We start from the raw sequence: 736,098 nt of genomic DNA on the forward strand, positions 1-736,098 counted from the left end.
TGCTGTTCGCTTGTGCCGCGTTAACCGTGTTCGTGACGGTCAGTATCATCGTCACGCTCACGCGGGACGCGCTCAAGTTCTTCCAGATGGTCCCGGCCGCGGAGTTCTTCACGGAAACCGAGTGGTTCGTCCGCGGCGACGGGGGGAACTTCGGCGTCTGGCCGCTCGTGAGCGCGACGATGGTCATCACCGTCGTCTCGGCGATGGTCGCCGTTCCGATCGGCGTCGCGGCGGCCGTCTACCTCAGCGAGTACGCGAGCGAACGAATGCGGTCGGTGCTCAAACCGGCGCTCGAGATCCTGGCGGGGATTCCGACGGTCGTCTACGGCTATCTCGCGCTGGTCTATCTGACGCCCGCGCTGCAGGCGATCGGGATCCCGGTCAGCACGTTCAACCTGCTGAGCGCCTCCATCATGGTCGGCATCATGATCATCCCGATGGTGTCGTCCCTCTCCGAGGACGCGATGAGTTCGGTCCCGGACTCGCTCCGACAGGCCGGCTACGGGATGGGTGCGACGAAGTACGAGGTGTCGACCGGCATCGTGATTCCGGCCGCCGTCTCGGGCATCTTCTCGTCGTTCATCCTCGCGCTCTCGCGGGCGATCGGCGAGACCATGATCGTCGTGATGGCCGCCGGCCTGCGGCCGCGGATGTTCGACTTCTCGAACCCGCTGAACAACCTGCTCAATTCGGGACAGCCGATGACCGCAGGGATGGTAAACGCCGTGACGAGCGACGCGACCGGCGGCTCGGCGACGTACCTCAGCATGTTCGCGCTCGGGCTGACGCTGTTCGTGATCACGTTCTCGATGAACCTCGCGAGCGACTACGTCGCAGCACGATACCAGGAGGAGTACCAATGATCGCGACCGACGAACCGACGGAGGTGTACCGATAATGGCGACCGATCAGCGTACCCCCGAGTGGTACGGCACGGACGAGGCCGTCAGCCGCATTCGCGGCCAGGCGTTCAAATCCCTCTGTCTGGGCGCCACCCTGGTGGCCCTGCTTTCCGTCTTCGTGCTCCTCCTGTACGTCGCGAACGACGCTTTCAGACCGTTCTCGGCCGACACCGGCTGGCTGCTCACCTTCGCCGCGACGGTCCTACTTCCGGTGCTGGGCGCGACGGGCTACTACTACGCCCGCGATACGAGGGCCGGCGAGACCGCGGCCATCGCGCTCGGGCTCCCCGTCGTCTCGCTGCTGCTCGCCGGCGGCGTGTTCATCACGTTCGAACACATCGTCAGCGTCTATCGGTGGCTCTCGATCCTCGTCGCCCTCGCCCTCGCCGGCGCGGTCGTCTACGCCCACAGCCGCGTTCGAACGGAAGCGAGCCTCGAGCGACTCCTCGTGCTGGTCGCGGTGCCGGCCGTCGCGCTCGCTCTGGTCCCCGATATCATCCTCTCGCTGCCCGTTCTGCCGACCGAGGGGATCGCGTTGCTTGCCTCGTTCGTCGCGCCGATCGCGGTCGTCGTCGGCTGGTTCGTGCGCAGACAGCGCGAGAACGACCGCGACGGGGCTATCGCGGCGGGCCTGACGCTGGTCGCCGCGGGGGCCGGACTGGGGATCGCCCCGCTCGTCGGCCTCAGCACGGTCGTGTGGATGCTGCTGGTCGTCGTCGCCGCCGTCCCCGTCGGCCTCTATGTCGAAAGCGTCGTTCGCCGCGGCGTCGGCACGACCGGACTCGCGTTCCCGGTCATCGTCGTCGGCGGGATCGTCGCCGGCGTCCTCCTCACGGACGCGCTCGGCTTCGCCGGTCCCGACCCGTGGCTCGACTGGGGCTTCCTCACGAGCACTCCGTCGCGAACGCCCGAAGACGCCGGCTTCTACCCGCCGCTGGTCGGCTCGGTGATGATGCTGCTGGTCATCGTCGTCTCCGCGTTCCCGGTCGGGGTCGGCGCCGCCGTCTACCTCGAGGAGTACGCTCCCGAAAACGGGCGCTGGGGGCGGCTCGTCGATCTGATCGAAGTCAACATCGGGAACCTCGCCGGCGTTCCGTCGGTCGTCTACGGCATCCTCGGGCTCGCGCTGTTTATTCGGCAGGGCGGGCTCGGCTCCGGGACGGCCCTCGTCGGCGGGTTCACCGTCGGGCTGCTGATCCTCCCGATCGTCATCATCTCCTCGCAGGAGGCGATCAGTGCCGTCCCGGACTCGATGCGACAGGCGTCCTACGGGATGGGCGCGACCCGGTGGCAGACGGTCCGGAACGTCGTCCTCCCGGAGGCGTTGCCCGGCATCATGACCGGCAACATCCTCGCGATGGGGCGGGCGATCGGCGAAACGGCGCCGCTGCTTATCATCGGCGCACCGGCGGTGGTTCGGATCGCGCCGGACGCCTTCACCGACAAGTTCAGCGCCATGCCGCGACAGATCTACACCTGGTCGAGCGAGATCGATCCCGCGTTCCAGCACGGCGTCCTCGCGGCCGGCGTCATGACGCTGCTGGTCGTCCTCCTGCTGATGAACGGTGCTGCCATCATCATCCGTAACAAGTATCAACGCCGAGACTGACCATGACACAAGATCAAATGAGCGACCCGGACAGCCGCACTGACAGCCAACCGACAGACGAGGGGAACGAGGGACTCGCGAGTAACGACATCGGGGCCTCCGACCCGACGACCGACCCCCTCGTGGACTCGTCGATCGACGTCGACGAGAGCGCGGCTCCGTCCGGGGGCGAGAGTCGAACCGTGATCGAGTCGGAGGATCTCGACGTCTTCTACGACGACGTCCAGGCCCTTCGATCGATCGACATCGAGATCCCCGCCAAGCAGGTCACGGCGATCATCGGCCCGTCCGGCTGCGGGAAATCGACCTTCCTCCGGTGTATCAACCGGATGAACGACCTCGTCGACGCCGCGCGGGTCGAGGGCGAACTCCGCTTCGAGGGGAAGAACGTCTACGACGACGACGTCGATCCCGTCGCCCTGCGGCGCAAGATCGGCATGGTGTTCCAGCACCCGAACCCGTTCCCCAAGAGCATCTACGACAACGTCACCTACGGACTCGAGGTACAGGGGATCGACGCCGATTACGACGAAGTCGTCGAAAAGGCGCTCCGACGCGCCGCGCTCTGGGACGAAGTGAAAGATCAACTCGACTCGAGCGGGCTGGACCTCTCGGGCGGGCAGCAACAGCGGCTCTGTATCGCCCGCGCCATCGCGCCGGACCCGGAAGTGATCCTGATGGACGAGCCGGCCTCGGCGCTTGACCCGGTCGCGACCTCGAAGATCGAGGACCTCATCGAGGACCTCGCCGAGGAGTACACGGTCATCATCGTCACGCACAACATGCAGCAGGCCGCCCGCATCTCCGACAAGACCGCCGTCTTCCTGACCGGCGGCGAACTCGTCGAGTACGACGACACGAACAAGATCTTCGAGAACCCCGAACACGACCGGGTCGAGGATTACATCACCGGGAAGTTCGGATAGCGGACCCGCCCGTTTTCTCCGGCATATCTCCGTCGTCGCGGCTCACATCGTGAGCGTCGTCCCTCGGCGTGCATTCGTCGCAACTCCGTTCCTGCGCTTTCCCCGTTTGACTGCTTCCCTTGCGTCCCGTCGTCGATCCGACCGTGTCGCCGAGCGCTTCGTATCCGAACGTAATTAGAATCGGTTATTCAGGTCAAATAATTATCAGAACAGCCACAAGTGTAATGATGATCTGATAACTACGGTCGAAGTACGCACGAATGAGGCTGGCTCACCGATACGCCGTCGCGTTTCTCCTCGTCCTTCTCGTATCGGGAGCCGTCCTCGCAGTGACGTTTACCGCCCACCGGACGGACGTCGCGGAGGGGGCGGAAGCGTCGGTCGAGCACCGCGCCGAACGCTCGGCGGCGGTGCTCGACGACCGAATTCGGTCCCACCGGCGGACGGTCGCCGTCGGCGCGACGAACCCGGTCCTCGCGGCGCACGGCACCCTCCAACAGCGACGCGCGCTCGAGGCGTTCGTCAACCAGTCGGCCTTCGAGGGGGCGTCGGTGGTCGACGAGAAGGGGCGCGTCCGGTGGCTCGTCACCGACCACGGCCAGTCGATGGACGTCATGCGAATGGACATCAGCGACAGGGAATACGTACAGCGAACGCTCGAGGGGGAGCAGTACGTCAGCGAGCCGTTCGTCGCCGAAACCGGCAACCGGGTCGTGGCGATCACCGCGCCGATCCGCGCGGACGGCGAGGTGGTCGGCGCGCTCACCGGAACCTATCACCTTCACGGGACCGATCTGTTCGAACCGCTACGCGACGAGCGCGGCGCGACCACGGTCGCGGCCAACGGCGAGACGCTGTTTTCGACGGTCGAGGAGATCTCCGAGAACGGACGCGGCAGCGGGAACGCGGGCGCGACCATCACCGCCGAGGCCGACCTCGAGACCGTCGACTGGACGGTGACCGAACACCGCGATCGGACCGCGATCGCGTGGCCGGTCACCCGCCTCGCGGCGATACAGGCCGTCTCTGGCGTGACGTTGCTCGGGTCGGTGATCGCGTTCGGCGTCTGGGTCTACCGCTCGCAGGTGCGCCGGATCGGCCGCCTCCTCGAGCGCGTTCGCGCGCTCGAGCGCCGGGAGTACGACGCCGGGCCGTCGATCAGCGGCGCCGCCGAGTGGCGCCGGATCGACGACGCGCTGGCCCGCCTCGGCGCGAGCCTCGGGCGGCGCGAGCAGATGCTCCTCGTGCTCAACCGCATCCTGCGGCACAACCTGCGGAACACGCTCAACGTCGTCATCGGACGCGCGAGCGACCTCGAGTCGTCGCTCGACGGCGACGACCGGGAGGCGGCGGCGGAGATCCGGCGGACGACGCGGGACCTGCTCGAGCTCGCGGAGCGGGCGCGAACGACCGAGGAGTTGCTCGATCCGGTCGGGGAGGAGGGCGACGGCGGGACCGACGCCGCGGACGCGGCCCCGCGAACAGATGTCGCGACGCTCGTCCGCGAGCGAGTCGCGGGATTTGCGGCCGGCGCAGACGAAGCCGACCCCGGCCGGTCGCTCGAGGACGTCACCGTCAGCGGGCCGGATCGGGCGGTCGCGGCCTGCGGGGACGAGATCGCGCTGGCGATCGACGAACTGTTCGCGAACGTCGTCGATCACGCCGGGGCGTCGCCGACCGTCGCGGTGACGGTCGACATCGACGTCGAAACCGACCAGGTTCTGGTCATCGTCGCCGACGACGGCCCGGGCATTCCGGCAGACGAGGTGTCGGTCATCACCGGCGAGCGAGCGATCTCGCAGGTCAACCACACCGGCGGCATCGGACTGTGGCTGGTCGACTGGATCTGCAGCCGGTACGGCGGTCGACTCGTCATTCCGCGCGGGACGGCGGCGACCGACGGTCGCGGTCCCGATTCGGGCTCCGGTCCCGACGCCGACCGGACCGCGAACGAAAACCGGAGCGAGCCCGGCGCCGCGGACGCCGGTCGCGACGCGATCGGCGGCGGATTGCAGGGGGCGACGGTGGTGCTCGAACTGCCGCTCGCCGCCGGAGACGCGGCGGATCGGCGCGGCGGGTCGGTCCCGGCGGGGGACTGACGCAGAGCCCTCGAGACGGTTCCGGAACCTGCGACCGCCGACCCAGCTCGACCGCCGGCTCGCCTTCAGACCAGCTCGCCCACCTCGCCCGCCGGAGTCGGCCTACAACCTTTATCAGTGACGCCCGTCGTGTCTCCGGTATGGCTCGGAAATCGTATCAGGAGCAACTCGCGGAACTCCGCGAGGATATCCTCTATATGAGCGAAGTCGTCATGGAGCGACTTCGCATGGGACTCGACGCGCTCGAGCAGAAAGACAAGGACCTCGCTCGGGAGGTCATCGAGGGCGACGGCGAGATCAACCGGATGTACCTCGACCTCGAGCAGGACTGCATCGACCTGCTGGCGCTCCAGCAGCCCGTCGCGAGCGACCTGCGCTTTATCGCGGCGTCGTTCAAGATCACGACGGACTTGGAGCGGATCGCCGACCTCGCGGTCAACCTCGGCGAGTACACCCTCGAGGCCGAGGAGAACCTGTTCCCCGACGTCGACGTCCAGGAGATGGGCGAGATGACCCTCGACATGATCGAGGAGGCGATGATGGCCTACGACACCGAGAACACCGACAGCTGTCGGGAGCTGGCTGCCCGCGACGACGAACTCGATCAGTTCGCCGAGCGGGCCAGCGAGATCGTCGTCCGCGACCTCATCGAGCGCGAACTCGAGGAGCCGGACGAGGTCGAACGCCTCCTGCAGGACGTCTCGCGGCTCCTGCTGACGATTCGGGACCTCGAGCGCGTCGGCGACCACGCGGTCAACATCGCCGCGCGGACGCTGTACATGGTCGAGAACGACGACGAACTGATTTACTGACTACGGTCGTCGCGGATCCTCGCAGGGTATCACAGATCGTCGCGGAGCAATCGGGCGCGTCGGAACGGACGCCTCGAGCGGAGAGCGCGGCCGCATCGCCGCACAGTCGTCAGCCGCCGTCGTCGGCTAACGTGTTCTCGAGCAGGTTCGCCTGCCCGCGACGGAGTCGCGCGGAGAGGGCCTGATCGGTGATGTCAAACGCCGTCGCGAGTTCGGCGAGCGTCGTCTCCCGCGGCACGGTGAAATAGCCCGCCGAGAGCGCGGTCCGAAGCGCCTCGCGCTGGGGTTCGGTGACGCCGTATGGATCGTCGTCGGGGTCCCGTTCGGGGTAGAGCCGCCGGAGGCGGACGTCGACGCTCCGCTCGAAACAGCGCTCGCGGTAGGCCGAGAGCGCGTCCCGGGACGGGGCGCGGGCTCGAACGACCGTCTCGTCGGCGACGACGAACTCGAGGATCGCGACGTCGTGGTCGGCGGCGACCGAGTAGACGAGCCGCGATGCCGCGTCGTCGGTCACCCCGACGCTGTACAGTCGTCGTGCAGCCGTCTTCTCGAGCGCCGCGTAGCGGCGAACGCTCGCGTCCGCCTCGAGTGCCGCCTCGAACGCGTCGGCGTCGTCGGTGACCGCCCGCAGGAGCAGCGTCGACTCCTCGGATTCGACCCCCGCCTCCTCGAGGCGGAGTTTTCGGGCCGCTCGCGCCGCTCCCCGCAGGACGGGCGTGTGCAGTTCGAATTCGGCGATGAGCGCCACCGATGAGGCTACGCGCTCGAGCACAATCATTGTTAGTGATTATATAACGTAGTTCGTCGTCCGCCGCCCGCTGACCCGTCCGGCGACCGCGGCCACCAGTCAGATATGCCGGCCGTCCGTACGGTCGGGACGATTGTCGACAGTGATCGGGTACGTGGAGACGGTGCAGGCGGCGCTCGAGGCGATTACTTCGACCGAGGGACGGCTCGCGGTCAGCGCCGGCGTGGTCGGGCTCGCGATCGCGGTCGGGTTCGTCGTCGCGCCGACGGTCGTCCGCCGGACGGTGGAGTACGTTGGCCGGCGGCTCCGCGAGAGCGAGGCCGGCGGCGTCCTCGAGACGATCGACGAGGTGACCGACGTGCCGTTCCCGATGCGGGCGGCGATCAGATCGCTACAGGGGATCGTCCTCGCGACGGCCGGCCTGCTCCTGCTCGTCGTCTGGGGGTACGCGGACCTCGCGGTGGACGCGCTCGCGGCGGTCGAGCGCACGGGTCCGTACGTCGTCCGTCTCGTTTTGACCGTCGGGCTGTTGGCCGGCGCGATCGTCGGCACCCGGTATCTCGAGCGGCGCCTGGAGGAGTGGCTCGCGGACGCGACCTACGTCACGGCCCACCAGGAGGGGGTCGTCTTCCGCGTGCTGCAGGTGACGATCTTCCTGGCGGCCGGGCTGGCCGCGCTCTCGCTGTGGCCGATCGACCTCGGCGGCCTGCTGGTCGGGGCCGGCTTCCTCGGCATCGTCGTCGGGATGGCCGCCCGCCAGACGCTCGGGTCGCTCATCGCCGGCTTCGTACTGATGTTCGCTCGGCCGTTTGAAATCGGCGACTGGGTCCAGATCGGCGACAGGGAGGGGACGGTCGTCGACATCACGATCATCAACACGCGCCTGCGGAGCTTCGACGGCGAGATCATCGTCCTGCCGAACGACCACGTCTCGAGCAGTACCGTCGTCAACCGCAGCAAGCGCGACCGACTGCGGCTGCGCCTCGAGATCGGCGTCGACTACGAGACGGACCTCGAGCGGGCCGAAGACGTCGCGCTCGAGGCGATCGAGAGCGTCGACGACGTCGCTCCAGCGCCCAAGCCGCAGATCGTGCCGACCGAGTTCGGCGACTCGGCGATCGCGCTCGAGTGTCGGTTCTGGATCCGCCGGCCGAACGCACACAAGAAGTGGACGACGCTGCGGTCGGTCGTCCACGAACTCAAAGCGGCTTACGAGCGCGAGGGCATCGACATCCCGTATCCCCAGCGGGAACTCAGCGCGCGGTCGGAGGGCGGGTTTCGGATTCCCGACGCCGCCGGTGCGCCGCGGGGCGATGCGGCGCCAGCCGACGGCGCCGGCGACGAACTCAGGTATTCCGAGTCCGACCGCAAGTAACCGCGGTCACGTACCGGACGCTGTCGCTCACGCGGTCCGAGCAGTGGTCGAGAATCGAGTCTACCGCGGATCGTCCTCGAGTTGCGGGTCACGGGATCGAGGGCCGAATCAGATACCGATCGAACGGCGAACCGACGCTACTCCTGCTCGCGTTCGGTCGTCCCCATCGTGATCTCGCCGTCGGCGCGAATCGTGCCGTCGATCTCGGCGCCGGGCTCGAGGGTGAGGTCCCGACAGGAGACGTCCCCGAGGATGCGGGCGTCCTCGTCGATGACGACATCGCCGTCGCGTGTGGTGAGGTCGCCGTGGATCCGCGTTCCCCGGCCGACCGAGACGTCGCCGCGGGCGCGGAGGCTCCCGAAGATGTTGCAGTCGGCGCCGACGTCGATGGTTTCGGCGCGGACGTTCCCGTGGAGGCGACAGTCGTCGCCGATCGTCGCGGGCGTCGAGACTCGCCAGGCGTCGTCGCCGACCGTCGCGTTCCGGGGGATCACCAGCGGCTCCGCGTCCGGCTCGTCGTCCTCCTCGTCGACGAGCTCTGAGACGAGCTGCTGGGCGGTGTCCTCCTCGCCGATGAGCAGGAGGTGCTTGAGGTAGACGAACAGGAAGACGATCGTCGGCATCGGGTTCCGGATGACGATCCAGCCGTTGGCCTCGAACCCCTCCTCGATGTCGACGTCGTCGCCGATGTCCAGGTCGCCGGCGACTTTCAGCTTGCCGCCGATGTGGACCCGCTCGCCGATGTAGGCGTCCTGGCCGACCAGCACGTTCTCCGCGACGTCGCACCACATGTCGAGTCGGCAGTCGCCCTCGGCCTCGATGTCGCCGCCGAACGCGACGCCCTCGCCGGCGATGACGTTGCGACCGCGCACGCCGAACTCGACGGTCGCCCGACTGCCGACGAGGACGTCACCGTCGGTCTCGAGGGCGACTTCCTTCGCTTCGGTGCCGTCGGGGACGACGAGTTCGTCTAGCGGATCCGTGCTGAATGCCACACTCGCATCCAATGTGACCCCCCGGTAATAAACCTCGTGCGTCGTCTGACGCGCGGCCGACTCCGGTCCGCGCGGTTACGGGTCGTCCCTCGAGCCGCCGCCTCCGTCGGGGGTCGGGGATCGGGGGGCAGGGTTGCCGGGACCGATCTCGGCGGCGCCGTCGTCGCCGTCCGTTTGCGTCCCCGTCCGCGATCCGTGTCGCGGTTTCAGCCGTCGATCACAGCCGACCCGTTTTTAGGAGCCCGTCTCCTACGAGCGGACATGACGACCCTCGCGTTCGACGACGACGGCGTCGACGTCGTGTATGAAGGCACCGAGTTCCGCCTCGAGCGGGAGCTGATCGAGGAGGCGACGGAGAAGTCCTACTACGACGTCACCGACCACGAAGTGCTGAAGATCGTCGCCGAGCAGCCGAATCTGCAGGGCGAACCGCGCCGCGTGGGCGATATCCTCGACTGAAGACGCCTCGAGCGCCGCCCGACGGCGGATGGTGGACCGGACGGTCGTAGTTGCGGCAGTCTCGCAAAATAATCCGAGTAGATGCGACGCCTCGCGGCGCTACCGGTCTTCGTCCTCGCCGCGTTCCTTCGTCACCGTTCGATCGCCGTGGGGCGGCGCGTCCTCGTTGTCCTCGTGGCGGTCTGCGCCCGCCTCGCCTTCGACCTGCGGCTGATCGGGTCTGGTCCGCCGGTCCGACGGCACGTCCGACGCGCCGACGCTTCGCGGCCCGCCCGTGTCCTCGTCCTGCTCGACCACCGGCTCGTCCGCGTCCCCGTCGCTCGCGTCCGTCCGCGTCCCCGTCGCTTCGTCGGTGCTCGACGACGAGCGACCGCCCTCGAGTCGCACGACCTCGTCGGTAATCGTGTCCACGGAGTCGGGCCCGATCGGGACCGTCTCGTCGCTGTTCAGGTTCCAGCCGGGTCCGGACTTGATCGACTCTATCGCGTCGTGATCCGGTTCGACGAGGGCGGTGCCGTCCTCGACGGACGAGACGACGCCGATCTTCGTCCCGCCGGCGTCCTCGACCGTCTTGCCCACGTCGTCCTCAGTGAAGGTAGCGCGCATACTCGTGGGTGGGCGCCCGCGGGGAAAGCCCCTGCTGCCTGCAGCAGCATCCCGCCCGTCGCGGGGGAGCCAACGTCGACGCCCCGCATTCGCAGCCCCAACCACCAATGCCGATGTTCGCTCGAGTACGTAGCGGAGCGGACAGGTCATGAGTTCGCACTCGCACGATCGACGGACGGGCGACGACGCACCGGACGCGACGACCGACGCGAACGGATCGGAATCGGACTCTCAGTCCCAAGGGACCGTGGGCCGCGGCGAGCGCATCGCCTCGGTCGCGCTGGGCGGCCTGCTCGTCGCGCGGGGCCTTCGGCGCCGATCGCTCGGCGGCGCGGCGACCGCGCTCGCCGGCGGGGGGCTGGTCTACCGCGGGATCACTGGACGGAGCCGACTCTACCGGCTGCTCGAGTCGAGCGGCGTCGATACCGAACAACTGATGCCGCAGGCGGAGACCGAGACGGGACGACCGGCTGTCGATCGGTCCATTACGGTCGGCGAGTCCGCCGACGAGCTCGCGGACTACTGGCGCGATCCGGACCGGTTGAGCCGAATCGTCGGCGAGTTCGCCGAAATTTCCGAACCGGCCGCCGGAGACGGCCACCGCTGGCGGGTGCAGGGCCCCCTCGATCGGACCTACGAGTGGGAAACCCGGCTCGTCGAGGACGACGACGATCGGCTGCGCTGGGAGGCCCGCGAGGGCGCGCCGGTGACTCACGAGTACGCGGTCTCGTTCGAGCCGGAGCCGGGCGGCCGGGGCACGATCGTCACGCTCGAGGTCGAGTACGAGCCGCCAGGAGGAGCCGTCGGCGACGCGGCGATGGAGCGACTCGGCTTCGCCCCGGAGATCGTCGCCGGGCGGATACTGGGTCGGTTCAAGAGCCTGGCGGAAACGGGCGAGATCCCGACGACCGAGGACAGCGTCTCCGCACGGGGGCGCGGGGATCGGGTGTGACCCTGCGAGAGTCCATCGCTCGTCGCTCGCCACTCGTCCGCGTTCTCGTCCGACCGGCTCACGGCGCCGCCACGTCGACCGCCGGGACTTCCGATTCGGGTTTCGATTCGTCGAAGAACCCCTCAACCCCCTCGAGGTCCAGCACGAACTCCGGCCCGAACGCGCCGGCCGGCGTCCGGAACCCGTCGTCGGCGTCGCCCTCGAGAACCCGTTCGGTCGCCGCCAGCGCGGCGTCGACGGTCACGACGTAGGCGTCCGGGGTTTGCAGCCGGGAGACGACGCGTTCGGTCGGCTCACCGTCGTCGCCGGACTCGCCCTCATTGCCGTCGCCCTCGACGCGCGCTTCGCCCCAGACGTACGCCGAGCCGCGCTTTCGCGACCACGAGGCCGGTCCCTCGCGAACCAGCCCCGCGAGCCACTTCAGACTCTCGCGGACGGGCGTCGGCTCGAGCAGCGGCGCCAGATAGCGGTGTGCTTTCAGCGCGAAGCGGGCGGGCTGGGGCATGAGCGCGTAGACTTCGACGTTCGGTACGCCGGTCGTGTAGTGGGCCGTCGACACGTCGCCCATCGGCATCGTGACCGCGGGGCGCTCGCCGCGGCCGAAGTCGATCCGGCGGGTTCGCCACGCCGTCGGGACGTGCTCGAGGCGGCCGTCGCGGTAGACGGCCCCGCCGTCCTCGAGGCCCTCGATGACGGTCCTGACGGTGCCGATCGATGGCGGGCGCAGCGAGTCGACGCCCATCGCGAGCGCGTCGGCCTCGGGGAGTCGGTCGACGAGGTGGGCGGCCAGACAGTCCATCGGCACCGCGGAGAAGCCGGCGGCCGGTAACAGCGTGACGCCGGCCTCGGCCGCGTCGGCACCCCGCTCTCGGATCGATTCGATGACCGGAATCTCGCCCGTGATGTCCACGTAGTCGGTGCCGGTCCGAACGCAGCCCTCGACGAGCGGTCCAGCGGTGTTCGAGAACGGGCCGGCGCAGTTCAACACGCAGTCGGGGTCGGCCCGCTCGAGCGCCTCGGCGACGGTGTCGGGATCGTCGAGCGCGAACCGGTAGCCCGGGCGCTCGAGGTCGTCGACCTGCTCGCGGAGCCGTTCGGGGTCGCGGCCGGCGAGGAGAAGGTCGAAGTCGGCGTCGCCGTCGCTGAGACGGTCGATCGCGTCTCGGGCCACGAGGTTCCCGACGAATCCGTACGACCCGTAGAGGAGTACCGATGGCATGGGAACGGGTGGGACGGGCCGGCGGGTAAGCGATGACCCGGCGAGTGCCGCCCGTCGCGGTAGATCGCCACCGCTCGGTTACTCGTCGTCCCCGTACCGCTCCGCGGCCGACTCGAACCCTAACTCCGCCTGCTCGCGGCCGCGGCGCTGCTCGAGGGCCGCGATCGCGTCCGGATCGGGCGCGGCGTCGTCGGTGATCCGCGCCCACGAGTTGTGGACCTTGGCGTGGCACCACCGACAGAGGTAGATCGTGATCTCGTGGGACAGCGTCTCGCCGTCGCGATCGTAGGAGAGGTGGTGTTCCTCGAGCAGCGGTCGCTCGTCGTCGTGGGCCAGCCGCTTCTCCTCGAGGCCGCAGCGGACGCACTCCCGGTCGTGGTTGCGCGACCGGAAGTGGGGACAGTCGGCCCACGACTGGTCGGTTTCGGGGTCGACGACGGGACACTCGTAGTCGTCGGCGGCGCGCTCGCGGGCGAACTCGGGGTCGTGCTCGTAGTGGTCGAAGGCGTAGCGGCACTTCCCCTCGCCGGTGAGGTGATCGCAGACGCCCGCGAACTCGTAGGGATCGTCGACGCCGACCGACGTCCCGCGTGGCGTTTTTTCCATCCGTTCACCGCCCTCGTTCGGGCCGAAACCGCTTGAACCCTCGGACCCGCGTCGACCGGCGGTATGGTATCACTCGAACGGAGTCTCACTCGCGCTGGCAGAACGGCAACTTTTTTTGGCCCCTATCTCTCTGTTACCGCAATGTTCGAACGTATCCGACGGCTAGTTCCATCCGCAATCAGGCGGAGTTACGCGCTCAAGTTCGGAATCGCCCTGTTACTGCTCGGCGTTTCGATCGCCGCGATCGGCTTCGTCGGGACCGCACAGTTGACCGACAGCGTCGAAGCGAACGCGCTCGAGGAGCAGCAAACGGTCGCCCAGCAGGAGGCGACCACGATCGACAACTGGAACGAGCAAAACAGGCGTCGGACGTCGAGTTCGTCCAACACGCCCGTCGTCGAATCGGGTGACGTGGACGAGATCCAGTCGTACCTCTACGACCTCCAGCTCGATCTCTCGAGCCGCGTCGTGAACATCCACTACGTCGATCAGGAGAGCCACGAGCTCCTGGCGACGACGGCCGAAAACGCGACGACGCTCGAGGACGTCAACTTCCCCGACACCGCCCAGCTCGACGCCGAGCTGTCGGCCGTCGACGCGAAGCGAACGGAGGCCTACGCCGTCGGCGAGACGCCGGTCATCTCCTACTACATCAGCACCAGCGGATCGAGCGAGACGGCGATCGTCATGTCGTACGACCTCCGAGATCTGATGGCGGACTTCGGCGGCCCGGTCGACGACGACACGGTCACGCTCGCCGTCGATCAGGACGGTCGACTGGTCCTCGACGATACGTTCTCCGGGACGGGACAGGACGCGCTCCAGGACGATTACGTCGACGCGCGGTTCCTGCGGGAGTACGCGGACGACGACGGCTTCCTCGCGCAGGCCCTCGGGAGCGACGACCCGACCCGCACCGGCGCGATGACGTTCGATAATCAGCCGAGCGAAACCGTCCGAATGGAGCCGTACGGGCTCGCGTCCGACGGTTACGTCGCCGCGTACCACGGAACCGAAATGGGACTGACCGTCCTGCGGCACACGTCGACCGACGACGCGTACGGCTTCGTGAACACGGTCAACCAGTACGGGATGATGGCGACCCTCGCCGGCCTCCTGCTGGTCGGGTGCATCGGCGCGGTGCTCGGTCGCAACACCTCGCGATCGATCGATCGACTCACCGAAAAGGTCGCCGAGATGGAGGACGGGAATCTCGACGTCGACTTCTCGACGGCCCGAATCGACAACATCGGCCGCCTCTACGACGGCTTCGGATCGATGCGCGACGAGTTGAAGGCTCAGATCGAGGACGCCGAATCGGCGAGGGCCGAGGCCGAGCAGGAGCGCGAGCGGGTCCAGCGGATGAACACCCACCTCGAGGCGAAAGCCGACGAGTACAGCGACGTGATGCGAAACGCCGCCGACGGCGATCTCACCGTCCGAATGGATCCCGAGAGCGAGAACGAGGCCCTGACGGCGATCGGCGAGGAGTTCAACGCCATGCTGGCCGATCTCGAGGCGACCGTCGCCGGCCTGAACCAGTTCGCGACGGAGGTCGCGACCGCCTCCGAGGAGGTGACCGCCTCGAGCGAGGAGGTCCAGCGGGCGAGCCAGGAGGTCAGCGAGTCGATCCAGGAGATCTCCGACGGCGCCGACCGACAGCACCAGTCGCTACAGTCGATCGACTCGGAGATGAACACGCTATCGACGACGACCGAGGAGATCGCCGCCTCCTCGAACGACGTCGCCGACGTCGCCGAGCGAACCGCCACCACCGGCCGGGACGGCCGCGAAACCGCCGAAACCGCCATCGACGCCTTCGACGACCTCGAAGCGGAGTACGAGGACGTCGTCGCCGAGTTCGAGGAACTTCGAGCCCAAATCGACCAGATCGAGGATCTGACCGACACGATCGCGGAGATCGCCGACCAGACGAACATGCTCGCGCTCAACGCCAACATCGAGGCCTCGCGCTCGGCCGACGGCGCCGACGCCGAAGGGTTCAGCGCGGTCGCCGCCGAGGTCAAAGAGCTTTCGGCGGACACGAAGGACGCGGCCGCCGAGATCGACGAGCGTCTCGAGGCACTGCAGAGCCAGACCGAGGAGTCGTCGGCAGTCGTCGACCGGACCAGCGAGGAGATCGAGCGGGTCAACGATCTCGTGACCGACGTGGTCGCAGCGCTGGACGACATCGCCGAGTACGCGGCTGAGACCAACGACGGCGTTCAGGAGATCTCCTCGGCCACCGAGGAGCAGGCGGCGGCCACCCAGGAAGTCGTCGCGATGGTCGACGAAGTTGCGACGATCTCCGAGGAGACGACTGCCGAGGCCCAGACCGTCGCCGCGGCCGCCGAGGAACAGACCAGCTCCATGCAGGAAGTTTCCGCGTCGGCCGACCAGTTGAGCCAGCAGGCGACCCAGCTCTCGAGCGCGCTCGCTCGGTTCGAGACCGACGCTGCGAGTTCCGAGGCCGGGTTCGACCTCGACGGGAGTGACGACGACCGAGCGGCGACGGCGGCCGAGTCGACCGAAGCGGGCGCCGACGACGCCGAGGCCCCCGAAGCCGATTCGGACTCGCGTTCGGTCGCCGACGAACGGTCCGACGACGAGGCGAGCGAGGGCGAAGTGTTCGAATTCGCGGGCGACTCGAGCGACCGGTCGGACGCCGCGTCGACGCCGGACGCAGAGCGGGACGCGGACTCGGATCCGGATGCCGAGCCGAACCGGAACGACGTGAGCGGTGACGACGAGACCCCGCCGACGGACGCGCAATCCGACTCCACCCGGTAAGCATCGGCCGGGTGGCGCTCGCCGCCTCCCGACCGCTCGATCGGCCGGCCCGTCCCGCCGACCGCTCGCGATCGTCGCGCGACCGCCGGATTCTCATTCTTGAGAACTGGTTCGATTACCAATATATCTATTATCGATTAGCGACGTGACGTGTGTATGATTGGACCGATACGGCGGGTAATTCCGTCGTTCGTACGGCGGCGGTACGCGCTCAAGTTCGGTATCGCGCTGCTCGTCCTCGGGCTCTCCGTCGGGGCGATGGGGCTCGTCGCGACGGGGGCGCTCACCGACAGCGTCGAGGACTCCGTCCTCGAGGATCACGAATCGACCGCGCGCCAGGAGGCGGCGGCGATCGACGATTGGATCGCGGAACACGAGCGGCTCGCCTCGTCGACGGCGCAGGCGCGGGTCGTCCAGAACGGCGACGCCGAGGGGGTCAGCGACTACCTGCTCGATCTGCGCGGCGAGTTACCGGAGGAAGCGGTGCACGTTCTCTACGTCGATCGGACGACTGGAGACGTCATCGCCGATACCGGCAGCGACGTCGGGATCGAGAACGTGGACCAGATGAACTTCCCCGACGAGGAGCGTCTCGCCGGGGACATCTCCCCGGGCGAGGTTCACCGAACCGCGCCCTACGCGCTGTTCGGCGGCAGCGAAACGGACCGCAGCGAACGGCCGACTCTCTCCTACTACGTCGCGACCGGCGAGGACCGCGCGCTCGTCTACTCGGTCGACCTCTCGGAACGCGTGCTCTACAGTTCCTCGAGCGTCGTGACGGTCGTCGACGGTGACGGTCGGATCGTCGGCGACGGCTCCTTCCTGGGGTACAACGTCGGCGAACCGGTCTTCCTCGAACCCTACGGCGACGAGTCGCTCCTCGAGACCGCGGCGAACGAGGGGACGGGCGCCACCGTGATCGATCGGGCGCCGAGCGAGACGTTGCAGGGTGCGCCTTACGACTTCGCGCCCGACGGCTACGTCGCCGGCTACGCGACGACCGACGCCGGCTGGACCGTCCTGGTCCACACGTCCGAGGCGGACGCCTTCGGCTTCGTCAACGCCGTCAACCGGTACGGGATCGGCGTGACCGCCGGCGTCGTCCTGCTGATCGGACTGGTCGGCGCGGTGCTCGGTCGCAACACCTCGCGATCGATCGACCGCCTGCGGTCCAAGGTCACCGCGATGGAGGAGGGCGATCTGGCCGTCGACCTCGAGACGAAGCGGATCGACAGCATCGGCCAGCTCTACGACGGCTTCGACTCGATGCGGGTCGCGCTTCGCGACCAGATCGAAGACGCCGAAGCTGCCCGCGAGGAGGCCGAGCAGGAGCGCGAGCGCGTCCAGCGGATGAACACCCACCTCGAGGCGAAGGCCGACGAGTACAGCGACGTGATGCGAAACGCCGCCGACGGCGACCTCACCGTCCGAATGGACCCCGAGAGCGAGAACGAGGCCCTGACCGCGATCGGCGAGGAGTTCAACGCCATGCTCGCGGACATCGAAGCGACCGTCGCCGACCTGAACCGATTCGCCACGGAGGTCGCGACCGCCTCCGAGGAGGTGACCGCCTCGAGCGAGGAGGTCCAGCGGGCCAGTCGGGAGGTCAGCGAGTCGATTCAGGAGATCTCCGACGGCGCCGACCGACAACACCAGTCGCTACAGTCGATCGACTCGGAGATGAACACGCTGTCGACGACGACCGAGGAGATCGCCGCCTCCTCGAACGACGTCGCCGACGTCGCCGAGCGGACCGCCACTACCGGCCGCGACGGCCGCGAAACCGCCGAAACCGCCATCGACGCCTTCGACGATCTCGAGGCCGAGTACGAGGACGTCGTCGCCGAGTTCGAACAGCTGCGCGAGCAGATCGATCAGATCGAAGACCTGACCGACACGATCGCGGAGATCGCCGACCAGACGAACATGCTCGCGCTCAACGCCAACATCGAGGCCTCACGATCCGCTGATGGCGCCGACGCTGAAGGGTTCAGCGCGGTCGCCGCCGAGGTGAAGGAACTCTCCGCGGACACGAAGGACGCCGCCGCCAAGATCGACGAGCGCCTCGAGGCGCTGCAGAGCCAGACCGAGGAGTCGTCGGCAGTCGTCGACCGGACCAGTGAGGAGATCGAGCGGGTCAACGATCTCGTGACCGACGTGGTCGCGGCGCTGGACGACATCGCCGAGTACGCGGCCGAGACCAACGACGGCGTCCAGGAGATCTCCTCGGCCACCGAGGAGCAGGCCGCGGCCACCCAGGAAGTCGTCGCGATGGTCGACGAAGTTGCGACGATCTCCGAGGAGACGACCGCCGAGGCCCAGACCGTCGCCGCGGCCGCCGAGGAACAGACCAGTTCCATGCAGGAGGTCTCCGCGTCGGCTGACCAGTTGAGCCAGCAGGCGACCCAGCTCTCCGGCGCGCTCGCTCGATTCGAGACCGACGTCGAGGGCGATGGCCTTGAGTTTGACCGCGAGGGTGCCGGCGCCGCCGAAACCGGTGCGGGCGTCGACGCGAGTTTCGACGCCGACCTCGAGGCCGATACCGATGCCGACGGGGCGGCCGCCTCCGAGACGGCGGACGCGCCGATTACGGACGCCGAATCGGCGGACAACGAGAGCGACGCCGACCCGGATCCGCTCGCGTTCGTCGAGCGAACGGACGACGCCGAACCGGAACCCGACGACGCCGAGACCGATGACGCCACTGGCGAGACGTTCGAGTTCGAGGGACCGACCTCGAGCGCGGATGCGGACGAGGGCGCGGACTCGAGTTCGGACGCGGACGAAGCGCCCGAGGAAGCCGACGCGGACGACGAGACGCGAAACGCCGCGAACGAGTAAGCGGTCGCCGCTCCGCGGTCGCGGACCGCGGGGAGCGTCGGATCGGTCCGCCGCCTCGCGGGCGTGACATTTTTGATGGCTCCATGCCGAGTGGCCGGCAGTGCAGCTCGTTCACAGGCCCGAGAACGGTTCGTCGACGGTTCTCGCGACGACGGTCGATTTCGCGGACTCGGTGTTAAGCCAACTGCGGGGGCTCATGTTCCGCCGCTCGATTCCCGACGACTACGCGCTCGCGTTTCGGTTCGAGTCGGTCGAGACCCAGGACGTCCACATGCTGTTCGTCTTCTTCCCGATCGACGTCGTCTGGCTCGTCGACGGTACCGTCCAGCGCGTCGAGCGACTGCGGCCCTGGCTCGGCTTTGAGCGGGCCGAGGCCGACACGATCGTCGAACTCCCCGCCGGGGCCGCCGACGACGTCGAACCCGGCGACAGGCTCCTGCTGGTGGGCGACGACAGGTGACCGGTCTCTCCGGTCCTTCGCCGCGGCCATGTCGCAGCGCCACGCGCCACGTGTCACGAGACACCACCGCACGGAACCGGCGGCTTTAAGACGCGGTGTTCCGATAGGACGAGATACAATGGCGCGAGATTCGTTCTCAACGCCGGACGAGGATAGAGGAAGTCGGGGCAACCCGGCTGGGCGTGAAATTCCGCGACGAACGTAGTCGCAGTTCAACACTCTTGCCTGTCAATCACTCCACCGAACAGACGATTCCATCCGATCGTACAGTCCGCCTTCTCGATACGACGCTTCGTGACGGCGAACAAGCGCCGGGCGTCTCGTTGTCGCCCGACGAGAAAGTCGAGATCGCCCGGGCGCTCGAGCGCGCGGGCGTCGCCGTCATCGAAGCCGGAAGCGCCTGTACCGGCGCGGGTGAGCGGCAGGCGATCTCGCGGGTCACCGACCTCGATCTGGACGCGCGAGTGACGAGTTTCTGCCGCGGGTTACAGAACGACGTCGACCTCGCGCTCGACTGCGACGTCGACGGGGTCCACATCGTCGTGCCCGCCAGCGACCGCCACGTCGAGGAGAAGGTCGGCACCTCCCGCGAGGACAACCTCGAGGCGACCGCCGAGCTCGTCGAGTACGCCACGGACCACGACCTCTGGGTCGAGGTCATCGGCGAGGACGGCTCCCGAGCCGACCTCGATTACCTCGAGGAGCTCATGGAGACCGCCCTCGACGCGGGCGCCGACCGGACCTGCTTCGCCGACACCGTCGGCCACACGGGGCCTGAGCGCACCGCCGAGGCGGTTTCGCGACTCGCCGAGTTAGGTCCCGTGAGCGCCCACACCCACGACGACCTCGGGCTGGGCGTGACCAACGCAATCGCGGCCGTGGCCTCGGGCGCCGACCTCGTACACTGCACGGTCAACGGGCTCGGCGAGCGCGCCGGGAACGTGGCCCTCGAGGAGGTCGCGATCGCCCTCTCGCACGTCTACGACGTCGAGACGCTGGAACTCGAGGAGCTGTACGACCTCGCGCAGATCGTCTCGCGGGCGACGGGCGTCCAGCTGCCGCCGAACAAGGCCGTCATCGGGGAGAACGCCTTTACCCACGAGAGCGGCATCCACACGGACGGCACGCTGAAAGACGACAAGATGTACGAGCCCTACGCGCCCGAGACGGTCGGCCGCGAGCGCCGGCTCGCGCTGGGCAAACACACCGGCCGCGCGGGCGTGAAGGCGACCCTCGACGAACACGGCGTCGAAGCGACCGACGACGAGATCGCCGAGATCGCCACCCGGGTGACGGAACTGGGCGACCGCGGTCGCCGCGTCACCGACGCCGACCTGCTGGCGATCGCCGAGGACGTCACCGGCGACGACCGCGAGCGCGTCGTCGAACTCCTCGATCTAAACGCCACGAGCGGCGGCTCCGTCCCGACCGCGAGCATTCGGCTCGAAGTCGACGGCGAGGAGCGGGTCGCCAGCGGCACCGGCTCGGGCCCCGTCGACGCCGCGGTCTCCGCGGTTCGGGAGGCCCTGGGCTCGATGGCCGACGCCGAACTCGAGTCCTACCACGTCGACGCGGTGACGGGCGGCACGGACGCCGTCGTCACCGTCGAAGTGACGATGGCCCGGAACGACCGGTCGGTGACCGTCGCCCGCAGCGAGGCCGACATCACGCGCGCGAGCGTCGAGGCGATGGTCGACGCGCTCGATCGGTTGCTCGCGACGGACCGAGAGCCGCTCGCGCCGGCCGACGACTGAAGCGATTGCGGCGATTGCGGCGGCTGCGGCGACGGAGCCGTCGCTTTCCCCTCGTTTTGCGGTTCTAGAATCGGAAACGCCGAATCGCCGTCAGTGGAACGGCTGCCGACTGAGCAGGTCCCACGGGTCGAACAGATAGAGGGCTGCGAGAAACAGCGCGACGAGAATCACGACCAGTTGCGCGATCAGTCCGGCCGACAGGCCGCCGTCCAACTCGAGGGTCATCGCCATCAGTCCGGCGACGGCGATCCAGATGGTGCCGACGACGATGCGGTCGCGAGCGTTCATACTCGAGTGTTCGGCCGGACGGTTATGAAGGCCGCGTCCCCGCCGCCCATCCGTCGCCCGGCCTCGCTACGACCGCAACCGCGACGCTACAGTTCGAGACTGCCGACGCCGTCGACCGTCTTTTCCTCGAGGACGTCGTGGCGGTTGTCGACCAGGCCGACCTCCTCGTAGGAGACCGGACCGGGAACCTGTTCGGCGTCCGCGCCGGGTTCGTTCCCGATGTAGACGACGTTCGGGTGGGTATCGTACTCGTCGAGCAGCCGGAAGACCGAGTCGGTGTCGCCGAACTCGTCCTGCAGGAGCTGCGACGCTTCCTCCTCGGTCATGCCGTCGCCGCCCTCTTCGGCGGCCGGCTCCTGTTCGCCCTCGAGGATCGCGATCGCCTCCTGGACCTCCTCGTTGTCGTCGGCCGCCTGGTTGCGCGCCCGGGTCAGCGGGATGTTCTCGAGGTACCGCTGGGGGTCGCTTTCGGGATCGTTCATGTCCCCGAACTGGATCGCGCCGGGCGGACAGGCCTGCTCGCAGGCGGTCGTCCCGATCAGATCCTCCCCGAATTTCCCGTCCTGTCGGGGCGGATCGAAGACGCACTTCTGCATGACGCCGCGGGGACCGCGGCCGCTGACCCAGCGACCGCGCTCGTCGTACATCAGGTCTCTGTCCATCTCCTCGGCCGGCACGTCGGGATCGTCCCACTGGAAGTAGTTGACGCCGTAGGGACAGGCGACCTGACAGTACCGGCAGCCGATGCAGACGTTGTAGTCGGTCAGCACGAGGCCGCCCTCGTCGCGGGTGTGGCGGGCCGTCGTCGGGCAGACCTTCTCGCAGGGCGCGTCGGTGCAGTGCTGGCACGGCCGGACGATGTAGTTGAAGTCACGCGTCGACTCGAAGTCGTCGGGCTCGGGGGATTCGACGGTGCCGTCCTCGTAGGCCAGGACGTACATCCAGTTGGCCCCGTCGTCCCAGTTGTGTTCGGCGTTGCACGCGACCACGCAGGAGAGACAGCCGTCGCAGGACTCGAGGTCGATGGTCATCCCCCACTGGGTTTCGTCGTCGCCCTCCCCTTCGCCGGCGGTTTCCGTTTCGTTGCCGCTCTCGTTGCCGCTTTCGTTCTGCGCGGCGACCGACGGTGACGGATCGTCGTCGCTGTTAGACGCCCCCCACGCGCCGAGTCCGAAGATACCCGCGGTTCCGCCCATCTTCTTCATCACGTCCCGCCGGGACTCGTCGCCGAGGCCGAACCGGGAGAGCGTCCGCTCGAATCGGCTCTGCTCCTCGCGTTTCGCCTCGATCTCCTCGGCCATCGGACGGGAGTCCTCGCCGAACTCCTCCATCACGTCCTCGTGGTACCGATCGTAGAACTCCTCGTCGCTGAGCTCGCCCTTCGTCACCCGCATTGCGTCTCTCGCCATCTCCATCCCGAGCTCGGCGTCGTACTCGGTCTCCTCGAGCATCTTCTCGAACTCTTCCTCGGCCGCCTCGCCGAGGGGATGGAAGCTGTCGTCGTTCCCGTCCTCGTCGCGACGACTCATTTTCTGGCGTCACCCCGGGTTCTGACCGGTAGTGTGTCACTCATACCCATTGTAGTCACGAACGTGTAACGTGACCACACGGATTTCGATAAAAATCGGGCCTGCGAATGACGGGCGATTCGGCGCTGCAGGCGGCGTCTCGAGCCGTCGCGCCGGTCGAGCGACGCTCACGGGTTCGCCGTTCGCAGTACCGTGGTGCAAGCGCCACGCAGCGCTCGCCGTGTAGCGTCGTGAAAAGCGCCGAGAGGGAGATTTGAACTCCCGAGTCCGTGAGGACAGCAGATTTCGAATCTGCCGCCTTGGCCGGGCTAGGCTATCTCGGCTCACTCCAATGTACCCGGGAGACGTTTTTACCGGTTTCGATTTTTCTCGCCGACTGTAGCGTGGTATCGTATCGAACGCTGAGTGCCGATAGCGAAAACGATTTGACACGAGGCGCCGACGGCGTCCCCATGGACGTCACTCAGGCCAGCGGCGAATGCGAGACCGTCCTCGAGACAGTCGGCGACGCGGTCATCTGCGACCGCTCGTTCCTCGAGGAGATCCTCGTCGGCGTCGTCGCCCGGGGCCACGTGCTGGTGGAGGACGTGCCCGGCACCGGCAAGACGCTGACGGCGCGCAGCGTCGCCGACGCGCTCGGCCTCTCCTTTTCCCGGATCCAGTTCACGCCCGACCTCCTCCCCGCGGACGTCACCGGCACCCACGTCTTCAACGAGCGCGAGCGCCGCTTCGAGTTCAACGAGGGCCCGATCTTCGCCAACATCGTCCTCGCGGACGAGATCAACCGCGCGCCGCCGAAAACCCAGGCCGCCTTGCTCGAGGCCATGGAGGAGGGGCAGGTCACCGTCGACGGCGAGACGCGCCAGCTGCCGGACCCGTTCTTCGTCATCGCGACGCAGAACCCAGTCGAACAGGAGGGTACCTTTCCGCTGCCCGAAGCGCAGGTGGACCGGTTCCTCGTCAAGACCTCGATGGGTTACCCCGACGAGGACGGCGAGGTCGAACTCCTCCGGCGCCGGGCTGGCCGCGAGACCGGGAGCCCGTCCGTCGAGCGCGTCCTCGAGCCCGACCGGGTCGCGCAGTTGCGGCAGGTCCCCGAATCGGTGCGGGTCGACGAGGACCTGCTCGAGTACGTCGCGGCGCTGGCCCGCGAAACGCGGACCGACGGCCGGGTCGACGTCGGCGTCTCGCCGCGGGGGACCCAGCGGCTGTTCGAGGCAGCCCGGGCCTACGCGACGATCGTCGGCCGGGAGTACATCACGCCCGACGACATCAAGCGCGTCGCCGAGTCGGTGCTGGCCCACCGCCTCGTCCTGACGCCCGATGCGACGGTCAACGACGTCCAAAAGTCGCAGGTGATCGACGCTGTCCTCGAGTCGGTGCCGGTGCCGACGCTCGAGTGAGCCCTCCTATCGTGGTGACAGGTCGGATGAACGAGAGCGATCAGGTGGGCGATTCTCCGCACTCGAGACACGCCGACGCGTCCGCGAGCGTCGGCGCGCCACAATGCGGACAGCGGATCACGGACCCTGATCCGGATCCGAACGCGGACGACCCCGCCTCGCCCGGGAGCACGTCGCCGAACGTCGGCGCCAGCCCGTCCGCGTCCCCCACGCCCTCGCGCTCGGCCATCCGCTCGAGCAGGGCGTCGTCGCGCAGCCACTCGAGGAACCGACAGAGCCCGAGAAACAGTAGGGTCGGGCCGATCATCACGCCCCCGGCGATGAGGAGTCGATAGGCGAGCGGGATCGACGCGAGGTCGATCATGTGACTACGTAGCGCGGCCGACGAACAAGAGTATTTCTCCGGTCGATCCGGCCGGTTCGCAACCGGTTTGGACCGGTCGGACTCCTCGACGGCGCGTTAGCCGGTGTTTTTCATCCCGGCCGCGATACCCTTCACCGTCAGCCGGAGCGTTCGTTCCTCGACGTCGGTCCGGTGGGTCTGATCCAGCAGGTACGTCTGGAGCAGGTTCAGCGGATCGACGTACGGGTTCCGGCGTTCGAGGTTTTCGCCGAGCCAGTCGCGGGTGTGGAGCTGGTCGCGCTGGCCGATCGTCTTGACCAGTTCGGCCGCGCGCTCGTACTCGTCGGTGAGTCGCGGGAAGAACTGCTCGCGCAGTTCCTCCTCGGCCAGGTCGGCGTACTGCTCGGCGATCTCGAGGTCAGTCCGCGACAGCGAGAGCGCGGCGTTGTCGAGCGTCGTCTGGAAGAACGGCCACTCGGCGTACATCTCCTGGAGCGTCTCGACGTCGCCGCCGTCCTCGAGGTAGGCGTCGACGCCGGTCGCGATGGCGTACCAGCCCGGCAGGATACACCGGGACTGGGTCCAGGAGAACACCCACGGGATCGCGCGCAGGTCCTCGACGGTGCGCTCGCCCGACCGTGAGGCCGGTCGCGAGCCGAGGTTGAGGTCCTCGATCACCGTGATCGGCGTCGCCTGCTCGAAGTACTGGACGAAGCCGTCGCTCTCGAGAAGGTCGCGGTACTCTTGGCGGGCCGCGTCGGCCATCGTCTCCATCGCCTCGACCCACTCCTCGGGGACGTCCTCTTCGGGCTGGTGGATGGCGTTGTGGCGGGCGCGCAGTTGCGCGTTCAGCATCTGCTCGATGTTGCGCTCGGCGATGCGGGGGTTGGCGTACTTCTCGGCGATCGCCTCGCCCTGCTCGGTGAACTTGACCTGGCCCGTCACCGTGCTGTTGGGCAGGGCCAGCAGCGCCTCGTTCATCGGCCCGCCGCCCCGCGAGATAGAGCCACCGCGGCCGTGGAACAGCCGCATCGTCACGTCGAAGTCGTCGCAGATCTCGCCGAGGCGGCGCTGGTTCTTGTACAGCGACCAGTTCGCAGCGAGGAAGCCGTTCTCCTTGTTCGAGTCGGAGTAGCCCAGCATGATCTCCTGGGTCTGCCCGCGGGCCTCGAGCGCCTGCGAGTAGGCCTCGTTCTCGAACAGCGTGCCCATGATCCGGCGGGCGCCCGAGAGGGCGTACTCGGTCTCGAGCAGCGGGACGACGTCGATCCCGCAGTGCTCGGGGAGGGAGACGACGCCGGCCTGATCCGCGAGGAAGAGGACTTCGAGGACGTGGCTGGGCTCCTCGGTCATCGAGATGCAGTAGGTGTCGATCGCCTCGACGCCGTACTCGGCCTGCCACTCCGCGAGGTTGTCGAACAGCCGGAGCACGCGGGCCGAGTCGTCCGAGAGGTCCTCGGTCTCCGAGAGGTCGATCACGGGCTCGTCCTGCAACACCGCGTCGGTCAGCCACTCGACGCGCTCGTCTTCGGACATCGCGCGGTAGTCGATCCCTTCGCTCTCGAGGGCCTCGGCGATGGCGTCGGTGTGTTTCTGCTGGTGGTCGCGCAGGTCGAGGCTGGCGAGCGAGAAGTCGAAGGTCGCGACCTGGCGTCGGATCGGATCGACGTGGGACTCGACGATGCTCTCGGCGCCGTTGTCCCGCAGGGTTTCGGCGATGATCTCGAGATCCTCGAGGAGTTCGTCGGCGTCGTCGTAGCCGCCGGGGCGGACGTCGCCGACTCGATCGAGGCGCTCGCGCATGAGCTTGAGCTTCTGGCGGTAGGGCTCGTCCGGGTAGCGCTCCTCGGCGGTGCGAGCGCTGCCCGGAAGGCGCTCCCGGTCCCGCTCGAGCGAGGCCTGGAACGCGGAATCGGTCTCGATCCGGCTGCCGTCCTGGCTCAGCACGCCGGAGAGCCGTTTGAGCTGACGGTGGTACTGCTCGAGGATGACCGATCGCTGCCGCTCGAGGGTCTTGGCCGTCACCTCGGGCGTGACGTAGGGGTTGCCGTCGCGGTCGCTGCCGGCCCACGAGCGGAACTCGAACAGCTTCGGAATCTCGAGGTCGCCGTCGACTTCCTCGTCGATGGCGTCGGCCAGTTCGTCGTAGACCTCGCCGACGACGTCGAACAGCGTGTTCTCGAGGTACCACTGGACGTTGCGCGCCTCGTCTTCCGGCTCGGGCTGGCGGTTCCGCACCTGGGGCGTCTGCCAGAGGCTCGTCACCTCGGCGTCGACGTCTCGCCAGACCTGGGACTTCTCCTTGTCGGTCAACAGACGCTCGTCGAGCGTCTCGAGATAGGTGGAGATCGCGCGAAGCTTCGACTTGACGGTCTTGCGCCGGGCCTCGGTCGGGTGGGCCGTGAACGTCGGCTCGATCAGGACGTCGTCGAGCACCTGTTCGACGGTCTCGACGTCGTCCTCGCCGAGTTGCTCCGCGGCCGTCTCGAGGCTATCCTCGAGCGTGCCCTCCTGGGACTCGGTCCGGATCGTGCGGACGCGCTCGCGCTCCTCGGCGAGGTTGATCAGTTCGAAGTAGCTCGTAAACGCCCGCGCGACGATCCGCTGCTGGTGGGGCGAGAGGTTCTCGAGTTCGGAGATCAGCGGCTGTCGCGAGTCGATCTCGCCCGAGCGGTAGTCGATCGCGGCCCGCCGACACGATTCGACCGTCTCGAACGATTTCCGCGACGTCTGTTCCTCGATGACGTCCCCGAGCAGTGCGCCGAGCTCGCGGACGTCCTGCCGAACGTCTCTGTTATGTAGTTGCATATCACGTGGATTGAGTCGGGGATCTAAAAATCCCTAGCAGATCGATTCTCCGCTCGATACCTCGCTTTCTGTGATAGTCGATTCTACATGGTAAACGCTGAACGACCGTCTCGCTTCGGACGGCGGACTCGCTGCCCGAATCGTGTCAACGTTAACCATCCGCTGGTGCAGACATTAACTCACATCGTAATAATTCTACCGTGTTATCCTTTCGAGTCACCGGCGAATTCGCCCCCTCAGCGGAGTTCGGAGCAACGAGGCGGGCGGATCGCGTCAACCGACGTTCTAACGTGTCGGGCGCGGGATCGACCGGTCGGCCCGAAAGTACGTTTCACTGCTGGCTCCGAATGTTCTTCTATCGAGAATTACTTTCTCCATGATTGGAGCTATCGACTGGCTCGGCGAGAAGGATCGTACGGGGCCACGATCGCCGACGGCATCGATACGCTGAACTGCGGCGGACCGCGACACCGAACCGGCATGTCGGATCCCTTCGGGCACGCGCTGCTGGACCACTACCGCGGCGAGCGCGAAGACCCGCTGTTCCAGCGGGACGGCGACGAGCGGTTGACCCACCCCGTCGACGACTTCTACTTCAACGACTTCGCGGACGTCCCGGACGCGGCGTGGCTCGAGTCGCGACTCGATCGCGGACCGCTGCTGGACGTCGGCGCCGGCGCCGGACGGGACTCGCTGCACTTCCAGGAGCGGTTCGAAACGGTCGCGCTAGAGATCAGCGAGCCGCTGGTGATGCTGTTGCGCGAGCGCGGCGTGTCGAACGTTCGACGCGGAGATATGTTCGCGCTCTGCGAGGCGTTCGACCGCGACCGGTTTCGATCGGTCCTGATCGCGGGGACCCAGCTGGGGCTGGCGAAATCGATGCGTGGGCTGCGGTCGTTTCTCGCCGATCTCGCGGTCGTCACCGCGCCCGACGCCACGGCCGTCGTCGACTGTTACGATCCGGACTACGAGGGCGCCGACGAGATGCTCGGCTTCCGGGCGGATCCGACGCCCGGGCTGGCCTACCGGACGATCCACTACGAGTACGCGGACCGCGTCGGCCGGACGCTGCTGTTCCGGCTGTTCGGTCCCGACCGACTCCGCGAAGCGACGGTCGGCACCGCCTGGGAGGTCGCCGAAACGCGGCGCCCGCACGACGCCTACTACTACCGCGCCGTCCTGACCAAGCGATAGCGCCGTCCGCCGCTCGAGCCGACGCCGAAATCGTATCGAGAGAGGAGGATGTCGAACCGCCACGATCGGAGATACGGTTTTCTCGAGGCGGGTCGTAGAGAGCGTGATGAAACGAGCGCCCCCGACTCGAACGACCCGGAACCGCCGGGAGACGACGGCCGCGATCGACACTCTCCGCGCGCGAGTGACCGCACTCGAGCGCGAACAACGGCTGTTGCAGACGGCGACGTGTGCGCTCGCTCGCGAAGTCGGCGTCACGATCGGCGGCCCGTGCTCCCGATGCGGTCGGTCGTACGTCCTGGTCACGACCGACACGATGCACTGTCCCGCGTGCGGGGACGGCCGGTCGATATAGGTCCGGTTCCGGCTCTCCGTTCCCGCCCCCTCGAGCGACTCGCGTTTCGGCGACTGACCCCGGCGCATACAGGCGTCAAGTAACAACGCGTCGCGACGCTATCCGGTACGTCGATCGCGGCGGCGACCGGCCGCCGTTCCGGACGGAACCTCGTACTCGCTCACCGCTGCAACCGCGGCCGCGCGTACCGGACCCCGTACGGACCCAAACCCCGATCCACCATGACTCAACCAATGAAACCCCTCGAGGAGCAGGTAATCGTCGTCACCGGCGCATCGTCGGGAATCGGCCTCACGACCGCCCGAATGGCAGCCGACCGCGGCGCGCGGGTCGTCCTCGCGGCCCGGAGCGAAGACGCGCTGCGCGAGGCGACCGACGAAATCCGCGCGGCCGGCGGCGACGCCGAGTACGTCGTCGCCGACGTGCGCGACCGCGACGACGTCCGCGAGATCGCCCACGTCGCCGAGGCGACCTACGGCGGCTTCGACACGTGGATCAACGGCGCCGGCGTCTCCATCTACGGCAAACTCGAGGACGTCCCCGTCGAGGACATGCGCGACCAGTTCGACGTCAACGTCTGGGGACTGCTCTACGGCTCGCTCGCAGCCGTCGACCACTTCGAGGACGCCGGCGGCGGGCGGCTCATCAACATCGGGAGCATCGCCTCCGATCGCGCGGTCCTCCTGCAGGGCAGCTATTCGGCCTCCAAACACGCCGTCAAGGGCTTTACCGACGCGCTCCGGATGGAGCTCGAGGCGGAGGGCGCACCCGTGTCGGTGACGCTCGTCAAACCGAGCGCGATCGACACCCCGCTCGCCGAGCACGCGAAAAACCACATGGACGCGGCGGCGACGCTCCCCCCGCCGGTCTACGCGCCCGAGACGGTCGCCCGGACGATTCTTCATGCGGCCGCGGCGCCCGACCCCGAGCGGGAGATCACCGTCGGCGGGGGCGGCAAGAACATGACCGCGCTCGGCCGCGTCGCCGGGGGACTGATGGACGCGATCATGGAAGCGTTCTTCGTCGACCTCCAGCGGAAGGACGCGCCGCCCACCGACGCGAACGCGCTCGACGAACCGACCGGCGACCTCGAGCAGCGAGGCGGCTACGAGGGCCACGTCGCGGACTCGAGTCTGTACACGCGGCTCCGCCAGCGACGCGATCTTCCCTCGAGCGTCGTCGCCGGTCTCGTCGCGACGGCGCTGTACGCGGGTTACAAGCTCCTTCGTCGGTAGGGACGGCTACGCGGCTACCGTAACTCGTTCCGAGAGAATTGAAGTGCTCCGTCTGGGATTTGAACCCAGGTCATCGGCTCGAAAGGCCGAAATGATTGGCCGGACTACACCAACGGAGCGTTCACTGCGTTCTCGCTCCGAGCCCGCATCGCCGCGCCGCAGGGCGCCGGAACGTACGCACCTGATCGTTGCGGAGGGCTAGTAAAAAGCGTTCCGTTCCGGAGCCGCAGTGGCAGTTACTGACGCACTCGAGCCGGGATCGATCGCCGACCGAACGGCGCCGTCTCGGCCACGCGGCCGCCAGACTCCCGGGACCGCCGACGCCTCGAGCCGGACGCGCAGTCGGACGATGGGGAAGAAATTCCAAATACGACGGCGTTGCGCCCGTTCGGGTGACGGATCGAGAACGATCCCTGCGAGCGCCGCCGACATCTCAAGGTTTTTCCCACCCCCGATACAATCGATCAAACATGAAATACGTCCGCTTCCGCGATCCGGCCGGCGCGGTCCGGCGCGGCGAACTCGAGGGCGATCGCGTCCGCTTCGGAAACGAAACGTACGAACTCGACGACGAGGAGATCGACGTGCTCCCGCCCTGCGAGCCGTCGAAGATCGTCTGCATCGGCCGCAACTACGCCGATCACGCCGACGAGATGGGGTCGGACGTGCCGGACCGGCCGCTGCTGTTCCTGAAGCCGCCGAACGCGGTGGCGGGCCACGGCGACACGATCACGGCACCCGCCGGGAAGGAGCGGATCGATTACGAGGCCGAACTCGGCGTCGTCATCGGCGAGCAGTGTCGCCACGTTCCCGTCTCCGACGCGACGGACGTCGTCGAGGGCTTCACCTGCGTCAACGACGTCTCCAACCGCGACGACCAAGAGAAAGAACAGAACTGGGTCCGCGGGAAGGCCTTCGACGGCGCCGCGCCGCTCGGCCCCGTGCTCGCGACCCCCGACGAGGTACCCGAGGACGCCGCGGTCCGGTCGCGCGTCAACGGCGACCTGCGACAGGACGGCTCCCGCGAGCAGCTCATCTTCCCCGTCTCCGAACTGATCGCGGAGATCACCACCTACATCACCTTAGAGCCCGGCGACGTGATCGCGACGGGCACGCCCGAGGGCGTCGGCCCGCTCGAGGACGGCGACACCGTCGAGATCGAGGTCGAAGGCGTCGGGACGCTCGAGAACACGGTCCGGCTTCCCTAACGCCGGTTGACACTGCGGAGTCGAAGCGGCCCGCCGAACAGTAGTTCCGTTTTTGCGGTCCGACGACGGTCGTGGCGTGCGCTACTCGACGGTAAACAGGTGTCCCTCCGTCGGCACGTCGAACAGTCCAACGCGTGCGCCCGCGTCGAGCCACGCGTGCCCGTAGGAAAAGGAAGCGAGGGCGTTGACCGGATCGTCGTGCTCGCGGAAGTGACGGCCGTCCTCGAGGTAGGACTCGGCCATCTCGTAACACTCCGCGGCGGCCTCGGCCATCGGCGTCCCCTCGGGCGGCGCGATCGTCGCCTCCGCGAGCGCCTCCGCGAGTAGCTCTCCGTAGCGGTCGGTCTTCTCCTCGAGATCGGCGGCCATACGCGAGGATCGCTCGGAAGCGCCGTAAGTGCGTCGTCACGCGGAGCGCCGTCCGGCGCTTCGGGATGTAGGGACTCGATTCCGACGGTAACGACCGAATAGGCTTCACGCGGGCCGTCGAGGCACCGAGCGTGCGACTGATCGAGGTGTTCGTGTCCGACGACAGACGCGAGGAGGCGCTTCGCGTACTCGAGGCGGAGAACCTCGACTACGTCCGGACCGTCGAGAACAGCGAGGGGACCGACGGCGAACTCGTCAGCTTCCCCGTGCCGACCCAGGCGGTCGAGCACGTCCTCTCGTCGCTGCGCGACGTCGGCATCGACGACGACTTCGTCGTCGTCTCCTCGATCGAGACGGCGCGGACGCCCCGGATCGACGACCTCGAGGAGCGGTACGTCAACGGCCGGGAGGAGGACGACAGCATCGCCCGCGAGGAGATCCGCACCCGGGCGCTGAACATGACGCCGGGGCGGCTCACCTACTACGCGATGACCGTGCTGAGCGCGCTCGTCGCGACCGCGGGTCTGTTGCTCGATTCGCCGGCCGTCGTCGTCGGCTCCATGGTGATCGCCCCGCAGGTCAGCGCCGCGCTGACCGGCACGGTCGGCCTCGTGCTCGACGATCGGAAGATGGTCGTCGACGGCTTGTTCGGGCTGGTCAGCGGCTTGGTCGTGGCGATCGTCGCCGCCGGCGCGTTCGCCTGGCTGGTCCGCTCGGGCGGATTCGTCCCCTCGACGATCGATATCACCGCGATCGTGCAGGTCCAGAACCGCATCTCGCCGGGGCCGCTGGCGATCGTCGTCGGGATCTGCGCGGGCGCCGCGGGGGCGTTCGGCCTCGCGACGGCGATCCCCGTCTCGCTGGTCGGCGTGATGATCGCCGCCGCCCTCATGCCGGCCGCCGCGGCGGTCGGCATCGGCCTCGCCTGGGGGAACGCGTCCGTCGCGCTCGGCGCCGCGACCCTCGTCGCGGTCAACGCCACGTCGATCCCGCTGGCCGGCCTCGTCGTGTTCTGGTATCTTGGCTACCGGCCCGACGGCTGGACGCCCGGCACTGTCCGGGGCAACGTCTCCAGCGGTCGGATGAGTACGCTCGCGGTCGTCCTCGCCTGTGGACTGGTCGTCATCGCCGGCGCCGGATTCGTGCTCGGCACTCACGTCGCCTTCCAGAACGACGTCAACGACGAAGTCCGGACCGTCCTCGAGGAAGAACCCTACGAGGCGCTGACCCTGGCAGACGTTCGGACCGACTTCCACGACGGCGGCCTGATCGCCGACGAGACGTCGGTCACGGTCGTCGTCCAGCGGCCCGCCGACGCTCCCTATCCGTCGCTCGCCGCGGATCTCGAGGCGCACCTCGAGGAGCGAACCCAACACGATGTGGTGGTCGCCGTCGAGTTCGTGGACCGGTCGACCGCCGGGGACGACCGCGGGGACGCGTCGTAGGCACCGTTCGAGATTGCTGAGAACGCAAGGGGTTTAGGCGCAGTATCCCAATTATCGCGCATGAGTGAGCAGCCTCGGGTCGAGATCTATACGAAGGAAGACTGCCCGTACTGCGAGAAGGCCAAGGACCTCTTCGACAGCAAGGGCATCGAGTACGAGGAGTACAACGTCACCGGCGACGACGAACTCTTCGAGGAGATGGTCGAGCGCGCCGACGGCCGCAAGACCGCGCCCGAAGTCTTCATCGACGACGAACTGATCGGCGGCTGGGACGACACCAGCGCGCTCGATGAGACGGGCGAACTCGACGAGAAGCTCGGCATCGCCGACGACGACGGGGACGAGATCGTCGAACACCGCAAGCTCATCATCGCCGGCACCGGCATCGCCGGCCTCACCGCCGCCATCTACGCCGGCCGGTCGAACAACGACCCGCTGGTCATCGAGGGCGACGAGCCCGGCGGCCAGCTCACGCTCACCACGGACGTCGCGAACTACCCCGGCTTCCCCGAGGGCATCGGCGGCTCCGAGCTCGTGAACAACATGAAAGAGCAGGCCCGCAAGTTCGGCGCCGACCTGAAAAACGGCATCATCGAGTCGGTCGACGACTCCCAGCGGCCGTTCCGCGTCGAACTGACCAACGGCGACGTCTACACCGCCGACGCCGTCATCGCCGCCTCGGGCGCCAGCGCCCGAACCCTTGAGGTGCCCGGCGAGGACGAGCTCATGGGCTACGGCCTCTCGACGTGTGCGACCTGCGACGGCGCCTTCTTCCGCGGCGAGGACATGCTCGTCGTCGGCGGCGGCGACGCCGCCATGGAGGAAGCCACGTTCCTCACCAAATTCGCCGACACCGTCTACATCGTCCACCGCCGCGAGGAGTTCCGCGCGGAGGACTACTGGGTCGACCGCGTCCAGGAGAAGGTCGAGGACGGCGAGATCGAGATCATGAAAAACACCGAGCTCGTGGAGATCCACGGCTCCCAGGAGGAGGGCGTCGATCACGTCACCCTCGTGCAAAACGACAAGGGCCACCCGACGGACCGACTCGACGACCCCGAGACCGAGGAGTTCGACTTCGACGTCGGCGCCGTCTTCTACGCGATCGGCCACACGCCGAACACGTCGTACCTCGAGGATACCGGCGTCAAACTGGATGACGACGGCTACCTGAAGACGACGGGCGGCACGGGGGGCGGGCAGACCGAGACCCACGTCCCCGGCATCTTCGGCGCCGGCGACGTCGTCGACTACCACTACCAGCAGGCCGTCACCGCAGCGGGGATGGGCTCGAAGGCCGCGCTGGACGCCGACGAGTATCTGGAAGACCTCGAGCGAGCGGAGTCCGCGGGCGAAGAAGCGGAAGCGGCCGCGGCCGACGACTAGACGGCCTGTCGCATCTCGGTCCCGTCGGTATTGCTATCTCCGAGACGCTGTAACTTCTGTCGGCTATCCGGCCGACCGACGACGATTTCGGCCGGAGAACGGCGCTTCGACTCGTCGACGGTCTAATCGACCGTCGGTCACGTAGTCGGCCCGTAGATTTCGCCGAGTATCGGATTCTGATCGCGGACGACGGGCGTATTCGTCTCGCCGATCCTTCGCCGAATCGGCTGTGATTGAACGTTCAATCAAAACCATTATGTCCGACGCATCGAGATATCGATCAATGAATAGTTACGGAACGACTGATCGATGCGACCGATTACGTAAGTGTCACGTAATCCGATCGCACGAGGTAATTAGCCCGAACGAGCGTCTTCGGAGGAACGATGCATAAGCGAAAGTGGACGGCGGTTCTGGTCGTCCTCGCGCTCGTAGTCACCGGTACGGGGCTTCCGGCGGTCGCTAGTGCGGCCGAAGTTGGCGAGCCGAACCTTTCGGTGTACGCGCCCGATAACGAGGTCCAACCGGGAACCGAGACCAGCATCGATCTCACGGTGAAAAACGACGCCGAACTGAGAGCCGGGAGTAACTCGCAGGTGCTGACGGCCAACGGCGTCACCGTCGAGCTCGTGGACACCGGACCGTTCGAGGCGAAAATGGGCGAAACGCCGATCGGCTCGATACCGGACGGCCAGATGACCCAGGTCGCACAGCGAATCGAGGTCCCCGACGACGTCGAGCCCGGGAAGTACGAGGTAACCGTCCGCGTCCGGTACTCGCACTGGAACCGGATTTCCGACATGGAGCGGGAGACGGAGAGCAAGACGTTCGACGTCACGATCGTCGTCCCCGACGAGCCGCGGTTCGACGTCAGTACCGTCGAGAGCGACGTCGAACCCGGTGCGAGCGGTGCGGCGACGATAGAAATCACCAACACGGGAACCGAGTGGGCGAACGAAACTCGAGCGACCGTTACGGGTGGCACCGGCGTCACGATCAACGGCGCCACGGCCGAAGCACCGGCGGAGGAAGCGATCGGCGACCTCGCGCCGGGCGAGACGACGGCGATGACCGTCGACGTCGCGCTCGCTGAATCCCTGAGCGACGGCGAAAAGCCGGTCGAAATCGGCTTCACGTATCGCGACAGCGCGGGTATCGAACGGGAAGCCCCGACCGAGATCACGACGCTCGATCCGGCGTCCGAGCAGTCGTTCTCGATCGCCGGTCTCGATGACACCCTCTCGGTCGGCTACGAGGGCGAGATCGTCGGCGAGATCACGAACGACGGGCCGCGAACGATCGACGACGCCGTGTTGATCGTCGAACCGATGAGTGAGTCGCTGTTCATCGAGGACACTCGCTACGCCCTCCCGCCGCTCAAGGCCGGCGAGACGGCGCAGTTCCGCTACCCGACGGACGTCAGCGGCCAAGCCGATCCGGGACCGAGACAGCTCCGGTTTACCGTCGAGTACACCGGGAGCGGCGGCGAAGCGACGTTGACCGACGGGCCGATGACCGATCGGGTCGTCGTCGACGAGCGCCAAGACGAGTTCTCGATCGCCGACGACGCGATCAGCGTCGAGCAGGGCGGATCGACCGAGTTCGCGCTCACGATCACCAACGAGCGCGACGAGACGCTGTCGAACATCGACGCGAAACTCTACGCCGACAGCCCGCTCTCGACGAACGACGACGAGGCGTTCGTCCCCGAGCTCGAGCCCGGCGAGTCGGCCGAGATCTCCTTCGACGTCTCGGCGAGCGGCGCCGCCGCGACCGAGCTTCACCCCGTCGAGCTCGACTTCGAGTACGAGACCGACGGCGGCGAGTCGAAAGTCTCGGACGTCTACCAGCATCCGATCGAGGTCGTCCCCGCCGAGTCCGACGGCGGCGGCGTCCTCGGGTCGCTCGCTCCCCTGATGATTGGGCTGACGGCGATCGGGCTGGGCGGCGTCGCGTGGTGGCGACGGACGTGATCGCGACCGATGACTGACGACGACCGCACCGCCGACGAGTCCGCACCGCGTCGCGAGCAGGGGCGTTCGAGCGAGTCCGCCGACTTGAGCGGGACGACCGACTCGAGCGGCGATAGCGGTATCTTCGGCGTCGATCTCGACCGGGTCCTCGATTTCGATTCCGTCTTCGGGGGCGAGAACCGCAACGACGACGGCGGCGACGGCGCTCACGGTGGCGATCGCAACCGGGACGCGCTCGGCGACGACCCGTTCACACGTCGGATCAATCCGCTGATCACGAACCGCCCCTGGACCGTCGTGATCGTCTTCCTCCTGCTGACGGCCGTCTTTCTCGGCGGCGCCGCGGCCGGTGGCGGCCAACAGCAGGCCGGGACCGACCAGTTCACCGAGGACACCGAGGCCCAGGAGGCCTACGAGAGCATGCAGGAGGACTTCGAGCGCGGCGGCCGCGACGCCGGCGGGACGACGGCGCAACTGTTCATCACGGACGACCGCAACGCCATCTCGAAGCCGAACCTGGTGCGGATGCTCGAGTTCCAGGATCGCATCGAGAACGACGCCGGGCTGCGCGTCGCGTCGTCGACGAGCCCGGCCTCGCTGGTCGCGACCCAGCTCGATCCCGAGGCGACGACCGCCGAGGAGCAACGGCGGGCCATCGAGCGCGCTTCCCCGGGGCAGCTCGAGGAGGCGATCGCGACGGCCGACGAGACGGCGGGGCTGCCGGTCAGTACCGACTTCACGCGCGAATCCGCGGCGGCAGACGTCGCGCAGGTCGCGATCACGTACGAGACGCCCGCGAACGCGGACACCGACGATCACGCGGCGCTCATTCGGGAGACAGAAGCCGTGGCCAACGAGATCGACGGCTTCGATTCCGACGACAACATCGTCGTCTTCGGCAGCGCCATCACCGAACAAGAGACGGTGCAGTTGCTCGGCGACACGGCGATCGTCGTCTTCCCGGCGGCGCTCGTTCTGATCCTGTTGTTCCTGATCGTCGCCTACCGGGATCCGGTCGACCTCACGCTCGGCCTCGTCGCGCTGCTGATGTCGATGATCTGGACGTTCGGCTTCATGGGGTTCGCGGGGATCCCCTTCTCCGACTCCCTGCTGACCGTCTTCCCGCTATTGCTGGCGGTCGGGATCGACTTCGGGATCCACATCATCAACCGCTACCGCGAGGAGCGGGCCGCGGGCGCGGCGATCGGCGACGCGATGGGCGTCACGACCGGCCAGCTCACGACCGCGCTGTTGATCGTCACCCTGACGACGGTCTTCGGCTTCGCGGCGAACTTGACCAGCGAGATGACCCGCGACTTCGGGATCGTCGCCGCGGCCGGCATCAGCTTCACGTTCCTCATCTTCGGCGTCTTCCTCCCCGCGGGCAAGGTCGCGCTCGACCGGCTGCGCGAGGGGACGCGGTTCCCGTCGTTCGGAACCACGCCCCTCGGTAGCGAGGAGTCTCGGCTGGGCCAGGTGCTGCCCGTCGGCGTCCACGTCGCGCGGGTCCTTCCGGTCGTCTTCCTCATCGCGATGCTCGTTCTCGGAACGGGCGTCGCCGCGTACGGCACCGGCGTCAGCACCGAGTTCGACCAAGAGGCCTTCTTCCCCGACGAGAACCGCCTCGAGCAGTACGAGTCGCTGCCCGGTCCACTCGCGCCGTCAGACTACTCCTTCATCACCGTCCTCGACATCATGGAGGAGGACTTCGATCGGGGGATGCAGGGCTCAGTGACGGTCTACGTCGACGATCCGGCGTTGCGTGACGACGACGCACTGCGGAATATCGATCGCGCGCTCGAGGATCCGCCGGACGCCTTCAAGACGGACGGCCGGCAGGCCGCCGCGACCAGCGTCCTCGATGTGATCAACGAGCAGGCCGCGGCGAATCCCGAGTTCGCGAGGACGGTCAAGCGGTACGACGGAGACGGCGACGGCATTCCGGACCGGGACGTCGACGCAGTCTACGACGACCTGTTCGCCGTCGCCGAGGAGCAGGCGGCGGATCGCATGACGACCGACCGGAGCGCGACGCGGATCGACATTCAGGTCGAGGCCGACGCTGAGCAGGACGAGGCCGTCGCCGCCGCACGCGAGGTCGCCGACCGCACGGGAATGGACGCGACGGCGACCGGCCAGTTGGTCATCTTCCAGAGCGTCGTCGAGAAGATCGGCGACTCGGCGATCACCAGCCTCGTCGTCGCGTTCCTCCTGACGATCGTCCTGCTCGTCATCTCGTACTGGTGGCTCGAGGGGCGAGCGATCTACGGACTGATCAACCTCGTGCCGGTGTTGCTGGCGGTCGCGATGCTCGCGGGCTCGATGCGGTACTTCGACATCCCGCTGAGTCCGATCAACGCGCCGATCCTGTCGGTCTCGATCGGGCTGGGCGTCGACTACACGGTGCATCTCATGCACCGGTTCGTCGACGAGTACGAGGAACGAGGCGACGTCGACGAGGCGTTGATGGTGACGGTTCGGGGAACCGGCGGCGCGCTCACCGGGAGCATGCTCACGACCGTCTGCGGACTCGGCGTGCTCTACTTCGCGCTGATCCCGCTGATCATGGAGTTCGGCCTCCTGCTGGCGCTGGGAGTCTTCTACTCCTGGCTCACCTCGATCGTCGTGCTTCCCTCCGTGATCGTCGTCTGGGATCGCTTCGAGGCGAGGTACGGGAGACTCTCGATCGGCCGACTCGTTCCGGAGTGAGGCCGTCGACCGTGCTCTCGAGGGAGGGAGTAGATTTCGTGTGCTTTCGAGCGGGCGGCGGCACCCGGAGGTGGATCGATCCGTCGTGCCGGCGGACGGTACTCGGTTCAGCCGACGGTGGCGACGTGACAGTGACGGCGGCGGCGAGACAGTCGACGTTGACGTAAGATCCGAAGTCGATCGGATTCGAACGGAACCGTGGGAGAGAGTGGATTTCGTGTGCTTTCGCACGTCGGAAGCCGGCGACGCAGATGACTCCACCCTGGGACGGACACGAAACCGATACCGTCATACCGGCGAGCGCACACCACTCGGACGAGCGGATCTCCATTGACCTGACCTCGAGCGAACGAACTCGTTCCGACCTCGAGCGAGCGGATCCGCACTGACCTCGACCGAACTCGGACTGACTTCGATCGAACCCGCACCGACGAACCGCCGTCGCATCTGCCGGGTTTCTCGCGGAGACGGGACCGGAGACGGAGAGTAGATTTCGTGTGCTCCGCTCTCACGGTCGACTGGAATATATCTGCGTGAATCGATGCTCGTGACGTATTACTAGAAGGAATTAGAGCAGACGAAACAGACGAAAGCAGGTTTTAAGTTCTAGTAGTAACCAGTCCTCGCTACCGAATGTCCGGTCCGTTTAGTGACCTTACGGAGACGCTCTTCGCGGACAAGTCCGTCTTAAGCGAGAGCTACCAGCCCGAGGAGATCCTCGAGCGCGACGAGGAGATCGACGCATTCAGTCACGCGCTACAGGACGTTCTCTTCGGCCGCGAACCCGAGAACATCTTTCTCTACGGGAAGGCCGGCCTCGGGAAGACGGCCGTGACGACGTACATGATGAGCGAACTGCAGTCCGAAGTCGCCGCGCGCGAGGAGGCGGACGATCTCCACGTCCACGAGATCAACTGCAACGGGAAGACGCTGTTTATGGTCGTCCGGCGGCTCGTCAACGAGCTCCTCCCGCCCGACGCGAGTCCGTTTCCGAAGCGCGGGCTCGGAACCGGCGACGCCTTCGACGAGCTCTACGCGCAACTCGATCGGATCGGCGGCACGCACCTGATCGTCTTCGACGAGATCGACCACCTCGACGACGTCGACACGCTGCTCTACGAACTGCCGCGGGCGCGGTCGAACGGCCACATCACGGAGTCGCTGGTCGGCATCATCGGGATCAGCAACAACTATACGTTCCGTCAGTCGCTGTCCGCGAAGGTCAAGGACACGCTCATGGAGACCGAGATCTCGTTCAGCCCCTACGACGCCGGCGAACTCCGGACGATCCTCCGGGATCGGGCCGATCGGGCGTTCGTCGACGGCGCCTGCGACGAGTCCGCCATCGCGAAGGCGGCGGCGCTCTCGGCACAGGACATGGGGAACGCTCGCCAGGCGATCGACCTCCTCCGCGTCGGGGCCGAGGTCGCCGAACGGGAGGGCGACGAGACCGGCACCGACGACCACATCGAGGACGCGCGCACGCTCGTCCAGCGCGGGCGGCTGCGGAACAAGATCCGCGACCAGACCGAACACGCCCAGTACATCCTCGAGACGATCGCGAAACTCGAGGAACGGGATGAAGTGCCGGCCCGGTCGAAGGAGATCCAGGAAGGGTACGAGCGGGTCGCGGAGGCCTACGGCGCGACGCCGCTGACGACGTTAAAGAGCATCCAGGACCACCTTTCGGATCTGCACATGCTTGGCTTTCTCGTGCGCCACGAGCGCAACAAGGGGCTCAGTGGCGGCCAGTACTACGAGTACGAACTGGACCTCGATCCGATGATCGTCCTCGAGACCAGAGAGGAAATCGTGCAGGCGGCCGATTGAGCGCGAGAGATCGTGCAGGTGTCGGCTGAGCGCGGAAAGCACACGAAATCTACTCCCTCCCACCGGCCCGTCGCCACCTCGGGTCGGACCGCGACCGAAAGCACACGAAATGTACTCTCCGTCTCCCGTACCGTCGGACTACGGGACCGAAAGCGCGGCGAGACCGGCCGTAGACGGGCCGGTTCGAGTTTCGACGCCGACCGACGGACGAGACGCGCATAAGCGGTCCATTATTATGGCCTCGGCCGGCCTCCGGAACGGATATGTCAGTCCCGCGCTCCGTCCGCCGACGTCGACGGAAGTCGTCCGACGCCGGCGGGAGCACCGCGGCGTCGACGAGAACGACCCGTGCGCCCAGCGCGCGACGGACCGGGCGCGGCGCGCGAACCGCTCTCGGCGCGGGTCCGACCGTCCTCCTGATCGGCAGTCTCGCAACCGGAACGCTCGAGCAGATCCAGTGGGGCGAACGCGGCCTCGAACTGTCCCCCGCCGCCGCAATCGCGGTCGGACTCGTTCTCTTCGCCGGCGTCGGTGCGGCGGTGTTCTCCCTCAGGAATCGGCACGGACGGGTCGAGGGCGACGACCGGGACGGCCTCGAGGGCGAGACGGAGACCTCGGCGGTCCTCACGGGCGACGCGATCGAAGGGATGCAGGCCGTCCTCCGGCGAGACGGCGGGGACTGGACGTGGCGCGTGCTCCGCCGGGAAGCGCTCGCGGAGAGCCCCGCCGGGGCCCCGACGCAGTCGACGGCGACGGCCCGAATCGAACGGACGCGGGACGCGATCGAAGCGGCGAGTCTCCGGGAGGTGACCGACGCGGCCGTGCGAGTGTACCGGGACGGGAACGGGGACGGCGGTGACGGGGATGACGCTGGCGGAGACGACGACGGCACCTGGCGCTGGTCGCTCGTCCGCGCGGACGGGAGCCGTGTCGCCACTGCGGCCGAAGGCTACGACGACCGCGACGACGCCGACGCCGCGGTGAGTTTCCTGAAAGATCACGGGCCCGACGCGGACGTCGTCGACGTCGAGGCGGCGGCGATTACGATCGCCGAGCGCCGCGACCGGTGGCGGTGGCAACTGGTCGACGACGAACGAACGCCCTTGGCCGCAAGTGCGGACGGCTACGACCGTCGTGCCGACGCCGCGGCGGCGGCCGAGACGTTCGCCGAACGCATCGCCGACGCGCGGGTTCTCGACGTCGAGGCGTTCGGCGTCGAACTCTACCCGCTCGAGGGGGCCGGATCGGCGGTGCGATCGGCGTCGAAAGGGGGAGCGAACTCGGAAGCGGACTCAGAGTCCGAGAGGGGATCGGAAGCGGACCTAGCGTCCGAAGCAGAATCGGAAGCCGAAGCAGAATCGGGTTCAAAACCGGAGCCGACCGCAGAAGAAGCCGACGGCGGGTGGTCGTGGCGGCTCGTCGACGAGGACGGCGATGTCGTCGCCGACGCGACCGTCGCGTTCGAGACGCGATTGGCCGCCGAAGACGCGGCGACGGCAGCGTTGGCAGCCCTCGAGGACGCGGCCGTCACCGACGCGGGGGAGCCGGCCTTCGAGCGATATCCCGATCCTGGTCCCGATCGTGCCGCTGGCGACGGCGACGATGACGGTGACCGTCACCGTGACGGCGACCGCGACCGCCACGGTAACGGCGACGCGTGGCGCTGGCGACTCGTCGACGACGCTGGCCGAACCGTCGCTCGAGCGCCGGTCGCCGCGCCGACGGCCGACGAGGCGGAGCGGGCCACCGACCTGTTCCGCGAGGCGGCGCCCGACGCGGCCGTCCTCGAGATCGACGAGGCGGCGTACGAGGTGTACCCGGACCCCGACGCCGCTCTCGAGGACGGCCGCGCGACGGACATGAGGGCGGCCGATTCCGGCGGCGCCTCGAGAAGCCGCGAGCGCGCCGCGACGGATACCGACGCCGAAACGCCCGCCGTCACCGACGGCGCCGGAACGGCGGGGACCGCCGACGGCTGGCGCTGGCGGCTCGTCACGACCGAACGCGACGTCGTCGCCGAGAGCGCACGAGCGTACGCCGACGCCGAGGCGGCGACGACGGCGCTCGATCGCGTCCGCGAGGAAGTTCGGGAGGCGGACGTCGTCGCATTCGAGACGGCGGCGTTTCGCGTCTACGAGACCGACGACGGCGACTGGCGGTGGCGGCTGCTCGACGCGGGCGGCACCGTCCTCGCCGACAGCGACGGCGAGCACGACTCGCGCAACGAGGCCATCGAGGCGATGCTGACGCTCAAGGAGCGCGCGCCCGACGCCGAGGTCGCGGAGATCGATGCGCCCGCGTTCGAACTGGTCGCCCGCGAGGACGGGGCGTGGTCCTGGCGGCTGCTCGACGCCGCCGGACGGCGCGTCGCCGAGGCGCCGACTCCCTACGCGAGCCGAGCGGACGCTCGAGCGGCGGTGGATCGGCTTCGCGACCGATCGAACGCCCCCGTCCACGCGGTCGAGAGCGCGACGTTCCAGCCCGACGCGACGGACGGCGGGTGGCGCTGGCGGTTCGTCCGCCCGTCGGGCGAGACGCTGGCCGTGTCCGGCGGCGAGTACCCGACCCGGGACGAACTCGTCGAGCGGATCGACGACGTCCGCGAGACGGCGGCCGCTGCCCGGGAGTACACGACCGGCGCGGTGACGGTCCAACTCCTCGGCGACGAGACCTGGCGGTGGAGCCTGCTCGACCGGGACCGGGAGCCGATCCTCGAATCGACGGCGGCGTACGCCGACCGCGAGGCTGCCCGGAGCGTCGTCGGCGACCTCAAGCGGGCGTCGGACGTCCCGGTCTTCGCGATCGAGTCCGACGGGGCCGCGATCTGGCTCGAGCGCGACGGGGACGGCTGGCGGTGGGACCTGCTCGATCGCGACAGGGAGGTCCTCGCGACCGCTGCCGAGACCGCGGACAAATCCGAGACGACGGCGACGATAGAGAGCGTCCGGCGACTCGCGCCGCTCGCCGACCGGATCGACGTCGCCGAGGCGTCGTTCGACGTCGTCGAGCGGGACGGCGGGTGGCGCTGGCGCCTCCTGAACGGGGACGGCGACCCCGTCGCGATCGCCGCCGACGTGACGGAGACGAACGCGGCCGCTCGCGAGGCGATCGCCGACGTCCGGTCGCTCCTCGAGTCGGCGAGCGTCTTCGAACTCGAGAGCGCCGCGTTCGAACTGTCCCGGACGGACGGCGACGAGCCGTGGCGGTGGCGGCTCGTCGACGAGAACGGCGAAACGCTGCTCGAAAGCGCACAATCCTACGAGACGCGCGCGGCGGCCCAGGAGGCGATCGGGGCGCTCAAATCCCACGCTCCGGACGGCGAGCTAACGGTCGCCGAGTGAGACCGCCACGTCACGCGTGACGCCGCATCGCGTCGTTCCGGGCGCGAAAAATTCAGTCCTGTTCCTCGCCCGCGCCGGAGAACTGGCCCTGTCCCTGCCACGGAACGTCGTCGCTCGTCGTCGTCGTCCGCGCTCCCGGCGCGTTCTCGTAGAGCTGCTCGAGGTGGACGAGCGTCTGCTCGACCGAGTACTGCTCGACGGCGCTTCGGGTCTCCCAGTCGGCCGCGAGGCAGTCCTCGATCGCCGCGGCCATCGCCTCGAGGTCGCCGTACTCGAACCGCATCCCGTTTTCGGGGCCGATCGTCTCCTCGAACGGCGGCACGTCGGCGGCGACGACCGGCGTCCCGCAGGCGTTGGCCTCGAGCGTCGACAGGCCCAGCGTGTCTCCCTTCGAGGCCGTCACGAACGCGTCCAGCGAGGAGTAGAAGACCGGCAGTTCCTCCCGCGGGAGGAAGTCCCGCAGCGTCACGTTGTCGGGGGCCGCCGCCTCGAGGTGCTCCCGGCGGGGACCCTCGCCGACGACGACGAACTCGTACTCGGGGAGCTCCTCGGCGACCCGCAGGATCTCCTCGACGTTTTTCTCCATGCTGAGCCGGCCGCTGTAGCCGATGACCGTCCGATCGGGGTCGGGGTACCGGTCGGTTTCGGTCGGCCGGAAGAACTCCATGTCGATGCCGACCGGGAGCTGGACGTGGCTGACGTTGCGCTCGATCCGGTTCGTCGAGGCGGTGACGACGTCGAAGCTCCGCAGGAACGCGGTCTCAGTCGGCACGTACAGCTTCTTCAGCAGCCCCGCGATCGTCCTCGATTTCACGCTCTGGTGGAAGTACTCCTCGATGGGCGTGTGGTGGGTGTAGACCGACGGGATATCGCGCTTCCAGGCGTAGTAGCGGCCGAGCAGGCCGACCGGCGCCGGGCCGTGGCAGTGAACGACATCGAGGTCCGGCAGCGTCGACGGCCGCTTGAACGTCGGAATCCGGTAGCCGGCGTAGAAGGGGTTCGGCAGCGATTGCACGGGAATTTCGCGGTCGTCGGGCTCGTAGTCGCCGTCGGGGTAGACGACGTACACCTCGTGGCCCCGCCGCTCGAGTTCCTCGCGCCAGAGGTCGATCGTGTACGTTACGCCGTCGATCTCGGGGAAGTAGCTGTCGGTGAAGAAGCCGATCTTCATTCAGACCACCTCCGCGTACAGCTGCTCGTACTCCTGTGCGATCGTCTCGAGCGAGAACCGCTCGCTGCGCTCGCGCGCGTTCGCGCCGAGCCGCTCCCGGACGTCGGAATCGCGCAGGCGGTCGATGGCGTCGACGAACGAGGTCGGGCCGCCGTCGGTGGCGACGGTCGCATCGGAGTTCGCGTCCGCTCGCGGTTCCGCCGGCGGACCGTCCGCCCGCGCGACCTTCAGACAGTCCTCGCCGTCCTCGAGCCACGAGAACGTCTCGATGTCTCGAACGACGACCGGTTTGCCGGCCGTCATCGCCTCGAGCAGGGCGATCCCCTCGTTTTCCTCGTGGGTCGGGAAGAAGAAGATATCCCCCGCCGCGTACGCGCCGCGGATGTCGTCGATGAAACCGGTGAAGGTGCAGTTGTCGGGCGAGGAATCGATCAGTCGCTTCGTCTCCCGGCCCTTCAGCGAGCGGTCGATCGGCCCGAACCACGCGAAGTCTACGTCGGGCAGTCGGCGGGCCGTCTCGACGAACGTCTCTAACCCCTTCCGCTTGATCACGTGGCCGACGAGGAAGACGACCGGGGGCTCGAGGTCGTACCGCTCCAGATACTCCTCGCGGAGCGACTCGAAGCCCTCGAGTTTCTCGCGGTCGACGCCGTTCGAGACGACTCGCGTCGGCGTCGCCCCGTCGACGTACCCTTCGATCAGCCCCCGGTTGTAGTCGGAGGGGCAGACGAGCGCGTCGGCCAGCCCGTACGCGCGCTCGAGGTACGGGCGCAGCGGTTTCGCGAGGGCGTTCGTAAATCGGAAGCTGTCGCCGAAGTCCTCGGCGGTCACGTGCGTGTGGGCGACGACCGGCACGCCCCGCTTGCGGGCCCGCCTGGCGTACCAGACCGATCGCGGTCCCATGAGGTTGCAGTGGAAGACGTCGGCTTCGAGGGTCGGCTCGGTGGTGTACTCCAGCTCGAGCCGGTCCAGCATCTTGCGCTGGTGGGCGACGGACTCGCTGATGCCGCCGGTGACGTGCTCCTCGAACTCGAAGTAGTGGCTGATTTTCATGGGATCACTCGCGGTTCGATCGCGCGGCGGTACTCCGCCGTCGCGCACCCGAGTGCGGGCGGACTACTCGACGGTCAACCACGGTACCTCCACGAGCGGCGGGATGTGGGTCTCGATGTGGTGTTCCCAGACACCCTGCTCCCCGAAGGCCTCGCCGTGGTCGGCGGTCACGATGACGTCGCCGTCGAGCTTCGGGATCAGCTCGGCGACCGATTCGAGCGCGATCCGCAGGTTCTCCTCGTAGAGCGCCATGGCGGCGTCTCGCGTCCCGTTCTGCACCAGGTCCTTGGGGTCCAGTTCGAGCCACAGGCCCGCCTTCTGGGCGATCTCCTTGCCGTCGAGGGCGGACTCGATCCTCGGCCGGACGGCGTCGCCGAGCGAGGCGAGCACGCCGTCGTCCCCGTCCTCGCTCTCGCCTTGCTTTTTGATCCCCTTCTGGATCTGCTCGAGCTTTTGTCCCTTTCCGCGCGCGAGGTAGGGCGCGTGGGGTTGCATGTAGTGGATCACCGTCCGCTCGGCGTCGTCGACGATATCGCGGTGCCGTTCGAACGATTCCGCGAGGCTGTCCGGCGGAACCGTGCCGAGGTCGTCGTCCCACCCGTGATCCCAGACGTCGACGACGTCGCTGATGTGGTCGCTCGCGGTCCACTCGTAGTCGCAGCTGGCGCCCCACTTGAGTTCGTTCAGCGGAATCCCGAGGTCGTTGATGAACGGGTTGCCGGAGAAGTACGCGATGTCGTGGTCCCCCGTGAAGGTGCGGTACGCCCACTCCGGCGTCGACGACCCCTTGCTTCGTCGCTTTTCGAGTGAGCCCTCGAGGAACTCGTCGTACACGTCGCTGAACACGTCGTACCGGCACGCGTCCAGCACGAGGCAGTAGTCCCACTCGGACTCGAGAAACCGCTGTTCTTTCATCGGTTACTCGTTCTTTCGATCCGATTCCCATATCTTTACTGGTCTGGACTATCTCGGGATGCTACCTGTTCCCGAACCCGATCCCATCAACGCCGGCGAGCGGGGCAGAGAGCAACTGACGATCGGTTTCGGTACGTTCGACCGACCGACTTACCGGGACGTACATGGGTGCACGCTAAAGAATCCCGCGGGCGGGTCGAGACGCCGCTCGAGGGGCCGCGGTGGCGGGGTCGCCCCCGGACGGTACGTCCGCTCGGTCCGGCCCGATCGCCGTCGGCCGGCGTCCGGAACCGCGCACTCGCTTCTCGGTCCGCGGACGCCGAATCGCCGCCCGCAAGTAGAAAAAACACTAATACCTCGGTCGGGAAACGAACCTCGATGGAAACGCAGCTGTCGCTTCGACGCGCGAGGGTGACCGGACCGTGACCGATCGGTCAATCCCCGCCGGTCACCGCGTGCGGTCGGCGCTCTCGCGGAACCGACTTCGCCTCGTCTTCGTCGCCGTCCTGCTCCTTTCGGCGGGCGTCCTCGCCGTCTCGGCGTCGAACACGCTGTCGACGGCGACCGAGGGCGACGTTCCGGACGCGCCCGAGACGGACAACCACACGGTCGTCACCGAATCGGGTCGCGCCGGGACGATCACCGCGTACGCCCCCGACGGCGAGGTCATCTACTACAACAACTCGCGGACGAAATACTTCGACGTCGACCCCGTCGAGGGCGATCCGCTGACCGTCGAGTACGCCGCGACGGACACGATCCACTCCGAAGGGCCGACCTGTAGCGATCCGCCGTGCACGCGGAACGTCCTCGAGCGGGCCGACTTAGAGACCGGCGAGGTCGAGGTCCTCTACGAGCGCTACGACTACAAGGAACACGCCGGCGAGTGGCACGACGTCGACCGCATCAACGAGAGCCACGTCCTCGTCGCCGACATCGTCGCCGACCAGGTGTTTATCGTCAATACGGAGACGGAGATCGTCGACTGGCTCTGGGACGCCCAGAGCGACTTCCCGGTCGAGGGCGGCGGCCCCTATCCGGGCGACTGGGCGCACGTCAACGACGTCGAGTACATCGAGGAGGGCGTCCACGAGGGCCACGTGATGGTCAGCCTCCGGAATCAGGATCAGGTCGTCTTCATCGACCCCGAGGAGGGACTGCTCGAGGAGTGGACGCTCGGCAGCGAGGACGAGTACGACGTCCAGTACGAACAGCACAACCCCGATTACATCCCCGAATCGCGCGGCGGGCCGGCGATCGTCGTCGCCGACTCCGAGAACGGCCGCGTCCAGGAGTTCCAGCGCGAGGACGGCGAGTGGACGCGAACGTGGCAGTGGGCCGACGAGCAGATCCAGTGGCCCCGCGACGCCGACCGCCTGCCGAACGGCAACACGCTGATCACCGACACCCACGGTAACCGCGTGCTGGAAGTCAACGAGTCCGGCGCGATCGTCTGGCAGGTCGAGTCGACCCTCCCCTACGAGGCCGAACGCCTCGAGACCGGCGACGAGAGCACGGGCGGCCACAGCGCGGCCGCACTCGGCCTCGAGTCGCGGACGGCCGACGCCGCCGCCGACGACGGCGATGGCGGACTCGGCGTCCTCGCCGCGCTCAGCGACGTCGTCGACGCGATCGTCCCCCACCGAATCAAGAACGGGATCCTCTTCGCCGCGCCGGTCTGGATGGGGCGCCTCGAGTTCGCCGTCGTCGGCGTCGCCCTGCTGACGGGGCTGACCTGGACCGGGCTCGAGACCAGGTGGCGCCTTCGCGACGCGGGGATCCGCTTCCGCCGACCCGTCTACCGGCGGGAGGACGACTGACGACCGGCGGCTGACGACTCGATCCCAAGATACGTGACGGGCGGGTTCGAAGGGCCGATACGATGGAGCTAGGGCGGTTCCTGTTTCTCGCCGGCGCGCTGTCCACGCACGCCGTCGTCGGCTACGCCCTCGTTCGCGGGTTCACCGACGCCGATCCGCGGCTCGGCGCCGTGCTCGGTCTCCTCCCCGACGCCGATTTCCTGTTTCCCGCGGCGTGGGGCTGGCCGTTCGTCCACCGGGGGCTCACGCACGCGCCGCTGTTCGCGGCGGCGACGGTCGCCGGCGCGTACGTAATCTATCGGGATCGGAACGTCCCGCTGGCCGTCGGGCTGGCGCTCGGCTCCCACATCGCCGTCGACTCGCTGTCGCCGATGGGGATCCCCTGGTTGTTCCCGCTCGAGGCGAGTCCGAGCCCCGGCGTTCCCGTTCACGGACCGACGGCGACGGTGCTGCTGTGGACGGCGGCGATTGCGATTCTCGCGAGCCGGACCGACGACCTGCCGTCGCTCTCCTGACGAATCGAGCTACCGCGACTGAACTACGACGCGAAAGAGAACTGAACGCCGCTACCGGACGCGAGCCGCCACCGGACGTGAGCGATCACGCGAACAGGTGGCCGCCCAGCAGGTACAGCGCGGCGAGGATCGACTGGAACGAGAGCGAGCCGATCGCCGAAAGCGCGACGAACGATTTCCCGCTCATCTCCGAGAGGCCGGCGGGAATCGTCACCAGCCCGCGGACGAACAGCATCGTGTTGCTCGCCGCGACGGCGAGCCCGCCCCAGCGGTCGAACCAGCCGTCGAACCGCTCGAGCCGCGATTCCGTGACCGGGACCCACCGTTTTTGCAGGACGTACTCCCGGCCGGCCCGGCGGACGAGACGGAACAGCAGGAACTGCCCGACCGTCGTTCCGACGACCGCGACGGCGACGATCGCGACCGCCTCGGGGACGGACGATCCGATCAGCGCCAGCGCGGCCGGGACGACCAGTTCGCTCGGCATGAACCGCAACAGCATCGCCCCCTCGAGAACGCAGACGCCGAGCAATACCGCGTACCCGAACTCCGACGCGAACAGGGACTCGAGCCACGGCGGAACGCTCCCGAGCTGCAGTGCCTCCATCGGTGGCGACTAAGACGGCGCGAACGTAAGCGTTGTTGCTTCTCGCAGTGCGGCCGATCGCTCGTAGGGCGCTACTCCAACGCGCGGACGCCGAACGCCGACACCGACACGCCGCCGATGAGCAGCGGCATCCAGTAGATCGCACCGCGGAAGATGAGGACCGCGGCGGTGATCACCGACGCCTCGACGCCGGTCGTCGGCACGAGCAGCGACACGAACGCGGCCTCGATGCCGCCGAGGCCGCCGGGCAGCGGCGCCGCGCCGGCGAGGTTCGCGAGCGGAATCGCGAATATGAGGACGTACACGGGAACGCTCTGGCCGAGCGCGGCGAACGCCGCCATGAGCGCGGCCGTCTGAAAGAGCCAGCCGGCCAGCGACAGTCCGACGACGAGCCCGAGGCGCCACCGATCCGTGCCGACGCGCTCGATGTTCTCGAAGAACCGTTGGAGCCGATTCGAGAGGTTCGCCTCGAGCTGGTCGGCGTCGAACCGCTCGATGCCGAGCAGGCCGAGGCGGGGTGCGACGATGGCGGGCAGTCGATCGATGACCCGCTGTCGGTACCGCCAGACGAGCGCGATTCCCAGAACGATGCCGGCGATCAGGACGACCGCCGTGCCGACGGCGTTCTCGAGGCGCTCGCCGAGAGCGGTGGTCGTCGCGTAGTAGCCGACGCCGACGAGGACGAGCGAGATGGACGGAACGACGTTGAGAACGTCGACGCTCGCGATGCCGACGAGGCCGGTCTCGTAACGGGATTCGGACACCTTCGAGATGAGTCCCGCCGCGACCGGTTCGCCGCCGGCCTGACCGAACGGCGTGATGTTGTTGGCGAAGACGGCGCCGGCGTAGACGAGAAACGCCGTTCCGACCGATACGTCGACGCCGAGCGCCGCGAGGACGGTTCGAAGCATCAGGCTCCAGGCGAACAACCAGCACAGCCCGAGTGCGAACGTAGCCGCGACCAGCGTCGGCTCCGCCGACAGCAGCGATCCGATGACCCGCTGAGCGCCGACGAGAAAGAGAAGCACCGCAAACACCGCGATCGTCGCGAACGCGCTGAGCAACAGCACGCGCCGGTTTCGCTCGTCCATGGATCATATGATTCGTTCGATGACTTGAAACGTCTGATTATCCCCGAGCGTACCCGGCGGGACGGGGAGTGGGGCGCTTCAATCGTTTTATTTAGGTTGCCCCTCTGCCATCCGGTAATGGACGAGAGACGCCAGTCGAACGTACTCTTCGTCGTTCTGGACACGGTCCGGAAGGACCGCCTCGAGCCGTACGGGTACGATCGGGCGACGACGCCGACCCTCTCGCGGTTCGCCGAGGACGCGACCGTCTTCGAGTCGGCGGTCGCGCCGGCCCCGTGGACGCTGCCGGTCCACGCCTCCCTCTTTACCGGCCTGTATCCGAGCCAGCACGGCGCCGATCAGGGGAGTCCGTACCTCGACGACGACGTGACGCTCGCGTCGATCCTGTCGGCGGCCGGCTACGAGACGGCCTGCTACTCCTCGAACGCCTGGATCACGCCCTACACCGGCCTCACCGACGGCTTCGACGCACAGGACTCGTTCTTCGAGGTCCTCCCCGGAGACGTGTTCTCGGGCCCGCTCGCCAGCGTCTGGCAGACGATCAACGACAACGAGTACTTACACGAACTGGCGTCGAAACTCGTCAGGGTCGGCGCGATGGCCCACTCGAAACTCGCCAGCGGCGAGAGCGCCGACTCGAAGACGCCCTCGGTGATCGACCGGACCCGGTCGTTCATCGACGACAGCGACGGCGACGAGGGCTGGTTCGCGTTCGTCAACCTGATGGACGCCCACCTGCCCTACTACCCGCCCGAGGAGTACCGCGAGGAGTTCGCTCCCGGCGTCGATCCCGACGACGTCTGCCAGAACTCCAAGGAATTCAATTCGGGCGCGCGCGACATCGACGACGAGGAGTGGGACGCCATTCGGGGACTCTACGACGCCGAAATCGCCCACATGGACGCCGAGCTCGGCCGGCTGTTCGACTGGCTCCGCGAGACCGGGCAGTGGGAGGAGACGACCGTGATCGTCTGCGCCGACCACGGCGAACTCCACGGCGAACACGACCTCTACGGCCACGAGTTCGCCCTCTACGACGAACTCATCAACGTGCCGCTGCTCGTGAAACACCCGTCGCTCGAGGCCGATCGGCGCGACGACCTCGTCGAGCTGCTCGACTGCTATCACACGGTGCTCGACGCGCTGGACGTCGATCCCGACGACGCGATCGACGCCGAGGGTCGCGTGACGCCGTTCGACCCGACCCGCTCGCTGCTCTCGAGCGAGTACCGCGCCTTCGAGGCCGCGGCCGAGCCGGATCCGGGGCAGCGCGCCGTCCGCGACGGAGACGGGGACTACGCCTTCGTCGAATACGCCCAGCCCGTCATCGAACTCCACCACTTAGAACAGAAGGCGAGCGACGCGGGGATCGACCTCCCGGACGATCACCGCGCGTACTCGCGGCTGCGCGCGGCCCGCAGCACCGACGCGAAGTACGTCCGCGCCGACCGAATCCCCGACGAGGGCTACCGGCTCGACGAGGACCCGAACGAGAACGCTCCGGTCGATCCGGCCGAGGACGAGGTCGTCGCCGCCGCCGAAGCGGCGCTGGCCCGCTTCGAAACGGCCGTCGGCGGCGCGTGGGACGACCCGAACGAGACGGCCGGCGACCGGGAGGCCCTGGCGGACGCCGGCGAGGAAACCCGCGACCGACTGCGCGAACTCGGCTACCTCGAGTGAGGCGGTCCTCGAGGACGGTCTGCTCGCCGACGCCGGGCCGCGATTGCGGCGTCGGCGAACCGCGACGCGACGCCGGCGTCGAACGATCCTCGCCGTGATCAGTCGTCGACGTTCGTCTCCGAAGCGATACCATCCTCGAGTTCGTCGGCCGGCGGAGCGGCGGACCGCGTTCCCTCCACGCGCTCGACGAGGCGTTCGGCGGCGGCCACGCTCCAGACGGCGAGCAGGACGCCGGCGACGACGTCGATCGCCCAGTGGATCCCGAGGTACATCGTCGAGAAGACGACGCTCGAGGCGACGGCCGACGCGATCCCGAACCACAGGCGATGGGCCGCGCGGGACCGCCACGCGAACAGCACCACGACGACCGCCAGCGACGTGTGCAGCGAGGGGAACACGTCCGTGTTCGCCGAGACTGCCGCGGTGAGCTCCTGCGTTTGCGGGTAGATCTGGTACATCAACCCGTCGACGGACGGGAGGTGATTGCGCGGGCCGTAGGCGATAAACAGCGTGTAACAGAGCGAGCCGACCAGGTAGTTGAGCAGGTACGCGACGAGAAGCGCCTTGAGTCGACGCTGCAAGCCCGAGACGAAGTACAGGATCGGCGCGGTCACCAGCAGGTACGGAAACGCGAACATGTACATGGCCGAGAAAAAGCCCACCGTCGCCTCGGGCACGACGTCCTGCACGACCGCGACGAGGTCGCCCTCGACGGCGTAGATCGCTGCGGTGATGTCCCAGTCGATCGCGTGGGATATCCGGAGACTGAGTCCGTGCGTCGCTCGTTTCGCGACGAAAAACAGCGCCGCGAAGCCGAGGTAGGGGGCGACGTCGAGGAGCCGCGGCCGAAACTGGACTCTCGTTCGGCGAACGTCGACCCGATCGAGACAGAGGGCGCAGGTGCCGACGAGACCGATGCAGACGGCGAGCGACGTGAGGGCGACGACGAGTGGTAGTGCCATCGTTCTTGGAGGGGAGTCCGGGATTTCGAACGGCTACGGTTTACGGAGCGGGTGCCGTGTCGGCGGCTTTCGGCCGGTCGTTCGGTCGAACGAGGGGTGCAGCCGACGGTCGCCGAAACGACGGTCGGTTGACACCAACCTTCGTATCGTACCGGGCTCGCTCATCCGTTGATAATCTTACGAAAAGTGAGTCTCCCGTATGGTCGTATCCGTTCGTTTCACTGTCTGCAACGCCATCCGCAACGCCGGGATCGATTCCCGATTTCAGGCGGCGAGTTCCGTCCCGTCGTTCGACGGCGACAGCCGCCGCCGTCACGACCGCCCGGACGGCGTTCGACTCGACCGACCGCAACGCGGCTGTCGCTCGCGGGCTCCGCCGCCTTCGTCGGCCGGTCGCTGCTCGAGACGATGCGCGTGACGGCCGTCACCGCCGAATCGGTGCGGTCGATGCTCGACGCTATGCTCGTAGTAGCGGACTCGAAAAACGGAATTCGGATGTTTCCGCGTTACTCCGGGATACCCCAGACCTCGTCGTCCCAGTCGCGGGACGGGAAGTCGTAGACCGGCTGGTCGCGGTCGCGCTCGTCGAGGCGCCGGCGGTCGTCGTCGGACAGTTCCCAGTCGAACAGATCGAAGTTCTCCGCGATGTGTTCGGGGCTGGTCGAGCGCGGGAGGACGACGACGTCGCGATCGACCGCCCATCGGAGGACGATCTGGGCGGGCGACTTGTCGTACTCCTCGGCCAGCTCCTGGACGACCTCGTCACCGAAGACGTCCGTGCGCCCGAGCGGGGCCGCGGCCTCGATGACGGTGTCGGTCTCCCGGCAGTAGTCGACCAGATCGGGCCGTTGGAGCCACGGGTGGAACTCGATCTGGTTGACCGCGATCGGCACGTCCGCGACGTGCTGGGCCGCGCTCAGTTGATAGGCGCTGAAGTTCGAGACGCCGACGTTTCGGACGAGCCCCTCCTCGTGGAGCCGTTCCATCGCGTGCATCGTCTCCCGCAGCGAGATCGCGGGGTTGGGCCAGTGGATCAGGTACAGGTCCAGATAATCCGTCCCCAGCTTCTCGAGGCTCTCCTTACAGGACGCGATCACGTCGTCGTAATGGAGGTTCTTGGCGAGGACCTTCGAGGTGAGAAAGAGGTCGTCGCGATCGACGTCGGCGTCGGCGAGGACCTCGCCGATCTCCGCCTCGTTCATGTAGCCCTCGGCGGTGTCGATGTGCGTGTAGCCCGCCTCGAGGGCGGCTTCGACGGACTCCTTGACGGTCTCGCCCTCGAGTTCCCACGTGCCGAAACCGATCGTCGGCAGTTCGTCGCCGCTCGGCAGGGTCTTCGTTGGGACTGTCATCACCGATAGATCGTGCGACGAACCCAATAGTTCTGCTGAAAGGGGCAGTCCGGCAGGCATTTCGCTCCTCGCAGTCACGCCTCGCCGTCATCTCGTCGAAACGGCACGACCGCGCTATCGGAGCGTCTCCGCGAGGAATTCCCCGATGGCGTCCGGCCCCGCAGGCGGTCGCTCCGCGAGCAGGACGTTCGAGTCGTCGCCCGCCTCGAGGTGCGCCGTCGCCGTGACGCGCTGTGCGGGCTGGGTCTCCTCGAGGACGCTCATCGCCGTCCGCTCGGAGTCGGCGCCCCAGACGTGGCCGAGGTCGTGCAGTTCGTAGAACGTCGCCGCAACCCCGACATCGCGCAACGCGTCGAACAGGAGTCGACTCTGCTCGACGGACACGAGCTGGTCCCGGCGCCCGTGCATGAGCAGGAACGGCGGAGCGTCCGCGGTCACGTACGTGATCGGACTCGCGCGTCGCGCCTTGTCCTGGTTCTCCGAGACCGGGTCGCCCAACAGGAGCGACTCGAGCGATTCCTCGCCGCCCGGCAACTCGAGCAGGTCGTGGATGCCGTACCAGTCGACGACGGCCTGCACGGCTCCCGACTCCTCGGGCGCGACTTCTTTCGCGACGGCCTCGTCCGGGTACACGTCGCCGGCGATCTCGGTGACGTCGTCGACCACGCCGGCCAGCGCCGCCAGGTGCCCGCCCGCGGAGGAGCCCCACGTCGCGACCCGCTCCCCGTCGAACCCGTACCCGTCGGCATTCGCGCGCAGCCACCTGATCGCGGCCTTCACGTCGACGATCGGATCGGGGAAGACGCCCCGCGGCGTCGGGTTCTCGGGATCGACGTCGAACGGCAGGTCCGCGTCCGCCGGGACTTCCGCCAGCCGGTAGCTGACGCTGGCCATCGCGCAGTCCCACTCGGCCGCGAACCGCTCGAGGTCGGGCGCGTTCTTCCGGGTCTCGAAGACCCAGCCGCCGCCGTGGACGTAGACGACGAGCGGCGTCGGATCGTCGGTCTCGGGTTCGGGGACGTAAAGATCGAGTTTCAGTTCGCCGGCCTCGCGCTCGGCGTAGGTGACGTCCTCGTAGGCCGCGACCGACACCGATTCGTCGACGTCGTTCGACGCACCGTCGTCCGTTCCCGTCTCGGTCGCGGATGCGGGGTCGTCGATCGTGTTGGAATTCGAACAGTCAGCCATTACGGCCGATTCGATCGCAGCCGGCACGCCTAAGAATTTCCGTCTCGGCACGCTCGTCCGGTTTCCGCGGTCCGCCGTCGTCGCGTCCACCGCGAATTCGACGGCGACCACCGTCTCCGGTAACCCGCCGTCACAGAAATCGTTCGGGAGGCGTTTGCAGCGAACCAGCGAGGCCTAGCCGTCGTTGTGGCCTCAGAACGGGAACAGCGAGTCGGCCTCGAGGTCGCGCTCGATCAGTTCGATCTCGTGGCCGTCCTGATCCTTCGTGAACGCGTACATGTTGTCGTTGCTCTCGGGGTCGCGGTAGTCCTCGGCCCCGCGCTCGAGGAGTTGGTCCCAGTCGTCCTGCAGGTCGTCGACGCGGACACAGAGGTGCCCCCAGGCGTCGCCCTGCTCGTAGCTGCGGCCGTCGTAGTTGTAGGTGAGTTCGACGGACATCGCCTCGTCGGGGGCGTCGCGGGGCTCGACGAAGTAGTTCGCGAAGGTGTCGGCCTCCCAGCGGCCGACCTCGTCGTACTCGAACTTGCGCGTCCAGAAGCCCAGCGCCTCGTCGGCGTCCTCGACGCGGATCATGGTGTGGTCGATCGACCAGAGCGCGCCCGTATCGCGCTGGACGATCTCGACCTCGTGGCCGTCGGGGTCCTTGACGAACGCGTAGTCGCCGCCGCAGGACTCGGGGTCGCGGTAGTCCTCGACGCCCTCGTCCATCAGCTGCTGGTAGTAGTCCTCGAGTTCGCCCTCGGGGACGCGGACGGCGATGTGGCCCCAGGCGTCGCCCAGTTCGGGCTCCTCGCCCTCGTTGTGGGTGATCTCGAGCATGGCGCCGTCCTCGTGCATGTCCTCGGGACCGAGGTAGACGATGGTGAAGCCGTCGCCCTCGTGGCGATCCTTCTCCTCGTAGTCGAGGTGGGTCTGGTACCAGTCGAGCGACTCCTCCAGGTCGGCGACGCGAATCATCGTGTGGTCGAGGATTCCGTCCATACGCGAAACATCGCCTGCGGACCGCAAAAACGTGGCGGAGGCGGCGAAGCGGCCCTAGTCGCCGCCGAACTCGGAGTCGGATTCGGTCGTCCCGTCTCACTCGCGCTCGGGTGCCGGTTCGGATTCGGGACCGCCCTCGAGCGCCTCGCCCTCCGCGGCGCTCGGCTGGATCCCCCGCCGCGCCGCGTCGAGTTCGGAGAGGCCGTAGACGAGGCCCGTCAGCAGGACGACTCCCAGCGGCAGGAAGACCAGCGGCGAGACGCCGAGGTAGCCGTTGAGCAGGTAACAGACCACGACCACGACCATGACGGTCGCCGCGTAGGGCAGTTGCGTGCGCACGTGGTCGATCAGGTCCGCGCCGGTGAACGTCGCGGACAGCACCGTCGTATCCGAGATCGGCGAGGCGTGATCGCCGAAGATCGCTCCCGAGAAGACGGCGCCGACGATGACCGGCATGGCGTCGAACCCGCCGGTGAGGTCGTAGGCCAGTTGGATCGCGATCGGCGTCACGATCCCCATCGTCGCCCACGACGACCCCATCGTGAACGCGATGAAGGCGGCGGCGAGGAGGACGACGATCGGGAGCGCGGCGGCCGGTACGGCGTCGCCGACGAGGTTCGTGACGTAGGTCCCCGTCCCGAGCGCCTCCGCGACGCTGCTGATCGTCCATGCGAGGACGAGGATCGTGACCGCGGTCAGCATGAGCCGGAAGCCGTCGAGGACGGTGTCGACGGCGGTGCCGAGATCGAAAAGGTCGTAGGCGACGCCGATCGCGATCGCGGTCGCGACCATCGCGAACGAGCCCCAGACGAGCGCGCCGGCGAAGTCGCCGGCGCCGACGATGTCGACGAAGACGGGGACGAGTCCGTCCGCGGCCGCCGCATCTCGAACGGCGGTCGGCGCGCCGGCCTCGGCCTGGGTCGCGGTCCAGGACTGGTAGCCGGTCCAGAACGCGCCGGCCAGCGTGACCGCGACGAGCACGACGACCGGCGCGAAGAACGTCCGCAGCATCGGGCGCGTTTCGATCGGCGCGCCGAGATCCTTCTCGACCTCCTGGAGCGGCTGGGCGTCCTCGCGGCTCACCTTCCCGGTCGACCGGGCGCGGTGTTCGGCCGCGAGCATCTCGCCGTAGTCGCGGCCCGTGTAGACGATCAGCCCGACCATCACGATCGCCAGCAGGGCGTACGTGTTGTACGGGATCGACCGCACGAACGTCTCGAAGGCCGTCGGCGCGCTCTCTCCCGCGCCGAGACCCTCGTAGGCGTCGCCGATCAGCGAGAGCTGGAAGGCGACCCAGCTCGAGAGGGCGATCGTCGCGACCGGAGCGGCCGTCGAGTCGACGATGTAGGAGAGCTTCTCGCGGGAGATGCGCAGTTGGTCCGAGATCTCGCGCATCGTCGAGCCGACGATGGCCGTGTTGGCGTAGTCGTCGAAGAACATGGCCATCCCGAGGAGCCAGGTCGTCACGCCGACGGTCCGCTGGGTCCGGAGCCGGGCCGTGGCCCACTCGCGGACGGCGGTCGCGCCGCCGAGGCGCCAGACGAGCGCGACGCCCGAGCCGAGCAGGAGCGTGAACAGCAGGATCTGGACGTGGAAGCCGTCGTCGGCGATGATCGCGCCGACGATCCAGTCGAACGTCTGTGCGATGCCGAGCCCCCCAGTGTAGATGACCGCGCCCGACCAGATACCGAGAAACAGCGACAGCATCGGCCGGCGGGTCGCGATCGCGAGGCCGATCGCCAGCAGCGGCGGCACGAGCGACAGTGCCCCGAATTCGGACATACCTGGTCACTCGACTGAGCAAGCGGATAACCCTGACCATTCCGGCCGCAGCGGGACCTTCACTGCGGGTTATACGATCGGACGGAACGTAGAAGACGGGGTCGTGAACGGCTCGGAGACTGCCGACCCGCCCGACTCAGCGCCGGAGGATCAGCTTCAGCACGTCCTCGTCCTCGAGAACGTGGTCCGTCCCGACCTGCTGTTCGTCGTGGGTCGCGCTCGGGCCGGTGACGCGGGCGAAGCGGAACCGCTCTTCCATCTCGCCGCCGAGTTTCTCCAGGGCCTCGCCGACGGTCGACCCCTCCTCGACGACCAGCGGCTCCTCCCAGTCGACGCCGCGGCCGGGTTTGTCCATGTAGACCCGAATGAGCCCGAGGTTCTCCCAGATCCGGTCCTTCAGCGCCTCGAGGCCCTTCTCCTTCGCGGCGCTGATGAAGGTGACTTCCTCGGGGTCTAAGTCGCGCTCGCGGAGCTGCTCGTCCACCGTTTCCTTGTAGTCGGGCTCGATGAGGTCGACCTTGTTGACGCAGGTGATCGAGGGGATGTACTCGCGGTTCTCCATGAGGCCGTCGACCAGCCGGTCGATGGTGACGTTCTCCTGCAGGTTGACGTCGGCGTTGACGTAGCCGTGCTCCCGGAGGACCTGCTTGATCGTCTCCTCGTCCAGGTCTTGGTCGGTGCTCGAGGTGATCTTGATCCCGTCCTTGTGCTTGGGGCGGACGGTGACCTTCGGCGGCTCCTGGTCGACGCGGATGTTGATGTCGTAGAGCTCCTCCTGGAGCCGGTCGTACTGCTCGATCTCGAACACCGAGAGGACGAACACGATCAGGTCGGCGTTGCGCACGACCGCGAGCACCTGCTGGCCGTCGCCCCGGCCCGAGGCCGCGCCCTCGATGAGGCCGGGCACGTCGAGCATCTGGATGTTCGCCCCGCGGTGCTGGAGCATCCCGGGGTTGACATCCAGCGTCGTGAACTCGTAGGAGCCGGTCTCGCTCTCGGCGTTGGTCAGCGAGTTCAGCAGCGACGACTTGCCGACGCTCGGGAATCCGACCAGCGCCACGGTGGCGTCGCCGTGTTTCTCGACGGCGTAGCCGCCGCCACCGCCGGAGCCCGACTGCTGTTTCTCGAGCTGTTCTTTCTTCTCCGCGAGCTTCGACTTGAGCCGGCCGATGTGGGCCTCCGTCGACTTGTTGTAGGGCGTGTTGGCGATTTCTTCCTCGATCTCCTCGATCTCCTCCTCGAGCCCCATTTGTCCGTATCCAACCGCCCGCGCCGAAAAACACTTTCCATGCGGGCCGCGGGACGCATCCGACGATCCCGACTGGGGCGTGCGGATCGGCGCCGACCGAGTCTGCGCGGAACGGCCAGGAACGCGCGTCCTCGGCGCCGTAAATCCATCATTACCGATGCAAACGGACTTCGATACACATAAACGCGGAGCCGAGCAACTCCGAGTCGGAGATGCCGGATCCGGCGCGACTGCGCGACAGCACCCAGATCGTCCTCCCCCGGGAAACGCTCGAGGGCGTCGAGGCCCAGCTCGAGGAACGGTTCACGGTGACCATCTTCGACGAGGGCGAGGGGTACTGTCGCATCATCGGCAGCCCCGTCGAGATCAAGGCGGCGAGCGACTTTCTCGTGCGCCAGGGCGTCAGCGTTTCCTGACGGCCCGACCGCGATCCGTCGCTTTTCGCGTCTCAGCGTGTGAGCCGCGCAATCGGACGTCGGGCGTCGCTAGGTCCGTCTGTTCTCCCGTCAGCACACCGGCACAATCACCCCGACTGATGATATTCTGCCGAAGAAATCGAGTTTGAATGTTTATATATAGGGGCTGAGAACGGAGAGAGCACATGTCTACGGAGACGAACGATACGGGAACGGTGACGGGACGGCGCTCGCTGCGAGCGCTCGGCCTGTCGGTGCTCGTGGTGCTTTCGGTGCTTGCGACGAGCGGTCTGGCCGGGGCGACGACCCAGGCCGGTCCGGATACCGATTCGGACTCGCTCGAGAGCGCGGACGAACTGTACCTGAACGACGACGGGAGCGGCGTCCTCGTCTACGCAAACAACGAAAGCGACGTCGAGGAGTATCGAATCGGCGCCGACGTCACCCGGGGACTGGCCCACGTCCTCGTCGCCGACGACGTCGAAGACGGCGAACTGAACGGCGCCGAAGGGAACTTCAGCGCCGTCCTCGAGGACGACATGTTCTCGGCCAACGGCGCGCTCACGATGGAGCAGCCGCCGGAGGTCGAAGACCTCGACGTCCAGATCAGCGGCGAACGAAGCGCCGAGACCAACGAGTTCGACGCGGACGTCTACGCGCTGCTCGGCAGCGGCGAGACGGGCGACGTCCAGCGGCTTTCGTCGACCCAGCAAGCGTCGCTGTTCGAGACCGCACGTACGTCCGGGACGGTCGAGACGACCGCGAATTCGTTCCGGACGTCCGGCAACGTGAGCGTCGACTTCGGCTCGAGTCCGATGGCGACGGGCGACGCGCCCGAGGAGACGCTCGCGTTCGAACTAACCGAAACCGAGAACGGCTACGAAGTCGAGGCCAGCGAGCGCCAGACCGTGCAGGCGTTCCTGTCGGATCCGACCGAAAAATGGGGAACCAAAGCCGACGCGAAGGCGACGCTCGAGGAGCGATACAGTTCCCTCGCGGACGATCTCGGCGGTGACGTGACGGTCGAGATCGACCACCACAACTTCGAAGAACAGGGCGCCAACACCTACTGGAAGGAACTCGACTACACGATCACCTACGAGGGGATCGACCGACTCGCGGACAACCTCGCCGATCAACTCGCCGACGATCCCTCGACCGACCTCGAGCGCGAGGAGGCCGAAGAGATCGCCGAGCAGGTGACCAACGTCGAGATCGAGACGGTCCAGTTCGACTACGCCTCGAGCAGCGAGGGGATGGATGCGACGTGGACCGCCGAAATCAACGAGTACGCGCCGCTTCTCAAGTCCGCCGTCGAACTCAGTCAGGCTTCGATGGCAGAGATGAACGGAACCGAAGGCGAGGACGCGCTCAGCGAACAGCTCTCCGAGTTCGACACTCGACTCGAGGCCCAGCAGGCTGCGGATCTCCGCTCGACCGTCGAATGGGACGCGCGCGCGGCCTACACCGACAACAACCGAGTCGAAATCGAGGCGACGGCGAGCGGCGACACGGAGAACTACGACGCATATACGGACGAACTCGCCGACCGCGGGATCGACATGGGCGACGAACGCGTCGTCTTCGATTTCAGCGCCACCACCACCGACGATGGCAGGATCAACGTCGACGGCGACGTGGAGATCGGCACGGCTGATCTCGCCCAGACCGCGATCACCTCGTTCGCGGATTCGATCCGTCAGCAACAGGACGCCGACCAGCTTGGAACCTTCGCGTCCGCGCTCGAGGAGTCCGAACTCGAGATCGCGAAGGTCGACCTCGACTTCGACAACGAGACCGTCGAACTTGAGGCCGGCGCGAAATTCAACAGCACGGAGTCGCTCCTCGAGGACGGGATCCTCGGCGAGAACGTCGCGCTGACGCAGATCGCCGGCGGGAGCGAGGACGGCGGGACCTACGTTTACGTCGAGGACCCCGAGGGCGAGGAACTCGATCGGGACGCGCTCGCCGAGCGGGGGCTCATCGACGACGACACCGAGGTCTACGAACCCGGTGAGGGCGACCGCGACTTCCCCGAGATGGACACCGAAGCGGCGACGAACTACCTCGGCCTCGAGGCCGACGGCGGCGACGGCATGCCCGGCTTCGGCCCGGCCGCCGGGCTGATCGGCGGCGGTCTCGCCGTGGCGCTGCTCGCGGCGCGCCGCCGCGTCTAACGGCGACCCCGTCACCCCGCCGCATTGGGGACGGATGCGATGCGAATCGGGCGGGGAAATATTCAAGTCCGAGTCGAAACTAGATTCTAGTGCGTATGGAGCCCACAGCGGTGCTCTACGCGATGCTCCTGCTCGGACCGATTTATATCGTCGGCAGCTATCTGTTCGCCCGGTACCGGGTCGCGCGATCCGGCGCCGACGCCGACGCTGCGGGCGAGGCGGACGACGCGGTCGACCGCGATGCCGGCAACGTCACCTGCCCCAACTGCGGGGCCGAAAACGAACTCGGCTACACGTACTGTTACAACTGTATCGGCGAACTGCCGGGCGGCGTCTCGACGGCGACCTCGAGAGCGCGTCCTCGCCAGCGGGGGATCCGCTAACGCGGCGCCGCCGGCGTCGGACCGACCGTCTGCGCCACCCCGACCGGCACGGCGATGAACCGCCGTCGGTACCCGGTCGTCCGTCCCGCGGCGCTACCGCTCGGGATGCGTCGGCGCGTCGAACCCGCCGCGGATCAGCGGTTTCGCGATGTGGCGGCGGGCACACGGCGGCACCTCGTACCATCCCTCCTCGAGATCGCGCTCGAGGGGCACCGCCTCCTTCCCGGGTGCGGTCGTTCCGCAGTCCCGACAGCGATACCCCTGATCGCGGCCGGCGCTTTCCATTCGACGGTCGCAGTCCGGACAGGTCGGCGTCACCTGTTCGGTCGTCACGAGGTCGCGAACGGCGAACTTCTCGAGTTTGAGCGTCCCGCGCGAGACCTCGCCGCAGACGGTGAGCCGATCGCCGACGCGAAGCGATCGAACCCGATTGCGGAACCGTTTGGTCGGTTCGAAGGCGGCACACTCGAGGCGGGCGTCGGAGTCGCCGCGTTCGGTCTCCTCGTCGGAGCCGGCCGCCGCGGTTGGCGCTGTGATTTCGAAGAAGACGTGGCCGCCGCGTCGCGTTTCGGGGCTCGTTACGACCCTCCCATCGAGCCGATAGGCGCGGCCATCCCGAACCGCATCGATCGACCCGTCCTGCAGGTGGACGTCGGTGCCCTGGTTCGTGACGAACAGCTGGCTCGAGTCGACGGGTTCGCTCTCGATGCGGTCGGCGACGGCCCGGACGGCGTCGGGGTCGTCCCCGCGGATACCGTGGAGGATCGGCCCGGGGGTGTGGGGGACGCAGACCGTCTCGTTTTCACCCCGGTCGACCGTGTCCCAGACCTCGGGGTAGCCCCAGTCGGCCGCCGCGAAGACGCTCTCCGGATCGACCTCGCGCGGCGTTCCCCACCGATCGGGCTCGCGGTAGGAGATGTACTCGTAGGTCCACTCCTCGAGGGCGCGCCAGGCGCCGACGGCGGCCAGCGCGCCGATCCGGCCGCGGCCGTTGCCGGCGCCCCACGCGCGATAGCCGCGGCGCTCGAGGACGGCGGTCGCGTCCTCGAGTGCGAGTTCCTCGCGGATCGCGCGGCGAGTAAACGCGGCGACGTCCTCGGGAATCGAATCGTCCCCATCGGCATCGGGACTGACGTCCGCCACCACCAGCCCCGGATTCGTCCGCTCGTCGGCCGTCTCGGCGAGCGTCTCGAGGTGCTCGCGCGCGATTGCGAACGCGCGGTCGGGATCGCAGTTGGCGTGGATCGCCAGCGCGGCGTTGCCCCGCGTCTTGTACTCGACGGCCGGGTTGAGCCGCACGAGCAGGATCCGGGCGACGGCGGCGCCTTCCCGGCGCAGCCGCTCGGCGACCTGCGCGGCGACGTAGGTCGTGCACATCCCGCGCTCGCGGGAGTCGGTGTCGTCGAGGCCGACGATGGTCATCGGCCGTTCGTAGCGGCGGCGCGGAGTAACCCCTTTCGGGACGTGTAGACGCCGTGACTGGGACTGGTTAGATCCTATAAACCCGCCCGAGGGCGGCCCGTCGATTCCAACTAGTATATAAGTATACTGCCGGTACAGATACGAATCGCTACACGGCGGACGGACACGGGGGAAACGCTCTTATAGCAGGAATTGCTTACATGTCCTTATGTCCCGCTCCGCACTGGTCGGCAACGTTACCGCGATGTTAGAGGACGCGGGATTCGTGGTAAGCGACCGGTGTGCGATCCGTCCGAAGAGCTTCGACGTCGCTGCGCGTCGCGGCGAGGACCTCATTCTCGTGAAAATCCTCGGCAACATCGACGCCTTCAACGAGGAGACCGGTCACGAGATGCGCCGCCTCGGCACCTACCTCGATGCGACGCCGCTGGTCATCGGCCTTCGCAGTCGCGACGAGGATCTCAAACCGGACGTCGTCTACTTCCGACACGGCGTTCCCGTGCTGAGTCCCGACACCGCGTACAACCTGTTCATCGAGGACGTACCGCCGCTGATCTACGCCGCGCCCGGCGGCCTCTACGTCAACATCGACGGCGACCTGCTGGCCGACGAGCGCGAGGACCGCGACTGGAGCCTCGGCCGGCTGGCCAACGAACTCGGCGTCTCCCGGCGGACGGTCTCGAAGTACGAGGACGGCATGAACGCCTCCGTCGAGGTCGCCATGGAACTGCAGGAGATCTTCGACGCGCCGCTTACCAGCCCGGTCAACGTCCTCGACGGGGCCGACGAGGTCCACGAGACCGAGTCGACGCCGGACGATCCCGAGGCCGATCCCGACGACGAACGCGTCGTCGCGGTGCTGACGCGGGCCGGCTACGAGGTGCACCCGACGCTGCGCTCGCCGTTCAAGGCCGTCAGCCGCGACGAGGAGGACGACGACGAGGACGTCGTCCTCACTGGCCACTCCGAGTTCACCAAGGCCGCCGAAAAACGCGCGCGGATCATGAGTTCGATCGGCCACGTCACCCACACGCAGTCGGTCTACGTCGTCGACCGGGCGAAACGCGACTCCGTCGACGGCACCGCACTCGTCGAGCGCGACGAACTCGACGACCTCCGGGACGCCGCGGAGCTGCGGAAGGTCATCCGCGAGCGCTCGGAGCACGAAGAAGCGGCGTAACCTCGGCCCGCGAGTTTCGGCCGTGGAAACTATTCTCGAGCCGCGAGTTACGCGTACGTTTCCTCGAGGTACGCGACGATGTCGTCGCTTTCGGCCATCCCTTCGACGTCGTTGGCCTCGTCGGTGATGACGGGGACGCCAGTCTGACCGCTGACCTCCTGTACCTCGGTGCGGTCCGCGTGGGACCGCGGGACCTCGATCACGTCGTACTCGAGGTCGAGTTCGTCGAGCTTCGAGCGGACTTTCGCGCAGAACGGACAGCCGGGGAGTTCGTACAGCGTGATGTCGGACATATCGGCGCGTAGCCGCGGAAGACGTATCAGCCCACCGGTCGGCCGAGCGGTTGCCGGTGTCTGGCTCTGCGGCTCCGGTCGTCGCGGTCGTCCGCGTCGCCCGCACTGTCCGCATCGTCCGCGTTCGAACGTGGTCGAAACTGAGCCGCAGACCGCCGTCAGAACGAGAGCATGCCGGCCTGCACCGCGAAGTACGTCGCGAAGTAGACGACGAAGGCGGCGGCGAGGGTCCACTGGCCGAGCGAGACGTCGTCGCCCTCGCCCATGGCGGCTTTGACGATCGGGTAGCTCATGATCCCGGCGGCCAGCCCGTTCGAGATCGAGGCGGTCAGCGGCATGACGGTGATAGTCAGTCCGCCGGCGATCGCCCACGCGGGATCCTGCCAGTCGATGTCGGCGACGCCCTGAAGCATGATGATCCCGACGACGACCAGCGCGATGTAGGTCGCGTACTGCGGAATGGCAGTGATCACCGGAACGATCACCAGCGACAGCAGGAAGCAGAGCCCGACGACGAGCGCGGTGAACCCGGTCCGGCCGCCCTCCTCGACGCCGGTCGAGGACTCGATGTAGGTCGTCACCGTCGAGGTGCCGATCATCGCGCCGACGGTCGTGCCGACGGCGTCGGCCATCAGCGGCTTCTCGATCTCCGGCAGATCGCCGTTCTCGTCCAAGAAGCCGCCGATCTGGGAGACGCCGATGAGCGTCCCCGCGGTGTCGAAGAAGTCGACGAAGAAGAACGTGAAGACGACGAGCACGAACACCAGCGGGTCCTCGGTGATCATGCCAAGCCCGTCGATAAAGCCGGCGACAAGCGGCGTGAAGTCGTACTGGACGCTCGTGACGATGCTTCCCTGCGGGGTCAGCGTTCCGGGGGAGGTGACGCCGAGCGCGGTCAACAGCCATCCGGCGGCGGCGGTGGCCAGGATACCGATGACGATCGCGCCGCGAACGCCGCGGGCGTGCAGGACGAGCATCAGCGCGAGGCCGGCGACCGACAGCGCCGCGACGGCGCTCGTCGCGACGTTGCCCATCGTCACGAGCGTCGCCTCGTCCGCGACGACGATCTGCATCTCCTGGAGACCCAAGAAAAGCAGGTAGACGCCGATCCCGGCGCCGACGGCGAACTTGACGGGTTCGGGAAAGAGTTCGATGATGTAGCGGCGAGCGCCGACCGCGGTCAGCAGGATGAAGATGACCCCCTCGACGAAGACCGCCGCGAGCGCCACCTGCCACGGGACGCCGAGTCCGAGGACGACCGAGTAGGCGAAGAAGGCGTTCAGCCCCATCCCGGGCGCGAGGCCGAACGGCCTGTTCGCGTAGAACGCCATCACGAAGATGGCGACCACCGACGCGAGGATCGTCGCGACGGTGATCATCTGCCGGACCTCCGCCGGCTCGTAGCCCTCAAGCGTGATCGCCTCACTCAGGATGATCGGATTGACGACGATGATGTACGACATCGCCAGGAAGGTCGTGATACCCGCGATCAACTCCGTCTCGAGGTCGGTATCGTGCTCGTCGAAGCCGAAGTACCGTTCGATAGCCCCCATATTGGATGCTCGAGCATAGAAAGACGGGTTAGTTAAACGTTCTTGTCCGCGACGACGGCAAAAGTATACACAGATATGTATATTCTGTGTGAGCGGTGGCTCGCTCGTAGCCCGGTTCGATCGGCTCGTATCGGTCGAATCGGCCCTGACGCAGACGCCTCGACGACTGTGTCGGCCGGACGAACGTATTTCACCCCGGGGCGCGTACCGTTGTACCATGAGGTTTGTCATCGTGGGATACGGACGGGTCGGCTCGCGAACGGCGACCATCCTGGCCGAGGAGGGCCACGATCTCGTCGTGGTCGACAACGACGCCGACCGAACCGACCGGGCGGCCGACGACGGGTTCGAGACGGTTCGCGGCGACGGCGCGGACGAGGACACCCTCCTCGAGGCCGGCATCGACGAGGCCGACGCCATCGGCGCGTTCACGCCGGATCTCAACGTCAACTTCGCGGCCTGCATGGTCGGGAAACACCACGGCTGTCGGACGGTGCTCCGGATCGACGAGGACTACCGCGAGGACATCTACGAGAAGTACGCCGAGGACGTCGACGAGATCATCTACCCCGAGCGGCTGGGCGCCGCGGGCGCGAAGACCGCCATGCTCGGGGGCGATTTCAACGTCGTCGCCGATCTCGCGTCGAACCTCCAGCTGACGGTCCTCGAGATCGGCGAGGGCTCGTCGGCCGTCGGCAAGCGCGTGAGCGAACTCGACCTTCCGCCGTCGGCCCGCATCTACGCCCACGGGCGCGAACGCGAGTCGCTGACGATCCCGCTGCCGGGGACCGAACTCGAGGCGGGCGACGAGGTGGCGCTGATCGTCGAGACGGAGCACGCCGAGGAGGTGCGGTCGGCGCTGGCGGCGACCGCGTAACTCCGTCGACGGTCGTCTCACCGCCGTCCGACAAATCAGACGGTGACCGCGTCGCTCGAGGGACGAGGCCGAAAACGGGAGAGAGCAGGAGTCTCGAGGCGCGCTCGGAGTGGGTGCGAGTGCGTGAGTGTGAGTGAGGGATGGGGGTGCTCCGACTGTCGCGCGCCGTGTGTTTCGTCGTTCGCAGTCAGTATAAAATCCCGTCAGACGATCGACTGACGGAGGTCAGACGGTGTGTCGAACGTCGGACGGTCGGCCCTAAACCGCCGTCAGCGCCGCGCTACTCGTCGTCGACGCGGAAGACGAGGACGTTCTGGTGGACCATCGACGGCACGAACGAGAACGGGTAGCCGTAGACGTGCAGGTCCTTCGTGGGATCGTACCAGATCAGGTTCGCCGCGAGCGTCAGCGGCGCCGCCGACTCGAGGGCGCGCGCGAGGTCGGCCGAGAGGAACTCGTAGGACTGGTCGCGGTACATGTCGCCGATGAAGACGACGACGTGGCCCTCGGGGTCGACGGCGTCGGCGAAGCGGTCGAACTTGGCGGCCATGTCGGCGAGCCACTCGTCTTTGGTCTGCGTGGCGCCGCCGTCACGGGTGCCCTCGCCCTCGTCCCCGTCTCCGCCGCCGTCGCCGTCGAACGACCCCAACTTGCTCTCGCGGATCGCCCGCTCGTTGCGCGTCTGCTCGAGTTCGTCCATGTGCCAGTAGGGGACGTCGGTCAGCAGCAGGTCCACGGAGTCGTCTGTCACGTCCTCGATCAGATCGGCGCAGTCGCCGTGGCGCATGTCTTGAGGCTCGAGGGGCGGTTCGCCCCGGTCGCGTCGTTCCTCGTTTTCGCGCTCGAGGACTTCTTCGTAGATCTCGATCCAGCGGTCGTTGCGCTCGAAGCCGATGGCCTCCCGCAACCCGGTCCCTTCGTGTTCGCAAAAGCTCGCGCCCAGCAGCGTGCCGCCGACGCCCGCGAAGGGGTCCAGTACGGTGTCGCCGGCCTTGCTGAACCGGTTTATGAGCTCCGCGCAGAGCCGCGGCGGTTTCTGTCCGCCGTGTTCGCTGCGCAGGTCGTGCTGGACGTCGGGCGGGTAGCCCTCGGCGATCACCGACTTGGTCGCGTACTTCCACTCCTTGCCGGTGAGATCGTTGAGCCGGTTGCGCTCGTCGTAGATCCCGCGTCCCTCGACGTAGCGCTGGTGGTCCGCCAGTTCGTCGGTGTCGACGACCTCGCCGTCCTCCACGGGGAGGGACTCGTCGCGCGCTCGTTCGGCGTCGAACTCGCCGTTCTCGTCCGTGAACAGCCGGCTCTGGCGGTGGCGACCGCCGTCGCCGCCGCTGTCCCCGTCGTCTGTCATATGCTGCGAGTGACCGCGCGGATCGCATAAAGGTACGGCGCTCGCGCTCGACGGTGGTTCGAACCCGACGAAAAAAGCGATCGCAAACGCCGCTCTTAGCCCGTGTACGAGCTCTCGCCGACGATCTCGAGGAACTCGCCGCGGCCGCGCGCGGTCGCCTCGTCGAACTCGGTCACGCGGACGCGGACGCGCCTCTCGACGGTCTCCGGCCCGGCGCCCTCGATGACCAGGTGCGTGTCGCCGATGTAGGCGTGGCCCTCGTCGTCGTTCGATTCGTCACCGAAGACGTTGTTCGATTCGGCGACGAAGACCGCTATCTCGTCGCCCACCTCGAGCGAGGGTTTCGAACTGCGGAACCGCCAGCCGCGGAGGTACTTGCCGAACAGGCTCATAGGCGGGCCACCTCCTCGCTCTCGCGGTCGATAACGTACTCGCGGCCGAAGCCGGTCAGCGCTGCGATGATGAACACCGTGACGAGCAGCCAGCCCTGAAAGACGAACGGCACTACGTCGATCGGGGTAACGAGCATCCCCTGATCGAACCACTCGTACTGTTGGGGCAGCTCCTGCATCGCCGTGTAGCCGGCGAGCACGCCGCCGGACCACGGGAAGATGTAGCCCAGCGCGGCGGTCTGACCGTCCAGGATGTTCGCGCGCCGGTAGCCGTTCAGGTTGAACCGCTCGCCGATCTTCGAGATGTAGGGGCCGATCGCGACCTCGGCGGCCGTGTTGATGGTGATGATCGCGTTGATCAGCGCGGCGGAACCGACCATCGTCAACTCGGCGTTGCGGACGTTCGTCGCGAGGGTGTTGATCGACCAGTCCAGAATCGCCTGGAACGCACCGCCGCGGATCATGATCTGGGCCGCGCCGATGATAAAGAGGACGAGCAGCGACAGCTCGAGGAAGCCGGACACGCCGCTCATGAGGCTGCCGGTAACGCCGATCGCGTCTGGATTCTCGACGATCGTGAGGATCGGTAGTCCGGCGAGCGGTTCCGCCAGCGGCGCATCGGGAGGCGCCTGAAACAGGAGGATGTCCGACAGGCTCGCCAGCCCGAAGACGAGGTTGAACGCGATCGCGACGACGATCCCCCACGAGATCGCCTCGACGATGTGGCGGCCGGCGACCGCCGCGCCGATCACGACGAGCATCGAGATCAGGTGGACGAGGCCGATCGGGCGGCTCTCGGCGGCCAGCAGTTGTCTGGCCTGTTCGCCGAGCTCGAGGCCGGTCATCAGCTGGCCGGCGACGATGTAGCCGAAGAACGCGACGGTGGCGGCGATCACGACGTACTTGAACCGCGAGGCGACGACGCCGCCGATGTCGGCGTCCTGCGTGACGGCGCTGACGATCGTCGTGTCGCTGACGGGTGCGAGGTTGTCACCGAAGATCGCGCCGGAGAGGATCGCACCGAACAGCAGGACGGGGTTCGCGCCGAGCAGGACGCCGGCCGGGAAGAAGAGGCCGACGAACGCGATCGTCGCGCCGTAGCCCGTTCCGATTCCGGTCGTAAACAGCGCGGCGAGGACGAACGTGATGGCGGGGAACAGGGACGCCCCGACGCCGGCGACGTCGGCGAACCAGACGAGGCCGCCGACGAAACCGCCGTCCTGGAGCAGTTGTGCGAACATGCCGGCCCAGACCCAGGCGACGATCGCCGTCACCGCGACGGGTTGGGTCATCCCTTCGAAGATGGTGTTCGCGTAGGTCTTCCAGTCGCCGCGAACGAAGAACATCCCGAGGATGAGTCCGATCAGGATGCCGACGATCAACCCGCCGGTATCCGAGATTCGCCAGAGGGCGGTCTGGGTGATCGCCCATACGATGAAAAAGGCGATCGGGAGCGCGCTCATCCCGCGACCGCCGTAGAAGCGTATGCGCGGTTCGTCGTCGTCGTCCGGACCCTCCGCGAGCGTCTCCGTCGGATCGGCGCCCGGTGGTCCGTCGTTCATATCGCTCATAGTTAGATCCAGTATCATCCGATTGAACACCGAACAATAAACGCTTTCGACATCGCTGTGATTCGATCGCTCGAGTCCGCACGAACGTGACGGCGGCGTTAGGATTGGGACGCGATATCGACGCCCGCACGGTCGCGGGCGAACGGATGACGGGTCGTTTTCAGGGCGGGCCGCAAACGACGAGGCGAGCGATGGTCTCGGCAGTCGTCCTCGACGCGGTCGGAATCGCCGCCGGTGTCCTCGCGCTGTGGCTCGGCGCGCGGTGGCTCGTGGACGCGGCGTCGACCCTCGCGGCCGGCGCCGGCATCTCGCCGCTCGTGATCGGGCTCACCGTCGTCGCCTTCGGCACCTCCTCCCCCGAAGTCGTCGTCTCCGCGAGCGCGGCGCTCGCAGACCGCGGGGACGTCGCGGTCGGGAACGTCGTCGGCTCGAACGGGTTCAACATCGCCATCATCCTCGGCGCCGTCGCCGTCCTCGCGCCCTTCCGCGTCACCGACACGCTGCTCCGGCGGGACGCGGTCGCCATGGCCGCGGCGACCGGGATCGGGATCGTCGCGCTGGTCGACCTCCGCGTGACGGGGCTCGAGGGCGCCGTCCTCGTCGCCCTGCTCGGCGCGTACCTCGTCGCGCTGGCTGTGTCGGCCCGCGGCGCGGACGGAGCGTCCGCGACCGACGGCCCGGAGCGAACCGACGGCGACGATCCCAGGAATCCCGTACCGACGGCGACCGGCGGCCTCGACCGCGGCCGCAGCCACGCCCACGCCCGCGACGGCGCCCGCCTGCTGGTCGGCCTGGGCGTCATCGTCGGCGGGGGCCGGCTACTGGTGTCGTCGGCGACCGGGCTCGCCCTCGACGCGGGCGTCTCGGAGTGGCTCGTCGGCGTGACGATCGTCGCCGCGGGGACGTCGCTGCCGGAACTGGTCACGTCACTGGTCGCCACCCGGCGCGGAGACACGGCCATCGCCGCGGGCAACGTCGTCGGCTCGAACGTCTTCAACGTCCTCGGGGTGCTCGGAATCGCCGCGCTCGTTCGCCCGCTGGCCGTCGACGGAGCCGCGCTGGTCGGCCTGCTGTGGGTCGGCGCGCTGACGCTCGGCGCGACGGCGCTGCTCGCGACCGGCCGGCGGGTGACCCGCCCCGAGGGGGTCGTCCTCCTCGCGGCGGGGATCGGCTACTGGATCGCGACCGCGCTCGGCTGAGCCGCGCGGTGACGCGCACCGGGGTGGTGACACGAGGGTTAGCGAGCGCCTTTGTACCCGCCGCGGCTAGATGCGGACATGAACATGCTCGTCGACGGCGAATGGCGAACGGACGCCTACGAGACCACCAACGGGGAGGGCGCGTTCGAACGCCAGGAAACGACGTTCCGCGACCGGGTCCGCGACGATCCCGACGCCCGGTTCCAGCCCGAGGCGGGCCGGTACCACCTCTACGTCTCCTACGCCTGCCCGTGGGCCCACCGGACGCTCGTGACGCGGGCACTGAAGGGCCTCGAGGACGCGATATCGGTCTCGGTCGTCGATCCCTTCCGCGACGAGGGGGGCTGGCAGTTCACGCCCGAGAAGGAGGGCTGTACGCCCGACCACGTCCACGGCGCCGACTACCTCCGGGAACTGTACGTGCGGGCCGATCCGGACGCCACCTGCCGCGTGACGGTGCCCGTGCTGTGGGACACCGAGGAGGACACCATCGTCAACAACGAGTCGAAGGAGATCATGCGGATGCTCGACACCGAGTTCGACGAGTACGCCGAGCGGGACGTCGATCTCTACCCCGAGGGGTATCGGGACGAGGTCGACCGCATCCTCGACGAGATCTACGAGCCGATCAACAACGGCGTCTACCGCGCCGGGTTCGCGACCGAGCAGGAGCCCTACGACGAGGCCGTCGACGATCTGTTCTCGGCGCTCGACCACTGGGACGAGGTGCTCGCGGACCAGCGCTACCTCGCCGGCGATCGGCTGACGGAGGCCGACATCGCGATGTTCACGACGCTCGTTCGATTCGATAACGTCTACCACACGCACTTCATATGTAACGTCCAGTACGTCCGCGAGTACGACAACCTCTGGCCGTACCTGCGGGACCTGTATCAGACGCCCGGCGTCGCCGAAACCGTGAACATGGACCACATCAAGGAGCACTACTACACGACCCACCCGGACGTGAACCCGCACCGCATCGTCGCGCGCGGCCCCGATCTGGACTTCGAGAAACCCCACGACCGCGACGACCTGCCGGGCGAGCGGCCGGCGGCTCTCGGCGCGGCGACGGCCGACGACTGAGGACTCGAGACGATTACGGACAGAACGTAAGCAGGGGACGGCGACGAACGAAAACGGAACGGGCCGCGGCGGCGCCGCTCGTGTTCGACGGGGCCGAAACGAAAATTCGCGGTGACTCGAGAACGGACGCGTTACGCCTCCGCTTCGGCCTCCGCGTCGGCTTCGGAGTCGGCCTCGTCGTCCTCGAGTTCTTCTTCGACCTCCTCGGCCGAACCGGCACGCGGTCGGCGACCGCGCTCGTTGCGCCAGCTCTCGTAGCGCGATTCGACCGGTTCCTCGGCGACGAAGACCCGCCAGAGCACCCACGCCAGGGCGATGATCGGGAGCACCGGCAGCATGATGACCGCGATCAGCCCCGCCATCACGTACCCGAACGCCGACATCTGGATGTTCGGGACGTAACCCGTCGACTCGGCCACCTTCGTTGACATACCCGAGGGTACGAACGTTCCGATATTCGGTCTTTCGATCCCTCGAGGCCCACGGCCGCCCGCGACGGCGTTCCGATAGCGGGACGACGAGTCACCCCGTTTCGAGCCCCTCCCGGTCGGGCTCGTCGTCCGACAGCACCCGCTCGGCGTCGTCCTGCGGGTGATAGTCCAACTCGAGCATCGTCTCCGACAGCGAGAGGAAGCGCTTCCCGTTGTTCGAGATGCCGTGGGCGGTCATCGGCGTCCGCGAGAGACTGCTGGTCGCGGCCGCCCGGAGCACCCGCCGGCAGTCCTCGGGGCTGAGCCACATCGCGCGGGCGTAGCGCTCGCCCGAGGCGTCGCGGTCGGCGACCTCCTGTCGGAGTTCCTCGCGGGTGAGCAGCCAGCCGATCCGGAGGTTGATCACGTCCAGCCCGTGGCGCTTCGCGTAGTAGGACCCCATCGCCTCGCCGAAGACCTTCGTGACGCCGTAGTAGGTGTCCGGATCCGGCGGGTCGGCCGGCCGAACGACCGCGGGCTCGCCGATCGTCGACTCCGGGCGGACGCCCGAGACGGCGTTGCCCATGTTAACCGCGTGGTTCGAACTCGCGAAGACCACCCGCTCGAGGTCGTTCTCCAGCGCGGCCTCGTAGGCGTTGTAGAGGCCGTCGACGTTCGGCCCCCGCACCGCCTCCCACTCGGCGCGCGGATCGGGGTTGGCCGCGAGGTGGATCAGCACGTCCTGCCCGTCGAGCGCGTCGACGAACGCGTCGTAGTCGGCGATGTCGAAGGGCGTCGTCTCGAGGTCGTCCGTCTCGCTGTGCGAAAAGAGCGTCAGGTCGGCGTCGGTGCCGTCGAAGGCCGCGATCGCTTCCCTGCCGACGTTGCCGGACGCGCCGGTGATCGCGATGTTCGTCATAGGCGCCCGACACCGACCGGGCGGAAATAGGTCAGCCCGGCGCGTTCCGGCGACCGGACTCGAGCGCGGAACCGAGGGTCGGCGGCTACGGCTCGACGACCAACTTCCCGACGCTCTCCCGATCCTGCATCGCGGCGAACGCGTCGGCCGTCCCCTCGAGCGGGAACGTCTCGTCGATCTCGGGCTCGAGTTCCCCGTCGGCGACGAGGTCGACGAGTCGCCGCAGGTCGTCCTGCGTCCCCATCGTCGAGCCGACGACGCGCTTGTGTCCGAGGAAGAAATCGGCGACGTCGATCGTCGAAGTGCCGCCGGCCGTGCGGCCGCAGACGACCATCGTCCCGCCCCGTCGCATCACGTGCTGGCCGAGTTCGGTGTACTCGCCGCCGAGGTGGTTGATGACGGCGTCGGGCGCGCCGATCTCGGCGACCTGCTCGCGGATCTCGTCGACGTCGGTCGACCGGATCCCGTGATCGAGGCCGAGTTCCCGGACGCGCTCGAGTTTCGACGCCGACGAGGAGGTGCCGACGGTCTTCGCGCCGACGATATCGGCGAGTTGGACGGTCGCGACGCCGACGCCGCCGGTCGCACCGGGGACGAACACGAGGTCGCCGGGTCCGACGTCGGCCCGCCGGAGCATGTGGAAGGCGGTCATGTAGGCGGTCGGGATCGCGGCGGCGGTCGTCGCGTCCACGCTCTCGGGCAGCGGGACGAGCCGATCCGCTTCGACCCGGGCGGCCTCGGCGAGTCCGCCGTGGTACAGCGAGAAGTTCTCGCACATATTCTCGGGCCCCTCGCGGCAGAAGCGGCACTCGCCGCAGGTCTCGTTCGGACAGAGCACGACGCGGTCGCCCGGATCGACGCTCGAGACGCCCTCGCCGACCTCGCGGACGGTGCCGGCGACGTCGAGTCCGGTGACGAAGGGCAGGTCGTCGGCGTCGACCATCGCCGAGTCGCCCTCAAGGACCCACAGGTCGTGGCGGTTGATCGCGCAGGCGTCGACGTCGACGACGGCCTCGCCGTGGCCGGGTGCGGGGTCGTCGCGGTCGATCACGCTCACTCCTTCGGGACCGATCAGGTCGGTGAAGGCTGCGGCTCGCATCGGGTCGAAAATCGGCTGCGACGCTAAAGATTGTGGGGACTGCGGCGATCTGCGAGTGGTTCTCGCCCGATTATCACGGCTTGCAACGACGGTCTCGAGTCCTGAAACGAGACGGAACGGCTTTTCGTCCGTCTGTGATACGCTCGAATGCAGCCGTGTCCGGGTTGGGGTAGTTGGTATCCTGCATCCTCGTGGCGGATGCGACGCTAGTTCGAATCTCGCACCCGGACCTCATTCTTCGACGCCGATTCAGGACTCGTATTGTCGAACAGGAAGCGCCGCTCACGACGCAGGGCCGTCAATCGAAGTGGTACGGCCAGTAGAGCGACCGCCCCGCCTTTACCAGCGGCCACAGCGGGCTACAGCCCCGCTCCCAGACGAGGATCGGGATCGGCTGGCCGCCGAAGCCCTCCTTGAACCGGAAGACGCCGTCCTCGAAGCTCGCGTTCGTGCTTCCGAAGTCGTAGGTCTCGTAGCCGTGGTCGATCCCCCAGCGGAACACGCGATCGTACAGCAGCTCCGAGGCGTGGTCGTCGAAGTACTCCTCCGGCACGGCGGCGAAGAAGCCGTGGATCGCGTTGCGCTCCTCGTCTAACAGTTCCAGGAAGCCGCCCGCGTACTCGCCGTCGATCCGGACCGTCAGCAACAGCAGTCTGGATCGCAGCTCGAGCAGGTGCTCGAAGAACGAAAACGGGTAGATATCGCCGCCGACGCGGTCCATGACGCGTCGGTAGACGCGGTAAAACCGCCGGAGGTTCTCCCGCGTGAGTTCCTCCTCGACGATCTCGTGGTCGGTCTCGCGTCCCTTGCGGATACCGCGCCGCCGGGTTCGGCTCATCCCCTCCTCGATCCGGTCGTACCCCTGGGTCAGATCGAGCACGAACCGACACTCCCGCCGGTACGGGCGGTAGCCCTCGGACTGCAGACGGTTGTTGTAGCGCAGGTAGTCGGTGTCGAGGCCGCGGATCTGGTGGACGATCGTGCGCCCCGAACAGCACTCGGGGACGGCCGCGGCGAGCAGCGACAGCGAGTCGGCCACGTCGGTCGTGACGACCGGCCCGCCGAAGCCGGGGTAGATCGACGACAGCCGGCGAAACGGCGTCTTCTCGATGTCGACGACGAAGTTCGGCAGCAGGCCGATGAGGTTGCCGTCCTTCTCGACGATCAGGTGCTCGGCCGGATAGCCGAGCCCGCTCTCGATCGCCGCGAGCCACTCGTGGCGGTGGAAGACGCTCCCGCAGTGCGAGCGCCGGACGACGTCGTTCCACCGCGAGCGATCGATCGCCCGAATCGAGTCGACGGTGGTCACCTCGAGTCCCGCGTCGGGATCCGTCTCGAGAACCGTTTCGTTCGCGGCCGCTGACTCGCGGTCCGGTTCGTCGCCGCTCGATCGCGGCGCCGTGTCGCTCGCCTGGGCCATTGCTATCGGCGACCATCCCGTCAATCCCGTTAAGTTATTTGTACATACTCTTACAGCTCGCGTCGAGCTACCCGAGCGAACGCGACGGGTCGGAGCGACGTGCGGCGGACGACGCCACGTCTTCGCCGGCCGAAAATCAGCGCGCGAGACAGGTCGGCGTTACCGACTGTAAGCCGTTCCGTAACGAGCGAGCCGGGTGCGCTCTGAATCGAAGCGAAGCGTTACCGCGTCCGGTTCGCGTCGACGATCCGGCCGCGATCCCGTGCGTACTCGCAGAAGTCGTCGAAGACCTCGGCGGCGGTTACGGTGTCGCGGTCGCCGACAACGACGGCCTTCCGGCGCGCGCGGGTCAGCGCCACGTTGAACCGGCGGGGCTCGTCGAGGAACCCGACCTCGCGGCGGTCGTTGCTCCGGACCAGCGAGACGAGCACGACCGCCTTCTCGCGGCCCTGGAAGCCGTCGACGGTGTCGACCTCGAGGGCCTCGGCCGTCGCCTCGGGCAGCGTGCTCTCGAGTGCGTCCTCGATCCGCTTCACCTGGTCGTCGTACGGCGAGATAACCGCGAGGTCCGCGGGCTCGAGGCCCGCCTCGAGCAGCGCGCGGGCGTGCTCGGTCACCAGATCGGCCTCGTAGGGATTCTCCGTCGACGGGGAGCCCTCGCGGCTGCGTTCGGGCGCGTCCGCGTCGCTCGTGTCGACGAAGACGAGCGGTTCGTCAGGCTCGAGTGCGGGGTGCTCGCGGCCGAGGTCCCGGTCAGCGTCGCCGTCGGCGCCCTCGAGCAGCTCCGCGAGCGTGTGGTCCCGAACCGACTCGTCGGGCTCGAGCGTGCCGTCGTAGAACCGCTCGCTCGAGAAGTCCTGGATGCGCTCGTGCATCCGGTACTGGGTGGTCAGCAGCGAGCGGATCGGGTCGTCGCCGTCCGCGCCGTACCGCTCCGCGAGGCGCTCGAACAGCGTCTCGTCTAACCCCTCGCGCTCGGCCTCCCGGCTCTGGATCGTCGGCGGTAGCTGCCGGTGGTCGCCGGCCATGATCACCCGATCGGCCTTTACGATCGGGATCAGACACGAGGGTTCGGTCGCCTGCGTGGCCTCGTCGATCACCAGCGTGTCGAACCGCTGGCCGGCCAGCAGGTCGCTGCCGGCCGTCGAGTTGGTCGTACAGACGACGTCCGCGCGTTCGATCTCCTCGGCGATGGCCTCCTGCGCGAGGCGCTCGGCGCGGTCGAACAGCTCGTCCGCGCGCTCCTGCAGCTCGAGCCACTCGGCCATCTCCTCGATCTTCTCGGGCGGAATCCCCCGCGAGCCGCGGCCCTCCTCGGCGAGTTGCTTGATGCGCTCGTCCGAGAGGCCCCGTCGCCAGCGGCCGGAGGGCGCGGTGAGGTCGTCCTGCCGATCGAGCAGGTCGAAGGCCTCCTCGCGGACCTCGCGGGACTCCCGGTAGGTCTCGTTGTCCTCGAGGCGGGCGTCCAGGGTGTGCTCGCGCAGGGTCGGCGTCACGCGGGCGGGGTGGCCGACCCGCAGCGGCTCGTGGTCGCCGGCCGCGAGGAACTCGACGACGTTGTCGACCGCGGTGTTCGAGGCGGCCGTCGCGAGCACCGAGTCGCCCCGGTCGACGGCCTGCCGGATCGCCTCGACCGCGGTCGTCGTCTTGCCGGTGCCGGGCGGGCCGTGGATCAGGTGGACGTCGTCGGTCGTGACGGCCCGCTCGACGGCCTCGCGCTGGGAGTCGTTGAGCTGCTCGTCGTGCCAGCCGTCGACGACCGCGCGGACGGGACCGGACGCGACCGCCTCGGGCTCCTCAAGGCCGACGATCACGTCTCGGAGGTGCTCGCGGGGGACGTCGCCGTCCGGATCGGGTTCGGCCTCGAGGAACGACTCAAGGGCCTCGAGCATCCGCTGATAGGTGACGTCGTTGACGTAGAGGTCGAGCCGGATGCCGTCGTCGAGCAGCCAGCCCGGCGGCTTCGAGTCGAAGGAGACGGTCACGGAGTGGTTGGTCACTTGGGTCACCGTCGCGGTCGGGTTGTCGTCCCGCAGCGGGTCCCGCTTCGAGACCATCACGAGGTCGCCGACGGAAATCTCGGTGTCGGGGAGGGCGTCGCCGTACCGCTTCGTGAACTTGACGAGGTGGCCCGACAGCCCCTCGCCCTCGTCGCGACCCCGCATCTCGAGCAGGGCCCGACCCTTCGACTCTCGCTCGCGGCCCGACAGCCGGCGGATCTCGCGCTCGTGGCGCTCCATCTCGGCCTCGCGCTCGAGTTCGACGAGCCGGGACCGCTCGTCGACGTAGTCCCGAACGGCTTCCGTCTCCTCGTCCAGCGGCGTCACCGACACCTCCGAGCGGCCGACACGGTTGCCGTCCATGGTCTCGACGAACTCCTCAAGGGCGTCGCCCTCGAGTTCGAGGTCGACGCGCGCTTCCTCGTCGTCGATGTCGATCGCCCCGATGCGGTCGGGGTCGACGTCCGCTTCGCCGGCGAACGCCCCGACGACGTCGCCGGGTCCCTCCTCGGTGAGACCGCGAACCAGCACCGTCGGCATGGTCGGTCGACGGTACGTCCCTCGGGCCGTTAGGAGCAACGGTTTCCGGTACCGCCGGCGCGAGCGGTTCGGTATTCGGTGCTGGGTGTTCGGTGCCAACGCAGGCCCCGCCCTTTTTCGCGAGCGGTCCAACTGCCGTCCGTGACCGACTCGACGACCTGGACCGTCGAACTCCGCGTTCCCGACGACGCCGACCTCAAGGCCGCCGGCGAGTCCCGGACGATCGAGGTCCGCGAGGACGAGACGATCCTCGCGGCCGCCCGCGCGGCCGGCATCTGGCTCTCGGCGGACTGCCAGCAGGGGTGGTGTGTCACCTGCGGCGCGCGGCTGCTCGAGGGCGAGGTCGACCAGCGGGCGGCCAAGCGGTACTACGAGGAGGACGAGGCGGCGGGGTTCGTCCTCACCTGCGTCGCCCAACCCCGGTCCGACTGCGTGCTCGAGGTCGAGCGGTACGGCGAGATGCTCCGGCACCGCGCAAATCACGACAAGCCGCCGGGGCGGTCGAAGCTGGGGTGATACGAGGCCGTCACACTACCGTCGGACCGTTGGCTGACACTACCGACGTCTCGCGCCGTCAGTAGACGACCGTCGGGTCCGTCCGCTTCGACGCCTCGGACCGACCGAACTCTCTTCCGTCTCGGCGGTGTACGACGGCGTGATCCGCCAGCATGACGTCCGATTCGGACTCGCAGCCCCAGTACACCGGCATCCTGTTCTACGACGGCGACTGTCCGTTCTGCTCGGCGGCCGCGACCGCGGTGCGGCAACTCGAGGACGTCGGCATCGTCCCCCGGGACGACCCCGCTGCGCAGCGGTTCCTCGAGGCGCAGTTCGGCGAGGCGCCGTTCGCGCTCTTCTTCGCGGACCGCGAGGCCGAGACCGTCTGGGCGGGGCGGGCCGCGGCGCGGGAACTCTGCGAGCGCGCGGGGATGCCGGTCCTCATTCGGGACGTCGTCGACGAGAACTACGAGCGAATGGCGGACGCGATCCGGTCGGTCGCCGGGGTCGACCGCGAGATCAATCCCTACCACGACGCCTATCCGCTCGCCGACGAGGCCGCGGCGCGGTTCCGCGAGGCGGCGGCGAACGCGCGGTCAACGCACGCGCCGACGTGAGCCGTCGCGGTTCGACTCACTCGGTTTTCGAAAGAGACAATCTGCGGAGAGAGTCTCCGAGAGTGTCGATTCCGGCCGGTATTTGCCACACGAACCACTAAGTGACACGTGGTAGCACTCGACAGGTGCATGTCCGACGAGAAACCACACGCGGCCGGCGACGTCGATGCGGGCGACACCAGCGAGCGAGTCGGAATGGCCGTCCTCCGGGAGCGGGGGCTGGAACCGGAGGAACTCCGGGAGAAACTGCTCGACGCCATCGGCGCCGAGTTCACGACGTACTACTACTACACGAACCTCCGGATGCACCTCGCGGGCCACGAGGACTACAAGGAGATCACCGAGGACGCGCGCCTCGAGGACCGCGCGCACTTCGAACTGGTCGCGCCGCGGGTGTACGAACTCGGCGGCGCGCTGCCCAACGACATCCGCGATTTCGCCGATCGGGCCTCCTGTCCGGACGCCGAGATGCCGGTGCCGTACGAGACGGAGGGGTTCGACCTCGAGAACCTGACCGCCGAGAACATCCTCGAGGTGCTGCTCGAGGCCGAGCGGTGCGCGATCCGCACGTGGTCCGAGATCTGCGACATGACCCACGGCGTCGACCCGCGCACGTACGACATGGCCCAGCGCATCCTGCAGGAGGAGATCGAACACGAGGCCTGGTTCGTCGAACTCCTCTCGATGGAGCGGGACGGCGAAACCAACCCGGCCGGCCACTTCGTGCGGGGCGAACCCGGTGACGCGCCGCTGTCAACGAACCGGCGGTTCAACGACAGCGCGTAGCGACTCCGCTGCCGGGACGCCGCCTCTGCACCGTCTCCGCGCCGTCCGCGCCCTCCGATCCGTTCGCTTCGGGGCCGCCGTTTCCGATCCGCGGCCCCACACCCCAACTGGCACCTGCCACCGATAGGCGGATGACGCCGTGAGTGCTAGCTTATCGCATGGAAGAGATCGAGGTCTTCGCGGAGATCGACGCTCCGCCGCCGGTGGTCTGGGAGGTACTCCTCGAGTTCGACAGCTATCCGGAGTGGAACCCGTTCGTTCGCTCGATCGATGGGCTCCCAGTCGAGGGGGAGCGGCTGCGAGTCCGGATCGAACCGCCGGACTCGCGCGGGATGACGTTCGCCCCCGAGGTGATCGTCGCCGAGGAGGACCGCCGGCTTGCCTGGGTCGGCCGGTTGGCCGTTCCGTTCGCGTTCGACGGCTATCACGAGTTCCACCTCATCCCCATCGACGAGGGCGACCGGACCCGACTCCTCCAGCGGGAAACGTTTCGCGGCGCACTCGTTCCGCTGTTGTTCGACCGCGAGCGCCTCGAGCGCGGCTTCGCGGCGATGAACGACGCGGTCACGGAACGGGCCGAGCGTCGCGTCGAGGCCGAGAACGAGACCGCGTTGCCGGCCTGACGCGATCCGTCGACCGGCGACGGACCGACTAGACGATCTCCTCGAGCGCCGCAAGCGAGTCGATCTCGTGGTCCGGCTCGGTCGGCAAGTCGTACCCCTCGCGGTGGTCCCGGCGGACGAACGCCGAATCGACCCCGGCCTCGGCCGCCGCGGTCACGTCGACGCGGCTGTCCCCGACGTACAGCGGATTCGAGACGCCCAACTCGTCGATCGCCGACTCGAGGTAGTAGGTGTTGGGCTTCTTCCGCTCGATGCCCTCGAGCGACGGCTCGCGGCCGTACCAGACGTCGAACCCGCCGACGTCGAGGTGCTCGAGGATGTTCGCGATCGTCTCGTGCTGGTTGTTGCTGACGATCGCGCTCGGCTTCTCGAGGCGGTCGAGCACCGAGACGTCGTCGTAGAGCCGTTTGCGGCCGGCGCGGATCTCCTCGAGTTGGGCCTCGATGGCGGCGCGCTCGCGAGCGGCCCAGAGGTCCGCGGGGTCGACGCCGTGCTCGTCGGCGACCCGCCGGAGCGACTCGACGTCGGGGCCGAGCAGCGTCTCGACGTGGTCGCGGGTCGGCTCGGCGGCGCCGACCGACGCGAACGCGTCGTAGGTCGCGTCGACCAGCACGTCGTAGTCGGTCGGGGTGGTCAGTACGCCGTCGTTGTCGAAGATCACCGCGTCGTACTCCGTGTTCGTTCCCATTCGGTTTCGAGCATCCCTAGGTCTTGAAGGGATTTTGGCGTTGTGTTCGTGCGATCGGTCGCAGTGGGGGACACCATTGGCCGCCCGCGCTACCGACGTCCGCCGCTCGCGTCCGGGGCTTCAAATACCGGCGGGCGACCAGAACCGGCGGACGATGCGTTCCGACACCCCGCCTGCTCGCTCGAGACGCCATCGCCGCCGTACCGACCCCCCGTCACCGCAGTCCGACCGAACCGACGAGGGCCACGATGGGCCATAGGGCGCTCGTCGCGTACCGGCGCCCCGATCGGCTCTACGACCTTCGCTACAGTCACTGGGGCGGCGAGGACCTCTCGCTCGCCGACGAGATCACCGCCGCGACGCCGCTGGCGGAAGGAGCGATCGAGGCCGCGCTGCTCGCCGATTCGGTCGCCCTCGAGCGGATCCTGACGGACCATCTCGATCCGTGCGTCCACGAGGCGCTGTTCCTCGTCGCGCCCGAGAACGACTACGCGGTCGAGCCCTACCGCGTCTGCTGGCTCGAGTGGGGCGACGGCCGGGACGGCGGCCGCGGCGCGATCGTCGCGGTCGATCCCGCCGACGATCGGGCGGTCAGAACGTGGTTTCGGGCGACGAAGACCGCGCTCGGCGACGTCGTCGAGATGGGCGCGCTCTCGCGGCGCGCGGCGCAGGCGTACCTCGAGGCGCGGATCTGCGAGGACGAAGACGGGACGATCTACACGTACGGGACGGAAATCGACGACGGGACGGACTACGAACCGCGGCGGGATCGGTGGCTCGAGGAGGAGCGAGACCGAGACGGCGACGAGTCGGACCGCCCCTGACCGGACTCGCTGCCGACCGTCAGTCGGTCGTGCCCTCGCTCCAGCGCGCGTCCGCGAGCGTCCGCTGGACGACGTCGTTGCCGACCGCCTCGCCCAGCGTCTCGAAGCCGGCCCGCTCGCTGCGGTCGTCGGCGTTCGCGACGAGCCGCGAGACGATGAACTCCGGCGTCGACCGGCCCACCGTGCCGAAGCGGGGCTGGTAGTCGACCAGCAGTTCGAGGTCCGGGTTCAGCCCCTCCGCGAAGATGCCGTCCACGCGGGCTTCAAGCGGCAGCGGCTCTAAGTCGTCCGCGAGGTGCGTGACGAACACGCCCAGCGCGTCGCGGTCGACGGTCAGCGTGACGAGCCCGTGCAGCAGGTCAGCCGCGCTGCCGGGTTCGGTGATCGCCTCGAACTCGTCGACCAGCATCAGCGTCCGGCCGCCCGAGGACAGCGGCGGGACGATCGATCGCAGGGTAGACTCGAGGACGCCGGCGTTGAAGCTGGCGTGGCGGCGGTGGAAGACAAGCGAGTCGACGGGCGTGACCTCGGCCTGGTCGGCGGGGACGGGCAGCCCCATCATCGCGAGCAGGACGACGTGACACAGCGTCTCGAGCAGGGTCGTCTTCCCGCCGCTGTTCGCGCCGGTGAGGACGGCGACGCGCTCGTCGGCGGGGAGGTCGGCGACGCTCGTGTCGTCGGCGCTCTCGAGGTCGTGTTCGCCCAGCGCGTACGTGACCGGTTGGACGGACTCCTCGTCGGTCGCTGCGAGCGTCAGGTTGCGCGCGTTGACGACGGAGACGGCGCCCTCCTCGCCGTCGACGAACGCAGGCCGGGTGCAGTCGTACTCGAGCGCGAACCGCGCCAGCGAGAGGTGCAAGGCGATGTCGTCGACCGCCTCGACGGCTCGATCGACGGCGTCGGCGGCGTCCTCGAGCGTTTCTCGGTACTCGCTCGCGACGGTCTCCTCGCGCTCGTCGATCGCCGCAGTGAGGTCGCTTCGCAGGGTCCGCAACGTTCCACCGACGAAATCCGTCGCGTCGGCCGCGTCGGTCGGCATCGCGTCCCGCACTTGGTCGATCGTCACGTCCGTCTCCGAGAGGAGGTGGTCCTCGAAGGCCTCGCGGAACTGGTCGACGTCGCGGACGCCGTCCGAGCGCAGGTCCTCGATCAGGTCCAGGGCGTTGGCGTCCATGTCCTCGACGGCGCCCAACGCCTCCCGCAGCCGGTCGAGTTTCTCGTCGGCGCCCTCAGTGACGCGGCCGCCGTCCCCGTCCAGCGCCGCGAGCGCGTCCGCGGCTTCCTCGAGCGTCTCGCGCTCGAGGTCGGCGATCGCCCCGAACGGGCCGGCGTCGACCCCTGCCTCGAGGAGCGCAAGTGCGGCCTCGACGGCCGCCCGCTCGCTGCCGTCGCGCTCGTCGTAGCGTTCGTAGGCCTCGAGGACGGTCTCGCGGTCCGCCCGCTCGAGGGCGGCCCAGGCGTCCCGCGCCGCGAGGACGTCGTCGAGCCGATCCGCCATCGCCTCGCGGCTCGTCAGCGGCGTCAGTACCCGAATGCGGTCGGCCGCGCGCCGCGTGACGGCGTGGTCCGAGGCGAGATCGAGCAGGTCCTTGTACACCGACCGGGCGTCGCTCGTCGCCAGCACGTCGATCCCGTCGCCGCCCGTCGCGCGGCGCAGGATGCGGGTCGCGCGCCCCCGCGCCAGTCCGGCGTCCGCGAGCGCGCGGACGTTCCCGTTCTCGATGGCCCGGATCGCCCGCTCCCGGCCCAACTCCTCGATCAGCGTCTCCCGCGTCTTCGGGCCGACCCCCCAGTACTCCTCGAGTCGCATGCGTTACGTTCTGCACTCGAGGCGATCGTCTTGAACACTGCGCCTCGCAGAGCGGCTCAGTACAAGACGCTGAATAGCCCGAACTGGATCGGCAGGAGGAGGACGATCGTCGCGAGCGAGCACGCGACCGTCGCGACGATCAGCTCCCGCGTTCTGATATCACCTTCGTTCAGAATGACGATGAGGACCGCTGACTGGTACGGGAAGAAGTACGAGCTTAGCGCCATCGTCTCCGCCAGTAACACGGGCATGAACGGCAACCCCGCTGTCTCGATGTAGGGGATCAGTACGGGCGTCAGCACGCTCGCGACGGCCACGCCTTCCATCAGGAACGTGAGCCCGAAGGTGATCAGGAAGACCGACGCGAGGATCACCGCGAGCGGCGCGCCCGTCGGCACGAACTCGAGCAGGTGCGTCGCCGCGGTGTCGGTGAAGCCGGTCTCGGTCAGCCCGTCGCCGATCGCGAACACCGCGGCGATGAAAAAGAGGATCGAGAAGTCGACCTCGCCGCCGACCGCGTCGAAGTCCGCGACGCCGACCTCGGGGAGAAAGGCGAGGACGACGACGGCCACGGCGCCGATCACCGGATGGAAGCCGTGGACGAAGTCCGTCGCCCAGATGGCCGCGCCGACGAGGAGGAAGGCAAGCATCCGCCGTTCCGCAGCGCCGAACCCGGTCCCGGTGCCGTCGCCGTCGGTCGCCGCGGCGTCGCCGGTCTCCGCGTCGGCACCGGGGAGGTCGAACGCCGAATCGGCCGGCGGGCGAAAGAGCAGGTAGACGATGCCGACGACCAGCAACACGCGAACGAGCCCCATGACCGGGTACATGTGGAGCCACCACTCGGACCACGAGATGGCGTGACCGCCGATCGACTCCGCGAACCCCGAGATGATGATGTTAGGGAGGTCCGCGGTCAGAATGCCGGCCGAGCCGTAGAACGTTCCGAACAGCGGCCCGAGGTAGAGGCCGATCCGCGCGTCCCGCGAGTCGAACCGCGAGCCGAGCTCCCGGAGGATCGGCGCCAGCGCGAGGATCCGAACGAGCGCCGACGGAACGAGGAAGGCCAGCGCGTGGCCGCCGAGCGCCAGCGCGAACAGCAGCCGACGGTACGTGCGACGCGTCTCCGAGTTGGCCGGGTCGCCGATGCTCCTGGTCGCGACCGTCCGGCCGACCGCGTTCGCCAGCCCGCTCTGGCGCGTCGCTTCGCCCATCAGGAGTCCGAAGCCGATGAGCCACGTCGCCGGCTTCTGGAACCCGCCGAGCGCCAGGTCCGTCGAGAAGGCGACCGCGATCAGGCCGAGAGCGATCACCCCCGTGTACGAGGGAGGCACTGGCGTCAGCACCCAGAGCACGATGCAAAACAGCGTGATCGCGAGCATCGTCCCCGCGCTCGTCGACACCGACAGCCAGATCGTGGCGGCGACGACAGCCGCGAGGCCGAAGGCGACGGCCGGCGACCGAAGGGTCTCGAGCGCTGTCCTGCGGTTCACTGCCGTCTACTCGTGAATCCGTCGGTAAAGGTGTCGCGATTCCGGAACCTCAGACTGGGTGACCGGTCCCGGGCGATCTGTACTCGGACTCGAGGGTTACTGCGTCGGTTCCGGAGTCGACCGGCGGCGTTGCCGGGCCGAACCGCCGCCAGCGTGGCGTTGGCGTATTTATACACGTACGTGGATATGATTTTGCTCTGGTGGCCGTCGAAGGAGCACAAACACGGGGATTTTTATCGTCAGGGCGCCCTACTGACTCCCATGACTGATGGGCGGGGCGAGACTCCCCGGCGAACAGGAATGACCGAGAAGTGCGGCGTCGTCGGCGTCTCACTGAACGGTCGGGACGCGGCGCGACCGTTGTACTACGCGCTCTACGCGCTCCAGCACCGCGGCCAGGAGTCCGCGGGGATCGTCACCCACGACGGCTTCCAGCAGCACAGCCACGTCGAGATGGGGCTGGTCGGGGACGTCTTCGAGGAGGACGACCTCGACATGCTAAACGGGTCGGCCGGGGTCGGCCACGTCCGGTATCCGACCGCCGGCTCCGTCGACTCCTGCTGCGCCCAACCGTTCTCCGTCTCGTTCAAGAGCGGCTCGCTGGGGCTCTCCCACAACGGCAACCTCGTCAACGCCGACGAGATTCGCGAGGAGTTGGCCGCCGCCGGCCACGCCTTCACCAGCGACGGCGACACCGAGGTCATCGCCCACGACCTCGCGCGCAACCTGCTCGAGGAGGACCTCGTCCGCGCGGTCAAGCGCACGATGGGCCGGATCCACGGCTCCTACTCGCTGACGATCAGCCACGACGACACCATCCTCGGCGTCCGCGACCCGCAGGGGAACCGCCCGCTCTGCATCGGGAAACTCGAGGACGGCTACATCCTCGCGTCGGAATCGGCGGCGATCGACACGTTAGACGGGGAACTCGTCCGCGACGTCAAGCCCGGCGAGCTGATCGTCCTGCAGGAGGACGGCCAGGGGTTCGACTCCTACCAGCTCGTCGACGACGAACACACGGCCCACTGTTTCTTCGAGCACGTCTACTTCGCCCGGCCGGACAGCGTCATCGACGACACGCTCGTCTACGAGGCCCGGCGGAACCTGGGCCGCAAGCTCTGGGAGGAAAGCGGCGTCGAGACCGACGTCGTGATGCCCGTTCCGGACTCCGGGCGCGCGTTCGCCTCCGGCTACGCGGACGCCGCCGGCGAGACGACCGCCGACGGCGAGCCCCGCGACGCGGACGACGACGGCGTCGAGTTCGCCGAGGGGCTGATGAAGAACCGCTACGTCGGCCGCACGTTCATCATGCCCACCCAGGACGAACGCGAGCGCGCGGTGCGGCTGAAGCTCAACCCGATCAAATCGACGATCGAGGGCAAGACCGTCACCGTCATCGACGACTCGATCGTCCGCGGGACGACGTCTACGCAGCTCGTTCAACTGCTCAAGGACTGCGGCGCCGAGGAGGTCCACGTCCGGATCGGCGCGCCCGCCATCGTCGCCCCCTGCTACATGGGGATCGACATGGCCACCCGCGAGGAACTCATCGCGTCGGACAAGTCGACCGCGGAGATTCGCGACGAGATCAACGCCGACAGCCTCGCCTACCTCTCGACCGACGCCGTCGCCGAGGTCCTCGGCGAGGAGCGGATCGACCTCTGTCTGGGCTGTGTCACCGGCGAGTACCCCTACGACATCGAGGGCGAAGAAACGGACCGCGACGTGAGCCGGCCGGACATCGGCGAGCAGCCGATCCGCGCCGACGACTGACGCCGTCTCGACGCGGCGTCGTTTCGGTCGAATCTCGGGTTCCCTCCGGCGGAGAGACCGTCTATCGCACGGAGCGCCCGAAACCGCGGCCAAAACCACACGTATATTTAAAAGAGGAGCAACCGAATAGCCGGTATGGCAATGGACGAATTCCTCGAAGGGGAAGCGCTCACCGGACGGCAAGCGGCGATCATCTTCTTCACGTTCCTCATTCTCATCGTCGTGGCCGCGCTAATTTTGATCGCGTTCGGCGACTTCTTCCAGAACCTGGTCACGTAATACGACCGTCGGATATCGCAGCGCGCGGCACGCGAGCCGATTTTCCCGTGTTTCGCCGAGTGACTCGCTCGAGTAGCCGCTATCGCCGATCGTCGTCTGCGTTACCGCCTCAGTAGACGACGTGCAACAGCACGTAGACGACGATCCCGAGCGAGAACGAGACGAGCCACAGGCTCGCGGCGAGCCGCCCGAACCGGGCGTGGCTGGTGCGTGGTAACTCGTCGATCCGGTAGGCGCCAGCGAGCAGGAGCGCGTAGTACACCAGCGGTACGCAGACGATCGCGAGCAGGATGTGGATCGCGAGGACCGGCAGGTAGACGTACTGGTAGACCGGGTCCGGACCGGGGAACGGCTGCGGGCCGCCGGTCGCGACCAGCCGGTAGAGGTAGAACGCGAGGAAGGCGACGAACAGCGCGAACGAGGCGAGCATCGCGAGCCGGTGGCGGTCGACGTTCCCGCGGCGGATCGCCCGCCAGCCGACCGTGATCGTCCCGATCGCGGTCGCGCTGATCGCGGCGTTGACGTGCGGGATCAGGTCGAGCACCCACTCGGGCGCGGTCGGCACCGTCGATTGCGGGATCCGGCCGCCCGCCGCCGCGAACACCACCGCGAGCGAGACGATACTCAGGACGGCGGCGAGTTCTCGAACGTGGTCTCGAGGGACGTACGCCATGTCTCGACCTTCGAGCGGCGCGGGAAAGTCGTTACTGTTACTGTACCGTCCCGTCCGTCCGTCCGACTCTCGAGCGACGAGGAGTGCGGTGGACGGTATCGAACGGACAACACCGTCGCTGGTCGGTGTAGTTTCCGGAAGGAATTATGCGTGGGTGATGTCCGCGAAGGGAAATCACCTGCATCGTGTCGCTCGGCGGTGAAACCGCCTCGCGGTTCGCGGCCGTCGGCCGCGCATGCGATGCGTGGGACCGGATTCGAACCGGCGGACCCCTACGGGACAGCGCCCTCAACGCTGCGCCGTTGGCCTGGCTTGGCTACCCACGCTCGCGCTGTCTTTCTTACTGCACTCAATCGTATCCAGCGTGATTATAAAAGCCCTTTCCTTTGTGCCTGCGTCTGCGGTGATATCACACGCCACCGGGTGGAACGGAGATTTCAAATGCGTCAGATGCCAAAGGATACCATGGCCAAGTACTCGACCGGTTCGTCCGGCGGCGGCGGCGGGACGAACTGCGAACTCTGCGGTGCCGAAAGCGATTCGCTCCGGCTCGCGTCGGTCGCCGGCGCCGAACTCGAGGTCTGCCCGGACTGTGCGCCCCACGACGATACGCAGACCCATTCCGGCTCCCGCGGACAGGGACGCGGCGAGTCCGGCTCGGGGTCGGGCTCCGGCTCCAGCTCGAGTTCGAGCGGCGCGACCGACGAACCCTCCCGGAAGCAGAAGGCCGCTCAGAACGTCGCGAAGGCGAACCCAGTCTGGGACGGCGACTCCGAGCACTGGGAGAAGGAGGGGACGAACTACGACGACGACCCGCTGCCGTACCTCGTCTCCGACTACGGGACGAAAGTCGTCGATGCCCGCCAGGAGGCCGGCCTCCAGCGCGAGGAGCTCGCCGAGGACCTCGGCGTCCCCGAGCGGGACCTGCTGGCCGTCGAACAGGGCCGGGCCACTCAGGCCGGGGTCGGCGGCGGCCTCATCGCGGCCCTCGAGGAGCGACTCGACGTGACGCTGTCGGAGTAGCAGCGCGGACCGACACGCAATTTTCGGATCTCCGTTCTCGACTCTCGAGCCGATACCGAACCGCGGCGCTCCGGACGCTACATAGGCGTTCCGGCCGCTCGGCGAGCAGACTTTTGGTACCGGCCGACGCAGTGCCACCGATGAGCGGGCAACGGGCAGCGGCGGAGCCGTACGCCACGCGGTTCGAGACCGACGTGACGGCGATCGACGGCCGAAAGGTCTGGCTCGAGCGCAGCCACTTCTACGGGGCGAGCGGCGGTCAGCCGGCCGACCGCGGGACGATCGGCGACGCCGAGGTCGTCGACGTTCGACTGGTCGACGGCGAGCAGGTCCACGAGCTCGCCGCAGAGCCCTCGTTTCGGACTGGTCGGAGCGTCCTCTGCTCGATCGACTGGTCGTTCCGCATGTACTGCATGCGCGCCCACACGGCCGGGCACGTCCTCTACGGGGCGGCGCGACGCCTGCTCGAGGACGCGTCGTACGCTGGCTTCGAGATCGGGGATGACCGGGAGACGATCCGACTCGACCTCGAGACGCGCTCGACGGTCGACGACGAGACGCTGCTCGAGCTGGATCGGCTGGTCAACCGCACCGTCTGGGAGTCGCGATCGGTCTCGTGGGACGACGTCCCGATTGCGGAGGCCCGCGAGCGCGACGATGTCACGTTCGGCGAGGCGACCGAGGACGATGCGGTGCAGAAGGGGCGGGTTCGACTCGTGACGATCGGCAGCAAAGACGAGAACGGCAGCGCCAACGGCTCGAGCAGGTTGCGCGGCGGCTTCACGGTCGGCTCCGGGGGCGAGCCGTGGGACGTGTCGGCCTGCGGCGGCACGCACGTCAGGAACACGCGGGAAATCGGCCCCGTGACGGTGATCGACGGCTCGAGCCCCGACGACGAGACGACGCGCATCGAACTCGCCGTCGGACCGCGCGCGATCGAGCATCGGACGGCCGAAAAGCGAGCCGCGTTCGCCGCGACGCGGACGCTCGAGGCGGGCGTCGAAGCCGTTCCCGACGAACTCGAGCGGGTGGTCGGCGATGGGCCGGATCGACGGCGACCGGTTCGTCGCGATGGTGGGGGCACGGGGGACGCGGAGTAGCGACGGCCGACGCAGACGCCGTCGCAACTCGCTGTAACGACTGTGGATCGTCGGCAAACGCCGCGTCTCCGGCCGACGCTCGCGTGCCTCCGCTCGCCGGTACAACCTATTCCTACGGTTCGGGCCAACGGCGGCTATGGGAGTCGACTATTCAGACCTTCGCGACCCGAACGCCGAGTACACGATGCGGGACCTCTCGGCCGAGACGATGGGCGTCACGCGCGATCGCGGCGGCGACCGCGACGTCGAGATCACCGACGTCCAGACGACGATGGTCGACGGCAACTTCCCGTGGACGCTCGTCCGCGTCTACACCGACGCGGGCGTCGTCGGCACCGGCGAGGCCTACTGGGGCGCCGGCGTCCCCGAACTGATCGAACGGATGAAACCCTTCCTGCAGGGGGAAAATCCGCTGGACATCGATCGGCTGTACGAGCACCTCGTCCAGAAGATGTCCGGCGAGGGGTCGATCGGCGGCGTCACCGTCACCGCCATCTCGGGGATCGAAGTCGCGCTGCACGATCTGGCCGGCAAGATCCTCGAGGTGCCGGCCTACCAGCTGTTGGGCGGCAAGTACCGCGACGAGATGCGGGTCTACTGCGACTGTCACACCGAGGAGGAAGCCGACCCCGAGGCCTGCGCCGACGAGGCCGAGCGCGTCGTCGAGGAACTGGGCTACGACGCGCTCAAATTCGACCTCGACGTCCCCTCGGGCCACGAGAAGGACCGCGCGAACCGCCACCTGCGCGAGCCCGAGATCGAGCACAAGGCCGAAATCGTCGAGAAGGTCACCGAACAGGTCGGTGATTCAGCGGACGTCGCGTTCGACTGCCACTGGACCTACTCCGGCGGCAGCGCGAAACGGCTCGCCGAGCGCCTCGAGGAATACGACGTTTGGTGGCTCGAGGACCCAGTGCCGCCGGAGAACCACGACGTCCAGAAGGAGGTCACGCAGTCGACGACGACGCCGATCACCGTCGGCGAAAACGTCTACCGCAAGCACGGCCAGCGTCGGTTGATCGAAGAACAAGCACTCGACATCGTCGCGCCGGACATGCCGAAAGTCGGCGGCATGCGCGAGACCCGCAAGATCGCCGATCTCGCCGATACCTACTACGTGCCGGTCGCGATGCACAACGTCGCCTCCCCGGTGGCGACGGTCGCCAGCGCCCACGTCGGCGCAGCGATTTCGAACTCGCTGGCCGTCGAGTACCACTCCTACGAACTCGAGTGGTGGGCGGATCTGGTCGAGGAGGACGTCATCGAGGACGGCTACATCGAGATTCCCGAAGAACCTGGCCTCGGCGTCACGCTCGACCTCGAGATGGTCGAGGAGCACATGGTCGAGGGCGAGACGTTGTTTGACGAGGCGTAAGCCGACGTCAAGCTCACAGCGCGTAGCGCTGTGTTGTTCGACGAAGCGTAACGTAGTGGAGCTTCGTCTGGCTCGCGAATCTTCGATTCGCGGTGTTCGACGAGGGAGAAGCCGCTATCGCACTCGCGGTTGGAACGTCTCGAGTCCGCCGGAGCACAGTTCGGACCGTCGCTCCTGCCTTCGTACTTAGAGAGTTACGTACGAGTACATCACAGATTTAACACTGGCGCTCGAGGCGTCGATCATGAATCGCAGCGAGTCGTCAGATACGGACGAAGATGACCCCGACGAAGCGGAGGCGACGAAAGACCGGATTGCGACGGACGACGGTACCAGGAGTGCCGATCGCAATGTCGACGAGGAGTTCGTCAGCGGCGACGGCTCCCACCACCCGGGGCCGCCGCGCTTTATCACCGTCGACGAGGGCATCGTCAACCCGAACGGCTGCGAAATGGAGACGCGGGACGAACTCGCGCCGTGGAATCCCGATCCGGACGGCGAGTATTCGTGGCGGGTCGCCGACGCGCCCGCCGGATCGACCGCCGAACCGACCGACGACCCGATCGCCGAGTTCGAACCCGACGTCCCCGGGGAGTACGCGCTCGCGCTCGAGGCCCCCGACGGAACGCACGAACTGACGGTTCGCGCTTTCCCGCCCGAAAGCGAGGACGAGCCCCGACCGCAGGTGTCGCTGGACGCGACGGTCGCGGACGACCGGATCGAACTCTCGGCGACGGCGTCCGTGGTCGCCGGGGACGACGACGGTCTCGAGGTCGAGTTCTACGTCGACGACCGCGACGACGCGACGGTGTCGCCGGACGGGACGATCCCGCTCGAGGACGTTACGGACCCGGTCCGCGTGTACGCGGTCGCCGTCGGCGATCGACACTCGGTGCCCGACGCGATCGAATTGATTCCCACAGACAACGGTGAGGGCGAAGAAACAGTCCGCGTCGAGCACCCGTTCGAACCGCCGGCGTGGATCGAGGACGCCGTCGTCTACGAGATCTTCACGCGCCGGTTTCCCGATCAAGATGAGCCCACCTTCGAGACGATCGCCGACCGACTCGAGCACCTCGAGGCGCTGGGCGTCGACGTCCTCTGGCTGACGCCGTTTCTCGAGGCCGAGAGCGGGTTCGGCACGCCGATAGACCGCGGCGGTCCGCACGGCTACAACACGCGAGACTACTTCACACCCGATCCGGACCTGGGGACGCTCGAGGACTTCGAGGCGCTCGTCGAGGCCTGCCGCGAGCGCGGCATTCGGGTCGTGTTCGACCTCGTGATCAACCACACCGCCGATACGCATCCCTTCTACGAGGCCGCAGTCGACGAGGCCCACCCCGAGCACGAGCGGTACCGCGACTGGTACCGCTGGGAGGACTTCGAGGAGCGCGACGCGGACACCTACTTCGGCTGGACCGACATTCCGAACCTCGACCACGGCAATCCCGCGGTCCGCGAGTACCTGCTCGAGGTGATCGACTACTGGGCGCCGAAGGTCGACGGCTTCCGGGCAGACGTCGCCTGGGGCGTCCCGCTGAGTTTCTGGACCGAAGTTCACGACCGCGTGACGAGCGCCGACGCCGAGTTCCTCCTGCTCGACGAGACGCTCCCCTCGGACGTCGAGATGGGCGGCGGCCGGTTCCACGTGCACCACGACGACGTGCTCCACGATACGCTCGAGGCGATCGGGGAGCGGGTCGGCGAGGGAGACGCAGCGGAGGCGACAGTCGACGCTGGCGAGGACGCGACCGGTACCGCGGACGGGGACGAAGACGAAGACGAGGCGGAAGCCGCCGTCGCCGACGAGTTCACCGACTCCGCCGCCGGCCTCGACACGACGTCCGCGGACGCGATCCTCGAGGCGATCGCCGAGCGAGACCGCCGCGGCGCGCATCCCGACTCTCTGTGGCTACAGTACGTCGAAAACCACGACACCGACCGCTACCTCGCGCAGTACGGTCGAGACGCCCAGAAGGCGGCCGGCGCGGCGACGTTCACCCTGCCGGGCGTGCCCATGTGCTACTACGGGCAAGAAACCGGCCTCGAGACCCGGCGCGGGCCGATGAACTGGGGCGCGTTCGACGACGACCTGTTCGCGTACTACCGACGGCTGAGCGACCTCCGCCGATCGCACCCGGCGCTCCGGACGGCGGCCGCCCTCGAGCGGATCGACTACGCGGCCGACACCGACGCCGCGGTCGCGTACGCCCGAGACGATTCAGACGGGAATCGGGTCGTCGTTCTGTTACACTTCGGCGAGGGGCGAACGACGATCCGGATCGACGAACCCGTCGACGGGAGAGACCTCGTGACCGACGACGCGGTCCCTCGAGTGCGACTCGAGCGCGACGAGCGATTCGAGTTCGAGGTCACGGTCGATACCGTCGCCGTTCTCGAGTCGACGCGCTCACCCCGGTAACTCGACCGCGTCGGTGCAGCCGCTTTTCGCGCTTCGCGCCGTCGGAGCCGCCGGTCGGAACGCATCGTCGCTTTTCCCCGTCGATCGAGTCAGAACGGCTGACCGTGTTTGAGAATCTATTTTAACGGCCGTTGTAAAAACATATCCGACAGGTATGGAACCGGATACATCAGGCGTCGCTGATTCTCATCTCGAACTGGATCTTTTCGCCGCCGTCCAGCGGAACGGCGTCTTCGCGGATTCGAAGCGGTTCGTCGATTGCGTGCCGCTGTCGGAACCGCGACAGATTGCGCACGCGTTCGCGACCGAGCGGGACGAACCGGGATTCGATCTTCGCGCGTTCGTCGAGCGCCACTTCGAGATTCCCGGTACCGAAACGCCACAGCCCGCGCTCGAGGACGTCGACGGCGTCTCGATGGAAGCGCACGTCGACCGGCTGTGGTCGCACCTCACTCGCGACCAGACGCGGCGAAACGAGTACGACACCCTGATTCCGCTGCCGAACCCGCACGTCGTCCCCGGCGGCCGCTTCCGGGAGGTGTACTACTGGGACAGTTACTTCGTCGCCGAGGGGCTGGCCGCGACCAGTCGGTTCGACGCCGTCGTCGACATGGTCGAAAACTTCGCCGCCCTCATCGACGAGTACGGGTACGTTCCGAACGGGAACCGCACCTACTACCTGTCGCGGTCCCAACTGCCGCTGTTCTGTCGCATGGTCGATCTCCTCGTCCGACGCGACGGCGTGGACGCGGCGACCCCGTACCTGCCGCGGATCGAGCGGGAGTACTCGTTCTGGATGGACGGCAGCGACGACGCGTCTCGAGCGGCCCCCGCGCACCGTCGCGTCGTTCGACTCGACGACGGCGTTCTCAACCGCTACTGGGACGACGATCCGTCGCCCCGGAAGGAATCCTACCGGGAGGACAGACGGGTGGCGTCCCGGCTCCCGACGGCGGAGCGAGCCGCCTTCTACCGGCACGTTCGGGCGGCCTGTGAATCCGGCTGGGACTTCAGCAGCCGGTGGCTCACCGATCCCGACGACTTCGCGACGATCAGAACGACCGACCTCGTCCCGGTCGACCTGAACGCGGCGCTGTACGACGTCGAGCGGAAACTGGCGGCGTGGTTCGCCGACCACGATAAACCCGACGCCGCCGACGAATACCGGGCGGCCGCCGAGCGGCGCCGCGCGGCGATCGACGAGTACTGCTGGGACGCGGACGCGGGCTTCTACTTCGACTACTGCTGGCCGGACGACCGGCGGACCGACCGGTGGACATTGGCGGCGGTCGCGCCGCTGTACTTCGAGGCGGCGTCGGACGAACAGGCCGCGGCGGTGGCGGCCGCCCTCGAGGAGCGGTTCCTCGAGACGGGCGGGCTGGTGACGACGCTGACGCGGTCGGGCGAACAGTGGGACGCGCCGAACGGCTGGGCGCCGCTGCAGCGGCTGGCGATCGGCGGGCTCCGCCGGTACGGATTCGATGCCCTCGCGGACGAAATCGAGCGCCGGTGGCTCGGACTCAACCGGCGGGTCTTCGAGCGGACCGGGAAACTGGTCGAGAAGTACGACGTGACGGATCCGGATCGGGAGGGCGGCGGCGGCGAGTATCCCCTGCAGGACGGCTTCGGCTGGACCAACGGAGTCGTCGCGGCGCTCCGGAACGAGTAGCGACTGCTTTTGTGGGTGCGTTGCGTGTTCCCCAGTTCTCGAGCGTCTCGACTCGCGACTCGAGGTTCGAAACCGGGAACGCCGCGCTCGGGCACGGGGACTCGAGGCGAGCGGCGAAAGGGGAAAAGCGAAATCGTGAACCGGAACCGGCTCAGCCTTCCATGCCGCCGAACGAGAGGCCGCTCTCGACGTAGTTCTGGGCGGCGAAGTAGATGATCGCGACCGGCAGTGCGAACATGATCGCGAACGCCGCGAACTCGGTCCACGGCGTCTCGTACTGCCCGCTCGTCGCGAGCGCGTAGAGTTCGACCGAGAGGGTGTAGTTCTCCGGGCGGAGCAGCCGCTGGGCGACGATGAACTCGTTCCAGCCCGCCAGGAAGGTGAAGATGAGGACGACGGCGATGCCCGGCTTCGACAGCGGGAGGATCACCTCGCGGATGACGTCCCACCGGCTCGCGCCGTCGATGACCGCGGCCTCCTCGTAGGAGACGGGGATGTTGTCCATGAACGTCTTGAGCAGCCACGTGTTGAACGGGATCGCGCTGGCGGCGTAGAACAGCCCGAGCGTCACGAGGCTGTTGCTCAGTCCGAGGTTGCTGAACAGCGCGTACAGCGCGATCAGCGTCGCGATGGACAGCCCGGCGCCGACCTGCGTGAACAGGACGTAGCCGTAGAGGATCTTCGTTCGACCCGCGAACTTGCGCCGCGACAGCGCGTACGCGCCGGGAATGACCATCGCCATCGAGACCGTCACGGTCACCGTGACGACGATCAGACTGTTGACGAGCGCGTCGGTGAACGAGGACTCGTAGATCACCCAGCGGTACGCCTCGAGGTTGTAGGTCGAGGGATCGGCGAAGACCCCCTCCGAACTCATCAGGCCGGCGCCCTGCGAGAGGGAGGTGGTGAAGATCCAGTAGACCGGGAACATGAGCACGAGCAGCAGGCTGACCGCGCCGCCGGTCGCGACCACCGTCTTGAGGACGTCGGCGGGATCGAGCTTCCCGGCTTTGAGCTGTTCGAGCGTCTGTCGGGCGCGCATCAGGCGTTCACCCCCTCGGCGAGGTTGCCCTTCTTCACTGCGAGCCACATGAACATGCCGATGAATGCGATAGCTGTTACCATGATTGCGGACGCGAACGCGTACCGGTTGAGTTCGATGGCCTCCCGGTAGCCGTACACGAGCAGGAGTTCGTTACTCCGGGCGGGGCCGCCGTTGTTGAAGACCCACGGAATGAGGAACTGCTGGAACGACGTCGCGGCCGTCAGGATCGAGCCGAACATGACCGGCCGCCTGATCGACGGCAAGGTGACGTGACGGAATCGGTGTAGGAACCCCGCGCCGTCGACTTTCGCCGCGTCGTGGAGTTCGCTCGGCACGTCCTGCAGCGCGCTGACGATGATGATCACGAGGAACGGGTACGCCAGCCACACCTCGGTCGTCACGTAGGCGATGAACGCGCTCCAGCGACCGCTGAGCCAGCTTACCGGTAGGTTTACCAGCAAGAACTCGGGGGCGCCGCTTCCCAGCACCGTCGTCACTGCGCCGTTGTACATCGCGAGGAACTCGTTGAACGGCGCGAACCGAGCGCCGCTGAACATGCCGCGCCAGACGGTGATGACGAAGATTCCGGGGAACCCCATCGGGACGATGACGATCGCACGGAGGAATCGCTTCCCGCGGATGCGGTTGTTCGTCAAGAGCACCGCGAGCCCCAGCGCGAGCGTGACCTTACAGACGAGGCTCACGCCGACGAAGAACCACGTTATCCCCAGCGAGTTCCAGAACTGGGAGTCGGTGAACAGTTCGACGTAGTTGTCGAACCCGATCAGGTTCGCCCCGCCGATGACCGTCCCGGCGTGGGTCGCGTCGGTGAGCGAGAGGTAGACGAGGAACGCGATCGGAAACAGCATGAACGACAGAAAGAGGACGACGCCGGGCGCGACGAGCAACAGCCCGAACAGGCCGATCTCGTCCGGGTCGACGGAGAGGCGGCGCTGACCGCGGCGGGAGACTCGTTCGATGAATGACGTTGACATAGGCGATGAGATAGTGCGTCGTCGCTTACTCCCAGCGACCGCGGATGTCCTCGGCGGCCGATTCCATCGATTCCGCCGGCCCGGCCTGCCCCTGGAACACCCGCTCGAGGGCTTCCTCGAACGGCGTCCAGACCTGATCCATCATCGGATGCGACGGCATGGGGACGCCCATCGCGACGGTTTCGGCAAACTGTTGGACGTCGTCGCCGAGTTCCTCGTGTTCCACGTAGTCCTGGTGGACCGGGATGGCGCCCTGATTCTGCGCGTTGCTGATGATCACGTCCTCGTTGGTCGTGTACCACTCGGCCCAGTCGATCGTCGTGCCGAGCGTCGTCTCGTCGGCGTCCGCGAGCTGGGACGTGAAGTACCACGTCTGGACGCCCGTGTAGGGGGACGGCTCGCCGCCCTCGACGCTCGGTAGCGGCGCGACCTGCGCGTCGATTCCGGACTCGCGGAAGCCCGGGAGCTCCCACGGCCCGTTGATCGCGAACGGCGCGTTCCCGTCGTTGAACACCGGCACCTGCGACTCGTAGGACGGATCGTTCGGGACGTACTCCCAGATGGCGTTTTGCACCAGCTCGAGCCCCTGGATGAATTCGTCGGCCTCGATGCCCAGTTGCTCGTTTTGCTCGTCGAAGATGAAGCCGCCGAACGCCTGCAGGTAGCCGCTCAGGAAGTACGGGTCGATCGCCGGACACGAGAGCCCGTACTGCCCGTTCTCGGGGTCGTGATGCTCCTCCATGATAGAGACCATCTCGTCGATCGTCTCGGGGGGCTGGTCGACCATCTCGGCGTTGTACATGAGCGTGACCGTCTCGGCCGCGTACGGGAGCCCGTACACTGCACCGTCCCACTGCACCGCTCGTGCGGCTGCCTCGGTGAACTCCGAACCAAGGTCGAGGCTGACGTCGTCGCTGGCGTCGTAGACGAATTCCTGGTCGTGGTAGGCGCCGATCCAGTCGTGGGCCCACGCGAACGTTTCCGGGCCGTCGCCCGCGGCGAGGGCGGTATCGAGCTGGTTTTCCATCTCTGAGACGCCCTCGGCGTTCATCTTGTCTTCACGCCCCTCGTTGAACGTCTCGAGGTGCGTCTCGAGGGCGCTCTCCTCGGCGTCGGTGAAGTCGTGCCAGAGCGTCGTTCCTCGGTCGTCGCCGCCGAGACAGCCCGCGACGGCGACCGTTGTGAGACCCCCGATCCCGGACAGCAGTTGTCTGCGTTCCATTGACATGGCGCAATCGGTGATGAATTATGTATTCATATATTTAACCATTGGGATATCGAAGTTAGACGCCGTAATACTGGAAGATAGCGGAAGAAACACCGATTTTGTTGGTGCATATACACCGCACCGGCGAGTATCACGTAAACTCGAGAACTATAATGGTTATCCGAGGACGTTCGTCAACCTGCTTCGCTACGTGTGTTGTAATATTACTTCGTAAATTGGGAAAGGATTTTATGGCCGCTCGCCGAACCCCCGAGGAAATGGCACGTGTTAGGGTGGATTCCCTCCGGAAAGAGTACGACGTCGGGACGGTCGTCGCCGTCGACGACCTGGACCTCGAAATCGAGGACGGCGAGTTCGTGACCGTGGTCGGGCCGTCGGGGTGTGGCAAGACGACGACGCTTCGCATGCTCGCGGGGCTCGAGGAGCCGACGTCGGGGCGGATCGAGATCGGGGGCGAGGACGTCACGGACGTTCACGCGAAGAATCGAGACGTCGCGATGGTGTTCCAGAACTACGCGCTGTACCCGCACAAGACGGTCTTCGAGAACATGGAGTTCGGACTCCGGATGAGCACGGCCCTCGGCGAGGAGGCGCGGCGAGAGCGCGTCGTCGAAACCGCGGAGATGATGGACATCGAGGAGTTGCTCGAGGATCGACCGGACGAACTCTCGGGCGGCCAGAAACAGCGCGTCGCGCTGGGGCGAGCGATCGTCCGGGAGCCCGACGTGTTCCTGTTCGACGAACCGCTCTCGAACCTCGACGCGAAGCTCCGGACGTCCATGCGCGCGGAGATCCAGCGGCTGCAGGACGAACTCGGCATCACGTCGGTCTACGTCACCCACGACCAGCACGAGGCGATGACCATGGGCGACCGGATCGTCATCCTCGACGACGGCGAGCTCCAGCAGCACGGCGAGCCGACCGAGGTGTACGAGAACCCCGCCAACGAGTTCGTCGCCGGCTTCATCGGGTCGCCCTCGATGAACTTCATCGACGTCGACGTCGAGCGACCCGGCGATTCGCTGCGGCTGGTCGGTCCCGAAGGCGGGTTCGCGTTCGATCTCTCGGCGTCGTTCCGCGCCGACCGCGAGGCCGACCTCGAGTCGAACCAGTATACGCTCGGCATCCGACCCGAGAAGGTCTCGATCGCCGACACGGACGCGGCCAACTCACTGACGGCGACGATCGACGTCGTCGAACCGGTCGGCTCGGACAACTACCTCCACCTCGATCTCGGCGACGAGTTCATCGCGCGCGTCGGCCCCGACGTCGACCTCGAGCCCGGCGATCGGGTGACGCTGACGTTCGACGAGGCCGACATTCACCTCTTTGACGCCGAAACCGGCCGCAACGTCCTCGCTCAGGAGCGGGCCGCACCTACGGCAACGCCGCCGTAACTCGGTTCGAGCGACGCCTCGCAGTATCGTCTGGTTTGGACCGACGCGACCGCGGAATCCGTTTTGCCGTCGTACCGAGCCGGGAAAAGAGCCCGTAACTCGTTACTCGCGAAGCGGCGCGGCCCCCTCGGCCGTCTCGCGCTCGAGCGACTCGGACCCTCGCGCCGCCGCGTCTAACGCGATCGCCGTTCGGAGCCGCAGCGCGTGGGGCCAGCCCAGCGGCGTCGCGCTGTCGGGCGTGCCGTCGTCGAAGAACTGCTCGGGCAGGTACTCGCCGTCCCCGCGCAGCGTCCCGCCGGGTTCGACGAGCGTGAGCAACGCCGTCGCCCACTCGTCGAACGCGTCGGCGGCCTCGTGGTCTCGAGCGGCCAGCAGGTCGCCGAACTCGGCGGCCGCGTGGGCGCCCCACGCGGTCGTCACCGTCCAGACCTTCGGCTCGGCTTGCTCTTTCACGCGCCACGGATCGCCCTCGAACCGCGCCAGCCCCTCGATCGGGCCGTCGGGATCGCGATACAGCCCCTCGAGGGTCGTCTCGAAATGCGAGACGAGTCGCTCGACGCGCTCGTCGTCGATCGTCGCCCCCTCGAGGGCCGCGTACTCGGTGTGGGCGGACGCGAGCGCGAACGTGCTGCCGTCGAGGCGCTCGTCCAGTTCGTCGCCGTCGAGTCGCAGCGCGTAACACTCCCGTTCGGGCACCCATAGCTGGTCGATCGCGTCGTAAACGGCCCGCGCGTTCTCGGCCGCTCGCTCCCGGTACTCGGCGGCGATCGGCGCCCGTGCGATCGCAGCGTAGGCCTCGAGGTAGGTCGCCGCGGTGTGGGCGAACCGGCCGGTCATGTTCTCCCAGGCGTTCTGGACGCGTTCGGGGAGCCCGTCGTCCGCGAGGGTCGCGTCGAGCCCGTCGAGCGCCGCGAGCAGCGCCTCGCGGACCTCGTCGTCGGCGTCGTCGACGACCCGGAGGTAGGTCGCGAGGAACGTCGCGACGCTCGCGGTCTGGTCGGCCTGGTAGTCCGTGCCCGCGGCGTCGCCCTCGAGGCGACCGTTGGCCCAGCCCGGCGCGATCTCGCCGTTGTGGGCCCAGACGCGGTGGGGCCACGTGCCGTCCTCGAGTTGCGTCTCGACGTAGAACCGTGCGCTGCGTCGGTGCCACCTCTCGAGGCCGAGGTCGGCCTCGCGGTCGGCGGCCAGCAGGAAGCCGGCGATTTCGGCGTCGTCGCGGAACCACGTGTACCCGTAGCCGCCGGAGTACCGGAAGAACGGATCGAACTCGGGGCCGGCGATCCGGGCGCCGTTCGACGCCCGAAGCAGGGACAGCGCCCGCAGGTCCTCGAGGATGCCGTCGACGCGGCCACTGTTCGGCCCGCCGATCGCCCCCGCCGCGTCGGGCAATCGCTCCCGAACTTGCGCTCGGCCCGCCTCGAGGATCGTCGCGCGGTCGGCGTGGTCGGCCGCGCCGGTCCGAACCTGCTCGAGGGCGTCTGCCCGACTGTGCTCGTCGGCGTCGGTGAGCAGCGTCGCGACCGTCGCGCTCGGCTGCCGGCCGGTCAACGCAACCTCGGCCGTCGCGATGGGACTGAGCCGGGTCTCCTCGTAGCGGCCGTCCCCGTCCGAGCGGGGGAGTTCGGTCGGCTCCCCGTCGAGCAGGTCCTCGAAGTACGGCGGCACCTGCCCGTCGATCTCGAGCGCCGTCGACGCGGTGACGTAGTCGCGTTCGCGGTCGTGGTAGAGCTCGACGGCGTCGTCGTGGCGGAGTTGTCCGGTGCGCTCGACCCGTCCCTCGGGAGCGAAGCCGAAGCAAGCACGGAGCGTCACGTCGCTGCTGTCGTCCGCGTTCGCTCCCCCGTTCCCGCCCTCGAGTTCGAAGTGCGTCAGGTGCAACGCGCCGACCGTGACGTCGTACTGGCGCAGCGTCCGGTTGCCGACGTCGTGGACCGTCTCCACGACGGCCGTGTCGTCGACGTAGCGTTGCTCGCCGCCCTCGAGCCACCGCATGCTCCCGTCGAGTTCGAGTCCGAACCGTGAGCGCTCGATCCCGACGAGCCCCGAGAGCGGATAGGAGTAGTCCCTGATCGACCCGTCGGGGGCGACGTGAACGAGTCGTTCGTCGAGTCCCGAGAACAGCCCCGTCGTCGACCGGCGTTCGCCGGGGAACCGACGGGGGTCGCCCCGCGACCGTTTGACGTCGTTCAGGGCGCTGTGAAGTGTCATCGTACGCAGCCGGTACGACCCCCTCCGATTAAAATTTGTTGTAATATGTATTCCCACTTTTCGAAACTGTCGAGAGCGCGACGAGACGACGTCGGGAAGGCGGAACCGCGACGAAGAATCTTTTTTACCGCCCCTTCCGATGCCGTAGGTACTGGGAACTCATGGACACAGACGGCCTCGCCGGACTCCTCGAGCGGTTCGGTCTCTCGGAGAAGGAAATCGACACGTACCTCGCGATTCTCGACCACGGAGAGTCGAAAGCGAGCACGATCGCGGACGCCGCCGACGTCTCCAAGCGCTACGTCTACAGCATCAGCGAGGAACTCGAGGAGCGCGGCTTCGTCGAGGTGGACGACCACGCGGTGCCGACGGTGATCCGCCCGGTCGACCCGGAGACGGTCGTCGACCGGCTCACCCGCAGCGTCGAGGAGATGGAGCCGGAACTGCGCTCGCGCTACACGACGACCGAGCGGCCGACCGAGCAGTTCGAGGTGATAAAGTCGCGACAGACCGTCCAGAAGCGCATCGAGAGCCTGCTCGCCGAGGCCGAGACGGAAGTCACGCTCTCGATCCCCGGGTCGGTGCTGCCGCAGGTCCGCGAAACGCTCGAGGAGACCGCCGAGCGGGGCGTGCTCGTCTTGCTCCTGCTCGGGACGGCCGACAGCGACGTCGACACGGCGTCGCTCGCCGGCGTCGCGAGCACGGTTCGGACCTGGGACGCGCTCGTGCCGACGATGGTGACGGTCGATCGCCAGCACGGCCTGCTCTCGCCGAGCCAACTGCTGACGACCTCGACGAGCGACACGAAGGCGATCGCGCTCTCCCAGGAGCAGCTCGTCCCCGTCCTCGCCGGCTCGTTCCTGGCGAACTACTGGCCGATCGCGGAGGAACGGTACGTGACGACGGCGGCCGACCTCCCCGCGACCTACGAGGGGTTCCGCCACGCCGTCTTCCAGATCGCGCTCCACCTGGCGACCGACACGCCGCTCGAGGTGACGGTCACCGGCTCGCCGGTCGGCGACCGCGACCTCCCGTCGACGCTGACCGGCGAGGTCGTCGACGTCCGCCAGAGTCTCGTCCGCCCCGCCACGTCGACCGTCCCGATCGAGAACGCGTTCGAGATCGACGTCGACGGCGAGCGGTACACGATCGGCGGCGCCGGCGCGTTCCTCGAGGACTTTGAGGCGGAATCGGTGACGATTCGACCGCTCGAGGAGTAGCGCGGCCGCTTTCGCTCGCACGCGCATTCCGCCCCGACCTTCTTGCGGGTGGGCGGCGAACGCCGACCCGATGAACGCGAACGCGCTGCGCCCAGCGGCCAGCAGGTCGAGTCGAACACGAACCGCCGGTTCCGGACAGGGGTGTCGCCGATGACCGACAGACGCACGGTCGAACAGCGGATCGTCGACAGCGGCGTCATCGCCGTCATGCGCGGTATCAGTACGGAGCGGATCGTCCCCGTCGCCCGCGCGCTCCACGAGGGCGGGGTCGACGCCCTCGAGATCACCGCCGACGAGCCCCACGCCCGCGACAAGATCGCCGCGGTCGACCGGGAACTGGCCGATCCGGACGTGGTCGTCGGGGCCGGCACCGTCCTCGACGCCGCGACGGCCGAGTCGGTGATCGACGCCGGTGCGACCTTCGTCGTCTCGCCCCACGTCGATCGGGAGATCATCCGGACCTGCAACCGCCACAACGTGCTCGCCTCGCCCGGCGTCATGACTCCGACGGAGGCGGTCACGGCGATGGAAACTGGCGCGGACATCCTCAAGATGTTCCCCGCGTCGACGGTCGGCCCAGGCCACATCGGCGCGCTCAAGGGCCCGCTGGGCGACGTCGAGATCATCCCGACCGGCGGCGTCTCCGCAGACAACGTCGCCGACTACTTCGAGGCCGGCGCGCTGGCCGTCGGCGCCGGCAGCGCGCTCATCGACTACGACGCGATCGCGGACGACGACATGGACGCCGTCCGGGAGCGCGCCGAATCGTTCGTCGACGCCGTCCGGGACGCCCGCAGCGAGTGAGCGCGGCCGCCGGTTCGGTTTCGTTCCGTCGCCGACCGATCGACTACGGTCCATTCGATCTCCCGATCGGTAGCTCCGGACTTCCCTCGCCGACCGTTCGCTGGCTCCGCCTCCCAACGCGAGCCGAACCGACCCTCAGGAACGATACTCATACTCTATTATCGAACCTGTGCAACCGGATTAGCGCCGCGAGCGGAGCTGATGGCACCGATATCGAGACAGAATTCTTTACTACGGACTAGGTAAATCTTTTATTCGAGGCGGGCCTTGGGAGACGTATGCAAGCGATCGCAGTCGAACCGGGGGCCGGCGAACCGACGCTCGTCGAGCGACCCCGACCCGAACCCGAGTCCGGGGAAGCGCTCGTGCGCACCCTTCGCGTCGGCGTCGACGGAACCGACCATGAAGTCATCGCGGGCCACCACGGCGACGTGCCGAACGACGATACGCAGCTCGTGCTCGGTCACGAGGCCGTCGGCGTCGTCGAAGATCCGAACGGGACCGACCTCGAGGCGGGACAGGTCGTCGTGCCGACGGTTCGCCGCCGCCCGAACGGCGTCAACAACGAGTACTTCGAGCGCGGCGAGCCCGACATGGCGCCCGACGGGGAGTACGTCGAGCGCGGTATCGTCGGCGCCCACGGCTTCATGGCCGAGTACTTCACCAGCCCCGCGGAGTACCTCGTTCCGATTCCCGCGGATCTGGCCCACCTCGGCTTCCTCGTCGAACCCATCAGCATCTCCGAGAAGGCGATCGAACACGCCGTCGCCTCCCGTTCGGCGTTCGACTGGGACCTCGAGTCGGCGATGGTGCTGGGCAACGGCTCGCTCGGGCTGCTCACGCTTGGGATGTTCGCGGATGTCCTTGACATCGACCGAACCTACTGTCTCGGACGGCGGGATCGGCCGGATCCGACGATCGACATCATCGAGGAACTCGGCGCAACGTACGTCGACTCCCGCGAGACGCCGGTCGCTGAAATCCCCGACGCCTACGAGGGGATCGACCTCGTCTACGAGGCGACCGGCTACGCGAAACACGCCTTCGAGACGGTCGACGCGCTCGCGCCAAACGGCGTCGGCGTCCTACTGGGCGTCCCTGAGCCCTGGGAGTTCGAGGTCGACGGCGGGCGACTCCACCGCGAGCTGGTCCTGCACAACAAGGCGCTGCTCGGCACCGTCAACTCCCACCGCGGCCACTTCGAATCGGCCGTCGACACCCTCTCGCAGCTGCCGACGTGGCTCACCGACGACCTCGTGACCGGCGTCTACGGCCTCGAGGAGTTCCGGCGGGCGTTCGAAACCGGCGACGACGTCATCAAGACGGCCGTCGAGTTCTCGACGCTCTGAGCGGGCCGATACGGAGTCGCCGAGCCGCCGAATCACTCACGAGATAGAAACTATTACTACTGTCGGAGTAAGGGATCCCCCCATGGGAGTCGATTACTCGCAGTTGCACGATCCGAACGCCGAGTACACGATGCGGGACCTCTCGTCGGAAACGATGGGCGTCACGCGCGACCGCGGCGGCGACCGCGACGTCGAGATCACCGACGTCCAGACGACGATGGTCGACGGCAACTTCCCGTGGACCCTCGTGCGTATCTACACGGACGCGGGCGTCGTCGGCACCGGGGAAGCCTACTGGGGCGCCGGCGTCCCCGAACTGATCGAGCGGATGAAGCCGTTCGTCATCGGCGAGAACCCGCTGGACATCGACCGCCTCTACGAGCACCTCGTCCAGAAGATGTCCGGCGAGGGCTCGATCGGCGGGGTCACCATCACCGCGATTTCCGGCATCGAGGTCGCGCTGCACGATCTGGCCGGCAAGATCCTCGATGTCCCCGCGTATCAACTGCTCGGCGGCAAGTACCGCGACGAGATGCGGGTCTACTGCGACTGCCACACCGAGGAGGAAGCCGACCCCGAGGCCTGCGCTGACGAGGCCGAGCGCGTCGTCGAGGAACTGGGCTACGACGCGCTCAAATTCGACCTCGACGTCCCCTCGGGCCACGAGAAGGACCGCGCGAACCGCCACCTGCGCGAGCCCGAGATCGAGCACAAGGCCGAAATCGTCGAGAAGGTCACCGAGCGCGTCGGCGACCGCGCCGACGTCGCGTTCGACTGCCACTGGACCTACTCCGGCGGCAGTGCGAAGCGCCTTGCCGAGCGCCTTGAGGAATACGACGTCTGGTGGCTCGAGGACCCCGTCCCGCCGGAGAACCACGACGTCCAGAAGGAGGTCACGCAGTCGACGACGACGCCGATCACCGTCGGCGAGAACGTCTACCGCAAGCACGGCCAGCGTCGCCTGCTCGAGGAGCAGGCACTGGACATCATCGCGCCGGACATGCCCAAGGTCGGCGGCATGCGCGAGACTCGCAAGATCGCCGATATGGCAGACACCTACTACGTGCCGGTCGCGATGCACAACGTCGCCTCGCCGGTCGGGACCGTCGCCAGCGCCCACGTCGGCGCGGCGATTTCGAACTCGCTGGCCGTCGAGTACCACTCCTACGAACTCGAGTGGTGGGCGGACCTGGTCGAGGAAGACGTCATCGAGGACGGCTACATCGAGATTCCCGAAGAACCCGGCCTCGGCGTCACGCTCGACCTCGAGACGGTCGAGGAGCACATGGTCGAGGGCGAGACCCTCTTTGACGAGACGTAACGTAGTGGAGCCTCGTCTGGCTCACGAATCTTCGATTCGCGGCGTTTGACGAGGCGGAAGCCGACGTCAAGCCCACAGCGCGTAGCGCTGTGTTGTTCGACGAAGCGTACCCTCGGCGGCCGCTCGAGCCGGCATCGTCGCCGGTCGGCGAGCCGTCTACTACGGCGACGGTCTCCACCCTTCGCTTTCTCTCTCCGCCGTCGCTTCGTCCGCCGTTCTCCCGCGGAACCCGTAGTACGGACGGCTGACAGTACTGGGGGCCGTTTTATGTCGCTCGTCGGGGTGGCTATGGGCGTGACTCCAGATCACGTCAGTCGACGGCGACTCCTCCGCGCTGCCGGCGTCGCTTCGCTGCTCGGCGTCGGGACCGCGGGGACGGCCGCACAGAACGAAACCGACGACTCGAGCGCGACCGCAGGGAACGAGAGCGACGGCGCACCGGACGAGCAAGAAACCGGTTCGGGCCTCGAGAGCGAGTACACGGAGGTGTACCGGAACACGATCGATTCCGTCGTGCTGGTTACCGTCTCCCTCGGGACGACTGGCGGTCGCGGCGGCGGAGGCGGGCTCGGCTCCGGGTTCGTCGTCGACGACCAGCACATCGTCACGAACAACCACGTCGTACAGGGCGCCACCGAGGGCGGTATCGAAATTCAGTTCAACAATCAGGAGTGGGCGACGGCGTCGATCGTCGGCACGGACCCGTACAGCGACATCGCCGTCCTGAGCGTCGAAGACATGCCGGATTCCGCCGAACCCCTGCCGCTCGTCGAGTCCGAACCCGCGATCGGTCAGGAGGTCCTCGCGATCGGAAACCCGCTTGGCCTCGACGCCTCGGTCACGCAGGGGATCGTCAGCGGTACGAACCGGGTCCTGCCGAGTCCCGCAGGGACCTCGATCCCGGCGACGATCCAGACCGACGCGCCGATCAACCCGGGCAACAGCGGCGGTCCGCTGGTGAACCTCGAGGGCGAAGTGCTCGGAATCGTCTTCGCCGGCGCGAGCCAGACGATCGGGTTCGCGATCTCCGCGCGCCTCGCCAACCGGGTCGTCCCTGCGCTCATCGAGCAGGGCATCTACAGGCATTCTTACATGGGCGTCGGCGTGGTCCCCGTCGGCCCGGAGATCGCCGACGCCATCGGCCTCGAGGAGGCGACCGGCGTGTTGGTGGCCGAGATCGTGGCAAACTCGCCCGCCGACGGCGTGTTGCAGGCGGCCAGTGCGGCCCAGCCGGGAACCGGCGACGTCATCGTCGCCATCGACGGCCAGGAGGTGACGACCCAGGCCCAGTTGCTCTCGTACTTGGCGCTCGAGACCTCGCCCGGCGAGACGGTCGAACTCGAGGTCGTCCGCGACGGCGAGCAACAGACCGTCGAACTGGAACTGGCCGCCCGACGGGAGTTCGATCAACAGGGACCGCCGATCGGCGGTCAGCCGGGTGGACCGCCGGGTGAACAGCCGCCGTCGCCGTTCCCCTGATCGTAGCCCACCCAGGTGCCGCCGATCCCGATCGCCGCTGACGGACCGAAGACGGGCCACTTCGCGGGCGAGTCCGGTGACGGGCTTATCGCGATTCGGCCCGACGACCTGATCGAGACGTTCGAAGTCGGCGGCGGCAGCGACATTCGTCGAGTTCTCCGAGGACGAGGCGCTCCGAGCGATCGACTAACCGGGACGTCTGCACTCCCTTCTCGGCAAAAACCAGCACCGCTTGGGGGACGACTTACGCTTCGTCTTCGTCGACGTCCTCCGCCTCTTCGAGATCCTCAAGGTCCTCGGCGTCCTCCCGCGGGGCGTTCTGCGTGCCGAGGTCGCTGTCGCCGTCGTCGACCTCGTCGGGATCGCGGTCGATGCGCTCGAGTTCGTCGTCGATTTCGGCCTCGCGTTCGGCTTCCTGTTCGGTCGCGCGGTCGACGTCGTCCTCTGCCATAGCCGGTCGTTCGCGCTCGGACGGTTTGGCCCTCGGGCCGTCGCATGCAACGTCGGCCGCCAGATCGAGCGACGACCTCGAGCAGCGCGGGCGATCGGCGTGACCGATCGAACCGATAGTCCGCAAAACACGAAAGACAGATAAAAGACGCCGCGTTGTGAACAGACAGATATGGATGTCCCCTACGACCTCACCTCGTACATCCGGGTGCTGAAGATGGCGACGACGCCCTCGACCGAGGAGTTCACGCAGGTAGCGAAAATCGCCGGTGCAGGAATCCTGTTCGTCGGCCTCGTCGGGTTCCTCATCGGCGCGATCATGCTGCTCCTCCCGGCGGGTGGTGGCGTCTAATGGGTATCTACGCAGTCAAGACGACGGCGAGTCAGGAGCGCACCGTCGCTGACATGATCATCAACCGCGAGGAGCCGGAGATCCACGCCGCCCTCGCGCCCGACTCGCTGACGTCGTACGTGATGGTCGAAGCCGACGGCGACGCGGTCCTGAACCGCGTCCTCGAGGACATTCCGCACGCGCGGAGCATCGTCCCCGGCGAGTCCGACATCTCGGAGGTCGAGCACTTCCTCTCGCCGAAGCCGGACGTCGAGGGCATCGCCGAGGGCGACATCGTCGAGCTCATCGCCGGCCCGTTCAAGGGCGAGAAGGCGCAGGTCCAGCGCATCGACGAGGGCAAGGACCAGGTGACCGTCGAACTGTACGAGGCGACGGTCCCGATTCCGGTGACGGTTCGGGGCGATCAGATCCGCGTCCTCGACTCCGACGAGCGATAACGAGTCCGCTCGCTCGACCCACGCTCTGTTCAGGGCGAGCGAAGCGAGCGGCGAAGAAAAACCGGGCGTCGGCGCAGGGCTGAAAGGGGCGCGGCCTCGAGCCCGACCTCCGGACTACCGCTTCCGTTTACGCTTGCGCTTACTGCAGTTCCGTCACGATCGATTCCAGATCCGCAGCGTTCTCGATCTCCTCGAGGAGCTCCTCCCGCTTGCGGACGTCCTCGGAGTTCGCGCCGTAGGCGCGGACGTACTCGGCGCGGCTGTGTTCGGTGAACGCGTGTCGGATCGCGAGGTAGCCGTCGGGAACGATGGTGCCACAGACCTTGCACTCGCGGCGCTCGTGGTCGCTCGCCTGGTGGACGACCGCCGACTCGACGTCCGCGAACACCTCGCCGCAGCCGCTGATTCCGCATTCCCACGCCATTTGATACGACATCGAGCGGCCGTCCTAATGGTCTTTTCGCCGCGGTCGTCGGTGGACAATATCCCGATACCCCGGCGCCGTCCGGCGTGGGCCCGCCTCGCACGCCTCGGGAATCAGAATGCATAACTCGTCCGTCTCGAAAGAGGCGGACGTGAGCGACGGCACGACGTCGGCGGTCGACTGTCACGTCAAGGTCCTCGACGAGCGCGTCGTCGAGCGAGCGAAGCGAGCCGGCCTCGACGCGATCGTCTACGCGCCTCACTTCACCCGCCTGCCGGACATCCGCGAGAAGGCGGCCGCCTACTCGAGCGACGACCTCCGCGTCATCCCCGCTCGCGAGGTGTTCACCGGCAAGTGGCACGAACGCAAGCACGTCCTCGCGCTCGGGCTCGAGGAGCCGGTGCCGGACTTCATCCCGCTCGAGGCGGCGATGGCCGAGTTCGAACGGCAGGACGCGGTCGTTCTCGCCCCACATCCCGAGTTTCTGAACGTCGGCCTCTCCGAATCGGATCTGCGGCGGTACCGAGACGTGATCGACGCCGTCGAGATTTTCAACCCGAAACACCTGCCCCACCACAACCGCCGCGCCCGCACCCTCGCCGAACGGCTCGAGTATCCGCCCTTTACGTCGTCGTACGCCCACATCTCGCGCACGGTCGGCGTCGCCCACACCGAGTTCGACGCCGCCGTCGAGAGCGAAGCCGATCTCTGTCGGGCGCTCGAGGACGACGTTTCGCGACGCGTCGTCCACAAGACCGGTCTCACGCGCTGGGCGGCGACGGCGGGCGAGCTAGCCCACCTCGGCTACGAGAACACCTGGAAGAAAGCGGACCGGTTCTTTCTTTCGGGAACCGAGCCGACGCATCCGCGACACATCGCCTACGACGGTCGGTTCGACGACGTGGCCGTCTACTGATCTGTTTCCGTTTCTGTCTCCGCCTCCGTTTCTGCCTCCTCCAGCGCGTCCGCGATCCGCTCGAGTTGCAAGCCGACGTAGCAAAGCGCCTGCGTCTGCATGATCGCGGGGTCGTCGCTCCACTCGTTTGTGATGTACGCCGCCTGTCTGCCCGCGCGGTCGAGGTGATCGGTATCGTCCGGCATCGTCCGTCGTTCACCGCCGGCGAGGGAAACGATTGTGCCTGTCGTATCGGAGATAGGTCGGCGTCAACCGTCGCTGACCGAAACCTGTCAACGACAGGCAGCATTCTCACGCAGAACCGCTACCCGCGTCGACCGCGTAGGGCCGATCGACCATGGGCGAGACAGTCAAAGTAATCGAGCTGACCGGGAACTCGAGCGAATCGTGGGAGGACGCGGCGCACAACGCCCTCGAGGACGCCGACGAGACCCTCGAGAACATCAGCGGTATCGAGGTCGTCTCGCAGACGGCCGACGTGGACGGGGGTTCGATCGAGCGGTACAAGACGACGCTGCACGTCTCGTTCGCGCTGGAACGGTAACGAGCGGGCGCGGGCCGAAATCGAACGGTCCGTCCGCGGCCACTCCTCGCTGGCGCTCACTCCTCGAGCGACTCGATTTTCGCGAGCGTCTCGGCGACCCGGTCCCAGTGGCTCCCGCGCCAGAAGTACTGGCCGCAGTCCCGACACGTCCAGACGTCGGTGTCGCCGGGATCGGGCGCGTACTTGGGCGTCGACGCCCTCGCGTCGACCGGCTCGAGCCGCCCGTTACACCGCCCGCAAAACCGCGGCTCGTCGGCCAGCGAGAGGTCGACACCCGCCCCCGCGAGTTCGGCGAGCTGCGCCTCGACGTCGCGCGACTCGAGCAGGATCGCCCCGGGCGACTCGGCGGCGCGGGTCGCGAGGTCGACGTCGCGCGTGACGACCGTCCGCTCCTCCTCGCGGGCGACCGCCAGGAGGTCGTCGTCGGCCTCGAGCCCGCGGTCGCCGGCGTAGACGGTGTCGTGGTTGCACATCCGGAGATAGGAGACGAGACCGCCGCACATGACGTCGAGGAGGAGTTGCATAGCGTTCGAGGAGACGCAGGCCGACTCAGTGCAGGAACTCCCGAAGCGCCTCGAGGTCCCAGGCGTTGATCACGTCGTCGGCCTCCGCCCAGCCGCGCCGGGCCGTGTGGACGCCCCAGCGCATGTACTCGAGGGTCGACGGCTGGTGCGCGTCCGTATTCACGGCGATCGCCGCCCCTTCCTCGACGGCGGCCTGAACGGCGCTTCCCCACAGGTCCAGCCGTCGCGGGTTGGAGTTGACCTCGAGGGCGGTGTCGTGCTCGGCGGCCGCTCGTCCCAGGGCGGTCGCGTCGAAGTCCAGTCCGGAGCGCTCGTTGAGCAGGCGGCCGCTCGGGTGGCCGAGCACGTCGATCGCGGGGTTCTCGATCGCGCGGACGAGCCGTTCCGTGGCGGTCTCGGCGTCCTGATCGAGCGCGCTGTGGGTCGAGGCGACGATGACGTCGAGCGCGTCGATGACCTCGTCGGAGAGGTCGATCTCGCCCTCGGCGTCGACGTTCGCCTCGATGCCCGCGAAGACTTCGACGTCGCTGGCGGCGTCGACCTCGCGGATCTCCTCGACCTGCTCGAGAATCTCGGTGTCCGAGAGGCCCATCCCGCCGACGATGCCGGGGCCCTCGGCGTGGTCGGCGACGGCGTAGTAGTCGTAGCCCATCGACTCGGCGCCCGCGACCATCTCCTCGATGGTGTTGTTGCCGTCGGACCACTCGGTGTGGCTGTGCAGGTCCCCGCGGACGTCCTCGCGCGTCAGCAGGTCCGGCAGGTCGCCGTTCGCGGCGGCCTCGATCTCGCCGCGGTCGGTGCGCAGCTCCGGCGGGATCCACTCGAGGCCGAGCGCCTCGTACATCCCTGCCTCGGTCTCGCTGGCGACGCGCTCGCCGACGCGCTGGCCCGCGTCCGCGTCGTCGACGTCCGAGACGTCGAAGGCGCCGTACTCGTTTAGCTTCATCCCGCGGTCGATCGCGTAGTTGCGCAGGCTGACGTTGTGGTCCTTGCTCCCGGTGAAATACTGGAGCGCGGCGCCGTACTCCGCGGGGACGACCACGCGCAGGTCGACGCGGATCTCGCCGATGCGGACGCTCGCTTTTTCGGGGCCGGACTCGATCTCGCTGTCGACCGAGTCCCACCCGAGGAAGGCGTCGATCACCGCCTCGCCGTCGTCGGTCGCGACCAGCACGTCCACGTCGCCGATCGTCTCGCGCCAGCGCCGGATCGAGCCCGCCACCTCGCAGCGCTCGACCGCCTCGACCGACTCGAGAAACTCCAGGACGTCGTCGGCCAGCGGCCGCGCCTCGCCCAGCAGCTGGCGCTGGCCGACCTCGCGGGCGAACTCGAGGTTCTCGAGGATGTTCTGCTCGGTCTTCGGGCCGAAGCCCTTGACCTCCTGGACCTCGCCGGCTTCCGCGGCCGCCTCGAGGTCGTCTAGGGTCTCGATCCCGAGTTCGCGGTAGAGTTTGCCCGCCGTCTTGGGGCCGACGCCCTCGATGCGCGTGATGTCGGCGATGTCGATCGGCAGCTCCGCGCGCAGCTCCTCGAGTTCCTCGATCTGCCCGGTCTCGACGTACTCGACGATCTTGTCCGCGATGGCCTCGCCGACGCCGTCGATGTCTTCGATGGCTTCGCGGTTGCCGTCCTCGACGTAGTCGGCGATCGGCCGCGGGTGACCGCGGATGTGCTCGGCCGCCCGGCGGTACGCGCGGGGCTTGTACTCGACGTCGTCGGCCTCGAGCAGGTCGGCGAACTCCTCGAACCGGCCGGCGATTTCGGCGTTGGTCGCCATCGGAATCAGAGCCCCCGTCGCGCGTTGTTGGCGTCCTCCTGTCCCAGCGCCTTCTTGAGGAACGACATCCAGCGCTTCTTGTCGGCGGCCTGCTGGGCCTGCTGCTCGCGCTCGAGATCCGTCGGGCCGAGGCTCTCTAGGGCGTTCAGCGCCCGATCGATCCCGATGATGCTCGCGGCGAGTTCCTCGCCCCGCTCGCGGGAGATGTCGCCCTCCTCGATTAGCTCGAGGCGCTCGTTGCGCTCCCGTCGCAGGTTTCGTTTGGCCTGCTCGACGCGTTCGCGTTCGCCGGGCGGAACCGTCTCGCGGCGCTTGATCTCGAAGACGAAGGTCCGGAGGTCGATCTCCTCCCCCTGGACCTCGATGGTGTCCGGGATGTCCGCGCCGACGGTCGCGCCCTCGCGCTCGACGCGCTCGAGCAGTTGCTTGCGCTCGTACTCTTGCACGTCCGTTCGTTGGGGGCTGACCGGCAAAAATGTGGTCACGTTTCGCGCTCGCGGCGCGCTCGACGGCGCGATGTCGGCCGCGTGCGACGCCAGCGCGCGAGACCGAACCCCAAACCCCTTAGCGACGCCGCACTTACCCCCCACCAATGGCCAAGTGCGACGTGTGTGGGAAGGACGAAAACATGCCGTACAACTGTCGGCACTGCGGCGGCACCTTCTGTGCCGATCACCGGCTCCCCGAAAATCACGACTGCACGGGGTTGCAGGACTGGAACGATCCCAGCGGCGTCTTTAACAGCGGCTTCGACGACAGCGTCGATAGCAACGCGTCGGCGTCCTCGAGCGTCCTCGATAAACTGCCGATAGACACCGGTCCCGGCGGCCCGCTGGCGTACTTCCGCGGGAACATGACCTACACGTTCCTCGCGCTGATGTGGCTCACCTTCTTCGCGCAGTTGGTCGTGAGCCTCATCGGCAACGCGCGGCTCTACGAGTCGCTGTTCCTGCTGACGTCGTGGAACGTCGAGTACGTCTGGACGTGGGTCACGTCGATCTTCGCCCACAGCACGGGGAACTTCATGCACATCGTCGGGAACAGCCTCGTGCTGTTCTTCTTCGGCCCGCTCGTCGAGCGGTACATCGGATCGCGAAACTTCGCGATCCTGTTCATCGTCAGCGGCGTCCTCGCCGGGCTCGGACAGGTCGGGATCACCCTCCTGCAGGGCGGAATGACGGCCGTCCTCGGAGCCAGCGGCGCCGCGCTCGCGATCATGGGCGTGCTGACGGTCCTCAACCCCAGCCTCAAGGTGTACCTCTACTTCATCCTCCCGGTCCCGATCTGGGTGCTCACCGCGGGCTACGCGCTCATCAGCGTCTTCTTCCTCGGCGTCGGCGGCGGCACCGCCGGCGGAATCGCGCACATGGCCCACCTGGTCGGCCTGGTGATCGGGCTGGCGTACGGCCAGTACGTCAAGGAGACGAAAGACATCAGCGCGCCGAACCAGTTCCAGCTCGGCGGCGGCGGTCCCGGCGGTCCCGGTGGCCCCGGCGGCCCGGGCGGTCGACGCCGGTTCTAACGGCTGATACCGGCCGACGTTCGACTCTGCCGACTCCGACACTACACCGCGTCGCAACCCCGTAACTGATTTTCGCGCGCCGCCAACCGTCCTCCATCGATGCGCGTATCCCGACCTGATCTCGTTCCCGACGCCGGCCTCTCGCGCGAGGAGATGGAGGCCCTCCAGCGCGAGATCGCCGCCGCCGCCGTCTTCGAGGACGATTTCGCGTTCGACCCTCGAGCCCTGACTACGCCGGATTCCGACCGCGAGGACGGCGCGCAGACGACCCTCGCGGATTCGACGGCCGGTTCCTCGAGCGACTCGAGCGATTCGACCGACGCCCCGACTGACGCCGACTCGCCGGTCGTCGTCGGCGTCGACCAATCTTTCCTGACGAACGACGACGGCGACCAGGACCGCGCGCTTTCGGCCGTCGTCGCCATGCGGGACGGCGAGGTCATCGAGCGCGCCCACGCCGTGACCGGCCTCGAGATCCCCTACATCCCCGGCCTCCTTTCGTTCCGCGAGGGGAAGCCGATCCTCGCGGCGCTCGAGGAGCTGTCGGTCGAGCCGGACCTGCTGCTGTTCGACGGCAGCGGCCGAATCCACTTCCGGCAGGCCGGCATTGCGACGCACATGGGCGTGGTGCTTGACGTGCCCAGCGTCGGCGTCGCGAAAAGTCTACTGTGCGGGACGCCCGCCGAGGAGACCGACGACCTCCCGGAGGGAACGCGCGTCCCCATCGAATCGAACTCGCGGGTCGACGCGCCCGACGGCACGCTGCTTGGCTACGCCGTCCAGACGCGCCAGTACGACTCGCCGAACCGCCACATCAACCCGCTGTACGTCAGCCCCGGCCACCGCGTCGGGCCGGAGACGGCCGCCGACATCGTCCTCGAGTGTGCCGCCTCGTACAAACTGCCCGAGCCCGTTCGGCTGGCTGACAACTACGCCGACGAGGCCAAACGAGAGCGACAGGACTAGGGGAACCAGCCCCGACGCGAGTAGCTCCGGCCGCTATCGACGCGCTGCTACGACGCATCCGATCGCCGACCGGGCGGTGCGTGACGCGTCGGCGGCCGGTGGCGCGCTCGCGGGCCGCCTCGAGTCCGCAACCGGTCCGCCCGCCGAACGGTTCGGCGAGCGAGACAAACCGTCGCTACTTAGGTGTCGTCCCACGAACGTCTCCCACATGGCCACCGCTGAGGAAGTCGAAGACGGCGATTCCGACGGCGCCGTCGAGGCGGATCGCGACACCGCGACCGGGACCGCGAGCGCAACTGACCGCGATCTGGACCGCGACGCCGAGAGCGACGACGACCGCTACACCCGCAAGAAGAGCGTCCTGATCACCGGCTGCTCGTCCGGCATCGGGCGCGCGACCGCGCGGGCGTTCCTCGAGGACGACTGGCAGGTGTTCGCCACGGCGCGCAACGTCGACGACATCGACGATCTCGAGGACGCGGGCTGTACGACCCTCGAACTCGACGTCACCGACCCCGAACAGGTTGCCCGCACCGTCGAGCGAACCGTCGATATCGCCGGCGCGATCGACTGTCTGGTCAACAACGCCGGCTACGCGCAGATGGGGCCGCTCGAGGACGTCTCGACGGCCGACCTGCACCGGCAGTTCGACGTCAACGTCTACGGTCCTCACCGACTCGTCCGCGCCGCCCTGCCGCACATGCGCGCCCAGGGCGCCGGCCGGATCATCAACGTCTCGAGCGTCGCCGGACGGGTCTCGTTCCCGGGCTCGGGCGCCTACTCGGGCTCGAAGTACGCCCTCGAGGCGATGAGCGACTCGCTGCGGGCCGAGGTCGAGGAGTTCGGGATCGACGTCGTCGTGATCGAGCCCGGGCCGGTCGAGACGGACTTCGCCGACCGCGTCGACGAGGAACTGCCCGCCGACGAGCGCACGCCGGCCTACGAGACGCTGTACGAGCTGTACGACGAGATGCAACTGGTCGGCGGCGGCAGCGGCGGTCCCTTCGCCTCACAGCCCGAGGACGTCGCGCAGGCGATCCTCGAGGCCGGCACGACGCCCGAGCCGCCGGCCCGGTATCCGGTCGGCCCGCTCGCGCAGTACGGCGTCTACGCGGAGTACCTGCCGGACTGGATCCGCGACGCGGGGTACGGACTGCTCCGAAAGCTGGTCTGACTCGCGGACGGGTAACCGCAGCACGGAGTGCACGAAGTTACTACCGGCAGCCGGCCCGACCGCACCCACAGTCCAACGTCTGTTGTAACGGTGACGCGAGCGTACGGGCGACCGCTGTCACCGCGCTCGAGCGAGAGCAGCGACTCCGAGATAGCAGTCGACGCATCCGCCGACGCGCCGCAGCGCCGCGCGCGAAGAATCAGTCAGCAGCCATCGATTCCGCTCGTCGCTGGCCCGCCTCCGCGAGGGTGTACGTGCCGGCGATTCCGCGCTTGACGTACCCCTTCCGCTGGAGGAGCCGACACTGCCGCTCGATCGTCATCGGATGCGTATCCAGCGCCGCGGCGAGCTCCGCGGCGGTCGCTTGGTTCGTCCGCTCGAGGACCTCAAGGATCGAACGGTCCCACCCCTGTGCAGTTTGATCGTTGTGATCGCGGTACGACATTACCTCTCACGCTACGTTTCGACATGACGCCTATCAAGGACCCCACTCATTCCCGGGTTTCGAGAATGGTGGAACAGGCGTTTCTAAGGGCTGAAAACGCGAGAATTCGGATAACTATAACGGTCGATCGATTTAAATAGGTCCGCGGAATAGCGATCCGATTCCGAGCGGCGGCCCGCCGGTCGCGCCCTCACCCGGACCACGCATTGACGAACTCCGTCGGCAACGTTCCGAGATCGATCCCCCAGGCCAGCGGCAGCCAGCCCAGCGCGACCAGCGTGATGAGGACGATGCCGATGACGTTGAGCCCGACGCCGACGCGGGCCATCTGGGGCAAGGTGATGTAGCCGCTGCCGAAGACGATGGCGTTGGGCGGCGTCGCGACCGGCAGCATGAACGCGAACGAGGCCGCCGTCGCGCCGGCGATCATCAGGCCGAACGGGTGGACGCCGATCCCGACCGCGACCCCGGCGAGGATCGGCATCAGCATCGCCGTCGTCGCCGTGTTCGAGGTGACCTCGGTGAGGAAGATCGTCATCGTCACGACCGCCAGCAGGATGACGACCATCGAGACCCCCTCGAGCAGTTGCAGTTGCTCGCCGATCCAGGCCGCGAGGCCCGTCTCGCCGAAGGCGTTGGCGATCGCGAGCCCGCCGCCGAACAGGAGGATCACGCCCCACGGGATGTCGACGGCGTTGGTCCAGTCCAGCAGGAAGGTCCGCTCGCCGTCGGCGGTCGTCGGCAGGGTAAAGAGCACCATCGCGCCGCCGATGGCGACGATCGTGTCGGCGTCCTCCGGCGGTGCGATGCCGAGCAGCGGGTCGAGCAGACTGCTTCCAATCCACGCGGTGGCCATCCCGACGAAGACGACGGCGACAAGCTTTTCCTGTCTGACCATCGGACCGAGCCGCTCGAGTTCGCGGTCGATCGTGTCCGCACCCGCAGGGAGTTCGCTGAACTGGGGCGAGACCGCGCGGGTGACGTAGACGTAGACGGCCACGAGGCCGACGATCGAGATCGGGACGCCGTAGAGCATCCACTCGGCGAAGCTCACGGACTGGCCGAACAGCGCGGACGCCTGACCCGCGAAGAGGACGTTCGGCGGGGTGCCGATCAGCGTCGAGACGCCGCCGACGGAGGCGCCGTAGGCGATACACAGCATCAGCGCGACGCCGAAGGAGAAGTTCCCCTCGCTCGTGTCGACGTCGAGGTCGGCCTCCTCGACCAGGTCCGCGGTCTGATAGATGACCGCCAGCGCGATCGGCGTCATCATCATCACGGTCGCGCTGTTGGAGACCCACATCGAGAGGAAGGCCGTCGCGAGCATGAACCCGAGGATGAGCCGCGAGGGCTCGGTGCCGACGGTTTTGATCGTCCGGAGCGCGATCCGCCGGTGGAGCCCCCACCGCTGCATCGCCATCGCGAGGAAGAAGCCGCCCATAAAGAGGAAGATCAGCGGATGGGCGTAGGACGGCGTCGTCTCCGCCGCCGGGAGCGCGCCGGTCAGCGGGAACATGACGATCGGCAACAGTGACGTCGCGGGGATCGGAATCGCCTCGGACATCCACCAGGCGGCGACCCAGGCGGTGACGGCCGCGACCGCCTTTCCCTCGGGCGACAATCCCGCGGGCGTCGGCGAGAGAAAGATGAGCGCGAACAGCGCCGGCCCGAGGACGAACCCGATCTGCTGGCGGCGTCCGTACGAGCCGCCGACGTCGAACGGCGATCCGCCGCCCCCGCGTCCGTCGCCGTCGCCGCCGGCCGTCGCACCGGCGTCGTCTTCCGTTCCGACCCCGGCGCGGGAGTCGGTCCGGTCGGCGTCGCCGGCGGTAGACCCCGTTCTCTCGTCGGACTGCGACCCGTGACCGCCGCCGTCGGCGGCCTCGAGGAAGGCAACTGGAGCCGGCCGCTCGGCCTCGCCCGGCGGCTGGACGTCCTGTACGTCGATATCGCGAGCGATCGCCGGCGCGTCGAGCGCGAGGTACGCTTTCGTCCGCGCGTTGAGGCGCCACAGGTACGTCCAGCAGCGCCGGGCCGCGGATCGCCACCTGCTCCGAGTAGCGGGCGTCATCCGTGCGGATCTACCAGAGACGGCTATTAAATACCAATTGAGGGAAATTGAAACGAACTCTGGGAAGCGGCGTACGGCGGCCGATCTGCGCGATCAGTCGGCCGAACTGCCCGCGACGGCGTCGACGCCCTCGTCGTCGATGTACTTCTCCTTCCAGGTGCCGCGGGCGAACCACGCGACGCCGACGAGCGCGCCGACGACGTTCCCGACGGCCATCCCGATCCAGACGCCGGTCGCGCCCCAGCCGAGGACGAACACGAGCGTGAAGACGGTACCGACGCGGCCGACCCACAGCGTGATGATCGAGACGACCATCGCGGTCTTCGTGTTGCCGGCCCCGCGGAACGCGCCGAGCATCACCTGCGAGACGCCGATGAACGCGAACTCGACCGACCGGATCCGGACGTACTCGACGCCGTAGGCGATCGTCTCCGCCGCGTCGTCGACGTTGCCGAGGAACGCGCTCACGATCGGTTCGGTGAACGCGACCGCGACGACCGCGACCAGCAGCATGATCCCGGAGCCGGTCGCCGCGGCGAGCCAGGCCGAGCGGGCGGCCCGATCGGGCCGATCGGCGCCGAGGTTCTGGCCGACCATCGTATCGATCGCCCGCCCCAGCCCCATCGCGGGCAGGAACACGATCGAGATCAGCCGGTTTCCGAGCCCGTAGGCCGAGACCACCGGCGGCGAGAACGTGACGACCATGGCCGTCAGCGAGATCATCGCCAGCGCACTCATGCTCTGCTCGACCGTGCTCGGCGTCCCGAGGCGGACGATGTCCTCGATCAGGTCGAGGTCCGGCCGCAGGTGCTCGAGGCTCGCCGTCGGGCCGAGGTCGGTCCCGAACAGCAGTCCGAGCCCGATGGCGGTACCGACGCCCCGCGCGAGGATCGTCGCGAGCGCGGCGCCCTCGATGCCGAGCCCGGCGAAGCCGGTCGTCGCGTAGAGCGTTTGCTCGAGGCCCGCCATCCCGACCCAGCCGAACAGCGGATTCCCTTGGAAGCCGAAGATGAAGAACGGGTCGAGGACGACGTTGATGAACACGGAGACGACCATGACGAGCATCGGCGTCCGCGTGTCGCCGTAGCCCCGCATCAGGGCGGAGAAGACGAAGAAGCCGAACATCAGCGGCAGCCCGAGGAAGACGATCTCCATGTAGTCCGCCGCAAGCGGGATGACGGCCGCGGCGGTCTCCTGATCGCTCGGTAGGACCTCGAGCGCCGGCCGGGTGTAGAAGTAGCCGACGACGCCGAGGACGATCGAGAGCAGGCCGACGAACGAGACGGTCTGGCCGGTCACGACGCCCGCCGAGCGCTCGCCCGATGCACCGGTGTACTGGGCGACGAGGATCGCCCCGGCGGTCGTGAAGCCGCCGGCGATGGAGATCAGCAGGAAGATCAGCGGAAAGGCGAGGCTGATCGCGCCGACGGCGTCCGTGGAGAGTCGGCCGAGGTAGAGCGTGTCGACGACGTTGTAGGTGACCTGCAGCAGCTGGATGACGACGATCGGCCAGGCGAGGTGAAAGAGCGGCCGCACGAGGCTGCCCTCGGTGATCGAGCCGCTCACGTCGCCGAGGCCGGACTCGAGGTCGGGGTCGTCGGGGCCGCGCAGGCGGTCGGATTCACCGGAACCGCCAGGGTCGCCGGGCTCGTCGGCGTCGGCATCGGCGCCGGATCCGGTCCTCGAGCCCGAACCGTCGTCCGCCGCCGAATTGGCGTCGTTCGCGGACGGGTCCGGCTCGTCGGACGGGCTCCCGGGACTCATGTATCACCGAAGACGGGGAACCGGAGCCGGCGGGGAGCATCGCCGACGCTGGCGGTTTCGGGGACGACTCGCGTTCGGAACGGACGGCGCTCGAAGCCGCGTCTACGGCCCGCTCGGGCCGCGGCTGCTCCGCTGCCGGTGGCTGAAATGGGCTCGATACTCACTGACTGTCTAGTCAGTCACTGCGGCTAAAGACTTTTCGAATCCGGAACACGTTCGGCGTCCGAACGCGCCGGTACCGGCAACGCAGAAGGCAGCGGGCCGCCAAGCCGACGTATGCCCCTCTTACAGTTCGACACGACGCTGTCGCTGTCGGCCGATCAAAAGAACGCGTTCGCCGACCGCGTGACGGACATCTACACCGCGGAGATGGCGACGACCGCGGGCCACGTGGCCGTCACGATCCGCGAGCACGACCCCGCGGCGCTGCACCTCGGGCGCGCCGTCGAGGGGCCGCTGTGCTTCCTCGACGCCGAGATCCGACGGGGGCGACCGTTCGAGCGCAAGCGCGCCTTCGCCCTCGAGACGATGGCGTACGTCGGCGATCGGTTCGGCGTCCCGGACGAGAACATGAAGGTCGTCTTCACGGAGCATCCCGGCGAGGCGATGATGGGCGTCGATCGGGTCGGCGGCGAGTGGGACGGGGAGGACGGGTAACCGACCCCGGCGCCCGCGTCCGATTGCGCCACAGTAAAGCGACTCCCCGGAAAACGTCGGCCCGACTCGATGGCTCGGTCGCACTCGCAGTCGCAATCGCAATCCCGATCGCGGTCGTACTGGCGGACGGTCTCGCTCGTCACGCTCTGGCAGGTCGCCGCGAGCGTCTGCTACTACACCGTCTTCGCCGCGACCGCGCTCTTCCGCGAGGAGTTCGGGCTCTCGCGGTTTTCGGTCGGCTTCGTCGTGACGGCGCTGACGCTCGGCTACGCGACCTTCCTGCTGCCGGTCGGCGCGCTGGTCGATCGCTACGGCGAGCGCCGCACGCTCGTGATCGGCCTACTTGGCCTCTCGAGCGGCGCCGCCCTGGTCGCCGGCGCGCCGTCGTACGGCCTCCTGCTCGCCGCCGCCTTCGTCCTCGGCTCGTTGTACGCGACGGCGATCCCGGGGACGAACAAGGCCATCTACGACAACGTCGCGGCCGGTCGCCAGAACCTCGCGATGGGAATCAAACAGGTCGGCGTCACCGCCGGCAGCGGGCTCAGTTCGCTGCTCGTGACGGGGCTGGCCGGCGTCTTCTTCTGGCAGGCCGGCTTTCTGGTCGCCGCCGGCGTCGGGCTGGTCGTCGTCGCGCTTTTCGCCGCCCTCTATCCGGGTTCGGACGACGACGGGCGGGCGGAGTACCCCGACTTCCGCGCGCTCTCCCGCAACCGCCCGTACCGGATCCTCGCCCTCGCGGGCGTTTTCCTCGGCGCCGCGCTGTTCACCACGACCGGCTACACCGTGCTGTTCGTCGCGGAGGAGATCGGCGCCTCGGTCGCGTTCGGCGGCGTCGTCCTCGCCGTGGTCCAACTGACCGGCAGCGTCGGGCGCATCGTCACGGGGTGGCTGAGCGACGCGCTCCCCGGCGAGCCGCGGGTCCGGATCGGAACGATCCTGATCGTCCAGGCGGTCGGCAGCGCCGCGCTGTTCGTCGTCGTCGCCGCCACCGAAACCGCGCTCTCGGCGACCGTCGCCTTCGGCGGGCTCGGGTTCTTCGTCCTCGGGAACACCGGCGTCTACTACTCCTGCATGGCGACGCTGGTCGCGGCCGACGAGATGGGCGGCGCGACCGCCGGCGGGCAACTGGCGCTGGTCGCCGGCTCGATCCTCGCGCCGCCCGCCTTCGGCTACCTCGCCGATACCGTCGGCTACCGGGCCTCGTGGTGGCTGCTGGCTACGGGCTGTCTCGTCGCCGCCGGCCTGCTGGCGTACGCGATCCGCCTCGAGCCGCCGATCGACGAGCCGGCGATGGTCGAGTGACGATGGCGCTCGGCGGCCGAACGGCCGCCGCCCCCGTCTCCGACCCCGCGAACGACTTTACGTCCCGTCGTGGAACGATCCCGCATGTACCGGGTACTGCTCCCCGTCGCAGACGAGCCGGCTCGAGCGCGCCGGCAGGTCGACGCGGTCCTCGAACTGCCGCGGGCGGCGTCGGCGGTCTTCGTCGACGTGCTCCACGTGCACGACGAGGCGGCGACGGCGGACGCCGAGTGGGCGGCCGGCGGCTTCGCGGAGTCCTACGAGGAGGAGATGGAGGAGCTGCGAGACCTCCAGCGCATTCCGGAGTCCGTCGAAACGGCGGCCGACCGGCTCGCGGACGCCGGCGTCGAATATGCCGCCCACGAGGCGACGGGCGATCCGGCCGGGACGATCCTCGAGCGCGCCGACGAGTACGACAGCGACGTGATCGTCGTCGGCGTCCGCAATCGATCGCCGGTCGGCAAGGTGCTGTTCGGTAGCGTCGCGCAGGCGGTCGTCCTCGACAGCGATCGGCCGGTGACGGTCGTGCCGGCGGCCGAGTCCGAAGCGGAGTAGCGGCGGTGCGGGGCCGCCCGCTCCCGACTCGGTCACTCGAACAACTGGTCGTGTCGCTGCGCCAGGTCGGTGTACTCGCCCGAGGAGAACGCCTCGAAGATGTCCTCGGGATCGATCGTCGTCTCCTCGAGCGGCGTGCTCTCGGCGGGAACGCCCCGAACGAACGATTCGGGCGGGATCTCGTAGCCGTCCGGGACGACCGTGCCGGCGGCGACGACAGAGCGGCTGCCGACGGTGACGTCGGTATTGATCGTCGCGTTGAAGCCCACGAGCGCACCTTCTTCGACGACGGCGTCGTTCAGGACCGCCCCGTGGCCGACCATGACGCGATCCGCGAGCCGCGAGGCGTGGATCGTCGCGTTGTCCCCGACGTGGGTTTGGCGCCCGATTCGGACCGGCCCGATGTCGCCACGCAGGACGACGCCCGGCCAGACGCTCGCCTCGGCGGCGACCTCGACGTCGCCGACCAGCACCGCCTCGCGGCTCACCCGCGCCGCGTCGTCGATCGACGGGTCCGCGCCCTCGAACTGATACGTTCTACTGTCGACCATGGCATAATGTACCACGAGCGACGGGATAACAGTAGCTTCGTCGCGCCCGACAGTCAGTCCAGCTGATCGTTCCTCTCCGGCGGCCCGCATCGGTCGCTCGAGGCGACCTGCCGTCCCGCTTACCGCAGACAGGCTGCGACGACCTCGAGCATCCCCTCGCCGCGGACCTCGTCGGCGAACAGCGGGACGCGGCGGACGTCGGTGCCGCGGAACAGGTCCTGGGCCTCCGCGAGCGCGCCCTGCTGGACGTCCCAGCGGCGCTGACAGAACTCGCAGTCCTCGAGGTTCGGCTGGAGGAACTCACCCTGCACGTCGTCGGTCACGTCCGAGAGCGGCTCCATGACGCGGTTGACGACGATCGTGCCGACGGGGATGTCGAACTCCCGCAGTTGCTGGCGCAGCCGCTTGGATTCGAAGACGCTCATCTCCTCGGGGATCATGACGATCCGGAAGTCCGTCCGCGCGGGATCCTGCAAGACCGCGCGGAGCCGCTCGATCCGGTCGCGGAGTTCGTCGAGATCGTCGAGATCGTTCTCGTCCTCGGGTGGCTCCTGGCCGCCGAACAGGCCCTTCATCCCCTCGAACATGCCGCTGAGACGCTGGCGGAGTTTGATGATCCGACCCATCATGGTGTCCATCAGTTCGGGCAGTTTCAGCAGGCGGAGGGTGTGACCCGTCGGCGCGGTGTCGACGACCACGCGCTCGAACCGGGGGTCGTCCATGTACTCGAGCAGGAGCTGCATGGCGGCGGCCTCGTCGGCGCCGGGCATCGCGCCGCCGAACAGCGCCTCCATGGGGGACTCGCCGCCGAGCATCTCGCCGAGGCCGCCGAGGTCGCCGAGGGGGCCGCCGGCTCCGGCATCGCCACCGGCCCCGGCGTCGGAATCGGCGCCCATGCCCGTCCCCAGCGGATCCTCGCCCGCGGCGTCCCCCTCGCCGGGTCCGCCGGCGCCGCCGAACAGCGCCGTCTTCCCCTGTGCCATCGCGGCCTCGGGGTCGATCTCGGCCGCGTAGAGGGGGATGTCGTCGCGGATCCGGCCGGGCTCGGCGGGGACCTCGGTCTCGAAGGTGTCCGACAGCGAGTGGGCCGGGTCCGTCGAGACGACGAGCGTGCTGGTGCCGCCGCGGGCGCTGTCGAGCGCGGTCGCGGCCGCCATCGTCGTCTTCCCGACGCCGCCCTTCCCGCCGTAGAGGATGTAATCGGGCCCCTCGATTGGCTCGTCGGACGGCTCGACGTCGATCGTTTCGCGGTCCGCGTCGTCGACCGAGTCCGTCGGCGTGACCTCGATCGTGTTGTCGTCGCCGTCCGTGGCCGTGTCGTGCTCCTCGCTCTCGTCGACCGGCTCGACGTCGATTCCGCTCATACCGTTCCGTTCCCGCCCCCGTCACGAGTATTCGTCGGTCTCGAGCGGGCGTCCCGTTCGAGCCGTCGACGAGCGCCCCGTCGTGCGCTTACGAGAAGTACGTCGCCAGCCGCTCCGCCGCCTCCTCGACGCGGGGCGTCACCAGCGCGAAGCGCAGCCAGTCCGACCGCGACTCGCCGAAGGCGTCGCCGGGCATCCCCGCCACGCCGGCCTCGTCGATCAGCCGGAAGACGTTCTCGAGCGTCCCCGGGTAGTCCTCGAAGCGAGCCAGCACGTAGAACGAGCCATCGGGCGTCGTGTACTCGGCGCCCGCGGCGTCTAAGGCGTCGGTGAACGTTGCCACGCGCTCGCGCAGCAGTTCGCGGTTCGCCTCGTAGTACGCGGGGTCGGTCTCTCGGAGCGCCCGCAGGACCGCGTACTGGGCGGGGCGGCTGCCGGCCACGTTGACCAGCATGTGGCGGCTCCTGGCCGCCTCGACCAGCTCCGGCGGGAAGATCGCGTAGCCGACGCGGAAGCCGGTGATCGCCAGCGACTTCGAGAAGGCGTTGGTGACGATCCGGCGGTCCGAGTCGATCTCGAGCGCGCTCGAGAAGTCTCCCGAGAGATCGAAGTGGTCGTACACCTCGTCGCTGACGAGGACGGCGTCGTACTCCTCGGCGATCGCGACGAGTTCCCGCATCGTCTCCGCGGGGTACACGGCACCCGTGGGGTTGTTCGGCGAGTTGACCACGATCGCGCCGGTCTCCTCGCTCGCGGCCTCGCGGACGTCCGCGGGGTCGAGTTGCCCGTCCTCGTCGGCGGCGACGAACCGCTGCGTGCCGCCGAGCATCGTCGTCTTCCCCGGATAGTAGGGGTAGACGGGATCAGTTAACAGGACTTCGTCGCCGCGGTCGCGCTCGAGCGCGCGGGCCATCGCGAGGTAGTTGGCCTCGCCCGCGCCGTTGGTGACGACGACCTGCTCGACGTCGACGCCGCGCCGGGCGGCGATCTCCTCGCGCAGTTCGCGCAGGCCGTCGCTGGGCGGGTACTGGAACGCCGCGGGCTCGAGGTCGGCGTACTCGTGTAGCCCCTCGCGTAACGCTTCGGGCGGGTCCCAGTCGGGGTTTCCGCTGACCATGTCGATGACGTCGCGGTCCGCGCTCGAGGCGTACTGCATGACGCGAAAGAACAGCGGCGTCTCGTACTCCATACGGGAGAGACCGGCGGCCCGCACCGTCGTTCTTTCTGTTCGGTCGCGGCGGTGCGCTCGATCGAAGCCCAGGATTTGACGTCTTTCGGTCCCGTTAGTGGGACCATGAACGACGACATCGACCGTGACCTGCCGATGGAAGTCGCCGACGCCCTGCGCAACCGCGAGGAGACACTGGCCGTCGCCGAGTCCTGTACCGGCGGGCTGATCGGGGCCGCGATCACGTCCGTACCGGGGGCCACCGACTACTTCGATTCGGGGTTGACGACCTACGCCTACGACGCCAAGCGGCGCCACCTCGGCGTCAGCCGCGAGGCGCTGGACGAACACGGCGCCGTCTCGGAGCCCGTCGCCCGCGAGATGGCCCGCGGCGTCCGCGACGTCGCCGACGTGACGTGGGGGATCGCGACGACCGGGGTCGCCGGTCCGACCGGCGGCACCGCGGAGAATCCCGTCGGGACCGTCTACATCGGGGTCGCCTATGCCGGTCCGTGGGGCAGCGAGTCGTCGTACGCGACCGTCTCCCGCTACGAGTTCGACGGTGACCGCGCGGACGTGCGGGCGAAGACGGTCGACCGGGCACTCGCGGACCTGCTCGCCGAGATCGATTCCCGGTCCCAGTCCTGATCGCGGTCCGGCGAACCGACGCTCGAGCACGCCGTTCGCTCGCCGTTCTCGAGGGCGGGAAACGACTCGCAACGAAGACGTTCTCGAGAGTAAACTATTCCACCCTCGGCTCTCGAGTACCGCGTGATGAACAAGAAGGGACACGTGCTAAACGCCGTGCTGCTGGGCATCGGGTTGGGGTATCTGCTCGAGCCGACGGGGGACCTGACGACCTTTCGGACGATCGTCGAGATCGGCGTCCCGGTCACGCTCGGGGCGATGGTCCCCGACATCGACACGGAATTCGGGAAACACCGGAAGACGCTGCACAACCTGCCGCTGCTCGCCGGCTTCGTCGCCTTCCCCGCACTGTTCGGCAACCTCGAGTACGTCTGGATCGGCATTCTGACCCACTACGTCCTCGACGTCGCGGGGAGCAAGCGCGGCATCGCGCTGTTCTACCCGGTCTGGAAGAAGGAGTTCGGACTCCCGATCGGCGTTACGGTCAGCAGCAAGCACGCGAACGTGATGACGGTCGCCGTCACGGTGGGCGAACTGCTGATCGCGGCCGCGATCGTCTATCGGTTGCCACCGCTGCTCGAGGCCGGACGACAGGCGTTCGGGCTGTAATGGGCCCTTCGAACTGATTTCCGACGGAAGCGTAGAAAAGCGAGAACCGTTCGGAAGACGACCGCACCGTCTACTTCTCGCGTCGGTTCGGCGTCCACTCGTCGCAGGCGTCCATGTCGTCCATCGCCGCGTCGTGGCGGGCGCAGTAGGGAACCATCCCGTCCGAGGAGCGGACGTACTCGAAGTGCCGGCAGTTGCCGCAGTACCGATCCGCGTGATCGTCGGGGGAGGTGTCCGTGGCGCCGGTAGATGCGTCGAGGCCCGTGCCCGCGGACTCGACGATTTCGGCGTCGAACTCCTCGGCGCTCGCCTCGGTCGCGGCGCCCCCGTCGAGCGGCGAGGAGATGTCCGAGGCCGCCGTCCCGCCGTCGCTCGTCGGCGTCGCTCCGGCTCCGGCTCCGGCGCCGCCGGCCATCGGAGACTGCGCGCCGGTCGACCGGCCCGCACCCGACGACCCGTCGAACGAGAGCGTCGTTCCGTCGTCGCTCGCGGTAGCGTCGGCGCCGCCGGCGTCTGCGTTCGTCTGCGTCTCGACGTCGCCGTCCGGCGTGCCGCCGAGGAAGCCGATGCCGCCGAGGCCGCCCCCCGACTCGTCCCCGTCTTCGACTTCGACGATGGTCTGGTTGCGCCGGGTGACGTTCATCTCGAGCATGCCGCCCGGATCGTTGCGCGTCTTGAAGTTGACCACGGCGGTGAACAGACACCAGACGGCGGTAAAGAGCCCGAGGAGGTAGATCGCCGAGACCTCGAGCGTGAGGGTGTGCTCGCCGTACCGCCAGTTCTCCGGGTAGGCGTGCCAGAACAGGACGACGCCGAGCAGACAGAGGCTGGCGCTGATCGCGGCGGCGGCGCGGACCCGACGGCCCGCCGGCAGGACGATGAAGACGCCGACGAGAGCGGCCGGAACGCCCATGCCCGCGAGGACGCCGGCGACGCGGACGACCGTGAACCGCTCGGCCATCCCCCAGTCGGCGAACCCGACGACGAAGTCGGCGAAGAGGTCGGTCGTTGCCACGAGCACGGCCACGACGGCGAGCGCGGCGCCGCACAGGACGAGCCCGCTCCCCGCGTACAGCCGGCGGCGGCTGACGCCTCGAGCGTTCCCGTCGTAGACCTCCGTCAGGCTTGTCATGCGCGGGCATTCGACCTCCCACCACAAAACCCTACGTCAGACACATCTCGGCGGTCGGAGAGGTCCCGGTTCCCCGGCCGCGTCGACCGCGTCGATCGCGCCGATCCACCGGCGGAAGCGAAACCTTGAATCGACGCGCTCGCGAACCGCCGTTCATGAGCGACGAGGAGGACGAGGAACCGGCCGTTTCGCTCGGTGAACACACGCCCGTCGAGGGCGCGCCCCTCGCCCGGGTGGCGTCGCGGCTGACCTGGCCGAAGGAAAAGAGCGAGATCGACCGCCTCGAGGGCGACAGCGTGATCCGCACGCCCGACGGCCCCCGCGAACTCTCGGCCGTTCTCGAGGCGGTCGACGAGACGTACTTCCAGCGCCGCCAGGAGTTCGAGCGCCACGTCCGCGACGTCATCGGCACGGGGCCGGTACCGACCGCCGACGAGTAAGCCGTGGCGGCGGAAACCGGCCGCGGCGGCAGTTGGCTTCGCGAGCAGTTCGACCGCCTCTCGTGGGTTCAGAAGTCGTTACTGACGGGTGCGGTTCTCACGGTGCTGTGGATGTACTTCGTCCCCCACGGGGACCTCGACGCGCGGGTCGTCGTCGACGGCGTCCTGCTGCTGGGCGGGCCGCTGGCGCTGGGGCTGTCCCACGGCCGCCACGTCGGCTGGAACGTCAACCGCGTCGCCGTTCGGAACGCCGTCTTGCTCGCGCTGTTCGTGCTGCCGTTCTATCTGGTGGGCTCGACGCTCCCGCCGATCCGCGCGTTCTACCCGATCTGGGAGACGTCGGCGGCGCCGGGCGAGTTCGTCCCCCACGCGATCAAGCTGTTCACGCTGGCGCTGGCCGCCGAGACCTACTACCGCGGGCTGCTCTGCGTCGGCGTCAGGGAACTGGGATTCAAGGCGGTGTTCATCAGCCCCGTAATCTACATGTTCCACCACGCCTCGAAGCCGCCGATCGAGTTCGTGCTCTCGGGGCCGACGGACGTCCTCTTCGGCGCGATCGACTACAAGTCCGATTCGATCCTCCCCTCCGTCGTCGCCCACGGGGCCGGCCTCGTCCTACTGGACTGGCTGGTGCTCCACGAACCGCTGTTCGATCCGACGCCGTTCCTGCGGGCTCTCGAGTGGCTGCCGGTTCCGCTGTGACGACGGTCCGATTCGAGAAGACGCCGCGGTCGATCTCGAGAACCGCGCGGCCACTCGGCTCGCCGTTCGAGAATCCGGTTTCTTACGTATCGGCGGGCGGGATACCGGTAGCACCGGGGACGATACTCCGAACGGTGTCGCCGAGCGCGGTAGCTGCGCCGCCGATGAACTCACCGATAGTGCCGAGCAGCTCCGTGACGAACTCCGGAACCGGTCCCGGGAGTTCAGACGGCGGCCCGTCGTCCTGTACCTGCGCCCCGCCGTCCGGCTGTGCGGTTGCTGCGCCCGTCGCCGCGACGAGGGCGGCGACTGCGACGAGTGCGATCGCGATCGGTAGTCCGTATCGGGTCATCACGTCCGTTCGAACGACTTTCGGCTACTTCAACCGGTTAGTTGGTTGCGCCGATTTGACGGCTTTTACGCCGATTTTCGATCGTTTCGTCGGGTATTGCGGTTCGTCCGCACCCGGTCGGTTACGAACCGACGTGTGAAGTGGACGTTAAGAGGCGGGCCGACGAACGTCCGCGTATGAGTCTCCCCATCGATCCCGCGACGATCGACCCCGACGAGTTCGGCGAGAAGCAGGCCGTCCTCGAGATGGACCACGAGGAAGCGATCGAGCACGTCCGCGAGGTCTGCGAGGACGTCGGTTTCGGCATCCCCGTCGAGTTCTCGCCCTCGGAGCTCCTGAACGAGAAGGTCGACGCCGACCGCGACCCCTACTACGTGCTCGGCGCCTGCAACCCCGAGATCGCGGATCGGGCGCTCGACGAGACGCCCCGCATCGGCGGCCTGTTCCCGTGTAATATGATCGTCTGGCAGGAGGAACCGGGCCGCCAGCGCGTCTACCACGTCTCGATCATGAAGATCGCCCGGCTGCTCGGGATGGCGCCAGATAATGAGGAATGGGCCGACATCGTCGACACGACGGGCGATCTCACCGAAGAAGCGTTCGAGCGGTTCGACTCCGTCGAGACCCAGGGCGCGGACTGACGACCGAAGCAACTGCTTTTCGCTCGCGCTCGCGGATCGGACTCGAGTCGAGCGGAAGACCGAAGCGAGAACAGCGCGTCAGCAGGGAGAATCGGGCGATCGTTAGTCGGCGTGCTGTGCGCGCTCGGTCCGGTGCGTCGTCGGAATGCCGAACCCGGACAGCGCCATCGCGAACAGCACCAGCGGCGAGAGGAAGCCGAACAGGTAGAACGGCGCGTACTCGAGCGTGGGGACGCCGGTCGCCGAGGCCATGAAGACGGCACCGGCGTGCCACGGCATGAGCGCGCCGGTCGGCGTCCCGGCCGCCTCGACGGCGCGGGAGAGTTCGTCGCTGTCGAGGCCGAACTCGTCATAGAGGTTCCGCAGCGTCACGCCCGGCAGGACGATGCTCATGTACTGCTGGGCGGTCAGCGCGTTGACGACGATGGCGGAGACGCCGGTGCCGGCGATCAGGCCGCCGGAACTGCGGACGCCCTGCGAGAGCCGGTCGGCGAGCACCGCGAGGACGCCGATGCGCTCGAGCAGACCGCCGAGCGACAGGGCCGCGACGACGACGGTGATCGTCCAGGCCGAGCCGGTGAGGCCGCCGGTGGCGAGCAGGTCGTCCACGAGATCCGACCCCGTCTCGGGTGCGGTGCCGCCCATGAAGACCTCCCAGGCGGGGACGAAGCCCGTTCCCTGGACGAGGATCGCGGTGATAACGCCCGCGAAGACGCCGGCGACGAGCGTCGGCAGCGCGGGGTAGCCCCGAAGCGCGAGGCCGAACGTGACGACGAGGGGAACGAACGCGAGCACGGACAGCGAGTACGCGCCCGCGAGCGCGGTCTGGATCTCGGCGATCCGATCGGCCGGCACGGCGCCGCCGAACTGGAGGCCGAGCGCGGCGAAACCGAGCACCGAGAGGCCGAAGGCGATCGCCGTCCCCGTTCGCATGCGGTGAATGTGATCGTACAGCGGCGTGTTCGTCACGCCGGCCGCGAGGTTCGTCGTGTCCGACAGCGGCGACTGCTTGTCACCCGCATAGGCGCCCGAGATGACCGCGCCGACGGTCATCGGCGCGGGAACGCCGAGCCCCGAGCCGATTCCGACGAACGCGACGCCGAGCGTCCCGACCGTCGTCCACGAGGAGCCGATCGAGAACGCGACGACGGCCGCTAGAACGGCCGCCGCGGGCAGGAACACCTGCGGCGAGAGCAACTCGAGGCCGTAGTACATCATCGCCGGGATCGTCCCGGCGTCGACCCAGGTCGCGATCAGGGCGTAGATGGTGAAGATGATCAGCAGCGCCTGCATCCCCATCACCAGTCCGTTGATGATCCCCTCGGAGAGGTCCTCCCAGGAGTAGCCGAGGTAGTAACCGAACGCGCCCGTCGCAACGATGCTCCAGAGCAGCGGTCCGTGGGGAGCGAGGCCGAGCACGGCCGAGCCGATCCCCAGGAAGAGGACGACCGCGAGCACCGGAACGAGCGCCTGCCGGAAGGAGGGGCGCCGCTCCGGATCGAGGTCGTCGATCGTCGTCGGTGTAAAGTCGAGTGCCATCGGTCGCGATATGCCCTTGATGAATAAAAATACGACGATGTATTACCAGAAGGCATGCAGTCCGGTACCGAGAGCCACGGGGACGCCGCTCAAATTCCCGGACGGCGACGGGTCAGCTCGGTAAGTAGTCCGAAACCCCAGCGATTAAGCCGTCCGCTCGCATCCGTACTGGCATGGCGTTCGACCCCGTCGGTGCCCTCGCTCCGGCGCTCCTCACGCCGGATCTCCTCGGCGTACTCGGCGTCCTCGCCCTGCTCGTCGGCGTCCCGCTGTTCGTGGTCGCCGTCATCGCCGTCCTTACGGGTTACATCCAGCAGGACGCCGCGCAGCGCCTCGAGAAGCTGGAGGAAGCAGGCGCGCTCGAGGGGGAGGAGTTCGACCTCGAGCCGGACGACGACTGATTTCGCGGACCGTGCCGGTCGCCCGTCGATCGGCAGCGTCCGGCCGTCGTGATACCACGACTCTCGGAACCCTTATCCGCGATTCGCCCCTCCCTTTGGTTGTAATGGCAACTGGTACTGTTGATTTCTTCAACGACACAGGCGGCTACGGTTTCATCTCGACTGAGGACGCGGACGACGACGTGTTCTTCCACATGGAAGACGTTGGCGGCGCCGACCTCGAGGAGGGGCAGGAACTCGAATTCGACATCGAACAGGCCCCCAAGGGCCCGCGGGCGACGAACGTCACCCGCTTCTAACGCCGACGCAGTTTTCGTCGCCTCACGGCGATCGATTTCTCGTCTACCGTTTTTCTAGTACAATAGTCCCGGAGCGCTGCCGACGATCTGTCCCGTTACTCATCACTCGTCGCTCGTCACTCGAGGCTCGAGAAGGCGTTGAGGTTCGCCTGTAGTCCGGCCGCGAGTTCCGACTTTCGACGGAGCCGCTGGAGGGAGACCGGCAGTTGGGTGGCGATTTCGGCGACCGCGCCGTGGAAGGTCTCGGCCTCGCCGTACTCGCCGTCGAAGGCGTTGCGGACGCTCTCGCGGACCTGCCAGACGCCGACCGGCGCCCAGTAGTCGTCGGAAACCTCCCGGAGCACGAGACACTTCGCTTGACGGCCGATCGACTCGAGGTGCTCGAGCACGCCCAGCCGAGCGGCGTAGTAGGCCCCGGAGGTCTCCTCGACGTAACTCGAGCGACCGTCGTACCCCTCCGAGGCGCTGGCCATCCAGGTGTCGCCCTCGGGGTCGGGATTCCAGATGCTGCCGGGCGCTTTCATCTCGACGAGTTCGAACTCCCAGTTGCCCGGCGCGAGCACGACCCAGTAGCGGTTGCCCATGTACTCGTTGGCCCAGACCTGGACCTCGTCGATGCTCGGTTCGTTGCGGATGCGCCCGCGAAGGAACTGGCCGACGGTGTCGTCGACGGCGGTGATCGACCACCGCGTGGGGACGAGCCGGCGCTGTTCGGCCTCGCCCAGCGCGCCGGCCGACAGGATCGAATTGATGTCGTAGACGTCGAACCCGCGCCGGTAGAGGTAGGTCATCGCGCCCTGGGCCTGCCAGTCGTCGTCCTCTAAGGTCTTCTTGACTGGTTTCGGCACGTAGGGGTTCTCGCGGAGTTCGGCGTTCCGAGCGTTCGCGCGGGGCCCGCGGGGCGTCGCCACGTCCGTTCCCGCATCGAGTCCGAGATCCGGCGTGTCGTCGAGCCCGATCTCTAAGTCGACCGGCCGATCCGCGATGGCGACCTCGCGCTGGACGCCGACGAAGCCGTTCCAGGCGTCGTGGACGTTCGGCGTGAGTCGGCTCGCGATCGACGGCGAGTCGACGTTCGCGCGCTTGTTCGAGTTCAACAGTCCCGTCCGACGCTGGAGCACGTCGTTGATCGCGTACCCCTGCTGGTACCACTCACCGTCGGTGACGTACTCCTCGGCGTCGTCCTCGTCGCCGACCGGCGAGAGCAGGCCGACGGGGATGTCGGGGTAGTTCGACCGCCCGACGAAGATCGAGGGGGAGGTCGAGCCGACGAGCGTGTCGCCGCTTACGGCGTCGTCGAACCGCTGCTCGAACTCCTCCAAGTGGTCGGTAATCTCGTAGGACTTCTCCTTGGCGAGGCGGCGACGCTTTGCCTCCTCGTCGGGCTCTAAGTCCTCGATGTACTCGTCGAGGCGCATTCACCGGAAGTAGGAGTGCGGCCGGTTTGAATGTTCCCGACCGCGATGTCAGAGGCACGGCCCACCGGCGTTCGGGCAGTCCACCAGTGTCGGGCCGCACACATTCATACTGGCTGAACAGTAAAATACCCGTCAGCGCGTTTTCTGAGCCAGAAAACCCGGCCCGAAATCGCCGATATTCCGTCGCTCGAGAGGGCAGTCACCCGTGCTCTCGAGTCGAGATCTCGAGCCGAGACAGCGGGTCGACATCCTCGCGACCTCGAAACCTCGAGACGGAGTCGCACGCGCGAGCCTGCGAAAGACAACCGTTAAAAACGGCGGGCGGGAAAGGACGGGTATGAGTACGACCGACGACCGCGAGACGCGCTCGTGTGTCTCCTGCGGGCTCAACATCGCGGGGACGAACGCCGCCGCGTTCAAGTGCCCCGAGTGCGGCCAGCAGATCTACCGCTGCGCCAAGTGTCGCAAGCAGAGCAACCTCTACGAGTGCCCCGACTGCGGGTTCACCGGACCATAACACTACCGCCATGGGTAAAGTAGCCGCCAAAATCAAGGTCATGCCGAACAGCCCCGAGATCGACCTCGACGCGCTTCAGGAGCGCCTCGAGAGCTCCCTCCCCGAGGGCGCGAAGATCAACGGCGTCGAGCGCGAGGAAGTCGCGTTCGGTCTCACCGCCCTCTACCCGACCGTGATCGTCCCGGACGGTGCGGGCGGCACGGAGACCGTCGAGGAGAACTTCTCCGAGGTCGAGGGCGTCGAGAGCGTCGACGTCGACAACGTCGGCCGTATCTAAGCCGCCGACGGTCGGTCTCGGTTCTCGAGCGGTTCACCGTTTTCATCGTTTTTCGCTCCGGAACCCCGTCGCTCCCGTAGCGGCGCCGACGCGTTTCCAGACGTATCACAACCCTTACTGTATATAGGGGGGTACCACCGACCGTGACCGTACTGTCGGATCCCGCGAAACGCCGGTGGGTCGCGTGGGCCGCGTTAGCGACGGTCTTCCTGCTGGTCAACCTCCACCGGCTCTCGACGGCGGTGTTATCCGGACGCCTGACCGACGCCTTCGGGACGACGGCGTCCCAGTTGGGGACGTTACACGCCTCCTTTTTCCTCATCTACGCCGTCGTCCAGATCCCGATCGGCGTCCTCGTCGATCGGATCGGACCGCGGCGGATCGGCTCGATCGGCGGCGCCGTCCTGAGCGTCGGCGCGATCGGCTTCGCGGTGAGCGAGAGCTACCTCGCCGCGTTCGCCGCGCGGGGGCTCATCGGCCTCGGAAGCGGCGCTATCTTCGTCTCTATCCTCCGCTTTTGCGCGAACTGGTACCGGGCCGACGAGTTCGCGACCATGACCGGCCTGACCGCCGGCGTCGCCGGGTTCGGTGCGATCCTCGCGACGACGCCGCTTGCGGTCGTCGTCGACGCCGCCGGCTGGCGACCCACCGTCCTGAGCCTGGGCGTCGTCGGCCTCCTCGGGGCCGTCGCGGTCGCCGCGCTGGCCCACGACTCGCCGGCAGCCGCCGGCCTCGAGCCGATCGCGGGCGTGCCGGAACAGGCCGAGGCATCGCTCGCGGAGACGCGCGAGCACCTCCGGACGCTCCTCCGGGACCGCGATCAGTGGCTCCTGTCGATCGTCTTCTTCGCGGGCAACGGCACGGTGCTGACGCTGATCGGCCTCTGGGGCGTCCCGTACCTGGTCGTCGTCTACGGCCTCGACGTGACGACGGCGTCGTACTTCACGCTGCTCGGGTCGGTCGGGATGCTGATCGGCTCGCCGGCCGTCGGCTGGCTCTCGGATCGCCTCGAGCGTCGGCTGGCGCTGCTGTCGACCGGCCTCGCGGTCTTCGCCCTCGCGCTCGCAGTCGTTCCCGCCCTCGGCCGGCCGCCGCTGCCGGTCGTCGCCGGCGTCTACTTCGTCTGTGGCTTCCTGCTGGGGGCGGTCATGCTCTCGCTGTCGGTCATCAAGGAGCGGTACCCCGCGAGCGCGAGCGGCGTGGCGACGGCGACGGTCAACGCCGCCGGCTTCGTCGGCGGGACGGTGCTCCCGACCGTCGTGGGACTCGCGCTCGACGCGTACCGAACCGGCGAAACCGTCGGCGGCACCGTCGCCTACACCGAGTTCGGCTACCGCGTCGCCTTCGGCATCCTCGCCGTCGCGGTCGCGGTCGCGTTTCTGGTCTCGCTCGCGCTGCTCGCGCGGGCCGGCCGAAGCGGGACGCGACCGCGAGAGCGGTCGCTTGAGGGGTGAGTGGCGGACTACCGACAGAGCTGCGTCGCCGACCGTCAGTCCAGCGTCCGCTTTTCGGCCGGATCGACCGTCGCGAGGTACTGCTCGAGTAAGTCCGGGAACTCCCGGCCGCGGATGTACCGCAGGCCGAAGTCCTCGGTCCAGGCGATGATTCCCCTATCCTCGGTGACGACGCCGGCCTCGAGTTCGCGGGCGAGGATCAGCAGGTCGAAGTCCTCCCGCGAGTCGAGCACGCCGGTCCGCATCGCGCTGCGGTACTTCTCCCGGAGGTCCGAGATCACCTCGTCGAGCTCCGTCTTGTACTCGTGGTCCTCGAGGGGCTGCTGGCCGTTGGTTTCCTCGGCGCGCCGGACCGCCTCCTCGGAGACGCGGAGTCCGCGGTCGACCCGGTCGCTCATCTCGTCGACGAAGCTGTAGACGACGTTGGCCGGAATGGACACCGCGTACCGGTCGGGGTGTTTTCGCACGACCCACGTGTTGAGCTTCGAGTACACCTCGTCGTCGACCTCGCGCGCCTCGAGCATCGTCGTGAGTTCGTCGTGGATCGTCGGCGGGACGTAACACGAGATGCCGAGGTTGAGCCGCGCGTGGGCGATCAGATCGAGCAGGCGAAGGACCGCGTCCTCGAGCGATTCGCCCTCCTGGCGGATCTCCTCGGTGACGAACAGCGACGTGTCGAGGACGAACCGCTGTTTGAACGCATCGCTGGACATCGGTGTACTCGAAGTTGGCGGCCGACGGGGAAATAAGTGCCTCGTGGTCCGGGCCGCGGTGTCGTGCGGTCGCGGTCGTATTCCGAGCCGGTTCGGGTGGTACAGAGGCGGTGCGGGCGCGGCCGTTCCGTCGACGCCGTCGCCGTCAGGTCACCGTCACTCCGCCGGTTCCGTATCGTCCTCCAGCCGCGGCTCCCGGCCGCCTCGCGAGGGCGTCGGCCTGCTCTCGAGCGGATCGACGATTCCGGCCTCGAGCGCCTCGAGACAGTCCGGGACGGTATAGGTGCGATCGCCGTCGGCGCAGGGCGCGACGCACTGCAGTGCGTCGTCCTCGTAGACGGCCACGCAGACGATCGGAACCGTGATCTCGGCGGTCGGCCGATCCTCGAGCAAGGACGTCCGCTCGTGACGCGCGAACGCCGGTCGGAGGGAGTACCCCTCGCGGTCGGCCCACGAGCGGAACGCGTTCACCGTCCTCGCCACGGACGGATCGCCGTCGCTGAGCTCCTCGAGCGCGGGCCGGACGGGCGCCCACGTCTGCACGCGGACGTCCGCCACCGCGTCGGTCGTTTCCAGCCGGCGCGCTCGCGCGACGAGGTCGCGGAGCCGATCGACGACGTCCGGCGGCGTTCGGGTCCGCAGGAAGAGCTCGACGCGAACGGGATCTGTCGACGGAGTGGTGGAGTCGGTCATAGTGGGTGCGGGAATGCAGGTCACATCCGGTACTGTCGCCGGCACTGTCGCTTCGCATAAAGCTAACACTGTGTCCGCGACCGCTACTCTCGCCGGCGAGTGTATGTCGTCGCGAACCGTTCGTCGGCTCGAGCGGACCGCGGGCGGAATCGGCGAGTTCGAGGACGGCGGCGGGACCGCGGCGGATACGATCGACAGGATCGCCTCGAGAAGCGCCGCCGGTCGACGATCGACGTTCGGCGTTCGACGAGCGGGGCCGTTAGTGGTCGGGCTGGCGCTCCGGGTCCGCCCCGAGGTCGGCCTGCGAGACGATCTCGGCGCCGGGATCCGAGAGGTCGACGGTCACGTCCTCGTTGACGGCCTTGCTGATCTCGTCGATGTTACCGGCCAGCACCGTCAGGATGTCGTTCGGATTGATGTAGAGGAGCATGTTCCCGTCCTGGCCCTCCGCCACGAGCTGCGTGTCGTTCAGGACGACCTGATCGTTCTGGATCGTCGCCGCGACGACCGGCAGCGCCTCGGGTTTCCCCGGCTCGTCGTCGCGGACCCGACGGATGTGCACCGCGTCGAGGTCGAGGACTTCCTTGTACTCCTGGATGCGCTCGGCGCAGTTGACCATGTCCTGCAACAGCGCCGTCTTCTGTTGACTGCTGTCGTGCTCGCCCTCGAGACAGTGCTGACAGACGCGGAGTTCGAGTCGCATTACGCCCCGCTTATCGCTGGACGCCGATGAGAATTCCGTTTCGGGAGCCGGACGGTGGGGGCTCGTCCCCCTTGAGAACGGGGCGCCGGGTTACGTGCGGTTGGCGGGTAACGTGCCGAGACAGTTGCGACAGTACGTGTAGAAGCCGTCGTTTTCGGTGCCGCAGATGCGGCAGGTGACCTGCCTCTGGGACTGGGACTGTGCCTGTCTTTGAGCCATGTCTGTCACTAACGACACGAGCCGGATATCCACACGGCTGACGTTCGCAAGCCGCGAGAATTCGGCCGTACGAGCCGGTGAGAGCACAATATTCGATAGACGAGCGACGTTCGGAAACCCGCGGGCCGGCCGCGATCGCCGCTAATGCGGAGCGAGCATGGTCGGCTTTCTTTGACCCGTCGACCGTACCGTTGCACATGACCGACGCCGGTTCCGATGCCGACGCCGACGACCGCGCCGAGTACCACAAGCTGCTCGGAATCGGGGAAGCGGCGTTCGAGAAGCTCGAGAAGCACCTCGAGACCCGCTCGTACGAGGATCGGGAGTACCGCCACGTCCCCGACTACCGCCGCGGCGTCGAGCGCGGCACCGCCCTCCTCGCGGGCACCGTCGTCCGCGGATTTCCGAAGGTTCCACGCACCCTCGTCCTCGCGGAGGGCGTCCCGGCGCAGTTCGACGACCGGCAGGAGATCGCCGTCGAGGAGAAGCTGAACGGGTACAACGTCCGCGTCGCCCGCGTCGACGGCGAGATCCTCGCGTTCTCCCGCAGCGGGATGATCTGTCCGTTCACGACGCGGATGCTGGAGCGGCTCGTCGACCTCGAGCCGCTGTTCGACGCCCATCCCGAGGCGATGGTCTGCGGCGAGATGATCGGCCCGGAGAACCCCTACACGGCCCACGACTACCCCGACGTCGACTCGATCGCGTTCCGCGCGTTCGACTGGCGGGACCGCGAGTCCGGCGACCCGCTACCCGTCCGCGAGCGCCGGGAGCGCTACGAGCGGTTCGACGTCCCGCAGACGCCGCTGTTCGGGATCTACGACGTCGCGGCGGCGGCCGACGAAGTGCGCGAGATCATCGCAGACCTGAACGAGCGAAATCGTGAGGGCGTCGTGATGAAATCGCCCGACGGCGACGCGCAACTGAAGTACACGACCTCGGCGGCGAACCAGGGCGATCTCGCGTACGCCTTCTCCTTTCCCTTCGATTACGGGCAGCCGTTCATGTTCCGTCGGATCATCCGCGAGGGGTTCCAGTCCGTCGAGTGGGACGAGGGAGACGAGGAGGCTCGCGAGCGGGCGCATGACCTCGGCGAGGCTATCCTGCTGTCGATGCGCGACACCGTCGAGACCGTCGCGGACGGCGAGCGCGTCGGCGAGCGCCACACCGTCCGCGCCAGTTCGGAGACGATCGACGCCCTGCTCGAGCACCTCCGCGGCCAGGGACTAGAGATCGAACTCGAGGACGAGCGCCGCGAGGACGGGGACCGCGTCGTCACCTTCCGCAAGCGGACGCAGTCGACCAACGACAAGACGCGCAACTACCTCGAGGGGCAGATCGTCGAGGAGTAGGCCGGCAATTCCGCCGCCCGGCGCTACTCCGTCTCCGCGTCGTAGATTTCGCGAATGCGATCGCCTCCCGCGTCGACGTAGCCGCCGTGGTAGCAGACCGTGTGTTCGACCTCGAGATCCGCCAGTTTCCCGACGGACTCGAGCGCGCGGTCCATGTCGGGCGTGAACTCGGGACGCGGGCCCGCGAGCGTGTCGCCCTCGGCGACGAGCGCGTCGGCCGCCAGCAGCAGGTCGTTCTCGGGGAAGTACAGGGAGACGTGTCCCGGCGTGTGGCCGGGCGTCTCGAGGACCTCCATCGGCCCGGCCAGCGTCGGAATCCGAACGCCCTCGACGAGTTCCAGATCGACCGGAACGGGCGGGTAGCGGTCGTCCCCGTCGCCCTTGATCGGATCCTGCTCACCGGAGACGTACGGCGCTTCGTCGCGGTGGGTCGCGACGGTCACGTCCCCAGCCGTCCGCGCGAGGAGGTCGTCGAGGCCGCCGGCGTGGTCGGCGTCGTGGTGCGTGATCAGCGCGAGCCAGACGTCCTCGAGGTCGTAGCCGAGGCTCTCGACGTGGGTCTCGAGGTAACCGACGCTACCCTCGGGGCCGACGTCGATCAGGACCAGGCCGCGCTCGGTTTCGACGACCGCGGGGTTGAACGTGACCTCGCGCCCGCCGTACTCGACCGTGATCGGGAGCGCGTGCAAGCCGGGTTCGTCGTCTCGAGTTGCCATACGCGGCCGTTCGGTCGACAGCGGGAAAGAACTGAAGGATCGCGATCGGCGGCTCGAGGAGCAAACCGTCGCGTCGAACGGCGATTACTCGAGCGCGGCGTCGATCGCCTGCTCTAAATCCGCGATCAGGTCGTCGACGTGTTCGATGCCGACGCTCGCCCGAATGAGGCTGTCCTCGAGGCCGGCCTCGAGGCGCTCCTCGCGCGGGATGGCGGCGTGGGTCATCGGCGCGGGCTGTTCGATCAGGCTCTCGACGCCGCCGAGGCTCTCCGCGAGGGTGAAGACCTCGGTGTTCGAGACGACCTCGCCGGCCTCCTCCATCGTGGCGTCGAGTTCGAAGCTCACCATCCCGCCGAAGTCGTCCATCTGCTCGCGGGCGATCTCGTGGCCCGGGTGGGACTCGAGGCCGGGATAGTAGACCCGATCGACGTCGGGGTGGTCCTCGAGCCACTCCGCGATCGCGCGGGCGTTCTCGCAGTGGCGGTCCATCCGAACGGGGAGGGTCTTCGTCCCGCGGAGGACGAGGAACGACTCGAAGGGACCCGGCGTCGCGCCGACGGCGTTCTGGTAGAAGCCGAACTCCTCGTCTAACTCCTCGTCGTTCGTCAGCAGAGCACCCCCGACGACGTCGGAGTGGCCGCCGAGGTACTTGGTCAGCGAGTGCGAGACGATGTCCGCGCCCAGCTCGAGCGGGCGCTGCAGGTACGGCGTCGCGAACGTGTTGTCGATCGCACAGAGCGCGTCGTGCTCGTGGGCGATCTCGGCCGCGCCCTCGATGTCGACGATCGACAGCAGCGGGTTGGTCGGCGTCTCGAGCCAGAGCAGTTCCGTGTTCTCCTGAAACGCCGACTCGATGGCCTCGAGGTCGGTCATGTCCACGAACGAGAACTCGAGGTCGTAGTCCTCGTAGACCTGCGTGAAGATCCGGTGGGTGCCGCCGTAGACGTCGTTGCCCGTCACGACGTGGTCGCCGGCCTCGAGCAGGTTCAGGACCGTATTGATGGAGGCCATCCCGCTGGCGAACGCGCGGCCGTACTCGGCGTTCTCGAGGCTCGCGAGGTTCTCCTCGAGGTCGGTGCGGGTGGGGTTGCCGGTCCGGGAGTACTCGTAGCCGCGGTGCTCGCCCGGCGCGTCCTGCTCGTACGTCGAGTTGGCGTGGATCGGCGTCATCAGCGCGCCGGTCTCCGCGTCGGGTTCCTGCCCGGCGTGGATCGATCGGGTCTCGATCCGGTGGTCCTCAGGATCGGAACTGCCGTCGTGCTCGTCTGTCATGGTCGAAACGACGCGCGGGCGGCAGTTACGTCTGTCCTTCGCCGGACCGTCGTGTCAGAGAGTGCCTCTGTTACGCGGCGTCACGCTACTGACGGCTGCGCTTGCAGCGCTCCGCCGGCCTCGAGGCGCCGCCGACGGCCCCCGAACTGGAACGTGCGTTTTATAACCATCACCAAGTAAGAGGGTCGTACGACTATGCCGAACTCTAATGGCCCACGTCAGGGAACCCGGCGCAAGCTCTCGAACGATCCGCGGGACCGCGGCTCCTCGCCGCCCCAGCGCGCGATTCAGGAGTACGAGGAGGGCGAGAAGGTCCACCTCAAGATCGACCCGAGCGTCCACAAGGGTCGCTTCCACCCGCGCTTCGACGGTCACACCGGCGAAGTCGTCGGCAAGCAGGGCGACGCGTTCAAGGTCCGCATCAACGACGGCGGCAAGGACAAGACGCTGATCGTGACCGCGGCCCACATGCGCGCCCAGGACCGGTCCGAAGACCGGGTCTGAGCCCACCTCACAACACAGATGACGATCTTCAAAGAGATCGTCGACGAGGAGTTCCTCACCGTCTCGGAAACCAAGGAGCTGCTCGCCGACATCGAAGCCGAACGCGCACTGGACGAGGAGCGCGAACTCCCCTACGAGCTCGCGCGGGCGATCGAACACGCCAACCGGTTCGCCGTCCTCGAGCCGGAGGAAGCCCAGCAGCTCGTCGACGACCTGCAGGACCTCGAGAAGGTCGACGAGCCGACGGCCTACAAGATCGCCAACCTCCTGCCGCGCAACCGGGACGAGCTCCGGTCGGTGTACGCACAGCAGCGGTACTCGCTGTCGGGGGACGAGCTCGACGAGATTCTCAACGTCGTGGCGCAGTACGCCTGAGCCGGTGTCTGTTTTCGGGCTTCGATTCCGCTCGCCGGTTATCGGTATCGTTATCGGTTTCCCGTTTCCGAGGTCGCCGCCGTCCGAGACGCCGTTTCCGGCGGCGATGGCCACGTAACGATCCGATCGCAGCGACGCGACTCCCGGACGCGAGCGCGCGGTCGCAACTCGAGCGGGGAGCCGCCCGAAAACTCGCGGCTTCGAATCCGTGAACGCGGGCCGACTCTTTAAGTGCAACGTGCCCGTATTCGGAGACAATGAGCGAAGCCGACGGCGACGGGACGGACGTTCGGCGCGCAGTCGTGTTGGATTACCTCGCACACGGGCTATCTGACGACGGACGACCGCAGTACGAGAAGTCTCCAGCGGGATACGCGCTCGAGGTCGACGAGTTCCGGCTCTACCAGGTCGCCTTCGACGAGGACGAGCGGCTCACGATCGGCAGCGAGGTGGTCGTCGAGCCGCCGGAAGAACGGACGGTCGTCACCGAGGCCCAGCGCGTCGACTACGAGGACCTCTCCTCGGGCGCCCAGTCGGAGCTCGAGTACGTGGTCCAGGACCTGGTCGAGGAAAACGAGGAGCGGTTCGTCGACTTCTACAACGAGGCCCAGCCGATCACGCTGCGGCTCCACCAGCTGAACCTGCTGCCGGGCATCGGGAAGAAGCTCCGCAACAGCATCCTCGACGAGCGAAAGCGCAAGCCCTTCGAGAGCTTCGAGGAACTGTCCGAACGGGTCTCCGGGCTGCACGACCCCGACGAGATCCTCGTCGAGCGCATTCTGGAGGAGCTCCGCGACGACGATCTGAAGTATCAGACGTTCGTCGGTCGGCAGGAGAGCGACGCCGAGTAACTGGCGCGTCGCGGGTTTCGACGGCTCTTTCGGGCGACCACCAGTACGTTTAAGAATGCGGGAATTGAAAGCGAAACGATGATTCAGACGATCCTTCTCGCGGTCGGTCCGAACGACGGCGACCGCATCGACGAACTGACCCGGCAGACGATCGACGTCGCCGAGCCGACGGGTGCGACCGTCGTCCTGTCCCACGTCATCTCCGCCAGCGAGTACGAGGACGAGGTCCACAACTACCAGGACGCCATCGACCGAATGGGTATCGACGTCGGCAGTCGGGATCCCTCCCCCGAAACGCTGGCCAAGGAGACGGAGCCGATCAGCGAGATTGCGAATCGCCTCGAGGAGGCGGGCATCGACGTCGAGATCCGCGCCGCGGTCGGCGACCGCGCCGAGGAGATCATCCGGTTGGCCGAGGACGTCGACGCGGACAACGTCATCGTCGGCGGCCGGAAGCGATCGCCGACCGGCAAGGCGGTGTTCGGCAGTACGGCACAGAAGGTGCTGCTCTCCTCGCCGTGTCCGGTGACGTACGTCCGGAGCGGCGTCGTCTGAACCGCGTCGTCTGTTTCCCGCCCGTTTCCGGTTTCTGCGGGGCGGGTAATCGGAATCGAAACCGGAACCGGAACCCGCGAGACGGTGCGTTTACACGGACCCCCGCCCAACCGCCGGCAATGAGAGACCCCGACGCGCTGATCGCCCGGGCGGGCGTCCGCGGCGATCCGGACCGCGACCAGCACTTCCTCGTCGACGATCGCGTCCTCGATCGGCTGCCGACCTACCTCGAGGAGATCGACGCCGACGCCACCCACCTGCTCGAGATCGGCGGCGGGACGGGCGCGTTGACGGACCGGCTGTTAGCGGTCGCAGACGAGGTGACGGTCGTCGAACGGGATCGGACGCTCGCCGCCTTCCTGCGAGAAGAGTTCGCCGACGAGATCGACGCCGGCGACCTGACCGTGATCGAGGGCGACGCCCTCGAGGTCGACCTCCCCGACTTTTCGGCCTCGGTGTCGAACCTCCCCTACGGCGTCTCGAGCGAGATCGCCTTTCGCCTGCTGCCCGAAGGGAAGCCGCTCGTGTTGATGTTCCAGCAGGAGTTCGCCGAGCGGATGGTCGCCGAACCCGGCACGTCGGAGTACGGCCGGCTGTCGGTCTCGACCCAGCACTACGCCGACGTTGAGATCGTCGAGTCGATCCCGAAGGAGGCCTTCTCTCCGCCGCCGGCAGTCCAGAGCGCGGTGATCCGCGCCGTACCACGCGACCCCGACTACGAGGTCGACGACGAGGAATTCTTCCTGCAGTTCGTGAAGGCTCTCTTTACGCAACGGCGGAAGACGATCCGAAACGCCATCCGGAACACGGCCCACATCACGGATCTCGAGGCGCCCGACGCGGTCGTCGACGCGGCTGACGAAGACGTTCTCCAGAAACGGGCCGATGCGATGGAACCGCGGGAGTTCGCCGCGCTGGCGCGACTGGCGCTCGAGGTCGGCGAGCCGGCGGAGACGTAGGGCTACCCGCGGCACTCGGCGCCGACCGACGAATACTCAAAGCTGCGCGGACGACAAGAGCCGAGAAGCGACATTCACTATGACTGCAACGGAGGATCCGACCGGAGCCGGCTGGCTGGATCGGCTCAGCGGGCTGTTCGCGGGGATCGAGTCGCCGGAGCTGCGACTCGCGATCACGTTCGCAGCGGTCGGCCTCCTGCTGTTCGTCCTGCTTTCCTACCGGCGGCTTCAGGAGCGCGTCGCCGAGCGCACGAAACCGCTGTACGGCGACATCGCGTCGACTGCGGTCCTCATCGCCACCTGTCTGGTCAGCCTCGCGACCGTCGTCGGCGTCTGGGACCAGACCGGAACGATCCGCGCCGGGTTCGATCAACTCGAACTCGGCGGCGACATCGTGGCGAAAGCGATCGTCTCTTTCATCCTCATCGTCGGGACGATCATCCTCCAGCGGTTCGTCAAGCGCGTCCTCGACGAGGTGCTGGGTTCGGCGGCGGCCGTCACCGACCACCAGCGCGAGATCACCCGCCGGCTGACGCAGGTCGTCATCTGGTCGGTCTCGGTGGTCGTCGTGTTGGGCGTCTGGATCGACGACCTCGGCGGCCTGCTCGTCGGGGCCGGCTTCCTCGGCATCGTCGTCGGTATGGCCGCCCGCCAGACGCTCGGCACGGTGCTCGCCGGCTTCGTTCTGATGTTCGATCGCCCGTTCGAGATCGGCGACTGGATCGAGGTGCAAGACGAGGAGGGGATCGTCACCGACATCTCGATCGTCAACACGCGCCTGCGGAGCTTCGACGGCGAGTACGTCATGATCCCCAACGACGTCGTCTCCTCGGAGATGGTGACGAACCGCTCGCGGCGCGGCCGGCTCCGGATCGAAGTCGAGGTCGGCGTCGACTACGAGACCGACATCGAGCGCGCCGCCGACATCGCCGAGTCGGTCGTCGCGGACCTCGAGTACACGCTGTCCGCGCCGGGGCCGCAGGTCGTTTCCAAGGAGTTCGGCGACTCGGCCGTGATACTGGGCGTGCGGTTCTGGATCGACAAGCCGAGCGCCCGACGCCACTGGCGGGCTCGAACCGCCGCGATCAACGCGATCAAGGACGCGTTCAGCGACGAGGGGATCAAGATCCCCTTCCCGCAGCAGGAACTGTCGGGACGGGCCGAAACCGGCGGGTTCCGGATCGCCGGCGATGGGCCGGGTGCGTCGGCCGGCGACGGCACCGACGTCGAGAGCGGCGGTCACGAACAGCGGATGACCAAACCGGAGGAAAACCGATAACCGATGGATCTCAGCGACCGACGCGACGTCGAGACCGAGGTGTACCAGCCGGCCGAGGACTCGCAGTTGCTGGCCGAAACGGCCTGCGAACGGCTCTCGCGGACGGCCGACGACCGCAGCGACGGCGATCGGAATGCGGACGCCGATCCCCCGCTCGTCCTCGAGGTCGGCACCGGCTCGGGGTACGTCGCCCGCCGCGTCGACGAGGAAACGGACGCCCGCGTGATCGCCTCGGACCTGAACCCCCACGCCGTTCGGCAGGCCCGCGAGGAGGGCCTCGAAACGGTCCGAGCCGACCTCGTCTCGCCGTTCGCCGACGAGGCGTTCGACGCCGTCCTCTTTAACCCGCCGTACCTGCCGACCGATCCCGAAAACGAGTGGGACGACTGGATGGAACGCGCGCTGTCGGGCGGCGAAGACGGCCGTGCGGTCATCGATCCGTTCCTCGCCGACGTCGGCCGCGTGCTCGCTCCCGACGGGGTCGTCTACCTGCTGGTTAGCAGCCTCACCGGCGTCGACGCGGTCGTCGAACGGGCCGGCGAGGAAGGGTTCAGCGCCGCCGCCGTCGCCGACGAGTCGTTCCCGTTCGAGACGCTGACCGTCCTCGAGCTATTCGACTAGGCCAGCGGGAGGATCGTCGAGAAGATCAGTACGCTGATCAGCCCCACGATCCCGATGAGGATCGTCGAGACGGTCCACGTTTTGAGCGTCTCGCCCTGGGTGAGCCCGCCGATCTCTTTGACGATCCAGAAGCCGCTGTCGTTGTACCACGAGCAGAAGGTCGCGCCCGCGCCGATCGCCATCACCAGGTAGGCGGGGTTGGCGGCCATGGTATCGGCCAGCGGCGCCGCGATGGCGGCCGTCGTGGTGATCGCGACCGTCGCCGAGCCCTGGACGACGCGGACGCCGGCGGCGATCAGCCACGCCGTCGCGAGGACGCCGAGGCCGATCTCCTGGAGGCCGCCGGCGATGTAGTCGCCGGCGCCGGCCTGCTGGAGCATGACGCCGAACGCCCCGCCGGCGGCCGTGATCGCGGCGATGTTGCCGCCGCTCTTGAGCGCCTCCGTGAGTTCGTCGGAGAACGTCTCGCTGGAGATGTCGCTCATGCGGTAGTAGGTGAACGCCGCCGACAGCGCGGCGATCGTCAGCGCGAAGTTCGGATCGCCGAAGAAGCCGGTCACGCCGGCCTGGGGCGATTCCTCGCCGATGAACGTGTCGACGCCGGTGTCGGCGCCCACGAGGAGGACGGCGAGGAGGATCGGCAGCAGCGACTCGAACAGCCCCGGCAGCTCGCTCGTCGGCGTCTGGACCTTCTCCTCGACCTCCGCGACCGTCGTGCCCATCGCGTCCCGGAGCGGGATCTCGAGGCGGCGATCGATCCAGTAGCCGTAGCCGAGCCCCGCGACGATCGCAGTCGGAATGCCGGTGAGGAGCCCGACGATGATCGTGACCCCGAGGTTCGCACCGACTTCGCCCGCCGCGAGCAGCGGTCCGGGGGTCGGGGGAACGAACCCGTGGGTGACGGCCCCAGCCGCGCCGACGGCCACGATGAACAGCGCGTAGTTGCCCCCCGTCCGCGACCGCGCCGCGCGGGCGAGCGGCGCGAGCAGGTAGAACACGTTGTCGAAGAAGACCGGGATCGCCATCACGAAACTGCTACTGAACAGCGATATTTCGGTGTGTTCACGACCGAACAGCGCCCGGAAGCCGCGAACGATCCTGTCGGCCGCCCCGCTTTCGATCATCGACTTGCCGATGACCGCCGCCATCAGGATGGGGATGCCGATACCCGCCATCCCGTTACCGAACGCCGTCGCGAACTCGCCAGGAACGGCGTCGAACGGGATGTCGGGCGAGACGACGCCGACGACGAGTCCCGAGATGACGAGCGCGATGAACGGCGGCAGGTCGAGGACGATCAGCAGGAGCACGATCGACACGATGCCCGCGACGAGCGCGAGCAGCGGTGCTTCTCCGCCTGCCTGCAGGGGCATGGTGGCTGGTAGCATACGTTCCACCGTCCAATAACGTTATTATTAGTGGTTACTGATAGTTCACTGACTATCGAGAGGCAATGAGCGTTTCAGCTGATCCTAATATCCGATAGCTATTGATTACCGGATGTCACGATCGTAGTTCGTCTCCCACCGCCTCTCGAGCGCCGACGGGATATCGAACGAGCGGTCGAGGGGCCGTCCGTGCGCCACCGTCGCCGACGGCGCGCCGTTTCCGATCGAGATACCGTCTCCGTTCGAGCGGATTCGGCGACCGATACTGTTTCTCAAAATACTTATCCTCCGTTTGAGAAGTGGGTCAGAAGCATGCCCTCCGCTCGCCGACCTTCACGACGGACGCTCTTGACGGGCGTCGCCGCCGGCAGTCTCGCGCTCGCCGGCTGTGCGACGTCGCTGCGGACGACGGACGCGGACCCGGAGCCGGACGATCCGCCGCCGTCCGGCGTCGACGAACTGCCCGACCCCGATGGACACGTCGACGGCGCGAACGGCGATTGGTTGTCGTTCGGCTGCAACGGCGCCAACACCCGCGCCGTCGCCGACGGCAAGGCTCCCGTCAACGGTGTCAGCGAGCGCTGGCGAATCGAGGTCTCCGAGCACACCCGGCAGGAACCGGTCGTCGCTGACGGGCGCGTCTATCAGGTAGATTACCGGACGCTGCGCACCGTCGACGCCGCCGACGGGACGGAACTGTGGACGCTCGAGGACGTCTGGGCGTCGCCGCTGGTCTGGGACGGAACGGTCTACGTCCCGACGCGCGGCGGCCTCCAGGCGCTCGAGGCTGAGACCGGCGAGCAACTCTGGAGCCGCGAGTTCGATACGCCCGGCCGAGTGACGACGCCGGCGACGTACGCCGGCCACCGGCTGGTCTGCGGAGCGGGCGAGCAGGTCGTCGCGCTCGACCCCGCCGACGGAACCGTCGAGTGGCGACGTCGGGTGTACGGACAGCTCCTCAATCACCCGGCTGTCTTCATGGGGTACGGATTCGCCCTCGCGACCGAGGCCGGCGAGGTTTACTTGCTCATGGAGAGCGGCACGGGCTGGTGGCGGTGGCAACTCCCCGCATCGCCGATGTGTCCGCCGACTGCCGGGACCGATTCGCTCTATATCACCTGCCAGGACGGGAACACGTACGCGCTGATGGACGGCGGCACGTCGTCCGACCCGACGATCAACTGGACGACCGATACCGGCTGGGTCGAGCACGGAATCGGACTCGTCGACGACATCGTCTTCGGCGTCGGCGGCCAGAAACTCCACGCCCTCGACGCGGAGTCCGGCGACCGCTACTGGACGTACGATACGGGCGACTGGCAACGCACCGCGCCGGCGTACGGCCGCGACACCGTCTTCGTCGGCGGCGATCGGCTGCGAGCGCTCGATCCGACGCCGGGGGACGACCCGGCCGACGGCCCCGCGCTCCGGTTCGAGCGGGAGTTCGCCGGCAGCGTCGGACCGGGGCCGGTGCTCGACGACGGCGTCCTCTACGCGATCGCGGAAGTCGAGGCGGAGACGTACGCGCTGGTCGCACTCGAGTAATCCATCCCACCGCTCGCGTCGGCGGTCCGTCGTCGACCGTCGCTCGAGACGTCCGCCGTCGATCGATTTCTCACGGCGCCGACCGATCCTCCGGACCGTCGAATCTCGCAAGAATTACTACAAAGCATTACAGCGGATGGAAAATATTAAGCACCGGTATAGCCTAGCTCGTCCTACGATGACCGACTATATTTCGACCACGCCGGGGCTGTATCCGATCCCGGACTGGGCGAAAGACGACCTCTCGGACCTCAAGGGGCACCAGAAGCACGACCTCATCAGCGGCGACGAAAGCGAGGAGATCACCGCCGCCTACGAGGAGGCCCGCGAGGAAGTGATCGGCGTCCAGCAGGACGCCGACCTCGACCGGATCGTCGAGGGACAACTGCGCTGGGACGACATGCTCGCGCATCCGCTGGCCGTCCACGACGCCGTCGAGACCCGCGGCATCGTCCGCTACTACGACAACAACAACTTCTACCGCGAACCCGTCGTTCAGGACGAACTGGACTTCTCCGGCGACGTCGCCTCGGAACTCGAGGCCGCCTCGGAACTGCTCGCGGCGGACGACGACCTGCAGGCCGTCCTCCCCGGCCCGTACTCCCTTGCGGATCTCGCGACCGACGAACAGTACGGCGACGAGGCGGAGTTCCTCGGTGCCGTCGCGGACTTCCTCGAGGGCGAGGTCGACGCCTTCCCCGAGCACGAGACGCTGTTCCTGCTCGAGCCCTCGCTGGTCGAGTCGGCGCCCGAGGACGGCCTCGACGAGCGCGCCAGCGAGGCGATCGACCAGGTTGCGGGCGCCACGGACGCGGACGTCGTCGTTCAGCCCTACTGGGGCGCCTTGGAGGAGAAGGTCTACGCGCACCTGCTCGACGCCGATATCGACGCGGTCGGCTTCGACTTCGTCGCGGAACGAGACGACAACCTCTACAACATTCAGGAGTACGGCGCGACCGACGACGTCTCGCTGGGTCTGGCTGACGGGCAGAACACGCTCGTCGAGGACCCCGAAGCGATCCGCGACCGGGTCGAGTGGGTCCACGACCAGCTCCCCGTCGCCGAGTTCGAGACGGTCTACCTGACGACCAACACCGAGACGTTCTATCTCCCCTACGGCAAGTTCGAGGAGAAACTCGAGATCCTTGCCGAAGCCGCGGCCCTCGCGGAGGTGAAAGCAGCATGACCGAGAACGCCAATAAGGACCAGTTCCGACCCGAGAACCACGAGAACGACCACTTCCTGCTGACGACCGTCGTCGGCTCCTACCCCAAGCCCAAGTGGCTCAACCGCGCGAAGGAGCTCTACCAGGACGAGGACCACGAGTTCGACGAGGACGACTGGCAGGAGGCGAAGGACGACGCCGCCCGCCTGATCACGGACGAACACGAACGTGCCGGCCTTGACGTCGTCGTCGACGGCGAGATGCGGCGCAACGAGATGGTCGAGTTCTTCGCCCACCGCATCGAGGGCTACGAGTTCAACGGCCCCGTCAAGGTCTGGGGGCACAACTACTTCGACAAGCCCTCGGTAGTGTCGGAAGTCGAGTACGACGACTCGTGGCTGGTCGACGAGTACGAGTTCACCGCGGCCGCCAGCGACCGTCCCGTGAAGGTCCCGATCACGGGCCCCTACACCCTCGCGAACTGGTCGTTCAACGAGGCCTACGACGACGACGAGGAACTCGCCTACGACCTCGCCGACCTCGTCAACGAGGAGATCGAGAAGCTCGTCGACGCCGGTGCCCGCTACATCCAGATCGACGAGCCCGCCCTGGCGACCACGCCCGACGACCACGCCATCGTCGGCGAGTGTCTCGAGCGCATCGTCGCCGACATCCCCGAGGAGGTCCGCATCGGCCTCCACGTCTGTTACGGCGACTACTCGCGCATCTACCCCGAGATCCTCGAGTTCCCCGTCGACGAGTTCGACCTCGAACTCGCCAACGGCGACTACGAGCAACTGGACGTGTTTAAGGATCCCGACTTCACGAAGGATCTGGCGCTGGGCGTCTGCGACGCCCACGTCGCTGAGGTCGAGTCGGTCGAACAGATCGAGGAGAACATCAAGAAGGGCCTCGAGGTCGTCCCGCCGGAACAGCTGGTCGTCTCGCCGGACTGCGGCGTGAAGCTGCTGCCCCGCGAGGTCGCCTACGGCAAGATGGAGAACATGGTGCAGGCGGCCCGCAACGTCGAGCAGGAACTGGACGAGGGCGACGTCGACGTCGAGCGCGGCCGCGCCGCGACGGCCGACGACTGATCGGCCCCCGTCGCCGCGACATTGGTTCCGTTCTCCGGTTCTCTCGCGTTCCAGACCGATAGCGGCTCGTTCGGCGATCGTTCGGCCGGCGCGCTCGCGCGCTCGTCGAGGTAACCGTCGCGTATTCGACCCGTATCTCGTCCGTACGAACGTCATCGCGACCGTATTCGGGCGTACGCCGAAAATGTTTATTGTATCACAGGTTCCGTACCCGGTCCGTATGTCCGACGGTAACTCACAGCGCGAGGAATCGGACGCGGACGCAGTCGACGAATCGCGACGGACGTTCATGAAGGCGACCGGCGCCGCGACCGCGGCCTCGGCGGTCGGTCTCGGCGCGGACAGTGCGGCCGCGACGACGGGCGGCGACGGACACTCGATCGACCGACTGCTCGAGGAGCTGACCCTCGAGCAGAAGGTCGGCCAGATGACCCAGGTCGCGATCGACAACCTCGGCGAGGGGTTCGGCCCCGAGACCGCGTTCAACGACCACGAGGAGCCGGCGACGCTCGGCGAGCTCTTTACCGAACTGCACGTCGGTTCGATCCTCAACGGCGGCGCCACGGGGCCGACGTTCGACGGCGAGGAGTTCGTCGCCGGGCTGAACCGGCTCCAGCAGTATAACGTCGAGCACAACGGCACCGGAATTCCGTTCGTCTGGGGCGGCGACGCGCTCCACGGCAACACGCTGCTCGACGGCTGTACGAGCTTCCCCCAGCGGCTCAACATGGGCGCGACCCGCGACGTCGACCTCGTCGAGGACGCGGCGACCCACACCGGCGCCGAGATCGCGGCCATGGGCGGCCACTGGATCTTCGGGCCGACGGTCGACCTGCTGCGGGACATGCGCTGGGGCCGGTTCTTCGAGGGCCACAGCGAGGACTCGATGCTGCTCGGCGAGATGGGGAAGGCCCGCGCCCGCGGCTTCCAGGCGACCGACCGCGTCGCCGCGACGGTCAAACACTTCGCCGGCTACGGGACGCCCAACACCGGCAAGGACCGCGCCCACGCCCGCACGTCGATGCGCGATCTGCGCACCAGACAGTTCCCGGCCTACGAGCGCGCGCTCGAGGAGGCGAAGACGGTGATGGTCAACAGCGGCGCGGTCAACGGCAAGCCGGCCCACGCCTCGAGCTGGCTGCTCATCCAGGTGCTGCGCAAGCGCTTCGACTTCGACGGCGTCATCCTGAGCGACTGGGACGACTTCTACCGGCTGATCTCCAACCACGAGTACCTGCCCGACACGGAGGAAGGCTGGCGCGAGGCGGTCAAGCAGGGGATCGCCGCCGGGGTCGACATGCACATGTGCGGCGGCGAGGTCGCGCCGACGGACTTCATCGAGACCGTGATCGACCTCGTCGAGAGCGGCGAGATCTCGGAAGCGCGGATCGACGCCTCGGTCCGGCGCATCCTCGAGCTCAAGCTGGAACTCGGGCTGTTCGAGCAGCCGACCGTCCCTGAGGACCAGATCAGCGAGCTCGTCGGCGGCGCACAGAGCGTCTCCGAGCAGTTGGCCAAGGAGTCGCTCGTGCTGCTGAAAAACGAGAACGACGCCCTGCCGCTCGAGGGCACCGAGCGGGTCCTCCTGACCGGCCCCGGCGTCGAGGAGGGGACGCCGAACCGGTTCCTGATGCAACACGGCGGCTGGACGCTGGGCTGGCAGGGGATCGAGGACGGGAGCCTCACCGAGGACGGCCCGCGGCCGCGCCAGAACACGATCGAGGACGCGATGGCCGCCCGACTCGGAAAACGGCTCACGCACGTCCCGACAGAGTTCCGCGCGGCCCCCTACGAGAGCATCTACGAGAACTTCGACAACGGCTTCTTCGACGTGACCGACGAGCAGGCGGCGGCGATCCGCGAGGCCGCGCCCGACTCTGACGCGGTCGTGATCGTCCTCGGCGAGGGGCCGCACAACGAGGGCTTCGGCGACCGCGACAAGATGCGGTTCCCCGAGGCCCAGCGGGAACTCGTCGAACTCGTCGCCGAGGCGACCGGCGACGACGTTCCGCTCGTCGGCGTGATCCTCGCCGGGAGCCCGCGCGGGACCGCCGAGACCTTCGATCACCTCGACGCGGTCCTCTTTGCCGGCCAGCCGGGCAGCGACACCGGCGTCGCGGTCGCGGACACGCTGTTCGGCGACTACAACCCCTCCGGGAAGCTGCCGTTCACCTGGGAAGGCAACGTCGGCCACGTGCCGCAGTTCTACGACGACTACCCGCCGCGCCAGTCCGTCGGCGCCGCGGACCAACTGGTCCAGTTCGAGTTCGGCCACGGCCTCTCCTACACCGAGTGGGAGTACTCTGACCTCTCGCTGTCGCCGGCGACCGTCGCCGATCCGGCGTCGACGCCGACGGTCACGGCGACGGTCACCGTCCACAACACCGGCGACGTGGCCGGCGAGCACATCGTCGAAGTGTACAACACCGAGTCCTACGGCTCGGTGCTGCAGCCCCACCGCCGCCTGATGGGCTTCGAGCGCGTCCGCCTCGGCGCCGGCGAGAGCGAAACCGTCACGATCGAACTCGACCTCTCGACGCTCGAGGTCGTCCCCGGCGATATGCCGGGCCATCAGGCGAAGGTCGTCGAACCCGGCGAGTACGAGGTGGCCGTCGGCGAGGCGACGGCGACGCTGACGATCGAACGAGCGGGTCACATCACCGATCCCGAACCGATGCCGGGCCGGTACGACATCAACAACGACGGCGAGGAGAACGTCGACGACGTCATGGCGCTGTACCGGCGCCTCGAGTAGCTCGATTCGTCGCGAGGCCCGCTCGCCTCGAGGGCGGTCGGCGGGGCGAACGTGACGGCACCGGACGGCGATCCGGGACCGATCGGCGAGTTACCCGATCGGTACTTCCGTGAGTTTCCGGTTATCACCCGTCGCAGGCCCGCCGTAGCCGTTGCATACGGCATCGAATTTAACTGCGTGTGTAAGTACGCGCTTTGATACGTCATGTCACTGCGGGCAGGCGTTCGGACGGTTCGGGAATCGGCATCGCAGTATCAGCGGCCGCGGACGCCGTCGCATCCATGAGTGCTCGAGCGGACGATCACGGGCGGGTCCGGGCCTTCTTCACCGCGCTCGGCGACGTCTCGAGCCGAATCGTCCAGCGGTACCTTCCGGACGCGTTCATCTTCGCGCTCCTGCTGACCTTCCTGACAATGGTCATCGCGGTGCTGGTCACCCCCGAGGGGCCGGTCGACGTCGCGGTCCACTGGGGGGCCGGCTTCTGGGAAGTCATCGCGTTCTCGATGCAGGCGTCGCTCGCGCTGCTGACCGGCTGGGCGCTCGCGGACTCACCGCCGGTCAAGCGCGTGCTCCGGCGGGTCGCCGCGGTTCCGGACAGCCAGCTACAGGCGATCTTCGTCGTCGCGCTCTGCGGCCAGTTGCTGGGGCTCTTTCACTGGGGCGTCGTCCTGATCGCCGGGGCGATCCTCGCCCGCGAGGTCGGCATCGAGATGGCCGAAAAGGGGATCGCCGTCCACTACCCGCTGCTGGTCGCGGCCGCCTACGCGGGGCTGTTGCCCTGGCACCAGGGCCTCTCCGGGGCCGCGCTGTTGCTCTCGGCGACGGAGGGCCACTTCGCCGAGGAGAGCATGGGCGTCGTCCCGGTCTCGGAGACGATCTTCCATCCGTTCAACCTCGCGATCGTCGCCGGCGTCGTGCTCGTGACCGTCGTCGTCATGCCGCTGATGGCGCCCAGACAGGAGAACGCGACGACGGTGCCGAAAGAGCAGCTTCGCGGGGCCGACGTCAGCGATCTGGCGGCCGACGGCGGCGAGCCCGCGAGCGCCGCCGCGGCGCGGCTCCCCCACCGCACCCGCGAATCCGCGCCGAAGGCGGCGCTGCTTGATAGCAGGGCCGTCTGTCTCGGGATGGGACTGCTCATCTGGGCCTACCTCGGCTACCTGTTCGTGACGGAGCCGTTCATGGACGTGTTCAACATCAACGTCTTCATCACGGTGATGTTCGGCCTCGGCTTCCTCGCGCACGGCACGCTGCGGAGCTACATCGACGTCTTCTACGAGGCGATCGAGGGGGCCAGCCAGATCATCATTCAGTTCCAGTTCTACGGCGGGATCATGGGCATCATGGTCTTTTCCGGGCTGGTCGAGTTGATCGCCCAGACGGCCGCCGCGTACGCGACCGAGACGACGTGGTACCTGTTCGTGTTCGTCTCTGCCGGCATCGTCAACTTCTTCGTCCCCTCCGGCGGCGGCCAGTGGGTCGTCACGGGCGAAGTGTACGCGTCGGCGACCCGGCAGATCGCAGGGACACAAATGAACCACATGCTCATCGCGTTCGCGATGGGCGACCAGTGGACCAACATGATCCAGCCGTTCTGGGCGCTGCCCGTGCTGGGGATCGCCGGCCTCTCGATCCGCGACATGATGGGCTACGTCGTCGTCCTGTTCCTCTTTAGCGGGCTCGTGCTCGGAAGCGGCGCGCTCGCCATCGGGGTGTTCGGGTGATCGCGATGGCGGGCGAACCAGCCTCCTCGACTCCGAACGCCGACGCGGACTCGAGCACGACTGGAACCGCAAGCGACGCGCGCTCGGACCGCTACCGCGACGCGTTCGTCCCGGCGCTCGGCCGGTACTTCCCCGAACCGCTGGGCAACGCCGTGGTGCTCGCCGCCGCGGCGTTGCTCGCGACCGCGCCGTTCCTCGAGCCGATGACCCAGCTCGAGCTGCTGGGAACCGGTTTCTTCGGCCTCTTCAGCGTCCAGATGCTGCTGATCCTCTACTGGGTGCTGGGGGCCACCTTCGTCGAATCCCCGCGGGTCGGCGCGGCGTTCGATCGACTCGCCGCACCGCTGCCGACGAGCCAGACCGGCGTCATCTACGCGACCGGCGTCCTCTCCCTGCTGCTGGGCTGGCTCAACTGGGCGCTCGGCCTGATCGGCGGGGTGTACCTCGGCCAGCGACTCTGTCGCCGCGCCCGCGAGGACGGGACGCGGGTCCACTATCCCGCGGTGCTCACGGCGAGCCTGCTCGCGCTCGTGCTCACGAATCAGGGGCTCTCGAGTCCCGGCGCCCTCCTGATGGCCGACGAGAGCGGGCTGGCGAACTTCATGGTCGACGAGGTCGGCTCGGTCGCGATGTCGGCGTTCCTGTTGCATCCGGTCAACCTCGTCTCGAGCGTCGCGTTCGTGCTCACGCTCCCCGCGCTGCTCGTTTTGCTGGCGCCGGACGCGGACGCGGCGGACGAGGAGATCACCGCGCTCGGCGAGCGAAACGACCGCCTCGGCGCGTCCGGATCGATCGCGGACGCGCTCGATCACTACTCGCCGGCGGTTCCCCCCGAAGACCGGGAACTCGGCGATCGCCTCGAGAACTCGACGCTGATCACCGCGCTCGCGGTCGCCGTGGGCGTCGTCTCCTTCGGCTGGCACTTCGCGACGGGCGGGCGCCTGACGCTGCCGTGGCTGGCGTTTACGCTGCTGATCCTCGGCCTCGCGGTCCAGGGGCCGCCGATGGCGTTCCGACAGAAGACCGAGGCGGCGACCCGGTGGGCGCTCCACATGGTCGTCCCGTTCCTGCTGTACGCCGGCGCGTGGGCACTGCTCGACGAGGCGGGACTCTACGGGACGATCGGCGACGCGATCGCCGCCACCGGGCTCCCCGCCGTGGCGTCCTACGTCGTCGCGTTCGCGCTCGGCCTGCTGGTCCCCGATCCGGGCTCGCTGTGGGTGCTTCAGGGGCCGGCGGTCGCTGCCGCGGACGCCGATCTCGTCACCTCGCTCGTCGCGACGATGTACGGCGCGGGCCTGTCGAACCTCTGGCTCGGCTTCCTGTTCGCGAGTTTCCTCTCGCTGTACGGGTTCGACTGGCGGGAGTTCGTGCGCTACGCCGGCGCGGTCACCGTCTACGTGACGGCCGTCGTGGTCGGGCTCCTGCTGGTCTTCTGACGTCGGTTCGAGTCCACGTTCGGGTGACTCGAGCCGATTCCGCGACGTCGGTCGCCACCGCGTGGCTCCGTAACGCATTATCCGCGGGACGAGAAACGAGAGCGCATGACTCGCGACGTGTTAGTGGCCGGCGAAACGCTGATCGACTTCCTCCCCGAGCGCCCCGGCCCGATCTCGAGCGTCGAGGGGTTCGAACGGCGGGCGGGCGGTGCCCCCGCGAACGTCGCCGTCGCGCTCGCGCGCCTCGAGCACACGCCGCTGTTCTGGACCCGCGTCGGCGACGACCCGTTCGGCCGCTACCTCGAGTCGGTGCTGACCGAGCGCGGGCTGCCGGACCGGTTCCTCGAGCGCGATCCCGACGCGAAGACGACGCTGGCCTTCGTCACCCACGACGAGCGCGGCGACCGCAGCTTCTCGTTCTACCGCGACGGAACCGCGGACACCCGCCTCGAGCCCGGCCGGATCGACGACGCGACCCTCGCGGACCGGGCGTGGGTCCACGCCGGCGGCGTGACGCTCGCGAGCGGTCGGGCCTGCGACGCGACGCTCGACCTGCTCGAGCGGGCCGCCGACGCGGGCTGTACGACCTCGTTCGATCCGAACTACAGACCCGAACTGTGGCCCGATACGGAAACGTTCCGGACGGTCGTCCGGGACGCCCTCGAGCACGTCGACGTGCTGAAAGCGACCGACGAGGAACTCGCGGTGCTCGGTTTCGGGAGCGACGGGGATGACGGCACAGGCGACGACGGCGACGACCTCGAGGCCCGCGCTCGAGCCGCGCTCGCGGCCGGCCCGGACGCGGTCTTCGCGACCCGCGGCGGCGAGGGAGCGATCGCGGTCGGAGCCGACGAGTCGCCGTGGGCCGGTGCGGCCGAACACGCGGGGTACGACGCCGACGTGGTCGACACCACCGGCGCCGGGGACGCCTTCGTCGCGGGGACGATCGCGGCGCTCCACGAGGGTCGCGACCTCGAGTCGACGCTGGCGTTCGCCAACGCGGTCGGCGCGGCGGCGACGACGGCCGCGGGGGCGATGGCGGCGCTGCCGGACCGCGAGGCGGTGCGCTCGATGCGCGAGTAACGTCGATCGCGATCGGGCGCTCAGGAGTAGGTGAAATACCGCACGTCGCAGTCCGGACAGACCAGCTTCTCCGGCGGCGTTTCGCCCATCGGCGTCACCTCGCCGCAGCAACTCGACTGCGTGATCGTCAGGTCGCTCCCGCAGCGCGGACACGACGTCAGCAGCGAGCGCAGCGGCCGACCGGCGGCGAGGCGGACCGCGGGGTCGTCGATCCGCGACTCGAGAGCGCGGACGGCCGCGAGTTCCGCGATTGCGATCGGACGCGCGAGCGATGCGATGCCACCAGTTTCGGCGTCCCCCTCGAGCACGACCGTCTCAGTGCGAAACTCGCGGCTCGCCCGCGTCGTAACCGACGGGTCGGTAAGCTCGTCAGCGACGGCGGCGAGTTCCTCGAGGTCGCGGTCCCTGAGTCGGTCCATCCCGGCCCGCCAGTCCTCGCGGAACGAGTCGGCGAGGGTGAGTTCCGGGGGTGCATCGGCGTCGGCGTTGGCGCCGGAGTCGGTATCGGTATCGCCGTCGTCCGCCGCCGGAACCGGCACGACGACGCCGGCCTCGAGCAGCGCGGTGACGACCTCGTCGCCGGTCGGCCGGGTCGCCTCGGCGTCCGTTCCCTCCGCGAGTCCGGACGTCGGTCGCGCGGTCGCCGGGTCGCCGGCGTGGCCGAACGGATCGCCCGGGAGTCGCGCCGCGAGTCGTGGCCCGATCGCGGGCGTGTACGGCACCGCGTAGCCGCGCAGCCAGATCGCCGCAGCGCCGACGACGACGGTGCCGGCGGCGACGACCGGTCGGTCGACGATCGCGAGGGCGGCCGCGACAGCCCCCACGAGAACGACGTTGAGGACGGTACACGGCAGACACCTGTTCGCGCCGGTGTACTCCGGCCGGCGGAGGCGCTCGAGCGCGCGACTGATCATACCGCCGCGGTTTCGAGCCGAGCGTCTTCAGTGTGGCGCCGGAGACAGTCTTTTTTACACCCGGTGTGTTAGCCGACTTGAAATGAGTGTGAACCCCTCCCGCAGAGCGGCCGGCGGTTGTCGGTCGGTTTGCTGGAGCAGCAGCGGGGACGCGTCGATCGCCGGGTTACAGCGCTGCGGCGCGCGGGGACGAGGTGAACGGTGATGGACGGCGACGAACTGACGGCGACGCTCGAGGAAGCGGGGCTATCGCCGTACCAGGCGGACGCCTTCGTAACGCTGCTCGAGCTCGGCTCGGCGTCGGCGACCGACGTCGCGCAGGCCAGTTCGGTGCCGGATCCGCGGATCTACGACGTGCTGCGGGGGCTCGAGGAGAAAGGGTACGTCGAGACCTACGAGCAGGACAGCCTTCACGCCCGGGCGCACGATCCGGCGGACGTCCTCGCCGACCTCCGGGCCCGCGCCGACCGCTTCCAGACCGCGGCCGAGGAGATCGAGGACCGGTGGAGCCGTCCCGACCTCGAGGACCACAAGGTGAGCATCGTCAAGCGCCTCGATACGGTATTGGCGCGGGCCGACGAACTGATTCGCGAGGCCGACAACCAGGTCCAGGTCGGGCTCACGCCCGCCCAGTTCGACGAGCTCGCGGACGCGCTCGCGGTCGCCCGGGAGAACGGCGTCAACGTCAAGGTGAGCCTGTTTCCGGAGCTGGATTCGGAGCCGGAGCTCCCCGGGACCGACGAGCTCGAGCGGACCTGCGCGGAAGCGCGGTACCGCCCGCTGCCCTCGCCGTTCGTCGCGCTGATCGACCGCTCCTGGACCTGTTTCTCCCCGCACGGCGATTCGACGAATCAGTACGGCGTGATCGTCAACGACCGCACCCTCGCGTACGTCGTCCACTGGTACTTCCTCTCCTGTCTCTGGGAGGTCCACGAGACGATCTACACGGATCGGCGCGACGAGCCGCCGATCGCGTACGTCGATCTCAGACAGTGCCTCCGCGACGTCGAGCCGCTCCTCGCGGACGGCGTCGCGATCCGGGCGACGGTGCGGGGGTACGATACGGACACCGGCGAGGCGGTAACGCGGACGGGAACGATCACGGACGTCTCGTACGTCGACAACGCGAGGACGGACGCGTCGACGGAGGCGATCACTCTGCTGCAGCTATCGGGGAAGGCCTCGCTGACGCTCGCGACGGACGACGGCGACGTGACGGTCGGCGGCTGGGGCGCGATGCTCGAGGACCTCGAGGCCATCGAGATCACGATCACGGCCCTCGAGTGAGCGCCGTTCGGTGTGAGCGGCTACGTACTTCTATCGAGACGGGAGTAGAACGGCTATCAGCGCCGTCTCCGCGGAACTGCGCCATATCGGGGAGTTAACAACACCTGTTGTAACTCGTCCATTAAGTATAAGTATGCCTTAGTATCATTGTTCTTCATATGAGTGAAAGACACTCACAGGGAGATCGAACCGATGGGAGCGTGTCGCGGCGGACGTTCGTGAAGGCGGCCGGAGCCGGCGGCGCCAGCGTCAGCCTGGCCGGCTGCATCTACGGCGGCGAGAGCTCGAGCAGCGGGGCCGTCGTCTGGGGGTTCGACCCGAACGCCGCGGAAGCGGTCGGCGACGAGATCGTCTCGCTCGTGCAGGACAGCGGCGCCGACGGCGTCGACATCGAGCTCCAGCCCGGCGACGAGGAGACGGGCGCCCGCCGGGAGACGTACACGAACCTGCTCGAGGCCGGCGAGACCCAGCCGGACCTGTTCCTGATGGACAACGGCTGGGTGAACGTCTTCATCCAGCGCGGTCACATCGCGAACTTGAGCGAGGAACTCGACGACTCTGAGCTGTCGACGGTCGAGGACGAGTACTTCGAACGGTTCACCGCGACGGCCCGCGATCCGGGGAGCGGCGACCTGTACGGCGTCCCGATGTTCCCGGACTACCCGACGATGCAGTACCGGAAGGACTACGCGCGGGAGGCCGGCTACGGCGAGAGCGACTTCGAGACGTGGGCGACCGAGCCGATGACCTGGTCGGAGTGGGCCGAGATCACCCAGGAGATCGTCGAGGCCTCCGACGCCGAGTACGGCCTCGCGACCCAGTGGGACCAGTACGAGGGGACGTCCTGCTGTACGTGGAACGAGGTCATGTCCTCGTTCGGCGGCGCCTACTTCGGCGGCTTCGACAACCTGTTCGGCCCCGTCGGCGACCGCCCGGTGACCGTCGACCGGCCGGAGTTCATCGAGGGGCTGCGGATGATGCGCACCTTCGTCGCCGACGAGGCGGACGAACACACCCTCGAGGACGAGTATCCGCTCAGCGTCGCCACGCCGGACATCACCTCGTGGACGGAGGAAGACGCCCGCACGGCCATCCTCAACGGCGACGCGGCCATGCAGCGCAACTGGCCCTACGCCATCAACCTCAACGTCGCCGAGGCCGACGACCCGATCCCGGCCGAGGACTACGGCGCGATGCCGATCCCCTACGGCGTCCCCGAGGAAGAAGCCGCCCAACCCGGTACCGGCGGCACGACCGCGGCGCTGGGCGGGTGGCACGTCGTGCTCAACCCCAACTCCGAGCGCAAGGAGGAGGCGCTGGAGGTCATCCGCGCGACGATGACCGATCAGTTCAACCTCGGTATGTTCGAGCTCTGGGGCTGGATCCCGCCGAAGCCGGGGCTGTTCGACGCCGAGGAGGTCCAGCAGGCCGATCCGATGGGCAACTACATGGACACCCTCCGCGTCGCCGGCGAGAACGCGATGCCGCGGCCGGTGACGCAGGTCTGGACGAACCAGTCGAGCCTCATCGCCGAGGAGGTCAACCTCGCGGTCGCCGGGGACAAGGCGCCCGATCAGGCGGCGGCCGACCTCCAGAGCGGCCTCGAAGAAATCGAAGAACAGGGCTAACGCAAGGATGAGCACCGAAGACAAGACGCCCGGTCCGGTCCGGGAGTCGAGGCGATCGGGCCCGGCCGTCGCGGTCACGCGCTGGATCGAGAACCTCGGCGAGACGGCGTTCGCCTACCTGCTGCTGTCGCCGATCATCGTGCTGTTGAGCGTGATCGCGCTGTATCCGCTCCTGCGGACGTTCGAGCTGTCGCTGTACCAGAACGTGCTGACGGATCCGGAGTTCGTCGGCTTCGGGAACTACGTCGAACTGCTCACCGGCGAAGCCAACTCGCGGTTCCCCGGCTCGACGACGTTCCTGCCCCGCGTTAGCGTCGACGGCACGTTCCCGTTCGTGCACTTCGGCGGGCTGCTCCGGAGCGCGCTCGCGGTGACGATCGTCTTCACCGTCGTGAGCGTCTTCTTCGAGACGCTGATCGGCTTCGGCCAGGCGCTGGTCCTCGATCAGGACTTCCGCGGCCGGCGGTGGGTCCGCACTGCGATCATCATCCCGTGGGCGATCCCGATCGTCATTCAGGGGATGATGTTCTTCCTGATGTTCCATCCCACGGCCGGGTTCCTGACGGACCCGCTCGCGGACTGGGGGATCATTCAGGCGAACAACACGCTGAACGATCCGGCCAGCTCCCTGCTGATCATCTCGGTCGCGGACATCTGGAAGACGTCGGCGTTCATGGCGCTGCTCATCCTGGCCGGCCTCCAGAGCATCGACCGGAGCCTCTACGACGTCGCGAAGGTCGCCGGGGCGAGCAGGTGGCAGCAGTTCAAGCTGATCACGTTCCCGCTCGTCCTGCCGACGCTCGGCATCGCCGTCCTGTTCCGAACCATCGCCGCGATGCGGATCTACGGCCTCATCGATTCCGTATCGAACTGCTCGACCGTCCCGTCGCTGTCGTGCATGGTCGTCTCGACGTTCAACACCAATCGCGGCCTCGCGTCCGCGGTCGCGTTCGTGACCGCCGGCGTCATCGGTATCGCCGTGATGGGCGTGATCTACCAGCAGTACAAGGAGGGATTCTGAGATGTCGAACGCTCACGACCCCGAACCCGCGCGCGAGCCCCCGCAGCCGTCGACCGACGACGAGGACCGCGGGCCGCTCGAGCGCTGGACCCGCGGCGTCATCGAGGACCCGGAGAAGCGCGGCCGGCTCTACCGGGCGCTGTTCTACGTCGTGACGATCTTCTTCCTCGTGACGACGCTGTTCCCGTTCTACTGGCTGCTGGTGCTCGCGCTGACGCCGAACGGGTTGATCCAGCAGGGCAATTGGGCCGTCTCCCTCCCCGCCGTCGGCGAGGTGCCGTTCCCGGCGCCGCAGGGGTTCAACGTCGTCGCGTTCGTCGAGGTGTTCCAGCAGGTCCCGTTCCACCTCTACGTGTTCAACAGCTTCGTGCTCGCGACGACGACGACGGTCATCGTCCTCGTCCTCGCGAGCCTCGCGGGGTACGTCTTCGGGCGCCTCGAGTTCCCCGGCCGCGGGCTGATGATGCTCGCCGTGTTGGCGATCTCGTACTTCCCGCCCGCGGCGTTCCTCATCCCGCTGTTCGACGCCTTCCTCGGGAACGCGGTGACGCTCCCGTTCCTTGGGATCGAGCTGTTCACGCCGCCGCGGCTGGTCAACACGCCGGGCTCGATGATCATGCCCATGAGCGCGCTGTTCCTCCCGCTGGCGATCTTCATCCTCACCACGTTCTACTCGCAGATCCCGGACGGGCTCGAGGATGCAGCACGCGTCGAAGGGACCACGCGGCTGGGCGCGCTGTTCCGCGTGATCATGCCGCTGTCGGCGCCCGGCGTCGCGACCGCCGCCGTGTTGACCTTCATCTCGGTTTACAACGAGTACTTCTTCAGCTCGATCATGGCGCTGCAGAACGAGCCCGACCAGTGGTCGCCGCTGGTCGGGGGCATCCTGAGCTACCAGACCCAGTACACGACGGACTTCAACCTGATGGCGGCCGCCAGCATCATCGGCGTGTTGCCCATGCTGATCCTCGTCGTGGTCGCACAGGAGAAAATCGTCAGCGGACTCACCGACGGAGCACTCAAGGAGTGATCATCTATGGCACGCGTAACACTCGATAACGTCACGAAACGCTACGAAGACGTCGTCGCCGTCGACGACATGAACCTCGAGATCGAGGACGGCGAGTTCGTCACCCTCGTCGGCCCCTCCGGTTGCGGGAAGTCGACGACGATGGAGACGATCGCCGGCCTCACGAAGCCCAGCGAGGGGACGATCCGCATCGGCGACGCGGACGTCACGACCCTCCCGCCGAAGGACCGGGGCGTCGCGATGGTCTTCCAGAACATCGCGCTGTTCCCCCACATGGACGTCTACGACAACATCTCGTTCGGCCTGCGGCTGCGCAAGTACGACAAAGACGAGATCGACCGGCGCGTCGACCGCGCCGCCGAGATCGTCCAGCTCGAGGGGATGCTCGATCGGATGCCCGACGAACTGTCGGGCGGCCAGCAACAGCGCGTCGCGATCGCTCGCGCGATCGTGCGCGAACCCGCGGTCTTCCTGATGGACGAGCCGCTGGCCAACCTGGACGCGAAGCTCCGGGTCCACATGAGAACGGAACTGCAGCGGCTCCACAAGCAACTGGACACGACGATCATCTACGTCACCCACGACCAGGCCGAGGCGATGACCATGTCCGATCGGATCGCGGTCATCAACAACGGCGAACTCCAGCAGATCGCCCCGCCGCTCGAGTGCTACAACGAGCCGGCGAACCTGTTCGTCGCCGGTTTCATCGGCTCGCCCTCGATGAACTTCGTCGAGGCCGAACTGACCGCCGACGGGCTGACGACCGAGCACTTCGACGTCGCGTTCGATCCGACCGCGCTCGAGGGCGTCTCCGTCGGCGATACGGTGACGATGGGCGTCCGACCGGAGGACATCTACCGGACCCGGTCCGATGCGGCCGACTCGCTCGCGACGGCGTCGACGCCGATCGACGCGACGACGGACGTCCTCGAGCCGATGGGCGACGAGATCTTCGTCTACCTCTCGCTCGACGGCGTCGGCGGCACGACGATGACCGGCGACCGAGACGCGACCGGGGACGGCCAGTTGCTGATGAGCGTCGACCCGGACGCGGCGATCGACGAGGACGACGAGGTCAGCGTCGTCCTCGACCGCTCGAAGATCCACCTGTTCGACGCCGCGAGCGGCGACGCGCTCGTCCACGGCCTCGAGGGGCCGCTGTCGGCACCCGAGACCGAGACGGCCGCGGAGAGCGCGAAAACCGGCAGTACGGAGGGCGCGAGCGGCGCAGGTGGTCAGCGTGAGTAGCCTCGTCCCGCTGGTCTACTACGGCGGTCTGCTCGTGCTGTTTTTCTTCTGGATCTACGGGATCGTCTCGTTCGCGCTGGATCTGAAGAACACGATCATCCCGGGCGTCCGGAAGTACCGGCGCGGCCGGAAGCAACGAAAACAGCAACAAGAACGCGACAATGAACGTTCGGAACGAGAGAAACAGCTGTACTGACGCGGAGCCGACCGCCGCTCGCTCGCGCTTGCGCTCGTGCTCGAGCCCGCGGCCCCCGACGGAGGACGGTCGATGACGGCGAATCGCGACGGCGTCGACGCCGTCCGCACCGGCATCGTCGGCCTCGGGAACATCGGCCACCACCACGCCGACCGGCTCGTCGAGCACGGCGTCCCGCTCGTCGGCGGGATGGACGTCGACGCGGAGGCCCGCGAGCGGTTCGCGACCCACTACGACGTCGAGGGCTACGACGACCACCGGGAGCTGTACGACGCCGTCGACGCGGTCGTCATCACCACGCCCAACCGGTTCCACGAGGAGTACGCCGTCGACGCCTTCGAGCGCGACCTGCACGTCCTCCTCGAGAAGCCCCTCGCGCACACGTTAGAGAGCGCCCAGCGGATCGCCGACGCGGCGGCCGACGCCGAGGGCGTCTGCATGGTCGGGTTCAACAACCGGTTCCTAAACGCCGTCCGCCTCGTCCGGAACCGGATCGAGCGCGGCGAGTTCGGCGAGGTGACCCACGTCGAGGCCAACTACGTGCGCCGGCGCGGCGTCCCCGGCCGCGGCTCGTGGTTCACCCGCCGCGAGGTCTCGGGCGGCGGCGCGCTCGTCGACCTGGGCGTCCACGCGATCGACCTCGCCATGCACCTGCTGGACTACCCCGCCGTCGAGGACGTCTCCGGCGTCGTCCGCTCGGAGTTCGGCGCCCGCGAGGACTACGCCTACCTCGAGATGTGGGGCGACGACCGCGGGCCGGGCGCCTTCGACGTCGACGACTCCGCGAGCGCCTTTATCCGCTGTGCGGGGGATCGAACCGTCTCCCTCGAGGTGGCGTGGGCGACCAACCGGCCGCCGACCCACGAGTTCGTCGTCCGAGGCACCGAGGCCGCCGCCCGGTTCGACCTGCAGACGAACGACCTGACGATCCACTCGGCGAGCGCGGCCGGGCCGGACCACATGCTCGATACGAGCGTCGAGACCGCGGAGAACGACACCCACGCCGACGAACAGGCGGCGTTCTTCGAGGCGATCGCCGACGGCCGGCGCGGCGGCTCCACCGTCGAGGAGGGGCTGACCGTCCAGCGGATCGTCGACGCGATCTACCGCTCGAGCGAGCGCGGCGGCGCCGTCTCGCTCGGCGACGAGGCGCCGTAGATCGCCGCGCCGATATCGCAACCGTCGGTCATTCCCGACCCTCGTTTCCAAAACAGTTTGGAGGAAGGCTTCTATCAATTTTCGTGGTGTGTCGCACACACAGTATGACGTCGGAACGGATGCAGCCGGCGACGGTGGATCGCGTCTACGACCTCCTGTCCGATCGACGGCGCCGACGCCTCCTCTATCTCCTGCTCGAGGGCGATCGCCTGCCCGTCGACGAGATCGCGCTCCGGCTCGCCGCGTGGGAGGAGGAGACGCCGCTGCCCGCGGTCGAGGACGACCGCCGGCGGCGCGTCGCTACCGCGTTGCGCCACAATCACCTTCCGCGGCTCGCCGACTACGACGTTATCGAGTACGATCCCGATCGGGAGCTCGTCACCCCCGGCCCCGACTTCGAGACGGTCGACTCGTTCGTCCGCCGCGCCTCCGCGATCGAAATCGACGCGAACCCGGTCGACGGCGCGAGCGGCGCGTGGTCGAACGGAGTCTCCGACTGATCGCAGACCGACGGCTCCTCCCAGTCGCATTCTTCCGTCCGCCGTTCCGTCCCCGCCGATCGTCGCGTCGAACGCCGGTATGACAACCCACTTGAGGACGACCGCTGTCACTGTCGGGTACGAATGTTCCACGAACAGCGACGGAGCGTTCCCGACTCGCCCGACGACCTGCTGGCGGAGTACCGCGACGACCTCGCGGCCGCCGTCGAGGACTACGGCCCCGACGCGGCCGCCGCCGACGCCGACGTCGACCGCGAGGCGATCGACCGGCTGCTCGAGGGGGAACTGCCCGACCTCTCCCTCGAGGAGGCGGCCCGGTTGCAGGCACTGGACGACCGCGCGCCGGACGCGGAAACGATCGTCGACATGGGCTGTGAACACCTCCTGCTGGGGATGTCGACGGCGGTGCTCGATGTCGACGCCCTCGAGACCGAACTGGCGATCGAGATGGACGCCAAGGAGATCCAGCAGAAGATCGAACAGCGCGCGCCGATGTCGTTCGCGGAGTACGTCCACATTCAGTACGCGATCGCGGACAACACGCCCTGAGCGGGCCGCTCGAGGGCGGGACAGTAGCGGTCGATGAGAACCGGTCGCTACCGTTCGTCCAGAAATACACGATTACGACCGAACGGCTGGCCGTAATGCCCGCGAACGGTGCCATTATGTGCGTTCGTTTCCGACGTCGGGTATGGAAATCGCGATTCTCGGCTGCGGTTACGTCGGCCTCGAGCTGGGCCGCCAGCTGACGGCCCGAGGTCACGATGTCGTCGGCGTCCGCCGGTCCGACGCGGGCCTCGAGGCGATCGAAGACGCCGGATTCGAGGCCGTTCGCGCCGACATCACCGACCGCGACGATCTCGATCGGGTCCCCGACGTCGACGCGATCGTCTTCGCCGCGAGCAGCGGTGGCCGCGGCGCCGACGCGGCCCGCGAGGTCTACGTCGAGGGGCTCCGGACGGCGATCGAGGCGTTCGGCGAGCGAGAGGCGTCGCCCGAGCGGCTTGTCTACACCTCCTCGACGGGCGTCTACGGCGACCACGGCGGCGACTGGGTCGACGAGGAAACGCCGATCGAGCCGACCACCGACAAGACCGAAGTGCTCGCGGACGCCGAACGGATCGCCCGCGAACTCCCGCCAGAGTACGGGTTCGACGGTACCGTCGCCCGCTACGCCGGGCTCTACGGTCCGGACCGGTACCGCCTCGAGCGCTACCTCGAGGGCCCGGTCACCGAGGGGTACCTGAACATGGTCCACCGCGACGACGCCGCCGGCGCGGTGCGGTACCTGCTCGAGGAAGACCTCGCTCGCGGCGAGGTGGTGCAGGTCGTCGACGACGAACCCGTAGACAAGTGGGCGTTCGCCGACTGGCTCGCCGAGCAGTGCGGGCTCGAGGAGCCACCGAAGCGGACGAAAGACGAGCGACTCGAGGACGACGACCTCTCGGAGGCGGCCCGGCGACGGATTCTGACGAGCAAGCGCTGTTCGAACGACAAACTGCGCGACCTGGGCTACGAGTTCGCGTACCCGACCTACCGGGAAGGGTACCGCGACGCGATCGACGCCTACTGCGGCGACTGAGACGCGCTCGCCGGGGCCGCACAGGTCGCGCAGTCCGCAGACGCGTCAAATTGGGGGAACCTTCATGGTCGTTCGATTTGAGTGTCCGGTATGGGCGATCCGGGCGCCGGACCCGCCAATGGGGCCGTCGGGTCGATCGCGACCGTCTCGGTCGTCGACGAGACGATTGAGATGGCGACCTCGCTCGAGCCGCTGGTGCTCTCCTTGCTGGTCCTCGCGCTCGTCGGGGTCGCGCTCGGCGGCTGGTGGCTGATCCGCTGGTTCCGCCGGCCCCCCGGCGTCCGGTTCCAGCGCGTTCTTGAGGGACACGACGAGGTGGCGGTCCTGATGCACCCCAACCCGGATCCGGACGCGATGTCGTGTGCGATGGCCGTCGACGCGATCGCCGACGCCGTCGGCACCGACGCCACCCTGCAGTACGCCGGCGAGATCCGCCATCAGGAAAATCGCGCGTTCCGGACCGTACTCGATCTGGACCTCGAGAGCCTCGAGTCCAGTTCCGAACTCGCGACCGACGCAGTCGTGCTCGTCGACCACAACACGCCGCGGGGCTTTACGGGCGCGCAGACGATCGAACCGATCGCCGTGGTCGACCACCACCCCGGCAACGGAACCGGGACGGAGTTTACCGACGTGCGGACCGAGTACGGCGCCGCGGCGACGATCTTTGTCGAGTACTTAGCGGAGATCGGCGCGACGACGCCCGACGAGGACGGCGGGGCCTTCGAACTCACGCCGGAGCTCGCGACCGGGCTCCTCTACGGCGTGCAGTCCGACACGAACCACCTGACCAACGGCTGCTCGCAGGCCGAGTTCGACGCCTGCGCGTCGCTGTACGACGGGATCGACGAGGACCTCCTCGACCGGATCGCGAACCCACAGGTCAGCGACGACGTGCTCCAGATCAAGGCGACGGCGATCACGGAGAAGCGCGTCGAGGGCTCGTTCGCGGTCTGCGACGTCGGCACGGTCTCGAACACCGACGCGATCCCCCAGGCGGCGGACGAACTCATGCACCTCGAGGGCGTCACGGCGGTCGTCGTCTACGGGGAGAACGACGGCACCCTCCACCTCTCGGGGCGCTCGCGGGACGACCGGGTCCACATGGGCGAGACCCTTCGCCACGCGGTCAGCGACATTCCGATGGCAAACGCCGGCGGTCACGCGCGGATGGGCGGCGGCCAGGTCTCGATCGACCACATGCGCGGTATCGGCCCCTCCGACGGGATCGACAGGGCAGAGTTCGAGGAGCGGCTCTTTTCGGCGATGGCCGGCGAGCGATAGTCGAATCAGGCGACGTCGCGCTCGCGGACGAACGATCGGAGCGTCGTCGGTGTCGCCGTCTCCGCGCTCGCGACGAACGCAGCGGCGCACGCGTTACCGAGCGCGAGTGCCGTCGCTAGCGGCCAGTCGTGGGCGAGCGCGCAGGCCAGCCCGCCGGAGAACCGGTCGCCCGCGCCGGTCGACGTCCGCGGCGATTCGATCTCGAGCATCGGCACCCTGACCGCGTCCGAGCGCGTCGCACCGACGGCCGCCTCGGGACCGTGGACGACGACGGCCGACACCTCGAGCGCCGAACGGAGGGTTTCGACGCGCTCGAGGGTCGGTTTTGACTCCGATTCCGTCGCCGCGTCGAGCGCGACGGCGGCCGCGGCCGCGAACTCCGCCGGGTTGACGCTGAGGGCAATTTCGACCCCCGATCCGGCGCTCGAATCCGAATCGGCCGAATCGGCGCTCGAGAGCGTCCCCAAAAACGAGTCGAGCGCTGCCGGCTCGACCGTCTCGAGCGCGCCCGGATCGACGACGACCGGGAGCCGGCGGTCGATCGGCGACGAGCCGAGCCGCTCGAAGACCGCGGCGAGCCCGCGGACCGACGCCCAGTTCGGACAGCACAGCGCGTCCGCGCCGACGAGTCGCTCCCAGTCGACGACCGAGCGCAGCTCTGCGAGTCCCCACTCGGCGGCCGGGCCCGGCTCCGCGAGCAGGACGTCGTCGCCGTCGAACGAGAGCACGCGGACGTGCGCCGGACTGCCCATCGACCGCGTTTCGAACGGCAGGTCCGCGAGCACCGGGTGATCGAGATGGCCGACCAGCGTCACGTCCTCGCCGAGCGCGTGGGCCTGCAGCGCGGCGTTGACCGCCTGCCCGCCCGGCCGGACCTCGAGCGGCTCGAGCGAGGCGGTCTCGAGGCCCGCCGCCAGCTGGCGGGCGAACGCGTCGGGCGACTCGATGCGCTCGCCGCCCTCGCCGACGAGTGCGTACCAGTGGTCGACGCTCCCGTCGGGGAGAGCAACGACGTCCCGCGGCTCGCCGGCGTCGCCGCTGGCGAGGCGCTCGAGGCGAGGCCGAAGGTCGTCGTAACTCACGTCGGGTACTGCATCGGTCGGTGACAAAAGACTACACCCGGCAGCCGGAACGAGCGCCCGCAACTCGAGAGTCGGCCTAAGTGCGACGACCGGGCGTCTCCGCCGACTGCCGGTCACAGTTCGTCGCGAACGGCTCGTCGCGAGTGCGTCGACGCGGTCCCGGTTGTCGGAACGGGACCGCGCCTCGCACCGACTGGATCGCCGTTGCGCTGCTACCGGATCTCCTTCCACTCCGAGTCGCAGTCCGGACAGATCCGCACCGTCTTGATCGAGTCCGGATCGTTCTCGGTCTTCAACGGCTTCTCGCAGTCGCCGCAGACGAGCCGATCGTAGGTGTCCTTGTCGAGTTCGCCATCGCGGAGTGCCTTCCGGACAGATTTCATGTTCAGCCTGTAGGAAGGTAGGGGAGAAAAAGACCGGGGCTTTATCGAACGCTGTATTATCAAGCAGGTTATTATACTGCAGCGCCCGAAGCCGGCCGCGAGTCGCCGACTCGAGTTCCGATTCCTCGCATCCTGTCAACCGAACGGGCCGGCTGCACCGATGCGCTCGATTCGCCGGAGTCGTGGCCGTTTTACCGGCTCGGTCGAACAACCAACCGATGGAGTACGTACAGGAGCGGATCGCGACGCTCCACGAGTTCGGCGACGCCGGGGCGCCGGAGTCGAGAGCGGAAACCGGGACCGAGGCGGGGACAGGAGCGGGAACCGCGGGCGCCGCGTTCGACCGCCTCGAAGCGGCGCTCGGCGAGACGGCCGTCGTCGTGCCGATGACCGACCGCGAGCACGAGAACCCCGCCGCCGAGCGCGTCCTTTCGGAACTCGAGTCCCTCGAGCCCGCCCCCGCCGCCGTCTTCGTCCCCGTCCGGGCCGACGCCGACCGGATCGAGCCGTTCCGGCGGTGGCTCGAGTCCTTCGCGCTGCCGATCCGCGTCCTGTGGTGCAACGCGCCCGCGGTCGACGACCTGCTCGCCGACGCCGGCCTCGGGGGCGAGTTCGGCAAGGGGCGGGACGTCTGGCTCGCGCTGGGTCCCGCCGCCGAGGCGGGCGAGTACGTCGTCGTCCACGACGCCGACGCCCGCAGCTACGAGGCCGACCACGTCCGGCGGCTGCTCGCGCCGCTGACGATGGACTCGAGCGCGGGCGCCTCCGGCACCGACTCCGACTCGGGCTTCGAGTTCTCGAAGGGCTACTACGCCCGCATCGAGGACAACCGCCTCTACGGCCGCCTTTTCCGTCTGTTCTACCAACCGCTGCTGCGCGCGCTCGCGGCCGACACCGACGCGCCGATCGTCGAGTACCTGCGGTCGTTCCGGTACGCGCTGGCCGGCGAGTTCGCCATGACGGCCGCGCTGGCCCGGCGGCTCCGCGCGCCCCGCGCTTGGGGCCTCGAGGTCGGCACGCTCGGCGACGCGTTCGCCCACGCCGGCTTCGAGGGGACGGCGCAGGTCGACCTGGGTCGGCACATCCACGATCACCGCGCGGTTGCCGGCGATGCCGGCCTCGAGGGGATGAGCCGCGAGGTCGCCGCCGAGTTGCTGCGCGTCCTCGAGGAGGGCGGCGTCGACCCCGAGTACGGGACGCTACGAGAGCGATACCGCGCCGCCGGCGAACAACTGATCGAGCAGTACCGCGTCGACGCCGCGTTCAACGGCCTCGAGTACGACCTGGCCGGCGAGCGAGAGCAGATCGACCGCTACGCCGAGTCGATCGCGCCGCCGGGGCCGGACCGCCGACTTCCCCGGTGGACGGTGGCGCCGTTCGATCCGGCGGCAGTCGTCGACGCGGCTCGGCCGTGGGCCGACGTCGAGACCGAATCCGAATCTCGGGCCGGGCGGCGACTCGACTCTCGCGCACAAGACTAATCCGGGACTCGCCCGTGTAGCCGCGTATGGACGCGACGGCCGACGAACTGGCTGGCGTGGTCGACCTCTTCGGCGGGTTGACCCGAGCGGAACTCGAGCGGGCGCTCTCCGAGACCGCCTACCGCGCGGACGGGCAATCCGTCGATGGGGACGCCCTCGAGGCGGCGATCGACGACGCGCTGGCGTCGTTCGCGCTCGTTCGGTACGCGGGACACGACGTCGACGGCGCCGGCGACGAACCGCTGCTGGTCGCCGGTCCGACCGCCTTCCCGACCGTGCCCGAACACGCCGAGGACGTCCCGCACATCCTCGACGTGGAGCGGCGGCGGCTCGATCGGGACGCGCTCGGCGAAACCGCCCGCGAACAGTTCCGGGAGGCGCTCGAGGAGGCGTTACCGGAAAGCGGGAGCGCCGGCGACGGGGACGGCGAGAGCGAGGATCGCCTGCGCCGGCTGCTCGACGTCAGCTACGATATCGAAGCGTGGGCGCCCGTCGAACTCGACGGGGAACGCCAGCGATTGGAGGACGCCCTCGAGTGACGCGCATGCAACGGCGACTCGACCTCGAGCCGGTCGCGGCCCACGAGCCCCACGAGATCGACGACCAGCCCTACGACGCGGCCGTCCTCGCGCCGATCGTCGACCGCGGCGAGGAGGACTACCTGCTGTTTACCAGACGCGCCGACGACCTCGGCGAGCACCCCGGTCAGATGAGCTTCCCCGGCGGCGGCGCCGAGCCGATCGACGACTCGATCCTCGAGACCGCGCTCCGAGAGGCCGACGAGGAGATCGGCCTCGAGCCCGCGGAGGCCGACGTCGTCGGCCAACTGGACGACATCCGGACGGTCACGGAGTACGCCGTCACGCCGTTCGTCGCCCGCGTGCCGGACCGGGAGTACGAGCGCGACGGCCGCGAGGTCGCCGAAATCGTCTTGCTGCCGCTGTCGGGGTTGCTCGACCCGGCCAACTACGAGTACGAACGGCGCGAACACCCCTACTACGGCGACATCGTCATCCACTACTTCCACGTCGACGGCTACACCGTCTGGGGCGCGACGGGCCGAATTCTGGTGCAACTGCTCGAGTTGGCCACGGAGTTCGAGGCGCCGGAGCGGATCGATCGGGCGCAGTGACGGCCGCGAACGCCCGGCGTTCGCCGTGTGGCACAACGCCGAGTCGAGGCAGCGTCTGAACGGAACGTCAGGCTTTTGCGCGCGCCGCGCGCAGCACACGTCCATGGTCGCACAGACGATGGATCGAGTTCCGCACCGCCGATACTGATACCGAGCGCAGTCGCGTCGTGCGAGGTGAGTCCCGATGCTAAGCCGGAGTACCAGCACCGATAAGAGCGAGAGCACCGTCGCCCGCGCCGGACTGGACGCAGTCGCGCTCAAGCCGGCCGAGTGCGACGTCTCCGCCGCCGCGTCGATCCCCGCCGGGACCGTCGCGATCGACTACGAGGGCCGCGAGCACCTTCCGGACCCGGAGACGCTCGAGACCCTCGCGAGCGACGGCGACGCCGAGGTGCTGGTGACCACGCCCGTCCGGGCAGACGGCTTCGACCCGCTGGGCGACGACTCGCTGTCGCGGGCGTTGCCCGACGCGGTCGGCCGCGTCCTGGTCGCGGGCCACCCCGCCTACCTCACCGACGAGGAGTGCCAGCGGGCCGTCGCGCCCCGCCTCGGCGCCGCCCTCGAGGACGAACCCGACGCCTGGGTCGGCACCGAGAACGTCGAGCGGATCGCGATGGCGACCGGCGCGACCCAGTACGAGCTGCTCACGCGGACGACCGAATGCGAACTCCGGGCGCTGCGGGCGGCCGGCTTCGCGGGCGACATCGCGGTCTACGCGCCGACCGTGCTCGCCGACGACGAGGACGCCATCCTCGACGCCGTCGGCGCGTACGTCGCGCGGCGCCGACCCGTCGCCGAAAAACTGCCCGACGGCGCGCCGACCGACGCGAGCGCGACCGGCCGCGCCCGCGAGGTGCTGCTCGAGGCGGCGACCGACTACGCGCTGGTCGGTTCCGCGGCCGAGGTCCGCGAGCAGACCGACGCGCTGCGGGAAGCCGGCGCGACGACGGTCGTCGGCTACCCGGCACGGGGACTCGAGGCGTTCGCCGAGTAACGCTTCAGCCCGCCCGCGGTTTGCTTCAACCGCCGTCGTCCGAGAGTATAAGTCGCTTCGACCGACAGGGGTAGCTATAGCTATGACTGGAGTCGACGAGGACGCGACGGCGGCCGGCACCGCGAGCGGCCCGCGGCGGCCGGGTGATGTGCGATGAGCGGCGACGGGGCACCGTCGGAAGCGGAATCCGAACTCGCCGTCGGCGCCGACGCGTTCACCGAGCAGGGCGCAGGGCTCGAGGTCGCCGTCGTCGGCGCCGGCGCCGTCGGTGCGACGGCGGCCTACGACCTCGCCCGCGAGGGGGCAGACGTGACGCTGTACGACCGCGGCTCGGTCGCCAGCGGCTCGAGCGGGCGCGCTGCGGGCATTTGTTACGACGCCTTCGCGGACCCACTGGACGCCGAGATAGCCGGCGACGCGATCGAACGGTTCCGGGCGCTGTCCGGCGACGACACCTTCCCGTTCGTCGAGTGTCCTTACGTCTGGCTCGCCCGCGAGGGCGACGACGAGCGCGCGAACGCCATCCGCGAGCAGGTCGAGCGGATGCAAGCGGAGGGCGTCGTCGCCCTCGAGATGGACGCCGACGCGCTGGCGGACCGGTTCCCCGGGCTTCGCGCGGACGACGTCGAAGTCGCCGCCATCGCGGGCGCAGCGGGCTACACCGATCCGGCCAAGTACACGGCCTGTCTCGCTGCCGCGGCCGACGGCGCCGGCGCGACGCTCGAGCCCGACACGCCGGTCGACGTCCGGACCGATCCCTCGCGGATCGTGCTCGAGGACGGGACGGAACGCGAGGTCGACGCCGTGCTCGTGGCAGCCGGCGCGCACACGAAGCAGGTGCTCGCCGACGCCGGGGTGCCGATCGCGATGAAACCGTACCGAGTGCAGGCGCTGGTCGCGAGCGTCGAGGGCAGCGGTGACGGAACCGGCGACGCGGGCGGTCGGCTCGGGGAGCCGACCTGTTACGACGCGACCGGCGGCTTCTACGTTCGCCCGCATCCCGACGGCATCCTCGCCGGCGACGGCACCGAAGAGGTCGAGGCCGATCCGGACGACTACGACCGCGACGCCGACCCGGACTTCCCCGCGGCCCTGCTCGAGCGCGTCGAACATCGGTTCCCCGACTACGAGTTCGACGTCGAGCGGTCGTGGGCCGGACTCTGCACGGCGACGCCCGACCGTGATCCGCTCGTGGGTCGGCTCGAGGACGGCCTCTACGTCGCGACGGGGTTCCAGGGCCACGGCTTCATGCGCGCGCCGGCGATCGGCGCGCGCGTCGCCGACGAACTGCTCGGCGGTGACGGGATCGACGCCTTCGATCCGACGCGGTTCGACGGCGACGAAGAATTCGGGATCGGGGAGGGGATGACGATCGACTGGGAGGACGCGTCGTAGCAGAACGGTCAGTTGTCGACGGTGACTCCCTCGGTTTCGGTGCTGTGCTCGGGCCGTCCAGCGTCGGCGCCGCTATCGGTACGGTCGGTGCTGACGGTATCATCGTCGGCGTCGTCGGCCGCCGACTCGGCTTTCGGAATCTCGATCCGAACGGTTCCGCTCTCGGTCAGCGTCGCCGTCCCCGAATCGGGGTTGACGAGCGCGTCCGCGGGTAACTCGGCCTCGCCCTCGAGTTCCATGCCGCGGCCGGGGAACCGCATCTCGTACCCCTCGCGGAACTCGCGGAACCGCTCGATGTGGATTCTGACGCTGCCGCCGAGGTATCGGACCTGTACATCGTCGGGTTCGGCCCCGGGCGCGTCGAAGACGACGAGGTACGCCTCGTCGTTCTCGAGGACGTCGACGGGAAGCGAGCGGTGGCGCTGGACCTGGCCGTTCGCGCGCCCGACCTGCCGATAGAGCGCGTTACCGACCGACCGACCGAGGTCTTTGAGGGTCACGTCCCCTCACCCCCGGCGCGCGCGCTGCGTGCCGGCGTCGAAGCGGGAACGGGGCGAAAAACGTGGCAGTTCGCGATAGGCATGTCCGGATATCACGGTACGCGAGCCACGTTCTTATTGGTTGTGATGCCTAAAAATAAACGTCTGACGAACGACCGACGCGGCGGCGTCTCGGCCTCAGAGTTCGACGACCTCTAGACAGTCCGTCCCGCCGCAAACCGGACAGGAGAGCTCCGACACGTCGAAATCGTCCGGCACGTCGTACGTGTAGTGGTTCTCGAACAGGTCGAGAAAGCAATCGTCGTCGGTGCACACGATCTCTTCGGTCGGTGGCATGGTCGATACTCCGCGTGCCGAACTAATCAACATTCGGCTCGAGGCGAAGCCGTGTGGGTCCTCGCGGCGGTCGGCGCAGTCGGCGCAGCCGGTGCGGTGGACGTCGGTGCCCCGCTGTCGCCTCGCGCCCGTGTAGTCACCGTTTTACTACTCGAGGGGCTATCGCTGTCTATGACCGACCCCGAGACGCTGTCCGTGACGATCGTCGACGGCTACGTCGACGAGCCCGCGCACTTCGGGGTGCCGCCGTACATCTCGACGTACCCGCGCTACGCGGCCGGTGCGCTCGTCGACGCGGGCGTGCCCCGCGAGCAGATTACGTACCACACGATCGACGGCCTGCGCGACGAGCCCGACCGCTGGCGCGACGTCGACGAGGCCGACCTCATGATCTATCTGGGCGGGATGACCGTCCCCGGGAAGTACGTCGGCGGCACGCCCGCCGAGCCCGACGAGGTGCGAAAGCTCGCCTGGACCGCAAGCGGCACGAGCCTGATGGGCGGCCCCGTCAAGTTCGGCGTCGGCGACGAGAACGCCGGCGCCACCGAAACCGAGCGGCAGGACCTGGACTTCGATTTCGTCGCCAAGGGCGACGTCGAGGCCGCCGTCCACGACCTCGTCGAAAACGGCCTCGAGGGCTTCAACAACCGGATGCGCGACGTCGAGGAGGTCTCCCGGTGGGCCCAGGAGGGCGCGTTCATCGTCGAACAGCATCCGAACCACCCAGACTACCTCATCGCCGAACTCGAGACCTCGCGGGGCTGCGCGTACCGCTGTTCGTTCTGCACGGAGCCGCTGTACGGCAACCCCTCGTTCCGGCCGCCGCCGACGGTCGTCGGCGAGGTCGACGCGCTCTCCGATTACGGCGTTCGACACTTCCGGCTCGGCCGACAGGCCGACATCCTCGCGTACGGCGGCGACGGCGAGGCGCCGAATCCGGACGCCCTCCGCCAGCTCTACAGCGGCATCCGCGAGGTCGCGCCCGACCTCGAGACGCTCCACCTCGACAACATGAACCCCATCACGATCGTCGAGTGGCCCGAGAAGTCCCGCGAGGGGATTCGGATCATCGCCGAGCACAACACGCCCGGGGACACGGCCGCGTTCGGCCTCGAGTCGGCTGATCCAGTCGTCCAGGAGGAGAACAACCTCAACGTCAGCGCCGAGGAGTGCTTCGAGGCCGTCAAGATCGTCAACGAGGAAGCCGGCTGGCGACCCGGCGAGGAGCCCGCGGACGCCCCTACGTTCGGCGACGACGCGCCGCGCCGGCTCCCCAAACTGCTGCCCGGCATCAATCTCCTGCACGGCCTCAAGGGCGAGCGCGAGGAGACCTACGAGCGCAACATGGACTTCCTCCAGCGGGTCTACGACGAGGGGTACATGCTCCGGCGCGTGAACATCCGACAGGTGATGGCCTTCGCCGGCACCGACATGAGCGATACCGGCGCCGAGATCGCCAAGGAGCACAAGAAACTGTTCAAGCGGTACAAACGGCGAGTCCGCGAGGAGATCGACAACCCGATGCTCCAGCGCGTCGCGCCGCCCGGCACCGTGTTGCCGAACGTTCACCTCGAGTACCACGAGGACGGCCGGACCTTCGGCCGCCAACTGGGCACTTACCCCCTGCTGGTCGGCATTCCGGGCGAGCGGGAACTCGGGCGGACGATCGACGTGGCCGTCGTCGACCACGGCTACCGCTCCGTGACCGGCGTCCCCTACCCGCTGGATCTCAACGACGCGTCGATGGACGAACTCACGGCGATCCCCGGCATCGGCGACCGGACCGCGGGCGATCTCGTCGTCAACCGACCCTACGAGTCCGTCGCCGACGCGGACGTGGGGACCGACCTCGACCTCTCGCGGTTCGCGACGGCGGCCCCCGGTCGGAAACAGGAGCCCGCGAATTGAACGATCCCTGATCCGTCCCCCGATTTGACCGAGTCAAATCGTTCGTTCGGGCGGGAAGCGACGGATTTTCTCGGAGATTATGACCGTCGGTCGGTAGTTCTATTACGGAGGGGACGCAGAGACCGAAGTGAGGGTCTACCTGTGGAAATATCTGAAAAACTCCTGTGTCTGTTCAGTACGGACGTATCAGCAGAGGAGGATCGCTACGTCATCGAGGTACCGCGTCAGGAAGTCGAGACCGGGGACATCGATCCGGGCGAGGTGTACCGCGTCGCACTCATTTCGCGCGACGAGGCGGACGAGGCCGACGCCGACGCGTCGTCCCAGCCACAGAGTGCGCCGTCGGAACCGCAACCGCCGGTCGACGTCGGCGAAACCCGCTACGTCGAGATCGAGGACATCGGCAAGCAGGGCGACGGGATCGCCCGCGTCGAACGGGGCTACGTCATCATCGTTCCGGGCGCGGACGTCGGCGACCGCGTCAAGATCGAAGTCACCGAGGTCAAATCGAACTTCGCCGTCGGCGAGATCATCGAGGAGACCTTCTAGCGGCGGACTTTTTACCGGCGGGCCACGGGCAGCGGCGCTCCGTCACCATCGGCCAGATCGTCTCGAGCGAGCGCCACGTCGCGGCCGATCCCGCGCGATCGTCCCCATCGAAAACCGATCAGTCGATCGACAGTCAAAAGCGGGTGTAACTCGTACATCCGACCGTCGCCATGAGCGAGACCAACCGTGACGGCAGGCTAGTACTGGCAGAACGAACGGCGGGACTCGCGGCAGGTATCAGCGCATTCGTCATGGCTTCGACGGCCGTGTTCACCATCACCGGCGGAATGGGGATCCACAACGTCCTGATCGGCGCGACGATGGCCCTACTCGCGTCGATCCACGCGCTTCGGATCAGCCAGGACAAGCCGATCATCGTCCTCGCCGGCGTGCTGGCGCTGCTCGGCGCGTGGACGGCCGCGGCACCGTTCGTCTTCGGCGTCAGCAGAACCCTCGTGTTGCAGATCAACGCCGCGGCCGGCATCCTCATCGCGATCCTGTCGATCGTCAGCGCGTACGGGATCCTGCGCACGTCGCGGACGGGACGAACGTCGGGCGCAGCGAGCGCGTAACCGATTCCGAATCGACGGTCCGTTCTTTTCTCCGTCGTAGCGGCCGAACCCGAGTTTTTCTGGCCCGGTGGGGCCGAACTCGAGTCCGACTCCGCTACGAACGAACCGGAGCGTCAGCGACGGTCCGCCCCCGAGCCCGGTTCCGACTCGTCCGCGAGGGGCGTGCCGTCGACTCGCTTCGCGCCCTCCGAGTCGTGGACGACGACCTCGCCCGGCCCCGGATTCGCGGGCGCGTACTCGTCCCGGACTGCGATCGCCTCCTCGAGTTCTCGAACGGCTCGCTCCTTCAGCGCGCGGGCGAGGTCCTCGGCGTCCTCGCGGGCGATGTCGCGGCCGAGCCCCTCGCACTCGTGGGCGCGGACGACGCCGTCCTCGTCGTCGGCGTCGCCGGCTTCTCCGTGCGCTCCCAGCGCGACGCTGTCGACGGCCTCGCCCATCGGCTGACTCGTCCCGGCAAAGTCGACGCTGAAGGGATACGTGCGACAGATCAGCGGCCGGTCCTCGTGGGCGACGCAGGCGCCCGTCCCGTCGTCGCCCTCGGCGTAGAAGACGCAGTCGCCGCAGCCGTCGGTCTGGAGCGCCCACTCGAAGGTCTCGCCCTCGAGGCCCTCCTCGCCCGCCGAGAGACCGTACGGCATCGGCCGCGCGACGTCGCGCCAGTCCCGCTCCTCGGCCGGTGGGACCAGCCCGGTTTTCCCGAGCGTCCCGCGAGTGCCGATCGCGTCGACGTCGACGGTCGCGTCCTCGAGCCGACGCGCTTCGTCGGGGAAGATGGTCGCCGTGTGTTCCTCGTCGCCGTGGCCCGTACAGCAGGCGCCGCAGCGAGTACACTCGAAGCCGATCGACTCGATCGCGTCCGCGATGTCGTCGACCGACAGCTCCCGCGCCCGTTCGAGTTCGGCCTCGAGCGATTGCACAGATCGACCGAAGGGGCGACAGGAGAAAAGTCGGTCGCTGTCCGCGTCGTCAGGCGATCGCCCGCTCGCCGTCCCACTCGAGGCGCCCCTCCACGGCCAGCTTCTCGAGGTGCGCGACGACCGTCCCCCTCGCGAGGTCGCGAACGCCGGTGAGGTCCTTGTCGTACGCGGCGTCGAGTATCTCCTCGAGCGTCGTCGCGCCGCCCGCGACCGCCGCGAGGATCCGTCGCTCGCGCCGGCGGCGGTGGGCCAGCAGGCGCTCGCATACCTCCCGCGGCGCGTCGATCGGCGGCCCGTGACCCGGATACAGCCGCGGCGGGTCGATCGCGCGCAGCCGGCGAAGCGTCGTCAGATACGCGCGCACGTCGCCCTCCGGCGCGGTCACGGCGACGCTGCCCTCACGGACCGCGCAGTCGCCACAGCAGATCGGGCCGCCGCGGCCGGCCTCGAAGGCGACGTGGTCTGGCGCGTGGCCGGGGGCGTCGAGAACCCGAACTCGCTCGTCGGTACTCGCTCCGTTCGCGCCGCCCTCGAGTTCGATTCTCATGCCCGGCCGCAACTCGCGGTCGGGTGCGACGCCGGTCGCCGCCCGGAAGCGGTCGGCCCGGCCCGCTCTGGCCCAGACGGTCGCGTCGGTCTCGGCCGCGTACGTCGCGACGGCGCTGACGTGGTCGGGATGCGCGTGCGTGACGACGACGTGTTCGACCCTCACGTCGGCGACCAGTCGATCGAGCGCGTCCGCCCGCCCGGCGGGATCGACGAGCACCGCCGGATCGCGGCCGAGCACGTACGCGTTCGTCTCGCCGCCCGGCGCGCTCGTCCCGGACGGGGGCGACACGGGACAGCGACGGATCTCCATGGTTCGGATTACGGCGGCCGGAAAATGAAACCCCGTCTCGAAGCCGCGAACGACCCCGGTTCAGTTCACCCCTCGAGAAGGCGACGAACGCGAGCGTTAGTGTTTCAGGTAGTACACCTGCTTGCGGGCGTCTCGGAAGCTGTAGCGGGAGCCGACGAGGTCGACGTCCTCGAGTCGGTTGAGCGCGTAGCGGACGGTGCGATCGGGAAGCAGCGATTCTTCGGCGAGTTGCCCCTGCGAGAGCGGTGAATCGGTTTCCAAGACCTTGGCGACGAGCTTCGCGCTCGGCGGCAGATCGCGAAGTCGGTCGCGGTATTCCTCCGTCGACAGCGTCTCCTCGGCGGCGGCGTCGCGGTCCTCTGCGGTACTCATGCTCATACCAATTCCAGCGGATCCGTCGGTGGTAAATCTTCCCTATATGTGGATACGAATACTGTAGTTTGTATAAGGGATATTAACGTGATTAGTGACCGCGCAATCGCGTCGGCCTGCTCGTGACCGCGTCGTCGGCGCGCCGGCCGGCCGACGGCGGACTCGCTTCGATAAAGTCCAGTATCGTTTTATCCTCCGGCTACTGTAGTTGCGCCCAGTGTGAAAGGACAGGAGTGGTACCAGGCCGACGACGTCGCCGAGGAGTACGACGACAAGCGCTTCTCCAAGGGCGGACAGCTGATCGACCGCCGGGAGAAGCAGGCGGTCCTCGAGGCGATCATGCCCGTCGAGGATCGATCGATCCTCGAAATCGCCTGTGGTACCGGGCGATTCACGGTGATGCTGGCCGAGCAAGGCGCCGACGTCGTCGGACTCGACATTTCGGCGGCGATGTTACAGCAGGGGCGGACGAAAGCCCAGAACATGGACCCGGCAGGAACCCTCGAGTTCCTGCGCGGCGACGCCGGACGGCTGCCGTTCCCCGACGATCACTTCGATACGGTCATCGCGATGCGGTTTTTCCACCTCGCGGACGATCCGGAGGCGTTCCTCCGGGAGATGCGCCGCGTCTCCCGCGAGCAGATCGTCTTCGACACGTTCAACCGCTTTAGCGCCCGGAGCGTCTACAACTGGGCGCTGCCGATGGGCTCGCGACTCTACTCGAAAAGCGAGGTCAGCGAGCTGCTCGCGAAGACGAACCTGACGCTGGTCGACGTCGAGGACGACTTCCTCGCTCCGTATGGGCTCTACCGGGCAATACCGAACGCGCTCGCGTCGCCGATCCGGGCGATCGACGAGGCGGTCGGCGGCCATCCGATCGCCGATCACTTCGCGTCGGTCTCGTACTGGAACACGAAGCTTCGCTGATTCCCGGTCTCGAGGGCCGTCGAATCCGTTCTCGCCCACGTCCCCGTTCGAGCCCCCGCTCCGTCCGCTCGGGACCGCCGTCGGCGGTTCGAGGTGGGGCGACGCGCGAACCCATCCTATTTTTACGCTCGAGCGGGTCTACCTGATACATGGAGCTCTCGGTAGTCGTCTCGACGCTGAACGACCGAGAGCAGTTACTCTCGTGTCTCGACGCGCTCCGGGATCGAACGCCGCCCTCGACGGAGGTGATCGTCGTCAACGGCCCCTCCTCGGACGGCACCACCGGCGTCGTCCGCGAACGGTCCGACATCGACGTTCTCGTCGAAATCTCCGAACGGAACAAGAACGTGTCCCGGAACGCGGGTCTCGAGGCCGCGACCGGCGACGTCGTCGCGTTTCTCGACGGCGAGTACACGATCGAACAGGGGTGGTACGGTGCCATCGAACGGCATCTCGGAGGCGGTGGCGACGGTAACGAGACCGGGACTGGGACCGAGACCGCCACCGCCGACGTCCTCACCGGCCCCGTCACCGGCGAGGACCGGTTCGACGACGTCGACGATCCGCGGGCGTCGCGGACGATCGCCGGCCGCGAGGTCACCCTCTTCGACGGCGACAACGTGGCGTTCGACCGCACCGTCCTCGAGGCGTTAGACGGGTTTGACGAGTACGTGGGGACCGGCGGCGCCCGGGACTGTGCTCACCGCGTCGCGGCGCTGGGGTTCGAGGTCGACTGGGCGATGGAGATGGCCGTCCGCCGCGACGTCGGTACCGACGGGGGGACGGCCGAACGCGACTGGGGAGCGGCCTACCGGTCGCTGGCCTATCGGCTCGCGAAGAACTACGGGCTGCGGCCGACCGTGCTGGCGCGAACGGCTGGCAGCGCGCTCCGGGACGGCGTCACGAGCGTGCGCGGCATCCTCTCCGGCGACGCGACGCCGACCGGCTGGCTCTCGAACGGGATCGACGTGGTCACGAACGTCGGCGGCGGGCTCCGAGACGGCGTTCGCGCGCGGTACACCGATCGGTCGACGCGGCGCAACCCCAACGGCGTCTCGGTTCGCCACGATCGGGCGGTGCGCGTGTACGATCGCCGCGAGGGCGACTCGTCGTAGCGCGAACGTTCCTGTCTTCCTCCGCGCCACCGCCGTATCACCGCCGGGCCGCCTCGAGGCGCGAATGCCGCTTTCCTATTCGACCGTCCACGCCGCGTACAGGTAGAGCCCGACGCCGGCGAACACGAAAAGCGACGAGAGGGAGTTCAGCGTCGCCGCCCGCGAGAACAGGTAGGCGAACTGGAGCGCGCCGCCGGCGACGAGGCAGACGGCGGCGCCGAGCACCGCCGACGGCCGCCGTCCCCACCGGAGGTACAGGACCGTCCCGAGGCCGACGGCGATGGCGCCGAAGACGAACTCCGCGGCGTACGCCGCGAGCGGCTCGTTCGCGATTTCGCCGTAGGCGACCAGCGCGAAGTAGAGCGCGACCGCCAGAAAGATCGCGCGGTTGATCGACGCCGAACCGTCGCCGCGGTCGAGTCCGTCCATCGTGCTCGGATACGTCGGACTCGACCCCCTTAGCCCTTGAGTATCGCTCAGCGCGCGAGGGCGTTCGCCCACTCGAGGTCGATCCCCTCGTGGACGGCGAACTCGAGGGCGTTGATGAGGTAGTGAGCGACGACTACGACGAGGAAGCTGCCGGAGACGATGAAGACCGCCGCGAGGACGAACCCGAGCAGTCCGGTGACGACGACGCCGACCGAGCCCTGCATCCCGTGGCCGACCGCGAACGCGAGCGACGAGACGACCGCCATCGCCCACGGCGAGACGCCGAAGCCGGTCGAGACGGCGCCGATGATCGCCGCGCGGAAGAGCAGTTCCTCGAAGCCGGCGATGATCGGCAGAACTCCCAGCAGGAGGACCAGCCAGCCGGTCAGCGAATCGGGCGCCAGCAGCTCCCGCAGTTCCTCGTCGTGGTCGAAACCGAGCCGGGTCGCGGCCGCCGCGCCGAGTTCGTTCGCGACGTAGAGGGCGATTCCGGCGCCCGCGCCGAGCACCAGTCCCCGCCGGAGGTACGGGACGGAGAACTCGATCCCCAGCGCGCCGGCCGGAACGCCGGTGTAGATCACCGCGCCCAGTAACACGAGCGCGAACAGCCCCTGGGACAGCGCGACGTTCGCGAGCAGCATCTCGGTCGAGAGGTCGTCGGGGTCGATCGCGTCGCGTCTCCCTCCCGGCCTGCGTCCGCGACCGTGGCTGTGACCGTGGCCGCGTCCGCGACCGTACGCCGAGCCATCCTCGAGCCCCACCCGCCGACCGCCGTTGGGATGTTCGTCGGTTACGGTCGACCGATCGTCGGCTCGAGACGCCACAGGGGAGTCCGAGTCAGTATCGGCGTCGCGCTCGAACGCGTCGGCGTCTGGCAGGAGGCCGGGGTCGGGCTCGTCGGCGTCGGTCGCGGTGTCGAGACCGGCGCCGGTGGTCGCGTCGGCGCCGCTACCGTCGGCGGGGTCGCTACCGTTCCCGGTGCTAGAATCGGAATCCGTCTCGGAATCGACGTCGGCGAACGTCGACTGCGTCAGGCGGGATAAAACGAGCAACAACGTGAGGACGACGCCCGTGATGCCGGTGAACGCCGCCCAGTCAGCCATCGCTATCGCGTCGGGGTTACTGCGGACTCGGGTTCGACCCGCTCGCGGAGCCGACCGTCCCCTGGTTCTGTTCGAACGCGTTGGTGGTGATCGACTTGAGTCGATCGACCAGCGAGTCCTTCTTCGGTTCGCCCATCAGCGCGACGTCTAACACTTCGCTGATGTTCGCACAGGGGATGATCTCGATCATCTCCTCGTACTCGTCTTCGATCATCACGTCCTGCTCGTTGGCCTTCGGGATGATGACCTTGTCGCAGCCGGCCTTCGCGGCCGCCTCGATCTTGTGGGTCACGCCGCCGACCGGGAGCACGTCGCCCCGCACCGACAGCGAGCCGGTCATCGCGACCGACTGATCGACCGGAATGTCCTCCAAGGCGCTGATGACGGCCGTCGCCACCGTGATGGAGGCGGAGTCGCCGTCGACGCCCTGCTGGCCGGCCTGGACGAACTGGATGTGGATGTCCTTCTCCGAGAGGTCGACGTCGGAGAACTTCTTGATGATCGCGGAGACGTTCTGGACCGACTCCTCGGCCATCTCCTGGAGCTTGCCGGTGGCGATCACCTGACCGCCGCCCTGCGCGGGCGCGATCTCGGCCATCACGGGAAGCATGATACCGCTGTCTTCACCCATGACGGCGAGGCCGTTGACGCGGCCCTCGACGCCGCCCTCGTTGACCTGCAGCTCGTAGTCCTTGCGGCGCTCGATGTAGTCGTCGGCGAGCTGTTGCTCGATCGAGCGGGAGCGTTCCTTGGCCTGCAGCACGTCCTCGCGGGTGGTGTACTCGCGGTCCTCGGCGCGGGCGATGTCGCCGGCGACGCGGACCAGGCCACCGAGGCTGCGGAAGTGCAGCGTGAGGTGGTTCTTCCGACCCGAGCGGCGCTTGGCCTCGAGGATGACTTCCTCGACGGCGTCGTCGGTGAAGTGCGGGAGGCGCCCGTCGCGCTCGACTTCCTGCGCGACGAAGCGGGCATACTTGCGCCGCATCTCGGGCGTGTCCTCGATGGTGTCCTCCATGTAGACCTCGTACCCGTACCCCTTGATGCGGTTTCGCAGCGCCGGGTGCATGTTCTCCATCGCGTCCAGGTTCCCGGCCGCGATCATGATGAAGTCACAGGGGACAGGCTCGGTCTGGACCATCGCGCCCGAGGAGCGCTCGGACTGGCCCGTGATCGAGAACTCGCCCTCCTGGATCGCGGTCATCAGCTTCTGCTGGGTGCGGACGTCGAGCGTGTTGATCTCGTCGACGAACAGCACGCCCTTGTTGGCCTTGTGGATGGAGCCCGGTTCCACGCGGTCGTGGCTCGGGGTCTCCATGCCGCCGGACTGGAAGGGGTCGTGGCGGACGTCGCCCAGCAGCGCGCCAGCGTGGGCGCCGGTCGCGTCCTCGAAGGGCGCGGTGCGCTGATCGCCGTTGTCGACGATCATGTTCGGCACCATCGCGTCCGTGCCGCGGGAGGTGTACCGGAAGATCAGCCAGATGATACCCGCCGCGAGGATGCCAAGCAGGATGTTAGCGGCGAGGATCGCATACCCGATGACGATCGCGATGATGATCCACATCAGGATCGATCGCATCTGGTTGCGCTTGCGCGCTTCCTCCTTGTGGGCGTCGATGATCTGTTCGCCTTTCCCCGCCGGGACGGTCCGAACCTTCGGCTCGTTCCCGTCGTCGGGGTTGTGGTAGACCAGCACGTCCTGCAGGTCTTCCTGGGGCAACAGCTGGCTCATCGCCTTGGCCAGCATCGACTTCCCCGTCCCCGGGGAGCCGATCATCATGACGTGGCGGCGCTGCTTGGCCGCCTTGATGATAATGTCTCGTGCTTCGTCTTGGCCGATGACCTGATCGACGAGTCGATCCGGCACTTCGATGTCGTCCGTCGAGTCGATCTGGAGGCCGCCGAGCAGATCGTCCTCGGCGTTCTCCTCGTCGATCTCGACGCCGGGGTCAACGTCGACCTCACTGCCGAGATCGTTGACGGTTTCGACGTCGTCGTCCGTCTCGGGTGCGGGCTCGTCGACCTCCGTCGCCGGGTTCACCCCGTCGACCGGGTCGTCGGCGGTCTCGGTGTCGTCGACGTCACCACGCCGACCGTCCTCCTCGAGCGACGATCGGGCTCCCTGACGCTCCGGTTGCTCCTGCTCTCGTTCCTGCGAGCGGGCGTCCTGCTCGCTCTCCTCGGAAGCGGATGGAGCGTCTTCGGGAGGGTCGTCAACGTTCGTATCGTTACTCATAGAACTCTGTTCGGTACCTGTTTCGAAGGGATTGCGACTGATATACTTTCTCCATGCGGAGGATGGTGACAGTGGTGGAAAATGGGACATACAGACGCCCACGACCGCGTTTAGCGACATCAGTTTCGGTCCGTACTTTATACGATTAGGGCGGGCCACTAAATGTCAACTGGCGGTCCTACGAGAATCGCTCTCGTCCGCGACTCGCCACGCTTAAGCGCCGCGGCGAAGCAGTTGCCGGCAATGACCCGCGGGTTCTACATCGGACGCTTCCAGCCGTTCCACAACGGCCACCTGAGCATGGTCGAACAGATCGCCGACGAGGTGGACGAACTCGTCCTCGGCATCGGAAGCGCCGACGACTCCCACTCCGTGAGGAATCCGTTCACCGCCGGCGAGCGGATCATGATGATCACGAAGTCGCTCGTCGACTACGACCTCGTGACCTACGCCGTCCCGATCGAGGACCTCGACCGCAACTCGGTGTGGGTGAGCCACGTCCAGAGCATGAGCCCCGACTTCGACGTCGCCTACTCGAACAACCCGCTGGTCATCCAGCTGTTTCGGGAGGCCGGCATCGAGATCCGCCAGTCGCCGATGTTCAACCGCGAGGTGCTCGAGGGCAGCGAAGTCCGCCAGCGGATGATCGACGGGGACGACTGGGAATCGCTCGTCCCGAAGGCCGTCGCCGGCGTGATCGACGAGATCGACGGCATCGAGCGGATCCAGATGGTCAGCAAGACGGATTCGAACGGCGACTGACGTTCCGGTTCTCACCGGACGACTCCGACTCGAGCCCGCTTCTATTGCCGTCGATCTGCCGTCTCGAGAGCAAACGCGCCGTCTTTCAGTCCCCACGTCGTACGTCTCCACATGATCACGATCGCGTCGGACTTCGGCACGCCGTACCCGGCGGCGATGAAGGGCGTCATCCTCCAGCGAACCGAGACCCGACTGGTCGATATCACCCACGACTTCCCCCGGCAGGACGTCCGGGCCGCCGCCTTCTGGCTCCGCGAGGTGCTCCCCTACTACCCGCCGGCGACGCACCTCGTCGTCGTCGACCCCGGCGTCGGCACCGACCGCGATGCCGTCGTCCTCCGCGCGGGCGATCACGCGCTCGTCGGCCCCGACAACGGCGTTTTGCGACCGGTCACGAGGGAACTCGCGGCCGACGGCCCCCTCGAGGCCTACGTCATCGACGACGCCGAAATCGGGCCGATCGAGCCGACGACCGGGGCGCCGGCGCCGGCAGCGCCGTCCGCGATCGGCGGCGGTTCGGGCGAGAGCGACGGGGAGGGACCCGCGAGCAACACCTTCCACGGCCGGGACGTGTTCGCGCCCGCGGCCGCCGACGTCCACGAGGCCGACACGGACCTCGAGGCGCTCGAGTACCTCTCGTCCACCTCGGCCGAGGATCTCGTCGACCTCGAGTTGCCCGACGCGACCGTCGAAGCAGACCACGCCGAGGGCGAAGTACTGGTCGTCGACGGCTTCGGGAACGTCATCACGAACGTTCCCGGCCGGTTCCTCGAGGGGCGCGATCGGATCGGCGCGAACGGCGAGTCAGTACCCGTCGGCGAGACGTTCGCCGCGGTCCCCGAGGGGGAGCGACTCGCCACGGTCGGCAGCCACGGCTACGTCGAACTCGACGTCAATCGGGGACGTGGCGACGACGCCTTCGGGCTCGAGCCCGGCGAGCGGGTCGTGCTCGAGTCCCTCGAGTGATCGCTGCCGGCAGCAGCGGGGGCGACCGCAGCCGGCGGCGTTACTCGGTCCGTTCCGGTTCCGACTCGAGATCGGACGGCGACTCCGACCCGGCGTCGGGATCGGGGTCGATCACGAGTTCGCCGTCTGCACGGATCGTCACGGCGCACTGCGAGAAGGAAAACGACACCGTGCCGTTCCCGACTCGCGGTTCGTCGGCGCACCAGTCGGCGAACAGCGAGTTGAGCGCGTCGGGATCGACGCGCTCGGAGAGGGGCTCGAGGTCGTCCGGTTCGACGCCGAGTACCGACGACACCGTCAGCAGCAGCGCCGTGCTCACGGGTTCGTAGTCGTCCGCGTCGCACTGCGTGTGGTACGTGCCCCGGTCGGGATCGTAGTAGACCGTCCGTTCGATGGTGTCGCCGACCGGCGTGGGTCGATCCGGCGGAGATGTCCCGGACATAGCCGGAGCTATCGCATGTCAGGACTTAACATTGATGGCCGTTTGATAGGTACAGCCCGGCGACGAGCGATGCGACGGCGAAGAAAACGAGCGAAAACGGGTAACAGCGACGTTACTCGGCGGCGATGACGTCGTCGATGCGGGCGATCATCGTCGCGGCCTCGGTGGCGCTCTCGACGGCCTCGCGCTTGACGTCGGCGGGGTCGACGACGCCGTGTTCGAACGGATCGTCGATCGAGACGTCCTCGCCGCTGGTGATCAGGCCGGCGCGACCCTCGGACTCGTGGGCGGCACGGAGGTCCACGAGCGCGTCGATCGGGTCCTGGCCGGTGTTGGCGGCCAGCGTGCGCGGGATGACGTCCAGCGCGTCCGCGAAGGCGTTGACGGCCAGCTGCTTGCGGCCCTCAACGGCGGCGGCCTCCTCGCGGATCTTGTCCGCGATGGCGATCTCGGTCGCGCCGGCGCCGGGGACGACCTCGCCGGAGTCGAGCGCGGTCGCGACGACGTCGAGCGCGTCGCCGATCGCGCGCTCGAGCTCGTCGACGACGTGCTCGGTGCCGCCGCGGACGAAGACCGTGACGGACTCGGCGGCCGCGCCGCCCTCGACGAACGCGAGCTCGTCGTCGCCGAAGGAGTCGGTGCGGATGCGCTCGGCCTCGCCGAAGTCGGCTTCCTCGAGGTCCTCGAGGGCGCCGACGCGGGTGGCGCCGGTCGCGGAGACGATCTGCTTGGCGTCGCTGTCGCCCAGATCGTCGAAGACGAGGACGCCCTCCTTGGCGAGCGCGTTGGCCACGCGGTCGGCGACGTCGTCGGTCGTGAAGACGACGTCGGCGCCGCTCTCGACGATGGCGTCGGCGTAGCCCTGCAGCTCGCTCTCCTCGGCGTCGATGGCGGCGTTGAGCTGGTCGATCGAGTCGATGGCGTACTCGGCGTCGACCTCGCCGGTGCGGACGTCGAGTTCGACGTCGAGGACGGCGATCGAGGCGTCCTCGACCTCGGTCGGCATGGCGTCGTGGGCGGGCTCCTCGTCGACGACGATGCCGGGGATCAGTTCGGTCGCGTTCGAGGACGCGCCGAGCTGGGTGTGGACGGTGACGTTATCGCGCTGGACGCCCTCGTCGGTGTCGACGTGGCGGACGGCCTCGACGACCGTTTCGGCCAGCGAGCGGGCGGTCAGGCCGCCGGTACCCTTGCCGGTCATGCTGGACTCGGCGACCTGCTTCAGGATCTCGTCGTCGACTTCGGCCTCCTGTACCTGTTCGTCGATGGCCTCGAGGGCGATTTCGGCGGCCTCGTGGTAGCCCTCGACGATGGTGGTCGCATGGACGTCCTGCTCGATCAGGTCCTCGGCCTCGCCGAGCAGGTTGCCAGCGAGCACGGCCGCGGTCGTCGTGCCGTCGCCGACCTCCTCCTCCTGGGACTCGGCGACCTCGACGATCATCTGGGCCGCGGGGTGCTCGATGTCCATCTCCTCGAGGATGGTCGCGCCGTCGTTGGTGATGACGACGTCCCCGCCGGAGTCGACGAGCATCTTGTCCATCCCGCGCGGGCCCAGCGTCGTCCGGACCGACTCGGCGACGGCCTTGCCGGCCATGATGTTGGACGACTGGGCGTCGCGGCCCTGCGTTCGCTGGCTATCCTCGCTCATGATAAACATAGGCTGTCCGCCCATGCGTCGCTGTTGTGCCATAGTTGAATCCTCACTACCTATGTCACCAGCACTTCTATATAAAAATTTCCCTCCCGCCACCGCTCCGTCTGGCGATTGCGGTGTGAACCGTCGTCATACCGCAGCACGGAAGCGAAGCCGGTAGCAAAATATGGGCCGGTTTCGAACACTCCCGTGGGAATGCTGGAGTTGGAACACGGGTTTCGGGTGGTCGACGTCTACGCCCGGCTCGAGCCGGACGACGGGGGCGGGGATGGGGCCCCGCGCGGCCACACGATCACGCCCGATCGACTCGAACGGGAGATGCACCAGGCGGGAATCACCAGATCGATCGTCTTTCCGCCCGCGGCGGCGGAGACGAGCTACCTGGCGCCGAACAACGGCGTCGCGCGCCGCAGCGTCGACCGCCCGTTCGTCGCCTTCGCCCGGATCAACGGAACGCGACGACCGGAGGGGAGTCCGACCGGCCGGCTCCGCAACGCCGTCAGCCGACGCAAGGAGCATCACACGACCCCCGACGACGTCGAGAAGTACGCCTACGACGATCGGTTCCACGGCTTCGTCTTCGACCCGACGGTCGACGACTACCCCGACGAGGACGTGCTCGCGGCCCTCGAAGACGTCGGCCTCCCGCTGTTGGTCCGGGCCGGCATCGACGCCCCGCCGGCGGAACTCGCCGAGATGCTGCTGGGCCGGTCGTTCCCGGTCGTCGTCGCCCACTTCGGCGGCCACCCGCTCGACCGGTCGCTGATGCACGAGATGATCGACCTGCTCGACGAGTACGACGACTGCTACCTCGAGACGAGTTTCGTCCGCTACCGCGACCTGCTCGAACGGGCCGTCCTCGAGCATCCCGACCGCGTGTTCTTCGGCAGCGGCGCGCCGGCCTGCCACCCGAACGTCGCCGTCATGGAGATCCTGACGCTGGACGTCTCCGAGGACATGTTCCGGCGCGTCTTCTCGAAAAACGCGTGTCGAGTGATCGACGCGCTCGAGCCCGACGCGGCGCTTCGGACGTGAGCCGGCTCGAAGGAGCTACGAGAATACCCCGATCGAACGATCGTGCTCAACGACGGCGTACCCCTTCGCCGCGTACGCCGCCTGCTGGTAGCGAGCGGCGGCGATCGTCTGTGGCAGCCGGTTGAGGCCGAACCGGCGGTTCGACTCGCTCTCGATCGTCACGTGCGTCGCGCCGTTCCGTTCCTCGAGCGCGACCGAATACGTGCCCCACGGACGGCCGGCTTCCGCGACCTCGAGCTCGAGGTCGGCGTTCGGGTCGTCCGAGGCGGCTCGAGTTTCGACGGTTATCGTAACGGACCGAAGACCGAACAGATACGAAATCTCGTAGATGGTGCCGTCATCGGCCGATCGAACGTCGTCCGCGAGGCCCCAGTGGAAAGGGAGGATCGGCGGCGTCTCGCCCTCGAAGTCGCGCCGGACCGTCTCGAGGTCGGCGTCCGTTCGCAGGCGAATCGTCCCGGTAGTGGTGAAAAGCGGTAGACTGAGGCAGACGAGCGCGCCGAGCGACAGGCCCAGGGCGAGGAGAAACGGGAGCACGGCGAATGCGGCCAGGACGCCGCCAACTGATGCGGTCGCGACGCTCACCTTCAACGCGCCTTGCGTCCGTGCATACCGCTGAACAATTGACTCGACGGCTGCCGGGTCGCTGGTCTCGGGAACGGAGGGCATACCAGTGATATGATGGAAGATAAATGTGATTCTTCCGAACTACTCCGATACCGTCCTCACAGAGCCGACGGCGATCAGATTCCGCGGAAAGCCGCGGCTAGAGGGGACTCATGCGGTCGCACTGACCGCGCTCGAGTCGACCGCTCGACGCGCGGCCAGGAGGTGCCGTATTGCCCCCGCGGTGAACGCCAGCGCGCCGAGGATCATCGGCGTGTCGCCCAGCGTTCGGGCCCACAGCAGCGTCTGGATGCGGTCCCGCTCGTAGAACTCGCGGCTCCGCGCGGCGGCGTACCCCTCCTGGAAGGCCGTCTGCAACTGCAGGAAGCCGATCGGGAGCAGGGAGGCGACTGACATGACGACGAGCCCGAGGTTGGTCAGCCAGAACGCGGCGCGGAACCACGTCGGTTGCCACGCGGCCTCAGGCGTGACCACCCGCAGGATGTAGGTGCCGAGCCCGAGCGCCAGCAGGCCGAACGCGCCGAACGTCGCCGTGTGCCCGTGCGCGACGGTCAGGTAGGTGCCGTGCTCGTAGTAGTTGATCACCGGCAGGTTGATGAAAAAGCCCAGCACCCCGCCGCCGACGAAGTTCCAGACGCTCGAGCCGACGATAAAAAGCAGCGGCAGCGTGTAGGGGAACTCCTCGCCCTGGGCCCGCAGCGTCCGGTACTCGCCGAAACTGCGGTAGAGGACGAACACGAGGGGGACGAACTCGAGCGTCGAGAACGTCGTCCCGATCGGCACCCAGACGTCGGGGAGGCCGACCCACCAGTAGTGGTGAGAGACGCCGACGATGCCGGCGGCCATGATCGCGAACACCTCGAAGAGGATCGCCCGCTCGGCGTCCGCGCGCTCCAGCAGGTCCATCGAAACCAGGGCGACGGCGACGATTGCGGTGACGAAGAACTCGAAGACGCCCTCGACCCACATGTGGACGACCCACCAGCGCCAGAACTCCGTGACGGCGATGTTCGTCTCGGGCGTGTAGAGCATGCTCGCGCCGAACAGCAGGGCGATCGAGCCCCCGGCGTAGGTCATGAAGTGGCCCAGTCCGGTCGGCGGCTCGTCGAGTCGGCGGACGCTGCGCAGCACGAGGCCGGTCCAGCCGGCCAGCGCGGCGAGCAGGGAGAGCTTCCAGATGCGGCCGGTCTCGAGGTACTCGAGGCCCTCGGAGCCGAGCAGCCACCAGAGTTCGCCGTCTTCGGGGGAGCCGAATTTGCCGCGCATTCCGAGCCAAACGCAGGCGAAGGCACCGACGGTGACGGCGACGAGCGCGCCCAGCAGGACCGTCGCTCCCTGGGCCTGCCGCGGCGGGTCCTCGTCGGCGAACAGGCCTGGCAGGAAAAGGCCGCCGGCGAGCCACAGCGTCGTGATCCAGAGGATGCCGAGGTTGATGTGCCAGGTGCGCCCCACGGAGAACGGCAGCAGGGAGACGAGGTCGATTCCCAACTTCTCGCCGATCCCGTAGAAGCCGGTCCGCTCGACGTAGTAGTGGGCGAGGTAGGCGCCGACGAGCACCTGCGCGAGGAACAGCGCGCCGGCGACGGGGACGTACCGCGCCGCGGCGTACTGCGCAGGGGTGATCGACACCGAATCAGGTGAGGGCACGTCGACGAGTTCAGTCGTCGGCTCGGCGAAGTCGAAGGTGTGGTAGGCCCAGACGCCTGCACCGCCGCCGGCGACGAGCAGCACGACGCTGATCGTGCTCCAGACCAGCACCTGCCCGGTCGGCTCATTGCCGCTGCCCGGAACGGGCGGCCAGTCGTTCGTATAGGAGTGGTCCGAGCCCGGTCGGTCGGTGTGAGCCATCCACGCTGTCCAGCAGGCGAAGTCGGCGATTCGAGCGGCCTGCGAGGCCGACTCGACGAACCCTGCCGGCACCCCGCGCTCGGGCGAGCCGGCGTGATACCGGTCGACGTATTCGTTCCGAATTCGGCGGTGGGCGTAGGCTTCAGCCGCCGAGTAGCGCGCGATCGATCCCTCTGGCGCCTCGTTCTCGAGTTCGCGCTCGACCCGATCCGCGACGGCCGCCTGACCGTCGGCCGACAGTTCTTCGAAGGCGTCGGCGCCGCGCTGGCGCGCGTAGTACTCACGCATGAACTCGGTCTTCAACTCGAGCGCGTCAGCCGTGAGGTCAACCCCGAAGTACGAGCCGTTGCCCAACACGGAGCCGTGGTTCATCAACCCGTTCGCCTGGAACGCCTTCTTTCCCTGCTTGACCTGCTCGGCGGTCACGATTGGCTCGTCGTCCGGCCCCCGAATCTCGTCGGGGATCGGCGGCGCCCGCTCGCGCGAGAGCCATGCGCCGATCGACATCGCGACGAGGTTGGCGACGAACAGGCCGACGAGCGCCAGCGATCCCTTCGAGCGTGAACGGAGCCCCGGGACGCTCGTGAGATCGAGGCCGCCGTCTCCGCCCTCGAGCAGGCGGCTCGAGACCAGTTCGATAAGAACGCGCTCGATCGGGGTGTCCGCAGCGTCGCCGGCGCCGGCGCCTGACGCCATCGGACCCAGCAAGGAGAGTAACTGGCCGGCGGACGGGTCCAGCCCGCCGTCGTTCGCGAGCAAGGCGAGCATCGTGGCCGCCGCAGTAGCGACGGACCGGGTGGGATACTGCGCTCGAGCGGTAGGAGCGGTCGATTCCTCGAGTCCAGCATCGGGCTCGGCCCCAATTGGAGCAGCGGTAGACGGTTCGCGCTCGCCGCCCGCTCGGCGCGACTCGTCGGGCGTTCGCTCGTCCACCAGCCGCGGAATCTCCTCGGTGAGCAGGCGCTCGAGGGCGTGGCCGACGACCACGGCGTCGCGCTGCCCGATGTCCGCGAGGGTCTCCTCGAGCGACTGGTCCGACTCGAGGTCGAGTTCGGTCCGGACCGCATCGTACAACTCAGCGATCGCGGCCTCGATCTCGAGCGGATCTGCAGCAGTGCCGTCTTCAGCCGTCGACGCATCTGGAGCGTCCCCGTCGGCGAGTCGCTCGAGCAACTCGTCCACATCCACATCGCCGTCCAGTCCGACGTCCGCCGCCAGCCGCTCGCGAATTGCCTCCAGCGTCCGCTCGTCCAGCCGCGCTTCATCGAGGTCGTAGCGGCGGACGAACCGCTCGAGGGCGCGGTCGAGCGGATCGGTCCCGTCCGGACCGCGGGCCGCCTCCTCGCGGAGTTCGTCGGGCGTCCGGCCGACGGCCCGCTCGCAGAGTTCTGTTACGGCGCGATCGACGACCCTGTCGCGCGCGCTCTCGAGGCGCTCGCGAGAACGGTCGCGGAGGTCGTCGACGCCGCGCTCGAGCGCCGCCCCTGGCCCCTCGCTCACGACGGCTCGAGCGCGCGTCGATAACTCGTCGACGGTTTCCGCGCCGGCCTCGAGGCGGTCAGTTACGAGGTCGGTTCGCCGGCGCCATGTCTCGCCAGTTCCGTCCCGGATAGACAGTCGGTCCCTGATGGCCATGCTTTGCGGCCTCGTTCGGCGTAGCTACTAGGGCCTGAGATCACACCGTAAACGTGGACGTGTCAGTCGCCGGCAGTTTATCCTCGGACCGTAGCGATCGCTAACTGAACGCGACGAGCGAAACGCGGCCGAAGCGGCCAAGGAGAACGAGGATCAGTCCGCTACAGTTCCTCGAGCGAGCGCAACTTCTGTTCGACCGCCGGCGGCGCGGCGCTGGGGCCGTCGCGGACGCGGTGGTCCGGGATCAACAGCGGCGCCGGATTGGCGTCCAGCGCCGTCCGGACGAGGTTCAGATCGTCCTCGTCGTCCGGATCGAGTTCCGGCGTCATCCGGGCCAGCGCCTTCACGTCGACCTGCTCACCGTAGGGGATCTCCCGGACCTGCTCGAGGACGGCCCGTTGGTCGGTCGGCACCGTCAGCGCGACCTGCACGTCGCGGAAGTCGACCTCCTCGAGCCCCTCGAGGTACTCGAAGATCCGGTCGAGGACGGGGTGGTCGTCCTCGGCGTTATCTTCGGGCGTGTCGGGGAAGTCGACGCTCAGGACCCGTCCGCTGGCGGCGCCGAGTTGCACGTACCGGTCGAGGTACGACGATTCCCGCGCGTAGATTCCGGCCTCCGTGACGTCCTCCATGTGCGAGCGTAGGGCACGCCGGCTTGAATAACCGCCGGTCCCGCCCGAATACGTCGCTCGAGCGGCCGGGGCGGGCGGATGGCGCAAGCCTTTTGTACATATGAGTACGTCGATGTACAACAATGAACTCTGAAACGGAGCTCGCGCCCGCGGTGGCGTCGATCCTCGAGGCCGCGCGGGAGCGCTCGGGCGGCGGGCCCGCCGTCGACGTGGACGCGCGGTCGCTGCCGGACGCGCTGGCTCGCGCGGAGGCCGAGGGCCGCGTGCCGGTGATCGCGGAGGTCAAACCGACGAGTCCGACGGCCGAGGGGACCCGCGAGGACGATCCCGTCGAACTCGCCGAGGCGATGGTCGAGGGCGGCGCGGCGGCGATATCGGTGCTGACCGAGCCCTCGCACTTCGGCGGCTCGTCCGAGGCGCTGTCTCGCGTCCGCGAGGCCGTCGACGTCCCCGTCCTCCGGAAGGATTTCGTTCTCGAGGAGGACCAGTTGGACGTCGTCGAGGCCGACCTCCTGCTGTTGATCGCCCGCTTCGTAGATGACCTCGAGGGGCTCGTGGCGGCCGCCCGCGAGCGGGGGTTCCAGCCGCTCGTGGAGGTTCACGACCGCGCGGAACTCGAGGCCGCGCTCGAGGCGGGCGCGGAGATCATCGGCGTCAACAATCGGGACCTGGCGCAACTCGAGGTGGACCTCGAAACCTTCGAGTCCGTCGCTCCCCACGCTCCCGACGACGTCACGCTGATCGCCGAAAGCGGCGTCTCGACGCCGGCTGACGTGCGCCGGATGCGCGAGGCGGGCGCGGACGCCCTGCTGGTCGGCAGCGCCATCATGGACCACGGCGCGGCCGACAGCGACGTCGCCGCGAACACGCGGCGGCTGACGCGGGCGGAAGCAGCGGACGAAGCGACGGGCGAGACGACCGACAACGGCGACGGCGACGGAGACTGATACGACATGAGCACACAGGACGAGCACGTGAGCGAGACGGACCGAGACGGCCGGGATGGCACCTTCGGCGACTACGGCGGCCAGTACGTCCCCGAGGCGCTGATGCCGGCCCTGCAGGAACTCGAGGACGCCTACGAGCGCTACGTCCTCGAGAACGAGGACGGCTTCATGGACGAGTTCCGCGAGCGGATGCGGGACTTCGGCGGCCGACCGACGCCGCTCCAGCGCGCGGATCGGCTCAGCGAGCGCTACGACCGCGAAATCTATCTGAAGCGCGAGGACCTGGTCCACGGCGGCGCGCACAAGCTGAACAACGCGCTCGGCCAGGTCCTACTGGCGAAGTACATGGGCAAGGAGCGGGTCATCGCCGAGACCGGCGCCGGCCAGCACGGCACCGCGACCGCGATGGCCGCGGCCCACCTCGACATGCCCTGCGAGATCTACATGGGTCGGACGGACATCAACCGCCAGCGGCCCAACGTCTACCGGATGCGGATGAACGGCGCCGAGGTCAATCCGGTCGAAGCTGGGTCGGGTACCCTGAAGGAGGCGATCAACGAGACGATGCGCGACTGGGCGACGACCGTCGAGCGAACCCACTACGTCATCGGCTCGGTCGTCGGCCCACACCCGTTCCCCAAACTCGTCCGGGACTTCCAGTCGGTCATCGGCGAGGAAGCTCGCGAACAGGTGCAGGAGAAGGCCGGTCGACTCCCCGACACCGTCGTCGCCTGCGCCGGCGGCGGCTCGAACACGATGGGCGCGTTCCACGAGTTCGTCCCGGACGAGGACGTGGATCTGGTCGCCGTCGAGGCTGGCGGCTCGAGCCTCGAGATCGACGAGGAGGAGGGCCTCGCACCCAACTCCGCGACGCTCTCGACGGGCACCGACGGCGTGCTCCACGGCGCGATGACGAAGCTGCTCCAGCAGTCGGACGGCCAGATCGTCGAGTCCCACAGCGTCAGCGCGGGACTGGACTACGCCGGCGTCGGGCCCGAACTCTCCCACCTCGTCGAGAGCGGTCGCGTAACGCCGACCAGCGTCGACGACGAGGCCGCGCTCAACGGCTTCCACCGGCTCTCGAACCTCGAGGGGATCATCCCGGCGCTGGAGTCGAGCCACGCGCTGGGATACCTTGAGGAGCACACCGACGAACTCGGCGACCTCGTCGTCGTCAACGTCTCCGGCCGCGGGGACAAGGACCTGGAAACGGTGCTCGAAGAGACCGAGAAACGCGATCTCGAGGCGGCGCCGGACGTGGAGGTGTTCGAGGGATGACCGACGCAGCAACCGAGAGAGAGACCGAGACCGAGTACGACAGCGACGTCGAGGCGGCCATCCGCGAGAACCACCCTGCGCTGATCACCTACATCACCGCCGGCGATCCCTCCCTCGAGGACACCAAGGAGTACGTCGAGGCCCTCGATCGAGGCGGCTCTGACCTGATCGAACTCGGCCTCCCCTTCTCCGAGCCGATCGCGGAAGGAGCGACGATCCAGGCGGCGATCAACCGCGCGCTCGAGGCCGGCACCACGCCGGAGGGGTTCTTCGAACTGGTCGACGACCTCGAGACGGAGGCGCCGCTGCTGGTGATGACGTACTATAACATGATCCTCCAGTATGGAGACGAACCGGATGTTCGTCCCTTCGTCGAGCGTGCTGCGGAGGCCGGGCTGTCGGGCATCATCGTCCCCGACCTCCCCGCCGAGGAGGCCGACCCGCTGCGGGCGGCCTGCGACGACCACGGGCTCGATCTGGTCTTCATCGTCGCGCCGACGACCGAGGGCGAGCGCCTGGATCGGATCATGTCTCACGTGTCGGGCTTCGCCTACGTGCAGGCCCGCCTCGGCACGACCGGCGCGCGCGCGAACGTCTCGTCGGCGACTCACGACAGCCTCGCGCGCCTCTCCGAGTACGACGTACCCAAGGCTGTCGGCTTCGGCGTCAGCGAGGGCGACCACGCCGCGGAGATCGTCGAAGCCGGCGCCGACGGCGTGATCGTCGGCAGCGCCTTGGTCGATATCGTCGCGAGCAGCGACGACACCGCCGAAGCCGTCGAGCGCCTCGAGGCCAAAGCGGCCGAACTCAAGCGGGGTGCACGCCGCGGCGCCGACTCTGTCACGGTCGATGCGGAAGATGCACCGGAACCGGAACAGCAATAACCGCAAGCTTGCTACACACTCGCAAATGACCACCGCCACCGGAATCGACGCACGACTCGAGCGAATCGGCACAGACGGAAAATTCGTCGTCGTCCCGATGGACCACGGCATCACGATGGGCGCCGTGAAGGGCCTGAAGGACATCGAATCGACGATCGACGGCGTGACCAGCGGCGGCGCCGACGCCGTCCTCACGCAGAAGGGGATCGCCCCGCGCGTCCACGAGAACAAGAACGGCAAGGGGTTCATCGTCCACCTCAACGGCTCGACGACGATCGGTCCCGACGAGAGCGACAAGCGGATGACCGGCACCGTCGAGGAAGCCGTCCGCGCCGGCGCCGACGCCGTCTCCTTCCACATCAACGTCGGCTCCGACCACGAGCCCGACCAGATCACCCAGCTCTCGGAAGTGACCGCGGAGGCCGAACGACTCGGCATGCCGGTCCTCGCGATGGCCTACGCGCGCGGTCCCGGCGTCGACCCCGAGGACCCCGAGGCGCTCGGCCACGCGGTGCGGCTCGCCGAGGAACTCGGCGCTGACATCGTCAAGACCGGCTACAGCGGCGACGCCGAGAGCTTCCAGCACGTCGTCGAATCGACCCGCCTGCCGGTCATCATCGCCGGCGGCTCGAAGGGCACCGACCGCGAGACGATCGAGATGGTCCGCGGGACGATGGACGCCGGCGGCGCCGGCATCTCGATGGGCCGCTCGATCTTCCAGCACGACGACCCCGAAGCCATCGCGACGGCCGTCTCGGCCGTCGTCCACGACGATCTCTCGACCGACGAGGCGCTGCGCCGGGCCGGCCTCGCGCTCGAGGCCTGACGCGGTCGCTGCTACCACATCGCTGCTCGCCGTTCGATCTCGTTCTCTCGCGGCTCTCGTCCGCACCAGCACCGGCAGTGGCGAACGCGCTAACAGTTATCCGCGCCACCGTCGTAGTCGGCCGCCGTGACGCGACGGACGCTTACGACGCAGCCGCTCGAGCGGACCGACACGGGACACTACTCCGAACTGCTGTACGACGACGGGGTGAACGACGACGTGCTGATCTGCGCCGCCCACGGCGGCGAGGTCGAACCCGGCACCGCCGAAGCGGCGATGGAACTCGCCGGCCGACTCGAGGACGCCACCTGCTGGGCCTGCCTCGGCTACGACGAGGAAACCCGGGCGTTCGACCGCTATCACCCGCCCTCGAGTTCCTTCGCACCCGACGACTACCCGCTGCTCGGGCGGATCGCCGATCGGGGCTTCGAGACGGTGATCAGCCTCCACGGACTGGCCGACGATCGGGTGATCGTCGGCGGGGGGATCGACGCCGAACTCAAGCGCCGCGTCGAGTCCCGGCTCGAGGACGTCGTTACCCACCCCGTCGAGACGGCGTCCGACGGCCCGTACGGCGGCGTGAGCCCGGCCAACTTCGTCAACTGGCTCGCGCGCGACGGCCGGGGCGGTCTCCAGCTCGAGCAGAGCCGCGCCGTCCGCATGGACGAGCGCGACGCCGTCGTCGACGAGTTAGCGGGGCTGATCGCGGACGACTTGCGCTGACGGCCGTCCCGCAACGGTCGCGTTCACCGGTCGATTCGCGGCGATCTGCGGCGAAACTGCCGAAAAGGGTATCGCGGTAAACATTTAATCGGGGTGAGCCCTTACGTCCGAACATGCTCGACGCCCTTCTGGGGAACGTGCCGCTCTTGCTCCTCTCGGTGGGGCTCGTGTTGATGCTGCTCGAGGCCCTCTCGCCGGGCGCGCACCTCATCGTCATCGGGATCGCGCTGGTCGGCGCGGGACTGATCGGGGTGCTCTTCCCGGGCCCGCTGAGCCCGATCGTGCTGGCGGCGCTGACGCTCCTGTTCGGCCTCGCCGCGACGTACGTCTACCGCGAGTTCGACTTCTACGGCGGGAAGGGGACCGCCCGGACGACGGACTCGGACTCGCTGGCCGGCGCGACCGGCTACGCCACCGAACGGATTACGACCCGCGACGGCGAGGTAAAACTCGACGAGGGCGGCTTCGCCCCTTACTACAGCGCCCGGACCGCGAGCGGCACGATCGAGGAGGGCGAGGAGATCATCGTGATCGATCCCGGCGGCGGCAACGTGCTCACCGTCGAGTCCCTGGGTGCGATCGGTGAGGACGAGATCGATCGCGCGCTCGCGGAGGACGCGGCGAACGACACGGTCAGCGACTCGAACGCGGGTACCGGCGCCGCCGATCCGCTCGATAAATCGTCGAACGCAGACCTGGACGCGGAAGCCGAGCCGGAGACGGAAACCGAAAAATCGAGTTAGCCCCGAACTCGTCGCAGTGACGGGACGAGGTCTCCGATCCTCGCTGCATTCTCGGCTCCCGTTCGTGCTGCTCGAGCGTCGAGACTCGATTGACGACTAAATCGCAGCTATCCGGATTCTAACTGGCCTGAACGCCGGCAGTGCAGCGTTTCGCTAATAAGTCATCGGCCGGCGTACACATGTCGGTAACTCAAGGGAACGTTTTTCACGGCACCGACACAAGACCGAACCATGGTAGTAGATCTAATACCGCTCCAAGCCACCGGGGGCGCCATCCTGTTCGTCGGCGCCCTCCTGCTCGTCGTCGTCGTCGCCGCCCTCCTCAGCGCGGTCGAGATCGTCGACGCGTACGAGAAGCGCGCGCTGACCGTCTTCGGCGAGTACCGCAAGCTGCTCGAGCCGGGGATCAACTTCGTCCCGCCGTTCGTGTCGAACACCTACCGGTTCGACATGCGAACGCAGACGCTGGACGTGCCCCGCCAGGAAGCGATTACGCGAGACAACTCGCCCGTGACCGCCGACGCCGTCGTCTACATCAAGGTGATGGACGCCAAGAAGGCGTTCCTGCAGGTCGACGACTACAAGCGGGCCGTCTCGAACCTCGCCCAGACCACCCTGCGGGCGGTGCTGGGCGACATGGAACTGGACGACACGCTCAACAAGCGCCAGGAGATCAACGCACGCATCCGTCAGGAGCTCGACGAGCCCACCGACGAGTGGGGGATCCGCGTCGAGTCCGTCGAGGTCCGCGAGGTCAACCCCTCGAAGGACGTCCAGCGCGCGATGGAGCAACAGACCTCCGCCGAGCGGAAACGCCGCGCGATGATCCTCGAGGCCCAGGGAGAACGCCGCAGCGCCGTCGAGAAGGCCGAGGGTGAGAAGCAGTCCGAGATCATCCGCGCTCAGGGTGAGAAGCAGAGCCAGATCTTAGAGGCGCAGGGTGACGCCATCTCGACCGTGCTGCGCGCTCGCTCCGCGGAATCGATGGGCGAACGCGCGATCATCGACAAGGGCATGGAGACCCTCGAGGGGATCGGCCAGAGCGAGTCGACGACGTTCGTCATGCCCCAGGAACTCACCTCGCTGGTCGGCCGCTACGGCAAGCACCTCTCCGGCAGCGACGTGAAAGAGGACGGCACCGAACTCGAGGCCCTCGAGTTCGACGAGGAGACTCGCGAACTGATCGGGCTGGACGACATCTCGGAGATCATCGGTGAGATCGATCAGGAGGCCTCGATGGACGTCGAAGCGATGGAACAGGAAGCCCAGGCGATCAAGGAAGGCGAGGATCCGTCCGAGATCACCGACCCCGACGAGGTCATCGAGGAAATGGATCAGAACTTCCAGGGACAGACTGACGGCGGCACCGACCTCGATGTCGACGCGCCGGTCGACGAGAGCGACGCCGACGCGGACAACTGACGATCGCCGATAGCCCTGACAGCCGCTGACGGTCCCGCCGATTGCTTTGCCGCCCGTCGCCTCTGACGATGACGCGGTACCGCGGGTTCGTCCGTAATTCGATTTTACCGACGGAACCGCACCGCTCGAGCCGACTGCGGCGACCGCGTCGCTCGAGCCGAATTCGCTCACGAATTCGTGACGTTCACGCCTCAGTGAACGAAGCGGAGCGAAACCTGTTTTACGTGTCGGACCCTTTCGAACGGTAGAGAGACATGACATCGTCCGATGGGGTCGACGACAGCAAACGAGCGACCCTGCGCCGGTTCGCCGCGCTCGGTGCCGCGACGCCGATCACCGGAGCCGGCTTCTCCGACTCAGCGGCAGCCGACACGGGCGAGAGCGACGCCCGCGACGCGATCGCCGGCTACCTGTCCACGACGCCCGGCGCCCACTTCTCGAAGATCCGGGACGACCTCCAGCTCGGCACCGGCGAAACCCAACACCACCTGCGCCGCCTCGAGGACGCCGGCGCGATCGAACGGTACCGCGACGGTGACTACAAGCGGTTCGTGACTGCCGGCCGGTTCGACGAGTTCGAAAAGCAGGCGTTGGGCTACCTCCGGCGAGACACGCCCCGGGGCATGCTGATCGAACTCCTACTAAATCCGGACGCGACCGCGGGCGATATAGCCGACGCGCTCGAGGTCTCGGCGCCGACGGTCAGCAAGTACGCCGGGAAACTCGAGGAGGCGGGTCTGCTCTCCCGGGACGACGGATACGCGGTCGAACGCCCAGAGACGGTCATGATGCTCGTCGTGCGCCACGCCGACTCCTTCGGCGACCGGGCGCGGCGGCTGGCGCGGAACGCGGATCAGTTGCTCGAGTACGAAGGCTAAGTCGGGCGGGTCGATCCCATCGGAGTTACTGTTTTCGCTCGGTTTCAGGCGCTGTCGTCGAGACCTGGGTTCGGTCGCTGGACCGGGCCGAAAGCCCCGTTACGCGCGTTCGTCGACGCACTCGAGCGCTAGCTCGAGCAGGTCGGTCAGCGACTCGAGTTCGTAGGTCGCGTCCGGCGGGCAGTCGATGTCACGGTTGTGCGGACGGCGGACGAAGGCCGTCTCGAGGCCGAGTTCGGTTCCGGCGACGACGTCTTTCGGCGAATCGCCGACGTAGAGTCCTCGTCGAGCGCCGGTTCCGCCGCCGGTGCCGTCCGCTCGAGCGCCGTCGGCATCCACCGCGCCGTCGAGTCGCGCGAGCGCGTCTTCGATATAGTACGGATCGGGCTTGCGCCGCCGGTAGCCCTCGATGGTGGGATCGCGACCGCGAACGACGTCGAAGGAGATGTCGACGAAATCGGCGACGAATTTGGCGGTCTCGTGGCGGTTGTTGGTGACGAGTCCGACGGGCGTCTCCGACCGGTCCGCGAGCGTCCGGATCGCGTCGACATCGTCGTACAGCCCGCGCTCGCCGGAGCGCAGCCGCTCGTGGGTCCCTTCGGAGGCGTACCGTTCCTTCAGCTTCCAGAACCGCTCCGGATCGAGGCCGAGTTCGGCACAGCGCTCGCGGATCGCCTCGGTGTCCTGCCCCCTGAGCGCGCGTCGCTGGGCCGGCGTCGGCTCGGCGTCCAGTTCCGCGAGCGCGGCGTCGGCCGCGTCGTCGTACACGCCGGGAGCGGTGCGGGGACCCTCGAGAATGATCCCGTCCATGTCAAAGAGGATCGGCGCCGTCATTCGTGGCGGCTCGTGAATCGCTGCCGCGACTGAAATAGACGGCGGTCGCGTCTCACGACTCGGCCAAACGAAAACGAGAGAATCGGTCGCCGGGCGGGGACTGCCGGCGACGCAGGAGGGTCGATTCGGGAGCGGGTCGCAGCGGGCCCGCGGTTAGACGCTGACCTTCCAGGTCGTACTCGAGGAGTAGCCCCACTTCTCGATCTCGACGTCGTAGTCGCCCTCCTGAATGGCGGTGATGTTCGACCCAACCTCCTTCGCGGTCATCCCGAGCTCCTTCCCGATGATTCGGGATTTGAAGTACGTCTTGGTAGCCGCGTTCTCCCGGAGGTACTGGAGAATACGTCGCTGTTTACTCGTGAGGTCGGATGCCATTGCACTGCTCATACCGATTTCGATGCGAGGGACGCCCTTAGGGGGTTTGGTACGTGCGGTTAACCTGCCGCCCTCTTGCGGTTTTCCCGTCGAGTAATCGTCCGGTAATCGGACGGAAAGGCCGGCTTGGTACGGGCGGTTAATTCATTCGATCTGACGACTATCCGGGCCCGTGATCGGTTTCGATCGGAAAGCGTCGATTACCGGCGCCGGGCTACTCGTACTGGCCGGTCCGGAAGGGGCCGAACGCGCAGGCGACGGCTTGGCCGAGCGCGGTCGCGCGGTCGGTTAAGCCGTCCGTACAGACCCCGATCGCGCCCTCGGACTCGGCGACGCCCGAGGTGTCGAGTTCGTCGTCCATCACCGGCCCGAGTTCCTCCCCCGCCTCGAGGCGGTCCGCGACGCGGTCGGGGAGCCGAAGCGCCGGACCGCCGCCGCGTTCGAGCCGCTCGCCGTCGGTCACCGCCGCCCACATGATCAGCGTCACGCCCGGCGCGCCGTCGAAGCGGGCGACGCCGCCCTCGAGGCCGACGCCGAACTCGTAGTCGGCGCCCGCCTCGGCCAGCGCGCGCCGGGCGCGGTTCTCGGCGCCCGCGACGGTCTCCGCGACGGACCACGGTTGCTCGGGGACGCCCGACTCGACGTCGACGGCGGTGACCGTCGGTTCGAACCGCGCTAGCGTTCGTTCGACCGCGTCGATCTTGACCGGGTTCGTGCTGCCGACTGCGACGTCCATACTCGGGCTTCGAACGACGGCCAATTGGACCCTCCGCTTTGGGAGGTATTCACTACTTCAATGTTATGGTTTCTCATACTCGTTCCTGCGAATTACCGGGTTTCGTGGCGTATCGGATCTCGATTTCGAAACCATTATACCTCGGGTCTCAGAACGGAGTAGGTAACGACTCCGTCCGGACTTTTGCGGTTGGTTCGTCCGGGCAGCACTCGCCATCGTATGACCGACGCACAATCGAACACGAGAGTACGGCGTACCGAACGAGAAACCGACGCGACGACCGAAACCGAAGCGGAAACCGAAGAGAACGACCTCGTCTGCCCGGAGTGTGCGGGCAACCTGGTCGTCGACGACGAACACGGCGAGACCGTCTGCGAAGACTGCGGCCTCGTCGTCGAGGAGGACTCCGTCGACCGCGGGCCCGAGTGGCGCGCGTTCGACGCCGCCGAGAAGAACGAGAAGTCCCGCGTGGGCGCGCCCACCACGAACACGATGCACGACAAGGGGCTCTCGACGAACATCGACTGGCGCAACAAGGACGCCTACGGCAACTCCCTGGACTCGCGCCAGCGCGAGAAGATGCAGCGTCTGCGCAAGTGGAACGAGCGGTTCCGCACCCGCGACTCCAAGGAGCGCAACCTCAAACAGGCGCTGGGCGAGATCGACCGCATGGCCTCCGCGCTCGGCCTGCCGAACAACGTCCGCGAGACCGCCTCGGTCATCTACCGCCGCGCGCTCGAGGAGGATCTCCTGCCCGGACGATCGATCGAGGGCGTCTCGACGTCCTGCGTCTACGCCGCCGCGCGCCAGGCCGGCGTCCCGCGCAGCTTAGACGAGATCGCGGACGTCTCCCGCGTCGAGAAAAACGAGATCGCCCGTACCTACCGCTACGTCGTCCGCGAACTTGGCCTCGAGGTTCAGCCGGCCGACCCCGAGAGCTACGTCCCCCGCTTCGCCTCCGGACTCGAGCTCTCCGACGAGGCTGAACACCGCGCGCGCTCGCTGCTCCAGAACGCCAAGGAGAAGGGCGTCCACTCGGGCAAGTCGCCGGTCGGCCTCGCGGCCGCCGCGGTCTACGCCGCGGCCCTGCTGACTAACGAGAAGACCACGCAGGCCGCCGTCTCGGACGTCGCCGACATCTCCGAAGTGACGATCCGGAACCGCTACCACGAGCTCCTCGAGGCCGAGGAGACGATCGGACTGGCCTGATCGGCGGCGCCGCGAATCGACCTCGCGGACAAGTCCACCGCACGGATCGGTACTGTTTTTCTACCGCCCGTTCTCACCGGGAGTACGATGGGTATCGCATTCGACTCGTTCGTTCTCACCGCCGCGACCGACGACCTGACGGACGAAGCTCGAGCCCGCGACCGCGCGGACGCCGTCGAGTTTCGGATGGACCTGACCAACGCCGACGACGCGCTGGCCGCCCTCGAGACCTACGACGGCGAACTGCCGATCCTCGCGACCAACCGGGCCGCCTGGGAGGGCGGCGAGTGGGTCGGCGACGACGACGAGCGGCTCGCGGTGCTGGCGGAAGCCGCCCGGATCGACGGCGTCGAGGCGATCGACGTCGAACTCGAGTCGCTGCGTTCGGGCGCAGCCGACGACGTGCTCGAGACCGCGCGCGAGCACGACGTCTCGGTCGTCGCGTCGACCCACGACTTCGAGGGGACGCCGAGCGAGGACGCGATGATCGACCGCCTCGCCGAGGCCTGCGAGTACGCCGACGTCGGGAAACTCGCGGTGACCGCGCACGACCGATCGGACTCGCTGGCGGTGCTGTCGGCGACCCACCGGCTCACCGAGGACGGGAAGACGGTCGCGACCATGGCGATGGGCGAGGCCGGCAGCCACACGCGGGCCGTCGCGCCGCTGTACGGCTCGCGGATCGGCTACGCGCCCGTCGACCCCGCCGAGGCCACGGCGCCGGGCCAGTACGATCTCGCGACGCTCTCGCGACTAGTGTCGGAGCTCGAGTGACCGGAATCGAGTGAGCGCCCGCGGCCGGACCGACGGTTCTCGGCCGATACGACCGGCTGACCGCGGTCAACCGCCCGTTTGCTGCCGGCGTTCGTGACGGTAACAGCTGCATACCAATAGGTAGCCCCGGCACACGGGAGCGTATGGACTCGACGAGTACGGGGCGTCTCGATCTCCTCCGCGAGGCGGCGGCCGCAGTCGGAGGGGGCGGGGCGGCGTCCGTCTTCGGCAGTGACGGCCGGGACGGGGACGGCGGCGCTCTCGACGCCGAGGCCGGGGCCGGGACCGGAACTGCATCCCCATCCGCGTCGTCGTCGCGGGCCGAATTGCTCCTCCGCTCGATCGGCGTCGTCGCGACGCCGCCGGGATCGGCGCCGCTCCGCCTCGAGCCGGCGTTCGAGACGGCCCGCCGAGAGCAACTGCGCGAGATCCGAGCGCAGGACGCCCAACGCGAGGTGCTCGCGGCGCGGCTCGAGACCGCGCCCGGTCGAGTGACGCTCGCGGTCACCGCGGACGGGTTCGTGGCGACCCGCGGCGACGAGCGGGTCGGCTGCTGGCCGTCGAACGCGGCCTTCCTCGCGGATCTGGCGGCCGCGGAGACGCTGGACGACCGCCGGCCGGACTGGCGGACCCTCGAGTCGGACGAGCGGGGCGTCGTACTGACCGCGCTGCGGCTGTTTCTCGATCGGTGTCCGAACTGCGACGGCGCGCTCGTCGGCACCGACGCGGGGGAGGCGACGGGCGACGAACTAGCGGCCCCGGGAACCGCACGAAGTGATCGAACCGGCGCGGAACGCGGCGTGTCCCTCGAGTGTGCGTACTGCGGCGTGATGCTGGTCCGGGAGCCGTACGACTGACGCGACTGACGGGCAGGCCGACTCCGGCCTCGGCCGGCGGCCGAGCGGCGACCGAGCCCGCTCACGGGCTCGGGGGCGAATCGTCTCGGAATCGGAATGTTAACCAGTCGGCTCGCCTAGTGTCCGACCATGACATGGTTTCGTGCGCTCCTCGCCGGGGCCCTCTCGATCCTCTTTCCCGGTGCGGGACACGCGCTCCTGCGGGACTGGCTCCGCGCGGTCGTCTTCGCGGGGCTGTATCTCTCCGCGATCGCGATCTTCCTCCCGACTGAGCAACTCGCCGCGGCCGAAACGATGGCCGACGCCGTAACGATCGTCGGTAACATGGACTCGACGGGCCAGTTCGCCGTCTCGTTTATCGGGCTGTTCGCGGCGATCGACGCGGCGTTCCGCTCGCTCGGTTTTCCGCCGACCGGGTCGGGAACGGGTTCGGGTTCGAGCGACGGCTCGACCTGTCCGGAGTGCGGCAAGGAACTCGACGAAGACCTCGAGTTCTGTCACTGGTGTACGACGCGCCTCGAGCCGGCCGACCGCGAGGACGCGGACCCGAGCGAAGCCTGAGTGAAAATCGGCCGACCCGCGAGCCGTCCGCGACCGTCCGTTACTTCTCGATGATGCTCTCCTCGACGGCCTCGCCGAAGTGTCGCGCCGTGTCCTCGTAGTACAGCAGTAGTTCGTCGCCGGCCTCGAGGTCGGTCACCGCCTTGCGGCCCTCGTCGGAGGCGACCTTGATCGTCTCGGCGTTCTGGAGCAGCGTCTCGACGCGGTCGCCGTCCTGGGTCTCGAGGGCGACCCGGAACATCGGTCGCTGCTCGATCTTGACGCGGCCGACGATGGCCTCGCGGGTGTTGCCGTCGGTGTCGACGACCTGCACCTCGTCGCCGCTTTGCAGTTCCGAGAGGTACTTCGTGCCGCCGTCGGGCGTGCGGACGTAGGCGTGGACCGCACCCGCGTTGACCCGGAACGGTCGCGAGGCGACGTAGGGCGATTCGGCGGTCTCGGCGTGGACGAAGACCAGCCCGCGGGCCATCGAGCCGACGAGCATCCCCTCGTCGTGCTCGAGCAGGCTCCCCGTATCGATACAGACGCGATCGGCGCTGCCGACCCGCTCGACGTCGAGCACCTCGGCGTACTCCAGCTCGAGGGTCTCGCGCTCGGCCTCGTCGCGGACCTCGACGGTCTTGCGGATCTCGTCGGGGTCGCTCGAGTCCAGCAGGACGGAGTCGGCGCCGATCTCCAGCGTCTCGAAGGCCGTCCGCGCTTCCTCGGCGCTGGTGACGCCCGCCACGAGGTCGGTCTCGTCGCCGATCCGGGCGATCAGGTTCTCGAGGGGGATGATCGTCCAGTCCTCGCCGATGACGATCGTGTGGTCGGCCTCCTGGGCCGCGGTCTCGGCGAACTTCTCGTACTCGGTGTCGAGGATGCGGACGTACGCGCCCCGCTCGAGGTCGGGGTCGCCGTCTCGACGGAGCGTCGAGAGGTCCGCGGAGCCGGAGAGGTCCTCGGGCATGTCGATCGTCGCGTCGCCCTCGCCGTCTTTGCCGACGACGACGGCGTCGGGTTTCGCGGCCGACCCGCCGTCCGCGTCCGTGTCGCCGACGTCTTCGATGACGTCCTCGGCGTCCCCGTCACCTTCGGCGTCGTCGACGAGGGTCACGTCGCCGTTCGTCCGAAACGCCGCGACGTTGATGTCGCCGAGTTCGCGCACGCGTTCGACGTCGTCCTCGTCGACCAGTACCCAGTCGGCGCCCGCCTCGAGCGCGGCGGTGATCCGCTCGCGGCGCTCGTCCCAGTCGCCGACGGTGTCGTCGGCCTTGATCCAGACGGATCGTGTCCGTGTCATGCATCGACGGTCGAAGGGAACCGGCTTGAACGTGGCGAATCGCGCAGGCCGATCGCCGGGACCGTCGCCGACCGGGACGGCGCGGTCACATCCGTCGAAACGTTAAGAACGCGCTCGACCCAACTAGAAGTAGATGTCCGGCTACGACGCGATCTGTTTCGATCTCGATCACACCCTCTGCGAGCCGACCCGCGATCCCGCGGCGCTGCTCGAGGCGGCCGTCGACCGCGCCGGCTGCGAGCAGTTCTGTACGCCGGCCGACCTCCGCGCCGCGATACCCGACCTGCCGACGGCCGAGTCGGACCTGGAGTTCTACGAGCACCTGTTTACCGAGGTCGCGCGCCGCGCCGACCGCGACGTCGACCCCGAAACGCCGTCGCGGCTCGCGCGAGCCTACCTCGAAGAAACGGACCCCACCGCCGTTCAGTTTCGGCCGGGCGCCGAACGGGCGCTCGAGCGCGCCCGCGAGCGCGGGCAGGTCGCACTGATCACCAACGGCGGACGCGAGACGCAGACGCAGAAGTTGCGGGCGCTCGGGATCGAGGACACCTTCGACGTGCGCGTCTTCACGGAACCGAGCGCGGGGATCCACCCCAAACCCGACGCGGCGCCGTTCGAGCACGCGCTCGCCGAACTCGAGGCGACGCCCGACGGCACGATCCACGTCGGCGACTCGCTGCACGCCGACGTTGCGGGCGCGAACGCGATGGGCCTCGATTCGGCGTGGATTGCAACCGACGGCGGGGTCGACCGCGGCGAGCACCGGCCGACGTACGAACTGCCGTCGCTCGAGGCCTTCGAGACGATCGTCTGAGTTAGTCCGAGTCGGCCGGCAGCAGATCGCTGTGGACGACCGCACGGTACTGACTCTCCGTCGCCTCCTCGAGGCGGGTCACCAGCGCCGCCGCCTCGTCGAAGTCCTCGGGCAGTTCGAACGGGTCGTCGTCGTCCTCGTCGCGCCGTCGACAGACCGTGAGGAACGACGCCAGCGTCGAGTACGTGCCCGGGCGGGCGTAGACGACGCCGACGCCGTCGGCCACCTGCTCGCGCCAGTGGTCGATCACCGGTTCGGCCTCGAGTCGCGGCCGTCGCTTCTGCTCGGCGAGTTCGCCCGCGTCGATCTCCCCCTCGCCGAGCGCGTCGTCGAAGACGGCCTGCAGTTCCTCCGTGTTCTCTTCGATGTACGGCGCGTCCGCCTCCGCCTCGATCAGTCGCTGGAAGGCCTCGAGCTCCGCGGATCGAGCCGCGACGGGGTAGACGAAGTCGTGGTTCTCCTTCGGCAGCTTGTAGGATTTGCCCTCGACGCCCTGTTCGCCGGGGCCCGAATGGCCGAGCATCAACTCGAGAAGTCCCATAGGTAATACAGGTTCTGTGAGGCGAATAAGTGTTCCGCGGTCGATGCGGTGCGCGCTCTCTCGGCCCACGGTCGGCTCGCCGTCGGCCCGCGCATCGACTCCGCCGCCTTACCAGTCGTCCCCGAGCGCCGCCTTCGCGCCGCCGTACTCGCTCGCGGTCGCCCACGTCCGCCCGCTCTCGACGTGTTCGACCTCGTAGGCGGCGCCGCAGCTCCCGCACCGGTACCGCTCGGGGGCCTTCACCGGCCGCGAAGCGCGGTGGCGCGTCGCGCGCCAGTCGCAGTCGTCCGCGCGACAGCGGAGGACGTACCGCGGCTCCGCGAACGCCCGGCAGTGACGCGGCGCCTCGAGGTCGGCCGCTCGGTCGCGAAACCGCGGGCCGTGCCCCGACTCGCCGAACCGCTGGAACTCCCAGGCGTGGACGAGTTCGTGGCGCACGACCGCTGCGAACTCCGGCCAGTCGTAGCGCTCGTAGGCCCGCCGCGCGAGGACGATCGTCGCGACCTCGCGATCGCGGTCCCACCGACACGCCCCCGCGCGCCGGCGGGCGCGAGCCGAGACCGTCCACTCGAGCGCCTCGAGATCGACGGGGAGGTCGTACTCCCCGCCGTCCTCGCCGGCGACCTCGCGGGCGTGAATCCGCGCGCGGGCGACGATCTCGTCGTCGATCGTGAGCGGTTCCCCGTCGGACACGGGCCGACGATCGGCCGGCCGTACCGAATTTCTTCCGATCCCGGCCGCGTCTCGACCGGTTTATTTATGTCCCTGATACAACAACGTTCGGATATGTACGATTTAACGGGGTTCCAGCGCGACCTGCTGTACGTCATCGCCGGGCAAGACGAGCCACACGGCCTCGCGATCAAGGAGGAACTCGAGGACTATTACGAGACGGAGATCCACCACGGCCGCCTGTATCCGAATCTCGACACGATCGTCGACAAGGGCCTCGTCGAAAAGGGCCAGGCCGACCGACGGACGAACTTCTATACGCTCACCCGCCGCGGCAGACGCGAACTGGAGGCGCGACGCGACTGGGAACAGCAGTACGTCGCCGACCTGTTCGAGGACGACTGACCGACCCCGCGCGTCGACGACGGCATCCGCTTCTCGCATCCCCGTCGCCGGCCCGACTCGCAGCTTCTGCTTCCGCTTCTGATCTCGCCCCTTCGAACCGCCCTCCACGGGATGACCCGCTTCGATTCCCGCCTCGAGAGTCCGTCGATCGGCCTCGTTTTAACAACTGATTGCCATTCAGTTGTTAATTAGTAACGAAATACGGCGCGTTTACAACAGCTACGATAATAAGATTCGCGCCCGAAGCGACGGCAACGATGAGCGATCACGAGTCGGCGCGCTCCCGTCGCAGAGGGGACCGCGGTCGCGGGCAGGAGGAGGGTCTGGACGATCGCGACCACAGCCACGGCCACGACCACGATCGCGACCACGGCCACGATCACGGCGCCTCGTCGACCAGCAGCCGCAAACTCGCCGCCGTCTCCGCGATCAACCTCCTCGGATTCGTCGCCGAGCTCGCGGGCGGGCTCCTGTTCGGGTCGGTCGCGCTCATCAGCGACGCGTTCCACATGCTGTTCGACGCGCTCGCGTACGTGATGGCCTTCGCCGCGTCGCACGTCGCCGAATCCTACGGCGACGAGGGGCGCTGGTCGTACGGACTCCACCGCCTCGAGCCGCTCGCGGCCTTCCTCAACGGCGTCCTCCTGCTCCCGATGGTCGGGTTCATCCTCTGGGAGTCCTACCAGCGGTTCCTCGAGCCGGTCGCCATCGGGACCGGGCCGACGCTCGTCATCGCCGCCGGCGGGCTCGCGGTCAACGTCGGCTCGATCTACGTGTTACACGGCGGCGAGATGAGCCTCAACGAGCGGGGCGCCTTCTACCACCTGCTGGGCGACGCCGGCGGCTCGATCGCCGTCATCGTCTCGACGCTCGTCATCGAACTGACCGGCTTTCGCATCGTCGACCCGCTCACCGCCGGTCTCATCGCGCTCGTCGTAACGTGGTCCGCCGTGAACGTGCTTCGCGGCAGCAGCGCGATCTTCCTCCACCGGACGCCGTTCGACCGGGACGCGGTCCGGGCCGCGCTCGCGGACGTCGACGGCGTCACCGGCGTCGACGACCTCCACGCCTGGCAGGTCTGTAGCCGGATCACGGTCGCCACCGTCCACCTCGAGACGGACGCCGAGACGATGGCGGACGCGGAGGCGGTGACGCGGCGGGTCCACGCCGAACTCGACGCCCGCGGGGTCGATCACGCGACCGTCGAACTGTGTCCGGCGTACGACGAGCGCGAGGTTCACCTCAACGCTCACTGCCACTGACCGGAGGAACGGATCCGGCATCCGCCGGTCCGCGACTCGGGCATCGAATCGGTCGAGCGGATCGAGGTATCGCGCTGCACCGACGGTCGGCGTCCCGGCGCTCGCCCGCTGCCGTATAATATACGATACCCTACGTATATAGGAACCTACTAGATATGTGATGGATATTCGGAGGCCGACGACACGCGTCCAATCCCCGATCGCATCCGCGTAGCGTACCCGGTACAGAGCAGTTTCTGCGGCTCGAGAACCCGAGATACGGCCGAATCCGATCGAAATCCGATTCCCGCGGCTGTTTCCGGTTCACAGTCGGGCGCCATCGTCGGCAGGGCCGACGACAATTCGACGAACGATCGAATCGACGACTCGGAACCCGAAAACGGAGCGATTGAATCGCTCGAGCGGTCGTCGGGATTCGCCCACCGATCGGATCGCGGTCGTCATTGGAATAACCGAGCAGTCTGTTCGAGCAGTTTATCTATTATCTCATAGTATTATCGAGAGCAGAGATATCGTCCTGACGACCGGCGACGAGCCGGGCGACCGACGATCGCACCGCCGTGACGGGGCCGCGCCTCGACCTGCGGTCGCTCCCAGAAGCCGGGAATGCGGGGTGCCCTTAGGACCGTGCCGAGACAAGCGTCTCGTATGTCCGCCGCCGACCACCGGACGTCGCTTCCCCGCCCGCCGAAGACGTTCACCGACCGCGAGGGGCGCACGATCACCGTCAACGAGTACGACGGCGATTCCGGGCCGCTGCGGGAGATGTACTCGCACTTCGACGACGACTCTCGGGCGCAGGGACTCCCGCCCAGAAGCGACCGACGGATCGCGGAGTGGATCGCGGAGTTGCTCGAGGACGGCCTGCACGTCGTCGCGCGCCACCGAGGCGACGTCGTCGGCCACGCCGTCCTGGTTCCGTACGATTCGACGTCGGAGCTCGCGATCTTCGTGAGGCCGACCTACCAGTCCGCCGGTATCGGGACGCACCTCATCCGGTGTTTGCTCGGTCACGGGCGCGCAAACGGGCTCTCGCACGTGTGGCTCACCGTGGCCCGGGGGAACCGCATCGCGATGAACCTCTATCGGTCGGCCGGCTTCGAGATCACCGAGCGGGACCGGGGCGAGTACGAGATGGAACGAGCGCTGTAGGACGAAATATATTGATTCTGTTAGGACTGGTTTACTGTATACTATCTGGTATAGATCGACCGAGGTCCTTCTCGCGGAGCCCGAATTCGACTCGGTGAATTCAATCGAAGATATTTGACCGTTCGATCTACTAATATCCCGAATGCTCGAAGATCAGAATCAATACGCCGAATAGTCGGCGATAGTTCGTGACGGGATATGTGGGGATAGAGGATTCCGGATCGAGGCCTCGGTAAATCGTATATTCTCGATTAGTGGTAAAAACTAGTTTAGTGGCGGTCGACGAATCGTCAGCGCAGCCGAGACGAACGGGATTCCGGTCCCGCGGCCTCGAGTTCAGATGTCGACGGGTTCGTCCCGCTCGGCGGCCTCGTGGATCGCCTCGATCGTTCGGAGATCCTCGAGCCCGTGGCGGCCGTCCGGAAGGATCGGCTCGTCGCCGAGCACGCGGTCGGCGAAGTAATCGAACTCCTCGCGCATCTCCTCGACTTCGGTGAAGTCGGTGTCCTCGATCGTCGCCTCCACGCTGCCCGATGAGAGGTGCAGCGTGGCTTCGCCGTGGAACGCGGGCGAGAGCTCGATGAGGCCGTCGGTGCCGATGATCTTGAGTTCGGTGTCCTCCTGGGCGTGCTGGCTCGTCGTACAGACCAGCGGCACGTCGTCCTCGAGCGTGAGGGTGAACGTGGCGTACTGGTCCGGGACGTCGTCGAACGCCTCGTGCGGCGATGACATGCGAGCGTCGGCCCGCACTGGGTCCCGCTCGAGGAGGAATCGCGCGGTGTTGATCGGGTAGATTCCTAGGTCCATCACGGACGTCCCGTAGCCGGTGATATCGGAGTTCAGGCGCCACTGATCGGGATCGGGGATCATCTCGAGGAGCGGCTGGGTGTTGTTGCCGTAGACCTGCGTCGGCTCGCCGATGAACCCGTCCGCGATGAGTTCCTTGGCGCGGCGGACGGCGGGTTCGGTGTGCATCCGGTAGGCCGTCATCAGCGGGATGTCGCCGTCCTCGGCCGCTTCGACCAGCCGCTCGGCGCGCTCGACGGTCGCCTCGAGGGGCTTCTCGCAGAGGACGGCCTTGTCGAGCTCGGCCGCGGTTTCGACGTACTCGAGGTGGTAGGCGTTGGGGGTGCCGACGTAGACGGCGTCGTACTCGTCGGCTGCGGCGCCGTCGTGGTACTCGTCGTACGTGATCCCGCGCTCGGCGCCGTGGCGGTCGGCCAGCCGCTCGGCCTTCTCCGCGGACGAACTGACGAGCACCGCGGTCTCGCAGTAGTCCGCCTGCTCGATCGCGGGGATGACGACGTCGACGGTCCACCACCCGAGGCCGATCAGCGCGAACCGAACCGTGCCGTCGGCCGTCGTTTCCCAGTCCCGCTTCGAGAATTCCGTGATCATCGTGGCGTCCATACGCGACGTTTTGCGCGACGTGAATAAAATCGTTCGGTGCCGCGGCGACGACGGCGCCAGCGGACCGCGGACGAGCGTGCGTGCGGGACGGAATCGCGACGCGGCGTTTCTTGATCGGAAACGGATTCGACACCGCAGTCATTTTTACTACAGTACGTTTGTAATAGCCTGCGTCGTATGAAATCGATAATGATGGAAAATACCGGCCGTAACCGCCGAGTAGATGCGTTTCTGACTGAGAAACGAACGCTCGAGAGCGCCGCTCCGGGACTGACTGCTTCGAGCAGAGTGAAGGACACGAACGCAACGGCGGACGCAGTCGGTCGTACTCGGCCGACGGGCGGCGCAACTAGTCCCTGGCGACGGTTCGACGGTCGAGTCGGCCGCGACCGAACGCGGTTCGATCCCGCGACCGGCAAACGGCCTTCCGACCGTGCGACAGCGCTTACTCGATCGAGACCGCGGCGACGGTGGCGGGAGGCAGTTCGACCTCGATAGCGGAGCCGTCCGCCGGGACCGCGAGCTCGTCGGCGGCAAACTCGTCGGCGTTGTGCTTGGTCACCGCGTAATCGGGCTCCTGGCCCGCAAACAGGATTTCGCCGGCGATGTCCCCCTCGTTCAGCTCGGTTCCCTCGAGGGAGAGCTCGATGGTCTGTTCGCTGCGGCAGTCGAGGTTGGTGAGGGTGACGTAGGTGGCGTCGTCGCCGACGGAGGCGGAGGCGCCGACTAGCGGGAGCTCGCGGTCGGATTCGTCGTCGACGACCTCGCGGGTGGGCGTGTCGACGGAGGTGCGGACGGCCTCGTTGCCCTTGTGCGGCGCGTAGAGGTCGAAGACGCGGTAGGTGGGGCGGGCCCAGGCGTCGTCCTCGTCGGTCTCGACGAGACACTGGAGGACGTTGACCGTCTGGGCGATGTTAGTCATCGTCACCACGTCGCTGTTGTTGTTGAAGATGTCAAGCACTGCGGCCGCCGAGAGCGCGTCGAACACCGTCCCCTCCTGCTCGAGGCCGTTGTCGGCGGTGGCCTCGGGGTGCCAGGTGCCCCACTCGTCGATGATGACGCCGATGTCGCGGGTGGTCGCGACCGCGTTGATCGCCCCGGCCATCCGCTCGATGTGCCGTTCCATCTCGAGGGCGTCGGCGAGCATGCGGTCGTACTTCTCGTCGTCGGCCTCGGCGACGTTCGTCCCGCGGCCGTAGTAGTGGTGCAAGGTGAGGTGATCCAGCGGGAACTCCGCGCCCCACGGCGACTCGTTGATCTCCTCTAAGAAGCGGCGGTTCCACTCGTGACCTTCGAACCCGCAGGCGATCAACTCGAGGTCGTGATCGAACATGAGGTTCGATTGGGTACCGACGTAGGTGGCGTATCGGCGGTACTCACGGGCGTACTGTTCGGGGCTCATCTGGCCGCCACAGCCCCAGTTCTCGTTGCCCAGGCCCCAGTACTTGACGCCGTAGGGCTCCTCGCGACCGTTCTCGCGGCGGCGGTCGGCCAGTTCCGTGTCGCCGTCGTAGTTACAGTACTCGACCCAGTTGGCCGCTTCCTGGGGACTCCCCGAGCCGACGTTCGCCGCCAGATAGGGTTCGGTCCCGATCCGCTCGCAGAGCTCGAGGAACTCGTCGGTGCCGAAGGAATTGGGTTCCTCGGGCTTCTCCTCGGGGCCCTGGGCCCAGAAGAGGTTCCGACGGCGCGGGCGCTCCTCTTGCGGGCCGACGCCGTCTTCCCAGTGGTAGTCGTCGGCGAAACAGCCGCCCGGCCACCGCAGCACCGGCAACTCGAGGTCCTCGAGGAGGGAGACGGTATCCTCGCGGAAGCCGTCCTCGTCAGCGCTATCGGCGTGCCAGATGCCGCCGTAGATACACCGCCCCAGATGTTCGGCGAAGTGGCCGTGGATCTCGGGCGCGATCTCGTCGATAGTCGCCGCAGTATGGACTGTGATCTGCGCGTCAGTCATGCACTAACCCGGTGTTTGTAGATGTCACTAATAATACTTCGGTTCCCGGCGGCCCTCGCGCGACGGGACCGACGGCCGGCCGTTCGTTCATGAAAACGTTCATGATGGTCGCTGTGCTCGCCCGACACATGGACGAGTACACGCATACTCCGGTCACCGTTGCTGACAAGCGCACCGTCGTCGTCGGCGGCACGAGCGGGCTCGGGCAGGCGATCGCCGTCGGGTTCGCCGCCGACGGCGCGGACGTCATCGCGACGAGTCGCTCCGAGGACGCGGTCGACGAGACGGCCGACCTGCTCGAGGAGCGGGGCGCGACCACGGCCCGGGTCACCTGCGACGTCACCGACCCCGAGTCGCTCGAAAACCTCCGCGAGGTCGCCGAGGAAACGCTTGGCGGAATCGACGTCGTCGTCTCCTCGGCGGGGGCGATCTCGCGGGACACCGTCGTCGACATCAGCGAGGACGAGTGGGACTTCGTCACCGACGTCCAACTCGACGGCGTGCGGCGGATCACGCAGGCGTTCGCGCCCGCGATGAACGAGGGCGGCAGCATCATCAACATCTCCTCGCTCGCTGCGCGGCTCTCGATGGCGAACCTGCCGGCGTACTCGGCGGCGAAAGGCGCCGTCGAGGCGTTCACCCGAGCGTCGGCCAAGGAGCTCGCGCCGGAGATTCGGGTCAACGCGATCGCGCCCGGCTTCTTCATCACGCCCCAGAACGAGGACACCTACGCTGAGGGGACCGAGAAGCGCGAACGGATCGACGAGCGGACGCCGCTGGGTCGGGTCGGCGAGCGCGAGGAACTCATCGGCGCGGCGATCTACCTGGCGAGCGACGCGTCCTCGTTCGTCACCGGCGAGGTGCTCACCGTCGACGGCGGGTTCGCAGACAGCGCGTTCTAAGGCCGAACTCGAACGGATTGACCGGCGGCGTGGCGCGATCGGTTCGCGGTCGTGCGCCGCACGTAGCCGCGTCGCTGCCGGTCAATCGCGCCGACGAGGCGACAAAACGGGATTTTTCGAGGGGCCGTGTCGGATTATTCTAGTCGTACTGACCGGAAGATACATGTATTATGTTTAATTCATACTGTTGTATGCCAATGTGCAACACCAACAGGGGTGAGACCGCGTCACCCCCTCCCGACGGCTGTTCGTCGCGCCGGGTCAGCCGCCGTCGCGTACTGCAGGCGACGGGGGCCGCCGGGCTCACCGGTATCGCCGGCTGTACGGGCTACGTCGGTAGCTCGCGGGACGGCGTCGAGTACTGGACGCTCTTCGGCGGCGGCGACGGGACCGTCATGAAGGCGATGGTCGACGAGATCAACGCGAGCGACGAGTACGACCTCCACATTAACCGCCAGCGAGTGCCGTGGGACGAACACTACGGCCGGCTCTACACGTCGATGGTCGGCGGCAACCCGCCGGACGTTGCGGTGATGCACTCGCGGATGATGCGGGACTACCAGAACAGTCTCGTCCCGGTCACCGACGAGATCGGCACCGATCCGTACCTGGAGGAGGTGGCGGACGGCGGCGTCGTCGACGGCGAACAACTCGCCGTGCCGCTCGACACCCACCCGTTCGGGCTCTACTACAACAAGGAGATCTTCGAGGAGGCCGGGCTCGATCCGGAGGACCCGCCGAACACCGCCGAACGGTTCTACGAGTGCGCCAACGCGATCGTCGAGAACACGGACTACTACGCCTTCGACTACTTCGAGGGCGAGTTCCATGCCGAGACGATGCGAATGCTGTTGCACAGCCGCGGCGGGCAGATCCTGACCGACGATTACGAACCCGCTTTCGACACGGAGAACGGCCACGACGTCGTCCAGGAGATGCACGATTGGGTGTACGAACACGAGTGGGCGCCCGTCGATCCCACGACCGGCTGGAACGCCTGGAACCGCGGCGAAGTCGGCATGAAACTCGAGGGAACGTGGCACATCAGTATCGTCCGCGAGGCGGGCTTCGAGTTCGGGCTGACCGAGCCGTTCATCATGCCGGAGTCGACCAGCCCCGTGACGGTCGGCGACAGCCACATGCTGATCATTCCCGAGAGCAAGGATCGCGATCAGGAACGGCTCGAGGACGCGATCCAGACCGTCCGGCTGCTCACCCAGGAGTTCAACGATCGGTGGGGGGCCGAAGCCGGCCACCTCCCCGCCAGCCGGAGGGCGGTCGAGAGCGACACCCTGCGGGAATCGGACACCTGGGAGCAGACCCTCGAGACGTTCTACGGCATGGTGGAGAACGATCAATTCATTCGACCGCCGGCGACGCCGAACGTCGAGCAGTACACCGAGGAGATCTACCAGCCGCTCGACGACATGCGGGCCGGAAACATCGATCCGCCGGCGGTCATCGAGACGGCCGAGAAAGGCGTTCGACAGACGTTCAATAGAGGGTAACTACCCATGGCACAAGCACAACAAACCGAGACGGACGCGACGAACGCGAGTGCGGACGAATCGGACGGCCTGACGTCGTCGTCGCTCCGCGAGTTGGTCGCCGGCGTCACCTTCGCGCTTCCCTACGTCCTGATCGCCGGCACGTTCCTGTTCGGGCCGTTGCTCCTGGCGCTGTACATGAGCTTCCACGACTGGAACGCGCTCGAGCCGGCCCAGTCGCAGTTCATCGGCCTCGAGAACTACCGGATCCTGCTGTCGGATCCGGACTTCTGGAACGCCCTGCGAAACACCGTCTACTTCGTCGTCCTGACGGTCCCGCCGATCATTGTCGGCTCGCTGCTGCTCGCGCTCGGCGTCAACCGCGACGTTCGGGGCAAGTGGCTGCTGCGGACGATCTTCTTCAGCCCGTACGTGCTGACCGTCGCGGTCGTCGGGCTGCTGTGGACGGAGATCTTCAACGCCTCCGGGCTGGTCTCGTACTACATCGGCGGCGGCAACTGGCTGACCGACCACCAGCTCGCGATGCCGGCGATCGCCATCGCGACGATCTGGTGGCAGCTCGCGTTCAACTTCATCATCCTGCTGGCCGCGCGCCAGAACGTCCCCGACCGGCTCTACGAGGCGGCGAAACTGGACGGCGCGAGCACCTGGCGGATGATGCGGGACGTGACGATCCCGCAGATGCGAAACCCGTTGATCTTCGTCGTCATCGTCACCTTCGTCAACTCCTTCCAGGTGTTCGGCCAGCCGTACATCATGACCGACGGCGGCCCGTCGTTCTCGACGACGACGGTCGTCCTCTACCTCTACGAGACCGCCTTCACCGGCCGGGAGTTCGGCTACGCCGCCGCGGTCGGCTACGTCCTCTTTATGATCCTGATCGCCGTCTCCGCGACCAACTACTACTTCCTCACGGGTGATGACCAATGAGCGTCGAATCGAAATCGGTCCTCGAGAACGTCTCGCTGTCGAACACCCGACTCCGAACGATCGCCCTGTACGTCGGGCTCTACGGGACGGCGGCGCTGTTCCTGCTCCCGTACTGGTACATGTTCGCGACGTCGTTCATGACGCGCGATCTGGTCTACGCCGAGGTGCCGTACCTGATCCCGTGGGACCTGACGCTGTACTGGTACGAGTACCTGCTGGCGAACTCGCTGATCGTCCAGTGGACGGTCAACACGGTCATCCTGGCCGGGATCACGACGGCGGTCGTGATCGCGGTCGACGCGATGATCGCGTACTCGCTGACCCGACTGGACTGGCCCGGCCGACGGGCCGTCTTCGCGGTCATCGTGGCGAGTTTCATGGTACCGGGGATCATCAACCTCGTGCCGGTCTACATCATCGTGAGCGAACTCGGCCTGGTCAACTCCCTCTGGGGCGTCGTGCTTCCAAGCGCCGCCAATCCGCTGGGGGTGTTCATGCTCGTGCAGTTCTTCAAGGACATCCCCGAGGAACTCGAGGAGGCGGCCCGTCTCGACGGGTTCTCGCGCCTGCGGATCTTCACCCACATCGTGTTGCCGCTGATGCGGTCGGCCCTGGCGGCGCTGGGGCTGTTCATCTTCATCTGGACGTGGAACGCCTTCGTCTGGCCGCTGCTGATCTTCCAGAGCGACGCGATGTACACGCTGCCGATCGGGCTGGTGACGCTGCAGGACAACCTCGGGGCCACCGAACCCGGCGTCATCATGACCTCGGCGGTCGTCGCGTCGGTGCCGCTCCTGTTGGTGTTCCTGGTGATGCAGCGCCACCTCGTCCGGGCCGTCGAAATGCAGGGGACCACGAAGTGATCCACGATGCGCCAACAACAACTCCAACCCCAATCGAACGATCTCGACCCGATGTACGCCTCGCTCCGGCGAACGGCGCGGTTCGTCTGGGACAACCTCGTCGAGGTGGTCCAGATCAGCCTCGCGTGGTTCCTCGCGGTCCTGCCGATCGTCACGATCGGGCCGGCGACGGTCGGGGCCTACCGGGCCGTGCTGTCGCTTCGCGAGGACGACGTCGACGGCATCGACCGCGGGGCGGTCCTCGAGGCCGTCCGCGAGGGGTTCGTCCACGCGACGCTGCTGTCGTTCGTCCCGCTGGTGTTGCTCGTGAGCGCTGCCAACTACGCGCTGGCGTACCTCGCGAGCGGGGCGGTGACAGCCGGCCTGCTCGGCCTGGGCTGCCTGTACGCGGGGCTGTACGCCGGTCTCGTCTCGATGCCGACCCTGCTGGGGCTGGCGGCGGGGAAACCCGTCCTCGCGGCGTTCGCGGACGGCTACCGGTGGACGGCCCGCCACGCGGTCGGCGCGGTCGCGCTCGGCGTGGTGACGGTCGTCCTGTTCGTCGTCAGTTCCGTGCTGACCGTCGCCGTCGCGGTGCTGTTCGCCGGCGTCGCGTTCGCCCTGCACGTCGAGTTCGTGGCGAGCGTCTCGGCGCCGACGGAGGCGACCCCGATCACGACGGAAGCGGAGGTGACCGACGCGTGAGCGCGACCGCGGGCGGCGGCGCTCGGACGCGTCTCGGTATCGACTCCCCGGCGACGGGCGAAGCGGGTGTAGCTGCAACTGCGACCGACGCGGTCGCACCGACGGCAACGATCGAAATCGATCGCGACGCACGCGACTCGCAAACGGTGCTACGACAATGAGCAACGCAAACGACATCAGCGACACGGACGCGGAATCGAACCTGAAAGCGACGGCGGCATCGACGGCCATGGAGTCGGACTCGGAGTCGGCCTCGGTCACCTTCGAGGACGTCCGGAAGGTCTACCTCGACGACTTCGTCGCCATCGAGAACTTCAACGCCCGCATCGAGGACGGCGAGTTCATCACCATCGTCGGCCCCTCGGGGTCGGGCAAGTCGACGCTGCTGCGGATGATCGCCGGCTTAGAGGAGATCACCGCCGGCGACATCAAGATCGGCGACGAGAGCATCAAGGGCGTCGAACCGCAGGACCGGGGCATCGCGATGGTGTTCCAGAACTACGCGCTGTACCCGCACATGTCCGTCCGGAAGAACATGTCCTACGGGCTGAAGCTGACGACGGACCTCTCCGACGAGGAGATCGAAAAGCGCGTCGAGGAGACCGCCGAGATGATGGGGATCGGCGATCAGCTCGACGCCAAGCCCAGCGAGCTCTCGGGCGGGCAGCAACAGCGCGTCGCGACCGGCCGCGCGATCGTCCGCGATCCGAAGATCTTCCTGATGGACGAGCCGCTCTCGAACCTCGACGCGAAGCTCAAGGTCCACATGCGGACCGAACTCCAGCGGCTCCAGGAGGAACTGGGAACGACGACGATCTACGTCACCCACGACCAGCACGAGGCGCTGACGATGAGCGACCGGATCATCGTGCTCGACGGCGGCGAACTCCAGCAGTTCGCGACGCCCGAGGAGGTGTACAACAACCCGGCCAACCGGTTCGTCGCGGACTTCATCGGCAGCCCGGCGATGAACTTCTTCGACGTCTCGCTTTCCGGGTCGACGCTCGTCGGCGACGGGTTCACCTACGACATTCCCCCGTCGATCGTCGACGAGATCCGCGACGCCGGCGCCGGCGACGACCTCGAGTTGGGGATCCGCCCGGAGGACATCGAGTACGGCGGCGACGGCGACTCGATCGCCGCGACCGTCGAGGTCGTGGAGGTCGCGGGCAGCGACAACTTCGTCTACCTCGACATCGAGGGCTCGGAGTGTCGCGTCCGCGTGCCGGGCGACGTGAAGCCGGACGTCGGCGACCGGATCGAGATCGCGTTCGATCCCGACGACATCCACCTCTTCGATACGCGCACCGGCGACAACCTGCTGGCCGACATGCGCCGGGAGTCGCGCGACGAGACCGAGGCAGAGACGGAGGAAGCGGCCTGACGGGGCCGCTGCGGCATATGAGTACGCACACGCACTCGAGCGCGGACGGCGACCGGCGGCGGATCGACCTGGCCGGCCCGTGGGAGTTCATCACGGACCCCGAGGAGCGCGGCCGCGAGCGCGACTGGGCGGCCCCGGAGGGCTCGTTGCCCAACAGGGCGCGCACGGTCGAGGTTCCCCACGTCTGGCAGGAACGCGACGAGTTCCGCGAGTACACCGGCACCGCGTGGTACCGACGGACGATCGACCTCGAGGCGCCGCCCGAGAGAGACGGCGACGACGGCCGCCGCGCCCTGCTCCAGTTCGGCGCCGTCGACTACGAGTCCGTCGTCTACGTCAACGGGACCCGCGTCGGCTCGAACCGGGGCGGTTACCTCCCGTTTACCGTCGACGTCACCGACGCGCTGGTCGACGGCGAGAACGCGATCGCCGTCGAGGTCACCGATCCGGACGACATCTCGGAGATCCCCCACGGGAAGCAGGGCGAGCCGTGGTACCAGCGCGTCAGCGGCATCTGGCAGGACGTCACCCTCGAGTACGTCCCCGCCTGCCGCGTCGAGCGGATCCGCGCGACGCCGAACCTCGCGAACGATACCGTGTGGATCGAACTCGAGACGACGGCCGACGCCGTCGCCGCCGTCGAGGACCCGTCGGCGATCGACGCGACGATCACCGTCGAACGCGACGGCGACGCGATCGTATCCGCGACGACCGCCCTCGAGGGCGACGGTGCGGCCGAGGTCACACTCTCGCTCGACGACCCCGACTACTGGACGCCCGAGACGCCCGCGCTCTACGACGTACGGGTCACCCTCGAGCGCGACGGGGCCGTCGTCGACCGCTACGGGGACTACTTCGGCATGCGAAGCGTCGAGGCCCGCGACGGGCGAATCTACCTGAACGGCGAGCCGTATCCGATCCGCGGCGCGCTCGAGCAGGGGTACTACCCGGAGACGCTGTACCGGCCGTCCGGCGACGACTGGTTCGAGGAGGGGGTCCGGACCGCGAAGGACCTCGGTTTCAACCTCCTGCGCAAGCACATCAAGCCGGCCCATCCCGACTTCCTCGAGGCGGCCGACCGACTGGGGCTCCTCGTCTGGGAGGAACCGGCGAACCCCTCGGTGCACACGGAGCGCTCGACGGCGGAACTCGCCGAGCAGCTGTGGGGGATGATCGAGCGCGATTACAACCGGCCGAGCGTCGTCATCTGGAGCATCTACAACGAGGAGTGGGGGATCGGCAACCCGCAGGGGCTCGACGTCGAGACGTCGCTGTGGGACGACGAGTCGAAGCAGGCCTCCCTCGCGGAACTGTACGAGGAGACGAAGGCGACCGATCCGACGCGACTCGTCTGCGACAACTCGGGGTGGGCCCACGTCGCGACCGACCTCAACGACTACCACCGCTACTTCGTCAGTCCCGACCGCGCGGACGCGTGGGCGGCCGACCTGGACGGAATGATCGAGAATCCGGCGGCGAACTACGCGGCGACCGAAACCGACCCCGACGACGCGCCGATCGTCGTCTCGGAGTTCGGCACCTGGGGCCTGGGCGACATAGAGGCCGTCGAAGCCGAATACGACGGCGAGCCGCCCTGGTTCGACTACGAGTTCCTCCCCGAGGGGCTGAAACGCCCCGCCGGCTACCGCGAGCGGTTCGCCGACTCGGTCCTGTCGGAGGCCTTCGACGACCTCGAGGCGCTGGCGGAAGCCTGGCAGCGCCGGCAACTCCGCTCGAACAGGGACGTCATCGAGCAGATGCGCGCCCGCGACGAGATCGCGGGGTACGTCCTGACCGAGTTCTCCGACATCGAGTGGGAGTTCAACGGCCTGCTCGACTACCGCCGCGAGCCCAAGGGGACCGTCGAGGCGTTCGCGCGGGTCAACGCTCCGGTCGCGGTCCAGTTGGATCTCGAGTCGCGGGCCGTCTGGGACGACGAACGGATCACAGCGGACGCGATCGTCGTCAACGACACCGCCGAGGCGGTCGAAGCGGACCTCGCATGGTCCGTCGCGGGTCACTCGGGTCGGCGAACGGTGGCCGTCGATCCCGTCTCGAGGGTTCGAGTCGCGGATCTGGTCGACGTCCCCGCCTCGGCCGTGACGGCTTCCAGCGACTCGGTGACTTCCGAACCGATCACCCTCGAGTTCGGCGACGCGCGGACCGAGGAACCCGTCACCGTCTGTTCGCGATCGCGGCCGCGGTTAGACACCGAGCAGGGCGGCCGGTTCGCCGACGCCACGATCTCCGTCGACGACGCCGAACTGCTGACCGCTCTCGAGGACCGCGGCGCCGACGACGACCGCGGCTGGACGGTCGTCGACCGACTCGATGCGACTGTCGACGTCGCCCTCGTCACCGAGACGACCGACGACGTGCTCGAGTACGCCCGCGACGGGGGCGACGTGCTGGCGATTGCAGACGCTGACGGCTCGCTTGCGGACGGCGATTCGTCGGCGACGGCGTTCGACTACCGGGAACTGCCCGAGGACGAGAGCTGGAATCTCGTGGCGTCGCTGCTGTTCACCGTCGACGAGCGCCTCGAGCGGCTGCTCGGGACGGTCCCCGGCTGGGAACTCGACGGGCTGTTCCCCCACGCGGTCGCGGACGCCGAACAGGCGGACGACGTGGCCGTCGGCTACGTGGAAGGGTGGCTGGCGAACCCGTCGGCGGCGATCGCGACCCGCGGCTACGGCGACGGAACGATACAGACGTGCACCTTCCGCGTCGCCGACGCCTACGGCGAGCATCCGACCGCGACCGCGCTCGTCGACGACCTGCTCTCGAGGCGCCTCGAGTCGGCCGCTGGGTGACGCGCCGAGCGACGGGGCCCTAAGCCCTACGCCTCCCGCTCGTCCGCGTCCTCATCCATGACCGCGAGCACCGGACACGACGCGTCGAGCAGCACGGACTGGGTGACGCTGCCGAACAGCGCCTTGCCGACCGGCGACCGCGAGCGGCCCCCGACGACGACGTAGCACGCGTCGACCTCCTCGGCGTACTCGAGGATCTCCGCGGGCGCCTCGCCGGTCCGGCCGATCGCCTCGTACTCGTCGGTCACGCCCTCGGCGACGTCGGCGATAACCTCCTCGGCGATCTCCTGGGCCCGCTCCGGCGACACCGAGTCGTCGACGTCAAGCGACTTGTTGATGAGATTGCGGTGCGTCGGTCCCTCGTAGACGAGGACGGCGTGGAGCGGTTCGTCGAACTGCTTCGCCAGCGCCCACCCTTCGCTGAGCACCCGCCTCGAGCCGTCTTCGCCGTCGATCGCCGTTACGACGACCATACCGGCACTCTCTAACGACCGTCCGTAAATAACTTATTTCGGCCGTGCAACCAGTTCGCCTCGATCGACGTTTCGACCGACGGCGGCGGCCGACTGACGGGCCGCCCTCGAGAGGATCGGGGGTGGCGACGACCCCGAGTAACGAGGGCGGAGCGACGACCGGACCGATCTGCGAACTGAGTCCGGTTCCGCGATGGCCGACTCGACGTGACGATCAGCCGGCGTCGCAGACCGGGTTCGCTCCCGCCGGACGATCGGCGTTCGGCTCGGCCGTCGGGATCGCCGAGCGGGACGTCGTTCGTCGCGAATTCGGGCGCAGTCGCGTCGCCCGACACACCCGATATCTCGCTACGTCCGGCGACGGCGAACGGGTCACGAATACGTCATGTTGACCTCGATCACGTTCGCGGTGCTCAGAACGTGTTTCGGAATCTCCTCGTCGAACCGGTCCCCGGTGAAGCGGTTCGTCGGGCCGGAGACGCTGATCGCGCCGAGCGGCTCGTCGTTCTCGTCGCAGATCGGCGCCGCGATACAGCGCATGCCGAGCACGCGTTCCTCGTCGTCGACCGCGTAGCCGCGCTCGCGGATCTCCGCGAGTTGGGCCTTCAGTTCGTCCTCGTCGGTGATCGTCCGCTCGGTCACGGCCGGCAGTCCGTGCCGATCAATGATCTCGTCGACCGTCGATTCCGGGCGATAGGCGAGGATCGTCTTGCCGAGCGCCGTCGTGTGGAGGTGCACCCGCTTCCCGATGTGGGTGTCGAGGGTGACCGCGTCCTCCCCTTTGAACTTGTTGAGGAAGATCCCCTTCCCGTGTTCCTCGATCATCAGATTGGCGTGTTCGCCCGTCTCCTCGGCGAGCTTCTTGATCTCCGGCGACGCGACCTGGTACAGTTTCATCCGACTGCGGGCGAACCCGCCGAGCTCGAGAAACCGCGCGCCGACGTGGTAGGTCCCGTCCTCGTTGACCAGGTACTCGGCTTCGGTCAGCGTCCGGAGGTGGTCGTGGACCGTACTCTTGGGCATCTCGAGTTCGGCGGCCAGCTCCGCGACGCCCGCGCCCTCGAGTTCGTGGAGCGCCTCGACGATCCGGAACGTCGTCGCGGCGGCCTGCACCGGATATGTGGGTCGTTGTGACATTTGGTCCGTAATTGCACACCAGTCTATTTAATAGTTGTCCGGTCTCACCGGATCGAACGCGGCCGGTGGCCGTCCCGGAGTCTCAGCGGTGCGATCGACGGGCCGACCCGGCCCGTAATGGTAAGACCCAAATTAATGGCCTTCGTTACCTATCCTCAAAGAATGGCAACGCAACTCGAAGCGTTCGAAACGAAACTCGGCAGCGTCCGAACGGACGTGACCCGGGCGACCCCGTCGACGTTCGAGGCGGCAGTCGCCGACGCGATCGTCGAACCGGCCGTCGGCGCCTCGCTCCCGTTCGACGGCGTCTCGCTCGCGGACACGGCGGTCGTCCGCGACCCGACGCCGACCCAACTGCGCGAGGCCGCCTGCGGCGTCACCGCCGCGGCGCTCGGCGTCGCCGACTACGGCTCGGTCGTCCTCGAGGCGACGCCGGACGGCGCCGAGTTCTCGGGGCTGTTTCCGGATCGCCACGTCGTCGTGCTCCGCGAACGGGACATCGTTCCCGACATGGCCGCGGCGTTCCGGCGCCTCGGCGAGCGGTTCCGCGAGGGGCGAGACGACGCGGTGATCGCGACCGGTCCGAGCGCGACGGCCGACATGGGCGAACTCGTCCACGGCGTCCACGGGCCGCGCGAAACGCACGCGATCATCCTCGAGAGCGAGAGCGAGGAGCAAAGCGAAAGCGAGAACGGGAACCGAGGCCAAAACGATGTCTAGCGACCGAGCGACGAAGGCCGACCGCATCCGCCACCTGCTGGCCACCGAGGGCGCCAGCGTCGGGGAGAACGCCCGCGGATTCAACGCGGGTCGCTACGAGTCCGTCGAGCGGCTCGAGGACTACGAGGACTACAAGGACCGAGCGCGGGCGATCAAGGAGGACGCGATCCAGCGCCTGCCCGAGCTGATCGAGCAGGTCCGCGAGACCGTCGAAGCTAACGGCGGCACCGTCTACGTCGCCGACGACGCCGCGGACGCGAACCAATACATCCGAGAGGTCGTCCGCGACAACGACGCCGAGACGGTCGTCAAATCGAAGTCGATGACCACCGAGGAGATCGACCTCAACGAGCACCTCGAGGCCGAAGGCAGCGAGGTCTGGGAGACCGACCTCGGCGAGTTCGTCCTGCAGGTCGCCGACGAGGCGCCCAGCCACATCGTCGCACCGGCGATCCACCGCTCGCGCGAGGACATCGCCCGCCTGTTTAACGAGCACTTCGATCTAGACGAAGATCTCGAGACGGCCCAGGAACTGACCGAGTTCGCCCGGGAGTACCTCGGCGAGCGCATCGACGACGCGGACGTCGGGATCACCGGCGCGAACTTCATCACCGCGGACACGGGGACGATGGCGCTGGTCACCAGCGAGGGCAACGCCCGCAAGACCGTCGCCGTGCCGGACACCCACGTCGCCGTCGCCGGCGTCGAGAAGATCATCCCGACGTTCGAGGACCTCCAGCCGTTCGTCGAACTCATCGGGCGCTCGGGGACGGGCCAGGACATCACCTCCTACGTCTCGCTGTTCTCGCCGCCGGTCGGGACGCCGACGATCGATTTCGACTCGGACGAGCCGATCGCCGACGCCGGGTCCGAGGACCGGGAGTTTCACCTCGTCCTGCTGGACAACGGCCGCATGGAGATGCGCGAGGACGATCAGCTGCGAGAGACGCTGTACTGCATCCGGTGTTCCGCGTGTGCGAACTCGTGTGCGAACTTCCAGTCGGTCGGCGGCCACGCCTTCGGCGGCGAGACCTACTCAGGCGGCATCGCGACCGGGTGGGAGGCCGGCGTCCACGGGCAGGACTCCGCGGCCGAGTTCAACGACCTCTGTACCGGCTGCTCGCGCTGCGTCAATCAGTGTCCGGTGAAGATCGACATTCCGTGGATCAACACCGTCGTCCGGGACCGCATCAACCGCGACGCCGACGACGGCCAGTTCGACTTCCTGGTCGAAGGACTGACGCCCGACGAGGAACCGGCCGGGCTCGACGTCCAGAAGCGGTTCTTCGGCAACTTCGCGACGCTCGCGAAGCTCGGCTCCGCGACCGCACCCGCGTCGAACTGGCTCGCCGACCTGCCGCCCTCGCGGCTGCTCATGGAGCGCGTGCTGGGTATCGACCGGCGCCGCGAGCTGCCCGCGTTCGAGCGGGAGACCTTCGTCGAGTGGTTCCGCAACCGCGACGGGCTGCGGCCCGTCGACGCCAACTACCGCGCCGTCGTCTACCCCGACCTCTACACGAACCACGTCCGGACCGAACGGGGGAAGGCGGCCGTCCGAACGCTCGAGGCGCTGGGCGTCGCCGTCGAGGTGCCTGACGTCGCCGCTTCGGGTCGCGCCCCGCTCTCGCAGGGGATGGTCGCCACCGCGGAGGAGCACGCCCGCGACGTGGCCGCCGATCTGGAGCCGTACCTCGAGGCGGGCTACGACGTGGTCGTCGTCGAACCCAGCGACCTCGCGATGTTCCAGCGCGAGTACGAGAAGCTGCTCGATGCAGAGCGGTACGAGTCGCTCGCGGACCGCAGCTACGAGGTCTTCGAGTACGTCTACGGCCTGCTCGAGAACGGGGCCGATCCCGCGCCGCTGGGCAGGGCCGACGATGCGGTCGGCGAGGCGGCGGCCGGCACCGAGACCGGGACCGCGACCGCCGAAATCGCCTACCACTCCCACTGCCAGCAGCGCACCCTCGAGCTCGAGCCGTACACGACGGCCGTCCTTGAGCGCCTCGGCTACGACGTCGTCACCTCCGACGTCGAGTGTTGCGGCATGGCCGGCAGCTTCGGCTACAAGCAGGAGTACTACGACCTGAGCGTGGACGTCGGCGACCGCCTCCGAAAGCAGTTCGAGGCCCCCGACGCCGCGGACCGCACGGTCGTCGCCAGCGGCACCTCCTGTCTCGAGCAACTGGACGCGCTGTTGACCCGCCGCCCGCGCCATCCGATCTTGCTCGTCGATCCCGGGCGGACGACCTGAGTTCGGGGCAGCGAGAGCGCGTGCGGCGTCCGTCTCGAGGGCGCCCGGTCGGTTCGCGGTCCGCGGCGAGGGCGGCGGGTTCGGAACCGCGCGACCGCACGACCTGTCACCGGACGTAACCTCTTTCACCCGCGCCGTCGTGGATCCAGTCGCCAGCGCATCCCGCCGACCCGTACTCGAGTATCGATCCGATTCGGATGCCTGGTCCGACATGCTGGGTCGGCTCGACGGTCCGAACCGTCGAGCGATCGATCGCGGACGTGCGTCGTCGGGGTTCCGATCGCGGCCCGTCCCGCTGGATCGTCTGCTGGCATCAGAACGGCGCCGTCGGATCGCGATCAGTCCCCTCGACGCGACCCGTTTTCCGTCTCCGTCCAGCAGTGACCGCTTTCAAGGTCGTCGGCACCGAATTCGACGTCGATGCGCGTGACGTGCGAACTCTACGGCCCGCTCCGCGACATCGTCGGCGAGAAGTCGCTCGAGCGGGAGGTTCCCGCCGACGCGACCGTCGGCGACGCGTTCGCCGCCCTCGCGGACGAGTACCCCGCGCTGCGGGACGCCCTTTTCGAGGACGGCGAGTTCGCCGAGTCGGTGACCGTCGTGCGAAACGGCCGAAACGTCGCCCTCCAGCGCGGCGCCGAAACGGCCCTCGCGGACGGCGACGTGCTAAGCGCGTCGCCGGCGGTCGAGGGCGGCTGAGACGGGCTCCGATCGGTCGAACCGGCCCCTCGAGGCCGAATACGGCGGTATCGGCGAGCCGTCGCCGACAGCGAATTCGCCGCCGATCGCCGCGGACTCGAACGTACCCGTCCCGCGAGCGGGTGACTCGAGCGTATCACCGCGTGAATCGACTCCGGTCGAATCTGTATTGTCTTATTCCGTATGTATACGAATACAGATCTAGTGTTAGATAGGTCATTGCACACCGAATTCAAAACGTTGAACGGTAGTCACAGCGACTCGAGCCAGCGGTCAGCGATCGTAGGAACTCGACGCTACGCAACGTTTTATCGCCGTTAAGCCGATACCGCGCAGTATCTCGTTTCCGCGCTTTCCTCGGTTTGGATCCATTACGATCGATCCGCGATGAGTCCAGAATTTCTACTTTTTACGTGAATGCGTGTTCGTATCATCTCCTCTTCGCATCAAAAATACCCGTTTTAACGACACACTTTCATCGATAATGTCCGGGTGTCGAGTTATCGAGTAGAGCGTCGCTTCCCGACACCTACCAGAATTCATAGTATGATAGAGGGCAGGTACGTGAGAGTCTCGAGCTGGTTACAGCCCGCCACAGACAACCCACGCAGCCCGTCGCCGCTCGAAGGCCGTCCGCTCGAGGACTCGATTCCTATCGGACGCTCGGGTACGCCGCTCGAAGAACTAACCTACTACTCAGAACGGAGCCACAGCGCGCGTCGATCCGACGTTCGAACCCGTCGTCCGCCGTCACTCGGCGACGGCGAGACCGGTGATCTCGAACCGGGTGCCGCCGTCGCTGCCGTCGGTCACCGCGATCTCCCAGCCGTGGGCCGCGACGATTTCGTGGACGATCGAGAGTCCGAACCCGGTGCCCTCGGCCGCCGTCGAGTACCCGCTCTCGAAGATCCGCGACCGTTCCTCGGCGGGAATGCCGGGGCCGTCGTCCTCGACGTAAAAGCCGTCCCGATCCTCGAGATCGCCGACCGTGACCGCCACGCCGTCGCCGCCGTGTTCGACCGCGTTGCGAAAGAGGTTCTCCAGCAGTTGCTCGAGCCGGGCTCGATCCGCGAGGATTCGTCGATCGACGCGGGCGCGGAGCGTCGCCTCGACCGTCTCGACGCTCCGCCAGCAGGTCTCGCTGACAGACGCGAGGTCGACCGGCTCGAGGTCGTCGATCCGGTCGCCGTCGCGCGCGAGGGTCAGCAGCTCCTCGATCAACTCGTCCATCCGCTCGAGCGCCCAGCGCGCGTCGTCGAGGTGCTCGCGGACGCCGTCGTCGGCGTCGCCGTCCCGTTCCTCGCGGACCAGCTCCAAGCTCCCCGAAGCGACCTGCAGTGGGTTCCGGAGGTCGTGGGAGACGATGCTGGCAAACCGTTCCAGCCGCTCGTTTTTCGCCTCGAGGTCGGTCGTCCGGTCCCGCAGCAGCGACTCCCGGTCGACGCGCTCGAGCGCGGTCGTCAGGGTCGAGGCCAGGATGTCGGTGAGCTTCGCGTCCGTCTCGCTGAACGCCTCGGGCGTCGTCGCGGTGACGATGAACACGCCGTGGTCGCCGATCGGATGGACGATCGCGCTTCTCGCGGGCGTTTCGCTGGCGAGCGCCGGATGCTCGCGGACGTCGTCGACGTACGCCGGCTCGCCGTCGTCGAAGACCGCCCAGACGAACTCCGTCACCGGATCTGCGGTCGCCGACCGGACGTACTCGGGCGTCGCGTCGAAGACTTCCCGAACGGTGTCGGTCGTCGCGATCGGCTCGAGGCGCTGCATTCCGTCTCGCTCGACGAGTTCGTGGTAGGTCGAGAGGTCCGCACCCAGAATCTCGTGGGCGGCCGTGACCGCAATATCGGCGGTCGCGTCGACGCTCGAGGTGTTCATCAGCGTCTGCGTCCGCTCCTGTAAGAGCTCGAGTTTCCGGGCGTGGGCCGTCCGGTCGAGCGCGCTCGTGACGTTCGCCGCCAGGAGCTTCGCGAACGTGACGTCGGCGTCGTCGAACGCGTCGCGTTCGGTCGAGGACGCGATGAAGACGCCGTGATCGGCCAGCGGCAGCAGGATCTCGCTCCGAACCGGCGTGTCGGGGTTGAGCACGCCCTCGGCCTCGCGAACGTCGCCGTAGACCTGCGGTTCGCCGCGCCGGAACGTCTCCCAGGCGAGCCCGTCGGTGAGCACGGGCGGCTCGCCGAGCAGGTCGCGACTCGAGTCGGAGACGCTGACCGGAACGAGGCCGTCGGCGCCCGCCTCGTAGCGGTGGATGCCGTTGAGCGGGAAATCGAGGATGTCGTCGGCCGCGTCGGTCGCGATCGCCGCGATCTCCTCGACGGTCGTCGCCTCGATCAGGTCCCGCGTCGCGGCGTGGAGTCGCGTGAGTTTCTGCTCGCGCTCCTCGCGGCCGGTCACGTCCCGCACCGTACAGATGAGTTCGCTGTTCTCGGTCGTCGAGACGACGTGGTCCTCGAGAAACGTGGTGCCGTCGGCGCGGCGGCCGGTGGTGCGACCGTGCCAGTAGCCGTCCTCGGCGACGGCGGGCATGAGCTCCGATCGCACGAACTCGACCTCCGAATCGGGGTACAGCAGCTCCCAGTGCTCGCCGAGCAGGTCCTCGGGCTCGTAGCCGTACAGCCGGGCGTAGGCCTCGTTGACGTATCGAAAGTGGCCGTCGGCGTCGAGGATGCTGATGCCCTCCTGTGCGGTTTCGATCGCGGTGCGGTGCCGGCGGCAGCGCCGACGCGCCCGATACGCCTCGACCGCGTCGACGATCCGATCGGCCAGCGCGGCGTACCGATCGGCGCCGTCGTCCTTCCGGAGGTACTCCGTCACGCCCGCCGAGATCGCCTCGCTGGCGACCGCCTCGGACCCGCCGGCCGTAAACAGGATGAACGGCAGATCCGGATACTCGTCGCGAACGGCCTCGAGAAATTCGATCCCGTCCGCATCGGGCAGCTCGTAGTCGCTGACGACGCAGTCGACATCGGCGGAGAGCCGGTCCAGCCCCGCGTCGACGTCGCTGGCGATCGCGACGGACAACCGATCGTCGCGGCGCTCGAGGACCGTCGCGGCGGCCGACCCGACGCTGGGCTCGTCGACGAGCAAGACCGAAATTTCGTCCCCACCCCTGATCGGCATACAGCCCACATACGTGTCCGTGCTCGTGGTTCTTTCGGAACGGGTGACTACCGCCGGCCGTCGGGTCGCGGTTCGCGAGCGCGAGCCGCGGCCGTGACGGCGCGGCGCTGCGGGCGCAGGCGGAGCGCGGAACGCGAGCCGTGAGCCGCGAGCTACTCCGGCGATCCGTTCGTGATCGTCGTGTGGGCGCCGATGAGCGCCCCGGCCAGATCCAGCTCCTCGATGTGGGTCTCCTCGTCGATGATCGACCGGCGAATGTCGCCGTTTCGGACCGTCGCCTCGGGGAAGATGACCGCGTGATCGAGATTCGTGTCCTCGAGGGTGACGTCGCCCATCACGTGGACGTTGTCGCCGATCGTCGCGTTCTCCAGCGTCGCCGACTCGGCGATCAGGGAGTCGCCGCCCAGGTGCCAGGCGACGGCGTCGAGGTAGCTCTCGGGCGTGCCGATGTCGAACCACGCGCCCTCGAACGTGAACGCGTACGTCGGCTCGCGGTTCTGGAGCCACTGGACGAACCAGCCGGGCTCGTCGGGGTTGTTCCCCTCCTCGAGGTAGGTCGGCAGCAGATCGAGCGAATCCTGCGGGAACGCGTAGCAGGCGATCGAGACCAGCGTGCTGTTGGGGTCCTCGGGTTTCTCCTGGAAGTCGACGACTCGGTCGCCCTCGAGTTCGACGAGGCCGTAGGACTTGGCCTTCTCGCGGGAGCCGACGTCGTAGGCGGCCAGCGTCGGCGCGTCGTTCTCCTGAAAGTAGTCGAGGAAGTCGGCGACGTCGAAACTGATCAGATTGTCGCCGGCGATGACGAGCAGGTCGTCGTCGACGTTCTCCCGGTCGATCAGCTGGGCGAGTGCGCCGACGACGCCGAACTTCTCGTCCTCGCCGGTCGTCTCCTCGACGGAGAGCCGGGGTTTCTCGAACTCGCTGTCGGCGAGATGGGCCTCGAAATCGGCGGCGAATCGTTCGTTGGTGCTGACGTAGACGTCGTCGATCCGATCGTCCTCCTCGAGTTCCGCGAAGATGCGATCGATAACGGTGGAGTCGCCGATCGGAAGGAACATCTTGGGCCGGTGTTTGGTAATTGGCCACATTCGGGTCGCGTATCCGCCAGCAAGGACGACGGCCTTCATGTGGGGCCGTTCGCCGGGTGACGGTAAGTTACTTGCCCTTTATGGAACGTGGAATGAGAACGAGCCACAACTTCGCGTCCGACGGGTGCGCGTGACGGCGGGTCCGCCGCCTCGGAGCGAGAGGCGGGAGCGAAACCGTAAAAGACCGCGGCCCGTCAGTCGACGTATGCGCGAGGCCGACGAAACGACGCGACAGCGGCTCGCCGACGCTCTCCGGGCCGAGCCGGCGACGCCGAGCGAACTCGCGGCGGCGTTCGATCTGACGCCCGATGCGGTGCTCCGACACCTCGAGCACGTTTCCCGGACGATCGAGGGCCGAGACGACGAGCGGTTCCTCGTCGCCCCGCCGGAGTGTCGGGACTGCGGCTTCACCGACTTCGACGACCTGCTCAACCGCCCCTCGCGGTGTCCGTCCTGCAAGAGCGAGTCGGTCGCGGAGCCGACGTTTACCATCGAGGGCTGACAGTCACGAACACCGAACCGCGACGTCCCGATCCGACACGCCTATTTAGCGGCGAAGCGAGAAATCGATACGTACCCTCGAGCGAACGACTATCGACGGTCGTCCGCCCTCGGCGCCCCCGCTCGCCGTCGGCGGTCGAAACGCGGCGTCTCGGCCTCGAGGGCCCAGAGATACGCATGACAGCCACGTCAGATTCCACGCTCGACCGGCCGGAGTTCGTGCTCGCGATGCTCGAGTGGCTCCACGGCCGCGAGGTCCCCGCCGAGGTGATCGACGACGCCTTCACGCTACTCGCCGACGAGCGACGGCGGCTGCTCCTCGCGGTTATGACGAGTCACGGGGAGGCGATCACGCTCCCGGACGCCGCCGAGGAAGTCGCCGTCCGCGAAACCGGCCGAGCGGTGACTGACCTGTCGGGCGAGCGGGTCGCGGACACCTACCTCTCGCTGTACCACGATCACCTTCCGCGGCTGGTCGACGCCGGCCTGCTCGAGTACGATCAGGAACGGGATCTAGTCTCGCCGGCGCTGCTCGAGTAGTCGATCGTCGGTAATCGCTACTCGGTGCTCACTTCTACTTGCGGCGATCCGCGCCGCTCGCCCCTCAGAACTCGACGTTCGACGTCGACGTCAGATCGTCGTCGTCCGCGGAGTCGATCGGTCCCTCGCCGACGAACTCGTACGCGTCGTCCGTCAGGTAGACGTCGCCGTCCGCGACGGTCACCTCGAGTTCGGACAGCGTCGCGCCCTCGCAGGGGCCGTACGTGCAGTACCCCGAATCGGCTTCGAAGTAGGCCCCGTGGTTCTCGCAGACGATCTCGCCGTTTCGCATCGCCGCGCCCGAGCCCTTGTCCAGCTTGATGTGGGTGAAATGCTGGCAGTAGTTGAGCCAGCAGGAGACGCTCGCGGGGTCCGCGTCGGCGTCGGCGTCGCCGTCGGTCACCGCGTCGGCGACGAGGATGGCCTCCCTCCGCTCGCCGTCCTCGTCGGCGACCCGGAACAGGTAGCTCGAGTCCGTCGGCACGTCCGCGAGGGCCGCGATCCGCGATTCGGGGTCCATCGGTATCGGTGCCGTCTTTCCGGTCGGGAGCCGTGAACGTTACGACTGCGGCGAACGTCTGACGCAGTTTTAACACGCCGAGCGGTCAACGGAGCCCATGGATTCCCTTCTCATCTACGGCGCGTACGGCGACACGGGGCGGCTGATCGCCCGCGAGGCCGTCGCCCGAGGAGGGTCACCGACCGTCGCCGGGCGCGACCGCCGCGCCGTCGCTCGACTGGCCGATAACCTCGGCGTCGACGGCCGCGCGTTCGACCTCGCGGACGACTCGCTGGCCGCCCGCCTCGAGGGGTTCGACGCCGTCTTGAACTGCGCGGGCCCGTTCGTCGAGACGGTCGATCCGCTGATCGAGGCCTGCCTCGCGTCGGGGACGGACTACCTCGACATCACCGGCGAGGTCGCGGTCTTCGAACGGCTCCGCCAGCGCGACGCGACCGCGCGCGAGGCGGGGATCGCAATGCTGCCGGGCGTCGGCTTCGACGTCGTTCCCTCGGACTGTCTGGCCGCGTTTCTCCACGCGCAGCTCCCGTCGGCCGACGAACTCGCGCTCGGGATCAAGGGCACGGGCTCGCTCTCGCGGGGGACCGCCCGGACGATCGTCGAGCAACTCGGCGACGGCGGTATCGTCCGACGGAACGGGCGGCTCGTGAAGGTGCCGACGGCGTTTCGCAGCCGCGAGATCGACTTCGGCGACGAGCCGGAACACGCCGTCACGATCCCGTGGGGCGACGTCGTCACCGCGGCCCACACCACGGGAATCGAGACGATCGAGGTCTACGCCGCCGCGCCGCCGTGGGCGGACCGGGTCCTGTCGGCCGTCGACTCGCTGGGCTGGCTGCTCGAGCGCCCCGTCGTCGAACGCGGCCTGAAACGGCTCGTCGACGCTCGCGTCGACGGCCCGGAGAACCCCGAATCGGCCGACGGCCGCGCCGTCGTCTGGGGCGAGGTCACCGACGACGCGGGGCGGCGCGCCCGCGCTCGACTGCGGACGCCCAACCCGTACGCGCTGACCGCCGAGTCTGCCGTCCTCGCGGCCCAGCGCGTGCTCGAGGATCGGGGACGAACGGACAGCGGCTCGGTTCCGAACGGGTTCCAGACCCCGGCGTCGGCGTTCGGCCCCGACTTCGCGCTCGAACTGACGGGCACCGAACGGGAACTGCTCGCAGCGCCGGCGGAGTCCGGCGGGGAGAGCGGGGCGGACGGATCGGCACAGTCGGCGCTCGAGTCCGACGACTGACGGCTGCAGCTGTTTTGGCCGGGAGGCGTGTATCAGTCCAGCTCGGCGTCCTCGGTTCCCCACTCGTCGCCGACACTCCCGCGCTCGTCCATCATCGCCCGCGTTCGGTCGACCCAGCCGCCCCGGTAGAAGCCGACGGCGACGTACAGCGTCGCCCACAGGTAGCAGACGACGATCGAGGCGTAGACGGCGGGTACGCCGAACCCCAGCGCCACGCCGAAGACGGCGGAGACGCCGAGCATCCCGACGAGCGTGCCGCTGATAATGGCGATAAAGGGCGTTCGCGTGTCGCTGCCGCTCGTGAGCGCACCCGAGAGGACGACGTAGAGGGCGGTCGCCGGTGCGGCGACAGCGTAGGCCATCGCGAAGCCGGCCGCGTAGGACCGCGTCGCCGGATCGGTAGTGAAGAAGCCAACGAGCCACTCGGCGCCGACGAACAGCGCGGCCCCGAGCGTGCCGACGGTCAGGACCCCGAGCGCCGCGGCCGCCCAGCCGCTGTACCGCGCGCCCTCGGGATCGCCCGCGCCCAGCGTCTGGCCGACGACGATGCTCGTCCCCGTCCGGTAGCCCCGCGACAGCGGACCGGTGAGTTGCTGGTAGACGCGCCGGCCGATCTGGTAGCCCGCGTTGACGTCCGTTCCGAACAGCAGCAGGATCGAATTGAACGGGAACGCGATCGCCGTTCGACAGAGCCCCTCGAGGATCCGCGGCGCGCTGATCGCGAGCAGTTGGCGGGTGATCGTCCACCGCCCCGGCCGAACGAACCTCGCCGGCGTCCATCTGGTCCGGATCGCGGCGACGAGCGCGAGCGCTGAAAAGACGTTACCGATGGCAGTCGCGATCCCGACGCCGACGACGTGCAGCCGCGGGGCCGGCCCGAGCCCGAGTCCCAGCGCGACCGTCCCGGCGATGTTGAGCGCGTTCGAGAGCCCGTTGACGTACATCGGCGTCCGCGTGTCGCCGGCGCCCTGAACCGACCGGGCGGCCACGAGCGCGACGTGGCGGGCCGGCGTCGTCGCGAAGATGATCGCCAGATAGTGCCCGCCCATCCGGGCGACGTTGGGGTCCGCGCCGAGGAGCGCGATCGCCCGCTCGCCGAATACGACGCCGAACAGGACGAACGGCAGCCCCGCGACGGCACCCAGCAGGATCGCCTGCGTGATCGCCTCGTCCCGGTTCGCCGTCGACCCGCTCCCGGTGTCCTGACTCGAGAGTGCGATGACGCCGCTGCCCAGTCCGAGCCCGATCCGCAGCGGCAGGCGCGCGTACAGATCCGCGAGGCCGACGGCCGCGACCGCCGCGGGCGAGAACAGGCCGGTCACGAGGACGTCCGTGGTCCGCATCAGCGTCCGCAGGAACTGCTCGACCATCACTGGCCACGAGAGGTCGACCACCCGTCGCCAGACCGCGAACAGCCGTCGGCGGCCGCCGGAGAGCACGAGCGACACTCGGTACGGCCGCCGCTTGAACCTGTTGGACGTCGGAGAAGACTACCGGTAACAGGTCTCCTCGACGCGCTCGTCGTACAGCCTCGAGAGCTCGCTCGTAATCGGCCCGCCGCCGATCTCGCGGCCGTCCAGCGTCGCGACCGGTCGTAGCTCCCACGTTCGGTTCGTCAGAAAGGCCTCGTCGGCCGCGAGCACGTCCTCGAGATCGTATCGCCCTTCTCGAACTGGAATGCCGCCATCGTCGGCCAACTCGAGGACGATTTCGCGCGTGATGCCAGGAAGCACCGGCGCCGGCCCGTCGGTCGTCGGCGTGTGAACCGTGCCGTCGCGGACGAAAAACAGGTTGCTCGTCGCCCCCTCGGCGACGGTCTCCTCGCAATCGCACATGAGCGCCTCGTCGGCCGGTTCGTCCCCGTCGGAAGCGAGGTCCCGAAGCTCCGCCCGGGCGAGGATCCCGTTCAGGTAGTTGTGCGTCTTCGCGTCCGCCGGAATCGCCTCGTCGGGCATCCGCCTCGTCTCGACCGTCTGCACCGTCGCCGGCTCGTTCCAGACCGACTCGCCCTCGAGACCGCCGCGGGGTAGCGGTTTGACGTAGACGACGACCGTCGGATCGACCTCGGGATGGGGCGTCAGCTTCCCCGGCTGGACGCCGCGGGTGATCGACAGCCGCACGTAGGCGTCCGCGAGGTCGTTGGCCGCGAGCGTCTCGTCGATCCGCTCGTGGAGGTCGGCGGCCGCGAGCCCGTGCTCGAGCGACAGGGCCTCGCAGGTGCGCTCGAGGCGCTCGACGTGGCGGTCCCAGGCGAAGATCGTCCCGCCGTAGGCCCGCAGCGTCTCGAAGGCGGCGTCGCCGTAGCGGAAGCCGCGATCGTCGACGCTGACGGTCGCCTCGCCGGCGGGCACGAGATCGCCGTCGACGTGGTACAGGCGGTCCGTTTCCCCGGTCATGCTTCGCTTCGTTCGGCGGCGGCGAGCCGACAGAAGTTCTCGATCATTCGTTTGCCCGTCTCGAGCGAGATGCCGTCGCCGCTCGCGGCGTCTTCGGGGCTTCTCGTGAGGATGCTCTCGGGGTGGAACTGGACCCCGACGTGGGGCCGCTCGCGGTGGCGAACCGCCATCAACACGCCGCGCTCGTCGGTCGTTCGGGCCGTCTCCTCGAGGGCGTCCGGCAGGTCCTCCCGCTCGACCGCCAGCGAGTGGTAGCGCCCGACCTGGAAGTCCGCGGGGAGCCCCTCAAAGATGCCGTCCCCGTCGTGGGTGACCGTCGAGGGCTTGCCGTGGACGACCTCCGGCGCGTGGACGACCGGCGCGCCGTTGGCCGCACACAGCGCCTGGTGGCCGAGACAGACCCCGAGGATGGGATACGCGGTCTCGGCGAACAACGGGATCGAGATGCCCGCCTCCTCGGGCGTTCCCGGTCCGGGCGAGACGACGATTCCCGTCGGATCGAGCTCGCGGACGCCCTCGAGGTCGATCTCGTCGTTGCGGCGCACCACCACCTCGTCGGCGATTTCGCCGACGTACTGGACGAGGTTGTACGCGAACGAATCGTAGTTGTCGACGACCAGAATCCGCGTCTCGGTCGCCGGCGTGCCGTCAGTCATCGGACGCACCTCCGGACGGATCGCTCGAGTCGGCCGGCCCGTCGGAATCGGCCTCGAGCGCCATCCCGGCCCGCTCGCCGAGCGCCTCGTCGACCGCGGTGATGAGCGCCCGCGCTTTGTCCAGGGTCTCGTCGTACTCCCGGTCGGGTTCGGAGTCGTGGACGATCCCCGCGCCTACGCGGAGGTGGTACTCGTCGGCGTGGCGGACCAGGGTTCGGATGACGATGTTCAGCGTCGCGCGGCCGTCGAAGCCGAAGATCCCGACGCTGCCCGTGTAGGGACCGCGCCGCGTCGCCTCGAGTTCGTCGATGATCTCCATCGTCCGCGGTTTGGGGGCCCCGGTGATCGTCCCGCCGGGGAAGACCGCCGCGACGGCGTCGGACAGCGTCGCGTCCGGCCGCAGTCGACCGGTCACGTTCGAGACGAGGTGCATCACCTCGGAGTAGCGGTCGATCCGCCGGTACTCGTCGACGTCGACGGTGCCGTATTCGCAGACCTTCCCGAGGTCGTTGCGCTCTAAGTCGACCAACATCGCGTGTTCGGCCCGCTCCTTCGCGTCGCTCAGGAGGTCGGCCTCGAGCGCGTCGTCTTCCTCGGGCGTCTCGCCGCGGGGTCGCGTGCCGGCGATCGGTTCCGTGCGGACGAAGTCGCCGTCGCGCTCGAGTAGCAACTCGGGACTCGCGCTCACCAGATCGGCCGCGCGGAACTCGAGCAGGCACGAGTACGGCGCGGGGTTCACCCGGCGCAAGGCGTCGTAGGCCGCGACCGGGTGGACCGCCGCGGGAGCGGCGAGCCGCTGGGAGATGTTCGCCTGAAAGGTGTCGCCGTCGCGGATGTACGCCTTGGCTCGGCGGACTCGCTCGGCGAAGGCCTCGCGACCGCAGTCGCTCTCGAAGGTCGCGTCCGGTCGATCGACCGGCGGCTCGCCGACGCTTGGATCACCCTCGCGCACGGCTCGCGCGAGCTCGAGCGCGCGGTCGCGACCGCGCTCGTAGGCAGCCTCGATCCGCCCGTCCTCGTCGCGCTCCGCGTCCGAAGCGACTGCGAGCCGCGGACAGGCCGTCACGCGGAGGGTGATCGACTCGCCCTCGTCTTCGCGTTCGTCGCTGTCGACCGGCGCTTCCCACGCCGCCAACCGGTCGTAGACACCGACCTCGAGCCGCGGCAGGCCGCGGTCGTCGACGGCCGACTCGGGGAGGGCCTCGAGTTCCCGCGCGACGTCGTAGGAGAGCCAGCCGACGGCCCCGCAGGGGTAGGGCACGTCGCAGTCCCCGCGAACGAGGCGGTCCGTTTCGAGGAGTCCCTCGAGCGCGGCGAGCGTCGGCGAGCGGCCGTCTCGAGAACGGGATATCGCGTCTGCGGAACAGGTGAGCCGGTCGATCGGGTCGACGCCGAAGTAGCCCCAGCCGGGCTGTCCGCCGGTCGTCTCGAGGAAGGCGCCGCCGTCGGGGTCCTCGCGCGCCCGTCGGTAGGCGAGAAACGGATCGGCGACGTCGACGCGAACTTCGACGGGAATCCGTACTCGAGCGGGCGTTCCGGTGCGCGTCGTCGGTTCGGGCCCGTCATCGCCGGACCGCACTCGGTCCAGCCCCTCGCGAGCGGCCGCCCGAAACGAGTCGAGCGTCGTGACGACGCGCGGATCGCTCATATCCCTCGAGAGCAGCCGCGCGACTAATCTTCTTTCGGTCCTGCGGGACAGTCGGCGTCGGGAATCTTCGGTCGATCAGCCGCTCGCGATCGAATCCGGCGCGCTCGTGGGACTCGAGACGAGCGCAAAGAAGAGAGAAAGAGAGCGGAGCCGCCCGCGAACGGCCTGCCCTCCCTATCTGACTTCGGCGCGGTCGATCCAGCCCTGAATCCGCTTCTCGGAGATGTCGGTCTGTTCGGCCAGGTCGGCCGCGTCGGCAGCCGCGAGTTCGTCGACGGTCTCGACGCCGGCGTCGGCGAGCCGGTCGGCGTACGCGGGACCGATGCCCTTGATGACGTCAACGGGTTCGGATTCGGTCGTTTCGTCGGCGTCCGGCTCCGGTTCGGGTTCCGGTTCCGGCTCGTCCTCGCTCTCGGTCTCCGCCGGTTCGTCGGTCGGCTCGGGTTCCGATTCGGCTTCTTCGGCTTCGGTCGCGGACTCGGCCGCAGCCTCGTCCTCGAGCTCGGTCTCCGCATCCGACTCGGCGGCCGCGTCGTCCTCGCTCGCGTCGCGGTCCGGTTCCGCGTCTTCGATCGCGACCTCGGCCTCGTCGATCTCGCTCGGTTCGGGTTCGGTGTCTTCCTCGTCGGCCGTCTCCGTTTCGGTCAACGCCGTGTCCGCATCTTCGTCCGTTTCTTTCGGGCCCGGCGATGCCGGCGGCTCGGGCGCCTCCTCGGACGTTTCCGCCGGTTCCGCCGGGGAGTCCGTCGACGCCGCGGCGTCGGTTCCGGAGGCAGCGTCCTCGTCCGCGGCTGCCTGCTCCGCCGGCGTCGATTCGGACCGGTCGCTCCCGCGCGATCCTTCGCGTTCGACCGTAACCCCGACCTCGCGGGAGCGCCGCGGCTCCGAGTCGGACTCGTCGAGTCCCAACAACGACTTCAGCTTTTCGAGGATTGCCATTATCCGGATATAGTCGTCTCTTTCACTTAAATTCGGCTGATACGATACAGGAACTGCCAAGACGACCGGCCGAACGGCCCTAGAGCCGCGACCGCAACGCCTCGTTCATCGCCTCGACCGGCGCGTCCCGCCCCGTCCAGCGCTCGAACGCCTCGACGCCCTGGTAGAGCAGCATCCAGGCGCCGTCGACCGTCGTCGCGCCGACGTTGGCCGCGTCCCGCAGGAGCCGCGTCTCGAGCGGCCGGTACACCGCGTCCAGCACGGTCAGGTCGCCATGAAGCGCGTCGGCGGGCACCGGCGTCGCGTCCTCCTCCATCCCCACGCTCGTGGCGTTGACCAGCACGTCGGCGTCGGCCAGCAGTTCCTCGAGGTCCTCGAGCCCGTGACCCGTCGCATTCGGAACCTCGTCGGCGAGATCGTGCGCCTTCCGTTCGGTCCGGTTCGCGACGTCGACCGTCGCGCCGGCGTCCGCGAGCCCGAACGCGATCGCTCGCCCTGCGCCGCCGGCACCGACGACGACCGCGCGGGCGCCCTCGAGGGTGGCGTCCGATCGCTCCCGCAGCGCGCGAAAGGCGCCGCCCGCGTCGGTGTTGTGGCCCGTGGGGCGTTCGCCAGTGAAATCAATCGTGTTGACCGCGCCGATCCGGGCCGCAAGCTCGTCGGGCTCGACGACCGCGAGCGCGTCCTGCTTGAACGGGATCGTCACGTTCAGCCCCGTCACGCCCAGCGCCGCGGCGCCCTCGATCGCCGCCTCGAGGTCGTCGGGGTCGGGTTCGAAGGTCACGTAGCGGGCGTCGATGTCCAGTTCCTCGTAGGCCGCCTCGTGCATCGGCGGCGACAGCGAGTGACCGACCGGATTTCCGAGCAGACCGAAGACGTCCATCGCCATGGTAGAGAGGTCCGCGCGGCGGGGATATAATGGGTGGCGCTTCGGTGCCGACCGACCCTCGCCCGGTCCGGCGACCCTCGAGGTCGCCGGTGCGGTCGTCCGACAGGTTCGGGTCGCTTATACGGCGTTCGGTACAACTCGCGCCCATGCTCTCCGGAATCGCGCTCTACGTCGCCCTGCTGGCGGCCGGCATCGTCGCGCTGTACGCCGGCGCCGAACTGCTCGTCGCCGGCGCCGGCCGGCTCGCGCTCGGGGTCGGCCTCCGCGCGGCGACCGTCGGCGTCACCGTCATCGCGTTCGCGACGACCGCACCGGAACTCTTCGTCTCGACCATCGGCGCGCTGAACGTCTCGACCGACATCGGGCTCGGTACGATCGTCGGCTCGAACATCGCGAACATCGGGCTCGTACTCGGCATCTCGGCGCTCGTCAAGCCCCTCTCGGTCACCGAGATCGTCGTCCGCCGGCACGTCCCGTTCATGGTGCTCGCGGCGATCCTGCTGGTCGCGCTCGGGGCCAATGGCACGATCGGTCGGCTCGAAGGCGCGGTCTTTCTCCTGACGCTGGCCGGCTTCACGGCCTACCTACTGTACTACGTCAACGCCGATCCAGCGCCGATGGTCGACGAGCCGGACGCGGGCGAGGGCGTCTCGATCAAGGACGTCGCGCTCGTCGTCGGCGGGTTGCTCGTGCTGGTCGTCGGCTCGCGCTGGCTCATCACCGGCGGCACCGGGCTGCTGTCGGCGCTCGGCGTCTCGGAGCTGGTGATCGGGCTGACGGTGCTCGCGCTCGGCACGTCGCTGCCGGAGCTGGCGGCGTCGGTCGTCGGCGCCGTCCGCGGCGAGACCGAGTTCGCCATCGGCAACGTCGTCGGCTCGAACATCTACAACATCCTCGCGGTCCTGGGGATCGTCGGGATCATCACGCCGATCGAAATCACCGCGAGCACGCTCCGGTTCGAGCTCCCGATCATGGTCGCGTTCACCGTCGTGCTGGTCGCGATGATGGGCTACGGACGGAAACTCACGCGTCTCGACGGCGCGGCGCTGGTCGTCGGCTACGTCGGCTTCATCTACCTGCTCGCGACCTGACCTCGGCCCGCCGCGACGGCGGTCGCGCACGACTCGACGGATCACATCGGCAGCGGCGACGGCGCCCCGTCCGTCTCCTCGCTCTCGCGGCCCTCCCGGGTCGACTCGAGGCGGTCCAGTCGCGGCCCGAGGTGTTCGCGAACGAGGGCGACCAGCGCGTTCTCCGGCCCCTCGCCGGTGACGGCGGTCGCTTGCGGAGGGGCGTCGCGGTCGCTCCCGTCGGAACCGCCGTCGTCGATCGTCACGAGCATGACCCGCTCGCGGTCCGCGAAGACGACGCGGCCGTGGTGGACCCGGTCGGCGGGGAAGTTGAGCCAGTCGAGCTGCGGCTCGCAGACGGTCGCGTCGGGCACCGCCGCCCGGACGATCCGGCGAACGTGATCCGAGCGCGAGCCGATGTAGACGGCGACCCCGCGGTCGGCGGCCGCACGCCAGCGCTCGAGGCACTGCTGTTGCAGGATGCCGTCGTCGGGGACCGTCACGAACAGTTCCTCCTCGGCGCCAGCGGCGATGTCGTGGCCTCGCGCGACGATGTTCTCCGCGCCGTCGATCGCCCAGCACGAGGGCGTTCGGTCGGCGGTCGAATCGCCGCGGTGGTCGTCATCGCCGTCGGAGTTGGAGTCGGAATCAGGATCGGAATCAGAGTCAGAACCCTGGCCGGAGCCGAGGTCGACCCCGTCCCCCCCGTCGCGTACGCCCGCCGTCGGCGACGACGCCTCCCCGACCCCGCTCGAGGCGTCGGATCCCGGCGGCACCGTCCCGAGCCGGTCGACGACCGGTGCGAGCGGACTCGCCGCGATCCAGTCGGCTCGCCACTGCGGCGCGTCGGTCGCGAGCGCGGCCGTCGTCGCGTCTCGGTCGTACGTGACGAGGCCCGCGTCGGCGAGCGCGGGGAGGCGCCGGTGGACGAGGTCAGTCGTGATGTCCCGCGCTTCCGCTTCGGAGACGTCGACGAGGCGCCGGTCGTCGCCCCCCTCCTGCGCCGCGACCAGCGCGGCGAGATCGTCGACCGAAACGGCGCCCCGGTGGCGCGCGAGCAGCCGACAGACGGTTCGACAGCGGTCCGATCGAAGGACTTCGAACGTCCGGTCAAGCAGGTCCTCGTCGCCGATCCCGCCGTCGCCCGGCGTCTCGAGCAGCGCGTGCACCCAGTCGGCCTCGAGAAGCGGGTGGGAGGGCAGCGAAACCGCCGGCTCGTCGCCGTCGATATCGGTCTCGGTCTCGCGGACGACGAGCCCCAGCTCCGCGAGCTTCGGGACGTGCACGTGGACCAGCGAGATATGAACGTCCGTACAGCGGTCGTCGGAGACGATCGGCTGACCGGTTTCGAGGGACGCGATTTCGGTCGCGAGATCCGCGAGCGGCATCGGGTCGGTCGACGACGAGGGCGATCGAGCGCGCCGCTCGAGGAGCACGGCGAGCAGGTGGCGTCGGCGAACGGTAGCGAGAGCGTCGAACGCGACGGCCGGAGTCGATTCGTCGGCGGGACGGGAACTCATTGATCGTGAGAGAGACGACGGGAACGGGTAAGGGGTGTACCAGCGCTGTCTGGTACCACCCAGTTTTGCACCTCGGTGTCGGCGCGGCGATCGGGGCCCGGCGTCAGAACGCCGTTTCGAAGTAGTGCTCGAGCAGTTTCGCCTGCGCCACCCGGAGGTGCTGGTGGAACGTCTGGCGGGCGATGCCGAGCCGGTCGGCGATCGCCGTGGCGTCGCTGTTTCGGGTCGGCCACTCGAAGTAGCCGCCGTAGTAGGCCGCCTCGAGCGCGGCGCGTTGCTTGTCGGTCAGCGCCGACTCAACCCGGTTTCGGAAATCGCCCGGCGTCTCGACCGAGCCCTCGACGGTCCGCTTCGAGACCAGCGTCGTGTCGGGGTACGCCGCTTGAATCGCATCGACGAGCTCGCGGATCGCCGTATCGGGACTGGCCTCGGCGGTGACGGTCGCGCGGCCGCGGTCGACGACCTCCGACCGCAGCCGTGCGCCGTATCCCGCGAGCAACTCGGCGAACGTCGAGTCGCGGACCGTGAGTTCCCACCGACTTTCGTCTCCCTGTACGTCGATGCGTCGCAGGTCCTCGACCCCCGGCTGCTCCGCGGCGAGCTCGCGAAAGCGGTCGGGTTCGACCCCGGTGACCGTGACGTAGTGGACGAACGAGTCGTCGGTGAGCGGCAGCACGTGGTCGACGGCGAACAGGCAGTCGGCGCGCGCGCCGAGGTCGATGCAGGCGTCCCCGTGATCGGTCGACTCGAACTCGAGTTCGACGGCGGTGTCGCGGTAGAGGAGGCGGCGGACGGTCATCGCGTTGACGGCGTGGCCGATCGTCCCGCCGAACTCCTGGAGCACCTCGCGCTCGCGGTCCGCGAAGGCGTCCGCTTCCGCGGCGGCGACGACGAGCACGCCGAACGAGCGCCCGCTCGCGACGATCGGGACGACCGCGACGGCCCCGTAGTCGTGTTCGCGCGCGTCGCGTCGCCACGGGTCGACCTCGCTCTCGCGGAGGGCGCGGTACCGCTGGACGGCGCCGGTTTCGAGCGACGCCCCCTTCGGTCCGCCGGCCCCGGCGGGCGGATCGACGTACGAGCCGAGGACGCCGTTCATCTCGTCCGCGTCGCGTCCCGCCCACGTTCGCGGCTCCCACTGGCGCCGCTCGGACGCCGCCGGCGCTTCGAGCCGCCCGATGGCGGCGAACCGGTACGCGTCGGCGTCCGCGAACGCGTCGACGACCGCGCGCTCGAGCGCCTCGCGCGTCTCGGCCGCGACCATCGTCTCGTCGACCGCCCGGACGACCGCGTTGAGCCGCTCGAGGCGCTCGAGTTCGCGTTCGCGCTGCTTCCGGTCGCTGACGTCGCGGCCGATGCCGGTGAATCCCAGCACGTTGCCCTCCGGGTCCGTAATTCGGGCGCTGTTGAACTCGTACGGGATCCGCTCGCCGTCGCTCGTCAGGAACCGCCCTTCGGCGGTGATGCGCGCCCCCTCGGCGAGGATCCGACTGACGGCGTCGCCGATCGCCTCGCGGTCTTCCGGCGCGATGAACTCGAGGGGATCCATCCCCGCGAGTTCGTCGGCGTCGTAGCCGCTGATCCGTCGAAACTGGTCGTTCCACTCGATCAGGTTTCGGTCGTCGTCGAACGCGTAGAGGACGTCGGGCTGGGCCTCGAAGATGCTCTCGGTGAGCGCCTTTTCCTCGCGGAGTTCCCGCTCGCGGGCCTTGCGGTCGCTCACGTCGCGACCGACCCCAGTGAACCCCACGACCTCGCCCTCCTCGTCGGTGATGCGGGCGCTGTTGAACTCGTAAGGGATCCGTTCGCCGTCTTTCGTGAGCAGATCCGCCTCGGCGGTGACCTGCTCGTCCTCCTCGAGGATGCGCCGGATCGCGTCGGCGATCCGGTCGCGGTGTTCCGGCGCGACGAACTCGAGGGGAGCCATCTCGGGCAGCTCCGATTCGTCGTACCCCGTCACCTCCGGAACGCGATCGTTCCAGTCGATGTAGTCTCCCTCGGCCGAGAACGCGTAGAGGACGTCGGGCTGGGCCGCGAAGACGCTCTCGAGGAACGCTGCCTCCTCGCGCCGTTCCAGTTCGCGCTCGCGTTCGTCGGTCCGGTCGTGGAGGAACCAGCCGTACCCCTGCAGGTCCACGTCGCCGTCGGAATTCGCTTCGTCCGCGTCGCCGACGCGTCTCCCGTCCTCGCCCGTCCAGATCGGGACGATCACCCCGCGGATCCAGATCCGCTCCCCGTCCCCGCGGACGCGCCAACCCTCGTCTTCGGCTCGCCCCTCGGCCCGGGCCCGCTCGAGGAGCGCCTCCGGACGGCCGGTCTCGCGGGCCTCGTCCGGAAAGAACGCGCGGTAGTCGGTGCCGACGATCGCCTCCGCCTCGTACCCCAGCACTGCGTTCGCGCCCTCGTCCCACGCGGCGACGCGCCCGGCGGCGTCGAGCAGGACGACCGCGTGATCGCTTAGGAGGGCGGTCAGCTCCCGAACGTCGAGGCTGACGTCGGTTACCGATTCGGTGCCGTTACCGTCGTTCGTCGAGCCGTTCGATGGGCCGTTCTGGCAGGGCGGTGGTTCAGCCATCGTGCGTATTGCTAACTCATCATACGACGGCGTCCAGCCGGGAAAGTCCCACGGTGGCGTTCGCAACGCTCGGTTCCCGTCCCCGAGGGTCTCGAGCGACGAGTCGGCCGCGAATCGGCGGCGAACCGCGATGCAACGAGTGCCGAAAACGGGCGACTTAACGCCCTCCGGGACCGGAGACCGGGTATGAGCGACCTCGCGATCGTCGAGAGCCGCGCCGACCGCGCGTCGGTCCACGTCTGCGACCGACTCCGAGACCTCGCCGACTGGACCGAGCGCGAGGACGATACCCGCCCGGACGAGGCGGGCGGCGGCACCTACTACCGCACCGACGGCGCCGAACTCCGCACCTTCGAGGACCTCCACATCGAACTCGAGCGCCCCGCCGACGCCTTCGACTGCGACCCCGACCTGCTCGTGTTCGCCTCGCGCCACTCCGGCGAGACCGGCCCGCTCCTGACGGGTCACTTCACGGGGAACTTCGGCCCGGCCGAGTACGGCGGCGAGGAAGACGCCGTCGCCGAGGCCGCCCCGAACGCGCTGGCCCGGCTGCTCGAGGCGTTCGACGAGTACGCGCCCGAGGAGTACGACGTGGGAATGGAGTGTACCCACCACGGCCCGACCGACGTCGGCTGCCCGTCGCTGTTCGCGGAGTTGGGCAGCGGCGACGAGCAGTGGGACGACCCCGCGGGCGCCGAGGCCGTCGCCCGCGCGATCCTCGACCTTCGGGGCGTCGAACCCCACCGCAGCAGGCAGGTCGTCGGCTTCGGCGGCAACCACTACGCGCCCCGGTTCGAGCGCGTCGTCCGCGAGACCCCGTGGGCGGTCGGCCACATCGCCTCGGACTGGGCCCTCGAGGCGCTGGGCCACCCGACGGCCCACCGCGACGTCCTCGAGGCCGCCTTCGAGGAAAGCGACACCGAGATCGCCCTGCTGGACGGCGAGTGGCCGGTGGTAGCGGAGACCCTCGAGGAGCTGGGCTACCGGATCGTCGGCGAGACCTGGCTGCGCGAGGTCGGCGACCGACCCCTCGAACTCGTCGACGCGGTCGAGTCCGACCTCGGCCGCGTCGAGGACGGGATTCGGTTCGGCGATCGGACCGACGACGTCGACGAGCGGGAGTTCACCGTCGTTGATCTGCCGGCCGACCTCGTCGACGCCGCGGAGGGGATCGACCCCGACCGCGTCCGCGAGCTCGTCGACGAGCAGGCCGTCGCCTACGAGACCGAGAACGGCGGCACGCGCGTCGGATCGCGGGCCGCGGTTCCCGACTCGAGTGCCGACGCCGCCGATCCGCGGCGAGCGCTCGTCGAGGCACTGGCCGGCGTGCTCAAGGAGAAGTACGAGACGGTTCGGCTCGAGGACGACGCCGTCGTCGCCGAGGAGGAGGGATTCGATCCGGAACTAGCCCGCGAGGCGGGGGTCCCGGAGGGGCCGAAGTTCGGCGCGCTCGCGAACGGCGAGGCGGTGACCGTCGACGGGGAAACCATCAACCCGGAGAGAGTTCGGACCGAGCGGACGCGCCGCTTCGAGATCTGATCTATTCGTTCCCTGATGGTAATACCCCCGTACTCGCTGACAGCTGCCGAAACGCCTCTCGTAAGGTGGAAAACAGATAATGCGCTCGTAACGTGTCAGACAGGCGGCTGACGTGTAGGGGAAAGGTAATTATGCTCCATTGTTTAGAAGGGGCCAAGAATGGACTCACTCATCGACGACGCCATCGACGAGGCCGAAGACGGGGACCCGGCCGAGTCCCCCGCGGACGACGCCTCCCAGGGCGGCCAGTCCCCCGACGACGGCGGCCGACAGTCCGGCACGATGACCGACGAGGAACTCGAAGACGTTCTCCAGGATCTCCAGACTGACATTACGGTCGTCGGCTGCGGGGGCGCCGGCGGCAACACCATCAATCGGATGCACGAGGAAGGCATCCACGGCGCGAAACTCGTCGCCGCCAACACCGACGTCCAGCACTTAGTGGAGATCGAGGCCGACACCAAGATCCTCATGGGCGAGGAGAAGACCGGCGGCCGCGGCGCCGGTTCGCTCCCGCAGGTCGGCGAGGAAGCCGCCCTCGAGAGCCAACAGGACATCTACGACGCGATCGACGGCTCCGACATGGTCTTCGTCACGGCCGGGCTCGGCGGGGGGACCGGCACCGGCTCCGCGCCCGTCGTCGCGAAGGCCGCCCGCGAGGCCGGCGCGCTGACGATCGCCATCGTCACGACGCCCTTCACGGCGGAGGGCGAGGTCCGACGAACGAACGCGGAGGCCGGTCTCGAGCGCCTGCGCGACGTCTCCGACACCGTCATCGTCGTCCCGAACGACCGCCTGCTCGATTCGGTCGGCAAACTGCCCGTCCGCCAGGCGTTCAAGGTCAGCGACGAGGTGCTGATGCGCTCGGTCAAGGGCATCACGGAGCTCATCACCAAGCCCGGCCTCGTCAACCTCGACTTCGCCGACGTCCGCACCGTGATGGAGCGGGGCGGCGTCGCGATGATCGGCCTCGGCGAGGCCGACTCCGAGGCGAAGGCCGAAGACTCCGTCAAGACGGCCCTCCGATCGCCGCTGCTGGACGTCGACATCTCCGGCGCGAACTCCGCGCTGGTCAACGTCACCGGCGGCAACGACATGGCCATCGAGGAGGCCGAGGGCGTCGTCGAGGAGATCTACGACCGGATCGACCCCGACGCCCGCATCATCTGGGGGACTTCGATCGACGAGAGCCTCGAGGGCAGCATGCGGACGATGATCGTCGTTACCGGCGTCGAGTCGCCCCAGATCTACGGGCGTCCGGACGGCGACTCCGTCCAGCCCGACATGAGCGGCCAGCAGGCACCCGGACAGGGCGACGACATCGACTTCGTCGACTGATCCCCAATTGAGGGGTGAGCCCTCGAGTCGGTCTTTGCGATCGATTTTCCTTTCTCTAGCGATTTAGCCGGTCTATCGATACTCGTCGGAACCGCGTCGCACGCGAGTCAGCAGATCGGCTTCGGATCGATCCCGAGATCGTCGAGCGAGTCCGCGTAGGCGTCGTACGCGGCGTCGATGACGGCCTCGGCGGCTTCGGCGGCGCGATCCCGGTCCGCGTCCCCCTCACACGTCTCCGCGAGGAGTTCGGCCGCGCGTTCCCCCTGCGCTGCCGTCTCCGTCCGGAGGTCTCGAAACGCCTCGGCCCGCCGCTCGTTGCTCTCGTTGACGAAGAAGCTCACGACCTGCAGGTGCGTTCGCTCGGTAACTAGCGCGCGACCGACCAGCCCGCCCAGCCGCGGGACGGCCTCCTCGAGCGCCCGGAGACGGTCGTGCATCGGGCCGCCGGTCGCGTCGGGGTCGTACTTCTCACCGTCATCTCCCTCGAGCAAGTCGAGGACCCGCTCGCAGTGCTCCCGTTCTTGATCACGAAGGTCGGCGAACAGTTCCCGTGCCTCATCGTCGGACTCGTCCTCCGCCCACACGCCGAACGTCTCAGCGGCGGCGCATTCGCTGTCCGCGGCGATCCGGAGCACCCGTTCCGCCGTCAGATCCGCGTCGGTGAGCGCGACGAGCAGCTTCGAGGAGGCGAGGCGCTCGAGTTCGGTGTCCTTCGCGGCCTCGAGGTCGCGCTGGAAATCGGCAGCGTCCATACCCCCACGACCACGGCGTGCGTGTTGAACCTTGGTCCCGAGTGGGGGTATCAGTCCGCGTTCGGGCGCGATCGAGGCTGCGCTGCGGACGCGCCCGCGGGGGCGCGCTTAACCGCCGCGGGGGCGTATGCGACGACATGTCCGACAACGAGGCGGCGCTCGACGATCCGACCACGATCACACCCGAGACGCTCGCCGAGCGGCTGCAGGCCGGCGACGAGCTGACCGTCCTCGACGTCCGCGACCGCGACGAGTTCGACCGCTGGCACATCGAGGGCGAGGGCGTCGACGCAGTCCAGATCCCCCACATGAAGTTCATCCAGGCCCAGGCAACCGGCGATGTCGACGACCTCGCGGCCGACCTCGCGGAACCGATCGTCGCGGTCTGCGGCCGCGGCGAGGCCAGCGACCACGCCGTCGACCTCCTCCGGGATGCGGGCGTCAACGCGCAGAACCTCGCCGGCGGGATGGACGCCTGGGCCGATCTGTACGTGGTCCGCGAACTCGAGGTCGACCTCGGCCTCGATGGCGCCACCGCGACGGTCGTCCAGTACGACCGCCCCTCGAGCGGCTGTCTGGCCTACGCGATCTACAGCGGCGGCGAGGCAGCGGTGATCGATCCGCTTCGGGCGTTCGCCGACCGCTACGTCGCCGATGCCGCCGATCGGGACGCGGAACTGACGTACGCCGTCGATACGCACGTCCACGCCGACCACATCAGCGGCGTCCGCGCCCTCGAGTCCCGAACCGACGCGATGGCCGTCGTCCCCGAGGGCGCTCGCGATCGCGGGCTCGCGTTCGAGGCGACGACCCTCGCGGACGGCGACGAACTCCGCGTCGGCGACGTCACGTTGACCGCCGTCGCGACGCCGGGCCACACCACCGAATCGCTCTCCTACCGGCTCGGGGACGTCCTGTTCACCGGCGATACGCTGTTCCTCGAGGGCGTCGGCCGACCCGATCTCGAGCGCGGCGACGAGGGCGCGCCCGACGCGGCTCGACGGCTCTACGGGACCCTCCAGAATACCCTCTCAGAACTGCCGGACGAGACGACGGTCGCGCCGGGTCACTACAGCGACGCTGCCGACCCGCGGGAGACCGACGGCACCTACGCGGCGACGCTCGGGGACCTGCGCGACCGACTCGAGGCGTTTTCGATGGCCGAAGCCGAGTTCGTCGAACACGTCACGAGCGACCGGCCGCCGCGGCCGGCAAACCACGAGCGCATCGTGGCCGCGAACCTCGGAGCGGAAGACGTCGATTCGGAGACGGCGTTCGAACTGGAACTCGGGCCGAACAACTGCGCGGTTACCGGCTGATCGCAGAGCGCAGACTGAAAGAACACGACGCGACGGCAGTCAGTCGTCCGCGACCGCAGGGTCGTCGCCGCCCTCGCCCTCGACGTCGATTTCGTCCTCGATGCTCGGCGGGTACTTCCCGCGGTCGAGTTTCAGGTCCGACTGCGGACGCGCCATGCAGGTTAGTGCGTACTTTTCGGCTTCCTCCTCGGTGAGCGCGCGGGCCGCAGGCTGGGTGACCTCGCCCTCGACGATTTCGGCCGAGCAGGCCAGACACATCCCGACGCGACAGGAATACTCCTGGGCGATCCCCTCTTCGAGACACCGGCTGAGGATCGTCTCGGTGTCCGAACAGGTGATCGTCTCACCCGTCCCGACGAACTCGACAGTGTACTCGGTCATACCCTCCGCTACGGCAGACCCGACTAAAACTCTTTATTACGGGATCCGTCCGTCAGGAGGCGACGACTTTCTCCGCGCCGCTCACGTTCGGCTCACGCCGGTTCGTAGTCGCTCGGTACCGCGCGTCGGATCGTTCCGAATCCGGCGGAAATCCCCGGTTGACCCATCGTGGCTCCGTCCCCGGGACGAATCGACCATAAAACGTTTTCTTACCGCAGTGTCCACACTCTCGGTATGAGTACGCAGGACCAGTCGGGGACCGCTCCGACGACCGGGAGCGGAACCGGAACCCGCGAGGCGGACGTCGTCGTCGTCGGTGCCGGGACTGCAGGCTGTTACGCCGCAGCGACCATCGCGCGCGAGGGGTACGACGTCGTCGTCCTCGAGCGCAAGTCCGAGGAGGAAGCGGGCCACATCGCCTGCGGGGATGCGCTGAAGGGCGCCAGCGCCTTCCCGGACTCGATCCCGAAGTCGCAGATCGAACCCGCATTCACGAACACCGACGTCGACCACGGTCGCTTCGAAATTCCGCAGGAGGACACCGTCCTCGAGATCCCCGTCCCCGGCGAACTGGCGGTCATCGACCGCTGGGAGTACGGCAAGCGGATCATCGAGGGCGCCGCCGAGGCCGGCGCGGAGATTCACTACGACACCGTCGTGAAAAACGTCGTTCAGGCCGACGACGAGAAGGGGACCGTCACCGGCGTCGAAGCGATCCGCAAGGGCGAGCCCAAAACCTACGACGCGGACGTCGTCATCGACGCCGCCGGCTCGCTGTCCGTCCTGCAGGACTACGTCGACTTCTCGAGCTCCACCTTCGATACGAACGTCGACTACTCGCACTTCTGTTCGGCCTACCGCGAGATCGTCACCGTCGACGAACCCGTCCCGTGGGACGACGCGCTGGTGTTCAAGCCCACCGAGCGCGCCGCCGGCTACCTCTGGTACTTCCCGCGCACCGACACCGAGATCAACGTCGGGCTTGGCTTCCAGATGACCGAGGAGCCGATGAAGCTCGTCGACGACCTCAAGCGCGACCTCGAGAACCGCCGGGAGTTCCGCAACGCCGAGGTCGACGACAAACTCGGCGCTGCACTCCCGACGCGCCGTCCCTACGACTCCGCGGTCCACCCGGGCTACATGGCCGTCGGCGACGCCGCGGGCCACGTCAACCCCACCACCGGCGGCGGCATCGCCGGCGCCGCCTACGCCGGCAAGTACGCCGCCGAGGCCGCGATCGAGGGCCTCGAGACCGGCGACGTGAGCGAGAAAACGTTCTGGGAGTACAACGAGCGCGTGATGGACCACTTCGGGGCCCGCTACGCCGCTCTGGACGTCTACAACATCCTCTCGACGGCCGTCGACGTCGACGACCTGATGGGGCTGCTCGCCGCGATGCCCGGCGAGAAGCTGGCCGAAGCGCTCTACTCCGGCAGTACGAGTATCGGCCCGAAACTCGCTGCGGAGAGCCTCTACAAGAGCTACGGCCACTGGGGCACCATCCTGAACCTCTTCAAGACCAAACGGCGGGCCGACGACCTGCTCGAACTCTACGAGCACTACCCCGACCATCCGGCCGCGCTCGAGCACTGGCAGCAGCGCCGCGACGACCTGATGGAGCAGGTGTACGAGACGACCGGGGCGGACCCGAAGTACTAAAGACAAACTTTTGCGCTGCGGGCGCGGCTTCGCCGCGCCCTCGGTAAAATCTCGAGAGAGCGAAGCTCTCTCGGACCTCGCGGAATCGAAGATTCCGCTTAGCTTCGATGAAAAGCACTCCTCCCTCCGTTTCGGACGCGTAGCGTCCTCCACGTCGGTCGTCGGCCCGCTCGCTCCCGACGGTCGCTCGCGGTGAATACGCTGGCTATAGCCTGCCCTCCCCCGAGTCGCGCGCTTCTCGCAGTGCTCGAAGCCCGCTCCCGGCCAGTGCGGTTTGTGGAACGGCGAAATTACGCTCGAGTACGAAGTCGCTCGATCCGCTTTTCGGTCGGCGGATGGGTACCGAAGATCCGCCGGTTGACGAACCGCCGCGTCCGGTCGAAAAAGCGGTGCTCCTCCCACGGTGGCGGCACGATCGAGAACGCCGCCGTCGACCGCGACTCTCGAAGGTCGCTCGAGGGGCGGCGCTCGAGTTCGGCGTCGAGTTTCTCGAGGGCGCTGGCCAGCGCTGCGGGATCGCCGGTGATCGCGACGGCGCCGTCGTCGGCCGCGTACTCCCGAGTGCTCGAGACGACAGCGATGCACCACCGGCTTACCGCGTACGCGACCGCGGCCGGTATCGCGACGACCGGATTGATGACGTGCCGAACGATCGCCGCGTTGGCGTTAGCGCCGGGCACGGCGAGAAACGTCATTACGGCCGCATCGCGGTTGATCACGTGGGCGAGTTCGTGGGCGAGCACGGCCTCGAGTTCGCGATCCTCGAGTTCCTCAAGGAGACCCCGCGAGACGACGATCGTCGACGTCGCAGGGCGGTAGCCGGCGGTGACGGCCGTCGGGGTTGCGCTCGAGCCGACCCGAACCTCCGGCGCGGGGACGGCGACCTGTGCAGCGAGTCGATCGACGATCCGTTGGAGCGACTGCCGCTCTCTGTCCTCGCGTTCGGCTTCGGACGTGCGTTCCGAGTCAGACCCTGTCGTTTGGGTTCCGTCGAATCCGACGGTGTGCTCGAGATTCCGGAGCACCGCGGTATCGCCCGTCACCTCCGACCGAGCGGTCGCGCCGACCTGTGCGCCGACGAGACAGAAGCTTCCGGCGGCAGCGAGTGCGGGCAGGTGGTAAAAGCGTGGGATGGCCGTGGCACCGGTGTACACGGCCCCGAGCGCGGCGACTGTCGCCGTCACCGCGAGCAGATACTCCCGCAGTCCCGCAGTGTGGTGGAACTCCTCGAGCACGCGTCGCATCTCGGTCTGAATCCCGACCGTGTCGCTATCGTCTCCGTCGTCACTGTCGAGATGGGCCGAGAAATCGACCGACCGATCCTCGGCATCCGTGTTCGACCAGCTATCGGCCATGAAAAACAGGCCGCTGACGTATCCGCCGGCGACGAGCACCCCGCAGAGCAACACGGCGGCCTCGACCGAGTACGAGAGAATCTCGACGACCGTGTAGCCGACGGCGGCCAGGGACGAGAGGACGACCACGACGTACGCTCCCGTAACGGCGTTGACGGCGGTCTCGGAGTGATCGTCCGCTCCCATCGCACGGGCAGCACACCCGAGCGCGAACACCAGCCCGGCGTAGACGACCGTCGTACCGACGAGTGCGAGCGGCGGGTTCTCGAGGACGACGGTCGCCGCGAGGTACGGAACGATCAGGAGCGCCGCCGAGGCGACCGCGAGCAGTGCCGCCTCGAGCGCGACGAGCACGAGTAGCGCGAGTAGCAGCAGGGCGACCGCAAACGCCATCCGGCACCAGAGCGCGATCCGAACGCGGTTCAGTTGGCGTTGCAGCGCCACGGTGAATCACCTCGAAACGACGTCTCGGCGAACCTGCGGTCGCGTCGATCAGCGTTGGGCAAGTAGTGTGGCTCAGGTAGACCCATCTCTCGTTTCGACCGTCGGATAGGTTCCGCGAGTTACAGTAAAACCCATCGGTAGCCGGTCGTTCTCGAGCGCTCAGTCGACGTCGCCGATCGCGTTTCTGAGCCGGTCGATCCGCTTTTCGGTCGGCGGGTGAGTGCCGAAGATCGTTCGAGCGATGAACCGCCGTATACGATCGAAAAAGCGGTGCTCGTCCCACGGCGGCGGCACAATTGAGAACGCCGCCGTCGAGCGGTGACCCCGAAGGTCGCTCGTGGGACGATCCTCGAGGTCGGCGTCGAGCGTCTCGAGGGCGCTCGCAAGCGCTGCTGGATCGCCGGTGAGCGCGACGGCGCCGCGGTCGGCGACGTACTCGCGGTAGCGGGCAGCGACCGCGACGGCCCACCGGTTGAGCGCCGCGACGAACAGGCCGATGAAAATGAGGAAGGGATGGCGGATCGGGGACTGCGGGTCGGCCTCTTCGCGGTTGCGACTCTCGGCCGCCTCGAGCATCGCGTCGATTTTCACGGCCGGCATCGAGAGCAGGGTCAGGATCGCCGCATCGCGGTTGACGACGTGAGAGATTTCGTGGGCGAGGACGGCATCGAGTTCGCGGTCCTCGAGCGTCTCGACGAGGCCCCGCGAGACGACGATCGTCGAGGCGTCGGAGCGGAGCCCAGCCGTCGCCGCGATGGGCTGTTGCGCGCAGCCGAGTCGGACCGTCGGTGCCGGGATGTCGACCTGCCTCGCGAGTCGATCAACCCGCGATTGCAACTCGTCGACGGAGGCGATCTCGGCGGCGGAAGTCCGTTCCCGCTCCTGTTCCAAGCCGTCAGTCGAACCGACGGTCTCGGCATCCGCCTCGAGTTGTCGTTGGACGGTCCCGCCGCGTTTCAGTTCGTCGTAGATGGTCCGTCCCGTGTGGTACACCGCGAAAACTACGCCGATAACGACGGCACCGACGAGGACGATCGAAAGCGGTCGCGGGGTCGCGTCGTGTGCGACGACGGCGAGACCCACGTACCAGGCGACCAGTCCCGCGGCCGCACCGGCGAACTGACGCGGGGAGGCACCGGCCGCGGGCCGGGCCGCGGTGCGGGCGACCGATTCGACGGCGTCGGCCATCCCGTTGTGTGTGATTCGGCCGACGACCAGCGGAGCAGGAATTACGCGCCGGTAGATCCCTGCGACGACGACCCAAACACCGTAGAACAGCAAGAATGCGGTTATCATCGGCGGTACGACGGTGAGAAAGATGATCACCATCGCTCCCACTGCGAGTACCTCGAGCGGGAGCAAGATCGCGATGCCGAAACAGGCGATCACCGTGGCGACCGCCATTCGAATCCAGAGGCCGATCCAGAGACGCGTCGATCGGTTCACGACGACGGCACCTCGAGCGCGAGCGGGTGCAGTGACACGGATCGGTCGACTACCGAGACGGAGGGATGCACTGTCTAGTCTCCGTACTGGTAGGATTTTCAAGAAGATTTTGGGTCGGACGCGGCTATCGACCGCGACCGATCCGCTCGATCGCACCCGCGAGCGTGTCGATCCCGTGCTGGATGCTGTCCTCGTCGACGTCGAACGTCGCGGTGTGGTGGCCGCCGGGGTGGTCGGTGCCGACGCCGACGTAGCAGGCCGTGCCGCCGTTGTCCTGGACCGCCTGCATCAGATACGTGGCGTCCTCGCTGCCGCCGAGTTCGTCGCGCTCGAGGACGCTGTCCACACCGTCAACGCCACTGGCGACATCTTCGACGATCGAGACGAGCTCTTGATCGCTGGTCGCGCTCGGCGCTTCGGCGCCGATCTCGATTGCCACCTCGCACTCGTGCATTTCGGCGGCCGACCGGAGGACGCGCCGGCTCTCGTCGGTCATGTAATCCATCAGGTCGGTCGTCTCGCCGCGGACCTCGGTAACGATCCGGGCCGACTCGGGGATGACGTTCGAGGCGCTGCCGCCCTCGACGACGCCGGCGTTGACCCGGGTCTTCCCGTCGTTGTGCCGCGGAATCCCGTAGAGGTTCTGGACGGCCGTGGCCATCGCCTGGACGGCGTTGCGCCCCTGCTCGGGGTGGCCGCCGGCATGAGCCGGTTCGCCCGAGAACTCGGCCTCGAGGTGCCGAACCGCGAGGAAGCCATCGATGCCGGCGACGATCTCGCCGGTCGGATGATCGAGCCCGATGTGCAAGGCGAGCAGGGCGTCGACGTCCTCGATGTGCTCGCTTTCGGCCATCGACTTCGCGCCGCCGATGACCTCCTCGGCGGGCTGGAAGAACACCTTCAGCGTGCCCGAAAAGCCGTCGCTCTCGGCGATCTGGTCGAGGACGCCGACGCCGATCGTCGCGTGGGCGTCGTGGCCGCAGGCGTGCATCGCGCCCTCGTGCTCCGAGCGGAAGCCCTCGGCGGCGGGGACGTGCTCGGGGTCGTCGGACTCCGCCCGCGGGAGCCCGTCGATGTCGACCCGCAGGCCGACGGTCGGCCCCTCGCCGCGCTCTAAGACAGCGACGGCGCCGGTGTAGCCCCCCTCGAGTCGCTCGAGGATCTCCTCGTCGGCGTCGGTCTCGAGGGCTCGCTGGTAGGCGTGGGTGAGTTCGGCGTCGTCGGGAACCGCCAGCCGCTGGTCCGTTTCGATGGCGTCGGGCCCGACGTGGAGTTCGGCGAGGTCGTCGCCCAGCCGGGACTCGAGTTCCTCGACGATGCGTGCGGTGGTGTAGAACTCGCGCCAGGCCGGTTCCGGTCTGCGGTGCAGGTCGCGACGCAGCGAGACGAGGTCGTCCGCGGTCATACCTCGACCTCATCGGGGAGCGTAAAAAGTACTCTACCTTTGACGGCGCCCGCAGCCGTCGATTCGATCGGCGGAGGCGATTCTCGTCCGGTCGGGCGACCGGCTACTCGCCTCGAGCGACGGCGAGGGCGAGGCCCTCGAGTGCGTCGGCGATGGTCGCGATCCGATTACGCAGTTCCTCGCCCTCGAGTCCGTGGCGGTGCGCGAGGTACTGTGGGTCGTTGTAGGTCACGTAGACGTCGCCGTCGGCCGCCCAGACGAGCAATTTCTGCGGGAGGTCGATCGCAATCGAACGCTGTGCCTGCATCAACGGCGTCCCGACGGCGGGGTTGCCGAAGAGAAAGAGCGTCGTCGGCGGGAGCGATTCGTCGACTGACGCGGCGTTCGCCGCGTGATCGACGGTCGTCACGAGCGTCAGATCGCGCTCCTCGAGAGCCGGTTCGACCCGGGCGACGGTCGTCTCGAAATCGGCATCGCTTTCGTGCGTTACCAGTCCGGCCTCGTCGTAGTCGCTCGGACAGTCAGAATCTCCCTTCCTCGTTCCTGTCGTTGATTCGTCGCCAGCGACGGCCGCCGTCGAACCGACGGTACCGAGCGCCGTTCCCGCACCGAGCAACTGGACGAACCGTCGCCGTGCAGTGGTCGCAGGTCGATCGTTCGACATGGATGACGACCGGCGAGACGGCGACCTCGACCGTAGTTATGCGGCTGATTTGACGCGCTAACGGACCGTTAGCCGACGAAACGATGACTGGAGCAATTGGTGCGGCAGAATCGGGGCCGTGACCGAACGACTCCGATAGACTGTGGTTAGTTCGTTCGCCCGGTCCCGCGGAGCTGTTCGACCTCGACCTCGACGTGGATCGAGTCGGGGAACTCCCGCGCGGCGACGTCGCGGGCGAACTGGTCGTGGCCGTGGATCTCGAGTTCGCGGGTGAAGACGGTGTAGGTCCACGAGGAGAATCGCCGATCGTCGTCCGCGTGAAGTCGGCACCGCTGGGGGACCGACAGCTTCTCCGGCGGGTGCGAGTGGGGCCCCTTCAGTGCGGCGCCCTTCCGTTCGGCGGTGGCTTTGATGTCGTCGACGATGCCCTCGAGGGCGGCGCGATCGCCGCTCTGGAGCGTGAGCCGGGTGACGAAGGTCATGGATACGACATCGTCAACGGCCGGCGCGTAAAAGCTTGCTGAGATCGGGTGGGAGGGGCTGTCCGAGCCGATTCGACGGTTCAGTGACGTGATTCAGGAAGCCGACGAAACCGCGAGCCGAACAGTGTACGCTGGACGAACAGTCCGATATTCTCTTAACGTCGTACGTATTAGTCCAGTTAATGGCAGTCGAAGCTACGAGCGCAGGCGCGATCCTCTTCCGCGACACGCGGGGCCGGCGCGAGTATCTTCTACTCAAGAGCCGCCCGGGCGACTGGGAGTTTCCGAAGGGCGGTGTCGAAGGAGATGAAGAGCTACAACAGACGGCGATCCGCGAAGTAAAGGAAGAGGCAGGTATCGAAGATTTCCGGCTCCTCGACGGCTTTCGCGAGGACTACGACTACGTGTTCGAGGCGAACGGCAAGACCATCCACAAGACCGTTCACCTCTTCATCGCGAAGTCGTTCGAGGCCAGCGCGGAACTCTCAAATGAGCATCGCGACCTGCAGTGGCGCGATTACGAACAGGCTGTAAACACCGTCACTCAGGACGGTCCGCGCGAGATCTTAGAGCAGGCCCACGAGTTCCTCGACGAGCGCGAGGAGGAGTAACTACTGCGCTCGCCGCCCATCGACTCGTCGGCACGCGTCGCAGCGTCGGACGCGAGCGGAACCGAGGGCCTGCGCTGGGCCGTTACGGTGATCTATCGGTTTCTCTGCTCACCCGCCCCCTGACGAGCCGACGGCTCGAGCGTGACGGTCGACCGAGCAGCATTTCGCGTCGCGAGCCGAAGTGCCGCCGACGTGGATCGCGCGACGGAATCCGAGTTCGAGTTCGAGCTGCGAACCTGTCGGTGGGCCGAGCGAGCGTGGCCGCCGGATAGCAACGGTGACGGTGACGGCGACGGTACGGGCGACCGCCACCCGACCGCGATCGTCGCCCGCCAGCTCGGCACCAAGCGCCGCTGCTGGGACACCATCGTCATCGAGTGCGACCCCGACGCCCTCGAGCGACGCGCGAACTTCGGTCAGAAGCGACTCGACGGCGACCTCCTGCACGTCGTCCGGAACGCGCCCGCGGAGTGGACCTACTACCGCGACGCGCTCCCGCATCCCGGCTACCCGTGGCGCTACGTCCGCGAGGCGATCCACCGGGCCGACGATCGCGGCATCCTCGAGACCCGCAAGGACGGCAACCGCATCCAGATCCGGCGCAGGTGGCCCTACCCCGACTGGGTCGAGCGCATCGTCGCGATCGAGAACAAACCGGATCTGGACGCCAGCGCCGCGCGGACGCTGGGCCCGCAACTCGAGTACGACGTCGCGATGGCGCTGGCGGACGAGGTCTGGGTCGCCACCCGGCAGACGGGCGAGCGCGTCGAGCCCGTCCTCCTCGAGGATCTGCCCGTCGAGGCGGGCGTGCTGGCGCTCGAGCCCGATAGCCTCACGGCCGCGGTCGCGTGGTACCCGCGGAGCCTCGCGGTGGACGAACCGGGGACGCGCATCCTCGAGCGGCCGGACGACGGCGACCGCGGGGGGTCGGCGGCGCGGTTCGAGTACGTCGATCCGTCGGAGAAGGCGGAGATGCGCCAACGCATCGCCGAACGGGCGTACGAGCGGGGCTGGCGGTCGTTCGTCGACACGATGCGGCCCGACTGTCGGCACTTCGAACTGCGCGCCGAGGGACCGGCAGCCGGCGCACAACTGCTCCCCTACTGTACCGCGAAAGGGGGCTGTCAAACCGCCGCGGAGTGCGCCGGCTCGTGTCCCGACTTTCAGCCGGAACCGCCCGCATGGCGGACGAAGGGGTGGCCGATCGAGGGCGGCCCCGGCAAGCGACTCAAGCGGTTGCTCGCGGCGCGGCGCCGTCGGCGGCGACCGGAACTGGACGGCGACGCGTCGGAGTCGAAGTAGCCGTCGACGACGGCCGAAACGCGCCCTCGAGTACGGCCGATCGCCGCTCGAGCGCGGTGCGCAGCGCCGGCTACTAACTGCTGGCGGTGGAAGGACCCGTATGAGCACGGACACGGACGCGGACGCTGAGTACGTCAGGGAAGCGATCGAGCTCGCGCGCGAGGCGGTTGCCGACGGGAACACCCCGTACGGATCGCTGCTCGTCGTGGGCGATACCGTCGTCAAGCGCTCGCGGAACACCACGGTGACCGAGGACGACATCACCGCCCACCCCGAGCTCAAGCTCGCGCGCTGGGCGGCCCGCGAACTCGACGCCGCCGACCGCGAGGACTGCACCATGTACACCAGCACCGAACCGTGCGAGATGTGCGCGACCGCGATCCACTACGCCGGGTTGGATCGGGTCGTCTACAGCGTCTCCGGGAGGTCAGTGGCGAACGTACGGGGGAACGAAAAGAGCGGAATCCCCTGCGAGGAGGTGATCGACCGCAAGGGCGGGTCGACGACGGTCGACGGACCGGTTCTCGAGACCGAGGGGAAACGCGTCCACGAGGAGTTCTACTGAGCGGGGCTACGGCCACCGAACCGCGAGGTTCGCTCCGGCGCGTCTCTCGGCGATCTAGCCGTCAGACGGGCCGAAACGACACCACGCGCTCGCCCGTCGTCTCCGAGACCGTCACCGCGACTTCGACCTCGAGTCCCCGCTCGACCGCCTCGGGATCGACTCCGGCGACCTGGCCGGTCAGCCGGACCGGCCCGAAGTCGGCGATGGCCGTCGCGTACGGCGCGTCGTCCTCGAACGAGGGCGTCGCCACGTGCGTGACCGTGTAGGTCTCGATCTCGCCGGTGTCGGGCAGCGGGCGCTCCTCGAGGGCCGTCGAGCCGCACTCCGGGCAGACCCGCCGCGGCGGGAGGGAGCCGTGGCCGTCGGCGCACTCGAGGTAGTAGGCGTTGCCGTCTTCGGCGGCGTCAAGCCAGTCGTCGAAGCCGGCGTCGCGGACGCCCGAGGTCTCGAGTTCGGATTCGTCGCTCATGCGACCACCTCCGGAGCAAAACTCCGGCGTCGTTGCAATCGTTCGCAGTGCTCACTCATGCAACCACCTCCAAAACGTGGACGGTCGCGCTCGCAACCGTGCCGCCCGCGTTGTGCGCGACGCCGGTCGTCGCGTCTGCGACGTACTCGCTGTTCGGATGAGTCCCCTCGAGCAGTGTCGTAATCTCGGCGATCTGGGAGGCGCCGGTCGCGCCGACCGGGTGGCCCTTCGCCTTCAGGCCGCCCGAGAGGTTGACCGGCGTCTCGCCGTCGGCGGTCGTCCGGCCGTCGCGGGCCGCCGAGATCCCCTCGCCGACTCCCTCGAGGTCCAGCGCCTCGAGGGCGAGCACCTCGGCGATCGTGAAGCAGTCGTGGACCTCCGCGAGGTCGACGTCGCCCGCGTCGACGCCGGCGTCGGCGTAGGCTTCGTCGCCGGCCTCGCGCGCCGCGGGCGAGCGCGCGAGGTACTCGCGGTCGTGCAGCGCCATCCGGTCGCCGCCCTGGCCGGTGCCGGTGATCGCGACCGGCGCCTCGAGGTCGCGTTCCGCGGCGTACTCCTCGCTGGTGAGCACGAGCGCGGCCGCGCCGTCGGAGATCGGACACGAGTCGTACAGGCCCAGCGGCGCGGAAACCGGCGGGGCCTCGAGCACGTCCGAGACGTCGATCGCGCTCTGGTACTGGGCTTTCTCGTTGTTCAGGGCGTTCTCGTGGTTCTTGACTGCGACGTGTGCAAGGTCCTCGTGGTCGCCGCCGTACCGGTCGAAGTACGCCTGCGCCATCAGCGCGTAAGCGCCGGGGAAGGTCATGCCGGCCCGGACTTCCCAGAGGTCGTCGGCGGCGATGGCCAGCGCCTCGGTCGCGCCGGCGGTCCCGAGGTTGGTCATCCGCTCGGCGCCGCCGACGAGGAGGACGTCGTTCTCGCCGTTGCGGATCCGCATCACCGCGTCGCGGACCGCCGCGCCGCTCGAGGCGCAGGCCGCTTCGTACCGGGTCGCGGGCGCGGCGACGCCCGCGGCCTCGGCCATCAGCGGTCCCTGGTGGCCCTGGTGTTCGGACAGTTCGCCCATGAAGTTGCCGTAGAGCACGGCCTCGACGTCCGAGGGTGGGACGCCGCTGTCTTCGAAGGCCGCGGCGCTCGCTTCGCCGAAGAGGTCCCGACTCGTCCGCTCGGGGGCGTTGCCGAACGGCGTGATGCCGGTCCCTGCAACACGTACGGTAGACATACACATCCGTAGCGTGCGGACGCGTTAATACTCGGCGGTCAGTGTCAGAGAGTGCCACAGCGTCACGTCGAATCGCCGCCCGCCGGTCGGCGGGCGAACGACCGCTTTCCGCGATTTTATTTTCCCCGTGCCGAACGGTCCACTATGGCATCCGTTCCCTTCGACGTCGAACTCCTGACCGAACTGACCGAGACGAGCGGCGTCCCCGGCTACGAGGACCGCGTCCGCGAGCTCGTGGTCGAGGAACTCGAGGCCACCGTCGACCGCGTGCGAACCGATGCGATGGGCAACGTCGTCGGGACGCTCGAGGGCGATAGCGACTCGGACTACTCCGTCGCAGTGGCGGCACACATGGATGAAATCGGCTTCATGGTCCGCCACGTGCGGGGCAGCGAGGACGGCCCCGGCTTCGTCGAACTCGAGGCGCTGGGCGGCTGGGACGCCCGGGTACTCAAGGCCCAGCGCGTGACGATCCACACGGCGGACGGCGACCTACCGGGCGTCATCGGCTCGCCGCCGCCCCACACCTTAGACGAGAAAGAGCGCGAGAAGACCCCCGAAGTCGAGGACGCCTTCGTCGACGTCGGCCTCCCCTACGAGGAGCTCGAGGAGCGAGTTTCGCCCGGCGACCTCGTGACGATGGACCAGACGACCGAACTGATGGGCGAGACGATCACCGGCAAGGCCCTGGACGACCGGGTCTGTCTGTTCGCGATGCTCGAGGCGGCCCGCCGGCTGGCCGACGGCGACCGCCCCGAGGCGACGATCCACTTCTGCGCGACGGTCCAGGAGGAGGTCGGCCTCCGGGGCGCGAAGGCGCTGGGCGTCGACGTCGACCCGGACCTCGCGATCGCGCTGGACGTCACCGTCGCCAACGACGTCCCCGGCTTCGAGGACGGCGAGCACGTCACCGATCTGGGCGACGGCGCGGCGATCAAGCTCAAGGACGGCAGCGTCATCACGAGCCCGAAGGTCCACCGCCGGCTGAAGGCCGTCGCCGAGGACGAGGGGATCGACTACCAGCTCGAGATCCTGCCCGCGGGCGGCACCGACACGGCCGGCTTCCAGAACGTCGCGGGCGCGAAGCCCGTCGGCGCCATCTCGATCCCGACGCGGTACCTCCACACCGTCACCGAAACGGCCCACGTCGACGACGTCGCGGCGACGATCGATCTACTCGAGGCGTTCCTCGCGAGCGAGGACGGCGGCCGCGAGTACACGTACTGAGCGCCGTCGTTCGTCGCCGTTGCCGCCGCCGGTCGCTTCGCTCCGCTCCGAATCGGCGACGGTCGCTCGAGACGAACGATTTCAATAAATCCTTTTGATACTCCCGCGACCCACCGGGCATGGGCTGTTCCGACGTCCCGGATTCGGGTCCGGATCCGGATGACATCTCGCCGCTCGCCTGGCGGTTGCTCAGGGTGGCGGCCGGCTACGACCAGCGGGCGGTCGAACGGGAGATCGACGACCTCATGCAGGCGCACGTCTCGATGCTCGAGAGCGGCAACCGGTCGCTCTCTCGGGACCGGCGGCGGACCTTGCTCGAACTCTACGGCGCGGAACTGACCGGCGAACAGGTCGCGGCGATCGTCCGCCACTTTTGACGCGTTTCGGATGCGGTGCGTGCAGTGTGACTCCTCATGGCAAGATTTAAGAACAATAATGAGGATTGTCGCATGTATCAATGATACACGGTCGCATGAGCCAGTCTCGCGCGCGAATTGTCAAATTCCTCGTGGCAGTCATCGGAACGATCGCGATCGCCGCCGCGCCGTCGCCGGCCGGCCTCTCGGTGGCGGGACAGTACGCGATCGCGACGATGTTCTTCGCGGGCTTCCTCTGGGTGACCGGCACGCTACCGCTGGCGGTCACCGCGCTGACGATTCCCGTGTTGCTGACCGGGACCGGCGTCTACGACAGCATGGACACCGCACTTTCGGGGTTCGCCGATCACATCATCTTTCTGTTTCTGGCGGGCTTCATGCTCGCGAACGGCATCCAGAAGTACGACATCGATCGGCGGATCGCGCTGTACACCATCGCGACGATGGGCAGTTCGCCGCGGCGGCTGATCCTCGCGGTCATGCTCGTGACCGCCGCGCTGTCGATGTGGGTTTCGAACACCGCGACGGCCGCGATGATGACCCCCATCGCGGTCGGCGTCCTGACGCAGGTGCTCGACCGAAACGATCTCGCGTCGGCCGACGAGCAGGCCGCCGGCTCCCCGGCGACCGAGACGGTCGCCGACGGCGGGACCGCCGAAGCGGCGACGGCGGCCGAGTTCACGAACATTCAGGTTTCGATGCTGCTGGGGACCGCCTACGCCGCGAGCGTCGGCGGCGTCGGGACGATCATCGGCACGCCGCCGAACGCGATCCTCGTGGGCCAGCTCAACGCCATCCTGGACTACGAGATCGGGTTCACCGACTGGTTCCTCGTGGGCTTCCCGGTCGTCGTCGTGACGCTCCCGCTGGTCTGGTTCATCCTGACCTACGTGCTGTACCCGCCCGAGATCCCGGACGTCGCCGAGGCCCGCGGCAGCGCTCGAGAACAGCTCGCGGAACTCGGCGAACTCGATCCGCGCGGTAAGCGCGTGGCGCTGATCTTCGCCGCGACGGCCGGCCTCTGGATCCTCGGCGGCCTCGGCGACTTCTTCGAGCCGTACCTCTCGAGCGTCTGGATGACGTCGCTGTTCGGCGGCGACGGGATGACGGTCTTCGGCCTCGAGGGCCACCAGGGGCTGCTCTACTACGTGATGGTCGGCGTCGCCGCGGTGCCGGCGCTCGTGCTGGCCGACACGATGGAGTGGGAGGAACTGGTCGACATCGACTGGGGTACCCTGCTGCTGTTCGGCGGCGGCATCTCGCTGGCCAACGCCCTCGCCGACACGGGCGCGACCGAGTGGATCGCCGAGACCGTCTTCGGCGGCCTCGTCGGCGCGCCCATCGTCCTCGTCATCGGGGCGGTCGTGCTGCTGGTGATCTTCCTGACCGAGATGACGTCGAACTCCGCGACGACGAGCATCATCGTGCCCGTCCTCATCAGCCTGGGGAGCGTCTTCTCGGCGACGCTCGGGCTCACCGATTTCGCCACGGCGCTGTTCCTCTCCGTCGCCGGCGCGATCGCCGCGAGCTTCGCGTTCGCGCTCCCGGTCGCGACCCCGCCCAACGCCATCGTGTTCGGCAGCGGCTACGTCGAACAGCGCGACATGCTCCGGGCCGGTCTCGTCCTAAACGTCGTCATGACCGCGGTGCTGACCGGAATCATCTGGTTCCTGTTCACCTTCGTCTGGCCCCACACTCTGTGGTGAGCCGTCTCGAGCGGCCCGCCGACCGCGCGGAGTCGACGCTCGTCGCGCTGCCCGCGACGACGCGTTGACTCAAGTCCGGCGCTACAGGGCCGCCGCGACCTCGTCGAGCACGCGCGTATCGACGAAGACGACCACGTGATCGCCCCGCTCGAGCACGGTATCGCCTCGCGGCGTGATCAACCGCCCGTCGCGGGTGATCGCCCCGACGACGACGCCGTCGGGCAACTCCCGCATCACGTCGCTGATCCGATTCTCGAGCAGCAGGCTGTCCTCGTCGATCTCGATCTCCAGCACCTCCGCGCGGTCCGACTCGAGCATCGCGACGTTTTCCGTCCTGAACTGGCGGGTGAACCGGGTGATCTCCTCGGCGGTAACCGAGCGGGGGTTGATCGCGACGTCGATCCCGACGGTCTCGAAGAGGTCGACGTACTCGGCCGCTTCGACGACGGCGATCGTCCGTTCGACCCCGACTCGATCCGCGAGCAGGGAGACGAGCAGGTTCTTCTCGTCGCTGCCGAGCGCGGCGACGACGACGTCGGCGTCGCCGACGTGTTCGCGGATCAGGAAGTCGGCGTCGGTCGCGTCGCTCTCGAGCACGACGGTGTTGGGCAGCCGTTCGGCCAGTTCGCGGGCCCGCTGGCGGTCGCGCTCGACCAGCCGCGGTTCGAATCCCTCGTCCTCGAACAGCCGCGCCGCCTGGTAACCGATCTCGCTGCCGCCGATGACGACGACTTCGTCCGCGTCCGCGAGCATCGGCACGGGCGTCACCGCGCCGGCGAACTCGCGGACGCTCTCCGCGGACCCGATGACGACGACGGCGTCCCCGGGTCTGATGACCGTCTCGCCCTGCGGGATGACGACCTCGTCCTCGCGGAAGATCGCCGCGAACGTGAGCGACTCGAAGCGGTCGGCCTCGGAGACGGTCTCGCCCGCGACGGGACTGTCGGCGGCGATATCGAACTCGGCCATGCGGACGAGCCCGCCGGCGAAGGTGTCGACGTCCGCCGCGCCCGGCAGGCCGGCGATGGTGACGATCTCCTCGGCCGCGAGCAGGTCGGTCGAGACCATGAAGTCGACGCTGAACGCGCTCCGGGAGCGCTCCCACGTCCGCAGCAGGTTCGTCCGCCTGACGCGGGCGATCGTGAACGTGTCGGTGACGGCCTTCGCCGCGCCGCAGATGACGATGTTCGTCTCGTCGCCGTCGGTGCTCGCGATAACCAGATCCGCGCGCTCGATGCCCGCCTCCTCGAGGACCTCGATCGAGGTGCCGTCGCCCTCGATCGCCAGCACGTCGTGGGCGTAGGTCACCGCCTCGACGCGCTCCTCGTCGCGGTCGATCACGACCACCTCGTGTTCGGGCGCGAGGCTCTCGGCGATGCTCGAGCCGACCTCGCCGGCGCCGACGACGATCACGCGCACGACCGCTCACCCGGAACGGCAGCCATGCCCGGCGGTTCACGGGCGACGTGTAAGTGGATTTCCCCGGCGACGACGCGGGCGGCCGCTCAGGGCATCTCGTGAATCGTCAACTCGGCGTCGCGGGGCTGCGACCGGCCTTCGATGTCCGCGACCAGCCGTTCGACGACGGTCTCGGCCTCGTCGAGCAGCCGCGGCTGGACCTTCTTGACGACCCAGTCCAGGGAGACGAACCGGGGGAGCGAGATCGCGTCCTCGTTCGCGGAGTGCGGGTCGTAGACCGCCTCGAAGTAGATCCGACTCGCGGTCTCGGCGTCCGTGGCCGCGTCGGCGGGGAGCGCTTCGGGGGCCGGTTCGACGCGCCACTCCCCGCGCGCGTCGATGTCGTTGAGCAGCCGCCACTCGAGGGAGTGGGGCTCGGAGATGTCGGTCACCTTCGAGCGGGCGGTGTAGCTGAGCTTCCACCAGGCGAGTCGCAGGTCGTAGACGGAGCCGACGCCGCCGTCGCCGTGTACCGTGACCTCCTTCAGGTGGTCCGTATACCGCGGATAGTCGGTAAAGGATCGCACGTACGGAAATACCTCCTCGGGCGGACGGTAGGCGACGGTACTGAGGAGAATTCGGTCCACGCCGGGCCGTACGAGCGGTTCGAAAGTAAGGATTGCTATCGTCTTCAGGGCGCCGAACCGGTCCGCCCGGCGTTCGGCGACCGGTTCAGTCGCCGGTCGTCGATCGGGCGTCCGCGTCGGTATCGCGGTCGACGTCGGTGTCGGAATCGGCGTCGAAATCCGAGTCGCCGCCATGCCCGTCGGCGACGTCCGCGTCCCGAACCGCCTCGATCCGATCCGCGATCGGTGGGTGATGCGTCGCGAGCGCGTAGAGCAACCCCGCCTCGCGCGTCGCGTCGTTGGCCGACGCGAGCACCTCGAGCGCGTCGGCGGTCGCCGCCCGGCCGACCCGGCGGGCGGCGTAGGCGTCGGCGCGAAACTCTTGCCGGTACGCGAGGCCGCCGAGCAGGCCGACGTGGTACAGCGCGTACAGTCCCATGAACGGCAGGAAAAAGCCGAGGAAGCCGAACCGCTCCTCGAGTGCACCGATCCCGATGGCGTCGGCGCCGGCGATCCAGACGCCGAAGACGGCCACCGTCAGGAGGCCGCGCTGCCAGAGGTGGCGGCCGGCGACGTGGCCGAACTCGTGGGCGAGGATCGCTGCCAGTTCGTCGTCGTCGCACGCCGAGAGGAGGTAATCGGTGAGGAAGACGTACCGGAACCCGGGGATCGTCCCGGCCACGAGGGCGTTTGCGGTCTTGGTCGACTCGCCCTCGAGCAGGTAGATTCCGCGCGGCCGGTAGTCCAGTTCCGAACAGAGCCGTTCGACGCGCTCGCGGTCCGCCCCCTCGAGCGGCACCCGGTCCTGAAAGAGCGCGATCAGGTACGGCGAGAGGCCGTAGCTGGCTGCGACGATCGCGCCGAACGCGGCCAGGAGAACGGGAAGCGACGATCCGACGGTCGAGATGACCGCGAGGAGGCCGCCGATCGAGATCGCGACCGTGACGCAGACGATCGCCAGGGCCGCGAGAACGCCCTTCGCGACCTTCCACGGCGAGGCCTCGATCTCCCGCAGCGAGCGGACCGTGGGGTACGTTCCCAGCGCCATCGAAACGAGCGGCACGGCGACGAGTCCGAACGAGAGGAGCATGATCGCCGCGAACTCGAGGACGCCGACGCCGAACAGTCGCGGCCCGGGCGGGAGAACGGCGGTCGTTCGGTCGATCACCTCGAGCAGGTGGAGACCGACGATGGCGACGATCGGAAGGACGAACCCGGCGCCCTGCTGGACGCGCTGGAGTCGGTGGAGGCGGTCTTCGAGCGGAGCGTCGGTCGCCGCCACCCGGCGGGCGTACGCGCGGAAGGCGACGAAGGGGCCGACGGCGAGCGCGAGGACGAACGCGACGGTCGCGAACATCGGTCGAACGGTCACCGTCGCGGCCCAAATTTCTGTTGTCACGATCACATGAACGTCGACGAAGGGCCGAAAATCCGACCGGTCGTGGACGGACGCGGCGGGCGGACCGCGGAACCGACGGTACCGACCGCACGGTCGCGGTACACCGGCTCGGACGGCAACCTTCTATAGCGGCGCCCCACAACGACGCGCCATGCGAGACGTCTGCATCGTCGGCGGCGGCGTCGCCGGCACGGCCGCATCGATCTTCACCGCCCGCGCGGGACTGGACACGCTCGTCGTAGACGGCGGCGAGTCCATCCTCGCGCGCAACGCCAGCCTCGAGAACTACCCCGGCTTCCCGAACGGCGTCGACGCGCGCCGGTATCTCGAACTGACCCGCGAGCAGGCGCGCAACGCCGGCGCCGAGTTCGAACTCGGGCGGGTCACGCGAGCCGAACCGGTCGACGAATCGGACCTCGAGCAGGGGTTCGTCCTCGAGACCGAGGGCGGCGAACCGATCGAAGCGCGGCGCGTGATCGCGGCCTCGTGGTCCGACAGCGAGTACCTCGTCCCCCTCGACGTGGGCCGAATGCAGCGCGGGAGCAAGCACTTCGTCTCGGTCGACGAGGCCGGACGGACCGCCGTCGACGGCGTCTACGCGGCGGGCCGACTCGCCGACGAACCCCACCAGGCGATCGTCGCGGCGGGCCACGGCGCGAAGGTCGGCCTCGCCGTGATCCACGATTCGGACGCCAACTTCTACCACGACTGGGTCGTCCCGGAGGGGTACTTCACCGGGCGCGGCCGCGACGTGCCGCCGGGCTGCGAGGAGATCGACGACGAGGAGCGGCGCGAGCGCGACGAGCAGGCCCGGGAACGACTGCTCGAGGCGTTCGCGGAACCGCTCGACGAGGAGCCGACGATGCATCCGAGCGTCGCGCAGGACTGAGGACGCAGCGCTCGCGAACGCGATTCGGCCGGTTCTCAGCGGTCAGCCGTCGATTCAGGTACCGGCCTCGCGTCGACGCCGTCCGGTCGTGGTTCCACGCGCTGACGGACACCCCCACGAGTTAACACGGCGCACGTTGGAGGGGAGCGACAGTTCCCATGTCCGGGCCATCCCGCGGGAGCCGCGACGCCGACTTCCTCCGGACGGCCGCCGAGCGGGCAGCGCTCGGCGCCGCCACCCGCTACGCTCGCGTCCGCGACCTCTCGAGTCCGGCCGAAGCCGCGTACCTCGAGGCGCTCCCCGCGGCGCGCCAGGAGATCCTCCACCGCTTCGTCCGGGGCGTGATTCGCGGCGAGCCGGCCGGCCTGTCCGCCGCGCTCGTCTCGCCCGAGCCGTCCGCCGTCCCGAATGAGCTGACGCCGCTGGACGCTCTCGAGCGGGCGCACCTGCGGTCGGTCGCCGAGTCGCCGTCGGCGTCGGCGCGTCGGCGCCTCGCGCTCGTCCCGTTTCCCGAATCCGAGAGCGCGCTGCTCGTCCCGGTCGCGGCGAGACACGGGTACGATCGGCTCCGCTTCGCCGGTCCGGTTCGGCGGTGGTCGAGGGGTGACGAACGCGGCGGGACCGCGGGATCGAGCGACGGCGACCCCGCCCTCGAGCGCCTCTCACATCCGGTCGATCTCGTCCCGCTGCTCGAGTGCGAGGGCGCGTTCAGCGACGCTGAACAGGCCGAACGGATTCGGGCTGAGGTGGCCGAGAGCGTCGCGAATCTCGCGCTCGCGCGACTCGCGGCGGCCGTCCACGAGCGTCGTGCGGCGGATCGGTCGGACGCTTCCAGGCCCCTCGAGGCGATTCCGACCGCGATTCCGGCCGCCACCGACGCCGCCGCGTTCGAGCGGCTCGTCACCGACGGCCACCCGTTCCATCCGAGCGGGAAGATCCGACGCGGGATGACCCCTGGCGAGGGGCTCGCGTACGCGCCCGAGTTCACCGATCGGATCGACCTCCGGTTCGTCGCCGTCGACCGGAAGTACGCCCTCGAGACGCGAGCGAGCGAATCGGACGACCGGCTGACCGAGCGGCTGTTCGCGACCTTCGACGGCCTCAGGGGCGCGCTCGAGCGCGCCGTCCCCGCGGAACGGTCCCCCGACGCGTACGCCGTCGTTCCCGTCCACCCGCTGCAGTACCACCGGACGATTCCGGACCGTTACGCCGATCGGCGGGCCGACGGTCGAGTCGTGCCGATCGACGACTACGCCCGGCCGGTAACGCCGCAACTCAACCTTCGGACGGTGGTGCCCCACGAAAGCGGGACCGAGCGATCCGCGGGCGACGACGGCGCCCGTCCGCACCTCAAACTCGCGATTCCCGTCCAGACGACGAACGTCGTCCGAACGCTGTCGCCCCACGCCGTCTCGAACGGGCCGCAGGTGACCGCCGTCGCGCGAACGATCACCCGGCGGGAATCGCTCGAGACCCTCGGGCTGCTCGCCGAACCCGCGGCGACGTGTTACCATCCGCCGAACGGCCCTCACCCGAGCGGCAAGGGGTACGACAACGCCAGGCACCTCTCCGGGCTGCTCCGGTCGCCGCCCGCCGGCCATCCGCTCGTTCCCGCCGACGGCACGCCGGTCGTCGCCTCGAGCCTCGTCGCCGACGCGCCGACGACGGGACGGCCGCTCGTCCGGGAGCTGATCGAGCAGTACGGATCGGCGACCGAGGTCGCGTCGACCGAAGACGCGGCGCTCTCGTTTCTCGAGCGGTACGCCGCGGTCGTCGTCCCCGAACAGCTCCGCCTGCTGTGCGCGTACGGCGTCGCCCTCGAGAGCCACCTCCAGAACAGTCTCGTCGTCTTCGACGGGGACGCGCGGCCGACGGCGACGCTGGTGCGCGACCTCGGCGGGATTCGCGTCCACCGGGGGCGGCTGGCCGAGCGCGGCCTCTCGATCGATCCGTACCCGGACTCGGATCTGGACGCCGACGGCGAGGCGGCGCTCCACCGGAAGCTGTACTACGCGCTCTTCCAGAACCACCTCGCGGAACTCGTCGCGACGATCGCTCACGCCCTCCCGGTCGACGAACGGGACTGCTGGGCCCTGATTCGCGAGGAGTGCGAGCGCGCGTTCGCGCGGCTCCGTGACGATCCGGCCGTACCGAACGCGCGGGTTCGCCGCGACGAGCGCGCGCTCTTCGCCGATCCCGCGACGCACAAGGCCCTGACCGCGATGCGACTGCAGGGGAAGCGCCACGAGTACGTCACCAGCGAGGTCTCGAACCCGCTGGCTCGAGACGACTGACGCCGATCGGTTTCCGAGCGGTGACGCCCGTCGAGTCGTACGGTCGTCGGATCGTCCCGCTCGCGACCGGAATATACACGGCGAGCCCGCTCGTTTCCGCCGGTATGACGAAGACCGTCGGCGACCTGCGCAACGAGATTCGAAAGGCCGTCGGACGATTCGAGCGTCCCGAATCGACCGCTTTCACGAAGGAGTCGCTCGCGGCTATCTGCGACGCCGTCGGGTACGATATCGACACGAGCGATCTCCCGTCGAAATCGCGGATGCGCGCCGGAATTCTGTGGACCATCGGCGTCCTCGAGGACGACGACCCCGGCGAAGCCGAGCGTCCCTTCCGGAAGTCCGAACTCGAGGCGATCGCGGCCGAACTCGGCGACGACGCGTAGCGTACTCGGGCACGAAACGCGTCTCAAGAGCCGATAGGACCGACGGCGGCTCGCTACCCTTAACACACCGCCGTGAGAACATCGTGCACATGCTCGAGGGAGTCAACGTCGCGCTCGGGGTGACGGGGTCTATCGCGGCCGTCAAGACGGTCGAACTGGCCCACGAGCTGCGACGGCAGGGCGCCGACGTGCGGGCCGTGATGACCGACAGCGCGCGGGGGATCGTCCACCCCTGGGCCGTCGAGTTCGCGACCGACGACGACGTGGTCACCGAGATCACCGGCAGCGTCGAGCACGTCGAACTCTGCGGCTCGGACGGCTGGGCTGACGTCTTTCTGATCGCGCCTGCGACGGCGAACACCGTCGGCAAGATCGCCGGCGCCGTCGACGACACGCCGGTCACGACCTGCGCGACGACCGCGCTCGGCGCGGGGACGCCGGTCGTCGTCGCGCCTGCGATGCACGAGCCGATGTACGACCACCCCGGCGTGCTCGAGGCCATCGAGACCGTCGAGTCGTGGGGCGTCGACTTCGTCGATCCGCGCGTCGAGGAGGGGAAGGCCAAGATCGCCACCGAGGAGGCGATCGTCTGCGAGGTCGCCCGGGCGGCCGGCGACCGACCGCTCGAGGGCGCACGCGTCGTCGTCACCGCGGGTGCGACCAGCGAATCGATCGATCCCGTCCGCGTGATCACGAACCGCTCCTCGGGGAAGATGGGCCGGGCCGTCGCGAAGGCCTGCTACGTCCGCGGCGCCGACGTGACGCTCGTCCAGGACGGCGCGGACGTCCCCTACGCCGACGTGCGCGAGGTCGAGAGCGCCGCGGAGATGCTCGCGGCGACCCGCGAGGCCTGCGCGGACGCCGACGCGCTGGTTTCGGCGGCCGCGATCGGCGACTACACCGTCGACGCTAGCGACGAGAAGATCCGCTCCGGGCAGGACGAACTGACCCTCGAACTCGAGCCGACGCCGAAGCTCATCGACGAGATCCGCGCGGCCCATCCGGACCTGCCGATCGTCGGCTTCAAGACCGAAACGTCGGGCGACGAGGCGGCGATGGTCGAGCAGGCCCGCCGGACCCTCTCGCGGGCCGACCTCGCGTTCGTCGTCGCCAACGACGCGAGCGTGATGGGCTCGGACCGGACGCGGGCGCTGCTGGTCCACGAGGGCGACGTCGCCCGGTACGAGGGATCGAAAGCCGGGCTCGGCGGCGAGATCGCCGCCTCGATCGCGGCGGTGCTGGGACGCGGCCCGGACCGGGAGCGGAGCCGCGAGTGAGCGCGCCCGGCGCGTCGGCGCCGACCGCCGGGAGACGGCGGGCAGGAGAATTATATAGGTGGCGTTCCACCGCCGAATTAACGGGGGGACGCCGACGTGGTGGGATTGGGACCGATCGGTAGCCGAGGTGATTCGTGGTGGGACAGAAGCAACGGACCGACGCACTCGAGACCGAGACCGAAATCGAAACCGAACCTGAGGCGGACGCCGACACCCCGACGCTCTCGAAGGGCGAAATCTTCGACCTCCTCCGGAATCAGCGGCGGCGCTACGTCCTCCACTTCCTGAAACAGGACGGCCGGCCCGTCGAACTCGGCGATCTCGCCCAGCAGGTCGCCGCCTGGGAGTACGAGACGACCCTCGACCGGGTCACCCCCGAGCAACGAAAGCGCGTCTACACGACGCTCCAGCAGACCCATCTCCCGAAAATGGACAAGGCCGACATCCTCGCGTTCGACTCGGATCGGGGCGTCATCGAGGCGACCGAGCGGACCCGGGACATCAGCGTCTACCTCGAGATCGTGCCCGGCCACGAGTTCGCCTGGCGGGAGCTGTACCTCTCGCTGGGGGCGATCAGTTGCGCACTGGTCGCCGCGCTCTGGCTCGAGATCTACCCGCTGACGCTGGTGTCGAACCTGGCGTGGGCGGGCGTGATCGCCGTCACGGTAACTGCGACCGCGGTCGCGCAGCTCTACTACGAGCGGAACATGCGACTCGGGGCGAGCGAGCAGCCGCCGGAGCTCAGTTACCGAGCCGACGACTGACCGCACCGTCGGGCTAGCGTGCGGCCGTCCTCGGCGTCGGCGGTTTCGACGGAACCGAAACGACGACCGAGCGCCGTCCTCGCGTCCGTGCTGACCGTTCGCATCCGACGCCCTCCGACGGATCGTCAACTTTTACTCCGCTACCGCCCGACCGACGACATGGATCAACTCAAACAGTCGCTCCTCGAGGCGCCGATCATCGAGAAGAACGGCTACCACTACTTCGTCCACCCGATCAGCGACGGCGTCCCGAAGCTCGATCCGACGCTTCTGCGGGAGATCGTCATCCGGATCATCCGGAAGGCCGAACTCGAGAACGTCGACCGGATCGTCACGCCCGCGGCGATGGGCATTCACATCTCGACGGCCGTCTCCCTGATGACCGACATTCCGCTGACCGTGATTCGGAAGCGCCAGTACGGCCTCGAGGACGAGGTCGCCATCTCCCAGCAGACCGGCTACTCGGAGAACGAGATGTACATCAACGACGTCCGCGAGGGCGAGCGCGTGCTCGTGCTCGACGACGTCCTCTCGACCGGCGGCACGCTCGCAGCGGTCCTCGACGCGCTCGACGAGATCGGCGCCGAGGTCATCGACACGGTCGCGGTCATCAAGAAGGTCGGCGGCGAGAACAAGGTCGACGACGCCGGCTACGACGTGAAGACGCTGATCAACGTCGACGTCGTCGACGGCGAGGTCGTGATCGTCGACGAGGACGGCGACGAGTAAGCGGTCATCGCGGCGACGCCGACAGCCCGAACTCGAGGGCCGTCCGCCGATACCACTGGCATTGCCGACTCGCATCTTTGTATCCGGCTCGATCGCAAACGGGGACGGCGGGCTGCGACGCCCCGTAACGATCATGAACGATCGGGACATAATTTCAACTTCGTTCTCTGTTTATTCTCGAAATATCGGCTAACTATGAACGATCATAGTCAGCTATGGGTAGAGATTGGATGTTGGGCTCCCAGTCCGGAGCTACGGTAAACAGTCCAAATATCACCTTGGTAGAAAGCGACACATATTTATATTTGTATTTTGCATCAAGGAGTCATGGTGCAGGAAGACAATCAATCTAAATTTAATCGCCGACACCTTCTACAGGGGATCGGCGGTGCTGGAATCGCTGCAGTCGCCGGGTGCCTCGGCAGCGAGAGCGAACAGAGTGACACGCCCTTCGAGATTCAGTTCGAGGTGAACGCGAACAACGACGACCGCGTTCAGATGGTCGAGTTGATCGCCAACTCCCTCGAGCAGACGGGGTACTTCTCCACGTCAGTCGAAGACTACGAGTGGAACACCTACGTCTCCCGCGTGATGGGGCCGGACTACCCGAACCAGGGCGTCATTCCGGCGATCGGGCTCTCCGGCGAGTTCAACCCCGGAAGCTACTGTAGCGCGCTCCACCACTCCAGCAACCAGGGGCAGTGCTGTAACCTGAACGGGATCAGCGACTCCGAACTCGACGAGATGATCGACAACGCGCGGTTCGACGCCGCCGTGGCGGACGATCCCGAACTCCGCGCCGAACGGTACGACGAGATCTGGCGGTACCTCGCGGACCACCGGTACAGTTCGATCACGCATTTCGACCTCGAGATCGCCGTGCTGAACACCGACGTCTACGGGTTCACCGCGTACCCGTTCCAGGGCAGCTTGCTCAGTTACGGGCTGTACGCACCCCACGACGAGCAGATCACCTGGGTCGATCGCGAGAGCGACACGCAGCCGGCCGACGCCGGCCTGTCCGACCTTTCGGAAGGCGGAACGCTCGCGGGTGCGATCGCGGCGAACGTCGAGTCGTTCGACCCGCCGTACAGCACGGACGCGAACTCGCTGTTGAACCAGAACCTCGTGTTCGAACAGCTCATCCGCCTCGACGACAGCGGGAACGTGTACCCGTGGCTCGCGGAGAGCTACGAACTCGTCGAGACGCAGGACATCGACCGGACCGCCTACGAGGAGTACATGACCGCGGTCGCGGCGGACGACGAGGGCGCTATCGACACGGACGAACAGATCATCGTTCAGCACCCCGACGACGATCCGGTCGCGGACGACGAGGTCCGCGTAATCACGCCGGCCGAAGCGGCCGACGCCGTCGCCGACGGCGTGTTCGGCATGCAGTACCAGTACAACCTCCACGAGGGCATCACGTTCCACAACGGCGAGGAACTCACGGCCGAACACGTGGTGCAGTCCTGCGAGCGCTACGAGAACTCCCAGATGTCGGCCCAGACGTTCGACTCGCTGCTGCACGCCGAAGCCGTCGACGACTACACCGTCAACCTCTACGCGCAGGTGCCCGACGCGGAAGCGGAGCGCCAGCTCCCCGGCATCCACATCCACTCCCTCGAGCAGGCCGATATGGAGGGCGGTGAGCTCGATCCCCGACAGGGAACGACTCCCGTCGGGACGGGTCCCTACGAACTCACCGACTTCGAAGACGAGCAGTACGTCGAGTACGCCAAGTTCGACGACTACTGGCTCGAGAACCTCGGCCTCGACTCGAAGAACTGGTTCGACGGTCCCTCGTCGTTCCCCGACGGCCCCGTCATCGACGCGATCGAACTCCAGATCGTGCCCGACGACGCGACCCGCGCTGGCGCGCTCCAGAACGGCGAGATCGACCTCGCCCACGAGCTCGCGTCGGGCACGCTCGACGACTTCGAGGACTCCGAGGACTACGTGGTGGCGGCCACCGAAGCCGGCGCGTACGACTACATCCAGTACCCGGTCAACGTCGAACCGTGGGACGACAAACGACTCCGAAAGGCCGTCAACTACCTCATCCCGCGCCAGCAGATCGTCGACAACGTCCTGAACGGCTGGGGCAGCCCCGCCTGGACCGACCTCCCCGCCCTCGCCGAGGAGACCGGGACGACCGACGCGGAGGCGCTCGAGGAGGACGTCCGCCCGTACAACGAGTACAACCCCGAGCGCGCGACGGAACTGATCGAGGAAGTGATCGACGAGTACGACCTCTGATCGGTCGCACCGCTCGGCGATTTCGCGGTACCGCGGTTTCGAGAGACTCGAGATATTCGAGAGACATTCGGTAGACACCCACACTGACACTATCCAACTATGAGCTTACGACGCTTCGTACTGAAGCGGTTACTTTCGATTATTCCGATACTGTTCGGCGTATCGGTGATCACGTTCGCGCTCGTGCACCTGACGCCGGGTGATCCGATCGACCAGATCGTCGGCCTCAACCCCGACATGTCCGCCAGCGAGGTGGCGTCGCTGCGGGCGCGGTACGGCCTCGATAAGCCGGTCTGGGAGCAGTATCTGACGTGGATGGGGAACGTTTTGACCGGCGACTTCGGCACCGTGATCAGTTCCGGACGCGCCGTCTCCGACGTCATCCTGACCCGGCTCCCGGAGACGATCGTGCTCGGACTGTTCGGCTGGTCGTTCGGCCTCCTGATCGCGATTCCGACCGGGATCTACGCGGCGGTCAACAAGGGCAGCTTCGGCGACACCGTGAGCCGCTTCGTCGCGCTCTCCGGGATTTCGATCCCGAACTTCTGGCTCGGGCTGATGCTGATCCTCGTCGGCGCGCTGTGGATGGGGCTGTGGCCGGTGCTGCCGCCCGCGCGGAAAGCGCTGTACCATCCGGACATGCTGTGGTACCTGATCCTCCCCGGCCTCACGATCGGGACGGGCGCGGCGGCGTCGATCATGCGCGTCATGCGGACGTCGATGGCCGAGGAGCTGAACAAGGAGTACGTGACGGCCGCCAGGGCGAAGGGGCTTCCCGAGCGGACCGTCGTCCTCAAACACGTCCTCCGTAACTCCCTGATTTCGGTCGTGACCCTCGCGGCGACGCTGACCGCCAGCATCGTCTCCGGCTCGGTCGTCGTCGAGTCCGTGTTCAACTGGCCCGGACTCGGCATGGAACTCATCAACGCGATCAACGGCCGCGAGATCAACCTCATTATGGCGATCACCCTCTTCGTCGGCGTCCTCATCGTCCTGGCGAATCTGGTAGCCGACATCCTGTACGCGGCACTCGACCCGAGGATCAGATATGACTAGAGAGCAATCGACGGAACGCGGACGAATTACCATCTCCGGCTTTGACGCAGAGCACGTCGAACAACGGGACCCGCTGTCGAGCTGGACCGACGACACGGCCGGCGAGACGCGGAGCCGATGGCAGCGCGCCTGGACCCGATTCAAACGGAACCGATCCGCGCTGATCGGCCTCGCGGTCGTCGCCGTCCTCTCCTTGCTGGCGCTTTTCGCGCGGCCGGTGACGGTCCTCGGCGTGACGGTCCAGCCCTTCTCGCTGGCCCCCTACGATCCGACGGCGGTGCTGTACCTGCAGGATCCGAGCGTCAACGTCTACGATCCGCCGTCGCTCGCGCACCCGATGGGGATCGACGGCTCCGGTCGCGATCTGTTCTCGCGGATCCTCTACGGCGGCCGCTACAGCATCTCGATCGGCTTCATCGTCGTCCTGCTGACCGCGAGCTTCGGCACAGTTTACGGCGCGATTTCGGGGTACTACGGCGGCTGGGTCGACGAGATCATGATGCGGATCGTCGACACCGTCTTCGCGTTCCCGTTCCTGATCATGGCGCTGATCATCGTCGCGATGCTCGGCAGCGGCTACTGGCAGCTCGTGCTCGCCTTTACCCTCGTGGGCTGGGCGAGTTACGCGCGACTCATCCGCGGCGAGGTCCTGAAGGTCAAAGAGAACGAGTACGTCCTGGCCGCGAAGGCGCTGGGCGCGCGCGATCGATCCGTCATCTTCAGACACATCGTTCCGAACGCGCTGCCCCCGCTGCTGGTCGTCGCGTCGCTCAACATCGGCACCGTCGTCATCAGCGTCGCCGCGCTCGGCTTCCTCGGACTCGGCATGCCGCCGGGCTCCGCCGAGTGGGGCACCATGCTCGACCAGACCCGCGAGACCCTCATTCAGGGTCCCGAAGGGGCGATTCCCTGGTGGGCGACGGTGTTCCCGGGCGGCGCGATTTTCCTATTCGTCATGGCGATGAACATGATCGGCGACGGCATCAACGACGCCCTAGACGCCCAGGAGACCGGCGTCGAGACGCAGGGAGGTGGTGCCTGATGGCGCTGCTCGAGGTCAACGATCTGACGGTCAAGTTCTACACCGAAGACGGCGTCGTCACCGCGGTCGACGACCTCTCCTACCGCATCGAGCGCGGGGAGAAGTTCGGCGTCGTCGGCGAGAGCGGCGCCGGCAAAAGCGTCACGGCGCTGTCGCTGATGCGCCTCATCGAGAGCCCCGGTCAGATCGAGAGCGGCGAGATCCTGTTCAAGGGGGAGGACGTCCTCGAGATGACCGAGCGGGAGGTCCGCGACATCCGGGGCAACGAGATGGCCATGATCTTCCAGGACGCCCAAACCGCGCTCAACCCCGTCTACACGGTCGGGGAACAGATCTCGGAGGCGATCCGGCACCACCTCGGCTACGACGACGCCGAGGCCTGCGAGCGAGCTATCCAGCTGCTCGACCGGGTCGGCATTCCCGAGGCCGAGGCGCGCTACTCCGACTATCCCCACGAGTTCTCCGGCGGAATGCAACAGCGGGCCGTCATCGCGATGGCGCTGTCGTGCGACCCCGACCTGTTGCTCTGCGACGAACCGACGACCGCCCTCGACGTGACGATCGAAGCCCAGATCCTCGACGAACTCGAGGAGCTGGCCGACGAGTTCGACACCGCGATCCAGCTGATCACGCACGACCTGGGCGTCGTCGCCGAGGTCTGCGACCGCGTGATGGTGATGTACGCGGGCAAACCCGTCGAGAAGGCGCCCGTCGAGGAGCTCTACTACGATCCCAAACACCCCTACACGGTCGGGCTGATGAGTTCGATCCCGCGGATCGGCACCGAGCGGGACCGGCTGCAGACGATCCCCGGCACGATGCCGGACCTCGTCGAGTTGCCGCCGGGCTGTAGCTTCCACCCCCGCTGTCCGTTCGCGGAGGAGGCCTGTACCCGGAAGGAACCGCCGCTGCTTGACCCCGAAACGGGCGAGCCGGCGACCGATTCCTCGACCGAGCGCGCGGCGGCGTGTCTCGAGTACGCCGGCGAACTCGTCGACGGGCTCGACTACACGGTCGAGGTTCGAGACGAGGCGGCCGGCGAGGGTGCCGACGGAGGCGCCGGGACCGGGACCGAAACCGAGGCGGTGCCCGGAGCCGGATCGACCACAACACGCACCGACACGCCTGCGAATTCGGACGGTGATCGAGATGCGTAGCGACGAACCGATCCTTCGCGCCGAGAACCTGACGAAGCACTACGACAGCAGCGACGGCCTCATCGACAGCCTGCTCGGCCGCAGCCAGTGGGTGAAAGCCGTCGACGGCGTCGACCTCGAACTGTACGAGGGCGAAACCCTGGGCGTCGTCGGCGAGTCCGGCTGCGGAAAGAGCACCCTCGGGCGCGCGCTCTTGCAGTTGATCGAGCCGACCGACGGCTCCGTCTACTACCGCGGCAGGGGCGGATCGGGAGCGGGCACCGAGGAACTCGAGCTAACCAACCTCTCCAGCAAGCGCCTGCGCGATCTCCGGACGGACCTCCAGTACATCTTCCAGGATCCGTTCTCGAGCCTGAACCCGCGCCTGACCGTCGGCGACATCATCGGCGAGCCGCTCGACATTCACGACATCGCCTCGGGCGAGGAGCGAACCGAACGGATCTACGACCTCCTCGAGACCGTCGGGCTGAACCCGAGCCACGCTCACCGGTACCCCCACGAGTTCTCCGGCGGCCAGCGCCAGCGCATCGGCATCGCGCGGGCGCTCGCCGTCGATCCCGAGATCATCGTCTGCGACGAGCCCGTCTCGGCGCTGGACGTCTCGGTCCAGGCGCAGATCCTCAATCTACTCGAGGACCTGCAGGAGGAGTTCGGCCTCTCGTACATCTTCATCGCGCACGACCTGAGCGTCGTCGAACACATCTCGGATCGGATCGCGGTGATGTACCTCGGCGAGTTCGCGGAGGTCGGGACGACCGAGGAGGTCTTCTCGCCGCCCCACCACCCCTACACCGAGGCGCTGCTGTCGGCCATCCCCGAACCGGATCCGCTCTGGGAGGGCGAGCAGATCTTCCTGCCGGGGACCGTCCCGTCGCCGATCGATCCGCCATCGGGCTGTCGGTTCCACACGCGGTGTCCGCGGATCATCCAGCCGGAAGCGTACGACATGGAGCAGGACGTCTGGCGCTCCGTCGTCGACTTCCGACTGCGGCTCGCGGACGCGGAGAGCGTCGACGCGGTCACCGCGGTCGCGGACGACGCGGGCAGAGACGACACGCAGCGGACGGCGCCGACCGACGTCGCTCCGGACCGCTTCGACGAACTGGTCCGCTCCGAGTTCGGCATTCCACCGGAGGTCTCCGATCCGGACGCCGAGCGGGTGCTCTCGCAGGCGATCGACGACCTCCACGCCGGCGACGTGAGCGGCGCGCTCGATCGCCTCGAGGACGCGTTCACGTCGCCCTGCGAGCGCCGCGAGCCCGACGCCGTCCGGACGGGCGGGACCCACCAGATCTCGTGTTTGCTCTACGAGGACGCGGACGCCGACGGGCGGGTTCGGACCGGCGGCGAGCGAAGCGGTAGCGGCACCGGCGATACGGTCGCCGACGACTGATCGGCGACGCTCCCCCGAACGAGCGCTCGATCGGCGCTCGACGGGGGAATCCGAACGCTTTAGTTTTCATCGGTCCTGCGTCCGCCAGTGCGTCGGATATACGAATCGGAAGCGCTTCGCCGCGACGAGGAGCCGTTCACGCCGGCCGAGACGGAAACCGGCCACAGAATCCAGGCGATGCGGTCGATAAACTCGACCGCGCTGAGCCGACGCGTCGTTCCGCGCTCGCTTCGCCACCGGGCGATCTCCGTCTCGGTGTCGACCCCGCGAACGGAGTACGAGGTCGGCGAGGTCGTCCCGTTTACCGTCACGATGCGGAATCCGCTCCCGGTTCCGATCGCCGTTCCGACTAACTCGCCGCTGCTGTGGACCTGGCGCGTCGACGATCTGCAGGAGGCGTCCGAGATCCAGCTCCACGATCCGCCGGACGAAGCCGGCGAGTTCGTCTTCGACCGGGGCGAACGAAAGCGGATCACGAAGCGGTGGCGACAGCGGTTTCGCGTCTCGGAGTCGGAGTGGGTACCCGCCGAACCGGACAGCTACACGATCGGCGCCGAACTCAACGTCGACGACGCGATGGAGAAGGGACTCGGCGACGAAACGAGTATCCGCATCGTTCCTGACGATGAATCGTCGTAGGTCCCCCCCCCCTCTAACGAGGACGCTTCCTCCGTCTCGCCTTTTCGACGCTCACGGCCACGTCTCCGACGGAGTGGTCCCTATCGGTCGGCCAAGTCGCGGCGAAACGTAACCGGATCTAGTAGTTGACCCGCGCGAAGACCGCCTGTATCGCTCGCGGTCTGCTCTCGGAACTCGCCCGATATTTGTCGCTCACGGGCTTGTTTCCGACAAAACATAGCGGGAGGTGGATTTGAACCACCGATCTGCGGGTTATGAGCCCGCCGGAATCTCCTGGCTATCCCATCCCGCTACCAGCACGTAACCGAGTGTATTAGTTAAGGGTTGTGATTCGGACGCCGTATGGGGATTTCTACCGTTAGCCTCGGTGGACCCGCCACGTGTAGAGGCTCTCACAGATGTAGTTGACGAAGAAGCCGACGCCCAGCCCAACCGCGTTCGCCGCGAGGTACCAGACGTCGAACCAGCGAACCAGCCCCGCCAGCACGCCGAGGGTCACGAGAAACCCGGCGAACCGAACCGCGTTCGATCGGAGGAACCGCTTCCCGAGCGCTCGAGCCCCCGTCTTGCCGTAGTTCGAGAAGGTCCACCACTCGTTGATGACGAAGATGACGGCGATCGAGAGCTCCCACGACAGGACCTTCGCCGGAGCGGGGCCGAGCGACGTCAGTTCGACCAGCAGATACAGGACGAGGATGTCGACGGCGGCGCCGACGAAGCCGACGCCCACGAACAGGCCGAACCGCGCGGTCGACAGCAACGCCCGGAGCCGCATCCGGCACGCCTCGAGGACCGAATCAAACATCGTTTCGGCCCCGCGCCCGCGGGAGTGACGGCGACGGCGAGTTCGCTGCCCGATGCTCGAAACGACCCGAAAACGGGAGACGGAAACGAGGCGGAGAAGCGGGACCGTGCGATTCGGTCCGGAACGACTGCACACCCTGCTCGAGGCCGGCCGGCGGACCCCCTCCCCCCGCTGCGCGGCTCGGTCGCATCTGCTCGACCGTCGAGCGAGGGAGGAGAAAAGCGTACTGGAAACGGAAGCCGCGGGCGGAGCGTGTGACGGCCCGCAGTCAGAGCGCGAGGTCGGCGCTCGCGCGCACGACCTCGACGTCCTCGGCGTCGACGCGGTCGACGTCGAGGAAGTGGGGGACGAAGTTGCGCTTCTCGTAGTCCTCGTACTCCGACTGGTCCCCGACGGTACACCAGAGTTGCACCTCCTCGGGCCCGTGCCACTCGCCGTTGCGGTTGATTCCGAAACAGACCACTTCCTCCCCCTCGTACTCGACGACGGCCCCTTTGCGGATGCCCGGGTCCCCGTGGATGATGAGCTGTTTCATACGGCAGCGTTCGCAGGAAAGACGATTAAACGCTTCGAACGCGTCCACGTCTCCGTCCGCGCCTCCTGGCGGAGTCGCTGGCCGGGTTCCCGATCCGCGAAGGGGATCGCGATTTCGCCGACGGCGAACCAAACGGGTTTTAAACAGCCGTCTCTTAGCCCACGGCAAGTGAGATAACCATGCAGATGCCACGCCGATTCAATACGTACTGCCCGTTCTGTAACGAACACCACGAACACGAAGTCGAGAAGGCCCGGACCGGGCGCTCGAGCGGCATGAAGTGGGACGCTCGCCGAACCAAGCGCAACTCCTCGAGCATCGGTAACTCCGGTCGCTTCTCGAAGGTGCCCGCCGGCGAGAAGCCGACCAAGAAGACCGACCTCAAGTACCGCTGCAGCGAGTGCGGCAAGGCCCACCTCCGCGAGGGATGGCGCGCCGGCCGACTCGAGTTCCAGGAGTGATCACTATGGCAGGAAGCTTCTACCAGGTACGATGCAGTGACTGCGAGAACGAACAGACCGTCTTCGGCAAGGCCTCCACGGAGGTCGCCTGCGCAGTCTGCGGGACGACGCTGGCGCGACCGACCGGCGGCAAAGCCGAGATCGAACACGAGATCATCGAGACCGTCGAGTCACGATGAAGTTCAGCGGCTGGCCCGACACCGGCGAGCTCGTCGTCGGGAAGATCGACGAGATCGAGGACTTCGGCGTCTTCGTCGATCTCGAGGAGTACGAGGACAAGCGCGGTCTGATCCACATCTCCGAGGTCGCCTCGGGGTGGATCAAGAACGTCCGCGACCACGTCCGCGAGGGCCAGATCGTCGTCTGCAAGGTGTTAGACGTCGACCAGGAGTCCCAGCAGATCGACCTCTCGCTGAAGGACGTCAACGATCACCAGCGCTCCGAGAAGATCCAGCAGTGGAAAAACGAGCAGAAGGCCGACAACTGGATGGAGCTGGCGCTCGGTGAGGACGCCGACGACGAGACCTACACCGCGATCGCGAACGAACTGATCGGGGCCCACGGCAGCCTCTACAACGGCTTCAAGCAGGCCGCGATCCACGGCGACGAGGCCCTCGAGGACACCGACCTCTCCGACGACGAGATCGATTCGATCGTCGAGACGGCTCGCGAGAACGTCTCGGTGCCGTACGTCAACGTCACCGGCTACGTCGACCTCGAGAACCCCTCGCCCAGCGGCGTCGACGGCATCCGCGAGGCCCTGCAGGCCGCCGAAGGCAACGGCGAGGTCCCCGACGAGGTCGAACTCGACGTGAGCTACGTCGGCGCACCCGAGTATCGGATCGAGGTGCAGGCGCCCAACTACAAGACCGCGGAATCCCAGCTCGAGGAGAGCGCTCAGCGCGCGATCGCCGCCATCGAGGACGAGGGCGGCTCCGGCGAGTACCACCGCGAGCGCCGCACCGACGACGAATAGATGAAATCCGACATCCGGGTGTGTTCGGCGTGGCGCGAGCGACACGACCGCCCGGTGTATACCCTTTCTACCGAGTGTCCGGAGTGCGGGGCCGACGCCGAAAACAGCGCGCCGGCGCCGTTCGATCCCGAAGATCCCTACGGCGAGTACCGACGGTCTCTTAAGCGTCGCAATCGCTGATTCGGGTATGGACGAACTCGAGATCGACGCAGTCGACGACGTCGAACTGGACGATCCGGTGCTCGTCGAAGGGCTGCCGGGCGTCGGCCACGTCGGAAAGCTCGCGGTCGATCACCTGCTCGAGGAACTCGAGGGCGAGAGCACCCTCGTGCGCCGCGTCTACTCCCAGGAGTTCCCCCCGCAGGTGAGCATCGAGGACGGCGTCGCCGAGCTGACCTGCGCCGAGATCTACGCCGTCTCGGCGTCCGAGGGTCGCGATCTCCTCCTGCTGACCGGCGACCACCAGGCCCAGACCAACGCGGGCCACTACGTGCTCACGAGCGCCTTCCTCGACATCGCCGAGGAGTTCGGCGCCGACGAGGCGTACGCGCTCGGCGGCGTGCCGACCGGCGAACTCATCGAGGAGTACGCCGTCGTCGGCGCCGTCAACGACGCGTCGCTGCGCGAGGACCTCGAGGACGCCGGGGTCGAGTTCCGCGAGGACGAACCCGCGGGCGGTATCGTCGGCGTCTCCGGGCTCCTCCTGGGACTGGGGGACCGCCGCGGGTTCGAGGCGAGTTGCTTGATGGGCGAAACCAGCGGCTACCTCGTCGACCCCAAGAGCGCCCGCGCGGTGCTCGAGGTGCTCGAGGCGCTGCTCGGGTTCGAACTCGACTACGAGACGTTGGACGAGCGGGCCGACGAGATGGAGGAGGTCATGGGCAAGATCCAGGAGATGGAACAGCAGCAACAACAGCAGGTGCCGACCGACGACGACCTGCGGTACATCGGCTGACGGCGGTCCGGTTTTCGTTATCTTTGTCGGTTGCGGTCGGCGAACCGTCGGCGTAGCTTGTCGCGCCGCAGACGGGTAGGCGGTTCAGCTTTCGAGAACTTCGTAGGAAACGTCAGCATCCCGGAGCGCGTCGGTCACGCGGCCGACGGCGTCGGTGGTGGCGACGGCGACGACCTCGAGGCCGCGTTCGGCCGCGTCGGCGGCGACCTCGCCGACGGCGAACGTGACGGCCGGTTCGGCGTCGGCCTCGCGGCAGGCGACGACGGCCTCGACGCCGGTCGCGACGATCAGGTCCGCGTCGTCGCAGTAGTCCGCGACGGCCTCGAGATCGACCTCGCGGCTGCCGCCGGTCCTGACGGCGGGGACCTGCAGCACCGTCACCGACCCCGGATCCAGTTCGATGACGCCCTCGAAGCTGGTGACCCCGACGTCGGTGCCGGCCGCGGCGTCAGTGGTCGCGACCCCGGTCGCCGGCCCCTCGTCGCCGGGGGTCGCGTGGAGCAGGCCGTCCTCGACGGTCAGCGAGACGATGTCGCCCTCCTCGAGGTCGGCGGTCGCGATGGCGGCGTCCTCACCCATCGCGCCGAGGACGTCCTCGGTGACGTGGTCCGCGAAGCGGCGGACGTCGCCCGCGGCCTGAAAGAGCCAGTCGACGCCTTCCTTGGTGACGCGGTACCGCGACCGTCCCTCCTTCTCGACGAGGCCGTCGTCGACGAGCTCGCGGATGTACTCGCTGACGGCCTGACTCGTGACGCCGACTTCCTCGGCGATCTCACCCTGGCTGACCGCGGGCTGGCGCTCGGCGATCTGCACGAGGATGCGAAACCGCGTCGCGGCCCGCTTGTTGTCGAGGACGTCGACCATACCGGAGTGTTTCGCGAGCGCGCCAAAAAGATGCGCGGTCCCGCCGAGTCGGTCCCGGGCGCGGACGGCCGTCGACGACGCCGGTCGCCGGCCCTCGCCCCGCCAACACGGAAGTAGCTTCGGCGCTATAGTACCGATAGGAAACTCGAGGGACCGGCGCCGAAACCGGAATCTGACCGGGCGTCACGAACATATAAGCAAGATGGTACGGCAGCACAACTGGACAAACTCATTAGGATCCGAGCAAATCACGATTACATGAACGATCGCTACGACGTGGTGATTGCCGGCGCCGGTCCCGCGGGAGCACAGTGTGCCCGGGACCTCGCCGCGAGGGACTACGACGTCGTCGTCCTCGAGACCGAATCCGAGGACGAGTTCCCCCGCCAGAGCAACAAGTCGACCGCCGGGACCTTCCCGTCGATGATGGCCTCCTTCGGCATTCCGGACGACGTCGTGATGCAGTACACCGACAGCGTCGTTCTGGAGTCGCCCCACGAGTACTTCGTACAGGAACAGCCCGGGGCCGTCCTCGAGTTCGGGGACTTCAAGCGCTACCTCGTCGAGGACGGCCGCGAGAAGGGCGCGGAGTACCGGTTCGACGCGCGAGCGACCGCGCCGATCACGGAGAACGGCGAGATCGTCGGCGTCACCTACAACGGCGACGAGGAGATCTACGGCGAGATCGTCGTCGACGCGACCGGCCCCGCCGCGCCGATCGCGAAGAAACTCGGCGTCAGCAACTTGGAGCGGAAGAACCACGCGATCGGCATCGAGTACGAACTCGAGGGGATCGACATCGACCGGCCCGGCTTCGCGGACCTGCGGGACGCGATGATGCTGCGACTGGACCACGACATCGCGCCGGGCGGCTACTCGTGGATCTTCCACACCGGCGGCGACACCGCCAAGGTCGGCCTCTGTTACATCCAGAACGAGCGCTACCAGCAGTACGGCGAGGACAGCAAGAGCATCGACGACTACCTCCAGCACTGGCTCGACACCGATCCCCGCTTCGCGGACGCCCAGCGCATCGAAGGGAAGCAACACCGCGGCTCGGCCCACATCCAGATGCCGGGCAAGATGCACACCGACCGGTTCATGGCCATCGGCGACACCGTGCCGACGGTCGACCCCCTCTGGGGCGAGGGGATCAACAAGTGCATGCAGTCCGGACGGATGGCCGCCGCCGCGGCCGACAGCTGCCTCAAGCACGGCAACCTCGAGCCGACCGCGGAGAACCTCGAGGTCTACGAGACGCTGTGGCACCGCGAGGTCGCGCCGAACATGCAAAAGCGCCTGTGGATGACGCGGCTGCTCTACCTGGCGGACAACGAGCGGTACGACCGGTTCATGCGGGATCTCAACCGGTTCGACGAGGACACGCTGGCGCAGGCGAACAAGGGTAACGTCGCCGCGATCTCGAAGCTGCTCCATCTGGACGACCTGCCGCTGCTCGCACGGCTCGGCACGGAGTATCTGGATTTTAGCTCGCTCAATCCGCTGCGGTAGCTGACTCGGTCGCACGACCCGCCGATCCGATCACCGAACGATCTTCGACCGATCGCCGAACGATCGCTGGTTCTCGCTCGTCGCCGTCATCGCCGCGCTCGACCCGTCGTGCATTTGGTCTCGAGCGCCGCCCGCAGCAGGCCCCCGATCGCGAACTTGCGGCGGGAACGCGCCGGGACCAGAGGTTTCCCCGTCGAGGCCTTCGCTCTGCTATGCCGATTCAAACTGACGTACTCGTCATCGGCGGCGGCGCGACGGGCGCCGGCACCGCGCGCGACCTCGCGCTGCGGGGCCTCGACGTCGCGCTCGTCGACCGCGACGGCCTCGCCGCGGGCACCTCGAGTCGCTCGCACGGGCTCTGTCACAGCGGCGCGCGGTACGCCGAGAGCGATCCGGCCGGCGCCGAGGAGTGCATCCGGGAACGCGAGGTTCTCGGCGAGATAGCCGGCGCGTGCGTCCGCGACACCGGCGGGCTATTCGTGCAACTCGAGGACGACGATCCCAGCTACTTCGCGGCCAAGCGCGACGCCTGCGAGGAGGTCGGCATTCCGACGACGGAGCGCGAGGGGGACGACGTCCGGGCCGAGGTGCCAGCCCTCGCGGCGGACGTCGAGCGGGCGCTGTCGGTCCCCGACGCCGTGATCTACCCCTCGCGGCTCGTCGCCGCGAACGCGGCGGCCGCGCGAGAGCACGGCGCACGTATCCTCACACACGCGCCCGTGGAGGGCATGCGCCTCGAGGGCGACCGGATCGCCGCGGTCCGTCTCGGCGGGCGGGTCGACGACGCCGTCGAGGCCGACTTCGTCGTCAACGCCGCCGGCGCGTGGGCGGGCCGCGTCGCCGCGATGGACGAGATCGACGTCGAGATGCAGCCCAACCGAGGCGTCATGGTCTCGGTTCGAGACGACGCCCTCGAGCCGGCGGCGATGCCGGTGCTCAATCGCTGTCGCGAGCCCGCGGACGGGGACATCGTCGTCCCCCACCGAGACGAGGTCGTGCTCGGGACGACGAGCGTCGACGTCGACGACCCCGACGACCACGGGACGGCCGACTGGGAGCTCGAGCGCGTCCGCGAGGAGTGTGCGCGGATGCTGCCGCCGGTCGCGGACGCCGAGCGCGTTCGCACGTGGTGGGGCGTGCGGCCGCTGTACGCGCCCGACGAGGCGACCCGCGAGTCGCGGGGCATCTCGCGGGGCTTTTTCCTGCTCGAACACGACGCGGACGGCGTCGCGAATATGGCCTCGATCGTCGGCGGGAAACTGACGACCTACCGGGCGATGGCCGAGGCGACGGCGGATCTGGTCTGCGACCGGTTCGGGGTCGACGAGCCCTGCGTCACGGCCGGTCGCCGGCTCCCCGGGGCGGACGACCCCGAGCGCCTCGACGCGTTCGTCGCCGAGTTCGACGCCGCCGGGCCCGCGGACGCGGACATCGTTTCGGACGGGAGCCGGTTGGGATAGCCCGCGCTCCGCACTCCGCGCTCGGCGTTCGTGCTCGACGGCGACGGACGACGGACGACGCGGTCGCGGTACGCTATCAGTCGGCGTCCGAGCGCGATCGAACGGTGACCGTCCCGTCGCTTCGGACGGTGACGGCGAACGTTCGGTAGATGAAGGAAACGGTCCGATCGGGGCGCCGTGCGCCCCGGATCAGGGAGTCCATCGCCTCGGGATCGACGGCCTCGTACAGCGGGTCGAGCTCCGCCGGCTCCCGCCCGGTGACGAGCTCGAGCAGCGTGACGACGGCGACGGTCGGCGTGGTCGTTTCGAAGTCGTACCGCGCTCGGTAGGTGTTTCGATCCACCTCGAGTTCGACGATGTTGGCGTTACTCATGGTCGCGGCCCTCCTCGTCGACGAGTCCCCGACCGAAGTGATCGAACGGCTGGTTGTGCGTGCTCTTGAGGATCTTCGAGTTGACGACGTCGATCCCGAGTTCGGTCAGTTCGTCGGAGATGCGCGCGATGTCGTCGGTGTCGGTCCCGACGGCTTCGATCTGGATGTTCTCCGTGCCGTTTAGCACCTCCTGGATCGTCACGATCCCGCTCACGTCGCGGGCCTTCCTCGCGAGCGCTTCCCGCCGCGGATTCGGCGCGGTGCAGATGAACAGGACGTGGAGCTGGAGGCCCGCCGTATCGTAGTCGATGTCGGGATGGTAGCCGCGGATGACCCCCGCCTCCTCGAGTTCTTCGATCCGATTGCGGACCGTGCTCGCGGAGACGCCGATCCTGTCGGCCATCTCCTGAGTCGTGATGCGACGCGCATCCTGTTGCAGCAAGTAAAGGACGGCTCTGTTCGTGGCGTCGAGTTCCATTCTCCTACTATCGCAGTCGCTTCGTACCCATTTTATTGTTACTCAGAAGTTTCTGGAATAATATGCTAATTTAGCAGATAATCGTCCGAATAAATTATCTATACGGCGCTGCGAATGCTAAATTAATAATCGGGTCGAAACGATCCGGCGAGGACGGCGGTCGGCCGACGCGACCGCATACGGAGCGGACGCGCCAGTCGCGCCGACTCGCCGTCAGACGGTTTCCGGCAGCCACCCGCCGTCGACCTCGACGTTCTCCCCGCTGACGTACTCGCTGTCCGGATCGAGGAAGAAGTACAGCGGCTGGATCAGATCCTCGAAGCTCGCGGGCCGACCGCGGGGGAGGTCGTCGGGGAACTCATCGGAGTTTTCGACGACGTACGGCGAAATGGCGTTGACCGTCACCTCGTCGTCCTGCGTGTCGGCCGCGAGCATCCGCGTGAACATCAACACGCCGGCCTTCGCGACGAAATAGGGGAAGTTCTTCGGGCTCACCAGCCCCTGCTCCGAGGAGGCGTAGCCGACGTTGACGATCCGGCCGTAGTCGCGCTCGCGCATGTGCGGCAGGGCGCGCTTCGAGCAGAGGTAGGTCCCGTTGAGGTTCGTCTCGAGCACCCGGTTCCAGGCGTCGAACTCGAGGTCCGCCCAGTGGACGGGGGCGAAGTCGCCGACGTTGTTCACGAGCACGTCGACGCCGCCGAGGTCGGCCTCGACGGCCGCGAACAGCCCGTCGACGCTGTCGGGATCGGTCACGTCGCCCTGGACCGTCATCGCGTCGCCGGCGCCGCGTTCGAGCGCTTCGTCGGCGACCTCGCGTGCCGCGTCGGCGCTCGTGTGGTAGTGTACGGCGACGTCGGCGCCGCGGTCGGCCGTCGCGAGCAGGAGTTCGCGGCCGACGCCTTTCGCGCTGCCCGTCACGAGGACCGTCCGGTTCGAGAGGTCGGGTCCGTCCATACCGCCACCTCCACGACGGGGCGGAAAAATCGTCCGAAACGCGACACGATCGGCCGGCGGCGGACGGTTCACCGGCTCCGCTCACGGCTTGAACCGTCGGATGGATTTACATCGGTGGAGTAAGAACGCGAGAGCATGACGCTCGAAACCGTGTTGCTGGCAGTTGGCCCGGGCGACGCCGAACGGATCGACGAACTCTCCGAAGCCGTCATCGAAGTCGCCGAGCCGGCCGACGCGACCGTCGTGTTGGCCCACGTCTTCACCGACAGCGAGTACGACGAGGTGCTCGACCGCCTCGAGTTCGACCGCAGCGTCGACGAGATCGAACCCGACGAGGTCGCGATGCGCCACTCGACGATCCGCGACCTGCAGACGACCCTCGACGAGTACGACGTCGAGTACGAGGTTCGCGGCGCCGTCGGCGATCACGGGCCGACGATCGTCGACCTCGCGGGCGACGTCGACGCCGATCGCGTCATCGTCGGCGGTCGCCGCCGCTCGCCGACCGGCAAGGCCGTGTTCGGCTCGACGGCGCAGGAAGTGCTGCTCTCCGCGCCGTGTCCGGCGACGTTCGTCCGCAGCGCGGAGTAACGCCGTCGCGAGCGGGCGCTCGCGATCGGCCGACCGAGACCGATCGCCCGTTCGTTTTCTTTCCGACGTACCGCCGAGACACGCAACGCGAGTCGCGACCGTGCTGTTCGTCTCGCTTCGCGTCGATCTCGACCTCGCAGCCGTCCAGATCCTCGACGACGGCCGTGCGGCAGTGCCATCCCCCCAGCGTACTTAAACGTCCCCGATATCGTGGTGCGAACGCTATGCGGGTCGATAACCTAGAAAGAACCGTGATGAGCCCCTACAGATTCAGGTGCCCGGACTGCGCGCAGCGTATCGAACTCGAGGAAGCGGGGCGCGAAGCCGCGGTGGAAAGCGGCTGTCCGTTTTGCGGGTCTGCGATCGGAGCGGACGACTTCGCCTCGGCCGCGACCTAGCGCGTCGGGCGGGCCACGGCTGCGATCGCGTCGATCGAGCCGATGTCGAGACTCGCACTGACGCCCGGCGCTCCCGGACGGAGCGAACCCGCTCTCGCGCCGAGCGGACTCGGGCCTATTTACGTCGCGGTTCCTAACGTCGTGACGATGTACCAGGACGTCCTCATTCCGACGGACGGGAGCGACGGGACGCGACGCTCGATCGAACACGGACTGGCGATCGCGGACCGGTTCGACGCGACCGTTCACGCCCTCTCGGTCGTTCCGGAGGGACCGCTCGGCACGTTCGAAGCGGACGAAGCGACGCCGGCGGCACACCGGGCCGTCGAGCGCGTCGAACTCGAGGCGAACGCGGCGGGCGTCGACGTCGTAACGGCGGTCGAACAGGGCGTCCCCCACGAGGAAATCCTCGAGTACGTCGACGAGAACGGCGTCGACGTGATCGTCATGGGGACCCAGGGGCGGACCGGCATCGACCGCGTGCTGATGGGCAGCGTCACCGAGCGGATCGTCCGCATGGCCGACGTGCCGGTCGTGACGGTGCGGCTGAACGAGGAGCTGCGCATCGAGGACGCGGACGAGGCCGAACGGATCGCGCGCGACGCGCTCGCCGAGGAGGGGTACGACCGGGACGCGGCCGTCCCCGAGGCCCCGCACCGGACCAGCGCCTCCTGGATCGTACCCTTCGAGGTCGACGGCGAACGCGTCCACGTTCACGTCGACGCCGTGAACCGCGAGACGCGGGTCGCGAGCCCGAACCGGCGCAGGAATCGGTAATCGGACGCGGGTATCGCGCCCGCCGACCGAGCCCGCCCGCGGTTACATGTTCGGGGGGAGGTACTGGGCGGACCGCGCGCTACTATCGCCCATGAACCCGTTCTCGACCGCCCGATCGGCCGGCGGCGACAGCGACGGTTTCGACGACACGTCCGAGTTCGTCCCCGAGCACCTCCCCGATCCGGGGCCGTTCCTCGAGGGCCACGATGTCCTCACCGACGGCGAGCACGTCGCGTTCCACGAGGTGACCCGCGAGGTGTTCGAGGAGCGCGGCGTCTACGACGCGACCTTCGGCTACAACCTCGCGATGCTCAACCTTGACGTCCGCCACCCCGAGGCGGGCTTCCGGTACGCGGTCGACGCCGACGATCCGACCGTGCTCCGGGCCGAGTTCACGCCGACGACGGAGTTCTGCCCGCAGGCCGAGGCGCTGGTCACCGGCTCGTTCCGCGCGTGGAACGGTCTCGCCGACCGCCACGAGTTCGATCTCGTGCGCGTGCGCGTCCACCCCTCCCACCACCAGGCCGCCCCGCTCAACGAGTCGCTCGAGCGCCTCGAATCCGAGTTCCGCGAGACCGGCGAAATTCCGGATCCGGACGCCAGCGGAGACGAGAAAACAGAGGAACAGCAGCGGACGTCGCCGTTCTAACGACCTGCTGATTTCGATCCAGACGGGAAATCGCGATTGACGGTGGGCTTGGTTACTCGAGGCCGACCCACTCGCCGCGCTCGTCGCTGTCCTCGACGGCCGCGAGCACGCGCTGGGCGGCCAGCCCGTCCTCGAAGCTCGGGTGGAACTCGCTGCCCTCGTCGACGGCCGAGAGGAACTCGTAGTTCTCGTGGACGAAGGTGTGCTCCCAGCCGATGACGTGGCCCGGCGGCCACCAGTGGTCGACGTAGGGGTCGTCCTCGTCGGTGACGAGGATCGTCTCGTAGCCGCGGTCGCCCTCCCGGAGCAGTTCGAGTTCGTTCAGCCGCTCGAGGGAGAACTTCAGGCTGCCCTTCGAGCCGTGGATCTCGATCGTGTGGTCGTTCTTGTGCCCCGTGGCGTACCGCGTGGCCTCGAGCGTCCCCATCGCGCCGTTTTCGAACTCGAGTTGCGCGGAGTAGGCGTCGTCGACGGTGACGGGGCGGGTCTCGTCTTCCCCTTCGACGGGCCGTTCGTCGACGAACGTCTGTAAGTGGCCGCTGAGTCGCTCGATGTCGCCCGCGAGATCGTCGTCGCCGACGAGGAACCGAAGCAGATCGACCGTGTGCGCGCCCAGATCGCCGAGCGCGCCGGAGCCGGCCATCTCCTCGTCGTTGCGCCACGACCACGGGGCCTCGGGATCGACCAGCCAGTCCTGCAGATAGCGGCCGCGGACGTGGCGGATCTCGCCGAGTTCGCCGTCCTCGAGCAGCCTCTTCGCGTACTGGATCGCAGGGACGAACCGGTAGTTGAAGGCACAGCCGGCGGGCACGTCGTTGCCGGCGTCGCGGGCGGCCTCGGCCATCCGTTCGGCCTCCTCGAGCGTCGGCGCGAGCGGCTTCTCGCAGAAGACGGGGGTGCCGGCCTCGAGGGCGGCGATCGAGGGCTCGGCGTGGACGTGGTTGGGGCCGAGGTTGTAGAAGACGTCGACCTCGTCGACGACGTCTTCCCAGTCGGTCGCGATGGAGTCGAAGCCGAGGCGGTCGGCGGCCTCGCTCAGCGCCTCCTCGTCGCGGCCGACGAGCACGCTGCGCTCGACGTCGGGCGCGTCCGGGAAGAACATCGGCAGCCGCGCCATCGCGTTTGCGTGAGCCTTGCCCATGAACCGGTAGCCGAGAACGCCGACTTGAAGCGTCATGGATTCACGTTCACAATAGATCGAGTTAGAACTTTCCGTCGCGGTGGGAGGCGGGGGCCGACCGATAACAGATCGGGTAATTCATCGGAACGTTCAACACGGATCCCTCCGATGCGGGTGCTATGAAGGTAGCCCTGATCGGAGTCGGTCAGGCCGGTGGGAAGGTCACCGAACGGCTCGCCCGGTTCGACGCGGACATGGGCTTCGGAGCCGTCCAAGGTGCACTGGCCGTCAACTCCGCGAAACCCGACCTCCAGTCCCTCAAGTTCGTCGACACCCAACTGATCGGCGCCGACCGCGTCAACGGCCACGGCGTCGGCGGCGACAACGAACTCGGCACCGAGATCATGCAGTCGGACATCCAGCAGGTGTTAAACGGGCTGGACGGCCGCGTCACCTCGCAGGCCGACGCGATCTTCGTCGTCGCCGGCCTCGGCGGCGGCACCGGCTCGGGCGGTGCGCCCGTGCTCGTCCACAACCTCCAGCAGATCTACGACATCCCCGTCTACGCGCTCGGAATCCTGCCCGGGCAGAACGAGGGATCACTCTATCAGGCGAACGCCGGTCGCTCCCTGAAGACGCTCGCGCGGGAAGCCGATTCGACCCTGTTGATCGACAACGACTCCTGGCACGAACAGGGCGAGAGCATCGACGGCGCGTTCGACCGCATCAACGACAAGATCGCCCAGCGGGTCGGCCTGCTGTTCGCCTCCGGCGAGGCCGTCGAGGGCGTCGGCGAGAGCGTCGTCGACTCAAGCGAGGTCATCAACACCCTCCGCGCGGGCGGCATCGCCGCGCTTGGCTACGCCAGCGAGGTCGCCAGCGAGGACAGCGCCGACAACATCCGAACCGTTACGACCGTCGCACGGCAGGCGCTGCTGACCGGGACGAGCCTGCCGAACGCGACGACGGCCGACGCCGCACTGCTGGTCATCGCTGGCAAGCCCGAGGCGATCCCGCGCAAGGGCGTCGAGAAGGCCCGCCGCTGGCTCGAGGACGAAACCGGCAGCATGCAGGTCCGAGGCGGGGACTTCCCGCTCGAGAGCGACCGCCTGGGCGCGCTCGTGTTGCTCGGCGGGGCCGAACGCTCCGAGCGCCTCGAGCGGTTCATGGAGCGGGCGCGCGAAGCCAACGAGGCCGAGGAGCGGACCGATCCGGCCGAGGAGCTCACGGACGAGCGCCTCGAGAACCTCTTCTGACGCCGACCTCGCCCGGTCACGCCCGGCCACCTGACCGATCCGATCGCCACAGAGAACGGCGATTAATCGCCGCCCGTCGTCGCCGTCGCTCGTGCGTTTTGTTTATGTGCGACTCGCCGACCGCGAGACCGGGCGACAGCCCCGGACAGCCCCCTGCTAACGGTTTTCACGCATTTTTCGACCGGTACATTTAAATTACAGGCGCCAGTACCTACGGGTACCAGAACGCCACCGGGGCGCGTATCGCTCGACGATCGATGACAGGAAATCTTATTCACCGAGGTTTCGCAGATCGTGAGCGGTCGCTTTGTACGGGCGGCCGCGACGACGCCGACGCTCACTATTCGAGCGGCGGTGCCGTCGCGATCGCCCGTCGCCCCGGTGCGGGTATGGCACAGAGGTTTGACTAACATATGGTAGACGAATCGAAAAACATCGAACTGACAGAGGACGACCTCGAAAACAAATCAAAAGGCGAGCTCATCAAGATGGCCGGTCAGCTGCGAGACCGGCGCAACGAGCTCAACCAGATGGCCTCCGAGCGCGCATCCAAGCGCGACGACCTGAACGCGAAGACGCGCGAGAAGGTCGATGAGGCCCAGGAGCACCGCGAGAAGCGCGACGAGCTCAACGAGAAGGTCCAGGAACACAAGGAAAAGCGCAACGAGCTCAACGCCGAAGCCAACGAGCTCTTCGACCGCGTCGAGGAGCTCAAGTCGGACATGGAGCTCGACGAGGGGAAGGACCTCGAGGAACTCGAGGAGGAGATCGAGGAACTCGAGTTCAAGCAACAGACCGAGGTCCTCTCCAGCGAGGAAGAGCAGGAGCTCATCGAGAAGATCGAGTCCAAGCGCGAGGAGTACGAGGAGCGCAAGCAGAAACTCGAGCAGAACGAGGACCTCGAGGAGCTCGTCGAGGAAGCCGAGGAGGTGCGCTCGGAAGCATCCAAGCACCACCAGAAGGTCACTGAGCTCGCGGACAAGGCCCAGGAACATCACAACCAGATGATCGAGGCCTACCGCGAGGCCGACGAGATCCGCGACGAGGCCGACGAGATGCACGAGAAGTTCGTCGAGGCTCAGGAGGCCGCCGACCAGCACCACGAGGACTTCGTCCGCGTCCAGAAGCGCCTGCGCGAACTGGACAAGAAAGAAGAGGAGGAGCGCAAGTCCGAGCGCGACAAGAAACAGGAGCAGGCCAAGGAAGAGGCCGAGGAGATCTATCAGAAGTTCAAGGAAGGCGAGACCCTCGACACCGAGGACCTGATGAAGCTCCAGAAGACCGGCCTGCTCTAGAGGTCGTCAGTTCGATTCGTCTCGCGGTCGCGGCTGCGTTCTCCGGTTTTCGCGAGAGCGCGTCGTTCGTCCGGCTCGAGCCGTGACGCTCGAGGACGACCAGACGCGGCGTCGACGAACCGCGCGCAGGTCCCGGGACGCGAGCGAGTCCGATATGCGGCGGCATCGATTGCTATCCGACGCGATACCGCCATCGCGTTAAACGCGAGCGCAGAGCGACGTAACTGCGTATCCCTGTTTCGTCTGCGATCCATAGTTCCTCGCACGATCAGCGGCGGGTGCGCCACGCCGGCGATGGAATCCGCCCTCGAGCACCGCTTCCGCCCGTGACGATAACGGTTAACAGGGCGGCACCCACAGCATCGGGCATGGACCGAGGTGTTCGCGAGAGCGATGGTCAGTAAGGAGGGACTCGGACGACTCGCGGTCGTGCTGGGCGCCGTCGCGGCGTTCGCCGCGATCGGCGTCGGGCTGTTCGTCGTGTATCCGACGACGCTGACGGAGCTGTTCGGCGTGCTCGTCACGCTCGTCGTCGCCGCCGTCGGCGTCAAGGTCGGCGGAAATGTCGCCTCGTCGCTGTTCCCCGGCTACGACGTCGCGCAGGTCGCCGTCGAAGGCCCGATCACCCGCGACGGCGGCGGGAGTTCGTTCCCGCCGAGTCCGCGGGGGGCCACCGCCGACGAGGTCGTCGAACAGATCGAGCGCGCCGACGAGGACGACGCCGTCGACGCGCTCCTGTTGAAGCTGAACACCCCCGGCGGCGAGGTCGTTCCCAGCGACGACATTCGGCTCGCGGCCGAGCGGTTCGACGGCCCGACGATCGCGTACGCGACCGACGTCTGCGCCAGCGGCGGCTACTGGATCGCCAGCGGCTGCGACGAACTGTGGGCCCGCGAGGGCTCGGTCGTCGGCTCGATCGGCGTCATCGGCTCGCGGGTCAACGCCAGCGACTTAGCCGAGAGGGTCGGCCTCTCCTACGAGCGGTTCGCCGCCGGGAAGTACAAGGACGCCGGCACCCCGCTGAAGGAGCTCTCCGAGGACGAGCGCGAGTACCTGCAGGGGATCATCGACGACTACTACGAGACGTTCGTCGAGCGGGTCAGCGACGGCCGCGACCTGGACGCGGAGTTCGTCCGCGATACCGAGGCGCGGATCTACCTCGGCGAGCAGGCCCACGAGCTCGGGCTGGTCGACGAGCTCGGCACCCGCCGGGAGATCGAGGACGAACTGGCCGACCGGCTCGCGGTCGAGGACGTCACGGTCGAGGAGTTCGAACCCGAGCGACCGCTAATGGCCCGCGTCGGGGCCGGCGCACAGAAGGTCGCGTACGCGTTCGGCGCCGGCGTCGCCGGCCTGACCGACGAGCGGGAATTCCGCCTGCGGACCTGATCGCGGCCGCGGCGCCGCTCGTGCGACGCCGTTCCCGTTACCCCCCGCGATTACCGGCGGCGAATCCGTCGCTCGAGTGAGTGGTTTTATCGTCACACAGGAAGGAACGACTACCGTGACAACGCTGGTCGTCTGCCTCGACCGGACCGACGACGTGGGTCGGCAGACCGGGCTCCGGTCGCCGATCGTCGGCTGGGAGGCGGTTCGTGCGCTCGTGACCGACATCGGGCTCGCGGATCCCGAAGACTCGGGCGTCAACACCTTGCTCGAGACGCTGCGGGTCGCCCAGGAGCTGCGCGACGACGACGAGGAGGCCGTCGTCGCGGTCGTCTCGGGGGACCGCGAGTCGATGGTTTCGGCCGATCGAGCGGTCGCCCGGCAGCTCGACGACCTCATCGCGGAGCACGACCCCGACTCGGCCGTCGTCGTCCTCGACAGCGCGGAGGACGAGCGGCTGGTTCCGATCGTCGAGAGCCGCGTCCGAGTCGATTCCGTCGACCGCGTCGTCGTCCGTCAGGCGCGGGACATCGAGTCGACCTACTACCTCCTGAAACAGTTCCTGGCGGACGAGGAGCTCCGACAGACGGTGCTGGTTCCGCTGGGGCTGACCCTCCTGGTCTTCCCGGTGTTGGCGATGCGGATCGGCACCGCGGAGGGGGCGGCCGCGATCACGACCGTGATCGGGCTGTTCTTGCTGTACAAGGGGTTCAACGTCGACGAGATCGTGACGGGGCTCACCCACCAGGTTCGGGAGTCGCTGTACTCCGGCCAGGTGTCGGTCGTCACCTACGTCGTCGCCGCGGGGCTGACGCTCGTCGGGCTGTTCGCGGGCGCGCTCGGCGTCTCCGGGCTCGGCGAGACGCAGGGCGTGGTCGTTCCGGCGATGCAGTTCGGCTACGACAGTATCCCCTGGCTCGCGATGGCCGCGCTGACCGCGAGCGCCGGGCGACTGCTCGACGAGGCGATCGGCGAGGAGCCGATCCGCAGTTCGTTTCTCAACCTCCCCTTTATCGTCGTGGCCGTCAGCCTCGTGATCCGCGGGTTCTCCGCGTACTTCCTCCAGCAACAGCGCGTGATCGACGGGGTCGACGTCCCGGCGATCGAACTGGGCGTCCTCTCGATCGAGCAGTTCACGATCGAACCCGGCCAGCGGCTGGCGCTGTACGTCGTGACCGCGATCGTCGTGAGCCTCGTCGGCGCTCGAATCGCGTCCTACTTCGGCGGCGCGGACGACGCCGACGACGCGAACGACGAACCCGCGGTGACCAACGGGGGCACCGAACTGGATTCGGAAGTGCCCGACGGCGGTCCGTCGACGACCGGCGACGCCGCCGAACGGGAAGCGGAACCAGCGGACTCGAGTCCGGAGTCGACACCGGCCGCGGACGCCGACCCCGACGCGGACGCCGACTCGGAGCCGGCCGCGGACCCCTGATCGACCGCGGCGAACTCGTCACCCATTTACTCCCCTGACGCGATTGACGACTATGAGCGACGCAGACGGCGCGTGGGTCGGTCTCTTCTCCGGCGGGAAGGACTCCTCGTGGGCAGTGTACCGCGCCCTCGAGGAGGGGCTGGACGTCCGACGGCTCGTCACCGTCCACCCCTCCGAGGACTCCTACATGTATCACGTTCCCGCGACCGACCTCGCCTCGCTGGCCGCCGAGAGCATCGGCATCGAACTGGTCGAGGTCGATCCCGGGGACCTCGAGGCCGAGGCGGTCGCCGACTCGAGCGCCCAGGGCGACGACGAACTCGAACCGCTGGAGGCCGCGCTCGAGGAGTTAGACGCCGCGCTCCGAGAGTCGGGCGCGGGCGGCATCGCGGGGGTCACGGCCGGCGCCGTCGAGAGCGAGTATCAGACGAATCGGATCCAGGGCATGTGCGACCGCCTGGGCTGCGATCTTTTCGCGCCGCTCTGGCGAGAGGATCCCCGAGAACTGGCCGACGCGATGCTCGAGGCTGGCTTCGAAATCACGATCATCCAGGTCGCGGCCCACGGACTCGACGAATCGTGGCTGGGTCGCACTCTCGACCGCGAGGCGATCGCCGACCTCGAGGCGCTCAACGAGGAGTACGGCGTCCACATCCTCGGTGAGGGCGGCGAGTTCGAGACGCTGGTGGTCGACGGGCCGCACATGGATCGACGGCTCGACCTCGAGTACGAGCGTGAATGGGACGGTACGCGCGGCCAGCTACGGATCACCGATGCGCGGTTGGACTAACGTGCTGAACCGCGAGTGAGCGCAGCGAACGAGCGGCGTTTCACTCGACGGCCGAACCTCTTTGCGCGTCGCCGGTGACCCCGCGAGTGGTATGATGGACCGCCAACGAGACCTCTTCGCCCGCACGCTGCAGGACCTCTACCACATCGAACAGGAACTCGAGGACCTCCAGTCGGAACTGGCCGAGTCCGCGACCGACGAGGACCTAGAGGAGTACTACATGGCCCACAGCGAGCGGACCACCGAACAGATCGGTCGCCTCGAGCCCATCTTCGACGCCGTCGAGATCGAGGTCGAACCCGGCGTCGCCGACGACGCGGCGCTTTCGGGCCTTCGCACCGAGCGGGAGGAGCTGGTACAGGATACGCGGGATCCCGTCGTCGGCGATCTCGTCGACGCCGAACTGGGGCGGGCGATCGAGCGCCTCGAGATCACGAAGCTCGAGACGCTGCTCGAACTCGCCGATCGGATGGAACTTCCCAACGAGATCGTCGATCCGCTCGAACGGACCAGGGCGGAAGCGGAGAACGGACTCGAGGAGTTAGAGGAGTTGACGGCGACGGCCTGAGCGCGGACCCGCTCACATCGGGAGCGAAAACAGCCGGACGAGCACGAGCAACATTGCGATCGCGCCGATGACGACGAACACCGCGTTCTCGAGGTCCGGATCGCCGGGTTCGATCGGCGTCGAACTGGGCTCCGGTTCGTAGGCTGACTCGTCGTCCCGGTCGGCGTCTGCATCGGCGGCGCCGGCGTCAGGGTCGTCGCGGCCGCCCGAGAGATCGAAGGGGATTCGGTCGGTCGCGTCGTCGCTTTCCGTTTCGGCCTCGCCCGCAGCTTCGACGTCCGCGTCGGCGTCGGACGGAGGCCGCTCGCCCCCGTCGGAGCCGCCGGAGCCGTCCCACGCGTCCGAGTCGTCCCACGCGCTCGAGCGGTCCCACCGGGCGTCCTCGTCTCGGGAGCCCTCGGACGCGTCGCGATCGTCGGAGTCATCGTCGACCATACGCCCGGATAGGCGATCCCCCGTCAAAAAGCCGCGGTCACGGCGGGGCCGGCGGCGCGGTCGCAGGTTCGACACGGCCCGACCGGACGGATCGGCTCACTCCCGGACGGTTCGGTCGCCGATGTCGCCGCCGTAGACGACGCCGCGTTCGGCGTCGATCGTCACGGTCTCGCCCTCGGCCTCCTCGGAGACGTCCGCGCCGCTGATCATCGGCAGATCCATCTCGCGGGCCACGAGCGAGGGGTAGCCGGTCATCCCGCGCTGGGCGTCGACGATGCCGGCGATCTTTTCGAGGTCGCCCTCGAACTCCTCGTCGAAGTCCGACGGGACGGCGATGATCGCGCCGTCGGGAACGTCTGAGAGGTCGCCGTCGGTCAGGTGGACGAGCGGACCCGTCGTCCGTCCCTCGACGACGACGCGGCCGGTCGTCAGCGCCTCGGCGGCGACGTGGACCTTCAGCATGTTCGTCGTGTTCGCGCCCTCGAGTTCGGTCATCATACCACAGAGGACGACGACGGTGTCGCCGCTCTCGGCGACCCCGGCGGAGAGGGCGGCCTGAACGGCCTTCTCGACGACTGCGCCGGCGCCCTGGTCCGAGACGCGGGCGTACAGCGGCGTCACGCCCCACGAGAGCGCGAGGCGGCGGCGCACCTCGTGGCTCGGCGTCGAGGCGACGACCGGGACGCCGGGCCGGTACTTGGCGGTCTTTAAGGCGGTGTAGCCGGACTCGGTCGCGGCCACGACCGCGTCAGCGCCGATGTCGCGCGCGAGGAACCGCGCCGAGCGGGCCAGCGCGTCCGTTCGGGCCTCGCCGGCGGCGGGCACGCGCTGCTCGAGCAGTTCGGCGTACTCGCCGGAGGCTTCGACCTCGCGGATGATGCTGTCCATCGCGTCGACGACCTCGGCGGGGTGGTCGCCGACGGCCGTCTCAGCCGAGAGCATCACGGCGTCGGTGCCGTCGAGGACGGCGTTTGCCACGTCCGAGGCCTCCGCGCGGGTGGGCCGGCGGGCGTGGACCATCGAGTCGAGCATCTCGGTGGCCGTGATGACCGGGAGGCCGGCCTCGCGGCACTGCCGGATGATCCGCTTTTGGATCATCGGCACGTCCTCCATGGGACACTCGACGCCTAAGTCGCCCCGCGCGACCATGATCCCGTAGGAGGCCTCCATGATCTCCTCTAAGTTCTCGACCGCGCCGGCGCGCTCGATCTTCGAGATGATCGGGATCTCGGCGCCGAACTCCTCTAAGACCTCGCTGACCTCGTAGACGTCCTCGGCGTCGCGGACGAAACTCGCCGCGACGAAGTCGACGTCCTTCTCGGCGGCCAACTCGAGGTCCTTGCGGTCCTTCTCGGTGACGATGTCTAAGTCGAGGTCGACGCCGGGGACGTTGACGCCCTTACGGCCGGCCAGTTCGCCGCCGGTGTCGACCCGGGCCCGGATCGCGTCGCCGTCGTGCTCGAGGACCGTCGTCTCGATGAGGCCGTCGTCGAGCAGGATGCGGTCGCCCGCTTCGACCTCGTCGATCGACAGGGAGAGGCCGACGCGGTCGGCCGTCGCCTCGTCGCCCTCGACGAACTCGATCTCCGAGCCCGTCTCGAGAGTGACGGTTTCGCCCTCCGGAAGGGGTGCGGTGCGGATCTCGGGCCCCTGCGTGTCGAGCATGACCGCGACGGGCTCGTCGCGCTCCTCGTCGACGTCGCGGACGCGGTCGACGAGGTCGGCTCGATCCTCAGGAGTGCCGTGGCTGGCGTTCAGCCGGGCGACGGACATGCCGGCGTCGGCCAGCTCGCGGATGGTCCGGCGGTCGCTCGAGGCCGGACCGAGGGTACAGACGATCTTCGCGTTTCTCATGCCCCGAACTAGCGCGGGCACGGCCAAAAAGCCACGTGCTTTGACTTACTCGGATCCGAGTTCGAGTTCCTGCCGTCCTGTGCCACGGCGATCGGTTTCCGCGGAACCGGGCCCGCTGCACGTGTGCCAACCTACGTGTCCCTCGTCGACGTCGAAGACCGGACCGTCCAGAACGCGCAGGATCTCGCCTCGATCTGGGGCGAGATCAGGACGGAGCTCGAGGAGCACGACGCCGAACTCGTCGACACCGACGACTTCTCGCAGTTGGTCGACGAGAGCTAACCCGGCGAGGCGTATCACCGGATCGTCAGGTCAGTCGCCGAGTCGAGTCTCGAGATGTCGAAAACGGAAATTTGTGCGGCAGTCCGATAGCCGCTACTCGAGTCGGCCTATCGAATCTTCTCGCCGACCTCGGCGTCGCCGTGGGTCGTCAGCAGGTCGGCCTCCTCGCCGGCCGCGAGGATCATGCCGTTGGACTCGACGCCGAACAGTTCGGCCTTCTCCATGTTCGCCAGCAGGACGCACTTCTCGCCGGGCAGTTCCTCGAGGTCGTGCAACTGCTTGATGCCCGCGACGACCTGGCGGGTCTCGAAGCCGATGTCGACCTCGAGGCGCGCGAGGTCGTCCGCGCCCTCGATACCCTCGGCCGATTCGATCCGGCCGACGCGGATGTCCAGTTCCTGGAAGTCCTCAAAGCTGATGCGGTCGTCGGTGAGCGGCTCGAGGTCGTCTACGTCTGCCATGCTCTCCGATTCGTCAGCGTCGGTGTCGTCGCTTTCGGTTTCGTCGTCCTCGTCTTCGTCGTCTTCCGCCTCGGCGACGCGCTCCGCGAGCTTCTCGTTGAGTTCCTCGACGCGGTCGTCCTCGATCTTCTCGAAGAGCTCGCCCGGCTCCTCGAAGTTCCGCGGCGGGGCCTCGAGCGCGTCCTCGAGCAGGGCGTCGCTCACGTCGCCGTCCTCGCCGAGCTGTTCCCAGAGGCGCTGGGCCTTGTCGGGCGCGATCGGCTCGAGGAGGACGCCGACGGCCTTGGCGATCTGCACGCAGTCGCGGATGACCTGTTCCGCGCGGTCGGGCTCGTCGTCGGTGAGCTTCCAGGGCTCGTTGCGCTGGATGTACTCGTTGCCGAACTGGGCGAGTTCGACGGCGGCCTGGCCGATCCCGCGCAGGTCGTAGTCGTTGACGCTCTCGCGGGCGTCGGCGATGGCGTCCTGGATGCGCTCGTGGACTTCCTCGGAGACGTCCGCCTCGGGGGTTCCCTCGTAGTTGCGGTAGGCAAAGAGCAGCGACCGGTACCAGAAGTTACCGACGGTGCCGACGAGTTCGCCGTTGACCTTCTCCTGGAAGGCGTCCCAGGAGAAGTCGACGTCCTGCTGGAGGCCGCCGGTCGTCGTCAGGTAGTACCGGAGCAGGTCGGGGTGGAACCCCTCCTCGAGGTACTCCTTCGCCCAGATCGCGCGGTTCCGGCTCGTCGAGAGCCCCTTCCCGTTGATCGTGATGAAGCCGGTCGCGGCGATCCCGCGGGGCTTGTTGTAGCCGGCCCCCTCGAGCATCGCGGGCCAGAAGATGGTGTGGTGCTGGATGATGTCGCGGCCGATGATGTGGACGATCTCGCCGTCGCCCTTCCAGACCTGCTCCCAGTCGTACTCGTCGGTTCCGACGCGTTCGGAGTACTGCTTCGTGGAAGCGATGTACTCGATCGGGGCGTCGACCCAGACGTAGAGGACGAGGTCCTGCCCGTCGTCGCCCGGGTAGTCGATCCCCCAGTCCATGTCGCGGGTGATACACCAGTCCTGCAGGCCGTCCTCGATCCACTGGCGCGGCTGGTTGCGCGCGTTCGAGGTCCCCTCGAGGCCGTCGAGGAACTCCGTCAGGAAGTCCGCGAACTCCGAGACCTCGAAGAACTTGTGGGTGCGCTCGCGGTACTCCGCCGGGTTGCCCGTGATGGTGCTCGTTGGGTCCTCGACCTCACCGGGCTCCAAGTGGCGCTGACAGCCCTCGTCGCACTCGTCGCCGCGGGCCTTCTCGCCGCAGTAGGGACAGGTGCCCTCGACGTAGCGGTCGGGGAGGTACTGGTCGGCCTGCGGGTCGTAGGCGACCTGAATCTCCTTCTCGTAGATGTAGCCCTGCTCGTCGAGTTCGCGGACGATCTCCTGGGTGAGTTCGGTGTTGGTCTCGTCGTGAGTGTGCCCGTAGTTGTCGAACTCGACGTTGAACTGCGGGAACGTCTCCTCGTACTGTTCGTGCCACTCGAGGGCGAAGTCCTCGGGATCGACGCCCTCCTGCTCGGCGTTGACGGCGACGGGCGTGCCGTGCATGTCCGAGCCGCAGACGTAGGCCGACTCCTGGCCGAGCGTCTGGAGCGCGCGGTTGAACGCGTCTGCGCCGATGTAGCCCCGCAGGTGACCGATGTGGAGGTCCCCGTTCGCGTAGGGGAGTCCGCAGGTCACGACGGCGGGATCGTCCGTCGGAAAGTCGTCGTTGTGCGTGCTCATATTCGTGGTCTGTCGGTCGCGGGCGTAAAACCCGCCGGTTTCGATTTCAGTTCGGTTTCGCGGTCGATCCTCGAGCGAGACGTCTCGCTGGGTCGGCTGGAATCGCGCCGGGTTTCGACGCCGCGACGACGGACCGTATGACCGGTTTCGGTCGCGGCGGGTTCCCCCGGTGACGGCGCCTGTCGCTACATGCGCATGCGAGCGCGAGAACGACCGTTACCGACGACAGCGCGCGTCAGCATACTCACCCCCATATCGGGAGGGCAGATCCATAATTGTGGCGTTCGCGTCGCTTTGCCCGGCTCTCGAGCGGTCACGCTCGGGAGCGCTGCGGGCGGAGCGACGGACTCACGCGGACGAATCGACGCGCCACACGTCCCGCAGGTAGCCAGATCGGCCGCCGATCAGGAGGAAAGCGCCGGCGAGACCGAAGCCGAGAAAGGCCGTCACCGAGACTGCCCCGCCGAAGCCGAACGCCAGCGTGCCCGCCGCGCCGACCCAGGCGAGCCACCCCAGCGCCTCCCACACCCGGCCCGCGTACAGTCGCCAGACCGACAGCGAGCACAGGAAGCCCGCCAAACAAGCGCCGACGAGGAGCCGCTCGAGATCGAACAGCAGCGCCGACGCCGCTACCAGCGCGAAGCCGACGAGCGCGGCGGCGTCGATCCGATCCATCGCCATGCGAGGGGCTCGAGCGGCGAGCGTGAAACGGGTATCGATACGGCGTGAACGGATCGAAGGAGGCAGTACGACCGGCGTCAGTCGTCGCAGGCGACCGGCACGCTCGCGCGCACCTCGAGCCGGTCCAGATCGGCGACGAAGGAGGCGAGCATCTCGCGGGTGACGTGGGGCATACAGACGATCCGGAGTTCGTCGGTCGCGGTTCGGGAGATCCGCCACCCTTTCGCGCGGAGAGCGTCGAACGTCGATCGGGGGACGTCGGCCGCGACCAGCGGCAGCGTCGGATCGACGACGTCGTAGCCCCGCTTCTCTAAGGCGTCGGCGAGCCACTCGGCGTTGTTCTGCGAGCGGACGTACTGACTGCGGTAGCCGCCGGGCCACAGTTCCTCCATCGCGGCGACGGCGCTGGCGACGCCCGCGCCCGAGCGGGTCCCGGTCAGGGTCGCCTGCGAGGTCGACTCGAGGTAGGGCGTGTCGACGGCGAGTTCGTCCAATAGCGCGGAGTCGCGGACGAGGAGACCGCCGGCCGGCACCGCCGCCTGCCCCATCTTGTGCGGGTCGATGGCCATCGTGTCGACGGGCGCGTGGGCGAAGTTCCACTCGTAGTCCGTGAAGGGAAGGACGAAGCCGCCCCAGGCGGCGTCGACGTGGAGCGTGGCGTCGACCGAGCGGGCGATCTCCCCGAGTTCCGGGATCGGATCCACGCGGCCGTACTCGGTCGATCCCGCGACGCCGACCACCGCCGCGGTGTCGTCGTCGACGGCGGCCCGGACCGCCTCGAGGTCGGCCCGGTAGCGGTCGTCGGTCGGGACGATCCGCAGGTCGACGCCCAGCAGGTCGGCCGCCTTCCGGAAGCTGAAGTGGGCCGACTCGGGCATGACGACGTTCGGGTTCGCCGCGTCGGCGCGCTCGCGGGCGATCCGCACCGCCTGGATGTTGGCCTCGGTGCCGCCGCTGGCGATGTACCCCGACGGCTCCTCGAGGCCGGCGATCTCGCCGAGCATCGCGATCGCCTCGTCCTCGAGCGCCGAGACGGTCGGGTAGGTGCCGGGGTCGCCCGGGTTCGTCGCGAGAAACCGTTCGGCCGCCTCGCGCGCTACCGGGTGGGGTTCGGTACACATCGAGGAGAGCACCCGGTCGAACGCCTGCGGCTCGGTCTGCATATCACGTATGTGGACGGTCGACCGTTTATGCGTTGCGTTTATCCGCTCGTTCGGACGCTCACGACGGACGTTTACGGCCGTTCCGGCAGCGCCGGTACCGATATCGCTTCGATCGGTCGGAGCATGCGGTCGATCGCCGACCGTCGATCACCGATTTCACTCGCAGCGATGGTCTCCGAGTGAGAATATTGATACCGGATCGATAAGAACCACCGAGCGATGCAATTCGTCCCCTCCCGACTGCTCGAGCACGGCGGCACCGCGGGCGGCGTCGCCGTCCTCCTCGTGCTCGGCCTCCTCCAGGGTACCGAGATACAGACGCTCACGCTCGATCTGCTCGTCGTGACCGTCCGGTTCGTCGTCCTCGAGGCGCTGTCGGCGATGGCCGTGTTCACGTTCTTCGTCGCCCTGACCGGCCTGCTGTTGGTCCGCGAGGTCTGGCGGTCCCGCGAGCCCCTCGAGCGCGTGACCGCCGGCCCGCGGCTGACCGCCGTCGTCCCCGTCTACCGAGACCACGCGGTGATGGACGTCAGCGTCGAGAGCCTCGTCGAGAGCGCCTACGAGAACCTCGAGATCGTCGTCGTCGCCGAACCGAACGACGAGGCGACCCTCGAGCGGGCGCGCGAACTGGCGGCCGAACACGAGCCCGTCGAAGTGCTGATCAACGGCGATCCGGGATCGAAGGCGGGCGCGATCAACTACGCCGTCCGCGAGCGCGATACCGACCACTTCGCGGTGTTCGACGCCGACGAGCGGATCGCCCCCGAGTTCCTGCCGACGGCGATGGGCCAGTTGCTCGAGGGTGCAGACGTCTTCCAGGGCCGGCGCGTGCCGCGGCCGACCGGGCCGGTCGAGACGGTCGCCTACTGCGAGCGGGTCGTCTTCCACGCCAGCTACAAGATGGTCGAACTGTTCGGCTTCACGAACTGCCGCAGTTCCTCGACCGCATTCACCCGCGAGGCCCTCGAGCGGGTCGGCGGCTACGACGACGTGCTCACCGAGGACCTGGACTTCGCCCACGCCTGCTATCGCGAGGGCCTCGACGTCCGCCAGGCCCGCAACTGCACGAACACGATGGAAGCGCCCCACACGCTGCGGGACCTGTGGGGCCAGCGCAAGCGCTGGCGCGTCGGCCAGATCGAAGTGCTGCACGCGACCCTCGTCGAGTTCCTGCGCGGTCGGGCCGGCCGGCGTGGACTCGTCTCGGTCGGGCGCATGTGCTCGAGTCTCACCGGCACCCTCGTGACGCTCGTGCTCGTCTCGAAACTGCTCGTGTTGCTCGTGCTCGGCGTCGAATCGGTGTTTCTCGCGCCGGCGGCGGTGCTGCTCGCGACGATCGGGCTGGTCGCCTGGCGCGACGCGCGCGACGATCGGATCGACGATCTCGGCTGGAGCGCGCTGCTCGCGCCGCTGCTGTATCCCGCCTTCGGCGTGCTGACGCTCAGATCGCTGCTCGAGTACTGTCTGAGCTGGGACGGGCGCTGGTATCGGGTCGAGAAGACGGGGTCGTAATCCGCCGCTCGCGACGACGGTATCGACTGTTTCTTCCGTATGCTGATCGGATTCGGCGGCTGCACTCGTTAGACTCGGTCACCGCCGGTCACTGGCGCGCCGTCGATCGCGCCCGAGCGATAGCGAGGGCCGATCGACGACGTCCGCGAGGGACGAGTGAGCGACCGCCGGGAGCGAACGAGTCGGCTGGGGAGGGCGTGGCGATTCCTCGGTGTCACGATAGCAGGACAGCCGCTTTCTCTCGGACAGAGCCAGTACAGAGCCGGAAGAACGGAACGAACCGCACGGCCTCACACGGCCTCGAGCAGCAAAATGAGCGTACTGAACCGCGACGCCGACGCTCGTGGCGGTCAGCGAACCGACTCGAGCAGCAGCTTCTGCTCGACGCGTTTGACCTCGTGTTGAACGTCGCGGACGGCGTCGATGTTCGCCGAGATGGAGCTGACGCCCTCGTTGACGAGGAACTGGACCATCTCCGGCTTCGAGCCGGCCTGGCCGCAGATGCTCGTATCGACGTCGTGCTCGCGGCAGGTCTCGATGACGTCGCCGATCAGCCGCAGCACGGAGGGGTGTAGCTCGTCGAACCGGTCGGCCACGTTCTCGTTGTTGCGGTCGACCGCGAGCGTGTACTGGGTGAGGTCGTTCGTGCCGAAGGAGGCGAAGTCGATCCCCGTCTTGGCCATCTCCTCGACGGCCAGCGCCGAGGCGGGCGTCTCGATCATCACGCCCCACTTGCGCTTGTCCGGGTCGATGCCGGCCTCCTGCATGAGTTGCTTGACCCGGTAGACGTCCTCCGCGTCGTTGACCAGCGGGAACATCATCTCGACGTTGTCGTAACCCATCTCGTAGAGCCGCCGGAACGCCTCGAGTTCGTGGGCGAAGACCTCCGGCCGGTCGAGCGAGCGCCGGATGCCACGGTAGCCCAGCATCGGGTTGTGCTCGTTCGGCTCGTCCTCGCCGCCCTCGAGTTGGCGGAACTCGTCGGTCGGCGCGTCCAGCGTCCGGGTACGGACGGGGCGGGGGTAGAACTCGTCGGCGACGTGGCGGATCCCTTGGACGAGTTCGTTGATGTAGGCGTCCTCGCCGTTCTCCTCGATGAACTTCGCCGGCGTCTGGTTCAGCGAGAGGATCATGTGCTCCATCCGCAGCAGGCCGACGCCGTCGGCGCCGGTCGCGGCCGCGCGCTCGGCGGCCTCGGGGATGGAGACGTTGACCTTCACCTCGGTCGCGGTCATCGGCTTGACCGGCGACTGCGGGCGGACCTCCTCGACGGGTTCGGTCTCCTCCTCGGGTTCGACGCTCTTGCCCTCCAGCACTTGACCCTTGTCGCCGTCGAGCGTGACGACCTGGCCGTCCTCGAGGACCGAGGTGGCGTTGGTCGTGCCGACGACCGCGGGGACGCCGAGTTCCCGGGAGACGATGGCGGCGTGGCTGGTCATGCCGCCCTCGTCGGTGACGATCCCGGAGGCGCGTTTCATCGCCGGCACCATGTCGGGCATCGTCATCTCGGTGACGATGATGTCGCCCTCGCCGACCTTGTCGAGGTCGTCGAGCTTCGTGACGATCCGCGCGGCCCCGCTGACGGTGCCCGGGCTCGAGCCGAGCCCGTCGACGATGACCTCGCCGGCCGCCCCGCTGTCGGCGCCGTTACCGCCACTCCCTGCGGTCTGGACGCCGCCGCTGCCGTCGGTGACGCCCTTCGACTGCGCGGCGTCGACGGTGTCTTCGATGGGGTCGGCCGCCTCCGTGGCGTCACCCTCGTCGATCGTGGTGATCGGCCGCGACTGGAGCATGTAGACGTCGCCGTCGACGATGGCCCACTCGACGTCCTGGGGCTCGTCGTAGTGGTCCTCGACGCGTTCGCCGAGCTCGACCAGGGCGTCGATCTCCTCGTCGTCGATGACGCGTTCGGTCTGCTTCTCGTCGGGGACCGGCCGTTCGACGGTCTCGCCGGTCTCCTCGTCCTTGACGTGCATCACCTTCTTCTCGGCGACGGTGACGTCGACCGAGCGATCGTCGCGGGAGACGACGTAGTTGTCCGGCGAGACGGAGCCGGAGACGACGGCTTCGCCCAGCCCCCACGCGGCCTCGATGATCATCGTCGGATCGCCGGTCGAGGGGTGGCTGGTGAACATGACGCCGGACTTCTCGGCGTCGACCATCTGCTGGACGACGACGGCGATGTTGACTGCGGAGTGGTCGAACCCCTGCTCCTGGCGGTAGTAGATCGCCCGCTGGGTAAAGAGGGAGGCCCAACACTCCCGGACGCGATCGAGCAGATCCTCCTCGGTGACGTTGAGGAACGTTTCCTGTTGCCCGGCGAAGGAAGCGTCGGGCAGGTCTTCGGCGGTGGCAGACGAGCGTACGGCGACGAACGCCTCCCCGTCGCCGACCTCTCGATACGACGCGAGGATCTCCTCGCGGAGGTCGTCGGGGAACGGCGTCTCGAGGATGAGTTCCTGCGCGCGGTCGGCGGCCTCGCCGAGGGCGCTCGAGTCGTCGACGTCGACGTCGACGGCCGCGAACAGCTCCTCGTCGATGCCCGCTTCCTCGATGAACGAGCGGTAGGTTCCCGCCGTCACGACGAAGCCCGGCGGGACGGGGAGCCCCGCACCCGTGAGTTCCCCGAGAGAAGCGCCTTTACCGCCGACCCGCTCGAGATCGCCGGCGTCGATCTCGTCCAGCCAGAGTACAGCCATCTGTATCTGCGTGGTCATCGGAACGGCTAATGAAGGTTGCGAACGATCGTCACGGATAACAACTCGAGATCGAGTGAATCGCCGCCACAGAGTGGCTATTACTGCCGGTTTCGAACGACTATGTAATCAGGTTATCAATACGAAACCGATCGCTATCGGTGTACGCGGCCGTCAGGCCTCGAGGATGTCGTCCGCCTCGATATCGGGGACGGCGATGGTCCCGTCCAGCGCGGTCACGCCGCGACCGCCGACGCGTACGCCGCCCTCGAGGCGGACGCGCACCAGCCCCGGCCGGTCGACGTAGTGGCCCTGCTCGAGTCGCAGTTCCTCCGGGAAGTCGTCGTCGAACGCGCCGAAGCGGTCGAGGTAGGCCGCGACGGCGCCGCTGGCGGTGCCCGTAACGGGATCCTCGGGGACGCCCGCGCCGGGCGCGAACATCCGGCCGTGCAGCGTCGAGTCTCGCCCGAGCGCGTCGAAGGTAAAGAGGTAGATCCCCGTGGCGTCGACCGACTCGGCGAGTTCCTCGACCGCCTGCATGTCGGGATCGGCGTCGCCCAGATCCGAGAGGTAGGTGATCGGCACGATCAAGAAGGGGAGGCCGGTCGAGGAGACCGCGAGCGGAATGTCGTCGCTGGCACCCTCGAGCGCGGCCTGACTCACGCCGAGTGCGTCGGCGACATGGTCGTAGCCGACGTCGACCTCGCGAATCCGGGGCTCGTCCTGGGTCATCCAGACCGTGCCGTCCTCGTCGACCTCGATCTCGAGGACGCCGACGTTCGTCTCGAGAGTCGTCGTCCCTGGCTCGAGCCCTTCGTCGTGGAGGTGCGCGAAGGAGCCGATGGTCGCGTGGCCGCAGAGATCGACCTCCTGCGTGGGGGTGAAGTAGCGAACGCGCCGGTCGGCTTCGGGGTCGTCGCTCGAGCGCAGGAAGGCCGTCTCGCTGACGGCCATCTCGGCGGCGATCGACTGCATCTGCCCGTCCGTGAGCCCGTCCGCGTCCGGCACGACGCCGGCGGGGTTGCCGGAAAGCGGTTCGTCGGTGAAGGCGTCGACCTGCACGATTCGCGTCGTCTCCATACGAGGTCGGTCGGTCGAGCGCGGTATGAATCCTCGGTCCTCGCCTCGAGTTTCGCCTCTCGACCTCCGTCGCGTCCGTCAGTCCTTCGCGCTCACTACTTCGAGCCCGTCGCCGGCGTCGGTTACGCGGACGTACAACAGGACGCGGTCCGGCTCGGGATCGATCACGTCGCCGAGTTCAGGCGCACAGCCCATCATGCCGATCTCGTTGAACCCGCAGGCGTCGCAGACCGCCGCGTCGGCGATCGGCTCGTAGCCGTCGCCGCGTTCGTCGGCGGGCACGTAGCCCGCATCCTCGATCGGCTCGCCGCACTCCGCGCAGGACAGCGTCGGCGTCGAGAGCAGTTCCGTGGCCATGGTCACGTTCCACTAGCGGCCCGCGCTACATAGAACCGCGTGCCCGCCTCAGTCGTCGTCCGCCGACTCCGCCGGATACTCCGCGCAGTCCTCGAGCGGCGGCAACTCGCCGGACTCGTGCGTCCCGACCGGCGGCAGGTTCACCTCGGCGGCCGGCGAGGCCTCGAGGTCCGTCCTCGCGTCCAGTTCTTCCATCTCGCCGTCGGCGCGCGCGTCCTGGTCGATCCGCATCGAGCAGAACTCGGCGCCGCACATCGAGCAGAAGCGGGCCTCCTTGTAGTTGTCCTCCGGCAGCGTCTGGTCGTGGTAGTCTCGAGCGCGGTCGGGATCGAGCGCGAGGCGGAACTGCTCGCGCCAGTCGAAGTCGTAGCGGGCCTCCGAGAGGGCGTCGTCCCAGTCGCGCGCGCCGGGCCGCTCGCTCCCGACGTCGCCCGCGTGGGCGGCGATCCGGTAGGCCGCGAGACCGTTGCGGACGTCTTCCTCCTCGGGGAGACCGAGGTGCTCCTTCGGCGTGACGTAACAGAGCATCGCCGCGCCGGCTTGCGCGGCCATCGCGGCGCCGATGGCGCTGGTGATGTGGTCGTAGCCGGGCGCGATATCGGTCACGAGCGGCCCGAGCACGTAGAACGGCGCGCCGTCGCAGACCTCCTGCTGGCGCCGCACGTTCTCTGCGACCTTGTGCATCGGGACGTGGCCCGGGCCTTCGACCATCACCTGAACGTCGTACTCCCAGGCGCGGCGGGTCAACTCACCGAGCGTGTCGAGTTCGGCGTACTGGGCCTCGTCGCAGGCGTCGGCCAGACAGCCCGGCCGGAGGCTGTCCCCGAGGCTGAAGGTGACGTCGTGCTCGGCGAAGATCTCGCAGATCTCGTCGTAGACCTGAAACAGCGGGTTCTGCTCGCCGTGGGCTTCCATCCACGAGGCCATGATCGAGCCGCCCCGCGAGACGATGCCGGTCTTCCGGCCGTCGGTCAGCGGCAGGTGCTCGGCGAGGATGCCGGCGTGGATCGTCATGTAGTCGACGCCCTGTGCGGCCTGTTTCGCGATGATTTCGAGCAGCAAGTCCGTCGTAATCTCCTCGGGACTCCCCGCCTGCTTGACCGCCTCGTACAGCGGCACCGTCCCAATCGGCACCGGGGAGTGCTCGATGTGAGTCTCGCGGATCTCGTCCAAGTCGCTGCCCGTGCCGAGGTCCATCACCGTATCCGCGCCGTAGTGGACCGCGGTGTGGAGCTTCTCGAGTTCCGTCTCGAGGTCGCTGGTCGTCTCGCTGTTGCCGATGTTGGCGTTGACCTTCGTCGCGAACTCGCGGCCGATGATCATCGCGTCGAGGGCGTCGTGGTTCCGGTTGGCCGGGATGACGGCCTGCCCCTCGGCGACCTGCTCGCGAACGAATTCGGGGTCGCGGTTCTCGCGCTCGGCGACGCGCTCCATCTCCTCGGTGACCGTGCCGTTTCGGGCGGCGGCGATCTGGGTGTTCGCCATCGATAACTAGGTTATATTATCGGGTTATAAATAGCTACCCCAACCATCTCGAGCGGCGGATGACAGCGTCGTTCAGACACGATGCGTATAAAACGGCGTCGCAGTCGGCCAATCGACGGTAAAAGAAATGTCGCGGTCGGATAGCAGATCAGTCGTCGCCCGCCGCCTGCATCCGTTGGTCCTCGACGTGCTCGACGATGTCGGCGGTCTCGGAGACGAACGTCTCGTGGTCGACCTCCGCCCCGTGGAGCACCGACGAGAAGAACCGGACGTCGCTCGCGACCGCGATCGCTTCGGCCAGTTCCTCGTCCGTCGCGTCCTCAAGTTTCGCTTCCTCCGTGTGGAAGTGGACGCAGTACGGACACTGAATGGCCGCCGCCGCCCCGAGACCGACGAGCGCCTTCTCCCGTTGCGCGAGTTCGGTCTCCCCCAACTGCAGATCGCGAACCGTCTTCCAGCAGTGGTCCGCAGCCGGTTCCGGGAGCGCCTCGATCCAACTCGGAACCCGCCCGAGGTACTCTTCCATTTCCGCTTTCATTGCTGACGATACCATGGTGAACCCCCTGAGCCTCCCGATACCGAGGCCCGTTCCGCCGGTCTCTTCGAGAGACTCACGATCTATTACGCGCCAGTAGTAGATGAAACTAACTCAATGATGTCTGATACCACGTATCATAGAATTTGCGGAAAACGGGCTGGTCGTACGACCGATCCGCCGCGGAGCGTTCACCGTCTCGCCTTCCGGAGACGGTACGCTACTCGAGCGTCGCGATCGGTCCGCCGCGAGAGCCACCATCATCGACTCGGTCGCGTCATCGGAGATCGGCACCGGTCGCGTTTTCGACGGCTATAGCTAGGTGCTATTGTATCGGGTACGGGCGGCGATCGGCGGACCGTATTCAGCCCACTTATGAGGTTCCCGCCCGGTCACTCGAGTAGGTGGCCACTAGATGTCCGACTTACCGGACGATTTCGACTGTACGATCACGAACTGGGAGTACATTTACAGCCTCTGTCGCGACGTCAGCGACGACGTACGCCGCGACGAGTTCGAACCGGACGTCATCGTCGCGCTGGCCCGGGGCGGCTGGTTCGCGGGCCGGTGTCTCTGCGACTTCCTCGGGCTGGACGACCTGACGAGCCTGAAGATGGAACACTACGTCGGCACCGCCGAGAAATCGGGCGAGCCCACGGTTCGGTACCCGATGCCGGAGGGCAGCGTCGAGGACAAGGACGTGCTCATCATCGACGACATCGCCGACACCGGCGGCTCGATCAAGCGCGCCTACGAGTACGTCGACGACCGCGGCGCCGGCGAAGTTCGGACGGCGACGCTGCAGCTGCTCCAGACCAGCGAGTTCGAACCCGACTACGTCGGCGAGCAACTCGAGGACTGGACCTGGATCGTCTACCCGTGGAACTTCATCGAGGACATGATCGACCTGATCTCGGGGGTCATGGAGCAGGCCGACCAGGAGTCGTTCACGCAGGAGGACATCCGACACTACCTCGCGGAGTTCCACGGCGTCGACCGCATCGAGATGGAGATCGCCCAGCCGAACCGGATTCCGGAGGTCCTCTCGGAGATGGAACGCCGGGACGTCATCGAGGGAAGCGGTCCGGGCGAGTGGAAACTGGTCGAGTAAGCGCCGGCGCGGAGTCGTCCGTTCTGCCGTCGATTTCGCCGTCTACGAGTCGTCGAGCAGCGGCCACGACACGTTCGCCCCGATACAGAGCGCACCGACGGCGACGGCCGCGATCGCGAACAGCGGATTCAATAGCCCCAGCGCGGCGACCGGGATCGCGATCGCATTGTAGACCAGCGCCAGCGCGAGGTTTCGCCTGACGCGTCGCCGCGCCGCTGCCGCCAGCCGGAAGGCGCGCTCGACCGCGGACAGGTCGTCCTCGACGATCGCGAGGTCCGACGCGTCCGAGGCCAGCGCGGTGCCGCTGCCGAGCGAGATACCGAGGTCGGCCTCGGCCAGCGCGGGCGCGTCGTTTGTCCCGTCGCCGACCATCGCGACCCGTCCCTCGCGTGCGAGGCGCCGGACCGCTTCAGTCTTCCCCGCGGGCGGGACGCCCGCGAACACGCGGTCGACGCCCTCGTGGCTGCGGAAGAACTCGGTCGCCGCCCGCTCGTCGCCCGTGAGGACGACGATCTCGACGCCGTTCTCGTGGAGACTCGTCACGGTCTCGTCCCAGTCGTCCCTGGGCTCGTCCCCGACCACGACGAGCCCGTCCGCGCCCCCGTTTCGGCCGACGCCGATCGGCAGGTGTCCCGCCTCGCGGGCGCGCTCGAGCCGCTCCTCGAGGTCGGCGCCGAGGGGCCAGTCGCGCTCTCGAAAGAGGTCCGGGTGGCCCACGAGGACCGCGTCGCCGTCGACGCGCCCCGAGACGCCGGTGCCGTGGTTCTCGAAGTCGCGGACCTCGAGGGTCGAGACGCCCCCGTCGGTGCGGCGCGGTTCGTCGGCGTCGGTACTCGAATCGACGTCCGCCCCGAACGCCGCCGCGATCGCCGTCGCCGCCGGGTGGGACGCTCGCCGCTCGAGCGCCGCCGCGGCCGACAGCAGGTCGTCGGGCGCGTCGGCCTCGAGGACCGACATCTGGCCGGTCGTGAGCGTTCCGGTCTTGTCGAAGACGACGACGTCGACGTCGCGGAGCCGCTCGAAGACGGTCTCGTCGAAGACGACGATTCCCTGTGCCATCGCGTCCCGGATGTTGGCGGCGACCGAGGCCGGCGTCGCGAGGCCGAGCGCCCACGGGCTCGCGACCATGATCGTCAGCAGTGCGGCCAGCGAGGCGGTCGCGGGGTCGCCGACCCGGACGAACTGCACGGCGCCGACGACGACCGCGGCGCCCAGAACCAGCGGCGCGAGTCGGGCCGCGAGCGCGTCGGCGCGCCGTTGCACGCCGTGGGTTGCGCTCTGGAGGTTCCAGACGACCTCCGTCAGGCGCTCGATGCTGCTTTCCGTCTCCGGCCCGACGTCGACGACCGCCGCGCCGTCGGTGACGACCGAGCCGCCGATCACGTCGTCGCCCGGCGCCTTCGCGACCGGGAGCGACTCGCCGGTGACGACCGCCTCGTCGACCGTACACGCGCTGTCGGCCAGCACGCCGTCGACGGGCACGCGCTCGCCCTCGCGGACGAGCACGCGGTCGTCCGGCTCGAGGTCCGCGACGGGGACCGAGGCCGTTCCGCCGTCGGCCTCGAGCACGCGGGCCGTCTCCACCTGCGAGACGGTGAGGTCGGTGAGCCGTTCGGTCGCCCGTCGTTTGACCGTCGCCTCGGCGTAGATCGCGGCCATGACGAGGGCGGCGACGGCGATCGTCAGGTCGTAGTAGAGGTCGATCCGACCGAGCAGAAACGAGAGCGTGCCGTAGACGTACGCGCTGACGATCGTCAGCGCGGCAAGCAGTTGCGTGTTCGGCCGGCGCAGTTTCAGGCTGACGTACGCGCCCCGCAACAGCGGGAGGCCGGTCAGGTAGAGGACAATGCCGGTGACGACGAAAAACAGCGGCAGAAAGAGGAGGTTGTCGAAGCCCGTGAAGGCGGTGTCGTAGTAGCGCAGCGGCCCCCAGTCGGTGTAGGCCGCGAGGAACACCGGGTAGAACACGGCGGCGTAGGGCAACAGCAGGAACGAGCCGAAGACGATCCCGGCGATGTACCGGACCTCAAGGAAGTCCTCGCTGCGGCGCTTGCGCAGCCCCGACATCTCCCGCGCGCGGCGGGTGGTGCCGGCGTCGTCGTCGGCCGTCGCCTCCTCCCGGAGGTAAGCCGTGTAGCCGACGGTACTCAGCGCGTCCCGCAGGTCGGCCTTCGAGATTCGCTCGGGATCGTGGTCGACCCGAACGGACTCGGTGACGTAACTCGCCGCCGCGTCCGCGACGCCGTCCCGTTTCTCCGCGACCGACTCGAGGAACGACTCGCAGGTCGCCGAGTGCATGCCGTCGACGCGGAAGAAGGTGCGCTCGAGGTCGTCGTCGCCTGACTCGGTCCTCGAGGCGGCCGCCTCGAGCGGTGCGCCGTCGCCGTGGGCGCCGTCGCCGGCGGCGGATTCCGCGGGCCGGTCGAGCGTCGCATCGATCTCGCGACAGCCGCTCGAGCAGTAGGTACCGGTCGCGTCGTCCGCACCCGACGCCGACTCGACGGGGCCGGCCGGCTCCGAGACCGGGCGCCCGCACAGCGTACACCGCGATTCGTCCCCCCGGGCGTCCGATGACGATGCCACACCGGACGTGCGCGCTCGAGGACAATAACGGTGGTCCGTAGCCGTCGCCTGGCGTGACGGTCCGGTCCGCCCCGTTACTCGGCGACGGGTTCGCTGTCGGCCTCAGCCTGGTCCGGCGGGCTCTCGGCGTCGGCCTCCTCGGCACCGCCCCCGTCGTCGACGATCGCTTCCTTCCACGTCCCGCGCGTGAACCACGCCGCGGCGGCGATCGCGCCGGCGACGTCGCCGAGGACGACGGCCGTCCAGATGCCGGTCGTCCCCCAGTCAGCGAGGAAGATCAGCGCGTAGGCGAGGGGGATCCGGACGATCCAGAGGCCGAAAACGGCGAAGGCCAGCGCCGTCTTCGTGTTGCCCGCGCCACGAAACGCCCCCTGGACCACCTGCAGGACGCCCATGAAGACGAAGCCGAACGCGGCGAACCGGAGGTACGTCGAGCCGTACGCGATCGTCGCCGCGCGGCCCGCCTCCTCGGCCGTGACGAACACCGAGACGAACGGCTCCGGAAAGAGGAAGGCGAACAGCCCCGCGACGGCCATGATCGCCGCGACGACGCCCGCGCCGAGCCGGACTGCCCGCTCGGCCCGATCCGGTCGGTCGGCGCCCAGGTTCTGGCCGACGATCGAGTCCATCGCCTGCCCCATCCCCAGCGCGGGGAGGAAAGCCAGCGAGATCAGCCGGTTTCCCAGCCCGTAGGCCGCGACGACCGGCGGCGGGAACGTGACGACCATCGCCGTCATCCCCGTCAGCGCCAGCGCCGTCATCGACTGCTCGAGAGACGTGGGCACGCCAAGCCGGACGATCTTCCGGACGTATTCCAGCCGCGGCCGGAGGTGGTCGGGCCGGATGTCGGGGCCGACGTCGGTGTAGTACAGCAGGTAGAAGCCGATCGCCGTCGCGATCGCTCTCGAGAAGGCGGTCGCCAGCGCGGCGCCGGCCATCTCGAGGCGCGGCAGCGGCCCGACGCCGAAGATCAGCAGCGGGTCGATGGCGACGTTGATCAGGACGCTGACGAACATCACGCGCATCGGCGCGCGGGTGTTGCCGTAGCCCCGCATGAGCGAGACGAACACGAAGAAGCCGAATACGAACGGCAGACCGAGGAAGAAGACCCGCAGGTACTCGGCGGCCAGCGGAATGATCTCGGCCTGCGTGTCGGCGTCGGCGGGGAGGACGGCCAGCATCGGCTCGGTCGCGACGTAGCCCAACAGGCCGAGGCCGATCGCGACCAGCGAGACGAACGAGATCGTCTGTCCGGCGATCAACCCGCCCTCGCCGCTCTCGGCGCCGGTGTGCTGGGCGACCAGGATCGCGCCGGCGGTCGTGAAGCCGCCCCCGACCGCGATCAGCAAGAAGAGGAGCGGAAAGGCGAGGCTGATCGCGCCGACGGCGTCGGGCGACAGCGCGCCCAGCCAGAAGGTGTCGCCGACGTTGTAGGCGACCTGCAGCAACTGGATGACGACCAGCGGCCACGCCAACTCGAACATCGGCCGGACGAGGGGGCCGTCGGTCAGGTTCCCCTCGTCCGAGACTCGGCCGGACGACATACCCGTACTCTATCGATCTGACCACTTGACCGCTCGTGAGATGTGATATCGATGATCAATAACCGGGGAGAACCGGTAGCCGTCACTCGAGGCCGGCGATCGAATCGGCCGATATTTGAATCCCGGTCGACCCACTAGGAAGCATGACGATCGGAGTCATCGGCGGCAGCGGCATCTACGAGGCGCTGCCCCTCGAGAACACCCGCAAGGAGGAGGTATCGACGCCCTACGGCGAACCCAGCGACGCGGTCACCCTCGGCGAACTCGCCGGGAAGGAGGTCGCGTTCCTGCCCCGGCACGGCGAGGACCACCAGCACGCGCCGACCGACGCATCCTACCGGGCGAACATCTACGCGCTCAAGTCCGTCGGCGTCGACCGGGTCATCGCGACGAACGCGGTCGGCAGCCTCCGCGAGGACCTGCCGCCGCGGACGCTGGTCGTCCCCGACCAGATCTTCGACCGCACTAAGCACCGCCAGCCCTCCTTCTTCGGCGACGGGATGGTCGTCCACATGGGCTTTGCCGACCCCTACTGTCCGGAGATGGTCGACCACCTCTCGACCGCCGCCGCGGAGGCGACCGACGACGACACGAAGACCGAGAAGGGCGGCACCTACGTCTGCATCGAAGGCCCCCAGTACTCCACCCGCGCGGAGAGCGAGTTCTACCGCGATCAGGGCTGGGACGTCGTCGGCATGACCGCCATTCCGGAGGCCAAACTCGCCCGCGAGGCCGAACTGAGCTACGCGACCGTCGCCGGCGTCACCGACTACGACGTCTGGAAGGAGGACAACGAAGTCACCCTCGAGGAGGTCCTCGCGAACGCAGAGGCCAACCAGGACGCGATCAACGAGGTCGTCGAGCACGCCATCCGCACGATGCCCGACGACTTCGAGAGTAAGGCCTGGAATGCGCTCGAGGGGACGATCAACACGCCGACGGAGGCGATTCCCGAAGACACTCGTGAGCGCATCGACCTGCTGGCCGGCGATTACCTCGACTGACTCGTCGACCGGTCCGTCTCGATACCGCAAAGACGAGCGCGTTCAGTCGAGCACGTCCTCGATGTCCCGCTCGAGGGACTCGATGCTCGCTTCGATGTTCTCGACCATCGCCGTCTGCTGGTCGGTCGCGGCGGCGACGTCCTGCACCGAGTCCGCCACCTCGTCCCCGCGCTCGGCGACCGAATCGACCATCGTCGCGATCTCCTCCGCGCTCGCGGCCTGCTGGTCGGTCGCCGTGGCGATCTCGGCGATCCCCTGATCGGTGTCCTCGATCGCAGAGAGGATGTCCCGCTGGTTTTCGACGACGGTCTCGATGTCGGCGACGACGCTTCCGATCTCCTCGTTCGTCGCCTCCACGCTGTCGACCGTCTCGAGCGTGGTCTCGCGGACCTCCGTGACGATCCGTTCGATCTCGTCGGCGCGCTCCTTGGACTGCTCGGCGAGGCTCTTGATCTCGTTGGCGACGACGGCGAACCCGTCGCTCGAGGCGTCGCTGTGGGCCGCCTCGATGTTCGCGTTGAGCGCCAGCAGGTTGGTCCGGTCGGCGATGTCGTTGATGACCTCGACGATGTCGTCTATCTCGTCGATCCGCTCGGCCAACTCCGTCGCGTCCGCGGCGACGTCGTCCGCCTCCGCGGCGACGTCGTCCATCGTCTCGAGCGTGTCCTGGGCCGTCTCGACTGACTCCTCGGAGAGGGTTCGCGCCTGTTCGCTCTGACTGCTGACCTCCTCCGCGCTGGAGGCGATCTCCTCGACGGTCGCGCTGAACGTCGACACCTCGTCCTGCACGTCCGCGAGGCTCTCGGACTGGTCCGCCGCGAGGTCGCTGATCGCCCGCGAGTTTTCGGCGACGTTCGACGTCGACGCCTGAAGCTCGTCGACGGCGCCCTCGACCTCGTCGCTCATCTGCTCCTGCAGGTGCTGGATCTGCTCTCGCTGCTCGACGAGCGTCGTCACCCGCGTGAGAACCTCGACGGCGCCGACGACCTCGCCGGCCGGCGTCGTGATCGGCACGCCGAGCGCTCGAGCGTGCGCCAGCTCGCCGTCGGCGGTCTCCGCGGACCGAATGTCGTCCTCGCGGATGACCCGACCGGTGCGGAGGACCTCTTCGGCGAGCGTTTCGTCCTGCCCTTCGGTCCCGAAGACGTCGTACGCGTGCTGGCCGACGACCTGCTCGGGCGGGTAGCCGGTGAGATCCTCCGCGCCGGCGTTCCAGTCCGTGATGTAGCCGTCATCGTCGACGATAAAGGCCGGTTCGGGGAACGTCTCGACGAGCGTGGTAAAGGCGTGTCGCCAGAACGAAGCGAGATCCGCGTCCGCTTCCGGTTCGATATCGTGCGCCGGCTGTGTTTCGGTCGCCATTGGTTTCTGCCGAAGACACTCCGCCACTCCCCCTTATAGACGATGGCGAAATAGAGTCGGTGACAACCGACGGCAACGGATTCGCGTTTCGAATCGCCCGCGGTGACCACGCGGGCAACCAAACATCTCGCAGGACGCCGGACGCGAGGCTCCGTGCGAAACGAACGCAACGCCGCTCGGAGCGGAAAATCGTCACGGCGACGGCGCACCCGCCGTCAGTCCGCGACCGCTTCGTCCGGCTCCGCCTCGAGCGTCGCCCGCCGGATCCAGAGGTCGCCGAACAGTTCGTCCTGCTCGAGTTCGATCCGGCCGCGGTGGGCGAGAAAGAGCAGGGCGAGGTAGGTCATCACGCGCGAGCCGCCGACTACGTCGATTTCGGCGTACAGCACCTCCTCGCGGCCTCGCTCGTACTGTTCCTCGAGCGCCGCTTCGACGTCGTCGATGACGGTCTCGATGTCCTCCTCGTGGGTCGTGTGCGTGACGTCGTCGCTGGTCGGCTCGTCGTCGACGCGGAACTGGTCCTCCGAGTGGTAGCTCAGCTCCTGCACGCCCCGGTCGTACCCCTGCGGCGAGTCGCTGGTGTCGTAGCTTCGGGATTCCTTCCACCAGCTGTCCCGCTCGGCGCTGCGCAGTTCCCGTACCAACTCGTCCAGCGTCTCGGGCTTCCCGCGGGCGTGCTTGCGCTCGAGGCGCCGCTCCATCTCGTTCTCGAGGTTCTCGACGGGGTCGAAGCCAGGCGGGTGGCCGCCGTCGTCGTCGCCGCCCTCGGCGCCGTCCATCGGCCCCTCGTCCGCGAAGGGGGCCTCCCACGGCGGCAGTTCCTCCTCCTCGGGTTCGTCGGGCGCGAACAGTTCGTCGCTTTTCATCCGCAAGAGGACGCTCGCGTAAAAGAGCGCCCGGCCCGAGGTTCGCAGGTCGGCGTCCTCGATCGCCTCGAGGAACTTGTCGGTGACGCGGACGACGTCGATGTCCCAGGGGTCGATCTCGCCGTTCTCGGCGAGTTGGACCAGGAGTTCGACGGGTTCGACTTCGTCCTCGTCGTCGTCCGCGTCGTCGCCGTCCGTCGAGCCGTCTTCGTCGCGTTCGTCGCCGGACTCCGAGAACTCGAGGACCGTCTCGTCGGCGCCGTCGCCACCGCTCGAGTCATTTGAGCCGTCCGAACCGGGTCTTTCACGATCCTCGTGGCCGGCGATATTCAGCGGGATGTCGTCTCCGCCGTCGGTTCGGACCTCGCGGTAGAACTCCTCGTGCGACGTCCCGCCGTCCTGCGGCTCGTCCGACGACTCGCTGCCTCGCGGGTCGGTACACTCCCCGCTCGGCGTTTCGGCGGAGCCCGTCGTCGCCGTCGGCTCCTCGGGCTCCTCCCTAGTCACCCGCGGGCACCTCCTCGCTTTCGCCGTCGCCCTCGCTGCTCAGATCGATGCCCGTCACCGCGCTCACGTTGTCCTGTTGCATCGTGACGCCGATCGCCCGCTGGGAGCGGTCGAGCATCGCCGAGCGGTGCGAGACGACGACGAACTGCGCCTGATCGGCCAGCTCCTCGACCATCTCGCCGATCCGCTCGGCGTTGACGGCGTCGAGGAAGGCGTCGACCTCGTCTAACGCGTAGAACGGCGCCGGGTTGTGCCGCTGGATCGCGAAAATGAACGCGAGGGCGGTCAGGGACTTCTCCCCGCCGGACATCGCGTCCAGCCGCTGGATCGGCTTGTCGCCCGGCTGGGCCTTCATCGTCAGCCCGCCGTCGAAGGGATCCGCCTCGTTCTCGAGGTGCAGCGTGCCCGTTCCTTCGGAGAGCTTCTCGAAGATCTCCGTGAAGTGCGCGGAGATCGCCTCGTAGGCCTCCATGAACGTCTCCTTCTTGCGGGTCTCGTACTGCTCGATCCGGTCGCGGATTCCTTCTGCCTCCTCGACGAGCGTCGCCTTCGCGTCCTCGAGTTCTTCGAGGTCCTCGCGGACCTCGTCGTACTCGTCGATCGCGAGCATGTTGACCGGCTCCATCGCCTCCATGTCGCTCTCGAGCAGCTCGATCATCTCGAGGACGGTGTCGTGATCCGGCACGTCCTCGGGGTCGTAGTCGCCGACCTCCGATTCGAGGCCCTCGATCTCCCACTCGAGATCCTGGACGCGCTCGCGCTTGCTCTCGAGTTTGCTCTCGACGGCGTTGACGCGGTCCTGCTGCTGGTCGCGTTTCGTCCGCGCGTCCTCGAGGTCCTCGCGGAGCTCGTTGCGGTCCTCCTTGAGCTCGGCGAGCTCTTCCTCGAGTTCCTCGACGGCCTCGCGCTTGTCCTCGAGTTCGGCCTCCTTCTCCTCGATCGTCGCCTCGCACTCTGCGATGCGGTCCTCGTGCTCGGCCTTCTTGTTCTGGGCCGCCTCGATGTCGTCGTGGAGGTCCTCGATGGCGTCCTCAGCGTACTCCTTCTCGAGTTCGAGCTCGTTGAGCGTCCCGTCGATCTCGTCGATCTGCGATTCTCGTTCGTCGATCTCGCTCTCTAACTCCTCGATCTGCTCGGTGAGTTCCGGGATCTTCGAGTCCTCGAGTTCGGCCTCGAGTTCGTCGATGTCCGACTGGATCTCCTCGATCTCGGACGTCTTCTCGTCGATCTCGCCAGAAATCTCGTTCATCCGCTCGTCGACCGATTCCCGTTCCTCGCGCAGGTCCTCGAGTTCAGTCTCGAGCGTCTCGATCTCGTCCTCGATAGACTCGCGTTTCTCCTCGAGGCTCTCGATCTCGCTCTCGATCGAGCGGACCTCGTCGGCCGCGTCGGTCTTGCGGTCGCGAGCGTCGTCGAGCCGTTCCTCGACGCCCCGCAGGTCCTCGCGCAGCGACTCGCGCTCCTCCTGCAGATCGGTGATCTGCTTGGCGACGCGCTCGAGTTGACCTTCGCCGCCGCCGGTAAAGGAGTAGCGGGAGCCGCTGCCGGAGCCGCCGGTCATCGCGCCGCTCTTTTCGACGAGGTCGCCGTCGAGCGTGACCATCCGGTAGTCGCCCATGTACGAGCGGGCGGTCTCGATGTCCTCGACGACGAGCGTGTCGCCGAGCACGTACGAGAAGACGCCGGCGTACTGGTCGTCGAAGTCGACGAGGTTGTACGCGAAGTCGACGACGCCCGGGTCGCTGGGCGCCGACGGCAGCCGCCGCTGGCTCATGTCCGTCAGCGGCAGGAAGGTCGCACGGCCCGCGTTGCGGGACTTGAGGTGCTCGATACACTGCTGGCCGACCACGTCGTCGTCGACGACTACGTTCGCGAGCCGGCCGCCCGCGGCGGTTTCGCAGGCCACGGCGTACTCGCCGGACACGTTGCCCAGCTGGGCGACCGCGCCGTGGACGCCGTCGATTCCCGAGTTGAGGATCGTCGTCACCGACCGACCGAACGAGGAGTCGCCGCTCTCGCCGGCGTTGGCCTCGAGTTCGGCGTACTCCTGCTGTTTCGCCTGGATCTTGTCGTCCAGGTCGTCGATGTCGGACTGGATGCGGCGCTTCTCGTCTTTCAGGTCGTCGACGACGCCCGCGATGTTCGCGCGGTTCTTCTCGGCCTTCTCCAGTTCGCGCTCGAGGTCGCTCTTGCGGCTCTCGAGTTCCGGAATCTCCTCGCGCCGGTCCTCGATCGTTTGCTCCTTCTCGCTGATCTCGTTCGAGCGCCGCCGAGCCTCGTCGAGCAGGCGATCCTGCTCGCGCTGGAGGTCGTTCTTCTCGGTTTTGGCCTCCTCGAGTTCTTCCTTGCGCTCGGCGAGGTCGGCCTTGAGCTCGTCGAACTCGGTGTCGACGGCTTCGATCTCGGCCTCGAGTTGCTGCTTCTCCTGCTCGCGCTCCTGAATCTCGGTCTTGATCGAGGCCTTCTCGAGTTTGTGCTCGCGCATCTCGTCCTCGAGCTCCTCGATCTCCTCCTGCTTGCGGTCGATCTGGACGAACGCCTCGCGGCGCTTGGACTCGGCTTCCTCGATGGCCTCCTCGCTGGCTTCGATCTTGTCCTCGAGCCGCGAGATGTCGCCTTTGATCTCCTCGATCTCGCTTTTGATGCGCAGTTGCTCGTCCTCGCCCTTGCGCTCGATTTCGGCGTTTAAGTCCTCGAGGTCCTCCTGCAGGCGGACGACCTTGCCCTGCCGCTCGTCGAGTTCCCGCTGGAGGTCCTCGAGTTCCTCGGCGAGGTCGTCGACCTTTTCCTCCGCGGCGGCGAGTTCCTCGCGCTTCTCTTCGAGTTCGCTGGCCTTCTTGTAGCCCTCGTACTCCTCCTTCTCGTCGCGCAGCCGGCGGTACCGGAGGGCGGTGCGGCGCTCGTCCTCGAGTTGCTCGAGGCGGTCGCGCTTCTCCTCGATGCGGAGTTCGGCCTCGTCGATCCGCTCCTCGACCGTCTCGAGTTCCTCGAAGGCGTCCTCCTTCTTGGCGTCGAACTCCGCCACGCCGGCGATCTCGTCGATGATCTCCCGGCGGGCGTGGGGCGTCATGTTGATGATCTCGGTGACGTCGCCCTGCATGACGACGTTGTACCCCTCGGGCGTGACGCCGGCCTGCGCGAGCAGGTCCTGAATGTCCGAGAGGTTGACCGAGCGGTCGTTCAGGTAGTAGTACGAGTAGTAGTTGTCCTCGGTCTCTTTCACCCGGCGGCGGATGCGGATCTCGTCGACGTCGCCGACGTCGTCGCTGCCGGCGGCGTTGACGACCTGCGAGCGGTCGAGGGTGCCGTCGCTGTTGTCGAGGACGACCTCCACGGTCGCCTCTCGGGGCCCGCCGGAGGACGAGCCGTCCTCGTGGCCAGGGTTGTAGATGAGGTCGGTTAGCTTCTCCGCGCGGATCCCGCGGGTGCGGGCGAGTCCGAGCGCGAAGAGAATCGAATCGATGATGTTGGACTTCCCGGAGCCGTTCGGGCCGGTGACGACGGTGAAATCCTCGTAGAACGGGATCTTCGTCTTCCGGCCGAAGCTCTTGAAGTTGTCCAGAACGACTGCCTTGATGTGCATTCCCTTCTCGAGACCTCCGTTTCGCGATAGTCGGCGCCGCGGGCGGCGATAGCGACGGAGAGAGACGGGGCCGGGGATCGGCCCCTAGTCGCCTGACGGCGCTCCGATCGTGCAGTTACGCGATAATGATGTCGTCGGTACCTGAGTCTTCCGCTTCGTCGCCGGAGGGGTCCTCGTCGGCGTCCGTTTCGGCGTCGACGTTGGCGGCGTCGGCGGTCGCCTCGGCGACCTCGTCGGGCGCCGCTTCCGTCGTCTCGGCGTCGCTCCCGTTCGTCGCCGTCTTGTCGCTCCGCCGCTCGGGGACGCGCGTGGGCGTTTCGGCATCGAGCTCCGCCTCGAGGACGCGGATGCGCTCTTTCGCTTCGATGAGCTCGTCCGTGAGTCCCTCTACCGTCGACTCGAGTTCCGCGACCGTCGATTCGAGCTGCTCGACGCGGTTGTTCGACATATCCGCTAGGCCGGCACCGGGAACCATAAACGTACGTCAGACAATGATACGTTCCCTGTCAGATGAACAGGGGTGAACGGAGGGCGGCCGCGATTCGAAGCGCGGATAGCCGGCGGACGGGGGATTTTCATCGGTTCGCCGGGTTCGACCCCGCGTTTGATGGTTGCGTGTGATGAACACACAACGTTAGACCCATGTCCGAGAACACCGACGCCGCCACCGACGTCAGCCTCGAGGCCGTCGACGAAATCGTCCACGAGCCCGATCCCGAGTTCGTCGAGTCCACAAACGTCTACGCGTTCATGCAGGAGTACGGGATCGACGACTACGACGAACTGATCGAGCGAACGACGACCGATCTCGAGGGGATCGAACAGTCGGGGCTCGAGTGGTTCTGGGACGAGGTGGTCGACTATCTCGGTATCGAGTTCGACGAGCCGTACGACGCGGTACGGGACGACAGCGACGGCCCGCAGTTCACCGACTGGTACGTCGGCGGCGAACTCAACGTCGCCCGCAACGTCGTCGACCGCCACGCCGCAGTCGACGAGGAGCGCCGGAATACGGTCGCGACAATCTGGGAGGGCGAGGGCGGCGAGGTCCGCGAAATGACCTACCACGAACTCCACCGGCAGGCGAATCAGGTCGCGAACGCCCTCGAGGAACGGGGGGTCGAGACGGGTGACACCGTCGGCCTCTACATGCCCATGGTCCCCGAGGTCGTGTCCATCCTCTACGGGTGTCTCAAGGTCGGCGCGATCGCGGTGCCGATTTTCTCCGGGTTCGGCGTCGACGCGGTCGCAACGCGGCTCGAGGACGCCGAGTGCTCGGTGCTGTTCACCGGCGACGGGTTCTACCGGCGCGGCGATCCGGTCTTCCTCAAGTCGACGGCCGACAGGGCGATCGAACAGGCGGGCGACGTCGAGCACGCGATCGTCTTCGACAGGTTGGGCTCGAGCGAGCCGCGAAACGAACACGAGATCCCTTGGACCGACGACCGCGACGAGTGGTGGGACGCGGCGGTCGAGATGCGGGACGACGCCTACGAGACGAAATTGCTGCCCTCGAGCCACGAGTCGATGCTCCTCTATTCGTCGGGGACGACCGGGAAACCGAAGGGGATCGTCCAGACCCACGCGGGCGTGCAGGTCCAGTGCGCGAAGGAGGTCTACTTCGGGATGGATCTGAAACCCGCCGACCGGTTCTTCTGGGTCTCCGACATCGGCTGGATGATGGGGCCGTGGACGCTAATCGGGACCCACACCTTCGGCGGCACGGTCTTCATGTACGAGGGCGCGCCCGACTATCCCGACCCCGACCGGTTCTGGTCGATGATCGACCGGCACGGGATCACGCAGTTTGGTATCTCGCCGACCGCCGTCCGGGCGCTCCGAAAACACGGAGATGAGTGGCTCGAGGACTACGACCTCTCCTCGCTCCGCATCTTGGGCTCGACGGGCGAGCCGTGGGATCCCGAATCCTGGCGCTGGTTCTACGAGAACGTGGGGAACGGCGAGTGCCCGATCATCAACATCTCCGGCGGTACCGAGATCTGCGGCTGTTTCCTGATGCCGATGCCGACCGAGCCGCTGAAACCCTGCACGCTGGGCGGACCGGGGCTCGGGATGGACGTCGACGTCGTCGACGAGGAGGGCGACTCCGTGACGGACGACACCGAACGGGGCTACCTCGTCGCCCGCAGTTCCTGTCCCTCGATGACGAAGTCGCTCTGGTCGGGCGACGAGCGCTACCTCCGGGAGTACTGGTCGACATGGGACGACCTGTGGGATCACGGCGACTGGGCCCAGCTGGACGAAGACGGCTTCTGGTTCCTCCACGGCCGCGCCGACGACGCCCTGAACGTCGCCGGCCGCAAGGTGGGGCCGGCGGAGGTGGAGGGCGCCCTGATCGACCACGAGGCCGTCAATCAGGCCGCGGCGATCGGCGCCCCCGACGAGACGACCGGCACGGCGGTCGTCGCCTACGTCGTCCTCGAGGACGGCTACGAGCCAAGCGACGGCCTCCGCGAGGAACTGCGCGAGCAGGTGGGCGCCGAGCTGGGCAAGCCGTTCCGCCCGCGCGAGGTGCTGTTCGTCGAGGAGTTCCCCAAAACGCAGTCGGGGAAAATCATCCGTCGTGCCATCGAGGCGACCTACACCGGCGACGACCTCGGGGATCTGAGCAGCATCGAGAACCCGGCGGCGCTCGAGGAACTCGAGGCCGCGCGGTAGTCAGCGGGGACCGAAAAAGCGCGGCGAACGGCGGTGACTGTATCGCGGTCCAACTGGTCAGGACTCGCGAATCCGTCTATCGGCGGCGGTGCAGCCAGACGCCGCCGCCGATCGCGGCGAGCGAGCCGACGACGCCGGGACCGGGCAGGGAATCGCCCGAGCCGCCGTCGGCCCCTCCGTCGTCGGTCGGTGCGATCGCGGCCTCGTACCCCTCGAGGGAGGTGTTCGCGTCCCAAACCGCCCGCTCGTCAGTCCGCCCGGACGGCGTCGGGTCGGCCTCGGCGAGCGCGTAGCCGTCAGGGTACCGGAGGACGACCGGCTGCTCCGCCGTGAACCCGCTGGCGAACGGCTCGGTCACGCGGAGGGTTCCGTCCGCCGTCGCCGCGAATCCGCGCCAGTCAGCCGACACGGAGACGACGCCGCGGTCGCCGCCGTCGGTCGTCTCGAACGATGTACGGACGGACTCGATCGTCATCTCACGGCCGGTCGCGTTGGCCGCTTCGGCGGCGACCGCCCGGAACCGCCGCTCGGTTCTGGCCTCGAGTTGATCCTGCTTCGTTTCGTTCTCGCGGAGCGCCTCGAAGGCCGCCCGGTCCGCCTCGTCCGTCAGGTCGAAGCCGACCCGGACGGTCACGGTCGCGTCACCGCCCTCCTCGAGGGCGACGACGAACGCCGACTCTGACGTCGATGCGTCCTGGGTCGCGCCGGTACCGCCGCTCGCCGCGGCGCCGCCGGTCAGGGCGGCCATGACGAGCGTCGCGGCGAGAAGTCCCGACGCACACCGACGCAGCCATCGGCCGCGTTCAGTCCGCCGATTCGTCGGTCGATTCATCGTCCTCGTCGTCGCTATCCTCGCCGTCGTCTTCGTCGTCCTCATCCACGTCGCCGTCATCGCCGTCATCGCCGTCGGGCTGTTCCTCGTCGGCTTCCGCCGCGTCCCGATCGGCGCCCTCGAGGTCGATCTCGAGTTCGGCCTCGAGGTCGCCGTCGGTCACGTCGATCTCGAGTTCCTCCGCATCGTCGGGGGCGGCGAACGAGACGGTGCCGTCGGCGCCGGTGGTGCCGACCGACTCGTCGTTCGCGACGACGTCGGCTCCCGACACCGCGCTGCCGTTTTGCGTCACCGTGACCGTCACGGTGCCGTTCTCGACGGTAGCGTCGGTCTCGAGGGCCGCGTCGCCGTCGTCGTCCTCTCGTTCGTCGTCGGTCTCGCGCTCGGTTTCGTTTTCGCTTTCGTCTTCGTCCTCGTCCTCGCGTTCGTCGTCTATATCCGGTTTTTCGCCGTCGTCCTCGTCGTCTTCGTCCTCTTCGTCGGCTTCAGGGACCTCGATCTCCTCCTCGAGCGCGAAGACGGTTCCCGTCTCGCCGTCGACGCTGACCTCGGCCTCGCCGGTCGCGTCGCCGGTGAGGGAGAACTCGAACTCGTAGACGCCGTCGTCGGCGTCGCTCGAGGCCTCCTCGAGCGTCCAGCTACCGTTGACGGCCGAGAGCGCGTCGAGTGCGGCCTCGCGCGCGTCGGCCTGAGAAACGTTCAGGGAGCCGTCGCCGTCGCGCGGTCGCTCGAACTCGCGGCTCCGCTCGCCGTCCTCGGTCTCGGCTTCGATCGAGATGCCGCCGGTCTCGATCTCGATTTCGGCTTCGCCCTCCGCCTCGCCGGTGAACTGCCGGCGGAGCGCGTCGGTGCCCGTACTCGTCAGTCGGTCGGCCTCGTCGCGCTGCTCGCGCAGTTCCGCCACGGACACGTTGGCCGCGTCGAGCGCGTCGGCCGAGACGTCGTCGGCCCGCTCGAGGAGGCGATCGTAACTCGAGACGACGCCCTGTGCGCGGGCGTTCAGCGACGCGAGCCGCTGGGCGTAGGTCGATTCGTCGATGTCGCCGGCCTCGTAGGCCGCGGTCGCGTCCTCGTACTCGGCCTGCAGCGCCGCGGACCGGTCCTCGAGGGTCGCCGCTCGGTCGGCGATCGCAGCCGCGCGGGCCTCGTCGTCGCTGCCGTTGCGTTCAAGCCGTTCCTCGAACGCCGCGTTTTCGAACTCCGTGCGCACCTCGTTGCTCGTCGCGGTAACGAGCGTCGAGAGCTGCGCGCCGGTCGTCACGCGGACGCTGTTCGTACTCGATCCGTCTTGCGTCTGAGTCGCCGCGCCGGCACCGGCGACGACTGCAGGGCCGAATGCACTCGTACAGAGCAGTACGGCCAGCAAAGCGATCAGTAGTCGTCGAATCATCGTCGCTTGCGCATCGATCCGTCGTCCCCATAAACGGGGTCGATCATCGGACCGATTTGCACCGATTTGCGCCGTTTGCAACGGTGCACATCTCCCATTTGCATCGATTTGCATCGATTTTCTGTCAGTCAGTTCGCCAGGACAGTACGCTTATACGACTGCTCTCAAAACTGCGGAGCACCGTGAGAGCCGTATTCGATCGCGCCGCGACTGCGGCATTTGTAGCACTACTTATACTATCTGCGGTCGGTCCTATCGGCGCATCGTCGGCACTCGCCCACTCGGACGGAGCGAGCGATGATGGAACCTCCTTGATCGCGGCCGAGGAACTCCCCGACGCCGACGCGACCGTCACGCGGGTCGAACTCGAGGCAAACGGGACCGCGCGCTGGTCGATCGCGGTTCGAACGCGGCTCGAGAACGAGTCCGAGGTCGACGACTACCGCGCCTTTCAGGAGCAGTTTCGCGCCGAGCGCGAGACGTACCGCGACCGGTTCGAGCGGCGGCTGACCGGCGTCGTCTCGGATGCGGCGGCGGCGACCGGTCGAAACATGACCGCGTCGGCGTTCCGCGCGGAGACGTCGATTCAGGAGCTGCCGCGGCGGTGGGGCGTCGTCACCTACTCGGTCACGTGGACGAACTTCGCCGCGGTGGAGGACGACGCGGTCGTCGTCGGCGATGTGTTCGAGGGCGGCCTCTACCTCGGCGAGAGCGACTACCTCGAGGTCGTGCCGCCCGACGGGTACGCGCCGGCGACGACGTCGCCACCGCCGACCGAGACCGAAGGGCGGACGGTCGTCTGGACGGGGCCGGAGGACTTCGCCGACCGGCAGCCGACGGTGCGGTTCGAGCCCGCCGAGTCGGGGTCGACGGGCGCCAGCGAGACCGGCGAGTCGGTACGGTGGCTCTCACCGTCGACGGTCGGCGTCGCGTCCGTCGCCGTACTCGTACTCGTGCTCATCGGCGTCGCCCTCGTCGCCGTCTCGGATCGGTCGATCCGCTCGAGCGTTCCGACGGCGATCGGATCGGCGACCGATCCGGGCGACGGCGACGGCACGCCCACCGACATCGACGAACCAGATCGGCCGGTTGATACCGGCAGTTCGTCACCCGGCGAGCCAACTGACGGCGACGGCGCCGGAGACGCCGACGTCGACCCCGACCTGCTCACCGACGAGGACCGCGTCCGCCAGCTTCTCGAGCGAAACGACGGCCGGATGCGTCAGGCCGCGATCGCCGAGGAACTCGAGTGGTCCGCCTCGAAGACCTCGCGCGTCGTCTCGGGGATGGCCGACGAGGGAACGGTCGAGAAACTCCGAATCGGCCGGGAGAACGTGATCGACCTGCTCGAGGAGTCAGACTGAAGACGTTCTGCAGAACGGCGGCCGCCATCGCCGACCGCCAGTCGTTACGCTTTACCCCCACCAGCCCGAATCGAGGCCCAATGACTGCCCAGACCGTCCAGCAGGAGGACCTCGTGACCGTCATCGGGCTCGAGGTCCACGTCCAGCTGGAGACCGACACGAAGATCTTCTGTGGCTGTTCGACCGAGCCGACCGACGAGCCCAACGAGAACGTCTGCCCGGTCTGTCTCGGCCTGCCGGGTGCCCTGCCCGTGCTCAACGAGGCCGCCGTCGAGGCCGCCGTCAAGATCGGCAAGGCCATCGACGCCGACATCCCCGAGGAGACCCGCTTCCACCGGAAGAACTACTACTACCCCGACCTGCCGAAGAACTTCCAGATCACCCAGTACGACGAGCCGATCTGCGCCGACGGCGAACTCGAGATCAGCGTCGAAGGGACCCGCCGCTCGGTGACGATCGAACGGGCCCACTTAGAGGAGGACCCGGGCAGCCTCCAGCACGTCGGCGGCGGGATCGACACCGCCGACTACACCCTGGTCGACTACAACCGCGCCGGCACGCCGCTGATGGAGATCGTCACGGCGCCGGACTTCCGCAGCCCCTCCGAGGTGCGCGCGTTCCTCGCCGAACTCGAGGAAGTGCTCGAGTACCTGGGCGTGTTCAACGCCGAGCGAGACGGTAGCCTCCGCATCGACGCCAACCTCTCGATCATCCCCGAGGACGAAATCGACGGCGACGGCGTCGACCAGATCGGCGAGGAGGCGCTGGCGGCCGCCAACCGCACCGAGGTCAAGAACATCTCGAGCCACAAGGGCGCCGAGAAGGCCCTGGCCTACGAGGAGACCCGTCAGAAGAACGCCATCCAGCGCGGCCGCGCGGTCGAGCAGGAGACCCGCCACTGGGACGAGAGCCGCGGCATCACGGTCTCGATGCGCTCGAAGGAAGAAGAGAAAGACTATCGGTACTTCGAGGAGGCCGACCTGCCGCCGCTGCGGGTCTCCCACTGGAAGGAGGAGATCGCGATTCCGGAACTGCCCTCCGCCCGCCGCGAGCGGTTCCAGGAGGAATACGGCCTGAGCGAGGAGGCCGCCTCCAAACTGACCTCGACCAAGCAGGTCGCTGACTTCTACGAGAACGTCGCTCAGGAGTTCGACCCCGACCTCGCGGCGACGTGGGTCGCCGACAACCTGCTCGGCGAACTCAACTACCGCGACATGGAGATCACCGAAATCGAGGGCCGCCTCGAGGAGGTCACGCGGCTCGTCGAACTCGTCGCCGAGGACGAGATCACGGCGAAGAACGCCCGCGAGACCGTCCTCCGGTCGATGCTCGACGATGGGCGCACGCCCGACGAGGTCGTCAAGGAGGAAGGGCTGGGCAAGACCGACGAGGACGAAGTCCAGCAGGCCGTCGAGGAAGCGATCGACGAGAACCCCGGCGCCGTCGAGGACTACGAGTCGGGCGACGACGGCGCGATCAACTTCCTCGTCGGCCAGGTCATGCAGAAGACCGGCGGCAGCGCCGATCCGGGCGACGTGAACCAGCTGCTGCGGGCCGAACTCGAGGGATAAGCACCGAACGCGAGCAAAGCGAGCGTTCGGCTTTTTGGTCCAGATTTTTCGAGGAGGGGTTGCGAGCGACCCGTCGAATTATTGCCACGCAGCGAATGGTGTCCCGACATGGACATGGATCGGATCACGCTGGACAACGAGGAGTTCGAGGGGCGCAACAACGCCTACGTGCTCGCGGACGGCGACGACCTCGCGCTCGTCGACACCGGCATCGCGACGCCCGAGACGCGGACGCAGCTCCGCGAGGGGCTCGACGAGCGCGGCTACGACTTTGCGGACGTCGACGCCGTCGTCCTGACGCACTTCCACCCGGACCACGCGGGACTGGCCGGCGAGATTCAGGCCGCCGGGGACGCGACCGTCTACGTCCACGAGGCCGACGCGCCGCTGGTCGCGCAAGAGCCCGAGGCCGTCGAGGGGTTCGAACGACGACGACGCGAGTTACTCGAGCGGTGGGGCGTCCCCGACGAGCCCCGAGACGAACTCCTCGAGTTCCTCGCGGCCGCCGACGGCATCACGGGCGAGCCGGCCGACGTAACGCCGATCGCGGACGGCGACGTTCTCGAGGTCGGCGGCCACCGGCTCGAGACGGTGCACGCGCCCGGCCACGCGGCGGGGCTGTGCTGTTTCGAACTGCTCTCGGATGAGGGCGACGACGCTGCCGAGGCGTTCGTCGGCGACGCCGTCCTCCCCGTCTACACGCCCAACGTCGGCGGCGCGGACGTCCGCGTCGAGCGCCCCCTCGAGAAGTACCTCGCGACGCTCCGGCGGCTCGCCGAGCGCGACTACGACCGCGTCTGGCCAGGTCACCGCGACCCGATCGAGGAGCCGACCGACCGCGCGCTGACGATCGCCGCCCACCACCGCGAGCGGACCGCGAACGTCCTCGAGGCGCTTCGCGAGCGCGGGCCGGCCGACCCGTGGACCGTCAGCGCCCACCTGTTCGGCGACCTCGCGGGTATTCACATCCTCCACGGGCCCGGCGAGGCATACGCGCACCTCGATCACCTCCGCCGCGAGGGCGTCGTCGCGCTCGAGGACGGCGAGTATCGACTACTGGAGGCCGCTCGAGAGCGCGATATCGACGACCTCGTCCCGGCGCCCGCACTCGATTCCGAGACGGCGAGTGACGCGCAATAGCGTGAAGCTCCGGAACCGAACGTATCGATAATCGTACCACAACCGTTGTATTCGTCCGGTCCGAACTAGTTACCAGTATGGTTGAGAATAGCGGGGGAACGGTCGACCGGCGGACGGTACTCCGGGGACTGGGTGTCGGTTCGGTCGCCACCCTCGCGGGCTGCGTCGCCGGCGACGACGGTAACGGGGACAGTAGCGACGAGGACGACGACGAATCGATCGAGCCGAAACCGGTCGACGTCGCCGAGGACGCGGCCTGGCGCACGGCGACGCTCACGAACGTGCTGACCGGCGAGGAGTTCACGATCGACGGGTTCGACCGGCCGGCCGTGATGCACACGTTCGCGATCGGCTGTGCGGTGTGTCACAGCCAGCACAAACAGTTCGTCGACCTGCACGAGAGCGAGACGGCCGTCGAAATAGTCGACCTCACGATCGATCCGGGTCAGCGGCCCGCCGCCGTCCGCCAGCACGCCGAGGAGGAGGGATTCGACTGGCGGTTCAGCGTCTCGCCGGAGGAGGTCACGAGCAGCCTCGTCGACGACTTCGGCCAGGAGGTGACCGTCAGCGCCTCCTCGCCGCTCGTCCTCGTCTACCCCGACGGTTCCACGTACCGCCTCGACAAAGTCGTCGACGCCGGCCCGCTCGCGTCGGTCATCGAGGAGTACCGTTGATCGGGCGTTCCTCGACTACTCCCGCCGGCCGCCGCTGTCAGGGTATCCAGGGCACTGTCCACGGCGGCCATTCTGCCCCCGAACTCGATCCACTGACCGCACTCGAGACGGACCGACAATGACGCTCCCGCCTACCGCCGCCGCGTTGCTCGAGTTCTTCCTGCTGGGGGTCGCGACGCCGCTGACGGCGACCTGCGTCATTCCGCTGTATCCGAGTTTCATCGCATATCTGGCGTCCGTCAGCGGGCGGGCCGAAGGGGACAGTGATGGCGCGGACGGTCCGTCGGCCGTGCTGCTCGGCCTGCTGGTCGTCGCGGGCGTGCTCGCGTTCATGGGCGCCCTCGGACTGGTTTGGACGACCGTCCTGCAGCGGTCGATCTCGGACGCCGTCACCGTCCTCTCGCCGGTCGCGTTCGCCGTCCTGGCCGTCGTCGGCGTCGTCCTCCTCGTCGCGCCCAACGGCTTCGCCCGCCTGCCGACGGTCGAACCGCCCCACAGCCGGTACCCGACGCTGTCGGCGTTCGCCTACGGCTTCTTCTTCGGGACGATCGTCATCCCCTGCAATCCCGGCCTGATCGCGCTCTTTCTCGGCCGCTCGACGGTCGCGTTCCCCGCCTTCGACACGCAACTCGAGGTCCTGTTGGGGTTCCTCGCGTTCGGCCTGGGGATCGGGACGCCGCTGCTGGCGCTCGCGGTCGTCTCCCAGTCGGCCGGCCGGCGCGCGACGCGGACCTTGGCGCGGTACAGCGGTGCGATCAACCGCCTCGTGGGAATCGTGCTGGTCGCGGTCTCGCTGTACTACCTGATCGTGGTCTTCGAGGTCATTCCGCTCTCGATCTAACCGGGGAGGAGCCACCGATACGAACGGGCGGTTCTCGAGCCGTAGCTACTGCGCGGCTCACGACGATCACTTCAATCAAGCAAGGTATTTGGCGCTTCACTGATCGCATCCCAACATGAATCGGCGACGATTGCTCGCGAGTGCTGCGAGCGCCGGGGTCGGCGTGACGGCGGCGTGTCTTTCCGATAGGGACGAGTACGCGACGCTGCAGTCGCTGAGTTTCATCAACTCCACCGACGAACCCGCCAGGGTCGATTTCCGAATCGAGAGAGCGGCTACCGGCGAGATCGTCCACACTGATACTCGCGACGTGGCAGCCGGTGCGTGGAGGGTCGTCGACTGCGTCTGGCCCGACGCACCGCTTACCGTTAACGTCCGTCACGTCGACGGCGACTGGAACGCTTTCACGACGGTCGACGAGACGGGTTGTATGGGAATCATAGCCAATATCCGGGGACCGTCACCGTCATTTCTCACACATCACTCCGAGTGTCCGATTCCCGACTCGGACTGTTACGCCAACGTGACGGACTAACGGCGACCAGTCGCGCTAATCGCCTGCGAGCGACCGTAGCCGCTCGAGGTCGTCCCCGTCGTGGCCGCAGATCACCGTGGCGTTTCGCCGCCGCTCGAGATCCTTCAAAAACCGCAGGCTCTCGAGCCAGTGGCGCTTGCTCCAGAGGAGGCCGCCGCCCATCGGGTGTTCGTCGTGGTAGTTGGCCCGCACGTAGGCCTGATCGCCGGCGAGGACGACGGTCCCCGCGTCCTCGAGTTCAAGGACGACGCCGAGCAGGCCCGGCGTGTGGCCGGGGAGATGAACGAACTCGAGCCCCTCGAATGCGTACTCGCGGTCGCCGTGGACGATCTCCCACTCGAGGTCGCGGTCGAAGTCGCCGGCGAGGTAGGCGACGTCAGCGTCCGGCGCGTCCGTTTTAGCGCTGTAGTACGCGTACTTCAGCTCGCGCTCGTGCACGTAGATCGGCGTCTCGGTCCCTTCGAAGGCGTACAGGCCACCCGCGTGATCGAGGTGGAGGTGCGTCTGGATCACGCAGTCGATGTCGGCCACGTCGTAGCCCGCATCTGCGAGGTCGTCCTCGAGCGGCCGCAGGCCGGTGTGCTCGAAGGCGGCATACAGCTCATCAGGCCAGTGGCCCGCGTCGGCGTCGGGGTGAGAGCCGGTGTCCCAGAGGATAGTCCCCTCGGGGTGGTCGATGACCACGTTGTAGACCGGTTCTTCGATCATCTCCGTGTCGGGGTTCGGATCGTCGGCCGTCCCGAGCCGCGCGCCCTCGAGGACGTTGTTCACGTCGGCGGTGATCGTCCCGCGCTGGATCGGCGTGAGGTTCGCCTCGACCATACCCTCGGGAACGGTCGGCCGACGGTTATAGTGTCGGTGCTACCGGGGCGAGTGCGCCGGCGCGTTGCCGCCGCTTTTCCGCGGGCTGGCAATGCCGGCCGTACCGATACCTTTCGTCGGGTCGACACGTCGGTATGGTCAGGTTCTCCACGATCGTGGTCCTCGTCGGGATCGGCCTGCTGCTCGTCCCGATTCCGCCGATCGCCACGGCGCTGGGTATCGTCGTCATCCTCACCGGGATCGGCCTCAGAGTGCTCTTCGACGTATAGTTCAACGCGTATCGCCGTCGCGGACGCGCCGCCACGGCTCGCGTTCGCGCCGACCGCGTCGGCGCCCGACTCCGCCGCGAGCGTCTCGACTCGAGCGGAGTCTCCCTTGCACTGTTAGGTCAGCGGTTTTACTCGTCGCCGGCCGACGCTCCCGTATGGAGTCGACACCGCGCGTGACCGTCGTCGGCGGCGGCCTCGCCGGCCTCGTGGCGGCCCGGCACCTCGCCGGCGGCGGACTCGACGTCACCGTGCTCGAGCGCGAGGAAACGGTCGGCGGCCGCGTTCGAACCGTCGAGCGGGACGGCTATCGGTTCGATCGGGGGTTCCAGGTGCTGTTCACGGCGTATCCCGCCGTCCGTCAGGAGTTGGACCTCAAAGCGCTCGATCTGCGCCGGTTCGCGCCGGGAGCGACGATCGCCCGACCGAACCACCGGTCGACGCTGGCCGATCCGCGCCGAGAACCGCGGGCGCTGCCGGCGACGCTGTTCAACCTGGACGTTTCGACGGGCGATAAATTCCGCGCGCTCGAACTCTGGTGGGATCTGCGCAGCGCGGACCCGGCCGAAATATTCAGCGGCGACGACGAATCGATCGCCCAGTATCTCCGCGACCGAGGTTTCTCCGACCGCTTTCTCGAGAACTTCGTCGGGCCCTTTTACGGCGGGATCACGCTCGATCGGTCGCTGTCGACCTCGAAGCGCGTCTTCGAGTACACCTTCCGGACGCTCGCGAGGGGTGCGACCGCCGTCCCGGCGGCCGGCATGGGCGCGATTCCCCGACAGCTCGCCGACCGGGCCCGAGCGGCCGGCGCGACGATCGAAACCGGCGTCGACGTGGAATCGGTCTCGAGGGCCGACGGAACGGAAGACGCGGCCACCGTCTCGACCGCGGACGGCGAACGCGCGAGCGACGCCGTCGTCGTCGCGACCGACCCGCCGACCGCCCGCGAGTTGACCGGCGTCGACGCGATTCCGACAGACGCGCGGGCGTGCGTGACCCAGTACTACCGGCTGCCGGGGGAAGCCGAGATCGGCGCCGACCGCCGCCTCCTGTTGAACGCCGGCGATGAGGGGCCGAACCACGTCGTCCCCCACAGCGCGGTCGCCCCCGAGTACGCGCCCGACGGCGAGACGCTGTTGAGCGCGACCTACCTCGGCGACCGCGAGGAAAGCGACGCGGAACTGGCCGCCCTCACTCGGGAGACTCTCGAGTCGTGGTTCCCCGAGCGCGTCTTCGACGACTTCGAACGCCTGCACACCGACCGGATCAATTTCGCGCAGTTCGATCAGCCGCCGGGGATCCACGAGCGGCTGCCGGACGCCCGCGACCCGGACGGGCCGGTCTACCTGGCCGGCGACTATACGCAGTGGTCCTCGATTCAGGGTGCGATGGACAGCGGCCGCGAGGCGGCGCGGGCGGTGATCGAGGATCTGTCGGGTTGATCGCCGTGAGCCTACGGACCGCGAACATGTACTACAGCAGTCGCCGACACTTCCCCAGCGGCGGGAACCACAGCGTCTCCCCGCGCTCGCCGTCCCGGACGGCCGGATAGAATGCGTCCGCGTCGGTCACCAGCGGCGACTGGAAGTCTCGAGCGCGCATGCCGTTGACGGCGGCGCCGCCGGCGAGCCGCGTGAACGCGGGGAGGACGAGCACGTCCGCGTCGCGGCCCGACTCGGTCTCGTAGACGCCCGGCCCGTAGAGGAAACACGGCCGCTTGCGCCCCTCGATCGAGAGCGCGGGGTGGTCGTGGCCGACGACGTACCGGGCCGCGTCCGCGGTCGGCCGCTCGTGGCCGTGACAGACGACCGTCTCGCCGTCCGCGAGGCGGAACTCGTCGACGATCTCACCGTCGAACGCGTCCAGTTCCGCGAGCATCGTGTCGTGGTTGCCCGGCGTCACCGCGAGGTCGGCGCCGGCCCCAGTGATCGCTGACTCGAGCGCCGACAGATCCTCGGCGACGCCGTGAGGAATTCGATCGAACGAGTGGAGCAGGTCGCCGGCGACGACGACCGTTCCCGCGCCGGTGCGCTCGAGCAGCGAGACGAGCCGGTCCCGAACGTCGGCGCCGTCGTCGATCGGCGCGTCGACGCTCGAGGCGGCGGCGCGCCCGAGGTGGAGATCGGCGACGAGGACGGCGTCGGCCGCGGGGAGGTAGGCGGCGCGCTCGAGCGGGGAAAAGGGAACGTCGACGTCAACGCCGCCATCGGTGGCGGTGTCGGCGTCGGTATCTGCCTCGGGAACGTCGGAGCCGGTCACTGGCGCTGACTATCGAGCGCCGTCGGCATCAGTTGTCGGGTTCGCGGCCGCCGTCGGCGCGGACCTCCTCGACGCCCAGCGCCTCGAACAGGTCGTACTCGGTGCCGGTCAGGACATAGAGGACCTCCTCGAGCGGCGCGAGCACCTCGGGGACGATCTTGACGACGAGGTAGGTGATGCCGATCAGCGCGAAGACCGACAGCGTCTGGGCGATGTAGTTGTGCGAGACGAGGAAGGAGACGCGGCTGGGCTCGGCGCCGAGGTACGTCGTCATGATGGAGACGAGCCAGTCCTGCTGGAACCAACCCAGCGGCGACGCGAGGCCGATGAAGACGTTCCGAATGAGGTTGAGGAACCAGATGACGCCGATCGCCAGCGCGAAGGCCGACAGTTTCCGCTTGAGCGGCGCCGAGACGGCGGCGATCAGCCCGCCGAAGATTGCCATGCTCCCGAGGCCGGTACAGGAGAGCACGATGTAGGTCGTCCGCCCGGTCGCCGTCTCCGAAGGGTCGAAGTCGAACCGGCTCATGTAGCCGTTCGCGCCCTCGCTGAGACCGGGGCTGTGACCGAGCAGCTCCATTCCGAAGTGGGTCTGAGCCGCGGTCGTCTCGATCAGCCACTCGCGGACGAACGGAATCGTCTCCGCGGGCAGGTAGATCAGCCCCATGAACGCGACCGCCTTCGTCAGCAGGAACAGCGACTGCCGATCCCGCAGCATGAGATAGCCGGTGTACGCACAGAGGGGGAGGGCGGCGACCGACAGGAGCGTCTCGAGGGGACTCTGCATCTCGTAGTAGAAGTACGGGACCATCGTCAGCCAGAAGATCCCGAAGGCGAGCCACCCGCCCGCGGCGGTCAACCGCGCCGGTCGGTCTGCGCCGCGCCAGCGGAGGGCTAATGCTGCGAAAAAGGCGCCGATTGCGATCCAGACGATCGCGTCCGACAGCCCGCCTGCGGTGCTCGACGCGAGCGGCGCGCGTCCTGCGGACGCGAGGCCGGCGACCGAACCGCTTCCGATCGCCGCGGATGGGGTCGGCATATTCAGGCGGAACCGAAGGACTCTCGCGCTATCAACTTGACGCCTCGGAGTCGACGGGCGACGAAACAGTTAAGTATGCACTGGTTCTTGGTAACACCACACATGGCCTTCAGCGAACCGTCCGCAGGTGAGCCCCTCACCCGTCTTCTGACGGTACGTCGCGTCGAATCGGTCGACTCAACCGCCACCGTCCGTCACGTCGATCAGCTCGAGACGGACGAGTTTCAGGCGTTCTACGACCTGCTCGAGGACGGACAGGCGCTGCCGGCCGAGGAGACCGCGCTCGAGGACGGTGACATCGTCGTCTTCACCGACTATTTCCGCGTCGAAGCGATCTGAAGGCCCGACGGCGCTCGCGGGGGCGAGAGGACGATAGCGGCAACTCTCGGAGAACCGAAAGTATCGAAGCCGTTTTCCCCAGCGGGACCGTTCTGCCCGGTATGAACGGCGACACGGACATGACCCTGGCGTTCGAGCTCGAGGCGCTGAAGGAACTCGCCTCGCCCGAGAGCGTCTTCGAGGACGCCAGAGGCTGGACCGAGTACATCGGCGTCGTCTCCGAGAAACCGACCTACGTCGTGACGAACTTCACCCGGAAGAACCGCATCCGGCAGGACTTCTTCTCCGGGCCGCGGGGCAAGGCCGAGAGCCTCGAGGGCGTCAAGGACCAGTTCGACACCGAACGGTACGTCTACATCGGCGCCGACGACGAGGACGAACGGCTGGCCGACGAGGTCGGCTGGGAGTACTTAGACGTCGAGGACGCCGCGGAGGCGGCCGACTGGATCCTCGCGACGAGCGCCGAAGAGGAGGAGGACGACGCCGAGCCGGTCCGGGACGACTGGCCCTGAACCGACGACGCTCGCTTTTCCGTTCACGGTAGCTCGCGGCGTCGACGTCGCGCACTCGAGCCCTCGAGCGCCGACACTTATGTGCGATCTCGCCTAGACTCCGGTATGGAAACTCGTCCCCTCGGCGACACCGGACACGAGAGCACCGTCGCGACGTTCGGCGCGATCGCGCTCAACTGGCTCGAGCAGGAGGGCGCGAATCAGATGGTCGAGCAGGTCCTCGACTACGGCGTCAATCACTTCGACGTCGCACCGACCTACGGCGACGCGGAACTCAAACTCGGTCCCAAGCTCCGACAGCACCGCGAAGAGATCTACCTCGGCTGCAAGACCCAGGAGCGCGAGTACGAGGGCGCGCGCCGCAAACTCGAGCGTTCGCTCGACCGCCTCGGCGTCGACCGGATCGACCTCTACCAGATCCACGGCCTCGAGTACGAGCACGAACTCGAGACGATCACGGGCGAGGGCGGTGCGCTCGAGGCCTTCCGGGACGCTAAAGACGAGGGACTGATCGGCGACATCGGCCTGACGAGCCACGGAAACCCGCAACTCATCCTCGACGCTATCGACCGGATCGACGACCTCTCGACGGTGATGTTCCCGATGAATCCCGTCGTCGCCGGCAAGGACGACGAGGAGTACGACTACGAAGCCGTCCTCGAGCGCGCCGACGAAGAGGGGATCGGCACGCTCGGGATCAAGGCCTTCGCGAAGGGGTCGTGGCCCCCGACGGACGAACTGCCGGAGGCCGACCGCCCCTACGCGAACTGGTACGAGCCGGTCGATCGACCGGACGAAATCAGGGACCGCTTCGACTTCGCGGCGTCGCAGGGGCTGACGACGGTCGTCACGCCCGGCGATCCGAAGCTCGTCACGATGGTGCTCGACGCCGCCGACCGCTACGAGGAACTGAGCGAGACCGAACAGCGCTCGCTGATCGAGGAAGCGCGCCACGACGAGAGTCCGGTTCCCGAACAGTTACACCACTAAATCGGTTTCTCTCCGCTTTCGACCGCCACGATGGACGTCCCGAAAACGGTCGCGGCCGCCCTCGAGGACCGACCGGTCGACGGTGCGGTCTGTCTGGAGGCCGGTGCCGGCGTCGGGAATACGACGGCCGGGCTGCTCGCCGACGGCGCGGCCCGCGTCTACGCCGTGACGAACGACCGCGAGCACGCGCGCACGACGGTCGACCGGGTGCTCGAGGAGGCGGGAAATGACGGCGACGGTACCGACCGAGCCGATCGACTCGCCGTCCTCGAGGCCGACCTTCGGCAAATTCCCCTCCCCGCCGATTCGGTCGATCTCGTCACCGCCCACGGACTGTTCAACGTGGTCCCGCCGGCCGACCTCGAGGCCGTCGCCGCCGAACTCACCCGCGTCGCGGCGCCGGGCTGTCACCTCGTAGTCGACGACTACGAACCGCTGCCCGCCGACGCCGCCGTCCGGGAGCTGTTCGCCCTCGAGAACGCGGCCGCGGCGCTGGCCGACGGCCGGCCGGCGCTGACCTTCTACCCCGCGGCGGTGCTGCGCCGGCTGTTCGCCGGCTACGGCTGGGAGTTCGAGCGACGACGGACGCTGCTCGAGCCAGTGCCGTGGACCGAGAACCACCTCGCGGCCCACGTCGACGTCGTCCGCGAGCGGACAGGCCGCCTTCCGGACTCGAGCACGAGCGCGGTCGGCGAGTCCCTCCTCGAGCACGCCGAGCGCCTCGCGGAAACGATCGGCTCGGAGTCGGCCGGCGAGATGTACAGCGTCGCGATGCGGCTACCGTCGTAAACCGACGATCCGCGGCGGTACGTCGTCTCGAGCGGCCGCGAGCCCGCGAGTCGTCGCCCTTATGCCCGCGCCGGCCGAATACCGGACAATGGCAGAGCCCCGCGTCCCGGGTTCCGGCACCGAACGGCGTCTCGAGCTTCCCTGCGGGGAACAGATAGATCCCCACGACGTCGACCTGGGGATGTACGAGTACGCGAGTTGCCCGTGCGACGCCGACCACGCGGTCGTCACCGACGCCCACCCGCCGTCGCGATTTTTCCCCGAATCGCTTGTGGCCGTCCTCCAGGAGACGATCGAGACCGACGACGAGTTCGACCGGTTCGGCACGCCCCACCTCATGGGCGTCGTCCTCGAGGAGTTCCCCGAGAAGGTCGTCACCTACGACGCCAGCGACGACGGCGCCGTCGGCTACGCGATGTTGTGGGTCACCGACTTCGACTCGCGGCGGCTCCACGAGATCGTCGTCGAACTGGTCGTGGAACTCATGGAACACGCGATCAGCCACGCCGACGACGACGCCGCGATCAGCGAGTTTGAATCGCAGATGCTCGAGTTCGACGTGGGCGAGTTCGTCGACCAGTACCGGGCCCAGCGGAACTTCGAGAGCGAGCACGATCGGCCGGTCTAACGCCGCGGCGTAGCCTGCCCCGTGCTCGTCCGATAGCTCTCAGATCGTTGTGATACGAATCGTACTGATACGTCGACTGAGTCTCAGGGGCCCGTCCTGCGAAATCGACCGGTCGGACGACCGTCAGTAACCGATCACACAGCCTGGGGAAGACGATCCGAAACTCGTGTTTTAACGGTCCTCGAACCTGTTATCGGGAGCGTTCGGCTCGAACCGTGTCCGTTATCCGTCGCTGGTGCTGAAAGGAACTGTGACACCCCCCGAATCCCCGCCGGACGCGGAGAACGCGTTACCGGCACCTGACACGGGACAGGAACTGACGAGTCGCGGATACCGAATCACGGTCGACGACGGCCGAGACTCGTTTTACGCGATCTACCTCGGCGAACCGGGCAGCGACACGGCCTGGATCATGTCGGACACCGTGCGGTCGCCGAAAGAGATGCGGTAACGGCTCGAGTCGCCGCTGACCGCGCTCGCTACGGATTTCGAAACGCCGCCGTACGGTCGGCGATCGGTTCGTCGTGGGTTTCTCGCGTCGTCGTTCTCTCGTTCTACTGTACGCGCCACGCAGGCGCGAAAGCGCGACTCGAGCGTGGAGCGTTATCGTTCAACAGGGCCCGATTCCCGGGAAGGACGGTACTCGTGAGCGTTTCGCACGGATCATTTCACCCGATCTATCGCGTCCGGCCGCGGATTTTCCCGAGATCGTCGATCGGCATGGCGAATCGTCGACCGCTGGTCGAAAAATCGAGCCGGCGACGGTCCCGCTCCGCCGTCGGTTCGAAATTCGAAAAGCCGTTTCGAGATTCGTACTGTATCGTGGGGCTTATTACGATGTACGAACTCCGGGAGAACAAGACCAATGAGTACGGACACTACAGACCGTGCAGGGGACGGACGCAAAATCCTCCTGATCGGGAGTGGCCCGATCCAGATCGGGCAGGCCGCCGAATTCGACTACTCGGGCGCGCAGGCCTGCCGGGCGCTCCAGGAGGAGGGCGCGGAGGTCGTCCTCGTCAACTCCAATCCGGCGACGATCATGACGGACCCGGAGATGGCCGACGAGGTGTACATCGAGCCGATCACGACCGACGCCATCGCCGAGATCATCGAGAAGGAGAACCCCGACGGCGTCATCGCCGGCCTCGGCGGCCAGACCGGCCTCAACGTCACCGCCGAACTCGCCGAGGAAGGCGTCCTGGACGAGTACGACGTCGACATCATGGGGACGCCGCTGGACACGATCTACGCGACCGAGGACCGCGATCTGTTCCGCCAGCGCATGGAGAAGATCGGCCAGCCGGTCCCCGGTTCCACGACCATCTCGCTCGAGGAGGGCGAGGAGGTCTCGGAACTGACCGAGGAGGACCTCCGCGAGCGCGTGCAAGCCGCGGTCGACGAGGTCGGCGGCCTCCCGGTCATCGCCCGCACCACCTACACGCTCGGCGGGAGCGGGTCGGGCGTCGTCCACGACTTCGACGAACTCCTCCAGCGCGTCCGCAAGGGGCTGCGCCTCTCCCGTAACAGCGAGGTGCTCATCACCGAGTCCATCGCGGGCTGGGTCGAATACGAGTACGAGGTCATGCGCGACGCCGACGACTCCTGTATCATCATCTGCAACATGGAGAACATCGACCCGATGGGCATCCACACCGGGGAGTCGACGGTCGTCACGCCCTCGCAGATCGTCCCCGACGAGGGCCACCAGGAGATGCGCACCGCCGCGCTCGAGGTCATCCGCGAACTCGGCATTCAGGGCGGTTGTAACATCCAGTTCGCCTGGCGCGACGACGGCACGCCCGGCGGGGAGTACCGCGTCGTCGAGGTCAACCCGCGCGTCTCCCGCTCCTCCGCGCTGGCCTCGAAGGCGACCGGCTACCCGATCGCCCGCGTGACCGCGAAGGTCGCGCTCGGCAAGCGCCTCCACGAGATCGAGAACGAAATTACGGGCGAGACCACGGCCGCCTTCGAGCCCGCGATCGACTACGTCGTCACGAAGGTGCCCCGTTGGCCAAAGGACAAGTTCGACGACGTCGACTTCGAACTGACGACGGCGATGAAGTCGACAGGGGAGGCGATGGCCATCGGCCGCACCTTCGAGGAGTCGCTGCTGAAGGCGCTTCGATCCTCGGAGTACGAACCGGACGTCGACTGGGACGAGGTCTCGGACGAGGAACTCGAGGAACAGTACCTCGAGCGCCCGTCGCCGGACCGCCCGTACGCGATGTTCGAGGCCTTCGAGCGCGGCTACAGCGTCGAGGAGGTCGTCGAACTGACGGGCATCTTCGAGTGGTACACCGAGCGCTACAAGCGCATCGCCGAATCGACCCGCGCCGCACAGGAAGGCGACTTCACCGAGGCCGCGATCGCCGGCCGCACGAACGCCACGATCGCCGCGGCCGCCGGCGCCGACGTCGACACCGTCGAGCAGGAGGTGCCCGGCCGCACCTACAAGCAGGTCGACACCTGCGCCGGCGAGTTCGAAGCCGAGACGCCCTACTACTACTCCTCGCGCAAGAACGAGTTCGAGTCCGGCCCGCTGAAGGGCGACGCCGCCGCGGGCGAACTCGAGGTCGACCGCGACGTCGAGAGCGTGATCGTCGTCGGCGGCGGCCCGATCCGCATCGGACAGGGCGTGGAGTTCGACTACTGTTCGGTCCACGCGGTTCGCGCGCTGCGCGAACTCGGCATCGACGCCCACGTCGTCAACAACAACCCCGAGACGGTCTCGACCGACTACGATACCTCCGACGGGCTGTTCTTCGAGCCCATCACGGCCGAGGAGGTTGCCGACGTCGCCGAGGCCACCGGCGCCGACGGCGTGATGGTCCAGTTCGGCGGCCAGACGTCGGTCAACATCGGCGAACCGCTCGAGGACGAACTCGAGCGCCGCGGGCTCGACTGCGAGATCATGGGCACCTCCGTCGAGGCGATGGACCTGGCGGAGGACCGCGACCGCTTCAACGCCCTGATGGACGAACTCGAGATCTCCCAGCCCGACGGCGGGACGGCCTTCTCGAAGGAGGAGGCGCTGCAACTGGCCCACGACATCGGCTACCCCGTCCTCGTGCGCCCGTCCTACGTGCTGGGCGGCCGCGCGATGGACGTCGTCTACAGCGACGAGGAACTCGAGAGCTACATCGAGGAAGCGGTCCGCGTCTCCCCGGACAAGCCGATCCTCGTGGACGACTTCCTCGAGGACGCGGTCGAACTGGACGTCGACGCCGTCGCGGACGGCCGCGACGTGCTCATCGGCGGCATCATGGAACACGTCGAGAGCGCGGGCGTCCACTCCGGCGACTCCGCCTGCATGATCCCGCCGCGCTCGCTCGACGAGGACACGCTCGCTCGCGTCCGCGAGGTCACCGAGGACATCGCCGAGGGGCTGAAGACGAAGGGACTGCTGAACGTCCAGCTCGCCGTCACGGGCGTCCACGACCCCGACGCAGAGCCCGAGGTGTACGTCCTCGAGGCGAACCCGCGCTCCTCGCGCACCGTGCCCTACGTCTCGAAGGCGACCGGCGTCCCGATCGCCAAGCTCGCCGCGAAGGTCATGGCCGGCGAGACCCTCTCGAGCCTCGACGCCACCGAGCAGATCCCCGAGCACACCTCGATCAAGGAGGTCGTCCTGCCGTTCGACCGCCTGCCGGGTTCGGACCCGCGTCTCGGCCCCGAGATGAAGTCGACCGGCGAAGTGATGGGCACCGCGAGCGACTTCGGGACGGCCTACTGGAAGGCCCAGCAGGCCGCCCACAACGACGTCAGCGGTGGGACCGCGGTCGTCGACTTAGACGTCGACGGTTTCGAGGACCACTTCGAGATCGCCGAGTTCGACGACGTCCCGCAGGCGATCCGCGAGGGCAAGGTCGACTTCGTTGTCAGCCGCGACCGCGACAGCCTCGAGATGGCCGTCGAGGAGGAGATTCCCTATCTCTCGACGGAAGCCAGCGCCGAGGCCTACGTCGAGGCCCTGAATAGCTTCGACGGGGAGCTCGAGGTCGACACCGTCAGCGACCGTCCGAAGCGCGTCGCGAAGTGGGGTAGCGGCGAGTAAGCCAGCACTCCACGCGGACGAATTTTCTCGGTTCTCTCGTGTACCGTTTTTTCGTTACTGGAATGAAGCCTCGTTAGCTGTTCGGCTGGAATCGGGCAAACACGAGCCCAAACGAGACGACGGCGAGGAAGAGCAGTCCGATCCCGAGCGGCGACGCGTTGCCGACCGGAATCGACGCGACGACCAGCGTCACGAGTACCGCGACGCCGCCGACGAGGGCCGTCGTCGTCGCGCCGCCGACCTCGAGCGCCGTCGTCTCGGTGTCGGGGTCGACCTGCGTCCCCAACAGCAAGCTGCGTTCGGCGGTATCCCACGAGACGAGGAGCAACGCGACGGCACAGACGGACCGCCACAGCGGCGGCTCGACGAGCGCCGCATTCGCGACGACGCCACAAACCGCCGACAGCAGTCCCGCCGTCGCGATCCCGCGGAGCCACCGGGCGTACACCGGGAACAGGGCGAAGGCGAGCAAGACGAGGCCGAGGCCGCAGGCCGCTATCGGGACCGATTCAACCGTCGGCGGCGACAGGAGAACTGGACTGATGCACCCGGCGAGAAGTACCGCGAGCCCACAGCCCGTGAGCACTCGCCCGCTGAACCGACCGCCGCGTCGGCGACACAGCGTTCCGGCGACGAACAGCGCGAGCCCGGCTGCGAGAACGAAAAGGGCCGCGATCTGAATCGGTTTCGTTATCCCGGCGAAGCACCCGAGGAGGGCGGCACAAAGCGACGCGAGCGCGCTCGTCGCCGTCGGATACCGATTCGTCGGACTCGGCGGAAACGAGGTCATCGATCCCGCCTCCGTTGGCCCTGAATCGCCGCCTCGAGCGATCGGTCCGGCCGCCAATCGATCACGTCGATTCCGGAGCGGCGAAGCAGGTCGATCCGGTTCGCTCGGCGCACTCGCGCTAGGTCGGTCCCGAGGGACCGGGTGGTCGTCACGTCGGGCGATAGCACCGTCACCGAGCGGCCTGATGACGCGAGTGTTCGGGCGACGTCGACCGGCAGATCGTCTACCAACGGGGTACAGAGTACGACGCTGACGCCGCGGTCGATTCGCTCTCGAAGCGTCCGAATCTGGTCCTCGAACGAACCGTCGGCCGGTCGTCCGTTCGAGTCGGGCGGTTCGACCGGCACGATCTCGCGGTCCTGAAGTGTTCGACGAATCGTCGTGACGTGGCGGGATCCGCCGGCTGGCGGGACCCACGCGGGCTCCCCGCGCATCACCGCGAGGCCGACCGGGATTCCGTGATCGTTGATCGCCTCGAGAACCGCGTGCGCGGCCGCCGTTCCGTAGGCTACCGCATGGGGTTCACCGGCCTCCCGGGCGCGGTAACACGCCGCTCGAGCGTCGAGACAGAGGACGACCGATACCGATCGGTCGTCGCGAAACTGCACGGTCGTCAGGTCGCCGACCCGTGCGAAGCGGTTCCAATCGATCCGGTTCATCGGATCCCCGCGGCGATACTCCCGCACGGCGGCGAACTCGAGTCCGCTCGCGCGTGCGGCGGTAGCGGTCGCACCGGCGCGTCGGCGGACTGCGGGATCGATCGGGAGCGTTTCGAGCGACGGTCGACACGCGAGTTCCGTTTCGGCGTCGAGCGTGGCTTCGATCTCGGTCGTTCCGGCGATGTTCCGGACGAGAACGGACGCGGGTTCGAACCGGTGCACGCCATGTTTCGCGGTAACGGTGTACGAAAACGTCGTTTCCTCTCCGGGACCGAGAATCGCCGTGTGGCGAGCGGAGCCGTCCGCGACGGAGAGCAGGCGGGGAACGCCGTCGACGATTCGGAGGTCGAAAATCGGCCGCGTCCCGGTGTTTCGGACGGCAGTCGTGATCGTGACCGGTTGCCCGTGCAACGGGTTGTCCGCATCGATCGACCGATCGAGCTCGAGCGGGAGCGACGGCGACGGTGACGATGTCGGCGTCGGCGCCGGCGCGAGGTACCCGTACGCCGCGAACACGATCGGCGGAACGGCCAACAGGAGCACCGTCGGTTCCGCGAAGAGAACGCCGACGCCGCAGGCGACGAAGCCGACGGCGAGCGGTAGGTTCCACCGCTTCGTGTGTCGACCTGTCATCGGTCCTCCCCTTTCTCAGTCTCGAGCGTCGACACCGCCGTCGCCGCTCGACGCAGTCGACGCGTGAACCGCAGGCGATCCCACAGTGACTCGAGGCGGGTCCGGGACCGGTCCGGATCGGCATCGGGACGAACGAATTCGGCGGCGACCGAATCGTCGGTCCACGTCCCGGTCACGATCTTCGTTTCGGCGGCCGCCCTATCGCAACCGGTCGTCCGAACGAGTGTTCGAACGGTCGTCTCTCGCATCCGTTCTCGAAGCCGGCGGCGGCGAGCCGGCGGGAGAGTTACTGGCCACCGACGATCGACGATACGCTCGAGATCGTGTCCTGGGGCCGGCGCCGTCGGGACTCGTTCCGGGACGTCCGGTTCGGACGCTGACGGGTCGTCTAGGTCCCACGTTCCCAGGGTACCGAGAAGCATCCCGATCACGAGCACGAGCGTGAAACACGCGACGAGGAGGAGTTCGGCGTCCCACGGCCATCGGATCAGTGCGGCGACCGATGGGTTCGCGACGAGAACGAGTCCGGCGCTCAGCGAACACCCGCCGACCGCGAGCAGCGCCGTTCGGACCGTCGTACCGGCCGCCATCAGTCGGGGTCGGCTTCCGATTCGTCGGCGCTGTTCGGCGTTCGATCCTGTCGTCTCGAGGCGGCCTGCTCGCCGCCGTATCGAACCGCCCGAAACCGCCGCGTAACGATCTCGACGTACGCCGAATCGTAGCCAGCGTCGACGGCGGCCTCGGCCCACTCGCCAGGCGTTCGGGCGCGGGGATGGGATACGTCGAGCTCGCCTGTCAACTCGGCCCAGGCTCGCAACGCGTCGTCGTCCGGCGTTGCAGGCGGCCAGGACACGGAATCCGATTCGTCCGGGTCGCGTTCCGGGCGCCACCGCCGCCACCGGAAGATCGCGGCCGCGCGCCGCAGCGACGCCGCTGCCGCCGAGCGCTCGAGTCGCCGTCTCGTGAACAGGCCCGCAGCGGCGGCGAGAAAGACGACGCCGAGAACGATCACGTCAGGATACATCGCGGCCGCAACCGAAAACACGAGACCGAGCAGCGACCTAGCCGCCCCACCGGGCACACCGAGTTCGATATCGATCCCGAAAAACTCGAGAACAGCGCTGATGAGCAGTAGTATCGCCTCCAATATCGTCGTTCCTGACCCGGTCCCCCCTGCATCGGGTACCTGATACGCCGACGGAACGGCCGTCGCCTCGAGCGCTGCGGCTAGCGCTCCGAGTGCGATGACGGCACACAGCGCGGACGCAATGCCGATACCGATGCGGCGGTCGAAACGCATTCGCTTCGTCCTCCAGTATGTGACAAAAATATAAAAGCTCTGCCCAGCCGCCCGCGGTACGCATCGCAACCGGAGTAGTCGACTGCCGGTCCAACTTTCAACCGTTCGGGTGTCGTAGCCGTCGTAAGCGCACTCGCGCCGCGATTTACGATGACAGAGGACCCAGATCACGACCTGACGGCGGACCTGCCTGATGCGGACGAACAGCGCCTCGAGGAGCTGGCCGATAAAGCGCCGCTCGATCCCGAAACGGCGAAAGACGTCGTCACCGACGTCGACGTCTCCGCGGGGACGCTGTCGCTCGTCGGCGGCGGCCTCCTGCTCGTCTCCGCGCTCCGATCGGCGGGCCGCGGCCAACTGCGGGCGATTCCGAAGGGGCTCGCGGCCGCCGGCCTGCTCGGCTACGGGCTCGGCAAGCGCGACTCGAGCGGCGAGGGCGACGGCTTCGGCGTGCGCTCGAGCAGCGGCCTCGGACTGCGGTCCAGCTCGGACGAACCGTCGACGTTCGAGCCGGAAAGCGTCGAGGGCGTCGAAGGCGGTAGCGAGGGAAAGGAAACCTCCGACGCGGCCGCCGCGGCGTCCGCCCGGCCCGACCTCAGCCAGCAGTCGGAGATCGATGCCGACAGCGGTGAGATCGAGGAGTCGCCGACCATCGACGCGGACGAGGACGGCGGCTCGGAGATCGAATACACCGAGGACCCCGACGGGTCGACGGGCGACCTCGAGGGCGAAGACGACGATCCACGCCGCGAGACCGCGGACGACGACGAGCCCCTCGAGGTCGACGTTTCGGATTCGGCGATGGCCGACGAGGCCTCGGAAGCGGCGGGGCCGACCTCGGAGCAGGCCCAGCCGGCTCAGACCGATACGACCGAGCCGGAGGAGACCCCCGACGAGGACGCGTCGGACATGAAGGTGGAGCCCGACGATGACGACGTCAAGGATACCGAGAACGAAAGCGAGTCCGGGTCCGACTCCGACTCTGACGACGAGGAAGACGAGTGAGTCGTGCCGGGTCCGTTAAAAGAGGTGCTCGTCCTCGTCGAGCAGGCGCGCGGGGCCGCCGACGTCCCAGATGGTCGTCGAGACGCCGCAGTCGGAAATCTCCTCCTCGACGTACTCGGCGTGTTCCTCGGTCGTGTTGACGTAGACGCTGGCGCCGGTGTCGGTCGAGAAGTAGACGGGGATGTCCTCCTCCTCGCGCAGTTCGCGCACGCGGTTGAAGATCGCGATCGTGGCGGGCTGCCAGTAGACCCAGCCCTTCGGGCCGGTCATCGTGGTCGCGGCCAGCGAGAGCGAGTCGTGTTCGGCGAGTTCGAACGCCGCGTCGAAGTCGCCGTTCCGTAAGGCGTCGCGCATCTTCGCGATCTGCTCGTGGATGTGGGCGTTCCGGGCCTGGAACATGTGGCTGTCGGCGGCCTCGTCGTGGGCGTCCTCGGTCTCCTTGTGGTAGGGGACGAGGCCAACGATGATCTTGAGGTCCTCGTGGAGGTCGCTCGGCAGCCGCCGCGAGCGGCAGTCCTCGTCGTTCATCCCCGTGTGGAGCTGCGAGAACGCGCCAGTCACCGCGCGGGCGGCCGACGCGGAGCCGACGCGCGCGATGGTCGAAATCTCCTCTCGCGACGCGTCGAGTTCGGCGGCCTCCGCCAGCGCCATCGCCGCGGCCGCGAAACCTGACGAGGACGAGCCCAGTCCAACGTTCGTCGGGAAGCTGTTCTCGCTCTCGAGGCGCACGGGGTAGACCGTGTGGGCGGCGTCCGACCGCGAGCGGGCCTTCTCGACGACGGCCTCGACGCGCTCGTAAGCGCGACCCTCGAGTTCCTCGCCGTCGACGACGAACGTGTCCTCGTCGTAGTCCATCGAGAACTCGACGGTGGTGCGGGTGTGGCTCGGGGCCGTACAGACGCTGATGCTGTCGTGATAGGGGAGTCGCTTGATGTCGTCGCGCATCCCGTGGTACTTGACCAACCCCTGGATCGGGTGGGCCATCGCGGTCGCTTTCATACCCGGACACGCGTGTGACGGTCGCTTAAAGCTCACGACCTCGTACCGGACGGCGGAGACGGCGCAAGCGCGGCGAATCCGAACGCTGAAACGCCGAGCCCCCCACCACTCGCCTATGGGAACCCCACGCGAGACGAGCGCCGAGCAGGCCGAGGAGGTGATCGAGCGACTCGAGGCGGAGTACCCCGACTCGACGATTTCGCTCCGATACTCGAATCGCTTAGAGTTGCTGATCGCGGTGATCCTCTCGGCCCAGTGTACGGACGAGCGGGTGAACAAGGAAACGAAACAGCTCTTCGAGAAGTACGACGGGCCCGAGGACTACGCCAACGCGCCCGAGGAGGAACTCGCGGAGGACCTGAACTCGATCACCTACTACAACAGCAAGGCGGGCTACATCAAGAGCTCCTGCGAGACGATCCTCGAGGAGCACGACGGCGAGGTGCCGGACACGATGGACGAGCTAACGGAGCTGTCGGGCGTCGGCCGGAAGACGGCCAACGTGGTCCTCCAGCACGGCCACGACGTCGTCGAGGGGATCGTCGTCGACACGCACGTCCAGCGACTCTCGCGTCGGCTCGGGCTGACCGAGGAGGAGCGACCCGAGGCGATCGAACAGGACCTGATGGAGATCGTCCCCGAAGGCTACTGGCAGCAGTTCACCCACCTCTGTATCGACCACGGGCGGGCGACCTGTACGGCCCGCAACCCCGACTGTTCGGACTGCGTGCTCGCCGATATCTGCCCCTCCGAGAAGGGCGACAGCGAGATCGACCTCGCGTCGGGCGAGCCGTGGTAAGCGCCGCGTAGTCGCGTAGACCGTCCGCAGAGGGAGACGTCGACACGCCGACCCTCGCAAGCCCAACGTCTTTTCAGCGACCGGCGGTACACCCGATCGAGATCACTATGTCCGACAACGATCGGGACGAACGCGAGAACACCGGCAAGGACGAGCACGGACGGGACGTCCAACTCGAGAAGGAGCGAACCGACCCCGAGGAGGCCCGCGACGAGGAGGAGCTCACCGAGGAGGAACGAGAGGCCCGCGAGCGAGCCGACGAGGAGGAACGCAAGCAGGACATCGAGGGCAAATCCGTCGAGCGGGAAGCCGACGCCCTCGAGAACGCGAATCCGGACCACCACCGGGACGAGGAGCCGTACAACAGCTGATCGCCGTCCGGCCTCGCACCGTCCCGCCGGAAAATCGCCCACTTTTCGACATCCTAACGCGTAACGGGTTTCGCTCGAGTCCGACCGTTAGCCGTCTGCGAGGAACTCGTCCGGAACGACCAGCGTCGACAGCGTCTCCTCGACTGAGACCGCGACGTCAGTGCCGACCGAGATCGTATCGATCGCCCGCTCGTCGGCCACGACCGTGACGTCGCTCTCGTCGCGCTCGACCGCGAGCCGGATCTCGTCGTCGGGGAGCACCCACCGCTGGGTCCGCGTGACGAACGGCGCGATCGGACTGACGGCGACGGCGTCGACGGCCGCCGAGAGCTGCGGTCCGTCGACGGCGCTGGCGTAGCCGTGGCTCCCGGCCGGCGTCGCGACGACGACGCCGTCCGCGCGGAAGGTCGCGACGCGGTCGCCCCGACACTGGACCCTGTACTCGGAGATCGTCGCCGGTTCCGCCGTGACGAGAGTGACGTCGAACAGGGCTCGCTCGCGAGTCACCGCCGCGTCCCCGCCATCCGGTTCGATGCCGACCGTAAGCACCGCCCGTTCGCGTTCGGCGGCCTCGCCCTCGAGCGCGGCCGCCAGCGCGTCCGGCAGCCGTTCCGGAACGACTGATTCGATGCCGGAGACGTTACCAACCGGGAGAACGGGCACATCGGTTCGGGCTCGAGCCACCGCCGAGAGGGCGCGTTCGCCGGCCGCGACCAGTAACGTCGGCTCAGCCGCGAGGACGGTCTCGAGGTCGCCGCGCTCGATCTCGGCGGCGACGCCGCGGGAGTCGAGGAGCGCTTCGAGGTCTCGGGGGAGAGCGTCGGCGCCCTCGGAGTCGCGTTCGACGACGCCGACGACGGCCCCGGTCCCGTCACCTCCACTCCGCCCGGCGGAATCCATGCCCGGCAGTTAACGCGGCCGATTCAAAAGCGTACGGTTGTGTCGGCGCCGGGTCGGTGCGATCGGCCGGTCGTCAGTCGTCAGCCGTCGTACGGCCAGTCGCCGGTGATCCGCATCCCTTCCGCGAGGTTCTGGTCCTCCAACTCCTCGGCGATCGCCGCGGGATCGCGGTGTTCGACGGTTCGATCCGCGCCTGCGAGGTCGACGACGAGTTCGGTCAGCAAGATTGCCTGCTCGCGCAGCGTCCGCGGCTCGAGCTTCTCGAGCGTGTCGGCGAAGGTGTGGCCCCAGCCGCGTCCGACCTCGTCGGACGTCGATTTGACGTGGTAGCCGGGGACGCCCCACCGGACGAACGGCCAGTGATCGCTGTGGGGACCGAGCTTCGGCACCGTCGCGATCGGATGGTCGTAGCGGTCCGCGACCGCCTCGGCCGCGTCCTCGAGGCCGTCGAACCCGTGGGTTACCAGCGACAGCGTGCGCCCGCGGACGACGCCGTCGTTGTTGACCACGGCTTTGATCGAGTCGAGATCGGTTGCCGCGGCGTAGCGCGAGGAGCCGGTCAGTCCCACCTCCTCGGCGCCGAAGGCGACGAACTCGACGCGGGTCTCGAGTTCGTCCTCCCGGTTCGCGAGGGCGTTCGCGATCTCGACGACCGTCGCGGTGCCGGCGCCGTTATCGAGGGCGCCCTCGGCGATGTCGTGGGCGTCGACGTGGCTCGTCACGAGCACGCGATCGTCGGTGTCAGGGCCGAGTTCCGCGTGGACGTTCTGGCTCTCCGCCTCGTTGATGGCAGCGTCGACAGCGAGTTCGATCTCCTCGCCATCGAAGCGTCGGGCGAGTCGCGCTCCGGCCTCGCTCGAGACGCCGACGGCCGGCACCTCGCCGATTGGATTCTCGTCAGTGCCGACGCTGCCCGTCGGCGGGAGACAGCCCTCGACGTGGTTGCGGTAAACGAAGCCGACCGCGCCCCCCTCGACGGCGTGGTAGTACTTCTCTCGGCGGTGGATATACCGCTCGTAGTAGTCGGGGATGTCGCTGCGGACCATGACGATCCGGCCCTCGAGATCGCGCTCCGCGAAGTCCTCGGGGAGCCCGTAGCCGAGGTCGACCAGCGGCGCGGAGACGCGGTCGGCCGGGCTGCGCGGGAGCGCGATGCAGTTCCCGCGGACGTCGTCGCCGTCCGCGCGGATCGCGCTCGAGCCGCGCGTCCAGCCCTGGATTGCGAAGGGCTCGAGGCGGGCGTTTCGAGCACCGGCCTCGGCGAGGGCGTCGCGGGTCAGTTCGGCAGCCCGCCGTTCGCCGTCGCTGCCGGCCATCCGGTTGCCGACGTCGACCAGGTCCTCGAGGTGGTCCCAACCGACGTCGCTCGTGAAGACGTCGCCGATCCAGTCGGTCATGCCGATAGCGTGGACCGGCGGGCGGGTAACTGTACCGTTCGCGGTCGACCGCGGGTCGACATCGCGGGCCGGCGTCGCCGTGCCGTCCTCGAGCGCGAACCGTCCGACGGTGACTGTCTCTCGATTCGAACGGTTTCATCCACGAAGAGCTGAATCTTTTTTACTACGGTCGCTCTCGGAGGGAGTATGCGGGAGACGCTTGCCGAATGGCGGCCGCTGATCGACGAGGCCATCGCCGACCTCGTTCCGCGGGAGATCGACGCCGACTACCTCGAGACGTTCTTCGGCGGGCCGACCTACGAGTACGATCCCGACGGGATCCAGCGCGCGCTGGCCGACCCGCTCTGGGAGCTGCTCGATCGGGGCGGCAAACGCTGGCGGGCGGTGCTCTTTCTGGTCTTTATCGAGGGATTCGGCGAGGATCCGGCGGAGTACCTACGCTACGCGTGCATTCCGGAGATCCTCCACAACGGGACGATCATCGTCGACGACGTCGAGGACGAGGCCACGAAGCGCCGGGGGGAGCCGGCGCTGCACCACATCTACGGGGAGGACATCGCGCTGAACGCCGGCAACGCGATGTACTTCCTGCCGCTGAAGATCCTCACGCGGGCACGGACCGACCTCCCCGCCGATCGGCGGCTGGCCGCCTACGAGATGCTGATGGACGAGCTCAACCGCACCCACCTCGGGCAGGGGATGGACATCCACTGGCACAACGAGCGCGATGTCGATATCACGCCCGAACAGTACCTCGAGATGTGTGCGTGCAAGACGGGCTGTCTCGGTCGGATCGTCGCCCGCCTCGCCGCCATCCTGACCGACCAGCCGCCCGAGGTCGAGCGCGCCGTCGCCACCTACGCCGAACTGACCGCCGTCGCCTTCCAGATCGGCGACGACATCTTAGACATCGAGAACTCGCTTGGTCGGGCCGGCGAGTTCGGCAAGGAGTTCGGCAACGACGTCCGCGAGGGGAAGAAGACGCTGCTTGTCATCCACGCCTTGGAGGAGAGCGACCCCGAGACGGCCGAGCGACTCCGAGAGATTCTGGCCGCCGACGAGAACACCGACGAGGAAGTGCTCGAGGCGCTGTCGATCCTCGAGGAGGCCGGTAGCATCGACTACGCCCGCGAGCGGGCTCTCGAACTAGCTGCCGAGGCGCGGGCGGCGATCGACGGGCTCGAGTTCGACGACGAGACCGATCGGAAACTCCGCGAGTTCACGGAGTTCGTCATCGAGCGCGACGTTTGAATTTGGATTGCTGAATTCGGGTTGCGCCGACTCGGGTGCGGCTTCCGACCGATACGTCAGGGAAGACTGAGGTCGTCTGCAAGGTCCCCCGTTCCGATGTCGATCCGTCCGTTCCGGTACACGGTGATCCCGTAACCGAGCAGGTCGATTTCGAGGAGGATATCTGCCCCCGAGCCGCCGTCGCTTCTGGTCGGCTCCTCGACCGCGAACGTGATCGTCGCGAGCGTCGGCTTCGAAGACGCGTCGGCGAGCGACTCGAGCGTCTCCGCCGGGACGTCCGCGATCGTCCCTTCGACGGTGAACGCGATCGCACCGGGTTTCGCGTCGACCGTCTCGGAATCGTCGTTCGTCGACGAACCGATCGCGTCCGTTCCCGGGGAAAGATCGCCCGCGTCCGGCGTTTCGACGCCGACGTCGACTGTCTCGAGGCGAAGCGACGCCGTTCCCGAGAGGTCGACGGCGACGGTCTCCGAATCCGCGACCGCGAGTTCGATCTCGGCCGGTTGCAGGGACGCGCCCTCGAAGCGCTCGAGCAATGCCGGCGTCATCGTGATCGTCCCTTCGGCGGCGAACTCGACCTGACTCGGCGGAGCCGTATCGACCAGTTGCTGGGTCACCCTGACGTTCTGATTCCCTTCGACGTTGACTGTGATACTCATCGTGTCCCCCAGTACTACGGGTTACGTGCAACGAGCGGGAAACGGTGTCGGGTACTTCGGACGAGAAGGGGTCGATTGTGGTCGAACCGAAAACAGGCCGTGCCGTCGCGCCGACGCGTTACTCGTCGTCGATTCCCTCGGCGATCTCCTCGACGATTTCGGGGTTGCGCAGCGTCGAGGTGTCGCCGAGTTCGTTGCCGCTGGCGATGTCCTCGAGCAGCCGACGCATGATCTTACCCGAGCGGGTCTTGGGCAGTTCGGGCGTGAAGATCACGTCCTCGGGTCGGGCGATCGGGCCGATCGCGTCCTCGACGGCCGCAACGATCCTGTCGCGCATGTCCTCGCTCGGCTCCTGCCCGTCCTCGAGGATGACGTAGGTGTAGACGGCCTCGCCCTTGACGTCGTGGTCGCCGCCGACGACGGCGGCCTCCGCAACGCCGGAGACGCCGACGATAGCCGACTCGATCTCCATGGTGCCGAGGCGGTGGCCGGAGACGTTGATCACGTCGTCGACGCGCCCGAGGATGGTAATGTAGCCGTCGTCGTCGATCTTCGCGCCGTCCTCGGGGAAGTAGACCCATTCGTCCGCATCTTCGTCCGAGTATTCGCGCCAGTACTCCTCGATGAACCGCTCGTCGTTGTTATAGAGCGTCCGGAGCATGCCAGGCCACGGCTTGTCCACCGTGACGTAGCCGGCCTCGCCGGCCTCGACTTCCTCGCCGGCGGCGTCGACGACCTTGGCGCTGATACCCGGCAGCGGCGGGCCGGCCGAGCCGGGTTTCATCGTGTTGATCGCCGGCAGCGTCGTGATCATCATGCCCCCGGTCTCGGTCTGCCACCAGGTGTCGACGATCGGGCACTCCTCGTTGCCGATGTGCTTGTAGTACCACTTCCACGCCCGCGGGTTGATCGGTTCGCCGACGGTCCCGAGCAAGCGCAGGCTCGAGAGGTCGTGTTTTTCGGGGTACTGCGAGCCCCATTTCATGAACGCGCGGATCGCCGTCGGCGCCGTGTAGAAGACGTCCACGCGGTTCTTCTCGACGATCTCCCACATCCTGTCGCGCTCGGGGTAGTCGGGCGTCCCCTCGTACATCACCGTCGTCGTCCCCAGCGCGAGCGGGCCGTAGACGATGTAGGAGTGGCCCGTGATCCAGCCGATATCCGCTGAACACCAGTAGGTGTCCTCCGGCTTGAGGTCCAGCACCGAATGGCTCGTCCAGGCCGTGTACGCGAGGTAGCCGCCGGTCGTGTGCTTGACGCCCTTCGGTTCGCCCGTCGTCCCCGAGGTGTACATGAGAAACAGCATGTCCTCGGCGTCCCGGGAGACCGGCTCGACCGACGCGCCCTCGTGCTCGGCGATCAGGTCGTCGTAGTCGCGGGCGTCGTTGCCGAGGAAGTGCGTGAGCTCCTCGCCTAGTCGGTCGACGACGACGCTGGTGACGTCCTGTTCGACGCTTCGGAGGCCCTTGTCGGCCTTCTCCTTGTGGTTGAGCGCGTCGCCGCGGCGGTAGTAGCCGTCGCAGGTGACCAGGTACTCGCTCTCGGCGGCGTTCATCCGGGTCGCGAGCGCGTCCGCGGAGAAGCCGGCAAAGACGACGCTGTGGGGTGCGCCGATGCGAGCGCAGGCGAGCATCGCGATCGGCAGTTCGGGGATCATCGGCAGGTAGAGGGTGACGACGTCGTCCTCCTCGACGCCGAGGTCACGCAGGGCCGCGGCGAACGCCTCGACCTCGTTGAGCAGTTCGCCGTAGGTGTAGGTGCGCGTCTCGCCGAGTTCGCCCTCCCACTTGATCGCCGCGCGGTTCTTCGCGCCGTTCTCGACGTGTCTGTCGAGGCAGTTGTAGGAGGCGTTCAGCTCCCCACCGGTGAACCACTCGTAGAACGGCGCGTCGCCGTCCTCGAGGACGGTGTCGTACTCTTCCTCCCACGAGAGGAGGTCGGCCGCACGCTCCCAACACTCCGGCCAGTTCTCCTCGAACTCATCGTAGATGCCCTCGTCGGTCACGTTCGCCTGCTCGACGAACGATTCCGGCGGTTCGAACGTCTCTTGCTCCTCGAGTCGCGCCTCGAGATCGACCGCCTCCTCGCCCTCGGTGGGTTCCTCGCTCATGATACCGGAACCATCGGGCATAACCGGGATAAACGTTCCCCCGATTCTCGACGCGATCCGCCTCGAGTCTGGCGGTTTTCTCGTCCACCGAGCGCCGACGGGCGGCCGGCGGGTGAACGGACGAGCACGAGCGTCGAGCTACAGTTGCATTCGATCCCGATCCGCCTCGATCCGGTCGAACGCCCAGTCGATGTCGACGACGTTCGTCGGCGTATCGGCGAGGCCGTCCCGGCTGACGACCTCGAGCGTCCGGTTCTCGGCGTCGGGAGTAAACGGCGCGGCGGCCATGAGCCGCGCGACGTCGGTCCGCGGGATCGATCCGGCGACGGAATCGCCGCCCTCGCCGACGACGAGGTCGCCGCGAGGCGGTTCGTTCGTGAGTCGCCCGGGGCGGACGATCGTGTACGCGAGCCCCGACCGACGGAGCGCGGTTTCGGCGTCCCGCTTGGCCCGCAGCGACCCGCGGATGAGCAGTCGCGCGGGCAACGACAGCCCGCGCTTCGAGTTGCCGACGCCGATGGCGCTCTGATAGACGAAAAAGGAGACGTCAGAACCCAGCGCGGCCGTCACGAGGTTGATGACTCCCGTTCGATCGACCAGTTTTCCGCCAAGGGTGTGGCGGTAGCTCGGCGGCGTCCCGACTGCACAGTAGACGACGTCGCAGTCCCGGACCGCGTCGACGGCGTCCCGCGGCTCGAAGAAATCGGCGACGACGACTTCGTCGGCGCCGTGGCGCTCGAGGGTGTCGGCGGTAGCGTACGACCGCGTCGTCGCGCGAACGGTCAGCTCGGTCGGCCGCAGCACCGACAGGAGCTCGCCGCCGGTCTGGCCGCTCGCGCCCGCCACGAGCACGCGGCTCGCGTCGTCGGCCGCCGGTCCGGATCGCGAATCGCCGTCGGGTCCAGTCTCGGTCATCGTGCGGGATACTTCCCGAGGACGGATAATCGTGTAGCCGACAGTCACCGGGTCCGACCGATTGACGCCGCGATGCGGCGCTACTCGTCGGACTGCAGTCGCTTCGTCGTCTGGACCAGCGGATGGCGCGCGTAGTCGACGACCTCGATGTCGTCGATCCGCTCGAGGTCCTCCTTTTCGGCGGTGCGGGCCATTCCGAGGTCGACGCCGTCCCCCTGATCGATCACGATGACGTAGGCGTCCATCTCGTCGATGCCGAGTCGATCCGCCGCGAGCACGCGGTGGTGGCCGTCCGCGAGCAACAGCGTCCCGGCGTTGTCGATGACCACCAGCGGCTCGGCCAGCCCGCGCTCGAGTTCGTAGCGCCGGCCCTCGAGTTCGTCGGCGTAGACCCGACCCTGCGTCGGCGTCAGATCCGCCAGCGGCACGGTACGGCGTTCCTGCTCGAGTTCGACGTCGTGGATCTGCTCCAGGGTACGCATCAGTTTGCCGACCTTCTCGGGGGTGGCCCGCTCGATCTGACTGCGGATCACGTCGGCGTTGGAGATGATGCCGACGAGGTTCCCCGCGTCGTCGACGACGGGGAGCTTCTGGATGCCCGATCGGAGGATGACCCGCGCCGCGTCGGTGACTTTCATCTCGGGGTGGGCGACGAGCAGATCGGTGGCCATCACCTTGAAGATCGGCTCGTCGTCGTCGGCCAGCAGGAGGTCGCTGGCGCTGACGAACCCCTCGACGCGGCGCCGCTCGCAGACGGGGAACCCGCTGTGGGCCTCGCTCTCGGCGATTCGGGCTGCAACGTCGCCGACCGTCGCGTCCGGGGAGACCGTCACCACGTCGCGGGTCATGTACTCCTCGACCTGTGGTTTTCTCCGATCCGACAGTATCTCCTCCATGACCGACCGTAACGGCGCCCCGCGCAAAAGTACTGTCTTCGCTTCGGCGGCTCGCTGAGCGCCGCGGCCGACGGTCCCCGTCGACGGCCTCGAGCGCACCGCCGGCGCGGTCCCCGCCGCCGTTGGCTCCCGTTCGGAGTCGGCCGGGTCACTCCTCGAGCGTGAACAGCCACTCGCTGGTCTGGGTGTAGGTGCCGACCGCCGTGCCGGGCTGGGATCGGATCGCCTCGAAGAAGCGCTTCGTGATCACTTCCTCGACGACGCTGACGATCGATTCGACCTCGGCCTCGTCGTCGGCGCTTGCGAGGATGCCGACCTCGAGTTGGGCGCCGGCCATGTCGGCGTGACCGCCGGCGCTGCCGATGCGGGCGAACGCGTCGCGGAGCGTCTCGCCGAGGTCGACGTCGGAGTCCCGTGAGCGAGCCGACAGGTACGCCATCTCGTCGCGGAAGCCGAAGACCAGCGTCGTCTCGACGCCCTCCATCGCGAGCAACTGGTCGGCCGCCTGCGGCAGCGCGTCCCGGTTGCTGATCCGGCCGACGCTCGCGACGGCGACGGCGCCGCGCTGCTCCCGGTTCTTGATCGCCCGTGCGATCGTCTCCAGGGTGTCGCCCTCGATCGTCGGCTGCTCGATCTGCTGGAGCAGGGAGACGTCGGCGTGGGGCCGGAGGATCGACGCGGCCCGGAAGTCCGCGGGCGCGACCTCCCGCGTAAAGTCGTTCGTGTCGACCCGAATGCCGTACAGCAGCGCCGTCGCGGTCGAGCGATCGAACCCGATGTTGAACCGATCGACGTACTCCGTGAGCACGGTGCTGGTCGCGCCGGCCTCCTCGCGCAGTTCGACGAACGTGCCGGGCACCGGCCCCCGCGGCGGGTGGTGATCGATGACGATATCGACGTCGAGCGTCTCCGGCAGCCCGTCGTTGACGCCGGGCCGGGAGTGGTCGACCAGCGCGAACGCCCCGTACTCCTCGAGCGAGTCCTCGCGCGATAGATTTCGAAGGTCGAGCTCGAGCAGGTTGACCATCGCGCGGTTCTCCTGATGGGAGATCTCGCCGAAGTAGCAGGCCTCGGCCTCGACGCCGACCGATTCGGCGATTTTGACGAGCGCGACCGCGCTCGCGATCGCGTCGGGATCGGGGTTGTCGTGGGTGACGACCGCGAGCGGGCCGTCGATCGCCGCCAACTCCTGGCGCAGCCCGATCGCGGCCTCGGCCGAGCGGCTCGCGGTTTCGTCGATCACCCGTTCGACGATCGCGCTGGCCGCGTCGACCACGTGGTCCGCGAGCCCGCCGAAGGTCGTCCGGTCGGTCGGCGTCGGATTCCCGCCGAGCGAGGCGACGATCGAGGCGCCCGGGAACCGGTCGCGGGCGTGCTCGAGGGCGGCGCGGTTGACGTCGGTGCGGTCGCCGCCGACGAAGATGACGTCCGGCCGCTCGACGTTCGCGAGGGTCTCCGGGTCGCTCGGATCGGCGTGGCGCGCCGGGATGCTCTCCTCGCGGAGCGTCTCGACGACGGCCTCGTCGCTCGTGACGACCAGCAGGCGGCCGTCGCTGCGCTCGGCCAACCGCTCGGCGACGTGGCGACCGACGGTGCCACAGCCGAGCACGAGCCGGAAAACCATGTATCGCCGGTTGCGACTCCGAGCGGTAAAAGCTACCGGGTCGCTCGAGCCGAGAGAGAAATACTGGCGGTCGGTCGACCGGTCGATCGGTCGGCCGATAATCCGATGGTCGATCAGGCGATCAAGCGATCAGCCGATCAGGCCACGACCGCGGCCGCCGCGTCGACCGCCGCGTCGACGACCGGCCCGAAGCCGGGCAGCAGCAACGCGGTCATCACGGCCGCGAAGACGATCGCGGCGTAGAGCCCGGTCGGCTGAGTCAGCGCGTCGCGCTCGAGGATCGGCTCCTCGATCCAGACGGCCTTGACCAGCCGCGAGTAGTAGTACAGCGACAGCGCGCTGTTGATCACCAGCGCGGCGGCGACGATCACCAGCCCGGCGTCGAGCGCCGCGGTGAACAGGAAGTACTTGCTCCAGAACCCGCCGAAGGGCGGGATGCCGGCCAGGCTGAACATGAAGATCGCCAGCGCCGCGCAGGCGACCGGCGCCTGATTCGAGAGCCCGTTGTAGTCCTCGAACGTGCGGCCGACGCCCCAGTACTCGGCCAGGGCGACGAACAGGAACGCGCCGGTGTTCATGAAGCCGTAGACCAGCAGGTGCATCATCGCCGCGCCCATCACGAGCTCGCCGCCGTCGGCCGTCAGACCCGCGAGGCCGATCAGCACGTAGCCCGCGTGGCCGATCGAGGAGTAGGCGAGCATCCGCTTGACCTTCTCCTGGGTCGCGGCCGCGAAGTTCCCGAGCGTCATCGTGACGATCGCCAGAACGACGAAGGCGAGCGTCCAGTCGACGCCGACGAGGTCGCTCGTCACGTCCAGCGGGAACGCGGTCGTGAACACGCGGAACGTGATCACGAAGCCAGCCGCCTTCGACGCCGAGGAGAGGAACGCCGAGATCGGCGCGGGTGCACCCTCGTAGGCCTCCGGCGCCCAGAAGTGGAACGGGACGCTGGCCGTCTTGAAGGCGAACCCGCCCAGCAGCATCAGGATGCCCAGCCCGAGCAGCCCGTCGTAGGCGAACGCGCCGCCGGCGGCGCTCTCCTCGAGCGCGGCCGCGATGGCGTCCAGCTGCAGGACGCCGGTCGCGCCGTAGACCAGCGAGACGCCGTAGACGAACACCGCCGAGGACAGCGCGCCGATCAGGAAGTACTTCAGGCCGGCCTCGACGCTGCCGCGGTTGTCCTTCAGGATCGCGACCAGGGCGTACGACGGCAGGCTCGAGAGCTCGAGCGCGATGAAGATCGTCACGAGGCTGTTCGCGGCGGCCATCGTCGACATCCCGGTCGCCGCGAGGACGACCAGCGAGTAGTACTCGGCCTGGTAGGTGTGGTCCTGCAGGTAGTCGTAGCTCGCGACCGACACCAGGGCGGTGACGACCGCGACGATGATCATGAAGTACAGCGCCAGCTGGTCGACGACGAACTGGCCGTCGAACAGTTCGATGACGCCGTGACCGCCCTCCATGCCGGGCGTGCCGACGCCGGCGGTGATGAACCAGACGGCGACGGCCAGCGAGGCCAGCGCGCCGGTCGCGGCGGTACCGGCCAGCAGGGCGCGGTTGGTCGACCGAGGCGAGACGCTATCGACGAGGAACAGCGCGATCGCCGTCGCGGCCATGATCAGGGCGGGCGCGAGGCCGGCCCACGCGGGCAGTGCCACCGCCATTACAGCTCACCTCCGGTCTCGAGGATCGGATCGACTGCGTCGGTAATCATCTCGAAGATCAGGTCGGGGGCCACGCCCAGCAGGATGATCAGTCCCAGCAGCACGAACATCGGCGCGACGTCGTGCAGCGGGGCGCGGCCGAGGTCGTAGTCGGTTTCAAGCCGGTACGGTCCGAAGACGGTGCGCTGCAGCGCGAACAGCAGGTAGCCCGCGACGATGACGATGCCGAACATCGCCGCCGCCGTGAACAGCGGGGCGTACGCGAGCTGTTCGGACTGGAACGCACCGAAGAAAATCGCGAACTCGCCGTAGAAGCCGCTCATCAGCGGCAGTCCCATGTAGCCGAAGGCGCCAGCGATCAGGATGCCGACCGCGATCGGCATCCGGTCGGCCAGCCCGGACATGTCCGTGACCATCCGGGTGTGGGTCGCGTTGTAGATGACGCCGACCGCCATGAACATCAGCCCCGAGATGAGGCCGTGGGACACCATCTGGAAGGTCGCGCCGCCGACCCCGAACTGCGTGTACGCGATCAGGCCGAGAATGACGTAGCCCATCGACGACACCGAGGAGTAGGCGACGATCCGCTTCAGGTCCGTCTGGGCCAGCGCGAGCATCGCGCCGTAGATGACGCTGATCACCGCGATGGCCGCGATCGGGACCGCGTACGCTTCGACCTGCTCGGGGAACATCGTGAAGTTGAATCGGAGCAGGGCGTAGGTCCCCATCTTCAGCAGGACGCCCGCCAGCAGCACCGACGCCGGCGTCGGCGCCTCGACGTGGGCGTCCGGCAGCCACGTGTGGAACGGGACGACCGGGACCTTCACCGCGAAGCCGAGGAACATCGCGACGAATACGATCGAGGCCAGCGCGGACCCGCTCAGGCCGAACAGGCCGTCGGGACCGCCCTCGAGCATGGCCGTCGCGATCTCGGGCAGGGCGAAGCTCGTGACGTCGCCCAGGCCGAAGACCAGCGAGACGAACGCGCCGAACATCAGCAGCGATGCGACGTTCGTGTAGACGAAGAACTTGATCGCCGCGTACTTCCGGCGCGGGCCGCCCCAGATCCCGATCAGCAGGTACATCGGGATGAGGACGGCCTCCCAGAAGATGAACCAGACGAAGAAGTCCAGCGCGGTGAAGACGCCGATGAGGTTCGCCTCGATGAACAGGATCAGGCCGTAGAACTGCGACTCGCGCTCGTCGATCGGCGTCCACGAACTGAGGATCGCCAGCGAGCAGAGGACAGTCGTCAGGATCACCAGGGGGAGGCTGATCCCGTCGAGGCCGACGAACCACGTGATCGCGTAGTCGCCCAGCTGGATCCACTCGAACTGCGACTCGAAGGCGAGTTCGCCGTCGAGCAAGGCGTTCCCGCTGCCGTCGAAGGCCGCGAACAGCCAGAGGCTGAGTGCCGCCGGCACGAGGCTGATCGCGAACGCCAGCTTGCCGGCGATTCGGTTCGGCGCGACGAACGTGACGAGCGCGCCGAGCAGTGCGACCGCGATCAGTGCTTCGATCATCATAGGAACCACCCCCCGCTAATGCCGAGGAGCAACAGTAAGCCGATGAACCCGGCCACGAGCAGGGCCGCGTAGTTCGTCACGACACCGGTCTGGATGCGCTTGACGCGACTCCCGCTGAACAGACTCGCCGCCGAGACGCCATCGACGACGCCGTCGATGACGGTCTGGTCGAACCGGTCGGCGGCTCGAGCCAGCGGCAGAGCGAATCCTTCGGCGAGCCAGACCTGGAACTCGTCCTGGTAGTAGTTGCTGCGCAGCAGGTCGTACAGACCGCCGAGCTTCCGCGTGTGGCGGGTCGGCTCGGGCACGGCGTACAGCGAGTACGCGACGAGTGCGCCGCCGATCGCGAGCCCGAGCGACAGCGCCGCGGAAAGCAGCATGGTTGTCGTCTCGGAGCCGACGTAGCCCTCCTCGAAGGCCACCATCTCGTGGTAGTGGTGGTAGGTCAGGCCCTCGACGTAGCCGTACTCGCCGTCGAGCCAGTGCTCGAGGAAAGTGATGTCCGCGCCGGTCAGCTTCGCGATCGGCGCGAGGTTGGCGACGCCCGCCAGCAGCGCGAGCAGCCCGAGCACGATCAGGGGCGCCTTGATCGACCAGCCGACCGGATGGGGGTTCTCGGCCGTCTCGGACCGGGGGTCGCCGTGGAAGGTCAGGAAGACCATCCGGAAGGTGTAGAACCCGGTGAAGAACACGGCGAGGAGCCCCATCGCGTAGGCCGCGAGGATAACGGGCTGCTCGAGGCCGACGATCAGGGCGTCGAACAGGACCTCGTCCTTCGACCAGAAGCCGGAGAACGGGACGATCCCGGCGAGCGCGAGCGCGCCCGAGAGGAACGTCCAGTAGGTGACGGGCGCTTTCTCCTTCAGACCGCCCATCTTCCACATGTCCTGTTCGTGGTGCATGAGGACGATGACGGCGCCGGAGCCGAGGAACAGCAGCGCCTTGAAGAAGGCGTGGTTCATCAGGTGGAAGACCCCGGCGACGTAGCCGCCGACGCCGAGGCCCAGCATCATGTAGCCGTACTGGCTGATCGTCGAGTAGGCCAGCACCTGCTTGATGTCGTCCTTGACGACGCCCATCGTCGCCGCGAATAGCGCGGTGAAGCCGCCGACGAAGGCGATGATCGCCAGCGCGGTCGGCGATTGGGCGTAGTAGCCGAACATCCGGGCGACGAGGTAGACGCCGGCCGCGACCATCGTTGCCGCGTGGATGAGCGCGGAGACGGTGGTCGGGCCCTCCATCGCGTCGGGCAGCCACGTGTGTAAGGGGAACTGGGCGGACTTGCCGATGACGCCGCCCAGCACGAGCAGCCCGGTGATCGTCACCCAGGTCTGCGCGTCGAAGCCGAACAGCGTGGCGCCGTCCTCGATGGCCGTCTCGGCGGCGACGACGAACGATTCGTCGCCGGCGAAACCGACCGTTCCGAAGGTCGCCGCGATGGCGACGACCCCCAGCAGGAAGAAGTAGTCACCGAAGCGGGTGACCAGGAACGCCTTCTTCGCCGCCGACGGGGCCGAGCGCGTGCGGAACCAGAACCCGATCAGCAGGTACGAGCACAGGCCCACCAGCTCGAAGAACATGAACGCCATCAGCAGGTTGTCCGCGTAGACAAAGGCGAGCATGCTGAACGTAAAGAGCCCGAGCTCGGCGTAGTAGCGCGGGAGCCCGGTCTCGCCCTCGGCGTTCATGTACCCGAGGCTGAAGACGTGGACCAGCAGGGCCACGAGCGAGACGATGACCAGCATCAGCGCCGACAGCGGGTCGATCAGGATCCCGAAGGAGAAGGCGATCTCCTCGAGCCCGTCGGCCGCGGTCAGCGCGTCGCCGGCCGCCCACTCGTAGACCGTCTGGTGATACGTTTCGCCGCCCGCGACGGCCGCGAGCATCGCGAGCGAGAGCAGGAACGAACCGCCCGTCGCGGCGATGCCCGCGAGCGCGCCCTTCTTCGGCATGTGGCGGCCGAAGACGAGCGCGACGACGAATGCCACGAGCGGGAACAGCGCGATCGCCGGAGCGTAGTCGAATACAGCCATCTCTTACCACCTCATCGTCGTTGGAACCGTGACGTCGACGTCACGGAAGTTGCGGTACAGTACGAGGATGATCCCGAGTCCGACGGCGACCTCCGCGGCGGCAAGCGCCATCGTAAACAGCGCGAACACCTGCCCGGTGAGGTTGCCCTGGTAGAACGAGAACGCGATCAGGTTGATGTTGGCCGCGTTCAGCATGAGCTCGACGGACATTAGGAACAGCAAGGCGTTACGGCGGGTGAGGATGCCGAACAGCCCGATGCAGAACAGGGCCATCGACAGCAGCACGTAGTACTGCACTTCGACCACCATCAGGCCTCACCTCCGTCGGCGTCGGCATCGTCGCCGTCGGCAGCGGCCGCCTCGGGCGTTCCGCCGTCGGTCGCGGTCGGGGACGGTTCAGCGGGTGTCCCCGTCTCCGCGCCACTGGCCGTCTCGGAGCCACGCGTGGCCAGCGCCGCGACTGGCTCGCCGGACTCCTCGCGCTTTGCCAGCACGAGCGAGGCGTCCAGCGCCGCGTCCAGCGTCAGCGCGATCAGCAGGAAGGCGGCGAGGAACGGCTCGGTCCCCGCGACGCCGCCGGCCGACTGCAGCGGCTCGAGGTCGAACAGCGCGTAGCCGATGGCGGCGGTGATCGATTCGACCTCGAACCCGCCCTCGGCCATCGGCTCGAACGGCGTGTTCAGGACGACCAGCGCCATCAGCGCGAAGAGGCCGACGGCGAGCAGTCCCGGCGCGAGCGCCGCGCCGGAACTGAGTCGGAGCCGCGGTCGGTTGCGTTTGCTCATGCCTGTACCACCTCGCTGGAGTCGGAGTCCGCGTCACCGTCCGCGTCCGTCTCCTCGCGCTGGGTCAGCATGACGGCGAACGTGATGAGGATGAGCACCCCGCCGACGTAGACGAGGATCTGCATCATGGCGACGAACTCGGCCGCCAGCATCACGAAGTGGACCGCCATGCTCATCAGCGCGACGCCGAGCATGAGCGCCGAGTGCCAGGGGTCCCGCAGGAGGACCACGCCCAGCGCGCTGCCGATCGTGACGAACGCGAACACCGCGAACGCGATCTGTTCCGGTGTCATTGTACTGTCGCTCGTACGCGTGTTCGGACCGGTCGCTCGTCTCGATGCCGCCGCCGTCGGGATCGAGCGCCCGTCACTGGTAATCGACCTCCCCTTCGCCCTCGCCGATCCACGCGCCCCGGTCGGGTTCGCGCGACTCGAGCGGGTCGATGTCCTTGTACCACGGGACCGACTTCAGCTGCTCCTTGTTGTACACCAGGTCGTGTTTGGTGTCGCCGGTGAACTCGAAGTTCTGCGTGAGCAGGATGGCGTCGGTCGGGCACACCTCCTCGCAGAGCCGGCAGTAGACGCACTGCCCGATGTGGAGGTTGTACTGTTCGCCGTTTCGCTTGTCGTCCATCACGATCTGGATCGTGTCGTTCGGACAGACGTTCTCGCACTGGCGACACCAGATACACCGCTCCTGGCTCCACTTGTGGACGCCGCGGAACCGCGGCGACACGTCGGGAGCTGTCTTCGGGTACTCCACCGTGAAGGTGGAGCCGTCCAGCGCGTGCTTCATCGTCGTTGCCATGGATTTGAGTACGCCGATCATGCGATCACCCCTACGATTGCCGCGGTAAGTCCGAGATTCGCAAACGAAAGGACCAGCAGGCCCTTCCAGCCGATTTCGATCAGTTGGTCGATGCGGACGCGCGGAACGGCCGACCGCAGCCACTGGGTCAGCAGGAACGCCGCCCAGATCTTGACGAGGAACCAGACGATGCCCAGCCCCTCAGGGCCCGGTCCGGCCGGGCCGCCGAGGAAGATCGTCGCGATGATCGCGCCCCCGAGGAAGATGTGGAGGAACTCGCCGAGGTAGACGAGCACGAAGTAGACCGAGGAGTACTCGGTCTGATACCCCGCGATGAGTTCCGCCGGCGCCTCGGGCATGTCGAACGGATTCCGGCCGACCTCCGCGAAGTTCGCGATCAGGAACAGCACGAACGCGAACGGGTTCACCAGCGCGAACCAGGCCGGAATCGACCACTCGAGGCCGGGGATCGTAAACAGCGTCGTCTGGTTCTGAACGGCGACGATCTCGCTCATGCGCAGCGATCCCGAGAAGAGCACGACCGACATACCGGTCACGACCAGCGGGATCTCGTAAGCGACGTTCTGCGCGACCGCGCGCAGGCCGCCCAGCAGCGAGTACTTGTTGTCCGACGCGTAGCCGGCCATCACCAGTCCGATCGAGGCGATGCCGGCGATGGCGAAGGCGTAGGCCAACCCGACTTCGGGGTCGGCCAGGTGGATGCCGCTGCCCATCGGAATGACGGCGAAGCCGAGCAGCGCCGAGCCCGTAATGACGACCGGCGCGAGGTCGTAGGCCGGTCGATCCGCGTTCTCGGGAATGATCAGTTCCTTCGAGAGCAGGCGGACCGAGTCGGCCACGATGATCAGGATGCCGCCCGGACCCAGATGGTTGACCGCGATCCGGTCGGTGAACGCGGCCGTGATCTTTCGTTTCGCCCAGGGACCGGCGACGCCGGTCATCGCGAGCATTAGGTTGCCGACGATGAAGGCCGCGATGAACGTCGCGACCAGTTCGCCGGCGAGCCCGAACTCGCTCAGGCCGGTCAGATCGCCGATCTGTTCGGGGAGCAGGACCGTCCCGTCGGTTCCGCTCTGCAGCGGCGTCGCCGCGTTCATCGATCCACCTCCCCGAGCACGATGTCTAAGCTACCAAGCGACGCGACCAGGTCGGGGACGTACTCCCCTTCGGACATCTCCGGCAGCGCCTGGAGGTTCGAGAAGCACGGGCTCCGGATCTTGAACCGGGCCGGCTTGTCGGTGCCGTCCGAGCGCATGTAGATGCCGAGTTCGCCCTTCGCCGCCTCGACGGCGCGGTAGGTTTCGGCGTCGGCGTCCGGCTTCAGGGTGCGGGGCACGTTGGCCTGCACCTCGCGCTCGTCTTCGGGCCAGTCCTCGAGCAGGTCGAGACACTGCTCGATGATTTTGGCCGACTCCTCGACCTCCTCCATGCGACAGAGCACGCGGGCGTAGTTGTCACAGCCCTCGCGCGTGACGACGTCCCACTCCAAGTTCTCGTAGTAGCCGTAGGGGTCGTCGCGCCGGAGGTCGTAGTCGACGCCGGAGCCGCGGGCGACCGGCCCCGTACAGCCGTAGTCCTTGGCCACCTCGGGCTCTAGGACGCCGGTGTCGATACACCGGGTCTGGAAGATTTCGTTCGAGGTGACCATGTCGTGGTACTCGTCGACCTTCGCGGGGAGGCCGTCGAGGAAGTCGCGGGTCTTCTCGATGAACTCCTCGCGGGGTTCGGGCAGGTCCCACGCGACCCCGCCGACCCGGAAGTAGTTGAACATCATCCGCTGGCCGGTCAGGTCTTCGAGGATGTCCTGGACGACCTCACGGTCGCGGAACGTGTACATGAAGATGGCGGTGAACTCGCCGTAGACGTCCAGCGCGAAGGTGCCGAGCGCGAGCATGTGCGAGGCGATCCGGCAGAGTTCCGCGCCCATGGTCCGGATGACCTGCGCGTACTCGGGGACCTCGATGTCCGCCATGTCCTCGATCGCCCGCGCGTAGGCCCACTCGTTGAGGAGCCCCGAGGAGACGTAGTCCCAGCGGTCGGGGTAGGGCATGATCTGGTGGCGGTAGGTGCCCTCCTGACACATCTGCTCCTCGCAGCGGTGGAGGTAGCCGATGTCGGGGTCGACGTCGGCGACGGTCTCGCCGTCCAGCACCGTCTCGAGGTGGAGCACGCCGTGGGTCGCCGGGTGGTGCGGACCGATGTTCAGGAACATCGTGTCCGACTCGGCGTCCCGGTGGTCCTCCGCGATCGGGTTCGCGTGCTCCGAGAGCGTGACGATCTGCGGTTTGGTCTGGTCGTAGTCGTCCGAGAGCGGGTGGCCCTGCCACGTCTCGGGCAGCAGGATGCGCCGCAGGTCCGGATGGTCGGCGTACTCGATGCCGACGAGGTCGTAGGCCTCCCGCTCGTGCCAGTCGGCGGTGCGGAACACCGGCGCGGCGCTCTCGCTGACCGGCTCCGACCGCGTCGTCGGCACGACGATGCTCACCTCGTCGGTCGGATCGTCGTACTTCTTCAGGTGGTAGATCGACTCGTACCGGTCCTCGTACTGCTGTGCCGTCACGCAGGAGAGGTGGTCGTAGCCGGCCTGCTCCCGGAGGTCCGACAGGACGCTCTGGACCTCGTCCGGGTTGACGACGAAGGCGGGCGCGTTCATGTGGTCGTCGCGCCCGATCGCGCGGTCCCCGATCAGCGCCTCGAGGTCGTCGGCCGAGAGTTGCTCCGGCGGTCGTTCGATGCCCGTGCTCATGGCGAATCAGCCCAGTTGTACCGCATGACGAGGTCGTCCTCGTCGATCTCGCCTGCGAGCTTCTGTACCAGTTCGTCCTCGGGGAGATCGCCGAACTCCTCGAGTTCGTACGGTTTGACGACGACGGGCGAGGACTCCCCGTTCTGGATCCGCTCCTGAAGCTTGAGGACGCCGTACAGCAGCGCCTCGGGACGGGGCGGACAGCCCGGAACGTGAATGTCGATGGGGATGATCTCCTCGGCGCCCTTCACGACGTTGTACCCCTTCTGGAAGGGGCCGCCGGAGATCGTACACGACCCCATCCCGACGACGAACTTGGGTTCGGGCATCTGGTCGTAGACGCGCTTCATGCGCGGCCCGAACTTCGAGACGATCGTCCCCGGGACGATCATCACGTCGGCCTGTCGCGGCGACGCCCGGGGCACCCCGGCCCCGTAGCGGTCCAGGTCGTGTTTGATCGCGTACGTGTGCATCATCTCGATGCTGCAGCACGCGATCCCGAACTGCAGCATGAACATCGAGTTCCCGCGAACCCAGTTCATGAACTCGTCGAACTTCGTGAGGATGAACGGCGACGCGCCGAACGCCTCACGGAGCTTCGAGTTGAATCGGTCGTCGACGCCCTCGCCGATCCGGGAGTCGCGGGTGTCCGTCGACGGTGCGGTGCTGCCGTGGATTTGCTGTTTGGGTTCGTCGCTACTCATAGTCGGTCAGTTTCGCCTTCCACCTGCCGCGGTGTCTGTGCCCACTGTACTGCACCGTTGCGCCACGCCCACGCGAGCCCGACGAGGAGGATGGCAACGAACGCGACCATCGGTCCGAGGATCTCGAGCAGCGAAACGGCATCCGATTCAACAGCCTCCCGATATACGACCGCCCACGGGAACAGCAGGACGGTCTCGATATCGAAGACGAGGAACAGAAGCGCAACCATGTAGTACTGGATGTTGAACCGGACGCGCGTTCCGCCGGTCGGAACCTCGCCACTCTCGTAGGTGGCACGTTTGCTCGTTTCTGGGACGGTCGGCCGCAGGAGGTACGATACCGCCATCATCCCGAACGGTATCAGCAGTCCCACGAGCGCCAACGCCCCGATCGCTATCCAGTCGTTCATCTACGTAACGTTCGGAGGTTGAAACCGCACGCACATAAGGGTTGATTGTTCGATTTCCGGGGCAACACCGGCCAAACGGTGGCTTCCGCGCCCTAATACGTGCTAAATTAATCGACCTAATACCATACCGATCGATACAAAAAGTGACCAAACGGGTAATCGACCGTTACCGGCGGCCCCAACGGTGCCGACAGCGCTCGAGACCGAAGAACGAGAGCTTACCGTAGAAGCGGCCGCGATCGACCGGTCTCGAACGGGACCCTACTGCTCCCCGTCCCGGAACGCCGGCGTCCCCTCGTCGTGGAGCCGGCGGGACACGTCGCCGACGCCCTCGCGGAGGTCCTCGTGGTACGACACCAGCCGCTCCCGAACCTCGTCGTGCTGTCGTGCGAGGATCTGGGCCGCCGAGAGCGCGGCGTTGAACGACTTGCCGGCGTCGACCGCCACGAGCGGCGCGCCCGTCGGCATCCCGATCACGCTGTCGACGGACTTCTCCTGGACCGGCACGCCGATGACCGGCAGCGGGTACGCGATAGATGCGGTCATGTTCGGCAGGTCCGCGGACTTGCCGCCCGCGCCGGCGATGATGACCTCGAGGCCGCGCTCCTCGGCCGTCTCCGCGTAGGCGGTCATCAGGTCCGGCGTGCGATGGGCGGAGGTGACGTAGGTCTCGAACGTAAACCGTTCCGCCGGCGGGTTCTCGTAGTCGGTCTGCTCGGCGAAGCCGAGTTCGTCGACGAAGGCGTCGTAGGCCCCGCGCCGGCGGCCGCCGGTCATCATCGTCTCGAGGTCCGAGTCGCTGCCCATCACGATGCCGACGTCGGGGGTTTCCTCGTCGGGGCGGTCCTGCTGGGCTTCCTCGTGCAGTCGGTCGATGAGGTCGGAAACGCTGTCCGTCATGGATAGGTCACTCTATTGATCGGCCGTGAACGTCACGGAATCCTCGAGCGCCCGGGCCGTCTCGAGCAGGTCCTCGACGTCGGTCTCGTCGTCGCGCGCGCAGACGGTGACGTGGCCCATCTTCCGCAGCGGGCGCGCCTCGCGCTTGCCGTACCAGTGGAGGTGCGCGGCGGGCGTCTCGTGGATCTTCTCGACGCCGTGCAGCGCCGCCTTCTGCGATTCCTCGACGTCGCCCAGCAGGTTCGTCATCACGGTCGGCGACCGGAGGTCGGTCGCGGCCAGCGGCCACCCCAACACGGCGCGGACGTGCTGCTCGAATTGGGAGCTGTGGGCGCCCTCGATCGTCCAGTGGCCCGAGTTGTGCGGCCGCGGCGCGATCTCGTTGAGCAGGATCTCGCCGTCGGTCGTCTCGAAGAGTTCGATGCCGTAGACGCCCCGCCCGTCCATCACCTCAAGGACGTCCTCGGCGACCTCGCGGGCCCGTTCCTCGGCCGCGTCGCTCGAGCGCGCGGGGACGATCGTCTCCCGGAGGATCTCGTCGACGTGGACGTTCTCCCCGATCGGGAAGGCGGCGGTCTCGTCGTCCCCCTTGACCGCGATGACCGAGACCTCGCGCTCGAAGTCGACGAACGACTCGACCATCGCCGGGCCGGCGACCGACTCGAGGGCCTCGTCGGCCTCGTCTTTGGATTCGACGGGGACGTTTCCGCGGCCGTCGTAGCCGCCGGTTCGGGCCTTGAGCATGACCGGCGCGCCGTAGTCGTCGATCGCCTCGCGGATGTCCTCGGCGTCGTCGACCTCGCGGAACGGCGGCACCGGCACGCCCGCGTCCTCGAGTTCCCGCTTCTGGACGAGCTTGTCGTGGATCGTCTCGAGCGTCGCGGGCTTGGGGTGGACCGGCGTCCCCGAATCCTCGCTGACGCGCTCTAAGACGTCCTGATCGGCCAGTTCGATTTCGAACGTCAAAACGTCCGCCCGCGCGGCGAGTTCGCGGATCCCGGCCTCGTCGTCGAAGTCCGCGACGATCTGATCGCGCGCGACGGGCGCGGCCGGACAGTCCGGCGTCGGATCGAGCACGACTACCTCGACGCCGAGCGGTGCGGCCGCCTCGGCGAGCATTCGCCCGAGCTGTCCCCCGCCGACTACGCCGAGCGTCGGACCCGGCGTCTGGAGCGTCGTCATTTGGCGGCGGTTCTCGGCGCCAGCGCTTAAGGATTCTCAATCGCGGTAATCCGGGGTTCGTCCGGGAGACGAACCCGAAGTCGTACCGGCGGCTCGAGGATGCGAGGCGGGACCGGAAAACGCGCAGTCGAATACCCGTCAGTCGCCGCTCTCGGCGGGTGCGGAAGTGTCGTCGGCGCCGGAGGTCGCGTCGTCGACCACGCTGTCGACGCTGACGCCCTCCCAGTCGTGGTCCGCGTGATACCCCTCGCGTTCCTTCGCGCTGTCGGCGACGCGGATGAACTCGGCCTTCTCGCGGGCTGCCGGAATCGTGTGGCCGCCGCAGTAGGACAGGCCCGACTGGATGCCGGCGCAGAACTCCTCGACGACGTCGGCGACCGGCCCCTTGTACGGCGTCAGCGCCTCGACGCCCTCGTCGGCGCGGACGTTCTCCTCCTTGTCGTCGCGGTTTTCGGCGGCCGTCGTGGTCGCCATCCCGCGCGAGCGCTTGTACTTCGTGCCGTCGACCTCGACGACCGCGCCGGGCGCCTCCTCGGTGCCGGCGAAGAGGCTGCCCATCATCACCGTGTCGGCGCCGGCCATCAGCGCCTTCACCGCATCGCCGGAGGTGCGGATCCCGCCGTCGGCGCAGATGGTGACGTCGAGGTCCTCGGCGGCGTCCGCGCAGTCGTCGACGGCCGTCAACTGCGGGACGCCGGCGCCCGCGACTTTCCGCGTCGTGCAGTGGGAACCCGGACCGATGCCGACCTTCACGCAGTCCGCGCCGGCCGCCGCGAGATCCGCGACCCCCGCCGGCGTCGCGACGTTGCCCGCGACCAGGTCGGTGTCCGGGAACTCGTCGCTGATCTCCGCGACCGCCTCGAGCGTCCGTTCCAAGTGCCCGTGGGCGACGTCGACCACGAGCGCGTCGACGCCGGCCTCGACCAGGGCGGCGCTGCGCGCGACGTGGTCCTCGTTGATTCCGACGGCGGCGGCGACCCGCTCGCCGGCGGCTTTGACTTCCTCGACTTGGTCGGCCTGTTCTTCAGGCGTGAGGAACCGGTGAAGAACCCCGATACCGCCGTTCCGGGAGAGCTCGATCGCCAGCTCGGTCTCCGTGACGGTGTCCATCGCCGCCGAAACCAGCGGCGTCTCGAGCGCGAGGCTAGGTGTGAAATTCGTCTCGAGATCGACGTTGCTGCGGCTGTCGACGGGCGAGCGCTTCGGCACGAGCAGCACGTCGCCGTAACTCAATCCGGTGCGAAGGTTGTCCATGACCCCTCTGTATTCGGGGATCTATTCGGATAAAGGCCTCGATATAGCCGATTCTGCGAAGGCCGTGATAGCGGTTTGGTGCTCGACCGTACTGCGGACCTTCCGCAGAACTAGACCCTTCTCGAATGCAAGACTACAGCGCTCGAGGAAGTATAATAAATATGATAATAGTCCCGGGCGGATTCGAACCGCCGTCATGGGCTCCAAAGGCCCATATGATTGGCCACTACACCACGGGACTGCGAAGGGCAAGTCCGAGTTATCTACGTAACGGCTTATGAGTTATTGTTTTCCGCCGCCGGGGACACCGTAATCGAACCGATTTCGGCTAACCGGTGACAGCGTCGACAGAGACAGATGACGTTATCCAGTGTATGAGCGTTTTGAGGATTATCGAAATCGCGAACGGGAACAAGGTGGTGCACATCCGGTTCGTGACCGATGTCGCTGCGCGATCGACCGCAGTGCTGGCAGGTGTGATCGTCTCGGTCTAAGGCTCGGCGTCGTGTGGTCCGCCATTTCCCGTTATAGACGTTCCTATCGTCGCACCATCGTTCGGTTTGCGACAACGCATGGCACTTGTGGCTACAAAATCGAACTGGATACTTTTCAACTCGAGACTGAAGCACGTCGATGATTCGACCGCAGAATTCGCATACTCTTTTCGTCCGTTCGATATCGTGGACCTCAGAGTACGGAGTTCCGAGGAACTCGTCGCTTTGCTCGACACAGGTAGAGCAGAACCGTCCCTCTTTATTCGACGGATAGTATGAGAAGGTCGCTTCACATCGTTCGCAGGTCGTCGTTTCCTTGGCGTCGTTCCAGTTGCCGTTGTGCTCGCCCGCGTTCGGATTGCAGTCGTCGCAATACTCTCTGCGCGCCTTCGGATCGTAGAACTCGGTTCCGCACCCGCTGCAGATCCGGTTCGGAAGCGGATCGCCGTGCACCTTCGTGTGGTGCTGGCGCATTCCCCGCTCACTACTGAGCGATTCGCCGCACGTCGGGCAGTCCATGCGGGCGTTGGCTGCGCTATCGCATATAAACTCGAGGGCGGGGCACTCATAGTGGAGAGACGGTGTGAAACGACGCGAAAGACGAACCGGAAAAACAGCCGCGTTACAGGTAGCCTTCCTCGGCCAGCCGTTCGATGCCTTCCTCGAGCCGTTCCTCACTGGCAGCGTAGGAAATCCGGGCGTAGCCGGGCGTGCCGAACGCGCTGCCGGGCACCGTGGCGACGTGAGCGTCCTCGAGCGCGCCTTCACACCACTCCTGATCGTCGTCGGCGACGGGCAGCATCATGTAGAACGCGCCCTGGGGTTCAGCGACGTCGACGCCGTGGTCGTCGAGCAGGTCGATGACGAGGTCGCGCCGGTCCTCGAAGGCCTCGACCATCTCCTCGACGGCGGTGTCGGTGTTCTCGAGGGCCTCGATGCCGGCGTGCTGGACGAAGTTCACCGCGGAGGAGACGGAGTGGCTGTGGAGCTTGCCGGCCTGGTCGATCAGCTCCTCGGGGCCGGCGAAGTAGCCCAGCCGCCAGCCGGTCATCGAGTAGGCCTTCGAGAAGCCGTTGACCGTGATGGTGCGGTCGGCCATCCCGTCGAAGGTACCGAGGCTCGTGGGCTCGACACCGTAGGTGATCTCCTTGTAGATCTCGTCCGAGATGACGGTGACGTCGTGTTCGACCGCGAGGTCGCGCACACCCTCGAGGGCCGCGTCGGAGTAGACGGCGCCGGTGGGGTTCGACGGGGAGTTGACGATCAGCAGCTCGGTCTCGTCGGAGACGGCCTCGGCGAGGTCGTCCAGCGCGGGCTCGAGCTGGAAGTCCGAGTCCGAGAGATCGACTCGCGTCAGCGAGCCGCCGGCCATCTTGACCATCGCCTCGTAGGAGACCCACGCGGGGTCGAGCAGGACGACCTCGTCGCCGTCCTCGACGAGCGACTGGACGATCTCGTACAGCGCCTGCTTCGCGCCGGGCGTGACGATGACCTCGTCGGTGGTGTGCTCGAGGCCGTCCGCGGCCAGCTTGTCGACGATGGCCTCGCGGAGCTCGAGGATGCCGGCGGAGGTGGTGTAGCCGGTGTGGCCGGCGTCCATCGCGTCTTTCCCGGCCTCGACGATGTTTTCGGGTGTCGGGAAGTCGGGTTCGCCGACCGAGAGGTCGACGATGTCGGCGCCCTCGTTCTCGAGTTTGGTCGCGAGGGCGGAGATGGCAAGCGTTGCGGACGGTTCGACTCGGGTTACGCGGTCGGTGAATTCCATCGTCATGGGTGTCGTTGTCGTTGTGGGTAGCGGTAGCGTCGTACGGTCTACTGTCTACTGATCGGCGTCGGCGCCGGTGCCGGCGTCGGAATCGGGAGCCGGCAGCTCCGAAACCAGATCGAGCGCGCTCTCGACGGCTGTGGCCGCGTTCTCGACGCGCTCGCGCGCTTCGGCGGCGGACATGCCGGGACCCGTCACGCCGAGCGTCACGGGGGTGTCGCGCTCGAGGCTCACGTCGGTGAGCCGCTGGGCGATCGCGTCGCCGATCACCTGGTCGTGGTCGGTGTCGCCGGTGATGATGGCGCCGACGACGGCGACGGCGTCGACCTCGGCGCGGCGCGCGAGCCGGTCGGCGGCCAGCGGCGCGTCGTACGCCCCCGGAACCTGAACCGTCTCGTACACCTCGGCGCCTGCGTCGCCGGCGGCCTCGAGGGCCGCCTGCTCCATCTGCTCGGTGACCGGGCGGTTGAACTCCGCGACCACTAATCCGAGCGCGGTCATATGGGTGGCGTGGAGAGGGGAGGTAAAAGAGGTGCCGCTTTTCGAAGGCGACGACCAGCCATCGGACCCGAGCCTGCACCGCGAGACACCGCCTCGAACGGGAATGAAACGCCGTAAAACGTCGGTAAACGAGAGAAAATGCCGTTGACGACCGTTTGCTTATTTGACTAATCGGTCCTCACCGACGACTGCAATGAGTCTCGACCGCTACACGACCCCCGCTGGCGTCGACCGCGATACGGTACAGTCGGTCAGCAAGCTGCTGCTCGCGACCCTCTCGCTGATCGGCCTGCTCTATCTCGCCTCGCTGCTCCCCGGGATCGGCCGGCTCGTCCCGGGCACGCCGATCACGTTCGCCGCGCTCGCGAGCGTCGTCGCGACCGTTACGGCCGTCGGCCTCCTGTTGTTCCTCGCCCCCGCGCTCGCGGACCTCGTGCGATCGACCGTCGACGGCCCCGAGGCCGTCGTCGACGACGTCGCGTCGATCGTCCACCTGTTCGTCGTCCTCGTCGCGGTGCTTATCGCCCACCGCGGACTGGCCCCCGCGATCGTGCCCCTGCTCGAGGGCGGCACCTGGGTGTACGACGTCGTCTTCCTCGCGCTCTCGCTGCCGCCGCTCGGCATCCTCGCGGCGCGGCTGTACGTCTCGCTCGATCCGATCGCCGAACTCCTCGCCGACAAGGTGACGCGGACCGAGTCCGCGCGGGAGGGCAACGCCGACGGAACCGCTGCGGCCGCCGAGGGAGGTGACCGCTGATGTCGTTCCCCACTTCCGACACCGATGCCCCCGAGACGACCGACGAGGCCGCGACCGAAACCGGCCTCCCCGTCCTCGAGGGCGCGGCCGCCGGGGTCGGCGCCTGGCTCGTCGGCTACGCCGTCACCTACCTGCTCGTCGCGAACGACGTCCGCGAGTCGCCGCTCCAGCGGATGATCGAGGCGTTCGACGGCGAGCCAGCCACCTACGAGATGGTCGGCTGGGTGTTCTACAACGGCCACCTGGTCGAGACGGTGTTCCGGAACGTCCCGCTACTCGGGAGCCGCGCGACGTCGTCCATCGGCGGCGAGGGCGGCTTCACCGTCGCCCTGTACGCGGTGCCGGTCGCGACGCTGTTCGTCGCCGGACTCGCGCTCGCGGTGTACCGGGGTTCGCCGGCGCCGACGGACGGACTGCTCGCCGGACTGACCGCGCTGCCCGGCTACCTCATCGTCACCGTCGCGGGCGTCTTCCTCTTCGAGGTCACCCTCGGGAACGCCACCGGCGGCCCGGACGCGCTCCCCGCCGTCGTCCTCGCCGGACTGCTCTTCCCCGCGGTCTGTGCGGGCGTCGGCGGCGCCGTCGGTTCGATCGTCGCCGACCGGATCCGCAACGCTCGGTAGTCGGCGCGGCCGAATTCGCTTTTCGTCCGTTTTCGACGCTCGCCGGTCGTGAATGATTAACCGTGGGTATCGTAACCAAACCTATTCGGCGCTCGAGCGGCTAGAGCGGACGATGACTGAATCCGACGCCGATACCGACGCGGACGGATCGCTCAAAGAGCGCGTCGAGACCTGGCTCAGCCGCGAGATGCCGATCATCCAGATGCACGGCGGGACGAGCGCCGTCCGGAAGGCCGACCCCGAGACCGGCGAGGTCGTAATCGAACTCGGCGGCGGCTGCAAGGGGTGTTCGGTCAGCGACGTGACGACGGGCAACATCGAGGCCGAACTGATCAAGTGGCCCGAGATCGACGAGGTGACGGTTCGCGTGCCGGACGCCCGCGACAGCCTCGGCGGCCCCGAACAACCCGAATCGATCATGGGCGTGGATCGAACGGAGGGCGGCCGCGGCGACTGGGGCTCGTCGAATCCGGGCAAAGACCACCTGTAGCGGTCCGGTCAGGTTTCGATCCGTCCGGTCGGTTCTTTCGTCGCGCTGCGCGCGTAGCCGCGTCGAACCATACTAGCTGCGGCCAGCGTTCCCCTTCCGACGCTTCTCGACGTCCGTCCTCGAGCCCGGTGCGTCCCCGCTACTGCGTGATCGGGCGCGCGAGACCGCGTGCCACGTTGACAGGGCCGGTGAGTTTTGGGAACTCCTATATCCTTTTACGCTCCAATTACGGAGTCGTACACCATGACGACGTGTGGACGTCCGCAAGCCGGTGCCGGAGGTGAGCGCGATGGTCGATGAGCCAGCCGTCCCCGACGACGGCGAGGACGAGGCCACCGAACCCGAAACGGACGGCGGCGTACGAGCCTACACCGTCCGCCTCGAGCTCGTCGACGAGCCGGGCGAGCTGCTGCGGGCCCTCTCCCCGATCGCCGAGAACGGCGGCAACCTCCTGAGCATTCACCACGAGCGCGGCAACATCACGCCGCGCGGGCACATCCCCGTCGAGGTCGACCTCGAGTGCCCGCCCGACCGATTCGAGGACATCGTCGAGGCGCTGCGCGACGCCGGCGTGAACGTCATTCAGGCCGGCGCCGACCGCTACGAGGAGGAGATCAGCGTCGTGCTGGTCGGCCACCTCGTCGATACCGACCTCTCGCACACCCTCGACCGCATTCAGGAGGAGGCCAGCGCCGCCGTGCTCGACCTCTCGCTCTCGACGCCCGAAGGCACCGAGAACGTCTCGAGCGCGCGCCTGCGGCTCGCCATCGACTCCGGCGAGGCCGAGGAGACCCTCGAAACGATCCGCTCGATCGGCGCGGACAAGGAACTGACCGTCGTCGAACCGCTGCTCGGAGGTGACGCTCAATGAAACTCGCAATTCTCGGCGCCGGCGACGTGGGCCGCTCGGTCGCGGACCTCGCCGGCGAGTACGGCCACGAGGTCGTCGCGCTCGCGGACTCGACGTCCGCCGCCGTCGACCCGGACGGTATCGACGTCGAATCGGTCCTCGAGCGCAAGGTCGGCGGCGAGTCCGTCGGCACCGCCGACCCCGAGGACGTCTTCGAGACCGACTACGACGTCCTCGTCGAGGCGACGCCGACGACGCTGGGCGACGCCGAGCCCGGCTTCTCGCACGTCCAGCGCGCCCTCGAGGCGGACCGACACGTCGTCCTCGCGAACAAGGGTCCGGTCGCCGAGCGCTACGAGGAACTGCGGGCCCTCGAGGCCGACAGCGCGGGGTCGATCCGCTTCGAGGCGACCGTCGGCGGTGCGATTCCGGTGCTGTCGACGATCGAGGACAGTACGCCCCAGGCCGTGACGGCGGTTCGAGGCGTCCTCAACGGCACCGCGAACTTCATTCTCACGCGCATGGCCGCGGAGGGACTCGACTACGAGCACGTCCTCGCGGAAGCCCAGGACTTGGGCGTCGCCGAGGCCGACCCGACCTTCGACGTCGACGGCACCGACGCCGCCCTGAAGTTCGTCATCCTCGCGAACGTGCTCGCCGACGGCGGCTTCGCGCTCGAGGACGCCGACGTCACCGGCATCCAGAACATCCCAGGCAGCGCGCTCGACCTCGCGGCTGAGGACGGCCGGACCATCCGGCTCATCGGCGAAGCGACCCGCGAGGGCGTCCGCGTGGCCCCGCGGCTGGTGCCCGAGAACGGGCCCCTCGCAGTCACGGGCACGCGAAACATCGTCCAGATCGAAACCAAGAACGCCGGCTCCCTGCACTCGAGCGGCCGCGGCGCGGGCGGCCCCGAGACGGCGACGGCGGTGCTCTCGGACGTCGGCCGGCTCCCCGAACTGTAACGTTCGTCGGTCTCGCCTTCTTCTCCACTTAGTCCGACTGCGTCGGACCCTGACCCCGACGCCATTCGTTCGATCGCCCCCTCTCGCCCTGCTCGAGATCCGCCAACGTCTTGCCGACTCGAGTCTTAGTAGGGGTGCAGTGATCCCGCCAACGACCGCTCCGATCGTGCTGCGATCGCGTGTGGATGTGACACAAACCGCAAGCAGGCGCCGGGATCACCTGAATACGCTTTCGAAATGGTTTTAACCGCAACGAGCGAAAGAGACCGATATAAGCGCCTCTGCGCGTGAGCTACAACAATGAGCGAAGACAAACCGCACCAGAACCTGGCCATCATCGGCCACGTGGACCACGGGAAGAGTACGCTCGTGGGACGACTCCTCTACGAGACGGGGAGCGTACCCGAGCACGTCATCGAACAGCACCGCGAAGAAGCCGAAGAGAAGGGTAAGGGCGGCTTCGAGTTCGCCTATGTGATGGACAACCTCGCCGAGGAGCGAGAGCGTGGCGTCACCATCGACATCGCCCACCAGGAATTCGACACCGACGAATACTACTTCACCATCGTCGACTGTCCTGGTCACCGCGACTTCGTCAAGAACATGATCACGGGCGCGTCCCAGGCGGACAACGCCGTCCTCGTCGTCGCCGCTGACGACGGCGTCGCGCCCCAGACCCAGGAGCACGTCTTCCTGGCTCGTACCCTCGGTATCGACGAGCTCATCATCGGCATCAACAAGATGGACGTCGTCGACTACGAGGAGTCGACGTACAACGAGGTCGTCGAGGAGGTCAACCAGCTCCTCCAGCAGGTCCAGTTCAACACGGACGACGCCTCGTTCATCCCGATCTCGGCCTTCGAGGGCGACAACATCGCCGAGGAGTCCGACAACACGCCGTGGTACGACGGCGAAATCCTGCTCGAGGCCCTGAACGACCTGCCCGAGCCGGAGCCGCCGACGGACGCGCCGCTGCGACTCCCGATCCAGGACGTCTACACGATCTCCGGTATCGGTACCGTCCCCGTCGGACGTATCGAGACCGGCGTCATGAACACCGGCGACGACGTCGTCTTCCAGCCGTCCGACGTCGGCGGCGAGGTCAAGACGATCGAGATGCACCACGAGGAAGTGCCGAAGGCGGAACCCGGAGACAACGTCGGGTTCAACGTCCGCGGCATCGGCAAGGACGATATCCGCCGCGGTGACGTCTGCGGTCCCGCAGACGACCCGCCGTCCGTCGCCGAGACCTTCCAGGCACAGATCGTCGTCATGCAGCACCCGTCCGTGATCACGGCGGGTTACACGCCGGTCTTCCACGCTCACACGGCTCAGGTCGCCTGTACCATCGAGTCCATCGACAAGAAGATGGACCCCTCGAGCGGCGAGGTCGCCGAGGAAGACCCCGACTTCATCCAGTCGGGCGACGCCGCGGTCGTCACCATCCGACCGCAGAAGCCGCTCAGCATCGAGCCGTCCAGCGAGATCCCCGAGCTCGGGAGCTTCGCCATCCGCGACATGGGTCAGACCATCGCGGCCGGCAAGGTCCTCGAGGTCAACGAGAAGTAATAAATGCAGCAGGCACGCGTTCGACTCGCGGGCACGAGTCCCGACGACCTGGACGACATCTGCGACGACGTCCGCGAGATCGCGAACAACACCGGCGTCAACCTGAGCGGTCCGATCCCGCTGCCGACGAAGACCCTCGAGGTGCCGACCCGGAAGTCGCCTGACGGCGAGGGCACCGCCACGTGGGAGCACTGGGAGATGCGCGTCCACAAGCGCCTGATCGATCTGGACGCCGACGAACGCGCACTCCGACAGCTCATGCGCATTCAGGTGCCGAACGACGTCTCGATCGAGATCGTCCTCGAGGACTAACGGACTCGAGGCGCATCGAGACCGAGAGCCGATCGCGGTTCGCTTTCGGCTCCGGGATCAGTACGTTCCACTTTCATCGCGTTATTTTGCGCCCGCTCGAGCGGCGCGTCCGTCGGACAGAACAGTGACAGTCATCCCGACAGCGAGACGGCCGGGAGCCCTGCGAGTCGCGGAAGTCGTCCCTCGAGTCGACGAGAGACGCACCGTCGAGGGGACTTTTGGTCCGTCCCGTCCCAGTAGTCGGTATGGCGAATCGACCGCGTTCGCGATCCCGTCAGGGTTCCCGATCGGGGCCAGCTCCCGACGGGACTGACCGGACCCGCGGGGCCGACGGGACCTCGAACTCGGGCAGTCCCGTCGTCGACCTGCTTGGGATTTTCGTGCTCGTCTTCGCGCTGCAAAGCCTGACGGCGCTGATCGGCGTCGGCGTGATGGCCAGCCTGTTCGTCCTCGCGCCCCCGCTGACGACGAACCCGTGGACGATCGTCACGAGCGTCTACGCCCACGGCAACGTCGGTCACCTGGTCTCGAACAGCGTCGCGCTGGTCGTCTTCGGCTGGCCGGTCGCGCGGGCGACGACGCGGCTCCGCTTTCACGCCTTCTTCGCCGCGACGGGCGCGATCGCCGGCGTCTCGCAGATCGTCCTCAGCGGCGCGTTCGCCGGACTGCCGTTCGTCGGGAACTGGTTCGCGGTTCGACCCGTGCTCGGGGCCAGCGGTGCCGTCTTCGCGCTGCTGGGCTACCTGATCGCCTCGAACCGGCTCGCGACCGGCCTGGCCTCGTTCGTCGACGTCCCCGACTGGGTCTCGGCGCTGGTCTTTCTGGGGCTCGCGATCGCGGTCACGCTGGCGACCGCCGCGCCGGGCGTCGCCCTGCTGGCGCACTTCACCGGCTTCCTGGTCGGCCTGCTCGCCGGTCGGCTCCGCGTGTTGCAGGTCGGGGCTCGAGGCGTGAGCCGGGCGGCGTGAGCCGGGCGCTCGCGCGGCTGCGGCGTCGGGACGGCCCGTCGGCTGCCGAGGGCGGAAGGTTTTTGCACGCGTTCTGTCTCGGTAGCCAACAGGTTAGATTCGATGAACGATCTTCGGCTTCGCTGCTCGCTGCTCGTTCGGATGGGGATTGCGTGTGGCGTGCTCGCGACGCTGTCGATCGCCGTCGCGCTGATCGGCGGGCTCTGTGGCGGGCTGGTAGGACTCGCCGCCTGGGACTGGCTCGCCACCGGGCTCGAGTTCCTCGCGGGGCTGCCCACGATTAGCGACGTGACGGCCGTCTCGGCACCGGCCGCGGCGCTTCTGACCGCGCTCGCGCTGGTCGTCGTCCTCAACTGGTGGCCGCTGCTCACCCGCTATACGCCCGTCGAGCACCTGTTCCAGCCGACCGTCCCGTCGCTGGTCGCGACGGGAGCGGTGCTTGGCTGTCTGTACCTCGCGATCGTCGAGGGCAGCGCCGCGGCGACGTCCGCGGTCGCCGCCGTCCTCTCGCCGATCGAGCGGGTTCTGCTCGGCCTCGGGACGAGCGGCCTGCTCGTCGTCGCGCTGTTGGTCGCCGGCGCGCGTCGAGAGGTTCGCGATCTCCGGTCGCAGCTGGTCGCCGACAGCGTCCCCGCCGCAGAGGCCGACCCGGACCTCGAGGCCGCGGTTCGGCGACTCGCCCAGCTCGCGAGCGTGCCCGCGCCCGAGGTGTACGTCACCGACGCCGACCGGCCGGAGTCGTTCTCCCTCGGGAGCGGCGAATCGGCCGTCGTCGTGGTCTCGACGGGGCTGTGCGAACGCCTCGCGGACGACGAACTCGAGGCCGTGCTGGCCCACGAGGTCAGCCACCTGGCGAACCTCGACGGGCGGCTCGTGGCCGCCGCGATCGTGCCGGTGCTCATCGCCGACGACTGGATCGAGCGCGACTCGAGCGATCCGGCTGATCTGTTCTGGAACGCCCTCTTCCGCGGGTTGAAACGGTACGGCCAGTTCGGCGTCGCCGTCCTCTCGCGGGGCCGGGAGTGGCACGCCGACGCCGGCGCGGCCGCGCTCGCGTCGCCCGCCGCGCTGGCCAGCGCGCTCGAGACGCTGGCCGACGCCAGACGGAAGCCGACGACGGACCTGCGGGAGTGGGAGCGATCGGTGGTCGCGCTGGATATCCTTCCGCCGGCGCTCGAGGAGGAGGGGTCGGGGCCGTTTCGGACGCATCCGTCGACGGAGGCACGGATTCGTCGGCTACAGCGGTTGGCGGCGTCGTGATCCGGTGATCGTCGGCACGCCCGCACGAGGAAGCAAGCCTGTGCATGGCATTCACGATACTGTGACGAAACACAAGGTACAAATACAAACCCGAGTTAGAAAGGGGCGAGGGCTCGTAGATCAGTGGCAGATCGCTTCCTTCGCAAGGAAGAGGCCCCGGGTTCAAATCCCGGCGAGTCCACTCGCGCTACGCGCGTTCGGTAATCCTCCTACGATGGGGCTTTTACTTAAATCCACTTGACGGTTAGAACCGTGTATTCGGTCCGTCGTTCGGCACCTCTTGCCGGTTGAGTGTTCGTGATTTCTCGGAGTCCTCCGGTCGCTATCCCACGGTTAGCGATAATTACAGATTGAGGGCTACAACCGGCGCGGGAAGAGCACAGCTTGGCGCTGGCTGTAGCGGGTGGTCGGCCAGTGGCAACACTATTATCACACGCTTATTTCACTGATTTCACCGTGCAATAGGGCCGGATCGTGCCCCGATCGGCGCGCGCGGTAGGGTGGCCGGGGACAAGCCCCGGCCACGCCTGACGGGGAACCACGACGGGGGCCGTCGGGTTCCCCGTTAGGGGTGTTGCTAAGGCCACTCCATCAAAATACACCGCACTGCTTTGTTCAGTTCAATAGGAAACGGGAACAGAGAGGGACTGCATTCAGGTCATATCCCCTATTGCGGGATGCTGTATCCGTTCTTCCCTATCCCGCAAATACGAGTCCAGCTCCCTTCTGGCCTTGTCCAACACTTCTTCAAGCAATGAAGATCTGCGAATTACGTCTCCAAATTCCGAGTAAGCGCTGCCGCGCGACATTCTCACTACATCAGGCTCTGTGCCTCTATACCGGAACGATTCAAACGGGTTATCACCCACTTCCGGCACCTCCTCATCCGTATGCTCATAGATATCTACGCGCATCTCCTCTTCATTACCTGACTCAACCCAGTATTTCTTGACAGTCCAGCCGCCTCCCCTAATCTCCCCTTTTACACCGGATATATCAAGCACGACAATCAGATGGTTAGAAGGTGGATAGTCTAATTCTGCAAAGCTCACGCCGTAGTTCTCAGATATTAGCTGCTTGAACTCCTTCGGGAAATTATTATAGTAATTTTTTATGTTCTCTAATAGCACCTCATCAGAGTACAAATCCCACACAGAGTCCACCTCATCCACATCCTCACGCATTAGATCTTCTCCTCTAAATTGGGGACTTAATTCTTGTTTGGGAGACTCAACCAGTACATCAAGCAGTCTTTCAAGCAATTCTTGGTCAAAGTCAGGGCCATGTATACGGATTCGGGGAGGGTCGCTGGATGTTTCCTTTGTTTGTTCCCTCGCCACTGTATGCCTCTTATCATTCATTTTATCTATATCTGAATCAAGATAACCCTCGATATGAACACCAACGCTGTCGACACCATGTTCCTCAAGAATAGGTCCAATGTCTTCAGCTAGCCAAAATTGAAGATAGCGATAGTAACCTTCTCTGACCTCATCGACATGATATGTCTCCTGTTTTTCTAAACCCAATAGCTCAGCGTACTTATCAACAAATGAATATACATACTCCTCGGCGAGGAAAGTGTTTTTTGAGAAGTCCAAGTTTCGGTCTCTGATTTGATTTTTAACTTCGCTACGAAGAACGTTGTAAGCGAACCTCTCTGGGTTTCTTTCAAGAGGGTTATCTTGAGGGATTCCTCGGCGTCGAGAACTACCTAAGTTCTGGATCTCGTCCCAAGACGAATCTATTTCTCGAATTTGTGCATCGTTTTCGGTTCTATAAATAGGATAGAGTGTGTAGTGTAGAGAATTCTCCGTGTATTGTATACTCCCAAATCCGAATTTCCAGACGTTGGGATATTGCTCCTCTTTTAGCGAGTGAAATCGGTTCTCTAGTAAATCATGGTAACTATCTAGAAAAGTATGGATAGAAGCGAAGTGCTCTTTTTCGCGCCCTATCGCTGGGTTTGAGCGCCTCCTTAACTTCTCGTACTTTTCATAATCTCTTATTTTCTTTTGAGTTTCTTCAATTATATTCCTCCATTCAGATATGTAATCTGACTCCCCTTTCTGGATGCGGTTTTCGCTAGGGACCCTCACAACTTTTGACTCTTGAGAGTCTAGTCCCTCGTCTTCAAACCATTCTTGGGTGATGTGTTTCCAATAACCAATATTCTGCTCAATATCTACCAGTAGAAGAAGAAATGGGTCCGCCAAGGCTCGAAAATATGCTAAATGCCGAGTGTCAACCTGTTTACGGGGTGGATCATCCTTCCCTTTTGGTAACTTTTTCACTTGAACAACCAACCGTCCGGTGGGACTCCCATCAGAGTCAAGAATCTCTAGATAGCCATCATGATTTGGAACTTTATCCCGGGAATCAAGATGTGACTTCACCTCGCTATTAAAGGCCTGCTCAAGAATCTCAATTGTCGCCTGCTCTTCCGCATCGGAGTCCGGATAGGCAGCTGGCCTGGTTTTTTCATCCTCTTGGTCAGCCATTGGTGGTTGACTATCCACAATGGATGTAAATCTATGGTCACTATCCGACGACTCTCTTACCTTCTCATAATACTAGATACCATGTTAAGAATCTCTTTGAGATGACTCCCCCTGAGGTTGCACGTCGACAGAACCCATCTCCCGAATGTGCACACGAGTCGAGTAGCGCCGTATGCATATTGCTCGGCGATCGCCCTGACGCTCCGTCAACCGCTCTGGTAGAGTGACAGAAATACCCTGACTTTGGGCTGTATGGGCCGGTCCAGTGAATCGAAATAACTAGGATTTTCGGGGTCGTGTACGAGGATGCGAATTCGAACCGACGGCGACTACACCTACCGCGAGGATGCAATCGAGCGAGCAGCCGATTTCTACGATTGTAACAAGACGAAGGTCGTCGTTTCGGCCTGTGAAGACGTCCCTCGTCACAGCTGTACGTCAGGTCCTCGAGGGACGAACTCCCGCACGAGCAGCGCTGGCCGATGGCCGAAACGCTGTCAGCATGGAACGAATGCGAGGTCGACACCACGAACCTGCGCGGCGGAAATCTTTCCGTGTAGAGAATCTGTGTGGCCATGGCGTGAGTGTGAATGCCTCCCGATAACAGTCCGTCGGACGGGTCAGGAGAACAATCGCTGCACGAAATTCCGTTGTCGCTGGACGCTATTCTCGACATTCTGGCGAATCAGCGTCGTCGCTACCTCCTCGAATATCTATGGGACCAACCTGAGAACGTCGGATCGTTCGAAGAAGCGACCGAATACACGATACTGGAAATCGGGCGGAAACAGGGTAGGCAACCGAACCACGACGACGTTCAGGTGGATCTCCAGCACCACCACCTTCCGAAGATGGCCGACGCTGGCGTCATCGACTACGACATTCGAAGTCAAACGATCCGGTATCACGAAAACGAACGCCTCGAAACGGCGTACGAACGAGTGAGCGATCTTACCGTGGACTGAATCTCGAGACGGTACGTCTGCGGCTCGGACGTCGCCAGCCGTCGCGTCGCCGTCGCTTCTCGTGATACGCGCGAGAGACGTCGCCGTACCCGGCTGCCCGTTCGAATGCTCGAGCGCAAGACGCTCGATCCCGACCGGATTCCGTTCTCGAACTGACCGACGTGCTCCCCGGTCCGCTCGAGAGCGACCGAGGCTCTCGATGGGCGTCCACCGCTCCGATGAAGTGCGGAAGCACCGCCTCCTGTGGCAGTACAGCCGGTTCAGCGGTTGGAAGGGAGGAGTCGAGTCCACGGCAACCGACGGCCGAAACGAGCCAAAAGAATACGAGCCGGCTTACAGCGAGAGCGACCACTCGTGGCCGCAGTTCGGACACTCGAAGTCGACGATCGTCTCCCCGCCGGAGACGTACTTGTCGAGTTGTTCCCCCAACCCGCCATCGCATTCGGGACAGCGAGCGAACATCCGGCGCGCGAATCTAGCGCTTCGAGACCGTTCAGTTCACGTCCCAATATCTTTGGCTCGCGCGACCGGGCCGCGGCGGTTCGCTACACGAGCGCGCCGGCCGGATGAGCCGTCGGACGGCCAGAAAATGGCGGGCCGCTGCGTGCAGCGCCGCAGGTGCGGCCCGATCACCGCAGCGGGCGAAACTCGGAACAGCCGCAGGAACAGGATTCGACGCCGATCGGGCGGAGCGTCCCGTCGGCGAGTACCTTCGCTGCGTACGCTGCCCCGCACTGTTCGCAAATGGCCACGAGGCGATTGCGGTCGACCAGGGAGATCACCCCCGGAGGGACCAGGCGACCCAGCAGTATCAACCCCTTTCGTCCCTCGCTTGGCAATCACCGCCGAGAGAAGGTTCCGGCGATCGACGGCGGGGCCGATCCCGTCCCCGTCGTGCCCGCCACGGCCGCCGCGACTCCGCACGGCTCCAGCAACGGGGTTTTGTGTCGGCCCTCCCAAGCGGCTCGTATGAGCCAACAGACCGCCGACGCCGTGCTCGTGTACGCCGATTACGTCTGTCCGTTCTGCTTCCTGGGGTACGAATCGCTCGACCTATACCGGGACCAGCGCGACGAGCCGCTGGCGACCGACTGGCACCCCTTCGATCTGCGCGCCCAGCAGCGCGGGCCGGACGGCGAGATCGACCACGACGTCGACAACGGCAAGGACGACGAGTACTACGAGCAAGCGAAGCAAAACGTCGAGCGACTGGCCGATCGGTACGACGTCGAACTAGCCCAGTCCCTCGCGAAGGAGGTAGACTCCTACGACGCCCAGCGCGTCGCCTGGCGCGCGGCCGACGCACACCCCGACGCGTTCGAGGACTTCCACCGCGGCGTCTTCGACGCGCTCTGGCGCGAGGGCCGCGACATCGGCGAGCGCGACGTCCTCGAGGATCTCGCCGCCGACGCGGGCCTGCCGGACGGCTTCGTCGCGGAGACGCTGTCCGACGAGGAGAGCGCCGACGAACTCGAGGCGGCGTTTACGGACGCACAGCAGACCGGAATCACGGGCGTTCCGACGTTCATTTCGGGCGAGCACGCGGCCCGCGGCGCGGTCCCGCCGGAGCAGTTGGAGCGGCTGATCGAAGGCGCGTAAGGCGCCGGTGCCGCGTCGGCCGGAGACACACCGCGGACGAACCCGCGTTCGATCAACCGGAGCTTCGCGGACGTCACCGCACGCGGCGATCGAATCGCCTCGAGAAGACGTCGGTCCGGGAGTCCGAACTACGCCGAGCCGTCGCGCGCGCCGGCGCGGTCGGCGAGCCAGTCGTCGATCCGCGCGACGACGGCCTCGGCGACCGCGTCGGCGATCCGATCGGGCGACTCCGAGAGGTCCCAGACGTAGTCGCCGGTTCGGGTGACGGTCACCCACTCGACGTACGCTTGCCGATCCAGTTCGAGCAATAGCTCCTCGAGCGTCGACGGCTCGAGGGAGACGCCGAGCGTCTCCTCGACGGTCCGCGCGAGTTGCGCGGTCGTCGCGAGGATCCGATCGTCGTCGGCGGAGACCTGTGTGTCAGTTGTCGGGGTCGGCGGCGATGGAGGTTGGTCGGCCATTCTCGACCACCGGTTGTGAGTCGAGTAGTATTAATTCCGGTGGAAGTCACGGCACGTGTAGGATCAGGATCACGTGACGGATCGCCGACCTGACTCTCACCGCGCGGGGACCGGGAGTACACCCAAGAGTGTCGCACGCTAACGCTTACACATGCCCGACGAGAGCCACACCGACCGCGATCCCGGCCGCGGCCACGAATCCGACGCCGATCCCGGCGCCGACGACTGGGCGCTCGAGGAGGATCCGACGGACGCGCTCGATCTCGCATGTCCCGAGCGCGTTCGCGTCGGCGTCACCCGCGGCGAGCACGACCTCGAGATCGGCCCGCCGCGGGATTATCCGGACCGAGCGGACGTGTCGGTCCGCCCGGAGAGCGAGCGCGAGGGCGAGGGCGAGAACGAGGACGACCACCGCGTGATTCTAAGCCTTGACGCGATGGCCGGCGACCACGGGACGGGCCACGCGGACGTCGAACTCACGCCGGCAGAGGCCCGCACGCTGCGGGACCGACTGGACGAGACCGTCCGGTGGATGGACGGGTCGGATGCGGACGGCGGCGAGGAGTAGAACCGCGAAACTGACCGAACGCGTTACTCGTCGACGGGGCTCGGCGACCGGACGCGCGAGAGGTACGACGCCAGGTCCGTCGTCGAGACCATGCCGATGACGCCCTCGTCCTCGTCGACGACGGGCAGGTGCTTGAACCCGTGCTCGATCATCGTATCCGCGACGTCGCGGATGCCGTCCTGCGCCGAGGCCGTCACGACGTCCTCGGTCATGTACCGTTCGACGGTCGTCTCCGCCTTCGGATGGCTCTGCGCGACGATGTCGACGAAGTCCGTCGTCGTCAGAATCCCCTCGAGTTCGTTGTTCTCCCCGACGACGATGACGGAGCCGATACCGTTCTCGAGCATGAGCTGTCCCGCGTCCTCGACGAGCGTGTCCGGGCTGACCGTGTGCAGCGACGTGGACATGACTCGCGCGACGAAAATGTCCTCCATACTCGTCGCTATAGGTCGGTCGAGTAATAAGTATTGTCAACAGGTATCGCAGCGCACGGCGGTCGGTCCCCGGCGGCCCGCCGTCGTCCCGTGAAAACGGCGGTCGGTGTTGCGCCGCACCTTTAAGTGCGTTGTCGAGCATACACGGGGACAGTTACCGATGTCCCGGTCCCGAGCCGCCACCGACGCCGCCCTCGAGGGGCGCTGCAAACTGCTGGCCGCGCCGGCGCCGAGCGACGCCCTCCTCGAGTTCGTCGCCGACGAGTACGCCGCGCTGGCCGCCGAACACGGCCCGCGGAACGTGCTCGTGCTCAAGCGACACCCGGCGGGACTGGACCCGCTCGCCGACGCGCTCGCCGCCGCCGAGGTGGCCGACGGAACGCCCCAGTCCCCGCGAGTCGAGTCGGTGCCGGAACACGCCTCGAAGGTCATCGAGGAGTACGACCCGACGCTGGACCGACTCGAGTACGAGGAGCGTATCGAACTCATCTCGCTGGTGATCGACGGCGCGAGCCGCGAGGTCCCGCCCTACCTCGAGCGGGCCGCCGACCACGAGAGCTTCACCCGCGACGTCGGGCAACTGCTGCTCGAGGCGACCCGCCAGCGGCTTCGGCTCGCGGATCTGGACGAGCAGGCGGTCCACGACTGTCTGGCCTTTCTGTACGCGATGAACGACCGCTTCCACGAGGAACTCGAGGCCCGCGGGTTCGTCGAGCGGGCGGACGTGATCCCCCGGGCGGTCGAGTTGCTCGAGGCGAACGCGGACGGCCTGCGCGACCGCGTGACGGCCTCGTTCGACGCCGTCCTCGCGGTCGAGTTCGATGAGTACCGCCGGCTCGATCGCCGGTACCTCGCCGCGCTCACGGGCAGCGACGTCGATCTGGTCTGTCTCGGGGAGCGCCACGCCAGCGTCGAGCGCACGCGCGTCGAACCGGAGCGAATCGACGACGCGGTCGGGGACGGCCTCGAGGTGGAGACGGTCCCGGTCGCGGCGGCGTCGCCGTCGGACTCGACCACCGCCGCGATCGGCGGCGACGGGCGCGACCGCGACTCGCCACCCCACGCGGCGATCGCGAGGTTTCTCGCGACCGGCGAACGGCCCGCCTCCGCAACCGACGGCCGGACGACTCGAGACGAGAGGACGCGAGACGACGAAACGGGAACCGGCGCGGACCGAGAGCCGGTCGGCCGCGCGCGACACATCCGAACCCGAACCGCCCGCGAGCAGGTCGGCGCCGTCGCCACCGAGATCCAGTCGTTAGCGGACCGCCGGAACCGGAGCTACGACGAGTTCGCCGTCGCGGTGCCGAGCGTCGAGCGCGTCCCCGAGACCCGGCGTCGACTCCGCGAGGCCGGGATTCCGACGGCGACGATCGGCACGCCGTCGCTGGCGGAGGACCCCGCGGTGAACGAACTCTACGCGTTCGTCACCGTCCAGTGCGAGCGCGACCGAGAACGCGCTCGCGTCGACGCCGGTCCGGCCGCCGACGGCAGCGGCGACGACGACCGCGAACTCGAGCGCCTGCGAGCCCGCGTCGACGACTTCTCGCCCGCCCTGCTCGCGGACTGTACCGGCCCGAGCATCACGGACTCGCTCCGGCGGTGGATCCTCCGGACGGATCTGAAGGGACGGATCGCCAAGGGCGAGGACTGGGTCGACGCCCGCGAGCAGTACGAAAGCGTCCGCCGGGTGCTCGAGATCGCCCGGTTCGTCGAGGAGACGGACCTCGTCGGGCCCGACTGGGAGGGGCTGCGCCGGATGCTCCGGCGGACGATCCGGTACGACGCGCCCTACGTCCACGCGGTCGAGACCCGACCCCCGACCGGCGGCGTGACGGTCTGCGCCGTCGACGACCTCAAGTACGACTCCCGCGAGGTCGTCTTCCTGCTGGATCTGATCGACGACACCTATCCGGGCGAGCAGTTCCTGACCCAACTGTTCCCGTCGGCGTGGCTTCGCGAGATGCCCCACTACCCCGCCGTCACCGACCCGTCCCCCGCGGACGTCACGGCGACGTTCGCAACGGCCGACGGCGACACGGCGGGCGACCCCTTCGAGACCTATCACGCCCAGCGGGCTCGGCGCCGGCTCGCGCTCGGCGCCCGCGCCGCGACGGAGCGTCTCTACTGCTGTTCGTACGAGCGCGGCTCGGGTGGCCTGCGCCGCACCTACGACCGCTCGCGCTACCTGAAGCTGATCGAGTCGACCCCCGGGCTCACCCTCGAGGACGTCGACGCCGCCGGCGGCGCCGCGATCCACGGCGAGACAAAGGCCTTAGAGGCGCTGCTCGACCAGCCACGGGCCGAACTCGAGCGGGTGCTCCGCGAGGCGAGTACCGGCGGCGAGGCCGATCTGTCCGACACCGAGGAGCTGTTCGAGGAGATCGCCGTCGTGCTCGAGGACGGCGAGATCGACGACGAACTCGCCGAGGCGGTCCGCTCGCAGTTCGAGTTCGCGGCGGGCGAGGTGGTCCGAAATGACTGACGGCGCCGCGACCGGCGGGGGAACGGGCGAGATCCGGGCCGCGCTCTCCGCCGACGGCATCCGAACGTACCTCCGCTGTCCGCGCCGGTACGAGTTCGCGCACGTCCACGAGTTCGACGGCGACGCGGGCGACGCGGACGACGCGGCCGTCGCGACCGACGAGCGCGTCGCGATCCTGCGCCGGGCGATCTGTACCGCGCTCGAGCGCGTCGCGGTCGGCGAACCCGACGATGACGACGCCACCGACCTCGAGGACGCCGCCCTCGAGCGGCTAGCGACGTTGTGGGACGAGCACGACGAGCGGTTTCACTCCCGCGAGCAGCGCCGCCACGAACGGCGCGTCCTCGAGGCCACGGCGAAAGCGTACGTCGAGGACGTCGGCGCGGACCACGCGGCGGGCGTCGACCAACTGCTCGAGAGCGGCGACGGGTCCGCGAGCGCCGACGGCTTGATCGGCCCCGATATCCGACTCTCGAGCGTCGTAACGCCAGAGATAGGCGACGCCACCGGATCGGATCCGGCAGCCGAGCCCGTGACCGTCGACGCAACCATCGACTACGTCTACGGCGACGGTTCGTCGGTCGTCGGGGTTCGCTTCGTTCCCTCCGTCGCCCCGCTCGGCGTCCTCCGATACCGCTCCGACTGGGAGCGCGTCGCGGAACTGTTCGTCGACCACTTCGATCCCGAGGCAGCGGCGTTCGAGCCCGGTCCCGTGGGCGCGCTGTTCGAAACCGCCGTCGTGCTCGACGGGTTACGGAACCTGTGCGATCGACTCGGACTCGAGGACCGTACCTGCCGCTACGTCCAGATTCCGCTGGCCGACCGCTCGGGCACCTCGGTCAACTGGGTACGGGGCACGGTCGAGACGAGCCTCGAGCCGGTCGACCTCACCGACGTCTACATTGATCACCTCACCTACGGCCGGACTCACGAACACCGGAACGAGACGGTCGACGACCGGCTCGCGTCGGTCGTCGGCCGGATCGTCGCAGGCGGGTTCGATCCGTCCGATCGGTGGGAGCAGGTCGCCGAGCACGCTTGCCCCGAGTGCGCGTACACCGTCTGCTGCGGCGAGTACATCGCCGAGGAGGTGCGATTCGATGGCTGAACCGACCGACGGGCGCGATCCCGCAGCGGGCGCGGACGAGACCCTCGAGCCGAAGGGCAACCAGCGGGCGGTCATCGACAGCGACGCCGCCTGCGTCTCCGTCGACGCGGGCGCCGGTACCGGAAAGACGACGACGATGCTTATGCGGATCGAGCACGCCATCGAGACGGGGGCGGTCGACCCCGACGACGTGCTGGTGCTGACCTTCGCGAACGAGGCCGCCGGCAGCATCCGCGACGCCGTCGCCGAGCGGCTCGATCCCGACACCGCGGCGGCGATCGACGTCTACACCTACCACTCGTTCTGTTACCGGCTCGTCCGCGAGTACGCCTACTACCTCGGCTACTCGCCGGAGTTCGAGGTCGTCACCGAGCGCAAGCGCCGCCGCATCGTCGGCCGACTGCTCGCGACCACCGACTACGGGTTCGCGGCCTCGCCCGAGCGCAACGGGCCCCGATCGGACCTCACCGACGCCGTCGACGATTTCATCCGGACGATGAGCCAGGAGGACGTCACCCCCGAGCAACTCCGAGAGGGGCTGCCGGACGTGCGGACCATCGAACTCTGCAACGAGTTCGTCCTCTGGCTCGAGCGCCGCGCCGGGCAGGACCTCTCGTTCGATTCGGAGGCCCTACGGTACTTCAACCGCGACGAGCACCTCGAGACGGCCCGCGAGTCGCTGGTCGGCTACGGGAAGCTCGTCGAGTACTGCCGCGAGAAGATCGCCGAGTCGCCCGAACCGTTCCGCGAGGACGACGTCGTGCAGGACGTCGACCGCTACCTGCAAGTGCTGCAGACCTGCGTGACCGAGACCATCGAGGCGCTCTCGCTCGATGAGCCGACCACGAAACAGCTCCCGCGCGCGCTGTTCGGCAACGAGATCTGGCGACGGAAGACCGAGCGCATAGAGCAGAGCCCGTTCGGCCGACTGAAACACTACGTCGAGTTCCTCCGGCTGGCACGCCACTACGCCGACGTCTACGCGGACTACCACGAGGCCCTCGCCGAGGAGCGCGCGCTCGATTTCGACGAACTGGTGCGGACCGCCACGGAGCTGCTCGACGACGAATCGATCGCCGACGAGATCACTGGCCAGTGGGACCAGGTCTACTGCGACGAGTTCCAGGACACCGACGAGACGCAGTTCGCCCTCATCACCGAACTGACCGACGGCCCCGACCGGCCGGACCTGCTCGCGATCGGCGACAAGGACCAGGCGATCTACGGCTGGCGGGGCACCGACCGCGAAGGGTTAGACCGGCTGGCCGACGAGTACGACGACCACGAGGCGATCGAACTCGAGCTCAACTTCCGCTCGCGCCAGGAGATCCTCGATCTCACGAACCACTGCGAGTACGGCCCCCAGTCCTCGAAGACGCTTCGGGAGGTCGGCCGAGGTCGCGACGGGGTGGACGCCGATCCCGCCGAGGACCCCGTCGACCGCGTCGTCAAAGTCGAGAGCGCCGACATCCCCGAACCGACCGCCGATCAGGTCGCGACGACCGTCTCGAGGCTGCTCAACGGCGAGGCCGAAACCGTTCCCCAGCGGAGCCTCGAGGACATCGCGGTCATCGTGCGGACGAACCGCCACGCGCAGGCGGTCGCGGACGAACTCCGGGAACGGCGGATACCCTACGAGATTTCGGGCTCGCCGCGGGGCGAAATCTCGCCGGGGATCCGAACGGTGCTGTCGTACCTCCGCGCGCTCGTCGATCCGGACGCCGACGCCCACCTCCGGCGGGTGCTGCTCTACCGCTATCGGCTCTCGGAGGCCGACCTGACGACTCTGCAGGGACGCGAGGGGGCGCTCTACGACGCCGTCTTCGACGTCGAACCCGACGCGCTCGAAAACCCAGACCGCCTCGAGCGGGCGCGCGACCACCTCGAGGAACTCGCGACGCTGCGGGACGTCTACCCGCTCTCGGGCTTTATCCGGCGGTTCCGCGAGTTGACGCGGATCGAGTGGTTCCTCACGGGCGAGGAGCGGGCGGAACTCGACCGCCTCGATCGGTTCGTCGAGAGCTACGATCCCGAGACCGTCGTCGGGACGCTGACGTCCGAATTCGTCGACGCCCTAGAGCGGACGCTCCGGGGCAGCGGCAGCGAGCGGACGCGGGGCACCCAGTCCTCGGACTCGATCGACGTGATGACCGTCCACCAGGCGAAGGGGCTGGAGTTCGACACCGTCCTCGTCCCTTACCTCTCCGACGAGGAGTGGTGCGTCGAGTCCGACTACGCCCAGCGCGCCCGGGAACGGCTGCTCGCGGCGACCATCGACGACGGGATCGACTCGCCGCTACTCGCGGATCTGGCCGCCGAGACCGTCGCCGAGGAGTGGCGCGTCCTCCACGTCGCGCTGACCCGGGCCGAGAACCACCTGTTCGTCTTCGGTTCCGAGTACGACTACGACGGCGACGAGGAGGAACTCGGGGTTTCGACGGCCGACGCCTGTCTCGCCGGCGACATCGAGTGGTCGACCGCCGGTCAGCAGATGAACCTCTGGTCGTCGCTGACCGAGAGCTTCGAGCGGGTGCGGGCGCAGTATCCCGATACCGTCGCCGATCGGACCGACGAGATCGCCTACTCCGCCGACGTCACGCCGGGCTCGATCACCTACTACAGCGATTACGGCGACCGGGACGTCGAACCGCTCGAGACGCGCGAGGCGATCGAGACCGTCCACCGGCTCGGCCGGCTGTTGCGCGATGGCACGCTACTGCCGGCGGCCGACGCCGCCAGCCACGGCGACGAGGACGTCCGCGAGTCAGTCCAGATGCCCAGCGGTCGCCGACCCGCGGCGCTGACGACCGACACCGTCCGGTTCCCGGTCGAGACGCTCTCGGACGCGACCGAGCTTCCGGTCGCGATGCGCCACAGCTACAGCGCGATGGAGACCCACGACACCTGCCCGCGAAAGCACTACCTCGAGCACGTCGTGACGGCGATCGACGATCCGCTACCCCTCGGCGCGGTCGATTCGCAGGACTGGAACAGGGGCGGCGGCTCGAGGATCGTCGGCACCGTCTTCCACGACGTCGCCGAGGAGGCCTTCTACCGGGAGTACGAGACGCGCGCCGAGTGGCGCGAGGCCGCCGTTCGGCACCTGACCGCGCGGGACCTGCTCGAGCACCGCGAGCCGGTGCTGGCCTGCATCGATCGCTACTTCGAGGCGACCGCACCCGGGTTCGAGCGGTCGGTCGCGGAGTGGGAGCCGCTCGCGGCCGAGGTGCCGTTCTCGCTGTCCGAGGTCGACGGCGTGGCCGGCGACGTGATCGGGTACGTGGATTCGATTCGACGGCTACCTGGAGAAGGTGCCACCGCCGATACAGGACTGACAGGGGCGCAGGAGCGAGCCGGCGAGCTCGCCGTCCTCGATTACAAGACGACCGCCGAACGGATCGCGACCGACGATGCGGTCCAACTGTCGCTGTACGCGCGGGCCTGCGAGCGGCGCTTCGACGAGCCGATCGGCGCCGTCGGCTACGTCTACGTCGGCGCTCTCGAGGGGGAAAGCGAGGACGAACCCCGCGTCGAACTGTTCGACCCCGACGACCTCCCGCCGTGGTCGAGCGTCCGCGAGACCCTCGAGTCCGTCGACGATCCTGCCTACCTCGAGACGACGCCGGGCGATCACTGCCGGCATTGTCCCCACCGGTCGCTCGGTTGTGCGCCGGACGAGTATCTCGAGGACGGGACGGTCGGTCTCGAGTCCCGATCGCTGACGGACGATTGATCGGCCGCGTTCGTCGACCCTCGGGGAGCGAATACGGACGTTTATTCCGCCACAGTCGAACCGCTACGTGTATGATCGAGGCGACGCTGTGTTTTCCGATGCGCTCGCGGTCTGACGGGAGCGACGACGCCACAGTCGAAGACACCGCGACCGAAGACGCCCCCGACGAGGTCCTCCTCATCGAGAAGCGCCGCGGCCTCGGCGAGGGCTGGTACAACGGCCCCGGCGGCAAACTCGAGGGCACGGAGACGCCCCGGGAGTGTGCCGTCCGCGAGACCCGCGAGGAGGTCGGCCTCGAGATCGATCCCGCCGACCTCGAGAAGACGGGGGAACTCACCTTCCTGCTGGACGGCGACGAGCACACGTTCTGTCACGTCTTCCGGACGACGGCGTTCGATGGCGAGCCGACGGCCTCCGCGGAGGCGCGCCCGGAGTGGGTCCCGGTCGAGGACGTCCCCTACGATCAGATGTGGGAGGACGACCATCTCTGGCTGCCGACGGTGCTCGAGGACGAGACCGTCCGCGGCGAGTTCCGCTTCGAGGCCGAGGGCGACGAGTCCCTGGACGAAGCCGCGTTCGTCGACTACGACCTCGAGACGGGCGTCTCGCTCGAGGGGGACGGCTGATCGAGCGGCGTCGCGGTACGTTACGCGTCCCAGCCCTGGTGTTCGGGGTGGATCGCAGTCTGATCGTGGTTCTGGCCGCGCTCCCAGACGTCACCGGTGGCGCCGGACGGACCGCGCCGTGTCTTCCACTCGAATTCGCCTGGGTCGTCGATCGTGACCTGCCAGACGTTCCCTGCCGCCCAGGTGCCTTCGACGCCGCCGCCCCAGTTCGTAAGTTCGTCGGTGCTGCCGGTGAAGTAGACGGATTCGCCGGGCTCGACCTCAACGGTCACCCGTAGCGTGAGTTTACCGTCGTGCGGCGCGGTTTCGCCCCGGCCCTCGGGCGCGTACATCACCCATCCGTTGGACGGAACGGATAGTTCGACCCAGCCGTCGTCGTTGGTAGTGATCGATCCTCGGTGCCCGGTGTAATCGACGAGCGGTTCGTTCACCCAGGACGTTTCGACCCACTCGGTTCGTTGCTCGGGGCCGTTGTTGATCCCCGCCAACAGGTTCGACTCCCGCTCGAAGACGTAGAGGTCGGCGCCGACGTACCGATCGACGGCGGGCCCGGACGCGAGGTTTCGTTTGATCCAGATCATGTCCTCGAGGTACGGGTCGTCGACGGCGGCGCTGCTCTCCGCGGTGAGAAAGAGCATCGGCGTCCCCGGAAACGAGAGGATGTAGGCGTGTGCGAGTTCGACCTCGGTGCCTTCCTCCTCGTAGTTCGCCGGATCGTCGCCGTCGTCGATGCCGACGTTCGGGCCTGGTGCGTCGTGGTTCTGGACGAACGTCACGGCGGCGCTTGGATCCTCGTGGACGATTCCCCGCGCCGCGTCCTGTGCAAGCGCGGTCATGTCGCCGCCCTCGAAGGCGTCGGTGATGGCGTAGTACAGCGGGTAGTCGAAGACGGTCATGCCAGTGTTGGCGAACTCCATGACCGCGTCCTTGTCCCCGTCCAAGACCTCACCGACACGCCAGAGGCCGAGCTCGTCGGCGAGCGGGTTGATCTCTGACTCGAAGTACCACGGCCAGATGTGACCGGCGGCGTCGAGCCGCAGCCCGTCGGCGCCGAGGTTGGCGATCCGCTCGACGTAGTCGGCCTGCTCGCGCTGCACGTGGGGGTGTTCGTGATCGAACGAGGGCAACCCCAGTAGATCGCACTCGTAGAGCGCGCGCTCCTCGTCGTTTCCCTCCCCTTGCCAGTAACAATCCTCGCCGAGCGTTCCGTAATCGTGGAAGTGTTCGTCCCGATCGAACTGGGGAAGTTCGACTGCGCCGTCGGGGCCGGTCGCCGACGCCATGTGGTTGAGCACGGTGTCGACGACGAGGTCGATGTCGTGGTCGTGAGCGGTCTCGATCATCGACTCGAGCGCCGCCTCGGTCCCATAGGGCGAGTTGAAGTCTCGATAGTCGACCGGCTGGTAGCCGATCGGCGGGTGAGGCTCGAGGTAACCGTAGTCCGGATGCGGATTGCCGTAGTAGCCGTCCTGGTCCGCGGTGGTCTGGTCCTCCCAGTCGAGCATGGGCGTCGCCGGCTGGGGGACCCAAATGCCGTCGATACCGACGTCGGCGAGGCGTTGCAGGTCGTCTTCGACGTCCTGCCACTCCGTGTGGAAGTACTGGTAGAGAACCGGTTCACCGTCGGCGTCCGGGGTCGGACCATCCGGCATCGCTCGCGTTCGCTCGGTGCCGATGGAAACGCCGGCGACCGACAGCGCGCCGAGCGTCGCACCGGCTCGCAGCAGCGTTCGTCGGTCGACGGCAGGTGCGTCTCGATCACGAGAGTCGTTGTCTTCCATGCGGAACTGTCCACAACGCATGATGTGATAAAACATAATACTTTTAACTTAATTTAGTATATCTATATTTTATCTACATACAGTTACAATATTTTGCCTCAGGTCGTCCGGAACCATCCTGGTTTCGACGTCGGCCCTTCGTATCGTTTAAGCCCGCGGTGGCAGTGAGACGATGTATGAGCGACGAGAGTCAGGAACTCGGGATCACCGAGTCGAAATCGCACAAGCCCGGCGAGTGGTACGCCGAAGTCGTCCAGAAGGCCGGCCTCGCAGACTACGCGCCGATGGGCGGCTTTATCGTCACCAAGCCTCGCGGCTACGCGCTCTGGGAGTCGATCCAGGACGCGCTCGACGGCTGGTTCAAGGAGACGGGGGTCGACAACGTCTACTTCCCGATGTTCATCCCCGAGTCCTTCCTCGAGCGCGAGAAGGACATCGTCGAAGGGTTCGACCCCGAGGTCGCGTGGGTCACGCAGGGCGGCCACGAGGAACTCGAGGAGCGGCTCGCGGTCCGGCCGACCAGCGAATCGATCATCACGCCCTTTATGGCCGACTGGGTCCGCAGCCACCGTGACCTGCCCCTACGGCTGAACCAGTGGTGTTCCGTGGTCCGCTGGGAGGCCACCGAGACCAAGCCCTTCTTCCGGACGAAGGAGTTCATGTGGCAGGAGGGCCACACCGCCCACGCCTCGAGCGAAGACGCCTGGAAGGAGGTCTGGACCCGCCTGGGCCAGTACGAACGCGTCTACGAGGACGTCCTTGCGATTCCGGTGCTGCGCGGGAAGAAGCCCGAACACGACAAGTTCCCCGGCGCGGACACCACGACCACGGTCGAGGCGCTGATGCCCGACGGGAAGTCCGTCCAGGGCGGCACCAGCCACCACCTCGGGCAGAGCTTCGCCGAGGCGTTCGACATCACCTTCGTCGACGAAGACGAAGAAGAACGGACGGCTTACACCACGTCGTGGGGCCTCTCTTGGCGTGCGCTCGGCGCGCTCATCATGACCCACTCGGACGACCAGGGGCTCGTGCTGCCCCCGACCATCGCGCCCACGCAGGTCGTCGTCGTCCCGATCTGGCAGGAAGACACCAAGGAGGACGTCCTCGAGTACTCCGAGGAAATCGCGGACGAGCTCGAGGACGCCGGCTTCCGCGTCGAACTCGACGACCGCGACGAACGGAATCCCGGCTTCAAGTTCAACGAGCACGAGTTAAACGGCGTGCCCCTCCGACTGGAGATCGGCCCCAACGAGGTCGAGGACGAGGAGGTCACGCTCGTCCACCGCCCCGACAACGAGCAGTCCGTCGGCGACCGCGACGAGATCGTCGACACCGTCGACGCCCACCTCGAGGAGATCTACGACAAACTCTACGAGGCGGCCGAAGAGAATCTCGAGGAGAACATCCGCGAGGCCCACAGCCCCGAGGAGATCATGGGCACGATCGGCAAACACGGCGGCTACGTGAAGACGCCGTGGTGCGGCGACGAGGCCTGCGAGGAGGCGATCAAGGAGAAGGTCGCCGCCGAGATCGTCATGCAACCGCTCGAGGACGAAGGCGGCGAAACAGCGGGCGAAGTGCCCGAACCCGAGGAGGACGAGTGCGGCGTCTGCGGCGAGCCGGCCGACGAGATCGCGTACTTCGCGAAGTCGTACTAGCGCGTCACCGTCGCACGAGCCGCCGAGCGGTCAGGCGCCGGCCGCCGGCCGCGGCGCCCGACGGTCCGATCCGAATATCTGAGCCTAATTCTTTAACCCCAGAAAGCTTACCAGAGGAGACGAATGTATTAGCGTAGTGTTCACTCTGGTGGGTGAACACTACGTGCCTCTGACATAACCCTTTCTACGGCCGGTATTGACTACCGTCCGCATTCGTCGCCGGTCAGTAACTGTTTGTTTCACTCTTCCGGTGGTTCTCCACAACTATCCACTGAGAGCAGAATATCCCGAAGTCTTCCAAACATCATTATATATCCGTACGGATATGGTGTATATACCTTAAACACCACCATATGTGTTTATAATACACTTAGTCATTATGGAGTAGCCTCTTATAGCTGAGTTCGGTACCGGGGTGTATGTCACAGCCACACGGAGCGTCATCCACCGAGCGTTCGACGGGGCTCGCCGACCCCGAGGACGCGCGGTCGAACTGCGGCGTCGGCGTCGTCATGGACCTCGACGGGGATCGGGGCCACGACGTCGTCGCCGACGGACTCGAACTACTCGTCAACCTCGAGCACCGCGGCACCACCGGTGCGGAAAAGGACACCGGCGACGGCGCCGGCATCATGCTCCAGACGCCGCATACCTTCTTCGCGGACGTTCTCGAGACCGATCTACCCGACACCTATGCGGTCGGCTCGATCTTCTTCCCGCAAGACAGTGCCGCCCGCGAGGACCTCGTCTCGCTCGCCGAGGACACCTTCGCGACCTACGATCTCGAGGTCCTCGAGTGGCGCGACGTCCCGACGAACAACGACGACCTCGGGAAGACGGCCGTCGAATCGGAACCGGACGTCCGGCAGGTCGTCGTTGCACCCGAAGACGATGACCTATCGCAGGAGGACTTCGACCGGCGACTCTACGTCGCCCGACGCGCCCTCGAGAACGCCGTCGAGGACGCCGACATCGAGAACAAGGAACGGTTCTACGTCGTCTCGCTCGACTCGAAGACCATCGTCTACAAGGGCCTGCTGAAGGGCGAACAGGTTCCCTCCTACTACCCCGATCTGACCGACGAGCGCATCGATTCGAACTTCGTGATGGTCCACGAGCGGTTCTCGACGAACACGCTCGGCGCCTGGCACCTCGCCCACCCCTACCGCAACATCATCCACAACGGCGAGTTCAACACCATTCAGGGGAACATCAACTGGATGCGCGCCCGTGAGACCGACCTCGAGAGCGACGTTTTAGAGGATCTCGAGGCGGTCAAGCCGATCATCGACGATCCCGACCAGTCGGACACGGCGAGCGTCGACAACGCGCTCGAACTGCTGATGCAGGACGGTCGGGACCTCGCCCACGCCCTGCGGATGCTCGTTCCCGAGGCCTGGCGCGGCGACGACCAGATGGACGAGGACCGCAAGGACTGGTACGACTTCCACGCCTCGCTCGTCGAGCCGTGGGACGGCCCCGCCCTGGTCGCGGCGACCGACGGCGAACGCGTCGGTGCCGTCCTCGACCGCAACGGCCTGCGTCCCTGCCGGTACGACGTGACGACGGACAACCGCCTGATCATGGCCAGCGAGGCCGGCGCGCTCGAGACCGAGCCCGAGAACATCGAGGAGCGCGGTCGCCTCCAGCCCGGCCAGCTGTTCCTCGCCGACCCCGAGGAGGGCCGGGTCATCCCCGACGAGGAGGTCTTCGACGACCTCACCGACGAACGCTACGGCGAGTGGGTCGAGCAGGAGCAGGTCCACTTAGACGACATCAAGACGACCGACGACAGCGCGCCCCAGCGGGAGGTAGCCGGCCTGCGCGACTACCAGGCCGCCTTCGGCTACACCCACGACGAACTCGACAACCTGATCGAGCCGATGACCCAGAAGGGGAAGGACCCCGTCGGCTCGATGGGCGACGACACGCCGCTGTCGGTGCTGACCGACTTCAACCGGCCGCTCTTTTCCTACTTCAAACAGCTGTTCGCCCAGGTCACGAACCCGCCGCTGGACTACATCCGCGAGGAACTGGTCACCTCGATGGAGTCTCGGCTGGGATTCCAGCGCAACCTGCTCGACGAGTCCCCCGAGCACGCTCGCCAGCTCGTACTCGACTCGCCGATCCTCACGGACGCCGAACTCGAGTCGATCCGCGACTGCTCGGTGAACGACGTTACGGCCGCGACGATCGACATCACCTACGAGCCCGCAAGCGACGAACTCGGCGCCGACCTCGAGGCCGCCATCGAACGCGTCCGCGAGGACGTCGTCGACGCCATCGAAGACGGCCACGACGTGATCGTCCTCTCGGACCGCACCGTCGACGAGGACCGGGTCGCGATCCCGAGCCTGCTGGCGACCGGCGGCGTCCACCATCACCTCGTGCGCAACGGCCTGCGCAACCACGTCGGCCTCGTCGTCGAGTCGGCCGACCCGCGAACCGTCCACCACTTCGCGACGCTCGTCGGCTACGGCGCCGGCGCGATCAACCCCTACCTCGCCTACCAGACCATCGAGGACATCACCGCGGGCCCGGACGGCGCCGACACCGAGGAGGCGATCGACGCCTACGTCGGCGCGGTCGAGGACGGCCTGCTGAAGATCATGGCCAAGATGGGCATCTCGACGGTCGAGAGCTACCAGGGCGCCCAGATCTTCGAGGCCGTCGGCCTCGACTCGGACCTCGTCGCGGAGTACTTCGAGGGAACCGAGAACCGCACCGAAGGGATCGGCCTCGCCGAGATCGAGGAGGACCTCCGCGAGCGCCACGCGGTCGCGTTCGGCGACGACGGCGAGGAGTCGGACCTCAAGCGCCACGGCGAGTTCGAACACCGCTCGGGGGGCATCCACCACCAGTGGAACCCCGACACCGTCGGCGCGCTCCAGCAGGCCGTCCGCTCGAACGATTACGAACGCTACCAGGAGTTCGCCGAACAGATCAACGACCAGCAGCAGAACCTCCAGACGCTGCGGGGCCTGCTCGAGTTCGATTCGGACCGCGATCCGATTCCGATCGAGGAGGTCGAGCCGATCGCGGACATCGTCGAGCGGTTCTCGACCGCGGCGATGTCGCTTGGCAGCCTCTCGCCGGAAGCACACGAAAACAACTCCATCGCGATGAACCGGCTGGGCGGCAAGTCCAACTCCGGAGAGGGCGGCGAACCGCCCGAACGGTTCGGCACCGAGCGCGAGTGTAACGTCAAGCAGGTCGCGTCCGGCCGCTTCGGCGTCACCTCGACGTACCTCTCGAACGCCGACGAACTGCAGATCAAGATGGCCCAGGGCTCCAAGCCCGGCGAGGGCGGCCACCTCCCCGGCTCGAAGGTCAACGAGATGATCGCCCACGTGCGCAAGTCCACGCCGGGCGTCGGGCTGATCTCGCCGCCGCCGCTGCACGACATCTACTCGATCGAGGACCTGAAGCAGCTGATCTTCGACCTCAAAGCTGCGAACGAGGACGCCGACATCAACGTCAAGCTCGTCAGCGAGGCCGGCATCGGCACCGTCGCCGCCGGCGTCGCGAAGGCAAACGCCGACGTGGTCCACATCTCGGGCCACTCCGGTGGCACCGGCGCCTCGCCCAAGACCTCGATCAAGAGCGCCGGCCTTCCGTGGGAACTCGGCCTCGCCGAAGCGAATCAGATGCTCTGTGCGACCGGCCTGCGCGACCGCATCCGCGTCTCCGCGGACGGCGGGATGAAGACCGGCCGCGACGTGGCCGTCGCCGCCCTCCTCGGGGCGGAGGAGTACGTCTTCGGGACCGCCTCCCTCGTTACGTCGGGCTGTGTCATGGCCCGCCAGTGTCACAAGAACACCTGCCCGGTCGGCGTCGCCACCCAGCGCGAGGACCTGCGCAAGCGGTTCCCCGGCGAGCCCGAACACGTCATCAACTACATGACCTTCATCGCGCAGGAACTGCGCGAGATCATGGCCGAACTCGGCTTCGAGACGCTCGATGAGATGATCGGCCAGGTCGACGTGCTCGAACAGCGCGACGACGTCGACCACCCGAAGGCCCGCAACGTCGACCTCTCGGAGGTCCTCGCGGAGCCCGACAACGAGGTCCGCCGCAAGATCCGCGAGCAGGACCACGAACTCGAGGACCAACTCGACCGCGACCTCATCGAGGCCGCGGCCGACGCCATCGAGGACCAAGAGCCGGTCAACCTAGAGGCCGAGGTGACGAACGTCGACCGCACCGTCGGCGCGATGCTCTCGAACCGCATCACCAGCCGCTACGGTGAGCCCGGCCTTCCCGAGGACACCATCACGGTGGATCTGGAGGGGACCGCCGGCCAGAGCTTCGGCGCGTTCCTCGCCAGCGGCGTCTCGATGCACCTCAACGGCAGCGCCAACGACTACGTCGGCAAGGGCCTCTCGGGCGGCAAGGTCGCGATCCGAACGCCCGAGACGGCGGGCTACGACCCCAGCGAGAACATCGCCATCGGCAACGTCGCGCTCTACGGCGCGACCGACGGCCAGCTGTACGTCAACGGCGTCGCCGGCGAGCGGTTCGCCGTCCGCAACTCCGGTGCCAAAGCCGTCGTCGAGGGCGTCGGCGACCACGGCTGCGAGTACATGACCGGGGGCGTCGTCGCCGTGCTGGGCGAGACGGGCAAGAACTTCGCGGCCGGCATGTCCGGCGGCGTCGCCTACGTCTACGACCCCGACGACGAGTTCGCGGCCAAGGCCAACACCGGCATGGTCTCGCTTCACGACGAACTCGAGGACAAGGACGAGGAGATGCTGCGCCGCCTCGTCGAGAACCACGTCGCCTACACCGGCTCCGAGCGTGGCGAGCGCCTGCTCGAGAACTGGGAACGGGCGCTCAACGCCTTCGTGAAGGTCATGCCGGAAGCCTACCACGAGGCGATCACCGAGCAGGGCAGCGACGACGTCCGCGACGAACTGCCCGGTGCTCCCGAGGTCGCCGCCGAGGCCGAATCGGCCAGCTTCGCGGCGAGCGACGACTGACCGGATAGTCGCCTCGAGGCCCCGAAAACGCGGTTTTCGTCTTCGCTCTTTGACTGGGTTAGCGCCAGCTACCAGCTACCGGCGATCGACTCGCTCCGCGCCGTCCTCGAGCACGCCGCCCGCGTCGCTCGCCGCCTCGAGCACGCTCTCGACTGACGGTGCGGCGAGCAGGTGCGCCGAACAGTCGCAGTCGGAGGCGCCGAACCCCGCGACCGGCTCGCCGGGCAGCGACGCGGCCAACTCGCACTCTCTATCGGCGTCGGGGAACGTGACGGCGGTCTCGAGGGCTGCGTCCGGATGACCGAGCAGGTAATCGACGTGCCAGTGGCGGGCGTCGCGCTCGCCGCGGGCGAGTTCGCGGTGGCGATCGACGCGGGCGAAGCCACCGGGACCGAACGCACTGCCGACGTAGGCGTACGCGCCCGCGGCGAACTCGCGGTCGCCGAGCGCACCGACCTCGATCGTCGTCGGTTGCGAAATGTCGATCGCGAGGACGTACGTGCCGCCGGAACCGCTCGAGTCGCTGCCGTCGGGACTGCCCATATCGGGCGTCGGATCGGAGCCGCCAAAAACGACGGTGGTCTCGGCTCGAGCGCGATCCGGCGGTCGGCGATCGACGTTCCGTCCGTGCCGGCGTCGCGATTCCCTTATCTCGAGCGATCGTTCCGATCGAGGTCGGGGTTGCGGTCCCGGTCGGACGTCGGATCGTTTTCGTGGACGTGCCGGCGGTTGGTCATGTCCTCGTCGGAAAGCCGGCCGCGCTCCGTCCCCCGGTCTCGGTCGCGGTCGGACCGCCCCTCGGCCCAGTCGCCCTGTTCGGAACGGGGGCGCTGCTGGCTGTACTGCAGGCCGCCGCCGGATTCGTACTCGGACTCACCGAAGTCGCGGTCGCGATCCTGCCGTCCGTACTGGCCGATTTCGGACCCGCCTCGGCCGTGCTGTCCGCGCTGTTGCTGCCGGTCGCCCTGCGACTGGCGGCGACCGCTCTGCTGGCTCCGACCCGACTGCCGATCGGCCTGATAGCGGTTCTGCTGATTCTGCTGCCCCTGTCGCTGGGACCCCTGCTGGCGCTGCAGGTCGTGCTCCTCGCGGTCCCGATCGGAGAACGCCTCGCCCTCACTGCGCTGGTGGCGACCGTAGGGCTGCTGTCCCTGGCGGTACTCCTCCTGAGGCTGGTCGTGCCGTTGGCCCTGCTCCTGGCCCTGTCGTCTCATCTGGGACCACCGATCGTCGCTCAAGCGGCGCTGCTGGCCCTGGTTCCGGTTTTGATCCTGCTGCCGGCGGTCCTGCTCGCGCTGTCCGCGGTCGCCGGATCCGAACGCGGACTCCGATCGACCGCCACCGCGATCGCGGCCGTGGGACCCCTGGGATCGGCCCTGCTGTTGGCGGCGCGCTTCGCCGCCGTACTCGAGGTTCTCGTCCACTTGAGACCGGGTCTCGAATTGGTCCTGCCCGTGACGCTGGCCGCGACCCTGTTCCTGACCGCGGTTCTGCTGGTGGCTCGAACCGGTGCTTTCCGCTCGATAGTGACCCGGCTGCCCCTGTTGTTCCCAGCCCCGTTGCTGCTCTTGGGACTGCTGACGGCGGTCGGACTGGTGGCCTTGCTGTCGGCCGCTCTGTCGCTGGTGACCGCCCTGCCGCTGGCCGTACTGTCCCGACTGCTCGGACCGGTACTGTCCACCACTGCGTTGCTGGCCGCCACCGTACTGCTCTCGGGCGCTGCGTTCCTCTCGCTCCGACCGACGGGCTTCGCCGCCGTACTCGAGGTTCGCTTCACTGCGCGCGTTCGTCGCGAAGCCGCTTTGATCGCCCTGCTGACCCTGGCCTCGACTCCGTCCCTGACCGCCGCGCTGGGACTGCATTCCCGATTGACCCTGCCGCTGGTGCTGGTACCGACGCTCCGCGTACCCCTGACTGCCGCCGGAGCGGTGGCCCTGGCTCGACTGCGCGCTCGACCGCCGACCCGTGCCGGGCTCGCCGGTCGACTCCTCTCGGTCTTCGGTCCACCGCGACCGGGCCGATTCCTGCCCTCGGTCCCGGCGCTGACTCCGTTCATCGGATCGCCGGCCCTCCGTCTCGCCGCCGCGGCTCGAGGAGCCCTGGAGCCAGCCGCGGTCGCGGTCGCCCTGGCGTTGGTTGCGCTGCTCGCGGTGCTCGCCCCGATCGCTCCGATCGCGCTGGCCGCTCTGGTCGTCGTACCGGTTCGCTTCGTGCTCTCGAGACTGTCGGCGCTCGTCGTTGGTGTCGTTCATGGCTGTGAAGTTGAAAGTGATCGATCGTCGGCGGCCGGTTCGCTGACGGGAGTGACGCACTGACCGTCACCGACCGCAGTACAGGCGTCCCCACGACGGGCTACAGCGAACGGCGGGTTCAATCCTGAGCATGCGTTCGCGTGCACGAACCGCCGACGGAAAATCGCTCGAGACGGGGTTCGAGCGGGCGTTATCGCTGCGGGCGCTCCTGCATCGGTACCGCACCCGTCTCTTCGTACACCTCCCGTGCCTCCGTCGACGGGCCGAACGCGAACAGGCCGCGAACGGGCTCGTACTCGTAGGTCACCCACTGGGGCAGGAACTGCGCGCCGATCAGTTTCCGGACGCCGAGCTGTTTGAGCCGCGCGTCCGGCGTCAGCCGATCCGTCAGCCGCAGATCGACGATGCCGTCGAAGACGTACTCGTCGGGGTATGCCTTCCCGCCCGCGGTCGTCGCACCGGCGACGATCGGCACGAACCGCGCCTTGCAGACGGTCGCCCGAACGTCCTTGATGAAGTTATGGACCCGCTGCTCCTCGACGAGCGAGTCGAGTTCGTCCAGCGAGTCGATCGTCACCAGCCCCGTCTCGGACATCTCGAGGTCGTCGAGCGCGTCCTGAAGGCTGTTCGCGACCGCACGGACGTCGCTTGGATCCTCGACCTCGACGAGCGCGTCCGCTGCGGCCTCGCCGACGAAGTTGGTCCACTCGGTTCGGGTCTCGAGGAACCGCTCCCGATCCTCGAGGCGGTGGGTGAAGCAGTCGACGACCTTCAGACGGTCGTCCTCGAGGGCCGGCAGGACGTTCCAGCCGTTCTGGAAGAACCGCTCGAGCGTCGCCGTCGGCGGGTTCGCGTAGGAGACGACGACGGCGGGTTCGCCCCGTTCCAGGGCGCGCCAGACGAGTTCCGTCAGGAGTTCGCTGCGGCGCGTCCCTTCGTCGCCCGAGAGGAGGACGAACGCGTCCGCGGGAATGCCGTTCGGCAGGAGCGAGTCGAGGGGTTCGATGCCGGTGACGACGCGCTTGTAGGCGTCCGGTTCGGGCATCGTCGAGTCGTCTTCGGCGGCGTCCTTGCAGGCCGTCGAACAGAAGTAGCCGTCGCCGTCGTCGGCGCGCTTCGCTTCGCCGGGGATCGGATAGTGGCAGTGGTCGCACCGAAAGGGGACGGCCGCGCGCTGGTCGGTCCGGATCCGTTCGGTCATGCGTTCATCGGCACGAAGCAGCGAGAAAAAACCTCGGCCTGATTGCAGTCGGGCCGGGCGGCGACCCGACACCGTCGCCGGCATCGTCATCGTTTTCCCCCGAACCGACGACGACCGGACATGGACAGCGCACTCGTCATCGGCGGCACGCGCTTTATCGGCCGCCACCTCGTCGAGGAGTTGCTCGCCCACGAGTACGACGTGACGATCTTCAACCGCGGCACCCACGACAACCCGTTCGCCGACGACGACCGCGTCGATCGCGTCGAAGGCGACCGGACGAACGAGTCCGCGCTCGAGGCCGCCGCGATGACGGTCGATCCCGACGCCGTCTTCGACTGCGTGGCCTACCAGCCACGCGACGTCCGCGCGGCGACGACGATCTTCGACGACTGCGAGGCCTACGTCTACGTCTCGAGCGGCGCGGCATACGGCCGCGAGGACATCCCCAAGCGGGAGGACGAGACGCCGCTCGAGCCCTGCACGGCCGAGCAGGCGACCGACGACTCGCAGGAGACGTACGGCAATCGGAAGGCGGAGGGCGACCGCGCGGTGTTCGCCGCGGCCGACGAGGGGGTCGACGCGATGGCCGTCCGCCCGCCGATCGTCTACGGCCCCCACGACTACACCGAACGGCTGGACTTCTGGATCGACCGGGTCAACGAGTACGACCGCGTCATCGTGCCCGGCGACGGAACGAACGTCTGGCACCGCGTCTACGTCGAGGACGTCGCTACGGCGTTGCGAATCGTCGCCGAGCGCGGCGAACCCGGCGAGGCCTACAACGTCGGCGATCGACGGCTCGTCACGCTCGAGGAGATGGTCGAACTGATCGCTGACTGCCTGGAGACGACCGTCGACGTCGTCCACGCCGGCCCGCGCGAACTCGAGGCCGCCGACCTCTCGCTCGACGATTACGTCCTCTACCGCGACTACCCCCACGTCCTCTCGACCGCCAAACTCGCCGCCCTCGGCTGGGAGTCGACGCCGCTCGAGGAGGCCATGGACCGATCGGTGGCCGATCACCTCGAGAGCGACCGCGACGGGCGCGAGCACGGCCCGGATCGGGAGGCGGAGGAGCGCGTTCTGGGAATTTTGGACACGCTGTAATCCGTCGTCCGATCACGACACGTCGGACCACTTGAACTATCTCTGAACCGAGAGAAGTGATCGTTTACCAGATTCCGAATGAGTTTCTCACGAGATGCGGGCCGGCACACCGGAAGCGGCGCTCAGCGGACTGTATACCGATATTGAGCGGAGAACGTCGTCGACCCGGCGTCAATCGCCGTGGAAGCGATACGGCGGCGGATCGGTCCAGTAGAGTCAGAAAGCGCCGCACATCGACTCTATTCTACGGATTACCGGAAGAAACGATCTCGTAGCATCCCTGGTTAACGTCCATTACGTATATTTTCGTATATAGACGGCTACCATAGATGTTCGATTTCTGTCCGACAGTCCCATCCATGGTCCGGAAACACGGTCGCAGTCCGGGACCGGGCGCTCGAGTCGCCGGCGCCAGTACAGACCGACGCGGAACCGAACGGTCGAACCCCCATCGAAGCTAGATTCAAGTAGAAACGTCCGAAACACCGAGAGCATGACACGGTACGAACGCGTCGCAGACACGACCGCCCACACCGGCGAAGGCCCGCTGTGGCACCCCGAGGAGGAGCTGCTCTATTGGGTCGATATTCCGGCCGGGACGCTCTACGCGTACGATCCCGCGACCGACGACTACGACCCGGTCTACGAGACCGAAGGCGACGAGCCCCTCGGCGGCTACACGATCGAGGAAGACGGGGCGCTCCTGCTGTTCACCCACGGCACCGTGAGTCGCTGGGAACCCGGATCCGACGAGGCGGAGCCGGTCGCCGAAATCGAGAGCGCCGAGACGCGGTTCAACGACGTCATCGCCGATCCCGAGGGCCGGGTCTTCTGCGGCACGATGCCCGGCGAGGACGACCTCGGGGACCTCTACCGGCTCGAGACCGACGGTACGGCGACCCGCGTCGTCGGGGACGTCGACATCGCCAACGGGATGGGCTTTACCGACGACCTCGAGACGTTCTACTTCACCGAGTCGGAGGAACACGTGATCTACGCGTTCGACTACGACCGCGAGACGGGCGCGATTTCGAACCGCCGGCCGTTCGTCGAGGTGCCGAGCGACGACGGCGTGCCGGACGGCATGACCGTCGACGACGACGGCTACGTCTGGTCGGCCCGCTGGAACGGCGGGCGCGTCGTTCGCTACGACCCCGACGGCGAGCCGGTCGACGAGATCGAACTGCCCGCACGAAAGGTCTCCTCGGTCACCTTTGGCGGCCCCGATTACGCAGATCTCTACCTGACGACGGCGCTCGAGGACGGCACGCGGGCCGAGGAGGGTGACGGCGCGGGCGCGTTCTTCCGCGTCCCCGACGTCGCCCCCGGCGGCGTGCCGGAGTTCCGCTCGCGGATCGGTCTCGAGTGATCGGTAGCAGGTGTCACCGGCGATTCTCGACTCTCGCCGCTCGTTCTCGAGGGCATTTACAGCGCGTCCGAATCGGACACCACAGTACGAAAGCGAAATCAGAGAGTGGAGTTCGAGTTCAGTCTCGGAGCAGGATGTCGACCATCACGGCGCCGATGATCACCGCGCCGGTCAGCGTCTCCTGGATGTCGACGGACATGTTGTTCAACACCAGCAGGACGGGGATCACGGCGATCACGAGCGAGCCGAGGAACATCCCGGAGATGCTCCCTTCGCCGCCGAAGAGGTTCGTCCCGCCGATGACGACCGCGGCGATGATCAGCAGTTCGAAGCCACGACCCGCAGAGCCGAACATCGAGCCGTAGTAGGAAATCGCGATGATGCCGGCGAAGGCCGCGACGATCCCGGTGATGACGAAGTTCGCGATCTTGATGCGGTCGGTATTGATGCCGCTCCGGTCGGCAGCTGACTGGTCGTCGCCGGTCGCGTAGACGTGGTGGCCGAAGCGGGTCTTCTGGAGGAGCAGGCCGAACGCGATCAGCAGTCCGAACATCCAGAACACCATGTACGTGATCTCGACGCCGACGACCGTGATCGAGCCGCCGAACAGCTCGAGCAGGGCCAGCCCCTCCGGCGTTTGCTGCGAGCCGCCGGAAGTGAGCATGTAGGCGACGCCCCTGAGGATGCTCATCATGCCGATCGTCGTGATGAGCGACGGGATGCCGACCTTGGTGACGATGACGCCGTTGGTCAGGCCGACGGCCGCGCCGATGAGGAGGACAGCCACCAGCGCCGCCGGCACTGTCAGCCGGTAGTCGGTGAGCAACATCGCGAACGTGAGTCCGGCCACGCCGTACATCGAGCCGACCGAGAGATCGAACTCGCCGCCGATCATCAGGTAGGTCATGCCGATTCCGATGATCACGTACGGGGCGGCCTGGCGCAACAGCCGCGAGAGGATGCTGCTGAAGTTATCCCACCTGAAGAACAGGTCGGGTCGCGTCACGCCGATGAGCCCGAACAGGAGGAGGAACCCGAGGAGAACGCCGATCTGTCGGCGCTGGAGGAGCCGCCGGAGCCGCGAGTCGGTCTCGCGACTGACGGCGTCCCCGTCCGTCGCAGATTGGGTCGCGCCGCTCATGCTGTGGCCCCCTCGTCGTCGGCGGCGTCATCGACGGACGTGAGTTCGAACTCGTCGATCTCGTCCTCGTCCTCGGCGCCCATCATCAGCGCGATGATCTCGTCGCGGGTCGCCGAATCGGTGTCGCGAACGCCCATCAGCCGCCCCTGCGCGAGGACCGAAACCCGGTCGGCGAGGGTAAGCACCTGCCGGATGTTGTGACTGATGAGGACGATCGACAGCCCCTCGTTCCGGAGGTCGTCGATCACGCGCAGGACGTTTCGCGCCCCCTCAATCGAGAGGGCGCTGGTCGGTTCGTCGAGGATGAGGATGTCAGGATCGGACTGTAACGCGCGGGCGACCGCGACCGCCTGCTGCTGGCCGCCCGAGAGATCGCTCACTCTCGCGTCGGGATCGACCGGAATCTGCACGCGGTCCAAGCTCTCTCGAGCGCGATCGCGCATCGCCTGTTTGTCGACCACGCCGAGGAATCGCCCGAGGGGGTCCGACCGAACGGGCTCCTGTCCGAGGAACACGTTCGCCGCGACCGTCTGGCGCTCGGCCAGCGCCAGATCCTGGTAGACCGTCTCGATTCCCATCTCGCGGGCGTCGCTGTAGTCCTCGAACTCGACTTGCTCGCCGTCGACGCGAATCTCGCCGCTCGTCGGCTCGTGCACGCCACAGAGCATCTTGATCAGGGTGGACTTGCCGGCGCCGTTGTCGCCGACCAGCGCCATGATCTCGCCCTCGCGCAGCGAGAAGTCGACGCCCTCGACCGCAACGACGTTCCCGAAGTGCTTCGTGAGTTCGACCGTCTGAAGTATCGAATCGTTGTCCGACATGGGTTCGTGGTAGGTAGTGTGGTACGTACGTCGCCGCTTACACGCCGTGGTACTCCAGCAGTTCGCCCCAGTTGCGCCGTTCGAGCACGAAGTCGATCGTCTCCTGATCGACGATTTCCGCGCCGGTCATGATCTCCTTGGGCGGCATGCCGCGCTCGAGGTAGGCGAAGGCCTGGTGAACGGGGAGGTAACCCTGGCTGTAGGGGTCCTGGCCGGTGGTGTAGTCCATCACGCCCTGCTGGATGTAGTCGAGCGTGTTCTGGGGCAGGTCGAAGCCGCCGATCACCATGTCCTCGGCCATGCCCTCGTCTTCGGCGGCCTGACCGATGAACCACGAGTAGACGTCGCTGCCGGCCATCCCGTCCAGTTCGGGATTGGCAGCGAGGTGGTTCGCGATGCGGGAGACGCCCTCGTTGGAGTCGTCGGTGTAGTTGACCCGATCGGTGATCTCGATGTCCGAGTTCTGCCGGATGGCATCTTCCGCGCCCCTCGCGCGAGCGGCCTGGCCGCTGTGGGCGGGGTCGGCCAGTCCGATCGTCACCTTGCTCGCGTCGTCCGGGAGCTTGTCGAGCAGCGCCATTCCGTTGGCGTAGCCCGACGAGTACTGGTCCTGGCCGACGAACGAGAGGGCCTGCCCGAACTCCTCGCGCATGAACTGGCGGCCTTCCTCCCGGAGGCTGTTCGTGTTGAACGTCAGGACCGCGATGTCGTTGTCCAGCGCGTCCTTGATGACGCTGTTGTACGCCTCCGTGTCGCTTACGGTCGTCACGATCACGTCCGGCTGGGACGCCACGACGTTCTCGAGGATGTTGACCTGCTCCTCGACGCTGAAGCCGCCGGACGGCCCGGTGAAGGTCGCGTTCCAGCCGAGTTGACTGGCGGCGTCGTGCAGCCCGCCGATCGTCGGATCCCAGAACGAGATCGCCGCGTTGTGACACACCATCGTCACGTCCCGCTCGGGCGGATCGCGCGAGAAGTCTAACTCCGTCGGCGGCGGCGTCAGGTCGACGCGCTGGTACGAGGGCGCAGAGCCGTCGGAGCCGGAGTTGCCGCCGTTGCCGCCGTTGCCGCTGTCCCCGTTGCCCCCGTCCCGTTGCAGGCAGCCGGCCAGCCCGCCGACCGCCGTGATTGCACCGAGCTGTTGCATCACCTGTCGACGCGAAATTCCCTTGCCGACCGTCACGCTAATGCGACCGTCATTATCTGCCATACAGTAACCCAATTGTACTCTCCAATTATAATGATTTTCATCGTCTTTTAGAAGGGTCGTCGGATTCCGATCGATAGCCGTCAGCTATTACGAAAGACTCGTGCGCCAGAACTGCATCAGCGGGTCGGCGTTACCAATGCTGTTTGTAAACGCTGCAACTGCGTCCGTCGTCCGACCGTACGCCGAGCCCACCCAAACGCGTCCGGTGTCGGAACTCCGGCGGACCCGTCAGGAGTAGTTGTGCTCGAGTTCGATCACGTTCGCCGTTCCGAGCACCGCCTCCGGAAGGTCCTCGTAGAAGCGTTCGTCGCCGACGCGGTGGACGGGACAAGAGACGCTCACGGCCGCGATGCTTCGATCCGTGTCGTCGGTGATCGGCGCCGCGATGCAGCGCAGGCCGTTCAGGCGTTCCTCCCGGTCGACGGCGTAGCGCTGCTCGCGCACCGCCTCGAGTTCCTCGTAGAACGCCTCGCGGTCGGTGATCGTCTGCTCGGTGACCTGCGGCAGGCCGTGCGCGTCGAGGATCTCGTCGACCTCCTCCCGCGGGCGGAACGCGAGGATCGCCTTGCCGAGGCCGGTACAGTGCAGCGGCACGCGCTTGCCCTCGTGGGTGTCGAGCTCGACCGCGTTCTCCCCTTTCGCCTGGTAGAGGTAGATCCCCGTCCCGTTTTTCTCGACGAGCAGGTTCACGAGTTCGCCCGTCTGGTCGGCCAGCTTGTCGACCTCCTTCTGGGCGGTATCGTAGATCGGCGTGCGGTTGCGCGCGTACGCGCCGAGGCCGAGAAACGACAGCCCGATGTGGTACTCGTCGCCGTCCTTGTCGACGTACTCGCGGTTCGCGAGCGTCGTCAGGTGGTTGTGCACCGCGCTCTTGCCGATGTCGACCCGCTCGGCGATTTCGGAGATCCCCGCGCCGTCGAGTTCCTGAATGATCTCGAGGATCTCGAACGTCCTGTCGACGGTTCGAACGGGGTGTTTCGGTTCGGACATACGCCTATGGTTGGTTTCGACATACATATAGATTGTTCTGCCTAGCGAAAACCCGTTTGTCATGACTCGTACGATCCCGTCCGTCACGGAACGCATCGAAGCGGTGGCGGACGAAGACGCGGAGAGTGACGCTCGTCGTTGCAGTTCGCAGCCGGCGGTATCGATACTCGGCCCGCAAAATCGACCCCGTCCGGACGGTCGAGCGACGGTGCGCCGATCGGCTGCGACGGCTACGGTTACACTTCGACGACGGTGTTCGGGAGGGTATCGAGACCCTCGACGGCGATTTGACCGGATCTCGGTCTCGAGGCGTGACGTCGTCGGAGACCAGCGAGGTGCCGGCCAGGGGCAGTCGTCAGGGAAATCACAAGAACCGTATACCGTCCCTCCCCTAGTCGAGCCATGGCCGAGCGGTACCACAATTACGTCGACGGGCGGTGGACGAGGTCGGAAACGGGCGAGACGTTCGAAACGACGAATCCGGCCGCTCCGACCGAGGTCGTCGCCGAGTACGAGCAGTCGAGCGCCGAGGATGCGAACGCAGCCGTCGAGGCGGCCGCGGCCGCACAAGGAGAGTGGGCCACTACGCCCGCTCCCGAGCGCGGGGCGATCCTGCGCGAGGCCGGTTCGATTCTGGCCGACCGGAATGAGGAACTGACGGAATTGCTCACGCTCGAGGAGGGCAAAACGCACGCCGAAGCCGGCGGCGAGGTCCAGCGCGCGATCGACATCTTCTACTACTACGCCGAGAAGACCCGCGACCTCGGCGGGACGGTAAAGAGCGCCAGCGGCCCGCGCACGAACCTCTACACGGTCGCCGAACCGGTCGGCGTCGCCGGCCTCGTCACCCCGTGGAACTACCCGATCGCCATCCCGGCCTGGAAGATCGCGCCCGCGCTCGCGACCGGCAACGCCATCGTGCTCAAACCCGCGGAGGACGCTCCCGGCGTCGCGCTCGAGATCTTCGAGGCGCTGGACGAGGCCGGCATCCCCGACGGCGTCGCCAACGTCGTCACCGGATTCGGCGCCACCGCCGGAAACGCGGTCGTCACGCACGACGAGGTCGACGCCGTCTCCTTCACCGGTTCCGGGCAAGTCGGCGAGATGGTCTACGAGAAGGCGACCGACGACGGCAAGCGCGTCCAGACCGAACTGGGCGGCAAGAACCCGACCGTCATCTCCGACAGCGCCGACGTCGAGGAGGCCGCCGAAATCGTCGCCGCCGGCGCCTTCGGAACCACCGGCCAGTCGTGTACCGCCTGTTCCCGCGCGATCGTCCACACGGACGTCTACGACGAGTTCGTCGACGCCGTCGTCGAGCAGGCAGAATCTATCGAGATCGGCCCCGGCGACGAGTACGACATGGGTCCGCAGGTGAGCGAAAGCGAACTCGAGGGAACGCTCGACTACATCGAGATCGCCGAGAACGAGGGCGCCACCCTCGAGACCGGCGGCGGTCAGCCCGAAGGCGAGCGCTTCGGCGACGGCTACTACGTCGAGCCGACCGTCTTCACCGACGTCGAGAACGACTTCCGCATCGCCCAGGAAGAAGTGTTCGGGCCGGTCCTCGCCGTAATTGAGGTCGCGGACTTCGAGGAGGCGCTCGCGGCGGCAAACGATGTGCAGTACGGCCTCTCGGCCAGCATCGTCACCGACGACCACACCGAGGCCGAGCGCTTCGTCCGCGAAATCGAAGCCGGCGTCGCGAAGGTCAACGACAAGACCACCGGCCTCGAGCTGCACGTTCCCTTCGGCGGCGTCAAGAACTCCTCGAGCGAGACCTGGCGCGAGCAGGGCGACGCGGGCATCGACTTCTACACCATCGAAAAGACCGTCTACGACGGCTTCTGACGCGGCCTCCTTTCGCAGAACGGGTTTTCGAACGGCAAACGGACGCTCGACGATTCGAAACCGGTTATCGGAGGGAGTGGACGCGAACGAACGGCCGCAGGAACGGATCGCTCGTTCATCGGCGCCGACCGTGACACTAGACTCGTCCCGTTATACGGAACACCGTTTCCTGACAGTAAACTCCATTTGGTGTCCGTAATTTGGTGTTCCCTTTCCAGTCACCAATCGACGGTACCGCTCGTCGCCCGCGATATCGACCGGTAGACGACGGGACGCGGAGTTCGTCGATCAGCCTTCGATTACAACCATACGTGTGTAATAGTCGACGAGGTCTCCCGTCGGACGCTCCGGCGGTCGGTACCAAAGACGGGATCGGATTTCCGCCGCACTCGTTCGATTTTTCGGGTGAGACTCGAGCGGGAAGGACACGCAGCCGCGGCCGGCCACTCGCGCTGGTGCCTGTTCGCGTTTAGCACACAGGATTCTATTATCGGTAATACCGTTTTGAGGAGCAGAACAGACGTTTACTATGCGTCGGCACTCGGCACCAGATTCGCAGATAGGCGGACGTTCGCGACCGGGTACGTCGTCGTGACGAGTATAGTTCGGGCGCGGAGTCGGGGTCGGCTTCGGGATCGGGTTCGCGGTAGTGAAGCGGCCGACGACTATCGCCGTCCGTCGGGCCGCTCGATAGGAGTCCGCCGGCGGTGCGTCGTTACTCGGCCCAGTAGGCCTCGCCCGGCGAGGTCTCGAAGACGGCTCGCGAGAGGACGTCGACGGCCTTCTCCAGGCCCTCGCGGCTGCTGGTCAGCGAGTCCTCGTGTTCGATCGAGAGCGCGCCGTCGTAGCCGACCATCCGGAGCGTCGAGACGACGTCCTTCCAGTGGTTCTCGCCGTGACCGTAACCGATCGAGCGGAACAGCCACGAGCGGTCGGGCTCGTCGGTGTACGGCGTCGTGTCGAGGACGCCCTTCTCGCGGGCGTTGGCGTCGTAGACCTTCGTGTCCTTCGCGTGGAAGTGGTGGATAGCGTCTTCCTCGCCCAGCAGGCGGATCGCCTCGGTGACGTCGATCCCCTGCCAGTAGAGGTGCGAGGGGTCGAAGTTCGCGCCGATGCGCTCGCCGGTCTCCTCGCGGAGCTTCAGCATGCCCTGCGGCTCGTAGATGAGCATGTTCGGGTGCATCTCGATCGCGACGTCGACGTCGTGCTCCTCGGCGACGTCGTTGATCTCACTCCAGTAGTCGGTCGCGAGGTCCCACTGGTACTCCAGCGCCTCGAGGTGCTCGCTCGGCCACGGCGCAGTGATCCAGTTGGGCGTCTCGTCGTTCGGGCTCCCGCCGGGCAGCCCCGAGAAGCAGGTGACCGCGTCGACGTCGAGCTGGCCGGCCAGCTCGATCGCGTCGCGGAGCTGCTGGTCGTCCCGTTCGGCGCGCTCGTCGTCCGGGTGGAGCGGGTTGTTGTGCGTCGCCAGCGCGCTGATCTCCATGTCGTAGACCTCGACCGTCTCGCGCACCTCCGCTTGGGCGTCCTCGTCGTCGAGGTGCGTGTCCGTGCTGAGGTGGCCGTCGCCGGTGAAGCCGCCACAACCGAGTTCGACGGCCTCGACGCCGATGCCGTCGAGGTACTCGAGCGCTTCGTCGAGGGGCTGATCATCGAGGGGGACTGTGAGTACGCCGACTTTCATATCCGTTTCAATGGTGTGCGGGCATTTCACATAAGTGTCGCGGCGTCGGAAAGGCCGACGGACCGCGATAGCCAACGCACTAGCGGCAACAGGGAACATAGTTATCTAATAGAGAACAGCCATCCTCGTCGATAGCGCGTTTCGGACCGAGTCGCGACGGGGGCGAGGGCAGTTCGGCGCCCGCTCGAGGCAGTCGGCCACTATCGCGACCCGAAACGGAGAATCGGTCACGGAAAGGGCGGAACTGCGTTCCTAGCAGAGCCAGCACGTTTCATAAATAGAGAACGGACGGTCGGGTACGGTAGGCGGTTCCGCGGAGCCCGCATCGTCGATGATCGAGGGCTCGCACACGACTCGAGGGGACAGACTCGATCGTCGACGAATCTGCACCACAACCCCCTCGCGAGCTGGGGCACAGCACTGGCGTCGGTGACATCGTTCGATCGGCGACAATACTTGCTGATATCACCTCGTTGAATACCCTTCGACGCTTCGAATCGATCGGGTCGTCTCGGTCGTCAACCACGAGAGTCTTCCCCCTAGCCAGACCACGTCGCCGGTGTCTTTCTGGGTAGACTATCCCGACGACCCGTTTCCGGTCGCAGCGTTCCGTCGCGATCGATGGGATTACTCGAGAGTCGGCAGACTCGGCAGTCGGTACGCCGATCAGCGATCGGACCGTGCTCACTGACGCGTAGAAGCGAAAGGCGCCACAGCGAGAGGCGAGACCTACACTTCGACGACGGTGTTCGAGAGCGTGCCGATGTCCTCGATGCCGATCTCGACCAGATCGCCTTCTCGAAGCGTGAAGTCGTCGTCGGGAACTAACGAGGTGCCGGTCAGCAGCACCGAGACGTCGGGGACGGCGTTGTGGTTGGTGTAGCAGTCGACGAGCTCCTCGACCGAGCGCACCATCTTGCTCGTGTTCGTCGAGTCGTCGTAGAGCACCTCCCCGTCCCGGCTGATCGTCATCCACATCTCCAGATCGTGGGGGTCCGCCAGCGAGTCGGCCGACCGAACGCAGGGGCCGATCGCGCAGCAGCGGTCGTAGACCTTCGCCTGCGGGAGGTAGAGCGGATTCCGGCCTTCGATCGAGCGGCTGCTCATGTCGTTGCCGATCGTGTAGCCGACAATCTCCTCGTCCGACAGCACGACGCCCAGTTCGGGCTCGGGCACGTCCCACTCCGAGTCCGCCCGAATGCCGACTCGGTCGTCGGGCCCGACCGTCCGATTCGGCGTCGCCTTGAAGAACACCTCCGGTCGATCGCTCTCGTAGACGTCGATGTACATGTCCTCCATCGAGCTCTCCTCCTTCCGCGCCTCCTCGCTGATGCGGTAGGTGACCCCCGCGGCCCACACCTCGCCGGACGAGATCGGCGTCGCCACCGCGCCGTCGCCGTCGTCGCGCTCGGCGTCTAGCAGTTCGGACGGGAGGACGTCGGCGCCGTCGAGCAGTCGCTCGGAAATCCGGTCGATCGAACTGTCGGCGATCGAAGCGGCGGTAAAGAGATCCTCGAGCGTCCGCAGTCGCGGCTTCGCCGCGGTGAGATCGTACAGTCCGTCCGTGGTTTGCACTGCGAGGCGAGGAGTACCCTCCTCGCGAAGCTGGTAATAACGCATGTCGGTCCTACCATTTCGCTCGTCCGTATTAGCTCTGGTGTTCGCCCCGAACTGCGCGCCTCGACGCGGCGAACTCGAGCCGACGGGCGAGCGCCTCGAGAGCGCGCGGCAGTCGGTACCACACGAAATTCCCGCAGGGATCATAAGAATCGTATAGGATGACCGCGAAGGGACGCATGTGACCGAACGCTACCAGAACTACGTCGACGGAAGTTGGACGGACTCCGAAACGGGCGAGACGTTCGAAACGGAGGACCCGGCCGCTCCCGCGGAGGTCGTCGCCGAGTACCAGCAATCGAGCGCCGAGGACGCCAACGCGGCTGTAGAGGCCGCCGCGGCCGCCGAGGACGAGTGGGCGACCACGCCCGCTCCCGAGCGCGGGGCGATCCTGCGCGAGACGGCGTCGATTCTGGCCGACCGGAAGGAGGAACTGACGGAACTGCTCACCCGCGAAGAAGGCAAGACCCACGCCGAAGCCGGCGGTGAGGTCCAGCGCGCGATCGACATCTTCTACTACTACGCCGAGAAGACCCGCGACCTCGGCGGCGACGTCAAAAGCGCCAGCGGCCCGCGCACGAACCTCTACACGGTCGACGAGCCCGTCGGCGTCGCCGCGCTGATCACGCCGTGGAACTACCCCATCGCCATTCCGGCCTGGAAGATCGCGCCCGCGCTCGCGACCGGTAACACGATCGTCCTCAACCCGGCGTCGGTCGCGCCCGGCGTCGCCCTCGAGATCTTCAAGGCGCTGGACGAGGCCGGCATCCCCGACGGTGTCGCCAACATCGTCACCGGCCCCGGCAGCAGCGTCGGCGACGCGATCATCACCCATGACGAGGTCGACGCCGTCTCCTTCACCGGCTCGAGCGAGGTCGGCGAGATGGTCTACGAGAAGGCGACCGACGACGGCAAGCGCGTCCAGACCGAACTCGGCGGCAAGAACCCGACCGTCGTTTCCGACAGCGCCGACGTCGAGGAAGCCGCCGAAATCGTCGCCAACGGCGCGTTCGGCGTGACCGGGCAGGCCTGTACCGCCTGTTCCCGCGCGATCGTCCACACGGACGTCTACGACGAGTTCGTCGACGCCGTCGTCGAACAGGCCGAGTCGATCGAGATCGGTCCCGGCGACGAGTACGACATGGGCCCGCAGGTCACCGAGAGCGAACTCGAGGGAACGCTCGACTACATCGAGATCGCCGAGAACGAAGGCGCCACCCTCGAGACGGGCGGCGGTCAGCCCGAAGGCGAGCGCTTCGGCGACGGCTACTACGTCGAGCCGACGGTCTTCACCGACGTCGACAACGATTACCGCATCGCTCAGGAGGAGGTCTTCGGGCCGGTCCTCGCAGTGATCGAAGTCGAGGACTTCGAGGACGGCCTCGAGACGGCCAACGACGTGCAGTACGGCCTCTCGGCCAGCATCGTCACGGACGACCACACTGAAGCCGAGCGGTTCGTCCGCGAAATCGAAGCCGGCGTCGCGAAGGTCAACGACAAGACCACCGGCCTCGAGCTGCACGTCCCCTTCGGCGGCTTCAAGCGCTCCTCGAGCGAGACCTGGCGCGAGCAGGGCGACGCGGGCATCGACTTCTACACCATCGAAAAGACCGTCTACGACGGCTTCTAACCCCGGAGCCGGGTAGTCGGTTTCGAGTCGTCGCTCATCTCTTTTTGATGTAGCTCCGTTCTCTAAGGGAGAACTGCGGGCACGTCTTGAGCGGTGGCCATAGCTGTCGATGTACAATCACGTGCGACGGCGCGACATGCCAAACGTGATATACCCCGACGCGTATGCATTGATCGTATGCCGAACTATCGGACATTGCGAGATCCGAACGCAGAGTACACGATGCGGGACCTGTCGTCGGAGACGATGGGTCTCGAGGCCGACCGCGGACCGCGCGACGTCGAGATCACGGACGTCCAGACGACGATGGTCGACGGGAACTACCCGTGGATCCTCGTGCGCGTCTACACCGACGCCGGCATCGTCGGCAACGGCGAGTGTTACTGGGGCGGCGGCGACGACGCGATCATCCAGCGGATGGCGCCTTTCATCATCGGCGAAAACCCGCTGGACATCGATCGCCTGTACGAGCACATGATCCAGAAGATGTCCGGCGAGGGATCGATCTCGGGCAAGACGATCTCCGCCATCTCGGGCATCGAGATCGCGCTGCACGACATCGCCGGGAAGATCCTCGACGTGCCCGCCTACCAGCTCGTCGGCGGCAAGTACCGCGACTCGGCCCGCATCTACTGCGACCTCCACACCGAAGACGAGGCCAACCCCACCGCCTGCGCCGACGAGGGCGAACGCGTCGTCGAGGAACTCGGCTACGACGCCATTAAGTTCGACCTCGACGTCCCCTCGGGCCACGAGAAGGATCGCGCGAACCGCCACCTGCGCGACCCCGAAATCGACCACAAGGTCCAGATCGTCAAGGAAGTCACCGAGCGCGTCGGCGACCGCGCCGACGTCGCCTTCGACTGCCACTGGGCGTTCAGTTCCGGCAGCGCCCACCGCCTCGCCGAGGCCCTCGAGGAGTACGATGTCTGGTGGCTCGAGGACCCCGTCCCGCCGGAGAACCACGACGTCCAGCGGGAGGTCACCCAGCACACGACCACGCCGATCGCGACCGGCGAGAACGTCTACCGGACCCACGGCCAGCGCCGCCTGCTCGAGGAGCAGGCCGTCGACATCATCGCACCGGACCTGCCCCGCGTCGGCGGTATCCGCGAGACGGTCAAGATCGCGAACCTCGCCGACCTCTATTACATCCCGGTCGCGATGCACAACGTCTCCTCGCCGATCGGCACCATGGCCTCCGCCCAGGCCGCCGTTGCGATTCCCAACTCGCTGGCCGTCGAATACCACAGCTACCAGCTGGGCTGGTGGGAAGACCTCGTCGAGGAGGACGACCTCATCGAGAACGGTCGCATGGAAGTGCCCGAAAAGCCCGGGCTCGGCCTGACGCTCGACTTCGACGCCGTCGAGGAGCACATGGTCGAGGGCGAGACGTTGTTCGACGAGGCGTAACGTAGTGGAGCCTCGTCGGGCTCGCGAATCTTCGATTCGCGGCGTTCGACGAGGCGTAAGCCGACGTCGAACGCGCTCCCAACCCACACGAACGAACTCGTATTCGATCCGGCTCGAGAACCGGATCGTCGTCGCTCATCGCTCTTTTCGCCGGTGGGACCCCCCACCTGCGTTTTGATCGGTTCGCAACCGCCGAGACGGCCGCGTCCGCGTCGGCAGCTACGCGTCAGCAGTTCCGAGTTCCGTCAGCGGCGTTCTCGAGTAGTCCAGTAGCACCGACCGCTGCACAACGGTTTCTACTATTAGAGAAAAGAGTTCTGTAATGCTGGTCCAAGTGTTAGCTGCGGTCAGCCCATGGAACGGTCGGCCATCGAAACGATGGCCAGTATAAATCTCCGGATGGATGACGTATACCGCTAGTTCTACCGTCGAGAATCGAAACGCCCCTCGAGAAAAACGAGGTCGGGAAACTCGATACGGCCGAATAACGGTGCTCGAGCGAACGATATTTACAATCGTACTATCGTAATAATGGGCAATTAGATAGGTCGAATCGGATTTCGTATTACTACCCAAGCCTTCTCTACTGGAGAACGGGATTTTGCAAAGAGGTCAGCGGGACGACCGTAGGCGGCGGGACGACTCGAGCGAACACTGCGGTCGAGCGTCACACTCGACGCTCGACCGACAGACGAGCACCGCGAAACAGCCCGTCGCCGACCGACGGCCGCGAGCTATCGCTCGAGGGTGTAAAATACGCAACTCGCAGGCGCCTCCAAGTGAACCTAGCGTGCGTTCGAAAACGTGTCAGCGGAGAACGACCGGACGAGCGACGAGTCGCCGCAGCGCCACGGTCGCGGCGTTACGATTCGAGGTTGCCTTTCGCGTCCCAGATCGAGGTCACCATGTCGGCGAACACTTCAGTCCGGACGGGGTGGCCGCTCTCGCCCGTCCGCTTGAGCGGGGTGTCGCCGACGTTCGCGGCGAACTCCTCGGTGTAGGCCCAGTCGAGCAGCGACTCGCGCACGTCGACCGTGATCGTGTTGTCCTCGTCCGTGGCCAGCCACGCGGCCGCGCTCTGTCGGTCGTCGTACTCGAGGGTGTAGGTCTCCCCGCCGATCAGGTCGACGACCGCGTCCATCGGGCCGATCTCGATCCGTGCGCCGTCGCCCTCGAGGTAGAGCGTCTCGTCCTCGAGCACCGCCTCGTAGCGCGTTCGGTCCGTCATTCGTGTTCCCGTATGGCAGGGGGAGGGTTATATCTCTACGGATCGAGTCGCGCCGCCAGGCCTAACGGAAGGGCTTGCCGGGGAACGAACACCCTTTATCGGCCGTTCGAAACGGGAAGCGTAGCGTTCGTGTTTCGGGACAGAAATCCGGTGCGAATGGTGATACTCGCGATCGGGCTCGGACTCTCGCGACTCGGCGTGATCGACCGCGAGCGCGCCGTCGAGACGACGAACCTCGCGTGGCCGCGCATCGTCACCGGCATCGCGCGCATGTCGAAAAACGCCGTCGACGTGGCGATGGTCGGCGTCGCGGTCGGCACGTCCGCGGTCGCCGGCGTCGGCGTCGCGGGTCCCTACTGGGGGCTGGCGTTCGCGCTCGGCGGCGGCGTCGCCGGCGGCACGATCGCGCTCGTCTCCCAGCGGTTCGGCGCCGACGCGCACGCGGAACTCGGACTGGCCGTCCGCTCGAGCACGCTACTGGTCGTCGCGATCAGCGTTCCGGTGACCGTCGTCTTCTGGCTGTTCCCGCAGGAACTGGTGGCGCCGATCGCCAGCTCCGAGCGGGCGATGGAGTACGGTGCGACGTATCTGCAGATCGTCGGCCTGGGAATTCCGTTCGCGGGGCTGAACCTCGTCGGGAGCCGCACCCTCGTCGGCGCCGACGACGCCTACACGGCGATGCAGGTGCGGGCCGGCGGTGCGGTCGCGAACGTCCTGCTGAACGCGACGTTCATCTTCAGCCTCGAGATGGGCGTCACCGGCGCCGCGCTGGGGACGGTCCTCTCGAACGTCGCCGCCGCCTCGGTGTTCGCGATCGGGATCGCCCGCGGCCGCGCGCCGGTGATCGGCGACTTCCCGGTGCAGGTCGATCCGTTCGGATCGTACTGCGACGGCGCGATGCTGACCGATCTGGTGTCCATCGGCACGCCGATCGGCGCGCGAAACCTCGTCTGGACGGTCGCGGAGTTCCCGATGCTCACCATTCTCGGCGTCTTCGGGGAGCCGACGCTCGCCGCGTTCGTCATCGCGCGCCGCATCTGGGGCATCATGAACACGCCCGGCTGGGGGTTCGGTCTCGCGTCCTCGAGTCTGGTCGGCCAGTCGCTGGGGCGGGACGACGAGCGGGCCGCGGCGGCGTACGGGCGGGACATCATCCGGTTCTCCCTCGCGACGTACGCCGCCTTCGCGATCCTCACCGCGCTCCTGGCGGACCACGTCGTCGTCCTGTTCGCCGACGATCCGACGAGCCCGGAGATTCCGATCGCCGTCGACCTCGTGTACGCGGCCTGTTTCGCGTCGCTCTTTCAGGGCGTCTCGGGCGCCGCCGCCGGACCGCTGGACGCCAGCGGCGACACGCGGGTGACGTTCCTGAGCCAGGTGCTCGGGATGTTCGGCGGATCGATTCCGCTGGCGTTCCTCGGCGCGACGACGGCGCTGGGCTACTGGGGGCTGTACCTGGCGTTTATCGCCGAAACGGCCGTTCCCGCCGGGATCAACTACTGGCGGTTCCGCTCCGAGAAGTGGAAGGCGATCAGCGAGGACTACCGCCCCGAGTCGACGCCGGCGTCGGACTGACTCGCGGCCTCGCGGTCGTCCGCACCCGCGTTCGACGATAGCTCGGTGTGCTCGCGCTCGGGTTCCGAATCAGACACAATATATACTATCATTCTGGTACGTTTCCAGATATACCATTTCTATAATGTTAACCAGAAGTGGGCACTCGAGCGAGACGACCGCTCAGTTCGGATTACCCCCGACCGCGTCGAACTAGTTCCACCATCTGGATTAACGGCCGAACCAGGCCATGTGGCCGGCATTCTGCGAAGTGGGAGAGCCCGGACGGCACGAACCGACGGATTCGAGAAAACCTGAGCGAATCCCGAAACGATACCGACATACGACGCCGAGAACAGAGCGTTTTGCCGAGAATTACCGGTCAGCTCCGCCTCTGTACGACGACAGTGAGACGGTATCTGATTCTCCGCCCGCCGGCCGCGGTGGACATCGAGAACGAGAAAACATAATTTACCAGAGTACCATCTAAATCTGATAGGTGCGCGGTTGACTTCTCGAACGGAACTGCTCGTCGAGTCGGATCGATCGGCGCCCTCGAGCGCGGCGAGGAAAAACACGTATGACCCGCGGGTGAGACAGGATAGGTATGTTCGAGAAGTCGACGTGGATTCGCCTGCCGCGAAACGTCGTCGTCGGCCACGGCGTCCGCTCGTCGGTCGTCGAGGTCGTCGACGACCTCCACCTGCAGGGCCGACCGCTGCTGGTCACGAGTCCGACGCCGCGAGAGGTCGCCGCGGATCCGGTCGCCGCGGACTTCGAGGCCGCCGGCATCGATCCTGCGATCGTCACCGTCGAGACGGCGACCTTCGACTCGGTCGAGCGGGTGATCGAGGTCGCGGAAGCCGAAGAGGTATCGTACCTCGTCGGCGTCGGCGGCGGCAAGGCCATCGACATCGCGAAGATGGCCAGCGACCACCTCGAGATGGGCTTTCTCTCGGTGCCGACGGCGGCCAGCCACGACGGGATCGTCAGCAATCGCGGCTCCGTCCCGGAGGGCGACACCCGCCACAGCGTCGCGGCCGAGCCGCCGCTGGCCGTCGTCGCCGACACCGAGATCCTCGCGGAGGCGCCCTGGGAGCTGACGACCGCGGGCTGTGCCGACATCATCTCCAACTACACCGCGGTGATGGACTGGCGGCTGGCCTCGCGGCTCAAGGACGTCGAGTACTCCGAGTACGCCGGCGCGCTCTCGGAGATGACCGCCGAGATCCTCGTGGACAACGCCGACCTCATCCGGCCCGGCCTCGAGGAGTCGGCCTGGGTCGTCACCAAGGCCTTGATGTCTTCGGGCGTCGCGATGAGCATCGCCGACTCCTCGCGGCCGGCCAGCGGCGCCGAGCACCTCTTTTCCCACAAACTCGACCGGCTGGAACCCGACGCGGCGCTGCACGGCCATCAGGTCGGCGTCGGCTCGATCATGACGGCCTACCTCCACGGCGGCGAGGACGGCGTCTGGCGGGACATCCGCGACGCGCTGGCGAGCATCGACGCGCCGACGACGGCCGCGGAACTCGGTATCGACGACGAGACCGTCATCGAGGCGCTGACGACTTGCCACGAGATCCGCGACCGGTACACGATCCTGGGCGACGGGATGAACGAGCGAGCCGCCCGCGAAGTCGCGCGGAAAACCGGCGTTATCAGCTGACGCGGGTTTCGTTCGCGAGCGCTCAGACGTGCTTGTCGAGGAAGTCCGCGATCGCGGAGTAGGCCTCGATGCGGTTCTCGAGCTTCGAGAAGCCGTGGCCCTCGTCGTCGAAGATCAGCTTGCGGACGGGGACGCCCTGCTCCGCGGCCTTCTCGGCGATCTGTTCGGCCTCGCCGACCGGGACGCGGGGGTCGTTCTCGCCGTGGAGGACGAACAGCGGCGCCTCGATGTTCTCGATGTTGTTCGTCGGCGAAATCTCCTCTAAGAACTCCCGGTCCTCCGCGAGCGAGCCGTACTCGGCCTCGCGGAGTTCGCGGCGCCAGTCGCCGGTGTTCTCGAGGAACGTGACGAAGTTGGCGATGCCGACGACGTCGACGCCGGCCGCCCAGAGGTCGGGATACTCGGTCAGCGCGGCCAGCACCATGAACCCGCCGTACGATCCCCCTTTGGCGGCGATCCGGTCGGGATCGATCGCGGGGTGATCCTGGAGCCACTCGACGCAGGCCTCGATGTCCGCTACCGAGTCCATCCGCTTCTCGACGTCGTCCAGTGCGGCGTAGTCGGCGCCGTAGCCCGCGGAGCCGCGGACGTTGGGCTCGAAGTAGGCGTAGCCCCGGTCGAGGAAGTACTGCTTGACGCTCGAGAACGACGGTCGGCGCTGGCTCTCGGGGCCGCCGTGGATGTCGACGATGACCGGCGTGTTCCCTTCTTCGGCGTCGTCCGGCAGCGTCAGAAAGCCCGGCACCTCGAGGCCGTCGAAGCTCTCGACGTGGACGAGGTCGGCCTCGTCGAACGATTCGGGCGGGATGCCGGCCGTGGGCGCGCGAGTCCACTGCTCGGCCTCGCCGGTCTCGAGGTCGACCACGAAGACGTTCGTGTTGACCGTGTCGCCGGTCGTCGACAGCGCGAACCGCTCGGCGTCGGGGCCGAAGCTGACGCCGCCGGAGATGCCGCCCGGCAGATCGGGTTCGGGGAACGTCTCGAACTCGGTCGGCTCGTCGGGGTCGAACTCGCCGACCGTGAGGTCGGTGTAGCCCTCGACGTTGCGCGAGTAGACGAACCGGCCGGTCTCGTCGTCCAGCGCGATGCCGTCGACGTTCCAGCCGTCGCCGTCGGCGACCGTCTCGAGGTCGTTCGTCTCGAGGTCGAGGTACGCGAGGTAGAGCGTGTCCGCGTCGCCCTCGTCGGTCACGAGGTAGATCCCCTCGCCGTCGGGCGCCCAGCTCGCGCTCTGGTAGCGGACGTCGCCCTCGTGGGGCGTGAGGTGCTCGAGTTCCGGGTCGTCGGCCTCGAGGTCGAGCACGTACAGATCCTGGTCGAAGTTGGAGTACGCCTGCGAGACGAGCAGGCGGGAGTCGTCCGGGCTCCAGCCGGACAGCGAGAGCCAGCCGTCGCCCTCGTAGACGAGTTCGGCGTCCTCGCCCGTTTCGTCACGGCCCTGCACGTAGACGTCGAAGACCGCTTCGTCCCGGCGGTTCGAGGCGAAGGCGAACCGGTCGCCGTCGTGGCTCCAGCCGCCCCAGCGGTGCTTGGCGTCCGGCATCGCCGTCAGGTTCTCGATCTCGCCCGTCTCCGCGTCGAGCCGGTAAAGCTGGGCGCGCTCGTTGCCGCCCTCGTCCATCCCGAAGATCAGTTCGGGCCGCTCGGGCGACCACGAGGCGAAACTCACCGTTTCGTCGTAGAAGGTCCGCTGCTCGGGCCACTCCTGAGGCTCGCGAACCGTCCAGACCTGCGCCGTGCCGGTCGTGTTCATCAGGAAGGAGAGACGCTCGCCGTCGGGACCGAACGACGCGCCGTAGGCGCTGCGAATGTTGAGATAGCGTTCGATGTCGTAACCCATACCGGAGTCGTCTCGACTCGAGGCGGTAGTCGTTTGGGTTCCGGAGAGTTCCCCGCGACGAACCGGCGGGAGCCGCCGAACTACCGGCCCGAATCGGCGATACGGCGAGACTATCAGCGTAGGGCGACCGTACAGCCGCGCCGTCGGCGATCGCGGGCCGAGCGCGGCTCGGTCGAGCAGATGTGAGCCGACGGTGACGCGCGGGAGCGACCGCCGACGCGACCCGGCGGACGTGCGTTGCTGTGCCGTGCATAACAAAGCCCGCCGAATTCCGTGGACCAGCTATGACAGACGCGGCCGCGGACGGAGCGGACGATCGGGATCGAGATCCGGATCCAGATTCGGATCGAGAGGATCCCGTCGGCGTGCTCCTCGTGACGATGCTGATCGTCCTCGTCTCGTTCGGCGCGATCGTCGCCGCCGTCGGTCCCGAGTTCGTCACCGACTCGTCGCCGGTCGAAACGGAGGGGGCCGAAGCGGGCGACCGGCTCGAGTCGATCGGGGGCAGCGACGACGGTCGCGTCGCCGACGCGTCGCCGTCGACCGACGACGCGGGCTCGAACTCGAGCGAAACCGGGGCCGATTCGGACGGGGGTACGAACGACTCCGAGAGCGACGGAAACGAAACGGCGAGCGACGCGGCCGCAGACGATGGGGACGAAGGAGACAGAGAGGACGGACGAGACGGAGGAGACGGCGAGGACGAGGAGGAAGCGACGAGCAATGATTCGGAACTCGGGGCCGACGAAGCCGAAGATGGCGAAGACGACGACGGGGAGGACGGCGAGGATGATGAAGAAGACGCTAATGACGCTGCTGAGGACGAAGATGGTGAAGACGAGGAGGACGAAGCCGAGGACGACGAGGATGAGGGCGACGAGGAAGACGAGAGCGACGGAGAGGAGGATGAAGACGCAGACGACGAGGCGGACGCGGACGACGAGAACGAGGGCGAGACCGGCGAGGACGGGAACGGATCGGCGGACGACGACGACGATGGACCCACCGAGCCGGATCCCGAGGACGACGAGGGGCCGGAAGACGACGCGGAGTCCGATTTCGACCCCGAAGCGGACGCGGAAGACCCCGACGAGACCGACGACGAAACCGACGCCGCGGACGCCGCCCCCGCGGCGGACGAGAGCGAGGCCGATGCAGACGGCGACGCGGTAGACGAGCCGTCCGAGACGAACGGCGACGACGCCGCCGAGGCGGGGGAACAGGAGACCGACTCCGAGAGCGACGACGGCGACGGCGACGGCGAACCCGAGTCGGAAGACGACGCTGACGACGACGGATTCTTGAGCCCGATCAGTTCCTTCCTCGAGGAGGTCTTCGATATCGGCGAGGACGGCGACGGCGAGTAACGCGGCGTGAGCGTCGTGTCGCTGCGAAACAGGTCGAATCGGAAACCCGCCGGGACCGGTCGAACGAAACGAAAAAAGTGACTTTATAGCCCGGGACTGCGTGGCGACCGAGTATGCGCGTCGCGTTCGTCTCGCTGGAAACGGTCCACCACCGCGGTACCGAGACGAACCGGCGCCTGCAGACGATCCTCGAGTTGCTCGAGGAGGCGGGCCACGACGTCCACGTCTTCTGCGCGCGGTTCTGGGACGGCGAGCACGAGACGTTCGAGCGCGAGGGCGTGACCTACCACGGACTCGTGAGCGAACCCGACGCTCGATCGTCGTTCGCGCTCCGGCTGCCGACGGCACTCGCCGGCGCGAAGCCCGACATCGTCCACGCGAGCGCGAACCCGCCCGGGCAGGTGGTCGCCGCGAGCGTCGGCGCGACGCTTTCCCGCGCGCCGACGGTGCTCGAGTGGTACGGCGACGGCGGCGTCCGACATGATCGGTGGCGGCGCTGGGCGGCCGGCCGCGCCGACCGGATCCACGTCCCGTCGGAACTCGTCGCGACGTGGCTCCAGGAACTCGGCGTCGGCAGGGACGCCATCGAGACCGTACCGAACCCAATCGACCTCGAGCAGATTCGGTCGGTCGAGCCCGACGACCGGGTCGACGTCGTCTACGCCCGCCGGCTCGACGAGGGTGCGAACCTCGAGAGCCTCCTGCTGGGACTGGCCGAACTCCGGGACCACGACTGGTCGGCGACGGTCATCGGGGACGGCCCCGAGCGCGAGAACTACGAGCGACTGGCGAGCGACCTGCGGATCGACGACCGGATCGCGTTCGCGGGCGAGTGCTCGCTCGAGGAGCGGATCGCCGCCTACCGCGGCGCCCACGTCTTCGCGCAGACGGCCGAGCACTGCGTGTTTCCGACGGAGATGCTGTGGGCGCTGGCCTCGGGCTGCGTCGGCATCGTCGAGTACCACGCCGACTCGAGCGCCCACGAACTCGTCGAGGGCTGGGACCGGGGATTCCGGACCACGAGCGAGGAGGAGCTTGCCGACGCCATCGTCGCGGCCGGCGACCTCGAGCACCGCGAGTACGACGACCGCTTCGCGGACTACGACCGGGACGTCGTGCGCGACCGCTACCTCGTGACCTACCGGACGCTGCAGGAATCGAGCGGCCTCTTTTAATCGGTACGATGACAGTAGGTTCTGCCGCCGATAGCGATACGGCCCGCATCCGCTCCACACGGCCGAGAGAAGCTGTAAATTCTCGTGACGGACTACCTCGGAAAGCGAGACACTTTTAGTTCCGTCCGGCCGTTACTGGGACGAGACTACATGGGAGAGGGGGACTCCATCGTCCGGGTCGATCTCGCGACCCGCTCCGTTACGACCGAGCCGGTGCCCGAGGAGTGGCGCCGCAAGTACGTCGGCGGGAAGGGACTGGGTGCCCGCTACCTCTACGAGGAACTCGAGGCCGGCGCGGACCCGCTGGGCGAGGAGAACGCCCTGCTCTTTCTGACGGGCCCGCTGACCGGTCACCTGCCGGGCGAGCAGCGCTACGTCGTCGTCACGAAGTCGCCGCTGACGGGCGCCTTCCTGGACTCCTACGCCGGCGGCTCGATGGCCGACCGGCTCGCGGGATCGCTCGGCGATCGCGTCGGCATCCTGGTGACGGGGCGCGCGGACGAACCCGTCGCCCTCGAGGTCGCGGACGGCGAGGTGTCGATCGAACCGGCCGACGACTGGTGGGGACTCGACGCCAGGGAGGTCGACGAGCTGGTCCCCGACGCGGCGGTCGCGTGTATCGGCCCCGCCGGCGAGAACGTCGTCTCCTACGCGACCATCGCCTCGGACGGCGGCGACCACCACGCCGGCCGCGGCGGCGCGGGGGCGGTCATGGGTTCGAAACGCCTGAAAGCGGTCGTCGCCCGCGACGACGCGCCCGAATCGCCGCCGGAACTGCGGCGGCTGAGAGAGCGCGACGAGGCCGCGTTCGCCGACGGCGAGACCGGCCGGTGGCACGCCGCCAGCGAGACGGTCGAGACCGTCGACTTCGCGAACGAGGTCGGCGTCCTCCCGACGCGGGGCTGGCAGAAGGGGCGGTTCGACGGCGCCGACGCGGTCGGGATCGAAGCCGTCCGCGAGGCCGCCTACGAGCGCGAGCGGGCCGACGACCCCGTCCCTGGCGGCTTCCGCGTCGAGAGCGACGACGGCGACACCGTGCCGCGGGGCTCGACGCCGATCGCGCTGGGCTCCGGGCTCGGGATCGACGACTTCGACGCCGTCGCGACGCTGGGCTCGATCTGCGACCGGCTGGCGGTCGACGTCATCTCGAGCGGCAACGCCGTCGCCTGGGCGATGCGCGCCAGCGAGGAGGGGTATATAGAGCGCGACCTCGCGTTCGGCGACGAGGACGACGCCCGCACGCTCATCGAGGAGATCGCGACGCGCTCGAGTCCGCTAGGCGACGCGCTGGCCGACGGCGTCGAGGCGGCGGCAGAGACGTACGGCGCCGACGAGCTGATCCCCTCGGTGAAGGGGATGGAACTGCCCTCCTACGATCCGCGGGGGTCGGCCGCGATGGCGCTGGCGTACGCGACCAGCGATCGCGGCGCCTGCCACCGCCGGGCGCGGCCGGTCGAGACCGAGGCGATCGAGGGCGACTGGACGATCGCCGAGCGCGTGGTGACGGTCGCCGCCGAGCAGGACCGGCGCGCGGTCCTCTGGAGCCTCATCGCCGACGACTTCTTCGGCGAGGCGCTCACGCCCGACCTCGGCGCGGAGTGGCTCGCCGCCAGCGACCGGGCGGCCGACTACGAGCCCGAAGAACTCCGCCGGGTCGGCGAGCGCATCTGGACGCTCGTGCGGCTGTTCAACGTCCGCGAGGGGTTCTCGCGGGCCGACGACGAACTCCCCGAACAGCTGACCGAGCCGCTCGAGGGCGGCCCCAACGACGGCAACGCCGTCGCGGCCGAGGCGTTCGAGGAGATGCTCGATCGCTACTACGAGTACCGCGGCTGGGACGAGCAGGGCCGGCCGACCACGGAGACGCTCGAGCGGCTCGGGCTCGCGGACCTCGCGAGCGATGCAGTTACGAACGCGGACCCGAAAGGAGGTAATCGACAGTGACCGAACGAATCGATCTCGACGAACTGGACGTCGGCGAGGAGGACGAGCCGGAGGACGAACGGAACCCCGGCGACTGGTTCTGGCGGGGCGAAGGCGATCCCGAGGACGAGCCGCCGCGGACGACCGGGCCGGCGGTGAAGCCTGACGGCGAGGACGGCGGCGGCGCAGACGCCGCCGCAGGCGCGACCGACGCCGGCGGGGCCACGGTCGACCAGAGCTCGCAGCCGGCGCCCCACGTTCCGAAGTCGGAGGCGGGGAAGCCAGTCGGGATTCCGGCGGCGACTGGCGGTGCTGGCGCCGGTGCCGGTGCCGGTGCGGACTCGAGGGCGGACGCAGACAGCGCCGGGAGCGCGGACGCAGCGTCGGCCGAGCCGACGGAGCCCCGTCCCGCGGGATCGGCCGCCGAAGGCCCGCACGGCGGCGGCGTCGACGACATGACGATCGCCCTTACCTATCGGGCGCTCCAGCGGCTCGAGCACCCGGCGGCCGTCTTCGCGGACGCCTACGGCTGGAGCGACTGGATCGGGATCGTCGGCGACGTCGGCACGCCCGCCATCACGAAGTTCCAGCGCGATCACGGCCTCGACGCCGACTTCTTCACCGGCAGCGGGACGGAGCCAAGCGAGCGTCTCTCCGAGATCGACCGCACGTCGATGTTCTACGCCGAGCGGATGGTCGTCGTCGGCACCGGCGAGCGCGGCGAGGAAATCGCCGCGGCGGCCGACTGGGAGTACGTCCCGCTCGAGACGGCCGCGGAAAAGGCGGGCTGGGAACTGTCGCAGTAACGTCAATTAGCCGGGGCGTGACGGTCCCCGCCTCCGAAACGTTAATACCGACCCGGCCGACAGGACCACTCGAGAGTTAGCTATGGGACTCCGAACCGCCTTTCGACAGCACAAACTCGTACTGATCGGACTGCTCGCGTTCGGTGCGTGGGTCTTCCTGACGATACAGAACGTCGCCGCGAGCATGGGACCGGTCGTCTACGGCGACTGGGTCGGCCAGAGCGGCGTCGTCGGCCTCGTCGGGCTGGCCGTCCTCGTCGCGATCGGGCTCCTCGCGGTGCTCGTCTACGGCGAACTCGGCGAGACCGAACCGCTGCCCGAGGAATTCCCGCCGGAGGGGACCCAGTAACGCATGAGCGAGACCCTCGAGATCGAACTGAGCGATCGCTTCCTCGAGGCCGCCCGCGAGTGGGGCGACGCCCGGGTCACGGACCGGACGACGGCGATCGAGCAGAAGGTCGAGCAGGCCCTGCTCGAGATCGAGCACCTGGTCTCCGGGGCGCGAAACGTCGCGTTCGCGGTCGACGACGAGGCGGAGACCGTCCGGTACGAGCCGACCGACGACCTCGCGGCGCTGCTCGAGCGCCAGGCCGAGACCCACGGGCTCGACCCCGAGGCCGTCCTCGAGATGCACGTCGACCTGTTCGCGCGGGCGTTCCTCGAGGAGACCGAACAGGCGCCCGAAGTCTGAGGGACCTGACCTGACGAATCGACAACGGAAATCGAGGCGAGCGGAAGGATTATACGACGATCGACGCAACCAGGGAGTAGAAAACAACGATGCGCCGAAAACAAACCGACTGGAAACCGAAGAACGGCGAAAAAGACGACGACGCGTGGACCCACACCGGCGCCCACGAGGTCACCGACGGCGAAGTCGACGGTGACGTCGAGTTCTCCGACGAACTCAAGGAGAAGTCGCGGACCGACTCGTCGGAGTCGAACTGACCGGAACAGGAGACGCGACGCGGTTTTACTGCGACTGCAGTTGGCGGTTTTCTACTGGGTCCGCCCGGGACCCATACGTCGCTCTCAGCTAACCTGCAGGGCGATCTCTTCCTCGAACGCGGCGTAGCCCGCGAGGAGGTGACCGACCGCCTCGTAGAACGGCTCGTCGGCCTCCTCGACGATCGACGCCGCGCAGTCGTCGATCCAGTGCGAGAGGTGCTCCTCGTGGAAGACGCGCTGGTAGCCCAGCGTCTCCTCCCGGCCCCGGTACTGCGACCGGACGAGGTACCGCAGGAAGGCGAGTTCGACCGCGACGTGGTCGTTCTCCTCGGGGTAGTCCTCGGGCGGCGACCAGCCGGCCGCGCCGTAGCTCGCTTCGACCTTCGGGAGCCCCTCGCCCAGGTACTCCGTGTCCTCGCGGTGGTACGTCTCGTGGGGGATCACCGGCGGGCGCGGCCCGACGAACAGCCGGGTGTACTCCACCTCGAGTTCGTCGGCGACCGCCTCGAGCGGTCGGTCGCAGTTCTGTTCGATGAACTGTTCTAGCAGGTCGAATCCCTCGTCAAGATCGTCGTTGACGCTTCCGGACGGCGACGCGACATCGCCGCCGAGGACGTCCTCGAGGAACTCCTCGGGCGGCGCGTCGTGGGTCGCGGTGATCAGGAACTCGACCAGGTCGAGTCGGGCCGCGTAGACGGCTTCCATGTCCATGCTCATCAGTCGTCACCTCCCGCTCGGCTGTACAGCAGCATCGACCGACACTCCGGACAATAGTCGAAGATGCTGCCCTCCGCGTCCGGGGCCATCCCCGAGACGAGGTCGCCGACCTCGCCCTTGATCCGCTCTGCGGACCGCTCGCTCGTGAACTCCGTCCCGCAGTTCTTGCACTCGAGCATCGAGCCCTCGAAAACCTGGGTCCAGGCGGGGTCGGCGTCTTCGTCGTCCGCGACCTCCTGCTCCCCGTTCTCCGGCAGCAGGGAGAGATCGAGCCCCTCCTCGACCGTGATCGCGTTCTCCACGCAGCCGTCCTCGCAGAGCCCGCAGTTCACGCAGCGCTCGTGGTTGAACTCGAGACCCGTCCGCGTGCGACGCAGCGCGTCGGTCGGACAGAGCGTCGAACAGGTCGGCGTGAGCGTACACGCGTCGTCGACCTCGACGCGGCCGAAGTCCTTCAGCCCGCGGATCACCTCCCGTTCGGGGTCGACGTGCTCGAGGATCGCCCGCACGCTCTCTAAGGTCCAGCCGTGACTGTCGAACGCGGGGTTCTCCCGCTCGGGATCGTCGATCTCGCCGGTCGCCTCGTGCTCGCCTTCGGGAATCGGCGACTCCTCGAGGCCGACGACGAACGTCGAGATGTCCTCGACGAACGCCCGCGGCTCGTTCGGATCGGGCGCGAAGAACGCCACGCGCTTGCCGAGGCCGAGGTCGTCCGTGGCGACATCGAGCCGGCGGACGAGTTCGGCCTTCGGGTCCGGCCCGGAGTGGAGACAGTCGCCGCCGCAGCCGACGATCGCGACCCCGTCGGCCCCGCAGGCCAGCGCGTGCATGACGTGGGCCTCGCCGACGGTGTCCGTACAGTTCACCTGGACGGGGAGGATCGGCGGGTACTCGACGTCCTCGCGACCGGCGGCTGCGAGCCGGCCGTACTCGGCTAAGGCGTCGGCCGCCCGCTCCGAGCAGACGAACGCGACGACGGACTCCTCGAGACCGGAGCCGCCCCGACCCGGGATCCAGCTGTCCTCGACCTCGTCCGGGGTGAGCAGTTCCTCGACCTCGCGGGCGATGCGCTCGTTCGAGGGCTCGCGCAGTTGCGCCGCGCCGGTCGGACAGGAACTGGTACAGGCGCCGCAGTTCTGACACAGCGCCGTGTCGAACGCGACCTCGTCGATCCCCGAGCGCTCGACCGCGTCGTGCGGACAGGCCTCGACGCACTCGTTACAGCCCGCGCGGCTCGAGTCGCCGGCCGCGCAGACGTCCATCTCGAGGTCGAGGAACTCCGGCTTCGTGAGCCCGCCGAGGTGGCGTTCGATCGCCGCGATCTTCTCGGACGTGATCGGGGCGGTGTAGAAGCCGATCCGGCCGCCCCGAGCGCCGTCGGTCGCCGCGGGGTGAACGACCTGATCGACTTCGAGCGTGCGCTCGACGCCCTCGAGGTCGATGGCGTCGGTCGGACAGCACTCGGCGACCGATTCGTCCTCGACCGCGGGATCGATGTCGACCGGGTACCGGGTCACCGTCCCCTCGGGCGCCTCGCGGACGCACTTCATGCAGGAGATGCAGTCCTCGGTGACCCGCGCGCGGACGGTGACCTCGAACTCGCCGTACTTGCCGTCGACGTCGACGACGCGGCCGCGCTCGATCGTCACGTCCTCGAGGTCGTAGTCGGACTCGGCGTAGTCGTTGCCGTTCGCGATCAGGGTCACGTCGGCGTCCTCGGACAGCGCGGCGGCGGTTTCCGCGTCGCCGACGACCGCGACGGCGTCGCCGGCCTCGCGGGTGAGCGACTGGTGGATCGACTCGTGCTCCAGTCCCGCGTAGCGCGCGTTGACCATCCGGGCGGTCTTGGCCGTCGCCTCGGACTCGCCGTGGACCCAGCCCGCGCCCTCGCGCTGGTCGACGAACGAGACCGCGTCGGGGTGGAGGCCGTTCTCGGTGGCCGCTTCGGTGATCTTCTCCTGGGCGGGCGCCTCCGGACAGGTGACGATGAGTTGATCGAGGTCGTGTTCCTCGATGACGTGTTCCATGCCGGGGAGCCCGTCCTGACAGAGCATCCGAGAGCTGGCGGCGACGTCGACGTGGTCGATCCCGTCGCGCGCCGCCTCCAGATCGATGTCGCAGGTGTCAGCGCACGAACAGACGAAAGAGCCGACGTTCATTAGCGAGCCGAAACCGCCGGACGGTAAAAGATGTTGCGTGACGGAATTCGATCTTCGCATCAAAATTATTGTGTCCCAACAATTATTCTGCCGATAGATGTAAGAGTAGTTTTCCTCAACCGGGTGAGACATCCGAGAGCGATTACTTTTCTATACGTTCACCAGAAAAAGAAGTATAAATTCCAAAGATTCATTATACTCGGGGAGAGCCCTACCGGATGGCAATCATCGGTGTGTGGGAGACGATACTGTCGTCTCAAATCTCCTATCAATCAACATGAGCACGGAACCAGTTACGCTGGATCTCGACCGGCGGTCGTTCATGAAGGCGTCCGCCCTCGCCGGGGCCACGATACTCGGCAGCGGGGCGACGGGACGCGTTCTCAGCGACGACCAGGGCGAATCGACCGGCGTCGAGGACGACGCCGAGACGGCGAAGGTCATCTGTAACTACTGCTCGGTCGGCTGCGGGTTCAAGGCCGTCAAGGAGGGCAACGCCTTCGTCGGCCAGGAGCCGTGGAAGGAGAACCCGATCAACAACGGCTCGCTCTGCTCGAAGGGCGCGAGCATCCTCGAGACCGAGCACTCGCCAACCCGACTGAAGCACCCGCTGAAGAAGGAAAACGGCGAGTGGCGCAAGATCACGTGGAACGAGGCCTACGACGAGATCGCCGAGACGTGGCAGGAGGTCACCGAGGAGTACGGGCCCGACAGCACGATGCTGGTCGGCAGCGCCCACCACTCCAACGAGGAGGCCTACGCCTTCCGGAAGCTGGCGGCCTTTATGGGCACGAACAACGTCGACCACCAGGCCCGGATCTGTCACTCGCCGACCGTCGCCGGCCTCGCGAACACGTGGGGCTTCGGCGCGATGACCAACACGATCAACGACTACCGCAACTTCGATCTCAACATCATCATCGGGCAGAACCCGGCCGAGGCCCACCCGATCGCGATGCAGCACATTCTGGAGGGCCAAGCCCGGGGCGGGACGATCGTCTCGATCGACCCCCGATACACGAAGACGTCGGCCCACGCCGACCACTACTACCGGATGCGGCCGGGGACCGACGTCGCGATCATGATGGGCCTCCTCCACTACCTCGACGAGCAGGACGAACTCGACGAGGAGATGCTCTCCGAGCGGGTCAACGGCTGGGAAGACGCCTACGCCGAACTCGACCGGTACGACCTCGAGACGGCGGCCGAGATCTCCTGGCTCGACGTCGAGGATCTCGAGGAGATCGGCGACATGATCATCGAGAACAAGCCCAACGTCCAGATCGAGTGGGCGATGGGCGGGACCCAGCACAACAACGGCACCCAGAACATCCGTTCCTACGCGCTGCTCAGCCTCGCGTCGGGGTCGGCGGCCCGTAGCGGCGGCGGCCTGCAGGTCATGCGCGGCCACGCGAACGTCCAGGGCGCCACCGACCTCGGCGTCGACGCCGACATCCTGCCGGGCTATTACTCCGTGAGCTCGCCCGGCTCGTGGGCCCACTGGGCCAACGTCTGGGACCGGAGTCCGTGGACCAGCGGGAGCACGGAGTTCAACGACATGTACGGCCGGTTCGACATGATGCCCGAGGACCTCTTCGAGGAACTCGGCGAAACGGAAGAACCCATCACGACCGCCCAGGTCGACACCGAGGTCGAGGACAGCCTCGGCGGCGAGGAGTACCGGCCGAACGAGGTGACGACCCGGTCGATGATGTTCCAGTCCGGGCTGACCGTCGCCCGCTGGTACGAGGCCGCCTTGCCCCAGGAGGAGCGGCTCCACGAGTCGAACCTCTACCAGCCGAACCCGCTGAAGATGCTGTTCCTCTGGGGCCACTCGGCCAACTCCATCAACGAGATGGACAAGATGAAGCGGGCCATGGAGTCGCTGGACCTGCTGGTCGTCGTCGACGTCTTCCCGGCCGTCGCCGGCACCCTCTCCGACGAGGACAACGTCATCCTCCTGCCGGCCTCGAGCCAGTACGAGCACTACCGGTCGCTGACGAACACGCACCGGTCGGTGCAGTGGTCCGAGCCCGCCGGTCAGCCGGCCCACAACTCCAAGCCCGACCTCCAGATCATGCAGGAGCTGGCCGATCGGCTCGGCTTCGGCGAGCACTTCGATTGGGGTAGCGGCCAGGAGATTCACAACGGCAAGAGCACCTACGAGGACGCGCTCCGGGAGATCAACCTCGGCGTGCGCTCGATCGGCTACCAGCAGCCCCCCGAGAAGCTCCAGCAACACCGCGAGTACGACTACGCCTTCAACACCGAGACGCTGCGGGCCGACTCCGAGGGGCTGCCGGTCAGCGGCGAGTACTGGTCGCTGCCCTGGCCCTACTGGGGCGAGGGCCACACCGGCACGCCGATCATCTGGCGCGACGACATGGACCCCCGCGAGGGCGGCCACGACTTCCGCGCCAACTGGGGCACCGAGGCGCCGTCGCCCGAGGACTGGGAGGCGATGGACGTCGATCGAGAGTACCCACTCCAGGAGACCTACGACGAACACGGCGAGGAGGGCCTCGAGATGCTCCGCGAGCCCTACCAGCCCGACTGGTGGGACGAGGAGATCGAGGGCGTCCCGCAGTACCCCCACTACACGACGACGCTGCCGGACGACATCACGAACCCCAGCGAGATGTCCCTCCCCGTCGAGTACGCACTGAGTCCGGACCAGTCGCCCTACGACGCCGCACAGGCGCTCGAGGAGGAGTATGGCCACGAGCTCGACATGGACTTTTGGGAACAGTACGACGTCGCGCAGCCGGACCCGCCGACGGGCCGCGGGAAGGCCCGCGCCGTCGCGTGGAACTTCCTCGACACGGTGCCGGTCCACCGCGAACCGATCGAGAGTCCGTACCCGGACCTCGCGGAGGAGTGGCCGGCCAACGGCCAGCAGCAGAACGTCTACCGCCTCGATCAGAACAACGGTCAGACTCAACAGCAAGCTACCGAGGCGGTCCACGAGAAGGAGTTCGACGTGATCCTCACCTCCGGCCGGCAGGTCGAACACCAGGGCGGCGGTTCCGAGACGCGGAACAACGAGATGACCGCCGACCGCCAGCCCCACATGTACGCGGAGATCCACCCGGACCGCGCCGAGGAGATGGGGATCTCCGGCGGCGACGAGGTCATCGTCCACTCCGCCCACGAGGCCAAGAGCGCGATCCTCGTGAAGGCGAAGGTCGACTACCGGCCCCACCCCGACGAGGTCTTCCTCCCGTACCACTGGGGCGGCGTCTTCGGCGGGAAGGACCAGACCGACGACTGGCCCGAGGGCACGAAGCCGCTGGCGATCGGCGACTCCGTGAACATCGTCACCGCCCACGGCTTCGACGCCGAGACCCAGATGCAGGAGACCAAGGTCGGCATGGTCCGCGTCGAGAAGGCCACGCCCGAGCGGATCGAGGAACTCGACATGGAGTTCATCGACTTCCCGCAGGACGAGGCGGGACTCGGACTCCAGAAACAGTACGACGTGCGTGAGCACGACATGCTCGCAGACGACTAAGACGACACCGAACAATGTCAACGAACGAACAACAGCAGACCGCGCGAATCAGCGACGGAACGATGAGCACCGGGGAGGGGATGCGCCTCTTCCCCGACGTGGAAGCGTGTATCGACTGCGGCGGCTGCGTCGTCGCCTGTAAACGCACCTGGGACGTCGGTCCGGACCGCGAGCGGATCGACATCGTCAACATGCTCGAGGGGCAGGAGGCCGACGACGGCTACAACGGCAAGCAGTCCGCGGCCCTCGCGGACGGGGCCAACCCCGGCGAGACGAACCTGCCGATGCAGTGTTACCACTGCGAGAACGCCCCCTGCGTCTCCGTCTGTCCGACCGACGCCTTACAGAAGAGCGAGGACGGGTTCGTCGACCTCAAAGAGAGCCTCTGTGTCGGCTGTCAGTACTGTCTCTCGGCTTGCCCGTTCGGCGCCCCGCAGTTCCCCGAGGAGGACGAGGGAGCGGCCCAGATCGTCGGCACCGGCGGCACAATGGAGAAGTGTACCGGCTGCAAGGAGCGCCAGATGGCCGACCAGGGTCCCGCCTGCGTCGACGAGTGCGCGACCAACGCCCTGCTGGTCGGGACGGCCGGCGAGATCGCCGACGAACTCGAGAAGCGCGACAGCCAGCCGTTCTTCAACGACGAGGCGATGAAGATCATCTTCGGCGAGGAGGACGCCAAACTGTTCGAATCATGAGCGAGCAAGACACATCGACGGACGCCGGACTGCTCTCGGACACGGCGGCGTTCTGGATCGCTGCGGTCGTGAGCGCCGCGGTCGCGGTCGGCTCGGTCTGGCTCGTGCAGGGACCGAGCTACCAGACGCTCCTGCGCGTCCGACCGACGATCGGCGGCGGCGGCGTCGGCACCGCGTGGGTCGCGGGCAACACCGAACCGCTGCTCAACGCCCTGATCGCCGTCATCCACGTCGCCGACGTGGTCATGGGCGCCTTTATCATCGTCATGGTCGCGATCCACTGGGCGGCGTTCCGCCGACTGGGCGACCGGATGCGGCCGCCGGCGAGTGCCGCCGGTCCCGACGCCGATAGCGGCGCCGACGTCGCGACGGACGGCGGAGCGCCCGCTACCGCCGACGAGAACGGAGGTGACGCGGCGTGACGAACCTCGACCACGGGAAGTTCTCCCGCGTCACCACGATCTTCCACTCGCTGCTCGCGCTGACGGTGTTCTTCCTGTTCTTTACGGGGTACTCCATCGCGTTCAACGCCGAGCTGTGGTGGCTCGTCGAGCTGATGGGCGGCAACGAGTGGGTGCTCACCATCCACCGCGTCGCCGGCTTCACGCTCATGCTGTTGACCGTGTTCTGGGTGCTGTACATGCTGCTGCGCCCCTCGAGCCGGTCGAACCTGGGCGACGTCATCCCCGACATCAAGCAGGATACCGCAGCGTTCGTTCAGGACGTCAAGTTCGCGCTCGGCTACGCGGAGGAGCGCCACCCCCACGCCAAGCAGTTCGCCGGCTACAAGGCCGACGAGGTGCCCCTGCTGTCGTACGTCGGCAAGGGCGTCATCGCCATCTTCGCCGTCGAGCTCGTCCTGCTGATGATCTCGGGGCTCCTCATCTGGCAGAAGACGTGGCTGATGGACTTCTACAACACCCAGTCCGTCGCCATGGGCTTCGTCGCCTTCCACGGCCTGCTCGGGATCATCATGTTCATGGGCGTGATGTTCCACACGTTCGAGCACGCCTGCCACCCGGCCTTCTACCCGGTCGAGATGAAGGCGTTCCTGCCGAAGGAGGAGACGCCGAACTTCCACGGGGATGCCGACGACTACGACACCACCGGGATCGAGAACCTCCGGCTGAAGCCGACCTGGAAGTGGGCGACGAACCTGTTCGGCGCCATGGTCATCATCGGCATCGCCGGCGTGCTGGCCGGCAGCATGACCTACGGCGGCTACCCGATCCCCGACTCGCTTGCGTTCAACGAGGGGAACATCTTCCGCACGATCGCCATCAACGTCGGCGTGCTCGTGCTGTTCGTCGGGCTCGCGCTCTCGATGTACGGGAACATCCTGCGGGTCCGCTACCAGCGCCAGCGCGAGGCGCAGGCCCAAAGCGACCGAGAGCAGGACCGAACCGACGACGCGGACGCGATCGCCGCCGACGGCGGCGAGACGCGGTAACGTCGCCGGCCACGATCTCGGTCGGCGCTCTCGATCTCGAGGTATCGGTTCTATTCGCCGTAAAACGGTTTTTCGCGTTTCGTGGTTTCCGTTCCACCGAGTACCGTCCCCTCGACCTCGAGCAGCCTAATCGCGTCTCGAGCGGCCCTTTATAGCTCGCTCGAGTCGAAGTAGGGAAGTCGAGCGGGAGGAAGTGAAATCGACGGCAGGCGAAAAGCGGCTTACGAGAGCAGTTCGGCGCTCTCCGAGGAGAGTTCGACGGTGACGTCCTGTCGAGTCTGGTCCTGGATCTGGTCGATGTTCCGCGTGAGCACCTCGAGGATGTCGTCCGGGTCCGGATACACGAGGACGTTCCCGTCGCCGTCCTCCATGACCAGTTGCGTGTCGTTCATCTGGATCTGGTTGTGCTCGATGCTCGCCACGTAGACGGAAAGCGCCTCGGCGCCGCCGTTGTCCCCCTCCTCGACCATCGAGACGTACAGCGAGTCGATGCCGATGAGGTCCTTGTACTCCCGAATCCGGCGGGCGCACTCGACCATGTCCTTCGTGATCGCCGTCTTCTGCGGGTTTCCGTGCTCGCCGTTGTAACAGTGCTTGCACACCCGTAGTTCCATCCGCATGGCCCGGAGTAGCGAATGAGCGTATTATAATCGTTCGATCGCGGGCGCGTCCGGGCACGGGAACACGCAACATTTAGTACGAGACGCGATCAGTCTCCCGGCATGAACTATCTGCTCTTCGCGGGACTGGTGTTCGCCGTCCTGATCGGCAGCATCGGCGCGATGGTCGCGACGACGAAGGACACGGCCGGCGGCTACGGCACGGTCGGCGACGGGCTGCTCGCACTCGGCGTGCTCGGGTTCGCGATCGCGACGATCGGCACCTCCGTCTTCTAAGCGTCCGTACGGCGGACCCGGATATCGCGTCGTTCAGAGGTCGAACTTCGTCGCCGCGGTCTCCATATCCTTATCGCCGCGCCCCGAGAGGTTGACGAGAATCGTCTCGTGTTCGCCTGCCTCGGCGAGTTCGATCGCTCGAGCGACGGCGTGGCTGGATTCCAGCGCCGGGATGATCCCCTCGGTCTCGCTCAGTTCGCGGAAGGCGGCGAGGGCTTCCTCGTCGGTGACGCCCGTGTACTCGCAGCGGCCGACGGCCCGGAACATCGCGTGTTCGGGGCCGACGCCGGGGTAGTCGAGGCCGGCAGAGACCGAGTGAACGTCCACGTCGTCCTCGAGCACGCGCGTTTTCATGCCGTGGATGACGTCGTCGGTCCCGCTGGAAAGCGGCGCGGCGTGCTTGCTCGAGTCCGAGCCCTCGCCGCCGCCCTCGGCGCCGTAGAAGGCGACATCGTCGTCGCGGAACGCGTGAAAGAGGCCGATCGCGTTCGAGCCGCCACCGACGCAGGCGACCGCGGCGTCCGGGAGGCCGCCGGTCCGCTCCTGAAACTGTTCGCGGGCCTCCTCGCCGATGACGCTCTGGAAGTCCCGGACCATCCGCGGGAACGGGTCCGGGCCGACGACGCTGCCGACGAGGTAGTGGGTGTTCTCGACGTTCTGCGCGAAGTCCTCGAGCGCGGCGTCGACGGCGTCGGCCAGCCCCTCGTCGCCGTGGGTGACCTCGTTGACCTCCGCGCCCATCAGCCGCATGCGGAAGACGTTCATCTCCTGGCGCCGGGCGTCTTTCTTCCCCATATAGATCTCCGTGTCCAGCCCCAGCAGGGCGCCGACCATCGCCGTCGCGGTGCCGTGCTGGCCGGCGCCGGTCTCGGCGATCAGCCGGTCTCGTCCCGCGCGCTTGGCCAGCAGGGCCTGACCCAGGCAGTTGTTGATCTTGTGCGCGCCGCCGTGGAGCAGGTCCTCGCGCTTGAGGTAGATGTCCGCGCCGTAGCGCTCGCTCAGGTTGCGCGCGTAGTACAGCGGCGTCGGCCGGCCCGCGAACTCCGCGAGCAGGTCGCGAAACTCCGTCTGGAACTCGTCGGTCGCCGCGACCTCGTCGTAGGCCGCCGCGAGTTGTGCGAGCGGTTCCTCGAGCGGTTCCGGAACGTGTCGACCGCCGTATCCCTCGAACTCTCCGTCTGACATACGTCGGTGCTGGCGCCCGAAGACCGTAAATGTACGTCTTCCGCCGTTCCGTCATCGGCAAGCCGGGGGTCTACCCGACTCGAGGGAGTAGCGCGGCGTATGGCCGACGACGGTGACGACCGCGATCGCGACCTCGAGCCAGATCCCGACCGCGAGCACGACCGCCGCGCCGAGCCGAAACCCGAGCCCGGTCCGGTCGGCGACCACGCGCCCGACGAACACCTCAAGCGGGTCCGCGAGTACCTCCAGTACGCGACCGAGGGCGCCGAGCGCGGGGTACAGACGCAACTGAACTCCCTTACGAAAGGCGTCTTCGAGGAGCAGGACGACGACCTCACGGAAGGCGACGCGCCGCCGAAAGACGACCGCATCGCGGAGGTCGCCGCGAAACTCGACGGCCTCGCCGCGGAGGCGTCGGGCGAGACTACCGAGCACATCCTGACCGCCCGGGAGCACTGTCTCGCCTACCTCGAGGAGGACGACGAGGACCGGGCGGACGGCAAGTAACCCGCGACGTCAGCGATCGACGCTCCCCAGGACGATATCGAGGCTGCCCAGCGAGGCGACCAGGTCCGGGACGTACTCCCCTTCGGCCATCTCCGGCAGCGCCGAGAGGTTGTGGTAACACGGGCTCCGGATCTTGAACCGGGCCGGGGAGTTCGTCCCGTCCGAGCGGACGTAGACGCCGAGTTCGCCCTTCGCGATCTCGACCGCACGGTAGGTCTCCTTCCCGGCTTCGGGTTTCAGCGTCCGGGGCACGTTGCTCTGGACCTCCCGCTCGTCCTCGGGCCAGTCCTCGAGCAGGTCGAGACACTGCTCGATGATCTTGGCCGACTCCTCGACCTCCTCGATGCGACAGAGCACCCGCGCGTGGTTGTCGCAGCCGTCGCGGGTGACGACATCCCACTCGAGATTCTCGTAGTAGCCGTAGGGGTCGTCGCGCCGGAGGTCGTAGTCGACGCCGGAGCCGCGGGCGACCGGCCCCGTACAGCCGTACTCTTTCGCGACCTCGGGCTCGAGAATCCCCGTGTCGACGGTCCGCATGCGGAAGATTTCGTTGGTGACGATGAGGTCGTGGTACTCGTCCATCTTCGCCGGCAGTTCGTCGAGGAAGTCCCGGCACTTCTCGATGAACTCCTCGCGGGGTTTCGGCAGGTCCCAGGCGACCCCGCCCAGCCGGAAGTAGTAGAACATCATCCGCTGGCCAGTCAGGTCTTCGAGGATGTCCTGGACGACTTCCCGGTCGCGGAAGGCGTACTGGAAGATGGCGGTGAACTCGCCGTAGACGTCTAAGGCGAACGTGCCGAGCGCGAGGAAGTGGCCGAGCATCCGGGCGAATTCGGTCGACATCGTCCGCAGCACCTGCGCGTACTCGGGTACTTCGATGTCCGCCAGGTCCTCGATGGCGCGGGCGACCGCCCACTCGTTGGGCAGGTTCGAAGTGTAATCCCACCGGTCCGCGTAGGGGATGATCTGGTGGCGGTAGGTGCCGTCCTGGCACATCTGCTCCTCGCAGCGGTGCAGGTAGCCCACGTCGGGGTCGACGTCCGCGACCGTCTCGCCGTCCAGCACCGTCTTCAGGTGGAGCACGCCGTGGGTCGCCGGGTGGTGGGGCCCGACGTTCAACAGCATCGTGTCGGACTCGGCGCCATCGCCCTCGAGGCGGCGGTCCTCCTCGAGCGGGTTCCGGTGTTCAGCGAATTTGACGACCTGCGGTTTGTCCTGATCGTAGTCGAGCGAGAGGGGGTGGCCCTGCCAGGAGTCGGGCAGCAGGATGCGCCGCAGGTCGGGGTGGCCCTCGTACTCGATGCCGACGAGGTCGTAGGCCTCTCGTTCGTGCCAGTCGGCCGTCCGGAAGACGGGTTCGGCGCTCTGGGCGACCGGATCGTCCCGGGGCAACTGGACGACCAGCGACACCTCGTGCTGGCGCTGGTCGTACTTCGTCATGTGGAGGATCGACTCGTAGCGGTCCTCGTACTCCTGGGCCGTGAGACACGAGAGGTGATCGAACCCCGCCTCGTCGCGCAGCAGCCCCAGCACCTCCTGGACGTCGTCCGGCCGAATGACGAACGCGGGCGCGTTCTCGTGCTCGTCCCGGCGGAGCGTGTACTCGGAGAGGAGCGCCTCGAGTTCGGCCTCGTCGACGGATTCAGTCCGTCGGTGATCGTACTCGGGGTCGATGCTCGGTCGCTCGCGCTGTGGTGTCTCGCTCATGGGAAGGTCCTCGCGCAACCGGCGGCGGGCGTGCGTCGAGGGGGCTACACCCGACGCGGAAATGAGGGTTTTGCCGGACTGTGCTGACTGTCCGCTCGAGTCGAACGAGTCGGCTGCCGCCTAGGGCTTTTCCGTCGGGTCAGACCCGTCCGAGAGGAAGATGCTGTCCTGCTCGGGATCGAAGTAGACGTCTAACGCCCGGAGCGTGCCGGCGTAGGCGGCCGCCATGACGAAGGTGAATCCGATTAGCGCCGGAAGGAGGAGTGCAAGGACCATTGCCGGCGACGTTCGAACGGCACCCGGAAGTACGTGTCGGTCGGACGGCATATCACTATACTCCTCGAGCCCCTACGACCACCCATGCACGTCGTCGTGCTCGGCGCGGGCTACGCGGGCCTGACGCTGACGCGGCTGCTCGAGGAGAAGCTCCCCGCCACCGCCGACATCACGATCGTCAACGAGTCGCCGGACCACCTCGTCCAGCACGAACTCCACCGGGTCGTGCGCCGCCCTGAACTCGCCTCGGCGATCACCGTCTCGCTGCCGCAGGTGCTCGAGCGGGCGACCGTCCGCGTCGCTCGCGTCGCGGAGATCGACCGCGAGGAGCGCGTCGTCGACCTCTCGAGCGGGCGACTCGAGTACGACGTCGCGGCGATCTGTCTCGGCGCGCAAACGGCCTACTACGACCTCGAGGGCGTTCGCGAGCACGCGACGCCGCTGAAGCGGCTCCGGCACGCCCTGCGGATTCGATCGCGGGCGCTCGAGGTGCTTCGTGGGAGCGCCAGCGGCGACGCGGGCCGCATCGTCGTCGGCGGCGCCGGCCTCTCCGGCGTCCAGGTCGCCGGCGAACTGGCCACGCTGGCCGACGAGGAGCGCGGGACGGCGACGGTCACGATCCTCGAGCAACTCGACAGCGTCGCGCCGACCTTCCCACAGAACTTCCAGCGGGCGGTCCGTTCGGCGCTCGAGGAGCAGGGAATCGAGGTGCGAACCCAATCGGCCGTGTCGCGGGCCGACGAGACGCACGTCCACCTCGAGTCGGGCGAGGCGATTCCGTACGACCAGTTCGTCTGGACCGGCGGCATCGGGGGTCCGGACGCGCTCGCGGGCGAGCGACCGCTGGTCGAGAGCGACCTGCGGCTGGACGAGCGGACGTTCGCGCTCGGGGACGCGGTTCGCGTGACCGACGCCGACGAGGAGCCGGTTCCGGCGAGCGCCCAGGCCGCGGTCCGTGAGGCGCGGACGGTCGCGGAGAACGTTTCGCGACTCGTGAGCGACGAGACCGGCGTCGAAACGGACCCGGACGCTCCCGAGCGCTTCGCGTTCGACTCGCCGGGCTGGACGGTCAGCGTCGGCGACGACGCCGTCGCCCAGATCGGCCCCGCCGTCCTCACGGGCCGGCCCGCGAAGGCGCTGAAAGCGACCGTCGGACTGGGCTATCTCTCCGCGGTTGGTGCGGTGGGTAACGCGACCGACCGCGCGTACCGGGAGTTCCTCGAGGGGCGATTCGATCGCGAGTGACCGTTCGGGCGACTCAAACCGGGAGGTCGCTCACTCGAGCGAGATGACGACCTTCCCCTGGTGCTCGCCGGCGTCGACGTAGCGGTAGGCCTCGCGGATCTCGTCTTCCGAGAAGCCGAAGGTGCGGTCGATCACCGGCTCGAGGTCTGCGGCTTCGATGGCGCTGTTCATCCGGTCGAAAATCGCGCGGCTGCCGACGCCCATCGAGCCTTTGACGGTCAGCGCCTTCTGGAGGATCGGGCCGGGGTGGACCTGCCCCTCGGGACCCGAGAGGACGCCGATGAGGTGGACGTAGCCGTCGAACGCCGCGGCCTCGATCGACTGCTGGAGCGTACCCGGGCCGCCGACCTCGACGACGTGGTCGACGCCGCCGGTCTCCTCGGCCACTGCGTCGCCCCACTCGGTCGTCTCCTCGTAGTTGAGCGTCCACGTCGCCCCCAGCTCGCGGGCCCGCTCGAGTTTCTCGTCGCTCGAGGAAGTGACGACGACGTCGGCGCCCTGCATCGTCGCGAACTGCAGGGCGAAGGTGGAGACGCCGCCGGTGCCCAGCGCCAGCACGGTCTCGTCGGCGGTGAGGTCGCCGGCCTCCATCAGTTCGCGCCACGCGGTCAGACCGGCGCAGGTCAGCGTCGCGCCCTGTTCGTACGAAAGGTTCGCGGGGAGTTGCGCGAGCGAGTCGGCGGGGAAGGTGGCGTACTCGGCCAGCGTCCCGTCGACGTTCCCGCCCGTCGTCCGGGCGACCTTCTCGGGGGTGACGGGGCCGTCGACCCAGTCGGGCGCGAAGGGGGTCGCGACGCGGTCGCCTTCCGAGAGGCGCTGGACGTCGTCGCCGACCGCGACGACCTCGCCGGCACCGTCGCAGAGCGGGACGACCGGCGGTTCCGCACCGGGATAGACCAGATCCTCGTGGGCGATCGCCAGATCCCGGTAGTTGATCGACGCCGCGTGGATCTCGACGAGCGCCTCGTCCGCGGCCGGTTCGGGACGGTCACGTTCGACTTTGACGACGCCGGAGTAGTCACTCGAGGGTTCCTGGACTTCGTAGGCTTTCATCAGCCAATGAAAGGAACCGCCGGAACTTCGGTCCTCGGTCCGGCGAGCGTTTTGCTGGCTCCGCGAACAACCGGCAATGCGGCGTTTCGGACCTCAGTGTGCGAGGGCTCTACGTCCAGCGATCCAGTCCTGTCTGTGTCACGCTTTCCTCAATGCGTTCGAATCCCCGTTCGACCTCGTCGGGGTCGACGCCCCACTCGTCGGTGACGTACTCCCGGGCCGCCTCGAGGTCCGGATCCATCGCCGTATCGAACTCGTACTCGTCGGTCACGTTCGGATCGCGGAACAACTGCCTGACGCGGTCGCCGTACTCGATCGAGTCGCCGCGGGCCTCGAGGACGCTCCAGAGGTCGCCGTGCTCGGTGATCTCCTTGATCGCGGTCTTGGGACCGATGCCGGAGACGCCCTCGTTGAAGTCCGTCCCGATGAGGATGGCCGCGTCGATGAGCTGCTCGAGGGTCAGGTCGTGGTGTGCGAGCGTGGCCTCAAGGTCCATCAGTTCGGGATCGCCCTTGCTGGTCAGTTGGCGGAGCGTGCGGGGGGCGCCAAAGAGGAGCGCGTCGTAGTCCTCCGAGCCGACGTAGTCGGCGTCACCCCGGCGGACGATGTGGGCGGCCTGGGCCTCGCCTTCCGCGGGAGCTTCGACGATTGGCACGTCCAGCAACCGCAACAACTCGCGGCTGGTCTCCTGAATCGTCGGCGTCAGCCGCTGGGTGCGGGACTCGAGTTGCGCGATGGCGACCTCGTCGCCCTCCTCGCGGGCGACCTCGAGTTGTTCCTCGTAGCTGCGCCGCTGGTCGCGGCGGGACTCGATCTCGTCTTCCTTGAGCTCGGAGGGACCGCCGTCGAAGACCATCACGGGGGTGACGTCGTTCTCGAAGAATTTGGGGAGGCCCTGGACGATGCCGACGAGGTTCGCGACCTCGGTGCCGTCGGCGGTCGTGTACACCGAGCTATCGGTCCACTTGACCGTCGTCGTCAGGTAGCGGTAGAGCCAGTTGTGCGCGTCGACGGCGACGACCCCCTCGATCTCGGAGAAGGGGATCTCCTCGATGACGGCGATGTCCCGAAGTGCAGCGTTTCCCATTGTCGTGGTATTGGGTCGACCGGGATTTGAATCGTTGGCTTCCAGTCGGCGTCGGTTCGAATACCGGCGCGAAAACGACGCGGCCAGAATCGTGTCCCGTCCCGGGCGCAGCTCCGACGCCGACCAATACCGGGCTCAGACCGAGCAACTCCAACCACACCTATATGTCGGTGAGGTTACTACTTCGGAGCATGGCATCGGCAGCGAGCGACGTCCCGCTGGCAATCGTCGGCGGCGGAGCGATACTCTACGGACTGTTCCTCACGCTGGCAGTGTTCATCGGTCGGGTCGGGACCAGCGCGGTCGCGCTGGGACTCGGACTGCTACTGGTCCTCGAAGGAGTCCGGACGCTCCACGCACTCGCGGAGTAACGAGTACCTGTGTACCTTGCCCCCGCCTTGTCCCCCGCCGTCACGAGCGGTCGCCGTCGACCACAGGATATTTACCTCGTTCGGAAGTGTTGTCGAAGTGAACATTCCAGATGGAGCGAAGATCGAACCTCCGGCGCCGGGCGGTCCTCGCTGCCGCCGGATCGCTGCTCGGCGCGGGGTGCCTCGGGGCCGGTCGGCCGGGGCTCAGGAACGGTGACGGCGACGAGGGCTACCTCGGAGCGGAGCCGACGCCGCCCGAACGCGACGCCGACTGGCGGATGTACGGCCGCGATCCGGGCCGGACGCGACACGTGCCGGACGCCGACCTGCCGCGCGACGGGGTCGACATCGCCTGGGAGCGGTCGGTCGGCGCCGACAACTGGCTCCCGCCGGTCGTCGCGGACGGCACCGTCTACTGCCAGTACGTGAACGGCCTGTTCGTGCTTGACGCCGAAACTGGCGACGGGACCCTCTCTAACACCTACGGCGGCTTCGGCCGCGGGGCCGGGCCGATGGCATTCGGTTCGACGACGCTCTACCGGGACGGCGTACTGGTCGCGCCCTACGGCGACGCCGTAGCCGGCTACGCCGCCGATCCCGAGAGCTGGCCCGAGACCGTGTCCGGGCTCGGCGAACGGCGGGCGCGCTGGTGGACCGACGACGAACGGACCGCGACGGAGCCGCCGAACCGGCTGTCCTCGTCGCCTGAGTGGTTCGTCGGGCCAGTCGTCGTCGACGACGCCGTCGTCGCGCTCCACCCGCGGGGCACCGTTTCGGCCGTTTCCCCCGATGACGGCGGCGCCCACTGGCGGTACGTCCTCGAGGACGCGAACCCGAGCCGGAGCGGCGACCGGTCGCCCGCGCCGGTCGACCACGTCGTCGACACCGCGACCGAAACCGTCGTCGTGAAAACCGAGGTTGCCGGATCCGCGGTGCTCGTCGGCCTCGACCTCGCCGACGGCAGCCTCGAGTGGACCGCCGTCGGGGAGGGGCTCGACGAGTTGGAATGGCTGGTTGTCGAGCGGGACAGCCTCGCGGCCGCCGGCGGCGCGGTCTACGTTGCGGACCGGACGAATCGGGGCCGGAACCGAGACCGGCGTCGACCGCTCCGGCTCCGCGAACTGGACGCGGCAACCGGCGAGTACGGCTGGGATCAGTCCCTCGAGCGGGAATCGCACGTCGGCCTCGCCGTCGACGGGACGACCATCTACCACGTGGGAACGATGCGGGCGGAGGAGGGCTCCGACTGGATCGGCGTCGCGGCCGTCGATCGCGAGGACGGCCGCGCTCGCTGGGAGGCGACGATCGACGATACGCCGGGGTACGTGTTGGGACCCGGCGGCCCGCCGCCGACGGTCGCCGGCGAGCACCTGCTCGTGCCCGGCGAAGACGGCCTGCACGCCCTCGAGCGGACGAGCGGCGAGCGCCTGTGGACGTTCACCGAAACGGTCGAGACGTCCGGCGGCGGCGAGATGGCGCGCGCCGGCATCACGCCGGCGGTTGTCTCGGACGACCGGATCGTCCTCGGAACGACGCTGATGCTGTACGGACTCGAATAAGATGGTCGGAAACGATTCCGCCGAGACGCCGCCGGACCGCACCGATATTGCCGCCTCGTCCCGACCGGGGTCGATCCGCCGACAGGCCGGTTTCGGTCGCCGTCTCGGGGCGATCCTCCAAACCGCAGTCGGGCTGTTTCGCGAGCGGCCGCTCGCGCTCGTCCCGTTCGTCGTCGCCGGCCTGTTCGGCGCGGCGAGCACGCTCGCGAGACGCGCGTCGCCCTTCCCGATCGGCGTCGCGCCGTTTCCCGACTCCGGCTTGCTCCAGTTGCGCACGCCCGTCGTCCCGGCGCTCGAGCCCGCAGTCGACATCGGTCCGCCGCTGTTTCTCGGACTAAAGCCGCGCTTTCTCGCCGCCCTCGTCGGCTGGCAGGTCGGCGTTAGCGCCGCGGCGGCCGTCGCGTTCGCCGCCTGCCTCTGGATCGCGGCCGACGGGGACGGGACGCCGACGCTCGAGCGAGTCGGCTGGCTCGTCGCCTACGCGATCGCGGTCGACGTCGCGGCGTTGGCCGTAGTATACGCCCTGTGGCGGATCGACAATCTCGGCGTCTCGCTGTTGGCGGTCCTCGCGCTCGCGCCGGTCGCGATCGGGCTCTTCCTGACGCCGGCCGCCATCGTCCTCGGCGGACGCCGGCCGCGGGCGGCGATCCGCGAGAGCGTCGGGTTCGCCGCCGAGTCGCCGCTCGCGATTTCGGTGCTCCTGTTCGGACTGGGATACGTCGGGTACGCGCTGACCGGCGTCGCGCAGTTCGCTCCGGCGTCGCCGCTCGGGGTGACGGTGGGAACCGTCGTCAGCGTGACCGTCGCGGGAACCGCACACGCGCTCGTCGTGGCCGCGTCGTACCGGCTGCGTCCGATTCGGGGAGAGAAGTAGTCGCAGTCGAGGGCGCGCCGTCGGCCCTACGCCTCGTCGACCGCCGGCGGATCGCTCCCGCGGCGCGACTCGAGAAAGTCCTCCTCTTCCGCCGAGAGGTCGCGCTCGCGGAACTCCTCGAGGCCGGTCCGGTACCGCTCCGCAGCGTGTCGATCGGGAGCCTCGACTTCGTCGATCGGATCCGGCCGCGGGTACTCGAGGACGAGTTCGGCGATGCCGGTCGTCTCGCCGGTGTAGGCGAACCCGCAGCGGTACAGCGCCTCGTAGGCGAAGGGGTTGTTGACGGCGATCCGGAGGCGCTCGTAGCCGCGCTCGAGGGCGCGGTCCCGCACCAGTCGGCAGAGGTCGGGGCCGATGCCCTCGCCGCGGCGGTCGCGGGCGACCGTGACGTACCGCAGCCACAGGGTGTCCTCGTCGGTGCGGTCCTCGTTGAAGGCGACGGCGGCGACGATTTCGCCGTCCTCGCCCTCGCGCGCGACGGCCTTGCCGGTGTTCGTCATGACGAACTTGCCGGCGTAGCTGAACCGCTCGTAGTCGAGGCGCAGCTTCGGTCCGTCCGGCGGCCAGTCGAGCAGTTCGTACTCCACATTCCCGGTTCGGACGGCGGTTACTATAGTGGTCGGGTCGCAGCGGACGCGAACGGGGCTCGCGGGCCCGCTCCTCCCACGAACCCCTTTGCAGAAGGTTTTTCTTCGAACAAGAAACAGGTATTACTTATGGCTGATTTCTCTCCGTCAGGATCGGGCAGTTACGACATTTCCACGGTCGATCTCGACGACGACCGGTACGAGGTCAAACAGTCGGCGATTCGGAACAAGTACGTCGTCCGCGACAGCGCCGGCGATGTCGTCCTGAAGGGCAAGCAAAAGATGCTCAAGATGAAAGAGGAGTTCCCGTTCGTGACCGGCGACGGCGCGGACGCGTTCACCGTGAAAGCCGGCGGGATTATGGACGTCGCGGGGAACTACGCCATCACGGACGCGGGTACCGGCGAGGAGGTCGTCGTCCTCGACGAGGACCTCTCGTTGCTCGCCGAGAACTGGACGATCCGAGACCCGGACACGGGGGAGACGCTGGCGACGATTCGATCGAAGAACAAGCTGCTCTCGGCGCTTCGACACCTCATTTCCGTCGCGAACCTCATCCCCAACAAGTACGAGATATTCGACGCCGACGGCGACCACGTCGGCGACATCGAGGGGCAGTTCTCGCTGCGGGACACCTACACGGTCAGCATCGACGACGCCAGCGACGTCCCGAAAGAGGCGGTAATCGCCTCCGCGTGTATCCTCGACGCCCTCGAAAACGAGTGAGATAGCCGTTCCACGTTCGAAAGCAGCAGCGTGGGTCGGCCTGTCCCACAGTACGCAGACGGGGACAGCGCCACCAGCCGTTAAGATCGTTCACGGTGACGTCAGCCGTGATGGATCGTTCTCGATCGAGCAACCGCGACGGTCCGACGCTAATGGCGGCCGAGCGTGAGGGGACGATCGAACTGCAGGTCCACGTGGGGGTACTCGTCGCGCACGCGCCGGAAACTGACCCGGATCAGCTCCAGTCGTTCGCGACGCAAGTTGCCGAAGACACGGTCGACGAACTCGCGGCGGCCACGGAGGTCACGTGGCGGTTCTACCTCGAGGACGCTGTCAAGCTCCCCGACCACGATCAGCGACGGCCCTCGGAGTTCCTCGATCACGCCACTCACCAGATGGTCGAAGGGCCGTACGACTTGATCGTCGTCGTGACGGACGTTCCACTCGTCTCGAGCAAGGAGAAATTCGTCCCGGGACTGGCATCACCGCTCTCTCGCGTCGCTATCGTCTCGACGGAGAACCTCCGTAGTGCGCCCCGCAACGAGCCCCGACGCTCACTCGAGGACGATGCCGTCCGCTGGAATACGGCGACGCTCGTGGTCCACCTCGTCGGGCATATGCTGGGCGCTCGCCACCGTGACGCCGACGGAGGCGTCATGGAGCCGTTCCGGTTCGATCCGGAGCGACGGGCCGTCCCGCCGATTGACGCAGACATCGAACGGCACCTTCATGGGATTGCCGCGGAACTCTCCGCCGCCGAAGCCCGCCCACGGGGTCCGATAGAGCGCTTCGCTTTCCACGTTGCCAGTGCTGTCCGAAACCCCGGCCAGATCCTCCAGGCGCTCGGCAACAGCCGCGCACCGTTGTTGCCGCTCTCGTTACCGAAGCTGTCGACGGCCGCGCTAGCACCGACGCTGGTCATCGTCTTCAGCGCCGAATCCTGGGACGTCGGTTTCCATATGACAAACGTGACGGCAGCGCTTTTCGCGGCCGTAAGTGTTCTCACTGCAGCACTGTACCTCCTGTTCGTCCAGAACCTCTCTTTTCCGCGGAAGCGACATCAGATCGTCACCGAACATACGGCCCTGGTCAACGTCACCGTCTTTTTCGTCCTCCTGCTGGCGATGGTCGGCTTATTCGGCCTTGTGTGGGTAATCATCCTCGTTATCGAACTGGTCGTCTTCCCGCCGAATCTGATGTCCAACTGGCCGAGCCTGGAGGAGCCAGCCGTTGGCTTCATCGATCTCGTTCGAACTGGTGCGTTCATCAGCACCGTCGGGGTACTCTCGGGTGCATTGGCGGGCGGGCTGGAGAATCGGGTACTCATCAGCCACCTTGCGCTGTTCCCCGACCGACCGTAACACCCCTCTCAAACGGGAGTGCGCCGATTTCCCTAGAAGAGCGATAAACAAACGAGAGAAGGGCTGAGAAGTGCGCGGACCGGGATTGGCGCGAGGTTGGCCACGATCGGCGACTCGTACTCAAGGGCCGCGTTTAGGACAATCGACTCGCCAACGGTCGCCAACGCCACCTTGTGCTTACAGTCGTATTCCTCGTTGTACCGGTCGGTTTTGCACTCACACTCGGCGGGAACGGCCAGCCCGTTTCGCCCCTCAACTCCGACAACAGAGGCGTGGTCGTCCCTTCCAGCGAAACTGGGAGAGGGGTATATAAACCGTCCAATACTCTATATTGTGGAAAGAAGGCGGCTACGAACAGCCCGATCAGGACCATTACAGATATCCAATTAGGAGGATCGGATTCTCCTTTCGGTTATTCAGAACCCAGTTGAGGAAGCGGCGGTTCCCGCCGGATTAGTCTAAACCAGTTAGGACTGACTCAGATTGGGAATCAGCGTTCCGTCGATTTGGACTAAATCAGATTGGGGCAAAGATCTCGGATAGTAGGGATTTCTGTCCTTTGACGAACCGGGCCTATAGACGATGTTCTCGAGTAATTACCAGAAGTCTTTCCCGAGGAATGTAATCGAAGCCCCGTACTGGCGATCCCGCTTCCCCTATTGTAGGGATGGGTCTCGAAAGGGAGTTATTTAGAGAGTATCTCAAACTCCGTCGAACCACACCGACAGCCACCTTTTTTCCCGATCGGTTGCACGGTTCCATCGAGAAGGATCCAAGCGGAGTAGACGGCACCACAGTCACAGCACTTCCCGGCGACTTTCTGCCGTTCGTCGGTCGTTTTCTCACCAGTTTCGTATGCTTGTTGGTTCCCCGCCATGTATGCATAAACAGCTACCTTGCGGAAGAGGTACAGGGTTGTATAGACTATCTCAAGGACGATACTACGGAAATTCCGTTGACAGAGCCTTACTCGTCGTCCGGGTGGGAGAACGTCAAGGTACTGGTGATGAGATTCTCGTGTGCAGCGTGAAATCGCTTCGAGAGTGCCTGTTGTGAGACACCCATCCGGTCGGCCAGTTCAGTCATCGAAACCGCCTGTGGAACCTCGTAGTAGCCTTCCTCGAGCGCGGTGACCAGCGTCTCGCGTTGTTTCGTCGTGAGATCGTACTGGGCGCTGGCCATCGGCTGCTCCTGATCCTGTATTCGGTTGAGATCGAACGCGATTCCGTTGTCCTCGCAGTAGGTCTGGAACTTAGAGAGGCTCTCCCGATCGTCGAACCGCATCCGCAATTCCCAGTTTTCGTCCCGCCCGATCGCTTGCAGGATCGTCGCGCCGAGTTCGACATAGGCGTAGACGATCGACTCGACGTTTTGGGTCCACTCGGCGCGGTACAGTCTGGCGTCGTCCACTTCGTCGATAGGTGCGACGTTCGTCACCGTTTCGTCGTTCTCGAAGGCCGCTTCGAACTCGTCGTGATCGCCACCACTTACCCAGAAGTACGGCATCACCTTGTCCTCCATCGTCGCCACGACCTGCTCGATCTCGACAACCATGTGTGGTGCTTCCGTGAGGGCGTGATTCAGCGCCAGATCGTCAGAATTGACCGAGAACTCCGCGATGATGCTCATACCGTTGGTTCGCCTCTGAGAGGATTAAAGCCGGTGGCAAATCGGCTGAACGACCACGGTTTTCCGATATTTAGAATGGAATAAACGCTATTTATGGTAGCTGCACTTACTGTTCGTCGGGTAGTCATGGAGGGGTTATGCGCAGGTTTTCAAAATTGCTCTACTGCCTCGGGGTTCCCGAGGTGGACCCCACGTACTGAACTTTCGACGTCACTTTTGTTCACCTGTGGACATCGAGGAAAACTGCAAGACGCAACGGAGTTGCGGATGCGCGGACCGGGATTTGAACCCGGGCCATGAGCTTGGAAGGCTCAGGTCCTACCACTAGACCATCCGCGCTCACTCCCCGATTTTCGCTCCGAGTTTAAGGGTCTTCCTGTTTCGTCTGTCGATTCCGTCGGGTCGCTGACTCGAGGGCGACAGTGCAAGCGCCGACTCGAAATGAAGAAGCAGGAGCGATGGGGGTGATCCGTCCGGAGACGATCGGTGGGGGTCAGACGGGGGAGTGTCGATTGAACCAGCAGCGAACCGACGTCGGATTACCGTGGGAACCGGGCGCGAGTACGGCGTCGCGGTGCCGTTACTTCTCGAGGACCGCAGCACCGGCGCCGACCGCGATGTCGACGTCGCCGGTGGCGACGGCCTTGAGGTTCTCGCCGGTCGGGGTCTGGACCAGCGACCACTTGCCGTCGGTCCGCTCGAAGATGACGCCGCCGCTGCCGACGGTGACGCCGTCGCCGCCGTCGGTTTCGACGTCGAGAAGGTCGGCGTCGCCGAGGCTCTCGGGGACCCACTGGCTGCCGTCGTACTCGAAGACGGAGGCGTTGCCGCCGGTGACGACGACGTCGTCTTCGGCGTCGCTGTCGAGGCCGTAGAACGTGACGCCGGCGTCCTCGATGCCGATCGGGTTCCAGGTGGTGCCGTCGTCGGTAGCGAACACCTTGCCGTTTGTGTCGATGACGTGGCCGGCGCCGTCGCCGTAGAACTCGATGGCGTTGAAGCCGGAGCCGCTACCAGGCACCTCGTAGTCCCAGGTGCCCTCCTTACCGTTCTCGAAGCTGTAGTGGATCGAACCGGAGTCGTCGGCCACGTAGACGTCCGCGTCGCCCGCGGGGCCGGTGACCGCGACGTCGTTGAAGTTGGACGTGAAGTCGTTGGGGGCGGAGCGGTCGATCAGGTTGCCCGTCGTCACGTCGTACTCGCCGATCGCGCCGCTGGCGCCGACGATCCAGAGTCGCTCGCCGTCGTCGGTGGTGTCGACGCCGTAGAGGTCGTTTCCGTTGCCGGTGGGTCCGCCCTGGAGGACGACCTCCCAGCCGGCGTCGGTACGTTCGATGACGAGGCCGCCGCCCGCGACCGCGTGGGCGTTCGTCGCCGTGTACGCGACGTCGTGGATCGTGCTGTCGATCGGCGTTTCGGCGACCGTCCACTCGGACTCCTCGTCGCTGGCGGAGACCGTCGCGGGGAGGGTAGCTGCGGCAAGCGATGCGCCTGCGACCTTCAGCGTCTTCCGTCGCGTAAAGCGCGTCATAGCGCATCCGGAAGTGGGGAGCGAGATGTCAATAAAATCGGGCGGCCTTTTTGCGCGATTGATCCCGTTTGCGAACGTTTTATTCGATTTACTTTCAACTTATACATAGACAAATAATCTGAAAACTATCGGCTTGGGCTCCGGGAACTACCTTTAGTAATTCCTCTTAAAAATACCCCCATTTGAGGGAGGTGAAAGTCCGTCACACGGACACATTCATCCGGAACCGGCCACTTCGGCGTAGCAGTTCCCGCTCGAGACCTCCCACTCGAGCAGGTCGAGCTTGCTCGCCGCGAGGTCGGCCTCGAACTCCGCGGGGGCGTAGATGTGGTAGAATCGATCGACCGCTTCCCCGCCGGGCAGCGTCCACTCGATCGTCGTGTCGAATCCCGCCTCGGCGTCGGCGGCCGCGTCGAACCGATCGTGGGCCGTCGACCACGCGCTGACGAGCGCGCGGCCGTCCGGCGAGAGCACCCGCGCGAGTTCGTTCAGGCTCGCTCGGCGCACCGCCCGGGTCGGAAGGTGATGTAGCGTCGCGACGTAGACCGCGATATCGACGCAGTCGGCCGCGAGCGGGAGCGTGCTCGCGTCGCCCTGACAGAGGGCGACGTCGAATCCGCGCTCCCGTGCGCGCTCGCGCCCGGTCTCGAGGAGGCCGCGGCTCGCGTCGAGGCCGACCACGACGTCGCAGTCGGCGGCGAGCAACTCGGCGTGGCGGCAGTTACCGCAGCCGAGGTCGAGGCCCACGGCGGGCGCGTCCGCCGTCTCGAGTGCGGCCGCGTGCTCGTCGACGAACGATTCGACCTCGGGCCACGCGTACTCCCGCGTCGAGGCGAAGTGGCTCGCGATCCGGTCGTAGGTCGCGCGGACGCTCCCGCGATCCGGCCGGTTCGGGTTCGACTCGTCGTCACCGTGGTCGCCCGTACCCATCAGTTCGGAGTGCTCGAGGCGCGTGCAAAAAGCGTTTGCACTGCCACCGACGACGGCGTTCAGACGACGATTGCGAACAGCGCGACCGACAGCGCGATCATCGCGGCCGCGTGTTTCGCGCCGGCCCTGACGTCGCCGGTGCTCAGCTGGCCGGCGATCAGCCCCGAGAGCAGCCCCTGGACCAGCGTCGCGTGGTAGAACAGCGTGTTGTACCGCGTGGCGGCAGTCCGAGACAGCCCGCCGAGCCCGTCGACGGCGCTGCCCCCGCCGCCGGCGGCCTCGAGCTCCCCCACCGGGAGATTCGGCAGGAGGTACGCCGCGAGCACGGCAATGATAAAGAGGAAGACGAAGAAGGCGATGTAGACGACGACCAGGTACTCGACCATCGCCTGCCGGCGCTCGCGCTCGAGGCGCCGATCGGCCGCCGCCTGCCTGGCGGCGATGGTGAGCACGGTCGCGAGGGAACCGCTCGCGTTCATCGCCTCCGTCACCAGAGTCACGACCCGCGACGTCGCGCGGGTGCGGACGCGCCGACCGAACCGGCCGAAGGCGGTCTGGAGGTCCGCACCCCACTGGACGTCAGCCCAGATGCGATCGAGTTCGGCGCCGAGCGGCCCCAGGTCCGAGCCCCGAACCCGATCGATCGCCGCGACCAGCGACATGCCGGCGTCGTTGACGCTCGCGAGGCGCTCGAGCAGGTCGGGGATCGCGCCCTCGATCGCCTCGATCCGCCGGCGGTGGAGTTCGTAACAGGCGGCGAAGACGGCGAGGACCAGCAGTGCGCCGACCGCGATCGCGTCGTCGACGACGGTCGCGTCGAACCCGCCGTCGGTGACCGCCGCCGGCAGCCGCCACAGGACCGCGGCGAGCGCGATCGGAACGGTGAGCACGAGCGAGAGCCGGGGCCGCTCGCGCAGCGTCGACAGGGGCGACCCGACCCGCTCGCGGAGTCGCTGCAGTCGGCGGTAGTAGCGCACGCGTTCGACGTTCGGGTGCTCGCGACCGCGATCGCGGGCGGTCACCCGCGACGCCCCTCGCCCGCCGTCGGCACGGGCCTGTCCGCGAATCGCGGCGACAGCGTTCGACGCGGGCGAGCCGGTCGCGTCGGCGTCCGCGTCGGCGACGCCGCCGGGCGTGATCGTCTCGGTCACGGTACTCAGGTAGACGATGAAGCCGAGGTTCCCCAGCGGCAGGATGACGTAGATCAACGCCCGCAGCGGATCGAACGTATCGCCCACGGAGATGCCGATGACCACCAGGATGGTGATGAGAAAGAGCGGCCCGGCGACGAGCACCGTGACGTACGCCTCGGCCAGCGTCCCGAGCAACTCGATCGTTCGCTCCTGCTGGGACTCGGACTCCTCCTGGAAGTCGCGGTACTGGGACTCGAGGAACCCCGAGAGGCTGTGGCCGCTCTCGAGGACGCTGACGAGGTTCTCGACGAAGTCGGCGAACTTCGGGCTCGGGGAGCGGCGGCCGGTCGTCCGGAGCGCGGTGATGACGTCCATCCCGAAGGTGTCCATGTTCCGGACCGCGACGTCGAACTCCGCGGCCGCCTCGCCGTAGGTGTCCTCGTGGCGCGCGAGGATGCGGACGATCTTCGGGAACTCCATGCCGCTGCGCGAGAGGGCGTACATGAACGCGACCGTCGAGGGAAGGCCGGTCTCGATCCGCCGGGCGCGGCCGTCGGCCACGTAGCTCGGGTACCACCACCGGAGCCGGTACGCGCCGAAGCCCGCGACGGTCCCGATCGTCAGACAGGAGAGGACGAACAGGCCGAACAGTTCGGTCACCGACAGCGACGGCACACCGCCGAGGTTCGCGAGGAAGGCCAGCGCCCCGGGAAGCGCCGTGCGCATGGCGGCGGGATCGACCGCGAGGACGAGCAACAGCCCCCAGACGACGTAGATCCCGACGATGGCGCCGGCGACCGCGAACAGCGTCGCGTACAGCATCGTCGTCGCGCCGTACTCCCGGTAGGTCGTCGGGAAATGCGCGGCCCGAAGCGCGGCCTGCCTGTCGGGGTGTTCGCCCTTGAACTCGGCGATGTAGCGGCCGAACAGCCCGATCGCCGCTCGAGTCAGGGCGCGGTCGAGTCCGGCGTGGACCCGCGCGAGGGCGACGAGCGAACAGAGGGCGGCGGCGACGGCCAGCGGCAGGAAGTTCGAGAGGGCCATCGGCGGCGATCACCCGTCCTCGTCGGCGTCCTCGGGTCGGGCGTCCGGTCCCTCGAGTCGGTCACTCGAGGCTTCGGAGTCCGCCCAGTCAGGACCGTCCCCGGCGAGCGGGTTGGTGACGATCGAGTCGCTCCTCGGATCGGCCGCCGCCGAGTCCGCACCGTCTCCGTTGCCCTCGTCCTCGTCGGCCGCGATCGTCTCGAGCACGCGCTCCGGATCCGCGTAGTACTCGTTGACCAGGGCGGTAAAGCGCCGGTAGTCTGCGATGTCGTTGTCCCGCAGGTACTCGAGGAACCGCTCGCGGTTGCGCAGTTCCGTCAGCAGTTCGGTGCGGGACCAGCCCTGTTCGTCGCGGATCTCCTCGAGGACGCGGCTGCCGGTCCCCCGGAACGCGTCGTCCTCGCTGTCCCACGTGTAGGCCGTCGAGTAGTCGAGTTCCCCCGTCCGCTGGTCGATTCCCTCGATCTCGGCGAGCACCTTGTTCCGGCGGACCCGGCCCTCGCCGAGCCGGGTCAGCGTCTGGACCGAGAGGATGTCGAGGCTCTGGACCATCGATCGCGGGACGTTGATCGGCTCGTTCTCGAGGCGATTGATCGCCGTCTGGACCGAGTCGGCGTGCATCGTCGAGTAGGTCGTGTGGCCGGTGTTCATCGCCTGAAAGAGCGTGATCGCCTCCTCGCCGCGGACCTCGCCGACGACGATGTACTCAGGCCGGTGGCGCAGCGCCGAGCGCAGTAGGTCGTACATCGTCACGTCCTTCCCCTCGTGGACGCGCTCGCGCGTGACCGAGGAGAGCCAATTGTCGTGGTAGAGCTCGAGTTCTCGCGTGTCCTCGATCGTCAGCACCTTCGCCCGCGGCGGGATGAACATCGAGATCGCGTTCATGCTCGTGGTCTTGCCCGACGCGGTCCCGCCCGCAAAGAGCAGGCTCTTGTTGTGCTCGATCGCCAGCCAGAGGTAGGCCAACTGCTCGACGCTGAAGGTGCCGTACTCGAGCAGGTCGACGGGCGTGAACGGCTCGCTGGCGTACTTCCGGACGGTGAAGGCGGAACCCCGGGGCGTCACCTCCGTCCCCAGCGCCAGTTCGGCCCGTGAGCCGTCGGGGAGGGTCGTCTCGACCATCGGATCGCCGATGGAGATGTGCCGGCCCGAGTGCTGGGCCAGCCGGACGACGAACCCGTCGAGCTCGTCGCTTCCGAACGAGACGTTCGTCTCGACGTCGGTGTACTCGTCGTGGTAGACGAAGATCGGCAGGTCGTAGCCGTCGCAGGAAATATCCTCGACGTGAGGATCGTGCATGATCGGCTCGAGCCGGCCGTAGCCGCGGAAATCGCGGTGGATGTAGTAAAAGAGCCGGTAGAAGGTGGCCGCGTCGATCTCGGCGCCGTACCGCTCGAGGTACTCGCGGATCGTCTCACGTAGCAGGTTCTCGACGTCGGTGTCGGCGTCGGCGTCCGCGGCGGCACCAGCGCCGCCGCCGACATCCGACCGGTACAGCAGCGGATCGCGCACGTCCTCGACCAGCGTCTCGAGCAGGACCCGCTCCTCGTCGGTCAGTCGCGGTTCGACGACGCGGTAGCGGTGCTTACTGGCCGACTCGTCGTAGCCGATCGAAACGAACGAGAACGGCGCGTCGACCCAGTACCGCTCGACCTCCTCGCGGCCGTCGACCCCGTCGAACTCGATCAGGGGCCCGTGATCGGCCGGATCGTAGTCGTCGACCTCGATCGTCGATCCGCGCAGCGTCTCGAGGACCCGACGGATCGTCCGCTTGGCGGTTTCGAACGTCGACTCGGGCTCGGCCGACGAGCCGGTACCCGACGCGTCGGAGGCGACGCCCGCGGAGTCGGCGACGGAGTCCAGGTCCGCCTCGCCCGCCGCGGCACGCGACGCTGCGCGGTCGGCGGCCGACTCGGTCGAGGCTGAATCGGTACGGTCTGCCATCGGTACGGTGTCCTCACGGCGGGAGGACGGGTGTTCGTCGCATATCCCGACCGGACCATCATAAATATCCCGACCGATCCGGTCCGCCGTCGACGGATCCCCGCCGGCGGGTCCGACGGCGCCCTCGACCGTCGCCGGTACAGTCGGGACCGCAGTGGCGAGACGAGCCCCGTCGACAACGAGCGCCGAGGCGAACGACCGAACGGCCCGGACGTGTTCGTTCGAAGACGATTGTGCGTTACGTTCATACGGCGGGAGCGCTAACCGGAGGGTACGGAATGAGGCGCGAGCACTTCACGCTAAACGTTACTAACGTCGACTGGGTCGAGACCGACGGCGAGCCGAAAAAAACCCGCCGTATCCATCGAATTCACCGGCCCGTCGACGATGCTTCGCGAGCGCCTTACTGGTCCCGAGGGGGACGTCCTCGACGCCGACGAAACCGACGTCGCGCTCCGGCTGCAGGAGCCGCTCGGAAACGACACCGACGGCGTCGTCAGCGTCACGAACAGGGTCACGGGCGAGTTCATCCTCGAACTCAACGAGGACGCCGACGACGTCCTGCAGTTCATCCGCGCGGCCCGCGGCTACGGCGAGGACGCCACCGAGGACGAGGGGCGCTACACCGTCGAGATTACGCTCGAGGACGAGGACGAACCGTTCGTTACCTACGACAAACGGACCTTTCTCGTCTACGACGACGAGGGGAGCCTCCTGCGCCAGCACAGCTTGATTCCGAGCGGCGTCGAGCTCTAACCGCGGTTCCGTCGCTGTCGCTTCCTTTCTGCCGCTGTTCCGGATCCACGCCCGCTCCCGATCGGCGGGAACTGACCGGCAACTATAAGTGTTTTAGGAGTGCCTAAACCGAATACGTGCCGGCACCGGTCCGGCCGGAATCGATTATGCCGAACGGAGACCTACTTACGACCGCAGCCGACGAATCGGGGCCCGAATCCGCTCCCGGGCGCGCCGCAACGGACGACGTCGTCCTCCAGCTCGACGGCGTCGCGAAGCGGTACGGGAGCGAAGCCGTCATCCCGGACCTGTCGCTGTCGGTCCGCGACGGCGAGATCCTCACGCTGCTAGGACCGTCGGGCTGTGGCAAGACGACGACGCTGCGGCTGATCGCCGGCCTCGAGCGGCCCGACGCGGGTCGGATCCGGTTGCAGGACGACCCCGTCGCGGTCACGGACGAGGGCCGGTTCACGCCGCCGGAGAATCGCGACGTCGGCATCGTCTTCCAGGAGTTCGCGCTCTTTCCCCACCTGACGGCTCGCGAGAACGTCGCCTTCGGGCTGCAGGACTGGTCCGAGGCGGAACGGGAGGCCCGCGTCGACGAGCTCCTCGACCTCGTCGGGCTCGAGGCCCACGGCGACGACTACCCCGACGAACTGTCCGGCGGCCAGCAACAGCGGGTCGCGCTGGCGCGCTCGCTCGCGCCGGAACCCGAGATGCTGTTGTTGGACGAACCGTTCTCGAACCTGGACGTCGACCTGCGCGTCGAGATGCGCGAGGAGGTGCGCCGGATCATCAAGGAGGCCGGCGTCACCGCCGTCTCCGTGACCCACGATCAGGAGGAGGCGATGTCGATCTCCGACCGGGTCGCCGTGATGAACGAGGGCGACATCGAGCAGCTCGGCGCGCCCGAACGGGTGTTCCAGCAGCCCAAGTCGCGGTTCGTCGCCGGCTTCCTCGGCCACGCGAGCTTCGTTTCGGGCGAGGTGCGGGGCGACCACGTCGAGACGGCAGTCGGGCGCGTCCTCCGGGACGACGTCAACGGGCTGGTCGAGGAGTACGACGGCTCGGAGATCGACCTGCTCGTGCGCCCGGACGACGTCGCGGCCGTGCCGGCCGAGGAGGCGGCGCGGGTCAACGGCCGCGTCGTCTACCGGCGCTACCTCGGGCCGACCGTCCTCTACCGCGTCGAACTCGACTCGGGCGAAACCGTCGAGTGCATGCACAACCACTCCGATCGGATCGACTTAGACGAACGTGTCGGCGTCCGCGTCATCGCCGACCACGAACTCGCGTGGTTCCCCGCGGGCCAGCGCGAGCGCGACGTCCCCGCCGAATAACGGCCTTTCTGCGTTCGATCGCGCAGTTCGACCACGTACTTTGATACCGCCGCGGTTCGATGGTGTCCGTCACCCGAATGGGAGGTACCCCGCGTCGACGCCGGCCCCGAAGTTCGACCGCGACTCGAGTCGCAACGCGGTGCGGGCTCGCCGCGGCGGTCGTCGGGCTGGGCGCGATCGTCCTCGCGACGCTCGTCGCGTCCCCGGAGACGTTCACCTGGCGCGGCGCCGCGCTCTCGGACATGGGCCGATACGGGACCCGCACGTTTCCGCTGTTCAACGGCGGGCTCGTCCTGAGCGGACTGCTCGGCGTCCCCTTCGGCTGGCGGCTCTGGCGCGCGAGCGGAACCGTCCTTGAACGGGTCGGCGTCGCCCTATTGGTCGTCGCGACGGTCGGACTGGTCGGCGTCGGGATCTTCTTCCTCGGCCACACGGACTGGTACCTCGAGCGGAGTTTTCACGAGCCGGCCGCGCTGACGTACTTCGCTGCCGCGCCGCTGGCGCAGTGGTGCTACGGCACCGGCGCGGTACTGGCCGGACGGCTCCGTCGCGGCCTCGTCTCGATCTGGCTCGCCGTTGTGCATCCGCTGGCCTGGCTGGGCTGGCTCGTATTCCTCGTGGCCGGCGGCGATGCCGGCGCGTGGTTCGCCGTCCCCGAGTTCGTCGCCGCCGTCGCGTTCGGCGCGTGGGTCGGCTACCTCGCCGTCGATCTCGAGAGAGCCTCACACTCTGGAGACGCAGCGTAACTCCCGTTTCCACCCGATTCGCGACGGGTTTTGCGACCCGTATGCACACAATCCTTAAGCCGAGACCGTCCATACACGCGGGTATGCACAAAGACGAACTCCTCGAGCTGCACGAAGAACTCGTGACCATCATGGAGTACTTCGCGGAGCGCGAGGAGGTCGACGAAGAACTTTTCGAGCCGTACCGCCAGCTCGACGTCGACCCCTCCCACGTCCACAAGTCAAAGAGCGAACATAAACACGCGGTCTTCGTCCTCGGCAACGCCCTCGCGAAGGGGATGAGCGAAGACGAGTTCTCGAGCGCCGGGCGCATCGGCAAGCGGATGAAGGAGCTCGCCGAGGACGCCGAGTCGAAGATCTAGTCGGGCGACGGCCGGCCGCGAACATCTAGGCGAAACGTATTTGTTTCAGTTACCGCTTGTTGAACTATGGACTCGCGCACGCAAGAGCGCGTCGAACAATGGGATTCTCGCCCGTTCAACGGCGGCTACGACGGGCTCTCCGATCTCGCCGAGAACGGCTTTTCGGGGGCCGTAACGACGGGTACAGGCGGCACCTGGCTCTTTATGCTTAACGGCCGTATCGTCGGCGTCTTCGAGGGGGCGATCGAGGACTTCGACGGCGCCTCGGGCACGACCTATCAGGCGCCGCATCCGTCGCTGCCGTTGCTCTGCTCGATGGAGGAACGCGGGGGCGACACCCGGGCCAAGTACTACACGAACGAAACGCCGCTGCGAGAGGTCGACGAGACGCTCCAGGACGGCTCCTTTACGGGCTACATCGAACTGAGCGAGAACGTCCTCAGCGGCGACTACTACGCCGTCTACTACGGCGGCCGCCGGATGGCCGCCGCCTACATCGGCAACGCCGAGCGGCTGGTCACCGGCGACGAGGCGTTCGAACGCGCCGACGACGAGGTCGGGATCTACGAGGTCATCGACGTCGACGTCGACGTGACCGACGTTCCGGGCGCGGACGACGCGCCCGCCGCGGACGCGGACGCGAACGCAGAGACGGGCGCGACGACCGACGGCGCCGACGCCGGTTCGGACGACGAGCCGTCGGTCGGCGGCGTGTCGGGCATCGAGCCGATCGACATCTCCGGCGGCTCGAGCGCCGGATCGTCGGTCGACGCCGGCGACGGTACCGGCGGTGCGACGGCCGAAGCTGACGGCGACGACCTGTCGGGAATCACGTCGACGGACCCGGACGCGGCTGCACGCGAGTCGACGCCGGGGATTACCGACGACGCAGCCTCGGCCGATGCCGCCGCGGGTACCGACTCCGCCGATGCGGTGACCGGACCGGCCGGCGCTGAACCTGACCCTGAACCCGCAGCCGAATCCGACCCCGATCCGGACCCGACCGGCGTCGAACTCGAGACGGGGTCCGATCACGAACCCGGCCTCGAGGCCGAGCCAGCCGGGACGACCGGCGCCGACGGAGCCGACCCAAGCGAACGCGTCGAAGGTCCGGACGCGGCATCGACCTCGAGTCCCGATCCCGAGGCGGAGGCGTCAGCGACGGAGCCGTCCGAACCCGGATCGGGACCCGGGACCAGTTCCGGCTCCCCGGATCCGGCCGAGGTCGAGGCGGCCGCCGAACAGCTCGACCAGAACGACATCTCCTGGACCGGCGACGACGAGGACGACCAGCCCCAGACGACGGCGGGCGACGTCCGACCGCCGAGCGGGGCCGAGCGAACGGGGTCGGGAGCGGCCGATTCCGGTTCCGGAACGGGCGCCGATGCCCCGAACGCCGACGGCGACGGCGAACTCGAGGAGCGGTTCGAGGAGGAAGAGCAGTGGCGCGAGACCCGGCGAATTCCGTCGATCGATCCGGAGAAGACGACCGGAGATAGCTCGGCGAACGCCGCCTCCGGAGCGAAGGCCGCGTCGGGGCCACAGCCCGCGAGCCAGTCCGGCCGCGAGGCGGCCGACTCCCGACCCGAAGGCCGGCGATCGGCCGGTTCGGGCGGGCAGAACGCCGCGAACGGACCGCGCGGGTCGGGCCGGCCGGACGGCGCTACGGCGTCCGAAACCCGGGCGACGGCGGACGCCGCCGACCGAAACCGAGACCGGCGCGTCGAGCGGCTCGCCGACCGCATCGAACGCCTCGAGGAACAGCGCGAGGCCCTCGAGTCGAAGAACAAGGACCTCGTCTCCGAACGCGATCAACTCCGCGAGAAGAACCAGCAGTTGTCCGAGACGATCGACCGCCTCGAGTCCCGCATCGAGGAGCTCGAGTCGGAACTGGAGGCGGCCCGAGCCGGCGACGGAGCGGGTTCGGGTGCAGGTGCGGGCGCCTCGGCCGGCACCGAACTCTCCCCCGACCGCGCGCTGGCCGGGACGAACCTCTTCGTCCGCTACCGCTCGAAGAGCCAGCCGACCCTCGAGACCGCCCACGAGGGAGACGCCGACCGCGACGAGGTCGCGTCGAACCTGCAACTCGAGCACCACACCGAGTTCGACGCCTCGGACGTGGCGGTCGAGGGCGCGCCCTACGAGGAGTTCCTCACGGGGACGATGGCCTACCGGTTCGTGGAGTGGCTGACCGACACGACGCTCTACGAGATCCGCGACACCGGCCACGCGAACGGGCTGGCCGACCTCTACGACGCCATCCCGCAGATCGACCGGGCCGAACTGGACGCGACGATCTCGCTCGCGGACGACGACACCGAGGACGTCCCCGACGAGGTCACCTTCGACGTCGTCGCATTCGACAAGATGGGGAACCCGCTGCTCGTCGCGATGCTCAACGACTCGCGCAAGCCGGTCAGCGAGGACACCCTCGCGGGCCTTGAGGAGGCCGCCTCGGCGGTCAAGGCGAACTACCCCGACCTCGCGGCCGCGATCGCCGTCACCTCGAGTTACTTCGAGTCCGGCGCCCACGAGGTGACCGAGGAGGCGACGAGCAGCGGCTTCCTCAGCCGGAGCTCGAAGCTGAGCTACGTCAGCCTCTCGCGAAAGCAGGGCTACCACCTCTGTCTGGTCGAGTCGCGCTCGGAAGGGTTCCACATGACCGTTCCGGAGCTGTAATCGCGACGGGCGCTTCCAGCGGGGGCGATCCGAACGCCGGCCGGCCCGCTGGCCGCGCGGGATTACTTCTTATTCGAGGCGGTACGGAGTTAGCTGACCGCCGAACGGTCAGTCGCAATCGCTGCCGAGCGGAAGCAGGAGTCGAAGAAGAAGAAGTCGCGAACGCTGTAGCGGTGCACCCGTTTCGTCGCTCGGTATTCCTGTCGTTATGTCGTTACAGCGGTCGCGACGGTCGATCGATACGAGATCGCGCCGATCGAGCAGTTAGCCTTCGATTTCGGCGACGTCTTCGATCTTCATGCCGTCGAGCTTGTCGATGATGTCGTCGAGCTTGTCGTCGAGCTCGTCGACGAATTCGACGGTGCGCTCGGTCTTGATCGCACCCTGGCTCGAGGGCTCGATGAGGTTTTCTTCCTCGAGAACGCGCAGCGAGTAGCGAACCTTGTGGTGGGGATAGCCGGTCTCGTTGGACATCTTGACGATGCCGATCGGCTCGTTTTCGATGACCATCTTCAGGACCTGCAGATGACGTTCCAGCATATCGACTTCCTTCTCAAGTCGGTCTATCATGGCATTTGTTAACTTGTCTTTGGGGCCTTTAAAGGTTACCCTCGAGCGCTGAACAATCTACTCAACGCGTTGATTACTCTTGAGAGTAGTTAACGATTCCGTTCCGATCCGGCCGGGATGTCGCTCGCCTCTAGACGATCCGTGCGTCGCCGCTGGAGCCCTATAGACTCGTCGTTCGGGCCGCCTTCGCCGCGGCGCCGCGAGCACGTTGTCGACGCTCGTCGCGTCCATGGGAAACGATATCGACACTCGCACACTCGAGTTCCCGCCCTGAATGGGCCGGCAATACCGTAATCTGTTTATCGGCCCGGCATGAACCCGCCGCTGTTATGACCGTCACAATCGTCGGGTCGCAACTCGGCGACGAAGGCAAGGGTGGCGTCGTCGACCTCTACGGCGACGCCGCCGACGTCGTCGCCCGCTATCAGGGCGGCGACAACGCTGGACACACCGTCGTCCACGACGGCGAGACGTACAAGCTATCGCTCGTTCCCTCCGGGGCCGTTCGGGGGAAGATCGGCGTTCTCGGCAACGGCTGCGTCGTCAACCCCGAGACGCTGTTCGACGAGATCGACACGCTCCGCGAGCGCGGCCTCGAGCCCGACGTCCGCGTCGCCGAGCGCGCACACGTTATCCTCCCCTACCACCGCGCGCTCGACGGCATCGAGGAGGACGAGAAGGAGGACCTCGCGGCCGGCACCACGGGCCGGGGCATCGGACCCACCTACGAGGACAAGGCCGGCCGCCGCGGCGTCCGCGTCGGCGACCTGCTCGACCCCGACACGCTCCGGGAACGCCTCGAGTACGTCGTTCCCCAAAAGAAGGCCCTCGCCGAGGAGGTCTTCGGCAAGGAGACCGGCGAGGAGTTCGACGTCGACCACCTCTTCGAGACCTACCGCGAGTACGGGCGGCGCCTCGAGGAGGAGAACATGACCGTCGATTGTGGCACCTTCCTGCAGGAGCGCATCGACGCCGGCGACAACGTCATGCTCGAGGGCGCGCAGGGCACCTCGATCGACATCGACCACGGCATCTACCCCTACGTGACCTCCTCGAACCCGACCGCGGGCGGCGCCAGCGTCGGCACCGGACTCGGCCCGACGGTCGTCGGCGACGGCGAGGTCATCGGCATCGTCAAGGCCTACCTCTCGCGGGTCGGCACCGGCCCGCTCCCGACCGAACTCGGCGGCGTCGAGGGCCAGACGCCCGACTACGACGCCGACGAAGGGGCCGGCGACGAGGAGGAGGAACTCGCGACCTACATCCGCGACGAGGGCGGCGAGTACGGCACCGTCACCGGCCGCCCGCGGCGGGTCGGCTGGCTCGACATGCCGATGCTGCGCCACGCGGCCCGCGCGAACGGCTTCACCGGCCTCGCGGTCAACCACATCGACGTGCTCGCCGGCTTAGACGAGGTGAAGGTCGGCCACAGCTACGAACTCGACGGCGAGGAGGTCTTCACGATGCCCCCGACCACCGAGAAGTGGGGCGACTGCGAGGCGAACCTCCGCACCTTCGACGGCTGGGACGAGGTCGACTGGAGCGAGGTGGCCGAGGACGGCTACGACGCCATCCCCGAGAACGCCCGCACCTACCTCGAGTACGTCAGCGACGAACTCGACGCGCCGATCTACGCGGTCGGCGTCGGACCGGGACGCGAGGAGACCGTCGTCGTCGAGGATCCCTACGAGTAATCGGTTCGCGTCGGTTTCCGGCTCCGTTTCCGCGCGGCTTCGTTCCCGAAACCTTTTGCTGGAGGCGGCCAGCCTACGTACTATGAAGGAGTCCTTGCTGGATATTCTCCGCTGTCCGCTGGACAAGCACGAACTCGAACTCGAGGACGCCGAGTACGGCGACGACGACGAGGAAGTCGTCGGCGGCGACCTCGTCTGTACCGAGTGCGGCGAACGGTATCCCGTCGACGACGGCATCCCGAATCTGCTCCCGCCGGACATGCGGGAGGAGACGCCGGCCTGAGCCGATCGACGGAGTACCCCTGAACCGCAGTACCACCTCCCGTACCCGTGTCCCGAACCGAGGTCACCGTCCACGTCAACCGCGAGTCGCCCGACACCCTCGAGGCAGCGACGCGTACGGTGACGACTCGCGACTCGTTCGTCCTCGCGTTACGGGGCCACGAATCGCCCGCACACGTCCACTGTCGGCTCGCCGACGCCGACCCGTCCTTCTCCCGGCACGTCTCGCTGGATCAGTCGAACTACTACGTCGAAGCGGGCGAGACGATCGACGTTCCGGTCGCCGTCGACGCCGAGGCGATCGACGACCCGGTCACGGGTCGGCTCGAGGTGGTGACCGGCTACGGCTCCGAATCGGTGACGATCGACGTCACCGTCGAACCCCGGCCGGCCGCGGTCGACGTCGACGAGTCGCTCTCTAAACCGCCGTCGCCGGACCGGTCGGCCGACCGAACGGCCGCCGAAAAGGTGATAGAGCGGCTGTTCGCGGCGAGCGGGCTCGATGCAGGCACCCTCGCCGTGCTCGCGCTGGGGCTTGTCGCGCTGGCCATCGCGACGGCGACGGCCGCGACGATCGGCGGCCTCGCGGCGACGCTGGGGTTCATCGTCGTCGCCGGCGGCGTCGTGGTCGCGCTCGCGCTGTTGCTCTGGTAACCCCTTCTCACTCCGACTCGCCGTCGGCCGAGCGCTCTCGGATCTCGAGCGAGCCGTCCTCGTCGAACCGCTTGGCCCGCAGGTATCGCGCCCGGTAGCGGTTCGCGCCGTCGGCGACGTCGGCCTCGCGGATCTCGTCCGTTCGTCCCTCGGCGACCGCGTCGATCAGCTCCTCGAGCTGGTTGCGCTCGCTCGGGGTTAGCTCGAGTTCGTAGGTGCGCTCCTCCTCGGACTCCAGGATGGTCCACTGGCGCGCAGCTGCGATGACCAGCGAGCAGGGCTCGCGACAGGGGAACGGGCCGTCGCCGCCTGGCGGCTCGAGATCGTCGCCCGCCTCGTACTCCCACTCGCGCCGTCGGAGACACTGGGAGTCGACGCAGCAGGCCTCGGCCACCCAGTCGACGGCCTCGCGGGGCAGTTCGTCGAGGATGTCGTAGATGCCCGTCTGTCGCTCGGCGGTCTCTCGCCAGTGGTCGACGTCCAGATCGTCTCGCAGTTCGCGGTGCCAGTTGGCGACGGTCGCGGGGTAGAAGAACTCGACTGCCTCGACGAGTTCCGACCCGGAGAGGCCGGTGAAGGCCCATCCGGAGGGCAGCGTTGGCGCGGTCTTCAGCGGCCGGTAGCGACCGTCCGCGTCGTAGGTCGCGATCTCGCGGGCCTCGCGGGGGTCGTCGTAGACCTCGAGGTCGGCCAGATCCGCCTCGGCGTCGTCGACGTGCCAGAGGTCGTAGACCCGCTCGCCGTCGGGCTCGGCGACGTCGACGAACCGGGCGGTGATCGACAGCTGCCCCCACTCGCGATCGACGCCGTCCCGCAGGGCCTCGTAGCGTTCGGGGACGGCGAGCGGGTCGTCGGTCGGTTCGCCGGCGCCGTCCTCGCCGACCGGCGCCCGCTCGCACCACCGGAGGAAGGCCCGGCGGTAGGTGCCCTCGCCGCCGACCGACTGCTGCCAGTAGCGCCAGTTGGTCGCGTATTCCGCGACCGCTTCGAGAGCCTCAGAGAGCGTCGCCTCGTCGACCCGCCGCGGCTCGAGTTCGGGCGTCTCGAGGACGTAGGCGTCGCCGTCGCGCTCGAGCGAGAGGCCGTCGAACTCGACGGTGCCGTCCGCTCCGTCTTGGACCGCCCCGATCAGCGCGTCGACGGCGTCGGTCGTCGCGTCCGCCACGGTCAGTCACCCGCGCCGGCGCCCGTCCCCGTGCCGGTTCCCGACTCGAGGTCGCGGCCGTCGTCTCCGGTTCCGGTCGTCTCGACCGCCCCGTTCGTCCGGACGGCCGCTCTGGCGTCGCCCAGGTCCGCGCCGGCGTCCGCCGCGCGCTCGAGGATGACGTCGGCCATTAGTCCCTCGGTGCCCACGGCGCCGGCGTACCAGATCCGGTGGCCGTCGACCTCAGCGGGAACGTTCCACCCGAGTCGGTAGTCCTCGGTCAGGCCCATGTCCTCGGGGATGTCCTCCTGGGTGTGGTAGCCGTCGGCGATAAAGAGCGGGACGACGACGATGTCCTCGCTCTTGAAGTAGTCCGCGACGTCGTCGACCTCGGGCTCCTCGTCCATGAACAGCGCCTTCACCTCGTCGAAGCGGTCCCGCTCGCGGATGCGACGGGTGTGGTACTCGACTGCCTTCGCGGAGTTCTCGTTGCGCTCGGTGCCGTGGCCGACGACCGCGAGGCCGAACCCCTCCCCCACGTCAGGATCGTCGGTGACGGACTCGGCGCGCTGGACGATCACGTCCGTCATCGCGTCGTGAGTCCCGACCGGGCCGCAGTAGTGGACCGTCTTGTCGACGTCGGTCGCCTCGAGCGTGACCTGCGAGGCGCTCGTGCCGTCGGAGTCCCACTTTTCGGGGTGCCACTCGTCCAGCCTGAGCTCTCGCGGAATTACCTGCTCGGTGAAGTAGCCCTCGCTGATAAACAGCGGGACGACGAAGACCTCGTCGGACTCGAGGGTACGAATCACCTCGCGGAAGTGCGGTTCCTCCTTCCAGAACGCCTCCCGAACTTCGTCGAACGCGCCCGTTTCGCGGACGCGGTCCGCGTGGGCGTAGGTGGGGTCCGAGGCGTCCGGATTGAGGTGAGAGCCGTGCGCCGCGATGACCAGCGCTTGCATACCGGGGCGTTGGGACGACGCCCGCTTATACCCTCTGCCAACCAGTATGTACTTCGCAGCCGTCGAAAACGAGTCGCGGATCGCGGATCGACTGTTTCCGAATTCGACCGGTCCCGGACGCGGGAACACCCGGATCGGTGCGAACAGGTTCCCGCGTCACTCCGAGTCGGGGACGCGGAACTCCGTGCGAGCCTCGCAAGACGCCTCCTGGGCGCGCAACTCGGCGACGGCGGCGTACTCGCCCGGCCGCGGTTCCTCCCACGTCCCGTCGTAGGTCGTCGACTCCTCCGGGGCGAGTCGCTCGGCGCTTAGCATCTGCATGAACGCCCGCCCCTCGGTGAACCGCCAGACCTCGCGGCCCTCGTCCTCGACGACGAACTCGGCTTTGGCCGCGTCCGAGAACCGCAACTCGACCGGCTCCGATCCCGCGTTCGTCACGGTGAACCTGAACTCGACCGTCGTCGACCCCGTCCCGTCCGTCGATACCCTCGCCTCGAGCGATCCCTGGAGCGTCATGGCGGGAGGTTCGCCGGTCGGACGTATAACCGTTCGCCGGGACGGGCGGGTAGGATGGGGGGCGTACGGCGGCACAGAAGTGGGTGGGAATAACAAGCACACCAGTTATATGCGTCGGCCACGGACGACTGACTGTCACCGGACGATAGCAAGCCCGGTGAACGGCTGGTCGACGCATCGCGTGCGAGCCATCCGCGACACGGGCCGCGCCTCCGCTGGATCGTGCCAAGCGCGGAGCCGAGCCACACGTTCGCGCGGCCCGTTTCGGCGAACGGCCAACCCCGTCCGACGACGGGGGCGGTTCGCACCGTTCCCGTCCCCGTCTCCGCCCGCCGTCGGATCGTGGACGGTCACCCGCACCGCCGATCCCGGTACAGCTATCCGTTTTCGCCGCTAACTCCGACCGTGCAACTGGTGGGCTACGAGCCGAGCGGTCGCGGCTCGGCGCTGTTGCTGGCCGACGGGAGCGGCGCGATCGAGCGTCGGGTCCTCGAGCCCGGCGAGACCCTCTCGTACGCGCTCGGGGAGCGACGCTGCGCCGGGGCGATCGACGACGGCGGACACGTCGCCTGCGACCGCCCGGCAGCGCCGTACTGCGAGTACCACACCAGCACGTGGGTCTGTGCCCGCTGTACCGGCACCTGCCTCAAAGACGAGATGGACTGTTACGAGGAGCACGCGGTCTACATCGCCGCGTTCGCGCCGGACACGTTCAAGGTCGGCGTCACCAAGTCGCGGCGCCTCGAGACCCGCCTCCGCGAGCAGGGCGCCGATCGGGCGGCCCACGTCCACACCGTCTCGAACGGCCGCGTCGCCCGCGAGATCGAGGCCGAGATCGCCGAGCGGCTGACCGACCGCGTCCGCACCGGCCCGAAGGTGGCCTCGCTCGCGGCGACGGTCGACGAAGACGCCTGGGAACGGACGCTCGCATCCCTCGAGGCCGACGTCATCGACCGCTTCTCGTTCGACTACGGACTCGCCCTCGCGGATCGGCCCGTCCGCGAGACGATCGCGTCGGGGACGGTCCGCGGCGTCAAGGGTCGGCTGCTCGTCCTCGAGAACGGCGGGACGACCTACGCCGTCGACATGCGCGATCTGGTCGGCTACGAGCTCGAGGAGGGGCGGGCGAACCGGAGCCTGCAGTCGTCGCTGGGATCGTTCGGATAGACCGGGGCCCACCGACGGCCGCGACGGCGAACCGACTTTCGATTACTACCAGCTATCGTCAACGGTCGGATAGTTCTTAGGGCCGTCGCCTCGTACGCCCGAGCATGTCGCTCGGCAGCGACCGCGTCCGTCGATACCTCGCCGGCGGGTGCATCTCCGGACTCGGGGCGATACTCCTGCTCGTCCCGCTGTACGACATCTGGGACGACTTCCACAACCTCTCGTGGGGGCTGACGTGGACGCTGCTCGAGAACAGCGCGCTGCTCGTGCTCGCGTTCGGTCTCGTCGTTGCGGGGGGCTGGCTCGTCCGCCTGGACTGGGACACCGACTACGTCGTGACGGTCGCGAAGTGGAACCTGCTGGTCGGCGGGGCAATCGCGGCGCTGTTCCTGTGGGTCGTGCTGATCCAACTACGAGTGATGTCCGAGCCGAAACCGTACGTGCTCGCGCTCAACGGCATCCTCTTCGGCGTCGTCGCCGCCTTCGGAATCGGCGTCTACAACGCCAATCAGCGACGGTACACCGACGAACTCGAGGCGAAGGAGCGGCGGCTTCGGGAGCTGTACGACCGGGTCTCGGCGTCCGAACGGCGGTACCGGATCCTCGCCGAGCGGTTTCCCGACGGGATCGTCGCCCTGTTCGACGAGGAACTGACGTTCTCCCTCTCGGCCGGCGAGGCGTTCGATCGGCTGCCCCTCGAGCCCGCGGACGTCGACGGGCGGACGCCCCGCGAGGGGTTCGGCGAGGAGTTCGCCGAGTCCGTAACGCCGGCCCTCCGCGCCGCGCTGGCAGGCGACCGGGAGACGGTCGAGTTGGAGTACGCGGACCGCCACTGGCTCGTCCGGACGATCCCCGTCACCGACGACGGACGGGTGACCGCGGGGATGTTGATGGCGCAGGATATCACCGAGCTCATCACCTACCAGCGCGAGCTCGAGGCGTCGAACGAACGCTTAGAGCAGTTCGCGTCCGCCGTCTCCCACGACCTCCAGGAGCCCCTGCGGATGGTCACGAGCTACCTCGAGTTGCTCGAGGATCGGTACGGCGACGAACTCGACGACGACGGCCGGGAGTTTCTCGACTACGCGGTCGACGGCGCCGAGCGGATGGGCGAGATGATCGACGGCCTGCTCGAGTACGCCCGCGTCGAAACGCGGGGCGAATCGTTCGAACCCGTCGATCTCGACGCCGTCGTCGACGACGTTCGCGAGGATCTGCAGGTGAAACTTGCGGAGAGCGACGCCGTCCTCACCGTCGCGGACCTCCCCCGCGTCGAGGGCGACCGCAGCCAACTCCGCCGGGTCTTCCAGAACCTGGTCGAGAACGCCATCGAGTACAGCGGCGACGAACCCCCCCGCGTTCACATCGACGCCGAGCCCGCATCGGACGGCGAGGCCGGCTGGATCGTCTCGGTCCGGGACGAGGGGATCGGCCTCGAGTCCGACCACGCCGACCGCATCTTCGACCTCTTCGAACGGCTCCACGCGAACGCGGACCGGCAGGGGACGGGGATCGGCCTCGCGCTGTGCGAGCGGATCGTCGACCGCCACGGCGGCGACATCTGGGTCGACGCCGAGCCGGGCGAGGGCTCGACGTTCTACGTCGCGCTCCCCGCCGCGTCCGCCGACGTTGCGGGGGTCGCGGAGAGGGACAGCGATTCGACTAGCCGGTAATCTACCCATGCGAGCCGCTCGAGCCGAGATCGGTGCCGGATCGAGCGGTCGCCGCCAACGTGTACGTTACGCCGTCACGGCGTCGCACCGTCACGCCGAGTCGCCGACCGCTGCCGTCCGTTCGGCCACGTCGACCAGCGAAAACCAGGTGTTCAACGCGGCCCGCAAGGCGACGACGTCGGCGGCGTCGATGGCGATCCGGACCGTCGCGCCCTCGCGCTCGAGCGTCGTCTGCGACCGGTCGTCGTCGATCTCGCCGATTTCGCGGGCGACGCTCTCGGCGACGATCCGAGCGCGATCAGGGCTCTCGTAGTCGAACTCGAGCGTCGCGTCGTGAGAAGACACGGCAGAGCGGAACCGACGTTATTGGACGTCGACTTCCTTGACGTCGCGACTACGCTCTTTCAGCAGGACGCGGTGGCCGCAGTAGGGACAGCGGACGCCACCGTATTCGTCGAGCTGGACGTCGCGTTTGCAGCGGGAGCATTTGTAGCTCATTGTGGACTCGAAGGGAACGGTGACGGTTATTCGTCCTCGGCGAGCGCGGCGCGGATCGAGCGCTGGACGGTGCGGCCGGCGGGGGTCTCCGGGCGGTAGGCGCCGCCGGTGAAGACTTCGCCGGTTTCCTCGTTCTTCCAGATGCCGGTTCCGATGCGGGTGACGTCGTCGCCGTCGACCTGGGCGTTCTCCATGTCGTCCTCGATCTCGCTGACGCGACGTCGTGCGACGCGACCGTAGCGTGCGCCGAAACGGCCCGCGCTACCGACGGATCCTTTCTTGGCCATAGTAGGGCTAGCTATCGCCAGCGGATTCTTAAACCTGTTGAGTCGCGCCCGCGCCAGCACCAGCGCTCCGTTCGGGGGCGTCCTCGCGTCTCGAGTTTCGAGTCGACGGCGGCTCACCGCATCCGCTTCGCGACCGGTCCGTTCACCAGTTCCCGGAAGACGAATCCGAGCGCTATGAGGTAACCGACCGGCGCGAGCGGCGCCGCGAGCAGTCCCGTCCCGATACCTGTCACCGCGATTATCGATCGGAGGACGAGTCCACTCACCGCGAGCAGCGGGATCGTAGCCAGGACGGCGTCGGGACGCTCGAGCATGGCTAATTATATCTAATTACGGCGGAGCCCGTAAAGGCACTGCCTACCAGCAGGCGGTGTCGGTTCCATCAGTTCGTGACAGTACTTGCGCGATCACCGTCGCGGGATCACTGAAAGTCGGCCTCGGTGAGAACGTCGTTTAAGTCCTCGCGGATCCGTTCGCCCATCTCGCGGTCGCGTGCGGTCGTCACGACGCGGTTTTCCTGGACGCTCGAGCCGTTCCGCAGAAGCATGCGAACGTTGCCGCCGTCGTCGGCGCGGGTGACCTTCGCGCGCAGGCCGGACTGGGACCCCTTCCCGCCGGCGTCGATCGGCCCCGGAATGACCTTCTTGACATGGGGGTGGCCGGCGACGGCCCGGATGGCCTCCATCCCCGTTCGGCCGCCGATGAGCGTCGAGTGGCTGCCGCCGATCTTCTCGACCGGCGGCGTCTCGACCACGTCGAGCGCGCGAGTCCCGCGGCGCTCGAGGACGGTCTCGACGGGGTTCTCGTCGTCGACGCGGTACAGCGAGTGGTGGATGTCCTCGCGGACGGCGCGGATGACCGCCCGCTCGCCGCCGGCGTAGACCTCCTCGGGGCGCTTGCGGCGGATCTCGTCGCCGATCAGCCCTGCGAAGTTCCGCAGCTCGACGGGTTCGTTCTCGCCGTCCTCGGGGGTCGTCGTGATCGTCGTCTGTCCGAGGACCGGATCGTCGTCGGCGCCGCGGTTGTGGCCGTGCCCGTCCGCGGCGCCGTCGTCCGACTCGCCGGCCAGCATCGTCAGCGTCGCCCGTTCTCGCCCCGCCTCGAGCACGACCGCCTCGGTGTTGGCCTCCCGACAGACGAGACAGAAGTCGCCGGGTTTCTCGAGCGGCGAGGCGCAGTGGCGACACTCCATATCGGGCGATTGCCGTCGGACGTGTAAAACGAGCCCGTTTTCGGTCTCGGTCGAGGTCGGACGACCGGCTCGAGGCGGCGTCGCTCGCGATACCCGGCAGCGGGTCAGTCGTCGACAGCGTCGGTTTCGGCGCCGTCGCTCGAGTCGGGCGACGTCCGGTCGCGGTCGCGTCCGTCCGGATCTCCCTCGCCCGTCTCGAGATCGGCACCGGCCGTCGAGTCCGCTCTGGACCCGCGCTCCTCGACGATTCCCTCGCGCCACGTCCCCAGCCGGAACCAGGCGACGGCGACGAGGAAGGAGAGGCCCATCCCGAACGAGAACGCCCACCAGATCCCCGCGACGCCCCAGCCGAGGCCGCCGACGGTGCCGACGCCGGGGATCGTCACCGTCCAGGCGAACGCGAGGGTGACGGCGACGGGAACCCGAAACACCCACCGCGAGAGAAAAGAGAGGATCATCGCCTCCCGAGTGTTGCCGGCGCCGCGGAACGCCCCCTGGACGACCATCACGCCGGCGAACAGCGGCCAGAAGGGGGCCGTGATCCGCAGGAAGACGACGCCCTCGGCGATCACGTCGGGGTCGGCGACGAAGATCCGGATCGCCTGCGCCGGAAACGCGACGAGGACGGCCGCGACGGCGAAGATCAGCAGCATCGTCCCCGCGGTCGCCGTCCGCGCGACCCCCGCGGCCCGGTCCGCGGCGTCCGCGCCGAGGTTCTGTCCCACGCCGGTCGCCGCGGCGTTGCCGACCGCGCCCGCCACGGCCCAAGTCACCGACATCAGCCGGACGCCGATCCCGTAGGCCGCGGTCGGCGCGGCGCCGAAGCGCGCGACGAACCCCGCCATCGCGACCGACGCGAAGCTGCGGGCCCAGCCGTCGATCGTCGACGGATAGCCGACGTCGATCAACTGCTTCTGGATCTCGAGGTCCGGGCGGAGGTCCGGCGGGTGGAGCCGAACCCCGAAGCGGCCGTCGAGCAGGACCGCGACGCCCGCCGCGGCGGCGATCGCCCGCGAGACGAAGGTCGCGATCGCGGCGCCGCGCGTTCCCATCGCCGGCAGCGGTCCCCAGCCGAGCACGAAGAACGGGTCGATGACGACGTTGATCCCGGCCGAGACGAGGACGAGCCACATCGCCGTCTTCGTGTCGCCGGCGCCCTGCAGCGAGGCGCGGAAGGCGAAAAAGAGGAAGGTCAGCGGGAGCGCGAGGAAGATCACCTCGATGTAGGCGAGCGCCGCGTCGAACACCGCTCCGCGGGCGCCCATGAGCCACAGTAGGGGCCGCCTGACGACGAAGCCGACGACCGCGAGGACGCCGGAGACCGCGACCGCGAGCAGAATCGTCTGCGCGACGACCCTGTCGGCCGTCCGGTCGTCACCGGCGCCGACGTACTGCGAGACCAGCGCGACCGCGGCGGCGGTGATCCCCATCGCCGTCGAGACGAACAGCCAGGAGAGCGGGAACATCAGCGAGACGGCGGCGACGGCGTCGCTGCCGACGCGTCCGACCCAGAACATGTCCGCGAGGTTGTAGACCGTCTGGAGGAGGTTACCGAGGACGAGCGGCCACGCCAGCTGCAGGAGTTTCGGCGGGATCGCGCCCGTCGTCATGTCGACGCGCTTGCGCTCGGGGCTCGCGGTCCCGTCCGCGTCCGCCGGCTCCGAATCCCTCCCCGTCACGCGTTCACGTCCGTGTCTCGCTCGCTCGAGTGAAAAGGCCTCGGCCGATCGGCCGCTCGGCGGGGCGACCGACGGACTCGTCCGCCGAGCGCCGAGTTAGTAACTAAGATTATAATTAATTTTATAGTGAATAACGTAGCAGCCACTGACGGAGATGTTTGAGGAAAAATTACGACACCTGTCAAACGGGCAGAGCAGACGGCGCTTCCTCGGCGGCGCGGCGTCGCTGGTCGCCGCGGCGGCGTACGCGCAGACGGTACCCGACGAGGTCGCGGCGCAGGTCACCGACGGCGACGACGGCGCCGTCCAGCGAGTGCGCTCCCCCGACGGGTCGATTTCGGTCACCGTCGACGTCTCGAGCGGGACGCCGACCTACGCGGTCGCGGTCGACGGGAGGACCTACCTCGAGCCCTCGCCGCTGGGCTTCGACTTCCGGAATCAGCCGTCGTTCGGGGCGGCCGGGGACGGAAGCAGCGGCCCGGCCCTCGAGGTCACCGGCACCGAGCGCCGATCGGAAACGGAGGAGTGGGACCCCGTTTGGGGCGCCTACAACGAGGTCACTGCCGACTACAACGCGCTCGTCGTCGGCCTCGAGGAAACGGAGGGGCCGGGACGGACGGCCAACCTCGAGCTCCGGGTCTTCGACGACGGGCTCGGCTTCCGGGTCGTCTTCGACGAGAGCTTCGCGAGCAACGCCGAAAAGGCGGTCATCACGTCGGAGAACACCGCCTTCGCCTTCGCGGACGACTACACCGCGTGGTGGATCCGCAACGAGGTCACCAACCCCCGGTTCGAGCAGGAGTACGAGGAGACCCCGCTGAGCGAGATCCCCGGCGGGACGAGGGAGACGCGGCCGACGGGGACGCCGATGCGAACCGGCGCGCACACGCCGCTGACCGTCGAAGCGGGCGACGGCGACGCCTACCTCAGCGTCCACGAGGCCGACCTCGAGGACTACGCGGCTGCGACCCTCGCGCCCCGCTCGGACGATGGCGGGACCGAGTTCGCCACCGAACTGACGCCGCTGCCCGACGGGACGAAGGCCTCGCTCGAGCTGCCGAACGCGACCCCCTGGCGGACGGTACAGATCGGTCGGCGGCCGGGCGACCTGATCGAGTCCCAGTTGATCCCGCTGTTGAGTGCCGGCCTCGAGGAATCGGCCCTGCCGACCGTCGGCGGCGAACCCGACACGGACTGGATCGAACCTCGCAAGTACGTCGGCATCTGGTGGACGATGATCGCCGGCTCCGCGAACTGGGAGTACAAGAGCGACGACGAGATTCGGGCCGACGGCGACAATCCCGCATCGTACATCCACGGCGCTCGCACCGAGCGGATGAAGCGGTACATGGCCTTCGCCGCCGAGAACGGGATCGACAGCGTCCTCGTCGAGGGGTGGAACCAGGGCTGGGACACCTACCCCGGCGACGGCACCGGCCTCCAGTTCGGCGTCGACGACTCCTACCCCGACTTCGACGTCCGCGAGGTCACCGACTTCGGCCGGTCGCTCGAGGAAGACGTAGAGATGACGATCCACAACGAGACCGCCGGCGCCCTCCCCCACTACGAGGAACAGATCCTCGAGGACGACATCTTCGAACAGTACGAGGACGTCGGGATTCGGTCGATCAAGAACGGCTACGTCTCCGACGCGGGGCTGGGCATCGACGGCGACGGCTCCGAGCCGACGCACAACCAGCACAACCAGCTGGCGGTCAACCACCACCGGCTAGTGATCGAGAACGCGGCGGCGAACCGCCAGCTGCTCGAGATCCACGAGGGGATCAAGCCGACCGGCGAGATCCGCACCTACCCCAACGTGGCCAACCGCGAGGTCGTCAAGGCCCAGGAGTACGACGGCTTCGGGCAGCTGAGCTCGAATATCTCCCCGGACCACCACGTGACGCTGCCGTTCACGCGGAACCTGGCCGGTCCGGTCAGCTTCCAGCCGGGCATCTTCGACGTCACCTTCACCGACGACAGGGGCGGACAGATCCAGACCACGCGGGCGAAACAGCTCGCGATGTACCCCACCTACCTGAGCGGCATGCAGATGGCCGCCGACCGCATCGAGGCCTACGTCGACGAGACTCTCACGGTCGGCGAATGTCTGCAGGCCGCCTCGGGCGATATCGACGGCTTCGTCACGGTAGACGAGTGGCGCAACGCCTTCGGCACGAACTACGTCGCGGTCGATCCCAACCGCGTCCCGTCGGGCTCCTCGGTCTCATTTACGGTCGAAGACGCCGACGCAGGCACGTACGAACTCCACCTCCGGTACGCGGCCGCACCGGAGGACAACGCCCAGCGAGTCATCGACGCCGGTGCGCCCCAAGCGACCCTGCGAGTCAACGACTCGACGCGGACGATCACCCCCGCGTTCACCGACTACTGGGACCAGTGGGAGGTGTTCACGACCGAGATCGAACTCGAGGACGGCGACAACGAGATCGCGATCGAACTGCACTACGACGACTCGGGCGAGCAGTTCGAGGGCGACGTCGGCGGCTTCAACCTCAACACGATCGGCGTCAGCGAACCCAGCGAACCGTCGCCGGTACCGGCCGAGTACGAGGGGTACGAACCCGCAAACGAGAACTTCGACTCGAAGCCCGAGTTCGACTTCCTCGAGGCCGTCCCGGCGGCCGGTTGGGACGAGACGCGGGTCGTCGACGCCGAGATCGGCGACTACACCGTCGTCGCTCGCCGCAAGGGCGAGGAGTGGTACGTCGGCGCGATGACCGACGACGGCGGGCGCGCGGTCGACGTGCCGCTTTCGTTCCTCGCGCCGGGCAATTCCGAGGGGAAGGGCAACGGAAACGGACCGCGGGGACCGAAGTACGTCGCCGAAATCTACTCCGACGAGGTCGGCGCCGACTACGAGGCCGATCCCGAACCCGTCCGGATCGACGAGGCCGTCGTCGATCCGAGCACGACGCTGCTGGCCTCGATGGCCCGCGGCGGCGGCACGGCAGTTCGGATCCGCCCCGCGAAGGGCAGGGAACGGAAGGACCTCCCCACCTACGAGCGCCCCGAACAGGACGTGCGCTTCAGCATCGGCGCCGAGGCCGGCCTCGGCGAGCCGTTCATCACCGCCACCGGCTCGAACGACGGCGAGTTCGTCGGCGGGACGACCGTCGCGATCGAGGTCGACGGCGAGCGTGAGACCGTCGACAACGTCCGACTCCCGCCCGGCGCGACCGACGAAACGGTGCAACTGGGGTACGCGATCACGTCGATCGGCACCTACGACGTCGTCCTGCGCGACCCCGAGGACGGCAGCGTCCTCGCGTCGGAGACGGTCACCGTCGCGCCCGGCGACCTCGTGGCCGAATTCGTCGATCCGAAGGGCGACGACCACGGCCCCGGCTCGTACACCTACCCGACGGCGAGCGACTTCCGGGACGGCGCGTTCGACCTGCGGTCGGTCGCCGTCTACGAGTCCGATACCGAGTACCTGTTCGCCCTCGAGGTTGGCGACCTCTACGACGTCTACGGCGGCACGTTCTCGCCCCACTACTTCGCCGTCTACCTCCGCGACCCGTCGGCCGACGACGGCCGGACGACCGAACTCGGCGACCTCGAGATCACCGCCGGGTTCGACGCTGCGTGGCAGTACCGGATCGCCGCGAGCGGCTTCGAAGCGGGACTCGTCGACGCCGACGGAACCGAACTCGGATCGGTGGAGACCGTCGCCGATTTCGAGGAGAACACGGTCATTCTGTCGGTCGACAAGGATGACCTGAACCTCGACCTCGAGACCGACGACGTCGAATTCGTCCCCGTGGTCGGCTCCGAGAACTTCGGCTCGTTCCGATCGGTCGAGGTCGACGCTGGCGGCTACGTCTTCGGCGGCGCGAAGGAAGGTGCGGTCGAGAACGCGCCACGGATAATCGACCTCTTGACGCCCGACGTCGACCAGTCCGAGGCGCTCGAGTACGACGCCGACTCCCTGGCGATGCTGCCGTTCACACCGCTGTGAGCGGGGCGTCACCGGGCGTTGCGAGCGGGTGGCCATCGGGCCTTCTCACGCACGCGCGCCGCGCGACGCTCGAGCGCGCGTAACGCACGCACACCCGCGCTGTCGGTCGGTTTTCGGCGAAAGGGTTATCCGATCTTCAGTCGTACCCGGCGACGATGAACGACACGCGTTCGCCGGACTACCGGCTCCGGCAGGGGACCGTCACTGAGGCCGGAGGCGGCTACGGCAACGGTTTCGGGGGTGATCCGCCGTGGAACTGATCATCACCGAGAAGGACAACGCCGCGCGACGGATCGCCGACATCCTTTCGGGCGGCACGTACGACTCGAGCCGCGAGAACGGCGTCAACGTCTACGAGTGGGGCGGCAAGCGCTGCGTCGGGCTGTCGGGCCACGTCGTCGGCGTCGACTTCCCCGACGAGTACTCCGACTGGCGCGACGTCGAGCCCGTCGAACTGATCGACGCCGACGTCGAGAAGACGGCGACGAAGGAGAACATCGTCGCGACCCTGCGCATCTTCGCGCGCAAGGCGACCAGCGTGACGATTGCGACCGACTACGACCGCGAGGGCGAACTCATCGGCAAGGAGGCCTACGAGATCGTCCGCGACGTCAACGAGGACGTCCCCATCCGTCGGGTACGGTTCTCCTCGATCACGGAGAACGAGGTGCAGGAGGCCTTCGATAACCCGGACGATCTGGACTTCGATCTGGCGGCCGCGGGCGAGGCGCGCCAGATCATCGACCTCGTGTGGGGCGCCGCGCTGACCCGCTTCCTCTCGCTGTCGGCGGGCCAGCTGGGCGACGACTTCATTTCGGTCGGTCGGGTCCAGTCGCCGACGCTGAAGCTGATCGTCGACCGCGAGCGCGAGATCCAGGCGTTCGATCCCGAGGACTACTGGGAGCTGTTCGCGGACCTCGCGAAGGACGACACCACCTTCGAATCCCAGTACTTCTACCGCGACGAGGACGACAACGAGGCCGAGCGCGTCTGGGAGGAGTCGACCGCGCAGGAGGTCTACGACACCCTCTCGCAGCGCGACGCGGCCACCGTCGTCGACGTCAACCGCCGCACGCGGACCGACGCGCCGCCGACGCCCTTTAACACCACCCAGTTCATCCGCGCGGCCGGCGCGCTGGGCTACTCCGCCAAGCGCGCGATGTCGATCGCCGAGGACCTCTACACCGCCGGCTACATCACGTACCCGCGGACGGACAACACCGTCTACCCCGACGACCTCGACCCCGAGGAGCTGCTCGACAACTTCGTCGGCCACCCGACGCTGGGCGAGTCCGCCGAGGACCTGCTCGAGGCCGACGAAATCGCCCCCACCGAGGGCGACGAGGAGACGACCGACCACCCGCCGATCCACCCGACCGGCGAGATTCCCTCGCGGGGCGACGTCTCCGACGACGAGTGGGAGATCTTCGAACTGGTCGTCCGCCGGTTCTACGCGACCGTCGCCGACGCCGCGGTCTGGGAGCACCTCAAGGTCGTCAGCGAGGTCGAGGACTACCGCCTGAAGGCGAACGGCAAGCGCCTCGTCGAGCCCGGCTACCACGACGTCTACCCGTATTTCTCCACCACGGAGAACTACGTCCCCGACGTCGAGGAGGGCGAACAGCTCGCGCTCTCCGACGTCGAACTCGAGGAGAAAGAGACCCAACCGCCCCGCCGGTACGGCCAGTCTCGGCTCATCGAGACCATGGAGGACATGGGCATCGGGACGAAGTCGACCCGCCACGAGACCATCCAGAAGCTCTACGACCGGGGCTACATCGAGAGCGACCCGCCCCGGCCCACGAAGCTCGCGATGGCTGTCGTCGAGGCCGCCGAGAACTACGCCGACCGGGTCGTCAGCGAGGAGATGACCGCCCAGCTCGAGCAGGACATGGACGCCATCGCCTCCGGCGAAGCGGGCCTCGAGGACGTCACCGACGAATCGCGGGAGATGCTCGAGGAGATCTTCGAGAACCTCGCGGACTCCCGGGAGGAGATCGGCGACCACCTCCGGAAGTCGCTCAAGGACGACAAACGGCTCGGCCCCTGCCCCGACTGCGGCGAGGACCTGCTGGTGCGCAACAGCCGCCACGGCTCGTACTTCATCGGCTGCGACGGCTACCCCGACTGCGAGTACACCCTGCCGCTGCCCTCGACGGGCAAGCCGCTCATCTTAGAGAGCGAGTGCGAGGAGCACGGTCTGAACGAGGTCAAGATGCTCGCGGGCCGGCAGACGTTCGTCCACGGCTGCCCGCTCTGTAAGTCCGAGGAGGCAGGCGAAGGGCCGATCCTCGGCGAGTGTCCCGACTGCGGCGAGGAGCACGACGGCGAACTCGCGATCAAAACGCTCCAGAGCGGCTCGCGGCTCGTCGGCTGCACTCGCTACCCCGACTGCGAGTACTCGCTGCCGCTCCCGCGGCGCGGCGAGATCGAGGTCACCGACGAGCGCTGCGAGGAACACGACCTCCCCGAACTCGTCGTCCACAGCGGCGACGACCCCTGGGAGCTGGGCTGTCCGATCTGCAACTACCAGGAGTTCCAGGCCCGCGAGAGCGACTCAGGCTCCGACCTCGAGGCGTTAGACGGTCTCGGCGCGAAGACGGTCGAGAAGCTCGCCGATGCAGGCATCGAGAGCATCGACGACCTGACCGAGGCCGACCCGGACGCCGTCGCGGAGGACGTCGACGGCGTCAGCGCCGACCGGATCCGCAACTGGCAGGCCGAGGCCTGATTGCGAGCCCGCGTTTCTCGTTCTCTCTCAGTTATCGGTCCGCGTGCGCCTCGAGCACCGGCGCGACCCGCTCGACAATCCGTGCGGCCTCGAGCTGGCCGCGGTTGTCCCACTGCAGCGTTCCGGCGTCGTCGATCGCCAGCAGCGTCGGGTGGCCGACGACGTCGTACCGTTCGCCGAGTCGCCGGTCCGGGTCGTATCCGAGGACCCACTGCCCGTCGTTTTCGGCCCACCAGTCGCGAAGCTGGTCGGGCGTCCCCTGGGACGTGGCCGAGAGGACGGTCAGCGCGTCGCCGTAGTCCGCGCGAAGTGTTTCGCGCGCCGCCGCGAGTTCGGGCAGTAGCGCCCGGCAGCGGCTACAGACCGGCGAGAAGATCATCGCGAGCGTGACGCCGTCGTTCGGGACCGAAAGCGCGTCGGGCGCGTCGCCGCCCGGGCGCTCGTCCTCGAGAACCTCGACCTCGATGGGGTCGATACCGCCGTCGTCGCCGCCTCCCTCCTGCTCCGCCGTCGCCGCCGGCGACGGCTCGTCGTTTCCGAACGGCAGCCCGTTCCGCAAGACCGCGGCGCTGCCGCCGAGGACGCCGACGCTCGCGACGCCGGCGATGGCCTCGCGGCGTTTCACGGGGCGACCACCACCGGCGCTATCGCTGGCGCTGCACAGCCCCAACAAACGCCTCGAGTCCCCCTGCGGACCTCGAGCGGACGAGCGGGACGAGCGAACCGACCGATCATAGGACCGCCGTCCACGACCAGCGAAAAATAACCACGGGCGGCGGGAGCAGGCCCTGCCGGATCGGTCCGATCGGGTTCGGAACGCCGCGACGAGTCCAACCTACAAGACCGGCCCGACCGTCCCTGCAACCGTGACCGACGATCGAGACGACCGCGAGCGGTGGAACGAGAAGCACAGCGACGCCGACTTCGAACTCCCCAGCGATCCGATTCCGGCCCTCGAGCGACGCCTCGAGACGCTGCCGGACGGCCGCGCGCTCGACGTCGCGACCGGCACCGGGCGCAACGCCGTCTTCCTCGCCGCCGAGGGGTACGACGTCGACGCGGTCGACGTCTCGGACGAGGCCCTCGAGCGCGCACGCCGGCGAGCCGACGAGCGGGGCATAAACGACCGGATCGACTGGATCCGCGCCGATCTCGCCGAGTACGAGTTCGAGCGGGAAGCGTACGACGTGATTACGATCGGCTTCTTCGCCGCTCTCGAGCACCTTCCCGACATCAAGGAGGCCCTCGCGCCCGGCGGCGTGCTGGTCTACGAGCACCACCTCCGCTCGAGCGACCCGATCGACGTCGGTCCCTCCGGCGACCGGTATCGCTACCGATCGAACGATCTCCTGCGGGCGTGTCTGGACCTGACCGTGCTGTCCTACGAGGAACGTCGGCGCACCGTCACCGACGGCACCGCCGCGGTCGCGACGATCGTCGCGCGCAACTCGAGCGGCGGCACACAGTCGTATCCGCGCCTCGAGTCGGAAGACCCCGATCCCGCCTAACCTCGAAGGCAGCCGACAAGCGGTAAACCGCACTCGAATCCGAACCCTTTCGCCGGCCGGTCGGCTACCCTCGTCCGTGACGTCGCCTCGAGAGCGCCCGGATAGTCGCCGCAGTTGGATCGTCGCCGTCGTCGGCGCGGTCGCGATGGTGTTTACCTTCGGCACGCCGCTGTCCTACGGCATCTTCCGCGAGCCGTTCGCCGAGACGTTCGCCGTCTCGACGGTCGCGATGTCGACGGTCTTCTCGGTCATGCTGTTTACCTTCTTCATCGGTTCCGGGCTCGTCGGAGTCCTCTCCGCCCAGATCTCCGCTCGAGCCGTCCTCCTTACGTGTGCGGCGGCGTCGGCGGTGCTCGCGCCGTCGCTGTACGTCGTGGACTCCTACCCGGCCCTCATGATCGTCTTCGCGGTGCTCGGGATCGCGCTGGGGACCGTCTTCGTCCTGACCGCGTCGATCGTCCCGCGGTGGTTCGACGAGCGCCGCGGCGCCGCGACGGGGCTGATCTTCGTCGGCAACGGGCTGGGACTGACCGTCCTCCCGCCGATCTGGCAGCTTTCGATTTCGACGTTCGGCGTTCGCCGAGGCTTTCTCTACATCATGGCGGTCACGGCGGTCGCGTTCGCCGTCGCGGGCGTCGTCTGCCGGCGGCCGGCGTGGGCCGAGCAGTCGGCGGCGTCGCTCGGCGAACTACTCGCGTGGGTCCGCCAGCTCGCCGGCACGCGGACGTTCCAGCTACTGTTCGTCGGGATGAGCCTCGCGTTCGCGTGGTACCAGCTGCTTGCGGCCTACGCGGTCGACTTCTTCGCCGCACGCGGGCTGACCGACGCGGCCGCCTCGACCGCGTTCGGCCTCATCGGCGGCGTCAGCATCATCTCCAGAATCGGCGGCGGTTACGTCGGCGATCTCGTGGGCTCGAGACGAGCCTTTCTCGCCTCGCTGGCCTGTGCGGCCCTCGGGGTCGGCCTGCTGGTCGTCCCGCAGGTCGCGATGCTCGCGCTCGGCGTCTTCTTCGTCGGGCTGGGACTCGGCGGCTCCGCGACACTGTACATTCCGCTGCTGATGGAGATCTACGATCCCGAGAAGGACACGGCGGTCATCGGGGTGTTCAACGTCGCCGCCGGCATCGGCGCGCTCGCGATGCCGCCGCTCGGGACGGCGACCGTCGCGTACACGGGCAGCTACACCGTCGCGATCCTGTTGACGCTCGTCGTCGTCCTCGGGGCCTTCGGGCTGGTCGTGACCGGCACGCGGATTCGGTGAGAGCCGACGGCCGCTCGAGCGGGACGCGATCGCTTCGCTGTGTTTTTCACGGTACGGCGCCGATTCGAAGGCGAGAACACGTGTCGATCGCAACGACAGCACTCGCCGGCGTCGTCTTCGGCCTGGCGCTGGCGGCGCCGCCGGGACCGATGAACGCAATCATCGCCGAGGAGAGCGTCCTCCGCGGCTGGGCGGCGGGCTTCTGGGCCGGCCTGGGGGCGATGCTCGCGGACGTCATCTTCTTCGTCCTGACGCTGGCCGGCGTCGTCGCCGTGATCGACCGCTATCCGTTTGTTCGACCCGCCCTCTACCTCGCCGGCGGCCTGCTCATGCTGTACTTCGCCGTCGGCGCGATCGAGGAGGCGCGCGAGACCGCGTCCTTTACCGACGGCGGCGAGGGGGTCGTCGACGCCGCGGCGGCGAACGTCAAGGGCTTTCGCAAAACGTTCGTCCTCTCGCTGACCAATCCCTACCAGATCGGCTTCTGGCTCACCGTCGGCGTCGGCCTCCTCGAGACCGGCACCCTCGACGTCTTCGCGCACGTCCCGGCCGTCGGCGACCGACTCGCCGGCGCGCTGATCGTCCAGACCGGGTCGCCGGCGCTGCTGGTGGGTTTTTTCGGCGGCATCGCGGTCTGGATCGTCACCTACCCGGCGGCGCTGTCCTCGGCGGGGAAGCGCGTCGACGCGCTCGCGCCGGCGGTCGCCGCCGGCAGCGCGGCCGTCCTCGTCGGCTTCGGCCTGCTCTTTCTGGGCGTGGGCGCGATGAGCGTCCTGTGAGTCGGGACGGTACTCGATCGAGGGTCAACCGATCGAAAAATCAGTGCGAGCGATCCGCCAGTACCGACTCCTCGGCCGCGGCGTCGCCGCGGCCCGTCGAGAGCCCTGCGGTCGAATCGCCGATCGAGCGCCGAACGCGAGGCGCAGTTCGCCGTCCGCCTTCGGCTACCCCATCGCCGCGATCTCGTCTTCGATCCACTCGCTGAACCACTTGACGCGCTTGAGCCGCTGGTGGGCGATGCCTTCCGCGGTGTCGCTCTGAACCCGCGAGGCCGCGTCGTACCCCCGTTCCAGAACGCGCTCGACCATCTCGTCGCAGTCCATGTGCGTGCGGGCCTCGTAGCCCATCCGCAACAGCATGAGGGCGGTGCCGTTCGCGCCGACCTTGTCGAGCATGTCGGCCTCGATGAGACACTGCGTCTCCAGGGCCACGTCGTTCAGATCGCCCTGGTAGGAGTGGTGTTCGATCGCGCGACACACCTGCGTGATGAACGATTCAGGGTAGTCGACGCGGGACTCTAAGTACTCACGGGCGACGCGCGCGCCGGCCTCGGCGTGGAGTTCCTGATCGGTCTCGAGTTTGGCCACGTCGTGAAAGAGGGCGGCGACGCGGGTGACGTCGACGTCGGCCCCCTCGCCCTCCGCGATCTCCGCGGAGAGGTCGACCACGTTGAGGATGTGGTTGAACCGGTACTCCGCGGAGTGCCACGGGTACCAGCGCATGCGGCCGCCCTCCTCTTCCTTCTCGACGCTGGCCGAAAGATACTCGAAGACGAACTCCTTCATCGCCTCGAACTCGGCGTCGGTGACTCTGGTTTCTTTTATTTCGACGCCCACGAGAGATCCCTCCGCAATAGACGAACGATAGTCATTGACAGAATGTTCGGTAGTTTCGCTCTTTAGCCTTTGGTTCGTTCGAGTTATCGCCTCGGCGAGAGTCGCGGGAATCGGAGAATAACCGGCGCTGAGAGGTCCCCTGCCGAGCTATCGGTCGCGCCGCGGCGACCAAAGTGGCGCTGAACGATCGCCCACCCCGTCTCGAGACGGCGGGTTCTGCCGGCGAAATGTTCAGTAACGTCCGTTAAAGTCAAACCGGCGGACGAGGAAGGGAGCGTATGAGCAGCCAACAGGAAGGGGAATCGATCCGGTGTCTCGTCGCCAAGGTCGGCCTCGACGGCCACGATCGGGGCGCACACGTCGTATCGCGGGCGTTTCGGGACGCCGGCTTCGAAGTCATCTACTCCGGGCTCCACAAGTCGCCGGAGGAGATCGTGCAGGCTGCGGTGCAGGAGGACGTCGACGTTCTCGGCATCTCGATCCTGTCGGGCGCCCACGACACGCTCGTCCCGAAGGTCATGGACGGGCTCGAGGAGTACGGCGCCAAGGACGACACCCTCGTCCTCGTCGGCGGCGTGATCCCCGAGGAGGACCGCCCCGAGCTCAAGGAGGAGGGCGTCGCGGCCATCTTCGGCCCCGGCACGTCGATCGAGGAGACCGTCGAGTTCGTCCGCGAGAACGCGCCCCGCCGATGAGCGGTGACGAGTCCGATCGCCCGACGCAGTCGCTCAGTGACGACGACCGGGCGCTGCTCGAGGACCTCCTCGCGGGGAAACACCGCGCGCTGGCGCGGGTCATCTCGAAGATCGAGGACCGGTCGGCGGGCTACCGCGAACTGGTCTCGGAACTGTACGCCCACACGGGCGACGCCGACGTCGTCGGAATCACGGGCAGCCCCGGAGCCGGCAAATCGACGCTGGTCGACAAACTGGCCGAAACCTACCGCGACCGGGGCGAGACGGTCGGCATCATCGCGATCGACCCGTCCTCGCCGTTCTCCGGCGGCGCGGTGCTGGGCGACCGCATCCGGATGGCCTCCACCGTCGGCGACATGGACGTCTTCGTGCGCTCGATGAGCGCCCGCGGCACGCTCGGGGGACTGTCGACCGCCACCGCGGACGCCGTCAAGGCGATGGACGCCTTCGGCAAGGACAAGATCATCATCGAGACCGTCGGCGCCGGACAGAACGAGATCGACATCGTCCGCACCGCCGACACCGTCGCCGTGCTCGTCCCGCCGGGCTCGGGCGACGACGTCCAGACGCTGAAGGCCGGCATCCTCGAGATCGCCGATATCTTCGTCGTCAACAAGGCCGACCGCGACGGCGCCGACCGGACCGTCCAAGAACTGCGCGAGATGATCAACCTCGGCGAGGACGGCGGCGCTCCCGGCGCGGGCGCCGGCCACCACGGCGTCGGCGCGGGAACCGAGCACGGGGGAGACGGCGAGGACGACGCCGACGAGAACTGGCGCCCGCCGATCGTCGAAACCGTCGCCACCACCGGCGACGGCGTCGAGGCGTTCGTCGACGAACTCGCCGCCCACCGTGCGTACCTCGTCGACTCCGGCACCCTCGCCGACAACACTCGCCAGCGCTACGCCGAGGAGATCCGCACCCACCTCCGCGAGGACGTCCACGCCCTGCTCGAGGCCGAACTCGAGCGCGCCGGCGGCGTCGGCGACCTCGCCGAAGCCGTCCGTCGGGGCGAGACCGACCCCTACTCGATCGTCGACGAACTGCTCGGGCCGGTCGAGGCCTGCGTCGGGGAACTCGAGACCGATCTCGAGCTCGAGGGCGCGCTCGAAGACAGGAATCGAGACGGCCGCGACGGCGGCGAGAACGGCTAGCGGCGCCGCGCGAGTCGCGGGCGACGCATGCCGACCGCACGCCTAAGGACGATGCCGTCGTACGACCGCCCATGAAAGCCCGCACAGTCCTCGGAGCGGCGCTCGGAACCGTCGGCGGAGCCGTCCTCGGCAACCGCCTCCTGACGAGACGCGCCGGCGACCTCGAGAATCCGTTAGTCGGCGTCGAGCGAACCTATCGGTGGCGCGGGATCGAGACGACCTACACCGTCGCCGGCGACCCGAACGACCCGGACATGCTCTTACTGCACGGGATCTACACCGGCGCGACGAGCAACGAGTTCGCGCCGGTCTTCGAGCAACTGGCCGAGGACTACCACGTGATCGCGGTCGATCTCCCCGGCTTCGGCCGCTCGGAGCGGCCGCCGCTGCTCTACTCGCCGACCCTCTACAGCGAGTTCGTCCGGGACTTCGCGGCCGACGTCACCGACGAGCCGATCGTCGTCGCCTCCTCGCTGACCGCCGCGTTAGCCGTCGACGCCGCCGGCGAGGAGGAAAGCGAGTTCGAGCACCTCGTGCTCATCTGTCCGACCGACGAGACGGCCGACGAACGGCCGTGGCTGCGGACGCTGCTCCGAACGCCGGTCGTCGGTACGACGCTCTACAACCTGCTGGCGTCCAAACCGTCGATCCGGTACTTCTACGACCGGGACGGCTACTACGACAGCGACCGCATCGACGACGAAGAAGTCAGATACGCCTGGGACAGCGCCCACCAACCCGGCGCGCGGTACGCACCCGCGTCGTTCGCCGCCGGCATGCTCGATCCCGACACCGACTCCGAGTTCGACCTCAAGACCGAACTCGCGGCCCTCGAGACGCCGACCACGCTCGTCTGGGGTCGCGACGCCGAACTCGTCCCGCTGCGGGACGGGCGCGATCTGGCCGAGGCCGCGGACACCGACCTCGTCGTCATCGATTACGCGACGCAACTGCCCCACGCCGAACACCCGGACAAGTTCGTCGAGTACCTGACCGCGGAGCTGTTACACGCTGGCGCCGAGAGCGGGTAGAGACGGAAATTTCGACGAGTAGCGGCGGTCGAAGCGGAAACGGCGAGAAAGCGGAATCGACGGTAGAACCGAACTCCGTGAGGGGAGACTCGAGGCCCTCGCGGACGGATTCGCGACCGGTCAGTCCGAATCCGAGATATCGACCTCGAGGTCGTCGCGGTCGACGGCCAGCCGGAACGTGGGGACGGTGCGGTACTCGACCTCGACGACGTCCTTGCGCCGCAGACTCTGGAGGCCCGAGCGGACGTCCTCGGCGTCCGGATCGACGTCGAACTCGTCGCGGAGCTTGTGCAGCACCGAGACGACGCTCTCCGATTCCTCGTCGGGGCCGGCGAGCACTTGCACGATCTGCGCCTGAAGCTCCGGTACTCGAATGCGCGAGGGCGCGCCCTCAGACTCGGGGTCGCTCTCGATCCCCGGCTCGACGTCAACGAGGTCGGCCGCCTCCGCGGTCGCGCGGATCAGGCTGTTGTCGTCCCGGAAGTAGTAGTCGCCCAGTTCGTTCTCGAGGTACTGGTGGACCTCGCTGCCGCTTTCCATCCCCCACCGCTCCTGCAGTTCGGAATTTTTCGTCGGCTGTAGCTCCACCACGTCGGCCAACCGGTCCCTGGCCTCCTCGGAAAGGGTCATCGTCCGAGCGTATGCGGATCCGCTACTTTTGCGTTGCGTCCCGTCTCGCAGTTGCGGTCGCGCCGTCGCCTCTCGGTCTTCGCCTCGAGTCGAGCGGACCGCTCGAGCCCCGAGCGTCAATCGCCCCCGACGAACGGCAGCGACACCGAGGCCGTCGACTCGAGGGTCTCCTCGACCTGCGTGGCGACCAGGATCGCGCCCAGCGTCGCGAGGACGGTGCCGAAGATAAAGGGCACCGCGAAGCCGTAGCCGACCAGCGCGCCCGAGGCGAACGGGCCGACGGCGATCCCGAAGCCGAACGCCATCGTCAGCACGGAGAGCTTCGATCCCGACTCGCCCTCCGGGGCGAGATCGCCCGCCAGCGCGAGCGACGGCGCGAACACCATCGCGCCCGCGACGCCCTGGACCAGCCGCGCCGCGAACATCAATTCGGAGGAGCGGATGAACCCCTGGACGAGCGTCGACGGGATCAGAAGCAGCATGCCGGCGACGATGAACGGCCGCCGCCCGTACCGGTCGCAGGCCCGCCCGATCGGCGTCTGGAGCACGATCTGGGCGACGATAAACGCCGCGAACTGCAGTCCGAACCAGGTCGAGCCCTGCTCGAGGCGCGCGTTGATCTGCGGCTGGAGCGTCGCGAACAGCGCGATCGCCGCGGCCATGAACAGCGACGCGACGCCGAGCGTGAAGATCGGATCGAGCAGGTTCGACCCCGACCGGTCGAACACGTCGATCGAGAGGTCCGCGCCCGCGTTGGCCTGCGTGGACTCGGGATCGGTGATGAGCACGGTCACCAGCAGAAAGCCGATCGCGGCCGTGACCGTCGCGACCGCGAAGGCGGCGTCGAACCCGCCGACGGTCCCCCAACCCGGCAGCGTGTAGGGACCGAGGTTGACGACCGCGCCGGCCGCGACCGGGCCGGCGCCGAAGCCGATCAGCCGGAAGGTGTTGTAGACGCCCATGTTCCCGCCGCGGTCGCCGGTCGTCGCGAGTTCGTTGACCAGCGCGACCGACGCGGGGATGATGAAGGAGACGCTGACCCCCTGCAGCCCGCGGATGACCACCAGCGTGACGTACGTCTCCGCGAGGACGTACGCGAGGTTCGTCACTGCAAGCCCGGCGAGTCCGATCAGGATGAAGGGCTTGCGCCGGCCGAACCGATCCGAGAGCCGGCCCGTCAACGGCTGGAAACTGCTGTTGAGAAAGCCAAAGAGCGAGAGAATGAGCCCGATGATCATCGACTCCGCGAGGCCGAAGGTCGGCCCGCCCACGAGGCCGCTCGAGACGTACAGCGGGATGACGATGATCAGAAACGAGTTGCCGATACCGTCGGCCATCCGAGCGAAGGCCAGCGCGAGCACACGCCGGTCAACGGCGAACTGCGCGAGGAGCCAGCCGACGAACTGCCGCATCGCCACGAACTGCGACGTCGCGTCGGATTATCGTTTCGAATCGAAACTCGAGTTGAGCCGGAACCGAATCCGAACGTATCGCCTATCGGGACTGTCGTCACCACCAGCAACGAGTTACAAGCGGGCGGCCGGCGTACCACTGAGCATGGGAAGCGATACCAACTCCGTGAAACTGAGCCGCGTCGAGTCCGTCCTCGAGAACCTCGAGTACCCCGTGACGCGCGACGAGGCGGCACAGCAGTACGACGACGTCACGCTCGTCCTCGCCGACGGCGAGCGCAACCTCGGCGACCTCATCTCGCGGAGTAGCGACGACGAGTTCGAGTCGATGGACGACCTCGAGTCGGAACTGCACAACGTGTTGCCGCGGGAAGCGGTGGGCGAGCCGTACCAGTCGGAAGGGGAAGGATAGGCGCGCGCAGCCATGCGCAGCCACGCGCGGGCGATCCGCGCCTCGTCTGAGCCGACGCTCGAGCGAGGAGAGCGACGAAGGTGACGACAGCGACGAGGCGCGGAGAGCGACGGGAGCGAGGCGAGTAAGACGAGAACGACGAGCGCTGCGGACCACCCAAACGGGTCGCTTAAGTCCGTCGACCCACGTAACCCGGACAACGATGGAATTCTGCGACGAATGCGGTTCGATGATGAAAGCCGACGACGGCCTCTGGAAGTGCGGCAGCTGCGGCTACACCGAACCCAAGGGCGACGCCGACCAGTATATCGTCACCGACAGCCAGGAGGCCAGCGAGATCATCGAATCCTCCGAGGAAACCTCCCTGCCCGAGACCGACGCCCACTGTCCCGAGTGCGGCAACGACCGCGCCTACTGGTACATGCAACAGATCCGCTCGGCCGACGAATCCGAGACCCGCTTCTTCATCTGCACCGAGTGCGAGCACAAGTGGCGCGAGGACGACAACTAACAAACTTTTGCGCTGCGGGTGCGCCTGCGGCGCACCCTCGGCAAAACTTTGATGAAAAGCACTCCTCTTTCCGTTTCGTGACGCTTCGCGTCACTCCACATCAGTCGTCGGCCCGCTCACAGCCTTCGGCTGCTCACGGTCGGTAATAGTGCAGTAGCCTGCCCTTCCCCGAGTCGCGGGCTCCTCGCGATGCTCGAAGCCCGCTCTCGGCCAGCGTGAGTTTGTAGAGAGAAAAGGTTGCTACTCGTTCCGAGCAAACGTCAGATATCCCGTGTGACCCACGGGAGCCGTCGACGGCCTCGAGCCGCGGTCGTCGAACTCCATCTCCCGCTGGATCGTTTCCCGCGTCCGAACGTTTGCGAGGCCGACCTCGCGGGCCGTCTCGTTGACTTCGCGCGTCGACTCGATGAACGGGCTGTAGACGGCGACGAAGCCGCCGTCGACCAGCAGGTCCGGCGCGCGGGCGACCACGTCCGCCGCGTCCGCCGTATCGAGCGTGATGACGTCGAACGCCGAGGGCTCGAGATCGTCGACGTGCTCGAGAAGGTCGCCCGTCCGCACGTCGACCGCGTCGTCGACGCCGCCCAGCGCCATGTTCTCGCGGGCGACGTCGGCGAAATCGGAGTCCTGCTCGTAGGTGACGACCTCGGCGCCGGCGCGGGCCATCGACGCCGCGAGCACGCCCGTGCCGGTGCCGGCGTCGAGCACGCGGTCGCCGCGGGCGATGCCCGTCTCGCCGATCACCAGCCCCACGTCGCGGGGGACCATCGGCGCGCCGGTGCGCTCGAAGTGGTGGAACAGGTCCGGCCCGCGCAGTCGGCGGACGTGAAACTCGTCGCCCAGATGCGTCTCGAGGGTGTCGCCGGGCCGGACGTCCTCGGGCACCTCGAGGACGCCGAGGTCGGTGCCCATCTCCGCGCCGGGTTCGACGAGGTACTCGCGGTCGCCCCGGACCAGCAGGACGGGAACGCGGCCGGTTTCGTCGTCCGTGTCGGCGCCGGAGTCGGCGTCGCTTCCGCTCCCGTCGGTCGCGTCGTTGTCGGTCACGGCAGCCGCTACTCGAGGTCCTCGACCGCCGCGGCGAGGTCGCCGTCGTTCTCCTCGAGGGCGGCGCGGGCGTCGTCCTCGCTGACGCCGGCGCGGGTGGCGACGAGTTCGACGTCCTCGTCGGGGATCGACGCGCCGGTGTCCTCGTCGGCACCGGCGTCGGCAGCACCGCCGGCCGCACCGGACTCGACCTCCTCGGGCGAGCCGATGACCTGGTAGGTTTCCTGGCCGCGAGCGTCCATCTTCGTGACCTCGGGGTCGCTGAAGACGAGGTCGTACTCGTCGGTCCGAATGATCACTTCTTCGGCATCGATGTCGTCGACGTCGATGCCCATCTGTTCCATCATCTGCTCCATTTTACGCGGATTGAGTCCGCCTCCGCCTCCTCCGAACATACCCGACACGTCGGCGTCGGCACTCTTTTACCCTGCGGTCTTTCGCGCCGGGCCGTCACGTGCGGTGACGGAAACCCTACTCCCCGTCGAGAATCCCGCCGTGGCTGTGCTCGCCGCGAAGCGCGTAGAGGAGGTAATACGCCGCGACCGACGCCGCGGTCGCGAACAGGAATCCGGCGGCAAGCGTCGCGACGGTGACGGTCACGGTGCGAAACCAGTCCGACGCGGGAAATCCGACCGCGTAGACGATTCCGACGACGGCCGCCCCCGACGTCGTCACCGCGGCCCCGATGATCGCGCTGGACGCGAGGACGTCGACGAGTCGATGGGCGTACTCGAGACCGGCCTCGAGGAATCGCTGCCGGGGCGAACGCTGCTCGGTCGTCGGCTCACGAGTCACGGCTGCCGGGTCACGATAGGGAGGGTAGTTTTCGCGTCTGACATTTCCGTACGCGGAACGTTCTCGTCAATTCGTAATAAAGTCTACCGCGAAGAATCAGCGGCAGCAAATACCGATCGCCGACGGAGTCGGTAAAGCGAGATCGTGAGTGCGCCTACCGATCGCCGAGCGAGATCGAGACTGCGCCGGCGGAGCGGCGACGCGCAACGACAACGGTCGGCGGTGACCGCCCGGCGTACGATCCCTGATGTACTACTCCGCAGGCGCGCCCTCGCGAACGTTGACCGCCATTCCGGTATCGAAATCGCCGATGGCCTCGGCGTCGAGCTCAGCCCGGCCGACCGCGAGCAGCTCCCCCCGCTCGTGGACCACCAGCACCTCGTCGCCCGGCCGAATTTCCGGTCCCGCCTCGAGGACGAACTTCGCGAAGACGTTCTTCTCCTCGCGGACGAACGGTTCGCTCTCGTCGTCGACGACCACGCGGTAGGCGGGGTACTCGAGCGCCGCGGCGAGCCGCCGGCCGCCCTCGAGGCCCAGCGTGAACCGGCCGTCGGTGCCGAAGGAGACGATACGGCCGGCGTCGGCGTGGACCTGCCGCGGTCGACCCGAGGAGGTTCGAGTGACGTCCAGCGATTCGGCCTCGGCGGGCGGAAAGAGCGCCGCGCCCGCCCCCGCGCCGAACTGGTAGTCCGCGATCGTCCGAAGCGTCGCCAGATCCGCGTTCCCGTCGGCTGCCTCGCTCATTGGGTCGCCGTTCGGCGCGGGCCGTCGAAAGCCCTTCGACCTGGGTCGGCGGGGTCGGCGCAGTCGGCGCGATCGGCGATGACGATCGACGTCGGTAAACCGCCGCTCGGGGGTGTGACGGTGCGAACGGCGTCTACCGCGGGCGATACGTGGGTCCGCGATACATCATGACGATTATATACGGCGAGCGGCTAGTCGAGTCCGATGGACCTGACGCAGATCGGCCTGGGATTCGGGCTCCTCGCGATCAGCGGCCTGACGTTCGTCGGGCCGGCCGCGCTCGACCAGCCGCTCGCGTCGCTACTGCCGGCGGCGGCGCTGATCGCCAGCGCCGGCGCGATGGTGATGACCGTCGCCCGGGAAGCGTAACCGACCCCGATCCGTCGATCCGCCGGGCGATCAGCGGCGATTCGGCTCAGCGTCCTCTCTTCGTCGCAATCTCGAGTTGGTCACGCCGCGACTCGTCGACGCTGCGAGGCGACGGTCGGCCGGCGCTCAGAGCAGGAACGTTTCGCGGCGCTCGTCCAGATCGAGGAAGGAGTCCGCCGCGTCGATGAGTTCCTCGGCGGTCGAGGATTCGAAGGCCATCACCTCGACGCGGACGCCCTCGTGGCGCAGGTGCGAGCAGAGCCGCGAGAAGTCGCCGTCGCCCGTACAGAGGACGATCGTGTCGACGTGGTTCGCGAGCGTCACGGCGTCCAGGCTCATGCCGACGTCCCAGTCGGCCTTCTTGGAGCCGTCGGAGAACGTCTTGATCTCCTTGATCTTCGGCTCGAAGCCGATGTCGACCAGCGCCTCGAAGAAGCTCTCCTCCTCGGGCGCGTCCGCGCGGATCACGTAGGCGATGGCGCGGGTGAGTTGGCGGTCCTGAACGGCCTTCTCGAGCAGCGACGAGTAGTCGATGTTGCGGCTATAGAGGCTCTGTGCCGTGTGATAGAGGTTCTGAGCGTCGACGAGAACGGCGACGCGCTGGCCGGGATGAATTTCGGTCACGACCTAGCTTCGGGCGGCCATCCGTAAAAATCGCGGCGATCAGCGTCGGTGCGACGCGACGCGCGAGCGGATCGAAACGGAGCGACGACGGCTCGCTAGCTCCGGAGCTTCTCGATGCGCTTCTCCGTCGGCGGGTGCGTCGAGAAGAGCTGCTGGAGCATGCTGCGGTCGGCGTTGAAGATACACAGGGCGTTGACGCCGCTGTCCTCGACTTTCGGCTCGCGACCCTCGGCGCCCGCGGAGATCTTCTCGAGGGCGCGTGCGAGCGGGTCGCCGCTGCCGATGTACTGGCGGGCGGTGTCGTCGGCGACGTACTCGCGGTACCGCGAGATCGCCATGACGAACAACATTACGAGGAAGTTCGCGAGGCTCGAGGCGATCCACGCGACGATGAAGCCGCCCGGATTGTCGTCGCCGAGCGCCTGCACGAGGAAGAACACGGCGTAGCTCACGACGGTGGCGATCGACTGCCCGAGCACCATCATGACCGTGTCGCGGTTCTTGAGGTGGGCGAGTTCGTGGGCGACGACGCCCTCGAGTTCGTCCTCGTCGAGCAGCCGGATGAGTTCGCTCGAGACGACGACGATGCCGGCCCCCTTGCGGCCGGTGGCGAAGGCGTTGGGAACGCCCATGTCGGCGACCATCAGCCGGGGCTTCTCGAGGTTCATGTCCCGGCAGAGAGAGTCGGTCATCTGGTGGATATGCCGGTACTGACCCTCCTCCGGCATGTCCTCGGCACCCGTGCTTCTGACCGCGAGCCACTTGCCGAGTTTGTACTGCCCCGCCGGCAGCAAGACGATGCTGACCACCAGGATCGGCAGCAGCGAGACGCCGAACAGCGCCGAGAAGAACACCGCGGCGGCCAGGTACAGCCCGAACAGGATCGTCCCGACCACCGCCATCCGCAGTTGCAAGCCGGTTTTGTTCATGTGCGGTGGATAGTTAGTACTCGGACCTATAAAGTTCGTGCATCTTCTATGATAGCGGTGATTACCGTCACTTGCGGCCAGGAAGCGGCGAATTCCGCGCACAGTCACAACGGATAAGTTAGTTCGGCGTCGTGTATCGCGTATGCGCCGCGTCGCTCACTCGGCCTCCGCCGTCGGTCGCGCCGTGAGCGGCGCTGCTCCTCGTTTTCCGAAACGCTCGAAACGCAAACGCCCGTGAGTGCGCTCGAGGCGAGTGTGGCGGCTCGTCCCGGGTGCGACCGCGATCGAGGCACGAGGCATCGAGCGTTCGATCGACGTCGGCTCCCACGCGATGCCGGCGTTCACGATCGATCAACAACTACTACACGACCGCTGACCGACACACGAGACAACGACTACCGCGATCACCATGAGCACACCCACACAACTCGACCTCGAGGGCGTCTTCCCGGCGATGTGCACGCCCTTCGACGACGACGAACGCATCGACTTCGAAACGCTCCAAGAAGACGCCCAGCGGCTTGAGGCCGCGGGCGTCGACGGGCTCGTCCCCGTCGGCTCCACCGGCGAATCGGCGACGCTGACCCACGACGAACACGTTCGCGTCGTCGAGGCCGTCATCGAGGCCGTCGACGACGTGCCCGTCATCGCGGGGACGGGATCGAACAACACGCGCGAGGCCCTGGAGCTGTCCGAGCGCGCGGCCGACGCGGGCGCTGACGGCCTCCTCCTGATCTCACCGTACTACAACAAGCCCGAGCAGCGCGGGTTCCTCGAGCACTACCGGACGATCGCCGACGCCGTCGACCTGCCCCAGATCGTCTACAACGTCCCCTCGCGGACGGGACAGAACATCGAACCCGACACGGCCGTCGAACTCGCCTCCCACGAGAACATCACGGGGTACAAGGCCGCCAGCGGCGACCTGGGACAGATCGGCGAGGTCATCGAACGAACCCGCGACGAGGACTTCGCGGTCCTCTCGGGCGACGACGCGCTCACCCTGCCGATGCTGTCGATCGGCGCGACGGGCGCGATCAGCGTCGCCGCCAACATCGAGCCCGAGCGGACCTGCGCGATGGTCGGCGCGGCGCTCGACGGCGACTACGCGCGCGCTCGAGAACTCCACCACGAACTCGGGCCGCTGTTCCGCGAACTGTTCGTCGAGACCAACCCCATCCCGGTCAAGGAGGCCATGGAGATCCGCGGCTACGGCCCTGCACGTCTGCGGGCTCCTCTCACGCGCCTCTCCGAGGAGTACCGCGACGATCTCGAGGCCGTCCTCGCCGACCTCGAGGACACCTCGACGGAGGTCGCCGACGCGGGAGCGGAGGGTGATCGATGACGACGCGGATCGGCGTCACCGGCGCGACCGGCCGCATGGGCCAGGAGGTGGTCGACGCCGTCGCCGAGCGCGAGGACTGTGAGGTCGCCTTCGCGGTCAACCGTGACCCCGACACCGACGACATCGCGGGCGTCGACCTCGAGCCCGCGGCCGAGTTCGACGCGCTCGTCGCCGGCCGCGAGCCCGACGCTGTCGTCGACTTCACCGGCCCCGAGTCGGCCCTCGAGTACGTCGAGGCCTGCGCCGAGGCCGGCGTCCCCTTCGTCACCGGAACGACCGGCTTCGACGACGACCAGCGGGAGGAACTGCAGGCCGCCAGCGACGAGATTCCGGTGCTGCACGCGCCGAACTTCGCCCGCGGCGTCCAGACGCTCGTCAACGTCGTCGGCGACGCCGTCCGGAGCCTCGAGGGGTACGACGTCGAACTCGTCGAGACCCACCACAACGGCAAGCGCGACGCCCCGAGCGGGACGGCGAACCGCCTACTCGAGGAGATCGAGGCCCACGGCGACTTCGCGGAGCGAAAGCACGGCCGTGAGGGATTCGATCCCCGCGAGGAGGGAGAAATCGGCGTTCACGTCCTCCGCGCGGGCGACATCACGGGCGAACATGAGATCGTCATCGCCGGCAACCACGAGGAGGTTCGCCTGACCCACCGCGCGGAGGATCGGGGCGTCTTCGCCGCCGGCGCGGTCGATGCGGCACAATGGATCGCTGGACAGAAGGCAGGGTGGTACGACTTTGCAGACGTGATCGACGCATGAGCGCACTCGAGAGCGAAATCGGCGAGCTGTGGGACCGCAAACAGAACGGCGAGGTCGACGCGGAGTCGGCCGGCGAGGACGAACTGGCGACGCTCGAGGCCTTCCTCGAGGCCCTCGAAGCCGGCGAGATCCGCGCCGCCGAGAAGCGCAACGGCGAGTGGGAGGCCAACGAGTGGGTCAAGCAGGGCATCCTGCTGAACTTCGGCCTCCGCGAGAACCAGGCCTATGACTACGGCGGCGTCGACCACTACGACGTCCTGCCGCTGCGCGAAACGGAGGATCTGGGCGAGCGCGGGACCCGGAACACGCCCGACGGGACGACAATCCGCCGGGGCGCCTACCTCGGCTCGGACTGCATCATGATGAGCCCGAGCTTCGTCAACATCGGCGCCCACGTCGGCGACGGCACGCTCGTCGACTCCTGTGACACCGTGGGATCGTGCGCCCAGATCGGCGAGAACGTCAAGCTCGGCGCGAACACCCTCATCGGCGGCGTTCTCGAGCCGGTCGAGAACGCGCCGGTCATCATCGAGGACAACGTCTCGCTCGGCGCGGGCTGTCGCGTTACCTCGGGCTTCGTCGTCGGCGAGAACAGCGTCGTCGGCGAGAACACGCTCCTGACGCCGCGCATCCCGGTCTACGACCTCGTCGAGGAGGAGGTCCTCTACGGCGAACTGCCCGCCGACCGCCGCGCGTTCACCCGCTTCGTCGAATCTTCGGTCAGCGACCACGACCTGTTCGACGGCGGCGCGTACAAGCCCGCCGTCGTCGCGACGGACCTCGAGACGGAGACGCTCGAGGCGACCGAGCGCGAGGACGCGCTGCGGGAGTAAGGGACGTCCGTACCGCTATATACCGCTCTCTCCCGGTACGTTCGAAACGACAGTACTCCTAGCAAGGTTTTTCGGTCGCTCGAGTCCCTGTCGTCTCATGGGAGAGCGAGTCCGCCGGGGACCGAACGAATTGACGTCGGGCCAACCGTCCTCGACGGAATTGACCGACGCCGATCCGGCCGTTGCGAGCACGTTGGACGAGCAGTTTTCCCTGCTGTCGAACCGTCGGCGACGGAGGCTACTCTATGCGCTGGTCGCAGCCGACGGTGCGGTCGTCGAACGGTCGCAACTCGTCGCGCGACTCGCCGATGTCGAAGCGAGCGGCGCGGGCGAGTCCGACGAGACGCTCGAAGAACGGATCGCGCGCGACCTGCACCACACCCAGTTGCCGCAGCTCGAAGACGCGGGCATCGTCGACTACGACCAGCGCCAGGGGACGGTCCGGTACGTCGGCCTGCCGTTCCGAACGGAGTGGCTCGAGCACGCCCATTACAAGGAAACGGGCAGGTTGCTGTCGGAATCGGAACCCCGTCGGTAGGAGGCGCTCTCCGCCGCTCCGCGTGGCGGGTGAAACCGGAACCCAAACCCTTGAATCCTCGCGGTCACTTGCACTCGACAATGACCGACCGCGCGGATTCGCCGGCCGTTCGCCGGCTCGACGACTGGAATCTCGATCGCCTCGAGTCGCTCGCCGACGAGTACGACACACCTCTGTACGTGATCGATCTCGATCGCGTCAAAGAAAATTACAGCCGCTTTGCGGCCGCCTTCCCCGACGCGCACGTGATGTACGCCGCGAAGGCCCACACCGGCCGGGCCGTTCTCGAGGCGGTCCTCGAGGCCGGCGGCACGATCGAGTGTGCGGCCTGGGGCGAACTCCAGCGGGCGATCGACGCCGGCGCGGACCCGAACGAACTCCAGTACACCGCCGTCAACCCGCCGGACCACGATCTGGACTACGCCGCCGATCTCGGCGCCGAGCACCCCGGCCTGACGATCACGATCGGCGCGACCGACACCCTCGAGCGCCTCAAGGAGCGCGGCTACGACGGCCGGATCGCCATCCGCATCAACCCCGGTATCGGCACCGGCCACCACGAGAAAGTTGCGACCGGCGCCGACGCGAAGTTCGGCATTCCCTACGAGCGCGTCCCCGAGGTCGCCGACCGCGTGCGCGAGGAGTTCGACCTCGTCGGCATCCACGCCCACGCCGGCAGCGGCGTCCTGACCGACGACCTCGAGGACCACTGCCGCGCGATCGAACGCGTCGGCGACATGGCTCGCCGCGTCGGCGACGAAGACCTCGAGTTCGTCGACGTCGGCGGCGGCTACGGCGTCCCCTACCGGGAGGACGAGGAACCGCTGGACTTAGAGAAGACGTCCGATATGGTCCGCGATGCGGTCGGCGACCTCGACGCGCAACTCAAACTCGAGCCCGGCCGCTACATCGTCGCCGACGCGGGACTCATCCTCTCGGAAGTCAACACGATCAAGGAAGCACCGGACACCACCGTCGTCGGCGTCGACGCCAGCCTCGCGACCCTCATCCGACCCGCGATGTTCGGCTCCTACCACCCGATGTTGAACGTCAGCGCGCCCGAGCGGGAGCCTCAGGAGGTCACCGTCGGCGGTCCTGTCTGTACCAGCGCCGACGTGTTCGCCCACGACCGGCCGATCGCTCGCCCGGAACGCGAGGATATCATCGCAATCGGCAACGCCGGCTCCTACGGCTACGAACTCGCCAGCCAGTTCCACTCCCAGCCCCGACCCGCCGAAGTGGCCCTCGAGGACGGCGAGGCCCGCGTCGTCCGGCGCCGCGAGACGCTCGAGGACGTGACGCGCGTGGAGCGGGAAGCGGACCAGTCGGAGCGGTAAGATGGCCGGGAACGCCGACTTCGACCTCGCCGAGTTCCACGCCGAGGCCGTTCGAACGCCCTCCCACGAGGACGTCTCCGAGATGCGCGAATTCCTGCTCGAGACGCTCCGGGGCGCGGGCCTCGAGCCCGAAGTCGACGAATTGGGGAACGTGCTCGCGACTCGCGGCAGGAGTGCGGACGAAACCGACGGCCCGCACATCGTCCTGAACACCCACATGGACACCGTCGCCCCGCACGTCCCCTACGAGCGCGACGGCGACGTCGTCCGCGGACGTGGCGCCTGCGATGCGAAGGGACCGCTCGCGGCCCTGGTCGCCGCCTTCCTCCGCGTCGAGCCGACCGCCGGCCGGGTCACGCTGGCGATCACGTACGACGAGGAGACGCTGATGACCGGCGCCGCCGGACTGCGGGAGCGACTCGAGGCCGACGGCTTCGTCGTCGGCGAACCCACCGACCTCGACGTCTGCATCGCCGCCCGCGGCCAGTGCGAGGGGACCGTCGCAATCCGCGGCGAGGGCGGCCACGCCGCGCAGGTGCCCGCCGAGCGAAACGCCGTCTACGGGCTCGCGAGCGTTCTCGAGGCGCTTCGCAGCTACGACGACGAAGCGGGGCCCGGCGAGGACGCGGTGCTCGGCGAGCCGAAACTGACGGCCACGATGCTCGAGGGAGGCGAGGCACCGAACCGGGTCCCCGAGGAGTGCGCAGTGACGTTCGACCGGCGGAGCGTCCCGCCCGAGACCGCCGACTCGTTCCGGACGGATCTCAAGGCGTTCCTCGAGACAGGTGAGCGAGTCCCGGACGGCCTCGAGGTCTCGGTCGACCTCATCCGTCCCGACACCCCGTTCCCGAAGCCGTTCGTGACCGACGCGGACGACCGGCTGGTTCGAACGTTGCAGGACACGAGCGGCGGCGAGGTGCGGCCGTTCGGCGCGGCGACCGAGGCCGGCTTCTTCGCCGCCGATGCGCCGACCGTCGTCTTCGGCCCCGGCGTCCTCGAGGACGACGAGGGCGGCGTCGCCCACTCCGAACGCGAGTACGTACGCCTCTCGGACGTTCGAGCGGCGGCGGCCGCGCTCGAGGAGACGCTCGCCGAACTCGTCTGCTGATACTGCTAATTTCGGTTTTCAGGTACCCCCTTAGATCGACATCAGCGCGATGGCCACGACGCTCAGCGCGATGGCCGCGACCTTGCGCGGCGTGACGGTCTCGTCGAAGGCGACGATGCCGACCAGCGAACTGACGACGATAAAGAGGCCGTAGATCGGCACGACGACGCTCACCGGGCCGAGTTCCAGTGCCCGGTAGTAGGTGAGCAAGCCGACGCTCAGCAGCAGGCCCATCGCGAGGATGTGCGGCGTCCGCGGGTGTCGGAGATAGGTTCGGACCGACAGCCCGCGGCGAAGTATTACCAGGCCGACGACGACGAGCATCACCGAGTTCGAGAGAAAGACCGCCACCGTGCTCGGGAGGTCGGCCATCGCGATATCGAGCAGCGGCGCGACCAGACTGTAGGCGAGGCAGGCCACGATCGAGAGCCACAGGTAGCGCCGCATCACTCCTCACCCCCGGCCGCGAGGTAGATCGCGAGCGCCGCCACGCCGATGCCGGCCGCGCGGGTCGCGGTTAGCTGTTCGTCGAGGAAGACGATACCGATGACCGAGCTGCCGACGATAAAGAGCCCGTAGATCGGCACGACGACGCTCACCGGCCCGACCTCGAGCGCCTGGTAGTACGCGAGGATCCCCGTCGAGAGGAACAGGCCGGCGACGTAGACGTACCCCGCCGCGGGGCTGACGGCGTCCGCGAGGTCGCCGGTGCCCGTCGCGACGAGCACGCCGCTGGTCACGCAGAGAAAGATCGCCGTCGAGAGGAACAGCGCGACCGCGGGCGGCACGTCCTCCGTCACCGAACTCGTCAGCGGGGCCATCAGCCCGTAGGTGAGGAACGCGACGACAACCCACAGCAGATACTCCATACGTGACCTCGGGGCAGCGAGCCCAATACTGTCACGATTTCGGGACTGTGTCGCGGGACGAAGTCACGCCGATCCAGCAGTACGGTCCCGGTCGGGCTTTCGCACCCGTCGCTCAGATCGACCCGCTTATTCGGTCCGCTCGAGGTCGTCGACCAGTTCGTTGGCGACGCCGGTGTAGCCGGCCGGCGTCAAGTCTCGCAGTTCCTCGCGAACGCTCTCGTCGACCTCGAGGTCGTCGAACAACTCGCGGAAGTCCGCGAGCGTGACGTCCTTCCCGCGGGTCAGGGACTTGACCTGCTCGTAGGCGTCCTCCTGTCCTTCGCGGCGGAGGATCGTCTGGACGGCCTCGCCGATGATCTCCGGGGTCGACTCGAGGTCCTCGCGCATGACGGGTTCGTTCGGAACCACCTTCCCGAGGCCGGCCTGAGTCTTCCCGTAGCCGATGAGGCAGTGGGCGAAGGCCGCGCCGATGTTGCGCTTGACCGTCGAGTCCGAGAGGTCCCGCTGGAGCCGCGAGGTCGTGACGTAGTCGGCGAGGAACTCGAGGTCCGAGTTCGCCTTCGAGAGGTTCCCTTCGCTGTTCTCGAAGTCGATCGGGTTGACCTTGTGGGGCATCGTCGACGACCCCGTCTCCCCTTCGACGGCCTCCTGACCGAGGTAGCGGTCGGAGACGTAGAGCCAGACGTCCAGATCCAGATCGAGCAGGACGTTGTTCGCGGCGCGGAACGCATCGAAGACGGCCGCGAGGTCGTCGCAGGGGTTGACCTGCGTGGTGAGCGGTTCGAACTCGAGACCCAGCCCGTCGGTCACGAACTCCTCGGCGAAGGCCTGCCAGTCCACGTCGGGGTAGGCCGCGACGTGGGCGGCGTAGGTGCCCGAGGCGCCGCCGAGCTTCCCGCTGAGGGCGTCGGTCGCCCGCCGGATGCGGCCGGTCGCGCGGCCGAGCCGCGAGGCGTAGACCGCCATCTCCTTGCCGAACGTGGTCGGCGTCGCGGGCTGGCCGTGGGTACGGGCCAGCATCGGCACGTCGCGATACTCCCGCGCCATCTCGGCGAGCGCGTCGCGAACCTCGTACAGTTCGGGCAGGAGCACCTCGTCGACCGCCCCGCGGACGAGCAGCCGGTGGGCGAGGTTGTTCACGTCCTCGCTGGTCAGCCCGAAGTGGATCCACGCGGAGGCGCCGCTGCCCTCCGGCAGTCGGTGGCGGACGAAGTACTCGACCGCCTTGACGTCGTGGTTCGTCGCCTCGAAGCCGGCGTGGCCCTCCGTCTCGAGTTTCTTGATCAGTTCGGCGTCCTCCTCGGCGAAGTGCTCGTAGAGCCCCCGCAGGTGCTCGCGCTCCTCCGGATCGATCTCGAGCGGCGTCGCCTCGAGGTCGGCCAGCGCGATGAGGTACTCGACTTCGACGCGGACGCGAGCGCGCATGAGCGCGGCCTCGCTCGCGTATGGCGACAGCGGTGCGGTCCGGCTGCTGTACCGGCCGTCGAGCGGCGAGACGGCGTACAGCGCGTCTGAGTCGGTCATCGTGCGCAACTTTCCGGCGCGGTGCAAAAGCGTATCGAAAGTCGGGCCCGAGAGACGCACGAGCGTGCATACCTCGAGCTTGCTCCGAGCCATTACCGACCGAGTAATACGCGTTCGTGTATAGATCGGCGCTCGAGACCGCAACGGCTTTCCCCTTCGCGGGAGGGCATACGCCTATGACGCGAATCGCCGGGATGGCCGGCAACCGAGGGCGTAACCTGTTGAACATCGCCGACAGACGGCCGGGCGGCGCCGAACTCGCCGTCGTCCTGACGAACAGCGAGGACGCGCCGGTGCTCGAGGCCGCCGCCGAGCGCAGGATCCCGACCGAGGTCGTCCCGCTCGAGGACGACATGAGCCGCCGCGAGCACGAGGAGGCCGTGCTCGAGGCCCTGGCCGACTACGAGTTCGACCTGGTCTGTCTGGACGGCTACATGCGCATCCTCTCGGACACCTTCCTCGAGGAAGCACCCACCACGCTGAACGTCCACCCCGCCCTGCTGCCGTCGTTCCCGGGAACGGACGCCTGGGGCGACGCGCTCGAGGCGGGCGTCTCGGTCACGGGCTGTACGGTCCACGTCGTCACCGACGCGACCGACGAGGACGGCGCGGTCGTCGAGAGCGAGGTCGACGCCGGCCCGATCGTCACGCAGGAGCCGATCCCGGTCTACGAGGGCGACGACGAGGAGACCCTGAAAGAGCGGGTCCTCTACGAGGGCGAGTTCCGCGCCTATCCGCGGGCTGTGAAGTGGTTCGCCGAGGGAGCGGTCGACGTGGATCTCGAGGCCGGCGAGGTGACGGTTGCGGCCGACGTAGCAGGGATCGACGGCGCTGACCACGACGGCCTTCCGGGGCGGCGAATCGTCTCCGACGACCGCGCGGACACCCTCCGATACGGCGAGAACCCCCACCAGGACGCCGCCGTCTACGCCGACTACACCTGCGACGAGGCCAGCGTCGTCCACGCCGACCAGCTCAACGAGGGCGCGAAGGCGCTCTCGTACAACAACTACAACGACGCCGACGGCGCCCTCAATCTGATCAAGGAGTTCGACGAGCCCGCCGCGGCGGTCATCAAGCACACCAACCCGGCCGGCTGTGCGACCGCCGACTCGCTGGCCGAGGCCTACGAGAAGGCCCTCTCGACGGATCCGATGAGCGCCTTCGGCGGTATCGTCGCGCTGAACCGCGAGTGCGACGCCGCGACGGCCGAGCAGATCGTCGACTCCTTCAAGGAGGTCGTCGTCGCGCCCGGCTACACCGACGACGCCCTCGAGGTGCTCTGCGAGAAGGACAACCTGCGCGTACTGGACGTCGGCGAACTCGGCGAGCGGACGGAGCGGTTCACCGAAAAGCCGCTCGTGGGCGGGCGACTCGTGCAGGAGCGGGACCTCCAGTCGATCACGGCCGACGACCTCGAGGTCGTCACCGAGCGCGAACCGACCGACGAGGAACTCGAGACGATGGTCTTCGCGTGGCAGACCCTGAAACACGTCAAATCGAACGGCATCCTCTTTGCGGACGGCACGGAGACCGTTGGCATCGGCATGGGTCAGGTCTCGCGGGTCGACGCGGTGCGGCTGGCGGCGATGAAAGCCGAGGAACACGCCGAAGGGAAGGACGCTGAGGGAGCGGTCATGGCCTCGGACGCCTTCTTCCCGTTCCCAGACGGCATCGAGGAGGCCGCCGAGGCGGGGATCGAGGCGGTCGTCCAGCCCGGCGGCTCGGTCAACGACGAGGACGTGATCGAGGCGGCCGACGAGCACGGGATGGCGATGGCGTTTACGGGGCAGCGCTCCTTCAGACACGACTGAGCGAACGCGGAGGCGTGTCTGAAACTCGAACGAGGAGTGAGTACGGCCCGTATTACTCGGATTCCGACTCCGCCTCGAGGTCGTAGAGGTCGGTCGAAAGGTAGCGTTCGCCGGTGTCCGGCAGGACGGCGACGACCAGTTCCTCGGGGTGTTTGGCCGCGTAGTCGGCGGCCGCTGACAGCGCCGCGCCCGCGGAGATACCGACCAGCAGGCCCTCGGTGCGACCCAGCGTGCGGGCGGCGTCCTTCGCGTCGGCCGCCTCGACCGCGCGAACCTCGTCGATCAGTTCGGTTCGGAGGATGTCGGGGACGAATCCGGGACCGATCCCCTGGATGTCGTGGCCGTCGCTACTGAGTTCCGAGAGCGTCGGCGACTCGGCGGGTTCGACCGCGACCGACGTGAACTCGGTGTCGCCCCGCTCCTCTTTCACGTACTCCGAGACGCCGGTGATGGTCCCGCCGGTGCCGACGCCGGCGACGACCGCGTCGACCCCGCCGTCGGTGGCCGCCCAGATTTCGGGGCCGGTCGTCTCCCGGTGGGCCGTCGGATTCGCCTCGTTCTCGAACTGGCGCGCCATGATCGCGTCGTCGCGCTCGGCGACGATCTCTTCCGCGCGCTCGTTCGCCCCGCCCATGCCGTCGTCGGCTGGCGTTAGCTCCAGTTCCGCGCCGAGCGCCCGCAGGAGCTGGCGCCGCTCCGTCGACATGGACTCGGGCATCGTCAACACGCAGTCGTAGCCGCGCGCGGCGCAGACCGCCGCCAGCCCGATCCCGGTGTTGCCGCTGGTGGACTCGACGACGGTGCCGCCGGGCTCGAGCGCGCCCGCTCGCTCGGCCGCGGCGATCATCTCGCGGGCGATCCGATCCTTGACCGAGTAGGGGTTGGCCGCCTCGACCTTCCCGAACAGGTTGTCGGCGAAGGCGTCCAGTCGGAGCAGCGGCGTGTTTCCGATCAGTTCGTCGACGCCGTCAGCGACCGCGAGGGTCGGCGAGGGTTCGCGATCGCGATTGCTATCGTCGTCCATCGGTCGGAACGAGGTACTGATCGGGAGTCCGACTTGTCCCGAACGCGTTCGCCGCCGTCACGAGAACCCGGGGCCGACGGTGAAACCGACGTTTCACCTATCCAAGGTGCTTTTTGAGTGTCCCACGATAGAGCGACTATGGACGTTAATCGACGGCAGTTCCTCGCGGCGTCGGGCGTCGGCGTCGCGGCGGCGATGGCCGGGTGTACGAGCAGCGCGTTGACCGACGACGCGGGCGCCCAGTCAGGAGACGGGAACGGTTCCGGCGGCGGCGACCGAGAGATCACCGTCAGCGCGAGCGGCGAGGTCGAGTCCGAGCCCGACAAGGCGATCGTCTCCGTCGGCGTCGAAGCCCGCGGGGAAACCGCCGAGGCAGTCACCGACGAACTGGCGACCGGCGCCGAGCGGTTACGGCAGGCGTTCACCGACCTCGAGATCCCCGAGGAGAACGTCGAGGAGGGACGGTACCGCGTCGGGCCGGCGCCGAGCCGGGACGGCGAGAGCGAGGGGTTCCGCGGGACGCACTCGTTCGAGGTGACGCTCGAGGACGTCGAGCGGGTCGGCGAGGTGATCGACGCCGCCGTCGAGGCGGGAGCCGACGACGTCGGTCACGTCAACTTCACGCTGCAGGAGGAAACGCGCGACCAGCTTCGGAAGGAGGCGCTCGATCAGGCGCTGGCGAACGCCGACGACGAGGCCGCGTACATCGCCGACAACCGCGGCGTCGAACTCGCCGGAACGAAATCGGTGACCACCGGCGACGTGAACGTCCACGCGGTCAGCCACGACGTCGCGTACAGTACAGAGGCTGCGGGGAACGGCGGGGCGCCGCCGACCGAGATCGACGCCGAACCCGTGACCGTCTCGGCGAGCGTGACGGTCACGTACGCGTTCGACGCGGCCGCGTAGTCGCGAGCCGAACTTCTTCGGGAGTGCTAGCGTTGCCGGCCGAGACCCGCGTTCGGCGCTCTGAAACCGAACTACTTTTGCCCGATTAGGCGAGCCTAAAACACATGGACTCGCATCGGAACGGCGGATCGAGTCGGCGACAGTTCGTTGCGACGAGTATCGCGCTCGGCGGGGCAGCGCTCGCCGGCTGCGCGAGCGACAGCGACGGAAACGGGGGAAGCGGCAACGGAACCGAAAACGGGGGAACCGACGGAAACGGTGACCGATCCTCGAGCAGCGACGGGTCGGAGAGCGGCGGCTCGTACACGGCGTCGATGGCACCCGTCGGCGAGGTCGAGTTCGATTCCGTCCCCGAGGACGTCTTCGTCACGTTCCCGCAGTACGCCGACATGGCGGTCGCGCTCGGCCACGGCGACGGGGTCAACTCGCTGTTCTCGACCGAGATGGCCGGCACGACGATGAACAAGTTCTACGAGCACCTCGAGGGCGTCTCCTTCGACTGGGAGGGGCTGCCGGACCCCCTCAAGGACGGGCTCACCAAGGAGCAACTCTACGAACTCGACAGCGACGTGCACTTCCTCGATCCCTCGTACCCGGTGAAACACAACGACAACTGGGACGAAAGCGACGTCGAGGAGATCGTCTCGGGGGTCGGCCCGTGGCTCGGGAACTTCCACAGCGGCGTCCACAGCGAACCCGCGGACGCCTACGCCGACGCCTACGAGTACTACACGCTCTGGGAGATCTTCGAGCGCGTCGCGGCGGTCTTCCAGGAGCAGGCGCGCTACGAGGAGCTCAGGGCGGTGTACGACGACCTCCTCGCGGAGATCGAGTCGAACCTGCCGCCGGAGGACGAGCGCCCGACCGCCGCGCGGGTGACGCTTGGCGACGGCCAGTTCTTCACCTACCACCTCAACACGCCCGGCTTCTGGCAGGCCGACACGCGACCGCTCGGCGCCCGCGACGCCCTGGCCGACCACGACTGGTCGGGCGACTGGGGGACGATCGACTACGAGACGATGCTCGAGGAGGATCCGGACGTGATTCTCCACCTCTGGGGGATCACCTCCCGCTACTCGATCGACGACGTCCGCGGGACGCTCGAGGACCACCCCGTCGGGAGCGAGCTAACGGCGGTGCAAAACGACCGCGTCGTCGCCGGCGGGATGCGCTATCAGGGGCCGATCATGAACCTGTTCCAGCTCGAGATGACGGCCAAGCAGCTCTACCCCGAGCGGTTCGGCGAGTGGCCCGGCTACGAGCCCGGCCAGCCGTACCCCGACGTCCCGAGCGACGAGCAGTTGTTCGACCGCGAGCGGGTCGCCGAAATCGTCCGCGGAGAGTTCTAGGATGGTCGAGGGCGGCAGTAACGGCGCGCTCGAGTCGCCGGACGACCGCGACCTCGATCTCGCCCTCGACGTCGACGTCGCCGTCGTCGGCGGTGGCCCCGCCGGCTGCAGCGCCGGCGTCTTCACTGCCCGGTACGGCCTCGAGACCGTGATCTTCGACCGCGGCCCCTCCTCGCTGCGCCGGTGTGCCTCCCTCGAGAACTACCTGGGCTTTCCCTGCGGAATCGACGTCGAAACGTTCCTCGAGCTCGCGCAGGACCACGCCGAGCAAGCCGGCTGCGACCTCCGCAGGGACATGGTCGAGTCGGTGTCGGCGCTCGAGGACGCTTCGGGCTTCCGGCTCGAGCCCCAAGACGGCGATCCCGTCACGGCGCGGTTCGTGATCGCCGCGTCGAAGTACGACGGGTCCTACCTGCGCGGGCTCGACGACGACGCGATGTTCGCCACCGAGGAGCACGAGGGCGAGACCGTAGAGCGGTTCGACCGCGACTACCCGAACGACGACGGCGCCACGCCCGTCGACGGGCTCTACGTCGCCGGGCCGCTGGCCGGCAGCGGCGACCAGGCGATCATCGCGGCCGGACACGGCGCGACGGTCGCCTGCACGCTGATCCGCAGGCTACGGGAAGACGAGGGGTTCTGGGGCAAGTACGCGGGCAACTACGACTGGCGACGCAAGGTCGAGAACCGCCGCGAGGAGTGGGTCGATCCCGAGCGGTGGGTCGAACTGTTCGAGGAGAGCGCACCGGACGAGTACGATCCGGTCACCGTCCGCCGCCTCGCCGAAACCTACGCCGACGAGTACGGCAGCAGCTACGTCGAGCCCGACGTCGCCGCCCGGCGAGCCGAGCGCGGCCAGCGCCGCCTCGCAGACGCGATCGACGACGACATTCTCCTCGAGACCGTCGACGAGGAGGCGATCCTCGAGCGGGCGCGGGCGCTCGAGGAGTCGGCGGACGAATAGCCGGCTCGGAAATCGGCCAGAAGTAAGGACGACCGAGGCATTTTTTAGGTTAGCCTAAAAACATGATATCGATGCAACGGATCAGATCGACGCGACGGGCGTTCGTCGGAAGCGGTGTCGCGCTTGGCGGCGCACTTCTGGTCGGTTGTCTGGGTAGCAACGCCGACGAAGAAAGCGGGGGGACGAGCGGCGACGCGGACGGCGGCCCAAGCGGCGCCGAAGCCACTTCGAGCGACGACGGCGATACGTATACGGTCGCGATGGAACCGATGGGGGCGGTCGAGTTCGAGGGGCCACCCGAGCGGTGGACCGCACTATTGCCCACCTTTGCGGATATGGCCTTTGCGCTCGGCGGTGGGCAGACGCTCGGCATACAGAACCACAAGCGGTTCGGAAGCGAGGTATTCGACGAGCTTCCCGGTATCGAGTTCGACGCGGACGAGGTCGTGGAACTGACCGAAGGCGGCGTCGACAAGGAGCGGTTTTACGAGATGAACGCCGATGTCCATTTCATCGATCCCAATATACTGAGCTACTGGTACGACTGGGATCAGTCGGACATCGAGGAGGTCAGAACCGAGATCGGCCCCTTCTTCGGCAACTTCATTCGCCGCCACAGCGACGAGTGGCACGATTACCGCTACTACGACCTCTACGAGGCCTTCGAACTGATGGCCGACGTCTTTCGGGCGCGGGACCGGTACGAGGCGTACGTCGATCTCCACGAGGAGATGCTCGAGACGATCGACGACCGGTTACCGCCGGCCGAGCAGCGTCCAACCGCGATGCTCGTCTACCCGGCTTCGGAGGCGGGGACCGAGTTCTACCCCTTCCGATTCGACGACGGCGGGATCAGCACCAAACAGTGGCGCGATCTCGGGCTGACCGACGCGCTCGCAACGACCGACGTCGGCCACTACCGCTACGGCGAACGAAGTACGATCGATCTGGAAACGCTCCTCGAGATCGATCCCGAGGTACTGTTGGTACGCAACTACGGCGGAGCGTCCGAATCGGAGTTCCGCGACGCGGTCGTCGAGCCGCTGTTGGAGGATCCGGTCGCAAGCGAGGTGCAGGCGGTCCAGGACGAGGCCGTCTACAACGCCGGCTACCTCGATCAGGGACCGATCATCAACTACTACCACACCGAACGCGCCGCAACGGACATCTACCCCGACGCGTTCGCAGACGCGACACTGTTCGACCGTGAGCGCGTCGCGGAGATCGTTCGAGGAAACGTCTGAGATCCGTAAATCCGTCCTCGAGATTCGCGAAAGCGGGTGCTCGAAGCCCGTTACACTGCCGGTGAGACGACAGACACGGTCAGCGAAGCGCGACGCTCGAGAAGTGTAGACGGCGAGAAATCGAGGTAGTCGACAGCGGTGATGGTGAGGTCGCGGTCAGTCGTCCGCGGGAACGGCCTGGGTCGTCTCTCGCCCGTCGGCCATCGCGAGGACGTCGTCGAAGAAGTCGAGGGTGTCCTCGGGGCCAGGGTTGGCCTCGGGGTGGTACTGGCGGGTGATGACGTCGTACTCGATGCCGTCGATGCCCTCCGGCGTGTCGTCGTTGACGTTGATCTGGGTGACCTCGAGGTGTTCGCCCGGATCGTCGACGGTGTAGCCGTGGTTCTGCGTGGTCATGACGACCTGCCCGGACTCCAAGTCGAGGACGGGCTGGTTGACGCCGCGGTGGCCGAAGTCCATCTTGGTCGTGGTGCCGCCCAGCGCTTCGGCGACGATCTGCTGGCCGAGGCAGATGCCGGCGACGGGCGTGTCCTCGACGAACTCCTCGACGAGGCTGATCGCCTGCTCGTAGTTGGCGGGGTCGCCGGGGCCGTTCGAGATAAAGAGGACGTCCGGGTCGACGGCCTCGACCTCAGCGACGCTCGCGTCGTAGGGCAGGACGTGGACCTCGGCGTCGCGGGCCAGCAGCGAGTCGACGATCGAGCCCTTCGCGCCGCAGTCGACCAGCGCGACGGTCTCGCCGTCGTTGTCCGCGCCGTAGACCGCGGGTTCGTCGACGCTGACCTGCGCGCCGATGTCGGTGTGCTCGCTCATCGCCTTGCACTGCTCGAGTTCGGCCAGCGCGTCCTCCTCGGTGACGTCCTCACCGACGGCGATGCCGCACTTCATCGCGCCCTCGTCGCGGATGTCGGTGACGACTTCGCGGGTGTCGAGGTGGTCGACGGCGGGCACGCCCTCGGACTCGAGCCACGCGGCGACGTCGTCGGTGAGTTCCTTGGCCAGCACCGCACGCGGGTGGACGCGGTCGTCCTCGAACCGCTCCTCTCGGACGCCGTAGTTGCCGATCAGGGGGTACGAGAAGGTCAGGACCTGCTCCTCGTAGGAGGGGTCGGTCAGGCTCTCCTCGTAGCCGGTATACGCCGTCGTGAACACCAGTTCGCCGCGAGCGGTACCCGGAGCGCGACCACGTCCCTCGATCACGTGGCCACCCTCCAGTGCAATGTAGGCCTCTGTCATTACGAACTACGTATTGATCCCACCACTATAAGTGTTGTCTTCGAAGCTCAGTTACGAAATTCGTAATCGGTAAGTCCCCGGTCCGCGTAGCCTCGCATCTCCATGGACGACCTGGACCGACAGATCCTCGATATCCTGCGGCGAGACGCCCGGACGCCCTACACCGAGATCGCCGACGAGATCGGGACGAGCGAGGGGACCGTCCGCAATCGCGTCGAGCGGATGATGGACGACGACGTCATCGAACGGTTCACGATCTCGACCCGCACCGGCAACGTACAGGCCATGCTCGAGATCAGCGTCGAGGTCGACGTCGACACGAAGGCCGTCGCCGACCGGATGGCCGAGTGGGACGAGGTCGACTTCGTCTGGATGGTCTCGGGCGAGCAGGACATCGTCCTCGTCGTCGACGCCGCGGACACGCGCGGGGTCAACGATCTCATCACGAAAGCCCGCAACCAGGACGAGGTCATGAGCACGAAGACGCGGCTGATCCTCGAGGAACAGCTCGGCTGACGCGGCCGTGGTGGACCGGATCGGCCCCGAACGACCGTGCAGCGATCGCTCGCCGCGCTAATCGCTCGATTCGGGGGTCTCCTCGCCGGGCGGGGGCCCGACCCCCGGCGTCGGCCGGTCGATCGCGTCGATGACGCCTTTGTGGCGGTGGATCGCCCGGTAGCCGCGCCGGAGCAACTGATCGAGCGGCGACCGGGAGACGTGAGCGCTGACGCGGCCGTCACGGATCGCGTCGACGACCGCAGACGGCGTGAGTTGCCCGGCGTCGGTCTCGAGGACCGTGTACGCCCGTCCCACCTCGAAGGGGTAGTGGGCGTCGCTGCCGCCGACTAGGGGGAGGTCCCGCTCGGCCGCTAACTCCTCGACGAGCGGCTGCGAGCGCGGGTGTTTGCCGTTGACTTCGATCGCGTCGAAGGGGACGTCCTCGAGTTCCCGAACGGTGCTGTTTCTGAACGGATGGGCGACGATCGCGGCGCAGTCGCGGTCGTGGGCCAGCGCGACGGCCTCCTCGGGGGCCAGCGCGCCCGGCTTCGTCTCCCGCGGCGGGTCGGGCCCGACGACGAGCACGTGGCCGCGGTCCGTCGTGATCTCGATCCCGGGGAGCGTTTCGATATCCGCAGCGGGGGAAAGCGGCGTGTAGTAGTCGTGGTTGGTCGTCGCGACTCCGTCGAGGCCGCGCCGCGCGGCGGCCTCGGCGAGCAGTCGAGCGCCGAGCGGATCGAACCGATCGCCGAGGCCGCGGCGACCGTGGAAGAAACGCGTGTGCGCGTGGAGATCGACGGCGACCGTGTGCATGCGGAGGCATACGCCGGGGTGGCCCTTTTGCGCAGGGCCGGCATACACGGGGTATGGGCTCGGATCCCGAGGGGAGCCGCGACGACGGCGACGGTGACGGCGGCGGGACCGGCGATCGCGTCCTCGTCCTCAACCCCGTCAGCGGCGGCGGCGACCACGTCGACGACGTCGTCGAACTGGCCACCGGTCGCGGTTTCGAGATTCGAAAAACCGAGGAGGCCGGCGACGCGAAGCGGCTCGCCCGGGACGCCGCGGCCGACGCGTCGCTGGTCGCCGCGGCGGGCGGCGACGGCACCGTCAACGGGGTCGCCAACGGCATCGCGGCCGCCGGCGAACTCGAGACGACGACCCTCGGGGTCGTCCCGGTCGGGACGGGCAACAACTTCGCGGCGAACATCGGCATCGAGGGTCTCGAGCACTCCTTCGCGGTCATCGACGAGGGGCGACGGCGCCGAATCGACCTCGGCGTCGCGGACGAACGGGCCTTCGTCAACTCCTGCGTCGGCGGCGTCACCGCCGAGGCCAGCGGCGAAACCTCCTCGGAGAGCAAGGCGGAGCTGGGCGTGCTGGCCTACGTCAAGGAAACCCTCGACGCGATCGGCTCGTTCGACGCGCTGCCGCTGCGGGTGCAGACGGCGGAGGGGCCAAACGGCGAGGCGGCGCGGATGTGGGAGGGCAACGCGCTGTTCGTCCTCGTCGGAAACTGCCGTCGCTTCACCGGCGCCCGCACCGCGCAGGCCGACGTCGAGGACGGCCTCTTCGAGGTGACGATCGTCGCCGACGCCCCGGCGACGGAACTGCTGAGCGGGGCGGCCCTCGAGGCGCTCGGGCTGTTCGATCGCGACAGCGACAACATCGTTCGCCGGCGGACGCCGTCGCTGACGATCGAGAGCCGGGACGACGCCGTCGGGTACAGCCTGGACGGCGAGATGCTCGAGACCGAACGGCTCGACCTCGAGACGGACGCGAGCGCGCTCGAGGTCGCGGTCGGAGACGCGTACCGGTCGAATCCCGACGACGGTGGTCGGTGGCCCTTCCGAGCGTGAGGGCGGCTAGCCGACGGCGAGAAGACGATACTGGTTTCAAGAGTCACCGTAATTGTGGAGGTATGAGTTCGCAGCAGGACGACCTGCAACACGAGAACGCCGGACAGGACGTGATCGCCGTCGACGCCGACGACAACGAGATAGAACTCGTCAACCGCCTCGAGGCCCACACCGGGGACGGCATTCGACACCGCGCGTTCACGTCGCTCGTGTTCGACGACGAGGGCAACATCCTGCTCGCGCAGCGGGCGCCCGACAAGCGCCTCTGGGGGACCTACTGGGACGGCACCGTCGCCTCCCACCCCGTCGAGGGCCAGAGCCAGGAGGAGGCGACCCGGCAGCGACTCGAGGAGGAACTGGGGATCACGCCGGATCAGTACGACGATCTGCGCCTGACCGACCGCTTCGAGTACAAGCGCTACTTCGAGAACGAGGGCGTCGAGCACGAGGTCTGCGCCGTCCTCAAACTGACCCTCTCGGACCGGTCGCTCGACCCCAACGAGGAGGAGGTCGCGGGGCTGATGTGGGTCCCCTACGAGCGGCTCCACTCGAATCCGGAGTGGTACCGACAGCTCCGACTCTGCCCGTGGTTCGAGATCGCCATGCGGCGCGACGTCCGCGAGTAGCGCCGCAGCACGCCGCCGAAGCGCACCGTTTTCCCGCGAGATCGACTCACCGAGCGGCGAATCGGCCGACCGCACCCACCATGACAATGGGTATCGTGGAACAAGGTTTATTATACCCCCGTCCGTAGCGTCGGGCGAGGACCAACGGAATCGGTCCGTGTGACGAAATGAGTTCCCCATCACCGGAAACCGAGACGCACGAAATCGAGCTCGGAACGGACGAGCAATGGATCGCCCACCACGCCATCGTCACCCGCGTCGACGAACTGATCGACGAGGGCGACGAGCCGCCGACCTGGACGATCGACGTCTTCGACGCCCTCGAGTCGGCGGGCGAGACGGCGACCCTCACGGGCTATCAGGCGCGGCGTCTCCGGGAGCTACTGACCGACTACCTCGACCGCGCGGACGTGCCGGACGAGGACGTCGAACACGGATCGACCGCCATCGACCGCCTCGAATCGGTACTCGACGGTCGGGCCTGACGGCGGGCCGGACTCGTTTTTAGAACAACAGATCAGGGACGAACCGTCGCCCAGACCGCAGTCAGCGCCAGCAAGACGGCCGGCGCGAGCGGCAGGATGAGCAGTGCGAACATGTAGTTCGACGGCGGGAGCAGGATGATCGTCGCCGGCGCGATCAGGAAGGCAAAGACGATGACGCCGACGAGAACCCAGCCGCGCCAGTCGAACTCGCGGTCGACCATCCCGGGGTGGATGGGGTCGTCGACCCAGTCCCCGTCGGCGTCGGTCGCGCGCCCGCCCGCCGGCGAGACGTCAGCGTCGGCGGTACCGGCGGTCTCGCGGCGCTCGCCGTCCTCGTCGAACGCCCCGGGATCGTGCACGTAGCCGCCGTCGTCGCTCGAGGTCACAGCGGGAGTTGCGAGGGCGTGGTCAAAGTCCTCACGGTTCCGGTGTAACTGCCGGCGAACGCCGAACCGATTCGGCTCGAGTTCGGCGCTCGAGGCGCCGATCGACTCGAGCCGGGCGGCCGCCGGGCCTACAGTTCGCTGTCCGGCCGCACGACGACCTTGCCGAAGCCCTCGCGCCCCTCGATGATCTCGTGGGCGCGGGCCGTCTCGCTCATCGGAAGAACCTCCCGGATCGCGGGCTCGAAAGTGCCGTCCCAGACCAGTTCCATCACGTCGTCGACCTGGCCCGGCGAGCCCATCGTCGAGCCGATGATGTGAAGCTGGTTCCAGAAGATGCGCGGGATGTCCGTCTCGGGGTTGCCGCCCGCGGTGCCGCCGCAGGTGACCAGCCGGCCGTTCTTGGCCAGGCTCTTGATCGAATCGCGCCAGGTGCCGGCGCCGATGTAGTCGACGACGACGTCGACGCCGCGTTTGTCCGTCTCCTCCCGGATCCAGTCCGCGAAGTTTCGCTCCTCGTAGTTGACGACGTGATCGGCGCCGTGCTCGCGGGCGTACTCGAGTTTCGCCTCGGTGCTACCGGTGGCGTACACCTCTGCGCCCGCGTAGTCGGCGATCTGCAGGGCCGCGTGGCCGACGCCGCCGCTGGCGCCCAGCACCAGCACCGACTCGCCGGCCTCGAGATCCGCGCGGTCGATCAGCATCCGCCAGGCGGTCTGGAAGACCAGCGAGGACGCGCCGGCGGTGACCCAGTCGACGTCGTCCGGGACGGGGATCAGGTTGTCCTCGGGGACGGCGGCGTACTCGGAGTGGACGCCGGTGACGTGCTCGCCCAGCAGGTGGAAGTTGACACAGAGGGTCGGATCGCCGTCCCGGCAGAACTCGCACTCGCCGCAACTGACGCCGGCGGTGACCGCGACGCGGTCGCCCGGCTCGAATCGGGTGACCCCCTCGCCGACTTCCTCGACGACGCCGGCCGCGTCGCTGCCGGGGACGTGGGGCATCTCGAGGTTCAGCGTGGGCAGCCCGCGGCGAACCCAGACGTCGAGGTGGTTGAGCGCGCCGGCCTTGACGTCGACGAGCACCTCGTTCCGGCCGACCTCGGGGTCGGGGTACTCGCCGTACTCGATGACATCGGTATCGCCGTGCTCGGTAATTTTCACCGCCTGCATATACGGTAGCAGACGGATTTGTCATTTATAATTGTGGGTAGGAGAACTCGCCGCCGCGCGGCCGTCCCGTCCTTCGCGGGAACGGCGACGGGACGGGGCGGCGGCATCTTCGGCGCCGGCGGTGAGCAGCGTTTTCCGCTCGGCCGCCGAAAGGCGGCGCATGAGCGAACGCGAGTCCGAGACGGACGCCGAGCCCGCGGGGGAAACGACGACCGAGGGCGAGGGGGACCCCCTCGGCGCGAGCATCGTGACGATCGCCGCGAACCGGTCGCTCGAGGACGACCCGGCCGGCGCGGCCGTCGTGGAGACGCTCGAGGCGGGCGGGTTCGACCTCGCGACGCGGGAGCACGTCGCCCCGAGCCACGATCGGGTACAGTCGATCGTCCTGCGCATGATCGAACGGGACGACGTCGACCTCGTCGTGACGGCGGGCGCGACGAGCGTCGAACCGGACGACGTGGTCATCGAGGCCGTCGAGACGCTGCTCGACAAGGAGTTGACGGCCTTCCAGGAGCTGTTCACGTCGCTCGCCTACGAGCGGGTCGGCACCCGCGTCGTCGCCGCACGCACGCTCGCCGGTGTCGCCGAGGGGACGCCCGTGTTCTGCCTCCCCGGCGACGCCGACGGCGCCCGGCTCGCGACGACGGAGATCATCGTCCCCGAAGCGGACTATCTCGTCGATCTCGCGCGCGTCGACGACGAGGATGCGGACGCCAGAGCCGACGGCAACGGCGACATTTCCGCCGACTCGTAGCTGCGTATCGGCCCGTCCGGACCGATCCCTCGAGGTACTAGTAGCAGCGGACGCAAGGGCCGCTATGGACAAGCAGGACCTGCGCGAACGCGTCTGGGACGACCTCGAGGACAGCGGCGAGGCGCGGTTTCCGTTCCCGCCCCACGGACGCATTCCGAACTTCGCCGGCGCGGATGAGGCCGCGGAACGGCTTCAGGAGACGGCCGCCTGGCGGGAGGCCGACGTCGTCAAGACCAATCCCGACGCGCCGCAACTCCCCGTCCGGCGGGCCGCGCTCCGGCAGGGAAAGACCGTTTACATGGCCGTCCCGCGGCTCCGGAACGAGCGGTGTTTCCTCCGGCTCGACCCCGACGAGGTCGACGACATCGACCACGCGACGACGGTCGGCGGCTCCTCGGAGGTCGGCGTCCCGGTCCGCCCCGAGGACGTCGACCCGATCGATCTGATCGTCTCCGGCAGCGTCGCCGTCACCGAGGACGGTGCGCGAGTCGGCAAGGGCGAAGGCTACAGCGACCTCGAGTTCGCGATCCTCGGCGAGTTCGATCTCGTCGACGACGCGACGGTCACCGCGACGACGGTCCACGAACTGCAGGTCGTCGACGAGGCGGTTCCGCTCTCGTCGCACGACGTGCCGATGGATCTGGTCGTCACGCCCGAACGGACGCTCGAGACGGACGCAGCAGGGGCCGCAAAACCGACCGCTATCGAGTGGTCGGAGCTGAGCGAGGAGCGGCTCGCCGAGATTCCGATCCTCGAGCGGCTCCGGTCGGGCGACTGATCGCTCGAGGGCGGAACGACGACGGTGCCGAGACTCGCGACGGCCGACTCGACGGGCGAGCGGTGACATCGCTGTCGGAAACGAGAATTGCCCGAGGCGCGGGTGCGCCCCGGATGCCAGAACCGTAAGGAGTGACCCAGGCCGGTGCAGTAGCCCGCGTCGGAACGGTACGGCAATGGTGGGGGAAGGGTGCTGTGGTGGGATTGCTGGAAGTCGCGGGAACAGGCGCGGGTGCCTACGGTGGAGTTGACCCGTCGACCTCCACCCGTTCGTAGGGTGGGGACCCACTTGAACGCCGGCGACGGTATAGCCTTCTTACGCCGAATTCCCCCGAATTTAACTCGAATTTAATCTGCCGATATCCGCACGGAGAACGTTCACTGGCGGAATCTAGTCGCAATTGACGATTACGGCGCACGAAAACGGCGACCGACGCCGAACCGCGCCGCTCAGTCCGATCGGTCGAGCAGTTCCTCGGCGACGATCGCCGGGGAGAGTAGCTGCGGATCGACCGCGATGTCGAGTTGCGCCTTGACGAACTCCGGAATCGAGTCCTCGGTGTAGACGACGGTCCGGATGTCGTCGGTGAGATCGCAGACGATCGGGATCGTCGTCGCCTGCCCCGCGTCGGTCAGGACGTAGAGATCGGCGTCGACGATGCCCGCCTCCTCGAGTTGCGGTCGCGAGAGGACCCCGTTGAGCCGCGTGACGTCGACGCCCTCGTTCTCGAGGGCCTCGCCGATGCCGTCGGCGTCGGGGCCGGCGACGATCGCTCGCGTGGACTGGGACTCCTCGCTCATTCGTACTCGATCGTCGCGGGCGGTTTGTGGGTGACGTCGTAGACGACGCGGGCGACGTTCTCGTTGGTCCCCGTGATCCGCGACTGGATGCGCTGGAGCGTCTCCCAGTCGATCTCCTGGGCGCGGGCGGTCATCCCGTCGCGGGACTCGACGGATCGCACGGAGACGACCCAGCCGTGGACGCGGTTGTCGCCCTTGACGCCCGTCGCCTTGCCGATCACGGCCGCCAGCGCCTGCCAGGGCTCGTACTCCTCGAGTTCCTCCTCGACGACGTGGTTGGCCTCGCGGGCGACCTCGAGTTTCTCCTCGGTGACCTCGCCGATCACGCGGACGGCGAGCCCGGGGCCGGGGAACGGCATCCGCTCGGCGACGATCTCCTCGAGTCCGAGGTGGCGGGCGACCTCGCGGACCTCGTCCTTGTAGAGGTCGCGGACGGGTTCGACGATCCCCTCGAAGTCGACGACGTCGGGCAGACCGCCGACGTTGTGGTGGGACTTGATCCCGCCCTCGCTCTCGATGCGGTCGGGATAGATCGTCCCCTGCACGAGGTAGTCGGCGTCTGCGTCCTTGGCCTCGCGCTCGAACTCGCGGATGAACTGCTCGCCGATGATCTCGCGCTTTTCTTCGGGGTCGGTGACGCCCTCGAGGGCCTCGAGGAATCGATCCTGGGCCTCGACGATCCGCAGCGACTCCATGTAGTCGAAGGTCTCGCGGATCTGGTCGGTTTCGCCCTTGCGCATCAGGCCGGTGTCGACGTAGACCGGGGTGAGCCGATCGCCGATGGCCTCGTACGCGAGGGCGGCCGCGACCGAGGAGTCGACCCCGCCCGAGAGCGCGATGACGGCGTTCGCGTCGCCGATTTCGTCGCCGATCTCTGCTACTGCTTCCGGAACGAACGTGTCTGTGTCTACCATCAGTGGGTGACCTCCGTTTCGGCGTCGGTGTCCGCGTCAGGCTCGCTCTCAGCGTCGGCCTCCTCGCCGCGCTGCTCGAGGATCGACTCGACCAACCCGACGAACGGCGGGCTCGGCTGGCCGGGCCGGGACTTGTACTCGGGGTGGAACTGCGTCCCGAAGAAGAACGGGTGATCCTCGAGCTCGAGGATCTCCATCCGGTTGCCGGCGGTGCCCGAGAACGTCAGCGGCTCGTCTTCGAACTGGTCGAAGTACTCGGGGTTGACCTCGTAGCGGTGGCGGTGGCGTTCCGAACACGAGGTGTCCCCGTAGAGTTCGTAGGCCAGCGTCTCGGGCTCGATGACGGTCGTGTGCTCGCCCAGTCGCATCGTCCCGCCCATGTCCTCGACCTCGTACTGCTCGGGCAGGATGTCGATGACCGGGTGGGGCGTCTCCTCGTCCATCTCCGCGGAGTGGGCGTCCTCGAGTCCGAGGACGTTGCGGGCGTACTCGACGACGGCCATCTGGAAGCCGAGACAGAGCCCGAGGAAGGGAACGTCGTTCTCGCGGGCGTACTGGACCGCGCGGATCTTGCCCTCGGTGCCGCGCATGCCGAAGCCGCCGGGGACGATGATCCCGTCGACGTCCTTGAGCTGGTCGTCGTACTCCTCGGCCATCCCGTCGGCGTGGACCCAGTGGACGTTGACGTCGACCCCCAGTTCGAAGCCGGCGTGTTTCAGCGACTCGTGGATCGACATGTACGCGTCCTCTAGGTCGTACTTGCCGACCAGCGCGATGTCGACCTCGGTCATCTGGTCGGTGGTGACGATCTCGCGCCACTCGTTGGCGCGCTCGCCCTCCGGCAGGGCCTCGTCGGCCAGCCCGAAGTGCTCTAAGACGTACTGGTCGAGTCCCTCCTCCTCGACCATCAGCGGGACGTGGTAGACGTCCTCGACGTCGGGGTTCGAGAACACCGCCTCGGTGGGAATGTCGCAGAACAGCGCGATCTTCTCCTTGGTTTCGGGCTCCAGGCGGTCCTCGCAGCGGCCGACGATGATGTCGGGCTGGAGGCCGATCGAGCGCACTTCCTTGACCGAGTGCTGGGTGGGCTTGGTCTTCTGCTCGCCGTTCTTCGAGTACGGGACGAGGGTGACGTGCGTAAAGAGGACGTTCTCCTCGGGTTCCTCGTGGGCGAACTGGCGCAGCGCCTCGAGGTAGGGCATCCCCTCGATGTCACCGACGGTGCCGCCGACCTCGACGATACAGACGTCGGTGCCTTCGGCGGCCTCCCGAATGCGGCGCTTGATGTCGTCGGTGATGTGGGGGATGATCTGGACGGTCTTTCCGAGGTAGTCGCCGGCACGCTCCTTCTCGATGACGTGCTGGTAGGTCTTCCCCGTCGTGATGTTGTGGTCCGAGGTCATGTCGACGTCGAGGAACCGCTCGTAGTTCCCCAGGTCGAGGTCGACCTCGCCGCCGTCCTTGAGGACGTATACCTCCCCGTGCTGGTAGGGGTTCATCGTCCCCGCGTCGACGTTCAGGTACGGGTCGATCTTCACGGCGGTCACGTCGAAGCCGGCGTTTTTCAGGAGTCGGCCGGTGCTCGCGGCCGTGATCCCCTTGCCGAGTCCCGACATGACGCCGCCGGTGACGAAGATGAACTTGTTCCCCAGTGAGGGGTCATAATCAGTGTCCGATTCCGTCGGCATACCGAGTGTCCGCGCGACCGATTGAAAACGATTTCGGGACCGTATCGCCTCCGACAGGCCTTGGCACGGTGCGGTGGCGGTGCGGCCTCGAGACCGGCGTCGGACTCCAACGGGATCGGCGACCGACGCGCGGAACGGCGTCGCGGACTGCCCCTACGGCTCCTCGTCCATCCTCGCCTTCCCGTGGGGTTCCTCCTCCTTCGATATCTTCCCCTCGGCCTCGTCCTGCGGATTCAGATCCTGCACCTCGACGATCTCGGCCTGCGGGAGGTGGTCGATGCCCCCGCCCATCCGCAACTGGATCGTCCGCCCGGGCAGATCCGGGTCGTCCTCGTCGGTGTCCTCCTTCGGCACGGAGACGGCGGTTACCCCCTCGATCGTCACGTCGCGCTGCTGGATCGGATCGTCCTCGTACTCGACTGTCTCCCACGTCTCGAGGTCGAACTCGTCGATGTTTTCGCCGAAGTACTCCTCCGGTTCCTTGTCGACCGTGTCCTCCGTCTGGGACTCGCCGGTCGTCCGGTTGTCGTCGAACTGGACTTCTTCGTGTTTGTACTGCCGGAGATGCACGAGCATACCCGAACCAACCGGAACCACCTAGTTAATCGTTACAGTGGAAGTGGCAACGGCTTCATCACCCGACCCGACGATTCGGCGGCGGCGATGACGCTCGCGGTTCGAGCGGTTCAAGCGGTGCGAACGGTCAGCGGTCGAACGGTCTGAGCCGACCTCACAGCTCGGACCGGCGACCGGCACGGAGGCGGCCACGCCCGGACGTATTTGTAACTGGGCGCACATAGTCTCGCCCGTGGTGTCTCTCAGACGACACGTTCCCGATCCCGACGACGTGGGCGAGCCCGACATCGGCTTTCAGGCCGGGTTCGGCTTCTACCTCGGGATCGTCGCGACCGGGATCGCGGCGATCGGCGGCCTCCTCGCGGGCGCGACCACCGCGACGCTGCTCGGCATCCTTCCGAGCGCGCTCACCGCCGTCGCGGTCGTGGGACACATCCTCGCGAAGCGGGCCCGCGGCCTCCCCGAACGGATCGGCGCCAGTCGGTGGCGACGGCTCGCGTCGTACCTCCCCGCCGCGGGATTCGGCGCCGTCCCGGTCGGCCTCGAGGTCGTCCCCGGTCTCGAGGGGAGCACGGCCCTCGCCGTCGCCGGGGGCGCGTTCGCCCTGCTGACCGGCGTCTCGGCGTTCGGCCTGAACCGGCTCTCCCGAAAGCGGTACGCCGACGCGGTCGCGGACGACGAGCCGGCCGCACGCTGGACGTGGCAGCGCTCTGGGTTCGTCTCCGGGGAGACCGCGACGATCGCACTCACAGCGGTGACGTTCGTCGGCGGCCTCGTGCTGGCGTGGACCGGCTACTGGATCGGGCTGTTCTGGGCCGTCTACGGGATCGCGATACTCCTCGCGGAACGAACCGAGTGGGGCGGACTGGACGGCGTCGACCCGAACGAGCAGTGGAACCCGCCGGAGATCCGCGCCCACGACGCCGGCCTCGTGATCGGCGATCGGACGTTCATTCCGTGGGAGCGGATCGACGACGTTCGGCTGACCGACGACGAACTCGTCCTCGAGCGCGACGGCGCCTGGTTCGACATTCGCTGTGATCGGTCGGCCATCGACGATCCCGAAGCGGTCCTGGCGGGGATCGAACGGGCTCGAGCGGGTACCGACGCGCCCGAGCACGACCGGCCGGACCTGCGCGAGCGCGACGCTGCCGACCGCGATGGCGGGCCAGAGAAGGGAACTGAGATCGAGACGCCGGACATCGAAACCGAAACCGAGACCACGTAACCCGTCGCCGTCCGTAGTTACGCCGCCGGCAGCGGTCAGTACTGCAAAGTACCGAACGGTCGTTGCACGACGCATGAGCGATCTCTCAGTCACCGTCGACGGCGTCGAACTCGAGGCGACCTGGACCGACGACGCGCCCGAAACCCGGCGGGCGCTCGCTGACGCGCTGCCGGTGGCCGGCGACGCGGTGCGGTGGGGCGACGAACTCTACATCGACGTTCCGCTCGACGCGCCGAGCGAGAACGCCCGCGAGGTCGTCCCCGAGGGTGCGATCGCGTACTGGCCTGCGGGGTCGAAGCTGTGTCTGTTCTGGGGGCCGACGCCCGCCAGCGTCGAGGACGAACCACGGGCCGCCGCCCCCGTAACCGTCGTCGCGCGCGTTACGGACGTCGAACCGCTCGCTGCGGTCGACGGCGGCGCACGACTGGAACTCGAGCCGGCCGAGGATAGCTGACCGTTCGAACTAAACGAGAACGCCGTCCGGGCGATCAAGACCGCTCTTGGGCGGTCGACTCGCTCTCGAGTACCCGCCCGTTGCGCCGCGAGAGAATGAGCCACTGCGGGACGGCGAGGACGAGCAGTACCGCCGCCAGCAGGACGAACAGCTCGGTCGCCCCGATCGCGAGCGAGTAGAACAGTCCGGCGGCGAGACCGACGTAGGCCGCGACGAGCACCCAGACGAGACGGTTCATACTTCTTATAGGTAACAGACCATGATAAGAGCATTGGCCGGTGTCGCCGTCGGAAGCGGCTTTCGACGAGTAGCGACAGAAAAGACGGGAGCCCGATAGTTCTCGATCGAAGTAAAGAAAGCCGCGTTACTTCCCCCAGAAGCCACGGAATCGTGTACCCAAATGGGTAAACGAATAAGTGGGTTGAGTCCGTGGCTTCGAGTGTGGAACGATGAGCGAAAAAGTCCACATCCGCGTTGGCGACGGGCGGAAAGAGAAGTGGAACGAACACGCTAACGACGACTTTGGCGATAAGTACGGGAGTATGTCGAAACTCGTCCGTCACGCCGTTGAACGCCAGATTGAGCGGGATACGGGCGACGCTTCCGCAGAGTCGGGTTCGCAGACGGTCGAAGCGAACGGGCGGATAGACGACATCCTCAACGGTGTCGAAGATAACGGGAGCGCCCTCGAAGCCATTGAGGACCGCCTTGAGAAGATGCACGACACCATGCTATCGCAGGGCGGTATCCCCGAAAGCGTGTTCTCGGATGTGTACGGGGCGATACCCGTGGTTGAAAGCGGCTTCGAGGGCGCGGACAAGGATGCTATCGCCACGGAGTTCGGGGCTACGCCGTCGGAAATCGCAGACGAGGCGGGCGTCACGGAGGAGGAGGCGGCCCGCGCCCTCGTACAACTACGGTACGAGTACGGGGATGACGTGACCATGCTCATGCTCCGTGACTTCGAGGAACCGCGGTACTGGCGGGAGGTGTAACCATGTGTGCGAGCACCGCGGACCCCGTGGAGTCCTACCGCGAGAGTTACGTTCTGCGGTCGGATAGCGACGCCGCAGAGCGGACGGTGAAGCGCCACGTTCGCCACCTCCGCAAATTCGAGTCGTGGCTTCAAGAGCGTGGAAAAGACCTTGAAAGCGACATTGAGGTGGAGGACGACTTTCTGCGGTTCCGTCGGTGGATGAAAAAGCGCGGAGCGGGAACCGAATGCCCCGAGTGTGACGAGGTGGCGGACCCTTTCGAGGACGACTGTCCCGAGTGTGGCGCGTCGCTCGAAGGTGGCGAACCCGTCGGCTACTCGGAGGGGACCGTCAAGAACGCCGTCGGCGCTATCTCGAAGTTCTTTCAGATTCACCGCCCCGACGACCCGAACCCCGTTGACGAGTGGGAGAAACCGAGCAACGAGGGGAAGTGGTCAATCACCACCGAAAAGAAGCGTCAGACGCGAGAGGGCGTATTCTACCTCGAAGCCGACGAGGTGGAGCAACTGATTGAAGCCGCGGACGGCTTCCGCGACACGCTCATAATCCGCCTCTTGGTCGCAACGGGTATGCGACGGTCGGAAGTAATCAGTCTCCGTCTGCGGGACGTTGACCCTGGCGAGAAGCGCATCCGCATCTACGAGCGAAAGAACGACGACTATCGGACGGTCGGCTTCCGCTCGGATAGACTGGCGCGGGACCTTCGGATGTGGATTGACCACCACCGAGCGCAGGAATACGGAGCCGAAGATAGTGATTACCTCTTTCCGCCCGACGGGAGAGGCGAGAGTGACCACCTCGGGGAGACGGTCGTTCGGGACATCGTAGTTGAAGCCGCAGAACGGGCGGGTATCCAGCAGTCTTACGGGAAAGACGCCCTCGGACGGGAGCAACACCTCGTCACGCCTCACGCGCTACGAGCGACGTTCGCCGTTCAATGCGCCAAGAACGGCGTTCCCGCGCCGATGGTCAAGGAAGCCCTCGGACATCACGACTTGAGCGTGACGGACATCTACACGTCCGTGATTGACGACGACGCCGCGGACATGATTCGGCGCGACGGTCCCTCTTTCTGACGTATTCAGTACGCCCCTTCGACCACTTCCCGAACCGTGAGCGGACGGTCGGGCGTCATGTCCCCGATGGACAGTCCTACCGCTTCGAGGAACTTCACCGCCTCACCGTGGGGGAGCGTCAGAACGTCGTCGCTCGGGTGATACCGCCGTCGCATGGTCGAATCGGGCTTGGCGTAGCCCTCACCGTCATGCTCCGCCGTCGTCACGCCCATGCGACGGAGTAGACGGCGGAGGTGGTCGCCAGACACGTCGAAGCCCCGAACGTCAAGGTAGAGCGACCCGAGCGGAAGCCCCCGCCAGACGCCCGCCTCACACGCCAGCAGACGCCCCGTGAACGGGCGTAGTCGCTCCACGGACTCGGGACCCTCGTAGTCCCCGAGCGCGGGGTGGGGGACCGTGGAGACGGCGAACACGTCGTCACACTCCGCGGGGTCGAACTCGTAGCCCTCGAAGCGGTCGTTCAGACGCTCCGCTACGTCCGTCGCGCTTTGGTGGAGCCGCGGGTCGTTGGCCAACCACCCGAGTTCATCCGCGACCCTCCTAATCGCGGATTCTGCGGTCGAAAACACTTCGAGAGACGGGTGTGACCCACCCTCACGAACGTGACACCCGCGGAGTATCAGGAACTCGATAACCGCCCGCTGTTCGTCCGAAAGGTCGGGGCGGTGCTCGGGGTGGTATCGGAAGTGACCCCCGAGCCGTTCAAACTCTCGTCCGCAGGTTGGACATTCGTTCATGCTATCACGTAGGTGTTGGTCGAATCGCCCCGAGACGTGGGGTTCTGAGTCGTTTTGCGCCGTCGTCGCGTTACGTTCGTGGGCATTCGGAACTCACGTCCCAAGTCCCACGGCGACGGAAAGCGTAGCCGCGTCGCTCGTTCGAGAACCTGGCGTATGGGTTCGTACATCGGAAAATCACCGTTTCGAGGACTCACGCCCGTGTTGATTGGGGCGTGTCGTGTTGGCGGGGTGCTGGACAGACGAATCCCGTTGGCGCTCCGTCACGGGACTGTCCCGCTCCCTCACTCCCCTCATAGTCTACACGTGTATGGTACGACTTAAAGGAGTGAATGGGGTCGCGGGGCGGTCCCATGACACGGTGATATGCGCGAGGTTAATAACACGAAAGCGACACGAACTGCGAGCGCCACAGAACACGGGAGCGGGGCGCTTGGCGCATTTCGTCACGTCTGATACCGCCTTAGATTCCGTTAGCGCCCGTTAATAATCGGTCACTTGTGATTACGGTTAACACGGAGGCGGTGGGCGTGGGCGACCACACCCGAGTGACGAGATTCGACCGCGTTGGTCCGTGAATCACTCGTTATTACGGTTAACACGGAGGCGGTGGTCGCCCGCGACCACAGTTCTCAAGACAAACTATGGCCCGAGACAAACGCATTCGACTGTCCGACGAGGAAAAGGCGCTACTCCGCGACGTTCGTCGCCGTCACTTCGGTGGCGACGAGACGCCTTACGGCTACGTCGTGGCGGAACTCGCCCGCTTCTACGAAAGCGAGACGCGAACGAACAACCTCGACATCTAACCATGTCTGTTGACGAGACTTGCGAGCACCCCGAGTGTCCCGTCGTTCTCCCGTCGTTCCCCGACGAGAACGGCGACTACTACTGTCGCCGTCACTACCCCGAGCCGAACGGTGGGACCTTCGAGCACATTCCCGACGAGTTTGCCGAGTACCGCGAACAGAAAGTTCAGGAATACGACCGATGAACGACGCAGAACTCTACGCGACGACGTACCGTGACCCCGACGAGGGCGACGTAATCGAACTTCCCGACGGCGCGACGACGGCGGTGGAGCGTGTCGGGAGTGGAAACTACCCCGACCTTGCCGTCACCGTCGCGGGGACTGGCGACCGCGCCGAATACGTCGTTCTGAACGACGACGCCGACGGCGACGTGTCCGTCCCCGAAGGGTCGAACGTTCTCGGGGTTGACCCGTGGAACGAAAACATCTGGTTCGCCGTCCCGCGGGAGGTGTACGGCGAATGATAGACCGCGATACCCTCGAAGCCGCCCGCGAACGGCTCCCCGACCCCGCGGACGACCGTCCCGTGGAGGTTGACGACGCGCTCGAAAAGGGCGAACGTGTCGGCTTCGAGGAGGGTGAACCGCTGGCGAACGTGGGATACGACGAGTATCCCGACGACCCGCTCCACCCAACCGCTGGCGACACGCTCGCGGAGGTGGCGAACCACGAACTCGTCACGGAACCCCGAGACGTAGCCGACGAACTCCACACCTCCGTGTCCCGTGTCGAAAAGGGCGCGGACCTCCACGGGGTCGAACTCCCTTCGGGCGGTTCCTTCGAGGTGGAAACCGCAACGGGGACCATTGATGTTCCGCTGGCGGACGACCCTGTTCATCTTGACGACCTGGCGACCCCGCCTCACGACGACCACCGACTGATTCATCACCTCACGGTCGTCTGCGGCATGGGCGTCGCGGAGGTGGTAGAGTTCCTTGAACGCGCCGTCAACGACGCCCGAGCGGGCGACACTCGGTACACCGTGTCGGAGCGCGACGTGAAAGACACTCTCCGTGAGATGAATCTGATGGACGGTGCGACGGTGGACGAACGCGGGCGGGAGCGTCGTCGTCGCGGGCGAAGCGCCGATGAAATCAATCGCTCCACCTCCACGACCGTGGACATCTCGGAACACGACCCCGACGAGTACGACGGCGGTGGGAACATCGTAGCCCACGACATGACGTAACGCCCCTCTTTGCGGGAGCGGGCTACCGCGACAGTCCCAAGTGTGGTGACTTGGGGAGGGTGGCGCGGAGCCGCGAGTCCCCACCCGAGTTACCACAATGAGCACCACGCACCAGAACCACGACAGTAGCATAGCGACGCGGACGTGTCCCGAGTGTGACGGGCGCGTTCGTGGCGACGACAAGACGAACGACCGATACTGTAAGGACTGCGGACTCGTCGTTGACGAACGGTTAGACCGCGACGTGACGAGCGCGTCGCCGTTCCGTAGCCGCGCCGTTGACGTTCTCCCCCGTGAGATTGACGAGTCACGGGGCGAACAGCGGGACCTTGAGACGACGAACTCCGCCAAGACTGGCGAACGCTCGGGTCGCCCGCTCGGGACTCAAATCGCCAAGCGGGACATTGACTCGAAGCGGTGGGAACGGCTACGGAAACGCGACGAGTCCGTTCTGACGTTTGACCCCGAGCGGTACGAGCGTGAGGGCGACGAGTACCTGAAACGCCACGACGGCGCGGGCGTAGAAACCGACGGCGACGACCGCATTCGGTCAATGTCGCTTCTCGGCGCGGTTGACGCCCTCGCCAGTACCGTTGACGCGACGAGGCGGACCCGAGAACGGGCGCGGTCGCTCGTGTTGGAACTCCCCGCAGACGAGACGAACGGGAGACAGTACGAGGCGGTCGCACTCGGGGCGCTCGTAGTCGCCCACGACGAACACATAGCCGAGCGAATCCGTCGCATTGATGCCCACACCGACGAGATTCAGCAGATACAGAACGCGCTTGAACGCGCACAGTCGCCCGCCAAGCGGTTCCGCGTTCTGGAAAACCTCACCGCCGTGGCGAATGACGACCGCGTTCAACGACTCGTAGCGAACCGTCTCGCGGAGCGTGAGGCGGTTGAGGCGGTCGCAGAACGGCGCGGCTTCGAGGTGGCGACCGTCGTTGCGGGGGTGACATGGGAATGACGTACACCGACGACGACCACCCGTACAATTGTCGGGTCCCCGACGACGAGATTCGCCGTCTCTTGGTGGAGCGTGAGAAACCGTGGCGGTCGAAGCGCGTTCTGCGGTACTTCCATGAGGAGCGCCAGTATTCGACCCGAGAAATCGCCCGTCTGTTCAACGTCGCCCGTCAGACGCTACAAGACGTTGTGCGACCGATGGAGGGCTTCGAGTTCACCCCGAAGTACGGGCGGTCGTACAAGGTTGACGACGAACAGCGGACACTTGACGACTACGCAGAGGAACACGACGACCCGAGCGGGTTGGCGGAGTTCGTGTAGGCCCGTAGCTCCAACGTTCGTTTAAGTAGTAGCATTAACGTTATACCAATGAGGGGGTTGGGACAGCGGGAGAACCCCGTGGAGAGCGCCAACGGGATTCGTCTGGCGTTCGTGGCGGGCGGAGCGAACTGGTTTTCTGTGGTGGAATGTCAGTTGACTGATAGTACGCCCGTCAATCAATACGGGCGTGGCGCGGGATTCGGACGTTTTCGTGTATCAAAAACCCGATAGCCGCGGCTACGGGTGTGTTTCGAGAAGCCCACGCCAGAAAGCGCGGCGTGGGTCCGAATAGCGTTATGAGGAAGCGCGGTGGCGATGTTGGCCACCATCAAAGGCGTCAATGAGCACCACGACGCCCCGAAGCCGACCCCATGCGACCGTGACGACGAGGACGGGCATCCCCGACCCGCCCGAGCGTGGATAGCCGCGTAACCGTTCAGGTCACGCCGACGATTCGGTGGAACACTCATCGGGCGAAGCCCTCGGTTCCATCGGCATGACGTGAAAGGTCTCTTAAAAATGCGAGAAGCCGAACCCGTTTGTCCTACATATCACAACGGTCGTCGCATCTCCTCAAAACTGAGGTTTTGAGGACTGTCACCTCCGAATCGGCGGAACACTTTTTAGTCCACATCCGCTCATTCCAAATGTATGACAAAAATTTGGGCGGAGATAAGCGACATAGGGGACTTGCTCACCCTCATTGCCGTCGCTCCGTTCATGCTCGGAATGGGCTTTCTCGCGCTCAAAGCGGGACTGTTCGGTTCCGACCCTGCGATGCTCAAGCAGTCTGTCGAACTACTGGTAGGTGGGTTATTAGCGATTGTCCCCCTGAGTCTCGGGGGCATACTACTGTTCATGTTCTTCGAGTTCGCAGAGGAGAGGGCTTGAAACCATGCAGGACAGTCGTTTTTTCTACCCTGACGTTGGCGGTGAGGCGGGGGAGTTCATTGAGAAGGTCCGAGGTGAGACGTGGGAGTGTCCCATGTGTGGGTACGAACTTGTGATAGGTGGAATGTCGGGATACGAGCACGACGGGGGACTCGAAGGTGGGGACGGAACCAAATGGTGGCTTTACCTGGAATGTCCCGACTGTGGGATTGAGGAATCATACGGCGACGTGAAAGCGCGAACCATCGGGTTTGAGCGGGACTAATCGGGTCGCTTCTCGCGGGCGTACCCACCACCCACCCTTTCCTCGTAGGGACCCGCGCCAGGCTATCTTTGATGGGGGCGGGTCCGCGCCGTCTTGCGGTTCAATTTTCTTATGAAAGAATCCAGAGAAGTTAGGCGCTCGAAGTGGGTGAAGCCGCCCGCGTTGTTCACCCAATTGGGTACACGATTCGCCTACTTCCCCCAGAACGGATCGCGGCTGCGCTGCTTGTCGAGGTACATGTTCAGCGCCTCGAGTTCGTCGGCCGGGATGTCGTCGGCCAGCTCCTGCTCTAAGATCTTCGCGTGCTTTTCGGGGATCTCGGTCCAGAGTTCGTCGTCCTCCTCGATCTGTCGGCCGACGGTCGGGCCGTCGATCGCGACCGAGACGCGGTCGCCCGCGCGGGCCTCGTCGATGTCCTCGCCCTGCTCCTGGATCCCCTTGATCTGGCCGACGCGCTCGGGCTCGTTGCCCTCGAACTTCACGACGTTCGCGTTGTTCTGGACGGTGCCCGAGTTCACCTCGACGCCGACGACCGCCGGATCGTTCTGGCGGAAGGTGTGGTCCGGCAGGATGTGGAACCGGGCCGGCCGCGAGATGTTCTCGAGGATGGTCGACTGCTGGGCCTGCTCGATCTCCTCGACGTACTCCTCGTACTCCTCGATGAGCTGGTAGATGACCTCGTCGGTGAAGATCGTGACGTCGTCGGCCTCGGCCCGGCGCTCGGCGTCCGAGAGTGTGTCGACGTTGAACCCGAGGATGACCCGCTGTTTCGGATCGTCGGCCGTCGAGGCGACCGAGACGTCCCGCGGCGCGACGTCGCCGACCTCCGCGCGGACGATCGGCACCTCCGCCTCGTCCAAGGCGTCGGCCATCGCCTCGAGGCTGCCCAGCGTGTCGGCTTTGACGACGACGCCCTCCTCGGCGGTGTCGACGGCGATGTCCGCGAGTTCGGCCTCGACCTCGCGGACGACGTCGTCGAGGTCGCGGTTGCGGACGACCCGAACCGGCGCGCCGGCCATCGCCTCGTCGAGTTCGGGCGCGGCGACCTTGATACCCGCCGCGGCGCCGACCTCGTCGACCTTTTCGAACCGGCTCTCGGTTCGAATTTCGGCGAGCGGCCGGGGCTGGAGCAGCGCGCGGACGTCGGTGACGATCGGCTCGTTCTGTCCGCCGACGACGATCTGGTCGTCTGCGCGGATCGTCCCGTCGTACAGCACCGTGTCGATCGTCGTCCCGAACCCCTTCTCCTCCTTGACCTCGAGGACGGTGCCGACGCCCGGCCCCTGGACGTCGATCTCCATCTCCTCTTTCATGTAGCGCTGGGAGAGGCCCATCATGACAGCCAGCAGGTCCGGGACGCCCTCGCCGGTCATCGCGGAGACGGGGACGACGCCGACGTTGCGCTGGAAGTTCTGGACGCGCCAGTAGAGGTCGGCAGAGAACCCTTCGTCTGAGAGATTACCGATGATCTCGTAGAGTTGCTCGTCGAGCCGTGAGCGGACGCGGTCGGACTGGGACTCGTAGGTGGCGTTGATCGGCGAGTCCTCGTTTTCGTTCCAACCGGGAACGGTGTCGATCTTGTTCGCGGCGACGATAAACGGCGTCTCCGAGCGCTTGAGGATGTCGAGCGCCTCGAGCGTCTGCGGCTGAAAACCGTCGTTGACGTCGACGACGAGAATGGCGATGTCGGCGAGCGCACCGCCGCGGGAGCGCAGCGTCGTAAAGGAGTGGTGCCCCGGCGTGTCGATAAAGAGGAGACCCGGAAGATCGAAGTCGTCGGGATCGACGAGATCGCCGGCGATCGAGGAGATGATATCGAGCGGGACGGCCGTCGCCCCGATGTGCTGGGTAATTGCACCCGCTTCGCCCTCGATGACCGCGGAGCCGCGGATCTTATCCAGCAGGCTCGTCTTGCCGTGGTCGACGTGCCCGAGGACGGCGACGATCGGCGTTCTAAGGGACGTAGATGCGGGGTCGCGCGCGTTCGTCTCTGTATCAGTATCCGTATCCGACATGGTGAACCACCCGAGAAGGTCTTGCCTAGATCGTCCGCAGGACGGTAGTTAAACCCATCGTCACGGCCGTCGGCTCGACGGCGTTACGTGCGCGATTGTGCGTGCAGTTCTCGAGCGCTCGGCTCGAGTCACGCCGTCTCACGCCGTTTCGTGTCCCTGCTCGCCGACGGCCGATCGCGTCCGCGAATGGGGTCGACTATCCGACAGTTCGAGCGCGCGGCCGCCGCCGTAATCGCAAGGAACTCGGTTTTGCAAATCGTTTAATACCGATTAGTAAATACGGGTATGCATGAGCGATATACTCGCCGAGAACCTCTCGGGCAAATCCGTCATGGGCTCCGACGGTACGGAGCTCGGCCTGCTCTACAACATCACGATGGACATCAAATCGGGCGAACTGCACGACCTCGTCATCGAGCCGGACGAAGAGCTGCCGACCCGCTCGGTGGACTTCAACCTCAGCGAGGACGGCCGATTCCTCGTTCCGGTCAGCCGCGTCCAAGCGGTGAAAGACTACATCGTCGTCCAGCGCTAACGGTATGTACGTTCTCGACTCCTCGGCTTTTATCCACGACTTTCACACGTCAGAACAGACTGCAACTATCCCCCTCGTCCGCGAAGAACTCGAGGACGAGAGCGCCTATCGCTACGACGCGATGGAGGGCTCGGGGATGCACATTCACATCCCCAACGACGACACCACCGAGAAGGTCCAGCGCGCGGCCCGCGAGTCGGGCGACCTCGAGGTCCTCTCGGAGACCGACGTTCGGCTCATCGCGGCGAGTTTCGAACTCGACGGGACGCTCGTGACCGACGACTACGCGATGCAAAACGTCGCCGAGAAACTGAACGTCGCCGTCGAAGTGATCGCCCGCGAGGGCATCGACGAGCAGCGCCACTGGCACTGGCAGTGCCAGGGCTGTGGCCGCGAGTTCGACGAGGAGAAGGATCGCTGTCCGATCTGCGGCTCGGAGTTAGCGCGAAAGAATCCCTCGTAACGGGAGCTACCGCACGGACCGGACGCGTTTTCTCGAGTGCGGTGCAGCGAGGTCGGTGAGCGGTAGGTATCCGGTGACCGGTGGCAGAAGCGATAGCAGCGGTCGGCGTGATCAGACGTAGCTGAAATAGAGGTTCGCGAAGACGACCGCGTTGTAGATGCCGTGGACGAGCGCCGGAACCACCAAATTGTCCGTGCGCTCGTAGACCGTCCCGAGGACGATCGAGAGGCCGAAGACCGTCCCCAGGCTCGCGGCGACCTGCCCCGGGCCCGCGGTCCAGTAGGCCTGCGTGTGGATGATCGCGAAGATGACGCTGCCGACGACGACGGCGCCGTACCGCGAGAAGGTGTCGTACATCGACTTCTGGATCACGTTCCGGTAGAGCAGTTCCTCGAAGGGACCGATGACCAGGATCGAGGCCGGAATCAACACCAGCAGGATCTCGGGGTTGTCCTGGGCCTGCTGGGCCGTCCCGTGCTCGGCGCTCTCGACGCCCGCCGTCTGGAACACGAACGTGATCGCCATTATCGCGCCGAAGATGACGAGGACGCCGCCGACGATCCAGAGCAGATCGCGCTTCGACGGCACGGACAGATCGAGGAACGAGCGGTCCAGGTCGGACGCCGAGAGGTAGCCGACCGCGAGGACGGCCGTCCCGATCGCCATGCCGAACTGACTCACGACGGTCGTCTGGACGCCCGACAGCGCCTCGAAGGGAACGTTGAACACCGTGAGGATCGGCACCAGCAGCAACAGCGTCGCGATCTGGGCGGCGAACAGCCCCCCGAAGCCCAGCAGGGCCAGCGTCGCCGTCTGGAGCGTCCTGGCTTTGAGCCCCGCGAGCCCGACGCCGAAGTAGTCCGCGACGCCGACGCCGACGGCGAGTCCCGCCGTCACGAACGCCGTAAACACCAGCGAGAGGGAGAATCCGACGCCGGGAACCTGCACCGACGCGGCGATCCCTTGGTTGAGCGCGTAGCCGGCACACAGGAGGACGACGACGCTCGAGGCCGCGGCGATCGCGGCGACCCGGCGGCCGACGGCGCCGTGGCGGCGTGCGAGGAAGGCGAGGACGGCGGCGATGGCGAACGCGGCGGCCCCCAAAACGGCGGGGGAGTCGACGCCGCGGGTGACGGGAAGGAGCGTGGCGGCCATCGTCACGGCCGCGAGGACCGTCCCGATGCCGGGAACGGCGTCGGACGCGACCGGGGCCGCGTCGTCGGCCCGTGCAGTCTCTGTCATATTTTCCGTGTTCGTGCGCGCACTCATAGGGGCACCGCTACCGGACGATCCGAAGGGCGGTGACGCCGCCGTCAGCGGGGCGGTCGAATCCGCCCTACCGTTCGACGCGCAACTCGGTCTTCTCGGCGACCGCCTCGGCCTCCTCGAACTCGCCCCCGCCGAGCAGCCCGCGGGTCGCCTTCTTGGCCCACTCGACGGCCGGCTGTTCGAAGGTGTTGACGCCGTAGAGCTCGCCCGCGAGCACGCACGCGGCCTCCATCCCGTACAGCAGGCCGCCGAGTTCGTACTCGTCGACCCGGTCGATCTCGACGCGGACGTTCGGCCGCCCGGCCGCCGCGAGGCTCGCCTCCGTCGCCTCGAACTCCGCCTCGAGCAACTCGCCGAGCGTCGAGTCGCCGAGGTAGGCGAGTTCCTCGACGTCCGTCTCGGGGATCGACCGATCGGCCCGCTCCTGCGGGACGACGAAGCTCACGAGCTTGTCCCGCGGCCCCGCGCGGTAGAGCTGCAACTGGGAGTGTTGATCCGTCACGCCGAGCGCGCGGGCCGGCGTCTGCCCGAGGTCGTCTTTCCCCAGGCTCTCGGCCCACAGCTGGGCGAACCACTCCGCGGAGGTCTCGAGCGATTCGGCGTAGGGCATCACGGCGTTGATCCCCGCGCCGCGTCCGTCCAGCGCGTAGGTCGTCGCGCCGTAGGCGTAGGCCGGACACTCGAACAGCGACCCCGACAGCGTCTCGCGCTCGGCGGCGGCTCCCTCGAGCAAGGCCTCGAGGTCGTGGCCACAGACGGCCGCGGCGACCATCCCCACGGCGGAGAGCGCGGAGAAGCGTCCGGGCACGCCGTCGGGGACCTTCAGCGAGGGCAGGTCGTGGCGGTCCGCGAGGTTCCGAAGGGGGCCGGACTCGCCGGTCGTGACGATCGTCCGCTCGGTCCAGTCGACGCCCGCCGACTCGAAGGCCTCGCGGACGACGAGGAAGTTCGCCAGCGTCTCCGCGGTCGTCCCCGAGCGCGAGACGACGTTGATCGCCGTCTCCGAGAGGGGCAGCGACTCGAGTTGCTGGGTGACCCACTCGGGGTCGACGTTGTCGAGGAAGACCGTCTCGGCGTCCGACTCCTCGGCCAGCGCGTTCGTGATCGTCGCTGCACCGAGCGCGCTGCCGCCGATGCCGACCGTGACGAGCGCCTCGGCGTCGGCGACGGGCTCGACCGCGGCCCGGATCTCGTCAGGATCGGTCCGCTCGGGCAGGTTCAGCGCCTCGTAGCCGTGCTCCGCGTTCGCCATCCCGCGCTCGATGCGCTCGTGGGCGTCCGCGACCTGTTCGTCCAACCGCTCGAGCGACTCCCTCGAGACGCCCGGCGAGGCGACCGACGCCAGGGCGTTGCCGATGTCGACGTTCATACGGGAGGGCGCAACCCCCTGCAGTAAAGGCGTTCCGTGATCGGATCGGTCCGTCTCCGCGGCGGACCGGCCGCGCTCGCCCTCGGCGGCAACGGAAAATACTTGCCGGAGAAGTTGCATCTGAGCGATAGTTTCCGTGTCCGACGAACCCCACGATCCGCCGGACGACGTCGACGCCAGGCTCGAGGAGTTAGAGACCCGAGTCCACGAGCAAGCGGTTCAGTTGCGGGGCATGTGAGGGCTGTTCCTCTAGGCGTCGCGATGGCCGTCGTGTTCGCGTTCGCCCCGTTGCTCGGCCCATCTAACGCGGCGACGGCGGCGGTCCCGAAAGACGTGATCGCGGATAGAGCGCCGGAAGCCAGAGCCGAAAGCCGGAAAAACGCTCCCGCCCCTACCGTCCGGCAATGACCGAAAAGACCGGCACGTTCGTCGTCACCCACGCCGAACCCGAGTCGGCCGTCGTCCGCGACGTCGAGACCGCACAGGTCCACACCCTCGGGTCGAACCCCGGCCTCGAGGTCCACGACGTCCTCGAGGCGACCGTCGCGCCCGAACCGCCGCTGGAGGTGACCTGGCAGGTGATCGACGTCGAGGACAGACGCTCGATCGACCTCGTCGACAGCGACCTCGAGCCCACCCAGCACGCGAAGGAACTAGCAGCCGACGCCGAGGTCGGCGACCTCGTCCAGGAGGAGCGGGCCGGCACCGGCGAGATCCACGTCTTCCGGGTGCCGAGCGAGGAGACCGAAGCCGCCGCCGAAGACGTCCTCGAGGACGAGGAGACGGTGGCCCGCGCGGCCCGTCTCGAGGCGGTGCGCGTCGAGGTGCGACGGTCGGCCAACGACGGCGTGTTGAGCGTTCGGTACCTGCCGGACTGACTCGACCGTTCGCTACGGACGCAAAATAGAAGCGTCGACGCTAAGCAAAGGCGTCAGGCGCGTTTCGGCCCGCCCTCGCTCTGTACCTGCCAACTGCCCTCCATCTCGCAGGAGTCGCGGGTCTCGTACTCGATTTCGGTGTCCCGATCCGGCCGCGGCCCGCCGTCGACGCGCTCGACCCGCAGCGGGACGTCCATCGCGCTGCCACAGCAGCCGACGTCGACGAACTCCTCCCAGACGTCCCCCACGCGGGCCTCGTCGTGGACCTTGCCCAGGTACGTCCGGAACGACGACATCTCGAGCTGGTCCCGGCCCCAGTCGGAGAGGTCCGCGGGGTGAGAGAGGACGACGCGCTCGGCGCGGTCGGCCCGGTCGAGGTCGGTCGTCTCGCTCGCGCGGTCGCCTTCGTCGATCGGTCGCTCGGATTCCTGTCCCATGCGGGGAAAAACGGACTCGAGCGGCTTCAAACCTCCGCGATTACCGGTAGTGTTCGTCGGCGAACGTGCTGGTGAAATTGAGAAGGCTTACCTCGGGTCGCTGCAAGTGCTCGAGTATATGGGGTATTTCGACGTACCGGAGATCGATTACACCCGGTACACGGACCGCCAGCTCGCGGCGGTACCGCTTGCGGTTCTCGCGGTCGCATTGCTCGTTCTCAGCGGGTCGTTTCTGGCGTACGGAACGCCAGTCCCGCTGGGAATGGACTTCGCAGGCGGCGCCGAGTTGACCGTTCAGACGACGGCCTCCGAGGAACAGATCCAGTCCGCGTTCGATCGCGAACCGGACTCGATCCAGGCCGTCCAGGCGCCGGGCGTCGACAATCAGTACACCGTCCAGTTCAGCGGCGTCGACGACAACGAGGCGATTCAGGACCTGGCCACGCAGGCGGAGAACGCGGGGATGGACGTCCTCCAGCAGTCGACCGTCTCGCCGAGTTTCGCCGAACAGGCCCAGCAGACGGCGCTGCTCGGCCTGGCCGTCGCCTTCCTCGGCATGAGCGCCCTCGCGTTCCTGCTGTTCCGGACGTTCGTGCCGTCGATCGCGATCGTCATCTCGGCGTTTTCCGACCTCGTGATTCCGCTGGCGTTCATGTCGCTCGCCGACATCCCGCTCTCGCTTGGGACCGTCGCCGGCCTCCTGATGCTGGTCGGGTACTCGGTCGACTCCGACATCCTGCTGAACAACCACGTGTTGCGCCGACAGGGTGACTTCTACGAGAGCACGCTCCGGGCGACCAAGACCGGCGTCACGATGACCATCACGTCGATGACCGCGATGCTCGTGATGGCCGTCGCCGCCTCGCTGTTCGGCGTCGAGTTGCTGCAGTCGATCGGGACGATCCTCTTCGTCGGCCTCGCGGCCGACCTGATGAACACGTACATGCTGAACCTGAGTCTCCTTCGCTGGTACAAGTTCAAGGGGGTGCGATCGTAATGGGACCGATCGCCTACATCAAGGAGCACTGGCGGATCCTCCTGCTCGTCGTCTTCCTCACCGCCGCGCTCGTCGCGCTGTTCATCCCCGGCGGGATCATGGCTGACAACGATGCCATCGAGGCGAACCAGACCAGCGCTACGAACCTCGAGTACGGGATCGGTCTCGACGGCGGGACGCGGCTCAGCGCGCCGGTCGTCGGGCTAACCGCCGAAGACATCGACGCCGGCGTCGTCAGCGACGACGGACAGGTCGACGAGGAGCGGGTGACCGAGATCGAGACGGCGCTTCGGGAGGACCTGAACCTCGACAGGCAGAACGTGAGCGTGTCCGTCGACAGCGACGACGGCACGGTGTCCGCAGAGGTGTTCACCAAGGACGTCACCAAGGAGGAGTTCGCGAGCGCCCTGCAGGACCAGGGCATCGACGTGACCGCGGACGACATCCGCGACGGCGTCACGGAGGAGACGCGCAACGAGTTGGTCCAGACGATCCAGGACAAGATCAACGCGGCGGGCCTCTCCGGCGGGACCGCCTACGTCGAGGAGCGCGTCGGCGAGGGCTACTACATCGTGACCGAAGTCCCCAACATGGATCCCGCCGAACTGCGGGAACTCCTCTCTGATCGCGGCACCGTCGAGCTCTGGGCCTACTACCCGGCCGAGAACGGCACGCACACGAACGAGACGATCCTCACCGGCGAGGAGATCGTCAACGTCGACTCGCCGACCCAACGCCAGCGCGGCTCCGGGTATCAGGTGCCGGTTCAGGTCAGCGAGGAGGCCGCGCCCGAGTTCCAGTCGCGGCTGAACGAGCTCGGATTCACGGGCGCCGGCCAGGGCCAGTGTACCATTCGCGGCGACGGCCAGGGGGTCAACTTCGACCACGAGGGAACCCAGTACTGTCTGATCACCGTCGTCGACGGCCAGCCCGTCGACGCCCACAGCATGGGGCCGAACCTGGCCGACAACATGCAGGCCGGCACCTGGCAGGAGGATCCGAGCTTCTACATGGGGACGCCGACCTACGACGAAGCCCAGTCGCTGTCGATCAACCTCCGCGCCGGGGCGCTTCCCGCGCCGCTCGATTTCAGCCAGGAGCAGGTCTACTCGCTCCAGCCGGCCCTCGCGGACCAGTTCAAGCTCTACTCGCTGTTCATCGGCCTCCTCTCGGTGCTGGCCGTCAGCGGCGTGGTCTTCCTCCGGTACCGGGATCCGAACGTCGCCGCGCCGATGATCCTGACGGCGACGGCCGAGGTGGTCATCCTGCTGGGCTTCGTGGCGGCGATACGCATGCCGATCGACCTCTCTCACGTCGCCGGGTTCATCGCCGTCATCGGGACCGGGGTCGACGACCTGGTGATCATCGCCGACGAGGTGATGGACGAGGGCGACGTCAACTCGCAACGGGTGTTCGAATCCCGCTTCCGCAAGGCGTTCTGGGTCATCGGCGCCGCGGCGGCGACGACGATCATCGCGCTGTCGCCGCTGGCCGTCCTCAGCCTTGGCGATCTACGCGGGTTCGCCATCATCACGATCCTCGGCGTGCTCGTCGGGGTGCTCATCACCCGCCCCGCGTACGGCGACATCCTCCGCCGGCTGCTGACCGACAGATAACGTCGCTACTGCCGCCCGTTTCCTTTCCCCTTTTCGCGACTCTCGCCTCGAGCCGTTAGCCGCAGTTTCCTACTGCTGACGGCGGACGTCCGCGTTCCGCGTTCGATAGCGTTCGATAATCGTCCCCTCGCTCGAGAGCCGTCATTCGGACCGACAGCGCGGACACCAGTCCACGGTGCCGTCGTCGCCGTGTGCGCGAATAAAATCGAGCGAAACGGGCGTATCACAGTTCGTGCAGATCGGCATAGCAATCCGGAACCCCGACCACGGTGAAAAACGGCCGGCCTGCCACTGCGGCCGGACGCGACACTCGCTGCCGTCTGGACGATGGAGATCGCGACCGAAGACGGTCGAGCGAATCAGAACTGCTCAAGGCCGGTCTGTTGTGCTTCGGCGAGCACGTCCTCGCAGGTCGACCACGACTTGCGGGCGCAGGGCGGCAACTCGCCGTGGTCGTCGACGTAGGACTCGAGGAACTCGCGCGTGGTCGGATCGCTCGGGTAGCCGCTGCCGACGTCGCCGTACTCGTCGGCGATGGCGGCGACGTGGGCGTCACGTTCGACCTTGGCGACGATGCTGGCCGCGCCGACGAGTTTCGAGTCGTCGTCGGCGCCGTGGCGGGCGTCGATCTCGAGGGTCGCGTCGGCCTCGCGGTCGATCTCGAGCGCGGACGCGCAGGCGTCGGTCACGCGGCGCGCGAACCGATCGGCGTCGGTGTCGCAGGCGTCGCAGAGACCGGTTATGTCGTCCCCGGAGTCGGGCACGGCGGCCGCGATCGCCTCGGCGTGGGCCCGCACGGTCAGCGAGTTCATGTCCGTCTTCGGATCGTCGATCCGCTCGGGCGGGACCTCGGCGACGCCGACGCCGATCCGGTCGTCCTCGCGGATCGTCGCCGCCAACTCCTCGCGGCGCGCGGGCGCGAGTCGCTTCGAGTCCGCGATACCCTCGGGGAGCGCCTCGAGGTCGGGCTCCTCGAGGTGGACGGCCGCGGCGAACATCGACCCGAGGGCGGGCCCCTTCCCGGCTTCGTCGACGCCGAATGGCATACCACGATCTCCGGACGGGCGGCGAAATAACCGTTGTGACTCCCCGGTCGCCGGGACGGGCGACGGTCTCGAGCCCAGCCGAAATCGATCGCACACCACCCCGACGTTCATATGATAGCCGTATGAAACGAGTTGGTATGACCGCGGACGAACTGCCGCTCGAGGCGTTCTACGATCTAACCCGAATCACCGACCTCGCAGTGTCGCCCGACGGGGATCGAGTCGCGTTCACCGCGACCGAGTACGACCAACACGAGGACGACGCCGTCGCCTCGCTGTTCGTCGTTCCGACTGACGGGAGCCGCGAGCCCCACCGGCTGACGACCGTCGCAGGGGCCTCGAGTCCAGCCTGGAGTCCGTCGGGCGAGGAACTAGCGTTCCTCGCCGCGCGGGAGACCGACGTCGAGCGACGGGTGGGCTGGCAGCGCGACGAGGACGAAGACGAAAGCGAGCAGGGGGACGACGGTGCGGACGCTGCCGGCGAAGACGACGCCAACGAATCGGATAGCGACGACGGCGACGGCGGCGCGGAGGACGATCCGAAACCACAGGTGTGGACCTTCGACCTCGTCCGCGGCGGCGACGCCCGGCAAGAAACGGACTTCGAGGAGGGCGTCTCCGGGTTCGACTGGTCCCCCGACGGCGACCGGTTCGTCGTCGCCGCGCGCGACCCGACCGACGAGGAACGGGAGCGCCTCGAGCGGCGCCGCGAGGGCGGCCCGATCGAGACGACGCGGCTCCAGCACAAGGTCGACGGCGTCGGCTGGACCGACGAGGTGACGACCTACTGCTTCGTCGTCGACCGCGAATCGGGCGAGGCGGAGCGGCTCGACGACGCCTACGGCGGCGGCGCCTTCCAGGACCTGTACGGGATGGAGCCGCGCTGGGGCCCCGACGATCGCATCGCCTTTACCTCGTGTCGACTCGAGCGGCCCGACGACACGCACGTCCGGGACGTCTACACGATCGATCCGGACGGCGACGGTCTCGAGCGGCTCACGGGCGGCGACTTGCTCTGCACGAGCCCGCGGTGGCGCAAGGACGGGGCGCTTGGATTCGTCGGAAAAGATCCAGAGGACTGGTGTCGACCGGCGAACGCGTACGTTCACGACGGTGCAGACGTCCGGACGCTGACCGAACCGCTCGACCGGACGGTCACGGCGCGACACGGGATCTACTGGGCCGACGAGGTGGGTTACACGCTTATCGGCGACGAGTCGCGGACGCGGCTCGTGCGTATTTCCGACGACGGACCGGCTCAACGGACCTTCGAAGCGCAGGGCGCCGACCGCGCCATCGCCGCCTTCGACGTCTCGGCGGACGGCTCGACGGCCGCCCTCGCGTTCTCGCATCCCCAAGACGGGCTGGACGTCTACGCCGTCGCCGTCGACGACCTCGCGGCCGTCGAGCGCCCCGACTCGCTGCGGCGACTCTCGCGGGTCAACGCCGACCTGCTCGAGGAGTACCCGATGCCGGCCGTCCGGCGCGTCGAGTGGGAGTCCGACGGCTGGACGATCGACGGCGTGCTCTACCACGACCCCGACGTCGACCTCGAGGCCGACGACCCCAAGCCGCTCGTGGTCGCGATCCACGGCGGCCCGCTGTCGTACGACGAGCCGGAGTTCCGGTTCGTACACGCCGCGCTGACGAGCCGCGGCTACGTCGTCTTCCGGCCGAACTACCGCGGCGGCGCGTCTCGCGGACGGGCGTTCGCCGAGGAACTGTACGGACAGTGGGGCACGGTCGAAGTCGACGATATCGTCGCCGGGGTCGAATCGCTCGCCGACCGCGGCTGGGTCGATCCCGACCGCGTCTTCGGCTACGGGTTCTCCTACGGCGGGATCGCGCAGGGCCATCTCGTCACGCAGACGGATCTCCTGACCGCGGCGGCGCCCGAGCACGGCATCTACGACCTGCGGTCCTCGTTCGGTACCGACGACGCCCACGTCTGGATGGAAACCGAGTTCGGCCTCCCGTGGGAGGAGCCGGACGCCTACGACGAAGCGTCGTCGATCCTCGAGGCGGACGAAATCGACACCCCGCTGCTGGTGATGGCCGGCGGCGAGGACTGGCGCTGTCCGCCCTCGCAGTCGGAACAGTTCTACGTCGCCGCGCGCAAGCAGGACGTCGACGCGAAACTGGTGGTCTACCCCGACGAACACCACAACATCGGCGATCCGGACCGCGCGATCGATCGCCTCGAGCGCATCCTCGAGTGGTACGAGCGCCACGATCCGGCGCTCGAGGACGAGGATGAGGAGGGGACGGAAGACGCGTCAACCGAATCCGAAAAGGAGAGCGAGTAAGCGCGGTCAGTCCTCGTCTTCGCGGGGCTCGTCGCGGAAGTAGTCCTCGAGTTCGAACGGTTCGTCCTCGCCCTCGACGCCGGTGACGTCCAGCGCGGTCACTTCGGCGTCGGTGCCGACCAGTCCGGCCAGACTCGGCTCCGTGCGGCCGTCGTCGCTGCTGATCAGTTCCTTGACGTAGAGTCCGCCCTCGCCGTGGAGCCGGACCTCGGCTTCGGTCGGCTCGAGCAGGTCGCCCTCGATGTCGTAGACCGTCCGCTCGCGGGTGAGACTCGCCCGCCGGTGGTCGACGCGCTGGGGCGTCTCCTGCTGGACGGTCGTTCCCGACAGTTCCGCGAGGGCGGTCTCGAAGGTATCCTCGTCGACGGGGTCGGCGAACTCGACGTCGGCCCGATAGTGCTTGCTCGCGTCGTGTTCCTTGACGCGCTCGACCATCTCGTAAGTCGCCAGTCTGAGGCCCTCGACCTCGACCTTCCCATCGGCGGCCGCGTTGATCTCGCGCTCGAGTTCGGCGGGGTCCGGATCGCGCGTTTTCGGCCGCTTGACCTCGAGGACGAACGGGCGGCCCTCGCCGAGCATGCGGGCGTCGACGTCCTCGCGGCCCGCGCCGTGGAAGGTGCCCTCGTCGCCGTCCATGGCCTCGACGACGTGCGGGCGGACGACCTGTTCGACGCTGGTGTCGTACATGTAGCCCGAGCCGCCACAGTAGTCGCAGGGCTCCTCGCCCTCATCGCCGAGCTGAACGCCGCTGCCGCCGCACTCCCGGCAGGGCCACTCGGTTTGCGGGATGTCCCGCTCGAGCTTGCGGTAGCGGCCGTAGACGAACGCCGGGTTGATCTGGACGTCGACCGCGTGGCTCGTGACGCTTTCGTCGGCCTCGAGATCGAACGGGTCGAACGCCTCGAGATCGATGACCGCGAGGACGTCGGGCCGGTCGAAGTCGACCTCGGCGCCGGTCTTCGCGCCGACGCGGCGGCCGACCTCGCGGTTCAGTTCGCGCTTGAGCGACTCGCCGGCGTCGGGCTCGAGGCCGGCGTCCTCCCGCAGGAGGCGCTCGTTCTCCTCGGCCAGCGGCGGAACACGGGTCCCGACCTGGTAGGTCTCGAAGTCGACGCCCTCGAGGGCCGCGACGATGGTGTCGGCGATGGCCTCGAAGGTGCCACAATAGCCCTCGCAGACCCAGCAGTCGGCGGGGTCGGTGGGGTCGAAGTCGTCGTCGTCCTCGAGGGCGACGGTCGTCCGCAGCGCCCGGCCGCGCTCGCCGTTTGTCAGGCCGAAACTCCGGTCGGCGAAGGGACGGCCGAGACAGGAGTCGCAGATGGGGCCCGTCGCGAGCAGCGCGCGGGCGTCGTCCGTGATCATACCCGAAGACTGGAGCGTCGCGGGTAACACGTTTTCCCTTCGTCCGTCGGCGGCTCGTCGCGGTCGGGCGGTAGGGACCGGGACGCCGGACCGACGCTCGAGGACGCCGCGTCGCTGCGGCCGTCGGGAACCAGCCGGGGCGTTCAAATGGGTGGCGTTCGATCCGTCGGCCATGGATACCGATCGCTGCTCTCGGCGGCACGTCCTCGCCGCGGCCGGCGCCGGCCTCCTCGGGGCCGTCGCCGGCTGCGCGGAGCCAAGCGGGACCGCGTCGATCGAGGGCGGCTCGACCCACGACATCGACCGCGACGACGTCGCCGACGGCTCAACGTTTACCGACGTCTACGAGGCGATCATCGACTCCGTGACCCAGGTCCGGGTCTTCGGCGTCGAGGACCCGCTCACGCAGGCGGAGGGCCGCGGCCAGGGCTCGGGGTTCGTCTACGACGACTCCCACGTCGTCACGAACGAGCACGTCGTCGCCGGCGGCGAGGCGGCCGACCTGCAGTACATCAACGGCGACTGGACCGGCACCCGGCTCGTCGGCACCGACTACTTCAGCGACCTGGCCGTCCTCGAGGTCGATCACGTCCCCGACGCGGCGACGCCGCTCTCGCTCGCCGATAGACGGCCCGCGGTCGGCCAGCAGGTACTCGCGATCGGCAACCCCTACGGCCTCGAGGGGTCGATGTCCCAGGGGATCGTCAGCGGCGTCGAGCGAACGGTCGACGGCGGCCGCCAGTTCTCGTTCCCGGACGTCGTCCAGACCGACGCCGCGCTCAACCCGGGCAACAGCGGCGGGCCGCTGGTCGACCTCGACGGCGACGTCGTCGGCGTCGTCAACGCCGGCGTCAACGGCGCGGACAACATCGGCTTCGCGATCTCGGCGCAGTTGGCCGACCGGGTCGTCCCCGCGCTCATCGACGACGGGGAGTACGACCACTCCTACATGGGCATCGGACTGCGCTCGGTCGACCGCCTCGTCGCGGAGGAAAACCGCCTCGAGGAAGCCACCGGCGTCATCGTCAGCCGCGTGGTCGACGGCGGGCCGGCCGACGGCGTCCTCGAGGGGGCCGACCGGACCGTCCGGCGGCGGGGCGAACCGATCCCCGTCGGCGGCGACGTCATCTTCGAAATGGATGGCCAGCCGATCCCGGACCGGCACGCGCTCTCGCGATACCTCGCGCTCGAGACGAGCCCCGGCCAGACGATTGACGTCCGGCTGTGGCGAAACGGCGCCGAGACGCAGGAGTCGCTGACGCTCGGAACGCGGACCCCGCCGGAGTGAGGACGGAGACGGATCCGCCGCCACGAGTCGGCCGCGTACACGGTAAGAAGACGTTTCGACGACCGCCGGACCGTAGCTCGTCCGTACAGAACATCGCCGATTGACTTCTTTTTCGCGGACTGAAAACGATCGAACAGAATCGGACGGGCGCGTAACCGAGGCCGTTCGTCCGGTTAAGGACTCGATAACTATGGCGGAGCGACCACGACGAACGGACGGCGAAGCCAACCGTCGCCCGTCCGCCCATGAGCTCCGACATCGATACCGACTCCCGACCGTCGCCGACCGACTCGTCGATCGCCCTCGAGTGCGTCGTCATCGAGAACGAGGACGCCCCCGACGAGTGCGCGGTCTATCCGCGAGACGCGGGGAAAGACGAACTGATGACGACCTGGATCACCGCCCACGACGACGCGTTCGTCGACCTCGAATCGATGCTCTAGACGATGGCCACGCGCCTTGGCAGCACCGTCAGCGCGCTCGGCTTCTGGATCGGGGCCCTCTTCCCGATCGCGTACCTCCCGGTCTTCGCGACGGGGGTCGACTCGCCGGGGCGCCTCTCGCTCCTCCTCGGCCTCGTCGCGATCAACGTGCTCGCGCTGGTGATCGGGCACGACTACGCGCTCTCGAGCGCCGAGTGAGCTCCGAGTGAGCGTCGAGTGAGCGCGTCCCCCGCACTGTCGAGCGAGTCGACCGTCGCGAAAAAAGACGTCGCGCCGAGTTCCGGCCGTCAGGATCAGGACGTCGTCCACACCTGCGCCCGCGGCGTTCCGCACTCGGCGCAGACGACCGCCGCCTTGTCCTTGTAGACGTCGCGCTCGAGCTCGCCGCCGCAGGACGGACACGAGCGCCCCTCGAGAATCGCGAGTAACGACCCGCCGTCACGCTGGTGCTCCGCTGTCGACTGTGATTTCGCCATACCAGTACCGCCACCCGGAGCGGAGGAAACGGTTAGCCATGGCTGTGCAAGACGGCTACGTGTCTCGAGTCGAAGCACCTATTTCCCGGTCCCGAAAACCCCCGTTGAATGTGGCCCTGGGGACACCTCGCCGTCGCGTACCTGGTATACACCGCCTACGCGCACCGCCGGTTCGATCGCCCGCCGCTCGCCCCGCCGGCGCTCGCTCTCGCCGTCGGCTCGCAGTTTCCGGACCTGATCGATAAGCCGCTCGCGTGGAACTTCGGCGTCCTTCCCGGCGGCCGGACGCTCAGCCACTCGCTGCTGTTCGGGGCCGCCCTGTCGGTGCTCGTGCTCGTCGCCGCGGCCCGGCTCGAGCGCCGCGACGTCGGCATCGCCTTCCTGATCGGGCATTACGCCCACCTCGTCGCGGACGTTCCGCCGAGCGTCCTGCGGGGCGACCTCTCGGGCACCGAGTACTTCCTCTGGCCGTTGCTCGAGCCGCCGGCCGAGGAGCCCGTCGCGGGGCTGCTCGACGCGATCCTCCACTACTACGAACTGGGTACCTACGAGGTCGTCCAGTTCGGCCTGTTCGCGATCGCCGCGCTCGTCTGGTACCGGGACGGAATGCCCGGACTCGCGTACGTGCTGGGGCTGCCCCGGCGCGCGCTTCGACGGCAGGCGTCCTGAGCCGGTATCGGCTCGTCTCGAGCACCCGCCGAAAACCGTGGCGGCTATCCCTGCGGACGTCCGTGCTCCGCTATGTGCCAGTTCGTACTCCTCGGTCACGAGGTGCCGACCGAGCCCGACTTCTCGCTGGACGACCTCGCGAGCGGGGCCGGCCGGCTCGACGCCCTCTGCCGGTCGATCACCGCCTCCTTTGTCACCTCCCACGGCATCCGGGAGGACGTTCGCACCCACCTGATCGCGCAGGACGAGCTCACGATCACCTTCGACGGGAGCGAGTTGCGGCGGCTCAACCCCGACGAGCGAAGCACCGCCGCGCTCGTCCGGAAAGCCCTCGAGCACCGCGACGAAGCCATCGGCGCGCTGCCCGCCGAACCCAGCCCCGGCGTCGAGGTCTACCGCCGCGGCTTCGAGGAGACGCTCGAGGAGGTCGCCGACGACGGCCCGGTCGTCCAGTTGCACGAGGACGGCGACGCCGTGACGGACGTGGCTGCGTCGGAGCTTGGCGACGGGGTTTTCGTACTCTCCGATCATCAGGACTTTACTGACGAGGAGGAACGGGTGCTCGAGGGCGCGGTCGACCAGCGGCTTCGACTGGGGCCGGAACTGCTGCACGCGGACCAGGCGATCACGATCGCGCACCACTATCTGGACACGGACGGCTACGAGCGATTTTAGGGAGTCGGCGCTCGTATGAAAGTGATCGAATCGCACGCCTGCGGTCCGACGGTGCGCTTTCGGAAGCGTTAAACGATCGGACGCTCACTATCCAAGTGCGGGCCGGTGGGGTAGCTTGGTATCCTTCGGCCTTCGGGTGGCCGTAACCGCAGTTCGAATCTGCGCCGGCCCACTTTTCCCGCATCGCAACACCGTGAGCGACAGCGAGCGGTCCGCGATGGACCAAGCAGATTCGAATCAGGGAGGAGCGTCGCTCCGACCGTGGTTCGAATCTGCGCCGACCCGTTCTCGTGTACTCGAGGATCCGGCCGGGGACCGAAAGACGGTTGCTTTCGAAAGTGACAGGACAGTACCTTTATCTCGGCAGTATGTGTCAGGTGGTGGCGTGACAAAGATCGCGTTCATCGGCGCCGGCAGCATGGTCTTCGCGAAGAACCTCGTGGGCGACATCCTCTCCTTCGAGGCATTGAGCGACAGCACCATCTCGCTGATGGACGTCGACGAGCGCCGTCTCGAGCAGACCGCCGAAATCGCCGCGGCGATGGTCGAAAACGGCCGCGTCGACGCGACGATCGAGGCAACGACGGACCGGCGCGAGGCCCTTGAGGACGCTGACTACGTCCTGAACATGATCAACGTCGGCGGCACCGAGCCGTTCGAGAACGAGATCCGCATCCCCGAGCGGTACGGCGTCGAGCAGGCGATCGGCGACACGCTCGGCCCCGGCGGGATCTTCCGCGGCCTGCGGACGATTCCGACGATGCTCGAGATCGCCGCGGACATGGAGGAACTGTGCCCCGACGCGCTCCTGCTGAACTACACCAACCCGATGGCGATCGTCTGCTGGGCGCTGAACGAGGCCACCGATATCGAGACCGTCGGCCTCTGTCATAGCGTTCCCCACACCGCCGAAGCGATCGCCGAGTACGTCGGCGCCCCGCAGGAGGAACTCGAGTACTGGGTCGCCGGCATCAACCACATGGCTTGGTTCCTCGAGTGCGAGTGGCAGGGCGAGGACGTCTACCCGATGCTCGAGGACGCGATGGCGGACGACGAGATCTACGAGAAGGACACGGTCCGGTTCGAACTCCTGAAGCACTTCGGCGCGTTCGTCACCGAGTCGAGCCACCACAACTCGGAGTACCACCCCTACTTCCGCACCGATCCCGACCTCATCGAGGAACTGACAGGCACGAACTACGCCGAGCGGATGCCGACCGCGACCTACCTCGAGGGCTGGAAGGCCCGCTCCGCGGAGCGCGACGACCCGCTGTCGGACGTCGACTCCGCCGACGCCGCAATCGAGCGCTCCGAGGAGTACGCCTCGCGGCTGATCCACTCGATCGAGACCGACACGCCGCGGCGGCTCAACCTCAACGTCCCCAACGGCCCCGGACACATCCAGAACCTCGAGAACGACGCCTGCGTCGAAGTGCCGTGTCTGGTCGACGGGACGGGCGTCCACCCCTGCTCCGTGGGCAAACTCCCGCCCCAACTGGCCGCGCTCAACCGCACCAACGTGAACGTCCAGCGGTTAGCTGTGAAGGGGGCGCTCGAGGGCGACCGCGAGGCCGTCCACCAGGCGGTCAAACTCGATCCGCTCACGGCGGCGGAACTGTCGCTCGACGAGATCCACGAGATGACCGAGGAGCTGCTCGCGGCGAACGAGGCGTACCTGCCCACGCTCGAGTGATCGTTCCCGGTCGAGCGACGGGACGGTCCGTCGCTTTCAGTCACTCGGACGGCTCGAGCCCACGTACCCTCAATGCGCCGTCGAACCCCGCGCGTGAGACGGTATCACTATATATCGAGGTGCAAGATGGACGCGTATGTCGACCGACTCCGACGGCGATTCGGACGGCCGAATCGTCGACTACGAACTGTTCGAGGTGCCGCCCCGCTGGCTGTTTCTGAAGGTGACGACCGCCGACGGCACCGTCGGCTGGGGGGAACCCGTCGTCGAGGGCCGCGCGAAGACCGTCCGGGCCGCCGTCGAGGAACTGATGGAGAACTACCTGCTCGGCAAGGACCCCTCGAGGATCGAACACCACTGGCAGCGGCTCTACCGCGGCGGCTTCTACCGCGGCGGCCCGGTCCTGATGAGCGCTATCGCCGGCATCGATCAGGCCCTGTGGGACATCAAGGGCAAACAGTACGGCCTCCCGGTCTACGAACTGCTGGGCGGCGCGGCCTGCGATCGAATACGGGTCTACCAATGGATCGGCGGCGACCGACCCGCCGACGTCGGCGAGGCGGCCGCCGAGAAGGTCGACGCCGGCTTCACCGCGCTGAAGATGAACGCCACCCCCGAACTGCGCCGGATCGACAACCCCGCGGCCGTCGAGGCGGCTCAGGACCGGCTCGCCGAGGTCCGAGACGCCGTCGGCGACGAGGTCGACATCGGCGTCGATTTCCACGGTCGTGTCTCGAAGTCGATGGCCAAGCGCCTCGTGGAAGCGCTCGAGCCCTACGAGCCGTTCTTCGTCGAGGAACCCGTGCTCCCGGAGCACAACGACGCGCTACCGGAGATCGCTCAACACACGACGATCCCGATCGCCACGGGCGAACGCATGTTCTCCCGGTGGGACTTCAAGTCGCTGTTCGAGCAGGGCGTCGTCGACCTGATCCAGCCGGATCTTTCACACGCCGGCGGCATCACCGAGGTCAAGAAGATCGCGAGTATGGCCGAAGCCTACGACGTCGCCATCGCGCCCCACTGTCCGCTCGGGCCGATCGCGCTGGCCTCGTGCATTCAGGTCGACGCCTGCACGCCGAACACGCTCATCCAGGAGCAGAGCCTCGACATCCATTACAACGAGACCAGCGACGTGCTCGACTACCTCGCCGACCCCTCGGTCTTCGAGTACGAGGACGGCTACGTCGACCTGCCCGACGAACCGGGGCTGGGCATCGAGGTCGACGAGGAGGTCGTTCGCGAGCGCGCCGAACAGGAGGTCGACTGGCACAACCCGGTCTGGGAGCACGACGACGGTAGCGTCGCTGAGTGGTAGCGGGAGGCGTACGGCGCCTCGAGCGGATGTCTCGACTCTATTTTCGGTTCGAATCGACGGGAACCCTCGCCAAATCCGACGGTACCGTGAACACCTATATGCGAGAGTTCGAAACGAACGAGCAATGTCATCGCTGCTGACGTTCGGCGAAACGATGCTGCGGCTCTCGCCGACCCCCGGCGACCGCCTCGAGACGGCCCGCCAACTGGACTTTCGCACCGCCGGCGCCGAGAGCAACGTCGCCATCGCGGCCTCGAACCTCGGCCTAGAGGCGACGTGGGCCTCCAAACTCCCCGACTCGCCGCTCGGCAGACGGGTCACCCGAGAGGTCCAGAGCCACGGCGTCGAGACCAACGTCGCCTGGACCGACGAGGGCCGGCAGGGCGCGTACTTTATCGAGCAGGGCGGCCAGCCCCGCGGCACGAACGTCATCTACGACCGTGCGGACGCGGCGGTCCGGACCGCCACGCCCGAGGAGTTGACCGACGGCGTCGACCTCGAGGCCCTCGACGCCCTCTACACGAGCGGGATCACCCCCGCGCTCTCGGATCGCCTCGAAGAGACGACCGCGACCCTTCTCGAGCGCGCGCAGGACGCGGGCGCGACGACCGTCTTCGATCTCAACTACCGCTCGAAGCTCTGGTCGCCCGCCGAGGCGCGGGCCTGCTGTGAGGAACTCCTCGAGTCGGTCGATATTCCGGTCGTCGCGGCCCGGGACGCCCGCTCCGTCCTCGACCTGTCGGGCAGCGACGAGGAGATCGCCCGCGAGATCGCGACGGCCTACGACGCGGCGGTCGTGATCGTGACTCAGGGCGAAGACGGCGCACTCGCCCTCGAGGCCGACGGCACGCTCCACGACCAGCCGGCGTTCCCCGCCGAGACGACCGACCCGATCGGCACCGGGGACGCCTTCGTCGGCGGCTTCCTCGCGAGCTACCTCGCGGGCGAGGACCGCGACGTGGCCGACGCGCTCGAGTACGGCTCCGCGACGGCGGCGCTGAAGCGGACGATCAACGGCGACCTCGCCGTGCTCACGCCCGATGAAGTCGAGGGCGTGATCGACGACGCCGACGGCGGGATCGACCGGTAACGCGGCGAAAAGAGAGCGATTTTCGAACGGACGCGGCGCTACTGCGAGCGTGCGGCTTCGACCGCCTCGACGAACTCGGCCGCGTGCTCGCGGACCTGGTCCATGTCGCCGGCCTCGATCGCGTCGTAGTCGACGATCGCGCTGCCCGCGCCGACCGCGATCGCACCGGCCTCGAAGAAGTCGTCGACGTTGTCGGGCGAGACGCCGCCGGTCGGCATGACGTCGACGTCGCCGAGCGGGCCCTGCAGGGCGCCGATGTGGCCCGGTCCGACGGTCGTCGCGGGGAACATCTTCAGCATGTCCGCACCGGCCTCCATCGCCGTGACCGCCTCGGTCGGCGTCATGACGCCCGGAATCGAGAGGACGCCCTGCCGGTTGCAGGTCTCGATCATCTCCGGGTTGCAGTCGGGCGCGAGGACGAACTCCGCGCCGGCGTCGATGACCGACTGCGCCGTCGCGGCGTCGAGCACCGTCCCGGCCCCGACGACGGCGTCCGTGTCGGCCAGTTCGCGGTCGACCGCGGCGATCTTCTCGCTCGCGCGCTTGCCGTCGGCGGTCACCTCGAGGGCGGTGACGCCGGCCTCGTGGATGGCCGTCGCCACGTCGGTGATCTGGTCCTCGTCGATGCCCCGCAGTACCGCGACGACACCGCTGTCAACGATCCGTTCTCTGACGGCGTTTGCCTCGGCCATGGCGGGAGTTGGCGTATCACCCCCTTTATGGCTTCGAAATTGCGGACTCGGCGGCTCCCGACTCGCCGTCGGTCGACGACCCTCTCCTCGAGCGCGCCGCTCGAGCGGGTACGAAAAACGCAGAAGGGGTCCGATTCGCCCGCTGCGGTTCGAACCCGGTCTTAGGGGTTGATGACGCGATCCGGCCGGATCCGCAGGATGACCCGCTCGGTCTGGATCGGGTTCGGATACTCGTCCTCGCCCATGTAGCGCTGCGCGAGTTCGTCGATGTGCTCGCGGGCGCCCTCGGTGGTGATCTCGTCGACCTCGCCGATGACCGAGAGGTGCTGGTACGGGTTGTCCGGATCGACCATGCTGAGGCCGACCGCGGGGTTTTGCTGCACGTTGCGCTCCTTCTGCCGGCCGCGCTCGGTGTTGACCAACAGCCGGTTGTCGTCGGCGTCGTAGTCGATCCAGACGGGCGTGACGTGGGGCAGCCCCTCCTCGGTCAGCGTCGCGACGTGCGCGAACGTTTCCTTCTCGAACAGGTCGTGTAACTCCTCGGGAATCTCGGCCATAGTGCGGCGAGAGGTTTTCCCGCCGCGCACTTCTGTCTAGGGCCTACACTCGGTGGGTGCAGCCGCGTGCGGCCAGCCGGGCGCGCCGGCGTTAGAGATCCTGCAGCCGAATCCCGTCCTGCACGAGCCGCGCGTTGCGCTCCCGCTCGAGGTGCTCGGCGAGCTCCTCGTGGTCGTACAGCTGGGCGACCACGTCCGCGTACAGCGTCCGCCACGTGAGCGCGTAGATCGGCGACTGACCCCACGCGCGCAGTTCGGGCACCAGTTCGTCGTAGGTCTCGTAGCGCTCCTCGAACCGGTCGATCGCCTCGAGCACCTTCCCGGCCGCCTCGCGGTCGTCGTCGGCTTCCTCGATCGCCTGGTTGAGCTTCTCCTCCCAACTCGCGACCGCCTGCTGCATGTCCGCCGCGGCGGCCTCGTCCTCGTCGGGCAGTCGCTCGAGCAGCGGTTGCGGAACGCCGAGTGAAATGTCTTCCATGCGAAAACGTAGCGCGGCCACCGGCAAGAAACCTGAGGTCGCGGCCGGCGATGCGGAGCGGCTACTGCGGCGCGACCGTCGTCGACTCGTCGGCGCGAGCGGTTCCGTCGCCGTCCGACGTCTCGAACCGGTCGAGCCGCGAGGACAGCGCCGCGGCTTGTTCGGCGAGGTCCCCGACGCTCTCGGAGACCTGCGTCAGCGAGGCCGTCTGCTCCTCGGCCGCCGCCGAGACGCTCTCGGCTTCGCTGGCGGACTCCTCGCTGCTGCTGGCGACGTCGTCGACCGCGGTGACGACCTCCGCCGTGGAGTCGGCCTGGTCCTCCGTCGCCGCGGAGATTTCCTGCACGCCCTCGTTGGTCTCGTCGGCGTACTCGGCGATCTCCTCGAGCGATTCGACGGCCGGCCTGACGGTCTCGGTCCCCTGCTGGACCCGCTCGCTCGTCTCCTCGACGACGTTGACGGACTGATCGGTCCGCTCGCGGATCGTCTCGATGCGGTCCTCGATTTCGGCCGCCGCCTCCTTCGCGTCCGCAGAGAGGCTCTTGACCTCGTTCGCGACGACGGCGAACCCGTCGCCGTCCCCGCCGGCGTCGGCCGCCTCGATCGAGGCGTTCAGCGCCAGCAGGCTCGTCTGGTCGGCGATCTCCGCGATCGCGTCGACGAGTTCGTCGACCTGTTCGACCTCCGCCTCGAGCGAGCGGATCGTCTCGACGGCGTACTCGGCGTCGCTCTCGACGGCAGTCATCTCGTCGATCGCCCGCTGTGCGGCCTCGCTCCCGCGCTGGCTCGCGTCGACCGTCCGTTCGGCGGCGGTCGCCACGTTCGTCGCCGTCGAGGCGATCTCCTCGGTGCTCGCCGAGAGGTCCGACATCTCCGACTCGATCGTCTGGAGCTGGACGCTCTGGGTCTCGGCGACCTCCGAGATCTGCTGGACGGACTCCGCGACCTGCTCGCTGGCGGTCCGGACCTGCTCGCTCGAGGCCGTGACCTCCTCGCTCTGGGCCGCGACGTCGACGGCGAACTGCTTGACCTCCTCGACCGCGCGCTCGATCTCGGCGAGCATAGCGTTGAACTCCTCGCCGATCTCACGCATCTGCTCGTTGTCCGTGTCGACGGTCGCCCGGACGGTCAGGTCGCCGTCCGCGGCGGCCCGCATCGTCTCGCCGTACCGGTCGGCCGTCCGCTCGAGTTCCGCCGTCACCTCGGCCATCCGCTCGCGCTCGGCTTCGGCGTCGGCCTGCGCTTCCTCGGCTTCTGCCTGCGCGCGTTCGGCCTCGGCCTGTGCGGCCTCGGCGTCCTCCTTGGCCTCCCTGGCCTCGGTGATCTGCGTCTTGAGGGTCGTCCGCATCTCGTCGAACGCCTGATAGAGGCGGCCGACCTCGTCGATCCGATCCGTCTCGAGGTCGACGGCGAGGTCGCCGTCCTCCATCCGCTCGGCGCGGTTCCGCAGGTCCTGCAGCGGCGTCACCGTCTGGCGCGCGAGGACGAGTCCGCCCAGCACCAGCGCGACCAGTCCCGTTCCGATGATCGCCAGCAGGCTCTTGCCGACGGCGCTGCTCGCGGCGAACGCCTGCCGGGTCGGGACCGTCGTGACCGCGACCCAGTCGTTGTCCGCCGTCGCCGCGTAGGCGGTGACGAGGTCGCCGTCGCGCTCGAACCGCGTGCCGTCGCGGACGGTGCCGAGTTCCTCGACGATCCGCTCGTTCGGATCGCCCTCGAGGTCGCTGCTCGCGAGGACCGTCTGACCGTCAGTGTCGACGATCATCGTCTCCTGGTCCTCGTGCAGTTGCCGCAGTCCGTCGACGCGGTACTCGATCGTCCCGACGACGACCGCGATCCGCGCCTCGTCGCCTTCGACGGGGCTGGCGAAGGACATCACCTGGTCGTCGAGCGTGCCGTCACGGTAGGCCGTGTCCGACTGCCAGACGTCGTTTGCCGCCGTCAGGTCGACGCCCGGTTCGATCTCGGTCCAGGGCTCGTCGACGCTGTCGAGCGACTGGCCGCGGAGTTCGCCGTTCGTGCTGGTCAACACCCGATCGTTGTTCGTGTCCACGACGTGGATCGCGCGGATGTCGACCGGTAACGCGGCCTGGGACTGGATCACGTGCGCTTCGGTCGTCTCCGCGTCGGTTCCGGCCAGCTTGGGCGACGACGAGAGCGACCGCGTGTGCGACTCCATCGAGATCGTCCACTCGTTGATCGAGTCGGCGTGCATGTCGACCGTCGCCGTCAGCTGCTGTTCGGCGTCGCGCTCGACGGTCCGCTCGGCGTCGACGTAGCCGGCCGCGCCGACGGCCGAGAGGACCACGACGATCGCGACGATCGAGATGACGAACTTCGCGCGGTAGCTCCCCCGCACCACCGACGGCACGAGCGGCTGAACCCGCCGCTCGAGCCTCGAGACGAACCGCTCGATGGAGCCGGTAGAACTGACGTCGGTGTCGGTATCGGGCGATGCGGCGGTGTCAGTGCCGGGCGATGCGGCGTCGTCACCGTCCGCCTCGAGAGCGGCGTCGGCCTCTCCGCCGCGACCGCCACCGCCGTGATCGTCGCTCATTGGGCCACCTCCTCGGGCGTCCGTTCGTCGATAACCTCGATCCCGTCGCTCCCGAAGGTGAAGTACTCGTACTCGACCGAGCCGCCGTCGCCGTTCTCGTCGAACTCGATCTCGCCGGCAGCGCCGCGGTACCGAACCGGCTCGCCGGCCGCCGCGCGTTCGATCCCCGCGGCGAGATCACCCGGAAGCACCTCCTCACCGTCGCCGGCCGTGACCTCGCGCATCCGCGCCGCGATGGCGGCGCCGTCGTTCGCCCCTGCGGCGGCGTTCGCCAGCAGGATCGCCGCCGCGGCGTCGTAACAGTTCGCCGCGAACAGTCCGGGGTCGGTGTCGTACTCGTCGCGATATAGCGAAGCGAACGCTTCTCGGCCGGGGCCGTTCGACCGCGGCGCCGTGCCGTAGGCGTCGTCCATCGAGCGGTCGACGCCCTCGAGGACCGCCTCGTCCTGCAGCCCGTCGCTGACAAACAGAATCTCGTCGTCCGCGTGCTCGGCGTAATACTCCCGAAGCAGCGGAATCCCGCTCTCGGGGTAACAGATCAGGAACAGAATGTCGGGATCGTCCGAAAGCGCCTTCGACAGCGGCTCCGCGTACGACTCGCCGGGCGTGAACGACACCTGGTGTTGGATCTCGCCGTCGAACGACGCCGAGAACGCGCCCGAGAGCTGCCGGCCGTAGTCGCCGGCCGCGTAGATCGTCGCCGCCGAGTCGGCGTCGTGTTCGATGACCGCGAGCCGGGCCGCGATGACGGCCTGCAGCGAGTCGTCCGGCGCCGTCCGGAACGAGTACCCCCGATCGTTCAGGATCGACATCGTCGGGGACGTGCTCGCCGGCGAGCAGGAGACGACCTCAGCCGGAATCGTCGCCTGTTGGGTCATCTGCAGCGAGACGTCCGATCCCGCCGCGCCGACGATGGCCGGATACCCCTCCTCGATCAGCCCGGCGGCGGCGTCGACCGCGGCCGTCGGCGACGTCTCCGAGTCGGCGACCGTATGGTCGATCTCGACCGGGAGCTCCGACGCCTCGAGTTCGGCCGCCGGTAACGCCGCGCCGTTCGTGAGCGTCCCGCCGAACGACTCGAGTTCGCCGGACAGCGGCAACACGGCGCCGTAGCGAAGCGTCCGGTCGGACAGCGACGGTCGATCGCGACCGTCGTCGCCGTTCGCGCTACACCCGGCGACCGCCGCCGTCGCACCGCCGGCGAGGGCCGCCAGATACTGCCGTCTCGATGCGTCGCGTCTCATCGTCCACCCCGTCGAGGGGGGACACCCTTCCTACTCCGCGTCCAAACCATAGTCAACCGTCTGCAGTGTCAATTTTCAACGTTTTGGCCATTCAGGCGTATAGGTACCTACTATCACACCCAGAACGCGGATACGATGACAAAATATCCGGAGATATAACGAATTTTCACGAAGTATCGAATCGTTCGGTGTGCGATGCGGTCGATTGGAAGCGTCCGCAGTACCGCAGTCCGGCGCGATCCCGTCGGTAGCGGCCGTCGTCCGGTACAGGAGGCCGTCCGACCGGCCGGATGAGACGGACGGTCGATCGAAGCGGCAGTCGGATTCCGTATCGTAGTATATGGTTTATCGCGGCAGATGCGTCGAAACGACGAGACAGCGAGGGATCGGCGCGTCAGGGCGTACGGTGGCAGATACCAATCGAGACGACCGCCTCGGCCCGCGCGAAAGGCCGAGAACCGTCTCGGAAGTCGTCGCCGATGCAGCCTGCCGCGTCCCTCGGAAACTGCGGGTCGGCGATGGGCGCGCGAGGTTCATGGGCAGGTAAAACGACGCCGCCGTGAGAACGTCGTCCCGCGGTCCCGGCCGAATAACGACCGGGCGCACTTGTCGCCACGGCTCGAGGCCGCTCGTTCGACGGGGCATGCGTCCTCCACTGAACGGACGAGCGGGTCCCGCGACCGGGACGTCGCTCTGTCCGTGCGGTCAGCCGACGAGAGGCGCGTCGAACGGCAGACTCGCTCGCGCTGCGGCGATACTGAGATCGAATGCGACCGGTGCGACCGAATCGTGGGGATACGCAGCGGGGAGTTGCACTGAAAGCGGCGCCGTTCCGTGCGCTCGAGGGCACACGCTACCGTCCTTCGATCCAAAGGGAACGCCGCTCTCAATCGCCGTCCGCGCGAACAGGTGTTCCGAGTCCGCCTCGCGGAACCTCCTCACGAGTACACCGTACGGCCGTATACGACGGAAGTAGGGAGGGACGACCGCCACTCGATAAATCTCATATCGCGATATAGAATCGGCCCGAAGCCTCGAGCAGTGCCCCGACGGGAAACCGAGACGGCCGCGTCGCTACCGGATCGACCGCCGACGCGAACGCGCAACGGTTCCGATCGGACGGGTCGAAGCGTTCGGCCGGAAACATAGTCCGAGCGGCCTGAAACAGTCGCTGCGTGATGTTTCGAGCATTACATTTATACTCGACAGCGGACTTGTGAGTAGCAATCGATTCATGGCAACCGCCGATCCCTCACCAGGCCAGCTTCGGTCCCGCGTCCGGCACCGGGAGGTCGTCGCGGACGTCTGCCCGGACCTCGAGATGCGGATCGAGGAGACCGACGCCGAGCTCGAGGTCGGCGGACCACCCGGCGGTCCGCGGCGATCCCGGCCCGCTGCGGCAACTGTTCCGGACGCTGCTCGATACCGCGGTCACCTACTCGAGGGGAGAAGACCTCACGTATATCCGTGCTCACGGCGTACGAAGATACAACGTGGGTCATTTCAGTTCGCGATCAGGGGATCGGGATCGATCCCGACGACGTCGACCGCATCTGCCGCGCGTTCGATCGATTGCACAGCGTCGAGGAGTACGACGGCGCGGGCGTCGGCCTCGCGCTCCGTCAGCGGATCGCCGAGCGCCACGGCGTTCGAACGAGCGAAGCGAGTTCGGCAGACGCGCTCCGCGAGCGTGCCGGCGGGGAGATTCGGGTCGATTCGGCGCCCGGCGAGGGATCGACGTTCTCGGTGCACTGCCGACGCGAACCGAACGGGAGGGCGACAATGAGTGAATCACGACGCGGCCAACCGGAACCGGCGCAAATCCTGCTCGTCGAGGACAACCCCGGCGACGTCCGGCTCACCGAGGAGGCGTTCAAGCAGGGCCGGATCGAGAACGACCTCCACGTCGTCTCCGACGGGACCGAAGCCCTCGAGTTCCTCGAGCAGCGCGGCGAGTTCGCCGACGCGCCGCGGCCGGACCTCGTGCTGCTGGACCTCAACCTGCCGCGAACGGACGGCGAGGAGGTCCTCGAGGAGCTCAAGAACGATCCGGAGCTGCGCTCGATCCCGGTGATCGTCCTGACGAGTTCGCGGGCCAACGAGGACATCGCCCGCTCGTACGAACTGCACGCGAACGCCTACCTGACGAAGCCGGTCGATCCGGACGAGTTCATCGAGACCGTCCGCGCGTTCGAGAAGTTCTGGTTCTCGGTCGTCCGGCTGCCCCCGGAGGTGGAATCATGAGCGAAACCGACGCGTACACGTCCGCAAGCGACGACGAGGCCGAGACCGACGCCGGCGATGCGACGCCCGCCGAACGAGACACGAACTCGGCCGACGCCGAGGAAACGCTTCGCATCCTCCTGATCGAGGACAACCCCGGCGACGCGCGCCTGATCGAGGAGATGCTCAAGGACACCGAGGAGCTCGCACAGCGGGTCAGCCCCGACGAAGCTGCGGGCCGGACGCCCGAGATCACCCGCGAAACGCGCCTCGAGGACGGCCTCGCGACGCTCGAGTCCGCGTCGACCGACGTGGTGTTGCTCGACCTAAACCTGCCCGACAGCGCCGGCCTCGAGACGCTCGAGGCGGTCCACGAGGAGAGCGAGACGACGCCGATCGTCGTGCTGACGGGCGTTCGCGACCAGCAGGTCGGCGTCGAGGCGATCCAGCGGGGCGCCCAGGACTTCCTCGTCAAGGACGAGGTGACGAGCGAGCTGCTCGTCCGGACGATCCACCACGCGATCGAGCGGGCCCGCCAGGAGTACGAGCGACGGCGCCAACGTGAACAGCTCGAGGCGCTGAACCGGCTCAACCGGATCGGCCACGACATCACCCACGCGGTGATCACGACCGAGACCCGGGCCGAACTCGAGCAGCGCGTCTGCGATCGGCTCGCCGAGTCCGACGCCTACCGCTTCGCCTGGATCGGCGGCGTCAACCCCGGCAGCGACCAGGTCGTCCCCAAGGCCGCGGCGGGCGTCGAAGACGGGTACCTCGAGACCGTCGAGGTCAGCGTCGACGAAGACGAACCCACCGGACAGGGGCCGTCAGGAATAGCGATCCGAACCGGCGAGGTTCAGATTTCGAACGATATCCAGACCGACGCCGGGTTCGAGCCGTGGCGCGACGAGGCCCGGGAGCGGGGCTACCGGTCGTCCGCCGCGATTCCGATCGTCCACGAGGACCTCGTCTACGGCGTCCTAAACGTCTACGCCGAATCGCCGCGGGCGTTCACGGGGCCGGAAGAGGAGATCCTCTCGCGGATCGGCGACATCATCGCCCACGCGATCACGGCGATCGAACGGCGCGACGCCCTGGTCAGCGACGCCGTCGTCGAACTCGAGTTCCGGGTCGAGGAGATGGCCGAGGAACTCGTCGACCTCTCGGCGACGGAGTCGTGTACGATCGAGATCGAACAGCTCGTCCAGGGCGACGAGACGCTGCTGGTCTACGGGTCGGCGACCGGCGTCTCGCAGGAGGAGTTCGAGGAGACCGTCGCCGAAACCGAGGGGATCGACGACGTGCGGTTCCTCGCGGCCAGACGCGACGAGTTCGAGTTCGAGCTCGTGGCGCCGACCGCCATCTCGCTGTTCGAGACGATCGCGACCCACGGCGGGCGCGTCGAGTCGGCGCGGATCTCCGACGGCGAGTTCCGCTTCGTCGTCGAACTCCCGCGCGGCCGGGACACGCGCCAGATGATCGAACTCATCAAGGAGGAGCGGTCCGACGTCACCTACCTCGCCCAGCGAACCACCGAGCGCAGCGAACCCAGCGGTTCGGGCTCCGCCTCGGTCCTCGAGGAAGATCTGACCGAAAAGCAACGGGCGGCCCTCGAGACGGCCTACTTCGCGGGCTACTTCGACTGGCCCCGCGAGAGCACCGGCGAGGAGATCGCCGACCGGCTGGGGATCGCGCCCGCGACCTTCAACCAGCACCTCCGGACGGCGGAGCGGAAGTTCTTCGATTCGGTGCTCGGCGAGTAAGGCTCGTTTTTCGCGCTTCTACAGCCCCACGCCCTCGGCAAGCAACTCGTGGGAGCGGACGACGTCCTCGTGCTCGGCGATCGTGTTCTGCACGACCACGCTATCGACGCCGATCCGATCGGTAAGCTGCTCGAGCAGCGCCGAAAGCGTCTCCGGGCTGCCCGAAATCGAGCGCGACCATTCGCCCTCGGGAAGCGGGTTCGGCGTCGGCTCCGGCACACCGCCGAGTTCGTCGATCGCCGCCTCGACGGTCGGGGGAGAGCCGACCTCGCCGCGTTGTAGCCGCCTGTAGGTCGCCTCGGCCGTCGCTCGCTGCCGGGCCGCCTCCCGGTCGGTCTCGGCGCAGGCGACGTTGATCGCGAGCATTCCCTCGGGGCTGTCCGGCCCCGCACCGACGTCCGAGGGCTCGAACTGCTCGCGGTACGTCTCGAAGGCCCGTTCGGCGAGATTCGGACGAATGAACGCGGCGAAGCAGTACCGAAGGCCCAGTCGGCCGGCGATTTCGGCGCTCGAGGGACTCGAGCCGAGGACCCACACCTCAGGAACGTCATCGGCCGAGCGGGGGAGCGAGAGATCCGCATAGGGGTGGTCCGCGGGGAAGCCGTCATAGAGGTGGCTCACCGTCGCCTCGATCTTCTCGGCGTGGTCCTCGTCGGGATCGTCCCTGTGCCGGTCGGTCCCCAGCGCCTGATCGGCCGCGGGGATGCCGGTAGCGCGGCCGAGGCCGAGGTCGACCCGGCCCGGCGCCATCGCGTCGAGCGACGCGAACGTCTCGGCGACCTTGAACGGCCGGTAGTGGTTGAGCAGGACCGTTCCGGAGCCGATCCGTATCGCGTCGGTTTCGGCCGCGAGGTGCGCGATCAGCGTCTCCGGCGTCGTGCTCGCGATGTGGTCGGCCATCCCGTGGTGTTCGGCCACCCAGAACCGGTCGTAGCCGAGTTCTTCGGCCCGCTGGGCGAGATCGACCGTGTTCGCGTACGCGTCGGTCGCGGTCCCGTCCTGCGGAACGGGCGCGAGATCGACGATCGAGAGGTCCATACCGGCCGTCGGAATCCCGGCCCCAATAATCCGTTCGTCGCGGCGCCCGTTGCCGTCGCTCGAGGCTGTCGGGGACACGGGTCACGATAAAAGAAAGTCAGGCGCTGCGCGGTTCGGTCGCGGGCGGCGTCGACTCGTCGACGCGGCGGGCCGAGATAGCCACGATGCCCATCGAAAGGCCGGTCATGAACAGGCTGACCCCGACGAGGAGGCCGAGCGCCCACGAGGCAGTGGCCGGGAAGCCGGCCCAGAGGAGGCCGGCGAGGACCAGCGAGATGACGCCGCTGGCGACGATCGAGCCACGGCCCGGCTGGCCGGCCATGCGCAGTCCCATCCACGTCTCCGCGACGCCGTCGGCCAGCAGGTAGCCGATCAGCACGAGCGTCAGGGTCACGAGGCCGACCGCCGGGTTCGCGAAGGCGACGAGACCGGCGACGATCGCCACGACAGCGAGCGCGGCCTGCCAGAGCCGGCCGCGCCACCCGCGGGCGGTAACGGCGTGCGCGCCGTGGACGACGCCGCTCAGCACGAGGAGCGCGCCGAGGCCGATCGTCAGCGAGAGGCCGGTCGCGAGCGGGAACGCGATCGCGAGAAGCCCGAGGAGGGCGACGACGCCGCCCGCGATCGCGAGCGTGCGCCAGCCGTGCGCGAGGGAGTAGCCGTACGATTCACCGTCGGTTGTGATCGAGTTCATTTGATTCACCGAGTATAGATACGCCGTCCGTGGAGATAAAACGAATATACGATTTGACAGTAGTTCCCGAGATCGGACCGGTCAGCGGCCGGGAGAGACGCTCTCGAGGCCCGTAGATGAGGATATACGTATTCGACGATTCTCGCGGGTCGGAACTCTATAAATTAAATAGCGATATATAAAATCGGCCGATCGGCGACGGCTGCCGCCCCGATTGCGCTCTCGTTCGCGACGCAGGTTTAGGTCGTACGAAAAATTATAAGAATATTGAAAAGTTATAAGAGGGTACGGGACCAAGCTGTAGTTGTTATGAACACGCAGAAGACCGTTCAGCAGGAGGCCGGCACCGTCGAGGAAAACGCGCTGCGACTTGAGCCCGAGAAGGCCGAACAGATCGTTGAGGCGCTGAACCGCGACCTCGCGGACGCGTACGTCCTCTACCACCAGCTCCACAAGCACCACTGGAACGTCGAAGGCGCCGAGTTCCTCGACATCCACGTCTTCCTCCAGGAGGTCTACGAGGACGTCGAGGAGGCCGCTGACGACGTCGCCGAACGGCTGCAGGCGCTGGGCGGCGTCCCGCACGCCAACATGACGACGCTGGCCGAGAAGGCGACCGTCGAGCCCGAGGACGAGGACGTCTACGACATCCGCACCTCGCTCGCGAACGACCTCGAGATGATGGGCGACATCATCGAGAGCTACCGCGAGCACATCGACCTCGCCGAAGGACTGGGCGACCACGCGACCGCCGAGATGCTGCGCGAGCAACTGGTGACGATCGAGGAGCACGCCCACCACATCGAGCACTACCTCGAGGACGACACGCTCGTGCTCGAGTCGGCGACCCAGTAAGGGACTCGCGTCGCCACCGTTTTTTCTGCCGTTCTCGATCGGTTCAGACGGTACTGTCGGAAGCGCCTACGCTACCGAGCGTCGGTGTCGCGGATCGCGAAACCGTCGTCACGAGCCATGGGCCGTCACGATCCCTCGAGGGACGACGAAAGCATCCTGCCGTCGATCGAGTCGGCGCCGTCGTCCTCGAGCAGCGTCTCGGCGACTCGTTCGGTGACGAGAGGACTGACGCTGCCGGCAAGTTCCAGCGCCTCCGCCTCGGGGTCCTCGAGGTCGAGCACCTCGCGGAAGAACTGCGACAGCACGGCGTAGGTCTCGTACAGTTCCGCGGCCGTCTCGCGACCGTCGGCGGTGAGCGTCGCGCCCTCGTAGGGCTCGTACTCGAGGAGGCCGCGCGTCTCGAGTCGCTGGAGCATCTCGGTCGCGGCCGCGGGGGACCGGTCGAGTTCGTCGGCGACGCGGCCCGGCGACACCGGCTCGCTCCCGGTTCGCGAGGCGCGGTAGACGACGAGCAGGTACTGGGACTCGCTCGTCATGCGATTCCACAGGGACGCTCGGTACCGGTTCGGGGGTGTCGCCGCGGGGGTCGGCCTCGCGAACGGCGACGCGTCCGAGCGCGACGCCCACGTCGGTCCGCGCGGCGTCGGCGGTCGGACCGCCACCCGGCGCCGCGGCTGCTGTCCGTCACGGGAACGCCTTCCATGCGTTTTAGGTGTCCCTAAATAACCAAAGTAGTTTCGGATATTAGGTCGACCTAAACCGATCGCGGTCCGACGGCGTGGCCGTCGTCGAACCGGGACGAGACGTCGCGCGAACCGATCGACAGCGAAACGACGAGGAACCTCGAGCGAGAACGGTATCGCGTGACCGACTCGACGGACGAAGACGGCGAGGGCGATCGGCCCGACTATCGGGAGTGCGACCTCTGTGGCGAGTCGGTTCCCGAATCGATCTATCGCGAACACCTCCTCAAGGCGTGTCCCGGCCGCTGACGCGGGGTCGACGGCGCCCGCAATCCCTTTCAGGGATCTCTCCGTACCACCGGTATGAAAACCGCCGTATTCGGGGCCGGCGGCGTCGGGGGCTACCTCGGCGCCCGGCTCGCGGATGCGGGCCACGAGGTCCACTTGATCGCGCGAGGCGAACACCTCGAGGCCCTGCAGTCGGAGGGATTGCAGCTCGAGAGCATCGAGGGCGACACGACGGTCGACGTGCCCGCGACCGACGACCCGGCCGATATCGGACCGTGCGACAACGTGCTGTTCTGCGTGAAGTCGTACGATACCCGCGACGCGGCCGCGGACCTCGAGCCGCTGTTGGACGAGGACACGGCCGTGGTCTCGCTCCAGAACGGCGTCGACAACGAGCGGTGGATCGCCGAGGAGATCGGCGATGAGCACGTCGTCGGCGGGGTCGCCTACATCTTCTCGACGATCGGCTCCCCGGGCGTCGTCGAGCACACCGGCGGCCCGGCGCGGTTCGTCTACGGCGAACTCGACGGGGCGCGGACGGACCGGATCGAGACGCTCGACGACGCGCTGTCGGCGAGCGAGGGCGTCGACGCGGTGCTCGCCGACGACATCCGCGTCGAGCTCTGGCGGAAGTTCGCGTTCATCTGCGCGCAGGCCGGGATGACGGCCGCGACCCGGCTACCAATCGGGGAGATCCGAAACGTCGACGCGTCGTGGTCGATGTATCGCCGACTCATCGAGGAGGTTTGTGCCGTCGCTCGAGCCGAGGGCGTCGACCTCCCCGAGGGGATCGTCGACGAGTGGCTCGAGTTCGCCCGCGATCTGGACCCCGAGATGTACTCGTCGCTCCAGTACGACCTGACCCACGGGAAACCGATGGAACTCGAGGCGCTGCACGGCTCGGTCGTCCGCCACGCCGAGGAAAGGGGCGTCGACGTACCGATGAACGAGGCCGTCTACGCGATGCTGCGGCCGTGGGCCGAGCGGACCGGGTGAGCAATTCGATCACAGGTCGTTCCTCGAGACGAGAAGCGAGGCGGCACCGCTCCGATAGTCGGTACTTCCCGACTGGTGTGAGAGCTGGAGCTAAAGCGTTGGTCTCATGAGGAAGATGTCTGGTTGAGTGAATGTGTTCAGTATCCCTCAGCCAGACGGTGTTCTTTCGGATTCGGACGTGAAAGATTTAGCGGAAGACGTCATCTGCCAGCTCCCCTTGCCAGGGATCGAGGGCTCGCCCCTCGATCCCGGCGATATCTGGGCTGTTGTCATTCTTGCAGCAGTCAATCAGACGTCCATCTGGGAGACGTGCAAGGACAACGACAACGCTGTCTGTGACGATACTGTCATGGACTGGCTACATACGCTCAACCGGGAGTGGCTTGAGCGGGTTGCTAACCGCCTTCTCAGAGAGTTAGCGATGACGATCCTCGACCCTGATCGGTCGAGGATCGTCTCCATTGACTTCGTCGATAACCCCTACCACGGAACGTACGCCGATGAAGAAGGTGAACTCTGTCGCATGCACGCGAAAGACGGAACAACGACGTGCCACCGGTACTGCACGGCGTATCTCGTCTCGAACGGAAAGCCAGTGACGTTGGCGATGACGTACGTCCGTAGTGATGAGAAAGAGGCCGACGCGGTCGAGCGCGTCCTCGACCGCGTCGAGGCCTATCCCTTCGAGATAGAGCTTCTGTTGGCTGATCGCGGCTTCTACAACGAACGTATTCTGCGCCGCTCACGGGAGGTTGCTGCGACTGTCGTTCCCGTCCAAAAGAAGGGCAAGCGCATGAGGAAGAAGCTGGATACGCACTGCTCGTACATGACAACCTATCGGATGTACAAAGGCCGCGAGCGGGAACTGGAATTCCCGCTCGCGGTCGCTGTGTCATATCACGCCGGAGATCGCGGGAAAAGTGGCGAGGTCGTGCGAGGCTATGTGGCGTGCGATCTGGCCGATCGCACGCCGAAACAAGTCGAACGGCTCTATCGGAAACGGTCAGCGATCGAAACGAGCTACCGTGTATTTCGCCAAGCACGAGTGGTAACGACGACACAAGACCCAATCATCCGCTTCGCGTTCGTCCTGGTTGGATTCCTGTTGGAGAACCTCTGGCTTGTGCTTCGATGGGCGGTCGTCGCCCGCCCCCAGCGGGGCGGGCGCGACCTGCCCGAGGAATTCACGTTCAAGACGTTCTCTGACTGGATCAGACATGCATTAGAGGAAGAGCTAGAGCGGAGTTGGGAGATCGAGATGAACGGAACAGGTGTGCCAGAAGCATACGCGCCGGCCGCGGGCTGAGGTCAGCCCGCGGCCTTGGGCAAGCTCCGGGTGAGCAACAGCATTCGCCTAGAACAGCGTATCTCAGCCTTCTTACTTCACTTCTCCTCATGCGTGGATTCTACTTCCTGTTCACTCAGTTACCACACCGGCATTCACTCCGTTCGTCCATGACTCAGCACAGTTCACGAAGCGACGTTCGGGAAGTACCGATTATTGGGAGTAGAAGACGACCTCGGATCACCCACCCCACGTTTCCGACGTATCGAGAGATACACTCGTGATCAGGGGTGTGGTCAGCGACCGAAACGGGAGCTAGGCCAGGTCTTCCAGCCGGCTGTCCCGGAGGACAGATTTCAGCACGATGCCGGTATCCTGAACCAGCCGATGCTCAAGATAACTGCCTTCACCCCGGCCACCACCGGTCCGAGTTGATTCAACGACACCGAGGAACGCCTGCTCTTTCAACAGCTCATAGACGCGGTGCTCGCTGAGAGTCTTCGCATCAGCCTTCTCTGTCGTCGCTTGATAGCGCTCGTAAATTCGGTTGGTAGAGAATCCATCCTCGTTCGGATTTTCCTCGGTGAGCAGCGCGAGCGAATAGAGGATGAATTTGACCTGTGTCGTCGACCCGCGTAGCAGCTCCTCGAACCGATCGATTTCAGCCCATTCCTGAGCATCGCGAACGTGTTCTTCGACGACTGTATCGACGTTTTCTCGTTCGGCCAGTTCGCCGGCGTGACGAAGAATTTCGATAGCCTTTCTGGCGTCACCGTGTTCTTGAGCGGCTAGTGCCGCCGTCAGCGGGATCACATCATCCGAGAGAACGCCATCGTGGAACGCGTCCCGTCGATGCTTCATAATCTCGCGAAGCTGATTCGCGTCGTAGGGTTGGAAGACGAACTCCTCCTCGCGAAGACTGGACTTGACGCGCTCGTTCAACTGGTCGCGATACTCGATCTTGTTGCTGACTGCGATGACGCCCAGGTGGCAATCCGCTTTCCCCGATTCGCGAGCCCGCGAGAGCTGCATAAGAATATCATCGTCATCGAGTCGGTCCACCTCGTCGAGAATGATGATGACTGACTCGTAGGCAGTATCCAGAATCTCCCAGAGATAGTCGTAGTATTCACCGCTGCCAATCCCTGCGCGCGGAATATCGAAGTCAGTCTCGTCCGTTTCGTTAAGTGAACGAGTTACCGTCCTCGCGACGCGTGTCTGTGTGTTGTGCTGCGCGCAGTCGACGTAGACCGTGCCGACGGACACACCGTTCGACTCCGCGGCTCGTCGCGCTCGTTCGGTCACGTGACGAGCAACCAGTGACTTCCCCGTACCCGTTTTCCCGTAAATAATCACGTTGTTGGGCGGATCGCCACGAACGATCGGTCTGAGTTCAGCAGCAACGGCTTTGATCTCACCATCTCTGCCGACGATACGTCCGCTTTCAGGGACGTGGCCAACCTTCAGCAGCTCCTTTCGAGCGAAAATGTTGGCTCGGTCAGGGTCGTCTTCATCAAAGTCAAAGAGGGGATCGTCAGCGGGATCCTCGTAGCGGCCGTCGAAGTCAGAGAGTTGGGACGGTTCCTCAGCCATCAATATAAGACATCGCGGATGGGACCTACTTAATGATTTGGCTACCTCGACCAGAGTGTAAATCGGGCTATGGTCGTCTTCTGATGTTTTGTCGCTGCCGTATCATCCTCACAAAGGGTCGAGTCGGTCCCGAGTGAAATCGGATTCGGAGCGACAGTTACCGACGCAGACGGGCACCCCCAATCCAGAGTGAAAACGCCGGACTGGAGCGGGTTTGACACACCCCTAGTCAAGAGTGAATAGCCCTCCAGCCGGAGAGCAGAGTACTTGGTTGAGGCAACACCCCTCGTCCAGAGTGAAAGCTCCGGTGTGACGAGTTGGAGTGGAGTGTGGACCCCGAGTGACAGTGACGAGCGTTTGTCGGCACCCCCAATCAAGAGTGAAGACGCAGGCCAGATCTCCAGCCGAAGCAAAGCAGGGTACAGTAGGAACTGTCGGGATTGGGTGTCTTGATTACGGTTGACGAGGGAGATACCAATCCCGATTTCGGCCTTTGATGCCGCTTAGCTGGTTGGCGAATAGTCAGAATGACGATTGTTCCTTCAACGTCTCATAATACACTGACGACGGAATCGAACCCCCACACCCCTCGTCCAGAGTGAAACGCTACGAGAGTCCCTCGGTTGACCGGGCGGAAACCACACGGCGAGTCGGCTGGGAAGTGCCGAAATCACAAGGCGTGAGACGAGTATCCCTCGAACAGCAGTCGTCACACAGTCGAAGCTCCTCTAAACATGCCAATCTGCATAGTATTACCTAGAAGTTTTATTACTACCTATCTCTTACCACTCCCCAAGTGCATTCAGCACAGGGAAGAGGACGAAGGCGGCATTCGTCCGGGTGGTTTCGAACCGTTGCTCGTGTTCGTTGTTCCATTTCCTCCGTGTTCTCACGTCTTAGGCAGTCTTTCCGTGATTCTTGCTGAGCTTCTCCCACGAGAACCCCCGTTTCCCGTGGACCTCACCCCACTCTCTTGATTGGTTTTCACTCTGGACGAGGGGTGTGTGGGCAAAGTATTCTCTCCAGCTCCCTTCCGTGTCTCCACTCAGTATTAACCAACAAATCTCCCGATACCTCGATAGTGTTGGTTAACCTCTCTCAATCTCGGTGAATGCGGTCAAGTCCGTTTCCCGAGTTTCCGCGATCTCGCGTTGAATCTCTGTCCGATCCCAGCCAAGCGGTGCCAGCACACTCTCGACCGCTCTGACGAGTTGCGTCTCGTAGTACGACGCATCGTACGACTCTACCTCTTCGTGGGCCAACGCGACCCGCTCTCGCGAACTCTTCCCGTCGTCGACGACCACGTACTCGATGTCCTGTCCCGGGTGGATAGCGAGGCCCTGGTCCCGAGCCCGCTTCAGCGCCGCCACGTTCTGCGTGTTCTGCGTGTACCCTTCCAGCGGCTTGGAGACACCATTCCGTTCGACGAGCTGCTCGACCGGCACCGTCCCAGCGTGGAGGCGCTTGATTGCGTCCTGGAGACAGTCGAGGACGGCGTCCGGAGATCGAGTCGCGTCGAGCCGTTCGAGACAGTCCCGCTGGACGTCCTCGATGAACGGTGGGGTTGAGCGCTGCCGAGCTTCGATACCGCGTATCTTGAAATCGTCGTCGCCGGCGACCTTCCCGAAGTACTTCGTCAACGCGCCGGCGTCGCTCTCGCGCTGCGGCACAAACGCCACCCAGTCGTAGTGAGCTTCGTGTTCGAGCCGGATCTTGACCTCTTCCGTGATTGCCGTCGCGAGCGTCCCGAGGTCCTCGCGGTCCTCGTCGTCGACGTCGGGGTCCGGAGTCACCCAGATGGAGTCGACGATGCCGTGGACGACGCGCCAGCCGCCGGCTTCCAGCCGCTGTTTCGCCGTCAGCAGAATCTCGCGAGCGAACGCGTTGATTGCTTCGTGGCACTCGATGCGGCCGAATTTCGCGTTGCTGAACCCTTGATAGCCGAAGCAGGCGACGAGGATCCACTTCAGCGCTCCCGACCGCCCCTCGAGTTCCGCTAGGTGGTCCTCGTCGGGGTCGTCCCGTTCCTTCTCGTGACGGATGGCCGCCTTGATCTCGTCGCGAGCGTTGATGATCGGCTGTAGCACGTCGACGAGGTAGCCCCGGTCGTCGCAGATCGAGTACCCGAGGCCGGGGACGTCGTCGCGGTCGCTGTGGCAGCTACACCGGATGACATCCGGCGAGACGTTCCGGGTACAGATGATGTTCGGATAGAGACTCGAGAAGTCGAGTTCGTGGACGTTCTCGTGGAGGCCGACCTCGGGGGCGAAGATGAAGCCGCCACGGTCGGCGTCGTGGAGCGTCCCCATCGGCTTGTAGAACTCGTGGCGCCAGGAGTTCCAGGGGACGAGGACGCCGCGGTCGTGGGCCTCGCAGATCTGGATCGCCGTCAGCACGTTCCCGATCGACGCCCACGCGAGCTCTTGGACGGGCTTCTTTGAGGGCGACACGAGGTCGAGGACGCCGTCGAGGTTCGTCTCTCCGTAGAAGAACGTGTTCGACTCGTCGATGATCGCCCGGCCGGGCACGTTGTACCGCGCCGGCGAGTGACCGACGCGACCGTAGCTCGAGTACGTCGACCGGCTCGCGAGCTGCTGATAGTCGATGTCCGGCCACCGACTCAAGGAGAAGTCGGAACTGGATGTCGTCGTCCTCTCCGGGTATCACGAGTTCCGTCCTGTCGAACGACGCCTCATCGAACGCCTCGTCGACGAACTTCCAATGATCGCGCTGCTGCCGCTCCACCAAGATGGCCGGAGCGGAGTCGACGCCGTTGCGGAGGACGCCTTAGAGGTCTACGAAGCACTTGACTTTGAGACAGTAGAACTCGAGCCCGTCGACGAGTCAGGGCGGGCCTTCGGAACGATCACGGAAGCGCTCTATCGCCCGGACCCCGACACCGTCCCTTCTCCAGACGCTCTGCGATGGCGTGAACTCCCGACGCCCGAGCGCGAGATTCGCTTCGTCGCTCGCGAGCTCCGGACTGAGTTGGCCAATGGTCGCGACCCCGACGACTTGGCCGTCGTCGTCCCCGGGACCGAGGCCTATTCGGGGAACGTCGAGGACACGTTCGATACGTTCGACATCCCGCACGTCACGACCGCCGCCTCACAGCTGAACCGGACGTTCACCGGGAGTGTCGTCCACGATCTCCTGAACCTCGCCGAACCGGATCCGCGGGCCGAGGACCTCACGTCCCTGTTAGCAAATCCACTGGTTGACGTCGTCGACACCGACCAAGCCAACGCCGTCACGGCAGCTGCTCGCCGGCGTGACACGGTTTCTGTGTCACCCCTGCTCGATGACGTCGACGGCGAGTCGGCGGCCCTAATCGAGGAGCTGCTGGCCACGCTAGAGACGCTCCGAACGGAGGACATCGAGGGCGCAACCGAGACGCTCCGACGACTGTTGGACGACCGGTTCGACCTGGAGGCGGCGACAGAGGACTACGCCAGCGGCGCCGAGCAAGCCGTCGAACAGCGAGCCTACGACCTCGTAGACGAGGTCCTCTCCTCGTTCGAGTCGCTGGCGGCGGTCAATAGCGATCTCTCCCCGTTGGCCCTCTTCACCCGTGCGTTCGATGGTGTTCCGATCCGGGTTCCACAGCGCGCTGCTGGCGGTCACGTCGAAGTGATGGGGTTGCTCGACGCGCGGATGCGATCCTTCGAGAAGGTGTTTCTCGTGGGACTGACGAGCGAGCACTTCCCCGTGACGCCGGAACGCCCGGCCTTCTTCGAGGAGATGACCGACGCCCATCCGCGGTTCGACACCGGCGACGAGCGACTCCGTGGCCGCTATCTCTTCGCGACGCTGCTCGCGAACGTCGATGAACTCACGATCACCACACCAGAGACGGGCGACGACGAATCCGCCGTCGTCCGGTCGCCGGTCCTCGACGAACTCCAGCGCGTGACCGGCATCGAACCCGAAGATGGCGTCGACGACCGCGTAGGCTCCCGCGAAGATCTCCAGCGCCACGTCGCTGCAACGGCCGACCGGCGTGCGGCAGTCAGCCGCGCCGGCGACCGAGGTGACCTCTCACCCGAGCAGACCAAGCGAACGGATCGGGGACTCCACTGTGCGGACAACAGGGGAACGGCTGGCCTCTCCGAACACGACGGCGTGTTAGAACCCGAGACCGTCGCTGAGGTCTATCCTCCGTCGGAACGAGAACCCTACAGCGCGAGTCGGATCGAGCGATACGTCGAGTGTGGGTTCAAGTTCTACGCCGAGAAAGTGCTCGGAATCGAGGATCCCGACGACGTTGAGGTCGTCCCTACGCCCCTCGAAACCGGGTCGTACGTTCACGACGTTCTCGAACGATTTTTCGCGGATCTGCAGGACGAGACCGGGGATGGTGTCGATCTCACGGACTTTAACCGGGACGACCTGGCGACGCACCTTCGCGAGATCGCCGTTGAGGAACTCCGGGATGCTGACTTCGAGTACGACGGCCTGTTCTACGAACGGTGGAAGGCGGAGCTGTTCGCGGGCCTGGGTTGGGGCGAGAGCGCTCCGTACCAGGCCGGGAGCAAACCCCACGACGCACCGGAACAGGGGTTGTTCGCTACCTTCCTCGACAACGAACTCTCGCGTGACGGCGCCGCTCGCCCACATCTGTTCGAGGCTCCGTTCGGCGAGGGGCTTCTCGACTCGGATGTTGGGCCGTTCACAGTTGAGCGACCGGACGGCTCGACTGTCTCGATTCGGGGATACATCGACCGCGTTGACGTGGATCGGGATGGCGAACAACCGACGCTCACGCTCTACGACTACAAAACTGGTCGAGCACCGTATATGACGAAGACGACCGGCGGCACGAAGTTCCAACTCCCCATCTATCTGCTCGCTGCCGCCGAGGTCGTCGACGGTGACCTGTTCGCGGAGGGCTCGCTCTCGGCGACGTACTATCAGGTGCGACCGCCAAACGACCTCAAGGTTCCACGCGGCGTCGAATCGAAGTTCGATTCAGAGGCCGAACTCCGCCGGTTCCTGAACGATGTCGTTCCGGAGTGGTTGGGCCAGATCGACGAGGCAATCGGCAACGGACGGTTCCACACGACGCTTCTGTCGGCCAGCGGAGCGAACTGCCGATACTGTGACTACCGTCGGGCGTGCGATGTCCGCCATCACCGCAAGCGGGAGTTCGTCGACGAGGTTCACAAGGACGACGCAGCGTACGTTCCGCTCCGTGTTCGCGACGACGAAGACATCGAGGCGGTGATGAGCGATGACTGAGGAACCCGAGGAGATTCAGCTCACAGAGGAACAGGAGGACGCGCTCGTCCAGGGCCGGAACGTCGCGATCACTGCCGGCGCCGGGACAGGGAAGACGACCACGCTCACCGAGCGGTACGTGACGATACTGGCCCAGAACCCATCGCTCACGCCGGAGAACATCGTCACCATCACCTTCACGCGAAAGGCTGCTGCCGAACTGACCGAGCGCGTTCGGGAGGAGGTGTACGACCGGCTGGAGACTGTCGATTCACCAGAGGCCTACCACCGCTGGCGAAACGTCCTCGACGACCTGGAGGACGGCTATGTCCACACCATTCACGCGTTCTGTACCCGGCTCCTGCGAGAACGGGCCGTCGAGGCTCCGGTCCCGCTCGGCTTCGACGTGGTCGACGAAGACGGTGCCGCGACACTCCAACGCGAAGTCGTGACGGAGTTCCTCGAACGCAACCAGGACGATGACGACGCCGCGCTCCTCGCTCAGCTTTGGGGTCGCGACCAGCTGGTCGATGTACTCACTGGACTACTCGATGAGCGCCCACAGAGCGAGGCGGTCCTCGAGGAGTGGCGTGATGCGGAGGTCGACGACTACGTCGATATCTGCTGGGAGGTCGTTTGTGATCTCGATGTTGCCGACGCCCGACAGACGCTGTATGCGGACGGACTCCTTGAGCGGCTACGCACAGTCGCGGGCCGCGTCGACCGCGAGGGCGCTATCGGCGACGAGGACGGTCTTCGGGCCTACCGGACCTTCACCGAGGTCGCGACGACACTCCCAGACGACTCGGAGGAAAGCGATTCACGCGACTGTCAGCGGGCAATCCTTGAGCTCTACGAGGCCTGTGAGAAGAAGAACGGCGGCCTGTACAGCAGTTCGGGGTACGTCGTCGGTGACCGGGACGATTGGGGTGAGTACGGTGACGTCTACGACGACCTGAAGGACGCCATCGACGCGGTCATCGCGGCCATCGAACCGCACGCGGATGCGGTCGAGACGACGCCGGGGGAACTGGAAGCGAATAGCGCTCACTACGCGCTGGCTCTGATGCGGGTCTTCGACGACGTCCTCGCAACCTACACCGACGAGAAGGAGCGCCGCGATACGCTCGACTTCCCCGACGTGATCGAGACGACCCTTGAGTTTCTGCGAGCCAATGATGCGGTCACGGAGCGGCTTCGAGACCAGTTTGCGGCCGTGATGGTCGACGAGTTTCAGGACACGGACCCGCGTCAGTGGGAGTTGGTCAAGCTCCTCACGGGCGTTGACGAGCAGGCGGCGTCGAACGTCTTCCTGGTCGGCGACGAGAAACAGAGCATCTACGGATTCCGTGGGGCCGACGTGACGACGTTCGGGGATGCGCGCAGAGAACTCCAGGCCGTCAACGAGGCTCGTGGGGTTGACGACGTTCCCGACAGCGATGCCGGGAGTCCGACCGCCCTCGAACTCTCCGGGAACTTCCGGACGCTGGACGAGCCGTTGTCGTTCCTGAACGAGCTCTTCGAGTACCTGTTCCAACCAGAAGGTGATACCCACGAACCCTACGAAGCGCCACCTCAGGGACTGAGTACGCAGCGCGACCGTGTCGAGGACATCGAGGGACTGACCGGGAGTGTCGAGTATCTTGCTGTCCCCGACGATGCCGATACGGCAGCGGAGCTCTTCGGCGACGACCATCCGGTCGCCGAAGGCGCGCTGGACCACACCATCGAGGCCGAGGCACAAGCGCTCGCTGCTCGACTGACCCACCTGTTCGACGATCCGCCGACAGTCCAAGACCCCGATACAGGTGCCCATCGTGACGCTACTCCCGACGACACGGCTATCCTCCTGCGCCGGCGAACTCATCTGGATCGGTATCAGCGCGCCCTCGAGGAGTACGACATCCCCTACACTGTCGTCGGTGGCGTCGGGTTCTACGATACGCCCGAGGTCCAGGCGCTCACGAACCTGCTTCGAGTACTCGGTGACCCACAGGATGACGTCTCCCTCTACGGGATGCTTCGGTCGCCGCTATTCGGATTTGCGGATGATCGCCTCGCACCGGCGGTCGCAGAAGCCGATTCAGTATGGGACGCACTCGCCGAGACGGACGATCCAGAGCTCGCGGACGCGTTCGACCTCCTCACAACGTGGCGGACCCTCAGCGGCTGTGCGACGCCGTCCGAAGATGGCGTCCTCCCGTGGAACCGCCTGCTGTCCCGAGTGATCGACGACACGGGGTATCTGGCGAGCGTGAGTGCTGACGAACGCGGTCTCCAGGCCGTCGCGAACGTCGAGAAATTCCGCGACCAGGTCCGTACTTGGAGCGAGAACGGTGTTCACACAGCTGCCGGGTTGCTCCACCGGATCGACCGCCAAGCAGAGATCGACCCTCGTGAGGGGGAAGCAGATATTCCGGGTGACGCCGAGGGCGTCCGGATTATGACGATCCATTCTGCGAAGGGCCTCGAGTTCCCGATCGTCACCGTCCCCGATCTCGGGAGTGATCTCAACTTCGGCCGCTCCGTCGACGACCATGGCTACGTTCGACTCGTGGGCGGAACTGATGACGCGCCGCCGGTGCCGGCGGTTGGTGGACCGAATCCGGGCGATGCGTTCTCCATCGAGAAGACGGCCGTCCACGAGTACGCTGACCGACGGTCGCGTCCACAGGAGCGGGCGGAGTCGAAACGCCTCCTCTATGTAGCGTGTACACGAACGCGGGATCACCTCCTTCTCTGCGGCACGCACGAGATGGACGTTGGCGAGTCCGGCGATATTGAACTCGGTGAGCCTGCAACCTTCGACGACGCGGACCGGTGGAGTGACTGGCTTCAGCCGTCCCTCCTTGATGGCGATCTCATTGGCCGGGCGATCCGTGAGGGAGAGGCCTGCGGACAGATTGAGGATGCCCGCTATACAGTTTGTCGACCACCAAGGCCGGTCGACTGGCAGGCCGACGACGCTTTTGTCGACTCGGAGTCAAACATTTCGATACCCTCTCCGCCGACTCAAACGTCGGCTAAACGAATCGCTGCAACGACGCTCGTGAACGCGGTCGCAGATGCCACTGCGAACGGTCACAGCTACACCCAGAGCGGCGAGTCAGCTGGACTGAGCCCAACGACATTTGGGACGGTCGTACACAGAATCAACGAACTTCGTCCACCGAGAGACGAGTGGCCAGCGCTCGTTCGGCGTCTGAGTTCAATGGCTGGAGAAGAACCGACGGAGAGTGACCTCCGCGACGTGGTTGACCATGCAACGGATGCAGTCGAATTTGTCAACCAAGTAGAGGACGATAGTCAGCTCGAGGCGACCTACGATGAGTACTCTGTCGTCGCCCGAATCGGTGCATCGCGGATAGTCGGTGATATCGATCGGCTGCTGGTTACCCCGGACGCGTATCACGTAATTGATTACAAGACGAACGACCTGTCGTCGACTTCAACGACCAATCTGGCTAGCCACTATCGACCCCAGATGCTGGCGTACGCGTTGGCGCTCCTCCAGCACGATCCTGACCGTGGTGTTCTTGCCTCGCTTCGGTTTACCGATGTCGGCGTCGAAGAACGGTTCGAATGGGACGCGAGCGAACTCTCTACAATCGAATCTGAGGTTCGTTCTATGGTGGAGATGGTCGTCGATTGACTCCCATTAGCCGAACGTGATTCGGAGATAACCTCCACGTATTGTCCGCTCTAGAGTGGTGGCGACGATGGTGTCCACAACATCGTCTGGCACATCCTCAACTGCTGGTAGATCCAGAGTAGGGAGATACGCATAGAGGTCTGTTGGCGTCCAGAACGTGACACCCGGCGCTGGCATGACCGACATTGAATCAAGGGCGTCGATGTCACCGCCTTCGACGCGAACCAATTGGATGCGATACGGGACATCGTTACGGACGAACTCCAGGGCACGGCGGAACTCGTTTACCGTGAAGCGGACGGTGTAGGGCGCGTCGCCAGTTACCGCCTTTACCTCGATCGGAGTTGGTTGTGCGGCTTTATCCCCCGCTGTTCCTGCGACCCGACCTGTGATATCGAGGATATCGTACCCTGGTCCCCGCTCGTCAGCGGCGACGAAGGCGAGACGAGGAGGATCGTCGGATCGAGTCGTCTGACCAGCTTCGATGGAATCGAGAAGGCGTTTGGCGAGTCTCCTTGGGGTCTGCTCTAGGCGGTTGAGGTCGCTGCAACGACCAGGGTTATGCCATGGGCAGGGACTCGACTCGTTGACGATCGGTTGGAGATGCTCTCCCAGTCGCTGTTGCCAGTCGTCGGTTTCCTTGGCCCACGTCTGTAACTGGCTGCAGACAGAAGCGAAGATGACCTCCTCGGCAAACTCTGGCCGGTCGGTGAGTTCGCTGCTCCCACCGCTCCCATATCCGGCGTCTCGGGATTGAATGCGACCGCTCACCCCGGCACTGGCGTTATCATCGAACCGTATCGGTTCGGCTTGGATAGTCTCAAAGGCTCGTTCTCGCACCCTTCGAGTATGCGTCTCTTCGGAGGTCGACATGTCGTGAGTGTCGGGGAACGTCCCGGTCTCAAGATACTGTCTGAGTGATCGACGGAGGGCCTCCTTGCTGTCCCGACTTTCTTCCTCCGACCCAGAATCAGGTGCTCCGTCATTACAGATGACTGTGAGTATAGTTTCGCAGAGGTTGTCCACGGCGGCAGGGCCGAGTGAGAGCCAGCAGTTCTCTTCGCCAGTTTTGTCCTCTGATTCCAGGAGGCGATGTGCGAACGGTGGACTGGTCCAAGACCATTCCGCGGGCTGCTGGCGCGTCTCAACTCGCCATTCTTGGATGTCTTGGAGGTCAGTCCATCGGGTTTCTTCGTCGGCGTTCCACCAGATTCGACACACCTTCTCTAAACGTTGTGCTTGCTCTTTCGGCAGCGAGTGGTGCTCTTGGAAAGTTGGGTGATGGGCGTCCGCCCACGTGACGAACGTTTCCGGAGCAATCGTCTGTGACAGCGTAGTACAGGGGCATTCGTCCGCTAAAGCTGCCCGATCGGAGAGCAGAGTTTGTACCATCTCAACGACAGGCTCCGAAGCCGACTGCGTCGAGTCAATGAACGGCTTCACGGCATTGGTGTCGGGTGTGCCGTCCCGGATGGCCTGCCGGATGTTCGTCCGAACGGTATAGGCATCCGTATCCGCCTCGGCAAGTCGGTCGTCCAGCCGACTCAGCACCTGATCTGTGTCGACTGATACCCCGACCTTATCCAGGAGAGTGGTTGCTGCCTCGATGTCTGATCTGAGGGCGTCAACCGAACCCTGACCGATTGCCCGCCGAACGGCGCTGACGTCGAGATCTGCGGCGAGTACTTCCTCCTCGTCAGCGAGAGCGAGACGAAGGTACGTTGAGCGCGAGCGCTCGAACAGTACCTGGAGCGCCTCGGTGAAGACTGTTGGATTCGGATCGTTCTCATCAACGGACGTTACGTTATAGGCGAGCCCATACCGGGAACTTCCGGCCTGAGCTCCGTTTTCGCCAAGCGGGTAGACGGCAGAACGTTCTCCGAACCTGGAATCCTGCAACGAGAAGCGTTCACGGTAGCGTACAAACACCTCTTCTGGGACGCCTCGGATGTGGTCGATGGCTACCTCCAGATCCTCACGATGATCGGGTTGGAACGTCTCGCTGGTTTCGGCACTCAATGCGGCGAGAATGAGTGGTCGTCGACCGCGTAGTTTTGCGGCGAGGCGCTCGTCCATCTCGGGGTTGGCCGAAGCATCAAGTTGAGCAGCCGATAGCTGTGGCCGATCGCCGGCCTGTGTCCGGAATTTGCAATCGAGAGCTGTTGCGAGGGCTGCCCCTCGGCCGACAGTCGGCGTTTCTACGACCCACGGACCTTCCCAGGAGCCGTCGCGGTCTTCCCACGGGAGTTGCTGGCTGTCGCTGAACCAGTAGCTCTCTCTGTCGCGGATGAGTTCGATCGGTACCGATGCCCATCGATCGCCAGCCTTGACTGGGAAATGGGTGAGGAAGGGGAGTTCACCGAGCGTTGAGTCGTCACGGTCGAGGTAATCGGCGATGGGCGTAATGAGCCGTGAATAGACGGTCTTCCAGCCGTCGGCTATGCCGTCGGTGGCTAACTGGTCGAGCGCCACGGGCTCGTCCATCTCGGACACCAACGGCGCTGCAGCAAGTTCCTCCTGTATTTTTTGGAGACGGAGCGCAGCCTCTGTTGCCGACAATTCTTCAAGCGGTCTGACGCCAAGCTGTCGCCAAATCGAGACATCGACCTCAGTCGACCCCACGTCTACTGTCGGAAGCCAGCTGCCGGTCTGTGACCCCTCGCCGGCGCGCTCAACCGCCCAGAGTATGGAGCCATCGGACCACCAGTCTGGTGTTTGGACGGCGTTATGTTTGCTCCATATTGGCGCCGCGCGGAGCTGCCAGTTAAGCAGTGTTGGGACTGTCTCTGTCCAGCCATGACGCCCGCCGTGGTCGGCACGACATGACCATCCCGTGGTCAGGATAGACTGCTCAAACCTGTCGCCGTAGGTGGCGAGGAGGTCACAGACATACTCTACTCCCAGTCGGGCAAATGGATCGTCCGCGCCCTTAGTAGGCATCCAGGCCCACGCTTCCAGGGCGACGTCGTAACTGTCCAGCCCACCTTCCACGGCTGACGGTTCGCTTCCGAGTTCGCTGTCGGTGTATCGGCCACGGAGATCTTTAACTGAGCAGTGATCGCTGTGGCCCGCCGTCATTTGCGGACCGAACTCTGGTGCGGTGATCAGGTCGAGATACGATCCGCTATCCTCACCACGGCTCCCGACGGCTGTCCTGTCGACGACTTGCTGTAGCGTTGTCCGGAGACTCGAAATTGACTCCGCGTTAATCTCAGCGCGAGCATCACGTACGTTCCACTTGAGCGGGTTCCAGTGGTCGCGCCCCCCCTTTGGCGTCTCCGTCTGTGTTAGGGCTTCTACTTCTGGGAACGCTGAGAGTCCGAGGATGCCGAGGAGCTTTGCCGCCGTGGTAGGGCTGATTCCCTGTTCCGCCAAGAACTGCCACCGGTCATCGTTCGGCGGGCGAACGATTGGGCCAGCCCTCACCGGCTCAACCGAGGTTGTCGGTTGTTCGTTGATGTCTGGAGCTAGTTTCTCCCAGGTGTCAATCCGCTCTTCGGTGTTCCTGAGAGCCTGCCACTTCGGTGGCAGGCGAATATCGGCGATTCGATGAGCTGTTCCATCAGTCTGGTCGAGAAGATCCGCCCCCAGCCGATTCCGCCTTACTGCGAGGCGGTTCAAGAGGTTCCGACGCCGCTCGGAGTTGTGGGTGTGTTTTTGGACGTTGTCGTGATTGAGATACGCTCCTTCCGTCGGAATGAGGCGCTCACGCTCTTGGTTGGCAACCGCTCCCGCGAAAAAGCTCAGGGCGTCGTCGGAGAGCTCCTTACTGGAGGAGTCGGGTTCGCCTGTTCGTCTTTGTTGGCGTTGGGTTGATCCGAGGAGTTCACGGACGTATTGTGGATATGACCGAAGCTGGACGATGCCCCAGTCGTTCCCTGCCTCTGAGAGAATGTTGCTGGACCGGGAGTCATCGGAGATCGCTTCGTCGATGACGAACACGCTGAGGCCGATACTGTCTGGGGGGATGCGTAGCTCCGTCTCGGGGGCGTCATCTCCCCGCCAGAACACCGTCCGCGTGTACGTTTCCGTCACGTTGCCTCCCTCGCCGTGGGACTCGACTGGGACCAGCTGGACACGTTCCTCTTTGGTGGTCTTCGAACGGTAGGAGCATGGAAGGATATGGACGCCAGCCTTTTCGATGTCGAACTCCTCGTTCAGTACCTTCTGAACGTCTTTATCTTTGAACTCGGCATACGCGTCCACGAGCCTCACCGATCCAAGGAAGAGTTGCCGCCCGATCGGTGCCGAGACAACAATTCGTGCGTCCGGAGTTGCGAGGTGTTCTGAGAGCTGGGTCGTCCAAGCCTCTACTAGAGAGTGATGCCGCTCAGCATCGTCGTTTGTTGACGGCGGTGCCTCTTCTAGGAGATAGCGGTATCGCTTCGACCAGTCCACGGTGTCGAGATCGTCGTGGACACTCCACCGAAGGAACGTGAGCAGGCTTGTAAGGGTGGGGAGACGACGGGTTGTCTTTGCCGGATTCCTCGCCTGGGCGGGTTCATTCAGTTTCTCTCTGACCAGGTACAGTGCTGCGAAGGCTCCCACCACTTCGGGATCAGGATGCAGAAGCGCCTCGTTGACTGCCGTCGCCGGTGAGTCGTCATCGCCTATCCCTTCCGTAGGTAGACACGACCTTTTTCCCAGTTGTTCGTAGACGGCCCGTGAGAATAGGTCTAGTAGGCCGACCCCGGTTTCGTCGAGGTGTACCTCGTCGTTGATGATGTCTGCGAGTGTCACGCCATTGGCGCCTGCTGGCGTTGGTGGAAGGAGGTTCCACGGACTGGTCACGCTACCCTGGTTCTTTGTCCCTCCTTCCTGACGAGCGAGTACGGTGGCGACATCGCCGATTAGCGTCGCGCAGTGGTCTAGGATATACGCGTTGTACTGGTCTGAGTCAGAGTAGAGTTTTTCCCGATCTTTGGAAACCTCCACGTTCGCGTGCAGGCAGAAGGGGAACCGTTTCGAGGCACCCGTGATGGGGTAGTATAGATATGGTGGGTAGGCGTGTGACTCTGGTCCGATGCCGTCCAGTGCCTCTCCTTCGAGGACTGCCTGCAGGTTCTGGTTAGCTAGCCAAGCTGGGGATTCGTTATCCGTGGGGACGAGGATTCGCGGTCGTACATCAACCTCCTGCTCGTCGTCTGTTGACCGACGTTGCTCCGTAGTCAGCAAGGTGTCCGGGACAATCGGTTCGTGCCCCTCTACCCAGTGGAACAGTTCGTAGGTCTGTTGAACCTGCTCTTGACTCTGGTCATGGTCTTGCTCCTGCTGGTTGACCGTTACTGTGACAGATGTAGACTCCACCGGACGTTTGGTATCTGTCGCGTACGTTGCTGGCTCTGATCGGTCGATATCCCACCGTTCGTGGGCCGTCCGCTCGGTTCCCTCAAGCTGATCCAGTACGAGTTGGTCGATGTTTCCGAAATGGATGAGAGATTCTGGTGTGACCTCACCTCGTGACTCCCCATAGGCGTTCGCAGCCGCTGAGTACCGCAGCCGGGCCCACAGGTTGTTTGCGATTCGGTCGGGATCTCTGTCGCGCTCCTGTTCGACTCCGAGGGCAGAGCGGAACGCCGTAAGGTCATCGTCCTTGAAGCGCACGATGACTGCTGTTGTGAACTGATCTGGAATTTCTGGTCCGTCAACGATCACTGACGCATCAGTTAACAGCTGTCTTGCCACCTGCTGCAATGATCCGTCCAAAGCTGCTCTGTCGTCTGGTATCTCGAGTGGGAGTGGATAGGAAAAGAAGGGGAGGCTTGTGACATCTTCAGCACGGAGGGAATCTAATGTGATACGGTTTTCCTGATCGGTCGTCGTGACGAGGTTGGTGAGGTCAGACGTGGCGAGTCGCTCTCGAAAGCGGTCGAGTCGATATTTGACTTCGGGATTGTTATCCGTCGCCGTCGAGCGGGAAAGAACAGCCGCTGTCGGGTTTACAGGACCACACTGGAGTCGTGCAAGATTACCGTCGTTGAGGTCTGTCCACACCTCATAGGCATCCCCAATAGTACAGACCGATGTCAAACCTACTCCTTTTTCCCCGATTGCGTCTGTTTCCTTCCCTGAACGACTCACCTTTCGTAAGTCTTCGAGGACCTCTTCGTCGTCGAATTCAAACGGTGCACCCGTGTTTGCGACGAGGACGCCTTCACGTGAGACGGCTACGTACAGCGTTCCCGTCTCGTCAGCCTTTTGGATGGCATCGCGTCCATTCTGTAACAGTTCGACAAGTTCACGGTCTTGATGTGCCCCTGCTGTCCCAGCCTCGCCGCCACCAATACTTGTCTCATTGAAGAGTGCTTTCTTCGGGGTATCGTATCGACTGTTTGGACCGATTGATTCCAGCTTCTCCAAAAGATCAGCGTATCTCTCAGTCAGCTCGTCAGCCCACTCTCTCGACGTGAGTGCCATCTAATGATTCGGTTGTTCTCCTCGATGTCATTATCGGTACTTCCCGAACGTCGCTTCGTGAACTGTGCTGAGTCATGGACGAACGGAGTGAATGCCGGTGTGGTAACTGAGTGAACAGGAAGTAGAATCCACGCATGAGGAGAAGTGAAGTAAGAAGGCTGAGATACGCTGTTCTAGGCGAATGCTGTTGCTCACCCGGAGCTTGCCCAAGGCCGCGGGCTGACCTCAGCCCGCGGCCGGCGCGTATGCTTCTGGCACACCTGTTCCGTTCATCTCGATCTCCCAACTCCGCTCTAGCTCTTCCTCTAATGCATGTCTGATCCAGTCAGAGAACGTCTTGAACGTGAATTCCTCGGGCAGGTCGCGCCCGCCCCGCTGGGGGCGGGCGACGACCGCCCATCGAAGCACAAGCCAGAGGTTCTCCAACAGGAATCCAACCAGGACGAACGCGAAGCGGATGATTGGGTCTTGTGTCGTCGTTACCACTCGTGCTTGGCGAAATACACGGTAGCTCGTTTCGATCGCTGACCGTTTCCGATAGAGCCGTTCGACTTGTTTCGGCGTGCGATCGGCCAGATCGCACGCCACATAGCCTCGCACGACCTCGCCACTTTTCCCGCGATCTCCGGCGTGATATGACACAGCGACCGCGAGCGGGAATTCCAGTTCCCGCTCGCGGCCTTTGTACATCCGATAGGTTGTCATGTACGAGCAGTGCGTATCCAGCTTCTTCCTCATGCGCTTGCCCTTCTTTTGGACGGGAACGACAGTCGCAGCAACCTCCCGTGAGCGGCGCAGAATACGTTCGTTGTAGAAGCCGCGATCAGCCAACAGAAGCTCTATCTCGAAGGGATAGGCCTCGACGCGGTCGAGGACGCGCTCGACCGCGTCGGCCTCTTTCTCATCACTACGGACGTACGTCATCGCCAACGTCACTGGCTTTCCGTTCGAGACGAGATACGCCGTGCAGTACCGGTGGCACGTCGTTGTTCCGTCTTTCGCGTGCATGCGACAGAGTTCACCTTCTTCATCGGCGTACGTTCCGTGGTAGGGGTTATCGACGAAGTCAATGGAGACGATCCTCGACCGATCAGGGTCGAGGATCGTCATCGCTAACTCTCTGAGAAGGCGGTTAGCAACCCGCTCAAGCCACTCCCGGTTGAGCGTATGTAGCCAGTCCATGACAGTATCGTCACAGACAGCGTTGTCGTTGTCCTTGCACGTCTCCCAGATGGACGTCTGATTGACTGCTGCAAGAATGACAACAGCCCAGATATCGCCGGGATCGAGGGGCGAGCCCTCGATCCCTGGCAAGGGGAGCTGGCAGATGACGTCTTCCGCTAAATCTTTCACGTCCGAATCCGAAAGAACACCGTCTGGCTGAGGGATACTGAACACATTCACTCAACCAGACATCTTCCTCATGAGACCAACGCTTTAGCTCCAGCTCTCACACCAGTCGGGAAGTACCGATAGTATCATCCACATCTCCATTAGTAGGCGTCTCTTTCACATATATTTCTATGGTCCGCCCATCTAAGTCAGTGCCTTCGTTCCAACCGGCGATCTGGGAAGATACATCAAAGACATCTCTATCCCCATTCGGTTTGTAATCTGACGCATCTGTCGCCTTCACCTCTCCGATAGTTCCGTCTTTAAAGATCAGATCTAATTCACCATGAGTTCCCTGCGGGCCGAGTTCCCGTTCTAACTCTGCGATATTTTGATCAGAACTACTGGCTACACGAGCCTCAAACGTTGCTCCATCAACGTTGTCTACTGAGTTCGCGTCTGCTAGGCTTTTCGCAATTCTCTCTGCACCAGTTATATCCGAAATTTCATCGATATCATCGATAAACTGTTCTGCTCGAGCCCTAGGGACATCACTGTTACCGGTGAACTTAGCGAGGTTTGCTCGTACATCGTCTAAGTCACTTGCTGTGAGTTCGACATCGTCAACAGTGTTAATATCACTTCCATCAAGTTCGAAGAACCGTTGCGCTGTCTCTGGATCGTCGAACGTCCGAATCAGTTCGATTCCATCTGTGCCTGTATCGGCATCGAATCGATACAGCGGAGAAAGATCGTCTAATTCCGAGACCACTCGAGCGCCGTTTTCGCCACCCTCAGCGACGGTCTGGAATAATACATCGCGTTCAGCGGGATCGGCATCGCTTGTCCGCTGAACGATTCGGCGGAAGTCGTCGTTATCGATGGCATCCTGATCATGCAGCTGTGTCAGTCGAAGCTGCCATGCTCGTTTGAGGTCCGGTCCGGAGCCACCGTCGGGTACAGTCGTTCGGCGAATCGAAAGGAATGTGTCTCGCGTCGACTGATCCATTTCGTCGATGAACTTCGCGCCGTCATCGCCAGTTTGCAAGAGATATCGGCTAAGCTGCCGCTGTTGAGTTTCCGGAAGTGTATCGATATCAGCGTCCATCGCGCGCTGATGCCGCCAGAGCCGATACGCCCCGCCGGCGGTGTCGGCCTGACTCAGCAGCGGTTCGGCCGCATCGCCGTCGACCGCAAGCAGAATCCGCGCGGTCGCACGGCCTTTCGCGGCTTTCTTCGCGTCGCTGACCCGCTCGAGGGCCCTCAGCGCCTTCGTATCGGAGAGTTTCGACCCGACATCTTGGACCTTATCAGAGCTCTTGAGGGCCGTTTTGACGCTGCCGGAACGGCTCTGGTCGAGGACCATCTTCGCGAGGAAGCCCGCGGCGTACCCCTCGTACCAGTTCTCCCTGAAGGTGTCGTACAGGTCCGCCTGCTCTTTCTCCTCGAGCGATCCGTAGGGGTTGTTCACCGCCTGTTTCCGCTCGATGTCCTGTGCCATCGCCTTGACGAGCGTCTCGGCGGCACCGAGTCCCTCCGACCGGGCCAGGTCGAGCAGCGCTCTGATCCCCTCGACGACCGCCTCCGGATCGTCGATGAGCTGCGAGATGTCTTGGAAGGCGACGCCCAGACTCGCGGAGAACCCGGAGACGGCTGCGAACTCACTGGCCACGACGTAATCGGCAGGAGTCCCCGTGTAGAGGCTGCCGGCCGCCTCGCCGTAGAAGTTCGCCCGTTCGACGCCGACCGCGTCGTCTTCGTTGCCGTTCCGGTCGCGCGTTTCGACGTAGATCGTCGTCCCCGCGGTCGTATCGCCGACGGATTCGGCGACGCTCCCGGTCGTTTCAACGGCCTTGGCGCCGAACGAGATGAACGTCGATTTGTAAGTACTGGTGTCGACGTCGGTGTCCGACTCGGCGAGTACCTCGGTGAACTCGAGGTAGTCGTAGACGGTTTCGCCGCCGTCGTAGTTCGCCGTCGTCTCCTCGTTCCCAGCCTTGACTAGCGCGGCACGGTCGACCCCGGCCGGGTCGTGGATCTGGACGGAGACCCAGTACGTGGTATCGAGGCTCGTTTTCGGGATGTGATACCCCGAGTTCTGGACGTCGATCTCCGGCGGCCGAACGTCGTAGAGAGTTGGATCGCCAGCGTTTTCGAGACGAGAACAGACGGGACGGACGGCGGCTACGTCAACGAGGGCGCCGAGTCGGGCCGTCGTCCGGCAACCGGTGATACCACCGTCGTGAATCCGAGCGCGAATCGGTGCGACGCACCGACAAAAACGCCGAGCGGGTAGCGACTCGAGCGCCCACTACCGGATACGATACCGGCGGTTACACCAGCGGCTCGACTAACTCCTCGCCGGCCGCGAGCAGGTCCCGAACGCGGTCCTCGTCGGACGCCTCGGCATAGACCCGCAGCACTGGCTCGGTCCCGCTGGGGCGGATCAGCAGCCACGAGCCGTCGGCCAGTTGCAGTTTGAAGCCATCGGCGGTGTTGACGCTCTCGACGTCAGTGCCGGCGACGGCGTCGGGGATCTCGTCCTCGAGATCGTCCAGCACCCGAGATTTCTCGTCGTCAGGGCAGACGACGCTGATCTTGTCCTGGACGACGGTACCGTGTTCCTCGAGCAGGCGGTCGACCCGGCCGTCTAAGGGTTCGTCGGCGTGCATCGCGGCCGCGAGCAGGGCCATCAGCACCCCGTCTTTCTCGCGGACGTGGCCGCGGATCGTGAACCCGCCCGATTCCTCGCCGCCGACCAGCGCGTCGTGCTCGGCGATCCCCTGCGCGACCCACTTGAAGCCGACCGGCACCTCGTGAACGTCCTCGCCGTGGGCCTCGGCGACGCGGTCGATCAGGAACGTCGTCGAGACCGTGCGGATCGCCGGGCCGGTGTCGTCCTCGAGCAGGTAGTCGTACAGCGCGGCGAAAAAGAGGTTCTCGTCGAGGTAGCCCCGCTCGGGGGTGACGATCGCGATCCGGTCGGCGTCGCCGTCGTTGGCGACGCCCAGTTCGGGACCGGCGTCGTCGTCGGTGACGAGGTCGATCAGCGTTTCGAGATTCTCGGGAGCGGGTTCGGGGGCGCCGCCGCCGAACTCGGGGTCGCGCTCGCAGCGCAGACACTCCAGGGAAGCGCCGGCCCGCTCGAGGAGGGCGTCGGTCGTGCCGCGGCCGCTGCCGTGCATGGCGTCGTAGGCGACGGTGAGATCGGAGAGGTCGACGCGATCGACGCCGGTCACGTCCGCGACCCGCTCGAGGACGGCGTCGGCGTGGGGACCGGCGAGGTCGACCGCCTCGACGGTGCCGTGCTCGCTCTCGGGGAGGGGATCGGGTTCCGCCAGCCGGTCGGCGATGGCGTCGGTCACGTCGGGCAGGGCGGGCGCGCCGTCGGCGGGGATGAACTTCACGCCGTTGTACTCCGGCGGGTTGTGCGAGGCGGTAATCGCCAGCCCGCCAGCGAGGTCCCGCTCGACGATGGCGTGGGCGATAAGCGGCGTCGGCCGGTCGCGCTCCGGCATGATGACGTCGAATCCGTTCGCACACAGCACCCGGGCCAGTTCCTCCGCGAAGCCCCGGGAGGTCTCGCGGGCGTCGTAGCCGACCACGACTGGGGCGTCCCGACCCTCGTCGCGGAGGTACGTCGCCACGGCTTGCCCCACCATCCGAACTCGGGGCGCGGTAAACTCCTCGAGCGTCGCCCGCCAACCGTCGGTACCGAAGCTGATCGGCTCCATATCTTCCCATCACCGGCCCGTTCAAAAAAAGCGACGCCCTCGGATCGAACGCGAACCGTCGTACTCGTGGGCGAACGGGAGCACGGTCGGCAGTTACTAGCGTCCCGAATTACCGACGACCGTCGGACTTTACGGGAGCGGCACGATAGTGAGAGATATGAGTGCCACGCCCTCGGTTCTCGCCGTCAGCGGCAGCCTCCGCGCGGAAAGCTACACGCGAACGGCCCTCCGGTACGTCCTCCGCGCCGCCGACGAGCGCGGCGCCGAAACGACCCTGCTCGACCTGCGGGAGTACGAACTGCCGGTCTACAATCCCGACATCGATGACAGGGAACAGGGCGACGCCCGAGAAGTCAAACGGCTCGTCCGCGAGGCCGACGCCGTCGCGCTCGGCACGCCGGTCTACCACGGCTCGTACTCGGGCGCGCTGAAAAATTTCCACGACTACTGCGGCTGGGACGAGTACGAGGACACGACCGTCGGCCTGCTCGCGACCGCCGGCGGCGGCAGCTATGGCTCGACGCTCGATCACCTCCGGATCACCGTGCGGGGCGTCCACGGCTGGGTGCTCCCCCACCAGGTCGGCATCCGCAACGCCTCGAGTCGCTTCCGCGCCGACCCGGACGCGATCGACGGCCGGGCCTTCCGCGAGGACGACCTGCGGGAGCGCGTCGAGAAACTGGGTCGGATGCTCGTCGAGTACGCCTTCATCGAGCCCGACGTGTCGTCGCCGCGGACGACGACCGACGACTGACGATCGACGATCGTGGGACCGCGGTCTACTCCTGCTCGAGTCCGATCAACTGCTCCTTCTCGGTGCGGCTCAACTGCTTGATCTCGTACTCGCGGGACATCGCCGCGGATCGCGAGTCGAACCGCTCGTGGTACCTGAGTTCGACCGGCGTGCGCCCGCGCGTGTACTTGGCGCCCTCGCCCGCATCGTGCTCGGTGACGCGTCGCTCGAGGTCGGTCGTGTAGCCCGTATAGAGGGTTCCGTCGGCGCACTCGAGGACGTAGACGACGTGCTCGTCGGCCATCGGCCGCGGATAGGAAGACGACGGTGAAAAGCGTCGCGTTCGTAGGAGTCCACCGGTTGCTCGTCCGTCGCGATGCTGGGAGGGGTCCGATTAGGTGCCGCGAGCGCGTTCTCGGGCTGCCTCGGCGATACCCGCGTTCGCCGAACAGCTCACGCACGCGTGAATCTCGCCGTGTTCGTCGGCGAAGACGCGCGCGAAACGCTCGGACACGTGCGCGCCGCAGTGGTTACACTTGGGCATTGGTCACACCGGCCGAAGCCGGCACCTAAGGATACTGCGGGCGCATATAAAAAGACTCGCTCTTCTGTAGGAGATTGTTGATACTGCTGAGCTATCGCTGTGGAGTCGAAGAGGACAAGGACACCGCGTCAGCGGTGTCCGACACGAATGATTCCGCTGGATGTGTTTGGGTCGGAATCGGTCGCAGCGGACCTGCTCCAACAGGTTCGCTGGCGTGACGGCGTTTCTTGTCCTCGCTGCCGTTCTGACCGAACAGTCAGAAACGGCAGCTACGGGCACTTTCAGCGGTATCTCTGTAAGGATTGCGGCCGCACGTTCAACGATAAGACTGGCACAATCTTCGCTCACTCGAAGATCGCACTCCGCAAGTGGCTGTTTTCGATCTACGCGTTTTTGCGGTTTAACACGAGTCTCAGGCAGTTACAGTGCGAAATCGGTGTCACCTACAAAACGATTCACAGGCGTGTCGAGCGCTTCGCCGAAGCGCTCGACGCGCCGTCACTCGATCTCCGTGGCCCGGTTGAAATTGACGAGTTCTACGTCTCTGCCGGCTTGAAAGGCCGCGAGCGCGACCGCTGGTCGCGCTCTCGCGGTCTCTCTCGACGCGGACGCGGAACGTATGATCAAGACAAACCACCCGTGTTCGTCCTCGTGGATCGTGGCACCGAGCAGCGGTACGTTGTGCCGGCGAAATCCGCAGACGAATCGACGATCCGGCTCCTGCTGACTGACCGCCAGCAGGAGCCTCTCACGGTCTATACCGACGGATTTCGTGCGTACGATCCGCTTGATGAAGATGAGCAATTCGACCGCGAATACGTCGTTCACGGAGACGGTGAGTACGCCGACGACACGGTCCACGTGAACACCTGCGAGAGCCACGCGTCGCTGGCGCGACGGTGGCTCTCGCCACATCGAGGCATCTCAAAAGATCGCCTCACACAGTATCTCCGAGCGTTCCAGCTCAGACGAGAACTCTACCGCAAACCCGGACGAGAAGCGCTCAAACACGCCGTCAAAGCAACTCTCTGAAATCAACAATGTGCTACACAAGAGCGAAAAGACTTTGCCAAACGAGTACTGTGATTTTCGAACTAGAAAGATTATTTTTCGTCTTCCCCGCCGTCGGTTCGCGCCGCGTCGATCGCGCGGGCGATCAGCGTCGCCTGTGCGCCGGCGACGAAGCCGGCGTCGACGTTGACGACCGACATGACGGTACAGGACTGGAGCATCCCCGAAAGCGCCGCCTCGCCGTCGCCGCCGTAGCCGTAGCCGCTCGAGACGGGGAGGCCGATCACCGGCGTGTCGACGAGGCCGGCGATGACGGTCGGGAGCGCTCCCTCGCGGCCCGCGGCGACGATCAACACGTCCGCTTCCCGGAGCCGGTCGACCTGATCGAGCGTGCGGTCGAGCGCCGCGACGCCGATGTCGTCGACCCGGTCGACGGTCGCGCCGGCGTCGACGCAGACGGCCTCGGCCTCGTCGGCGACCGGCTGGTCGACGGTCCCCGCCGTCACCAGCCCGACCGTCGCCTCGAGCGACGGACGCTCGTAGTCCGGCGTCCGAATCAGCAGGGACCCGCTCCACCGGTCGAACGTCGCGTCGGGGAACGTCTCCAAGATCGCGTCCTCGAGCGCCTCGAACTGCGCCTCGGAGAGTCGCGTCAGCAGCGCTCGGTCGGTCGTTTCGAGGGCCGTCTCGGCGAGCGCGACGACCTGCGCCGGCGTCTTCCCGTCGGCGAGGATCGCCTCGGGGATGCCCCGTCGCTGTTGGCGGGCGGCGTCGAACCGCCCCGCTTCGCCGGTGACGTACCCCTTGAGTTGGGCTTCGGCCTGTGCTGGCGAGAGGGAGCCGTCGGCGACGGCCTCGAGGAGTTCGCGCATACCGACTCTCGGCGGCGGCCGTACTCGAATCCGTCGACCCGAGACGAACGCGTCGGTCGGCCGCGGTCGCGATCCCCCGTCGGCGAAAGCGCGCGCGAGAGGGGTCGAGCCGCGCGCGAGCCGTATTCTACGGTCCGAACGGGCGGAGCTCGGCTGCCGCGGTTCATCAGTCATATACTTTCCGGTGAATACAGCGGCCGAAACCGACGAATCAACCCCTGAGGGACGGGTATTTCGACTCTCAACCAAAACGTTTATATCATGGAAAGGGAAACGGATACACCGTATGGCAGACCTTATCGTCAAAGCCGCCGTGAAGGAAGCGCTCGATGACAAGAACGTCGCCTCGGACTTCTACGACGCCCTCGACGAGGAAGTCGACGAACTGCTCGAGGACGCCGCCCGTCGCGCGGAGGCTAACGACCGGAAGACGGTCCAGCCCCGCGACCTGTAAGGCGCGAGACGATCGTTCGCATTTTTTGGCAGTCGGTATCTCGTCGCGTAGCAGCCGGTTTCTATCGTCAGGGAGCGGATACGCCTACTCGACACGGAGTCGCCGGTAGTGCGTTTTTGGCACTCGTCGGCGTAGGTCACCCCGGTCACGCATGCTCCGGAAACTGCTGATCGCGTTCGGCATCTTCGAGATCGCCAAGCCCCAGCCGGTCATCGACGCCTGCGAGCGGATCGGTCTCGAGAACCCCGACGGCGCACAGTTGCGGCCGCGAGCGCTGTGGGGCGCCAGGCTCGAGGGGCTGCTGTTCGTCTGGCTGCTCGCCCGCCGGGAATCGGGGTCGCGAATCGCCAGCAACCTGCTCGCGCTCGCCGGCACCGTCCTCGTCGTGCTCCCCCAGCCGATCATCGGCTTCAGTCAGGCCCTCGTCTACGAGAACACCGACGACCTCGAGTTGAAGCCGTGGGTGGAACCGGCGGCGCGACTGCTCGGCGCGCTCTACCTGACCGTCGTCTACCTGTCGACGACGGGCAGCGAAGACGGCGACGAACGGCCGACCGAAACCAAACCGGAAGCGATCGCGATCGACTGACCCGCCGCCGGGTCGCGCTCCCGATCGTCTTTTCACCCGCGGGTGCGAACGATCCGCATGGAACCGAAACGGGCGTTCGCACTCGGGTTCGCACTGCTCGAGATCCTCGCGCCCCGGCGAATCGTCGAACCGGCCGAACGCCTCGCCTTCCGGAATCCGGACGTCGGACGGCTGCGGCCGTCGACGATGCCGATCGCCCGACTCGAGGGTATCCTGTTCGCCTGCCTCCTCGTCCGCGAGCGCAGGCCGTCACAGCCGCTCCGCGCCGGACTGGTCGCGCTCGGCGCCGCGATGGCGCTGGTTCCGCGAACGGCCGTCGAATCGGGGCTCGCACTCTCCTACGAGAACGCCGACGACCTCGAGTTGAAATCGTGGGTGGTTCCGGTAACGCGGCTCCTCGGCGCATGTTATCTGGTCGCCGGGCTGTTCGCCGGACGCGCCGAGACGCCAGCCGACGGGACCGACCGGAACCGCCGCCGAGCGTAAGCCGCTCAGTACTCCCGGACCTCGACGCCGTCCTCGAGCCCGACGTAGGTCGCGTCGGCGAGATCGACGAACAGGCCGTGTTCCACGACGCCGGGAAGCCGCGAGAGCCGCGTCGCCAGCGCGTCGGGGTCGTCGATCCGGCCGAACTCGCAGTCGAGCACGAGGTTGCCGTTGTCCGTGACGACCGGGCCGTCCTTGCGCTCGGCGTCCCGCAGCGTCGGGTCGCCGCCCAGTTCGCGGAGCCGGTCGGCGACCACCGTGCGGGCGTCCGGGAGCACCTCGATCGGGACCGAGCGCTCGAGCGCGTCGGCGAGTTTCGTCGGATCGGCGACGACGACGAACCGTTCGGCCGCCGAATCGACGAGTTTCTCGCGCGCGTGCGCGGCACCGCCGCCCTTGATGAGCGCGCCGTGAGCGGCCGCATCGGCGTCGTCGAGGACCTGATCCGCACCGTCGATCGCCAGATCGACCGTTTCGACCGCGTCGAGGTCGGTCAGCGGAACGCCGACCTCGAGCGCCAGTTGCCGGGACTGGAAGGAGGTGGGGATTCCCTGCACCTCGAGGCCGTCGGCGACGGCCTCGCCGATGGCTTCGATCGCGTAGGCGGTCGTCGAGCCGGTGCCGAGACCGACGACGTCGCCGTCTTCGACTTCCTCGGCCGCGCGTTCGCCGGCGCGCCGTTTCGCTGCGTCGGTGCCGCCTGCCGTCTTCATACTACGTCGGGCGTGCGGCGACGGGAAAAGCGTTGACCTCTCGCGGCGGCGAACCTTTTTTGCAGCGTCCGTGGTCGAACGTCCATGGCGACATCGGGATCGGGAGCGAGTACGGAGTCGGAGACGACGCCGGAAACGGGGAACGCAGTCCGCCTCGAGAACGTCCGCAAGACCTACCACCTGGGCGAACCGGTCCACGCGCTCGACGGCGTCTCCCTCGAGGTGCCGCAGGGGTCCTACACCGCGATCATGGGCCCCAGCGGCTCGGGGAAGTCGACGCTGATGAACCTTGTCGGCTGTCTGGACACGCCGACAGAGGGCACCGTCGTCGTCGACGGCGAGGACGTCGCCGGGCTGAGCGATCGCGAGCGGACCCGACTGCGGGGGAACACGGTCGGGTTCGTCTTCCAGACGTTCAACCTGATGCCGCGGCTGAACGCCCTCGAGAACGTCGCGCTGCCGCAGCTGTTTCGGGGCGTCGACCGGGAAACGCGACGCGACAGGGCGCGGGACCTCCTCGAGCGGGTCGGACTCGGCGACCGGGCGGACCACCTGCCGAACGAACTGTCGGGCGGGCAGCGCCAGCGGGTCGCCCTGGCGCGGGCGCTGGTCAACGATCCGGCGATCGTGCTGGCCGACGAACCGTCCGGCAACCTCGATACCGAGACGGAAGCCGACGTGCTCGATCTCTTCGCGGAGTTCCACGACGCCGGGACGACGATGATCGTCGTCACCCACGAGCGCCACGTCGCCGAGCGCGCCGAGCGGATCGTCCACCTGCTCGACGGGAAGATCGAACGGATCGAACCGCTCGAGGGCGACGAGAGCGACGGATCGCCGGAGTCGGAGCCGGAGCGGCGCTGACGAATGCGCCCGCTCGAGCACCTACGACTCGCGTGGCGCTCGATCCGCGGTCACAAACTGCGCTCCGCGCTGACGACGCTGGGGGTCGTGATCGGCGTCGCCGCCGTCATCGCGTTCGTCACGCTCGGGGCGAGCCTCCAGGCCGGCATCATCGGCGACATCAGCCCGGACGACCGGCGCAACCTCTACGGCTGGGCCGCCGACCCCGACACCGAGGGCGGGCCGCTGGCGGGCGCCCAACCCGTCTTCAGCCCGGACGACCTCGAGGCGCTCGAGGACCGCGAGGCGATCGACGCGGCCTACGGCTACGCCACGATCCAGACGCAGGCGGTCTCGAACGGCGACGAACGGGTCGCACAGGGGGACGGGTTCGTCGCGTCCGGGCCGTCGTATATCCGGGAGGAGCGACTCGCGGAGGGGCGCCGGTTCGAGACGGGCGAGGAGGAAGCGGTGATCAATCCCGCCGCGGCGGGCCAGTTCGAGGACAACGTGAGCGTCGGCGACGAACTGACGGTCACGTTCCTCGGCGGCCGGCAGGCGACCGTCGAGGTGGTCGGGATCACCGACACCTCCGAAGGGCTGAGTCCGTTCGAGGGGTTCGAAGCCGCGCCGCGGATCTACGTGCCGACCGAGCCCTACTACACGGAGCAGGCGGCCGGGCTGGGGATCGGGACCGACGGCGGCGACGGAGAAGGCGGCGACGGGGAGGACGGGGCCGGCAACGACAGCGCCGCGAACGGCACCGGCGACGGCGACGGAAACCAGCCCCGCTACCTCGCCATCATCGTCGAGGCCCACTCCGCCGCCGAAAGCGACGTCGAGGCCGCCCGCGAGAGCGCCGTCGCCTACCTACAGAGCGACGCCGCCGACGCCAGCGAGTTCCTCGGGGACGACCTCGCGGTGACCTTTCAGACGAGCACGGAACTGCTCTCGCAACTCGAGGACGTCCTCGAACTGCTCCGGAACTTCATCGTCGGGATCGCGGCCATCTCGCTCGTGGTCGGCTCGATCGGCATCGCGAACATCATGCTAGTTTCGGTCGCCGAGCGGACCCGCGAGATCGGGATCATGAAGGCCGTCGGCGCGCAGAACCGGGACGTGCTGGGGCTCTTTCTCACCGAGGCGGTCGTGCTCGGCGTCGTCGGGGCGATCCTGGGGACCGCGCTCGGGCTCGCGGCGGGGTATCTCGGCGCGTGGTACGTCGATCTCCCGCTGGTCTACCCCTACGAGTACGTCGCGCTGGCAGTCGCGGTCGGCATCCTCGTCGGCGTCTTCGCGGGGCTGTACCCGGCCTGGCGGGCGGCGCGGACGGACCCGATCGACGCGCTCAGGTACGAATGAGCGCGGCGGCCGCCGAGAGCGGTCCCCGACCTCAGCGGCGGTTCAGACTCGAGGCCGGTTCGACTCGGTCGACGGAGAGCGCGGACGGCTACTCGTCGCGATCGCGCTCGCGCTCACGATCTCGTTCTCGTTCGGGCTCGGGTTCGCGGTCCCGCTCGCGGTCCTCGCGCCGCCGATCCGTCCCCGGAAACGTCGGGCCGGTGTCGAACGGGTCCCGGTCTCGATCTCGATCGCGTTCCGCGTTCCCGCCTCGAGCCCGGTCGTCGGGCCGCTCGTCGTCCCAGACGCGGCCGGCCGATCGGTCGTCAACGGGGTACCGGTCGGTCGATCGACCCCTCGAGCCGGGACCGGGACCGGAACGCGACGCCGCGCGGTCGGACGGCGAGTCGGCGGCCATCCCGAGCGACCGACGCACGGACCGGTGTCTGTCGGGGTACTCCCGCGCGAGGGACGCGCCGAGGTAGCCGCCCAGCAGGGAGAGCCCGACCGTGTAGAGGAAGACGATCAGCGCGAAAACGAGGACGAAGAACGCGGCGACGGCGGCCCCCTCGAACGGGACGGCCGCGATCCCCAACCCGAACCCGAGGAAGCTGAGCAGCAGGACACCGACGGCGGCGACCGGGACGAACGAGACGACGCCGGCCAGCGCGCCGGCGATCGCGCCCGCCCGGTCGTCGGGCCCCTCGAGAAAGCCCGCGACGGCGCCACCGATGACAGTGGAAAACGGGATAAACGAGAGGACGACGCCGACGACGGCGCCGACGATCGCGTGGATGAGGGTTCGATCACTCGCCATACCGCTCGGACGACGGGGACGGAGAAAAGTGTCGGTGGTGGGCAGCGACGGCCGGGTCTCAGTCGTCGGCGACGCGGGAGTCCGCTTCGTCGGGCCGGGTCGCGGCCGCCGACTCGGAGCCGGCGTCGGATTCGGACTCGGCCGCGGCGAGTTCGGAGAAGGTGAGCTCGCTGTTGACCTCGTCGGCGAGGAGATCGACGGCCTCGACGAAGACGGCGACGATCAGTGGGCCGACGACGATGCCGATCGGCCCGAGCGTGAAGAGCCCGCCGGTGAAGCCGATGAAGTAGAGGCTTCCGGGCAGGCCCGCGGACCGGCGAGCCAGACGCGGCCGAACGGCGACGTCGGGGAGCCACCCGACGAACACGAGTCCGAAGACGGCGACCGTCGCCGCCGCGGCGATCTCGTTCGCGGTGACGTGATAGACGGCGATCAGTCCGATCAACACGCTCGGCCCGATGATCGGCACGAACTGCAGGACTGCGGCGATGATCGCGAGCGTCAGGGCCATCTCGTAGCCGAGCAGCCGGAAGATCGGAAAGGCGATCAGCATCGTCGCCACGGACGTCGCGAGCTGCAGGACGTAGATCGCGTACAGCGTCTCGCGGGCCCGCCGCGCGAGCGCGTAGACGACGTCGCGGTACTCGCGAGGAACCGGCGCGATCGCGGCGCGACCCGCGGCGTCGCCCTCGAGCAACAGCGCGAACAGCAGGGTGAGAAACAGCGCGAACTTGATCGCGAGCACCGGCAGCGACAGCGCAAAGGTGGCGGCGACGGCGCTGAGGTAGTCGACGACGAGCGACTGCACCTGCGTCGCTTCGACGGTGTACGTGACGTCGAGCACCGTGATCGGCACCGTTTCCGGGAGCCCCTCGACGATAGTGATGATCTCGTCGATCCGGAAGTAGAGGGTGAGGACGATCGGCGAGAAGACGGCGACCGCGCTGACGAATCCGATCACCGTCGCGGCGGTGGTGGCGACCCACTCCGAAAGTCCGCGCCTGACGAGCCACCCCTGCAGCGGCGAGAGGACGTAGGCGACCGTCAGCGCGAACAGTATCGTCCCGAGCACCTCGAGGAGGATCGCGCCGGTGACGATCCCTAACAGCCCGACGACGCCGGCGAGGACGTAGCGGCGGCGCCGACCGCCGGTCAGTCCGGAACGCGAAGAACCGCTCGAATCCGTGTTCGTCGACACAGTAGTGACTGTCACCGAGAGGATAAAATCTTTCTCACCGACCGACGCGGCGGCGTTCGAAAGTCCTTACGACGGGCGCGTCGCGGGGCGGTCCGTGACGTGCGGTTCCAGCCGTCGCCGGCGCCACGCCGCTCTCGAGCCGCCGCTCGAGGAGGGGGCCGCGAACCGAGTGCCCGGTAACGATGTGCTACGACGACCGACGGGGAACGCCTCGACGACCGGCCCTCGGAGCGGGAGGCCGCCCGGACCGGTGAAAGCGACGATTACTCCGAGCAGCGCTCAAACGCCCAGCGCAGTTTTAAGGCGGGGAACGTGGTACGTCGCTGCGCATGGCGCTCCAACGGCTACTCAGCGGCGACCCATCGAGAAACGCGAAACTCTACCTCGCGATCGGCGGCCTCTCGCTCGTGAAAGCGATCGCGGTGCGAAAGGATCGCGAGCGGTTCCGCCGGGAACTGGTCGACGCCGGCATGTTCATCGGCGTCGGCCTCCTCCTGCGGCAGTACAGCAAGCTCAAGGAACAGAAGCGGGCCGAGATCGAATCGCAGGTGCCCGACTGGGCGGTCGGGCTCGCGGAATCCGAATCGGCGAAACAGGGAGTTCGCGCGGCGGCGAACCGGCTGCAGAGTCGGTCGGAATCGGAGCGCGAACCGACGCTTCGCGACCGCGCGCTCGGTTTCGTCTCGAGCCAGTAACCGGTAATCGACTACCGCGGCCGACGGTCCCCGCCGTTCTCCCGGCCGGTCGCCGGTATCGACGGCTCGGCGCGGCTCGAACCGGACTCTCTCTTGTCGTTGAACCCGTCGCCACAGTTGAAGCAGTGTCGCAGTCCCGGCGTCGCGGGGATGCCGATCGTCCGCGCCGACTCGCAACGGGGATACTGCGCCCCCAGCCCCCGGCATAGCGAGCGGAGTCGATCGCGCACGCGCATACTCGACCAACGACGGGAAGTGAAAACGCGGTTTCCTTCGGCGAAAGGCGACGCGGGAGTCGCGCGAGCGCGGGCGCGCTCGGCGTTCAGAAGAGTTCCTGGGTGATCTCGAGGGTCTTCTCGCGGTCCTCCCACTCGACGAACAGCGCGACGCTGGTGGCGCTCGTGATGACGTCCTGCAGGTGGATCCGTTCCTCGGCGAGCGGGTTGACGATGTCGCTGACGATCCCCGGCTGGTTGGGGAGTTCGCCGCCGGTCACGCGGACGACCGCGATCGGCGAGTCGACGGTGACCGAGGAGAGTTCGTCGCGGGCGATGACCTCGCGGTGGAGGATGTTTTCGGCGCGTTCGGCCTCCTCCTCGTCGATATAGAAGGTGACGGTGTCCATGCCGCTGGCGACGGCGTCGATGTTGACGTCGCTCTCGGCCAGCGCCTCCGAGAGGTGGTGGAAGACGCCGGGTTCGTTGCGGATCGCCCGACCGGCGACGGTCAGACAGGCCAGGGGCCGCTCGCGCAGGTCGACGAGGTTCTTGAACTCACCCTCGATGCTGGTGCCGCCCGAGAGCAGGTCGCCGTGCTGGTAGTGGACGACGCGGACGTCGAGCTCGCCGTCCTTGTACGACAGCGCGGACGGCGCGACGACCTCGGCGCCGCGGAACGAGAGGTTCCGGAGTTCGTCGACCGAGATTTCGCCGACGTTGCGGGCGCCCTCGACGACGTTCGGGTCGCCGGTCATGACGCCCTCGACGTCGGTCACGATGACGACCTCGTCGGCGTCCATGTACTTGCCCATCATCACGGCGGTGGTGTCGCTGCCCCCGCGACCCAGCGTCGTGATCGAGCCGTCCGGCCCCTCCGCGAGGAAGCCGGTGATGACCGGGACGACCTCGTCCATCTCCGCGGCGACCTCCTGGGCTCGCTTTTGGGTCGCCTCGACGTCGACCTCGCCGTACTCGTCGGTGATGACCGGCCAGTCCTCGCCGCCGGGCTCGAGGAAAACCGCATCGATGCCCCGCGAGGCGAGCGCCGCCTTGAGCATCCGCACGGACGTGCGCTCGCCCATGCTGACGATCTGGGCGCGGTCGGCTTCGTCGGTCTCGAAGGTGATTTCGTCGAGCAGGTCGTCGGTCGTCGATCCCATCGCCGACGCGACCACGGCGATCTCGTGGCCGTCCTCGACGGCGGCGGCGATCGAGTCGGCGGCGCGGTCGATCCGCTCGCCGCTGCCCAGGCTGGTGCCGCCGAACTTGGCTACAACTCGCATACTGACACCTCGCAATTGTAATGCGTTCGCGTACCGATGTCGTGGCTCATACACCGTCGTTACCAGAGCGGGCAGATAACTGTGTCCCATTGGCCGTACTTTTACCGCCGACGGCCGCCGATCCGGACCGTCGGCCCGACCGTGGCGTCGGCGTTTCCCCGCGGGCGGGATTTATGGTCGTGCGCATCAATACCACACGGTAATGAACGTACGGGACGCCCTCGAGGCCGACGCCGACGCGCTCGCGGCGATCGCGGACTCGCCGACCGACGTGATGCGAAACCTCGTCCACGACCGGACCGTCCGCGTCGCCGAAGACGGCACCACCGATCCGAACGCCGACGTCTCGAGTTCCCAATACGACGGCTCCGATCCCGAGGATCTGCTCGGGTTCATCAGCTTCGACGCCCGCGAGGACACCGTCCACGTCACGCAACTCGACGGGACCGACGAGGCCTGCAAGCGGCTCCTGGCCGAGCCGGTGCGGTTCGCCGAGCGGGAGTCGATGGCCGTCGAAGTGCTCGCCCCGCCGGACACGGACACGATCGTCGACGCCGCGGAGGAACTCGGCTTCGAGCGACGGGGCACCGGACCGCGGTTCAACGGCGCGCAAACCATCCGGTTTCGGCTGGAACCGTAGCGGTCGGACCGTGCGGACGACAGAAAATAGGAAACTATATGGATTCTGAATGAATATTCATTCATAATGAGTGACACGGATCTCTTCGCGTCCGCAGACGGGACGGACGACACGCACGCGCAGATGATGCAGGCGACCTACGAGGCGCTCCAGAAGCACGGTTACTCGGACCTGACGATTCAGCGCATCGGCGACGAGTTCCCCAAGAGCAAGTCGCTGATCTACCAGCACTACGACAGCAAGGACGAACTGCTCGTCGCCTTCCTCGAGTACTTGCTCGAGCAGTTCGAGGCGGGGCTGCCGATCGACGACGAGTTCGACGACGCCCGCGACCACCTCGAGACGCTCATCGAGTACGCGCTGCCGGACCCGTTCGACGAGGGCCACCTCGATTTCGCCGGCGCGATCGAGGCGCTGCGCGGGCAGGCGCCCCACGACGAGGCCTACCGCGAGCAGTTCGCCGCGGCCGACGAGTTCTACCGGAGCCACACCGCCGCGGTCGTCCGCGACGGGATCGAGGAGGGCGTGTTCCGCGACGTCGATCCCGAGCGGACCGCCGCGTTCATCGTGGCGACGATCCACGGTGCGCGAAACCAGCGCGTGACGGCCGAAACGGACGAGCCGGTCCGCGCGGCGCGGCGCGAACTCGAGAACTACGTTCGAACGCACCTGGTCGCGGAGGACGAGCGATAGCACCGGCGTCTCGACCGCTTCAGAGCTTGTGGCGAAACGCCCGTAACGCGTTCTCTCCGGTCTCGGTCAGCGACACCTGCTTCGTCCGCCCGACCGCCTCGACCTCGATGTAGTCGACCTCGAGCAGCGGGTCGACGATCCGGTTGTTCAACAGGGCGAACTTCGCCTTCTCGTTGGCGGGATCGGACTTGGTCATGAACTCGAGGGACTCCTCCTCGGCGAACTCGATCAGATCGCTCTTTTTCGGCGTGTACGCCTCGGTGTTGGCGGTATCGATGTAGTTCAGGATCCGCACCTGATCCGTCGAGGGCGTCTCGAGGGGGTAAGAGGGGAGCTGTTCAGCCATCGCCATCCCCTCGGTTCGGGGAGTCTCGGCGACCGGGTGCGCTCGCGATTCCGGGTGGACGTAGTAGCCGATCGCGTCGGTCGCCATGCAGGCGAGAGCGGCGCCGATGTCGGCCAGCTTCGGGCCGCTCGAGACGTTGACCCGGACGATGTCGTCCTCGTAGTCCGCGATGATCGTCGTGACCTCTCCGAGCACGTCGTACATGTCGCCGAAGTCGACCTCGCGGACGCGGACGGTCACCCCCTCCGCCGAGAGCTCGTCGACCAGTCGATCGTGGTAGGACGCCTGTGTCGTGTCGTCGTCGGCCAGCAGGTGGAGGACGTCGGCGTCGTACTCGAGGACGGGGTCCTTGATTCGATCGTACTCGTGGCCGAGCGGCGCGATGTGTACTTCCACGATCGATCGAAGTTCCGTCTCTCGTGTCACTGTGGATAGTAATCATAGTACGGTTACTATAGTAGTATCGATTGTAAGCGTAGTAACTGGATAGAGCTGAATATAACCCGCCGTATATCGGTAGATATGTCACAGCGACAACAGCGGCGTGCGGAGGACGAATCGACGGTCGACCTCGACGCGACGCTCGCGCTGCTCGGCGACGACTACGCCCAGGAGATCCTGGCAGTCCTCGTCGACGGGCCGGCGACCGCGAAGGAACTCACGGCGACGTGTCCGGGGTCGCGCGTGACGATCTATCGCCGGCTGAACCGCCTCGAGGAGGCCGGGCTCGTCGAGACGGAGATCCGGATCCGCAGCGACGGGAACCACTGCGAGCGCTACCGGCTCGCGGTCGACGAGATCACCGTCTCGATCACCGAGGACGGGTTCGAGGCGGAGCTCGGGTCGCGGTGATCAGCTGAACTTCCGGACCGTCACGTCGAGCGTGTCGAGGTCGACGATCGGCGCGTAGCCCGCGTCGGGGTCGATGTTGACGCTCTTCTGGAAGTCGGTCTGGGCCTGCCAGCAGCCCGAGTTGATCGCGAGCACGTTGTGGTACTTGCCGAAGCCGAGCTTGTGGACGTGGCCAGTGTGGAAGATGTCGGGGACCTCGTCGATGACGAGGTAGTCCTTCTCTTCGGGCGCGAGCCGCGTGTGGCCCCCAAACTGCGGCGCGACGTGGCGCTTTTTCAACAGCTGGTACATCGCCTTGTGGGGCTCGTCGTAGCTGGCCTTCTCCTCGGGGAGTTCCGCGATGACCTCGTCCAGCGAGACGCCGTGGTACATCAGCACGGAGACGCCCTCGACGGTGACCGTCGACGGGTTGCTCACGATCTCCGGGTCGTGGGCCGACATGATCTCCCGGAGCTCCTCGTCGAATCCGGGCTGGGGTTCCGCGAGCCGGACCGCATCGTGGTTCCCCGGGATCATGACGATCTCGAGGTCGCCGGGCACCTTCTTCAGGTGCTCGCTGAACGCCTCGTACTGCTCGTAGATGTCGATGATGTCGAGTTCCTCGTCCTGGTCGGGGTAGACGCCGACGCCCTCGACCATGTCGCCGCCGATCAGGAGATACTCGACGTGCTGGGCCTGCTCGGTGTGAAGCCAATCGGCGAAGCGGTTCCAGGCCTCGGCCATGAACTCCTCGCTGCCGACGTGGACGTCGCTGATCAGCGCCGCCTGGACGTGGCGGTCGGCCGTCGACGGCTCGTAGGTCCGGGGCACGTCGGGGAAGTACATCGAGTCGACGAAGGCGATCCCCGAGTCGTCCGAGAGGGTCCCCTCCATCGCCAGCGCCTCGTCGCAGAGCAGTTCGTCGACCAGGTCGACGTACTCGCGGTCCTTCATCACGAGCCACGGGAAGGTTCCGGTGGCGTCCTCGAGTTCGATCAGCCAGTGGCCGCTGGCCGTCGACCGGATGTCGTTGACCAGCCCGACCATCGCGACCTCGCTGCCGCCGGGCATGTCCTGAATGGCCGAGGCCGGCCGGTGGTTGACGCGCCCGCGGAGCTTCGAGCCGAGGCGCTCGAGGCGGTCCCGGAAAACGGAAACGAAGTCCTCGTACTCGCCGGTGCCGGTGCTCTGACCGGTCATGTCGCCCTCGATCTCGAGGGATCGCAGATCGGGATCGACGGTCCGCTCGATCGACTGTGACCCCTCCATTTCAACTGGAGACCGGGTTGCCGAATCGCCCGAGACGGGTGCGTCGGTTCCAGTTGAAACGGAGGGGGTCGGTTCTCCGTGAGCGTCGGCCGAATCGGCCGTCGGTGAAGGCGCGGCCGCCTCCGGTCCGGGTCCGGCAGCGTTCGCAGCCTCGCCTCCGCTCTCGTTCGACGGTGCTGAACCCGAAACCGCGTCCAGCGCCGCCTCGACGTGCTCGCTGCGAACGACCAGGGCGTCGTCTGGAATCTCGTCGAGGAGGTGCTCGAGCACCGCGTCGGGATCGTCCGCGGCCGCGAGTTGCGTGACCGCCTCGCGCTCGGCGTTGTAGCCGCGACTGGTGAGTTCGCTGACGATCCGGGCGTGGCCCTCGAGCGGCACACGCCTCGCATTCGTGACGGGGACAAAAAGGGTAGCGGAACGCCCCGCGGCGGCCGAGTCACTCACAGTCACGGACTGTGGCGACCGATCCGTCGCGATCGCGAGCCGTGACGGGCGACCTTCAACGAGTCGACTCGAGCAGAAGGTTGATTTCCGATCCCGGCGAAACCCCAGGCAATGAGCGGTCCCGACCCGGGTAGTTCCGACGACGAGCGAACCGACGGCGGCGGCGCTGGTCCCCGCCGCGGCTCGAGCGACCGGGACGGTCGGTCGCCCGACGCACCGACAGCAGGCGGGGACGAGTCCGGCGCCGACGTCACCATCGAGGACGACGGCATCGTCCGCTGGTTTCTGCGCACCGACGAGGAATCGGTCGTCCTCGCGCGGGACGTCGTAAGCAGCGTCGCCATCGTCGCCGTCATCGGCCTCCTGCTGTTCGGGGTCAGCGGCATCTGGCCGCCGCTGGTCGCCGTCGAGAGCGGCAGCATGGTTCCGAACATGCAGAAGGGAGACCTCATCTTCATCGTCGACAACGAGCGGTTCGCCGGCGACGCCGCGGTCGAGGGCACCGGCGTCGTCCCCCTCGAGCGGGCTCAGGAGAGCGGCTACGACAAGTTCAACCGACCCGGCGACGTCATCGTCTACGAACCGAACGGGAACGAGTACGAGGTCCCGGTGATACACCGCGCGCACTTCTGGGTCGAGGAGGGCGAAAACTGGGTCGCCGAGGCCGACGAGGACATCGTCGGCGGCGTGACCTGCGAGCAGGTCCGGACCTGCCCCGCGCCCCACGACGGCTTCATCACGAAGGGCGACGCCAACAGCGGCTACGACCAGTTCGGGAGTGGCGTCAGCACCGTCGTCAAACCCGAGTGGGTCACCGGGAAGGCGATGTTCCGGATCCCGTGGCTCGGCCACATCCGGCTGGCGTTCGATCAGTTGTTCAGCGGGACCGTGGTTCCGTCACCCGTCGTCTGGGACGCGGGAACGCCCCTGAATCCGGCGTCGACGTCGGCACCCGCGCATCTCGGCGTCGATTCCGGCGTCCCCTCGACCTCGAGTCCGACGGCAGACGCGACCGCGACGGGAACGGGCCCGGCCGCCGACGTCTTAGCGACCGAAGCGAACCGCGGGACCGCACATCCGCGAGAACGAGCCGCGGTTACCGGTGAACCGGAGCACGCGGCGGCCGGCTAGCCGAGGAGAAAAGAATCGTCGTTAGTTTTCGTTTTCGCCGCCGCCTTCGGTCGACACCTCGAGGCGCAGCGAGTCGCCGTCGTGGAGTTCGGTCTCGGTCGGGTCGACCGCCTCGCCGTTGACGAGGAACGTGATGTCGGTCCCGTCGTCGCGTCCGTCGTAGACCGTATCGTCGACGGTGACGACGTGCTTCCCGTCCATCCGTTCGTAGGCGAAGTGGGGGAGGAGATCGATCCCCTCCGCGAACGTCACGCGGTCCCCCTCCATGTACCAGTACTCGTCGCCCTCGTGGAGGTGGAAATCGATGGACTCGTCGGCGTGTTCCGCCTGAAATCGGGGCGCCTCGAGATCGACCGGGTCGCCGTTGACGACGACCTCGATGGTGCCGCGCTCGTAATCGTGGGACTGGGAGCCGATCACGTCGGACAGACAGCCGGCAAGCGAGCCGAGGCCGATCGCCCCGGTCGCGGCGAGGACCGCTCGTCGGTTCATGTCCGAGCGAAGACAACCCTCGTATATCCGTCCTTCGTTGGATCTGTGCGCCGGACGACGATCGCGAGTCGGACGGAAAAGTAGCGGTCAGTTCTCGAATCGGGCCTGCACGAACGGCTGAATGTCGTCGATGTCGGACAGTCGGGAATCCGAAAGCAGCACGGCTTCGGTCTCCTCGAGCGGCACCGAGAGGCTGATCTCCTTCGTGCGGCCGTAGCGGCCCTTCGAGACGACGACGGCGTTGACGATCCCCAGCATGTCGAGTTCGCTGATCAGGTCCGTCACCCGGCGCTGGGTGAGCACGTCCGCGTCGATCTCCTCGCAGAGGCGCTTGTAGATGTTGAACACCTCGCCCGTGTTGATGCTGTGGACGCCGTTTTTCTCGAGCAAGATGATCGCGAAGAGGACGAGTTTCGACTGCGTGGGGAGGGTCCGGACGACCTCGACGACCCGATCGAGTTCGATCTTGTCCTGAGCCTGCCGGACGTGTTCCTCGACGATCGTCTCGGCCTGCGAGCGCTCAGCGAGTTCGCCCGCGGTCCGCAGGAGGTCGAGCGCGCGTCGCGCGTCCCCGTGCTCCTGGGCCGCGAAGGCGGCGCAGAGGGGAATCACGTCATCGGAGAGCGCGCCGTCCTTGAACGCGACGTCCGAGCGGTGCTCGAGGATGTCCCGCAACTGGTTCGCGTCGTAGGGCGGGAAGACGATCTCCTCCTCGCCCAGCGAGGACTTGACGCGGGGGTCGAGGAAGTCGGTGAACTTGAGGTCGTTCGAGATGCCGATGATCGAGACCCGGGAGTTCTCGAGTTCGGAGTTCATCCGCGAGAGGTTATAGAGGGTGTCGTCGCCGCTTTTCTCGACGAGTTTGTCGATCTCGTCTAACATGATGACGACGACCCGCTCGTCGTAGTCGACGGCGTCGAAGAAGACGTTGTACACCCGGTCCGTGGGCCAGCCGGTCATCGGCACGTCCTCGAAGGAGTCCTTGTCCTCTCGGAGGGACTCGATTCGGTCTTCGACGTCGCTCGTCGAATCGAAGGGCGTGGATGCGAGGGGATGGTCCGACGGCAGGTCACCGGCCGACGGGTCGTCGGGGATCTCGGTCTCGCCGTTTGAATACCCCTCCGTTTCGGGTGCAAATCCGCCAGCCGTAGCGGAGTTATCGGCTCCAGTCGAAACGTCGGTTTCGGTCGACGGATCGGCAAACTCGTCGGGGTACTCGAAGCGATCCGAGCCGTCGGTCTCGGACGGCTTGGCGCCGTCCTCGTACTCCTCGACGGCCTCGAGCAGCTCCTCGAGCGAGTCGATCCGCTCGTCGATGCGCTCCTCGTTCTTCTCGATGAACTTGTTCGCGAGCTGCGCGAGCACGCGGTACTGCGTGTCCGTCACCTCGCAGTTGATGTACTCGACGTCGCAGGGGACGCTGTACTTCTGGGAGGTGCTCTCGAGTTCCTTGCTGACGAACTTCGCGCTGGCGGTCTTGCCGGTTCCGGTCTTTCCGTAGATGAGAATGTTCGAGGGGGTTTCGCCGCGGAGCGCGGCGACGAGGATCGTCGCCATCTTGTTGATCTGATCGCTCCGGTGTGGAAGCTCGTGGGGCGTGTAGGACGGGCGGAGGACCTCCTTGTTCTCGAAGATCGGTTCCCCGCTCAACAGGTCGTCGAACAACCCCTGCTTGGGCTCCTCGTCGCCGAGCTCGGTATCGCCGAAGTCCGTCGAGAACCCGTGCGTATCGTCGTCTCCGGCGTCGTTCGAGCCCGTAAATTCGGTGTCGTCATCTGACATCCGTCGTACAGTCACCCCCTTGTTTCAGGTGGAGATCCGAACCCGAGATCAGGAATATAGCGGAGTAGACGGGCCAAAGGCAGCCATCTACTATTCCGGTAACTCGGTCCGGGTCCAGTTGATGCAAACGAAACAGAGGGAGACCGTTGTATTAAATTCTTCCCTTCGATTCACGCCGGTGATCGAGACGGGATACGTACCGGTGCCGCAGTGAGGGCATCGCTGCGGTGAGACCACGGTGAGGCGGCGTCGGGACATCGACGCGGCGCAGTACGCTCCTGACGTGACTGCACTGTCGACTCGATTAGCGCGATACTCGTCGAAGGTTCGACCGATCGCTGACATCTATCGGCCGGAGAACGTGACGCCGATCGGACAGTGTCCGAATCGGTGACAGTTGTTGTAGGGTGGTGACACGACTCACGATTGGCTTGAGAAAATCGACGCTCGATGTCGGAAGCCCCCCACCCCCTTCGTTTCAGGTGGAACGGCACAGAGAGGGGGAGGGGGTGAGACGAGGGCTTTCTAGAGGGGGAAGCTTTAGGCCGGTAGAGGAGAAACAGTATCCGAACGACTAGCAAATATCTGATCTTACTAGGGTCTCTGCAGCTAGTTGCTAGACTTAACTAGGTTTGCCGTCAAATCGGGCTCGAGTTACTAGATCCGCCGATTCCGCCTGATTCGTTCCGAAGACGCACTCTCTGTCCGGTTCGTCCGGGACGGATGGGGTTCGTCCAGCCGCTCGAGTCACACCGGACCCCCACCGCTTCGTCGATCTCCAGTTGAAACGAAGGGGTGGGGGAGAACGACCGAGCCGAGGTAAGTGGTGACATCGCACATTGTGTGGCCGCCGTTCGAGTGGAACTCTCTCACATCCTTTCTGATAACTCTCTACTGTAGGATTATAGATATGTCTGACATAAGCTTAAGTGAATTCAGTCAGTAGTACGCGCAGATGCACCCCGCGGTGCTGGAGGGCCCTACAGATGGGACTGTTCACAGAACTCAAAGATAGTATCTCTCGGGTTACGGACCGCCTGTTTTCGGAACAGGAACCCAAACGTATCGGTATCTACGGTCCGCCGAACGCCGGCAAGACGACGCTCGCGAACCGAATCGCACGGGACTGGACCGGCGACGCCGTCGGCACGGAGAGTCACGTTCCACACGAAACGCGTCGCGCACGCAGGAAAGAAAACGTCGAGATCGAGCGCGACGGAAAGAAGGTGACCATCGACATCGTCGACACGCCCGGCGTGACGACGAAAGTCGACTACGAGGAGTTCACCGACGAGATGGACGAGGACGACGCGATCCGCCGCTCCCGCGAGGCCACCGAGGGCGTCGCCGAGGCCATGCACTGGCTTCGCGAGGACGTCGACGGCGTCATCTACGTTCTCGACAGCGCCGAGGATCCGATCACGCAGGTCAACACGATGTTGATCGGCATCATCGAGTCTCGCGATCTCCCCGTTCTCATCTTCGCGAACAAGATCGACTTGGAGGAGGCAAGCGTCAAGCGCATCGAGGACGCCTTCCCGCAGCACAAGACGGTGCCGCTGTCGGCGAAGGAAGGCGACAACATGGACGAAGTGTACGACAATATTGCGGAGTACTTCGGGTGAGTTGCGATGCCGGAAGCAACTAATACCGACGACGCGGACGGGCCCGACGACGGCGTCCAGATCGATCTGATCAGCGGCGAGCGGATGCAGGGGATGGCGACGATGGAGAAGATCCGGATGATCCTGGACGGCGTCCACGACGGCAACATCGTCATCCTCGAGGAGGGGTTGACGCCCGACGAGGAGAGTCGCCTCATCGAGGTGACGATGTCCGAGATCAGTCCGAACGAGTTCAACGGGATCGAGATCGAGACCTATCCGAAGTCGGACACGCGCGACTCCTCGCTGCTCGGGCGGATCATGGGCGGCGACGAGTCGGACGCGAAGCTGACGGTGATCGGACCGGCGAACCAGATCGAAACGCTGCACAAGGACGAAACGCTGATCAGCGCGCTCGTATCCCGTAACTAAAATGCCACACCAATGTACGAACTGCGGCCGCACGTTCCCCGACGGCTCCAAGGAGATGCTGTCGGGGTGTCCCGACTGCGGCGGGAACAAGTTCCAGTTCGCGCCGTCGAGCTCGGGATCGGAACCGGGGTCGGGATCCGGAGGCGGATCGGCCGCAGCCGGCCCGGCCGACGCGGCCGCCGGTTCGGGGTCGGCCTCGAGCGCCGCGGATCGTTCCGAGTCCGCTTCCGACGCCGGTCTCGATCCGGAGGCGGACACCGACGAGGACGAAAGCGTCACGGCGCGCGCCGCGGAGACGGTACGGGACTGGATGTCGTCGGATTCCTCGTCTCAGTCCGATCCGTCGTCCGGGTCCGGCTCGTCTCCGGCCGTCGATTCGGAGACGGACGCGGACCCAGACCCGGACCCGGACGTGGCATCGTCTGAGCGGTCGTGGCCCGCGACGGCGACCGAAGACGCTCGAGGTGGCACCGACAGCAACACTCCAGACGAAACGGAGGCGTTCGAAGAGTGGCCTGACACGGCGCGCCGACCCGAGGATCGGGACGGAGACGCCGGATCGGCGGACGGCGCGGCCGGCGAATCGACGGCGTCCGAGCCGGCCCCGGACCGCCGGCAACCGACGGCGACGCTCGCGGACACCGAAAACACCGCGCAGGCCGACGCGCGAAGCGACGTCGTCTCCTCCACGGAACTCCCCTCGCACACCGACCAGAGTGACCTTCGCAATCAGACCGCATCCCAGTCGGTCGACTCGAGCGCGAGTGACGTCGCGTCCGACTCCGATTCCGACTTTGGCGGCACCGGCACCGCGGACACCGACGAGCCCGACGCGTCCGTCGAGACGAGCGCGCCCGCAGAGTCGACGTCCGTTTCCGACGCCGACGCCGACTCGGCGGCCGAACCCGCCGCCGACGAATCGGCTGACGGCGACGCTGCCGCGGACGCCGACCCCAGCGGCGGCGATCGGCCGCCGTCTCACGGACGGGTCGTCAGCGAACCCTCCGGCGACGAACCGTCGATCGAGGAGCTCCGCGAGGAACTGAACAAGCAGTTCGAGAGCATTAAGATCGTTCGTCCCGGGCAGTACGAACTCAACCTGATGGAGCTGTACAACCGCGAGGAGTACATCATCTCACTGCAGGAGGACGGTCGGTACGTGATCGACGTCCCCGACTCGTGGCGCGAGGCCGACGAGTAGCGATCGGAAGCGGAGTCGCGACCGAATCGATTTTCCGACGGCCGGGACGGCCCACCGCGGCGACGCGAACTGAGCCGAGACAGATGGATTTAAGCGACGCGGGTGATAGCTCTCGACTATGAGCACTGCAACCAAGGTCGTCGTCACCACGGTCGGCGTTTCGGCACTGCTTTCGATCCTGCTGATCGTCCAGACCCTCTTCGCCTGAACCGATCTCGATGTTCGAGGCCCGCGAGCTCTCGGCGTCCGTCGAGGCGGTCCGGGAGCGACACGCACCCGAAACGAAGGTCTTCGACTGCGAGCGCGACTTCGAGACGCTCCCGCCGGCGCTGGCCGAGGACCTCGGCCTCGTCGTCGACGCCCTCGAGCCGGCGACGTATCCCGCGTCGTGGCTGCCCGAGGACGCGCCCAAGCTGTTGGCTCGCTACGCGAGCTCGGATCTGACGATCGGCATGCCGGGCGACGGGAGCATCGTCTGGACGCGCCAGACCGAGCCGCCGGTCGTGCTGGTCAAACCGCGCGTCGAGGGGACGCCCGAGCCGTTCTTGAACTTCCTGCTCGCGGAGGCGTTCGTCGAACTGGGCCTCGAGGTGCCGGAACACTTCATCGGCTTCTTCGAGGATACCTATCCGGACCTCGATCGGGCGGTCGAACTCGACCCGAACGGGACCTACCAGGTCGCCGCGGCGCTGTTCGACGGTTGGGTCGGGCTTCGGACCCGCGAGGTCTTCGCGGACTGGCACGAGGAGAACCCCGAACTGGCCGACGCGTGGCAGGACGCGGGCGCGCGCCTCGAGGATCGCGTCTCGGAACTTCCGCGCGCGGTCGCCCGCGGCGAGACGGACTTCGCGGACGCGACGGAACTCGCGTGTGCGGCGATCAAACACGCGATCGAACTCCCGGCGCCGTTCGCCGCGCTCGATACGGACGCCTATCGCGACCACGGCCCCGAGTACGCGATCCGGTGGGCCGAGAAGACGTTCGAGTCGCTCGCGGAGTGACGTCTCCGGGGTCCCGGGGACAGTGAACAGCGTTTACTATCGCCGCTACGTAGTCCCGGCTATGCGGGGGAGAGATGCGTTACCACGGCGCACGGTAATCGGGATCGCGGGGGCCGCGGCGGCGACCGCCGCGGGCTGTCTCGGCCAGCGGGACGAGTCGGTCGACGACGCCGGTGAGACCGAACTCGCGGCCGACGAGGACGCGGCCGGGGCCGAGGACGCGAACGAATCGACCTCTCTGGACGACTGGGACTCGGTCGAGGAGATACGCCTCGAGACGGACATCACGGTCTGGACGGGCGCCGACCCGGCGATGATCGAGGGCGAGTCGAACCCGACGCTCGTGCTCGTCGCCGGTCGGGAGTACGCGATCACGTGGGAGAACGCGGACGGGTTCCGGCACAACATCGAACTCCGCGACGCGGACGATGCGGTCGTGGACGGCTACGCGACTTCCGCGCTGACGACGGAGGGCGAGACTCAGACGCTGGAGTTCGAGGCGACGCCGGCGATGGCGGCGTACGTCTGCGACCCGCACCAGCCGACGATGCGCGGCGACCTCGAGATCGTCGAGGCGTGAGCGAGACCGGCGTCTCGAGTCGAGGGGAGATTTTTCGGGTCGGCGTCGTCGTTCGGTCCGCTCTGAGAACCGGAACCGAACTGCGAGAGAGCCGAGAACGAACCGCGGGGTACGGAACGCGGACGGACCTAGAAGTCGGCCTCGATGCTGCCGTCCTCGTCCAGATCGATCACGCCGTCGAACAGCGAGCGGAACCGGTCGACGATCTCGGGATCGTGGGGCTCCTCGGAGACGTGAAAGAGACCAACCGCGTCGTGCTCCTCGAGCAGGTCGAGGATCCGTTCGACCGCCTCGATCGCGGCTTCGTCGCCGGCGTAGTAGGCCAGCTCGGTGACGGAGTCGAAACTGAGGCGGAGTTTGCCGTCGTGGTCGGCGAGGAAGCCGTCGATCTGGTCGACGATACCGTCGATGTCGTCGGGCGCGGCGACGTAGTGGACGGTGTCGCTCTTGCGACGGGAGTATCCCCGCTCGATCGACAGCGTATCGAGGATCTCGGCGCACTCCTCGTCGACGTCGTAGTACTCGAGTTTCTGTCTGACTTCGCGGGCCGTGGTTCGCGTGGAGACGACGAGGAAGTGGTCGGTGTCGGTTTTGAGAAAGTCCGTGTCGATGCGGTCCGTCTCGCCGGTGCTCGGATGGAGCAAGAGGATCCCCGTCCCACCCGTAATCGTCTCCGGCGTCCCGTCGATCTCGAGCGTGTACTCCATTCTGGAGTCAACAACTTTCGGGACCGACTTAATAGTGCGGATGTGTCGTCCGCGGCGTCGCTCGGGAGTTCGAACGCCGGTCTCGGGCCGGTCGGTTCGGTAGCGCCGGTTCGGCGTCCGTTCGATAGCGCTCGATGACCGGCGCGAGAACCGTCACCATTTCTCGCCGCGAACCCGTCACGGTCGCACGACTCGCGGACGCGACTTCGGAAGCAAGGGGACGAGAGGTCGAGGCAGCGAGTGCTGTCCGTTCGACCGAGAGCCGATGCCCACGGTGTGTCGGTCGACCGCAACCTCTCCACCCATCTATTTTTAGGCCACCCTAAAGAACCTGTCGGTCGTTTCGGGGGTGCTGCCGGGTGGCGCGGTGGCGACCGACGGGCGGTGACGCCCCACCCGCGTTCGGCGTCGGTTCCCTCCCCTGCCGCCCCCGCCGTTTCGACTCGAGCCGCCCGCGTCGGCGTCGAAAGCCGAACGGGTTTTGGCCGCGGAGACGGACCGTCGCGTATGAGCGTACGCGAGGAGTTCGACGACTGGGCAACGAGCGGCCGCGACCGCGGGATGGAGGAGCGCCACTGGCACACTGCCAAACACGCGCTCGCCCGGATGCCGATCGAACCCGGCGACACCGTGCTTGATCTCGGCTGTGGCAGCGGGTACGCCGGCCGGGCCCTGCGGGACAACAAGGACGCGGGTCGAGTTTACGGTCTCGACGGCTCGCCGGAGATGGCGCGCAACGCCGCCGGCTACACCGACGATCCCGAGGTCGGCTACGTCGTCGGCGACTTCGACTCGCTGCCCTTCGCGGACGACTCGATCGACCACGTCTGGAGCATGGAGGCGTTCTACTACGCCGCCGATCCGCACCAGACGCTCCGGGAGATCGCCCGGATCCTCCGTCCCGGCGGCACCTTCTACTGCGCCGTCAACTATTACGAGGAAAACGTCCACTCCCACGAGTGGCAGGAGATGATCTCCGTCGAGATGACCCGCTGGGATCGCGAGCAGTACCGCGAGGCCTTCCGCGACGCGGGGCTCCACGTCGCCGAGCAGGACAACATCCCCGACCGCGAGATCACGATCCCCAGCGAGGCCGAGTTCCCGACGGAGGACTGGGACACCCGCGAGGAGATGGTCGAGCGCTACCGCGAGTACGGGACGCTGCTGACCGTCGGCGTCGCGCCCTGACTGCGATCTGCCCAGCGTCGGCCCCCGCGACACCTCGATTTCGACTCGAGCGAGGCGCCGACTCCAACCCCTTCGCTTCGACTCGAGCCCCCGCGTCGTCGGCCGGTTTTCGGCTGTCCGCTCGACTCGAAACGGTCCGGGCCGGTCGGGGCGAGGCCGTCGTCCGATCCCTACTCGAACCGTTCGCCCGCCGGAATCGCCACCTCGAGCCAGTTCTCCTCGGGCGGCAGCGGGCAGTCGAAGGTCTCGCTGTAGGCGCAGAAGGGCGTGTACGCGAGGTTGAAATCGAGGACGATCTCGTCGCCCGTCTCGAGATCCCGGTCCGGCGCCAGCTCCATGTACCGGCCGCCCTCGTAGGTCTGCTGGCCGGTCGTCTTGTCCCGGAACGGGATGAACAGCTGCTCCTCGTTCGGACTTTCGAGCCGGTAGGCCGCCAGCTCGTAGGTGCCGTCTTCGAGCTCCTCGTCGTCGCGCTCGAGGTCGAACTCGAGGGTCGCCACGCGGAGGTAGCGCATCTCGCGGCCGGCGGTGGTGTCCATCCGGACGACCTCGGGGTCGTCGTGGACCGTCGCGGTCGCGGTGACGCGGTACTCGGGGGCCGGCTCGAAGTAGTCGAGGCCGTCGAAGTCGTCCCGCTGCTCGGGCGGAATCGGCGATTGCGGGTGCTCGGCGAAGAACTCGTCCTTCTCGGCGCGTTTCGACTCGAGTTCGTCGCGCCACTGGTCGACGTCGACGTCGAACGAATCGCTCATACCTCCCGTAGCCGCCCGGAACGGGAATGGGTTGCGTTTCGATCGGCGCGCTATCGCGTCGTCGCGAACTGCGGTCGAAAACGAGGTGCCGTCGGAATCGGACGAACGAGGGTTACTCCGTGATCGTCAGGACGCCGTTGTTCGCTGAGACGTCGCTCGCTTCCGGCGGGAGTTCGAACTCGAACTGCTCGCCGTCGGTCACGATGATTGCCGTGTCACCGACGATGTCAATCGAGACGTCGCCGGCTTCGCTTCCGAAATCCACCGCGATGACGCTCGTGTCGTCGTACTCGACGGTACGGACGATCGCACCGTGGCGGTCGGCGTTTCGGAGTGATTCGGGAACGTTCACACCCATCGTTGGGGCCTTGGACTTATAAGGGACGCGCCGGCAGTGGCTACCCGATTCGGCGCGCCAGCCGCCTCGAGAGTCCGCTTCTGTTCGGCTCGAGCGGCGCCCGCTATCGCCTTGAGCGGCGTCGTAGTGTCGCCTCCGTATTGCCGCCTCGAGCCGGCGGTGTTCGGTCGCTCTCGTCGCCGCAGTATTGATGGTGGAACGACACGTCATCACGAGTACGAATGGCTTCCGCAGCGATCGACCGTCGGCCGCTCGTCGTCTACCTCGTCGCGCTCGCTGCGCTCGCGAGCGGGTTCGTGCTCGTCTCGCGGCTCACCGGCGTGAGCATGATTCTCCTCGCGCCCGCGTACATGTTCACGCCGCTGCTGGCCGGTATCGTGACCTGCGTCTCCGGCGCGCTGTCGTTCGAGCGCGCGGGACTGCGACTGCCGCGCGGACGGCTCCGCTGGCTCGCGGTCGCCGCGGTCGTCCCGCTCGTGCTCGTACTGGTCGGCACCGCCCTCGCGGTGGCCCTGCCGGGGACCGAGTTCGTTCCCGACGCGAATCCGCTCACCGGCGCGGGGTCGTCGTTCGAACAGCCGGAGACGGCGGACGCCGGCCCGTCGCTTCCCGGCTGGCCGCTAAACCTCCTGCTCACGATCGTCGTCGCGGTCGTCACCGGCGCGACGATCAACGCCGTCTTCGCCTTTGGCGAGGAGTTCGGCTGGCGCGGCGTCCTCCAGACCGCGCTCGCGCCGCTTGGCTTCTGGCGGGCGTCGGCCCTCGTCGGCCTCTGCTGGGGACTGTGGCACGCGCCGGTCGTCATCGAGGGGTACAACTTCCCGAACAACCCGGTGATCGGCGTCGGCGTCATGACCGTCGCCTGCGTCGCGATGGCGCCGGTCTACACCTACGTCACGCTGGCCGCCCGATCGGTCCTGGCGCCGGCGGTCTTCCACGGCACGTTCAACGCCTTCGCCGCGACGATGGTCGTCTTCGCGCAGGGCGGCTCCGAACTGATCGTCAACCCCGTCGGCGGGATCGGCATTTTGGTGTTCGGACTCACCGCGGTCGCGATCGCTGCCGTCGGAGCGCCGCCGCTCGAGCCCGACTGGGCGCTCCCGGCCGACGGCGCGGCTGCCGAAGCCTCGTCGGCTCGAGGCGCCGAGTCTCCAGCCTCCGACATCGCCGGCGGGGACGAGGGGTAGCGCGCTGGTTCCGTCGAGTTTCCATCCGCCGAGCGCGCCCGTCGCTTTATCACCGATGGCGCGGCCAGTGCGGTCCGTCAACCCTATGGCCGACCGCGACCGAGTAGGCGGAGACACCGCATGACGGACTGGCGCACGATCTTCGGGCACGCCGAGCCCTACGAGCCGCAGGTCGACGGCATCGAGACCGCGATCGAGGCCGCTCGAGACGGTGGCTACACGGTCGTCGAGGGCGCCTGCGGCACCGGGAAGACGATGATCGCGCTCACGGCGGGGATCGACCTCGTGCGCGATCCCGACACCGATTACGAGCGCGTCTTCGTCCTCACGAGCGTCAAGCAACAGCTGCGCCAGTTCGAGGCGGATCTCGAGACGATCAACGACAATCTGCCCGACGACTGGCGGCCGGTCTCCGGGCTCACCCTCGTCGGGAAGGCCGACGTCTGCCCGTACAACCGCGAGAAGACGGCGGGATTCGACGACGGCACCGTCTACGACCGCTGCGAGACGCTGCGGGATCGCACTCGCGACCTCGTCGGCGAGGGCGGCGACACCACGGCGCAAAATCTCGCGGCGCGGGCTCGCAGCCAGCAGATCGGGCTGGCCGACAGCGGGAGTCAGGGCGGGACAGCGAACTACCTCGAGACCGCCGGCGAGCCGACCCCCTACCCGCCCGATCTCCCCGAATACGGCGAGGGCGGCCCCGTCGGCGCCGAAACCGAGTACTGTCCGTTCTACGCCCAGTACCTCGAGGATCTGCCCGAGGACGAGGAGGGCGACGCGGCCGAAGCGGTTCCCTACGACTTCACGACGGCCGGGATGATCACCCCCGAGGACCTCGTCGCGCGCTCCGTCAAACACGGCACCTGCCCACACTCCGTGATGGGCGCCGCGCTGGGCCACGTCGAGGTCGTCATCGGGAACTACTACCACGCATTCGATCCGACCACGACGGGGTCGTTCACCGGCGCCCTGCTCGACGACTCGACGTTCGTCGTCTGCGACGAGGCCCACATGTTAGAGCCTCGCGTGCGCGATCTGGTCAGCGACGGGGTGGCCGACGCGACCCTCCGCGACGCCGAAACCGAACTCTCGCGGGTCATCCAGCCGATCAAGTTCGAGCGCGAGGGCCGCACCGCCGAGGGCGGCTCGAAGACCGCCGACGCCGACCTCGTGCGGGGCGAGCTCAACGACAGCGACGTCACCTACGACGAACTCAACCGGACCCTCGAGTTCATCCGCGATCTGCGAGCCGAACTCGACCGCCGCGTTACGGCGCATCTCGACCGGAAACACAGGGGATGGCAGTCGAACCTCACCGACCTCGAGGACGACGAGATCCCCCTGCGCGATCCGGGCGAACCCGCCGAGGACGAACTCTCCGCGTGGGCGCGCGAGGCGGGGTACAGCGACGCCGACTGGGTACGCGCCGAAGCGGTCGGCGCCGTCGTGGCTCGCATCTTGAACGAGGCCGAGGACGAGGACCGCACCCGCGCCGCGCCCGCCGTCGGCCGCGTGCTCGGCGAGTGGTACCGCCGCGACCACACCGACTACTTCCGCGAGATCGAACTCGAGCGCACCTGGAACGAGACCGAGCCCGCCGACTCGTGGCGCCGGGCCTACACCGCGCGCTTGGCCCTGCACAACTGCGTCCCCAGCGACGCCATCGGCGACCGTCTCGCGAAGTTCGGCGGCGGCATCCTGATGAGCGCGACCCTCGAGCCGATGGACGCGTTCACCGAAGTGACGGGCCTGCAGTACCTCGAGCGCGAGGAGGACCGCCCGGTCGTCGAGCGCCGCTACGGCCTGCACTTCCCCGCGGAGAACCGAGAGAGCTTCGCGGTCGCTGCGCCGAAGTACACCTACGACAACCGGGGTCGACCGGGCGAGGAAAACCCCACGCGCCGGCAGTACGCCGACGCCGTCGCGAAGATCGCCCGCCTGCCGGGGAACGTCCTCGTCGGGATGCCCAGCTACGCCGAAGCGGAGTGGGTCGCCGGCACGCTCGAGGACCGCGTCGACGGGAAACCGATCCTGCTGGACGCCTCGACCGACGACGAGGCGACCGAATCGCTCAAAAGCGAGTTCTTCGCCGGCGAGGGGAAGGTGCTCGTGACCAGCCTCCGGGGCACGCTGACGGAGGGCGTCGACTACAGCGGCGACCGCCTCGCCGCAGCGGTGGTCTGTGGCGTCCCGATCGTCAACACCTCGAGCCCCCGGACCGAGGCCGTCCGCCGGGCCTACGACGACGCGTTCGGCGACGGCTTCACCTACGCCCTCACCATTCCTGCAGTGCGGAAGGCCCGCCAGGCGATCGGACGCGTGATCCGCTCACCCGAGGACGTCGGCGTGCGCGTCCTGCTGGACGAGCGCTACGCTCGCGATAGCTGGGATTCGGTACGGGAGTTCCTCCCGGAGGACAGCGAGTTCCAGCCCGTCAGTCTCGACATGCTCGACGTCGGTCTCGAGCGGTTCCGGTCGCGCCTCGAGTCGTAGCCCGGTTCGCTCCGCTGGGGGACGACGCCGACGCCTCAGGAGAGTTCGACCGTGCGGCGTTCGAGCACTCGTTCTTTGATGTCGCTGCTCGAGCAGAGCGCGTCGCCCTCGGCCTCGAGCGGACTCGCCCGCTCGACGCGGCAGTCGATCCCCCACTCTGCGAGCATGGCCGCGACGTCGGCCTCGTCGTGGTGCTGGTCGTGGCCCAGCACGAGCACGTCGGGATCGATCGCCTCGATCGGCACCGAGAAGTCCTCGGGGTGGCCGAGGCGGGCGCGATCGACGGCTTCGAGGGCGGCGACGGTGTCCCGGCGCTGCGCGTCCGGCAGGACGGGATCGGGCTTGTGCGTGATGTTCTCGGCGCGGGCGACGATGACGTGGAGTTCGTCGCCCATCGCCGCGGCCTCCTCGAGGTAGTGGACGTGGCCGGGGTGCAGGAGGTCGAAGGTCCCCTGGGCGACGACGCGGGTGGGTTCGTCGGCTGCGGCCTCGTCCGGCGTCGAATCCGCCGTCACTTGGACCACCCCACCGTGACGGTCGTCGTCGTGTTCGTCTCCGTGTACAGCGAGTACAGGAGGACGGCGAAGCCGCCGGCCGTGAACGAACTCTGGATCGCGACGCCGAGCGCGACGCTGCGCAGCAGGTGCGCGAGCCCGCCGAGGACGGAGCCCGCCACGATGATGGCGAAGCCGACGGCGACGGCCCGCAGCGCCGGTGATCCGGTGCGGCGGAACGCCCGGTAGGCCAGCGTCGCGACGGCGCCGCCGGTCACGAGCGTCGCCGCGTTGCTCGCCGCGATGAAGAGCGCGTAGTCGGTCATGGGTTTCCGTCCCGACGGCTCGTGCAGGGGCCGTCCATCCGAATCGGTCGATCGTCGGCGCGTCCGAGCACTGGATGCATCCTGCGTCCCATCGGCCGTAGTCGTTTCTATCCGAGCGTGCGCGACCGCCTTCAGTCCCGCCGGTGTTCCCGCGCGGGTGGAATACGGTGAATATGTTCGGCGCCGGTAGAAGCGGTCTCAGTCGTCCGCCGCGACCACGCCCCGGTGTCGCTGCCCGTCGATCGGCTCGATCGAAAACCCGAGCCGCTCGTAGAACGGCCGCACGCCCTCGTCGAACCGCGCCGTCAGCCGTCCCTCGCGCTCGAGGCCGCGCTCGATCAGCGCGCTGCCGAGCCCGCGACCTCGGTGGCGGCGGCGAACGCCGATCGCCGCGATGTGGGCGCCCCGCTCGCCCTCGAGGGGCTCGAGGACGAGCGTGCCGAGGATGCGGGCGGTCGGCGTCGAACTCGACACGGCGCCGGCGCCGCCGCGGCGATCGCCCGCGACGAGCACGTCGCCGGCGTCGATCCGCGCCTCGACGTCGCCCGGCTCGAGCATGGCGGCGTCGAGGATGCGCCGGACCTCGAGGGCGTCGTCGGCGGTTGCGGGGCGGACGAACGCGGCGTCCGAATTGCCGTCGGCGTCGGGGTCAGGGTCGGGGTCGGAACCGGTGCCGGACATCGTCTCTCGTGTCACGTCTCTCGGTCGATCGTCGCCAACAACTCGTCGATCCCCGGCCGGTCCATGTTCGTGCGGCCGCGGTGGCTGGCGATGACGGCGATCTCGTCGCCGCCCGCTCGCACGTCGAGGACGATCGCCGCGGGCATGCGACCGACGAGATCGAGGCGTCGGCCGAGCGGTCCGAGTCTGACGGGCTGATCGAACGCCTCCCCGACCGTCGCGTCCGGATCCGCACAGATCGGATACGGCAGGTCGTACCGGTCCTGCCACTCGCGGACGCGCTCGCGGGGTTCGGGGACGACCGAGACGACCTGACAGCCCCGTTCCCGAAACTCCTCGTAACGGTCCGCGACGGCCCGGACCTGCCGGCGACACTGGCCGGCGTGGTGGTCCCGGTGGAGCAACAGGAGGGCGCTCTCGTAGGCGGGGTCGGTCTCGTCGGTCGTCGTCGGATCCGCCGGCGCGACCGGCGCGGCGAGGTCGGCGATCGCGAGCCGGTCGGGTCCCGGGCCGACGTTCGGGAGTCGGACCTCAGTGGCGGAATCGATCATACCCGCAGTACCCCGCCGGCCCCGAAAACGGCTCGGCTTTCAACGGTCCGGTCGCCCGGCGGCGCTCGGGGACCCCCATACGAGGGAACGATTAAGTATCGATGTGTGGTATTCAGTACCAAGATGGTGTCGAGTACGACCGCACCGTCGACGGATCGGTTGAAACGCCACCGATCGGTGTCCGAACGGTGATCGGAACGACTGCGAACCGACCGACAGTGTGAGAACCCGTGAGCCTGATCGCGATACTCGACGTCGCCCATCCGGATCTCGCGTTGACGCCGACCATCCGCGAGTGCTCGGACGCGTCCATCGAGGTCGTCCCTCACTCGACGACGGACCCGGAGACCGGCCTGTTCTTCTTCCTCGTGCGAAACGTGGACGAGACGTTCGAGGCGACGCTCGAGCGGGATCACACGGTCGCGGACTGGCTGCTCGTCGACGAGTTCGACTCGACGCGTCTCTATCGGCTCGAGCACACCGAGGGGACGAAACTCATCTCGCCGATGGTGACCGAACTCGGCGGGCTCTTGCTGAAGGCCGAGAGCAACGACCGCGGCTGGACCGTCCGCCTCCACCTGCCCGATCGAGAGGCGCTGGCCGGGCTCTGGGAGCGGTGCGAGGAGTGCGACATCTCGTTCGAACTCCACCGGATGTTCCAGCAGGACGAGTGGACAAGCGGGGTGGCGCCCGAGGTAACCGACGAACAACGCGACGCGCTGGTCACCGCCTACGAGGAGGGGTACTTCGAGGAACCCCGGGAAACGTCACTCGAGGAGCTCGCCGACTCGCTGGGCATCTCCCCGACGGCCGTGGGCGGCCGCATCCGCCGCGGGACCGGCAAGCTCGTGAAGACGACGCTGCTCGAGGAGTAAGGCGGTCGCGAACCGCTGCTGGCGCTCGCGCCCTCGCGGACGTTTCCGAGCGTCGACTGGAGCCGACGACGGGACGCGAGCGCGGTCGAACCCACTCGAGCCGTCGGGACGGACCGAGCCCGTCAAAAAGGGACGGTGTGAGACGCATTAACAATCAAGGGGTTCGTCGTCGAATCGGTACCCAACATGAACGCGACAGCAGACCGGCACGACGTCGTCGTGATCGGCGTCGGCGGGATGGGCAGCGCGACGACCTACCACCTCGCCGAGCGCGGCCTCGACGTGGTGGGTCTCGAGCGGTACGACGTCCCCCACGCGATGGGGTCGTCCCACGGGATCACGCGGATCATCCGCCGGGCCTACTACGAACACCCCGACTACATCCCACTCGTCGAGCGCGCCTACGACCTCTGGGACGACCTGGCCGAGGAGACCGGCCGCGACGTGATCCACCGGACGGGGTCGATCGACGCCGGTCCCGAGGACAACGTCATCTTCGAGGGCTCGCTGCGCTCCTGCGAGGAACACGACATCCCCCACGAGGTCCTGACGAGCGCCGAGGTCTCCGAGCGGTTCCCCGGCTACGACCTCCCGGACGGGCACAAGGCGCTGTACCAGCCCGACGGCGGCTTCGTCGTCCCCGAACAGGCGATCGTCGGCTACGTCGAGGCGGCCCAGGCCGCGGGCGCGGAGGTGCGCGCCCGCGAGCGCGTCCTCGACTGGGAACCCACGCCGGACGAGGGCGTCCGCGTCGAGACCGACCGCGACGCCTACGAGGCCGACGCCATGGTGCTGGCCGCCGGCGCCTGGAACTACAAGTTCACCGACGCGCTCGAGGGGCTCGCGGTCCCGGAGCGACAGGTGCTGGGCTGGTTCCAGCCCGAGCGACCGGCGACGTTCGAACCCGACAACTTCCCGGTCTGGAACCTGGAGGTCCCCGAGGGCCGGTTCTACGGGCTCCCGATCTACGACGTTCCGGGGATGAAACTCGGCAAGTACCATCACTTCGACGAGGATGTCGACCCGGACGAGTACGACCGGGAGCCGAACCGCGAGGACGAGCAGCTCCTCCGCGAGGTCGTCGAAAACTACTTCCCTGAGGCGGCGGGGCCGACGATGCGGCTCGCGACCTGCATGTTCACCAACTCCCCGGACGAACACTTCATCCTGGACACCCTGCCCGACCACCCGCAGGTGGCCGTCGGCGCCGGGTTCTCGGGCCACGGCTTCAAGTTCGCCAGCGTCATCGGCGAGATCCTCGCCGACCTCGCGGCCGACGGGGAGACCGACCACTCGATCGACATGTTCTCCCTCGATCGGTTCGACGCGTCGCAGTAGATCGAAGCGCGATCTCCCGTTCCGAATTCGCTCGCGAGCGATTCGGTAACTACGTGTGCTTACCGAGCGGTCCGGTCAGTCAGTCGCCTCGTCTCGAACGGAGACGTCAGCGGCGTCACCGATGATTTCAAACTCGGTCGAGCCACAGTCGCAGCTTTTTCTTCCGATGGGACGAACCGTCCCGTCGGACCATACGTTCACAGCGTAGGCGGAACTGCAGGAGCGACACTGGGCAATTGCTCGTTTCCGCTCCCCATTGGGCATAGCAGCGTTTCACCGTCTCCCACCATAGTATTGTGTGACTATTCGGGTGAAAATCGCGACGCCATTCACTCGTTCACCTGTACTGCACGCGAGGTGATCCGCGACTGCGGATACGAGGCCAGACGAGTCAACGTCTGATTGCTTTTCTTCCCGTTCGCTGCCCGTTCGTTCCGATATCCGGGGTCGGCTATCCAGTTCGGATGACGTACAAAAACGGCTCCGGCTATTAAGATGAACCTTGATTTAGAGGGTTGTTATCTATGATCGTGGTGTGTGGTACCATGTGCAAACACGGCAATCAACGCGTGCTGCTTCGACTCGGCTGCGGAATCGCCGGTCGGATCGTGATCGGGTCCGGATCGAACGGTCGCTGGGCGCCGACGTCGGGTGATCCGCGATGAGCACCGCCGATCGCGACGCCGACGGGGGCGGAGACCGGGACGGAAGTGGCGAGGGCGACGGCCCGTTTCGGACGTTCGTCGAGGAACTCGATCCGGTCGTCTTCGGGATCGGCTTCGTCGTCGCCGCCGCGGTCGTCGTCGCGTTCCTCCTCCGCGAGGACCGAACGCTCGAGCTCATGGAGGGAACGAACGAGTTCCTGTGGACGAGTTTCGGCTGGGCGTACCTCGTGTCGATGTTCGCGCTCGTGGCCTTCGTCTTGTTTCTCGTCTTCGGGCCGTGGGGGAACATCAAACTGGGCGACCCGGACGAGGAGCCGGAGTTCAGTTTTCTTGGATATTTCTCCATGCTGTACTCGGCGGGGATCGCCGCGGGCATCGTCTTCTGGGGGCCGGCCGAAGCGATCTTCCACTACTCGACCCCGTCGCCGTTCTCCGGAGTCGAAGCCGAAACCACGAGGGCCGCCGTCAGCGCCCTCCAGTACACGTTCTTCCACTGGGGGCTCTCGGCCTGGTCGGCGTACGTGATCGTCGGGATTCCGATCGCGTACTTCGCCTACCGAAAGGGGGCGCCGATGCGCGTCTCGACGATCATCGGGCCGATCGTCGGGTTCGACAACCTCGAGGGTCCCTGGGCGAAGCTCGTCGACGTCCTCGCCGTCTTCGCGACCATCGGCGGCATCGCGACGACGCTCGGGCTGGTCGGCAACCAGTTCCTCGTCGGCCTCGAGTACTCGACGGGGGTTTCCTTCGGCGACGCGGGGACCGTGCTCGTAATCACCGGGCTGACCGTCGCCTTCACGATCTCGGTCGCGCTCGGCGTCGAGAAGGGGATCCAGCGGGTGTCGTACTTCAACATGGGGCTGTTCGCCCTCCTGACGGTGGTGGCGTTCGTGCTCGGCCCGACCGTGTACATCATGACCGTCGGCACGCAGGCGCTCGGCGCGTACGTCAACGAGTTCGTCTCGATGAGCCTCTACATGGGTGCGGCCGAGAGCGGCGGTCAGGGGGCCGACGCCGGCTTCGTCGGCGCCTGGACCATCTTCTACTGGGCCTGGTGGTTCTCGTGGGCGCCGTTCGTCGGCCTCTTTATCGCCCGCATCTCGCGGGGCCGGACCGTCCGCCAGGTCGCCGCGACCGGCGTCGTCGCCTCGACGGCAGTCACCATCCCCTGGTTCGCGACGATGGGCGGCACGTCCATCTTCTTCCAGTCGAACGGCCGCGCCGACATCCTCGGCACGCTCGAGGCGTGGGGGTTCAACGAGGCGGTCGCCGGCTACCCGCTGTTCGAGGCGCTGCCGGCCGGCGAGTTGCTCACGGCGCTGTTCCTGGTGCTGGTGACGACGTTCTTCGTCACGTCGGCCGACTCCTCGACGCTCGCGCTGGGGATGCTCACCACCGGCGGCAAGCGCCGTCCCTCGACGATCAACCGGGTCATCTGGAGCGCCCTCATGGGATCGCTGGCGTCGCTGCTGATGGTCGCCGGCGGCACGACGGCGCTGCAACAGGCCGCGATCATCGCCGGCGGTCCCTTCGCGATCATCACGCTCGTCGCGGTCGGCGTCATGATCTCCGTCTTCGGCAGCCGGCGGGCGCTGTTCCTCCGGGACGAGGACCGATCCTCGTCCCCGACCGGGCAAGCGACGCCCGAGGACGACTGACTGCGGTCTCTCCGTTCGCGTTTCCCTCCACCCCATCGCAGGTGATCGACCCGTTCGAGAGCCCGCCCTCGCTCGTTTCGATCCCAGTCCCGACTCCAGCGAGCCGCGACTTCCGCCGACCGAAGCGTCCGAATTACCGGCGATCGATGGTCCGCGGTCCGCGGTCGGCGATCGACGACCGCTGCGTGCGGACCGGCGCGTTCCTATCCTCCTTTGATCAGCCGTAACACGGTGATATCGTCGCTCTCGACCGGCTGATCTTCGGGTACCGGCCGTCCGTCGACGAGGACGCTCACCTCGTGGGGGCTGAGATCGATCTCGCGAAGCAGGTCGGCGTAGGTCGGGTCCGCGCCGGCCTCGCCGTCGAGTTCGGCGAGGTCGAACTCGTAGGTGTCCTCGCCCTTGACGTCGACGGTCACGTGCATACCCGGAATTACGAGCGGCCGGCCTTGAGCGCGTCGTTCGGTATTCGGCCGCCGCTCAGTCCGCCGCCGGGCCTTCCGCCACCCCGCGCTGGGGCTCTTGGCGCCCGCCGCCGACCGCTTTCCGGTGACTGTACAGCCCGTAAGCGAACGCTCCGAGCCCGAGCAGGAGGACGAGCAGGCTGAGCAACCCGCCGATCCAGGGAATCCGGGCGACCAGCGCGCCGGCGACGACCCCGACGACGAGCGCGAGCCAGCGGCTCTCGACGCCGGCCGCCGAGAGGGCCCGCGCGGCGACGGCGAACCAGCCGTAGACGACGCCGATCCAGACGACGAAGGCGAACGCGAACGCCCCGACGATCGACAGCGGAATCCCGACGATCGTGATCGCGAGCGCGACAAGCAGGATCGGCACGCCGATCAGGACGCCGAGGCCGGCAAGCCCGGACCGGAGCGGCGTCCGTCCGACTCGGTCGGCTACGCCGTCGGAGAACTGCGGGAACAGGCCGAGCAGCACGGCACCGAGCACCAGATTCAGCACGAGCGTATAGCCCGCGACCAGCCACGAACCGAACGGGATCGAGGGGGCGAAGTCGCCGCTCGGTCCCAGCGACGAGTCCTGCTGGATCGTGCCCGCGACCGCGTCGGTGTTGCCCTCGAGGTCGCCGCCGTACCGCAGATCGCCGGCGATCGCGGCGTCCTCGCCGAGCCGGATCGTGTCCGCGCCGATCGTCGCGTCGCCCTCGATCGTGCCGTCGATCGCGACGCTGCCGGCGCCGCCCGAGAGGCTGCCGCCGATCGTCGCGCCCTCGGCGACCTCGAGGCTGCCGGTCGCCGCCTCGACGTCGCCGTCGACGGTGCCCGCGATCGTGACGCTGCCGCCGGTCGCCTCGACGTTTCCGCTGACGTCGCCGTTGATCCGGATACTACCCGCGACGGCGTCTACGTCCCCCGTCACGGTGCCGTCGACGACGACGGTCCCCGCGAACGCCTCGAGGTTGTCGACGGTTTCGCCCTCCTCGACGACGACTGTGCCGCCGGTCTGGGCGTCCTGTACCTGCGCCTGCGCGGCGACCGCCCCCGGTATTAGCCCGACACACACCACGAGGGCGATCAGCACGGCGAACAGGCTCGTTCGCAACCGCGTTCGTGTCATTCCACGCACCATACGTCAGCGTTCGTCGACCAGTGACAAAAAGACGACACCCGATTCCCGAGCGCGAAACGACTCGAAACGGACGGTTCACGGCCGAACGGTAGCGGGCGGCCGATCCCGAGTACGACGCGCACCTTCGGTCGATTTATTTCCCGTCCCGCCCTTGGGCCGGTATGAGCGAGGCCGAGGCCGACGCCGACCCCGACGCCGAGGCGGCGGAGCCCACACCCGGCAGGACCGAAGTCTGGATCGAGAAGTACCGCCCCGAGCGGCTCGACGAGATCAAGGGCCACGAGAACATCGTCCCGCGCCTGAAACGGTACGTCGAGCAGGACGACCTACCCCATCTCATGTTCGCGGGGCCGGCCGGCACCGGCAAGACGACCGCCGCGCAGGCCATCGCCCGCGAACTCTACGACGACGACTGGCGGGAGAACTTCCTCGAACTCAACGCCTCCGACCAGCGCGGAATCGACGTCGTCCGCGACCGGATCAAGGACTTCGCGCGCTCCTCCTTCGGCGGCTACGACCACCGTATCATCTTTCTGGACGAGGCCGACGCACTCACCTCGGACGCCCAGTCGGCCCTGCGCCGGACGATGGAGCAGTTCTCGAACAACACGCGCTTCATCCTCTCGTGTAACTACTCGAGCCAGATCATCGATCCGATCCAATCGCGGTGTGCGGTCTTCCGCTTTACCGAACTGACCGACGACGCCATTGAGGCCCAGGTCCGCGAGATCGCCGCCGATCAGGACATCGCGGTCACCGACGACGGCGTCGACGCGCTCATCTACGCGGCCGACGGCGACATGCGCAAGGCAATCAACGCCCTGCAGGCCGCCGCGGTGATGGGTGAGACCGTCGACGAGGAGACCGTCTTCGCGATCACCGCCACCGCCCGCCCCGAGGAGGTCGAGGAGATGGTCGACCACGCCATCGACGGCGACTTCACCGCCGCCCGCGCGGCCCTCGAGGACCTGCTGACCGACCGCGGCCTCGCCGGCGGCGACGTCATCGACCAACTCCATCGCTCGGCCTGGGAGTTTGACATCCCCGAGCAGGCGACGGTCCGACTGCTCGAGCGACTCGGCGAAGTCGACTACCGCATTACGGAGGGCGCGAACGAGCGCCTGCAACTCGAGGCGATGCTGGCGTCGCTGGCGCTCGAGGAGCAGGAATAGGCGACTGCCGACCCGATTTCGGTTTCTATTTTCTCGCGACTAGTACGTCTAGACCCGATCCCGGTTCACGCTGATCGCGTCGACCCCGCGGAACGCGAAGGCCGTCCCGTCCTCGTCCTCGGCGACGCCGACGTCCCAGCCGTGCTCGTCGGCGACCCGTTCGACGAGGTCGAGCTGCAGGCCGGTGCCCTCCGGATCGTCCGAGTCGGTCAGCCGACCGGGCGTCGGCGCCTCCTGCGGGCCGTCGTCGGTGTCGCCGGCCGTCGGCCTGTCGCCGGCGACGTAGAACCCGTCGTCGGTCGCGCCGACGGTGACGGTCACGGGCGCGGTGTCGTCGCCGTCCGAATCGATCTCGAGCGCCGACCGGACCACGAACTCGAACAGTTCGTGCAGCCGGTCCCTGTCGGCCTCGAGGATGAGGTCGTCCTCGGTCACCAGCCGCGCCTCGCCGGTCTCGATGCCGGTCCAGGCGCGTCTGGCGACGTCGTGGAGGGCGACGGGCTCGGTGTCGGCGTCGTCGTCCCACGCGGCGACGTCCTCGATGGCCGCGATCCGCTTTCCGAGCTGTTCGTGGGCGTCTTCGATCACGTCGAAGTGCTCGTCCTTCCCGGTCTTGGCGGCGAGTTCGAGGTAGCTGCGCGCGACCTGCAGCGGCTTCTGGACGTCGTCGTCGATCAGGTCCGCGACGCGCTCGAGCCGTTCCGTGGCGGCCGCGAGTTCGAGTTCGCGGCGCTTGTCCTCGGTGACGTCCTCGTAGACGAGCAGCCCCGCGTGGTCCGGCCGGTCGCGAGCGGACGCGCCGTCGGCAGCGTCCGCAGCCCGCTCGAGGGGGACGATCGTCAGCATGAAATCCCGCACGCCGTCGACGGTCTCGCGCCGGTCCAGCAGTTGGCGCTGCTCGTCTGCCCGCAGCGCTTCGGTAAGCGTCGCCGCGCGCTCCTCGAGGCCCTGCGGGACGACGTACTCGTCGACGGGGGTGCCCTCGAGCGCCTCGCGACCGTCGCCAAACACGTTCTCGACGGCGGCGTTGACGTCTCGGATGACCGGTTCGCCGTCGACGATCTCGTAGCGCAGCGTCGGCTTGGTGACGTCCTCGACGAGCGCGAGGAGTTGATCCCGCTCGGCCGCGAGCCGGTCGCGCTCGTCGGCCAGTCGCTCCGTGGCGGCCGCGTACTGGTCGCGCTCGCGCTCGACGCGATCGACTTCGCGCTCCAAGCGGTTGCGCTCGTTGACGACGCCCATCTCGTGCCAGTTGCGCTCGAGGACCGCCGCCGCGGTCCGACAGAGTCGCTCGAGGAGGACGACGTCGCGCTCGTCGAACGCGTTCGGCTCGGCGGCGGCCACGCGGAGCACCCCGACGTCGCTGACGGGGACGCTACACAGCGAGCGCACGTCCGCGAACGGCGGCTCGATTTCCGCGCGGCCATCGAGGTCGTCGACCTGGGTCGACGTGCCCGTCCGGAACGCCTCGCCGAGCGGTCCTTCGACCGGCGTGGACTCGAGGCGGTTCGCGGGCACCGACGGCGCGACGGCTCGCGGCACGAGTTCGCCGAAGTGGACCGTCGAGAGCCAGCAGTACTCGTCCCCGAGAATCTCGACGGCGCCGTCGACGAGCCGCTCGAACAGCCGTTCGCGATCGTGACAGGTGACGAGGGTGGCGGCCGTCTCGAGAATCGCGGTCGCCGTTTCCGTTTTCGTTCCCGGTTCCGCTTCGCCGCCTGTCGCACCGTCGGCCGTCTCGCTCGCGCGCACGGTCGGCTTCGATTTCGAGTCCGTCCGTTCCGTTTCGTCCGGCGCCGCCGTCGTCCGCGGCTCGGACTCGGAGTCCGTGTCCGTCTCGGCCACCGTTTCGGATTCCGAACTCGAGTCGGACTCGGCTTCCGGTTCCGCCTCTGCCGCCGAACTCGCGCCCGACTCGGCTTCCGCTCGCTGCTTCGGTTCCGACTCGGCTTTTCCGCCCGGCTCCGGATCCGTTTCCGGCTCCGTCTCCGAGTCCGCCTCTCGATCCGCCTCCGCCGTCCGCTCGGCGGATTCGTCGTCCTCGATCCCGCCCCGGTCGGAGTCGGATTTCTGATCCGACTCCGCCGGCGAGGCCGCGGTCTCGCCGGCCCCGTCGCCGCCTCCGGTCTCGTCGGCCGCGGCTCGCGCCTCGTCGACGTCCTCGAGGACGTCGCGGTTCCGCCCGTGCTCCTCGAGTAACTCCCAGACCGCTTCGTGATCGTGGGACGACGACGCTCGATCGGTCTCGAGCCCGTCCTCGTCGTCGACGGCCTCGCTGTGACAGACCCTGTCGATCTCGTCCGCGAGGTGGACGACGGCGTCCTCGGTGTCCCGACGGACGTAGCCGTCGATCCCCTCGGCCGAGCGCGCGATCGCCGAGGCGTACGACGCGTCGGTAAACAGCACCAGCGGCGTCGCGCCGCAGGTCGAAGCGATCTCCAGCAGACTCCGATCGAGCCGCGGCTCCGTCCCGTCCGACTCGCGCTCGCAGACGACGACGCAGTCGGCCTCGGGGGCCAGTTCGCGGAGCCGGTCGATCGACCCGAGCGGGTGGATCGTCGGCTCGCGATCCGGATCCGCCTGCGCGGCGCGCTCGAGCGCCGCGGCTCCCTCGCGGGCCGCGTCCTCGCTCGGGGCCGCGTAGAGGATCGTTCGCGATCGGTGACGGGGTGACGGGTGTGCCATCGTGTATCGTACCTTCGAACCGAATCGGTCGTCTATACATACTGTCCGGCAGACCTGGGTAAAGATTCTGCTGGCCGAATCGAATCGTGAGTCGTGGCCCGTCGGGCAATCGCCGCGACTCGAGATAGGTTCGTTTCCGCGGGTACGCGGCGGCGGTCCGTTCGCCATCCGGTCCGCAGCGAGGAGTAGTCATTACCGATCGCCGGCGAATTAGCGGCCGGAATCGCACGTTTCCCGTTCTCTCGCCGTGAACGTTGCGGAACTGTTTTAGGCGCTGGCTGGCCAACAGAGGTATAATGAGCGAACTGGCGGACGAGTACCGCCTCGAGTACTTCGAGGAGGAAGGCTTCGTGCGAAAGGAGTGTCCCGAGTGCGGGTCGCACTTCTGGACGCGCGACGAGAGCCGGGAGACCTGCGGCGAACCGCCGTGCGCCGACTACGACTTCATCGGCAACCCCGGCTTCGCGGAGGAATACAGCTTAGAGGAGATGCGCGAGGCCTTTCTCTCGTACTTCGAGGACCACGACCACGAACGAATCGAACCCTACCCCGTCGCGGCCAACCGCTGGCGCGACGACGTCCTGCTGACCCAGGCGTCGATCTACGACTTCCAGCCGCTCGTGACGTCGGGCGAGACGCCCCCGCCGGCCAACCCGCTGACGGTGTCCCAGCCCTGCATCCGGATGCAGGACATCGACAACGTCGGCAAGACCGGTCGCCACACGATGGCCTTCGAGATGATGGCCCACCACGCCTTCAACAGCCGGGAGGACGCCGACGCCGACTACGCCTACGAGGGCGAGGTCTACTGGAAGGACCGCACCGTCGAGCTCTGCGACGGCCTCCTCGAGGAGATGGGCGCGGACATCACCGAGGTCACCTACATCGAGGACCCCTGGGTCGGCGGCGGCAACGCCGGCCCCGCCATCGAGGTCATCTACCGCGGCCTCGAGCTGGCGACGCTGGTCTTCATGTGCATGGAGCAGGACCCCGACGGCGAGTACGAGCTCAAGGACGGGAACACCTACTCGTTCATGGACACGTACATCGTCGACACGGGCTATGGCCTCGAGCGGTGGACCTGGATGAGTCAGGGCACCCCGACGGTCTACGAGGCGATCTACCCCGAGATGATCGACTTCCTCAAGGACAACGCCGGGCTCTCCTACACCGAGGAGGAAAGCGAGATCGTCTCCCGCGCGGCCCGCCTCTCCGGCCAGCTCGACATCGATGACGTCGACGACGTCGAAGCCGCCCGCGGCGACATCGCGGCAGAAATCGGCGTCTCGGTCGATGAGCTTCGGGATCTGGTCGAGCCCCTCGAGGACATCTACGCCATCGCCGACCACTGTCGCACTCTCGCGTACATGCTCGGGGACGGCATCGTCCCCTCGAACGTCGGCACAGGCTACCTCGCGCGGATGGTTCTCCGGCGCACCAAGCGCCTCTGCGACAACGCCGGCGTCGACGCGCCGCTGGACGAACTCGTCGACATGCAGGCCGAGCGCCTGGACTACGAGAACCGCGACACGATCCGCGACATCGTCCGCACCGAGGTCGAGAAGTACCGCGAGACGCTCGAGCGCGGCGGTCGCCGGGTCGAGACGCTCGCCGAGGAGTACGCGAAGAAGGGCGAGCCGATCCCCACCGAGGAGCTGATCGAACTCTACGACTCCCACGGGATCCAGCCGGACATGGTCGTCGAGATCGCCGAGGAAGCCGGCGCCGAGGTCGACGTGCCCGACGACTTCTACAGCCTCGTCGCGCAGCGCCACGACACGCCCGAGGGCGTCGACGCGGCCGCCGAGGGCGAGTCCGACGAGCGCTTCGCGGACCTCCCCGAGACGGAGAAACTCTACTACGACGACCAGCAGCGCACCCAGTTCGAGGCCGTCGTGCTCGACGTCTTCGAGCGCGAGGAGGGCTACGACGTGGTCCTCGACCAGACGATGTTCTACCCCGAGGGCGGCGGCCAGCCCGCCGACACCGGGACGCTCTCGACGGACGACACGACCGTCGAAGTCGAGGACGTCCAGATCGAGGACGGGGTCATCCTCCACCGCACCGACGAGGATCCCGGGAAGGGCGAGTTCGTCAACGGCCAGGTCGACGGCGGCCGCCGCCGACAGCTGATGCGCCACCACACGGCGACCCACATCATCATCCACTCCGCCCGCCAGGTGCTCGGCGAGCACGTCCGCCAGGCCGGCGCCCAGAAGGGCGTCGAGAGTTCGCGGATCGACCTGCGCCACTACGACCGCATCTCCCGCGAGGACGTCAAGGAGATCGAGCGCGTCGCCAACGACATCGTGATGGACAACACGCAGGTCACCCAGGAGTGGCCCGACCGCCACGACGCCGAGGCCGAACACGGCTTCGACCTCTACCAGGGCGGCATCCCGCCGGGCGAGCAGATCCGGCTGATCCACGTCGACGAGGACGTGCAGGCCTGCGGTGGCACCCACGTCGCCCGCACCGGCGACATCGGCTCGATCAAGATCCTGAACACCGAGCGCGTCCAGGACGGCGTCGAGCGCATCACCTTCGCCGCCGGCGACGCGGCGCTCGAGGCGACCCAGCGAAAGGAGGACGCCCTCTACGAGGCCGCCGCGGTGCTCGACGTCTCGCCCGAGGAGGTTCCCGAGACCGCCGAGCGGTTCTTCGAGGAGTGGAAGGACCGAGGCAAGCAGATCGAGGACCTCAAGGAACAGCTCGCCGAGGCCCGCGCGGGAGGCGGCGGCGACGCCGAGGAGGTCGACGTCGGCGAGACGACGGCCGTGATCGACCGCCTCGACGCCGACATGGACGAACTCCGCGCGACGGCCAACGCCATCAGCGAGGAGGGCAAGATCGCCGTCCTCGGCAGCGGCGCCAGCGGCGCCCAGTTCGTCGTCGCCGTGCCCGACGGCGTCGGCGTCAACGCCGGCGACGTCGTCGGCGAACTCGCCGCCAAGGTCGGCGGCGGCGGCGGCGGTCCGGCCGACTTCGCGCAGGGCGGCGGCCCCAACGTCGACGAGCTAGACGAGGCGCTCGAGGACGCACCGGACGTGTTGCGGCAGGTGCTGGACGCGTAAGCCCTCGTCCGCCCGTTCTTTTCCGCCGTTCGCTCGAGACGCTGATTCTCCCGCTTCCAGTGCTCGAACGGACAGCGCTCGGAACCGAAACCGTCGCCTTCCTCCGCCCGCTCTCCTCGAGTATGCCCACTGCCTCGAACGGCTCCGTCTCGCTGTACTACGACCGCGAGGGCGACGGCGCCCCCGTCGTCTTCGTCCCCGACGCCGGCCTCGGTGGCTGGTCGTGGGGCTGGCAACACGCCGCCGTCGCCGGCCCCCACGAGGCCGTCGTCTGGGACCTCCGCGGAACCGGCCGCTCCGACGCGCCCTCGGGTCCCTACGCCCTCGAGACGCTCGTCGGCGACCTCGAGGCGGTCCTGTCGGACTGTGAAATCAGGAACGCCCACCTCGTCGGCTGCGGCCTCGGCGGCGCGGCCGCACTCGCCGCAGCCCGAACCTCGAGTCGCGTCGAAACGCTCTCGCTGATCGGGACCGCGGCCTCGGGCGCCGAATACGACCTCGAGCCGCTCTTTGCACCGCCGGACGACCCGAACGCACTGCGGGAGTCGCTCGAGACGGCGCTTTCCGACGAGTTCCTCGCCGAGCAACCGGACGTCGTCGACGGCATCGTCGACTGGCGTGCAGACGGCGACGCCGACCGCGAGGGGTGGTCGGCGCAAGTTGCCGCCCTCGAGGGGTTCGACGCGACCGACTGGCTGGTCGAGGTGACCCAGCCGACGCGGGTCTATCACGGCACCGACGACGAACTCGTTTCGGTCGACGCCGGGCGGGACCTCGCTCGTGGGTTCCCCCGCGGGGAGTTCGTCGAACTCGAGGGCGCGGGCCACCTCGGGATGATCGAGCGGTCGCGAACGGTCAACGACCGGTTGCTGGGCTTTCTCGAGAAACGGACGGAAACGGACGACCGGTGAGCGTCGACTCGCGTCTCGAGAGTGGGGCTATACGGATACTCCGAGACGTACTCGAGCGGTATCGGACTGCGTGATTCTCGAGTGTATCCGGGTCCTCGCGGTGGCCGTATACGACGTCGAGCGTCTCCGATCGTGGCAACGAGAGTTCCACGTCCTCCCCAACCGATTCGCTCACTCGCGCCGTCGGCGCTCGCTCGCTCATCCCTCGCGGTATTCGAGCCGCGGCTTCGCCGTCGCTCACCGCGGCTCGGCGCGCCGTCATCGATCGTGGTCTCGCCGTCGTCTCTGGCCCGGTACTTGCGAATGACCCCCGCCGTATTACGGGCTCGAGCGTGGTAGCCGGGGCCGTGACTCTCTCGCTGGCGCGGCGCGCGGACCGCTACCCCGACCGGACGGCGGTCGTCGACATCTCGGAGGAACGGCTCTACGCCCCCGCGGAGACGATCCACGAGAACCGCGTCTCCTACGCGACGCTCTCGGAGTTGGCCGCCGAGACGGCCGATCGGCTCGCCGAACTGGGGATCGACGCCGGCGACACCGTCTGTCTGGTCACCCGGAACCGGGTGGCCTCGCTCGCGCTCCTGTTCGCCTGCCGCCGGCTCGACGCGACGTTCGCCCCCATCTCGCACCGCCTGACGCCCGTGACGGTCGAGCGGCCGTTCGCGGTGCTCGAGCCGACGCTCGTCGTCGCGGAGGCGGCCCAGCGGGATCTCGTGCGCTCGATGCCGTTCGATCGGACGGTGACGCTCTCGGAACTGGCCGAGGTCGACGTCAGCGAAGGCGGTACCGCCGACGACGGCGTCGCCACCGACGAACCACCGGACCCTCGAGTCGGCGACGATCAGACCGCCACCGACGACCCCCTCCTGTTGCTCCACGGCGACGGCGGCCGGCCGATCGTCCGCTACTCCGCGCGAAGCCTCGAGTGGAACTGCATCGCGACGCTGGTGACGTGGGGCCTCTCTCCGCGGGACACCGTGCCGCTCGTCGCGCCGCTGTCGGCCCACGACGGCCTCGTTCGGACCGCGCTCCCGACGCTGTACGCCGGCGGCCGCCTGCTGCTCGACCGGGCGTTCGACCCCGGCGATACGCTGACCGCGATCGAGAGCGAGGACGCGACCCTGTTCGCGGGCCGAACGGCCGCGTTTCGGGACCTCGCGGCCGAGTCCCGGTTTCCGGCGGCCGCCGCCTCCCTCGAGCGTGCGTTCCCCGACGCCAGCGTTCCCGCGGACGTCCTCGAGCCCTACCGCGAACAGGGGATTCCGGTCGCGCGGACGTACGGGCGCCTCGAGTGCCCGATCGCGCTGACTCAGACCGGCACGGATCCGGCAGACGCTACCGGGACTGACGCCGTCGACGTCGGCAAACCGGTCCCCGACTGTCGCGTCCGGCTGATTGCCGACGGGAGCGACTGCGACCCGCTCGAGGGTGCGGGGACGGGATCGCTCGCGCTCTCGGGGCCGGTGCTGGCGGACGGCTACGTCGGTGCTCCCGGCGCCGACTCGTCCGGTTCGGACGGCGACGCCGGGGGTGACGGCGAGACGACCGTCGACGCCGGCTTCGGAACCGGCGATCGAACGAACGAGAAACCCGACGATACCGCGGATCGCGGCCGGTTCGCCGACGGCTGGTTTTACGCGGACGAGCGGTTCCGGCGAGACGAAACCGGCCGCTACTACCGTGCTGACGATGATCGATAATGGACGAAAAGAGAGAACGAACGCGCGGTCTCGACTGCGATCGCGGCAACGACGGCGACGTGCAGAAGGCCTTTCATCATCGAGTCGCCAATAGTGGACGATGAAGCAACTCCGAATCGCCGTCCTGAACGCGGCCCATCGGGACGAGAACACGACGCGGAACTTCCGGCGCGAACTCGACGCGTCGCTGTCGGAGTTCGACGTGACCGCGGGTGAGGTCCCCGAAACGTTCGACTACGACGGGGCCGTCGTCACCGGGTCGCGGTCGTCGGTCTACTGGGACGAGGAGTGGATCGCCGCCACCGAGGAGTGGGTCGGCGAGGCGATCGATCGCGGAATGCCCTTCCTCGGCGTCTGTTGGGGCCACCAGCTGCTCGCGCACGTTCTCGGCGGCACCGTCGAGGACATGGGCGCCTACGAGGTCGGCTACAGCGAGATCGAGCAACTCGGCGACTCGCGGCTGTTCGAGGGTATCTCCGAGGAGTTCACCGCCTTCACCAGCCACTCCGACGAAGTGTCGGAACTGCCCCCCGGCGCCGAACCGCTCGCTGAAAACGAGTACTCGAACCACGGCTTCCGGAAGGATCGAGTCTTCGGCGTCCAGTTCCACCCCGAGTACGACACGAAAACCGCACGTGAACTCGTCCACCGCAAGGAGCTCTCCGACGAGCGCCTCGAGTCGATCCTCGACGAAATCACCCCGGAGAACTACCGGCGGGCCTGCCCGGCGAAGCTCGTCTTCGATAACTTCCTCGCGTTCGTCGAGGAGGTGCGCACCGAGGAGGCTGCGGCCGCAAGCGCGGAGGCTGAACTCGAGACGGCCGCCGACGCCGAGACGGAAGCGGACGCGACGCCCGAAGTCGGCAGTTCGGACTAACTCGGATTCTGCCGTTCGCTTTTCTGCAGTTACGTCACGTCGGTCGTCCGCGGACCGCACGAAAACGGAGGGGCGTCAGGGGGACGCAGGTCGCTACCGCCAGCGCTCGAGCAGCCGGTGTAGCAGTCCGTCGTTCGCGTCGGTCGAGTCCTGGCTCGCGTCTGCCGATGGCGCCTCGTCCGTTCGCTCCGCGAGCAACCGTTCGTACTGCGCGACGATCTCCCGCTGGCGGGACTCGCTCGTCTCGAGCGCGCGTTCGAGGGCCGTCACTCGCGCCCGGAGCTTCGTCTGCTCGATGCGGTGGCTGAGCGGCGGCTCCGGGCCAGTGGTCGCGTCGGACGCGGCGGGGGATCGGGCGCTCGAGTGCAGGTCCGTGGACGCGGCGGACGAGCGAAACTCGAGTTCGACGTCGGTCGCCGCGGGACCGGGCTGCTCGTGGTCGGATCGGGCCTCGGGGGACTGGGACTGAGACTGAGAGGGGTGTCGGTCGGCGGACATGGACAGCACAGGGTATGCGACCGGTACCCAAAAGAGTCAGTCAGTCGGGCGTCAGACGCGTCCGACGCGTCCGCCCTGCGTCGGCCGGCTGGTCGATGTCCGTTACTCGCCGCGCAGGTGCTCGAGCACGCCCTCCGTATCGGCGGGCACGGACTCTGGATCGTTGCCCGCGGCCGCGGCCGCGTCGGGGTCCTTGAGCAGGTGGCCGGTCGTCAGGCAGGCGACGCGCTCGTCGTCGTCGACGATGCCCTCGGCCCGAAGTTTCCGAAGCCCCGCGACGGAGGCCGCGGAAGCGGGTTCGACGCCGATCCCCTCGCCCGCGAGGTCGCGCTGGGCCTCGGTGATCTCCTCGTCGGTCACCGCAATCGCGGTGCCGCCCGTCTCGCGGATGCCCGGCAGCGCCTTCGGCGCGTTGACCGGGTTGCCGATCCGGATCGCGGTCGCGCGCGTTTCCACGTCGTCCCAGCGCCGGACCTCGTCGGCGCCGTTCTCGATCGCCTCGACCATCGGCGCCGCGCCCTCGGCTTGGACGCCGACGAGCTTCGGCACCTCGGACTCCTCGAGCGCGCCGGCCTGGACGAGTTCGCGGAAGGCCTTGTACAGCGCGGAGGTGTTGCCCGCGTTGCCGACGGGGAGGACGATCCGGTCCGGGAACGCGCCGTAGTCGTCGCGGAAGCCCTCGAGGATCTCGAGGCCGATCGTCTTCTGACCCTCCAGTCGGAAGGGGTTTAGCGAATTGAGGAGGTAGGCTTCGCCGCCCTCGGCCAGTTCCTGCACGATGTCGAGGCAGGCGTCGAAGTTGCCGTCGACCTCGAGGATGCGCGCGCCGTGGAGGCTGGCCTGGGCGATCTTGCCGGCGGCGACCTTGCCGGCCGGCAGCAGGACGAGCGTCTCCATTCCGCCGCGGGAACCGTACGCCGCCAGCGCGGCGCTGGTGTTGCCGGTGGAGGCGCAGGCCAGGCGGTCGACGCCCAGTTCCCGCGCGACGGCGACGCCGACGGTCATCCCGCGGTCCTTGAACGAGCCGGTGGGGTTCATCCCCTCGTGTTTGATCCGCAGGGCCTCGACGCCGATTTCGTCTTCGAGCCGGGGGACCTCGTACAGCGGCGTCGCACCTTCCTGGGTCGTGACGCCGTCCTCGAGCGGGAGGGCGTCCGAATAGCGCCAGACGCCCTCGCCCTCGAAGTCGTCGAACGTCGGGAGGTCGGCGTAGCGGACCTCGAGGAGGCTATCGCACTCGTCGCAGGTGTAGCGGACGTCCTCGAAGGGGGCGAAGGTTGCGCCACACTCGATGCACTCGAGCCAGACGCCGTCGTCGGCGACGTCGGGCGTTGCCGGTTGCTCGGCCGAGAGACTGAGACTCATTGTCAGTCGAGAGGGAGGCGAAGGGGAAAAAGTGAGTGGATTCGCCGGTCCCGATCGGGTCTCGCTGGCAGTCGGTTCCGACGAGCCTTACGTTCGCTTCGATTCCTCCTCGGTCGGTCCTGCCCGCGCTCGCTCGCCGTCGAACTCGTCGATCACGTCGTGGACCGTCTCGGTCCACGCGTCCAGGGCCTCGTGGAGCGACGCCTTCGCCTCCGGGAGTGCGACCGCGGTGTACTGGTAGACGTAGCCGCCGCCGTCCAACAGCCGCCGCTCGCGCCGCGCGAGCCCCCGGTCGTGCAGCGTCGCCAGCGATCGGTTGACCGTGCTCCGGTCCCGCTCGAGGGCCGCCGCGAGCTCGTCGACCGTGCTCCCAGGCCGGTCGCGGAGCACGAGGTAAGTCCGCGTTTCGTGGTCTTCGATCCCGAAGACGCAGCTCATCACCTTCTCGAACGGAGGGCTCGAGTCCTCGAGTAGCTCCCCGAGTCGGTGCTCGGTATCACCGCTCATAGGTGAGCCGTCGACCCGCGGCGCAAAGAGCTATCGGTCCGCCGCGTCCGAGTCGGTCGGCGACTCGGCGTCGGCTTCCGGACCCGCCGCGTCCGCATCCGCGTCTGCCCCGTACCCCATCCGTCGAATGCACGTTCGCATCTCGCCCTCGCTCTCGTGGCGGTGCAGTCGCGTCGGGGTGTCGCAGTAGTACACCGATCCGTCGTACCGCAGCACGATTTCGTGGGTCCCGCCGGCGACCGTCGTCGCGACGACGACCCGATCGCCGGCCTCGATCGCGGCAATGATCTCGTCGGCCGCCAGATCGCCTGCGGAAACGCGGATCGTGTCTCCCATCGACTCCGACTGTGACCGCCGGTGCAAAGAACGTTCACGTCCCCCCTGCTCCCTCGGACGGGAACCGTCGACGGTACGGTTGTGCGCGGGCGGTTCCAGACCGGGGTACCGCTACTACTCACTGGGTGCTACTATATACCATGGCACAAGAAACCGAACGTAGAACCGTCGACCGCACTGCAACTGCACTCGAGCCCTGGCAGGCCGGCGCCGTCGGCGGCATCGTCGGCGCGATCGTCTTCGGCGCGCTGATGGCCGCCCGGACGCCCGGCGTCCTCGAGATGGCGATTCCGGCGATGTACGGCCTCGAGGGCGGCCTCGCGGGGATGATCATTCACGTCTCCCACGGCGCCGTCCTCGGCGTCGTCTTCGCGGCGCTGCTCGTCGCGGCGGGCCGTCCGACCCTCGGCGCGGGAGCGGCCGGCGCTGCCGGCCTCGTCTACGGGCTCGCCGTCTGGGCGCTCCTGGCGGTCGTCGTGATGCCGATCTGGCTGTCGGCGGTCGGCTTCTCGATGGCGCCGTCCGTGCCGAACGTCGCCGTGGAGAGCCTCGTCGGTCACGCCGCGTACGGGCTCGTCCTGGGCGTGACGTACGCGGCACTCACCCGGCGGTAGATCGCGATACCCGACCGTCTCGCGGCGACGATGTCGCGACTCTCGAGACTTTCGGGAGTCGAGGACGCCACCGTTCGATTGCACCCGCTCACAGCGCGTAGAGGCCGATCAGCGCGGCCGGCCCCAGCAGCATGATGAAGACCGCGAGTAGCACCCTGAATGACATACCCGTAGTTGTATCCGAGTGACATATAATAGCTCGAGATCGTTCACGGATTCGACCACCGAATACGGGAGTCAACGACCGGTTGACGGCCGAATTCCGGTGCCGTTCCCGGTTCGAATCGCTCGAGCGACGCGGGTGTCACTCGGGGGACCGAATCGCGTTCTCGAGAAATCCGTTCGACAAGAGACGACCAGAAAATACCGCTCCTCGGACCGCTCGCGAGCAGCGGAGTCTACTCTAAGAGCCAACTCAACAGCGCCTTCTGTGCGTGCAGCCGGTTTTCGGCCTGATCGAAGACGACCGAGCGGTCGCTCTCGATGACGTCGTCGGTGATCTCCTCGCCGCGGTGGGCCGGCAGGCAGTGCATCACTGAGGCGTCGGGCGCCCGCTCGAGCAGGTCCGCACAGACCTGAAAGCCCTCGAAGGCCTGCATTCGGACGTCGCGTTCGTCCTCCTGGCCCATGCTGATCCAGACGTCGGTGTAGATGACGTCCGCGCCGGCGGCGGCCTCGTCGGGGTCGTGCGTGATCGTCGGATCGCCGCCCAGTTCGCGGGCGCGCTCGATGACGTCGTCGTCGATGCCGTAGCCTTCGGGCGTCGCGACGGTCAGATCGATGTCGGTCAGCGCACAGCCGAGCACGAATGACTGGGCGACGTTGTTGCCGTCGCCGATCCAGGCCGCGGAGACGCCGTCGAAGCCGCCTTCCTGCTCCCGGATCGTCAGCAGGTCCGCCAGCGTCTGGCAGGGGTGGGCGTCGTCGGTCAGGCCGTTGACGACCGGCACCGACGAGTACTCCGCGAAGACCTCGATGTTCTCGTGCTTGAAGACGCGGGCCATCACGGCGTCGACGTACCGCGAGAGGGTCCGGGAGGTGTCTTTCAGCGGTTCGCCCCGGCCGAGCTGGATGTCGTCCTCGCCGAGGAAGACGGCGTGGCCGCCCAGCTGGGTCATCCCCGTCTCGAAGGAGACGCGGGTGCGGGTGCTGGGCTTCTGGAAGATCATCCCCAGCGTCTGGCCGTCTAGGTCCTCGTGGTCCTCGCCGGCGTGCTGGGCCGCTTTGTACTCCTCGGCGCGCTCGAGGATCGTCAGGAGTTCGTCCTCGGAGACGTCGTCGATCTCGAGGAAGTGCCGGACGTCGTCGCCGTCCGTCATTCGTCGTCACCTCCGGCCAGCGTCGCCGCGACGCGTTCCAGCACGTCGACCGAGTCGTCGAACTCGGTAAGCGAGAGTCGCTCGTCGGGCGCGTGGTCCAGATCGGAGTTGCCGGGGCCGTAGGTAGCCATCGGGCAGTCCCACGCGCCGGCGTAGAGGTTCATGTCGCTGGTGCCGGTCTTGCGAACCAGTCGCGTATCGCCGCAGACCTCCCGGATCGCCACGCGGAACGCGCGGGCGACCTCGGTGCGGGGGCTCTCCATCACCGGGGGAATCGGCTCGGCCCACGAGACGGTGCCGATCTCGAGTTCGGCTTCCGCCGTCTCGCGGACGGTTTCGGCGTCCAGCGACGGGGGAATCCGCAGCTGGACGTCCAGCGTCGCTTCGACGGAGAGGCCGTCGTCGCTGATCCCGCCGTCGATGTCGACGGGTTTGGCGGTGACGCGTTCGAAGACGGGCTGGTACTCGTCGTTCTCGAAGGCGTCCTCGACGCTGGTCCACCACTCCGTCGCGTGCTGGATCGCGTTCGGCTCGGGACGCGAGGTGTGACCGGATTCGCTCGTGGCGACGTAGGTGCCCGCGAGGAAGCCGCGGTAGCCGAGCGTGATGCCCGTCGTCCCGCTGGGTTCGCCGTTGATGACGGCGTCGGGCTCCTCGCGGTCCGCCACGAGGTGGCGCGCGCCGCGGGAATTGGTCTCCTCGCCGACGACGCCGACGAAGGAGACGCCGGTGCGGACGGCCGCGGCGGCCATCGCGGCCAGCGGGCCGGTCGCGTCGACGCTGCCCCGGCCCCAGAGGATCTCCTCGCCGGTTTCCTCGGCGACGTCGGCCGCGACATCGTCCTCGTCGGCCGACTGCACTTCGACGGGAATCTCGCCGGGGACGGTGTCGACGTGCGAGGTGAGCAGGACCGAGTCGTCCGCGGGCGCACGGACGTTGCCGACCTCGTCGATCCAGGCGTCGCGACCGTGGGTCTCGAAGAACGCGACGAGCCGCTCGGCGGCGTCGCGCTCCTCGCCCGTCGGCGACGGGATCGAGACGAGATCGATCAACAGCTGTCGTGCGACCTCGTGCGAAACGTCGGCCGCGTCCTGATCCTGTGTGGCTGCGCTCATGGTTAGTTCCCCTCTGAATCGGAGCCGACGACCGCCGTCAGCGCGTCGACGAGCTGGTCCGCTTCCTCCCGACCGATCACGAGCGGCGGTAGCAGCCGGAGGACGGTCCGACCCGCGGGCAGCGCGAGGATCTGGTGGTTCATCGCCAGATCGCGGGCGACGCGGTTCGCCCCCCGTTTCAACTCGAGGCCGACGAGCAGGCCCCGGCCGCGGACCTCGCGGACGTCGTCGCCCAGCGCCGCCTCGAGTTCGGTGGCGAGGTAGTCGCCGATCTCGGCCGCGCGGGCGGGGTACTCCTCCTCGACCAGCGTCGAGACGGTGGCGTGGACCGCCGCAGCGACGACGGGGCCGCCGCTGAACGTAGCGTTGTGGGACGCCGCGCCGTCGGCGATCCAGTCCTGCACGGCGACCGCGCCGACGGGCAGGCCGTTGCCCAGCCCCTTCGCCGTCGTGAGGATATCGGGCGTGACGCCGACGTTCTGGCAGGCCCACATCGAACCCGTGCGGCCCATGCCGGTCTGGACCTCGTCCAAGACGAGCGCCGCGCCGGCCTCGTCGGTGAGGTCGCGAGCCGTCTCGAGGTAGCCCGCCGGCGGGACGTTGATCCCGCCCTCGCCCTGAATCGGCTCGAGGATCACGGCCGCGGTCTCGTCGTCGACGGCCGCGGCGAGTTCCTCGTCGTCGCCGTATGGGACGAACTCCACGTCGCCGGCCAGGGGCTCGTAGGGCTTCTTGTACTTGTCCTTCCAGGTGGCCGCGAGCGAGCCCATCGTCCGCCCGTGGAACGAGCGGGTCGCGGCGACGATCTTCGACTCGCCGGTCGCCGACCGGGCGAACTTCAGCGCGGCCTCGTTGGCCTCGGTTCCGGAGTTGCAGAACCAGGCGGACTCGAGGCCGTCGGGCGTCGACGCGACGAACGAGGCGTAGGCGTTCTCGCGGGCCTCGACGGGATAGGAGGAGTCGACGAAGGTGAGCTCGCCGACCTGCTCCTGGACCGCGTCGACGACCGCCGGGTGGCAGTGGCCGAGCGGCGTGCAGGCGAAGCTCGCGCCCGCGTCGAGGTACTCCGTGCCGTCGGCGGTGTAGAGGTACGGTCCCTCGCCGCGCTCGAGGCCGATCGGTTTGCTGCCGGAGACGAAATCGAGGTCGCTCATTGGGCCACCTCCTCGCCGTCGTCCGCGTCGTCCGCGTCGTCCGCTTCGTCAGCGAGCACGCCGGGCTCGAGCGTCGTCCCTTCGCCTTCCAGCGCGCTCGTGATCGGTGCGTCGGCGTTCGCCGTCGCGACGGTGACGCTCGCGGCGCCGCCCTCGAGGGCTTCCTCGGCGGCCATGACCTTCTTCGTCATGAAGCCTTCAGCGGCGTCCTTGACGGCCGCGAACTCCTCGGGGGTCGCGGCCGAGTCGATCTTCGTCGACTCGTCGTCGGGATCCTCGTAGATCCCGGAGACGTCCGTGAGGACGACCAGGTCTGCCTCGAGCGCGCCCGCGATCGCCGCGGCCGCGCGGTCGGCGTCGGCGTTGACCGCCGTGTAGCCGCCGGACTTCTCCTTGCCCAGCATGGGAACGGAGACGACGGGCGTGTAGCCGCCCGCGAGGACGGTCTCGAGCAGGTCCGCGTTGACCGACTCGATCTTGCCGGAGTGGTCGCCGCGCTTGATCTTCTTCTTGCCGTCCTCCTTGACGCGGACGGCGGACTTCCGTTTCCCTTCGAGGAGCTTGCCGTCCGTGCCGGAGAGGCCGACGGCGTCGACGCCCTCGTTGTGCAGGCTCTCCACGAGATCCGTGTTGAGCTTGCCCGGCATGACCATCTTGAAGACGTCCATCGTCTCCTCGTCGGTGAACCGCCCGACGACGCCGCCGGGGGTCTCGACGTAGGTGGGCTCCTTGCCGAGGTCCTCTAAGGTCTCGTCGACGGCCGTCGAGCCGCCGTGGGTGAGGACGACATCCTCGCCGTCCTCGACGAGCGAGGCGACATCGGCGAGGGCGCCTTCGGGATCGACGGCGCGCGCGCCGCCGATTTTCACTACTACCGTCATTTTAGGGCGCCCCCACGGGGTGCAGCCCCGTAAACTCGAGTCCAGCCGTTTCCTCGAGGCCGAGCGCGACGTTGGCGGCGTGGACCGCCTGGCCGGCCGACCCCTTCATCATGTTGTCGATCGCCGAGAAGACGACGACCCGCTTGTTCGAGGGGTCGAGTTCGAAGCCGACCTCGGCCAGATTCGTCCCGGCGACCGCCTTCGGCTCGGGGTAGCGGTAGACCCCGGAGCCGCCCGCGGCCATGCGGACGAACGGCTCGTCCTCGTAACATCCGCGGTAGGCTTGCCAGAGGTCGCCCTTCGAGACCGGGCTCGAGGGGAAGACGTGGCTCGTCGCGCTGGCGCCGCGGATCATGTCCACGGCGTGGCAGGTGAAGGCCACCGAAGTGCCGAGGAACTGCTCGATCTCGGCCTCGTGGCGGTGGCCCGTCGGCGCGTAGGGGCGGACGACGCCCGAGCGCTCGGGGTGGCTCGAGGCCTCGCCGCCGCCGGCGCCGCCCTCCGACGACCCCACTTTCACGTCGACGACGATCTGTTCCCCGCCCTCGAGGATGTCGTGCTCGAACAGCGGGTACAGGCCGAGGATGGTCGCGGTGGCGTTACAGCCGCCGCCCGCGATGAGTTCGGCGCCTGCGAGATTGTCGCGGTTGATCTCGGGCAGCGCGTACTCGGCCTTCTCGAGGTATTCGGGCGCCTCGTGGCCGTCGTACCACTCGTCGTACTGCTCTTCCGTGTCGAGGCGGAAGTCGGCCGAGAGGTCCACGACCGTATCCGCGTGGTCGAAGAACTCGTCGATCTGGCCCATCGAGACGCCGTGGGGCGTCGCCGCGAACAGCACGTCGACGCTCTCGAGGTCGTCGGGTTCGGTAAACCGGAGGTCCGACCCGCGAAGCGGCGGGTGGACCGAACCGACGCTCTTGCCGGCCTTCGACCGGCTGGTGACCTCGCTGATCTCGAAGTTCGGGTGGCCCGCCAACAGGCGCAGCAGTTCGCCGCCCGTGAAGCCGGAGCCGCCGACGACGCTCGCGGTGATCGTCTCCGCGTTCTCGTCGGCGCCGGTTTCGGTGCCGACCGCCATCAGGCGGTCACCTCGAGTTCGTCCTCGGCCGCGGCGGCCGCTTTCTCCTCGAGCCAGTCGACGACGGTGCCGGCGACGTCGGTCTCGACGGCGCCGTCTAAGGCCTTGAACTCGACGGTGTGGTTGACCTCGTGGACCGTATAGCCGTCTTCGGTCTCCATGAGGTCGACGCCCAGCAGCCCGCCGCCGACGGCGTCGCTGGCCTTCTGGACGAGTTCCTTCGCCTCGTCGTCGAGCTCGAAGACGTCGGTTTCGGCGCCCTTCGCGGCGTTGGTGATCCAGTGGTCCGACGAGCGGACCATCGCCGCGATGGGCTCGCCGTCGGTCGCCAGCACGCGGATGTCCCGTCCGGGCTTCTCGACGAACTCCTGAACGTAGAACACCTTGTGCTCGTAGTGGCCAAGCGTCGCCTTGTGTTCGAGGATCGCTTCGGCCGCCGACTCGGAGTCGATCTTGGCCATCAGACGGCCCCACGAGCCCACGACGGGTTTGAGGACACAGGGGTAGCCGAACTCCTCGATGGCCTCCATCGCCGACTCCTTGGTAAAGGCGACCTTCGTCGCGGGCGTGGGCACGCCCGCCCGCTCGAGCGCGAGGCTGTTCTTGACCTTGTCCGCGCAGATATCCGCGGTCTCGTTGCTGTTGACCACGGGGATCCCGTACGCCTCGAAGAACTGCGTGGCGTACAGGCTCCGGCTCGTGGCGAGACAGCGGTCGACGACGATGTCGAGGTCCGCGAACGCCTCGGGGACCTCGCCGATGTCGAAGGTCTGCTTGCGGACGTCGATCTTTTCGACCTCGTGGTCGCGCTCGCGCAGCTCGTTCAACAGCAGCTTCTCGTCCTTGCGGATCCGGGAGTAGAGTATTCCTACCTTCAAGGTTACTCACCCCAGTCCTCTTCGAGCTCCGGGGCTCGCTCGAGGACTGGTGGCTCGGTGTCGACGACTTCCAGCTCGGCGCCGCAGGTCGTACAGTCAACGATCTCTCCAACTTCCAGATCGTCGTGCAGGGACACGTCAGCCCCACACTCGACGCATTCGGTCATTGTACCTGCAACTGGGAGCCGATATCCCTTAAAGCCTTCGAACTTATCAGAACAAAAACATGAAGCGCACTACCGGCTAACGGAGTGAAAAGGCGACCACGCGGCGGATTTAGTCTGACATATCATGTGGTAGGTAGTACGTCCCCTCGCGGGGACGGCGGTGGCGAGATCGGAGATCTCGCTCGCTCGCAGGTTCGCGGCTCACCTGCGAACGGTGGCGAGATCGGCGGGAACGGGATCGGAGCGGTAGGTGACACGTTAGACATACTCGTTCACCTCCGAGCGAAGCGTTTCGCGTGCGTCCTCGAGGGCCTCGTCGCGCTCCTCGAGGGTCGCCTCGTCGTCCGCGACGGCGCTCCGCGCGGCCTCGAGTTGGTCGGCCACCGCGTCGGGTGCGGGGCCGCCCTGCGAGTCGCGGCTCGCGACGCTTTCGGCGGGGTCGAGCGCCTTCTCGACTGCGGCGGGATCGACCAGCGACTCGAGGGGTTCGCCGAGCACGTCCTCGGCGGCGGCCTCGAGGGCGTCGTAGTCGGCGCCGTTTTCGGCGGCCACCGCGACCATCTCGTGGGCCGTGCGGAAGGGCAGGCCGTTGGCCGCGAGCAGATCTGCGACGCCGGTCGCCGTCGAGAAGCCCTCGCCGGCTTCCGCCGCGAGGGTCTCCGCGTTCCAGTCGGCGGTGGCGACCGCACCCGCTGCGACCTCGCTTGCCTCCGTTACGGCGTCGACGGTCTCCCAGGCGTGGGTCGTCGCCCGCTGGAGGTCGCGGTTGTAGGCGCGGGGGAGTCCCTTCAGGGTCGTCGTCAGTCCCTGCACGCTGCCGGCGGCGTCGCCCGCGACCGCGCGGACGAGCTCGAGCGTGTCGGGATTCTTCTTCTGAGGCATGATCGACGACGTCGAGGAGTAGTCGTCCGCGAGGTCGACGAAGCCGCGGTTCGCGAAGATAACGACGTCCTCCGCGAGTCCCGACAGCGTCGTCGCGTGGGTCGACAGCGCCTGCACCGTCTCGAGCAGGAAGTCCCGGCCCGAGGAGGCGTCCATCGAATTTTCCACCACGCCGTCGAAGCCGAGCAGTTCGGCCGTGCGCTCGCGGTCGATGTCGAACGTGGTTCCGGCGAACGCGGCGCCGCCCAGCGGCGACTCGTTGATGCGGTCGTAGGCCTCGAGCAGCCGCGCCGTGTCGCGGCGGACCGCGGCCTCGTAGGAGAGCGCCCAGTGGGCGACGGTGGTGGGCTGTGCGGGCTGGAGGTGGGTGTAGCCGGGCATGATCGTCTCCCGGTGCTCGGCGGCCACCTCGACCAGCGACTCGCGCAGTGCCAGCGTCGTCTCGATCGCCTCGAGGACGTCCTCGCGTAAGCGATATCGGATGCAGGCCGCGACCTCGTCGTTGCGCGAGCGCGCGGTGTGCATCTTGCCACCCTGATCGCCGATGCGCTCGATGACGGCCGTCTCGATGGCCTCGTGGACGTCCTCGCCCTCGGGGAGGCCGTCGTGGCCCTCGACTTCGATCGCGTCGAGGGCGGTCAAGATGCTCCCGGCGACGTCGTCGCCGACGATCCCCTGCTCGGCGAGCATTACGACGTGGGCGCGATCGACCTCGAGGTCGGCCTCGAAGATCCGCCGATCGGCCTCGAGCGAGGAGAGGAAGCTCCGGGCGGGGCCGCCGCTGAACCGGTCCCGCCGGACGACGCCCTCGTCGCTGCCGCCGTCGGTTTCGACCGCGGGCTCGAACTCGCCGCCACCGTCGTGAGCGCTCTCCTCAGTCATCTGTCCTTACTCGTCTGTTTCGTCGCCGCTGCCGTCCGTCGCGAGTTCGACCTCCTCGCCGTCCTCGGCGTTGGCCGCGATGGCCTCGTTCGCGAGGCGGCGCTGGAAGCCGTGGTACTTCGCGACGCCGGTGGCGTCCTCCTGCTTGATCTTGCCGACCGTCTCGGTGTCGAAGGAGGCGTGCTCGGCGGAGTAGGCCGCGAACTTGCTGTCGCGGGCGACCGGACGCGCCTGCCCGCCTTCGAAGCGGATCGTGACGGTGCCGGTGACGCGCTTCTGGGTTTCGGCGATGAAGCCCTCGAGCGCGTCGACAAGCGGCGCGTCGACCAGTCCTTCGTAGCCCTTCTGGGCCCACTGCTGGTCGATCTGCTGCTTGAACTGGCGCTCCTCCTGCGTGAGCACGAGGCCCTCGAGGGCCTCGTGGGCGTTCAGCAGCGTCGTCGCGGCCGGGTGTTCGTAGTTCTCGCGGACCTTCAGGCCGAGCATGCGGTCCTCCATCGTGTCCGTGCGCCCGACGCCGTAGGGGCCGGCGATCTCGTTTAAGTGCTGGATGAGTTCGGCGGGCTCGTACTCGACGCCGTCGACGGCGACGGGATAGCCCTCCTCGAACTCGATCTCGATCTCCTGAGTGTCGCCGGTGGGCGACTGGGTCCAGGCGTAGATATCCTCCGGCGGGACGTAGCTCGGGTCCTCGAGCTCGTCGCCCTCGACGGAGCGGCTCCAGAGGTTGGTGTCGATCGACCAGTCGCCGCCGCTGCCGCCCTCGACGGGCAGGCCCTTCTCGTCGGCGTACTCCTGCTCCCACTCGCGGGTCAGGCCGAGTTCGCGCACGGGCGCGATGACTTCGAGATCCGAGTCGCGCCAGACGGCCTCGAAGCGCAGTTGGTCGTTACCCTTGCCCGTACAGCCGTGGGCGATCCCGTCGCAGTCCTGTTCCTCGGCGACCTCGAGGATCGCCTTCGCGATGACGGGTCGCGCGAGCGCCGTGCCCAGCGGGTAGCCCTGATAGGTCGCGTTCGCGCGAACGCTCTCGAGACAGAGGTCCGCAAACTCGTCTTTCGCGTCGACGACGTAGTGGTCGAGATCGAGCGCCTCGGCGGTTTCCTCGGCTTCCTCGAACTCCTCGGCCGGCTGGCCGACGTCCACCGTGACGCCGATTACTTCGTCGTATCCGTACTCCTCCTCGAGCAGCGGGACACAGACAGTCGTGTCCAGGCCGCCCGAGAACGCAAGTGCCACGCGGGTCATGTCGTACTCGAGTGAAACGGAAGGATAGCCTTAAATTCGTCGGTTTAACTCGGGAAAACTAAGGATAGAGCGGCTGCTAACCGAAAATTCTGGAGTTTCTGCAACGAGTGAAACGTTGGAACGAACCGGGACGTGGGGTAGTAGTATAGTACGGGCTCAAAGGCCCGGTCGCGGTCGCCGCGGCCGCCGCGCCAGAACGGTCCCGTCGGTACCGAGAACGGCGAGCGTGGTGCCGACGGACTGACTCATTGGTGGCTCTATACTACTTCGTGGTATTAAAGCTTGCCCGCTTGGCAAGTGTTACACGGGTTCTGCGGGCCGAACCGCGACTCCGTCACTCGTTCTCGACGCCGGGTTCCGGATCGGACGGCGAGTCGCTGCCGGAACCCGACGGCACGTCGCGGTTTCCGCGCTCGCCCTCGTCCGGCAGCGACAGGACGTTCTCGCGGCCGATCCGGAACACCTCGATCTCGCCGTCCTCGCGCAGGCCGCTGACGACCTGACTCGTCTTGGCCTCGGTCCAGTCCAGTTCCGAGACGACCTCCTGCTGTTTGATCCGGCCGCCCCGCTGCTCGAGCAGCCGGAGGACCCGCTCCTCGTTGCTCAGCAGTTCCGGCGGCGGTCCGTTCGATTTCGCCTCGCCGCCGTTCGCCGCGCCCTCGGCCGGCGGCGGTCCCCCGCCCCTGCCCCCGCCCGCCTCGGGAGCGGGACCCGGGCCGAGGATCCCCCGATCGCGGACCCACCAGCCGGCGGCGCCGGCGACCACCAGTAGCGCGAGCGCGGCCGCGACGATGGACCACCGCATCGGCGGCCCCCGGTCGCCGGCTGCGCTCGCGTTCGCCGTCGCGTTGGCCGACTCGTTTTGCACGTCGCCGTTTTCGATCATCACGACCGTCGGCGGATCGGCGGTAAAGTCGGTGCTGTCCCCCTGCCAGAACACCGACCCGTCGCCCGACTCCGTCGACGACTCGTCCTCGCTGATGACGTACCCGTCGGGCGGGTACACCTCCATCGTGGTGTCCTGCGAGAGGACGATCCCGGTCAGGACGTCGCTGATCTCGATCCGGTTGAGTTCGACGTAGGCGAAGTTGATCCACTCGAAGGAAACCTGCACGTGACCGAGATTCTGCGGTTGCGAACTCGTATCGGTCTCGATCGCGCCGTCCTCGAGGTGCATCTCGCGGTCCGTCGCGTTCTCGCTGTCCTCGAGGGTCTTGTTCCAGGCGGCCATCTCGTCGGCCACGTACGCGGCGTTGTTCGCCTCGATGTCCTCGCGGAGCGCCGCCCACTCGCCCGAGGAGTCGTTCTCGAACCGGTAGTCGACGACGAACGTCGCCGACCCGTTCTCGTAGACGAAGACGTCGATGTGGATCTCGCTGGCGTCGTTGAGCCGGTCGCTCCCCTCCTGGCCGCTCCCGTTCCCTTGCAACCGTTGCGTTTGCGCCTGCGACTGTCCCCCGTCCTGCTGTGCTAGCGCGTTCGGGCCGCCGTTCCCGGCCTCCGCGGCCGCCCCCGGCACGGCGAGCGGCGCGGACGCGAACAGACACCCGACTACGACGAGCACGCAAAGCAGGGCCCGCAGCCCCTTCCCGTCCATTACGTCCACATGTCATAGCCGGCTAAATAGGTCTTTCCGACTGTAGCAGTGTATTTTTCAAACCGGTCTCCGTACGTGAATCTATGCTCGATCGACGCGGTTCCCTCGACGTCGAAACCCTCCTGAAAATCGTCCTCGGACTGATCGCCGTCCTGCTCGCCCTCGAGGTCCTCGAGGCGCTCCTGTCCGGGCTCGCCTGGCTGCTCGGACCGTTCTTCGTCGTCGTGCAACTCGCGATCGCCGCCCTGATCGTTCTCTGGCTGCTCGATCGGATCTGAAGCGTCGTCTCGGTTCCGGCTCCGGTTCCGGCCCCGTCCTGCCGCCGACTCCGAGGGCACCAGACTGATAGTCGCGCCGCTCCTACCCCATCGCGGAGCATCCACCGTGTACAGCGTCAACGTCCCCGTCCCCGGCCGCGTCCGGCAACTCGCGGACGAACTCCACCCCGACCTGATCGGCTTCGAGACGATCCGCGAGACCCACTCCTGCCTGCTCAAGCGCCTCGGCGAGGCCGATCACGTCGCCCAGTTACAACACCGCGCCCACCGCGCCCTCGAGGGCGCCCCCGCCGTCGAAGCCCGGATTACGGGCATCGACTACTTCGAGGAGCCGCCGCTTGGCTCCGCGCCGGTCGTCTACCTCGCCGTCGAGAGTCCCGGCCTCGAGTCGCTGCACGCCGACCTCGCAGAGACCTTCGACGCCGTCGACGGGCTCGAGGGAACCGATTACGTCCCGCACGTGACGCTGGCCCGCGGCGGCGACGCCGAGACCGCGCGGCGGCTGGCCGACCGCGAGATCGAACCGGTCAGTTGGACGGTCACCGAACTCGAGTTCTGGGACGGCATCTACAAGCTCCCGGTGAGCCGCGTGTCGCTGCCGTCGTAACGCCGGCGCCCGAGTCCGTCTCGTCCCGACCGCCCGATTTGCGAGAGCTTCCCGTCACAGACAATCGCACTCGAGATCCGCAAATACCGCTGGTTTCTACGCCACCGACCGAGACGGTTTCGTCGGCGCATCGGTTCGGAGACCCGCCGTATGGCCCCATTTCTTCGCGACGGTGCGTCTCGAGCCGTGGCCAAAGCGGCCGACTGACTGCGGGTTAAGTCGGTCGAACCCTTGGGAACGGTGTGGTTTCGACGCTACTCGTCGCAGCGGTCGTCGGGATCGCCCTCGGAGCCTTTCTCCAGAAGGGGCGGTTCTGCTTCGTGAACGCCTTCCGGGACTTCTTCGCCTACAAGGACTCCCGGGTCACGAAGGGCGTTCTCGCGGCGACGCTGCTCACGATGGTCTTCTGGGGAATCGCCTACCAATTCGGCTACTATCAGGGGTTCTGGACGCCGCGGTGGGGCCTGACCGGCCTCGTCGGCGGCTTTATCTTCGGCGTGGGGATGACCTACGCCGGCGGCTGCGCCAGCGGCACGCTCTACCGGGCCGGCGAGGGCTACCTCCAGTTCTGGCTCACCCTGCTGTTCATGGGCGTCGGCTACGCCGGCTTCACCGTCGCCTTCCCGACGCTCGAGAGCACGTACTTCGAGGCCCTCACGTTCGGTGAGGGCGTGAGCCTGTTTGCCTACTCCTCGCTGCCGGCCGGACTGCTCGCGCTGCTGGTCGCGGGCGCCGTACTGCTCGTTTACGCCACGGTGATCGGTCGCTCGTCGGTCGGCGCAGCGCTCGGCGAGCGCGCCGAGGCGGCCGAGTTCCGGCCGGCGGCGCTGGCCGCGCCCGCCGTGGGGCTCCGGCAGTTCGCGGACGGGACGCGCGCGTACTTCGCCGGCCTGGCCCGCGCCTGGCGGAACCCGATCGAAGCGAGCAAGCAGCCGTGGGACCCCCGCACCGCGGCGCTTGGGATCACCGCCGCCGCGGTGCTGTGGTTCACGCAGGTCTCGATCGTCGGCGTGACCGGCCCCGAGGCCCGCTGGACGGGCTACCTGCTCTCGCAGGTCGGCGTCGACGCGGGGTCGTTCGAGTACTGGGGCTCGGTCCTCTTTCAGGGCCGGGGCGTCGGCGTCACCGTCGACATGGTGATGATCGCGTTCGTCATCGTCGGCGCGTTCCTGGCCGCCGTCTGGAGCGGGGACTTCTCCGTCCGCGTTCCGAAGCGCCGCCGGCTCCCCAACGCCGTCTTCGGCGGCATCATGATGGGCGCCGGCTCGCGGCTCGCGCCGGGCTGTAACATCGGGAACATCTACTCCGGCATCGCGGAGCTGTCGGTCCACTCGTTCATCGCCGCCGTCGGCATCGTCGCCGGCGTCTACGTGATGACCCACTGGATCTACCGCGAGGTCGGCTGCGCGATCTGAGCGGTATCGTTCGCCAACCATACCACGCAGCGACGACTGACACACGTACACTACAATGCCATCCATCGACGACGTCACCGACGCACCGGACGAACTGAGCGACGACCGAGCCGAGGAACTGCTCGAGGAGGCCGACCTCGTTCAGGACATGATGGGCGAGGTCTGCCCGTACCCGCAGGTCGAGGCCAAGAAGGGCCTCCAGCAGCTGGAGTCGGGCGACCTCCTCGTCCAGGAGACCGACCACGTCCCCTGCACCGAGAACGTGCCCAAGGCCGTCGGCGACGACGCCGAGGCGAAGGTCTGGCGCAGCGGGGACGCGACCTACCGGATCTACCTCCGGAAGCAGTAACGATGGTCGAGGAACTCTCCCCTGAAACGGTCCGCGAACGCATCGAGCGCGACGACGCCGACGAGGAGTTCGACCTGATCGACGTCCGCGACGCCGACGCCTACGACGACGGCCACCTCCCCGGCGCCGAACACGTCACCATCGAAGAACTCGAGGACACCGTCGTCGACCGGGACTGGGCCGACGACGTGATCGTCTACTGCTACGTCGGCAAGACGTCGGTTCAGGCCGCCAGGCTCATCGAGGAGTACGGGAACGCCGACTCCGTCGCGAGCATGGCCGGCGGCTACGACGCCTGGGAACCGCTCGAGGCTGAGGCCGCGGACTGAACGCGAATCGTCGGCTCGAGACGAACCACCCCGAACGCTGCGACGGCGTTGCTGCCGCTGTCGAATCGCCGTCCGTTTTCGCCGCCGCGATCGGCCAGTAGCTATATTTTCGCGTACTGATACCTCAGCCTATGCGCCGACGGACCTTCGTTTCGCTCGCGGCGACGATTCCGCTCGCCGGCTGTAGCGGCTTGCTTCCCGGCGGCGGCGGAGTAGACACGACCCTCGAGGACGGCGATCACGCCGAGTTCAGCGCCGAGGAGGGGACGGAACTGACGGTGACGGTCGACGTACAGGAAGTGTTCCAACTCGAGGACATGGACATCGAGCGAGAGGGCGTCAGCCTCCGCATCGACCACGTCGACGCGGGACTCATCGCGACTCGGACCGTCGCGGACTCGACCACGTTCGACCTGACGATCGGGAACGGCGGAACGCACACCGTGGCGGTCGCCGGCGGCGTGGCCGATGTGACGATCGAGTAGCGCGGCGCCTCGCAACTCAGGACTCGCGACGAGTCGCACGACTCACGGCGCCGGCGGCTCGCCGTCGTAGGCGCCGTGATCGCCGTAGAAGTTGCGCATCGCGAACTTGAGTTTCTCGGGGTCGATGTCGATCAGCTCCTCGCGCTCCTCGTGGGGAAAGGTTCCGTTGACGCTGTACCGGCCGAGATCCGACTTCGCCGAGCGCGAGTAGCGCCGATCCAGCAGCGCACGAACCCCGACGTCGTCGGGCGAGCGGAGCACGCGCCCGAGCGCCTGCCGCGTCTTGCGGACCGTCGGAATCTCGACGGCGTAGCGCCAGCCGGTCTCGGTGCCGTCGAAGGCCGCGTCGTAGGCCTCCTGGACCGCCTCCGCGCGGTCGTCGAGGTGCGGGTACGGGACGCCCACCACGAGGACCGTGTGGGCGTCGTCGCCGTCGAAGCTCACGCCCTCGGCGAGGGTGCCCCACAGCGACGTACAGAGCACGGCCTTGTCGTCCGCGACGAACTTCTGCCGGAGTTCCTCGACCGCCACGCCCGGTTCGTCCAGGTAGACCCGCCGGTCGCCGCCGAGCCGGCGCTCGAGGCGATCCGCGTACCGCTCGGCCTCGCCGTAGTTCGGGAAGAAGGCGAGCGTGTTGCCGGGCGTCATCCGGACGGCGTCGTAGATGGCGTCGGTGACCTCCTCCTGGACGGCGGAGTCGTCCCGATCCGAGGCGAACAGCGGCGGCGTCTCGACGGCGTAGGTGCGGCGGTTCTCCTCGGGGAACTGGAGCCCGTAGGCCATCGTGACGGGGTCCTCGAGGCCGAGCACGTCCTCGGTGACGTCGAACGGCTGCAGCGTGGCGCTCATCAGGACGGTCGCGTAGACTTCGTCGAACAGCTGGCCGGTGACCTGCCGCGGGAGGCAGGTGTAGAGCTCCGCGCGGCCGTAGATCTCGTCGGTGCCGGCGTCACGGGTGACGGAGACGACCGGGTACTGGCCCTCCTTCGAACCCTCCGACATCCACGCGCTGACGAAGGCGGCGGCCTGCAGGGTCTGGCACTCGGTGCGGGTCGCGGTCTCGCCCTCCCGATACGCCTCCTCGTACTGCTGGTCGAGCTCCTGGCCCAGCTTCATTGCGGCCTCTAAGTCCTCCTGGATCCCCCGGCCCGAGTAGCGCTGGAGGAACTCGAGCGTGAGGTCGTCCTTGCGGTCCTCGTTGGCGATAGGGACGTCCTCCCAGTTCTCGCCGATCCCCTCGCGGTCGCCGAAGCCGAAGGATTCCTCGTAGGTTTCGACGAGCGCGCGGTGGAACGCCGAGAGGACGTTCGCGGCGTCCTCCGAGCGCGGGTCGTCGGCGTCGGCGAGTTCGTCCAGGGCGGACTCGAAGGTCCGTTCGGAGCAGTGTTGCGTGGCGTGGTCGCGGGCGGCGTCCTCGACGTTGTGGGCCTCGTCGAAGACGGCGATGACGTCCTCGGGGTCGCGGCCGAGCCAGCGGAAGAACTGCTCGCGGATCATCGAGTCCAGCAGGTGGTGGTAGTTACAGACGACGAGATCGACGCCTTCGATCCCCTCCTTCAGCAGTTCGTAGCCACAGAGCTGCTGCTGCTCGGCGTACTCGTAGATGTCGTCGGGCGTGCGGACGTCCTCGAAAAGCCAGCCGAAGAACTCGTCCGTGTTCTCGGTGAGGTTGTTCCGGTAATAGTCGCAGACGTTCTGGTCCTCGAGATCCTCGAGTCGCTCCTCGATGTTCTCGAGTTCGTCCATCACGGCGGAGCGAGCGTCGGCCGCGGAGCCGCCGCTGCCCTCCTCCTGGCTCTCCGCCAAGAGTTCGCGCTGGCGGCGCTCGAGTTGCTGCTTGTCGCGTTCGGCGTCGACCAGCGCGCGGGTGTTGTCCCGCAGCGCCTGACACTCCTCGTAGCCGACGTCGATGTGACACATCGATCCTTTCCCCTTGAAGACGACCGCCCGAATGTTCTCCTCGCGGGTGATCGCCCGGGCTTCGGCGACGAACTGGCGCATCTGCTGGTGGACGTTGGTCGTGATGACCACCGTTTTGTCCTGCTCGCGGGCGACCTCGAGGGCCGGCACGAGCGAGGAGAGGGTCTTGCCGGTCCCGCAGGCCCCCTCGAAGAGGACGTTCTGCCCGCGTACCAGGGCGTTGTGGATGCGGTCCATCGCCTCGCGCTGATTCTCGTACGGCTGGTCGTACGGGAAAAAGCGCATGTACCCGGTAGTCTCGGACACAGTGCGTGATAGGTTCCCGCTGCGATAAAAGCGTTCGTCTCGAGTCGGGTTCGGTATGGAAACGGCCGACGGCGAATCGACCGCCGGCCGGCTATCGCACGGTCTACAGCCATACGTCTCGAGGCCCTCCCCCCGAACACGATATGGCCATCCCGGGATACGATTCCGACAGCGTCGCGGAAGCCACACTCGAGTACGCCGGCGCCCGCGTTGACGTCGTCGCGGGCGTCGTCCCCGACGAGTTCGGCCTCGAGCGAAGCGACAGCGACCCGCCGGTCGACGCCCTCTCCGAACCGGTCACGATCGCCGGCCTCGACGGCCTGAAAGCGATCGAGGCCGTCCGCATCTCGCTGGTGTACGACCCCTCCGAACTGCCGCCCGGCGCGAGCCCCACCGACGTCGCGGTCGCGGTCGAAACGGACGACGGCTGGGAGCCGCTCACCTCCACCGTCGACCTCGAGGAGACGACCGTCGAGGCGGTGCTGAACGAGCGACCGCCGGGGGCGACGATCGTGGCCGGCTACAACGACCGAGACGAGGACGAGAACGGGAGCGGAACGCCGAGCGCGTGAGTCGGCCCTACGGCGTCGTCGTCGTTTCGGGTTCGATGTAGACGCGCCGTACCTGATCGTCGTGGTCGCGCAGCGCCCGTTCGATTTCGGTGATGCGCTCGTCGATCGCCTCGGCCTCGAGGTCGGGCTCGAACGCGACGTCGGCGGTGACGAGCAGTTCCTCGGCGCCGAAGTAGACGGTCCGGAAGTCGACGAGTTCGGTGACGCCGTCCCAGTCGGCGACGATCGCCCGAAGTTCGTCCTCGGCCGGTTTCGGGAGGCTCTCCCCGATGATGAGCCGCTTGTTCTCCCAGGCGAGCGCGACGGCAAAGCCCATGAGCAGGAGGCCGATGATGAGCGCGGAGGCGGCGTCGTACATCGGGTTGCCGGTCGCTCGAGTGAGGTAAATGCCGAACAGTGCGATCCCCGCACCGGCCAGCGCGATGCTGTCCTCGGTGAGCGCGGTCAGCGTCGTCACGTCACTGGTCTTGCTGAACGCCTCGCGGAGGCTGGTCCAGCCGAACTCGTCCATCTGGCGACTGATTCCCTGGTAGGCCTTCCAGAGCGCGTAGCTCTCGAAGACGATCGCCCCGATCAGGACCGCGTAGTTGACGTAGACCGGGTCGAACGTCTGCCCCAGCAGCGTCACGGGCTCGGCCGCGCGGTGGGTGCCGCCGTGGGTCAGCGCGTCGTAGCCGTGGTGGGCGCTCTCCCAGCCGGCGATGCCGAACAGCATCACGCTCACGAGGAGGCTGTAGAAGAACTGCGATTTCCCGTAGCCGAACGGGTGGGTCCGGTTCGCCTCCTGCGCGCCGTACTTGATCCCGATCAACAGGAAGATCTGATTGCCCGTGTCCGAGATCGAATGGTACGTCTCCGAGAGCATGGCGGGACTGCCGGTCAGCAGATACCCGCCGAACTTCAGGACCGCGATCGCGCCGTTCGCGAACAGCGCCGCGAGTACGACGGAGGTACTACTTGCCATCGGCGACGACTACAGAGGCCTGTACCAAAAGTATAAGGCACTCTAGAGCAAGTCGGTCCCGATCGACGACCGGTTCGCTGCCGCCGTTCGGTCCACTCGAGGCGGCCGGCGAGGGACCGTGACGCATCCGAAAGGAACCTGTCGGCGGCGGGCGAAGCCCCGCTATGACCCGGACCCAGACCCAGACCCAGACCCAGACCCAGATCGCAATCTTCTCCGACACGCACAGCGCCGACGGCCACGAACTCGAGGGCGAGGCCCTGACCGCCGCCCGCGAGGCGGACGTCGTCGTCCACGCCGGCGATTTCACCAGCACGGCGGCGCTCGAGGCGTTCCAAGAGGAGTGCGACCGCCTGTTCGCGGTTCACGGCAACGCCGACAGCGGCGCGGTTCGCGATCGACTGCCCGAAGCGCGCGTCGTCGAGGAAGCCGGCGTCCGGTTCGCCGTCACCCACCGCCGCGAGGGCGGCGAGGTCGGCCTGTCGATGTTCGGCCGCTCGCGGGGCGCGGACGTCGTCGTCTCGGGACACACCCACCGGCCGACCGTCGTCGACGCCGAGGACTGCCTCCTGCTGAATCCGGGGAGTCACGCCCAGCCGCGCGGACACAGGCCCGGATTCGCCGTGCTCGAGGAGGCGGCCGACGGAACCGGACTCGAAGGCGAAATTCGGGAACCGGACGGGACGCTGGTGGAGTCGTTCGAGGTGACGGGGACGGAATAGCGTTTCAGTACTCCGGCAGCGGACGACGCCGAAGAACTCGCGACCGAATTCGCGGAAGCGTCAGCGGGGTGGCGCGCGATACGCGGTCCGAGACAGGCGTCAGCGGGAGCCCCCGATCCGCTCGAGCGGTCCTCGAGCGGGTCGGTGGTGGGGAGGGGCGATCCGATTCGGGGTGATCGATCCGGGCTCGGACGACTCGGATCCGGAGCGACGATCGGAGTCGCGGCCGTCTCGATCCGGCCGAAGGCCGTCAGCGGCGGTGGCGGGCCGCGGATCGAGACGCACTGCTACCTTCGCTCTCCGGGGCATTATACGCGGCGTAAGGTGAAACGCCGGTTTTAGCTACCGTCGTCGGCGCCGATCGGACGGTCGGCCGCCGCTCGCGATCGGCGGCGATCGGACGCGTCGAAACCGTTATCCACGCTGACACGGTATCGCCCTCGTATGCTGGAGCTCATCCCCGAAGATCCCGTCATCGTCGCGATCGTCCTGATCCTGCTGGCGCTGATCTTCTTCTCGTACCTGCTGCTCCGTCGCACCGTCCTCGAGTTCCGCGACGGGATGCGCCAGAAGTAGTCAGAACTCGGCCGCGAGCCGCTCGAGCGCCCGCTCGATGGCCTCGCGATCGACGTCGCGGTGGGTGCAGAACCGCACCGTCGTCGGCCCGAAGACCGTCCCCAGCACGTCCCGCTCGCGACAGCGCTCGAGGACGCCCTCGGCGTCCAGCCCCGTCCCCGAAACGTCGGCGAGGACGATGTTCGTCTCCGGCGCCTGCACGTCGAAGCCTTCGAGATCGGACAGTCCCTCGGCGAGCAGGCTCGCGTTTTCGTGATCCCGCTCGAGGTCGTCGACGTTCTCCAGGGCCTCGAGGCCGGGTCCCGCGACGATCCCGGCCTGTCGCATGCCGCCGCCGAACAGCTTGCGAGTGCGCCGGGCTTCCGCGATGAACTCCTCGCTGCCCGCGAGCACCGAGCCGATCGGCGCGCCCAGGCCCTTCGAGAGGCAGAACATGACGGAGTCGACCGGATCGACGACGTCGGTGACGGGCACGTCAAGTGCCGTCGCGGCGTTGAACACCCGCGCGCCGTCGAGGTGGACCGGCACGTCGCGCTCGTGTGCTGCGTCGGCCGCGGCGGCGATCTTCTCTGGCGCGATCGCGAGCCCGCCGCGGGCGTTGTGCGTGTTCTCGAGGCAGAGCAGGCCGGTCCCGGGCCGGTGGAGGTCCTCGGCGACGTGCTCGGCGGCGACCTGCTCGGGCGTCGGCACCCCGCGGTCGGTCTCGAGCATGCGGACCTGCAGGTCGGCGTGCTGGGCGAGGCCGCCGAGTTCGTACTTGACGACGTGGCTCTCGCGGTCGGCCAGCACCTCCTGCCCGCGGTCGGCGTGGACCCGCGCCGCGATCTGGTTGCCCATCGTGCCGGAGGGGACGTAGAGGGCGGCTCCTTTGCCGACGGCGTCGGCCGCGCGGGCCTCGAGTTCGGTGACGGTCGGGTCCTCGCCGTAGACGTCGTCGCCGACGTCGGCGGTCGCGGCGGCCTCGCGCATCGCGTCGTCGGGGGTCGTGACGGTGTCCGAGCGCAGGTCGATCATGCGTTCGCGTTCGGCGGTGCGGTGGAAATAGTCGACGTTCTCGCCGCGTCGATCGGCCGCTATCGCGGCGGCGTACCCGCTCGAGTCGGCCGCTCGGAATCGGACAGCGGACGACCGACAGCTAAGCGAAGGTTTCAATTCCCTATCCTTTGTTGACGGTCGTATGGTCCCCGAACCGGAGTCGCCCGCCGATCCTGCTGGGGGTTCGCCGTCGGATCGATCGCGCGGCGCGTTCTCGCGCCACGTCTCCCGCGTCACCGACCGACTCGACGAACTCCTGCCGTACGCCGTCGTGCCGCTCGTGCTCTCGCTGCTCGAGGTGGACAAGATCGAACGGGTGCTCGCACCGACGACCACCTCGTTCTCGATCCAGTTCGCCCTCCCGTCGCCGCTGCTCGAGCTGTGGTCGCTGGTCGATCCGCCCGATCCGGCGAGTCCGACGCCGAGCTGGGACGGCGGTGCGCCGTTCGACGGCCCCGGCGGGGCCGCGCCGGCCGGCGGCGGTCGAGCCGCCGGGTCCGACGTGACGATCGAGACGCCCGTCGAGTCCATCGCGGTGCCGGCCGACGCCCTCGGCTCGGTGCCGCTCTGGTGGCTCGGCGTCGCGTTGCTCGCGTACGCGGTGATCGGGGCCGCGGTCGCGGCCGCCTACCTCGGCGGGATCGACCGCCGACTGCGCGACGAGTCGCCGTCGCCGGTCGCCTGCGTCGTCGACTACGCGCCGCGGCTGTTCGCGTACTACCTCGTTGTCTTCGGCGCGTTCCTGGCGCTGGTCCCGTTCGCGCTGGTCGCCCCGCCGTTGCTACTCCTCGCCATCCCGCTGGTGTTCGTGCTCGGCTACTGCTTCTACGCGGCGCCGTTCCTGCTCGTCGTCGCCGACGCGGGCGTCCTCGAGGCGTTCCGTCGCTCCTACGCGTTCGCGACGGCCGGCGGGGCGTACTTCCGGTTCGCCCTCGGCCACGTCGTCGCCGCTGCCGTCGTCTCGCTCGTGCTCTCGGTGCTCCTGAACGCCGGCATCGTCGGGCTTGCCCTCGCGTTGCTCGTCGCGAGCCCGGTCGGGCTCGTGTTGACGGCCGCGACGGTCTCGCTCTGTCAGGAACTCGTCGACGCCGACGACGATCCGTATCGAGGCTCGACCGTCGATCGCGACCGTTTCGACTCGAGCCCGTAACTCGCGTCGTTGCGGGCCGCGACGATTAGTCGCTGCCCTATCATTTCGATTCGAAAACGGTATCCCGCCGCTTCGGGTAGCCGTGACACATGGATCCGCGCATCCGCGAACACGCCGAGATCATCGCGAACCACTCGGTCGACCTCGAGGAGGGGGACAACGTCGTCATCGACGCCCATCCGGTCGCCGAGGATCTGGTCGTCGCGCTGCACGAAGTGATCGGTGACACGGGCGCGAACCCGGTCACGACCACCCAGCGAACCGGCGCGCGACAGCGCCGCGCCTACCTGCGCGCCGCCGATGGCGAGTTCGAGACGCCCGAGCACGAACTCGCGCTCATCGAGAACACGGACGTCTACATCGCCATCCGCGCCAGCGACAACGTCACCCAGACCAGCGACGTCGACCCCGAGACCCAGGCGGCCTACCAGCAGGCCCACCAGCCCATCCTCGAGGAGCGTCTCGGGATTCGCTGGTGTCTCACGCAGTACCCCGCGCCGGCGAACGCCCAGCTCGCGGAGATGAGCACGGAGGGCTACGAGAACTTCGTCTGGGACGCCGTCAACAAGGACTGGGAGGAACAGCGCGAGCACCAGGAGCACATGGTCGAGATCCTCGACCCCGCCGACGAGGTCCGCATCGTCAGCGGCGACACGACCGACGTGACGATGTCCGTCGACGGCAACCCGACGCTGAACGACCACGGCGAGCACAACCTCCCCGGCGGCGAGGTCTTCACCGCGCCCGTCCCCGACAGCGTCGAGGGCGAGGTGCTGTTCGACATGCCCCTCTATCATCAGGGCCGGGAAATCACGGACGTCTACCTCGAGTTCGAGGGCGGCGAGGTCGTCGACCACTCGGCGGCGAAGAACGAGGACGTCCTCACCGAGGTCCTCAACACGGACGACGGCGCGCGCCGACTGGGCGAACTCGGCATCGGGATGAACCGCGAGATCGACCAGTTCACCTACAACATGCTGTTCGACGAGAAGATGGGCGACACGGTCCACATGGCAGTCGGCCGCGCCTACGACGACACCGTCGGCGAGGACAACGAGCAGAACGACTCGGCGGTCCACGTGGACATGATCGTCGACATGAGCGAGGATTCCTTTATCGAGGTCGACGGCGAAGTCGTACAGCGAAACGGCACGTTCCGGTTCGAGGACGGCTTCGACGAATAACCGTCCGACTGATTTCTCGAGTTTCGATCGCTGCATCTCGAGTAGCCGTGCAAACGAGCGTCGTCTACTGCCGGTAACTGAGGCTGTGGATCGCTAGTTGTCAGATGCATAATCGGTAAATACCACACATAACATATTAGACTGTAGACAGTATGTCCGAGTTGCTTCTCGGCGTCGGCGTACTCGGCGCGATTTTCGTCGGGTACAACGTCGGCGGTTCGACGACCGGGCCGGCGTTCGGTCCCGCAATCGGCGCCGACGTCATCGGCAAGGGCGTCGCCGCCGCGCTCATGTCCGGCTGTTTCTTCCTCGGCGCGCTGACCGTCGGTCCGGAGGTCGTGACGATGCTCTCGCGTGACCTCCTCCGTGATCCATCCGCGTTCACGCTCCGCTCGAGCGTGGCCGTCCTGCTCGTGATCGGGGCCGCGCTGTTTCTCGGCAACTACGCGGGCGTCCCGGCGTCGACGTCGATGACCGCCGTCGGCGCGATCGCGGCGCTGGGTTACGCGACGGGCGAACTCGACTGGAGCGCGCTCCGCGAGATCGTCGTCGCGTGGCTCGTCGCGCCGGTCGTCGGCTTCTGGGTCGCCGGCGTCGTCGGCCGGTACTGGTATCCGCGGCTCGCCGCCTGGCTCGCGCTCGAGGAGCAGGGGGACGATCGCGATCGAGCGCGACCGATGGTATCGGTCGTTTCGGCGGGACTCGTTCCGCGGCTCCGAATCGGCTCGGCCGACGGGCGACGGCACCGGATCGGAGCGGCGGCCGTCGTCGGCGTCGGCTGTCTAATGGCCTACGCCTCGGGGACGAGCAACGTCGCCAACGCCGTCGCGCCCCTCTACGCGATCGGCGCGCTCGAGTTGGACGCGCTGGTCCTGCTCGGGTCGGGCGCCGTCGCGCTCGGCGCGTTCACGATCGCCCGGCGCACGCTCGAGACGCTGGGCGACGACCTCACGAGGCTGCCGCTGCCGGCGGCGATCGTCGTCGCCGTCATCAGTTCGGTGCTCGTCGTCGCGCTCTCGGCGGTCGGCATCCCGGCGAGTTTCGTCGTCATCGCGACGACCTGCATTATCGGGCTAGGCTGGGGGCGGGCGACGCGAACGACGACGCTTTCCGCCGCCGCCGGCGAGGAGCCGCCGGTTTCGGTCGGCGCACTGGTCGACGACGGCGAGGACGACGGCGAATCCGCACCGCCGATCGGCAACGACGGCCCCAACGACGTTCCGGCGACGGCGGCGCTGTTCGACCCTGCGACGACCGCCCGCGTGCTCGTCGTGCAGAACCTCGTGCCCGTGGTCGCGACCGTCGGCGCCTTCGTCCTGTTTCGGTTCGCTCCGGTCGGTGGCGTCTGAACTCCGATCCGCATCGGTCTTTATTGACGTCCGATCCGTACCGCCGATATGTCCGTTCTCGTCGCCTACGACGGCTCCGACCCCGCACAGCAGGCGGTGACTTACGCGTTCGACGAGTACGCCGACGAGGACGAGGAACTCGTCCTGCTGCGGGTCGTCGAGGTCGCCGACAGCCTCACTGAAGCGAGCGTTCAGGCCGTCGAGGAGACGCTGGCCGATCGCCGGGAAACCGCCTCCGAGGACCTCCACGAGGACCTCGCGGAACTGGTCGCGACCGAGGACGTCGACTTCCGAGTCGAGACGGCCGCCGGCGATCCCGCTCGAGAGGTGGTCCGGTTCGCCGAGGAGAACGACGTCGATCACATCATCGTCGGCAGCCACGGACGCGAGGGTGTCTCTCGAGTGTTGCTCGGGAGCGTCGCCGAGAAAATCGTCCGGCGCGCGCCGGTGTCGGTTACGGTGGTTCGCTAATCGGCGGTCGTCGCTCGAGCGCGACCGTTCGACCGGCGATCAGCCCGAGTCGGGAGAGATGAGTCGCACGTCGCCGAGTTGCCCCGCCGGCTGGTACTCGCAGCGGTAGGTGTCCATCTCGGGGGTCGCCTCGAAGACGAGCGTTTCGCTCGCGCCGGCCGTCTCGTTGCCCGGCGTCGAGTAGTCCCTGACCACGTTCCGGTCCTCGTCCCAGAACGCGATGTTGTGGTGGATGCCGTCCCGGTTCGTCCAGGTGAGTTCGTACTTCCGGCCGTCGACGAGCACCAGCGTCGGGTTCTCGACCAGTTCGATCGCCGCGGGTGCGAGGCCGAGCCAACCGCCGACGTAGCCGTCGAACCGGAGTTCGGTGACGTCCCGCCACGCCTCGGGATCGGTGTTGCCGACGGTCGTCTCCGCGGCGTCGACCACGGGTTCCTCCGGCTCGTCCGTGCCGCCGTCCTCGTCGCTGCCGTCACTGCTGCTTAGACAGCCGGCCAGCGACGCCGCGGCCGTCGCCCCGAGCCCCGCAAGGACCGTTCGCCGTCCGGTGCGGTTCGAGCCCATCACCGAACGTACGCTACGTGAATCCATAAGCGTGGGTTTGCGCGGATTGAACCGTCTTCGCGAGCGGACGGTCGCTCGCTCGAACTCGAGTCCGAGACCACCCCCAGCGACCGAAGCGGCTTAGTGACATCACCGAGGAATATACACCGTGAATTTCCCGAACTGGCACACCTACCTCGTCACGCAGGCGTCGCTCTCGGAGGGGCGCTCGACCCTCGAGATCGTCGAGGCGGCGATCGACGGCGGGATCGACGCGGTCCAGTTGCGCGAGAAAGACACCGACGCGCGCCGGCGGTACGAGCTCGGCCTCGAGGTGCGCGACCTGACCGCCGAGGCGGGCGTCGACCTGATCGTCAACGATCGCGTCGACATCGCGCGGGCGATCGACGCCGACGGCGTCCACGTCGGTCAGTCGGATCTCCCCGTCGCGGTCGCGCGCGACCTGCTCGGCCCGGACGCGATCGTCGGCTGCTCGGCCTCGACCGTCGAGGAGGCCCGCGAGGCCGAAGCCGAGGGCGCGGACTACCTCGGCGTCGGCACGATCTACGGCACCACGTCGAAGGACGTCGACCCCGAAAAGGACCGAATCGGTCCCGAACGCGTGGCCGACATCGCGGACGCGGTCTCGATCCCGATCGTCGGCATCGGCGGCATCACGGCCGACAACGCCGGCCCCATCGTCGAGGCCGGCGCGACCGGCGTTGCGGTCATCTCCGAGATCACCGCGGCCGAGGATCCCCGGGCCGCGACCGAGGCCCTTGCACGGGCCGTCGAAACGGCGACGCCGCTCGAGAACGGAGGGATCGGCAATGAGTGACGAACTCGACCCCCAGAACGTCGACCTCGCGGACTCGCTGGAGGCCATCGCCGAGTCCCAACCGCTCGTCCACTCGGTGACCAACGAGGTGACGATGAACGACGTCGCGAACCTGATCCTCCACTGGGACGCGCTGCCGGTGATGGCCGACTCCGAGGGCGACGCCGGCGAGATGGCCGAACTCGCCGACGCGATCCTCTTCAACACGGGCCAGGTGCCCGACCGGCGCGTCGACGCCATGCACGACGCCGCCGAGACGGCCAACGAACTCGAGACGCCGATCGTCCTCGATCCCGTCGGTGTCGGCGCCACGGCCACGCGCCGGAGCGTCGCCGAGGGGCTGCTCGAGTCGACCGACTTCGCGGTCATCAAGGGCAACTACGGCGAGATCAGCGCGCTGGCCGGCGTCGAGGCCGAGGTGAAGGGCGTCGAATCGGTCGGCGACTACGAGGAGATCGAGGACACGGCCCAGTCGCTGGCCGAGTCGACCGGCGCGACGGTCGTCGCCAGCGGCGTCGAGGACGTCGTCGCGACCGAGGACGCCGTCTACCGGCTTGCGGTGGGCCACGAGATGCTCTCGACGGTCGTCGGCACCGGCTGCATGGTCGGCGCCACGATCGCGGCCTTCCGCGGCGCGCTCGAGGACGATTTCGCCGCCGCCGTCCACGGCACGCTCGCGTTCGGCCTCGCCGGCGAGCGCGCGGCCGACGCGAGCTACGAGGGGCCGGCGAGCTACCGGACGGCGTTCCACGATACGGTGGCCGGCCTCTCGAGCGAGGACGTGGCCGATGTCGACCTCGCGGAGCGGATCGAACGCGTCGACTGACGGCTCTCGCACCGCACCATGACAGCGATCCGGGTAGTCCCGCGAGCGAGGGATTATTGAAACCGTTTTAGTACCGACTGCTGAACGTCAGTATATGGCGCGAGAAAACCTCGCAGACGCAGCCGAATCGCTTCGAACCGCAGCGGACGCGACCGACAACGACGACGCCCGCGAGCGCCTCGCGAACCAGGCCGACGAGTTCGACGACCTGGCGACCGCAGACCGCGGCCCCGACCACGGCAAACTCGCTCGCCACGAGCACATCCTGACCGACATCGCCGACGAGGAGGGCGGCGAGGTCGCCGACCGCGTGGAGGAGGCCCTCGAGTCGATCCGCGCGTTCCGGTCGACGGTCGAGGGCGTATAGGCCCGAGTCGCCGCGCCGACGCGCCCGCGCTGGAAGCGGGAGTTACTTCCGGCGCTGCCCCGTGGCGGGCCGTAGTGAGCGACCCGATTACGGAGTACGCCGACTACGACGCGTTCGCTCGCGAGTGGCACGCGCGGGACCTCGAGTCCCATTCGGTGACGCTGCAGGAGGCCCGAGCGCGCGGCCTGCTCAACGAACAGGACACCCGGCAGATCTGGCAGCTGCTGGACTTACTCGCAGACGACGAACTCTTTCTCCACCTCCCGCAGTGGCTGGCCGACGAGAAGGTCGACGGCGCGGACGCGGACGGGGACGCACCGACGACGTTCGTCGGCCGCCTGGCCCGCGAAACCGACAAGGCGATTCTCGTCGAGGACTCCGCGGCGACGCACGCGCTGATGCGCCTCGCACACGGGATTCGCTCGCTCGAGCGGGGCCTGGAGAACACCGGGGCCGACGCTGACCGCCGCGAGGAGTTAGAGCGGCGGCTGCAAGCGAAGTACCGACAGTTCGAGACCCGGGACGACGCCGTCGGGCTCGCCGACGAGTGGGTACCGAAAAGTCAGATCAGAAGCGCGATTCGACGGCGAGAGTGACCGGAACGGCGGCGTTTCGGCCGACTGCCCGAGGTCGCGGGGATCAGCAGACCGGCTTCGGGTTCGCGCCCATCGCTTCCATGTTCTCGACGTACTCGTCGTAGGCCGCCTCGATCGCTCCGGTCGCGGCCGCCTCCGCCTGCGCCCAGTCCTCGTCGCTCTCGCAGACCTCCTCGAGCAGCTCGGTGGCGCGCTCGAGTTGCGCGTCCAGATCGTCGCCAAAGTCGCGGAAGACGCTGGCGGTCTGGGGGCTGGCGTCGCCGACGAAGAAGCCGACGACCTGATCTTTCGAGCGCTGGCTCGCGAGGATGCGCCCGATGAGCGCGCCGACCCGTTCGACGGTCGACTCGAGGCCGCGCAGGTACTCGTGGAGCGCGGGCACGTCCTGGGGCTCGTACTCCTCGTTGCCCAGTTCCTCGAGGACGGTCTCGAAGTGGCCCTGCTCCTCGTCGGCCGTCGTCGCGAAGGCCTCGCGCGCGGCGTCGTGGTCCTCGTCGTCGGCCCACTGGCTGAAGGTCTGCCAGGCCGCGTGTTCGGCGTCAGCGGTCGCCTCGAGGACGGGTTCGGTGTCGATGTCGCCGCCGGTGTCGGCGTACAGCGACTTCGAGGAGCCCAGCCGGGAGAGTTCGGTCTGGTTCTCATCCTGAACGGTCTCGACGAACGCGTCGGCGTCGGTCATGGGCGGTCGTTCGGGGGGCCGGGAGTTAGGCCTGTCGTCATCGGCAGTGGGTCGCGGTCTCGAGGCGGCGGCTAGCTCGTAAAACGGACCGGCCGGCGCTATCGGTCGTCATCTCGAGTACGCTCTCGGTCGGGCGGAGGAGGACTGACAAGCTTTCCGAGGGCCAAGAGTAGTGCGCTGGCGAGGACGACTACTAACAATAGTTTTGCGACCGCTCGTAAGCCGCCGTATCCCTCACCGATGCTGACGAACCCCGCAGCGAGGACGACGATCGCGACACATAGCAGTTGGTTCGTCGCTTTGCGACTCGAGAGCCACGAGTCGGCGTCGACCATCGTTTTAGAAATCCAACTAGATCGCGGTAACGGTTCCGATTCACCGCGGGCTGAGAACGGTGCGCTCGAGTCGACACGAAATCACGGTTTGGCCGCCGAGAGCGAGAGCAAGGCGACAGTGACAGCGACGGCTACGGCTACTGACTCGCAATAAAATAAAACCGAATCGGATCGCTTCGAACGACTACGCGTCGATTAGTCGCCGTCGCCCGTCTCGATCGGGGCGTTGACGAGGTTGCCCCACTCGGTCCAGGAGCCGTCGTAGTTGACGGTGTCCTCGTAGCCGAGCAGTTCGTGCAGGGCGAACCAGGCGACGGAGGAGCGCTCGCCGATGCGGCAGTAGGCGACGGTCGTCTCGTCGCCGTCGATGCCTTCCTCGGCGTAGAGTTCCTCGAGTTCCTCGGGGTCCTTGAACGTGCCGTCGTCGTTGGTCACGGCCGCCCAGGAGATGTTCTTCGCGCCGGGGATGTGACCGCCGCGCTGGGCCGTCTCGTTGAGTCCCGGCGGGGCCAGCACTTCGCCGCTGTACTCCTCGGGCGAGCGAACGTCGACGAGCGGCACGCCGCGCTCGATCGCGTTCTCGACGTCCTCGCGGTAGGCGCGGATGCTCTCGCGCGGACCGGCGGCCTCGTACTCGGTCTCCGAGAACTCGGGGACCTCGTCCGTGGTCGGGTAGTCGTTCTCGAGCCAGTACTCGCGGCCCCCGTCGAGGAGTTTGACGTCGTCGTGGCCGTAGTACTTGAACTGCCAGTAGGCGTAGGCGGCGAACCAGTTGGAGTTGTCGCCGTAGAGGACGACGGTGTCGTCCTCGCTGACGCCGTGGCTGCCGAGCAGGTCCTCGAAGTCCTCCTTCTCGAGGATGTCGCGCTGGGTCTGGTCCTGGAGCTGCGTCTCCCAGTTGAACCCGATCGCGCCGGGCGCGTGTTCTTCTTCGTAGGCTTCCGTGTCGACGTCGACCTCGATCAGTCGGAGGTCGGAATCGTCGTCCTGGAACTCGTCGAGGCGCTCCTCGACCCAATCGGCGTCCACAAGTACGTCTTTGGCGTAGTCGTCTGCCATACGTTCGTGTAGGGCCCCCAGGGTCATAGTGGCTCACGAACCGGACAATTCGGACACCAGTCGACCGTTCAGGAAAGTATTGCTGGTACTCTGCGTGAACGGTCACCGCGGGTGCCGCGACGCCGACTACTGGCGGCGGTTTATACATAGGACCGACATATGAACGGGTGGACTGATACGGGCCGAGCCCCTGTACCAGAAATTATTGCCGGGATCTCGGTACCGAGGGGAGACGTGCCGGGACCGATGGGTTGTGGGGCCCGTGGCGGCACGGTTATCCTAATGGACGAATCCGTCGTCGTCGCCCCCGACTGGCTCGCAGCGCGACTCGAGGACCCGCAGGTTCGAATCGTCGACGTCAGGGACGCCTGGGAGTACGACGGTATCGGGCACATTCCGGGCGCGGTCAACGTTCCCTTCGACAGCTACCGCGACGAGTCGGACGTCGACCGCGGCACGCTGCCGGGCGCCGACGCTTTCGCCGAACTGCTCTCCGAGGCCGGCATCTCGCCCGACGACACCGTCGTCGCCTACGACGACACCCACGGCGTCTTCGCCGCCCGGTTCGTGCTTACCGCCCTCGAGTACGGCCACGACGACGTGCGTCTGCTCGACGGCGACTACAGCGCCTGGAACCGCGAGTACGAGACCACGAGTGAGGTCCCCGACGTCGAGCCGACCGACTACGAGCCCGACCCGCTCGAGCCCGCGGAGAGCCCGCTCGTCGACTACGAGGCGGTCGAGGCGGCCTTAGAGCGCGGCGCGCTGTTCGTCGACACGCGCGAGGACCACGAGTTCGAGGAGGCCCACCTCCCGGGCGCCGTGCTGTTCGACTGGCGGGAGGTCGTCGACGACGAGACGCGGCGGCTCAAGCCTGAAGCGGAACTCGAGGCGCTGCTCGAGGAGTACGGCATCACGCGCGACCGCGAGATCGTCCTCTACTGCAACACGGCCCGGCGGATCAGCCACACCTACGTCGTGCTCAAAGCGCTGGGCTACGAGGACGTCGCCTTCTACGAGGGTAGCCTGACGGAGTGGCTGGAACGCGACGGCGAGGTCGAGACGGGCGCGCCCGAGGCGTAAACCGTTTGCACGCTCGGTTCGGGGTTGCCCCGCCGGACGGTCGATGTCCCCGCCCGAGACTCGCGCCCGAGACCGACGGGCTCGGAAGCAGAAGAGTAAACCGCCCAACTCGAGAAGCCCGAGGTGATGCCACGCGACGATTTCCCGCGGCTCGGCCTCGGGACGTACTCGGAGGACAACCGGGAGCAGTGGACCGAGAACGTCCGGACCGCCCTCGAGGTCGGCTACCGCCACGTCGACACCGCACAGGTGTACGAGAACGAGGAGTACGTCGGCGAGGGAATCGAACAGGCCGACGTCGACCGCGACGATATCTTCCTCTCGACGAAGACCGTCCACCACGACGTCCCGCCCGAACCCGAGGCGGTTCCCGACGCCATCGACGGCTGCCTCGAGCGACTGGGCGTCGACGCCGTCGACCTGCTGTACGTCCACTGGCCGTCGGGGATCTACGACCACGAGGAGATCCTGCCCTACTACGACGAGGCCTACGAGACCGGCAAGACGCGCAACGTCGGCCTCTCGAACTTCACGCCGGAACTGCTCGACGAGGCCCTCGAGGTGCTCGACGCGCCGCTCTTTGCGCATCAGGCCGAGATGCACCCGCTGCTGCCCCAGGACGACCTGGTCGCGCACGCGCAGGAACACGACTACTGGTTCGTCGCCTACTCGCCGCTGGCCAACGGCGAAATCGTCGACGTGCCCGAGATCCAGGAGGTCGCCGAGAAGCACGACGCGACGCCGGCGCAGGTCTCGCTGGCCTGGCTGCTCGACCACGACAACGTCGCCGTCATCCCGAAGGCCAGCAGCCGCGAGCACTTAGCGCAGAACCTCGCCGCCGCCGATCTCGAGTTGGACGAAGAAGACCGCGAGTTGATCGACTCGATCGACCGTCGCGAGCGCCATATCGACCCCGACCACGGTCCCTGGAACTGGTAGTCCGGTTCCGCCGTTCGTCTCGTCCTCGAGTTACTATTCTTCCCTCGAATCGCCACCGCTCGGCGCGACGTCCCGCCAGTCCGGCGCCGTCGAGAACTCCCGCGAGGAGAGGTCGTCGAACGCCGTGTAGATCGCCTCCGAGAGCGCCGGGTGGACGTGTACCGGGTCGGCGACGTCGTCGACGGTGCCGTCGCCGCGGTCCATCGCGACGACGACCTCTTGGATCAGCGTCGAGGCCTGCGGCCCGACGACGTGACAGCCGAGAATCTCGCCGTCCGGGGCCGCGAGCACCTTCACGAAGCCGTCGTCGGCCCCGAGAATGAGTCCCAGCGGTGCGGCGTCGAGGGAGACGGTCGTCGCCTCGTACTCTCGGCCTTCGTCCTCGAGTTCGCCCTCCGTCCGCCCGACGCTGGCGACCTGCGGCGTCGTGAAGATCGCGTGGGGCATCGCGCCGTAGTCCACTTCCCGCCCACCGTCGTCTAAGACGTTCGCCATCACAACTTCCGCCTCGTAGTCGGCCGCGTGCTTGAACGGCTGCTCGCCGAGGATATCGCCCAGCGCCCAGATCCCCTCGGCGGCCGTCTCGAGGCGCGCGTCGGTCTCGACGTACCCCTTCTCGTCGGTTTCGACCGCCGTCTCCTCGAGCGCGAGCGTGTCGGTGTTTGGCCGACGACCGGTCGCCAGGAGGAGGTCGTCGGCCTCGAGCTCGACTGAATCATCGTCGCCGTCGTCGCCACTATTGCCGTCGCTCGGCTCCGCAGTGATCGCGACGCGTCCGTCTTCACCCCGTGCGACTGCCGCCGCCTCGTAGCCGGTGTAGAGATCGCAGTAGTCCGCGAGCGAGTCGGTGACGACCGCGCTCGCGTCGTCGTCCTCGCCCGGAATCAATCGGTCGCTGCGCCCGATAATCGAGACGTCGGTGCCGACGGCGCCGAAGAAGTAGCCCAGTTCGGCCCCGATGTACCCCCCGCCGACGATCGCGAGTTCGTCCGGTCGCTCGTCGAGGTACAGCGCGTCGTCGCTGGTGAGAAAGTCGACGTCCTCGAGGCCGTCGATCGGCGGGACCATCGGTCTCGAGCCGACCGCGAGGACGATCGCATCGCCGGTTATCTCGCGGGTCTCGTCGCTCTCGGCCTCGTCGGTCGGTTCGACCGCGATCGTCCGCTCGTCGACGAACCGACCCTCGCCGCGGTAGAGCGCGATGTTGTCGCTCTCCTTGAGCGATCGCTCCTGACGGGCGGCCTTCTCGTATACGGTGTCACGGACCGCGTCCGTGATCTCACCGTACGCGACGTCCCGCAGGTCGGCCGCGATTCCGAACTCGCCAGCGCGTCGCACCTCGTCTGCCAGGTCGGCGCGGTGGAGCAGCGCCTTCGAGGGGACACAGCCCCGGGTGATGCAGGCCCCGCCCAGCGGTCCGGGCTCGACGACGGCCGCCTCGAGGCCCCGGTCGGCCGCCGCGGTCGCGACCTGGCTGCCGGAGCCGCCGCCGATCGCGACGACGTCGTACTCGTCCGCGTTGTCGGTCTCGTCCATGGGCCGTTCTCACCACGGACGGACGCGTAAAACCGGGACCTGCTCCCGAATGGCCCTCGTTTCGAGTCGCGGCTCTCCGCGCCGCCTACGAGGGACGCACCTCGTGCCCGTCGGGGACGACACGACCGACCCCTCGAACGACGAGATTCGAGACGAGCGAGCACAGCGCGTACCAGGCCATCCACGCCTGAATTGGCCCGACGACCCGCGCGGTCCAGACGACGTCGCCCAGGACGGGCGCGACCGTCACCAGCGGCGCGGTCGCGTGTGCCGGCGACGCCACCAGCCACGAGAGGTAGAGGAAGACCGGGACGGTCAGCACCGTCGTCCACGCCAGCACCTTCAGGTGGTCGGTCAACAGCAGCGCCTGCCGCCCGACGAGGTCGCGGCGCCGCTCCGCGAGCCGCTCGGTCGCGGCCTCGTCGCCGCGCGCTCGAGCGGCGGCCAGCCGAGCCTGCAGTTCCTGCGTCCGATGCCTGAACGCGCTCGCGTCCGGTCGATCGAGGCGACGGCGAGCGAGAGTCGTCGCCACTGTCGTTGCGACCGCCAGCGCGAGGACGACGGCCGGAAACGGTAGCGCGGCCGCGAGCGGCCCGATCGCGAGGTCGAGGACCGCCGCGACGGCGTCGCGAATCGCCGCCACCCGGTAGCCGGCCAGCAGCGAGAGCGCGCCGACGCCGGCGGCGACGTCGCGACGCGACCAGCCGTCGGGTTCGGGCGGATCGAACTCGCGGTTTGCGAGGGTCTCCCGAACGGCGGTCGGATCGTCGAGGACGAATCGATCCCCACCGTCGACGGGTACGAGGACGCCCCGCTCGAGCATCGCGCCCCAGTGCTCGCGGTCGATGTCGTCGCGCACGTCCGTCCATGCGACGGTGCCGTCGCCCTCCTCCGCGGCCCTGAGGACCGTCGCCAGCGCCGCGGCACCCTCGTCGCCGTCCGCGACGTGCGTTCCGGATGCTGTCATCCCTGGGGCCTTCGACGGCGACGGATATCGACGGCGGGGCCGCGTTTCCAGCGCCGACACGGCTGCCGAAGGTTTAGGAGGGGTCGTGGCGGTGCCGAAACGACGTCGCTGACGGCTCCGGAGACGGATACTCGAGCACCGACCGCAACGCGACGGCTACTCGTCGCTCCGCTGGACGGTCAGGACGGGAACCGGCGCGCTACGCAGGAGTTGCTCGGTAAAACTGCCGAGCAGGTGGCGATCGAGGCCGGTGTGGCCGTGCGTTCCCATCGCGATGAGGTCGACGCCCTCGGCGTCGGCGTGGGCTCTGATCTCGTGGGGGACGGAGCCGTTCGCGACCGTCGTCGTGATCGATTCCGCCGCGAGCCCCGCCTCCGTCGCGGTCGTCGCGGCGGCCTCGAGGATCTCTTGGGCGTTTTCCTCGAGTTCGGTGGTGGCCTCGTCCGAGACCGGCTCGTCGACCTCCGGCAGTTCGTCGATCACGTACAGCAGGTGCAGCGCCGCGTCGGTACACGACGCGATCCGCGCGGCGATCCGGACCGCCGCGATCCCAGAGTCGCTCCCGTCGGTCGGCACGAGGATCGCCTCGTACGGATAGGAGTAGGTCACGTTCTCGGCCGCCTGAACCGACAGGACGGGGGTCTCGGTCGCATTGATCACGTAGTCCGTCGTCGTGCCGAGCACGTACTCGCCGATTCCGTGGCAGCCGTGCGCGCCCATCACGACGAGATCGGCGTCGGCCGCGGCCGCGACGATCTCCTCGCGCGGCTCGCCCCGACGGACGTCGACGGCGACGTCGATCCCGCGTTCTTCGGCGCGCTCGCGCGCCTGCGAGACGATCTCGTCGCCCTCCCGCTCGAGCGCGTCGGCGGCGTCGCCGCCGAATCCGGGGAGGTTCAGAACCGCCGCGTCCGCGACGTGGAGCACGCGGAGCGTGACGTCGGACGCCGTGCTCGCGGCGCCGGCGATCTCGAGGGCGTGATCGAACGCGGCCCTCGCGGCGTCGCTCCCGTCCACGGGAACGAGAATCTCGTCAACGGTCATACACCAGTGTCGTTCGCTCGGGCGGCGTTTACATCTGTGGGCGGCGACTGCGCCTCGGGCTTCGACGACCGTCCTTCGCGCTTCGAAACGCACCGCCGTCGTCGACGCGCGACGTCGCCAGCGACGCCCGGCACTTCACCGCGGCGGCTAGAGCCAGTTGTCGCCGGTCGTATCTTCCTGTGCGTCCCGATAGGAAGCGACCGCCTCTGCGAGGTGTTCGACGGCCGCCCGTTCGCTCTGTCCCTGGCTCGAGACGCCGGTGATCTCGTCCTCGGCGATGTGGAGCCCGTTCTCGTCGACCCAGGTCGTCACGTCGGCGTCCGCGAGGGCGTCGTACTCGTCGGGATCGACCGATTCGGCCCCGTCTTTCGCGTCGCCGCGGCCGCTGACTTCGCTGTCGGTGTCGGCGTCGACCTCGTCTTCGTCCGTCATACCCGTCACTTCTCGCCGCGCGGGTGAAATACGCATCGCCAGCGGTCGCCGTCGGCGGGTTCCGTTTCGATCGGCCGTTCGAGACGTTCGACCCGGACGAGTCGCTCGAGGCGCCCCCTCGAGAAGGCGCTCGAACCGCTCAAGCGTCCGTGGCGTCCTCTCGAGCGTTCGTCTATCGAACGCGTGAGACGGTCGACGAACTGATCCCCGCGTTGCTCCGCGACTCGACCGAGACGGAACGCGCGTTGTTCCGCGAGCGCGATTTCGCACGCGAACGGACAGTCACGGATCGGGCGTAGAAAAAACCTTTAACGCCGTCGTCCCGTAGAACGAGCAAATGGTACTCGACGATCTCGGGAGTTCTCTGCGGGGCACCCTCGACAAACTCCGCGGGAAGTCACGAATCAGCGAGGAGGACGTCGAGGAGATCGTCAAGGAGATCCAGCGCTCGCTGATCTCCGCCGACGTCGACATCTCGCTCGTGCAGGAGCTCTCGGACAACATCAAGGAACGCGCTCTGGAGGAGGAGCCGCCCGCCGGCACGCCGGCGCGGGACTTCGTCCTCCGCATCGTCTACGAGGAACTGGTCGATCTCATCGGGGACTCCACGGAACTCCCGCTGGAGGAACAGACCATCCTGCTGGCGGGCCTGCAGGGGTCCGGTAAGACCACCTCCGCCGCGAAGATGGCCTGGTGGTTCTCGACGAAGGGCCTGCGCCCGGCGGTCATCCAGACCGACACCTTCCGCCCCGGCGCCTACGAGCAGGCCGAGGAGATGACCGAGCGCGCGGAGGTCGACTTCTACGGCGACCCCGACGCCGACGACCCTGTCGAAATCGCCCGGAAGGGGCTCGAGGAGACCAGCGAAGCCGACGTCCACATCGTGGACACCGCGGGTCGCCACGCGCTCGAGGACGACCTGATCGACGAGATCGAGCAGATCGAGGGCGTCGTCGAACCCGACACCTCCCTGCTCGTGTTAGACGCCGCGATCGGGCAGGGCGCGAAGGACCAGGCCCAGCAGTTCGACGAGTCGATCGGCATCGACGGCGTGGTCATCACCAAGCTCGACGGTACCGCGAAGGGTGGCGGCGCGCTGACGGCGGTCGACCAGACGGACTCCTCGATCGCCTTCCTCGGGACCGGCGAGGAGGTCCAGGACATCGAGCGGTTCGAGCCCGACGGCTTCATCTCGCGGCTGCTCGGGATGGGCGACCTCTCCCAGCTGGCCGAGCGCGTCGAGCGCGCAATGGAGCAGACCGAGACGGAGGAGGACGACTGGGAGCCCGAGGACATGCTGCAGGGGCAGTTCACCCTGAAGGACATGCAAAAGCAGATGGAGGCGATGAACAACATGGGGCCGCTCGACCAGGTGATGGACATGATCCCCGGCTTCGGCGGCGGGCTCAAGGATCAACTGCCCGACGACGCGATGGACGTCACCCAGGAGCGGATGCGGACGTTCTCGGTCATCATGGACTCGATGACCGAGGCCGAAAAGGAGTACCCGAAGGCCATCGGCGCGAGCCAGATCGAGCGCATCGCCAAGGGGTCCGGAACGAGCGAGGAACAGGTCCGGGAGCTGCTCCAGCAGTACAAGATGATGGAGAAGACGATCAAGCAGTTCCAGGGCATGGGCTCCGAGCAGGAGATGCAGCGCATGATGAAGCAGATGCAACAGCAGGGCGGCGGCGGTGGCGGCGGTGGCATGGGCGGCATGGGTCCGTTCGGATAAGGCACCGATTCGGCCGTTCACTGACTCTCCGTCTTTTCTCTCTCGTTGCGCCGTTTCCTCGCGTTCTGCTCCGATTCGGTCTCGAGCCGCCACGTCTCCCCCCGAACGATCAAACCCGGTGACAGTCCGGTCGTCATATTAAAGAACGGTTAGGCCTAGCCTCGAGTATCATGACGAGGAACCGGCGACAGTATCTGGCCTGCGGCGCCGCGCTGGGCACGGCCGCGCTCGCAGGGTGTCTCGACGCCCTCGGCGGCGGCGAGGGTTCTGACGTCGAGGTCAAGGACCGTACCGGCCCCCGCGCCCTCGACCGGGCCGTCGGACAGTTGAACCGGGCCGCGCTCGCGCTGAACGTCGACGAGGACGCGCTCGAGAATCCCGAGAGCGTCGACTTCGACCCCTCCGAGCCGCGCGGCCACATCGAGCAGGCCCGCGAGTACCTCGAGACCGCCGAGTCGGAACTGGACGGCCGCGAGGACGATTTCGAGGCGCTGCGGACCTACGCGGGCGTCCTCGAGACGCTGACCGACGTCACCGCGACGGTCGCCGACGACGCGCTCGCCGAGGACGTCGAACAGGTCAATAGCGCCCTCGAGAGCGACGACAGCGCGGAGCTCGACGAGGCGGTGACGACCGTCGAGGACCGGCGGGCGACCCTCGAGTCGGCCCAGTCCGAGTTCGACGCCGCCACGTCGGAACTGCTCTCGCTCGACGCTGAGCGCCTCGAGGAGCTGGCCGTGATCGACCGCGCGGAGCTCGAGGCCGGCGCGTCGACGCTCGGCGACGTCCTCGACTCGCAGGTCACGCTGGCGACGGGATACGAGACGCTGCTGGGCGGTTACGAATACCTCGAGCAGGGGCGGACCGACGCCGACGACGGAAACCACGAGGACGCCGAGATGGCGTTTACCGCGGCGAAACAGGAGTTCGCGACCGCAGCCGAGACGCTCTCGAGCGGCAAGGACGAGGCCCCCGAGGGGCTGGTCGATTACTTCGCCACGGCGCTGTGCCAGAGCGGCCACCTCGAGTCCGCAGCGGGGAGCTTCGCCGACGCGGCGGCCGCGGCGGCCGAGCGGGACGTCGTCGCCGCGCGCCAGCACCGCGAGAAGGCCGAAGCGGCGCTCGAGGACGCACGCGCCTGCGCGGCTAAGTAGTAGGTAGTAGGGTCGCAAGAACTGCAGCGCAGCACAGTACAGCCGAACCACGGACGCGACGATCGGATACTCGAGCCGTCGCCGCGTTCGGTCGCCGTTCGTCGGCCCGGCGTAGAACGGCAGCGAGGCGGTCGCTCAGCCCGTGACCGGTTCGCCGTCTTCCGTCGGCGGTGCGATCTGATCGATGTACTCCTCGACGGTGGGCTCCTCGACGCGGACGCGGACGTTGATCTCGCCGAGCTCGTCCGGTTCGCCGACCGAGAAGTTGACCCGGTCCATGAAGGCGGCCTGCTTCTTGAGCGCGAAGGAGAAGGTGTCGCCCTCGCGGTTCGCGAAGAACTCCCCGCGGGCGGTGTCGAGGATTTCCTGTCGATGGAGGAGGTCCGAGAAGTGGTCCATCGAGTGGGCCTCGGCCCGAATCTCGCCGAACTCCTCCTCGAGGTCGGCGTTGGGAAAGATGTTGGCGACGGCGTCGGCGACGCGGCTCGTGACTTCGGTGTCGTAGACCGGTGCCGTGATCTCGACGTCGACGCGGTAGATGTCGGTCATGGGTCGGCCTCCGCTTCCGCTTCGGTTCGTTCGACCGTTTCGGTTCCGTCGTTGCTTTCGTCCGCACTCTCGAGCGCCGCGGCTCCCTCGCGGATGATCGTCCGCATCCGCTCGTGGAACGCCTCGAGCGAGTCGGTGTTCTCGACGACGATGTCCGCTCGGGCCATCGCGTCGTCCATCCCGAAGCCTCGTTCGCGCTCGTCGCGGGCGGCCAGCGGCTCGCCGCCCTCGTCCTCGCCGGCGTCGCGGCCGCGGGCGTCGATCCGCTCGGCGCGGACCTCGAAGGGGGCCTCGATGCTGACGAGCGTGAAATGGTCGCCGAAGCGCTCCTCAAAGACGTCGACCTCGGTGTCCGATCGGATGCCGTCCACGAGGACGGTGTCGTGGTCCTCGAGGCGGTCCTCGATCATCGGGAGCGAGCGCTCGGCGATGGCCGCTGGCCCGTTCTCGTCGCGCAGAGCCTGCGCGACCTTCCCGTGGTCTTTCGTCGGGTCGAGTCCGCGGTCGGCGGTCTCCTGGCGGACGACGTCGCCCATCGTCACCACCGGGATCCCGTCCTCGCGGGCGACGGTGGCGGCCTCACCCTTGCCGCTGCCGGGCAGTCCCACCGTTCCGATGACGTGCATCGAGTCCGAATAGTAGCGTTGCCCGCTTAAGGACTGTGTCTCTGATCGGCGCTCGCGGTGTCGGTCTCGGTTTTGTCTTTACTCCCGGCTTCGTTCTCGATCGAGTCGTATCCTTTCCTCGGAGCGATCAATCCATACCGCTTATACCGGTTGATCGTTGAATTGGACTCGAGGGCACGTAGCTCAGTCTGGATAAGAGCGTCGGACTTCTATCCTCGTCGCGGCAGCGATGGGGGAAGACATCCGACGGTCGTGGGTTCAAATCCCATCGTGCCCGTCCGAAAACTGTCGTTTTAGGATTCCTACGCAGGAGTCCTTCTAAGAACTGCTACCGTACAGATTCGGCGGATTCTCGCTTCGATATCCAACCTGAGAATCTGGTGTTCGTTCAGCAGTTGAACACCCCCCTTCGACTGCTTGCGGTTTTCATTGTCGGGTTAGCGGGGTGGTCGGCGTGACGACTGTCATGCGGACGTCGACCAGTCGGTCGACGTGCCTCCACTGCGGTTCGTTCGTCACCGATCGATTTCGTCGAGTCTACGGTGATGATGCTGACCGGGCTCACCGCTGTTCCGAGTGCGATTCATACCCACGATTAAGCCGTGGGTCGGCCGCCGGGAAAGCGGTCGAGATACCAGATCCAGAGACCTCACCGGGTCGTCACGGGGGTGACCCGGACCGATGACGGTCGCCGAGAATCGCGAGCGCGGCCACTACGTCGAAAACGCCGCCTGCGACCGCTGGCCCCTCGAGCGGGTCGCCGACGACCGTGCCGAGTGGCACGATCTCGAGTTCGTCCAGGATGTCGTTGGTGACCGTGCCGGCGTAATCGCAACCGCGGGCGAGGTCGCTGAAGCGAAGTCGTGTTACGAGACCTACGACGACCGCGCGGGTCGCTGGTGGGTTCGGCGAGAGAATCACGAGCGACTAGTCGATGTCGACGGCTGGTACGTCTTGGTTGTCCTCGAGCGCGAGTCCGACGAGATACTGCGGATCGCATTGACGCGTGCCGCGACGATTGACCGGATTATCGCCGGGAACTGGTGGGACTGCGGGAACGGTGGGCGCAGCGCCGAGCAGTACCGTCAGATTGCGTGGACCGCTGTCTTTGACGACCTACGGGGGCCACAATGACGGTTCATACGACGTACTTCGGCGGAATCTCTCAGTTCGATCCATCTGAGGGGGACGATGTCTTCGGTGTGGTCCGATACCCGAAGGACTTCGTTGAGCGGGTCACCGATCGGAACATCCCGGCCGTCGCACCGCCGGGGGACCTGCTGAACGCCTACAAGACCGTCGAGAACGCCGCCGAGGAAGACGATGAACCCAACCCTGCAGCAATCGCTTGGAATTCCGTCGACTACGAACGCCGGTATCTCGAGTACCTCGAGCGGGACGGTCCCCAGGCGGTGATCGACGAGCTGGCCGATTGCGCACGCGAGCGCGATATCTGGTTGGTGTGCTGGGAGAGGGATGCTCGTTGGTGTCACCGAAGACTGCTCGCAAACATAGTTGTCGACCGGCTCGAGGATACCGAAGTAGTCCATCACCCGGATCCATCGACGATTTCGATCGATACCGGTAACGACGAACCCGGCGATAGAACCGATGAGGCGGCCACATTGCGGGACTTTGCGGAGGCTGGAGGGGACTGACGATGGACCTAACAGCCTTTGGCCTCGAGCCGCAGGACTCGGCAGCGGACGACGATGACGAGTCCAACGATGTCAACAACGAGCAGGTCTGGAGCAAGTGCGTCGACTGCGAGTACGCCGGCTATGAGGTGCGAGTTCGTCGCGAGAGCGGCGTGCTGCTCTGTCCATCGTGTTTCGCCGACCGGGAGGGGCTACGATGACGCAAGTCGAAACGACACCTCACGAAAGCGAGGGACGCTGGAAGTGGCCCGACTGGGGCCGCGGTCCGTACGACGCCCTCTCATCGGTGATGCTCGGGCCGCCGTTCGAAGGCTATCTGGAATTGGATGTCGAAATCGACGGCGAACCGTGGCACCTCGAGGTGAGCTACAGCAAGTCGGGATTCGCACCACGGCTATCGGATGGAATCAACGCCGAACGGCTGTACGAGTGGGACATCCGCGGACGCGGGCGCGGCGAGCGAAAGGCATCGTTCAATATCTCACCGCGGTTCCCGAACATGCGCCACTGGGAGACCGGCGATCCAGTGAATCTCCCGTGGGAGAATCAGGTCGGCGAGGTCGACGGTGTCGACGTGGAATTTCACGTCAGTAACATCGAACCCGGCCACGGTCTCGAGTTGCTGCCGGAGTTCTTCGCGGCGATCTTCGAGCACGCAGGCGAGCGCGTGCATCCAGAGTACTTTCGCGCGGACCCGCACTCGGCCAGCCGCATGTGGGCGTACGAGCGATACATTCGTATCCGTCGGCAGTGGGCTGAAAAGCTCGCATCGGCCGGTGTCCTGCAGAAAGTAGTTCATTTCCTCTCGGACCTCGAGGGCGTGAAGGCAGAACTGCATCTCGACAACGAGGAAGTGATCAACCACCAGAACCGGCTGATACTCAATCCGACATCGGCCGCGAAGCTACTGCCAGGTCACACCTACGGCCGGAAGTTCGAGATCTACCAGCTGGCCGATCCAGACGCGGTGTCGAAAGATCACCCGTCGTACCATCCGAAGGTGGAGGTGCTGGTCAACAAGTCGATGAACGACGGCGAGGCATGGGCATGGGCCGATCGTCACGAGGTGACTGAGCAGATAGAAGAGACGCTGCTGAACGCGCTCCATTGGGAAGATATCCCGCTCGCACCCGACGGCAACGACGTGTACGTGCCGGACGATCACTTCGACGCAGCGGCGCGTGACGAGTCCGTGGAACTCTACGAGGACCCGACGCCGCGCCTTAAGGCGAAGACGGACCACCTGTTGATGACCACGCTGCGGGACATGGGCGAGACCGCGCGCGAAGTGACCGAGACGGTCGCGACCGATGGCGGTGGTACCGTCGACGGCCTGGCCGACGAACTCGGCAAGCACCCCGCGACGATCTATCGGGCGATCGAAGATCTCGGTGACATCCTCGAGATCGACCAGGGCGAGATTTCGTTCCGGGCGCGGAAGTACCAGGAGGAGTTGCGCGCACTCGTTGAGTCCGCCGAGTACGCCATCGAGAGCTTTGCCGATCGGATTCAGCACGTAATGGGCCTGGCCGATCACATCGCCGAGTCGTCACCGTTCCAGCGGTGGTTGGCCGAGAATGGTGCCGAGATCGAATTCGACGAGCATGGGAACCCGAAGCGACTCCGAATCGATGCGATTCTGTCGCTGCTGAAGCACGATAGCTTCGAGAACGCTCGTGCGGTCGCACAGGAAGCGATCGACGCCTGGCGGCACTCAGGGAACGATGTAGTTCCATTCAGCAAGGTGTCGATGGTCTGGCGGACACCTGAAGGCGGCCGCGACAGCCACCGCGTGGGTTCGCTCGCCGACTGGTAGAACCGTCCTCGTGAGTGGCAACACTCTCCTGATACCTGTTTTCAGCAACTTTGGTTGTATAATAGCGGCTGTTAGTCAATTCTGATTGTAGTTTTGTCCTCGAGGACGGGATCGCCGGCACGATCGTGCCGGCTCGCCTGCGGGTCGGTTTCGCGCTGCGCGCGAAACGCCCCTTGGCGGGTGTCGCCAAGGCGACTGCGCCAAAAAATTACAGCGCTAGCCCCCTCGTTCGCGCGATCTCCAGTTGAAGCACACGAAATAGGGGTGACATTACCTAGAGCGCAAGCCTGTAGACTCGGACCGGCTAAACCCCATCAAAATTAAATGATCGGAATCCGTCTACGGTAATATCCCTTATATGGAGCGAGAGGATATTACATTTTCAGCACGTGAAAGTTGCTCAGATAAGCTTATTACTACTATTGAGGAGATCGTTAAGCAAATTGAAACGGATGGTGTTTCTACAGACCCAAATGATGCTTCAGCCTATTGGTTACTTGATCGGTTAACGGAATCCGGAGATATAGTTGAGCAATTCATATCCAATTGGGAGACGCATGACTTATCTGAAAATCCTAATGGAGGGAATCACCGACTCTATTACCTGTCTGAACTTTACGACAAGTATGGTGAGAAACCCATCAGTGAGAAGGTTCGTGAAGTCGGTCTATTAGAAAAATTCCGCGAAGAACAATTGCGTACAGGAAGACTGCGAGTAGATGGGGAATCACACCACGGGTTAGCTTTTCGAGGACTCATTGCTGTTGCCCCAGATGCGGATATTACACGCGATGCAATATCTAATATTGTACGCCGTTATGAGTCAGATCACTCGTCAATTGACGATCGAATTATGGCTGAGTCAGCGTTGGGATTGCTTGAACATGACTACAGAACATATAGCTCAATAGTTGACGCCGTAACTGAGCGAGTTGCTTCGAAGGTTAGAGAAAATATTAAAGAAGACGGTGGGGAAAAGTACCTAATGTCTACGGATATCCTTTTATTAGCTAAGAATCCGACTCATACAAACCCAGATATACAAACTGCAGCTTCACTCCTATTCTCTCACTGGATGGAAAGTGATCATACGCATTTTGAACCTGCAACAGGATCTGAAGTCGGAATTGCTCTATTAGCAGCTGGCCATGGCCCATCACAAACCGCATACCATGCAGATTGGCAGACAAAACTTCGTGAGCAGCGTCACAAACGCCATCTACCGAAATTCTTGAGTACTCAACCAGCGACAGCTGTGAAAAACCGACAAACGACAATTAAGCAACAAATACAAAGGATGATTGAAGATACAACAGAATCTCTCTATATCTCTACCCGCGGAATCGGTATGTTTCATCACGATATATTAGATCTTTTAGATGAATACCCAGAACTTGATTTTCGAGTGTTGACTAACCGGCAAAGGGCCGGCGGAGATCGCAAGAGGTTCAAACGAGCTGCGATGGATGAATTAGCTGAACGAACAGGAACAGGCGTTAAACAGAGCGAACTGTTACATACACGTATGATGATTTCTGATGAAAAACGACTCCTTGTATCAAATGCAGATATAATCCGGGATCAGCTTCATGATTCCTTCAATGCTGGGTTGTATACTGAAGATCCAGAATCAGTTAAAAAAGCTGTAACCATGTTCAATAACGCATGGGAGAGCGCTGAGTATATGGATCCATCTAAATAGGGCCGATATTTGTGAAATCGCTTCTATCCCCCTGGGGGTGCATGTTGACAGAATCCGTTTCCCGAATATGCACACAAGTCAAGCAGCGCCGTGTGCATATCGTTTGTCAACTGGCCGAGGGGAATCCATGATCTGCCCGAAAGTGTGATAGAATCGACCGTCTCTGGACGGTCTAACTATTATGAATGAGACGAACAGCGGAAGCCTATAGGATCGTGTGTACGAGTATTCGAAATAGATAGGATTCTACTCGTAAGCGAGCTGCTCGAAGGCGCAGTCGCCGTGGATTGTCGGTGAGGTACTGCCGTCTTGAAGGGACTGATGTTGATCATTCTGGAGATCGTCGAGCGTCACCCGGGCCGTGCAGGTGTCAGCGTCAGTTGGTTTCGCTGACGACGTAGGTGTTTTAGACGCGTGTTCGCTGGTAGCGGCACCACGATAGATCGCTTTCCATGTTTCACAGTCGGGACAGGCGAAGGCCTTCCCGTCCTGACCGAAAACACGGACGAAATCGCTACTGATGACAGCGTTGCAGTGCTGGCAGTGGTGGTTTCGAGCCATACCCGGCGCGGTTCGGCGAATGGATAAAAAGACTCGGCGCGAGTGACGGTCGTTCGTATGGTGTCGCAATGGGATACTGATTTAGGTGGGATTGGGTGTGACGGCCGATATGCCACCGGAACGCTCAGTACTGATCGGCCGGCGGACAGTGATCGAAACGGGCAACTCGCAAGGCGTGACGATTCCACAGGAGATCTTAGCGGACATGGACCTCAAGGTCGGCCACGAGGTGACACTGGTGTACGACCGAGAGAACGAACGCGTAGCCGTCGAACGCGCGCCGGAGTCGGGCGGGGTGTTCTGAGCATGGAAGCCGTCGCGGTCTATCTCGGTACGCGGACACTCCGCGAATTGGATAACACCTACTCGGCATCAGTTCCCGCTCACATCGTTACCGAAACCGACCTTGAGCGGGGGCAGTCGGTGTTCGCTCATTTCGATCGACGAGAGCAAGCAATCGTCTACCGAACGACCGAGCAGAATCCGGTCAACGGTTCTGGGCCAGACGGCGCAGTGTTCTTGGGATCGTACCAGCTCTGGGAACTTGATGGGGACAACCTCGGGCTTACGGTCCCACGGGAGATCGTCGTCCACACTGACGTCCAGATTGGCGACGACCTCGGCGTCCATTGGGATCCGGCCGACCGTTCCCTCTGCTATCACCTCGAGCCTGATCCGAATCCGTTCTCACGCTCTGGTTGAATCCTCAAGGTGATAGGTTTCTACGGTGCTGCTGAATACAGCGAGCGAGTCTTGCACAGAGTTACTTCTGGAGTACGGGATAGTATGTCTCATAGTAGGTACTCGCGGATCAGTCCCTCTACAACTGAGCTGTGCGGAATGGCTACGACTTTTCACGTGAAGCGTTGCAGAACGAGTGCGTTCGAGGTATGTAGTGTATGGCTTGCGACTTGGTGGATGCAGTGCTGACCTGGATTGACACGGAATAGCCAAACAATAATTAATAGGACTGCGACAGGTTCGGTAAGGATCAACACGTGAAACGGAAAGCATTAAAAGATGGCGTCAGCCGGGAGGACCTAACCGACAATCAAGAGCAGATCGTTGACGAAGCGATCGAGCATCCAAACCTGACGCACACCGAACTCGCGGATCGGATAGATCTTTCTACGAGTTACGTGTCGGACGTTCACCAGGATTACCTTGAGGAGGAATTCATCGCCGATGCCGTCACGTCGGATGACCTCGACGAGGATATCTATGAAATTATCGTTGCCGGGATGCGGTCGATGGAAGAAGTCGATCGGGTGGAGCGACAGTACGACATCGATCTGAACCGGGGCGATGCGAAGGAAGCCGATGTCGTCGCATGGGTGTCGCAGGGCAGCTACGAGTTCATGGTGATGATCGAGTGCAAGTTCCATGGGACTGCTGTCGAACAAGATGTCCCTGCTGCGATGGCATGGTACCAAGAAAATTCCAATGTCAACCAGACGTTGATTATCTCTAGCAGCGGGTTCCAGTCAGGAGCAAAATCTATTGCTCGCGACACCGGGATTGAGCTCTACCAGTTCGATGAACTCCGGCGCGAGGACCTGCAGGGTCGGATGATGCAGTTCAACTTCAATATCACCGCGAATCCCCAGCAGACAGAAATCGTGGATCTCGGGTTGGAACCGATTAAGGGCAGTCCACACGAAGGTGACGTATCCGAATATGTGAATCGGAATCCAGCACTCTTTGACGAAGAGCGCCGACCGATCGGGAAGGATGTCTTCGACCGGGCGTGGGAAGCATCATTGGACAAGTCGCCTGGGGTCTACACCGTGGAAATTGACGACCGGCTCATGCTGCTGGACGATCAGTTCTACTGCCTGAATGCAATCCAGTACGAAGTCCGTGAACTGGATTCGGCAGAGATTGAATACGAGCTTGATGCCTACGAGGAATACGATCTCTATATGAAGAACGTGCTCATGGAGGAAGAGGAGCAGGTGGAGCTCGTATCGATTGAGGAAGCGATCCAGGCGTTCGAGGAAAACGTCCGGTAAACTCCGAACGAGCCTTTAGAATAGGGCTCCGGTTGCGAGAATCAAGTCTGACCCGTTCGAGTAACGGCAGAAAGTCCCTCCGCATAGTAGGTATGATCTCTTCAGTGCTTCTGAAATTGGGGAGAGACATTGCTGAACCTACGCTCTATATTCAGCAGCTGACACCTATCAATTGTTAAGGTAATCAACAGACCCACTCTCATAGAAGGAAGATACCAACAGGTTGTTCGAAGCCGCGACAGACTCACTCAGTGAACGAAAGCGGCACAATTCCCTCGAACTGACAGTTCCGGTTCGGACAAGCGAGTTCGACACCCTCGAGTGCGGAGACGTTGGTACCGAGGAGAACACCGCCAGCGATGCCGCGGTCACAGTCGGGACAGGTAATTCTCGAGACGTTGACCGGCTGGTAGCGTCGGGCACAGTCCATACAGGGGCGACAGGATGAACGGACAGTGTAGTGCTGGGCAAACCGATAGTCGGCGTCTTCGGCAGTGTTCGGCGAGCCATGACAGGCAGGGTGTGCCTCCCCACGGCCAGCTGCACGTGGGTCCGGCAGGTGGAACACTTTCGAACTCGAGTGAACGACCGTCCAGGTCGGTTCCATGTCGAGCACGCGGACGGACTCGACAGGATAGGTTTCGTTCTCTTCGTACCAGTTGGGCGTTCTGAGTACGTGTAAACGGCAGTGATAGCGGTCGGGATAGGTCACCAGCACCAGCGCAAAGACGGCGTTGGGCTCATCGGACCGTCCGCGAGTGGTAAGACGAATCGCTCGCTTGGACTCTCGATCGTCGTCCTGATCGTCGAACTTGCGGTCGACGATATCGGTCACCTCCCACGTTCGACTGTCCCCGTTGACGATCAGCAGGTCATTCTCATCGATACCAGTAACCGTGTCGGCCAGTTCGGGATGACACTCGTATATGTCCGGTCGCTCGAGGTCAGACCGGCCAGATTCACTTTGTGCCACGTTAGGCGTCACCTCCAATCGCGTCGGGGTCCATCTCCCACAGACGGCGTGCAAGCCCGTTCGCGGGCGGCCGCTCGAGTTCAAGCCCATTGCGTTCGGCGGCTCGATAGATCGTCTTCCGACGGACCTCGTGGGCTGTCGCGAGGTCCTGAACGCTGAAGTTAGCGTCCAGTGCGCGCTCGAGGTACTCGCGGTGTCGGTGGCCATTGACCGGGAACGCATCCAACTCGAGTTCGTCGATAATCCGGGCTCGAAGGGCTGTCACGTCTGTTTGGCACTCTGCCATGACCGCGCGTTTTCGGCCGGGGATTAGAAGCGTCGAGAATCTTGGTAGATTCTTCTGAGGTTGCGAGCGACCGCGCGTGTGGGCGACCGTCTTCGACGGTCGCAACGCGCGTCACACGGGGGGGACCCCACCGTGCCTATCCGATACGTGCGCGCGCGAAAAATCGCTCAGACGAATTCAACTCGAGCTGGCGGTGAGTAGTTTCGACCGTTTTCGGCCAGGGTGTGATCGACGGAACCGAGATCGTAGAACGGTTCGAATTCGCGACTGGTAAATTCAAAATCGCACCTGATCTTCGACGATCTGGATTTTTGCCGACCGGTACAGGCGCGCGCGTATATATTCTAATGGAGCCACCCCCCGGGGTCAGTTGGCCTATTTAAAGCGTCTCAACTGGTCACATGTCGATTCGAGAGGAAAGAATTAGAAGCTACACAGACAATCGCACGACCCTATACATTTATTAGGTAGCGGAGAACCGCTACGGGCGATCATGAGTGGAATTGACGGCTTCTATGCCGACAGTCGGAAAGTCACGCAAGGAGACGGCACGCTACTCGTCGTGGTTCCGGCACCGATCGTCGATGAGTTCGACCTGGAGGCTGGAGATGACCTCCCGTTCATGCTCGAGGAAGGCGGGGAGAAAGCGACGATCTTGAATCCGAACCGCGACGACAGTACCGAGGTCTCGATCTCACTTCCATGAGGTTGCTGCAGCACCCTGGAACCGGGTTCCAGAAGCCGACCCCACGGGGTTGCTCGCGAATATATACAGAGACCTCAATCTATGCACCTTCCCGTGTCCAATGGGTTCGTCCGGTGCATAGAATCAGCGGTGCTCGAGACGGTCCCGCGTCAGCTGCACCGTCGCACCGACCCCCATTCTTAAAGAACAGGCCGGTCGCTCACCCGCGACCGACGCGAATCAACCCCTCGTGCATACACCCGCTTAAACCATGACCAAGCGCACCAGCCTGAAACTCACCGACGAACGACAACGGAAACTCGACAAGGCCACCTCGATCGTTGCCGAAGACGAGTACGACGATCCACCGATGAGTGTAGTGATCGACGCCGCACTCACGCACCTTGTGGAGTCGAAGCAGAATATCGACGACGCCCGTGGCGACATCGATCCAAGGACGATTCAAACCGTCGCGAACACCTCTGTGATTGGATTGAAGTATCGGACCTCAGTCGAGAGCAAGTATCGGTAATTTCGACCTTTGAGAATATTCGGACGGACCCTATAACTGGTATTAGATATATGGCAATTCATCGCTAGATGCAATACATGGACGAAAATATAGTTCCAGATGATTTAACCTCAAATGTTGACTATGTGACTGGATCAGAAGAGATGAGAAATGACATTAGGCAGATGCTTTCTTCTTTGACTGATGAGGAAAGAGATCCAGATGAGCAGATCGATCTACTCGAGGAATTCATTTCTAATTCTGACCCAGAGTGTATATTGGAGAAAATAGCCCATTCAATGGTCTTAGGTGGGTATATCAGTGGTTTACCAGTCCCTGATGACAAGGTCGGTCTTCCACCAAGACTCGCGGAATACGTTGTTGGCAAAGTAGTTGCGCATGACGAGTATGGTGATCAGAAGCCAGGTTACTTAGAAATATCAAAACGTGCGTATGGTGTCAGCCAAGCATATACTACCGGTTTTCTTCCTGACATCGATCCTCACGAAATGTCGGATGCGGAGCTTGAGGAGCTTGAATTACAACAGTCTCTACGAACGAGGGAAATCACTTCAGGAAAATTTATGTTTGATCTGCAAATTGAGAACGCAGCTCAGCGGGCATACAAACCCCACGATGAGTATCTCAAAGAACTAAATGGATTCACAATTGATCAAGCCATAGATTATCTGAATCATACTCTGGCAGTTATCAATAATGCGTTGACAGAAGCATTTGAGAAGTCAAATTTCGTCCCTGAAGAGTTAGTTGACCACGAAGATTCGATGGATAAAATGATGAAAGAGTATGAGGAGGAAGGGACGATTAAAAAATTCACAGAAAGGGAAGAGGTTAAAGAAAACGCTGAGAAGCTAGAAGGTGCATTTGCGGAATTAGGTAATTATCGTAAATGTGTGTGGATACCGGAAGAAATACTAATCGAAAGCCTCCCAGAAAGGTACTCCACCAAATGTTTCCAAAACTTTCTCGACCGAATGAGCTATGAACTGTATTCTGAATCCTATGACTTCAGACACATAGACGACTTTAATCCGCTATATAAAAATCCGATAATAACTAACGGTGACGAATATATCATCCCACAAGCGGCGGCATCAAGACGAAGTCTGTTAGAGACTTTCTTCTATGATTTAATTAGTCACCCAACGTATGGATCTCCGTCAGGAGAAGGGGGAGGGGAATTTGGAGATAAGTGGGGCGAATATATTGAGAAATGGACATATGACTCGCTTGTAAGTGCTTTTGGTGAAGACCATGTCTATCTAAACCCATATTATAAGACGGAAGACGGAACGTGGGAAGAGGCAGCCGATGTGATTGTGATCTACCAGGAGTACTTGCTCGTGTTTGAATGCAAATCGAAAAAGCTTGTTCTTGAAAGTCGCGGTGGGAATGTTGAGTCTGCAAAAGAAGATTTGGAATCTGGTATCGGAAAGGCAAATGAGCAAGCAACTTCAATTATACGTGAACTAGCTGACCAAGATACGTTGAAGTTGAAAGTTGATGAAGACTATTTTGAAATAAATAACAATGATATAAAGAGATCAGTTCCCTGTGTAATCATTGGTGAACAATATGACGATATCGCTACCAACCACTATTATAACGTCTTAGATTTAGAGAGAGACCCATTTGTAGTGTCTGTATATGATTTGGAAATAATATGTGAGTTATTGCAAGGATTTATTTTCATATCGTATATCACCCAGAGAATAAAAGTGACGAGGAATGGAGATTACAAAGCAATGGATGAAATTGATTTGTTGGGCCTATTTTTAGATAATGAAAAGAAACTTCCTGATTTACCTGAGAAAACGTATATCCAGCTTCTGGACTATTCATCAGAGATTGCGAGTCGTCTTAATTATAAGTTCGGTCCGTAGGAATGCCAAAGGTGAAAGTCGTCCGAAAGTCGTCAGAATCGAGTGTTATGATGTAGCTGTGCTGAAATACGTCTTGAGACTCCCGTAGATCTTATCCCTGAAGCGTCTGCGTCGACGGTCGTGGCCGGTTCTCGACATCAAGATCGCCGTCAAGATATTCACTACCTTCAGACGTTATCTCGTACATCCTGCTATCTTCGAAGACTGGTGCGACGAGACCGACTTGTGAAAGCAGTTTGCACCGCTCGTGGATACGTTCTCGAGAGGCATTGAGTCGCATTATTTGAGACATGAGACGGGGAGAGGACCACCCCTCGTCATCGAGATGCTCGAGTATCCGTTCGTCGAGCGTACACATCCACCGAGCAGGCTTTCGGTCTGTCACGGCTCTGTTGTCTCACTTGCAGTTGGTCCATTTGTCGACCCGTTTTCATTGAGATAGACCTCGTTTTCGGCGTCGTATTCCTCGTCGAGATACGCTTTTCCAGTATCTGTAATATCATAAACGCCGTTCCCAATTGGAAGTAGTAGTCCATGCTCAGCAAGCTTCTGGCATCGTCGAGACACTGAGGATTGGCTAATTCGTATCCCTTCCCGGCTAGTTAGTTCACCTACTGGTTTTGGCCCCTCTTTACGGATAATCTCGAGAATTCGATCGTCCCAGATCGTCATCCAAGTTCCCGACTGTCTCATTAGTACCCACTATGGAATCCAGACACCTATTTCCGATTGTCTATCCATATTATTATTCTACACCCTCACTTGAGCCACCGTTGCATTTATGCATATTGGATTCGAAGACGGATCTACGGAGCTATCAACACGGCTGAAGATGACTCTTGTTGGCACGTGAAGCCGGGACGGCGCTGCAACGCCGTCCCAGAAGGTAGCTCCGTGGATCAGAGCATGAACTACGGAACTTCCGTGGGGCGTGGGCCCCACGCACGCCAAGAGGCATCACCAGCAAATAGGTCTGACGCTCGCTGTAGCTGCGGTGCTCAAGTGGATGGCTACGATGCTCGTCGGGGCGAACCTGTTTGCGCCAATTGCGCACGCATTCGCACCGACGGTGGGACCGCGTGGGCCGACCTCACCGGCTTCCAGCGCGACATCCTGGAAGCAATTGCTCACCTCGAGCGAGTCGGTGACGATCCCTACGGACTCGCCATCAAGGAACATCTTGAGTCCCAGTACGGCGACGTACACCACGGCCGCCTGTACCCGAATCTCGACGACCTCGTTGCCGACGGGCTTCTCGAGAAAGACGAACTCGACGCCCGGACGAACAGCTACACGCTGACGACCGAGGCCGAAGCGATGCTTGAGGCGAGTATCCATCGGCGGGCCGACGCTTGTGGGCTTCAGGTCGCTGCAACCGATGGCGGGACAACCGGTGATGACGATGCGTGACGACGGTCACGTGACCGGCCTGTGTCCGACCGTCAACGGCTACGTGCTCGCCGCTCGAGACGGCGACGATGAACCGACGTGTCTCATCTGTGGCGAAGCGGTCGAACCCGTCTTCCCCGGTGCCAACGGGGGTAACAACACGAACGGTCTCGAGGGAGACGAGACGAACCGCAAGCCCGCCATTCAGCCCGAGCACGACGCTGAACTCCGGAAGCCGTATGCCGTCTACGGGAACGGAGCCGTCGAACAGGCGATCGACAGTATTACCGACGAACGTATTCTTCGGCTCCATTTCGACGGCGACGAGACGCCGTTCTACGCCGATCATCGCCGAACCGATGACGGACTCCGATACGCCCGCGAAGGGTACCCTCGGTCCGACGCTTCACCTGCAGAGATTGGCTACGGGATGGCGAAGGCCGTCTTCTACGAGTTCGTCCCGCTCGAGGAGAGTCTGTTCGCCAATGACGGGGGTAAAGCATGAGCGACGGCCTCGAGCCAATTTCGCCTCACGAGGCGGTTGAGATGTACCACGACGCTATGCGTGATGAGCACGCTAAGTCGACGCGCCGGAGTGCGAAACACCGGCTCCGTGCGTTCGTTCAGTTCTGTGATGAGGAGGGAATCGAAGATCTGAACGAACTAACCGGACGGAACCTGTACAAATATCGAACATGGCGGCGTGAAGGGAAAGGCGACGGATATGAGCCGGTGAAGTTGGTCACCCTCAAGGGCCAACTCGCGACACTTCGACGGTTCCTCCGGTTCGCGGCCAACATCGACGCCGTGCCACCATCGCTGTACGAGCAGGTCACGCTGCCGACGATGAAACACGGCGAAGACGTGTCAGAAACGACGCTAAAACCAGAACGAGCAATTGAAATCCTCGATTATCTCGAGAATGCAAAGCCGGGTTCTCGAGAACATATCGTCGTGATGTTGCTCTGGCGAACTGGTGCGCGGACGGGGGCAATCCGTGGTCTCGATCTTCGCGACCTCGATCTTGACGGATCACACCCACGCGTCTCCGGACCTGCGATTAAGTTCGTTCATCGGCCGGATACTGGGACGCCGTTGAAGAATCAGGAACAGGGTACCCGATGGAACCGGATTAGCGAAAAGGCGGCCCGCTACATCGAGGATTATATCGAGTACCACCGAACGGATGTGACGGACGAGCACGGCCGAGAGCCGTTAATTACGACCCGGTACGGACGTCCTGCAGGAAACACGTTCCGGAAGACCCTGTACCGTGTCACGCGGCCCTGTTGGCGAGGTGAACCATGTCCGCACGACCGTGACCTGGACGAGTGTGAAGCAACGGATATCGATCATGCAAGCAAGTGCCCCTCGTCACGGTCACCACACGACCTCCGTAGCGGTCGCGTGACCTTCTACCGTCGCGAGGATGTGCCGCGCCGGATCGTCAAAGACCGTCTCAATGCGAGCGAGGATATCCTTGATCGGCACTACGACCGCCGTTCTGACCGAGAACAGGCCGAACAGCGTAGCGACTACCTCCCCGATCTATGAAAGATATGAACGCGAAAATTCAAGTGCGAAATTCCGAAATAGCTCACCCCCATCGTGCCCGTTATCTGCGACCAACGTGATTAGACGGCGGCGAGCGGAAGCGAGCCGACAGCGTAGTTCAAATCCCATCGTCGGTACTTCCCGACTGGTGTGAGAGCTGGAGCTAAAGCGTTGGTCTCATGAGGAAGATGTCTGGTTGAGTGAATGTGTTCAGTATCCCTCAGCCAGACGGTGTTCTTTCGGATTCGGACGTGAAAGATTTAGCGGAAGACGTCATCTGCCAGCTCCCCTTGCCAGGGATCGAGGGCTCGCCCCTCGATCCCGGCGATATCTGGGCTGTTGTCATTCTTGCAGCAGTCAATCAGACGTCCATCTGGGAGACGTGCAAGGACAACGACAACGCTGTCTGTGACGATACTGTCATGGACTGGCTACATACGCTCAACCGGGAGTGGCTTGAGCGGGTTGCTAACCGCCTTCTCAGAGAGTTAGCGATGACGATCCTCGACCCTGATCGGTCGAGGATCGTCTCCATTGACTTCGTCGATAACCCCTACCACGGAACGTACGCCGATGAAGAAGGTGAACTCTGTCGCATGCACGCGAAAGACGGAACAACGACGTGCCACCGGTACTGCACGGCGTATCTCGTCTCGAACGGAAAGCCAGTGACGTTGGCGATGACGTACGTCCGTAGTGATGAGAAAGAGGCCGACGCGGTCGAGCGCGTCCTCGACCGCGTCGAGGCCTATCCCTTCGAGATAGAGCTTCTGTTGGCTGATCGCGGCTTCTACAACGAACGTATTCTGCGCCGCTCACGGGAGGTTGCTGCGACTGTCGTTCCCGTCCAAAAGAAGGGCAAGCGCATGAGGAAGAAGCTGGATACGCACTGCTCGTACATGACAACCTATCGGATGTACAAAGGCCGCGAGCGGGAACTGGAATTCCCGCTCGCGGTCGCTGTGTCATATCACGCCGGAGATCGCGGGAAAAGTGGCGAGGTCGTGCGAGGCTATGTGGCGTGCGATCTGGCCGATCGCACGCCGAAACAAGTCGAACGGCTCTATCGGAAACGGTCAGCGATCGAAACGAGCTACCGTGTATTTCGCCAAGCACGAGTGGTAACGACGACACAAGACCCAATCATCCGCTTCGCGTTCGTCCTGGTTGGATTCCTGTTGGAGAACCTCTGGCTTGTGCTTCGATGGGCGGTCGTCGCCCGCCCCCAGCGGGGCGGGCGCGACCTGCCCGAGGAATTCACGTTCAAGACGTTCTCTGACTGGATCAGACATGCATTAGAGGAAGAGCTAGAGCGGAGTTGGGAGATCGAGATGAACGGAACAGGTGTGCCAGAAGCATACGCGCCGGCCGCGGGCTGAGGTCAGCCCGCGGCCTTGGGCAAGCTCCGGGTGAGCAACAGCATTCGCCTAGAACAGCGTATCTCAGCCTTCTTACTTCACTTCTCCTCATGCGTGGATTCTACTTCCTGTTCACTCAGTTACCACACCGGCATTCACTCCGTTCGTCCATGACTCAGCACAGTTCACGAAGCGACGTTCGGGA

General features: G+C 67.1%; 690 protein-coding genes, 9 tRNA genes and 5 pseudogenes (1 of these 704 only partly in view). 391 read left to right on the forward strand and 313 right to left on the reverse strand.

Annotated features, from left to right (window positions below; translation table 11 throughout):
• From pstC to phoU, 5 genes are all read left to right on the forward strand, one after another.
• Positions 1–863 carry the 3' portion of a phosphate ABC transporter permease subunit PstC gene (gene pstC, locus ACYQ26_RS16945; RefSeq protein ID WP_459810064.1) on the forward strand. 79 nt of this gene lie to the left of the window's left edge, so only the last 863 of its 942 coding nucleotides appear in the window; its start codon lies off the left edge, out of view; the stop codon is at positions 861–863.
• A 34-nt stretch (positions 864–897) separates the two neighbouring features.
• Complete coding sequence (gene pstA / locus ACYQ26_RS16950) at positions 898–2,511, forward strand: phosphate ABC transporter permease PstA (protein WP_459810065.1); 1,614 nt, start codon at positions 898–900, stop codon at positions 2,509–2,511.
• Positions 2,512–2,513: 2 nt separating this feature from the next.
• The gene (gene pstB / locus ACYQ26_RS16955; RefSeq protein ID WP_459810066.1) at positions 2,514–3,437 is read left to right on the forward strand and encodes a phosphate ABC transporter ATP-binding protein PstB; all 924 of its coding nucleotides are present in this window, start codon (positions 2,514–2,516) and stop codon (positions 3,435–3,437) included.
• A gap of 260 nt (positions 3,438–3,697) precedes the next feature.
• Positions 3,698–5,536 (forward strand): sensor histidine kinase, encoded by a 1,839-nt coding sequence (locus tag ACYQ26_RS16960; protein WP_459810067.1) that lies wholly within the window; start codon positions 3,698–3,700, stop codon positions 5,534–5,536.
• A gap of 140 nt (positions 5,537–5,676) precedes the next feature.
• On the forward strand, positions 5,677–6,348 hold the full coding sequence (phoU, locus tag ACYQ26_RS16965) for a phosphate signaling complex protein PhoU (RefSeq protein ID WP_459810068.1): 672 nt from the start codon (positions 5,677–5,679) through the stop codon (positions 6,346–6,348).
• Positions 6,349–6,457: 109 nt separating this feature from the next.
• On the opposite strand, the gene ACYQ26_RS16970 is transcribed toward phoU, so the two are convergent.
• Positions 6,458–7,096 carry a helix-turn-helix domain-containing protein gene (locus tag ACYQ26_RS16970; protein ID WP_459810069.1) on the reverse strand — a complete coding sequence of 213 codons (639 nt, stop codon included), beginning with the start codon at positions 7,094–7,096 and terminating at the stop codon, positions 6,458–6,460.
• 142 nt (positions 7,097–7,238) lie between these two features.
• Here ACYQ26_RS16970 and ACYQ26_RS16975 point away from each other — a divergent pair, with 142 nt between their 5' ends.
• Positions 7,239–8,471 carry a mechanosensitive ion channel family protein gene (locus tag ACYQ26_RS16975; protein ID WP_459810758.1) on the forward strand — a complete coding sequence of 411 codons (1,233 nt, stop codon included), beginning with the start codon at positions 7,239–7,241 and terminating at the stop codon, positions 8,469–8,471.
• Between the two features lie 137 nt (positions 8,472–8,608).
• Here the strand turns inward: ACYQ26_RS16975 and ACYQ26_RS16980 are convergent, their stop codons facing one another.
• Complete coding sequence (locus ACYQ26_RS16980) at positions 8,609–9,466, reverse strand: polymer-forming cytoskeletal protein (protein WP_459810070.1); 858 nt, start codon at positions 9,464–9,466, stop codon at positions 8,609–8,611.
• A 261-nt stretch (positions 9,467–9,727) separates the two neighbouring features.
• Here ACYQ26_RS16980 and ACYQ26_RS16985 point away from each other — a divergent pair, with 261 nt between their 5' ends.
• The gene (locus ACYQ26_RS16985) at positions 9,728–9,925 is read left to right on the forward strand and encodes a DUF5800 family protein (RefSeq protein WP_013878228.1); all 198 of its coding nucleotides are present in this window, start codon (positions 9,728–9,730) and stop codon (positions 9,923–9,925) included.
• Positions 9,926–10,024: 99 nt separating this feature from the next.
• Here the strand turns inward: ACYQ26_RS16985 and ACYQ26_RS16990 are convergent, their stop codons facing one another.
• Positions 10,025–10,531: a hypothetical protein gene (locus ACYQ26_RS16990; protein WP_459810071.1), complete on the reverse strand. Its 507-nt coding sequence runs from the start codon at positions 10,529–10,531 to the stop codon at positions 10,025–10,027.
• A gap of 148 nt (positions 10,532–10,679) precedes the next feature.
• Here ACYQ26_RS16990 and ACYQ26_RS16995 point away from each other — a divergent pair, with 148 nt between their 5' ends.
• Positions 10,680–11,483: an SRPBCC family protein gene (locus tag ACYQ26_RS16995; protein WP_459810072.1), complete on the forward strand. Its 804-nt coding sequence runs from the start codon at positions 10,680–10,682 to the stop codon at positions 11,481–11,483.
• A gap of 58 nt (positions 11,484–11,541) precedes the next feature.
• On the opposite strand, the gene ACYQ26_RS17000 is transcribed toward ACYQ26_RS16995, so the two are convergent.
• Positions 11,542–12,702: a saccharopine dehydrogenase family protein gene (locus ACYQ26_RS17000; protein WP_459810073.1), complete on the reverse strand. Its 1,161-nt coding sequence runs from the start codon at positions 12,700–12,702 to the stop codon at positions 11,542–11,544.
• A gap of 78 nt (positions 12,703–12,780) precedes the next feature.
• The gene (locus ACYQ26_RS17005) at positions 12,781–13,308 is read right to left on the reverse strand and encodes a DUF7097 family protein (protein WP_459810074.1); all 528 of its coding nucleotides are present in this window, start codon (positions 13,306–13,308) and stop codon (positions 12,781–12,783) included.
• 141 nt (positions 13,309–13,449) lie between these two features.
• Here ACYQ26_RS17005 and ACYQ26_RS17010 point away from each other — a divergent pair, with 141 nt between their 5' ends.
• The 4 genes from ACYQ26_RS17010 (at position 13,450) to ACYQ26_RS17025 (ending at position 21,153) form a co-directional block, all read left to right on the forward strand.
• Positions 13,450–16,098, forward strand: a complete 2,649-nt coding sequence (locus tag ACYQ26_RS17010; RefSeq protein ID WP_459810075.1) for a methyl-accepting chemotaxis protein — start codon at positions 13,450–13,452, stop codon at positions 16,096–16,098.
• Between the two features lie 156 nt (positions 16,099–16,254).
• The gene (locus ACYQ26_RS17015; protein WP_459810076.1) at positions 16,255–18,939 is read left to right on the forward strand and encodes a methyl-accepting chemotaxis protein; all 2,685 of its coding nucleotides are present in this window, start codon (positions 16,255–16,257) and stop codon (positions 18,937–18,939) included.
• A 100-nt stretch (positions 18,940–19,039) separates the two neighbouring features.
• Entirely contained in the window at positions 19,040–19,399 is a 360-nt protein-coding gene (locus ACYQ26_RS17020) for a DUF192 domain-containing protein (protein ID WP_459810077.1), read from the forward strand.
• 221 nt (positions 19,400–19,620) lie between these two features.
• Entirely contained in the window at positions 19,621–21,153 is a 1,533-nt protein-coding gene (locus ACYQ26_RS17025; RefSeq protein WP_459810078.1) for a (R)-citramalate synthase, read from the forward strand.
• A gap of 90 nt (positions 21,154–21,243) precedes the next feature.
• Here ACYQ26_RS17025 and ACYQ26_RS17030 read toward each other — a convergent pair whose 3' ends face one another.
• The 3 genes from ACYQ26_RS17030 to ACYQ26_RS17040 form a co-directional block, all read right to left on the reverse strand.
• A complete protein-coding gene (locus ACYQ26_RS17030; RefSeq protein WP_459810079.1) occupies positions 21,244–21,441 on the reverse strand; it encodes a hypothetical protein in 198 nt (65 codons plus the stop codon).
• 86 nt (positions 21,442–21,527) lie between these two features.
• The gene (locus ACYQ26_RS17035) at positions 21,528–22,970 is read right to left on the reverse strand and encodes a 4Fe-4S ferredoxin N-terminal domain-containing protein (protein WP_459810080.1); all 1,443 of its coding nucleotides are present in this window, start codon (positions 22,968–22,970) and stop codon (positions 21,528–21,530) included.
• Between the two features lie 238 nt (positions 22,971–23,208).
• Positions 23,209–23,293, reverse strand: a tRNA-Ser gene (locus tag ACYQ26_RS17040).
• Positions 23,294–23,422: 129 nt separating this feature from the next.
• Here ACYQ26_RS17040 and ACYQ26_RS17045 point away from each other — a divergent pair.
• Positions 23,423–24,373 carry an AAA family ATPase gene (locus tag ACYQ26_RS17045; protein ID WP_459810081.1) on the forward strand — a complete coding sequence of 317 codons (951 nt, stop codon included), beginning with the start codon at positions 23,423–23,425 and terminating at the stop codon, positions 24,371–24,373.
• Between the two features lie 40 nt (positions 24,374–24,413).
• Here ACYQ26_RS17045 and ACYQ26_RS17050 read toward each other — a convergent pair whose 3' ends face one another.
• Together ACYQ26_RS17050 and ppc are read right to left on the reverse strand one after the other, a co-directional pair.
• Complete coding sequence (locus ACYQ26_RS17050; protein WP_459810082.1) at positions 24,414–24,737, reverse strand: zinc ribbon domain-containing protein; 324 nt, start codon at positions 24,735–24,737, stop codon at positions 24,414–24,416.
• Positions 24,738–24,833: 96 nt separating this feature from the next.
• Positions 24,834–27,524, reverse strand: coding sequence for a phosphoenolpyruvate carboxylase (gene ppc, locus ACYQ26_RS17055; protein WP_459810083.1), 2,691 nt, complete (start codon positions 27,522–27,524; stop codon positions 24,834–24,836).
• Between the two features lie 480 nt (positions 27,525–28,004).
• Here ppc and ACYQ26_RS17060 point away from each other — a divergent pair, with 480 nt between their 5' ends.
• From ACYQ26_RS17060 to ACYQ26_RS17070, 3 genes are all read left to right on the forward strand, one after another.
• Positions 28,005–28,718, forward strand: coding sequence for a class I SAM-dependent methyltransferase (locus tag ACYQ26_RS17060; protein ID WP_459810084.1), 714 nt, complete (start codon positions 28,005–28,007; stop codon positions 28,716–28,718).
• A gap of 106 nt (positions 28,719–28,824) precedes the next feature.
• The gene (locus ACYQ26_RS17065) at positions 28,825–29,073 is read left to right on the forward strand and encodes a hypothetical protein (RefSeq protein WP_459810085.1); all 249 of its coding nucleotides are present in this window, start codon (positions 28,825–28,827) and stop codon (positions 29,071–29,073) included.
• Positions 29,074–29,294: 221 nt separating this feature from the next.
• On the forward strand, positions 29,295–30,308 hold the full coding sequence (locus ACYQ26_RS17070; protein ID WP_459810086.1) for an SDR family oxidoreductase: 1,014 nt from the start codon (positions 29,295–29,297) through the stop codon (positions 30,306–30,308).
• Positions 30,309–30,352: 44 nt separating this feature from the next.
• On the opposite strand, the gene ACYQ26_RS17075 is transcribed toward ACYQ26_RS17070, so the two are convergent.
• A tRNA-Glu gene (locus tag ACYQ26_RS17075) sits at positions 30,353–30,427 on the reverse strand.
• Positions 30,428–30,778: 351 nt separating this feature from the next.
• On the opposite strand from ACYQ26_RS17075, the gene ACYQ26_RS17080 reads away from it, so the two are divergent.
• Positions 30,779–31,516, forward strand: a complete 738-nt coding sequence (locus tag ACYQ26_RS17080) for a fumarylacetoacetate hydrolase family protein (RefSeq protein WP_459810087.1) — start codon at positions 30,779–30,781, stop codon at positions 31,514–31,516.
• A gap of 81 nt (positions 31,517–31,597) precedes the next feature.
• Here ACYQ26_RS17080 and ACYQ26_RS17085 read toward each other — a convergent pair whose 3' ends face one another.
• Positions 31,598–31,885: a DUF357 domain-containing protein gene (locus ACYQ26_RS17085; protein WP_459810088.1), complete on the reverse strand. Its 288-nt coding sequence runs from the start codon at positions 31,883–31,885 to the stop codon at positions 31,598–31,600.
• A gap of 131 nt (positions 31,886–32,016) precedes the next feature.
• Between ACYQ26_RS17085 and ACYQ26_RS17090 the strand changes: the two genes are divergently transcribed.
• The 6 genes from ACYQ26_RS17090 to ACYQ26_RS17115 all read left to right on the forward strand — a co-directional run bounded on the left by ACYQ26_RS17090 (position 32,017) and on the right by ACYQ26_RS17115 (position 44,569).
• Positions 32,017–33,330: a DUF389 domain-containing protein gene (locus tag ACYQ26_RS17090; RefSeq protein ID WP_459810089.1), complete on the forward strand. Its 1,314-nt coding sequence runs from the start codon at positions 32,017–32,019 to the stop codon at positions 33,328–33,330.
• Positions 33,331–33,390: 60 nt separating this feature from the next.
• Entirely contained in the window at positions 33,391–34,716 is a 1,326-nt protein-coding gene (grxC, locus tag ACYQ26_RS17095; protein WP_459810090.1) for a glutaredoxin 3, read from the forward strand.
• A 386-nt stretch (positions 34,717–35,102) separates the two neighbouring features.
• Positions 35,103–36,689 (forward strand): COG1361 S-layer family protein, encoded by a 1,587-nt coding sequence (locus tag ACYQ26_RS17100; protein ID WP_459810091.1) that lies wholly within the window; start codon positions 35,103–35,105, stop codon positions 36,687–36,689.
• Positions 36,690–36,698: 9 nt separating this feature from the next.
• A complete protein-coding gene (locus ACYQ26_RS17105; protein WP_459810092.1) occupies positions 36,699–39,398 on the forward strand; it encodes an efflux RND transporter permease subunit in 2,700 nt (899 codons plus the stop codon).
• A 633-nt stretch (positions 39,399–40,031) separates the two neighbouring features.
• Positions 40,032–41,228, forward strand: a complete 1,197-nt coding sequence (locus tag ACYQ26_RS17110) for an orc1/cdc6 family replication initiation protein (RefSeq protein ID WP_459810093.1) — start codon at positions 40,032–40,034, stop codon at positions 41,226–41,228.
• Positions 41,229–41,491: 263 nt separating this feature from the next.
• On the forward strand, positions 41,492–44,569 hold the full coding sequence (locus ACYQ26_RS17115; protein WP_459810094.1) for a DUF1508 domain-containing protein: 3,078 nt from the start codon (positions 41,492–41,494) through the stop codon (positions 44,567–44,569).
• Between the two features lie 52 nt (positions 44,570–44,621).
• Here ACYQ26_RS17115 and ACYQ26_RS17120 read toward each other — a convergent pair whose 3' ends face one another.
• From ACYQ26_RS17120 to ACYQ26_RS17130, 3 genes are all read right to left on the reverse strand, one after another.
• Positions 44,622–45,740: a glycosyltransferase gene (locus ACYQ26_RS17120; RefSeq protein WP_459810095.1), complete on the reverse strand. Its 1,119-nt coding sequence runs from the start codon at positions 45,738–45,740 to the stop codon at positions 44,622–44,624.
• Positions 45,741–46,793 carry a glycosyltransferase family 4 protein gene (locus ACYQ26_RS17125; protein WP_459810096.1) on the reverse strand — a complete coding sequence of 351 codons (1,053 nt, stop codon included), beginning with the start codon at positions 46,791–46,793 and terminating at the stop codon, positions 45,741–45,743.
• A 63-nt stretch (positions 46,794–46,856) separates the two neighbouring features.
• On the reverse strand, positions 46,857–47,708 hold the full coding sequence (locus ACYQ26_RS17130) for a hypothetical protein (RefSeq protein ID WP_459810097.1): 852 nt from the start codon (positions 47,706–47,708) through the stop codon (positions 46,857–46,859).
• Between the two features lie 422 nt (positions 47,709–48,130).
• On the opposite strand from ACYQ26_RS17130, the gene ACYQ26_RS17135 reads away from it, so the two are divergent.
• Together ACYQ26_RS17135 and ACYQ26_RS17140 are read left to right on the forward strand one after the other, a co-directional pair.
• The gene (locus ACYQ26_RS17135; protein WP_459810098.1) at positions 48,131–49,528 is read left to right on the forward strand and encodes an arylsulfotransferase family protein; all 1,398 of its coding nucleotides are present in this window, start codon (positions 48,131–48,133) and stop codon (positions 49,526–49,528) included.
• A gap of 62 nt (positions 49,529–49,590) precedes the next feature.
• Positions 49,591–50,043, forward strand: coding sequence for a metal-dependent hydrolase (locus tag ACYQ26_RS17140; RefSeq protein ID WP_459810099.1), 453 nt, complete (start codon positions 49,591–49,593; stop codon positions 50,041–50,043).
• Positions 50,044–50,128: 85 nt separating this feature from the next.
• On the opposite strand, the gene ACYQ26_RS17145 is transcribed toward ACYQ26_RS17140, so the two are convergent.
• Both ACYQ26_RS17145 and ACYQ26_RS17150 read right to left on the reverse strand, forming a co-directional pair.
• Positions 50,129–50,650 (reverse strand): DedA family protein, encoded by a 522-nt coding sequence (locus tag ACYQ26_RS17145; RefSeq protein WP_459810100.1) that lies wholly within the window; start codon positions 50,648–50,650, stop codon positions 50,129–50,131.
• Positions 50,651–50,721: 71 nt separating this feature from the next.
• Positions 50,722–51,741: a lysylphosphatidylglycerol synthase transmembrane domain-containing protein gene (locus ACYQ26_RS17150; RefSeq protein ID WP_459810101.1), complete on the reverse strand. Its 1,020-nt coding sequence runs from the start codon at positions 51,739–51,741 to the stop codon at positions 50,722–50,724.
• 117 nt (positions 51,742–51,858) lie between these two features.
• Between ACYQ26_RS17150 and ACYQ26_RS17155 the strand changes: the two genes are divergently transcribed.
• Entirely contained in the window at positions 51,859–53,421 is a 1,563-nt protein-coding gene (locus ACYQ26_RS17155) for a sulfatase (RefSeq protein ID WP_459810102.1), read from the forward strand.
• A gap of 98 nt (positions 53,422–53,519) precedes the next feature.
• On the opposite strand, the gene ACYQ26_RS17160 is transcribed toward ACYQ26_RS17155, so the two are convergent.
• From ACYQ26_RS17160 to ACYQ26_RS17185, 6 genes are all read right to left on the reverse strand, one after another.
• A complete protein-coding gene (locus ACYQ26_RS17160) occupies positions 53,520–54,383 on the reverse strand; it encodes a phosphatase PAP2 family protein (protein WP_459810103.1) in 864 nt (287 codons plus the stop codon).
• A gap of 506 nt (positions 54,384–54,889) precedes the next feature.
• Complete coding sequence (locus ACYQ26_RS17165) at positions 54,890–55,735, reverse strand: aldo/keto reductase (protein ID WP_459810104.1); 846 nt, start codon at positions 55,733–55,735, stop codon at positions 54,890–54,892.
• A 114-nt stretch (positions 55,736–55,849) separates the two neighbouring features.
• The gene (locus ACYQ26_RS17170; protein WP_459810105.1) at positions 55,850–56,923 is read right to left on the reverse strand and encodes an alpha/beta hydrolase fold domain-containing protein; all 1,074 of its coding nucleotides are present in this window, start codon (positions 56,921–56,923) and stop codon (positions 55,850–55,852) included.
• A gap of 192 nt (positions 56,924–57,115) precedes the next feature.
• Positions 57,116–57,904, reverse strand: coding sequence for a VOC family protein (locus ACYQ26_RS17175; protein ID WP_459810106.1), 789 nt, complete (start codon positions 57,902–57,904; stop codon positions 57,116–57,118).
• A gap of 96 nt (positions 57,905–58,000) precedes the next feature.
• On the reverse strand, positions 58,001–59,686 hold the full coding sequence (locus tag ACYQ26_RS17180) for a Na+/H+ antiporter NhaC family protein (protein ID WP_459810107.1): 1,686 nt from the start codon (positions 59,684–59,686) through the stop codon (positions 58,001–58,003).
• A gap of 136 nt (positions 59,687–59,822) precedes the next feature.
• Positions 59,823–60,935 carry an OBG GTPase family GTP-binding protein gene (locus tag ACYQ26_RS17185; protein WP_459810108.1) on the reverse strand — a complete coding sequence of 371 codons (1,113 nt, stop codon included), beginning with the start codon at positions 60,933–60,935 and terminating at the stop codon, positions 59,823–59,825.
• A 212-nt stretch (positions 60,936–61,147) separates the two neighbouring features.
• Between ACYQ26_RS17185 and ACYQ26_RS17190 the strand changes: the two genes are divergently transcribed.
• From ACYQ26_RS17190 to ACYQ26_RS17200, 3 genes are all read left to right on the forward strand, one after another.
• Complete coding sequence (locus ACYQ26_RS17190; RefSeq protein ID WP_459810109.1) at positions 61,148–61,351, forward strand: VNG_1110C family protein; 204 nt, start codon at positions 61,148–61,150, stop codon at positions 61,349–61,351.
• 185 nt (positions 61,352–61,536) lie between these two features.
• Positions 61,537–63,528: a hypothetical protein gene (locus ACYQ26_RS17195; RefSeq protein WP_459810110.1), complete on the forward strand. Its 1,992-nt coding sequence runs from the start codon at positions 61,537–61,539 to the stop codon at positions 63,526–63,528.
• A gap of 95 nt (positions 63,529–63,623) precedes the next feature.
• Entirely contained in the window at positions 63,624–63,911 is a 288-nt protein-coding gene (locus tag ACYQ26_RS17200; RefSeq protein ID WP_459810111.1) for a zinc ribbon domain-containing protein, read from the forward strand.
• Between the two features lie 93 nt (positions 63,912–64,004).
• Here the strand turns inward: ACYQ26_RS17200 and ACYQ26_RS17205 are convergent, their stop codons facing one another.
• On the reverse strand, positions 64,005–65,333 hold the full coding sequence (locus ACYQ26_RS17205) for a TiaS agmantine-binding domain-containing protein (protein ID WP_459810112.1): 1,329 nt from the start codon (positions 65,331–65,333) through the stop codon (positions 64,005–64,007).
• A 208-nt stretch (positions 65,334–65,541) separates the two neighbouring features.
• Between ACYQ26_RS17205 and ACYQ26_RS17210 the strand changes: the two genes are divergently transcribed.
• The gene (locus ACYQ26_RS17210; RefSeq protein ID WP_459810113.1) at positions 65,542–66,513 is read left to right on the forward strand and encodes a transcriptional regulator; all 972 of its coding nucleotides are present in this window, start codon (positions 65,542–65,544) and stop codon (positions 66,511–66,513) included.
• A gap of 47 nt (positions 66,514–66,560) precedes the next feature.
• Here ACYQ26_RS17210 and ACYQ26_RS17215 read toward each other — a convergent pair whose 3' ends face one another.
• A complete protein-coding gene (locus ACYQ26_RS17215) occupies positions 66,561–66,806 on the reverse strand; it encodes a glutathione S-transferase N-terminal domain-containing protein (RefSeq protein WP_459810114.1) in 246 nt (81 codons plus the stop codon).
• A 158-nt stretch (positions 66,807–66,964) separates the two neighbouring features.
• Complete coding sequence (locus ACYQ26_RS17220; RefSeq protein WP_459810115.1) at positions 66,965–68,359, reverse strand: NCS2 family permease; 1,395 nt, start codon at positions 68,357–68,359, stop codon at positions 66,965–66,967.
• Between the two features lie 217 nt (positions 68,360–68,576).
• Here ACYQ26_RS17220 and ACYQ26_RS17225 point away from each other — a divergent pair, with 217 nt between their 5' ends.
• A complete protein-coding gene (locus ACYQ26_RS17225; RefSeq protein WP_459810116.1) occupies positions 68,577–69,236 on the forward strand; it encodes a potassium channel family protein in 660 nt (219 codons plus the stop codon).
• Positions 69,237–69,516: 280 nt separating this feature from the next.
• Here the strand turns inward: ACYQ26_RS17225 and ACYQ26_RS17230 are convergent, their stop codons facing one another.
• The 3 genes from ACYQ26_RS17230 to ACYQ26_RS17240 form a co-directional block, all read right to left on the reverse strand.
• Complete coding sequence (locus tag ACYQ26_RS17230; RefSeq protein ID WP_459810117.1) at positions 69,517–70,584, reverse strand: DNA methyltransferase; 1,068 nt, start codon at positions 70,582–70,584, stop codon at positions 69,517–69,519.
• A 95-nt stretch (positions 70,585–70,679) separates the two neighbouring features.
• Positions 70,680–70,976 (reverse strand): DUF7513 family protein, encoded by a 297-nt coding sequence (locus tag ACYQ26_RS17235; RefSeq protein WP_459810118.1) that lies wholly within the window; start codon positions 70,974–70,976, stop codon positions 70,680–70,682.
• Positions 70,973–72,547: a Na+/H+ antiporter NhaC family protein gene (locus tag ACYQ26_RS17240; protein WP_459810119.1), complete on the reverse strand. Its 1,575-nt coding sequence runs from the start codon at positions 72,545–72,547 to the stop codon at positions 70,973–70,975. The genes ACYQ26_RS17235 and ACYQ26_RS17240 overlap by 4 nt, the downstream gene beginning before the upstream one ends.
• Before the next feature lie 191 nt (positions 72,548–72,738).
• On the opposite strand from ACYQ26_RS17240, the gene ACYQ26_RS17245 reads away from it, so the two are divergent.
• Together ACYQ26_RS17245 and ACYQ26_RS17250 are read left to right on the forward strand one after the other, a co-directional pair.
• A complete protein-coding gene (locus ACYQ26_RS17245) occupies positions 72,739–73,746 on the forward strand; it encodes a calcium/sodium antiporter (RefSeq protein ID WP_459810120.1) in 1,008 nt (335 codons plus the stop codon).
• A 78-nt stretch (positions 73,747–73,824) separates the two neighbouring features.
• Complete coding sequence (locus tag ACYQ26_RS17250) at positions 73,825–74,832, forward strand: glutathione S-transferase family protein (RefSeq protein ID WP_459810121.1); 1,008 nt, start codon at positions 73,825–73,827, stop codon at positions 74,830–74,832.
• A 131-nt stretch (positions 74,833–74,963) separates the two neighbouring features.
• Here the strand turns inward: ACYQ26_RS17250 and ACYQ26_RS17255 are convergent, their stop codons facing one another.
• The 5 genes from ACYQ26_RS17255 to ACYQ26_RS17275 all read right to left on the reverse strand — a co-directional run bounded on the left by ACYQ26_RS17255 (position 74,964) and on the right by ACYQ26_RS17275 (position 81,220).
• Positions 74,964–75,263, reverse strand: coding sequence for a DUF7535 family protein (locus ACYQ26_RS17255; protein ID WP_459810122.1), 300 nt, complete (start codon positions 75,261–75,263; stop codon positions 74,964–74,966).
• A gap of 91 nt (positions 75,264–75,354) precedes the next feature.
• Positions 75,355–76,161: an NAD-dependent epimerase/dehydratase family protein gene (locus ACYQ26_RS17260; RefSeq protein ID WP_459810123.1), complete on the reverse strand. Its 807-nt coding sequence runs from the start codon at positions 76,159–76,161 to the stop codon at positions 75,355–75,357.
• A gap of 85 nt (positions 76,162–76,246) precedes the next feature.
• Positions 76,247–77,260 carry an alcohol dehydrogenase catalytic domain-containing protein gene (locus tag ACYQ26_RS17265; RefSeq protein WP_459810124.1) on the reverse strand — a complete coding sequence of 338 codons (1,014 nt, stop codon included), beginning with the start codon at positions 77,258–77,260 and terminating at the stop codon, positions 76,247–76,249.
• 298 nt (positions 77,261–77,558) lie between these two features.
• The gene (locus ACYQ26_RS17270) at positions 77,559–78,680 is read right to left on the reverse strand and encodes a GNAT family N-acetyltransferase (RefSeq protein ID WP_459810125.1); all 1,122 of its coding nucleotides are present in this window, start codon (positions 78,678–78,680) and stop codon (positions 77,559–77,561) included.
• A 221-nt stretch (positions 78,681–78,901) separates the two neighbouring features.
• Positions 78,902–81,220, reverse strand: coding sequence for an IGHMBP2 family helicase (locus ACYQ26_RS17275; RefSeq protein WP_459810126.1), 2,319 nt, complete (start codon positions 81,218–81,220; stop codon positions 78,902–78,904).
• Positions 81,221–81,361: 141 nt separating this feature from the next.
• Here ACYQ26_RS17275 and ACYQ26_RS17280 point away from each other — a divergent pair, with 141 nt between their 5' ends.
• From ACYQ26_RS17280 to ACYQ26_RS17295, 4 genes are all read left to right on the forward strand, one after another.
• Positions 81,362–81,736 carry a 2Fe-2S iron-sulfur cluster-binding protein gene (locus tag ACYQ26_RS17280; RefSeq protein WP_459810127.1) on the forward strand — a complete coding sequence of 125 codons (375 nt, stop codon included), beginning with the start codon at positions 81,362–81,364 and terminating at the stop codon, positions 81,734–81,736.
• Between the two features lie 152 nt (positions 81,737–81,888).
• Entirely contained in the window at positions 81,889–82,335 is a 447-nt protein-coding gene (locus tag ACYQ26_RS17285; RefSeq protein WP_459810128.1) for a thiol-disulfide oxidoreductase DCC family protein, read from the forward strand.
• 129 nt (positions 82,336–82,464) lie between these two features.
• Positions 82,465–83,121, forward strand: a complete 657-nt coding sequence (gene dps, locus ACYQ26_RS17290) for a DNA protection during starvation protein (protein ID WP_459810129.1) — start codon at positions 82,465–82,467, stop codon at positions 83,119–83,121.
• 158 nt (positions 83,122–83,279) lie between these two features.
• Complete coding sequence (locus ACYQ26_RS17295; RefSeq protein ID WP_459810130.1) at positions 83,280–83,744, forward strand: SRPBCC family protein; 465 nt, start codon at positions 83,280–83,282, stop codon at positions 83,742–83,744.
• 28 nt (positions 83,745–83,772) lie between these two features.
• Here ACYQ26_RS17295 and ACYQ26_RS17300 read toward each other — a convergent pair whose 3' ends face one another.
• Positions 83,773–84,432 carry an HAD family hydrolase gene (locus ACYQ26_RS17300; protein ID WP_459810131.1) on the reverse strand — a complete coding sequence of 220 codons (660 nt, stop codon included), beginning with the start codon at positions 84,430–84,432 and terminating at the stop codon, positions 83,773–83,775.
• A gap of 248 nt (positions 84,433–84,680) precedes the next feature.
• Between ACYQ26_RS17300 and ACYQ26_RS17305 the strand changes: the two genes are divergently transcribed.
• The gene (locus tag ACYQ26_RS17305; protein ID WP_459810132.1) at positions 84,681–85,256 is read left to right on the forward strand and encodes a DUF6735 family protein; all 576 of its coding nucleotides are present in this window, start codon (positions 84,681–84,683) and stop codon (positions 85,254–85,256) included.
• Between the two features lie 19 nt (positions 85,257–85,275).
• Here ACYQ26_RS17305 and ACYQ26_RS17310 read toward each other — a convergent pair whose 3' ends face one another.
• Positions 85,276–87,066: a MutS-related protein gene (locus ACYQ26_RS17310; protein ID WP_459810133.1), complete on the reverse strand. Its 1,791-nt coding sequence runs from the start codon at positions 87,064–87,066 to the stop codon at positions 85,276–85,278.
• Positions 87,067–87,122: 56 nt separating this feature from the next.
• The gene (locus ACYQ26_RS17315) at positions 87,123–88,556 is read right to left on the reverse strand and encodes an SLC13 family permease (RefSeq protein ID WP_459810134.1); all 1,434 of its coding nucleotides are present in this window, start codon (positions 88,554–88,556) and stop codon (positions 87,123–87,125) included.
• A gap of 300 nt (positions 88,557–88,856) precedes the next feature.
• On the opposite strand from ACYQ26_RS17315, the gene purF reads away from it, so the two are divergent.
• Together purF and ACYQ26_RS17325 are read left to right on the forward strand one after the other, a co-directional pair.
• Complete coding sequence (gene purF / locus ACYQ26_RS17320) at positions 88,857–90,329, forward strand: amidophosphoribosyltransferase (protein WP_459810759.1); 1,473 nt, start codon at positions 88,857–88,859, stop codon at positions 90,327–90,329.
• A gap of 135 nt (positions 90,330–90,464) precedes the next feature.
• Positions 90,465–90,608, forward strand: a complete 144-nt coding sequence (locus ACYQ26_RS17325; protein ID WP_459810135.1) for a hypothetical protein — start codon at positions 90,465–90,467, stop codon at positions 90,606–90,608.
• 109 nt (positions 90,609–90,717) lie between these two features.
• On the opposite strand, the gene ACYQ26_RS17330 is transcribed toward ACYQ26_RS17325, so the two are convergent.
• Positions 90,718–91,281: a DUF420 domain-containing protein gene (locus ACYQ26_RS17330; protein ID WP_459810136.1), complete on the reverse strand. Its 564-nt coding sequence runs from the start codon at positions 91,279–91,281 to the stop codon at positions 90,718–90,720.
• A 241-nt stretch (positions 91,282–91,522) separates the two neighbouring features.
• Positions 91,523–91,607: transfer RNA gene (locus ACYQ26_RS17335), tRNA-Leu, on the reverse strand.
• A 115-nt stretch (positions 91,608–91,722) separates the two neighbouring features.
• On the opposite strand from ACYQ26_RS17335, the gene ACYQ26_RS17340 reads away from it, so the two are divergent.
• The 5 genes from ACYQ26_RS17340 (at position 91,723) to treF (ending at position 98,873) form a co-directional block, all read left to right on the forward strand.
• Positions 91,723–92,304: a helix-turn-helix domain-containing protein gene (locus ACYQ26_RS17340; RefSeq protein ID WP_459810137.1), complete on the forward strand. Its 582-nt coding sequence runs from the start codon at positions 91,723–91,725 to the stop codon at positions 92,302–92,304.
• A 140-nt stretch (positions 92,305–92,444) separates the two neighbouring features.
• Positions 92,445–93,404 (forward strand): alanine--tRNA ligase-related protein, encoded by a 960-nt coding sequence (locus ACYQ26_RS17345; RefSeq protein ID WP_459810138.1) that lies wholly within the window; start codon positions 92,445–92,447, stop codon positions 93,402–93,404.
• A gap of 136 nt (positions 93,405–93,540) precedes the next feature.
• Entirely contained in the window at positions 93,541–94,779 is a 1,239-nt protein-coding gene (locus ACYQ26_RS17350; RefSeq protein WP_459810139.1) for a mandelate racemase/muconate lactonizing enzyme family protein, read from the forward strand.
• A gap of 244 nt (positions 94,780–95,023) precedes the next feature.
• Positions 95,024–97,204 carry an alpha-amylase family glycosyl hydrolase gene (locus tag ACYQ26_RS17355; RefSeq protein WP_459810140.1) on the forward strand — a complete coding sequence of 727 codons (2,181 nt, stop codon included), beginning with the start codon at positions 95,024–95,026 and terminating at the stop codon, positions 97,202–97,204.
• Positions 97,205–97,358: 154 nt separating this feature from the next.
• Positions 97,359–98,873 carry an alpha,alpha-trehalase TreF gene (gene treF, locus ACYQ26_RS17360; RefSeq protein ID WP_459810141.1) on the forward strand — a complete coding sequence of 505 codons (1,515 nt, stop codon included), beginning with the start codon at positions 97,359–97,361 and terminating at the stop codon, positions 98,871–98,873.
• Positions 98,874–99,024: 151 nt separating this feature from the next.
• Here treF and ACYQ26_RS17365 read toward each other — a convergent pair whose 3' ends face one another.
• Genes ACYQ26_RS17365 through ACYQ26_RS17375 form a run of 3 tightly spaced genes read right to left on the reverse strand, consistent with a single transcriptional unit; the run spans position 99,025 to position 102,135 of the window.
• Entirely contained in the window at positions 99,025–99,915 is an 891-nt protein-coding gene (locus tag ACYQ26_RS17365; protein WP_459810142.1) for a sugar ABC transporter permease, read from the reverse strand.
• Positions 99,915–100,913 carry a carbohydrate ABC transporter permease gene (locus ACYQ26_RS17370; RefSeq protein WP_459810143.1) on the reverse strand — a complete coding sequence of 333 codons (999 nt, stop codon included), beginning with the start codon at positions 100,911–100,913 and terminating at the stop codon, positions 99,915–99,917. Before ACYQ26_RS17370 ends, ACYQ26_RS17365 begins: the two co-directional genes overlap by 1 nt.
• A gap of 25 nt (positions 100,914–100,938) precedes the next feature.
• Positions 100,939–102,135 carry an extracellular solute-binding protein gene (locus tag ACYQ26_RS17375; protein WP_459810144.1) on the reverse strand — a complete coding sequence of 399 codons (1,197 nt, stop codon included), beginning with the start codon at positions 102,133–102,135 and terminating at the stop codon, positions 100,939–100,941.
• 263 nt (positions 102,136–102,398) lie between these two features.
• Here ACYQ26_RS17375 and ACYQ26_RS17380 point away from each other — a divergent pair, with 263 nt between their 5' ends.
• Positions 102,399–103,538, forward strand: coding sequence for an ABC transporter ATP-binding protein (locus ACYQ26_RS17380; protein WP_459810145.1), 1,140 nt, complete (start codon positions 102,399–102,401; stop codon positions 103,536–103,538).
• 102 nt (positions 103,539–103,640) lie between these two features.
• On the opposite strand, the gene ACYQ26_RS17385 is transcribed toward ACYQ26_RS17380, so the two are convergent.
• Positions 103,641–105,746, reverse strand: coding sequence for a DUF7997 domain-containing protein (locus tag ACYQ26_RS17385; protein WP_459810146.1), 2,106 nt, complete (start codon positions 105,744–105,746; stop codon positions 103,641–103,643).
• A gap of 161 nt (positions 105,747–105,907) precedes the next feature.
• On the opposite strand from ACYQ26_RS17385, the gene ACYQ26_RS17390 reads away from it, so the two are divergent.
• The 5 genes from ACYQ26_RS17390 (at position 105,908) to ACYQ26_RS17410 (ending at position 111,919) form a co-directional block, all read left to right on the forward strand.
• Positions 105,908–106,966 carry a TrmB family transcriptional regulator gene (locus ACYQ26_RS17390; RefSeq protein ID WP_459810147.1) on the forward strand — a complete coding sequence of 353 codons (1,059 nt, stop codon included), beginning with the start codon at positions 105,908–105,910 and terminating at the stop codon, positions 106,964–106,966.
• Between the two features lie 150 nt (positions 106,967–107,116).
• The gene (locus ACYQ26_RS17395; RefSeq protein WP_459810148.1) at positions 107,117–107,770 is read left to right on the forward strand and encodes a bifunctional 4-hydroxy-2-oxoglutarate aldolase/2-dehydro-3-deoxy-phosphogluconate aldolase; all 654 of its coding nucleotides are present in this window, start codon (positions 107,117–107,119) and stop codon (positions 107,768–107,770) included.
• A 278-nt stretch (positions 107,771–108,048) separates the two neighbouring features.
• Complete coding sequence (locus ACYQ26_RS17400) at positions 108,049–109,119, forward strand: glucose 1-dehydrogenase (RefSeq protein WP_459810149.1); 1,071 nt, start codon at positions 108,049–108,051, stop codon at positions 109,117–109,119.
• An 82-nt stretch (positions 109,120–109,201) separates the two neighbouring features.
• Entirely contained in the window at positions 109,202–110,440 is a 1,239-nt protein-coding gene (locus tag ACYQ26_RS17405) for a mandelate racemase/muconate lactonizing enzyme family protein (protein WP_459810150.1), read from the forward strand.
• Between the two features lie 267 nt (positions 110,441–110,707).
• On the forward strand, positions 110,708–111,919 hold the full coding sequence (locus ACYQ26_RS17410) for a S1C family serine protease (protein WP_459810151.1): 1,212 nt from the start codon (positions 110,708–110,710) through the stop codon (positions 111,917–111,919).
• A gap of 244 nt (positions 111,920–112,163) precedes the next feature.
• Here ACYQ26_RS17410 and ACYQ26_RS17415 read toward each other — a convergent pair whose 3' ends face one another.
• Positions 112,164–112,370, reverse strand: a complete 207-nt coding sequence (locus ACYQ26_RS17415; RefSeq protein ID WP_459810152.1) for a hypothetical protein — start codon at positions 112,368–112,370, stop codon at positions 112,164–112,166.
• Positions 112,371–112,541: 171 nt separating this feature from the next.
• On the opposite strand from ACYQ26_RS17415, the gene ACYQ26_RS17420 reads away from it, so the two are divergent.
• Together ACYQ26_RS17420 and ACYQ26_RS17425 are read left to right on the forward strand one after the other, a co-directional pair.
• A complete protein-coding gene (locus ACYQ26_RS17420) occupies positions 112,542–112,721 on the forward strand; it encodes a protein translocase SEC61 complex subunit gamma (protein ID WP_459810153.1) in 180 nt (59 codons plus the stop codon).
• Positions 112,721–113,158 (forward strand): transcription elongation factor Spt5, encoded by a 438-nt coding sequence (locus tag ACYQ26_RS17425; protein WP_049991853.1) that lies wholly within the window; start codon positions 112,721–112,723, stop codon positions 113,156–113,158. The genes ACYQ26_RS17420 and ACYQ26_RS17425 overlap by 1 nt, the downstream gene beginning before the upstream one ends.
• A gap of 139 nt (positions 113,159–113,297) precedes the next feature.
• On the opposite strand, the gene ACYQ26_RS17430 is transcribed toward ACYQ26_RS17425, so the two are convergent.
• Positions 113,298–113,582, reverse strand: coding sequence for a DUF7565 family protein (locus tag ACYQ26_RS17430; protein ID WP_459810154.1), 285 nt, complete (start codon positions 113,580–113,582; stop codon positions 113,298–113,300).
• A gap of 118 nt (positions 113,583–113,700) precedes the next feature.
• On the opposite strand from ACYQ26_RS17430, the gene ACYQ26_RS17435 reads away from it, so the two are divergent.
• Complete coding sequence (locus ACYQ26_RS17435) at positions 113,701–114,498, forward strand: PHP-associated domain-containing protein (RefSeq protein ID WP_459810155.1); 798 nt, start codon at positions 113,701–113,703, stop codon at positions 114,496–114,498.
• Here the strand turns inward: ACYQ26_RS17435 and ACYQ26_RS17440 are convergent.
• Positions 114,492–114,683 (reverse strand): hypothetical protein, encoded by a 192-nt coding sequence (locus tag ACYQ26_RS17440; protein ID WP_459810156.1) that lies wholly within the window; start codon positions 114,681–114,683, stop codon positions 114,492–114,494. The genes ACYQ26_RS17435 and ACYQ26_RS17440 overlap by 7 nt on opposite strands.
• 152 nt (positions 114,684–114,835) lie before the next feature.
• Between ACYQ26_RS17440 and ACYQ26_RS17445 the strand changes: the two genes are divergently transcribed.
• Positions 114,836–115,042, forward strand: a complete 207-nt coding sequence (locus ACYQ26_RS17445) for a dodecin family protein (protein ID WP_459810157.1) — start codon at positions 114,836–114,838, stop codon at positions 115,040–115,042.
• A 56-nt stretch (positions 115,043–115,098) separates the two neighbouring features.
• Here ACYQ26_RS17445 and ACYQ26_RS17450 read toward each other — a convergent pair whose 3' ends face one another.
• Genes ACYQ26_RS17450 through ACYQ26_RS17460 form a run of 3 tightly spaced genes read right to left on the reverse strand, consistent with a single transcriptional unit; the run spans position 115,099 to position 117,789 of the window.
• Positions 115,099–115,566, reverse strand: a complete 468-nt coding sequence (locus ACYQ26_RS17450) for a DUF5615 family PIN-like protein (RefSeq protein WP_459810158.1) — start codon at positions 115,564–115,566, stop codon at positions 115,099–115,101.
• A 25-nt stretch (positions 115,567–115,591) separates the two neighbouring features.
• Positions 115,592–117,343 (reverse strand): DNA polymerase/3'-5' exonuclease PolX, encoded by a 1,752-nt coding sequence (polX, locus tag ACYQ26_RS17455; protein WP_459810159.1) that lies wholly within the window; start codon positions 117,341–117,343, stop codon positions 115,592–115,594.
• Between the two features lie 5 nt (positions 117,344–117,348).
• Entirely contained in the window at positions 117,349–117,789 is a 441-nt protein-coding gene (locus tag ACYQ26_RS17460; RefSeq protein ID WP_459810160.1) for a DUF5788 family protein, read from the reverse strand.
• 146 nt (positions 117,790–117,935) lie between these two features.
• On the opposite strand from ACYQ26_RS17460, the gene ACYQ26_RS17465 reads away from it, so the two are divergent.
• The 3 genes from ACYQ26_RS17465 (at position 117,936) to ACYQ26_RS17475 (ending at position 121,005) form a co-directional block, all read left to right on the forward strand.
• Complete coding sequence (locus ACYQ26_RS17465) at positions 117,936–118,865, forward strand: rhomboid family intramembrane serine protease (RefSeq protein ID WP_459810161.1); 930 nt, start codon at positions 117,936–117,938, stop codon at positions 118,863–118,865.
• A gap of 99 nt (positions 118,866–118,964) precedes the next feature.
• Entirely contained in the window at positions 118,965–119,831 is an 867-nt protein-coding gene (locus tag ACYQ26_RS17470) for an endonuclease V (RefSeq protein ID WP_459810162.1), read from the forward strand.
• 208 nt (positions 119,832–120,039) lie between these two features.
• Positions 120,040–121,005 (forward strand): SDR family oxidoreductase, encoded by a 966-nt coding sequence (locus tag ACYQ26_RS17475; protein ID WP_459810163.1) that lies wholly within the window; start codon positions 120,040–120,042, stop codon positions 121,003–121,005.
• Positions 121,006–121,204: 199 nt separating this feature from the next.
• Here the strand turns inward: ACYQ26_RS17475 and ACYQ26_RS17480 are convergent, their stop codons facing one another.
• From ACYQ26_RS17480 to ACYQ26_RS17490, 3 genes are all read right to left on the reverse strand, one after another.
• A complete protein-coding gene (locus tag ACYQ26_RS17480) occupies positions 121,205–121,450 on the reverse strand; it encodes a winged helix-turn-helix transcriptional regulator (protein WP_459810164.1) in 246 nt (81 codons plus the stop codon).
• Between the two features lie 190 nt (positions 121,451–121,640).
• On the reverse strand, positions 121,641–123,521 hold the full coding sequence (locus ACYQ26_RS17485; protein ID WP_459810165.1) for an SLC13 family permease: 1,881 nt from the start codon (positions 123,519–123,521) through the stop codon (positions 121,641–121,643).
• A 93-nt stretch (positions 123,522–123,614) separates the two neighbouring features.
• Positions 123,615–125,285 (reverse strand): MATE family efflux transporter, encoded by a 1,671-nt coding sequence (locus ACYQ26_RS17490; RefSeq protein ID WP_459810166.1) that lies wholly within the window; start codon positions 125,283–125,285, stop codon positions 123,615–123,617.
• Between the two features lie 276 nt (positions 125,286–125,561).
• On the opposite strand from ACYQ26_RS17490, the gene ACYQ26_RS17495 reads away from it, so the two are divergent.
• From ACYQ26_RS17495 to ACYQ26_RS17505, 3 genes are all read left to right on the forward strand, one after another.
• Positions 125,562–125,942, forward strand: a complete 381-nt coding sequence (locus tag ACYQ26_RS17495; RefSeq protein ID WP_459810167.1) for a tautomerase family protein — start codon at positions 125,562–125,564, stop codon at positions 125,940–125,942.
• A 69-nt stretch (positions 125,943–126,011) separates the two neighbouring features.
• Positions 126,012–127,244: an MFS transporter gene (locus ACYQ26_RS17500; protein ID WP_459810168.1), complete on the forward strand. Its 1,233-nt coding sequence runs from the start codon at positions 126,012–126,014 to the stop codon at positions 127,242–127,244.
• 84 nt (positions 127,245–127,328) lie between these two features.
• Complete coding sequence (locus ACYQ26_RS17505; RefSeq protein WP_459810169.1) at positions 127,329–127,799, forward strand: universal stress protein; 471 nt, start codon at positions 127,329–127,331, stop codon at positions 127,797–127,799.
• Positions 127,800–127,831: 32 nt separating this feature from the next.
• Here the strand turns inward: ACYQ26_RS17505 and ACYQ26_RS17510 are convergent, their stop codons facing one another.
• From ACYQ26_RS17510 to ACYQ26_RS17520, 3 genes are all read right to left on the reverse strand, one after another.
• Complete coding sequence (locus ACYQ26_RS17510) at positions 127,832–128,350, reverse strand: gamma carbonic anhydrase family protein (RefSeq protein WP_459810170.1); 519 nt, start codon at positions 128,348–128,350, stop codon at positions 127,832–127,834.
• Positions 128,351–128,469: 119 nt separating this feature from the next.
• The gene (locus ACYQ26_RS17515) at positions 128,470–129,714 is read right to left on the reverse strand and encodes an ArsA family ATPase (RefSeq protein ID WP_459810171.1); all 1,245 of its coding nucleotides are present in this window, start codon (positions 129,712–129,714) and stop codon (positions 128,470–128,472) included.
• Positions 129,715–129,802: 88 nt separating this feature from the next.
• Positions 129,803–130,903, reverse strand: a complete 1,101-nt coding sequence (locus tag ACYQ26_RS17520; RefSeq protein ID WP_459810172.1) for a pyridoxal phosphate-dependent aminotransferase — start codon at positions 130,901–130,903, stop codon at positions 129,803–129,805.
• Positions 130,904–131,008: 105 nt separating this feature from the next.
• Between ACYQ26_RS17520 and ACYQ26_RS17525 the strand changes: the two genes are divergently transcribed.
• On the forward strand, positions 131,009–131,530 hold the full coding sequence (locus ACYQ26_RS17525) for a CinA family protein (RefSeq protein ID WP_459810173.1): 522 nt from the start codon (positions 131,009–131,011) through the stop codon (positions 131,528–131,530).
• A 126-nt stretch (positions 131,531–131,656) separates the two neighbouring features.
• Positions 131,657–132,139 (forward strand): metal-dependent hydrolase, encoded by a 483-nt coding sequence (locus ACYQ26_RS17530; protein WP_459810174.1) that lies wholly within the window; start codon positions 131,657–131,659, stop codon positions 132,137–132,139.
• 70 nt (positions 132,140–132,209) lie between these two features.
• On the opposite strand, the gene ACYQ26_RS17535 is transcribed toward ACYQ26_RS17530, so the two are convergent.
• Positions 132,210–133,271: a cell division protein CdpA domain-containing protein gene (locus tag ACYQ26_RS17535; RefSeq protein ID WP_459810175.1), complete on the reverse strand. Its 1,062-nt coding sequence runs from the start codon at positions 133,269–133,271 to the stop codon at positions 132,210–132,212.
• Between the two features lie 155 nt (positions 133,272–133,426).
• Between ACYQ26_RS17535 and ACYQ26_RS17540 the strand changes: the two genes are divergently transcribed.
• Positions 133,427–133,711, forward strand: a complete 285-nt coding sequence (locus ACYQ26_RS17540) for a DUF5789 family protein (protein ID WP_459810176.1) — start codon at positions 133,427–133,429, stop codon at positions 133,709–133,711.
• A gap of 3 nt (positions 133,712–133,714) precedes the next feature.
• A complete protein-coding gene (locus ACYQ26_RS17545) occupies positions 133,715–134,413 on the forward strand; it encodes a CPBP family glutamic-type intramembrane protease (RefSeq protein ID WP_459810177.1) in 699 nt (232 codons plus the stop codon).
• A gap of 82 nt (positions 134,414–134,495) precedes the next feature.
• Here the strand turns inward: ACYQ26_RS17545 and ACYQ26_RS17550 are convergent, their stop codons facing one another.
• Positions 134,496–134,765 carry a hypothetical protein gene (locus ACYQ26_RS17550; protein WP_459810178.1) on the reverse strand — a complete coding sequence of 90 codons (270 nt, stop codon included), beginning with the start codon at positions 134,763–134,765 and terminating at the stop codon, positions 134,496–134,498.
• Positions 134,766–134,941: 176 nt separating this feature from the next.
• Between ACYQ26_RS17550 and ACYQ26_RS17555 the strand changes: the two genes are divergently transcribed.
• On the forward strand, positions 134,942–135,406 hold the full coding sequence (locus ACYQ26_RS17555; protein WP_459810179.1) for a DUF302 domain-containing protein: 465 nt from the start codon (positions 134,942–134,944) through the stop codon (positions 135,404–135,406).
• A gap of 102 nt (positions 135,407–135,508) precedes the next feature.
• Here the strand turns inward: ACYQ26_RS17555 and arcD are convergent, their stop codons facing one another.
• Complete coding sequence (gene arcD / locus ACYQ26_RS17560) at positions 135,509–136,945, reverse strand: arginine/ornithine antiporter ArcD (RefSeq protein WP_459810180.1); 1,437 nt, start codon at positions 136,943–136,945, stop codon at positions 135,509–135,511.
• A gap of 173 nt (positions 136,946–137,118) precedes the next feature.
• Here arcD and ACYQ26_RS17565 point away from each other — a divergent pair, with 173 nt between their 5' ends.
• Both ACYQ26_RS17565 and ACYQ26_RS17570 read left to right on the forward strand, forming a co-directional pair.
• Positions 137,119–137,346 (forward strand): hypothetical protein, encoded by a 228-nt coding sequence (locus ACYQ26_RS17565; RefSeq protein WP_459810181.1) that lies wholly within the window; start codon positions 137,119–137,121, stop codon positions 137,344–137,346.
• Between the two features lie 104 nt (positions 137,347–137,450).
• Positions 137,451–137,645, forward strand: a complete 195-nt coding sequence (locus ACYQ26_RS17570; protein WP_459810182.1) for a cold-shock protein — start codon at positions 137,451–137,453, stop codon at positions 137,643–137,645.
• Positions 137,646–137,761: 116 nt separating this feature from the next.
• Here ACYQ26_RS17570 and nreA read toward each other — a convergent pair whose 3' ends face one another.
• Entirely contained in the window at positions 137,762–139,063 is a 1,302-nt protein-coding gene (gene nreA / locus ACYQ26_RS17575) for a DNA repair protein NreA (protein WP_459810183.1), read from the reverse strand.
• A 337-nt stretch (positions 139,064–139,400) separates the two neighbouring features.
• Here nreA and ACYQ26_RS17580 point away from each other — a divergent pair, with 337 nt between their 5' ends.
• From ACYQ26_RS17580 to ACYQ26_RS17590, 3 genes are all read left to right on the forward strand, one after another.
• Positions 139,401–139,580: an HVO_2753 family zinc finger protein gene (locus tag ACYQ26_RS17580; protein ID WP_013881574.1), complete on the forward strand. Its 180-nt coding sequence runs from the start codon at positions 139,401–139,403 to the stop codon at positions 139,578–139,580.
• Positions 139,581–139,590: 10 nt separating this feature from the next.
• Positions 139,591–139,857, forward strand: a complete 267-nt coding sequence (locus tag ACYQ26_RS17585; RefSeq protein WP_459810184.1) for an elongation factor 1-beta — start codon at positions 139,591–139,593, stop codon at positions 139,855–139,857.
• 143 nt (positions 139,858–140,000) lie between these two features.
• On the forward strand, positions 140,001–141,311 hold the full coding sequence (locus ACYQ26_RS17590; protein ID WP_459810185.1) for an MFS transporter: 1,311 nt from the start codon (positions 140,001–140,003) through the stop codon (positions 141,309–141,311).
• Between the two features lie 35 nt (positions 141,312–141,346).
• Here the strand turns inward: ACYQ26_RS17590 and ACYQ26_RS17595 are convergent, their stop codons facing one another.
• From ACYQ26_RS17595 to ACYQ26_RS17610, 4 genes are all read right to left on the reverse strand, one after another.
• Complete coding sequence (locus ACYQ26_RS17595) at positions 141,347–142,024, reverse strand: RNA ligase partner protein (protein ID WP_459810186.1); 678 nt, start codon at positions 142,022–142,024, stop codon at positions 141,347–141,349.
• Between the two features lie 156 nt (positions 142,025–142,180).
• The gene (locus ACYQ26_RS17600) at positions 142,181–142,717 is read right to left on the reverse strand and encodes an HTH domain-containing protein (protein ID WP_459810187.1); all 537 of its coding nucleotides are present in this window, start codon (positions 142,715–142,717) and stop codon (positions 142,181–142,183) included.
• Between the two features lie 259 nt (positions 142,718–142,976).
• The gene (locus tag ACYQ26_RS17605) at positions 142,977–143,420 is read right to left on the reverse strand and encodes a hypothetical protein (protein ID WP_459810188.1); all 444 of its coding nucleotides are present in this window, start codon (positions 143,418–143,420) and stop codon (positions 142,977–142,979) included.
• Between the two features lie 90 nt (positions 143,421–143,510).
• Positions 143,511–143,639 carry a DUF7577 domain-containing protein gene (locus ACYQ26_RS17610; protein WP_459810189.1) on the reverse strand — a complete coding sequence of 43 codons (129 nt, stop codon included), beginning with the start codon at positions 143,637–143,639 and terminating at the stop codon, positions 143,511–143,513.
• 197 nt (positions 143,640–143,836) lie between these two features.
• Here ACYQ26_RS17610 and ACYQ26_RS17615 point away from each other — a divergent pair, with 197 nt between their 5' ends.
• A complete protein-coding gene (locus ACYQ26_RS17615; protein WP_459810190.1) occupies positions 143,837–144,991 on the forward strand; it encodes an RNA ligase in 1,155 nt (384 codons plus the stop codon).
• A 23-nt stretch (positions 144,992–145,014) separates the two neighbouring features.
• Here ACYQ26_RS17615 and ACYQ26_RS17620 read toward each other — a convergent pair whose 3' ends face one another.
• Together ACYQ26_RS17620 and ACYQ26_RS17625 are read right to left on the reverse strand one after the other, a co-directional pair.
• A complete protein-coding gene (locus tag ACYQ26_RS17620) occupies positions 145,015–145,707 on the reverse strand; it encodes an MBL fold metallo-hydrolase (protein WP_459810191.1) in 693 nt (230 codons plus the stop codon).
• 84 nt (positions 145,708–145,791) lie between these two features.
• On the reverse strand, positions 145,792–146,979 hold the full coding sequence (locus ACYQ26_RS17625) for a cystathionine gamma-synthase (protein WP_459810192.1): 1,188 nt from the start codon (positions 146,977–146,979) through the stop codon (positions 145,792–145,794).
• Between the two features lie 195 nt (positions 146,980–147,174).
• Between ACYQ26_RS17625 and ACYQ26_RS17630 the strand changes: the two genes are divergently transcribed.
• The 7 genes from ACYQ26_RS17630 (at position 147,175) to ACYQ26_RS17660 (ending at position 152,123) form a co-directional block, all read left to right on the forward strand.
• Positions 147,175–147,483, forward strand: a complete 309-nt coding sequence (locus ACYQ26_RS17630; RefSeq protein ID WP_459810193.1) for a 50S ribosomal protein L21e — start codon at positions 147,175–147,177, stop codon at positions 147,481–147,483.
• Positions 147,484–147,501: 18 nt separating this feature from the next.
• Positions 147,502–147,858 carry an RNA polymerase Rpb4 family protein gene (locus ACYQ26_RS17635; RefSeq protein WP_013881564.1) on the forward strand — a complete coding sequence of 119 codons (357 nt, stop codon included), beginning with the start codon at positions 147,502–147,504 and terminating at the stop codon, positions 147,856–147,858.
• A 257-nt stretch (positions 147,859–148,115) separates the two neighbouring features.
• Positions 148,116–148,709 carry a DUF655 domain-containing protein gene (locus ACYQ26_RS17640; protein ID WP_459810194.1) on the forward strand — a complete coding sequence of 198 codons (594 nt, stop codon included), beginning with the start codon at positions 148,116–148,118 and terminating at the stop codon, positions 148,707–148,709.
• 78 nt (positions 148,710–148,787) lie between these two features.
• The gene (locus ACYQ26_RS17645) at positions 148,788–149,264 is read left to right on the forward strand and encodes a universal stress protein (RefSeq protein WP_459810195.1); all 477 of its coding nucleotides are present in this window, start codon (positions 148,788–148,790) and stop codon (positions 149,262–149,264) included.
• 119 nt (positions 149,265–149,383) lie between these two features.
• The gene (locus tag ACYQ26_RS17650) at positions 149,384–150,223 is read left to right on the forward strand and encodes a 16S ribosomal RNA methyltransferase A (protein WP_459810196.1); all 840 of its coding nucleotides are present in this window, start codon (positions 149,384–149,386) and stop codon (positions 150,221–150,223) included.
• A 79-nt stretch (positions 150,224–150,302) separates the two neighbouring features.
• Positions 150,303–151,502 carry a mechanosensitive ion channel family protein gene (locus ACYQ26_RS17655; RefSeq protein ID WP_459810197.1) on the forward strand — a complete coding sequence of 400 codons (1,200 nt, stop codon included), beginning with the start codon at positions 150,303–150,305 and terminating at the stop codon, positions 151,500–151,502.
• Between the two features lie 3 nt (positions 151,503–151,505).
• A complete protein-coding gene (locus ACYQ26_RS17660; protein WP_459810198.1) occupies positions 151,506–152,123 on the forward strand; it encodes a HemK2/MTQ2 family protein methyltransferase in 618 nt (205 codons plus the stop codon).
• Here the strand turns inward: ACYQ26_RS17660 and ACYQ26_RS17665 are convergent.
• The gene (locus ACYQ26_RS17665) at positions 152,120–153,511 is read right to left on the reverse strand and encodes a GntP family permease (protein WP_459810199.1); all 1,392 of its coding nucleotides are present in this window, start codon (positions 153,509–153,511) and stop codon (positions 152,120–152,122) included. The two genes, ACYQ26_RS17660 and ACYQ26_RS17665, sit on opposite strands and share 4 nt — an antisense overlap.
• A 312-nt stretch (positions 153,512–153,823) precedes the next feature.
• Here ACYQ26_RS17665 and ACYQ26_RS17670 point away from each other — a divergent pair, with 312 nt between their 5' ends.
• The 7 genes from ACYQ26_RS17670 to ACYQ26_RS17700 all read left to right on the forward strand — a co-directional run bounded on the left by ACYQ26_RS17670 (position 153,824) and on the right by ACYQ26_RS17700 (position 164,316).
• Entirely contained in the window at positions 153,824–155,056 is a 1,233-nt protein-coding gene (locus tag ACYQ26_RS17670) for a PQQ-binding-like beta-propeller repeat protein (protein WP_459810200.1), read from the forward strand.
• Positions 155,057–155,234: 178 nt separating this feature from the next.
• Complete coding sequence (locus tag ACYQ26_RS17675; protein WP_459810201.1) at positions 155,235–156,242, forward strand: 5-methyltetrahydropteroyltriglutamate--homocysteine methyltransferase; 1,008 nt, start codon at positions 155,235–155,237, stop codon at positions 156,240–156,242.
• Entirely contained in the window at positions 156,239–157,315 is a 1,077-nt protein-coding gene (locus ACYQ26_RS17680; RefSeq protein WP_459810202.1) for a methionine synthase, read from the forward strand. Before ACYQ26_RS17675 ends, ACYQ26_RS17680 begins: the two co-directional genes overlap by 4 nt.
• 220 nt (positions 157,316–157,535) lie before the next feature.
• Positions 157,536–160,070, forward strand: coding sequence for a glycoside hydrolase family 3 protein (locus ACYQ26_RS17685; RefSeq protein WP_459810203.1), 2,535 nt, complete (start codon positions 157,536–157,538; stop codon positions 160,068–160,070).
• 281 nt (positions 160,071–160,351) lie between these two features.
• Positions 160,352–161,794 carry a short-chain fatty acid transporter gene (locus ACYQ26_RS17690; protein WP_459810204.1) on the forward strand — a complete coding sequence of 481 codons (1,443 nt, stop codon included), beginning with the start codon at positions 160,352–160,354 and terminating at the stop codon, positions 161,792–161,794.
• 5 nt (positions 161,795–161,799) lie between these two features.
• On the forward strand, positions 161,800–163,233 hold the full coding sequence (locus tag ACYQ26_RS17695; protein WP_459810205.1) for a TIGR00366 family protein: 1,434 nt from the start codon (positions 161,800–161,802) through the stop codon (positions 163,231–163,233).
• Between the two features lie 105 nt (positions 163,234–163,338).
• Entirely contained in the window at positions 163,339–164,316 is a 978-nt protein-coding gene (locus ACYQ26_RS17700) for a carbohydrate kinase family protein (protein WP_459810206.1), read from the forward strand.
• 20 nt (positions 164,317–164,336) lie between these two features.
• Here the strand turns inward: ACYQ26_RS17700 and ACYQ26_RS17705 are convergent, their stop codons facing one another.
• Positions 164,337–165,230, reverse strand: a complete 894-nt coding sequence (locus ACYQ26_RS17705) for a DUF8054 domain-containing protein (protein ID WP_459810207.1) — start codon at positions 165,228–165,230, stop codon at positions 164,337–164,339.
• Between the two features lie 204 nt (positions 165,231–165,434).
• On the opposite strand from ACYQ26_RS17705, the gene ACYQ26_RS17710 reads away from it, so the two are divergent.
• The 11 genes from ACYQ26_RS17710 to ACYQ26_RS17760 all read left to right on the forward strand — a co-directional run bounded on the left by ACYQ26_RS17710 (position 165,435) and on the right by ACYQ26_RS17760 (position 176,164).
• Positions 165,435–166,517: a TrmB family transcriptional regulator gene (locus tag ACYQ26_RS17710; protein ID WP_459810208.1), complete on the forward strand. Its 1,083-nt coding sequence runs from the start codon at positions 165,435–165,437 to the stop codon at positions 166,515–166,517.
• Between the two features lie 158 nt (positions 166,518–166,675).
• Positions 166,676–168,145, forward strand: a complete 1,470-nt coding sequence (locus ACYQ26_RS17715) for a substrate-binding domain-containing protein (RefSeq protein ID WP_459810209.1) — start codon at positions 166,676–166,678, stop codon at positions 168,143–168,145.
• A 7-nt stretch (positions 168,146–168,152) separates the two neighbouring features.
• The gene (locus ACYQ26_RS17720; protein WP_459810210.1) at positions 168,153–169,166 is read left to right on the forward strand and encodes a carbohydrate ABC transporter permease; all 1,014 of its coding nucleotides are present in this window, start codon (positions 168,153–168,155) and stop codon (positions 169,164–169,166) included.
• A 1-nt stretch (position 169,167) separates the two neighbouring features.
• Positions 169,168–170,196 carry a carbohydrate ABC transporter permease gene (locus ACYQ26_RS17725; RefSeq protein ID WP_459810211.1) on the forward strand — a complete coding sequence of 343 codons (1,029 nt, stop codon included), beginning with the start codon at positions 169,168–169,170 and terminating at the stop codon, positions 170,194–170,196.
• Positions 170,197–170,202: 6 nt separating this feature from the next.
• Positions 170,203–171,444 carry an ABC transporter ATP-binding protein gene (locus tag ACYQ26_RS17730; protein ID WP_459810212.1) on the forward strand — a complete coding sequence of 414 codons (1,242 nt, stop codon included), beginning with the start codon at positions 170,203–170,205 and terminating at the stop codon, positions 171,442–171,444.
• Positions 171,437–171,640 carry a DUF8005 family protein gene (locus ACYQ26_RS17735; protein WP_459810213.1) on the forward strand — a complete coding sequence of 68 codons (204 nt, stop codon included), beginning with the start codon at positions 171,437–171,439 and terminating at the stop codon, positions 171,638–171,640. The genes ACYQ26_RS17730 and ACYQ26_RS17735 overlap by 8 nt, the downstream gene beginning before the upstream one ends.
• Before the next feature lie 72 nt (positions 171,641–171,712).
• The gene (locus tag ACYQ26_RS17740) at positions 171,713–172,798 is read left to right on the forward strand and encodes a Gfo/Idh/MocA family protein (protein WP_459810214.1); all 1,086 of its coding nucleotides are present in this window, start codon (positions 171,713–171,715) and stop codon (positions 172,796–172,798) included.
• Positions 172,799–172,902: 104 nt separating this feature from the next.
• The gene (locus ACYQ26_RS17745; protein ID WP_459810215.1) at positions 172,903–173,298 is read left to right on the forward strand and encodes a DUF7344 domain-containing protein; all 396 of its coding nucleotides are present in this window, start codon (positions 172,903–172,905) and stop codon (positions 173,296–173,298) included.
• A 123-nt stretch (positions 173,299–173,421) separates the two neighbouring features.
• Positions 173,422–173,847: a DUF5791 family protein gene (locus tag ACYQ26_RS17750; RefSeq protein WP_459810216.1), complete on the forward strand. Its 426-nt coding sequence runs from the start codon at positions 173,422–173,424 to the stop codon at positions 173,845–173,847.
• Positions 173,848–173,989: 142 nt separating this feature from the next.
• Entirely contained in the window at positions 173,990–174,880 is an 891-nt protein-coding gene (locus tag ACYQ26_RS17755; RefSeq protein ID WP_459810217.1) for an SDR family oxidoreductase, read from the forward strand.
• A 90-nt stretch (positions 174,881–174,970) separates the two neighbouring features.
• Positions 174,971–176,164, forward strand: a complete 1,194-nt coding sequence (locus ACYQ26_RS17760; RefSeq protein ID WP_459810218.1) for a DHH family phosphoesterase — start codon at positions 174,971–174,973, stop codon at positions 176,162–176,164.
• A gap of 5 nt (positions 176,165–176,169) precedes the next feature.
• Here ACYQ26_RS17760 and ACYQ26_RS17765 read toward each other — a convergent pair whose 3' ends face one another.
• Together ACYQ26_RS17765 and ACYQ26_RS17770 are read right to left on the reverse strand one after the other, a co-directional pair.
• Positions 176,170–177,246 carry a PfkB family carbohydrate kinase gene (locus tag ACYQ26_RS17765; RefSeq protein ID WP_459810219.1) on the reverse strand — a complete coding sequence of 359 codons (1,077 nt, stop codon included), beginning with the start codon at positions 177,244–177,246 and terminating at the stop codon, positions 176,170–176,172.
• Between the two features lie 212 nt (positions 177,247–177,458).
• Positions 177,459–177,629 carry an HVO_0758 family zinc finger protein gene (locus ACYQ26_RS17770; protein ID WP_459810220.1) on the reverse strand — a complete coding sequence of 57 codons (171 nt, stop codon included), beginning with the start codon at positions 177,627–177,629 and terminating at the stop codon, positions 177,459–177,461.
• 218 nt (positions 177,630–177,847) lie between these two features.
• On the opposite strand from ACYQ26_RS17770, the gene ACYQ26_RS17775 reads away from it, so the two are divergent.
• The 5 genes from ACYQ26_RS17775 to ACYQ26_RS17795 all read left to right on the forward strand — a co-directional run bounded on the left by ACYQ26_RS17775 (position 177,848) and on the right by ACYQ26_RS17795 (position 182,631).
• The gene (locus tag ACYQ26_RS17775) at positions 177,848–179,110 is read left to right on the forward strand and encodes a glycosyltransferase family protein (protein WP_459810221.1); all 1,263 of its coding nucleotides are present in this window, start codon (positions 177,848–177,850) and stop codon (positions 179,108–179,110) included.
• Between the two features lie 26 nt (positions 179,111–179,136).
• On the forward strand, positions 179,137–179,649 hold the full coding sequence (locus ACYQ26_RS17780; RefSeq protein WP_459810222.1) for a DUF7109 family protein: 513 nt from the start codon (positions 179,137–179,139) through the stop codon (positions 179,647–179,649).
• Between the two features lie 5 nt (positions 179,650–179,654).
• Positions 179,655–180,242 (forward strand): NUDIX hydrolase, encoded by a 588-nt coding sequence (locus ACYQ26_RS17785; protein ID WP_459810223.1) that lies wholly within the window; start codon positions 179,655–179,657, stop codon positions 180,240–180,242.
• A gap of 184 nt (positions 180,243–180,426) precedes the next feature.
• A complete protein-coding gene (locus ACYQ26_RS17790) occupies positions 180,427–181,236 on the forward strand; it encodes a DUF7388 family protein (RefSeq protein ID WP_459810224.1) in 810 nt (269 codons plus the stop codon).
• Positions 181,237–181,389: 153 nt separating this feature from the next.
• Entirely contained in the window at positions 181,390–182,631 is a 1,242-nt protein-coding gene (locus tag ACYQ26_RS17795) for an NAD(P)/FAD-dependent oxidoreductase (RefSeq protein ID WP_459810225.1), read from the forward strand.
• A gap of 8 nt (positions 182,632–182,639) precedes the next feature.
• On the opposite strand, the gene ACYQ26_RS17800 is transcribed toward ACYQ26_RS17795, so the two are convergent.
• Together ACYQ26_RS17800 and ACYQ26_RS17805 are read right to left on the reverse strand one after the other, a co-directional pair.
• Positions 182,640–183,131, reverse strand: coding sequence for an Hsp20/alpha crystallin family protein (locus ACYQ26_RS17800; protein WP_459810226.1), 492 nt, complete (start codon positions 183,129–183,131; stop codon positions 182,640–182,642).
• 177 nt (positions 183,132–183,308) lie between these two features.
• Complete coding sequence (locus ACYQ26_RS17805; RefSeq protein ID WP_013881528.1) at positions 183,309–183,467, reverse strand: DUF7559 family protein; 159 nt, start codon at positions 183,465–183,467, stop codon at positions 183,309–183,311.
• 171 nt (positions 183,468–183,638) lie between these two features.
• On the opposite strand from ACYQ26_RS17805, the gene ACYQ26_RS17810 reads away from it, so the two are divergent.
• From ACYQ26_RS17810 to ACYQ26_RS17820, 3 genes are all read left to right on the forward strand, one after another.
• Positions 183,639–185,375 (forward strand): radical SAM protein, encoded by a 1,737-nt coding sequence (locus tag ACYQ26_RS17810; protein WP_459810227.1) that lies wholly within the window; start codon positions 183,639–183,641, stop codon positions 185,373–185,375.
• A 141-nt stretch (positions 185,376–185,516) separates the two neighbouring features.
• Positions 185,517–185,924 (forward strand): TRAM domain-containing protein, encoded by a 408-nt coding sequence (locus tag ACYQ26_RS17815; protein WP_459810228.1) that lies wholly within the window; start codon positions 185,517–185,519, stop codon positions 185,922–185,924.
• A gap of 170 nt (positions 185,925–186,094) precedes the next feature.
• Positions 186,095–186,496: an SPW repeat domain-containing protein gene (locus ACYQ26_RS17820; protein ID WP_459810229.1), complete on the forward strand. Its 402-nt coding sequence runs from the start codon at positions 186,095–186,097 to the stop codon at positions 186,494–186,496.
• A gap of 113 nt (positions 186,497–186,609) precedes the next feature.
• Here the strand turns inward: ACYQ26_RS17820 and ACYQ26_RS17825 are convergent, their stop codons facing one another.
• The 3 genes from ACYQ26_RS17825 to ACYQ26_RS17835 all read right to left on the reverse strand — a co-directional run bounded on the left by ACYQ26_RS17825 (position 186,610) and on the right by ACYQ26_RS17835 (position 188,650).
• A complete protein-coding gene (locus ACYQ26_RS17825) occupies positions 186,610–187,413 on the reverse strand; it encodes a YkgJ family cysteine cluster protein (RefSeq protein ID WP_459810230.1) in 804 nt (267 codons plus the stop codon).
• A 49-nt stretch (positions 187,414–187,462) separates the two neighbouring features.
• Positions 187,463–188,272, reverse strand: a complete 810-nt coding sequence (locus ACYQ26_RS17830; protein WP_459810231.1) for an MBL fold metallo-hydrolase — start codon at positions 188,270–188,272, stop codon at positions 187,463–187,465.
• Positions 188,273–188,368: 96 nt separating this feature from the next.
• On the reverse strand, positions 188,369–188,650 hold the full coding sequence (locus tag ACYQ26_RS17835; RefSeq protein ID WP_459810232.1) for a MarR family transcriptional regulator: 282 nt from the start codon (positions 188,648–188,650) through the stop codon (positions 188,369–188,371).
• Positions 188,651–188,863: 213 nt separating this feature from the next.
• Between ACYQ26_RS17835 and ACYQ26_RS17840 the strand changes: the two genes are divergently transcribed.
• Both ACYQ26_RS17840 and ACYQ26_RS17845 read left to right on the forward strand, forming a co-directional pair.
• Positions 188,864–189,571 (forward strand): class I SAM-dependent methyltransferase, encoded by a 708-nt coding sequence (locus ACYQ26_RS17840; RefSeq protein WP_459810233.1) that lies wholly within the window; start codon positions 188,864–188,866, stop codon positions 189,569–189,571.
• Positions 189,572–189,720: 149 nt separating this feature from the next.
• A complete protein-coding gene (locus tag ACYQ26_RS17845; RefSeq protein ID WP_459810234.1) occupies positions 189,721–190,686 on the forward strand; it encodes a glycosyltransferase family 2 protein in 966 nt (321 codons plus the stop codon).
• 75 nt (positions 190,687–190,761) lie between these two features.
• Here the strand turns inward: ACYQ26_RS17845 and ACYQ26_RS17850 are convergent, their stop codons facing one another.
• From ACYQ26_RS17850 to lonB, 3 genes are read right to left on the reverse strand one after another with little or no spacing between them, the layout of a single operon-like run.
• A complete protein-coding gene (locus ACYQ26_RS17850) occupies positions 190,762–191,115 on the reverse strand; it encodes a hypothetical protein (protein ID WP_459810235.1) in 354 nt (117 codons plus the stop codon).
• A 47-nt stretch (positions 191,116–191,162) separates the two neighbouring features.
• Positions 191,163–192,218, reverse strand: a complete 1,056-nt coding sequence (locus ACYQ26_RS17855) for a CPBP family intramembrane glutamic endopeptidase (protein ID WP_459810236.1) — start codon at positions 192,216–192,218, stop codon at positions 191,163–191,165.
• A 16-nt stretch (positions 192,219–192,234) separates the two neighbouring features.
• A complete protein-coding gene (gene lonB / locus ACYQ26_RS17860) occupies positions 192,235–194,451 on the reverse strand; it encodes an ATP-dependent protease LonB (protein WP_459810237.1) in 2,217 nt (738 codons plus the stop codon).
• A gap of 243 nt (positions 194,452–194,694) precedes the next feature.
• Here lonB and ACYQ26_RS17865 point away from each other — a divergent pair, with 243 nt between their 5' ends.
• On the forward strand, positions 194,695–195,213 hold the full coding sequence (locus ACYQ26_RS17865) for a nicotinamide-nucleotide adenylyltransferase (RefSeq protein WP_459810238.1): 519 nt from the start codon (positions 194,695–194,697) through the stop codon (positions 195,211–195,213).
• A 111-nt stretch (positions 195,214–195,324) separates the two neighbouring features.
• Positions 195,325–196,179, forward strand: a complete 855-nt coding sequence (locus ACYQ26_RS17870; protein WP_459810239.1) for an SAM hydrolase/SAM-dependent halogenase family protein — start codon at positions 195,325–195,327, stop codon at positions 196,177–196,179.
• 40 nt (positions 196,180–196,219) lie between these two features.
• Here ACYQ26_RS17870 and ACYQ26_RS17875 read toward each other — a convergent pair whose 3' ends face one another.
• Positions 196,220–196,621 (reverse strand): HalOD1 output domain-containing protein, encoded by a 402-nt coding sequence (locus ACYQ26_RS17875; RefSeq protein ID WP_459810240.1) that lies wholly within the window; start codon positions 196,619–196,621, stop codon positions 196,220–196,222.
• Between the two features lie 112 nt (positions 196,622–196,733).
• Entirely contained in the window at positions 196,734–198,278 is a 1,545-nt protein-coding gene (thsA, locus tag ACYQ26_RS17880) for a thermosome subunit alpha (protein ID WP_459810760.1), read from the reverse strand.
• A gap of 192 nt (positions 198,279–198,470) precedes the next feature.
• Here thsA and ACYQ26_RS17885 point away from each other — a divergent pair, with 192 nt between their 5' ends.
• The gene (locus ACYQ26_RS17885; RefSeq protein ID WP_459810241.1) at positions 198,471–199,310 is read left to right on the forward strand and encodes an amidohydrolase family protein; all 840 of its coding nucleotides are present in this window, start codon (positions 198,471–198,473) and stop codon (positions 199,308–199,310) included.
• Positions 199,311–199,325: 15 nt separating this feature from the next.
• On the opposite strand, the gene ACYQ26_RS17890 is transcribed toward ACYQ26_RS17885, so the two are convergent.
• The 3 genes from ACYQ26_RS17890 to ACYQ26_RS17900 all read right to left on the reverse strand — a co-directional run bounded on the left by ACYQ26_RS17890 (position 199,326) and on the right by ACYQ26_RS17900 (position 204,052).
• Positions 199,326–199,979, reverse strand: coding sequence for a hypothetical protein (locus ACYQ26_RS17890; RefSeq protein ID WP_459810242.1), 654 nt, complete (start codon positions 199,977–199,979; stop codon positions 199,326–199,328).
• 108 nt (positions 199,980–200,087) lie between these two features.
• Positions 200,088–203,420 carry a nitric-oxide reductase large subunit gene (locus tag ACYQ26_RS17895; protein ID WP_459810243.1) on the reverse strand — a complete coding sequence of 1,111 codons (3,333 nt, stop codon included), beginning with the start codon at positions 203,418–203,420 and terminating at the stop codon, positions 200,088–200,090.
• A gap of 161 nt (positions 203,421–203,581) precedes the next feature.
• Positions 203,582–204,052 carry an MGMT family protein gene (locus ACYQ26_RS17900; RefSeq protein WP_459810244.1) on the reverse strand — a complete coding sequence of 157 codons (471 nt, stop codon included), beginning with the start codon at positions 204,050–204,052 and terminating at the stop codon, positions 203,582–203,584.
• A 122-nt stretch (positions 204,053–204,174) separates the two neighbouring features.
• Here ACYQ26_RS17900 and trpC point away from each other — a divergent pair, with 122 nt between their 5' ends.
• The 8 genes from trpC (at position 204,175) to ACYQ26_RS17940 (ending at position 211,753) form a co-directional block, all read left to right on the forward strand.
• Positions 204,175–204,999, forward strand: coding sequence for an indole-3-glycerol phosphate synthase (trpC, locus tag ACYQ26_RS17905; RefSeq protein ID WP_459810245.1), 825 nt, complete (start codon positions 204,175–204,177; stop codon positions 204,997–204,999).
• A gap of 6 nt (positions 205,000–205,005) precedes the next feature.
• Positions 205,006–206,277, forward strand: a complete 1,272-nt coding sequence (gene trpB / locus ACYQ26_RS17910) for a tryptophan synthase subunit beta (protein ID WP_459810246.1) — start codon at positions 205,006–205,008, stop codon at positions 206,275–206,277.
• Positions 206,274–207,161, forward strand: a complete 888-nt coding sequence (gene trpA, locus ACYQ26_RS17915) for a tryptophan synthase subunit alpha (RefSeq protein WP_459810247.1) — start codon at positions 206,274–206,276, stop codon at positions 207,159–207,161. Before trpB (ACYQ26_RS17910) ends, trpA begins: the two co-directional genes overlap by 4 nt.
• 25 nt (positions 207,162–207,186) lie before the next feature.
• Positions 207,187–207,987 (forward strand): 2-amino-3,7-dideoxy-D-threo-hept-6-ulosonate synthase, encoded by an 801-nt coding sequence (locus ACYQ26_RS17920; RefSeq protein ID WP_459810248.1) that lies wholly within the window; start codon positions 207,187–207,189, stop codon positions 207,985–207,987.
• Between the two features lie 126 nt (positions 207,988–208,113).
• A complete protein-coding gene (locus tag ACYQ26_RS17925; RefSeq protein WP_459810249.1) occupies positions 208,114–208,710 on the forward strand; it encodes a poly-gamma-glutamate hydrolase family protein in 597 nt (198 codons plus the stop codon).
• A gap of 113 nt (positions 208,711–208,823) precedes the next feature.
• Positions 208,824–209,453, forward strand: coding sequence for an NfeD family protein (locus tag ACYQ26_RS17930; protein ID WP_459810250.1), 630 nt, complete (start codon positions 208,824–208,826; stop codon positions 209,451–209,453).
• A gap of 231 nt (positions 209,454–209,684) precedes the next feature.
• Positions 209,685–210,875 (forward strand): SPFH domain-containing protein, encoded by a 1,191-nt coding sequence (locus ACYQ26_RS17935; RefSeq protein WP_459810251.1) that lies wholly within the window; start codon positions 209,685–209,687, stop codon positions 210,873–210,875.
• A gap of 254 nt (positions 210,876–211,129) precedes the next feature.
• A complete protein-coding gene (locus ACYQ26_RS17940) occupies positions 211,130–211,753 on the forward strand; it encodes a winged helix-turn-helix transcriptional regulator (RefSeq protein WP_459810252.1) in 624 nt (207 codons plus the stop codon).
• A 99-nt stretch (positions 211,754–211,852) separates the two neighbouring features.
• Here the strand turns inward: ACYQ26_RS17940 and ACYQ26_RS17945 are convergent, their stop codons facing one another.
• The 3 genes from ACYQ26_RS17945 to ACYQ26_RS17955 form a co-directional block, all read right to left on the reverse strand.
• Positions 211,853–212,587, reverse strand: a complete 735-nt coding sequence (locus ACYQ26_RS17945; RefSeq protein ID WP_459810253.1) for an HAD family hydrolase — start codon at positions 212,585–212,587, stop codon at positions 211,853–211,855.
• A 153-nt stretch (positions 212,588–212,740) separates the two neighbouring features.
• The gene (locus ACYQ26_RS17950) at positions 212,741–212,974 is read right to left on the reverse strand and encodes a DUF7123 family protein (RefSeq protein ID WP_459810254.1); all 234 of its coding nucleotides are present in this window, start codon (positions 212,972–212,974) and stop codon (positions 212,741–212,743) included.
• Positions 212,975–213,176: 202 nt separating this feature from the next.
• Complete coding sequence (locus ACYQ26_RS17955) at positions 213,177–213,698, reverse strand: DUF84 family protein (RefSeq protein ID WP_459810255.1); 522 nt, start codon at positions 213,696–213,698, stop codon at positions 213,177–213,179.
• Between the two features lie 219 nt (positions 213,699–213,917).
• Between ACYQ26_RS17955 and ACYQ26_RS17960 the strand changes: the two genes are divergently transcribed.
• The 4 genes from ACYQ26_RS17960 to ACYQ26_RS17975 all read left to right on the forward strand — a co-directional run bounded on the left by ACYQ26_RS17960 (position 213,918) and on the right by ACYQ26_RS17975 (position 217,099).
• Entirely contained in the window at positions 213,918–214,907 is a 990-nt protein-coding gene (locus ACYQ26_RS17960; protein ID WP_459810256.1) for a transcription initiation factor IIB, read from the forward strand.
• A gap of 87 nt (positions 214,908–214,994) precedes the next feature.
• Complete coding sequence (locus ACYQ26_RS17965; protein ID WP_459810257.1) at positions 214,995–215,681, forward strand: type I 3-dehydroquinate dehydratase; 687 nt, start codon at positions 214,995–214,997, stop codon at positions 215,679–215,681.
• Between the two features lie 143 nt (positions 215,682–215,824).
• The gene (locus tag ACYQ26_RS17970; RefSeq protein WP_459810258.1) at positions 215,825–216,538 is read left to right on the forward strand and encodes a DUF8054 domain-containing protein; all 714 of its coding nucleotides are present in this window, start codon (positions 215,825–215,827) and stop codon (positions 216,536–216,538) included.
• A gap of 129 nt (positions 216,539–216,667) precedes the next feature.
• Positions 216,668–217,099, forward strand: a complete 432-nt coding sequence (locus tag ACYQ26_RS17975; RefSeq protein ID WP_459810259.1) for a DUF7575 domain-containing protein — start codon at positions 216,668–216,670, stop codon at positions 217,097–217,099.
• 40 nt (positions 217,100–217,139) lie between these two features.
• Here ACYQ26_RS17975 and ACYQ26_RS17980 read toward each other — a convergent pair whose 3' ends face one another.
• On the reverse strand, positions 217,140–218,381 hold the full coding sequence (locus ACYQ26_RS17980) for a 3-dehydroquinate synthase II (protein ID WP_459810260.1): 1,242 nt from the start codon (positions 218,379–218,381) through the stop codon (positions 217,140–217,142).
• Positions 218,382–218,514: 133 nt separating this feature from the next.
• Here ACYQ26_RS17980 and ACYQ26_RS17985 point away from each other — a divergent pair, with 133 nt between their 5' ends.
• Positions 218,515–219,195, forward strand: coding sequence for an HAD family hydrolase (locus ACYQ26_RS17985; RefSeq protein ID WP_459810261.1), 681 nt, complete (start codon positions 218,515–218,517; stop codon positions 219,193–219,195).
• A gap of 1 nt (position 219,196) precedes the next feature.
• On the opposite strand, the gene ACYQ26_RS17990 is transcribed toward ACYQ26_RS17985, so the two are convergent.
• A complete protein-coding gene (locus ACYQ26_RS17990) occupies positions 219,197–219,736 on the reverse strand; it encodes a uroporphyrinogen decarboxylase/cobalamine-independent methonine synthase family protein (RefSeq protein ID WP_459810262.1) in 540 nt (179 codons plus the stop codon).
• Positions 219,737–219,844: 108 nt separating this feature from the next.
• Entirely contained in the window at positions 219,845–220,429 is a 585-nt protein-coding gene (locus ACYQ26_RS17995; protein WP_459810263.1) for a SprT family zinc-dependent metalloprotease, read from the reverse strand.
• Positions 220,430–220,522: 93 nt separating this feature from the next.
• On the opposite strand from ACYQ26_RS17995, the gene ACYQ26_RS18000 reads away from it, so the two are divergent.
• From ACYQ26_RS18000 to ACYQ26_RS18010, 3 genes are all read left to right on the forward strand, one after another.
• Positions 220,523–220,813, forward strand: a complete 291-nt coding sequence (locus ACYQ26_RS18000) for a PadR family transcriptional regulator (protein ID WP_013881487.1) — start codon at positions 220,523–220,525, stop codon at positions 220,811–220,813.
• A gap of 257 nt (positions 220,814–221,070) precedes the next feature.
• Positions 221,071–222,075: a cation diffusion facilitator family transporter gene (locus ACYQ26_RS18005; protein ID WP_459810264.1), complete on the forward strand. Its 1,005-nt coding sequence runs from the start codon at positions 221,071–221,073 to the stop codon at positions 222,073–222,075.
• Positions 222,076–222,723: 648 nt separating this feature from the next.
• Positions 222,724–223,227, forward strand: coding sequence for a GNAT family N-acetyltransferase (locus tag ACYQ26_RS18010; protein WP_459810265.1), 504 nt, complete (start codon positions 222,724–222,726; stop codon positions 223,225–223,227).
• 336 nt (positions 223,228–223,563) lie between these two features.
• Here ACYQ26_RS18010 and gfo6 read toward each other — a convergent pair whose 3' ends face one another.
• On the reverse strand, positions 223,564–224,637 hold the full coding sequence (gfo6, locus tag ACYQ26_RS18015) for a D-xylose 1-dehydrogenase Gfo6 (protein ID WP_459810266.1): 1,074 nt from the start codon (positions 224,635–224,637) through the stop codon (positions 223,564–223,566).
• A 445-nt stretch (positions 224,638–225,082) separates the two neighbouring features.
• Entirely contained in the window at positions 225,083–226,591 is a 1,509-nt protein-coding gene (locus ACYQ26_RS18020; RefSeq protein ID WP_459810267.1) for an alpha-N-arabinofuranosidase, read from the reverse strand.
• Between the two features lie 128 nt (positions 226,592–226,719).
• Here ACYQ26_RS18020 and ACYQ26_RS18025 point away from each other — a divergent pair, with 128 nt between their 5' ends.
• The 7 genes from ACYQ26_RS18025 (at position 226,720) to ACYQ26_RS18055 (ending at position 235,675) form a co-directional block, all read left to right on the forward strand.
• Positions 226,720–227,493 carry an SDR family NAD(P)-dependent oxidoreductase gene (locus ACYQ26_RS18025; protein ID WP_459810268.1) on the forward strand — a complete coding sequence of 258 codons (774 nt, stop codon included), beginning with the start codon at positions 226,720–226,722 and terminating at the stop codon, positions 227,491–227,493.
• Between the two features lie 191 nt (positions 227,494–227,684).
• Entirely contained in the window at positions 227,685–229,001 is a 1,317-nt protein-coding gene (locus tag ACYQ26_RS18030) for an extracellular solute-binding protein (RefSeq protein ID WP_459810269.1), read from the forward strand.
• Between the two features lie 6 nt (positions 229,002–229,007).
• A complete protein-coding gene (locus ACYQ26_RS18035) occupies positions 229,008–229,931 on the forward strand; it encodes a carbohydrate ABC transporter permease (protein ID WP_459810270.1) in 924 nt (307 codons plus the stop codon).
• Positions 229,928–230,794 carry a carbohydrate ABC transporter permease gene (locus ACYQ26_RS18040; RefSeq protein WP_459810271.1) on the forward strand — a complete coding sequence of 289 codons (867 nt, stop codon included), beginning with the start codon at positions 229,928–229,930 and terminating at the stop codon, positions 230,792–230,794. Before ACYQ26_RS18035 ends, ACYQ26_RS18040 begins: the two co-directional genes overlap by 4 nt.
• 6 nt (positions 230,795–230,800) lie before the next feature.
• Positions 230,801–231,478: a YesL family protein gene (locus ACYQ26_RS18045; protein WP_459810272.1), complete on the forward strand. Its 678-nt coding sequence runs from the start codon at positions 230,801–230,803 to the stop codon at positions 231,476–231,478.
• 157 nt (positions 231,479–231,635) lie between these two features.
• Positions 231,636–232,862 carry an ABC transporter ATP-binding protein gene (locus tag ACYQ26_RS18050; RefSeq protein ID WP_459810273.1) on the forward strand — a complete coding sequence of 409 codons (1,227 nt, stop codon included), beginning with the start codon at positions 231,636–231,638 and terminating at the stop codon, positions 232,860–232,862.
• 17 nt (positions 232,863–232,879) lie between these two features.
• Positions 232,880–235,675 carry a glycoside hydrolase family 2 protein gene (locus tag ACYQ26_RS18055; RefSeq protein ID WP_459810274.1) on the forward strand — a complete coding sequence of 932 codons (2,796 nt, stop codon included), beginning with the start codon at positions 232,880–232,882 and terminating at the stop codon, positions 235,673–235,675.
• Between the two features lie 26 nt (positions 235,676–235,701).
• On the opposite strand, the gene ACYQ26_RS18060 is transcribed toward ACYQ26_RS18055, so the two are convergent.
• Together ACYQ26_RS18060 and ACYQ26_RS18065 are read right to left on the reverse strand one after the other, a co-directional pair.
• Entirely contained in the window at positions 235,702–236,148 is a 447-nt protein-coding gene (locus ACYQ26_RS18060) for a universal stress protein (protein ID WP_459810275.1), read from the reverse strand.
• Positions 236,149–236,520: 372 nt separating this feature from the next.
• Complete coding sequence (locus ACYQ26_RS18065; protein WP_459810276.1) at positions 236,521–237,285, reverse strand: IclR family transcriptional regulator; 765 nt, start codon at positions 237,283–237,285, stop codon at positions 236,521–236,523.
• A 162-nt stretch (positions 237,286–237,447) separates the two neighbouring features.
• On the opposite strand from ACYQ26_RS18065, the gene ACYQ26_RS18070 reads away from it, so the two are divergent.
• The 3 genes from ACYQ26_RS18070 to ACYQ26_RS18080 all read left to right on the forward strand — a co-directional run bounded on the left by ACYQ26_RS18070 (position 237,448) and on the right by ACYQ26_RS18080 (position 240,955).
• Complete coding sequence (locus ACYQ26_RS18070; protein WP_459810277.1) at positions 237,448–238,005, forward strand: LUD domain-containing protein; 558 nt, start codon at positions 237,448–237,450, stop codon at positions 238,003–238,005.
• Positions 237,998–240,256 (forward strand): LUD domain-containing protein, encoded by a 2,259-nt coding sequence (locus ACYQ26_RS18075; RefSeq protein ID WP_459810278.1) that lies wholly within the window; start codon positions 237,998–238,000, stop codon positions 240,254–240,256. Before ACYQ26_RS18070 ends, ACYQ26_RS18075 begins: the two co-directional genes overlap by 8 nt.
• Before the next feature lie 420 nt (positions 240,257–240,676).
• The gene (locus ACYQ26_RS18080; RefSeq protein ID WP_459810279.1) at positions 240,677–240,955 is read left to right on the forward strand and encodes a ubiquitin-like small modifier protein 1; all 279 of its coding nucleotides are present in this window, start codon (positions 240,677–240,679) and stop codon (positions 240,953–240,955) included.
• A 750-nt stretch (positions 240,956–241,705) separates the two neighbouring features.
• Here the strand turns inward: ACYQ26_RS18080 and ACYQ26_RS18085 are convergent.
• Together ACYQ26_RS18085 and ACYQ26_RS18090 are read right to left on the reverse strand one after the other, a co-directional pair.
• On the reverse strand, positions 241,706–244,075 hold the full coding sequence (locus tag ACYQ26_RS18085) for a GAF domain-containing protein (protein ID WP_459810280.1): 2,370 nt from the start codon (positions 244,073–244,075) through the stop codon (positions 241,706–241,708).
• Between the two features lie 152 nt (positions 244,076–244,227).
• Positions 244,228–245,202: a nucleotidyltransferase family protein gene (locus ACYQ26_RS18090; protein ID WP_459810281.1), complete on the reverse strand. Its 975-nt coding sequence runs from the start codon at positions 245,200–245,202 to the stop codon at positions 244,228–244,230.
• 166 nt (positions 245,203–245,368) lie between these two features.
• Between ACYQ26_RS18090 and ACYQ26_RS18095 the strand changes: the two genes are divergently transcribed.
• Both ACYQ26_RS18095 and ACYQ26_RS18100 read left to right on the forward strand, forming a co-directional pair.
• The gene (locus tag ACYQ26_RS18095) at positions 245,369–245,665 is read left to right on the forward strand and encodes a transcriptional regulator (RefSeq protein ID WP_459810282.1); all 297 of its coding nucleotides are present in this window, start codon (positions 245,369–245,371) and stop codon (positions 245,663–245,665) included.
• 176 nt (positions 245,666–245,841) lie between these two features.
• A complete protein-coding gene (locus ACYQ26_RS18100; protein WP_459810283.1) occupies positions 245,842–246,204 on the forward strand; it encodes a DUF7344 domain-containing protein in 363 nt (120 codons plus the stop codon).
• A 64-nt stretch (positions 246,205–246,268) separates the two neighbouring features.
• On the opposite strand, the gene ACYQ26_RS18105 is transcribed toward ACYQ26_RS18100, so the two are convergent.
• Entirely contained in the window at positions 246,269–246,724 is a 456-nt protein-coding gene (locus tag ACYQ26_RS18105) for a Rieske (2Fe-2S) protein (RefSeq protein WP_459810284.1), read from the reverse strand.
• A 97-nt stretch (positions 246,725–246,821) separates the two neighbouring features.
• On the opposite strand from ACYQ26_RS18105, the gene ACYQ26_RS18110 reads away from it, so the two are divergent.
• The gene (locus tag ACYQ26_RS18110) at positions 246,822–247,961 is read left to right on the forward strand and encodes a saccharopine dehydrogenase family protein (RefSeq protein ID WP_459810285.1); all 1,140 of its coding nucleotides are present in this window, start codon (positions 246,822–246,824) and stop codon (positions 247,959–247,961) included.
• A gap of 32 nt (positions 247,962–247,993) precedes the next feature.
• Here the strand turns inward: ACYQ26_RS18110 and ACYQ26_RS18115 are convergent, their stop codons facing one another.
• From ACYQ26_RS18115 to ACYQ26_RS18140, 6 genes are all read right to left on the reverse strand, one after another.
• The gene (locus tag ACYQ26_RS18115) at positions 247,994–249,331 is read right to left on the reverse strand and encodes an MATE family efflux transporter (RefSeq protein WP_459810761.1); all 1,338 of its coding nucleotides are present in this window, start codon (positions 249,329–249,331) and stop codon (positions 247,994–247,996) included.
• Between the two features lie 120 nt (positions 249,332–249,451).
• Positions 249,452–250,357: an aminotransferase class IV gene (locus ACYQ26_RS18120; protein ID WP_459810286.1), complete on the reverse strand. Its 906-nt coding sequence runs from the start codon at positions 250,355–250,357 to the stop codon at positions 249,452–249,454.
• A complete protein-coding gene (locus tag ACYQ26_RS18125; protein ID WP_459810287.1) occupies positions 250,354–251,013 on the reverse strand; it encodes an anthranilate synthase component II in 660 nt (219 codons plus the stop codon). Before ACYQ26_RS18125 ends, ACYQ26_RS18120 begins: the two co-directional genes overlap by 4 nt.
• Positions 251,006–252,661, reverse strand: a complete 1,656-nt coding sequence (gene pabB, locus ACYQ26_RS18130; RefSeq protein WP_459810288.1) for an aminodeoxychorismate synthase, component I — start codon at positions 252,659–252,661, stop codon at positions 251,006–251,008. The genes ACYQ26_RS18125 and pabB overlap by 8 nt, the downstream gene beginning before the upstream one ends.
• Positions 252,662–252,835: 174 nt before the next feature.
• Positions 252,836–253,600: a helix-hairpin-helix domain-containing protein gene (locus ACYQ26_RS18135; RefSeq protein WP_459810289.1), complete on the reverse strand. Its 765-nt coding sequence runs from the start codon at positions 253,598–253,600 to the stop codon at positions 252,836–252,838.
• A 79-nt stretch (positions 253,601–253,679) separates the two neighbouring features.
• Positions 253,680–254,483: a shikimate dehydrogenase gene (locus ACYQ26_RS18140; RefSeq protein WP_459810762.1), complete on the reverse strand. Its 804-nt coding sequence runs from the start codon at positions 254,481–254,483 to the stop codon at positions 253,680–253,682.
• 152 nt (positions 254,484–254,635) lie between these two features.
• On the opposite strand from ACYQ26_RS18140, the gene ACYQ26_RS18145 reads away from it, so the two are divergent.
• The gene (locus ACYQ26_RS18145) at positions 254,636–255,580 is read left to right on the forward strand and encodes a calcium/sodium antiporter (RefSeq protein ID WP_459810290.1); all 945 of its coding nucleotides are present in this window, start codon (positions 254,636–254,638) and stop codon (positions 255,578–255,580) included.
• Positions 255,581–255,621: 41 nt separating this feature from the next.
• Here ACYQ26_RS18145 and ACYQ26_RS18150 read toward each other — a convergent pair whose 3' ends face one another.
• Positions 255,622–257,079 carry a DUF7344 domain-containing protein gene (locus ACYQ26_RS18150; RefSeq protein WP_459810291.1) on the reverse strand — a complete coding sequence of 486 codons (1,458 nt, stop codon included), beginning with the start codon at positions 257,077–257,079 and terminating at the stop codon, positions 255,622–255,624.
• A 103-nt stretch (positions 257,080–257,182) separates the two neighbouring features.
• Positions 257,183–259,654, reverse strand: coding sequence for a PAS domain S-box protein (locus tag ACYQ26_RS18155; RefSeq protein ID WP_459810292.1), 2,472 nt, complete (start codon positions 259,652–259,654; stop codon positions 257,183–257,185).
• Between the two features lie 186 nt (positions 259,655–259,840).
• On the opposite strand from ACYQ26_RS18155, the gene ACYQ26_RS18160 reads away from it, so the two are divergent.
• Both ACYQ26_RS18160 and ftsZ read left to right on the forward strand, forming a co-directional pair.
• Positions 259,841–261,193 carry a D-aminoacyl-tRNA deacylase gene (locus tag ACYQ26_RS18160; protein WP_459810293.1) on the forward strand — a complete coding sequence of 451 codons (1,353 nt, stop codon included), beginning with the start codon at positions 259,841–259,843 and terminating at the stop codon, positions 261,191–261,193.
• Positions 261,194–261,352: 159 nt separating this feature from the next.
• The gene (gene ftsZ, locus ACYQ26_RS18165; protein ID WP_459810294.1) at positions 261,353–262,531 is read left to right on the forward strand and encodes a cell division protein FtsZ; all 1,179 of its coding nucleotides are present in this window, start codon (positions 261,353–261,355) and stop codon (positions 262,529–262,531) included.
• A gap of 107 nt (positions 262,532–262,638) precedes the next feature.
• Here the strand turns inward: ftsZ and ACYQ26_RS18170 are convergent, their stop codons facing one another.
• Complete coding sequence (locus ACYQ26_RS18170) at positions 262,639–263,283, reverse strand: rubrerythrin family protein (RefSeq protein ID WP_459810295.1); 645 nt, start codon at positions 263,281–263,283, stop codon at positions 262,639–262,641.
• A 137-nt stretch (positions 263,284–263,420) separates the two neighbouring features.
• On the opposite strand from ACYQ26_RS18170, the gene ACYQ26_RS18175 reads away from it, so the two are divergent.
• Entirely contained in the window at positions 263,421–264,602 is a 1,182-nt protein-coding gene (locus ACYQ26_RS18175) for an MBL fold metallo-hydrolase (RefSeq protein WP_459810296.1), read from the forward strand.
• Positions 264,603–264,641: 39 nt separating this feature from the next.
• Here ACYQ26_RS18175 and ACYQ26_RS18180 read toward each other — a convergent pair whose 3' ends face one another.
• Entirely contained in the window at positions 264,642–264,983 is a 342-nt protein-coding gene (locus ACYQ26_RS18180; protein WP_459810297.1) for a 2Fe-2S iron-sulfur cluster-binding protein, read from the reverse strand.
• A gap of 234 nt (positions 264,984–265,217) precedes the next feature.
• On the opposite strand from ACYQ26_RS18180, the gene ACYQ26_RS18185 reads away from it, so the two are divergent.
• Complete coding sequence (locus tag ACYQ26_RS18185; RefSeq protein ID WP_459810298.1) at positions 265,218–266,642, forward strand: geranylgeranyl reductase family protein; 1,425 nt, start codon at positions 265,218–265,220, stop codon at positions 266,640–266,642.
• A gap of 290 nt (positions 266,643–266,932) precedes the next feature.
• Here the strand turns inward: ACYQ26_RS18185 and ACYQ26_RS18190 are convergent, their stop codons facing one another.
• From ACYQ26_RS18190 to ACYQ26_RS18210, 5 genes are all read right to left on the reverse strand, one after another.
• Positions 266,933–268,441, reverse strand: coding sequence for a M48 family metalloprotease (locus ACYQ26_RS18190; protein ID WP_459810299.1), 1,509 nt, complete (start codon positions 268,439–268,441; stop codon positions 266,933–266,935).
• A gap of 159 nt (positions 268,442–268,600) precedes the next feature.
• Positions 268,601–269,845, reverse strand: a complete 1,245-nt coding sequence (locus ACYQ26_RS18195) for a M48 family metallopeptidase (protein ID WP_459810763.1) — start codon at positions 269,843–269,845, stop codon at positions 268,601–268,603.
• A gap of 166 nt (positions 269,846–270,011) precedes the next feature.
• On the reverse strand, positions 270,012–271,292 hold the full coding sequence (locus ACYQ26_RS18200) for an amidohydrolase (RefSeq protein WP_459810300.1): 1,281 nt from the start codon (positions 271,290–271,292) through the stop codon (positions 270,012–270,014).
• Positions 271,293–271,395: 103 nt separating this feature from the next.
• A complete protein-coding gene (locus ACYQ26_RS18205) occupies positions 271,396–271,956 on the reverse strand; it encodes a DUF302 domain-containing protein (protein WP_459810301.1) in 561 nt (186 codons plus the stop codon).
• Between the two features lie 146 nt (positions 271,957–272,102).
• Positions 272,103–272,438 carry a 30S ribosomal protein S10 gene (locus ACYQ26_RS18210; protein ID WP_459810302.1) on the reverse strand — a complete coding sequence of 112 codons (336 nt, stop codon included), beginning with the start codon at positions 272,436–272,438 and terminating at the stop codon, positions 272,103–272,105.
• A 182-nt stretch (positions 272,439–272,620) separates the two neighbouring features.
• On the opposite strand from ACYQ26_RS18210, the gene ACYQ26_RS18215 reads away from it, so the two are divergent.
• From ACYQ26_RS18215 to ACYQ26_RS18225, 3 genes are all read left to right on the forward strand, one after another.
• Positions 272,621–273,049, forward strand: a complete 429-nt coding sequence (locus tag ACYQ26_RS18215) for a bis(5'-nucleosyl)-tetraphosphatase (RefSeq protein ID WP_459810303.1) — start codon at positions 272,621–272,623, stop codon at positions 273,047–273,049.
• A gap of 192 nt (positions 273,050–273,241) precedes the next feature.
• On the forward strand, positions 273,242–274,351 hold the full coding sequence (locus ACYQ26_RS18220) for a DUF5787 family protein (protein WP_459810304.1): 1,110 nt from the start codon (positions 273,242–273,244) through the stop codon (positions 274,349–274,351).
• A gap of 100 nt (positions 274,352–274,451) precedes the next feature.
• Positions 274,452–274,916, forward strand: a complete 465-nt coding sequence (locus ACYQ26_RS18225; protein ID WP_459810305.1) for a nucleoside deaminase — start codon at positions 274,452–274,454, stop codon at positions 274,914–274,916.
• A 61-nt stretch (positions 274,917–274,977) separates the two neighbouring features.
• Here ACYQ26_RS18225 and ACYQ26_RS18230 read toward each other — a convergent pair whose 3' ends face one another.
• The gene (locus ACYQ26_RS18230) at positions 274,978–275,385 is read right to left on the reverse strand and encodes a Zn-ribbon domain-containing OB-fold protein (RefSeq protein WP_459810306.1); all 408 of its coding nucleotides are present in this window, start codon (positions 275,383–275,385) and stop codon (positions 274,978–274,980) included.
• A gap of 55 nt (positions 275,386–275,440) precedes the next feature.
• Positions 275,441–276,607, reverse strand: a complete 1,167-nt coding sequence (locus ACYQ26_RS18235; RefSeq protein ID WP_459810307.1) for a thiolase C-terminal domain-containing protein — start codon at positions 276,605–276,607, stop codon at positions 275,441–275,443.
• Positions 276,608–276,751: 144 nt separating this feature from the next.
• Between ACYQ26_RS18235 and ACYQ26_RS18240 the strand changes: the two genes are divergently transcribed.
• The 3 genes from ACYQ26_RS18240 to ACYQ26_RS18250 all read left to right on the forward strand — a co-directional run bounded on the left by ACYQ26_RS18240 (position 276,752) and on the right by ACYQ26_RS18250 (position 279,917).
• Positions 276,752–277,834: a M42 family metallopeptidase gene (locus ACYQ26_RS18240; protein ID WP_459810308.1), complete on the forward strand. Its 1,083-nt coding sequence runs from the start codon at positions 276,752–276,754 to the stop codon at positions 277,832–277,834.
• A gap of 119 nt (positions 277,835–277,953) precedes the next feature.
• Positions 277,954–278,211, forward strand: a complete 258-nt coding sequence (locus ACYQ26_RS18245; protein WP_459810309.1) for a hypothetical protein — start codon at positions 277,954–277,956, stop codon at positions 278,209–278,211.
• A gap of 80 nt (positions 278,212–278,291) precedes the next feature.
• Positions 278,292–279,917 carry an SLC13 family permease gene (locus ACYQ26_RS18250; protein ID WP_459810310.1) on the forward strand — a complete coding sequence of 542 codons (1,626 nt, stop codon included), beginning with the start codon at positions 278,292–278,294 and terminating at the stop codon, positions 279,915–279,917.
• Positions 279,918–279,998: 81 nt separating this feature from the next.
• Here the strand turns inward: ACYQ26_RS18250 and trkA are convergent, their stop codons facing one another.
• The 3 genes from trkA to ACYQ26_RS18265 form a co-directional block, all read right to left on the reverse strand.
• Positions 279,999–281,336, reverse strand: coding sequence for a Trk system potassium transporter TrkA (trkA, locus tag ACYQ26_RS18255; RefSeq protein WP_459810311.1), 1,338 nt, complete (start codon positions 281,334–281,336; stop codon positions 279,999–280,001).
• An 86-nt stretch (positions 281,337–281,422) separates the two neighbouring features.
• Positions 281,423–281,962 (reverse strand): SRPBCC family protein, encoded by a 540-nt coding sequence (locus ACYQ26_RS18260; protein WP_459810312.1) that lies wholly within the window; start codon positions 281,960–281,962, stop codon positions 281,423–281,425.
• Positions 281,963–282,047: 85 nt separating this feature from the next.
• Positions 282,048–283,340 carry a M48 family metalloprotease gene (locus tag ACYQ26_RS18265; RefSeq protein WP_459810313.1) on the reverse strand — a complete coding sequence of 431 codons (1,293 nt, stop codon included), beginning with the start codon at positions 283,338–283,340 and terminating at the stop codon, positions 282,048–282,050.
• A 151-nt stretch (positions 283,341–283,491) separates the two neighbouring features.
• Between ACYQ26_RS18265 and ACYQ26_RS18270 the strand changes: the two genes are divergently transcribed.
• From ACYQ26_RS18270 to ACYQ26_RS18325, 12 genes are all read left to right on the forward strand, one after another.
• On the forward strand, positions 283,492–284,229 hold the full coding sequence (locus ACYQ26_RS18270) for an NAD(P)/FAD-dependent oxidoreductase (RefSeq protein WP_459810314.1): 738 nt from the start codon (positions 283,492–283,494) through the stop codon (positions 284,227–284,229).
• Positions 284,230–284,387: 158 nt separating this feature from the next.
• Positions 284,388–286,523, forward strand: a complete 2,136-nt coding sequence (locus ACYQ26_RS18275) for an IucA/IucC family protein (protein WP_459810315.1) — start codon at positions 284,388–284,390, stop codon at positions 286,521–286,523.
• Positions 286,524–286,627: 104 nt separating this feature from the next.
• Positions 286,628–286,909: a hypothetical protein gene (locus ACYQ26_RS18280; protein ID WP_459810316.1), complete on the forward strand. Its 282-nt coding sequence runs from the start codon at positions 286,628–286,630 to the stop codon at positions 286,907–286,909.
• 89 nt (positions 286,910–286,998) lie between these two features.
• Positions 286,999–288,186, forward strand: a complete 1,188-nt coding sequence (gene coaBC / locus ACYQ26_RS18285) for a bifunctional phosphopantothenoylcysteine decarboxylase/phosphopantothenate--cysteine ligase CoaBC (RefSeq protein WP_459810317.1) — start codon at positions 286,999–287,001, stop codon at positions 288,184–288,186.
• 137 nt (positions 288,187–288,323) lie between these two features.
• Entirely contained in the window at positions 288,324–288,950 is a 627-nt protein-coding gene (locus ACYQ26_RS18290; RefSeq protein ID WP_459810318.1) for a DUF7344 domain-containing protein, read from the forward strand.
• A 159-nt stretch (positions 288,951–289,109) separates the two neighbouring features.
• Positions 289,110–289,679 (forward strand): hypoxanthine/guanine phosphoribosyltransferase, encoded by a 570-nt coding sequence (hpt, locus tag ACYQ26_RS18295; RefSeq protein WP_459810319.1) that lies wholly within the window; start codon positions 289,110–289,112, stop codon positions 289,677–289,679.
• A 327-nt stretch (positions 289,680–290,006) separates the two neighbouring features.
• Positions 290,007–291,941, forward strand: coding sequence for an ABC transporter substrate-binding protein (locus ACYQ26_RS18300; protein WP_459810320.1), 1,935 nt, complete (start codon positions 290,007–290,009; stop codon positions 291,939–291,941).
• A gap of 99 nt (positions 291,942–292,040) precedes the next feature.
• The gene (locus tag ACYQ26_RS18305) at positions 292,041–292,997 is read left to right on the forward strand and encodes an ABC transporter permease (protein WP_459810321.1); all 957 of its coding nucleotides are present in this window, start codon (positions 292,041–292,043) and stop codon (positions 292,995–292,997) included.
• Positions 292,990–294,039, forward strand: a complete 1,050-nt coding sequence (locus ACYQ26_RS18310; RefSeq protein WP_459810322.1) for an ABC transporter permease — start codon at positions 292,990–292,992, stop codon at positions 294,037–294,039. Before ACYQ26_RS18305 ends, ACYQ26_RS18310 begins: the two co-directional genes overlap by 8 nt.
• Entirely contained in the window at positions 294,039–295,196 is a 1,158-nt protein-coding gene (locus tag ACYQ26_RS18315; protein ID WP_459810323.1) for an ABC transporter ATP-binding protein, read from the forward strand. The genes ACYQ26_RS18310 and ACYQ26_RS18315 overlap by 1 nt, the downstream gene beginning before the upstream one ends.
• Positions 295,189–296,589 (forward strand): ABC transporter ATP-binding protein, encoded by a 1,401-nt coding sequence (locus ACYQ26_RS18320; RefSeq protein ID WP_459810324.1) that lies wholly within the window; start codon positions 295,189–295,191, stop codon positions 296,587–296,589. Before ACYQ26_RS18315 ends, ACYQ26_RS18320 begins: the two co-directional genes overlap by 8 nt.
• An 87-nt stretch (positions 296,590–296,676) precedes the next feature.
• Positions 296,677–297,228: a DUF7974 family protein gene (locus tag ACYQ26_RS18325; RefSeq protein WP_459810325.1), complete on the forward strand. Its 552-nt coding sequence runs from the start codon at positions 296,677–296,679 to the stop codon at positions 297,226–297,228.
• Positions 297,229–297,445: 217 nt separating this feature from the next.
• Here the strand turns inward: ACYQ26_RS18325 and ACYQ26_RS18330 are convergent.
• The 3 genes from ACYQ26_RS18330 to ACYQ26_RS18340 form a co-directional block, all read right to left on the reverse strand.
• Positions 297,446–297,520 (reverse strand) — tRNA-Met (locus tag ACYQ26_RS18330).
• A 66-nt stretch (positions 297,521–297,586) separates the two neighbouring features.
• Complete coding sequence (locus ACYQ26_RS18335) at positions 297,587–298,033, reverse strand: GtrA family protein (RefSeq protein WP_459810326.1); 447 nt, start codon at positions 298,031–298,033, stop codon at positions 297,587–297,589.
• A gap of 268 nt (positions 298,034–298,301) precedes the next feature.
• Positions 298,302–298,568 carry an HAH_0734 family protein gene (locus tag ACYQ26_RS18340; protein ID WP_459810327.1) on the reverse strand — a complete coding sequence of 89 codons (267 nt, stop codon included), beginning with the start codon at positions 298,566–298,568 and terminating at the stop codon, positions 298,302–298,304.
• A 179-nt stretch (positions 298,569–298,747) separates the two neighbouring features.
• Here ACYQ26_RS18340 and ACYQ26_RS18345 point away from each other — a divergent pair, with 179 nt between their 5' ends.
• Genes ACYQ26_RS18345 through ACYQ26_RS18365 form a run of 5 tightly spaced genes read left to right on the forward strand, consistent with a single transcriptional unit; the run spans position 298,748 to position 300,960 of the window.
• On the forward strand, positions 298,748–299,029 hold the full coding sequence (locus ACYQ26_RS18345; RefSeq protein ID WP_459810328.1) for a 50S ribosomal protein L44e: 282 nt from the start codon (positions 298,748–298,750) through the stop codon (positions 299,027–299,029).
• 5 nt (positions 299,030–299,034) lie between these two features.
• Positions 299,035–299,208 carry a 30S ribosomal protein S27e gene (locus tag ACYQ26_RS18350; RefSeq protein ID WP_013881421.1) on the forward strand — a complete coding sequence of 58 codons (174 nt, stop codon included), beginning with the start codon at positions 299,035–299,037 and terminating at the stop codon, positions 299,206–299,208.
• A complete protein-coding gene (locus tag ACYQ26_RS18355) occupies positions 299,205–300,005 on the forward strand; it encodes a translation initiation factor IF-2 subunit alpha (protein WP_459810329.1) in 801 nt (266 codons plus the stop codon). The genes ACYQ26_RS18350 and ACYQ26_RS18355 overlap by 4 nt, the downstream gene beginning before the upstream one ends.
• Positions 300,006–300,185 (forward strand): RNA-protein complex protein Nop10, encoded by a 180-nt coding sequence (locus ACYQ26_RS18360; protein ID WP_120244657.1) that lies wholly within the window; start codon positions 300,006–300,008, stop codon positions 300,183–300,185.
• Positions 300,186–300,192: 7 nt separating this feature from the next.
• The gene (locus ACYQ26_RS18365) at positions 300,193–300,960 is read left to right on the forward strand and encodes a proteasome assembly chaperone family protein (RefSeq protein ID WP_459810330.1); all 768 of its coding nucleotides are present in this window, start codon (positions 300,193–300,195) and stop codon (positions 300,958–300,960) included.
• Positions 300,961–301,044: 84 nt separating this feature from the next.
• On the opposite strand, the gene ACYQ26_RS18370 is transcribed toward ACYQ26_RS18365, so the two are convergent.
• Positions 301,045–301,824 (reverse strand): DUF7839 domain-containing protein, encoded by a 780-nt coding sequence (locus tag ACYQ26_RS18370; protein ID WP_459810331.1) that lies wholly within the window; start codon positions 301,822–301,824, stop codon positions 301,045–301,047.
• Between the two features lie 258 nt (positions 301,825–302,082).
• On the opposite strand from ACYQ26_RS18370, the gene ACYQ26_RS18375 reads away from it, so the two are divergent.
• On the forward strand, positions 302,083–303,336 hold the full coding sequence (locus ACYQ26_RS18375; protein WP_459810332.1) for a digeranylgeranylglycerophospholipid reductase: 1,254 nt from the start codon (positions 302,083–302,085) through the stop codon (positions 303,334–303,336).
• 212 nt (positions 303,337–303,548) lie between these two features.
• Positions 303,549–304,796, forward strand: a complete 1,248-nt coding sequence (locus ACYQ26_RS18380; RefSeq protein WP_459810333.1) for an FAD-dependent oxidoreductase — start codon at positions 303,549–303,551, stop codon at positions 304,794–304,796.
• A gap of 76 nt (positions 304,797–304,872) precedes the next feature.
• Here ACYQ26_RS18380 and ACYQ26_RS18385 read toward each other — a convergent pair whose 3' ends face one another.
• The 3 genes from ACYQ26_RS18385 to ACYQ26_RS18395 form a co-directional block, all read right to left on the reverse strand.
• Entirely contained in the window at positions 304,873–305,169 is a 297-nt protein-coding gene (locus tag ACYQ26_RS18385) for a HalOD1 output domain-containing protein (protein ID WP_459810334.1), read from the reverse strand.
• A complete protein-coding gene (locus tag ACYQ26_RS18390; protein WP_459810335.1) occupies positions 305,162–305,647 on the reverse strand; it encodes an Lrp/AsnC family transcriptional regulator in 486 nt (161 codons plus the stop codon). Before ACYQ26_RS18390 ends, ACYQ26_RS18385 begins: the two co-directional genes overlap by 8 nt.
• A gap of 213 nt (positions 305,648–305,860) precedes the next feature.
• Positions 305,861–306,601, reverse strand: a complete 741-nt coding sequence (locus ACYQ26_RS18395) for an SDR family oxidoreductase (protein WP_459810336.1) — start codon at positions 306,599–306,601, stop codon at positions 305,861–305,863.
• 135 nt (positions 306,602–306,736) lie between these two features.
• Between ACYQ26_RS18395 and ACYQ26_RS18400 the strand changes: the two genes are divergently transcribed.
• The 4 genes from ACYQ26_RS18400 (at position 306,737) to ACYQ26_RS18415 (ending at position 309,016) form a co-directional block, all read left to right on the forward strand.
• Positions 306,737–307,192 (forward strand): universal stress protein, encoded by a 456-nt coding sequence (locus tag ACYQ26_RS18400; RefSeq protein WP_459810337.1) that lies wholly within the window; start codon positions 306,737–306,739, stop codon positions 307,190–307,192.
• 254 nt (positions 307,193–307,446) lie between these two features.
• Positions 307,447–307,590 carry a DUF7560 family zinc ribbon protein gene (locus tag ACYQ26_RS18405; RefSeq protein WP_459810338.1) on the forward strand — a complete coding sequence of 48 codons (144 nt, stop codon included), beginning with the start codon at positions 307,447–307,449 and terminating at the stop codon, positions 307,588–307,590.
• A 147-nt stretch (positions 307,591–307,737) separates the two neighbouring features.
• Complete coding sequence (locus ACYQ26_RS18410; protein ID WP_459810339.1) at positions 307,738–308,367, forward strand: universal stress protein; 630 nt, start codon at positions 307,738–307,740, stop codon at positions 308,365–308,367.
• A 46-nt stretch (positions 308,368–308,413) separates the two neighbouring features.
• A complete protein-coding gene (locus ACYQ26_RS18415; RefSeq protein WP_459810340.1) occupies positions 308,414–309,016 on the forward strand; it encodes a DUF7998 family protein in 603 nt (200 codons plus the stop codon).
• Positions 309,017–309,068: 52 nt separating this feature from the next.
• Here the strand turns inward: ACYQ26_RS18415 and ACYQ26_RS18420 are convergent, their stop codons facing one another.
• Positions 309,069–310,193, reverse strand: coding sequence for a Gfo/Idh/MocA family protein (locus ACYQ26_RS18420; RefSeq protein ID WP_459810341.1), 1,125 nt, complete (start codon positions 310,191–310,193; stop codon positions 309,069–309,071).
• A gap of 122 nt (positions 310,194–310,315) precedes the next feature.
• Between ACYQ26_RS18420 and ACYQ26_RS18425 the strand changes: the two genes are divergently transcribed.
• From ACYQ26_RS18425 to ACYQ26_RS18450, 6 genes are all read left to right on the forward strand, one after another.
• On the forward strand, positions 310,316–311,392 hold the full coding sequence (locus tag ACYQ26_RS18425) for a tubulin/FtsZ family protein (protein ID WP_459810342.1): 1,077 nt from the start codon (positions 310,316–310,318) through the stop codon (positions 311,390–311,392).
• A gap of 413 nt (positions 311,393–311,805) precedes the next feature.
• Positions 311,806–312,687, forward strand: a complete 882-nt coding sequence (locus tag ACYQ26_RS18430; RefSeq protein WP_459810343.1) for a coiled-coil protein — start codon at positions 311,806–311,808, stop codon at positions 312,685–312,687.
• Positions 312,688–313,080: 393 nt separating this feature from the next.
• Positions 313,081–314,076: a signal peptide peptidase SppA gene (sppA, locus tag ACYQ26_RS18435; protein WP_459810344.1), complete on the forward strand. Its 996-nt coding sequence runs from the start codon at positions 313,081–313,083 to the stop codon at positions 314,074–314,076.
• A 115-nt stretch (positions 314,077–314,191) separates the two neighbouring features.
• Positions 314,192–315,511, forward strand: coding sequence for a DUF373 family protein (locus ACYQ26_RS18440; RefSeq protein ID WP_459810345.1), 1,320 nt, complete (start codon positions 314,192–314,194; stop codon positions 315,509–315,511).
• 52 nt (positions 315,512–315,563) lie between these two features.
• A complete protein-coding gene (locus tag ACYQ26_RS18445) occupies positions 315,564–316,301 on the forward strand; it encodes a diphthine--ammonia ligase (RefSeq protein WP_459810346.1) in 738 nt (245 codons plus the stop codon).
• Between the two features lie 94 nt (positions 316,302–316,395).
• Positions 316,396–316,869: a YciE/YciF ferroxidase family protein gene (locus tag ACYQ26_RS18450; RefSeq protein ID WP_459810347.1), complete on the forward strand. Its 474-nt coding sequence runs from the start codon at positions 316,396–316,398 to the stop codon at positions 316,867–316,869.
• A 12-nt stretch (positions 316,870–316,881) separates the two neighbouring features.
• Here the strand turns inward: ACYQ26_RS18450 and ACYQ26_RS18455 are convergent, their stop codons facing one another.
• Both ACYQ26_RS18455 and pyk read right to left on the reverse strand, forming a co-directional pair.
• Complete coding sequence (locus ACYQ26_RS18455; RefSeq protein WP_459810348.1) at positions 316,882–317,304, reverse strand: DUF7312 domain-containing protein; 423 nt, start codon at positions 317,302–317,304, stop codon at positions 316,882–316,884.
• A 96-nt stretch (positions 317,305–317,400) separates the two neighbouring features.
• A complete protein-coding gene (pyk, locus tag ACYQ26_RS18460; RefSeq protein ID WP_459810349.1) occupies positions 317,401–319,158 on the reverse strand; it encodes a pyruvate kinase in 1,758 nt (585 codons plus the stop codon).
• 123 nt (positions 319,159–319,281) lie between these two features.
• Here pyk and ACYQ26_RS18465 point away from each other — a divergent pair.
• Positions 319,282–319,407: pseudogene (locus ACYQ26_RS18465) on the forward strand (GYD domain-containing protein); the annotation flags it as partial.
• A gap of 140 nt (positions 319,408–319,547) precedes the next feature.
• Here the strand turns inward: ACYQ26_RS18465 and metG are convergent.
• From metG to mfnA, 3 genes are all read right to left on the reverse strand, one after another.
• Positions 319,548–321,650 carry a methionine--tRNA ligase gene (gene metG / locus ACYQ26_RS18470; protein ID WP_459810350.1) on the reverse strand — a complete coding sequence of 701 codons (2,103 nt, stop codon included), beginning with the start codon at positions 321,648–321,650 and terminating at the stop codon, positions 319,548–319,550.
• A gap of 348 nt (positions 321,651–321,998) precedes the next feature.
• The gene (locus tag ACYQ26_RS18475) at positions 321,999–322,331 is read right to left on the reverse strand and encodes a hypothetical protein (protein ID WP_459810351.1); all 333 of its coding nucleotides are present in this window, start codon (positions 322,329–322,331) and stop codon (positions 321,999–322,001) included.
• 77 nt (positions 322,332–322,408) lie between these two features.
• A complete protein-coding gene (gene mfnA, locus ACYQ26_RS18480; protein WP_459810352.1) occupies positions 322,409–323,494 on the reverse strand; it encodes a tyrosine decarboxylase MfnA in 1,086 nt (361 codons plus the stop codon).
• Between the two features lie 219 nt (positions 323,495–323,713).
• Between mfnA and ACYQ26_RS18485 the strand changes: the two genes are divergently transcribed.
• Positions 323,714–325,006, forward strand: coding sequence for a glycosyltransferase family 2 protein (locus tag ACYQ26_RS18485; protein WP_459810353.1), 1,293 nt, complete (start codon positions 323,714–323,716; stop codon positions 325,004–325,006).
• A 350-nt stretch (positions 325,007–325,356) separates the two neighbouring features.
• Here ACYQ26_RS18485 and ppsA read toward each other — a convergent pair whose 3' ends face one another.
• From ppsA to ACYQ26_RS18510, 5 genes are all read right to left on the reverse strand, one after another.
• The gene (ppsA, locus tag ACYQ26_RS18490) at positions 325,357–327,705 is read right to left on the reverse strand and encodes a phosphoenolpyruvate synthase (protein WP_459810354.1); all 2,349 of its coding nucleotides are present in this window, start codon (positions 327,703–327,705) and stop codon (positions 325,357–325,359) included.
• Positions 327,706–327,876: 171 nt separating this feature from the next.
• The gene (locus tag ACYQ26_RS18495; protein WP_459810355.1) at positions 327,877–328,782 is read right to left on the reverse strand and encodes a PhzF family phenazine biosynthesis protein; all 906 of its coding nucleotides are present in this window, start codon (positions 328,780–328,782) and stop codon (positions 327,877–327,879) included.
• A 78-nt stretch (positions 328,783–328,860) separates the two neighbouring features.
• Entirely contained in the window at positions 328,861–329,139 is a 279-nt protein-coding gene (locus ACYQ26_RS18500) for a hypothetical protein (protein ID WP_459810356.1), read from the reverse strand.
• A gap of 48 nt (positions 329,140–329,187) precedes the next feature.
• Positions 329,188–330,624: a phosphomethylpyrimidine synthase ThiC gene (gene thiC / locus ACYQ26_RS18505; protein WP_459810357.1), complete on the reverse strand. Its 1,437-nt coding sequence runs from the start codon at positions 330,622–330,624 to the stop codon at positions 329,188–329,190.
• A 148-nt stretch (positions 330,625–330,772) separates the two neighbouring features.
• A complete protein-coding gene (locus ACYQ26_RS18510) occupies positions 330,773–331,177 on the reverse strand; it encodes a carboxymuconolactone decarboxylase family protein (protein WP_459810358.1) in 405 nt (134 codons plus the stop codon).
• 397 nt (positions 331,178–331,574) lie between these two features.
• On the opposite strand from ACYQ26_RS18510, the gene ACYQ26_RS18515 reads away from it, so the two are divergent.
• Positions 331,575–332,270 (forward strand): phosphoribosyltransferase, encoded by a 696-nt coding sequence (locus ACYQ26_RS18515; protein WP_459810359.1) that lies wholly within the window; start codon positions 331,575–331,577, stop codon positions 332,268–332,270.
• A gap of 42 nt (positions 332,271–332,312) precedes the next feature.
• Here ACYQ26_RS18515 and ACYQ26_RS18520 read toward each other — a convergent pair whose 3' ends face one another.
• Positions 332,313–334,853: a heavy metal translocating P-type ATPase gene (locus ACYQ26_RS18520; protein ID WP_459810360.1), complete on the reverse strand. Its 2,541-nt coding sequence runs from the start codon at positions 334,851–334,853 to the stop codon at positions 332,313–332,315.
• Positions 334,854–334,927: 74 nt separating this feature from the next.
• Positions 334,928–336,397, reverse strand: coding sequence for an MATE family efflux transporter (locus tag ACYQ26_RS18525; protein WP_459810361.1), 1,470 nt, complete (start codon positions 336,395–336,397; stop codon positions 334,928–334,930).
• A gap of 143 nt (positions 336,398–336,540) precedes the next feature.
• Here ACYQ26_RS18525 and mtnP point away from each other — a divergent pair, with 143 nt between their 5' ends.
• Entirely contained in the window at positions 336,541–337,401 is an 861-nt protein-coding gene (gene mtnP, locus ACYQ26_RS18530) for an S-methyl-5'-thioadenosine phosphorylase (protein ID WP_459810362.1), read from the forward strand.
• 42 nt (positions 337,402–337,443) lie between these two features.
• On the opposite strand, the gene ACYQ26_RS18535 is transcribed toward mtnP, so the two are convergent.
• The 4 genes from ACYQ26_RS18535 to ACYQ26_RS18550 form a co-directional block, all read right to left on the reverse strand.
• Complete coding sequence (locus tag ACYQ26_RS18535) at positions 337,444–338,763, reverse strand: methyl-accepting chemotaxis protein (RefSeq protein ID WP_459810363.1); 1,320 nt, start codon at positions 338,761–338,763, stop codon at positions 337,444–337,446.
• 215 nt (positions 338,764–338,978) lie between these two features.
• Positions 338,979–340,136: a segregation/condensation protein A gene (locus ACYQ26_RS18540; protein WP_459810364.1), complete on the reverse strand. Its 1,158-nt coding sequence runs from the start codon at positions 340,134–340,136 to the stop codon at positions 338,979–338,981.
• Positions 340,129–343,719, reverse strand: a complete 3,591-nt coding sequence (smc, locus tag ACYQ26_RS18545; protein ID WP_459810365.1) for a chromosome segregation protein SMC — start codon at positions 343,717–343,719, stop codon at positions 340,129–340,131. The genes ACYQ26_RS18540 and smc overlap by 8 nt, the downstream gene beginning before the upstream one ends.
• 115 nt (positions 343,720–343,834) lie before the next feature.
• Entirely contained in the window at positions 343,835–344,167 is a 333-nt protein-coding gene (locus tag ACYQ26_RS18550) for a DUF7518 family protein (protein WP_459810366.1), read from the reverse strand.
• 194 nt (positions 344,168–344,361) lie between these two features.
• Between ACYQ26_RS18550 and ACYQ26_RS18555 the strand changes: the two genes are divergently transcribed.
• Positions 344,362–346,398, forward strand: coding sequence for an AMP-binding protein (locus ACYQ26_RS18555; RefSeq protein WP_459810367.1), 2,037 nt, complete (start codon positions 344,362–344,364; stop codon positions 346,396–346,398).
• A gap of 76 nt (positions 346,399–346,474) precedes the next feature.
• On the opposite strand, the gene ACYQ26_RS18560 is transcribed toward ACYQ26_RS18555, so the two are convergent.
• Both ACYQ26_RS18560 and ACYQ26_RS18565 read right to left on the reverse strand, forming a co-directional pair.
• Positions 346,475–347,146, reverse strand: coding sequence for a DUF7345 domain-containing protein (locus ACYQ26_RS18560; RefSeq protein ID WP_459810368.1), 672 nt, complete (start codon positions 347,144–347,146; stop codon positions 346,475–346,477).
• Between the two features lie 55 nt (positions 347,147–347,201).
• Positions 347,202–348,620 carry a DUF7096 domain-containing protein gene (locus ACYQ26_RS18565; RefSeq protein ID WP_459810369.1) on the reverse strand — a complete coding sequence of 473 codons (1,419 nt, stop codon included), beginning with the start codon at positions 348,618–348,620 and terminating at the stop codon, positions 347,202–347,204.
• Positions 348,621–348,931: 311 nt separating this feature from the next.
• Here ACYQ26_RS18565 and ACYQ26_RS18570 point away from each other — a divergent pair, with 311 nt between their 5' ends.
• The 6 genes from ACYQ26_RS18570 to ACYQ26_RS18595 all read left to right on the forward strand — a co-directional run bounded on the left by ACYQ26_RS18570 (position 348,932) and on the right by ACYQ26_RS18595 (position 354,745).
• The gene (locus ACYQ26_RS18570; RefSeq protein ID WP_459810370.1) at positions 348,932–349,984 is read left to right on the forward strand and encodes a DUF7345 domain-containing protein; all 1,053 of its coding nucleotides are present in this window, start codon (positions 348,932–348,934) and stop codon (positions 349,982–349,984) included.
• 80 nt (positions 349,985–350,064) lie between these two features.
• Positions 350,065–351,555, forward strand: a complete 1,491-nt coding sequence (gene gatB, locus ACYQ26_RS18575; RefSeq protein WP_459810371.1) for an Asp-tRNA(Asn)/Glu-tRNA(Gln) amidotransferase subunit GatB — start codon at positions 350,065–350,067, stop codon at positions 351,553–351,555.
• A 114-nt stretch (positions 351,556–351,669) separates the two neighbouring features.
• Positions 351,670–352,695: an MBL fold metallo-hydrolase gene (locus ACYQ26_RS18580; protein WP_459810764.1), complete on the forward strand. Its 1,026-nt coding sequence runs from the start codon at positions 351,670–351,672 to the stop codon at positions 352,693–352,695.
• A 77-nt stretch (positions 352,696–352,772) separates the two neighbouring features.
• The gene (locus ACYQ26_RS18585) at positions 352,773–353,369 is read left to right on the forward strand and encodes a hypothetical protein (protein WP_459810372.1); all 597 of its coding nucleotides are present in this window, start codon (positions 352,773–352,775) and stop codon (positions 353,367–353,369) included.
• A 118-nt stretch (positions 353,370–353,487) separates the two neighbouring features.
• Complete coding sequence (locus ACYQ26_RS18590; protein WP_459810373.1) at positions 353,488–354,210, forward strand: cytochrome C biogenesis protein; 723 nt, start codon at positions 353,488–353,490, stop codon at positions 354,208–354,210.
• A 115-nt stretch (positions 354,211–354,325) separates the two neighbouring features.
• Positions 354,326–354,745, forward strand: coding sequence for a hypothetical protein (locus tag ACYQ26_RS18595; RefSeq protein WP_459810374.1), 420 nt, complete (start codon positions 354,326–354,328; stop codon positions 354,743–354,745).
• Between the two features lie 15 nt (positions 354,746–354,760).
• Here the strand turns inward: ACYQ26_RS18595 and ACYQ26_RS18600 are convergent, their stop codons facing one another.
• Positions 354,761–355,567, reverse strand: coding sequence for an N-acyl homoserine lactonase family protein (locus ACYQ26_RS18600; protein WP_459810375.1), 807 nt, complete (start codon positions 355,565–355,567; stop codon positions 354,761–354,763).
• A gap of 134 nt (positions 355,568–355,701) precedes the next feature.
• Here ACYQ26_RS18600 and ACYQ26_RS18605 point away from each other — a divergent pair, with 134 nt between their 5' ends.
• Positions 355,702–355,836 carry a transporter gene (locus ACYQ26_RS18605; protein ID WP_459810376.1) on the forward strand — a complete coding sequence of 45 codons (135 nt, stop codon included), beginning with the start codon at positions 355,702–355,704 and terminating at the stop codon, positions 355,834–355,836.
• Positions 355,837–355,991: 155 nt separating this feature from the next.
• Complete coding sequence (locus tag ACYQ26_RS18610; RefSeq protein ID WP_459810377.1) at positions 355,992–357,278, forward strand: NAD(P)/FAD-dependent oxidoreductase; 1,287 nt, start codon at positions 355,992–355,994, stop codon at positions 357,276–357,278.
• Between the two features lie 31 nt (positions 357,279–357,309).
• Here the strand turns inward: ACYQ26_RS18610 and ACYQ26_RS18615 are convergent, their stop codons facing one another.
• Positions 357,310–358,095 carry a metallophosphoesterase gene (locus ACYQ26_RS18615; RefSeq protein ID WP_459810378.1) on the reverse strand — a complete coding sequence of 262 codons (786 nt, stop codon included), beginning with the start codon at positions 358,093–358,095 and terminating at the stop codon, positions 357,310–357,312.
• Between the two features lie 28 nt (positions 358,096–358,123).
• Positions 358,124–359,134, reverse strand: coding sequence for an archaeosortase A (artA, locus tag ACYQ26_RS18620; protein WP_459810379.1), 1,011 nt, complete (start codon positions 359,132–359,134; stop codon positions 358,124–358,126).
• Between the two features lie 102 nt (positions 359,135–359,236).
• Between artA and ACYQ26_RS18625 the strand changes: the two genes are divergently transcribed.
• The 7 genes from ACYQ26_RS18625 (at position 359,237) to carB (ending at position 366,449) form a co-directional block, all read left to right on the forward strand.
• Complete coding sequence (locus ACYQ26_RS18625) at positions 359,237–359,473, forward strand: DUF7979 domain-containing protein (protein ID WP_459810380.1); 237 nt, start codon at positions 359,237–359,239, stop codon at positions 359,471–359,473.
• A gap of 101 nt (positions 359,474–359,574) precedes the next feature.
• Positions 359,575–359,985: a DUF7124 domain-containing protein gene (locus tag ACYQ26_RS18630; RefSeq protein ID WP_459810381.1), complete on the forward strand. Its 411-nt coding sequence runs from the start codon at positions 359,575–359,577 to the stop codon at positions 359,983–359,985.
• A 105-nt stretch (positions 359,986–360,090) separates the two neighbouring features.
• Positions 360,091–360,975, forward strand: coding sequence for an aldo/keto reductase (locus ACYQ26_RS18635; RefSeq protein ID WP_459810382.1), 885 nt, complete (start codon positions 360,091–360,093; stop codon positions 360,973–360,975).
• A 30-nt stretch (positions 360,976–361,005) separates the two neighbouring features.
• Positions 361,006–361,764 (forward strand): class I SAM-dependent methyltransferase, encoded by a 759-nt coding sequence (locus tag ACYQ26_RS18640; protein WP_459810383.1) that lies wholly within the window; start codon positions 361,006–361,008, stop codon positions 361,762–361,764.
• A gap of 88 nt (positions 361,765–361,852) precedes the next feature.
• Positions 361,853–362,392 carry a DUF5815 family protein gene (locus ACYQ26_RS18645; RefSeq protein ID WP_459810384.1) on the forward strand — a complete coding sequence of 180 codons (540 nt, stop codon included), beginning with the start codon at positions 361,853–361,855 and terminating at the stop codon, positions 362,390–362,392.
• A gap of 250 nt (positions 362,393–362,642) precedes the next feature.
• Positions 362,643–362,843 (forward strand): hypothetical protein, encoded by a 201-nt coding sequence (locus tag ACYQ26_RS18650; RefSeq protein WP_459810385.1) that lies wholly within the window; start codon positions 362,643–362,645, stop codon positions 362,841–362,843.
• 414 nt (positions 362,844–363,257) lie between these two features.
• The gene (gene carB / locus ACYQ26_RS18655) at positions 363,258–366,449 is read left to right on the forward strand and encodes a carbamoyl-phosphate synthase large subunit (protein WP_459810386.1); all 3,192 of its coding nucleotides are present in this window, start codon (positions 363,258–363,260) and stop codon (positions 366,447–366,449) included.
• Positions 366,450–366,522: 73 nt separating this feature from the next.
• On the opposite strand, the gene ACYQ26_RS18660 is transcribed toward carB, so the two are convergent.
• The 4 genes from ACYQ26_RS18660 to ACYQ26_RS18675 are packed head-to-tail and all read right to left on the reverse strand — an operon-like array spanning position 366,523 to position 369,900.
• Positions 366,523–367,239 carry a DUF7519 family protein gene (locus ACYQ26_RS18660; protein ID WP_459810387.1) on the reverse strand — a complete coding sequence of 239 codons (717 nt, stop codon included), beginning with the start codon at positions 367,237–367,239 and terminating at the stop codon, positions 366,523–366,525.
• Positions 367,236–368,531 carry a DUF58 domain-containing protein gene (locus tag ACYQ26_RS18665; RefSeq protein WP_459810388.1) on the reverse strand — a complete coding sequence of 432 codons (1,296 nt, stop codon included), beginning with the start codon at positions 368,529–368,531 and terminating at the stop codon, positions 367,236–367,238. Before ACYQ26_RS18665 ends, ACYQ26_RS18660 begins: the two co-directional genes overlap by 4 nt.
• Positions 368,528–369,121: a DUF7269 family protein gene (locus tag ACYQ26_RS18670; protein ID WP_459810389.1), complete on the reverse strand. Its 594-nt coding sequence runs from the start codon at positions 369,119–369,121 to the stop codon at positions 368,528–368,530. Before ACYQ26_RS18670 ends, ACYQ26_RS18665 begins: the two co-directional genes overlap by 4 nt.
• Positions 369,121–369,900, reverse strand: coding sequence for a DUF4129 domain-containing protein (locus tag ACYQ26_RS18675; RefSeq protein ID WP_459810390.1), 780 nt, complete (start codon positions 369,898–369,900; stop codon positions 369,121–369,123). The genes ACYQ26_RS18670 and ACYQ26_RS18675 overlap by 1 nt, the downstream gene beginning before the upstream one ends.
• An 81-nt stretch (positions 369,901–369,981) precedes the next feature.
• On the opposite strand from ACYQ26_RS18675, the gene ACYQ26_RS18680 reads away from it, so the two are divergent.
• On the forward strand, positions 369,982–370,836 hold the full coding sequence (locus ACYQ26_RS18680) for a hypothetical protein (protein ID WP_459810391.1): 855 nt from the start codon (positions 369,982–369,984) through the stop codon (positions 370,834–370,836).
• A 15-nt stretch (positions 370,837–370,851) separates the two neighbouring features.
• On the opposite strand, the gene mvaD is transcribed toward ACYQ26_RS18680, so the two are convergent.
• A complete protein-coding gene (gene mvaD / locus ACYQ26_RS18685; RefSeq protein ID WP_459810392.1) occupies positions 370,852–371,835 on the reverse strand; it encodes a phosphomevalonate decarboxylase MvaD in 984 nt (327 codons plus the stop codon).
• Positions 371,836–371,950: 115 nt separating this feature from the next.
• Here mvaD and nth point away from each other — a divergent pair, with 115 nt between their 5' ends.
• Both nth and ACYQ26_RS18695 read left to right on the forward strand, forming a co-directional pair.
• A complete protein-coding gene (nth, locus tag ACYQ26_RS18690) occupies positions 371,951–372,634 on the forward strand; it encodes an endonuclease III (RefSeq protein ID WP_459810393.1) in 684 nt (227 codons plus the stop codon).
• A 107-nt stretch (positions 372,635–372,741) separates the two neighbouring features.
• Entirely contained in the window at positions 372,742–373,005 is a 264-nt protein-coding gene (locus ACYQ26_RS18695; protein ID WP_459810394.1) for a hypothetical protein, read from the forward strand.
• A gap of 87 nt (positions 373,006–373,092) precedes the next feature.
• Here ACYQ26_RS18695 and ACYQ26_RS18700 read toward each other — a convergent pair whose 3' ends face one another.
• Both ACYQ26_RS18700 and ACYQ26_RS18705 read right to left on the reverse strand, forming a co-directional pair.
• Positions 373,093–373,905 (reverse strand): NAD(+)/NADH kinase, encoded by an 813-nt coding sequence (locus ACYQ26_RS18700; RefSeq protein WP_459810395.1) that lies wholly within the window; start codon positions 373,903–373,905, stop codon positions 373,093–373,095.
• Positions 373,906–373,985: 80 nt separating this feature from the next.
• The gene (locus ACYQ26_RS18705; protein ID WP_459810396.1) at positions 373,986–375,302 is read right to left on the reverse strand and encodes a M28 family peptidase; all 1,317 of its coding nucleotides are present in this window, start codon (positions 375,300–375,302) and stop codon (positions 373,986–373,988) included.
• A 186-nt stretch (positions 375,303–375,488) separates the two neighbouring features.
• On the opposite strand from ACYQ26_RS18705, the gene ACYQ26_RS18710 reads away from it, so the two are divergent.
• Complete coding sequence (locus tag ACYQ26_RS18710; protein ID WP_459810397.1) at positions 375,489–376,553, forward strand: polyprenyl synthetase family protein; 1,065 nt, start codon at positions 375,489–375,491, stop codon at positions 376,551–376,553.
• A 56-nt stretch (positions 376,554–376,609) separates the two neighbouring features.
• Here ACYQ26_RS18710 and ACYQ26_RS18715 read toward each other — a convergent pair whose 3' ends face one another.
• The 23 genes from ACYQ26_RS18715 to ribH all read right to left on the reverse strand — a co-directional run bounded on the left by ACYQ26_RS18715 (position 376,610) and on the right by ribH (position 399,549).
• Complete coding sequence (locus ACYQ26_RS18715; RefSeq protein ID WP_459810398.1) at positions 376,610–377,212, reverse strand: hypothetical protein; 603 nt, start codon at positions 377,210–377,212, stop codon at positions 376,610–376,612.
• Positions 377,213–377,330: 118 nt separating this feature from the next.
• Complete coding sequence (gene acs, locus ACYQ26_RS18720; RefSeq protein ID WP_459810399.1) at positions 377,331–379,322, reverse strand: acetate--CoA ligase; 1,992 nt, start codon at positions 379,320–379,322, stop codon at positions 377,331–377,333.
• A gap of 138 nt (positions 379,323–379,460) precedes the next feature.
• Positions 379,461–380,237 (reverse strand): SDR family oxidoreductase, encoded by a 777-nt coding sequence (locus ACYQ26_RS18725; RefSeq protein ID WP_459810400.1) that lies wholly within the window; start codon positions 380,235–380,237, stop codon positions 379,461–379,463.
• Positions 380,238–380,317: 80 nt separating this feature from the next.
• Positions 380,318–381,133 (reverse strand): CBS domain-containing protein, encoded by an 816-nt coding sequence (locus ACYQ26_RS18730; RefSeq protein WP_459810401.1) that lies wholly within the window; start codon positions 381,131–381,133, stop codon positions 380,318–380,320.
• A 148-nt stretch (positions 381,134–381,281) separates the two neighbouring features.
• Positions 381,282–382,757: a DHH family phosphoesterase gene (locus ACYQ26_RS18735; protein WP_459810402.1), complete on the reverse strand. Its 1,476-nt coding sequence runs from the start codon at positions 382,755–382,757 to the stop codon at positions 381,282–381,284.
• Between the two features lie 137 nt (positions 382,758–382,894).
• Entirely contained in the window at positions 382,895–384,421 is a 1,527-nt protein-coding gene (locus tag ACYQ26_RS18740) for an NADH-quinone oxidoreductase subunit N (RefSeq protein WP_459810403.1), read from the reverse strand.
• A complete protein-coding gene (locus tag ACYQ26_RS18745) occupies positions 384,421–385,947 on the reverse strand; it encodes a complex I subunit 4 family protein (protein WP_459810404.1) in 1,527 nt (508 codons plus the stop codon). The genes ACYQ26_RS18740 and ACYQ26_RS18745 overlap by 1 nt, the downstream gene beginning before the upstream one ends.
• Positions 385,944–387,980: an NADH-quinone oxidoreductase subunit L gene (gene nuoL / locus ACYQ26_RS18750; protein WP_459810405.1), complete on the reverse strand. Its 2,037-nt coding sequence runs from the start codon at positions 387,978–387,980 to the stop codon at positions 385,944–385,946. Before nuoL ends, ACYQ26_RS18745 begins: the two co-directional genes overlap by 4 nt.
• A 3-nt stretch (positions 387,981–387,983) precedes the next feature.
• Entirely contained in the window at positions 387,984–388,289 is a 306-nt protein-coding gene (gene nuoK, locus ACYQ26_RS18755) for an NADH-quinone oxidoreductase subunit NuoK (protein WP_459810406.1), read from the reverse strand.
• Positions 388,289–388,765: an NADH-quinone oxidoreductase subunit J gene (locus tag ACYQ26_RS18760; protein ID WP_459810407.1), complete on the reverse strand. Its 477-nt coding sequence runs from the start codon at positions 388,763–388,765 to the stop codon at positions 388,289–388,291. Before ACYQ26_RS18760 ends, nuoK begins: the two co-directional genes overlap by 1 nt.
• Positions 388,762–389,058, reverse strand: a complete 297-nt coding sequence (locus ACYQ26_RS18765; RefSeq protein WP_459810408.1) for an NADH-quinone oxidoreductase subunit J — start codon at positions 389,056–389,058, stop codon at positions 388,762–388,764. The genes ACYQ26_RS18760 and ACYQ26_RS18765 overlap by 4 nt, the downstream gene beginning before the upstream one ends.
• A 73-nt stretch (positions 389,059–389,131) precedes the next feature.
• Positions 389,132–389,593, reverse strand: coding sequence for a NuoI/complex I 23 kDa subunit family protein (locus ACYQ26_RS18770; protein WP_459810409.1), 462 nt, complete (start codon positions 389,591–389,593; stop codon positions 389,132–389,134).
• Positions 389,590–390,690 carry a complex I subunit 1/NuoH family protein gene (locus tag ACYQ26_RS18775; protein ID WP_459810410.1) on the reverse strand — a complete coding sequence of 367 codons (1,101 nt, stop codon included), beginning with the start codon at positions 390,688–390,690 and terminating at the stop codon, positions 389,590–389,592. The genes ACYQ26_RS18770 and ACYQ26_RS18775 overlap by 4 nt, the downstream gene beginning before the upstream one ends.
• Positions 390,687–392,339 (reverse strand): NADH-quinone oxidoreductase subunit D, encoded by a 1,653-nt coding sequence (locus ACYQ26_RS18780; RefSeq protein ID WP_459810411.1) that lies wholly within the window; start codon positions 392,337–392,339, stop codon positions 390,687–390,689. The genes ACYQ26_RS18775 and ACYQ26_RS18780 overlap by 4 nt, the downstream gene beginning before the upstream one ends.
• Entirely contained in the window at positions 392,336–393,043 is a 708-nt protein-coding gene (locus ACYQ26_RS18785) for an NADH-quinone oxidoreductase subunit B (RefSeq protein ID WP_459810412.1), read from the reverse strand. The genes ACYQ26_RS18780 and ACYQ26_RS18785 overlap by 4 nt, the downstream gene beginning before the upstream one ends.
• Positions 393,040–393,453 carry an NADH-quinone oxidoreductase subunit A gene (locus tag ACYQ26_RS18790; RefSeq protein WP_459810413.1) on the reverse strand — a complete coding sequence of 138 codons (414 nt, stop codon included), beginning with the start codon at positions 393,451–393,453 and terminating at the stop codon, positions 393,040–393,042. Before ACYQ26_RS18790 ends, ACYQ26_RS18785 begins: the two co-directional genes overlap by 4 nt.
• Before the next feature lie 261 nt (positions 393,454–393,714).
• On the reverse strand, positions 393,715–394,353 hold the full coding sequence (locus ACYQ26_RS18795; RefSeq protein WP_459810414.1) for an AIR carboxylase family protein: 639 nt from the start codon (positions 394,351–394,353) through the stop codon (positions 393,715–393,717).
• A gap of 12 nt (positions 394,354–394,365) precedes the next feature.
• Positions 394,366–395,535, reverse strand: a complete 1,170-nt coding sequence (locus ACYQ26_RS18800; RefSeq protein ID WP_459810415.1) for a 5-(carboxyamino)imidazole ribonucleotide synthase — start codon at positions 395,533–395,535, stop codon at positions 394,366–394,368.
• Positions 395,536–395,673: 138 nt separating this feature from the next.
• Positions 395,674–396,789: a guanosine monophosphate reductase gene (locus ACYQ26_RS18805; protein WP_459810416.1), complete on the reverse strand. Its 1,116-nt coding sequence runs from the start codon at positions 396,787–396,789 to the stop codon at positions 395,674–395,676.
• A 168-nt stretch (positions 396,790–396,957) separates the two neighbouring features.
• Positions 396,958–397,030, reverse strand: a tRNA-Gln gene (locus ACYQ26_RS18810).
• A gap of 34 nt (positions 397,031–397,064) precedes the next feature.
• The gene (locus ACYQ26_RS18815; protein ID WP_459810417.1) at positions 397,065–397,802 is read right to left on the reverse strand and encodes an HNH endonuclease; all 738 of its coding nucleotides are present in this window, start codon (positions 397,800–397,802) and stop codon (positions 397,065–397,067) included.
• Between the two features lie 103 nt (positions 397,803–397,905).
• Complete coding sequence (locus ACYQ26_RS18820; protein WP_459810418.1) at positions 397,906–399,054, reverse strand: pyridoxal phosphate-dependent aminotransferase; 1,149 nt, start codon at positions 399,052–399,054, stop codon at positions 397,906–397,908.
• Between the two features lie 48 nt (positions 399,055–399,102).
• Positions 399,103–399,549, reverse strand: a complete 447-nt coding sequence (ribH, locus tag ACYQ26_RS18825) for a 6,7-dimethyl-8-ribityllumazine synthase (RefSeq protein WP_459810419.1) — start codon at positions 399,547–399,549, stop codon at positions 399,103–399,105.
• A 193-nt stretch (positions 399,550–399,742) separates the two neighbouring features.
• Here ribH and ACYQ26_RS18830 point away from each other — a divergent pair, with 193 nt between their 5' ends.
• The 10 genes from ACYQ26_RS18830 (at position 399,743) to ACYQ26_RS18875 (ending at position 407,524) form a co-directional block, all read left to right on the forward strand.
• Entirely contained in the window at positions 399,743–400,306 is a 564-nt protein-coding gene (locus ACYQ26_RS18830; protein ID WP_459810420.1) for a hypothetical protein, read from the forward strand.
• Positions 400,306–400,929 (forward strand): DUF7978 family protein, encoded by a 624-nt coding sequence (locus ACYQ26_RS18835; protein ID WP_459810421.1) that lies wholly within the window; start codon positions 400,306–400,308, stop codon positions 400,927–400,929. Before ACYQ26_RS18830 ends, ACYQ26_RS18835 begins: the two co-directional genes overlap by 1 nt.
• A 112-nt stretch (positions 400,930–401,041) precedes the next feature.
• The gene (locus ACYQ26_RS18840; protein ID WP_459810422.1) at positions 401,042–401,419 is read left to right on the forward strand and encodes a NifU family protein; all 378 of its coding nucleotides are present in this window, start codon (positions 401,042–401,044) and stop codon (positions 401,417–401,419) included.
• A gap of 289 nt (positions 401,420–401,708) precedes the next feature.
• On the forward strand, positions 401,709–402,290 hold the full coding sequence (locus ACYQ26_RS18845; RefSeq protein WP_459810423.1) for an amino acid-binding protein: 582 nt from the start codon (positions 401,709–401,711) through the stop codon (positions 402,288–402,290).
• Positions 402,287–403,234, forward strand: a complete 948-nt coding sequence (locus ACYQ26_RS18850) for a homoserine dehydrogenase (protein WP_459810424.1) — start codon at positions 402,287–402,289, stop codon at positions 403,232–403,234. Before ACYQ26_RS18845 ends, ACYQ26_RS18850 begins: the two co-directional genes overlap by 4 nt.
• Before the next feature lie 300 nt (positions 403,235–403,534).
• A complete protein-coding gene (gene tuf, locus ACYQ26_RS18855; protein WP_459810425.1) occupies positions 403,535–404,803 on the forward strand; it encodes a translation elongation factor EF-1 subunit alpha in 1,269 nt (422 codons plus the stop codon).
• A gap of 3 nt (positions 404,804–404,806) precedes the next feature.
• Positions 404,807–405,115, forward strand: coding sequence for a 30S ribosomal protein S10 (gene rpsJ / locus ACYQ26_RS18860; protein WP_004215311.1), 309 nt, complete (start codon positions 404,807–404,809; stop codon positions 405,113–405,115).
• A 245-nt stretch (positions 405,116–405,360) separates the two neighbouring features.
• Positions 405,361–406,083: a rhomboid family intramembrane serine protease gene (locus ACYQ26_RS18865; protein WP_459810426.1), complete on the forward strand. Its 723-nt coding sequence runs from the start codon at positions 405,361–405,363 to the stop codon at positions 406,081–406,083.
• Positions 406,084–406,185: 102 nt separating this feature from the next.
• Positions 406,186–407,343, forward strand: coding sequence for a M48 family metallopeptidase (locus ACYQ26_RS18870; protein WP_459810427.1), 1,158 nt, complete (start codon positions 406,186–406,188; stop codon positions 407,341–407,343).
• A 109-nt stretch (positions 407,344–407,452) separates the two neighbouring features.
• A tRNA-Ala gene (locus ACYQ26_RS18875) sits at positions 407,453–407,524 on the forward strand.
• A 472-nt stretch (positions 407,525–407,996) separates the two neighbouring features.
• Here the strand turns inward: ACYQ26_RS18875 and ACYQ26_RS18880 are convergent.
• A complete protein-coding gene (locus tag ACYQ26_RS18880) occupies positions 407,997–409,844 on the reverse strand; it encodes a DUF4365 domain-containing protein (protein WP_459810428.1) in 1,848 nt (615 codons plus the stop codon).
• 306 nt (positions 409,845–410,150) lie between these two features.
• Between ACYQ26_RS18880 and ACYQ26_RS18885 the strand changes: the two are divergent.
• From ACYQ26_RS18885 to ACYQ26_RS18895, 3 genes and pseudogenes are all read left to right on the forward strand, one after another.
• A pseudogene (locus tag ACYQ26_RS18885) lies at positions 410,151–410,404 on the forward strand (DUF7692 domain-containing protein).
• A gap of 30 nt (positions 410,405–410,434) precedes the next feature.
• Entirely contained in the window at positions 410,435–410,809 is a 375-nt protein-coding gene (locus tag ACYQ26_RS18890) for a DUF7344 domain-containing protein (protein ID WP_459810429.1), read from the forward strand.
• 969 nt (positions 410,810–411,778) lie between these two features.
• Complete coding sequence (locus ACYQ26_RS18895) at positions 411,779–412,408, forward strand: DsbA family oxidoreductase (protein WP_459810430.1); 630 nt, start codon at positions 411,779–411,781, stop codon at positions 412,406–412,408.
• Positions 412,409–412,536: 128 nt separating this feature from the next.
• Here ACYQ26_RS18895 and ACYQ26_RS18900 read toward each other — a convergent pair whose 3' ends face one another.
• The gene (locus tag ACYQ26_RS18900; RefSeq protein ID WP_459810431.1) at positions 412,537–412,869 is read right to left on the reverse strand and encodes a hypothetical protein; all 333 of its coding nucleotides are present in this window, start codon (positions 412,867–412,869) and stop codon (positions 412,537–412,539) included.
• A gap of 151 nt (positions 412,870–413,020) precedes the next feature.
• Here ACYQ26_RS18900 and ACYQ26_RS18905 point away from each other — a divergent pair, with 151 nt between their 5' ends.
• Positions 413,021–413,437, forward strand: a complete 417-nt coding sequence (locus ACYQ26_RS18905; protein WP_459810432.1) for a hypothetical protein — start codon at positions 413,021–413,023, stop codon at positions 413,435–413,437.
• A gap of 23 nt (positions 413,438–413,460) precedes the next feature.
• On the opposite strand, the gene ACYQ26_RS18910 is transcribed toward ACYQ26_RS18905, so the two are convergent.
• Positions 413,461–413,871 (reverse strand): CBS domain-containing protein, encoded by a 411-nt coding sequence (locus tag ACYQ26_RS18910; RefSeq protein WP_459810433.1) that lies wholly within the window; start codon positions 413,869–413,871, stop codon positions 413,461–413,463.
• Between the two features lie 160 nt (positions 413,872–414,031).
• On the opposite strand from ACYQ26_RS18910, the gene ACYQ26_RS18915 reads away from it, so the two are divergent.
• The 4 genes from ACYQ26_RS18915 (at position 414,032) to ACYQ26_RS18930 (ending at position 421,823) form a co-directional block, all read left to right on the forward strand.
• Complete coding sequence (locus tag ACYQ26_RS18915; RefSeq protein WP_459810434.1) at positions 414,032–416,356, forward strand: PD-(D/E)XK nuclease family protein; 2,325 nt, start codon at positions 414,032–414,034, stop codon at positions 416,354–416,356.
• On the forward strand, positions 416,349–417,464 hold the full coding sequence (locus ACYQ26_RS18920) for a hypothetical protein (protein ID WP_459810435.1): 1,116 nt from the start codon (positions 416,349–416,351) through the stop codon (positions 417,462–417,464). Before ACYQ26_RS18915 ends, ACYQ26_RS18920 begins: the two co-directional genes overlap by 8 nt.
• The gene (locus ACYQ26_RS18925; RefSeq protein ID WP_459810436.1) at positions 417,457–421,197 is read left to right on the forward strand and encodes a UvrD-helicase domain-containing protein; all 3,741 of its coding nucleotides are present in this window, start codon (positions 417,457–417,459) and stop codon (positions 421,195–421,197) included. The genes ACYQ26_RS18920 and ACYQ26_RS18925 overlap by 8 nt, the downstream gene beginning before the upstream one ends.
• A 71-nt stretch (positions 421,198–421,268) precedes the next feature.
• A complete protein-coding gene (locus tag ACYQ26_RS18930) occupies positions 421,269–421,823 on the forward strand; it encodes an 8-oxo-dGTP diphosphatase (RefSeq protein ID WP_459810437.1) in 555 nt (184 codons plus the stop codon).
• A 20-nt stretch (positions 421,824–421,843) separates the two neighbouring features.
• On the opposite strand, the gene ACYQ26_RS18935 is transcribed toward ACYQ26_RS18930, so the two are convergent.
• Positions 421,844–423,604, reverse strand: coding sequence for an alpha-amylase domain-containing protein (locus ACYQ26_RS18935; protein ID WP_459810438.1), 1,761 nt, complete (start codon positions 423,602–423,604; stop codon positions 421,844–421,846).
• Between the two features lie 176 nt (positions 423,605–423,780).
• Between ACYQ26_RS18935 and proS the strand changes: the two genes are divergently transcribed.
• A complete protein-coding gene (gene proS / locus ACYQ26_RS18940; RefSeq protein ID WP_459810439.1) occupies positions 423,781–425,262 on the forward strand; it encodes a proline--tRNA ligase in 1,482 nt (493 codons plus the stop codon).
• 419 nt (positions 425,263–425,681) lie between these two features.
• Positions 425,682–430,241 carry a glutamate synthase large subunit gene (gene gltB / locus ACYQ26_RS18945; RefSeq protein ID WP_459810440.1) on the forward strand — a complete coding sequence of 1,520 codons (4,560 nt, stop codon included), beginning with the start codon at positions 425,682–425,684 and terminating at the stop codon, positions 430,239–430,241.
• A gap of 75 nt (positions 430,242–430,316) precedes the next feature.
• Here gltB and ACYQ26_RS18950 read toward each other — a convergent pair whose 3' ends face one another.
• From ACYQ26_RS18950 to ACYQ26_RS18960, 3 genes are all read right to left on the reverse strand, one after another.
• Complete coding sequence (locus ACYQ26_RS18950) at positions 430,317–430,784, reverse strand: GIY-YIG nuclease family protein (protein WP_459810441.1); 468 nt, start codon at positions 430,782–430,784, stop codon at positions 430,317–430,319.
• A 104-nt stretch (positions 430,785–430,888) separates the two neighbouring features.
• Positions 430,889–432,493, reverse strand: coding sequence for a hypothetical protein (locus ACYQ26_RS18955; protein ID WP_459810442.1), 1,605 nt, complete (start codon positions 432,491–432,493; stop codon positions 430,889–430,891).
• A gap of 190 nt (positions 432,494–432,683) precedes the next feature.
• Positions 432,684–433,694: an ATPase domain-containing protein gene (locus ACYQ26_RS18960; protein ID WP_459810443.1), complete on the reverse strand. Its 1,011-nt coding sequence runs from the start codon at positions 433,692–433,694 to the stop codon at positions 432,684–432,686.
• 120 nt (positions 433,695–433,814) lie between these two features.
• Here ACYQ26_RS18960 and ACYQ26_RS18965 point away from each other — a divergent pair, with 120 nt between their 5' ends.
• Complete coding sequence (locus ACYQ26_RS18965) at positions 433,815–434,804, forward strand: NAD-dependent epimerase/dehydratase family protein (protein ID WP_459810444.1); 990 nt, start codon at positions 433,815–433,817, stop codon at positions 434,802–434,804.
• A 493-nt stretch (positions 434,805–435,297) separates the two neighbouring features.
• The gene (locus ACYQ26_RS18970) at positions 435,298–436,173 is read left to right on the forward strand and encodes an SMP-30/gluconolactonase/LRE family protein (protein WP_459810445.1); all 876 of its coding nucleotides are present in this window, start codon (positions 435,298–435,300) and stop codon (positions 436,171–436,173) included.
• 118 nt (positions 436,174–436,291) lie between these two features.
• Here the strand turns inward: ACYQ26_RS18970 and ACYQ26_RS18975 are convergent, their stop codons facing one another.
• The 4 genes from ACYQ26_RS18975 to ACYQ26_RS18990 all read right to left on the reverse strand — a co-directional run bounded on the left by ACYQ26_RS18975 (position 436,292) and on the right by ACYQ26_RS18990 (position 440,335).
• Positions 436,292–437,314, reverse strand: a complete 1,023-nt coding sequence (locus ACYQ26_RS18975) for an ABC transporter permease (RefSeq protein WP_459810446.1) — start codon at positions 437,312–437,314, stop codon at positions 436,292–436,294.
• Positions 437,311–438,135 (reverse strand): ATP-binding cassette domain-containing protein, encoded by an 825-nt coding sequence (locus ACYQ26_RS18980; RefSeq protein ID WP_459810447.1) that lies wholly within the window; start codon positions 438,133–438,135, stop codon positions 437,311–437,313. Before ACYQ26_RS18980 ends, ACYQ26_RS18975 begins: the two co-directional genes overlap by 4 nt.
• 37 nt (positions 438,136–438,172) lie before the next feature.
• The gene (locus ACYQ26_RS18985) at positions 438,173–439,345 is read right to left on the reverse strand and encodes a substrate-binding domain-containing protein (protein ID WP_459810448.1); all 1,173 of its coding nucleotides are present in this window, start codon (positions 439,343–439,345) and stop codon (positions 438,173–438,175) included.
• A 228-nt stretch (positions 439,346–439,573) separates the two neighbouring features.
• Positions 439,574–440,335: an IclR family transcriptional regulator gene (locus ACYQ26_RS18990; RefSeq protein WP_459810449.1), complete on the reverse strand. Its 762-nt coding sequence runs from the start codon at positions 440,333–440,335 to the stop codon at positions 439,574–439,576.
• Between the two features lie 402 nt (positions 440,336–440,737).
• Between ACYQ26_RS18990 and xacF (ACYQ26_RS18995) the strand changes: the two genes are divergently transcribed.
• Entirely contained in the window at positions 440,738–442,186 is a 1,449-nt protein-coding gene (gene xacF, locus ACYQ26_RS18995) for a 2,5-dioxovalerate dehydrogenase (RefSeq protein ID WP_459810450.1), read from the forward strand.
• Between the two features lie 715 nt (positions 442,187–442,901).
• On the opposite strand, the gene ACYQ26_RS19000 is transcribed toward xacF (ACYQ26_RS18995), so the two are convergent.
• A complete protein-coding gene (locus tag ACYQ26_RS19000; RefSeq protein WP_459810451.1) occupies positions 442,902–443,870 on the reverse strand; it encodes a sugar phosphate isomerase/epimerase family protein in 969 nt (322 codons plus the stop codon).
• Positions 443,871–444,599: 729 nt separating this feature from the next.
• Complete coding sequence (locus tag ACYQ26_RS19005) at positions 444,600–445,490, reverse strand: fumarylacetoacetate hydrolase family protein (RefSeq protein ID WP_459810452.1); 891 nt, start codon at positions 445,488–445,490, stop codon at positions 444,600–444,602.
• Positions 445,491–445,668: 178 nt separating this feature from the next.
• Between ACYQ26_RS19005 and xacF (ACYQ26_RS19010) the strand changes: the two genes are divergently transcribed.
• Both xacF (ACYQ26_RS19010) and ACYQ26_RS19015 read left to right on the forward strand, forming a co-directional pair.
• On the forward strand, positions 445,669–447,117 hold the full coding sequence (xacF, locus tag ACYQ26_RS19010; protein WP_459810453.1) for a 2,5-dioxovalerate dehydrogenase: 1,449 nt from the start codon (positions 445,669–445,671) through the stop codon (positions 447,115–447,117).
• 177 nt (positions 447,118–447,294) lie between these two features.
• A complete protein-coding gene (locus ACYQ26_RS19015; protein WP_459810454.1) occupies positions 447,295–448,530 on the forward strand; it encodes a mandelate racemase/muconate lactonizing enzyme family protein in 1,236 nt (411 codons plus the stop codon).
• 862 nt (positions 448,531–449,392) lie between these two features.
• Here the strand turns inward: ACYQ26_RS19015 and ACYQ26_RS19020 are convergent.
• Positions 449,393–449,758: a hypothetical protein gene (locus tag ACYQ26_RS19020; protein ID WP_459810455.1), complete on the reverse strand. Its 366-nt coding sequence runs from the start codon at positions 449,756–449,758 to the stop codon at positions 449,393–449,395.
• Positions 449,759–449,887: 129 nt separating this feature from the next.
• Between ACYQ26_RS19020 and ACYQ26_RS19025 the strand changes: the two genes are divergently transcribed.
• Complete coding sequence (locus tag ACYQ26_RS19025; protein WP_459810456.1) at positions 449,888–451,333, forward strand: MATE family efflux transporter; 1,446 nt, start codon at positions 449,888–449,890, stop codon at positions 451,331–451,333.
• Between the two features lie 586 nt (positions 451,334–451,919).
• Complete coding sequence (locus ACYQ26_RS19030; protein ID WP_459810457.1) at positions 451,920–452,981, forward strand: NAD(P)-dependent glycerol-1-phosphate dehydrogenase; 1,062 nt, start codon at positions 451,920–451,922, stop codon at positions 452,979–452,981.
• A 22-nt stretch (positions 452,982–453,003) separates the two neighbouring features.
• Here ACYQ26_RS19030 and ACYQ26_RS19035 read toward each other — a convergent pair whose 3' ends face one another.
• Positions 453,004–454,821 carry a S9 family peptidase gene (locus tag ACYQ26_RS19035; protein ID WP_459810458.1) on the reverse strand — a complete coding sequence of 606 codons (1,818 nt, stop codon included), beginning with the start codon at positions 454,819–454,821 and terminating at the stop codon, positions 453,004–453,006.
• A 284-nt stretch (positions 454,822–455,105) separates the two neighbouring features.
• Between ACYQ26_RS19035 and ACYQ26_RS19040 the strand changes: the two genes are divergently transcribed.
• The 7 genes from ACYQ26_RS19040 (at position 455,106) to ACYQ26_RS19070 (ending at position 461,040) form a co-directional block, all read left to right on the forward strand.
• Positions 455,106–456,188: a hypothetical protein gene (locus ACYQ26_RS19040; RefSeq protein ID WP_459810459.1), complete on the forward strand. Its 1,083-nt coding sequence runs from the start codon at positions 455,106–455,108 to the stop codon at positions 456,186–456,188.
• A 113-nt stretch (positions 456,189–456,301) separates the two neighbouring features.
• The gene (locus ACYQ26_RS19045) at positions 456,302–457,363 is read left to right on the forward strand and encodes a glycosyltransferase (protein WP_459810460.1); all 1,062 of its coding nucleotides are present in this window, start codon (positions 456,302–456,304) and stop codon (positions 457,361–457,363) included.
• A gap of 150 nt (positions 457,364–457,513) precedes the next feature.
• Entirely contained in the window at positions 457,514–459,307 is a 1,794-nt protein-coding gene (locus tag ACYQ26_RS19050) for an aldehyde ferredoxin oxidoreductase family protein (RefSeq protein ID WP_459810461.1), read from the forward strand.
• A complete protein-coding gene (locus ACYQ26_RS19055; protein ID WP_459810463.1) occupies positions 459,304–460,092 on the forward strand; it encodes a DUF7124 domain-containing protein in 789 nt (262 codons plus the stop codon). The genes ACYQ26_RS19050 and ACYQ26_RS19055 overlap by 4 nt, the downstream gene beginning before the upstream one ends.
• Positions 460,093–460,174: 82 nt before the next feature.
• Positions 460,175–460,441, forward strand: a complete 267-nt coding sequence (locus ACYQ26_RS19060; RefSeq protein WP_459810464.1) for a hypothetical protein — start codon at positions 460,175–460,177, stop codon at positions 460,439–460,441.
• 3 nt (positions 460,442–460,444) lie between these two features.
• Complete coding sequence (locus ACYQ26_RS19065) at positions 460,445–460,783, forward strand: hypothetical protein (protein WP_459810465.1); 339 nt, start codon at positions 460,445–460,447, stop codon at positions 460,781–460,783.
• An 89-nt stretch (positions 460,784–460,872) separates the two neighbouring features.
• Positions 460,873–461,040: a hypothetical protein gene (locus ACYQ26_RS19070; RefSeq protein WP_459810466.1), complete on the forward strand. Its 168-nt coding sequence runs from the start codon at positions 460,873–460,875 to the stop codon at positions 461,038–461,040.
• 84 nt (positions 461,041–461,124) lie between these two features.
• On the opposite strand, the gene ACYQ26_RS19075 is transcribed toward ACYQ26_RS19070, so the two are convergent.
• Together ACYQ26_RS19075 and ACYQ26_RS19080 are read right to left on the reverse strand one after the other, a co-directional pair.
• Positions 461,125–461,751 carry a TorD/DmsD family molecular chaperone gene (locus tag ACYQ26_RS19075; RefSeq protein ID WP_459810765.1) on the reverse strand — a complete coding sequence of 209 codons (627 nt, stop codon included), beginning with the start codon at positions 461,749–461,751 and terminating at the stop codon, positions 461,125–461,127.
• A gap of 5 nt (positions 461,752–461,756) precedes the next feature.
• Positions 461,757–463,916, reverse strand: coding sequence for a hydrogenase iron-sulfur subunit (locus tag ACYQ26_RS19080; RefSeq protein ID WP_459810467.1), 2,160 nt, complete (start codon positions 463,914–463,916; stop codon positions 461,757–461,759).
• Between the two features lie 277 nt (positions 463,917–464,193).
• On the opposite strand from ACYQ26_RS19080, the gene ACYQ26_RS19085 reads away from it, so the two are divergent.
• The 4 genes from ACYQ26_RS19085 to ACYQ26_RS19100 are packed head-to-tail and all read left to right on the forward strand — an operon-like array spanning position 464,194 to position 469,572.
• The gene (locus ACYQ26_RS19085) at positions 464,194–467,427 is read left to right on the forward strand and encodes a molybdopterin oxidoreductase family protein (protein ID WP_459810468.1); all 3,234 of its coding nucleotides are present in this window, start codon (positions 464,194–464,196) and stop codon (positions 467,425–467,427) included.
• Between the two features lie 14 nt (positions 467,428–467,441).
• Positions 467,442–468,122 carry a 4Fe-4S dicluster domain-containing protein gene (locus ACYQ26_RS19090; protein ID WP_459810469.1) on the forward strand — a complete coding sequence of 227 codons (681 nt, stop codon included), beginning with the start codon at positions 467,442–467,444 and terminating at the stop codon, positions 468,120–468,122.
• Complete coding sequence (locus ACYQ26_RS19095) at positions 468,119–468,544, forward strand: hypothetical protein (RefSeq protein WP_459810470.1); 426 nt, start codon at positions 468,119–468,121, stop codon at positions 468,542–468,544. The genes ACYQ26_RS19090 and ACYQ26_RS19095 overlap by 4 nt, the downstream gene beginning before the upstream one ends.
• Complete coding sequence (locus tag ACYQ26_RS19100) at positions 468,541–469,572, forward strand: cytochrome b/b6 domain-containing protein (protein WP_459810471.1); 1,032 nt, start codon at positions 468,541–468,543, stop codon at positions 469,570–469,572. The genes ACYQ26_RS19095 and ACYQ26_RS19100 overlap by 4 nt, the downstream gene beginning before the upstream one ends.
• A gap of 221 nt (positions 469,573–469,793) precedes the next feature.
• Here the strand turns inward: ACYQ26_RS19100 and ACYQ26_RS19105 are convergent, their stop codons facing one another.
• Complete coding sequence (locus tag ACYQ26_RS19105) at positions 469,794–470,192, reverse strand: hypothetical protein (protein ID WP_013881225.1); 399 nt, start codon at positions 470,190–470,192, stop codon at positions 469,794–469,796.
• A gap of 102 nt (positions 470,193–470,294) precedes the next feature.
• Between ACYQ26_RS19105 and ACYQ26_RS19110 the strand changes: the two genes are divergently transcribed.
• Positions 470,295–470,468, forward strand: a complete 174-nt coding sequence (locus tag ACYQ26_RS19110; RefSeq protein WP_459810472.1) for a hypothetical protein — start codon at positions 470,295–470,297, stop codon at positions 470,466–470,468.
• Between the two features lie 33 nt (positions 470,469–470,501).
• Here the strand turns inward: ACYQ26_RS19110 and trpB (ACYQ26_RS19115) are convergent, their stop codons facing one another.
• On the reverse strand, positions 470,502–471,653 hold the full coding sequence (trpB, locus tag ACYQ26_RS19115; RefSeq protein WP_459810473.1) for a tryptophan synthase subunit beta: 1,152 nt from the start codon (positions 471,651–471,653) through the stop codon (positions 470,502–470,504).
• Positions 471,654–471,752: 99 nt separating this feature from the next.
• Between trpB (ACYQ26_RS19115) and ACYQ26_RS19120 the strand changes: the two genes are divergently transcribed.
• Complete coding sequence (locus ACYQ26_RS19120; protein WP_459810474.1) at positions 471,753–472,160, forward strand: DUF7553 family protein; 408 nt, start codon at positions 471,753–471,755, stop codon at positions 472,158–472,160.
• Positions 472,161–472,169: 9 nt separating this feature from the next.
• Here ACYQ26_RS19120 and ACYQ26_RS19125 read toward each other — a convergent pair whose 3' ends face one another.
• Both ACYQ26_RS19125 and ACYQ26_RS19130 read right to left on the reverse strand, forming a co-directional pair.
• Positions 472,170–473,867, reverse strand: coding sequence for an NADH-quinone oxidoreductase subunit D (locus ACYQ26_RS19125; protein WP_459810475.1), 1,698 nt, complete (start codon positions 473,865–473,867; stop codon positions 472,170–472,172).
• A gap of 120 nt (positions 473,868–473,987) precedes the next feature.
• Entirely contained in the window at positions 473,988–474,143 is a 156-nt protein-coding gene (locus ACYQ26_RS19130) for a hypothetical protein (RefSeq protein WP_459810476.1), read from the reverse strand.
• An 84-nt stretch (positions 474,144–474,227) separates the two neighbouring features.
• On the opposite strand from ACYQ26_RS19130, the gene ACYQ26_RS19135 reads away from it, so the two are divergent.
• A complete protein-coding gene (locus ACYQ26_RS19135) occupies positions 474,228–475,388 on the forward strand; it encodes an NAD(P)/FAD-dependent oxidoreductase (RefSeq protein ID WP_459810477.1) in 1,161 nt (386 codons plus the stop codon).
• A 30-nt stretch (positions 475,389–475,418) separates the two neighbouring features.
• Here the strand turns inward: ACYQ26_RS19135 and ACYQ26_RS19140 are convergent, their stop codons facing one another.
• Entirely contained in the window at positions 475,419–476,441 is a 1,023-nt protein-coding gene (locus ACYQ26_RS19140) for a zinc-dependent alcohol dehydrogenase family protein (protein ID WP_459810478.1), read from the reverse strand.
• A gap of 109 nt (positions 476,442–476,550) precedes the next feature.
• Positions 476,551–477,528, reverse strand: coding sequence for a flap endonuclease-1 (fen, locus tag ACYQ26_RS19145; protein ID WP_459810479.1), 978 nt, complete (start codon positions 477,526–477,528; stop codon positions 476,551–476,553).
• A 191-nt stretch (positions 477,529–477,719) separates the two neighbouring features.
• Between fen and ACYQ26_RS19150 the strand changes: the two genes are divergently transcribed.
• The 3 genes from ACYQ26_RS19150 (at position 477,720) to ACYQ26_RS19160 (ending at position 480,332) form a co-directional block, all read left to right on the forward strand.
• Positions 477,720–477,899, forward strand: a complete 180-nt coding sequence (locus ACYQ26_RS19150; RefSeq protein ID WP_459810480.1) for a hypothetical protein — start codon at positions 477,720–477,722, stop codon at positions 477,897–477,899.
• Between the two features lie 110 nt (positions 477,900–478,009).
• Positions 478,010–479,458 carry an outer membrane protein assembly factor BamB family protein gene (locus ACYQ26_RS19155; protein ID WP_459810481.1) on the forward strand — a complete coding sequence of 483 codons (1,449 nt, stop codon included), beginning with the start codon at positions 478,010–478,012 and terminating at the stop codon, positions 479,456–479,458.
• A 1-nt stretch (position 479,459) separates the two neighbouring features.
• Positions 479,460–480,332 (forward strand): hypothetical protein, encoded by an 873-nt coding sequence (locus ACYQ26_RS19160; RefSeq protein ID WP_459810482.1) that lies wholly within the window; start codon positions 479,460–479,462, stop codon positions 480,330–480,332.
• A 26-nt stretch (positions 480,333–480,358) separates the two neighbouring features.
• On the opposite strand, the gene ACYQ26_RS19165 is transcribed toward ACYQ26_RS19160, so the two are convergent.
• Positions 480,359–480,919, reverse strand: a complete 561-nt coding sequence (locus ACYQ26_RS19165; protein ID WP_459810483.1) for a GNAT family N-acetyltransferase — start codon at positions 480,917–480,919, stop codon at positions 480,359–480,361.
• A gap of 129 nt (positions 480,920–481,048) precedes the next feature.
• On the opposite strand from ACYQ26_RS19165, the gene ACYQ26_RS19170 reads away from it, so the two are divergent.
• Together ACYQ26_RS19170 and ACYQ26_RS19175 are read left to right on the forward strand one after the other, a co-directional pair.
• Positions 481,049–481,645 (forward strand): LURP-one-related/scramblase family protein, encoded by a 597-nt coding sequence (locus ACYQ26_RS19170; RefSeq protein ID WP_459810484.1) that lies wholly within the window; start codon positions 481,049–481,051, stop codon positions 481,643–481,645.
• 110 nt (positions 481,646–481,755) lie between these two features.
• Positions 481,756–483,006: a hypothetical protein gene (locus ACYQ26_RS19175; RefSeq protein WP_459810485.1), complete on the forward strand. Its 1,251-nt coding sequence runs from the start codon at positions 481,756–481,758 to the stop codon at positions 483,004–483,006.
• 966 nt (positions 483,007–483,972) lie between these two features.
• Here the strand turns inward: ACYQ26_RS19175 and ACYQ26_RS19180 are convergent.
• The 6 genes from ACYQ26_RS19180 to ACYQ26_RS19205 all read right to left on the reverse strand — a co-directional run bounded on the left by ACYQ26_RS19180 (position 483,973) and on the right by ACYQ26_RS19205 (position 491,217).
• Complete coding sequence (locus ACYQ26_RS19180; RefSeq protein WP_459810486.1) at positions 483,973–484,635, reverse strand: helix-turn-helix domain-containing protein; 663 nt, start codon at positions 484,633–484,635, stop codon at positions 483,973–483,975.
• Positions 484,636–484,903: 268 nt separating this feature from the next.
• Positions 484,904–484,974: transfer RNA gene (locus ACYQ26_RS19185), tRNA-Gly, on the reverse strand.
• Between the two features lie 241 nt (positions 484,975–485,215).
• Complete coding sequence (locus ACYQ26_RS19190) at positions 485,216–486,166, reverse strand: WD40/YVTN/BNR-like repeat-containing protein (RefSeq protein ID WP_459810487.1); 951 nt, start codon at positions 486,164–486,166, stop codon at positions 485,216–485,218.
• Positions 486,167–486,382: 216 nt separating this feature from the next.
• Positions 486,383–487,096 (reverse strand): class I SAM-dependent methyltransferase, encoded by a 714-nt coding sequence (locus ACYQ26_RS19195; RefSeq protein WP_459810488.1) that lies wholly within the window; start codon positions 487,094–487,096, stop codon positions 486,383–486,385.
• 59 nt (positions 487,097–487,155) lie between these two features.
• Positions 487,156–489,273 carry a type II secretion system F family protein gene (locus ACYQ26_RS19200; protein WP_459810489.1) on the reverse strand — a complete coding sequence of 706 codons (2,118 nt, stop codon included), beginning with the start codon at positions 489,271–489,273 and terminating at the stop codon, positions 487,156–487,158.
• Between the two features lie 9 nt (positions 489,274–489,282).
• Positions 489,283–491,217, reverse strand: coding sequence for a type II/IV secretion system ATPase subunit (locus tag ACYQ26_RS19205; protein ID WP_459810490.1), 1,935 nt, complete (start codon positions 491,215–491,217; stop codon positions 489,283–489,285).
• 278 nt (positions 491,218–491,495) lie between these two features.
• Here ACYQ26_RS19205 and ACYQ26_RS19210 point away from each other — a divergent pair.
• From ACYQ26_RS19210 to ACYQ26_RS19230, 5 genes and pseudogenes are all read left to right on the forward strand, one after another.
• Positions 491,496–491,973 (forward strand): annotated as a pseudogene (locus tag ACYQ26_RS19210) (DUF5793 family protein).
• A gap of 146 nt (positions 491,974–492,119) precedes the next feature.
• Positions 492,120–493,292 carry an ABC transporter ATP-binding protein gene (locus ACYQ26_RS19215; RefSeq protein ID WP_459810491.1) on the forward strand — a complete coding sequence of 391 codons (1,173 nt, stop codon included), beginning with the start codon at positions 492,120–492,122 and terminating at the stop codon, positions 493,290–493,292.
• A 77-nt stretch (positions 493,293–493,369) separates the two neighbouring features.
• On the forward strand, positions 493,370–494,038 hold the full coding sequence (locus ACYQ26_RS19220) for a DUF998 domain-containing protein (protein WP_459810492.1): 669 nt from the start codon (positions 493,370–493,372) through the stop codon (positions 494,036–494,038).
• Positions 494,039–494,121: 83 nt separating this feature from the next.
• A complete protein-coding gene (locus tag ACYQ26_RS19225; RefSeq protein ID WP_459810493.1) occupies positions 494,122–494,400 on the forward strand; it encodes a UPF0058 family protein in 279 nt (92 codons plus the stop codon).
• A gap of 66 nt (positions 494,401–494,466) precedes the next feature.
• The gene (locus ACYQ26_RS19230) at positions 494,467–497,079 is read left to right on the forward strand and encodes a DUF7527 domain-containing protein (protein ID WP_459810494.1); all 2,613 of its coding nucleotides are present in this window, start codon (positions 494,467–494,469) and stop codon (positions 497,077–497,079) included.
• Between the two features lie 264 nt (positions 497,080–497,343).
• Here ACYQ26_RS19230 and ACYQ26_RS19235 read toward each other — a convergent pair whose 3' ends face one another.
• The gene (locus ACYQ26_RS19235; protein WP_013881201.1) at positions 497,344–497,649 is read right to left on the reverse strand and encodes a hypothetical protein; all 306 of its coding nucleotides are present in this window, start codon (positions 497,647–497,649) and stop codon (positions 497,344–497,346) included.
• 329 nt (positions 497,650–497,978) lie between these two features.
• Here ACYQ26_RS19235 and ACYQ26_RS19240 point away from each other — a divergent pair, with 329 nt between their 5' ends.
• The 3 genes from ACYQ26_RS19240 (at position 497,979) to ACYQ26_RS19250 (ending at position 500,279) form a co-directional block, all read left to right on the forward strand.
• On the forward strand, positions 497,979–499,343 hold the full coding sequence (locus ACYQ26_RS19240; RefSeq protein ID WP_459810495.1) for an adenylosuccinate synthase: 1,365 nt from the start codon (positions 497,979–497,981) through the stop codon (positions 499,341–499,343).
• A gap of 82 nt (positions 499,344–499,425) precedes the next feature.
• Positions 499,426–499,626, forward strand: a complete 201-nt coding sequence (locus tag ACYQ26_RS19245) for a methytransferase partner Trm112 (RefSeq protein ID WP_459810496.1) — start codon at positions 499,426–499,428, stop codon at positions 499,624–499,626.
• Between the two features lie 47 nt (positions 499,627–499,673).
• On the forward strand, positions 499,674–500,279 hold the full coding sequence (locus ACYQ26_RS19250; RefSeq protein WP_459810497.1) for a DUF7524 family protein: 606 nt from the start codon (positions 499,674–499,676) through the stop codon (positions 500,277–500,279).
• Positions 500,280–500,286: 7 nt separating this feature from the next.
• Here the strand turns inward: ACYQ26_RS19250 and ACYQ26_RS19255 are convergent, their stop codons facing one another.
• The 3 genes from ACYQ26_RS19255 to ACYQ26_RS19265 all read right to left on the reverse strand — a co-directional run bounded on the left by ACYQ26_RS19255 (position 500,287) and on the right by ACYQ26_RS19265 (position 502,898).
• The gene (locus ACYQ26_RS19255; RefSeq protein ID WP_459810498.1) at positions 500,287–501,444 is read right to left on the reverse strand and encodes a DR2241 family protein; all 1,158 of its coding nucleotides are present in this window, start codon (positions 501,442–501,444) and stop codon (positions 500,287–500,289) included.
• Positions 501,445–501,446: 2 nt separating this feature from the next.
• Complete coding sequence (locus ACYQ26_RS19260; RefSeq protein WP_459810499.1) at positions 501,447–502,382, reverse strand: CbiX/SirB N-terminal domain-containing protein; 936 nt, start codon at positions 502,380–502,382, stop codon at positions 501,447–501,449.
• Between the two features lie 156 nt (positions 502,383–502,538).
• Entirely contained in the window at positions 502,539–502,898 is a 360-nt protein-coding gene (locus tag ACYQ26_RS19265; RefSeq protein WP_459810500.1) for a BsuPI-related putative proteinase inhibitor, read from the reverse strand.
• 405 nt (positions 502,899–503,303) lie between these two features.
• Between ACYQ26_RS19265 and ACYQ26_RS19270 the strand changes: the two genes are divergently transcribed.
• Both ACYQ26_RS19270 and ACYQ26_RS19275 read left to right on the forward strand, forming a co-directional pair.
• Positions 503,304–504,065: a DUF2797 domain-containing protein gene (locus ACYQ26_RS19270; protein ID WP_459810501.1), complete on the forward strand. Its 762-nt coding sequence runs from the start codon at positions 503,304–503,306 to the stop codon at positions 504,063–504,065.
• Positions 504,066–504,169: 104 nt separating this feature from the next.
• Positions 504,170–505,738: a sensor histidine kinase gene (locus ACYQ26_RS19275; protein WP_459810502.1), complete on the forward strand. Its 1,569-nt coding sequence runs from the start codon at positions 504,170–504,172 to the stop codon at positions 505,736–505,738.
• Positions 505,739–505,828: 90 nt separating this feature from the next.
• On the opposite strand, the gene ACYQ26_RS19280 is transcribed toward ACYQ26_RS19275, so the two are convergent.
• From ACYQ26_RS19280 to ACYQ26_RS19305, 6 genes are all read right to left on the reverse strand, one after another.
• The gene (locus ACYQ26_RS19280; protein ID WP_459810503.1) at positions 505,829–506,083 is read right to left on the reverse strand and encodes a KEOPS complex subunit Pcc1; all 255 of its coding nucleotides are present in this window, start codon (positions 506,081–506,083) and stop codon (positions 505,829–505,831) included.
• 18 nt (positions 506,084–506,101) lie between these two features.
• Positions 506,102–506,236 (reverse strand): DNA-directed RNA polymerase subunit P, encoded by a 135-nt coding sequence (locus ACYQ26_RS19285; RefSeq protein ID WP_006181151.1) that lies wholly within the window; start codon positions 506,234–506,236, stop codon positions 506,102–506,104.
• Positions 506,237–506,262: 26 nt separating this feature from the next.
• The gene (locus ACYQ26_RS19290) at positions 506,263–506,523 is read right to left on the reverse strand and encodes an eL43 family ribosomal protein (RefSeq protein ID WP_459810504.1); all 261 of its coding nucleotides are present in this window, start codon (positions 506,521–506,523) and stop codon (positions 506,263–506,265) included.
• A 113-nt stretch (positions 506,524–506,636) separates the two neighbouring features.
• Positions 506,637–506,837, reverse strand: a complete 201-nt coding sequence (locus ACYQ26_RS19295; RefSeq protein ID WP_459810505.1) for a hypothetical protein — start codon at positions 506,835–506,837, stop codon at positions 506,637–506,639.
• 107 nt (positions 506,838–506,944) lie between these two features.
• Complete coding sequence (locus tag ACYQ26_RS19300; protein WP_459810506.1) at positions 506,945–507,715, reverse strand: DUF2103 domain-containing protein; 771 nt, start codon at positions 507,713–507,715, stop codon at positions 506,945–506,947.
• Between the two features lie 104 nt (positions 507,716–507,819).
• Positions 507,820–509,325: an MATE family efflux transporter gene (locus ACYQ26_RS19305; RefSeq protein ID WP_459810766.1), complete on the reverse strand. Its 1,506-nt coding sequence runs from the start codon at positions 509,323–509,325 to the stop codon at positions 507,820–507,822.
• Positions 509,326–509,548: 223 nt separating this feature from the next.
• On the opposite strand from ACYQ26_RS19305, the gene ACYQ26_RS19310 reads away from it, so the two are divergent.
• Both ACYQ26_RS19310 and ACYQ26_RS19315 read left to right on the forward strand, forming a co-directional pair.
• Positions 509,549–513,376: a glycoside hydrolase family 97 N-terminal domain-containing protein gene (locus tag ACYQ26_RS19310; RefSeq protein ID WP_459810507.1), complete on the forward strand. Its 3,828-nt coding sequence runs from the start codon at positions 509,549–509,551 to the stop codon at positions 513,374–513,376.
• 250 nt (positions 513,377–513,626) lie between these two features.
• On the forward strand, positions 513,627–516,107 hold the full coding sequence (locus ACYQ26_RS19315) for a DNA topoisomerase I (protein ID WP_459810508.1): 2,481 nt from the start codon (positions 513,627–513,629) through the stop codon (positions 516,105–516,107).
• 31 nt (positions 516,108–516,138) lie between these two features.
• On the opposite strand, the gene ACYQ26_RS19320 is transcribed toward ACYQ26_RS19315, so the two are convergent.
• Positions 516,139–516,732, reverse strand: a complete 594-nt coding sequence (locus ACYQ26_RS19320; protein ID WP_459810509.1) for a TlpA family protein disulfide reductase — start codon at positions 516,730–516,732, stop codon at positions 516,139–516,141.
• Positions 516,733–516,973: 241 nt separating this feature from the next.
• Between ACYQ26_RS19320 and ACYQ26_RS19325 the strand changes: the two genes are divergently transcribed.
• From ACYQ26_RS19325 to ACYQ26_RS19335, 3 genes are all read left to right on the forward strand, one after another.
• Positions 516,974–517,615: a class I SAM-dependent methyltransferase gene (locus ACYQ26_RS19325; protein WP_459810510.1), complete on the forward strand. Its 642-nt coding sequence runs from the start codon at positions 516,974–516,976 to the stop codon at positions 517,613–517,615.
• Between the two features lie 145 nt (positions 517,616–517,760).
• Entirely contained in the window at positions 517,761–518,876 is a 1,116-nt protein-coding gene (locus ACYQ26_RS19330) for an MFS transporter (RefSeq protein ID WP_459810767.1), read from the forward strand.
• An 80-nt stretch (positions 518,877–518,956) separates the two neighbouring features.
• A complete protein-coding gene (locus ACYQ26_RS19335) occupies positions 518,957–519,655 on the forward strand; it encodes a LysE family translocator (RefSeq protein ID WP_459810511.1) in 699 nt (232 codons plus the stop codon).
• A 165-nt stretch (positions 519,656–519,820) separates the two neighbouring features.
• Here the strand turns inward: ACYQ26_RS19335 and ACYQ26_RS19340 are convergent, their stop codons facing one another.
• Positions 519,821–520,492, reverse strand: coding sequence for an HD domain-containing protein (locus tag ACYQ26_RS19340; protein ID WP_459810512.1), 672 nt, complete (start codon positions 520,490–520,492; stop codon positions 519,821–519,823).
• A gap of 278 nt (positions 520,493–520,770) precedes the next feature.
• Between ACYQ26_RS19340 and ACYQ26_RS19345 the strand changes: the two genes are divergently transcribed.
• From ACYQ26_RS19345 to ACYQ26_RS19355, 3 genes are all read left to right on the forward strand, one after another.
• Positions 520,771–521,187, forward strand: coding sequence for a cobalamin B12-binding domain-containing protein (locus ACYQ26_RS19345; protein WP_459810513.1), 417 nt, complete (start codon positions 520,771–520,773; stop codon positions 521,185–521,187).
• Positions 521,184–522,341 (forward strand): methylmalonyl Co-A mutase-associated GTPase MeaB, encoded by a 1,158-nt coding sequence (gene meaB / locus ACYQ26_RS19350; protein ID WP_459810514.1) that lies wholly within the window; start codon positions 521,184–521,186, stop codon positions 522,339–522,341. The genes ACYQ26_RS19345 and meaB overlap by 4 nt, the downstream gene beginning before the upstream one ends.
• A 71-nt stretch (positions 522,342–522,412) precedes the next feature.
• Positions 522,413–523,372, forward strand: a complete 960-nt coding sequence (locus ACYQ26_RS19355) for an alpha/beta fold hydrolase (protein WP_459810515.1) — start codon at positions 522,413–522,415, stop codon at positions 523,370–523,372.
• Between the two features lie 120 nt (positions 523,373–523,492).
• Here ACYQ26_RS19355 and ACYQ26_RS19360 read toward each other — a convergent pair whose 3' ends face one another.
• Both ACYQ26_RS19360 and ACYQ26_RS19365 read right to left on the reverse strand, forming a co-directional pair.
• Positions 523,493–524,002: a DUF5797 family protein gene (locus ACYQ26_RS19360; protein WP_459810516.1), complete on the reverse strand. Its 510-nt coding sequence runs from the start codon at positions 524,000–524,002 to the stop codon at positions 523,493–523,495.
• Positions 524,003–524,118: 116 nt separating this feature from the next.
• Complete coding sequence (locus tag ACYQ26_RS19365) at positions 524,119–525,414, reverse strand: MFS transporter (RefSeq protein ID WP_459810517.1); 1,296 nt, start codon at positions 525,412–525,414, stop codon at positions 524,119–524,121.
• A gap of 145 nt (positions 525,415–525,559) precedes the next feature.
• Between ACYQ26_RS19365 and ACYQ26_RS19370 the strand changes: the two genes are divergently transcribed.
• Both ACYQ26_RS19370 and ACYQ26_RS19375 read left to right on the forward strand, forming a co-directional pair.
• The gene (locus tag ACYQ26_RS19370) at positions 525,560–525,826 is read left to right on the forward strand and encodes a DUF5789 family protein (protein ID WP_459810518.1); all 267 of its coding nucleotides are present in this window, start codon (positions 525,560–525,562) and stop codon (positions 525,824–525,826) included.
• 202 nt (positions 525,827–526,028) lie between these two features.
• A complete protein-coding gene (locus ACYQ26_RS19375) occupies positions 526,029–526,337 on the forward strand; it encodes a transcription factor S (protein ID WP_013881164.1) in 309 nt (102 codons plus the stop codon).
• A 240-nt stretch (positions 526,338–526,577) separates the two neighbouring features.
• Here the strand turns inward: ACYQ26_RS19375 and ACYQ26_RS19380 are convergent, their stop codons facing one another.
• From ACYQ26_RS19380 to ACYQ26_RS19395, 4 genes are all read right to left on the reverse strand, one after another.
• Positions 526,578–527,384, reverse strand: a complete 807-nt coding sequence (locus ACYQ26_RS19380) for a methyltransferase domain-containing protein (protein ID WP_459810519.1) — start codon at positions 527,382–527,384, stop codon at positions 526,578–526,580.
• 8 nt (positions 527,385–527,392) lie between these two features.
• Entirely contained in the window at positions 527,393–527,779 is a 387-nt protein-coding gene (locus ACYQ26_RS19385) for a nascent polypeptide-associated complex protein (protein WP_459810520.1), read from the reverse strand.
• Positions 527,780–527,855: 76 nt separating this feature from the next.
• Positions 527,856–528,179 carry a hypothetical protein gene (locus ACYQ26_RS19390; protein ID WP_459810521.1) on the reverse strand — a complete coding sequence of 108 codons (324 nt, stop codon included), beginning with the start codon at positions 528,177–528,179 and terminating at the stop codon, positions 527,856–527,858.
• Between the two features lie 252 nt (positions 528,180–528,431).
• The gene (locus ACYQ26_RS19395) at positions 528,432–528,923 is read right to left on the reverse strand and encodes a PUA domain-containing protein (protein WP_459810522.1); all 492 of its coding nucleotides are present in this window, start codon (positions 528,921–528,923) and stop codon (positions 528,432–528,434) included.
• Positions 528,924–529,127: 204 nt separating this feature from the next.
• Between ACYQ26_RS19395 and ACYQ26_RS19400 the strand changes: the two genes are divergently transcribed.
• Positions 529,128–529,292, forward strand: coding sequence for a hypothetical protein (locus ACYQ26_RS19400; protein WP_459810523.1), 165 nt, complete (start codon positions 529,128–529,130; stop codon positions 529,290–529,292).
• A 126-nt stretch (positions 529,293–529,418) separates the two neighbouring features.
• On the opposite strand, the gene ACYQ26_RS19405 is transcribed toward ACYQ26_RS19400, so the two are convergent.
• Together ACYQ26_RS19405 and ACYQ26_RS19410 are read right to left on the reverse strand one after the other, a co-directional pair.
• Positions 529,419–529,916, reverse strand: coding sequence for a LabA-like NYN domain-containing protein (locus ACYQ26_RS19405; protein WP_459810524.1), 498 nt, complete (start codon positions 529,914–529,916; stop codon positions 529,419–529,421).
• Positions 529,917–530,011: 95 nt separating this feature from the next.
• Positions 530,012–530,845, reverse strand: a complete 834-nt coding sequence (locus tag ACYQ26_RS19410) for a M48 family metallopeptidase (RefSeq protein ID WP_459810525.1) — start codon at positions 530,843–530,845, stop codon at positions 530,012–530,014.
• Between the two features lie 409 nt (positions 530,846–531,254).
• On the opposite strand from ACYQ26_RS19410, the gene dapA reads away from it, so the two are divergent.
• The 6 genes from dapA to ACYQ26_RS19440 all read left to right on the forward strand — a co-directional run bounded on the left by dapA (position 531,255) and on the right by ACYQ26_RS19440 (position 536,770).
• Positions 531,255–532,190: a 4-hydroxy-tetrahydrodipicolinate synthase gene (dapA, locus tag ACYQ26_RS19415; protein ID WP_459810526.1), complete on the forward strand. Its 936-nt coding sequence runs from the start codon at positions 531,255–531,257 to the stop codon at positions 532,188–532,190.
• Positions 532,187–532,954 (forward strand): 4-hydroxy-tetrahydrodipicolinate reductase, encoded by a 768-nt coding sequence (gene dapB, locus ACYQ26_RS19420; protein ID WP_459810527.1) that lies wholly within the window; start codon positions 532,187–532,189, stop codon positions 532,952–532,954. Before dapA ends, dapB begins: the two co-directional genes overlap by 4 nt.
• Positions 532,951–533,787, forward strand: a complete 837-nt coding sequence (locus tag ACYQ26_RS19425) for a 2,3,4,5-tetrahydropyridine-2,6-dicarboxylate N-succinyltransferase (RefSeq protein ID WP_459810528.1) — start codon at positions 532,951–532,953, stop codon at positions 533,785–533,787. The genes dapB and ACYQ26_RS19425 overlap by 4 nt, the downstream gene beginning before the upstream one ends.
• 97 nt (positions 533,788–533,884) lie before the next feature.
• Positions 533,885–534,325, forward strand: coding sequence for a DUF7344 domain-containing protein (locus ACYQ26_RS19430; RefSeq protein WP_459810529.1), 441 nt, complete (start codon positions 533,885–533,887; stop codon positions 534,323–534,325).
• Positions 534,326–534,405: 80 nt separating this feature from the next.
• Complete coding sequence (gene lysA, locus ACYQ26_RS19435) at positions 534,406–535,662, forward strand: diaminopimelate decarboxylase (protein ID WP_459810530.1); 1,257 nt, start codon at positions 534,406–534,408, stop codon at positions 535,660–535,662.
• A 1-nt stretch (position 535,663) separates the two neighbouring features.
• Positions 535,664–536,770 carry a M20 family metallopeptidase gene (locus ACYQ26_RS19440; protein WP_459810531.1) on the forward strand — a complete coding sequence of 369 codons (1,107 nt, stop codon included), beginning with the start codon at positions 535,664–535,666 and terminating at the stop codon, positions 536,768–536,770.
• A gap of 30 nt (positions 536,771–536,800) precedes the next feature.
• On the opposite strand, the gene ACYQ26_RS19445 is transcribed toward ACYQ26_RS19440, so the two are convergent.
• The 3 genes from ACYQ26_RS19445 to purB form a co-directional block, all read right to left on the reverse strand.
• Positions 536,801–537,217 carry an EamA family transporter gene (locus ACYQ26_RS19445; RefSeq protein ID WP_459810532.1) on the reverse strand — a complete coding sequence of 139 codons (417 nt, stop codon included), beginning with the start codon at positions 537,215–537,217 and terminating at the stop codon, positions 536,801–536,803.
• Positions 537,217–537,639, reverse strand: coding sequence for an EamA family transporter (locus ACYQ26_RS19450; RefSeq protein WP_459810533.1), 423 nt, complete (start codon positions 537,637–537,639; stop codon positions 537,217–537,219). Before ACYQ26_RS19450 ends, ACYQ26_RS19445 begins: the two co-directional genes overlap by 1 nt.
• 126 nt (positions 537,640–537,765) lie before the next feature.
• Positions 537,766–539,163 carry an adenylosuccinate lyase gene (purB, locus tag ACYQ26_RS19455; protein WP_459810534.1) on the reverse strand — a complete coding sequence of 466 codons (1,398 nt, stop codon included), beginning with the start codon at positions 539,161–539,163 and terminating at the stop codon, positions 537,766–537,768.
• A 176-nt stretch (positions 539,164–539,339) separates the two neighbouring features.
• On the opposite strand from purB, the gene purH reads away from it, so the two are divergent.
• Entirely contained in the window at positions 539,340–540,977 is a 1,638-nt protein-coding gene (gene purH / locus ACYQ26_RS19460) for a bifunctional phosphoribosylaminoimidazolecarboxamide formyltransferase/IMP cyclohydrolase (protein ID WP_459810535.1), read from the forward strand.
• 52 nt (positions 540,978–541,029) lie between these two features.
• Here purH and cysK read toward each other — a convergent pair whose 3' ends face one another.
• Positions 541,030–542,001 (reverse strand): cysteine synthase A, encoded by a 972-nt coding sequence (gene cysK, locus ACYQ26_RS19465; RefSeq protein WP_459810536.1) that lies wholly within the window; start codon positions 541,999–542,001, stop codon positions 541,030–541,032.
• 138 nt (positions 542,002–542,139) lie between these two features.
• Between cysK and ACYQ26_RS19470 the strand changes: the two genes are divergently transcribed.
• The 4 genes from ACYQ26_RS19470 to ACYQ26_RS19485 all read left to right on the forward strand — a co-directional run bounded on the left by ACYQ26_RS19470 (position 542,140) and on the right by ACYQ26_RS19485 (position 546,467).
• On the forward strand, positions 542,140–542,910 hold the full coding sequence (locus tag ACYQ26_RS19470) for an SIMPL domain-containing protein (RefSeq protein ID WP_459810537.1): 771 nt from the start codon (positions 542,140–542,142) through the stop codon (positions 542,908–542,910).
• A 104-nt stretch (positions 542,911–543,014) separates the two neighbouring features.
• A complete protein-coding gene (locus ACYQ26_RS19475) occupies positions 543,015–544,259 on the forward strand; it encodes an ABC transporter substrate-binding protein (RefSeq protein ID WP_459810538.1) in 1,245 nt (414 codons plus the stop codon).
• A 1-nt stretch (position 544,260) separates the two neighbouring features.
• Positions 544,261–545,223, forward strand: a complete 963-nt coding sequence (locus ACYQ26_RS19480; RefSeq protein WP_459810539.1) for an FAD-dependent monooxygenase — start codon at positions 544,261–544,263, stop codon at positions 545,221–545,223.
• Positions 545,224–545,492: 269 nt separating this feature from the next.
• Complete coding sequence (locus tag ACYQ26_RS19485; RefSeq protein ID WP_459810768.1) at positions 545,493–546,467, forward strand: ABC transporter substrate-binding protein; 975 nt, start codon at positions 545,493–545,495, stop codon at positions 546,465–546,467.
• Between the two features lie 156 nt (positions 546,468–546,623).
• Here the strand turns inward: ACYQ26_RS19485 and carA are convergent, their stop codons facing one another.
• Positions 546,624–547,703 (reverse strand): glutamine-hydrolyzing carbamoyl-phosphate synthase small subunit, encoded by a 1,080-nt coding sequence (gene carA / locus ACYQ26_RS19490; RefSeq protein ID WP_459810540.1) that lies wholly within the window; start codon positions 547,701–547,703, stop codon positions 546,624–546,626.
• Positions 547,704–547,805: 102 nt separating this feature from the next.
• On the opposite strand from carA, the gene ACYQ26_RS19495 reads away from it, so the two are divergent.
• Positions 547,806–548,219, forward strand: coding sequence for an Lrp/AsnC family transcriptional regulator (locus tag ACYQ26_RS19495; RefSeq protein WP_459810541.1), 414 nt, complete (start codon positions 547,806–547,808; stop codon positions 548,217–548,219).
• 57 nt (positions 548,220–548,276) lie between these two features.
• Here the strand turns inward: ACYQ26_RS19495 and ACYQ26_RS19500 are convergent, their stop codons facing one another.
• On the reverse strand, positions 548,277–549,014 hold the full coding sequence (locus ACYQ26_RS19500) for a PHP domain-containing protein (RefSeq protein ID WP_459810542.1): 738 nt from the start codon (positions 549,012–549,014) through the stop codon (positions 548,277–548,279).
• 53 nt (positions 549,015–549,067) lie between these two features.
• On the opposite strand from ACYQ26_RS19500, the gene ACYQ26_RS19505 reads away from it, so the two are divergent.
• The 3 genes from ACYQ26_RS19505 to ACYQ26_RS19515 all read left to right on the forward strand — a co-directional run bounded on the left by ACYQ26_RS19505 (position 549,068) and on the right by ACYQ26_RS19515 (position 551,171).
• Positions 549,068–550,060, forward strand: a complete 993-nt coding sequence (locus ACYQ26_RS19505; protein WP_459810543.1) for a diacylglycerol/lipid kinase family protein — start codon at positions 549,068–549,070, stop codon at positions 550,058–550,060.
• 62 nt (positions 550,061–550,122) lie between these two features.
• Positions 550,123–550,686, forward strand: coding sequence for an NUDIX hydrolase (locus ACYQ26_RS19510; RefSeq protein WP_459810544.1), 564 nt, complete (start codon positions 550,123–550,125; stop codon positions 550,684–550,686).
• 167 nt (positions 550,687–550,853) lie between these two features.
• A complete protein-coding gene (locus ACYQ26_RS19515; RefSeq protein ID WP_459810545.1) occupies positions 550,854–551,171 on the forward strand; it encodes a DUF7853 family protein in 318 nt (105 codons plus the stop codon).
• A 32-nt stretch (positions 551,172–551,203) separates the two neighbouring features.
• Here ACYQ26_RS19515 and ACYQ26_RS19520 read toward each other — a convergent pair whose 3' ends face one another.
• Positions 551,204–551,557, reverse strand: coding sequence for a DUF7977 family protein (locus tag ACYQ26_RS19520; protein ID WP_459810546.1), 354 nt, complete (start codon positions 551,555–551,557; stop codon positions 551,204–551,206).
• A 128-nt stretch (positions 551,558–551,685) separates the two neighbouring features.
• Positions 551,686–552,726 carry a zinc-binding dehydrogenase gene (locus ACYQ26_RS19525; protein ID WP_459810547.1) on the reverse strand — a complete coding sequence of 347 codons (1,041 nt, stop codon included), beginning with the start codon at positions 552,724–552,726 and terminating at the stop codon, positions 551,686–551,688.
• A gap of 160 nt (positions 552,727–552,886) precedes the next feature.
• On the opposite strand from ACYQ26_RS19525, the gene ACYQ26_RS19530 reads away from it, so the two are divergent.
• Positions 552,887–553,480: a MogA/MoaB family molybdenum cofactor biosynthesis protein gene (locus ACYQ26_RS19530; RefSeq protein WP_459810548.1), complete on the forward strand. Its 594-nt coding sequence runs from the start codon at positions 552,887–552,889 to the stop codon at positions 553,478–553,480.
• A 64-nt stretch (positions 553,481–553,544) separates the two neighbouring features.
• On the forward strand, positions 553,545–554,258 hold the full coding sequence (locus ACYQ26_RS19535) for a 5-formyltetrahydrofolate cyclo-ligase (protein WP_459810549.1): 714 nt from the start codon (positions 553,545–553,547) through the stop codon (positions 554,256–554,258).
• A gap of 449 nt (positions 554,259–554,707) precedes the next feature.
• Here the strand turns inward: ACYQ26_RS19535 and ACYQ26_RS19540 are convergent, their stop codons facing one another.
• The 4 genes from ACYQ26_RS19540 to ACYQ26_RS19555 form a co-directional block, all read right to left on the reverse strand.
• Positions 554,708–555,058, reverse strand: coding sequence for a DUF7126 family protein (locus ACYQ26_RS19540; RefSeq protein ID WP_459810550.1), 351 nt, complete (start codon positions 555,056–555,058; stop codon positions 554,708–554,710).
• Positions 555,055–555,972, reverse strand: coding sequence for a glutamine-hydrolyzing GMP synthase (gene guaA / locus ACYQ26_RS19545; RefSeq protein WP_459810551.1), 918 nt, complete (start codon positions 555,970–555,972; stop codon positions 555,055–555,057). Before guaA ends, ACYQ26_RS19540 begins: the two co-directional genes overlap by 4 nt.
• The gene (gene pyrG, locus ACYQ26_RS19550) at positions 555,972–557,660 is read right to left on the reverse strand and encodes a glutamine hydrolyzing CTP synthase (protein ID WP_459810552.1); all 1,689 of its coding nucleotides are present in this window, start codon (positions 557,658–557,660) and stop codon (positions 555,972–555,974) included. Before pyrG ends, guaA begins: the two co-directional genes overlap by 1 nt.
• A 153-nt stretch (positions 557,661–557,813) precedes the next feature.
• Positions 557,814–558,236 (reverse strand): hypothetical protein, encoded by a 423-nt coding sequence (locus ACYQ26_RS19555; protein WP_459810553.1) that lies wholly within the window; start codon positions 558,234–558,236, stop codon positions 557,814–557,816.
• A 232-nt stretch (positions 558,237–558,468) separates the two neighbouring features.
• Here ACYQ26_RS19555 and ACYQ26_RS19560 point away from each other — a divergent pair, with 232 nt between their 5' ends.
• Positions 558,469–559,464: a PH domain-containing protein gene (locus ACYQ26_RS19560; RefSeq protein ID WP_459810554.1), complete on the forward strand. Its 996-nt coding sequence runs from the start codon at positions 558,469–558,471 to the stop codon at positions 559,462–559,464.
• 73 nt (positions 559,465–559,537) lie between these two features.
• The gene (locus ACYQ26_RS19565; protein ID WP_459810555.1) at positions 559,538–559,918 is read left to right on the forward strand and encodes a cyclophilin-like family protein; all 381 of its coding nucleotides are present in this window, start codon (positions 559,538–559,540) and stop codon (positions 559,916–559,918) included.
• A gap of 34 nt (positions 559,919–559,952) precedes the next feature.
• Here ACYQ26_RS19565 and ACYQ26_RS19570 read toward each other — a convergent pair whose 3' ends face one another.
• Positions 559,953–560,156, reverse strand: a complete 204-nt coding sequence (locus tag ACYQ26_RS19570; RefSeq protein WP_459810556.1) for a hypothetical protein — start codon at positions 560,154–560,156, stop codon at positions 559,953–559,955.
• Between the two features lie 211 nt (positions 560,157–560,367).
• Between ACYQ26_RS19570 and ACYQ26_RS19575 the strand changes: the two genes are divergently transcribed.
• The gene (locus ACYQ26_RS19575) at positions 560,368–560,913 is read left to right on the forward strand and encodes a hypothetical protein (RefSeq protein WP_459810557.1); all 546 of its coding nucleotides are present in this window, start codon (positions 560,368–560,370) and stop codon (positions 560,911–560,913) included.
• A 2-nt stretch (positions 560,914–560,915) separates the two neighbouring features.
• On the forward strand, positions 560,916–561,989 hold the full coding sequence (locus ACYQ26_RS19580) for a tyrosine-type recombinase/integrase (protein WP_459810558.1): 1,074 nt from the start codon (positions 560,916–560,918) through the stop codon (positions 561,987–561,989).
• A 5-nt stretch (positions 561,990–561,994) separates the two neighbouring features.
• On the opposite strand, the gene ACYQ26_RS19585 is transcribed toward ACYQ26_RS19580, so the two are convergent.
• Entirely contained in the window at positions 561,995–562,726 is a 732-nt protein-coding gene (locus ACYQ26_RS19585) for a hypothetical protein (RefSeq protein ID WP_459810559.1), read from the reverse strand.
• Positions 562,727–563,370: 644 nt separating this feature from the next.
• On the opposite strand from ACYQ26_RS19585, the gene ACYQ26_RS19590 reads away from it, so the two are divergent.
• The 8 genes from ACYQ26_RS19590 (at position 563,371) to ACYQ26_RS19625 (ending at position 567,172) form a co-directional block, all read left to right on the forward strand.
• A complete protein-coding gene (locus tag ACYQ26_RS19590) occupies positions 563,371–563,535 on the forward strand; it encodes a hypothetical protein (RefSeq protein ID WP_459810560.1) in 165 nt (54 codons plus the stop codon).
• Between the two features lie 2 nt (positions 563,536–563,537).
• Positions 563,538–563,720, forward strand: coding sequence for a hypothetical protein (locus tag ACYQ26_RS19595; protein ID WP_459810561.1), 183 nt, complete (start codon positions 563,538–563,540; stop codon positions 563,718–563,720).
• Positions 563,717–564,001, forward strand: a complete 285-nt coding sequence (locus ACYQ26_RS19600) for a hypothetical protein (RefSeq protein WP_459810562.1) — start codon at positions 563,717–563,719, stop codon at positions 563,999–564,001. The genes ACYQ26_RS19595 and ACYQ26_RS19600 overlap by 4 nt, the downstream gene beginning before the upstream one ends.
• Entirely contained in the window at positions 563,998–564,726 is a 729-nt protein-coding gene (locus tag ACYQ26_RS19605) for a hypothetical protein (protein WP_459810563.1), read from the forward strand. Before ACYQ26_RS19600 ends, ACYQ26_RS19605 begins: the two co-directional genes overlap by 4 nt.
• 97 nt (positions 564,727–564,823) lie before the next feature.
• The gene (locus ACYQ26_RS19610; protein ID WP_459810564.1) at positions 564,824–565,696 is read left to right on the forward strand and encodes a transcription initiation factor IIB family protein; all 873 of its coding nucleotides are present in this window, start codon (positions 564,824–564,826) and stop codon (positions 565,694–565,696) included.
• The gene (locus ACYQ26_RS19615; RefSeq protein WP_459810565.1) at positions 565,693–566,016 is read left to right on the forward strand and encodes a hypothetical protein; all 324 of its coding nucleotides are present in this window, start codon (positions 565,693–565,695) and stop codon (positions 566,014–566,016) included. Before ACYQ26_RS19610 ends, ACYQ26_RS19615 begins: the two co-directional genes overlap by 4 nt.
• 651 nt (positions 566,017–566,667) lie before the next feature.
• Complete coding sequence (locus ACYQ26_RS19620; protein WP_459810566.1) at positions 566,668–566,907, forward strand: hypothetical protein; 240 nt, start codon at positions 566,668–566,670, stop codon at positions 566,905–566,907.
• A 4-nt stretch (positions 566,908–566,911) separates the two neighbouring features.
• Positions 566,912–567,172, forward strand: coding sequence for a hypothetical protein (locus tag ACYQ26_RS19625; RefSeq protein WP_459810567.1), 261 nt, complete (start codon positions 566,912–566,914; stop codon positions 567,170–567,172).
• Between the two features lie 191 nt (positions 567,173–567,363).
• Here the strand turns inward: ACYQ26_RS19625 and infB are convergent, their stop codons facing one another.
• Positions 567,364–569,187 (reverse strand): translation initiation factor IF-2, encoded by a 1,824-nt coding sequence (infB, locus tag ACYQ26_RS19630; RefSeq protein ID WP_459810568.1) that lies wholly within the window; start codon positions 569,185–569,187, stop codon positions 567,364–567,366.
• 289 nt (positions 569,188–569,476) lie between these two features.
• Here infB and ACYQ26_RS19635 point away from each other — a divergent pair, with 289 nt between their 5' ends.
• Both ACYQ26_RS19635 and ACYQ26_RS19640 read left to right on the forward strand, forming a co-directional pair.
• Entirely contained in the window at positions 569,477–569,722 is a 246-nt protein-coding gene (locus ACYQ26_RS19635; RefSeq protein ID WP_459810569.1) for a PRC-barrel domain-containing protein, read from the forward strand.
• A gap of 4 nt (positions 569,723–569,726) precedes the next feature.
• Positions 569,727–570,185 carry an NOB1 family endonuclease gene (locus ACYQ26_RS19640; protein WP_013881123.1) on the forward strand — a complete coding sequence of 153 codons (459 nt, stop codon included), beginning with the start codon at positions 569,727–569,729 and terminating at the stop codon, positions 570,183–570,185.
• Between the two features lie 111 nt (positions 570,186–570,296).
• Here ACYQ26_RS19640 and ACYQ26_RS19645 read toward each other — a convergent pair whose 3' ends face one another.
• Both ACYQ26_RS19645 and ACYQ26_RS19650 read right to left on the reverse strand, forming a co-directional pair.
• Positions 570,297–571,427 carry a CPBP family intramembrane glutamic endopeptidase gene (locus tag ACYQ26_RS19645; protein ID WP_459810570.1) on the reverse strand — a complete coding sequence of 377 codons (1,131 nt, stop codon included), beginning with the start codon at positions 571,425–571,427 and terminating at the stop codon, positions 570,297–570,299.
• Between the two features lie 94 nt (positions 571,428–571,521).
• Positions 571,522–572,823 carry a glucose-6-phosphate isomerase gene (locus ACYQ26_RS19650; protein WP_459810571.1) on the reverse strand — a complete coding sequence of 434 codons (1,302 nt, stop codon included), beginning with the start codon at positions 572,821–572,823 and terminating at the stop codon, positions 571,522–571,524.
• A gap of 404 nt (positions 572,824–573,227) precedes the next feature.
• On the opposite strand from ACYQ26_RS19650, the gene ACYQ26_RS19655 reads away from it, so the two are divergent.
• On the forward strand, positions 573,228–573,701 hold the full coding sequence (locus ACYQ26_RS19655; protein WP_459810572.1) for a DUF5812 family protein: 474 nt from the start codon (positions 573,228–573,230) through the stop codon (positions 573,699–573,701).
• A gap of 53 nt (positions 573,702–573,754) precedes the next feature.
• Here the strand turns inward: ACYQ26_RS19655 and ACYQ26_RS19660 are convergent, their stop codons facing one another.
• Positions 573,755–574,138 (reverse strand): DUF7968 family protein, encoded by a 384-nt coding sequence (locus tag ACYQ26_RS19660; RefSeq protein ID WP_459810574.1) that lies wholly within the window; start codon positions 574,136–574,138, stop codon positions 573,755–573,757.
• A 118-nt stretch (positions 574,139–574,256) separates the two neighbouring features.
• On the opposite strand from ACYQ26_RS19660, the gene secF reads away from it, so the two are divergent.
• Positions 574,257–575,135, forward strand: coding sequence for a protein translocase subunit SecF (gene secF / locus ACYQ26_RS19665; protein ID WP_459810575.1), 879 nt, complete (start codon positions 574,257–574,259; stop codon positions 575,133–575,135).
• Positions 575,135–576,751, forward strand: coding sequence for a preprotein translocase subunit SecD (locus tag ACYQ26_RS19670; protein WP_459810576.1), 1,617 nt, complete (start codon positions 575,135–575,137; stop codon positions 576,749–576,751). Before secF ends, ACYQ26_RS19670 begins: the two co-directional genes overlap by 1 nt.
• A 141-nt stretch (positions 576,752–576,892) precedes the next feature.
• Here ACYQ26_RS19670 and ACYQ26_RS19675 read toward each other — a convergent pair whose 3' ends face one another.
• Together ACYQ26_RS19675 and rnhB are read right to left on the reverse strand one after the other, a co-directional pair.
• A complete protein-coding gene (locus ACYQ26_RS19675) occupies positions 576,893–576,997 on the reverse strand; it encodes a DUF7563 family protein (RefSeq protein WP_459810577.1) in 105 nt (34 codons plus the stop codon).
• Positions 576,998–577,110: 113 nt separating this feature from the next.
• Entirely contained in the window at positions 577,111–577,797 is a 687-nt protein-coding gene (gene rnhB / locus ACYQ26_RS19680) for a ribonuclease HII (protein WP_459810578.1), read from the reverse strand.
• A gap of 137 nt (positions 577,798–577,934) precedes the next feature.
• Between rnhB and ACYQ26_RS19685 the strand changes: the two genes are divergently transcribed.
• Entirely contained in the window at positions 577,935–580,103 is a 2,169-nt protein-coding gene (locus ACYQ26_RS19685) for an alpha/beta hydrolase family protein (protein ID WP_459810579.1), read from the forward strand.
• A 6-nt stretch (positions 580,104–580,109) separates the two neighbouring features.
• Here the strand turns inward: ACYQ26_RS19685 and ACYQ26_RS19690 are convergent, their stop codons facing one another.
• Positions 580,110–581,465, reverse strand: coding sequence for a tRNA pseudouridine(54/55) synthase Pus10 (locus tag ACYQ26_RS19690; RefSeq protein ID WP_459810580.1), 1,356 nt, complete (start codon positions 581,463–581,465; stop codon positions 580,110–580,112).
• Positions 581,466–581,637: 172 nt separating this feature from the next.
• On the opposite strand from ACYQ26_RS19690, the gene ACYQ26_RS19695 reads away from it, so the two are divergent.
• From ACYQ26_RS19695 to ACYQ26_RS19705, 3 genes are all read left to right on the forward strand, one after another.
• Positions 581,638–582,753: a S1C family serine protease gene (locus ACYQ26_RS19695; RefSeq protein ID WP_459810581.1), complete on the forward strand. Its 1,116-nt coding sequence runs from the start codon at positions 581,638–581,640 to the stop codon at positions 582,751–582,753.
• A 245-nt stretch (positions 582,754–582,998) separates the two neighbouring features.
• Positions 582,999–583,196, forward strand: coding sequence for a DUF7511 domain-containing protein (locus tag ACYQ26_RS19700; RefSeq protein ID WP_459810582.1), 198 nt, complete (start codon positions 582,999–583,001; stop codon positions 583,194–583,196).
• 3 nt (positions 583,197–583,199) lie between these two features.
• A complete protein-coding gene (locus ACYQ26_RS19705; RefSeq protein WP_459810583.1) occupies positions 583,200–583,394 on the forward strand; it encodes a DUF8028 family protein in 195 nt (64 codons plus the stop codon).
• Between the two features lie 95 nt (positions 583,395–583,489).
• Here ACYQ26_RS19705 and ACYQ26_RS19710 read toward each other — a convergent pair whose 3' ends face one another.
• Positions 583,490–583,672, reverse strand: a complete 183-nt coding sequence (locus tag ACYQ26_RS19710) for an HVO_A0556 family zinc finger protein (RefSeq protein WP_459810584.1) — start codon at positions 583,670–583,672, stop codon at positions 583,490–583,492.
• Between the two features lie 108 nt (positions 583,673–583,780).
• On the opposite strand from ACYQ26_RS19710, the gene ACYQ26_RS19715 reads away from it, so the two are divergent.
• The 6 genes from ACYQ26_RS19715 to kdgK1 all read left to right on the forward strand — a co-directional run bounded on the left by ACYQ26_RS19715 (position 583,781) and on the right by kdgK1 (position 589,117).
• Positions 583,781–584,341 (forward strand): metal-dependent hydrolase, encoded by a 561-nt coding sequence (locus ACYQ26_RS19715; protein ID WP_459810585.1) that lies wholly within the window; start codon positions 583,781–583,783, stop codon positions 584,339–584,341.
• A gap of 72 nt (positions 584,342–584,413) precedes the next feature.
• Positions 584,414–585,016 carry a tRNA (pseudouridine(54)-N(1))-methyltransferase TrmY gene (gene trmY / locus ACYQ26_RS19720; RefSeq protein ID WP_459810586.1) on the forward strand — a complete coding sequence of 201 codons (603 nt, stop codon included), beginning with the start codon at positions 584,414–584,416 and terminating at the stop codon, positions 585,014–585,016.
• Positions 585,017–585,115: 99 nt separating this feature from the next.
• A tRNA-Pro gene (locus ACYQ26_RS19725) sits at positions 585,116–585,188 on the forward strand.
• A 213-nt stretch (positions 585,189–585,401) separates the two neighbouring features.
• Complete coding sequence (gene melA / locus ACYQ26_RS19730) at positions 585,402–586,709, forward strand: alpha-glucosidase/alpha-galactosidase (protein ID WP_459810588.1); 1,308 nt, start codon at positions 585,402–585,404, stop codon at positions 586,707–586,709.
• A 136-nt stretch (positions 586,710–586,845) separates the two neighbouring features.
• Positions 586,846–588,027: a galactonate dehydratase gene (dgoD, locus tag ACYQ26_RS19735; RefSeq protein WP_459810589.1), complete on the forward strand. Its 1,182-nt coding sequence runs from the start codon at positions 586,846–586,848 to the stop codon at positions 588,025–588,027.
• Between the two features lie 124 nt (positions 588,028–588,151).
• The gene (gene kdgK1 / locus ACYQ26_RS19740) at positions 588,152–589,117 is read left to right on the forward strand and encodes a bifunctional 2-dehydro-3-deoxygluconokinase/2-dehydro-3-deoxygalactonokinase (RefSeq protein ID WP_459810590.1); all 966 of its coding nucleotides are present in this window, start codon (positions 588,152–588,154) and stop codon (positions 589,115–589,117) included.
• Between the two features lie 38 nt (positions 589,118–589,155).
• Here the strand turns inward: kdgK1 and ACYQ26_RS19745 are convergent, their stop codons facing one another.
• The 6 genes from ACYQ26_RS19745 to ACYQ26_RS19770 form a co-directional block, all read right to left on the reverse strand.
• Entirely contained in the window at positions 589,156–589,809 is a 654-nt protein-coding gene (locus ACYQ26_RS19745; protein ID WP_459810591.1) for a bifunctional 4-hydroxy-2-oxoglutarate aldolase/2-dehydro-3-deoxy-phosphogluconate aldolase, read from the reverse strand.
• 161 nt (positions 589,810–589,970) lie between these two features.
• Positions 589,971–590,366: a PPOX class F420-dependent oxidoreductase gene (locus tag ACYQ26_RS19750; RefSeq protein WP_459810592.1), complete on the reverse strand. Its 396-nt coding sequence runs from the start codon at positions 590,364–590,366 to the stop codon at positions 589,971–589,973.
• 91 nt (positions 590,367–590,457) lie between these two features.
• A complete protein-coding gene (locus ACYQ26_RS19755; protein ID WP_459810593.1) occupies positions 590,458–590,844 on the reverse strand; it encodes a DUF7971 family protein in 387 nt (128 codons plus the stop codon).
• A gap of 61 nt (positions 590,845–590,905) precedes the next feature.
• Positions 590,906–593,401 (reverse strand): methyl-accepting chemotaxis protein, encoded by a 2,496-nt coding sequence (locus tag ACYQ26_RS19760; protein ID WP_459810594.1) that lies wholly within the window; start codon positions 593,399–593,401, stop codon positions 590,906–590,908.
• Positions 593,398–594,645 carry an ABC transporter substrate-binding protein gene (locus tag ACYQ26_RS19765; protein WP_459810595.1) on the reverse strand — a complete coding sequence of 416 codons (1,248 nt, stop codon included), beginning with the start codon at positions 594,643–594,645 and terminating at the stop codon, positions 593,398–593,400. Before ACYQ26_RS19765 ends, ACYQ26_RS19760 begins: the two co-directional genes overlap by 4 nt.
• 1,252 nt (positions 594,646–595,897) lie before the next feature.
• Positions 595,898–596,080 (reverse strand): hypothetical protein, encoded by a 183-nt coding sequence (locus ACYQ26_RS19770; protein WP_459810596.1) that lies wholly within the window; start codon positions 596,078–596,080, stop codon positions 595,898–595,900.
• Between the two features lie 32 nt (positions 596,081–596,112).
• Here ACYQ26_RS19770 and ACYQ26_RS19775 point away from each other — a divergent pair.
• The 3 genes and pseudogenes from ACYQ26_RS19775 to ACYQ26_RS19785 form a co-directional block, all read left to right on the forward strand.
• Positions 596,113–596,343, forward strand: a pseudogene (locus ACYQ26_RS19775) (ATP-binding protein); the annotation flags it as partial.
• Between the two features lie 84 nt (positions 596,344–596,427).
• Positions 596,428–596,889 (forward strand): response regulator, encoded by a 462-nt coding sequence (locus ACYQ26_RS19780; protein WP_459810769.1) that lies wholly within the window; start codon positions 596,428–596,430, stop codon positions 596,887–596,889.
• Positions 596,886–598,631, forward strand: a complete 1,746-nt coding sequence (locus ACYQ26_RS19785) for a bacterio-opsin activator domain-containing protein (protein WP_459810597.1) — start codon at positions 596,886–596,888, stop codon at positions 598,629–598,631. The genes ACYQ26_RS19780 and ACYQ26_RS19785 overlap by 4 nt, the downstream gene beginning before the upstream one ends.
• A gap of 18 nt (positions 598,632–598,649) precedes the next feature.
• On the opposite strand, the gene ACYQ26_RS19790 is transcribed toward ACYQ26_RS19785, so the two are convergent.
• Entirely contained in the window at positions 598,650–599,669 is a 1,020-nt protein-coding gene (locus tag ACYQ26_RS19790) for an LLM class flavin-dependent oxidoreductase (protein WP_459810598.1), read from the reverse strand.
• Positions 599,670–599,766: 97 nt separating this feature from the next.
• Positions 599,767–600,363, reverse strand: a complete 597-nt coding sequence (locus ACYQ26_RS19795; RefSeq protein WP_459810599.1) for an HdeD family acid-resistance protein — start codon at positions 600,361–600,363, stop codon at positions 599,767–599,769.
• Between the two features lie 309 nt (positions 600,364–600,672).
• Here ACYQ26_RS19795 and dpsA point away from each other — a divergent pair, with 309 nt between their 5' ends.
• Complete coding sequence (dpsA, locus tag ACYQ26_RS19800) at positions 600,673–601,218, forward strand: DNA starvation/stationary phase protection protein DpsA (protein ID WP_459810600.1); 546 nt, start codon at positions 600,673–600,675, stop codon at positions 601,216–601,218.
• 125 nt (positions 601,219–601,343) lie between these two features.
• Here dpsA and ACYQ26_RS19805 read toward each other — a convergent pair whose 3' ends face one another.
• Positions 601,344–601,754 (reverse strand): metal-dependent transcriptional regulator, encoded by a 411-nt coding sequence (locus tag ACYQ26_RS19805; RefSeq protein WP_459810601.1) that lies wholly within the window; start codon positions 601,752–601,754, stop codon positions 601,344–601,346.
• 327 nt (positions 601,755–602,081) lie between these two features.
• On the opposite strand from ACYQ26_RS19805, the gene ACYQ26_RS19810 reads away from it, so the two are divergent.
• The 3 genes from ACYQ26_RS19810 to ACYQ26_RS19820 all read left to right on the forward strand — a co-directional run bounded on the left by ACYQ26_RS19810 (position 602,082) and on the right by ACYQ26_RS19820 (position 604,491).
• Complete coding sequence (locus ACYQ26_RS19810; protein WP_459810602.1) at positions 602,082–602,210, forward strand: hypothetical protein; 129 nt, start codon at positions 602,082–602,084, stop codon at positions 602,208–602,210.
• Between the two features lie 54 nt (positions 602,211–602,264).
• Positions 602,265–603,185 (forward strand): 2-dehydropantoate 2-reductase, encoded by a 921-nt coding sequence (locus ACYQ26_RS19815; protein ID WP_459810603.1) that lies wholly within the window; start codon positions 602,265–602,267, stop codon positions 603,183–603,185.
• 133 nt (positions 603,186–603,318) lie between these two features.
• Positions 603,319–604,491, forward strand: a complete 1,173-nt coding sequence (locus ACYQ26_RS19820) for an ISH3 family transposase (protein ID WP_459806279.1) — start codon at positions 603,319–603,321, stop codon at positions 604,489–604,491.
• Between the two features lie 294 nt (positions 604,492–604,785).
• Here ACYQ26_RS19820 and ACYQ26_RS19825 read toward each other — a convergent pair whose 3' ends face one another.
• Entirely contained in the window at positions 604,786–606,063 is a 1,278-nt protein-coding gene (locus tag ACYQ26_RS19825) for a Cdc6/Cdc18 family protein (protein WP_121571058.1), read from the reverse strand.
• A 1,088-nt stretch (positions 606,064–607,151) separates the two neighbouring features.
• Positions 607,152–608,699, reverse strand: a pseudogene (locus ACYQ26_RS19830) (type B DNA-directed DNA polymerase); the annotation flags it as partial.
• Here ACYQ26_RS19830 and ACYQ26_RS19835 point away from each other — a divergent pair.
• Both ACYQ26_RS19835 and ACYQ26_RS19840 read left to right on the forward strand, forming a co-directional pair.
• Positions 608,668–611,301, forward strand: a complete 2,634-nt coding sequence (locus ACYQ26_RS19835) for a PD-(D/E)XK nuclease family protein (protein WP_459810604.1) — start codon at positions 608,668–608,670, stop codon at positions 611,299–611,301. The pseudogene ACYQ26_RS19830 and the gene ACYQ26_RS19835 overlap by 32 nt on opposite strands.
• Positions 611,294–614,932 carry a UvrD-helicase domain-containing protein gene (locus ACYQ26_RS19840; protein WP_459810605.1) on the forward strand — a complete coding sequence of 1,213 codons (3,639 nt, stop codon included), beginning with the start codon at positions 611,294–611,296 and terminating at the stop codon, positions 614,930–614,932. The genes ACYQ26_RS19835 and ACYQ26_RS19840 overlap by 8 nt, the downstream gene beginning before the upstream one ends.
• Before the next feature lie 6 nt (positions 614,933–614,938).
• On the opposite strand, the gene ACYQ26_RS19845 is transcribed toward ACYQ26_RS19840, so the two are convergent.
• The 4 genes from ACYQ26_RS19845 to ACYQ26_RS19860 form a co-directional block, all read right to left on the reverse strand.
• Positions 614,939–621,349 (reverse strand): sacsin N-terminal ATP-binding-like domain-containing protein, encoded by a 6,411-nt coding sequence (locus ACYQ26_RS19845; protein WP_459810606.1) that lies wholly within the window; start codon positions 621,347–621,349, stop codon positions 614,939–614,941.
• Positions 621,350–621,574: 225 nt separating this feature from the next.
• Positions 621,575–622,747, reverse strand: coding sequence for an ISH3 family transposase (locus ACYQ26_RS19850; protein WP_459806279.1), 1,173 nt, complete (start codon positions 622,745–622,747; stop codon positions 621,575–621,577).
• 52 nt (positions 622,748–622,799) lie between these two features.
• Positions 622,800–624,353, reverse strand: a complete 1,554-nt coding sequence (locus ACYQ26_RS19855; protein ID WP_459810607.1) for a hypothetical protein — start codon at positions 624,351–624,353, stop codon at positions 622,800–622,802.
• A 661-nt stretch (positions 624,354–625,014) separates the two neighbouring features.
• The gene (locus tag ACYQ26_RS19860) at positions 625,015–626,415 is read right to left on the reverse strand and encodes a phosphoglucomutase/phosphomannomutase family protein (RefSeq protein WP_459810608.1); all 1,401 of its coding nucleotides are present in this window, start codon (positions 626,413–626,415) and stop codon (positions 625,015–625,017) included.
• Between the two features lie 157 nt (positions 626,416–626,572).
• On the opposite strand from ACYQ26_RS19860, the gene ACYQ26_RS19865 reads away from it, so the two are divergent.
• Positions 626,573–627,169, forward strand: a complete 597-nt coding sequence (locus ACYQ26_RS19865) for an NADPH-dependent FMN reductase (RefSeq protein ID WP_459810609.1) — start codon at positions 626,573–626,575, stop codon at positions 627,167–627,169.
• A 25-nt stretch (positions 627,170–627,194) separates the two neighbouring features.
• Here the strand turns inward: ACYQ26_RS19865 and ACYQ26_RS19870 are convergent, their stop codons facing one another.
• Both ACYQ26_RS19870 and ACYQ26_RS19875 read right to left on the reverse strand, forming a co-directional pair.
• Complete coding sequence (locus ACYQ26_RS19870; RefSeq protein WP_459810610.1) at positions 627,195–627,452, reverse strand: GIY-YIG nuclease family protein; 258 nt, start codon at positions 627,450–627,452, stop codon at positions 627,195–627,197.
• Between the two features lie 90 nt (positions 627,453–627,542).
• On the reverse strand, positions 627,543–627,692 hold the full coding sequence (locus ACYQ26_RS19875; protein WP_459810611.1) for a DUF7563 family protein: 150 nt from the start codon (positions 627,690–627,692) through the stop codon (positions 627,543–627,545).
• A gap of 147 nt (positions 627,693–627,839) precedes the next feature.
• Here ACYQ26_RS19875 and ACYQ26_RS19880 point away from each other — a divergent pair, with 147 nt between their 5' ends.
• Entirely contained in the window at positions 627,840–628,724 is an 885-nt protein-coding gene (locus ACYQ26_RS19880; RefSeq protein ID WP_458262711.1) for an IS1595 family transposase, read from the forward strand.
• Positions 628,725–628,795: 71 nt separating this feature from the next.
• Here the strand turns inward: ACYQ26_RS19880 and larB are convergent, their stop codons facing one another.
• Positions 628,796–629,575: a nickel pincer cofactor biosynthesis protein LarB gene (larB, locus tag ACYQ26_RS19885; protein ID WP_459810612.1), complete on the reverse strand. Its 780-nt coding sequence runs from the start codon at positions 629,573–629,575 to the stop codon at positions 628,796–628,798.
• A gap of 286 nt (positions 629,576–629,861) precedes the next feature.
• On the opposite strand from larB, the gene ACYQ26_RS19890 reads away from it, so the two are divergent.
• The 3 genes from ACYQ26_RS19890 (at position 629,862) to ACYQ26_RS19900 (ending at position 631,104) form a co-directional block, all read left to right on the forward strand.
• Positions 629,862–630,029: a DUF1931 family protein gene (locus ACYQ26_RS19890; protein WP_004267503.1), complete on the forward strand. Its 168-nt coding sequence runs from the start codon at positions 629,862–629,864 to the stop codon at positions 630,027–630,029.
• 151 nt (positions 630,030–630,180) lie between these two features.
• The gene (locus tag ACYQ26_RS19895) at positions 630,181–630,618 is read left to right on the forward strand and encodes a hypothetical protein (protein WP_459810613.1); all 438 of its coding nucleotides are present in this window, start codon (positions 630,181–630,183) and stop codon (positions 630,616–630,618) included.
• Positions 630,619–630,675: 57 nt separating this feature from the next.
• Positions 630,676–631,104: a hypothetical protein gene (locus tag ACYQ26_RS19900; RefSeq protein ID WP_459810614.1), complete on the forward strand. Its 429-nt coding sequence runs from the start codon at positions 630,676–630,678 to the stop codon at positions 631,102–631,104.
• A 5-nt stretch (positions 631,105–631,109) separates the two neighbouring features.
• Here the strand turns inward: ACYQ26_RS19900 and rpiA are convergent, their stop codons facing one another.
• Complete coding sequence (rpiA, locus tag ACYQ26_RS19905) at positions 631,110–631,817, reverse strand: ribose-5-phosphate isomerase RpiA (RefSeq protein ID WP_459810615.1); 708 nt, start codon at positions 631,815–631,817, stop codon at positions 631,110–631,112.
• A gap of 84 nt (positions 631,818–631,901) precedes the next feature.
• Between rpiA and ACYQ26_RS19910 the strand changes: the two genes are divergently transcribed.
• Positions 631,902–632,681: an ABC transporter ATP-binding protein gene (locus ACYQ26_RS19910; RefSeq protein ID WP_459810616.1), complete on the forward strand. Its 780-nt coding sequence runs from the start codon at positions 631,902–631,904 to the stop codon at positions 632,679–632,681.
• 3 nt (positions 632,682–632,684) lie between these two features.
• Complete coding sequence (locus ACYQ26_RS19915; RefSeq protein WP_459810617.1) at positions 632,685–634,022, forward strand: ABC transporter permease; 1,338 nt, start codon at positions 632,685–632,687, stop codon at positions 634,020–634,022.
• 88 nt (positions 634,023–634,110) lie between these two features.
• Here the strand turns inward: ACYQ26_RS19915 and ACYQ26_RS19920 are convergent, their stop codons facing one another.
• Positions 634,111–634,818 carry a DUF5518 domain-containing protein gene (locus ACYQ26_RS19920; RefSeq protein WP_459810618.1) on the reverse strand — a complete coding sequence of 236 codons (708 nt, stop codon included), beginning with the start codon at positions 634,816–634,818 and terminating at the stop codon, positions 634,111–634,113.
• A 58-nt stretch (positions 634,819–634,876) separates the two neighbouring features.
• Positions 634,877–636,016 (reverse strand): AI-2E family transporter, encoded by a 1,140-nt coding sequence (locus tag ACYQ26_RS19925; protein WP_459810619.1) that lies wholly within the window; start codon positions 636,014–636,016, stop codon positions 634,877–634,879.
• 329 nt (positions 636,017–636,345) lie between these two features.
• On the opposite strand from ACYQ26_RS19925, the gene ACYQ26_RS19930 reads away from it, so the two are divergent.
• Positions 636,346–636,711, forward strand: a complete 366-nt coding sequence (locus tag ACYQ26_RS19930; RefSeq protein WP_459810620.1) for a hypothetical protein — start codon at positions 636,346–636,348, stop codon at positions 636,709–636,711.
• Between the two features lie 322 nt (positions 636,712–637,033).
• Here the strand turns inward: ACYQ26_RS19930 and ACYQ26_RS19935 are convergent, their stop codons facing one another.
• Complete coding sequence (locus ACYQ26_RS19935; RefSeq protein WP_459810621.1) at positions 637,034–638,212, reverse strand: aspartate kinase; 1,179 nt, start codon at positions 638,210–638,212, stop codon at positions 637,034–637,036.
• A 202-nt stretch (positions 638,213–638,414) separates the two neighbouring features.
• Here ACYQ26_RS19935 and ACYQ26_RS19940 point away from each other — a divergent pair, with 202 nt between their 5' ends.
• Together ACYQ26_RS19940 and ACYQ26_RS19945 are read left to right on the forward strand one after the other, a co-directional pair.
• Positions 638,415–638,852 carry a hypothetical protein gene (locus tag ACYQ26_RS19940; protein ID WP_459810622.1) on the forward strand — a complete coding sequence of 146 codons (438 nt, stop codon included), beginning with the start codon at positions 638,415–638,417 and terminating at the stop codon, positions 638,850–638,852.
• A gap of 66 nt (positions 638,853–638,918) precedes the next feature.
• Positions 638,919–639,545, forward strand: coding sequence for a TetR/AcrR family transcriptional regulator (locus tag ACYQ26_RS19945; protein WP_459810623.1), 627 nt, complete (start codon positions 638,919–638,921; stop codon positions 639,543–639,545).
• A gap of 19 nt (positions 639,546–639,564) precedes the next feature.
• On the opposite strand, the gene ACYQ26_RS19950 is transcribed toward ACYQ26_RS19945, so the two are convergent.
• Entirely contained in the window at positions 639,565–640,317 is a 753-nt protein-coding gene (locus ACYQ26_RS19950) for an HFX_2341 family transcriptional regulator domain-containing protein (RefSeq protein ID WP_459810624.1), read from the reverse strand.
• A gap of 96 nt (positions 640,318–640,413) precedes the next feature.
• Here ACYQ26_RS19950 and ACYQ26_RS19955 point away from each other — a divergent pair, with 96 nt between their 5' ends.
• The gene (locus ACYQ26_RS19955) at positions 640,414–640,743 is read left to right on the forward strand and encodes an ArsR/SmtB family transcription factor (RefSeq protein WP_459810625.1); all 330 of its coding nucleotides are present in this window, start codon (positions 640,414–640,416) and stop codon (positions 640,741–640,743) included.
• Here the strand turns inward: ACYQ26_RS19955 and ACYQ26_RS19960 are convergent, their stop codons facing one another.
• Positions 640,744–642,369 (reverse strand): DNA-directed DNA polymerase II small subunit, encoded by a 1,626-nt coding sequence (locus ACYQ26_RS19960; RefSeq protein ID WP_459810626.1) that lies wholly within the window; start codon positions 642,367–642,369, stop codon positions 640,744–640,746.
• A gap of 177 nt (positions 642,370–642,546) precedes the next feature.
• On the opposite strand from ACYQ26_RS19960, the gene ACYQ26_RS19965 reads away from it, so the two are divergent.
• Positions 642,547–643,566, forward strand: a complete 1,020-nt coding sequence (locus tag ACYQ26_RS19965; RefSeq protein WP_459810627.1) for a S24/S26 family peptidase — start codon at positions 642,547–642,549, stop codon at positions 643,564–643,566.
• A 21-nt stretch (positions 643,567–643,587) separates the two neighbouring features.
• Here the strand turns inward: ACYQ26_RS19965 and ACYQ26_RS19970 are convergent, their stop codons facing one another.
• The gene (locus tag ACYQ26_RS19970; RefSeq protein WP_459810628.1) at positions 643,588–644,058 is read right to left on the reverse strand and encodes a hypothetical protein; all 471 of its coding nucleotides are present in this window, start codon (positions 644,056–644,058) and stop codon (positions 643,588–643,590) included.
• 87 nt (positions 644,059–644,145) lie between these two features.
• Entirely contained in the window at positions 644,146–645,840 is a 1,695-nt protein-coding gene (locus ACYQ26_RS19975; RefSeq protein ID WP_459810629.1) for a Cdc6/Cdc18 family protein, read from the reverse strand.
• A gap of 986 nt (positions 645,841–646,826) precedes the next feature.
• Here ACYQ26_RS19975 and ACYQ26_RS19980 point away from each other — a divergent pair.
• The 6 genes from ACYQ26_RS19980 (at position 646,827) to ACYQ26_RS20005 (ending at position 650,658) form a co-directional block, all read left to right on the forward strand.
• On the forward strand, positions 646,827–647,465 hold the full coding sequence (locus tag ACYQ26_RS19980) for an Era-like GTP-binding protein (protein ID WP_459810630.1): 639 nt from the start codon (positions 646,827–646,829) through the stop codon (positions 647,463–647,465).
• Positions 647,466–647,471: 6 nt separating this feature from the next.
• A complete protein-coding gene (locus ACYQ26_RS19985) occupies positions 647,472–647,876 on the forward strand; it encodes a DUF2073 domain-containing protein (protein ID WP_459810631.1) in 405 nt (134 codons plus the stop codon).
• A 1-nt stretch (position 647,877) separates the two neighbouring features.
• Complete coding sequence (locus ACYQ26_RS19990; RefSeq protein WP_459810632.1) at positions 647,878–649,077, forward strand: Zn-ribbon domain-containing protein; 1,200 nt, start codon at positions 647,878–647,880, stop codon at positions 649,075–649,077.
• Between the two features lie 118 nt (positions 649,078–649,195).
• On the forward strand, positions 649,196–649,285 hold the full coding sequence (locus ACYQ26_RS19995) for a hypothetical protein (RefSeq protein ID WP_459810633.1): 90 nt from the start codon (positions 649,196–649,198) through the stop codon (positions 649,283–649,285).
• Positions 649,286–649,295: 10 nt separating this feature from the next.
• Complete coding sequence (locus tag ACYQ26_RS20000) at positions 649,296–650,078, forward strand: DUF7089 family protein (protein WP_459810634.1); 783 nt, start codon at positions 649,296–649,298, stop codon at positions 650,076–650,078.
• Positions 650,079–650,139: 61 nt separating this feature from the next.
• The gene (locus ACYQ26_RS20005) at positions 650,140–650,658 is read left to right on the forward strand and encodes a cupredoxin domain-containing protein (protein WP_459810635.1); all 519 of its coding nucleotides are present in this window, start codon (positions 650,140–650,142) and stop codon (positions 650,656–650,658) included.
• A 128-nt stretch (positions 650,659–650,786) separates the two neighbouring features.
• Here the strand turns inward: ACYQ26_RS20005 and ACYQ26_RS20010 are convergent, their stop codons facing one another.
• Positions 650,787–651,365 carry a DUF7090 family protein gene (locus ACYQ26_RS20010; RefSeq protein ID WP_459810636.1) on the reverse strand — a complete coding sequence of 193 codons (579 nt, stop codon included), beginning with the start codon at positions 651,363–651,365 and terminating at the stop codon, positions 650,787–650,789.
• 507 nt (positions 651,366–651,872) lie between these two features.
• Here ACYQ26_RS20010 and ACYQ26_RS20015 point away from each other — a divergent pair.
• Positions 651,873–652,553 carry a class I SAM-dependent methyltransferase gene (locus tag ACYQ26_RS20015; RefSeq protein ID WP_459810637.1) on the forward strand — a complete coding sequence of 227 codons (681 nt, stop codon included), beginning with the start codon at positions 651,873–651,875 and terminating at the stop codon, positions 652,551–652,553.
• Positions 652,554–652,723: 170 nt separating this feature from the next.
• On the opposite strand, the gene ACYQ26_RS20020 is transcribed toward ACYQ26_RS20015, so the two are convergent.
• Positions 652,724–653,305, reverse strand: a complete 582-nt coding sequence (locus ACYQ26_RS20020) for a DUF1684 domain-containing protein (protein WP_459810638.1) — start codon at positions 653,303–653,305, stop codon at positions 652,724–652,726.
• Positions 653,306–653,417: 112 nt separating this feature from the next.
• Positions 653,418–653,657 (reverse strand): DUF7127 family protein, encoded by a 240-nt coding sequence (locus tag ACYQ26_RS20025; protein WP_459810639.1) that lies wholly within the window; start codon positions 653,655–653,657, stop codon positions 653,418–653,420.
• A 227-nt stretch (positions 653,658–653,884) separates the two neighbouring features.
• Here ACYQ26_RS20025 and ACYQ26_RS20030 point away from each other — a divergent pair, with 227 nt between their 5' ends.
• Positions 653,885–654,850 carry a CPBP family intramembrane glutamic endopeptidase gene (locus ACYQ26_RS20030; protein ID WP_459810640.1) on the forward strand — a complete coding sequence of 322 codons (966 nt, stop codon included), beginning with the start codon at positions 653,885–653,887 and terminating at the stop codon, positions 654,848–654,850.
• Between the two features lie 120 nt (positions 654,851–654,970).
• Positions 654,971–657,346, forward strand: a complete 2,376-nt coding sequence (locus ACYQ26_RS20035; protein ID WP_459810641.1) for an ATP-dependent DNA helicase — start codon at positions 654,971–654,973, stop codon at positions 657,344–657,346.
• Between the two features lie 35 nt (positions 657,347–657,381).
• Here the strand turns inward: ACYQ26_RS20035 and ACYQ26_RS20040 are convergent, their stop codons facing one another.
• The 4 genes from ACYQ26_RS20040 to ACYQ26_RS20055 all read right to left on the reverse strand — a co-directional run bounded on the left by ACYQ26_RS20040 (position 657,382) and on the right by ACYQ26_RS20055 (position 659,398).
• Positions 657,382–657,861, reverse strand: coding sequence for an FAD synthase family protein (locus tag ACYQ26_RS20040; RefSeq protein ID WP_459810642.1), 480 nt, complete (start codon positions 657,859–657,861; stop codon positions 657,382–657,384).
• Complete coding sequence (locus ACYQ26_RS20045) at positions 657,858–658,166, reverse strand: DUF7521 family protein (RefSeq protein ID WP_459810643.1); 309 nt, start codon at positions 658,164–658,166, stop codon at positions 657,858–657,860. The genes ACYQ26_RS20040 and ACYQ26_RS20045 overlap by 4 nt, the downstream gene beginning before the upstream one ends.
• Positions 658,167–658,364: 198 nt before the next feature.
• Positions 658,365–658,847 carry a GNAT family N-acetyltransferase gene (locus tag ACYQ26_RS20050; RefSeq protein WP_459810770.1) on the reverse strand — a complete coding sequence of 161 codons (483 nt, stop codon included), beginning with the start codon at positions 658,845–658,847 and terminating at the stop codon, positions 658,365–658,367.
• A gap of 11 nt (positions 658,848–658,858) precedes the next feature.
• Entirely contained in the window at positions 658,859–659,398 is a 540-nt protein-coding gene (locus ACYQ26_RS20055) for a redoxin domain-containing protein (protein WP_459810644.1), read from the reverse strand.
• Between the two features lie 230 nt (positions 659,399–659,628).
• Between ACYQ26_RS20055 and ACYQ26_RS20060 the strand changes: the two genes are divergently transcribed.
• From ACYQ26_RS20060 to ACYQ26_RS20070, 3 genes are all read left to right on the forward strand, one after another.
• Entirely contained in the window at positions 659,629–660,273 is a 645-nt protein-coding gene (locus tag ACYQ26_RS20060) for a helix-turn-helix domain-containing protein (RefSeq protein ID WP_459810645.1), read from the forward strand.
• A 186-nt stretch (positions 660,274–660,459) separates the two neighbouring features.
• Positions 660,460–661,611, forward strand: coding sequence for an N-methyl-L-tryptophan oxidase (gene solA / locus ACYQ26_RS20065; protein ID WP_459810646.1), 1,152 nt, complete (start codon positions 660,460–660,462; stop codon positions 661,609–661,611).
• A gap of 661 nt (positions 661,612–662,272) precedes the next feature.
• Positions 662,273–663,934, forward strand: coding sequence for a BCCT family transporter (locus tag ACYQ26_RS20070; RefSeq protein ID WP_459810647.1), 1,662 nt, complete (start codon positions 662,273–662,275; stop codon positions 663,932–663,934).
• A gap of 203 nt (positions 663,935–664,137) precedes the next feature.
• Here the strand turns inward: ACYQ26_RS20070 and samp2 are convergent, their stop codons facing one another.
• Together samp2 and ACYQ26_RS20080 are read right to left on the reverse strand one after the other, a co-directional pair.
• Positions 664,138–664,359 (reverse strand): ubiquitin-like small modifier protein SAMP2, encoded by a 222-nt coding sequence (gene samp2 / locus ACYQ26_RS20075; protein WP_459810648.1) that lies wholly within the window; start codon positions 664,357–664,359, stop codon positions 664,138–664,140.
• Positions 664,360–664,414: 55 nt separating this feature from the next.
• On the reverse strand, positions 664,415–665,524 hold the full coding sequence (locus ACYQ26_RS20080) for a bactofilin family protein (RefSeq protein WP_459810649.1): 1,110 nt from the start codon (positions 665,522–665,524) through the stop codon (positions 664,415–664,417).
• 161 nt (positions 665,525–665,685) lie between these two features.
• On the opposite strand from ACYQ26_RS20080, the gene ACYQ26_RS20085 reads away from it, so the two are divergent.
• The gene (locus ACYQ26_RS20085) at positions 665,686–666,696 is read left to right on the forward strand and encodes a replication factor C small subunit (protein ID WP_459810650.1); all 1,011 of its coding nucleotides are present in this window, start codon (positions 665,686–665,688) and stop codon (positions 666,694–666,696) included.
• Between the two features lie 48 nt (positions 666,697–666,744).
• Here the strand turns inward: ACYQ26_RS20085 and ACYQ26_RS20090 are convergent, their stop codons facing one another.
• Positions 666,745–669,381: a GAF domain-containing protein gene (locus ACYQ26_RS20090; protein ID WP_459810651.1), complete on the reverse strand. Its 2,637-nt coding sequence runs from the start codon at positions 669,379–669,381 to the stop codon at positions 666,745–666,747.
• A 296-nt stretch (positions 669,382–669,677) separates the two neighbouring features.
• Between ACYQ26_RS20090 and alaS the strand changes: the two genes are divergently transcribed.
• From alaS to ACYQ26_RS20110, 4 genes are all read left to right on the forward strand, one after another.
• On the forward strand, positions 669,678–672,455 hold the full coding sequence (gene alaS, locus ACYQ26_RS20095) for an alanine--tRNA ligase (protein WP_459810652.1): 2,778 nt from the start codon (positions 669,678–669,680) through the stop codon (positions 672,453–672,455).
• A 122-nt stretch (positions 672,456–672,577) separates the two neighbouring features.
• Complete coding sequence (locus tag ACYQ26_RS20100) at positions 672,578–673,366, forward strand: alpha/beta fold hydrolase (protein WP_459810771.1); 789 nt, start codon at positions 672,578–672,580, stop codon at positions 673,364–673,366.
• Between the two features lie 347 nt (positions 673,367–673,713).
• Positions 673,714–675,066 carry an AMP-binding protein gene (locus ACYQ26_RS20105; RefSeq protein WP_459810653.1) on the forward strand — a complete coding sequence of 451 codons (1,353 nt, stop codon included), beginning with the start codon at positions 673,714–673,716 and terminating at the stop codon, positions 675,064–675,066.
• A gap of 100 nt (positions 675,067–675,166) precedes the next feature.
• Complete coding sequence (locus tag ACYQ26_RS20110; RefSeq protein WP_459810654.1) at positions 675,167–675,943, forward strand: type 1 glutamine amidotransferase; 777 nt, start codon at positions 675,167–675,169, stop codon at positions 675,941–675,943.
• Positions 675,944–676,036: 93 nt separating this feature from the next.
• Here ACYQ26_RS20110 and ACYQ26_RS20115 read toward each other — a convergent pair whose 3' ends face one another.
• The 4 genes from ACYQ26_RS20115 to ACYQ26_RS20130 form a co-directional block, all read right to left on the reverse strand.
• Positions 676,037–676,441, reverse strand: coding sequence for a hypothetical protein (locus ACYQ26_RS20115; protein WP_459810655.1), 405 nt, complete (start codon positions 676,439–676,441; stop codon positions 676,037–676,039).
• Positions 676,442–676,543: 102 nt separating this feature from the next.
• Complete coding sequence (gene thrC / locus ACYQ26_RS20120; RefSeq protein WP_459810656.1) at positions 676,544–677,806, reverse strand: threonine synthase; 1,263 nt, start codon at positions 677,804–677,806, stop codon at positions 676,544–676,546.
• Between the two features lie 87 nt (positions 677,807–677,893).
• Positions 677,894–678,313: a helix-turn-helix domain-containing protein gene (locus tag ACYQ26_RS20125; RefSeq protein ID WP_459810657.1), complete on the reverse strand. Its 420-nt coding sequence runs from the start codon at positions 678,311–678,313 to the stop codon at positions 677,894–677,896.
• 30 nt (positions 678,314–678,343) lie between these two features.
• Positions 678,344–678,649 carry a DUF8001 family protein gene (locus ACYQ26_RS20130; RefSeq protein WP_459810658.1) on the reverse strand — a complete coding sequence of 102 codons (306 nt, stop codon included), beginning with the start codon at positions 678,647–678,649 and terminating at the stop codon, positions 678,344–678,346.
• A 140-nt stretch (positions 678,650–678,789) separates the two neighbouring features.
• On the opposite strand from ACYQ26_RS20130, the gene ACYQ26_RS20135 reads away from it, so the two are divergent.
• Positions 678,790–679,263 carry a histidine kinase gene (locus ACYQ26_RS20135; protein ID WP_459810659.1) on the forward strand — a complete coding sequence of 158 codons (474 nt, stop codon included), beginning with the start codon at positions 678,790–678,792 and terminating at the stop codon, positions 679,261–679,263.
• Positions 679,264–679,661: 398 nt separating this feature from the next.
• Here ACYQ26_RS20135 and argF read toward each other — a convergent pair whose 3' ends face one another.
• The 10 genes from argF to ACYQ26_RS20185 all read right to left on the reverse strand — a co-directional run bounded on the left by argF (position 679,662) and on the right by ACYQ26_RS20185 (position 690,464).
• On the reverse strand, positions 679,662–680,582 hold the full coding sequence (gene argF / locus ACYQ26_RS20140) for an ornithine carbamoyltransferase (RefSeq protein ID WP_459810660.1): 921 nt from the start codon (positions 680,580–680,582) through the stop codon (positions 679,662–679,664).
• Complete coding sequence (locus ACYQ26_RS20145; protein ID WP_459810661.1) at positions 680,579–681,697, reverse strand: [LysW]-lysine hydrolase; 1,119 nt, start codon at positions 681,695–681,697, stop codon at positions 680,579–680,581. The genes argF and ACYQ26_RS20145 overlap by 4 nt, the downstream gene beginning before the upstream one ends.
• A gap of 2 nt (positions 681,698–681,699) precedes the next feature.
• Complete coding sequence (locus tag ACYQ26_RS20150; RefSeq protein ID WP_459810662.1) at positions 681,700–682,851, reverse strand: aspartate aminotransferase family protein; 1,152 nt, start codon at positions 682,849–682,851, stop codon at positions 681,700–681,702.
• A complete protein-coding gene (locus ACYQ26_RS20155) occupies positions 682,848–683,732 on the reverse strand; it encodes an acetylglutamate/acetylaminoadipate kinase (RefSeq protein WP_459810663.1) in 885 nt (294 codons plus the stop codon). The genes ACYQ26_RS20150 and ACYQ26_RS20155 overlap by 4 nt, the downstream gene beginning before the upstream one ends.
• 1 nt (position 683,733) lies before the next feature.
• On the reverse strand, positions 683,734–684,810 hold the full coding sequence (argC, locus tag ACYQ26_RS20160; RefSeq protein ID WP_459810664.1) for an N-acetyl-gamma-glutamyl-phosphate reductase: 1,077 nt from the start codon (positions 684,808–684,810) through the stop codon (positions 683,734–683,736).
• On the reverse strand, positions 684,810–685,688 hold the full coding sequence (lysX, locus tag ACYQ26_RS20165) for a lysine biosynthesis protein LysX (RefSeq protein ID WP_459810665.1): 879 nt from the start codon (positions 685,686–685,688) through the stop codon (positions 684,810–684,812). Before lysX ends, argC begins: the two co-directional genes overlap by 1 nt.
• 2 nt (positions 685,689–685,690) lie before the next feature.
• Positions 685,691–685,855 carry a lysine biosynthesis protein LysW gene (gene lysW, locus ACYQ26_RS20170; protein ID WP_049928823.1) on the reverse strand — a complete coding sequence of 55 codons (165 nt, stop codon included), beginning with the start codon at positions 685,853–685,855 and terminating at the stop codon, positions 685,691–685,693.
• Positions 685,856–686,113: 258 nt separating this feature from the next.
• Positions 686,114–687,619, reverse strand: coding sequence for an argininosuccinate lyase (argH, locus tag ACYQ26_RS20175; protein ID WP_459810666.1), 1,506 nt, complete (start codon positions 687,617–687,619; stop codon positions 686,114–686,116).
• A gap of 6 nt (positions 687,620–687,625) precedes the next feature.
• Complete coding sequence (locus ACYQ26_RS20180) at positions 687,626–688,867, reverse strand: argininosuccinate synthase (protein ID WP_459810667.1); 1,242 nt, start codon at positions 688,865–688,867, stop codon at positions 687,626–687,628.
• Positions 688,868–689,201: 334 nt separating this feature from the next.
• On the reverse strand, positions 689,202–690,464 hold the full coding sequence (locus ACYQ26_RS20185) for a helix-turn-helix transcriptional regulator (RefSeq protein ID WP_459810668.1): 1,263 nt from the start codon (positions 690,462–690,464) through the stop codon (positions 689,202–689,204).
• 83 nt (positions 690,465–690,547) lie between these two features.
• On the opposite strand from ACYQ26_RS20185, the gene ACYQ26_RS20190 reads away from it, so the two are divergent.
• The 6 genes from ACYQ26_RS20190 to ACYQ26_RS20215 all read left to right on the forward strand — a co-directional run bounded on the left by ACYQ26_RS20190 (position 690,548) and on the right by ACYQ26_RS20215 (position 693,927).
• Entirely contained in the window at positions 690,548–690,742 is a 195-nt protein-coding gene (locus tag ACYQ26_RS20190; protein WP_459810669.1) for a DUF7554 family protein, read from the forward strand.
• Positions 690,743–690,848: 106 nt separating this feature from the next.
• Complete coding sequence (locus tag ACYQ26_RS20195) at positions 690,849–691,349, forward strand: 2'-5' RNA ligase family protein (protein ID WP_459810670.1); 501 nt, start codon at positions 690,849–690,851, stop codon at positions 691,347–691,349.
• Between the two features lie 242 nt (positions 691,350–691,591).
• Positions 691,592–692,764, forward strand: a complete 1,173-nt coding sequence (locus ACYQ26_RS20200) for a YeeE/YedE family protein (RefSeq protein WP_459810671.1) — start codon at positions 691,592–691,594, stop codon at positions 692,762–692,764.
• 55 nt (positions 692,765–692,819) lie between these two features.
• Entirely contained in the window at positions 692,820–693,113 is a 294-nt protein-coding gene (locus ACYQ26_RS20205; RefSeq protein ID WP_459810672.1) for a sulfurtransferase TusA family protein, read from the forward strand.
• Positions 693,114–693,115: 2 nt separating this feature from the next.
• Positions 693,116–693,442, forward strand: coding sequence for a rhodanese-like domain-containing protein (locus ACYQ26_RS20210; RefSeq protein ID WP_459810673.1), 327 nt, complete (start codon positions 693,116–693,118; stop codon positions 693,440–693,442).
• A 131-nt stretch (positions 693,443–693,573) separates the two neighbouring features.
• Positions 693,574–693,927 carry a hypothetical protein gene (locus ACYQ26_RS20215; RefSeq protein ID WP_459810674.1) on the forward strand — a complete coding sequence of 118 codons (354 nt, stop codon included), beginning with the start codon at positions 693,574–693,576 and terminating at the stop codon, positions 693,925–693,927.
• Positions 693,928–693,969: 42 nt separating this feature from the next.
• On the opposite strand, the gene ACYQ26_RS20220 is transcribed toward ACYQ26_RS20215, so the two are convergent.
• On the reverse strand, positions 693,970–696,153 hold the full coding sequence (locus tag ACYQ26_RS20220) for an ATP-dependent DNA helicase (RefSeq protein ID WP_459810675.1): 2,184 nt from the start codon (positions 696,151–696,153) through the stop codon (positions 693,970–693,972).
• Between the two features lie 143 nt (positions 696,154–696,296).
• Between ACYQ26_RS20220 and ACYQ26_RS20225 the strand changes: the two genes are divergently transcribed.
• Positions 696,297–696,725: a hypothetical protein gene (locus tag ACYQ26_RS20225; protein ID WP_459810676.1), complete on the forward strand. Its 429-nt coding sequence runs from the start codon at positions 696,297–696,299 to the stop codon at positions 696,723–696,725.
• Positions 696,726–696,732: 7 nt separating this feature from the next.
• On the opposite strand, the gene ACYQ26_RS20230 is transcribed toward ACYQ26_RS20225, so the two are convergent.
• Entirely contained in the window at positions 696,733–697,689 is a 957-nt protein-coding gene (locus ACYQ26_RS20230; protein WP_459810677.1) for a cation diffusion facilitator family transporter, read from the reverse strand.
• Positions 697,690–697,853: 164 nt separating this feature from the next.
• Between ACYQ26_RS20230 and ACYQ26_RS20235 the strand changes: the two genes are divergently transcribed.
• The gene (locus ACYQ26_RS20235) at positions 697,854–698,411 is read left to right on the forward strand and encodes a metallophosphoesterase (RefSeq protein WP_459810678.1); all 558 of its coding nucleotides are present in this window, start codon (positions 697,854–697,856) and stop codon (positions 698,409–698,411) included.
• Between the two features lie 444 nt (positions 698,412–698,855).
• A complete protein-coding gene (locus ACYQ26_RS20240; protein WP_459810679.1) occupies positions 698,856–698,987 on the forward strand; it encodes a DUF7859 family protein in 132 nt (43 codons plus the stop codon).
• Here ACYQ26_RS20240 and ACYQ26_RS20245 read toward each other — a convergent pair whose 3' ends face one another.
• Positions 698,988–700,001 carry a threonine aldolase family protein gene (locus tag ACYQ26_RS20245; RefSeq protein WP_459810680.1) on the reverse strand — a complete coding sequence of 338 codons (1,014 nt, stop codon included), beginning with the start codon at positions 699,999–700,001 and terminating at the stop codon, positions 698,988–698,990.
• Between the two features lie 163 nt (positions 700,002–700,164).
• Here ACYQ26_RS20245 and ACYQ26_RS20250 point away from each other — a divergent pair, with 163 nt between their 5' ends.
• The 4 genes from ACYQ26_RS20250 to ACYQ26_RS20265 all read left to right on the forward strand — a co-directional run bounded on the left by ACYQ26_RS20250 (position 700,165) and on the right by ACYQ26_RS20265 (position 704,176).
• Positions 700,165–701,172 (forward strand): hypothetical protein, encoded by a 1,008-nt coding sequence (locus ACYQ26_RS20250; protein ID WP_459810681.1) that lies wholly within the window; start codon positions 700,165–700,167, stop codon positions 701,170–701,172.
• An 89-nt stretch (positions 701,173–701,261) separates the two neighbouring features.
• Positions 701,262–702,356 (forward strand): aminopeptidase, encoded by a 1,095-nt coding sequence (locus ACYQ26_RS20255; protein ID WP_459810682.1) that lies wholly within the window; start codon positions 701,262–701,264, stop codon positions 702,354–702,356.
• Positions 702,357–702,508: 152 nt separating this feature from the next.
• Positions 702,509–703,705 carry an inorganic phosphate transporter gene (locus tag ACYQ26_RS20260; protein WP_459810683.1) on the forward strand — a complete coding sequence of 399 codons (1,197 nt, stop codon included), beginning with the start codon at positions 702,509–702,511 and terminating at the stop codon, positions 703,703–703,705.
• Between the two features lie 48 nt (positions 703,706–703,753).
• The gene (locus ACYQ26_RS20265) at positions 703,754–704,176 is read left to right on the forward strand and encodes a universal stress protein (RefSeq protein WP_459810684.1); all 423 of its coding nucleotides are present in this window, start codon (positions 703,754–703,756) and stop codon (positions 704,174–704,176) included.
• A gap of 39 nt (positions 704,177–704,215) precedes the next feature.
• Here ACYQ26_RS20265 and ACYQ26_RS20270 read toward each other — a convergent pair whose 3' ends face one another.
• On the reverse strand, positions 704,216–704,740 hold the full coding sequence (locus ACYQ26_RS20270) for a hypothetical protein (RefSeq protein ID WP_459810685.1): 525 nt from the start codon (positions 704,738–704,740) through the stop codon (positions 704,216–704,218).
• Between the two features lie 148 nt (positions 704,741–704,888).
• On the opposite strand from ACYQ26_RS20270, the gene thiE reads away from it, so the two are divergent.
• From thiE to ACYQ26_RS20290, 4 genes are all read left to right on the forward strand, one after another.
• Positions 704,889–705,557: a thiamine phosphate synthase gene (gene thiE / locus ACYQ26_RS20275; RefSeq protein ID WP_459810686.1), complete on the forward strand. Its 669-nt coding sequence runs from the start codon at positions 704,889–704,891 to the stop codon at positions 705,555–705,557.
• Positions 705,550–706,383, forward strand: coding sequence for a hydroxyethylthiazole kinase (gene thiM, locus ACYQ26_RS20280; protein ID WP_459810687.1), 834 nt, complete (start codon positions 705,550–705,552; stop codon positions 706,381–706,383). The genes thiE and thiM overlap by 8 nt, the downstream gene beginning before the upstream one ends.
• Positions 706,384–706,477: 94 nt before the next feature.
• Complete coding sequence (locus tag ACYQ26_RS20285; RefSeq protein WP_459810688.1) at positions 706,478–706,750, forward strand: DUF7553 family protein; 273 nt, start codon at positions 706,478–706,480, stop codon at positions 706,748–706,750.
• Positions 706,751–706,824: 74 nt separating this feature from the next.
• Positions 706,825–707,346, forward strand: coding sequence for a hypothetical protein (locus tag ACYQ26_RS20290; protein WP_459810689.1), 522 nt, complete (start codon positions 706,825–706,827; stop codon positions 707,344–707,346).
• Positions 707,347–707,389: 43 nt separating this feature from the next.
• On the opposite strand, the gene ACYQ26_RS20295 is transcribed toward ACYQ26_RS20290, so the two are convergent.
• The 3 genes from ACYQ26_RS20295 to ACYQ26_RS20305 form a co-directional block, all read right to left on the reverse strand.
• Positions 707,390–708,025 carry a rubrerythrin family protein gene (locus tag ACYQ26_RS20295; protein ID WP_459810690.1) on the reverse strand — a complete coding sequence of 212 codons (636 nt, stop codon included), beginning with the start codon at positions 708,023–708,025 and terminating at the stop codon, positions 707,390–707,392.
• A gap of 98 nt (positions 708,026–708,123) precedes the next feature.
• A complete protein-coding gene (locus tag ACYQ26_RS20300; RefSeq protein WP_459810691.1) occupies positions 708,124–708,360 on the reverse strand; it encodes a hypothetical protein in 237 nt (78 codons plus the stop codon).
• A 195-nt stretch (positions 708,361–708,555) separates the two neighbouring features.
• Positions 708,556–709,419, reverse strand: a complete 864-nt coding sequence (locus ACYQ26_RS20305) for a sulfurtransferase (RefSeq protein WP_459810692.1) — start codon at positions 709,417–709,419, stop codon at positions 708,556–708,558.
• Between the two features lie 282 nt (positions 709,420–709,701).
• On the opposite strand from ACYQ26_RS20305, the gene ACYQ26_RS20310 reads away from it, so the two are divergent.
• Positions 709,702–710,502, forward strand: coding sequence for a sulfurtransferase (locus ACYQ26_RS20310; protein ID WP_459810693.1), 801 nt, complete (start codon positions 709,702–709,704; stop codon positions 710,500–710,502).
• 126 nt (positions 710,503–710,628) lie between these two features.
• Positions 710,629–711,441, forward strand: coding sequence for an aldo/keto reductase (locus ACYQ26_RS20315; RefSeq protein WP_459810694.1), 813 nt, complete (start codon positions 710,629–710,631; stop codon positions 711,439–711,441).
• A gap of 33 nt (positions 711,442–711,474) precedes the next feature.
• Here ACYQ26_RS20315 and ACYQ26_RS20320 read toward each other — a convergent pair whose 3' ends face one another.
• From ACYQ26_RS20320 to ACYQ26_RS20335, 4 genes are all read right to left on the reverse strand, one after another.
• Positions 711,475–712,977: a dihydrolipoyl dehydrogenase gene (locus ACYQ26_RS20320; protein ID WP_459810695.1), complete on the reverse strand. Its 1,503-nt coding sequence runs from the start codon at positions 712,975–712,977 to the stop codon at positions 711,475–711,477.
• 85 nt (positions 712,978–713,062) lie between these two features.
• Entirely contained in the window at positions 713,063–713,944 is an 882-nt protein-coding gene (locus ACYQ26_RS20325; protein ID WP_459810696.1) for a DUF106 domain-containing protein, read from the reverse strand.
• A 156-nt stretch (positions 713,945–714,100) separates the two neighbouring features.
• Positions 714,101–714,988: a universal stress protein gene (locus ACYQ26_RS20330; protein WP_459810697.1), complete on the reverse strand. Its 888-nt coding sequence runs from the start codon at positions 714,986–714,988 to the stop codon at positions 714,101–714,103.
• A gap of 147 nt (positions 714,989–715,135) precedes the next feature.
• A complete protein-coding gene (locus tag ACYQ26_RS20335; protein WP_459810698.1) occupies positions 715,136–715,420 on the reverse strand; it encodes a type II toxin-antitoxin system HicB family antitoxin in 285 nt (94 codons plus the stop codon).
• Positions 715,421–715,757: 337 nt separating this feature from the next.
• Between ACYQ26_RS20335 and ACYQ26_RS20340 the strand changes: the two genes are divergently transcribed.
• Together ACYQ26_RS20340 and ACYQ26_RS20345 are read left to right on the forward strand one after the other, a co-directional pair.
• Positions 715,758–717,155 carry a signal recognition particle protein Srp54 gene (locus ACYQ26_RS20340; protein WP_459810699.1) on the forward strand — a complete coding sequence of 466 codons (1,398 nt, stop codon included), beginning with the start codon at positions 715,758–715,760 and terminating at the stop codon, positions 717,153–717,155.
• Positions 717,156–717,325: 170 nt separating this feature from the next.
• Positions 717,326–718,309, forward strand: coding sequence for a hypothetical protein (locus ACYQ26_RS20345; protein ID WP_459810700.1), 984 nt, complete (start codon positions 717,326–717,328; stop codon positions 718,307–718,309).
• A gap of 135 nt (positions 718,310–718,444) precedes the next feature.
• Here ACYQ26_RS20345 and ACYQ26_RS20350 read toward each other — a convergent pair whose 3' ends face one another.
• Together ACYQ26_RS20350 and ACYQ26_RS20355 are read right to left on the reverse strand one after the other, a co-directional pair.
• On the reverse strand, positions 718,445–718,858 hold the full coding sequence (locus ACYQ26_RS20350) for an RNA-binding domain-containing protein (protein WP_459810701.1): 414 nt from the start codon (positions 718,856–718,858) through the stop codon (positions 718,445–718,447).
• Positions 718,855–719,484, reverse strand: coding sequence for an AAA family ATPase (locus tag ACYQ26_RS20355; protein WP_459810702.1), 630 nt, complete (start codon positions 719,482–719,484; stop codon positions 718,855–718,857). The genes ACYQ26_RS20350 and ACYQ26_RS20355 overlap by 4 nt, the downstream gene beginning before the upstream one ends.
• 172 nt (positions 719,485–719,656) lie before the next feature.
• Between ACYQ26_RS20355 and ACYQ26_RS20360 the strand changes: the two genes are divergently transcribed.
• The 7 genes from ACYQ26_RS20360 to ACYQ26_RS20390 all read left to right on the forward strand — a co-directional run bounded on the left by ACYQ26_RS20360 (position 719,657) and on the right by ACYQ26_RS20390 (position 724,660).
• Positions 719,657–719,761: transfer RNA gene (locus ACYQ26_RS20360), tRNA-Arg, on the forward strand.
• A 189-nt stretch (positions 719,762–719,950) separates the two neighbouring features.
• Entirely contained in the window at positions 719,951–720,169 is a 219-nt protein-coding gene (locus tag ACYQ26_RS20365; protein ID WP_459810772.1) for a DUF7563 family protein, read from the forward strand.
• Positions 720,166–720,618, forward strand: coding sequence for a PD-(D/E)XK family putative nuclease (locus tag ACYQ26_RS20370; RefSeq protein WP_459810704.1), 453 nt, complete (start codon positions 720,166–720,168; stop codon positions 720,616–720,618). Before ACYQ26_RS20365 ends, ACYQ26_RS20370 begins: the two co-directional genes overlap by 4 nt.
• Positions 720,615–721,142, forward strand: coding sequence for a DUF488 family protein, N3 subclade (locus tag ACYQ26_RS20375; protein ID WP_459810705.1), 528 nt, complete (start codon positions 720,615–720,617; stop codon positions 721,140–721,142). The genes ACYQ26_RS20370 and ACYQ26_RS20375 overlap by 4 nt, the downstream gene beginning before the upstream one ends.
• A 2-nt stretch (positions 721,143–721,144) precedes the next feature.
• Positions 721,145–721,342, forward strand: a complete 198-nt coding sequence (locus ACYQ26_RS20380; RefSeq protein WP_459810706.1) for a hypothetical protein — start codon at positions 721,145–721,147, stop codon at positions 721,340–721,342.
• Positions 721,339–722,958, forward strand: a complete 1,620-nt coding sequence (locus tag ACYQ26_RS20385; protein WP_459810707.1) for a DUF7845 domain-containing protein — start codon at positions 721,339–721,341, stop codon at positions 722,956–722,958. The genes ACYQ26_RS20380 and ACYQ26_RS20385 overlap by 4 nt, the downstream gene beginning before the upstream one ends.
• Before the next feature lie 358 nt (positions 722,959–723,316).
• Positions 723,317–724,660 carry a hypothetical protein gene (locus ACYQ26_RS20390; protein ID WP_459810708.1) on the forward strand — a complete coding sequence of 448 codons (1,344 nt, stop codon included), beginning with the start codon at positions 723,317–723,319 and terminating at the stop codon, positions 724,658–724,660.
• Between the two features lie 246 nt (positions 724,661–724,906).
• On the opposite strand, the gene ACYQ26_RS20395 is transcribed toward ACYQ26_RS20390, so the two are convergent.
• A complete protein-coding gene (locus ACYQ26_RS20395) occupies positions 724,907–725,221 on the reverse strand; it encodes a DUF7563 family protein (RefSeq protein WP_459810709.1) in 315 nt (104 codons plus the stop codon).
• Positions 725,222–725,330: 109 nt separating this feature from the next.
• Between ACYQ26_RS20395 and ACYQ26_RS20400 the strand changes: the two genes are divergently transcribed.
• The 3 genes from ACYQ26_RS20400 (at position 725,331) to ACYQ26_RS20410 (ending at position 727,233) form a co-directional block, all read left to right on the forward strand.
• Positions 725,331–725,525 (forward strand): AbrB/MazE/SpoVT family DNA-binding domain-containing protein, encoded by a 195-nt coding sequence (locus ACYQ26_RS20400; protein ID WP_459810710.1) that lies wholly within the window; start codon positions 725,331–725,333, stop codon positions 725,523–725,525.
• A gap of 2 nt (positions 725,526–725,527) precedes the next feature.
• Positions 725,528–725,923: a hypothetical protein gene (locus ACYQ26_RS20405; protein ID WP_459810711.1), complete on the forward strand. Its 396-nt coding sequence runs from the start codon at positions 725,528–725,530 to the stop codon at positions 725,921–725,923.
• A 296-nt stretch (positions 725,924–726,219) separates the two neighbouring features.
• Positions 726,220–727,233: a restriction endonuclease gene (locus tag ACYQ26_RS20410; RefSeq protein ID WP_459810712.1), complete on the forward strand. Its 1,014-nt coding sequence runs from the start codon at positions 726,220–726,222 to the stop codon at positions 727,231–727,233.
• A 244-nt stretch (positions 727,234–727,477) separates the two neighbouring features.
• Here ACYQ26_RS20410 and ACYQ26_RS20415 read toward each other — a convergent pair whose 3' ends face one another.
• Both ACYQ26_RS20415 and ACYQ26_RS20420 read right to left on the reverse strand, forming a co-directional pair.
• Complete coding sequence (locus ACYQ26_RS20415) at positions 727,478–728,206, reverse strand: hypothetical protein (protein WP_459810713.1); 729 nt, start codon at positions 728,204–728,206, stop codon at positions 727,478–727,480.
• 1 nt (position 728,207) lies between these two features.
• Complete coding sequence (locus ACYQ26_RS20420) at positions 728,208–728,492, reverse strand: hypothetical protein (protein ID WP_459810714.1); 285 nt, start codon at positions 728,490–728,492, stop codon at positions 728,208–728,210.
• Between the two features lie 493 nt (positions 728,493–728,985).
• Here ACYQ26_RS20420 and ACYQ26_RS20425 point away from each other — a divergent pair, with 493 nt between their 5' ends.
• From ACYQ26_RS20425 to ACYQ26_RS20435, 3 genes are all read left to right on the forward strand, one after another.
• Complete coding sequence (locus tag ACYQ26_RS20425) at positions 728,986–729,198, forward strand: hypothetical protein (RefSeq protein ID WP_120244082.1); 213 nt, start codon at positions 728,986–728,988, stop codon at positions 729,196–729,198.
• 250 nt (positions 729,199–729,448) lie between these two features.
• Positions 729,449–729,709 (forward strand): DUF7386 family protein, encoded by a 261-nt coding sequence (locus ACYQ26_RS20430; RefSeq protein ID WP_459810715.1) that lies wholly within the window; start codon positions 729,449–729,451, stop codon positions 729,707–729,709.
• A gap of 68 nt (positions 729,710–729,777) precedes the next feature.
• On the forward strand, positions 729,778–731,592 hold the full coding sequence (locus ACYQ26_RS20435) for a hypothetical protein (RefSeq protein WP_459810716.1): 1,815 nt from the start codon (positions 729,778–729,780) through the stop codon (positions 731,590–731,592).
• A 381-nt stretch (positions 731,593–731,973) separates the two neighbouring features.
• Here the strand turns inward: ACYQ26_RS20435 and ACYQ26_RS20440 are convergent, their stop codons facing one another.
• Positions 731,974–732,285, reverse strand: a complete 312-nt coding sequence (locus tag ACYQ26_RS20440) for a winged helix-turn-helix domain-containing protein (RefSeq protein WP_459810717.1) — start codon at positions 732,283–732,285, stop codon at positions 731,974–731,976.
• Between the two features lie 309 nt (positions 732,286–732,594).
• On the opposite strand from ACYQ26_RS20440, the gene ACYQ26_RS20445 reads away from it, so the two are divergent.
• The 4 genes from ACYQ26_RS20445 (at position 732,595) to ACYQ26_RS20460 (ending at position 735,914) form a co-directional block, all read left to right on the forward strand.
• Complete coding sequence (locus ACYQ26_RS20445) at positions 732,595–733,002, forward strand: helix-turn-helix transcriptional regulator (RefSeq protein WP_459810718.1); 408 nt, start codon at positions 732,595–732,597, stop codon at positions 733,000–733,002.
• On the forward strand, positions 732,995–733,486 hold the full coding sequence (locus tag ACYQ26_RS20450) for a hypothetical protein (RefSeq protein ID WP_459810719.1): 492 nt from the start codon (positions 732,995–732,997) through the stop codon (positions 733,484–733,486). The genes ACYQ26_RS20445 and ACYQ26_RS20450 overlap by 8 nt, the downstream gene beginning before the upstream one ends.
• Positions 733,483–734,535 (forward strand): tyrosine-type recombinase/integrase, encoded by a 1,053-nt coding sequence (locus ACYQ26_RS20455; protein ID WP_459810720.1) that lies wholly within the window; start codon positions 733,483–733,485, stop codon positions 734,533–734,535. The genes ACYQ26_RS20450 and ACYQ26_RS20455 overlap by 4 nt, the downstream gene beginning before the upstream one ends.
• Before the next feature lie 206 nt (positions 734,536–734,741).
• On the forward strand, positions 734,742–735,914 hold the full coding sequence (locus tag ACYQ26_RS20460; protein ID WP_459806279.1) for an ISH3 family transposase: 1,173 nt from the start codon (positions 734,742–734,744) through the stop codon (positions 735,912–735,914).
• The last annotated feature ends 184 nt before the right edge of the window (positions 735,915–736,098 follow it).

This window comes from Halopiger thermotolerans (assembly GCF_054654555.1).

What these genes read in the sequence shown, in the direction of transcription:
- pstA (WP_459810065.1), top strand. Translation starts at nt 898, where the DNA reads ATGGCGACCGATCAGCGTACCCCCGAGTGGTACGGCACGGACGAGGCC.
- pstB (WP_459810066.1), top strand. Translation starts at nt 2,514, where the DNA reads ATGACACAAGATCAAATGAGCGACCCGGACAGCCGCACTGACAGCCAA.
- ACYQ26_RS16960 (WP_459810067.1), top strand. Translation starts at nt 3,698, where the DNA reads ATGAGGCTGGCTCACCGATACGCCGTCGCGTTTCTCCTCGTCCTTCTC.
- phoU (WP_459810068.1), top strand. Translation starts at nt 5,677, where the DNA reads ATGGCTCGGAAATCGTATCAGGAGCAACTCGCGGAACTCCGCGAGGAT.
- ACYQ26_RS16985 (WP_013878228.1), top strand. Translation starts at nt 9,728, where the DNA reads ATGACGACCCTCGCGTTCGACGACGACGGCGTCGACGTCGTGTATGAA.
- ACYQ26_RS16990 (WP_459810071.1), bottom strand. Translation starts at nt 10,531, where the DNA reads ATGCGCGCTACCTTCACTGAGGACGACGTGGGCAAGACGGTCGAGGAC.
- ACYQ26_RS16995 (WP_459810072.1), top strand. Translation starts at nt 10,680, where the DNA reads ATGAGTTCGCACTCGCACGATCGACGGACGGGCGACGACGCACCGGAC.
- ACYQ26_RS17000 (WP_459810073.1), bottom strand. Translation starts at nt 12,702, where the DNA reads ATGCCATCGGTACTCCTCTACGGGTCGTACGGATTCGTCGGGAACCTC.
- ACYQ26_RS17005 (WP_459810074.1), bottom strand. Translation starts at nt 13,308, where the DNA reads ATGGAAAAAACGCCACGCGGGACGTCGGTCGGCGTCGACGATCCCTAC.
- ACYQ26_RS17010 (WP_459810075.1), top strand. Translation starts at nt 13,450, where the DNA reads ATGTTCGAACGTATCCGACGGCTAGTTCCATCCGCAATCAGGCGGAGT.
- ACYQ26_RS17015 (WP_459810076.1), top strand. Translation starts at nt 16,255, where the DNA reads ATGATTGGACCGATACGGCGGGTAATTCCGTCGTTCGTACGGCGGCGG.
- ACYQ26_RS17030 (WP_459810079.1), bottom strand. Translation starts at nt 21,441, where the DNA reads ATGAACGCTCGCGACCGCATCGTCGTCGGCACCATCTGGATCGCCGTC.
- ACYQ26_RS17035 (WP_459810080.1), bottom strand. Translation starts at nt 22,970, where the DNA reads ATGAGTCGTCGCGACGAGGACGGGAACGACGACAGCTTCCATCCCCTC.
- ACYQ26_RS17045 (WP_459810081.1), top strand. Translation starts at nt 23,423, where the DNA reads ATGGACGTCACTCAGGCCAGCGGCGAATGCGAGACCGTCCTCGAGACA.
- ACYQ26_RS17050 (WP_459810082.1), bottom strand. Translation starts at nt 24,737, where the DNA reads ATGATCGACCTCGCGTCGATCCCGCTCGCCTATCGACTCCTCATCGCC.
- ppc (WP_459810083.1), bottom strand. Translation starts at nt 27,524, where the DNA reads ATGCAACTACATAACAGAGACGTTCGGCAGGACGTCCGCGAGCTCGGC.
- ACYQ26_RS17060 (WP_459810084.1), top strand. Translation starts at nt 28,005, where the DNA reads ATGTCGGATCCCTTCGGGCACGCGCTGCTGGACCACTACCGCGGCGAG.
- ACYQ26_RS17065 (WP_459810085.1), top strand. Translation starts at nt 28,825, where the DNA reads ATGAAACGAGCGCCCCCGACTCGAACGACCCGGAACCGCCGGGAGACG.
- ACYQ26_RS17070 (WP_459810086.1), top strand. Translation starts at nt 29,295, where the DNA reads ATGACTCAACCAATGAAACCCCTCGAGGAGCAGGTAATCGTCGTCACC.
- ACYQ26_RS17080 (WP_459810087.1), top strand. Translation starts at nt 30,779, where the DNA reads ATGAAATACGTCCGCTTCCGCGATCCGGCCGGCGCGGTCCGGCGCGGC.
- ACYQ26_RS17085 (WP_459810088.1), bottom strand. Translation starts at nt 31,885, where the DNA reads ATGGCCGCCGATCTCGAGGAGAAGACCGACCGCTACGGAGAGCTACTC.
- grxC (WP_459810090.1), top strand. Translation starts at nt 33,391, where the DNA reads ATGAGTGAGCAGCCTCGGGTCGAGATCTATACGAAGGAAGACTGCCCG.
- ACYQ26_RS17100 (WP_459810091.1), top strand. Translation starts at nt 35,103, where the DNA reads ATGCATAAGCGAAAGTGGACGGCGGTTCTGGTCGTCCTCGCGCTCGTA.
- ACYQ26_RS17105 (WP_459810092.1), top strand. Translation starts at nt 36,699, where the DNA reads ATGACTGACGACGACCGCACCGCCGACGAGTCCGCACCGCGTCGCGAG.
- ACYQ26_RS17110 (WP_459810093.1), top strand. Translation starts at nt 40,032, where the DNA reads ATGTCCGGTCCGTTTAGTGACCTTACGGAGACGCTCTTCGCGGACAAG.
- ACYQ26_RS17115 (WP_459810094.1), top strand. Translation starts at nt 41,492, where the DNA reads ATGTCAGTCCCGCGCTCCGTCCGCCGACGTCGACGGAAGTCGTCCGAC.
- ACYQ26_RS17120 (WP_459810095.1), bottom strand. Translation starts at nt 45,740, where the DNA reads ATGAAGATCGGCTTCTTCACCGACAGCTACTTCCCCGAGATCGACGGC.
- ACYQ26_RS17125 (WP_459810096.1), bottom strand. Translation starts at nt 46,793, where the DNA reads ATGAAAATCAGCCACTACTTCGAGTTCGAGGAGCACGTCACCGGCGGC.
- ACYQ26_RS17130 (WP_459810097.1), bottom strand. Translation starts at nt 47,708, where the DNA reads ATGAAAGAACAGCGGTTTCTCGAGTCCGAGTGGGACTACTGCCTCGTG.
- ACYQ26_RS17140 (WP_459810099.1), top strand. Translation starts at nt 49,591, where the DNA reads ATGGAGCTAGGGCGGTTCCTGTTTCTCGCCGGCGCGCTGTCCACGCAC.
- ACYQ26_RS17145 (WP_459810100.1), bottom strand. Translation starts at nt 50,650, where the DNA reads ATGGAGGCACTGCAGCTCGGGAGCGTTCCGCCGTGGCTCGAGTCCCTG.
- ACYQ26_RS17150 (WP_459810101.1), bottom strand. Translation starts at nt 51,741, where the DNA reads ATGGACGAGCGAAACCGGCGCGTGCTGTTGCTCAGCGCGTTCGCGACG.
- ACYQ26_RS17155 (WP_459810102.1), top strand. Translation starts at nt 51,859, where the DNA reads ATGGACGAGAGACGCCAGTCGAACGTACTCTTCGTCGTTCTGGACACG.
- ACYQ26_RS17160 (WP_459810103.1), bottom strand. Translation starts at nt 54,383, where the DNA reads ATGGCACTACCACTCGTCGTCGCCCTCACGTCGCTCGCCGTCTGCATC.
- ACYQ26_RS17165 (WP_459810104.1), bottom strand. Translation starts at nt 55,735, where the DNA reads ATGACAGTCCCAACGAAGACCCTGCCGAGCGGCGACGAACTGCCGACG.
- ACYQ26_RS17170 (WP_459810105.1), bottom strand. Translation starts at nt 56,923, where the DNA reads ATGGCTGACTGTTCGAATTCCAACACGATCGACGACCCCGCATCCGCG.
- ACYQ26_RS17175 (WP_459810106.1), bottom strand. Translation starts at nt 57,904, where the DNA reads ATGGACGGAATCCTCGACCACACGATGATTCGCGTCGCCGACCTGGAG.
- ACYQ26_RS17180 (WP_459810107.1), bottom strand. Translation starts at nt 59,686, where the DNA reads ATGTCCGAATTCGGGGCACTGTCGCTCGTGCCGCCGCTGCTGGCGATC.
- ACYQ26_RS17185 (WP_459810108.1), bottom strand. Translation starts at nt 60,935, where the DNA reads ATGGGGCTCGAGGAGGAGATCGAGGAGATCGAGGAAGAAATCGCCAAC.
- ACYQ26_RS17190 (WP_459810109.1), top strand. Translation starts at nt 61,148, where the DNA reads ATGCCGGATCCGGCGCGACTGCGCGACAGCACCCAGATCGTCCTCCCC.
- ACYQ26_RS17195 (WP_459810110.1), top strand. Translation starts at nt 61,537, where the DNA reads ATGTCTACGGAGACGAACGATACGGGAACGGTGACGGGACGGCGCTCG.
- ACYQ26_RS17200 (WP_459810111.1), top strand. Translation starts at nt 63,624, where the DNA reads ATGGAGCCCACAGCGGTGCTCTACGCGATGCTCCTGCTCGGACCGATT.
- ACYQ26_RS17205 (WP_459810112.1), bottom strand. Translation starts at nt 65,333, where the DNA reads ATGACCATCGTCGGCCTCGACGACACCGACTCCCGCGAGCGCGGGATG.
- ACYQ26_RS17210 (WP_459810113.1), top strand. Translation starts at nt 65,542, where the DNA reads ATGTCCCGCTCCGCACTGGTCGGCAACGTTACCGCGATGTTAGAGGAC.
- ACYQ26_RS17215 (WP_459810114.1), bottom strand. Translation starts at nt 66,806, where the DNA reads ATGTCCGACATCACGCTGTACGAACTCCCCGGCTGTCCGTTCTGCGCG.
- ACYQ26_RS17220 (WP_459810115.1), bottom strand. Translation starts at nt 68,359, where the DNA reads ATGGGGGCTATCGAACGGTACTTCGGCTTCGACGAGCACGATACCGAC.
- ACYQ26_RS17225 (WP_459810116.1), top strand. Translation starts at nt 68,577, where the DNA reads ATGAGGTTTGTCATCGTGGGATACGGACGGGTCGGCTCGCGAACGGCG.
- ACYQ26_RS17230 (WP_459810117.1), bottom strand. Translation starts at nt 70,584, where the DNA reads ATGACAGACGACGGGGACAGCGGCGGCGACGGCGGTCGCCACCGCCAG.
- ACYQ26_RS17235 (WP_459810118.1), bottom strand. Translation starts at nt 70,976, where the DNA reads ATGAGCCTGTTCGGCAAGTACCTCCGCGGCTGGCGGTTCCGCAGTTCG.
- ACYQ26_RS17240 (WP_459810119.1), bottom strand. Translation starts at nt 72,547, where the DNA reads ATGAGCGATATGAACGACGGACCACCGGGCGCCGATCCGACGGAGACG.
- ACYQ26_RS17245 (WP_459810120.1), top strand. Translation starts at nt 72,739, where the DNA reads ATGGTCTCGGCAGTCGTCCTCGACGCGGTCGGAATCGCCGCCGGTGTC.
- ACYQ26_RS17250 (WP_459810121.1), top strand. Translation starts at nt 73,825, where the DNA reads ATGAACATGCTCGTCGACGGCGAATGGCGAACGGACGCCTACGAGACC.
- ACYQ26_RS17255 (WP_459810122.1), bottom strand. Translation starts at nt 75,263, where the DNA reads ATGTCAACGAAGGTGGCCGAGTCGACGGGTTACGTCCCGAACATCCAG.
- ACYQ26_RS17260 (WP_459810123.1), bottom strand. Translation starts at nt 76,161, where the DNA reads ATGACGAACATCGCGATCACCGGCGCGTCCGGCAACGTCGGCAGGGAA.
- ACYQ26_RS17265 (WP_459810124.1), bottom strand. Translation starts at nt 77,260, where the DNA reads ATGCGAGCCGCAGCCTTCACCGACCTGATCGGTCCCGAAGGAGTGAGC.
- ACYQ26_RS17270 (WP_459810125.1), bottom strand. Translation starts at nt 78,680, where the DNA reads ATGGCCCAGGCGAGCGACACGGCGCCGCGATCGAGCGGCGACGAACCG.
- ACYQ26_RS17275 (WP_459810126.1), bottom strand. Translation starts at nt 81,220, where the DNA reads ATGCCGACGGTGCTGGTTCGCGGTCTCACCGAGGAGGGACCCGGCGAC.
- ACYQ26_RS17285 (WP_459810128.1), top strand. Translation starts at nt 81,889, where the DNA reads ATGACGTCCGATTCGGACTCGCAGCCCCAGTACACCGGCATCCTGTTC.
- dps (WP_459810129.1), top strand. Translation starts at nt 82,465, where the DNA reads ATGTCCGACGAGAAACCACACGCGGCCGGCGACGTCGATGCGGGCGAC.
- ACYQ26_RS17295 (WP_459810130.1), top strand. Translation starts at nt 83,280, where the DNA reads ATGGAAGAGATCGAGGTCTTCGCGGAGATCGACGCTCCGCCGCCGGTG.
- ACYQ26_RS17300 (WP_459810131.1), bottom strand. Translation starts at nt 84,432, where the DNA reads ATGGGAACGAACACGGAGTACGACGCGGTGATCTTCGACAACGACGGC.
- ACYQ26_RS17305 (WP_459810132.1), top strand. Translation starts at nt 84,681, where the DNA reads ATGGGCCATAGGGCGCTCGTCGCGTACCGGCGCCCCGATCGGCTCTAC.
- ACYQ26_RS17310 (WP_459810133.1), bottom strand. Translation starts at nt 87,066, where the DNA reads ATGCGACTCGAGGAGTACTGGGGGGTCGGCCCGAAGACGCGGGAGACG.
- purF (WP_459810759.1), top strand. Translation starts at nt 88,857, where the DNA reads ATGACCGAGAAGTGCGGCGTCGTCGGCGTCTCACTGAACGGTCGGGAC.
- ACYQ26_RS17325 (WP_459810135.1), top strand. Translation starts at nt 90,465, where the DNA reads ATGGCAATGGACGAATTCCTCGAAGGGGAAGCGCTCACCGGACGGCAA.
- ACYQ26_RS17330 (WP_459810136.1), bottom strand. Translation starts at nt 91,281, where the DNA reads ATGGCGTACGTCCCTCGAGACCACGTTCGAGAACTCGCCGCCGTCCTG.
- ACYQ26_RS17340 (WP_459810137.1), top strand. Translation starts at nt 91,723, where the DNA reads ATGCGTCAGATGCCAAAGGATACCATGGCCAAGTACTCGACCGGTTCG.
- ACYQ26_RS17345 (WP_459810138.1), top strand. Translation starts at nt 92,445, where the DNA reads ATGAGCGGGCAACGGGCAGCGGCGGAGCCGTACGCCACGCGGTTCGAG.
- ACYQ26_RS17350 (WP_459810139.1), top strand. Translation starts at nt 93,541, where the DNA reads ATGGGAGTCGACTATTCAGACCTTCGCGACCCGAACGCCGAGTACACG.
- ACYQ26_RS17355 (WP_459810140.1), top strand. Translation starts at nt 95,024, where the DNA reads ATGAATCGCAGCGAGTCGTCAGATACGGACGAAGATGACCCCGACGAA.
- treF (WP_459810141.1), top strand. Translation starts at nt 97,359, where the DNA reads ATGGAACCGGATACATCAGGCGTCGCTGATTCTCATCTCGAACTGGAT.
- ACYQ26_RS17365 (WP_459810142.1), bottom strand. Translation starts at nt 99,915, where the DNA reads ATGCGCGCCCGACAGACGCTCGAACAGCTCAAAGCCGGGAAGCTCGAT.
- ACYQ26_RS17370 (WP_459810143.1), bottom strand. Translation starts at nt 100,913, where the DNA reads ATGTCAACGTCATTCATCGAACGAGTCTCCCGCCGCGGTCAGCGCCGC.
- ACYQ26_RS17375 (WP_459810144.1), bottom strand. Translation starts at nt 102,135, where the DNA reads ATGGAACGCAGACAACTGCTGTCCGGGATCGGGGGTCTCACAACGGTC.
- ACYQ26_RS17380 (WP_459810145.1), top strand. Translation starts at nt 102,399, where the DNA reads ATGGCACGTGTTAGGGTGGATTCCCTCCGGAAAGAGTACGACGTCGGG.
- ACYQ26_RS17385 (WP_459810146.1), bottom strand. Translation starts at nt 105,746, where the DNA reads ATGACACTTCACAGCGCCCTGAACGACGTCAAACGGTCGCGGGGCGAC.
- ACYQ26_RS17390 (WP_459810147.1), top strand. Translation starts at nt 105,908, where the DNA reads ATGGACACAGACGGCCTCGCCGGACTCCTCGAGCGGTTCGGTCTCTCG.
- ACYQ26_RS17395 (WP_459810148.1), top strand. Translation starts at nt 107,117, where the DNA reads ATGACCGACAGACGCACGGTCGAACAGCGGATCGTCGACAGCGGCGTC.
- ACYQ26_RS17400 (WP_459810149.1), top strand. Translation starts at nt 108,049, where the DNA reads ATGCAAGCGATCGCAGTCGAACCGGGGGCCGGCGAACCGACGCTCGTC.
- ACYQ26_RS17405 (WP_459810150.1), top strand. Translation starts at nt 109,202, where the DNA reads ATGGGAGTCGATTACTCGCAGTTGCACGATCCGAACGCCGAGTACACG.
- ACYQ26_RS17410 (WP_459810151.1), top strand. Translation starts at nt 110,708, where the DNA reads ATGTCGCTCGTCGGGGTGGCTATGGGCGTGACTCCAGATCACGTCAGT.
- ACYQ26_RS17415 (WP_459810152.1), bottom strand. Translation starts at nt 112,370, where the DNA reads ATGGCAGAGGACGACGTCGACCGCGCGACCGAACAGGAAGCCGAACGC.
- ACYQ26_RS17420 (WP_459810153.1), top strand. Translation starts at nt 112,542, where the DNA reads ATGGATGTCCCCTACGACCTCACCTCGTACATCCGGGTGCTGAAGATG.
- ACYQ26_RS17425 (WP_049991853.1), top strand. Translation starts at nt 112,721, where the DNA reads ATGGGTATCTACGCAGTCAAGACGACGGCGAGTCAGGAGCGCACCGTC.
- ACYQ26_RS17430 (WP_459810154.1), bottom strand. Translation starts at nt 113,582, where the DNA reads ATGGCGTGGGAATGCGGAATCAGCGGCTGCGGCGAGGTGTTCGCGGAC.
- ACYQ26_RS17435 (WP_459810155.1), top strand. Translation starts at nt 113,701, where the DNA reads ATGCATAACTCGTCCGTCTCGAAAGAGGCGGACGTGAGCGACGGCACG.
- ACYQ26_RS17440 (WP_459810156.1), bottom strand. Translation starts at nt 114,683, where the DNA reads ATGCCGGACGATACCGATCACCTCGACCGCGCGGGCAGACAGGCGGCG.
- ACYQ26_RS17445 (WP_459810157.1), top strand. Translation starts at nt 114,836, where the DNA reads ATGGGCGAGACAGTCAAAGTAATCGAGCTGACCGGGAACTCGAGCGAA.
- ACYQ26_RS17450 (WP_459810158.1), bottom strand. Translation starts at nt 115,566, where the DNA reads ATGCAACTCCTCCTCGACGTCATGTGCGGCGGTCTCGTCTCCTATCTC.
- polX (WP_459810159.1), bottom strand. Translation starts at nt 117,343, where the DNA reads ATGGCGACCAACGCCGAAATCGCCGGCCGGTTCGAGGAGTTCGCCGAC.
- ACYQ26_RS17465 (WP_459810161.1), top strand. Translation starts at nt 117,936, where the DNA reads ATGGCCAAGTGCGACGTGTGTGGGAAGGACGAAAACATGCCGTACAAC.
- ACYQ26_RS17470 (WP_459810162.1), top strand. Translation starts at nt 118,965, where the DNA reads ATGCGCGTATCCCGACCTGATCTCGTTCCCGACGCCGGCCTCTCGCGC.
- ACYQ26_RS17475 (WP_459810163.1), top strand. Translation starts at nt 120,040, where the DNA reads ATGGCCACCGCTGAGGAAGTCGAAGACGGCGATTCCGACGGCGCCGTC.
- ACYQ26_RS17480 (WP_459810164.1), bottom strand. Translation starts at nt 121,450, where the DNA reads ATGTCGTACCGCGATCACAACGATCAAACTGCACAGGGGTGGGACCGT.
- ACYQ26_RS17485 (WP_459810165.1), bottom strand. Translation starts at nt 123,521, where the DNA reads ATGACGCCCGCTACTCGGAGCAGGTGGCGATCCGCGGCCCGGCGCTGC.
- ACYQ26_RS17490 (WP_459810166.1), bottom strand. Translation starts at nt 125,285, where the DNA reads ATGAGTCCCGGGAGCCCGTCCGACGAGCCGGACCCGTCCGCGAACGAC.
- ACYQ26_RS17495 (WP_459810167.1), top strand. Translation starts at nt 125,562, where the DNA reads ATGCCCCTCTTACAGTTCGACACGACGCTGTCGCTGTCGGCCGATCAA.
- ACYQ26_RS17500 (WP_459810168.1), top strand. Translation starts at nt 126,012, where the DNA reads ATGGCTCGGTCGCACTCGCAGTCGCAATCGCAATCCCGATCGCGGTCG.
- ACYQ26_RS17505 (WP_459810169.1), top strand. Translation starts at nt 127,329, where the DNA reads ATGTACCGGGTACTGCTCCCCGTCGCAGACGAGCCGGCTCGAGCGCGC.
- ACYQ26_RS17510 (WP_459810170.1), bottom strand. Translation starts at nt 128,350, where the DNA reads ATGGTCGACAGTAGAACGTATCAGTTCGAGGGCGCGGACCCGTCGATC.
- ACYQ26_RS17515 (WP_459810171.1), bottom strand. Translation starts at nt 129,714, where the DNA reads ATGAGCGGAATCGACGTCGAGCCGGTCGACGAGAGCGAGGAGCACGAC.
- ACYQ26_RS17520 (WP_459810172.1), bottom strand. Translation starts at nt 130,903, where the DNA reads ATGGAGTACGAGACGCCGCTGTTCTTTCGCGTCATGCAGTACGCCTCG.
- ACYQ26_RS17525 (WP_459810173.1), top strand. Translation starts at nt 131,009, where the DNA reads ATGAACGACGACATCGACCGTGACCTGCCGATGGAAGTCGCCGACGCC.
- ACYQ26_RS17530 (WP_459810174.1), top strand. Translation starts at nt 131,657, where the DNA reads ATGAACAAGAAGGGACACGTGCTAAACGCCGTGCTGCTGGGCATCGGG.
- ACYQ26_RS17535 (WP_459810175.1), bottom strand. Translation starts at nt 133,271, where the DNA reads ATGACAAGCCTGACGGAGGTCTACGACGGGAACGCTCGAGGCGTCAGC.
- ACYQ26_RS17540 (WP_459810176.1), top strand. Translation starts at nt 133,427, where the DNA reads ATGAGCGACGAGGAGGACGAGGAACCGGCCGTTTCGCTCGGTGAACAC.
- ACYQ26_RS17550 (WP_459810178.1), bottom strand. Translation starts at nt 134,765, where the DNA reads ATGACCCGATACGGACTACCGATCGCGATCGCACTCGTCGCAGTCGCC.
- ACYQ26_RS17555 (WP_459810179.1), top strand. Translation starts at nt 134,942, where the DNA reads ATGAGTCTCCCCATCGATCCCGCGACGATCGACCCCGACGAGTTCGGC.
- arcD (WP_459810180.1), bottom strand. Translation starts at nt 136,945, where the DNA reads ATGGCACTCGACTTTACACCGACGACGATCGACGACCTCGATCCGGAG.
- ACYQ26_RS17565 (WP_459810181.1), top strand. Translation starts at nt 137,119, where the DNA reads ATGGCGTTCGACCCCGTCGGTGCCCTCGCTCCGGCGCTCCTCACGCCG.
- ACYQ26_RS17570 (WP_459810182.1), top strand. Translation starts at nt 137,451, where the DNA reads ATGGCAACTGGTACTGTTGATTTCTTCAACGACACAGGCGGCTACGGT.
- nreA (WP_459810183.1), bottom strand. Translation starts at nt 139,063, where the DNA reads ATGCGCCTCGACGAGTACATCGAGGACTTAGAGCCCGACGAGGAGGCA.
- ACYQ26_RS17580 (WP_013881574.1), top strand. Translation starts at nt 139,401, where the DNA reads ATGAGTACGACCGACGACCGCGAGACGCGCTCGTGTGTCTCCTGCGGG.
- ACYQ26_RS17585 (WP_459810184.1), top strand. Translation starts at nt 139,591, where the DNA reads ATGGGTAAAGTAGCCGCCAAAATCAAGGTCATGCCGAACAGCCCCGAG.
- ACYQ26_RS17595 (WP_459810186.1), bottom strand. Translation starts at nt 142,024, where the DNA reads ATGTCCAGCGATGCGTTCAAACAGCGGTTCGTCCTCGACACGTCGCTG.
- ACYQ26_RS17600 (WP_459810187.1), bottom strand. Translation starts at nt 142,717, where the DNA reads ATGACCGACTCCACCACTCCGTCGACAGATCCCGTTCGCGTCGAGCTC.
- ACYQ26_RS17605 (WP_459810188.1), bottom strand. Translation starts at nt 143,420, where the DNA reads ATGCGACTCGAACTCCGCGTCTGTCAGCACTGTCTCGAGGGCGAGCAC.
- ACYQ26_RS17610 (WP_459810189.1), bottom strand. Translation starts at nt 143,639, where the DNA reads ATGGCTCAAAGACAGGCACAGTCCCAGTCCCAGAGGCAGGTCACCTGC.
- ACYQ26_RS17615 (WP_459810190.1), top strand. Translation starts at nt 143,837, where the DNA reads ATGACCGACGCCGGTTCCGATGCCGACGCCGACGACCGCGCCGAGTAC.
- ACYQ26_RS17620 (WP_459810191.1), bottom strand. Translation starts at nt 145,707, where the DNA reads ATGGCAACTCGAGACGACGAACCCGGCTTGCACGCGCTCCCGATCACG.
- ACYQ26_RS17625 (WP_459810192.1), bottom strand. Translation starts at nt 146,979, where the DNA reads ATGACAGACGAGCACGACGGCAGTTCCGATCCTGAGGACCACCGGATC.
- ACYQ26_RS17630 (WP_459810193.1), top strand. Translation starts at nt 147,175, where the DNA reads ATGCCGAACTCTAATGGCCCACGTCAGGGAACCCGGCGCAAGCTCTCG.
- ACYQ26_RS17635 (WP_013881564.1), top strand. Translation starts at nt 147,502, where the DNA reads ATGACGATCTTCAAAGAGATCGTCGACGAGGAGTTCCTCACCGTCTCG.
- ACYQ26_RS17640 (WP_459810194.1), top strand. Translation starts at nt 148,116, where the DNA reads ATGAGCGAAGCCGACGGCGACGGGACGGACGTTCGGCGCGCAGTCGTG.
- ACYQ26_RS17645 (WP_459810195.1), top strand. Translation starts at nt 148,788, where the DNA reads ATGATTCAGACGATCCTTCTCGCGGTCGGTCCGAACGACGGCGACCGC.
- ACYQ26_RS17650 (WP_459810196.1), top strand. Translation starts at nt 149,384, where the DNA reads ATGAGAGACCCCGACGCGCTGATCGCCCGGGCGGGCGTCCGCGGCGAT.
- ACYQ26_RS17655 (WP_459810197.1), top strand. Translation starts at nt 150,303, where the DNA reads ATGACTGCAACGGAGGATCCGACCGGAGCCGGCTGGCTGGATCGGCTC.
- ACYQ26_RS17660 (WP_459810198.1), top strand. Translation starts at nt 151,506, where the DNA reads ATGGATCTCAGCGACCGACGCGACGTCGAGACCGAGGTGTACCAGCCG.
- ACYQ26_RS17665 (WP_459810199.1), bottom strand. Translation starts at nt 153,511, where the DNA reads ATGCTACCAGCCACCATGCCCCTGCAGGCAGGCGGAGAAGCACCGCTG.
- ACYQ26_RS17670 (WP_459810200.1), top strand. Translation starts at nt 153,824, where the DNA reads ATGCCCTCCGCTCGCCGACCTTCACGACGGACGCTCTTGACGGGCGTC.
- ACYQ26_RS17675 (WP_459810201.1), top strand. Translation starts at nt 155,235, where the DNA reads ATGACCGACTATATTTCGACCACGCCGGGGCTGTATCCGATCCCGGAC.
- ACYQ26_RS17680 (WP_459810202.1), top strand. Translation starts at nt 156,239, where the DNA reads ATGACCGAGAACGCCAATAAGGACCAGTTCCGACCCGAGAACCACGAG.
- ACYQ26_RS17685 (WP_459810203.1), top strand. Translation starts at nt 157,536, where the DNA reads ATGTCCGACGGTAACTCACAGCGCGAGGAATCGGACGCGGACGCAGTC.
- ACYQ26_RS17690 (WP_459810204.1), top strand. Translation starts at nt 160,352, where the DNA reads ATGAGTGCTCGAGCGGACGATCACGGGCGGGTCCGGGCCTTCTTCACC.
- ACYQ26_RS17695 (WP_459810205.1), top strand. Translation starts at nt 161,800, where the DNA reads ATGGCGGGCGAACCAGCCTCCTCGACTCCGAACGCCGACGCGGACTCG.
- ACYQ26_RS17700 (WP_459810206.1), top strand. Translation starts at nt 163,339, where the DNA reads ATGACTCGCGACGTGTTAGTGGCCGGCGAAACGCTGATCGACTTCCTC.
- ACYQ26_RS17705 (WP_459810207.1), bottom strand. Translation starts at nt 165,230, where the DNA reads ATGATCAGTCGCGCGCTCGAGCGCCTCCGCCGGCCGGAGTACACCGGC.
- ACYQ26_RS17710 (WP_459810208.1), top strand. Translation starts at nt 165,435, where the DNA reads ATGGACGGCGACGAACTGACGGCGACGCTCGAGGAAGCGGGGCTATCG.
- ACYQ26_RS17715 (WP_459810209.1), top strand. Translation starts at nt 166,676, where the DNA reads ATGAGTGAAAGACACTCACAGGGAGATCGAACCGATGGGAGCGTGTCG.
- ACYQ26_RS17720 (WP_459810210.1), top strand. Translation starts at nt 168,153, where the DNA reads ATGAGCACCGAAGACAAGACGCCCGGTCCGGTCCGGGAGTCGAGGCGA.
- ACYQ26_RS17725 (WP_459810211.1), top strand. Translation starts at nt 169,168, where the DNA reads ATGTCGAACGCTCACGACCCCGAACCCGCGCGCGAGCCCCCGCAGCCG.
- ACYQ26_RS17730 (WP_459810212.1), top strand. Translation starts at nt 170,203, where the DNA reads ATGGCACGCGTAACACTCGATAACGTCACGAAACGCTACGAAGACGTC.
- ACYQ26_RS17740 (WP_459810214.1), top strand. Translation starts at nt 171,713, where the DNA reads ATGACGGCGAATCGCGACGGCGTCGACGCCGTCCGCACCGGCATCGTC.
- ACYQ26_RS17745 (WP_459810215.1), top strand. Translation starts at nt 172,903, where the DNA reads ATGACGTCGGAACGGATGCAGCCGGCGACGGTGGATCGCGTCTACGAC.
- ACYQ26_RS17750 (WP_459810216.1), top strand. Translation starts at nt 173,422, where the DNA reads ATGTTCCACGAACAGCGACGGAGCGTTCCCGACTCGCCCGACGACCTG.
- ACYQ26_RS17755 (WP_459810217.1), top strand. Translation starts at nt 173,990, where the DNA reads ATGGAAATCGCGATTCTCGGCTGCGGTTACGTCGGCCTCGAGCTGGGC.
- ACYQ26_RS17760 (WP_459810218.1), top strand. Translation starts at nt 174,971, where the DNA reads ATGGGCGATCCGGGCGCCGGACCCGCCAATGGGGCCGTCGGGTCGATC.
- ACYQ26_RS17770 (WP_459810220.1), bottom strand. Translation starts at nt 177,629, where the DNA reads ATGAAATCTGTCCGGAAGGCACTCCGCGATGGCGAACTCGACAAGGAC.
- ACYQ26_RS17775 (WP_459810221.1), top strand. Translation starts at nt 177,848, where the DNA reads ATGGAGTACGTACAGGAGCGGATCGCGACGCTCCACGAGTTCGGCGAC.
- ACYQ26_RS17780 (WP_459810222.1), top strand. Translation starts at nt 179,137, where the DNA reads ATGGACGCGACGGCCGACGAACTGGCTGGCGTGGTCGACCTCTTCGGC.
- ACYQ26_RS17785 (WP_459810223.1), top strand. Translation starts at nt 179,655, where the DNA reads ATGCAACGGCGACTCGACCTCGAGCCGGTCGCGGCCCACGAGCCCCAC.
- ACYQ26_RS17790 (WP_459810224.1), top strand. Translation starts at nt 180,427, where the DNA reads ATGCTAAGCCGGAGTACCAGCACCGATAAGAGCGAGAGCACCGTCGCC.
- ACYQ26_RS17795 (WP_459810225.1), top strand. Translation starts at nt 181,390, where the DNA reads ATGAGCGGCGACGGGGCACCGTCGGAAGCGGAATCCGAACTCGCCGTC.
- ACYQ26_RS17805 (WP_013881528.1), bottom strand. Translation starts at nt 183,467, where the DNA reads ATGCCACCGACCGAAGAGATCGTGTGCACCGACGACGATTGCTTTCTC.
- ACYQ26_RS17810 (WP_459810227.1), top strand. Translation starts at nt 183,639, where the DNA reads ATGACCGACCCCGAGACGCTGTCCGTGACGATCGTCGACGGCTACGTC.
- ACYQ26_RS17820 (WP_459810229.1), top strand. Translation starts at nt 186,095, where the DNA reads ATGAGCGAGACCAACCGTGACGGCAGGCTAGTACTGGCAGAACGAACG.
- ACYQ26_RS17830 (WP_459810231.1), bottom strand. Translation starts at nt 188,272, where the DNA reads ATGGAGATCCGTCGCTGTCCCGTGTCGCCCCCGTCCGGGACGAGCGCG.
- ACYQ26_RS17835 (WP_459810232.1), bottom strand. Translation starts at nt 188,650, where the DNA reads ATGAGCATGAGTACCGCAGAGGACCGCGACGCCGCCGCCGAGGAGACG.
- ACYQ26_RS17845 (WP_459810234.1), top strand. Translation starts at nt 189,721, where the DNA reads ATGGAGCTCTCGGTAGTCGTCTCGACGCTGAACGACCGAGAGCAGTTA.
- ACYQ26_RS17850 (WP_459810235.1), bottom strand. Translation starts at nt 191,115, where the DNA reads ATGGACGGACTCGACCGCGGCGACGGTTCGGCGTCGATCAACCGCGCG.
- ACYQ26_RS17855 (WP_459810236.1), bottom strand. Translation starts at nt 192,218, where the DNA reads ATGGCTGACTGGGCGGCGTTCACCGGCATCACGGGCGTCGTCCTCACG.
- lonB (WP_459810237.1), bottom strand. Translation starts at nt 194,451, where the DNA reads ATGAGTAACGATACGAACGTTGACGACCCTCCCGAAGACGCTCCATCC.
- ACYQ26_RS17865 (WP_459810238.1), top strand. Translation starts at nt 194,695, where the DNA reads ATGACCCGCGGGTTCTACATCGGACGCTTCCAGCCGTTCCACAACGGC.
- ACYQ26_RS17870 (WP_459810239.1), top strand. Translation starts at nt 195,325, where the DNA reads ATGATCACGATCGCGTCGGACTTCGGCACGCCGTACCCGGCGGCGATG.
- ACYQ26_RS17875 (WP_459810240.1), bottom strand. Translation starts at nt 196,621, where the DNA reads ATGTCCGGGACATCTCCGCCGGATCGACCCACGCCGGTCGGCGACACC.
- thsA (WP_459810760.1), bottom strand. Translation starts at nt 198,278, where the DNA reads ATGTTTATCATGAGCGAGGATAGCCAGCGAACGCAGGGCCGCGACGCC.
- ACYQ26_RS17885 (WP_459810241.1), top strand. Translation starts at nt 198,471, where the DNA reads ATGCTGGAGTTGGAACACGGGTTTCGGGTGGTCGACGTCTACGCCCGG.
- ACYQ26_RS17890 (WP_459810242.1), bottom strand. Translation starts at nt 199,979, where the DNA reads ATGCCCTCCGTTCCCGAGACCAGCGACCCGGCAGCCGTCGAGTCAATT.
- ACYQ26_RS17895 (WP_459810243.1), bottom strand. Translation starts at nt 203,420, where the DNA reads ATGGCCATCAGGGACCGACTGTCTATCCGGGACGGAACTGGCGAGACA.
- ACYQ26_RS17900 (WP_459810244.1), bottom strand. Translation starts at nt 204,052, where the DNA reads ATGGAGGACGTCACGGAGGCCGGAATCTACGCGCGGGAATCGTCGTAC.
- trpC (WP_459810245.1), top strand. Translation starts at nt 204,175, where the DNA reads ATGAACTCTGAAACGGAGCTCGCGCCCGCGGTGGCGTCGATCCTCGAG.
- trpB (WP_459810246.1), top strand. Translation starts at nt 205,006, where the DNA reads ATGAGCACACAGGACGAGCACGTGAGCGAGACGGACCGAGACGGCCGG.
- trpA (WP_459810247.1), top strand. Translation starts at nt 206,274, where the DNA reads ATGACCGACGCAGCAACCGAGAGAGAGACCGAGACCGAGTACGACAGC.
- ACYQ26_RS17920 (WP_459810248.1), top strand. Translation starts at nt 207,187, where the DNA reads ATGACCACCGCCACCGGAATCGACGCACGACTCGAGCGAATCGGCACA.
- ACYQ26_RS17930 (WP_459810250.1), top strand. Translation starts at nt 208,824, where the DNA reads ATGCTCGACGCCCTTCTGGGGAACGTGCCGCTCTTGCTCCTCTCGGTG.
- ACYQ26_RS17935 (WP_459810251.1), top strand. Translation starts at nt 209,685, where the DNA reads ATGGTAGTAGATCTAATACCGCTCCAAGCCACCGGGGGCGCCATCCTG.
- ACYQ26_RS17940 (WP_459810252.1), top strand. Translation starts at nt 211,130, where the DNA reads ATGACATCGTCCGATGGGGTCGACGACAGCAAACGAGCGACCCTGCGC.
- ACYQ26_RS17945 (WP_459810253.1), bottom strand. Translation starts at nt 212,587, where the DNA reads ATGACGGCGCCGATCCTCTTTGACATGGACGGGATCATTCTCGAGGGT.
- ACYQ26_RS17950 (WP_459810254.1), bottom strand. Translation starts at nt 212,974, where the DNA reads ATGAGCAGTGCAATGGCATCCGACCTCACGAGTAAACAGCGACGTATT.
- ACYQ26_RS17955 (WP_459810255.1), bottom strand. Translation starts at nt 213,698, where the DNA reads ATGGACGTCGCAGTCGGCAGCACGAACCCGGTCAAGATCGACGCGGTC.
- ACYQ26_RS17960 (WP_459810256.1), top strand. Translation starts at nt 213,918, where the DNA reads ATGACCGACGCACAATCGAACACGAGAGTACGGCGTACCGAACGAGAA.
- ACYQ26_RS17965 (WP_459810257.1), top strand. Translation starts at nt 214,995, where the DNA reads ATGGGTATCGCATTCGACTCGTTCGTTCTCACCGCCGCGACCGACGAC.
- ACYQ26_RS17970 (WP_459810258.1), top strand. Translation starts at nt 215,825, where the DNA reads ATGGACTCGACGAGTACGGGGCGTCTCGATCTCCTCCGCGAGGCGGCG.
- ACYQ26_RS17975 (WP_459810259.1), top strand. Translation starts at nt 216,668, where the DNA reads ATGACATGGTTTCGTGCGCTCCTCGCCGGGGCCCTCTCGATCCTCTTT.
- ACYQ26_RS17980 (WP_459810260.1), bottom strand. Translation starts at nt 218,381, where the DNA reads ATGACACGGACACGATCCGTCTGGATCAAGGCCGACGACACCGTCGGC.
- ACYQ26_RS17985 (WP_459810261.1), top strand. Translation starts at nt 218,515, where the DNA reads ATGTCCGGCTACGACGCGATCTGTTTCGATCTCGATCACACCCTCTGC.
- ACYQ26_RS17990 (WP_459810262.1), bottom strand. Translation starts at nt 219,736, where the DNA reads ATGGGACTTCTCGAGTTGATGCTCGGCCATTCGGGCCCCGGCGAACAG.
- ACYQ26_RS18000 (WP_013881487.1), top strand. Translation starts at nt 220,523, where the DNA reads ATGTACGATTTAACGGGGTTCCAGCGCGACCTGCTGTACGTCATCGCC.
- ACYQ26_RS18005 (WP_459810264.1), top strand. Translation starts at nt 221,071, where the DNA reads ATGAGCGATCACGAGTCGGCGCGCTCCCGTCGCAGAGGGGACCGCGGT.
- ACYQ26_RS18010 (WP_459810265.1), top strand. Translation starts at nt 222,724, where the DNA reads ATGTCCGCCGCCGACCACCGGACGTCGCTTCCCCGCCCGCCGAAGACG.
- gfo6 (WP_459810266.1), bottom strand. Translation starts at nt 224,637, where the DNA reads ATGGACGCCACGATGATCACGGAATTCTCGAAGCGGGACTGGGAAACG.
- ACYQ26_RS18020 (WP_459810267.1), bottom strand. Translation starts at nt 226,591, where the DNA reads ATGACTGACGCGCAGATCACAGTCCATACTGCGGCGACTATCGACGAG.
- ACYQ26_RS18025 (WP_459810268.1), top strand. Translation starts at nt 226,720, where the DNA reads ATGGACGAGTACACGCATACTCCGGTCACCGTTGCTGACAAGCGCACC.
- ACYQ26_RS18030 (WP_459810269.1), top strand. Translation starts at nt 227,685, where the DNA reads ATGCCAATGTGCAACACCAACAGGGGTGAGACCGCGTCACCCCCTCCC.
- ACYQ26_RS18035 (WP_459810270.1), top strand. Translation starts at nt 229,008, where the DNA reads ATGGCACAAGCACAACAAACCGAGACGGACGCGACGAACGCGAGTGCG.
- ACYQ26_RS18040 (WP_459810271.1), top strand. Translation starts at nt 229,928, where the DNA reads ATGAGCGTCGAATCGAAATCGGTCCTCGAGAACGTCTCGCTGTCGAAC.
- ACYQ26_RS18045 (WP_459810272.1), top strand. Translation starts at nt 230,801, where the DNA reads ATGCGCCAACAACAACTCCAACCCCAATCGAACGATCTCGACCCGATG.
- ACYQ26_RS18050 (WP_459810273.1), top strand. Translation starts at nt 231,636, where the DNA reads ATGAGCAACGCAAACGACATCAGCGACACGGACGCGGAATCGAACCTG.
- ACYQ26_RS18055 (WP_459810274.1), top strand. Translation starts at nt 232,880, where the DNA reads ATGAGTACGCACACGCACTCGAGCGCGGACGGCGACCGGCGGCGGATC.
- ACYQ26_RS18060 (WP_459810275.1), bottom strand. Translation starts at nt 236,148, where the DNA reads ATGGTCGTCGTAACGGCGATCGACGGCGAAGACGGCTCGAGGCGGGTG.
- ACYQ26_RS18065 (WP_459810276.1), bottom strand. Translation starts at nt 237,285, where the DNA reads ATGTCACAACGACCCACATATCCGGTGCAGGCCGCCGCGACGACGTTC.
- ACYQ26_RS18070 (WP_459810277.1), top strand. Translation starts at nt 237,448, where the DNA reads ATGGCAACGCAACTCGAAGCGTTCGAAACGAAACTCGGCAGCGTCCGA.
- ACYQ26_RS18075 (WP_459810278.1), top strand. Translation starts at nt 237,998, where the DNA reads ATGTCTAGCGACCGAGCGACGAAGGCCGACCGCATCCGCCACCTGCTG.
- ACYQ26_RS18080 (WP_459810279.1), top strand. Translation starts at nt 240,677, where the DNA reads ATGCGCGTGACGTGCGAACTCTACGGCCCGCTCCGCGACATCGTCGGC.
- ACYQ26_RS18085 (WP_459810280.1), bottom strand. Translation starts at nt 244,075, where the DNA reads ATGCCGATCAGGGGTGGGGACGAAATTTCGGTCTTGCTCGTCGACGAG.
- ACYQ26_RS18090 (WP_459810281.1), bottom strand. Translation starts at nt 245,202, where the DNA reads ATGAAGGCCGTCGTCCTTGCTGGCGGATACGCGACCCGAATGTGGCCA.
- ACYQ26_RS18095 (WP_459810282.1), top strand. Translation starts at nt 245,369, where the DNA reads ATGCGCGAGGCCGACGAAACGACGCGACAGCGGCTCGCCGACGCTCTC.
- ACYQ26_RS18100 (WP_459810283.1), top strand. Translation starts at nt 245,842, where the DNA reads ATGACAGCCACGTCAGATTCCACGCTCGACCGGCCGGAGTTCGTGCTC.
- ACYQ26_RS18105 (WP_459810284.1), bottom strand. Translation starts at nt 246,724, where the DNA reads ATGGACCCCGAATCGCGGATCGCGGCCCTCGCGGACGTGCCGACGGAC.
- ACYQ26_RS18110 (WP_459810285.1), top strand. Translation starts at nt 246,822, where the DNA reads ATGGATTCCCTTCTCATCTACGGCGCGTACGGCGACACGGGGCGGCTG.
- ACYQ26_RS18115 (WP_459810761.1), bottom strand. Translation starts at nt 249,331, where the DNA reads ATGGTCGAGCAGTTCCTGCGGACGCTGATGCGGACCACGGACGTCCTC.
- ACYQ26_RS18120 (WP_459810286.1), bottom strand. Translation starts at nt 250,357, where the DNA reads ATGACCGGGGAAACGGACCGCCTGTACCACGTCGACGGCGATCTCGTG.
- ACYQ26_RS18125 (WP_459810287.1), bottom strand. Translation starts at nt 251,013, where the DNA reads ATGACTGACGGCACGCCGGCGACCGAGACGCGGATTCTGGTCGTCGAC.
- pabB (WP_459810288.1), bottom strand. Translation starts at nt 252,661, where the DNA reads ATGAGCGATCCGCGCGTCGTCACGACGCTCGACTCGTTTCGGGCGGCC.
- ACYQ26_RS18135 (WP_459810289.1), bottom strand. Translation starts at nt 253,600, where the DNA reads ATGGCAATCCTCGAAAAGCTGAAGTCGTTGTTGGGACTCGACGAGTCC.
- ACYQ26_RS18140 (WP_459810762.1), bottom strand. Translation starts at nt 254,483, where the DNA reads ATGGACGTCTTCGGTCTGCTCGGAAATCCGGTCGGTCACTCGCTGTCG.
- ACYQ26_RS18145 (WP_459810290.1), top strand. Translation starts at nt 254,636, where the DNA reads ATGCTCTCCGGAATCGCGCTCTACGTCGCCCTGCTGGCGGCCGGCATC.
- ACYQ26_RS18150 (WP_459810291.1), bottom strand. Translation starts at nt 257,079, where the DNA reads ATGAGTTCCCGTCCCGCCGACGAATCGACTCCGGCCGTCGCGTTCGAC.
- ACYQ26_RS18155 (WP_459810292.1), bottom strand. Translation starts at nt 259,654, where the DNA reads ATGGCTGAACCACCGCCCTGCCAGAACGGCCCATCGAACGGCTCGACG.
- ACYQ26_RS18160 (WP_459810293.1), top strand. Translation starts at nt 259,841, where the DNA reads ATGAGCGACCTCGCGATCGTCGAGAGCCGCGCCGACCGCGCGTCGGTC.
- ftsZ (WP_459810294.1), top strand. Translation starts at nt 261,353, where the DNA reads ATGGACTCACTCATCGACGACGCCATCGACGAGGCCGAAGACGGGGAC.
- ACYQ26_RS18170 (WP_459810295.1), bottom strand. Translation starts at nt 263,283, where the DNA reads ATGGACGCTGCCGATTTCCAGCGCGACCTCGAGGCCGCGAAGGACACC.
- ACYQ26_RS18175 (WP_459810296.1), top strand. Translation starts at nt 263,421, where the DNA reads ATGTCCGACAACGAGGCGGCGCTCGACGATCCGACCACGATCACACCC.
- ACYQ26_RS18180 (WP_459810297.1), bottom strand. Translation starts at nt 264,983, where the DNA reads ATGACCGAGTACACTGTCGAGTTCGTCGGGACGGGTGAGACGATCACC.
- ACYQ26_RS18185 (WP_459810298.1), top strand. Translation starts at nt 265,218, where the DNA reads ATGAGTACGCAGGACCAGTCGGGGACCGCTCCGACGACCGGGAGCGGA.
- ACYQ26_RS18195 (WP_459810763.1), bottom strand. Translation starts at nt 269,845, where the DNA reads ATGGCGGTCGCCACGGTGATCGCCTGTTTCGGCATCGCGATCTTGCTC.
- ACYQ26_RS18200 (WP_459810300.1), bottom strand. Translation starts at nt 271,292, where the DNA reads ATGACCGCGGACGACCTCGTCTCGCTGCGTCGCGACCTGCACCGCAGA.
- ACYQ26_RS18205 (WP_459810301.1), bottom strand. Translation starts at nt 271,956, where the DNA reads ATGTCGAACGATCGACCTGCGACCACTGCACGGCGACGGTTCGTCCAG.
- ACYQ26_RS18210 (WP_459810302.1), bottom strand. Translation starts at nt 272,438, where the DNA reads ATGACCTTCGTCACCCGGCTCACGCTCCAGAGCGGCGATCGCGCCGCC.
- ACYQ26_RS18215 (WP_459810303.1), top strand. Translation starts at nt 272,621, where the DNA reads ATGGCAGTCGAAGCTACGAGCGCAGGCGCGATCCTCTTCCGCGACACG.
- ACYQ26_RS18225 (WP_459810305.1), top strand. Translation starts at nt 274,452, where the DNA reads ATGAGCACGGACACGGACGCGGACGCTGAGTACGTCAGGGAAGCGATC.
- ACYQ26_RS18230 (WP_459810306.1), bottom strand. Translation starts at nt 275,385, where the DNA reads ATGAGCGACGAATCCGAACTCGAGACCTCGGGCGTCCGCGACGCCGGC.
- ACYQ26_RS18235 (WP_459810307.1), bottom strand. Translation starts at nt 276,607, where the DNA reads ATGTCTACCGTACGTGTTGCAGGGACCGGCATCACGCCGTTCGGCAAC.
- ACYQ26_RS18240 (WP_459810308.1), top strand. Translation starts at nt 276,752, where the DNA reads ATGGCATCCGTTCCCTTCGACGTCGAACTCCTGACCGAACTGACCGAG.
- ACYQ26_RS18245 (WP_459810309.1), top strand. Translation starts at nt 277,954, where the DNA reads ATGGGCTGTTCCGACGTCCCGGATTCGGGTCCGGATCCGGATGACATC.
- ACYQ26_RS18250 (WP_459810310.1), top strand. Translation starts at nt 278,292, where the DNA reads ATGATACACGGTCGCATGAGCCAGTCTCGCGCGCGAATTGTCAAATTC.
- ACYQ26_RS18270 (WP_459810314.1), top strand. Translation starts at nt 283,492, where the DNA reads ATGCGAGACGTCTGCATCGTCGGCGGCGGCGTCGCCGGCACGGCCGCA.
- ACYQ26_RS18275 (WP_459810315.1), top strand. Translation starts at nt 284,388, where the DNA reads ATGTCCGGGCCATCCCGCGGGAGCCGCGACGCCGACTTCCTCCGGACG.
- ACYQ26_RS18280 (WP_459810316.1), top strand. Translation starts at nt 286,628, where the DNA reads ATGACGAAGACCGTCGGCGACCTGCGCAACGAGATTCGAAAGGCCGTC.
- coaBC (WP_459810317.1), top strand. Translation starts at nt 286,999, where the DNA reads ATGCTCGAGGGAGTCAACGTCGCGCTCGGGGTGACGGGGTCTATCGCG.
- hpt (WP_459810319.1), top strand. Translation starts at nt 289,110, where the DNA reads ATGGATCAACTCAAACAGTCGCTCCTCGAGGCGCCGATCATCGAGAAG.
- ACYQ26_RS18300 (WP_459810320.1), top strand. Translation starts at nt 290,007, where the DNA reads ATGGTGCAGGAAGACAATCAATCTAAATTTAATCGCCGACACCTTCTA.
- ACYQ26_RS18305 (WP_459810321.1), top strand. Translation starts at nt 292,041, where the DNA reads ATGAGCTTACGACGCTTCGTACTGAAGCGGTTACTTTCGATTATTCCG.
- ACYQ26_RS18310 (WP_459810322.1), top strand. Translation starts at nt 292,990, where the DNA reads ATGACTAGAGAGCAATCGACGGAACGCGGACGAATTACCATCTCCGGC.
- ACYQ26_RS18315 (WP_459810323.1), top strand. Translation starts at nt 294,039, where the DNA reads ATGGCGCTGCTCGAGGTCAACGATCTGACGGTCAAGTTCTACACCGAA.
- ACYQ26_RS18320 (WP_459810324.1), top strand. Translation starts at nt 295,189, where the DNA reads ATGCGTAGCGACGAACCGATCCTTCGCGCCGAGAACCTGACGAAGCAC.
- ACYQ26_RS18335 (WP_459810326.1), bottom strand. Translation starts at nt 298,033, where the DNA reads ATGTTTGATTCGGTCCTCGAGGCGTGCCGGATGCGGCTCCGGGCGTTG.
- ACYQ26_RS18340 (WP_459810327.1), bottom strand. Translation starts at nt 298,568, where the DNA reads ATGAAACAGCTCATCATCCACGGGGACCCGGGCATCCGCAAAGGGGCC.
- ACYQ26_RS18345 (WP_459810328.1), top strand. Translation starts at nt 298,748, where the DNA reads ATGCAGATGCCACGCCGATTCAATACGTACTGCCCGTTCTGTAACGAA.
- ACYQ26_RS18350 (WP_013881421.1), top strand. Translation starts at nt 299,035, where the DNA reads ATGGCAGGAAGCTTCTACCAGGTACGATGCAGTGACTGCGAGAACGAA.
- ACYQ26_RS18355 (WP_459810329.1), top strand. Translation starts at nt 299,205, where the DNA reads ATGAAGTTCAGCGGCTGGCCCGACACCGGCGAGCTCGTCGTCGGGAAG.
- ACYQ26_RS18360 (WP_120244657.1), top strand. Translation starts at nt 300,006, where the DNA reads ATGAAATCCGACATCCGGGTGTGTTCGGCGTGGCGCGAGCGACACGAC.
- ACYQ26_RS18365 (WP_459810330.1), top strand. Translation starts at nt 300,193, where the DNA reads ATGGACGAACTCGAGATCGACGCAGTCGACGACGTCGAACTGGACGAT.
- ACYQ26_RS18370 (WP_459810331.1), bottom strand. Translation starts at nt 301,824, where the DNA reads ATGGTCGACGTCCTCGACAACAAGCGGGCCGCGACGCGGTTTCGCATC.
- ACYQ26_RS18375 (WP_459810332.1), top strand. Translation starts at nt 302,083, where the DNA reads ATGAACGATCGCTACGACGTGGTGATTGCCGGCGCCGGTCCCGCGGGA.
- ACYQ26_RS18380 (WP_459810333.1), top strand. Translation starts at nt 303,549, where the DNA reads ATGCCGATTCAAACTGACGTACTCGTCATCGGCGGCGGCGCGACGGGC.
- ACYQ26_RS18385 (WP_459810334.1), bottom strand. Translation starts at nt 305,169, where the DNA reads ATGAGTAACGCCAACATCGTCGAACTCGAGGTGGATCGAAACACCTAC.
- ACYQ26_RS18390 (WP_459810335.1), bottom strand. Translation starts at nt 305,647, where the DNA reads ATGGAACTCGACGCCACGAACAGAGCCGTCCTTTACTTGCTGCAACAG.
- ACYQ26_RS18395 (WP_459810336.1), bottom strand. Translation starts at nt 306,601, where the DNA reads ATGGACGGACCCGACCTCTCGAACCGGACGGTCCTCGTGACGGGCAGC.
- ACYQ26_RS18400 (WP_459810337.1), top strand. Translation starts at nt 306,737, where the DNA reads ATGACGCTCGAAACCGTGTTGCTGGCAGTTGGCCCGGGCGACGCCGAA.
- ACYQ26_RS18405 (WP_459810338.1), top strand. Translation starts at nt 307,447, where the DNA reads ATGAGCCCCTACAGATTCAGGTGCCCGGACTGCGCGCAGCGTATCGAA.
- ACYQ26_RS18410 (WP_459810339.1), top strand. Translation starts at nt 307,738, where the DNA reads ATGTACCAGGACGTCCTCATTCCGACGGACGGGAGCGACGGGACGCGA.
- ACYQ26_RS18415 (WP_459810340.1), top strand. Translation starts at nt 308,414, where the DNA reads ATGTTCGGGGGGAGGTACTGGGCGGACCGCGCGCTACTATCGCCCATG.
- ACYQ26_RS18420 (WP_459810341.1), bottom strand. Translation starts at nt 310,193, where the DNA reads ATGACGCTTCAAGTCGGCGTTCTCGGCTACCGGTTCATGGGCAAGGCT.
- ACYQ26_RS18425 (WP_459810342.1), top strand. Translation starts at nt 310,316, where the DNA reads ATGAAGGTAGCCCTGATCGGAGTCGGTCAGGCCGGTGGGAAGGTCACC.
- ACYQ26_RS18430 (WP_459810343.1), top strand. Translation starts at nt 311,806, where the DNA reads ATGGTAGACGAATCGAAAAACATCGAACTGACAGAGGACGACCTCGAA.
- sppA (WP_459810344.1), top strand. Translation starts at nt 313,081, where the DNA reads ATGGTCAGTAAGGAGGGACTCGGACGACTCGCGGTCGTGCTGGGCGCC.
- ACYQ26_RS18445 (WP_459810346.1), top strand. Translation starts at nt 315,564, where the DNA reads ATGAGCGACGCAGACGGCGCGTGGGTCGGTCTCTTCTCCGGCGGGAAG.
- ACYQ26_RS18450 (WP_459810347.1), top strand. Translation starts at nt 316,396, where the DNA reads ATGGACCGCCAACGAGACCTCTTCGCCCGCACGCTGCAGGACCTCTAC.
- ACYQ26_RS18455 (WP_459810348.1), bottom strand. Translation starts at nt 317,304, where the DNA reads ATGGTCGACGATGACTCCGACGATCGCGACGCGTCCGAGGGCTCCCGA.
- pyk (WP_459810349.1), bottom strand. Translation starts at nt 319,158, where the DNA reads ATGAGAAACGCGAAGATCGTCTGTACCCTCGGTCCGGCCTCGAGCGAC.
- metG (WP_459810350.1), bottom strand. Translation starts at nt 321,650, where the DNA reads ATGAGCACGCACAACGACGACTTTCCGACGGACGATCCCGCCGTCGTG.
- ACYQ26_RS18475 (WP_459810351.1), bottom strand. Translation starts at nt 322,331, where the DNA reads ATGGCGATGGATCGGATCGACGCCGCCGCGCTCGTCGGCTTCGCGCTG.
- mfnA (WP_459810352.1), bottom strand. Translation starts at nt 323,494, where the DNA reads ATGCAGACCGAGCCGCAGGCGTTCGACCGGGTGCTCTCCTCGATGTGT.
- ACYQ26_RS18485 (WP_459810353.1), top strand. Translation starts at nt 323,714, where the DNA reads ATGCAATTCGTCCCCTCCCGACTGCTCGAGCACGGCGGCACCGCGGGC.
- ppsA (WP_459810354.1), bottom strand. Translation starts at nt 327,705, where the DNA reads ATGGCTGTACTCTGGCTGGACGAGATCGACGCCGGCGATCTCGAGCGG.
- ACYQ26_RS18495 (WP_459810355.1), bottom strand. Translation starts at nt 328,782, where the DNA reads ATGGAGACGACGCGAATCGTGCAGGTCGACGCCTTCACCGACGAACCG.
- ACYQ26_RS18500 (WP_459810356.1), bottom strand. Translation starts at nt 329,139, where the DNA reads ATGGCCACGGAACTGCTCTCGACGCCGACGCTGTCCTGCGCGGAGTGC.
- thiC (WP_459810357.1), bottom strand. Translation starts at nt 330,624, where the DNA reads ATGGCGAACACCCAGATCGCCGCCGCCCGAAACGGCACGGTCACCGAG.
- ACYQ26_RS18510 (WP_459810358.1), bottom strand. Translation starts at nt 331,177, where the DNA reads ATGGTATCGTCAGCAATGAAAGCGGAAATGGAAGAGTACCTCGGGCGG.
- ACYQ26_RS18515 (WP_459810359.1), top strand. Translation starts at nt 331,575, where the DNA reads ATGTCCGACTTACCGGACGATTTCGACTGTACGATCACGAACTGGGAG.
- ACYQ26_RS18525 (WP_459810361.1), bottom strand. Translation starts at nt 336,397, where the DNA reads ATGTCGTCCGGCCGAGTCTCGGACGAGGGGAACCTGACCGACGGCCCC.
- mtnP (WP_459810362.1), top strand. Translation starts at nt 336,541, where the DNA reads ATGACGATCGGAGTCATCGGCGGCAGCGGCATCTACGAGGCGCTGCCC.
- ACYQ26_RS18535 (WP_459810363.1), bottom strand. Translation starts at nt 338,763, where the DNA reads ATGGCGACCGAAACACAGCCGGCGCACGATATCGAACCGGAAGCGGAC.
- smc (WP_459810365.1), bottom strand. Translation starts at nt 343,719, where the DNA reads ATGCACATCAAGGCAGTCGTTCTGGACAACTTCAAGAGCTTCGGCCGG.
- ACYQ26_RS18550 (WP_459810366.1), bottom strand. Translation starts at nt 344,167, where the DNA reads ATGTCGAACAACCGCGTCGAGCAGCTCGAATCGACGGTCGCGGAACTC.
- ACYQ26_RS18555 (WP_459810367.1), top strand. Translation starts at nt 344,362, where the DNA reads ATGTCCGAGAACACCGACGCCGCCACCGACGTCAGCCTCGAGGCCGTC.
- ACYQ26_RS18560 (WP_459810368.1), bottom strand. Translation starts at nt 347,146, where the DNA reads ATGGCCGCCCTGACCGGCGGCGCCGCGGCGAGCGGCGGTACCGGCGCG.
- ACYQ26_RS18565 (WP_459810369.1), bottom strand. Translation starts at nt 348,620, where the DNA reads ATGATTCGACGACTACTGATCGCTTTGCTGGCCGTACTGCTCTGTACG.
- gatB (WP_459810371.1), top strand. Translation starts at nt 350,065, where the DNA reads ATGACTGCCCAGACCGTCCAGCAGGAGGACCTCGTGACCGTCATCGGG.
- ACYQ26_RS18580 (WP_459810764.1), top strand. Translation starts at nt 351,670, where the DNA reads ATGGATCGGATCACGCTGGACAACGAGGAGTTCGAGGGGCGCAACAAC.
- ACYQ26_RS18585 (WP_459810372.1), top strand. Translation starts at nt 352,773, where the DNA reads ATGGTTGAGAATAGCGGGGGAACGGTCGACCGGCGGACGGTACTCCGG.
- ACYQ26_RS18590 (WP_459810373.1), top strand. Translation starts at nt 353,488, where the DNA reads ATGACGCTCCCGCCTACCGCCGCCGCGTTGCTCGAGTTCTTCCTGCTG.
- ACYQ26_RS18595 (WP_459810374.1), top strand. Translation starts at nt 354,326, where the DNA reads ATGAATCGGCGACGATTGCTCGCGAGTGCTGCGAGCGCCGGGGTCGGC.
- ACYQ26_RS18600 (WP_459810375.1), bottom strand. Translation starts at nt 355,567, where the DNA reads ATGGTCGAGGCGAACCTCACGCCGATCCAGCGCGGGACGATCACCGCC.
- ACYQ26_RS18605 (WP_459810376.1), top strand. Translation starts at nt 355,702, where the DNA reads ATGGTCAGGTTCTCCACGATCGTGGTCCTCGTCGGGATCGGCCTGCTG.
- ACYQ26_RS18610 (WP_459810377.1), top strand. Translation starts at nt 355,992, where the DNA reads ATGGAGTCGACACCGCGCGTGACCGTCGTCGGCGGCGGCCTCGCCGGC.
- artA (WP_459810379.1), bottom strand. Translation starts at nt 359,134, where the DNA reads ATGCCGACCCCATCCGCGGCGATCGGAAGCGGTTCGGTCGCCGGCCTC.
- ACYQ26_RS18625 (WP_459810380.1), top strand. Translation starts at nt 359,237, where the DNA reads ATGGCCTTCAGCGAACCGTCCGCAGGTGAGCCCCTCACCCGTCTTCTG.
- ACYQ26_RS18630 (WP_459810381.1), top strand. Translation starts at nt 359,575, where the DNA reads ATGAACGGCGACACGGACATGACCCTGGCGTTCGAGCTCGAGGCGCTG.
- ACYQ26_RS18635 (WP_459810382.1), top strand. Translation starts at nt 360,091, where the DNA reads ATGGAAACTCGTCCCCTCGGCGACACCGGACACGAGAGCACCGTCGCG.
- ACYQ26_RS18640 (WP_459810383.1), top strand. Translation starts at nt 361,006, where the DNA reads ATGGACGTCCCGAAAACGGTCGCGGCCGCCCTCGAGGACCGACCGGTC.
- ACYQ26_RS18645 (WP_459810384.1), top strand. Translation starts at nt 361,853, where the DNA reads ATGGCAGAGCCCCGCGTCCCGGGTTCCGGCACCGAACGGCGTCTCGAG.
- carB (WP_459810386.1), top strand. Translation starts at nt 363,258, where the DNA reads ATGAGTACGGACACTACAGACCGTGCAGGGGACGGACGCAAAATCCTC.
- ACYQ26_RS18660 (WP_459810387.1), bottom strand. Translation starts at nt 367,239, where the DNA reads ATGACCTCGTTTCCGCCGAGTCCGACGAATCGGTATCCGACGGCGACG.
- ACYQ26_RS18665 (WP_459810388.1), bottom strand. Translation starts at nt 368,531, where the DNA reads ATGACAGGTCGACACACGAAGCGGTGGAACCTACCGCTCGCCGTCGGC.
- ACYQ26_RS18670 (WP_459810389.1), bottom strand. Translation starts at nt 369,121, where the DNA reads ATGGCGGCCGGTACGACGGTCCGAACGGCGCTGCTCGCGGTCGGCGGG.
- ACYQ26_RS18680 (WP_459810391.1), top strand. Translation starts at nt 369,982, where the DNA reads ATGACAGAGGACCCAGATCACGACCTGACGGCGGACCTGCCTGATGCG.
- mvaD (WP_459810392.1), bottom strand. Translation starts at nt 371,835, where the DNA reads ATGAAAGCGACCGCGATGGCCCACCCGATCCAGGGGTTGGTCAAGTAC.
- nth (WP_459810393.1), top strand. Translation starts at nt 371,951, where the DNA reads ATGGGAACCCCACGCGAGACGAGCGCCGAGCAGGCCGAGGAGGTGATC.
- ACYQ26_RS18695 (WP_459810394.1), top strand. Translation starts at nt 372,742, where the DNA reads ATGTCCGACAACGATCGGGACGAACGCGAGAACACCGGCAAGGACGAG.
- ACYQ26_RS18700 (WP_459810395.1), bottom strand. Translation starts at nt 373,905, where the DNA reads ATGGATTCCGCCGGGCGGAGTGGAGGTGACGGGACCGGGGCCGTCGTC.
- ACYQ26_RS18705 (WP_459810396.1), bottom strand. Translation starts at nt 375,302, where the DNA reads ATGACCGACTGGATCGGCGACGTCTTCACGAGCGACGTCGGTTGGGAC.
- ACYQ26_RS18710 (WP_459810397.1), top strand. Translation starts at nt 375,489, where the DNA reads ATGCGGGAGACGCTTGCCGAATGGCGGCCGCTGATCGACGAGGCCATC.
- ACYQ26_RS18715 (WP_459810398.1), bottom strand. Translation starts at nt 377,212, where the DNA reads ATGAGTATCACAGTCAACGTCGAAGGGAATCAGAACGTCAGGGTGACC.
- acs (WP_459810399.1), bottom strand. Translation starts at nt 379,322, where the DNA reads ATGAGCGAGGAACCCACCGAGGGCGAGGAGGCGGTCGATCTCGAGGCG.
- ACYQ26_RS18725 (WP_459810400.1), bottom strand. Translation starts at nt 380,237, where the DNA reads ATGACCGAGACTGGACCCGACGGCGATTCGCGATCCGGACCGGCGGCC.
- ACYQ26_RS18730 (WP_459810401.1), bottom strand. Translation starts at nt 381,133, where the DNA reads ATGGAGGAGATACTGTCGGATCGGAGAAAACCACAGGTCGAGGAGTAC.
- ACYQ26_RS18735 (WP_459810402.1), bottom strand. Translation starts at nt 382,757, where the DNA reads ATGGTTTTCCGGCTCGTGCTCGGCTGTGGCACCGTCGGTCGCCACGTC.
- ACYQ26_RS18740 (WP_459810403.1), bottom strand. Translation starts at nt 384,421, where the DNA reads ATGGCGGTGGCACTGCCCGCGTGGGCCGGCCTCGCGCCCGCCCTGATC.
- ACYQ26_RS18745 (WP_459810404.1), bottom strand. Translation starts at nt 385,947, where the DNA reads ATGATGATCGAAGCACTGATCGCGGTCGCACTGCTCGGCGCGCTCGTC.
- nuoL (WP_459810405.1), bottom strand. Translation starts at nt 387,980, where the DNA reads ATGGCTGTATTCGACTACGCTCCGGCGATCGCGCTGTTCCCGCTCGTG.
- nuoK (WP_459810406.1), bottom strand. Translation starts at nt 388,289, where the DNA reads ATGGTGGTCGAAGTGCAGTACTACGTGCTGCTGTCGATGGCCCTGTTC.
- ACYQ26_RS18760 (WP_459810407.1), bottom strand. Translation starts at nt 388,765, where the DNA reads ATGAGCAAACGCAACCGACCGCGGCTCCGACTCAGTTCCGGCGCGGCG.
- ACYQ26_RS18765 (WP_459810408.1), bottom strand. Translation starts at nt 389,058, where the DNA reads ATGACACCGGAACAGATCGCGTTCGCGGTGTTCGCGTTCGTCACGATC.
- ACYQ26_RS18770 (WP_459810409.1), bottom strand. Translation starts at nt 389,593, where the DNA reads ATGATCGGCGTACTCAAATCCATGGCAACGACGATGAAGCACGCGCTG.
- ACYQ26_RS18775 (WP_459810410.1), bottom strand. Translation starts at nt 390,690, where the DNA reads ATGAACGCGGCGACGCCGCTGCAGAGCGGAACCGACGGGACGGTCCTG.
- ACYQ26_RS18780 (WP_459810411.1), bottom strand. Translation starts at nt 392,339, where the DNA reads ATGAGCACGGGCATCGAACGACCGCCGGAGCAACTCTCGGCCGACGAC.
- ACYQ26_RS18785 (WP_459810412.1), bottom strand. Translation starts at nt 393,043, where the DNA reads ATGAGTAGCGACGAACCCAAACAGCAAATCCACGGCAGCACCGCACCG.
- ACYQ26_RS18790 (WP_459810413.1), bottom strand. Translation starts at nt 393,453, where the DNA reads ATGAACGACTGGATAGCGATCGGGGCGTTGGCGCTCGTGGGACTGCTG.
- ACYQ26_RS18795 (WP_459810414.1), bottom strand. Translation starts at nt 394,353, where the DNA reads ATGACGGACAGCGTTTCCGACCTCATCGACCGACTGCACGAGGAAGCC.
- ACYQ26_RS18800 (WP_459810415.1), bottom strand. Translation starts at nt 395,535, where the DNA reads ATGACGACGCTCCAGACGCCGGGTCCGACGCTCGGCGTAGTCGGCGGG.
- ACYQ26_RS18805 (WP_459810416.1), bottom strand. Translation starts at nt 396,789, where the DNA reads ATGGACAACCTTCGCACCGGATTGAGTTACGGCGACGTGCTGCTCGTG.
- ACYQ26_RS18815 (WP_459810417.1), bottom strand. Translation starts at nt 397,802, where the DNA reads ATGGACTGCCCGACGTGCGGCGAATCGCTCAGTAGTGAGCGGGGAATG.
- ACYQ26_RS18820 (WP_459810418.1), bottom strand. Translation starts at nt 399,054, where the DNA reads ATGACGATGGAATTCACCGACCGCGTAACCCGAGTCGAACCGTCCGCA.
- ribH (WP_459810419.1), bottom strand. Translation starts at nt 399,549, where the DNA reads ATGACCGCGCTCGGATTAGTGGTCGCGGAGTTCAACCGCCCGGTCACC.
- ACYQ26_RS18830 (WP_459810420.1), top strand. Translation starts at nt 399,743, where the DNA reads ATGAGTCTCGACCGCTACACGACCCCCGCTGGCGTCGACCGCGATACG.
- ACYQ26_RS18835 (WP_459810421.1), top strand. Translation starts at nt 400,306, where the DNA reads ATGTCGTTCCCCACTTCCGACACCGATGCCCCCGAGACGACCGACGAG.
- ACYQ26_RS18840 (WP_459810422.1), top strand. Translation starts at nt 401,042, where the DNA reads ATGACTGAATCCGACGCCGATACCGACGCGGACGGATCGCTCAAAGAG.
- ACYQ26_RS18845 (WP_459810423.1), top strand. Translation starts at nt 401,709, where the DNA reads ATGGTCGATGAGCCAGCCGTCCCCGACGACGGCGAGGACGAGGCCACC.
- ACYQ26_RS18850 (WP_459810424.1), top strand. Translation starts at nt 402,287, where the DNA reads ATGAAACTCGCAATTCTCGGCGCCGGCGACGTGGGCCGCTCGGTCGCG.
- tuf (WP_459810425.1), top strand. Translation starts at nt 403,535, where the DNA reads ATGAGCGAAGACAAACCGCACCAGAACCTGGCCATCATCGGCCACGTG.
- rpsJ (WP_004215311.1), top strand. Translation starts at nt 404,807, where the DNA reads ATGCAGCAGGCACGCGTTCGACTCGCGGGCACGAGTCCCGACGACCTG.
- ACYQ26_RS18865 (WP_459810426.1), top strand. Translation starts at nt 405,361, where the DNA reads ATGGCGAATCGACCGCGTTCGCGATCCCGTCAGGGTTCCCGATCGGGG.
- ACYQ26_RS18870 (WP_459810427.1), top strand. Translation starts at nt 406,186, where the DNA reads ATGAACGATCTTCGGCTTCGCTGCTCGCTGCTCGTTCGGATGGGGATT.
- ACYQ26_RS18880 (WP_459810428.1), bottom strand. Translation starts at nt 409,844, where the DNA reads ATGGCTGACCAAGAGGATGAAAAAACCAGGCCAGCTGCCTATCCGGAC.
- ACYQ26_RS18890 (WP_459810429.1), top strand. Translation starts at nt 410,435, where the DNA reads ATGCCTCCCGATAACAGTCCGTCGGACGGGTCAGGAGAACAATCGCTG.
- ACYQ26_RS18895 (WP_459810430.1), top strand. Translation starts at nt 411,779, where the DNA reads ATGAGCCAACAGACCGCCGACGCCGTGCTCGTGTACGCCGATTACGTC.
- ACYQ26_RS18900 (WP_459810431.1), bottom strand. Translation starts at nt 412,869, where the DNA reads ATGGCCGACCAACCTCCATCGCCGCCGACCCCGACAACTGACACACAG.
- ACYQ26_RS18905 (WP_459810432.1), top strand. Translation starts at nt 413,021, where the DNA reads ATGCCCGACGAGAGCCACACCGACCGCGATCCCGGCCGCGGCCACGAA.
- ACYQ26_RS18910 (WP_459810433.1), bottom strand. Translation starts at nt 413,871, where the DNA reads ATGGAGGACATTTTCGTCGCGCGAGTCATGTCCACGTCGCTGCACACG.
- ACYQ26_RS18915 (WP_459810434.1), top strand. Translation starts at nt 414,032, where the DNA reads ATGTCCCGGTCCCGAGCCGCCACCGACGCCGCCCTCGAGGGGCGCTGC.
- ACYQ26_RS18920 (WP_459810435.1), top strand. Translation starts at nt 416,349, where the DNA reads ATGACTGACGGCGCCGCGACCGGCGGGGGAACGGGCGAGATCCGGGCC.
- ACYQ26_RS18925 (WP_459810436.1), top strand. Translation starts at nt 417,457, where the DNA reads ATGGCTGAACCGACCGACGGGCGCGATCCCGCAGCGGGCGCGGACGAG.
- ACYQ26_RS18930 (WP_459810437.1), top strand. Translation starts at nt 421,269, where the DNA reads ATGATCGAGGCGACGCTGTGTTTTCCGATGCGCTCGCGGTCTGACGGG.
- ACYQ26_RS18935 (WP_459810438.1), bottom strand. Translation starts at nt 423,604, where the DNA reads ATGGAAGACAACGACTCTCGTGATCGAGACGCACCTGCCGTCGACCGA.
- proS (WP_459810439.1), top strand. Translation starts at nt 423,781, where the DNA reads ATGAGCGACGAGAGTCAGGAACTCGGGATCACCGAGTCGAAATCGCAC.
- gltB (WP_459810440.1), top strand. Translation starts at nt 425,682, where the DNA reads ATGTCACAGCCACACGGAGCGTCATCCACCGAGCGTTCGACGGGGCTC.
- ACYQ26_RS18950 (WP_459810441.1), bottom strand. Translation starts at nt 430,784, where the DNA reads ATGGGCAGTCCCGACGGCAGCGACTCGAGCGGTTCCGGCGGCACGTAC.
- ACYQ26_RS18955 (WP_459810442.1), bottom strand. Translation starts at nt 432,493, where the DNA reads ATGAACGACACCAACGACGAGCGCCGACAGTCTCGAGAGCACGAAGCG.
- ACYQ26_RS18960 (WP_459810443.1), bottom strand. Translation starts at nt 433,694, where the DNA reads ATGACCGAACGGATCCGGACCGACCAGCGCGCGGCCGTCCCCTTTCGG.
- ACYQ26_RS18965 (WP_459810444.1), top strand. Translation starts at nt 433,815, where the DNA reads ATGGACAGCGCACTCGTCATCGGCGGCACGCGCTTTATCGGCCGCCAC.
- ACYQ26_RS18970 (WP_459810445.1), top strand. Translation starts at nt 435,298, where the DNA reads ATGACACGGTACGAACGCGTCGCAGACACGACCGCCCACACCGGCGAA.
- ACYQ26_RS18975 (WP_459810446.1), bottom strand. Translation starts at nt 437,314, where the DNA reads ATGAGCGGCGCGACCCAATCTGCGACGGACGGGGACGCCGTCAGTCGC.
- ACYQ26_RS18980 (WP_459810447.1), bottom strand. Translation starts at nt 438,135, where the DNA reads ATGTCGGACAACGATTCGATACTTCAGACGGTCGAACTCACGAAGCAC.
- ACYQ26_RS18985 (WP_459810448.1), bottom strand. Translation starts at nt 439,345, where the DNA reads ATGGCAGATAATGACGGTCGCATTAGCGTGACGGTCGGCAAGGGAATT.
- ACYQ26_RS18990 (WP_459810449.1), bottom strand. Translation starts at nt 440,335, where the DNA reads ATGTCCGAACCGAAACACCCCGTTCGAACCGTCGACAGGACGTTCGAG.
- xacF (WP_459810450.1), top strand. Translation starts at nt 440,738, where the DNA reads ATGGCCGAGCGGTACCACAATTACGTCGACGGGCGGTGGACGAGGTCG.
- ACYQ26_RS19000 (WP_459810451.1), bottom strand. Translation starts at nt 443,870, where the DNA reads ATGAAAGTCGGCGTACTCACAGTCCCCCTCGATGATCAGCCCCTCGAC.
- ACYQ26_RS19005 (WP_459810452.1), bottom strand. Translation starts at nt 445,490, where the DNA reads ATGCGTTATTACCAGCTTCGCGAGGAGGGTACTCCTCGCCTCGCAGTG.
- ACYQ26_RS19015 (WP_459810454.1), top strand. Translation starts at nt 447,295, where the DNA reads ATGCCGAACTATCGGACATTGCGAGATCCGAACGCAGAGTACACGATG.
- ACYQ26_RS19020 (WP_459810455.1), bottom strand. Translation starts at nt 449,758, where the DNA reads ATGACGGACCGAACGCGCTACGAGGCGGTGCTCGAGGACGAGACGCTC.
- ACYQ26_RS19030 (WP_459810457.1), top strand. Translation starts at nt 451,920, where the DNA reads ATGTTCGAGAAGTCGACGTGGATTCGCCTGCCGCGAAACGTCGTCGTC.
- ACYQ26_RS19035 (WP_459810458.1), bottom strand. Translation starts at nt 454,821, where the DNA reads ATGGGTTACGACATCGAACGCTATCTCAACATTCGCAGCGCCTACGGC.
- ACYQ26_RS19040 (WP_459810459.1), top strand. Translation starts at nt 455,106, where the DNA reads ATGACAGACGCGGCCGCGGACGGAGCGGACGATCGGGATCGAGATCCG.
- ACYQ26_RS19045 (WP_459810460.1), top strand. Translation starts at nt 456,302, where the DNA reads ATGCGCGTCGCGTTCGTCTCGCTGGAAACGGTCCACCACCGCGGTACC.
- ACYQ26_RS19050 (WP_459810461.1), top strand. Translation starts at nt 457,514, where the DNA reads ATGGGAGAGGGGGACTCCATCGTCCGGGTCGATCTCGCGACCCGCTCC.
- ACYQ26_RS19060 (WP_459810464.1), top strand. Translation starts at nt 460,175, where the DNA reads ATGGGACTCCGAACCGCCTTTCGACAGCACAAACTCGTACTGATCGGA.
- ACYQ26_RS19065 (WP_459810465.1), top strand. Translation starts at nt 460,445, where the DNA reads ATGAGCGAGACCCTCGAGATCGAACTGAGCGATCGCTTCCTCGAGGCC.
- ACYQ26_RS19070 (WP_459810466.1), top strand. Translation starts at nt 460,873, where the DNA reads ATGCGCCGAAAACAAACCGACTGGAAACCGAAGAACGGCGAAAAAGAC.
- ACYQ26_RS19075 (WP_459810765.1), bottom strand. Translation starts at nt 461,751, where the DNA reads ATGGACATGGAAGCCGTCTACGCGGCCCGACTCGACCTGGTCGAGTTC.
- ACYQ26_RS19080 (WP_459810467.1), bottom strand. Translation starts at nt 463,916, where the DNA reads ATGAACGTCGGCTCTTTCGTCTGTTCGTGCGCTGACACCTGCGACATC.
- ACYQ26_RS19085 (WP_459810468.1), top strand. Translation starts at nt 464,194, where the DNA reads ATGAGCACGGAACCAGTTACGCTGGATCTCGACCGGCGGTCGTTCATG.
- ACYQ26_RS19090 (WP_459810469.1), top strand. Translation starts at nt 467,442, where the DNA reads ATGTCAACGAACGAACAACAGCAGACCGCGCGAATCAGCGACGGAACG.
- ACYQ26_RS19095 (WP_459810470.1), top strand. Translation starts at nt 468,119, where the DNA reads ATGAGCGAGCAAGACACATCGACGGACGCCGGACTGCTCTCGGACACG.
- ACYQ26_RS19105 (WP_013881225.1), bottom strand. Translation starts at nt 470,192, where the DNA reads ATGCGGATGGAACTACGGGTGTGCAAGCACTGTTACAACGGCGAGCAC.
- ACYQ26_RS19110 (WP_459810472.1), top strand. Translation starts at nt 470,295, where the DNA reads ATGAACTATCTGCTCTTCGCGGGACTGGTGTTCGCCGTCCTGATCGGC.
- trpB (WP_459810473.1), bottom strand. Translation starts at nt 471,653, where the DNA reads ATGTCAGACGGAGAGTTCGAGGGATACGGCGGTCGACACGTTCCGGAA.
- ACYQ26_RS19120 (WP_459810474.1), top strand. Translation starts at nt 471,753, where the DNA reads ATGGCCGACGACGGTGACGACCGCGATCGCGACCTCGAGCCAGATCCC.
- ACYQ26_RS19125 (WP_459810475.1), bottom strand. Translation starts at nt 473,867, where the DNA reads ATGAGCGAGACACCACAGCGCGAGCGACCGAGCATCGACCCCGAGTAC.
- ACYQ26_RS19130 (WP_459810476.1), bottom strand. Translation starts at nt 474,143, where the DNA reads ATGGTCCTTGCACTCCTCCTTCCGGCGCTAATCGGATTCACCTTCGTC.
- ACYQ26_RS19135 (WP_459810477.1), top strand. Translation starts at nt 474,228, where the DNA reads ATGCACGTCGTCGTGCTCGGCGCGGGCTACGCGGGCCTGACGCTGACG.
- ACYQ26_RS19140 (WP_459810478.1), bottom strand. Translation starts at nt 476,441, where the DNA reads ATGAAAGCCTACGAAGTCCAGGAACCCTCGAGTGACTACTCCGGCGTC.
- fen (WP_459810479.1), bottom strand. Translation starts at nt 477,528, where the DNA reads ATGGGAAACGCTGCACTTCGGGACATCGCCGTCATCGAGGAGATCCCC.
- ACYQ26_RS19150 (WP_459810480.1), top strand. Translation starts at nt 477,720, where the DNA reads ATGGCATCGGCAGCGAGCGACGTCCCGCTGGCAATCGTCGGCGGCGGA.
- ACYQ26_RS19155 (WP_459810481.1), top strand. Translation starts at nt 478,010, where the DNA reads ATGGAGCGAAGATCGAACCTCCGGCGCCGGGCGGTCCTCGCTGCCGCC.
- ACYQ26_RS19160 (WP_459810482.1), top strand. Translation starts at nt 479,460, where the DNA reads ATGGTCGGAAACGATTCCGCCGAGACGCCGCCGGACCGCACCGATATT.
- ACYQ26_RS19170 (WP_459810484.1), top strand. Translation starts at nt 481,049, where the DNA reads ATGGCTGATTTCTCTCCGTCAGGATCGGGCAGTTACGACATTTCCACG.
- ACYQ26_RS19175 (WP_459810485.1), top strand. Translation starts at nt 481,756, where the DNA reads ATGGATCGTTCTCGATCGAGCAACCGCGACGGTCCGACGCTAATGGCG.
- ACYQ26_RS19180 (WP_459810486.1), bottom strand. Translation starts at nt 484,635, where the DNA reads ATGAGCATCATCGCGGAGTTCTCGGTCAATTCTGACGATCTGGCGCTG.
- ACYQ26_RS19190 (WP_459810487.1), bottom strand. Translation starts at nt 486,166, where the DNA reads ATGACGCGCTTTACGCGACGGAAGACGCTGAAGGTCGCAGGCGCATCG.
- ACYQ26_RS19195 (WP_459810488.1), bottom strand. Translation starts at nt 487,096, where the DNA reads ATGGGTACGGGCGACCACGGTGACGACGAGTCGAACCCGAACCGGCCG.
- ACYQ26_RS19200 (WP_459810489.1), bottom strand. Translation starts at nt 489,273, where the DNA reads ATGGCCCTCTCGAACTTCCTGCCGCTGGCCGTCGCCGCCGCCCTCTGT.
- ACYQ26_RS19205 (WP_459810490.1), bottom strand. Translation starts at nt 491,217, where the DNA reads ATGGCAGACCGTACCGATTCAGCCTCGACCGAGTCGGCCGCCGACCGC.
- ACYQ26_RS19215 (WP_459810491.1), top strand. Translation starts at nt 492,120, where the DNA reads ATGCCGAACGGAGACCTACTTACGACCGCAGCCGACGAATCGGGGCCC.
- ACYQ26_RS19220 (WP_459810492.1), top strand. Translation starts at nt 493,370, where the DNA reads ATGGGAGGTACCCCGCGTCGACGCCGGCCCCGAAGTTCGACCGCGACT.
- ACYQ26_RS19225 (WP_459810493.1), top strand. Translation starts at nt 494,122, where the DNA reads ATGCACAAAGACGAACTCCTCGAGCTGCACGAAGAACTCGTGACCATC.
- ACYQ26_RS19230 (WP_459810494.1), top strand. Translation starts at nt 494,467, where the DNA reads ATGGACTCGCGCACGCAAGAGCGCGTCGAACAATGGGATTCTCGCCCG.
- ACYQ26_RS19235 (WP_013881201.1), bottom strand. Translation starts at nt 497,649, where the DNA reads ATGATAGACCGACTTGAGAAGGAAGTCGATATGCTGGAACGTCATCTG.
- ACYQ26_RS19240 (WP_459810495.1), top strand. Translation starts at nt 497,979, where the DNA reads ATGACCGTCACAATCGTCGGGTCGCAACTCGGCGACGAAGGCAAGGGT.
- ACYQ26_RS19245 (WP_459810496.1), top strand. Translation starts at nt 499,426, where the DNA reads ATGAAGGAGTCCTTGCTGGATATTCTCCGCTGTCCGCTGGACAAGCAC.
- ACYQ26_RS19260 (WP_459810499.1), bottom strand. Translation starts at nt 502,382, where the DNA reads ATGCAAGCGCTGGTCATCGCGGCGCACGGCTCTCACCTCAATCCGGAC.
- ACYQ26_RS19265 (WP_459810500.1), bottom strand. Translation starts at nt 502,898, where the DNA reads ATGACGCTCCAGGGATCGCTCGAGGCGAGGGTATCGACGGACGGGACG.
- ACYQ26_RS19275 (WP_459810502.1), top strand. Translation starts at nt 504,170, where the DNA reads ATGTCGCTCGGCAGCGACCGCGTCCGTCGATACCTCGCCGGCGGGTGC.
- ACYQ26_RS19285 (WP_006181151.1), bottom strand. Translation starts at nt 506,236, where the DNA reads ATGAGCTACAAATGCTCCCGCTGCAAACGCGACGTCCAGCTCGACGAA.
- ACYQ26_RS19290 (WP_459810504.1), bottom strand. Translation starts at nt 506,523, where the DNA reads ATGGCCAAGAAAGGATCCGTCGGTAGCGCGGGCCGTTTCGGCGCACGC.
- ACYQ26_RS19295 (WP_459810505.1), bottom strand. Translation starts at nt 506,837, where the DNA reads ATGCTCGAGCGTCCCGACGCCGTCCTGGCTACGATCCCGCTGCTCGCG.
- ACYQ26_RS19300 (WP_459810506.1), bottom strand. Translation starts at nt 507,715, where the DNA reads ATGGAGTGTCGCCACTGCGCCTCGCCGCTCGAGAAACCCGGCGACTTC.
- ACYQ26_RS19305 (WP_459810766.1), bottom strand. Translation starts at nt 509,325, where the DNA reads ATGACGACGGGCGCGATCCCGCCGAAACTCCTGCAGCTGGCGTGGCCG.
- ACYQ26_RS19310 (WP_459810507.1), top strand. Translation starts at nt 509,549, where the DNA reads ATGTTTGAGGAAAAATTACGACACCTGTCAAACGGGCAGAGCAGACGG.
- ACYQ26_RS19330 (WP_459810767.1), top strand. Translation starts at nt 517,761, where the DNA reads ATGGTGTTTACCTTCGGCACGCCGCTGTCCTACGGCATCTTCCGCGAG.
- ACYQ26_RS19345 (WP_459810513.1), top strand. Translation starts at nt 520,771, where the DNA reads ATGAGCAGCCAACAGGAAGGGGAATCGATCCGGTGTCTCGTCGCCAAG.
- meaB (WP_459810514.1), top strand. Translation starts at nt 521,184, where the DNA reads ATGAGCGGTGACGAGTCCGATCGCCCGACGCAGTCGCTCAGTGACGAC.
- ACYQ26_RS19355 (WP_459810515.1), top strand. Translation starts at nt 522,413, where the DNA reads ATGAAAGCCCGCACAGTCCTCGGAGCGGCGCTCGGAACCGTCGGCGGA.
- ACYQ26_RS19360 (WP_459810516.1), bottom strand. Translation starts at nt 524,002, where the DNA reads ATGACCCTTTCCGAGGAGGCCAGGGACCGGTTGGCCGACGTGGTGGAG.
- ACYQ26_RS19365 (WP_459810517.1), bottom strand. Translation starts at nt 525,414, where the DNA reads ATGCGGCAGTTCGTCGGCTGGCTCCTCGCGCAGTTCGCCGTTGACCGG.
- ACYQ26_RS19370 (WP_459810518.1), top strand. Translation starts at nt 525,560, where the DNA reads ATGGGAAGCGATACCAACTCCGTGAAACTGAGCCGCGTCGAGTCCGTC.
- ACYQ26_RS19375 (WP_013881164.1), top strand. Translation starts at nt 526,029, where the DNA reads ATGGAATTCTGCGACGAATGCGGTTCGATGATGAAAGCCGACGACGGC.
- ACYQ26_RS19385 (WP_459810520.1), bottom strand. Translation starts at nt 527,779, where the DNA reads ATGTTCGGAGGAGGCGGAGGCGGACTCAATCCGCGTAAAATGGAGCAG.
- ACYQ26_RS19395 (WP_459810522.1), bottom strand. Translation starts at nt 528,923, where the DNA reads ATGAGCGAGGCAGCCGACGGGAACGCGGATCTGGCGACGCTTCGGACG.
- ACYQ26_RS19400 (WP_459810523.1), top strand. Translation starts at nt 529,128, where the DNA reads ATGGACCTGACGCAGATCGGCCTGGGATTCGGGCTCCTCGCGATCAGC.
- ACYQ26_RS19410 (WP_459810525.1), bottom strand. Translation starts at nt 530,845, where the DNA reads ATGAACAAAACCGGCTTGCAACTGCGGATGGCGGTGGTCGGGACGATC.
- dapA (WP_459810526.1), top strand. Translation starts at nt 531,255, where the DNA reads ATGAGCACACCCACACAACTCGACCTCGAGGGCGTCTTCCCGGCGATG.
- dapB (WP_459810527.1), top strand. Translation starts at nt 532,187, where the DNA reads ATGACGACGCGGATCGGCGTCACCGGCGCGACCGGCCGCATGGGCCAG.
- ACYQ26_RS19425 (WP_459810528.1), top strand. Translation starts at nt 532,951, where the DNA reads ATGAGCGCACTCGAGAGCGAAATCGGCGAGCTGTGGGACCGCAAACAG.
- ACYQ26_RS19430 (WP_459810529.1), top strand. Translation starts at nt 533,885, where the DNA reads ATGGGAGAGCGAGTCCGCCGGGGACCGAACGAATTGACGTCGGGCCAA.
- lysA (WP_459810530.1), top strand. Translation starts at nt 534,406, where the DNA reads ATGACCGACCGCGCGGATTCGCCGGCCGTTCGCCGGCTCGACGACTGG.
- ACYQ26_RS19440 (WP_459810531.1), top strand. Translation starts at nt 535,664, where the DNA reads ATGGCCGGGAACGCCGACTTCGACCTCGCCGAGTTCCACGCCGAGGCC.
- ACYQ26_RS19445 (WP_459810532.1), bottom strand. Translation starts at nt 537,217, where the DNA reads ATGCGGCGCTACCTGTGGCTCTCGATCGTGGCCTGCCTCGCCTACAGT.
- ACYQ26_RS19450 (WP_459810533.1), bottom strand. Translation starts at nt 537,639, where the DNA reads ATGGAGTATCTGCTGTGGGTTGTCGTCGCGTTCCTCACCTACGGGCTG.
- purB (WP_459810534.1), bottom strand. Translation starts at nt 539,163, where the DNA reads ATGACCGACTCAGACGCGCTGTACGCCGTCTCGCCGCTCGACGGCCGG.
- purH (WP_459810535.1), top strand. Translation starts at nt 539,340, where the DNA reads ATGACGCGAATCGCCGGGATGGCCGGCAACCGAGGGCGTAACCTGTTG.
- cysK (WP_459810536.1), bottom strand. Translation starts at nt 542,001, where the DNA reads ATGGACGACGATAGCAATCGCGATCGCGAACCCTCGCCGACCCTCGCG.
- ACYQ26_RS19470 (WP_459810537.1), top strand. Translation starts at nt 542,140, where the DNA reads ATGGACGTTAATCGACGGCAGTTCCTCGCGGCGTCGGGCGTCGGCGTC.
- ACYQ26_RS19475 (WP_459810538.1), top strand. Translation starts at nt 543,015, where the DNA reads ATGGACTCGCATCGGAACGGCGGATCGAGTCGGCGACAGTTCGTTGCG.
- ACYQ26_RS19480 (WP_459810539.1), top strand. Translation starts at nt 544,261, where the DNA reads ATGGTCGAGGGCGGCAGTAACGGCGCGCTCGAGTCGCCGGACGACCGC.
- ACYQ26_RS19485 (WP_459810768.1), top strand. Translation starts at nt 545,493, where the DNA reads ATGGGGGCGGTCGAGTTCGAGGGGCCACCCGAGCGGTGGACCGCACTA.
- carA (WP_459810540.1), bottom strand. Translation starts at nt 547,703, where the DNA reads ATGACAGAGGCCTACATTGCACTGGAGGGTGGCCACGTGATCGAGGGA.
- ACYQ26_RS19495 (WP_459810541.1), top strand. Translation starts at nt 547,806, where the DNA reads ATGGACGACCTGGACCGACAGATCCTCGATATCCTGCGGCGAGACGCC.
- ACYQ26_RS19500 (WP_459810542.1), bottom strand. Translation starts at nt 549,014, where the DNA reads ATGCACACGGTCGCCGTCGATCTCCACGCGCACACGCGTTTCTTCCAC.
- ACYQ26_RS19505 (WP_459810543.1), top strand. Translation starts at nt 549,068, where the DNA reads ATGGGCTCGGATCCCGAGGGGAGCCGCGACGACGGCGACGGTGACGGC.
- ACYQ26_RS19510 (WP_459810544.1), top strand. Translation starts at nt 550,123, where the DNA reads ATGAGTTCGCAGCAGGACGACCTGCAACACGAGAACGCCGGACAGGAC.
- ACYQ26_RS19515 (WP_459810545.1), top strand. Translation starts at nt 550,854, where the DNA reads ATGAGTTCCCCATCACCGGAAACCGAGACGCACGAAATCGAGCTCGGA.
- ACYQ26_RS19525 (WP_459810547.1), bottom strand. Translation starts at nt 552,726, where the DNA reads ATGCAGGCGGTGAAAATTACCGAGCACGGCGATACCGATGTCATCGAG.
- ACYQ26_RS19530 (WP_459810548.1), top strand. Translation starts at nt 552,887, where the DNA reads ATGAGCGAACGCGAGTCCGAGACGGACGCCGAGCCCGCGGGGGAAACG.
- ACYQ26_RS19535 (WP_459810549.1), top strand. Translation starts at nt 553,545, where the DNA reads ATGGACAAGCAGGACCTGCGCGAACGCGTCTGGGACGACCTCGAGGAC.
- ACYQ26_RS19540 (WP_459810550.1), bottom strand. Translation starts at nt 555,058, where the DNA reads ATGAGCGAGGAGTCCCAGTCCACGCGAGCGATCGTCGCCGGCCCCGAC.
- guaA (WP_459810551.1), bottom strand. Translation starts at nt 555,972, where the DNA reads ATGGTAGACACAGACACGTTCGTTCCGGAAGCAGTAGCAGAGATCGGC.
- pyrG (WP_459810552.1), bottom strand. Translation starts at nt 557,660, where the DNA reads ATGCCGACGGAATCGGACACTGATTATGACCCCTCACTGGGGAACAAG.
- ACYQ26_RS19555 (WP_459810553.1), bottom strand. Translation starts at nt 558,236, where the DNA reads ATGCTCGTGCATCTCCGGCAGTACAAACACGAAGAAGTCCAGTTCGAC.
- ACYQ26_RS19565 (WP_459810555.1), top strand. Translation starts at nt 559,538, where the DNA reads ATGAGCGATCTCTCAGTCACCGTCGACGGCGTCGAACTCGAGGCGACC.
- ACYQ26_RS19570 (WP_459810556.1), bottom strand. Translation starts at nt 560,156, where the DNA reads ATGAACCGTCTCGTCTGGGTGCTCGTCGCGGCCTACGTCGGTCTCGCC.
- ACYQ26_RS19575 (WP_459810557.1), top strand. Translation starts at nt 560,368, where the DNA reads ATGAGCGAAAAAGTCCACATCCGCGTTGGCGACGGGCGGAAAGAGAAG.
- ACYQ26_RS19580 (WP_459810558.1), top strand. Translation starts at nt 560,916, where the DNA reads ATGTGTGCGAGCACCGCGGACCCCGTGGAGTCCTACCGCGAGAGTTAC.
- ACYQ26_RS19585 (WP_459810559.1), bottom strand. Translation starts at nt 562,726, where the DNA reads ATGAACGAATGTCCAACCTGCGGACGAGAGTTTGAACGGCTCGGGGGT.
- ACYQ26_RS19590 (WP_459810560.1), top strand. Translation starts at nt 563,371, where the DNA reads ATGGCCCGAGACAAACGCATTCGACTGTCCGACGAGGAAAAGGCGCTA.
- ACYQ26_RS19595 (WP_459810561.1), top strand. Translation starts at nt 563,538, where the DNA reads ATGTCTGTTGACGAGACTTGCGAGCACCCCGAGTGTCCCGTCGTTCTC.
- ACYQ26_RS19600 (WP_459810562.1), top strand. Translation starts at nt 563,717, where the DNA reads ATGAACGACGCAGAACTCTACGCGACGACGTACCGTGACCCCGACGAG.
- ACYQ26_RS19605 (WP_459810563.1), top strand. Translation starts at nt 563,998, where the DNA reads ATGATAGACCGCGATACCCTCGAAGCCGCCCGCGAACGGCTCCCCGAC.
- ACYQ26_RS19610 (WP_459810564.1), top strand. Translation starts at nt 564,824, where the DNA reads ATGAGCACCACGCACCAGAACCACGACAGTAGCATAGCGACGCGGACG.
- ACYQ26_RS19615 (WP_459810565.1), top strand. Translation starts at nt 565,693, where the DNA reads ATGACGTACACCGACGACGACCACCCGTACAATTGTCGGGTCCCCGAC.
- ACYQ26_RS19620 (WP_459810566.1), top strand. Translation starts at nt 566,668, where the DNA reads ATGACAAAAATTTGGGCGGAGATAAGCGACATAGGGGACTTGCTCACC.
- ACYQ26_RS19625 (WP_459810567.1), top strand. Translation starts at nt 566,912, where the DNA reads ATGCAGGACAGTCGTTTTTTCTACCCTGACGTTGGCGGTGAGGCGGGG.
- infB (WP_459810568.1), bottom strand. Translation starts at nt 569,187, where the DNA reads ATGTCGGATACGGATACTGATACAGAGACGAACGCGCGCGACCCCGCA.
- ACYQ26_RS19635 (WP_459810569.1), top strand. Translation starts at nt 569,477, where the DNA reads ATGAGCGATATACTCGCCGAGAACCTCTCGGGCAAATCCGTCATGGGC.
- ACYQ26_RS19640 (WP_013881123.1), top strand. Translation starts at nt 569,727, where the DNA reads ATGTACGTTCTCGACTCCTCGGCTTTTATCCACGACTTTCACACGTCA.
- ACYQ26_RS19645 (WP_459810570.1), bottom strand. Translation starts at nt 571,427, where the DNA reads ATGACAGAGACTGCACGGGCCGACGACGCGGCCCCGGTCGCGTCCGAC.
- ACYQ26_RS19650 (WP_459810571.1), bottom strand. Translation starts at nt 572,823, where the DNA reads ATGAACGTCGACATCGGCAACGCCCTGGCGTCGGTCGCCTCGCCGGGC.
- ACYQ26_RS19655 (WP_459810572.1), top strand. Translation starts at nt 573,228, where the DNA reads ATGACCGAAAAGACCGGCACGTTCGTCGTCACCCACGCCGAACCCGAG.
- ACYQ26_RS19660 (WP_459810574.1), bottom strand. Translation starts at nt 574,138, where the DNA reads ATGGGACAGGAATCCGAGCGACCGATCGACGAAGGCGACCGCGCGAGC.
- secF (WP_459810575.1), top strand. Translation starts at nt 574,257, where the DNA reads ATGGGGTATTTCGACGTACCGGAGATCGATTACACCCGGTACACGGAC.
- ACYQ26_RS19670 (WP_459810576.1), top strand. Translation starts at nt 575,135, where the DNA reads ATGGGACCGATCGCCTACATCAAGGAGCACTGGCGGATCCTCCTGCTC.
- ACYQ26_RS19675 (WP_459810577.1), bottom strand. Translation starts at nt 576,997, where the DNA reads ATGCCGATCTGCACGAACTGTGATACGCCCGTTTCGCTCGATTTTATT.
- rnhB (WP_459810578.1), bottom strand. Translation starts at nt 577,797, where the DNA reads ATGCCATTCGGCGTCGACGAAGCCGGGAAGGGGCCCGCCCTCGGGTCG.
- ACYQ26_RS19685 (WP_459810579.1), top strand. Translation starts at nt 577,935, where the DNA reads ATGACCGCGGACGAACTGCCGCTCGAGGCGTTCTACGATCTAACCCGA.
- ACYQ26_RS19690 (WP_459810580.1), bottom strand. Translation starts at nt 581,465, where the DNA reads ATGATCACGGACGACGCCCGCGCGCTGCTCGCGACGGGCCCCATCTGC.
- ACYQ26_RS19695 (WP_459810581.1), top strand. Translation starts at nt 581,638, where the DNA reads ATGGATACCGATCGCTGCTCTCGGCGGCACGTCCTCGCCGCGGCCGGC.
- ACYQ26_RS19700 (WP_459810582.1), top strand. Translation starts at nt 582,999, where the DNA reads ATGAGCTCCGACATCGATACCGACTCCCGACCGTCGCCGACCGACTCG.
- ACYQ26_RS19705 (WP_459810583.1), top strand. Translation starts at nt 583,200, where the DNA reads ATGGCCACGCGCCTTGGCAGCACCGTCAGCGCGCTCGGCTTCTGGATC.
- ACYQ26_RS19710 (WP_459810584.1), bottom strand. Translation starts at nt 583,672, where the DNA reads ATGGCGAAATCACAGTCGACAGCGGAGCACCAGCGTGACGGCGGGTCG.
- ACYQ26_RS19715 (WP_459810585.1), top strand. Translation starts at nt 583,781, where the DNA reads ATGTGGCCCTGGGGACACCTCGCCGTCGCGTACCTGGTATACACCGCC.
- trmY (WP_459810586.1), top strand. Translation starts at nt 584,414, where the DNA reads ATGTGCCAGTTCGTACTCCTCGGTCACGAGGTGCCGACCGAGCCCGAC.
- dgoD (WP_459810589.1), top strand. Translation starts at nt 586,846, where the DNA reads ATGTCGACCGACTCCGACGGCGATTCGGACGGCCGAATCGTCGACTAC.
- kdgK1 (WP_459810590.1), top strand. Translation starts at nt 588,152, where the DNA reads ATGTCATCGCTGCTGACGTTCGGCGAAACGATGCTGCGGCTCTCGCCG.
- ACYQ26_RS19745 (WP_459810591.1), bottom strand. Translation starts at nt 589,809, where the DNA reads ATGGCCGAGGCAAACGCCGTCAGAGAACGGATCGTTGACAGCGGTGTC.
- ACYQ26_RS19750 (WP_459810592.1), bottom strand. Translation starts at nt 590,366, where the DNA reads ATGGCCGAGATTCCCGAGGAGTTACACGACCTGTTCGAGAAGGAAACG.
- ACYQ26_RS19755 (WP_459810593.1), bottom strand. Translation starts at nt 590,844, where the DNA reads ATGGAAGACATTTCACTCGGCGTTCCGCAACCGCTGCTCGAGCGACTG.
- ACYQ26_RS19760 (WP_459810594.1), bottom strand. Translation starts at nt 593,401, where the DNA reads ATGAGCGACGATCACGGCGGTGGCGGTCGCGGCGGAGAGGCCGACGCC.
- ACYQ26_RS19765 (WP_459810595.1), bottom strand. Translation starts at nt 594,645, where the DNA reads ATGAGACGCGACGCATCGAGACGGCAGTATCTGGCGGCCCTCGCCGGC.
- ACYQ26_RS19780 (WP_459810769.1), top strand. Translation starts at nt 596,428, where the DNA reads ATGAGTGAATCACGACGCGGCCAACCGGAACCGGCGCAAATCCTGCTC.
- ACYQ26_RS19785 (WP_459810597.1), top strand. Translation starts at nt 596,886, where the DNA reads ATGAGCGAAACCGACGCGTACACGTCCGCAAGCGACGACGAGGCCGAG.
- ACYQ26_RS19790 (WP_459810598.1), bottom strand. Translation starts at nt 599,669, where the DNA reads ATGGACCTCTCGATCGTCGATCTCGCGCCCGTTCCGCAGGACGGGACC.
- ACYQ26_RS19795 (WP_459810599.1), bottom strand. Translation starts at nt 600,363, where the DNA reads ATGAACTCGATCACAACCGACGGTGAATCGTACGGCTACTCCCTCGCG.
- dpsA (WP_459810600.1), top strand. Translation starts at nt 600,673, where the DNA reads ATGAACACGCAGAAGACCGTTCAGCAGGAGGCCGGCACCGTCGAGGAA.
- ACYQ26_RS19805 (WP_459810601.1), bottom strand. Translation starts at nt 601,754, where the DNA reads ATGACGAGCGAGTCCCAGTACCTGCTCGTCGTCTACCGCGCCTCGCGA.
- ACYQ26_RS19815 (WP_459810603.1), top strand. Translation starts at nt 602,265, where the DNA reads ATGAAAACCGCCGTATTCGGGGCCGGCGGCGTCGGGGGCTACCTCGGC.
- ACYQ26_RS19825 (WP_121571058.1), bottom strand. Translation starts at nt 606,063, where the DNA reads ATGGCTGAGGAACCGTCCCAACTCTCTGACTTCGACGGCCGCTACGAG.
- ACYQ26_RS19835 (WP_459810604.1), top strand. Translation starts at nt 608,668, where the DNA reads ATGTCCGGCCACCGACTCAAGGAGAAGTCGGAACTGGATGTCGTCGTC.
- ACYQ26_RS19840 (WP_459810605.1), top strand. Translation starts at nt 611,294, where the DNA reads ATGACTGAGGAACCCGAGGAGATTCAGCTCACAGAGGAACAGGAGGAC.
- ACYQ26_RS19845 (WP_459810606.1), bottom strand. Translation starts at nt 621,349, where the DNA reads ATGGCACTCACGTCGAGAGAGTGGGCTGACGAGCTGACTGAGAGATAC.
- ACYQ26_RS19860 (WP_459810608.1), bottom strand. Translation starts at nt 626,415, where the DNA reads ATGGAGCCGATCAGCTTCGGTACCGACGGTTGGCGGGCGACGCTCGAG.
- ACYQ26_RS19865 (WP_459810609.1), top strand. Translation starts at nt 626,573, where the DNA reads ATGAGTGCCACGCCCTCGGTTCTCGCCGTCAGCGGCAGCCTCCGCGCG.
- ACYQ26_RS19870 (WP_459810610.1), bottom strand. Translation starts at nt 627,452, where the DNA reads ATGGCCGACGAGCACGTCGTCTACGTCCTCGAGTGCGCCGACGGAACC.
- ACYQ26_RS19875 (WP_459810611.1), bottom strand. Translation starts at nt 627,692, where the DNA reads ATGCCCAAGTGTAACCACTGCGGCGCGCACGTGTCCGAGCGTTTCGCG.
- ACYQ26_RS19880 (WP_458262711.1), top strand. Translation starts at nt 627,840, where the DNA reads ATGATTCCGCTGGATGTGTTTGGGTCGGAATCGGTCGCAGCGGACCTG.
- larB (WP_459810612.1), bottom strand. Translation starts at nt 629,575, where the DNA reads ATGCGCGAACTCCTCGAGGCCGTCGCCGACGGCTCCCTCTCGCCAGCA.
- ACYQ26_RS19890 (WP_004267503.1), top strand. Translation starts at nt 629,862, where the DNA reads ATGGCAGACCTTATCGTCAAAGCCGCCGTGAAGGAAGCGCTCGATGAC.
- ACYQ26_RS19895 (WP_459810613.1), top strand. Translation starts at nt 630,181, where the DNA reads ATGCTCCGGAAACTGCTGATCGCGTTCGGCATCTTCGAGATCGCCAAG.
- ACYQ26_RS19900 (WP_459810614.1), top strand. Translation starts at nt 630,676, where the DNA reads ATGGAACCGAAACGGGCGTTCGCACTCGGGTTCGCACTGCTCGAGATC.
- rpiA (WP_459810615.1), bottom strand. Translation starts at nt 631,817, where the DNA reads ATGAAGACGGCAGGCGGCACCGACGCAGCGAAACGGCGCGCCGGCGAA.
- ACYQ26_RS19910 (WP_459810616.1), top strand. Translation starts at nt 631,902, where the DNA reads ATGGCGACATCGGGATCGGGAGCGAGTACGGAGTCGGAGACGACGCCG.
- ACYQ26_RS19915 (WP_459810617.1), top strand. Translation starts at nt 632,685, where the DNA reads ATGCGCCCGCTCGAGCACCTACGACTCGCGTGGCGCTCGATCCGCGGT.
- ACYQ26_RS19920 (WP_459810618.1), bottom strand. Translation starts at nt 634,818, where the DNA reads ATGGCGAGTGATCGAACCCTCATCCACGCGATCGTCGGCGCCGTCGTC.
- ACYQ26_RS19930 (WP_459810620.1), top strand. Translation starts at nt 636,346, where the DNA reads ATGGCGCTCCAACGGCTACTCAGCGGCGACCCATCGAGAAACGCGAAA.
- ACYQ26_RS19935 (WP_459810621.1), bottom strand. Translation starts at nt 638,212, where the DNA reads ATGCGAGTTGTAGCCAAGTTCGGCGGCACCAGCCTGGGCAGCGGCGAG.
- ACYQ26_RS19940 (WP_459810622.1), top strand. Translation starts at nt 638,415, where the DNA reads ATGAACGTACGGGACGCCCTCGAGGCCGACGCCGACGCGCTCGCGGCG.
- ACYQ26_RS19945 (WP_459810623.1), top strand. Translation starts at nt 638,919, where the DNA reads ATGAGTGACACGGATCTCTTCGCGTCCGCAGACGGGACGGACGACACG.
- ACYQ26_RS19955 (WP_459810625.1), top strand. Translation starts at nt 640,414, where the DNA reads ATGTCACAGCGACAACAGCGGCGTGCGGAGGACGAATCGACGGTCGAC.
- ACYQ26_RS19965 (WP_459810627.1), top strand. Translation starts at nt 642,547, where the DNA reads ATGAGCGGTCCCGACCCGGGTAGTTCCGACGACGAGCGAACCGACGGC.
- ACYQ26_RS19970 (WP_459810628.1), bottom strand. Translation starts at nt 644,058, where the DNA reads ATGAACCGACGAGCGGTCCTCGCCGCGACCGGGGCGATCGGCCTCGGC.
- ACYQ26_RS19975 (WP_459810629.1), bottom strand. Translation starts at nt 645,840, where the DNA reads ATGTCAGATGACGACACCGAATTTACGGGCTCGAACGACGCCGGAGAC.
- ACYQ26_RS19980 (WP_459810630.1), top strand. Translation starts at nt 646,827, where the DNA reads ATGGGACTGTTCACAGAACTCAAAGATAGTATCTCTCGGGTTACGGAC.
- ACYQ26_RS19985 (WP_459810631.1), top strand. Translation starts at nt 647,472, where the DNA reads ATGCCGGAAGCAACTAATACCGACGACGCGGACGGGCCCGACGACGGC.
- ACYQ26_RS19990 (WP_459810632.1), top strand. Translation starts at nt 647,878, where the DNA reads ATGCCACACCAATGTACGAACTGCGGCCGCACGTTCCCCGACGGCTCC.
- ACYQ26_RS19995 (WP_459810633.1), top strand. Translation starts at nt 649,196, where the DNA reads ATGAGCACTGCAACCAAGGTCGTCGTCACCACGGTCGGCGTTTCGGCA.
- ACYQ26_RS20000 (WP_459810634.1), top strand. Translation starts at nt 649,296, where the DNA reads ATGTTCGAGGCCCGCGAGCTCTCGGCGTCCGTCGAGGCGGTCCGGGAG.
- ACYQ26_RS20005 (WP_459810635.1), top strand. Translation starts at nt 650,140, where the DNA reads ATGCGGGGGAGAGATGCGTTACCACGGCGCACGGTAATCGGGATCGCG.
- ACYQ26_RS20010 (WP_459810636.1), bottom strand. Translation starts at nt 651,365, where the DNA reads ATGGAGTACACGCTCGAGATCGACGGGACGCCGGAGACGATTACGGGT.
- ACYQ26_RS20015 (WP_459810637.1), top strand. Translation starts at nt 651,873, where the DNA reads ATGAGCGTACGCGAGGAGTTCGACGACTGGGCAACGAGCGGCCGCGAC.
- ACYQ26_RS20020 (WP_459810638.1), bottom strand. Translation starts at nt 653,305, where the DNA reads ATGAGCGATTCGTTCGACGTCGACGTCGACCAGTGGCGCGACGAACTC.
- ACYQ26_RS20030 (WP_459810640.1), top strand. Translation starts at nt 653,885, where the DNA reads ATGGCTTCCGCAGCGATCGACCGTCGGCCGCTCGTCGTCTACCTCGTC.
- ACYQ26_RS20035 (WP_459810641.1), top strand. Translation starts at nt 654,971, where the DNA reads ATGACGGACTGGCGCACGATCTTCGGGCACGCCGAGCCCTACGAGCCG.
- ACYQ26_RS20045 (WP_459810643.1), bottom strand. Translation starts at nt 658,166, where the DNA reads ATGACCGACTACGCGCTCTTCATCGCGGCGAGCAACGCGGCGACGCTC.
- ACYQ26_RS20050 (WP_459810770.1), bottom strand. Translation starts at nt 658,847, where the DNA reads ATGTCCGGCACCGGTTCCGACCCCGACCCTGACCCCGACGCCGACGGC.
- ACYQ26_RS20055 (WP_459810644.1), bottom strand. Translation starts at nt 659,398, where the DNA reads ATGATCGATTCCGCCACTGAGGTCCGACTCCCGAACGTCGGCCCGGGA.
- solA (WP_459810646.1), top strand. Translation starts at nt 660,460, where the DNA reads ATGAACGCGACAGCAGACCGGCACGACGTCGTCGTGATCGGCGTCGGC.
- ACYQ26_RS20070 (WP_459810647.1), top strand. Translation starts at nt 662,273, where the DNA reads ATGAGCACCGCCGATCGCGACGCCGACGGGGGCGGAGACCGGGACGGA.
- samp2 (WP_459810648.1), bottom strand. Translation starts at nt 664,359, where the DNA reads ATGCACGTGACCGTCGACGTCAAGGGCGAGGACACCTACGAGTTCGAC.
- ACYQ26_RS20080 (WP_459810649.1), bottom strand. Translation starts at nt 665,524, where the DNA reads ATGGTGCGTGGAATGACACGAACGCGGTTGCGAACGAGCCTGTTCGCC.
- ACYQ26_RS20085 (WP_459810650.1), top strand. Translation starts at nt 665,686, where the DNA reads ATGAGCGAGGCCGAGGCCGACGCCGACCCCGACGCCGAGGCGGCGGAG.
- ACYQ26_RS20090 (WP_459810651.1), bottom strand. Translation starts at nt 669,381, where the DNA reads ATGGCACACCCGTCACCCCGTCACCGATCGCGAACGATCCTCTACGCG.
- alaS (WP_459810652.1), top strand. Translation starts at nt 669,678, where the DNA reads ATGAGCGAACTGGCGGACGAGTACCGCCTCGAGTACTTCGAGGAGGAA.
- ACYQ26_RS20100 (WP_459810771.1), top strand. Translation starts at nt 672,578, where the DNA reads ATGCCCACTGCCTCGAACGGCTCCGTCTCGCTGTACTACGACCGCGAG.
- ACYQ26_RS20110 (WP_459810654.1), top strand. Translation starts at nt 675,167, where the DNA reads ATGAAGCAACTCCGAATCGCCGTCCTGAACGCGGCCCATCGGGACGAG.
- ACYQ26_RS20115 (WP_459810655.1), bottom strand. Translation starts at nt 676,441, where the DNA reads ATGTCCGCCGACCGACACCCCTCTCAGTCTCAGTCCCAGTCCCCCGAG.
- thrC (WP_459810656.1), bottom strand. Translation starts at nt 677,806, where the DNA reads ATGAGTCTCAGTCTCTCGGCCGAGCAACCGGCAACGCCCGACGTCGCC.
- ACYQ26_RS20125 (WP_459810657.1), bottom strand. Translation starts at nt 678,313, where the DNA reads ATGAGCGGTGATACCGAGCACCGACTCGGGGAGCTACTCGAGGACTCG.
- ACYQ26_RS20130 (WP_459810658.1), bottom strand. Translation starts at nt 678,649, where the DNA reads ATGGGAGACACGATCCGCGTTTCCGCAGGCGATCTGGCGGCCGACGAG.
- ACYQ26_RS20135 (WP_459810659.1), top strand. Translation starts at nt 678,790, where the DNA reads ATGGCACAAGAAACCGAACGTAGAACCGTCGACCGCACTGCAACTGCA.
- argF (WP_459810660.1), bottom strand. Translation starts at nt 680,582, where the DNA reads ATGACGGACGGCGACGACGTCCGGCACTTCCTCGAGATCGACGACGTC.
- ACYQ26_RS20145 (WP_459810661.1), bottom strand. Translation starts at nt 681,697, where the DNA reads ATGAGCGCAGCCACACAGGATCAGGACGCGGCCGACGTTTCGCACGAG.
- ACYQ26_RS20150 (WP_459810662.1), bottom strand. Translation starts at nt 682,851, where the DNA reads ATGAGCGACCTCGATTTCGTCTCCGGCAGCAAACCGATCGGCCTCGAG.
- ACYQ26_RS20155 (WP_459810663.1), bottom strand. Translation starts at nt 683,732, where the DNA reads ATGACGGTAGTAGTGAAAATCGGCGGCGCGCGCGCCGTCGATCCCGAA.
- argC (WP_459810664.1), bottom strand. Translation starts at nt 684,810, where the DNA reads ATGGCGGTCGGCACCGAAACCGGCGCCGACGAGAACGCGGAGACGATC.
- lysW (WP_049928823.1), bottom strand. Translation starts at nt 685,855, where the DNA reads ATGACCGAATGCGTCGAGTGTGGGGCTGACGTGTCCCTGCACGACGAT.
- argH (WP_459810666.1), bottom strand. Translation starts at nt 687,619, where the DNA reads ATGACTGAGGAGAGCGCTCACGACGGTGGCGGCGAGTTCGAGCCCGCG.
- ACYQ26_RS20180 (WP_459810667.1), bottom strand. Translation starts at nt 688,867, where the DNA reads ATGACCCGCGTGGCACTTGCGTTCTCGGGCGGCCTGGACACGACTGTC.
- ACYQ26_RS20185 (WP_459810668.1), bottom strand. Translation starts at nt 690,464, where the DNA reads ATGGACGGGAAGGGGCTGCGGGCCCTGCTTTGCGTGCTCGTCGTAGTC.
- ACYQ26_RS20190 (WP_459810669.1), top strand. Translation starts at nt 690,548, where the DNA reads ATGCTCGATCGACGCGGTTCCCTCGACGTCGAAACCCTCCTGAAAATC.
- ACYQ26_RS20205 (WP_459810672.1), top strand. Translation starts at nt 692,820, where the DNA reads ATGCCATCCATCGACGACGTCACCGACGCACCGGACGAACTGAGCGAC.
- ACYQ26_RS20210 (WP_459810673.1), top strand. Translation starts at nt 693,116, where the DNA reads ATGGTCGAGGAACTCTCCCCTGAAACGGTCCGCGAACGCATCGAGCGC.
- ACYQ26_RS20215 (WP_459810674.1), top strand. Translation starts at nt 693,574, where the DNA reads ATGCGCCGACGGACCTTCGTTTCGCTCGCGGCGACGATTCCGCTCGCC.
- ACYQ26_RS20225 (WP_459810676.1), top strand. Translation starts at nt 696,297, where the DNA reads ATGGCCATCCCGGGATACGATTCCGACAGCGTCGCGGAAGCCACACTC.
- ACYQ26_RS20230 (WP_459810677.1), bottom strand. Translation starts at nt 697,689, where the DNA reads ATGGCAAGTAGTACCTCCGTCGTACTCGCGGCGCTGTTCGCGAACGGC.
- ACYQ26_RS20235 (WP_459810678.1), top strand. Translation starts at nt 697,854, where the DNA reads ATGACCCGGACCCAGACCCAGACCCAGACCCAGACCCAGATCGCAATC.
- ACYQ26_RS20240 (WP_459810679.1), top strand. Translation starts at nt 698,856, where the DNA reads ATGCTGGAGCTCATCCCCGAAGATCCCGTCATCGTCGCGATCGTCCTG.
- ACYQ26_RS20245 (WP_459810680.1), bottom strand. Translation starts at nt 700,001, where the DNA reads ATGATCGACCTGCGCTCGGACACCGTCACGACCCCCGACGACGCGATG.
- ACYQ26_RS20250 (WP_459810681.1), top strand. Translation starts at nt 700,165, where the DNA reads ATGGTCCCCGAACCGGAGTCGCCCGCCGATCCTGCTGGGGGTTCGCCG.
- ACYQ26_RS20255 (WP_459810682.1), top strand. Translation starts at nt 701,262, where the DNA reads ATGGATCCGCGCATCCGCGAACACGCCGAGATCATCGCGAACCACTCG.
- ACYQ26_RS20260 (WP_459810683.1), top strand. Translation starts at nt 702,509, where the DNA reads ATGTCCGAGTTGCTTCTCGGCGTCGGCGTACTCGGCGCGATTTTCGTC.
- ACYQ26_RS20265 (WP_459810684.1), top strand. Translation starts at nt 703,754, where the DNA reads ATGTCCGTTCTCGTCGCCTACGACGGCTCCGACCCCGCACAGCAGGCG.
- ACYQ26_RS20270 (WP_459810685.1), bottom strand. Translation starts at nt 704,740, where the DNA reads ATGGGCTCGAACCGCACCGGACGGCGAACGGTCCTTGCGGGGCTCGGG.
- thiM (WP_459810687.1), top strand. Translation starts at nt 705,550, where the DNA reads ATGAGTGACGAACTCGACCCCCAGAACGTCGACCTCGCGGACTCGCTG.
- ACYQ26_RS20285 (WP_459810688.1), top strand. Translation starts at nt 706,478, where the DNA reads ATGGCGCGAGAAAACCTCGCAGACGCAGCCGAATCGCTTCGAACCGCA.
- ACYQ26_RS20295 (WP_459810690.1), bottom strand. Translation starts at nt 708,025, where the DNA reads ATGACCGACGCCGACGCGTTCGTCGAGACCGTTCAGGATGAGAACCAG.
- ACYQ26_RS20300 (WP_459810691.1), bottom strand. Translation starts at nt 708,360, where the DNA reads ATGGTCGACGCCGACTCGTGGCTCTCGAGTCGCAAAGCGACGAACCAA.
- ACYQ26_RS20305 (WP_459810692.1), bottom strand. Translation starts at nt 709,419, where the DNA reads ATGGCAGACGACTACGCCAAAGACGTACTTGTGGACGCCGATTGGGTC.
- ACYQ26_RS20310 (WP_459810693.1), top strand. Translation starts at nt 709,702, where the DNA reads ATGGACGAATCCGTCGTCGTCGCCCCCGACTGGCTCGCAGCGCGACTC.
- ACYQ26_RS20315 (WP_459810694.1), top strand. Translation starts at nt 710,629, where the DNA reads ATGCCACGCGACGATTTCCCGCGGCTCGGCCTCGGGACGTACTCGGAG.
- ACYQ26_RS20320 (WP_459810695.1), bottom strand. Translation starts at nt 712,977, where the DNA reads ATGGACGAGACCGACAACGCGGACGAGTACGACGTCGTCGCGATCGGC.
- ACYQ26_RS20325 (WP_459810696.1), bottom strand. Translation starts at nt 713,944, where the DNA reads ATGACAGCATCCGGAACGCACGTCGCGGACGGCGACGAGGGTGCCGCG.
- ACYQ26_RS20330 (WP_459810697.1), bottom strand. Translation starts at nt 714,988, where the DNA reads ATGACCGTTGACGAGATTCTCGTTCCCGTGGACGGGAGCGACGCCGCG.
- ACYQ26_RS20335 (WP_459810698.1), bottom strand. Translation starts at nt 715,420, where the DNA reads ATGACGGACGAAGACGAGGTCGACGCCGACACCGACAGCGAAGTCAGC.
- ACYQ26_RS20340 (WP_459810699.1), top strand. Translation starts at nt 715,758, where the DNA reads ATGGTACTCGACGATCTCGGGAGTTCTCTGCGGGGCACCCTCGACAAA.
- ACYQ26_RS20345 (WP_459810700.1), top strand. Translation starts at nt 717,326, where the DNA reads ATGACGAGGAACCGGCGACAGTATCTGGCCTGCGGCGCCGCGCTGGGC.
- ACYQ26_RS20350 (WP_459810701.1), bottom strand. Translation starts at nt 718,858, where the DNA reads ATGACCGACATCTACCGCGTCGACGTCGAGATCACGGCACCGGTCTAC.
- ACYQ26_RS20355 (WP_459810702.1), bottom strand. Translation starts at nt 719,484, where the DNA reads ATGCACGTCATCGGAACGGTGGGACTGCCCGGCAGCGGCAAGGGTGAG.
- ACYQ26_RS20365 (WP_459810772.1), top strand. Translation starts at nt 719,951, where the DNA reads ATGCGGACGTCGACCAGTCGGTCGACGTGCCTCCACTGCGGTTCGTTC.
- ACYQ26_RS20370 (WP_459810704.1), top strand. Translation starts at nt 720,166, where the DNA reads ATGACGGTCGCCGAGAATCGCGAGCGCGGCCACTACGTCGAAAACGCC.
- ACYQ26_RS20375 (WP_459810705.1), top strand. Translation starts at nt 720,615, where the DNA reads ATGACGGTTCATACGACGTACTTCGGCGGAATCTCTCAGTTCGATCCA.
- ACYQ26_RS20380 (WP_459810706.1), top strand. Translation starts at nt 721,145, where the DNA reads ATGGACCTAACAGCCTTTGGCCTCGAGCCGCAGGACTCGGCAGCGGAC.
- ACYQ26_RS20385 (WP_459810707.1), top strand. Translation starts at nt 721,339, where the DNA reads ATGACGCAAGTCGAAACGACACCTCACGAAAGCGAGGGACGCTGGAAG.
- ACYQ26_RS20390 (WP_459810708.1), top strand. Translation starts at nt 723,317, where the DNA reads ATGGAGCGAGAGGATATTACATTTTCAGCACGTGAAAGTTGCTCAGAT.
- ACYQ26_RS20395 (WP_459810709.1), bottom strand. Translation starts at nt 725,221, where the DNA reads ATGGCTCGAAACCACCACTGCCAGCACTGCAACGCTGTCATCAGTAGC.
- ACYQ26_RS20400 (WP_459810710.1), top strand. Translation starts at nt 725,331, where the DNA reads ATGCCACCGGAACGCTCAGTACTGATCGGCCGGCGGACAGTGATCGAA.
- ACYQ26_RS20405 (WP_459810711.1), top strand. Translation starts at nt 725,528, where the DNA reads ATGGAAGCCGTCGCGGTCTATCTCGGTACGCGGACACTCCGCGAATTG.
- ACYQ26_RS20420 (WP_459810714.1), bottom strand. Translation starts at nt 728,492, where the DNA reads ATGGCAGAGTGCCAAACAGACGTGACAGCCCTTCGAGCCCGGATTATC.
- ACYQ26_RS20425 (WP_120244082.1), top strand. Translation starts at nt 728,986, where the DNA reads ATGAGTGGAATTGACGGCTTCTATGCCGACAGTCGGAAAGTCACGCAA.
- ACYQ26_RS20430 (WP_459810715.1), top strand. Translation starts at nt 729,449, where the DNA reads ATGACCAAGCGCACCAGCCTGAAACTCACCGACGAACGACAACGGAAA.
- ACYQ26_RS20435 (WP_459810716.1), top strand. Translation starts at nt 729,778, where the DNA reads ATGCAATACATGGACGAAAATATAGTTCCAGATGATTTAACCTCAAAT.
- ACYQ26_RS20440 (WP_459810717.1), bottom strand. Translation starts at nt 732,285, where the DNA reads ATGAGACAGTCGGGAACTTGGATGACGATCTGGGACGATCGAATTCTC.
- ACYQ26_RS20450 (WP_459810719.1), top strand. Translation starts at nt 732,995, where the DNA reads ATGCGTGACGACGGTCACGTGACCGGCCTGTGTCCGACCGTCAACGGC.
- ACYQ26_RS20455 (WP_459810720.1), top strand. Translation starts at nt 733,483, where the DNA reads ATGAGCGACGGCCTCGAGCCAATTTCGCCTCACGAGGCGGTTGAGATG.